Source organism: Pseudomonas sp. AN3A02 (assembly GCF_011765255.1).
GTDB lineage: Bacteria > Pseudomonadota > Gammaproteobacteria > Pseudomonadales > Pseudomonadaceae > Aquipseudomonas.
This window is the reverse complement of record NZ_JAARNI010000001.1, coordinates 1,017,148-1,935,692: the sequence shown is the minus strand read 5'-3', so window position 1 is coordinate 1,935,692 and position 918,545 is coordinate 1,017,148. Positions and strand designations below refer to the sequence as shown.

822 protein-coding genes, 7 tRNA genes, 9 pseudogenes and 2 riboswitches (2 of these 840 only partly in view) are annotated in these 918,545 nt (G+C 60.5%); of the genes and pseudogenes, 441 read left to right on the top strand and 397 right to left on the bottom strand.

Features of this window, described 5'->3' with window-relative positions; genetic code table 11:
• From HBJ59_RS08920 to yegQ, 3 genes are all read right to left on the bottom strand, one after another.
• Positions 1–2,647 carry the 5' portion of an AAA family ATPase gene (locus HBJ59_RS08920; protein WP_167663302.1) on the bottom strand. The gene continues 992 nt to the left of window position 1, outside the view, so the window shows 2,647 of its 3,639 coding nt (coding positions 1–2,647); its start codon is at positions 2,645–2,647; the stop codon falls past the left edge of the window.
• Positions 2,644–3,885, bottom strand: a complete 1,242-nt coding sequence (locus HBJ59_RS08915) for an exonuclease SbcCD subunit D C-terminal domain-containing protein (RefSeq protein ID WP_167663301.1) — start codon at positions 3,883–3,885, stop codon at positions 2,644–2,646. Before HBJ59_RS08915 ends, HBJ59_RS08920 begins: the two co-directional genes overlap by 4 nt.
• Before the next feature lie 294 nt (positions 3,886–4,179).
• Positions 4,180–5,499, bottom strand: a complete 1,320-nt coding sequence (yegQ, locus tag HBJ59_RS08910; RefSeq protein WP_167663300.1) for a tRNA 5-hydroxyuridine modification protein YegQ — start codon at positions 5,497–5,499, stop codon at positions 4,180–4,182.
• A gap of 150 nt (positions 5,500–5,649) precedes the next feature.
• Here yegQ and HBJ59_RS08905 point away from each other — a divergent pair, with 150 nt between their 5' ends.
• A complete protein-coding gene (locus HBJ59_RS08905) occupies positions 5,650–6,711 on the top strand; it encodes an AI-2E family transporter (RefSeq protein ID WP_167663299.1) in 1,062 nt (353 codons plus the stop codon).
• Here HBJ59_RS08905 and HBJ59_RS08900 read toward each other — a convergent pair.
• The 3 genes from HBJ59_RS08900 to HBJ59_RS08890 all read right to left on the bottom strand — a co-directional run bounded on the left by HBJ59_RS08900 (position 6,708) and on the right by HBJ59_RS08890 (position 7,770).
• On the bottom strand, positions 6,708–6,887 hold the full coding sequence (locus HBJ59_RS08900) for a hypothetical protein (protein ID WP_167663298.1): 180 nt from the start codon (positions 6,885–6,887) through the stop codon (positions 6,708–6,710). The genes HBJ59_RS08905 and HBJ59_RS08900 overlap by 4 nt on opposite strands.
• A gap of 100 nt (positions 6,888–6,987) precedes the next feature.
• Positions 6,988–7,182: a hypothetical protein gene (locus HBJ59_RS08895; protein ID WP_010172323.1), complete on the bottom strand. Its 195-nt coding sequence runs from the start codon at positions 7,180–7,182 to the stop codon at positions 6,988–6,990.
• 234 nt (positions 7,183–7,416) lie between these two features.
• Entirely contained in the window at positions 7,417–7,770 is a 354-nt protein-coding gene (locus HBJ59_RS08890) for a hypothetical protein (protein ID WP_017475503.1), read from the bottom strand.
• Between the two features lie 241 nt (positions 7,771–8,011).
• On the opposite strand from HBJ59_RS08890, the gene HBJ59_RS08885 reads away from it, so the two are divergent.
• Positions 8,012–8,830 carry a shikimate 5-dehydrogenase gene (locus tag HBJ59_RS08885; protein WP_167663297.1) on the top strand — a complete coding sequence of 273 codons (819 nt, stop codon included), beginning with the start codon at positions 8,012–8,014 and terminating at the stop codon, positions 8,828–8,830.
• 149 nt (positions 8,831–8,979) lie between these two features.
• Here the strand turns inward: HBJ59_RS08885 and HBJ59_RS08880 are convergent, their stop codons facing one another.
• Positions 8,980–9,627, bottom strand: coding sequence for a YceH family protein (locus tag HBJ59_RS08880; RefSeq protein ID WP_167663296.1), 648 nt, complete (start codon positions 9,625–9,627; stop codon positions 8,980–8,982).
• 126 nt (positions 9,628–9,753) lie between these two features.
• Between HBJ59_RS08880 and HBJ59_RS08875 the strand changes: the two genes are divergently transcribed.
• The gene (locus HBJ59_RS08875; protein WP_088423220.1) at positions 9,754–10,263 is read left to right on the top strand and encodes a DUF1993 family protein; all 510 of its coding nucleotides are present in this window, start codon (positions 9,754–9,756) and stop codon (positions 10,261–10,263) included.
• Positions 10,264–10,333: 70 nt separating this feature from the next.
• Here HBJ59_RS08875 and sstT read toward each other — a convergent pair whose 3' ends face one another.
• Positions 10,334–11,554, bottom strand: coding sequence for a serine/threonine transporter SstT (gene sstT, locus HBJ59_RS08870; protein ID WP_167663295.1), 1,221 nt, complete (start codon positions 11,552–11,554; stop codon positions 10,334–10,336).
• A gap of 215 nt (positions 11,555–11,769) precedes the next feature.
• On the opposite strand from sstT, the gene HBJ59_RS08865 reads away from it, so the two are divergent.
• Positions 11,770–12,924, top strand: a complete 1,155-nt coding sequence (locus HBJ59_RS08865; protein WP_076016872.1) for an MFS transporter — start codon at positions 11,770–11,772, stop codon at positions 12,922–12,924.
• A 4-nt stretch (positions 12,925–12,928) separates the two neighbouring features.
• Here the strand turns inward: HBJ59_RS08865 and nhaR are convergent, their stop codons facing one another.
• Positions 12,929–13,831: a transcriptional activator NhaR gene (gene nhaR, locus HBJ59_RS08860; RefSeq protein ID WP_076016873.1), complete on the bottom strand. Its 903-nt coding sequence runs from the start codon at positions 13,829–13,831 to the stop codon at positions 12,929–12,931.
• A 134-nt stretch (positions 13,832–13,965) separates the two neighbouring features.
• Between nhaR and HBJ59_RS08855 the strand changes: the two genes are divergently transcribed.
• The 4 genes from HBJ59_RS08855 (at position 13,966) to mnmH (ending at position 17,245) form a co-directional block, all read left to right on the top strand.
• Positions 13,966–14,238: a hypothetical protein gene (locus HBJ59_RS08855; protein WP_076016874.1), complete on the top strand. Its 273-nt coding sequence runs from the start codon at positions 13,966–13,968 to the stop codon at positions 14,236–14,238.
• Between the two features lie 28 nt (positions 14,239–14,266).
• Entirely contained in the window at positions 14,267–15,013 is a 747-nt protein-coding gene (locus HBJ59_RS08850) for a TerC family protein (RefSeq protein WP_076016875.1), read from the top strand.
• A 94-nt stretch (positions 15,014–15,107) separates the two neighbouring features.
• Entirely contained in the window at positions 15,108–16,142 is a 1,035-nt protein-coding gene (gene selD / locus HBJ59_RS08845) for a selenide, water dikinase SelD (RefSeq protein WP_076016876.1), read from the top strand.
• Positions 16,142–17,245 carry a tRNA 2-selenouridine(34) synthase MnmH gene (gene mnmH / locus HBJ59_RS08840; RefSeq protein ID WP_167663294.1) on the top strand — a complete coding sequence of 368 codons (1,104 nt, stop codon included), beginning with the start codon at positions 16,142–16,144 and terminating at the stop codon, positions 17,243–17,245. Before selD ends, mnmH begins: the two co-directional genes overlap by 1 nt.
• Positions 17,246–17,374: 129 nt before the next feature.
• Here mnmH and HBJ59_RS08835 read toward each other — a convergent pair whose 3' ends face one another.
• Together HBJ59_RS08835 and HBJ59_RS08830 are read right to left on the bottom strand one after the other, a co-directional pair.
• Positions 17,375–18,430: a permease gene (locus HBJ59_RS08835; protein WP_167663293.1), complete on the bottom strand. Its 1,056-nt coding sequence runs from the start codon at positions 18,428–18,430 to the stop codon at positions 17,375–17,377.
• A 50-nt stretch (positions 18,431–18,480) separates the two neighbouring features.
• Positions 18,481–19,182: a histidine phosphatase family protein gene (locus tag HBJ59_RS08830; RefSeq protein WP_167663292.1), complete on the bottom strand. Its 702-nt coding sequence runs from the start codon at positions 19,180–19,182 to the stop codon at positions 18,481–18,483.
• A 240-nt stretch (positions 19,183–19,422) separates the two neighbouring features.
• On the opposite strand from HBJ59_RS08830, the gene HBJ59_RS08825 reads away from it, so the two are divergent.
• The 3 genes from HBJ59_RS08825 to hemB all read left to right on the top strand — a co-directional run bounded on the left by HBJ59_RS08825 (position 19,423) and on the right by hemB (position 22,070).
• Complete coding sequence (locus HBJ59_RS08825; RefSeq protein ID WP_167663291.1) at positions 19,423–20,121, top strand: glutathione S-transferase N-terminal domain-containing protein; 699 nt, start codon at positions 19,423–19,425, stop codon at positions 20,119–20,121.
• Positions 20,122–20,129: 8 nt separating this feature from the next.
• Positions 20,130–20,972 (top strand): PhzF family phenazine biosynthesis protein, encoded by an 843-nt coding sequence (locus HBJ59_RS08820; protein WP_167663290.1) that lies wholly within the window; start codon positions 20,130–20,132, stop codon positions 20,970–20,972.
• A 123-nt stretch (positions 20,973–21,095) separates the two neighbouring features.
• Positions 21,096–22,070 carry a porphobilinogen synthase gene (gene hemB / locus HBJ59_RS08815; RefSeq protein ID WP_003211635.1) on the top strand — a complete coding sequence of 325 codons (975 nt, stop codon included), beginning with the start codon at positions 21,096–21,098 and terminating at the stop codon, positions 22,068–22,070.
• Between the two features lie 125 nt (positions 22,071–22,195).
• On the opposite strand, the gene HBJ59_RS08810 is transcribed toward hemB, so the two are convergent.
• Positions 22,196–22,810 (bottom strand): LysE family translocator, encoded by a 615-nt coding sequence (locus tag HBJ59_RS08810; RefSeq protein ID WP_076016883.1) that lies wholly within the window; start codon positions 22,808–22,810, stop codon positions 22,196–22,198.
• A gap of 146 nt (positions 22,811–22,956) precedes the next feature.
• Between HBJ59_RS08810 and HBJ59_RS08805 the strand changes: the two genes are divergently transcribed.
• Complete coding sequence (locus tag HBJ59_RS08805) at positions 22,957–24,042, top strand: DUF1615 domain-containing protein (protein ID WP_076016884.1); 1,086 nt, start codon at positions 22,957–22,959, stop codon at positions 24,040–24,042.
• On the opposite strand, the gene HBJ59_RS08800 is transcribed toward HBJ59_RS08805, so the two are convergent.
• Entirely contained in the window at positions 24,039–24,812 is a 774-nt protein-coding gene (locus tag HBJ59_RS08800) for a DUF4349 domain-containing protein (protein WP_167663289.1), read from the bottom strand. The two genes, HBJ59_RS08805 and HBJ59_RS08800, sit on opposite strands and share 4 nt — an antisense overlap.
• 150 nt (positions 24,813–24,962) lie before the next feature.
• Here HBJ59_RS08800 and HBJ59_RS08795 point away from each other — a divergent pair, with 150 nt between their 5' ends.
• Entirely contained in the window at positions 24,963–25,382 is a 420-nt protein-coding gene (locus HBJ59_RS08795; protein ID WP_167663288.1) for a PaaI family thioesterase, read from the top strand.
• Positions 25,383–25,560: 178 nt separating this feature from the next.
• Here the strand turns inward: HBJ59_RS08795 and HBJ59_RS08790 are convergent, their stop codons facing one another.
• Genes HBJ59_RS08790 through HBJ59_RS08780 form a run of 3 tightly spaced genes read right to left on the bottom strand, consistent with a single transcriptional unit; the run spans position 25,561 to position 28,143 of the window.
• Positions 25,561–26,742, bottom strand: a complete 1,182-nt coding sequence (locus tag HBJ59_RS08790; protein WP_167663287.1) for an acetyl-CoA C-acetyltransferase — start codon at positions 26,740–26,742, stop codon at positions 25,561–25,563.
• Positions 26,743–26,753: 11 nt separating this feature from the next.
• Entirely contained in the window at positions 26,754–27,413 is a 660-nt protein-coding gene (locus tag HBJ59_RS08785) for a CoA transferase subunit B (RefSeq protein ID WP_003211625.1), read from the bottom strand.
• A gap of 31 nt (positions 27,414–27,444) precedes the next feature.
• Positions 27,445–28,143, bottom strand: a complete 699-nt coding sequence (locus HBJ59_RS08780) for a CoA transferase subunit A (RefSeq protein WP_063031241.1) — start codon at positions 28,141–28,143, stop codon at positions 27,445–27,447.
• A gap of 133 nt (positions 28,144–28,276) precedes the next feature.
• On the opposite strand from HBJ59_RS08780, the gene HBJ59_RS08775 reads away from it, so the two are divergent.
• Positions 28,277–29,185, top strand: coding sequence for a LysR family transcriptional regulator (locus HBJ59_RS08775; RefSeq protein WP_076016888.1), 909 nt, complete (start codon positions 28,277–28,279; stop codon positions 29,183–29,185).
• A 63-nt stretch (positions 29,186–29,248) separates the two neighbouring features.
• On the opposite strand, the gene HBJ59_RS08770 is transcribed toward HBJ59_RS08775, so the two are convergent.
• From HBJ59_RS08770 to HBJ59_RS08745, 6 genes are all read right to left on the bottom strand, one after another.
• Positions 29,249–29,578, bottom strand: a complete 330-nt coding sequence (locus tag HBJ59_RS08770) for a hypothetical protein (protein ID WP_076016889.1) — start codon at positions 29,576–29,578, stop codon at positions 29,249–29,251.
• Between the two features lie 567 nt (positions 29,579–30,145).
• The gene (locus HBJ59_RS08765; RefSeq protein WP_167663286.1) at positions 30,146–30,994 is read right to left on the bottom strand and encodes an NAD-dependent protein deacetylase; all 849 of its coding nucleotides are present in this window, start codon (positions 30,992–30,994) and stop codon (positions 30,146–30,148) included.
• 14 nt (positions 30,995–31,008) lie between these two features.
• The gene (locus tag HBJ59_RS08760) at positions 31,009–31,449 is read right to left on the bottom strand and encodes a CBS domain-containing protein (protein ID WP_010172262.1); all 441 of its coding nucleotides are present in this window, start codon (positions 31,447–31,449) and stop codon (positions 31,009–31,011) included.
• Positions 31,450–31,584: 135 nt separating this feature from the next.
• Entirely contained in the window at positions 31,585–33,534 is a 1,950-nt protein-coding gene (locus HBJ59_RS08755) for a DNA topoisomerase III (protein WP_167663285.1), read from the bottom strand.
• Between the two features lie 235 nt (positions 33,535–33,769).
• On the bottom strand, positions 33,770–35,392 hold the full coding sequence (locus tag HBJ59_RS08750) for an MFS transporter (protein WP_167663284.1): 1,623 nt from the start codon (positions 35,390–35,392) through the stop codon (positions 33,770–33,772).
• 191 nt (positions 35,393–35,583) lie between these two features.
• Positions 35,584–37,227 (bottom strand): GMC family oxidoreductase, encoded by a 1,644-nt coding sequence (locus tag HBJ59_RS08745; RefSeq protein WP_076016893.1) that lies wholly within the window; start codon positions 37,225–37,227, stop codon positions 35,584–35,586.
• 130 nt (positions 37,228–37,357) lie between these two features.
• On the opposite strand from HBJ59_RS08745, the gene HBJ59_RS08740 reads away from it, so the two are divergent.
• The gene (locus HBJ59_RS08740) at positions 37,358–38,248 is read left to right on the top strand and encodes a LysR family transcriptional regulator (RefSeq protein WP_010172253.1); all 891 of its coding nucleotides are present in this window, start codon (positions 37,358–37,360) and stop codon (positions 38,246–38,248) included.
• Here HBJ59_RS08740 and HBJ59_RS08735 read toward each other — a convergent pair.
• The 4 genes from HBJ59_RS08735 to HBJ59_RS08720 all read right to left on the bottom strand — a co-directional run bounded on the left by HBJ59_RS08735 (position 38,245) and on the right by HBJ59_RS08720 (position 43,330).
• Complete coding sequence (locus tag HBJ59_RS08735) at positions 38,245–40,104, bottom strand: DUF3857 domain-containing transglutaminase family protein (protein ID WP_167663283.1); 1,860 nt, start codon at positions 40,102–40,104, stop codon at positions 38,245–38,247. The genes HBJ59_RS08740 and HBJ59_RS08735 overlap by 4 nt on opposite strands.
• Before the next feature lie 150 nt (positions 40,105–40,254).
• The gene (locus HBJ59_RS08730) at positions 40,255–41,352 is read right to left on the bottom strand and encodes a DNA alkylation repair protein (RefSeq protein WP_167663282.1); all 1,098 of its coding nucleotides are present in this window, start codon (positions 41,350–41,352) and stop codon (positions 40,255–40,257) included.
• A gap of 50 nt (positions 41,353–41,402) precedes the next feature.
• The gene (locus HBJ59_RS08725; RefSeq protein WP_076016897.1) at positions 41,403–42,749 is read right to left on the bottom strand and encodes a glutamine synthetase family protein; all 1,347 of its coding nucleotides are present in this window, start codon (positions 42,747–42,749) and stop codon (positions 41,403–41,405) included.
• Positions 42,750–42,772: 23 nt separating this feature from the next.
• Positions 42,773–43,330: a helix-turn-helix domain-containing protein gene (locus HBJ59_RS08720; RefSeq protein ID WP_076016898.1), complete on the bottom strand. Its 558-nt coding sequence runs from the start codon at positions 43,328–43,330 to the stop codon at positions 42,773–42,775.
• A gap of 57 nt (positions 43,331–43,387) precedes the next feature.
• Here HBJ59_RS08720 and HBJ59_RS08715 point away from each other — a divergent pair, with 57 nt between their 5' ends.
• A complete protein-coding gene (locus HBJ59_RS08715; RefSeq protein WP_256576955.1) occupies positions 43,388–43,780 on the top strand; it encodes a DUF4440 domain-containing protein in 393 nt (130 codons plus the stop codon).
• Positions 43,781–43,792: 12 nt separating this feature from the next.
• Here HBJ59_RS08715 and HBJ59_RS08710 read toward each other — a convergent pair whose 3' ends face one another.
• Positions 43,793–44,143, bottom strand: a complete 351-nt coding sequence (locus tag HBJ59_RS08710; RefSeq protein WP_076016900.1) for a LemA family protein — start codon at positions 44,141–44,143, stop codon at positions 43,793–43,795.
• A 160-nt stretch (positions 44,144–44,303) separates the two neighbouring features.
• On the opposite strand from HBJ59_RS08710, the gene HBJ59_RS08705 reads away from it, so the two are divergent.
• Together HBJ59_RS08705 and HBJ59_RS08700 are read left to right on the top strand one after the other, a co-directional pair.
• Positions 44,304–44,612, top strand: a complete 309-nt coding sequence (locus HBJ59_RS08705; RefSeq protein WP_003211589.1) for an RcnB family protein — start codon at positions 44,304–44,306, stop codon at positions 44,610–44,612.
• 155 nt (positions 44,613–44,767) lie between these two features.
• The gene (locus HBJ59_RS08700) at positions 44,768–45,952 is read left to right on the top strand and encodes an MFS transporter (protein ID WP_167663281.1); all 1,185 of its coding nucleotides are present in this window, start codon (positions 44,768–44,770) and stop codon (positions 45,950–45,952) included.
• A gap of 105 nt (positions 45,953–46,057) precedes the next feature.
• Here HBJ59_RS08700 and HBJ59_RS08695 read toward each other — a convergent pair whose 3' ends face one another.
• From HBJ59_RS08695 to HBJ59_RS08685, 3 genes are all read right to left on the bottom strand, one after another.
• Positions 46,058–46,327 (bottom strand): DUF1652 domain-containing protein, encoded by a 270-nt coding sequence (locus tag HBJ59_RS08695; protein ID WP_167663280.1) that lies wholly within the window; start codon positions 46,325–46,327, stop codon positions 46,058–46,060.
• 11 nt (positions 46,328–46,338) lie between these two features.
• A complete protein-coding gene (locus HBJ59_RS08690; protein WP_003211583.1) occupies positions 46,339–46,590 on the bottom strand; it encodes a CsbD family protein in 252 nt (83 codons plus the stop codon).
• 132 nt (positions 46,591–46,722) lie between these two features.
• Positions 46,723–48,219 (bottom strand): PAS domain S-box protein, encoded by a 1,497-nt coding sequence (locus HBJ59_RS08685; RefSeq protein ID WP_076016902.1) that lies wholly within the window; start codon positions 48,217–48,219, stop codon positions 46,723–46,725.
• Positions 48,220–48,394: 175 nt separating this feature from the next.
• On the opposite strand from HBJ59_RS08685, the gene HBJ59_RS08680 reads away from it, so the two are divergent.
• The 3 genes from HBJ59_RS08680 to HBJ59_RS08670 all read left to right on the top strand — a co-directional run bounded on the left by HBJ59_RS08680 (position 48,395) and on the right by HBJ59_RS08670 (position 53,927).
• Positions 48,395–49,363: a hypothetical protein gene (locus HBJ59_RS08680; protein WP_167663279.1), complete on the top strand. Its 969-nt coding sequence runs from the start codon at positions 48,395–48,397 to the stop codon at positions 49,361–49,363.
• Positions 49,364–49,936: 573 nt separating this feature from the next.
• A complete protein-coding gene (locus HBJ59_RS08675) occupies positions 49,937–51,901 on the top strand; it encodes a hypothetical protein (RefSeq protein WP_167663278.1) in 1,965 nt (654 codons plus the stop codon).
• A gap of 109 nt (positions 51,902–52,010) precedes the next feature.
• On the top strand, positions 52,011–53,927 hold the full coding sequence (locus HBJ59_RS08670; RefSeq protein ID WP_076016905.1) for a hypothetical protein: 1,917 nt from the start codon (positions 52,011–52,013) through the stop codon (positions 53,925–53,927).
• Positions 53,928–54,005: 78 nt separating this feature from the next.
• Here HBJ59_RS08670 and HBJ59_RS08665 read toward each other — a convergent pair whose 3' ends face one another.
• Positions 54,006–55,922 carry a hypothetical protein gene (locus HBJ59_RS08665; RefSeq protein WP_167663277.1) on the bottom strand — a complete coding sequence of 639 codons (1,917 nt, stop codon included), beginning with the start codon at positions 55,920–55,922 and terminating at the stop codon, positions 54,006–54,008.
• 295 nt (positions 55,923–56,217) lie between these two features.
• Here HBJ59_RS08665 and HBJ59_RS08660 point away from each other — a divergent pair, with 295 nt between their 5' ends.
• The gene (locus tag HBJ59_RS08660) at positions 56,218–56,838 is read left to right on the top strand and encodes a hypothetical protein (RefSeq protein WP_076016908.1); all 621 of its coding nucleotides are present in this window, start codon (positions 56,218–56,220) and stop codon (positions 56,836–56,838) included.
• 39 nt (positions 56,839–56,877) lie between these two features.
• Here HBJ59_RS08660 and HBJ59_RS08655 read toward each other — a convergent pair whose 3' ends face one another.
• The 3 genes from HBJ59_RS08655 to HBJ59_RS08645 form a co-directional block, all read right to left on the bottom strand.
• Positions 56,878–58,041, bottom strand: a complete 1,164-nt coding sequence (locus tag HBJ59_RS08655) for a hypothetical protein (RefSeq protein ID WP_173860407.1) — start codon at positions 58,039–58,041, stop codon at positions 56,878–56,880.
• Positions 58,042–58,055: 14 nt separating this feature from the next.
• Entirely contained in the window at positions 58,056–58,943 is an 888-nt protein-coding gene (locus tag HBJ59_RS08650; RefSeq protein WP_076016910.1) for a nitrilase family protein, read from the bottom strand.
• Positions 58,944–59,085: 142 nt separating this feature from the next.
• Positions 59,086–61,041: an FAD-dependent oxidoreductase gene (locus HBJ59_RS08645; protein ID WP_167663450.1), complete on the bottom strand. Its 1,956-nt coding sequence runs from the start codon at positions 61,039–61,041 to the stop codon at positions 59,086–59,088.
• A 214-nt stretch (positions 61,042–61,255) separates the two neighbouring features.
• Here HBJ59_RS08645 and HBJ59_RS08640 point away from each other — a divergent pair, with 214 nt between their 5' ends.
• From HBJ59_RS08640 to HBJ59_RS08615, 6 genes are all read left to right on the top strand, one after another.
• Positions 61,256–61,597, top strand: a complete 342-nt coding sequence (locus HBJ59_RS08640) for an FKBP-type peptidyl-prolyl cis-trans isomerase (protein ID WP_076016912.1) — start codon at positions 61,256–61,258, stop codon at positions 61,595–61,597.
• A 12-nt stretch (positions 61,598–61,609) separates the two neighbouring features.
• Positions 61,610–62,212, top strand: a complete 603-nt coding sequence (locus HBJ59_RS08635) for a GNAT family N-acetyltransferase (protein ID WP_076017138.1) — start codon at positions 61,610–61,612, stop codon at positions 62,210–62,212.
• Positions 62,213–62,765: 553 nt separating this feature from the next.
• Complete coding sequence (locus HBJ59_RS08630) at positions 62,766–63,482, top strand: MgtC/SapB family protein (protein WP_076016913.1); 717 nt, start codon at positions 62,766–62,768, stop codon at positions 63,480–63,482.
• Positions 63,483–63,774: 292 nt separating this feature from the next.
• Positions 63,775–64,401, top strand: a complete 627-nt coding sequence (locus tag HBJ59_RS08625) for a response regulator transcription factor (protein ID WP_076016914.1) — start codon at positions 63,775–63,777, stop codon at positions 64,399–64,401.
• Position 64,402: 1 nt separating this feature from the next.
• Positions 64,403–68,038: a transporter substrate-binding domain-containing protein gene (locus HBJ59_RS08620; protein ID WP_167663276.1), complete on the top strand. Its 3,636-nt coding sequence runs from the start codon at positions 64,403–64,405 to the stop codon at positions 68,036–68,038.
• 136 nt (positions 68,039–68,174) lie between these two features.
• Positions 68,175–68,606, top strand: a complete 432-nt coding sequence (locus tag HBJ59_RS08615) for a chemotaxis protein CheY (protein WP_076016916.1) — start codon at positions 68,175–68,177, stop codon at positions 68,604–68,606.
• On the opposite strand, the gene dkgB is transcribed toward HBJ59_RS08615, so the two are convergent.
• A complete protein-coding gene (dkgB, locus tag HBJ59_RS08610; RefSeq protein WP_167663275.1) occupies positions 68,603–69,406 on the bottom strand; it encodes a 2,5-didehydrogluconate reductase DkgB in 804 nt (267 codons plus the stop codon). The two genes, HBJ59_RS08615 and dkgB, sit on opposite strands and share 4 nt — an antisense overlap.
• 191 nt (positions 69,407–69,597) lie before the next feature.
• Here dkgB and lexA point away from each other — a divergent pair, with 191 nt between their 5' ends.
• The 7 genes from lexA to HBJ59_RS08575 all read left to right on the top strand — a co-directional run bounded on the left by lexA (position 69,598) and on the right by HBJ59_RS08575 (position 80,203).
• Complete coding sequence (gene lexA, locus HBJ59_RS08605; protein WP_076016918.1) at positions 69,598–70,215, top strand: transcriptional repressor LexA; 618 nt, start codon at positions 69,598–69,600, stop codon at positions 70,213–70,215.
• Complete coding sequence (gene imuA / locus HBJ59_RS08600) at positions 70,215–70,826, top strand: translesion DNA synthesis-associated protein ImuA (RefSeq protein WP_076016919.1); 612 nt, start codon at positions 70,215–70,217, stop codon at positions 70,824–70,826. The genes lexA and imuA overlap by 1 nt, the downstream gene beginning before the upstream one ends.
• 7 nt (positions 70,827–70,833) lie before the next feature.
• Positions 70,834–72,249, top strand: coding sequence for a DNA polymerase Y family protein (locus HBJ59_RS08595; protein ID WP_167663274.1), 1,416 nt, complete (start codon positions 70,834–70,836; stop codon positions 72,247–72,249).
• Positions 72,225–75,314 carry an error-prone DNA polymerase gene (locus HBJ59_RS08590; RefSeq protein ID WP_372241453.1) on the top strand — a complete coding sequence of 1,030 codons (3,090 nt, stop codon included), beginning with the start codon at positions 72,225–72,227 and terminating at the stop codon, positions 75,312–75,314. Before HBJ59_RS08595 ends, HBJ59_RS08590 begins: the two co-directional genes overlap by 25 nt.
• A gap of 113 nt (positions 75,315–75,427) precedes the next feature.
• Entirely contained in the window at positions 75,428–77,131 is a 1,704-nt protein-coding gene (locus tag HBJ59_RS08585) for an ATP-binding protein (protein WP_167663272.1), read from the top strand.
• 8 nt (positions 77,132–77,139) lie between these two features.
• Positions 77,140–79,668 carry an excinuclease ABC subunit UvrA gene (uvrA, locus tag HBJ59_RS08580; RefSeq protein WP_167663271.1) on the top strand — a complete coding sequence of 843 codons (2,529 nt, stop codon included), beginning with the start codon at positions 77,140–77,142 and terminating at the stop codon, positions 79,666–79,668.
• A gap of 109 nt (positions 79,669–79,777) precedes the next feature.
• Complete coding sequence (locus tag HBJ59_RS08575) at positions 79,778–80,203, top strand: hypothetical protein (protein WP_167663270.1); 426 nt, start codon at positions 79,778–79,780, stop codon at positions 80,201–80,203.
• 87 nt (positions 80,204–80,290) lie between these two features.
• Here HBJ59_RS08575 and HBJ59_RS08570 read toward each other — a convergent pair whose 3' ends face one another.
• Together HBJ59_RS08570 and HBJ59_RS08565 are read right to left on the bottom strand one after the other, a co-directional pair.
• Positions 80,291–80,761 (bottom strand): hypothetical protein, encoded by a 471-nt coding sequence (locus tag HBJ59_RS08570; protein ID WP_167663269.1) that lies wholly within the window; start codon positions 80,759–80,761, stop codon positions 80,291–80,293.
• 116 nt (positions 80,762–80,877) lie between these two features.
• The gene (locus HBJ59_RS08565) at positions 80,878–81,624 is read right to left on the bottom strand and encodes a BPL-N domain-containing protein (protein ID WP_167663268.1); all 747 of its coding nucleotides are present in this window, start codon (positions 81,622–81,624) and stop codon (positions 80,878–80,880) included.
• Positions 81,625–82,104: 480 nt separating this feature from the next.
• Between HBJ59_RS08565 and HBJ59_RS08560 the strand changes: the two genes are divergently transcribed.
• Positions 82,105–83,274: a DKNYY domain-containing protein gene (locus HBJ59_RS08560; RefSeq protein ID WP_167663267.1), complete on the top strand. Its 1,170-nt coding sequence runs from the start codon at positions 82,105–82,107 to the stop codon at positions 83,272–83,274.
• Positions 83,275–83,583: 309 nt separating this feature from the next.
• On the opposite strand, the gene HBJ59_RS08555 is transcribed toward HBJ59_RS08560, so the two are convergent.
• Together HBJ59_RS08555 and HBJ59_RS08550 are read right to left on the bottom strand one after the other, a co-directional pair.
• Positions 83,584–84,207, bottom strand: a complete 624-nt coding sequence (locus HBJ59_RS08555) for an abortive infection system antitoxin AbiGi family protein (RefSeq protein ID WP_167663266.1) — start codon at positions 84,205–84,207, stop codon at positions 83,584–83,586.
• 542 nt (positions 84,208–84,749) lie between these two features.
• Positions 84,750–85,532, bottom strand: a complete 783-nt coding sequence (locus tag HBJ59_RS08550) for a class I SAM-dependent methyltransferase (RefSeq protein WP_167663265.1) — start codon at positions 85,530–85,532, stop codon at positions 84,750–84,752.
• A 490-nt stretch (positions 85,533–86,022) separates the two neighbouring features.
• On the opposite strand from HBJ59_RS08550, the gene HBJ59_RS08545 reads away from it, so the two are divergent.
• The gene (locus tag HBJ59_RS08545; RefSeq protein WP_167663264.1) at positions 86,023–86,322 is read left to right on the top strand and encodes a hypothetical protein; all 300 of its coding nucleotides are present in this window, start codon (positions 86,023–86,025) and stop codon (positions 86,320–86,322) included.
• A 225-nt stretch (positions 86,323–86,547) separates the two neighbouring features.
• Here HBJ59_RS08545 and HBJ59_RS08540 read toward each other — a convergent pair whose 3' ends face one another.
• The 3 genes from HBJ59_RS08540 to HBJ59_RS08530 are packed head-to-tail and all read right to left on the bottom strand — an operon-like array spanning position 86,548 to position 88,231.
• The gene (locus HBJ59_RS08540; protein ID WP_167663263.1) at positions 86,548–87,324 is read right to left on the bottom strand and encodes a nucleotidyltransferase domain-containing protein; all 777 of its coding nucleotides are present in this window, start codon (positions 87,322–87,324) and stop codon (positions 86,548–86,550) included.
• A gap of 47 nt (positions 87,325–87,371) precedes the next feature.
• The gene (locus tag HBJ59_RS08535) at positions 87,372–87,791 is read right to left on the bottom strand and encodes a DUF6691 family protein (RefSeq protein WP_167663449.1); all 420 of its coding nucleotides are present in this window, start codon (positions 87,789–87,791) and stop codon (positions 87,372–87,374) included.
• A 5-nt stretch (positions 87,792–87,796) separates the two neighbouring features.
• Entirely contained in the window at positions 87,797–88,231 is a 435-nt protein-coding gene (locus tag HBJ59_RS08530; RefSeq protein WP_167663262.1) for a YeeE/YedE family protein, read from the bottom strand.
• Positions 88,232–88,535: 304 nt separating this feature from the next.
• Here HBJ59_RS08530 and yiaY point away from each other — a divergent pair, with 304 nt between their 5' ends.
• Positions 88,536–89,684: an L-threonine dehydrogenase gene (gene yiaY / locus HBJ59_RS08525; RefSeq protein WP_167663261.1), complete on the top strand. Its 1,149-nt coding sequence runs from the start codon at positions 88,536–88,538 to the stop codon at positions 89,682–89,684.
• A 519-nt stretch (positions 89,685–90,203) separates the two neighbouring features.
• Here the strand turns inward: yiaY and HBJ59_RS08520 are convergent.
• Genes HBJ59_RS08520 through HBJ59_RS08510 form a run of 3 tightly spaced genes read right to left on the bottom strand, consistent with a single transcriptional unit; the run spans position 90,204 to position 92,138 of the window.
• On the bottom strand, positions 90,204–90,659 hold the full coding sequence (locus HBJ59_RS08520; protein ID WP_167663260.1) for a MaoC family dehydratase: 456 nt from the start codon (positions 90,657–90,659) through the stop codon (positions 90,204–90,206).
• Positions 90,660–90,675: 16 nt separating this feature from the next.
• On the bottom strand, positions 90,676–91,509 hold the full coding sequence (gene panB / locus HBJ59_RS08515; RefSeq protein WP_167663259.1) for a 3-methyl-2-oxobutanoate hydroxymethyltransferase: 834 nt from the start codon (positions 91,507–91,509) through the stop codon (positions 90,676–90,678).
• A 14-nt stretch (positions 91,510–91,523) separates the two neighbouring features.
• Positions 91,524–92,138, bottom strand: a complete 615-nt coding sequence (locus HBJ59_RS08510; protein ID WP_167663258.1) for a LysE family translocator — start codon at positions 92,136–92,138, stop codon at positions 91,524–91,526.
• A 137-nt stretch (positions 92,139–92,275) separates the two neighbouring features.
• Here HBJ59_RS08510 and HBJ59_RS08505 point away from each other — a divergent pair, with 137 nt between their 5' ends.
• A complete protein-coding gene (locus HBJ59_RS08505; protein WP_003212635.1) occupies positions 92,276–92,731 on the top strand; it encodes an Lrp/AsnC family transcriptional regulator in 456 nt (151 codons plus the stop codon).
• A 145-nt stretch (positions 92,732–92,876) separates the two neighbouring features.
• Here the strand turns inward: HBJ59_RS08505 and HBJ59_RS08500 are convergent, their stop codons facing one another.
• Positions 92,877–93,389, bottom strand: a complete 513-nt coding sequence (locus HBJ59_RS08500; RefSeq protein WP_003212637.1) for an SRPBCC domain-containing protein — start codon at positions 93,387–93,389, stop codon at positions 92,877–92,879.
• 87 nt (positions 93,390–93,476) lie between these two features.
• Between HBJ59_RS08500 and HBJ59_RS08495 the strand changes: the two genes are divergently transcribed.
• Positions 93,477–94,385 carry a LysR family transcriptional regulator gene (locus HBJ59_RS08495; protein WP_008430215.1) on the top strand — a complete coding sequence of 303 codons (909 nt, stop codon included), beginning with the start codon at positions 93,477–93,479 and terminating at the stop codon, positions 94,383–94,385.
• A 385-nt stretch (positions 94,386–94,770) separates the two neighbouring features.
• On the opposite strand, the gene HBJ59_RS08490 is transcribed toward HBJ59_RS08495, so the two are convergent.
• The 3 genes from HBJ59_RS08490 to HBJ59_RS08480 all read right to left on the bottom strand — a co-directional run bounded on the left by HBJ59_RS08490 (position 94,771) and on the right by HBJ59_RS08480 (position 97,844).
• Entirely contained in the window at positions 94,771–95,100 is a 330-nt protein-coding gene (locus tag HBJ59_RS08490) for a DUF6124 family protein (protein WP_167663257.1), read from the bottom strand.
• Positions 95,101–95,458: 358 nt separating this feature from the next.
• A complete protein-coding gene (locus HBJ59_RS08485) occupies positions 95,459–96,685 on the bottom strand; it encodes an MFS transporter (RefSeq protein WP_017475280.1) in 1,227 nt (408 codons plus the stop codon).
• Positions 96,686–96,980: 295 nt separating this feature from the next.
• Positions 96,981–97,844, bottom strand: coding sequence for a LysR family transcriptional regulator (locus HBJ59_RS08480; protein ID WP_167663256.1), 864 nt, complete (start codon positions 97,842–97,844; stop codon positions 96,981–96,983).
• 112 nt (positions 97,845–97,956) lie between these two features.
• Between HBJ59_RS08480 and HBJ59_RS08475 the strand changes: the two genes are divergently transcribed.
• On the top strand, positions 97,957–98,565 hold the full coding sequence (locus HBJ59_RS08475) for a LysE family translocator (RefSeq protein ID WP_017475278.1): 609 nt from the start codon (positions 97,957–97,959) through the stop codon (positions 98,563–98,565).
• 17 nt (positions 98,566–98,582) lie between these two features.
• Here the strand turns inward: HBJ59_RS08475 and HBJ59_RS08470 are convergent, their stop codons facing one another.
• Entirely contained in the window at positions 98,583–99,164 is a 582-nt protein-coding gene (locus tag HBJ59_RS08470) for a helix-turn-helix domain-containing protein (RefSeq protein ID WP_076016939.1), read from the bottom strand.
• Positions 99,165–99,320: 156 nt separating this feature from the next.
• Here HBJ59_RS08470 and HBJ59_RS08465 point away from each other — a divergent pair, with 156 nt between their 5' ends.
• Together HBJ59_RS08465 and HBJ59_RS08460 are read left to right on the top strand one after the other, a co-directional pair.
• Positions 99,321–100,214 carry a DMT family transporter gene (locus tag HBJ59_RS08465; RefSeq protein WP_167663255.1) on the top strand — a complete coding sequence of 298 codons (894 nt, stop codon included), beginning with the start codon at positions 99,321–99,323 and terminating at the stop codon, positions 100,212–100,214.
• Positions 100,215–100,580: 366 nt separating this feature from the next.
• Positions 100,581–101,444: a sensor domain-containing diguanylate cyclase gene (locus HBJ59_RS08460; RefSeq protein ID WP_076016947.1), complete on the top strand. Its 864-nt coding sequence runs from the start codon at positions 100,581–100,583 to the stop codon at positions 101,442–101,444.
• Here the strand turns inward: HBJ59_RS08460 and HBJ59_RS08455 are convergent.
• From HBJ59_RS08455 to HBJ59_RS08435, 5 genes are all read right to left on the bottom strand, one after another.
• A complete protein-coding gene (locus tag HBJ59_RS08455; protein ID WP_167663254.1) occupies positions 101,386–102,969 on the bottom strand; it encodes a diguanylate cyclase in 1,584 nt (527 codons plus the stop codon). The genes HBJ59_RS08460 and HBJ59_RS08455 overlap by 59 nt on opposite strands.
• Positions 102,970–103,191: 222 nt before the next feature.
• Positions 103,192–103,755: an adenylate kinase gene (locus HBJ59_RS08450; RefSeq protein WP_167663253.1), complete on the bottom strand. Its 564-nt coding sequence runs from the start codon at positions 103,753–103,755 to the stop codon at positions 103,192–103,194.
• A 28-nt stretch (positions 103,756–103,783) separates the two neighbouring features.
• Positions 103,784–104,410 carry a LysE family translocator gene (locus HBJ59_RS08445; RefSeq protein ID WP_167663252.1) on the bottom strand — a complete coding sequence of 209 codons (627 nt, stop codon included), beginning with the start codon at positions 104,408–104,410 and terminating at the stop codon, positions 103,784–103,786.
• A 130-nt stretch (positions 104,411–104,540) separates the two neighbouring features.
• Positions 104,541–105,056 carry an SUKH-4 family immunity protein gene (locus tag HBJ59_RS08440; protein WP_167663251.1) on the bottom strand — a complete coding sequence of 172 codons (516 nt, stop codon included), beginning with the start codon at positions 105,054–105,056 and terminating at the stop codon, positions 104,541–104,543.
• 5 nt (positions 105,057–105,061) lie between these two features.
• Positions 105,062–105,688, bottom strand: coding sequence for a glutathione S-transferase family protein (locus HBJ59_RS08435; RefSeq protein ID WP_167663250.1), 627 nt, complete (start codon positions 105,686–105,688; stop codon positions 105,062–105,064).
• A gap of 145 nt (positions 105,689–105,833) precedes the next feature.
• Here HBJ59_RS08435 and HBJ59_RS08430 point away from each other — a divergent pair, with 145 nt between their 5' ends.
• Both HBJ59_RS08430 and HBJ59_RS08425 read left to right on the top strand, forming a co-directional pair.
• Positions 105,834–105,995, top strand: coding sequence for a DUF2986 domain-containing protein (locus HBJ59_RS08430; protein ID WP_076016953.1), 162 nt, complete (start codon positions 105,834–105,836; stop codon positions 105,993–105,995).
• Positions 105,996–106,041: 46 nt separating this feature from the next.
• Positions 106,042–106,572, top strand: a complete 531-nt coding sequence (locus tag HBJ59_RS08425; RefSeq protein WP_167663249.1) for a hypothetical protein — start codon at positions 106,042–106,044, stop codon at positions 106,570–106,572.
• Between the two features lie 10 nt (positions 106,573–106,582).
• Here the strand turns inward: HBJ59_RS08425 and HBJ59_RS08420 are convergent, their stop codons facing one another.
• Positions 106,583–107,482, bottom strand: coding sequence for a LysR family transcriptional regulator (locus HBJ59_RS08420; RefSeq protein WP_076016955.1), 900 nt, complete (start codon positions 107,480–107,482; stop codon positions 106,583–106,585).
• A 174-nt stretch (positions 107,483–107,656) separates the two neighbouring features.
• Between HBJ59_RS08420 and HBJ59_RS08415 the strand changes: the two genes are divergently transcribed.
• Together HBJ59_RS08415 and HBJ59_RS08410 are read left to right on the top strand one after the other, a co-directional pair.
• Positions 107,657–108,685, top strand: coding sequence for an alpha/beta hydrolase (locus HBJ59_RS08415; RefSeq protein WP_167663248.1), 1,029 nt, complete (start codon positions 107,657–107,659; stop codon positions 108,683–108,685).
• Positions 108,686–108,693: 8 nt separating this feature from the next.
• Positions 108,694–109,887, top strand: coding sequence for an MFS transporter (locus tag HBJ59_RS08410; RefSeq protein ID WP_167663247.1), 1,194 nt, complete (start codon positions 108,694–108,696; stop codon positions 109,885–109,887).
• 34 nt (positions 109,888–109,921) lie between these two features.
• On the opposite strand, the gene HBJ59_RS08405 is transcribed toward HBJ59_RS08410, so the two are convergent.
• The 8 genes from HBJ59_RS08405 to HBJ59_RS08370 form a co-directional block, all read right to left on the bottom strand.
• Positions 109,922–111,487, bottom strand: a complete 1,566-nt coding sequence (locus tag HBJ59_RS08405; protein ID WP_167663246.1) for a DHA2 family efflux MFS transporter permease subunit — start codon at positions 111,485–111,487, stop codon at positions 109,922–109,924.
• A complete protein-coding gene (locus HBJ59_RS08400) occupies positions 111,484–112,593 on the bottom strand; it encodes an HlyD family secretion protein (RefSeq protein WP_167663245.1) in 1,110 nt (369 codons plus the stop codon). Before HBJ59_RS08400 ends, HBJ59_RS08405 begins: the two co-directional genes overlap by 4 nt.
• 221 nt (positions 112,594–112,814) lie before the next feature.
• Positions 112,815–114,245, bottom strand: a complete 1,431-nt coding sequence (locus HBJ59_RS08395) for an MFS transporter (protein WP_167663244.1) — start codon at positions 114,243–114,245, stop codon at positions 112,815–112,817.
• 185 nt (positions 114,246–114,430) lie between these two features.
• Positions 114,431–114,901 (bottom strand): Lrp/AsnC family transcriptional regulator, encoded by a 471-nt coding sequence (locus tag HBJ59_RS08390; RefSeq protein WP_167663243.1) that lies wholly within the window; start codon positions 114,899–114,901, stop codon positions 114,431–114,433.
• Between the two features lie 25 nt (positions 114,902–114,926).
• Positions 114,927–116,234: an FAD-binding oxidoreductase gene (locus HBJ59_RS08385; RefSeq protein ID WP_167663242.1), complete on the bottom strand. Its 1,308-nt coding sequence runs from the start codon at positions 116,232–116,234 to the stop codon at positions 114,927–114,929.
• Positions 116,235–116,315: 81 nt separating this feature from the next.
• Complete coding sequence (locus HBJ59_RS08380) at positions 116,316–117,155, bottom strand: transporter substrate-binding domain-containing protein (protein ID WP_167663241.1); 840 nt, start codon at positions 117,153–117,155, stop codon at positions 116,316–116,318.
• A gap of 65 nt (positions 117,156–117,220) precedes the next feature.
• Positions 117,221–117,985 carry an amino acid ABC transporter ATP-binding protein gene (locus HBJ59_RS08375; protein WP_063031104.1) on the bottom strand — a complete coding sequence of 255 codons (765 nt, stop codon included), beginning with the start codon at positions 117,983–117,985 and terminating at the stop codon, positions 117,221–117,223.
• A 15-nt stretch (positions 117,986–118,000) separates the two neighbouring features.
• Entirely contained in the window at positions 118,001–118,966 is a 966-nt protein-coding gene (locus tag HBJ59_RS08370; protein ID WP_076016963.1) for an amino acid ABC transporter permease, read from the bottom strand.
• A gap of 215 nt (positions 118,967–119,181) precedes the next feature.
• Between HBJ59_RS08370 and HBJ59_RS08365 the strand changes: the two genes are divergently transcribed.
• The 8 genes from HBJ59_RS08365 to HBJ59_RS08330 all read left to right on the top strand — a co-directional run bounded on the left by HBJ59_RS08365 (position 119,182) and on the right by HBJ59_RS08330 (position 127,271).
• Positions 119,182–119,595 (top strand): VOC family protein, encoded by a 414-nt coding sequence (locus HBJ59_RS08365; RefSeq protein WP_167663240.1) that lies wholly within the window; start codon positions 119,182–119,184, stop codon positions 119,593–119,595.
• 107 nt (positions 119,596–119,702) lie between these two features.
• Entirely contained in the window at positions 119,703–120,926 is a 1,224-nt protein-coding gene (locus tag HBJ59_RS08360; RefSeq protein WP_167663239.1) for a DUF1444 family protein, read from the top strand.
• Positions 120,927–121,208: 282 nt separating this feature from the next.
• On the top strand, positions 121,209–123,266 hold the full coding sequence (locus HBJ59_RS08355; protein WP_167663238.1) for a methyl-accepting chemotaxis protein: 2,058 nt from the start codon (positions 121,209–121,211) through the stop codon (positions 123,264–123,266).
• Positions 123,267–123,326: 60 nt separating this feature from the next.
• The gene (locus tag HBJ59_RS08350) at positions 123,327–124,160 is read left to right on the top strand and encodes a suppressor of fused domain protein (protein ID WP_167663237.1); all 834 of its coding nucleotides are present in this window, start codon (positions 123,327–123,329) and stop codon (positions 124,158–124,160) included.
• 46 nt (positions 124,161–124,206) lie between these two features.
• Positions 124,207–124,575, top strand: a complete 369-nt coding sequence (locus HBJ59_RS08345; RefSeq protein WP_076016967.1) for an SMI1/KNR4 family protein — start codon at positions 124,207–124,209, stop codon at positions 124,573–124,575.
• An 82-nt stretch (positions 124,576–124,657) separates the two neighbouring features.
• The gene (gene gcvA, locus HBJ59_RS08340; protein ID WP_167663236.1) at positions 124,658–125,563 is read left to right on the top strand and encodes a transcriptional regulator GcvA; all 906 of its coding nucleotides are present in this window, start codon (positions 124,658–124,660) and stop codon (positions 125,561–125,563) included.
• 75 nt (positions 125,564–125,638) lie between these two features.
• The gene (locus HBJ59_RS08335) at positions 125,639–126,466 is read left to right on the top strand and encodes a DMT family transporter (protein ID WP_167663235.1); all 828 of its coding nucleotides are present in this window, start codon (positions 125,639–125,641) and stop codon (positions 126,464–126,466) included.
• A gap of 43 nt (positions 126,467–126,509) precedes the next feature.
• Positions 126,510–127,271, top strand: a complete 762-nt coding sequence (locus HBJ59_RS08330) for an SDR family oxidoreductase (protein ID WP_167663234.1) — start codon at positions 126,510–126,512, stop codon at positions 127,269–127,271.
• A gap of 61 nt (positions 127,272–127,332) precedes the next feature.
• Here the strand turns inward: HBJ59_RS08330 and tkt are convergent, their stop codons facing one another.
• Positions 127,333–129,393 carry a transketolase gene (gene tkt / locus HBJ59_RS08325; RefSeq protein WP_167663233.1) on the bottom strand — a complete coding sequence of 687 codons (2,061 nt, stop codon included), beginning with the start codon at positions 129,391–129,393 and terminating at the stop codon, positions 127,333–127,335.
• A 189-nt stretch (positions 129,394–129,582) separates the two neighbouring features.
• Here tkt and HBJ59_RS08320 point away from each other — a divergent pair, with 189 nt between their 5' ends.
• The gene (locus HBJ59_RS08320; RefSeq protein ID WP_076017144.1) at positions 129,583–129,804 is read left to right on the top strand and encodes a DUF465 domain-containing protein; all 222 of its coding nucleotides are present in this window, start codon (positions 129,583–129,585) and stop codon (positions 129,802–129,804) included.
• 74 nt (positions 129,805–129,878) lie between these two features.
• On the opposite strand, the gene solA is transcribed toward HBJ59_RS08320, so the two are convergent.
• The 6 genes and pseudogenes from solA to HBJ59_RS08295 form a co-directional block, all read right to left on the bottom strand.
• Positions 129,879–131,036, bottom strand: coding sequence for an N-methyl-L-tryptophan oxidase (gene solA / locus HBJ59_RS08315; protein ID WP_076016972.1), 1,158 nt, complete (start codon positions 131,034–131,036; stop codon positions 129,879–129,881).
• A 39-nt stretch (positions 131,037–131,075) separates the two neighbouring features.
• Complete coding sequence (locus HBJ59_RS31430) at positions 131,076–131,327, bottom strand: hypothetical protein (RefSeq protein ID WP_256576959.1); 252 nt, start codon at positions 131,325–131,327, stop codon at positions 131,076–131,078.
• Positions 131,328–131,515: 188 nt separating this feature from the next.
• Positions 131,516–131,908 (bottom strand): annotated as a pseudogene (locus HBJ59_RS31995) (EamA family transporter); the annotation flags it as partial.
• A 43-nt stretch (positions 131,909–131,951) separates the two neighbouring features.
• Positions 131,952–132,815: a methyltransferase gene (locus tag HBJ59_RS08305; RefSeq protein ID WP_076016974.1), complete on the bottom strand. Its 864-nt coding sequence runs from the start codon at positions 132,813–132,815 to the stop codon at positions 131,952–131,954.
• A gap of 2 nt (positions 132,816–132,817) precedes the next feature.
• A complete protein-coding gene (locus HBJ59_RS08300) occupies positions 132,818–133,621 on the bottom strand; it encodes a pyrroline-5-carboxylate reductase (RefSeq protein ID WP_076016975.1) in 804 nt (267 codons plus the stop codon).
• A gap of 302 nt (positions 133,622–133,923) precedes the next feature.
• The gene (locus HBJ59_RS08295; RefSeq protein ID WP_167663231.1) at positions 133,924–135,291 is read right to left on the bottom strand and encodes a VOC family protein; all 1,368 of its coding nucleotides are present in this window, start codon (positions 135,289–135,291) and stop codon (positions 133,924–133,926) included.
• Between the two features lie 195 nt (positions 135,292–135,486).
• Here HBJ59_RS08295 and HBJ59_RS08290 point away from each other — a divergent pair, with 195 nt between their 5' ends.
• Entirely contained in the window at positions 135,487–138,120 is a 2,634-nt protein-coding gene (locus HBJ59_RS08290; RefSeq protein ID WP_167663230.1) for a glucosidase, read from the top strand.
• A 169-nt stretch (positions 138,121–138,289) separates the two neighbouring features.
• A complete protein-coding gene (locus tag HBJ59_RS08285; RefSeq protein WP_167663229.1) occupies positions 138,290–138,886 on the top strand; it encodes a hypothetical protein in 597 nt (198 codons plus the stop codon).
• A 68-nt stretch (positions 138,887–138,954) separates the two neighbouring features.
• Here the strand turns inward: HBJ59_RS08285 and HBJ59_RS08280 are convergent, their stop codons facing one another.
• Positions 138,955–139,269: an SCP2 sterol-binding domain-containing protein gene (locus HBJ59_RS08280; protein ID WP_017479029.1), complete on the bottom strand. Its 315-nt coding sequence runs from the start codon at positions 139,267–139,269 to the stop codon at positions 138,955–138,957.
• 56 nt (positions 139,270–139,325) lie between these two features.
• Positions 139,326–140,036 carry a histidine phosphatase family protein gene (locus HBJ59_RS08275; protein WP_093198097.1) on the bottom strand — a complete coding sequence of 237 codons (711 nt, stop codon included), beginning with the start codon at positions 140,034–140,036 and terminating at the stop codon, positions 139,326–139,328.
• Between the two features lie 193 nt (positions 140,037–140,229).
• Here HBJ59_RS08275 and sohB point away from each other — a divergent pair, with 193 nt between their 5' ends.
• Positions 140,230–141,255: a protease SohB gene (gene sohB / locus HBJ59_RS08270; protein ID WP_076016980.1), complete on the top strand. Its 1,026-nt coding sequence runs from the start codon at positions 140,230–140,232 to the stop codon at positions 141,253–141,255.
• 137 nt (positions 141,256–141,392) lie between these two features.
• Here sohB and HBJ59_RS08265 read toward each other — a convergent pair whose 3' ends face one another.
• Positions 141,393–142,922: an MFS transporter gene (locus tag HBJ59_RS08265; protein WP_167663228.1), complete on the bottom strand. Its 1,530-nt coding sequence runs from the start codon at positions 142,920–142,922 to the stop codon at positions 141,393–141,395.
• A complete protein-coding gene (locus tag HBJ59_RS08260; protein WP_167663227.1) occupies positions 142,919–143,404 on the bottom strand; it encodes a heme-binding protein in 486 nt (161 codons plus the stop codon). Before HBJ59_RS08260 ends, HBJ59_RS08265 begins: the two co-directional genes overlap by 4 nt.
• Before the next feature lie 103 nt (positions 143,405–143,507).
• Here HBJ59_RS08260 and HBJ59_RS08255 point away from each other — a divergent pair, with 103 nt between their 5' ends.
• On the top strand, positions 143,508–144,389 hold the full coding sequence (locus tag HBJ59_RS08255) for a LysR family transcriptional regulator (RefSeq protein WP_167663226.1): 882 nt from the start codon (positions 143,508–143,510) through the stop codon (positions 144,387–144,389).
• A 140-nt stretch (positions 144,390–144,529) separates the two neighbouring features.
• Here the strand turns inward: HBJ59_RS08255 and dhaL are convergent, their stop codons facing one another.
• The 7 genes from dhaL to HBJ59_RS08220 form a co-directional block, all read right to left on the bottom strand.
• Positions 144,530–145,174 carry a dihydroxyacetone kinase subunit DhaL gene (dhaL, locus tag HBJ59_RS08250; protein WP_167663225.1) on the bottom strand — a complete coding sequence of 215 codons (645 nt, stop codon included), beginning with the start codon at positions 145,172–145,174 and terminating at the stop codon, positions 144,530–144,532.
• 3 nt (positions 145,175–145,177) lie between these two features.
• Positions 145,178–146,179 carry a dihydroxyacetone kinase subunit DhaK gene (locus HBJ59_RS08245; protein ID WP_076016985.1) on the bottom strand — a complete coding sequence of 334 codons (1,002 nt, stop codon included), beginning with the start codon at positions 146,177–146,179 and terminating at the stop codon, positions 145,178–145,180.
• A gap of 153 nt (positions 146,180–146,332) precedes the next feature.
• Complete coding sequence (locus tag HBJ59_RS08240; RefSeq protein WP_063031068.1) at positions 146,333–147,448, bottom strand: alcohol dehydrogenase catalytic domain-containing protein; 1,116 nt, start codon at positions 147,446–147,448, stop codon at positions 146,333–146,335.
• Between the two features lie 28 nt (positions 147,449–147,476).
• Positions 147,477–148,232, bottom strand: a complete 756-nt coding sequence (locus tag HBJ59_RS08235) for an SDR family oxidoreductase (RefSeq protein ID WP_076016986.1) — start codon at positions 148,230–148,232, stop codon at positions 147,477–147,479.
• 151 nt (positions 148,233–148,383) lie between these two features.
• Positions 148,384–149,391, bottom strand: coding sequence for a substrate-binding domain-containing protein (locus tag HBJ59_RS08230; protein ID WP_017479039.1), 1,008 nt, complete (start codon positions 149,389–149,391; stop codon positions 148,384–148,386).
• A gap of 56 nt (positions 149,392–149,447) precedes the next feature.
• The gene (locus tag HBJ59_RS08225) at positions 149,448–150,437 is read right to left on the bottom strand and encodes an ABC transporter permease (protein ID WP_010172022.1); all 990 of its coding nucleotides are present in this window, start codon (positions 150,435–150,437) and stop codon (positions 149,448–149,450) included.
• Entirely contained in the window at positions 150,434–151,921 is a 1,488-nt protein-coding gene (locus tag HBJ59_RS08220) for a sugar ABC transporter ATP-binding protein (RefSeq protein ID WP_167663224.1), read from the bottom strand. The genes HBJ59_RS08225 and HBJ59_RS08220 overlap by 4 nt, the downstream gene beginning before the upstream one ends.
• Before the next feature lie 284 nt (positions 151,922–152,205).
• On the opposite strand from HBJ59_RS08220, the gene rpiB reads away from it, so the two are divergent.
• The gene (gene rpiB / locus HBJ59_RS08215; RefSeq protein ID WP_003215716.1) at positions 152,206–152,667 is read left to right on the top strand and encodes a ribose 5-phosphate isomerase B; all 462 of its coding nucleotides are present in this window, start codon (positions 152,206–152,208) and stop codon (positions 152,665–152,667) included.
• 63 nt (positions 152,668–152,730) lie between these two features.
• On the top strand, positions 152,731–153,711 hold the full coding sequence (locus HBJ59_RS08210) for a sugar-binding transcriptional regulator (RefSeq protein ID WP_076016989.1): 981 nt from the start codon (positions 152,731–152,733) through the stop codon (positions 153,709–153,711).
• A gap of 883 nt (positions 153,712–154,594) precedes the next feature.
• Here the strand turns inward: HBJ59_RS08210 and HBJ59_RS08205 are convergent.
• The gene (locus tag HBJ59_RS08205; RefSeq protein ID WP_076016990.1) at positions 154,595–155,548 is read right to left on the bottom strand and encodes an aliphatic sulfonate ABC transporter substrate-binding protein; all 954 of its coding nucleotides are present in this window, start codon (positions 155,546–155,548) and stop codon (positions 154,595–154,597) included.
• Between the two features lie 138 nt (positions 155,549–155,686).
• On the opposite strand from HBJ59_RS08205, the gene HBJ59_RS08200 reads away from it, so the two are divergent.
• Positions 155,687–156,292, top strand: coding sequence for a histidine phosphatase family protein (locus HBJ59_RS08200; protein WP_167663223.1), 606 nt, complete (start codon positions 155,687–155,689; stop codon positions 156,290–156,292).
• 101 nt (positions 156,293–156,393) lie between these two features.
• Here the strand turns inward: HBJ59_RS08200 and HBJ59_RS08195 are convergent, their stop codons facing one another.
• Positions 156,394–156,834, bottom strand: coding sequence for a GFA family protein (locus HBJ59_RS08195; protein ID WP_167663222.1), 441 nt, complete (start codon positions 156,832–156,834; stop codon positions 156,394–156,396).
• Positions 156,835–156,951: 117 nt separating this feature from the next.
• Here HBJ59_RS08195 and HBJ59_RS08190 point away from each other — a divergent pair, with 117 nt between their 5' ends.
• Complete coding sequence (locus HBJ59_RS08190) at positions 156,952–157,845, top strand: LysR family transcriptional regulator (protein WP_167663221.1); 894 nt, start codon at positions 156,952–156,954, stop codon at positions 157,843–157,845.
• On the opposite strand, the gene HBJ59_RS08185 is transcribed toward HBJ59_RS08190, so the two are convergent.
• Positions 157,833–158,726 carry a LysR family transcriptional regulator gene (locus HBJ59_RS08185; RefSeq protein ID WP_167663220.1) on the bottom strand — a complete coding sequence of 298 codons (894 nt, stop codon included), beginning with the start codon at positions 158,724–158,726 and terminating at the stop codon, positions 157,833–157,835. The two genes, HBJ59_RS08190 and HBJ59_RS08185, sit on opposite strands and share 13 nt — an antisense overlap.
• A 99-nt stretch (positions 158,727–158,825) precedes the next feature.
• Here HBJ59_RS08185 and HBJ59_RS08180 point away from each other — a divergent pair, with 99 nt between their 5' ends.
• Positions 158,826–159,821, top strand: a complete 996-nt coding sequence (locus HBJ59_RS08180) for an aldo/keto reductase (RefSeq protein WP_167663219.1) — start codon at positions 158,826–158,828, stop codon at positions 159,819–159,821.
• Positions 159,822–159,892: 71 nt separating this feature from the next.
• Positions 159,893–160,294: a cupin domain-containing protein gene (locus tag HBJ59_RS08175; RefSeq protein WP_076017145.1), complete on the top strand. Its 402-nt coding sequence runs from the start codon at positions 159,893–159,895 to the stop codon at positions 160,292–160,294.
• Between the two features lie 6 nt (positions 160,295–160,300).
• Here HBJ59_RS08175 and HBJ59_RS08170 read toward each other — a convergent pair whose 3' ends face one another.
• The gene (locus tag HBJ59_RS08170) at positions 160,301–161,164 is read right to left on the bottom strand and encodes a LysR family transcriptional regulator (protein WP_167663217.1); all 864 of its coding nucleotides are present in this window, start codon (positions 161,162–161,164) and stop codon (positions 160,301–160,303) included.
• A 102-nt stretch (positions 161,165–161,266) separates the two neighbouring features.
• Between HBJ59_RS08170 and HBJ59_RS08165 the strand changes: the two genes are divergently transcribed.
• Positions 161,267–162,265: a quinone oxidoreductase gene (locus HBJ59_RS08165; protein WP_167663216.1), complete on the top strand. Its 999-nt coding sequence runs from the start codon at positions 161,267–161,269 to the stop codon at positions 162,263–162,265.
• A 239-nt stretch (positions 162,266–162,504) separates the two neighbouring features.
• On the opposite strand, the gene HBJ59_RS08160 is transcribed toward HBJ59_RS08165, so the two are convergent.
• Together HBJ59_RS08160 and HBJ59_RS08155 are read right to left on the bottom strand one after the other, a co-directional pair.
• Positions 162,505–162,852: a hypothetical protein gene (locus tag HBJ59_RS08160; protein ID WP_167663215.1), complete on the bottom strand. Its 348-nt coding sequence runs from the start codon at positions 162,850–162,852 to the stop codon at positions 162,505–162,507.
• A 136-nt stretch (positions 162,853–162,988) separates the two neighbouring features.
• The gene (locus HBJ59_RS08155; RefSeq protein WP_076017000.1) at positions 162,989–163,711 is read right to left on the bottom strand and encodes a pirin family protein; all 723 of its coding nucleotides are present in this window, start codon (positions 163,709–163,711) and stop codon (positions 162,989–162,991) included.
• A gap of 182 nt (positions 163,712–163,893) precedes the next feature.
• On the opposite strand from HBJ59_RS08155, the gene HBJ59_RS08150 reads away from it, so the two are divergent.
• Together HBJ59_RS08150 and HBJ59_RS08145 are read left to right on the top strand one after the other, a co-directional pair.
• Positions 163,894–164,844 carry a GlxA family transcriptional regulator gene (locus HBJ59_RS08150; protein WP_167663214.1) on the top strand — a complete coding sequence of 317 codons (951 nt, stop codon included), beginning with the start codon at positions 163,894–163,896 and terminating at the stop codon, positions 164,842–164,844.
• A gap of 88 nt (positions 164,845–164,932) precedes the next feature.
• A complete protein-coding gene (locus HBJ59_RS08145; RefSeq protein ID WP_167663213.1) occupies positions 164,933–166,474 on the top strand; it encodes a winged helix-turn-helix domain-containing protein in 1,542 nt (513 codons plus the stop codon).
• Here HBJ59_RS08145 and HBJ59_RS08140 read toward each other — a convergent pair.
• Both HBJ59_RS08140 and HBJ59_RS08135 read right to left on the bottom strand, forming a co-directional pair.
• The gene (locus tag HBJ59_RS08140) at positions 166,421–169,213 is read right to left on the bottom strand and encodes a winged helix-turn-helix domain-containing protein (RefSeq protein ID WP_167663212.1); all 2,793 of its coding nucleotides are present in this window, start codon (positions 169,211–169,213) and stop codon (positions 166,421–166,423) included. The genes HBJ59_RS08145 and HBJ59_RS08140 overlap by 54 nt on opposite strands.
• A gap of 65 nt (positions 169,214–169,278) precedes the next feature.
• Positions 169,279–169,677 (bottom strand): helix-turn-helix domain-containing protein, encoded by a 399-nt coding sequence (locus HBJ59_RS08135; protein WP_167663211.1) that lies wholly within the window; start codon positions 169,675–169,677, stop codon positions 169,279–169,281.
• A 205-nt stretch (positions 169,678–169,882) separates the two neighbouring features.
• Between HBJ59_RS08135 and HBJ59_RS08130 the strand changes: the two genes are divergently transcribed.
• From HBJ59_RS08130 to HBJ59_RS08085, 10 genes are all read left to right on the top strand, one after another.
• A complete protein-coding gene (locus tag HBJ59_RS08130; protein WP_076017005.1) occupies positions 169,883–170,791 on the top strand; it encodes a LysR family transcriptional regulator in 909 nt (302 codons plus the stop codon).
• An 80-nt stretch (positions 170,792–170,871) separates the two neighbouring features.
• Positions 170,872–171,465 carry an antibiotic biosynthesis monooxygenase gene (locus HBJ59_RS08125; RefSeq protein ID WP_167663210.1) on the top strand — a complete coding sequence of 198 codons (594 nt, stop codon included), beginning with the start codon at positions 170,872–170,874 and terminating at the stop codon, positions 171,463–171,465.
• Positions 171,462–173,300 (top strand): amidohydrolase, encoded by a 1,839-nt coding sequence (locus tag HBJ59_RS08120; RefSeq protein ID WP_167663209.1) that lies wholly within the window; start codon positions 171,462–171,464, stop codon positions 173,298–173,300. Before HBJ59_RS08125 ends, HBJ59_RS08120 begins: the two co-directional genes overlap by 4 nt.
• A 23-nt stretch (positions 173,301–173,323) precedes the next feature.
• The gene (gene ycaC, locus HBJ59_RS08115; RefSeq protein WP_003207315.1) at positions 173,324–173,941 is read left to right on the top strand and encodes an isochorismate family cysteine hydrolase YcaC; all 618 of its coding nucleotides are present in this window, start codon (positions 173,324–173,326) and stop codon (positions 173,939–173,941) included.
• A 193-nt stretch (positions 173,942–174,134) separates the two neighbouring features.
• On the top strand, positions 174,135–175,019 hold the full coding sequence (locus HBJ59_RS08110; protein ID WP_167663208.1) for a LysR family transcriptional regulator: 885 nt from the start codon (positions 174,135–174,137) through the stop codon (positions 175,017–175,019).
• Positions 175,020–175,201: 182 nt separating this feature from the next.
• Positions 175,202–175,708, top strand: coding sequence for a hypothetical protein (locus HBJ59_RS08105; protein ID WP_076017009.1), 507 nt, complete (start codon positions 175,202–175,204; stop codon positions 175,706–175,708).
• A 21-nt stretch (positions 175,709–175,729) separates the two neighbouring features.
• Entirely contained in the window at positions 175,730–176,446 is a 717-nt protein-coding gene (locus HBJ59_RS08100; protein WP_372241452.1) for an ABC transporter ATP-binding protein, read from the top strand.
• Positions 176,443–177,636 carry an ABC transporter permease gene (locus tag HBJ59_RS08095; protein ID WP_167663206.1) on the top strand — a complete coding sequence of 398 codons (1,194 nt, stop codon included), beginning with the start codon at positions 176,443–176,445 and terminating at the stop codon, positions 177,634–177,636. Before HBJ59_RS08100 ends, HBJ59_RS08095 begins: the two co-directional genes overlap by 4 nt.
• A gap of 58 nt (positions 177,637–177,694) precedes the next feature.
• Complete coding sequence (locus tag HBJ59_RS08090; protein ID WP_256670819.1) at positions 177,695–179,101, top strand: TolC family protein; 1,407 nt, start codon at positions 177,695–177,697, stop codon at positions 179,099–179,101.
• Entirely contained in the window at positions 179,091–180,356 is a 1,266-nt protein-coding gene (locus HBJ59_RS08085) for an efflux RND transporter periplasmic adaptor subunit (RefSeq protein WP_167663205.1), read from the top strand. The genes HBJ59_RS08090 and HBJ59_RS08085 overlap by 11 nt, the downstream gene beginning before the upstream one ends.
• A 65-nt stretch (positions 180,357–180,421) precedes the next feature.
• Here HBJ59_RS08085 and HBJ59_RS08080 read toward each other — a convergent pair whose 3' ends face one another.
• Both HBJ59_RS08080 and HBJ59_RS08075 read right to left on the bottom strand, forming a co-directional pair.
• Positions 180,422–182,002 (bottom strand): rhodanese-related sulfurtransferase, encoded by a 1,581-nt coding sequence (locus tag HBJ59_RS08080; RefSeq protein WP_167663204.1) that lies wholly within the window; start codon positions 182,000–182,002, stop codon positions 180,422–180,424.
• Positions 181,999–182,622 carry a cysteine dioxygenase gene (locus HBJ59_RS08075; protein ID WP_167663203.1) on the bottom strand — a complete coding sequence of 208 codons (624 nt, stop codon included), beginning with the start codon at positions 182,620–182,622 and terminating at the stop codon, positions 181,999–182,001. Before HBJ59_RS08075 ends, HBJ59_RS08080 begins: the two co-directional genes overlap by 4 nt.
• 220 nt (positions 182,623–182,842) lie before the next feature.
• Here HBJ59_RS08075 and HBJ59_RS08070 point away from each other — a divergent pair, with 220 nt between their 5' ends.
• Complete coding sequence (locus tag HBJ59_RS08070; RefSeq protein ID WP_167663202.1) at positions 182,843–183,748, top strand: LysR family transcriptional regulator; 906 nt, start codon at positions 182,843–182,845, stop codon at positions 183,746–183,748.
• Between the two features lie 960 nt (positions 183,749–184,708).
• Positions 184,709–185,332, top strand: a complete 624-nt coding sequence (locus tag HBJ59_RS08065) for a hypothetical protein (protein ID WP_167663201.1) — start codon at positions 184,709–184,711, stop codon at positions 185,330–185,332.
• Here HBJ59_RS08065 and HBJ59_RS08060 read toward each other — a convergent pair.
• From HBJ59_RS08060 to rfaH, 3 genes are all read right to left on the bottom strand, one after another.
• Positions 185,284–185,631, bottom strand: a complete 348-nt coding sequence (locus tag HBJ59_RS08060; protein ID WP_076017017.1) for a hypothetical protein — start codon at positions 185,629–185,631, stop codon at positions 185,284–185,286. The genes HBJ59_RS08065 and HBJ59_RS08060 overlap by 49 nt on opposite strands.
• The gene (locus HBJ59_RS08055; RefSeq protein ID WP_256576961.1) at positions 185,628–185,936 is read right to left on the bottom strand and encodes a phosphomannomutase; all 309 of its coding nucleotides are present in this window, start codon (positions 185,934–185,936) and stop codon (positions 185,628–185,630) included. The genes HBJ59_RS08060 and HBJ59_RS08055 overlap by 4 nt, the downstream gene beginning before the upstream one ends.
• Positions 185,937–186,056: 120 nt before the next feature.
• Complete coding sequence (gene rfaH / locus HBJ59_RS08050) at positions 186,057–186,566, bottom strand: transcription/translation regulatory transformer protein RfaH (RefSeq protein ID WP_167663200.1); 510 nt, start codon at positions 186,564–186,566, stop codon at positions 186,057–186,059.
• A gap of 232 nt (positions 186,567–186,798) precedes the next feature.
• Here rfaH and HBJ59_RS08045 point away from each other — a divergent pair, with 232 nt between their 5' ends.
• From HBJ59_RS08045 to HBJ59_RS07965, 17 genes are all read left to right on the top strand, one after another.
• The gene (locus HBJ59_RS08045; protein ID WP_167663199.1) at positions 186,799–187,239 is read left to right on the top strand and encodes a low molecular weight protein-tyrosine-phosphatase; all 441 of its coding nucleotides are present in this window, start codon (positions 186,799–186,801) and stop codon (positions 187,237–187,239) included.
• Between the two features lie 45 nt (positions 187,240–187,284).
• Positions 187,285–189,513: a polysaccharide biosynthesis tyrosine autokinase gene (locus HBJ59_RS08040; protein ID WP_167663198.1), complete on the top strand. Its 2,229-nt coding sequence runs from the start codon at positions 187,285–187,287 to the stop codon at positions 189,511–189,513.
• Positions 189,514–189,618: 105 nt separating this feature from the next.
• Positions 189,619–190,890: a DUF6369 family protein gene (locus tag HBJ59_RS08035; protein ID WP_167663197.1), complete on the top strand. Its 1,272-nt coding sequence runs from the start codon at positions 189,619–189,621 to the stop codon at positions 190,888–190,890.
• Positions 190,887–192,347, top strand: coding sequence for an oligosaccharide flippase family protein (locus HBJ59_RS08030; RefSeq protein WP_167663196.1), 1,461 nt, complete (start codon positions 190,887–190,889; stop codon positions 192,345–192,347). The genes HBJ59_RS08035 and HBJ59_RS08030 overlap by 4 nt, the downstream gene beginning before the upstream one ends.
• Complete coding sequence (locus HBJ59_RS08025; RefSeq protein ID WP_076017023.1) at positions 192,344–193,495, top strand: polysaccharide pyruvyl transferase family protein; 1,152 nt, start codon at positions 192,344–192,346, stop codon at positions 193,493–193,495. Before HBJ59_RS08030 ends, HBJ59_RS08025 begins: the two co-directional genes overlap by 4 nt.
• The gene (locus HBJ59_RS08020; protein ID WP_256670791.1) at positions 193,485–194,360 is read left to right on the top strand and encodes a polysaccharide lyase; all 876 of its coding nucleotides are present in this window, start codon (positions 193,485–193,487) and stop codon (positions 194,358–194,360) included. The genes HBJ59_RS08025 and HBJ59_RS08020 overlap by 11 nt, the downstream gene beginning before the upstream one ends.
• Positions 194,361–194,903 carry an acyltransferase gene (locus HBJ59_RS08015; protein WP_167663195.1) on the top strand — a complete coding sequence of 181 codons (543 nt, stop codon included), beginning with the start codon at positions 194,361–194,363 and terminating at the stop codon, positions 194,901–194,903. It begins immediately after the preceding gene.
• Positions 194,904–194,954: 51 nt separating this feature from the next.
• Positions 194,955–195,917: a glycosyltransferase family 4 protein gene (locus HBJ59_RS08010; RefSeq protein ID WP_167663446.1), complete on the top strand. Its 963-nt coding sequence runs from the start codon at positions 194,955–194,957 to the stop codon at positions 195,915–195,917.
• Between the two features lie 92 nt (positions 195,918–196,009).
• Positions 196,010–196,408 (top strand): polysaccharide biosynthesis protein, encoded by a 399-nt coding sequence (locus tag HBJ59_RS08005; RefSeq protein ID WP_076017026.1) that lies wholly within the window; start codon positions 196,010–196,012, stop codon positions 196,406–196,408.
• Positions 196,409–196,885 (top strand): glycosyltransferase, encoded by a 477-nt coding sequence (locus tag HBJ59_RS08000; RefSeq protein ID WP_167663194.1) that lies wholly within the window; start codon positions 196,409–196,411, stop codon positions 196,883–196,885. It begins immediately after the preceding gene.
• A 54-nt stretch (positions 196,886–196,939) separates the two neighbouring features.
• Positions 196,940–198,367 (top strand): mannose-1-phosphate guanylyltransferase/mannose-6-phosphate isomerase, encoded by a 1,428-nt coding sequence (locus HBJ59_RS07995; RefSeq protein ID WP_167663193.1) that lies wholly within the window; start codon positions 196,940–196,942, stop codon positions 198,365–198,367.
• A gap of 12 nt (positions 198,368–198,379) precedes the next feature.
• The gene (locus HBJ59_RS07990) at positions 198,380–199,723 is read left to right on the top strand and encodes a UDP-glucose/GDP-mannose dehydrogenase family protein (RefSeq protein ID WP_167663192.1); all 1,344 of its coding nucleotides are present in this window, start codon (positions 198,380–198,382) and stop codon (positions 199,721–199,723) included.
• A gap of 180 nt (positions 199,724–199,903) precedes the next feature.
• Entirely contained in the window at positions 199,904–200,188 is a 285-nt protein-coding gene (locus HBJ59_RS07985; RefSeq protein ID WP_076017030.1) for a hypothetical protein, read from the top strand.
• A gap of 86 nt (positions 200,189–200,274) precedes the next feature.
• The gene (locus tag HBJ59_RS07980; RefSeq protein WP_076017031.1) at positions 200,275–201,387 is read left to right on the top strand and encodes a polysaccharide biosynthesis/export family protein; all 1,113 of its coding nucleotides are present in this window, start codon (positions 200,275–200,277) and stop codon (positions 201,385–201,387) included.
• Between the two features lie 14 nt (positions 201,388–201,401).
• A complete protein-coding gene (locus tag HBJ59_RS07975; RefSeq protein ID WP_372241450.1) occupies positions 201,402–202,061 on the top strand; it encodes a YjbF family lipoprotein in 660 nt (219 codons plus the stop codon).
• Positions 202,058–202,825, top strand: coding sequence for a capsule biosynthesis GfcC family protein (locus HBJ59_RS07970; RefSeq protein ID WP_167663191.1), 768 nt, complete (start codon positions 202,058–202,060; stop codon positions 202,823–202,825). Before HBJ59_RS07975 ends, HBJ59_RS07970 begins: the two co-directional genes overlap by 4 nt.
• A complete protein-coding gene (locus HBJ59_RS07965) occupies positions 202,822–204,912 on the top strand; it encodes a YjbH domain-containing protein (RefSeq protein WP_167663190.1) in 2,091 nt (696 codons plus the stop codon). The genes HBJ59_RS07970 and HBJ59_RS07965 overlap by 4 nt, the downstream gene beginning before the upstream one ends.
• A gap of 281 nt (positions 204,913–205,193) precedes the next feature.
• Here the strand turns inward: HBJ59_RS07965 and HBJ59_RS07960 are convergent, their stop codons facing one another.
• From HBJ59_RS07960 to HBJ59_RS07940, 5 genes are all read right to left on the bottom strand, one after another.
• Positions 205,194–206,588 (bottom strand): undecaprenyl-phosphate glucose phosphotransferase, encoded by a 1,395-nt coding sequence (locus tag HBJ59_RS07960; protein ID WP_167663189.1) that lies wholly within the window; start codon positions 206,586–206,588, stop codon positions 205,194–205,196.
• A gap of 221 nt (positions 206,589–206,809) precedes the next feature.
• On the bottom strand, positions 206,810–207,499 hold the full coding sequence (locus HBJ59_RS07955; protein ID WP_167663188.1) for a winged helix-turn-helix domain-containing protein: 690 nt from the start codon (positions 207,497–207,499) through the stop codon (positions 206,810–206,812).
• A 32-nt stretch (positions 207,500–207,531) separates the two neighbouring features.
• A complete protein-coding gene (locus HBJ59_RS07950; protein ID WP_076017036.1) occupies positions 207,532–208,287 on the bottom strand; it encodes an EAL domain-containing protein in 756 nt (251 codons plus the stop codon).
• A complete protein-coding gene (locus HBJ59_RS07945) occupies positions 208,280–209,008 on the bottom strand; it encodes a winged helix-turn-helix domain-containing protein (protein ID WP_076017037.1) in 729 nt (242 codons plus the stop codon). The genes HBJ59_RS07950 and HBJ59_RS07945 overlap by 8 nt, the downstream gene beginning before the upstream one ends.
• Positions 209,009–209,298: 290 nt before the next feature.
• The gene (locus tag HBJ59_RS07940; protein ID WP_167663187.1) at positions 209,299–210,150 is read right to left on the bottom strand and encodes a helix-turn-helix domain-containing protein; all 852 of its coding nucleotides are present in this window, start codon (positions 210,148–210,150) and stop codon (positions 209,299–209,301) included.
• A gap of 109 nt (positions 210,151–210,259) precedes the next feature.
• On the opposite strand from HBJ59_RS07940, the gene HBJ59_RS07935 reads away from it, so the two are divergent.
• Positions 210,260–210,670 (top strand): hypothetical protein, encoded by a 411-nt coding sequence (locus HBJ59_RS07935; protein ID WP_167663186.1) that lies wholly within the window; start codon positions 210,260–210,262, stop codon positions 210,668–210,670.
• Here HBJ59_RS07935 and HBJ59_RS07930 read toward each other — a convergent pair.
• Complete coding sequence (locus HBJ59_RS07930; protein ID WP_076017040.1) at positions 210,664–211,659, bottom strand: LacI family DNA-binding transcriptional regulator; 996 nt, start codon at positions 211,657–211,659, stop codon at positions 210,664–210,666. The genes HBJ59_RS07935 and HBJ59_RS07930 overlap by 7 nt on opposite strands.
• A gap of 167 nt (positions 211,660–211,826) precedes the next feature.
• Between HBJ59_RS07930 and HBJ59_RS07925 the strand changes: the two genes are divergently transcribed.
• The 5 genes from HBJ59_RS07925 (at position 211,827) to glsB (ending at position 216,675) form a co-directional block, all read left to right on the top strand.
• The gene (locus HBJ59_RS07925; protein ID WP_178124260.1) at positions 211,827–212,957 is read left to right on the top strand and encodes a Gfo/Idh/MocA family protein; all 1,131 of its coding nucleotides are present in this window, start codon (positions 211,827–211,829) and stop codon (positions 212,955–212,957) included.
• A gap of 14 nt (positions 212,958–212,971) precedes the next feature.
• Positions 212,972–214,024 (top strand): sugar phosphate isomerase/epimerase, encoded by a 1,053-nt coding sequence (locus tag HBJ59_RS07920; protein WP_167663184.1) that lies wholly within the window; start codon positions 212,972–212,974, stop codon positions 214,022–214,024.
• Positions 214,025–214,066: 42 nt separating this feature from the next.
• Positions 214,067–215,275, top strand: a complete 1,209-nt coding sequence (locus tag HBJ59_RS07915; protein ID WP_178124249.1) for a nucleoside permease — start codon at positions 214,067–214,069, stop codon at positions 215,273–215,275.
• Positions 215,276–215,353: 78 nt separating this feature from the next.
• The gene (locus HBJ59_RS07910; protein WP_167663182.1) at positions 215,354–215,674 is read left to right on the top strand and encodes a hypothetical protein; all 321 of its coding nucleotides are present in this window, start codon (positions 215,354–215,356) and stop codon (positions 215,672–215,674) included.
• Between the two features lie 92 nt (positions 215,675–215,766).
• Positions 215,767–216,675, top strand: coding sequence for a glutaminase B (glsB, locus tag HBJ59_RS07905; RefSeq protein ID WP_010171887.1), 909 nt, complete (start codon positions 215,767–215,769; stop codon positions 216,673–216,675).
• A 45-nt stretch (positions 216,676–216,720) separates the two neighbouring features.
• Here glsB and HBJ59_RS07900 read toward each other — a convergent pair whose 3' ends face one another.
• Complete coding sequence (locus tag HBJ59_RS07900) at positions 216,721–217,056, bottom strand: DUF6124 family protein (RefSeq protein ID WP_076017044.1); 336 nt, start codon at positions 217,054–217,056, stop codon at positions 216,721–216,723.
• Positions 217,057–217,447: 391 nt separating this feature from the next.
• Between HBJ59_RS07900 and HBJ59_RS07895 the strand changes: the two genes are divergently transcribed.
• Complete coding sequence (locus HBJ59_RS07895) at positions 217,448–218,134, top strand: M24 family metallopeptidase (protein ID WP_167663181.1); 687 nt, start codon at positions 217,448–217,450, stop codon at positions 218,132–218,134.
• A gap of 62 nt (positions 218,135–218,196) precedes the next feature.
• Here HBJ59_RS07895 and HBJ59_RS07890 read toward each other — a convergent pair whose 3' ends face one another.
• From HBJ59_RS07890 to HBJ59_RS07875, 4 genes are read right to left on the bottom strand one after another with little or no spacing between them, the layout of a single operon-like run.
• Positions 218,197–219,462, bottom strand: a complete 1,266-nt coding sequence (locus HBJ59_RS07890) for an FAD-binding oxidoreductase (RefSeq protein WP_167663180.1) — start codon at positions 219,460–219,462, stop codon at positions 218,197–218,199.
• The gene (locus HBJ59_RS07885) at positions 219,459–220,211 is read right to left on the bottom strand and encodes an amino acid ABC transporter ATP-binding protein (protein WP_063030951.1); all 753 of its coding nucleotides are present in this window, start codon (positions 220,209–220,211) and stop codon (positions 219,459–219,461) included. Before HBJ59_RS07885 ends, HBJ59_RS07890 begins: the two co-directional genes overlap by 4 nt.
• On the bottom strand, positions 220,208–220,876 hold the full coding sequence (locus HBJ59_RS07880) for an amino acid ABC transporter permease (protein WP_167663179.1): 669 nt from the start codon (positions 220,874–220,876) through the stop codon (positions 220,208–220,210). The genes HBJ59_RS07885 and HBJ59_RS07880 overlap by 4 nt, the downstream gene beginning before the upstream one ends.
• Positions 220,873–221,655 (bottom strand): ABC transporter substrate-binding protein, encoded by a 783-nt coding sequence (locus HBJ59_RS07875; RefSeq protein WP_167663178.1) that lies wholly within the window; start codon positions 221,653–221,655, stop codon positions 220,873–220,875. Before HBJ59_RS07875 ends, HBJ59_RS07880 begins: the two co-directional genes overlap by 4 nt.
• Positions 221,656–221,870: 215 nt before the next feature.
• On the opposite strand from HBJ59_RS07875, the gene HBJ59_RS07870 reads away from it, so the two are divergent.
• The 3 genes from HBJ59_RS07870 to HBJ59_RS07860 all read left to right on the top strand — a co-directional run bounded on the left by HBJ59_RS07870 (position 221,871) and on the right by HBJ59_RS07860 (position 225,300).
• Entirely contained in the window at positions 221,871–222,650 is a 780-nt protein-coding gene (locus tag HBJ59_RS07870) for an IclR family transcriptional regulator (protein WP_076017050.1), read from the top strand.
• A gap of 250 nt (positions 222,651–222,900) precedes the next feature.
• A tRNA-Lys gene (locus HBJ59_RS07865) sits at positions 222,901–222,975 on the top strand.
• A 51-nt stretch (positions 222,976–223,026) separates the two neighbouring features.
• Positions 223,027–225,300, top strand: a complete 2,274-nt coding sequence (locus HBJ59_RS07860; RefSeq protein ID WP_167663177.1) for a hypothetical protein — start codon at positions 223,027–223,029, stop codon at positions 225,298–225,300.
• A gap of 201 nt (positions 225,301–225,501) precedes the next feature.
• On the opposite strand, the gene HBJ59_RS07855 is transcribed toward HBJ59_RS07860, so the two are convergent.
• Together HBJ59_RS07855 and HBJ59_RS07850 are read right to left on the bottom strand one after the other, a co-directional pair.
• The gene (locus tag HBJ59_RS07855) at positions 225,502–226,746 is read right to left on the bottom strand and encodes a saccharopine dehydrogenase family protein (RefSeq protein ID WP_017475085.1); all 1,245 of its coding nucleotides are present in this window, start codon (positions 226,744–226,746) and stop codon (positions 225,502–225,504) included.
• A 29-nt stretch (positions 226,747–226,775) separates the two neighbouring features.
• The gene (locus HBJ59_RS07850) at positions 226,776–227,873 is read right to left on the bottom strand and encodes a carboxynorspermidine decarboxylase (RefSeq protein WP_057438683.1); all 1,098 of its coding nucleotides are present in this window, start codon (positions 227,871–227,873) and stop codon (positions 226,776–226,778) included.
• A gap of 184 nt (positions 227,874–228,057) precedes the next feature.
• Between HBJ59_RS07850 and HBJ59_RS07845 the strand changes: the two genes are divergently transcribed.
• From HBJ59_RS07845 to HBJ59_RS07815, 7 genes are all read left to right on the top strand, one after another.
• Positions 228,058–228,726 (top strand): DUF2268 domain-containing putative Zn-dependent protease, encoded by a 669-nt coding sequence (locus HBJ59_RS07845; protein ID WP_076017052.1) that lies wholly within the window; start codon positions 228,058–228,060, stop codon positions 228,724–228,726.
• A gap of 360 nt (positions 228,727–229,086) precedes the next feature.
• Positions 229,087–230,091: a LacI family DNA-binding transcriptional regulator gene (locus HBJ59_RS07840; protein WP_167663176.1), complete on the top strand. Its 1,005-nt coding sequence runs from the start codon at positions 229,087–229,089 to the stop codon at positions 230,089–230,091.
• The gene (locus tag HBJ59_RS07835; protein ID WP_167663175.1) at positions 230,091–231,095 is read left to right on the top strand and encodes an ABC transporter substrate-binding protein; all 1,005 of its coding nucleotides are present in this window, start codon (positions 230,091–230,093) and stop codon (positions 231,093–231,095) included. Before HBJ59_RS07840 ends, HBJ59_RS07835 begins: the two co-directional genes overlap by 1 nt.
• Positions 231,096–231,917, top strand: a complete 822-nt coding sequence (locus HBJ59_RS07830) for an ABC transporter permease (RefSeq protein WP_167663174.1) — start codon at positions 231,096–231,098, stop codon at positions 231,915–231,917.
• Entirely contained in the window at positions 231,914–232,708 is a 795-nt protein-coding gene (locus HBJ59_RS07825) for an ABC transporter permease subunit (RefSeq protein ID WP_167663173.1), read from the top strand. Before HBJ59_RS07830 ends, HBJ59_RS07825 begins: the two co-directional genes overlap by 4 nt.
• Entirely contained in the window at positions 232,705–233,736 is a 1,032-nt protein-coding gene (locus tag HBJ59_RS07820) for an ABC transporter ATP-binding protein (RefSeq protein WP_167663172.1), read from the top strand. Before HBJ59_RS07825 ends, HBJ59_RS07820 begins: the two co-directional genes overlap by 4 nt.
• Before the next feature lie 16 nt (positions 233,737–233,752).
• A complete protein-coding gene (locus HBJ59_RS07815; RefSeq protein ID WP_167663171.1) occupies positions 233,753–234,586 on the top strand; it encodes a phosphodiesterase in 834 nt (277 codons plus the stop codon).
• Between the two features lie 42 nt (positions 234,587–234,628).
• Here HBJ59_RS07815 and HBJ59_RS07810 read toward each other — a convergent pair whose 3' ends face one another.
• Both HBJ59_RS07810 and HBJ59_RS07805 read right to left on the bottom strand, forming a co-directional pair.
• On the bottom strand, positions 234,629–235,078 hold the full coding sequence (locus HBJ59_RS07810; RefSeq protein ID WP_167663170.1) for a hypothetical protein: 450 nt from the start codon (positions 235,076–235,078) through the stop codon (positions 234,629–234,631).
• Positions 235,078–235,539 carry a GNAT family N-acetyltransferase gene (locus HBJ59_RS07805; RefSeq protein ID WP_372241460.1) on the bottom strand — a complete coding sequence of 154 codons (462 nt, stop codon included), beginning with the start codon at positions 235,537–235,539 and terminating at the stop codon, positions 235,078–235,080. The genes HBJ59_RS07810 and HBJ59_RS07805 overlap by 1 nt, the downstream gene beginning before the upstream one ends.
• A 216-nt stretch (positions 235,540–235,755) precedes the next feature.
• On the opposite strand from HBJ59_RS07805, the gene metE reads away from it, so the two are divergent.
• Positions 235,756–238,044 carry a 5-methyltetrahydropteroyltriglutamate--homocysteine S-methyltransferase gene (gene metE / locus HBJ59_RS07800; RefSeq protein ID WP_167663168.1) on the top strand — a complete coding sequence of 763 codons (2,289 nt, stop codon included), beginning with the start codon at positions 235,756–235,758 and terminating at the stop codon, positions 238,042–238,044.
• 153 nt (positions 238,045–238,197) lie between these two features.
• Here metE and HBJ59_RS07795 read toward each other — a convergent pair whose 3' ends face one another.
• Positions 238,198–238,329 (bottom strand): hypothetical protein, encoded by a 132-nt coding sequence (locus HBJ59_RS07795; protein ID WP_256670790.1) that lies wholly within the window; start codon positions 238,327–238,329, stop codon positions 238,198–238,200.
• A 62-nt stretch (positions 238,330–238,391) separates the two neighbouring features.
• On the opposite strand from HBJ59_RS07795, the gene HBJ59_RS07790 reads away from it, so the two are divergent.
• Positions 238,392–238,940 (top strand): DUF924 family protein, encoded by a 549-nt coding sequence (locus HBJ59_RS07790; RefSeq protein WP_167663167.1) that lies wholly within the window; start codon positions 238,392–238,394, stop codon positions 238,938–238,940.
• On the opposite strand, the gene HBJ59_RS07785 is transcribed toward HBJ59_RS07790, so the two are convergent.
• On the bottom strand, positions 238,937–240,367 hold the full coding sequence (locus HBJ59_RS07785) for a lipase family protein (protein ID WP_167663166.1): 1,431 nt from the start codon (positions 240,365–240,367) through the stop codon (positions 238,937–238,939). The genes HBJ59_RS07790 and HBJ59_RS07785 overlap by 4 nt on opposite strands.
• A 171-nt stretch (positions 240,368–240,538) precedes the next feature.
• Here HBJ59_RS07785 and yfcF point away from each other — a divergent pair, with 171 nt between their 5' ends.
• Both yfcF and HBJ59_RS07775 read left to right on the top strand, forming a co-directional pair.
• Positions 240,539–241,171: a glutathione transferase gene (gene yfcF / locus HBJ59_RS07780; protein WP_167663165.1), complete on the top strand. Its 633-nt coding sequence runs from the start codon at positions 240,539–240,541 to the stop codon at positions 241,169–241,171.
• Between the two features lie 33 nt (positions 241,172–241,204).
• Positions 241,205–241,936: a GntR family transcriptional regulator gene (locus tag HBJ59_RS07775; protein WP_076017067.1), complete on the top strand. Its 732-nt coding sequence runs from the start codon at positions 241,205–241,207 to the stop codon at positions 241,934–241,936.
• A gap of 15 nt (positions 241,937–241,951) precedes the next feature.
• On the opposite strand, the gene HBJ59_RS07770 is transcribed toward HBJ59_RS07775, so the two are convergent.
• Complete coding sequence (locus HBJ59_RS07770) at positions 241,952–242,215, bottom strand: hypothetical protein (RefSeq protein ID WP_076017068.1); 264 nt, start codon at positions 242,213–242,215, stop codon at positions 241,952–241,954.
• A 143-nt stretch (positions 242,216–242,358) separates the two neighbouring features.
• On the opposite strand from HBJ59_RS07770, the gene HBJ59_RS07765 reads away from it, so the two are divergent.
• Positions 242,359–243,003, top strand: coding sequence for an ATPase (locus HBJ59_RS07765; RefSeq protein WP_167663164.1), 645 nt, complete (start codon positions 242,359–242,361; stop codon positions 243,001–243,003).
• Between the two features lie 31 nt (positions 243,004–243,034).
• Entirely contained in the window at positions 243,035–243,376 is a 342-nt protein-coding gene (locus HBJ59_RS07760) for a hypothetical protein (RefSeq protein ID WP_167663163.1), read from the top strand.
• Between the two features lie 173 nt (positions 243,377–243,549).
• Here HBJ59_RS07760 and HBJ59_RS07755 read toward each other — a convergent pair whose 3' ends face one another.
• The gene (locus HBJ59_RS07755) at positions 243,550–244,299 is read right to left on the bottom strand and encodes a creatininase family protein (RefSeq protein ID WP_167663162.1); all 750 of its coding nucleotides are present in this window, start codon (positions 244,297–244,299) and stop codon (positions 243,550–243,552) included.
• Between the two features lie 86 nt (positions 244,300–244,385).
• Positions 244,386–245,099, bottom strand: coding sequence for a murein L,D-transpeptidase catalytic domain family protein (locus HBJ59_RS07750; protein ID WP_023658766.1), 714 nt, complete (start codon positions 245,097–245,099; stop codon positions 244,386–244,388).
• A gap of 37 nt (positions 245,100–245,136) precedes the next feature.
• On the opposite strand from HBJ59_RS07750, the gene HBJ59_RS07745 reads away from it, so the two are divergent.
• Positions 245,137–246,702: a murein L,D-transpeptidase gene (locus HBJ59_RS07745; protein ID WP_167663161.1), complete on the top strand. Its 1,566-nt coding sequence runs from the start codon at positions 245,137–245,139 to the stop codon at positions 246,700–246,702.
• On the opposite strand, the gene HBJ59_RS07740 is transcribed toward HBJ59_RS07745, so the two are convergent.
• On the bottom strand, positions 246,699–247,199 hold the full coding sequence (locus HBJ59_RS07740; protein WP_167663160.1) for an AAA family ATPase: 501 nt from the start codon (positions 247,197–247,199) through the stop codon (positions 246,699–246,701). The two genes, HBJ59_RS07745 and HBJ59_RS07740, sit on opposite strands and share 4 nt — an antisense overlap.
• Positions 247,200–247,244: 45 nt before the next feature.
• Complete coding sequence (locus tag HBJ59_RS07735) at positions 247,245–248,303, bottom strand: alginate lyase family protein (RefSeq protein ID WP_167663159.1); 1,059 nt, start codon at positions 248,301–248,303, stop codon at positions 247,245–247,247.
• Between the two features lie 130 nt (positions 248,304–248,433).
• Between HBJ59_RS07735 and dapF the strand changes: the two genes are divergently transcribed.
• The 5 genes from dapF to HBJ59_RS07710 all read left to right on the top strand — a co-directional run bounded on the left by dapF (position 248,434) and on the right by HBJ59_RS07710 (position 251,962).
• Positions 248,434–249,267, top strand: a complete 834-nt coding sequence (gene dapF, locus HBJ59_RS07730; RefSeq protein WP_167663158.1) for a diaminopimelate epimerase — start codon at positions 248,434–248,436, stop codon at positions 249,265–249,267.
• Positions 249,264–249,773: a GNAT family N-acetyltransferase gene (locus tag HBJ59_RS07725; RefSeq protein WP_167663157.1), complete on the top strand. Its 510-nt coding sequence runs from the start codon at positions 249,264–249,266 to the stop codon at positions 249,771–249,773. The genes dapF and HBJ59_RS07725 overlap by 4 nt, the downstream gene beginning before the upstream one ends.
• Positions 249,774–249,825: 52 nt before the next feature.
• Positions 249,826–251,055, top strand: coding sequence for a YgcG family protein (locus HBJ59_RS07720; RefSeq protein WP_167663444.1), 1,230 nt, complete (start codon positions 249,826–249,828; stop codon positions 251,053–251,055).
• A gap of 121 nt (positions 251,056–251,176) precedes the next feature.
• On the top strand, positions 251,177–251,704 hold the full coding sequence (locus tag HBJ59_RS07715) for a GNAT family N-acetyltransferase (protein ID WP_167663156.1): 528 nt from the start codon (positions 251,177–251,179) through the stop codon (positions 251,702–251,704).
• A 45-nt stretch (positions 251,705–251,749) separates the two neighbouring features.
• On the top strand, positions 251,750–251,962 hold the full coding sequence (locus HBJ59_RS07710) for a hypothetical protein (protein WP_076017152.1): 213 nt from the start codon (positions 251,750–251,752) through the stop codon (positions 251,960–251,962).
• A 10-nt stretch (positions 251,963–251,972) separates the two neighbouring features.
• Here HBJ59_RS07710 and HBJ59_RS07705 read toward each other — a convergent pair whose 3' ends face one another.
• Together HBJ59_RS07705 and HBJ59_RS07700 are read right to left on the bottom strand one after the other, a co-directional pair.
• Complete coding sequence (locus tag HBJ59_RS07705) at positions 251,973–252,398, bottom strand: N-acetyltransferase (RefSeq protein ID WP_076017079.1); 426 nt, start codon at positions 252,396–252,398, stop codon at positions 251,973–251,975.
• Positions 252,399–252,445: 47 nt separating this feature from the next.
• Positions 252,446–253,162, bottom strand: coding sequence for a hypothetical protein (locus HBJ59_RS07700; protein WP_167663155.1), 717 nt, complete (start codon positions 253,160–253,162; stop codon positions 252,446–252,448).
• A 205-nt stretch (positions 253,163–253,367) separates the two neighbouring features.
• Between HBJ59_RS07700 and HBJ59_RS07695 the strand changes: the two genes are divergently transcribed.
• Entirely contained in the window at positions 253,368–254,354 is a 987-nt protein-coding gene (locus HBJ59_RS07695) for an NAD-dependent epimerase/dehydratase family protein (protein ID WP_178124248.1), read from the top strand.
• Here the strand turns inward: HBJ59_RS07695 and HBJ59_RS07690 are convergent.
• The 3 genes from HBJ59_RS07690 to HBJ59_RS07680 all read right to left on the bottom strand — a co-directional run bounded on the left by HBJ59_RS07690 (position 254,272) and on the right by HBJ59_RS07680 (position 256,837).
• The gene (locus tag HBJ59_RS07690) at positions 254,272–254,676 is read right to left on the bottom strand and encodes a MerR family transcriptional regulator (RefSeq protein WP_076017081.1); all 405 of its coding nucleotides are present in this window, start codon (positions 254,674–254,676) and stop codon (positions 254,272–254,274) included. The genes HBJ59_RS07695 and HBJ59_RS07690 overlap by 83 nt on opposite strands.
• Before the next feature lie 31 nt (positions 254,677–254,707).
• Positions 254,708–255,199: a GNAT family N-acetyltransferase gene (locus tag HBJ59_RS07685; RefSeq protein ID WP_076017082.1), complete on the bottom strand. Its 492-nt coding sequence runs from the start codon at positions 255,197–255,199 to the stop codon at positions 254,708–254,710.
• A gap of 222 nt (positions 255,200–255,421) precedes the next feature.
• The gene (locus HBJ59_RS07680; protein WP_003210161.1) at positions 255,422–256,837 is read right to left on the bottom strand and encodes a cytosine permease; all 1,416 of its coding nucleotides are present in this window, start codon (positions 256,835–256,837) and stop codon (positions 255,422–255,424) included.
• A 250-nt stretch (positions 256,838–257,087) separates the two neighbouring features.
• Between HBJ59_RS07680 and HBJ59_RS07675 the strand changes: the two genes are divergently transcribed.
• Positions 257,088–257,999 carry a LysR family transcriptional regulator gene (locus tag HBJ59_RS07675; protein ID WP_076017084.1) on the top strand — a complete coding sequence of 304 codons (912 nt, stop codon included), beginning with the start codon at positions 257,088–257,090 and terminating at the stop codon, positions 257,997–257,999.
• Between the two features lie 117 nt (positions 258,000–258,116).
• Here the strand turns inward: HBJ59_RS07675 and argE are convergent, their stop codons facing one another.
• From argE to HBJ59_RS07655, 4 genes are read right to left on the bottom strand one after another with little or no spacing between them, the layout of a single operon-like run.
• Positions 258,117–259,262 carry an acetylornithine deacetylase gene (argE, locus tag HBJ59_RS07670; protein ID WP_167663154.1) on the bottom strand — a complete coding sequence of 382 codons (1,146 nt, stop codon included), beginning with the start codon at positions 259,260–259,262 and terminating at the stop codon, positions 258,117–258,119.
• Complete coding sequence (locus tag HBJ59_RS07665) at positions 259,259–259,936, bottom strand: DUF1028 domain-containing protein (protein ID WP_167663153.1); 678 nt, start codon at positions 259,934–259,936, stop codon at positions 259,259–259,261. Before HBJ59_RS07665 ends, argE begins: the two co-directional genes overlap by 4 nt.
• Positions 259,937–259,952: 16 nt before the next feature.
• Positions 259,953–260,363 (bottom strand): RidA family protein, encoded by a 411-nt coding sequence (locus HBJ59_RS07660; protein ID WP_076017087.1) that lies wholly within the window; start codon positions 260,361–260,363, stop codon positions 259,953–259,955.
• Between the two features lie 24 nt (positions 260,364–260,387).
• Entirely contained in the window at positions 260,388–261,719 is a 1,332-nt protein-coding gene (locus HBJ59_RS07655) for a flavin-containing monooxygenase (RefSeq protein ID WP_372241449.1), read from the bottom strand.
• 195 nt (positions 261,720–261,914) lie between these two features.
• Here HBJ59_RS07655 and HBJ59_RS07650 point away from each other — a divergent pair, with 195 nt between their 5' ends.
• From HBJ59_RS07650 to HBJ59_RS07625, 6 genes are all read left to right on the top strand, one after another.
• Complete coding sequence (locus HBJ59_RS07650; protein ID WP_167663442.1) at positions 261,915–262,712, top strand: helix-turn-helix transcriptional regulator; 798 nt, start codon at positions 261,915–261,917, stop codon at positions 262,710–262,712.
• A 46-nt stretch (positions 262,713–262,758) separates the two neighbouring features.
• Positions 262,759–264,141, top strand: a complete 1,383-nt coding sequence (locus HBJ59_RS07645) for an aspartate aminotransferase family protein (RefSeq protein WP_167663151.1) — start codon at positions 262,759–262,761, stop codon at positions 264,139–264,141.
• A 119-nt stretch (positions 264,142–264,260) separates the two neighbouring features.
• Positions 264,261–265,640, top strand: coding sequence for an APC family permease (locus HBJ59_RS07640; RefSeq protein WP_076017091.1), 1,380 nt, complete (start codon positions 264,261–264,263; stop codon positions 265,638–265,640).
• A gap of 39 nt (positions 265,641–265,679) precedes the next feature.
• Positions 265,680–267,170 carry an aldehyde dehydrogenase gene (locus HBJ59_RS07635; RefSeq protein ID WP_167663150.1) on the top strand — a complete coding sequence of 497 codons (1,491 nt, stop codon included), beginning with the start codon at positions 265,680–265,682 and terminating at the stop codon, positions 267,168–267,170.
• Between the two features lie 28 nt (positions 267,171–267,198).
• Entirely contained in the window at positions 267,199–267,696 is a 498-nt protein-coding gene (locus tag HBJ59_RS07630) for a GNAT family N-acetyltransferase (protein WP_143503683.1), read from the top strand.
• Between the two features lie 17 nt (positions 267,697–267,713).
• Positions 267,714–268,190 (top strand): GNAT family N-acetyltransferase, encoded by a 477-nt coding sequence (locus HBJ59_RS07625; protein WP_167663149.1) that lies wholly within the window; start codon positions 267,714–267,716, stop codon positions 268,188–268,190.
• Between the two features lie 167 nt (positions 268,191–268,357).
• Here the strand turns inward: HBJ59_RS07625 and HBJ59_RS07620 are convergent, their stop codons facing one another.
• The gene (locus tag HBJ59_RS07620) at positions 268,358–268,846 is read right to left on the bottom strand and encodes an HIT family protein (protein ID WP_167663148.1); all 489 of its coding nucleotides are present in this window, start codon (positions 268,844–268,846) and stop codon (positions 268,358–268,360) included.
• A gap of 141 nt (positions 268,847–268,987) precedes the next feature.
• On the opposite strand from HBJ59_RS07620, the gene HBJ59_RS07615 reads away from it, so the two are divergent.
• Positions 268,988–269,317, top strand: a complete 330-nt coding sequence (locus HBJ59_RS07615; protein ID WP_076017154.1) for a DHCW motif cupin fold protein — start codon at positions 268,988–268,990, stop codon at positions 269,315–269,317.
• A 4-nt stretch (positions 269,318–269,321) separates the two neighbouring features.
• On the opposite strand, the gene HBJ59_RS07610 is transcribed toward HBJ59_RS07615, so the two are convergent.
• Positions 269,322–270,347: an NADP-dependent oxidoreductase gene (locus HBJ59_RS07610; protein WP_167663147.1), complete on the bottom strand. Its 1,026-nt coding sequence runs from the start codon at positions 270,345–270,347 to the stop codon at positions 269,322–269,324.
• Between the two features lie 93 nt (positions 270,348–270,440).
• On the opposite strand from HBJ59_RS07610, the gene HBJ59_RS07605 reads away from it, so the two are divergent.
• Entirely contained in the window at positions 270,441–271,316 is an 876-nt protein-coding gene (locus HBJ59_RS07605) for a LysR family transcriptional regulator (RefSeq protein ID WP_076017097.1), read from the top strand.
• Here HBJ59_RS07605 and HBJ59_RS07600 read toward each other — a convergent pair.
• Complete coding sequence (locus HBJ59_RS07600) at positions 271,301–272,215, bottom strand: LysR family transcriptional regulator (RefSeq protein ID WP_167663146.1); 915 nt, start codon at positions 272,213–272,215, stop codon at positions 271,301–271,303. The two genes, HBJ59_RS07605 and HBJ59_RS07600, sit on opposite strands and share 16 nt — an antisense overlap.
• Positions 272,216–272,333: 118 nt before the next feature.
• On the opposite strand from HBJ59_RS07600, the gene HBJ59_RS07595 reads away from it, so the two are divergent.
• Positions 272,334–273,566 carry a cation:dicarboxylate symporter family transporter gene (locus HBJ59_RS07595; protein ID WP_167663145.1) on the top strand — a complete coding sequence of 411 codons (1,233 nt, stop codon included), beginning with the start codon at positions 272,334–272,336 and terminating at the stop codon, positions 273,564–273,566.
• A 138-nt stretch (positions 273,567–273,704) separates the two neighbouring features.
• Here HBJ59_RS07595 and HBJ59_RS07590 read toward each other — a convergent pair whose 3' ends face one another.
• From HBJ59_RS07590 to HBJ59_RS07575, 4 genes are all read right to left on the bottom strand, one after another.
• The gene (locus HBJ59_RS07590) at positions 273,705–275,315 is read right to left on the bottom strand and encodes an argininosuccinate lyase (RefSeq protein ID WP_167663144.1); all 1,611 of its coding nucleotides are present in this window, start codon (positions 275,313–275,315) and stop codon (positions 273,705–273,707) included.
• Between the two features lie 20 nt (positions 275,316–275,335).
• Positions 275,336–276,583, bottom strand: a complete 1,248-nt coding sequence (locus HBJ59_RS07585) for an OprD family porin (protein WP_167663143.1) — start codon at positions 276,581–276,583, stop codon at positions 275,336–275,338.
• A gap of 285 nt (positions 276,584–276,868) precedes the next feature.
• Complete coding sequence (locus HBJ59_RS07580; protein WP_167663142.1) at positions 276,869–277,345, bottom strand: copper chaperone PCu(A)C; 477 nt, start codon at positions 277,343–277,345, stop codon at positions 276,869–276,871.
• A complete protein-coding gene (locus tag HBJ59_RS07575; protein WP_076017103.1) occupies positions 277,345–277,950 on the bottom strand; it encodes an SCO family protein in 606 nt (201 codons plus the stop codon). The genes HBJ59_RS07580 and HBJ59_RS07575 overlap by 1 nt, the downstream gene beginning before the upstream one ends.
• A 162-nt stretch (positions 277,951–278,112) precedes the next feature.
• Between HBJ59_RS07575 and HBJ59_RS07570 the strand changes: the two genes are divergently transcribed.
• Together HBJ59_RS07570 and HBJ59_RS07565 are read left to right on the top strand one after the other, a co-directional pair.
• Positions 278,113–278,496 (top strand): DUF2946 domain-containing protein, encoded by a 384-nt coding sequence (locus HBJ59_RS07570; protein WP_076017104.1) that lies wholly within the window; start codon positions 278,113–278,115, stop codon positions 278,494–278,496.
• A 62-nt stretch (positions 278,497–278,558) separates the two neighbouring features.
• A complete protein-coding gene (locus tag HBJ59_RS07565) occupies positions 278,559–279,113 on the top strand; it encodes a putative natural product biosynthesis protein (protein WP_167663141.1) in 555 nt (184 codons plus the stop codon).
• Here HBJ59_RS07565 and HBJ59_RS07560 read toward each other — a convergent pair.
• A complete protein-coding gene (locus tag HBJ59_RS07560) occupies positions 279,088–280,017 on the bottom strand; it encodes an aromatic alcohol reductase (protein WP_167663140.1) in 930 nt (309 codons plus the stop codon). The two genes, HBJ59_RS07565 and HBJ59_RS07560, sit on opposite strands and share 26 nt — an antisense overlap.
• Positions 280,018–280,107: 90 nt before the next feature.
• Between HBJ59_RS07560 and HBJ59_RS07555 the strand changes: the two genes are divergently transcribed.
• Both HBJ59_RS07555 and HBJ59_RS07550 read left to right on the top strand, forming a co-directional pair.
• Entirely contained in the window at positions 280,108–280,512 is a 405-nt protein-coding gene (locus HBJ59_RS07555; RefSeq protein WP_167663139.1) for a helix-turn-helix domain-containing protein, read from the top strand.
• 131 nt (positions 280,513–280,643) lie between these two features.
• A complete protein-coding gene (locus tag HBJ59_RS07550; RefSeq protein ID WP_076017108.1) occupies positions 280,644–281,144 on the top strand; it encodes a DUF2165 family protein in 501 nt (166 codons plus the stop codon).
• Positions 281,145–281,267: 123 nt separating this feature from the next.
• Here the strand turns inward: HBJ59_RS07550 and HBJ59_RS07545 are convergent, their stop codons facing one another.
• On the bottom strand, positions 281,268–281,924 hold the full coding sequence (locus HBJ59_RS07545) for a metalloregulator ArsR/SmtB family transcription factor (protein ID WP_167663138.1): 657 nt from the start codon (positions 281,922–281,924) through the stop codon (positions 281,268–281,270).
• Positions 281,925–282,114: 190 nt separating this feature from the next.
• Between HBJ59_RS07545 and HBJ59_RS07540 the strand changes: the two genes are divergently transcribed.
• Together HBJ59_RS07540 and HBJ59_RS07535 are read left to right on the top strand one after the other, a co-directional pair.
• Complete coding sequence (locus HBJ59_RS07540; protein WP_167663137.1) at positions 282,115–283,173, top strand: YhcG family protein; 1,059 nt, start codon at positions 282,115–282,117, stop codon at positions 283,171–283,173.
• Between the two features lie 77 nt (positions 283,174–283,250).
• Positions 283,251–284,450, top strand: coding sequence for a lysozyme inhibitor LprI family protein (locus tag HBJ59_RS07535; RefSeq protein ID WP_167663136.1), 1,200 nt, complete (start codon positions 283,251–283,253; stop codon positions 284,448–284,450).
• A gap of 4 nt (positions 284,451–284,454) precedes the next feature.
• Here HBJ59_RS07535 and HBJ59_RS07530 read toward each other — a convergent pair whose 3' ends face one another.
• From HBJ59_RS07530 to HBJ59_RS07515, 4 genes and pseudogenes are all read right to left on the bottom strand, one after another.
• A complete protein-coding gene (locus HBJ59_RS07530) occupies positions 284,455–284,775 on the bottom strand; it encodes a hypothetical protein (RefSeq protein WP_076017112.1) in 321 nt (106 codons plus the stop codon).
• A gap of 66 nt (positions 284,776–284,841) precedes the next feature.
• Positions 284,842–284,955, bottom strand: a pseudogene (locus HBJ59_RS31425) (general stress protein); the annotation flags it as partial.
• Between the two features lie 167 nt (positions 284,956–285,122).
• A complete protein-coding gene (locus HBJ59_RS07520; protein ID WP_008435010.1) occupies positions 285,123–285,599 on the bottom strand; it encodes a hemerythrin domain-containing protein in 477 nt (158 codons plus the stop codon).
• 191 nt (positions 285,600–285,790) lie between these two features.
• A complete protein-coding gene (locus HBJ59_RS07515) occupies positions 285,791–286,348 on the bottom strand; it encodes an ATP-dependent Clp protease proteolytic subunit (RefSeq protein WP_076017114.1) in 558 nt (185 codons plus the stop codon).
• Between the two features lie 156 nt (positions 286,349–286,504).
• Here HBJ59_RS07515 and HBJ59_RS07510 point away from each other — a divergent pair, with 156 nt between their 5' ends.
• A complete protein-coding gene (locus HBJ59_RS07510; protein WP_063030824.1) occupies positions 286,505–286,726 on the top strand; it encodes a PLD nuclease N-terminal domain-containing protein in 222 nt (73 codons plus the stop codon).
• A gap of 54 nt (positions 286,727–286,780) precedes the next feature.
• Here HBJ59_RS07510 and HBJ59_RS07505 read toward each other — a convergent pair whose 3' ends face one another.
• Positions 286,781–287,341, bottom strand: coding sequence for a type 1 glutamine amidotransferase domain-containing protein (locus HBJ59_RS07505; protein ID WP_076017115.1), 561 nt, complete (start codon positions 287,339–287,341; stop codon positions 286,781–286,783).
• Positions 287,342–287,370: 29 nt separating this feature from the next.
• Positions 287,371–287,874, bottom strand: a complete 504-nt coding sequence (locus HBJ59_RS07500) for a DUF4142 domain-containing protein (RefSeq protein WP_076017116.1) — start codon at positions 287,872–287,874, stop codon at positions 287,371–287,373.
• A gap of 197 nt (positions 287,875–288,071) precedes the next feature.
• Between HBJ59_RS07500 and HBJ59_RS07495 the strand changes: the two genes are divergently transcribed.
• Genes HBJ59_RS07495 through HBJ59_RS07485 form a run of 3 tightly spaced genes read left to right on the top strand, consistent with a single transcriptional unit; the run spans position 288,072 to position 289,480 of the window.
• Complete coding sequence (locus HBJ59_RS07495) at positions 288,072–288,296, top strand: hypothetical protein (protein ID WP_167663135.1); 225 nt, start codon at positions 288,072–288,074, stop codon at positions 288,294–288,296.
• Positions 288,297–288,311: 15 nt separating this feature from the next.
• Positions 288,312–288,743, top strand: coding sequence for a DNA methylase (locus tag HBJ59_RS07490; RefSeq protein WP_167663134.1), 432 nt, complete (start codon positions 288,312–288,314; stop codon positions 288,741–288,743).
• The gene (locus tag HBJ59_RS07485; RefSeq protein ID WP_167663133.1) at positions 288,743–289,480 is read left to right on the top strand and encodes a DUF72 domain-containing protein; all 738 of its coding nucleotides are present in this window, start codon (positions 288,743–288,745) and stop codon (positions 289,478–289,480) included. Before HBJ59_RS07490 ends, HBJ59_RS07485 begins: the two co-directional genes overlap by 1 nt.
• On the opposite strand, the gene HBJ59_RS07480 is transcribed toward HBJ59_RS07485, so the two are convergent.
• The 4 genes from HBJ59_RS07480 to HBJ59_RS07465 form a co-directional block, all read right to left on the bottom strand.
• The gene (locus tag HBJ59_RS07480; RefSeq protein ID WP_167663132.1) at positions 289,434–290,489 is read right to left on the bottom strand and encodes a D-isomer specific 2-hydroxyacid dehydrogenase family protein; all 1,056 of its coding nucleotides are present in this window, start codon (positions 290,487–290,489) and stop codon (positions 289,434–289,436) included. The genes HBJ59_RS07485 and HBJ59_RS07480 overlap by 47 nt on opposite strands.
• Positions 290,490–290,535: 46 nt before the next feature.
• Positions 290,536–291,324: a DeoR/GlpR family DNA-binding transcription regulator gene (locus HBJ59_RS07475; protein WP_167663131.1), complete on the bottom strand. Its 789-nt coding sequence runs from the start codon at positions 291,322–291,324 to the stop codon at positions 290,536–290,538.
• Positions 291,325–291,734: 410 nt separating this feature from the next.
• Complete coding sequence (locus HBJ59_RS07470) at positions 291,735–292,676, bottom strand: alpha/beta hydrolase (RefSeq protein ID WP_076017123.1); 942 nt, start codon at positions 292,674–292,676, stop codon at positions 291,735–291,737.
• 98 nt (positions 292,677–292,774) lie between these two features.
• A complete protein-coding gene (locus HBJ59_RS07465) occupies positions 292,775–293,662 on the bottom strand; it encodes a LysR family transcriptional regulator (protein WP_167663130.1) in 888 nt (295 codons plus the stop codon).
• Positions 293,663–293,793: 131 nt separating this feature from the next.
• On the opposite strand from HBJ59_RS07465, the gene HBJ59_RS07460 reads away from it, so the two are divergent.
• Positions 293,794–294,639, top strand: a complete 846-nt coding sequence (locus tag HBJ59_RS07460) for an SDR family NAD(P)-dependent oxidoreductase (protein ID WP_167663129.1) — start codon at positions 293,794–293,796, stop codon at positions 294,637–294,639.
• Positions 294,640–294,642: 3 nt separating this feature from the next.
• On the opposite strand, the gene HBJ59_RS07455 is transcribed toward HBJ59_RS07460, so the two are convergent.
• The gene (locus HBJ59_RS07455; protein ID WP_167663128.1) at positions 294,643–295,398 is read right to left on the bottom strand and encodes a DeoR/GlpR family DNA-binding transcription regulator; all 756 of its coding nucleotides are present in this window, start codon (positions 295,396–295,398) and stop codon (positions 294,643–294,645) included.
• A gap of 82 nt (positions 295,399–295,480) precedes the next feature.
• Here HBJ59_RS07455 and nudK point away from each other — a divergent pair, with 82 nt between their 5' ends.
• Positions 295,481–296,068, top strand: coding sequence for a GDP-mannose pyrophosphatase NudK (gene nudK, locus HBJ59_RS07450; protein ID WP_167663127.1), 588 nt, complete (start codon positions 295,481–295,483; stop codon positions 296,066–296,068).
• Positions 296,068–297,270, top strand: coding sequence for a lipase family protein (locus tag HBJ59_RS07445; RefSeq protein WP_178124247.1), 1,203 nt, complete (start codon positions 296,068–296,070; stop codon positions 297,268–297,270). The genes nudK and HBJ59_RS07445 overlap by 1 nt, the downstream gene beginning before the upstream one ends.
• 862 nt (positions 297,271–298,132) lie before the next feature.
• On the opposite strand, the gene HBJ59_RS07440 is transcribed toward HBJ59_RS07445, so the two are convergent.
• The 3 genes from HBJ59_RS07440 to HBJ59_RS07430 all read right to left on the bottom strand — a co-directional run bounded on the left by HBJ59_RS07440 (position 298,133) and on the right by HBJ59_RS07430 (position 301,228).
• Positions 298,133–299,440, bottom strand: coding sequence for an IS4 family transposase (locus HBJ59_RS07440; RefSeq protein ID WP_167663440.1), 1,308 nt, complete (start codon positions 299,438–299,440; stop codon positions 298,133–298,135).
• A 176-nt stretch (positions 299,441–299,616) separates the two neighbouring features.
• Positions 299,617–300,477 (bottom strand): Dyp-type peroxidase, encoded by an 861-nt coding sequence (locus HBJ59_RS07435; protein ID WP_167663126.1) that lies wholly within the window; start codon positions 300,475–300,477, stop codon positions 299,617–299,619.
• 28 nt (positions 300,478–300,505) lie between these two features.
• Positions 300,506–301,228 (bottom strand): helix-turn-helix transcriptional regulator, encoded by a 723-nt coding sequence (locus HBJ59_RS07430; RefSeq protein ID WP_167663125.1) that lies wholly within the window; start codon positions 301,226–301,228, stop codon positions 300,506–300,508.
• A 127-nt stretch (positions 301,229–301,355) separates the two neighbouring features.
• Between HBJ59_RS07430 and HBJ59_RS07425 the strand changes: the two genes are divergently transcribed.
• The 3 genes from HBJ59_RS07425 to HBJ59_RS07415 all read left to right on the top strand — a co-directional run bounded on the left by HBJ59_RS07425 (position 301,356) and on the right by HBJ59_RS07415 (position 305,543).
• Positions 301,356–302,618 carry an MFS transporter gene (locus tag HBJ59_RS07425; RefSeq protein ID WP_167663124.1) on the top strand — a complete coding sequence of 421 codons (1,263 nt, stop codon included), beginning with the start codon at positions 301,356–301,358 and terminating at the stop codon, positions 302,616–302,618.
• A gap of 78 nt (positions 302,619–302,696) precedes the next feature.
• The gene (locus tag HBJ59_RS07420) at positions 302,697–304,322 is read left to right on the top strand and encodes an NADP-dependent glyceraldehyde-3-phosphate dehydrogenase (RefSeq protein WP_076014163.1); all 1,626 of its coding nucleotides are present in this window, start codon (positions 302,697–302,699) and stop codon (positions 304,320–304,322) included.
• Between the two features lie 159 nt (positions 304,323–304,481).
• Entirely contained in the window at positions 304,482–305,543 is a 1,062-nt protein-coding gene (locus HBJ59_RS07415) for an FUSC family protein (RefSeq protein WP_076014341.1), read from the top strand.
• Here the strand turns inward: HBJ59_RS07415 and HBJ59_RS07410 are convergent, their stop codons facing one another.
• Positions 305,544–306,407 (bottom strand): LysR family transcriptional regulator, encoded by an 864-nt coding sequence (locus HBJ59_RS07410; protein ID WP_167663123.1) that lies wholly within the window; start codon positions 306,405–306,407, stop codon positions 305,544–305,546.
• Positions 306,408–306,513: 106 nt separating this feature from the next.
• On the opposite strand from HBJ59_RS07410, the gene HBJ59_RS07405 reads away from it, so the two are divergent.
• The gene (locus HBJ59_RS07405; protein ID WP_167663122.1) at positions 306,514–307,359 is read left to right on the top strand and encodes an alpha/beta fold hydrolase; all 846 of its coding nucleotides are present in this window, start codon (positions 306,514–306,516) and stop codon (positions 307,357–307,359) included.
• 230 nt (positions 307,360–307,589) lie between these two features.
• On the opposite strand, the gene HBJ59_RS07400 is transcribed toward HBJ59_RS07405, so the two are convergent.
• Entirely contained in the window at positions 307,590–308,342 is a 753-nt protein-coding gene (locus HBJ59_RS07400) for a TetR/AcrR family transcriptional regulator (protein WP_076014166.1), read from the bottom strand.
• 366 nt (positions 308,343–308,708) lie between these two features.
• Between HBJ59_RS07400 and HBJ59_RS07395 the strand changes: the two genes are divergently transcribed.
• The 4 genes from HBJ59_RS07395 to HBJ59_RS07380 are packed head-to-tail and all read left to right on the top strand — an operon-like array spanning position 308,709 to position 313,338.
• Positions 308,709–309,413 (top strand): ABC transporter ATP-binding protein, encoded by a 705-nt coding sequence (locus HBJ59_RS07395; protein WP_076014167.1) that lies wholly within the window; start codon positions 308,709–308,711, stop codon positions 309,411–309,413.
• A complete protein-coding gene (locus HBJ59_RS07390) occupies positions 309,410–310,609 on the top strand; it encodes an ABC transporter permease (RefSeq protein ID WP_076014168.1) in 1,200 nt (399 codons plus the stop codon). The genes HBJ59_RS07395 and HBJ59_RS07390 overlap by 4 nt, the downstream gene beginning before the upstream one ends.
• Positions 310,602–312,083: a TolC family protein gene (locus tag HBJ59_RS07385; protein WP_167663121.1), complete on the top strand. Its 1,482-nt coding sequence runs from the start codon at positions 310,602–310,604 to the stop codon at positions 312,081–312,083. Before HBJ59_RS07390 ends, HBJ59_RS07385 begins: the two co-directional genes overlap by 8 nt.
• Positions 312,073–313,338: an efflux RND transporter periplasmic adaptor subunit gene (locus HBJ59_RS07380; protein WP_167663120.1), complete on the top strand. Its 1,266-nt coding sequence runs from the start codon at positions 312,073–312,075 to the stop codon at positions 313,336–313,338. Before HBJ59_RS07385 ends, HBJ59_RS07380 begins: the two co-directional genes overlap by 11 nt.
• A 104-nt stretch (positions 313,339–313,442) precedes the next feature.
• Here the strand turns inward: HBJ59_RS07380 and HBJ59_RS07375 are convergent, their stop codons facing one another.
• From HBJ59_RS07375 to HBJ59_RS07350, 6 genes are all read right to left on the bottom strand, one after another.
• Positions 313,443–314,861, bottom strand: a complete 1,419-nt coding sequence (locus tag HBJ59_RS07375) for an FAD/NAD(P)-binding protein (protein WP_167663119.1) — start codon at positions 314,859–314,861, stop codon at positions 313,443–313,445.
• An 86-nt stretch (positions 314,862–314,947) separates the two neighbouring features.
• On the bottom strand, positions 314,948–315,535 hold the full coding sequence (locus HBJ59_RS07370) for a hypothetical protein (RefSeq protein ID WP_167663118.1): 588 nt from the start codon (positions 315,533–315,535) through the stop codon (positions 314,948–314,950).
• A 183-nt stretch (positions 315,536–315,718) separates the two neighbouring features.
• Positions 315,719–317,098, bottom strand: a complete 1,380-nt coding sequence (locus tag HBJ59_RS07365; protein WP_076014173.1) for an LLM class flavin-dependent oxidoreductase — start codon at positions 317,096–317,098, stop codon at positions 315,719–315,721.
• A complete protein-coding gene (locus tag HBJ59_RS07360; RefSeq protein WP_017477002.1) occupies positions 317,098–317,439 on the bottom strand; it encodes an acyl-CoA dehydrogenase in 342 nt (113 codons plus the stop codon). Before HBJ59_RS07360 ends, HBJ59_RS07365 begins: the two co-directional genes overlap by 1 nt.
• 12 nt (positions 317,440–317,451) lie before the next feature.
• Positions 317,452–318,648 (bottom strand): SfnB family sulfur acquisition oxidoreductase, encoded by a 1,197-nt coding sequence (locus HBJ59_RS07355; RefSeq protein WP_167663117.1) that lies wholly within the window; start codon positions 318,646–318,648, stop codon positions 317,452–317,454.
• 154 nt (positions 318,649–318,802) lie between these two features.
• The gene (locus tag HBJ59_RS07350; RefSeq protein WP_076014175.1) at positions 318,803–319,366 is read right to left on the bottom strand and encodes a helix-turn-helix domain-containing protein; all 564 of its coding nucleotides are present in this window, start codon (positions 319,364–319,366) and stop codon (positions 318,803–318,805) included.
• 92 nt (positions 319,367–319,458) lie between these two features.
• Between HBJ59_RS07350 and HBJ59_RS07345 the strand changes: the two genes are divergently transcribed.
• Positions 319,459–320,379, top strand: coding sequence for a DMT family transporter (locus tag HBJ59_RS07345; RefSeq protein ID WP_076014176.1), 921 nt, complete (start codon positions 319,459–319,461; stop codon positions 320,377–320,379).
• A 5-nt stretch (positions 320,380–320,384) separates the two neighbouring features.
• On the opposite strand, the pseudogene HBJ59_RS07340 reads toward HBJ59_RS07345, so the two are convergent.
• A pseudogene (locus HBJ59_RS07340) lies at positions 320,385–321,961 on the bottom strand (ABC-F family ATP-binding cassette domain-containing protein).
• Between the two features lie 186 nt (positions 321,962–322,147).
• On the opposite strand from HBJ59_RS07340, the gene HBJ59_RS07335 reads away from it, so the two are divergent.
• The 7 genes from HBJ59_RS07335 to HBJ59_RS07305 all read left to right on the top strand — a co-directional run bounded on the left by HBJ59_RS07335 (position 322,148) and on the right by HBJ59_RS07305 (position 329,225).
• A complete protein-coding gene (locus HBJ59_RS07335) occupies positions 322,148–325,069 on the top strand; it encodes a monovalent cation/H+ antiporter subunit A (protein WP_076014178.1) in 2,922 nt (973 codons plus the stop codon).
• Positions 325,069–325,413 (top strand): Na+/H+ antiporter subunit C, encoded by a 345-nt coding sequence (locus HBJ59_RS07330; protein WP_003192163.1) that lies wholly within the window; start codon positions 325,069–325,071, stop codon positions 325,411–325,413. The genes HBJ59_RS07335 and HBJ59_RS07330 overlap by 1 nt, the downstream gene beginning before the upstream one ends.
• Positions 325,410–327,092 (top strand): monovalent cation/H+ antiporter subunit D, encoded by a 1,683-nt coding sequence (locus HBJ59_RS07325; RefSeq protein ID WP_167663116.1) that lies wholly within the window; start codon positions 325,410–325,412, stop codon positions 327,090–327,092. Before HBJ59_RS07330 ends, HBJ59_RS07325 begins: the two co-directional genes overlap by 4 nt.
• The gene (locus HBJ59_RS07320) at positions 327,089–327,577 is read left to right on the top strand and encodes a Na+/H+ antiporter subunit E (protein ID WP_076014181.1); all 489 of its coding nucleotides are present in this window, start codon (positions 327,089–327,091) and stop codon (positions 327,575–327,577) included. The genes HBJ59_RS07325 and HBJ59_RS07320 overlap by 4 nt, the downstream gene beginning before the upstream one ends.
• Positions 327,574–327,852, top strand: coding sequence for a K+/H+ antiporter subunit F (locus HBJ59_RS07315; RefSeq protein WP_010209507.1), 279 nt, complete (start codon positions 327,574–327,576; stop codon positions 327,850–327,852). The genes HBJ59_RS07320 and HBJ59_RS07315 overlap by 4 nt, the downstream gene beginning before the upstream one ends.
• Positions 327,849–328,217 carry a Na+/H+ antiporter subunit G gene (locus HBJ59_RS07310; protein ID WP_167663115.1) on the top strand — a complete coding sequence of 123 codons (369 nt, stop codon included), beginning with the start codon at positions 327,849–327,851 and terminating at the stop codon, positions 328,215–328,217. Before HBJ59_RS07315 ends, HBJ59_RS07310 begins: the two co-directional genes overlap by 4 nt.
• A gap of 87 nt (positions 328,218–328,304) precedes the next feature.
• Positions 328,305–329,225: a hypothetical protein gene (locus HBJ59_RS07305; protein WP_167663114.1), complete on the top strand. Its 921-nt coding sequence runs from the start codon at positions 328,305–328,307 to the stop codon at positions 329,223–329,225.
• A gap of 145 nt (positions 329,226–329,370) precedes the next feature.
• Here HBJ59_RS07305 and lepB read toward each other — a convergent pair whose 3' ends face one another.
• Positions 329,371–330,039: a signal peptidase I gene (gene lepB, locus HBJ59_RS07300; RefSeq protein WP_076014184.1), complete on the bottom strand. Its 669-nt coding sequence runs from the start codon at positions 330,037–330,039 to the stop codon at positions 329,371–329,373.
• A 164-nt stretch (positions 330,040–330,203) separates the two neighbouring features.
• Here lepB and HBJ59_RS07295 point away from each other — a divergent pair, with 164 nt between their 5' ends.
• On the top strand, positions 330,204–330,755 hold the full coding sequence (locus tag HBJ59_RS07295) for a dihydrofolate reductase family protein (protein ID WP_076014185.1): 552 nt from the start codon (positions 330,204–330,206) through the stop codon (positions 330,753–330,755).
• A gap of 645 nt (positions 330,756–331,400) precedes the next feature.
• Here HBJ59_RS07295 and cysS read toward each other — a convergent pair.
• Positions 331,401–332,789, bottom strand: coding sequence for a cysteine--tRNA ligase (gene cysS, locus HBJ59_RS07290; RefSeq protein WP_167663113.1), 1,389 nt, complete (start codon positions 332,787–332,789; stop codon positions 331,401–331,403).
• Between the two features lie 15 nt (positions 332,790–332,804).
• Positions 332,805–334,505, bottom strand: a complete 1,701-nt coding sequence (locus tag HBJ59_RS07285; RefSeq protein ID WP_167663112.1) for a glutamine--tRNA ligase/YqeY domain fusion protein — start codon at positions 334,503–334,505, stop codon at positions 332,805–332,807.
• A gap of 246 nt (positions 334,506–334,751) precedes the next feature.
• On the opposite strand from HBJ59_RS07285, the gene HBJ59_RS07280 reads away from it, so the two are divergent.
• Positions 334,752–335,255 carry a peptidylprolyl isomerase gene (locus tag HBJ59_RS07280; RefSeq protein ID WP_076014188.1) on the top strand — a complete coding sequence of 168 codons (504 nt, stop codon included), beginning with the start codon at positions 334,752–334,754 and terminating at the stop codon, positions 335,253–335,255.
• Positions 335,252–336,001: a UDP-2,3-diacylglucosamine diphosphatase gene (gene lpxH, locus HBJ59_RS07275; protein WP_076014189.1), complete on the top strand. Its 750-nt coding sequence runs from the start codon at positions 335,252–335,254 to the stop codon at positions 335,999–336,001. The genes HBJ59_RS07280 and lpxH overlap by 4 nt, the downstream gene beginning before the upstream one ends.
• A 128-nt stretch (positions 336,002–336,129) precedes the next feature.
• Here lpxH and HBJ59_RS07270 read toward each other — a convergent pair whose 3' ends face one another.
• The 7 genes from HBJ59_RS07270 to HBJ59_RS07240 all read right to left on the bottom strand — a co-directional run bounded on the left by HBJ59_RS07270 (position 336,130) and on the right by HBJ59_RS07240 (position 347,152).
• Positions 336,130–337,662: a DHA2 family efflux MFS transporter permease subunit gene (locus HBJ59_RS07270; RefSeq protein WP_010166975.1), complete on the bottom strand. Its 1,533-nt coding sequence runs from the start codon at positions 337,660–337,662 to the stop codon at positions 336,130–336,132.
• 64 nt (positions 337,663–337,726) lie between these two features.
• Positions 337,727–338,944 carry an efflux RND transporter periplasmic adaptor subunit gene (locus HBJ59_RS07265; protein WP_076014190.1) on the bottom strand — a complete coding sequence of 406 codons (1,218 nt, stop codon included), beginning with the start codon at positions 338,942–338,944 and terminating at the stop codon, positions 337,727–337,729.
• Positions 338,945–338,959: 15 nt separating this feature from the next.
• Complete coding sequence (locus HBJ59_RS07260) at positions 338,960–340,423, bottom strand: efflux transporter outer membrane subunit (RefSeq protein ID WP_076014191.1); 1,464 nt, start codon at positions 340,421–340,423, stop codon at positions 338,960–338,962.
• Positions 340,420–340,893 carry a MarR family winged helix-turn-helix transcriptional regulator gene (locus HBJ59_RS07255; RefSeq protein WP_063028678.1) on the bottom strand — a complete coding sequence of 158 codons (474 nt, stop codon included), beginning with the start codon at positions 340,891–340,893 and terminating at the stop codon, positions 340,420–340,422. Before HBJ59_RS07255 ends, HBJ59_RS07260 begins: the two co-directional genes overlap by 4 nt.
• A gap of 145 nt (positions 340,894–341,038) precedes the next feature.
• Entirely contained in the window at positions 341,039–344,710 is a 3,672-nt protein-coding gene (locus HBJ59_RS07250) for a translocation/assembly module TamB domain-containing protein (protein ID WP_178124246.1), read from the bottom strand.
• Entirely contained in the window at positions 344,710–346,437 is a 1,728-nt protein-coding gene (locus HBJ59_RS07245) for an autotransporter assembly complex family protein (RefSeq protein WP_167663110.1), read from the bottom strand. The genes HBJ59_RS07250 and HBJ59_RS07245 overlap by 1 nt, the downstream gene beginning before the upstream one ends.
• Positions 346,438–346,501: 64 nt before the next feature.
• Positions 346,502–347,152, bottom strand: coding sequence for an N-acetyltransferase (locus tag HBJ59_RS07240; protein ID WP_076014194.1), 651 nt, complete (start codon positions 347,150–347,152; stop codon positions 346,502–346,504).
• Between the two features lie 202 nt (positions 347,153–347,354).
• Here HBJ59_RS07240 and xthA point away from each other — a divergent pair, with 202 nt between their 5' ends.
• Positions 347,355–348,167 (top strand): exodeoxyribonuclease III, encoded by an 813-nt coding sequence (gene xthA, locus HBJ59_RS07235; protein WP_167663109.1) that lies wholly within the window; start codon positions 347,355–347,357, stop codon positions 348,165–348,167.
• A gap of 97 nt (positions 348,168–348,264) precedes the next feature.
• Positions 348,265–349,605, top strand: coding sequence for a substrate-binding domain-containing protein (locus HBJ59_RS07230; protein ID WP_167663108.1), 1,341 nt, complete (start codon positions 348,265–348,267; stop codon positions 349,603–349,605).
• 114 nt (positions 349,606–349,719) lie between these two features.
• On the opposite strand, the gene HBJ59_RS07225 is transcribed toward HBJ59_RS07230, so the two are convergent.
• On the bottom strand, positions 349,720–350,949 hold the full coding sequence (locus tag HBJ59_RS07225) for an acyl-CoA dehydrogenase (RefSeq protein WP_076014197.1): 1,230 nt from the start codon (positions 350,947–350,949) through the stop codon (positions 349,720–349,722).
• 150 nt (positions 350,950–351,099) lie between these two features.
• Here HBJ59_RS07225 and HBJ59_RS07220 point away from each other — a divergent pair, with 150 nt between their 5' ends.
• From HBJ59_RS07220 to HBJ59_RS07210, 3 genes are all read left to right on the top strand, one after another.
• Positions 351,100–352,029: a LysR family transcriptional regulator gene (locus HBJ59_RS07220; protein WP_076014198.1), complete on the top strand. Its 930-nt coding sequence runs from the start codon at positions 351,100–351,102 to the stop codon at positions 352,027–352,029.
• Between the two features lie 145 nt (positions 352,030–352,174).
• Complete coding sequence (locus HBJ59_RS07215; RefSeq protein WP_003211806.1) at positions 352,175–352,573, top strand: MerR family DNA-binding transcriptional regulator; 399 nt, start codon at positions 352,175–352,177, stop codon at positions 352,571–352,573.
• Between the two features lie 12 nt (positions 352,574–352,585).
• Positions 352,586–353,485 (top strand): hydroxymethylglutaryl-CoA lyase, encoded by a 900-nt coding sequence (locus tag HBJ59_RS07210; RefSeq protein WP_167663107.1) that lies wholly within the window; start codon positions 352,586–352,588, stop codon positions 353,483–353,485.
• A 1,333-nt stretch (positions 353,486–354,818) separates the two neighbouring features.
• Here the strand turns inward: HBJ59_RS07210 and HBJ59_RS07205 are convergent.
• On the bottom strand, positions 354,819–356,453 hold the full coding sequence (locus HBJ59_RS07205) for an AMP-binding protein (protein ID WP_167663106.1): 1,635 nt from the start codon (positions 356,451–356,453) through the stop codon (positions 354,819–354,821).
• A 145-nt stretch (positions 356,454–356,598) separates the two neighbouring features.
• On the opposite strand from HBJ59_RS07205, the gene HBJ59_RS07200 reads away from it, so the two are divergent.
• From HBJ59_RS07200 to HBJ59_RS07185, 4 genes are all read left to right on the top strand, one after another.
• Complete coding sequence (locus HBJ59_RS07200; RefSeq protein ID WP_076014201.1) at positions 356,599–357,762, top strand: isovaleryl-CoA dehydrogenase; 1,164 nt, start codon at positions 356,599–356,601, stop codon at positions 357,760–357,762.
• 14 nt (positions 357,763–357,776) lie between these two features.
• Entirely contained in the window at positions 357,777–359,384 is a 1,608-nt protein-coding gene (locus HBJ59_RS07195; RefSeq protein ID WP_076014202.1) for a carboxyl transferase domain-containing protein, read from the top strand.
• A gap of 133 nt (positions 359,385–359,517) precedes the next feature.
• Complete coding sequence (locus HBJ59_RS07190) at positions 359,518–360,324, top strand: gamma-carboxygeranoyl-CoA hydratase (protein ID WP_167663105.1); 807 nt, start codon at positions 359,518–359,520, stop codon at positions 360,322–360,324.
• Positions 360,321–362,258 (top strand): acetyl/propionyl/methylcrotonyl-CoA carboxylase subunit alpha, encoded by a 1,938-nt coding sequence (locus HBJ59_RS07185; RefSeq protein WP_167663104.1) that lies wholly within the window; start codon positions 360,321–360,323, stop codon positions 362,256–362,258. Before HBJ59_RS07190 ends, HBJ59_RS07185 begins: the two co-directional genes overlap by 4 nt.
• On the opposite strand, the gene HBJ59_RS07180 is transcribed toward HBJ59_RS07185, so the two are convergent.
• On the bottom strand, positions 362,255–362,902 hold the full coding sequence (locus tag HBJ59_RS07180) for a LexA family transcriptional regulator (protein WP_167663103.1): 648 nt from the start codon (positions 362,900–362,902) through the stop codon (positions 362,255–362,257). The two genes, HBJ59_RS07185 and HBJ59_RS07180, sit on opposite strands and share 4 nt — an antisense overlap.
• Positions 362,903–363,032: 130 nt before the next feature.
• Here HBJ59_RS07180 and HBJ59_RS07175 point away from each other — a divergent pair, with 130 nt between their 5' ends.
• Entirely contained in the window at positions 363,033–363,395 is a 363-nt protein-coding gene (locus HBJ59_RS07175; RefSeq protein WP_167663102.1) for a DUF6124 family protein, read from the top strand.
• A 464-nt stretch (positions 363,396–363,859) separates the two neighbouring features.
• The gene (locus tag HBJ59_RS07170) at positions 363,860–365,011 is read left to right on the top strand and encodes a M14-type cytosolic carboxypeptidase (protein ID WP_167663101.1); all 1,152 of its coding nucleotides are present in this window, start codon (positions 363,860–363,862) and stop codon (positions 365,009–365,011) included.
• Positions 365,012–365,066: 55 nt separating this feature from the next.
• On the opposite strand, the gene HBJ59_RS07165 is transcribed toward HBJ59_RS07170, so the two are convergent.
• Together HBJ59_RS07165 and HBJ59_RS07160 are read right to left on the bottom strand one after the other, a co-directional pair.
• Entirely contained in the window at positions 365,067–365,606 is a 540-nt protein-coding gene (locus tag HBJ59_RS07165) for a cytochrome b (protein ID WP_076014209.1), read from the bottom strand.
• The gene (locus HBJ59_RS07160) at positions 365,603–366,685 is read right to left on the bottom strand and encodes a catalase family peroxidase (protein ID WP_076014210.1); all 1,083 of its coding nucleotides are present in this window, start codon (positions 366,683–366,685) and stop codon (positions 365,603–365,605) included. The genes HBJ59_RS07165 and HBJ59_RS07160 overlap by 4 nt, the downstream gene beginning before the upstream one ends.
• A 171-nt stretch (positions 366,686–366,856) precedes the next feature.
• Here HBJ59_RS07160 and HBJ59_RS07155 point away from each other — a divergent pair, with 171 nt between their 5' ends.
• Positions 366,857–367,363, top strand: a complete 507-nt coding sequence (locus HBJ59_RS07155) for a sigma-70 family RNA polymerase sigma factor (RefSeq protein ID WP_167663100.1) — start codon at positions 366,857–366,859, stop codon at positions 367,361–367,363.
• Positions 367,360–368,112 carry an anti-sigma factor gene (locus HBJ59_RS07150; RefSeq protein ID WP_076014212.1) on the top strand — a complete coding sequence of 251 codons (753 nt, stop codon included), beginning with the start codon at positions 367,360–367,362 and terminating at the stop codon, positions 368,110–368,112. The genes HBJ59_RS07155 and HBJ59_RS07150 overlap by 4 nt, the downstream gene beginning before the upstream one ends.
• Here the strand turns inward: HBJ59_RS07150 and HBJ59_RS07145 are convergent.
• The 7 genes from HBJ59_RS07145 to HBJ59_RS07115 all read right to left on the bottom strand — a co-directional run bounded on the left by HBJ59_RS07145 (position 368,109) and on the right by HBJ59_RS07115 (position 374,428).
• Positions 368,109–369,014 (bottom strand): spore coat U domain-containing protein, encoded by a 906-nt coding sequence (locus tag HBJ59_RS07145; RefSeq protein WP_167663099.1) that lies wholly within the window; start codon positions 369,012–369,014, stop codon positions 368,109–368,111. The two genes, HBJ59_RS07150 and HBJ59_RS07145, sit on opposite strands and share 4 nt — an antisense overlap.
• Before the next feature lie 82 nt (positions 369,015–369,096).
• Positions 369,097–371,487, bottom strand: coding sequence for a fimbria/pilus outer membrane usher protein (locus HBJ59_RS07140; RefSeq protein ID WP_167663098.1), 2,391 nt, complete (start codon positions 371,485–371,487; stop codon positions 369,097–369,099).
• A 41-nt stretch (positions 371,488–371,528) separates the two neighbouring features.
• Complete coding sequence (locus HBJ59_RS07135; RefSeq protein WP_167663097.1) at positions 371,529–372,314, bottom strand: molecular chaperone; 786 nt, start codon at positions 372,312–372,314, stop codon at positions 371,529–371,531.
• Positions 372,315–372,340: 26 nt separating this feature from the next.
• Positions 372,341–372,793 (bottom strand): spore coat U domain-containing protein, encoded by a 453-nt coding sequence (locus HBJ59_RS07130; RefSeq protein ID WP_178124259.1) that lies wholly within the window; start codon positions 372,791–372,793, stop codon positions 372,341–372,343.
• Positions 372,794–372,845: 52 nt separating this feature from the next.
• The gene (locus tag HBJ59_RS07125) at positions 372,846–373,382 is read right to left on the bottom strand and encodes a spore coat protein U domain-containing protein (RefSeq protein ID WP_076014343.1); all 537 of its coding nucleotides are present in this window, start codon (positions 373,380–373,382) and stop codon (positions 372,846–372,848) included.
• 18 nt (positions 373,383–373,400) lie between these two features.
• Positions 373,401–373,943: a spore coat protein U domain-containing protein gene (locus HBJ59_RS07120; RefSeq protein ID WP_076014216.1), complete on the bottom strand. Its 543-nt coding sequence runs from the start codon at positions 373,941–373,943 to the stop codon at positions 373,401–373,403.
• The gene (locus HBJ59_RS07115) at positions 373,937–374,428 is read right to left on the bottom strand and encodes a spore coat U domain-containing protein (RefSeq protein ID WP_167663439.1); all 492 of its coding nucleotides are present in this window, start codon (positions 374,426–374,428) and stop codon (positions 373,937–373,939) included. Before HBJ59_RS07115 ends, HBJ59_RS07120 begins: the two co-directional genes overlap by 7 nt.
• A gap of 229 nt (positions 374,429–374,657) precedes the next feature.
• Here HBJ59_RS07115 and zapE (HBJ59_RS07110) point away from each other — a divergent pair, with 229 nt between their 5' ends.
• Complete coding sequence (gene zapE / locus HBJ59_RS07110; protein ID WP_167663095.1) at positions 374,658–375,773, top strand: cell division protein ZapE; 1,116 nt, start codon at positions 374,658–374,660, stop codon at positions 375,771–375,773.
• A 10-nt stretch (positions 375,774–375,783) separates the two neighbouring features.
• On the top strand, positions 375,784–377,106 hold the full coding sequence (locus tag HBJ59_RS07105) for a leucine-rich repeat-containing protein kinase family protein (protein ID WP_167663094.1): 1,323 nt from the start codon (positions 375,784–375,786) through the stop codon (positions 377,104–377,106).
• Positions 377,107–377,228: 122 nt separating this feature from the next.
• Here the strand turns inward: HBJ59_RS07105 and HBJ59_RS07100 are convergent, their stop codons facing one another.
• Together HBJ59_RS07100 and HBJ59_RS07095 are read right to left on the bottom strand one after the other, a co-directional pair.
• Positions 377,229–377,936, bottom strand: a complete 708-nt coding sequence (locus HBJ59_RS07100) for a YebC/PmpR family DNA-binding transcriptional regulator (RefSeq protein ID WP_076014219.1) — start codon at positions 377,934–377,936, stop codon at positions 377,229–377,231.
• Positions 377,937–378,045: 109 nt separating this feature from the next.
• Positions 378,046–379,359 (bottom strand): MFS transporter, encoded by a 1,314-nt coding sequence (locus HBJ59_RS07095; RefSeq protein WP_076014220.1) that lies wholly within the window; start codon positions 379,357–379,359, stop codon positions 378,046–378,048.
• A 266-nt stretch (positions 379,360–379,625) separates the two neighbouring features.
• Between HBJ59_RS07095 and HBJ59_RS07090 the strand changes: the two genes are divergently transcribed.
• Entirely contained in the window at positions 379,626–380,498 is an 873-nt protein-coding gene (locus HBJ59_RS07090) for a LysR substrate-binding domain-containing protein (RefSeq protein ID WP_076014221.1), read from the top strand.
• Positions 380,499–380,623: 125 nt separating this feature from the next.
• Here the strand turns inward: HBJ59_RS07090 and HBJ59_RS07085 are convergent, their stop codons facing one another.
• Entirely contained in the window at positions 380,624–381,481 is an 858-nt protein-coding gene (locus tag HBJ59_RS07085) for a LysR substrate-binding domain-containing protein (protein WP_003212427.1), read from the bottom strand.
• A gap of 112 nt (positions 381,482–381,593) precedes the next feature.
• Between HBJ59_RS07085 and HBJ59_RS07080 the strand changes: the two genes are divergently transcribed.
• From HBJ59_RS07080 to HBJ59_RS07070, 3 genes are all read left to right on the top strand, one after another.
• Positions 381,594–382,703: a 2-aminoethylphosphonate--pyruvate transaminase gene (locus HBJ59_RS07080; protein ID WP_076014222.1), complete on the top strand. Its 1,110-nt coding sequence runs from the start codon at positions 381,594–381,596 to the stop codon at positions 382,701–382,703.
• A 144-nt stretch (positions 382,704–382,847) separates the two neighbouring features.
• Positions 382,848–383,675: a phosphonoacetaldehyde hydrolase gene (phnX, locus tag HBJ59_RS07075; protein ID WP_167663093.1), complete on the top strand. Its 828-nt coding sequence runs from the start codon at positions 382,848–382,850 to the stop codon at positions 383,673–383,675.
• 123 nt (positions 383,676–383,798) lie between these two features.
• Positions 383,799–384,359, top strand: a complete 561-nt coding sequence (locus tag HBJ59_RS07070; RefSeq protein WP_167663092.1) for a cytochrome b — start codon at positions 383,799–383,801, stop codon at positions 384,357–384,359.
• 97 nt (positions 384,360–384,456) lie between these two features.
• Here the strand turns inward: HBJ59_RS07070 and HBJ59_RS07065 are convergent, their stop codons facing one another.
• Both HBJ59_RS07065 and HBJ59_RS07060 read right to left on the bottom strand, forming a co-directional pair.
• Positions 384,457–385,344 carry a 1-aminocyclopropane-1-carboxylate deaminase/D-cysteine desulfhydrase gene (locus tag HBJ59_RS07065; protein WP_167663091.1) on the bottom strand — a complete coding sequence of 296 codons (888 nt, stop codon included), beginning with the start codon at positions 385,342–385,344 and terminating at the stop codon, positions 384,457–384,459.
• A gap of 57 nt (positions 385,345–385,401) precedes the next feature.
• Positions 385,402–387,441 (bottom strand): NADPH-dependent 2,4-dienoyl-CoA reductase, encoded by a 2,040-nt coding sequence (locus HBJ59_RS07060; protein WP_167663090.1) that lies wholly within the window; start codon positions 387,439–387,441, stop codon positions 385,402–385,404.
• A gap of 211 nt (positions 387,442–387,652) precedes the next feature.
• Here HBJ59_RS07060 and HBJ59_RS07055 point away from each other — a divergent pair, with 211 nt between their 5' ends.
• The 3 genes from HBJ59_RS07055 to HBJ59_RS07045 all read left to right on the top strand — a co-directional run bounded on the left by HBJ59_RS07055 (position 387,653) and on the right by HBJ59_RS07045 (position 391,142).
• Entirely contained in the window at positions 387,653–388,783 is a 1,131-nt protein-coding gene (locus tag HBJ59_RS07055; RefSeq protein WP_076014227.1) for a carbon-nitrogen hydrolase family protein, read from the top strand.
• A gap of 4 nt (positions 388,784–388,787) precedes the next feature.
• A complete protein-coding gene (locus tag HBJ59_RS07050; protein WP_167663089.1) occupies positions 388,788–389,822 on the top strand; it encodes an AraC family transcriptional regulator in 1,035 nt (344 codons plus the stop codon).
• A 330-nt stretch (positions 389,823–390,152) separates the two neighbouring features.
• Entirely contained in the window at positions 390,153–391,142 is a 990-nt protein-coding gene (locus HBJ59_RS07045; protein WP_167663088.1) for a pyruvate dehydrogenase, read from the top strand.
• 144 nt (positions 391,143–391,286) lie between these two features.
• Here the strand turns inward: HBJ59_RS07045 and HBJ59_RS07040 are convergent, their stop codons facing one another.
• Complete coding sequence (locus tag HBJ59_RS07040) at positions 391,287–391,757, bottom strand: MarR family winged helix-turn-helix transcriptional regulator (RefSeq protein WP_008431958.1); 471 nt, start codon at positions 391,755–391,757, stop codon at positions 391,287–391,289.
• 145 nt (positions 391,758–391,902) lie between these two features.
• On the opposite strand from HBJ59_RS07040, the gene aceE (HBJ59_RS07035) reads away from it, so the two are divergent.
• On the top strand, positions 391,903–394,572 hold the full coding sequence (gene aceE / locus HBJ59_RS07035; protein ID WP_167663087.1) for a pyruvate dehydrogenase (acetyl-transferring), homodimeric type: 2,670 nt from the start codon (positions 391,903–391,905) through the stop codon (positions 394,570–394,572).
• Here aceE (HBJ59_RS07035) and HBJ59_RS07030 read toward each other — a convergent pair whose 3' ends face one another.
• Positions 394,573–395,403 carry a DUF2242 domain-containing protein gene (locus HBJ59_RS07030; RefSeq protein WP_076014232.1) on the bottom strand — a complete coding sequence of 277 codons (831 nt, stop codon included), beginning with the start codon at positions 395,401–395,403 and terminating at the stop codon, positions 394,573–394,575.
• Positions 395,404–395,492: 89 nt separating this feature from the next.
• Positions 395,493–396,392 (bottom strand): LysR family transcriptional regulator, encoded by a 900-nt coding sequence (locus HBJ59_RS07025; RefSeq protein WP_076014233.1) that lies wholly within the window; start codon positions 396,390–396,392, stop codon positions 395,493–395,495.
• A 127-nt stretch (positions 396,393–396,519) separates the two neighbouring features.
• On the opposite strand from HBJ59_RS07025, the gene HBJ59_RS07020 reads away from it, so the two are divergent.
• Both HBJ59_RS07020 and nhaA read left to right on the top strand, forming a co-directional pair.
• Entirely contained in the window at positions 396,520–397,698 is a 1,179-nt protein-coding gene (locus tag HBJ59_RS07020; protein ID WP_076014234.1) for an MFS transporter, read from the top strand.
• A 115-nt stretch (positions 397,699–397,813) separates the two neighbouring features.
• A complete protein-coding gene (gene nhaA, locus HBJ59_RS07015) occupies positions 397,814–399,148 on the top strand; it encodes a Na+/H+ antiporter NhaA (protein ID WP_167663086.1) in 1,335 nt (444 codons plus the stop codon).
• A gap of 91 nt (positions 399,149–399,239) precedes the next feature.
• On the opposite strand, the gene HBJ59_RS07010 is transcribed toward nhaA, so the two are convergent.
• The 10 genes from HBJ59_RS07010 to HBJ59_RS06965 form a co-directional block, all read right to left on the bottom strand.
• Positions 399,240–401,114, bottom strand: a complete 1,875-nt coding sequence (locus HBJ59_RS07010) for a SurA N-terminal domain-containing protein (RefSeq protein WP_167663085.1) — start codon at positions 401,112–401,114, stop codon at positions 399,240–399,242.
• Between the two features lie 230 nt (positions 401,115–401,344).
• The gene (locus tag HBJ59_RS07005; RefSeq protein WP_003174819.1) at positions 401,345–401,617 is read right to left on the bottom strand and encodes an HU family DNA-binding protein; all 273 of its coding nucleotides are present in this window, start codon (positions 401,615–401,617) and stop codon (positions 401,345–401,347) included.
• A gap of 146 nt (positions 401,618–401,763) precedes the next feature.
• On the bottom strand, positions 401,764–404,160 hold the full coding sequence (gene lon, locus HBJ59_RS07000) for an endopeptidase La (protein ID WP_167663084.1): 2,397 nt from the start codon (positions 404,158–404,160) through the stop codon (positions 401,764–401,766).
• Between the two features lie 150 nt (positions 404,161–404,310).
• On the bottom strand, positions 404,311–405,594 hold the full coding sequence (gene clpX / locus HBJ59_RS06995; RefSeq protein WP_003207856.1) for an ATP-dependent Clp protease ATP-binding subunit ClpX: 1,284 nt from the start codon (positions 405,592–405,594) through the stop codon (positions 404,311–404,313).
• Between the two features lie 112 nt (positions 405,595–405,706).
• The gene (clpP, locus tag HBJ59_RS06990) at positions 405,707–406,342 is read right to left on the bottom strand and encodes an ATP-dependent Clp endopeptidase proteolytic subunit ClpP (RefSeq protein WP_003174822.1); all 636 of its coding nucleotides are present in this window, start codon (positions 406,340–406,342) and stop codon (positions 405,707–405,709) included.
• A 92-nt stretch (positions 406,343–406,434) separates the two neighbouring features.
• Positions 406,435–407,745: a trigger factor gene (gene tig / locus HBJ59_RS06985; protein WP_076014238.1), complete on the bottom strand. Its 1,311-nt coding sequence runs from the start codon at positions 407,743–407,745 to the stop codon at positions 406,435–406,437.
• 402 nt (positions 407,746–408,147) lie between these two features.
• Positions 408,148–408,223: transfer RNA gene (locus HBJ59_RS06980), tRNA-His, on the bottom strand.
• An 83-nt stretch (positions 408,224–408,306) separates the two neighbouring features.
• A tRNA-Leu gene (locus HBJ59_RS06975) sits at positions 408,307–408,391 on the bottom strand.
• A 55-nt stretch (positions 408,392–408,446) separates the two neighbouring features.
• Positions 408,447–408,522: transfer RNA gene (locus tag HBJ59_RS06970), tRNA-His, on the bottom strand.
• Positions 408,523–408,554: 32 nt separating this feature from the next.
• Positions 408,555–408,631: transfer RNA gene (locus tag HBJ59_RS06965), tRNA-Arg, on the bottom strand.
• Between the two features lie 230 nt (positions 408,632–408,861).
• Between HBJ59_RS06965 and folD the strand changes: the two genes are divergently transcribed.
• Together folD and pbpG are read left to right on the top strand one after the other, a co-directional pair.
• Positions 408,862–409,716, top strand: coding sequence for a bifunctional methylenetetrahydrofolate dehydrogenase/methenyltetrahydrofolate cyclohydrolase FolD (gene folD, locus HBJ59_RS06960; protein WP_076014239.1), 855 nt, complete (start codon positions 408,862–408,864; stop codon positions 409,714–409,716).
• A 209-nt stretch (positions 409,717–409,925) separates the two neighbouring features.
• Positions 409,926–410,858: a D-alanyl-D-alanine endopeptidase gene (gene pbpG / locus HBJ59_RS06955; protein ID WP_076014240.1), complete on the top strand. Its 933-nt coding sequence runs from the start codon at positions 409,926–409,928 to the stop codon at positions 410,856–410,858.
• Positions 410,859–410,904: 46 nt separating this feature from the next.
• Here the strand turns inward: pbpG and HBJ59_RS06950 are convergent, their stop codons facing one another.
• Positions 410,905–411,534 carry a peptidase C39 family protein gene (locus tag HBJ59_RS06950; protein ID WP_167663438.1) on the bottom strand — a complete coding sequence of 210 codons (630 nt, stop codon included), beginning with the start codon at positions 411,532–411,534 and terminating at the stop codon, positions 410,905–410,907.
• A gap of 262 nt (positions 411,535–411,796) precedes the next feature.
• On the opposite strand from HBJ59_RS06950, the gene HBJ59_RS06945 reads away from it, so the two are divergent.
• Entirely contained in the window at positions 411,797–411,958 is a 162-nt protein-coding gene (locus HBJ59_RS06945; protein ID WP_167663083.1) for a hypothetical protein, read from the top strand.
• Between the two features lie 4 nt (positions 411,959–411,962).
• Here the strand turns inward: HBJ59_RS06945 and HBJ59_RS06940 are convergent, their stop codons facing one another.
• A complete protein-coding gene (locus HBJ59_RS06940) occupies positions 411,963–412,373 on the bottom strand; it encodes a hypothetical protein (RefSeq protein ID WP_017476929.1) in 411 nt (136 codons plus the stop codon).
• A 216-nt stretch (positions 412,374–412,589) separates the two neighbouring features.
• On the opposite strand from HBJ59_RS06940, the gene HBJ59_RS06935 reads away from it, so the two are divergent.
• Genes HBJ59_RS06935 through HBJ59_RS06925 form a run of 3 tightly spaced genes read left to right on the top strand, consistent with a single transcriptional unit; the run spans position 412,590 to position 418,387 of the window.
• Positions 412,590–415,811 carry an efflux RND transporter permease subunit gene (locus HBJ59_RS06935; protein WP_076014243.1) on the top strand — a complete coding sequence of 1,074 codons (3,222 nt, stop codon included), beginning with the start codon at positions 412,590–412,592 and terminating at the stop codon, positions 415,809–415,811.
• Positions 415,801–416,967, top strand: a complete 1,167-nt coding sequence (locus tag HBJ59_RS06930) for an efflux RND transporter periplasmic adaptor subunit (RefSeq protein WP_076014244.1) — start codon at positions 415,801–415,803, stop codon at positions 416,965–416,967. Before HBJ59_RS06935 ends, HBJ59_RS06930 begins: the two co-directional genes overlap by 11 nt.
• Positions 416,951–418,387: an efflux transporter outer membrane subunit gene (locus HBJ59_RS06925; protein WP_167663082.1), complete on the top strand. Its 1,437-nt coding sequence runs from the start codon at positions 416,951–416,953 to the stop codon at positions 418,385–418,387. Before HBJ59_RS06930 ends, HBJ59_RS06925 begins: the two co-directional genes overlap by 17 nt.
• Positions 418,388–418,617: 230 nt before the next feature.
• Here the strand turns inward: HBJ59_RS06925 and HBJ59_RS06920 are convergent, their stop codons facing one another.
• Together HBJ59_RS06920 and HBJ59_RS06915 are read right to left on the bottom strand one after the other, a co-directional pair.
• Positions 418,618–418,998, bottom strand: coding sequence for a hypothetical protein (locus HBJ59_RS06920; protein ID WP_318303910.1), 381 nt, complete (start codon positions 418,996–418,998; stop codon positions 418,618–418,620).
• A 49-nt stretch (positions 418,999–419,047) separates the two neighbouring features.
• Positions 419,048–419,431 (bottom strand): polymorphic toxin type 44 domain-containing protein, encoded by a 384-nt coding sequence (locus HBJ59_RS06915; RefSeq protein WP_256670787.1) that lies wholly within the window; start codon positions 419,429–419,431, stop codon positions 419,048–419,050.
• 430 nt (positions 419,432–419,861) lie between these two features.
• Between HBJ59_RS06915 and HBJ59_RS06910 the strand changes: the two genes are divergently transcribed.
• Complete coding sequence (locus tag HBJ59_RS06910; protein WP_167663080.1) at positions 419,862–420,110, top strand: DUF6124 family protein; 249 nt, start codon at positions 419,862–419,864, stop codon at positions 420,108–420,110.
• A gap of 21 nt (positions 420,111–420,131) precedes the next feature.
• Positions 420,132–420,221 (top strand): annotated as a pseudogene (locus tag HBJ59_RS31410) (outer membrane lipoprotein carrier protein LolA); the annotation flags it as partial.
• Positions 420,222–420,239: 18 nt separating this feature from the next.
• Here the strand turns inward: HBJ59_RS31410 and HBJ59_RS06905 are convergent.
• The gene (locus tag HBJ59_RS06905) at positions 420,240–421,523 is read right to left on the bottom strand and encodes a Zn-dependent hydrolase (RefSeq protein ID WP_076014247.1); all 1,284 of its coding nucleotides are present in this window, start codon (positions 421,521–421,523) and stop codon (positions 420,240–420,242) included.
• 179 nt (positions 421,524–421,702) lie between these two features.
• Positions 421,703–423,190, bottom strand: coding sequence for an NCS1 family nucleobase:cation symporter-1 (locus tag HBJ59_RS06900; protein ID WP_076014248.1), 1,488 nt, complete (start codon positions 423,188–423,190; stop codon positions 421,703–421,705).
• Between the two features lie 601 nt (positions 423,191–423,791).
• Between HBJ59_RS06900 and hydA the strand changes: the two genes are divergently transcribed.
• The 3 genes from hydA (at position 423,792) to preA (ending at position 428,036) form a co-directional block, all read left to right on the top strand.
• Positions 423,792–425,231 (top strand): dihydropyrimidinase, encoded by a 1,440-nt coding sequence (hydA, locus tag HBJ59_RS06895; protein ID WP_167663079.1) that lies wholly within the window; start codon positions 423,792–423,794, stop codon positions 425,229–425,231.
• A 163-nt stretch (positions 425,232–425,394) separates the two neighbouring features.
• Positions 425,395–426,762: an NAD(P)-dependent oxidoreductase gene (locus HBJ59_RS06890; RefSeq protein ID WP_167663078.1), complete on the top strand. Its 1,368-nt coding sequence runs from the start codon at positions 425,395–425,397 to the stop codon at positions 426,760–426,762.
• The gene (preA, locus tag HBJ59_RS06885; protein WP_167663077.1) at positions 426,762–428,036 is read left to right on the top strand and encodes an NAD-dependent dihydropyrimidine dehydrogenase subunit PreA; all 1,275 of its coding nucleotides are present in this window, start codon (positions 426,762–426,764) and stop codon (positions 428,034–428,036) included. Before HBJ59_RS06890 ends, preA begins: the two co-directional genes overlap by 1 nt.
• Before the next feature lie 38 nt (positions 428,037–428,074).
• On the opposite strand, the gene HBJ59_RS06880 is transcribed toward preA, so the two are convergent.
• Positions 428,075–428,695: a TetR/AcrR family transcriptional regulator gene (locus tag HBJ59_RS06880; protein ID WP_003207828.1), complete on the bottom strand. Its 621-nt coding sequence runs from the start codon at positions 428,693–428,695 to the stop codon at positions 428,075–428,077.
• A 229-nt stretch (positions 428,696–428,924) separates the two neighbouring features.
• Between HBJ59_RS06880 and copC the strand changes: the two genes are divergently transcribed.
• The 9 genes from copC to HBJ59_RS06835 all read left to right on the top strand — a co-directional run bounded on the left by copC (position 428,925) and on the right by HBJ59_RS06835 (position 437,423).
• Entirely contained in the window at positions 428,925–429,290 is a 366-nt protein-coding gene (gene copC, locus HBJ59_RS06875) for a copper homeostasis periplasmic binding protein CopC (RefSeq protein WP_076014252.1), read from the top strand.
• Positions 429,291–429,293: 3 nt separating this feature from the next.
• Positions 429,294–430,151, top strand: a complete 858-nt coding sequence (gene copD, locus HBJ59_RS06870) for a copper homeostasis membrane protein CopD (protein WP_076014253.1) — start codon at positions 429,294–429,296, stop codon at positions 430,149–430,151.
• A 148-nt stretch (positions 430,152–430,299) separates the two neighbouring features.
• Positions 430,300–431,568 (top strand): OprD family porin, encoded by a 1,269-nt coding sequence (locus HBJ59_RS06865; protein ID WP_076014254.1) that lies wholly within the window; start codon positions 430,300–430,302, stop codon positions 431,566–431,568.
• Positions 431,569–431,800: 232 nt separating this feature from the next.
• The gene (locus HBJ59_RS06860) at positions 431,801–432,622 is read left to right on the top strand and encodes an NAD(P)-dependent oxidoreductase (RefSeq protein WP_167663076.1); all 822 of its coding nucleotides are present in this window, start codon (positions 431,801–431,803) and stop codon (positions 432,620–432,622) included.
• Between the two features lie 30 nt (positions 432,623–432,652).
• Entirely contained in the window at positions 432,653–433,528 is an 876-nt protein-coding gene (locus HBJ59_RS06855; RefSeq protein ID WP_167663075.1) for an SMP-30/gluconolactonase/LRE family protein, read from the top strand.
• Positions 433,529–433,579: 51 nt separating this feature from the next.
• Complete coding sequence (locus tag HBJ59_RS06850; RefSeq protein ID WP_076014257.1) at positions 433,580–434,551, top strand: TRAP transporter substrate-binding protein; 972 nt, start codon at positions 433,580–433,582, stop codon at positions 434,549–434,551.
• Positions 434,552–434,618: 67 nt separating this feature from the next.
• Positions 434,619–435,146 carry a TRAP transporter small permease gene (locus HBJ59_RS06845; RefSeq protein WP_076014345.1) on the top strand — a complete coding sequence of 176 codons (528 nt, stop codon included), beginning with the start codon at positions 434,619–434,621 and terminating at the stop codon, positions 435,144–435,146.
• Complete coding sequence (locus tag HBJ59_RS06840; protein WP_010166793.1) at positions 435,147–436,427, top strand: TRAP transporter large permease; 1,281 nt, start codon at positions 435,147–435,149, stop codon at positions 436,425–436,427.
• A gap of 138 nt (positions 436,428–436,565) precedes the next feature.
• The gene (locus tag HBJ59_RS06835) at positions 436,566–437,423 is read left to right on the top strand and encodes an aldose 1-epimerase (protein WP_167663074.1); all 858 of its coding nucleotides are present in this window, start codon (positions 436,566–436,568) and stop codon (positions 437,421–437,423) included.
• A 122-nt stretch (positions 437,424–437,545) separates the two neighbouring features.
• Here the strand turns inward: HBJ59_RS06835 and HBJ59_RS06830 are convergent, their stop codons facing one another.
• From HBJ59_RS06830 to ercA, 5 genes are all read right to left on the bottom strand, one after another.
• Positions 437,546–438,691 carry an HlyD family secretion protein gene (locus HBJ59_RS06830; protein WP_167663073.1) on the bottom strand — a complete coding sequence of 382 codons (1,146 nt, stop codon included), beginning with the start codon at positions 438,689–438,691 and terminating at the stop codon, positions 437,546–437,548.
• Positions 438,688–440,346 (bottom strand): MFS transporter, encoded by a 1,659-nt coding sequence (locus tag HBJ59_RS06825; RefSeq protein WP_076014259.1) that lies wholly within the window; start codon positions 440,344–440,346, stop codon positions 438,688–438,690. Before HBJ59_RS06825 ends, HBJ59_RS06830 begins: the two co-directional genes overlap by 4 nt.
• Positions 440,347–441,259: 913 nt before the next feature.
• Entirely contained in the window at positions 441,260–442,738 is a 1,479-nt protein-coding gene (locus tag HBJ59_RS06820) for a DASS family sodium-coupled anion symporter (RefSeq protein WP_167663072.1), read from the bottom strand.
• Positions 442,739–442,817: 79 nt separating this feature from the next.
• Positions 442,818–444,188, bottom strand: coding sequence for a hybrid sensor histidine kinase/response regulator (locus HBJ59_RS06815; protein ID WP_167663071.1), 1,371 nt, complete (start codon positions 444,186–444,188; stop codon positions 442,818–442,820).
• On the bottom strand, positions 444,172–445,335 hold the full coding sequence (gene ercA / locus HBJ59_RS06810) for an alcohol dehydrogenase-like regulatory protein ErcA (RefSeq protein ID WP_076014262.1): 1,164 nt from the start codon (positions 445,333–445,335) through the stop codon (positions 444,172–444,174). The genes HBJ59_RS06815 and ercA overlap by 17 nt, the downstream gene beginning before the upstream one ends.
• Positions 445,336–445,572: 237 nt before the next feature.
• Here ercA and HBJ59_RS06805 point away from each other — a divergent pair, with 237 nt between their 5' ends.
• Entirely contained in the window at positions 445,573–446,238 is a 666-nt protein-coding gene (locus HBJ59_RS06805; protein ID WP_076014263.1) for a response regulator transcription factor, read from the top strand.
• Positions 446,239–446,276: 38 nt separating this feature from the next.
• Here HBJ59_RS06805 and HBJ59_RS06800 read toward each other — a convergent pair whose 3' ends face one another.
• Together HBJ59_RS06800 and HBJ59_RS06795 are read right to left on the bottom strand one after the other, a co-directional pair.
• A complete protein-coding gene (locus HBJ59_RS06800; RefSeq protein WP_076014264.1) occupies positions 446,277–447,092 on the bottom strand; it encodes a sulfite exporter TauE/SafE family protein in 816 nt (271 codons plus the stop codon).
• A 9-nt stretch (positions 447,093–447,101) separates the two neighbouring features.
• A complete protein-coding gene (locus HBJ59_RS06795; RefSeq protein WP_076014265.1) occupies positions 447,102–448,346 on the bottom strand; it encodes an FAD/NAD(P)-binding oxidoreductase in 1,245 nt (414 codons plus the stop codon).
• 179 nt (positions 448,347–448,525) lie between these two features.
• Here HBJ59_RS06795 and HBJ59_RS06790 point away from each other — a divergent pair, with 179 nt between their 5' ends.
• The gene (locus HBJ59_RS06790; RefSeq protein ID WP_167663070.1) at positions 448,526–449,389 is read left to right on the top strand and encodes an MBL fold metallo-hydrolase; all 864 of its coding nucleotides are present in this window, start codon (positions 448,526–448,528) and stop codon (positions 449,387–449,389) included.
• A 122-nt stretch (positions 449,390–449,511) separates the two neighbouring features.
• On the opposite strand, the gene bkdR is transcribed toward HBJ59_RS06790, so the two are convergent.
• Entirely contained in the window at positions 449,512–449,997 is a 486-nt protein-coding gene (bkdR, locus tag HBJ59_RS06785) for a Bkd operon transcriptional regulator BkdR (RefSeq protein ID WP_003212855.1), read from the bottom strand.
• A gap of 195 nt (positions 449,998–450,192) precedes the next feature.
• Here bkdR and HBJ59_RS06780 point away from each other — a divergent pair, with 195 nt between their 5' ends.
• The 5 genes from HBJ59_RS06780 to HBJ59_RS06760 all read left to right on the top strand — a co-directional run bounded on the left by HBJ59_RS06780 (position 450,193) and on the right by HBJ59_RS06760 (position 456,403).
• Positions 450,193–451,428: a 3-methyl-2-oxobutanoate dehydrogenase (2-methylpropanoyl-transferring) subunit alpha gene (locus tag HBJ59_RS06780; RefSeq protein ID WP_167663069.1), complete on the top strand. Its 1,236-nt coding sequence runs from the start codon at positions 450,193–450,195 to the stop codon at positions 451,426–451,428.
• Position 451,429: 1 nt separating this feature from the next.
• A complete protein-coding gene (locus tag HBJ59_RS06775; protein WP_003212859.1) occupies positions 451,430–452,488 on the top strand; it encodes an alpha-ketoacid dehydrogenase subunit beta in 1,059 nt (352 codons plus the stop codon).
• Positions 452,489–453,772: a dihydrolipoamide acetyltransferase family protein gene (locus HBJ59_RS06770; protein WP_076014268.1), complete on the top strand. Its 1,284-nt coding sequence runs from the start codon at positions 452,489–452,491 to the stop codon at positions 453,770–453,772.
• Between the two features lie 3 nt (positions 453,773–453,775).
• Positions 453,776–455,155, top strand: coding sequence for a dihydrolipoyl dehydrogenase (lpdA, locus tag HBJ59_RS06765; RefSeq protein ID WP_167663068.1), 1,380 nt, complete (start codon positions 453,776–453,778; stop codon positions 455,153–455,155).
• Positions 455,156–455,383: 228 nt separating this feature from the next.
• Complete coding sequence (locus HBJ59_RS06760) at positions 455,384–456,403, top strand: branched-chain amino acid aminotransferase (protein WP_167663067.1); 1,020 nt, start codon at positions 455,384–455,386, stop codon at positions 456,401–456,403.
• A gap of 139 nt (positions 456,404–456,542) precedes the next feature.
• Here the strand turns inward: HBJ59_RS06760 and HBJ59_RS06755 are convergent, their stop codons facing one another.
• The gene (locus tag HBJ59_RS06755; RefSeq protein WP_167663066.1) at positions 456,543–457,439 is read right to left on the bottom strand and encodes a GNAT family acetyltransferase; all 897 of its coding nucleotides are present in this window, start codon (positions 457,437–457,439) and stop codon (positions 456,543–456,545) included.
• A 280-nt stretch (positions 457,440–457,719) separates the two neighbouring features.
• On the opposite strand from HBJ59_RS06755, the gene ctlX reads away from it, so the two are divergent.
• From ctlX to HBJ59_RS06720, 7 genes are all read left to right on the top strand, one after another.
• Positions 457,720–458,646, top strand: a complete 927-nt coding sequence (ctlX, locus tag HBJ59_RS06750; protein ID WP_167663065.1) for a citrulline utilization hydrolase CtlX — start codon at positions 457,720–457,722, stop codon at positions 458,644–458,646.
• Between the two features lie 11 nt (positions 458,647–458,657).
• Positions 458,658–459,704, top strand: a complete 1,047-nt coding sequence (locus tag HBJ59_RS06745; RefSeq protein ID WP_076014273.1) for an ornithine cyclodeaminase — start codon at positions 458,658–458,660, stop codon at positions 459,702–459,704.
• A 374-nt stretch (positions 459,705–460,078) separates the two neighbouring features.
• On the top strand, positions 460,079–460,858 hold the full coding sequence (locus HBJ59_RS06740) for an ABC transporter substrate-binding protein (RefSeq protein ID WP_167663064.1): 780 nt from the start codon (positions 460,079–460,081) through the stop codon (positions 460,856–460,858).
• Between the two features lie 144 nt (positions 460,859–461,002).
• Positions 461,003–461,704 (top strand): ABC transporter permease, encoded by a 702-nt coding sequence (locus tag HBJ59_RS06735; RefSeq protein ID WP_076014275.1) that lies wholly within the window; start codon positions 461,003–461,005, stop codon positions 461,702–461,704.
• The gene (locus HBJ59_RS06730) at positions 461,701–462,414 is read left to right on the top strand and encodes an ABC transporter permease (RefSeq protein WP_167663063.1); all 714 of its coding nucleotides are present in this window, start codon (positions 461,701–461,703) and stop codon (positions 462,412–462,414) included. Before HBJ59_RS06735 ends, HBJ59_RS06730 begins: the two co-directional genes overlap by 4 nt.
• A 3-nt stretch (positions 462,415–462,417) precedes the next feature.
• Positions 462,418–463,263, top strand: coding sequence for an ABC transporter ATP-binding protein (locus HBJ59_RS06725; RefSeq protein ID WP_218585698.1), 846 nt, complete (start codon positions 462,418–462,420; stop codon positions 463,261–463,263).
• Positions 463,264–463,275: 12 nt separating this feature from the next.
• A complete protein-coding gene (locus HBJ59_RS06720) occupies positions 463,276–463,773 on the top strand; it encodes an Lrp/AsnC family transcriptional regulator (RefSeq protein WP_003208571.1) in 498 nt (165 codons plus the stop codon).
• A 119-nt stretch (positions 463,774–463,892) separates the two neighbouring features.
• On the opposite strand, the gene HBJ59_RS06715 is transcribed toward HBJ59_RS06720, so the two are convergent.
• From HBJ59_RS06715 to HBJ59_RS06700, 4 genes are all read right to left on the bottom strand, one after another.
• On the bottom strand, positions 463,893–464,726 hold the full coding sequence (locus HBJ59_RS06715) for a TIGR03915 family putative DNA repair protein (protein WP_167663062.1): 834 nt from the start codon (positions 464,724–464,726) through the stop codon (positions 463,893–463,895).
• A complete protein-coding gene (locus HBJ59_RS06710; RefSeq protein WP_017476886.1) occupies positions 464,723–465,943 on the bottom strand; it encodes a putative DNA modification/repair radical SAM protein in 1,221 nt (406 codons plus the stop codon). Before HBJ59_RS06710 ends, HBJ59_RS06715 begins: the two co-directional genes overlap by 4 nt.
• Before the next feature lie 184 nt (positions 465,944–466,127).
• Positions 466,128–467,465 carry a lysine N(6)-hydroxylase/L-ornithine N(5)-oxygenase family protein gene (locus HBJ59_RS06705; RefSeq protein WP_167663061.1) on the bottom strand — a complete coding sequence of 446 codons (1,338 nt, stop codon included), beginning with the start codon at positions 467,463–467,465 and terminating at the stop codon, positions 466,128–466,130.
• Positions 467,466–467,593: 128 nt separating this feature from the next.
• Positions 467,594–468,076, bottom strand: a complete 483-nt coding sequence (locus tag HBJ59_RS06700; protein WP_167663060.1) for a sigma-70 family RNA polymerase sigma factor — start codon at positions 468,074–468,076, stop codon at positions 467,594–467,596.
• A 270-nt stretch (positions 468,077–468,346) separates the two neighbouring features.
• Here HBJ59_RS06700 and HBJ59_RS06695 point away from each other — a divergent pair, with 270 nt between their 5' ends.
• Genes HBJ59_RS06695 through HBJ59_RS06685 form a run of 3 tightly spaced genes read left to right on the top strand, consistent with a single transcriptional unit; the run spans position 468,347 to position 472,889 of the window.
• A complete protein-coding gene (locus tag HBJ59_RS06695) occupies positions 468,347–469,519 on the top strand; it encodes an efflux RND transporter periplasmic adaptor subunit (RefSeq protein WP_076014280.1) in 1,173 nt (390 codons plus the stop codon).
• Complete coding sequence (locus tag HBJ59_RS06690; protein ID WP_167663059.1) at positions 469,520–471,487, top strand: MacB family efflux pump subunit; 1,968 nt, start codon at positions 469,520–469,522, stop codon at positions 471,485–471,487.
• Positions 471,488–471,494: 7 nt separating this feature from the next.
• Positions 471,495–472,889 carry an efflux transporter outer membrane subunit gene (locus HBJ59_RS06685; RefSeq protein ID WP_076014282.1) on the top strand — a complete coding sequence of 465 codons (1,395 nt, stop codon included), beginning with the start codon at positions 471,495–471,497 and terminating at the stop codon, positions 472,887–472,889.
• A 27-nt stretch (positions 472,890–472,916) separates the two neighbouring features.
• On the opposite strand, the gene HBJ59_RS06680 is transcribed toward HBJ59_RS06685, so the two are convergent.
• Entirely contained in the window at positions 472,917–474,545 is a 1,629-nt protein-coding gene (locus HBJ59_RS06680) for a PvdJ/PvdD/PvdP-like protein (RefSeq protein ID WP_167663058.1), read from the bottom strand.
• A 172-nt stretch (positions 474,546–474,717) separates the two neighbouring features.
• On the opposite strand from HBJ59_RS06680, the gene pvdM reads away from it, so the two are divergent.
• The 5 genes from pvdM to HBJ59_RS06655 all read left to right on the top strand — a co-directional run bounded on the left by pvdM (position 474,718) and on the right by HBJ59_RS06655 (position 482,707).
• Entirely contained in the window at positions 474,718–476,064 is a 1,347-nt protein-coding gene (gene pvdM, locus HBJ59_RS06675) for a pyoverdine-tailoring dipeptidase-like protein PvdM (protein ID WP_167663057.1), read from the top strand.
• Positions 476,065–476,073: 9 nt separating this feature from the next.
• Positions 476,074–477,354 carry an aminotransferase class V-fold PLP-dependent enzyme gene (locus HBJ59_RS06670; protein ID WP_167663056.1) on the top strand — a complete coding sequence of 427 codons (1,281 nt, stop codon included), beginning with the start codon at positions 476,074–476,076 and terminating at the stop codon, positions 477,352–477,354.
• A gap of 87 nt (positions 477,355–477,441) precedes the next feature.
• On the top strand, positions 477,442–478,290 hold the full coding sequence (locus HBJ59_RS06665; protein ID WP_076014346.1) for a formylglycine-generating enzyme family protein: 849 nt from the start codon (positions 477,442–477,444) through the stop codon (positions 478,288–478,290).
• A gap of 203 nt (positions 478,291–478,493) precedes the next feature.
• Complete coding sequence (locus HBJ59_RS06660; RefSeq protein ID WP_076014286.1) at positions 478,494–480,152, top strand: cyclic peptide export ABC transporter; 1,659 nt, start codon at positions 478,494–478,496, stop codon at positions 480,150–480,152.
• Positions 480,153–480,247: 95 nt separating this feature from the next.
• Entirely contained in the window at positions 480,248–482,707 is a 2,460-nt protein-coding gene (locus HBJ59_RS06655) for a TonB-dependent siderophore receptor (protein WP_167663055.1), read from the top strand.
• A gap of 75 nt (positions 482,708–482,782) precedes the next feature.
• Here HBJ59_RS06655 and HBJ59_RS06650 read toward each other — a convergent pair whose 3' ends face one another.
• The 5 genes from HBJ59_RS06650 to HBJ59_RS06630 form a co-directional block, all read right to left on the bottom strand.
• Positions 482,783–483,742, bottom strand: coding sequence for an alpha/beta hydrolase (locus HBJ59_RS06650; protein WP_167663054.1), 960 nt, complete (start codon positions 483,740–483,742; stop codon positions 482,783–482,785).
• Positions 483,743–483,802: 60 nt separating this feature from the next.
• Entirely contained in the window at positions 483,803–494,194 is a 10,392-nt protein-coding gene (locus tag HBJ59_RS06645; RefSeq protein WP_167663053.1) for a non-ribosomal peptide synthetase, read from the bottom strand.
• A gap of 129 nt (positions 494,195–494,323) precedes the next feature.
• On the bottom strand, positions 494,324–502,240 hold the full coding sequence (locus HBJ59_RS06640) for a non-ribosomal peptide synthetase (RefSeq protein WP_167663052.1): 7,917 nt from the start codon (positions 502,238–502,240) through the stop codon (positions 494,324–494,326).
• A gap of 2 nt (positions 502,241–502,242) precedes the next feature.
• Positions 502,243–508,788 (bottom strand): non-ribosomal peptide synthetase, encoded by a 6,546-nt coding sequence (locus HBJ59_RS06635; protein ID WP_167663051.1) that lies wholly within the window; start codon positions 508,786–508,788, stop codon positions 502,243–502,245.
• Between the two features lie 155 nt (positions 508,789–508,943).
• Positions 508,944–509,927, bottom strand: a complete 984-nt coding sequence (locus HBJ59_RS06630) for a TauD/TfdA family dioxygenase (protein ID WP_167663050.1) — start codon at positions 509,925–509,927, stop codon at positions 508,944–508,946.
• A 189-nt stretch (positions 509,928–510,116) separates the two neighbouring features.
• On the opposite strand from HBJ59_RS06630, the gene HBJ59_RS06625 reads away from it, so the two are divergent.
• Positions 510,117–510,368: a type II toxin-antitoxin system HicA family toxin gene (locus HBJ59_RS06625; protein ID WP_076014293.1), complete on the top strand. Its 252-nt coding sequence runs from the start codon at positions 510,117–510,119 to the stop codon at positions 510,366–510,368.
• Positions 510,365–510,721, top strand: a complete 357-nt coding sequence (locus HBJ59_RS06620) for a type II toxin-antitoxin system HicB family antitoxin (RefSeq protein WP_076014294.1) — start codon at positions 510,365–510,367, stop codon at positions 510,719–510,721. The genes HBJ59_RS06625 and HBJ59_RS06620 overlap by 4 nt, the downstream gene beginning before the upstream one ends.
• Here the strand turns inward: HBJ59_RS06620 and HBJ59_RS06615 are convergent, their stop codons facing one another.
• On the bottom strand, positions 510,722–511,894 hold the full coding sequence (locus tag HBJ59_RS06615; RefSeq protein ID WP_167663049.1) for an MFS transporter: 1,173 nt from the start codon (positions 511,892–511,894) through the stop codon (positions 510,722–510,724).
• Positions 511,895–512,027: 133 nt separating this feature from the next.
• Between HBJ59_RS06615 and HBJ59_RS06610 the strand changes: the two genes are divergently transcribed.
• The 8 genes from HBJ59_RS06610 to HBJ59_RS06575 all read left to right on the top strand — a co-directional run bounded on the left by HBJ59_RS06610 (position 512,028) and on the right by HBJ59_RS06575 (position 519,519).
• The gene (locus tag HBJ59_RS06610) at positions 512,028–512,612 is read left to right on the top strand and encodes a TetR/AcrR family transcriptional regulator (RefSeq protein WP_167663048.1); all 585 of its coding nucleotides are present in this window, start codon (positions 512,028–512,030) and stop codon (positions 512,610–512,612) included.
• A 908-nt stretch (positions 512,613–513,520) separates the two neighbouring features.
• Positions 513,521–514,102, top strand: a complete 582-nt coding sequence (locus HBJ59_RS06605) for an alpha/beta hydrolase (protein ID WP_010168877.1) — start codon at positions 513,521–513,523, stop codon at positions 514,100–514,102.
• Positions 514,103–514,150: 48 nt separating this feature from the next.
• Positions 514,151–515,077, top strand: coding sequence for a sigma 54-interacting transcriptional regulator (locus tag HBJ59_RS06600; RefSeq protein ID WP_167663047.1), 927 nt, complete (start codon positions 514,151–514,153; stop codon positions 515,075–515,077).
• A gap of 148 nt (positions 515,078–515,225) precedes the next feature.
• Positions 515,226–516,008 (top strand): MetQ/NlpA family ABC transporter substrate-binding protein, encoded by a 783-nt coding sequence (locus HBJ59_RS06595; RefSeq protein ID WP_010168878.1) that lies wholly within the window; start codon positions 515,226–515,228, stop codon positions 516,006–516,008.
• 560 nt (positions 516,009–516,568) lie between these two features.
• Positions 516,569–517,234 carry an amino acid ABC transporter permease gene (locus HBJ59_RS06590; RefSeq protein WP_063033611.1) on the top strand — a complete coding sequence of 222 codons (666 nt, stop codon included), beginning with the start codon at positions 516,569–516,571 and terminating at the stop codon, positions 517,232–517,234.
• On the top strand, positions 517,215–517,874 hold the full coding sequence (locus HBJ59_RS06585) for an amino acid ABC transporter permease (protein WP_063033610.1): 660 nt from the start codon (positions 517,215–517,217) through the stop codon (positions 517,872–517,874). The genes HBJ59_RS06590 and HBJ59_RS06585 overlap by 20 nt, the downstream gene beginning before the upstream one ends.
• Entirely contained in the window at positions 517,871–518,647 is a 777-nt protein-coding gene (locus HBJ59_RS06580; protein WP_076018209.1) for an amino acid ABC transporter ATP-binding protein, read from the top strand. The genes HBJ59_RS06585 and HBJ59_RS06580 overlap by 4 nt, the downstream gene beginning before the upstream one ends.
• Positions 518,644–519,519, top strand: coding sequence for a transporter substrate-binding domain-containing protein (locus HBJ59_RS06575; RefSeq protein ID WP_076018208.1), 876 nt, complete (start codon positions 518,644–518,646; stop codon positions 519,517–519,519). Before HBJ59_RS06580 ends, HBJ59_RS06575 begins: the two co-directional genes overlap by 4 nt.
• Positions 519,520–519,653: 134 nt before the next feature.
• Here HBJ59_RS06575 and HBJ59_RS06570 read toward each other — a convergent pair whose 3' ends face one another.
• Positions 519,654–520,814 (bottom strand): AAA family ATPase, encoded by a 1,161-nt coding sequence (locus HBJ59_RS06570; RefSeq protein WP_167663046.1) that lies wholly within the window; start codon positions 520,812–520,814, stop codon positions 519,654–519,656.
• A gap of 122 nt (positions 520,815–520,936) precedes the next feature.
• On the opposite strand from HBJ59_RS06570, the gene HBJ59_RS06565 reads away from it, so the two are divergent.
• From HBJ59_RS06565 to HBJ59_RS06550, 4 genes are all read left to right on the top strand, one after another.
• Positions 520,937–522,043: an efflux RND transporter periplasmic adaptor subunit gene (locus HBJ59_RS06565; RefSeq protein ID WP_076018206.1), complete on the top strand. Its 1,107-nt coding sequence runs from the start codon at positions 520,937–520,939 to the stop codon at positions 522,041–522,043.
• Complete coding sequence (locus HBJ59_RS06560; protein ID WP_167663045.1) at positions 522,040–523,110, top strand: efflux RND transporter periplasmic adaptor subunit; 1,071 nt, start codon at positions 522,040–522,042, stop codon at positions 523,108–523,110. Before HBJ59_RS06565 ends, HBJ59_RS06560 begins: the two co-directional genes overlap by 4 nt.
• Complete coding sequence (locus HBJ59_RS06555) at positions 523,107–526,160, top strand: efflux RND transporter permease subunit (protein ID WP_167663044.1); 3,054 nt, start codon at positions 523,107–523,109, stop codon at positions 526,158–526,160. The genes HBJ59_RS06560 and HBJ59_RS06555 overlap by 4 nt, the downstream gene beginning before the upstream one ends.
• A 120-nt stretch (positions 526,161–526,280) precedes the next feature.
• On the top strand, positions 526,281–528,452 hold the full coding sequence (locus tag HBJ59_RS06550) for a glycoside hydrolase (RefSeq protein WP_167663043.1): 2,172 nt from the start codon (positions 526,281–526,283) through the stop codon (positions 528,450–528,452).
• Positions 528,453–528,899: 447 nt separating this feature from the next.
• On the opposite strand, the gene HBJ59_RS06545 is transcribed toward HBJ59_RS06550, so the two are convergent.
• From HBJ59_RS06545 to HBJ59_RS06490, 13 genes and pseudogenes are all read right to left on the bottom strand, one after another.
• On the bottom strand, positions 528,900–529,526 hold the full coding sequence (locus tag HBJ59_RS06545) for a bifunctional 2-polyprenyl-6-hydroxyphenol methylase/3-demethylubiquinol 3-O-methyltransferase UbiG (RefSeq protein ID WP_167663042.1): 627 nt from the start codon (positions 529,524–529,526) through the stop codon (positions 528,900–528,902).
• 39 nt (positions 529,527–529,565) lie between these two features.
• A complete protein-coding gene (locus HBJ59_RS06540; protein WP_003211840.1) occupies positions 529,566–530,210 on the bottom strand; it encodes a methionine ABC transporter permease in 645 nt (214 codons plus the stop codon).
• Positions 530,200–531,318 (bottom strand): methionine ABC transporter ATP-binding protein, encoded by a 1,119-nt coding sequence (locus tag HBJ59_RS06535; protein WP_167663041.1) that lies wholly within the window; start codon positions 531,316–531,318, stop codon positions 530,200–530,202. The genes HBJ59_RS06540 and HBJ59_RS06535 overlap by 11 nt, the downstream gene beginning before the upstream one ends.
• Before the next feature lie 2 nt (positions 531,319–531,320).
• Complete coding sequence (locus HBJ59_RS06530; RefSeq protein ID WP_167663040.1) at positions 531,321–532,130, bottom strand: MetQ/NlpA family ABC transporter substrate-binding protein; 810 nt, start codon at positions 532,128–532,130, stop codon at positions 531,321–531,323.
• Between the two features lie 11 nt (positions 532,131–532,141).
• Positions 532,142–532,231 (bottom strand): annotated as a pseudogene (locus tag HBJ59_RS31405) (outer membrane lipoprotein carrier protein LolA); the annotation flags it as partial.
• A gap of 17 nt (positions 532,232–532,248) precedes the next feature.
• Positions 532,249–533,616 (bottom strand): LLM class flavin-dependent oxidoreductase, encoded by a 1,368-nt coding sequence (locus tag HBJ59_RS06525; protein WP_167663039.1) that lies wholly within the window; start codon positions 533,614–533,616, stop codon positions 532,249–532,251.
• A complete protein-coding gene (locus HBJ59_RS06520; RefSeq protein ID WP_167663038.1) occupies positions 533,616–534,809 on the bottom strand; it encodes an SfnB family sulfur acquisition oxidoreductase in 1,194 nt (397 codons plus the stop codon). Before HBJ59_RS06520 ends, HBJ59_RS06525 begins: the two co-directional genes overlap by 1 nt.
• Positions 534,810–534,834: 25 nt before the next feature.
• Positions 534,835–536,076 (bottom strand): SfnB family sulfur acquisition oxidoreductase, encoded by a 1,242-nt coding sequence (locus HBJ59_RS06515; RefSeq protein WP_167663037.1) that lies wholly within the window; start codon positions 536,074–536,076, stop codon positions 534,835–534,837.
• Between the two features lie 183 nt (positions 536,077–536,259).
• Positions 536,260–537,045, bottom strand: a complete 786-nt coding sequence (locus tag HBJ59_RS06510) for a hypothetical protein (protein ID WP_167663036.1) — start codon at positions 537,043–537,045, stop codon at positions 536,260–536,262.
• A gap of 337 nt (positions 537,046–537,382) precedes the next feature.
• Complete coding sequence (tcyN, locus tag HBJ59_RS06505; protein ID WP_076018195.1) at positions 537,383–538,129, bottom strand: L-cystine ABC transporter ATP-binding protein TcyN; 747 nt, start codon at positions 538,127–538,129, stop codon at positions 537,383–537,385.
• 3 nt (positions 538,130–538,132) lie between these two features.
• Positions 538,133–538,798 carry a cystine ABC transporter permease gene (tcyL, locus tag HBJ59_RS06500; RefSeq protein WP_003211857.1) on the bottom strand — a complete coding sequence of 222 codons (666 nt, stop codon included), beginning with the start codon at positions 538,796–538,798 and terminating at the stop codon, positions 538,133–538,135.
• A complete protein-coding gene (gene tcyJ, locus HBJ59_RS06495) occupies positions 538,798–539,592 on the bottom strand; it encodes a cystine ABC transporter substrate-binding protein (RefSeq protein WP_003211859.1) in 795 nt (264 codons plus the stop codon). The genes tcyL and tcyJ overlap by 1 nt, the downstream gene beginning before the upstream one ends.
• A gap of 230 nt (positions 539,593–539,822) precedes the next feature.
• Positions 539,823–540,815, bottom strand: a complete 993-nt coding sequence (locus HBJ59_RS06490) for a D-cysteine desulfhydrase (protein ID WP_076018193.1) — start codon at positions 540,813–540,815, stop codon at positions 539,823–539,825.
• A gap of 166 nt (positions 540,816–540,981) precedes the next feature.
• Between HBJ59_RS06490 and epsC the strand changes: the two genes are divergently transcribed.
• The 4 genes from epsC (at position 540,982) to mgrA (ending at position 547,060) form a co-directional block, all read left to right on the top strand.
• A complete protein-coding gene (epsC, locus tag HBJ59_RS06485; protein ID WP_010168915.1) occupies positions 540,982–541,908 on the top strand; it encodes a serine O-acetyltransferase EpsC in 927 nt (308 codons plus the stop codon).
• 446 nt (positions 541,909–542,354) lie between these two features.
• On the top strand, positions 542,355–544,316 hold the full coding sequence (gene betT, locus HBJ59_RS06480; protein WP_167663436.1) for a choline transporter BetT: 1,962 nt from the start codon (positions 542,355–542,357) through the stop codon (positions 544,314–544,316).
• A gap of 268 nt (positions 544,317–544,584) precedes the next feature.
• Positions 544,585–545,913: an OprD family outer membrane porin gene (locus tag HBJ59_RS06475; RefSeq protein WP_178124258.1), complete on the top strand. Its 1,329-nt coding sequence runs from the start codon at positions 544,585–544,587 to the stop codon at positions 545,911–545,913.
• A gap of 109 nt (positions 545,914–546,022) precedes the next feature.
• Positions 546,023–547,060 (top strand): L-glyceraldehyde 3-phosphate reductase, encoded by a 1,038-nt coding sequence (gene mgrA / locus HBJ59_RS06470; protein ID WP_003211877.1) that lies wholly within the window; start codon positions 546,023–546,025, stop codon positions 547,058–547,060.
• Positions 547,061–547,207: 147 nt separating this feature from the next.
• On the opposite strand, the gene tauD is transcribed toward mgrA, so the two are convergent.
• The 7 genes from tauD to HBJ59_RS06435 form a co-directional block, all read right to left on the bottom strand.
• Complete coding sequence (tauD, locus tag HBJ59_RS06465) at positions 547,208–548,044, bottom strand: taurine dioxygenase (RefSeq protein WP_167663034.1); 837 nt, start codon at positions 548,042–548,044, stop codon at positions 547,208–547,210.
• A gap of 21 nt (positions 548,045–548,065) precedes the next feature.
• Positions 548,066–548,896 (bottom strand): taurine ABC transporter permease TauC, encoded by an 831-nt coding sequence (gene tauC, locus HBJ59_RS06460; RefSeq protein ID WP_076018188.1) that lies wholly within the window; start codon positions 548,894–548,896, stop codon positions 548,066–548,068.
• The gene (tauB, locus tag HBJ59_RS06455; RefSeq protein WP_076018187.1) at positions 548,893–549,672 is read right to left on the bottom strand and encodes a taurine ABC transporter ATP-binding subunit; all 780 of its coding nucleotides are present in this window, start codon (positions 549,670–549,672) and stop codon (positions 548,893–548,895) included. The genes tauC and tauB overlap by 4 nt, the downstream gene beginning before the upstream one ends.
• Before the next feature lie 18 nt (positions 549,673–549,690).
• A complete protein-coding gene (gene tauA / locus HBJ59_RS06450) occupies positions 549,691–550,668 on the bottom strand; it encodes a taurine ABC transporter substrate-binding protein (RefSeq protein WP_167663033.1) in 978 nt (325 codons plus the stop codon).
• 212 nt (positions 550,669–550,880) lie between these two features.
• On the bottom strand, positions 550,881–552,464 hold the full coding sequence (gshA, locus tag HBJ59_RS06445) for a glutamate--cysteine ligase (RefSeq protein ID WP_167663032.1): 1,584 nt from the start codon (positions 552,462–552,464) through the stop codon (positions 550,881–550,883).
• A gap of 214 nt (positions 552,465–552,678) precedes the next feature.
• Positions 552,679–553,062, bottom strand: coding sequence for a PaaI family thioesterase (locus HBJ59_RS06440; protein ID WP_008435797.1), 384 nt, complete (start codon positions 553,060–553,062; stop codon positions 552,679–552,681).
• Positions 553,062–555,386, bottom strand: a complete 2,325-nt coding sequence (locus HBJ59_RS06435) for a Tex family protein (protein ID WP_167663031.1) — start codon at positions 555,384–555,386, stop codon at positions 553,062–553,064. Before HBJ59_RS06435 ends, HBJ59_RS06440 begins: the two co-directional genes overlap by 1 nt.
• Before the next feature lie 357 nt (positions 555,387–555,743).
• On the opposite strand from HBJ59_RS06435, the gene ompR reads away from it, so the two are divergent.
• Entirely contained in the window at positions 555,744–556,484 is a 741-nt protein-coding gene (gene ompR / locus HBJ59_RS06430; RefSeq protein WP_003213175.1) for a two-component system response regulator OmpR, read from the top strand.
• A gap of 116 nt (positions 556,485–556,600) precedes the next feature.
• On the top strand, positions 556,601–557,914 hold the full coding sequence (locus HBJ59_RS06425) for an ATP-binding protein (RefSeq protein ID WP_003213176.1): 1,314 nt from the start codon (positions 556,601–556,603) through the stop codon (positions 557,912–557,914).
• A 136-nt stretch (positions 557,915–558,050) separates the two neighbouring features.
• Here HBJ59_RS06425 and rimK read toward each other — a convergent pair whose 3' ends face one another.
• The 3 genes from rimK to HBJ59_RS06410 are packed head-to-tail and all read right to left on the bottom strand — an operon-like array spanning position 558,051 to position 560,231.
• Positions 558,051–558,956 carry a 30S ribosomal protein S6--L-glutamate ligase gene (gene rimK / locus HBJ59_RS06420; RefSeq protein ID WP_010214091.1) on the bottom strand — a complete coding sequence of 302 codons (906 nt, stop codon included), beginning with the start codon at positions 558,954–558,956 and terminating at the stop codon, positions 558,051–558,053.
• Complete coding sequence (locus HBJ59_RS06415) at positions 558,953–559,417, bottom strand: ATP-dependent zinc protease (RefSeq protein WP_017478110.1); 465 nt, start codon at positions 559,415–559,417, stop codon at positions 558,953–558,955. The genes rimK and HBJ59_RS06415 overlap by 4 nt, the downstream gene beginning before the upstream one ends.
• 34 nt (positions 559,418–559,451) lie before the next feature.
• Positions 559,452–560,231, bottom strand: a complete 780-nt coding sequence (locus tag HBJ59_RS06410) for an EAL domain-containing protein (protein ID WP_167663030.1) — start codon at positions 560,229–560,231, stop codon at positions 559,452–559,454.
• Positions 560,232–560,347: 116 nt separating this feature from the next.
• On the opposite strand from HBJ59_RS06410, the gene HBJ59_RS06405 reads away from it, so the two are divergent.
• Positions 560,348–560,755, top strand: coding sequence for an RNA-binding S4 domain-containing protein (locus HBJ59_RS06405; RefSeq protein WP_017478112.1), 408 nt, complete (start codon positions 560,348–560,350; stop codon positions 560,753–560,755).
• A 41-nt stretch (positions 560,756–560,796) separates the two neighbouring features.
• Here HBJ59_RS06405 and HBJ59_RS06400 read toward each other — a convergent pair whose 3' ends face one another.
• Entirely contained in the window at positions 560,797–561,597 is an 801-nt protein-coding gene (locus HBJ59_RS06400; protein WP_167663029.1) for a phosphatase PAP2 family protein, read from the bottom strand.
• Between the two features lie 125 nt (positions 561,598–561,722).
• Here HBJ59_RS06400 and hslO point away from each other — a divergent pair, with 125 nt between their 5' ends.
• Both hslO and HBJ59_RS06390 read left to right on the top strand, forming a co-directional pair.
• Positions 561,723–562,625 carry an Hsp33 family molecular chaperone HslO gene (gene hslO, locus HBJ59_RS06395; protein WP_076018182.1) on the top strand — a complete coding sequence of 301 codons (903 nt, stop codon included), beginning with the start codon at positions 561,723–561,725 and terminating at the stop codon, positions 562,623–562,625.
• A 179-nt stretch (positions 562,626–562,804) separates the two neighbouring features.
• Positions 562,805–564,346, top strand: a complete 1,542-nt coding sequence (locus tag HBJ59_RS06390; protein WP_076018181.1) for a phosphoenolpyruvate carboxykinase — start codon at positions 562,805–562,807, stop codon at positions 564,344–564,346.
• Between the two features lie 57 nt (positions 564,347–564,403).
• Here HBJ59_RS06390 and HBJ59_RS06385 read toward each other — a convergent pair whose 3' ends face one another.
• From HBJ59_RS06385 to HBJ59_RS06370, 4 genes are all read right to left on the bottom strand, one after another.
• A complete protein-coding gene (locus tag HBJ59_RS06385) occupies positions 564,404–565,255 on the bottom strand; it encodes a DMT family transporter (RefSeq protein WP_076018180.1) in 852 nt (283 codons plus the stop codon).
• Between the two features lie 121 nt (positions 565,256–565,376).
• Entirely contained in the window at positions 565,377–565,730 is a 354-nt protein-coding gene (locus HBJ59_RS06380) for a DUF1493 family protein (RefSeq protein ID WP_167663028.1), read from the bottom strand.
• Between the two features lie 205 nt (positions 565,731–565,935).
• Positions 565,936–566,529: a putative adenosine monophosphate-protein transferase Fic gene (locus tag HBJ59_RS06375; protein ID WP_076018178.1), complete on the bottom strand. Its 594-nt coding sequence runs from the start codon at positions 566,527–566,529 to the stop codon at positions 565,936–565,938.
• A complete protein-coding gene (locus HBJ59_RS06370; protein ID WP_076018177.1) occupies positions 566,529–566,699 on the bottom strand; it encodes a YhfG family protein in 171 nt (56 codons plus the stop codon). Before HBJ59_RS06370 ends, HBJ59_RS06375 begins: the two co-directional genes overlap by 1 nt.
• Before the next feature lie 208 nt (positions 566,700–566,907).
• On the opposite strand from HBJ59_RS06370, the gene HBJ59_RS06365 reads away from it, so the two are divergent.
• From HBJ59_RS06365 to HBJ59_RS06355, 3 genes are all read left to right on the top strand, one after another.
• Positions 566,908–568,845 (top strand): ATP-dependent DNA helicase RecQ, encoded by a 1,938-nt coding sequence (locus HBJ59_RS06365; protein ID WP_167663027.1) that lies wholly within the window; start codon positions 566,908–566,910, stop codon positions 568,843–568,845.
• 113 nt (positions 568,846–568,958) lie between these two features.
• Positions 568,959–569,816, top strand: coding sequence for a M15 family metallopeptidase (locus HBJ59_RS06360; protein ID WP_167663026.1), 858 nt, complete (start codon positions 568,959–568,961; stop codon positions 569,814–569,816).
• Between the two features lie 60 nt (positions 569,817–569,876).
• Positions 569,877–570,308, top strand: a complete 432-nt coding sequence (locus HBJ59_RS06355; RefSeq protein WP_167663025.1) for a thioesterase family protein — start codon at positions 569,877–569,879, stop codon at positions 570,306–570,308.
• Here the strand turns inward: HBJ59_RS06355 and HBJ59_RS31400 are convergent.
• From HBJ59_RS31400 to HBJ59_RS06335, 5 genes and pseudogenes are all read right to left on the bottom strand, one after another.
• Positions 570,301–570,381 (bottom strand): annotated as a pseudogene (locus tag HBJ59_RS31400) (outer membrane lipoprotein carrier protein LolA); the annotation flags it as partial. The gene HBJ59_RS06355 and the pseudogene HBJ59_RS31400 overlap by 8 nt on opposite strands.
• A 33-nt stretch (positions 570,382–570,414) precedes the next feature.
• Positions 570,415–570,894 (bottom strand): glycine zipper domain-containing protein, encoded by a 480-nt coding sequence (locus HBJ59_RS06350; RefSeq protein WP_076018173.1) that lies wholly within the window; start codon positions 570,892–570,894, stop codon positions 570,415–570,417.
• Between the two features lie 323 nt (positions 570,895–571,217).
• On the bottom strand, positions 571,218–573,566 hold the full coding sequence (locus HBJ59_RS06345) for an FdhF/YdeP family oxidoreductase (protein WP_167663024.1): 2,349 nt from the start codon (positions 573,564–573,566) through the stop codon (positions 571,218–571,220).
• Positions 573,563–574,402 carry a formate dehydrogenase accessory sulfurtransferase FdhD gene (gene fdhD / locus HBJ59_RS06340; RefSeq protein WP_076018171.1) on the bottom strand — a complete coding sequence of 280 codons (840 nt, stop codon included), beginning with the start codon at positions 574,400–574,402 and terminating at the stop codon, positions 573,563–573,565. The genes HBJ59_RS06345 and fdhD overlap by 4 nt, the downstream gene beginning before the upstream one ends.
• Positions 574,403–574,497: 95 nt before the next feature.
• On the bottom strand, positions 574,498–575,385 hold the full coding sequence (locus HBJ59_RS06335) for a LysR family transcriptional regulator (RefSeq protein WP_017478126.1): 888 nt from the start codon (positions 575,383–575,385) through the stop codon (positions 574,498–574,500).
• Between the two features lie 130 nt (positions 575,386–575,515).
• Here HBJ59_RS06335 and lysM point away from each other — a divergent pair, with 130 nt between their 5' ends.
• Both lysM and HBJ59_RS31395 read left to right on the top strand, forming a co-directional pair.
• A complete protein-coding gene (gene lysM, locus HBJ59_RS06330; protein WP_167663023.1) occupies positions 575,516–575,956 on the top strand; it encodes a peptidoglycan-binding protein LysM in 441 nt (146 codons plus the stop codon).
• Between the two features lie 23 nt (positions 575,957–575,979).
• A pseudogene (locus tag HBJ59_RS31395) lies at positions 575,980–576,069 on the top strand (outer membrane lipoprotein carrier protein LolA); the annotation flags it as partial.
• Here the strand turns inward: HBJ59_RS31395 and yrfG are convergent.
• Positions 576,068–576,730, bottom strand: coding sequence for a GMP/IMP nucleotidase (gene yrfG, locus HBJ59_RS06325; protein WP_010168969.1), 663 nt, complete (start codon positions 576,728–576,730; stop codon positions 576,068–576,070). The pseudogene HBJ59_RS31395 and the gene yrfG sit on opposite strands and share 2 nt — an antisense overlap.
• An 87-nt stretch (positions 576,731–576,817) precedes the next feature.
• Between yrfG and nudE the strand changes: the two genes are divergently transcribed.
• Positions 576,818–577,384 carry an ADP compounds hydrolase NudE gene (gene nudE / locus HBJ59_RS06320; protein ID WP_076018169.1) on the top strand — a complete coding sequence of 189 codons (567 nt, stop codon included), beginning with the start codon at positions 576,818–576,820 and terminating at the stop codon, positions 577,382–577,384.
• A complete protein-coding gene (gene cysQ, locus HBJ59_RS06315) occupies positions 577,381–578,217 on the top strand; it encodes a 3'(2'),5'-bisphosphate nucleotidase CysQ (protein ID WP_076018168.1) in 837 nt (278 codons plus the stop codon). The genes nudE and cysQ overlap by 4 nt, the downstream gene beginning before the upstream one ends.
• A 112-nt stretch (positions 578,218–578,329) precedes the next feature.
• Here the strand turns inward: cysQ and HBJ59_RS06310 are convergent, their stop codons facing one another.
• From HBJ59_RS06310 to rfbB, 7 genes are read right to left on the bottom strand one after another with little or no spacing between them, the layout of a single operon-like run.
• Entirely contained in the window at positions 578,330–578,785 is a 456-nt protein-coding gene (locus HBJ59_RS06310) for a YiiD C-terminal domain-containing protein (protein WP_167663022.1), read from the bottom strand.
• A gap of 27 nt (positions 578,786–578,812) precedes the next feature.
• Entirely contained in the window at positions 578,813–580,198 is a 1,386-nt protein-coding gene (locus tag HBJ59_RS06305; protein WP_167663021.1) for a sigma-54 dependent transcriptional regulator, read from the bottom strand.
• Positions 580,195–582,003 (bottom strand): ATP-binding protein, encoded by a 1,809-nt coding sequence (locus HBJ59_RS06300; RefSeq protein WP_076018165.1) that lies wholly within the window; start codon positions 582,001–582,003, stop codon positions 580,195–580,197. The genes HBJ59_RS06305 and HBJ59_RS06300 overlap by 4 nt, the downstream gene beginning before the upstream one ends.
• Positions 582,004–582,039: 36 nt before the next feature.
• Positions 582,040–582,921 carry a dTDP-4-dehydrorhamnose reductase gene (gene rfbD, locus HBJ59_RS06295; RefSeq protein WP_167663020.1) on the bottom strand — a complete coding sequence of 294 codons (882 nt, stop codon included), beginning with the start codon at positions 582,919–582,921 and terminating at the stop codon, positions 582,040–582,042.
• A complete protein-coding gene (rfbC, locus tag HBJ59_RS06290; RefSeq protein ID WP_167663019.1) occupies positions 582,918–583,463 on the bottom strand; it encodes a dTDP-4-dehydrorhamnose 3,5-epimerase in 546 nt (181 codons plus the stop codon). The genes rfbD and rfbC overlap by 4 nt, the downstream gene beginning before the upstream one ends.
• Complete coding sequence (gene rfbA / locus HBJ59_RS06285) at positions 583,460–584,335, bottom strand: glucose-1-phosphate thymidylyltransferase RfbA (protein ID WP_167663018.1); 876 nt, start codon at positions 584,333–584,335, stop codon at positions 583,460–583,462. The genes rfbC and rfbA overlap by 4 nt, the downstream gene beginning before the upstream one ends.
• Complete coding sequence (gene rfbB / locus HBJ59_RS06280) at positions 584,332–585,414, bottom strand: dTDP-glucose 4,6-dehydratase (protein WP_167663017.1); 1,083 nt, start codon at positions 585,412–585,414, stop codon at positions 584,332–584,334. Before rfbB ends, rfbA begins: the two co-directional genes overlap by 4 nt.
• Positions 585,415–585,594: 180 nt before the next feature.
• Between rfbB and HBJ59_RS06275 the strand changes: the two genes are divergently transcribed.
• The 3 genes from HBJ59_RS06275 (at position 585,595) to HBJ59_RS06265 (ending at position 590,205) form a co-directional block, all read left to right on the top strand.
• A complete protein-coding gene (locus HBJ59_RS06275; RefSeq protein WP_167663016.1) occupies positions 585,595–588,504 on the top strand; it encodes an aminotransferase in 2,910 nt (969 codons plus the stop codon).
• 135 nt (positions 588,505–588,639) lie between these two features.
• On the top strand, positions 588,640–589,746 hold the full coding sequence (gene aguA / locus HBJ59_RS06270) for an agmatine deiminase (RefSeq protein ID WP_167663015.1): 1,107 nt from the start codon (positions 588,640–588,642) through the stop codon (positions 589,744–589,746).
• 243 nt (positions 589,747–589,989) lie between these two features.
• Entirely contained in the window at positions 589,990–590,205 is a 216-nt protein-coding gene (locus HBJ59_RS06265) for a hypothetical protein (RefSeq protein ID WP_167663014.1), read from the top strand.
• 102 nt (positions 590,206–590,307) lie between these two features.
• On the opposite strand, the gene HBJ59_RS06260 is transcribed toward HBJ59_RS06265, so the two are convergent.
• Complete coding sequence (locus HBJ59_RS06260) at positions 590,308–592,380, bottom strand: TonB-dependent siderophore receptor (protein ID WP_167663013.1); 2,073 nt, start codon at positions 592,378–592,380, stop codon at positions 590,308–590,310.
• A gap of 227 nt (positions 592,381–592,607) precedes the next feature.
• Between HBJ59_RS06260 and HBJ59_RS06255 the strand changes: the two genes are divergently transcribed.
• From HBJ59_RS06255 to HBJ59_RS06235, 5 genes are all read left to right on the top strand, one after another.
• On the top strand, positions 592,608–593,333 hold the full coding sequence (locus HBJ59_RS06255) for a DsbA family protein (RefSeq protein ID WP_167663012.1): 726 nt from the start codon (positions 592,608–592,610) through the stop codon (positions 593,331–593,333).
• A 254-nt stretch (positions 593,334–593,587) separates the two neighbouring features.
• Positions 593,588–594,874 carry an OprD family porin gene (locus HBJ59_RS06250; RefSeq protein ID WP_167663011.1) on the top strand — a complete coding sequence of 429 codons (1,287 nt, stop codon included), beginning with the start codon at positions 593,588–593,590 and terminating at the stop codon, positions 594,872–594,874.
• Between the two features lie 200 nt (positions 594,875–595,074).
• Positions 595,075–595,290, top strand: coding sequence for a 4-oxalocrotonate tautomerase family protein (locus tag HBJ59_RS06245; protein ID WP_003218111.1), 216 nt, complete (start codon positions 595,075–595,077; stop codon positions 595,288–595,290).
• The gene (locus tag HBJ59_RS06240) at positions 595,287–595,937 is read left to right on the top strand and encodes a DsbA family oxidoreductase (RefSeq protein WP_167663010.1); all 651 of its coding nucleotides are present in this window, start codon (positions 595,287–595,289) and stop codon (positions 595,935–595,937) included. The genes HBJ59_RS06245 and HBJ59_RS06240 overlap by 4 nt, the downstream gene beginning before the upstream one ends.
• 31 nt (positions 595,938–595,968) lie before the next feature.
• A complete protein-coding gene (locus HBJ59_RS06235) occupies positions 595,969–596,679 on the top strand; it encodes an SDR family NAD(P)-dependent oxidoreductase (protein WP_167663009.1) in 711 nt (236 codons plus the stop codon).
• A 73-nt stretch (positions 596,680–596,752) separates the two neighbouring features.
• On the opposite strand, the gene HBJ59_RS06230 is transcribed toward HBJ59_RS06235, so the two are convergent.
• The 3 genes from HBJ59_RS06230 to HBJ59_RS06220 form a co-directional block, all read right to left on the bottom strand.
• Positions 596,753–597,097, bottom strand: a complete 345-nt coding sequence (locus tag HBJ59_RS06230) for a DUF6124 family protein (protein ID WP_167663008.1) — start codon at positions 597,095–597,097, stop codon at positions 596,753–596,755.
• A gap of 557 nt (positions 597,098–597,654) precedes the next feature.
• Positions 597,655–597,730, bottom strand: a tRNA-Thr gene (locus tag HBJ59_RS06225).
• 168 nt (positions 597,731–597,898) lie between these two features.
• On the bottom strand, positions 597,899–598,135 hold the full coding sequence (locus tag HBJ59_RS06220) for a DUF2790 domain-containing protein (protein WP_076018147.1): 237 nt from the start codon (positions 598,133–598,135) through the stop codon (positions 597,899–597,901).
• A gap of 372 nt (positions 598,136–598,507) precedes the next feature.
• On the opposite strand from HBJ59_RS06220, the gene bcsQ reads away from it, so the two are divergent.
• On the top strand, positions 598,508–599,449 hold the full coding sequence (gene bcsQ, locus HBJ59_RS06215) for a cellulose biosynthesis protein BcsQ (RefSeq protein WP_167663007.1): 942 nt from the start codon (positions 598,508–598,510) through the stop codon (positions 599,447–599,449).
• A 10-nt stretch (positions 599,450–599,459) separates the two neighbouring features.
• Here the strand turns inward: bcsQ and HBJ59_RS06210 are convergent, their stop codons facing one another.
• The 6 genes from HBJ59_RS06210 to HBJ59_RS06185 all read right to left on the bottom strand — a co-directional run bounded on the left by HBJ59_RS06210 (position 599,460) and on the right by HBJ59_RS06185 (position 603,923).
• Positions 599,460–599,666, bottom strand: a complete 207-nt coding sequence (locus HBJ59_RS06210; RefSeq protein ID WP_167663006.1) for a hypothetical protein — start codon at positions 599,664–599,666, stop codon at positions 599,460–599,462.
• A 25-nt stretch (positions 599,667–599,691) separates the two neighbouring features.
• Positions 599,692–600,906 carry a methyltransferase gene (locus HBJ59_RS06205; RefSeq protein WP_167663005.1) on the bottom strand — a complete coding sequence of 405 codons (1,215 nt, stop codon included), beginning with the start codon at positions 600,904–600,906 and terminating at the stop codon, positions 599,692–599,694.
• A complete protein-coding gene (locus HBJ59_RS06200; protein WP_026078053.1) occupies positions 600,887–601,576 on the bottom strand; it encodes an ABC transporter permease in 690 nt (229 codons plus the stop codon). Before HBJ59_RS06200 ends, HBJ59_RS06205 begins: the two co-directional genes overlap by 20 nt.
• A gap of 38 nt (positions 601,577–601,614) precedes the next feature.
• Positions 601,615–602,310, bottom strand: a complete 696-nt coding sequence (locus HBJ59_RS06195) for an ABC transporter permease (protein ID WP_034117272.1) — start codon at positions 602,308–602,310, stop codon at positions 601,615–601,617.
• A gap of 73 nt (positions 602,311–602,383) precedes the next feature.
• A complete protein-coding gene (locus HBJ59_RS06190) occupies positions 602,384–603,136 on the bottom strand; it encodes an ABC transporter substrate-binding protein (RefSeq protein ID WP_063033521.1) in 753 nt (250 codons plus the stop codon).
• A gap of 13 nt (positions 603,137–603,149) precedes the next feature.
• Entirely contained in the window at positions 603,150–603,923 is a 774-nt protein-coding gene (locus HBJ59_RS06185) for an ABC transporter ATP-binding protein (protein ID WP_017478155.1), read from the bottom strand.
• 554 nt (positions 603,924–604,477) lie between these two features.
• Here HBJ59_RS06185 and gabP point away from each other — a divergent pair.
• Entirely contained in the window at positions 604,478–605,869 is a 1,392-nt protein-coding gene (gabP, locus tag HBJ59_RS06180; RefSeq protein WP_076018144.1) for a GABA permease, read from the top strand.
• A 135-nt stretch (positions 605,870–606,004) separates the two neighbouring features.
• On the opposite strand, the gene HBJ59_RS06175 is transcribed toward gabP, so the two are convergent.
• Both HBJ59_RS06175 and HBJ59_RS06170 read right to left on the bottom strand, forming a co-directional pair.
• Positions 606,005–606,418: a hypothetical protein gene (locus tag HBJ59_RS06175; RefSeq protein ID WP_167663004.1), complete on the bottom strand. Its 414-nt coding sequence runs from the start codon at positions 606,416–606,418 to the stop codon at positions 606,005–606,007.
• Positions 606,419–606,491: 73 nt separating this feature from the next.
• Positions 606,492–607,412 (bottom strand): alpha/beta fold hydrolase, encoded by a 921-nt coding sequence (locus HBJ59_RS06170; protein ID WP_167663003.1) that lies wholly within the window; start codon positions 607,410–607,412, stop codon positions 606,492–606,494.
• Positions 607,413–607,585: 173 nt separating this feature from the next.
• On the opposite strand from HBJ59_RS06170, the gene HBJ59_RS06165 reads away from it, so the two are divergent.
• Both HBJ59_RS06165 and HBJ59_RS06160 read left to right on the top strand, forming a co-directional pair.
• A complete protein-coding gene (locus HBJ59_RS06165; protein ID WP_167663002.1) occupies positions 607,586–608,551 on the top strand; it encodes an arsenic resistance protein in 966 nt (321 codons plus the stop codon).
• A gap of 87 nt (positions 608,552–608,638) precedes the next feature.
• A complete protein-coding gene (locus tag HBJ59_RS06160) occupies positions 608,639–610,279 on the top strand; it encodes a glycosyltransferase family 39 protein (protein WP_167663001.1) in 1,641 nt (546 codons plus the stop codon).
• Between the two features lie 180 nt (positions 610,280–610,459).
• On the opposite strand, the gene HBJ59_RS06155 is transcribed toward HBJ59_RS06160, so the two are convergent.
• The 4 genes from HBJ59_RS06155 to HBJ59_RS06140 form a co-directional block, all read right to left on the bottom strand.
• Positions 610,460–610,535: transfer RNA gene (locus HBJ59_RS06155), tRNA-Phe, on the bottom strand.
• A gap of 103 nt (positions 610,536–610,638) precedes the next feature.
• On the bottom strand, positions 610,639–610,911 hold the full coding sequence (locus HBJ59_RS06150) for an oxidative damage protection protein (RefSeq protein ID WP_010169058.1): 273 nt from the start codon (positions 610,909–610,911) through the stop codon (positions 610,639–610,641).
• Positions 610,908–611,975, bottom strand: coding sequence for an A/G-specific adenine glycosylase (mutY, locus tag HBJ59_RS06145; RefSeq protein WP_167663000.1), 1,068 nt, complete (start codon positions 611,973–611,975; stop codon positions 610,908–610,910). Before mutY ends, HBJ59_RS06150 begins: the two co-directional genes overlap by 4 nt.
• Complete coding sequence (locus tag HBJ59_RS06140; RefSeq protein ID WP_076018137.1) at positions 611,972–614,188, bottom strand: AsmA family protein; 2,217 nt, start codon at positions 614,186–614,188, stop codon at positions 611,972–611,974. Before HBJ59_RS06140 ends, mutY begins: the two co-directional genes overlap by 4 nt.
• A gap of 324 nt (positions 614,189–614,512) precedes the next feature.
• Here HBJ59_RS06140 and HBJ59_RS06135 point away from each other — a divergent pair, with 324 nt between their 5' ends.
• The 7 genes from HBJ59_RS06135 (at position 614,513) to HBJ59_RS06105 (ending at position 620,301) form a co-directional block, all read left to right on the top strand.
• The gene (locus HBJ59_RS06135; RefSeq protein ID WP_076018136.1) at positions 614,513–616,174 is read left to right on the top strand and encodes an OFA family MFS transporter; all 1,662 of its coding nucleotides are present in this window, start codon (positions 614,513–614,515) and stop codon (positions 616,172–616,174) included.
• Positions 616,175–616,430: 256 nt separating this feature from the next.
• A complete protein-coding gene (hisB, locus tag HBJ59_RS06130; protein ID WP_003218037.1) occupies positions 616,431–617,024 on the top strand; it encodes an imidazoleglycerol-phosphate dehydratase HisB in 594 nt (197 codons plus the stop codon).
• The gene (hisH, locus tag HBJ59_RS06125) at positions 617,024–617,662 is read left to right on the top strand and encodes an imidazole glycerol phosphate synthase subunit HisH (protein WP_017478168.1); all 639 of its coding nucleotides are present in this window, start codon (positions 617,024–617,026) and stop codon (positions 617,660–617,662) included. Before hisB ends, hisH begins: the two co-directional genes overlap by 1 nt.
• Positions 617,662–617,919, top strand: a complete 258-nt coding sequence (locus tag HBJ59_RS06120) for a DUF2164 domain-containing protein (protein ID WP_003218033.1) — start codon at positions 617,662–617,664, stop codon at positions 617,917–617,919. Before hisH ends, HBJ59_RS06120 begins: the two co-directional genes overlap by 1 nt.
• Before the next feature lie 39 nt (positions 617,920–617,958).
• Positions 617,959–618,696, top strand: coding sequence for a 1-(5-phosphoribosyl)-5-[(5-phosphoribosylamino)methylideneamino]imidazole-4-carboxamide isomerase (gene hisA, locus HBJ59_RS06115; RefSeq protein ID WP_029295899.1), 738 nt, complete (start codon positions 617,959–617,961; stop codon positions 618,694–618,696).
• A 9-nt stretch (positions 618,697–618,705) separates the two neighbouring features.
• Positions 618,706–619,476 (top strand): imidazole glycerol phosphate synthase subunit HisF, encoded by a 771-nt coding sequence (gene hisF, locus HBJ59_RS06110; RefSeq protein WP_017138643.1) that lies wholly within the window; start codon positions 618,706–618,708, stop codon positions 619,474–619,476.
• 66 nt (positions 619,477–619,542) lie between these two features.
• Positions 619,543–620,301, top strand: coding sequence for an ABC transporter substrate-binding protein (locus HBJ59_RS06105; protein WP_167662999.1), 759 nt, complete (start codon positions 619,543–619,545; stop codon positions 620,299–620,301).
• On the opposite strand, the gene HBJ59_RS06100 is transcribed toward HBJ59_RS06105, so the two are convergent.
• The 5 genes from HBJ59_RS06100 to gpmI all read right to left on the bottom strand — a co-directional run bounded on the left by HBJ59_RS06100 (position 620,254) and on the right by gpmI (position 626,712).
• Entirely contained in the window at positions 620,254–621,555 is a 1,302-nt protein-coding gene (locus HBJ59_RS06100; protein WP_167662998.1) for a Vps62-related protein, read from the bottom strand. The two genes, HBJ59_RS06105 and HBJ59_RS06100, sit on opposite strands and share 48 nt — an antisense overlap.
• Before the next feature lie 74 nt (positions 621,556–621,629).
• Positions 621,630–622,412 (bottom strand): divergent polysaccharide deacetylase family protein, encoded by a 783-nt coding sequence (locus tag HBJ59_RS06095; protein WP_167662997.1) that lies wholly within the window; start codon positions 622,410–622,412, stop codon positions 621,630–621,632.
• Position 622,413: 1 nt separating this feature from the next.
• The gene (locus tag HBJ59_RS06090) at positions 622,414–623,721 is read right to left on the bottom strand and encodes a S41 family peptidase (RefSeq protein ID WP_076018132.1); all 1,308 of its coding nucleotides are present in this window, start codon (positions 623,719–623,721) and stop codon (positions 622,414–622,416) included.
• Positions 623,722–623,752: 31 nt separating this feature from the next.
• On the bottom strand, positions 623,753–625,048 hold the full coding sequence (locus HBJ59_RS06085) for a murein hydrolase activator EnvC (protein ID WP_076018131.1): 1,296 nt from the start codon (positions 625,046–625,048) through the stop codon (positions 623,753–623,755).
• Between the two features lie 137 nt (positions 625,049–625,185).
• Positions 625,186–626,712, bottom strand: a complete 1,527-nt coding sequence (gpmI, locus tag HBJ59_RS06080) for a 2,3-bisphosphoglycerate-independent phosphoglycerate mutase (protein WP_076018130.1) — start codon at positions 626,710–626,712, stop codon at positions 625,186–625,188.
• Positions 626,713–626,863: 151 nt separating this feature from the next.
• On the opposite strand from gpmI, the gene HBJ59_RS06075 reads away from it, so the two are divergent.
• Genes HBJ59_RS06075 through secB form a run of 3 tightly spaced genes read left to right on the top strand, consistent with a single transcriptional unit; the run spans position 626,864 to position 628,061 of the window.
• On the top strand, positions 626,864–627,277 hold the full coding sequence (locus HBJ59_RS06075) for a rhodanese-like domain-containing protein (RefSeq protein ID WP_076018129.1): 414 nt from the start codon (positions 626,864–626,866) through the stop codon (positions 627,275–627,277).
• A 1-nt stretch (position 627,278) separates the two neighbouring features.
• The gene (grxC, locus tag HBJ59_RS06070; protein ID WP_010169095.1) at positions 627,279–627,533 is read left to right on the top strand and encodes a glutaredoxin 3; all 255 of its coding nucleotides are present in this window, start codon (positions 627,279–627,281) and stop codon (positions 627,531–627,533) included.
• A 42-nt stretch (positions 627,534–627,575) separates the two neighbouring features.
• The gene (gene secB / locus HBJ59_RS06065) at positions 627,576–628,061 is read left to right on the top strand and encodes a protein-export chaperone SecB (protein ID WP_003218009.1); all 486 of its coding nucleotides are present in this window, start codon (positions 627,576–627,578) and stop codon (positions 628,059–628,061) included.
• Positions 628,062–628,230: 169 nt separating this feature from the next.
• On the opposite strand, the gene HBJ59_RS06060 is transcribed toward secB, so the two are convergent.
• On the bottom strand, positions 628,231–628,686 hold the full coding sequence (locus tag HBJ59_RS06060; protein ID WP_003218007.1) for a tRNA (cytidine(34)-2'-O)-methyltransferase: 456 nt from the start codon (positions 628,684–628,686) through the stop codon (positions 628,231–628,233).
• Between HBJ59_RS06060 and HBJ59_RS06055 the strand changes: the two genes are divergently transcribed.
• Positions 628,685–629,125 (top strand): hypothetical protein, encoded by a 441-nt coding sequence (locus HBJ59_RS06055; protein ID WP_076018127.1) that lies wholly within the window; start codon positions 628,685–628,687, stop codon positions 629,123–629,125. The two genes, HBJ59_RS06060 and HBJ59_RS06055, sit on opposite strands and share 2 nt — an antisense overlap.
• A 623-nt stretch (positions 629,126–629,748) precedes the next feature.
• Here the strand turns inward: HBJ59_RS06055 and ntrC are convergent.
• From ntrC to glnA, 4 genes are all read right to left on the bottom strand, one after another.
• Positions 629,749–631,185 carry a nitrogen regulation protein NR(I) gene (gene ntrC, locus HBJ59_RS06050; RefSeq protein ID WP_003218003.1) on the bottom strand — a complete coding sequence of 479 codons (1,437 nt, stop codon included), beginning with the start codon at positions 631,183–631,185 and terminating at the stop codon, positions 629,749–629,751.
• Complete coding sequence (gene glnL / locus HBJ59_RS06045; protein ID WP_003218001.1) at positions 631,182–632,267, bottom strand: nitrogen regulation protein NR(II); 1,086 nt, start codon at positions 632,265–632,267, stop codon at positions 631,182–631,184. Before glnL ends, ntrC begins: the two co-directional genes overlap by 4 nt.
• Positions 632,268–632,658: 391 nt before the next feature.
• Complete coding sequence (locus HBJ59_RS06040) at positions 632,659–633,195, bottom strand: chorismate mutase (RefSeq protein WP_167662996.1); 537 nt, start codon at positions 633,193–633,195, stop codon at positions 632,659–632,661.
• Positions 633,196–633,385: 190 nt separating this feature from the next.
• Complete coding sequence (glnA, locus tag HBJ59_RS06035) at positions 633,386–634,792, bottom strand: glutamate--ammonia ligase (protein WP_076018125.1); 1,407 nt, start codon at positions 634,790–634,792, stop codon at positions 633,386–633,388.
• 333 nt (positions 634,793–635,125) lie between these two features.
• On the opposite strand from glnA, the gene thiI reads away from it, so the two are divergent.
• The gene (thiI, locus tag HBJ59_RS06030; RefSeq protein WP_167662995.1) at positions 635,126–636,580 is read left to right on the top strand and encodes a tRNA uracil 4-sulfurtransferase ThiI; all 1,455 of its coding nucleotides are present in this window, start codon (positions 635,126–635,128) and stop codon (positions 636,578–636,580) included.
• A 139-nt stretch (positions 636,581–636,719) separates the two neighbouring features.
• Positions 636,720–638,540 carry a translational GTPase TypA gene (typA, locus tag HBJ59_RS06025; protein ID WP_076018123.1) on the top strand — a complete coding sequence of 607 codons (1,821 nt, stop codon included), beginning with the start codon at positions 636,720–636,722 and terminating at the stop codon, positions 638,538–638,540.
• A gap of 188 nt (positions 638,541–638,728) precedes the next feature.
• Here typA and HBJ59_RS06020 read toward each other — a convergent pair whose 3' ends face one another.
• Positions 638,729–639,163, bottom strand: a complete 435-nt coding sequence (locus tag HBJ59_RS06020; RefSeq protein ID WP_076018122.1) for a YkgJ family cysteine cluster protein — start codon at positions 639,161–639,163, stop codon at positions 638,729–638,731.
• A gap of 235 nt (positions 639,164–639,398) precedes the next feature.
• Here HBJ59_RS06020 and HBJ59_RS06015 point away from each other — a divergent pair, with 235 nt between their 5' ends.
• From HBJ59_RS06015 to HBJ59_RS05990, 6 genes are all read left to right on the top strand, one after another.
• Entirely contained in the window at positions 639,399–641,849 is a 2,451-nt protein-coding gene (locus HBJ59_RS06015) for a glycogen/starch/alpha-glucan phosphorylase (RefSeq protein ID WP_167662994.1), read from the top strand.
• 170 nt (positions 641,850–642,019) lie between these two features.
• A complete protein-coding gene (locus HBJ59_RS06010; protein ID WP_167662993.1) occupies positions 642,020–645,556 on the top strand; it encodes a DUF2339 domain-containing protein in 3,537 nt (1,178 codons plus the stop codon).
• Positions 645,556–646,911 carry a DUF3999 domain-containing protein gene (locus tag HBJ59_RS06005; protein ID WP_167662992.1) on the top strand — a complete coding sequence of 452 codons (1,356 nt, stop codon included), beginning with the start codon at positions 645,556–645,558 and terminating at the stop codon, positions 646,909–646,911. Before HBJ59_RS06010 ends, HBJ59_RS06005 begins: the two co-directional genes overlap by 1 nt.
• A 107-nt stretch (positions 646,912–647,018) precedes the next feature.
• Positions 647,019–648,029, top strand: a complete 1,011-nt coding sequence (locus HBJ59_RS06000; protein WP_003217989.1) for a class 1 fructose-bisphosphatase — start codon at positions 647,019–647,021, stop codon at positions 648,027–648,029.
• 257 nt (positions 648,030–648,286) lie between these two features.
• Positions 648,287–648,541 carry a hypothetical protein gene (locus HBJ59_RS05995; RefSeq protein WP_003217986.1) on the top strand — a complete coding sequence of 85 codons (255 nt, stop codon included), beginning with the start codon at positions 648,287–648,289 and terminating at the stop codon, positions 648,539–648,541.
• 32 nt (positions 648,542–648,573) lie between these two features.
• Positions 648,574–649,143 carry a lipocalin family protein gene (locus HBJ59_RS05990; RefSeq protein ID WP_076018118.1) on the top strand — a complete coding sequence of 190 codons (570 nt, stop codon included), beginning with the start codon at positions 648,574–648,576 and terminating at the stop codon, positions 649,141–649,143.
• Positions 649,144–649,272: 129 nt separating this feature from the next.
• On the opposite strand, the gene HBJ59_RS05985 is transcribed toward HBJ59_RS05990, so the two are convergent.
• Positions 649,273–650,637, bottom strand: coding sequence for a formimidoylglutamate deiminase (locus tag HBJ59_RS05985; protein WP_167662991.1), 1,365 nt, complete (start codon positions 650,635–650,637; stop codon positions 649,273–649,275).
• A 147-nt stretch (positions 650,638–650,784) separates the two neighbouring features.
• Between HBJ59_RS05985 and hutC the strand changes: the two genes are divergently transcribed.
• From hutC to HBJ59_RS05875, 22 genes and pseudogenes are all read left to right on the top strand, one after another.
• Entirely contained in the window at positions 650,785–651,495 is a 711-nt protein-coding gene (gene hutC / locus HBJ59_RS05980) for a histidine utilization repressor (protein WP_003217980.1), read from the top strand.
• Positions 651,492–652,049, top strand: a complete 558-nt coding sequence (locus HBJ59_RS05975) for a HutD family protein (protein ID WP_167662990.1) — start codon at positions 651,492–651,494, stop codon at positions 652,047–652,049. Before hutC ends, HBJ59_RS05975 begins: the two co-directional genes overlap by 4 nt.
• A 388-nt stretch (positions 652,050–652,437) precedes the next feature.
• The gene (gene hutU / locus HBJ59_RS05970; RefSeq protein WP_167662989.1) at positions 652,438–654,108 is read left to right on the top strand and encodes a urocanate hydratase; all 1,671 of its coding nucleotides are present in this window, start codon (positions 652,438–652,440) and stop codon (positions 654,106–654,108) included.
• A 142-nt stretch (positions 654,109–654,250) separates the two neighbouring features.
• Positions 654,251–655,708: a cytosine permease gene (locus tag HBJ59_RS05965; protein WP_167662988.1), complete on the top strand. Its 1,458-nt coding sequence runs from the start codon at positions 654,251–654,253 to the stop codon at positions 655,706–655,708.
• A gap of 69 nt (positions 655,709–655,777) precedes the next feature.
• Positions 655,778–656,743, top strand: coding sequence for an ABC transporter substrate-binding protein (locus HBJ59_RS05960; protein WP_076018113.1), 966 nt, complete (start codon positions 655,778–655,780; stop codon positions 656,741–656,743).
• A 71-nt stretch (positions 656,744–656,814) separates the two neighbouring features.
• Positions 656,815–657,666 (top strand): proline/glycine betaine ABC transporter permease, encoded by an 852-nt coding sequence (locus tag HBJ59_RS05955; RefSeq protein WP_017478193.1) that lies wholly within the window; start codon positions 656,815–656,817, stop codon positions 657,664–657,666.
• Complete coding sequence (locus HBJ59_RS05950; protein ID WP_167662987.1) at positions 657,663–658,487, top strand: glycine betaine/L-proline ABC transporter ATP-binding protein; 825 nt, start codon at positions 657,663–657,665, stop codon at positions 658,485–658,487. The genes HBJ59_RS05955 and HBJ59_RS05950 overlap by 4 nt, the downstream gene beginning before the upstream one ends.
• 136 nt (positions 658,488–658,623) lie before the next feature.
• Complete coding sequence (hutH, locus tag HBJ59_RS05945) at positions 658,624–660,147, top strand: histidine ammonia-lyase (protein WP_167662986.1); 1,524 nt, start codon at positions 658,624–658,626, stop codon at positions 660,145–660,147.
• 114 nt (positions 660,148–660,261) lie between these two features.
• Entirely contained in the window at positions 660,262–661,800 is a 1,539-nt protein-coding gene (gene hutH, locus HBJ59_RS05940) for a histidine ammonia-lyase (RefSeq protein ID WP_143503756.1), read from the top strand.
• Positions 661,801–661,927: 127 nt separating this feature from the next.
• A complete protein-coding gene (locus tag HBJ59_RS05935) occupies positions 661,928–663,337 on the top strand; it encodes an amino acid permease (RefSeq protein ID WP_167662985.1) in 1,410 nt (469 codons plus the stop codon).
• Between the two features lie 16 nt (positions 663,338–663,353).
• A complete protein-coding gene (gene hutI, locus HBJ59_RS05930) occupies positions 663,354–664,559 on the top strand; it encodes an imidazolonepropionase (RefSeq protein ID WP_167662984.1) in 1,206 nt (401 codons plus the stop codon).
• 11 nt (positions 664,560–664,570) lie between these two features.
• Positions 664,571–665,371: an N-formylglutamate deformylase gene (gene hutG, locus HBJ59_RS05925; RefSeq protein WP_167662983.1), complete on the top strand. Its 801-nt coding sequence runs from the start codon at positions 664,571–664,573 to the stop codon at positions 665,369–665,371.
• Between the two features lie 258 nt (positions 665,372–665,629).
• Positions 665,630–666,577, top strand: a complete 948-nt coding sequence (locus HBJ59_RS05920) for a choline ABC transporter substrate-binding protein (RefSeq protein ID WP_076018108.1) — start codon at positions 665,630–665,632, stop codon at positions 666,575–666,577.
• A gap of 154 nt (positions 666,578–666,731) precedes the next feature.
• Positions 666,732–667,667: an alpha/beta hydrolase gene (locus tag HBJ59_RS05915; protein WP_167662982.1), complete on the top strand. Its 936-nt coding sequence runs from the start codon at positions 666,732–666,734 to the stop codon at positions 667,665–667,667.
• A 103-nt stretch (positions 667,668–667,770) separates the two neighbouring features.
• Positions 667,771–668,742, top strand: coding sequence for a prolyl aminopeptidase (gene pip / locus HBJ59_RS05910; protein ID WP_076018106.1), 972 nt, complete (start codon positions 667,771–667,773; stop codon positions 668,740–668,742).
• Positions 668,739–669,176, top strand: coding sequence for a D-aminoacyl-tRNA deacylase (gene dtd / locus HBJ59_RS05905; RefSeq protein ID WP_076018105.1), 438 nt, complete (start codon positions 668,739–668,741; stop codon positions 669,174–669,176). Before pip ends, dtd begins: the two co-directional genes overlap by 4 nt.
• A 267-nt stretch (positions 669,177–669,443) precedes the next feature.
• A complete protein-coding gene (locus HBJ59_RS05900) occupies positions 669,444–671,183 on the top strand; it encodes a glucan biosynthesis protein G (protein WP_026078060.1) in 1,740 nt (579 codons plus the stop codon).
• Positions 671,176–673,766 (top strand): annotated as a pseudogene (mdoH, locus tag HBJ59_RS05895) (glucans biosynthesis glucosyltransferase MdoH). The gene HBJ59_RS05900 and the pseudogene mdoH overlap by 8 nt, the downstream one beginning before the upstream one ends.
• Positions 673,767–673,986: 220 nt before the next feature.
• Entirely contained in the window at positions 673,987–674,790 is an 804-nt protein-coding gene (locus HBJ59_RS05890) for a transporter substrate-binding domain-containing protein (RefSeq protein ID WP_167662981.1), read from the top strand.
• Positions 674,791–675,009: 219 nt separating this feature from the next.
• A complete protein-coding gene (locus HBJ59_RS05885; protein ID WP_167662980.1) occupies positions 675,010–675,807 on the top strand; it encodes a transporter substrate-binding domain-containing protein in 798 nt (265 codons plus the stop codon).
• Positions 675,808–675,935: 128 nt separating this feature from the next.
• The gene (locus HBJ59_RS05880; RefSeq protein ID WP_076018102.1) at positions 675,936–676,895 is read left to right on the top strand and encodes an amino acid ABC transporter permease; all 960 of its coding nucleotides are present in this window, start codon (positions 675,936–675,938) and stop codon (positions 676,893–676,895) included.
• On the top strand, positions 676,888–677,622 hold the full coding sequence (locus HBJ59_RS05875) for an amino acid ABC transporter ATP-binding protein (RefSeq protein WP_076018101.1): 735 nt from the start codon (positions 676,888–676,890) through the stop codon (positions 677,620–677,622). The genes HBJ59_RS05880 and HBJ59_RS05875 overlap by 8 nt, the downstream gene beginning before the upstream one ends.
• A gap of 3 nt (positions 677,623–677,625) precedes the next feature.
• Here HBJ59_RS05875 and HBJ59_RS05870 read toward each other — a convergent pair whose 3' ends face one another.
• From HBJ59_RS05870 to ubiE, 12 genes and pseudogenes are all read right to left on the bottom strand, one after another.
• Complete coding sequence (locus tag HBJ59_RS05870; RefSeq protein WP_076018100.1) at positions 677,626–679,533, bottom strand: methyl-accepting chemotaxis protein; 1,908 nt, start codon at positions 679,531–679,533, stop codon at positions 677,626–677,628.
• A gap of 171 nt (positions 679,534–679,704) precedes the next feature.
• A complete protein-coding gene (locus HBJ59_RS31990) occupies positions 679,705–680,418 on the bottom strand; it encodes a methyl-accepting chemotaxis protein (protein ID WP_371916676.1) in 714 nt (237 codons plus the stop codon).
• A gap of 144 nt (positions 680,419–680,562) precedes the next feature.
• A pseudogene (locus HBJ59_RS31985) lies at positions 680,563–681,621 on the bottom strand (methyl-accepting chemotaxis protein); the annotation flags it as partial.
• A gap of 178 nt (positions 681,622–681,799) precedes the next feature.
• The gene (locus HBJ59_RS05860) at positions 681,800–682,507 is read right to left on the bottom strand and encodes a 16S rRNA (uracil(1498)-N(3))-methyltransferase (RefSeq protein WP_076018098.1); all 708 of its coding nucleotides are present in this window, start codon (positions 682,505–682,507) and stop codon (positions 681,800–681,802) included.
• Entirely contained in the window at positions 682,504–683,295 is a 792-nt protein-coding gene (gene tatC / locus HBJ59_RS05855) for a twin-arginine translocase subunit TatC (protein ID WP_026078063.1), read from the bottom strand. Before tatC ends, HBJ59_RS05860 begins: the two co-directional genes overlap by 4 nt.
• Positions 683,292–683,744: a Sec-independent protein translocase protein TatB gene (gene tatB, locus HBJ59_RS05850; protein ID WP_167662978.1), complete on the bottom strand. Its 453-nt coding sequence runs from the start codon at positions 683,742–683,744 to the stop codon at positions 683,292–683,294. The genes tatC and tatB overlap by 4 nt, the downstream gene beginning before the upstream one ends.
• 10 nt (positions 683,745–683,754) lie before the next feature.
• Positions 683,755–684,033, bottom strand: a complete 279-nt coding sequence (locus HBJ59_RS05845) for a twin-arginine translocase TatA/TatE family subunit (protein ID WP_076018096.1) — start codon at positions 684,031–684,033, stop codon at positions 683,755–683,757.
• 25 nt (positions 684,034–684,058) lie between these two features.
• Positions 684,059–684,391: a phosphoribosyl-ATP diphosphatase gene (locus HBJ59_RS05840; protein WP_017478214.1), complete on the bottom strand. Its 333-nt coding sequence runs from the start codon at positions 684,389–684,391 to the stop codon at positions 684,059–684,061.
• Between the two features lie 2 nt (positions 684,392–684,393).
• Complete coding sequence (gene hisI, locus HBJ59_RS05835; protein ID WP_010169173.1) at positions 684,394–684,786, bottom strand: phosphoribosyl-AMP cyclohydrolase; 393 nt, start codon at positions 684,784–684,786, stop codon at positions 684,394–684,396.
• Between the two features lie 41 nt (positions 684,787–684,827).
• Positions 684,828–686,432 (bottom strand): ubiquinone biosynthesis regulatory protein kinase UbiB, encoded by a 1,605-nt coding sequence (gene ubiB / locus HBJ59_RS05830; RefSeq protein WP_167662977.1) that lies wholly within the window; start codon positions 686,430–686,432, stop codon positions 684,828–684,830.
• Complete coding sequence (locus tag HBJ59_RS05825; protein WP_167662976.1) at positions 686,429–687,052, bottom strand: SCP2 domain-containing protein; 624 nt, start codon at positions 687,050–687,052, stop codon at positions 686,429–686,431. The genes ubiB and HBJ59_RS05825 overlap by 4 nt, the downstream gene beginning before the upstream one ends.
• Complete coding sequence (gene ubiE / locus HBJ59_RS05820; RefSeq protein WP_003209306.1) at positions 687,052–687,822, bottom strand: bifunctional demethylmenaquinone methyltransferase/2-methoxy-6-polyprenyl-1,4-benzoquinol methylase UbiE; 771 nt, start codon at positions 687,820–687,822, stop codon at positions 687,052–687,054. The genes HBJ59_RS05825 and ubiE overlap by 1 nt, the downstream gene beginning before the upstream one ends.
• Before the next feature lie 143 nt (positions 687,823–687,965).
• Here ubiE and HBJ59_RS05815 point away from each other — a divergent pair, with 143 nt between their 5' ends.
• From HBJ59_RS05815 to HBJ59_RS05805, 3 genes are all read left to right on the top strand, one after another.
• Positions 687,966–688,241: a polyhydroxyalkanoic acid system family protein gene (locus HBJ59_RS05815; protein WP_076018093.1), complete on the top strand. Its 276-nt coding sequence runs from the start codon at positions 687,966–687,968 to the stop codon at positions 688,239–688,241.
• Positions 688,242–688,346: 105 nt separating this feature from the next.
• Entirely contained in the window at positions 688,347–688,769 is a 423-nt protein-coding gene (locus HBJ59_RS05810) for a phasin family protein (RefSeq protein ID WP_076018092.1), read from the top strand.
• A 12-nt stretch (positions 688,770–688,781) separates the two neighbouring features.
• Positions 688,782–689,792 carry a phasin family protein gene (locus tag HBJ59_RS05805; RefSeq protein ID WP_167662975.1) on the top strand — a complete coding sequence of 337 codons (1,011 nt, stop codon included), beginning with the start codon at positions 688,782–688,784 and terminating at the stop codon, positions 689,790–689,792.
• Positions 689,793–689,964: 172 nt separating this feature from the next.
• Here HBJ59_RS05805 and HBJ59_RS05800 read toward each other — a convergent pair whose 3' ends face one another.
• The 10 genes from HBJ59_RS05800 to HBJ59_RS05755 all read right to left on the bottom strand — a co-directional run bounded on the left by HBJ59_RS05800 (position 689,965) and on the right by HBJ59_RS05755 (position 702,897).
• Positions 689,965–690,585 carry a TetR/AcrR family transcriptional regulator gene (locus HBJ59_RS05800; protein WP_167662974.1) on the bottom strand — a complete coding sequence of 207 codons (621 nt, stop codon included), beginning with the start codon at positions 690,583–690,585 and terminating at the stop codon, positions 689,965–689,967.
• A 27-nt stretch (positions 690,586–690,612) separates the two neighbouring features.
• Positions 690,613–692,295 carry a class II poly(R)-hydroxyalkanoic acid synthase gene (gene phaC, locus HBJ59_RS05795; protein ID WP_167662973.1) on the bottom strand — a complete coding sequence of 561 codons (1,683 nt, stop codon included), beginning with the start codon at positions 692,293–692,295 and terminating at the stop codon, positions 690,613–690,615.
• A 101-nt stretch (positions 692,296–692,396) separates the two neighbouring features.
• Positions 692,397–693,242: a poly(3-hydroxyalkanoate) depolymerase gene (gene phaZ / locus HBJ59_RS05790; protein WP_076018088.1), complete on the bottom strand. Its 846-nt coding sequence runs from the start codon at positions 693,240–693,242 to the stop codon at positions 692,397–692,399.
• A gap of 126 nt (positions 693,243–693,368) precedes the next feature.
• Complete coding sequence (phaC, locus tag HBJ59_RS05785; protein WP_076018087.1) at positions 693,369–695,048, bottom strand: class II poly(R)-hydroxyalkanoic acid synthase; 1,680 nt, start codon at positions 695,046–695,048, stop codon at positions 693,369–693,371.
• A gap of 249 nt (positions 695,049–695,297) precedes the next feature.
• Entirely contained in the window at positions 695,298–695,675 is a 378-nt protein-coding gene (locus HBJ59_RS05780; RefSeq protein WP_167662972.1) for a gamma-butyrobetaine hydroxylase-like domain-containing protein, read from the bottom strand.
• A 162-nt stretch (positions 695,676–695,837) separates the two neighbouring features.
• A complete protein-coding gene (gene hslU, locus HBJ59_RS05775; RefSeq protein ID WP_076018085.1) occupies positions 695,838–697,175 on the bottom strand; it encodes an ATP-dependent protease ATPase subunit HslU in 1,338 nt (445 codons plus the stop codon).
• A 38-nt stretch (positions 697,176–697,213) separates the two neighbouring features.
• Positions 697,214–697,744: an ATP-dependent protease subunit HslV gene (gene hslV / locus HBJ59_RS05770; protein ID WP_003209323.1), complete on the bottom strand. Its 531-nt coding sequence runs from the start codon at positions 697,742–697,744 to the stop codon at positions 697,214–697,216.
• Positions 697,745–698,000: 256 nt separating this feature from the next.
• Positions 698,001–698,705 (bottom strand): SPOR domain-containing protein, encoded by a 705-nt coding sequence (locus HBJ59_RS05765; protein ID WP_017478234.1) that lies wholly within the window; start codon positions 698,703–698,705, stop codon positions 698,001–698,003.
• A gap of 1 nt (position 698,706) precedes the next feature.
• Positions 698,707–700,443 carry an arginine--tRNA ligase gene (gene argS, locus HBJ59_RS05760; RefSeq protein ID WP_167662971.1) on the bottom strand — a complete coding sequence of 579 codons (1,737 nt, stop codon included), beginning with the start codon at positions 700,441–700,443 and terminating at the stop codon, positions 698,707–698,709.
• Positions 700,444–700,677: 234 nt separating this feature from the next.
• Complete coding sequence (locus HBJ59_RS05755; RefSeq protein WP_076018082.1) at positions 700,678–702,897, bottom strand: primosomal protein N'; 2,220 nt, start codon at positions 702,895–702,897, stop codon at positions 700,678–700,680.
• Positions 702,898–703,194: 297 nt separating this feature from the next.
• Between HBJ59_RS05755 and rpmE the strand changes: the two genes are divergently transcribed.
• The 3 genes from rpmE to HBJ59_RS05740 all read left to right on the top strand — a co-directional run bounded on the left by rpmE (position 703,195) and on the right by HBJ59_RS05740 (position 705,717).
• Positions 703,195–703,437 (top strand): 50S ribosomal protein L31, encoded by a 243-nt coding sequence (rpmE, locus tag HBJ59_RS05750; protein WP_076018081.1) that lies wholly within the window; start codon positions 703,195–703,197, stop codon positions 703,435–703,437.
• A 58-nt stretch (positions 703,438–703,495) separates the two neighbouring features.
• A complete protein-coding gene (locus HBJ59_RS05745) occupies positions 703,496–704,266 on the top strand; it encodes a thermonuclease family protein (protein ID WP_372241438.1) in 771 nt (256 codons plus the stop codon).
• 182 nt (positions 704,267–704,448) lie between these two features.
• Positions 704,449–705,717: a malic enzyme-like NAD(P)-binding protein gene (locus HBJ59_RS05740; RefSeq protein ID WP_076018080.1), complete on the top strand. Its 1,269-nt coding sequence runs from the start codon at positions 704,449–704,451 to the stop codon at positions 705,715–705,717.
• A 213-nt stretch (positions 705,718–705,930) separates the two neighbouring features.
• Here the strand turns inward: HBJ59_RS05740 and HBJ59_RS05735 are convergent, their stop codons facing one another.
• Positions 705,931–708,396 carry a penicillin-binding protein 1A gene (locus HBJ59_RS05735; RefSeq protein ID WP_371916627.1) on the bottom strand — a complete coding sequence of 822 codons (2,466 nt, stop codon included), beginning with the start codon at positions 708,394–708,396 and terminating at the stop codon, positions 705,931–705,933.
• Between the two features lie 220 nt (positions 708,397–708,616).
• Between HBJ59_RS05735 and pilM the strand changes: the two genes are divergently transcribed.
• The 22 genes from pilM to gspM all read left to right on the top strand — a co-directional run bounded on the left by pilM (position 708,617) and on the right by gspM (position 734,725).
• Entirely contained in the window at positions 708,617–709,270 is a 654-nt protein-coding gene (gene pilM, locus HBJ59_RS05730) for a type IV pilus biogenesis protein PilM (RefSeq protein ID WP_167662969.1), read from the top strand.
• Positions 709,270–709,821 (top strand): PilN domain-containing protein, encoded by a 552-nt coding sequence (locus HBJ59_RS05725; RefSeq protein ID WP_167662968.1) that lies wholly within the window; start codon positions 709,270–709,272, stop codon positions 709,819–709,821. The genes pilM and HBJ59_RS05725 overlap by 1 nt, the downstream gene beginning before the upstream one ends.
• Positions 709,818–710,831 carry a pilus assembly protein PilP gene (locus HBJ59_RS05720; protein WP_167662967.1) on the top strand — a complete coding sequence of 338 codons (1,014 nt, stop codon included), beginning with the start codon at positions 709,818–709,820 and terminating at the stop codon, positions 710,829–710,831. The genes HBJ59_RS05725 and HBJ59_RS05720 overlap by 4 nt, the downstream gene beginning before the upstream one ends.
• A gap of 69 nt (positions 710,832–710,900) precedes the next feature.
• Positions 710,901–712,238, top strand: a complete 1,338-nt coding sequence (locus tag HBJ59_RS05715) for a type IV pilus secretin PilQ (RefSeq protein ID WP_167663435.1) — start codon at positions 710,901–710,903, stop codon at positions 712,236–712,238.
• A 4-nt stretch (positions 712,239–712,242) separates the two neighbouring features.
• The gene (aroK, locus tag HBJ59_RS05710) at positions 712,243–712,761 is read left to right on the top strand and encodes a shikimate kinase AroK (protein WP_003209345.1); all 519 of its coding nucleotides are present in this window, start codon (positions 712,243–712,245) and stop codon (positions 712,759–712,761) included.
• Between the two features lie 147 nt (positions 712,762–712,908).
• Positions 712,909–714,009, top strand: a complete 1,101-nt coding sequence (aroB, locus tag HBJ59_RS05705; protein WP_167662966.1) for a 3-dehydroquinate synthase — start codon at positions 712,909–712,911, stop codon at positions 714,007–714,009.
• Positions 714,010–714,019: 10 nt separating this feature from the next.
• The gene (locus tag HBJ59_RS05700; protein WP_167662965.1) at positions 714,020–715,585 is read left to right on the top strand and encodes an SPOR domain-containing protein; all 1,566 of its coding nucleotides are present in this window, start codon (positions 714,020–714,022) and stop codon (positions 715,583–715,585) included.
• Between the two features lie 350 nt (positions 715,586–715,935).
• Positions 715,936–720,381, top strand: coding sequence for a glutamate synthase large subunit (gene gltB, locus HBJ59_RS05695; RefSeq protein WP_167662964.1), 4,446 nt, complete (start codon positions 715,936–715,938; stop codon positions 720,379–720,381).
• Between the two features lie 32 nt (positions 720,382–720,413).
• Positions 720,414–721,832, top strand: a complete 1,419-nt coding sequence (locus HBJ59_RS05690; protein ID WP_167662963.1) for an FAD-dependent oxidoreductase — start codon at positions 720,414–720,416, stop codon at positions 721,830–721,832.
• Positions 721,833–722,074: 242 nt separating this feature from the next.
• On the top strand, positions 722,075–723,142 hold the full coding sequence (hemE, locus tag HBJ59_RS05685) for a uroporphyrinogen decarboxylase (protein ID WP_076015450.1): 1,068 nt from the start codon (positions 722,075–722,077) through the stop codon (positions 723,140–723,142).
• A gap of 334 nt (positions 723,143–723,476) precedes the next feature.
• Positions 723,477–724,937, top strand: coding sequence for an N-acetylglucosamine-binding protein GbpA (gene gbpA / locus HBJ59_RS05680; RefSeq protein WP_256670786.1), 1,461 nt, complete (start codon positions 723,477–723,479; stop codon positions 724,935–724,937).
• A gap of 456 nt (positions 724,938–725,393) precedes the next feature.
• The gene (locus tag HBJ59_RS05675) at positions 725,394–725,912 is read left to right on the top strand and encodes a type II secretion system protein N (protein WP_256670785.1); all 519 of its coding nucleotides are present in this window, start codon (positions 725,394–725,396) and stop codon (positions 725,910–725,912) included.
• Positions 725,913–725,916: 4 nt separating this feature from the next.
• Positions 725,917–727,812 (top strand): type II secretion system secretin GspD, encoded by a 1,896-nt coding sequence (gene gspD, locus HBJ59_RS05670; protein ID WP_167662961.1) that lies wholly within the window; start codon positions 725,917–725,919, stop codon positions 727,810–727,812.
• Positions 727,809–729,269, top strand: coding sequence for a type II secretion system ATPase GspE (gene gspE, locus HBJ59_RS05665; RefSeq protein ID WP_167662960.1), 1,461 nt, complete (start codon positions 727,809–727,811; stop codon positions 729,267–729,269). Before gspD ends, gspE begins: the two co-directional genes overlap by 4 nt.
• Positions 729,270–729,271: 2 nt before the next feature.
• Positions 729,272–730,477, top strand: a complete 1,206-nt coding sequence (gene gspF / locus HBJ59_RS05660; protein WP_076015455.1) for a type II secretion system inner membrane protein GspF — start codon at positions 729,272–729,274, stop codon at positions 730,475–730,477.
• Positions 730,478–730,936, top strand: coding sequence for a type II secretion system major pseudopilin GspG (gspG, locus tag HBJ59_RS05655; RefSeq protein ID WP_076015456.1), 459 nt, complete (start codon positions 730,478–730,480; stop codon positions 730,934–730,936).
• A gap of 4 nt (positions 730,937–730,940) precedes the next feature.
• The gene (gene gspH, locus HBJ59_RS05650) at positions 730,941–731,408 is read left to right on the top strand and encodes a type II secretion system minor pseudopilin GspH (protein WP_076015457.1); all 468 of its coding nucleotides are present in this window, start codon (positions 730,941–730,943) and stop codon (positions 731,406–731,408) included.
• A complete protein-coding gene (gspI, locus tag HBJ59_RS05645) occupies positions 731,401–731,793 on the top strand; it encodes a type II secretion system minor pseudopilin GspI (RefSeq protein WP_178124244.1) in 393 nt (130 codons plus the stop codon). The genes gspH and gspI overlap by 8 nt, the downstream gene beginning before the upstream one ends.
• Before the next feature lie 25 nt (positions 731,794–731,818).
• Entirely contained in the window at positions 731,819–732,334 is a 516-nt protein-coding gene (locus tag HBJ59_RS05640) for a type II secretion system protein GspJ (RefSeq protein WP_256670784.1), read from the top strand.
• The gene (locus HBJ59_RS05635; protein ID WP_167662959.1) at positions 732,331–733,179 is read left to right on the top strand and encodes a type II secretion system protein GspK; all 849 of its coding nucleotides are present in this window, start codon (positions 732,331–732,333) and stop codon (positions 733,177–733,179) included. Before HBJ59_RS05640 ends, HBJ59_RS05635 begins: the two co-directional genes overlap by 4 nt.
• A complete protein-coding gene (gene gspL / locus HBJ59_RS05630; RefSeq protein WP_167662958.1) occupies positions 733,179–734,279 on the top strand; it encodes a type II secretion system protein GspL in 1,101 nt (366 codons plus the stop codon). Before HBJ59_RS05635 ends, gspL begins: the two co-directional genes overlap by 1 nt.
• A complete protein-coding gene (gene gspM, locus HBJ59_RS05625; protein ID WP_167662957.1) occupies positions 734,276–734,725 on the top strand; it encodes a type II secretion system protein GspM in 450 nt (149 codons plus the stop codon). The genes gspL and gspM overlap by 4 nt, the downstream gene beginning before the upstream one ends.
• Here the strand turns inward: gspM and HBJ59_RS05620 are convergent.
• Entirely contained in the window at positions 734,722–735,933 is a 1,212-nt protein-coding gene (locus HBJ59_RS05620; RefSeq protein ID WP_372241459.1) for an MFS transporter, read from the bottom strand. The two genes, gspM and HBJ59_RS05620, sit on opposite strands and share 4 nt — an antisense overlap.
• 181 nt (positions 735,934–736,114) lie before the next feature.
• On the opposite strand from HBJ59_RS05620, the gene HBJ59_RS05615 reads away from it, so the two are divergent.
• Complete coding sequence (locus HBJ59_RS05615) at positions 736,115–737,008, top strand: LysR family transcriptional regulator (protein WP_076015463.1); 894 nt, start codon at positions 736,115–736,117, stop codon at positions 737,006–737,008.
• A gap of 160 nt (positions 737,009–737,168) precedes the next feature.
• Here the strand turns inward: HBJ59_RS05615 and HBJ59_RS05610 are convergent, their stop codons facing one another.
• The 19 genes from HBJ59_RS05610 to HBJ59_RS05520 all read right to left on the bottom strand — a co-directional run bounded on the left by HBJ59_RS05610 (position 737,169) and on the right by HBJ59_RS05520 (position 753,437).
• Positions 737,169–737,618, bottom strand: coding sequence for a hypothetical protein (locus HBJ59_RS05610; protein WP_076015464.1), 450 nt, complete (start codon positions 737,616–737,618; stop codon positions 737,169–737,171).
• A gap of 26 nt (positions 737,619–737,644) precedes the next feature.
• The gene (locus HBJ59_RS05605) at positions 737,645–738,871 is read right to left on the bottom strand and encodes a beta-ketoacyl-ACP synthase (protein WP_167662955.1); all 1,227 of its coding nucleotides are present in this window, start codon (positions 738,869–738,871) and stop codon (positions 737,645–737,647) included.
• The gene (gene fabG / locus HBJ59_RS05600) at positions 738,871–739,599 is read right to left on the bottom strand and encodes a 3-oxoacyl-ACP reductase FabG (protein WP_167662954.1); all 729 of its coding nucleotides are present in this window, start codon (positions 739,597–739,599) and stop codon (positions 738,871–738,873) included. Before fabG ends, HBJ59_RS05605 begins: the two co-directional genes overlap by 1 nt.
• Positions 739,596–740,057, bottom strand: coding sequence for a hotdog family protein (locus tag HBJ59_RS05595; RefSeq protein WP_167662953.1), 462 nt, complete (start codon positions 740,055–740,057; stop codon positions 739,596–739,598). The genes fabG and HBJ59_RS05595 overlap by 4 nt, the downstream gene beginning before the upstream one ends.
• The gene (locus HBJ59_RS05590) at positions 740,054–741,220 is read right to left on the bottom strand and encodes a beta-ketoacyl-[acyl-carrier-protein] synthase family protein (protein ID WP_167662952.1); all 1,167 of its coding nucleotides are present in this window, start codon (positions 741,218–741,220) and stop codon (positions 740,054–740,056) included. The genes HBJ59_RS05595 and HBJ59_RS05590 overlap by 4 nt, the downstream gene beginning before the upstream one ends.
• Positions 741,217–741,699 carry a hypothetical protein gene (locus tag HBJ59_RS05585; protein ID WP_167662951.1) on the bottom strand — a complete coding sequence of 161 codons (483 nt, stop codon included), beginning with the start codon at positions 741,697–741,699 and terminating at the stop codon, positions 741,217–741,219. Before HBJ59_RS05585 ends, HBJ59_RS05590 begins: the two co-directional genes overlap by 4 nt.
• Positions 741,696–742,430 carry a class I SAM-dependent methyltransferase gene (locus HBJ59_RS05580; protein ID WP_003209370.1) on the bottom strand — a complete coding sequence of 245 codons (735 nt, stop codon included), beginning with the start codon at positions 742,428–742,430 and terminating at the stop codon, positions 741,696–741,698. The genes HBJ59_RS05585 and HBJ59_RS05580 overlap by 4 nt, the downstream gene beginning before the upstream one ends.
• Positions 742,427–744,745 (bottom strand): MMPL family transporter, encoded by a 2,319-nt coding sequence (locus HBJ59_RS05575; protein WP_167662950.1) that lies wholly within the window; start codon positions 744,743–744,745, stop codon positions 742,427–742,429. Before HBJ59_RS05575 ends, HBJ59_RS05580 begins: the two co-directional genes overlap by 4 nt.
• On the bottom strand, positions 744,735–745,430 hold the full coding sequence (locus tag HBJ59_RS05570) for an outer membrane lipoprotein carrier protein LolA (RefSeq protein ID WP_167662949.1): 696 nt from the start codon (positions 745,428–745,430) through the stop codon (positions 744,735–744,737). Before HBJ59_RS05570 ends, HBJ59_RS05575 begins: the two co-directional genes overlap by 11 nt.
• The gene (locus tag HBJ59_RS05565; protein ID WP_167662948.1) at positions 745,427–745,852 is read right to left on the bottom strand and encodes a thioesterase family protein; all 426 of its coding nucleotides are present in this window, start codon (positions 745,850–745,852) and stop codon (positions 745,427–745,429) included. The genes HBJ59_RS05570 and HBJ59_RS05565 overlap by 4 nt, the downstream gene beginning before the upstream one ends.
• Positions 745,845–747,386, bottom strand: coding sequence for a histidine ammonia-lyase (gene hutH, locus HBJ59_RS05560; RefSeq protein ID WP_167662947.1), 1,542 nt, complete (start codon positions 747,384–747,386; stop codon positions 745,845–745,847). The genes HBJ59_RS05565 and hutH (HBJ59_RS05560) overlap by 8 nt, the downstream gene beginning before the upstream one ends.
• Positions 747,370–748,305: a glycosyl transferase gene (locus HBJ59_RS05555; protein WP_167662946.1), complete on the bottom strand. Its 936-nt coding sequence runs from the start codon at positions 748,303–748,305 to the stop codon at positions 747,370–747,372. The genes hutH (HBJ59_RS05560) and HBJ59_RS05555 overlap by 17 nt, the downstream gene beginning before the upstream one ends.
• Entirely contained in the window at positions 748,302–749,036 is a 735-nt protein-coding gene (locus tag HBJ59_RS05550; protein WP_167662945.1) for a glycosyltransferase family 2 protein, read from the bottom strand. The genes HBJ59_RS05555 and HBJ59_RS05550 overlap by 4 nt, the downstream gene beginning before the upstream one ends.
• Positions 749,037–749,206: 170 nt before the next feature.
• Positions 749,207–750,877, bottom strand: a complete 1,671-nt coding sequence (locus HBJ59_RS05545; RefSeq protein WP_167662944.1) for an acyl-CoA synthetase family protein — start codon at positions 750,875–750,877, stop codon at positions 749,207–749,209.
• On the bottom strand, positions 750,874–751,419 hold the full coding sequence (locus tag HBJ59_RS05540) for a hypothetical protein (RefSeq protein WP_167662943.1): 546 nt from the start codon (positions 751,417–751,419) through the stop codon (positions 750,874–750,876). The genes HBJ59_RS05545 and HBJ59_RS05540 overlap by 4 nt, the downstream gene beginning before the upstream one ends.
• Positions 751,416–751,670 carry an acyl carrier protein gene (locus tag HBJ59_RS05535; RefSeq protein WP_104501384.1) on the bottom strand — a complete coding sequence of 85 codons (255 nt, stop codon included), beginning with the start codon at positions 751,668–751,670 and terminating at the stop codon, positions 751,416–751,418. The genes HBJ59_RS05540 and HBJ59_RS05535 overlap by 4 nt, the downstream gene beginning before the upstream one ends.
• 9 nt (positions 751,671–751,679) lie before the next feature.
• Positions 751,680–751,949, bottom strand: a complete 270-nt coding sequence (locus tag HBJ59_RS05530; protein WP_076015478.1) for a phosphopantetheine-binding protein — start codon at positions 751,947–751,949, stop codon at positions 751,680–751,682.
• A complete protein-coding gene (locus tag HBJ59_RS05525) occupies positions 751,927–752,739 on the bottom strand; it encodes a 1-acyl-sn-glycerol-3-phosphate acyltransferase (RefSeq protein WP_076015479.1) in 813 nt (270 codons plus the stop codon). Before HBJ59_RS05525 ends, HBJ59_RS05530 begins: the two co-directional genes overlap by 23 nt.
• Positions 752,715–753,437 (bottom strand): beta-ketoacyl synthase chain length factor, encoded by a 723-nt coding sequence (locus HBJ59_RS05520; RefSeq protein WP_167662942.1) that lies wholly within the window; start codon positions 753,435–753,437, stop codon positions 752,715–752,717. The genes HBJ59_RS05525 and HBJ59_RS05520 overlap by 25 nt, the downstream gene beginning before the upstream one ends.
• Positions 753,438–753,784: 347 nt before the next feature.
• Here HBJ59_RS05520 and HBJ59_RS05515 point away from each other — a divergent pair, with 347 nt between their 5' ends.
• A complete protein-coding gene (locus tag HBJ59_RS05515; protein ID WP_003209397.1) occupies positions 753,785–754,555 on the top strand; it encodes a ParA family protein in 771 nt (256 codons plus the stop codon).
• A 429-nt stretch (positions 754,556–754,984) separates the two neighbouring features.
• A complete protein-coding gene (locus HBJ59_RS05510) occupies positions 754,985–755,233 on the top strand; it encodes a DUF6124 family protein (RefSeq protein WP_167662941.1) in 249 nt (82 codons plus the stop codon).
• Here the strand turns inward: HBJ59_RS05510 and trxC are convergent.
• From trxC to HBJ59_RS05475, 7 genes are all read right to left on the bottom strand, one after another.
• Complete coding sequence (gene trxC, locus HBJ59_RS05505; protein WP_076015482.1) at positions 755,221–755,655, bottom strand: thioredoxin TrxC; 435 nt, start codon at positions 755,653–755,655, stop codon at positions 755,221–755,223. The genes HBJ59_RS05510 and trxC overlap by 13 nt on opposite strands.
• Positions 755,656–755,731: 76 nt before the next feature.
• Complete coding sequence (locus HBJ59_RS05500; RefSeq protein ID WP_167662940.1) at positions 755,732–756,883, bottom strand: MFS transporter; 1,152 nt, start codon at positions 756,881–756,883, stop codon at positions 755,732–755,734.
• 32 nt (positions 756,884–756,915) lie between these two features.
• Positions 756,916–757,191, bottom strand: a complete 276-nt coding sequence (locus tag HBJ59_RS05495) for a hypothetical protein (RefSeq protein ID WP_167662939.1) — start codon at positions 757,189–757,191, stop codon at positions 756,916–756,918.
• Between the two features lie 132 nt (positions 757,192–757,323).
• Entirely contained in the window at positions 757,324–758,787 is a 1,464-nt protein-coding gene (selO, locus tag HBJ59_RS05490; RefSeq protein WP_167662938.1) for a protein adenylyltransferase SelO, read from the bottom strand.
• A gap of 49 nt (positions 758,788–758,836) precedes the next feature.
• Entirely contained in the window at positions 758,837–762,187 is a 3,351-nt protein-coding gene (gene mscK, locus HBJ59_RS05485; RefSeq protein WP_076015485.1) for a mechanosensitive channel MscK, read from the bottom strand.
• Positions 762,188–762,257: 70 nt separating this feature from the next.
• Positions 762,258–764,000, bottom strand: coding sequence for a potassium/proton antiporter (locus HBJ59_RS05480; RefSeq protein ID WP_076015486.1), 1,743 nt, complete (start codon positions 763,998–764,000; stop codon positions 762,258–762,260).
• Between the two features lie 233 nt (positions 764,001–764,233).
• Positions 764,234–765,859, bottom strand: coding sequence for a methyl-accepting chemotaxis protein (locus HBJ59_RS05475; protein WP_010169254.1), 1,626 nt, complete (start codon positions 765,857–765,859; stop codon positions 764,234–764,236).
• A gap of 277 nt (positions 765,860–766,136) precedes the next feature.
• Here HBJ59_RS05475 and HBJ59_RS05470 point away from each other — a divergent pair, with 277 nt between their 5' ends.
• Both HBJ59_RS05470 and HBJ59_RS05465 read left to right on the top strand, forming a co-directional pair.
• Positions 766,137–766,367 (top strand): hypothetical protein, encoded by a 231-nt coding sequence (locus HBJ59_RS05470; RefSeq protein ID WP_003209413.1) that lies wholly within the window; start codon positions 766,137–766,139, stop codon positions 766,365–766,367.
• Positions 766,364–766,657: a cell division protein ZapA gene (locus tag HBJ59_RS05465; protein WP_003209415.1), complete on the top strand. Its 294-nt coding sequence runs from the start codon at positions 766,364–766,366 to the stop codon at positions 766,655–766,657. The genes HBJ59_RS05470 and HBJ59_RS05465 overlap by 4 nt, the downstream gene beginning before the upstream one ends.
• Here HBJ59_RS05465 and HBJ59_RS05460 read toward each other — a convergent pair.
• Positions 766,654–768,456: an acyl-CoA dehydrogenase gene (locus tag HBJ59_RS05460; RefSeq protein WP_167662937.1), complete on the bottom strand. Its 1,803-nt coding sequence runs from the start codon at positions 768,454–768,456 to the stop codon at positions 766,654–766,656. The genes HBJ59_RS05465 and HBJ59_RS05460 overlap by 4 nt on opposite strands.
• Before the next feature lie 226 nt (positions 768,457–768,682).
• Positions 768,683–772,636, bottom strand: coding sequence for a trifunctional transcriptional regulator/proline dehydrogenase/L-glutamate gamma-semialdehyde dehydrogenase (gene putA, locus HBJ59_RS05455; RefSeq protein ID WP_076015489.1), 3,954 nt, complete (start codon positions 772,634–772,636; stop codon positions 768,683–768,685).
• Between the two features lie 29 nt (positions 772,637–772,665).
• On the opposite strand from putA, the gene HBJ59_RS05450 reads away from it, so the two are divergent.
• The 4 genes from HBJ59_RS05450 to HBJ59_RS05435 all read left to right on the top strand — a co-directional run bounded on the left by HBJ59_RS05450 (position 772,666) and on the right by HBJ59_RS05435 (position 777,514).
• On the top strand, positions 772,666–772,971 hold the full coding sequence (locus HBJ59_RS05450) for a hypothetical protein (RefSeq protein ID WP_159442635.1): 306 nt from the start codon (positions 772,666–772,668) through the stop codon (positions 772,969–772,971).
• Positions 772,972–773,093: 122 nt separating this feature from the next.
• Positions 773,094–774,578, top strand: a complete 1,485-nt coding sequence (gene putP, locus HBJ59_RS05445) for a sodium/proline symporter PutP (protein WP_076015490.1) — start codon at positions 773,094–773,096, stop codon at positions 774,576–774,578.
• Positions 774,579–774,782: 204 nt separating this feature from the next.
• Entirely contained in the window at positions 774,783–776,804 is a 2,022-nt protein-coding gene (locus HBJ59_RS05440) for a type VI secretion system tip protein VgrG (protein WP_167662936.1), read from the top strand.
• Positions 776,801–777,514 carry a DUF4123 domain-containing protein gene (locus tag HBJ59_RS05435; RefSeq protein ID WP_167662935.1) on the top strand — a complete coding sequence of 238 codons (714 nt, stop codon included), beginning with the start codon at positions 776,801–776,803 and terminating at the stop codon, positions 777,512–777,514. Before HBJ59_RS05440 ends, HBJ59_RS05435 begins: the two co-directional genes overlap by 4 nt.
• Here HBJ59_RS05435 and HBJ59_RS05430 read toward each other — a convergent pair.
• Positions 777,500–778,777, bottom strand: coding sequence for an O-acetylhomoserine aminocarboxypropyltransferase/cysteine synthase family protein (locus HBJ59_RS05430; protein WP_167662934.1), 1,278 nt, complete (start codon positions 778,775–778,777; stop codon positions 777,500–777,502). The two genes, HBJ59_RS05435 and HBJ59_RS05430, sit on opposite strands and share 15 nt — an antisense overlap.
• A gap of 174 nt (positions 778,778–778,951) precedes the next feature.
• Here HBJ59_RS05430 and HBJ59_RS05425 point away from each other — a divergent pair, with 174 nt between their 5' ends.
• Positions 778,952–779,788, top strand: coding sequence for a 23S rRNA (adenine(2030)-N(6))-methyltransferase RlmJ (locus HBJ59_RS05425; RefSeq protein WP_076015494.1), 837 nt, complete (start codon positions 778,952–778,954; stop codon positions 779,786–779,788).
• Between the two features lie 133 nt (positions 779,789–779,921).
• On the opposite strand, the gene msrA is transcribed toward HBJ59_RS05425, so the two are convergent.
• The 4 genes from msrA to aceE (HBJ59_RS05405) all read right to left on the bottom strand — a co-directional run bounded on the left by msrA (position 779,922) and on the right by aceE (HBJ59_RS05405) (position 788,056).
• Positions 779,922–780,569: a peptide-methionine (S)-S-oxide reductase MsrA gene (msrA, locus tag HBJ59_RS05420; protein ID WP_167662933.1), complete on the bottom strand. Its 648-nt coding sequence runs from the start codon at positions 780,567–780,569 to the stop codon at positions 779,922–779,924.
• Between the two features lie 74 nt (positions 780,570–780,643).
• Complete coding sequence (locus tag HBJ59_RS05415; protein ID WP_076015496.1) at positions 780,644–783,334, bottom strand: bifunctional diguanylate cyclase/phosphodiesterase; 2,691 nt, start codon at positions 783,332–783,334, stop codon at positions 780,644–780,646.
• A gap of 418 nt (positions 783,335–783,752) precedes the next feature.
• Positions 783,753–785,399, bottom strand: coding sequence for a dihydrolipoyllysine-residue acetyltransferase (gene aceF, locus HBJ59_RS05410; protein WP_167662932.1), 1,647 nt, complete (start codon positions 785,397–785,399; stop codon positions 783,753–783,755).
• A gap of 11 nt (positions 785,400–785,410) precedes the next feature.
• Entirely contained in the window at positions 785,411–788,056 is a 2,646-nt protein-coding gene (gene aceE / locus HBJ59_RS05405; protein ID WP_167662931.1) for a pyruvate dehydrogenase (acetyl-transferring), homodimeric type, read from the bottom strand.
• A 383-nt stretch (positions 788,057–788,439) separates the two neighbouring features.
• On the opposite strand from aceE (HBJ59_RS05405), the gene glnE reads away from it, so the two are divergent.
• Genes glnE through HBJ59_RS05365 form a run of 8 tightly spaced genes read left to right on the top strand, consistent with a single transcriptional unit; the run spans position 788,440 to position 798,392 of the window.
• Positions 788,440–791,379, top strand: coding sequence for a bifunctional [glutamate--ammonia ligase]-adenylyl-L-tyrosine phosphorylase/[glutamate--ammonia-ligase] adenylyltransferase (gene glnE / locus HBJ59_RS05400; RefSeq protein ID WP_167662930.1), 2,940 nt, complete (start codon positions 788,440–788,442; stop codon positions 791,377–791,379).
• Between the two features lie 54 nt (positions 791,380–791,433).
• On the top strand, positions 791,434–792,468 hold the full coding sequence (gene waaF / locus HBJ59_RS05395; RefSeq protein WP_167662929.1) for a lipopolysaccharide heptosyltransferase II: 1,035 nt from the start codon (positions 791,434–791,436) through the stop codon (positions 792,466–792,468).
• A gap of 1 nt (position 792,469) precedes the next feature.
• Positions 792,470–793,528 carry a lipopolysaccharide heptosyltransferase I gene (waaC, locus tag HBJ59_RS05390; RefSeq protein WP_167662928.1) on the top strand — a complete coding sequence of 353 codons (1,059 nt, stop codon included), beginning with the start codon at positions 792,470–792,472 and terminating at the stop codon, positions 793,526–793,528.
• Complete coding sequence (locus tag HBJ59_RS05385) at positions 793,528–794,652, top strand: glycosyltransferase family 4 protein (protein ID WP_167662927.1); 1,125 nt, start codon at positions 793,528–793,530, stop codon at positions 794,650–794,652. Before waaC ends, HBJ59_RS05385 begins: the two co-directional genes overlap by 1 nt.
• A complete protein-coding gene (gene rfaP, locus HBJ59_RS05380; RefSeq protein WP_167662926.1) occupies positions 794,649–795,455 on the top strand; it encodes a lipopolysaccharide core heptose(I) kinase RfaP in 807 nt (268 codons plus the stop codon). The genes HBJ59_RS05385 and rfaP overlap by 4 nt, the downstream gene beginning before the upstream one ends.
• Positions 795,455–796,189 carry a lipopolysaccharide kinase InaA family protein gene (locus HBJ59_RS05375; protein ID WP_076015503.1) on the top strand — a complete coding sequence of 245 codons (735 nt, stop codon included), beginning with the start codon at positions 795,455–795,457 and terminating at the stop codon, positions 796,187–796,189. Before rfaP ends, HBJ59_RS05375 begins: the two co-directional genes overlap by 1 nt.
• Entirely contained in the window at positions 796,186–796,938 is a 753-nt protein-coding gene (locus tag HBJ59_RS05370) for a lipopolysaccharide kinase InaA family protein (RefSeq protein WP_167662925.1), read from the top strand. The genes HBJ59_RS05375 and HBJ59_RS05370 overlap by 4 nt, the downstream gene beginning before the upstream one ends.
• The gene (locus tag HBJ59_RS05365; protein WP_167662924.1) at positions 796,938–798,392 is read left to right on the top strand and encodes a lipopolysaccharide kinase InaA family protein; all 1,455 of its coding nucleotides are present in this window, start codon (positions 796,938–796,940) and stop codon (positions 798,390–798,392) included. Before HBJ59_RS05370 ends, HBJ59_RS05365 begins: the two co-directional genes overlap by 1 nt.
• Before the next feature lie 267 nt (positions 798,393–798,659).
• Here HBJ59_RS05365 and HBJ59_RS05360 read toward each other — a convergent pair whose 3' ends face one another.
• On the bottom strand, positions 798,660–800,768 hold the full coding sequence (locus HBJ59_RS05360; RefSeq protein WP_167662923.1) for a TonB-dependent receptor: 2,109 nt from the start codon (positions 800,766–800,768) through the stop codon (positions 798,660–798,662).
• A gap of 150 nt (positions 800,769–800,918) precedes the next feature.
• Between HBJ59_RS05360 and HBJ59_RS05355 the strand changes: the two genes are divergently transcribed.
• From HBJ59_RS05355 to HBJ59_RS05330, 6 genes are all read left to right on the top strand, one after another.
• Positions 800,919–801,260 carry a YceK/YidQ family lipoprotein gene (locus tag HBJ59_RS05355; RefSeq protein WP_318302779.1) on the top strand — a complete coding sequence of 114 codons (342 nt, stop codon included), beginning with the start codon at positions 800,919–800,921 and terminating at the stop codon, positions 801,258–801,260.
• A 154-nt stretch (positions 801,261–801,414) separates the two neighbouring features.
• A complete protein-coding gene (locus HBJ59_RS05350) occupies positions 801,415–803,172 on the top strand; it encodes a carbamoyltransferase (RefSeq protein ID WP_076015509.1) in 1,758 nt (585 codons plus the stop codon).
• Complete coding sequence (locus HBJ59_RS05345) at positions 803,173–804,069, top strand: GNAT family N-acetyltransferase (RefSeq protein WP_167662922.1); 897 nt, start codon at positions 803,173–803,175, stop codon at positions 804,067–804,069.
• Positions 804,066–805,472 carry a PIG-L deacetylase family protein gene (locus HBJ59_RS05340; RefSeq protein WP_167662921.1) on the top strand — a complete coding sequence of 469 codons (1,407 nt, stop codon included), beginning with the start codon at positions 804,066–804,068 and terminating at the stop codon, positions 805,470–805,472. The genes HBJ59_RS05345 and HBJ59_RS05340 overlap by 4 nt, the downstream gene beginning before the upstream one ends.
• Positions 805,473–805,559: 87 nt before the next feature.
• Positions 805,560–806,708 (top strand): glycosyltransferase family 4 protein, encoded by a 1,149-nt coding sequence (locus tag HBJ59_RS05335; RefSeq protein ID WP_167662920.1) that lies wholly within the window; start codon positions 805,560–805,562, stop codon positions 806,706–806,708.
• Positions 806,705–807,589, top strand: coding sequence for a glycosyltransferase (locus HBJ59_RS05330; RefSeq protein ID WP_167662919.1), 885 nt, complete (start codon positions 806,705–806,707; stop codon positions 807,587–807,589). The genes HBJ59_RS05335 and HBJ59_RS05330 overlap by 4 nt, the downstream gene beginning before the upstream one ends.
• A 66-nt stretch (positions 807,590–807,655) precedes the next feature.
• Here the strand turns inward: HBJ59_RS05330 and HBJ59_RS05325 are convergent, their stop codons facing one another.
• Positions 807,656–809,533: a bifunctional O-antigen ligase/aminoglycoside phosphotransferase family protein gene (locus tag HBJ59_RS05325; protein WP_167662918.1), complete on the bottom strand. Its 1,878-nt coding sequence runs from the start codon at positions 809,531–809,533 to the stop codon at positions 807,656–807,658.
• A gap of 159 nt (positions 809,534–809,692) precedes the next feature.
• Here HBJ59_RS05325 and msbA point away from each other — a divergent pair, with 159 nt between their 5' ends.
• Together msbA and hldE are read left to right on the top strand one after the other, a co-directional pair.
• On the top strand, positions 809,693–811,498 hold the full coding sequence (gene msbA, locus HBJ59_RS05320) for a lipid A export permease/ATP-binding protein MsbA (protein ID WP_167662917.1): 1,806 nt from the start codon (positions 809,693–809,695) through the stop codon (positions 811,496–811,498).
• Positions 811,499–811,595: 97 nt separating this feature from the next.
• On the top strand, positions 811,596–813,017 hold the full coding sequence (hldE, locus tag HBJ59_RS05315) for a bifunctional D-glycero-beta-D-manno-heptose-7-phosphate kinase/D-glycero-beta-D-manno-heptose 1-phosphate adenylyltransferase HldE (protein WP_076015516.1): 1,422 nt from the start codon (positions 811,596–811,598) through the stop codon (positions 813,015–813,017).
• A gap of 133 nt (positions 813,018–813,150) precedes the next feature.
• Here hldE and HBJ59_RS05310 read toward each other — a convergent pair whose 3' ends face one another.
• The 4 genes from HBJ59_RS05310 to HBJ59_RS05295 all read right to left on the bottom strand — a co-directional run bounded on the left by HBJ59_RS05310 (position 813,151) and on the right by HBJ59_RS05295 (position 816,550).
• Positions 813,151–814,119: a metal ABC transporter ATPase gene (locus HBJ59_RS05310; protein ID WP_076015517.1), complete on the bottom strand. Its 969-nt coding sequence runs from the start codon at positions 814,117–814,119 to the stop codon at positions 813,151–813,153.
• Between the two features lie 41 nt (positions 814,120–814,160).
• Positions 814,161–814,973, bottom strand: coding sequence for an aldo/keto reductase (locus HBJ59_RS05305; RefSeq protein WP_167662916.1), 813 nt, complete (start codon positions 814,971–814,973; stop codon positions 814,161–814,163).
• A complete protein-coding gene (locus tag HBJ59_RS05300; RefSeq protein WP_167662915.1) occupies positions 814,970–816,145 on the bottom strand; it encodes an FAD-binding oxidoreductase in 1,176 nt (391 codons plus the stop codon). Before HBJ59_RS05300 ends, HBJ59_RS05305 begins: the two co-directional genes overlap by 4 nt.
• A gap of 69 nt (positions 816,146–816,214) precedes the next feature.
• Entirely contained in the window at positions 816,215–816,550 is a 336-nt protein-coding gene (locus HBJ59_RS05295; protein WP_003209492.1) for a multidrug efflux SMR transporter, read from the bottom strand.
• A gap of 200 nt (positions 816,551–816,750) precedes the next feature.
• Between HBJ59_RS05295 and HBJ59_RS05290 the strand changes: the two genes are divergently transcribed.
• Together HBJ59_RS05290 and waaA are read left to right on the top strand one after the other, a co-directional pair.
• Complete coding sequence (locus tag HBJ59_RS05290; RefSeq protein WP_076015520.1) at positions 816,751–817,641, top strand: LysR family transcriptional regulator; 891 nt, start codon at positions 816,751–816,753, stop codon at positions 817,639–817,641.
• Between the two features lie 23 nt (positions 817,642–817,664).
• Positions 817,665–818,942, top strand: coding sequence for a lipid IV(A) 3-deoxy-D-manno-octulosonic acid transferase (gene waaA / locus HBJ59_RS05285; RefSeq protein WP_167662914.1), 1,278 nt, complete (start codon positions 817,665–817,667; stop codon positions 818,940–818,942).
• Between the two features lie 122 nt (positions 818,943–819,064).
• Here waaA and HBJ59_RS05280 read toward each other — a convergent pair whose 3' ends face one another.
• A complete protein-coding gene (locus HBJ59_RS05280; protein ID WP_076015522.1) occupies positions 819,065–820,504 on the bottom strand; it encodes a TolC family outer membrane protein in 1,440 nt (479 codons plus the stop codon).
• A gap of 195 nt (positions 820,505–820,699) precedes the next feature.
• Positions 820,700–820,805: riboswitch (TPP riboswitch) on the top strand.
• A 145-nt stretch (positions 820,806–820,950) separates the two neighbouring features.
• Here HBJ59_RS05280 and thiC point away from each other — a divergent pair.
• Positions 820,951–822,855, top strand: coding sequence for a phosphomethylpyrimidine synthase ThiC (gene thiC / locus HBJ59_RS05275; protein ID WP_008439122.1), 1,905 nt, complete (start codon positions 820,951–820,953; stop codon positions 822,853–822,855).
• 189 nt (positions 822,856–823,044) lie between these two features.
• Positions 823,045–824,334: a putative hydroxymethylpyrimidine transporter CytX gene (gene cytX, locus HBJ59_RS05270; protein ID WP_167662913.1), complete on the top strand. Its 1,290-nt coding sequence runs from the start codon at positions 823,045–823,047 to the stop codon at positions 824,332–824,334.
• On the opposite strand, the gene HBJ59_RS05265 is transcribed toward cytX, so the two are convergent.
• A complete protein-coding gene (locus HBJ59_RS05265) occupies positions 824,303–825,049 on the bottom strand; it encodes an RsiV family protein (RefSeq protein WP_167662912.1) in 747 nt (248 codons plus the stop codon). The two genes, cytX and HBJ59_RS05265, sit on opposite strands and share 32 nt — an antisense overlap.
• Positions 825,050–825,260: 211 nt before the next feature.
• On the opposite strand from HBJ59_RS05265, the gene HBJ59_RS05260 reads away from it, so the two are divergent.
• The 3 genes from HBJ59_RS05260 to cpdA all read left to right on the top strand — a co-directional run bounded on the left by HBJ59_RS05260 (position 825,261) and on the right by cpdA (position 827,233).
• Entirely contained in the window at positions 825,261–825,878 is a 618-nt protein-coding gene (locus HBJ59_RS05260; protein ID WP_167662911.1) for an NUDIX domain-containing protein, read from the top strand.
• Complete coding sequence (locus HBJ59_RS05255; RefSeq protein WP_003209507.1) at positions 825,869–826,318, top strand: DUF1249 domain-containing protein; 450 nt, start codon at positions 825,869–825,871, stop codon at positions 826,316–826,318. The genes HBJ59_RS05260 and HBJ59_RS05255 overlap by 10 nt, the downstream gene beginning before the upstream one ends.
• Before the next feature lie 99 nt (positions 826,319–826,417).
• Entirely contained in the window at positions 826,418–827,233 is an 816-nt protein-coding gene (gene cpdA / locus HBJ59_RS05250; protein ID WP_167663432.1) for a 3',5'-cyclic-AMP phosphodiesterase, read from the top strand.
• A gap of 935 nt (positions 827,234–828,168) precedes the next feature.
• On the opposite strand, the gene HBJ59_RS05245 is transcribed toward cpdA, so the two are convergent.
• The gene (locus tag HBJ59_RS05245; protein WP_010170781.1) at positions 828,169–828,606 is read right to left on the bottom strand and encodes a YhcB family protein; all 438 of its coding nucleotides are present in this window, start codon (positions 828,604–828,606) and stop codon (positions 828,169–828,171) included.
• Positions 828,607–828,753: 147 nt separating this feature from the next.
• On the opposite strand from HBJ59_RS05245, the gene HBJ59_RS05240 reads away from it, so the two are divergent.
• The 3 genes from HBJ59_RS05240 (at position 828,754) to zapE (HBJ59_RS05230) (ending at position 831,928) form a co-directional block, all read left to right on the top strand.
• Entirely contained in the window at positions 828,754–829,383 is a 630-nt protein-coding gene (locus tag HBJ59_RS05240) for an alpha/beta hydrolase (protein WP_167662910.1), read from the top strand.
• Between the two features lie 16 nt (positions 829,384–829,399).
• Positions 829,400–830,755 carry a tryptophan--tRNA ligase gene (locus HBJ59_RS05235; protein ID WP_167662909.1) on the top strand — a complete coding sequence of 452 codons (1,356 nt, stop codon included), beginning with the start codon at positions 829,400–829,402 and terminating at the stop codon, positions 830,753–830,755.
• A gap of 78 nt (positions 830,756–830,833) precedes the next feature.
• Positions 830,834–831,928 carry a cell division protein ZapE gene (gene zapE, locus HBJ59_RS05230; protein ID WP_076014449.1) on the top strand — a complete coding sequence of 365 codons (1,095 nt, stop codon included), beginning with the start codon at positions 830,834–830,836 and terminating at the stop codon, positions 831,926–831,928.
• Between the two features lie 123 nt (positions 831,929–832,051).
• On the opposite strand, the gene HBJ59_RS05225 is transcribed toward zapE (HBJ59_RS05230), so the two are convergent.
• Positions 832,052–832,972 carry a GlxA family transcriptional regulator gene (locus HBJ59_RS05225; protein ID WP_172834601.1) on the bottom strand — a complete coding sequence of 307 codons (921 nt, stop codon included), beginning with the start codon at positions 832,970–832,972 and terminating at the stop codon, positions 832,052–832,054.
• Between the two features lie 220 nt (positions 832,973–833,192).
• Between HBJ59_RS05225 and HBJ59_RS05220 the strand changes: the two genes are divergently transcribed.
• A complete protein-coding gene (locus HBJ59_RS05220) occupies positions 833,193–834,329 on the top strand; it encodes an acyl-CoA dehydrogenase family protein (protein WP_167662908.1) in 1,137 nt (378 codons plus the stop codon).
• A 158-nt stretch (positions 834,330–834,487) separates the two neighbouring features.
• Here the strand turns inward: HBJ59_RS05220 and HBJ59_RS05215 are convergent, their stop codons facing one another.
• On the bottom strand, positions 834,488–835,528 hold the full coding sequence (locus tag HBJ59_RS05215; RefSeq protein WP_076014448.1) for an NADP(H)-dependent aldo-keto reductase: 1,041 nt from the start codon (positions 835,526–835,528) through the stop codon (positions 834,488–834,490).
• 248 nt (positions 835,529–835,776) lie between these two features.
• Here HBJ59_RS05215 and rplM point away from each other — a divergent pair, with 248 nt between their 5' ends.
• From rplM to HBJ59_RS05175, 8 genes are all read left to right on the top strand, one after another.
• Positions 835,777–836,205, top strand: coding sequence for a 50S ribosomal protein L13 (rplM, locus tag HBJ59_RS05210; protein ID WP_003216032.1), 429 nt, complete (start codon positions 835,777–835,779; stop codon positions 836,203–836,205).
• A 14-nt stretch (positions 836,206–836,219) separates the two neighbouring features.
• Entirely contained in the window at positions 836,220–836,612 is a 393-nt protein-coding gene (gene rpsI / locus HBJ59_RS05205) for a 30S ribosomal protein S9 (RefSeq protein ID WP_003216038.1), read from the top strand.
• Between the two features lie 266 nt (positions 836,613–836,878).
• A complete protein-coding gene (petA, locus tag HBJ59_RS05200; RefSeq protein ID WP_003216040.1) occupies positions 836,879–837,475 on the top strand; it encodes a ubiquinol-cytochrome c reductase iron-sulfur subunit in 597 nt (198 codons plus the stop codon).
• Entirely contained in the window at positions 837,475–838,686 is a 1,212-nt protein-coding gene (locus HBJ59_RS05195) for a cytochrome bc complex cytochrome b subunit (protein WP_076014447.1), read from the top strand. Before petA ends, HBJ59_RS05195 begins: the two co-directional genes overlap by 1 nt.
• On the top strand, positions 838,686–839,465 hold the full coding sequence (locus HBJ59_RS05190; protein WP_076014446.1) for a cytochrome c1: 780 nt from the start codon (positions 838,686–838,688) through the stop codon (positions 839,463–839,465). Before HBJ59_RS05195 ends, HBJ59_RS05190 begins: the two co-directional genes overlap by 1 nt.
• A 145-nt stretch (positions 839,466–839,610) precedes the next feature.
• The gene (locus tag HBJ59_RS05185; RefSeq protein WP_010170749.1) at positions 839,611–840,228 is read left to right on the top strand and encodes a glutathione S-transferase N-terminal domain-containing protein; all 618 of its coding nucleotides are present in this window, start codon (positions 839,611–839,613) and stop codon (positions 840,226–840,228) included.
• Between the two features lie 17 nt (positions 840,229–840,245).
• On the top strand, positions 840,246–840,665 hold the full coding sequence (locus HBJ59_RS05180) for a ClpXP protease specificity-enhancing factor (RefSeq protein ID WP_003216051.1): 420 nt from the start codon (positions 840,246–840,248) through the stop codon (positions 840,663–840,665).
• Positions 840,666–840,835: 170 nt separating this feature from the next.
• A complete protein-coding gene (locus tag HBJ59_RS05175) occupies positions 840,836–841,585 on the top strand; it encodes a FadR/GntR family transcriptional regulator (RefSeq protein ID WP_008437251.1) in 750 nt (249 codons plus the stop codon).
• Positions 841,586–841,786: 201 nt separating this feature from the next.
• On the opposite strand, the gene HBJ59_RS05170 is transcribed toward HBJ59_RS05175, so the two are convergent.
• Positions 841,787–842,941 (bottom strand): phospholipase, encoded by a 1,155-nt coding sequence (locus tag HBJ59_RS05170; RefSeq protein WP_167662907.1) that lies wholly within the window; start codon positions 842,939–842,941, stop codon positions 841,787–841,789.
• Positions 842,942–843,175: 234 nt separating this feature from the next.
• Between HBJ59_RS05170 and kdgD the strand changes: the two genes are divergently transcribed.
• The 5 genes from kdgD to HBJ59_RS05145 all read left to right on the top strand — a co-directional run bounded on the left by kdgD (position 843,176) and on the right by HBJ59_RS05145 (position 849,783).
• On the top strand, positions 843,176–844,087 hold the full coding sequence (gene kdgD, locus HBJ59_RS05165; RefSeq protein ID WP_003216058.1) for a 5-dehydro-4-deoxyglucarate dehydratase: 912 nt from the start codon (positions 843,176–843,178) through the stop codon (positions 844,085–844,087).
• 54 nt (positions 844,088–844,141) lie between these two features.
• The gene (locus HBJ59_RS05160; RefSeq protein ID WP_167662906.1) at positions 844,142–845,587 is read left to right on the top strand and encodes an aldehyde dehydrogenase family protein; all 1,446 of its coding nucleotides are present in this window, start codon (positions 844,142–844,144) and stop codon (positions 845,585–845,587) included.
• Positions 845,588–845,674: 87 nt separating this feature from the next.
• Positions 845,675–847,039 carry an MFS transporter gene (locus HBJ59_RS05155; protein WP_167662905.1) on the top strand — a complete coding sequence of 455 codons (1,365 nt, stop codon included), beginning with the start codon at positions 845,675–845,677 and terminating at the stop codon, positions 847,037–847,039.
• 13 nt (positions 847,040–847,052) lie between these two features.
• On the top strand, positions 847,053–848,606 hold the full coding sequence (gene garD / locus HBJ59_RS05150; RefSeq protein WP_167662904.1) for a galactarate dehydratase: 1,554 nt from the start codon (positions 847,053–847,055) through the stop codon (positions 848,604–848,606).
• Between the two features lie 235 nt (positions 848,607–848,841).
• Positions 848,842–849,783, top strand: a complete 942-nt coding sequence (locus HBJ59_RS05145) for an AEC family transporter (protein ID WP_167662903.1) — start codon at positions 848,842–848,844, stop codon at positions 849,781–849,783.
• Here HBJ59_RS05145 and HBJ59_RS05140 read toward each other — a convergent pair.
• From HBJ59_RS05140 to gatC, 6 genes are all read right to left on the bottom strand, one after another.
• The gene (locus tag HBJ59_RS05140; protein WP_003216068.1) at positions 849,780–850,160 is read right to left on the bottom strand and encodes a carboxymuconolactone decarboxylase family protein; all 381 of its coding nucleotides are present in this window, start codon (positions 850,158–850,160) and stop codon (positions 849,780–849,782) included. The genes HBJ59_RS05145 and HBJ59_RS05140 overlap by 4 nt on opposite strands.
• Complete coding sequence (locus HBJ59_RS05135) at positions 850,157–851,203, bottom strand: calcium/sodium antiporter (RefSeq protein ID WP_076014453.1); 1,047 nt, start codon at positions 851,201–851,203, stop codon at positions 850,157–850,159. The genes HBJ59_RS05140 and HBJ59_RS05135 overlap by 4 nt, the downstream gene beginning before the upstream one ends.
• 59 nt (positions 851,204–851,262) lie before the next feature.
• Positions 851,263–851,634 (bottom strand): septal ring lytic transglycosylase RlpA family protein, encoded by a 372-nt coding sequence (locus HBJ59_RS05130; RefSeq protein ID WP_076014440.1) that lies wholly within the window; start codon positions 851,632–851,634, stop codon positions 851,263–851,265.
• A 129-nt stretch (positions 851,635–851,763) separates the two neighbouring features.
• A complete protein-coding gene (gatB, locus tag HBJ59_RS05125; RefSeq protein WP_076014439.1) occupies positions 851,764–853,209 on the bottom strand; it encodes an Asp-tRNA(Asn)/Glu-tRNA(Gln) amidotransferase subunit GatB in 1,446 nt (481 codons plus the stop codon).
• Between the two features lie 10 nt (positions 853,210–853,219).
• Positions 853,220–854,671 carry an Asp-tRNA(Asn)/Glu-tRNA(Gln) amidotransferase subunit GatA gene (gene gatA / locus HBJ59_RS05120; RefSeq protein WP_076014438.1) on the bottom strand — a complete coding sequence of 484 codons (1,452 nt, stop codon included), beginning with the start codon at positions 854,669–854,671 and terminating at the stop codon, positions 853,220–853,222.
• 16 nt (positions 854,672–854,687) lie between these two features.
• A complete protein-coding gene (gene gatC / locus HBJ59_RS05115) occupies positions 854,688–854,975 on the bottom strand; it encodes an Asp-tRNA(Asn)/Glu-tRNA(Gln) amidotransferase subunit GatC (protein ID WP_003216077.1) in 288 nt (95 codons plus the stop codon).
• 210 nt (positions 854,976–855,185) lie between these two features.
• Here gatC and mreB point away from each other — a divergent pair, with 210 nt between their 5' ends.
• The 8 genes from mreB to tldD all read left to right on the top strand — a co-directional run bounded on the left by mreB (position 855,186) and on the right by tldD (position 866,384).
• The gene (mreB, locus tag HBJ59_RS05110) at positions 855,186–856,223 is read left to right on the top strand and encodes a rod shape-determining protein MreB (protein ID WP_002555108.1); all 1,038 of its coding nucleotides are present in this window, start codon (positions 855,186–855,188) and stop codon (positions 856,221–856,223) included.
• Between the two features lie 140 nt (positions 856,224–856,363).
• Entirely contained in the window at positions 856,364–857,473 is a 1,110-nt protein-coding gene (mreC, locus tag HBJ59_RS05105; protein WP_167663431.1) for a rod shape-determining protein MreC, read from the top strand.
• Positions 857,473–857,961, top strand: a complete 489-nt coding sequence (mreD, locus tag HBJ59_RS05100) for a rod shape-determining protein MreD (protein WP_167662902.1) — start codon at positions 857,473–857,475, stop codon at positions 857,959–857,961. Before mreC ends, mreD begins: the two co-directional genes overlap by 1 nt.
• A gap of 50 nt (positions 857,962–858,011) precedes the next feature.
• Positions 858,012–858,608: a nucleoside triphosphate pyrophosphatase gene (locus HBJ59_RS05095; protein WP_167662901.1), complete on the top strand. Its 597-nt coding sequence runs from the start codon at positions 858,012–858,014 to the stop codon at positions 858,606–858,608.
• Positions 858,609–858,678: 70 nt separating this feature from the next.
• Positions 858,679–860,136 carry a ribonuclease G gene (gene rng / locus HBJ59_RS05090; RefSeq protein ID WP_076014435.1) on the top strand — a complete coding sequence of 486 codons (1,458 nt, stop codon included), beginning with the start codon at positions 858,679–858,681 and terminating at the stop codon, positions 860,134–860,136.
• Between the two features lie 76 nt (positions 860,137–860,212).
• On the top strand, positions 860,213–864,028 hold the full coding sequence (locus HBJ59_RS05085) for a YhdP family protein (protein WP_167662900.1): 3,816 nt from the start codon (positions 860,213–860,215) through the stop codon (positions 864,026–864,028).
• A gap of 48 nt (positions 864,029–864,076) precedes the next feature.
• Positions 864,077–864,925 carry a carbon-nitrogen hydrolase family protein gene (locus HBJ59_RS05080; RefSeq protein WP_008437218.1) on the top strand — a complete coding sequence of 283 codons (849 nt, stop codon included), beginning with the start codon at positions 864,077–864,079 and terminating at the stop codon, positions 864,923–864,925.
• Between the two features lie 16 nt (positions 864,926–864,941).
• Entirely contained in the window at positions 864,942–866,384 is a 1,443-nt protein-coding gene (tldD, locus tag HBJ59_RS05075; protein ID WP_010170608.1) for a metalloprotease TldD, read from the top strand.
• Positions 866,385–866,429: 45 nt separating this feature from the next.
• On the opposite strand, the gene yjgA is transcribed toward tldD, so the two are convergent.
• Positions 866,430–866,951 carry a ribosome biogenesis factor YjgA gene (yjgA, locus tag HBJ59_RS05070; protein WP_003216092.1) on the bottom strand — a complete coding sequence of 174 codons (522 nt, stop codon included), beginning with the start codon at positions 866,949–866,951 and terminating at the stop codon, positions 866,430–866,432.
• 108 nt (positions 866,952–867,059) lie between these two features.
• Between yjgA and pmbA the strand changes: the two genes are divergently transcribed.
• From pmbA to HBJ59_RS05040, 6 genes are all read left to right on the top strand, one after another.
• Positions 867,060–868,406, top strand: coding sequence for a metalloprotease PmbA (gene pmbA, locus HBJ59_RS05065; protein ID WP_076014431.1), 1,347 nt, complete (start codon positions 867,060–867,062; stop codon positions 868,404–868,406).
• 149 nt (positions 868,407–868,555) lie between these two features.
• The gene (locus HBJ59_RS05060; protein ID WP_167662899.1) at positions 868,556–868,951 is read left to right on the top strand and encodes a FagA protein; all 396 of its coding nucleotides are present in this window, start codon (positions 868,556–868,558) and stop codon (positions 868,949–868,951) included.
• Complete coding sequence (locus HBJ59_RS05055) at positions 868,944–870,320, top strand: aspartate ammonia-lyase (protein ID WP_167662898.1); 1,377 nt, start codon at positions 868,944–868,946, stop codon at positions 870,318–870,320. Before HBJ59_RS05060 ends, HBJ59_RS05055 begins: the two co-directional genes overlap by 8 nt.
• A gap of 27 nt (positions 870,321–870,347) precedes the next feature.
• A complete protein-coding gene (locus HBJ59_RS05050; protein ID WP_063027153.1) occupies positions 870,348–870,791 on the top strand; it encodes a hypothetical protein in 444 nt (147 codons plus the stop codon).
• 1 nt (position 870,792) lies between these two features.
• The gene (locus HBJ59_RS05045; protein ID WP_076014428.1) at positions 870,793–871,404 is read left to right on the top strand and encodes a superoxide dismutase; all 612 of its coding nucleotides are present in this window, start codon (positions 870,793–870,795) and stop codon (positions 871,402–871,404) included.
• Positions 871,405–871,435: 31 nt separating this feature from the next.
• Positions 871,436–872,329 (top strand): ZIP family metal transporter, encoded by an 894-nt coding sequence (locus HBJ59_RS05040; RefSeq protein WP_167662897.1) that lies wholly within the window; start codon positions 871,436–871,438, stop codon positions 872,327–872,329.
• Positions 872,330–872,367: 38 nt separating this feature from the next.
• Here HBJ59_RS05040 and HBJ59_RS05035 read toward each other — a convergent pair whose 3' ends face one another.
• From HBJ59_RS05035 to HBJ59_RS04990, 10 genes are all read right to left on the bottom strand, one after another.
• Complete coding sequence (locus HBJ59_RS05035; protein WP_017138240.1) at positions 872,368–872,640, bottom strand: HPr family phosphocarrier protein; 273 nt, start codon at positions 872,638–872,640, stop codon at positions 872,368–872,370.
• Positions 872,641–872,656: 16 nt separating this feature from the next.
• Positions 872,657–873,514 (bottom strand): RNase adapter RapZ, encoded by an 858-nt coding sequence (gene rapZ / locus HBJ59_RS05030; protein ID WP_027604814.1) that lies wholly within the window; start codon positions 873,512–873,514, stop codon positions 872,657–872,659.
• A gap of 2 nt (positions 873,515–873,516) precedes the next feature.
• A complete protein-coding gene (gene ptsN, locus HBJ59_RS05025) occupies positions 873,517–873,981 on the bottom strand; it encodes a PTS IIA-like nitrogen regulatory protein PtsN (protein ID WP_017477730.1) in 465 nt (154 codons plus the stop codon).
• A 12-nt stretch (positions 873,982–873,993) separates the two neighbouring features.
• Positions 873,994–874,299 carry a ribosome hibernation-promoting factor, HPF/YfiA family gene (gene hpf / locus HBJ59_RS05020; protein WP_017477729.1) on the bottom strand — a complete coding sequence of 102 codons (306 nt, stop codon included), beginning with the start codon at positions 874,297–874,299 and terminating at the stop codon, positions 873,994–873,996.
• Positions 874,300–874,374: 75 nt separating this feature from the next.
• Complete coding sequence (locus tag HBJ59_RS05015; protein ID WP_026078000.1) at positions 874,375–875,868, bottom strand: RNA polymerase factor sigma-54; 1,494 nt, start codon at positions 875,866–875,868, stop codon at positions 874,375–874,377.
• 184 nt (positions 875,869–876,052) lie between these two features.
• Complete coding sequence (gene lptB, locus HBJ59_RS05010; protein WP_003216119.1) at positions 876,053–876,778, bottom strand: LPS export ABC transporter ATP-binding protein; 726 nt, start codon at positions 876,776–876,778, stop codon at positions 876,053–876,055.
• Positions 876,778–877,350: a lipopolysaccharide transport periplasmic protein LptA gene (lptA, locus tag HBJ59_RS05005; RefSeq protein WP_023659193.1), complete on the bottom strand. Its 573-nt coding sequence runs from the start codon at positions 877,348–877,350 to the stop codon at positions 876,778–876,780. Before lptA ends, lptB begins: the two co-directional genes overlap by 1 nt.
• On the bottom strand, positions 877,337–877,909 hold the full coding sequence (gene lptC / locus HBJ59_RS05000; RefSeq protein WP_076014426.1) for an LPS export ABC transporter periplasmic protein LptC: 573 nt from the start codon (positions 877,907–877,909) through the stop codon (positions 877,337–877,339). The genes lptA and lptC overlap by 14 nt, the downstream gene beginning before the upstream one ends.
• Before the next feature lie 8 nt (positions 877,910–877,917).
• Entirely contained in the window at positions 877,918–878,442 is a 525-nt protein-coding gene (locus tag HBJ59_RS04995) for an HAD family hydrolase (protein ID WP_087692862.1), read from the bottom strand.
• Positions 878,443–879,417: a KpsF/GutQ family sugar-phosphate isomerase gene (locus tag HBJ59_RS04990; protein WP_076014424.1), complete on the bottom strand. Its 975-nt coding sequence runs from the start codon at positions 879,415–879,417 to the stop codon at positions 878,443–878,445. It abuts the gene before it with no gap.
• Between the two features lie 46 nt (positions 879,418–879,463).
• On the opposite strand from HBJ59_RS04990, the gene HBJ59_RS04985 reads away from it, so the two are divergent.
• The 11 genes from HBJ59_RS04985 (at position 879,464) to hisC (ending at position 887,785) form a co-directional block, all read left to right on the top strand.
• Positions 879,464–879,685, top strand: a complete 222-nt coding sequence (locus tag HBJ59_RS04985; protein ID WP_143503553.1) for a hypothetical protein — start codon at positions 879,464–879,466, stop codon at positions 879,683–879,685.
• Between the two features lie 24 nt (positions 879,686–879,709).
• Positions 879,710–880,519, top strand: a complete 810-nt coding sequence (locus HBJ59_RS04980) for an ATP-binding cassette domain-containing protein (RefSeq protein ID WP_003216128.1) — start codon at positions 879,710–879,712, stop codon at positions 880,517–880,519.
• Complete coding sequence (gene mlaE / locus HBJ59_RS04975; RefSeq protein ID WP_003216131.1) at positions 880,519–881,316, top strand: lipid asymmetry maintenance ABC transporter permease subunit MlaE; 798 nt, start codon at positions 880,519–880,521, stop codon at positions 881,314–881,316. The genes HBJ59_RS04980 and mlaE overlap by 1 nt, the downstream gene beginning before the upstream one ends.
• Positions 881,316–881,783: an outer membrane lipid asymmetry maintenance protein MlaD gene (gene mlaD / locus HBJ59_RS04970; protein WP_010170575.1), complete on the top strand. Its 468-nt coding sequence runs from the start codon at positions 881,316–881,318 to the stop codon at positions 881,781–881,783. The genes mlaE and mlaD overlap by 1 nt, the downstream gene beginning before the upstream one ends.
• A gap of 11 nt (positions 881,784–881,794) precedes the next feature.
• Positions 881,795–882,448 (top strand): phospholipid-binding protein MlaC, encoded by a 654-nt coding sequence (locus HBJ59_RS04965; protein WP_076014423.1) that lies wholly within the window; start codon positions 881,795–881,797, stop codon positions 882,446–882,448.
• The gene (locus tag HBJ59_RS04960; RefSeq protein ID WP_010170571.1) at positions 882,445–882,750 is read left to right on the top strand and encodes a lipid asymmetry maintenance protein MlaB; all 306 of its coding nucleotides are present in this window, start codon (positions 882,445–882,447) and stop codon (positions 882,748–882,750) included. Before HBJ59_RS04965 ends, HBJ59_RS04960 begins: the two co-directional genes overlap by 4 nt.
• A 114-nt stretch (positions 882,751–882,864) precedes the next feature.
• The gene (locus HBJ59_RS04955; protein WP_010170570.1) at positions 882,865–883,104 is read left to right on the top strand and encodes a BolA family protein; all 240 of its coding nucleotides are present in this window, start codon (positions 882,865–882,867) and stop codon (positions 883,102–883,104) included.
• Between the two features lie 23 nt (positions 883,105–883,127).
• A complete protein-coding gene (gene murA, locus HBJ59_RS04950; RefSeq protein ID WP_003216140.1) occupies positions 883,128–884,393 on the top strand; it encodes a UDP-N-acetylglucosamine 1-carboxyvinyltransferase in 1,266 nt (421 codons plus the stop codon).
• Between the two features lie 247 nt (positions 884,394–884,640).
• Positions 884,641–885,276, top strand: a complete 636-nt coding sequence (gene hisG / locus HBJ59_RS04945; RefSeq protein ID WP_003188599.1) for an ATP phosphoribosyltransferase — start codon at positions 884,641–884,643, stop codon at positions 885,274–885,276.
• 127 nt (positions 885,277–885,403) lie between these two features.
• Positions 885,404–886,729, top strand: a complete 1,326-nt coding sequence (gene hisD, locus HBJ59_RS04940) for a histidinol dehydrogenase (protein WP_076014422.1) — start codon at positions 885,404–885,406, stop codon at positions 886,727–886,729.
• 3 nt (positions 886,730–886,732) lie between these two features.
• Complete coding sequence (hisC, locus tag HBJ59_RS04935; protein WP_167662896.1) at positions 886,733–887,785, top strand: histidinol-phosphate transaminase; 1,053 nt, start codon at positions 886,733–886,735, stop codon at positions 887,783–887,785.
• A gap of 129 nt (positions 887,786–887,914) precedes the next feature.
• On the opposite strand, the gene HBJ59_RS04930 is transcribed toward hisC, so the two are convergent.
• Together HBJ59_RS04930 and upp are read right to left on the bottom strand one after the other, a co-directional pair.
• Complete coding sequence (locus HBJ59_RS04930; protein WP_076014420.1) at positions 887,915–889,189, bottom strand: uracil-xanthine permease family protein; 1,275 nt, start codon at positions 889,187–889,189, stop codon at positions 887,915–887,917.
• A 2-nt stretch (positions 889,190–889,191) separates the two neighbouring features.
• Positions 889,192–889,830: a uracil phosphoribosyltransferase gene (gene upp / locus HBJ59_RS04925; protein WP_088422747.1), complete on the bottom strand. Its 639-nt coding sequence runs from the start codon at positions 889,828–889,830 to the stop codon at positions 889,192–889,194.
• Between the two features lie 164 nt (positions 889,831–889,994).
• Between upp and HBJ59_RS04920 the strand changes: the two genes are divergently transcribed.
• The 4 genes from HBJ59_RS04920 (at position 889,995) to HBJ59_RS04905 (ending at position 892,040) form a co-directional block, all read left to right on the top strand.
• A complete protein-coding gene (locus HBJ59_RS04920; RefSeq protein ID WP_076014418.1) occupies positions 889,995–890,552 on the top strand; it encodes a hypoxanthine-guanine phosphoribosyltransferase in 558 nt (185 codons plus the stop codon).
• A 3-nt stretch (positions 890,553–890,555) separates the two neighbouring features.
• Complete coding sequence (locus HBJ59_RS04915) at positions 890,556–891,023, top strand: WbuC family cupin fold metalloprotein (protein ID WP_167662895.1); 468 nt, start codon at positions 890,556–890,558, stop codon at positions 891,021–891,023.
• 35 nt (positions 891,024–891,058) lie between these two features.
• Entirely contained in the window at positions 891,059–891,544 is a 486-nt protein-coding gene (locus HBJ59_RS04910; RefSeq protein ID WP_076014416.1) for a hypothetical protein, read from the top strand.
• Positions 891,545–891,752: 208 nt separating this feature from the next.
• Positions 891,753–892,040 (top strand): PA4642 family protein, encoded by a 288-nt coding sequence (locus HBJ59_RS04905; RefSeq protein ID WP_076014415.1) that lies wholly within the window; start codon positions 891,753–891,755, stop codon positions 892,038–892,040.
• 105 nt (positions 892,041–892,145) lie between these two features.
• On the opposite strand, the gene mqo is transcribed toward HBJ59_RS04905, so the two are convergent.
• Positions 892,146–893,681, bottom strand: coding sequence for a malate dehydrogenase (quinone) (gene mqo / locus HBJ59_RS04900; RefSeq protein WP_167662894.1), 1,536 nt, complete (start codon positions 893,679–893,681; stop codon positions 892,146–892,148).
• Positions 893,682–894,078: 397 nt separating this feature from the next.
• Between mqo and HBJ59_RS04895 the strand changes: the two genes are divergently transcribed.
• Positions 894,079–894,399: a hypothetical protein gene (locus tag HBJ59_RS04895; protein ID WP_143503552.1), complete on the top strand. Its 321-nt coding sequence runs from the start codon at positions 894,079–894,081 to the stop codon at positions 894,397–894,399.
• Between the two features lie 8 nt (positions 894,400–894,407).
• Here HBJ59_RS04895 and HBJ59_RS04890 read toward each other — a convergent pair whose 3' ends face one another.
• On the bottom strand, positions 894,408–894,641 hold the full coding sequence (locus tag HBJ59_RS04890) for a hypothetical protein (protein ID WP_167662893.1): 234 nt from the start codon (positions 894,639–894,641) through the stop codon (positions 894,408–894,410).
• 183 nt (positions 894,642–894,824) lie between these two features.
• On the opposite strand from HBJ59_RS04890, the gene HBJ59_RS04885 reads away from it, so the two are divergent.
• The gene (locus HBJ59_RS04885) at positions 894,825–895,409 is read left to right on the top strand and encodes a YajG family lipoprotein (RefSeq protein WP_003216157.1); all 585 of its coding nucleotides are present in this window, start codon (positions 894,825–894,827) and stop codon (positions 895,407–895,409) included.
• 102 nt (positions 895,410–895,511) lie between these two features.
• Here HBJ59_RS04885 and HBJ59_RS04880 read toward each other — a convergent pair whose 3' ends face one another.
• Complete coding sequence (locus HBJ59_RS04880) at positions 895,512–895,721, bottom strand: hypothetical protein (RefSeq protein WP_076014412.1); 210 nt, start codon at positions 895,719–895,721, stop codon at positions 895,512–895,514.
• Between the two features lie 181 nt (positions 895,722–895,902).
• On the opposite strand from HBJ59_RS04880, the gene HBJ59_RS04875 reads away from it, so the two are divergent.
• Positions 895,903–896,160, top strand: coding sequence for a hypothetical protein (locus tag HBJ59_RS04875; RefSeq protein ID WP_076014411.1), 258 nt, complete (start codon positions 895,903–895,905; stop codon positions 896,158–896,160).
• A gap of 136 nt (positions 896,161–896,296) precedes the next feature.
• Here the strand turns inward: HBJ59_RS04875 and HBJ59_RS04870 are convergent, their stop codons facing one another.
• Complete coding sequence (locus HBJ59_RS04870) at positions 896,297–897,460, bottom strand: 1-acyl-sn-glycerol-3-phosphate acyltransferase (RefSeq protein WP_178124243.1); 1,164 nt, start codon at positions 897,458–897,460, stop codon at positions 896,297–896,299.
• A 144-nt stretch (positions 897,461–897,604) separates the two neighbouring features.
• Here HBJ59_RS04870 and HBJ59_RS04865 point away from each other — a divergent pair, with 144 nt between their 5' ends.
• The 4 genes from HBJ59_RS04865 (at position 897,605) to HBJ59_RS04850 (ending at position 899,653) form a co-directional block, all read left to right on the top strand.
• A complete protein-coding gene (locus HBJ59_RS04865; RefSeq protein ID WP_003216161.1) occupies positions 897,605–897,784 on the top strand; it encodes a CPXCG motif-containing cysteine-rich protein in 180 nt (59 codons plus the stop codon).
• 15 nt (positions 897,785–897,799) lie between these two features.
• Positions 897,800–898,060, top strand: coding sequence for a putative signal transducing protein (locus tag HBJ59_RS04860; protein WP_076014409.1), 261 nt, complete (start codon positions 897,800–897,802; stop codon positions 898,058–898,060).
• 36 nt (positions 898,061–898,096) lie between these two features.
• Positions 898,097–898,717 carry an SOS response-associated peptidase gene (locus tag HBJ59_RS04855; protein WP_076014408.1) on the top strand — a complete coding sequence of 207 codons (621 nt, stop codon included), beginning with the start codon at positions 898,097–898,099 and terminating at the stop codon, positions 898,715–898,717.
• A gap of 117 nt (positions 898,718–898,834) precedes the next feature.
• A complete protein-coding gene (locus HBJ59_RS04850) occupies positions 898,835–899,653 on the top strand; it encodes a M48 family metallopeptidase (RefSeq protein ID WP_076014407.1) in 819 nt (272 codons plus the stop codon).
• A 43-nt stretch (positions 899,654–899,696) separates the two neighbouring features.
• Here the strand turns inward: HBJ59_RS04850 and HBJ59_RS04845 are convergent, their stop codons facing one another.
• The 3 genes from HBJ59_RS04845 to HBJ59_RS04835 all read right to left on the bottom strand — a co-directional run bounded on the left by HBJ59_RS04845 (position 899,697) and on the right by HBJ59_RS04835 (position 902,535).
• Positions 899,697–900,281: a TMEM165/GDT1 family protein gene (locus tag HBJ59_RS04845; RefSeq protein WP_003216166.1), complete on the bottom strand. Its 585-nt coding sequence runs from the start codon at positions 900,279–900,281 to the stop codon at positions 899,697–899,699.
• Between the two features lie 88 nt (positions 900,282–900,369).
• Positions 900,370–900,489, bottom strand: a riboswitch (yybP-ykoY riboswitch).
• A 51-nt stretch (positions 900,490–900,540) separates the two neighbouring features.
• Entirely contained in the window at positions 900,541–901,539 is a 999-nt protein-coding gene (locus HBJ59_RS04840) for a class I SAM-dependent methyltransferase (RefSeq protein ID WP_063027185.1), read from the bottom strand.
• Between the two features lie 30 nt (positions 901,540–901,569).
• Positions 901,570–902,535 carry a 2-hydroxyacid dehydrogenase gene (locus tag HBJ59_RS04835; RefSeq protein WP_167663430.1) on the bottom strand — a complete coding sequence of 322 codons (966 nt, stop codon included), beginning with the start codon at positions 902,533–902,535 and terminating at the stop codon, positions 901,570–901,572.
• Positions 902,536–902,619: 84 nt separating this feature from the next.
• Here HBJ59_RS04835 and HBJ59_RS04830 point away from each other — a divergent pair, with 84 nt between their 5' ends.
• The 5 genes from HBJ59_RS04830 (at position 902,620) to HBJ59_RS04810 (ending at position 911,705) form a co-directional block, all read left to right on the top strand.
• Positions 902,620–903,252: a LysE family translocator gene (locus tag HBJ59_RS04830; protein WP_063027187.1), complete on the top strand. Its 633-nt coding sequence runs from the start codon at positions 902,620–902,622 to the stop codon at positions 903,250–903,252.
• 131 nt (positions 903,253–903,383) lie between these two features.
• On the top strand, positions 903,384–905,066 hold the full coding sequence (locus HBJ59_RS04825) for a fatty acid--CoA ligase (RefSeq protein WP_167662891.1): 1,683 nt from the start codon (positions 903,384–903,386) through the stop codon (positions 905,064–905,066).
• A 331-nt stretch (positions 905,067–905,397) separates the two neighbouring features.
• Complete coding sequence (locus HBJ59_RS04820) at positions 905,398–907,257, top strand: DUF1302 domain-containing protein (protein ID WP_167662890.1); 1,860 nt, start codon at positions 905,398–905,400, stop codon at positions 907,255–907,257.
• Between the two features lie 43 nt (positions 907,258–907,300).
• Entirely contained in the window at positions 907,301–908,665 is a 1,365-nt protein-coding gene (locus HBJ59_RS04815) for a DUF1329 domain-containing protein (RefSeq protein WP_008434250.1), read from the top strand.
• Positions 908,666–908,975: 310 nt separating this feature from the next.
• Complete coding sequence (locus HBJ59_RS04810) at positions 908,976–911,705, top strand: LuxR C-terminal-related transcriptional regulator (RefSeq protein WP_167662889.1); 2,730 nt, start codon at positions 908,976–908,978, stop codon at positions 911,703–911,705.
• A gap of 9 nt (positions 911,706–911,714) precedes the next feature.
• Here HBJ59_RS04810 and HBJ59_RS04805 read toward each other — a convergent pair whose 3' ends face one another.
• Genes HBJ59_RS04805 through HBJ59_RS04785 form a run of 5 tightly spaced genes read right to left on the bottom strand, consistent with a single transcriptional unit; the run spans position 911,715 to position 915,527 of the window.
• On the bottom strand, positions 911,715–912,059 hold the full coding sequence (locus HBJ59_RS04805; RefSeq protein WP_076014401.1) for a hypothetical protein: 345 nt from the start codon (positions 912,057–912,059) through the stop codon (positions 911,715–911,717).
• A 22-nt stretch (positions 912,060–912,081) separates the two neighbouring features.
• Positions 912,082–912,636: a PqiC family protein gene (locus tag HBJ59_RS04800; RefSeq protein ID WP_167662888.1), complete on the bottom strand. Its 555-nt coding sequence runs from the start codon at positions 912,634–912,636 to the stop codon at positions 912,082–912,084.
• Between the two features lie 17 nt (positions 912,637–912,653).
• The gene (locus HBJ59_RS04795) at positions 912,654–914,309 is read right to left on the bottom strand and encodes an intermembrane transport protein PqiB (RefSeq protein WP_167662887.1); all 1,656 of its coding nucleotides are present in this window, start codon (positions 914,307–914,309) and stop codon (positions 912,654–912,656) included.
• Positions 914,290–914,934: a paraquat-inducible protein A gene (locus tag HBJ59_RS04790; RefSeq protein WP_167662886.1), complete on the bottom strand. Its 645-nt coding sequence runs from the start codon at positions 914,932–914,934 to the stop codon at positions 914,290–914,292. Before HBJ59_RS04790 ends, HBJ59_RS04795 begins: the two co-directional genes overlap by 20 nt.
• Positions 914,931–915,527, bottom strand: a complete 597-nt coding sequence (locus HBJ59_RS04785) for a paraquat-inducible protein A (RefSeq protein ID WP_076014397.1) — start codon at positions 915,525–915,527, stop codon at positions 914,931–914,933. Before HBJ59_RS04785 ends, HBJ59_RS04790 begins: the two co-directional genes overlap by 4 nt.
• A gap of 164 nt (positions 915,528–915,691) precedes the next feature.
• On the opposite strand from HBJ59_RS04785, the gene HBJ59_RS04780 reads away from it, so the two are divergent.
• Both HBJ59_RS04780 and HBJ59_RS04775 read left to right on the top strand, forming a co-directional pair.
• Positions 915,692–916,336 carry an MBL fold metallo-hydrolase gene (locus tag HBJ59_RS04780; RefSeq protein WP_076014396.1) on the top strand — a complete coding sequence of 215 codons (645 nt, stop codon included), beginning with the start codon at positions 915,692–915,694 and terminating at the stop codon, positions 916,334–916,336.
• Positions 916,337–916,554: 218 nt separating this feature from the next.
• The gene (locus tag HBJ59_RS04775; protein WP_167662885.1) at positions 916,555–917,331 is read left to right on the top strand and encodes an OmpA family protein; all 777 of its coding nucleotides are present in this window, start codon (positions 916,555–916,557) and stop codon (positions 917,329–917,331) included.
• A 68-nt stretch (positions 917,332–917,399) separates the two neighbouring features.
• On the opposite strand, the gene HBJ59_RS04770 is transcribed toward HBJ59_RS04775, so the two are convergent.
• Both HBJ59_RS04770 and HBJ59_RS04765 read right to left on the bottom strand, forming a co-directional pair.
• Positions 917,400–917,981: a BON domain-containing protein gene (locus HBJ59_RS04770; RefSeq protein WP_076014394.1), complete on the bottom strand. Its 582-nt coding sequence runs from the start codon at positions 917,979–917,981 to the stop codon at positions 917,400–917,402.
• Positions 917,978–918,545, bottom strand: partial view of a phosphoheptose isomerase gene (locus HBJ59_RS04765; protein WP_003216190.1) — the 3' portion only. 26 nt of this gene lie beyond the right edge of the window; 568 of the gene's 594 nt are visible here — the last part of the coding sequence; its start codon lies beyond the right edge, outside the window — the gene reads right to left on this strand; its stop codon occupies positions 917,978–917,980. Before HBJ59_RS04765 ends, HBJ59_RS04770 begins: the two co-directional genes overlap by 4 nt.

Below are 918,545 nucleotides of genomic sequence, written 5' to 3'. Positions count from 1 at the left end.
GCGCCTGGTCGACGGCCAGGTCCAGTTGCTGTTGCCAGTGTTCGGCGCTGGGGTATTCGCCCAGCAGGCCGGCGAGTTTTTCCTTGGCGGCGTGTTGCAGGGCGCTTTGGTCGGCGAGCTGTTTTTGCAAGGTCTCCAACTGCTGCTGACGATGCTGCTGGCGGTCCTGTTCTTTCTCGATGGCTTGCTGGCGCTGTAGCTGCTCCGCCAGTTCTTCCTTTTGGTTATCCAACTGCTCCAGGCGCTGGCTGACCTGCTGGTCGAGCAGCATGAAGGTCGCCGCCGGCTCGCGGCGCAGGCCGTCGAGGGTCTCGCTCGGCAACAGGCTGGCGAAGGCGTTGAGCTCTTCGTCCAGGCGTTCGCGGTCGTTGGACAGTTCCCGCTGCTGGTCGATCAGCAATTGGCGTGCCTGTTGGCTGGCGTCCTGGGCGGCTTGCAGTTGTTGCTGCATACGTCCGGCATTCTGTTGCAGGTTGAGCAGGGCGCCTTGGCGTTGTTCATCCTGGGTCAGGCTTTGGCTGAGCTGGCTCAGTTGCTGGGCGAGCCAGGCATCACGCCTGGCGGCGTCCTGGTTGAACAGCGAGGCGGACAGCGGGTGGGCTTCAAGGCTCGGTACCAAGGCCTGCAACTGGCTGGCGAGTTGCTCCTGCTGTTGCAGGAACTCCTTTTGCTGGGCGATCAGGCCGCCCACTTCGCCGCGTAACTCAGTGAGTTTTTCCTTGAGTACATCGACGGCTTGCTGCGCGTTGGCTTCTTCGTTTTCGTCGTGGCGGGTCAGGCTTTGCAGCATCGCTTCGGGCTGGTGATACGGGTGCTCGACACTGCCGCAGACCGGGCATGGTTGGTCATCCTGAAGCTGGCCGCGCAATTCCTCGACACTGGCACTGCGGGCCAGGCGTTGGCGCTCCAGCAGTTGCTTGGTGACGGTCAGGGTCTGCTCGGCGACGGTCAGCTCGGCCTTGGCTTGCAGGCCGCTCTGGTTCAACAGTTCACGTTGTTGCTGGGCGACGGTCTGCTTGTGCGTCAGGGCCTGGCTTTGACTGTCCAGTTGCTGATGGCTGTCCCACAGCCGCGCCAAATCTTCAAACGCTCGGTGTTGCTTGCGGTTGTCCTGAAGCAGGCTGCCCAGCAACTGGATCTGTTCGGCCACCGCATGGGGTTCGGCGCCGGCTTCGTGGTACAGCAGGTCCAGCGCTTCGCGTTGCGCGGTCCACTTTTCGCCGAGGCGGGTGGCGCGTTCTTCCAGTTGCGGCAGTTCGGCCTGGCCTTTATTGAGGCGATTGCCGATCAGCATCAGCTGTTGCAAGCGGTCGCGGTAGGCGCTCCATGCATCGCTCAAGGGGGCGAGTGCGGCACCGCGTTCAAGCTCTGCGGCCAGCCTGTGCAGGCGTTCGGCAACGAGTTTTTGCTTGTCGAGCAACCCGGTCAACGTGGCTTGACCTTCCACACAGGCAGTTTCGCCCAGCTGTTTTTCTTCGCTGCGCTTGGCCAGCTCACGGGTCAAGTGGGCGAGGGTGGTTTGTTCCTCGAAAGCCTGACGTAGCAGGGGGACGGCATCGGCTTGTTGTTTCAGGGCCTGGGCGAGAGCGGCTTGCACGTCGGCCTGCTGCTGTTGCAGTTGGGTCTGGCGGGTGTGCAGCGCGGCTTGTTGCTCAAGGTGCTGCTGGATCTGCGCAGCGAGGGGCTGCAATTGCGTGGTCAGTTCAGCCTGGCGGGCGAAGTGATGACGTTGCGGCGCCAGTTGTTCCAGGCGGCTGAGGTCCAGGCGTTGCGGACCCTGGCTTTCCCAGTGTTGCTGGGCCTGGTGCAGTTGCTCGACCGCGCCTTGTTGGCGCTCCTGCCATTCCCGCAGTTCCTTGAGCCAGGTGTGCTGCAGCTCAAGCTGCTTGAGCTGCGCTTGCTGGGTCTTGAGCTGCTGCTGGGCGGCAGCCAGCTGTGCGTCCAGCTCGGCGCGGGCCTCAGGGGCCAGCGGGGTGACGCCGGTGGCCTGGTCTTGCAGGTGTTTGTGGGCGTCCCGGGCGTCCTTGGCCTTATCGAAGGCGCGGCGGCCGAGTTGGGTGTAGAGCGCGGTGTCGGTGAGCTTTTCCAGCAGTTCGCTGCGCTCGTTGTCGTTGGCCTTGAGGAATGCACTGAACTCACTTTGCGCCAGCAACACGGCGCGGGTGAACTGCTCGAAGTTCAAGCCCAGGGCCAGCTCCAGCTGGGTCTTGTATTCGGTTTTCTGGCTGGCCAGCAGTTGCTCGCTGTCGAGGTCGATCAGGCTTTGGCGGCTGGCTTGCAGCTTGCCGCTGGCCTTGTCCCGGGCGCGGTTGGCTTCCCACCGGGCGCGGTAGCGACGACCACTGACCCCGACAAAGTCCACTTCGGCATAACCGCCGCCCGTGCCCCGACGAATCAGGGTGCGTGGGTCGCCGATGGAAATGTCGGTATCGGCATCCGGCATCTTCGCCTGGCCGGTATCACCCAGGCGCGGCACGGCGCCAAACAGCGCCAGGCACAACGCATCAAGCAAAGTACTTTTACCGGCACCCGTGGGCCCGGTTATCGCGAACAACCCGGCACTGGCCAGGGGCTCGGCGGTAAAGTCGATTTCAAACGGCCCCGCCAGGGAGGCGAGGTTTTTCAGGCGAATGGCGAGGATCTTCATGGCTGTTCGCCCTCCTGTTGTACTTCCTGGAGCAGCACGGCGAAGTCCTTGAGGGTCTGTTCGTCCACTTCACTGCCGTAGCTTTCCTGCCAGGCGCGGCTGAACAATTCCTGGGGCGTGAGCTGGTCGAGCTCGATCAGGCGGTCTTCCTGGCTGTCTTCGCGGCTGCCCGCGCCTGCGTATTCAGCGGCGATGCGCACCAGGCGCACGGCCTTGCCTTGCAGGGCGTTTTCCACTTGCTGACGCAGGTCGGGTTGCGGCTCGTCGAGGCGCACCCGCACTTCCAGCCAGGGTTGGCGCTGGGTTTCGGCCAGCAGGTCGATGTCGGGCAGGTCGGCCAGTTGCTTGAGGATGTCGGCCAGGGGCGCGGCTTCCAGGCGTTGCAGGTTGACCGAGCGCGGGATCAGGCGGGATTCGACGCTGACCAAGGTTTCGCCGTCCAGTTGCACGTCAAGGATCTGGTGCTGGTAGCCGATTTCCGAAAATGACAGTGGAATCGGCGAGCCACAGTAGCGAATACGCTCCTCGCCATTCACCCGCTGGGGTTTGTGCAAATGGCCGAGGGCCACGTAGCTGACGCTGGCATCAAACAGGCTGGCGGGCAGCGCTTCGGCATTGCCGATGATCAGGCTGCGCTCGGAATCTTCCGATACCGAACCGCCAGCCATGTGCGCATGGCTGATGGCAACCAGCGCCTGGCCCGGTTGGCGTTTGGCGTTAGCAGCGGCGATGAGCCATTCATGAACCTGGCCGATGCCCCGCAGGTAATCGTCCCCCAACTGCGCGCCGGTCACTTCGGCCGGGCGCAGGAAGGGCAGGGCCAGGCACCAGCCGGCGATTTCACCGTCGGCACCGGGCAATGGAATCAGCAGGCGTTCGACATCCAGTTGCCCGTCATCCAGCCACAGCACCCGGCCCAGGGCGTGGGTGCGCAGGCGGCGCATCAACGGTGCCGGCAGTTCGATACGCGAGCCGGAGTCGTGGTTGCCGGCGATCATCACGATGGTCAGCGCAGGGTTTTGCTCGTGGGCGCTGATGATGAAGTCATACAGCCGCTCCTGGGCCTTGAGCGGCGGGTTGACCGTATCGAAAATATCGCCGGCGATCAGCAGCACATCCGGGCGGTGCAGGCCCAACTGGCCCAGCAGCCAGTCGAGGAAGCAGGCGTGTTCGAAGTCGCGTTCCTGGCCGTGCAGGTTTTGCCCAAGGTGCCAGTCGGAGGTGTGAAACAGACGCAAGGCGATCTCCGTAAAAAAGAGGGTGACCGCTCAAGACAGGGTGGCGGTACGCAGAACCGCCAATTCTACTTTGCAAATGAACCTATTGCGCGTACGCCCTGCTTTTTGTGGCGAGGGAGCTTGCTCCCGCTGGGCTGCGAAGCAGCCCCAAAACAGGCAAATGCGCTTCTTCCTGAAAAACCGCATCAGCCGGATAAGGGCCGCTTCGCGCCCCAGCGGGAGCAAGCTCCCTCGCCACAGCAATCTCCTTCACCACAGAAAGCTGTCTCACCCTCATTGAGGTGTCTGGCGAAGTTAAACGTCGCGCATCAATAGTCCGAATCTCAGGTCCATCTCCGCCGGGATCGGCAAATACACCGTATGGCCGTCGCCCGGCGCCACCTCGATAGCCTCGCCCTTGGCGTTGTGCAGCGTGCTCAGGTCAAAGTGGAAATTCCCCGCCGGGGTCATCAGTTCCAGGTGATTACCCACGGCAAACCGGTTCTTCACCTTGACCTCGGCCAGCTCGCCGCGCCGTTCACCGGTGAGTTCGCCGACGAACTGCTGGCGTTCAGACACTGAGCTGCCGGTCTGGTAGTTCTGGTATTCATCGTGCACGTGCCGGCGCAGGAAACCCTCGGTGTAGCCGCGCTGGGCCAGGGATTCGAGATTGGTCATCAAGCCGCGGTCAAAGTCGCGCCCGGCCACTGCGTCGTCGATGGCCTGGCGATACACCTGGGTGGTGCGGGCGCAGTAGAAGTGGGATTTGGTGCGGCCTTCGATCTTCAGCGAATGCACGCCCATGCGCGTCAGCCGCTCGACGTGCTGCACCGCCCGCAGGTCCTTGGCGTTCATGATGTAGGTGCCGTGCTCGTCTTCGAAGGCGGGCATCTGCTCGTCGGGGCGGTTGGCCTCCTGCAACAGGAACACCTGGTTGGTGGGGGCGCCGAGGCCCAGGGTCGGCTCGGGTGCGTACTGCTGCACGATGTCGCCGACGGCGTTTTCCACCGCCGGCGTCGCCTGGTATTTCCAGCGGCAGGCGTTGGTGCAGGTACCTTGGTTGGCATCGCGTTTGTTCATGTAGCCCGACAGCAGGCAGCGCCCGGAATAGGCCATGCACAGCGCGCCGTGCACAAACACCTCCAACTCCATGGCGGGGACTTGCTGGCGGATCTCGTCGATTTCTTCCAGCGACAGCTCCCGGGACAGGATGATCCGGCAGATGCCTTGGGCCTGCCAGAACTCGACGCTGGCCCAGTTCACCGTATTGGCCTGTACCGACAGGTGGATCGGCATGTGCGGGAAGTGTCGGCGCACCAGCATGATCAGGCCAGGGTCGGACATGATCAGCGCATCCGGGCCCATGGCGATCACCGGGGCGAGGTCCTTGAGGAAAGTTTTCAGCTTGGCATTGTGGGGCGCGATATTGACCACCACGTAGAAGCGCTTGCCCAGGGCCTGGGCTTCCTGAATCCCGAGGGCGAGGTTGGCGTGGTCGAACTCGTTATTGCGCACCCGCAGGCTGTAGCGCGGTTGCCCGGCGTAGACGGCATCGGCGCCGTAGGCAAAGGCATAACGCATGTTTTTCAGGGTGCCGGCGGGGGCGAGCAGTTCGGGGGCGATAACGGGGGGCATGGGTTCGGGTCGCAAAAGGGCGGCAGGGTAGCGGTGCCCGTCGCGACGTTTATTGATCCAGATCTAAGAAGTAGGGCACTCGCAGGATTTGCAGCGGACTAAGCATCAAGGTGCACACGAGTGTCCTGCGTTTTTTGAGATGGATCGGCCATGAATCAAACCAACCTGCAATTCAAAACCCTGCTGTTACTGCTCGCCTTGGTGACTATCGCGTTTATCTGGATCCTGCTGCCGTTTTACGGTGCGGTGTTCTGGGCGGTGATCCTGGGGATCATCTTTGCGCCGATGCAACGGCGCTTCCAGCAACGATTTGGCTGGAATCGCAACTTCACCTCACTGGCAACCCTGATGGTGTGCCTGGTGATTGCGATTCTGCCGGTGATTATCACCAGTGCCTTGCTGGTGCAGGAGGGCGCGACGCTTTACAAGAACGTCGAGAGCGGCAAGCTCGACGTTGCCGGGTATATCGAGCAGTTCAAGAACTTCTTGCCGCCGTATTTCCAGCACCTGCTGGACCGCTTCGGCATGGGCAACCTGGAAGGCCTGCGGGAAAAAATCGTCAAGAGCGCGATGCAGGGAAGCCAGTTTTTTGCGACCCAGGCGTTCAGCTTTGGCCAGGGCACGTTTGATTTCCTGGTGAGCTTTTTCATCATGCTGTACTTGCTGTTCTTCCTGCTGCGCGACGGTCCCGAGTTGGTGCGCAAGGTGCGCACCGCCGTGCCGCTGGCCGAACCGCAGAAGCGTCGCCTGCAATTGAAGTTCAACCGGGTGGTGCGGGCCACGGTGAAAGGCAACGTGCTGGTGGCGGTCACGCAAGGCGCATTGGGTGGTTTGATCTTCTGGTTCCTGGACATTCCCAGCGCGTTGCTCTGGGCGGTGTTGATGGCGTTTCTGTCGCTGCTGCCGGCAGTGGGCGCGGGGATTGTGTGGGGGCCGGTGGCGGCGTATTTCCTGTTGAGCGGGGCGATCTGGCAGGGCGTGGTGCTGGGGCTGTTCGGGGTGTTTGTGATCGGGCTGGTGGACAATGTGCTGAGGCCCATCCTGGTGGGCAAGGACACCCGTATGCCGGATTACCTGATCCTTATCTCAACCCTGGGCGGCCTGTCGATCTTTGGCCTGAACGGGTTTGTCATCGGCCCGTTGATTGCTGCGTTGTTCATGTCCAGCTGGGCATTGTTTGTTGAAACCAAGCCACGGGTGCAACTGCCTTAGGCATGAAAACAATCCGCCATCCTGACCGACAGGGCCTGGGCGGCTGGCAACGAGGTAAGTGGGCCGCTGATGGGTTCGCCGTCGCGTACCAGGTACCAGCAGGCGAGCAAACCCAGCTCCCGAAGGGGGGCGGGGACGGCACTGCCGATGACGGACATGATTTGAATAGTGGGCATGACGACCTCCAATAAGCGATGGAGGTGACATTACGGTGTGCAGGCCTTAAGGGAAAATTAACCCGCTCGATAGTCGACATCACTGTTATCGAGCGATCAGTCAGTCGACAACCTGGTCGAGCATGTGCACCACTTCTTGTTCACTGAGCAAGCCCTTGCGCACCAGGTTTTCCGCCAGCAGGGACAGGAACTTGGCGTTGCGATGGCCTTCCAGGGCCTTGAGTTCGGTCAGTACGCTATAGACCTTGCTGGACGTGCAGAGGCCGGCGGTGCGATGCGGGTTTTGCGTGGGCATGGTCAGTCGTCCTTGTTGTTCTTGGCTGGACAATGTTGATAGTGGAAGCCTTTTGAGACACAAACATGACAGCGCAGGCCCCGTTCGGGCAAGCGCCTATTTGGATCAATGATGTGGGATTTGGCCACAGCCATTGTCCTTATAACGACCTTGGCGAGATTTATTCAGACCAACAGGCCAAAAAAAGGCCCCGCTTTTAGGGCGGAGCCTGTTCGTGTGTGTGTCAGTTCATGCTTACCAGCCGCGACCGTAATAGCCGTGTGGAGGGCCGTAGTAGCCACGCGGTGGGCCGTAATAGACCGGTGCCGGGCGGTAATAAACCCGTTGCTGCACATACACCGGCGGTGGCGGTGCGTAGTAGACCGGCGGCGGAGCGGCATACACCGGCTGCGGCTGGACATACACCGGCTGTTGCACATACACCGGTTGCTGCTGGCTGGCGACAATCGAGCCGCCTACCACTGCACCGACTACAGCTCCCAGTGCAAGCGGGGCACCCCAACCACCACCGTGGGCGGAGGCCTGTCCTGCTATAGCGAGTGCACCGATAAGCAAGGCGATCTTGGGGAGTTTACGAATCATGGTCATTCCTCGGTTAGCCCCTGCGCTTGTGGTCTGCAATCAATAGACTCAAGGATTGTCGCGGGGATACTTTTAAGACAGCGTATTTCTGAAAAACAGCACAGCCGATAGGTAAAGGTTGTGTAAGGTCTGTATCGGCTGGCTTACACAAGCGGCCGGGCACAGTGCGTATGATTAACCACGACCCGCCGGCGCGGGTATTCCGTCTATCCGAAATCGCCTCTGGAATGGCTTCAAGGAGTTACCGATGCAGATGAACCCCAACAAGGACACCCAACTGTGCATGTCACTGTCGGCGCGCCCCGGGAACTTTGGCCTGCGCTTTCATAACCACCTGTACGAACAGTTGGGGCTGAATTTCTACTACAAGGCGTTCAGCAGCCAGGACTTGCCGGGCGCCGTTGGCGGCATTCGTGCGTTGGGCATTCGTGGGTGTGGCGTGTCGATGCCCTTCAAGGAGGCTTGCATTGCCTTGGTGGACGAGCTGGATGCTTCAGCGCAGGCCATTGCGTCGATCAACACCATCGTCAACACCAACGGCCATCTGAAGGCTTACAACACCGATTACATCGCTATTGAGCAACTGCTGAAGAAGCATGAAGTGCCCAAGGACTCGACCTTCGCCTTGCGTGGTAGTGGCGGCATGGCGAAGGCCGTGGCCAGTGCATTGCGCGATGGTGGCTACGCCAATGGCGTGATCGTGGCGCGTAATGAAGTGGCGGGCCCGGCGCTGGCCCAGAGCCTGGGTTATGAATGGCAGGCGGAGTTGGGGGCTCTACGTCCGCAGTTGCTGATCAACGTCACGCCGGTCGGCATGACGGGCGGGGCGGAAGCGGACCAGTTGGCATTTGAGGCCGACGCGATTGATGCGGCCGAAACCGTGTTTGATGTGGTGGCGATTCCCTCGGAAACGCCGCTGATCCTCCGGGGCCGCGCTCAGGGCAAACGAGTGATCACCGGTTTGGAAGTGATCGCCATCCAGGCCTTGGAGCAGTTTGTGCTGTACACCGGCGTGCGGCCGACGGATGAGCAGTTTCAGGCGGCGGTGGCGTTTGCCCGAAGCTGAGCATCACCGCTGACTGTATGGCGAGGGAGCTTGTTGTGGCGAGGGAGCTTGCTCCCGCTGGGTTGCGCAGCAGCCCCAAGAAAATGGGAGCGCTACGCACTCCAGCGGGAGCAAGCTCCCTCGCCACAAAAGCTCACTCACCACAAACATTACTCCAGCCGCGACAGGCGCTCTTCCAGCGCCGCAATCCGCGCCTCAAGCTCTTCGATACGCTCCAGGGAAACCCCGCTTCCCGCACCACGCTCCACCGGATTACCACGCGCCGACAGGATCGCTTCAATATCCGCCGGGTCGCCCAAGGCATGCATATACCGGTCTTCCCGCTGCCCCGACTGACGCGGCACCAACAATGCCAGCCCGCGGGCAATCAGGCGTTCCAGTTGGTGCACAACCTGCTCGGTGTCTTCAAATTCGTGCATGCGCCCGCTGCGGGTCAGCAGTTCGTTGACCGTCTGCGGCCCCCGCAGGAACAGCAGGCCGCTGAGAATCACCTGGGCCGGCACCAGCTCCAGCGCCTTGTCCACCCGATGCTCCCAGCGATCGGCGCGGCTGCCCATTACCAGCCGGGTAAACCCGCGACCTTCCAGGGCCCGCAGGCTCTGGCCGACCTGGCCCTGGCTGAGGTTCATCACCGGTTCACGGCTGGTTTTCTGGTTGCAGGCGATCACCAGCGCGTTGAGGGTCAACGGATAGGTTTCGGGGCTGGTGGCCTGTTTTTCGATCAGGCAACCCAGGATGCGGATTTCCGTGCTGTTCAGGCGCGGCTCTTCGGAAGTGGTGTCGTGCTCGGTGGTCATCGCGCTTTCCCTAATGCAGTGAGCCCACTAGCCTAATCCTGAAAAAATAAAAGACAAGCGGCGCAGGCGGACAGCATGTCTATAATCGCGGCTGTTTCAAACCCTGCCACAACTGTCGAGACTGTCATGACTATTTCCCTGTACGCCGCTTCCCTCCCGGTCTTCAAGCAAATGCTCAACGCCCTGAGCGATGTGCTGAACAAGGCCGAAGCCCACGCCACCGCCAAGAACATCGACCCGAACGCCTTCCTGCAAGCGCGCCTGTACCCGGATATGTTCCCGCTGGTGCGTCAGGTGCAGATCGCCGTCGACTTCGCCAAAGGCGTTTCTGCCCGCCTGGCCGAGATCGAAGTACCGAAATACGACGATACAGAAGTGACCTTCGCCGACCTGCAAGCGCTGATCGCCAAGGTCCTGGCGTTTATCGACACCATCACCCCGGCCCAGGTCGACGGTAAAGAAGGCATCGAAATCGTTACTCGCCCTGGCACTCCTAAAGAGAAGCGCTTCAGCGGCCAGTCGTACCTGCTGAGCTACGGCCTGCCGCAGTTCTTCTTCCACGTCACCACCGCTTACGCCCTGTTGCGTCACAACGGTGTGGAAGTGGGCAAGCGCGACTACATGGGCGCGTTCTAAGCCTCAGGCATAAAAAAGCCCGGGGCGGTTCATTCACGAACCGCCCCGGGCTTTTTTGTGCGCGTAAGGTTTACGCAGTCTGTTCTTCTTTGCCCAGGCACGCGGCAGCGGTGAACAGCACGTCGGTGGACGAGTTCAGCGCGGTTTCCGCCGAGTCCTGCAAGACACCGATGATGAATCCCACGGCCACCACCTGCATGGCGATTTCGCTGGGAATGCCGAACAGGCTGCACGCCAGCGGAATCAACAGCAGCGAACCCCCGGCAACCCCCGACGCGCCGCAGGCGCACACTGCAGCGACCACGCTGAGCAGCACGGCGGTGGGGATGTCCACGGCAATGCCCAGGGTGTGCACGGCGGCCAGGGTCAGTACGGTGATGGTGATGGCCGCGCCGGCCATATTGATGGTGGCACCCAGCGGAATCGACACCGAGTAGGTGTCTTCATGCAGGCCCAGGCGTTTGCTCAACGCCAGGTTGACCGGAATGTTGGCCGCCGAACTGCGGGTGAAAAACGCGGTGATACCACTTTCCCGCAGGCACATCAGCACTAGCGGGTACGGGTTGCGGCGCAGCTTCCAGAACACGATGGCCGGGTTGATCACCAACGCGACGAACAGCATGCAGCCGATCAACACCAGCAGCAGGTGCGCATAGCCCAACAGGGCGCCGAAGCCGGACGTGGCGAGGGTCGAGGCCACCAGGCCGAAGATCCCCAGGGGCGCGAAGCGGATCACCATGCGCACGATCAGCGTGACGCCATTGGACAGGTCGCCCAGCACGGTGCGGGTGGTGTCGCTGGCATGGCGGATCGCTACGCCCATGCCGATGGCCCAGGCGAGGATGCCGATGAAGTTGGCATTCATCAGCGCGCTGATCGGGTTGTCCACCACGCTGAGCAACAGGCTTTGCAGCACTTCGCCAATGCCGCCGGGGGCGCTGACAGTCAGGTCGTGGGTGGCCAGTACCAGCGAGGAGGGGAACAGCGTGCTGGCGATCACCGCAACCACGGCAGCAGCAAAGGTGCCCAGCAGGTACAGGAACAGGATCGGCCGGATATGGGTTTCCTGGCCGTGCTTGTGGTTGGCGATCGAGGCCATCACCAGCACAAACACCAGGATTGGCGCGACGGCCTTGAGCGCCGAAACAAAGACCTTGCCGATAAACCCAGTGGCTTGCGCCACGTCGGGTAACAACAGGGCCAGCAGGATACCGGCGACCAGGCCGATGACAATTTGGGTGACCAGGCTGATAGACATCAGTCGCTGAAAGAGAGAAGGGGCAGCAGTCATAAAAAGGTTGTCTCTAGTTTTTTTAATAGATGCAGCTAAGGCAGCGTGAATCTGGCAGGGGCGAAGTCTAGCATCTGTAGGCAACGTCTTATTCGGGTGCGGCGTTCCGTCACCACGATGGGACACATTCTGTTAACATTGCCCATCCTCTTATTTCTTCTCTATCAGCGGGCCCTCCGGGCTGTCGTTGATGTCGCTGTTTTCTGGAGTTTTTGATGTTGTTTCCGATCCTGCTGTTGTCGGCAGCCGGTTTTACCGTGCTGACCACAGAATTCATCATCGTCGGCCTGTTGCCTTCCATCGCCCGGGACCTCGACGTGAGCGTGTCCCAGGCCGGGCTGCTGGTGACGTTGTTCGCCTTCACCGTGGCGGCGTTTGGCCCGTTCCTGACCGCGTATTTCGCGCGGTTTGAGCGCAAGCGGCTGTTTATCACGATCCTGATCATGTTCGGCCTGGCCAACACCCTGGCGGCTATGGCCTCGAATATCTGGGTCATGTCACTGGCCCGTTTGATCCCGGCGCTGGGGCTGCCGGTGTTCTGGGCGCTGGCCAGCGAGACGGCGGTGGACATCGTCGGGCCGGATTTCGCTGGCCGTGCGATTGAAAAAATCGGCTTCGGCATCGTGTGCGCCACGGTCTTCGGGATCCCGGTGGGCACGCTGATTTCCGATATGTTCGGCTGGCGCACCGCCTTTGGCATTCTCGCCGTGGTGGCGTTTGCCAAGGCCTTGCTGCTGTTTATCTACCTGCCGAAGACCCGCGCAAAGAACGACCAGGTCAGCTTGCGCTCGCAGTTCAAAATCTTGCGCAGCCCGCTGATGCAGGGCCATATCCTGCTGTCGATCCTGGTGTTCAGCGGCATGTTCACCGCCTACACCTACCTGGCGGACATCCTTGAGCGCCTGGCGGGTTTCGATGGAACGGTGGTGGGCTGGTGCCTGATGGGCTTTGGCGCGGTCGGCCTGATCGGCAACTCATTGGGCGGGCGCATGGTCGACCGGCATCCGCTGATCGCGTCGATGGTGTTTTGCGGCTTCATGATCGCCGGCATGGTGGCGCTGGTGCCTGCCATCCATTCCACCGTCGGGCTGGCGGCGGCGATGGCCGTATGGGGCGTGACCCAGGCGGCTTTGTTTTTGGTCAGCCATGTGCGGCTGATGAAGGCCGCGCCTCATGCGCCGGCCTTTGCCGCCTCGCTGAACATCGCCGGGGCCAACCTGGGGATTGGCCTGGGGGCGTTGGTGGGCGGTCACGTGATCGACACCCTCGGCCTTGGCAGCCTCGGCTTTGCTGCGGCCGGTTTTATCCTGCTGTCGATCCTGCTGGCGCTGTGGCTGATGACTGCCAAGACCCGCGCCGTCTGCGCCTGAGTCCTCAGGGCAGGGCCGTAAACAGCTCCCGTCTTGCACCTTCGGTAATCGCCACGATGCCGGGGTGCTTGACCTTGCGCTCTACCGAGATCGCATAAAACGACTCGGTCACCGCATCCGTCTGGCCGATCAGCACCACGCCATATTGGCGTTCCACCTCATCGGCAATCACGCTGGGCGCGATAAAAATCCCGCTGCCGGATTGGCCAAAGGCCTGCATCAACGCACTGTCGTCAAACTCCCCGACAATCCGTGGCTGGATCTGCTGCTCGGCGAACCAGCGCAGCAAGCGGCTGCGCACTACTGTCTCCGCACCCGGAATCAACAGCGGCGCACCCTGCAGGCATTGTGGGAAATCGCCGCGATGCTGGTCAGCCAACGCCTGGGTCGCGAAAAAACTGATCCCGCATTCCCCCAGCTTCTGGCTGTAACCCTTGATGTCCAGGTGCGGGGGCATCGGGCTGTCGGAGATCACCAGGTCCAGGCGCTGGATCGCCAGGTCCGCCAGCAAGCGTTCGAGTTTGTCTTCACGACAGGTAATGCGGATCGGCTCGCTCAATTCCATGGTCGGCGCAATCAGCCGGTAGACGATGGACTTGGGCACCACATCCGCCACGCCGACCCGGAACAAAATCTGCTGCTCGTTGGGCTGGGTGCGCAGCATCGCCTCCAGCTCATTGCCCAGCTGGAACATCTGCTCGGCATAGGGCAGGGCCTGACGTCCGGCTTCGGTCAGTTCCAGCTGGCGTCCGAGCTTTTGAAACAATGCCACGCCAAACGTCTGCTCCAGCAGGCTGATCTGCCCGCTGATGGTTTGCGGCGTGAGGTTCAGTTGCTCGCAGGCGCGCACGATGCTGCCGGTCTTGGCGACGACCCAGAAGTAGTGCAGTTGTCGGTAATTGAGCATGGCGGCCAACAGTTCGTTAAAACCGAAGTATAAACGAAAAAAATACGAATTTTACTGAAGTGTTCATCTGCATAGAATGCGTCGCTATCGAGGGGCCACTACTTGGACCCAACGGTTCTAACGAGGAACGCATCATGAAACTCAATTCCCTGGGCGCAACGGCGTTACTTGGGCTTTCATTAGTCATGCTCAGTGGCTGTGACCAAGCGGAAAAAAGCGCGCAACAACTCCTGGGTAAAGCCTCCGAGTCAGCCAAGCAAGTGATTGACGACACTCATCAGGCCGCGGAGCAGGCGTTAAGTGACGCGACCAAAGGCTTGATTGCTCCGCCGGAACGCAAGCAGGACAAGCAGGACAACGAGGAACAGGAAGGCAACGCGCCTGAGTCCACCTCCCAAGAAACCTAATACCCGCACATCACACCAGGACTGACCTATGGAATACCTCTTACAACTGGCCGCCAGCCCGACCGCGTGGATCGCGCTGGCCACCCTGATCGTCATGGAGATCGTGCTGGGGATCGACAACCTGATCTTTATCTCGATCCTTACCAACAAGTTGCCGGTGCAACACCGGGCCAAGGCCCGTCGCATCGGCATCAGCATGGCATTGATCCTGCGTCTGGGCCTGTTGAGCACCATTGCCTTTATCGTGCAGTTGACCGAGCCGGTCATCGATATCCTGGGGCAGTCGTTCTCCTGGAAGGACATGATCCTGATCGCCGGTGGCCTGTTCCTGGTGTGGAAGGCGACCACCGAGATCCATCACAGCATGGACCCTGAGAAGGAGCATGTGGACAGCGGTGCACCGAGCGTGAGCCTGGGCTTCGCTTCGGCGATTGGCCAGATCCTGTTGCTGGACCTGGTGTTCTCCATCGACAGCATCATCACCGCCGTGGGCATGACCGAGCACTTGCCGATCATGATCATTGCCGTAGTGGTCTCGGTAATCGTGATGCTGGTGGCGGCCGAGCCGTTGGCCAAGTTCATCAACGAGAACCCGACTATTGTGATGTTGGCCTTGGGCTTCCTCATCATGATCGGCATGACGTTGATCGCCGAAGGCTTCGGCGCCCATGTGCCAAAAGGCTATGTGTACGCGGCCATGGCGTTCTCGGCGGCTATCGAGTGCCTGAACATGATGCGACGCAACCGGCATAAACGCCTCGCTGCCAAACAGTAAACGCTGACAAGAAAGGCCGGCTGCGCTCATCAGAGCCCAGCCGGCCTTTTGCTGTCTGCTAGAATCCGTCCACTTGACGCCTTGAGGGATACCCATGAACGAGCCGATTCGCCTGACCCAATACAGCCACGGTGCTGGTTGCGGTTGCAAAATCTCACCTCAGGTACTGGAAGTGATCCTCGCCGGCAGTGGCGCGCAGAACCTCGACCCCAAGCTTTGGGTAGGCAACGCCTCCCGCGATGACGCCGCTGTATATGCCATCGACGACGAGCGCGGCGTGGTGTCTACCACCGATTTTTTCATGCCGATTGTCGATGATCCCTTCGACTTCGGCCGTATTGCTGCCACCAACGCCATCAGCGATATCTACGCCATGGGCGGCGATCCGTTGATGGCCATCGCGATTCTCGGCTGGCCGGTCAACGTGCTGGCCCCGGAAATTGCCCGGGAAGTGATTCGCGGCGGTCGCTCCGTGTGTGACGCTGCCGGGATTCCCCTGGCCGGTGGCCACTCCATCGACGCCCCCGAGCCGATCTTCGGCCTGGCCGTCACCGGGCTGGTGGAAAAGCGCCACATGAAGCGCAACGACACCGCCACCGCCGGTTGTCAGCTGTACCTGACCAAACCCTTGGGTATCGGCATCCTCACCACCGCCGAAAAGAAGGGCAAGTTGCGCGAGGCTGACATCGGCCTGGCCCGTGACTGGATGTGCACCCTCAACAAACCCGGCAGCCGGTTTGGCAAGCTGGCCGGTGTCACAGCCATGACCGACGTCACCGGTTTTGGGCTGTTGGGCCATCTGGTGGAAATGGCCGACGGCAGCCAGCTAACGGCCCGCATCGAATACGAAAAAGTCCCACGCCTGCCCGGGGTTGAGTACTACCTGGAGCAGGGCTGCGTGCCCGGCGGCACCTTGCGCAACTTCGACAGCTACGCCAGCAAGCTGGGGCGCCTGAACGAACTGCACAAACGCGTGCTGTGCGACCCGCAAACCAGCGGCGGCCTGCTGGTGGCGGTCACGCCCGAAGGCAATGCCGAATTCCTCGCCGTGGCGGCGGAACTGGGCCTTAACCTTCAGCCGATCGGCGAACTGGTTGAGCGACAGACCAACGCGGTAGAGGTGTTCTGATGCCAATCGACATCACCGATTACCGCGACATCTTTCTCAACGACCGGCCGATGATGGATACCCGCGCGCCGATCGAGTTCATCAAAGGCGCGTTTCCCGGGGTGATCAACTTGCCGTTGATGACCGACGATGAGCGCGAACGGGTGGGCACCTGTTACAAGCAGCAAGGCCAGCAGGCGGCCATTGTTCTCGGTCACGAACTGGTGTCCGGGGCGGTGAAGGCGCAACGTATCGAACACTGGGCGCGCTTCGCCCAGGCCAATCCTGATGGTTTGCTGTACTGCTTTCGCGGCGGAATGCGTTCGCAGATTGCCCAGCAATGGTTGAAAACCGAGGCGGGTATCGACTATCCGCGAGTGGGCGGTGGCTACAAAGCCATGCGAACCTTCCTGCTCGACACCGTTGAAAGCGCCACTGCGCAATGCGACTTCGTGTTGCTGGGCGGCATGACCGGCACCGGCAAGACCGAAGTGCTCGGCCAGTTGAACAACGCCCTGGACCTGGAAGGCCACGCCAACCATCGCGGTTCCAGCTTCGGCAAGCGCGCCACGGCGCAACCCTCCAACATCGACTTCGAAAACCGCCTGGCCGTGGACCTGCTGAAAAATCGTGCCGCCGGTATCGAGCAGTTCGTGGTCGAGGATGAGAGCCGCATGATCGGCAGTTGCGCGCTGCCATTGCCCTTGCACAAGGGCATGCAGGGCTTTCCGATGGTCTGGCTCGAAGACAGCGTTGAAGGCCGCGTGGAGCGCATCCTGAAGGATTATGTGGTGGACCTCTGCGCCGAATTTGTCGCGGTGTTTGGCGACACTGGCCAGGAACTGTTTGCCGAACGCCTGACCCAGAGCCTGGGCAATATCCACAAGCGCCTGGGCGGCGAGCGCTTTGCGCGGTTGCACGCCATCATGCAGGACGCCTTGGCGGAGCAAGCTCGCAGCGGTGCGGTGGAGTTGCACCGTGGCTGGATTGAGGGGTTGTTGCGTGAGTATTACGACCCGATGTACGCCTTTCAGCGGGAAAGCAAAGGTGCGCGCATCGAGTTTGCGGGAGAGCAAACGGCGGTGGTGGAGTATTTCCGGGACAGGCTCGCTCGGCGTAAGTAATTGATTGAGTTTGCCGGCCCTTTCGCGAGCAAGCCCGCTCCCACATTTTGACCGCATTCCTACTGGATAAACGCGGTCGAATGTGGGAGCGGGCTTGCTCGCGAAGAGGCCCTCGAACTCACCCACTCACTACAGGATAAACGCCCCGATCAGGCCACACACCACACCCATCAGCATGGTCAAACCGGCCACAGTCACCAGCACCCGCGCATCGAAGTCCTTGCGCAGCATCAGCAGCGACGGCAGGCTCACGCTCGGCAGGGTCATCAGCAACGCCACGGCCGGGCCGGTGCCCATGCCGAGGGTCATCATGGTCTGCACAATCGGGATTTCGGCGGCGGTCGGGATCACAAACAACGTGCCGACAATCGCCAGCGGCACCAGCCACACCAGGCTGTTGGCCATGGCGCCGTCAACGTGGGGAAACAGCCAGACCCGCGCCGCGCCGAGGATCAGCACTGCCAGGATGTACACCGGAATCGTGCTCCAGAACAGCTGCCACAGGGTGCGCAGCCAGCGGCTCAGGAACGGTTCGGTTTCGGTATGGCTGGCCTGGGCCACCGCGTCCAGCGCCGCTTCAGGCACCTGCTCCGGCCGCGCAATACGCTGCGCCACCAGCGACACACCCACCACCAGCACGATCCCGGCCACCAACCGCAGCGCGGTAAAGCCCCAGCCCAGCACAAAGCCCATGAACACCAGGGTTGCCGGGTTCAGCACCGGGTTGGCAATCCAGAACGCCAGCGCCGCGCCGACCGACACCTGTTGGCGGCGCATGCCGGCGGCCACTGGTGCGGCGCAGCAACTGCACATCATCCCCGGCAACGCGAACAGCCCACCGCGCAGGGTGGAGCCCAGCCCGGCACGACCAAACAGGCGCAACAGCCAGTCCCGCGGGATCAGCACTTGCAGCAATGAGCCAAGAATGACCGCCAGCACGGCGGCTTTCCAGATCGCCAGGAAATACACCTGGGCATAGGCCAATGCGGCGGCCAGCGGCGCGCTTTGCTGGTCATTGAGAATCGACGCGCCGATGCTGTGGTTGTCTGCCGCAATAAACGCCTTGGCGTAGTAGGGCGACCACTTCACGTAGTAGAGGCCGATGCAGGCCACCAGCAGGAACAGCGCTGGTTTCCACCAGAAGGACCAGCCCCGTGCAGGCTGGGTGGAGGAGAGGTTGGACATGTGGATGATCCGCAGCTGAGTCAATAGCGCAGCATCATACGCTGTGGCACTCAGATATCGGCGCTAACCTGCGTTGCATCCGGGCAACTCTTCTCGCCGTTGTCCAGCCCTTGTTTGTAATTGCGGCTCAGCAGCGTGGCCTTGCCGTTGTGCCAGGTCAGCGTCAGCACGTACAAGGTGTCGAAATCACTGCCGGACCAATCGTCGGTAATCACATGTTTTTCGCCTACCGCTTCACTGGCCACCTTGTTGATCAACTCCGGCAGGTAGCCGTGGGACCAGGCGGTGTAGATCACGGCGTTGTGGTACTTGTCTTCCACCAGCTCATCGGCGAGGGCGCTGGTGTCATTGGCCGAGAAGTTTATGTTCACCGGCAACCCGAGCTTGATGGCGCTGGGGCTGATGGTCATCAGTGGGCGGATGTAGCTGTAGGAGTTGTCTTTCTCGCCTTCCTCGACATTGCGGGTCGGGTTGGCGGCAAACACAAAGTCAGCCTTGCCGAATTTTTCCGGCAGGACGCTGGCCAGGTTCATCGCGCGGTTCAAACCCTGGCAATTGAGCTGGCCGAGGCCGCCGGCGGGTTTTTCGGCGTGGCGCAGGAACACCAGGGTTTGCACGCCGTCGACCTGCTGGGCGCGGCTGATTCTGGATTCCAGGGTCAGGCCGACCGCGGTGCCTACCAGCAATACCGGCAGCAGGATGTAGGAGTAGCGTTTCAGGCGTTTCGCAAGGCACAGAGGCTTGATAGTCATTGAGGCTCGAGTCTTCGTGCAGCGGGTTAAGGCGGACAAGCCAGGTGTTCCGTGTCGTGAAAGTGGCTTCCTTGGGGGCGCACTTAAGAGTGCGCCCGGGCACTTTGGTTCGTTCCGGGTGGACAATGGGGCGGCATCCCTGCCGATTGCAGGAGATTAACCGGCGGATGTTGCGGATTTAAGTCGGGTGCACGCCGACCGTTCAGCCACTACTATCAGGGTTTTAACAGGGCTTTTGCGATGAACTCACTGACAGACTTTCCCATCACCGCCAAATGGCCGGCCCGGCATCCCGAGCGCCTGCAGCTCTATTCCTTGCCGACGCCCAACGGGGTGAAGGTGTCGATCATGCTGGAGGAGCTCGGGTTGCCTTACGAGGCGCATAAGGTCAGCTTCGAGACCCAGGACCAGCTGTCCGCCGAATTCATGTCGCTGAACCCCAACAACAAGTTCCCGGCGATCATCGACCCCAATGGCCCCGGCGGCCAGGCGCTGGGCTTGTTCGAATCGGGCGCGATCCTGATCTACCTTGCCGAAAAGAGCGGCGAGTTGCTGCCCGAAGACCCGGCAATGCGTTATGAGACGATCCAGTGGCTGATGTTCCAGATGGCCGGTATCGGGCCGATGTTTGGCCAGGTTGGGTTCTTCAACAAATTCGCCGGCGCGGCCTACGAGGACAAACGCCCGCGTGACCGCTACGTCGCCGAGGCGCGCCGCTTGCTGGAGGTGCTGGAAAAGCGCCTGCTGGGCCGCACCTGGATCATGGGCGACGAGTACAGCATCGCTGACATCGCCACCTTTCCGTGGGTTCGCAACCTGATTGGCTTCTACGAGTCCGGCGACCTGGTAGGCATCACCGACTTCCCGAACGTGCTGCGGGCACTGGACGGGTTCGTCGCCCGGCCCGCAGTGATCCGTGGCTTGAACATCCCGGCATAAGGACCTGCATGCCTTCTTTCGACTTCAAACAGCTCGACGTCTTCAGCAACGTGGCCTTAAAGGGCAACCCGCTGGCGGTGGTGCTGGGCGCCGACAGCCTGAGCGACCAGCAAATGGCGGATTTCGCCAACTGGACCAACCTCAGTGAGACCACGTTCTTGCTCAAGCCCTGTGATCCACGGGCGGACTACCGCGTAAGAATCTTCACCACCCTGCAGGAACTGCCGTTTGCCGGCCATCCGACCCTCGGCAGTTGCCATGCCTGGTTGCAGGCCGGCGGCCAACCTGCAGGCGAGGAGATCATCCAGGAGTGTGAGATTGGCCTGGTGCGCATCCGCCGCCAGGGAGATGAACTGGCGTTTATTGCGCCACCACTGCTGCGCTCCGGCCCGCTGGAGAGCGAGTTGGTTGAGCGCGTGCGGCGGGGACTGGGCCTTGGCCCCGGGGCGATTGTGCGTAGCCAGTGGGTGGATAACGGCGCAGGTTGGCTGGCGGTCATGCTGGAGGATCGCGAGCAGGTACTGGCGCTGCATCCGGATTACTCGCAGTTGCAGGGTCTGGCCGTGGGCGTGATCGCCCCGTGGAACCCCGGGCGGGACGGTGACGAGGCGCAATTTGAAGTGCGGGCCTTCATTGCCGGCGACGGTGCCCCGGAAGACCCGGCCACCGGCAGCCTGAACGCCGGTGTCGCCCAGTGGTTGCTCGGCGAAGGCCTGGCGCCCAGCCGCTATGTGGTCAGCCAGGGCACCGCCATGGGCCGCGCCGGGCGAATCCACGTCGAACAGAGCGGCGAGGAAATCTGGGTCGGCGGCGCGGTGGCCGTTTGCATTGACGGGCGTGTACAGCTCTAGATCAATGCAATTGTTACCAGGCCTGCAATAAACTGTTCCGCACTTGGCGTTTGTGCTCTGCGGTGCACGAGGCATAAGCTTTCGCCCCAACGTTTTTTCGTCCTGCCTTTTTCAGGAGCATCAATGTCCAGCCAGTTCCCCGAAGCCCGTCCACGCCGCCTGCGCCGCTCTCCAGAGTTGCGTGGCCTGTTCCAGGAAAGCGAATTCACCCTCAATGACCTGGTGCTGCCGATCTTCGTTGAAGAAGAAATCGACGACTTCGTACCGATCACCAGCATGCCCGGGGTGCAGCGCATTCCCGAGTCGAAACTGGCCGGTGAGATCGAGCGCTATGCGAAAGCCGGGATCAAGTCGGTGATGACCTTCGGTGTGTCCCATCACCTTGACGCCTCCGGCAGCGACACCTGGCAAGAGCGTGGCCTGGTCTCGCGCATGTCCTCGATCATCAAGGATGCGGTGCCGGAAATGATTGTGATGTCCGACACCTGTTTCTGCGAGTACACCGACCACGGCCATTGCGGCGTGATGCACGGCGCTGAGGTCGACAATGACCGCACCCTGGTCAACCTCGGCAAGCAAGCCGTGGCCGCCGCCCGCGCCGGTGCCGATGTGATTGCGCCATCCGCTGCAATGGACGGACAGGTCCAGGCCATTCGCCGTGCGTTGGATGAAGCAGGCTTCAGCCATATTCCGATCATGGCTTACTCCACCAAATTTGCCTCGGCCCTCTACGGCCCGTTCCGCGAAGCCGGCGGCAGCGCGCTCAAGGGCGACCGCAAGAGCTACCAGATGAACCCGATGAACCGCCGCGAAGCGGTGCGCGAGTCGTTGCTGGATGAGCAGGAAGGCGCGGATGCGCTGATGGTCAAGCCGGCCGGCGCGTACCTGGACATCATCCGCGACATCCGCGAAGCCTCGCGTTTGCCGGTGGCGGCGTACCAGGTGAGCGGCGAGTACGCGATGATCAAGTTCGGTGCCCAGGCAGGCGCGATCGATGAAGCCCGCGTGGTTCGGGAAACCCTGGGGTCGATCAAGCGCGCTGGTGCGGACTTGATCTTCACCTACTTTGCGATGGACCTGGCACTCGCCGGGATCTAAGTAACCTGTGGCGAGGGAGCTTGCTCCCGCTGGACTGCGTAGCAGGCCCATTTTCAGGGCCGCTGCGCGCCCCAGCGGGAGCAAGCTCCCTCGCCACAAGAAGTCTGTTCGCGGCTGCTTGCAACTTAGCGCTGGGCAAACGCCAGGTTCAGCCCCAACCCCGCAAACGCCGCCGCAAAACTGCGGCGCAGCCAGTTTTGTACGCGTGGTGATTCGATCACTGCGCGGCGGAATACATTGGCCAGCAGGCCATAAATCACAAACACCGCAAACGTCATCGCCATGAACACACTGCTTAGCAACAGCATTTGCAGGGCGGGTGCGCTCGCGCCCGGGGTGACGAATTGCGGCAGGAACGCCAGGAAGAAAATCGTCAGCTTGGGGTTCAGGATATTCAGCAACAGGCCCCGCACCATCAGGCTGCGGGCGCTGGCAATCGTCGGTGTGTCGTTCATGGCAAAGGCCGAGCGGTCGCGCCAGGTGGCGTAGGCGAGGTACAGCAAGTAGGCGGCGCCGGCATACTTCAGGGCTTCGAACGCCAGGGCACTGGTGTGCAGCAGGGCGGACAGGCCAAGTACCGAGGCCAACAAGTGCGGGACGATCCCGGCGGTGCAGCCCAGCGCGGCGAACACACTGGCACGCTTGCCGGCGGTCAGCCCGGTGGACACCGTGAAGATGACGCCGGTGCCGGGAATCAGCACGACGATCAGGCAGGTGATCAGAAAGTTCAGGCTAAGCATGGCATCCAAACTCCTTGTAGGAGCGACGGGTGCCTGATCCTTTCACGTCCTGGTTTTTTTGGCGAGAGCAGCAGGTCGGCGAACCCCGCTTAGACTTACCGGTCGATATCTGCCAAGACTGGCCCATCGTCACCCAAGGAAGCCCCATGCATTCATCTCGCCTGATCCTGTGCCTCACCACCTTGCTGGTGCTGGCCGGCTGCTCCAGCCAGCGCACCCAGCAATTGCCCGAGCGCAGCGAAGCCGAGGTAAAGGCGCAGATCGTGCGGCTGATGCCGGCCAGCGTGCCGGATCGTGGCGGCTGGGCCCAGGACATCTTCACCGCCTTCAATACGCAGAAAATCTACCCCAGTACCGAAAACATCTGCGCCGTGCTGGCCGTGACCGAGCAGGAGTCCACCTATCAGGTCGACCCGCCGGTACCGAACATGGGCAAGATCGCCCAGGACGAAATCCTGCGCCGCGCCGCTAAAGTCCATGTGCCGGCGGTGCTGGTGCGCACGGCGCTGCAACTGCGCTCGCCCACCGGCAAGTCCTACGCCGAGCGCTTGAACGCTGCGCGTACCGAGCGGGATTTGAGTGGGATCTTTGACGACTTCATCAGCGTCGTGCCCTTGGGCAAGACGTTGTTTGGCGGCTTCAACCCGGTGCATACCGCAGGCCCGATGCAGGTCAGCATCGATTTCGCACAGAAGCAGGCGCGGGGCTATCCCTACAGCGTGGATGGCAGCATCCGTCGGGAAGTGTTTACCCGCCGCGGCGGCATGTACTTTGGCATCACCCATTTGCTGGGCTACCCGGTGAACTACGACCAGACGCTGTACCGTTTCGCCGATTTCAATGCGGGTTGGTATGCCAGCCGCAATGCGGCTTTCCAGGCGGCGGTCAGCCGGGTCTCGGGGACCACGCTGGCGCTGGACGGTGATTTGATCAACTACGGCTCGTTCCTGCCAGGCACCACCGAGCTGGCAGTGCGCTCACTGGGCAAGGCGCTGGACATGCGCAACCCGAGTATCCGCAGCCAGCTGGAGCAGGGCGAGCGCCTGGATTTTGAAGACACCACCCTTTACCAGCGTGTGTTCGCCCTGGCCGACAAGGCCGCCGGCAAACCGGTGCCGCGAGCCATCCTGCCGGGCATCGTGCTGAAGAGTCCGAAGATCACCCGCAACCTCACCACCGCCTGGTTCGCCAAGCGCGTGGATGAGCGTTATCAGCGTTGCATGAAGCGTTAGGGGCGGCGCTTGACCAACTTGCGCCACAGCCACACCCACAGCCACAGCACCGGGAAGGCCAGGATCACGAACGGCAATACATAGCTGGCGCGCTCCAGGGCGTCGGCGGTGCCGTCCACCAGGTTTTCGCCCAGGTTGCTGAACATGCGGCTCAGGCGTGACTGCTGTTGCAGGCCGTCGGAGGTGCTGAAATTCAGGGTCACGCGGTTGGTGTCCAGGCGACGCTTTTGGCCTGCGGCGGCCTGGGCCAGCTCCTGCAGGTCGTTTTCGATATTCGCCTGCTCCTTGCTCAAGGTGATCAGGTCGCCCACGGTGATGTCCTTGCGCTTGGCCAGTTCATCCAGGCGCTGCTGCTGGGCCAGCAACCGCTCCTGACGACGCTGCACATCGGCGACTGCATCGGCCAGGTCTTCGGCAGTGGTGATCCGCTGCCCCAGCTTGCCGCCTTCGGCCGCCATGGCCACTAACGGTTCAACGCCGGCAGGTGCAATGCGCAGCACCATCTGGCCGCCGTCGCTGTCTTGCTTGATACCGAGAATATTGCACGCGCCGAACCGCGCCGACTCGCAGGCTTCGCGGGTGGCCTGCATGCGCGGTGCGAGCAGGGCGACGGGCAGCGACAGGCTCAGCTCATGCTCGTAGGCCAGTTGCGCCCCGGCCTTGCCTTGTTCGCCGCTGATGACCGTGGCTTCGGAATGGCCTTTGGGCGAGCAGCCGGCCAAGACCAGCAGCATCAGTAGCAGAGAGGTTTTGCCGTCCGGGTGGCGCATTGCAGTTCCTTGAGGTGTGCAAAAGTGGCGATTAAACCGGGTCCGGCGGATTAACGCAAAGCATCGTGAAGGATTTGCAGCGCTGATCTTGATAGTCGTCGCCCAAGGGCTGGGGTACACCTCAAGGCTCATTCCAGGGAAGAATCCGCCATGACTGCCCATGTTATCCCCGAAGGTTTTGTCCCGTTGTCTCGCAGCAGCCCTTTGTTAGACCTGCTGGGCCCGGTGTACTGCCGTGGTGAAGGGGTGCAGCTGGAGATTGGCCTGCGTGCGGACAACCGCCATGCCAATGGGCGCGGCACCGTGCATGGCGGCGTGTTGGCCACCCTGGCGGATGTGGGGATGGGCTACGCCATGGCCTTTTCCAGTGAGCCGCCGCTGCCGTTGATCACGGCGAGCATGACTCTGGATTATCTCGGCGCGGTGCAGGTGGGGGAGTGGATCGAGGTGCGGTTGGAACACCACAAGCGTGGGCGGCAGATGGCATTTGCCACGGTCAGCGTGCAGGTCGGGGAAAAGGTGGTAGTGCGGGCAAATGCGGTGTTTGCGGTGCCCCAGGTGCGGGACTGACCGATCGCAGTCCTGTGGCGAGGGGGCTTGTCCCCCGTTGGGCCGCGCAGCGGCCCCTGAACCCCGCGCTGAAGTTCTACCTGAAACACCGAGGTCAATGTATTGGGGCTGCTGCGCGGCCCAACGGGGGACAAGCCCCCTCGCCACAGTCGGGCCTTCTACCTGTTGCTCTGGGAAATCAGCTGCGCTCGAGCGCCAGTGCTACACCCTGACCGCCACCAATGCACAGTGTGGCCAGGCCTTTCTTGGCGTCGCGCTTGATCATTTCATGCAGCAGGGTCACCAGCACGCGGCAGCCTGATGCACCAATCGGGTGGCCGATGGCAATCGCGCCGCCATTGACGTTGACCTTCGACGCGTCCCACTCCAGCTCTTTGCCCACCGCCAGTGACTGCGCGGCGAAGGCTTCGTTGGCTTCGATCAGGTCCAGGTCGCCCAGGCTCCAGCCGGCCTTGTCCAGGCAGCGGCGGGTGGCCGATACCGGGCCAATGCCCATGATCGCGGGATCGACGCCGGCGTTGGCGTAGCTGGCGATGCGTGCCAGTACCGGCAGGCCCAGGGCCTTGGCTTTGTCCGCACTCATCAACAGCACTGCAGCCGCACCGTCGTTGAGGCTGGATGCATTGCCGGCGGTGACGGTGCCGTCTTTCTTGAAGGCCGGCTTGAGCTTGGCCAGGGATTCGGCGGTGGTGCCCGCGCGTGGCTGTTCGTCCACGGCGAAGGCCACCGGGTCGCCCTTGCGCTGGGGGATCAGGATCGGCGTGATCTCATCGTTGAAACGACCGGCCTCAATCGCTGCGGTGGCTTTTTGCTGGGAGGCGGCGGCGAAGGCGTCCTGGGCTTCACGGCTGATGCCGTACTTGTCCACCAGGTTCTCGGCGGTGATGCCCATGTGGTAGTCGTTGAACGCGTCCCACAGGCCGTCGGTGATCATGCTGTCGATCATTTTCGCATGGCCCATGCGCAGGCCGGTGCGGGCGGCCGGCAATACGTACGGGGCCAGGCTCATGTTCTCCATGCCGCCGGCGATGATCACCTCGGCGTCACCGCAACGGATCGCTTGTGCGCCGAGGTGCAGGGCCTTGAGGCCCGAGCCGCAGACCTTGTTCAGGGTCAGTGCCGGTACGGCGTGGGGCAGGCCGGCGAGGATCGAGGCCTGGCGGGCCGGGTTCTGGCCGCTGCCGGCAGTGAGCACCTGGCCAAGGATCACTTCGTCCACCAGCGCAGGGTCGATGCCGGTTTGCTCCAGCAGGCGACGGATCACCGCAGCCCCCAGCTCCGGGGCCGGGATGCTCGCCAGCGAACCCTGAAAGCTGCCCACGGCGGTGCGGGTGGCAGCAACAATCACGACGTCTTGCATGGAATCTGTCCTCACTGGAAGTGCATTTCTGGAACGTGGTCCGGGACGATCAGTTTACCGGCTGTCTTGCTGACGATCTCTTCAACACTGACGCCAGGTGCGCGTTCCTTGAGGACGAAAGCGCCATTTTCGATTTCCAGGTAAGCCAGGTCCGTCAGCACGCGCTTGATGCAGTTGGCACCGGTCAGCGGCAGGCTGCATTGGCTCAGCAACTTGGATTCACCGTCCTTGGACGCGTGGGTCATGATCACGATGATGTTCTCGGCACCGGCCACCAGGTCCATCGCGCCGCCCATGCCCTTGACCAGCTTGCCGGGGATCATCCACGAGGCGATGTTGCCTTGCACGTCGACTTCAAACGCGCCAAGCACGGTCAGGTCGACGTGGCCGCCGCGAATCATCGCGAAGGACTCGGCCGAGGAGAAGATCGACGCGCCAATGCGCGCGGTGACGGTCTGTTTGCCGGCGTTGATCATGTCGGCATCGATGGTTTCTTCAGTCGGAAACGGACCCATGCCCAGCAGGCCGTTTTCCGACTGCAGCATCACTTCCATGCCTTCGGGGATGTAGTTGGCTACCAGGGTCGGAATGCCGATACCGAGGTTGACGTAGAAACCGTCCTGCATTTCGCGGGCGACGCGTTGAGCCATTTGTTCGCGGGTAAGAGCCATTGTTTGTCTCCTTATTATTTGGGCTGGTGGATTATTTGCGGAGGGTGCGCTGTTCGATGCGCTTCTCGAAGGTGCCGCAAATGATCCGGTCGACGTAGATCCCTGGGGTATGGATATGCGCCGGGTCCAGCTCGCCCGGTTCGACGATTTCTTCGACTTCGACCACGGTGATCTTGCCGGCAGTGGCCGCCAGCGGGTTGAAGTTCTGGGCGGTGTGGCGGTAGATCACGTTGCCGAAGTGGTCGGCTTTCCAGCCTTTGACGATGGCGAAGTCGCCGGTGATGGATTCTTCCATCAGGTACGGGCGACCGTTGAATTCGCGGGTTTCCTTGCCTTCGGCGACTGGCGTGCCGACGCCGGTGGCGGTGAAGAACGCCGGGATGCCGGCACCGCCTGCGCGCAGTTTTTCGGCGAGGGTGCCTTGGGGCGTCAGGACCACTTCGATTTCGCCGCTGAGCAGTTGCTTCTCGAACAGCGCGTTTTCACCGACGTAGGACGCAAAGACCTTGCTGATCTGCTTGCCTTCCAGCAGCAGGCCCAGGCCGAAACCGTCGACGCCGCAGTTGTTGGAAACCACGGTGAGGTTGCGGGTGCCTTTGCGCTTGATTTCCGCGATAAGGTTTTCCGGGATGCCGCACAGGCCAAAACCACCCGCCAGCACCGTCATGCCATCTTCCAGGCCTGCCAGCGCCTCTTCATAGGACGCTACGCGTTTATCAAAACCTGCCATATGCACCTCTTTTATTGTTTGTGGGCCAGCCATATGAACCGAGTGTTGCGCCGACGGATTGATTTGTTAAGTTGTTTTTTAAGGATGATTGATTTAAAAAACAGCATAGTCGTCAGCCATCGAGAGAAGCTTCATGACAGTTAAACAGATGCGCGCCTTTCTTGCCGTGGCCCAGACCCTCAGCTTTGCGGCGGCCTGTGAGCGTTTGCATCTTTCCCAGTCGGCCTTGAGCCTGACCATCAAAGGTCTGGAGGAAGGCCTGGGCGGGCGCTTGTTCAGCCGCAATACACGCAATGTCGCGCTGACCCCCGAAGGTGAATCCCTGCTGCCCCTGGCCCGGCGCCTGATCGCCGATTGGGACAATGCCGAGGATGAGTTGCGCCAGCGTTTCACCTTGCAGCGCGGTCGGGTGACGGTGGCAGCGATGCCGTCGTTTGCCGGGAACCTGCTGCCGCCGATCCTGAAGATTTTTCGGGCGCGCTATCCCCAGGTCAACGTGACGGTCAATGACGTGATCAACGAGCAGGTGCTGGAAATGGTCCGGGATCGCCAGGTGGAACTGGGCGTGGCGTTTGAGCCTACGGAAAGCTCGTCGCTCGTGTTTACCCCGCTGTATGTGGATCGCTTTGTCGCGGTAGTGCCCGGTGACTCGGCGTTGGCGCGCCGGTCCGATATCGACTGGCACACCCTGCTGGAACAACCCTTCATCACCTTGCAGCGCCCCTCCACGGTGCGGGTGATGCTTGAAGAACACCTGAAGGCGCTCGACATGAAGCTGCCCGTGGCCCTGGAGAGTCATCAACTGGCGACGGTGGGCAAGATGGTTGCCAGTGGCTTGGGTGTCAGTGCGGTGCCGGCGCTGTGTGCGCGACAAATGCAGGAGGCAGGTGCCCACTGCATCACCTTGAGCGATCCGGTGATTGAACGGCCGATTGGTGTATTGACCAAGCCCGGTCACGAACTTTCGGCGGCGGCCCAGGCCATGTTTGATATCTTTCGCGATGAAGCAGGGAAGGGGCGTTTTCCAGCTTTGCTGCAATAACAGCCGGCCATAAAAAAGCCTGCTCGTTTAAGCGAGCAGGCTCAAGTAATCAGTGCGTAGTTATCAGCAGTATCTGTCGATCACTTTAACTTGCGAATGGCCTTTAAGGTTCTGCCATTCGGTATTAAGCGTGTGAAAGACCTGCTCGATAAAGTTGCGATCGGCGGCGGCTTTCTTGCCGACATAACCCTGGCCGCGGCGGTACATCTTCAGGCGCGCTGCCAGTTCACGGTTATTCTTGTCGAACTCTTCTTCCACGGTATGGGGCGCCAGGCAGTCAATATGGACCTGGCCCGATTTACCAATCCAGAGGATATGGTCGTCGAGCGTGTCTTTCTGCGCTGCGAACATCTCAGCCAATTCATCGATAGTTGGTTGGTTGTTCAGATTCATGTGTAAGCCCCTTGACCAGTTGGCGATCTTTAGTTGATCCGTTAAAACTACTCAGTTGTCTCCGGCTCAGAAAACCGGGCGTCAGCGACTGTCTGCCGAATACGGGCAGGGTCTTGAACCGATGCATGTAGTCTTGCTGATGAACTGCTACGCAATGGTTTCATAACGAAGACAAGCAGCGTTTGAGCTCCTTGTACCGATCCTTTCGGGCCGGTCAGCTTCATCAATCTGCCTTGTGGGCAGTGCACATCCGGAAAAAACAGCTCGGCGGTCAGACGAGCTTGTTCAAAACGCTTGTTACCAACGCTCCCGATCCGGGAGACGCTTGAATCATGCAATTACAAAATGGTTACGTCAACGATTATGTAGTGATTATTTTTGAGCACTACATAAATCCCCGTGGGACGGGGATGAGAGCGGAAACCGTGACTTGAGCGTCATTTTCTGGAAGTCGAGTCGGGTATGAAAACTGTAGGAGCGAGCTTGCTCGCGAAGATATCGTCAACGATAACGCGGGGCTTCTGAGAGTCAGCGGGGCCCTCAGGTTTTTCGCGAGCAAGCTCGCTCCTACAGGAGGTGCTCCACCAACAACGGCAGCAGGCGCTCGCAGGAGGCTTCGATCTTGAGTTGCAGCAACTCATCGCCCCGTGTCTTGCCCAGATTGATGGCAATCACGGGCTTGCCCTGCTCAACCATCGCCTTGCACAACCGAAACGCTGAATACGCCATCAACGACGAACCCACCACCAGCAAGCCTTCTGCTTCGTCCACGGCCGCCATCGCCTTGGCGGCGGTGCCCTGGGCGACGTTCTCGCCGAAAAACACCACATCCGGTTTCAACCGTTGCCCGCCACAATGGGGGCAGCGGGGCACCTGGAAGCGTCCTTCAAAGGCCGGGTCCAGCAGGGTGTCACCGTCCGGCGCCTGAACCGCGTCCACCCCTGCCAGGTACGGATTCTCAGCTTCCATCTGGCGCTGGATCAGATCCCGTTCGCTGGTCTGCTGGCAATCCAGGCACAGCACCCGGTGCAGGCTGCCGTGGAGTTCGATCACGTCATGGCTGCCGGCCTGGTCGTGCAGGGTGTCGACGTTCTGGGTGATAAGCCCGGTAATGCGCTGGCGCTGCTGCAAGCTGGCCAGTGCGATATGCGCAGCGTTCGGCTGTGCGACACGCACCCTCGGCCAGCCGAGCATCGCCCGAGCCCAGTAGCGGCGGCGTGCTTCCGGGGTCGCGAGGAACTCCTGGTACATCATCGGCGCCTTGCCCCGGCGCACGCCTTCGCTGTCCCGGTAGTCGGGAATGCCCGAAGAGGTGCTGATACCCGCACCCGTCAGTACCAGGAAGCGCCGTTCGGCCATGGCCCGGTGCAAGGTAACGAGGTGGTCATCGACCTGATGTTGCAGGGTATCGAGCATGGGTTCCCCAATGATTATTCGCCGCGAATGTACTGCTCCAGCTGTTTGATCAGGTCGGCCTGTTCGGCAATGGCTTCCTTGACCAGGTCGCCGATGGACAGCAAGCCAAGCAACTCGCCGTTCTCCACCACAGGCAGGTGCCGCAGATGTCGGTCAGTCATGATAGTCATGCAGGTCTCGACAGTCTGGTGAGTGTCGACGGTGATCACCGGCGAATTCATGATCTCGTGGGCTTTGGTCGCCACCGAAGACAATCCATGGAGGATGACCTTACGGGCATAGTCTCGTTCACTGATGATGCCCACCACCTTCCCGTCCTGGAGCACTGGCAAGGCCCCGACGTTTTTCGAAGCCATCACGATCAAGGCCTCAAATACCGTATGGTCGTGGGGGATGGTGTGGACTTGCTGGTTTTGCTGGTCTTTGGACTTCAGCACTTGGGCAACGGTTTTCATGGAGGCCACTCCGGTGTTGTTATTGTTGGGAGGTTAGCAGGCCCTACAGAATCCTGGATGGCCTGCAGCAGGGCAAGGTCCAAAGCGGCATACATCCCGTCGAAAAACGTCATTGACGCGACTTTTCAGTGCCTCTCAGCCTTTGTTTGCCGGTTTCGCCGCCCGCTTCGGGCTGGTGGCTGTCTTGCGCTTGGCCGGTTTGCGTTTGTTTTTCCACGGTGCAGCGCCACGTCCTGCCGGGCTGGCCGGGCCGCTGATGGTCAGGCGCATGCCGGTGCAGCGGGTGACTTGCTTGCTCATCCACGCCGCCTGTTTGGCGACGAATTCTTCCAGGCTCATCTCTCCGCTTTGCACCATGTCCAGTGCTTGCTCCCAAATGGCCGTGGTGCCGGGGTCGGCGATTGCCCGGGGCACCGCATCGATCAGGCTGAACGCGGCAGGCGTTGCCGACAGCGCCTTGCCGTTTTTCACCAGGTAACCGCGATCCAGCAGGCCCTGGATAATCCCGGCGCGGGTGGCTTCGGTGCCGATCCCGGTGGTGTCCTTGAGCTTTTGCTTGAGCAGCGGGTCTTCCACCAGCTTGGCGACGTTTTTCATCGCCTTGATCAAGTCGCCTTCGGTGAAGGGCTTGGGCGGCTGGGTCCACAGGTCCTTGAGGTTGACCTTGGCCACGGCGTAATCCTGGCCTTGAACCAATTTTGGCAAGGACTGCGGCGCAGGTACTTCACGGCCTTTGGCCGGTGCCAATGCTTCCGGCAATGCGCGTTTCCAGCCAGGCTCCACGATGACTTTGCCGACAGCCCGCAAGGCTTCACCGGCGCAGTCGAAATCGGCCTGGGTACGGTCGTACTCGTGGTTGGGCAGGAACTGCGCGAGGTAGCGGGCACGAATCAAGGTGTAGACGGCGCGATGCTTGCCGGTCAGTTGCCCGACATCCTTGCCGGCGCCGGTGGGAATGATGCCGTGGTGTGCGCTGACCTTGGCGTCGTTCCAGGCCCGTGAGCGCCGTTGTGGGTCCATGTGCGGCATCAACGCGTTCACTGCCGGATCGGCCCGGCCCAGCGCCGCGAGAATTTTCGGCGCGTCGCCGTGCTGGCTAAGGGGCAGGTAGCCGCAATCGCTGCGCGGGTAAGTAATCACTTTGTGGGTTTCGTAGAGCGACTGCGCAACATCCAGGGTTTCCTGAGCGCCGAGGCCGAGTTTTTTCGAGCAGATTTCCTGCAAGGTGCCGAGGTCGAAGGGCAGGGGCGCCACGTCGCGCATCCGTTCGGTACGCAGTTTGATCAGGCGCGCACTGGCGGCGTTGCTCATGGCGTTGGCGGCGTCCCGGGCGACTTGAGGATTGAGGCAGCGGCCCTGATCATCACAGGCGTCTTCGGTTGCGCGCCATTGCGCAGTGAAGGTGATGTTGTCGTGGAGCAAATCCACATCGATGGCCCAATAAGCGACGGGTACAAAGTCGGCAATGCTGCGGTCCCGGTCTACCACCAAGCGCAGGGTCGGGGTTTGCACCCGACCTACCGGCAACACGCCCTGATAACCGGACTGTTGGCCCAGCAGGGTAAACAGGCGGCTCATGTTCATCCCGATCAGCCAGTCGGCGCGGGAGCGGCCAAGGGCCGAATGGTAGAGGCTGAAGGTTTCCGCACCGGGCTTCAATGAGGACAGGGCCTTGCGGATCGATGCATCATCGAGTGCCGAGAGCCACAGCCGTTGGATGGGGCCGCGATAACGGCAGTGCTCCACCAGTTCCCGGGCGATCATCTCGCCCTCGCGGTCGGCATCGGTGGCGATTACCAATTCCTGGGCTTCCCCCAGCAGGCGCTTGACTGCCTTGAACTGGCTGGCGGTCTTGGGCTTGACCAGCATCTTCCACTTCTCGGGGATGATTGGCAGGTCGGCCAGCACCCAGCGCTTGTACTTGGCGTCGTAGCTGTCGGGCGGGGCGGTTTCCAGCAGGTGGCCGATGCACCAGGTCACGGTAACGCCTGAACCCAGCCAACAACCGTCGCCACGCCGGGTCGCGCCGAGCACGGCGGCGATATCCTTGGCCTGGGACGGTTTTTCACAGAGGAACAGCCGCATGGTCACCACATTCGCTACGAAATTGAATGGGGAGCAGGATGGGCAATAAATCAGAATTGGGCAACTTTTATCTGGATGGATATACAGCAATTTGTGTGTCTGGTGCTAAACCCAATGTGGGAGCGGGCTTGCTCGCGAAAGCGGTGTATCAGTCAACCTATCCGGCGACTGACACTCCGCTTTCGCGAGCAAGCCCGCTCCCACACTGAATATCCAGTGTCAGCCGGATCGACGTTTAGTTATTGTCGATATCCACGTTCTTGGTCTCTTTCAGGCAAATCAGCCCGACGATCAAGCTCACCCCGGTAATCACCACCGGGTACCACAGGCCGTAGAAGATATCGCCGGTGTACACCACCAGCGCAAACGACACCGTCGGCAGGAACCCGCCAAACCAGCCGTTACCAATGTGGTAAGGCAGCGACAACGAGGTGTAGCGGATACGCGTCGGGAACAGCTCCACCATCAGCGCCGCCAGCGGGCCGTAGCACATGGCGGCGATCAGGATCAGTGCCACGATCAGCACCACCACCATGGTTTTGTTGACCTGCGCCACGTCAGCCGACTGCGGATAACCCGCCAGCGTCACCGCGCCTTTCAGGGCAGCCTCGTCGTAACCATCGATACGCACATCACCCACGCTCACCTGCACCGCACTGCCGGCCGGGGCGGCTGCGCTTTCGTACGGCAGGCCCTGTTTCACCAGGAAGGTCTTGACCTTGTCGCACGGGCTGTCAAAACGCGCCTTGCCTACCGGGTCGAACTGGAAGGTGCAGGTGGCTGGATCCGCCAACACCGTGATCGGAGACTGGCGGCTCGCGTGGTCCATCGCCGGGTTGGTGTAGTGGGCCAGGCCCTTGAAGATCGGGAAGTACAATGCGGTTGCCAGCAGCAGGCCGACCATCAACACCGGCTTGCGCCCCAGCTTGTCCGAGAGCCAGCCGAAGAAGATGAAGAACGGCGCGCCAATCACCACGCTGATGATCAGCAGCATGTTGGCCAGTGCCGGGTCCATCTTCAAAAATTGCGTGAGGAAGAACAGCACATAAAACTGCGCGGCATAGAACGTCACCGCTTGGCCGGCGTTGATGCTGAACAGCGCAATCAGCACGATCTTGAGGTTTTCCCATTTGCCGAACGACTCGCGGATCGGCGCCTTGCTGGCCTTGCCTTCCTCTTTCATTTTCAGGAACGCCGGCGACTCGTGCAGGCTCATGCGGATCCAGGTGGAAATGCCCAGCAGCACGATCGACAGCAGGAACGGCAGGCGCCAGCCCCACACTTCGAACTGGTCACCGGTGAAATAACGGCACGCCAGCACCACCAGCAGCGACAGCAACAGGCCGAGGGTCGCGGTGGATTGAATCCAACTGGTGTGGAAGCCGCGTTTGCCCGCCGGGGCATGCTCGGCCACGTAAGTGGCTGCGCCGCCGTACTCGCCGCCCAGCGCCAGGCCCTGGAGCATGCGCAGCGCCACGAGGATGATCGGTGCAGCGATGCCGATGCTTGAATAGGTCGGCAGCAGGCCCACGCAGAAAGTCGCCAGGCCCATCAGGACGATGGTGGCGAGGAAAGTGTACTTGCGGCCGATCATGTCACCCAGCCGACCGAACACCAGCGCGCCGAACGGGCGCACCACAAAGCCGGCCGCGAAGGCCATCAGGGCGAAGATAAACGCCGTGGTGTCGTTGACCCCGGCAAAGAACTGCTTGCTGATCACCGCCGCGAGGGCGCCGTAGAGGAAAAAGTCATACCACTCGAACACCGTCCCGAGGGAGGAGGCGAAGATGACTTTCTGCGTGTCGTTGCTCGAGCGTGCGCCGAGCGCCGGGTCCAGGGGTTGAGCGTGTTCTGACATTGGGTAGCCCTCACAGTGATTATTTATTGTTGTTCCACTGTCGGCGCCAGCTTCAGCGCCGCTATTCCACTGTAGGAGCGAGCTTGCTCGCGAAGAATGCAAAGACACTGCGTTAATCCGGAATGCACGCGTTATCGTTGACGTTTTTCGCGAGCAAGCTCGCTCCTACAGGTCTAGCCGGTAAGGTAAGTTCAAGCCGGTAAGGTCAGTTCTTTCTCCGGTGCGAGGCTCCTTGTGTTCGGCGAAAGGATAAGCTGCGCGGCTTTTTCCGCGATCATCAGCGTGGGTGAGCAGGTGTTGCCGGAAGTAATACGTGGCATGACTGACGCGTCGGCGATGCGCAGGCCGGGAACACCGTGCACCCGCAGTTGCGCGTCGACCACCGCCTCCTTGTCGCTGCCCATGCGGCAGGTGCCCACTGGATGGAAAATCGTGGTGCCGATGCGGGCGGCGGCTTCCTGCAGTTGTTCGTCGGTTTGCAGTTCTTCGCCGGGCAGGTATTCCACCGGGTTGAATTGCTTCAGGGCCGGCGCCGAAACGATGCGTCGGGTCAGGCGAATGGCGTCGGCGGCCACCCGCAGGTCTTCCGGATGGCTGAGGTAGTTGGGGCGGATCAACGGCGCGTCTGCCGGGTTGGCCGAGCGAATGTCGATGCGGCCACGGCTTTGCGGGCGCAGGTCACACACCGAGGCGGTAAAGGCCGCAAAGGCGTGCAGCGGTTCGCCGAAGCGCTCCAGGGACAGCGGTTGCACGTGGTATTCGAGGTTGGCCGACGTCTGTTCCGGCCCGGAGCGGGCGAACGCGCCCAACTGGCTGGGGGCCATGGACAGCGGGCCGCTGCGGTCGTACAGATAGCGCAGGCCCATGCCCATCTTGCCCAACACGGTACCGGCGATCTGGTTCAGGGTGCGGGCGTTTTCCAGCTTGTAGATCAGGCGCAGTTGCAAGTGATCCTGCAGGTTGCCACCGACGCCGGGCAACTCGTGCAGCACCTCGATGCCCAAGGGCTTGAGCACGCTGGAAGGGCCAATGCCGGAGCGTTGCAGAATGCCGGGCGAACCCACCGAACCGGCGCACAGGATGATTTCCTTGCGCGCCCGCCATGTGACGGCCTGGCCTTGCTGGCGAGCAACCACTGAGGTGGCGCGCCCGTTCTCCAGCAGCACGCGGTCGACTTCAACCTCCGTCATCACCGTCAGGTTGGGCCGCTGGCGGATCGGTTTGAGAAACGCCTTGGCCGCATTCCAGCGCACCCCGGATTTCTGATTGACCTGGAAGTAGCCACAGCCTTCGTTGTCGCCCTGGTTGAAGTCGCTGATGCTCTCGATTCCACTCTGCTGTGCCGCATCGCGAAACGCATCGAGGATCGGCCAGTGCAGGCGCTGTTGTTCAACCCGCCACTCCCCGCCATCACTGTGGAATTCCGAGGCGCCGGCAAAATGGTTTTCGCTTTGCTTGAACAGTGGCAGCACATCTTTCCAGGCCCAGCCGGGATTGTCCTCGGCCCAGCCGTCGTAATCCCGGGCCTGGCCGCGCATGTAGATCATGCCGTTGATCGACGAACAACCGCCGAGCACCTTGCCTCGTGGATAGCTCAGCGCACGGCCTTGCAGGCCTTCCTGGGCTTCGGTCTTGAAGCACCAGTCGGTGCGTGGGTTGCCGATGCAGAACAGGTAGCCGACGGGAATATGGATCCAGGGATAGTTATCGCGACCGCCGGCTTCAAGCAGCAACACGCGGTGGGCAGGGTTGGCAGACAGTCGATTGGCCAGCAGGCAGCCTGCGGGGCCGGCGCCTACCACCACGTAATCGTATTCAGCAGCTGCAGAATGCATCTGTGACCTCGCTTGTTTTTCTTATTGGCTCCATCCTAGTTGTTAGTTTTCGTCTTAAAAATGTTAGTTTTTACCCAGCTGCTGTGCGTTTTTAGACAGCGATGCTTTTGAGGTGGAGAGCGGAGGCGGCATGTTCGACTGGAATGATCTGCGGTTCTTTCTTGAGTTACAGCGTAGCGGACGCCTGCTCACGGCGGCGCAACGTTTGAAAACCACCCACGCCACCGTGGCCCGGCACATTGAGGCCATCGAGAAAAGCCTCGGCACCGCGCTGTTCGTGCAGCACGCACAGGGATACGAGCTCACGCCTTCCGGCGAAGCCCTGCTCAAACACGCCGAAGCCATGGAAAACGTGGCACTGCTGGCCGAAGAAGAACTGACCCATTCCGCCGCGCCCCTGGGCAAGATCCGCCTCGGTGTTGCCGAGGGTTTGGGCGTGATGTTCCTCGCCAGCCGCATGGGCGGCCTGTTCGAACGCTACCCGGGCCTGGAAGTGGAACTGCTGGCGGTGCCGCGCTTCGTCAGCATCCTCAACCGCGAAGCGGAAATCAGCATCCACCTGGAACGCCCCAGCGTCGACCAACTGGTGACCCGCAAACTCACCGACTACCGCCTGGCCCTCTACGCCAGCCGCAGCTACCTGGACCGTACGCCACCGATTGAAAAGCGCGAGGATTTGGCCGTCCATGCCTGGATCGATTACGTCGACGACTTGCTGTTCAGCCAGGAATTGAAATTCCTCAGCAGCTTCTGCCGCAACCCCAAAGTGGTGTTCCACAGCACCAGCGTGATCGCCCAGCACCAGGCCGCGCGCTCGGGGTTGGGGATTGCCGTGTTGCCGTGCTTCATGGCAGCAAGCGACCCGGATCTGGTGCCGCTGCTGCCGGGGGAGAGCATCCAGCGCAGCTACTGGATCAGCTCCCGGCGCGAGTTGCACAAGTCGGTAAGGTTGCGAGTGTTGTGGGATTACCTGGTGGAACTGTGCGCGCGGGAGCAAGGGGTTTTGTTGGGAGAGGGTTAGATTTTCACCACCTGGTGCACCTGCTCACCACAGGCCCGGATTTCATTGATCATCTTTTCAAACGGCGCGCTGACAATTTCATCGTGAGTCAGCCAGCGTATCTTCTGCACCAAGAGGTAGTGATAACGCCATTCACCCTTGACGCGTTCACCCGTCAGGTCCAGGTCGTACCACGGCGAGTGCACCTGGCAGGCCTTGATGTCCTTGCCGATCTGGCCACCCGACAGTGTGATGGTGTAATCCAGCATCTCGGGGTTGCCTACATACAAGTCGGCCAGTTGCCCGTTGCGCCGATAGTTGAGCAGCCCGTCCCATTTCTCCTGCAGCAAGGCATCGTTGTAGATGTGGTCATTGCCTAAGGGCTCCAGGGGCCGCATGTCCGTCAGGGTGGCGCTTACCTTATAGCTGGCCGGGATCAAAAACGCCGTGGCGGGGCGGTTGACCTGGCAGTCGGTGATCTGTTTGCCGAAGTTGTCGCAGATGTTCTGGTCGCTGGCGGTAGCGCCTTGCTGGCGGTCGGCGAGGCTCAGTTGCATCAGCGGCATACCGCGAAAATCAACGGTGGCTGAGACGCGGGCGGTGCCCTGGGCATCAAAGCGTTCCTGCTTGTCGAGGATCAACGTGGTGGCGGCAGGTTGCAGCGGGATGTGTTCTTCACGTACCTGGCCCTCGGCGTTGGTCACCAACACCCAGCGGTCCTGGATGTCGGGCAGGGTCTGGCCTGGGGCGAAGACCGGGTTGGTCGGGTCCAGCCACCACACCTGGCCATCGACTTCGGCGCGGACAATGGCGTGGTTCGGCGCGCCGGTGCCGGGAATCAGCAGCGGGTTGACCACATCACCGCGGCTGACCCAGGCGGGTTCGGCCTTGATCCCGCTGGCCTTGAGCATGGCCGCCAGCAGCGTCGAAAGGTCTTTGCAGTCGCCGTAGCCGTGTTGTTCGATCTCGGCCAGGCTGAAAGGTACATAGCCGCGATCCGACGCACGCCAATCGCCCAGGTAACGGTAGTGGTCGTTGATGTGCTGCATCAGGCCGGCCACTTGTTGCGCCGGCGGCAGGCCGCGAACGGCGGCCACGGCGGCGGCGCCCTGGGGCGGTAGCTTGGCGCTGAGGATCTGGTTGTAGCGTTCGGCGAAGTTGCCGAAGTACTGCTGGCGATCCAGGGAGCTGCCGACTTCGATGCGCGGGGCGTGACGAATGTAGGCGTTGGCGGATTCGTTGATGTAGCTGAGGTAGGTCGGAGCCTTTTGCACCACGTCCAGGGTCTTGCGATTGGCCGATGGGGTAATGCTGAAACCCTCCATCAATTCGCTGCGCCACTCGATGGGCCGCTCGGCGGTGAAGCGTGCCTTGAAGTGGTCACGTCGTGCAGCGCTGGGGCCGAACTGCAGGGCGTAGTAGAACTCGGTCATCAGCGGTTTGGCGGGATAGTGTTCGCGCACCGTATAGCGGATTTGCGTGCCGACCCGCAGGTTGGGGAATGCCAGGGAGGTCTGTTTTTCTCGGGAGAATCCCTGGTCAGGATTGGGCGCGGTGCGGGTGTCGATTTGTGCCTGATCCAAGGGCACCGGTTTGCCGCCGGGCTGGGTGGACTCGGCCTTGACCAGTTCAAAGCCGTCCTCTTCCTGATAGCTGAAGTCGATCCGCGAGAGCATTTCCCGGCCGCTCGGCTTGAGGATGGTGTAGTGGTAGCGGGTGGTGCAGTCGACGCTGGCGTCGCGGTTGAAGTGGCAATGCAGCTCGGTGTCGCTGGCCAGCGGGGCTTCGGCCATCGGTTGCAGGGCGGCAAACGCGCTGTGGCTGGCAAGCCCCCAGCTGATGCAGATCAGGGGACGGTAAAACGAAAAACGGTGCATGGGCGCCTCAGGTGGAACATTGACACAAGTACCCAGGGGGTACCGAGAAGGCGCCGGATGATAATGGATCGCAACACGAATGCCTAGCATTGTCGGACAATAATTTTCGCTGAAAGGCCCGAGATAGAGCCTTCGTTAATATTTTAAGGATTATTTTGCGAGCTCAAACTCGACACTTCCCAGCCGTTCGCCGTTCACCAACACGTGCACCGCGTGCTTGCCGGGATAGTGCTTGCGTGTGGTCAATTCACGAATATGTTGGCCACGGCTGATGGCGTGATGTTCCCCGGCGCCCAGGGTAAACGCCTTGAGCTTGAACACCTTGGACGCGCTGTGACCGGCGCTTTTCACATAGTCGATGGCGTAGTCCACCACCAGCTTTTGCGAGGTGTCGGCGATGGATTCCAGGCTGAAGGACAGGTTGATCCGGTCCCCCAGGTTGATCACCGCCGGTTCGACTTTCAGCTGATGGAGCTTCACCTCTGCCTTGGCCCCCGCACCCATGATCGTCAGCGCCCGGGTGTTGCCTTGCTTGATCAAACTGCGCAAGGCGTGGCGGGCGATCCAGGCGGTGTGGGGATTGTCCAGGGACCAGCCTTCGATCAAGGTCAGCACCCAATCAGGATGGTCCTTGGTGATGTCGTTGAGGTGGTTGGCCACTGACTTGCGCACGTAGAGGCTGCTGTCGGCCTTGAGGTTGTCGAGGATCGAGGCGCACAGGTTCGGGTCGGCCTGCACCTCGGCCAGGCGAAACGACCATGGCAGCCGTGGCCGTGAACCTTCACTGGCGAGGCGCCGTACGTGTTCGTTGTCATCCAGCGACCACTGTTGCATCACCGCCAGGGTGCGCTTGAAATCCTTCAGCAGGAAATACCGCACGGCAAACTCGGCAGAGCCGAAGGTGGTGAAGTACTTGAGCGCCGCAATGGAACGCTTGAAATCATCGCCGCCGTAGCTGGCAACGAAGTGGGGCAGGAACAGGCTGACAAAGGCGCTGTTCAGGCGGGGCGCCAGGGCATACAGCAACTTCAGCGTCTGGGGGTAATCCAGCGGGATCACGGCGTGCAGGCTTTCGCTGACCCGGGCCATGCGCTGCATCACCGATAGGTCTGCCAACCCGGCCTTGGCGTGTTTGAGAAAGCCCTTGGCGTCGAACGCCGGGTACACCGCGGTCATTTCGGTGGCGATGTGTTGCAGGCGTTCGGCGTTGAAGATTTCCTTCAGGGCCGGGGCGCTTTGGTCGGTCATGGGCAAGTCCGCGGGTAGCCAGAGATGCCCAAGAGGCTAACCATCAGAGTCTAGAGATACCAGCGATATTCCCGCGCATGAATTTCCTGCTGGAATGCCAGGTGGTCCTGGCGTTTGTTTTCGCAATACACGTCGACAAACTCGGCGCCCAGGCCTTCGCGCAACGCCGGCTGATGCTGCATGGCGCGCACGGCCTCAAGCATCTCCAGGGGGAAATTCGTGCCGCTGTTGCGGTCTTCGTTCAGCGGTGCGATGGGTTCTTTGGCCGCCTCAAGACCGTGTTCAAGCCCCACCAGAATCGCCGCCAGTACCAGGTACGGATTGGCATCGGCACTCGCCAGGCGATGTTCGATGCGCAGGTTGCGCGGGTCGGATTCAGGGATTCGCACACATGCGTCGCGATCCTCGTAACCCCAGCACGCGCGGGTTGCCGCGTTGACCGTGCCGCCGAGCCGGCGGAAGGCGTTGTGGTTGGGCGAGAAGATCGGCATGCAATGGGGCAGCAGTTCCAGGCAGCCGGCCACGGCGTGGCGCAGCGGTTGCTGCTGATGGGCCGCCAGCAGGTTATTGCCCGCCGCGTCGTACAGGCTGACATGCACATGCATGCCGCTGCCGGGATGTTGCAGGTAGGGCTTGGCCATGAAGCTGGCGCGATAGCCGTGCTTGAGGGCCACGCCACGGGTGCTGCGGCAGAACAGGGCGGCCCAGTCAGCGGCGCGCAGGCCGTCTTCCAGGTGGCCGAAATTGATTTCGAACTGGCCGGGGCCGAGTTCGGCGGTGATCACCGTGATGTCGATGCCCTGGGCCTTGGCGGTCTCGACCATGTCGTCCAGCACCGGGGCGAAACGCGACAGGCGCTCGATGTGCAGGTTGGGCTGGTCGTCGGCGTCATCGCTCAGCGGGTCGCGGGCGAATTGCGGCAGGCCGTCGCTGAGCTTTTTATCGAACAGGTAGAACTCCAGCTCAAACGCCACCACCGGGTGAATGCCTTTGTGGTACAGGCGCTCCAGCACTTTGGCCAGCACTTCTCGGGGTTCGAATTCGATGGGCGCTTCGGTGCCGTCGGAGGTGATCAGCATCTGCCCCAGCGGCTGGGCTTCCCAGCTCACCGGCTTGAGGGTGCCGGGCACCAGGCGGCGGTTGGCGTCGGGGTCACCGTCGTGAAAGCAATAGTCACCGATCTTGAACAAACCGCCCTGGGCACCCAGCAGCACTGCGTTCTGCGGCAGTTTCAGTGGGCTGCCGGCGGCGACCTTTTCCAGCATGTCCACCGGGTAGCGCTTGCCGTAGAAATGCCCGGGAATGTCCAGGGCAATCAGGTCGACATAACGCACATCGGGATGGTTCTGGCGAAAGGTCCGGACTTCGGCCAGCAGCGTGGAGGAATGGCTTTTCACGGATGACGCTCCTTGGTGTGCCTTCAGTTGTAGACCCACAGCACGCGGGCTGGCAGGTCAGTCAGGTTGCCGTAGCGGCAGTGGGCGAAACTGGCCAGGTGGAAGCTGTCACCCGGGCGCAAGGTAACCGAGTCGGCCTCGCCCTCAACCCACAGTGTCAACTCGCCTTCCAGTACATAACCGGCCTGTTCGGCACGGTCGCTCATGGTCTGTTCGCCACTGTTGGCGCCGGGGGCCAATAGGCTGTCGAGCATCGAGAACGCGCCGTGCATGCTCGGCGACACCAGGATGTCGGTGATGCCGTTGGCGTAATACACCGTGCGCCGTTCATTGGGGCGCGTGACCCAGTTCACGGCCTTCGGTTTGGACAAACTGTAGAAGTAGGTGGTGGGCACACCGAGGGCATGGCTGATAGCGGTCAGATCGGCCACGGTAGGGCGCGACAGGCCACGTTCAACCTGGGACAGGAAGCCCACGGAACGCTCGATCTTTTGCGCGAGTTGCGCCAGGGTGAGCTTCTTGTGCTTGCGCAGGTCGTGGATCAGGATCGCCAGGGCGTCGAGTTCTTCTTGCTTGTCCATAGGCGTTTCGTGAAATTCTTATTAAGAAATTTCATGAAAAATTACAGGATTAATTTCATGGAGGCAATGGGTATGGAGTTGGCGGAGCATTTACGCAGCCTGGAACAGGAGCTGCATCAATGCACCACCCGTGCAGATGCGGCGCGCTTGTCGGTGCTGCTGGCGGATGATTTCGTCGAATTTGGCGCCAGTGGCAATGTGTGGGCCAGCAAGGCCGAGGTGATCGAGGGGCTGCAGGATGAGATGTTTTCAGCCCGTAGTATCAGTGACTTTGCTCTGAAGATGCTGGCCGAAGGCGTGGCGTTGGTGACGTATCGCTGTCAGCGGGCGGCGACTGAGGCCAATGCGGCGGGGGAGTCGTTGCGCAGTTCGGTATGGCGCGTGAGCGGCGGGCAGTGGCAGATGGTGTTTCATCAGGGCACGCCGACGCGTCAGCGTGCACCTGTGTAAGTGTCGGCAGGTTCAGGCCGTGTGCTTGACCTCAAACCCGGACAGGCTGACATCATCACGATGCCCCAGCAGCTCGGCCACCACCGACGTCGGCGACTTGTGTTTGTAGGCGTTGTAGTTGTTAACCGAATCGTGGAACAGCTGCCGTGAGAACGCGACGCGGCTTTCCAGGCTGGTAATCTCCGCGGCGGGTGACGAGGCGTTTTGCGCGGTGGCCAATTGTTGCTCAGCCTCTTTGAATTGGCCGAAGGCTTTTTTGCAACGATCAAGCAGCGCCACCAGTTCCCGGTAGGTGCCGAACACGTAAAGCGCGAGCAAGGTGACAATAGTCACGAAAATGATGATGACGTGGGTACCAGTCATTGGACTTCCTGAGCAGCTGGAAAAAAGAACCAATCTTATCTGATTAATCGTCGCCTCGGTCGTTGGCCGTCCATCCATCCGCCGCTTCAATCACTTCGCTGAATGATTCTTCACGGCTGCGGTCGGAATCTTTACGCGTCATTCATTGAAGGAAGTGCCCATGAAGTCCAAATCCCTTGTTGCCTGCCTGCTGGTTGCCGCGAGCCTGTCCGCCGCGAGTCTCACCGTCCAGGCCGCGGATACCCCGCAAAAAACCGTGCAGCCTTCAAACATCAATACCCGCGACCTCAAGACGGGCGACCGCGCTCCAGACATTCTGATGCGTAAGGAATCGGCCATTGCCGATTGGAAGAAACGTGGCTTGAAGCAACCGGAAGAAGACAGCCAGTGGGCTCGGGTAAACGACAAGTACGTGTTGCTCAAAACCACCAACGGCACGATTCTCGACATCACGCCGGTTAAAAAATAAGGCGTTCAGCGGGATGAGCGACCAAGTCCTTATCCCGCTGCATTTATTTTTTGCATAAATGCATAAATCAGCATTTATTTCGTCTCATCTTGCGTTAAGGTACATCCGCTTGCGGGCTGCAATGGCCCCGTTACCACGACCAGAATGAGAGCAGGATGCTTGCCACAATAAGAAACTACCCACGTACCGTGAATCTGCTGCTGTCGGCCACGCTGATCCTCACGCTGGCCAAAGCCATCACGTTTCCGTACCTCGTAATCTACCTCACCAACCACTTCGCCCTCGATATCAGCCAGGTCGGCCTGGTGATCGGCAGCTCGCTGATCGTCGGTTCGCTGCTCAGTGTCTACGGCGGTTTCCTGGTAGACCGCATCAACAGTTATCGGCTGTTGCTCAGCCTGAGCGTAGTGTTTGCCCTGGGGTTTATCGGCACGGTGCTGGCCCGGGAAATCTGGTCGTTCTATAGCTGCCTGATCCTGATCAACCTGGCGTACGCGGTGATCGACATTGCGATCAAGTCCGGGTTTGCCAGCCTGTTGCCGGAAGATGAACGCAGCGAAGCGTTTTCCATCAAGTACACCCTGACCAATATCGGTTATGCCGTAGGGCCGTTTTTTGGCGCGATGATAGCCAAGCTCGATATCAGCTTGCCATTTATCTTGTCGGCCGTTCTGGGCCTTGGATTTTTCCTGCTGTATTGGCGTTGGGGCGACCGCACCTTGGCCACCGTCGACACCACGCAAAAGCCGGTGTCATTCCTCGCCGTGGGCCGCGTACTGCTGCGGGATCATCGGCTGGTGTGCTTCACCATCGGCGGCCTGCTCAGTGCCGTGGTGTTTGGCCAGTTCACCGCGTACCTCTCGCAATACCTGGTGACTACCACCACGGCTGAATACACCTACACGATTATCAGCGCGGTACTCACCACCAACGCCGTGTTGGTGATCACCCTGCAATACGCGATTGGCCGGCGGATTTCCCACCGTTACCTGAGCCAGTGGCTGATCTTCGGCCTGGGCATGTTCATGCTGGGGGTGATTGGTTTTGCCCTGGCGAGCAACGTGTGGTGGTGGATCCTTGCGATGGCGATTTTCACCGTGGGTGAAATCGTGGTGTTCCCGGCCGAGTACATGTTTATCGACCGCATCGCCCCGGACCATCTGCGAGGCATGTATTACGGCGCGCAAAACCTCTCCAACCTCGGCGCTGCCCTGGGGCCGGTGCTGTGCGGGCTGGTACTGGCCAGCCTGCCGGCCCACTACATGTTCTACATGTTGGCAGCGTTTATCGTCGGCGGAGGGGTGTTCTATTTTATCGGGGCGTCGTTGAAGGCCCGCTAAATACTGTAGGAGCGAGCTTGCTCGCGAAGGTCGTCAACGATAATGAGCCACGCCTGAATGAGCGCGGTGCCTGGGCGTTTTTCGCGAGCAAGCTCGCTCCTACAGTTACAGCGGGCGTAGCGGCAGGTCATCCAGCCTGACTTTGCCGACGGTGTTGCTCTGCAATTCGTAACGCAACTCGTCGACCATCTTTTCCACTTCCTGCGGGGTCTGCAGCTTGTTGACGCTGATCCCGGTGACCACCAGGTCCACCCGGCCGCTTTCGGCATCGAAGACTTTGAGGGTCAACGAGGCGTCACGGCACAGGGTGAACTCGCAGGTCAGGGGCGACAGGGCCTCTTCAATGCAGTTGCGCAGTTGGGAGAGCGTAAACATTAGGGCGCTCCTCAGCGACGACGCAGCAACAGGCCCAGCAGCAGGCCGACACCGGCGACAATCGCTACGGTAGCCAAGGGTTTTTGCTTGGCAAAGTCGCCAACGGTGTCCAGCGCGTCACCGTAGGTTTGCTGCAATTGGCCTGCGGCCTGGCGGGCCACACCTTCGGCCTGGAGACGTTCGTCACCGGTCAGATCACCCAGAAAACCTTGAGCCTTGCCGGCCACTTTTTCGACGGCGCCTTTGACTTGTTCGCTTTTCATGACGGATTCCTTAAAGGGCATGACATCTCAACAGCACAGGACCCAAAGCCCTGTGCCCACCCTTCAAGGTTAAGCAGTGCACCCTCGTGCAATAAGGCGAATTTGCACCGGTCGCACTAGTGCATTTGCACTCTATTTCGGTTTTTTAACCCGCAATTCACCGGCAAACAGCCCGCGCTCACGGGCCCAGACGATGGCTGCACTACGGCTATGCACCCCCAGCTTGGAGTACACCGTGGCCACATGGTTACGCACGGTGTTGGGCGCCAGTTTCAGGCGCGAGGCAATCTCCTTGTCGGCCAGGCCTTCGCAAATCAGGCCCAGTACATCGCGCTCACGGGCGGTCAGGTCGGTGAAGGAAATGTTCGGTACATTGGGGCTGTTGACGCTCTTGGCATTGGCCAGTTTTTCAATCAGCGTCTGGCTGAACCATGAGGCGTCCTGCATTACTTCCTCGATCGCGGCTACCAGTTCCAGCTCGGAGCGCTTGCGTTCGGTGATGTTCATCAGCACCAGCAGGTAGCAGGGCACGTCCTGGATGCTCACGGTGTCGGCAGACAGCACGCAGTCGATCAGCTCATTGCCTTTCTTGCGGATCTTCAGGTCGAGGCCGTCGAGGTTGCCGGCTTTTTCCAGGGTGGTGAACAGTTGCGTGCTCGCCTGGGGACTGTCGATAAAGTCGATGTCTTCGATGGATTTGCCGATCAGTTCTTCACTGGTATAGCCGGTGATGGTCATGAAGGCTTCGTTGATATCCACCACTTGGCGGTTGGCGGCGTTGCACACCAGGGTTGGCACCGGCGTCAGGCGGAAGGACTTGGCGAAGCGTTCCTCGCTCTGGCGCAGGGCGGTTTCGGCTTTGCGGCGCGGCTCCAGGTCGGTGAAGGAAAACAGCATGCAGTCTTCCTCATTCATGTCCAGCGGCTGGCCGGCCACGATCACCAGCTTGCTGCCGCCTTCGGGCAGTTTCAGCTCGGCTTGCATCTGCGGAATGGTCGCACCTTCCCCCAGGCGTTTCACGGCGAGGTCTTTGTTTTCGGCCTGCTCCAACACGTCCAGTTCGTACACTGAGCGGCCGATCACCTGGTCGCGGTTGTAGCCGGTCATCTCCAGGAAGCCTTGGTTGACCTTGATATAGCGCAGGTCGCTCAAGCGGCAAATCACCGCCGGCGCCGGGTTGGCGTTGAAGGTTTTTTCGAAGCGCTGTTCGGCGCTGGCCCATTCGGTGGCGTCGCTCAGGATCAGTACCAGCAACTCCGGCTCACCGGACGCGTCGTCGAGCACCAGGCTGCGCAGGCGGTGCACCCAGGTCTTTTCCTCGTCGCCGGCAGACGTGACTTCCACCACCACATCGCTGAACTCTTCACCGTCCGCCACCCGGCTTAACGGGTAATTCTCAAGAGCCAGGGGGTGATTGTTGCGATACCGCAAGGCAAAGCGCGCGGCGTATTCCTTGGTGTTGGCACCCAGGTCTTCGACGTTATCCACGCCATGCATCAGCAGCGCGGCTTCATTGGCCCAGAGGATGGTCTGGTCGGCCTCGGCGAGGATCACCCCATCGGACAAGCCGGAGATGATCTGCTGCAGTTGGCGGCGGTTGGTTTCTTTGGCGAGGACGGCCTGGCTCATGCTTTCTCCTGGGGTAAGTCGCATAGGAAGTACGACACCTGAGGCTCAGGATAGTGCAGAGAAAGTGCACGGCGCGGGGTGCGAATGCACCAGTGCGCCTAGTGCAATTGTGCCGAGACCGAAGGGTAGGTGCCTCGCCAAACTGGCCACCTACCCACTGTTCAAAGGATTTAACATGACCAATGTCTATGAAACCAACCGTTCGCTGTTTCGAGTCTCCTGGGGCTCGGTATTGGCCGGTAGTGCAATTGCCCTGGTGACCTATTTGGTGTTGAGCGTACTCGGCACCGCAATTGGCGCCAGTGCTGTAAACCCGATGGCGGCCGGTAACCCGCTGAGCGGTTTTGGTACCGGTGCCGGGATCTGGCTGTTCGTCTCGACGTTGCTGGCCATCGGTGCCGGCGCATTCGTGGCCGGGCGTACCGCACCGGATCGCGGCGGCCTGCATGGCGTGTTGAGCTGGACCATCACCACCTTGTTCACCACCTGGCTGCTCGCTGCGCTGGCCACCAGCGTTGTCGGTGCCGCGGGTAACGTCGTCGGTAAAGGATTGTCGGCGGCCGGTAGTGGTATCGCCGCCGTGGCGCCGGGCATCAGCGACAGCGTCAAACAGCAACTGAATGAGCAGGGCATCAAGCTGGACTGGAACAGCCTGCAAGGCCAGCTCGACACGTTGCTCAAGCAGAGCGGCAAGCCTGAACTGGACCCTGCCAACGTCGAGCAAAAAGCCGATCAAGCCGCTGCGGATGGCAAGCAATCGGCCAACGATGCGGCGACCAACCCAGCCCAGGCGGGCGATGAACTGAAGCAGTGGTTCGAGCGCGTCAAGGCGTCCGGTGAGCCCGCCTTGAATGCAGCAGACAAGCAGGCGCTGGTTAACATCGTCGCTGCGCGTACCGGCAAGAGCCAGGCTGAAGCCACCCAGATCGTTGACAACTACGCCCAGGCCTACCAGCAGGCCGTGCAGAAGGTTGACGAGCTGAAGCAACAGGCTGAACAGAAAGCCCGCGAAGCCGGTGAAGTGGCGGCCAAGCAACTGTCCCGTGCGGCGTGGAGCACCTTGTTGATGTTGCTGCTGGGTGCGGCGTTGAGCTTCGGTGTAGGTCGCCTGGCGATCACTACACGTCGGGTGCCATTGGCCTGATCATGATGTGAGGTGCTGTCTGTGGCGAGGGAGCAAGCTCCCTCGCCACAATGCTTTCCCAGGCCATGTGGCTTCCTACGTCGACCCCGACTACATACACTACGCCTTGCGTGACTTGTCCGGTGACGCTAACCGGCCGCTCCGTGTACCGACCCCCGGCATCAGGGAAGCCTCCGCGCCGCTGCACCATCTGCTCCTGGCAAAAAAGTCTTTAGCTAACCCGACCTGTACATCGATCGCCGCCGCCAAGCGGCCCAGGCCGATCACTTGCAGCTGCTCTAATGCCTGGCGATTCCCCTCAGCCAGCCGAGCCTGCAACGCTCTTCCACCGAGCGCCGCGGCTGATGCCTTGAGCGTCTGAATAAAGAAAGGGCAGTTTTGGAAAGCGTCGCATTGTTGTCCTGACGAGCCACTCATTTCACGTTTCTAGCGTAAGACGAACGGTGTACCTACCTGTTAGATCTGACAGTAGACGGAGGGCAGTCATTGCCTTTAACTACATATGTCTTATAAAAATTCAATTCAGAAAATAGATTTTTTGTTTTCAGTTGATGAACGGTAGGAGATAACGTGATGAGTAATTCTTTATTGGCCGCTCCTAAAGCAACTAATGTAACTATTATTGGTGAGCTGATACCCGGCGGTTCAGTACGCGGCAGTTATTTCTTTGACGGTGCGGGAGCTGCTGAAGGAGACTCCAGTTATCGGTGGTATATTGATGAGGTTCCGTACGCACCAACCTCAAGATTGGACTTCCCAATTGGCTCAAATTTGGCGGGTAGAACACTGCGGTTTTCGGTGATTCCAAAGTCCGATTCAGGAGAGGCTGGGATAGAGGAAGTTTCGAATATATATAGAGTGGCGACGGGTTATCAAAATATCTCCGATGAGGAAAATAACAACAGCTTTATCAAGCAGCGTGGGAATTTTTCAATTTATAGTAATGAGCCAAGTGATCGAATATTTATTTCAAGTTCTGGCGCGTTCTCGGTTATGGATGGGGGCAGTCAGAGTATTATGGTTAAGGGAAGCGCTTCCTACGCTGGCGCGCCAGCCCCAGAAATTTTACAGTACCTGAGAAATAATCCGGCTACCCGTATTTATTCGACCGAGAAGGATTTTGCCGCTCTTGTTCCGGTGTTGGGAAGCACTACGCGGTTGTTACTATGGGGCGCCAATATCGGTAGCATTCCACCTGGGTTGGAGTTGAATAACGTAAAGTTTGTATATGGCAACTCTTCCGCTTTTGCTTTCATTTATGATAATCCGCCTCCAGGAAAAAATACTATTGGTGCGTTTGGTGATCCCGCGAATGGCGGCGTAGTTCCAGATGATATTCAGCGAGCATTATTGTTCGATAAGCCCAAAGCCATTTATGCGACGTCGCTGTCTTTTACAGTTTTAACGGAAGCTGGACGTCTCTACGCATGGGGGAATAGGGATGATGGGGGATTTATATCGGCGACAGTTAGAACTCAGTTGGATCGAATTCAGGTTGAGCGAGTCATTAGTACTGCCGGCGCATTTTGTGCAATTGGCCCTGAGCGATTTTCTGACCCTAAAATCAAAAGTGTTGTGACGTGGGGCAATACCCTTACCGGGGGGGTTCTTAATCCTTCAGATATTGAAGAGATTCTTGATCAGGACGGAGTTGTCCAAGTTGTGGCCAGTCGTAATGCTTTTTGTGCGATCACTAAACGGCGTAGTAAAGCATTGGCATGGGGTGGAGCGGACGGTGGGTTGATGACTGAGGCGGCAAAGGCACTTGCCGCGCGTGGAGGCATCGTGATGTGCAAGGGGGCCGCTTGGGCGTTTTGTATGATTAACAGTTTTGGAGATGCCGAAGCCTGGGGCAGATCCGATATGGGGGGGGCCACGCCACCACTAGGTGTTGCGGCTGAAGGACCGAGAGATGCCGAACAGTTGCTTAACGAAAGTGGTGAAAAACCACGCATCGCGGCAATGTTTAAGGCGCTGAACGTGGATGGTTGGTACCAAAAAAGCTTAACGGCCGTCTCTCAGGCGTGCGTGTGTGACTCGGCAGGGAATGATGGGAATAGTTTGTATCGATTAACCACTGCTTCTGGAGTAATTACACTTTCCTCGAATGATACGAGTTTCTTTTTATGTGGTCAGAATATGGATGGTACGACTAATAGTTTGATTGCGTGGGGGAATGCAGGTTACGGTGGTTCGATTCCTCAAGCGACCAGACAAGTGCTAATGGCAAGTCAAATAGAAAAGATACATTGTTCAAATGGTGCGTATGGAATCATTAGTGCTCAAGGCAGTGTTACAGGGGTCGTAACTGTTTTTGGCGGGAACAATAATCAGAACGAAGCAGGGCAGATTCCAGATAACTTGCAGGCCTATGTAGAGTCTGGAGTTCAAGAGCTTTATTCCATTAAGCAAATGCCGCCACGAGCACCCACTACTGTACGATTGTCCTCCGCTCTCGTCGCTAGGCGCGTGGATGGAAGTTATGTTGTCTGGGGCGCGAAGAATCTTGTGGCCAACGAATTAATCCTGCCAAAATGATAATATAAAGTGAGTGGCGGTGTTTGGCATTTTTCGTGCGGCCTTGGTGTTTTTTTTGCATTAAGGCTTCTGCTCAGCCTGTCTTGTCTAAAATTGGCGGGAGGTCAAAATGATAATTAACAAAAAAACCGCGGCGGGCCCCATTGCCTCCAATCTGGAAGTTATTGGAGATGCATTAGTGAGAGCTACGGTGCACGGTACCTATACCTATGAAAGTAACGGTGGTAATCATGAGGGTGTCTCTCGTTTTTATTGGCACATAAATGGTGTTCGCTTAATTGAAGAGGGGCAGCTCGATATTAAGTTGAAAGCGTCTGATGTTGGTGGGTTTCTGCAGTTTTCAGTAGTGCCTGTAGCTTCGGGTGGGGTTGAAGGTGTGGAAGCCTTTTCGGATTATTATGAAATACGTTCTGGTTTTCAAGGCATAAGTGATGAGGAGAACGAATGGTGTTACTTGAAGCAGAGAGGTAACTTTTCGTTTCATGTGCCAGAACCTGAAGATAGGATATTTGTATCTACTGGGGGCGTATTTGCGTTACTTGAGCCTGTCAGTGGTGATGTGTTTTTGGAAGGTCAGAATGGTTGGGGATTGCCGGTGCCTCCAGAAATAATAAACTTTCTAAGAAATAATAAAGCGATCAAGTTGTTTTCCTCAGAGTTCAGCTTTGCTGCATTGGTGATAGTGGGTTCTACTAATCAGTTATTATGTTGGGGAGCGACGATCCCGGCGGTTCTACCTCCGCTTCAGGGAATCAAGTCCGTTTACAGCACACGCAGTGCCTTTGCTTTCATTTATGACAATCCTGTGCCGGGTGCGAATAGCATTGGAGCGATAGGTCCGCTGAACAACCCCGCTTCGACAGTGCCTCTGGAAATTCAGCAGGCACTGTGGTTTGACCCTCCTGAAGCTATTTACGCCGCCGATGATGCCTTCGCCGTACGAACCCGGGGAGGTCGCGTATATGCTTGGGGGCAGGCTAATAACGGAGGCTCTATTCCAGCAAATGTGCGCTCACAACTCAATAGGATGTTTATCACGCGAATCGTCGCAACAGCTGTTTCATTCTGTGCGATCAGTGATGAGGGCGACATTGCGGTATGGGGGCTGGCAGCGGGGGGAGGTACGATTGCTGCGGACCGTCTGGAGAGGATTCTGGATGACGGCGGAGTGCAGTCGGTCATTGCTGCCACTACTTCTTTTTGCGCGATAACCAAGAACCGTCGCAGGGCAGTGAGTTGGGGACGAGCTGCCGAAGGTGGTGATATGTCTGCGTCTGCTGCTGCACTGGCTTTGCGGGGAAATATCGTTATCTGCAAATCAACTCGATGGGCCTTTTTGATGGTTAACAGCAATGGTCAGGCGGAGGCTTGGGGGGATACCCGATATGGAGGGGCGCCGCTCACCTCTCAAATAAAAAGGGAATTCAAAGCTGCGTTCAAAGACACTCATCCGGTACCTGGTTTCCCCAATCGTAATTCGGATAAGGCTAGCGCCACAAGACGACATGGCAACGTTTCTTCAACTGTCACTACTGTTGATGGAAATATAAGTTTGTATTCCAATGATGTCAGTTTTTTCCTGTTGAGTCGCCATGATGATGGTCGGACCAATTCCATTGTAGTGACAGGCTTGAACACTCATGGAGGGGCAATGAGCCCCGCACTGCGGCAAGTCTTAATGGCAAGCTTGATTCGCGATGTTTATTGCACCAATGGTGCTTATGGTGTCATCACCACAGCCGGAGGAACAGATGGAGCAGTGTTGGTATGGGGGGCAACTCTGGCAATGGAGGATGCTGGCGAGATTCCCCCCGAGCTTGCGCCTTATCTGCGCAGCGGAGTAACAGAGTTGTACTCCATCAAACGCTTTCCCTATGTCCAAGTACCGCCGCCGCCGCCGCCTATTCCCCCGCGTCCGGATCCATCGTTTGCAGCGCGACGAGTGGATGGCACCTATGTACTTTGGGGCGGAAATGTAAGAAATCAGTATCTCGACCCACAGAAAGCAACATTAGTTACTCCCTAGCCTTCTTTCGAAAAAGCTTGGGGACGGCTGCAATAGCCCTCCCCAAGAGATCGAAGCTGGGAAGAATTATGAAGCACCTTACCGATGACGTTTTGCGCTTCGTTCCAGAACCTGGATCTCATCAAGGAAAAACGTAGCGGCGGTGTTAACGGAAAAATAGATGACTGCGTTCTGCGTTTGCGCAGGAGTTACTGCAGGAGTCGTAAAAGTATGGCTGAATTTTTCCCAGTTTCTGTTAGGCATGACCGTTTTAACGCTTGTCTCACCGGCAAAGGCAGTCGTGATACTTGACGGCGTGGTGCTGCCCGTCGTCTTGCAATAGAAACTAATTTCATACTGGGTACTGTTCTTTAAGCCAGCGTATGCTTTTTCTATTCCGGGCTCGATCAATTCGGCTGCTGTCTTGGAAGCCCGCCAACACACATTTTGCGCTCCATCAATGGCGAGTTCCCCCCGTACTGAAACTTTATTGGCCCAACTGTTCCAGTTGCGATTGTCGAAGCTCGTGAAGTCCCTGAGTGCTGGCGTCAGTTTCCCTACCTGTACTACGCGGCGTAGTGAGTTCATGGGTGAGCCCGTGCCTCGCGTGACGCTGTAAAACACCTCGGTAAGACGTTGTTGAAATCGCCGCAGCTGATTTCCTGGAACATCAAATGTCAGGTCGCTGCGCGGTGGTGAATCCCCTACAGGACGACTGTCAGTGTATTCGACAGTGTCGTCTTCGCTGCCTGACAACATCGCGATCGTCAGCGTGTCAGAAGGATGCCAGCTTGCTTGCCTGGGAAGACGAATGGTGATTATTGGGAGATTGGGGTCCAGTTCATTACCCATCTGCTGATCGATAGTTGGCGCCGGCCATTCGCTAACCTCACCAACTACCCTTAGGTGCAAGTTGTAGGAGCGCTTATCTGGTAAGTCACCAGCCTGTAGTAAGTAATGAACGACTACGGTTCCTTTGGCAATGGCGACGACCAGCGCATTGTCGATTTCGAAATCATAGGTACCAGCCTCTGATATAGGCTGGCTCGGTGTGGCCGGCACTGAGTTCCCATCCCTATCTTTGCCGGCCCAGATGAGGGATGCGAGCAAGTAATGCTGAGCATCTGATTCATCGATATCGATCTGGAGCCTCACATTCCAGCTACCCAACTCTGCCAGACTGATAACGTCATGCTTAATGACGGGAAATACTACACGAGGTGCATTGGGGCGTTGTACATTCAGGTGTACGTCCACTCTGGTTCGCGCCGACCAACGTGCCCATTCGTCCGGGTAGTTACCGGTCGGGCCAATGACCTGGAAAGCCACAGGTATGAAGTCACCGTTTCCTGCGAGAGCGATCAACGAGTAGTCAATGAGTACAGAGATATCTTCGTCGACTTCATCCACGGTAACTCGGCGTGACACAGTTTGAGATCCCCAGGCGACGAGGATGAGGTCGTATGCCGCCATATTTACCCAATGCCTGCAGACGATTTCTACACCTAATCTGGCGCGCTCATCGTTTACGCCATTCAGCACCACATCCTCAGGCAGTTCGAATATCAGATTCTGATTGCCTTCCTCATCGTCGTCGGGATCTCGTCCCCCGGGACGGCGCAGGTTGACTCGTAAGCGAAGCGGTTTGGTCTCACTCGGATTTCCACCGGGCCGCTTTACCTGGGCATATACCGGATCGGCCCAAAACTCACGTATGTAATGTGGGAATACAGTAAACGGTATGCAACTTAATTCCTCGTCACCCTCGTGAATGATGTTGGAGGCTACTGCTATGGGGTGGTCACCCCAGAACAGATGAAACTCTGTGCCGAGAGGACTGGAAGGGGGGCGTTGCATACGCACGGTCAAGGGATGTTCGACGTGCCGCAGACCAATACCACCATCGGCAGGGCCTGCGGGATTTTCAGGGGCGTCAATATCCTCCGCAATGGGGGGCTGCATTCCAGGAATCTCTACGGCTGGCAAAAGATCGATCTCTACAGGGGGAGTGGACATGATGGGATCCTCGGGATTCATAGGCTCCGGCTTATGGGCGGCTCGGCAAAATCAATCAGATACTTAAAGAAAAGTTCTGGCTACTGTCAGAACTTACAGGTGGCGATGAACATAGGCTGTTGGCTTGAGTTGTTCGTCCTGATTTACGCGAGGCACCGAGTCCCAAGGGTGACTACGTGCCGGTGACGACTCATGGCGGTGTGTCCACCGGAATAGTGTCGCTTGCCCCTCTGCATCAACCCCGCCGAACGAGTAAACTGCCCGCCTTTTATCCTCACGATGAGACGGTGGGCTTTTGAACGCAGTAAAAACCACAGGGCTGTTATTACTCACCGCCTTACTGGCTGGATGCGGAACCTCGCCGCCCCGCACCCCCAACGACATCTGCGGCATCTTTCGCGAAAAGGATGACTGGTACGACGCGGCCAAAGTCACCCAGGCGCGCTGGGGCGTGCCGATCCAGGTGCCGTTCGCGATCATGTATCAAGAGTCCGGCTTCCGCCAGGACGCCAAGACCCCGCGCAAATACCTGTTATGGATCATCCCCTGGGGCCGCGTGTCCACCGCCTCCGGCTACGCCCAGGCCAAGGATGAAGTGTGGAGCGACTACCAGAAAAGCACCGGCCGCACCGGCGCCAGTCGCGAGGACTTTGACGACGCCATCGATTTTGTCGGCTGGTACATGGACAAGACCTACACCATCAACGGCGTGTACAAATACGATGCCTACGGCCAATATCTGAACTACCACGAAGGCTGGGGCGGTTATCGTCAGCGCACCTATGCGAGCAAAGCCTGGCTGATGCCGGTTGCCAGCAAGGTGCAAGCGCGTTCGCAGATGTATGCGGCGCAATATGCGGGCTGCAAGAATGATTTGGGGCGGGGGTTCTGGAGTCGGTTTTGGCATTGGCTTTGAGTGCGCGGGCATTCCATTGCCCGGCTTAAGGGAGGGTGGCTAAACGGCTAACCATCCCACCAATGGCACCACCATCAAGGTGCTCAACGCCATCGAGATGACGTTGCCGATATAAGGATGAAAGTGCGCGGGTAGCCGTCCTGCAATGGCGCAGGCCAGTGGCGGCGCAACCAGCGCGCCTAGCAATGCACTTGAACCCATCACCACCCAGCTGCCGCCATAGGTCAACACGGCCGCCGGGACCACCGACACCAGCGGAACATACGTGGGATACCAACCACGTTTGATCCACTGATGTCTCCAGATCACCACGCCCAGCGCAGACGTCAACGCTTGCGCGCCGATCAGATGCACTATCAGGCCAGATCCATAGGCCGGGCTCATCGGGTTCAGCGCATAAGCCAGTAACACGCCAGCCAATAAGCCAAGGCTGGCCAGCTCATTGCCAAAGAACGGCGCTTCGGAAAAGTCTGCCAATACCCTTCGCGCGCTCCACACCACGCCATAGCTCGGTGGCTTCAAGGGCGCAGGCTTTATCGGGGCTATGTAGTGGCTGCGCACCAGGATCGGCACGCGACGGCACAACACAAATGCAATCACACTGCCAACCGCCATCCCCAGCACATTTCCGATGACCACCGGCAAGCCCAGCGGTACGCAGATGTAATTGACGATCAACAAACACATCGGCGTGACCAGCAAGGCCCCTAGCACTGCGCCGTTGAGGGTGACTTTCCAGCCTCCGCCGAACATCAGCACCATGGCCGCCGGCAGCGAAACAAATGCTGCAAACGTCGGCTGCCAAGTGCTTGCAGTCACAGTCCATCCCCATAGCGCATTACTCAGCAGTAAACCGAGTAATGAGCTGGTCACCAGCCAGGGCCATAGCCCGGTGCCATACGAGATGGCAAAGCCTTGCCAGGACTTGCCTGTACGGCTGGCCCACCACGCCAGGTACGCGCCGCCAAGCAGGCCGAGTGAGGCCAGTTCATGTTTGTAGAACGCGACTTCGCTGATATCCCCCAGCACCCAGCGAAGCCAGGCGCTGGGGTGAGGAAGGCTGGTCACCATGTCGACATAGCCCGGCCAAGGGTGAGTCAGGGCTATCCATAGGATCAGCAATGCACTGGCAGCGCCCAGGGCGATGACTGTCTTATCGGCTCGGGAGCAGTGTAGGGACGGTTTTTCTAAAAGGATTTCCATCATGGGCCCTCCGATCAGCGTGGCAGGGCGCGGTGCTGGGTATACCCGAGCATCTGGTCGTAAAGATCAGTACGCCGGTCCCGCTGCAAGTCGTTGAGGCTGTTCCAGATGGGTGCGCTGCGAGCGCTGGTGAGGTCAACATCGGCAAACAGGATCTCCTGCCGATTCGCCGAAGCCACTGCGCCGATGGGCCAACCGTTGGTTCCGGCAATCAGCGAACACCCGAGGTAACGTGCGTCGCGTTCCTCTCCGATACGGCTGGCAGCGGCGATAAACACGTTGTTGACGTGAGCAGCGGTCATCGTGAGGTACGACGCCATGCACTTCCCCGCGTCGTCGAACAACGGAGGCGGGGTCCATACCCAGTTGTTGAGGCTGCAAATAATATCGGCGCCTTGCTGGCTGAGGATGCGCGGCACCTCAGGGAACCAGATGTCCCAGCAGATCAACAGGCCTATGCGGCCTATGGGTGTTTCAAATACGGGGAACCCTACATCGCCAGGACTGAACCAGAGCTTTTCCAGGTTCCACAAATGGGCTTTGCGGTACTTGCCGATAAAACCGTCCGGCCCCAGCAGTACGGCGGTGTTGAACAACTGCATGCCGGAGATTTCGCTGAGGCCTGCCACCAGATACACCTGATGTTTACAGGCAAAATCCATCCAGGCTTGCACACTCGGTCCGCCCGGAATGGCCTCGGCGTGATCAAACGCATCCTGACGGCTGGAGAAGAAATAGCCACAGTTCGAGAGCTCTGGCAGCACGATCAGATTGGCACCACCGCCCGCTGCTTCCGTTGCCAACTCAAGGCTATGACGCAGGTTACGTTCCCGGTTTTCCATTCCGACCTGGGGATCGAACTGTATGACAGCTATGCGGACAGGGCTTGTTGGATCGCTCATTGCGGGTGACCTCTTATTTTTATTCAGCCAGGAATAGCTGGATGTTTATAAGAGGTGACCTGATGTTTAAATGAAAGTCGGACGGTTCCTATAGCGCTGTAGTTTGCTTCTGCCAAGGCTCTAAACTGAGTGCTGGCGTTGATTAGTGTGAAGGTTGAGTTTTGTATTCAGGATAGTCTTTCATGGTGAATCCTCCATTGAATTTGGCACCAGTCCGGCTGCAGATATTTATGACAGTATCGATTGCACCTCTAAAGCATGGCTCTGTCCAGCCGGCGTCTACTGAGAAAGATTCACCGCAGAGGTAAAGTCCGGATTTCAGTGAAAAATCCTTGTTATATTTCATTAAATTTACAGCCTCATAATAAGTCCCCGGCCTGTATAGCTTTGCGCATCCTAACGAGTTTTTGTCATTCATCCAGCGTTGCACTACAGCCTGCTCGTGGCCTATGTATGGAGAGATTTTTTCCTGGATATTTGTTGAGTTAATCAGGATTCTGTCCAGTTCCTCAATACACTTGGCTACCAGTTCTTTATCATTTAACGACGAGAGCTTCGTTGCGTCGTCTTCCCACGTATAACTTAGAAGTATGCAGTCGTAGGTGTAACTTTCGTCATAGCAATACGTATATACATCATGGATGAAGCTGTCCGTCACTATGGCTTGAGGGATTTTTGTATTCTTGGATAGGAAGGACTTTTTTAACGGGGCATATACTTTGCAACTGGTTTCCCAGTGAGCGGTTTTATAAGCGTTTATCGTTTCGAAAGTAAGCATTTCTTGATCGAAACCCTCAAGTAGTATCTGTGTTTCGATCAGCCAGGAGGGGAGAGTCATGATGACTGAATCGAAGTCTTCGTAGCACGTTTCAGTTTTTTTGGGATTGCTCGAGTTCCATTCATAATGAACTCGTGTTTTTCCGCTCTTGAGTTTTTCCAGTTTTTTTACTGGAGAGTCCGTCAGTAAGCCATTTGTTTTCTCGAGGCTATGCTCATACACGGAGTGTCCTGTTTCAGGGAGGCTCATAAAGAGCAGGCACTCTGCCAAGGCGCCGAGGCCTTTGTAGTTAGGTTTGTTGAACTTAAGCCCTCGGGAATCGAAAACCGCCGCGCTTTTCAAGTGTGGAGAGTGTACGGCCGCGCCGTCAAGGTTGACCCTGCCATGAATTAACTGAAGGTGACTGCTGAAACCAAAAATCGCGGTACGCAGTGGATAGAGCGAGCATATGTCATAAAATGCTCCCCAACTGCCATCGCCTATTCCAATTGCGTAGAATACCGACGATTCTTGTGACGTCATTCCCATACCCCCGAAGTCACCGGGACGGTCCTTGTGCCAAGATTCAATGGCCGGCATTTTTACTAGATCCCGAAACGAGATACTTTCGTATTTTTGCACTATGGCAGCCCAAAGTAATTCCCATTGCTCGCTTCCATAGAGTTCCGCGACTTTCTGAGTCATGCGTTTGGCGAAACTTTCCCACTTTGCAGACACGGCTCGTAGGGTTTCGCCGGGCGGTGGTGTTATTCCATCTTTGTTTTTCCAGATCAGCATTGTGGGCTGGCTGCTATTGTCTATAGTCCCTTCGCGTAGGTAGATGCCGGTTGATTTGACCCATGGGCTTCCCGGGTTTGGAAAGTTTGAATGAGCAAGCTCAAACTCTTTTGCGTAATAGGCCATCAAGGATCTACCGTCAGTGGGCTGTTCGCCAGATCGATTAAAGAAGGGCATACGCATTGCGCCCATCTCAAAGGGCGGACGTCCTATGCTGTTGGATTGATGGGCGCCAAGTACGGTGAGGTGCCTACCGCCGATTCTTTTGGATTTTTCGAATAGCGATATATTTTTAAAGCCGCAGCGATAAAGTTCTCGTGCTGCAGTAAGTCCTGTTATACCCGCTCCGATAATACATATTTTGTGATTCAAATCGATCGTGCTGGCGATTCCGCCAGTTTGCTCAACTAAGGTTCGATAATCGAAGCATAAATCTGGTGGGCTGGGAAAGCGGCCTCGCCATTTATTTTTGATAGACCTCTTTTCTCTAGAGGTACCAGTAGCAATGTCAGCCGGGTAATTGAAATCTGATCCTATTGTCACGTTGGTCATCCTTGATGTTCTATGTTTTTGGAGGGGTTAGGCTGATCGTTGAGCCGAACAAGGTAAATCGGGAGTTTGGAGATTTTGATAGGGGTGTTTTCGTGGTTTTTTGTAGGTTGGGGCGTGTGATTCCAATCCCGGGCTTGCCAAACGCGTTTGACTCTGGGAAAACGCCCGTTTGGCGTGAGCCACGCACTACACAAAACGAGAAAAAATGAGCAACGAACTTGAAATAACCGACGTCCGCCTAGGCGACGGCAAAGCCGTGGTCAAAGGCGCCCTGATCACCACGCAATACACCGGCACCCTCGAAGACGGCACGGTGTTCGACTCCTCCTGGGAGCGGGGCAAGCCGTTTCAATGCGTGATCGGTACCGGTCGCGTTATCAAAGGCTGGGATCAGGGGCTGATGGGCATGAAAGTCGGCGGCATTCGCACGTTGTTTGTACCGGCGCATCTGGCCTACGGCGAGCGATCGATGGGCGCGCATATCACGCCCAACAGTAATCTGCGCTTTGAAATTGAGTTGCTGGAAGTACTGACGCGCGACGATTGAGAAGGGATGAACATGGATGTTGTTGAAACGATGGCCTTGCCGCGCAGTTCGATAGCGGGCATTCGGGTGGTTGAGCTGACCCTTGAGGATGAAGCCGAGCTGCAGGGCTTTTTCGAGGCGGCGCCGGAGTATTTTCTCGCGGTCAACGGTGAGCCTGCCACGCCCACGGAGGCGCAGGATGAGTTGACTCTTCAACTGCCCGACACCTGGAGCTACACGCGGATGTACTGGATTGGCTATCGCAATGCCGAAGGGCAGTTGGTTGCGGTGGTGAATGTGGCGTCCGACCTGCTGGCGGCCGGGGTTTGGCATATCGGGTTGCTGTTGGTGGCCACGCCGTTGCATGGCACCGGTTTTGCGCGGCAGCTGCATGCGGATCTCCAGACGTGGGTGGTGAGCCAGGGCGCACGCTGGTTGCGGCTGACGGTGGTGGTGGGCAACGTCAAGGCCGAGCGGTTCTGGCCCCGGCTTGGGTATGTTCAGGTGCGGACTCGGGATGGGATCGAGATGGGGCGGCAGGTGAATCGGGTGTCCATTCAGGTGAAGGCCTTGGCGGGTGGGCAGATCAATGAGTATTTGGCGCTGGTAGAGCGTGATCGACCGTCCTTTGCGTAGCAGCTGTCGAGCCTGGGCGAGGCTGCGTTCGGCGCGACTCGGTGCTGTGTCTGGCTTGATGACCGCAGTGCGGCCGACGCTGCCTCGCTTAGGCTCGACAGCTGCTACAGGGGTGGAGGCGCCTACCTGAACCCTACCTGAAGAATCTTCCTAACCCTTTCGGGTGCGCTTTCCTACGGTTTACTCTCCTTAAATCGGAGCGTAAACTTCGCGCGTTTTCATCAATAGCGGAGACCCTCAGTGGGTACTTGTTCGAGTGACAGTCGTCGGCCGGTCTCGATAACCGGCACATACTTGGCAAGATAACGCGCATTTTTCCGATGCCGTTGTCTCGCCCAAAAGCGAGAAACGGCATCCCGGTAGCGGCCAGTCCTGGCCCGATTCCGAGTTCCCTCTCATCGACGCTGACCAGTACGTGATGCCCTGCATCGCGGTACTACGGACGCGCCTGTCGTTTGCGACAGGCGGGCCTGTCCTGTCGTGCCCGCCACTCGGCCACGGCACCGGACGGTCGTACCTGCCCGAAGGTTTCCTCGCGCAGGAGTGACACACCATGCAAGCAATCAACAACATCAACCTCAACTCACTGATCGACACCCTGGTGAGCCTCACCGCAGCCTTTATCCTCGGCGGCTTGATTGGTTTCGAACGTCAGTACCGCCAGCGCACGGCAGGCTTGCGTACCAACGTGCTGGTGGCGGTGGGGGCGGCGATTTTCGTCGACATGGCCAACCGTCTGGGCGGCGCGGAAGGGGCGGTGCGGGTCGTGGCCTATGTGGTCTCGGGCATCGGTTTTCTTGGTGCCGGCGTGATCATGCGTGAAGAGGGCAACGTGCGCGGGCTGAATACCGCAGCCACCCTTTGGGCATCGGCGGCGGTGGGCGCGTGTGCCGGTGCCGACCTGATCCTCGAAGCGCTGCTGGGAACGTTGTTTGTGCTGGCAGCCAACACCTTGCTGCGGCCGATCGTCAATAACATCAACCGCCAGCCATTGGACGTGGTGTCGGCCGAGGTCACCAACATTCTCTACGTGGTGGCCCGGCGTACCCAGCAAAAAGCGGTCTTGGCCTTGCTCGAAGCCGAGCTTGCGCGCTGCAACTACCCGGCCAGTGACGTGGACGTACGTCCCTTTGGTCCTGAAGAGGTGGAAATCGAGGCGACGCTGGCCGTGACCTCCGTAGACGGTGACGAACTGGACGCGCTGGTGGCGCGTATTTCGACCTCGACTCTTGTGGTACAGGCGTTCTGGAGCCCAAGTACCACCGACTAGACGACCTCCGCTCCCCGGCAGGCCTCTCTTTACTATGCTTTAGTGAGGAAAAGTCCTACATCGAGCTGGGACTATCCCTTCAGTTGCCGCGTCATTCCATTGGTAAGGTTGCGCGCTTGCGACTAGCCAGGCACGCCGGTGCCGCTTACCTATGGTTATGCGCGGTTCAAGTGGAGGGACCCGGCTATTGCTTGTAGGAATGTTCAGAGCCGTTCGTCGGAACTGTCATTTCTCACAGGTAGATAGGTCCCGTGTGATGTGTAACGGTGCTGAATTCTCCCAGGGGAGCCTTATGAGCAAAGCTTTAATCGTGGATGACCATCCATTTATCCGCGCAACCGTGCGCTATCTGCTGAGGCAGGAAGGTTTCGACACGATCTTCGAGGCCGGCAACGGCGCCGATGCCATGCAGATCGCCAGGGAAGAGCGCCCCGAGCTGATCATCCTCGACCTGGCGATGCCCAAATTGGGCGGCCTGGAGGTGATCAGCCGAATCAAGGCGCTGGGCCTGCCTTGCAAGATCCTGGTGCTGACGTCCTACCTGGCGGTGTTCTTCTCCACCCGCTGCATGCGGGCCGGTGCGATGGGGTTTGTCGCCAAGACCGGCGAGCTGGATGAACTGCAAAAAGCGATCAAGGCCGTGATGTCCAACTACAGCTGCTTTCCGAGCCTGCCCACCAGCTCGGTGCGGCGCGACGATTTGCAGTCCACCGAGCAGGACCTGGTGGCAGAGCTGTCCGACCGTGAGTTGACCGTGTTGCAGAAGCTGGCACTGGGGCTTGGCAACAAGGAAATAGCCGAGGACATGTTGCTCAGCCACAAGACCATCAGCACTTATAAAACCCGCTTGAAGGAGAAGCTGCGGATGTCGTCGGTGGTGCATTTGTCCAAGTTCGCCCAGCGCAATCACCTGATCTGAAATGAACAACTTCCGGGTCTTGTGGCTGAGTGCAAGTCTGCTGCTGGGCGTGTTTTGTACACAAGGCCTGGCCCTGGGTGAGCCACGCACCCTGTACCTGCTGGGGCACTCCATTCTTGAAACCCCCACCGTAGAGCTGCAAGAGGCGGACTGGCGCTGGCTACGCGAACGGCGCCGCTTATTGATGGGGATTTCGGCGCCTGATTACGCACCTTTCGAGCTGAGCACCAGCGATGAGCTTGAGGGGATTACGGCGGATTACGCGGCGCTGATCGCCGATGCACTGAACATCACCATAGAAGTCAGACGCTACGACAATCGGGATGAAGCCATCAGCGCGCTCAAGCGCGGCGAGGTGGACTTTATGGGGTCTGCCAACGGTTACGAAGCAGCAGACTCGCAACTTGTGTTATCGCGCTCCTACGCCATGGATCAACCAGCACTTGTAACCCGCACAGGCGACAGCCAGACCTTGAGTGCCGACCTGGCCGGCAAGCGCGTGGCGATGTTCTATCACTACATGCAACCTGATGCGGTGCAGGCGTTTTATCCCCATGCCCGGCTACAGCTTTTTCCGTCGACCTTCGAGGGCATCGGTGCGGTGGCGTTTGGTCAAGCAGATGTTTACCTGGGGGACGCAATCAGCACCAACTACCTGATCAACAGAAACCACCTGAACAACGTTCGAATGGCGGATTTCTCGTCACTTGAAGTCAATCCCTTCGGGTTTGCATTCCCCCGTGACAACACGCGCCTGCAGTCGATCATCAACGCGGCGCTGGCCGTTATTCCGGTCAGTGAGCAGATGGAAATCCTGCGGCGCTGGAGTGCGGGTAATCTTGGGTTCCTGGGCGCGGACCGGTTGCGCTTGAGCGCCAGCGAACAGCGTTGGCTGGACAAGAACCCCAGGATAAAGGTCGCGGCACTCGACAAGTTCCTGCCGGTTTCATTTGTCGACAAGCAGGGCGCGTTCGAAGGTTTGAGCGCGGAGGTGCTGGCTCGCATCAGCTTGCGCACCGGGTTGAAGTTTGACTTCATCCCGGGCACCTCGATGCCCCAGCAAATCGACAAGGTCAGCGCGGGTGGCGCAGACATGATCGCGGTGGTCACGCCCAGCGCCGAGCGGACCGAAAAGGTGCGCATTACCCGACCTTACCTGATCAATCCGTTTGTGCTGGTCAGTCGCATTGATGACGGCACCCCCCTGACCCTGGAAGACATGGCCGGCAAGCGCCTGGCGCTGATTGGCAGCAATAGCCTGCAGGAGGGGATCGCCCGGGACTATCCCACCATCAAGTTCGTGGACGTCGAGAACCCTGAACACGCCATGGCGCTGGTGGCCAGTGGCGGCGCCGATGCTGCCGTCAATACCTTGATCAGCGCCCGCTACATGATTGCCCGCGAATACCGTGACCGGTTGCGGGTTACCAGCACGGTCGGCTCTGAGCCGGCCCGCATCGCTTTCGGTGTCAACCGCAGCCAACTGGAGTTGTATTCGATCCTGGACAAAGCACTGCTGAGCATCACGCCCCAGGAAATGGACGAGTTGGCCAGCCACTGGCGCAGCGAAGTGCTGGTTGAAGACAGCTACTGGGCGCGGCACCGCAATGCAATTATTCAAGGCTTCAGCCTCGCGGCACTGCTGTTGCTGATCACCCTCTGTTGGGCAATCTATCTGCGCCAGCTGATCCGCAAACGAGTCCAGGCCGAGCGCGCCCTGAGTGATCAGATGCGCTTTATGGGGGTGTTGATCGACGGCACGCCTCATCCGATTTATGTGCGGGATCGCCTCGGTCGGCTGATGGCATGCAACAGTGCTTACCTCGATGTGTTCGATTACAAGCTGGAGGATGTGACCGGTAAAACCGTGGTCGAGACCGACCCTGGCAATCGTCCCCAGGCCGAGTCTTTTCATCAGGATTACCTGCGCCTGATGGAGCGGGGCGAGCCGCAGATCCAGGACCGTGTGCTCAAGGTGCCGGACGGGACGGTGCTGACCATCTACCACTGGATGCTGCCGTACCGCGACGGTGATGAGCGGGTAGTGGGCATGATCGCCGGCTGGGTCGACGTCAGCGAAAGGCAGCACCTGCTGGGCCAGTTGCAGGAGGCCAAGGAGGATGCCGACGCAGCCAATCGCGCCAAGACCACCTTCCTCGCGACCATGAGCCATGAAATACGCACCCCCATGAACGCCGTGATCGGCATGATCGAACTGGCCTTGAAAGCCGCCGAGCAGGATCGGGCCGACCGTGATGCGCTGGAGGTGGCCGCTGATGCGTCGCGGGGCATGCTGGAGTTGATTGGCGATATTCTCGACATCGCACGCATTGAGTCGGGCCATCTGTCCCTGGCCCTTGAACCTTCAAACCTGCACGAGTTGCTGTCTTCCGTAGCACGGGTATTCGATGGGCTGGCGCGGGCCAAGGGCCTGCTATTGAAAGTGGAACTCGACCCGCTGATTGACCGATACGTGCTGGTGGACCCGATGCGTTTCAAGCAGGTGGTGTCGAACCTGCTGAGCAATGCAATCAAGTTCACTCCCCATGGCCAGGTACGGCTTGGCGCGTCCGGTTCGTCGGCGATTACCAACGGCTACCTGAGCCTCAGGCTGTGGGTGGAAGACACCGGCATCGGCATCAGTGTCGAAGACCAGAAACGTCTCTTCAACCCGTTTATCCAGGGCAACAACACCGCGCAATCGGCGCGCAGCGGTTCGGGCCTGGGCCTGGTCATCAGCCGCAACCTGTGCGAGATGATGGGCGGGCAACTGCAATTGAGCAGTCTGTTGGGGCAGGGCACCCGGGTGGACGTCACGCTGGAGCTGGAAGTCGCCGACGCGATCCTGAGACCGGCCGTATCCGTTGCCTTGGAAACTCCGCCGGTTCATGCACTGAGCATTCTGGTAGTGGATGACTACCCGGCCAACCGACTGCTGCTGGCCCGGCAGTTGAGCTTCCTGGGGCACCGAATCACCACTGCCGAAGATGGCGTCGAGGGGCTTGAGTTGTGGTTGTCCGGTCATTTTGACGGGGTGATTACCGACTGCAATATGCCGTTCAAGGACGGTTACGAACTGGCGCGGGATATCCGCACCCTGGAGCGTGAGCGTGGCCTGGCGCCTTGCCTGCTGTTGGGGTTCACCGCGAATGCCCAGCCCGAGGAGGCCGAACGTTGCCGGCAGGCGGGAATGGATGGCTGCCTGTTCAAACCCACCGGCCTTGAGGATTTGCATGCGGCTCTGGTGCTGCGAACGGCAACGCCTTCTGTGGCACCGGCCACCGCAGATGAGCCATCGGCAGACTTTGACTTGAGCCACCTGGAGAAACTGACCGGGGGCAATATCGACGCGGTAAAAGAATTGCTGGCGCCGTTGCTCGAGAGCCTGGAAGCCGATCATGGGCAGTTGCTGATCCTGCAACGCAAGGCCGACTTTGCCGGCCTGCATGACCTGGCCCATCGAACCAAAGGCGGCGCGCGCATGGTTAAGGCCCAGGCATTGATGGAGTGCTGTGAGGTACTGGAAAACGTCTGTGAACGGCAAGCGCATAACGAGCTGGCCGGTACCGTCGACGACGTGGACGAAGCGCTCGCTCACCTGCATCACGGGTTGTCGGTTTATTGCAATCAGACTTGACCGGCGAGGGCTGTCATTCGAGCTATTTGGGACAACTCCTACATGAAGGTGGAACAAGCCTTATTTAGTCTTCGAGATATGTCTGGAAAATAGGCCGCCCAGTCCCTCACGAGCGCTCCTTGCTCAGGTGATCGCCATGCCAAACAAAGCACTGACCATCCTGATCGCCGATGAACAGCACCTTCAACGGCTGTACATCGAAAAAATGCTCAACCAATTGGGCTACTACCGCATCGTCCCGGTGCAAACTTTTGAAGAAGTGCTGATCCTCACGGCCATCCCGACGGAGCCGTTCGACGTGCTGATCATCAATGCCGGGTTGGCAGACAGCGAGGGCGGGGTACTGGCCTATCAGGAACAGCACCCGCAGATTCGCCATGTGCTGGTCTACGATATCCGCGACCTGGGCACGCCGGCCGCCACACCGACACTGCTGGTGCGCCTGCCGGGAGCGCCGGACAGCGTCAACCTCGAACACTTCATGGACATCATCGACCCGCCGCCAGCCACTTGTGGCTTGCGGGTACTGCCGTGGCTGCGGGAGTTGTCCCGCAGCCCTGCGGCTTAGTCCCAGTTCGGGGCGATGCCTTTGGGGCTGGTCAGCCGATGGTCACGCTCCAGGCCGGCGATCTGCGCCATATCGGCGTCGCTCAAGGTCAGCTCCAGCGCCTTGAGGTTGCTGGCCAGGTTGGCGCGCTTGGTCGACGACGGGATCACCGCGTAACCCAGTTGCATGGCCCAGGCCAGGGTCACTTGCGCCGGGGTTGCCTGATGACGTTCGGCGATCTGCTGGATCACCGGGTCCTTCAGCACTTCGCCGTAGGCCAGGGTCATGTAGGAAGTGATCTGGATGCCATGGGCCTTGGCAAAATCCGCCACGGTGCGGTTTTGCAGGTACGGGTGCAGCTCGACCTGGTTGGTCGCGATGTGCTCGGCACCGACGGCGGCAATCGCCTGCTTCATCAGGTCGACGGTGAAGTTGGAAATACCGATCTGGCGGGTCAGGCCCTGGCGCTTGGCTTCCAGCAACTGGCCCATGAATTCGGCGACCGGCACCTGGTTTTCCGGCGATGGCCAGTGGATCAGGGTCAGGTCCAGGTAATCGGTCTGGAGCTTGCGCAGGCTCTCCTTGAGGCTGGGAATCAGCTGGCCTTCGGCGAAATTGGCGATCCAGATCTTGCTGGTGATAAACAGCTCGTCCCGTGGGATGCCGCTGTCGGCAATGGCCTGGCCGACGTCGGCTTCGTTCTCGTAGATTTGCGCGGTGTCGATGACGCGGTAGCCCAGCTCCAGGCCGGTGCTGACGGAGTCGATGACGACCTGGCCTTGCAGGCGGAACGTACCGAGGCCGAATGCGGGAATAGACATGAGTGACTCCTGAAGTGATGTGAACAATGGAGTCGAGTATCGACCCCTCGTTCCTTCAGAAAAACCGCTGAATCCGAAAAGGACTCTTTACCAAAAGTCATGAGTGGTGAAGAGCAAGAGCCAACACAGCTACCGTGACCACATAGGAAGCGACTGACGGATATTGCTAGAAATTTCCCACAGGAGTACAAATGTACTCCATGACGAATCTAACGCCCCGCCGTACCGCCATCCTGACCTTTATCCGCGACCGTATCGCGCAGCAAGGCCAGTCTCCCAGCCTCGCCGAGATCGCCGAGGCGTTCGGCTTTGCCTCCCGCAGCGTGGCGCGCAAGCATGTGCTGGCGCTGACCGAGGGCGGCTTTATCGAGGTCAATCCCAACCAGGCGCGCGGCATTCGCCTGCTCAATCAGCCAGCGCGGCCTGAGCTGCTGGACATCCCGGTACTCGGCCGGGTGGCCGCCGGCTTGCCCATCGGCGCTGACGCTGAAGTGCACAACCGCCTCTTACTCGACCCGGCCATGTTCGCGAAAACCCCGGATTACCTGCTGCGGGTGCAGGGCGATTCGATGATCGAAGATGGCATCCTCGATGGCGACCTGGTGGGTGTACGCCGCAGTGCCGAGGCCTTGAACGGGCAGATTGTGGTGGCGCGCCTGGACGGTGAAGTCACCATCAAGCGCTTCGAACACGTCGGCGAGCGCGTGCGCTTGCTGCCGCGCAACCCCGCTTATCAACCCATCGTGGTGCGGCCCGATCAGGACCTGGCCATCGAAGGGGTGTTTTGCGGTTTGGTGAGGCAAGGCTGATGGGCGCCGTCGTTGCACTGGACTCGCTGTTCAATGGCGGCCGGGTCTGGAAAGGCCGGCCCGCCGCGCCGCCTGCCAGCATCCATCCCACCGGGCTTGCGGCCCTGGATGCAGTGCTGCCCAGCGGTGGCTGGCCGGAAGCGGCGTTGAGCGAAATCCTGATGGCGAAGGAGGGCGTGGGCGAGTTGCAACTGGTGTGGCCGACCCTGGCGCGATTGGCGGCGGCCGGCGAGCGCATCGTGCTGGTGGCGCCGCCTTACACGCCGTACCCCCACGCCTGGCAAAACGCCGGGGTGGATGTGCGCCAGCTTTCCGTGATCCAGGCCGATGAACGTGACGCCCTGTGGGCCGTGGAGCAATGCCTGCGTTCCGGCAGTTGTGGCGCAGTGCTGTGCTGGCCGCGCAAGGCCGATGACCGGGCCTTGCGCCGCTTGCAGGTGGCGGCGGAAACCGGCCAGACCCTGGCCTTTGCCTGGCGCTCCTTGAACGAGGCCATCAACCCGTCACCGGCCGCCTTGCGCCTGGCGGTGGAGGCGAGCCCTGCGCAAGTGCGGGTGCTCAAGTGCCGGGGCGGCCTGGCCCATCCCGCGCCCATTGCGCTTGGGCACTGAGGTTGGCATGCGCTGGGTGTGTATTGTCTTCCCGCAATTGGCGCTGGACGGGGTGCTGCGTCTGCGCCCCGAACCGGATCAGCCATTGGCCCTGTTGGCCGGCACGCCCCAGCGGCGGGTGCTGCAAACCGTCAATGAGGCCGCCCGCAAACTCGGCCTGCGCCCCGGCCAATCCCTGACGGCGGCCCATGCCTTGACCAAGGCTTTTGCCTGCGCCGAATACGACCCGGCGCAGATCGAATACTGGCAGCAATTTCTCGCCGCCTGGGCCTACCGTTTCAGCTCCCAGGTCAGCGTGTATTACCCACGGGCGTTACTGTTTGAGATCGAGTCGAGCCTGGGCCTGTTCGGGCCCTGGCCGTTGCTCGAAGCGCGCTTGCGCAAGGAACTGACCGACCTCGGGTTTCGCCACCGCATCGTCGCCGCGCCGAACCCGGCGGCGGCACGGATTCTGGCGAATGCCTACGACGGCCTGGCCGTGGCCGATGAGCAAGGCCTGCAACAAGCCCTGGCGCCGATCCCCATCGATCGCGCCGGCCTCGACCCGCAAGCCGCCACCGCGTTGTCGCGCATGGGCCTGCGCACCCTGGCCCAGGTGCAGGCATTGCCCCGGCATACCCTGGCCCGGCGTTTCGACGCGGCGCTGCTCAAACACCTCGATGCACTGTGCGGGCAACGGCCCCTGGCCCTGGCGTTCTACCAACCGCCGGACCAGTTCGATGTGCGTATCGAGCTGAATTTTGATGTGCTGTCCCACCAGGCTTTGCTATTTCCCTTGCGCCGTTTGACCGGCGATTTATCGGCGTTCCTGTGTGGCCGCGACAGTGGCGTGCAGCGCTTTGACCTGCACCTGGAACACGCCGCAGAACCCGACAGCGTGATCAAGGTCGGCCTGCTCAGCGCCGAGCGTGACGCAGCGATGCTGTTTGAACTGGCCCGTGGCCGCCTGGAGCAGGTGCAAGTCACCTCGCCGGTGCGTGGCTTTCGCTTGGTGGCTCAGGACCTGCCGGTGTTTGTGCCCCAGCGCCAGGACCTGTTCGACGAGCGCCCGCAACAAACCCTGCCGTGGGAACAACTGCGCGAACGCCTGCGGGCGCGGCTTGGAGACGAGGCGGTGCAAGGCCTGCGCTTTCACGCCGATCACCGCCCCGAATGCGCCTGGCAACCCGGTGCTGATCTTCGCCCGTGCTCACCCTCAAACAACGTGCAACGCCCCGGCTGGTTGTTGCATGAACCGACGCCCCTGGCCGAGCACGGCCTACACATCCTGATGGGCCCGGAGCGCATCGAATCCGGCTGGTGGGATGGCGCCGATGTGCGCCGCGATTACTACCTGGTGCGCACCCGCGCCGGCCAACAGGGCTGGGCGTACCGCACCGTGGGTGAAAGCGGCGCGCTGTGGCTGCAAGGCTGGTTCGCATGAATTACGCGGAGCTGCATTGCCTGTCCAACTTCAGTTTCCAACGTGGCGCCTCCAGTGCCCGCGAGCTGTTCGAGCGGGCCAAGCGGCAGGGCTACGCAGCGCTGGCGATCACCGATGAGTGCACCTTGTCGGGCATCGTGCGCGCCTGGCAGGCGGCCAAGAAAGTCGAGTTGCCGCTGATTATCGGCAGCGAGATGCGCCTCGAAAACGGCCCCAAGCTGGTATTGCTGGTGGAGAACCTGGAGGGCTATCAGCACCTGTGCCGACTGATCACCATCGCCCGCCGCCGTGCGGAAAAAGGTCACTACCGCCTGCTGCAGGAAGACTTCACATCCGTGCAAGGTTTGCTGGCGTTATGGATGGTCGAAGACACCGACACCCAGGCCCATATCCAATGGCTGCGCAGCACGTTTACCGATCGCCTGTGGCTGGCGGTGGAGCTGCATTGCGGCCAGAACGATGCCCGCCACCTTGAACAACGTTTGAACCTGGCCGCCAGCCTGCACCTGCCGGCGGTGGCCTGCGGCGATGTGCATATGCATGTGCGTGGTCGCCGTGCCCTGCAAGACACCATGACCGCGATCCGTCATCACGTCCCGGTGGCCGAAGCCGGTGCGCGCCTGCATCCCAATGGCGAACGGCACTTGCGCAGCTTCGATGCACTGGCCGCGCTGTACCCGGCGCACTTGCTGGAAGAGTCCCTGAATATCGCCCGGCGTTGCACCTTCGACCTCGGCCAGCTGCGCTATCAATACCCGAGGGAACTGGTGCCCGAAGGGCAAACGCCTGAGAGCTGGTTGCGTACCTTGACCGAAGAGGGCATTGCCCAGCGTTGGCCGCACGGCGTGGACGCCAAGACCCTTGGGCAGATCAACGATGAGCTGAAGCTGATCACCGAGCTGGGCTACGAAAGCTACTTCCTCACCGTGCACGACATTGTGCGCTTCGCCCGCAGCCGTTCGATCCTGTGCCAGGGCCGCGGCTCGGCGGCCAACTCGGCGGTGTGTTTTGCCCTGGGCATCACCGAGATCGACCCCACTCTGACGAGCATGTTGTTCGAGCGCTTCCTGTCCCGGGAGCGCAATGAACCGCCGGACATCGACGTGGACTTCGAACACGAACGCCGCGAAGAAGTGCTGCAATACGTGTTCCAACGCTACGGCCGTACCCGCGCCGCGTTGACGGCGGTGGTCAGCAGCTACCACGGCGCTGGTGCGGTGCGCGACGTGGCCAAGGCCCTCGGGCTGCCGCCGGATCAGGTCAACGCCCTGGCCGACTGTTGCGGACGCTGGAGCGATGAAGCACCACCCCTGGAGCGCTTGCGCGAAGGCGGCTTCGACCCCGACAGCCCGGTGCTGCGCCGGGTGCTGACCTTGACCCAACAACTGATTGGCTTCCCTCGGCACCTGTCCCAACACCCCGGCGGTTTCGTGATTTCCGAACACCCGCTGGACACTCTGGTGCCGGTAGAAAATGCGGCCATGGCCGATCGCACCATTATCCAGTGGGACAAGGACGACCTCGACGCCGTGGGCCTGCTCAAGGTGGATATTCTCGCGCTGGGCATGCTCAGTGCGATTCGCCGCTGCTTCGACCTGCTGCGCCGCCATCGCAATCAGGACCTCAGCCTGGCCACGGTGCCCAAGGAAGACGCGGCGACCTACGCGATGATCAGCAAGGCCGACACCATTGGTGTGTTCCAGATTGAATCGCGGGCGCAGATGTCGATGTTGCCAAGGCTCAAACCACAGACCTTTTATGACCTAGTGATTGAGGTCGCCATCGTGCGGCCCGGGCCGATCCAGGGCGGCATGGTGCATCCGTACCTGCGGCGGCGGAACAAGGAGGAAGAAACTACCTACCCATCGCCGGAACTCAAGGCCGTGCTGGAGCGCACCCTGGGCATCCCGCTGTTCCAGGAACAAGTCATGCAGATCGCCATGGTCGCCGCCGATTACGGCCCTGGCGAAGCCGACCAGTTGCGCCGCTCCATGGCCGCCTGGAAACGCCACGGCGGCCTCGAGCCTCACCAGCAACGCCTGCGCACCGGCATGTTGAAAAACGGCTACAGCGAAGCCTTCGCCGCGCAGATCTTCGAGCAGATCAAGGGCTTTGGCAGCTACGGCTTTCCCGAGTCCCACGCCGCCAGTTTCGCCTTGCTGACCTACGCCAGTTGCTGGCTCAAATGCCATGAGCCGGCAGCCTTTGCCTGCGCGCTGATCAACAGCTGGCCCATGGGTTTCTACAGCCCGGACCAGATCCTGCAGGACGCCCGTCGCCATCATTTGCAGATTCGCCCGGTGGATGTGCAAGCCAGTGACTGGGACTGCAGCCTTGAACCGATCGAAGGCCAACAGCCGGCGATTCGCATGGGCTTGCGGATGATCTCCGGGTTTCGCGAAGAGGATGGCCGGCGCATCGAAACGGCGCGCCAGGCACGGGCGTTTTTCGACATTGCCGACCTGGGCGAGCGCGCTCGATTGGACACCCGCGCCCAGGAGTTGCTGGCGGATGCCGGTGCCTTGCGTGGCCTGGCCGGGCATCGGCACCGGGCGCGCTGGGAGGTGGCCGGGGTGCAAAAGCAACTTGGGCTATTTGCCGGTTTGGCCAGCCCCGAAGAAGCGGTAGTGGAACTGCCGAAGCCGACAGTGGGCGAAGACCTGTATGCCGATTACGCCAGCGTCGGCACCACCCTGGGCCCACATCCATTGGCATTGTTGCGCGATGAGTTGCGCGCACGACGCTGCCGCAGTTCCAAGGAGTTGCTGCTGGTTGAGCATGGACGCAACGTCAGCGTTGCCGGCCTGGTCACCGGTCGACAACGCCCGGGCACGGCCAGCGGCGTCACCTTCGTTACCCTGGAAGATGAGTTCGGCAATATCAACGTGGTGGTCTGGCGCGATCTGGCCGAGCGCCAACGCCAGGCGCTGGTGGGCTCGCGGTTGCTTAAAGTGGATGGGCGCTGGGAGGCAGTGGGGGAGGTTCGACACCTGATCGCCGGGCGTCTGACCGACCTGACCCCGCTGCTGTCGGGCATCAATGTGCGCAGCCGGGATTTTCGCTGAATCGGCCCTTGCCCCTTCATGCCGGCATAAGCAATATGCAATGAAACCAACTGCTGCCGCCGGGCTCAAAGTTTTCATCACCGCCCACCTTTTATCTTTTGCAGAGCCGACTGATGCAGTTTTTATCCGATAACCACGGCTGTGATGGCTGGGCTGGCGAAATGGCCCAGAGGATTCGTGCATTCGATTGGTCCACTACCGACCTCGGCCCGATTGGTGACTGGCCCTCCAGCCTGACCAGTGCCGTGCAGATGATGCTGGCATCGCCCATCCCGATGGTCATGCTGTGGGGACGGACGGGTTACATGATCTACAACGACAGCTATTCAGTGTTTGCCGGTGGCCGCCACCCGTATCTGCTGGGAGTGCCGGTAGAGCTGGGCTGGCCGGAAGTCGCCGATTTCAACCGTAACGTGGTCGACACTTGCCTGGCCGGCGGCACCTTGTCCTACCGCAGTCTGCCCCTGGAACTGTTGCGCGACGGCCGCCCGGAACAAGTGTGGATGGACCTGTATTACAGCCCCGTAGCCGGCGACGACCAGCAACCGGCCGGGGTCCTGGCGATTGTGGTGGAGACCACCGAGCATGTGATCTCCGAGCGCCTGCGCCAGGAACTCACCCACAACCTGGAACAGCGTGTCGCCGCCGAAGTGCAGGCCCGTTCCTCCGCCGAAGAACAGTTGCGTCAGTCGCAGAAACTGGAAGCCATTGGCGGCCTGACCGGCGGCGTGGCGCACGACTTCAACAACCTGCTGCAAGTGGTCTCCGGCAACCTGCACCTGCTGGCCCGGCATGAACCGGACAACCTCCAGGTGCAGCGCCGCGTCAGCGCCGCCATCGCGGCAGTGGAACGCGGGGCCAAACTGACCTCGCAACTGCTGGCGTTCGCCCGTCGCCAGCCGCTGTCGCCAGCGGTGTACAACCCACTGCGCATCTATGAAGGCCTGGGTGAGTTGCTGCAGCGGGCGCTGGGAGAAACCATCCAAGTGGATGTGCAACTGCCCCAGGATCCCTGGTGCATTAACGTCGACCGCAACCAACTGGAAAACGCACTGCTCAACCTGGCGATCAACGCCCGGGACGCCATGAAAGGCGAGGGCGTGATTCGGATCACCGGCGAAAACATCATCCTCAACCCCCCGGATTGCGCCGGCAAAAGCATCAGCCCCGGCGAATATGTGCGCCTGGCCGTCGCCGACAGCGGCGCCGGCATGTCACCGACGATCCTGGCACGGGCCTTCGAACCGTTTTTCACCACCAAGCCGAATGGGCACGGTACCGGCCTGGGCCTGAGCATGGTGTTCGGGTTCGTGCGCCAAAGTGGCGGGCATGTGGAGGTCGAGAGCGTGGAGGGCAGCGGCACTGTGGTGCAGATGTATTTCCCCCGCAGCCTCCGGCCGGAAAGCCAGGAAGCACCTGTCGCCCTTACGCCACAGCACTGCGGCGGCCAGGAGACCATTCTGGTGGTCGAAGACAATGAAGGCGTACGCGCGGCCGCAGTGGAATTGCTCGAACAATCCGGCTACACCGTGCTCACCGCCGAAGACGGTGACAGGGCCATGCAGATGCTACACGGCGGCCTGCAACCGGACCTGATCTTTACCGACGTCGTGATGCCGGGCCGGGTCAAAAGCACCGACCTGGCCGAATGGGCGCGTGAGCAAGTGCCGGCGATAGCGGTGCTGTTCACCTCCGGGCACACCCGCGACATTCTCTCCAGCAACCACCTGCTGAGCGCCGATATTCACCTGCTGAGCAAACCCTACAGCCCGGATGAGTTGGCGCAACGGGTGCGCTCGGTGCTGACTTCCCGATAAGGTTACCCATGACTTCCCAGCGCAATCTGCCCCCAGACACCTCACTCACCACCCAACGCCCAGGCTTCGTGCGGGTGCGGGGTGCCCGGGAACACAACCTGCGCAACGTCGACGTGGACATCCCCCGTGACGCCCTGGTGGTGTTCACCGGCGTGTCCGGCTCCGGCAAGTCCTCGCTGGCATTCTCCACCGTCTACGCCGAAGCCCAGCGCCGCTACTTCGAATCCGTGGCGCCCTATGCGCGCCGCCTGATCGACCAGGTCGGCGTGCCCGACGTCGATTCCATCGAAGGCCTGCCACCCGCCGTGGCCCTGCAACAACAACGCGGCACACCCAGCACACGCTCCTCGGTGGGCAGCGTCACCACCTTGTCCAGCCTGATCCGCATGCTCTACTCCCGCGCCGGCAGCTACCCGGCGGGGCAACCGATGCTGTACGCCGAAGACTTTTCCCCCAACCTGCCCCAAGGCGCCTGCCCGCAATGCCATGGCCTGGGCCGCGTGTACGAAGTGACCGAAGCCCTGATGGTGCCCGATCCTTCTCTCACCATCCGCCAACGCGCGGTGGCTTCCTGGCCACTGGCATGGCAAGGCCAGAACCAGCGCGACATCCTCGTCACCCTCGGCTACGACGTCGACATCCCATGGCGCGACCTGCCGAAAAAGCAGCGCGACTGGATCCTCTTCACCGAAGAAACCCCCACCGTCCCGGTGTATGCCGGCTTCACACCCGCCCAAACCCGCGACGCCCTCAAACGCAAACTCGAACCCAGCTACCAGGGCACCTTCACCGGCGCCCGGCGCTACATCCTGCACACCTTCACCCACTCCCAAAGCGCCCTGATGAAAAAGCGCGTGTCGCAATTCATGCAAGGCAGCCCATGCCCGCTGTGCGAAGGCAAGCGCCTGAACAAGGCCGCGCTGTCGGTGAAATTTGCCGGCGTGGACATTGGCGAGCTGTCGCAAATGTCCCTGCTGCAACTCGCCGAACTGCTGCGCCCGGTGGCCGAAGGGCAGGGCGATAAAAAACTCTCCGTGGAAAAACGCCTGGCCGCCCAACGCATCGCCCAGGACCTGCTCGAACGCGTCAGCACCCTGACCGACCTCGGCCTCGGCTACCTGGCCCTGGAGCGCAGCACACCGACCCTGTCATCCGGTGAACTGCAACGCCTGCGCCTGGCCACCCAGCTGGGCTCGCAACTGTTCGGCGTGATCTACGTACTCGACGAACCGTCCGCCGGCCTGCACCCTGCCGATGGCGAAGCCCTGTTCGCCGCCCTCGACCGCCTGAAGGCCGCCGGCAACTCGCTGTTCGTGGTGGAACACGACCTTGAAACCATGCGCCGCGCCGACTGGCTGATCGACGTCGGCCCGGCTGCCGGCGAACACGGCGGCCAAGTCCTGTACAGCGGCCCACCCGCCGGCCTCGCGCAGATCGAAGCCTCGCAAACCCGCGAATACCTGTTCGCCGAAAAGCGCCCGGTCAGCCAACCACCGCGCCAACCCACCGGCTGGCTGAGCCTGGAAGGCGTCACGCGCAACAACCTCAACGACCTCAGCGTGGACTTCCCCCTGGGCTGCTTCACCGCCGTGACCGGCATTTCCGGCTCGGGTAAATCCAGCCTCGTCAGCCAGGCGCTATTGGAACTGGTAGGCGCAGTCCTGGGCCGCGTGGTGGAAACCGAAGACGAACCCAGCCTCGAAGACGACGCCCCGCAAACCAGTGGCGGCCGCATCAGCGGCGGGCTGGAACACATCCGCCGCCTGGTGCAAGTGGACCAGAAACCTATCGGCCGCACACCACGTTCCAACCTCGCGACCTACACCGGGCTGTTCGACAACGTGCGCAAACTGTTCGCCGCTACACCGGCGGCGAAAAAGCGCAATTTCGATGCCGGGCAATTCTCTTTCAACGTCGCCAAAGGCCGCTGCCCGAACTGCGAAGGCGAGGGTTTTGTCAGCGTTGAATTGCTGTTCATGCCCAGCGTGTACGCACCATGCCCGACGTGCCATGGCGCGCGGTACAACCCGGAAACGTTAGCGATCAAGTGGGAAGGGCTGACCATTGCCCAAGTGCTGGGGCTGACGGTTGAACAAGCGGTAGAGGTATTTGCCGAAGAGCCGGGTGTGCTGCGCTCACTGCAAGTGCTGCGGGATATTGGCTTGGGGTATTTGCGCCTTGGCCAGCCGGCGACCGAGTTGTCAGGCGGGGAGGCGCAGCGGATCAAGTTGGCGACCGAGCTGCAACGTAATGCCCGGGGCGCGACGTTGTATGTGCTGGATGAGCCGACAACCGGGTTGCATCCGCGGGATGTAGATCGGTTGTTGAGCCAGTTGAACCATCTGGTGGAGGCGGGGCATACGGTGATTGTGGTGGAGCATGAAATGCGTGTGGTGGCGCAGAGTGATTGGGTGATTGATATCGGGCCGGGGGCAGGGGATAGAGGCGGGAAGGTGGTGGTGAGTGGCACGCCGCAGAAGGTAGCGAAGAGCAAGAGCAGCCGGACGGCGCCGTTTTTGGGGCGCGAGTTGGGCTGAGTTTTGCTCGACATGCGCCAGGTTCGCCGGCAGCTTCGTGATTGCCCGAGCGTTCGGTAGACTGCAGCAGTTGGCTGGATGATCCGGCCTGTCGCTGGATCTGGAACTTATGCACACAAGTACATCTCAGGTAAGAAACCCCTCGCGCCCGGCGATGGTCACATTCTCGGTGGCTTATTGCTTGATTCTCACAATAAAAATTGCCTACTGGTTGGTCAGCGACGGCTGGGGTATGGCCAGGACGGGTGATATTTCGATCATCATGCTGCTCCCCGCTGCATTGACCTGCATTCTGTTGGCCGTGGGCAGCTTGTTGCTGTGGTTGCGCAGTGCAAAATCTTCGTGGTTTCTATTGGGCTCGTTACTTTTCGGGCTGATGCTAATCCCGCTCATGCTTCCGGAAGTTTTCCTGGTATCGGCCAGCCACTATGTGCAGGTTGCCTGGTTCGTACTGCCAGCCGCCCTACAAGCAGCCTTGCTGATTGCTGTTTGGGTCTACAGCCTGCGGATACGCCGCACAGGCTATTTCAAGTAGCCTGTCCAAAATTGCAAAGTCGGGGGTTGGACCACATTTAAACCTGTGGTGGTCTGACCTCGATTTTTCATAACCCCGATTTTTCAATCAGCGAACGGTGACCCCGCCATTTACACAATCGTGAATGACGCCTTCAAGCTTGCGGCACAACAGCATCAGCACAGCCGAAATGTCCGAATCGCAAGGGTCTACCGCCGAACCCAGTGTAGAGACGGTAATCGACGAACCATCATTAATCACCTGGTCTGGCGTGGTCGACTGGATGGCCAGCCTCGCGTCACATTCAGCTATTTTTTGCGCGATCTCGGCGTTCGGGTCGAGGTTTTCCCATTCGATAATTTCCTGAATCTCCCCAGGTACCCAGTCTGGGTCGTCCTCTATTTGAATCAGAAATGGAGTGGGGGTGTGGACCAGCAATTGTGGGATGACCGTCCCATAGCCGCTCCACTCCGTCACCGAGACGTGCCACGGGGAATTTTCTCGCAGATGTCTGGCAACGTCTGACAACGTCAAACCCAGCCGTTTTGAGTTGTAGCAAATGTGTGCAGAGCTCGTCATAGCGGTGCGCCTGTCGACCATTGGTTATTTGCACGCGATGCTAAAGCGCTTGTGGGTTATAGACAATTTCAAATGACCGTTCTGACTCGATCTTCGCTCACGGGTGGTTTGCCCCCCTACCTGCGCTCTTCAATGCTGCGCACTAACGCCCCAAAAAGCTCACTCCGCGGCATCTCGCTCGAAGGAATATTCGCCTGCTCGAACCACTCCCGATCCGCCTCAGGATGCGGGCCACTCAGAACCACTACCCCCTTTTCATAGGTGTAACGCGCTGCCGCCACATCACCATTCCGGTAGGTCGCAATGGTTGAAGAAGGCAAGGTCGCGTCAGGCGTGGGAAGGTAAGGCCCATCCTGATAAAAGACGCTATCGGCTTTCCCATCCCACACAACGTTCACCGCTGCGTCCGCAATATCCGCGACCTCAAACCCAGGCCTGCCCGCCTCTGAATCAAGGTCGTAGGGTATCAGGCCAAAATTGCCGTCATCGGCCAGATAAGCGCCCATGCACAGCCCCAGGTAGCGCCCACCCTGGGCGACAAAGTCACGAATGGCTTGCACCCGCGCATCCCCCAAACTATCAAGCGCCGCAGGGATGTCCTGACCGCCGCCGGGTTGAACGTAGAGGTCGTAACGAGCGAGGCTTTGCGGCGTGATGTCGATCGATTCATCTGCACCTACAAAGTCGATCTGCGCATTCGGGCGGACGCGCAGCAGGGCTGTTTTAACCTTCTCTGAACATTCCTCGCAGCCGGCGGGGCCTCGGTAGATCGCGACATGGGTGATGGGGGTTGCGGCTTGCACCGAGTAAGGAAACAGCGTGAAAAACGCAAAAAGCGTCGCGGCGATGGCGTGCAGATTCATGGTTGTAGAGCCGTCTTAAAGCTGATTGGGTCCGATCGGACTTTGTGAGTCAAAGCCTAAGACTAATAGCCACGTGAAGGCGTGAACATTTGTAAATCGGCCAGTGTTGCTTGGCCCAACATTTTCCAGGCTGGCCCAATACATCGGCTACGGATGTGTTTGGAGAAGGGCTATGCAAGGTGCAGTAACGCCGGATGGGTTGGCGTTGTTCGCTGCTTTTGTCCGATTGCTGCCATTGGTGACTGGCTGCAATCGGCCAGAAGCGGACAGTCGATAAATGGGTGAAGATATTAACGTCAACGATGCCCCTTCGAAAGCCCGTCAAGTGATTAGGGCCTCACTTCCATATTGGACACTTCAGCCATATATTTGGCATAACTGAATAAACGGGGTTTGGTCAGTGAGAGCGACAGGGAATGTTAACGACCATTCGGTATTTTTTTGTAGGTCATGGTTGGCGCCTCAGCGCTGGAGCACGCAATGAGGGTATTACTCTTGATTGTTTGCTTCTCGGCCATTATTGCCGGTTGCGGGCGAACCAGTCGCTATGAAGTGAGTGGGGATCACGTCGTTTTTAATACACGTTGGGGCCCAAATTTTGTATCGGAAGCCGATGTAACCACCTTTCGCCCCATTGGCGGTTTATTTGCGAAAGACGCACGCCACGTCTTCTTCGGTGAGGAGGTGGTCGAGGGTGCAGACCCGTTATCGTTCAGTGTTATCGACGCTATGACAGGTCGTGACGCGAAGTCGATATATCGCGCTTCTGATCGATGCGATGAGTGTGATTTTGAGTCTTTCCAGCGCGTTGGCGATGATTGGTATGTCGATAAAAACGCCGTCTATTCCGCCCTGAACAATGGATGGAAGCGCACGGAACGGGCGAACTCAGGCTCGCTCACGGTTATTAATGACTGGTTTGCCAAGGACCGCAGCAATGTCTATCTGAGCGGCTACCGTATTGCCGGTGCCGACGCAGCATCATTTAAACTCGCTTCCTGTGGCGTTTGCAAAGTCTGTGGGGAGGACAAGAACCGCTGTTATTGGAACGATCAAGCGGTACCTTGTGACTGCAAACCCCACAGTGGTGGCGATTTCGCCTGGCCTTTGCCGGAAACGGCGCCTGGCAAGGCCAGGGTCAGGACGCTTGAGATGAAGAGTCCGGTGCACGTTGTCAGTGTCGATGGCGTTGCAGAAAAAGCCTATTTGAATTTCGAGCTTGCTGCGGGTGAACACGTCTTGGGGCTCAATTGTCTGGACGCTAAAACAGGCCTGGCCGGAACACTTCCCATAAAGGTAAAGGCCGGTCGTTTGTATAGGCTTGAGCCCTTTGATGATCAGGCATGCGGGTTGCGTCTCCAACAACACGCGACGGTGCGTGGCAAGGCTTTCGGGCCCGAAATTCGTTTGGACAATGTACCGGGATCAGTTTCGGGAGTGAGACCTAATGGTGTGTTAGAAGCCGTACTACCCTCAGGCCGTCAGACCCTGACCTTTACTTGCCGTGACGTTACACGGGAAACCGTTCGACAAGCTTCGAGCCATTTGGAACTGGAACTCGCCCCTGGTTATTTCTATCAAGTCGATGCGAGCTTCAACGCACCTGAAAATAAATGCGATGTACGAGTTGTTACGGCTGAACCCTTGTAGGGCCGAGCTTTTGAGTTCGAATGGGCAGCAGGCAGCTGACGCTACTGGCCGCTTCCCTCTTCAGGGGCTCATGGCTGGATCCATGTCAGCTATGGGTCGACGGCTGTCATCCAGGGCCTGCCCCCTCGACCCACAGCAAAGGTCCATGATGCTTAGCCGATGCACGCCTCGAAAATTGCGTTATGCAACATAACTATACAGACAGCATTTATCAGACCTAGCCAAGAAACTCTCTAGGCCAACCAATAAACTATCGGAAGCCAGCAATCCCACCATCAAAAACGAATCGGCTACAAGCCCAAAAAAATTTCAAAAATCACTTTTAATCTGCTCAGCAGTTAGCACTCTAGCAGTGATCCTCTCTACCTCGCGAGATGAAAACCTTCGGAGGTCACGCAAACTATCTACAAAGCTAGGAACCTCGTCTTCACTAGCTATTATTATGTACTTTATATCATCGGCATCAAAGTCTAGTCGGTAATCCTTTACACTTTCACTTGCTTCCACTAGAGTCTCTTCATTAATGTCTTTTTCGACGTAATACATTTCGCAGGAACTATCAATTTCAGGAACATACCTCCACTCTCGCTCGTCAGAGAACCGGTACATTCCGTAAGATTTACCCTTTCGCTCCAATATCTCTTCGTAGTTTTTAGTATATCTCGCAATATCCGCAATCCTATTGAAGGCCGCACTGGCATCATCATCATCATCGGCATCATCTTGCCCATAGTGCAAAATAGCATTCTCATAACTATGCGCAAGATTAGACTGTCGCTGTATATAAAGAACCGGGTTTAAGCCTTTTTTGACTGCCCACTCTCTTGTAAGCCCAATACCATAAGATCCATAACGCGAAAGGTGATCCTTGATCTGAGATAGAGGAATATCACAGAAACTTACCATGGGGATATGAAGCGTCATACTTTTCATACCCCACCATATGCGTTCCCTGCAGTATTTTATTCTAAAGTTATCCGAGAGTATTCCGTCTAGAGCCTCCCGACTTTTAGTCAAATGAATTAATGAGCTAGAGCTGAGCGCCATAAATTAAGTTCCAATCAAATAAATTAACATCTAAATCATTTTTAAAAATATTAACGCGCTAGCTTCGCGAAGCTCGCGAACGCTTGAGCACACCATGTGCTTGATTTACAAGGCTAACCTCGTAGAGAATCGCGCGCAACACCTACCCCCAGCTCAAAATAAACTGACGCCTTTTGGTCGTTCGACGCCCCCCGCGAATGGCTGCGTGGGTGGATTCCTGCCAATCACCAACGACAGCAATGGATAGAAAGCGGTCAGACGTGAAAGGCAGCAACCGGCCAATAGCGGTCGATCACGTTCTCTACAAAATATGAAAGACCCATCTCAAACACGTCTCACAAAAAATATAAAATTTTTCAAACGCTCAAATATTAAGATGCAGGGCGCAAAGCATTGCCACTGCATCATATTCTTATTAGATTCGTCTTTCACCTACGAACAGACTTCATGGACGAAAGCGCCTCAATTGCTCCATCAAATCTATCTACGCTCATCATTGAAATAGACGACCGACTCACACCATTTGGCGTTCGTCGCAAGTAAGCATTACTTCTATCGACTAAATAGTCGGCGCTCGCCAATTTGTTGTGCATTTCTACGACGGCTGTTCTCGCAGAGTCTTTTTCATTCCAGGATCGAATACCAACACGGTCTACAATATGGATTACGCCCTTTGATTCAAGAATATTCGCACCAAGCTCATAGGCTCTTTCGTGCACTTTTTTCCGATAAAACGCCATCTCGACGCCCGTAAAATCCTCAAGATCTTTATCTATATTTTTTGCTATGGTTTCTGGGGCTGCGCCAATTAACCAGCAAACAATAGCCTCGGGCCTCATGGCTTTCAAGTAGTTTTCAATTGAGGAGTCAAAGATATCGCAATTAACAATTGCTACCTGGCTGGTTGCTTCTGCTAGTTCAGAAATTTTTACAACTTGAACACTTACATCATTAGCTATAAGATTATTTTTACAAAGTTCCACGAGAGTCAAATTTGACTCAATACATATGACTCTACTTTTTTTGGCTATAGCCAAGGTGCTTGCACCAGCACCGCACCCAATTTCGACAACCAGATTATGCGACCCAAGCTGATCTGTCATCCAAGAATGATGACCATCACCCGAAATATGCTCAGCATCGACTTTCCATTCTTGAGCATACCGTTCCTGTGTCATCGGAGTGTCGAGAGCACTAATTAATTTACTCATACTATCCCTGTTAAAGTTTATCGAATTCACACAACGCTAAATAATGGCATGACGCTATCTTTTTGGCTAGATCAAAAAACGAAATTCTGGCTATGGATGGGCAGTAAGTATTTCACCCAGTGCTCCGAATGAGCGAAGATAAAAGCGTCAAACTTAATTAGGTCTGCTCTGACAGATACATCGAGTGTCTACTCATGGCCGATAGCAGCCGGTCGTTCCGTAAGCTGCACGCCATCTGTTGAGCTGGCAGTATCGGCCCGAGAGGGGGAGATCAAGGTTGATCCAGGCGCGGCCATTTGCTTGTGGAACAGCAGGATCAGTCACGTGATTGCCCTTATCGGCTCGTACTGTCCGCCTTCAATCGTCAATTGGCCTGGTTCCAACCGGGACGTGCTTAACCACCATTAGCCCGGTTGAACTGCCAACGTGTGGAACGACCCGCTATGCCGGTAAGTCTACCTGTATCTACTCATGGGTAAGGTACAGCGCAATGGATAAGACAATCACCGTCGATCAACTAGAGACAACCGACCTTGGATCAATCAACGAAATATGGCTTGGCGAGACGCATACCCAGCTATGCCTATGGCGTGGCGAACAGGTCTTCACCCACGAGATGATGAGCGAGGGCACCCACGATCAGAATGTCCAACGCCTGTGCTTGCAGTTGGTCAACCCTGACGATCAAACTGCCGTAGCCAGCGTTGAGGTAATTGTGCGCGAACGGCTGAGAAAAATGGGGAAGGAGGGCGAGTTTTACCCCGCAGAGGAGGCTGATACTCATCAATAAGAAGAGGGGTATCGGTCATTCAGGGGGAGTTGGTCCAAGGCCTGTTGTCGCTTGGAGGCGTATCTTTCGATGAGGATCCTGGAACGCTTAGAGTGACTCACTCAATTCAGTAACCCCATGGAGCAGCCAACGGGTTATGGATATCGAATTTCGCGGTAATGGCATGCGTGATAACCCGTCTGTAGGTACATGAATCGCCCCTGATTTCATAGGCGCGTTATGGATTCAACCGGTTTCTGTCACCATCCAGGTCAAAAAACGATGGAGCTGAGTCGTAAATTTCTTTGGCTTGGCATCCGGGTTTCTTGCCTGGGACAAGAAAAAAGAGATCTGCATTCTCATACTCGGGTAATGCTGAACAAACTGCTCTACCAGCTCTTCCAGTGTTTGCGGCCACATCAGGTCCTGTTCAGAGCGAAGCACTTGAGTTGACCGGATGAGTTTGCGCGAAGCTTCTCGCTGCAAGCGTAGCGATTGCGTCGGTGTGGTCGCCTGGTCGATAAGGTCGGCATACCGGGTCAGTACGGATTCAAAGTCACCATTCACGGCAATGGCGATATCGCGCGACGGCTTGAACCGGTCGAAGCGATTGGTCAGATCATTGCCCCATAAGCAACGACAGTGATGCTTGAGCCAATACCCCCAGCTCAATCGATTGTCAGGTGCCAATACTTCAGCACGACTACCGATATCGAAATCGATCTTGGTGACTTCGGCATGCCGACTTTCCAGCGTGCGCCTTTTCGACTCCAGCATTTCCAGATCCTGCGACGTAGGAGGGCTGTGCAGAATAAGGGTTAGGTCAAGGTCGGAAACCCCCGGCACGGCGTCGCCTCTAGCGACACTGCCATAAAGATAAATCCCGTCCAGCACAGGTTCCGGCTGCGCGAGCGTCAGGCAAACGTCCGTCAGCAAAGCCTGAAACTGTGGCTGCATCTCGACGTTGGACACGGTGAGGATATAACCGTCCGCATCAATGCCATGAGGTTGGAGTCGTTCCATGAAGCCGTCCTTGAGTTGCGTTCAGTAAAAATCGGGGTCAAACCCCATCAAGACGTGCGCCGGCCTTCCAGGCTGGAAAACACATACATACCCGCCAGCATCGCCACTACGAAGATGAGAACTTGCCAGTGCCCGGTAAACAGAAGGGCGACCGCAGGCCCAGGGCAGATACCGGCAATTCCCCAGCCAATACCGAACACCACGCTGCCCCCTATCAAGCGCACGTCCAACTCCCGGCTCACAGGCAACTGCATGGGGGCCGCGAGCAAGGATTGTTTGTGCTTGCGCGCCCAATTCATAGGGATAACTGCCACGGCGATGGCCCCGACCATCACCAAGGCGAGTGACGGGTCCCAGGCCCCCGCCACGTCGAGAAACGCCAACACCTTGGCGGGGTTGGCCATGCCGGCCAGGAGCAGGCCCAGACCAAAGATCAGCCCGGCGAGAAATGCGCTCAACTTGGTCATCATCTTCAAACCCCCAGCACATGGCGGATGAGGTACACCGTTGCAAAGCCCGCGGTCATAAAGCACACGGTCGCCACCAGGGAGCGGGGTGACAATCGAGAGATCCCACACACGCCGTGACCACTGGTACAGCCGGAGCCGTAGCGAGTTCCCAAGCCAACGAGCAACCCCGCCATCACCAAGGCCGGCCACTGTGCCGTGATCTCGATCTGTGGCAAGACGCTAAACAGCCCCCACAGCAATGGCGCAATCACCAGGCCAAGCAGAAACAACGCTTTCTCGCCCCAGCCCTCACTGCCAAACCGCATCACGCTTCCCAGCAAGCCGCTGATACCTGCGACTCGGCCATTCGCGAGAACAAACACGCTGACGGACAGCCCGATCAAGGCGCCTCCGCCTAATGAAGCCCAAGGCGTGAAGTTGATCCAATCAATGCTCATTTTGCAGTTCCTGCACAGGAGGATGGGTGAGGGCTGTTGATCAGCGAACCATCATAACCATCCGGGCGGGTCGGGGTCTGCGCAAGTCAGATTTTGCTGCCGCCCCTATGGAATGGGCGAAGCCCTGCTCCCAGTACTAAAGGAGGTGTCATTGCCCGCTAAAGGACGATTTCGGTCTGACGCCATAGGTTTAGGCTCAGCTTTGTGATCGTCAACGATGACAACAAGACGCGCCGCATCACCTGCGAGATGAGTAGAAAACCTCACTGACTCCCGTGTCTCCATAATAAAAAGAGGATTTATCATGAGTAGCACCTTCTTCATTCCCTCCGTGAACATGATGGGCATTGGCAGCCTCGACGAGGCGATGCTCGCAATCCGCAAGTACGGGTTCCGCAAAGCCTTGATCGTCACCGATGCCGGCCTGGCCAAAGCCGGCGTGGCGGCCAAGGTCGCTGGCCTGTTGGCCCAGCAAGACATCGACTCCACCCTGTTTGACGGCGCCAAACCGAATCCGACCGTCAGCAACGTGGAGAAGGGCCTTGAACTGCTGGCCCGCAGCGACTGTGATTTCATTATTTCCCTGGGCGGCGGTTCACCCCACGACTGCGCCAAGGGCATTGCCCTGTGCGCCGCCAACGGCGGGCACATCAGCGACTACGAAGGCGTGGACCAATCCGCCAAACCACAAATGCCACTGATCGCCATCAACACCACCGCCGGCACGGCGAGTGAAATGACCCGTTTCTGCATCATCACCGACGAAGTCCGCCACGTGAAAATGGCCATCGTCGACCGCAACGTCACGCCCCTGTTATCCGTCAACGACCCTTCGCTGATGGCCGCCATGCCCAAAGGCCTGACCGCCGCCACCGGGATGGACGCACTGACCCACGCCGTCGAAGCCTACGTGTCGACCGCGGCCACACCGATCACCGATGCCTGCGCACTCAAGGCCATCGAACTGATCTCGGCCAACCTGCGCACCGCCGTTGCCCAGGGTAGCGACATGACCGCCCGGGAAAACATGGCCTACGCGCAATTCCTTGCCGGCATGGCCTTCAACAATGCTTCGCTGGGTTACGTGCACGCCATGGCGCACCAACTGGGCGGTTTCTACGACCTGCCTCACGGCGTGTGCAATGCGATCCTGCTGCCTCACGTGTCGAGCTTCAACGCCAGCGTATGCCCGGCCCGGTTTAAGGATATCGCCCATGCGATGGGGGTTGAGACTCAGCAGCTGGATGCGGAGAAGGGTGCGGCGGCGGCTATCACGGCCATCCGTAAACTGTCTGCGGATGTTGGGATTCCGAGCGGCCTCGTTGAGCTGGGTGTGAAGGCTGACGATATACCCACCCTGGCAGCCAATGCGATGAAAGATGCCTGCGGCTTTACCAATCCGCGTCCTGCCAATCAGGATGAGATTGAGCAGATTTTTCATACGGCGATGTGATTGATGTGAAGTGATGCTGGAGAGAACGCCCCGCCTTTGGTTGAAGTGCGGGGTGTTTTGGTTTTACTCATCGGTAGGGTAGAAGTGGCTGAATGGCTTGGCTGGAAGTGGTCTGTCATGAGCGGCTACTGTCGGCCAAAAGCGGTCATGTGCGATTCATAAAAGTGCCCATTAAGGGGGGAATCATTTAGCAGGTCTTTGATTGATTGCACCGATCAGACGGCCCCACTATTCCCGTTATGCTATACGTCAGCACGGCCCGATTTTTGTGTCGTTTGGGGATAAACCTGGCGTCCGCCAGGTGAGATGAAGCATTACGGTTGCACAAAGTGCGAAGGGCAATCCCACCGAGAGCGACACTTTGTAGGCCAGCAATACTCCCGCTGCGCCACCAACGAAAGCGGCTAAAACGAGAAATCCGGCGTCTGCCTTTTCCGTTTCCGGTCGAATAATTAATTTTAGTAAGCCATGCATCTTTAAATTCTCTACAAAAGGCGTTTTTGCATCGCCCTGATAAGCCTAGATCTCATCAACAGTCATTGATGCGAGTAGTTTTCTCTCGGCGTCATCGGGAATTAGCCCTGTCGTCTCCGCGAGCAAGACAGCCAGGCCGCTACTGTTGGTCACGATTACCTCGGCTTCAGCCCGATTGCCCTCATCGATCGCCATAATTTTCCACACGCAGGTAAGCTCGTCCCCCATATAAACGGGGCGCTTGAAGCGCAAACTCATTGAGGTAGCCAACCACCCCAACTGCCCTCCGATCTCTGTGATCAATGTCGCCGTCAGCAAGCCATGAGCGATAACACCATCAAAGCCTTTGGCCTCTGCATACATGGCATTGGAATGCACTGGGTTGTGATCGCGCGATAGCGCTTCAAACTGGGCGATGTCTGCGTCCGAAAAAGTGCGTTTGATTTCAAAAGTGTCACCTTCCTCAAGGCCTTCTATCGCCTTCTGGCGCAGTGTGCTCATTGCGATCTCCGATGCTCTAAAAAGTATGTTCTGGCCCAGGGAAAGAGCCCGATTCGATATCTTTAGCAAAGGCTTGAGCAGCGTCACTCATCACCTTTCTCATATTCGCATACTGCTTGACGAATCGCGGCAACTGACCCTCCCTTAGTCCCGCCATATCCTGCCAGACAAGCACCTGTGCATCGCAGCCATTACCAGCACCAATTCCTACGGTAGGGATGGAGACTGTCTCGGTGATCCTCGTTGCTACATCGCCTGGCACCATCTCTATCAGCAGGCCAAACGCCCCAGCACGCTCGAAGGCAACGCTCAAGTCAATCAACCGCTGCGCGTCTTCGCCTTTGCCCTGGATGCGGTATCCGCCCAGCTGATGTTCTGCCTGTGGGGTAAAACCGATATGGGCCATAACTGGTATGCCAGCGGTTACCAAAATCTCTACCTGCGCAAGCATCTCGATCCCTCCTTCGAGCTTTACGGCATGAGCGCCGCCTTCCTTCATGAAGCGCACTGCGGTATGGAAGCATTGCTCAGGCGATCCCTGATAAGAGCCAAAAGGCAAATCGGCAATGACCAACGCCCGTTCGGTAGCGCTCGAAACCGCTCTGACAAGAGGAAGCATATCGTCAACTGTTATTGCCAACGTCGAGTTATGTCCAAACACGTTGTTGGCAGCGGAATCGCCTACGAGCAGCACTGGAATTCCTGCCGCCTCAAACACCGACGCTGCGTACATCTCATAAGCAGTCAACATGGCCCATTTCTGACCCTGTACCTTCATATCCCATAAATGTGGAATTCGTACCCTACCGCGACGCGGGCTGTTATAGGGGGCAATATTTTGATCAGACATTTCGCTTCCTCAATTCAAATGACCAGCCGCTCGGCAGCTAGAACCACAGCGATTACGATCATTGCGGCTCCCGATATCCGACTCACATTTATTGCCGCTGCTGGCCGTGAAGCAAGCACCGCACCAGCGCCATAGCCGACCGCGAGATAGACGACACCGCAACTAACACCATGAATCAGGCCTAAAGCGACAATCTGAGCCCCTACTGGCCATGCGGCTGACGCATCAGTGAACTGAGGTAGCAGCGCCAGGAACAACAATAGGACTTTTGGGTTGAGACCGCTGACGCATAGTCCCTTCATCGCCCAGGCCATCCCGGCACCTTCATCGCGGAATGCCCCTTGAGCAGGCAGCGAAGGCTTGAACAACATGTTAAGGCCGAGCCATAAGAGATAGGCGGCCCCCATCAGCGTTAACGTCAGCAATGCATAGGGAATTTTGACCAGCACTCCCCCCACACCTGCGGCGACGATCAGCGTGGCCACAAGATGGCCGGAAACCATGCCGACTACGGCGGGTAAGACGCGGCCTTGCAAACCTGCCGAAATCGCGTAGGCCCAGTCGACCCCAGGCGTGATAACAAACAAAAATGATACGGCCCAAAACGCCACAATCAGAGAAACACTCACGATCAAATCCTTCCTCTTCCATCAATTCAAAGCGCCGCTTGGCCCTGAAAAACCGTGATAGAAGGATAATGAAAGCGAAGTGGTATTATCTTTCGAAGATACCTGTAGAAGCTGAACGAATTAGAAGGTTTTTCTTAATGGATCGTGTAGACAAGAAGATTCTTGCGCAACTGCAGCAAGATGGCCGTCAGTCACTGACGGAGCTGGCCGACCGCGTAGGTCTAAGTTTGTCTCCATGCCATCGACGCGTTCGGGCGATGGAAGATCTGGGAGTGATCAAGGGTTATCGAGCTCAACTATCCGCGACTGAGTTAGGACTCAATTTCTCGTCCCTGGTATTCGTGACGCTCCGAGAGGGACACCAAAAAGCAGTAGCTGATTTTGAAGATGCTTTACCGCGAATTCCTTACATCGTCCAAGCTCAGAGACTTTTTGGCGATCCTGATTACCTGCTGATGGTGGTGACAGCAGATCTTCCTGCATTTCAAAAACTATACGATGAGGAACTGTCGAGGTTACCCAACGTACAGCGTCTGACATCGACGTTGGTGATGAAGCACGTGATCATTGATCGTCCGCTGCCGTTGGAATGAAGTTCAAATATTGCGGATAACGCAGGGAAGTCGTCAGGCTTTTGTCGAATCGCCCCAGAGCTGAGACACGGATGCTCTGGGGCCGGACTTAGAATGCCTAATCTGACCGCATCTGAGGCCCACGGCTAAAGACTAAATTCAGAGGTTAAAGGCTGGGAGACAAGCGTGCCGCACCCACCAAGCCGTCCAGCCATTCCTGATGACCGTTGATCATCGGATTGGGTTTGGCCTTGGCGAGATTCTCCGCTGGTTTACCTTTCTGTGTTTCCTGAGTCAGGATGCGCACTCGTCCACCAGATAGGTCTTCAATAAGCCAGGCATGGTGAACGTCCAGCCGAGCGTCACCCTCACCCGACCAGCCATGCCACGCAATTCGTCCTGGAGAGGTTAGAGTTGGCGGCACGCACTCATTGCATAAAGCCTCGACCGGAAAGCCGAACGTTTCGAAGTAGAAAAATACCCCGTCTTGCAGATCCGGCCCGATGTGATCATGAAACTGGATGTTTGCCGAGTTGGCGTAGTACGACGGCCATCTCTGCGCCTGGGTGAGCAGAGGCCATACCTGAGCGGCACTCAATCCCGCGATGATGACCTCGTTAGAGACAAAGTTTTCGGTAAAACCTGGCAGGTAGCCTTCAGGCCAAATGATCTGATTCATGGTTATGCAGCGCTCAGTTGATGAATTGAGACCATGATGGGTGTAGGCTAGAAATAAGACCAATCGCTATGTTTTATTTTGCGCATCATGAATCCTGATATCAGAAATCTAGATCTCAACCTCCTCAAAGCACTGGATGCGTTGCTTGATGAACGCAGCGTTACGCGAGCCGCAAATCGACTATCGCTCACCCAGCCTGCTGTGAGCGGCATGCTCAGCAGGCTCCGAGAAAGCTTCGCCGATCCGCTGTTCGTGCGCGCCCAGCGCGGCATCGTGCCGACGTCGCGTGCAGAGCAGCTTGCAGCGCCGGTTAAGAAATTGCTGGCAGATATTGAAGGTATGCTTCAGCCGCAAAGCTTTGATCCGTTGACGGCGAGCATGACGATAAGGATTGCTTCGACCGACTATGCATTGCGTGCAGTGGTCGTACCGTTTCTCAACGCGCTAAGAATACAAGCGCCGAACATCCGCGTTAGTGTCCAGCCCGTGGATCATCAAGAGCTTCAAAATCAGCTGGATCGAGGTGAGATCGATCTCGCATTGGTTACCCCTGAAGCGGTAACACCAGGATTGCATGCTATCGCACTCTTTGATGAAAGCTATGTATGCGTAATGCGCACTGATCACCCAGATGCGCTGAATGGCAGGCTTTCACTGGATCGATTCTGCGCATTGGATCACGCCTTGGTTTCCCCGGCAGGGGGCGGTTTTCATGGAGTGACGGATGATGCTCTGGAAAAACTTGGAAGATCACGTCGAGTGACAGTGTCGGTGACCAGCTTTCTGGTACTTCCAGAAATTCTAACGTACAGCGACATAATCGCTGTCGTGCCGCGTCGATTGGCAGTGAACAACATCGGGCTCAAATCAATAGAGCCGCCTGTTGAAATTCCAGGCTTCAGAAAAATCTTGGCCTGGCATGAACGAACTCAGCGCGACGCAGGCCATCGCTGGGTGCGGTCACTTATCGTTGAAACACTACGGACACTCGATTGAAGCAAACGGGGTGGCCAAACATGCAAAGTCGTCGTGGCAGCTGCGGTTTAGAGACCAGTTCCGTTGTGTCAAAAACCCAAGCTCGGTGTCCATAACCAGCTCAGTTTCCAGACCGTCTGTGACGGAGTCGTTCTTGGGCTCGCGGGCACCTTCGAGTTATTGTCTGTTACTGATAGCCGCCCCTTGCGAGCGACAGTAATGGGTAGATAACGATCACATACTAATGGCTGCTTATGGCCGAAGGTCGCCATTGAGTGCGGCACGAGCGACGACTCATTTAGCGGGAGATTGCACGGCAATTATTTTCGCCGAGCCGCTGCAGATGCCTGCAACGCCTCGGCGACTAATCTATTGAGCTAGCGAGCAGCCGGGACTACGTACAGTCTCACCTACAAGGCACTTCTCGATCCATCAGCTTACCCATCAACAGCACCCCCAACTCACTCAGTTGGTGAATAGCCAACGCCACATCACGGTCTTTCCCGCTCAGTTCGTCCGACAGATCAAGCAGCAACGCGCTGACCGAGGCAAAGGTTTCATAGCTATTGGTGATCAGACTTTCACTGCTGGCATCAGCAGCCACACTGAACAGCGCACCCGACGGCGGGGTGGTTTTGGCGGAGGAGGGATTGAGATAGTGATCCAAGGCACGGTGCGCGGCTTGGTTGAGTTTCAAATCGGGAGTTCCCGGAGGATTCGGCGTTACCTTGAACATCGTTAAGTTCCTTGCTCGGGCTTCCACCCCTTTGCTACTAAACGAGGGGGTGGCAGCTGTACGCAGGTTAGTAGACCGGGGGAACCTAACAAAAACCGGCGCGCCCGAGGGCGCCCTACGCACAGCCACCATCAAACACAGACAAGGACGTCCGACAGATGAAGCTCATGCACACGTTAGGTTGGACCTCGGGCTACTAAACCCGATCACTGAGTTTTCAGCGACCGAGCAACCTTAGAGACGCCCACCCAGGTGCACAAGCCGGCGGATTCTGACGCAACTGTAGGCAATGGAGCAAGGCGCCGTGCTCACTGCCTCAAGCCACGGGACTGAAATCCATCAGTCCCGTTTTTCTTTCTCAGGCCGGTTGCGCCGCCAGGCTATTACTCACCTTGCGCCCCAACACCAGCACTGTCACAAACCCAGCGCCCACCAACGCGGTCGCCAAACTCAACAGCACCGACGTCCCCATCTTGTCGACAATCTGCCCGCCAAAGAACGAGCCCACGGCGATGATCACCTGGAACAACGCGACGAACAGCGGCATGCCACGTTCCACATCCTTGGGCGCCACCACGAACATCCAGATGCTTGCGCAGGCCGGGAAGGCGCCGAAGGCGAAGCCCCACAGTGCGATCAGCATCACGGCGCCGCTCATGCCGGTGGCGAAGTAGGGGAACAGGGCGGTGCTGGTGCCGATCATCAGGGCTACCAGCAGCAGGGTGTGGCGCACGCTGCGGTTGGCGGCGAAGCCGGCGAAGACGTTGCCCATCACGCCGGCCACGCCGTAGAGCAGCAGCAGCGAGCCAATGGTCGGGCCGTCGAAGCCGGAGCTGTTTTTGAAGAACGGCGCGACGTAGGTGTACGCGGCAAAGTGTGCGAGGCCGATCAGCAGCACGGCGATCAAGCCGACCCGGGCTTGTGGGTTGATGAACAGGGCCGGCAGGTCGCTGATGCGGATGGCTTTTTCCGGTTCGAGGCGGGGCAGCAGGAACATCTGCGCCAGCAGTACCGGGATGCCCACCAGTGCGGTGACGAGGAAGGTCATGCGCCAGCCCATCAGGCCGCTCAGCCAGGTGCCGACGGGCACGCCGAGGACGGTGGCCAGGGTCACGCCCATCATGATGATCGAGGTGGCTTTCGCTACGCCGACGCCCTTGGGCGCCAGGCGGCCGCTGAGGGCGATGGCCGTGGCCCAGAAGCCGCCGATGCTGATGCCCAGCAATACGCGGCCGAACAGCAGCAAGCTGAAGTCGCTGGCGTAGGCCACCACCATGTTGGCGATGATCATGATCAGGGTCAGGCCGATCAGCAGGTAGCGACGGTCCATGGCGCCGATGCCCACCGACAGCAACGGCGCGGCGAGGGCGGCCATGATGCCGGGCAGGGTGACCATCAGGCCGGCGTGGCCGGCGCTGATGCCGAGGTCGGCGGCGACGTCGTTGAGTACGCCTACTGGCAGGAATTCGCTGGTGACCAGGGCGAAGGCGCCCACGGCAACTGAGAGAATCGCCAGCCACTGTTGCAGGACGGTTTGTTGATTATGTTCGGGGAGGCCGCTAGGGGCCCGGCTTGCGCTTGGCATGGTGTCGGGTTCCGGGAGGATATTTCGCCTGAGGACAGACGGGAGGGAGAAAGTGGAGGCGATTATAGGAATGGGTTTTGGTAAGCCAATAGGCGACCGGTTCGATAGTAATCATCAGTCTCGTTGATAAGACGGCCTGAGTAGAGCGGTCGCTTCTGTGTCGCCCGCGAGTTCCCAGTGGGCCAGTGAGGGGACTGCTGCGCAGTCCGACGGGAGCAAGCTCCCTCGCCACAGGTTATTGGGTGACCCTCTCGCGTTGGTGTTCAGGCGTGGATTTAGCGTGATGCTCTCTCCACTAAGGCTGAACCCTCAGCGCCCGGATGATAAACGCATGCAGGCTGTTCACCGCTTTAGAGCTGCGAGAGGCCCGGCTACGCAAAATCGAAACGTCCATGGGTTCAATGGCTGCCAAACCGTGCTCCTCACCCAAGACCTGTAGCGAAGGCTGCACGGTGCATTGCGTGATCGCGGCAATCGCGAGGCCACCTTCGACAGCAGCCACCTGGCCGGCAAGGCTGGAGCTGTTGTAGACCACCTTGAACTCGCGCCCTTGCTGGGTCAGTGAATTCACCGCATACCGCCGCGCCAGGCTTGCACTTTCGTAGACGGCGATGGGGATCGGGTCTCGCCGCCACAGTTCGAACTGCGGTGAGCCGACCCAGACCATGGGTTCCTTGAACAGAAAGGTACCGCTCTGGGGCGAGTCCCTGGACACCAGCGCCAGGTCAAGGTCGCCGCTGCGCAACTGCGGGATCAGCGTGGTCGACTGTTCACAAGTCAGTTCGATTTCCACGCCTGCGTAGCGCGGCGAATAACGCTTGAGCAGCGGCGTGAGGTACCTGGCTGCGTAGTCTTCCGCGACGCCAAGGCGGATGCGCCCGGTCAGCTCTTCACCGTGGAACGCCGCCTGGGTTTCAGCGTGGAGGGCGAGCATGCGGCGGGCGTAGCCCAGCAGTGTCTGGCCGTCGGCGGTCAGTTGCAGGTGCCGGGGGCCTCGACTCAACAATTGCCGTCCAAGGGCAGCCTCGAGTTTTTTCATCTGCATGCTGACGGCGGACTGCGAGCGGTTGACCTCATGGGCGGCGCCCGACAAGGAGCCGGCATCCACCACGGCCACAAAGCATTTGAGCCAATCGAGTTGCAAGTCACTGGCCGGCATCGCGCTTACCTCTATTCGTTAATCGAATGGCTTTGACGTGAATTATGCGCTTTTCATGACTGTTTGTTCACCCGCAAGATTCTGGCCTGGCTCACACCTACTGGATCGGATCATGCCCTTTGATACCTGGCTGCTTTATCTGGCTACCTGCTTCGGCATCGCGGTGGTGCCGGGGCCCAATGCGTTGTTGGCGCTGACCCATGGCGCGCTTCACGGCAATCGGAAGACGCTGTTCACCATCACCGGTGGCGTGCTCGGTTTTGCCATCGTGCTGTCGCTTTGCGCGTTGGGGTTGGGTGCGCTGATCCAGGCGTCGGCCAGCTGGTTTTTTGCATTGAAGGTGGCCGGCGGGCTGTACCTGATCTGGTTGGGCTTCGGGCTGTGGCGGGCGGCACCGGTCAGCCTTGAGGCGACCGGCGCGACCAGCTCGCGGAGCTGGTCGCTGTTCCGTCAGGGGCTGGTATCGGCGATTTCAAACCCCAAGGCCTTGCTGCTGTTTACGGCGTTTATTCCACCTTTCCTGGATTCCCACCGCAGCATCATCGCGCAGACGATCACCATCGCGCTGACTTACGCCGTGGTGGAGTTCATCGTTGAATACCTGGTGGCGAGCGCTGCGCACCGGGTCCGGCCTTGGCTGGCTCGAACCGGGCGTCGGTTCAATAAAGTCTGTGGCGGGTTCTTCGTACTGTTCGGGTTGGCCCTGCCGATCCATGCCTGAGGGCACATGCCCGCGCGTCAGGGGTGTTCGATCACCATCACCGCGGTGGTATCCGCTTCAAGCGCCTCAAACATATGGGGCGCATTCGCCAGGTAGCTGATGTAGTCGCCGGCGTATAGCAGCACGGGCTCATTGGCCGGGCCGATATTCGCGCTGCCGCTGCACAGCACCACGTGCTCGACGGTGCCGGCCGGGTGCGGCTGTGACAGGCGCACCTCACCAGGCTGGACCTTCAGCCGGTAGATATCGCGCCGCACCCCCGCCGGGCAATCGGCAAGCAGTGTCGCCGCATAGTTGGCGGTTTCGGCATAGGTGGTCATGCCTTCGTTGGCACGAATCACCCGCAGGTTTTGCTGGGGCTGTTCGAAGAACCGGGTGACTTGCAACCCCATCGCCATGGCCAGCGACCACAACGTTTCGATGCTGGGATTGCCAATGCCGGATTCCAGCTGGGACAAGGTCGACTTCGCCACGCTCGCGCGTTTCGCCAACTCGGTCAACGAGAGCCCGGCAGCCAGACGTTCGCGCTTGATAGACAGGGCCAGCAGATCAATTCGACTCGGATTGTTGCTGAACAGGTTGTTCGTTATGTCGTTCATTTGTTTTATAGATCATCCTAAAATGGGTTGACGCTCTGTTACACCTTGTTCAGTATAGTGGTCATTAGTTCATTATAAAGTTCGTATTGCCGAACCCTGGCCAGCAAACAGGTGGCTTAGGTTACGGCAATGCCTGCCGCAAGGAAGCAGTGTGTGATGAAGTCGCAAGCCCGTGGAACGCTCGAAATGATTTCGGCCATGGTGATCTCCGGCACGGTGGGCTGGTTTGTCATCATGTCGGGCCAGAGTCCCGAAGCCGTCGTGTTCTGGCGCTGCCTGTTTGGCGCCATGGCGATGCTGGTGGCGTGCCTGGCGCTCGGCGTACTGCGGCGTTCCCGGATCACTGCCCGGCAATTCATCCTGGTGTGCCTGGGCGGGGTGGCGTTGATTCTCAACTGGGTGTTGCTGTTCAGCGCTTACCGTTATTCCTCCATTGCCATCGCGACGGTGGTCTACCACATTCAGCCTTTCATGCTGGTTGGCCTGGGTGTGCTGTTCTTTGCTGAACGCCTGAATGCCGCCAAGGTAGGCTGGCTCCTGGTGGCCTTCGCCGGCCTGATGCTGATCGTGTCCGCCAAGGGCAGCGGCCAGGCCACCGGCGCCGATTACCTGCTGGGTGTTTGCCTGGCCCTGGCTTCGGCCTTCTTCTACGCCGTGGCCGCGGCGATCACCAAGCGACTCAAGGATTTGCCCGCGCATCTGATCGTGCTGATCCAGATGGTGGTGGGCGTCCTGGTGCTGGCGCCGATCGTGGATTTCTCCACGGTGGACGCGATCGATGGGGCCTGGACTTACCTGATCATCATTGGCGTGGTTCACACGGGGCTCATGTCGACCCTGCTGTACAGCGCCATTCAAAAAATTCCCACGGCATTGGTGGGGGCGCTTTCGTTCATCTATCCGATCGTTGCCATCGTGGTCGATTGGGTGGCCTTCGCCCATCCACTCGGCGTGCTGCAGGTGGTTGGCGCGGCCGCCATCCTGCTGGCGGCGGCCGGCATGAATTTCGGCTGGTCGCTGGGTAAGGCGAGACGCCAGGAAGTGACTTAGGGCCTGGCGCGACATCGCAGGCCGTCTGAACCATCGTTGAATCAAGGGAGTTGATCGTGACTGTGATCCTGTGTGGCCTGGTGACCTGAGCTGTTTGGCAGCCCCGGTACTTTGAATTTTCGGAGCAGATCAACATGACAAGGGATGCCAGGCTCGGGGGCGTGTTCCATCTTTATTACTACTCGCTGTGGGTGCTCTGGCGGGCGCTGTCCTACGACCTCGAAGGGTGGCGCAGCCTGCTGGTGGCGACGCACTTGGTTCAACAACATTGCCTTGGGCTATTTTGCGGGCCGCTATGATTCCTTTTTGCCATCCTTGATGATCGGGCTATGATCGAAACCATATGAACCAGACGCGCCATGACTTATGCCCGTTGACCTGCAAGCCCTCTATCCCAAACTTATCCACCTGATGTTGGATACGGTGTTTGTGGTCGACAGTGACAACCTGATTGTCTTTGTGAGTGATGCCTGCAAAGCGCTGCTCGGTTACCGCGCCAGCGAACTGATCGGCACCCCGATCACCGACTACATGCACCCCGAGGACCTCGCGCGCACCCGGGCCTCGATTGTGCGGGTCATGAACGGCAAGCCCCACGTCGACTTCCGCAACCGTTACATCCGCAAGGATGGCAGCGTGGTGCACATACTGTGGGCAGCGTTCTGGTCTGAAGACGAAGGCGCGCGGATTGGTGTCGCGCGGGACATTACGGCCCTTACACAAGCTGAAGAAGAGCTACGTTTCCTCGCCCATCATGACCCGCTGACAGCCCTCAACAACCGGTCGCTGTTCAATGACCGACTGGACGCGGCCCTCCAAGCGGCCCAGCGGCACGACAGTAAGCTGGCGCTGTTGTTTCTGGACGTCAATCACTTCAAGTGCATCAACGATGTGCACGGCCATGCCGTAGGCGATCGCGTGCTCTGCGTGATTGCACGGCGGCTGGAAGGCTGTGTGCGTGGCAGCGACCTGGTTGCGCGAATGGGCGGCGATGAGTTCACGGTGTTGCTGACGGACATCCAGTCGGAGGACGCCGTTTCCGGAAAAGTCGCGCAGATACTCGCGGTCATGGCCGAGCCGCTGAGCGCTGAGTTTGGCGCGGTGAAAATGCCGTCCTGCAGTATTGGCGTGGCGTTTTATCCGGCGGACGGGAAGGATGCCGATACGCTGCTCAGCCATGCGGATGGGGAGATGTATCGGGTAAAAAGGGATCGGTTTGCGGGTGAGTGATCACTTCCCGCAACTGATGCTCCACTCGGTTGCGCCCCAGTTTTTTTGCGCGATACAGAAGACTGTCGGCCTTTTCCAGCAGATCAATCGCTACCACTACGCCACGCAGGTGGCTGGAAGTGATACCCGCGCTGATGGTTACGATGCCTGCCGAACTGCCTCTGTGTTCAATTTTTGCAGCCTCTATGGCTGAACGCACTTCCTCGGCGATCTTTACCGCACCTGCAAGCTCCGTTTCTGGAAGCAGGATTACAAACTCTTCTCCTCCATACCGGGCAGCGAGGTCGGCTGGGCGATTTATAGGTTTACCTATCAACGCTGCGATTTGTTTTAAGCATTCGTCACCGAGAACATGGCCGTAATAGTCGTTGTACTGCTTGAACCAATCGATATCGATAAGTATGAGTGCTACGCTATTTCCAGTGCGGCATGCTCTTGCCCACTCTTGTGCCAGTGTCGCGTCGAAACACCTACGGTTAGGTAACCCCGTCAGGCTATCCGTTTTGGCAATATGCTCTAAATCACAATGCGCAAGACGCAGCTCTTCTTCTGCCACTAACAAACGTTGAATTTGTCGGTAAAAAAGAAAACCCAGACTGGTCAGCACAACAATTATCAGCACCACCATAATCGATGCCTGGTAGACGTACGTCCGCCATGTTGCAAATACCGAGTCTAACGACAATCCTGCTGCAGCGACGATCGGAAGGCCCCGTATGCGGCTGTAGGCATAGACTCGTTCTACCCCGTCCACGACGGACGTCAGCCTGGCTGTCCCGTCGTTGCTGTTGATCAGATAGCGACTAAACAGCTCTCCCTTTGCGATATTAGTTGTCATGAGCGCGTCAATCATTGGCCGGCGGGCAAGCAAATCGCCGTTGTCCAGTGCCAGCAATATCACCCCTTGTTTGTCTACGTCTAAACGCTCAAAGAAACTTTGAAAGTAGGCGACGGGCAACGTCGCCAACACCACGCCGCTGAAGCTGCCATCTGGGTATTGAGTACGGCGGCTGACGGGGATGATCATGTCGCCGGTGGTGCGGCTCAAAATGACCTGGCCTACATGGATGGCCGTGCCTGGGTGGTTCTTGTGGTAGATAAAATAAGAACGATCGCTATTGTTCTTTGCGACCGTCGCTGACGAGAACGAATTGACTACCCAGTCGCCATTCTTGTCGAAAATGAATAATCCTTGAATCCCGTCGGTTGCCTCAACGTTACTGGCCATTATTTTGGATAAGCGAACTTTCTGTTCGTCGCCAAGTTTGTCATTTTCAACGCGCTCTGCAAGGTCGCTCAGAATGTTTTCAGCTTGACGCAAGGTATCTTGAGCCTGCTGCTCGGAAGCCCGAACAATGTTATGGACAGCAATTTTGGCGTTTGCCAATCGTTCGTCCGCCGATTGCTTTAGCTGCCAGGCAATTGCGGAAACCAGCATGACACAGACCAAAAGGATGAAAGCGATCAGGCCCACAGAAAGAGCTTTAGGTGTTAACCGACCAGACACGAGCGTTATGCTTTTCATGGACCTCTTCATAGTGTTGGCATGCTGACCCTTACTGTGAATTTTCTAAACTCATCAATATCAGGTTGCGCGTACCTACAGCGATCAGAATATCGAGTCAATATGGGCTTAATAAGCCCAACATGCACGCTATGAATCTACGCAGGATCAACGAGAACGGCAGCGGTTCTCGGTAGTTGAGTCTCAAAGCGCACATAACGAAGGCATGTTGAGAGCCGTGACTTAGTCTTCCTGGTTTCGGGCTGTTGCGATGCCTTGCGACAATCCATGAATGACATCCGCCGCCATTTCTTCGGTACTGTTCAACCCATCAACTCTGACAATCGGTATGGTCTGCTTCGACATCCAGCGCTCGTGCCACGCCCTGCTGCGTCCGGAAAAGCTCGGGTCGTCGTACTGTGATGCCCATGCCCGGAAGGCCACATGTATCTCATGCATATCGCCACCGGGTGCGATCCGATTTCCGAAGTGCTCCTTTTCACGTGCTGCCAAGCGTTCAAGCCGAACGGGGGTAGGCGTTGCCACAAACACAATCAGGTCGGCGTCGTTGATCAGTGCATCTCCCCAACTCATACAAGAGCCGGTGAGCACCCAACCGTCATCACCGAAGCGTTGCTGAATCAGCGACACACGCTCATCGGGCGGGCGCTTGGTTGTAAAAGGAGGGTTGGTGGGCAGCCAATAGAAATCATCGACATCGAGATGGCGAAGGCTGAGCAAAGAGGCGAGGGTACGACCCAGCGTAGTCACGCCTGCACATGAGGCGCCTGTGATGTAGATCCGCAATGGTTTCCTCCCTGAGTATCCGCAGGCCCTAGCGCTGCTGAAAAGCTATTTTCAGCCCCAGCCCCATAAACAAAGTACCGATGATCTTTCCTTCCCAGCGGCGCAGCCTTGAAAGGCCCGTCATCCATTTGCTCAAAGGACGAATAGAGACCGAAATGAGCGTGGTATACACCGCACTGAGGCCCGAAAAGATCAAACCCAGCACCGCGAATTGCGCCAGGGAAGAACCCGATTCCGGATGAATGAATTGCGGCAGGAACGCCAGGAAGAAAATCGCGGTTTTCGGGTTAAGCACTTCAGCAACCACCGCCTGGAAATACGCCTGGGTCGAGGTCACTGTGGGCAGGTCTTTGCGCGTGGTCGCGCCAGGCTTGGCCATAAACGCGCGTATGCCCAGGTAGATCAGGTAACAGGCGCCGACGATTTTGACGACGTTAAATGCCGCGGCCGAGGTCATCAGGATGGCGGAAAGGCCCAACGCCGCACACAACGTATGGATAAGGTCGCCCGAAGCCACGCCCAGCCCGGTGGCAATCCCGACCTTGCGGCCACCCTGGAGGGTGCGGGTGATCACCAGCAACACGGCAGGGCCGGGGATCAGGAAAAGGCCGATTACAACGGCTATGTACGTCAGGATGGGGGCCAGTTCGAACATCGTGCGTCATCTCGGAATTGGAAACGGCCTACAGTAATCCTCATCCAGAGCGTTAAAGCAATCCAGGTGATCTGCCTGTTTTCAACCTTCAGGTTGTCGCTGGCACGGACTACTGGTGTGACTGCACCGGTCAACAAAACTCTTCGCTGACCGCGTCGGCCCACATCGCCCCCGGCACTGCCGCTGCGGAGTCAACCCGCTTGATCTCAGCCAGGCAGCGTTCCAGCGTACTGTCACGCAGATGCTCCTGGAAGATGCACAGGCACTGCGCAAACAGCACCAAGGTGGAATTGATGAAAACGCGCGCGTTATCGAAATCATGGTTGAAGTATACGACCTCGCGGCTTCGACGATCGATGGCCAAAACGTCTCCCGAGCCGTTTTGGCCAAGCGGGAAATAGTCCTCGCTAATTCCGTACACCATCAGCCGGTGGGCGATTTGCGATGGGCTGTAGGCTTCAAAACTCAAAAAGGGCGCGGCGTCGCGCGGCAGCCCCTGTTTGACGAGGAACTCCGCGTCTTGTGGGGCGAGGGAACAGACCTGGCCAGCCTCGTAGACAACAAATTCGTCTAGACACAGGTCCAGTTCCGGCGGGACGAGCGGCTGCGACGATATAAATCGTGCCTTGAAGTCAAACCCGGTCATGTTCTTCACTTTGCAAACGCATATTCACCACCCTGTTCCAGCGCCTTACGATACGCCGGCCGTTCCTGAAAGCGTTGCACCCACGCCGCCACATTCGGGTACGCCTGCAACTTGCCCTGGGCCCTGGCGATTTCGCCGATGAAGCTCATCTGGATATCCGCGCCGGTCAATTCGTCGCCCACCAGATATGGCGTAAGCCCCAGCGCGTTGTCCAGATAACCCAGGTAGTTCGCGACCTCGGATTCGATACGCGGATGCAAGGGCGCACCCGCATCACCCAGGCGCCCGACATACAGGTTGAGCATCAGCGGCAGCATGGCCGAACCTTCGGCGAAGTGCAGCCATTGCACGTATTCGTCATAGGTGGCAGTGGCTGGGTCGGGTTGCAGGCGGCCGTTGCCATGGCGGCGAATCAGGTAGTCGATGATGGCGCCGGACTCGATCACTACGTGGGGACCGTCTTGAATCACCGGTGATTTGCCCAAGGCATTGATGGCCTTGAGTTCCGGTGGCGCGAGGTTGGTTTTCGGGTCGCGCTGGTAGCGCTTGAGCTCATAAGGCAGGCCGAGTTCTTCGAGCAGCCACAGGATGCGTTGCGAACGAGAGTTGTTGAGGTGGTGGACAATGATCATGGTGGCTCCGCTGGGCGAGAATAGGGGCGTATAGGGACAGACCGCTGTGGCGCTGTGGAGTGCCGTGAATTAAATGTGCTTCGATAAAGGCATGAAAGATGGATAATCACAGCGGCAAGCACTGATTACAAACCGGATAAACAACATGAATCGTCAAAAGAAACTACAACAGCTGTTCAAGGCTAAAGCCAAAAAGGCCAGCGCCAAATTGGCACCCGCCCGCAAGGACAAGTACATCAGTAAAGCTGACCGGTTGAAACTGGCGACTGAATCCACTGATGAGTCAGTTGTTTCTTCTGAGAGCTGATCCAGAAGGCTTAAGCATCATCCGATAGGGAATCGACGGAAAAACCATGAACACTGCTCAACTTGCGATTCAGCACTACATACTCGCCAAGGACGGCAACCGTCCGCATTTGCTCAGCCGGGCGTTTGTTCCGGAGGCGACCCTGGACATGGTAGTGCGCACCGGTTCCATCTCGTTCCCGCCCCACGTTGAAGGGGTTGCTGGCATCGGCGACGTGCTGGTACGGCGATTCGGGCAGACCTTTGAAAACGTCTATACGTTTTGCCTGGGGCAGCCACCCGAGGCGGGGGCAAAAACCTATCAGTGCAAGTGGCTGGTGGGGATGTCCGACAAAAACTCCGGTGAAGCCCGGGTGGGGTGTGGGGTGTATGAGTGGCAGTTCAGTGTTGAGTCGGGGCTTGTTGAAAAGCTCACCATCACTATCGAGCATATGAAAACCCTTCCAGCGGCGGATCTTGAGAGTGTCATGGAATGGGTATCAGGGCTGAATTACCCATGGTGCAGTCTGGAAGCCGCAGTGAGTACTGCGCCACAGAGTGTGGCGGTTAACGAGGTCACCCAGTTTCTTACTGCTTAAATGCCTCGTTCTAGAGAGGGCCATCGGCTCGTAGCGCATTCAGAACAAGCGTAAAGGCAGGTGTTGGCAAGCGACGGCTTGGGTAGTACAGGTGATAACCCGAGAACAACGGGCACCAGTCCTCCAGGACTTGTACCAGGCGGCCATTCTCGATATGCGGTGCAAATTCTTCTTCCGGCAGGTACGCGATGCCCAAGCCGTTAACGGCCGCAGCCGGTACATGTGCGCTGGTGTTGAGAATGACTTGGCCTGCGACTCGCACGTTGACCTTCCGGCCACGCTTTTCGAATTCCCAAACGGCCAGCCCGCCTAGCGTTGGATAGCGGATATCGATACATCGGTGGTTCACAAGATCCTGTGGCTTTTTTGGCACAGGATTACCGGCGAAATACGCTGGCGCCCCTACGACAGCCATCCGTACCTGCGGGCCGATAGGGAGGGCGATCATGTCTTTATCAACGGTGTCGCCAAATCGGATGCCTGCATCGAAGCGGTCCGCAACGATGTCCCGGAAGCCATAGTTGATATCAAACTCAACCTTGATGTCGGGGTATTCGAGGAGCAACGGCGTGAGCCGGGGAAGCAGTATTGTCCTCAGGACAAAATCACCACAGGTAATGCGCACCGTGCCTGCGGGCTTGTCCCGCAGCTCGGTCAAGGCATCCAGCTCGGCCTCAATTTCATCGAAGCGATGACCGATGGTTTGCATCAGGCGCTCACCCGCACTGGTCGGCGAAACGCTGCGGGTGGTGCGTGTCAGGAGTCGTATTTCCAGGCGCTTTTCAAGCCCGGAAACAGCCTGGCTCAGCGCGGACTGTGTGACACCCAAGTGAGCCGCCGCCCGGGTAAAGCTGCCTGCCCTGGCGACCGTCACAAAGGCCAGAAGGTCATTCAGATTATGTCTTGGCATCGTAGGTCGCCTACCTTGATTGATTAGCCTGGCTTATAACTTCAACAAGCTTTCATTAGATTATCAAGCATGACGTACTCACGGAGAATAGGGCAAGCCTCGTCTGTTATCACAGGCGTGGTCCTTACCCCTTGCTGGTCCTGGCCGGCACCTATTCACCGATGGGAGCACCTCATGAGAAAACTGGTTGCCTTGCTTGGCCTTCTGATGGCGTCGCTCTGTGCACTGGGAGCAGACATGTCTGACGGAGCCGATAATTTCTACAAAAGTGAGAAGGTCACGATGCAGAAGGTGACCTTCAAAAATCAGTACCGGATGAACACCGTAGGGAATCTGTTCTTCCCAAAAGATTTGAAACCGGGCAGCCAAAACGCCGCGATCATCGTTGGCCATCCCATGGGCGCGGTCAAAGAGCAGAGTTCGAACCTGTATGCGCAGAAGCTGGCAGAGCAGGGTTTCGTGACCCTTGCCATCGATCTGTCGTTCTGGGGCGAAAGTGATGGCCTGCCGCGCAATGCGGTGTCGCCGGAAATCTATGCTGAAGACTTCAGTGCTGCCGTGGACTATCTGGGCTCGCAGACGTATGTTGATCGCAACCGGATTGGTGTCCTGGGCATTTGTGGCAGCGGCAGCTTCGTTATCAGCGCTGCAAAGATCGACCCGCGAATGAAGGCCATTGCCACGGTCAGCATGTACGACATGGGCGCAGCCAACCGAAACGGCTTGAAGCATTCCGTCACTGTCGAGCAGAGGAAGCAAGGCATTGCTGCGGCTGCCGAACAGCGTTATGCCGAGTTCACCGGCGGCGATACCCAGTACACCAGTGGGACAGTCCATGAACTGACGGACAAATCCAACGCGATTGAGCGCGAATTCTACGATTTCTACCGCACGCCACGCGGTGAGTTCACCCCCAAAGGCCAATCACCGCTGCTGACCACTCACCCGACGCTGACCAGCAACGTCAAGTTCATGAACTTTTATCCGTTCAACGATATCGAGACGATCTCGCCACGCCCGATGCTGTTCATCGCCGGTGAACAGGCTCACTCCCGTGAGTTCAGTGAAGAGGCTTATCGACTGGCTGGCCAACCCAAGGAGCTCGTGATCATTCCAGGTGCGGGCCATGTGGATCTCTACGACCGAGTCGACCTGATTCCTTTTGCCAAACTGACCTCGTTCTTCCAGACCCACCTGAAGTGACCGACCCGATGAGCAGCACCGTTTTGCCTACTCAAACAGCGAGCCGCCAGGTATGGGGAGCAGTCCTGGCGATGGCGCTGTGCGCCTTCGCCCTTGTGACTTCCGAGTTTCTGCCGGTGAGCTTGCTCACGCCGCTTGCGAACGATCTCGGGCTTACGGAGGGGCAGGCTGGGCAAGCGATTTCGATTTCCGGCCTCTTCGCGGTCATCACCAGCCTGTTCATCTCCAGCGTCATTCGCAGGCTTGACCGAAGGCCTGTTTTGCTTTTCCTGACGGCCTTGATGATCGCCTCCGGCGCGCTCGTTGCCTTTGCCCCGAACTACTCGACACTGATGGTGGGGCGCGCCATTTTGGGCATCGCGATCGGAGGAAGTTGGGCAATGTCGACCGCGGTCATGATGCGGATTGCACCTGAGCCTTTCGTGCCTAAAGCCATCGCGTTGATCCAGGGCGGTACCGCACTCGCCACGGCGGTCGCAGCGCCGATTGGCAGTTTTATGGGCGGGTTGATCGGCTGGCGAGGTGCATTCTTTTGCGTGGTTCCACTCGCGGCTCTGGCGCTGTGTTGGCAAGCCTTCACCCTGCCGAAAATGCCTGGTCAAGATGAGCCCGGCTCTGCTGTTGATGTCTTTCGGTTGTTGGGTCGCCTCAACGTCTCTCTGGGCATGGCGGCAGTGGCATTTTTGTTTATGGGGCAGTTCGCGCTATTCACCTATCTGCGCCCGTTCCTTGAGGCGGTGACCCGTGTTGATGTGTCGGGTTTATCCCTGCTGCTGCTGATCATCGGCATGGCCGGGTTGGCGGGTACGATGCTGATCGGTTCGTTGCTGAACCGCAGTCTTTATCGAGTGCTGATGCTGATTCCGCTGTTGATGTCGGGCATTGCCATGGCGTTGGTGGTCTACGGCAGTTCAATGCTGGCTACAGCCGTCTTGCTGGGCGTGTGGGGGCTGGTTGCTACGTGCGCGCCTGTGGGTTGGTTCACTTGGTTATCGCGCACATTGCCTCAGGATGCCGAAGCCGGAGGAGGGCTGATGGTGGCTGTCATTCAGTTGGCTATCACCCTCGGCGCGACGGTAGGGGGCGTGTTGTATGACGGGGCTGGCTACCAGGCTACTTTTATCGTGAGTGGCATGTTTCTTCTGTTGGCTTGCGTGCTTGCACTGCTCGTATCACGCACGGATACGCCACCGGCACGATGATGCGGCACCCTGCGTGGCGTGGGTGCCGTCATCTTCAATGCGCATCCGCCGTCGGCTGCTTCGGCGGTTGCACCTTGCGCATCAACGGCACCAGCAACACCGCGACAACAAAGCACACCATGATCATCAGGAACGCATCCGCATAAGTCAGCGTCTGCGCCTCACGCCAGGTCAGCGCCCACAGCTGATGCAGCGCAAACTGGCTCGCGTCCAGGCTGTTTTGCCCGAGCAACTGGGCATTCCCTGAAAGCTGGTCAAGCCAGACATTCATCGACTCGTTCCGGATGTTCAGGTGCTCGGCCAGGCGCAGGAAGTGCAGGTTGGTGCGGTCGTTGAGCACCGTGGCGCAGGCGGCGATGCCGATGGCGCCACCGAGGTTGCGCATCAGGTTGAACAGCCCCGAGGCGAGTTTCAGGCGGTCGGGGGCCAGTGCGCCGAGGGTCAGGGTGACCACGGGCGGCACCGCCATTTGTTGGGCAAACCCGCGTATGGCTTGGGGCAGCATCAGCTCCTTGGCGCCCCAGTCGTGGGTGATGGGCGAGAAGTCCCACATTGACAGGGCGAACAACGACAACCCGAACATCAAAATCCAGCGCAAGTCGAAGCGGTTGGCCAGCACCGCGTACACCGGGATCGCCAGCAACTGGAACACCCCCGTGGAAAACACCGCCAGGCCGATATCCAGCGAGCCATACCCGCGCACCCGCCCGAGAAACAGCGGCGTGAGGTAGATGGTGGCGAAAATGCCGATGCCGGTGATGAACGAAAACAGGCAGCCCAGGGCGAAGTTTCTATCCCGAAGTGCGCGCAGGTCTACAATCGGTTCCTTGATTTCCAGGCAGCGCCAGATAAACAGCCCGCCGCTGATGCCGGTTATCCAGGCGGTGGTCGAGATGGTGCTGTCGCTGAACCAGTTCCAGCGTGGGCCTTCTTCCAGGGTGTATTCCAGGCAGCCGAGAAACACCGCCATCAGCGCCATGCCGATATAGTCCGCGCCCTTGAGCAGCGACGGGTTGGGCCGGTCGACCTTGACCAGCATCGGCACCGCGAAGGTCACGAACAGGCCGGGCACCAGGTTGATGTAGAACAGCCAGTGCCAGGAGGAAATATCGGTGATCCAACCGCCCACGGCCGGGCCCAATGTGGGCGCAAGGGACGCGATGGCGCCGATGGTGGACGCGGCGATCACCCGTTGTTTGCCGTTGAAGTACATGAACGCAGTGGTGAACACCAACGGGATCATCGAGCCCCCCAGAAACCCCTGCAAGGCGCGAAACGCGATCATGCTCTGGATGTTCCAGGCCATCGCGCACAGCAGGCTGGTCAAGGTAAAACCCGCCGCCGACGCCGCGAACAGCCAGCGCGTGCTCATCACCCGCGAGAGCCAGCCCGACATGGGGATTACGATGATTTCCGCGATCAGGTAAGCGGTCTGCACCCACGCCGTATCGTCCGCTCCGGCAGACAGCCCGCCGCCGATGTCCTTGAGGGAGGCGGAGACGATCTGGATATCGATCAAGGCGATGAACATGCCCACGCACATGGTGGCGAAGGCCGCGACCTTTTGTGCGGTGCTCAGGGCGGGCAACGGGCTGTTCATAGCTGGGCCTTGAGGGCGCTGGCCTGGTCCTCGAACGCTTCATCGGTATTGACCTTCGCCATCACCGACAAGCCGGGACGCAGGGCGCCGAAGTCGGCGTCGGTGCTGTCGAGCCGCACGCGCACCGGCACACGCTGCACGATCTTGGTGAAGTTGCCGGTGGCGTTTTCCGGCGGCAATACACTGAATTGCGCCCCGGTGGCAGGGGCCAGGCTCTCGATGTGCCCGCGGAATTCACGGTCGGGGAGGATGTCGGCGCGGATGCTCACGCGTTGCCCAACCTGCAGGCGGCCGAGTTGGTCTTCCTTGAAATTGGCGTCCACCCACAATCCTTTCGCCGGCACCACCGAGATCAGTTGGCTGCCGGCCGCGGCGTAGGCGCCGACCCGGGCGCGGCGGTTGCCCACATAGCCGTCCACCGGGGCCCGCAGCTCGGTGTAGCTGATGTTCAACTGTGCCTGGTCACGTTCGGCTTGGGCCTGTTGCAACGCGGCGCGGGCCTGGTCGCGCTGGGTTTCAATCACGTCGATTTGCCGGCGCGCCGCCATCAGCCCGGCTTGCGCTCGGGAGTGGTCGGCGCGGGCAGTCTTCCAGACGGCGCTGACCCGTTGCGCGCTTTCCACCGACACGGCTTGGCTGCGCACCAGGTTCTGGTAACGGGTCTGATCGTCGCTGGCCCGTTGCGCTTCGGCATCGGTGGCGTCGATCTGCGCCTTGGCCTGGTTGATCACCGCCAGTTGCAGTTGTTCGGTGGCGTCGAGGTTGGCGAGGGCGGCTTGTTGCGCGGCCACGGCGCCATCGGCTTTGGCCAGGGCGGTGCGGTAGTCGCGAACATCAATACGGGCCAGCACATCGCCGGCCCGTACGTACTGGTTGTCCTGCACGGCCACTTCGCTGATATAGCCCGGCACCTTGGCACTGATCACCGTTACGTCTGCGCCGACGTAGGCGTCGTCAGTGTCTTCGATAAACCGGCTGACCAGCCACCAGTGGCTGGCGTACCAGACGCCGCCCACCACAGCCAGGGTCAGCAGCCCCAGGCGCAGAGCCTGTTTGCGCCGGGATGGTTTTGTGGGTTCGGGCACAGCGCTGACTTGAGCGTCCATGGCGAAATGACCTCGTTGAGTTTGAGTGGGGAAAGGGCTGCCCCGTTGGCTTGTTACTAAATATTACATGCGTAATATGTCACGGTAAGTTTCATAATGAAAGTCACTAGGCAGAAGTTATTTCCACATCAGGGCCAGCAAGCAAATGCAAAAAAGCCCTGAGGTTCAGGGCTTTTTCAGAGGAGGGTGTTTATTGGCGCAGTAGCAACGGATAGCCAGTCTCAAGACACCGTTATTTCTTCTCCGACGCGGGCCTTCGTCCGTGTCGCCCGCAGTGCCATGACCAGCGCCAACATCGGTGCCAGGGTAAACAGCGCGAACAGCCAACGTGCCGCATTGGCGACGCCGGCATCGCCCGCCACGCCATTGATGCCCGCCATGTTCGAGATCACCCCCGCCAATGCTGCGCCCATGGCCATGGCGAACAGTTGCAGGGTGGTGATCGACGATGCCGCCGTGTCCTTATCCTGCTCCGACGCCACCTGCAGGATGCGCGTCAGCAGATGCGGCCAGCCCAGGCCGATGCCAAAACCCACCAGGAACAACCCGAGGCAAATAGGTGCCAACAGTGCCCAGTCCCCGTGACCGGCGATTGGCGTGGTGATTGCCAGCATCACCAGCCCGGCCACGATAAACAGCGGCCCCGCGATAATGGCGCGGTGCGGACCACGGCCGGTCCAGCCAGAGCTGAGGATTTCCGATACCGTCCAACCGGCCGCCATCAACGCCGCCATGTAACCGGCGACCAAGGGTGACTGGCCATGCAGATGCTGTAGAAAATACGGCATGAAAATCTCGCTGCTCATGCCGATCACCAACAAGCATGTGGTCGCATACAGCGCGCAGAGCGGAGTGCTGAACTTCAGCGCATCCCTGGGCAAAAGACGCACCGTGGCGTTGGATTCCTTGCGGATCAGCAGCCACACCAGCACCCCACAGGTCGCGATGCCCAACAGGTTCCAGCTCGGCAGTGACGAGACGCTGCCCGCACACACCGCCAGCACCGCGCCAGCCAACAGCACCAGCTGCGGCACCGGCAAACGAGCCGTGGCCGTCGCTGCGGTATCGCGTGGGGGCAGCGCACGGCTGGTGAGCACCATATACGCCAGGCTCACCGGCACCATCGAACCGAAGGCGAAACGCCAGGCGTCCATTTCCGCAAACACGCCACCCACCGCTGGCCCGACCAGCGTCGCCACGCCCCACATGCCCGATACCAGAGCCATTGCCCGAGGCCAAAGACGTTCTTCGAACACCAGCTGGATCATCGAGTAACACAGCGCCAACAGAACCCCGCCGCCCAGGCCCTGGATAAAGCGCCCCGCCAGCATCACCGGCATGCTCGGCGCCAATGCGCAAATCAGCACACCCACCATGAACACCAGCGTGGCTAACGCATACGCTTGCCGTGGTCCGGTACGTTGCAACAGCTTGGAGGTGAGGGCCGAGCCGAGGATCGAGGCCACCACATACAACGTGGTACTCCACGCATAGAGCGCCAGGCCGCCGATTTCTGCGACCACCGACGGCAGGATGGTGGTGGCGATGTAGGTGTTGGTGGCATACAGCGCGATGCCGCCTGAAAGCGCGATGGAACGGGTGGCGTTTTTGCCCCGGAGCAACTCGCCCCAACTGCTGTCTTGGGTTTGCATCAACGATTCCTTGTAATGCGTTCGCGGTGTAGGCGCCGGCGAATGGCATGGGCGTCATGGTTGGCGTTAATTAACCAAGTTATTGCTTGTTATATTGAGGCGAGGCGTATTGTTTTGCAAGAAGGGCCTTGTCAGGTGGTTGAGCCACTATTGGAGCCGAAGAGTTTCCCAAGGCTGGCAGCACGTCACACCGTCAATTTCCGGCTGAACTTGGTTTCCATCACGATATGGGACGCGGTGTGCGCCACCCCTTTGATCATGTTGATCCGGGTGAGCTCGGCGTTAAGTTCGCTGAGGGTGGCGGTAGCGAGATGAATGATGAAGTCCGACTCGCCCGAGACCGCATATACGGCCTGCACCGCGTCCATCTTGCGAAGCGAGGTCATCACATCGGTGTAACTCTTGTTGGTGCAGGAGGTCATGGTGAAGCAGGTAACCGTCTGCTGCAGCCGGTCCTGGTCGATGCGCACGCTGTACCCGGTGATAACCCCCGCCTTTTCCAGACGGGTAATCCGTTCCTGCACCGCAGAGCGTGAGACCCCGAGTTTGCGGGCGAGTGACGCGGTGGGCTCGCGTGCGTTGGCCTGAAGGAGGGCGAGCAATTGCCGGTCCTTGTCGGTCAGGTTAAACAATGGGCCGGGATTCTGCGTATCCATGGACACTTCCTTGACCTTGCTCGGGTCATTTTTTATGAGTCGCCCTGCGCTGCGAACGCCGTTCCTGAAACATGTCCATCATCTTCAGGCCGGCGTAAACCGTTTGTGCGGCCGCCGGGCCCAGCGGGCCGCCGTTCCATTCCAGGCCATAAGCATCGAACAGACGGTAGCGATCGGTTTCACCGCAGATCGCTTCGGCGATGACGCGTCCACCAATAGGCGCGGTGTTCATACCATGGCCACCAAATGATGTACATGTCCACAACCCCTGCCCAAGCGGGCCAATGTGCGGCATTTTGTGCCGCGCATAGCCCATCAGCCCGGACCAGGCTTTGTCGATCTTGATGCCGCGTAACTGCGGATAAACGTCGAGGATGTCTTGGGTCAGCAACTGCCCGAGGCGTTTTTCATCCTGCAGGTTCCGGGTGGTGATACGCCCGCCCCAGAGCAGACGGTCGCCCTCGACGACGCGGTAATAATCCGAGGCCCGGCGGTTATCGCCCACGGCATCGGTGGTACGCACCGCCTCCGCCAGGCGATCACCCAGATGCTCGGTCAGCACCGCATAGGTCGCGATGGGCAGGAAGGCGCGGCGTAACTTGCCGAACTCCGGCCCGCCATAGCCGCCGCAGCAGTACACCACATGGGCACAATCCACAGTGCCTTGATCGGTTGCGACGCGGTGTCGCCCGTTGCGACTCTCGACGCTGATCATGGGCGACCGTTCATGGATTTTCCCGCCGCTGCCCTCGATCAGCCGGGCCAGGCCGAGGCAATAGTTCAACGGGTGGAAGTGAAAGCCATGGCTGTCGCGCAGGGCCTGGAAATACCGCTCGGTCTTGAGCTTTTCGCGCACCGCCTGGCGATCCAGGTACTCGAGGTGAAAGTCGAAATCCGCCGCCATTTTGTCGCGCATGCGCTGCAGGTTATCGCCATCGTCGTAGCGAACCACGCTGAGTTTTCCGGGGGTTGGCGTGCAGCCTGGCAATTGATGTCCGGCGATCATGTCTCGAACAATATCGACGCCTTCAAGGGACAGTTTGAACAGCGCGGCGGCGGTCGGTTTACCGCAGCGCCGCTCGATGGAGGACAACCCTTCGGACCAGCCCTGAAGCACAAAGCCCCCGTTACGCCCCGACGCGCCCCAGGCAACACGTCCCGCGTCCAGCAGCACCACGGACTGCCCGCGAGAGACCAACTCCCACGCAGTACTCAGCCCTGCCAGCCCAGCGCCGATGATGCAGACATCGGCCTGGGCATTTCCACACAGCACCTCACGTTCAGTCGTGTCGCGCATCGTGGCGGTGTAGTAATTGTTGTTGTAGGTGTACATGAAGTCCGTCGTCCTTTTTTCGCGGCGCAGGCGTACCACGCGCCACGTCGAGGACGGGCGCCTGGTAGGCCAATGCTTGTTTTATTGCACTTGGGTGAGGTCGGCGCCGTACCACTTTTCAGACAGCTGCTTGAGCGTGCCGTCGGCTTTCATGTCGGTGACGATCTTGGTCAAGGCGGTGTTGAACGCCGCATCCCCCTTGTCCACGGCGATGGCCAGGGGTTCGTAGTAGGCCGGCTTGCCTTCCACTCTGACGACGGGATAGCCATTCTTGATGGCCGCCACGATGGTTGGAAGCGCAGACAAGGTAGCGTCCAGGCGAACCCCGTTACCCATGCGCAGATCATCCAGCGGGCCCATGCTGTCGCCGTAGGTGCGAACCTCGCCGGGTGTGACGTCATAGGTAAATGGCGGCACATCGGCGGCGTCGATCTTGAGGCGACGATTGATATAGTCCTCCGACGTCGTGCCGGCTTCGACGCCGATAATCTTGCCGTTCAGGTCCGCCAACTTCGTCTCGGCGGCGTCCTTGTGCACGGCGAATACATACGGCGTGTAGTAGTAGATCGCGGGAAAATCGAGCACTCGGGTGCGCTCGGTGGTCGGCGTCATGGAGCCCACCGACAAGTCCCAGCGATTCGACCAGCGCCCGGCAGTGATGATCCCGTACTCGGGCGTCACGAAGTCGACTTTGCTGCCCAGGCGCTTGCCGATTTCGCTGGCGACATCGATATCAAAGCCTTGCAGCTTATTGTCCGGCCCCAGGAACGATTGCGGTGGCCAGTTGGCCGAAGTGGCCACTTTGAGCACTTTGGTTTCATGGATGCGGTCGAGGGTTGTGCCCGCCCAGGCAACGCCTGTGGGGCCGGCGAGGGCGGTGGCGACAGCGGCTGCTGCGACGAAGCGAGTGAGCGAGATCATGGGTAAGCCTCCAGATATCGTGAATGCGGATTTTTGTTGTTTTGGTCGATGTCCGACGATGCTTCTCAGTGGCTGAGAATCTGCGACAGAAACTCCCGGGCACGCTCGTGCTGCGGGTTGTCAAAAAATTCGGTGGGTTTGGCCTGCTCGATGATGCAACCCTGGTCCATGAAGATGATCCGGTCGGCGACCCGCCGGGCGAACCCCATCTCGTGGGTGACGCAGACCATGGTGATGCCGTCCTGAGCCAACTCGCCCATCACATCCAGCACCTCCTTGACCATCTCGGGGTCAAGGGCGGACGTGGGCTCGTCGAACAGCATGATGCGCGGGCGCATGCACAAGGCGCGGGCGATAGCCACGCGCTGCTGCTGGCCGCCCGAAAGCTGGCTGGGGTATTTGTCGGCCTGGTCCCCGATGCGCACCCGGTCCAGGTATTCATGGGCCAGTTCGCGCGCCTGGGGCTCGCTGAGCTTGCTCACCAGGCGCGGCCCCACCATCAGGTTTTCCAGCACCGTCATGTGTGGGAACAGGTTGAACTGTTGAAACACCATGCCGACCTGGCGGCGTATGCCGGCCACGCAGGCGGCATCACGGGTCAACTCGGTCCCTTCGATAAACACGTGGCCTTTCTGGAAGTCCTCCAACAGATTCAGGCAGCGAATCAACGTGGACTTTCCGGAACCCGACGGCCCGCACACCACCACGATTTCACCGCTGGCAATGTGCAGGTCGATGCCCTTGAGCACATAAAAATCGCCATACCATTTGTGCATGTCCTGGATCGATATCGCAGGGTATGGAGCAGGGACTACGGAGGGCTGATTCATCGTCATGCTCCTGATTCAGCGATGGGCGCGGTTGAAGTGCTTTTCCAGGCGGGCCTGAACGGTTTCCAGCACGATCGACAGCAGCCAATACAGCACGGCGGCGGTGATCAGCATTTCCAGGTGACGGAACTCGGCGCGTCCTTGGGTTCGCGCCAGGAACATCAGCTCCCAGACCCCGATCACCGACACCAGCGAACTGTCCTTGAGCATCGAGATGAACTGGTTGCCCGTCGGCGGAATGATCAGGCGCATGGACTGCGGCAGAATCACCCGGGTCATGGTCTGGAACGGATTCAGGCCAATCGCCCGCGAAGCTTCCCACTGGCCCCGCGAGATACTGCTGATCCCTGCGCGGAAGATCTCCGTCATGTAGGCGCCATAACACAGCGAAAGCGCCAGGATCCCTGCCGGAACGGCCCCGACGACATAACCGAGTTGAGGGATGCCGAGGTAAATCAGATAGATCTGGATCAGCAGCGGAACACCGCGAAAAAACGAGGTGTAGAAGCTGGCAATCGCAATCGCGAAGCCGTTGGACGACAAGCGCGCGGTGGCGCCCAACAAGGCCAGCACGAACGCAATCGCAATCGAAATCGCCGACACGTAGACGGTGGTGAACACCCCCTGGGTAATCATGAAGCCGATTTTGGTCGCGATGAAACTGTAGGAAAGGTTGAAGGTGTCGAAGAACAACAGGAACAGCACTAGCAACTCGCACCACACCGTAATGATCTGTGCGCGTAAGGGAAACCGGCCAAGGATGAACAGGTTCAGCACCACCGTGAGGGTAAACGTCCCGCCCACCGCAATGTCACGCGCCAGCGGGGCCGACAGGTCGAGAACGATGGGGCCCATCAAGTGGGCAAGGCGGCCTTCGCCCACACCGCACGCCAGCGTGATGATGAAAATCACCACGGCGACTGCGCCCATGAATACGGCGCTGTCCGTCATGCGAGTCTTGACGATATGGTCTTTGTACATGGCTTGAGCGCCCCGGGGTGAGCCCCTTTATTGTTGTCAGTCCATTATGGGTTGGCAAAATGCTGGGCGGCACCCTGCGGATTGTTGGGAATTGCGGTTTTTAAGGGCGGATGAGGGGAGGGGAGCCGTACATCTGCTGGGCGAGGTCATCAGGCTTTCGCCAGCAATCATTTCGCGCCAGACTCATTGGCATTCATCGCCCCAGGGTAGCCACCATGATTTCCCATGTGTTTTTAGGTACAGGTGATTTTGATCGAGCCTTCGCTTTCTATTCCCAGCTGATGGCTGAATTGGGCCTCACGTTGAAATTCTGTGATGCGGCAAAACCGTGGGCTGGCTGGGTTTCCAAAACTGCACCTCGGCCAATCTTCGTCATCGGCGCGCCGTTTGATGGCAACCCGAGTGCACCGGGGAATGGGCAGATGGTGGCGTTACTTGCGCCCAGTCGGGAGGCGGTCGATAGAAGCCATTCGACAGCGCTGGCGCTCGGCGGGGTTTGTGAGGGAGAGCCTGGATTAAGGCCTCACTATCACCCCGACTATTACGGGGCGTATTTTCGGGATATGGATGGCAACAAGCTGTGTGTGTGCTGCCATGATCCAGAAGCAAGTGAGTTGGGGCATGGGTGATCGGGTGTGACCAACCAGCCTTAATCATCAACAAAGTGTTCATGCCAGGCGTCTTCACTTAACATCAGGGTCTATTCGCATTCATGCATTCATGGAGGATCCTGCGCATGTTCGGCCCCTTGCTCGACAAACTCTTCAATCGGCCCGTGACCGAAGAGGGCTTCGCCCAACTGTTCATCAAGGCCGCACGCGATGCAGGCTTTAGCGGACCCCTTGACTACCGGCCAAGTGAGTTTCGTCTTTTGCACGACAATGGTGCGTACTTCAACCTCCACAACGCCTTTCGTGACTATCAGAGCGCCGACAAAGCCCACAAGCCCTCCGTGTTGAACGGCTACGTTTCGACGTTGATCAATGCCAAGCAAACCGCGCCGCAGACCTTTGAGCGCGTGAGACCCTTGTTGCGCCCGGTGATTCGAAATCTCGCGATGCTGGAAGAGGTGCGCCTGCACCAAGCGCGCACCCTAGGCTGGGACGCGCCTTATTCAACGGTTTATCAACCACTGGGTAGAGACTGTGTGACCTTGCTTGCAGTCGACTATCCCGAGTCCACGTCTACCCTGACGAAGGGGCCGCAGGAGGACTGGGGGTTGACCATGGACGAAGCCCTGGCGATTGCCGTGGATAATCTGCGTGAAGCCACCCCGGATGCGTTCGAAGAAATCGAACCCGGGGTGTACACCGGTCGCTGGAATGACGGATATGACACCAGCCGGGTACTGCTGCCGGACGTGCTGCAGCGTGCGCCGATCAAAGGCTTGCCGGTGTTCATGATCCCGACCCGTGACGTACTGTTGGTGACGGGCGACAGAGACGAGCAGGGCATTCGCAATATGGTTGAGGTCTGCTTCAAGGCGATTGAAAGCGGGCGGGTGGTTTCTAGCCAGGTTTATACCTACCAGGATCAACAGGTCGTGCCCTTTATCTCCGGGGACGCCGTCGTTGAAACACGGCTGGCAAGCCTGGAACAGTTACTGCTGCTCGGCGCCTACCATGACCAGAAAGAACTGCTCGACAGGATCCATGCCGAGCAACAAAACGATGTGTTCGTCGCCACCTACCAGCTGTTTGAGCTGGCCGGGGGCAACGGCGAGGCATTTTCGGTGTGCAGTTGGACCAAAACCGTTGACACCCTGCTTCCAAAAACGGATCGGGTCGCGCTTGTTGAAATTCAGGATGACGGGAGCGCGAATGTCCATGTCGTGGAATGGGACGAGCTTAAGTCCAAATTGGGCGAACTGCTGACGCCGGTCAGTGTGTACCCGCCTCTCTATCGCACGGTTGGCTTTCCGGCCGAACAGCAATTGAGCCAGTTGACCGTGCTGAGCTGACGCCGCTTGTTTATGGCGGGTCTTGCGGCCTGCCATTGATTCACTCGGTCACGCCTTTCAGCTCGCATCACGGTTACAGTTTCGTCCTGGACACTGAGTGCTTTCGCCCCATTTTCGCGCACGGCACTCCGGTTTCTGAGCAGCGCCCCGCCTATCCTGTGGCCTGTCCTCAGCGGTCCGTTTCTTGCTTGAGCCAGCTTAATCAATGACATGGCATTTTGCCGTCAGTCATTTCAAAGCTTGATTCGCGGTTGATGCGAGTGGTTCTAGGAGTTGTCGGACATGCAAAGTATTTTGTCGCCAGGAATCCGCCTGCTCGGACGTTTTGGATTTGCGCGCAAGTTCCAGATCCTGTTTTTTCTGTTCATGCTCCCCCTGGCGGGCAGCTTGTGGATGATCGCGCAGGAGTACCGCACTAAGCAGACGGTGATTTCCAATGAGCAATCCGGTGTGCGCGAACTGTTGGCCCTGGATGCCCTGGACGCCCAGCTGACCGCCCAGCGCAACCTGGCCGCACGCTGGAAAGCCGCCGACATCCTCCACGATCAGACGCCCGCCGCCAAAGCCGCAATGACCGCGGTCGACACCAATTTCCCGCTGATCCTGCAAAGCGTGCAGGCCCTGGGTGAGGCTCTGAAAGCCCAGAACGCCAGCGCTGATACCCTCGCACGCTTCGAAGCACTAAAAGCATCGGTCACCGGCATGGACTCCCAAGCCCTGCGCACCGTGGGGTGGTGGCCGGACGGCTACGACCGCTTCACGTCTGCACTGAGCGCGATGCAAACCCTGCGCGAGCAGATCACCATGGACACCGGTTTGATTCTCGACCCGTGGCTCGAAACCTATTTGCTGATGCAGATTTCCACCCAGCAGACCCCCGACCTTATCGAACGTATCGGGCGCATGGCGAGCGTCGGGCAGTCGTCCATCGCATCGGGCCAGTTCACCCTGCAAAGCCGTTTGCAGATGCGTGATTTGCGCGGGCGTATCGGCGATGCCAGGGACCAGTTGGTCAAGGCTGCCGCGTCCCTCAAGGCCAAGCAATACCCTGGGCTGCAACCCTGGATCGCGCAATACGACGACAGCGTGCAACTGTTGGACCGCGAGCTGAAAGCCCTGGACGAGGGAGTGTTCGGCGGCACCATCAAGCTCGATACCAGCGGCTTTGAACGCAGTGTCGACGGCATGCTCGGTACCCTGGGCGCGTTGCGTAGCCAATCGCTGACCTCGCTGGACGCGCGCCTGGGTTACTACCGAAACAGCTCGCTCAAGCAATTCATCCCGGTGGCGGTGACGTTCAGCGTGCTGGCGTTGGCGGCCCTGTACTTGTTCGTGTGCTTGCAGGCTTCGATCCGCCGCAGCGCCAGCGGCATCACTACGCTTGCTGAATCCCTGCGTGACGGCAATCTGTGTGTGGAGGTGGCGGTGGAAGGGCGTGACGAACTGGCCGCCATCAGTATTGCGCTCAACGTCGCCGTGATGCAGTTGCGCACCAGCCTGTTGGGAGTGAACCACGAGACGCAGCAGCTCGGCTCTGCGGTGCTGACGCTCAATTCGCAATCGGGCAGCACGCTCACCGAAGTGGAAGACCAGCAACAGCAAATCAGCCAGATTGCCGCTGCCGCCACGCAGTTGGCCGCGACCTCCATGGGCGTCGCCAGAAGCTGCGAGCAGGCCTCCGGCAGTGCGCAGAAAACCCGGCAGATTGCCGAGGACAGCAGCCGCGACAGCCAACGCACCACCGCCAGTATCCAGCAACTCAACCAGCGCCTGACTGACACCTCCGATGCATTGGAACGCGTCAGCCAGCAGGGCCAGCAGATCCAGTCGGTGGTCGACACCATTCGCGGCATCGCCGAGCAGACCAACCTGCTGGCGCTTAACGCCGCCATCGAGGCCGCACGGGCCGGCGAACAGGGCCGGGGGTTTGCGGTGGTGGCCGATGAAGTGCGCAGCCTGTCCCAACGCACCCAGGCCTCCACGGCGCAGATCGCCGGGACGGTCGACAGCTTGCGTGCGACAGTGAGCCAGGCCGTCACGCTGATGGGCGCGGCGTGTGAGCAGGCGGTAACCGACGCCGAGTCCGTTACGGGCTTGGGTCATCGTCTGGGCGAGATCGCCAGCGCGGTACAAAGCGTCACCGACACCTTGGCGCAGATCGCCACGGCGGTGGAGGAACAGGCGGCGACGGCGGATGAAGTGAGCGGCAATATCCAGCAGGTTGATCAGGCCGCAGGGCGCTTGCTCGATGGCGCGCGGGCGGTGAATCAGGCCGCAGATGTGTTGAGCAAGGGCAGTCGGGCATTGAGCGATAACACCGCGCGGTTCCAGCTGGGTTGAGGGTGTGTTGGCGGGGCAAACTGTGGTATTCAGCACCCTACAGTCCAGCAAGGAACGCAGATGAATTTCTTCAAGAAGCTCTTCGGGGCACGGAACACGCCTGAGCCCCAGCCGCCCGAGCCCGTGGCATCACCCGAAACCGCCGCGCAAAAGCTCAATTACGATGACCTGACCGAAGCAGAGGCGGCGAACCACGCCGCTTGCATGGCCAGTGCGCAATGCCTGGACCGCCATTGGCAATCGGTAGGCACCGTCGAGCGGGACGTGCTCTCGTACATCATCAGCCCGAGTTTCAGCGGTGGGCCTGATTGGCCGTCGACCCGCCAGGCGTACCGGGTGGTTCGCCGGGACCATGCCATCGTGCTCGCGACAGACGGCCTGTCCGACCCTTTCGATGACGCCGAGGGGTTGGGCAATGGCTTCGAAATGGAGCTGTTCCTGGAAACGTCCGATATCCCGGAACATGCCCGTGGTGTGTTAGGGGAGATTGATCCTTTAAAGCAGAGCTGGGCGTTTGAGCTGATCGAGCACGTCGCAAAAACCGTTGCGAACGCCGGCGGCATTACCCATCAACTGGACCGCCACGGTGTGTTGTCCCTGGAGCTGCCCGGGTTCAGCAAGTCGCACCACATGAGCGATCAACTGCCGCCTCTGTTCGTGACCGAGGACGATGCCACGGGCGTGCTGTTGGGCGGCCCTGATCCGGACTTCCCGACCCGCCTGGACGACATGCCGCTTTCCCCGGTCAGGCTGGTTCCCGTGGTATTGATCACCGCGTCCGAGCTGGAATACGTGCGCACCGGTGGCCGCGAAGCACGGGAAGATCTGGTGAGCCGGCTGAACGCTGCTGGCGTCGGGCACACCAGCAGCCTTCGTCGGGCCAGCGTGGTATGAGGCCGGAAGACGCGCGCTCCAATTCGACGAGCCAGGGACTTTTTCGATGACCTCCGATCCGTTCCGTATTCCAACCGATGCTGAAATCGAGAAGGCCGCGAGCAACCTGAACTTCCCGTTCCCTGCGGCCTACATCGAGTTCCTCAAGGGCGGCAGCGATGTGGCCAATGCGACGTTCGAACCGGCTGTGATCCTGCCGGGCACGAGCCATCTCGACTTGTTCGAAATCGCCCAGGTCGCCTGGAACCAAATGGGTGTGCCAAAGGAGTGGCTGCCGTTCATTGAAGAAAACGGCGACTACTTCTGCGTGTCGCAGACAGGGCAGGTTCGGTATTGGTCGCACAATGGCCCGACGAATGAGCGCTGGCCGAATTTCTCGGCGTGGTTCCAGCAGGTGTGTTTGGCAGGTGAATAAGCGCGCAGCTTTCGACGGGGGAATGGAATGCTCTATCATGAGTTTTAACTCATAAAGGACTGCCCGTCCGGGAAGCAATGCCATGAGAGACCTGCCGCCTACCTCTACATTGCGCGCCTTTGAGGTTGCCACGCGTCACGCAACCTTCACCTCGGCTTCAGAAGAGCTGCACGTCACTCAAAGTGCCGTCAGCCATCAACTCAAGCACCTCGAAGAACTCTGGGGATTGCAGCTGTTCCAGCGGGGCAAGTCACTCAGCCTGACGCCTGCCGGCGCGGCCCTTGCGCCCATCGTGCGTGAGTTCTTCATGAACCTTGAGGCTACACTCGCCGACCTGCGGGAGCAAAAGGGCAGGGTCCGGCTCAAGGTCAGCACCACCTATTCCTTCGCGCTGAAATGGCTGCTGCCCCGGCTGCCGAGCCTGGCCCAGCGACACCCGGAAATATTGGTCTCGCTGGACTCCAGTGACAAAGCCATCAACTTCTCCAGCGCGGAGGCTGACGTGGCGATCCGCTTCGGCAACGGAAATTACCCGGCTCTGTACTCGGAGTTCCTGTTCCGGGAGCAGATTTTTCCGGTGGCGAGCGCCGATCTTCTGAACCGTTTTGGCATGCCGCGCACGCCGGCCGAGTTGCTGCGCTATCCTTTGCTGACGCGAGACGGTGCCGACCTGGTACCGAAATGGGAAGTCTGGTTTCAACACGTGGGCCTGGGGATTTCGCCGCTCAAGGAGAGCGTCAGGTTTGCGGACACCAACATGACGATCGAGGCCGCCTTGCTCGGCCAGGGCATCGCGTTGGCACGCAGTGGGCATGTGGAATCAGAACTGAGTGATGGCAGCCTGATCAAGCTGTTCGATGTGCCGTTCCCGTCCCCGGTTGCCTATTACTTTGTGTGCCCCAAGGGTCTCGAAACCCGCCCGCACATCGTCAGCTTTCGTGAATGGCTGATGCAGGAGGCCGTAAACGCCGGGCTGGCTTACGAATGAGGCATGAGGATTTGCTCATTCTCAAATGAGGAGACTTCGTTTCAGTTAACGCGCCGGTTTGCTTAGGATTGGCGCATGCCTTATCACATCATTCTCCTGGTCCTGTTCGCCGCCTTACTGCACGCCAGTTGGAATGCGCTGCTGCGTGGCGGAGCCGACCGGCTCTGGTCGATGACGGTGATGTGCCTGGCAGTTGCCATCGCCAGTGGCGCAATCGCTTTGTTCCTGGAGCCGCCCGCGTCAGCCAGTTGGTTTTATGTGGTGCTGTCAGCGGTGCTGCATGTTGGCTACAACCTGTTCCTGGTGCGCAGCTACAAGGTGGGCGACCTGGGGCAAACCTATCCGATTTCACGGGGCTCCTCGCCGGTCCTGATCACCCTTGGCGCCGCAGTGTTTGCCGGGGAGAGCGTTTCGGCCAGCTCGCTGCTGGGCATTGCCCTGGTGTCTGGCGGGATTATTTCACTGGCGTTCAGGGGCCGCCGCGTGGCCGTGCCCAGCCTGCCCTACGCCCTGGGCACCGGGTGTTTCATTGCCGCCTATAGCGTCACCGATGGCATAGGCGCACGCCTGTCCGGTGCCCCGATGGCCTACACGGTCTGGATGTGCGCCCTGTGGGGCGTGTTGATGCCGGCGGTCTATATCGGCCTGCGTGGGGCAAAGAGTTTGTTCAGCGTGCGGCCCGGGTTCTTCACGGCGCTGGGCGGTGGGCTGGTGTCGCTCCTGGCCTACGGAATCATCATCTATGCCATGGCCGGTGCGCCGATGGGGGCGGTGTCGGCCCTGCGCGAAACCAGCGTGTTGTTCGCGGCGCTGATTGGCTATTTGTTCCTCGGCGAGGCATTGACGGTGCGCAAGGTGCTGGCGTGTGTAGTGATTGCCACCGGCACCATGCTCATCGGCTGAGAACAGGTCACGCATTTCCCACCACCACATGAAGGTTCGCTCAATGGATACCGTCTCGCAGGCACCGCTGATTCTGATAACGGGTGGAAGTCGTGGCGTTGGCGCCGCCACCGCGCGGCTGGCTGCCGCACAAGGTTATGACGTGGCGATCAGCTTCGTTTCCGACGAGTCTGCTGCCCTCGCGGTAGTGGCGGATGTAGAAGCAGCGGGGCGCCGGGCGTTGGCCGTGCGTGCAGACAGCGCAGACCCGGAGCAGGTCGTTCAGTTATTTGCTGCGATAGATCGGGCGTTCGGGCGCATTGATGTACTGGTTAACAACGCCGGGATCAACGCGTTGCAGTCCCGGGTCGAGGACCTGGCGTTCGAGCGCATGCAGCGGATTTTCGCGGTCAACGCGATCGGGCCGATGCTGTGTGCCCAGCAAGCGGTGAAGCGCATGTCGTTTCGTCATGATGGGCGGGGCGGTTCTGTGATCAATATCTCGTCGGCATCCGCCCGGCTTGGCAGCCCCAACGAATACGTCGACTACGCTGCATCGAAAGGCGCGCTTGAGACCTTCACCATCGGCTTTGCCAAGGAAGTTGCCCGGGAGGGAATACGCGTCAACTGCATCCGCCCCGGGCATATCTACACCGATATTCACGCCAGCGGCGGAGAGCCGGGGCGGGTTGACCGCGTCAAGGATTCGATCCCCATGGGGCGCGGTGGTCAGCCTGAAGAGGTGGCCAGGGCGATCCTGTGGTTGGCAGGCGCCGAGGCATCCTTCATCACCGGCACGTTCCTGGATGTCACCGGCGGCAAATGAGCAGCAGGGCGTGGCACCGAGGCTTCCTTCGGTAGGCCACGCCAGGCATGCTTGCGCACGGTCAGCTGTTGAGTTTGATCTGCTCCTTCGCCAGCTTCACCACATTCTCCAGGGTAAAGCCGAACTGGGCCTGCAACTTGGCCAACGGCGCCGATGCGCCAAAGCTGTTCATCACCACCTTGGCCCCGGTCTGCCCTACGTAGCGATCCCAACCCAACGGGCCGGCCTGTTCCACCACCAGGCGTGCCTTCACCGTTGGCGGTAGCACGCTGTCGCGGTAGGCCTGGTCCTGTTCTTCGAACAGTTCCCAGCTCGGCATCGACACCACTTGTGCCGCCACGCCTTCAGACTTCAGTTGCTCATAGGCATCCACGGCCAGGCTGACTTCACTGCCGGTGGCCATCAGGATCACCTGTGGCTTCTCGGCGCCGGCCAGCACATAAGCACCACGGGACGTGCCCGAGGCTGCGGCGTATTTCGTGCGATCCAGGGTCGGCAGATTCTGCCGCGACAGCACCACGCAGGTCGGCCGGTGGGTCTGGGCCAGGGCGATCTTCCAGGCCTCCAGGGTTTCATTTGCGTCGCCTGGGCGCAGGGTCAACAAGCCCGGGGTGGCCCGCAGTTGGGTCAGGTGTTCGATGGGCTGGTGAGTGGGACCGTCTTCGCCGACACCAATCGAGTCATGGGTAAACACGAAAACCACCGGCAACTCCATGATTGCCGCGAGGCGAATCGGCGGCTTCATGTAATCGCTGAACACCAGGAAGGTCGAGGTATACGGCCGCAGGTACGACAGCGCCATGCCGTTGGCAATCGCGCCCATCGCATGTTCACGAATACCGAAGTGCAGGTTGCGCCCGCCGTAGTTCTCGGCGCTGAAGCGCCCGGCGTCGTCGAACGTCAGGTTGGTCTTGGTGGACGGCGACAAGTCTGCCGAGCCTCCCAGCAGCCACGGGATCTGTTTCGCAAACGCATTCAACACCTCGCCACCGGCGGCACGGCTGGCGACGCCCTTGGCATCCGCGGCAAAGTTTGGCAGTTGCTCCTGCCAATGCTCGGGCATCTCGCCGGCACGCATGCGGCGCAGCTCATCGGCCAGTTCCGGCTCGTACCGTTCCAGATGGGACAGGGTTTCAGTCCATTGCTCATACAGCGGCTTGCTGCGTTTAAGCAGCGCATCCCGCAGGACCGTGCGCGCTTCATCCGGTACCAGGAAGCTTGAGTCTTCAGGCCAGCCGTAAGCGGCTTTGGTCAGACGGATTTCTTCATCGCCCAAGGGTTCGCCATGGGCTGACGCGGTGTTGTGCTTGTGAGGCGAGCCATAGCCGATCACGCTGTCGACCACGATCAGCGTCGGTGCCCCGGTGTTTTTCTGGAAGGTGCTCAGGGCGTCGCTCAAGGCCAGCAGGTTGTTCGCATCGGTGACGTGCAAGGTGTGCCAGCCATAGGCCTGGAAACGCTTGATCACGTCTTCGCTGAAGGCCAGTTCGGTATGACCTTCGATGCTGATGGTGTTGTTATCGTAGATCCAGCACAGGTTATCCAGCTTCAAGTGCCCGGCGATGGACGCGGCCTCGCTGCTGATACCTTCCATCATGTCGCCGTCGCCGCACAGGGTGTAGACGTTGTAGTCGAACAGCACCTGGTCGTCACGGTTGAAACGCTTGGCCAGCCAACGCTCGGCCATCGCCATGCCGACGCTGTTGGCGCAACCCTGACCCAGGGGCCCAGTGGTGGTTTCTACCCCCGTGGTCATGCGGTATTCAGGGTGGCCAGGAGTTTTTGAGCTCATCTGCCGGAACTGCTTGATGTCGTCCAGGCTGATGGCCGGCTGGCCGGAGCGCTTGCCGTGGGCGTCAATCTCCACCACGCCCGCCAGGTGCAACAGCGAATACAACAGCATCGAGGCATGGCCCACCGACAACACGAAACGGTCACGGTTAGGCCAGTCGGGGTGCTCGGGGTGATAACGCAGGAATCGGCTCCACAAGGTGTAACCGACGGGCGCCAGGCCCATGGGCGTACCGGGGTGGCCGGAGTTGGCCTTCTGCACGGCGTCCATGGCGAGGGTACGAATGGTGTTGATGCACTGGGTGTCGACAGCGTTGGCAGCGTGATTCATGGAACCTGTTCTCCATCGGGTGACGATCTACAGTGGAGGGCAGGGTGGACCAAAGGTTTTATGAAATCGTCTGCCCAGCGACGAACGGGGACGCAAACGCGGCAGGTTGATCTCAAACATGACAAGAGCCCATCGGATGGGCTAGCTTCAAGGGGCATTCAGTCATTGATCAACTTGCGGAGGTACTCCATGCCAGTGAAACACGACCTGTATCAGGACTTGGGTTTGAGCAAGGAAGCTGTCGACGGGCGCAGAGCCAAGGACCCTCATTTGAACGCGCTGTTTGATAGATATAAAACTGTCGATGAGCTGGTGCTTAGCGCTGAGAAGGCCGCAGGCAGCGATGATGAGCTGAAGAAATTGAAGGAGAAGCGCTTGTTGGTTAAAGATGAGATCGCCAAGCTTTTGTGATCAGCGACACGCCTTAAGCGAAGGTCTCGAGCGAGCAACCGCTCGCTCGACACATATATAAGTTTAAGCGAGAGCTAATGATCCTCAAATCTTGACGGAGAAAAAGCCGAAATAGAAATCTTCGTCTGGCTCCCGCATGCCAAGTTTGCTAATGCGTCGCCTATAGCCGGTGCAAATTTGAATCCATGCCCTGAGCACGCAGATGCGAAATACACTGAGCTCAGCCTCGTGGAAGGGCCTAGTAGAAAAGACTCATCATGGCTCACTGTGTAGAAGCAGTTCCTCGCTCGCACCCGCGAACAATCAAGGTTAGGAAATATTGCTGCTACAGCAGCAGAAATTTCTTCAATAGATTTTGGCGATACAGGGACCGTCTTCCAGGCAGGAATAGAGGGGTTTTGTTGCCGGTTGTGAAAACCGATTTTTACGCCAGGTTCACTGCTGTTTATCGACGGAACGCCGTAAAGCAGTCCTCCATCCGGGAGTTCGTAAAGGAATACTGGAAAATTTTTATGAGAGAAAAGGTGTTCCGAACCGTTCTTCGGGGTGAACCAGTAAACAGGTACTTGGCGCGGTTCCAGGTAAGTCTTGAGTTCCGGCATCAGGTGATCAGCGATCCATGGCCCTGTGGTAATAATTACCGCCCCAGCGGTGTAGGTGTGACCATTTCTGGTCCTCAAGCGCACTCCTGATTCCAAGTTCTCAAGGGTGGTGACGCTTTCGCCGAACAACGTGACTGCACCCTGACGAACTGCTTCATTCAACATACCGAGTCTCGCGTCGCTCGCAGATATGGCATAGGCGCCGGGCTCATAAACGGCTCGCATCTCATCAGGGGCGTTATATGCTGGAAGATTGTGCCGGATTTTCGATGTGTTCCAGAGCTCGTGCTCTATTCCTCCTTTCCGGGCGGTTTCAATGCTCCCTGCTACTACACGGCTCGACTCGGGTCCGATGAATACGCCTCCCGTGGGAAAGAGAAGCTGCCTATCTCCGTATAGGTCAAGCTCACGCCACAGATCGTCCGCTCGGTTCAATAAGGGAAGGTATTTTTCACCTTCCCAGTATGCTCTGCGAAAAATTCTTGATCCTCCATGGGATGATCCATAGCAATGTGTAGGGCCGGCCGCTTCAATTCCCAACACTCTTTTACAGTTTGGTGCCAATCTCCAAAGCGTAGCTGCGCCAACAATTCCGAGGCCGATTACCACAACGTCATAGTTGTTTTTCATTTGGTCAGCCTCTCTGGTCGAATTAAGCTGATTATTAGTTCATAAAGCAGTAGGAGTGCTAGTGCGCCTATCGTCGCGACGAATAAAATCAAGGAGTTTGTGGATATTGATTGTTTGTAAAATAGCAAAGCGACTGTTAGTTGGGTGGTTGGTAGTACGAACTGAAAAAATCCCATCATGGATAGTGGTATTTTTCTTGTCGCTGATGAGAACATTATAAGAGGTACAATCGATACTGCGCCAGCCAGCCAGATTATAAAGCTTGATTGAGTTGATAGTTCGTTTGGCCACGCGGGTGTCCAGTCATATATCATAATAATGAAAATTAGACATGTGCTCAAAAACGCAGTTTCGATAAATAATCCGTTTATTGCGTTTAAAGGTGTCGTTTTTTTAAAGCAGGTGTATGCTCCCCAGGTCGTGGCAATTACTATGTATGTCCAATGGTTGAGTTCGTCGCTGTAGAGGATAAGTAGTGCGGACGAGCAGAGCGCTATTATGATAGATAATACCTGCGTCTTTCGGAGGGTTTCTCGATAACAAAAGACACCTATGGCGATTGATACGAGCGGAGCAAGCAGGTAGCCAAATCCGCTTTCTAAGATGTAACCGTTTACAGAGGCCCATATGAATGCTGTCCAGTTGGCAGCCACTAATAAGGAGGCTATACATTGTGAGGCTAGTGCTTCTATTTTGGTTTTTCTAATTTCATATAGGCCTTCCTTCAAATAAACAATAAGTGACAATAAGACTAGTGAAAGTATAATTCGATAAGCTACAAGTGTTTGAGGTGATACGTCGCTTAGCTCGCGCCAGTAAAGAGAAGATGCGCCTAAAAGAATGTTGGCTCCTATGCCCAAACAGATTGCCATCGCATGGTTCTCTGACTGGCGTGATGGGTGACTTATCATTTTTTCATACTTTACGATGAAAGAATTCGACAATTTCATACGACCAGTAGATATTCCCATGCTGATCTGTGGAGTAAGCTGCTAAGTCTTTTTTTCGCCAATTTTCAAATTCATCCTTCAAGGCATGGCTCATCATCCGCCATTGGGCTGAATAGTAAAGTAAAGGGAATGTATGTCGTTCTATTAGCTTATAGCTCAGCGGTGGAACACCCTGATGCTTTTCGTGATATCTCTTTAATATGTCGCGTATGCCTACTAGTGAGTTCAGCCCTATAATGGCTCGTCCCGTTTTGCTGAGATGTGCGGGGAGCTCATCAAGAAAGCGAGTAACTACTTCGTCACCATAAAACATCGCGCGTGTAGGGATTTGTCCTTGTTGTTTTATACTTCTCAATTCATCAAGCAGGGAGTTGGAAGGTGTCCGCCATCCCGGCGGATTGAAGAGGATTGTGTGAAATCTATCCTTCGGTATGCTTTCGAATAGATCGCTCACATGGAAAGATATTTTCTCATCTGTGAAGTTTATTGATTCATGGGTTTTCGCTTGTTTAATTGAGCTTTTAGATATGTCGGTAGCTGTAACGTGTTCATTGCCCAGCTTTCTCATTAGAAGTGCGTGTATGCCACTTCCTGTCCCCATATCCAGAAAGCTACTGTTCAGTGTCAAGTGATCTGATGTGCGGACTAAATAGCTGCCCAGTCTTAATCCTGCGAGACTTACATTGAAAATCTGAGGGGTATGAATTAGTTCTAAACTTTGCCCTAGGCCGAAGTAAGTTTCATACGTTTCATCTTGGTTGTGCGAATAGCATGAATCACCTACTGAGTTTGGCCATCCAGGGGCGCCATGATCGATTAGTCCCAGCATGTCTATCTCCCTTCGCCTAATAACTTCGCGCGTTGGCTAGCCTGCTTTAGGCCATCAACAATGATTGTGTTCATTTGATGCTCATCAAAAAATTGGATTGCCCGCTCTGTGGTGCCTTTAGCAGTCATCACTTTTTTACACAGATCCAAAGGTAGATCCGCGCTTTCAACCAATAAGGCACTAGTACCTCGGAGGAGTTGATTAACGATCTGATGCGCACTATTTTCGTTGAAGCCAGAAAAGATAGCGTATTCACGTAGTGAATTGGCAAAGTAGGCAACGTAAGCGGGGCCTCCGCCGACTAATGCTGTCGCGCTATCGAAGAGTTCTTCTTCCGCGAGCAGAAATTTACCTATCCCGGAGAATAGACGTTGAGCGATCTCGCGATTTTCTTTACTAAGGTTCGGTGCATAGCAAAGCACTGTAATGCCTTCGGCCACTGCGCAAGGGATGTTTGGCATGGCTCGACAAAGTTGTGTTGCGCTCAAGGTTTTGTGTAGTTCGAATAATTTTATTCCCGCCATCACGGAAATAATTAGTCCTGAATGGTTTTGAACTGAATTGCAGGTTTTCGAAAATTCTGAAAATGCCTGGGGCGGGATGGCGAGTATTAAAGTTTCATAACCTGTTAGTTTCGGAATTTTTTCATGTGCGTTTATCCCTGCACGTACAAGATTGCTTCGAAGGAGCCTGTTAGACTCGATGATGAGTATAGAAGTTTCAAGATTTGATTGTTTCAATCCAAGGAATATGGCTATGCCCATATGCCCGGCTCCGACGATGACGATATTATGTGTTACTGTCATAAAACCTCCAACTTCTCAGGCGCTTTGCGCTTTGCGTTGTTTTGGTCTTGAACAGTTTCAGCATCGTATCAATGTGGGCTTATATCAAACCATAGGCTTCCTAAATCGGCGTAGTCCCTTTCCGTTCATTTTTAAGTAGGTCGTGCGAAAGCAATTACCGTCGTTGCATTGCATTTCCACATTTGTTCAGAATTGCCTGAAAGACAGCGGCACCGCCGCTGCCTATCATGCCAATCGTTCGCCCGGCACTGGGGCTCTTAGACGGCGCATGGAATGCGCTGTGGCCGGGCGAACTCTCTCTTTCAAGCCAGCAGCGCGCGGGTGCATTCGTCAATCGAGCGCTGCTGGGTTTCTCCGTATAACTTCAGCTCATCAATCGTCTGGCGGCCCAGGGCTTTTTCAAACTCGGCCTGGTTGGAGTTGGCCGCGTAGTGACTCTGCGCTGCATCTCCCAGGTTCGACTGGAAAATCCCCGCCGCACTCACCGGCAGAAAATCCTCGTACACCAGCGGTTCTACGTCCACGTGGCCGGCGCCGATCAGTTCGTCCAGGGTTTTAACCTTGTCCTGGGCGGCCAAACCTTTCTCGGTCACGAAATAGCGGAAGTACGCCAGCTCCTGCTCACGCATCTCGCGGTGATTGTCGGGAAACGCCTGGAAGTGTTGCTCTATCAATTCGGTGTAGCGCCGGGCATTGGCCTCATTCGGAAACGCGCCCAATTCATCCCGTGCAGCATTCAGCAGTTGGTCATACAGCGCACGGCCTTTGGGCGTCAGCGCCACGCCACGTTGTTCGATTTCGCCGAATCGTGCGCTGTGGCTGCCTTTGGCATCGGTAAAGGCGATTGCCTCGTCGAGTGCCTTGAAGCTGGTCTGGCGCAGCAGGATCGGGCACTGGCGGCGGGGCGGGCCTTCGATCACGGCCTTGGGGGTAATGCCTTTGCCGGGCATCGCGGCCTGCACCTGGTCGATGTCCAGGGTGCGCGGCGTCAGGTGGTTGATGTGCGGGCCCTTGAAGGCCACCACGTCGGCGATCAGCCGGTGCTGGTCGCTCAGTTGCTGGTATTGCTCGGCGGTGACGGTGGCGGTGTGGTGCCAGCTGAAGGTTTCCAGGGCTTGCTGGATAAACGCGTCGGCGTGGGTGGCGTCGAGGCCGCCGTCGGCTTCCGCTTGTTGGATCAGCTCAAGGGCGCGCGGCGTGAAGATCGAGCGTTTGGCCAAGGCTGACTCGGCGAATGCGCGCAGTTCAGGATTTTCGATCAGTTCCAGACGCAGCAGGGAAGTGAACACCCGGAACGGGCTGGTTTGCAGCGCGCTTTCATGCACGGCGCGAAAGGCTGTGGAGTGCACCGGTACTCCGGCGGGCGTGAGGTCGTAATAGCCCACGGGCTGCATGCCCATCACCGCAAACAGGCGGCTGATGGTCGCCAGTTCTTCGGCGGTGCCCAGGCGGATGGCGCCGTGGCGCTCCATGTCCAGGCGCTGGATTTCCCCGGTGCGCTGCAGTTGGTGCGCCAGCCCGGCGTCGGTGTTGAGCACGCGGGCATTGGTCTCGGCCACCAGTTCCATCAATGCGCCGTACAGCGGCACTTCATCGCGGTACATGTCGGACATGGCTTTGGAGAAGCCTTTGCGAATGTCGTCAGGGCTGACATGGCGGGCGGTGGGCATAGAAAAATTCCTGGCGGCTGTCGAGGTGAACTACATGGTTGCCTGATTTTGTTGGGCCCGCCATGGCCTTGCAAACGAAGATTCCTCTGGACTTCATTCTGCAAATGAATGAGCTGGATGTTATTAGCTTCACGTGCATCTCACCGCTGATGGGCTCTACACTGGCCGTCACCTCTGAACGCGACGGAAGACTCGATGACGGCACAGCCTGCGACGAACATTCTGAACACGATTGAAGGCCAGCGCCTGGCCACGGATGACGCCGAGCGCTGGCGTGACTGGGGCCCCTACCTGAGCGAGCGGCAATGGGGCACGGTGCGCGAAGACTACAGCGCCGACGGCGATGCCTGGCGCTACTTCCCCCACGAACACGCCCGCAGCCGCGCCTACCGCTGGGGCGAGGACGGTCTGGCGGGCTTCAGCGACAAGGCCCAGCGCTGGTGCCTGGGCCTGGCGCTGTGGAACGAGCACGACGCGATCATCAAGGAGCGTCTGTTCGGCCTGAACAACGCCGAGGGCAACCACGGCGAAGACGTCAAGGAGCTGTACTTTTTCGTCGATGGCGTGCCGAGCCATGCCTACATGCGCATGCTCTACAAATACCCCCACGCGGCTTTTCCCTACGACGACCTGATCGCCGAAAACGCCCGGCGTGGCCTGGGGGATGCCGAATACGAAATCCTCGATACCGGGGTTTTCGAAGACAACCGCTACTGCGACGTCACGGTGGAATACGCCAAGCACCAGCCCGATGACGTGTTCATGCGCATCACCGTGCACAACCGTTCGGACCAACCCACACGCTTGCAGGTGCTGCCGCACTTGTGGGCGCGCAACGACTGGAGCTGGACCCACGATGCCCCCAAACCGGAACTGCGGCTGGAGGGCGAGCAGGTGGTGGCGCGGCACCATGAATTGTTTGATCGCCACCTGAGTGCCTGGGGCCAGGACGGTGTGGAATGGTTGTTCTGCGAGAACGAAACCAACTTCCCCAAGCTGGACGGGCAACCTGGGCCGGGGCCGTTCAAGGACGGGATCAACGACTATGTGACCACGGGTTCAGAAGCGGCGATTCGCCGGGACTCGGGCACCAAGGTGGCCGCGCGTTTCATCCTCGAACTTGCGGGCCAGGAAAGCAAAACCCTGTACCTGCGCTTCGCCCCGGCGCAGGCACCGTGGATCAATGCGCGCAAGCTGTTCGAAGAACGCCGTCAGGAGACCGATGATTTCTATGCGGCGCTGCAACAGGGCATCGCCGATGAAGAAGCGCGCAACGTACAGCGCCAGGCCCTGGCTGGGTTGCTGTGGTCCAAGCAGCTGTATTACTTCGACGTGAACCAATGGCTCGACGGCGACCCGGCCCAGCCCGCGCCGCCGCCCGAGCGTTTGCATATCCGCAATACCCATTGGCGGCACCTGTCGAATTTCGACATCCTCTCGATGCCCGACACCTGGGAATACCCGTGGTACGCCTCGTGGGACCAGGGTTTCCAGGCGGTGGCGTTTGCCCTGATGGATCCGGGTTACGCCAAGCAGCAACTGCTGCTGTTGGTGAAAGACCGTTTCATGCACCCCAACGGGCAGTTACCGGCTTACGAATGGCGTTTCGACGACGCCAACCCGCCGGTGCATGCTTGGGCCAGCTGGCGGGTGTATCAGCAGGACAAGGCGCTGAACGGCGTGGGCGACATGGATTTCCTGGAGCGGATCTTCCACAAGCTGCTGTTGAATTTTTCCTGGTGGGTTAACCGTAAGGACGCCGAGGGCCGCAACCTGTTTCAGGGCGGGTTTCTTGGGCTGGACAACATTGCGCTGTTCGATCGCTCGGCTGATTTGCCGCCGGGTTATCAGTTGGACCAGGCGGACGGCACGGCGTGGGTTGCGGCGTATGCGCTGGATCTGATGCGTATCGGTCTGGAACTGGCCAAGCGCAATGTCGTGTATGTGGATATCGCGGTGAAGTTCTTTGAGCACTTCCTGTATATCGCCGGGGCGATCAACCGGGTGGACGACAGCGCCGAAGGCTTGTGGGATGAGCAGGACCAGTTTTTCTATGACGTGCTGCATCGTCCGGGCGGTGAAAGTGAGCCGGTGCGGTTGCGCTCCATCGTTGGCCTGATGCCGCTGTTTGCGGTGCTGGTGCTGGAGCAGCGTGAGCATGAGGGGCTGGAAGGTTTGCGCGAGCGGTTGCTGGGGTTTATGAAGCATCGGCCGGACCTGGCCAAGCTGGTGTCGCGCTGGAACGAGCCGGGGCAGGGGAATCGACTGTTGCTGGCGTTGTTGCGGGGTGAGCGGACCAAGGATTTGCTGCGGCGCATGCTGGATGAGTCTGAGTTTCTCTCGACGTTTGGTGTGCGGTCGCTGTCGAAAGCGTTTGCCGAGGAACCGCTGGCGCTGAAGATGAATGGCAATACCCTGTGTGCCCGCTATGAGCCAGCGGAGTCGGATTCGCGGTTGTACGGTGGTAACTCCAACTGGCGTGGGCCGTTGTGGATGCCGGTCAACTACATGTTGATTGAGTCGTTGCGGGAGTTTCATCGGTACTACGCGGATAATTTCTCGGTGGAGTACCCGGCGGGGAGTGGGTATCTGGCTTCGCTGGAGGAGGTTGCCGATGGGCTCAGTCAGCGGTTGACGCGTTTGTTTCTGAGGGATGAGAACGGTTCGAGGCCGTCGATGGTCGGGTATGCGCAGTTGGAGGCGGACCCGGCCAGTCGCGATCTGGTGTTGTTTCATGAGTACTTTCATGGCGAGACGGGGCGCGGGTTGGGGGCGTCGCATCAGACGGGATGGAGTGCGCTGGTGGCGCTGTTGTTGCAGCCCCTGTAGGAGCGAGCTTGCTCGCGAAGGTCGTTAACGATGACGTTGGCTTTCTGATTCAACACGGCGCCCTCAGGTTTTTCGCGAGCAAGCTCGCTCCTACAGGGTGCAACATTTCCATGGGTGGGAATGATCAGAATCGGGTAAATTCGTCGCCCCTCATACAAGGATGTAGACAATGGCGAAGGTCGTTGCGCGATTCAGCAGTACGACTCTCTTGAGTGCGTTGCTGATCACCACCAGTATTTTCATGACGTCCCTTTATTCCCGGGCAGGCGCTGCGGCCCCGATGATGATGATGCATTGCAGTGATTGCAAGAAAGGCGAAACGTTTGACGCGACCCAGTGGTTCAGCAATGGGATGTATCGCCTTGAAACGGATCTCGTCCCCAACCCGATGATCACGATGATCCGCAGAAAGCCGGTGGTCTTCACCGCCAAGGATAACGACCAGTTGATGGAGGCTGCCCTGCGAGGCGTGGGCAATGCCGGTGGCGAGTCGCAGGATGTGATCGCGCTTGAGGCGCAGTGGCCCGTGCTGACCCGCCGCGTGCGCTACTCCTACAGCGTGTTTGTGGCTCCGGATGTGCCGCGGGATCTTTACGATATGTACGTGCAGGTTGGCCGCAAAAAATTCCTGGTCATGATTGGCCTGGACGTGAACACCGGCGAAATAACCGCAGAGTACGAGGGGCGAGAGATTCGTGTGGGGGATGCCAACGACCCGCAGTACCTGGAGACCTTTGACGAGTTGGACGATGCGGGAACCCGCTAGGCGTTTGCTTCGCCCCTGAAATGACAAATCCCGCCATTGGCGGGATTTGTCATTTAAAGCAGGCTTGATCAGGCCGGGAACAGCTCGCTCAATTTCATGGCCAGCATCATGTCGCCTTCAGTGCGCAGTTTGCCGCCCATGAATGCCTGCATGCCGTCGGTGGAGCCGTCGACGATGCCTTTCATGGTTTCGCCGTCCATCACCAGGGTGACTTGGGCGTCCGGGTTTTCACCTTCCAGCAGTTCGCAGGTTTTGTTTTTCACGACCAGCGAGAAGTTCTGGGTGTCGTCGATACGGAAACCGAACACCAAGTCCAGGCCGTCGGCAGCGGCTGGGTTGAATTTGGCTTTCATTGCTTCTACGGCTTTAGCTACGTCAGTCATGGTTTCGATCCTTTTATGGTGAGTCCAGTGACCTTGGGGTCACGGTTGGCCGCAATTCATCGGAAGGTGATGAGCTGCGGCGCCTTCAACAGTTGCAAGTGGGTATGGCTGTTGAAGGAAGCCAGTGCCACCTCGCGACCACGGAATTTCAGTTGGTTGAGCGAGGTGTTAACAATTTGCCAGTTCAGTTCGAAGGCCTGTGCGGCAGGCATTCGGGTAATCAGGTGGAGCAGGGCAGTGATGGTGCCGCCGGAGGTAAACACGGCGATCTTGTCACTGTTGTCGGCGGCTTCGAGGAGGCGTTGCAGGCCGCCCTGGACACGCTCGACAAACCCCAGCCAGCTTTCCAGGCCCGGCGGGTCGTAGGTGCCGGCCAGCCAGCGTTCGACAATCAGGGAAAAGATGCGCTGGAACTCGCCACGGTTTTGCGCGGCGTTACGCAGGATGTGCAGGGCTTCAGGTTCGCTGTGCAGCAGATCCGGGAGCAGGGCGCGAATGATCGCCTCGGCGTCGAATTCGTTGAATGCGCTGTCGATTTCCAGCGTGGGTACCGGCAAGCCGAGGGCGCTGTATTGTTCGAAGGCGGCGGTAGCGGTGTGCTGCTGGCGGCGCAGGTCGCCCGACACGCAGCGGTCGAAGCTCAGGCCCAGTTCCGCCAGGTGGCGGCCCAGCACTTGCGCCTGTTGCACACCGATGGGCGACAGCACGTCGTAGTCGTCTGCACCGAAGGAGGCCTGGCCATGTCGAATCAGGTAGATGCTGCCCACGTCCGTTTTCCCGGTACGTTGAAAGTCTGGCGAGGTTATGAGGATGCCGGGAAGCTGTCAATGAAAAAACATACGCTTGTTTTAAAAGCTCGTTAGAGGCCCGTTGCTGGCGGTTTGATCACTGGCCCCATGGCGGTGGCGTCGGTATGCTTGGGCAATCCGCGCCTGGCGCACTGCACTTGTAAGGAGTCACATGGATTTTCTGGCCGAGTACGCTACTTTCCTGGCTAAAACCGTCACCCTGGTCGTCGCCATTCTGGTGGTGCTGATCAGTTTTGCAGCGCTGCGCAGCAAGGGCCGCCGTAAAGCCGCCGGCCAGTTGCAGGTCAGCAAGCTCAATGATTTCTACAAAGGCCTGCGTGAGCGCCTGGAGCAGACCTTGCTCGACAAGGACCAGCTCAAGGCATTGCGCAAGTCCGAAAGCAAAACCGAAAAGAAGAACAGCAAGAAGAAACCCGAAGCCAAGCCTCGGGTGTTCGTGCTGGACTTCGACGGCGACATCAAGGCCTCGGCCACTGAAAGCCTGCGCCATGAAATCACCGCACTGCTGAGCCTGGCCACGCCCAAGGACGAAGTGGTGCTGCGCCTCGAAAGCGGCGGCGGCATGGTCCACAGCTACGGCCTGGCGTCGTCGCAACTGGCGCGTATCCGCGAGGCGGGCGTGCCGTTGACCGTGTGCATCGACAAGGTCGCGGCCAGCGGCGGCTACATGATGGCGTGCATCGGCGAGAAGATCATCAGCGCACCGTTTGCGATCCTTGGCTCAATCGGCGTGGTGGCGCAGTTGCCCAACGTCAATCGCCTGCTGAAGAAGCACGACATCGACTTCGAAGTGCTGACCGCCGGCGAATACAAACGCACCCTGACGGTGTTTGGCGAAAACACCGAGAAGGGCCGCGAGAAGTTCCAGGAAGACCTGGACATCACCCATCAACTGTTCAAGAACTTCGTGTCGCGCTATCGCCCGCAGTTGGCCATTGATGATGTGGCCACCGGTGAAGTCTGGCTGGGTGTCGCGGCACTGGACAAGCAACTGGTAGACCAGTTGCAAACCAGCGACGAATACCTGGCGACCAAGGCCAAGACTGCCGAGGTGTTCCACCTGCACTATGCCGAGCGTAAAAGCCTGCAGGAGCGGGTAGGCCTGGCGGCCAGCGGCTCGGTAGACCGCGTGTTGCTGACCTGGTGGAGCCGCCTGACCCAGCAGCGATTCTGGTAACAATTCAACTGACTGTCGAAGATCAAAATGTGGGAGCGGGCTTGCTCGCGAAGGCGGTGTGTCAGTCACATATGTATTGACTGACACACCGCCTTCGCGAGCAAGCCCGCTCCCACATTGGTTTTGTGTTGATCACATTACCGAGCTAGTAGTGAGGCCTGCGGCACCGCCGGTATGGGATGCCGCATCAACGATCCCACCACCAGCGCCCCCAGCAAACCCAACAACCCCGCCACCCACAACACCACGCTGAACCCGCCGACAAACGCCTGCCGCGCCAGTGGCTGCACCCTCCCTCGTGCCGTTTCAGGCAGCAGCGCCATGGCCGCCGGCATATCACCCGCCACCACCCGTGAAGCAATCCCCGCAACCTGTTCCTGCCACTGCGAGCCCAGGCTCGTGTGCAGCAACTGTTCGCTATGGCTGCTCAACAATGCCCCATACACGCCGATGGCCAACATGATCGCGCTGAAGCGCATGGTTGTGCTCATACCCGACGCCATTCCCGCGCGGTCCCGTGGCACGCAGGCCATGATGTTTTTCTGGGTGTCGCCATTGAGCAGCCCGGCACCGCCCCCGGTGACCGCTATCGCCAGGGCGAACGGCAGATAACCCCCGACATTCACCGCCCAGGCACTCAGCAGGTTGCCGCATCCCACCAACGTCAGTCCCGTCGCCATCATCGTTGCCGGGGCAAAGCGGCTGGCCAGGCGTGCGCCAATCCGTGGGCAGATCAGCATGGTCATGGCAAACGGCAGCATGCCCAAACCCGAGGCGATCGCGGAGAACCCCAGGCCGTTTTGCAGGTAGAACGGCAGCAACGTCATCATCACCTGGGCGCAGCCGGCGTAGGCGAACATCCCCAGCAGCGCACCGATGAAGCGCGGGTGCTTGAACAACTGCAGGTCCACCATGGGTCGCTGTTGCAAGCGTTCGGCGAGTACAAACAAACCCAACAACGCCGCACCGCCCAGCAGCCGCGCGTAAGTCAGCGGGTTGTCCCAGCCGATGCGATTGGCTTCGATCAGGCCCCAGATCAAACACAGCAAGCTGGCGCTGAAGGTCAGGCTGCCCCAGGGATCAAGCCTGGCGGACTGGGCGTCGCGAGACTCAGGAATCGCGCGCAGCACCAACCCCATCAACACCAGGCCGACCGGCAAATTGAGATAGAAAATCCAGCGCCAGCCCAGGTACTGGGTGATCAAACCGCCGAGGGTTGGCGCGGCGGTCATTGCCACGCCCATGCACGCGCCCCAGAAAGCCCAGGCCTTGGCGCGCTCCACTTCGTCGTGAAACGTATGGCCGATGGACGCCAGGGCCGAGGTCAGCAGCAGCGCCGCACCGACACCTTTGACGGCGCGGGCGATATCCAGGAACAACGCATTCGGCGCCGCGCCGCAACCGATGGACGCGAGGATGAAAATACTCAGGCCCCAGATCAGGGTCTTCTTGCGCCCAAAGCGGTCGGCAATGCTCCCGGCCGGCAATAACAGCGCGGCGAAGGCCAGCATGTAGGCGCTGACCACCCATTCGATATCGGCAAAATTCGCCCCCAGGTCCCGGGCGATGCTCGGCAGGGTCACGGCGACGATATTGGTGTCGAGCACGATCAGCGAACACACCCCGGAGGCAGTCAGCAGCGTGACACGTGGGCTGACCTTGCTCATGGTTGCACCGAAGCCACCGCCGCCAGGGCGATTTCATCATCGTGGGCCGGGGTGTCTGCGCTGATGCCGATGGCGCCCACTACCTGGCCTTCGAGGATGATTGGCTGGGCGCCTTTCATCATCAGCAGACCGGCGGTGACGGCTGCCTGGCGCCCGCCGTTGATGGCATTTTCCAGATCGGCCGACGGCCGTTTGAACAGCGCCGAGGTGCGCGCCTTGCCTTGGGCCAACTCAATCCCGGCGACCACCGGAGCGCCGTCCATGCGCGTGGTGAGGATCGGCCAGCCGCCATCATCGACAATCGCCAGCGCGCAGGGCCAACCTTTTTCAGCGGCCGCTTTACGGGCCTGCGCGGCGATCTGCTGGGCGGTAGCCAGGGTCAGTATTGCCTTGTGAGCAATGGTGGCAGGTGGTTCGGCGGCCATTGCCGAGGGCAGGGCGGCCAGCCCCGCGAGTGCCAGTATCAGGGATTTGACTAACATGGGGGTGCCTCTCTACTGTGAGCGTGCGCCCAGCTTAGTCGCGCCGAGTCCTGGCTTTATTAGGCGTAACAGTGATCTTCATTACCTTTGAGCTAATCCTGCGATGGAAATACGTCATTTCCGCTACTTTCTGGCGGTTGCCCGGCAACGCAATTTCACTCGTGCCGCCGAACAGTTGGGCATCGCCCCGCCGACCCTGAGTCGGCAGATCCAGGACATGGAAGCCGCCCTGGGCACGCGCTTGTTTATCCGCCAGCAGCGCGAAGTCAGCCTCACCGAAGCGGGTGCGGCGCTGTTGATCGAGGCTGAGGCCACGGTGCGGCAGTTCGAATTCGCTCAGCGCAATGCCCAGCGTGCCGGGCGCGGTGAGATAGGTCACATTGAATTGGGGTACGTTGCGTCGGCGGTCTATTCAGGCCTGTTGCAGCGCCAGGTGCAGTCGTTCTGTGGGGACTTCCCTGACGTGAGCCTGAGCGTGCGCGAAAGCCCGATGGCGACGTTGCCGGGGCTGGTCGCGGAGGGGCGCTTCGATATTGGCTATATCCGCTCGCCGATGACATTACCCGAGGGCGTCGAGGCGGTGCGCTTGAACAGCGAAGGGTTTGTGTTGGCGTTGCCGCAGGATTCCTGGCTGCTGGGATTAAAGGCGATCAGTTGCGAGCATCTGCAAAACGAGACCTTTATCTTGCCCGAGCAGATCAGCGGCACGCTGCAGGTTGCCGCGCAGGGGGGTTATGCGCCTCGGCTGGGGCCGCAGCCGGGCGGGTTGGTGGCGGTGATTGCATTGGTGTCACTGGGGCAGGGCGTGGCGGTGGTGCCGGAGTCGGTGGTGGGGCATGTGAGCTTGCCGAACGTGGTGTACCGCACGATTGAAGGCAGTGAGGCGTCGTCGTGGTTGTCGCTGATTCACCGGCGTTTTGAAAAGGCCCCGGCGGTGGCGCGGTATATCGAGCAGGTCAGGCAGAGAGCTAAGTTGGAGATCTGATCGCGGCGGGTTGGGTGCTTTGCGGGTTAAGTGTGTTGCTGCCTTCGCGAGCAAGCCCGCTCCCACATTTGACCGAGTTTCCTCTTTGGAATGCGGTCGAATGTGGGAGCGGCTTGCTCGCGAAAGGGCCCTCTCAGACGCTACACCAACCTCGGTTGAACCGAATCCGCCAGCCTTGTCAGTATCAAGCAGCACGACACGGCTCCGGCATCCAGCACACCCAGCGAGCGCTCGCCCAGGCGGCTGGCGCGACCAATTTTTGCCACCAGATCCTTGGTGGAATCCCGCCCCCGCGACGCCGCACTTTTCATCGCGTCCAGCGCCTCACTGAACGACGCCCCCGACCCATGGGTCTGCTCAAACGCCTCCACCGCCGGAATCAAGGTGTCCATCAAACACTTGTCACCCACGCCGGCTTCGGTGATGTCCTGCAACGACGTCAGCCCGCCCCGTAGCAAATGCGCAAAGGTCGCCGCATCAATCTCTTCGCTGCCCCGCACCTCATCCGCCATGCCGATAAACAGGCTGCCATACAGCGGCCCCATGGAGCCGCCGATGCCTTCCATCAGGCTCAGCGTCAACTCGTCCAACGCTTCGGCCAGGGTCAACTGGCGGCCTTCAATGGTACGCCCGCAATGGGCGAACCCCTTGGCCATGTTGATGCCATGGTCGCCATCGCCAATGGCGCCGTCGACTTCGCTCAGGTATTCGCGGTTGGCAACGATCACGCTCACCAGGTCGGCAACGATGGCGCTGCCGTCATGGGTGGAGAAATGCTGGCTCATGGTTTATTCCGCCTGGGTCATGCCGATGGAGCGGCAGGGTTGGTCGATCAGGGTTTTCAGCTCGGCGTCCAGGCCCAGCAAGGTCAGGGTCACGCCCATCATTTCCAGGGAGGTGAAGTAGTTGCCCACGTAGCAGCGGTGAATCTTCAAGCCCCTGGCCTGCAGCTGACGTTCAACCTCGGCGTAGAAAATGTAAAGCTCCATCACCGGCGTCGCACCCAGGCCCGACACCAGCACCACCACGCTGTCATCCTGGCTGAAGTCACGGTCGGCGAGGATCGGCGCGAGCATGCGCGCGGCCATGGCTTCGGCGGATTCGATGGCGATCACTTCGATGCCCGGCTCGCCGTGGTGGCCGATGCCCAATTCCATCTGCCCGTCAGGAATCTGGAAGTTCGGCTTGCCCACCGCCGCGATGGTGCAGGGCGTGAGGCCGATGCCGATGGAGCGGCAGTTGTCGACGGCCTTCTGGGCGACACGAATCACCCCGTCCAGATCGTAATGCTGGGCAGCAGCTGCACCGCCGACCTTCCACATGAAGATCTCGCCTGCCACCCCGCGGCGCTTGGCAATGTCGGCCTTGGGCGCCGAGGCCACGTCGTCGTTGGCGACCACGGTGCGGATCTGCATGTCCTTGCTGGCGGCCATTTTCATTGCCAGCTTCACGTTCATGTTGTCGCCGGCGTAGTTGCCGTACAGGCACGCCACGCCAGCGCCGTGGTCGGCGGCGCGGAAGGCGTCGAAGAAGCTTTTGGCGGTGGGCGAGGAGAAGATTTCGCCGACGGCCACGGCGTCTACCAGGCCGGGGCCGACATAGCCGAGAAAGGCCGGTTCATGCCCGGAACCGCCGCCGGTCACGATGCCCACGCGGCCCTGTGGCGACGGCTTGGCCTTGCCGATCACCCGTGGATTGGTTTCGTATTGGCGCAGCTCGGGGTGCGCGACCAAGATGCCCCGCAGCATGTCCTCGACCACCTGATCCGGATCGTTTATCACTCGATTCATAACGCGGTTTCCTGTTTTTGTTTTGATCAACTGTAGGAGCGAGCTTGCTCGCGAAAAACCAGAGAGCGCCGCGTTGATTCAGGACGCGAGCATTATCGTTAACGACTTTCGCGAGCAAGCTCGCTCCTACAGTAAAAGCGGTTTTGGCGTGTTTCAGGGTTCCAGCACGACTTTAAGCGACTTGTCCCCGCGTTCCATCACCGCAAACGCTTCCTTGAAGTCCGCCAGGGCAAATTTGTGGGTCACCACGTCGCGCATGTCGATCTTGCGGTTACCGATAAAGTCGATGGCGCGCGGGTACATGTACGGTCCGAGGTGTGAGCCCAGCACGTCCAGTTCCTTGCGGTCGCCGATGATCGACCAGTCCACCGTGGCCTCGTCGTTGAACACGCTGAACTCCACAAAGCGCCCCAGCTTGCGCAGCATCGCCAGGCCCTGGTTCACCGCCTTGTGGTGCCCGGTGGCTTCGATGTAAATGTCGCAACCGTAGCCATCGGTGATTTCGCGAATCTTCGCCATCACGTCCACTTCGGCCGGGTTCCACACTTCATCCGCACCCATGCGCAGGGCGAGGGCGGCGCGCTCGGGTTTCATGTCGAGCACGATGAGTTTTTTCGGGTTGCGCATGCGCACCGCGCCGATGATCCCCAGGCCCAACGTACCGGCGCCGGCCACCACCACGATGTCGTCGAAATCCACATTGGCTCGCTCCGCTGCGTGCAGCGAGCAGGCCAGCGGTTCGATCAGGATGGCTTCGTCCGGGGCAATCGAGTCCGGGACTTTGTGGATGATGCCTTCCTTGGTGAAGATCATGTACTGGGCCATGGCGCCCTGGACGTTGTTCTGGAAACCGTACAAGTCGTGTTTCTGGCACATCCAGTACTGGCCGTGGTTGCAGAAGCGGCAGCCCCAGCACGGCACGATCTGTTCGGAAATCACCCGGTCGCCGACCTTCACTCCACGCTTTTCCGCGCCTGGGCCAAGGGCAACCACGCGGCACACGAATTCGTGGCCGGGAATCATCGGCGGCTTCACATAGCGCGGCTGCTCGGCGTCACCCCAGAACGACGGCGCGCCGCGATAGGTCTTGATGTCGCCCATGCAAATGCCGCACAGCTCGACCTTGGTCAGGATCTCGTCGGGGCCGGGCGTCGGTACATCGACGGTCTCCAGGCGATAGTCTTCGGGGCCATGGCAGACCACGGCCTGCATGGTTTTCGGAATGACGGGTGACAGTTGCTCGGGCGTGCGTTCGGTAACGGTAGACATGACGATAAACCTCACGACAAAAGATGAATTACTGGATGCTGTAGCCGCCGTCGATCACCACGTTCTCGCCGGTGATCATTTGTGCGGCGTCGCTGAGCAGGTACAACGCCAGCCCGGCGATTTCTTCCGGCTGGGCAAAGCGGCCCGCCGGGATCTGCAATTTGGCCCGTTCCCCCAGCTCGCCGGCCCAGGCCTTTTTGCCCAGGGCGGTTTCGACGATGGTCGGGGAGATGGCGTTGACGTTGATGTGGGGCGCCCATTCCATGGCCAATACCTTGGTCATGCCGACCACGGCGGCCTTGCTGGCGCAGTACGCGACGTGACGGTCCAGGCCGATCACTGCCGCTTGGGAGGCGAGGTTGACGATGCGCCCGCTGCCCTGGGCCAGCATGTGTTTGGCGCAGGCCTGGGCCACGAAGAAGCTCGCCTTGAGGTTGATGTCGAGGGTGGTGTCCCAGGCGTTTTCGCTGACGTCCAGGGCCTTGTCCAGCAGCGCGACGCCGGCGCTGTTGACCAGGTAATCCAAGCGTTTGAAGTGATCGAATACGTAGTCGACGGTGCTGTGCACCTGGTCGAGTTGGCGCAGGTCCACGGCGATGCCGATGTTCCCGGCACCGAGGCTGGCGGCGACTTCGACCACGGCCGGGTCGCGGTCGAGCAGGGCCACCCGCGCGCCGCGTTCCACCAGCAGGCTGGCACAAGCCAGACCGATCCCGGCGGCCCCGCCGGTGATCACGGCGCAGCGGCCGGTGAGGTCGAAGGCTTGATTCCAGAATCCAGACATGAACATGACTCCATTTTTCAGATCGGTGGAGATCCAATGTGGGAGCGGGCTTGCTCGCGAAAGCGGTGTATCAGGTGGCACATCTGTTGAAGGATCCACCGCTTTCGCGAGCAAGCCCGCTCCCACACTTGACCGGGTTTCAAGTCAAAACTTACTTCGTACCGCTCACCTGCTGGTACAGCGCATCCGCATTCGCATTGGTCACCGGCACCCACGGCAGGATGTAGTTCTTGGCGGTGCCGTCACCCCATTTCACGTCTTTGCCGTAGCGTTCCCAGATCACCGACTGCGGCTTGTAATCCTTGCCGGCCAGCGCCCGCAGCGCCACATCCAGCGCGCCTTGAGACTGGGCCTGGGCGTCTTGCAGGAAGGTGGTCACCTCATCTTTCTTCGCCGCCTGGATCGCATCCGGCATGCCGTCGATGGAGGTCACCGGTACGTCCTTGGACGACAACCCATGGGACTTCAGCGCCTGTACTGCACCGAGGGCCATGTCATCGTTCTGTGCAATCACCCCGTTGATGCCTTTGGGGTGGGCGTTCAGCCAGTCTTCAGTCAGGGCCAGGGCCTGGGCGCGGTCCCAGTTGGCGGTTTTCTTCTCGATGATCTTGATGTCCGGGTGCTTGCCCAGCACTTCCATCTCGCCCTTTTCCCGGTCGATCTGTGCCGACTGGCCAATCGGGCCCTGGATGATCACGACGTTGCCTTTGCCCTTGAGTTTGTCGACCATGGCCTGGGCCTGGAGCCGGCCGCCTTCCACGTCGTCGTTGCCGACATAAGGTACGTTGGCGTCCGCCACCTTGGTGTTGGAGGCAATCACCACCACGTCATTGCTCATGGCGGCCTTCACGGTGCCGACGCCGGCCTTGGTGTCGATCGGTACAAACAGGATCGCGTCGTAGTGCTGGGTCACCATGTTTTCAATCTGGTTGTTCTGGGTCAGGGCGTCGTAGTTGCCGTCGAACACGGTCAGTTGCACGGTGCCGTCTTTGACGGCCGGGTGTTCCTTCAACTCGCGTACCCAGTTCTGCATGAACTGGCCTTTGAGGCCGTACACTGCGGCGCCGATCTTGTAGGTCTTGCCATCGGCAGCCAGGGCAATGCTGCTGGCGAGCAGGGAGAGTGCCGCGACGGCGGCCAGGGAAATACCAACTTTCATGATGAGAACTCCGCTTATTGTTGTAGGTCGTTCAGTTCGGTTTCGAGGAAAAGCGACTAGCGTTTTTTCTTGCGCCACACATCAATCAATACTGCGAACACGATGATCAGGCCCTTGGCGACCTGCTGGTAATAGGACGACACGCCGAGCAGGTTCAGGCCGTTGTTGATCACACCGATCAGCAACGCGCCAAACAGCGTGCCGACAATCGTGCCGGTGCCACCCGACAGGCTGGTGCCGCCGATCACCACGGCGGCAATCGCGTCCAGCTCATAAGACGTACCGGCCTGGGGCAGGGCGGAGGTGGTGCGTGCCGACAGCACCACGCCGGCCAACCCGGCGAGCAACCCCGAGACCACATACACCGAAAACATCACCTTGCGCACGCCGATCCCGGAGGTGCGCGCGCTCTTCTCGTTGCCGCCCACCGCGTACACATAACGGCCGTAGGTGGTGTAGCGCAGCACCATCCAGAAGATCAGCGCGACCACGGCGAAGATCACGATGGGCACGCCAATCGGGCCGATCTTGCCGATGCCCAGCGCCAGGTACGCGTCGGGCAGGTCGGTGATCGGGCTGCCGTCGTTGAGGATGAAGGTCATGCCCCGGGCAATGCTCAACATGCCCAAGGTCGCGACAAAGGGCGGGATCGACAGGTTGGCGACCATAAAGCCGTTCACCACCCCGAGCATCGCCCCGGCGAACATCCCGGCGCTGACCGCCGCCAGCACGCCATAACCCTGGGTCGCGACCATGGCGCTGCACAAGCCGGCAAACGCCAGGATCGAGCCCACCGACAGGTCGATGCCCTTGGTCAGGATCACGTAGGTCATGCCCACGGCGAGGATCCCGTTGATCGAGGTCTGGCGCAGGATGTCCATCCAGTTGCGCCAGGTCATGAAGTATTCGCTGGCGAAGGCCATCACCAGGCACAGCAGGATAAACACCAGCGGCAGGCCGAAGCGGTCGAGGGACAAGCGCAGGCGACTGCGAGGTGCGGTCGTGATGGGGGCGGCTGCAGGTGTAGAAAGTGATTTGGCATTCATGAGGCAAGACTCAACAAGGCTTCCTGGGAAAGGGCGGTATCGCTGCTGATGGTCACCAGCCTTCCGCCTTTGAACACGGCAATACGGTCACTCAGATGGAGCAATTCCGGGGCTTCGGACGACACCACAATCGCCGCACCACCGGCGCGCACGAACTGGTCCAGCAGGTGATAGATCTCCTGCTTCGCGCCTTCGTCGATGCCCCGGGTCGGCTCGTCGCACAGCAGGCAGATCGGCTGGGTCGACAGGCATTTGGCGAGCACCACTTTTTGCTGGTTGCCACCGCTCATGGATTCCACTGGCAGGTCCAGGGAGGTGGTCTTGATCTGCAGGCGCTTGACCATGTCCTGGGCCAGCTGGTTTTCCTTGCGCGCATTGATCAGCGACCAGCTCGACAGCTGCTTGTACGCCGACAATGCGATGTTCGAGAGGATGCTGCTGCTGAGCACCAGGCCGCTGTCTTTGCGGTCTTCGGTGACCAGCGACATGCCGGCCAGGATCGTTGCCTTGGGCAGCCCGATGGGCATCGGTTTGCCTTGCAGGGTCACGCTGCCGGAGTCCGGGGTGGTGAGGCCGTAGATGCAGTTGAGGAATTCACTGCGGCCCGATCCCATCAGCCCATAGATGCCGAGAATTTCGCCCTGGCGCAGTTGCAGGCTGATGTCCTGGAACTCGCCGGCGCGGCTCAGGCTGTCGACATCCAGGCAGCATTCAGCGGCGCATTCGCGGCCGACCTTGTGGTCGATGCGGACGAGTTCCTGGCCCACGATGCCGCGTACCAGGTGGGCGCGGTCGATATCGGCCATGCGCCCGGTCTCAACGAAAGCGCCGTCGCGAAAGATGCTGTAGTCGTCGGCGATCTGCGCCAGTTCACTGAGGCGATGCGACACATAGATGATGCCGGCACCACGGGCGGTAAGGCGGCGGATTGCCTTGAACAGGGTTTCGGCCTCGCGCTCACCGATGGCCGAGGTGGGCTCGTCCATGATCATCACCTGGCAGTCGTGGCTGAACGCCTTGGCGATCTCCACCAGTTGGATCTGCGCCACGCTCAGGCGATGCATGGGGCTGGTGGCGTCGACGTCGAACTCCAGGCCTTCCAGCAGCTCGCGAGTGCGCCGGTTGAGTAGCTTGCTGTCGACGATGCAGCCGGCGCGGCGCGGTTCGCGGCCCAGCCAGATGTTTTCGGCGACGGTCATGTAGGGGATGGGTTCCAGCTCCTGGGTGATCATCGCGATCCCCGCCGCCAATGCTTCGCTGGGCCGGTTGAACTGAACGGGTGAACCGTTGAGCAGGATGGTCCCGGCGTCACGCTGGGTGATGCCCATCAGGATGCTCAGGAAAGTCGATTTGCCTGCGCCATTGCCGCCGCACAGAGCGTGGACGCTGCCGGCCCGCAGAGAGAGGCGCCCCTCACGCAGGGCAGGGATCCCGGCGTAAGCCTTGGCGACGTGTTCAGCCTGGAGCAGTAATGGCGTGGCCATCGGCGTGTCCTCGTGCTGTGAATTCTTATTAGGTCGCACAGTCATGTTTCGCTGTGAGCATATGTGTATCAAATGAAATTCTGATCAGTCAATCTCTTTCACTGAAAAGTTGTAAATGCGTGGTTTTGCGCAAACTGTGCCGATTTAGAGGGCTTTGACTGTAGGGTCAGCTAAATCCTACTTGACAGGGCGCCTGGAATGCCCGAGAAATGACTGATCGGAATTTCATTGAGTGATCATATGATCATTCGAAAGTACCCAAAACGGCAGCGGAGCCAAACGCCATGAACACACCTTTCCCGGTGGCTATCGGATGCGATGAAGCGGGTTATGAGCTCAAAGAACTGTTGAAGCGCCATATCGAGGCGCTGGGTTACCCGGTGACCGACTTCGGCACCCACTCCACGGCCCCGGTGTTGTACCCGGACATCGCCCTGGCGGTGGCCACGGCGATCAACGCCGGTGAGCAGCGGCTGGGGGTACTGGTGTGCGGCACCGGTATCGGCATGGCCATTTCGGCCAACAAAGTCCTGGGGATTCGTGCGGCCCAGGCCCACGACACCTATTCGGCGGAGCGGGCGCGCAAGAGCAACGATGCGCAGATCCTGTCCATCGGTGCACGGGTAATCGGCGCGGAACTGGCCAAGAGCATCGTCAAGTCGTTCCTGGAGTCGGAGTTCGAAGCTGCGCGTTCCGGGGCCAAGGTCGACCGCATCAACGCGATCGAGCGCGACGGGCATCAGTAGTGGACGGAACGGGGCAAGAGTCGGGAGAATGCGCCTTTGACACCGAAACGGAAGCCCGTGCCCATGAGTGACAGTACCCAGCGCATCGCCAGCGACATCGACCTGATGACCGAAGTGGCGATGCTCTATTACCTTGAGAACGTCACTCAGGAAGCCATCGCCAAGCGCTTCGACCTGTCCCGGGCAAAAGTCAGCCGCCTGCTCAAACGCGCACGGGATGAAGGCATTGTCGAGGTGCGGGTGTTGCAGCATCCGGCGATGAACAACGAATTGGAACAGGCACTGGTGGAACGTTTCCAGCTGGACCGCGCCTTGATCGCGGTGGACCACAGCGACCCCGACACCCAGCGTTCGGCGGTTGCGAGCCTGGTGGCCAACTACCTGAACAAAACCCTCAGCGACGGCATGATCGTTGCGGTCGGCATGGGCCGTAACGTTGGCGCAGTGGCCGATAACGTGTTCCTGCCGGTGACCCGCAATTGCACGTTTGTGTGCGCCATTGGCGGTTCGCTCAAGGCGGGCGAATACATGAACCCCGACCACATCTGCCGGCGCCTGGCCCTGCGTTTTGGCGGCGAAAGTGAAAGCTTGTACGCCCCGGCGCTGGTGGCTAATCCGGAACTGCGCGGCGTACTGATCAGCAACGATACCGTGCGTTCCACCCTTGACCGTGCTCGCCGTGCCGACATGGCACTGATCGGCATCGGTGACATGAGTGAAAACAGCAACATGGTGCGCATGGGGTGGTTTTCACCTCAGGAAATCGCCCAGGCGCGGTTGTCCGGCACGGTGGGGGACATGATGGGGTATGACTTTATCGACATTCATGGCCAGCCGGCGGTCAACGCGATTCAAGGGCGGGTGATTGGGTTGACGGTGCAGGAGCTGTTCCGGATTCCGGATGTGGTGGCGATTGCCAGTGAAAATACCAAGGCGGCGGCGACGCTTGGTGCGTTGCGCTCGGGGGTGATCAATACGCTGGCGACCACGGTGACCAATGCTCATACCATCCTGGCGCTGGATGATGCGACGCGCAAAGGCTGACCTGGGCGATAGGTCACGTTTTTTGGATTGGGTGTATATCCGTTATTTTTGTTATGGCTGAAATGGGTTCCGCTCTTACAGCGGCTCACTTTTGAACAGCGCAAAAGTAAGCAAAACGCTCTTGCCCCACCACTCGGCACCTCGCTTGGGCTCGGTGTGCCCTCACTCCGGCTTTGGACCGTGGGCCGCCGCGATGGGCCATCCTTGGCCCAGCACGGCTAACCCGGCGTCCTGCCGGGTTACCCACGCTCCAAAGCCTGCGTTCGGCCAGCGTGGTTTAACGGGGCGCCTAAGATCAAGATCAAAAGCAAATCAAGAGCACAGCGGCCTACAGGCCGGCTTGAGTGTGGTGAAGCAACAGCCAAATCAAAAGCTCAAGCGGGCACGGTCCAAATGTGGGAGCGGGCTTGCTCGCGAAGGTCGTTAACGATGACGCGGGCATCCTGAATGAACGCGGCGCCCTCAGGTTTTTCGCGAGCAAGCCCGCTCCTACAGGAAAGCAGCTCTGCTTTCGCTCTTAACACTCAAGCCGGCCGGTAGGCCGCTGTGCTCTTGCTTTTGATTTTGATCTGACTGCCCCATTCAGCCCGAGGCCGAACGCAGGTATTGCGGAGCGGGTAAACCGGCAGGACGCCGGTTTAGCCGCGCCGGGCCATGGATGGCCCGTCGCGGCGGCCCGCGGAGTAATGCCGGAGTGAGGGAACACCGAGCCTAGGCGAGGTGCCGACAGGCGGGGCAGAGCGTTTTGGTTACTTTGCCGCTTTTGCAAAGTGACTCGCTGTAAGAGCGAAACCATAGGTGGCCGTTACCTAAATAACGGATATGTACCCAGCCCAGCCAGCCCAGCCCAGCCAGCCCCAACCCCCAAATGGCAACTGAACCGTCAAGGCTTCCAAACCTGCACATCCTGCGCATCCACCGCCTTGGGCAACAACCCCGCCTTGAAGAACGCATCGGCAATCTTCTGCTGTTCACCCAGTTGATCCAGCGCCACCGGCTGCACCTCATAACTACGATGAGCATTGGCAGCCTCGACAGTTTCCACATCCAGATTGCCCCACAACGGACCCAATACTTTCGCGGCATCACCCGGGTGGCTTTTCACCCACTCGCCAGCCTGGTGCAATTGTTCGTAAACCACTTTCAACACCTCGGGATGCGCCTTGGCGTAAGGCGTACCCGTCAGGTAATAACGCTTGTAGCTGGCAAGCCCGGTACCGTCCGCAAGGGTCCGGGTCGGCAGTTGGCGCTGCACGCTGGTGAGGAAGGGTTCCCAGGTGACCCACGCATCAACCTTGTTGTTTTCAAAAGCCGCGCGACCATCGGCAGGCGTCAGGTACGCCGGCTCGATATCGGAAAAGGCCAGGCCCGCCTTGTTCAGGGCGGCGATGAGCAGGTAGTGAGTGCCGGCAGCCTTGGTCACGGCGATTTTCTTGCCTTTCAAATCCGCCAGTTGCTGGATCGGCGAATCCTTACGCACCACAATCGCCTGGGCTTGGGGCGAGGGCGCTTCCTGGGCGAAGTAGGTGAGCTTGGCCTGAGCGGCCTGGGCGAAGATCGGCACGGTGTCGGCCACGTCGGCACTGATGTCGACGTTGCCGACGTTCAGCGCTTCCAGCAGTGGCAGGCCACTGGGGAACTCGTGCCAGGTGACGTCGATGCCATCGGCTTTGAGAGCTTTTTCCAGGGTGCCCTGGGTTTTCAGCAAGGTGATCAGGGTCGAGGATTTCTGGTAACCGATGCGCACGGTTTCCTGGGCCTGAGCGCTCAGGGCGGTGCAGAGGCCCAGCGTGGCCAGGCCAGTGATGAAAAGACGATGGAGCGAAAACAGGGGCATGGCGTGCTCGACTCTTAATGGATTAAGGTCAGCTTATTGTTCTAAAAATTATTCGATAAATAATTTTTCGGTCTTAGCTTAGGGCTTTATCGGATGCGCCGTTCGCGGCCTTTCAGCGTCAGGATGAAGGAGGGCGGTATGCAGTTGTATGTTGTTCGTCACGGCGAAACTCAAGCCAATGCCGAGGGGCGTTACCAGGGCTCGCTGGACATTGATCTCAACGAACGTGGCGTGCTCCAGGCGCAGGAGTTGCGGGAAAAATTGCCGGCGCAGATCGACGCTGTCATCGTCTCGCCGCTGTGCAGGGCCCAGCAAACGGCGGCCATTGTGTTTGCGGATGATGGGCTGCAACTGCATACGCTGGATGCGTTTCGCGAGCGCGGCGTGGGGGTATTTGAGGGACTGACCCAGGCGGAGGCGGCGCAGCATTATCCCGACCTTTGGGCGCAGAATATTACCCGGCAATGGGAGCGGGCGCCCACGGACGGTGAGTCAATCTCGCAGTTCGTCGAGCGTATCCGGGGCGGATTGAATCAGTTGCTGGTGAACCATGGGCAACAGGTGGTGGTGCTGGTTGCCCATGGGGTTGTCGCCAAGGCGATTCGCGCATTGGTTCGCGATGATTTCTCAGACTTCTTCGAATGGCAGTTGCGCAATGGCGAAGTGCTGAGTCTCAACATCGACACAGAGCCCAATGTGGTGAGGGAGCTTGCGCCCGTTGGGGTGCGAAGCGCCCCCAGGTAGGCCGCGGCGGTCCTTCAGGATGAGTCGGTCAATGCTTTTGGGTTTGCTGCGCAACCCAGCGGGAGCAAGCTCCCTCGCCACAGGGTTTGTGTGAATCATGTCTACAGGGGAACGCTCAACGCCTGCGCAAAAGCCTGGGGCGGAGGGCTTTCCGGCCAGGTCGGAACGCCCTCCGCCAGCGTCACCCACGGCTGCTTGTGCCGCAGCCAAATATGCGCCACCGGCTGCACGGACGGGCTCTCATCCAGTGTCCCGACCCGCAGCACAACCAACCCCGGCGCGGCCGTCGTGGTGTTGCAGATCCGCGTATGGCACACCCCGCACAACCGATGCTCCGAACGTTGCCCGTCAACGTCATAGGCATATTCCGTCAGCGAACCTTCAACCCGCAGCGCATCCGCCGGCAACAGCGCATGCAGGGCAAACGCGCTACCGCTCCAGGTCTGGCAGTGGCGGCAATGGCAGGCATACACCGCCAGCGGCGCGTCGGTATCGAGGGTGTAGGTCACGCTGGCGCAGCGACATTGGCCGGTGAGTGTCATCAAAAACGATCCTGTGCAAAGTGAGGGCGAAAGCCCCATCGGTTATGCTCGCCAGCATGCCGCAGCCCCCGAACAAAGAACATCCGCCAAAACTGCCCAGCGGCTCACAGGAAATGTATGAACGCCCCGCAACTCCAATGGGAAACCCAGCGCGCCTTGCTCGCCGTGTTGCGCACCGGCAGCCTGTCGGGCGCAGCCCGTTTGCTGGGGATCGCCCAGGCCACCGCGCGGCGACGGATCGAGGCCCTGGAGCAGAGCGTCGGGGTCAGCCTGTTTATCCGCTCACCCGCCGGGCTATTGCCCACCGACACGGCCAAGGACCTGATCAGCCATGTTGAAGCGATGGCTGTTGCCGCCAACGCCTTTAACCGCGCAGCCTCGGCCGACACGGCGCTCGCCGGCGGCACGGTGCGGCTCACCAGTGGCAAGCTGCTGGGCGTTGAAGTGCTGCCGCCCATGTTGCGCAGCCTGCGCCGTGATCATCCGCAATTGGCCATCGAGCTGAGCGTATCCAATCGACTGCAGGCGCTTGCCCGGCAAGAGGCCGACGTCGCCGTACGCATCAGTCGCCCGGTCGAATCCACCGTGGTCGCGCGCAAGGTCGGCGACCTGCAAGTCGGGTTGTACGCTGCGCCAGAATTGCTCGCAGAGCAGGGCACGCCCGACACCGTTGCGCAATTGCACGGCTACTCGCTGATCGGGCCAGACCGCAACTTGCTGGAGATCGAATTCCTGGGTGAGCGCGGTTTCGACTGTTCGGCGCCCAGTACGGTGATTCGCACCGACGATCACCTCGCGCAGTTGGCCGCGTTGCGTGCGGGGCTGGGGATCGGCGTGTGTTCAGCCCAGGTGGCACAACGTCACGGACTGGTGCGGGTGTTGCCCGCGCAGGTGGATTTCAAGGTTGACGTGTGGATCGCCATGCATCAGGACATGCGCAAGGTCCCGCGCATCGCCGTGGTGTTCGATGGGTTGGGCGCGGCCCTGACGGATTTCCTTCACCCGCGATAACGCAACGCGTCCACCAACAGCGCAAACGCCGGCGAGGCCTGGCGGCGGCTGGGGTAGTACAGGTGAAAGCCGGAAAACGGCGCACACCATTCATCCAGCACCTGCACCAGTCGCCCGTCCGCCAGATAAGGCGCCACCAAGTCGGCAGGCACGTAACTCAAGCCCAAGCCATCGACCGCTGCCTTGAGCAATGGGTACACGCCATTGAACGTCACCTGGCCAGACACCCGCACATTCAGGCTTTCGTCGCCTTTCTTGAATTCCCACACATACAGGCCGCCATTGGTGGGCAAGCGCAAGTTGTTGCAGGCGTGATCGGTCAGGTCCCGAGGCGTGCGGGGGATCGCGCGCTGGGCGAAATAGGCCGGTGAGCCCACCACCAGCATGCGCATGTCGGGGCTGATGCGCGTGGCAATCATGCCTTGGGCCACGTCTTCCCCAAGGCGCACGCCGGCGTCGAAACCCTGGGCGGCGATGTCGACAAAACTGTAGTCGCAACACACCTCCACCGAGATATCCGGGTACTGCGCCAGGAACGGTTTCAACACCGGCCACAGGATGAATTCCAGCGCGTGGTCCATGGCGTTGATGCGAATGGCGCCGGACGGCCGGTCGCGCAAATTACTCAGGCCTTCAAGGCCCACCTGGATTTCATCGAAATGCGGCCCGACCGTATCGATCAAGTGCTGCCCGGCCTCGGTGGGCGACACGCTGCGGGTGGTGCGGGTCAGCAGGCGCAACCCCAGTCGCGCCTCCAGGGCGCGGATGGTATGGCTCAGCGCCGATTGGGAAACCCCGAGCTTGGCCGCCGCCTTGGTAAAGCTGCGCTCCCGGGCTACCGCGAGAAAGGCGAGCAGGTCGTTGGCGTTTTCCCTGAGCATTGATGAGTCACCCTCATAAGTATTTTCAGATTCTAGCGGCTAATTATCACAATTCGTAACTGTTAGATTGGATTCAGTCCCCTTACCCGGAGAATGACCATGCGCAAACGCACACTCGGTAACAGCCAACTCGAAGTCTCGGCCCTGGGGCTCGGTTGCATGGGCATGAGCTTTGGCTACGGCCCTGCGGCCGATAAGAAGCAGATGATTGCCTTGCTGCGCAACGCGGTCGAGCAAGGCGTGACCTTCTTCGATACCGCTGAAGTCTATGGCCCGTTCATCAACGAAGAACTGCTGGGCGAAGCCCTGTCGCCGCTGCGTGAGCAGGTTGTGATCGCCACCAAGTTCGGCTTCGCCCTGGACCCGTCCGGCAACGGCAAATGGTCTGGTCTCGACAGCCGCCCCGAACATATCCGCCAGGTAGCTGAAGCCTCTCTGAAGCGCCTGAAGACGGATGTTATCGACCTGTTTTATCAGCATCGGGTTGATCCGAATGTACCGATCGAAGAGGTGGCCGGTGCCGTGAAGGATTTGATTCAGGAGGGCAAGGTCAAGCATTTCGGTTTGTCTGAAGCCGGTGCCTCGACCATCCGCCGCGCCCATGCCGTTCAACCGGTGGCCGCACTGCAAAGTGAGTACTCCCTGTGGTGGCGCAAGCCGGAGGCGGAGGTGCTGCCGCTGCTGGAGGAACTGGGCATTGGGCTGGTGCCCTACAGCCCGTTGGGCAAAGGCTTCCTGACAGGCAAGTTCGACAGCCAGAGCACCTTTGACAGCTCGGACTTTCGCAGCAATTTGCCGAGGTTCACGCCCGAAGCCTTGCAGGCCAACCAGGCCCTGGTGGAGTTGCTGCGTCAGGTTGCCCAGCGAAAAAATGCCACGCCCTCGCAGATAGCACTCGCCTGGCTGCTGGCCCAAAAGCCATGGATCGTACCGATTCCAGGCACCACCAAAACCTCGCGCCTGACGGAAAACCTGGGGGCGGTCGAAGTGCAGCTCAGTGCGACAGAACTCACTGAGCTGGATGCTGCCGCCGCGAATATCGCCGTGCACGGCGACCGCTATCCCGAAGCCCTGGAAAGGATGACCGGCCTATGAAAACCAGCTTCGCCGCCACCGCGCTTTCATTGTCATTACTGGCACTCGATTCACAGGCACAGGAGACACCCATGCTGACCATCACGCCCAACGGTTCCCAGCCTTCAGCAAAAGGCCCGGCGGATTATTTCACCGGCACCGTACGCGTCGACTCACCTTTCAAGGGCACCGACGCGGCGCGCGTCACCGGGGCTTTCGTTACCTTTGAGCCGGGCGCACGCACCGCTTGGCACACTCACCCTTTGGGGCAGACATTGATCGTGACCGCAGGCCTGGGCCAGGTCCAGGAATGGGGCCAGCCGGTGCGGGCAATCCGCCCCGGCGACACGGTATGGATTGCGCCAGGGGTCAAGCATTGGCATGGCGCGACGGCGAACACCGCCATGACCCATATCGCGATTAGCGAAATGCTCGACGGCAAGGTGGTGGACTGGATGGAACAGGTCAGCGACTCACAGTACGCGGCGCAGTAATCCGCTTCACCGCCGCAACTGCGGCTCGCCTTCAATACAACTCACCAAAAACTCCATCACCACCTTCACCGAAGGCGAGCGGCGCATATCCGGATACACCGTCAGCCAGATATCGCGAACCGGGCCTTCGGTATTCGTTGCCAGGCGCACCAATGCCGCGTCGTGATCACCCACCAGCGTGGGCAATACCACCGCACCCACTTGGGCCCGGGCGGCCATTTGCTGGGTGATCAGGTCGCTGGCGGCGAAGGCAATCGTGCGGTTGCCGCTTACCTGATGCATCCACGCCTGTTGGGGCAGGTGGTCGCGGGTGGCGTCATAGGCAATGAACGTCCACTGTTCAGCGGGTAACTGCTTGAGCTCGGGCGTGGCATAGAGCCCGAAGCGCACGGCGCCGACCTTTCTGCGTACCAGCGCTTCCTCATCGGGACGCACCGTGCGCAGGGCAATGTCGGCTTCGCCTTTGTCGAGGGCGGCGAGCGTTGTCGAGGACATCAACACGATATTCAGCTTGGGATACTGCGCTCTGAAGCGTGCGACATGGGGCGCGATGCAGTGGATGGCTATCGACGGCGGGCAACTGACACGCACGGTGCCGGCCACTTCGATCGAGGCCACGCGGGACAGGCGCATCACTTCGGTGGCCATGTCGCCCATGCCTGCCGCCAATTTCGCCAGTGCCCGGCCTTCCTCGGTGAGCGGCCGGCTGCGGGGCAGGCGGTCTACCAGTTTGACGCCGAGGGCTTTTTCCAGGGCATCGACGCGGCGGCCAACGGTGGCATGTTCCACCTGCAGCTCGCGGGCGGCAGCCGACAGTGACTGGGTGCGCGCCAGCACGGTGAAGAAATACAGATCCTGCCAGTCGAACATCGGGTTATTTCCGCACGGAGGGTGGGAGGTATTGGGGAATTCTCGTACAGAGTACTGCCTTTTACCATGGCGCATTCCCAACGCAAACGGAGTTGTCCCGCGATGAAAGCCCTCACCCTTGAAACCTACGGCGGCCCTGAGGTCGTTCAACTGCGCCTTGATGTGCCCAAACCCCAAGTGACCGCCGGCCATGTATTGGTCAAGGTGGCCTGCGCCGGGATCAATTTCATGGATGTGCACACCCGCCAGGGCAAGTACGCCAAATCGGTGACCTACCCGGTACGGCTGCCGTGCACTCTGGGTATGGAAGGGGCGGGTGTGGTGGTGGCGGTGGGCGAGGGCGTGAGCCATTTGGCTCCGGGTGATCGGGTGGCTTGGTGCATTGCCTGGGGCGCGTTTGCTGAATACGCCAGCGTTCCCGCCGCGCGGGTGGCGCAAATTCCCAATGCGATCGGCTTCGATCAAGCGGCTGCGGCGATGTTCCAGGGCTGCACGGCTCACTACCTGATTGAAGATGTCGCGCGGTTGCAGGCGGGCAACCGCTGCTTGATCCACGCGGCTTCCGGCAGCATCGGCCAGTTGCTGGTGCAAATGGCCCACCGGCTCGGCGCCACGGTGTTCACCACCGGCAGCAGCGCCGAAAAGTGCGCGATTGCGCTGCAGCGTGGCGCCGATCAGGCCTGGCAATACGACGGGTTTTCCGAGCGGGTGTTGGAGGCAACGCAGGGACAGGGCGTGGATGTGGTGTTCGATTCGGTGGGCAAGGCCACCTTGCGCGAGAGCTTCAGGGCGTGCCGCACGCGAGGGTTGATCGTCAATTACGGCAATGTCTCGGGTTCGATCACTGATCTGGACCCGATGGAGTTGGGGGAAGCCGGTTCATTGTTCCTGACGCGCCCGCGTCTGAACGACCACATGGCCGATGGCCCGACAGTGCAACGGCGTGCCAATGCGGTGTTCGCGGCGATGCTCGAAGGTTCGCTGGCAGTGGATATCGAAGGGCATTACGCGCTGGAAGACGTGCAGCAGGTGCACGCGCGGATTGAGGCACGGCAGCAGATTGGCAAGGCGGTGGTGTGGCTGGATTGTGAACTTCACTAATGGCGAGAGGGCATGTGTGGCGAGGGAGCTTGCTCCCGCTGGGCTGCGAAGCGGCCCCACAACCTGCCAACGGGGGTCTTCCTGGAGAAGCGCGGTGAGTTCATTGGGGCTGCTGCGCAGCCCAGCGGGAGCAAGCTCCCTCGCCACAGTGGTCGTGGCGCTTGTGAGGATCAGTTAATAGCAGGCGAAAAAAAGCCGGCTGATCAGGCCGGCTGGGGGTGAACCGCGAACGACAGGGGTTATGCGCGGTTTTCCATCAGGCGGTCTGCACCACCTTCAGCTACACGGTTTTCTTGAAGACGGTCTGCACCACCTTCGGCTACGCGGTTTTCTTGAAGACGGTCTGCACCACCTTCAGCTACACGGTTTTCTTGAAGACGGTCTGCACCACCTTCGGCTACGCGGTTTTCTTGAAGACGATCAGCACCACCTTCAGCAACGCGACGTTCCAGCATACGGTCAGAACCGCCCTCAGCCACGCGGCTGTCCATCAAGCGATCCGCGCCGCCTTCAGCGACGGCAGGTTGGGTAAAGGCGCTTACAGCAAGTACCGAGAAAGCGAGGCTGAGCAAGAGTTGGCGTTTCATGAGGGTGTGCTCCGGGATGTCATTGGTTGGTATGGATGTGATGTTACGCGGTGGATTTTTTTAGAGAACTTCATTGGGCTGATGGTGACTATCGACGCCAGCGATGGCCCGTTTTCGCGGGCCATCGCGCCGACTATCACGGCATTTCAGGCAGTTCCTGAGGGCGCAGGTCGAACACCAGCACCTCGGCGTCCTCGCCATGGCTCAGGTGAATTTCCCGCTCATCGCGCACTCGGGCGCCGTCGCCTTCGTGCAAGCGTTGGCCGTTGACTTCAACGCTGCCCCGCGCCACATGGATGTAGGCGTAGCGCTCCGGAGCCAGTGGCAGGCTGGCGGTTTCAAAGCCGTTGAATAGCCCGGCATACACCCGCGCATCCTGGCGCACGCCGAGGGAGCCGTCGGTGCCTTCCGGCGAGATGATCAACTGCAACCGGCCGCGTTTTTGCGCCTCGGTGAAGTGCTCCTGCTGATAGCGCGGTTCGGCGCCCGCCACCTGCGGCACGATCCAGATTTGCAGGAAGTGCACGCCCTGGGTGTGGCTGTGGTTGAACTCGCTGTGGGCCACGCCGCTGCCGGCGCTCATCAGTTGCACATCGCCGGGGCGAATCACCGAACCAGTGCCCAAGGTGTCCTTGTGTTCCAGGGCACCTTCGAGCACATAGGAGAAAATCTCCATGTCGCGGTGCGGGTGTTGGCCGAAGCCCTTGCCGGCGGCAACCCGGTCATCGTTGATCACCAGCAGGTCGGAAAAACCCTGTTCCTTGGGGTTCCAGTAGTTGGCGAACGAGAACGTGTGGAACGACTTCAACCAACCGTGATTGGCGGCGCCGCGTTCCGAGGCTTTGCGAAGGGTCAGCATGGGGTGTTCTCCTCAAGGGAAGCTTGGCTGCGAGATGCAGGGCTTCGGTGTGAGAAGAAGGTTACTGGTTAGCGAAAGGTTGATTAAGAAGCTGAAAAAGGAATGACTGTCTCGTGTGAGTTGACAGTGATCAGCGTGCCATAATGCTCCCGTTCATCTCTCTCAACGGACAATTCCTGACAATGAAAACCGTGGCCATGGCGCTGTTTCCCGACTTCCTTCTGCTCGACATGGCCGGACCACTGGAAGTGTTCTCCATTGCCAATCGTTACCTGGAGTCGTCAGCCCACTATCAGGTCCTGACCATCGGTACCGAGCCCGGGGCGCTGCGGGCCTCCAATGGCGTGGTGGTGCACCCTGATCTGCAGCTGGATCAGGCCCTTGAGGCTTATGACTTGCTGCTGGTCCCGGGCGGCCCCGGCGCCTATAACGAATGCCATCCCGCGTTGTTGCCATGGCTCAAGACAGCTGCGCCCCGCGCCCGGCGATTCGGCTCGATCTGCACCGGCGCCTTTGTGCTGGGGTACGCGGGCTTGCTGGACGGCCAGCGCGTGACCACTCACTGGCATTACACCGAACGGCTGATCAAGGCCTTTCCCAAGGCAATGGTCGAGACCGACCGGATCTACCTGCAAGACGGTCGGCTTATCACCTCTGGCGGTGTGACGGCGGGCATCGACCTGGCGCTGTCCATCGTTGCCCAGGACCACGGCAAGCAGGTGGCCGTCGATGTGGCCAAGGTGTTGTTGGTGGTGATGAAGCGCCAGGGCGGTCAAGCCCAGTTCAGCCCGATGACCGCAGCCGTGGCCCCTCAGGAAACCGCGATTACCCGGGTGCAGACCCATGTGCTGGAGCGGCTGGACCAGGCCTTTACCATCGAGTCCATGGCGCAGTTGGCGGGCATGAGCGCTCGGCACTTTGCGCGGGTGTTCGCCAAGGAAGTGCAGATGACCCCGATGGCCTTCCTGCAAGGTGCCCGCATCGATCGTGCCCGGCACTTGCTGGAAAGTACCGACCTGCCACTCAAGACCGTAGCGTTTCACGCGGGGTTTGGCAGCGTGCGGCATATGCGGTTTCTGTTCAGTGAAAAACTCGGCTTGAACCCGACCCAATACCGCCAGCAATTCAGCTGATGTCCGTCTGGCGCACCTGAATGTCCGTGTAGATCCCTGTGCCGGCATTGTTCTGTCACCGGTAGCTGGCAAGATAGCCGTCAGTCTCATGGAAAAGGATGCGCAGGCGCCCAAGGCCGGGTGTTTCAGCGCTTTGACGAGCATGAACAGCCTTCATACGATTGAACCGGAATGCGCCGTGCGCTTCGGCCCCTTCACCTTTTACCCCCAGCAGCGCCTGGTGTGCGAAGAGGGCCGGCCGCTGCCGTTGGGCGGGCGCGCCCTGGACATTCTTGGGGTGCTGGTGGAGCAGGCCGGGCAGTTTGTCGACAAGGCATCCTTGATCGCACGGGTGTGGCCGAGCAGTGTGGTGGAGGAGAACAACCTGCGGGTGCACATCGCGGCCTTGCGCCGTGCCCTGGCCGATGGCGAGGACGGGCGGCGCTATATCATCAACCTGCCGCAACGCGGTTATTGTTTTGTCGCGACGCAGCCGACGCAGTCAGCACCTGCGCAGCCTCTACCTCAACATAATCTGCCGGCGCGCCTGGTACCGGTGTTCGGCCTGGATCCGCTGGCCCATGCCCTTGCCCGGCGTTTGCCTGGGCAAACGCTGATGACGCTCACCGGGTGCGCCGGTATCGGCAAAACCACCCTGGCCCTCTACCTGGCCGCACAAGTGCTGCCGCGTTATCGCGACGGAGTGTGGCGCGTGGAGTTGGCCGGTATCAGTCGGTTATCGGACGTGGTCCGTCAATTGTCCAGGGTGCTCGGGATTGAGGTTGAACCGGGCGGCACGCTGCATGGCTTTTGCCGACAACTGGCGTCACGGCAATTGCTGCTGGTGCTTGATGGGTGTGAACAGGCATTGGCCGCTTGCCGCAACCTGGTATTCGCCCTAAGGGGCATGGCGCCCCAGGTAACGCTGCTGCTGAGTAGCCGCGAAGCCCTGAATATTCCCGGCGAATGGGCCCAGCGCGTACCCGCGTTGGCATTGCCGCCGTTGTCGGCATTGGCGGACGTCGAGCAGACGCTGGCTTCGCCTGCGGTGCAGCTATTTGTCAGCCGGGCCCAGGCCAGTCAGCAAGGCTTTGAGTTACGCAGGCAAGACCTGGCGCCTCTGCGGGATATCTGCCGGCGCTTAGACGGCATCCCGTTGGCTCTGGAACTGGCGGCGGCCCAGGTCGACGCCCTTGGGGTCAAGAGCCTGCAAGCGCAGTTGGTAAACGGCTTGCAGGTGCTGACTCGCGGGCGGCGAACGGCTGTAGAACGCCATCAATCCATGAGCGCCGCGCTGGACTGGACCTATGATCGCTTGAGCCTGCCGGAGCGCTGGCTGTTCCTCCAACTGGGCCTGTTCAAGATGGCGGTGACCGTGCCGACGCTGGGCGCGCTGGTTGCCGGCACTGAGCTGGAACACGCCGACCTGTCTTATCTGCTGGCACGCTTGGTGGCGACTTCGCTGCTGACCGTCGAACCCGGTCCCGGTCTTCGGCGTTATCGTTTGCTCAATAGCGTGCGTGCCTACGCGTTGGCCCGCCTGGGTGACCCGGCCCAGGTGATGCTGTTGCAACAAGGCTACGAGCTCGAGCCGTTCTCAGGCCGGCAGCGGGTGGTGCAGTTCGTCGAGCAAGCGGCGCACGCTCACTAGGTCCGGCGTGGAAAATCCTTCAGTGAAGCGCCCATACACCGCTTGTAGAAGCTCGCGTGCGGCAGTCTGTCGGCCCTCTCGCTGCCATAGTCGGGCAAGGGACAGGGCGCAACGCAGTTCCCAGGCCAATGCTCCCTGCTGACGAGCCAGCCCCAGCCCTTCCAGCAGCAGCCTTTCAGCCGCTTGCGCCGCGAGCGGGTCAGCCCCGAGCAGCAGGGATTCGGCCCGCGCCCGCAGGATTTCTGCGGTGCACCAACCCGCCTTGCCCTGCCTGGCGCGTTCGAAGCAGGCCTCATCCACGTCCCGTGTGCGCAGGGTCGCAACGATGTCCTTGATCAGGCCAAGGCCGTCGAGATCGTCCTCGGGCACATCACCGTCCAATGCCAGGGCGTAATGCCTGGCCCAGGTGTCGAACAGCAACACCGAGTGCTTCTGTGCCTGCTGCGACAACAGGTCGAGCATTGACCTTGCCGCCGCGTCGTCGCCGTTGTAGTGGGCGATGACGACGCCCGAGAGGGCCAGTGTGTAGCAGATCGAGGTGCCGTGATTGATTTGCAGCGCCAGCTCCAGCGCCTGTCGGGCGGTGCGCCAGGCGCGCTCCGGGAAGCCCTGTAGCCAGAGGATGCGCGCCAGCACCGTCAGCGACGCCACGCTCTGGTCGTATTGCACGCCAAATCCATGGGTAAACCGATTGAGGTGGCCGCTGTGGGCCATGCGCTGCATCACCTGTTCGGCGTCGTGCCGCGCCAGGGCCTGGTTACCGACGAAATGTTGCGCCAGTACTCGCAGGCGCTGTGCGCTCAAGTCCAGCAGCGGTTGGGCGTTGGGGTCCAGGCGGTCGAAATGCAGGCTTTGGCGCAGGGCCTGGCGGTAGTTGCCGTTGCACAGGTTCACGGCCATATGGCCGGACACCGCCCTGAGCTGCCCGGCGACATCGTGGCTGGCTTCGGCCAGTTGCCGTGCCTGCTCAAAGGCATTGATGGTCTGCGGGGTTGCGCCCTGGGTGTGATAGGAAAAGCTGCCTAGGGCCAACTGCAGTTGCAGGTGCAAGTGTGGGCAGGGTGCTGCCGATTGCTGAAGCAACGCCAGGGCCTTGCCCACATACAAACCGTGTTCGGTGAGCAGCGACAGCTCCTGCCACAGCGGCATTGCACTGACCGTCAGGCGGATCGCCAGCAACGGCGCGCCATCCTCGCGCAACCCCCAGTCGAGGGCCGCACGCACGTCTTCGCGACAGGCTGCATAACGGTCGAGCCATTGCTGGGTGGGCACTCGTTCCCAGTCGGCTTGCGCTTGATTCATCAGCGTCAGGCAGCGGCCGGCGTGTCGCTCACGGCTGGCCTCCAGTTCGCAGGCGCTACTGAGTTTCTCCAGGGCATAGGTCCGGGTGATGTCCAGCAGCCGATAGGCCACCTCTTCGTCGCCTACCTCAACGTTGAGCAGGGACTTGGCCACCAACTGCGTGATCGAGCCCAGCACCTCCATCGGCGCAATGTGCTCACCGGCGATTACCGCCGCCGCCGATGCCAGGGTGAAACTACCCCGGAACACCGCAAGGCGCCGCAGGCATACCTGCTCGCAAGCGGTCAGCAGATCGAAGCTCCACTCCAGGGTGGCGCGCAGCGTTTGGTGCCGGGGCAGGGCGCTGCGTCGACCACGGGTCAACAGGCGAAAGTTGTCCTCCATCTGCACCAGCAAGCCCTTCAGGCCAAAGCGTTCGATTTGCGCCGCCACCAGCTCGATCGCCAAGGGAATACCGTCCAGGCGTCGGCAAATATCGATGGCCAGGGGCAGCTCGGCGTCACTCAGTTCAAAGCCGTCCCAGCGCGACAGCGCCCGTTCCACCAGCAATTGCAGCGCGGGGTACGCCATGGCTTCGGCGCGGCCGCCAGTGGCCGGCGGGCATGCCAAAGGCTCCAGGCGCTGCACGAACTCGCCCTCGGCGCGCAGCGCTTCACGGCTGGTGGTCAGAATGTGTAACTGAGGGGCATGGCGCAGCAGGGTTTCGCTGATCAGCGCAATATCGTCGAGCAGGTGCTCGCAGTTGTCGATCACCAGCAGCATCTGGCGCTCGCGCAACAGGCTGGCGAGGCCGGACAAGGGGTCGTGACTCGGTGGCGTAAGCTCCAGCAGGGCGGCGAGGTTGGGCACGATCATCGACGGCTGGCTCAGGGGCGCCAGGTCCAGCAGACGGATGCCGTCGCGGTAACGTCCGATCAGCAGTTCAGCCACTCGCAGCGCGACGGTGGTCTTGCCGATACCCCCTGCACCCGTGAGGGTGATGAAGCGGTGGTGAGGCAGCTGTTGCACCAGGCTTTCGATCAGGGCCTGGCGCCCCAGCATCCGCGTGCGGCGCAGCGGCAGGTTGTGCCCTGGATAGGGCGAAGTGGCGTCGCCCTCCAACGTTGTGGGGTCGACACTCAGCGGGGCAACAAAACTGTAGCCACGCTGGGCCACCGTGACGATATAGCGCTGCCCGGCCTGGCCGTCGCCGAGCGCCTTGCGCAGGGCTGCCATGTGCACCCGCAGGTTGCCATCCTCCACCACCGTCCTGGGCCAGACCCGGGCGATCAGCTCCTGTTTGCTCACCACCTGACCGGCGTGCTCCAGCAAAATCAGGAGGATATCCACCGCCCGCCGGCCCAGGCGCAACGGCTGGCCACCCTCCAGCACCACGCGCTGGCGCGGGTGAATTTGGTAGGGGCCGAAATGCATGGCCTGGTCGTGGGGGTTGCTCATGCGCGGGCTCTGGGGTGGGGTCTGTGGTGCATATTCCAGAGGTTTGCGCCCGGGTGCAATCACCACTAGGCGGCGATCACGCGAAGTTGGTGGTTACGCCAGGTCATCGGGTTCACGCCTTCACTGCGGCTGAAAATATGGCAGAAGTGTGCCTGGTCGCAGAAACCGCATTCCTGGCTGATTTGAGTCAGGCTCAAGGCGGAACTGACGATCAGTTCCTTGGCCCGCTGGATGCGTTGTTGGCGGATCCATTCCTGGGGAGACAGGCCCGTACTGCACTTAAAGGCGCGAGAGAAATGGCTACGGGACAGCGCACATGCCCGCGCCAGTTCCGTGACTTCCAGGCTTTCTCCCAGGTTCGCCAGGATCAACTGCTTGACCATGCGTTCGCGGCGGGCACACAGCCCGCCGGTGGCGGATGGGCGTGAGTGCGGGGCAGGTGCGATGTGCTCGAGTCGGGCCATGACAGATTCCGTGGTCGATGGGAGCGTTCCCGGTGAATGAAAATCCAGTGTAGACCGCCGTATTTTTCGCTCCGGCCTGTCTGGCTGGCGAGTTAATCGTTGTTAATTTCGCCAGGTGTCCGGGGAAAAAAGACAGCACAGGCATGCAATTGCGCACGCCTTGAACGTGTTTAGCTGGCGGCCTGTTCACCCTCCGGTAAACCCTATGAATCGCAACGACCTGCGCCGCGTCGACATGAACCTGTTGGTGATTTTCGAGGCCCTGATGTTCGAAAAGAACCTGACCCGGGTTGCCGAAAAACTCTTCATGGGGCAGCCGGCCGTGAGTGCGGCCCTGGGCCGGTTGCGCGACCTGTTCGATGACCCGCTGCTGCTGCGCAATGGTCGCGGCATGGAGCCCACGCCACGGGCCGTGGCGATCCTCAAGGAGTTGCAACCGGCGATGGACATCATTTCCGGCGCGGTCAGCCGCGCCAAGGACTTCGACCCTTCCACCAGTTGCGCGGTGTTTCGCATCGGGCTGTCGGACGACGCCGAGTTCGGGCTGTTTCCACCGTTGCTCAGCCAGCTGCGCGAAGAGGCGCCGGGGATCATCGTGGTGGTGCGGCGCGCGAACTACTTGCTGATGTCGGCATTGTTGGCCAGTGGCGAGATCTCCGTGGGGGTCAGCTACACCACCGAGCTGCCGGCCAATGCCAAGCGCAAGAAGCTGCGGGACATTCCATGCAAGGTCCTGCGGGGGGACGACCGGCCTGAACCGTTGACCCTGGATGACTACTGTTCGCGGCCCCATGCCATGGTTTCGTTTTCCGGTGATTTGAGCGGCAATATCGACCTGGATCTGGCGCGCATCGGTCGAGCCCGGCGAGTGGTGTTGGCGGTGCCGCAATTCAGCGGGTTGCGGGACCTGTTGGCCGGCAGCGAGATGATTGCGACGGTGCCCGATTATGCCGCCTGCGCGTTGACCCAAGGCAGCGGCTTACGGGCCGAAGACCCGCCGTTCAGCATCGATGCCGCAGAGCTGTCGATGGTATGGAGTGGCGTGCACGACAACGACCCGGCGGAGCGCTGGTTGCGATCGCGGATTGGCGAACACATGTCGCGGGCGCTCTAACAGAGCACGTACATCCAATTTTTCCGCTACGTGACACCCCACACTGCGGCCATCGCTCACGTATTAAGGGGAGGGGCACGATGGACTCAGCAACGCAACAAGGCGGCCCGGACGAGGTTGTCACCTTGGTGGTCAAACACCGCATCAAGCTCGGCCACGAAGCCGACTATGAAGCTTGGCTGCGGCGCATCGTGCGTATCGCGGGCGAACGTCCGGGCCATCTCGGCGTCGACGTGGTGCGCACCCGGCAGGGCGGCTTGGCGCTGTTCACCTGCGTGCTGCGTTACCGCTCCACCGATGACCTGGAGCGCTGGCTCGATTCGCCGCAGCGCCTGGAGCTGATCAACGAAGCAGCACCGATGCTGGCCGACGGCGACCAGACTGAAGTCGGCGCGGTCAACGAGTTCTGGTTTTCGCCCCTGGCCGATGCCGCTGCCAAGCCGCCGCGCTGGAAGCAGGCGGTGGTCACGCTGCTGGTGATCCTGCCGCTGACCTTGCTGGTGCCGATCATCTGGGGCCCGGTACTGAGGCTGCATCCGTTCTTGTCCAACTACATCGTCGCCACCTTCCTGGTCACCGTGACTATCGTTGTCCTGGTGGTTTACCTGCTGATGCCGGCGGCTACCCGCCTGTTCGCTCCCTGGCTTGAAGCCTCTGTAAAGGAAACCCTATGAACGCCGATCTGATTCTGTTCAATGGCCAGTTCCACACCGTGGACCGTGAAAACCCCCGCGCCACGGCAGTCGCCATTCACCAGGGCCGCTTCGTCGCGGTGGGCACCGACGGCGAAGCCATGGCCCTGCGCGGCAGTGGCACCCAGGTCATCGACCTCAAGGGCCGCACCGTCATCCCTGGCCTTAACGACTCGCACCTGCACCTGATCCGTGGCGGCCTGAACTACAACCTCGAACTGCGCTGGGAAGGCGTGCCGTCCCTGGCCGATGCCCTGCGCATGCTCAAGGACCAGGCCGACCGCACGCCCACGCCGCAGTGGGTACGGGTGGTGGGCGGCTGGAACGAATTCCAGTTCGCCGAAAAACGCATGCCCACTCTCGATGAACTCAACCAAGCCGCACCCGACACGCCGGTGTTCGTGCTGCACCTGTACGACCGCGCCTTGCTCAACCGCGCCGCCCTGCGCGTGGCCGGCTACACCAAGGACACGCCGAACCCGCCCGGCGGCGAGATCGTACGCGACCACAACGGCAACCCCACCGGCATGCTGGTGGCCAAGCCCAACGCGATGATTCTCTACTCGACCCTGGCCAAGGGCCCGAAACTGCCCCTGGAATACCAGGTCAATTCCACCCGCCAGTTCATGCGTGAACTCAACCGCCTGGGCCTGACCAGTGCCATCGACGCCGGCGGCGGTTTCCAGAACTACCCCGACGACTATGCGGTGATCGAGCAGTTGGCCAAGGACCAGCAACTGACCGTGCGTATCGCCTACAACCTGTTCACCCAGAAGCCCAAGGAAGAACTCAACGACTTCAAGAACTGGACCGGCAGCGTGACCCTGCACCAGGGCGACGACTACCTGCGCCACAACGGTGCCGGCGAGATGCTGGTGTTCTCGGCGGCGGATTTCGAAGACTTCCTCGAACCCCGCCCGGACCTGCCGCTGACCATGGAGCAGGAGCTGGAGCCGGTGGTGCGCCACTTGGTGGAACAGCGCTGGCCGTTCCGTCTGCACGCCACCTATAACGAATCGATCTCGCGGATGCTCGACGTGTTCGAGAAGGTCAACCGCGACATCCCGTTCAACGGCCTGCCGTGGTTCTTCGACCACGCCGAAACCATCACCCAGCAGAACATCGAACGGGTGCGGGCGCTGGGCGGCGGTATCGCGATCCAGGACCGCATGGCGTTCCAGGGTGAGTACTTTGTGGAGCGCTACGGCGCCAAGGCTGCCGAGGCCACGCCGCCGATCAAGCGCATGCTCGCCGAGGGCGTGCCGGTGGGTGCCGGTACCGACGCCACCCGAGTGTCGAGCTACAACCCCTGGACCTCGCTGTACTGGATGGTCAGCGGTCGCACCGTGGGCGGGCTGGAGCTGCACGCCGAAGGTTTGCCCCGGCTGACCGCCCTGGAACTGTTCACCCATGGCAGCGCCTGGTTCTCCTCCGAACAGGGCAAGAAGGGCCAGATCAAGGTCGGCCAATTGGCGGACGTGGCGGCCCTGTCGGCGGACTTCTTCAGCGTCGACGAGGAAGCCATCAAGTGGATCGAATCGGTGCTCACCGTGGTCGGCGGCAAAGTGGTCTACGGCGCCGGCGACTTTGAAGATTTCGCGCCTCCCAGCGTGCCCGTGCTGCCGGACTGGTCGCCGGTGGCCAAGGTGCCGGGCCACTGGCGCCCGACTGCGCCGCTCCAGGCCCAGGTTCACCAGTGCAGCGGCCCGTGTGGCGTGCATTCCCATAGCCATGAACGGGCGCGTCTGTCGAACGTACCGGTCAGCGACTTCCAGGGTTTCTGGGGCGCATTTGGCTGCTCATGTTTTGCCTTTTGAATACAACCCCAAGGAGTTCACCCATGACTTACAAACGCCTGAACAAAGATGATGCCGTAGTACTGCTGGTGGATCACCAGACCGGCCTGATCTCGCTGGTACAGGACTTCTCACCCAACGAGTTCAAGAACAACGTACTGGCCCTGGCGGACCTGGCGAAGTTCTTCAAACTGCCGACCATCCTCACCACCAGCTTCGAAAGCGGCCCCAACGGCCCGATGGTCCCGGAGCTCAAGGAACTGTTCCCGGACGCGCCGTACATCCCGCGTCCTGGCCAGATCAATGCATGGGACAACGAAGATTTCGTCAAGGCGGTAAAAGCCACCGGGCGCAAGCAACTGATCATTGCCGGTGTGGTGACGGATGTCTGCGTGACCTTCCCGACGCTGTCGGCGCTGGCTGAAGGCTTTGAAGTGTTCGTGGTTACCGATGCGTCGGGCACCTTCAACGAAACCGTGCAACAGGCCGCCTGGGCACGCATGACAGCAGCCGGTGCGCAGTTGGTGAACTGGTTCTCGGTGGCGTGTGAGCTGCAGGTCGACTGGCGCAACGATATGGAAGGCCTGGCCAACTTGCTGTCGCCGCGCATTCCCAACTATCGCAACCTGATGAACAGCTACTCGGCGCTGACGGCCAAGTAACCTCAGGGCCGAAGCAACCACCTTGTGGCGAGGGAGCTTGCTCCCGCTGGAGTGCGAAGCGCTCCCAGGATTTTTGGGGCCGCTACGCAGCCCAGCGGGAGCAAGCTCCCTCGCCACATGGGTATCGATATTTGATTTGTGGTGTGGCGACTGGCGGGCTATAAAACAGCCCAGCGTCCACCGAGCAGAGACAATGAACCCCTTCGAAGACATGCGCCTGTTTTGCCAGGTCATGGAATCCGGCAGCTTCACCGCCGCCGCCGAACACCTTGGCCTGTCCAAGCAATTTGTCAGCCGTCGCCTGATCCAGTTGGAAGAACGCCTGGGCGTACGCCTGCTCAACCGTTCTACCCGCCGCCTGGACGTCACGCCGCTGGGCCAGAGTTACTACGAATCCGCCTTGCGCCTGCTCAGTGAAGTCGAGCAAGTGGAGCAGGGCATCTCCGGGCAAAACACCGAGCCCCGCGGCACCATTCGCTTGAGCGCGCCGTTGTCGTTTGCCATGGCGCATTTGGGCAGCCTGTTGCCGCTGTTTTTGCAGCGCTATCCCCACGTGTCGGTGGAAGTCGACCTCAGCGACCGCCCCGTCGACCTGATCAGCGAAGGCTATGACTTGGTGCTGCGCATCGGCACACTTGAAGACTCCACCCTGATTGCCCGCCGCATCGCCAGCGTACAGCGCGTCTACTGCGCCAGCCCCGACTACCTGGCCCGACGTGGTACCCCGCAAACCCCGGAAGACCTCGCCGAGCACGCGTGCTTGCCCTATGGCCACAGTCGCCAAGTGCAATGGCGTTTTATGGTGAAGGGCAAACCGTTGGTGTTGAATGTCAGCGGGCGCATGCGCGTGAACAACGGTGAGTTGCTGCGGGACTCGGCAATCGCCGGGTTGGGCGTCACCTACCTGCCGACTTTTATCGTCGCCGAAGCCCTGAACGACGGGCGCCTGGTCCCCCTGTTGGAAGCGTTTGCCCCTGAAGCCTTGGCCCTGTCGGCGGTGTTCCCCCAACACCGGCAAAGCTCACGGCCGGTGCAGGCGTTGATTGAGTTCTTGCGTGAAAGCCTGGCGTTGGCATAACTCCGGTTATTGATTGCTGGTTGGATACTTATAGATTGATCAGCGATTCTAAATAAATGCTAAGGAAACTCCTACGTGTCAGCCCGGTGGTGAAGTTTATATTTTCCGGACTGGCATCTTTGTTGAGTGATAGAGGGTGTCAAGTGTCAATAAATTAGAAAAAATCATAAGTGAGTTAGTTTATGAAAAAAATAATCGCGCCGATTTTACTGTGTGCCGCCTGTGCGGTTTCTTCTTTGTCCGCTACCGCGAACTCTGGGATTAGTATCAAGCCATATCCCATGCCTGCCGTGACAACCACAACGACAAAATTTCAGCAGAGTTGCACCAAGAATGTGGGCAATGCTTATTACGCTGGCGGCGTCTTTTATCAGCCGCAATTTAGAGGGACGGCGTATGGGGTGGTGACTCGCTCGTCGACGGGGCACAAAACAGTCAAGGTGACTGGGTATAACATTTATAAACATTATATTAAGCAGAATGCCGGTAACAAGGCCAATCTGAACCTCAGTATTGACAGTGGAAGCCAACACAAATCTGCGGATAACCTGAAGCAGCACACGAATTGGGGGACTATTGACTCGATCGATCTCTCACGTACGGCTGTGAATGGGCGGACGGCGAATTTTCAATTCATTTTTGATAAGAGTGGTAACGATCCGAGTTGCACTGCCACCCTCGCGCTATAACTGAATAAAGACCCGATGGCAGTGGCGCAGCTTGATGATATTCATTTGGATAAGTTTATCTCGCTCATAGATATCACCAAGTGCTATCAGTTGGGCGGCAAACTGTGTCATGTGCTTAAGGGCACCTCGCTGTTTATCGGCGCCAAGGAAAGTTGTGCGATCCTTGGCGCATCGGGTTCAGGCAAAAGTACATTGCTTAATATACTTGGCCTGTTGGATCTGCCTGACAGCGGTCAATACCGGTTTGCTGGCCACGATGTACTCACGGCGTGTACTGATCAACTGGCTGCGCTGCGAAACCGGCAAATCGGTTTTGTTTTCCAGAATTTCAACCTGATTGCGCGGATGACGGCGCTTGAAAATGTCGCCCTTCCCCTGAGCTACCGCGGCGTTGGTCGCCGTGAGGCCTTGTTGCGTGCAAAGGCGATGCTCGAACAAGTCGGGCTCTGCGATCGGTCTGCCCATCGTCCTGCGGACTTGTCGGGTGGCCAGCGCCAACGCGTGGCCATCGCTCGCGCATTGGTGGGGCAACCTTCTCTGATCCTGGCTGATGAGCCCACCGGTAATCTCGATCACCAGACGGCCCACGACATCATGGACCTGTTGCTGTCACTCAATCGGGAGCATGGGACCACCTTGGTCGTGGTCACCCATGACGCCGCTATCGCACGGCGCCTGGATCGACAGATTCGAGTCATCGACGCTGTTGTGCAGGAGGACCGGCTGTGTTTGGCATGAGCGCTAAGGCCGGGCAGGGTATCGGTGAGCTGATTCGTGATGCCGGCTTCAGCCTGCGCGGCTTGGGTAAGCGTTCGGTTCTCGCGCTATTGGGGATTGTCATGGGCAGTGCTTCAGTCATTGCTTTGATCAACATTGGCAGTAATGCGGCTCAAGAGGCTGAAGCAATCTTCCGGGGCATGGGCGTCGACACACTGCTGGTGCGGTTTGCTGATGTACCGGAAGTTGGGGCGAGCCTGCACGTTGACAGTGCCGGTCTGCGTTCGATGGTTGACCATCTGCGCAGCGTTGCACCGATTGCGCAGACCGGTACGGAGTTCGTGTTCAGAGGGCGCAGCCTGAACGCGACGTTGGTCGGCAGCACGGCACAGTTGGCTGATGCCATGGGGCTGGAGTTGCAGGCAGGGCGTTTTTTGTCTGAGTTTGACTCGCGTGCAACCTTCGTGGTTGTCGGGCACCAACTGGCCCAGGCGCTGGCGGCAGAGGGCAGCCCATTGCGGGTGGGCGATCACCTGCGTCTCAACGATTACCTGTATCAGGTCATTGGCATCTTGCAAGACCGTGCGGACGGGTTGATGGCGCCCGTCAGAGCCAGTTCGTCATTGATTATCCCGCTGGCAGGCATGCGCCGTGTTGACGCACAGGCACAGGTGGATGAGCTGATTATCCGTGCCACGACCGACCAGGACATGAACGCGTTTTCGGCCGCTGTGCGTAAGGCGTTATTGTCGGTAGTCGGGCCGCACGACGTCGACATCATGATTGCCCAGCAAATGATCGAAGGGATGTCCCGCCAGAACCGCACCTTCAACTACCTGCTGATGGCGCTCGCCGGTGTTTCCCTACTGAGCGGCGGAGTGGGGGTGATGAATGTGATGTTGGCGAATGTTGCCCAGCGCCGCCAGGAGATCGGCGTGCGCATGGCGCTGGGGGCTCGTCGCCGGGACATTCGCTATTTGTTTTTGCTGGAAGCGCTGTCGCTGACAGCCGTGGGCGCGGTGTTGGGTGCGCTGCTGGGTGGCCTGTGTGCCTGGGCGTACTCATCCTTGTCTGGCTGGAGTTTTTCCCTCGCCGCGTCATCGCTGGCGTTGGGGATGGGCAGTACGCTGCTGGTGGGCCTGTTTTTTGGGTTATACCCCGCCATGGCGGCCGCCAGGCTGCAACCGGTGGAGGCCTTGCGTGAAGAGTAAGGGCCCGGTGGTACTGGCTGTGTTCCTTGGCTTCTTGAGTCCGGCGGGACACGGCACGCTGCAACATTATGACGGGGTCAGTGCACCCAGCTTGCGGGGCAGTTTCAGCCTGTCCCTCGGTGAGCAGATGACCCGCCTTACCCTGGGCGAAGCGATTTATCTCGGCTTGCGCAATAACCCGAGTATCCGTAGCGGCTACTTGCAACGTGTCGCTGAAAAATTCGATCTGCAGGTCGCCGAGGAAGCCTTCAAGCCCAGGTTGACGCTGAAAAGTACCTACCTCAATACCCAGGGCAGCGAAGATCGTACGCGCAACGCTGAGCTTTCACCCCGCGCTGATTTGTTGGGCGAGTACGGTACCCGCCTGAGCCTGGGATGGACCCGACAGATGAATACCTCCGAACAGGCGGCCCGGATGCGCAGTGACGGCCTTGAGCTGGCGGTGATCCAACCGCTGCTGCGTGGCGCCGGGCGTGAGGTCACGACTGCGCCCCTGCGCCTGGCCAGGCTGTCGGAGCAGGCGCGGCGTCTGAACCTCAAGGCCAGTGTTGCCCAGACCGTCAGTGGCATCATCACCACGTATAGGAACTTGCTCCATGCCCAGGAGCAACTGAGCATCGTCGAGCAGGCACTCCAGCGCACTCATTCTTTGCTGGAGGTGAATCGGGCGCTGATCCGGGCGGGCCGCATGGCCGAGTTTGATGTGGTACAGACCCAGGCTGATATTGCCGCACAGGAGTTGGGCGTCGAAGAGGCACGCAATCAGTTGCACCGCAGCCGTGTTGCGCTGCTGCGACTGCTGGCCCTGGACCTTTCGATTCCGGTACAGGCCAGTGAGGTGTTGGATGCGTCCCAGACCCACATTGACCGCCGGCAGGCGCTGCAGTTGGCGCAGGTTCAGCAACCGGAATACCTGGCGACCTTGCTGCAAGGCCAGCAGGCGGAATTGAACCTGGTGATCGCCAAGGACCAGTCGCGCTGGGACCTGTCGCTGGTGGCGGGGGCCAATCAGAGGGTCGACCGCCATGACACCGGCGCAACCCGGCGCTGGGATCGCTACGCCGGTGTGCAGTTGGAAATTCCCCTCGGCGATCGCAGCGTCTATCAGGCCGAGGTGCAGGCGCGGGTCAATCAACAGACCCAGGAAATCGCCCTGGCTGATGCGCGCCAGGCCCTCGATGCCGAGGTCACCACGGTGGTGCGCGAACTGGGCACTTTATGGCGCCAGTACGAAATCGCCCGGCGCTCTGTCGACCTTTCACAACGCAAGCTGGACATCGAACGGGAAAAGCTTGGCGCAGGACGCTCCAGCAACTTTCAGGTCATCAGTTTCGAAGGCGATTTGCGTAACGCACAGAGTGCGCGGTTGGGTGCACTGATCGCTTATCTGAATGCCCAGACCCGCCTGGAGTTGACCCTCGGCATGACGTTGGAGAGCTGGGAGATTGCCCTCAATGATTATTAAAAACTCCGTATCGCGACAGCTACTGGTGGGCGGTGCAGTTCTACTGGCGGTGGTGACGGGCGGGCTGATCTTCGGCGCCGGCACGCCTGGCGTCAGCGCCGGATCGGATGCGAATTGGCTGGCGGTACAACCGGGTCCGCTGGTACGGCAGATCGCGCTGGCGGGCCGGATCGAGGCTCATCACACCGTCATCCTGACGGCGCCGTTTGACGGCAATGTACTGATCAAACAGGTGGAGGAGGGCCAGCAGGTGACTGCCGGGCAAGTCTTGTTGAGCATTGATCCGGCGCAGGTCCAGACGCAGTTACGTGAAGCCCTGGCTGTACAGCTCAAGGCTCGGCGTGCGGTGCGCGAGCTTGAAGAGTGGGACAACGGTGGTGCCGTGGTGCGCGCGCGCCGCGCAGTGCGCACCGCCCAGATGCTGATGAGCAACCTGACCCACAAGCTCGAGGAAAGCAGCCAGTTGTTTGACCGCGGCATCATTGCCCGCAACGAGCTGGATGACTTGAAACAGCAGGTTCAGATGCAGCACCTGGAGCTGGCTGCCGCGCACGGTGAACTCAAGCAAGTGCTGGAGCAGGGCACGGGTGAACATCGCCAGATCGCTGACATGGAACTGACTAACGCCACAGTCAAGTATGAGGCGTTGCAACAATTACTGGCTGGCCGCGAGGTACTGGCGCCGTTCGATGGTGTGGTGCTCCCGCTGCCCGCCTCACAGGGCGCTGAGCCTGGAGCGCCGCCGCCTTTACAAGCCGGCAGCAAAGTTGCGCAGGGCCAGCCGTTATTGAGCCTGGCTAACATTGAGCAGCTGAAAGTCGTGGCAAAAGTCTCGGAGCTGGACGTTAATCAACTGCGTCCGGGGCAAGCCGTCGAAGTGCTCGGTGATGGCTTCGAAGGCGAGCGTTTGAGCGGTTCTGTGTTGGGTGTCAACGGCCTGGCCTTGGCTGACGAAGGTGCCTCCAGGTTTGCGGTGACGCTGTCGATTGCGCGGCTCACGCCCGAGCAGCTACAGCGCGTACGCTTGGGCATGAGTGCCCGTTTGACTATCGTCACCTATCGCAATGACCAGGCGCTTGTCGTCCCACCCGCGGCCATTGCGCAGGAGGGCGACGTGCACCGCGTAGCCTATCGCAAAGACTTGTCGCAGCCGGAGGAAAACCGGGTGGTCACCACCGGGCAAACCACCGTGCAAGGGGTTGAGGTGTTCGGGCTGCCGCCGGGGTTTGTGCGCATTCCGAAATTGCTCAATTAACTGTAGGAGCGAGCTTGCTCGCGAAAAGCGTGAGAGCGCCGCTGGGTGCCAGGTACCCAGCGTCATCAGATCACATAAAACCCATGTGTTCCGTCGCGAGCCAACTGGTCCACCAGGCCGAACTCCCAATCCAGGTAGGCCTGCATGGCTTCCCTCGGGTTGTTGGTGCCTTCGTACGGGCGGCGATAGCGGTCGATGCGCGGTGAAGCGAGGCGGGTTTCGCCTTCCTCCAGGGGCAGTTGCGCGGCGATCCAGCTGGCGGTGCCGCCCTCCAGCAGGAACACCGGTTTGCCGGTCAGCGCTTCGACTTCCGTTACCGCGAGGCGCGCCAGTTGGCTGCTGCCGCAGGTCAGTACGTAGCGTTCGGCAGCAGGCACCTTGCGCAAGGCTTCGGGCAACTGCCCGCGCAACGCCCACCAGGCACCGGGGATATGGCGCTTGACGTAGTTGGCGCTGGCGGTGAAGTCGAGTACCACGGTGTCGCCATGGGCCTGCCATTCGGCGAGTGTCTGGGGGCTGATCAGCTCGGCCTGTGGCGGCGCCGGGACGGGAGCGACCCACGCACCCTGTTCGCTGAAATCCGCAGGTTGCAGGTCATCCAGCACATACACGTCCCAACCCAGCTGTGCGAGCCAGGAGGCAGACATATTGGCGCGCACGCCGTCGTCATCTGCCAGTACCAGCCGAGCGCCGCGCACGCTGGCGACGTGATCGGTTTCCTGCACCAGTTGGCCGCCCGGTGTGGAGCGCGAGCCGGGCAGGTGGCCGGCTTCGAATTCTTCCGGGGTGCGTACGTCGAACAGGTAAGTGGTGCGTGCGGCTTCCTGCTGCCAGCGTTGCAGGTCGGCGAGGGTGGCGCGACCTGCGCGGGCTTTGTCGGCGACTTGGCGGGCGTCTTTGGCGGCGATCTGACGGTGTTCTTCTGAAGTCGGCGCAAAACGTCTAGCCTGGCCGTGTTGCAGTTTTTGCCCGGCGAGGGTCCAGCCGATGGTGCCGTTGCGCAGGGCCGACACCGGGTTGGCGATGCCGGCATTGATCAGCGACTGGGTGCCGATGATGCTGCGGGTACGCCCGGCGCAATTGACGATGATGCGGGTCGCCGGGTCGGGCGCCAGCTCACGGGCGCGCAGTACCAGCTCGGCGCCGGGCACGCTGATGCCGGTGGGAATGCTCATCGTCTGGTATTCATCAAAGCGGCGGGCGTCGAGCACCACCACGTCGGCGTTACTGTCGAGCAAGGCCTGCACTTCTTCAGCCGCGAGGGACGGCGTGTGGCGCTGGCTTTCCACCAACTCGCCAAAGGCCTTGCTCGGTACGTTGACGTCGATAAACAGCTCGCCACCGGCGTTGCGCCAACCGTCCAGGCCGCCTTCCAGCAGGCTGACCTCGGTATAGCCGAGGGCCTGCAAGCGCTGGGCAGCGATCGGCGCCAGGCCTTCGCCGTTGTCGTAGACGGTCACGTGGGTGTCCAGGCGCGGAATGCGTGAGTACACCTCCAGCTCCAGTTTCGACAGCGGGATATTCGAGGCGAACAATGGGTGGGATTCAGCGAAGGGCGCTTCCTCACGCACATCCACGAGGGCGACTTCTTCATGGTCCAGCAGGGCCTGGCGGATCTGGGCGAAGCTGCGGTTCGATGCAGTCATGGGGCAGGGCTCTCTTTGGACAGGGCGTCTTTGGACAAATCCCAGATGTTCGGGAGAAAAGCGTTGGAATAACCGGAGATAAACAGTTTCTCGCTGCCGTCCGGCTGGTACACGGCGCGGCGTACGGCGCCGATGTTGGCGCCGTAGACATGAATGCTGATGGACACCTGGTCGCTGAAGGCATTGCTGACTTGATGGATGTCACCGATCTTTGGCGACACCGCTTCCACCTGGCCGGGCGCAAGCTGGATGCGCTTGCCGTCGGCGATCAACGCGCCTTCAGCGTTACGCTCAAAGCCCTGGGAATACTCGGAACCCCGCAGCATGCCGATCAGCCCCCACACGCGATGGTCATGGATTGGCGTGGTTTGCCCCGGCCCCCATACAAAACTGACGATGCTGAAGCGCTGGCGCGAATCGGCGTGCAGCAGGAACTGCTGATAACGCTCGGGGTTGGGTTGGGCGAATTCGTCCGGCAGCCAGTCATCGTGGCTGACCAGTTGCGCCAGCAGCTTGCCGCCGCGGTGCAGCAGGTCGCCTTCGCGAGGGTTGCCGTCGATCAGTTCCGCCAGGGCGCCAATGAATGCTCTGAGTCTCTCCGGGTGTCGGGCCTGGGTCATGGCAATTCCATCGTGGGTGGTTCAGGGTGATGGCGTTATCTAAGCATAATGTTTGAGCTTAATATGCTGTCTTTTAATGATTAGGTTATAGCTGAAAGTAATTTAGAACCGGCCTGAGTCGTGTGGGTTGTTATCGATCAGCCCGGTGGCCTATCCAGCTACCGGTAATGGAACTATGCTTTTCACACATCTTAATGACTGTTCTCTATGTGCGGCCCAAATGAAAATTGACGATATCGATGCCTTTGTCGAAGTGATTCGTTGCCAGTCCATCAGCCATGCCGCCGAGTCATTGCAGCTGACCCAGCCGGCCATCACCCGTCGCGTGCAGAACTTCGAGCAGGCGCTGGGGGTGGAGTTGTTTGACCGCAACACCAAGCCGCTCAAGCCTACCTTGATCGGTACGCGGGTGTATGAGCAGTGCCGTTCGATCCTTCGGGAAATGGACGCCCTGCGCGAGCTGGTGGCTACCGACGCACCGCCCACGGGCGTTCTGCGCCTGGGCGTGCCGCAGACCATCGGCGACGTGGTGTTGCTGGATGCCCTGAAGCACCTGCGCGGTGAGTTTCCCGAGCTGCGGGCGCAGGTTGCTACCGGTTGGGGAAGCCAACTGGTGGGCAAGATCGAGCGTGGCGAGCTGGACGCGGCGGCGGCGCTGTTTCCGGCGGGCAAGATATTCCCGGATAACATCGTTGGCGAGTCTCTCGGCAAGGTGGAATTGGTGGTGGTGTGTGGCAAGGCTCAACTGCCCAAGAAGCCCTGCAAGTTGGCGGATGTGTACCAGAATGGCTGGATCCTCAACCCGGATGGCTGTGGGTTCCGCGCGGGGTTGCAACGTACCTTGGCGGATCAGGGCCTGGCGTTGCGGGTCAACCTGGAGACCTTTGGCACCGAGTTGCAACTGGGGCTGGTGGCTGACGGGCTGGGCCTTGGGCTGGTGCCACGGCCGTTGCTGGAGCGCAGTGTCCATCGCGATCAATTGGCGGTCATGCCGTTGAAGGACTTCAAGCCGGTGATGGACTTGTGGCTGATCTATCCGCATTTTCTTGGCAACCTGCAAGGGCCGGTGGATGCGTTTGGCAAGCTGGTGGCGGGGTCGTTGCACAAGGTTCGTAATGCGGCTTGAGACTGTATCCGTAGCGAGGGCAGGGGGCATATCCGTTTCTTCGGTTATGGCCGCTATTGGTTCCGCTCTTACAGCGGCTCACTTTTGAAAAGCGCAAAAGTAAGCAAAACGCTCTTGCCCCACCACTCGGCACCTCGCCTGGGCTCGGTGTGCCCTCACTCCGGCTTTGGAGCGTGGGCCGCCGCGATGGGCCATCCTTGGCCCAGCGCGGCTAACCCGGCGTCCTGCCGGGTTACCCACGCTCCAAAGCCTGCGTTCGGCCAGCGTGGTTTAACGGGGCGCCTAAGATCAAGATCAAAAGCAGATCAAGAGCACAGCGGCCTACAGGCCGGCTTGAGTGTGGTGAAGCAACAGCAGAAGCAACAGCAAGATCAGAAGCTAAAGCGGGCACGGTCCAAATGTGGGAGCGGGCTTGCTCGCGAAGGTGGTTAACGATGACGCGGGCATCCTGATTCAACGCGGCGGTCTTAGGTTTTTCGCGAGCAAGCTCGCTCCTACAGAAAAGCAGCTCTGCTTTCGCTCTGGATCTTGCCTCTGCTTCTAACACTCAAGCCGGCCGGTAGGCCGCTGTGCTCTTGCTTTTGATTTTGATCTGCGGGCCCCGTTAACCACGATGGCCGCAAGCAGGCACGGTGGAGCGGGTAAATCGGCAGGGATGCCGATTTAGCCGCGCCGGGCCATGGATGGCCCGTCGCGGCGGCCCGCGGAATCGGGCCGGAGTGCGGGCATGCCGAGCCCAGGCGAGGCACCGAGTGGTGGGGCAAAGACTTTTTGGTTACTTTTGGGGCGTTTGCCAAAAGTGACCCGCTGTAAGAGCGGAACCATAAGCAGCCGTTACCTAAATAACGGATATGTACTCGGTCCACATCCAAATGGGCCACCGAGCCCCGAAGTCGTTGTGTTTTACCCAAGTCTAAGGTCTCATTGGGACCAGCAAAAATCGCACGTAAGGAACAGCACTTGATACGGGAAGAACTGGCGCAATATGGCGGTATCACCGTCATGATTCCGGCCGCAGTGGTGATCGCCGTCTGGCTCTGGTACTCCCGGCCCCAGGCGGTCAAGTGGTGGCTGATGACAATCGCCTGCACCTATTCCATCGTGGCGTTCAGCAAGTTGTTGTTCAAGGGCTGGGGCGTTTCGCTCCAACACCTTGATATCGCCGTGCTCAGCGGTCACGCCATGAATACCTCGTTGATGGTCCCTGTGGCGATAAGCCTGGTAGCCCGTCGCATCAACCCCGATTGGCGCTGGCCCGCGGCTATCTGCGGGCTGTTGATCACTGCGTGGTTCAGCGCTTTTTGCGTCGCGCCCTATATTCATCCGCTCAACGAAGCGCTGGCCGGTGGCTTCTTGGGTGGGATGGCGGCGATCGCTTTTCTATGGCGACTTGAGGTAGTTGACGTGCGGGTTTCCCCATCCTTGATCGGTGGGGGAATGGTGATTCTGTTGCTGAGTGCGATGGTGCCCAAGTACAACGCCGAGAAACTGCTCAACCATGTCGCGGTAGCCGTATCAGGCGCCGATCAGGCCCATCAGGAGCCTTCCTGGCGCGCCTCTTCCATGCCGATGAACGCCGAGTAAGTGGCCAGGTCCAGGGCCAGGTTACTCTCCACCAGCAGCTCCAGCAGTACCGTCTGGCAATTGAAGCGCCGGGCATCGCCACGGCGCTGAGCGCGCTTCATTTGCTTGAACAACGTATCGGTGATGGCTTGCGGTGAGTTGTCTCGCAAGCGATCCAGCCAGTGGGACAGCACCTGGGTGTTGCGCGCATATTGCTCCGCCGGCAGCTGTTCGTTGGGCGCCAGGCCCACAAATCCTTCAAACGCGTCCGTCAGCCTTTTCAAGGCGTAGGCACGTTTCAGGTCCTCATAAATGCTCATGGCCGCTCCTCGGTGCAGGAGATGTTGGCGAGTAACTCGGCCGTCTTCATTTGCATCAGGTGGCTGTCGCCGCGACTCTCCACACACAGGCAAATGGACAGGGGATTGCTCACCTGCAATTTGAAGCGCCAGTCGGCAAAGACCATTGAAAGCCCGCTACAGGATTCGTCGCTGTCCAGTGAATTGCTGGCGTATAAGACCTGCATGCGTTCTACAACGGTGGTTGAACTATTAACCTTGACGTGGATGTTTCCCGAAGAAGGAAACAGGCCGATACGCTCTACCAATAGCTTTGAACTTTTCATGGCCGTCCCTCGCTGTTTATTCAGGTATTACTGTATTCTGAAGAGGCGAAAAAGTAAGGGGATGTTATTTTTAGTCTGCTAATAAGCTGGATGTTATTTTTCGTCTGACTAAGTAGGTTGTCAGCAAGTCATCTGGACTCGGCTGATTTCCGCTAAAGGCAAGTTGATTCGCTGTTCCCGTTGCAGGAAGTTCATCAGCAATACCACGCGTTCTTCTCCATCCATGGCCAGGAAGACGGCCTCAAGTTCGGCAAACGGCCCTTCGTTGATGCGCACGCTTTCGCCTGGCTGCAACAGGGTTGCCACAACGCCCTGATGGTCTCGCTCCTGCAGCTCGCCCACCAGTGCGTCGCTGATAGGCAGCGGATGTGCGCCGAATGCCACGACCCGCGATACCCCGCGGGTCGAGCGCAGGGAGCTCCAGCTGTCCTGCAGGCTCATTTGAATAAACAGATAACCGGGAAACACCGATTCGCGAGTGGTCCTGCGCTGGCCCTTCAACAGCCGTTCGCGTTTATAGGTAGATCGAAAACAGGTGTAGCCCTGACGCTGAAGATGCTCCTCGGCGCGCTCGTCCTGCCGGGATTTGCACTGGACCAGGTACCAGGCTTTGTTGGCGTTTGCGCTCATGGAACTTCCTCTGTTTATATAAAACGATACTCAGCGGTCATGTAATTTAAAGCCGGTGCGTACTGCAAAGTCATGAATGTTATAAATCGTCGGGTTGGTGGGGGTGTTGTTATTTTTCGTCCGGAGATAGTTTTGGGTGAAGTGGGGGTTCCATGGTAATAAATACTGCCGCGAAGTTGCGAAGTTGATGTTATGGCTTCGTGGGGTAATGGATGGCCCGGGGAATAGTGTCTTGTTTAAAAGAGTGTTGATTGTCTGTATCGGCAATATTTGCCGCAGTCCCACCGCGGAAAGCCTGTTGCGTGGCGCACTGAGTCGCTGCGATATCAAGGTCAGCTCGGCGGGCATCGCCGCGTTGGTCGGCAAGCCGATTGAAACCACCGCGCGTGCGGTACTCGAGGCCCATGGTCATCCAGCTATTGAGCACCAGGCCGTCCAGCTGGAGCCACAGGCGATCAGTGAAGCCGACCTGATCCTGGTGATGGAGCGACAGCACATCAGCGCCGTACTCAGCATGGCGCCCGAGGCACGAGGCAAGGTCTTGCTGCTGGGGAAATGGCAAAACGAGCGAGAGATCAGCGACCCCTACCGGCAAGGGAAAGCTGCTTTTGTGCACGCTTATGCGTTGATCGAAGAAGCCGTAAACGCATGGGCGCAGCGTCTCGCACGCTGATCGCCATGACTTTTTGAATCGAAATAAAGGCTAAGAATCCGACTTATGCAGCAAGCGCCAGCAGTCACCGTACGGGAAGACGATAACGAGGAGATTGATCTCCTCGGTCTGTTTGGAACACTGATCGACCACAAATGGTTGATCGCCGCAGTTACCGGCGCCTTTATGCTTACGGGCGCCGCGTATGCGGTGTTGGCTACCCCGGTCTATCAGGCGAGTGCCCTGTTGCAGGTCGAAGCGAAAAAGAACGACTTGCTGGGCTTCTCGGACATCGGCGGCATGCTCGGCAAGGAGTCGCCTTCGGCCACCGAGATCGAGTTGATCCAGTCGCGGTATGTAATTGGCAAAACCGTCGACAACCTGAAACTCGATATCGTCGTACAGCCGATGTACTTCCCGATGGTCGGCGAGTTCCTCGCGCGCCGCTTCCAGAAGACTAACCCCGGTGCAATCGCCGAGCCCTTGCTGGGCCTGGACAGTTTCGCCTGGGGCGGCGAGTCGCTGAAGATTTTCAAGCTGGACCTGCCCGACGGGCAACTGGGCAAGAAGCTGACCCTGACCGTGGGTGAAAATGATCATTTCACCCTGGTGGATGAAGATGACCAAGTGCTGGCGGCCGGCGAGGCAGGGCAACTGATCGAGCAAAATGGCGTCGCGTTCCAGATTGAAGAACTGCGCGCCAAACCCGGCACGCGTTTCCGGGTGATCCGCAATGCACGCCTGACCAGCATCCTCGACTACCAGGAGAACCTGGACGTGGTCGAGCGGGGGAAAGAGTCGGGCATGATCGGCCTGGCGCTGGAAAGCACCGACCCGGACCAGGCGATCAAGATCCTCAATCAGATCGCGGCCATTTACGTGCGGCAAAACGTCGAGCGCACCTCGGCTGAGGCGGCGCAAAGCCTGGCGTTTCTCAAGCAGCAACTGCCGGAAGTCAAGAAGGACCTGGAAAAAGCCGGCAAGGCCTTGAATGAATACCAGACCCGCAGCAAGTCGGTGGACATCACCCTTGAAACCAAGGCAATTCTCGACCAGATCGTGGGGCTCGACACCAGCATCTCCGAGCTGAAGTTGCAGCAGGCCGAGATGGACCGCAAGTTCACCCGGCAGCACCCCGCGTATCGCGCGTTGCTGACCCAGATCGGCGAGTTGACCAGCAAGCAGCAAAGCCTGGCGAGCCGGGTAGAAAGCCTGCCCTCGACCCAGCAGGAGCTGTTGAGCCTGACCCGGGATGTTGAGGTCGGCACGGCCATCTATACCCAACTGCTTAACAAGTCCCAGGAACTGGATGTGATGCGCGCGGGGACCGTGGGCAACGTGCGCCTGATAGACACCGCAGACGTCAATTACCTCAAGCCGATCAAGCCGAAAAAGATCCTGATCGTACTGATCGCTACCCTGCTCGGCGGCTTCCTGGCGGTGACGCTGGTGCTGCTGCGCAAGGCGCTGAATCGTGGCCTGGAAAGCCCGGAGGCTATCGAACAACTCGGGTTGCCGGTGTATGCGTCGATTCCGTACAGCCCGTTGCAAAAAGGTGAAGAAGACAAAATCACCCGCGGCCGTGGACGTACCGATGCCAAGTCGTCATTGCTGGCCATCAGTCACCCTACGGACCTGGCGGTGGAGGCCTTGCGCAGTTTGCGCACCAGCCTGCACTTCGCGATGCTCGAGGCACCCAATAACCGCATCATGATCTCCGGCCCCAGCCCCGAGGTGGGCAAGACCTTCGTCTCGGTCAACCTGGCGGCGGTCATCGCGCAAACCGGGCAGCGCGTCTTGTTGATTGATGTGGATATGCGCCGTGGCTACCTGCACAAAGTGCTGGGTGTGCCGGCCAAGGATGGGCTTTCCGACATCCTCTCCAACCAATGCACCCTTGAAACCGCGATCCACAAAACCGGCATTGAAAACCTCGACATCATCAGCCGCGGGCAGATACCGCCCAATCCTTCGGAGTTGCTGATGCATCGCAACCTGACCGAACTGTTGTCGCAAGTCAGCGAACGTTATGACCTGGTGATTCTGGATACGCCACCGCTATTGGCCGTGACCGACGCGGCGATTGTGGGACGGCAGTCGGGGACCAACCTGATCGTTACGCGTTATGGCTTGAACCCGGCAAAAGAAATCGAGCACACCATTCGCCGGTTTGCCCAGAACGGCATCGTGCTCAGGGGCGCGATCTTCAACGGCGTTGAAAAGAAGGCCTCGGCCAAATATGGCTACGGCAACTACGGGTATTACCAGTACGAGTACCAGGCTGATCGGAGCTGATTCACCACTGTCATTGCAGGATAGAGGTCACGTTCTCAGGAAATGAACGAAAAATCCTGGGGCGGTAGCGTGCCAAATTCAAATCAGCATAAAGAATACCCAGCCATGTTTTACCTGTTATCCCTTATCGCGCTGTCAGCGGGTTTGCTCGCGGCGAAAAATCCAAAATACTCAATTGTGGTGTTTGGGATAATGCTGGCTGTTATTCCCACGGGTAACTCCTACAGCGAAATAATCTCGCTCAAAGGCATCTACTTCTTTGACTTTTACATCGTCGGTGGGCTGGGTGCACTGCTGGTCAGGCAGGTGGTTTCGCAGAAGAAACAACTGACAGTTCCAGGCGGCCTGCTGTTTGGCTGTGGACTCTATGTGGTGTTACTGGCGTGCGGCTTGCTGGAGTCTTCGAACAAGTACCTGTTGAAGGATGTTCGACCTTTTATAATGATTCTGTCGTTTATCGTGCTCTCAAACATCGCGACCCTTGCCGCGAAAACCCTGAAGCTGCAAACCGTGCTTTTGCTATTGATTGCGATGACTGCATTCAACGTGCTGGATATCGCTTGGTTACGGTTGGGCTTGTACAAGTTTCAAGACGTCTACTATGAAGAGAACGCCTACCGGTACCTCGATGGCGGTACGTACGCCGCCGTGGCTTACCTGATTTATTACTTCATAGACCCGCGGCTGTTTGAACAGAGAAAAAAGCTCGCAAGAATTTGTCTGGCGACCTCTTTCATCTGTCTGTTTATCGCCAACTCGCGGTTCATCTTTGTGTCGGTGTTTGCGGCGATCATCATTCACCAATATACCAAGCCGGCCCGCATGATCGGGGTCGCCCTGGCGGGGGCGGTTGTATTGATGGCGTTTATTGGCGTCAGCAATATGATCGGTGCTGATCGAATCAATGACGGTTTGTCGTCTCAGGGCATGGCCGCTCAACTGGCCACTCGCTTCAGCCCCGCGCTGGAGCTGATCCGGGGCATGAACCCGCTGCATTACTTTGTCGGATTGGGCGCGGGAACGCCGTTCGAAATTCCCTGGTTTGAATACCGTGGCCTCGATGACAAGAACTCGAATATCGACAGTGCCTACTTAACGTACTTCGTGAAGTACGGGCTGATCGGCTTGTACTTGTTGTACGTGTTCATTACCTCGATTACCCAGCACATGAACAGCCGGGTGGCGGTCTCGATCGCTGTGTTTTTGGGCGTGATGTTCGTTGTGTCGGCCACGCCTTATCAGCCTTACGCCATCGGGATCGCTTATGGCGCCATCGTCCTGCGCGTCTGTGCGGAACACACGGCCAGGCAACGCAAAAAGCTGCTCAAGCCAAGCCTGCCGCGGATAACCACGCCCTTACAGGTGAATGCCGGATGAACAGCACCGTATTGAAAAAATTCGTCTCCAGTACGGCCTGGAGCTTTATATCCGCCGTCGCTACCAAGGTGTCGGTGGTCATTACCGGCATATTGGTGGCCCGGGTACTGGGCGCCCAATCCTTTGGTGAATACGGCCTGATCCAAAGTGCGATTGTGATGCTGGCCAACGTTGCCGCCCAAGCAACCACCACGGCAACGGCCAAGCATATCGGGCAGTTCAAAGAAAGCAGCCCCGAGAAAACCGGCCGGGGTATCGCCCTGACGCTGATATTTTCGGTGTTTTTCAGCGCGATGATCATCGGGACAGCGCTGTTTTTCCCGCACTTCTTCTCCAGCGTTATTTTGGGCGCAGACAGCCTGAGCGCGGCGTCGCTGATTGTATTGAGCACCATCACGTTCATTATTCTGTCGGGGTGGACCCAAGGCTGCCTGACCGGTTGGGGGCAATACCGCTTGATTGCGACGATCAATGGAATCATCGCGATTGTCGCGATCCCGGCGACGTACTTCCTCACGGTCAAGTTCAGACTCAACGGCGCGCTGCTGGGGTTGGCCGGTTCCCAATTGCTGATCGTGTTCTTCAGCGCACTGGCCTGCTGGAAAATACTCAAGGCCCGGAACACCACGCTGAGCTTCACAGGTGCGATGACTGAAAAGCATGCCGTGCTGTCGGTGGGCCTGCCGGTATTGCTGACGGGCTTGATGGTCGCCCCAATGAACTGGTTCGCCAACAAGTTGTTGGCAGAAACAACTAACGGCCTTGCGGCGTTGGGCATGTACGCCGCCGCCATGCAATGGAACGCGATCTTTTCACATGTCTCTGTAGTATTAGGCTCCGTACTGGTTCCGATGCTGGCTGCAGCGCTGGGCGGTAAAAACCGCAAGCTGGACGCCTTGAACTTTCTGTCAGGCTGGTTAGTGGTGCTGGTGATCATACAGCCGGTGATCATGTTTCCCGAGTTGCTGGCCAAACTCTACGGGAGCAGTTTCCTCGGGCGGGATTTTGAAGTCACGTTGGTGCTGGTAATCCTCGGATCTTTGCTCAGTGCATTCAAGTCGGGCATATCAAGAAAGATGATCGTGATGAACCTGGCTTGGTTCAGCGTCATGAGTAACATTCTATGGGGCCTGCTGTTTATCGCCGGCGCGTTATGGCTCAGGGAGCAGGGCGCAATCGGGATTGCCAAGGCATTCATCGGTTCGCAGTTCATCCACTTCCTGCTGGGCCTGCCTTATTTTGTTTATAAGAAAATACTGCCTTTGGAACTGCTTATTTCTCCCAGGATCCTGATCCTGTGGACATTGCCTTTTATCAGTTTCATAGCCAGCGCCTACGTTGAAAGTGTGCTGTATCGATTGATGATTATGGCGACGATATTTATCTACATTCTTGCAACGACGTTTGCCTTGAATACCGTGTTTAATGACCCCGTGGAAAATGGAAGCCCAGCATGAATGTCAGTAAAGTTTATATCCGGGGTGCATACGGTCCGGGTAACTTGGGTGATGACGTATTAATGCTATGCGTGATCAATATTCTGAAAAAGCGCTTTAAAGAGTCGGATATTGCGGTGGGCGTTGACCATCCGGAGATCGCCAGGAACTTCAACCCGCGCATCAAGTGGCTGCATATCAAGGAACCGGTCAAGGCTGACCTCGTGGTGTTGGGCGGCGGCGGCCAGTTCTTCTCGTTCATCCCGCCGGCCAAAGAAGTCACCGCCACCACCGGTCGACTGGCGAAGGCCTATAAGAGCATCAAGGCTCAAACCGACCTGAAGTCCACGCTGTTACGCCTGTATGTCGGGCTGCGGGGCGGCGTCGACAGAATCTATTTCCATCAGCGTCTGGCGGCGTTCTGTATCGGCCTGGGCCCGTTTGATGGCGGCGGCAAGCTGTTGACCCGTGCCGTCAGCGTGATCAATCGCTGTGACTACATTTCCGTGCGGGACGGTACCAGCCAGCAGCATTGCAATACCTTTGGAAAGAAAGACGTGGAGGTGTACACCGACCCCAGCCTGCTTTCCGATCTGTGGATCTCCAGCAAAGACCTGGAAATCGGCAGCCTCAAGAAGGGCAAATACCTGTCCTTTATCCTGCGCGACTGGCCCCACGACGCGAACGGGCAACAGTTCATCAAGGCGATGGTCAAGGCCGCTGATGAGTTGGCCAAACGTGGCGAGCAGGTGCGCCTGGTCTCGCTCTACAAAGAGCGTGACCAGCACCTGATCGACAAGTACGACACCTTCGAGTGGTTGTGCTGGGACGCCGCCGGCGATACGCCTGAAACCTTCATGGCGAAACTGATCGTTGAGTCCGACGTGATCATCAGTGCGCGGGCCCACGGCGTACTCCTGCCGGCTTCCCTGGGTTTCCCGACCATCGCCGTTGAGATCGAAAACAAGCTGAAAAAAGTCCATGAAATGCTGCCGCACGGCACGAAGCTGGTCAGCGTCCCGGACCCCGACGTGATCATGAGCACCATCAGCGAATTCCGCCAATCGAAAGCGCAAATGGCCGAGCACCTCAAGCAAGAAATTTCCCAGCGATCTTCCATTGCGCAAAAAGCGGTCGACGATTTTTTGAAATGGGTCGATGGAAAATAAAGTGGAGGGGGCAACCGACGTGAAAAAGACAGCCTTGACGCTACTCACTTTGGCGTTCTCTGTGCAGGTGGCCGCGAGCGGCGCAACAGAGGTAAGCGACCGCTGCGAGCAACGCATCAAAAACATCTATCCGTCACTTCCTGATGTGTCGCAGGTGCTCGACGGTGCTCAGGCGCAAAACAGCATCAAGGGCCGCGCCAATTTAACCAACAAAACCTACAGCCAGAAAATCAAGGACATCGCCGTGCATTTTCCCGCCGGCTCGTACGACCCGGGCTCGATGGTTCGGCTCGGATTGCCCTACGGCGGAATCGAATTCAAATCCCCGCTCCCGCAACCGGGCAGGGAATGCCTGGTGCTGACGTACGAGTTGAAGTTCGACGAGAACTTCAATTTTGTAAAAGGCGGAAAGCTCCCGGGTCTCTACGGTGGCACCGGCAATACCGGCGGGAAAATACCCAACGGCCATGATGGCTTTTCCACGCGCTACATCTGGAAAGAGAAGGGCACCGGTGCGATCTATGCCTATTTGCCCACCAGCAAAACATGGGGCACGGCAGTAGGCCTGGGCTCCTGGATATTTACCGTCGGCCAATGGCACAGGTTGGAGCAACTGGTGAAGTTGAATACGCCAGGGCAGGCCGACGGCGTGATTTCGATCTGGTACGACAAAAAACTGGTGCACTCCGAAACCGGATTGACGTTCAGAGACACGCCGGACATCACCATTGATGGCCTGCTGTTTTCTACGTTCTTTGGTGGGAATAACCCGTCTTTCGCCACGCCGGTCAGCACCAATATCCGCTTCAGGAATTTTGTGATGAGTTCCCAGCGCGTGACTGATCCATCAGGGCAGGGTGACTAAGTGAAAAACCTGAAACTGAATATCAAGAAGGCCGCTGTTGCGCTGTTTAATTCGCTGCTCAGCCTGGCGTTGTTTTTCAACCTGAGGCGTTCACTGCTCAGGCTGACCGGATGCCGGGTGGGCGCAAAAACCACGGTTCACCGCAAGGTGGTCTTTTTCACCTTCGGCAACTTCTCCATCGGGAAAAACTGCACGGTCAATTACGACTGCTACCTGGACAACAGGGCGGGTATCCAGATTGGGGATAACGTCAATATTTCCCACAACGCCCGGATTTATACCTTGGGTCACGATATCGATGACCCGATGAGTTGCCTGGTGGGCAAACCCGTAGTGATCGAAGATAACGCATGGATCTTTCCCAATGTGATGGTGATGCCAGGCGTCACCATCGGAAAAGGCGCCGTGGTTTATCCAGGCAGTGTGGTCACGCGCAACGTTGAAGCGTACTCGATTGTGGGCGGCAACCCGGCCAAACATCTTCGCTTCAGGAATAAAAATATTCTGTACCGCGCCGACTTCCCGATTTGGTTTGCAGTGTAAGCCCTTCACTTGCCCCTTCTATTTATGCAGGACTCTGACGTGAAATCATTAATGATCGCATGGATTGGCTATCAACGACGCGCCGATACCATGAAGCAATATTGGGCGTATGACATTCTGCATCTGCCCAACCGGTTCAAGAAGAAGTCGGCACGGCCACTGGACTACTTGATCAAGTCGTTTAAAACCATCAAAACGCTGTTGGCCGGTTCGCCGGAAGTGCTGTGGGTGCAGTTGCCGCCGAGTCCGGTATTGCATATAGCACTGGCCTACAAATTTATATTTAACCGGCGCCTGAAGATTATTGCGGATGCCCACAACAGCTTGTTGCGCAAACAGTGGATAGGCTTTCCGGGCACCGTTTCCCTGTTGAACAGAATCGATGCAGTGGTCGTGCATAACTTTAAGGTCAAAGAAGAGTTAGCAAGCCTTGGCGTCAAGGAAACCAATATTTTTATCCTGGAAGACTTGCCGTGTGATTTTCCGGCGGCGGCCGCCACTGAGCGCGAGACGCCCTATGTGCTGTTTCCGTGCTCCTTTGATATCGATGAGCCGATAGAGATCGTGATCAACGCCGCCCGGGAAATGCCCGATGTCGACTTTCTGATCACCGGCAAGCACCAGGGCAAGTTGTCCGAAGAGCTCGTGGCGTCACTTCCCGCGAACATCAAGCTGACCGGCTTCCTCAGCAAAGCGACGTTCGAACAGCTGCTGTGCAACGCGAATGTGGTGCTCGGCCTGACCACCCGCGACAACGTGCAGTTGAGCGTGGCCAACGAAGCGGTCAGCGCCGGCAGGCCGATGGCGCTCTCGAATACCACGGTACTGCGCTCGCTGTTTTCCGAAGCCGCAGTGTTCGTGGACACCATGAACCCGCTGTCCATAAAGGCCGGCGTAGCGCAGCTCATCGCCAATCAAGAAATCTATAAAGAGAAATCAGCCTTGCTCAAAACCAAGCGAATAGCCCGCTGGAAAGGCCAGGCACAACAGTTAAGAACTGCCGCCACTATTTAATGATGTCTATTACACCTGACAGGAAGGGAACCGTCATGAGTCAATCAAGTGATGTTTTATTGATTTGTTCTGGAGGTGGGCACTGGGTGCAAATGAGCAAGTTGCTGCCGGCCTTCGACGGTCAGAAAGTTACCATCGCCACCGTGGATATCAGCATTGGCTCGCAGTATCCAGCCCATGCTTTTGCGCAAGTCCCTGACTTTAATCGCAGTGAGCCGATGAAGATCATCAAGGGTTTTTGCCAGATCTTTGCGATCGTCTACCGCAGCAAGGCCAAGTACGTGATCTCCACCGGCGCCGCACCAGGGTTGCTGGGATTGGTGGCGGGAAAACTCATGGGGAAAAAGACCCTGTGGATCGACAGCATCGCCAATCCCAAGAAACTCTCGTTGTCCGGCCGCATCGCTGTCTATTTTGTCGATGAGTTGCTGACCCAGTGGCCCTCGCTTTCGCAAAACAGCCGTGCCCAATATAAAGGGAGGATTGTATAAATGATATTTTGCAGCGTTGGCACTCAAGCACCCTTTGAAAGAATGCTCGGCTACTTGCATGAGTGGAGTCATGCAAACCCGCAGGTTCCGATTGTGGCCCAAGTGGGCAATAACGAAAATGACCTGGGCCATATCACGGCGTACAAGACCATCGCCGAGCCGCTGTTTTCCAAGAACTTCAATGCGTCGAAAGTGATCGTTTCCCATGCGGGCATGGGCAATATCATTCGTTCCCTTGAACTGGGAAAACCCATCGTTATCGTCCCGCGCGACAGTCGGCGAGGTGAACATATCAATAATCATCAGTTCGACACCGCCGAGAACTTTTCAGACCTTCCGTCGGTGTTTATTGCCCACGATAAAGACGGCTTCTTTTCGGCGATTGATTCGGCACTTAACTACAGCAGTTCGGAAAGTCCATTGGACTTTACCGAAAGAAACCGCTTGATCAGTTATGTGAAGTCATTCACGTCCTAAGTTTCGGCTGTTGGTCGACACGCTCCAATTACGTTTAATCATCGAGTAATCGCTATGATCCCAGTGATATTGTCTGGCGGCTCAGGCACGCGCCTGTGGCCGCTTTCTAGAGCGCTTAAGCCAAAGCAGTTTATAGCGCTGCACGGTGACTTGAGTTTGTTTCAAGCCACGTTGGACCGCATTAAGAACCTGTCGATAGAGGGCGAGAACGTCAGCCCTCCGATCATTGTGTGCAACGAAGAACACCGTTTCATCGTGGCCGAGCAAAGTCGATCGCTGGACTTGATACCGCAGAAAATCCTCCTGGAACCCACCGCCCGGAATACCGCCCCGGCGATCGCCGCCGCGACACTGTCAGCCCTGCAAGACGGCGATGACCCGATCCTGCTGGTGTTGGCGGCAGACCATGTGATCGGCGATACCAGCGCCTTCAATGCGGCCTTGACGCTGGCCACGGTGCAGGTCAACAAGGGCAAGATCGTCACCTTCGGAGTGGTACCCACCAAGCCCGAGACCGGCTACGGCTACATCCGTACTCAAACCGCTGCGCTCGACGGCGCCGCACATGTCGAGGCCTTTGTCGAAAAGCCCGACCTTGAGACCGCACAAAGCTACCTGGCCCAAGGCAACTACTTCTGGAACAGCGGCATGTTCATGTTCCGCGCTTCCGTGATGAAGGCTGAGCTCGAGCGCTTGAGCCCGGAGATCATGGTAGCCGCAGAGCTGTCCCTCTCCAATGCGGCCTACGACCAGGATTTCACCCGGCTCAACCAGGTGGATTTCGTGAACGCGCCCAACGTGTCGATTGACTATGCGGTGATGGAAAAAACCGACATCGCGTCGGTGGTCATCCTCAACTCTCCATGGAGCGACCTGGGTGCCTGGGATTCCGTGTGGGAAGCGGGCCTCAAGGACCAGAACCAGAACTGCACCCAGGGCGATGTGCTGCTGCAAGACGTGACCAACAGTTATGTGCACGCCAGCCACCGCCTGGTCACCGTGGCGGGGATCAACGATGTGGTGGTGGTCGAGACCGCCGACGCGATCCTGGTAACCACCAAGGACCATGCGCAAGACGTCAAGAAAATCGTCACCCAGCTCACAAAAAACCACCGGATCGAGAGCGCCAGTCACCGCGAAGTCTATCGGCCGTGGGGCAAATATGACTCGGTGGACCAGGGTTATCGCTACCAGGTGAAGCGGATCACGGTCAAGCCGGGGCACAAGCTGTCGGTGCAGCTCCACCACCATCGGGCCGAGCACTGGATCGTGGTGTCCGGCACGGCGAATGTGCAAATCGCCGACAAGCAGGTGCTGCTCACCGAGAACCAATCCACCTACATCCCCATTGGCGTCGTGCACTCCCTGGAAAACCCGGGACGCATCCCGCTGGAGCTGATTGAAGTCCAGTCCGGCTCCTACCTGGGCGAAGACGACATCATCCGCTTTGAAGACCGCTATGGCCGCCTCGAGCTTGTTTAAAGGAATATTGAAATGAACGTAACTGTATTTGGAATCGGCTATGTGGGCCTGGTGCAAGCGGCGGTGCTGGCTGATGCGGGGCATGAAGTCTGCTGCGTCGACATTGACGCCACCAAAGTCGAGAACCTCAAGAGCGGGATTATTCCGATCTATGAGCCCGGGCTGAGTGCCCTGGTGCAAAAGAACCATGATGCCGGCCGCTTGCATTTCACCACCGACGCCGCGCAAGGCGTGCGTCACGGTGAGGTGCAATTCATCGCCGTGGGCACGCCGCCGGATGACGATGGCAGCGCCGACATCAAGTACGTGCTCTCCGTTGCCGCGACCATCGCGCTCAACATGACCGAGCCGAAGATTATCGTGAACAAGTCCACGGTACCGGTGGGGACGGCGGATAAAGTCCGGGCGAAGGTGTCCGAGGCGTTGGCGTCCCGGGGGCTTGAGGTGGAATTTCACGTCATCTCGAACCCCGAGTTCCTGAAGGAAGGTTCGGCAGTCGCCGACTGTACTCGCCCCGACCGAATCATCATCGGCAGTGACAGCAGCTACGCAGTGGACCGCATGCGGGAACTGTATGAACCCTTCAACCGCAACCACGAAAAAATCATCACGATGGACATCCGCAGTGCCGAGCTGACCAAGTACGCGGCCAACTGCCTGCTGGCCACCAAGATTTCCTTCATGAATGAAATGGCCAATTTCGCCGAACGATTGGGCGCAGACATTGAAGCCGTTCGTAAGGGTATTGGCTCTGACCCACGGATTGGCTACGACTTTATCTATCCCGGCTGCGGTTACGGCGGCTCGTGCTTCCCGAAAGACGTACAGGCCCTGGAGCGTACCGCGTCGTCGATCGGCTATCAGGCAACGCTTCTGTCGGCCGTCGAGGAAGTCAACAAGCGCCAGAAGCAGCACCTGTTCGGGCATATCCACCATCACTTCGGCGGCCAACTGGAGGGCAAGACCTTTGCGATCTGGGGCCTGGCCTTCAAACCCAATACCGACGACATGCGCGAAGCCTCCAGCCGCGTGCTGATCGAACAATTGCGCAGCGTGGGCGCCAGGGTTCAAGCCTTCGACCCGGAAGCAATGGCCGAGACCCAGCGCATTTACGGGATGAACGAAGACCTGCTGCTCATGGGGACCAAGGAGGCCGCGCTGCAAGGTGCCGATGCGTTGGTGATTGTGACGGAGTGGCGCGAGTTCAAAGCCCCGGACCTGGACTTGATTAAAGAAAAACTGAGCACGCCAGTGATCTTTGATGGCCGCAATATATTTGATCCGCAGCGTATGAAAGCCAATGGTTTCGACTATTACGGTATTGGTCGCGGCTTGTCGGTAAGGCCAGTTGTTTAAACCTGACGATTATTAACATGGGTGGTTTGAGCTACCCACAAGTGAGATGATTTCGAGGAGGCTAAGTGCGTGATCCCACTGGATCTTTGTGCAGTTTTCATGGCCTGTTTATCTCCGTTCCATCACTACTCCCTTATTGCAAAGTCTTGATAAGGGGTAAATATCGAGAAGGAGTCTGATATGAGGAAATTACTGTTGGCCGGCTTGCTGGCTTTCACAAGTACTGCGGCAATGGCGGCGGGTGAAGTCGCCGGCGCTGCTGTGAGCGAGGCCGCTGGCGCAGGTGAGTCCCTGTCGTTGAGCACCCCGCTCGTGGGCGGCGTGACGCTCGGTGAAGGGGTTGGGGTCGGCACGGCGGTTGTCGGTGCTGCGGCAGCCGCTTCCAACTCGGGCGGCAGTTCCAACGGCGGTACTGCCGGCACCGGCGGTACAACCGGCACAGGCGGTACTACCGGTACCAACTAATCCCTCGTAAACCCTGTTGTACAAGATCACTCAGAACTTTCTGGGTGATCTTTTTTAGATTCGTCCTCGACTAGCGTAGTGCCATTATGATTTCTAGGTTACCTGTTCTTTTGCTGGCAAGTATCAGCTTGCACGGCTGCATGTTTTCGCCTGGTCAACACATGGACACCAGTCAAATGTCCAGTGAAGGTTCTCCCGAAAGTACCCGGGTGGAGTTGATTCCGATCACGCCCAAGTTGATTGCCATGGATGCCGCCACGCACGTTCGTGAATCGGTACCTTCTGAGTTGCTGGCGTATGTTCCGGGTGGCTATCGGGTAGGCGCCAACGACCTGTTGTTTATCACGGTCTGGGATCACCCCGAGTTGACGGCACCGTCCGGGCCGCAACAGCAGATCGACGCCAACGGTCGCTTGGTTCGCCCCGACGGCACGCTGTTTTATCCGTATATCGGCAACGTTCCGGTGGCCGGTAAAACCATCGAAGAGTTGCGTGCGTTCATCGCCGGGCGCTTGTCGCAGTTTATTGAAAGCCCTCAGGTCGACGTCAGCGTCCTGCGTTTTGCCAGCCAGACCGTGGTGGTGACCGGTGCGGTGATCAAAGCCGGCCAACAGCCGATCACTACCACGCCATTGAGTGCCGTCGAAGCCATTGGCGCCGCCGGTATCGACCCGACGAATGCCGACCTGTCGGGCCTGACACTCACCCGCGACGGCCGTGAATACACGTTGGACCTGGACAGCCTGAATCGCCAGGGCTCGCAACTGCAAGGCATCTACCTCAAGGGCGGCGACCGGTTGTATTTGCCCTATAACGACCAAAAACGGGTCTACCTCATGGGCGAAGTCAATCAGCCCCGAGCCCTGAGTTTCAAGGGCAAGTCGATCAACCTGACCGATGCCCTCGGCACGGTGGGTGGCTTGAACCAGACCACCTCCAATGGCAATGCGGTCTACGTGATTCGCGGCGTGGACAACCTGGAAGCCGAGCCGGCCAAGGTGTTCCAGCTCGATGCCCAATCACCGTCCTCGTTGGTGCTGGCCACCCGGTTCGACTTGCAGCCCCAAGACATCGTGTACGTCGGGCCGGCCGGCGTGACGCGCTGGAACCGCCTGATCAGCCAGTTGCTGCCGACCGCCAGTGCCATCGGGCTCGGTGCCCGATCGTTTAATGACCTCAGCGAAGCCAACAGCAGATAAGGCTCAATCCCGTCGTGAAAATTTTGCCTACCTGCGCCTGTCTGTCGATGGCGCTCTTGTTGTGCGGGTGTAACCCGTTGATGAGGGCGTCCTGGTACACCCTCGAATCCTCCATCAGCGGCCCGGCCCCGATCAACGTGACCCGCGCCCAGGTCGACGCCGTGCCGTACCCGCAGATCCTGGTCACCACTGCCGTCAGCGAGGGGGTGATGGCCATGGCACGCCGCCGGGGCGACCTGGAATTCTGGGTCGCTTCCGGCAAGCAAGTGGTGATGATGCGTGACGGCCTGGTGGTACGCACGGTCGGGCTGGGGGTTTCCCTGGACGGCACTCGCTTCAGTGGCGAATCACCGTTCAAGCGCGGCCTCCAGCACCTGCCCGATGGCTACACCAGCACACGCTGGATCGACGTCTACGACGGCAACCGAATCGGGGTCGCGGTCAACAGCCGTTTCAGCACCCATGACATCGAGACCCTCCGCATTCTGGACAAGGATCATGCCTTGCTGCGCATCGACGAGCAGGTGGATGTTCCCACCTTGAATTTCCACGCCACCAACCATTATTGGGTCGACCCGCAGGATGGTTTCATCCTGCGCAGCGAGCAGCATCTGACGCCCCGGTTGTCCCTGAAAATCGTGCAGTTGCGTCCCGATCGGGAGGTTGCCCGGTGAAGCGTTTGAATCTTTTATGGCTGGGCCTGTTGTTGATCGGCCCCGGCGCCGGCCAGGCAGCTGTCACGGTCAGTGGCGATGTACGCAGCCCCGGCACCTACGACGTAAAACCAGGGGCGCGCTTGCAGGACGTTATTCGCGTGGCGCAACCGAATGCCGAAAGCTACTGGTTGGGCGCCGCGTGGTTGCACCAGTCGTTGATGGATCAGCAGGCGCGTTTGAAGGCAGGGGTTTTGTTCGATTTGAAACTGCTGCAACGGGGAGCCTTGCTGGATGACCGGCGCTCGCTTGCGGACTTGAGTGCGCGTCTGTACCAGCAGGTCGAGCAGTTGCCGGTCACCGGCCGCCAGGTGGCGCTGCTGGACCCGATCGCCGTGGAGGCAGGGTTCGCGCGCAACGCGTTGCTCGATGACGGTGACCAACTTGTTTACCCCGAAAGACCGTCCACCGTGGAGGTGCTCGGGGCCGTTGCGCAGCCCTGTGAGGTGCCGTACCGCGCCATGCAGGAGGTCCGGGATTATGTTCGCGACTGCACCGTCCTCGGCGACGCCGAGCGCGATGACCTGTGGCTGATCCAGCCCGACGGCCAGGTGCGACGGGTGGGCGTGGCGGCCTGGAATCGGGAGGAGGGCGTCGTGGCCGCGCCCGGCAGCCGGATCCTGGTGCCGGTGCGCAGCGATGACCTTGAGACGCCGACCCCTGATCTCAACCAACAACTGGCCGAGTTTTTTGCCACTCAACCGTTGGCTGAGGTGAGCCCTTGAATTTGCGTTTTGCTGCTGTATTGCTTTTGCCCTGCGGACTGGTTCACGGAGAACCCCGCTACACCCAAAATGATTTTGGCGGCGTGGGCCTGCTCCAGACCCCCACCGCACGCATGGCGCCGGTGGGTGAGTTGAGCGCCAACGCCAACCGCACCGATCCCTACTCGCGCTACAGTTTTTCCTTGCAGCCGTTCGACTGGCTGGAGGGCTCGTTTCGTTACACCGCCATCAGCAACCGCAAGTACGGCGCCGAGGCGTTGAGCGGAAGCCAGAGCTTCAAAGACAAGGCCATCGACTTCAAGGCGCGGCTCTGGGAGGAAAGCCGCTGGGCGCCCCAACTGGCCTTCGGCGCCCGGGACATTGGTGGTACAGGCTTGTTTTCCAGCGAATATTTTGTCGCCAACAAGCGTTATGGCAACCTGGATTTCAGCCTTGGTATTGCCTGGGGCTACCTGGGTAATCGGGGCGATTTCGGCAACCCGCTGTCGGTGTTCGGCAGCAAGTTCAACGACCGGCCAAAGAGCACTGCGGTCGTCGCCAGGGCAGGGGATGTGAACTCCAATGCCTACTTCAGGGGGCGTCCTTCGTTGTTTGGCGGGATTGCCTATCAAACGCCCTGGGAACCCCTGAGCCTGAAACTCGAATACGAAGGCAACGACTACAAGCACGAGCCGTTGGACAACCCGATCAAGCAGGACTCGCCGGTGAATATCGGCGTGGTCTACAAGCTGGCCGACAGCGTCGATCTGAGCGCGGCCTGGGAGCGCGGAAATACCGCGATGTTTGGCATCACCCTGCACACCAACTTTGTCAGCCGCAAGGCGCCGGTGAAGACTTACGACCCTCCCGCCGAACCCTTGCCGACGCGCATGCCGACGACCCCGGCTGACCAGGTTAACTGGGCCAATGTATCCGATCGTTTACAGCAGAATGCCGGCTACAAAGTGGAACGTATTGCCCAGCGCGGTTCCGAGCTGATGGTGTATGGCGAGCAACAACGCTACTTCTATTCAGCCAAGGCCGTGGGGCGCGCCAGCCGGATTCTCGACAACAGCGTCAATCAGGATATCGATTGGTTCACCCTGGTGAATAAGCGCTATGACATGCCCATCGAAGAAACCAGCGTGCCTCGCGACACGTTCCGCGCGGTGGTCAACAACGATCAGCCGTTGAAGGACCTGCACCGTACCACCGAGGTCAACCCGGCGATTGCCCACCGGGAAACCACGCTCTACACCGGTCAACGTCAGCCGTTCAGCTACGGGCTCGGCCTGGGTTATAAACAGAACATCGGCGGCCCCGACGGGTTGCTCTATCAGTTCACCGCCGACGCCGACGCGGAGTACCGTTTTACCCGCAACACCTGGTGGAGCGGCTTGCTCAGCGCCAACCTGCTGAACAACTACGACAAGTTCAGCTACGACGCGCCAAGCGGATTGCCGCGGGTGCGCACCGACCTGCGCCAGTACATGACGACGTCCGATGTGACGATGCCGACGTTCCAGTTCAACCATGCGGCGCGGCTGGATCGCGACCTGTATGGCATGGTCTACGGCGGTTACCTGGAGTCGATGTACGCCGGGGTGGGCGGCGAGATGCTGTTCCGGCCGGCGGGCAAACACTGGTCGGTGGGTGCGGACCTGAACTTCGTGCGCCAGCGTGATTTCAATCAGGGCTTCGGCCTGCGGGATTACCAGACCATCACCGGGCATGTCACCAGCTACACGCAGCTGCCGTATGACACCTTGGCCGCCGTCAGTGTGGGGCGTTACCTGGCACGGGACTGGGGCACCACTGTCGACATCTCCCGGCAGTTCAAGAACGGCGTGAAGTTTGGTGGCTGGGTCACGCTGACCACGGCTTCGAAGGAAGAATACGGCGAGGGCAGCTTCGACAAGGGCATCTACATTTCCGTCCCGTTCGACGAGCTGATGAGCACCTCGACCATGCGTCGCGCCAACGTCGTATGGGCACCCCTGACCCGGGATGGCGGCGCACGCCTGAACCGCGGGTACTCACTGCAGACCATGACCGACGGGCGTGACAGCGAGCTGTTCTACAACAACTTCGAGAAGATCACTGAGTGATGTAGCGGCGTCTGCCGACAAGGTAACTCACGGCCCGGTGCTCAATGCGCCGGGCGGTGAGCAAGCCGCAACAGTAAAGCGCCAGGTGCAATGCCGGCGCGCGACACTTCCCCGATATTCCTCTCTGATTTCAATACGACTGGCTTAGGCCTGGATGCCCAGGCGTTGCTGTGGGCGTTAGCTTTGCGCCGGGCGGGGATGATGAGGGGGCGGTGAGGACAACGCCCCTAAGGGCGTGTGGTGCCCCGCGCCGCCGGTAGGGCGGTGCGGGGAAGGGAGGGTCAGTAGATGTCTTTGGAGAGGAGGGTAAACGGCGTCTTGAACAGGATCTTGATGTCCAGCCACAGCGACCAGTTGTTGATGTAACGCAGGTCGATATCGACGCGTTGCTGCATCTTCTCCAGGGTCTCGGTTTCGCCCCGGCAGCCGTTGACTTGCGCCAGGCCGGTGATGCCGGGCTTGATGCGATGCCGCGCCATGTACGCGCGAATCTTGCCCGAGTAATAGTCATTGTGGGCCACCGCATGGGGGCGTGGTCCCACCAGTGCCATGTGCCCTTGCAGCACGTTGAACAGCTGCGGCAATTCGTCGATGGAGGTACGGCGGATAAAGCGACCTACGGGGGTTATGCGTGAGTCGTTGCGGCTGGCCTGGCGCACTTCCTGATCGTCATGCACGCGCATCGAGCGAAACTTCCAGACCTTGATCACCTCGCCATTCCAACCGTGACGGTCCTGCTTGAAAATCACCGGGCCGGGGGAGGTCAGCTTGATCAGCAGGGCGAACAGCAACAACAACGGGCTGAGCACCACAATCGCCAACAGCGCCAGGCTTTTGTCGAGCAGCGACTTGCTCAGCGCCGCCGTGGGGCGACTGGTCAACGGGCTCTCATTGAGGAAGATCGCGGGCAAGCCATCCACCTCGGCCACGCTGTGATTGAGCAGCAGCATGTTGTTGAGGTCGGGCACCCAAATCACGTCCACGCTGATCTCCAGCAGGTTGAGGTACAGCGCCTCGATGTGCGTCGCTTCCTGAAGCGAGTGAGTGATGTACAGGCGGCGTATTCCGTGCTTTCGGATCAACGAGGGAAGGTCGGGCAAGTCGCCGAGAATCTGCGGTTGAGTGCTGTCCTGAGGTGAAGCGGTGCCGGGACCGACGAGGCCGACTAAGGGTGAGCGTTTTTGCTTGGCGAGAGTGTTGGCCAAGTCGGTTGCTAGTTTACCTGTACCAATAATCAGCGATTTCTGGCGCTCGTGAAGTTGCCGATGGTAGTACCTGGACAGACTGTGAATCGGAATGTAGCAAAGTGCTAGTATCGGATAGCTGACAGCTGCCCAGAGTAGCAGGATCTCCAAGGGAAACAGCGAGCTGGCATTACAGGCAATGCCAACCGCCGATAATATGCCCAAGGTTAATAACCAGCCGGTAAATAACCGTCCCAGCCCAACAAAAAAATCATCTTTTTTGCTATAGACGTCACATAACATGTAAGCGGGGATAGATGCCAGTATTGTAATGGCCGCCAATATCCGGTAGTGGGATTCCAATTGTCCGGTCTTGAACAGTGCCAGTGAAAACAAAAGTACAACGACCACACTCAAGGCAATAGCCCACTGCCCCCAAAAGGTAAGGCCCTTGGGTGTAAGATTACGGTGCATCCTTCTGTTATTAAGCATACTTCTGCTCCCTGTGGTATCCACTCACGTGCTGGCAGGTTAAAGCGAGGCGTGGTTTTAATGACTATCAAATGGCAGGCGCACGCGTAGGCGTGCGTATTGATAGTAATGAATGGCAGGGAGCAATGGCTGACGACTTATAACGCGGTCTTGTTGTTATAAAATGGCAGATATAACGAGGTTTTTAATAGGCAGGGTGAATTGTAATTTTTATGAAATAATTATTGTTCGACGACGTTATTGCGATTGCTCAACGGACTTTTTATTTTTTGTGTGAGGCAATAACCGCGATTGCGCACCGCCCGGAACAGGCGCTCGCCATCGTTGACGCGTTTGAACTTGTCCTGCAGGCGGCTAAGGCACATTTCAAGCCCGCGATACAGGTCGGGTTCGCGCCCGATGTTGCGAATAAGTTCTTCCTTGCTCACCACACGCTCCTCATGGTGCAGCATCTTTTTAATCAGCGCCGACTCAATAGTGGTCAACGAAATGCGCAGCCCGCCTTTGACCAGCGCCCGGTCTTGCTGGGTAAGTAGCCAGACATCGGGGGTGCGCAAGGCGGGTGTTGCATTACCAGTTTCCGCCGTGGTGTTATTAAAGTTCGGGTACGGAATATCTGATTTTAGTGCGGTGATTTTCGGGTTTTTCGAGGCGTCGTAAAGTTTTCGGGTCAGTCGGTTATTGGCCTCGTAGAGTCTTTTGGCGGCCACATAGTTGCTGAGCCAGAGATTGAAATTTTGCTCGCTGTTAACGGCATAGGCGCTGGTCGAAGTGTCCGGTGTTTTTTCTGCAGTTTCGATCAATGGCCCGCTGTCGACGTCGTAATGTAAAAATGCCACATTCGGCGTGAAATCGTGCAGTGCGATTGACGGGTATGTCGATGTAAATGTGTGTTTCTTGAGAGAACTCATGGCATTCACCGATTCCAGGAAAGTACGGGGGGTCATAAACTATCAGCAGGGGAAAAGTAGGGGCCCTGAAAATAGTCAAAAGGCAAGCGTCTGGCGAGAAGTGCGCTGTCGGCGTGCTCGACGTTGTCGGCGATAAACGAGACCCGGGTGGTGCTCATCACCCCCAGCATCTGGTCGTAAAGCCGGTCGAACAGGCCCGAACGCGTGTTCAGACTGAGCCTGAGGGCCGAGTCTGGAAAGGGCATTTTTATATAGTCATAAAGACTCAAGTCGATCAGCAGGTCGGTGTTTTTTGTATCTAATGTGTAATTGTTATAGGCAAGTTTCAGGCTGCTTCGGTCTTTCAGGCTATAGAGCTGGCGGATCATGTTCCGGCGCTCCACCGGGCCTGGCAGAGTGTCGAGTGTGTTTTCAACACTGACAATGAGTTGTTGTTTGTGTTTTTCCAGCGCGTTTGACGTGCTGATAATTTCGGTGAGCAGGTCCTCATTCATCAATAATGACTGCTCTATTCGGAAAAACTTGTGGAGGCCCGGGCCTTTATCCACACGCAAACGTTTTCCTTTTTGAACGAACGAATTGGGCTGGGTGTATCGCAGTGCTTCACTGTAGGCGTCTTTAAGTTGTTCAGAGTAAAAGGGACACGAATCAGCGGGCAGGCTGCGTAGAGCATGCTCGGTATGAACCCGGATCTCACTACCCCATAGCGTACAACTTCGTTCAAGTATCGCTTGTCGTGAAAATGTAAAGTCGACTGACTCTGCAAGCAATTGAGTTCCGCTATTCACGGTTCGGCCGCTCCCTGACGGGTTGAATATGATTAACCGAAGCCAGCCCTCTGCTTAGTTTGTAGCCGTAACCCCGGATACTTTGAATAATATTACTTCCATAGTGCGACTTGATTTTGCCGCGCAAACGGCTAATTGATTTTTCGAGCGCCCTGGAATCATAAAAACGCGCGTTAAGTCCCATCACCACGGCAATTTCATCGTGGCTGAGCAACCGGTTATGAATCAGCGCTTCAAGCACTTTCATTTCAACGAAGGAGACTTCGAGCTTCTTGCCTCCTCCGTAGATGCACATGCGGTCTTGGTCCAGTAGCAAATCAGTATTACTTAGCCAGTACGTCTCGCTGAGAAACGCGGCAAACAGGGCGAGTTTTTTCTCGGGCGAGCTCTCGACCACCTTTATGCAGTAATCGGCCCCCGCGAGATAATATTTGGTTTTGCTTAATGTAGTGGCGAAGGTGACAACCAGGAAAATCGTGCTGCCAGGATTTTCGGATCTGGTTTTTTTAATGATGTCCAGCGTTTGGGTGCTGGCAGAGGGGGTGTCGATCTCTATGATGATGGCACGGTAATGTCCATGGCTTTCATAGGGACCAATTAGTTGGCCGTAGGAGCGTGTATCGACTTTTAGATTTTTCGGTACAGTACGAACTATAAGCTCGCTGAAGTCCTCGGATTTCGATGGGGTCCGTGCAATAGCGAGGACGTTGGAAAAATGCATCACGTTGCTCCCTTTTCCGGCATGCGAGGCCGTCAATTCAATCGCTGCAGGCGTTTAGATGTTAATCGAATTGAATACGCCAAAACGTGACAAATTTTAACATTCGCCACGTTATTTGCAGGGGGTAAGGCGGATTTCAGGCGGGTGTTGAAAGCGGATTTCTGGGCGGGAGTACTCATATGCTAGTGCAAATTTTTTAGTGTGCGATAAGTATTTTAGGCGGGTTGATATTTTTTGGCTGAAATGATTTAACCCTTCTAGTCCTTAAGCTCTAAAACGCTTATACGTGACTATTTATAATAATCCAGCAAGGCAATAGCGGGCGTTGAGTGCTGGGAGATGCTCGCGCGGTCGGCCAGGTAGCGCGCCGGAGGTTGGCCGATGGCCTTGCGGAACATGGTGATGAAGCCGCTGGCGTTTTCATAGCCGAGGTCCAGCGCTACCGTCTGCACACTTTCGCCTTTCGCCAGGCGCTGCAGTGACAGGATCACATGCAACTGTCGGCGCCAGCGGCCGAAACTCAGGCCGATCTCTTCCAGCAACAGCCGGGTCATGCTGCGTTCGCTCATGCCGATGCGCACCGCCCATTCGCCCAGGGTGGCTTTGTCGCTGGGGTTGGCCAGCAAACTGTCGGCCAAGCGCCGCAGCCGAATGTCCCGTGGCATGGGCAAGTGCAGGGCCTCGATCGGCGCCAGCGCCAGTTCGTCCAGCAGGGTGGCCACCAATCGGCCCTGTGCACCCTCGGTGTTGTACAGCGGCGGGAAGCTGACAGCCTTGCTGATCAATTCGTGTAACAGCGGCGATACCGCCAGCGTGCAGCATTGCCGTGGCAGGGCGCCGGCAGCGTCTGGGTCGACCAGCAGGCAGTACACATCTGCTGCACCGGAACCGCGTGCGGCATGGGAAAGGCCGCCGGGAATCCATAGTGCGCACTGGGGGGGCACGATCCAGATACCTTGTTCGATGACGCAATGAATCACCCCGCGCAAGGTGTACATCAACTGGCCTTTGCGGTGCTGGTGCGGCGCGTGCTCCCAACTGGCGGAGGTGCTCGAGGCGCTCACCGCGACCACGGCACGGGGAATTGCGTCGGCAAGGGCCGGGCGCAACGGGTCACGGGTTTCGAGGCGATGGTTGTACATGGCGGGGACGGGTCTTGGCTGGAATGCGAAACATTCTGGCCATTCTGTGCAATGGCGTCCAGTGATGGCATGACTATTATGAGAAACATTCTCGTTAAAGGTGCTTCCCATGCAACTCGACAGTTCTACATTCCCGGTGGTGAAAATCGTTTTCGACGCCCCCAGCGACACGTCACCGCAAGACACCTTTGTGGCGTTCGAGGCGTTGTTGCAGCGCGAAGAACCCTTCGTACTGCTGCATGAAAAGGCCGTGGACGAAAGCACTCACGAGCACTCCCACGAAGAACGCAAACACGCTTCTATCTGGATGAAGAAGAACAAGGTGGCCCTGCGTGCTTTCGTCAAAGGCATGATTCAGGTGGAGCCCAGCGCGGCCAAGCGCCTGGCGCTCAAGCCGTTTGCGGTGATGTTTGGCAAGGCGTGGGGCTACCCGTTACTGGTAGTCGAATCCACGGATCAGGCTTGGGCACTGGCGCGGGACGTGCTGGATACCCAGGTGTCGGACGTGGCGCACTATTGAGTCTTGGGCGCAGCCGTGCTGCCACGCAAGGTGAGCTCGAATGGCAATACCACCTGGCGTTCTGGCAGTGGCGTTTTCTCGATCAGGGCGATGAGCATCTCGACCGCCTTGCGCCCAAAGGTTTCGGCAGGCTGGGCAATGGTGGTCAGCGGCGGGTCGCAGTAGGCGGCGAAGGGGATGTCATCAAAGCCCACCAGGGAAATATCCTGGGGCACGCGCAGGCCCTGTTGCTTGATGCGCTTCAAGGCACCGATGGCCATTTCGTCGTTTTCGCAGAACAGCGCGGTGGGGCGTTCGGCCAGGTCGAGCATGCTGCCGGCACCCTCGAAACCGGCGTGCAAGGTGAAGTCGCCGTGGCAGATGAGTGCCGGGTCGCGGGGGATGCCTGCGGCGTGCAAGGCGTCTTCATAACCGGCCACGCGGTCTTGGGTCAGTGGGCTGCTTTTCGGGCCTTTGATCAAGCCGATGCGGCGGTGGCCGAGGTCGATCAAATGCTGGGTCATGGCCATGGCCGCGCCGCGGTTGTCGAGGCTGATGGTGGGATGACGGCCGTTCTGGATCACTTCGCAGGCGTTCACCAGCGGTGGTGATTCGCTGCAATCGCTGAAAGGGTCGGATGCGCGCAACTGAATCACCCCATCGGCCTGATGGGCGTGGACCAGTTCGGCGAACTGCTTTTCGATTTCAGCCTGGCCCCGGGTGTCGCACAACAGCAACCGATAGCCCGACGCCTGCGCCGCTTGCTGTGCGCCGCTGATCACCCGGGCGAAAAACGTGTTGGCAATCGCCGGTACCAGAATCACCAGGTTGCCGGTGCGCCGCGAGCGAAATTGCACCGCCATGCGGTTCGGCCGGTAGCCGGTCTGTTCCACGGCGGCGTTGACCTTGTCCCGGGTCTCGGGGAGCACGCGTTCAGGGCTGGCCAGGGTCCGTGACACGGTGGCCACCGAAACCCCGGCCAGGCGGGCGACTTCGCGAATATTGGACAAGACAACCTCGTTATCAGAGCAGCAGCCGGCAAGTTTACCGCAGTCGGGGTTTGACACCGTGAGCAACTGGGCCTAAATTTCCGGCACGATGTAACCGGTTACATCATGGCCGGTAATGACCCAAAAAGAGAAGACTTGCGATGACGGCTGCTGTGCAAAAAATAAGAATGGGCTTTGTTGGCGGCGGTGAAGGCGCCTTCATCGGCCAGGCCCACCGCCAGGCGGCGGGGCTGGATGGATGCTTTGAACTGGTGTGCGGTGCCTTCAGTCGCCAGGCCGAGAACAATCGCAACACCGGCAATGCGCTGGGCTTGCCTGCGTCCCGCTGCTACAGCGACTGGCAACAGATGCTGGCCGCCGAACAGGCGCTCCCGGCCGGGCAGCGCATGCAACTGCTGGTGATCGTTACCCCCAATCATCTGCACGCACCCATCGCGACCCAGGCGTTGCAGGCCGGCTTCCATGTGTTCAGCGAGAAGCCTGCGGCATTGAACCTTGCCGAAGTGCAGGCGCTGGCAGAAGTCGTCAAAAATAGCGCCGGGCTTTACGGACTGGCACACACTTACCTGGGCTACCCGATGGTGTGGCAGGCCCGCGACATGGTGCGCAATGGCGTCATCGGCGCACTGCGCAAAGTGATCGTCGAGTACCCACAAGGCTGGCTCAGCCAGGACGTGGCCGGGCAGGGCAGCAAACAGGCTGAGTGGCGTGGCCGGCCCGAGCTGTCGGGGCTCGGCGGCTGCATCGGCGACATCGGCACCCACGCGTTTTCCCTGGCCGAGTTCATCGCCGACCAACCGATCGAACAGCTTTGCGCCAGCCTGGGCATCCACGTACCCGGCCGGCAACTGGATGACGATGCCGCCATGCTGTTCAAGATGGCCTCCGGCGCGAGCGGCGTGCTGATCGCCAGCCAAGTGTGTGCCGGTGAAGAGAACCCGCTGAAGATCCGCCTCTATGGCGACAAAGGTGGCCTGGAATGGCGCCAGGAAGAACCCGCCAGCCTGATCCATCGCTCCCTCGATCAACCCCTGCGCGTCCTGCGTTCCGGCGTCGGCCAGCCCTGGCTGTGCGACGCGGCACTGCAACGCATGCGCCTGCCTGCCGGGCATCCCGAGGGTTACCTCGAAGCCATGGCCAACCTCTACCGCGACTTTGCCACGGCCATTCGCCAAGGCACCGCGGCCGCTGGCGTGCCCGGCATCGAAGTCGGCGTACGCGGCATGGCCTTTATCGAAGCCGTGATCAGCAACCATCGCGGCGACGCGAAGTGGACCACCTTGGCAGCCCACTCATGAAGGAGACTACAAACATGCGCGGCCCCGGCATTTTTCTCGCCCAGTTCATCTCGGACGAAGCACCTTTCGACACCCTGGCCAACATCGCCCAATGGGCGGCATCCCAGGGCTACAAGGCGATCCAACTGCCGACCCTCGGCACTCGCTATATCGACTTGGCCCGCGCCGCCGAAAGCCAAGCCTACTGCGACGAACTCAAGGCAACCTGTGCCAACGCCGGTGTCGAAATCAGCGAACTGTCGACCCACCTGCAAGGCCAGCTCGTGGCGGTTCACCCAGCGTTCGATACGCTGTTCGACGACTTCGCCCCTGCCCATCTGCGGGGCCAACCCCAGGCACGTACCGAGTGGGCCATCGAGCAATTGAAACTCGCCGCCCGCGCCAGCCAGCGCCTTGGTTTAAAGGCCCATGCGACCTTCTCGGGCGCGTTGCTCTGGCCGTACATTTACCCCTGGCCACAACGCCCCAGCGGCCTGGTGGAACAAGGCTTCGCTGAGTTGGCCAAGCGCTGGCTGCCGATCCTCGACTGCTTCGAAGCCGCCGGCGTCGACCTCTGCTACGAAATCCATCCCGGCGAAGACCTGCACGACGGCGCCTCTTTTGAACGCTTCCTCGACGCCGTCGATCACCATCCCCGCGCCAACATTCTCTACGACCCCAGCCACCTGCTGTTGCAGCAAATGGATTACCTGGGCTTTATCGACCGTTACCACGCGCGCATCCGCATGTTCCACGTCAAGGATGCTGAGTTCCGCCCCGATGCACGTTCCGGTGTCTACGGAGGCTATCAAGGATGGGTCGACCGTCCCGGTCGCTTCCGCTCGCTGGGCGACGGCCAGATCGACTTCAAATCGATCTTCAGCAAGCTCACCCAGTACGACTTCAGCGGCTGGGCCGTGCTGGAGTGGGAGTGCTGCCTGAAGGATGCGCAACAAGGCGCGGCAGAAGGGGCGACGTTCATCCAGCAGCACATGATCCGCAAGACCAAAAAGGCATTCGACGACTTCGCCGGCGTGACGTCCGACGAGCACTCCAACCGACGGCTGCTGGGCCTGCCCGACGCCTGAACACCGCTTCTGACCCAAAATAACAATAAAACGGTGACCCCAATGAAAGCGCGACTGAGCGTCATGATGTTCCTGCAATTCTTTATCTGGGGCGGCTGGTTCGTCACCCTCGGCACCTTCCTCGCCAGCAACCTGGGGGCCAGTGGTGGGCAAATCGGCATGGCGTTTTCAACCCAGTCGTGGGGGGCGATCATCGCGCCGTTTATCATCGGCCTGATCGCCGACCGTTACTTCAATGCCGAGCGCATCCTGGCCGTGCTGCACCTGATCGGCGCAGTGCTGCTCTACCAGCTGTACCGCGCGCCGGACTTCATCGGGTTTTACCCTTACGTGCTCGCGTACATGGTCATCTACATGCCAACCCTGGCGCTGGTGAACTCGGTGGCCTTCCGGCAAATGAGCGACCCGGCGCAGGAGTTTTCGCGCATCCGCGTGTGGGGCACCTTGGGCTGGATCGTCGCGGGGTTGGTGATCAGTTTTGTATTCGCCTGGGACTCCCAGCAGTCGATCACCACGGGCGCGTTGCGCAACACCTTCCTGATGTCTGCCATCGCGTCACTGTTGCTGGGTTTCTACAGCTTCACCTTGCCGCGCACTGCGCCCTTGAAAGCCGAGGCGGGCAGTGGCGATATCAAGCAGCTGCTGGGGCTGGATGCGCTGGGGTTATTAAAGGATCGCAGCTACCTGGTGTTCTTCATCGCCTCGATCCTGATCTGCATTCCCCTGGCGTTTTACTACCAGAACGCCAACCCGTTTCTTGCGGAAATCGGCGTGACCAATCCCACCGCGAAGATGGCCATAGGGCAGGTGTCCGAAGTGCTGTTCATGCTGCTGTTGCCGCTGTTTATCCAGCGGTTCGGCATCAAGATCGCGCTGCTGGTCGGCATGCTGGCCTGGGCGCTGCGCTATGCGCTGTTCGCCTACGGCAACAACGGCGAACTGGCGTTCATGCTGTTTACCGGGATTGCGCTGCATGGCATCTGCTATGACTTCTTCTTCGTTTCGGGGCAGATTTACACCGATGCGAAAGCGCCGGAGCGCTTCAGGAGTTCGGCCCAGGGGCTGATTACCCTGGCGACTTATGGCGTGGGGATGCTGATTGGATTCTGGGTGGCGGGGCAGGTGACCGACCACTATGTGGCGGCAGGTGGCAGCCATGACTGGCGCAGCATCTGGCTGTTTCCGGCGGGTTTTGCGTTGTTGATCTTTTTTTGTTTTTCGGTGGCGTTCAAGGGGCGGGAGAAGGTGTGACAGGCGCTGCAGGTGCGCCGGCGGAGCCAACTTTCTGGTAACGTCGGTGCCCCAATCACCTGTCCGGAGTAGATGCCAATGGCGTATGAGATCCACATCAAGAGAGCCGAAAGCAGCACAATCTCGCCTGAAGAATGGCATTCGTTTTGTGCGAATGACCCATCGATGAACCTCGAAAGTGAGACAGTCGGTGTTAATCCCAAGACCGGTGAAACCGTTACCATCAGTGGTAATGACACAGCGTTCTGGACCTCTCCGGTGACGCAGCAGCAGTACTACTTCGATTACCGTCGCGGCTCGATAGCATTTGTCTACAGCGATGAGACCCTTGAAAAAGCCAGGGAAATAGCCCGCGCCTTCTCTGCCAATATTCGGGGCGACGAAGGCGAGGCCTATTAACTCAAGGGTTGGCAGGCCTGCCTGGGCCCGTTGTTTCAGGTATCCTCCGCGCCCCGCTCAACAACTATTCCCAAACCATGCCAGAACAAAACATGCAGGCCCTGTTGGAGTCGATCCTCGACGAAGTTCGTCCGCTGATCGGCCTCGGCAAGGTCGCCGACTACATCCCCGCACTGGCCGACGTACCGGCGCAGCAGTTGGGCATTGCCGTGTATGGCAATGACGGCTCGTTCTATTGCGCGGGCGATGCTCACACCCTGTTCTCCGTGCAGAGCATCTCCAAGGTGTTCAGCCTGGTGCAGGCCATCGACCATGGCGGCGAAAGTATCTGGGAGCGCCTGGGCCACGAACCGTCGGGGCAGCCGTTCAACTCCATGGTGCAGCTGGAGTTTGAGCGCGGGCGGCCACGTAACCCGTTTATCAACGCCGGGGCATTGGTAATCTGCGACATCAACCAATCGCGCTTTGCCGTGCCGATCCTGTCCATGCGCGACTTTGTGCGGCGGCTGTCGGGCAATCCGCAGATTCTGGTCAACAGCGTCGTGGCTGAATCCGAAGCCCAGCACGGCGCGCGCAATGCGGCCATGGCGTACCTGATGAAGTCGTTCGGCAACTTCCACAATGATGTGGATGCGGTGCTGCACAGCTACTTCAACTACTGCGCGTTGCAGATGAGCTGCCTGGATTTGGCCAAGGCGTTTTGCTTTCTGGCGAATGAAGGCGTGTGCACTCACAGCGGCGAGCAGATTCTGACGGCGCGCCAGACCAAGCAAGTGAACTCGATCATGGCCACCAGCGGGCTCTATGACGAGGCGGGGAATTTTGCTTATCGCGTTGGCTTGCCAGGCAAGAGCGGGGTAGGCGGCGGGATTCTCGCGGTAGTGCCGGGGCAGTTTACGGTGTGCGTCTGGTCGCCGGAGTTGAATGCAGCGGGCAATTCGCTGGCGGGGATGAAGGCGTTGGAGTTGTTGAGCGAGCGGATTGGGTGGTCGGTGTTCTAGGGCTTGATCGCTCCCACGCTTTACGTAGGAGCGCTGGCCTAAGTTTTAGGCCGTTGGGTGGGTCACATTCAGTGCCTTGTCGACCAGCAATTGAACGCCTTCGATCATGCGGCAGATGCCCAGCGCCACATTGCGTTGGGCTCCGTCGACTTCAAAGGCCAAGTGGGTGGCGATATCGCTGATGGAGGCCAGGTCCTGGGACGCGTTGACCAGCAGGGTTTCCGTGCCCAGGTCGGCGCGCACGGTGAAGAGCCCATCGGTAGGTTCGGGTATCGGTTTGCCGGGATTGAGGTAGTGGTTGATCGCGCGATAGGCCACTTCGTGCAGTGTGCTGGTGTCGAAGTCTGAATGGCCAGGGGGATTGGGGCTGTCTTTAATCATGGTGAAACTCCAAGGGAAGTGGAGCTGCCACGATTCGCGGTCAAACGAATTAGGGTGGCAGCTATACGCGGGTTGACCGACCGGTCCCAAGGAAACCCGGCATACCCGAAGGTATCCCGCGTACAGCTGCCGCGACACGATACAACAGGCGTGAAAAAAACGCCTGAGTCGATGTTGGCACAGGTGTACTTGGGAAGGCGGACGGTCAAATCCGGTCGCTGAATTGGCAGCGACGGCGAAGGTTAATCAGCCCCCGTCCGACCGACAACCTGAAACAGCTGTCGGAAAAATCCGAGAGCGGTTTCTTCCCGAACTTCATCTGTCGCCAGCCGCGCGGTCAGGTCTGCTGCTGATACTATCGACGCAATCACCCATCAGTCAGAGACGGTCCATGTTGCCCAATCGTGTCGTCCAGACCGCCGCCAAGTCGGTGCTGCAGCAGCTCGTTACGCGAATCACGCCACAGTCAACTGAAGCCTCCATCGCCGAAATGGCGACGCAGATGCTCGCGGATTCCGGCTATCCGGAGACCTGGTATTACGACTGCCCGGCCTTCGTGTTGCTGGGTTCGCGCAGTATGCTTTCGGTGTCGGGGCGCGACTATCGGCCCAGTGACGAAGCGGTTGGTTTGCACAATCTGATCACGGTGGATTTAAGCCCAAGAGCGGGCAATGTATGGGGCGACTGCGCCCGCTCTTTCTATGTGGAGGAAGGCGTGTGCCGGGCGGTGCCGACGGGTGCGGAGTTCAGCAGGGGCTATGAAGTCGAGCACCAGCTACACGCGATGATGCGCACATTCGCCCGGCCTGAAACCACGTTCAACGACCTCCACGCATTCGCCAATGACCTGATCGCATCCGAAGGTTTCGAGAACCTCGATTTCGCTGGCAACGTCGGTCATAGCATCTGCGAACAGCGTGACCAAAGGCTCTACATCGAAGCGGGCAATCACCGGCGTCTTGAAGAGGTGGCGTGCTTTACCTTTGAGCCGCATATTCGCGAGCGAGGTGGTCGCTGGGGGTATAAGCACGAGAATATCTATTTCTTCGGCGACGAGGGTGAGGTCTGCGAGCTTTGACGATGGCGCAGGTCTCCTGAGGAGACGCGGCGCCTTCGAGTTTTTCGCGAGCAAGCTCGCTCCTACAGGGAGAGGCGATCGAGCAAGCTGTACCACGCCACGCCCGCGCCAATGTAGAACCGCTGCAACCCATGCAAGGGTAGTCGCTGCAGCGGAGTTACCGGATAGGAAAAGTCCGAGCGGCTGTCACATAAACGTCCCGCCAGTTGCTGGCCCAGGCTGGTGCACAACGCAATCCCGCGCCCGTTGCAACCCAGCGCCAGGGTCAAGCCCGGCGCAGGTTCGTGAACGTGGGGCATAAAGTCCCGGGTGATCGCGATCCGTCCTGCCCAGCGGTACTCGAAGTCCAGCTTGCCCAGCTGCGGAAACAACAACGCCAGCGAGCGTTCCAGGTGCGCAAAATCCGCTGGGCCGGTGGGGTCTTCGAACAGTCCGCGCCCGCCCATCAGCAAGCGACCATGGGCATCCTTGCGAAAGTACAGCAGCAGCCGTTGGGCGGTGGAGACGGTTTCCTGCCCGGGCAAAATGCTCTCTGCCGCAGTGCCGCTCAAGGGGCGGGTGGCGACGATAAAGCTGTTGGCCGCGAGCACACTCTGGGCCATGCCGGGCCACAAGTCGCCGCTGTAGCCGTTGGTGGCCAGCACCACTTGGCCGGCAGACACCTGCGCGCCGCTGGCGGTTTGCAACTTCCAGCCAGCCCCCGCCTGTTGCATCGCGGTCACGGCGCTTTGCCCGTGGATGCGTACGCCCGCCGCCTGCGCTGCACGCACCAAGCCGCGCGCATAGGCCAGGGGCTGGATGGCGCCAGCACGGCCATCCAGCCAGCCACCGGCAAACGCCTGGCTGCCCATGCGGGCGGACACCGCGCGGGCATCCAGGCGCTGCACCGGCACTCCGCGACGCTCCCATTGTTCGGCGCGAGCATGCAGGCCCGCCACGCCTTTTTCGGAATAGGAAACTTGCATCCAGCCCTTGCGCGTGGGGGCGCAGTCAATGCCATGGCGCTGGATAAGGTTGAACACCAGGTCCGCCGAGTGGGACACGGTATGGATCAGCGGCTCGGCGCGCTCGGCACCATACCTCTGCACCAGTTGATCCGGGTCGTATTTGAGCGTCGGGTTGACCTGCCCGCCATTGCGCCCGGACGCGCCCCAGCCGGGCTCGCTGGCCTCCAGCACGCACACGCTCACGCCGCGCTCCGCCAGGTGCAGGGCCGTGGACAAGCCGGTGTACCCGGCGCCGACGATGGCCACGTCCACCTTTAATGACTCAGCCAGCGCGGGTGTCGGCGGTGCAGCGGGCGCGGTCGCGGCCCAGAGTGACTTCATGACAGGCTCCGGGTGTTGGCGGTGGGGTGCAGCACGCGGCGCAGGAAGTCCTGGGTACGTGGTTGTTGCGGGTTGCCCAGCACCTGTTCGGCCGGCCCGCTCTCCACGATGTAGCCGCCGTGCAGGAAGCACACGCGGTCGGCCACTTCCCGGGCAAAGCCCATTTCGTGGGTGACCACGATCATGGTCATGCCTTCATCGGCCAGGGTGCGCATCACCTCCAGCACATCGCCCACCAGTTCCGGGTCGAGGGCCGAGGTGGGTTCGTCGAACAGCATGGCGTCGGGCTTCATCGCCAGTGCGCGGGCGATGGCCACCCGTTGTTGCTGGCCGCCGGAGAGTTGTTCCGGGTAAGCATCGGCCTTGGCTGACAGGCCGACTTTATCCAGCAGCGCCAGGGCTTCTTCGCGGGCCTGTTTCAGCGGTTCGCCTTTGACGTAAACCGGGCCTTCCATCACGTTTTCCAGCACGGTGCGATGGGGGAACAGGTTGAAGCGCTGGAACACCATGCCCATGCGGCTGCGCAGGGCATGCACGGTCTTGCTGCTGCGCTGCACGGTCTCGCCGAATACGCGGATGGTGCCGCCGTCGTAGGCTTCCAGCGCGTTGATGCAGCGCAACAGGGTGGATTTGCCCGAGCCGGACGGGCCGATCAGGCACACCACTTCGCCCTTGGCCACGTCCAGGTCGACGCCGTGCAGCACGCGATGGGTGCCGTAGTGTTTTTGCAGTTGGCGAATCTCGATCATGCTTTTTTCCTCCGGCCCAGGTGCTGTTCCATGCGGCGCAGGCCATACACCAGCGGCAGGCTCATCAGCAGGTAGAGCAGGGCGACCAGGGTGTAGACGGTCATGTTCTGGAAGGTGGATGAGGCGATCAGTTGGCCCTGGCGCGTCATCTCGGCGACGGTGATGGTCGACACCAGGGACGAGTCCTTGAGCATCATCACCAGGGTGTTGCCGTAGGGCGGCAAGGCGATTCGAAAGGCCTGGGGCAGGATCACCCGGCGCATCATCAGCACCGAGCGCATCCCCAGGGCTTCGGCGGCTTCACGCTGGCCCTGTTCGACGGCGATGATGCCGGTACGGAAGTTCTCCGCCTGGTACGCCGAGTAGGCGACGCCCATGCCGATCACACCCGCCTGGAATGCGCTGAGGTGCACGCCCATGTCCGGTAACACGAAGTAGATGTAGAACAGCTGCACGATGATCGGCAGGCCACGAATCACGTTGATCACGGTGCTCGCTGCCCACGACAGCGCGCGGATCGGCGACAGCTTGAGCAACGCCAGCACCAGGCCGATCGCACTGCTGAGCAGGAACGACAGTACGGTGATCTGAATCGTCACCCAGGCGCCTTGAAGCAGGATCGGCAAGAAGTCCTGGGCGTTTTGCAGGAATTCAGCCGGGTTCATGGTTGCACCTGGGCATCAAGTCCCCACTTCTTGAGGATTGCGTCCAGGGTGCCGTCAGCCTTGATGCTGGCGATGGCCTGGTTCAGGCGGGCGAGGGTTTCGCTGTCGCCCTTGCGCACCACCAGGCACACCTCGCCGACGTTCACCGGCTTGTAGTCGGCGGCGAGCTTCACGCCTTTGAACAGCTTCTGGCGGATCTGGTAGGCCACCACAGGCTGGTCACCCACGGCGGCCTTGATACGGCCCAGGCTCAGGTCGCGGACCATTTCGCCGATGGAGTCGTAGGTGCGGATTTCCTTGAAAATCCCCAGCTTGTTGAGCATGTCGTAGAAGATCGTGCCGGCTTGCACACCCACCACCTGGTCTTTCAGGGATCTGAGGTCGGGATAGGCGGCGTTGTCGTCTTCGCTAATGATCAACCCTTCACCGTACGCATACACCGGCGCGCTGAAGTCCACCACCTGGGCGCGCTCCGGGGTCTTGAGCATGCCGGCGGCGATGAAGTCGAGCTTGCCGGAGGTGAGCGACGGGATCAGTGCGGCAAAGTTGGTCTGCTCGATTTCGCTGGTGAAACCACCGGCCTTGCCCACGGCATTGGCGACGTCGACCATCACGCCCTGGATGCTGTTGCTCTTGATGTCGAGGAAGGTGAACGGCGAACCGCTGGCCGTTGCACCGACTTTGTACGAGGCCGCACCGGCGGCGTGCACGGTTGCTACGCAAAAGGTGGCGCAAATACCGAAGGCGAGGCGGCGAAACAAGGGCGAAAGACTGTTCATCGGGTTACTCCAGAAGGAAAACGGATCGTCAGTACCGCAAGCGGTTGGAAAGCAAACCGCAAGCTCTATGCCATTTCGATTCAATAAAATCGTTTGGCGGTATAGAAAATCGACAAAATGAACCATTCGTATCGGTATGCGATTTTAAGTGGTCGAATTTCGCAGTTTGGTGTAGAAATATCGCTACGCTTGATCGACCTGACCGCGAGTTCGCCATGTCTGAAGAACGCAACAGCTTGCACAACCAATCCCTCGAAAAAGGCCTGTCGGTGCTCAAGGCATTCAGCGCACAGCGCCGCAGCATGAGCCTTGCAGAGGTGGCCGAGGCCGCCGGCATGACCAAAAGCTCGGCCCAGCGCATGGTATTTACCCTGGAGAGCCTGGGTTACCTTCGGAAACACTCGCGCACGCGCCATTACCAACTCACACCGCGGGTGCTGGAGTTGGGCTTCAGTTATCTGGATGCGCATTCGTTGATTGAGGTGGCCAACCCGTTCCTCTCGGAATTGACCCGCCTGACCGGAGAAACCTCGTGCCTGACCGAGCCTGCGGGTTACGACATGACCTACATCGCGCGGTTTGTCAGCTCAGGCTTTGTGCCGGTACACATGCCGATTGGCTCGCGGGTGCCGATGTACTGCACGGCGTCGGGCCGGGCGTATTTGAGTGCGTTGCCGCAGGATGAGGCGTTGGTGTTGATTGAGAACAGCCAGCGGGTGGCGCATACCAGCCAAACGTTGACTGAAGTCGACAGGATCATGGCGTCGTTGCAGCAGGTGCGCGAGCAGGGCTATGCGGTGAATGGCCAGGAGCTGTTCCTGGGCGACATGACCATCGGCGCGCCGGTGTTGGGCGCGAATGGCCGGCCGGTGGCGGCGGTGCATGTGGTGGCGCCCACCAGTCGGTGGAGCAGGGCGGATGCGGAGAAGCAGTTGGCGCCGGCGTTGTTGCAGTGTTCAAGGGCGTTGAGCAATTCGGCGCGCAACCTTGAATAGCCCCATTCTCAAGAACACAGCAAATCAAAAATGTGGGAGCGGGCTTGCTCGCGAATGCGGTGTATCAGTCGCCAGATGCAGTGACTGGCACACCGCATTCGCGAGCAAGCCCGCTCCCACATTTTGATCTTCAGTACTCTTTGAAATTTATGGGTGCTTGTAGGAAAGCAACCATCTACGTCAGTTAAATCTTAATAAGGGTAGGGGTCCTTCACATTCTCAAGGCATTGCTCGACAATGCGCCCACTGTTCCGGAGTAGTTCAGCGGTAGAACACTCGGCTCTTAACCGGGTGGGCGCTGGTTCGAATCCAGCCTCCGGACCCATCCATTACACAGCAGTCTGGACATACTTCCAGATCACACGGAGTGACTAGCATGGATGCAGGTTATGCAGTCTTCCAGCTGTCCAGGGCACTGCTTGCGCACGATCAAACTTGTAGCCCTCTCGCCCGTTTTAATGCCCGCAGACGCATCTCGCGCTGGAAACAGGTTATTGCGCACATTCTGCAAAGCACCGCAGAGTATGGCTCTCGTACCCCGATTGCTGAGGTTTCCGCCTGGGTTACGCTGGAAGTTACTACAGGGGGGTTCGCTACCGGTAATCTGTTGGCAGGTGGCGAATTGACCGACTATGAGCGTGAACTGGCCGCCTCCCTCCCGGGGATTCGTCGAGGGTTTGAGCGGTTGGATATCAATTCCTGGCATCTCACAGATGACGGTCTTGATGCGCTGCAGCAGCTTCTGGCCAGTTGTGACTATCGAGTTGATGTGCCGGAAGAGGCAGCGTTACTGACCGTGGCTTGGTTGTCAGGCCAGCGGCGTACTGACGAGGCGCGTGCCCTCATAGAGGCCATTGTTCCTTTTTTTGACCGATTGCGTTTCTTTCCGTCGATCTCTACGCAGCTTCCGATCTCCGCCACGCAGGTACATGTCGTTGACGCGGGTGAGGTGAAGCAGTCTCTTATAACCTTGCCTGCTCAGACTCAGATCGCTGTGCAGAAACAGGCGATCACAAGACGGTTACCCCTTTATGATTCGGCCATCGCACATTTCCTCCTGACTTATCAGGCTGGCTGGCCTTGCCGTCATTACCCACCTCAGTGGCACGAGCAGGCGGCCGAACTGGAGGAAAATTATAAAAAACTTGGCATCGACAGGTGCTCACCTGACCGCTTGGCGGAACTGTTTTCTTTACTGGAGCAATGCTCCCGCAATGCCGAATCGCTCACAGGGCGTCAGGTAGGTCGTATACGACGAATTGTCGATGACTTCGTGCGCAAACATGGCACTCCGGACTCTGCCTCTCACTTAGCGTTCCGCGCGAACCAGCTTCGCCAGGTGGCGGGGCCAGAGCATCATCTAATTGCGCGTGTCGTGGCAAAGCGTCTGTCCAAGTATCCAGCGCAAAGTGGCATTTCGGATTTTGTCGATTTGGCCGCGCCGCTCACTGCTGCGGAGGCATCGGAATGTGCGCAGGCCGAGGGTGTCGCGATACCAACGGCGATCCTGCGCCGTATTCAACGCTGTCGGAGCGGGACGATTAGCGAACTGATCAAGCATGGGCTGATCACTTCGGGTGACACAGTCGCACGGGTGCTGCCGGCGATGACCGCTCAGCTTAGTAGCTCGGGGTTGCGGGACGAAGCGTTGAGGATGGTCTACGCCTCGACCTACCGGGCGTTCCGTCGGCGGCGTTCATTATTACTGTTGAATCTTGAGCGTCAGGTTGGCCTGAGTGAGTTGCCCTGGATTGCTGCAATTGAGCGCGACCGGCAGTCAGGCATTGGTGCAGCCAGTGTCGCCAGACAATCCCTCGTTGAGTCAGCGGCATTAACGCTTCATGCCTTCCCTTACGCTATCCTTCCTAACAAGCTTCTCAAGGAATATGGAGCACTGGCGGACACTGCGGAACTAGATCTTCCCTTCGTGGAAGAGGTCGCTGCAGATATCTTCATGGGGCAGTTTTCCAGTAAGTTCGCTGACGCTGCCAGGCGAACGGGGCCGGTGATAGCAGGGTCACTTTATATACGTTACTACGCCATTGATACCGACGAGCTGGCCGGCCTCGTCACCCGAGGGCGGCGACAAGCGCGAGTGGCGAGCGATGCGTTCGCGGCCTTGTGCGCGGGGCGTGCGGGAGCTGAGTTAGGCACTTGGCATCCGGCAACCAATGGCACCATTCTTGAGCAGCAGCAGATTTTAACCACGCAGAACCTTGCGGTATTGTTTGAATCGCTTGGGTTGAAGGTTTTGCTACGGTCTAAATTAGGCAGCATGGTGCAGGCGTGTTTTGAGTGGATATGTAGACGGCATCAGATGAAGATCGAGCATTATCATGCTCGGTTGATAATGCTCAAAAATACCGCCTATGCCTGGCGCCAGATGGTGTTCTACCTGGCGATGCTCGATGAAGATGATCGCAGAGAAGCCTTGGCGTCTATTGAGGCTTATTTCGCCATTCAGCCAGTGGCTTTTCGAGAAAGATTCCTGCCGTTGATGAGCGGCTTGCGCAAGGCTTGTGCTGGCGAAGTATTGCCTCAGCGCGCTCCAACTGAGGATGGTGCGAGAGTTTTTCTGGGATGGACAACGACGCGGCATTGGTTACTACCCCCGCAGGAAGTTACTTCAATCCGAGCTGTTGAGCAGTAGTGACGCTAAAGATTCAAGTGTGGGAGCGGGCTTGCTCGCGAATGCGGTGTATCAGTCGCCAGATGCAGTGACTGGCACACCGCATTCGCGAGCAAGCCCGCTCCCACATTTTGATCTTCATCATTCTTGGAGATGGGTGTGAGCCCCAACAAAAAATGCGCCCCTTCGGGCGCATTTTTTTGTTCGGTCAACTTTCGCCTATCAGGCAATCGCATCCCAAGCACGATCACCATTCTCGTCTTTAATACGAGTCGGCAACCCCATCACGTCCAGCGCTTTCAGGAACGGCTCAGCCGGCAGTTCCTCGACGTTGGCCATGTGCTTCACATCCCACTCGCCACGGGCAACCAGCAGCGCTGCGGCCACGGGTGGCACGCCGGCGGTGTAGGAGATGCCCTGGCTGTCGGTTTCGGCAAAGGCTTCTTCGTGGCAGGCCACGTTGTAGATGAACAGCTCGCGTGGCTGGCCATCCTTGGTGCCCTTGACCAGGTCGCCGATGCAGGTCTTGCCGGTGTAGCCCGGTGCCAGCGACGACGGGTCAGGCAGCACGGCCTTGACCAGTTTCAGCGGCACGACTTCCAGGCCTTCGGCGGTGGTGACCGGTTTTTCGGAGAGCAGGCCGAGGTTTTTCAGCACGGTGAACACGTTGATGTAGTGTTCGCCGAAGCTCATCCAGAAACGCACATTGGGCACGTCGAGGTTTTTCGACAGCGAGTGCACTTCATCGTGGCCGGTCAGGTACAGGTTCTGCGAACCGACCACAGGCAGGTCGTCGGTGCGTTTGACTTCGAACATGGTGTTGCTGGTCCACTGGCTGTTCTGCCAGCTCCACACCTGTCCGGTGAATTCGCGGAAGTTGATTTCCGGGTCGAAATTGGTGGCGAAATATTTGCCGTGGGAGCCGGCATTGACGTCCAGAATGTCGATCGAATCAATGCGGTCGAAATGCTTTTGCTGCGCCAGCGCGGCATACGCGTTGACGACACCCGGGTCGAAGCCCACGCCGAGAATGGCCGTGATGTTCTTCTGTTTGCACTCTTCCAGGTGGTTCCATTCGTAGTTGCCGTACCACGGCGGGGTCTCGCAGACCTTGCCCGGCTCTTCGTGGATGGCGGTGTCGAGGTACGCCACGCCCGTGTCGATGCAGGCACGCAGTACCGACATGTTGAGGAACGCGGAACCGACGTTGATGACGATCTGCGATTCGGTTTCGCGGATCAGTGCCTTGGTCGCTTCCACGTCCAAAGCGTTCAGCGCAAAGGCTTGAATCTGGGCGGGTACCTTGAGGCTACCCTTGGCCTTGACGCTGTCGATGATGGCCTGGCATTTGGAGATGTTGCGCGACGCGATAGCAATACGACCGAGTTCGTCGTTGTGCTGCGCGCACTTGTGGGCCACCACCTTGGCGACACCTCCTGCACCAATGATAAGAACGTTCTTTTTCAATTGCTTTATCTCTCCTTTATCTGTCCGCTTTACGAAAGGCTGGACAGGTAGTCGTCGTAACCAAATTCACGAACCACTTCGACTGTACCGTCGAGTTGTTTCACTACGATGGACGGCATTTTCAGGCCGTTGAACCAGTTTTTCTTGACCATGGTGTAGCCTGCCGTGTCGATGAACGACAGTCGATCGCCGATGGCCAGCGGCTGATCAAATTGATACTCACCGAAAATATCCCCGGCCAGGCACGACTTGCCGCACACCATGTAGGTATGTTCACCGTCGCTTGGCGCCAGCTTGGCGTTGAGGCGATAGATCAGCAGGTCCAGCAGGTGGGCTTCGATGGAGCTGTCTACCACGGCGAGGTTCTTGCCGTTGTAGAGGGTGTCGAGCACGGTCACTTCCAGGGAGGCGCTGTTGGTGATCGCTGCTTCGCCGGGTTCCAGGTACACCTGCACGTCGTACTTCTGCGAGAACGCCTTGAGGCGCTGGCAGAAGGCGTCGATGGCATAGCCTTCACCGGTGAAGTGGATGCCGCCGCCGAGGCTGACCCAGTTGACCTTGTGCAGCAGCGCGCCGAAGCGTTCTTCGATGGTGTTGAGCATCTGGTCGAACAGGTTGAAGTCACCGTTCTCGCAGTTGTTGTGGAACATGAAGCCGGAGATCTGCTCGATCACACCTTCGATCTTAACCGGGTCCCACTCGCCCAAACGGCTGAACGGGCGCGCCGGGTCGGCCAGCAGGTAGTCGGAGCTGCTCACTTGCGGGTTGACGCGCAGGCCGCGGGTCTTGCCTTCGCTGCGTTCGGCAAAGCGCTGCAGCTGGCTGATGGAGTTGAAGATGATCTTGTCGCAGTTATCCAGCATCTCTTCGATTTCATCGTCGGCCCAGGCCACGCTGTAGGCGTGAGCTTCACCTTCGAACTTCTGGCGACCCAGCTTCAGCTCGTACAACGACGACGAGGTGGTGCCGTCCATGTATTCCTGCATCAGGTCGAACACCGACCAGGTGGCGAAACACTTGAGGGCCAGCAGAGCCTTGGCGCCGGACTGTTCGCGCACGTAGGCGATCTTCTGCATGTTGACCAGAAGCTTCTGTTTGTCGATGAGGTAGTACGGCGTTTTGATCATTTTCAGAGCCTGCGGCGGTGCCTGCCAAAAAAGGACACGCATTGTGCCCGCACTTGGGACAGATCGAAAGGTTAGTCAGCGGAATTTGCTGGCCCGGTTATAAGCTGGCCTGTGAATATGACAGCCCGTCGGTATGATGAGCCGCTTTGATAACGCATCCCGGCTTTGGCGACGAGAGGTGAGAATGGACGCATGGACGCTGCATTGGCTGGAAGCTTCGGGGAGCCTGGCGCAGTTTCGCCCTGAGCTGATCCGTGAATTTGAAGTCGCCTACGAGGCCATTGCGCAGCTGATGCCGCCGCCGCGCCTGGACATTCTGATCCAGCGATTGCCGGGGGAGACCCTCCCGGAACTGGGCCTGGTGGGGCGCGCTTATCGCAGCACCCTGTTCAGCATGACCCTTGACCCCGACAATCCGAATTTTCTCGCCAGCCTGCAAAGCGGCGCGTTGCGCCGACATGTGGTGCATGAAGTGCATCATTGCCTGCGCATGGCAGGGCCCGGCTATGGCTGGACGCTGGGGGAGGCGATGATCAGTGAAGGCCTGGCCGGGCAGTTTGTGCGACGGGTGCTGGGCAGTGAGCCGGAGTTGTGGGAAAGGGCGCTTGCACCACAGGAGCTGCTGAGTTCCCCGGTAGACCGCCAGCTTCTCGAGGCCACGTATTACGACCACAGCGAATGGTTCTTTGGTACCGGCGCGCGGGCAAGGTGGTTGGGGTACACGCTCGGCTACCAGATGGTGGAGGCCTGGCTGGCAACGCAGGGCGACGTGGACGCCGCCACATGGGTCAACGTGCCCGCCCAAGACATACTCGCCAATGCAACCAAGCAAGGGCTCGTGACCCCGCCTTGAAACACAAAACCACCAAGCACCCCCCATCCCCTGTGGGAGCCGTCGAGCTTTAGCGAGGCCGCGAAGGCGGCGGCACAGACGACAACCTGGTTGCCTGACACACCGCCATGGTGATCGTTCCCACGCTCTGCGTGGGAATGCCGCCTCGGACGCTCTGCGTCCATCGGGCGATGCAAGGTTCACGTCTTGCGCAGTGGTGACGCGGAGCGTCACGGGATGCGTTCCCACGCAGAGCGTGGGGAACGATCATCAAGTAAACCCCCGCCCGCACTGACATCAAACCGTCATCTCCCCATCGCCTGACTGCCACATTCCCCCGTTACTGTCCTCGCCAATGAGATCGATCTCAAGCGAGTGACAATGACTGATTTGAAAGACGTAGCGCGGCTGGCCGGCGTATCCCGCGCGACCGCCGCCCGCACCTTTGCCTCCCCGGAACAAGTGCGCCCGGCCACCCGTGAACAGGTATTCGCCGCCGCCCGCGAGCTGGGTTTCAGGCCCAACCTGCTGGGCCGCCAATTGCGCCTGCAAACCACCAACCTGATCGGCGTGGTGGTGCCCAACCTGCTTAACCCGGTGTTCGCCGAGCAGTTCCAGGCCATGGAGCGCGCCGCACGCCTGCGTGGCTATAACCTGTTGCTGGCGACCACCGACTACAGCGCCGAGCGCGAAAGCAGCGTGGTGGAAGAACTGCTGCGCCAGCGCGTCGACGGCCTGGTGCTGACCGTCACCGACGCCGAAAGCAACAGCGTGCTCCACAGCCTGGCCACGGAAGAAACGCCGTTCGTGCTGGCCTACCACCAACCCGACAACCCCAACTACAGCGCCGTCTCGGTGGACAACCGCGCCGGCATGGCCCTCGCTACTCGTTATCTGCTGGAAGCCGGCCATCGCCGGATCGCCATGGTCGCCGGCCCCGCGTTGCAGTCCGACCGGGCCCGCCTGCGCTACGCCGGGTATTGCGATGCCATGGGCGAGTACGGCCTCGATAGCCAACCGGTGATTGAAATGCCGGCCCACACCCAAGCCGAGTTCGCCGCCATCGAACCCTTCCTGCAAGGCCCCCAGGCCCCCACAGCACTGGTGTGTTCCAACGATTTTCTCGCCATCAGCCTGATCGCCGAACTGCGCCGCCATGCCTGGAACGTGCCCGAACAACTCTCGGTGATGGGGTTTGACGGCATTTCCCTCGGCACCCAGATGCACCCGACGCTGTGCAGCGTGGTGCAGCCCATCGCGCTGTTGGCCAGCACCGTGATCGACCAACTGCTGGCGCAAATCGCCGGCAACGCTCCGATTTCCCACTGCCTGCCGTGCCATATCCGGCCGGGCGAAAGTACCCAACCACATAAAGGAGACGCTTAATGAGCATGCTCAGTAAAACCCTGGCGGCATTGCTGCTGTGCGGCGCGGCCAGCCTGGCCCAGGCCGCCGACACCGCGATTTGCTACAACTGCCCGCCAGACTGGGCGGACTGGGGCTCGCAACTCAAGGCCATCGCGGCGACCACCGGTGTGCAGGTGCCGCTGGACAACAAAAACTCCGGCCAGTCCCTGGCGCAGTTGGTGGCCGAGAAAGCCGCGCCGGTGGCCGATGTTGTCTACTACGGCGTGACGTTCGGCCTGCAAGCGCAGAAGGCCGGGGTGGTGGAGGGCTATAAACCCAAAGGCTGGGAACAGATTCCCGCCGGCCTGAAAGACCCGGACGGCCAGTGGTTCGCGATTCACTCCGGCACCCTCGGCATCATGGTCAACGTCGACGCGCTGGGCGGGCTGCCGGTGCCGCAAAGCTGGGCCGACCTGCTCAAGCCTGAGTACAAAGGCATGGTCGGTTACCTCGACCCGTCCAGCGCTTTCGTCGGCTACGTCTCGGCGGTGGCGATCAACCGCGCCATGGGCGGCGACCTCGATAACTTCGCCCCGGCCATCGACTACTTTCAGAAGCTGTCGAAAAACGCCCCCATCGTGCCCAAGCAAACCGCCTATGCGCGGGTGCTCTCCGGCGAGTTGCCGATCCTGGTGGACTACGACTTCAACGCCTATCGCGCCCGCTACAAAGACAACGCGAACGTCGCCTTCGTGATTCCCAAGGAAGGCAGCATCAGCGTGCCGTACGTGATGAGCCTGGTGGCAAACGCACCGCATCGCGCCAACGGTGAAAAGGTCCTGGACTTCGTTCTGTCCGATGAGGGCCAGGCACTTTGGGCCAAAGCCTACCTGCGTCCGGTGCGGCCAATGAAGATGCCGGCGGAAGTCGCCGCGCAGTTTCTACCGGACAGCGACTACGCCCGCGCCGGCGTGGTGGATTACCAAAAAATGGCCGCCGTGCAGGAAGCCTTCGCCGCGCGTTACCTGAGTGAGGTCAAGTAGGTGAAGGCACTTTTGCGGCCAAATCCCGCCTGGGCGCTGGCCCCGGCGTTTGCGGTGCTGCTCGCGTTCTGGCTGTTGCCGCTGGCGCACTTGATAGTGCTGGGCGGCGAAAGCCGCGATAGCCACGGCAGCGGTTACTGGCAAGTGCTGAGCAGCGCGCAATACCTGTGCAGCCTGGCGCAAACCTGCGTGCTCGCGGTGCTGGTGACGTTGGCGGCGCTGCTGGTGGGCGGCATTACGGGTGTGTTTCTCGCCCGCCAGCAATTTTTCGGGCGCTCGGCGCTGGTAGCGTTGTTGACGTTTCCCCTGGCGTTCCCCGGTGTGGTGGTGGGCTTCCTGGTGATCCTGCTGGCGGGCCGCCAGGGCTTGTTTGCCGCCCTCGGGCTTCAGTTGGCCGGTGAACGCTGGATCTTTGCCTATTCCTTGGCAGGGTTGTTTGTCGGCTACCTGTACTTCTCGATTCCTCGGGTGATCCTCACGGTAATGGCGGCGTGTGAAAGCCTCGACCGCAGCCTCGAGGAAGCCGCCCATTCACTGGGGGCCGGGCATTGGCGTGTGGTGTGCGACGTGATCGTGCCGGGCCTGGCGCCGGCCCTGGCATCCTGCGGGGCGATCTGTTTTGCCACGTCCATGGGCGCCTTCGGCACGGCGTTCACCCTGGGCACGCGGCTGAACGTGACGCCCGTCGCTATCTATAACGTGTTCACCAACTACGCCAACTTTGCGGTAGCAGCGGCACTCTCCGTGGTGCTCGGCGCGGTGACCTGGGCCGTGTTGTTGCTGACGCGGCGCCTGGTGAAAAACGCGGGGACCGTCCTGTGAAGCGCTCATCGCTGTTTTTCATCCAGTTGCTGTTTACCTTGCTGGTCTGCGCCTTCATGTTGGTGCCGGTATTGATGTCTTTGCTGGCGGGGCTGACGCGCAATTTCTTTGTCGGCCTGTCCAGCGGCCTGACCTTCGACTGGTTGATCCAGGTCTGGCAGGCCTACTCGCCGACGGTCTGGCTCTCGCTGCAATTGGCCCTGGCCTGCGCAGTAAGCGTCTGCGTGATCGGCGTACCGGCGGCGTATGCCTTGGTGCGCATGAACAACCGCTTCAGCCGCGCCTTCGAGGAATTGATGGTGCTGCCGGTGGCCATGCCCGGCCTGGCCAGTGCCCTGGCGTTGTTGCTGACCTACGGCCAGTTCGGCGGGTTTCGCAGCAGTTGGTTGTTCATCCTGGTGGGGCATGTGTTGTTCACCTTACCGTTCCTGGTGCGCCCGGTGATGGCGGTGATGCAACGCCAGCAACTGCCGGTTCTGGAAGAGGCCGCCGCCAGTTTGGGCGCAGGCCCCGTTCGACGCTTTTTCAGTGTGGTAGTGCCTAATTGCCGGGCGGGGATTCTCGCCGGAGTGCTGATGGTCGTTACCTTGTCGCTGGGGGAGTTCAACCTGACCTGGATGCTCCACACGCCGATGACCAAGACCTTGCCCGTCGGCCTCGCTGACAGCTATGCCTCGGCCCGCCTGGAAATCGCCAGCGCCTACACCCTTATCTTTTTGCTGATGATCGTACCGCTGCTGATTGCGTTGCAGGCCATCAGTGCTCGTCTGTCTCGTGGAGAGCGTCGATGACCGCTATCACCATTCGCCTGAAGGGTTGCCGCAAGGCATTCGCCGACGGCACCGTTGCTGTGCAGAACCTCGACCTGACCATCGAGGGCGGCGAAACCCTGGCCATTCTCGGCCCGTCCGGTTGTGGCAAAACCACCACCTTGCGCTTGATCGCCGGCCTTGAGCGTCCCGACGTGGGCCAGGTTTTTTTCGGTGACACCGACGTCACGCGCCTGCCCATCGAGCGCCGTGATGTGGGCATGGTGTTCCAGAATTACGCCTTGTTCCCCAACCTGAATGTGGCCGGCAATATCGTCTATGGCCTAAAAATTCGCGGCGTCGTGCCGGCAGAGCGCAACAAGCGCTGTGACGAACTGCTGGAGCTGGTGGGCCTGCAGAACCATGGCAAGCGCAGCATCCATGAACTGTCCGGCGGCCAGCGTCAGCGTGTGGCACTGGCTCGCGCCTTGGCGCCTCGGCCCAAAGTGCTGTTGCTGGATGAGCCGTTGGCAGCGCTCGACGCACAGTTGCGTGAGCGCCTGCGCAGCGAGCTGGATCAGCTATTGCGCGGCCTGGGCATCACCTCGGTGTTCGTCACCCACGATCAGGGAGAAGCCATGGCCCTGGGAGATCGCATCCTGGTGATGGAGCAGGGGCGTATCGCGCAACTGGCCAGCCCGCGGGAGATCTACCAGCAGCCGGCCAACGCGTTTGTTGCAGGCTTTGTGGGCAACCTGAATGCCTTTTCGGTGGTGGATCGCACGGCTCATGGCTTGAAAGTGTGTGGCGGCGAACTGCCGTGGCACGAGCCCCATCTGCCGGCCACCGTGTACTGCCGCCCCGAGCACCTGCGGGTGATGGAGAGCGAAGGGCACCTGCACGGGCATTTGCTGGCGCAGTTTTTCCAGGGCGCCCAAAGCCGCCTGCTGGTGGATGTCGGTGGCCCGCAACCGCTGCTGGTGGACAGCAGCGACAACCAGCTTCACGCCGTCGGCGCGCCGATTGCCCTGGCCATCGCCCCACACAAGCTGTTCACCCTGCATGCCTGACTTCAGAGAGCCTATTTTGAACCGTCCGTTTCTTGTTGCGCAGATCAGCGACCTGCACCTTAAAGCCGGGCAACGCCTGACTTACGGCGTGGTCGACACTCTCGGTGCATTACGCCGTGCCGTCGACCACCTGAATGCCAGTTACCCGCGGCCCGATATCGTGGTGATCAGCGGCGACCTGGTGGACTTTGGCCGCGCCGATGAATACGCCGTGCTGCACCCCGAGCTGGCCCGTTTGCAGATGCCTTGCTACCTGGTGCCGGGCAATCACGACAACCGCCAGCATTTGCTCGATGCGTTTCATGATCATCGCTATTTGCCGGCGAGCGCCGACGGCCCGCTGGACTGGGTGGTGGACGACTATCCGGTGCGGCTGATCGGCCTGGATTCGACGATCCCTGATGCCCATGGCGGCCAGCTGCTGGACAGCCAATTGCAGTGGCTTGATGAACAACTGGCGCTGCATCCGAGCGTGCCGACCCTGCTGATCTTGCATCACCCGCCGTTTATCAGCGGCATCGGCCATATGGACCGCGAGCCGTTCCGTAACGCCGCCGCGCTGGAAAAGGTCATCGCCCGTCATCCTCAGGTGGAACGCCTGCTGTGTGGGCACTTGCACCGGCCGATGCAGCGCCGTTTCGGCGGCAGTGTGAGCTGCGTATGCCCGGGCACGTCCCATCAAATCGTGCTGGATCTACAGGAGGCTGCTCCGGCGCATTTCAACCTGGAACCGGCGGGTTATCTCTTGCACCGCTGGGATGAGCAGCAAGGGTTGATCAGCCACAACGGCGTATTCGGGGACTACCCGGGGCCGTATCCGTTTTATGACGCTCATGGATTGATTGACTGAAGTTTGCCGTAGGTTTATCTCTTGCGCGGTGGCGCTCCGATACTAATCGCTGCTGCTGCCGAGCAAGATCCAGCGCTTGCCCGAGGCATGGATGTCATAGGCGAACTCCCAGAACACGGGATAGCCTGGATGGCCGTTGGCGAGATAGAAATCATAGGCTGCATCAGCGTTATCGAGTTGTGCTCCCTGCAACAGTTGTTCGGCCAATGCCCGAATTTCTGCGTGTTTGATGTCGAGGTCTAGCGGGCCTGAACCGAGGTCGCCAGGGTAGAGCAGCCACTCAAGCACTTGCTCGCGAACGTCGTCGAGACTGACTTGAGCACAGCGACTCACCACGCAGGATGAGTTGACCGCAGACTTGAGGATGTCTATCAACGGGGCGCCCGAATCCAGAGGGCCGTAGACGTCCAACGAGACCTGATAGTTGTTGCCATACAGAAGATGTTCAAGCCGTTTAATGTATTCAGGCCGGTTGTCGTTGGTCACCTGCATTAAGCCTCCTGATCAATTAACGATTTTGCATGAGTTGCATGTTTGTCCTGTACCGGCTCAAACCCGCAGCGCAGGTAAAAGGCGGCACCTTCTTGGGTGTCGGTAGACAAGCGCACAACACCGAACTGCTGCGCAGCGTGTTTCAGAAGCTGACTGACCAATGCTTTGCCCACATGGCATCCCCTTGATGCCTGTGCGACGTACACCCGGCGTAGCCTGCCAACCTCCGTACCTGCATAAGGGTCATAGGACAGCCCGCCAATGGCGATCAACTGCCCGTTATTGAATACGCCCAAAAGACATTCGCCGGGTCGATCAAAACGGTTGGCGCCGCTTTTCCACTCTGCAATCAGGCGCGTCAGAAACCTGAAGCCTTCAGCGATGGCTTCTGCTTCCAGTGTCAGGAGTTCTTCGGTCAGCGCTGAGAGTGTGCGTATCGAAAAGTCGCGCGTTGTATGGATCACCGGAGCTACCTTTGTTTTTGTTCGGGTCGCGCTACTTTAGCCTGAGATGCGCCCGTCGACTTGCCATCGCTGCTTAGTCGCGAAGTAGTCTGCATATCGCATCGTTCGATCATCATGAGTAGAACTTGTGATCATCCGGAATAATATGAGTTTGTCTCACCATCGCCTGATCCCGACAATAGCTCCCATACACACACATTGGAGCTTTACGTCATGGCTGTTGCCCATTCCCTTGGATTCCCGCGCATTGGTCGCGATCGTGAACTGAAAAAAGCGCAGGAAGCGTTTTGGAAGGGTGAACTCGACGAAGCCGGCTTGCGCGCCGTAGGTCGTGAGTTGCGCAAGACGCACTGGGACCTGCAAAAGAAAGCCGGCATCGAGTTGCTGCCCGCCGGTGACTTCGCCTGGTACGACCAGGTGCTGACTCACTCGCTGATGTTCGGCGTGATCCCTGAGCGTTTCCGCCCGGCCGATGGCAAAGCCACCCTGCACACCCTGTTCGGCATGGCCCGTGGCGTCAGCGACAACTGCTGCGGCGGTGCCCACGCCCAGGAGATGACCAAGTGGTTCGACACCAACTACCACTACCTGGTGCCTGAATTCAGCGCCGACCAGCAGTTCCAGCTGGGTTGGGATCAACTGTTCGAAGAGGTCAAGGAAGCCCGTGACCTTGGCCACACCGTCAAGCCGGTGGTCATCGGCCCGCTGACGTATCTGTGGCTGGGCAAGGCCAAGGGCGGCGATTTCGACAAGCTCGACCTGCTGGACCGACTGCTGCCGCTGTACGGCCAGATCTTCCAGCGCATGGCGGACCTGGGCGTGGAGTGGGTGCAAATCGACGAGCCGATCCTGGTGTTGGACCTGCCGCAGGATTGGAAAAATGCGTTTGAGCGTGCCTACAACCTGATCCAGCGTGACCCGCTGAAGAAGCTGGTGGCCACCTACTTTGGCGGCCTGGAAGAGAACCTCGGCCTGGCAGCCAACCTGCCGGTGGACGGCCTGCACATCGACCTGGTGCGTGCGCCGGATCAGTACCCGACCATCCTTGATCGCCTGCCGGCTTATAAGGTGCTGTCCCTGGGCGTGGTCAACGGCCGTAACGTATGGCGCTGCGACCTGGAAAAAGCCCTGGCCACCTTGCAGCACGCTCATGAGCGTCTGGGTGATCGCCTGTGGGTGGCGCCGTCCTGCTCCTTGCTGCACAGCCCGGTGGACCTGGGCCGTGAAGACAAGCTGGATGCCGAGCTGAAAAGCTGGCTGGCGTTTGCCGTACAGAAGTGCGAAGAAGTGGCGGTGCTGGCTCAGGCCGTGAATCAACCTGAAGCGCCAAACGTGATCGCCGCCCTGGCTCAAAGCCGCGCCGTTCAAGCTGCCCGTGCCGCTTCCCCGCGTATCCACAAGCCCGCGGTGCAAGCCCGCGTGGCGGCGATCACCGCCAAGGACAGCCAGCGTCACTCGCTGTTTGCCCAGCGTATCGAGAAACAACGGGCCGGCCTCAATCTGCCGCTGTTCCCGACCACCACCATCGGTTCGTTCCCGCAAACTGCTTCGATTCGCCTGGCGCGCCAGTCGTACAAGGCCGGCAAGTTAAGCGAAGCCGAATACGTCGAAGCCATGCACAGTGAGATTCGTCACGCTGTAGAAGTGCAGGAAAACCTTGGCCTGGACGTGCTGGTGCACGGTGAGGCCGAACGCAACGACATGGTCGAATACTTCGCCGAGCAATTGGACGGTTATGTATTTACCCGTTTCGGCTGGGTGCAGAGCTACGGTTCCCGTTGCGTGAAACCCGCAGTGATTTTCGGTGACCTGAGCCGCCCGAACGCCATGACCGTGGAGTGGATCCGCTACGCTCAAGGCCTGACCAAAAAGGTAATGAAGGGCATGCTGACCGGCCCGGTGACCATGCTGATGTGGTCGTTCCCCCGTGAAGACGTGAGCCGCGAAGAACAGGCTCGCCAACTGGCCCTGGCGATTCGTGATGAAGTGGTGGACCTGGAAGCCGCCGGCATCAAGATCGTCCAGATCGACGAAGCCGCGTTCCGTGAAGGCTTGCCGTTGCGCCAGGCGCAGTGGAAGGAATACCTGGATTGGGCCACTGAAGTGTTCCGCCTGTGCGCCTCCGGCGTGCGTGACGAAACCCAGATTCACACCCACATGTGCTACAGCGAGTTCAACGATGTGATCGAGTCCATCGCGGCGATGGATGCTGACGTGATCACCATCGAAACCTCGCGCTCGGACATGGAGCTGCTGGAGGCATTCGAAGCCTTCGCTTACCCGAACGACATTGGCCCGGGGGTGTACGACATCCACTCGCCACGGGTGCCGGATGCGTCGGAAATGGCCAACCTGCTGCGCAAGGCGGCCAAGCGTATCCCGGCTGACCGTTTGTGGGTCAACCCGGATTGCGGTTTGAAAACCCGTGGCTGGCCGGAGACTGAAGCGGCGCTGATACACATGGTGACTGCAGCACGTCAACTGCGGGCCGAACTGGCCTGATCCAAACACCCGGAATCAAACGCCGGGTGAAGATCAAAAATGTGGGAGCGGGCTTGCTCGCGAATGCGGTGTATCAGTCGCTGGAGAGGTTGACTGACCCACCGCATTCGCGAGCAAGCCCGCTCCCACATTGGGTCTCCGGCGTTATAAAAATCATGAAATTGCCAGCATCGCCGAGATCGCCCAACTGGCTACAAAGATCCCGAGGATCAGGTAGTCCAGCATCCCGAAGCTGTCGTTCAGCGCGCCGATAAAGCTCCAGAGCGACCCCTTAAACCTGGGCAAGGCGTAGGATCATCAACACTACCTTATGCGGTGAAAACATTCAGACAGGTGAGGAGAGGGTTGTGACGACTATCGAAAATGGAGCGCTGGCTGTTATTGAGTTCTGGAAACAGGCGGGGCCCAAGCTCTGGTTTGCCAAGGATGAAACGTTTGACCGGCGTTTTCGCGAGGCTTTCTACACCGCGCATTTGCAGGCGGCCCGGCGCGAACTGGAGGGCTGGATGCAATCACCTGAAGGCGCGCTGGCGTTGCTGTTGCTGCTGGACCAGTTCCCGCGCAATACCTTCCGGGGCACGGCGCATATGTTCGCCACCGACCCGCTGGCGCGTCTGTACGCACGGCAGATGGTTGAGGCGGGGATGGACACGTTGATCGAAACCCCGCTGCGGGCGTTTTGTTATTTGCCCTTCGAGCATTCTGAAGACCCCGAGGACCAACAGCTGTCGATGGCGCTGAACAAGGATCTCGATGCCAATACCTATCGCTGGGCCAAGGAGCACGCCCGCATCATCGAGCGGTTCGGGCGCTTTCCTCATCGTAATGAGGTGTTGGCTAGAGCCACGACAGAAGAGGAGCGGGCGTTCCTGGAGGACGGTGGATTTTCGGGCTAGGCCTCGGGTTCAGCCACTAAGTCTCTGACGCCCGCCTGACGAAAACGTCGAACGCCCTTGAGGTCAATCGCCCAACGCAGCGCTTCAGTCGCTGACGGACGTTCGCCATGGGTAATCGCTGCCTCATCGGTGGTCAGTCTGCCAAGGTAGCCCTGCTTGCCGCCGCGTTCACTCCAGTAGTGAGTGTGGCTGAGCCAGGACCTGGCGAGCCAGCCTTTCCATCTGCCCACGGTGACCGGCAAATCCAGCACACCGGGCCCCATCACCGGGCTGACCGGGCCGCCGACGATGTCGCCAAACAGGCCCAGGGGCGCGGGGAAGTAGAGGTTGGTCCAGCGGGTCACGGCGAAGGCCGCGGCATGGTGCAAGTACAGGGGTGAAAATGGGCGACCGCCCACGGTGAACGGAAGCCGACCGCTGTAGCCGTAGCCCTTTTCGTCGAGCGTAGGCGGGCACGCAGGGACTTCGCGGCGCTCGATGCGGCGCTTGAAGTCGCTCACGCTGCGGCCCAGCAACAGGCTGGCGTGGGCCATCGGGCTGCCGAGGGTGACCAGGTCGGTGATGCGCCACGGGTTGCCGAGGTTGCGTTGTTCGATAAAGGCCTCGGCCTGCTGCTCGCGAAACCTGAGCAGGCTTTGGAGGCGGCCATCGAGGGCGCTTCCGGCCTTTGGCAGCGTGTCCTGCACCACTGGCTGCAGTCGCTCGTGGTTGGCGTAGCGGGCGGCGAGTTCCGGGTTGTTGGGGTGCAACTGGTCGTGATGCTCATGCCACAGATAGCCGACGATGTCGTAGGCAATCACGCTGCCCAGGCTGTGGCCGACAACGATGATGCGGTCGTAATCGCCCTTGTCGTGCAGGGCGCGCAGCAGGTCGACGCCGTCGGCGCGGATCTGTTCGCGCACCACCACGTTTTGCGGGTTGGGGCTCAGGTAGCGGGCGGCGTCGCCGAGGTACGACAGCGCCGAGTACTTCAGGGCCAGGCCGATCACCGCCAGCAGCACCGGGATCAGGGCAAAGGGGTTGTCGCTGTGGGGGAACCGGCCATACAGCGTCGCCAGGGTGCCGCTGACCAGCAGTCCAAGCAGGGCCAGAAAGGTCCAGCGGGTGGCGCGCCAGATTGGCACTATAGCGGTTGGAATGTCCCGGCGCGGGCGTTTGAAAATGTCCCAGAGCCAACTGAGCAGATGCCCGACCTTGGTGCCCTGCATCTTGTGGGCCCAGTAGTACTCATAAAAATCGGTGGTGTTGCGGCCCGCCGACTTCAACACGCGCAAATCGAAATTGCGCGAAAACCGGTCGGGTTTGCTCCAGTAGAAAGGCGTCGCCTCGGGGGTGTCCGTCGGGATCACTGCTTCCACGAAGCCGCGCAGGGTGTCCATCGGGCGCTGCTCGCCGATGCCGTGAATCACGACTACCGCTTGTTTCATCTTTTGATCGTTCCTTGATCTGTTTTTCGGAGCGTTACGGGCGGGGTGCAAAGGGCCATAGTATTGCCATTATCGATGGTATTCCAGCCAGGAATGCCCCCATAAAAACCGCGCATTTCATTTGCGCGGTGCGATCTCGTAGTGTGGTGCTCCCACCAAGGAGATGTCGCCGTGAACCATCGCCCGCTGAGCCTGTACGTTGACGTCCACTTCACCAGTCCCTACGCGATGTCGGCGTTCGTGACCCTGCGGGAAAAAGGCCTTGAATTTGAACTGCTCACCCTGAACCTCGACACGGCCGAGAACCAGACCGAAGCGTTCGCTCAGTTATCACTGACCGGGCGCGTACCGACCCTGGTGCAGGGTGAGTTTGCGCTGTCCGAGTCGTCGGCGATTACCGAGTACCTGGAAGAGGTGTTCCCGCAGGTGCCGGTGTACCCGGCCGAACCCCGCCAGCGGGCGAGGGCGCGGCAGGTGCAGGCGTGGCTGCGCAGTGACTTGATGCCGATTCGGCAGGAGCGCTCGACCCTGGTGGTGTTTTACGGGCTCAAGGGCGAACCGCTGTCGCCCGTGGCTGAAGCGGCGGCCCACAAGTTGATCAGTGCGGCACAGGCGCTGTTGGCCGACGGCCGCGAGTACCTGTTCGGCGAGTGGTCGATTGCCGACGTGGACCTGGCCGTGATGCTCAACCGGCTGATCCTTAACGGTGACAGCGTGCCCGCCAACCTGGTGGCGTACGCCCAGCGCCAATGGCAACGGCCTTCGGTCCAGGAATGGGTCAAGCAGGCACGACCGTCGCTGTAGTCACCTTCTCAATTACTAAGTGAATCCTGGTCCATGAATATACTGTCGAGTGACTCCCGCCTGCCGTTGTATCAGCGTTTTCGGGATCATCTGATTGAGCAGATTGCCAACAATCACTGGCGTGCCGGTGCGGCCATTCCTCCCGAAGCGGTGCTGTCCACCCAGTACCAACTGTCCACCGGCACCGTGCGTAAAGCGATCGAGGCATTGGTGGGTGAAGGCATTCTGGAGCGTCAGCAAGGCCGGGGTACGTTTGTGCGCCGTCCGAAGTTTCAGTCGTCGTTGTTCCGGTGTTTCCGCTTCCAGGGCCCGGGCGGCGAATGCCAGTTGCCGCAGAGCCGGATCCTGTCGGTCAAACCGGTGAAGGCGCCGTTGTCGGTGAGCGAAGTGCTGGGGTTGGCCCCGGATGCGCCGGTGATTTGCATCGTGCGCGTGCACGTACTGGACACGGGGCCAGTGCTGGCCGAAGAAATCTGGCTGCCCCGCGCCCGGTTCCAGGCACTGCTGGACGTGGACCTGACCCGGCAGGGCTTGTTGCTGTACCCGACCTACGAAGAAGTCTGCGGGCAAGTCGTGGCGTCTGCCGAGGAAGCCCTTACCGCCGAGTCCATCGATGACGTGTGGGCGCGCTGGCTGCAGGTGCCGGTGGGCAGCCCGGTGATGGTGATCGAACGGCTGGCCCGGGATTACGCTGGTCAACCCCTGGAGTTGCGACGCGGTCGTGGCCACGCCGAACATTTCCGTTACCGCGTGGATATTCGCTGAACGGGTAGCGCGGCGCTATTCGGCTTCCAGCAGCACCAACCAGGTCTGCACCACCCGGCGGTCAAGGTCTTCCCAGTCGGCCATGCCCAGCACCCGGGTGGTGTTCAAACCGCGCAAGTAACCGCGTAGTTGCTGGGCGATGGCGTAGATCACTTCAGGTTCTGCGGCGTTATCCAGCAGCACGTCCTCATAATCGACCAGGTAATCGGCAACCCGCTCGCGAAACTCCGGCAGCACGGCTTCACGGATGCGATCGAAGGTTTTCTGGTGGGGCTTCATAGGCGTTCCTTATCATTTTGTGTGAGGCGGCCTGCACGACACTATTGCTCTAGATAATAGTCACCATCAAGTATTGCGAGTTCTGTTTTTCTGAAAAAGGAGGACAATTGCCATCATTGAACATGATGTGTAAGGACGCTGCGATGAGGACTTTTACCGGATGGGCGCTGATGGCGCTGCTGATGAGCTCAATGGCTGCCTCCGCGTCGGCAGTGGCGGGCGGGCTTCAAGCCAGCCATCTGGCGCCAATCGTCGCCAGCCCGGTCGGTTTGCAGCGTTCGCAATCGGTCGGCGTGCTTTACAGCGACAACACTCTCGACAACCTGCAGTACCTGGGGCGCTATCACGACATGGCGGTCAATGGTGCCAAGGGCCAACTGGACGAGCAAATCCGCCAGGCCTTCGTCGACAGCTCCGACCCGGACCTGGCGATTGACTGGCTGATGACGTCGTTGCGGCACACCTTTGCTTCAGTCACCCGTTACGACAACCTGGATGCGCTGTTGCAGGCCCACCCGGATGTGGTGGTGATGCTCGACACCTACAACCAGTTGCTGACTCAGCATAATGATTTGGTGGAGGCGCGGTTCGTGGCCAAATTCTATGACCTTGACCTGCAATACATCGCCAAAGCCGAGGGCTCGATGCAAATGCACTTGCCTAATGTGTGGGTACATGACAAAACGGCGCCCCAGATCGCTGCACAGATTGGGCAGCAGCGCGACGTTCAGCTGAATGCGTTGAAACAGTTCGATGCCTCGCTCAAGGCGCTCGTCGCCGCAGGCTAACGCCCACTTCGTTTATTTTTCAGGAATTTCTATGCGCTTGTTGTTCGTGCCAGCGATGGCTTCTGCTGCTTTATTGATGGCGGGCTGCGCGTCTGCCCCCAACGCACCGACCTTGACGCTGCAAACCAGCAAGTCTCCTGATGCGTACGTTGAGTGCGTGGTGCCCAAGTTCGAGAAAAACGGCATGACCTCCACGGTCACGCAGAACTCTCGGCATGCGCGGATCGTGGTGAGCAGCAAGATCGCCGCCGACAACATTCTGGAAGTCTACAAAGCGCAGGACGGCGGCAAGGTGTTCTTGTATGAGCGCAAGCCGGTGGCGTCGCCGTTCAAGCCTTCGCGTTTCGAGCATGCGGCGCGGGATTGCCTGTAATCGACTGGCGCCGGTCTGTCGGCTGGTGTGGATCTAATGTGGGAGCTGTCGAGCCCCAGCGAGGCTGCGATGGCATCGCTGCGGTCTGACAGTGACACCGAGGTGATCCCATCGCAGCCTCGCTAAAGCTCGACAGCTCCCACAGTTGATCTTCATTGTTTTGAGCGAGTAAGTCAGCTCGGTTTTGGCTCACTGCTGAACGTATCGACAGCCTTCACCAACCCCTTGGCCGCCAACGCCACCAACTCACCACCTTTTTGCGGGGTGGCCAGTGCCGGGTCCGAACCCATGCGCCCATCCGGGAAACGTGCGCGGAAGTCGCGGGCTTCGCGGATCGGGCCGGTGTTGGCGATTTGCGGCGAGTAGTCAGCCGACTTGATCGAATCCGGGTAGGCCCATTGGGTCACCGCGATCTCTGACGGCGTGGCATGGCTGCCATGGCCCACCGGGAACTGCTGGTGCGCCAGCTCGCTCACGCCTTCCAGGTCCCACCAGTTGCACAGCTTCAGCGCATAACCTGACGGGCGACCGGTAAAGCTGGCTTCGGCGTACAGCTCGGAGAACGCCGCTTCGATCGAGGCGATGTTGCCGCCGTGGCCGTTGAGGAACAGGATCTTCTCGAAACCATGGCCCGCCAACGAACGCACCCAGTCGCCGATCGCGGCGATAAAGGTCGAAGGGCGCAGGGAAATGGTGCCGGGGAAACCGAGGTGGTGTTGGGCCATGCCGATATTGAAGGTCGGGCCGATCAGGATGTCGGCATTCTTTTGCGCTTCATGGGCGATGATTTCCGGGCACATCCAGTCGGTGCCCAGCAGGCCGGTGGGGCCGTGTTGCTCGTTGGAGCCGATGGGAATCACGACGCTGCGGCTGCGTTCCAGAAACTGGCCAATCTCGATCCAGGTGGATTGATGTAAAAGCATTTCAGGTTCTCTCTCTCATCAAGCCCAGGAACACGGTGGAGTTCCTGGTGGCATGAGCCGCATGGTGCACGGCAACGGCGAGACCATCAACCGCCTTTGACGGTACCGGCACTCGCCATCTGGCGTGGCTTGCAGTTCAGGTACGCCGAGGACTTCAGCCAGCGCTGGTCGGGGTACCAGGAAAACATGAACTGGCCATCCTTGAGCTTATCCACCACTTGGCGCGCCACTTGCGGGCGCACCGCCGGGCAGCCCTGGCTGCGGCCGATGCGGCCTTCGCGCTTGCTCCATAAGGGGCTCACGTAGTCGGCGGCATGAATCACGATGGCACGGTCCCGCGCACGGTCATTGAAGCCCGGCTCCAGGCCGTCCATGCGCAACGAGTAGCCATGGGCGCCTTCGTAGCTCTCCTGGGTGCGGAACAGCCCGATACTCGATTGGTAGCTGCCTTCACGGTTGGAGAACTGGGTAGCGAAGTTTTCCCCGGATTTTTGTCCGTGGGCCACCAGGTCCCGCAGCACTAACGTCTTCTTGCGCAGGTCGAAGATCCATAGGCGACGAGCGGTCGAAGGTTGGGAATAGTCGATAACCGCCAGCCGGTCGGACTGTTCGATGCCATTGCCCACCGCGCACTGCATGGCACTCAAGGCTCTTTTCAATACGTCGGGGTTGAGTTCTGGAGCGGCGTGGGCGAGGCTGCTATACAGAGTAAGAGGTTTACCCGTGTCTGCGAGCGCAACGGTGCTCAGCGAGGCAAAGGTCGAGATGATCAGGCCGAGTCGGCAGCAAAAGGTCAGCATGTATAGAGCATCTCCGCCGTGGATGGGAGCTAAGCGATTGTTCAAAAAACACGCATGTTACTTGAGCATTTGCCTGCTCGTTGCACCGCTGGTCGCGACAGCCGAAGACCTGTTGGTGGTCTCGCCGGCCCCGGTGCAACTGGCGCTTTCGCAATTGCCGAGCGTTTGCCCAGGCCTTACCGGGCAAATTGATGCCCCTTCCCAGGCGCGCCTGCAGGCTTTTTATCAGCAGCAGGGCGACGTGGTGCTCTGGTCCGAGGGCGAGCGCCGCAGCGCGTTGCAAGCCCAATTGCTGATGCTGGCCGATGACGGTCTCGACCCCGCTCACTATAGACTGCCCCCGGTAGATGCCACGGGGAACGTGCTGTGCAGCGACATCGGCACCAGCCAGCAATACTTGCAAGCCCTGCAGGATCTGCATTTCGGTCGCTTGCAGCAGTCGAGCTTCGAGCCCGTCTGGCATTCGCAACCACCGGCCCTTGACCCCGACACCCAGCTGCTGGCGTTGGCCGGGCCCGGTTTGCAGGACATCGCCCAAGCCTTCGACCAGGCCCGCCCGAGCGCGCCGTTGTACCTCAGCCTGCGCAGCGCCTATGCCGCCTTGCGCCAGCAACCGTTGCAGCACTGGGAGGCAGTAGCCAGCGGCCCGCTGTTACGTCCGGGCATGGACGATTCGCGGGTGCCGCAACTGGTGCGCCGCATGGTCAATGGCGGCTACCTGGCCAGCCCTTCTTCGGGGACGCAATACCGGGGCGAGCTGGTCAACGCGGTCAAGACCTTCCAGCAAAGCCATTCCCTTCAAGCCGACGGCGTGATCGGCCCCGGCACCGTCACCGAATTGAACATCAGCCCGGCGATTCGCCGCGAACAACTGCGCATCAACCTTGAGCGGTTTCGCTGGTTGTCCCGGGACATGGAGCCCGACGGTGTGCTGGTGAACGTGGCGGCGGCGCAACTGAGCTTCTACCAAGGCGGTGTGTCCGTGTGGCAAACCCGCCTGCAAGTCGGCCGCGCCGACCGCCAGACGCCGTTGCTGAAGTCGCGCATCACCCGGCTGACCCTGAACCCCACCTGGACCATCCCGCCCACCATCATGCGTGAGGACAAGCTGCCGGCGATCCGCCTCAACCCCGAATACCTGCGCCAACAGAACCTGCAAGTGCTCGACAGCCAGGGCAACCCACTGGCGCCGGAGCAGGTCGACTGGTCGCACCCCGGCAACATCCTGCTGCGCCAGGGCGCCGGCCCGCGCAACCCGCTGGGCCGGATCGTGCTGCGTTTCCCCAACCCGTATTCGGTGTACCTGCACGACACACCGAGCCAACCGCTGTTCTCCAAGGGCCCGCGGGCCTTCAGTTCGGGGTGTGTGCGGGTTGAGCAGCCACTGCTGCTGCGGGACTTACTGGTGAGCCCGGCGGAGAAGATCCGCACCGAAGAACTGCTGGCGACGGAAACCACCCACGAATTCCGGCTCGCGACACCAGTGCCAGTGTTGTTGGGGTACTGGACGGTGCAGGTCGATGGCCAGGGCGCATTGCTGTACGCGCCGGATATTTACGGGCGGGATCCGGTGTTGATGAAAGCGATGGAGAGTGCGCTCTAAGCACTCAGCTGCGGGTTGATCATCGTCAGCACCTGATCGGGCGACAAGTGCGCGGTATCGACAGTAAAGGGCGGCTCGGCCCATGGCTCGTATTCATGGGCCAGGACAGACTGCCAACTGGGCGGCGTAAGCCCTGGAATGTCGCTGGTGCGTGATTCCACGCGGCGTTGGTGTTCCGGCGTGTCGGAGCAAATCACCTGGATATTCACCAGCGGCTTACCGGCGCGTAGAGCGGTGTCGCGCCACGCCTGGCGACTTTCAGCCACCGGGTTCACGCAGTCGGCGACAACCGTGTGGCCCAGCAGAAGATTGCTCAACGCCAGCGCATTGGCCACCTGATAGCCGCTGCTGCCCACGCCTTGCTCCAGAACCCCGGCATCCCGGATGGCCTGCTCGATGGTATCGATGCGCAGGTAAACGGCATCGGTCTGCACAGCAAGGGCCTTGGCAATCGTGGTCTTCCCGGTGCCGGGCAGGCCGCTGAACACAATAAGCATCGTCGATCCTTCGAATGGGTGGGGCGGGCCAGTCTAACGGGTCACTCACTTCAAATAACAGGCGCTGATCCAGTCCGAAGGCTTGGGTGAGAGCTGTTCGGCCACCGGCAAATACCGCGCGTCCAACTGCGCTGCCAGCCAGTACAGGGTATTGCTGCTCTTGGGGTTCCACTCGCCGCTGTAGCCCGGTTCGCCGATGCGGGCACGGTCCCTGTCGAACTGCACGTGGGTGTTCACGAATTCTTCGTGGCTGCGCTGGCCTTTGGCATATGGCGCCAGCCAGTCCAGTGCCTCGCTCAGCGAGCCGCCGTGGGACGCGGTGAAGTCCAGCCAGTTGCCGCCAATGCCGTAGGGCTTGGCCGCCAGCGCCGCCTGCACCAGCGGCTCCAGGTCGTAGACCACGTAGTGCAGGGCGTCACGGTCGTGGAAGTCGGTCACCGAACCGTCGGGCAGCACATTGTCGGTGATCTGTTGCTGGAACAGCTTGAAGGCCTCTTCCAGCATCTCGCGGTCGCCCAATGCGGCGGCGGCTACCGTAACCAGCTTCACGCGGTGGCTTTGCCAGTTATTGGTGTTGGTGGCCTTCTTGGCACCATGGAACTGCTTGATGCGTTCGATATAGCCATTGCCCAGGTTGGTCAGCAGCGCGCGGGTGGCGTCGCGGGTCTGGGGGCGCAGGTCGCTCGCGGTGAGGGCGTAGGCGTTCATCAGCATGTCGAGGTTGGTTTCGTCGATCGGGTTGAAGTCCGGCTGATAGGTGCTGGCCCACGCGCTGAGGTAGTCATCCACTTGCTTGAGGTAGCGCGTGTCGCGGCTCAAGCGCCAGGCCAGGGCGGCTTGGCGCATCAATGGCCAATCCTTCTCGGCGGTGATGCTTTGCTCGCGAATGCCGTGGTTGGGCAGCGTGCCTTCGGTGTGCAGATGGGGCAGGGCGTCGGGCTGGTCACCGAGGTGGCGCTGGGCGACGGCCAGGAGCGACTTGGAGGTCGGATTCGAGGTGGCGGGCTGGCACGCACTCAGCACCTGGGGCGCAGCAGAGGCGGCTTGGGCGAACGAGGCGAGCAGCGCGGCCAGGGCCACGGCTTTCAGAGGGCGTTGTAGCATGCTGTTCCTCAGGGATGGATTGACCCGGGCGGGGCAAAGTCACGCTACCATGCCCGTGACGAGTATTTGATGAAATACCCGCCAGCCCTCTATCCTTGCAGGGCTTGCCCGGTCTAGAAAAGGACGCCCCATGACCTTGCAGTTCGTGAAAATGCACGCCCACGGTGATGACTTCGTGGTGATCGACCGACGCGGCCAGGATGACCCGATCACCGCGCACATCGCCCGCCGCCTGGGGGATCGCCATCGCGGCATTGGCTTCAATCAATTGGCCGTGGTGCTCGATTGTGCTGACGCCGCCGCCCGCATCACATTCTGGAACCCCAACGGCACGCCGCTCGACACCTGCGGCAGCGCCACCCGTGGGGTCGCGGACATGCTGATGCGCGAAGCCGGCACCGCTACCATCGTGCTGCGAACCAACCGGGGGCTGCTGACCTGCGTGCGCGAATCAGGACAGCGAGTGTCGGTGGACATGGGGCGCCCTTCATTGGGCTGGGAAGAGATTCCGCTGGCGCAAGCGATGGCCACCGAATGCTTGCCGCTGAAGGGCGACCCGGCGGCGTGCAGCATGGGTAACCCGCATTGCACCTTCTTTGTCGATGATCTGGCGACCGTCGATATTGCCGCTTTTGGGCCGTCACTGGAAACCCACCCGTTGTTCCCCAGCAAGACCAACGTGCATTTCGTGCAAGTGCTGGATCGCAGCCATATTCGTCTGCGGATCTGGGAGCGTGGCGGCGGCATCCCGCAGGGCTCGGGCTCGTGCTGTTGTGGTGCTGTGGTCAACGGGATTCGTCGTGGGCTGTTGGATGACACCGTCGACGTGCAATGCGATGGCGGTACCGTGACGGTGCATTGGGATGGCAGTGGTGGTGTGGTGCTGACCGGCGCCGTACAAACGACGCTTCACGGCACCGTTGCCGATCAGCTTTTGCAGACGCTAGCGCACGAAATCTCATGAGCCCCGTCACTGTTCGCCCCCTTAACCCCGACGACAGCCTGCAGATGCTCACCACCCTGATTCACCAGGCGTATGCGCCCCATGCGGCCCAAGGCCTGCGTTATTGGGGCACCCATCAAACTGCAGCCGACACCGCCACCCGATTTGCCTCGGGACTTGGCTTTGTCGCCGAAGTGGCAGGGCAGATCGCTGGAACCATCACCTTGCGCCCGCCACAACCTGAATCACCGGCCGCGCTTTATCGGGATCCCGAGACCTGGAGCATCAGCCAGTTCGCTGTGGCGCCGTCACACAAAGGCTGTGGCATTGGGCTCGCCCTGCATGAACATGCACTGGCGGTAGCGTTGTCGAACGGCGCCAGGCGCATGGCACTGGATACCGCCGCGCCGGCCAAACCATTGATTGCCCTGTACCGCCAATGGGGCTACCAGATCGTGGGCGAGCAGGATTGGCGGCCGCATACCAATTACTTGAGTGTGTTGATGACCCGCTCGTTGCGGGCGTGATAGATAATCTAGAGTCAGGGCTTTCAGGATGAATGGTTTGGGTAACCCACACATGGTGATATTTCCACGGCGATCCTTGCTCGGCCTGTTGGTCGTTTTTCTGGTGGGCTGGTTCTGCATGGTCTCGGCCCACGCCGAAGACACTGCGCCACCCGCGCTGGTCAAGGTGCCCCTGGACCAGCGCGTGATCGACCTGACCCACACCCTCGACTCCGCCACTCAATCCCGCATGACGGCGCAACTCGCTGGCCTGGAACAACGCAAGGGCACCCAGATGGCGGTGATGCTGCTGCCGAGCACCGATGGCGTGGGCATTGAGGACTTCGCCAACCAACTGTTCCGTGCCTGGAAACTGGGGCGCAAGGACGTCAACGACGGCATCCTGCTGCTGGTGGCGAAGGACGATCGCAAGGTTCGGATCGAAGTCGGTTACGGCCTGGAAGGCGTGGTCACCGACCTGCTGGCCCACCGCATCATCGAAGAACACATCACCCCGGCGTTTCGCCAGGGCGATTACGCAGGCGGCGTGCAGCAGGCGGTGGATGACCTGACGCTACTGGTGGACGGCGGCAACTTGCCCGAGGTGGCCAAGGCCGGTTTTCCGCCTGAAGCGTATGCGGTGCTCCTGGCGTTCATTTTTGGCGGGGTGGTCGGGGTATTGATGGGGGCCGAAAAACTCCCTTGGCGCCGGGCCCTGATGGCGGTGGTCGTTGTCACCGTGGTGCTGGTCGCGGTGGCGGGCGGCAAAGACTGGCCGGTCTATTTGCTGTTGCTGCCACTGTGCATGTTGATCGGTGGCGCTACTTTCGGCGCGTTGTGGCAGGCGAGGGCGGCGTTTTACAGCGTGCTGGTGCTGTTGGGCTATATCGCCGGCGTGCAGCTGACCGATAACTTCGTGCGCGAGATATCCCTTATTCACTGGCTGGCTTATCCATTCGCAGGGTTGCTGGTCCTGGGCCTGTATCTCGGCCTGTTCCTGGTGATGAAGAGCATGTGGCAAGAGAGCCAGGTTAGCTTTGTCGTGCGGCTGGTGGCGGTGCTGGTGGTGTACGGGATCGTCGGGGCATTGATTGACAAGGGCACCACGGGATGGCTGCTGGCGTTCCCATTCGCCTCGTTTGCGGCGCTGTTCATCTTTGCCCATGGTATTGGCGGCGGGTCGGGATCGGGGTCGAGTTCGGGCGGGGGATCGAGTTCCTCCAGTTCGAGCTCCAGTTCCAGCAGCAGCTCATCGGGTGGTGGGGGTTCCAGCGGCGGTGGTGGGGCGTCGGGGAGTTGGTAAGACTCCCACGGAAGCTAGGCGGGCTTGTAGGCAATCCAACCCTTGAAACTGAAGCCCGCGTAGAACTGATGTGCCGTTGTGTTAAAACGTTGCCCTTCCTGATGATGAGAGCGCCCATCGAATGCTCCCCGACATACTTATCCGCGATGCATTCCCTGAAGATGCGTTATGCATTGGCGTGCTGGGCATGCAGGTTTTTCTCGATACCTACGCCACCGAAGGCATCCGCGACTCAATCGCGGCCGAGGCGCTGCAAGCGTTTTCGCCCCAAGGGATCGCCGCGCTGATCGCCCAGCCGGGCACGGCGATTATCGTCGCTGAATCCAATGGGCATCTGGTGGGGTTTGCCCAGGTGGCGATGGACACCGGCCATGCGCTGATCTCAACCCCGAAAGCGGCCGAGTTGCAGCGACTCTACATCCAGGAACGGTTTACCGGCCTGGGCCTCGGGTACCGCTTGCTGCAAGCGGCTGAGCAGCGTGCCGGGGAGGGCGGTGCATCGTTGTTGTGGGCGACGGTGTGGGTCGGCAACGAGCGGGCGCTGGGGTTTTATCCGCGGCGTGGTTATGAGTTGCTGGGCGCACCGACTTACACGTTCCAGAATGAAACCCATGAAAACCGGCTGTTTGGTAAAAGGCTTGGGGTTTAGCCGCCAGAGATCGAGTGAGCAATTTTCCATTGGAGGAGCAGGATGATGGCTGAGGGATTTGCACTCGAAAAGGTGGCCTATCTGGAATTTCAGCGCCTTCTGAAAACCGGGCATTTTGCGCATCAGCGCACCGGCCAAGCGTTCTACAACCACTTCAACTTGCACCGGCTTTCGGATCAACAAGCGCTAGCCGGGTTATATGCGGCGGATGGACGTCAGGCGATAAAGCTGATTGAGCGTATGTTCGTGATCGAGTGAAGTAAGTCCCTCAGAGCGTTTTGCTCAGGAACACCCGGCTGCTGCCTTCCGGGTTGCAAGGGATCTCACCAAAACGCACCCAGCCATTCTTCTCGTAAAATTCCGGGGCCTGGAAACTGATGGTGTACAGCACCGCCGAGCGGCAGCCACGGTGACGGGCTTCATCTTCGAATGCCTTCAGCAACGTTGTACCCAGGCCTGAGCCACGCAGCGCCTTGGGCAGATGAAACAGATCGAGAAAGGCCATGCCAAGAGTGGTTTTGCCGGTGATCCCGCCGAGGACTTCACCGGTGTCGGGATCTTTTATCAGCACCGTCAGCGGGCGCCGATCATTGGAACCGGTGATGTGTTCGTTGAAGGCGGCAAGGCCGCTGCCGAGGATGCGCTCGGCCTCGGCATTCGGCTGGTCACCTACTTCAATCAGATGCGGTGTCATCACGTTGTACTCCTTGGGGCATGTCACGCTTCAAACAGGTCGCGGGATTACCTCACCTGCATGATTGTCATCTGCTTGCCAATGTCGTCGCTCTGGTCGGTGCTGGCGTGGTAGAAAAAACCATAGTCAACCAGGTAGTAGTAATGCTGCATCGGGGTCGGCGGCAGGTTTTCACGGGGCTGGCGGCAGCTCAGGGCCTTGGCGTTGCCACTCAAGCTGGGGTTTAACTGACTGGCAGAAACCTCACTGTCGATCGTGCAAACCGTCTTCCATGTGCTATCCATCAAGGTCCCGAGGTAGTTGTTACTGAGGGTTTGCCGGCGGGTATAGCTGACTTGACTGCCCACGTTCAATTGCTTCCAGTCGCCTTCAAAATTCAGGCTGCCGACCAGGGTTGTGGTTTGCGCACTCTTGTTCGACTCGCTGCTGGAGAGCGTCAGCAGGCCGCGCCAACTGATTTGACGCCCGCTGTGACCGTTCTCGGTGTAGTTGATCGCCAACTGGCCAGTCGCCGGGTCGGGCGCTATAAACGACTCGATACGTTCTGGTTTCGAGGTTTTGAGGTAGGTAGAGGTGCCTGTCAGATCCAGGTAGCTCAGCGCCTTGCTCGGCGCCGGCATCTGCAACTGCTCGATGCTCTTGATCACGGCTGGGTTGATGTCGGGCAGTTTATGGGTCGTGACATCCCCATGGCTGACGCGGGATGTGGGGGTGGAGCAGGCGCTCAGGGCGAGGCAGGCGAGGGGCAGGATCAGGCGTTGCACGGGTGTCTCCGTTGAGTCCGTTCGGGGGAGGCGCCGGGGGCGCGTAAATAGGCGCACAGCATAGCGCCTGGGCATTGCTGGCGTCAGCGTTGTTTGATCAACGTTTGTTCCCTCTCGCCTGCTTGACTGTGTCCCGCGGGGCAGACTTTAGGCTGTTTTCCAGGCGAAGGAGGAGTGCAATCCTCCCGCGAAATGGAGATTCGGTATGCGATGTCTGGTGACGGGCGCGAACGGGCATCTGGGGAATAATCTAGTCAGGGCACTGCTGGAACAGGGTCACACCGTGCGCGCCGGCGTGCGCAACACAAACAATCGCGCACCGTTCGCCGGGCTTGATTGCGAGTTGGTCTACGCCGAGTTGCAGGATCAAGCTTCCCTGCTCAAGGCACTGGAAGGTATCGAGGTGCTGTTTCAAGTGGCAGCGGTGTTCAAGCATTGGGCCCGAAACCCGGCGCTTGAAATCATCGAACCCAACGTCCAGGGCACCCGTTGTGTCTTGGAGGCCGCTGCCCAGGCGGGCGTCAAGCGGGTGGTGTATGTCAGCTCTGTGGCCGCGGTTGGCCATGACGGCACTGCACTGGACGAGGAATGCTGGAGTGACGAGGCGCAAAATGCCTACTACCTCTCCAAGATTCTCTCCGAACAAACGGCCTGGAAAACAGCTGAAGCATTGGGCCTGTGGATGGTCTCGGTGCTGCCGTCCGCGATGGTCGGGCCAAATGCGGAACGGTTGACCGACACCATGGGTTTTTTGCAGTCGGTACAGCAACGCAAACTGCCGCTGGATCCGGGCTTTCATTTCAACTTCGTGGATGTGCGGGACGTGGCCGACGGATTGATCCTGGCGGCGGAGAAGGGGCGCCCGGGTCAGCGCTATATCCTGGCCAACGAGCACTCATCGTCACTGGCAGATCTGCTTGATGTGCTTGCGAGCGACTACCGCCGACCTCCATCCGCGCCTCGCTGGCTACTGATGGCGGTTGCGTGGTTTCAGGAGCGACGGGCGCAATGGACAGGAATGCCTGCGCAGTTGCTGCTCAGCCAGGTTCGTCTGTTCCGGGGTGTTCGCCAGGAATACAGCATCCTCAAGGCAAAAACCGAGTTGGGTTTCAACCCTCGGCCGCCTGAAGCGGCATTGCGGTCGGCGTTCGCTTACCTGCAACGTCGAACAGTGCGTTCATCTCACCTTTGAGCGCCACCAGATGCAGATCCAGCGCCTGCAACTGCGCGATCTTTTCCTGGACTTGCTGGCGCTTCAAATCCACCGCCTCATTTGCCAGCGCTAACGGAAAAGCCTTCAGTCGATTCTTGGCGGCGATCAGCGGCCCCATCTCTGCCAGCTTGAAACCGGCCACCTGCGCCTTGCGGATCAGGTGCACGATTTGCAGATGGTGCGCGTTATAGAGGCGGTACCGGCCTTCCCGCTGGGGTTCATTGATCAGCCCCAGTTGCTCATACAGCCGGATAGCTTTTGGTGTGCAGCCTGTGAGCTTGGCGAGTCGTCCGATGAACATAAGCAAAATCCTTTTTCTGAAGCAGCCAATACTAGATATCCATCACCATCTCATGCCACGCCATCCCGCCATGGTCAGACGCCGACGGCTGCACATAGCGATAGCCCATGCGCTTATACAGCTCCACATGGCGGTCCTTGCACATCAGGTGGATGGTCTTTTTGCCCATCGCCTGCATGCGCTGGATAAACGCCTCCATCAAGCGCGTCGAGTAGCCCTTGCCTTGCTGGGCGGGATCCACCACCACCGACATGATCACCACATTCGGCGCGTCGGCTGAATGCCCTACCAACTCCTTGAAGGCCTCATCCGACATCACCACTTCATCGGCGCAACCGCAGTTGATGAAGCCGACCACAACGCCATCCGCCTCCAGAACCAGAAAGCCTTGCGGGTACAGCGCGATGCGCGTGGCGATCTTTTCCAGGGTGGCGGCTTCGTCGCCTTCGTAGGCCGAGATTTCGATCTCGTAGCAACGGTTGGCGTCGGCGTGGTTGGCGTTACGGAAGGTGAGGGCGGGCATTGGGTTACCGGAGAAATTGAACGACGGCCTCCATGATAAAGAAAGAACACCCCGACAGCACCGCCGAACACAAAACCCACGCACCCCCCCCGCCCCCCTGTGGGAGCCGTCGAGCTTTAGCGAGGCCGCGATGGCGGCCTTCCTGACACGACCAAGACTCGCCAAGCCCTATAACGAGAAAACCCGCAAATGCGGGTTTTCTCGTAACTGAGCCAGGCTCTTTTAAACCCCACCCACCAACTTCCCCCCCTCCAACCGGCGCTTATACGCACTGTCCCGACTCGCCAACCAGAAATACAACGGCGACGTCACCACCAACCCCACCAACCAGGACAAATCCGCCCCATTGATGTGTGCCGAAATCGGCCCGACATACAGCGGCGTATTCATAAACGGAATCTGCACCACAATCCCCACCGCATACGCCACCAACGCCTGAGGGTTGTACCGCCCGTAAATCCCGCCATCCACGCGAAAGATCGAACCGATGTCGTACTTGCCCTTATGGATCGCATAGAAGTCGATCAGGTTGATCGCCGTCCACGGCACCAGTACCACCAGCAGCACCAACACCATGTCCACGAAGTGCCCGATAAAATCCTTCGACGCAAACACCGCCGCAATCGAACACGCCGCCAGCACCAGCACCGAGATCACGGCACGCGCCTTGGCGGTCGGGATCCAGCGGTAGGCAAAGGTCTGTACCAGGGTGATCAACGACAGCACGGCGCCGTACAGGTTAAGTGCGTTATGGCTGATCACGCTGAGCAGGAACAGCAACAGCATCAGCGGGCCAATGGAGCCGGTCGCCAATTTGACTGCGTCCATGGTGTCCATGCCGACCGGGGTAGCCAGTACCGCAACCGCACCAAAGATGAACGACAGGCTGGAACCGAGTACGGTGCCCAGATAGGTTGTCCAAAAGGTCGACGCCACCGGCACATCCGCCGGCAGGTAGCGCGAATAGTCCGAAACATACGGCGCAAACGCGATCTGCCACAGCGCGGCCAGCGACACGGTGGCCAGCCAGCCGGAGATGTTGAAGTTGCCGCGTGTCAGGAAGTCGGCCGTCTGCACATGGGTGAAGATGTAGCCGAAACCCAGCACGATGCCCGCGCCCAGCACCCAGGTGCCGATGCGGTTAAGCACGTGGATGAAGCGGTAGCCGATGATGCCGATGATCCCCGAGCCGATGGCACCGATGACGATGCCGACGGGCACCGGGATCGCGTCGACCACGCCATGCAGGGATTTGCCCGCCAGCACGATGTTGGAGGCGAAGAAGCCGATGTACATCACGCCGGCGATTACCACCACCAGCAGTGCACCGAGGGAGCCGAACTGGGCGCGGCTCTGGATCATTTGCGGGATGCCCATTTGCGGGCCCTGGGCCGAGTGCAGCGCCATCAGCACGCCGCCGACCAGGTGGCCGACGAGGATGGCGATGATCCCCCACACCAGGTTCAGGCCGAACAGTTGCACGGCCAGCGCGCCGGTGACGATGGGCAACGGCGCGATGTTGCCGCCGAACCACAGGGTGAACAGGTCTCTTACCTTTCCGTGGCGATCTTCCGGGGGCACGTATCCAATCGTGTGTTTTTCGATAAGCGGGGCGGAGGATGTTGCAGTGGTAACCATGACGAGCTCCAAGGCAAGGTGAGTACGTTGACGTACTTCGCTGGGCGGCGCGTGTGCGTCGCTTTTGTTGTTGGAGTGATCATGTGCAATGGTCACGGGTAGGTAAATTAGTAAGTTTGTTGCTATAGACCTTAAAAATAATATCTCGCGGCGTTTTTTGCTCCGGTATGTTGCATGGACTTGAATCGTCAAAAAAAGCGGCTGTTCTTGCACGTGTTTGGGGCGAAATCCCACGTTTCCGGAGGTCCCGATGGCTGCCTATAATCTGCGCCAGCTCAAATATTTTGTAACCACCGCCGAGTGCGGCAGCGTGGCCGAGGCCTCGCGCAAGCTCTATATCGCTCAACCGTCGGTGTCGACCGCCATCAAGCAGCTGGAAGACAGCTTTGGCGTGCAGCTGTTTATCCGCCATCACGCCCAAGGGGTGTCGCTGACGCCCAGTGGTGCACGGTTCTACCGCAAGGCCCTGGAGCTGCTGCGGGTGGCCCATGAATTCGAGCAGAACGCTCTGGCAGACAACGACGTGGTGGCGGGGCAGATCGATATCGGGTGCTTCGAGACGGTGGCGCCGCTGTATCTGCCGCGTTTGATTGCCGGCTTCAAGCAGCGCTGGCCGGGGGTGGAAATCCGCCTGCGGGACGGTGAACAGCAGGAGCTGGTGCAGGCGCTGACCGCCGGCAGTATCGATGTGGCGATGCTGTTTGAGCATGACCTGGGCAGCGCCATCGAGACCACACCGTTGATGCCGCCGCAGCAGCCCTACGCGTTGTTGCCGGCGGATCACCGGTTTGCGCAGCAGGCCAAGGTGTCGCTGGCGGATTTGGTGCTGGAGCCGATGATTCTGCTGGATGTGCTGCCGAGCCGGACGTACTTCGTGAGCATCTTTGAAGAGCGTGGGCTGACGCCGAATATTGTCTTCAGTTCGCCGTCGATCGAGATGGTGCGCGGGATGGTGGGGCGCGGGTTTGGCTTTTCGATTCTGGTGACCAAGCCGTTTTCCGAGTACTCCTATGACGGGCAGAAGCTGGTGTGTGTGCCGTTGGCGGAGACGGTGACGGGGTCGGGGTTGTCGGCGGTGTGGTTGCGGCGGGCGCCGTTGACCAAGCCGGTGCAGTTGTTTGTGGAGTATTGCCGGGAAGAGCTGGCGCGGTTACTTGGGTAAAACACAGAGCAAAATGTGGGAGCGGGCTTGCTCGCGAAAGCGTTGGATCAGTCAATACATCGGGTGACTGTCACACCGCATTCGCGAGCAAGCCCGCTCCCACATTTGGCCCGCGTTTCAGGCGCGAATCGAGTCGAGCATGCGCAACAACATGGCATCGCAACCCTTCAGTTGCTCCACACTCACAAACTCATCCGGCTTATGCCCCTGGTCCATGCTCCCAGGCCCGCACACCACGGTGGGGATGCCCGCCGCATCAAACAACCCACCCTCAGTCCCGAACGCGACGGTGCCAAATTCCCGCGAGCCGCAAAACGCCGCAATCAGCTCTGCCGCCTGGCTACGCTGGTCGGTGGCCAGCCCTGGGTACGCCGACAATTCACTAAACCGAATCGCACTCTGCCGGCTCACCGCTTGCATACGCGGCAACACCTGCTGCATCGCATACGCCTGCAGCTCCTCAGCCACTTCCCCCGGGTCCATCGACGGCAAGGCGCGCACTTCAAAGTCGAAGCGGCAATCCGCCGGGACGATATTCAGCGCCTTGCCCCCGGAAATCACCCCGGTTTGCACGGTGCTGAACGGCGGGTCAAAGCGCTCGTCCTGATGCACCTTGAGGCGCTGGCCAATCCGCCCCAGCTCACCAATCAACTCCGCCGCATATTCGATGGCGTTCACGCCCTGAGGCGCATACGCCGAATGGCACGCCTCGCCATGCACTTCGCAGCGCATGGCGAGCTTGCCTTTATGACCCAGCACCGGCTTCAGCTCGGTGGGCTCGCCGATAATGCACAGCAGCGGTTTCACCTGCCATTGCTCCAGCACCTTGAGCAGCGAACGCACCCCAAGGCAGCCGACTTCCTCGTCGTAGGACAGCGCAATATGCACCGGCATCCGCAGGTCTGCGTTCACCAGCGACGGCACCAGCGCCAGCACGCAGGCGATGTAGCCCTTCATGTCCGCCGTGCCGCGGCCATATAACTTGCCGTCGCGCTCGGTCAGGGCAAATGCGGGCAGTGTCCAGGGTTGCCCGTCCACCGGCACCACGTCGGTGTGCCCCGACAGCACAATCCCGGGCACATTCGCTGGGCCAATGGTCGCGAACAGATTGGCTTTGCTGCGCTCATCGTTGTAGATCAGCTCGCTGGCGACACCGAAACCCGCCAGGTAGTCGCGCACGCACTCGATCAATTGCAGGTTGGACTCGCGGCTGGTGGTATCAAACCCCACCAGCGTCTGCAGCAATTCGCGGCTGTTGCTCATCGTTCGTCTCCGGCCACGCCGTAGCCCGGTGAACGGTCCGGGGCCAGGGCGCGGTCGATGTAGTCCTGCACCTGTGGGCGATAGGCGTCCCACAACTTCTGCAGTTCGCCTATCGGGTTCTCATCGGCCCAATCCACCCGCAGGTTGATGATCGGCCAGGTCAGTTCGCCCACCACCACAACCGCTGCCGAATGCACCGGGCCGGCCTCGCCACCGGCGGCGATGGCGGCATGCATGGCGGCCAGCAGGCGATCGGTGAGTTGGCCTTCGCCCTGTTCAAATGCGTTGACCATGGCCTCGATCACCGAGCGGTCGGCGAGCATATTGCCGGCCGCGACGCACTGTTCACCCGACACCGCGTTATGGGTGCCGAGGGTTTCGCTGCCGCTGAAATGCACGGTGCGCCCCAGATGGTCAATCGCCGTCAGTTGCCGGTATTGGCTGTAGCCGTTGCGGGTGAGTGCCTTGTCCACCGCGTCGGCGGGCTCCAGGCCTTGCTCCAGCAGGTCGAGTACATCCGGGCCCAGGGCGGGCAGCGTGATGTTCTGGGTCGAGACCGCACCCACGCCGGGCCGCAGCCAGGGGCAGCGGGCGCCCACGGCGATGCTTGAGGAGCTGATGGCAATGCCCATCTGGCCGGTTTCCGCGCAGCGGGCGACGATTGAAAAGGTCATGTCGTGCCTCCTTGGGTTACTCGGGGATGACTGCAATCACGTCGATTTCCATCAACCACTGTGGCTGGCCCAGGGCGGACACCACCAGCCCGGTGGAGATCGGGAACACGCCCTTGAGCCACTTGCCGACTTCCTGGTACACCGGTTCGCGGTAGCGCGGGTCGATCAGGTAGGTGGTGGTCTTGACGATGTGGCTCAGGTCGCTGCCGGCTTCTTCCAGCAGTTGCTTGACGTTCTTCATCGCCTGTTCGGCCTGGGCGCGCGGGTCGCCGAGGCCCACCAGCTTGCCGTCGAAATCGGTGCCCACCTGGCCACGTACATACACCGTGTTGCCGGCGCGTACGGCCTGGCACAGGTCATTGTCCAGGCTCTGGTTCGGGTAGGTTTCCTTGGTGTTGAACATGCGGATGCGAGTGTGAGTAGGCATCAAAAAAACTCCAGAAAAAAGTGATCAGGCGCTGACAGGTGAGGTGTGAGAAACCGGTGCGGGTTCGCGGTACTCAAGGTATTGGCGCTGGATGGCGATATGGTCGGCCACGTACTTGGCGTCATGCCACACGCCCCAGATAAACGACGAGCCCCGGCGCGACTGCCATGGCAAACCAAGGAAGTAGATGCCCGACTCGCTGGCCACGCCGCGCTGGTGCTGCGGCTTGCCGGCGGCGTCAAATGCGTCGACCTTCAGCCAGCTGTAATCCACGGCAAAGCCGGTGGCCCAGATAATTGAAGTGATACCGGCCTTGGCCAGGTCCAGTTCCAGAATCGGCCGTTTGATGCACTCGGCATCGGGAAACACGCGACGTGCTTCGGGCTCTGGCGGCAGGTCGAGGCCGTTGCGTTCGATGTAGGCATCCGCTGCATCCAGCAGGGCCAGGTAGTTCTCATCACCGCGGGCGAGGTTTTCCACCAGGTTGGGCTGGAAGCGGGCGACGCTGCCGTCGAAGGACTGGGTCAGGCCGACCAGGGTCATGCCTTGCTGGGCCAGCTCGCGGAAGTCGATGGTCTTGCCGCCGTGGGCGCCGCTCACCGCGATGGTCACGTGTTCGCGGCCGGGTTTCATCGCGGCCTGGTCCCACTCGCCCAGCACCCCGAGCCACCAGCAGAAATCGCGGTTGCGATAGGCGCGTGGTGGTCGGTCGTGAGCGCCGACCGACAGGTACACCTGGCGCCCGGAGCGTTGCAGTTCATCGGCGATCTGCACCCCGGAGGAGCCGGCGCCCACCACCAGCACAGCGCCGGCCGGCAGTTGCGCGGGGTTGCGGTAGTCGGCGGAGTGGATCTGGTGCAGCGCAGTGTCTTTAGGCGCAATCGCCGGAATCACCGGCTTCTGGAACGGCCCGGTTGCCGCCACCACACGGTTGGCTTCGATCACGCCTTCGCTGGTGTGGATGGTAAAGCCTGGACGACCGACATTGCGCACCACGCAGGTCACGTCCACGCCGGTGCGAATCGGTGCGTTGAACTTGCGTGCATAGGCTTCGAAGTAGTCCGCCACGCGCTCTTTTGGCGCAAAGCCATCGGGGGCGACGTTATCGAAGGCCAGGCCCGGAAAACGGTCATGCCAGGCCGGGCCGTTGGCGACCAGCGAATCCCAGCGGCCGGTGCGCCAGCGCTCGGCGATACGGCTGCGCTCCAGCACCAGGTGCGGCACGCCTTGTTTGCTCAGGTGCTCGCTCATGGCGACGCCAGCCTGACCGGCTCCCACTACCAGCGTGTCTATTTTTGTTATTGCTTGAGTCATGTGTCTGTCCTTGCGTAATGCAGTTGGATTCAGCTTGGGCATGGGTTCAAGGCTAGGGGGAGGGCGGTTTTTAATAAAATATTATTAAGCTGGGAAGTGAGCATAAATATCGGATGCAGGCTCACCCTATCGGGTGATTTCGAGGATGGGGCGGGTGTGTAACCATCCTGGCAGTTCTTTCAGCGAGTGTTTGAAGTGGAAAACGACCGGCTTTCTTCTGCGCAATGGTTCGAACAGATGGCCCGGGTGACCGACAGCATCGGGCAATCGGGGTTCGCCGCGACCTTGTTCGAGGCCCTCGGTTATCTCCAGCCGATTCAGGCCACGACGCTGTATTTCTACCCGCGAGGCGGCATGCCCAGTGCGTTGTTTGAGCTGGAAGGGCCATGGTTGCCACAAGGCAATGTGCGCCAGTACCTGTCGGGGTTCTATTTGCTCGACCCGTTTTACGGGGCCTGCGTGGAAGGCGTCAGCTCCGGGTGCTACGACCTGGCCGACGTCGCTCCCGATCACTTCGAACTCAGCGAGTACTTCCAGTCGTTTTACCGGCACTCCCATCTGGAAGATGAGCTGAACTACATCCTGCAGTCGAGCAACGGCTCGAGCCTGGCGGTGTCACTGGCCTTTACGCAAAAGCTCGACGCCGCCACCACCCAGCAGTTCAAGCGCATCGCCCCGTGGGTGCTGGCCGTGCTGGGCAAGCATTTCGTAGGCCTGGATGCCCACGGTGCGCGTTTCGAGAACCTGTTGGAGCAGCGCATTCACTCGGCGCTGAACAACTTCGGGTCGTCGATATTGACCGAGCGTGAATGCCGGATCGCCCAACTGATCCTGCGTGGGCATTCCACCCGCTCGTTGGCCGAGCGCCTCGACGTCTCGGAAGACACCATCAAGTCCCACCGCAAACACATCTACACCAAGCTCGATATCGGCGCGCAATCAGAACTGTTTGCCTTGTTTATCGACTCGTTGGCCGAAGCCCAGGGCGTCCTGAGCAAAGACCCCCTCGAAAGCTACATGAGCAAGCACCGCTGAGCGGCGTTGCTCGCCCTTGCGTCACTACTAATAAGAGAGAAATACCATGAACGTACCCGCCCAACTGAACCGCCTGACCGAGGACTACCAGAAGTCGGATGCGGCCCACCACATCCATGCCTTTGTCGATCAAAAAGCGCTGAATGCCGAAGGCCCGCGGGTGATGGTGCGCGGTGAGGGCCTTTACCTGTGGGACAGCGAAGGCAAGCGTTACCTGGACGGTATGTCGGGCCTGTGGTGCACACAGCTGGGCTATGGCCGCAGGGATTTGACTGCGGCCGCTGCCACGCAGATGGACCAGTTGGCGTACTACAACATGTTCTTCCACACCACCCACCCGGCGGTGATCGAGCTGTCGGAGTTGCTCTTCAGCCTGTTGCCTGGCCACTACAGCCACGTGATCTACACCAACTCCGGCTCCGAGGCCAACGAAGTACTGATCCGAACCGTGCGCCGCTACTGGCAGGTGGTCGGCCAGCCTCAGAAAAAAATCATGATCGGCCGCTGGAACGGCTATCACGGCTCCACCCTGGCCGCGTCTGCCCTGGGCGGCATGAAGTTCATGCACGAGATGGGCGGCCTGATTCCCGACGTTGCACACATCGACGAACCTTATTGGTACGCCCATGGCGGCGAGCTGACGCCCGCCGAGTTCGGCCGCCGCTGCGCGTTGCAGCTGGAAGAAAAAATCCTCGAACTGGGGGCTGAAAACGTCGCCGGGTTTATCGCCGAACCGTTCCAGGGCGCGGGCGGCATGATCTTCCCGCCGGAAAGCTACTGGCCCGAGATCCAGCGCATTTGCCGTCAATACGATGTGCTGCTGTGCGCCGATGAGGTGATTGGTGGCTTTGGCCGTACCGGCGAATGGTTCGCCCATCAACACTTCGGTTTTGAGCCGGACACCCTGTCCATCGCCAAGGGCCTGACCTCCGGTTACCTGCCGATGGGCGGCCTGGTGCTGAGCAAGCGCATGGCCGATGCACTGGTGGAACACGGCGGCGTGTTCGCCCACGGGCTGACCTATTCCGGGCACCCGGTGGCGGCGGCAGTGGCGCTGGCCAACCTCAAGGCGCTGCGGGATGAAGGCATCGTGCGCCAGGTGAAGGACGACACCGGGCCGTACCTGCAAAAAATCCTGCAGGAAGTGTTCGGCGGTCACCCGATGATCGGCGAAATCCAGGGCACGGGCCTGCTTGCGGCCTTGCAGTTCGCCGAAGACAAGACCACGCGCAAACGCTTCGACAATGAAAACGACCTGGCCTGGCAATGTCGCACCTTTGGTTTCGAAGAGGGCGTGATCATCCGCTCCACGCTCGGCCGCATGATCATGGCGCCGGCACTGGTGGCCACGCGCGCGGAGCTGGACGAGCTGGTTGAAAAGACCCGCATCGCCGTAGATCGCACCGCACGGATCGCGGGAAAACTCTGAAGTGACCAGCGCACCACCCCAGGCGAGGGGTGGTGCGCAACCTCCATCAGGCAACGCTTGAACGGCATCGATGTGATCGCATGCCGCGACGGCCCGTATCCCAAATCCAGGAGTCACCCATGAATACAATAACAAACGTGACCGCGACGCCCGCTCATCAACCCTCACCCAAAACCGCTTCGTCCCGCCGGTTCCGTCAGCCGCTCGGCCTGGTCGGGTTGGTGCTATTCGGCTTGGCGTACATGGTGCCGCTGGCGGTGTTTACCACCTATGGCCTGGTGACCCAAATGACCAAGGGCCACTTGCCGACCGCCTACATGCTGACCCTCGCCGCGATGCTGCTGACGGCCTACAGCTATGGACGCATGGTCCAGGCGCACCCGTTTTCAGGCTCGGTCTACTCCTATACCCGCAAAGCGTTTGGCGCTTACTTCGGCTTCATCGCCGGGTGGACGTTGTTGCTGGACTACATCTTCTTGCCACTGCTCAGCTATTTGCTGATCGGCATCTACATGTCCGAATACTTCCCCGCAGTGCCCACCGCTGTGTGGGTGCTCGGCTCGATTGCCCTGGTGACGGTACTTAACCTGGTGGGCATCGAGTCCATCACCCGGGTCAACTGGATACTCATCGTTGCCCAGTTGGTGTTCATCGTGGTGTTCGTGGCGTTATCGGTGAACACCCTCAGCGAACAGTCCACACCCGTGTCGCTGCTTGCGCCGTTCCACCACGAAGGCTTCAGCGCGCCGCTGATCATGGCGGGTGCCGCGGTGTTGTGCCTGTCCTTTCTCGGCTTTGATGCGGTGTCGACCATGGCCGAGGAAACCCCCGACCCGCGACGCACCATCCCGCTGGCGATCATGGTGGTGTCGCTGTTCGGCGGCCTGCTGTTTCTGCTGGTTTCGTATTTCGCGCAAATGGTGTTCCCGGAATGGAACAGCTTCGTCGACCCGGATTCCGCGTCGGTGGATGTGATGCGCCGGGTAGGCGGCGAACTGCTGGTGACCGCCTTTACCGCGACCTATGTCGCCGGTTGCTTCGCCTCGGCGATGGTCTCCCAGGCCAGCGTGTCGCGGGTGTTGTTCGCCATGGGACGTGACGGCGCGTTGCCCCGCGTACTCGGCAAGCTGGTGACGAAAAAACGCGTGCCCGCCACGGCGATCGTGCTGGTCAGCCTGTTCTCGCTGATTGCCTTGTTCATCACGCTGGATACCGTCGCCAACATGATCAGCTTCGGTGCGCTGTTTGCGTTCTCGGCGGTGAACCTGGCGGTGATCAAGCATTACGTGGTCGACCAGAAGTTACGCGGCACGAAGAACTACCTGCTGTACGCCGTTGTGCCGGCGCTGGGGTTCCTCAGCACGATCTGGCTGTGGACCAGCCTGTCCAGCCTGTCATTCACCATCGGCCTGTGCTGGATGGGGCTTGGCCTCATCTGTTTGCTGGGTATCACGCGGGGGTTGAGCGTGAAGATGCCTGAGCTACAGATCGCCGAGTGAATCCTCCGTTTCTCTATCGCCATTCATTGGGAGTACAACGTGTTTGACCTTAATTACTGGCAACAGCGTGTTGCCCGCCAGACGTTCATCAACACCGCCCTGATCGGTGGCCGCTCAGTGAGTGCGGAGTCCGGGGCCACCTTTGATGCGATCAACCCGGCCACCCAGCAACTGCTAACACGGGTTGCAGCCTGCGGTGACGCAGAGGTTGACCTGGCTGTGCGCAGCGCTCGTCAGGCCTTCGATACGGGCCCTTGGCGACGGATGCCGCCGGTGGAGCGCAAGAAAATCCTGATCAGGCTTTCCGAGTTACTGATGACCCACCGCGAAGAGCTGGCGCTGCTCGATTCGCTGAACATGGGCAAGCCGGTGATGGACGCTTACAACGTTGACGTGCCCGGCGCTGCCAATGTGTTTGCCTGGTACGGTGAAGCCCTCGACAAGCTATACGATCAAGTCGCGCCCACCGCGCACAATGCGCTGGCAACCATTACGCGCGAGGCACTGGGGGTGATTGCGGCAGTGGTGCCGTGGAACTTCCCGCTTGATATGGCTGCCTGGAAACTCGCACCGGCATTGGCGGCCGGTAACAGCGTGGTGTTGAAGCCTGCCGAGCAGTCGCCATTTTCTGCCCTGCGCCTGGCCCAGCTTGCCCTGGAAGCGGGTATCCCGGAAGGCGTGTTGAATGTGGTGCCCGGCCTCGGCGAAAGTGCCGGCAAGGCCCTGGGGCTGCACAACGACGTGGATTGCCTGGTGTTCACCGGCTCCACTCAGGTGGGCAAGTACTTTATGCAGTACTCCGCCCAGTCCAACCTGAAGCAGGTGTGGCTGGAGTGCGGTGGCAAAAGCCCGAACCTGGTGTTTGACGACTGCCAGGACCTGGACCTCGCTGCGGAGAAGGCGGCCTTCGGCATCTTTTTCAACCAGGGCGAGGTGTGCTCGGCCAACTCCCGCCTCTACGTGCAACGCTCCATCCATGACGAATTCGTTGAGCGCCTGATCGCCAAGTCGCGCGCCTGGATGCCGGGTGACCCGCTGGACCCTGGCAGTGCCGCCGGTGCAATCGTCGACAGTGAGCAAACCGCGCGCATCATGAACGCCATCAGTCGGGCCAACGGGGAGGGCGCCAGGCTGTTGTGCGGTGGCGAACAGCTGATCATCAATGGCTCCTCCAACTTCATCCAGCCAACCATTTTTGCCGGCGTGACACACGACATGGCCCTGTCCCGTGATGAAGTGTTCGGCCCGGTGCTCGCGGTGAGCGCCTTCGACACGGAAGAGCAGGCGATCCAGCAAGCCAATGACAGCCTCTACGGCCTGGCGGCCTCGGTATGGAGTGATGACCTCAACCGCGCGCACCGTGTGGCCCGTGCCCTGAATGCCGGAACGGTCTCGGTCAACACCATCGACGCCCTGGATGTGGCGGTGCCTTTTGGTGGCGGCAAGCAATCCGGGTTCGGGCGTGATCTTTCTCTGCATGCTTTTGACAAGTACACACAACTGAAAACCACCTGGTTTCAGCTGCGTTAACTCAAGGCTGTCACCCGGTCGTGTATTTATGCGTGCGCGACCGGCACAAGTGCAGGCAAACTCAACGCGAACTCAGAGGGCTTTGAACACCATGGTCACTATTCGCGTAATGAGCGCTGCCGACTACGACGCGGTGCTTGAACTGATGCAGAACACGCCTGGCATCTCCCTGCGCGACGCCGACTCCCGCGAGGCCACCGCGCGTTACCTGGAGCGCAATCCGGGCATGAGTTTCGTGGCCGAGATCGACGGGGTACTGGGTGGGTGCGTGATGTGTGGGCACGATGGCCGGCGCGGTTATTTGCAGCATCTGCTGGTGCTGCCTGAGTATCGGCGCCAGGGCATTGCGAACGCGTTGGTGGAGCGCTGCCTCACCAGCCTTGCGCAGTTGGGCATCCGCAAATGCCACCTGGATGTGTTCAAGACCAATGACAGCGCCGCCCGTTATTGGCAGGGTCAGGGCTGGCAACTGAGGACCGATATTGACCGCTATTCGTTTACCCGACCGGGTGACGAGAACGCCTGACGTCCATGGAGGGACAAATGCTCGAGATACGACGCGCCACGCTGGAAGATGCACAGACAGCCTTCGACATTCGCCTGTTGGCCATACGCAGCCAATGCATCGGCGCCTATACGTCCGAGCAGATGATGTTGTGGACCCGGGGCGCCGCCGAGGACGGTTACGACACGCTGATGGACAAGCATTTTTACCTGGGCTGCGTGAACGGTGAACCTGTGGCCACGGGGATGCTGGATTTGGCGAACAACGAAATCGGTGCGCTGTTTGTGTTGCCAGGGTTTACCGGACGCGGGATTGGCAAGCAGGTGCTGGTGTATCTGGAGGCGTTGGCGCGGGAGTTGGGGATTGAGGAAGTGATTCTGGACGCGACGTTGAACGCGGCGGATTTTTATCGGAGGTGTGGGTATGTGGGCGATGAGCAGGCGATCTATCATTCGCCGTCGGGGTTGCAGTTGGCCTGTATTCCTATGCGTAAACACCTGCACAGTGTCCGCTGACACGACAAAAAGACTGTGGCAGGGAGGCTTGCTGTGGCGAGGGGGCTTGTCCCCCGTTGGGCTGCGAAGCGGCCCCAATCAGGCTGCCGCTGTCTTGCAGGCAGAACTCAGTGACTGTTTTGGGGCTGCTGCGCAGCCCAACGGGGGACAAGCCCCCTCACCACAGGTTATGTGCCGCCTTCGGTATTGAATGCGGTACGTAAACCTTGGATCACCTCGCTCACCGAAGCTCCTTGAACCACCGGCGGCGTAGGACTCTCACCAAACTCCCGCCAGATAAAAAGCGTCAGCTCCGCACCGTCGGTTGCCTTCTGCTGCGTCCCGAAATTCTGCAACACCCGATAGCGCTCATCCTGCCAGAACAGCGCTTCAACCCACCCATACACTGGTATGAAATGAAAGTGCAGCGGGAAGCCCGGCATATGCCCGAACCGGCTGATGTAAAGCCACTTGGGTTTCAGTTGCGCTTCCATCACTCGCTGGATTTTGGCCAGCAACCCGCCCAGCTCCGCGAGCGCCGCATCGGGCATGTCAGCCAATGAGTGTATAGGCGCCTTGGCACCCAGCATCAGATAGCCCGGCAGCGAGGATGACAGGTGATGATTGAGCAGCCAATGCTCGGTCTCATGCACAACAAAGGATGGATCGATCTTCATCGACGGGCTTCCATGCGAAGAGGGTTGGCAGGATACCAAGAGTTGTTGCCCTGTATCCCGCAAATGCAGCGGATCTGTCTCTATCGCGGCATTCACCTTATCGGTACGGTTCATCCACACGTATTCAATGCCGAGAAAACCATGGACCTGACCGCAATTCCTTTTGGCACTACCGACTGGTCGACCCTCGAACCGGTGCTGCACCCCGGCGAAACCGGCAGCGCGTATTGGCGCACCTGTCAGTTCGGCTCGACCCGCGTGCGCATGGTCGAATACAGCGCCGGTTACCTGGCCGATCACTGGTGTTGGCGCGGGCATATCCTGCTGTGCCTGGAAGGTGAGTTGCACACCGAGCTGGAGGATGGCCGGCAGTTCACGCTGACTGCCGGGATGAGTTATCAGGTGGGCAATGACATGGAAGGGCATCGGTCATCGACTACCGTCGGGGCGAAGTTGTTCGTGGTGGATTGAAGCGTCAAGCCAGTCGCACAATCAACTTGCCGAAGTTGCGCCCCTCCAGCAGCCCGATAAACGCCTCAGGCGCTTGCTCCAGGCCCTCGACAATGTCTTCGCGCCACTTCAGCTTGCCCTGATCAATCCACTGCGCGGCTTCCTGCAGGAAGTTGTCCTGCTGCTCATCAACAAACTCGGTCTGGATAAAGCCGCGCACGGTGAGGCTCTTGGCGAGGATGTCGTGCATAGTCGCCGGCAGTCGGTCGACCTGTTGCCCAGGCACCGAGCGGTCGTTGTAATGCGCGATCAGCCCACATACGGGTATCCGCGCAAAGTCATTGAGCAGCGGCCTCACGGCATCCCAAACCGCCCCCGAGACATTTTCGAAGTAAACGTCAATTCCATTGGGGCAGGCTTCGGCCAACTGCAGGGCAAAATCCGGTGCGCGATGGTCGATGACGGCATCAAACCCGAGTTCATTTTTCACGAATGCGCATTTCTCCGGCCCACCCGCGATACCCACGGCGCGTGCGCCTTTGATGCGGGCGATCTGGCCGACCACCGAGCCCACTGCGCCACTCGCCGCCGCCACTACAACGGTGTCACCGGGCTTGGGTTGGCCGATAGTGAGCAACCCCGAGTAAGCGGTGAACCCCGGCATTCCAAGAACTCCCAGCGCTGTGCTGGGTTGGGCGATGCCCGGATCCAGAAGCCGCAGCTCAAGGCCGTCCGAGAGCGCAAAACGCTGCCAGCCGGCATAGGCAAGCACGATGTCGCCCTCTTGCCACAACGGGTTTCGTGAGTGTTTGATCCGCGCGACCGTGCCGCCCACCATCACCTCGCCGATGCCCACTGGCTCGGCATAGGATTTGGCCGCACTCATGCGCCAGCGCATGTAGGGGTCGAGGGAAAGGTAAAGATTTTCGAGCAACACTTCGCCTTCGGCAGGCTCGGGAATCGCGCTGTACTCCAGGCGAAAATCGCTGAGTTGCGGGCGCCCGTCGGGGCGGGCGGCCAGTACGATGCGTTGGTTCTGGAGCTGGGTCATGAGGCTCTTCCTGGTTGATAAGGTTCCAGCAGAGTAGTCATGCTCAAGCTATCGAGGTAGGGTGATAGCTGTTGATTCAGAGTTAACCCAAACATGATATCTGACGCGTTTGAACCCTATCTGCTACGAACCTTTATCTCGGTATGCCAGCACGGCAGCCTGAGTGGTGCAGCCCAGCAGGCGGGCAGGGCGCAATCGGCCCTCAGCGCACAAATCCGCCGGCTTGAGGAATTGCTGGGCCAGCGGCTGTTGCGCAGAACAGGTCGGGGCGTGGTGCCCACTACCGAAGGCGAACTGCTGCTCACCTACGCGACGCGCATTCTGGCCTTGGGCGAGACGGTAGCAGCGCGTCTGAAAGAGCGCACGGTGATGGGCAATGTGCGCGTGGGGCTCTCGGAAGACGTGGCGGTATCGGCGTTGCCGGCAGCGCTCGGCCGGCTGCGGCGCGCCTGCCCGCATGTGCACCTGGAGGTTGTTGTTGATCACGGCGACGCGCTCGCTGATCGTTGGAATGACGGCGAGCTGGACGTTGCCATTGGCGTCAGCTCGTCGTTCAACGCCGACCCTGTGCACGCCTGGAACGTCGAGCTGTACTGGGTGTGCGCGATTGATGAAGAAATCGATGCGGCGCTGCCGCTGGATGTCATCGTGTATGCCGAACCCTGTGCCTGGCGGCGCTTGATGTTTGATGCCTTGCTGAACGCCGGGCGGGATTTTCGGGTCACGGTGACCAGCCCGAACATTGGCGTGATCACCGCAGCGGTGGAGGGTGGATTGGGTGTGGCCTTGCTGCCGGCGGAGAATATTCGGCCGGAGACCATGCGCATCATTTCCTTGGCTGAAAGCGATGGGCCTATCTTGAGTGTCAACTACGGCCTGTACGCCGTTCCACGGCAAAGCGACAGCATCCGCGCGGCGGTGGAACTGCTCACCGAGAGTTTTCACGCGATGACTCAACCCTTGCGATAAACCCCCGCCAACTCCCGCGCCAACCCAATGAAATTCTGCAACGGCGCCGACGGATTGAACGTGCGCCGCACCAGGGTAATCGGCGCCAATAATCGTGGCCGTGCATCGCTGATCCGGCAATACACCACGCTTTCGCGGTGCACATCGCGCATCGACGCCGGTACCACGGAGATGCCTTCACCGGCGGCCACCAGGCTGACGTTGGTCAGCATGCGCTCCACTTCAAAGGCAATCTTCGGTTCAAAACCGGCGTTCTGGCAGGCCTTGATCAGGTTGGCGTACATCCCCGGCGCGCCGGGGCGGCGGACCAGGATGAAGCGTTCGTCCTTGAGGTCGGCCATGGTGATTTTTGGCTCGGCGCCCTTGAGCAGCGGATGCCCGACGGGCAAGGTCAGCAGCATTTCTTCGTTGAGCAGGCGGTGGAAGGTCAGGCTCTGGTGGTCGCCGACCGGGGCGCGGACGATGCCGATATCGATGCGTTTTTCGATGGTGTCTTCGGTGACTTCCCGGGCGCTGCCTTCGTTGATCGAGAGTTCCACGCCCGGGTATTGCTCGCGGTAGGCGCGGATGATGCGCGGGATCAGCGGGTGGGCAGCCGCAGAGCTGGTGAAGGCGATGACCAGTGTGCCCTCAATGCCCTGGGCGGCGCGGGCGGCCTTGAGAGAGCCTTGTTCGACGCGGGCGAGGATGGCCCGCGCTTCATCGAGAAACACCAGGCCGCCGGCCGTCAGGTCAACGCCCTTGGGGTGGCGCTTGAACAGGTCGAACCCCAGCTCTTGTTCCAGAGCGCGAATCTGTTGGCTTAGTGGCGGTTGCTGCATGTTCAGGCGAGCGGCGGCACGGGTGAAATGTCGCTCTTCGGCCACCATGATGAAATAACGTAAATGGCGAAGTTCCATGGTGGTATATCCCGTGACAAGACTTTATTATTTGTGGCCTGAATGCGCCTTGGCGACCAATATGCCGAAAGTGGCCTGATCCGACAATAACAATAAATAAAAAGACCATGGAGCATTGATGCCAGCCCGATTTTCCACTAACGCCACTTTGCCTATTTTGATTGCCATTGCACTTGGCATGGTGTTGGGGCTGTTTTATCCGGGCGTGGCGGTCGAGATGAAATTGCTCAGTGACGCTTTTATAAAAGTGGTCGGATTACTGATGCCGTTTCTGTTGTTTGTGCTGGTGTCGACGGGTGTCGCAGGTATCAAGCGCGAGCCGTCCCATCGGCATGTAGTGGGGCGGATCGTGGTGTATTTCCAGCTGATGTCCCTTGCCGCATTGGTGTTGGGAATGTCGACGGGGTGGCTGTTCAGCCTGGATCACACGGCAGTGGCTAACCTGGATTTTGACCACCTGACGCCGCCTGTTGCGCCGGAAGCGCTCCTGCATGAGCTGTCCATGACCTCGATTTCATCCAGTCTTTACAGGGTTTTTACCCAGAGTCTGGTGCTTCAGGTGATGCTGGTGGCGGTGCTGTGCGGGCTGCTGCTGGGGCGTGGCGGTAAGGTTGGCAACCGCTGTCTCGGCTGGTTGGAAGCAGCAGTCGCCGGGCTGTTCTTGCTGTTGCGCTTTATCTTGAAATTTGCACCGCTCGCGGCTTTTGGGGCGATGGCGTTTGTGGTGGGGAAGTACGGTTTAAGTTCTGTTTTACCGCTGTTGAAGTTTATTGTGGTTATTTACCTGGCGTGCGCGGTTTTCGTGATTTTAGTGTTTGCGACGATTGCGCGCCTGGTCGGCGTTAAATTGACTCGGTTAATTATTTATTTAAAAGAAGAGTTGTTGTTGGTGACGTTTACCGGCTCATCAGTGGCAGCACTTCCCGGTTGTGTCAGCAAACTTGAGGCGCTGGGCTGTGATCGCCAATTAGTGCGCCTGGTGCTGACCACCGGCTATACGTTCAACTTGGCCGGCACCAATATTTACCTGACCACCGCCATCATGTTTCTGGCGCATCTGGCCGGGGTGGAAATTGCCGTTCCCGAATTGCTGGCGGTGCTGGTGATCTGCCTGTTTACCTCGCTGGGGTCTACCAGCGTGGCGGGCTCGGCGCTGTTTACCCTGATTGCCACCTTGAACATCCTGCAACTGGTGCCACTGGAAGGGGTGGGGTTGCTGTTGGGGGTGGAGCGGCTGATGAAGTGCCGGTCGTTGACCAATGTGCTGGGCAATTGTGTGGCCTGCCTGGCGATATGCGGGTGGCAGAAGTCGATTGATCGCGAGGTATTGAAGCGGGAATTGAGTCGCTGAACCGAACACCATTTCCAGACCCAAACTCGGTCAAATGTGGGAGCGGGCTTGCTCGCGAATGCGGTGGGTCAGCCAATAAATCTGCTAACTGATCCACCGCCTTCGCGAGCAAGCCCGCTCCCACATTCAGATCGCATTTCAGCCCTTGGCGTTGAGTAACTTGTCGAACGCCTTGTCCAGGTTGCCTTCAGCACCTTTCAGCTTCTCACGACGTTCCTTCAACCAGCTCTGGTCCGTGTCTAGGTTCTTGCGCGCCTCCACCAACATCCGCTTGACCTCTTCCGGCTGCGGCCCACCCGTGCCTTTACGGGTCTTGACCATCGCCGTCGGCGACAGCGCAGCACGGAAGCCGGCCTCATCCAGCGGCAAGGTATTCGGTGTCCATTTGTATTTGTCCGCCGCCTGGGTGTACAGCTTCTGCGCGTCCGCGTACGGGAAGGTCTTCGGCGTGGTGCCGTTGCTGCGCGCCTCGGTGACGATCAGCGACGCGAAGCTGTGCCCAATGCGGAACGGCACCTTGAACTGGCGCTCCAGGGTGTCGGCCAACTCCATCGAAGTCGTCCACTCGGACTCCAACTCATCCAGCGCCCGCTGCGGATTGATTTGCAGCGCATCCAGCACCGCGTCCATGCTTTTGAACATTTCGTCGGTGGACTGGAACAGCCCCAGGGAATCAAACGCAAACTTGTAGTCGGTCATCCCGGTAGTGACGTTGTGCGCGCGCAAGGTCACGGTCTGCGCCAGGCCGACCACGTCCGAGGCTGATTCCCGGGTGCGCATCAACAGCCCCGGGTTGCGTTTTTGCGGCATCGCGCTGCTGGTGTAGGTGGACTCTTCGTCCAGCAGCAGCCAAGGGCGGATCTGATGGTATTGGGTGTGGATATCGCCAATCATCGCGCCGATGCGAATCGCCGAAGACGCCGCCAGGTTCGCCGCTTCGATAGGAATGTCATAGGTCGACACCTGGCTCGAATCCAGGGAGTTTTCCCGCACGCCATCAAAGCCCAGCAGTTCGGCCAAACGCTCGCGGTTCAGCGGGTAGGCGGAATTCGCCAGCACCGCGGTGCCCATCGGGCTCAGGTTGAGGCGGGTGTAGAGTTCGCGAATACGCTGGCCATCGCGATCAAACGCCGCTTCGAACGCCAGCAGGTAGTGCGCATAGCTGATAGGCATGGCCTGCACGCCGTTGGTGTAGGCCGGTATGAGGGTGTCGACGTTCTTCTCGGCGATGTTAAGGATGCGTTGGCGGGTGGCGTTCAGCGCGTCGCTGTAGGCCAGCACCTGTGCGCGCAACTTGGCCAGGCGGTAGGTGGCGAGCATGTCCTGGCGGCTGCGGCCGGAGTGGATCAGGGACGCTTCAGGACCGATCTTGTCGGTCATGATTTTTTCCAGCTGCAGCACATCTTCCGGGCGCTTGCCGTCGGGCTGATCGGCCTGGTCGATGGCAAAGCGCACGCCGCCGGCGATCTTGTGGCCCATGTCCGGCTTAACGATGCCTTCTTCGGTGAGCATCACGATCGAGGCTTTGTTGATGCGGTTCAACCAGGCGAACTGGGTTTGGGTCGGGTCGCCCTTGGCCTTGTGGGCCGTTTGCGAGGAGCCCGGTGTGGCGCCGACTTTGGCCGCCTGGGCCGCGCATTCTTCGGTGGTTTTGCAGGGCAGCGCACCGGTATCGGCGGCATAGGCGCCGTAACTGCTGAACAGGGCAAAGGCGATGGCCAGGTGGATCAGGCTTTTATGGGTATTCATGTGCAACGCTCCGGGAAAAATCACAGCAAGGGCAGGGTGTAGCTGACGATAAAGCGGTTCTGGTCGATATCGCTGCCGCTGCCATTGCTGCGATACGTGCCATTGCGCCATTTCACTTCAAGGTTCTTCAGGGCGCCGCTCTGGAATACGTAGCCGATATCGGTATTGCGCTCCCACTCGGTGCCTTCCAGGGTGCGCGTACGTACGAAGTTGTCGCCTTTGAGGTAGCGGGTCATGAAGGTCAGGCCGGGGATGCCGAGGGCGGCGAAGTCATAGTCGTAGCGCGCCTGCCAGGATTTTTCCTCGGGGTTGGCAAAGTCCGGCGAGATCATCACGTAGTTGACGAGGTAGGAGTCGGTGCCGTCCAGGTGGGGGAAGCCGGTGGTGCCTTTCATGCGCTGGTAGGCGGCACCGAACGAGTGGCCGTGGAGGCTGTAGGTGAACTTGGCACCGAAGGCCTGGTTGTCGATGTTGCTGTTGCCTTCCTTGCTGGAGTCGGCGTAACGCAGGTCGGTCTTGAACGACTGCGCGTCGCCCAATGGCAGGGTGTGGACCAGGTTGAAGATGTGTTGCTTGTAGTTGTTCTCGAGGTTGGCGTAGTGGTAGCCCGTGACGAAGGTTTTGGTCCAGGCGTAGCTGGCACTTGCGAAGTCGAATTTATCGCTGGGCACGGCGCCCTTTATGCCTTTGCCGTCGACTTCAATGTCTGCATGGCCGCTGTCGTTACGCAGGGTGTTGCTGGTCAGGCGCCCGGCGTCGAAGGTCAGGCCGGCGATATCCTGACTGGTCAGTTGCGTGCCGCGAAAAGTCTGGGGCAGCAGCCGGCCGTCGTTGGGCAGCACGGTCGGCAGCTTGGGGATCAGCGTGCCGAATTTAAGTACGCTTTTGGAGATGCGCGCTTTGCCGGTGACACCCATTCGGCTGTAGCTGTCCGGTGCGCCATTCTCGCCGACGGGGAGCAGGCCGCTGTTTTGGCGGTCTGGGCTTGAGTCGAGTTTCAGGCCTTGCAGGCCGATGGCATCGATACCAAATCCCACCAGGCCTTCGGTGTAACCCGACTGGTAGTTGAGAATCAGGCCTTGAGCCCACTCGTCACGTTTGGACTGGCTGGCGTTGTCCTGGCGGTAATCGCTGTTGAAGTAGAAGTTGCGAAATTCGAGGTCGGCCTTGCTGTCTTTGAAAAAGTCAGCTTCGGCAAAGGTTGGGAAGGCGAGGGTCAAACCGAGGGTGGCCGAAGTCAGGCCCAGGGTAATGGGGGATTTGTTCATTGTTATTCCCGTTGTCTGCTGCTTATTTTTAGAATTATCTGGCCGGACGGCGACAGGGAGACGCGTCCGGCTTGCGCAGGCTAACGAGTTGTTTTGCAGATTGAAAATATATAGAAAGTGTTGAAGCGAGACGAAAAAAATATGAAGTGGACGCCCGATTTTTCAGACACTGAAGGGCCAATGTGGGAGCGGGCTTGCTCGCGAAAGCGGTGGATCAGTCAATACATCCGGTGACTGTCACACCGCATTCGCGAGCAAGCCCGCTCCCACATTTTGATCTGCGCCTTAGTGCATCTTGCTGTGATCCATCGTCTCCATTGCATTTAATGCACGGGCCTCAGCCTTCACTTCAATCGACTGCTTTTCACCCTTGGCATTTTCCACGGTGACGGTCAGCGGCACCTGGTCGCCTTCCTTGATTTGGGCGGTGAGGTCGATCAGCATCACGTGATAGCCGTCCGGGTCGAGCTTGACGGCCTTGCCGGCAGGCAACGCAACCGAGTCCACCGGGCCCATGCGCATCACGTCGTCCTTCATGGTCATCTCATGGATCTGCACGGTCTTGGCGATCGGCGAAGCCACGCTGAGCAGTTTGCTGTCGGTGTCGGCCGTAACGGTCATGAACGCGCCGCTGGACGGCTGGCCCGGTACCGAGGCGCGTACCCAGGCGTCGGTGACCACTGCCTGTGCGCTGGCGTGTGCGGCGAGGCCCAGCAGGGAAAGACCGAGGGCGAAGCGTTTGAGGTGTTGAACGGCAGTCATTAGCAGACCTCCATGACGGTGAGCAGGTCTTCTGCGCACTCTTTGGCGTTAAGCGAGGCAGACAGGCCCAGGCGCAGGGTGCCCCGGGTGTCGAACACAAAGCTGGTGGCGGTGTGGGAGAGGGTGTAGCTGTCGCCGGCGGGGATCTTTTCATAAAAGATCCCGAATTCCTTGGCAGCCACAGCGATTTCTTCCGGGGTGCCGTACAGCGCTTCGAAACTCGGGTCGAAGGCCTTGACGTAGGCGTCGAGAATCTCGGGTGTGTCGCGTTCCGGATCGAGGGTGATAAACACCACCTGCATGATCTTGCCGTCGCGGCCCATCAGTTTTTTCGCCTGGGCCATGCGCGCCAGTGTAGTCGGGCACACGGCCGGGCATTGGGTGAAGCCGAAGAACACCACTGGCATCAAGCCGCGGAAGGAACTCAAGGTGACGGTTTCGCCGTCAGTGTTCTTGAGCTTGAAGGTACGGCCCATGATCTTGTCGCTCAGATCCTTGCCGTACTTGAAGTTCAGTTTCGGGCTGTTGTCACAGCCGGCCAGCAGGCCCAGTCCCAGCAATCCCATGCCGGAGAGGACTTTGCGGCGGGTGAATAACGTACTCATCAACTGTGCATCCTGTGAAGCGCCTGGGTACCACGAAGCGTTAAATCAGGCGAGGAGAGCGTGGCATTCTAACAACCTGGGGCTGCGGGCGTAATCTGCGACGTTCTGTCACAGGCATGGCAGGGCAAGGCCAAATGTCGGAGCTGTGATAAAGTCGCCGCCATGAAACTGACCCGCCCGGACCGTTCGCTCATTGCCTGGACTCTGTATTTTTGCGTCCTGTTCAATGTGTTCGTCTGCGGTTTGGGCCATGGGCAGATGATGGGCCTGGAGCTCAATGGCCTGGGCGGGCAGTTCTGTTCAAGCCTGGGCACCAAGGCGCCGGCCTCGGATGCCGGCCTGGGTAATCCGACGGCCAGCAGTTGGTCGAACTTCTTCGCCTGCCCGGTGTGCTCCGCCGTGACCCTGGGCATCGTCTTCCTGTTTTGCCTGGCCTGGTTGTTGGGCCTGGGGCAAAAGCCGCGCCCGGCCCATGAGCAGCGTAACAAGGCGCCTCCGCGGTATTCCTGGCCCTCGGCCAACCCTCGCGCTTCCCCTGCATTCTGACGTGTGCCTTGGGCTTCCTGTTACCAGGAGGCGTTCTATCGTCACGAGTGTGAGTGCGTTCCATGAGCTCTATCCTGCCTTCCGGCGCTGCCCGCCTGGTCAGCAAGGCGTCGCGCCGTCCGTCGCGCGGCAACGTGTTGTTGCCGTCTGTCGAATACCCGAGTAACGCCCGTTGTTTCGTCCACCTGGACGCACGGTTGCTGCCGTACTGGCACACCTTGTTCGACATCTGTCCCGGTTTGCTCAAGCTCGACCCACCGGAGGGCTTGAACCTGTTTCGCAGTTTCATGACCTGGGCTTACCGCAACCGTCCCTCCCTGAACTGGGCCTACCACGTGAGTGTGTGCCGTTGGTTGCTCGGTTCGGTGTATCGCACGCAGATCGATGAAGAACCCATCGAAGCGTTCATGACGGCGGCGGCAGCCCGTTGGGTCAGCGATGACACCAGCCAAGCGCGGGGGGTGGTCCTGGCGTGGCAAGGTTCACCCCTGCAGGTGGTGGACTGGAAGCCGGGCAGTGGCGGGCCGCTGCAAACGCTGCCACCGTTGCCCTGGGATTTCGCCTGGTGCGCGCTGGATAGCCAGGGACGGTTCAGCGAGTGGTTGCCGGTGCCTTGAGGTTTTGCTCGATCCACTGGGCAACGCTGGTTACGGCAATCTGCTGTTGGGCATTGAAGGTGACGGCGGGGTCCCAGGCCACGCCGTTACCTTGGGCGAAGGCCACCCGGTATTTCATCAGATTGTCCTCGGGTGCAGCGGCCAGTTCCGCTTCCAGGTACGGCACCGACCAGCGTTCGCGTTTGAGCGTGAGCCCCAGTTGCGCATCCACGGTATCTGCCAGCTCGCCGTAGGTCAGGGTGTCGCCGGCGGTGTACACCACCTGATTGGTGATCGGCGGCTCGCTGAACAGGATGCGCGCCGTCAGCAGGCCGATGTCCTCAGGGGTGGTGACGGTGACAGCGGTTTCCCAGTCTCCCAGTGCATGCACGGTATTCTGCGCCAGGTCGACGACGCCGAAGGACGGCTCAAACAGGAAGCTGGTGAACATCCCGGTGGAGACAATCACCCATTGCGTGCCCTGTTGGTCACGCAGCAAGTCGCGCACATCAAGCTGTTCGTCCCACAGGTCCTGGGCCGAACCGCGGCCGATCACGTCGTAGTCCACGCCGAACTGCCACGGTACATAACGCTTCACGCCGCCTGCGATGACCGCGCGGGTCAGCTTGCGCTGGGTGCCGGGGCCTGCGGCAAAGCCGATGCAACTGATCACGGTTTGATAGTCGGCGAACACCGTTGCCAGTTCGGCCTCGGAGCCGTTTGCCAGGTCACCGGCCAGCAGCTCAATGCCCAGGGCGCGCAGCTCGGTGATTTCCTGCTGTTTGGCGGGGTCGGGGGAGTTCAGTGTGGCGGGGCGCAGCAACACCGTCACAGGCAAATTTTGCGGTGCAGCCAGGCGTGACAGTTGGCGCAGTACCGCCAGGCCCAGTTCGCCGGCGCCCAGTACAAGGATCGAAGCAGTCATAGGGTTCTCGATTCGGTTGAAAGTCATGCCATGCTTGCAGAATTGCCGACGGGGCATAAGAAGGCACACCAGTGATACCGGGAGTAGAAGGTGGACAACGACGAGATCATCAGGCGCTCACAAGCCGCCTGCGAAGCCCTTAGCGCCGATGAAGACGGGCTCAAGCGCCAGGTGCTGACCCATGCGGGAAACCGCTGGTCGTTGGGCATCGTGCATCTGCTAGGGGTCAACGGGCGCCTGCGTCACGCCGAGATTGGCCGCCGCATGGAGGGCGTTACCCAGCGCATGCTCACGCGCACGTTGCGCCAGCTGGAGCGCGATGGCCTGGTGTTGCGCCACGACTTTCAGGAGATGCCGCCCAAGGTTGAATACCAGCTGTCGGAGCTGGGCAAACAGCTGCTGGTGCACATGATTCCGTTGTGGACGTGGGTGGTGGAAAACGCCAACGGATTCAGGCGTGCCCGGGAGCAGTTCGATGCTGAGCAGGCGCCGTGATCAGGGTGTGGACTGATCAATTAAGAAAGTATTAGCTTGTTTAATTAAGGCGGCGTTACGTATTATCCAAATATGTTCTTGGATATAGGCCCAAGACCTGATTTTCGCTGTCGGCGAACAAGGAGTTTTGGATGAGCGAAGAGGCATGGCTGCCGGGTGGTTCTGCCGGGTTGTTCCTAGGTACGCAGGCTTTAGGCTTGAGTGTCTGGCTGACCCTCGCCGTGGTCAACAACGGGCAGGCTTTTCGCAGCTCGGTCGGTGCGGTGGGCGCGACCATGGCCATGGCGCCACTGCACCAGGCTCCGGCCATCGACATCCCTCTGTTGAGGCGCGCTGTGCGTTCCCCGCGCCTGCATCAATTGGCCCTGCTGATTGTGTTGGCGCTGCAAGTTATCGCGGCAGTGGCGGCATGGACCGGCAGCTACCAGTTGATCCTCGGTGATGGCCTCTCGGCCGCCCGGCCATGGCTCAATCTCGCCCTCAGCGGCTTCTCGGCTTTCGTGTTTGCGATGCTGCTGGGTGGCTTGTGGTTTGGCTACTGGATTCGCCAGGAGGGCTTGCAGCTGACGCACTTGGTGCTGGCGATCTGGGCGCTACTGGCGTTCGCACTGTTCAACCTGCAATGGGCCTGACTTCGGCCTGAGGCTTAGGCTGCGATGGACTGCGCAGCAATTGTGAGTCCTGAACCGTTGGTGTATCCGGGACACTGCGGCGCTGGAATTGCGGTTGCTGCGCAGCCCATCGCAGCCTCTTTCTTACGGGCGGCGAGGCTGGATGCTGTAGGCGCAGCGTCGATCCCCGGAGATCAAATGCTCGCAGCGTTCCACCACATTCTCATCGCCCAGCGCTGCCTGGAAAATCTGCAACTCCGAGCGGCAAAACCCCTGGCATTTACGGGCGGCCACGCAGATAGGGCAGTGGTTTTCCACCAATAGCCAGCCATTGTCCAGCGGCTCCATCTGCGCCATATACCCGGCGCGCTCGCGAATCTGCACCAGGATCTCGACTTTCTCCTGCAAGCTGGATGCGACGGAGCAAGCCTGGATGTATTCATGCTTGGCGGTCGCCTCCATGCTGGCGATGACTTTCTCCACGCCTTCGCTGCCAAAAATCCCTTCGATGGACTCGATCAGGTGCAAGGTCAGAACACTATGGGAATCCGGGAATTTGCCCTGGGCGGTTTCGGTCAGCGTCCATTTCAGGGATGGCCGACCGGCACCCGAGATCGGGGCCGACACACCGACAATCAACTCCGCGACCTGCAGCTTCTGGATCTGCTGGCGAGCGGCTTCGGAGGTGATGTCCAGCAGCGCAGCCAGGTCCGTGGTTTTCAAGGGGCCACGGGTCTTGAGCAGGAACAGGATGCGGTCCCCGGTGGATGCCTGGCTGTCGTCGGTGGGTGTGGCGTTCATAGATCAGGAATAACCATGGAAGTGACCGGCTCATTTGACCACAGCGGGCCCGGCGGGGCACCTTTTGATCTGCATGAAGGCTCTCTCGTGAAGGGTTCCAGTTGATTTGTATCGAAAGCATTCTGCTGGCCCATCATGCATTTTTCCCTCGCTACTATCGGCCGCCTGCCAAGCCCACGAGGGAAAAGGAATGAGTGAGACCCCCGATAGCCTGATCACACCACCCGAGGGATACAGCGACTGGCTGACTGATCTCAAGGGTCGAATCCACTCCGCCCAACAGCGCGCCACCCTGGCGGTAAACCGCGAGCTGGTGTTGCTGTACTGGCAAATCGGCCAGGATATTTTGACCCGGCAAGCGCGGCAGGGCTGGGGCACCAAGGTGATTGAGCGACTGGCGCAGGATTTGCGCTCAGCGTTTCCGGAGATGAAGGGTTTTTCGCCGCGCAACCTGAAATACATGCGTGCATTTGCGGAGGCGTGGCCAGATTCCGAATTTGTGCAACAGGCTGCTGCACAATTGCCTTGGGGCCATAATCTGGTGTTGCTGGACAGGTTGCCCGGCCCTGAAACCCGTCGCTGGTACATCGCACAGGCCATCGAACACAACTGGTCGCGCAACATCCTGGTGATGCAAATCGAGGGTCGCCTGCTGGAACGCAGCGGCAATGCGGTCAGCAACTTCGAGGGACTGCTGCCCAAAGCCCAATCCGACCTGGCTCGCGAATCACTTAAAGATCCTTACCGTTTCGACTTCCTGGGCCTGACCCTTGACGCGCAGGAGCGTGAAATCGAAAACGCCCTGGTCAAACATGTCACCGATTTTTTGCTGGAGCTGGGCGCCGGTTTTGCCTTCGTGGGACGGCAAGTATTGCTGGACGTAGGGGGCGAGGAGTTTTTCGTCGACCTGCTGTTTTATCACCTCAAGCTGAGGTGCTATGTGGTAATCGAACTCAAGGCCGGTAAATTCAAACCCGACCATCTGGGGCAGTTGGGCTTTTACCTCGCGGCGGTAGACGCCCAGCTCAAGCACTCGCAGGACAGCCCCACCATTGGCCTGCTGCTGTGCAAGAGCAAGAACGAAGTAGTGGCCGAATACGCTCTGCGTGACAGCTCCCGTCCTATTGGGGTTGCCGAGTATCAACTGGTGGAATCCCTGCCGGCAGAGCTGCAAACCAGCCTGCCCAGCATCGAACAGATTGAGCGTGAGCTGGCAAGTGACCGCCCCTCCATGGCAAGTGCTTCGTAGCACTGTGCTGACAGGCTGGACATTGGCAAGCGCGTCGGCACAATAAGCGCCTGAAAGGAACTCACCCAAGGAAAGCCATGGCCCGCCGTATTAATTTTGCCTACCCAATGTCGTTGCTCGCTGGCGTGCTGATGGGCGCAGGGATGCCTGCCAGTGGCGCGTCCTTCGATTGTAAAAAGGCCGCTACACCGGTGGAAAAGGCGATTTGCGCCAGTCCCGAATTAAGCGAACTCGACAGCACGTTGGGCGTTTATTACAGCCAGGCAATGGCCAAATTGGCACCTGACCCGCGTGACGAACTGCGCCGTGGCCAGCGCACCTGGCTGCAGGCTCGCAACGCGTGTGCCGGTGCCCTGGGCTCGCTCCCAAGCTGCCTGCAATCTCAACTGAGCCAGAGAGTGGTTGAGGTAGGCACGATCACCCACAAGGATACGGCGGCCCTTGACGCAATTATCGCCAGTATTCCTTACCATCCGGCCCAAGCAACAGAAGGGCTCAGACGTTACCCGATGAACGATCTGGCTGCTGCATGGCTGGTCTACCTGCAGCGTTTCGAGCCTGACAGTGGCGTTACGGAGAATGAGGCCGAGGAGAATCGCAAGCAGGTCCTCGTTGCGCTCAAGGAAGACAGTTTTCCCTGGTCGATTTGGCAGGACCTGCAAAACGATCCCGCCGTCAGTCGTGACCGGGTGATGTTGACCTTGCTGCGCATGATGATTGAACGTCAGCAGTATGAGTTATTCGCCGACCAGCGCCCGTATGTGCACTGCTTTGTCTTCAGCCGGCAGGGCGAGGTCGCGTATGAGTCGTTCGGGTCGTTGTACGGCTCCACCCGCGACAGCTTTGCGCCGATCTGTGCCCCCCTAGGTGATCTGTTTTCACAGCCGGCGTGGAAGCGGCTGGACGATAGTTTGACCGAGCCTTTGTCCACGGCCTCGCAGAACGAGGGCACGATCCGCTTCGCCAGCTATGCCGACTGGAGCGCTCTTTCGCTCAAGGCCACTGCGTCACCTCGGCTGTTTCTCCAGCCAGGCGCCGCAGGGAAGGGCCAGGATCCTGAATTAACCCTGCGTAACTGGGGCGCCGATAAACAGTGGCCCGCCAAGCAACGCCAGCAGGCGCTGGCGGCCATTGAGCCGACGCGCCAAGCGACGAGCGACTGGTTGCAGCGCGAGCGCGGCTTCTCTGCAGTTGATGCCCGGCAAGCGTCCCGGGAAATCGTTCGGCAGTGGTTAAATCTGCGCCTGGACTTTATCGGTGGTCCAAGCGAGCTCTAGTTTCTCAACTTCCCGATGCAGGCGCGGTTTTCTTGCCACTCTTGCTGGCCGGGTGCTGAGTCGAGGAGCCTTTGTGGCGCGTGCTCTTCACGCTTTTTGACGGCGCGGGCGCTTTGGTTTCAGTGTCCTTGCGGCCACTGCTGTCGGCCGCTGATGGGCTGCTGGGATAGGTGCCCGGCGGCAGTGCCGAGCCTGGGATACTGTTGCCGCTCAAGGCGGGCGTCTCGGGTGCGGTGTTGTCGCCGAAGGCGGCGTAGGCAGGGGCATACAGTACGAGCGTCAAGCTGGCGGCAAGTACGATCCTTTGGGAAATGCTGGTCTTCATGACTCAATCCCTCTTGGCGATGGGGACCGAAGCCCGGAACACATCCAGGCTTCGGCGACGCCTCAATCAAGACTTCTTGGAGCCTGGAGCGTGGCTATGAGCCCCGCCTTTTTTGCCCGCTTCAGAAGCCTTTTCGCGGTCATTGGCGAAGTTGCCGCCTGAACCCTGGCCGCCGCTTTTACGGTTTGTGTCTTGCTGGTCCTTGTGACCAGCACCTGGGGTGGTTTTTCCGCTATTAGCCATTTTGAAAACCCTCAATGATGAGCGAATCAATGGTGTTGCCTAATTGGGAATCCTCCAGCCAAATCAAAGTTTGAAATAGTTTCCAGGCATGCGACGAATGGGCATCAAGCGGCCATTGGCTTCGCGCCGGGTGCTTTCTTGTGCGCGGCTTTCATCGCTTCCATCTCCGCGCCAAGCTCTTCCAGCAAGGCCTTGCCCAACAGCTTCCTGGCCTGTGGGAACATCTCGCTTTCCTCTTCCTCGATATGGTGTTCCAACAGTTCCTTGACGACTTTCACGCGACCGGAAAACTCGGTGGTGGAGGGCGAAGTCTGCTTCAGGTCCGGCAGGACGAGGGAGTCGACGGTGCGATGTTCTTCTTTGGCTTCGTGGTACATGATTTCCTGATCCTTACCCCCCGCCTTGCGAAATGCCGGGTAGAGGATCTCTTCCTCAAGTCGCGTGTGAAGGCTGATTTCCATCTCCAGTTTGGCCAGTAGCTCAGTGCGTTTTTTTACGCCGCGCTCGGTGGACTCACTCAGTTGGTTCAGGATGGCTTTGACGCGTTCGTGGTCGGCCTTGAGAAGGTCAATGGCATTCATGGGTGACACCTCACGGGTAGTGAAAGGGCGGGTCGAAATGCCCGCCTCGTCCAAAGCTCTACAGCATGAGTTGTACCAAGTTGAACAGAATAATTATTCACTTATAAATCAATGGCTTATGTTTAATAAAAATCGACGCGGGTCGTGCAGGTTGCACGGTCAGGTATTGGCTTGCATGCATTAAACAATGCCTATCCGCCGCTGACTTTCCAGTGCTTGACGTCGTCCGCAAACACGATCTGTTCAAACTCATGGGCAATTCCGTAGGCCAATGACTCGTGGGCGGCAATCACTTTTTCTTCTGCGGACAGGCACTTGAAGATGTCCAGGTGGGTTTCCGCCGTGGCGGTTTCCAGTTCATAGATTTTCACGTAGCGCGCCAGGTCGTTATCCAGGCTCGAAAGGTACTCGCGCAGGCGCTGGTGATCGACGGAGTTCTGGCTGAAGTACCAGTTCATCGGGTGGATCAAAAAGCGTGAGTGGGGCGTGGTGATGCGGCGACCGGCCGCCAGGAACATGATGATGCCCATGGACTCGATATTGCCCGCATTGATCGCACACAGCGGCACCGGCAGCGATTTGAGAAAGGTGTAGAGGGTAAAGCCGAAATTGGTGCTGCCACCGGTGGTCGACAGGTTCAACAGCAACGAGCTGGCACCTTGCTCGATCGCCTCCAGGCAACAATCACGAAAGCGCTCGGTGGTGCCCTGATCGATCTGGCAGTGAAAGTGGATGATGTGCTCGGTCATCCTGGGCCTCCGTGGGGTGAGAGGTGACGTGCAGTTGAGTCTAGAAGGTTACGGCGCATGTGCCGCAACCGTTGGGCGAGAGCCATCCATTGTAATTTTAATGAACCCTCGGGCGTGTTGCTTGACCTAACGCATACGACCTCAGGAGGATGAATCATGCAAATCGAATATGTCTGGATTGGCTTGGCGGTGATTCTGGTGCTGCTGGAACTGTGGGCGATCAATAGCGTGCTGCGCAGTGGCAGTGGCTGGGAAACCAAGGGTTTATGGTTGGTGGTACTGATCTTCATGCCGCTGTTGGGGCTGATCCTCTGGGCGCTGTTTGGGCCCAAGGGTGTGAACCGCGCGACGCACGCTGCTGAGCACGGCAAAAGCTAAGACAGAATCGAAAAAGAACAGGCGCCCAAGGGCGCCTGTTTGCATTGGCTGGCCTCAAGCCGCCAGTGTTTTGGCAATCGCCTCGTTGAACGCCGGCAAATCATCAGGCGTGCGTGAGGTGATCAACGTCCAGCCATTGGCCGGGCATTCTTTCACCTGCGTATCTACCCAGTTGGCTGCGCCGGCATTCACCAGATCGGTGCGCACGCTTTTGTAGGAGGTGAGGGTCTTGCCTTCGATCACGCCGGCATCGATCAGGGCCCAAGGGCCGTGGCAGATGGCGGCGACGGTTTTACCGGCCTTGACGAAATCATTGATCAGTCTCAAGGCATCGGCATCCTGACGCAGGGTGTCAGCGTTGACGGTGCCGCCGGGGATGACCAGTGCATCAAAATCACTGCCGTGCAGGTCCGAAAGCTTGGCATCGGACTCCACTGTCCTGTCTTTCTCGGTGTCCTGGAGAAAGGTCTGGGTGCTGCCACCTTTGCTCGAGCCGTGGGTTACCGTGGCGCCAAAACCGCGCAGGGCTTCCAGCGGCTTGAGCAATTCGTCGCGCTCGATGCCAGTGTTGGAGGTGATGATCAGAATCTTCTTGCCGTGCAGTTGCGAACTCATGGTCGAGTGTCTCCTGAGTGGGTAGATGATTAATTGGCGTGCTGGGATTGCAGCTCCTTGGCCATCTTCAAGTGGGTTTCGAGCGTCGGCAGCGTCTTCTCGGCAAACGCCTTCAGTTCGGCGTTGTCCGAAGACGCGGCTTCTTTTTTGAAAAGCGCCACGGTGTCTTCATGGGCCTTGACCTGGTTGTCGGCGTAAGCCTTGTCGAAAGATTCTTCACGAATCTCCAGAATCATTTTTTTGGCCTTGTCGGTCAGGCTGGCGTCATCCGGTACCTTGATATCAAGCTTCGTCGCCAGGGCAGTCAGCTCTTGGTTGGCCTTGGTATGGTCGGTGATCATGTGCTGGGCAAACGCTTTGATATCAGCAGCGCCGCTCTTTTCCAACGCCAGTTTGCCGGCCTCCACTTCAGTAATTCCGCCTTGGGCAGCGGCGTCGACGAAGTCATTGGAGGAGGCTGCCATGGCTACGCCAATCGAGCCCGCGGCCAGTGCAAAGGTCAGTCCCATTTGTTTCATCAGCAAGTGCTTCATGATGCTTCTCCTGAAGAATGGCGCGATGCCGTTACCTGACTGTTGAGCGGGCGCCTGCGCAAAAGGTTTAAATTAATTTGCGCTTATTTCTCCGGGCCGCAGCCCACGCAATTTCCTTGAACTATCAAAAAACCATGGGCTCTGCTGCATAACGGCTCCGCGCTTGAGCGTGATCTTTTAACAGCAGGAGAATCACCATGGGCACTGAAAAAACCGCCGACAAAACCCCCGATGCAATCAGCTCCGAACAGGCGCAGAAAGGTCGCCAGGTGGACGATCAGGACGGCTCTTTACAGCGCCCCAACCCCAAGACTGAAACCGTTGATAAGGTGATCACGCCGACGTCCATCAAGGACACGCAACGGCAAACCGACCAGATCAACGAGCAAGCGGCCAAGGCCGAGCGCAAGCTGGGCAAGTGAATACCGGAGGCAGTCATGGGCCGATCCATCAGTGCCGGTGAGCTGGGTATTGAACTCAGGCCCGGCGATGACAACGCGTTGTTCAAGTGGTTTATCGCAAGCTTCTTGATGGGCAAGCGCATTCAGGCGCAGATCGCGGCCCAGGCCTATCAGGTAATTGTGGTGAAGCATGGCCGTGACACCCCGCGCAAATTGCAGCACTGCACCTCCCGCGAGTTGGTGGCCATGCTCGGCGAGGCGCATTACGTGCGTTACGACGAAAGCACCGCGCAGCGCCTGCTGGACCTCAGTAGCAAGTTGAACGCAGAGCACGCGGGCAAGATCAGCCAGATACACGATGCCAGCGCCGACCGTGAGGAGTTTGAGAAGCGCCTGAACGCGTTCGAGGGCGTCGGGCCGAAGACGGTGGAGATTTTCATGAGGGATGCAGCGTCGGTGTTGTTCTGATGCCGATTTTTCTGGGGTGTGCCGGCTGGAGCCTGCCTCGTGAGCAATGGCCACGATTCCCCCCGCACGGCACCCATCTGCAGCGTTATGCGTCGTGCTTGAATGCGGTTGAAATCAACAGCTCCTTTTACCGTCCCCATCGCCCGCAAACCTATGAGCGATGGGCCCAATCGGTGCCGCCCGGCTTTCGTTTTTCGGTCAAGTTGCCTCGGCATATAACCCATGAATTACGTCTGCATGACTGTGGTACGGCATTGGATGAATTCCTTGCACAGTGCCTGCAGTTGGGCGATCGCCTGGGCTGCTTGCTGGTGCAATTACCGCCTTCATTGAACTATGAGGCAGCCGTCGCTGCCGGTTTCTTCACGGCCTTGCGCCAACGCTTCGCCGGCAATGTGGTGCTGGAGCCGCGGCATGCCAGTTGGGTGCATGCCGAAGGCATGTTGCAGGAGTACCAAATAGGCCGGGTGGCTGCCGACCCACCGGTAATCGCTGAAGGTGACGTACCGAAAGGCTGGCAAGGCGTGCGTTATTGGCGCCTGCACGGTTCGCCGCGTATCTACCACAGCGCCTACGAAATGGATCGACTGCAGGCCTTGTGCGCGGCCGTGCAACGGTCATCAGCCGAGGGGGTTCCCACCTGGTGCATCTTTGACAACACCGCCAGTGGCCATGCGGTTGCGGATGCCCTTAGCCTTCAAGCGTTGCTTGGTAATAGGCATGAATGTGGTCAATGATCTGGGTTGACGCCTCGCTGATCGCCGCACGGGTATTGCCTGCGATATGCGGCGTGAGTATCGCGTTGGCAATGCCAGTCAACGGCGATTCGAACTGATCTTTTTCCCGGGCAAAGGTATCGATGGCGACGCCCTTGATGTGGCCGGGAAAGCGCGTGATGAAGCTTGCCAGTTGGCCCTCGTCGACGATTCCGCCACGGGCGGTATTGATCAGGATCGAACCCGGTTTCATCCGCGTGAACGCTGTGTTGTCGAACAAACCTTTGGTCTGCGCGGTGAGCGGCGTATGGATGGATACGACGTCGGCCTCATCCAGCAATTCGCCAAGTGTGGCGCGCCATTGCAGGCCCAGGTTGGCGGCGGCCTGTCGGGTGAATCGCTCGGAGCCGGTGGCAATCACTTGCATGCCCAGAGCGCGGGCCTTATGGGCGAGCGCCTGGGCGATTCTGCCCGTGCCCACCAGTCCCAGCGTCAACTCGGCGATTTGCAGCGTGGGTGCAAGCAGGCCCTTTGACCACTGGCCTTGATGGGTTTTAGCGTTGTAGAGATTGAGGTCCCGAGACAGAAACAGCGTTTGAGCCAGCACATATTCAGCCACTGCCGTTGCGTTGGAACCCGGGGTATTGAGTACGGTCACGCCACGCTCGGCGGCCGTCTGCAAGTCGATATGGTTCAGCCCGACGCCGGCCTGGGCGATTGCCTGTAACGGGTTACTTAGATCAGGCGAAGCTGCAGCGTTGAGCAGCGCCGTGCCCAGGGGAATGTTCAAGCGGGTCTTGAGTACGCTGTAGCCTCCAGCTTTAACCACCGCGCTGATCAGCGAAGGTGTGTCGTGGCAGTTGATATCCACGAACTGAACACGCCCGGCGTAACGGGTTTTGATGCTGTCCGGGTCGGTGAAGTAGTGCAGGTTGAGGGTGATATCCAGGCGGTATGCCAGGCATCGTTCGATCTCATCATGGAGCAGGGGAGGGTTGGGGGCATCCAGGATCAGCACGGGAAACGCCATGTGAATATTCCTCTGCGAAGGCTACCGGGCCTTTATGGGGGGCTTGTCAGGCATCCACTTGCATCACCTCCAGCCCCAGGCATTCGTAAGCCTCGACGCTGCCCGGCGGCACATGCCACTCGGTAATCAGGGTGTGAATGCGGCTGCACGGTGCCACCACAAATGGCTCCACGGCGCCCAGTTTGTCGGCCAGGGTGACGGCCACCACGTGGGAGGCGCTGTCGAGCATAGCTCGTTTTACCGCCACCTCCTCAAAGTGCAGCGAGCTGATGCCGACCTGAGGATGCAGGGCGCACACGCCCGTGAACAGCAGGTCTGCCTTGATGCCCTGGATCAGCCGCAACGCTTCGTGCCCGCTGGCCGCCATGGTCACCGGGTTGAGTTGACCACCGGCGAGGATCACCGTCACATTGGGGTGTTCGGACAACGCGATGGCAATCATCGGTGAGTGGGTGACGGCGGTCAGCTTGATGGAATGCGGCAACGACTGAGCGATTTGCAGGGTGGTGGTCCCGGAGTCGAACAGCACGATCTGGCCATCCTCCACACGGTCGGCGGCGAGTTGCGCCAAGTGGCGTTTGGTCGCGGTGGTTTCGCCGAAACGCGTGAAGAAGTCCTTGCCGGTGTCCTTGGGCCGCGGCAGTGCACCGCCGTGCACACGTTGCAGTAGGCCGGCAGAGGCGAGTTCGCCAAGGTCGCGGCGAATGGTGTCCTGGGAAACAGCGAAATGTTCCACCAGTTCCGAGGCGGTAACTTTACCGTCGCGCTCCAGCAGCAACAGGATCTTCTGTTTGCGCAGGGAGGGCAGGTCGACGGCGGCATGGGTGTTATGCATGTTTGTGCTCGTTAATGCGTGTTTGTGCGAGATTAATCAGCATTAGGCGCAAACGCAATGGGTCGTTGCTCTGACGACGCCCTGCAAGATGTGCTGAACAGCCTGACGAAACCGCGCTGGGCCATGGGCATGCTCGGTACCCGGCACCAGGGTTTTGATTCACGAGGGGACGCAGGAGATTTTGCTGCCGGGAAGCTTTCCATCAGGGCATTGCTGAGCAAAAAAATCGTAAAAAAGTAAAAAGAGTTGTCCACGAAAACCGTGGGTATCTCTGTGGATAACTTCCCTTGAGCCCGGCGGGTATGGCGATTTAACCTGCGGTTAATATTTGATCAGTCGCTGTTTATGGCCAGTATGGGCAGGCTTTTCGCCTTGACAGGCACCGACGAAACCGGTGCCGAAATGCAGATTTACGAGTTGTTCGGGCGCCCTGTGGAGGGGCCGGCCACCTGAGTTGGACGCTTCGATTGCATCAGGCTGTCCAGGGCCTGGCGATAGGTGCGCCCAGCCAGCCGCATGCTGTCGTTATGTGTGGCACCGGGCACCAGCAACAGGTGTTTGGGCTCTTGTGCCGCGTCAAACAGTTGCTGGCTGAAACGCGGTGGCACAAAGGCGTCGGCGAGTCCGTGAACCACCAGCAGCGGCATGTGGATATCGGCGATCTTGTCGATCGAATCAAACTTCTGCGAGAGCAACCAGCGCACCGGCAACGAAGTCTTTGCCACCGCCGTGGCGACGTCCGCCAGTGACGTGAACGTGGACTCGATCACCAGCCCGCGTACCGGCGGCGGCACATGATTATCCGCTGCCTGTTTGCCCAGTTCCGCCGCGAGGTCGATGGCCACGGCGCCACCCAGGGAGTGCCCGTAGATCAGCCGCTTGGCGGGGTCCGGTTGCAGCACCTGGAAGCGTTCCCACGCGATGCGCGCGTCTTCGTACACGCTGGTTTCCGAAGGCAGGTCGCCCTGGCTCTGGCCGAAGCCGCGATAGTCGATGGCCAGCACCGAGAAGCCCAGGGCCCGCAGTTGCTCAATGCGAAACAGCTGGCCGGTGAGGTTCCAGCGCACGCCGTGCAGATAGAGAATCGCCGGCGCGTCCTTCTGTGCAGCGGGCCACCACCAGCCATGAATGTTTTGCCCTGACTTGAAACTCGAAGGTTTCAGGTCGAATTCCTGCACATCGCGCGGCAACCCGCTGTACCAGCTGGCAGTGCCCGGCTCGACGCGAAACAGCAGCTCGCGCTCCTTGTGTTGCAGCACCGCACACCCCACTGGCAGGCCGATGATCAAGACGGCCATGCACAGCAGGGGAAACCAGCGCAGGCCGAGGCGGGACAGCAAACGTGAAGACATGAAGGTTCCAGGAAAGAGGCGAAGCACGGTTTTTAACAGATGCCTTGGCCCCACAGGAAATATTTAGACAGTCGTCACTGGGCATTGCTTGCAAAGTATTACAGCGCTCCTTCCAGTACTGAGAAGAAGTGCCCGGGTAATGGGGAAGGATTGTCGGTGCTCCAATTGAGGTAGAGCCCGATGGTGGAAGGCGAGGCGCAGAGGGGAAGAAACACCACCTTGTCACTCCTGATGGAAAGGGCAATCGACTCCGGGACCAGTGCCACGCCGAACCCGCATGCCACCAGGCCAATCAGGGTGTGCAATTGATCGGCTTCCTGGACCACGCGCGGATAGAAGCCTGCGGCCTCGCACAAGTCGATCAATTGGTGGTGATAACCACTGCCCAATACCTGGGGGGTAAACACGAAGTCTGCGCCCGCAAAATCCCTAAGCTCGATAGCAGCATTTCCGGCATCGGGATGGTCCAGGGGCAGTGCCATCAGGATAGGTTCGTCGAGCAGCAGCCGGGACGCGATGTTATCCGCCTGACCCGGCAGATAGCGCAAAAAGGCGATATCCGCATCTCCGCTTATCAGGGCTTTGGCCTGGCTGGCAGAGGGCATTTCCTTGATCACCAGCTGTACCTCGGGAAACGCCAGGCGAAACTGCTTGAGGGCATCGAGCAGCCAGGGATAACCGGCGATCGAGACCGAGGTGATGGTGAGTGTGCCGGCGACGCCTTGGGACACCTGCCGGGCGTGTTCGACACCTTGCTGCAATTGCCCGAGGACGGAATAAGCCGTCTGAAGAAACGCCGCCCCGGCCGGCAGTAGCCGCACTCCGCGCCGGTCCCGCTGCAGCAGGGCAAACCCCAACTTCTGCTCCAGGCGATTGATCGCCTGGCTCAACGCCGGCTGCGCCATATGCAGGCGCAGCGCGGCCTTGTGAAAGTGCAGCTCTTCGGCAACGGCAATGAACTGGCGCAGTAGGCGGGTTTCGATCATCTCGGCTGTTCCTTCAGGTGAATGGCCCTGCATGGCCTGATACGCGGCGGGTATCAATATCGCTGTTTTTCAGTATTAAACAGTGCGGTTGCGAGTTGTTAGGGTGGGGCGCCTATGAGGAGAACGCAACGATGGACTTTACAGGTAAAACCGCAATTGTGACCGGTGCCGCCCGTGGTTTGGGCTTCAGCTATGCGCGTGAGTTGGCAGGCCTCGGCGCGCAGGTGGTGATCAGTGATATCGGAGCGGACACCCTCGGCGATGGTGCGGATCCACAGGTGGTCCAGGCGGCTGCGCTGGCGCTTCAGAGCGAAGGCCTACAGGTGGTTGGCCACGCGGGTGACCTGTCCGGTGAAGCGGGTTGCCGAGAACTGATCGAGTGCGCGATCACCCATTTCGGGCAGCTCGATATCCTGATCCACAATGCCGGCTGGGTCGGTTATCAGCCGATCGAGGCCGCCGACGCGGCGTTTATCCGGCGGGCAATGGACATCAATGTCTACGCGCCTATCTGGCTGTGCAAACACGCCTGGCGGCACCTCCAGCACTCCACCGCGCCGCGCATCGTGCTGACCACCTCGGACCGAGCGATGTACACGCACTATGCCCAGCCGGGACTCGTGGCCTACAGCGCCGGCAAGATGGCGCAATTGGGGATCATGAATGCGTTGAGTGGCGAAGGGGCCGAGGATGGAATCCTGGTCAATGCCATCTCGCCGGTAGCCAAGACGCGCATGTGGGGCGTGAGCGGCGAGCCGGACAACCTCAAACCGGAGTGGGTAACCCCTGGGGTGATCTTCCTGGCCTCGGCGTCGTGCCTGGACAGCGGCTACGTCCTGCGGGCCAGTAACGGCCAGTTCACCGCCACGCGGTTCTTTGAGAACCCGCATGTCGAGTATCCAGTTGATCTGGCGCGGGTCAAAGCCTCGGACGCTATGCAAGTCGCCGCATCATGGGAGGCCATCAAGGAGTGTTGACGGTCACGCAAGATAAAGCGTCAGCCCTTGGGCCTCATAGGGTTGCAGCAGTGCCGGCGGCGTACTGGCCAATGCGACGATCGCGCTGACATGTTCCAGCTCCACCACCTGGTAGGGCGATGCGGTATTGAGCTTTTCCGAGGTGGCCAGCACGATGGTTTCAGCCGCGGCGTGGCACAGCGCGCGCTTCACCACCGCCTCTTCATAATCGCCGGTAGACAGCCCGGCACTCGGGTGCACACTGCAAACCCCCATGAAATACAGGTCGGCGTTTACCCGGCCGATGGCCTCCAGCGTGGCCGCGCCAACCCCCACCAGTGAGTGGCGAAACAGCCGGCCGCCGAGCATGATCACTTCAATCTGCGGATGATCCACCAAGGCCATGGCAATCGACGGGCTGTGGGTGACCACGGTGGCGTTCAGGCCCGCTGGCAAGTGATGGGCCAGTTGCAGGCATGTGGTACCGCCATCGATAAACACCACCTGGCCGGGTTGCACAAGTTGCGCCGCCGTGCGGCCAATGGCGATCTTTTCCTCGGGCACCAAGTGTTCCCGTACCGAAAAATCAGCCATCGCGGGCGAAGCCGGCAAGGCACCGCCGTGCACCCGCAGCAGCAAACCTTCCTTGGCCATTTCCCGCAAGTCGCGGCGAATCGTGTCCTCGGACACCTCCAATGCCTGGCTCAACTCCTTGGCAATCAGCCGGCCGTCGCGGTGCAATGTATCCAGCAGGTGTTGTTTGCGTTGTTGGGTCAGCATTGGTAGCTTCCTGCACGTTTTTTCTTGACTGTGCACGATTTTGCACGACATGCTGAATAACACAAGACAAAAAGGCCCGGCCATGGAAAACAGCCCCGTTCGTATTCACACCGAGGAACTGCTCTCGGATAACTGGTATGTGCTGAAAAAGTACACGTTCGACTTGCGCCGCCGCGACGGCAGTTGGCAGTCCCAGACCCGCGAAATCTATGACCGGGGCAATGGCGCGACCATCCTGCTGTACAACCGCGAACGGCGCACGGTGTTGCTGATTCGCCAGTTCCGCATGCCGACCTTCGTCAATGGCTACCACGGCTACCTGATCGAGTCCGCCGCCGGCTTGCTGGACAACGCCAGCCCCGAGGAACGCATTCGCCTGGAAGCCGAAGAAGAGACGGGCTACCGTGTGGGCCATGTAGAAAAAATCTACTCGGCCTTCATGAGTCCAGGCTCGGTGACTGAACGCATTCACTTCTTTATCGGCGAATATCAGCCGAGTGATCGGGTCAGTGATGGCGGCGGGCTCGAAGATGAGGGCGAGGATATCGAGGTGCTGGAGCTGGGATTTGAGGCCGCGCTGGCCATGGTAGAAAGTGCCGAGATCGTCGACGGCAAGACCATCATGCTGTTGCAGTATCTTGAATTGCGGATGTTGAAAGAGGGCTGGTGATGTCGCGTCGGGTGTCGCTTGCGCTGGCGATTTTGCTTGCGGGATGCACGGGTGTGAGTGCCGGGCAAACGCCTGTTGGTGATGGTGGTGTTCCTGCGTTTTATACCTGGACCGACAAGCTGCCTGCATCACCTGGGCAGATGCTGCGCAGCGAGCCGTTGACCGGCCAGCAAAGCCTTGCCGATGCAGGGAAGAATATCCGCATTTTGTACACGTCCACCGACGGTCTCGACACCCACAAACGGGTTGTCGTTTCCGGTGCGCTGTTCTTGCCAAAGGGTACACCGCCGCCGGGTGGCTGGCCGCTGATGGCGTGGGCTCACGGCACGGTAGGCAGCGCCGATATCTGTGCGCCGTCGTTTGCCGGTCGTAGCCCACGGGATACGCGCTATCTCAATTATTGGCTGGCCCAGGGCTACGCCATCGTCGCCACTGATTACCAAGGGCTCGGGACACCCGGCCTGCACCCATATGGGCTGACCAGTCCGCTCGCTTATGGTGTGCTCGACAGCATTCGTGCGGTGATGGCGGGTGATTTCGGGCTCTCCAGGCGTGTTGTGGTGTTCGGCCAGTCACAGGGAGCACGTGCTGCGTTTGCCACGGCGGTCTATTGGAAAGACTATGCGCCTGAGTTGAATATCGTCGGTGTGGTGGCGACGGGTACGCCTTACGCCGCGGCCCATAAAACGGGTGACAGTGCCGAGTTGGAAAAGGCACGCCGTTCGGTGGTGCCGACCTTTGCCTACAACTTGCTGCGGCTGAGTACTGCGACCTTGTTTGATCCTTCGTTCGTGCCTGCCGACTATTTGAGCGAGCGCGCGATGCCTGCGTTTGAGAGCAGCCAGCGGGATTGTTTGCATGCCATTGAGCAGCGGGTGGTGGCGGATGGGCTTACGTTCAATGACAGCTTCAAGCGCTCGCCGAAAGCGGCACTCAACAAGGTTTATCGTGAGTCGGCGTATCCGACGTTGAAGACGGATATTCCGGTTTTCGTGGGCACGGGTGGCCAGGATCGGGATGTGTTTGTGCCGGGGCAAAAGGCGCTCGTCAGGGATGCGTGCAAGGCGGGGGACCGGATCGAATGGCATTTTTATCCTGAGCTTGATCATTCTGCGACGGTCAATGGTTCGCTGGGGGACTCGACGCCGTTTGTGCGTAAGGCGTTTGCGGGGGAGGTGATTGGTGGGAATTGTGGGGGGTAGTTTTTGGTTTTTGGGGTAGGTGTGTATATCCGTTATTTAGGTAACGGCTGCCTATGGTTTCGCTCTTACAGCGAGTCACTTTTGAAAAGCCGGAATGCCGGCCCAGTCAAAAGTAACCAAAACGCTCTGCCCCGCCTGTCGGCACCTCGCCTAGGCTCGGTGTTCCCTCACTCCGGCATTACTCCGCGGGCCGCCGCGACGGGCCATCCATGGCCCGGCGCGCTAAACCGGCGTCCTGCCGGTTTACCCGCTCCGCAATACCTGCGTTCGGCCTCGGGCTGAATGGGGCAGTCAGATCAAGATCAACAGCAGATCAAAAGCAAGAGCACAGCGGCCTACCAGCCGGCTTGAGTGTTAAAAGCGAAAGCAGAGCTGCTTTTCTGTTTTCTGTAGGAGCGAGCTTGCTCGCGAAAAACCTGAGAACGCCGTGTTGAATCAGGATGCCCGCGTCATCGTTAACGACCTTCGCGAGCAAGCCCGCTCCCACATTTGGACCGTGCCCGCTTTAGCTTCTGATCTTGCTGTTGCTGTTGCTTCACCACACTTAAGCCGGCCTGTAGGCCGCTGTGCCCTTGATCTGCTTTTGATCTTGATCTTAGGCGCCCCGTTAAACCACGCTGGCCGAACGCAGGCTTTGGAGCGTGGGTAACCCGGCAGGACGCCGGGTTAGCCGCGCTGGGCCAAGGATGGCCCATCGCGGCGGCCCACGGTCCAAAGCCGGAGTGAGGGCACACCGAGCCTAGGCGAGGTGCCGAGTGGTGGGGCAAGAGCGTTTTGCTTACTTTTGCGCTGTTCAAAAGTGAGCCGCTGTAAGAGCCATCCCTTTCAAGGTCTGTGTTTAAAGCCTTGTTTAAAAACATGTTTAAGTCCGTTTATCCGACTTGGCCGCCTTAAGCACCCTAGCTGTTGAGACATGCGCCCGTGCCGCCTTACCTTCAAGCCATTCCTTGGGCTTGGCGACTTTAGGACCGCGAGGGCTTTTCGCGACGGACTTGGGTTTGATCAACCTCGCCAGGGCCAGCAACCGCTCTGCCAGCCCTTGCGGGGTCTTTTCAAGAGGGAAATTTTCCGCAGGCAATGCGATCTGCAAGCCTTGATAATCACTGCGAACATGCACCGCCAAGTGGAAAATCGAAACCTCCCAACCCTCAGGCTGCGTTTCGCGGTGCGCCTGCTCAACGCTACGCTTGAGAACCGACAAAACGTTGTAAGCCAGGACCGCCGAGGCAAAGCCCAATAGCGCGGCTTTCGGGCTGCCAAGGCTCTTAATTTCACTGTCCAGTACCGACTCAAGGCGCTGAAACATCCCCTCAATACTCCAGCGACGACGGTATAAATCGGCTATCTGCTGGGCACTGATGGTGTCGGGCAAATTGCTCCAGAACCACATCACCAAATCACCTGAGTCATTCGCCGTTTGCAGGCTCAACTCAACGCGTCGCCAGCGGCGGCCACCCGTCACTTCGATGATTTGTTCGCGAACGGCTCCGCTATCGACCGTTCCTGAGTCTTGCCACTCACTTTCCTGGACCAGGCGCGGATGCTTGCTGGGTTGGCGAACGATGAACGAAGCCCCCGTGTCCTCGCAGGCTTGCAGGACAGGCAACGTGCAATAGAGCCGGTCAGCTATCCACAACTGGCCCGCGCATGCGCGGGCCAGTAGCGGTAAAACACTGACTCGCTCACTGGCGTAGGCATCTTCCCACGGCTGAAGATCAACGACTAAATCCAGATCCGGATCGTAGGCAACTACTGAAAATCCTGGGCGCGCTGCGCCGCGCTCATTGCGCAGAGCGCCTAGACGTTTTTCAGTGGCCGGCAGGTGATTGCCATCAACAATACGCAACTGCCAGCCGGGCAAGATCGATGAATGGCCGAGCTTTTCAACGGTAGGTATCAAACGCTCGGCACTGCCCGAAATGAGGGCGCGGAGTAGCTCGGGTTCGGTTCGTTTGATCTTGTCGTAGAGCGCCGAAACGCTGACCGAAAGGCCCTCCATCTTGCGCGCCGCCGCGTGTAACGACGGCCTCAAGCCCAATGAAACAAGGGACATCAGCTCAACAACGGTTGAAAATAAAAGCTCACGTGAGTACTGCCGTTGGCGGTGATCATCGAACACCTTGTCAACCCACTCGGCATCTACCGCCTGCTCTAAGACCAACTTGGTCATGACACTGGCTGGTGCTAGTTTTTCAAACCGTTCTAAAACCTTGTCCCACATAGTTTCGTCGCCCTGACTGGATTGGTTAGGGGATTTTAAACCAAGACCTTGAAAGGGATGGCTGTAAGAGCGGAACCATAGGTGGCCGTTACCTAAATAATGGATATGTACCCAGAACAAAAACCTCAGAGCACCAAGCTCAAATCCACCCGCCCATCACGCACCGGCGGACACCAGTAATACCCACCAGTCAAAGGCTTACTAATGCGATACAACCCATCAACAATCCCATCCTCAAGCCCACTCATCCGCCGCAGTTGCGCTTCAAACGCATCAAACGAATGCCCAAACGCCAGGAACATCAACCCCGCCTGACCATTCTCGGCCCATGGCATCGACCGCCGCACCACAAACGCCTCAGGGGTAAAACTCTCCTGAGCCGTACGCTTGGTGTGCGCCGACTCCGGCGCGTCCTCCAGCTCCTCGTTATCACCATGACGCCGACCAATAATGTGATCCCGCTCCAGAGCCGGCAACGCCGCAAACCCATCCAGATCATGCTGCCACTGCTGGATCGCCGCAAAGCTCGCACCACCCGGCGCCACCGCCGCAACCACCGCCGCATCATCATGCGGATTCTCAGTACCATCCTCATAATCAGTCAGATCAAACCCGGTCTTGTAGCGAAACCCCTCGGTCATCTGCACCAGACCAAACCCCGGCGCCAGGGCCTTCTCAAACGCCCGGCTGCGCAACAGCAACTCACCGCGATCCACACCATGCAACCAGACCCACAGCGCCTGCTGGGTCGACGGATTCTCCGCCCCCGGCCCGCTCACATGAGGAAACGCCCGCAACCCGTCAATCCGGGCGCCGAGGGCATTGACCAGCGGCTCACCAAAACCGACCACCGCATTCGCGTCCACCAGTTGCACCAGCGCATCCAGTGCGGCAGGCACGGCGTCCAGCGACTCAATGGCAAAAAACAGATGGCGTGCCTGCAACGGCACCGGTGCGGCAAGAATGCCCGGCTGGTACTGACTCATGTGAACTCCTTCAAGAAAGCCGCGCAGTTTACCCGGCGAGCGCCCGGTTGTGCTCAAGGTTTTCAAGGGCTCGCGGGTCGAGGTTCAACTGCGCCTTGAGTTGCGCCCAGCCTTTGGGCGTGACCAGCACCGCGCGGGAAGTTTTCGAGCGGCGCAGCCAGTCGGCTTCGCACAGGGCATTCAGCAGTTGAACGCCCAGGGGACCCGCCAGGTGATGGGTGCGTTCGGTCCAGTCCAGGCACTGGCGCGCCAAACCCTCCCGCGTGGGCTTGAGAGCTGCCACGTCGACGCCGAGCCCGGCAAACCACTGCGCCCCAGCCGGAAGGAGTTCGTAGCGTTTGTCCTCCACCGCAAGGATATAGCCGCCGTTCTCCAGGGCCTGGGTGATGGCGACGCCCATTTGCCCGGCCAGGTGGTTGTAGCAGCAGCGGGCAAATCGCAGGCCCTGTGCCTGGCGCTCCAGGGGTTTAGCCGGCACCGGTGTGATCACGCTGAGGTACTCGATGGCCCGCGCCACGTGCGCACCGGCCAGGCGGTAATAACGATGCCGGCCCTGGGTTTCGCAGGTCAGCAAACCACCGGCCAACAGCTTGGCCAAGTGGGTGCTGGCGGTTTGCGGGGTGACGGAAGCGGCATGCGCCAGTTCACCGGCGGGCAGCGCGCGGCCGTCGAACAGCGCCAACAGGATCGCCGCGCGGGCGGGCTCGGCGATCAGGGCAGCGACGTCGGAAAAGTTGGCAGCAATGGGCATGGCAGGTCTCCAGCAGGACCGCGCCAGTATAGGCGCACCGGACGACGCCATGCTTCGATCACCGTCGAAGCATCGGCCCGGGCGCTCACGCTAGATTCGCCGCCTGGTTCTTCAAGGATGATCCGTAATGCCTTCTCCTCTTCTTGCACAACGCCGGGTACTGGCCGCCACCAGCCTGAGTTATGTGTTGGTGATACTCGACACCTCCATCGTCAATGTCGCCCTGGAACGCATCGCAACCACGTTGCACACCGGCATCAGCGGGCTGCAATGGGTGGTCAGCGCCTATACCTTGAGCTTTGCCAGCCTGTTGCTCAGTGGCGGCGCGCTGGGGGATCGCTTCGGCGCCCGCCGCCTTTATCTGGTGGGGTTGCTGTTGTTTACCCTGGCCTCGTTGCTGTGTGGTGTGTCCGGGGACTGGATGACCCTGGTGGCAGCGCGGGTGTTGCAAGGCGTGGGGGCGGCGCTGTTGGTGCCCAGTTCGCTGGCGCTGATCAACCAGGCGTTTGTCAACGACGCGGCCGGACGCGCGACGGCCATCGGGGTGTGGGCGGGTTGCGGCGGTATTGCGATGGCGGCCGGGCCGCTGGTGGGCGGCGTGCTGATCGAGCTGTTTGGCTGGCGCAGTATTTTCCTCGCCAACCTGCCGCTGGGGCTGATTGCGATTGCCTTGAGTGCCCGCCTCAACGCCAGTGAGCGCTCGCCAAGGGCGCTGGACCTGCGCGGTCAGTTGAGCGCGATCCTGGCACTGGCAACGTTGATCGGCGTGCTGATCGAAGGCCCGGTGCGCGGTTGGTCTTCCACGCCGATCCTGTTGGCCAGCCTGCTGAGCGTTGTGGCCTGGATCGCCTTCCTGCGGATTGAAACCCGCCAGGCGCAGCCGATGCTGCCGCTCAAGTTGTTCGCCAACCCGGTGTTCAGCGCCTGTGTCGCGGTGTCGCTGATATCGGCACTGATGCTCTACGGCCTGGTGTTTCTGCTGAGCCTGTATTTCCAACGAGTACTGGGCTACTCCCCGTTATGGACGGGCCTGGCGTTTCTGCCGCTGACCGCGCTGGTGAGCCTGGGCAGCCTGGTCGCCAGCCGTCTGGTCCGAGCCTGGGGCAGCGAACGGTTGATTGGCGTCGCGTTGCTTTTATACCTGGCGGGTTTCGGCCCGATGTTGCTCTACGGCCCCACCACATCCTACCTGTGGATCGCCCTGCCGATGCCGGTGATCGGCCTCGCCGCCGGGTTGATCACCCCCGCCGCCACCAGTGCCTTGATGGGCGCCGTGGACAAGCACCGCGCGGGCATTACCGCCGGTACCCTCAACGCCGCCCGACAGGTGGGCGCGGCGCTGGGGGTGGCGCTTTTCGGCGGCCTGTTGGCGGGCCACTTGTGGGCGTAATGCGTCTAGCCCTTGCCACGCGGGGCGTTGATGGGTGAATCTCTAGTCACGTTTTGCAACCATTCCAGGGGTAGCGACATGACCACCGACAACCTGCTCGCCCAGCTGTTTCCCACTGCCGCCGAGATTCCCGAGCAATTCCGGCTCGCGGCGCCCATTGAACAACGTGATTACCTGGTCGGCGGCCAGTTGCATGTGTGGAACGGCCCGTTGGCCGAAGTGCGCAGCCCGGTGCAGTTGCGCGGCGCCGACGGCGACACGCCGGTCATCATCGGCAGCACCCCGCTGCTGGACGCCGACACGGCCTTGACCGCCCTCGACGCCGCCGTGGCCGCCTACGACCGTGGCCAGGGCGCGTGGCCGACCATGCGCGTGGTGGATCGCATCCAGCATGTCGAAGCGTTTTTGCGGCGCATGCGTGAACAACGGGACGCGGTGGTCAAGCTGCTGATGTGGGAGATCGGCAAGAACCTCAAGGACTCGCAGAAAGAGTTCGACCGCACCTGCGACTACATCACCGACACCATCAATGCCCTCAAGGAACTCGACCGCCGCTCCAGCCGCTTCGAGCTGGAACAGGACACCCTCGGGCAAATCCGCCGGGTGCCGCTGGGAGTGGCGCTGTGCATGGGGCCTTACAACTACCCGCTGAACGAGACCTTCACCACGTTGATCCCGGCGCTGATCATGGGCAACACCGTGGTGTTCAAGCCGGCCAAGCTCGGCGTGCTGCTGATTCGCCCGTTGCTGGAGGCGTTCCGCGACAGCTTCCCGGCCGGCGTGATCAACGTGATCTACGGCAGCGGCCGCGAGACGGTCAGCGCGCTTATGGCCAGCGGCAAGATCGATATCTTTGCGTTTATCGGCACCAACAAGGCCGCCAGTGACTTGAAGAAACTGCACCCGAAACCGCACCGCCTACGCGCGGCGTTGGGCCTGGATGCGAAGAATCCCGGGATCGTGCTGCCTCAGGTCGACCTGGACAATGCGGTCAGCGAAGCGGTTACCGGTTCGCTCTCTTTCAATGGCCAGCGTTGCACCGCGTTGAAGATCCTGTTTGTGCATGAAGATGTGGTCGACAGCTTTATCGAGAAATTCAACCGCAAGCTGGCGACCCTCAAGCCCGGTATGCCATGGGAAGACGGCGTGTCGCTGACGCCGCTGCCCGAGCAGGGCAAGGTCGATTACCTCGGCGGCCTGGTCACCGACGCACTGGCCCACGGCGCCAAGGTGGTGAACGAAAATGGCGGCGCCAGCCGTGGCTCGTTCTTCTACCCGGCGGTGCTGTACCCGGTGAACCCGCAGATGCGCGTGTACCACGAGGAGCAGTTCGGCCCGGTGGTGCCGATCGTGCCTTACCGCGACCTTGAGACGGTGATCGACTACGTGCTGGAATCGGACTTCGGCCAGCAACTGAGTATCTTTGGCACCGACGCGGGTGAAGTCGGACGCCTGGTGGACGCGTTCGCCAACCAGGTGGGCCGGATCAATATCAATGCCCAATGCCAGCGTGGGCCAGACAGCTTCCCGTTCAACGGGCGCAAGAACTCGGCCGAGGGCACGCTGTCGGTACATGATGCGTTGCGGGTGTTTTCGATCCGTACGCTGGTGGCGACCAAGTTCCAGGCGAGCAATAAGGAGCTAGTGAGCGATATCCTGCAGGAGCGCACGTCGAGCTTCTTGACCACTGACTATATTTTCTAAGCTCTACACCGATCTAAAAATGTGGGAGCGGGCTTGCTCGCGAAGGCGTGGTTCAGTCGCCGGATGTATTGACTGACACGCCGCCTTCGCGAGCAAGCCCGCTCCCACATTTGGACCGTGTGAATCCTTATTGACGAGGCCACATCCAGATTGATGAACCTGCACTTGCCCCTCTTCGCGCGCCGCTTGCTGCGCCCTCTGCTGGACCCGTATCGGCGCTACCGTCACGCCAAATTGATCCATGCGGTACGGGTTTCCATTGGGTTGCTCGCGACGATCCTGCTCACCACCGGCATCAATCTGCCCCACGGTGAGTGGGCCTCGGTGACGATGTTGATCGTGATCGGCGGCTTGCAGCACCACGGCAATATCGGCAAAAAAGCCGTCGAACGCGCCTACGGGACGTTGATCGGTGCCAGCGTCGGTTTGCTGCTGGTGGTGCAGGAGACGTACCTGGGCCAGCCGCTGTTGACCTATTTGCTGATGTCGGTGGTGTGCGGGTTCTTTTCCTATCACGCCATCGGCAAGGGTGGGTACATTGCGTTGTTGTCGGCAATCACCGTGTTTATCGTCGCCGGCCATGGCGACAATCCGTTGTCGGACGGGTTGTGGCGCACCGTCGACATTCTGATCGGCATCGTGCTGGCCCTGGCGTTTTCCTTCGCACTGCCGCTGTATGCGGTGTATTCCTGGCGCTACAACCTGGCCAGTGCCTTGCGCGATTGCGCAGCGATTTATAGCCGGATCATCAGCGGCCAGTCGGTCACCGATGATGAGCACCTCAAGCTGCTGAATCGACTGAATGCGGCGATGCTGCAATTGCGCTCGTTGATGCCGTCGGTGTCCAAGGAAGTGCGGATTTCCATGACCGAGCTGGACACCCTGCAGCGGCATTTGCGGATGTGCATCAGCACCCTGGAGATTCTCGGCAACACCCGGCCCGATCCGCGGGACAAGGAAGCCCTGGCGCGGATGCAGGTGGGGTTGAAGGCCGAGCATCGGCAGATTCGGGTGCAGTTGATCGGCATGGCGCGGGCGCTGCAATCCGGGGCGACCGACCGGCTGGAACGGCCGAGTAATACGCCGACCCACGAGCAGACCTTTGAAGTGCCGGTGGTCAACGCCCTGGATGGTTACCGGTTATTGACCCTGCAACTGGCGGCCAATATTGATGGCATGCGCCAGCGGCTGGCTAAAACCGCCAGCCATTGGAAAATCTGATCAGCCCCGGTGCAGCGCCTGTACCAACAGTTGCTGCAATGCCTGCAACCGGGGCTCGGGGCTGTGCTCGGCAAAGCGCAACACGTTCGCCACTTCGGGCAACGGCATCTGCTGGTCGAAGGGGCGATGCACTTCCACACGCTTGTCGAGGTGGTCGCTGCTGAGCAGGCCGACGCCCAGCCCGGCGGCGATGGCCGATACCACGCCTTCCACCGACCCGCACTCCACCACCACCTGCCAACGAATCCCCACTGCACTCAGGCGTTCCTGCGCCAGTTGCCGGTAAAAGCAGCCGGGGCCGAAGGTGATCAGCCGCACGCAAGAATCAGCGGTGTACTGCCAGCCGGGCCGGGCGCACCAGTGCACCTGTTCGGTCCACAGCAATTGATCCCGCGCTTCGATACGCGGGATGAAATCCTGGTGCAGCGCCAGGTCCAGCTCACGGTCCACCAGGGCCTGGCGCAGTACGTGGCTCTGTTCCACTACGATCCGCACATCCAGCTGGCGGTGCTGCCGAGAAAACTGACCGAGCAAGTTCGACAATTCGGCCATCGGCACCTGTTCGGTGGCGCCCAGGCGAATGGAACCTTGCAATTGCACCGGATTGAAATGCGCCAATGCTGCGTCATGGGCTTCAAGGATGCGCCGGGCATGAATCAACAACTGCGCGCCGTCGTCACTGGCCACCAAGCGCTGGCCGTCGCGCTGGATCAGCGGTCGCTCAAGCTGTTTCTCCAGGCGCTTGATCTTCCAGCTGACCGCCGACTGGCTGAGGTTCAGGCGCTCGGCTGCACGGGTAACGCTGCCGGTTTCGACCACGGTTTGCAGGGCACGCAGCACATCGATGGGCAGTCGCTGGTTCATGATCAACACCTATGACAAAAACAGGATTGGTAGAGAGTAAGTTGTCATTGGTGTCATGACCAGCTGCGCTTTAGGGTAAAGCCTTCATTCACTGCGAGGACTTGTCATGACTGCCCTGCTTAACGAAACCGCTCTGATCAACGGTTGGCGCATTGCCACTGGCCGCCATGGCGAGGGGCTGCCGGTGCTGTTGCTGCACGGCACGCCCGCCCACTCCATCATCTGGCGCAAGGTGGTGCCACGCCTGACTGCCGCCGGCATGCAGGTCCACCTGTTCGACATGTTGGGTTTTGGCGCTTCGGAGCGTCCACTCCAGGGGGATACGTCGGTGGCTGTGCAAAGCCGCTTGATTGGCGATTTGCTGGACCACTGGGGGCTCGAACGTGTGCACCTGGTGGGCCATGACATCGGCGGCGTCAACGCGCTGCTGTTTGCCCTTGACCATCCACAGCGGGTGCACTCATTGACGGTTGCCGACGCGCCCAGCTATGACTCGTGGCCATCACCCACCTGGCGCGGGATTCATCAGCGATTTGCCGAACATGCGCGCATGGCGCCGGATGAACACCGCACGTTGATGATCCGACAACTGGCCATGGCCGTGTCCGACAAGAGCGTGATGCAGGGCGCGCTGCTGGAGGAATACCTGGCGCCGATCAGTGGCGTTATCGGCCAGCCGGCGTTCTACCAGCATCAGGTGGCGCATTACGACTCGCGGTATACCGCCGATTTCGCTGAGCGCCTGCCGGGCCTGGACATGCCGGTGCAGATTTTGTGGGGCGCTGAAGATGAATGGCAGCCGCTGGTTTATGCACATCGCTTGCAACAGGACATTCGTGGGGCAGAGCTGCACGTGGTGGAAAACGCCGGGCATTTTCTGATGGAGGATGCACCGGAACGGGTGAGTGAGTACCTTTTGGACTTTATTGGCCGGGTTCACTGTCAGCGCTGACAGCCATTTGTCGGGTTTACACAAGCCATTAGGCTTCACACTTTCTCTTACATATTTTTCACGTTTTATTCACATCCAGAGACGTAGGGTAAAGCCTCATCCGTTACAAACGTTGCACATCAAGGCCCGCCGCCCCAGCGGGCTTTTTTTTGCCCGGGATTTGAGTGTTCGCAAGGATGTGTACAGGTGGGATCAAGCAAGCCGGCTCATTGCGAGCCGGCCTTGATGTGTCAGCGAGCAACCTTGTTGACAGGCGACGACGCTTGCTCACGAATAGCACGCTGAGTGTCGAGCACCCGCGCCAGGGCCGTTTCAGCTTCGGGGCTTTGCTGCGGCACGCGAATCGCGGCCGACACCAGGGTGATCAGCTTGGCCATCACCTCGGCGTCCGTTGCCGGCCGCCCCAGGCTCATGGAATTCATCAGCAAACGCAGCTCGGTACCGGCCATTACCCCGGAGATTGCCTTGAGGGCAAATTGCAGGCGCACCCCCAACTCATTACGCGGCAAGTCCGGCAAGGCCAGGGCGAATGCTTCAAAGAAGCGTTGGAACACCGGCTGGTAATGCACCTTGAGGTATTCCTGGATAAACGGCGAAGTGTCGCTGTACACCCGTCCCAGGAAGCGGATGAATGAACGCCCTTCCCCACTGGCCGGATCGCTGCGCTCCAGGCCCATGGCCGGCGCGAACAGCACGCCGAGCAACGTGTCGCAATCCAGCGGGCCGTCGGATTCGGCTTCGCACCTTGCCAGCAACTCCAGGCGCTGCTCGTTGAGCGGCTCCAGGCGCTGCATCAGCAGGGTTTTCATCAGGGAATCCTTGTCCCCGAAGTGGTAGTTCACCGCAGCGAGATTGACCTGAGCCCTCTCGGTAATCTGCCGCAACAAAACCGCGTCATAGCCGTACTTGATGAAAAGAGCCTCTGTCGCATCCAGCAATCGAGTCTTGGTAACGTTTGGAGCGCTGAGTTTCTTCGCGACCATAGGGGGTGGGGTTCCACTGCGGAAATATTGTTTTAAAAAATAATTTGATTTTTTATACCGGGGCCGCTGCCCGAAAGCAAGTAGTGACACTGCGCCATACTATTCAAAGCCAACAGCGACGGGCTCGTTGAGGGTAGTCGAAGGACTTTTTAAGCGCTTGAAATGCCTCTTTCAAGAATCGTTTCAAAGGGTAAAACCGCTCTATATCCATGGCTGGCGGAACAGCTGGATCGCGGTTAGTATTCAAACAATATTTTAAAAACAAGAAATAAAACCAGTCCGTGACGCGTACCAGGCAGCTCCTGAACTTGTTACAAGGATTTTCGGGGGAAGCACGGCGCTGTCGAGGCTGCAGGCGTAGTCACGATGACAGATACCCCCGCGCACCCAGGCTTCATCTCCCTGCAAGGCATCGGCAAAAGCTATCAGCTGGCCGGGCAACACCTGTCGATTCTCAACGATGTATGCCTGGCCATCGAAACCGGCGACAGCTGCGGTATTCTCGGCGCGTCCGGCTCCGGTAAAAGTACCCTGCTCAATATCCTCGGCCTGCTCGACTTGCCCGACTGTGGCCAGTACCGCTTTGCCGGCCATGACATCTTCAGCGCCAGCCCCGACCAACTGGCCGCGATCCGCAATCAGCAGATCGGTTTCGTCTTTCAAAGCTTCAACTTGCTGCCACGCCTCAGTGCGCTGGACAACGTTGCCCTGCCCCTGAGCTATCGCGGCGTATCACGCCATGACTCGGTGGAACAGGCTTTGCGCATGCTCGACCAGGTGGGCCTGGCCGACCGCGCTCACCATCGCCCGGCCGACCTTTCCGGCGGCCAGCGCCAACGGGTCGCCATCGCGCGGGCGTTGGTCGGCAACCCGTCGGTGATCCTCGCCGACGAACCCACCGGCAACCTCGACAGCACCACCGCCCAAGAGATCATGGACCTGCTGCTGGCGCTCAATCGCGAGCAGCAGGTGACGCTGATTATTGTCACCCACGACCCGCATATCGCCGAGCGCCTGAATCGCAAGATCCTGGTGCGCAATGGCGTGGTGCAAGAGGCCGGGCGCCTATGAGCCTGCGGATCGAACAAAGCCTGAGCCAGTTGCTGCACGAGGCGTTTGTCAGCCTGCGCACCCTGGGCAAGCGCTCGATCCTGGCCCTGTTGGGTATCGTCATCGGCAGTTCCTCAGTGGTGGCACTGATCAATATCGGGCACAACGCCGCCGAGGACGCGGCGATGATTTTCAAGGACATGGGCACCGACACCCTGGTGGCGCAATTTCCACCCAAAGGCGCCAGCAACGCACAGATGCCCGCCAGCCTCGACCTGGAAGCCGTGCGCCGCAGCGTGCCCGGCATCGCCCATATCGCCTCGGTCTCGCTGTTCAGCGGGCCAGTGGTGTTCCATGGCCGCACCTTCAACGCAAGCTTTGTTGGCACGACGCCAGACTTGAAGGACGCGATGCGCCTATCCCTGCGCGACGGGCGTTTCCTGTCGAGTTTCGATGCGGGCGAAACCTATGTGGTGATCGGTGACCAGATCGTCCAGGCCTTGAGCGCGCCCGGCGACCCGCTGCAACTGGGCGACCGGGTGCGCATCAACGATTACCTGTTCCTGGTGGTGGGCATTCTGCACAGCCAGCCCCGGGCGATGCTGATCCCGGTACAGGCCAACGAATCGCTGTTCTTGCCGGCACCGGGCATGCGCCGGATCTACGCCAGTCCGCAAGTCGGCAATGTGATTATCCGCGCCACCCCCGGCCAGGATATGGAACGTGTTGCCCAAGAGGCGACCGTGGCGCTGAGCAATCAACTCACCGATCACGATGTCGACATCCAGGTGCCCCAGCAAATGATCGACGGCATGACCCGGCAAAGCCGCACCTTCGCCTACCTGCTGCTGGCGCTGGGCGCGATATCCCTGGTGGGCGGCGGCGTCGGGGTGATGAACGTGATGCTGATGAACGTCTCGGAACGACGCCGGGAAATCGGGATTCGCATGGCCCTCGGCGCGCGCCAACGAGACATTCGCAACCTGTTCCTGCTGGAGGCCGTGACGTTGACTGCCGTGGGGGCACTGTGCGGCGCGGTGCTGGGCATGACCGCCGCGTATCTGTATGCCTGGCTGTCCGGCTGGCAGTTTTCCCTGGCGGTGGCCGCGCTGCCGCTGGGGGTGGGCAGTACGTTGCTGGTAGGTCTGTTTTTCGGGATCTACCCGGCAGTCTCCGCCTCGCGGCTGCAGCCGGTGGAGGCCCTGCGCGATGAATAAACGGCTGCTGTTGTTGATCGCCCTGGTGAGCTTGCACAGCGTGGCCGCCGACGTGGTGATTCGCCCCTCCGCGCCCAGTACCACCCGCAGTGGCTACGAACGCAGTGTGTCGCTGAATGCCCAGTCCACCACACTGACCCTGGGGGATGCGGTGTACCTGGGCCTGCGCAACAACCCGGCGATTCGCAGCGCCTACCTGCAGCGGGTGGCGCAGAAATTCGACCTGCGGGTGGCCGAAGACACCTTCAACCCCAAGCTGACCCTGAACAGCTACTACCGCACCACTAAAGGCACTGAAGACAGCTCCCGCAACGCTAACCTCGCGCCCAATGCCACCTTGCTCAGTGAGTACGGCACGCGGCTGAGCATGAACTGGACCCAGCAACTGAACAATGCCGATCGCGCCGGGCGCTACCGCAGCGACGGCCTCGACCTGTCGGTGATCCAGCCCCTGATGCGTGGCGCCGGCTGGAACGCCACCACCGCGCCGCTGCGCCTGTCACGCCTGGCGGAGCAGGCCAACCGCCTGAACCTCAAGGCCAACGTGGCGCAGACCATCAGCAATATCATCGCCACCTACCGCGAACTGCTGCGGGCCCAGGAACAGTTAAGCATCGTCCAGGACGCCCTCAAGCGCTCCGACACCTTGCTGGAGGTGAACAAGGCGCTGATCAGTGCCGGGCGCATGGCCGAATTCGAGATCGTGCAGACCGAAGCCGATATCGCCACCCAGCAACTGGGAGTGGAAGAAGCCCAGAACCAACTGGACACCAGCCGCCTGGCCCTGCTGCGCCTGCTGGCCCTGGACCTGTCGACACCTATCCGTGCTACCGAAGCCCTTGAAGCCAAGCGCATGGACATCGACAAGCACCAGGCTTTCCTCCTGGCGCAGAACCAGCAACCGGAATACCTCGCCACCCTGCTCGGCAGCCAGCAGGCCGACCTCAACCTGGTGATCGCCAAGGACTCCGGACGCTGGCAAGTGGACCTTGTGGCCGGCGCCAACCAGATTCGGGCCGCCACCGACAACGACAACGGCTCTTCGAATAACCGGCGCTGGGACAGCTACGCCGGTGTGCAGGTGCAGATTCCCATCGGTGATATCAGCACCCGCCAGGCCGAGGTGCACGCACGGGTCGACGTGGAAAACCAGGAGATCATCATCGCCGACGCGCGCCAGCAACTGGAGCGCGACGTCAACGACGTGGTGCGCGACCTGGGCACCCGCTGGCGTCAGTATGAAATTTCCCAGCGGGCGGTGGAGTTGTCCAAGCGCAAGATCGAAATCGAACGGGAAAAACTCAGCGCCGGGCGCTCCACCAACTTCCAGGTACTGAGTTTCGAAACCGACCTGCGCAACGCTGAAAACTCGCGACTCAATGCACTGATTGCCTATTTGAACGCCCAGACTCAGTTCGACCTGACCCTGGGCATGACGCTGGAAAGTTGGGAAATCGCCCTCAATGACTACTAATAAAAAACGCCTGGTGGGTGCCGTGTTGATTGTGCTGGTGGCCGGTGTCGGCATCACGCTGCTCAGCCGTCAAAGCCCGGCCGCCAACCCGACCGACAACGCCGAACAGTGGCTGGAGGTGAAAGTCGACCCGCTGGTGCATCAGATCGGCCTGGTGGGCAAGATCGAGCCTGACACCACCATCACCCTCACCGCACCGTTCGACGGCAATGTGCAGGCCAACCTGGTGGAACAGGGCCAGCGGGTGGAAGGCGGCCAGGTGCTGCTGCGCATGGACCCGGCCACCGTTGAAGTGCAACTGCGCGACGCCCTCTCGGCGCAGCTCAAGGCCCGACGCACCGTGCAGGAAATGCAGGACTGGGACAGCGGCCAGCAAGTCGGGCGCGCCCGCCGCACCCTGCGCACCGCCGAGATGACCGCCAGCAACACCCAGCGCAAACTCACCGAAAGCGAGAACCTGTTCAAGCGCGGGATCATCCCGCGCAACGAACTCGATGACCTCAAGCAACAGGCCACCCAGCAACAGCTGGACCTGGTGGCCGCCCGTGGCGAACTGCAACAGGCGATGGAGCAAGGCAAGGGCGAATACCGACAGATCGCCGATATGGAGCTGACCAACGCCACGGTGAAATATGACGCCCTGCGCACCTTGCTGGATGGCAAGGAGGTCAAGGCACCGTTCTCCGGCATTGTGGTGCCGGCGCCGGGCAGTAACTCATCGGCCCAGGGTGGCGGGAACAACAACACGCCGGTGCAGGCCGGGAGCAAGGTCAGCCAGGGCCAGGTGCTGTTTGGCCTGGCGAACATCGAGAAGCTGAAAATCGTCGCCAAGGTCTCGGAGCTGGATATCAACCAGTTGCACCAAGGGCAGGCGGTGGAGGTGCTGGGCGACGGGTTTGACGGGGAACGGCTGACAGGGTCGGTCAGTGTGGTCAGTGGCTTGGCGATTGCCAGCGACAGCCAGGGCAGCGCGCAGTTTCCGGTAACCCTGTCGATTCCCAAGCTGACGCCGCAGCAGCTGCAACGGGTAAGGTTGGGGATGAGTGCGCGGTTGACCATCGTGACCTACAACAATGACCAGGCGATTGTCGTACCGGCCCAGGCGATCAGTCGCGGGGATGGGGTGACGACTGTGGAGTATCGCGCGGCGATGGATAAGCCGATGGAGCGAGTGACGGTGAAAACCGGGCAGTCGACGGCGCAGGGGGTGGAGGTGTTTGGGTTGAAGCCGGGGTTTGTGAAGGTCGGGCCATGAACCCCGACCTGTAGGAGCTGGCTTGCCTGCGATAGCAATCTGTCAGTTGATAATGATGCAGCTGACCCACCGCTATCGCAGGCAAGCCAGCTCCCACATTAGATTTAGAGGTGTGCCAACCTTGCGGCCAGGGCCTTGGCCTGGATCGCCACATCCGTCACTGCGGTACTTTCCCACCACATCCCGCGCAACGGTGGGCCCATGGCAAACAGTCGCTGGCTGACCTGGCCGTGGGCGTCCAGCACGGCACCCGACACATCCGCCGCAATCCCCAAGGCCAACGGCCCCGGTTGAATCAACCCACGTTTGAGCAACTGTCGGGGCAGCGGCCTGGCCACCCGCCGCCAGTCATATTCAATCCCGCTGGAGTTGATCAGCGCCGCCCCTGACACCTGGACGACTTCCTGCTCGCCACGAGGGCGCAGCCGGATGGTGACATCACCCGCCGAAGGCACCAGCCCCTTGTACGAAGCTGCCCGAATCCGCAACCGCCCTTCCCCCTGCAACCGCGCTACCAACTCGGCACTCAGGGGCGGCGAGCGGTGGTGATGGCTTTCCCACCAAGGCCGAATATGCCGCACGAACTGGCGTTTCTCGGCCTCGCTGGCCTGGCTCCACAAACGCCCGATATTGGCGCGCACGGTGTCCAGCGGCGCTTGCCAGTCAATCCCCTGCTCCAGCGCGAGCTTGCATTGGCGGCGTACTTCCCGCAGCAATTGCCGAGGGCTGCGCAAGCGGTGGTCTTCTCCCAGGAAATCGACCCAGGCCGGCGGCTGCCGGCGCACGTGGGGCAGCAGGCCGTGGCGCGAAAAAATCTCGATGGGCCCGCGATGGCCGGCCTGTTCCAGTGAGACTACGGCATCCACCATGGTCAGCCCGGAACCGATGATCAGCACCGTGGAGTGCGGGTCCAATTGGGTCATGGCCTGCACATCCCACGGGTCGACCGCCGCGGCATTCAAGCCGCTGGATTCGGTCTGAGGTGTACGCGCTGCCGGGAACATGCCGGTGGCTAATACGGCAAACGCACCGCGCAGTTGCTGACCGTCGCTCAAGGTCAGCAGCGTGGCGTGTTCATCCACCTCAAGGTCTGTCACCTCAGCCCGGACATGCTCGACGGTCGACGCCGATAGCGCCCTGGCCTCCGCCAGCCGTTGTTGCGCATACAAGCCAAAAATTCCGCGGGGCGGAAACAGTTCGCTGATGGGCACGTGTTGTTGGTCCGACTCCGGCCAACCGCCTTTGGCAATGTAATCCGTCAGCCATTGGGTCAGGTCATCGGCGTTGTCCGGGTCGACGCTCATACGTGCGGCGTTGCCGTTCAGGGTGTGGCCGAGTTCCACCGCACTGTAGGCCTCGCCGCGCCCCAGTTCCTGACGCGGTTCGATCACCAGGATCTGCCGCTTGCCCGGCAGGCGCAGCAGTTGCACCGCCAGCATCGTCCCGCTCAGGCCGCCGCCGACAATCAGCACATCAGCGTTGCGAATGGCGCTCGTCGCCTGTCCGCGTTCGGTTTCACTCATGAAATTGCGCCCTTACTGTCTGCCTGAATGGTTGTGGTAAAAATCGCCCCGTGCAGTATCCAGCACATCGACCCGGGACGCCTAGTTCAGCCCGACTGTGGGAAGCCCAGGCTTTGGCCGCTGCTCAGCCATTGCGCCAGCACCGTCGCCAGGCCGCCTTGCCAGTGGGTGCTCTCCTCGCTCCACAATTGGGTTTTGCCGGATGGCTGCCACCAACGGCAGAGCCGTTGCGAGGTGTCCACGGGGCCGACCTGTTGCACAAGCGCCACCGGCTGCAGCCCTTGGATGTATGCGTGGGTAGGACGAATGCGCCACACCTGTTGCTGCAAGGCGGCGGGCTCCAGGTCGTCCGCCAGGGTCAGGATTTGGCCACCGATCACCTGGGCGGCCAGGGCCAGCAGCAACAAACCGGGTTCGAAGGCACCGCTCAGGGCCAGCCGCGACTGTTCGGTAAAACCCTGCTGACGCAAGCCATCGGCCAGGCGCTCGACATCTCGCAGCGCATCAATCCAGCGCCAGGCGTACCACTGGCCGTCACGCTTGTGGCGCAGGGCGCTGTGCAACGGGGTCACTTGTGCCCAATGGCGCAGTTGCGCCAATGCCTTGGGCAACATCGTGACCCGTTCGGCGGGCCATTCCACATCCAGCGGAAGTTCGAGTTCATGCACGCTCATAGGGTGATGCTCCTATTGGTGACACAAGCATGCGGTGGTCCGCTGGCTGAAATCGTTGGATCGATGAAGATCAAATGTGGGAGCTGGCTTGCCTGCGATGGCGGTGAGTCAGCTTACATCTCTACCGGCTGATACTCCGCTATCGCAGGCAAGCCAGCTCCCACATTGATTCAGTTTCTCCCGTTAGATCGCAGTGGCCTTCAGGTCACGATAGCGGGCTCCAGGATGGTTATCCGCCAAGCGCGCGCCGTCTCCAAACAACTTCTCCCGCAGGGTGCCCTGGGCATACTCAGTCTTGTACACACCTCGCTTCTGCAGCTCAGGCACCAGCAACTCGACCGCGTCGATAAAGGTCTCGTGGGTCAATGCATAGGCCAGGTTGAAGCCGTCCACGTCGGTCTCTTCAACCCATTCCTGCAACAGGTCGGCCACGGTTTCCGGGCCGCCGACAAACAACGGGCCGAAGCCGCCGATGCCAACCCAGTCTGCCAGTTCATTCGGGGTCCAGACCTTGTTCGGGTCTGCGGTGGAAAAGGCTTCCACGGCCGATTGAATGGCGTTGGTGTGCACATGCTTGAGGGGTTCATCGGGCTTGAACTGGCTGAAATCGATACCGGTCCAGCCGGAGATCAGGGCCATTGCGCCTTCGTAGCTGACGTAGGATTTGTACTCTTCAAACTTGGCTTTGGCCTTGGCGTCGGTTTCGCCAACGATCACCGTTTGCAGGTTGAAGATCAGGATTTTCTTCGGATCACGGCCTGCCTCAGCCGCACGCCGGCGGATGTCGGCAACGGTTTTCTTCAGCAGCACTTTCGACGGTGCGGCGACGAAGACGCATTCGGCCTGCTCGGCGGCGAACTGCTTGCCCCGGCTGGAAGCGCCGGCCTGGTACAGCACCGGGGTGCGTTGTGGCGAAGGCTCGCAGAGGTGAATGCCGGGCACCTGGAAGTGTTTGCCGACGTGACGGATCTCGTGGATTTTGCTCGGGTCACTGAAAATCCGCCGCTCGCGGTCGCGCAACACGGCGCCCTCCTCCCAGCTGCCTTCCCAGAGTTTGTAGCAAACCTCCAGGTATTCCTCGGCGTAGTCGTAGCGCGCATCGTGTTCGGTCTGGGCTTTCTGGCCGAGGTTCTTCGCGCCGCTTTCCAGATACGAGGTGACGATGTTCCAGCCGACGCGGCCCTTGGTCAGGTGGTCGAGGGTGGAAAGGCGCCGGGCGAACGGATACGGGTGTTCGAAGGACAGTGAAGCCGTCAGGCCAAAGCCCAGGTGTTCGGTGACCAGCGCCATCGGTGCGATCAGCGACAGTGGGTCGTTGACCGGCACTTGGGTGGCCTGGCGAATCGCCGCGTCACCGTTGCCGTTGTAGACGTCGTAGATGCCCAGCACGTCGGCGATAAACAGGCCGTCGAACTTGCCGCGCTCGAGGATTTTCGCCAGGTCGGTCCAGTATTCCAGGTCTTTGTACTGCCACGAGCGGTCACGCGGGTGCGCCCACAGGCCCGGCGACTGGTGGCCGACACAGTTCATGTCGAAGGCATTCAAGCGGATTTCACGAGGCATTAAACAGTACTCCGGGGGGCGACACCGTTGAGGTGGTAGTTGCCGACAATCTGGTATTTCCAGCGCAAGGGATCATCAAGGGTGGGTGGCAGTGCGGTGCGCTGGCCGGTGAGTTCGAATTCGGCGTTGCTGGCGGCGATAAGAGCTTCGGCCGCCGCGATCTGCGCTTCGGTGAGGGCAACCGGGCTGGGGTGGGTTTCGGCACGTTCAAACAAAGCAGCCGCGACTTCCACGCGGATCTGCAAATCGCCGAAGCGGCTGATCACGTAGGGGTCATCACTTTTCTCGACAAAGCGCCGGGTGCTTTCCAGCAGTTGGCGCGCCTGATTCAGTGCGGTCATGGATAAAGCTCCTCAGTTCCAGGCATGGCGTGCAGGCTTGACGCCGTTGAGCACAAAGTTGCCGATCAGGTGGTATTTCCAGCGGGCCGGGTCATGCAGGGTGTGGGTGCGCGCGTTGCGCCAGAAGCGGTCGAGGTTGTGCTTGCCGGACACCGAGCGGGTGCCAGCCAGTTCGAAGAGCTTGCTGCTGGCGAGCAGCGCGGTTTCGGCTGACAACACCTTGGCCTGGGCGACCACCAGCGAGGCATTGGCCACGGTGTCTTCGTTAGGGTTGGTGAGGGCTTGGTCGACGGCAACGCCTGCCTTGGCGAGGATCGCTTCGGTGCCGTGGACCCGCCATTCCAGGTCGCCGATGGCGGCAATGGTGAACGGGTCTTGCCAACCGTGATCCTGCTGGCTGTCGATCCAGGGCCGGGCCTGGCGGGCATGAATCTTGGCTTGTTCCAGGGCACCGAGGGCGATGCCGGTGTCGACGGCCGCCTGGATGATTTGCGAAATCGGGCCGTTGGCGGTGGGCTGATCGAACGCCTGGTGGGCGGGAATCACCGCACTGAGCGGCACCTTCACGCCGTCGAGGGTCACGCCCCCGCTGGCCGTGGTACGTTGGCCAAACCCGTCCCAACTGTCGATCACTTGCAGGCCCGGCGCGTCGCGTTCGACAAAGGCAATGAAGGCCTGGTCTTTTTCGTTGACGCCCACAGTCGGCACGATATGGGCGAACAGTGCGCCGGTGCAGTAGAACTTCTCGCCATTGATGTACGCGCTGTCGCCGTCAAAGCGCACTTGCGTATCAAAGGTACCGGCGTTTTTGCTCTTGGCCTCGGAGAAGGCATTACCGAAGCGATAACCCTGCAAGACCTTGGCGAAGTAATCCTGTTTTTGTTCCTCGCTGGCGGTTTGCAGGAGGATGTCGACGACGCCCAGGTGGTTCTGCGGAATTTGCCCCAGGGACGGGTCGGCGGCGGAGATCAGCTTGATCACCTCGGCCACCGTCACATAGGACACGCCGGCGCCACCGTAGGCCTTGGGAATGGTGATGCCCCACAGGCCGCTGGCGGAAAATTCATCCAGCTCGGCTACCGGCAGGCGTCGTTCGCGGTCACGCACACCGGCCTCGACGGCAAAACGCTTGGCCAGCTCGGTGGCGACGGCAATGGCTTCGGCGTCTGAACGAATGATGTGGGCAGGTTGCAGGGGTTGGGCTGACATGGGCCGACTCCAGGCTCCAGAGAGATACTGGGGTAATTGCAGGAGTCGTGCCTGAATCCAATGATCAATGAAATCAGCGGGTTGCCGGTAAGTCAGGGAAGTCGTTGGCGGTTCAAAACAGCAAAGTGTCCAACCACTGTTGCGCTGCCAACAGTTAGATCACCACGTTACGCACAAACCGTACCGCCACTTCGCCGTCATTGCGATAGGCGTGAAGGTGGCGACTGGCGAACATCAGGAACTCACCGGTGGCGACGTGTTTTTCCTCGTCACCCAGCACCAGCGTCAGCGTGCCTTCGAACACAAACAACTGCACGCTCCAGCCCTCGGGGTCCGGTTCGGGCATGTAGCGATCGCCGGGCTCCAGGCGCATCTCCCATAGTTCCACCTCGCGACGCGCGGTGGCTTTGGCCAGCAGCACGGCTTTGCTGCCGGGGATGTCACCGGCCCAGGCCAGTTCGTTGATACGGCTGTGATCAGCGGCATCCGGGGCCTGGATCAGGTCGCTGAAGGCCACGTCCAGGGCTTCGGCCACTCGGTCGAGGGTCGACAGGCTGACGTTCTTCTCCCCCGCCTCGATTGCCACCAGCATGCGCCGGCTGACGCCGGACTTTTCGGACAACGCCGTCTGGCTCAATTCGGCCGCATGGCGCAAACGCCGAACGTTCTGGCTGACGTGTTGCAGGACCGAGGCCCGTTGTGGATTTTCTTTGTGCACTATATTGCTCACAGGGTGGGGTTGCGCAGTATACTGCCCAGCTTGCGGCGCATTGTGCGGTCCGCGCCCCTACTGTGCAAGACCGAGCCGCCATGACCACCTCCCCATTGTTTTCCCGTTTCAGCAAAGCCGAATGTGTATTGGTGGTGATCACCATGTTTTGGGGCGGCACCTTTTTGCTGGTGCAGCACGCCATGGCCGTCAGCGGCCCGATGTTTTTTGTCGGCCTGCGGTTTGCGGCGGCGGCTGTGATCGTCGGGGCGTTTTCATTGCGCAGCCTGCGAGGCCTGACGCTGTTTGAGTTGAAGGCCGGGTGCTTTATCGGTGTGGCGATCATGTTTGGCTACGGTTTGCAGACCATTGGCTTGCAGACGATCCTGAGCAGCCAGTCGGCATTTATTACTGCGCTGTATGTGCCATTCGTGCCGCTGCTGCAATGGCTGGTACTGGGACGGCGGCCGGGGTTGATGCCGAGCATCGGCATCATGCTGGCGTTTACCGGGTTGATGCTGTTGACCGGCCCGGCCGGGGCATCACTGAATTTCAGCCCCGGTGAAATCGCCACGCTGATCGGTGCGGTGGCGATTGCCGCCGAGATCATCCTGATCAGCGCCTTTGCCGGGCAGGTGGATGTGCGTCGGGTGACGGTGGTGCAACTGGCCACGGCTTCAGTGCTGTCGTTTCTGATGGTGGTGCCGATGGGCGAGGCGCTGCCGGAGTTTTCCTGGTTGCTGCTGTTCAGCGCGGTGGGCCTGGGACTCACCAGCGCGGTGATTCAGGTGGCGATGAACTGGGCGCAGAAAAGCGTCTCGCCGACTCGCGCCACGCTGATTTATGCCGGGGAGCCGGTGTGGGCCGGCGTGGTCGGGCGGATTGCCGGCGAGCGCTTCCCACCGATTGCCATGGTGGGCGCGGCGTTGATTGTGGCGGCGGTGATTGTCAGTGAGATGAAAACCCGCCGGCAGCGGCTCGCCGAACACGAGATCGAACTGGAACACGAAAAGCAGGGTTAAACGCCTCAGAGGCGCAACTCGCCGTCCAGGTTAATGGATTGCAGAAACGCCTCGTCATGGGACACCACGATCAATGCCCCCTGGTATTGATTGAGCATTTGCTCCAGGGCAATCCGGCTGGGCAAGTCCAGATGGTTATCGGGTTCGTCCAACAACAGCAATTGCGGCGGATGCTGGGCGTAGAGCTGTGCGGCCAGGGCAATTTTCAGGCGCTCGCCACCGCTCAGTTGGCAGGTGTCGAGCATCGCGCGGTCAGCATCAATGCCCATTTGCGCCAGCCGGGTACGCGCTTCGCTTTGCGGCAATAGCGGATTACTTTCGTAGAGCCATTGCACCGCCGTGCGTTCGGGGTGCTCCAGCCCGGCGTGTTGGTCCAGCCAGCCGATATGGCAACTGCGCGCCAACTCACCGGCAGCCACCGGCAACTGGCCGGCAATCACCCGCAGCAGGGTCGACTTGCCACTGCCATTGGCCCCCAGGATCGCCATGCGCATCGGGCCGGTCAGGGTGAGATGATCGGTGCGCGGCTGCCAAACGGCAGCACCACCTCGTTGAGTTGCAACACCAGCTTGCCCTGAGGCACCACGCTTTCCGGCGACAGCATCATGCGCTGGATCTCGGGCGCACACCGTGCACGCGCCTCGGCGATCCGCTGCTGTTGCTGATCACGCGCCAGCTGCTGATTGAGGCGCAACTTGCCCTGGCTGTTTTCACTGCGCTCTTTCTGGGCGTTGGTGATCAGTTTGGTCTGATTGCCATCCCGGGCCTGGCGGTCACCCCGGGCATTGCGGCGCTGCTGACGCTCCATCTGGATGACCGCTTCACGCTGCTCACGTCTGGCGTGCGCGCGCTCCCCCTGCAACGCCGACTGGAACGCTTGCTGCTCCTGCTCCCGTGTCGCCGCATAGTGGCTGTAATTACCGCCGTACACCGCCAAGCCCTTGGGCGACAGTTCGACAATCTCGTCTACGTGCTCCAGCAACCCACGGTCATGGCTGATCAGCACCAGGCCGCCGGACCACCGATCAATCTGCTGGGCAAGCTTGTGTTGCTGATCAATGTCCAAGTGGTTGCTGGGCTCATCGAGGATCAACCAGTCTGCCCTGGACAACCAGGCGCCCAGCAAAGCGACGCGCTGGCGTTCGCCCCCACTGAGGGCCGCGGTAGGCGAGTCGGCAGCCAAGTGCCCCAGGCCTATGTGTTCAAGGGCCGCCGCCAGTCGAGGCGCGCAATCCCATTGATCGACCGCCAGTGCATGGTCGTGCTCGTCCAGACTGCCCTCGGTGATACGCGCCAACGCCGCCAGCACTTGGTCGACACCTGCCAGCGCCGCTACGGTGGGATAGCGCTCGGGCTCCAGCAGTTGCGTCACCGCGTACACACTGCCCTCACGGCGCACATGCCCGCGAGTGGGCTGCAAGGTGCCCGCGAGCATTGCGCCCAACAAGGACTTGCCAGTCCCATTGGCCCCCACGAGGCCGGTCGCCCGGGCGCTGAAGGCATGGTTCAGGTTGTCGAACAGCATGCGCCCGTCCGGCAGGCTGTAGGCGACATGGTCAAGTTGAAGCAATCGTTGGGTCATCACACGTCCTTATGCAACAGGCTGAAAAAAACCTTTGAACAGCATACCTGCCCTGAATACAGGCATTGAAACAATGCCAAACAGTCTTTTTCAGCCTACCTTGTAGGATCCTGCCACATCTTGCCGTTTGGTGATCAAGATTCCGGCACGTATGATGCATCCCAAACTCCCGCAGATTAGAAGCCTATGTCCCTGATAGTTCTACTGCTTCTGCCCTTTATCGGCAGCTGTCTCGCGGCCTTGCTGCCGCACAACGCACGTAATACAGAGTCCCTGTTGGCCGGCCTAGTTGCCCTGGTCGGGACGGTTCAAGTCGCCCTGCTCTACCCCCAGATCGCCCACGGTGGCGTGATACGTGAAGAATTCATGTGGTTGCCCAGCCTCGGGCTGAACTTCGTATTGCGCATGGACGGTTTTGCCTGGTTGTTCTCGATGCTGGTACTGGGCATCGGGACGTTGGTGTCGCTGTACGCCCGTTATTACATGTCGCCGGAAGACCCGGTGCCGCGTTTCTTCGCGTTTTTTCTGGCGTTTATGGGCGCCATGCTTGGCCTGGTGATTTCCGGCAACCTGATCCAGATCGTGTTTTTCTGGGAACTCACCAGCCTGTTCTCGTTCCTGTTGATCGGCTACTGGCACCACCGCGCCGATGCCCGGCGTGGCGCCTATATGGCGCTGATGGTCACCGGCGCAGGCGGCTTGTGCCTGCTGGCAGGGGTGATGCTGCTCGGGCATATCGTCGGCAGCTACGACCTGGACCAGGTCCTGGCTGCCGGTGATCAGATCCGTGCCCATTCGCTGTACCCGATCATGCTCGCCCTGGTGCTGATCGGCGCGCTGAGCAAAAGCGCGCAATTCCCCTTCCACTTCTGGCTGCCCCACGCCATGGCTGCACCGACGCCGGTGTCGGCCTACCTGCACTCGGCGACGATGGTGAAGGCCGGCGTGTTTCTGCTGGCCCGCCTGTGGCCGTCATTGTCCGGCAGTGAAGAGTGGTTCTGGATTGTCGGCGGTGCCGGCGCCATTACCCTGCTGCTCGGCGCTTATTGCGCCATGTTCCAGAACGATCTCAAGGGCCTTTTGGCCTACTCCACCATCAGCCACCTCGGGCTGATCACCTTGCTGCTGGGCCTCAACAGCCCGCTGGCCGCCGTCGCCGCGGTGTTCCATATCCTCAACCACGCCACCTTCAAGGCGTCGCTGTTCATGGCGGCGGGGATCATCGACCACGAAAGCGGCACCCGTGACATTCGCAAGCTCAGCGGCTTGGTGAAGCTGATTCCGTTTACCGCGACGCTGGCGATGGTCGCCAGTGCGTCCATGGCCGGCGTGCCGCTGCTCAACGGCTTCCTGTCCAAGGAAATGTTCTTCGCCGAAACCGTGTTCATCTCCGCCACCGCTTGGGTGGAAATCGCCCTGCCGGTCATCGCGACCATCGCCGGTACCTTCAGCGTGGCCTATGCCCTGCGCTTTACCGTGGATGTGTTCTTCGGCCCTAAAGCCACCAACCTGCCTCACACTCCGCACGAGCCACCACGCTGGATGCGCGCGCCGGTGGAGTTGCTGGTATTTACCTGCCTGCTGGTGGGGATTTTCCCGGCCCAGGTGGTCGGTTCGATACTCGCCGCTGCCGCCTTGCCGGTGGTCGGCGGCGAGCTGCCGGAGTACAGCCTCGCCATCTGGCATGGCTGGAACGCGCCGATGATCATGAGCCTGGTGGCCATGTCCGGCGGTGTCGTGCTCTATCTGCTGCTGCGCAAGCAGCTCAAGCTGGGCCGCTTCAAATACCCGCCGATCATCAGCTACTTCAACGGCAAGCGCGGCTTCGAGCGCTGCCTGGTGGTGATGATGCGCGGGGTGCGCAAGATCGAAAAACGCATCAGCACCAAGCGCCTGCAAACCCAGTTGTTCCTGCTGGTGCTGGCGGCGGTGATCGCCGGGTTGATCCCGATGCTCTACAGCGGTATCAGTTGGGGCGACCGGCCGAAGATCCCGGGCTCCATCGTGTTCGTCACCCTGTGGCTGCTGGCGATCGCCTGTGCCCTGGGCGCCGCCTGGCAAGCCAAGTACCACCGGCTGGCGGCCCTGACCATGGTCAGCGTGTGCGGCCTGATGACCTGCGTGACTTTCGTCTGGTTCTCCGCGCCGGACCTGGCGCTGACCCAACTGGTGGTGGAAGTGGTCACCACCGTGCTGATCCTGCTGGGCCTGCGCTGGCTGCCACGGCGGATCGAAGAAGTTTCGCCACTGCCAAGCTCGTTGCGCAAGGCACGCATCCGCCGTCTGCGGGACTTCCTCCTGTCCACTGTGGTCGGTGGCGGCATGGCGCTGCTCTCCTACGCGATGCTGACCCGCCAGACCCCCAACGATATCTCGTCTTTCTACCTCAGCCGCGCCCTGCCCGAAGGCGGCGGCAGCAATGTGGTGAACGTGATGCTGGTGGACTTCCGTGGGTTCGACACCCTGGGCGAAATCACCGTGCTCGGCGCCGTGGCGCTGACTGTCTACGCCCTGCTACGCCGCTTCCGCCCTTCGAAAGAAAGCATGGAATTGCCCGCGCAACAGCGCCAGCTAGCACCCGACGTAGCCACCGACCTGGTCAACCCGCGCCAGGCCAGCGACACCGCCTTGGGCTTCATGATGGTGCCGGCCGTGCTGGTGCGTCTGCTGCTGCCGATTGCCCTGGTTGTCTCGTTCTACCTGTTCATGCGCGGCCACAACCAACCGGGCGGCGGGTTTGTCGCCGGGCTGGTGATGTCCGTCGCGTTCATTCTGCAATACATGGTCGCCGGTACCCAGTGGGTCGAGGCGCAGATGAGCCTGCGGCCGATGCGCTGGATGGGCTTTGGCTTGCTGTCGGCAACGTTGACCGGGCTTGGCGCACTGTTTGCCGGCTACCCGTTCCTCACTACCCACACCTGGCACTTCAGCCTGCCGGTGCTGGGCGACATCCACGTCGCCAGCGCGCTGTTCTTCGACGTCGGCGTGTACGCCATGGTGGTCGGCTCGACCTTGCTGATGCTCACCGCCCTGGGCCACCAATCGGTGCGTGCCCATAAACCCAGCAACCAGGCGAAAGCCGTTGCCAGCCAAGGAGGAGCCGCCTGATGGAAGAAGTCATCGCAATTGCCATTGGGGTCCTGGCGGCCTCCGGCGTCTGGCTGATCCTGCGGCCACGAACGTTCCAGGTGGTGATGGGCCTGTGCCTGCTCTCCTACGGGGTCAACCTGTTTATCTTCAGCATGGGCAGCCTGTTTATCGGCAAGGAGCCGATCATCAAGGACGGCGTGCCGCAAGACTTGCTCAACTACACCGATCCGCTGCCCCAGGCCCTGGTGCTGACGGCAATCGTGATCAGCTTCGCCATGACCGCGCTGTTCCTGGTGGTGCTGCTGGCGTCCCGGGGCCTGACCGGCACTGACCATGTGGACGGCCGGGAGCCCAAGGAATGACCTGGATGAATCAACTGATCATCGCGCCGATCCTGCTGCCGTTGCTGACCGCCGCGCTGATGCTGATGCTCGGCGAGAAACACCGCCCGCTCAAGGCACGGATCAACCTGTTCTCCAGCATGGTCGGCCTCGGCATCGCCGTGCTGTTGCTGTACTGGACCCAAAAAGGCGGCCCCGGCTCCATCGGCGTGTACCTGCCGGGCAACTGGCAGGTGCCATTCGGCATCGTGCTGGTGGTGGACCAACTGTCGGCGATGATGCTGGTGCTCACCGGGATCATCGGCGTCAGCGCCCTGTTGTTTGCCATGGCCCGTTGGGACCGTGCCGGCACCAGCTTCCATGCACTGTTCCAGATTCAGTTGATGGGCCTGTATGGCGCCTTCCTGACCGCCGACCTGTTCAACCTGTTCGTGTTTTTCGAGGTGCTGCTGGCGGCGTCCTACGGCTTGATGCTCCACGGCTCCGGTCGGGCGCGGGTGTCATCGGGGCTGCATTACATCTCGATCAACCTGCTGGCTTCGACCTTGTTCCTGATTGGCGCAGCGCTGATCTACGGCGTCACCGGCACCCTGAACTTTGCCGACCTGGCCCTGAAAATCCCCCTGGTACCGGAGGCCGATCGCGGCCTGCTGCACGCCGGTGCGGGCATCCTCGCCGTCGCCTTCCTGGCCAAGGCCGGCATGTGGCCGCTGAACTTCTGGCTGGCGCCTGCCTACTCTTCGGCGAGTGCGCCGGTGGCGGCGATGTTTGCGATCATGACCAAGGTCGGCGTGTACACCGTACTGCGCCTGTGGAACCTGCTGTTCTCCGGCCAGGCGGGCGCCTCGGCGCTGTTTGGCGGTGACTGGCTGATCTACGGTGGCATGGCGACCATCGTCTGCGCGGCGCTGGCGATGATCGCCGCGCAACGCCTGGAACGCATGGCCAGCCTGAGCATTCTGGTGTCCGCCGGGATCCTGCTGTCGGCGGTGGGGTTTGCCCAGCCAAGCCTGACCGCCGGGGCGCTGTTTTATCTGGTCAGTTCCACCCTGGCGCTGAGCGCGCTGTTCCTGCTGGCCGAGCTGATCGAGCGTTCGCGCTCGGCCAACGACATGCCCTTGGACGATGAAATCGAAGCCCTGCCCAAGGCCATGGAATCCCTGCATCCACCGCCCGGCACCAACCTCGACGATGAACAGAAAGCCGTAGTCGGCCAGGTGATTCCCTGGACCGTAGCGTTCCTCGGCCTGAGCTTTATCGCCTGTGCCCTGCTGATCATCGGCATGCCGCCGCTGTCCGGGTTTATCGGCAAGCTCAGCCTGCTCAGCGCGTTGATCAACCCGATGGGGCTGGGCAATGCCGTCGACCAACCGGTGCGCCCGGCGGCGTGGGGCCTGGTGGCGCTGTTGATCTTCTCCGGCCTGGCCTCGCTGATCGCCTTCGCCCGCCTCGGTATCCAGCGTTTCTGGACCCCGGAAGAACGCCCGTCGCCGCTGTTGCGCCGCTTCGAGTGCGTGCCGATTTTCTTCCTGCTGGGCCTGAGCATCGTCCTGACCTTCAAGGCCGAGCCGCTGATGCGCTACACCCAGGCCGCCGCCGAAAGCCTGAACAACCCGGAGCATTATGTGATGGCGGTCATGGCGACGCGCCCGGTGCCGAGCCCTGAAGCCAAGGCCGCCGCATTGGAGATGCAGCCATGAAGCGTCTGTTCCCTGCCCCGTGGCTGTCGTTGGCGCTGTGGTTGTTGTGGCTGGTGTTGAACCTGTCCGTCAGCCCCGGCAACCTGCTGCTGGGTGCGATTCTCGGTTTTGCCGCACCGCTGATGATGGCGCCGCTGCGCCCGTTGCCGATCCGCATCCGCCGCCCGGGCGTGATGATCCGCCTGTTCTTCATGGTGGGCCGTGACGTGATCATCTCCAATCTTGCAGTGGCCTGGGGCATCCTGGTCTGCAGTTCGCGTCCTCCGCGCTCGCGTTTTATCAAGATCCCGCTGGACCTGCGGGATGCAAACGGCCTGGCCGTACTGGCGATGATCACCAGCGTGACACCGGGCACCGTGTGGTCGGAACTGGCCCTGGACCGCAGCATCCTGCTGATCCACGTGTTCGACCTGGATGACGAAGCGCAGTTTATCGAGCACTTCAAACACGCCTACGAACGGCCCCTGATGGAGATCTTCGAATGAGCGCTCTGCTCTCCAATGCGATCCTGTTGAGCCTGTTCCTGTTTTCCCTGGCCATGGTGCTGACGTTGATTCGCCTGTTCAAAGGCCCGTCGGCCCAGGACCGGGTCCTCGCGCTGGATTACCTGTACATCCTGGCCATGCTGATGATGCTGGTGCTGGGCATTCGGTATGCCAGTGACACGTATTTTGAAGCGGCATTGTTGATTGCGCTGTTTGGTTTTGTGGGGTCGTTTGCCCTGGCGAAATTCCTGCTGCGTGGGGAGGTGATCGAATGATCAATGTGGGTGTGTTACCGCTGTGGGTTGAAGTGATCGTCGCGGTTTTATTGGTGCTTAGCAGCCTGTTTGCGCTGATTGGAGCGATTGGGCTGTTGCGGATGAAGGACTTCTTTCAGCGCATGCACCCGCCGGCACTGGCCTCGACGCTGGGGGCGTGGTGTGTGGCGTTGGCCTCGATCATCTACTTTTCGGTGCTCAAGTCCGGGCCGGTGTTGCACGGTTGGTTGATTCCGATCCTGCTGTCGATCACGGTACCGGTGACCACCTTGTTACTGGCGCGTACCGCGTTGTTTCGCAAGCGCATGGCGGGGGATGATGTACCGGCTGAAGTCAGTAGCCGTGGGACCGACAGCGGCAGCTGAAAATACAGATAACTATCTGTCACCCCGGCCATGACTCCCCCTCGTACCTTTATCGGACAACCTACCTTTCCGATACAGGTAAAGACCATGTATACCCATTCCGATGCACTGACCACGCTGTTTGATTTACTCAACTCGCTGAACGCGCTGATTTCACAATTGACCACCCAGCAACAGGCCGCCAAAAAGCGAGGTCTCGAGTTGTATCAACTCGGTGAATTCGAAGAGTGCGAAACTCACCTGACCATCTCCGCTTTGGCCGGCGATGCCCCCTCCCAATACGCCTTGGGCGAAGCCATTCGGCGCCGGGTCGGCAGTGTCAGCCCCGAGGCCCAGGCGTGGTATCGCCTGGCTGCCGACCAGGATCATGTGTACGCCCTGATGCGCCTGGGTGGCGAAACCAACCTGGCCAAAGCCAAGACCCTCGCCCAGTCGCGTGCCGACGCAGGCGACGGTGAGGCGATGCTGCAACTGTACGAGCTGACCCAAGACCGTTCATGGCTTGTCAAGGCAGGTGATGCAGGCTGCGCAGAGGCCTATTACATTGCCGCGCTGCTGTTTGACAAAAACCAGGCCAGTGACAATCGCGACTCCATGTTGAGGTATGCGGCCTTCAAGGATTTTCCACCCGCGATGACGTGGCTGGGGAATATGCAAACCTATTACCGCAACCTCTCCTACCAGCGCATTCACCTTGAAAAAAGACTGGCCCTCAATGAACTCGACGGGGTGATGACCTACGCCGCGGCGCTTGCCGGTATCAATGTCGAAGAGACCAGCCGCTACTACTATCCCATCAACCTGACCCATGCCTATGGCCTGTATTGGTTGGTCATGGACAGCACCCGGCAAAATGCCCGGCATCGTGAGGCTGCGACCTGCCTGCAACAGCTGGGCACCGAATTGAGCGCCGAGCAAATAGAAACCGCCAAGGCGTATGGCCGCCAGTGGAAAGCCGATCATCCGGCCCTGTCGGAGTTCAGGTTGACCTACAGCGATTTGAAATAACCGAGGTAACCGTGGCAAGCCCCCCAACATTCGACCGCGACCCCGTGCTGCGAGCGCTTAGCGTAGTTTCTGCGAGCGTGTTTTTTCACGGCCCCGGCTGATGGTTCGCGCTAAGGGCGCTGGGTCCGAAAGCGTGATCAGCCCGCTACAGTATCGGCGCGCCAAATCGGCCCAATCGTGGCATCCAATGGTCCAGGATCTGCGCTGACGCCAGGATATGGTGGGCGTGTCCGATCAACAGCCGACGCGGCACGAACCCGATGTATCGGGAGTCATCACTGTTGTCGCGGTTGTCGCCCAGCATGAAGTAACTGTCGGCGGGCACCACCACCGGGCCGAAGTTTCGTAACGCCCGTACTGTCGGCATGAACTGAATCGTGCGCTGGCTGTTGTTCGCAAGCTCGGTCAGTTTGATCCCTGGGACGGTCTGGCCAGGTGCGATAGGCTCGCTGATGTCTTGGCCATGACTGTAGGTGGCCGGTGTGCCGTTGACCCACAGCACCTCATCGCGCATTTCCAGGGTGTCGCCGGGGATGCCGACGATGCGTTTGATCAAACGGATGCCGTCCTTGGGTGAGGAGAACGTGACTACATCGCCGCGCTGGGGGTTATCCAGTTTGGCCAGGGATATGTCCGTCAGGGGCAACTTGAGGTCGTATGCCACGCGGTTGACCAGTACCACGTCGCCCTCTAGCAACGTCGGGCGCATGGAGCCGGACGGGATGGGGTTCCAGTCGGCCAGGGACGTGCGGAAAACGCCGAAGCACAGCCAGAAGATGATTGCGTAACGGTAGCGGATTAACCAACGGCGCATAGATCCTCGCACTGCAAAAAAAAGGGGTGTCGGCCTGCGCCAGGCAACCCATGGTTATTTTGGGTAATGGTCGCTTATTGCATCGGAAGATTAAATTAACATTAGCGTTACCGGCCAATCACAGCCGGTGTTTTCAAGCCCACAGAAAAGGAGTTTCACGCCCCATGGATATCAAATGCTCGGTCTTTATCGCAGCCAGCGTCGATGGCTTTATTGCCCGGCTTGACGGGGATATCGAGTGGCTTCATCGGCCGGAGTACGACGGGGCCGAATTGAGCGGTGTGACCTATGAAAACTTCATTGGCACGGTTGATGCCTTGGTGATGGGACGCAAGACCCTGGAGAAAGTGTTGTCCTTCCCGGAGTGGCCCTATGAGGGTATGCCGGTTATAGCGCTCTCTCGGCAATCGGTTGAGATACCTGCGGAGTTGAAGGGCAAGGTTGAGGTGGTGAGCCAGGATGTCACCAGCCTCGTGGCAGCGTTAGCCGAGCGCGGGATGAAACACCTGTATATCGATGGAGGCCAGACGATTCAGGCGTTTCTTGAGGCGGGGTTGATTGACGAGATGATCATCACGCGTATTCCGGTTGTGCTGGGTCAGGGGATTCCCTTGTTCAGCCAGTCGGGTGGCGAGCATGAGCTTCGGCATATCGGCACGTATGCGTCGGATAATGGGTTTGTTCAAAGCCTGTATGAGGTCAGTGGCAAGCGCTGATGCTCATTGAGCGAGTGGGTTGAATCGAGTACATATCCGTTTTTTTGGTCAGGGCAGATATGGGTTCCGCTCTTACAGCGGCTCACTTTTGAACAGCGCAAAAGTAAGCAAAACGCTCTTGCCCCACCACTCGGCACCTCGCCTAGGCTCGGTGTGCCCTCATCTCCGGTATTACTCCGCGGGCCGCCGCGACGGGGCGTCCCTGCCCCGTCGCGGCTAAACCGGCGTCCTGCCGGTTTACCCGCTCCGTAATACCTGCGTTCGGCCAGCGTAGTTTAACGGGGCGCCTAAGATCAAGATCAAAAGCAAGAGCACAGCGGCCTACCGGCCGGCTTGAGTGTGGTGGAGCAACAGCAACAGCAAGATCAGAAGCGGGCACGGTCCAAATGTGGGAGCGGGCTTGCTCGCGAAGGTCGTTAACGATGACGTTGGCATCCTGGATGAACGCGGCGTTCTCAGGTTTTTCGCGAGCAAGCTCGCTCCTACAGATGAGCAGCTTTGTTTTTGAACTCGAGCAGGCTTTGCCTGCACTTGAATGTGTCAACTATGTCTGCGCACAGGGGTCCGGTCAGCGACTCGTTGTAAGTTATGCACCAAAAAAAACGCCCCGAACCAATCGGGGCGTTTTCATTCAGCATTCACCCATCAAGCCTGATCAGCCAACCGCCACGTCGTCCCACCCTTCCCGTCTTCCAACACCACACCCATCGCGGTCAGTTGGTCACGGATACGGTCAGACTCCGCCCAGTCTTTGTTGGCTCGGGCAGTCAAACGTGCCTGAATCAGCGCATCAACTTCAGCGGCATCCACACGCCCTTCAGCGCCTGCCTGCAGGAAGTCATCGGCTTCCATCTGCAGTACGCCCAGCACGCTCGCCAGCTCTTTCAAACGTGCGGCAAGCCCCGCCGCTGCGTTGAGATCGCTCTCGCGCAGGCGGTTGATCTCACGCACCATTTCAAACAGCACCGCGCAGGCTTCCGGTGTGCCGAAGTCGTCGTTCATCACTTCGGTAAACCGCGCAACGAACGCTTCGCCGCCCGCAGGTGCCACGGAGGGCAGGCTTTTCAGCGCGTGGTAGAAACGCTCCAGGGCGCCTTTGGCGTCCTTGAGGTTGTCTTCCGAGTAGTTGATCGCGCTGCGGTAGTGGCTCGATACCAACAGGTAGCGCACCACTTCCGGGTGGTATTTCTCCAGCACGTCGCGAATGGTGAAGAAGTTGTTCAAGGACTTGGACATCTTCTCGCCATTGATGCGAATCATGCCGCAGTGCATCCAGGCGTTGGCGTAGGTCTTGCCGGTGGCCGCTTCGCTTTGGGCAATTTCGTTTTCGTGGTGCGGGAACTCGAGGTCGCTGCCGCCGCCATGAATGTCGAAGGTCTCGCCCAGGCAGCAGGTGGACATCACCGAGCATTCGATGTGCCAGCCCGGACGCCCGGCGCCCCAAGGTGACTCCCAGCTCGGCTCGCCGGGCTTGGTGCCTTTCCACAGGACGAAGTCCAGCGGGTCATGCTTGGCTTCGTCGACTTCGATCCGCGCACCAATGCGCAGGTCTTCGATTTTCTTGCGCGACAGCTTGCCGTAGCCCATGAACTTGGCGACGCGGTAGTACACGTCGCCGTTGCCCGGGGCGTAGGCGTAACCCTTGTCGATCAGGGTCTGGATCATCGCGTGCATGCCCGGGATATGGTCCGTGGCGCGCGGTTCCATGTCCGGTTTAAGGATGTTGAGGCGCGCCTCGTCCTCGTGCATCGCAGCAATCATGCGCTCGGTCAGCGCGTCGAACGACTCGCCGTTTTCGTTGGCGCGATTGATGATCTTGTCGTCGATGTCGGTGATGTTGCGCACATACGTCAGGTCATAACCGCTGAAACGCAACCAGCGGGTCACCAGGTCGAAGGCAACCATGCTGCGGCCGTGGCCGATGTGGCAGTAGTCGTACACGGTCATGCCGCACACGTACATGCGCACCTTGTTGCCATCCAGCGGCTTGAAGACTTCTTTGGTTTTGCTGAGTGTGTTGTAGATCGTTAGCACGATGAATCCCTTAGATCACTGGCCCCACGAATCACGCAAGGTCACGGTACGGTTGAATACCGGAGCACCGGGTTTCGAGTCCTTGATATCCGCGCAGAAGTAACCTTCGCGCTCGAACTGGAAACGGTCTTCCGGCTGTGCGTCGCCAAGCGATGGCTCGGCACGACAACCAGTGAGAACTTGCAGCGAGTCAGGGTTGATGTTGTCCAGGAAACTGGCGCTGTCTTCAGCCTTCTCGGGGTTAGGCGAGCGGAACAGGCGATCGTACAGGCGCACTTCACATTCGATGCTGGCCGCGGCCGGCACCCAGTGCACGACACCTTTGACCTTGCGGCCTTCCGGGTTCTTGCCCAGGGTTTGCGGGTCGTAGGAGCAACGCAGTTCGACGATGTTGCCATCGGCGTCCTTGATCGCTTCGTCGGCACGGATCACGTAGCTGCCGCGCAGGCGCACTTCGCCGTTCGGCTCCAGGCGCTTGTAGCCTTTTGGCGGCTCTTCCATGAAGTCATCACGGTCGATGTAGATTTCACGGGCGAACGGCAGCTTGCGCACGCCGAGTTCTTCTTTCTGCGGATGACGCGGCAGTTCGAGGTTTTCGACCTGGTCTTCCGGGTAGTTGGTGATCACGACTTTCAACGGACGCAGCACGCACATGGCGCGCGGTGCGTTCGCGTCGAGGTCCTGACGGATGCTGAATTCGAGCATGCCGAAATCCACCACGCCGTCGGAACGGTTGGTGCCGACCATGTCGCAGAAATTGCGGATCGACGCCGAAGTGTAGCCGCGACGGCGGAAGCCCGACAGCGTCGACATGCGCGGGTCGTCCCAGCCGAATACGTGCTTTTCATCAACCAGTTGCTTGAGCTTGCGCTTGCTGGTGATGGTGTAGTTCAGGTTCAGGCGGCTGAATTCGTACTGACGCGGGTGCGCCGGTACCGGCAGGCTGTCGAGGAACCATTCGTACAGCGGACGGTGGCTTTCGAACTCCAGGGTGCAGATGGAGTGGGTGATGCCTTCGATAGCGTCCGACTGACCGTGGGTGAAGTCGTAGTTCGGGTAGATGCACCACTTGTCACCGGTCTGGTGGTGGTGGGCGTGGCGGATGCGGTACATGATCGGGTCGCGCAGGTTCATGTTCGGCGAGGCCATGTCGATCTTGGCCCGCAGTACGCGCTCGCCGTCCTTGAATTCGCCGGCTTTCATGCGGGCGAACCAGTCCAGGTTCTCTTCTACCGAACGGTCGCGGAACGGGCTGTTCTTGCCCGGCTCGGTCAGGGTGCCACGGTATTCCTTGGCTTGTTCCGGGCTCAGGTCGTCGACGTAGGCCTTGCCGGCCTTGATCAACTCCACCGCCCAGTCGAACAGTTGGTCGAAGTACTTGGAGGCATAGCGCACTTCACCGGACCATTCGAAGCCCAGCCACTTGATGTCGCTTTCGATGGCGTCGATGTATTCCTGGTCTTCCTTGGCCGGGTTGGTGTCGTCGAAACGCAGGTGCGTGACGCCACCGAACTCCTGGGCCAGGCCGAAGTTCACACAGATCGACTTGGCGTGGCCGATGTGCAGGTAACCGTTGGGCTCAGGCGGGAAGCGGGTGACGATCTGCGTGTGCTTGCCCGAATCCAGGTCCGCCTGGATGATCGGGCGCAGGAAATTGACCGGGACGGCAGGTCCGGCCTTGGAATTCGAGGTAGGGTCGACAGTGGGCTTGCTCATAGGATCCTTGAACAGACGAAGTACTTGGCCGGGTGAGGCCGACAAACAAAGGGCTTATCATAGCCGATGCTGTCAAGGCCCTGACAGAGCGTGGCCAAAAACTGCTGCATTTATTGCACGGGCGGTAAAAAACCACCTCGAAATTCCCGCAGGTCACGCTAAACTGCGCGCCTTGGCTGCCGTTTTTGCCAAGCAGGTAAGGCGCAAAACGCCCAAACCCACGAATTCCTTGAAAGAGTAGTGAACATGACTCAAGTCAAACTGACCACCAACCACGGTGACATCGTCATCGAGCTGAACGCCGAGAAAGCGCCGATCACCGTCGCCAACTTCATCGAGTACGTTAAAGCCGGCCACTACGAAAACACTGTTTTCCACCGTGTCATCGGCAACTTCATGGTCCAGGGCGGCGGTTTCGAGCCTGGCATGAAAGAAAAGAAAGACAAGCGTCCTAGCATCCAGAACGAAGCGGACAACGGCCTTTCCAACGACAAGTACACCGTCGCCATGGCCCGTACCATGGAGCCGCATTCGGCCTCCGCGCAGTTCTTCATCAACGTTGCCGACAACGCCTTCCTGAACCACAGCGGCAAGAACGTGCAGGGTTGGGGTTACGCGGTATTCGGTAAAGTCACCGCCGGCACCGACGTTGTCGACAAGATCAAAGGTGTGCAAACCACCGGCAAGGCAGGTCACCAGGATGTACCGGTAGAAGACGTTATCGTCGAGAAAGCCGAGATCGTTGAGTGATATTGCTGATTTCAGATTTGCATCTGGAAGAGGAGCGCCCGGACATAACCCGGGCGTTTCTGGATTTACTGAACGGCCGCGCCCGTTCCGCCCAGGCGTTGTACATTCTGGGGGACTTCTTCGAAGCCTGGATTGGCGACGATGGGATGACGCCCTTCCAGCGCTCGATTTGCGAGGCTCTGCGCGAGCTGAGCGACAGCGGCACCCAGATTTTCATCATGCATGGCAATCGGGATTTCCTGATCGGCAAGGCGTTCTGCAAAGCCGCAGGCGCAACCTTGCTCAAGGACCCGAGTGTGGTGCAGCTCGCAGGCGAGCCCGTGCTATTGATGCACGGCGACAGCCTGTGTACCCGCGACCTTGGCTATATGAAGCTGCGGCGCATCCTGCGCAACCCCATCACCCTGTTCATCCTGCGCCACCTGCCTTTGCGCACGCGGCACAAGCTCGCGCGCAAGCTGCGCAGTGAAAGCAGCGCCCAGGTGCGGATGAAGGCCAACGATATTGTCGATGTGACGCCTGAGGAAGTGCCGAGGGTGATGCAGGCGTTTGGCGTGCGTACGTTGGTGCATGGCCACACCCACCGCCCGGCGATTCACAAGCTGCAGATTGGCGAGCAGGCGGCCAAGCGCATTGTGCTGGGGGATTGGGACAAGCAAGGGTGGGCGTTGCAGGTGGATGAGCAAGGGTTCCAACTGGCGGCGTTTGACTTCGTCAACCCACAGTTGGCACTGCCCGGCGCTTGACCCAGATCGTTCCCACGCTCTGCGTGGGAACGCATCCTGTGACGCTCTGCGTCACGACCTTCACAAGCGGACGCAGAGCGTCCAAAGCGGCATTCCTACGCGGAGCGTGGGAACGATCATAAGCAACATCAGTGGCCCGAAGCCTCCGGCCCGGCCTTCGCCGCAAACGGCGGTTTCGCCAGCCACACAATCACGATCAACGCCATGAACATCCACCCCAGCAACGTGAAGTAATCCACGGTGGACATCATGTACGCCTGGCTCGTCAGTATCTGATCAAGCTGCGCATACGCCTTGTGCCCTGCCCCACCGAGCGCCTGCAAGGCGTCCCGGGTGGCCGAGTCGTAGGTGGTCATGTTTTCGCTCATGTAGGCATGGTGCTGGTCCGCCCGGCGAATCCAGATCCAGGTGGTCAACGAGGCTGCAAAGCTGCCGCCCAGGGTCCGCAGGAAGGTCGCCAAGCCTGCGCCGTCGGCGATTTGCGCCGGGGGCAGGTCGGACATCAGGATGCTCAAGGTCGGCATGAAGAACAACGCCACGCCGATACCCATGAACAGCTGCACCAGGGCGATGTGCGTGAAGTCGACTTCATTGGTGAAGCCAGCCCGCATGAAGCAACTCAAGCCAATCGCCAGGAACGCCAGGCCAGCCAGCAAGCGCAGGTCGAACTTGTGCGCATACTTGCCCACAAACGGCGACATCAATACCGGCAGAATCCCGATCGGCGCCACCGCCAGGCCCGCCCAGGTGGCGGTGTAGCCCATCTGGGTTTGCAACCATTGCGGCAGGATCAGGTTGATCCCGAAGAAGCCGGCATACCCCAACACCAACACAATCGTGCCAATGCGGAAGTTGCGGTAGGCAAACAGCCGCAGGTTGACCACCGGGTGCTCGTCGGTCATTTCCCAGATCACGAACACCGCCAGGGCAATCGCCGAGATTACCGCGCCAATGATGATGAAGTTCGACTCGAACCAGTCCAGGTCGTTGCCCTTGTCGAGGATGATCTGCAGGGCGCCGACGCCGACGATCAGGCTGAGCAAACCGACGTAGTCCATCGGCTGGTAGCTGGTGACCACCGGGCGTTTCTTCAGCTGCGAACGCACCACCATCACCGCAAAGATGCCGATGGGTACGTTGATAAAGAAGATCCACGGCCAGCTGTAGCTGTCGGTAATCCAGCCGCCGAGGATCGGCCCGGCAATCGGCGCCACCACCGTGACCATCGCCAGCAACGCCAGGGCCATGCCTCGCCTTGCGGGGGGATAGACCGCGATGAGTAGCGTCTGGGTCATCGGGTACAGCGGGCCGGCGACCAGGCCTTGCAGCACCCGGAAGCCGATCAGCTCGGGCATCGAGGTGGAGATGCCGCAGAGAAACGAGGCCAGAACAAACAGGATGGTGGCCCACAGAAACAGCTTCACCTCGCCGAAGCGACGGCTCAACCAGCCGGTCAGCGGCAGCGCGATGGCGTTGCTCACCGCAAACGAGGTGATTACCCAGGTGCCCTGCTCCGAACTCACACCGAGGTTGCCGGAAATCGTCGGCAACGCCACGTTGGCGATGGTGGTGTCGAGCACCTGCATAAAGGTCGCCAGGGACAGGCCGATGGTGGCCATCAGCAAGCTGGGCGGCGTGAAGGAGGCGTTAGCGTTACTCATCGCGAATCCTGTGCAACATGATTGGCGCTACGGCCGCCGGGGCCGTAGCTGATGGATTGGCGAATCAGCGCTGGGCAGCCTTGGGAGCGGCAACGCTGTTGTCATGGATCAGTTGGGTGATCATGGCGTCGGCTTCGGCCAACTGGCGGTCGTACACGTTGGTGGTGAACGAGGCCTTTTGCGGCGCCTGCTGGGCCAATACCGGGCCGCTCTGGTCGTGCAGGTCGACGTTGACCACGGTGGACAGGCCCACGCGCAGCGGGTGCTTGGCCAGCTCATCGGCGTTCACATGGATACGCACCGGTACCCGTTGCACGATCTTGATCCAGTTACCGGTAGCGTTCTGCGCCGGCAGCAAGGCAAACGCACTGCCGGTGCCCGCGCCGAGGCTGTCGACGGTGCCGCTGAATTTCACGTCGCTGCCGTAGATGTCAGATTCGATATCCACCGGCTGGCCGATACGCATATCCCGCAGTTGGGTTTCCTTGAAGTTGGCGTCGATCCACAGTTGATCCAGCGGGATCACGGCCATCAGCGCAGTGCCCGGCTGAACCCGCTGGCCCAGTTGCACGGTACGTTTGGCCACATAGCCGGTCACCGGTGCAATCAGAGTGCTGCGGGCGTTGGTCAGATAGGCCTGGCGCAACTGCGCGGCGGCGGCTTGCACGTCCGGGTGGGACGAAATCACGGTGTCGTCCACCAGCGCGCTGGTGGTCTTGAACTGCTGCTCAACGTTGGCCAGGGCGTTTTGTGCCGAGGTCAGGTCATCACGAGCGTGGGACAGTTCCTCTTGGGAAATCGCCCCGCCGGCCGCCAGGTTTTTCCGACGGGCGAAGTTGTCCTGGGCCTTTTGCACGTTGGCTTTCTGCGCCAGCACCTGGGCTTTCATGCCATCGACGTTGCTGTACAAGCCACGCACCTGGCGCACGGTGCGGGCCAGGTTGGCCTGGGCACTTTGCAGGCCGACGGCGGCGTCGTTGGGGTCGAAGTTGATCAGCACCTGGCCTTCATGAACCAGGTCGCCATCGTCGGCACCGATGCTCACCACGGTGCCGGTCACCAGCGGGGTGATTTCCACCACGTTGCCGTTGACGTAGGCGTCGTCGGTGCTTTCGCTGAAGCGGCCATACAGTTCGTACCAACCCCACACGCCCACGGCGCCGAGGATGACGATCAGCGCCAGGACAAACAGCATGATTTTGCGTTTGCGCGGGTTGCTGGTGGACGGTTGTTCAGGCTTTTTTGTTTCAGGAGCGTTGTTGCTGGTTTCGGCAGTGGCCATGACAAGTACCTTGAATTATTCAGTGCGCGTGGCTGGGGTGGTCGAGGCCACGTTATCGGCGTGAAAACCGCCGCCCAGGGCCTGCATCAATTGAATCGAAAGATCGATTTGCTCGGCATTCAGGGTGGCCAACTGACGTTGGGCCTGGAGTAATTGCTGTTCGATGCTGAGCACGTCCAGGTAATTACCGATACCTGAGCTGTACCGCTGGACGCCGGTGTCGTAGGACTGCTGGGCAATGTCAGCGGCGTGTTGCTGGGCCTGGATCTGCCGGCCGGTCTCGCGCAATTGCACGAGGGTGTTGCCGATATCGCCCAAGGCTTGCACCAGGGTTTTGTTGTACTGGGCAACGGCCAGGTCGTAGTCGGCATCGCGGGCATCGAGGTCGGCACGCAGGCGGCCACCGTCGAAGATCGGCAGCGAGATGGTCGGCGCAATGCTGAAGAAACGGCTGGCCGAACCAAACATCGCATCCCCCAGCAACGACTCGGCCCCGGCGCTCGCGCTCAGGTTGAGGTTGGGGTAGAAACGGGTCTTGCTGGCCGCGATATCTTTGCTCGCCGCTTCAACACGCCAGCGTGCGGCGATCAGGTCCGGACGACGGCCCACCAGCTCGGCAGGCAGCACCGAAGGCACGGCAACGGCGCTGGGCTTGAGCACGTTGGGGCGTACCAGTTCGCCACCACGGTCGGGGCCTTTGCCGAGCAACACGGCGAGGGCGATCTTGGCGCTCTGCAGTTGTTTTTCCGCATCGATCAGTTGCGACTGGGAGCTGGCTTCCAGGCTCTCGGTTTGCTGGTACTGGTACTGGCTGTCGATCCCGGAGTTCAGGCGACGCTGGCCCAAGTCGAGCATTTGCCGGGTGCGCTTGAGGTCATCGTTGGCCAGGTCGCGCACGATATGGGCCTGGCCCAGGTCGCTGTAGGCCTTGGCGACGTTGGCCGCCAGGGTCAGGCGCGCGGCCTGTTGATCGACTTCGGCGGCGCGGGCCTGGCCCAGCGCGGCTTCCCAGGCGGCGCGCTGGCCACCCCACAGGTCGAAGTTGTAATTGAAGCTGGCACCGATGTTGCGCACGGTGGCGTAGGCATCGCCCTCGCCCCGCGGGTCCTGGTCCTTGGCCAGGCGCGAACGGCTGACACCGGCGCTGGCATCCAGGGTCGGCATGCGCGCCGCATTGGCGGCATAAGCCGCAGCTTCGGCCTGGTGGGCGCGGGCGCTGGCCACTTGCATGTCGGGGCTGTTTTGCAGGGCTTCCTGGATCAGGCCATCGAGCTGTGGGTCGCCAAGGCCTTTCCACCAATCGGCGGTGGGCCAGGCGGCGGCGGACAGGGTCACGCCACTGAGAGACTTGCCGGTTTGCAGGTTATTGGCTTCGAGGCGTTTGCCTTCTGTGTTCAAGCCGCTGAAATTGGCACAACCGGCCATAGTCATGGCCACCAGCACAAGGCTGAGGCCGGCACGCAAGGAGCGATTGTTCATGCACCACCTACCCGCTGAATGGTGATGGGGTCACCCGCAGCTATAAGAATTTTCTTCAAGATTTTTTCCAGGGTTTGCAGTTCACCCGGTTCCAGCGCACCTGCCAGTTGGTTCAAGGCCTGGGCGCCGATGTGCGGCAACATGTCCGCCACGCGTTGGCCTTCCGCGGTCAGCACCAACTGCACCTGGCGCCGGTCCTGTTCGGAGCGCTTGCGCGCCAGCAGGTCCTTTTGTTCCAGGCGGTCGAGCATGCGGGTCATGGAGCCGCTGTCCAGGGACAGGTTGCGGCACAGTTCGGCCGGGGTGTCGACGCCGTACTGGGCCATGATGATCAACACCTTGAACTGCGCGGCCGTGATGCCGTGGGGTTCCATATGGGTGTCGATGATCTTGTCTTTGAGCAGCGCAGCCCGGCCCAGCAGCAAGCCGAGGTGGCAGTTGTGAAAGTTTTCGGGGGTGAAGTGCTTCATCGTGACCAGCCTATTAACTGCCTAAGCAGTGAATGTGTGACACGATGTTACTGCCTAGGCAGCGAATGTCAAACGAATAGTTAGGTTGCTTGGTAATTAGCGGATAAAAGGTGGGAGCCGGGCTCCCACCATTAACGTGTACGGATCAGAAATCGCGCTTGTAGAAAATATCCAGGGAGCTGGCGACGCCGCTGGCCACTTCCAGGTACACCTTCTTGCTCAGCAGGTAGCGCAAGGCAATGGTGTTGGCCGGTTCGAAAACCCCGACGCCATAACGCAGGCTGAGCTTCTCGGAGATCTTGCCGCTGGCGACCACGGCGGTGTTGTTGCCACTGCCCTGGGTGTCCAGTTCAAAATCCTGGATGCCCAGGTTCTTGGCAATGTCCGATGTCACTCCGGCACTGCCCATCAACCCCAGCCCCAGCGCTGCCTGGGCCAGCATGTTGTTGTCTTCGCCCGTGGTGCTCAGCGGTCGACCCAGTACCAGGTAAGACAACGCCTGCTCCTGGCTCATCGCCGGTTCCGAGAAGATCTGCGTGGTGGGCTGCTCGGCGCTGCCGCTCAGGCGAATCCCGGCGGTTACGTCATCCGTCTGGCGGATGGCTTCGATGTCGAGGTAGGGCTGGTCAATCGGTCCGGCGAACAGCAGCCGCGCACGGCGCACCGTGAGCCGCTGGCCGTAGGCACGGTAGCGGCCGTCGTTGAGCCACAGTTCGCCACGGGTGTCCATGTTGTCGCCGATGTGTACGTGGCCTTGCAGGTTGGCGGTGAGGCCAAACCCGGCAAAGCTCAGTTTGTCCTTGCCCACCTCGACGTCGATGTCCATCGCCATGGCCATCGGCGGCTTGCCCTCCTCGGTCTGGCTGCCGACGATCACCGTGTCATCCGAGACCTTGACCGTCGATGGCGGCAGTTCGCGCACAGTGATCTCGCCCTTGGGAATCTGCACCTTGCCGGAGATCGCCAGCTTGTCGTTCTTCATGCTGATTTTCAGGTCGGGTGCCACTTCCAGGTCGGCGTACGGCTCCACGGTGACCGGCAGTTGCGTGCCTTGCAGGGCGATGTCCACCGCCAGGGCCTGGCCCCAATCGATCTGGCCCTTGATGGTGCCCTGCCCGGCCTTGCCACTGCGCCAGCCGCCATTGAGCTGCACGCTTTCGCCGGCAATCAATGCCTGGATATTCAGGCCTTCGAAGCTGGTGGGCAGTTCCGGGCCGGAGATTTCGCCGCCGACCAGGTTGACGCTGCCATTGACCTGGGGCGACAGCAGGCTGCCGCCGATTCGCCCGCTACCGTTGAGCTTGCCATTGAGTTTCTCGACCATGGGTACAAAGGGCCGGGCGACGGCGAGGTCGAGGCCGGTCAGGGTGAAATTGCCGGTGACCGGTTTGTTCTTCGGCAGCGGATTGATCTGCGCCTGCAACAGCAACTCGCCGAGCTTGCCGCCACGGAAGTTGAGCTGGGTGTCGATGCGCGTGGGGTTGAGGGTGGTTTCCAGCTTCAGCGTGTCGTACGGAAAGTCCAGCCACTGGTCCTTGTCCTTGACCCGCAGGGTGCCGCCGCTGGCATCCACCGAGACCACGCCTTTAGGGCCGCTGGCCGGCAGGTCAAGCTGCACGTCGGCATTGAGCTTGCCCTGCCAGGCGAAATCCTTGGGCAACCACTGGGCCAGGCTGTCGATGGGGAACTGCTTGAGGTGGTAACGCAGCTTCGGCTCGGGCATCAGGCGCTGGTCTTCGCCGCACAGGCTCGCCGGGCCGGAGACCCAGCAATGGGCTGCAAAGGTCAGTCTGCCGTCGGCCAGGCGCTCGATTTTCGCCGGGGCTTGCAGCTTCCAGTCCTGGCCACCGGCTTGCACATCACCGCTGGCCAGGCGCCCGCGCCAGTTGCCTTTGTCGAGATTGCCGTCCAGGGCCAGGGCCAGCTTGAGTAGCGGGCCGGCCAGGTCGAGCTGGACTTTCTGGCTTTTGATATCGCCCTGGGCGCTGGCGGTCAAGGTGCCGAGCTGGGTTTCACCGGCCTGGATACCACTGCCCTTCAAGTCGATTTTGGCGCGCTGGGCGTTATCAAGGTTCGCGTCCAGGGTCAGGTTTTGCAGGCGGTTGTCCTCAAACGCCAGTTGTTGACCCACCAGGTTCAGCTTGCCTTGGGGCGCCTGCAGAGTGCCCGCGACGTCGAGGCGGCCGTTCATCTGCCCGCGCAGTTGCGGCCAGAGTTGGGCGAGGCGCGTCAGTTTGATGTCGATCTGCCCAGCCAGCCGTTGCTGCAGGCTGCCGCTGCCGTAGACGCGGTTGTCGCCGAGGCGGATGTCGAGGGCGCCGAGGGTCCACTGCTCGCCTGCGCCTTCGGCCTTGGCCTGGAGCACCGCGGGTTGGCCGCGCAAACGGCCCTTGAGGTCGAGGTCTGCACTGAGCTTGAGTTGCTCGTTCTTCATTTCACCCTTGCTGCGCAGCGGGCCGGCCAGAGTACCCGGCAGTTCCGCGACCCAGTACGCCGGGTTGATGGCCGACAGGTCCAGCGCCGTGTCCCAGGCGATGCCATCGGCAAACTGCAGGTTCAGGTGGCCTTCGGCCTTGCCCTGGCCGGCGGCGAGTTTCAACTCGGGGAGGAACACTTGCTTGAGGTCGCCGCTGAACGGGCTGGCCAGGCTGAACTTGCCCGCAGGGCCGTCGAGGTCGGCCTTGAAGTTGCCCAGGTAGTTACCGTCCTTGTAGGAGACTTCGCCATTGAAGGTACGCAAGGCGACTTGGGGTTCGTCGATCACCGGGTACAGGCGATGCCACGGGAAATCCAGCCAGTCGATTTTCGCGTCGGCGCTGAACCCTTGCTGCCAGTCCAGATTGGCACTGAGCTTGAGGTTTTGCTTGTCGCCGGCATTCAGGTCCAGCCCGGCGATCTGCGCGCCCTTGGCGTCGACCTTGCCTTGCAGCAGCAGGTCCACTGGGCCTTTTTCCGCTGGCAGGACGGCTTTGCCGAGCAGCTGGTAACCGTTGCTCAGGTCGCCCTTGGCCGTCAGGTCCAACTGATTGAGTTGCAGGGTATCGGGCAAATCGGCGCTGGGTTTAAAGCCGTCGGCGGTGATGTGCAGTTGCGCCGGCAGGTTTTCCACCAGGGGTTGCAACTCGCCGCTGAGCTTGGCGGGCAGGTAGCCGCTGCTGTCGGCATCGAGCTTGAGGGTCTTGAGCAAATCACCATCGACCTTGAGCGCCAGCGTCCAGGGCGCACCGCCCGGAGCGTAAGGCAGGCTCAGGTTACCGCTGGCGGCCAACGGCCAGTTGCCGGTGGGTTGCAGCAGGCCGGACAGGTCGAGTACCAGGCCGTCCCGTTGCAGGTGCACCGAGTCGATCTGCATCCCGGCGGCGGTCCAGTGCGCCGCCAGTTGCAGGCCCCGGAGTTCTTCGCTGCCATTGAACAGCAGGCTGCCGACACGAATGTCGCCCAACTGAAGGGCGACCGGCAGTTTCAAGTCCGGCAGGGTAATCGGCCCGCTGCTTTCTTCGGTGCTGGGTGGAAATTGCAGGCTCACCTGCTCTACATCCAGTTGGTTGATGCACAAGGTCATGCGCATCAAACAGGCCGGCGACCAGTCGAACTTAGGCGCCTGCAGCTCCACGCGGCTGCTGTCTTGCTGCCACAACAGATGGTCGGCACTCCACTGGCCGCCCAGGCGACCCTGGAAATTCTCCACGGTCAAACCCGGCACCTGGCCCAGCACCCAACGGCTGCCGACTTGGGTACCCAGCACCGTCCACAGTGCAAGCACTATCACCGCGAAGACCGCCAGAATGGCCAGCCCCGCTATTTTCAAACCACGCATCACAGCTCAGGCCCCATGGAAAAGTGCAAACGAATGCCGCCCGGATCTTCAAGGGCATGGGCCAGGTCGAGACGGATCGGGCCAACCGGCGACACCCAGCGCACGCCCACACCCACACCGGTTTTCAGGCTCGGCATTTCCAGGGTGTTGAACGAGTTGCCTTGGTCGATAAAGGTCGCGATCCGCCATTTTTCGGCGATGGAATATTGGTACTCGGCGCTCAGGGCCACCATGTAGCGGCCGCCGATGCGGTCGCCGCGATCGTTTTCCGGCGATAGGGTCTGGTACTCGTAACCCCGTACGCTCTGGTCGCCACCGGCAAAAAAGCGCAACGACGGCGGCACGGACTTGTAGCCGTTGGTGGCGCTGCCGCCAAACTGCGCCCGAGCCAGGAAACGATGGTTATCCCACAGGGTGGTCAGGCCCTTGATCGTCGCCGTGCCGTAAAGCAGGTTGGTGTCGGAGCCCAGGCCTTCCTTGGCGACCTTGGCGTCGAATAGCAGGCGATAGCCGTTGTGCGGGTCGATGCGGTTGTCGCTGCGCAAGTAGGAATAACTGATACCGGGCATCAGCAGCGTACTCAGGCCCGAGTCGTTGCCGAGGCGATATTCTTCACGCTGCCATTTGAGCGAGATCACCCGCGTCCAGCCGCTGGGCAACTTGCTGTGCCACTCGGGGCCGAGGGTCAGCAATTTACTCAGGGTGTCGGTGTTGGCGATTTCTTCATTCTGGTAGCCGCCGGCGAAACGCAGTTTGTCGGTGAGTGGCGGGTCCATGGGAATGTCGTACCACAGCCCGACGTTCTGCCGCGGCGCCGACAGCTCGGCTTCCCAGCCATAACTGTGGCCCTGGGGGTTGACCCAGTGGCGCGTCCAGTTGGCCTTGCCCCGCGGCCCGACGTCGGTCGAGTAACCAAGGCCGAGGCCCATGGTGCGGGGCTTGCGGGTTTCCAGTTGCACGGCCACCGGGATCACGTCATTGGTCGAGGCGGCCGGGGCAGCGTCTACGCGCACGCCCTCGAAAAAGCCGCTGGATTGCAGGTTCTGGTTGAGTTCGGCGATCAGTTCGGAGTCGTAAGGCGCGCCGCTCTTGAACGGCACCATGCGTTGCAGCAGGTCTTCATCAAACGGCGTGTCGCCGGCAAAGCTGACCTTGCCCAAGGTGTAGCGTGGGCCACTGTCATAGATAAGTTCGATATCGGCCACACCCGCCTTGGGGTCGACCGAGAGTTTCTGGCTGGTAAAGCGCCCGCTGAAAAAGCCGAAGCGTGACGCCTGGTTCTGGATGACACGCTTGGCGTCTTCGTAGTTGCCGTGGTTGAGCACGGCGCCGGATTTGAGTTGGTCGCTGGCGGGCACGCGAAAGGCTTTGAGGTCGGCGGCCTGGCCATCGACCCGAATCGTCACATTGCGCAAATGCACCGGTTCGCCGGGATCGATGGTGAGGATCAGGCGCGGGTTCTTGCCGCCCTTCACATCGCTGGCGATCTGCGGTTGGTAGAAACCCAGCGACTGGGCGGCCTTGCGGGCCTGCTCCTCAGCGCCACGGCTGAAGCGCAGCAGGGCTTCTTCGTCACGATCGCCGACCCCGCCGATATAGCCTTCGATATTGGCTTTCAACGCGTCGTTTGAAGGCTTGATGCGCACATCCAATTCGCTTTGCGCCAAGGCGCCGCAGCTCGTGAACAGCAGAATCAAGCCGCTGGTAAATCTTCCTGGAAACTTCATAGGCCGGGATGCTACACGAGCTAGGGAGCGTCTTAGAACCCTGATTTGTCTGAATAATTCTGACCTAAAGGGTTGCAGCCTGTAACACTTGCGGATTTGCGTGAAAGAACACGTGTTCCAGAACCGGTCCTACAGCCACCTCGCCAATCTCTTCATAGCCCTGACGCTTATAAAACTCCAGATAGCGAGAATTCCCCGTGTCCAGCACCACGCCGGATGAATGCGGGTCTTCGGCGCACCAGTTGTGCACCGCTTCCAGCAATTGCTCACCGTAGTGTTTGCCCTGGAATTGCGGGTGAATCCCCAGCAACGGCAGCACATGCACCGAATCCGAGGGCAGGCACGCCAGCACCGCCTGATGGTATTCCAGGTAGCGCCGGGTGCCGCGCACACCGGTGCTCAGCCACATCCGTAACTGCCAGGCCCAGCTTTCGGTGATGCCCAGGCGGCGTGTCGGTGGCGCGATCAGGGCGATGCCGATCAGCCGGTCGTTGACCAACAGGCCAATGGCCGGCAGTTTCTGGAAGAAGTGTTGCTTGACCAGTTCACGCACCGTGGCGCGCACCCGCTGTTCGTAGCCGGGACGTTCAGCTTCGAAGATGTAGGCGAACGTCGGCTCATGGCGATAGGCCTGGTACAACAGCGAACGGGCTTCGCGGGAATAGCCGCTGTCGAGCATGTGGATCTGGGCGATGGCAGTCGAGGTGTCAGGCATAACAGTGAATCTCCCCTGGGCGCTGACTCAAAAGGTTGCGCTCTTGTTATTACGAACGTCTGCGGCACTGTTTCGTTCAGTGTAGCCACCGGGGGCCGCTTCGCAGCCCAACGCAGCCTCGTGCCTCGGCAGCGGCTACAAGGCTGGCCCCCGTCCGACTTGTCGGCTAGCATCGCCCTTTTGCCAGACTGGACCGCCGACCATGAAAATCGTGTCTTTCAATATCAACGGGCTGCGCGCCCGCCCTCATCAGCTGGCGGCACTGATCGAGAAACATCAGCCGGACGTGATCGGTTTGCAGGAAACCAAGGTCCACGACGACCAGTTCCCGCTGGCCGAGGTGCAGGCCCTGGGTTATCACGTTTATTACCACGGGCAGAAAGGCCACTACGGTGTCGCCCTGCTCTCGCGCCAGGAACCGCAGGCGCTGCATAAAGGCTTCGCCAGTGACGAAGAAGACGCCCAGCGCCGCTTTATCTGGGGCACCTTCGCCGATGCCAACGGCAACCCGATTACCATCATGAACGGCTATTTCCCACAGGGCGAAAGTCGCGACCACCCGACCAAATTCCCGGCCAAGCAGCGCTTCTATGAGGACCTGCAAACCTTGCTGGAGTCGCAGTTCAGCAATGACCAGGCCGTGGTCGTGATGGGCGATGTGAACATTTCCCCGGAAGACTGCGACATCGGTATCGGCGCCGACAATGCCAAGCGCTGGCTGAAGACCGGCAAATGCAGCTTCTTGCCGGAAGAGCGCGAATGGATGGCACGCCTGAAGAACTGGGGCCTGGTGGACAGCTTCCGCCACCTCAACCCGGACGTGGCGGATCGCTTCAGTTGGTTCGATTACCGCAGCCGTGGTTTTGAAGACGAGCCAAAACGCGGGCTGCGAATCGACGTGATCCTGGCTTCCCAAGGCTTGTTGCCCCGGGTGAAGGATGCCGGTGTGGATTACGACCTGCGCGGCATGGAAAAACCCTCCGATCATGCGCCGATCTGGCTGGAATTGAGCTGATTCAGCACAGAGGGTCGGGAAACCGGCCCTCGTCACATTTATGCAACCTGCCTGACTTAATCTCGCGGCACTCCCTTTGGTTTGAGAAGGTGCCGGCATGATGCTGCGCGTTCTATCCCTGCTGGCACTGCTCAGCGCATTTCCCCTCGCCGCTTTTTCCACCCCACTGCCCTTCCCCGAACATGGCCCGGCCTTGCGCATCCAGGGTTCCAACACTATCGGCGCGGCGCTTGGCCCGGCACTGGTCAAGGGACTGATGGAGCAACAGGGGTTGCAAGCGGTGCACAGCGAGCCATCTGAGCAGGCCAACGAACAGCACATCATCGGCAAGACTCGCCAGGGCCAGCGGGTGACGGTGGAAGTGGCCGCCCATGGTTCCAGCACCGGCTTTGGCGCACTGAAAAAAGCCAGCGCCGATCTTGCGGCGTCTTCCCGGCCGATCAAGGACAGTGAACTGGTGGACCTGGAATCCCTAGGCGACCTGAAGAGCCCGGATGCTGAACAAGTCATCGCCATTGATGGCCTGGCGATCATCCTCAACCCGCGCAACCCGTTGGGTAGGTTGAACACCGAGCAATTGGCGCAGATTTTCAGCGGCGAGGTTTCGACCTGGGAGCAAATTGGCGGCATCGGCGGCCAGATTCACCTGTACGCGCGGGATGATCAGTCCGGCACCTACGATACCTTCAAGGAGCTGGTGCTCAGCCGTCGCGGCAAAGCACTGGATGCCAGCGCCAAGCGGTTCGAGTCCAGCGAGGCGTTGTCGGATGCCGTCAGCCATGACCCGCAGGGTATCGGTTTTATTGGTTTGCCTTATGTGCGCCAGGCCAAGGCAGTGGCCATTGTCGATGGCGACTCACAGCCCATGCTGCCGTTGAACAGCCTGATTGCCACCGAGGATTACCCGCTGTCACGCCGGTTGTTTTTCTATTTGCCGCCGATTGAGCACAATCCCTGGGCCAAGGCCTTGGTGGACTTTGCGCAAAGCAGCAAGGGCCAGGCGATCGTGGCCGCCAATGGCTTTATCGCGCAGCAGGTGCAAGCCATGACCGTGGAACCGCGGGCGCCGATGCCCGAGGATTACCAGGCGATTGCCCGGCAGGCGCAGCGGCTGACCGTGAATTTCCGGTTTGAGGAAGGCAGCGCCAGCCTCGACAACAAGGCGCGCCAGGACTTGATGCGGCTGGTGGCTTATATAAAGCGCCACGGCAAGCTGGACAAGCAGGTGACGCTGGTGGGGTTTGGGGATGCCAAGAGTGATGCGCAACGGGCGGCGCTGTTGTCGAAATTGCGGGCGATGGCGGTGCGGCGGGAGTTGGTCAAGAGCGGCGTGGTGCTGAGGGACATACGCGGGTTTGGCGCGGAGATGCCGGTGGCGGCGAATACGGCGGATGAGGGAAGGATCAAGAATCGGCGGGTGGAGGTTTGGGTGTATTGAGGACTTAAAGATCTTTATTGCCCGGACTGGCCTCATCGCGGGCAAGCCCGGCTCCCACAGTTGACTGCATTCTCCTGTGGGAGCCGGCTTGCCTGCGATGAAGACACCTCGGTTTTACTGGCCGCTGCGCATCATTTCGCGGGGCACGTACTTGCCGATCTCGAACTTGCCGATCGCCGCGCGGTGCACTTCGTCCGGGCCGTCGGCCAGGCGCAGGGTGCGCTGCATGGCGTACATGTAGGCCAGCGGGAAGTCGTTGGAGACGCCAGCGCCACCGTGGATCTGGATGGCGCGGTCGATCACCTTCAACGCCACGTTCGGCGCCACCACCTTGATCTGAGCGATTTCGCTTTTCGCGACCTTGTTGCCAACGGTGTCCATCATGTAGGCGGCTTTCAATGTCAGCAGGCGCGCCATGTCGATTTCCATCCGCGAGTCGGCGATCTTGTCGATATTGCCACCCAGGCGAGCCAGCGGTTTGCCGAAAGCGGTACGGCTGACGGCGCGTTTGCACATCAACTCCAGCGCGCGCTCGGCCATGCCGACGGAGCGCATGCAGTGGTGGATACGGCCCGGACCAAGGCGTCCTTGCGCGATTTCAAAGCCCCGGCCTTCGCCCAGCAGGACGTTTTCGTACGGCACACGGACGTTTTCGAAGAGTACTTCGGCGTGGCCATGGGGCGCGTCGTCGTAGCCGAACACCGGCAGAGGGCGCACGATTTTCACACCCGGTGCATCTACTGGTACCAGAATCATCGAGTGCTGCTGGTGGCGCGGCGCATCCGGGTTGCTCAGGCCCATAAAGATCAGGATCTTGCAACGCGGGTCGCAGGCGCCGGAGGTCCACCATTTTTTACCGTTGATCACCCACTCGTCGCCGTCACGTACCGCACGGGCCGCCATGTTGGTGGCGTCGGAGGACGCCACGTCCGGCTCGGTCATGGCGAATGCCGAGCGGATCTCGCCGCGCAGCAACGGCTCCAGCCAGCGCTGTTTCTGTTCTTCGTTGGCGTAGCGCACCAGCACTTCCATGTTGCCGGTATCCGGCGCCGAGCAGTTGAACGGCTCCGGCCCCAGCAAGGAGCGGCCCATGATTTCCGCCAGGGGTGCATATTCCAGGTTGGTCAGGCCCGCGCCCAGTTCGGATTCCGGCAGGAACAGGTTCCACAGGCCTTCGGCTTTAGCCTTGGCTTTCAACTCCTCCATGATCGCGGTGGGCTGCCAGCGATCACCTTCGGCAACCTGGCGTTCGAATACAGGCTCGGCCGGGTAAACGTAGGCGTCCATGAATGCGGTGACGCGTTCACGCAGTTCCTGAACCTTGGGCGAATAGGCGAAATCCATGGGCAGCACCTTCTCAATGGAGGTTGTTGAGGTCATGAATCGATGCTAGAACAGCGTTGATAATTTACCTAGCCTATTCTCGGCGTGTATTAACATTCATCACCGATATATGATCGGCGTATGGACACCTAACAATAAGAGCGCAGCGAAATGAATTTGAGCAAGGTCGATCTCAACCTCTTCATCGTCTTTGACGCGATCTACACCGAAGCCAACCTGACCCGCGCCGGGCAGATTGTCGGGATTACCCAGCCGGCGGTGTCGAACGCTCTGGCCCGCCTGCGGGAGACCTTCAACGACCCGCTGTTCGTGCGTACCGCCCAGGGTATGGTGCCTACGCCCATGGCCCAGAACATCATTGGCCCGGTGCGTAATGCGCTGTCGTTGCTGCGGGTGTCCGTGCAGGAAAGCCGGATTTTCAACCCGCAACAGGCCGCCAAGACCTACCGCATCAGCATGACCGACCTCACCGAAGCGGTGATTCTGCCCGCACTGTTCCAGCGCCTGCGCCGCCTGGCGCCGACGGTGGTGATCGAGAGCTTCCTGTCCAAACGCCGGGAAACCACCAAGGAACTGGCCGCCGGTCGCCTGGACTTTGCGGTGGATGCGCCGCTCAACACCGACCCGCAAGTACGCCATGTGAAGCTGATGGAAGACCGCTACGTGTGTGCCATGCGCAAGGGGCATCCGATGGCGGGCAAGGACAAGCTCACCCTGGATGACTACCTGTCGCTGACCCACATTCATATCTCCAGCCGGCGCAACGGCCTGGGCCACGTTGACCTGGCATTGGGCAAGATGGGCCTGCAGCGCAAGATCGCTCTGCGTTCCCAACATTACTTGATGGCCTCGCAAGTGTTGCAGCAGACCGACATGGTGATGACCGTACCGGAGCGGTTTGCCCGGCGCCATGAACTGCACTGGTTCAACCTGCCGGTAAATGATGTGCCCATGGTGGAAACCCATCTGTACTGGCACGAAAGCACCGACCAGGACCCGGCCAACCGCTGGATGCGCGAGCAAATGATCGAGTTATGCCAGCAAGTGACGGCCCATGAGAAGAAGCTGGATAAACTGTAGGAGCGAGCTTGCTCGCGAAAAACCTGAGAGCGCCGCGTAAAAACCAGACAGCCCACGTTATCGTTAACGTTGCAGTGGCAATGCGCTTGACGTTAACGTCAACCAGCCATTAGCTTAACGCTCAAGACACTCCTTGAGCGCCCCCATGAGCACGACCTACAGCATCTCCGACCTCGCCCGCGAGCTCGACATCACCACCCGCGCCATTCGCTTCTATGAAGAACAAGGCCTGCTGTCCCCGGAACGCCGGGGCCAGGAGCGCATTTACTCGCCCCGGGACAAGGTCAGCCTGAAGTTGATCCTGCGGGGCAAGCGCATCGGTTTCTCCCTGGCCGAGTGCCGGGAGCTGATCGAACTCTACGACCCCACCAGCGGTAACCAGAAACAGCTGCACAGCATGCTGGCGAAAATCGCCGAGCGCCGCGAGCAGCTGGAACAACAGTTGCTGGACATCGAACAGATGAAGCTGGAGCTGGACACCGCCGAAGAGCGGTGCACCCAGGCGCTGGAACAGACCATTCAGGGCCAGGTTGGCCATTCATAAAAGGTAGCTGCCATGTCCCTTCCCTCTCATGTGCGCCTGGTGGAAGTCGGTCCGCGCGACGGCCTGCAGAATGAAGCGCAACCCATCAGCGTCGCCGACAAGGTGCAATTGGTGGACGCCCTGAGCGCCGCCGGCCTGGGTTACATCGAAGTCGGCAGCTTTGTGTCGCCCAAGTGGGTGCCGCAGATGGCCGGGTCGGCCGAGGTGTTTGCGCAGATCCAGCGCAAGGCCGGGGTGACCTATGGCGCACTGGCGCCGAACCTGCGGGGTTTTGAAGATGCACTGGCGGCGGGCGTGAAGGAAGTCGCGGTGTTTGCGGCGGCGTCCGAGGCGTTTTCCCAGCGCAATATCAACTGCTCCATCAGCGAAAGCCTGGAGCGCTTCGTGCCGATCATGGACGCGGCCAGGCAGCATGGCGTGAGCGTGCGGGGTTATGTGTCGTGTGTGTTGGGTTGCCCCTATGAAGGTCAGGTCGCACCGGAACACGTCGCGGTAGTCGCTCGCGAGCTGTTTGCCATGGGCTGCTATGAGGTGTCCCTGGGCGATACGATCGGCACGGGCACTGCAGGCGCCACGCGGCGGATGTTCGAGGTGGTCGGCGCGCAGGTGCCACGGGACAAGCTGGCCGGTCACTTCCATGACACCTATGGCCAGGCCATCGCCAATATCTACGCCAGTCTTGAGGAAGGTATCCAAGTGTTCGACAGCTCTATTTCGGGCCTCGGCGGCTGCCCCTATGCCAAGGGTGCCAGCGGTAACGTTGCCACGGAGGATGTGCTGTACCTGCTCAATGGCCTGGGCATCGAGACGGGTATCGACATGGACAAGCTGATTCTGGCGGGTCAGCAGATTTGTACGGTGCTCGGCCGCCCCACGGGTTCGCGTGTGGCGAAGGCTCGTAGCGCCGGTTGAGTAGCGCGCCTGTGACGATGTGTTACCTCGCGGCTACACATCGGGTAACACGGGAACATATCTTGTCGCATTTCCTGAAGGAAATTTCCCACTTAAAAATCAAACCATTGATTTTAAAGGACTTTATAAAGTTGGCACGGCTTCTGCTATCTCTATTGCATAACAAGAATAAAAAGCACCAAACCTAATAAAAATAAGACGTAACGACTCTGACATAACAAAAACAACACGGCAGAGACGCAGCTAACAGATTTTTTTGGAGAAGATGTGCTTTGCAGGGTACGGCAGATGCCGAAACCCGCAACCGGATAGAGAAGAACAAAACTACCTTCAGGTAGCTACCCACTGGTTGGATCGCGTGCGAAGAAGCAGATCAGCGCTCAAAAAAATACGTTTGCTCTTGACCCCGGATGGGGGTCGACAAAAACAGCGGTAAAGGGCCACGGTTGCCAAAAACAACAACAGACCGCCCCTCAATAATAAAAAAAGAGCACGCAACGACAAATTAAAGGGGACCTTCGGGTCCCCTTTGTGCTTTCTCGGGTAGGGTGATTTGTGTGTATATCCGTTGTTTGGGTGATGGCCTCCTATGGTTCCGCTCTTACAGCGGCTCACTTTTGAAAAGCGCAAAAGTAAGCAAAACGCTCTTGCCCCACCACTCGGCACCTCGCCCAGGCTCGGTGTGCCCGCACTCCGGCTTTGGACCGTGGGCCGCCGCGATGGGCCATCCTTGGCCCAGCGCGGCTAACCCGGCGTCCTGCCGGGTTACCCACGCTCCAAAACCTGCGTTCGGCCAGCGTGGTTTAACGGGGCGCCTAAGATCAAGATCAAAAGCAGATCAAGAGCACAGCGGCCTACAGGCCGGCTTGAGTGTGGTGAAGCAACAGCAGGAGCAACAGCGAAATCAAGAGCGGGCACAGTCCAAATGTGGGAGCGGGCTTGCTCGCGAAAGTCGTTAACGATGACGCGGGCATTCTGGATGAACGCGGCGGTCTCAGGTTTTTCGCGAGCAAGCTCGCTCCTACAGAGAAGGAAGCCGGCCGGGAGGCCGCTGTGCTTTTGCTTTTGATCTGACTGCCCCATTCAGCCCGAGGCCGAACGCAGGTATTGAGGAGCGGGTAAACCGGCAGGACGCCGGTTTAGCCGCGACGGGGCAGGGACGCCCCGTCGCGGCGGCCCGCGGAGCAATACCGGAGTGAGGGAACACCGAGCCTAAGCGAGGTGCCGACAGGCGGGGCAGAGCGTTTTGGTTACTTTTGCGCTTTTCAAAAGTGACCCGCTGTAAGAGCGGAACCATAGGAGGCCGTTACCCAAATAACGGATATACACCCAATCACCCCCCCTCCCCCAACTCCTCAATCATAATTTCCCGCATCCGAAACTTCTGAATCTTCCCCGTCACCGTCATCGGAAACTCATCCACAAACTTGAAATGCTTAGGCGTCTTGAAGTGCGCAATCCGACCCTTGCACCACGTCTGCAGCTCCAGCTCATTGGCCACATGCCCCGGATGAAACTTGACCCACGCCACAATCGCCTCACCATAGCGCTCATCCGGAATCCCGATCACCTGCACATCCGCCACCGCCGGGTGGGTGAAGAAAAACTCCTCCAACTCCCGCGGGTACACATTCTCGCCACCGCGAATAATCATGTCCTTGTTACGCCCGGCGATACACACATACCCATGTTCATCCATGGTCGCCAGGTCGCCGGTGTGCATCCAGCCCGCCTCGTCGATAGCCTCACGAGTGCTGTCAGGATTGTTCCAGTAACCCAGCATCACACTGTAGCCACGAGTACACAGCTCACCTATCTGGCCCCGAGCAACCGTGTTACCCGCCTCGTCGATGATCTTGCTTTCCAGCTGTGGCTGGGTACGACCGACGGTGGTCACCCGCCGCTCAAGGTCGTCATCCGGCCCGGTCTGCAACGACACCGGGCTGGTTTCAGTCATGCCATAGGCAATCTGCACCTCACTCAAGTGCATCTCGCTGATGACCCGGCGCATCACTTCGATCGGGCAGGTGGCGCCGGCCATGATCCCGGTGCGCAGGTGTGACAGGTCGAATTCAGCGCGGCGCGGGTGATCGAGCATGGCGATAAACATCGTGGGCACGCCGTAAAGCCCGGTGGCCTGTTCTTCGGCGACGGCGGTCAAGGTCAGCAGCGGGTCGAAACCGTCATTCGGGTAAATCATTGTGGTGCCGTGGGTGATACAGCCCAGGTTGCCCATCACCATGCCGAAGCAGTGGTACAGCGGCACCGGGATCACCAGGCGGTCTTGCGCGGTCAGGCCCAGGCTTTCGCCAACCATGTAGCCGTTATTGAGGATGTTGTGGTGACTGAGGGTGGCGCCCTTGGGGAAGCCGGTGGTGCCGGAGGTGTACTGGATGTTGACGGGTTGATCGAAGTGCAGGCTGGCCTGGCGGGTGTGCAGTTGTTCGGGTGGAATGCCTGCGCCGAGCGCCGCCAATTGCGACCAGGGCGTGAACCCCGGGGGCGGGCTGGGATCCAGGCTGATGATGCCGCGCAGGTCGGGCTTCAATTCCAGCAACATGCCGTGGTAATCGGAGGCCTTGAACGACCCCGCGCACACCAGCCACTGGCAACCGGATTGCTTGAGTACGTACTCCAGTTCACTGCTGCGATACGCCGGGTTGATGTTGACCAGAACCACGCCGAGCTTGGCGCTGGCAATCTGGCTGATGCACCACTCGGCGCAGTTGGGGGCCCAGATGCCCAGGCGGTCGCCGGTTTGCATCCCCATGGCCAGGAACGCACGTGCATGCAAATCAACCGTCTCTGCCAGTTGCCGCCAGGTATAGCGATGCGGTTGATGGCACACGACCAGGGCTTCGCCGTCGGGGTAGCGCGAAACCGTGTGATCGAAGGCTTGGCCGATAGTCATGGCCAGCAGGGCTTTGTCCTGAGAGCCACGGCTGTAGCTCTGATTCGATTGATCCATAACGACCCCTGTTGTCTTTTTTGTAGGTTGACGTAAACGTAAACTACGATTGACAGGCCTGCAACGCAAGTTTACGTTAACGTAAAGGTGATCGCCCTCCCCGGCGCATTGACCACACAAAAACAACGCTAGAAGGTGCCCGTCCATGAGTTACCCCTCCCTGAACTTCGCCCTCGGTGAAACCATCGACATGCTGCGCGACCAAGTGCAGTCCTTCGTGGCCAAGGAGCTGGCGCCGCGGGCTGCGCAGATCGACATCGATAACCTTTTCCCCGCCGACATGTGGCGCAAGTTCGGCGACATGGGCCTGCTGGGCATCACCGTGCCGGAAGAGTACGGCGGTGCCGGCCTGGGCTACCTGGCCCACGTGGTGGCCATGGAAGAGATCAGTCGGGGTTCGGCTTCGGTGGCGTTGTCCTACGGCGCGCACTCCAACCTCTGCGTCAACCAGATCAATCGCAACGGCACCCACGAACAAAAACTCAAGTACCTGCCCAAGCTGATCAGCGGCGAACACGTTGGCGCCCTGGCGATGAGCGAGCCGAACGCCGGTTCCGACGTGGTCTCCATGAAGCTGCGCGCCGATAAACGCGGCAGTGTGTATGTGCTCAACGGCAGCAAGACCTGGATCACCAACGGCCCCGACGCCAACACCTACGTGATCTACGCCAAGACCGACCTCGAAAAGGGCGCCCACGGTATCACTGCATTTATCGTCGAGCGCGACTCGAAAGGCTTCAGCCGCAGCAATAAGTTCGACAAGCTCGGCATGCGCGGCTCCAACACCTGCGAGCTGTTTTTCGATGACGTCGAAGTGCCGGAAGAAAACATCCTCGGCGCATTGAATGGCGGTGTAAAGGTGCTGATGAGCGGCCTCGATTACGAACGCGTGGTGCTCTCCGGGGGCCCGACCGGAATCATGCAGGCCTGCATGGATTTGATCGTGCCCTACATCCACGACCGCAAGCAGTTCGGCCAGAGCATCGGCGAGTTCCAGTTGATCCAGGGCAAGGTCGCCGACATGTATACCCAACTCAACGCCAGCCGCGCCTACCTGTACGCGGTGGCCCAGGCCTGCGAGCGCGGCGAGACCACGCGCAAGGATGCCGCCGGGGTGATCCTGTACAGCGCCGAACGCGCCACCCAGATGGCCCTCGACGCGATCCAGATTCTCGGCGGCAATGGCTATATCAATGAATTCCCGGCGGGCCGTCTGCTGCGTGACGCCAAGCTGTACGAAATCGGTGCCGGCACCAGTGAGATCCGGCGCATGTTGATCGGTCGCGAACTGTTTAACGAAACCCGCTGAACGGAGCGCGCACCATGGCTACCCTGCACACCCAGCTCAACCCGCGCTCGGCGGAATTCGCCGCCAACAGCGCGGTGATGCTCCAACAGGTCGACGCCCTGCATACCCTGCTCGCCCAAGTGCAGCAAGGCGGCGGCGCCAAGGCTCAGGAGCGGCATACGTCCCGAGGCAAACTGTTGCCCCGCGAGCGGATCAATCGCTTGCTCGATCCTGGCTCGCCGTTCCTTGAACTCAGCCAACTGGCCGCTTACCAGGTGTATGGCGAAGACGTGCCGGCGGCCGGGGTGATTGCCGGGATTGGTCGGGTGGAAGGCGTCGAGTGCATGATCGTCGCCAACGACGCCACCGTGAAAGGCGGCTCGTACTATCCACTGACGGTCAAAAAACACCTGCGCGCCCAGACCATCGCCGAGCAGAACCGCCTGCCGTGCATCTACCTGGTGGACTCCGGCGGCGCCAACCTGCCGCGTCAGGACGAAGTGTTCCCGGACCGCGAACACTTCGGGCGGATCTTCTTCAACCAGGCCAACATGAGCGCCCAGGGCATTCCGCAGATCGCCGTGGTGATGGGTTCCTGCACCGCCGGTGGCGCGTATGTCCCGGCGATGGCGGACGAAGCAATCATGGTTCGCCAGCAAGCCACGATCTTCCTCGCCGGCCCGCCGCTGGTGAAGGCGGCGACCGGTGAAGTGGTCAGCGCCGAAGACCTGGGCGGTGCCGATGTGCACTGCAAGATTTCCGGGGTCGCCGACCACTATGCCGACAGCGACGAACATGCGCTGGCCCTGGCCCGCCGCAGTGTGGCCAACCTCAACTGGCGCAAGCTGGGGCAATTGCAACAACGCACGCCGCTGGCACCGCTTTATAGCAGCGAGGAGCTGTACGGCGTGATCCCGGCTGACGCCAAGCAACCGTTCGATGTGCGCGAAGTGATCGCACGGTTGGTGGACGGCTCGGTGTTCGATGAGTTCAAGGCATTGTTCGGCACCACCCTGGTGTGCGGTTTTGCGCACCTGCACGGCTACCCGATTGCGATCCTGGCCAACAACGGCATCCTCTTCGCCGAGGCCGCGCAGAAAGGCGCGCACTTTATCGAGCTGGCCTGTCAACGCGGGATTCCGCTGCTGTTCCTGCAAAACATCACCGGCTTTATGGTCGGCCAGAAATACGAAGCCGGCGGCATCGCCAAGCACGGTGCCAAGCTGGTGACGGCCGTGGCGTGCGCCAAGGTGCCGAAATTCACCGTGATCATCGGCGGCAGCTTCGGCGCCGGTAACTACGGCATGTGCGGCCGCGCCTATGACCCGCGTTTCTTGTGGATGTGGCCCAACGCACGCATCGGCGTGATGGGGGCTGAACAGGCGGCCGGCGTTTTGGTGCAGGTCAAGCGTGAGCAGGCTGAGCGCGCAGGCCAGGGTTTCAGCAGCAACGAGGAAGCCGCGATCAAGCAGCCGATCCTCGACCAGTACGAAACCCAGGGCCACCCCTACTACTCCAGCGCACGGCTGTGGGACGACGGCGTCATCGACCCGTTGCAGACCCGCGACGTGCTGGCCCTGGCCTTGTCCGCCGCGCTGAACGCCCCCATCGAGCCGAGCCGCTTCGGCGTGTTCCGCATGTGACCTGTAGGAGCGAGCTTGCTCGCGATGGTCGTCAATGCTGACGCGGGCAGTCTGGATGAATACGGCGCCCTCAGGTTTTTCGCGAGCAAGCTCGCTCCTACAACATGCATCACATCATCATGGAGCTCCTTACATGAGCGATTTCAATACCCTCGAACTGGTCACCGACCCGCGTGGCTTTGCCACCTTGTGGCTCAGTCGTGAAGCCAAGAACAACGCGTTCAACGCCGAAATGATCCGCGAACTGATCATTGCCCTGGACCAGGTGCAAGGCGACCCGGCCCTGCGCTTCCTGGTACTGCGTGGGCGCGGCAAACACTTCAGCGCCGGTGCTGACCTGGCCTGGATGCAGCAGTCGGCCGAGCTGGATTATCACACCAACCTGGACGATGCCCGTGAGCTGGCAGAGCTGATGTACAACCTCGCCAAGCTCAAGATCCCGACGCTGGCAGTGGTTCAGGGTGCGGCCTACGGCGGAGCCTTGGGATTGATCAGTTGCTGCGACATGGCAATTGGTGCCGATGATGCGCAGTTCTGCCTCTCGGAAGTACGCATTGGCCTGGCGCCGGCGGTGATCAGCCCGTTCGTGGTGCAGGCAATCGGTGAGCGGGCTGCCCGCCGCTATGCCCTGACGGCGGATCGCTTTGGTGGCCAGCGGGCGCGGGAAATCGGTTTGCTGGCGGAAAGTTATCCGGCTGATGATTTGGACGTCCACGTCGAAGTGTGGATTACCAACCTGCTGCTCAACAGCCCGGCAGCCATGCGCGCCAGTAAGGATTTGTTGCGCGAAGTCGGCCACGGCGCGCTGACGCCAGCGTTGCGTCGCTATTGCGAAAACTCCATCGCCCGGATCCGCGTCAGCGCCGAAGGCCAGGAAGGCTTGCGCGCCTTTTTGCAAAAACGCGCGCCCAACTGGCAGCCTCAGGAGCCGCGTTCATGAAGACGCTTACCACTGTATTGGTGGCCAATCGCGGCGAAATCGCCTGCCGGGTGATGCGCACCGCCAAGGCCATGGGTTTGACCACCGTGGCCGTGCACAGCGCCACGGACCGCGACGCGCGGCATGCCCGCGAAGCGGATATCCGCGTTGACCTGGGCGGCAGCAAGGCCGCCGACAGTTACCTGCAAATCGACAAATTGATCGCCGCGGCCCAAGCCAGTGGCGCCCAGGCGATTCACCCGGGTTATGGGTTTCTTTCGGAGAACGCAGGGTTTGCCCGCGCGATTGAAGCGGCCGGGTTGATCTTCCTCGGCCCGCCCGCCTCGGCCATTGATGCCATGGGCAGCAAATCTGCGGCCAAGGCGCTGATGGAAACCGCCGGTGTGCCGTTGGTGCCCGGCTACCACGGTGACGCCCAGGACCTGGAGACCTTTCGCCAGGCGGCTGAGCGTATCGGTTACCCGGTGTTGCTCAAGGCCACGGCAGGCGGTGGCGGCAAGGGCATGAAAGTGGTCGAGGACGTCAGCCAACTGGCCGAAGCCCTGGCCTCGGCGCAGCGGGAAGCGCTGTCCTCGTTTGGCAACGCGCAGATGCTGGTAGAGAAGTATTTGCTCAAGCCGCGCCACGTGGAAATCCAGGTGTTTGCCGACCAGCACGGCCATTGCCTGTACCTGAATGAGCGTGATTGCTCGATCCAGCGTCGCCATCAAAAAGTCGTCGAAGAAGCCCCCGCGCCGGGCCTGAGTGCCGAGCAGCGCAAAGCCATGGGCGAAGCAGCGGTGCGTGCCGCCCAGGCCATCGGTTACGTGGGCGCGGGCACTGTAGAGTTTCTGCTGGACGCCCGGGGCGAGTTTTTCTTCATGGAGATGAACACCCGGCTGCAGGTGGAACACCCGGTAACCGAGGCAATCACCGGCCTGGACTTGGTGGCCTGGCAGATCCGTGTGGCTCAGGGCGAGCCACTGCCGATGACTCAGGAGCAAGTGCCGCTGCTGGGGCATGCGATTGAAGTACGTTTGTACGCCGAGGACCCGGCCAATGATTTCCTGCCAGCCACCGGGCACCTGGCGTTGTACCGCGAATCCACGCCAGGGCCGGGGTGCCGGGTGGACAGCGGTGTCGAGCAAGGCGACAACGTCTCACCGTTCTACGACCCGATGCTGGGCAAGCTGATTGCCTGGGGCGAAGACCGCGAGCAGGCGCGCCTGCGGTTGCTGGGGATGCTCGATGAGTTTGCCGTGGGTGGCCTGAAGACCAACCTGGGCTTTTTGCGGCGCATCATCGGCCATCCGGCGTTTGCGGCGGCTGAACTGGATACCGGGTTTATCCCGCGTTATCAGGATGAGCTGCTACCTGCACCAGGCGATCTGAGCGATGAGTTCTGGCAGGCAGCAGGCCAGGCGTTCATGCAGACCCAATCGAGCAGTGATTCCAGTTCGCCTTGGGCAGACATGAGCGGCTTTCGCGCCGGGTTGCCTGCCGAGGTTTCCCTGCATTTGAGCTGCAACGGCCAGGATCGCCTGGTGATGCTGCGTGCCTGCGTTAACCCGCCACAGTTGCGTGGCGAGCAGTTGCTGATCGACCAGCAAGGCGTACGCCGCTCCCATCTGGCGGTCCGCGAGGGCGGCCGTGTGTTTCTGCGTTGGGATGGCGAGGTGCATAGCGTCAGCCTGTTCGACCCGATTGCCGCGGTCGACGCCAGCCAGTCCCATCAGGGCGGCCTGACCGCGCCGATGAACGGCAGCATCGTGCGGGTGCTGGTGGAGGTCGGGCAAACGGTTGAAGCCGGTACGCAGTTGGTGGTGCTGGAAGCCATGAAGATGGAACACAGCATCCGCGCGCCCCATGCCGGCGTGGTCAAGGCGCTGTACTGCCAGGAAGGTGAAATGGTCGGTGAAGGCAGCGCCCTGGTGGAACTGGAAGCCGCGAGCTAAAACCTCGTGACCGCCTGCACCACCACGCCGATGATCCGGCATTCTTCGCTGAAGAGCATTTTCGGGTAGGTCGGGTTGAGCGGTACCAGGTAAAGCTGGCCGCTTTGCTTCACCAGTTTGCGCAAGGTGGCCTGGGGATTGAATGCCCATTGGGCCACCACCAATTTGCCGGGCTCGGCCTTGATGGCCGGGTCCACCAGAACCATCATGCCCTCGCGGATACTCAAGCCGCTGGGGGCAGCCATGGCATCACCGATCACCCGCATCCAGAACGCTTTGCCACGGGCGTGATAGTCGCTCATCTGGAAACGGGCAGCGTTGTAAGGCCGAGATTCTTCCTGCACTTGGTACGCTCCCTTTCCGTCGCTCAGCGGGTACCGGTAATTCGGGTTGTAGTGCGGCACTGGCTCCAATTCCTGCTCCACCGGTGCAAGCGCTTTTTCGCGAATCACCAGCGCCACCTCGAGATAATCGAGGCCCAGTTCCTGCATCACCCGGTTCATGTCGGCGAGGCTCGGCACCCGGCGCTTGTTCAGCCAGTGGCCGACTCCGCCCTGAGACATGCCCAGGCGCGACGCCAGCTGGTCCTGCGTGACCTTGCGGTCTTTCATGCTGGCCTTGACCAACGCTATCCACTTATCCATGGGGCCTGACAATACGTTGTGTAGTCACAACGACAATAAACAGTTTGTAGTAATCAATAAAACGCCATAAATACGATTAGTACTAATATCGGTTGCAGGCTTTCGACATCCACCCAGAGCACCGACCTTTATGACGACAACCCCGTATTCCCTGCCCGAAATCTGCGATGAAGACGAACTGCTGTTCATGCGCAGCAGCGGCGCCGCCCAGCGCGCACTGGACTATTACCTAAAAGAGGATGGCACGCCGCCCGCCGTTGACGACACCCTGTTCGCGGTCAAGCCAGGCATCAGCGACGAGGAAGCCCTGGTCCACGCCTCCGACCTGCTGCGCAGCGCGGCGGCTACCGCATACGAATCGGCAAACAGCGCCCACGGCAATAGCCGGGACCTGGCGTTTTCAGTGGTCTATTTGATTGATATGGCGAAGGTGATGGTGGAGCGGTCGCTGCGGGTTTCGGCGAGGGACACCGAACAGTCGGCCAGGATGTAACAGACGCGAAGGAAAAATATTTCTATCTGAGGGATAAAAACATTTGACTTGCAAATGATAATGATTATTATTGGACCTAGCTGATCGCGAGATCAGTCGATAGACCAAGAGACCTTAGGTCGGACTCTTGGAATATCTCCTCATCAGGCTAATCACGGTTTTTGACCCGGCTCTTTGGCCGGGTCTTTTTTTTGCCAGTTTTTCCTGGCGTGGCTTCAGGCTAATGAAGACTGTGTTGCTTGATGGCGCGCATGGTAGCAAAAGACCATCGCCAAAAGAAAGTCGATCGAGCGCTCTAGGCCGGTTCTTCCCAAAATAGCACTTGAGAATCAATCTCATAGATTCTAAGCTGCTGCGGCGTCAAGGACGACGCCCCCTCTATTCCCCGCAAAAATTGCATCCAGGCTTTACCCCGCTCCGGTGTAAAATGCCCGCCACAACACTCATATTCAGGCAACCAGACTATGACCGTGGCCTTGACCTCTATCAAGATCAGCACCGACTTCGACAGCGGCAATATCCAGGTGCTCGACGCCAGTGATGCCCACCAGTTGCTGCTGGCTATCAAGCCCGATACGCGCAGCCAGCACTTCCAGTGGTTCCACTTCAAGGCCGAAGGCATGCACGTGGGCCACACCCACACGTTCCGCCTGAGCAACGCGGGCCATTCTTCCTACAAGCACGCGTGGAGTGGCTACAACGCAGTAGCGTCCTACGACCATATCAACTGGTTTCGGGTGCCCACCCGCTTTGATGGCGAGACACTGCACATCACCCTCGAAACCCGTGAAAAACAAGCCTGGTTCGCCTACTTCGAACCCTACAGCCGCGAACGCCACGACTGGCTGATCGACCAGGCGCTGAACCGCGCCGGCACGCACTTGCTGGCCACCGGCAAAAGTGTCGAAGGCCGTGATATCCCACTGCTGCGCCGTGGCAAAGGCGAAGCCGGCAAGCGCAAGGTCTGGATCATCGCCCAGCAGCACCCCGGCGAACACATGGCCGAATGGTTTATGGAAGGCGTCATCGAACGCCTGCAACAGGACGGTGACACCGAGCTGAAAAAACTGCTGGCCGCCGCCGATCTTTACCTGGTGCCGAACATGAACCCCGATGGCGCGTTCCACGGTCATCTGCGCACCAACGCCATGGGCCAGGACCTCAACCGCGCCTGGCAGAGTGCGAGCCAGGAGATCAGCCCGGAAGTGCTGTTCGTGCAGCAGCAAATGGAAAAATACGGCGTCGACCTGTTCCTGGATATCCACGGCGACGAAGAAATCCCCTACGTGTTCACCGCCGGTTGTGAAGGCAACCCCGGCTACACACCGCGCATCGAGCAGTTGGAGAAACACTTGCGCAGCCACTTGAGCGGCCTCACCCGCGACTTCCAGACCGTGCACGGCTACACCCGCGACCTGCCGGGCGAAGCCAACATGACGTTGGCGTGCAACAGCGTCGGCGAGAAGTTCGATTGCCTGTCGCTGACCCTGGAAATGCCCTTCAAGGACAACGACGACGCGCCCAACCCCCTCACCGGCTGGTCGGGCAAACGTTCGATGCAATTGGGCAAGGATGTGCTGAGCAGCGTGGCGGATATCGTCGGCGTATTGCGCTAACCCTCCACTGTCCCCGACGACGGCGGCACCACGGCTGCCGTCGTCGGGCAAAGCTTCAGTCCTTGGTCCCGGTCATGCTTTGCAGCACGCCGTCACGCCGGATCAAACCGTGGAACAGCGCCGCCGCCAGGTGCAGCAGCACCGTCAGAAACAGCAAATAAGCCAGGTAACCGTGAGCCTTGCGCAACACCGCAAACAGCGGCGCATTCGCCCCCACCAGTGCCGGCAATTGCACCGAGTTGCTGAGCATCACCGGATCACCGGCCGCCGAAATCATCGCCCAGCCCAACAGCGGCAATACCAGCATCAACGCATACAGCACCACATGGGACGCCTTGGCCGCCAGCACTTGCCACAGCGGCAAGTCCGCCGGAAGCGGCGGCTGACGGGTGGAAAACCGCACCACCAAGCGCACGATCACCAGCGCCAGGATCGCAATCCCCAACGGTTTGTGCAGGTGGATCAGCCACTCGTGGCGTTCCGATACCGAGGCCACCATGCCCGCGCCGATAAACAGCATGGCGATGATCATCAACGCCATCAGCCAATGCAGCAGCCGCGCCAGTGGAGCGAAAAACCGGGGTTGGGCATTCATGGCTTCGACTCCTGAGGGGCGCTGTGCAACTGGCTGACTTCGCTGGTGCGACGCAGGTAGGAACTGGCGTACGCCGCCGAACGGGCAGCCAGCAGCGGGTCATTCGAGGCTTCGATACCGCTCGGCAGAACCAGTGGATCAAAGTTGATGTCGCGGCAATCGCCGTCCATTTGCGGCTGGCTGCTTTCCAGCACCAGGGTGCCGGCGTTCAATACTTTGTGCTCACCGGTCCAGGTCTTGCTGGCGTCATCCACCGGGTCTCCCGGGTTGGCCAGAGTGACGTTCAACTGCCAGCGCAGCGGCCCGGCCACCAGGCGCTGGGCCAGGTCTTTTTCGAGGAAATCGCTGCCGGCGGGCGCCGTGGCCCCCGCTGCATCCTGGCTTTGGGGCACGACGCCCCAGCGCACGGCCTGGCGTTGACCGCTGGCGTTTACCAGGTAGAACGCGTTGATCCCGTTATAGGTTTCGGTGGCGTAGCTGGCGGAAGGCTTGGCGGTCTTGACCCAGGCCAGGAACGGCGCGGTCTCGGGATGCGCCGCGAAGAACGCCGGCATACCTGCCGGGTTCGGCTTGCCAGTGGCCGGGTCAGGTGCGCCAGCTTTGAGCATCTCAAAGAAGGCCTCAGGCGTGCCCACCGGGAACACCGGCATGCTGTTCATCCCCGTGCGCCATTGCTGGCCGTTGGCCAAGCTGAATTGCAGGGCAAAACTGCGGATCGGCACGCTGCTGTCCGGCGCATACGGGTTACCGCTGGGCAGCGCAAAGCGCCCGATCACCGGGGTGCGCGCTTCGCTGAATACCTGGGCACTGGAGTACTGGCGCGCCTCGGGGCTGCTCTCGAAATAACCGGCCACGCACACGCCCTTGGCGTGGTTGCGACGGTAACCAGGGTGCAGGCCGTTGTTGGTTTCCAGGGCGTTGACCAAGGTTTTTGGGCGCAAGCGTTGTGGGTCGAGGCTGCCGTTAACGTAGGCAAACGCCCCGGCCACAACCGCAACCACCACGCCGATGCTGGCCAACCGAATTATCAGGCTTGCGGTGCTCAGCGGCGGACGGGGCGGTGATGAGTGATCTACCATGAAATAACTCCAGGGCCAGGGGCCTTGAGTGGGTGAAACATAAGGTCGGAACACTTGGGACGAACGCCAGCGCACTCTATTCCCTGGCCTGCTGTTTATTTTTATTGGCCTGGAATAACCTTCAACGCCGGACGTCTTCCTAGTCCCAGCGTAGTGACTAGCCAGAATCCCATGCACGAACTCGACGAACAGTTACGTGAACTCATCCCCAGGCTGCGGCGATTTGCCGTGTCCCTCACGCGTAACAGCAGCAGTGCCGATGACCTGGTGCAGGCGAGCCTTGAACGCGCGATCATCAGTTGGGCCGACAAACGCCTCGAAGGCGACTTACGCGCCTGGCTGTTCTCGATCCTCTACCGGCAGTTTCTCGATGCCCATCGACGTTCCCGGCGGTACACGCGCATGCTGGAATTTTTCACCGGCCGCGATGATTCGCAGCCGTCGGTCGAGCGCACCGTCATCGCGCAATCGACCCTGCAAGCCTTCGATAAATTGAACACCGAGCAACGTGCCCTGCTGCTGTGGGTTTCGGTGGAAGGCTTGAGCTACAAAGAAGTCGCCGACATCCTTGAGGTGCCCCTGGGCACCGTGATGTCTCGCCTGTCCCGCGCACGCCAGGCCCTGCGCCAGCTCAGCGACGGCGAAATCACCAGCCCTGCCCTGCGGATACTCAAATGATCAGCTTGCCTCCCAGCGAACGCGATTTGCATGCCTACGTCGATCACCAGCTCCTGGACGCTGACCGCCGCCAGCTCGAAACCTGGCTGGCAGCCCACCCGGACGTCGCCGCCCAGGTGCACGCCTGGCAACAGGACGCGCAGCACCTGCGGGCGTCCTTGAGCGGCTTGCTGCAACAGCCGGCCAACCCTGAGCTGGACCCGGCCCTGATCCGTCAGCGAGTCAAACGCCAGTCACGCCGCCATCTCGCGACGGCCGCCATGCTGTTGATTGCCGTCAGTGTCGGCGGGCTCGGTGGCTGGCAGGCCCGCCAGGCCACCCTCCTCGAGAGCATGGCGCCCATGAGCGACGCGATGCAGGCCTACCGCCTGTTTGCCCAGGACGGCATCCTGCCGGCCGACTATCACGTGCAAGGCGGTGGCGACATGCAAGGCTGGCTCGACCGTTACTTCAACCAGGCCTACCGCCTGCCGGACCTGAGCCAGGCCGGGTTCAAGGCGGTCAGTGGGCGCCTGCTCAGCACCGAACAAGGCGCCGCAGCCATGGTGCTGTATGAAGACCCCCAAGGGCGACGCATCAGTTTCTATATCCGTCCGCCGGGCCCGGAAAACAAATTTCTGCCCCGTGGCAGCCGCAGTGCCGACGGGCTGCAGGCCGAATACTGGTCGGGCGCGGGCTACAACTATGCGATGGTCAGCCCGCAAGACCCGTCGACCACGCGGATGCTCAAGCAGACGATGCGCTTTTAGAAACCTACATCCAGTACCACGTTGTCGACGTAGACGCCCGCCGGCGGTGTGGCCTGGTTGGTATAGATCGCCGCGTTGTAATTGAACACCTGGCTGCCGGTGCCCAGGCCATTCCCGGGATTCACCTCAGCCGTGGAGCTGGCGCGCCGGGCGGTGCTCACGCTGCCCCAGCGGGTGGTCGTGGCGCTTTTGAAAATGTCGTAATTCAGGAAATTGCTGCCAGAAACCATCCGCCGCTGCCCACCCACACTCACCGGGTTCTGGCCGTCGCTGATGCCCACGGTGTAGGCGCTGCCCTTGGTGCAGGCAATCGTGGCCTGCCCGGTCACACTGGAAAAGCCACTGATCACCGGCGCGCTGCCGAAGCTGATGTTGGGCGCGGTGATCTGGCAGTCGTTGCTGACCGTCAGGGAAGATGTGCCCGAGCCGGAATCCCGGAAGACACACAGCGACCCAACCCCCAGCACCGAGCAATAGTTCCAGACCCAGGCGATGCTGAGTGTCTCCGTGTAGAGGCCGGCCGCCACGTTGCTGCCGGTGATCGAGCTCAGGTAAAGCGGCAAGGTCTTCGTGCCCGGCCCGGAAACCAGGCCAACGCTTTGGGCAATGCCCGTCGCGCCGAAATCGAATTGGGTGCCACGGTTGATCGGGTAACTGGTGCTGTTGTTGCCGTAAATCGTATAACCGATGACATCCCCGGTAGGGCCGACCATGCCGCTGGTGGCCGAGGTGATGGTTGCATAGAAGTGATCACTCGCTGCCAGCAGCGAAATCAACGTGGCCCCGCAGTTCAAGCCTGCGTTGGTGGTGGAACTGGTTTGGGGCGCGGTGCGCACCGTCATCGAACTGATCGAGCCAAAACTGGCCGGCGACGTAGCTCCCGGCGCCGAACACGCGGCCATACCCTGTGCCGAAAACCCCAGCCCCACAAGCCCCAGCAGTCCAACTATCCATTCCTTGCCCCTCACACTCACACTCCTTATTTCATTGGCAAACCAGCGGCCCGATCAGCGGCACCTGCTCCTCGTTGATATCCAGATCAAACGTTGCCTGGCAGGTACGGCCCTCACCCACAGTGACTTGCAAGGTGTTGTGGGCCGCCAGGTTCTCCAGGTACACCAGGCCCTCCCAACCCACCACCGCCCGCGCCCCGGTCTGCTCATGGCGCACCTGGCTGCCCAGGGGCAGGTCCTGATGCTGGGCATCCACCAGGGTGATACTGGCCGCGATCACCCGGCGCACCGGGAACTCCAGCAGGTAGCCGCTGCCGCGACGCACCGCCACGCGTTGCTCGACATTCGGGGTCTGCACGTTGACCGGTAGGTTCAGCGGGTCGATTTCATACTTACCGCGGTAATAAGCGCTGCTCCACGGCACCAGCAGATGCCCGTTATGATCGGTTTCACCCACCAACTGGTTTTCATAGAGCACCGGCACCCCGGCATAGCCGTCGGTGCTCACCACCACAAACGCGTCATTGACCCGGTTGGCCGCGAACACTTGCTTGTCCATCCACACCAGCGAGCCGCTGGCATCCGCCCAACGGGTCTCGGCGTCGCTGCTGCCATACACGCCTGCCTGCAATTGCACCGACTGCATGCGCCAGGTCAGGTCGGCCTGGCGATAGGCCGGCCCGTCGCCACTGGCATACCCCAGGTTGTAGCCCACGCCGCCTTCGGACGGCACCGCCCGGCTGTAGTTGACCCGCTGGCGACTCTCGCCGGCCTGGCTGCGCTCGTTGCTCAGGGCCAGGCTGCCGTAGATGTCGAACGGGATGACCAGCTGCGCCTGCATGGCCCAGTTGCTGTCACCGACCTCGCGGTTGGCCGACAGGTAGAAACTGGTGTTGCGCCACAGCTGTTTGCTCCAGGTGAGGTTCATCAGCCGGGTGCGGGAGTCATCGGCCGCCTGCACATCGAAATAGCCGGCACCGATGCTGCCGAAATCGTTGAGGTTCAGGCTCAGGGTCACCTGCTCACTGCGTTTGCTGAGGCTCGCATAAGGGGTGTCGACCAGGGTCAGGTCGGCGTACTGGTCGCGGCGCTCTACCCGCTGGTAAGACAGGCTGTAGCGTTGGTTGCTGTATTGATAACCGAAGCTCAGTTGCTGGCCGGTCTCGCCGTCAAACTGGCTTTGGCTGAGGGCCGTGTTGAGCACCCCGAAGTTGCCCAGCCGCACGTTGCCGCCGAGCCCGCCCAGCGTCAGGTCGCCCGAGGCTTCGGCATGGCTTTCCAGGGTGAAGTAGTCCGACACCCCGTATCGAAACGTGCCGCTGGCCACGCCGGGGCCGTAGCCAAAATCCCGAAGGGTGTAGTCCCTGCGCAAATTACCAGCCGCCACCGAAAAGTCCGACAGGCCTTTTTGCAGCAAGGTACTGGTGACGTAGAACGGCACTGTGGTTGAAACCTGGCGACCCAACGCATCGGTGGTGACGACCACCGCTTCGCCGGCACCGTTGATAAACGGCACGTTGGTCAAGGTGTAGGGGCCTGGCTGCAGGTCGGCGCTGCTGGATTTGTAGCCGTTGATAAACAGGTCCACCGACGACGGCACCGCCGCCTCCCCGGCGAACTGCGGCAAGGGATAAGTCACCAGGTCCGGGCGTACACCGAAGTCTCGCGACACTTGCACCCCGCCCAGGCGCACCGAACTGCTCCACGGCAACGCGCCGCTGATCACGTCGCCCGCCTCGTAGGTCAGCAGGCGTTCATCGTCGGAAAAGCGCCAGGTGGTGTCATAGCGCCGGTAGCCATTGTCCAGGGTACCGCCGCTGGTCTGGCCGCCAAAGGTGGTGCGGTACTGGCCGGTATTGGACAACGTGCCCCACGTGTCGAACAACCGCACTTCGTTGAAGATACCCAGGTAAGTGCCGGCATCATCGGTGTCATTCAAGTAGGCGTCGTAGTTGAGCAACGCACCAAAACTGGTGAGCGCCTGGGTGCGCGGGTAGTTATTGCGGTTGCCGATGAACTGCGCCGGCAACCACGCCGGCGGTACTGTCAGCATCAGGCGCTGGCCCTGGCTGTCGTAATCGGTGTGCAAGTCGGGCACCTGGTCCAGTGCGACTTCAGTGGTGATGCCGGCCGGCAGCTTCATGCCGATATCCCGTAAGGTCGCCGCCGGCAAAAACAAGCCACCGGCGCGTTGATCCACGGCGACCACCCGGCCGGTATCCAACTGGTTGACCACCAGTTCGAGGAACAACTGTGCATCGGCCACAGCCTCCATGTTGCTGGGGGGCGGCGGCAGCGGCGCGGCCATGCCAAGCGGCGCAAGCGCCAGGCCAGACAGGCCACCCACCCACACCGATCGCCATCGAATACGAGCCCGTTCATGGCTCACCAAGGCATTGTGTCCATCAATGGACATCTCCATCCGTTAAGATCAAGGGCGACTCCATGCCCTATTCCATTGCGTTACCGTCCCGGTGCAAGGTTCTCCAGTTGCGTTGCGCCATTGACCCGTACCTGCAACGGCTGGTCGCCCGCGACACCTTCCGGCACCGGCCAGCGCATGGTTGCGCCCGGCAGCACGTAGCCCAGCAAGCCGTCCACCAGCGGCCGGGTTTGCCCGCCCTGCTTGAATGCCACATCGGTCAGCCGCGCATGCACGGCGCCCTGGTTGCGCATCTCCACATAGTTGCGCCCGCCCACCGTGACTTTCTTCCAGCTCAGCTCCGGCTTGCCCGCACCCTTGGGGTCGCGCTGGCGGGTCGCGTCGTCCTTGCTCCACAGGCCTGCGCCGTAGGCGAACAAGGGCACCGAATAGCGCATCTGAAAGCGGATTGCGGCGGCCGTCTTGCCATCGGCGGCAGGCGTTTCAGGCACGGCGCCAGGAATTTCGTCGATGATGATCCGATACGCCAGCTCCTGGCCCGGCGGTATTTCTCGCGTGCGGGTCAGGCGCACCAGTTGCTTCTGCCCCGGCTCGATCTTCGCCACCGGCGGGCTGCCGATCACGTCGCGCTGGTTCTGGTATTGCTCGTCGAAACCGCCCTGGCTCCAGGCAAATACCCGAATCTGCAGGTTGGCGGTCTCTGTACCGCGGTTCTCCAACCACAAGGCGCTGGCCTGTTGATCGGCTTCCAGCACCGGGTCAATGGGCCAGATCAGCACCGAGCTGGCGGCCTGGACCTGCCCGGCGCCCAATGCCACCAAGCCGATAAAACCCGCGACCCAATACCGCCGGGAAGCTGCAAACATAGATTCCACTCCTCATGCCAATCGCCTTACCAGGACAGCTGCACCTGCAGCACGTCGCTGTACGTCCCCCCAGGCTGATTACCCGGTAACACCACCCGGCCGTAAATCGGCAGGGTTATATTGTTTGCGTTGCTATAGGCCACGCTGACGCTTTGACTGATCCCCAGGCTCTGACTGAACGCCGCGTCCCGAAACAGCTGATACGCCACTTGGGCACTGCCGCTATTGAGCTGCATGCGCCGGCCACTGACGTTGTGCAAACCGCCATCGACGGTCATGTTCAAGGTGACTCCCGGCGTGCACTGCAGCGTGACCCCGCCGCTCAGCGCCACCGACACCGTGCTGGTGGACAACGATGAGTAGCTGCCGAACGCCAGGCTGCCGTAATTCGTGCCACCGCCCACCACCAGGCAGCCTGCGGCAATCGTCGCGCTGACCTGGATTGTCTGGGTAGTCACCGCCAGCAACGACAACGGCATCCCCCAACCCGTGAGGACCGCCAGCACCGCCCAGCAGGCCCGTTTCATGGCACTAGAACGTCAGTTGCACGGACACCGTATCGGTATAGGTACCGGCCGGCAGCCCTACCTTGCCCACGGCCTGGCCGTAGATATTCACGGTTTGCGCAACCCCCGTGCTCGCGCCTACGTTGATGGTTCCGTTGATCGCCAGGAGCGTCGAATGCCCGGTGTCGGTGTAGAAGTCATACGGCACATAGTTGGCAACACCGTCGTAAAGCGCCCGGGTGCCGCCGGTGGACTGGCCGTCATGGGAGCCGGCGCCGACGGTGATCACCGGCGAGGTACCCGACGAACACTGGATCGACAACGCGCCCCCGCCACCGCCCAGCACTTGGCCGGACTGGGTGGTGAACTGGCTGTTGGTGGTGCCGAAATTGATCGTACCGAAGTTCAAACCGGTGGTGCCGCCCACGCCGTTGACCAGGCAGCTGTTGGTCAGGATCAACGTGGAGCTGATCTGCCCGGTGACCGTGGTGGCCGCTTGGGCGCCCGACACCCACACCAGTGCGATTAATGGAAAAACTGCTTTAGATACAAGTGCATGCATGATGTCCATCCTCATGATTTACCAATCCAGAGTCACCGTCAGGGTGTCTGTGTAGATGCCGGCCGGTAGGGCCCTGGTATTCGCCACCACCGAGCCGAATACCGGGATCGGTACCTGTGCGCCCTTGGTCACGACGAAATTGCGTTGCTGGCCGATGCTGTAGGTGCTCAGGCCTGCGGGGTCGGCCGACAGCCGATACGGTATGGTTTGCCGGCCATTGCTCAGGCGCCGGGTGGTGCCATCGCCATGGGCGCCACCGTCGATGGTCACGGTGAAGCTGCTCACCACCGAAGGGTTGCAGGACACCGCCAGCGCCGCCTTGTCGCCATCACTGATGCCGGCGCCCAGGCCCTTGTCCCAGGTAGGCCCGTGGCTGCCGAAATCCAGCAAGGCCGAGCCGCCATCCGGGCTCACCGGCGCGCTTTCGGTGCCCTTGCTCACCTGGCAACTGGCGGTGATCACCAGCCGTGCATGAATCTGCCCGGCCACCGCCGCCTGGGCGTCCTCGGCCAGCAGCAACAGGCCGCCCAGCGCCACGCAGGCCAGGCCGCGGCTTACCATGTCACCGTCACTTTGAGCAGGTCGGAATAACGGCCCACGGCGGGAATGTGCTTGAGCGGTTCGATGCGTCCGTAGAGCGGCAAGTCCACGGTGCCGGAGTCGGGCACGCGCCCACTCACCGGCACGTCCACAGCCAGGGGGATGCGGCGCGCGGCGTCGGCATAAATTCGGTAGGGGATGGGCTTGATCGAAGGGGTTGCGGCGCCCAGGTAACGCACTTCGCCGACGCCGCCATGCAGGCCGCCGTCGACACGCATCTGATACGGCGTGTCCGGGTTGCACTCAAGGCGTGGTTGGCGCTGGCTGATCAAGGCTGCACTCAACGGACCTGCCGGGTCATCCAGGCGGGCGCCGCTGCCAAAATCCAGCACACCGAGCTGCTCGATACCTGCTTCGCGCGTGGTGCCGACCAACTGGCACCCCCGCTGCACGTCGATGCGCACTTCAACCTGGAGCTGAGCGCCATAAACCGTGTTGCAGAGCATCGCGCTCATGATTGCCAAGACTGCTTGTCCCTTCACTGCCCCAAATCCTTATACAGGGGTGACTGCTGTGTATGAGGTTAGTCACTTGAGGGGAATCCGCCAGTCAAGTCGTTGTTTTGGATCCATTCAGCCATGCCTTTTCCAGATAGCTCACCCTGTGCTTCTCTATTGGTCAAACCGCAACCGGCGCTCTAAAGTGAGCGACCACCGAAACACAGAGTGACTGACATTGGCTGCCTTACCGCCCCTGCTCAAACGGTTGCTGGGTAAACCTGCGGCCACCGACGCCGACCCTCGCATCGCGGCTTTTTTTCAAGGCAAGGCTCGGCAACAGGGCTATACCCTCAGCCCCAGCCAGTTGCAGGTCATCGAGACCATGGCCCGGCAAACCGCGCACCTGCTGGCCGGGCGCCCTACCCGCAGCCTGTACCTGCACGGTGCCGTGGGCCGGGGCAAAAGCTGGCTGCTGGACGGGTTTTTCCAGGCACTGCCGATGGCCGAGAAGCAGCGCGTGCACTTCCACGACTTCTTCGCCCACCTGCACCGCGGCATGTTTACCCATCGCCAGCAGCGCGATGCCCTGGGCGTGACCCTGGATGAACTGCTCGATGGCTGCCGCGTGCTGTGCTTCGACGAGTTTCACGTGCACGACATCGGCGACGCGATGCTGATCAGCCGACTCTTCAAGGCGCTGTTCCGGCGCGGGGTGTGGGTGCTGGTGACCTCCAATTACCCGCCTGCCGGGCTGTTGCCGAACCCGTTGTACCACCAGCGATTCAAGCCGGTGATCGAGCTGATCAGTGCGCGCATGGACGTGATGGAAGTCAGTGCCCCCCAGGATTATCGCGGCCTGGCCCAGGCCCATGGCGATCAGCGCTTTACGGCAGGCCGGTTCGTCTGGCCCGGCACACCTGCGCAACGCGAGGCCCTGGGCCTGCCGTCAGCGGATCACCCACCACTGAGCCTGGCGGTCGGTGCCCGGCAACTGATTGCCCGCAGGCATCAGGGCCGCAGCATCGCCTTCACCTTCAGCGACCTGTGCGAACAACCGACCGCGGTCATGGACTACCTGCAACTGTGCCGCGACTATGACCATTGGATCATCGACGGCCTGCCGCATCTGGCGGAGTGCCCAATTGCCACCCAGCAACGGTTCATCAACCTGGTGGACGTGCTCTACGACCAGGACAAACACTTGGTGCTGATCGGCGAGCAGCCGCCGGAAGAATCCCTCAGTGGCCAGGCGATCGACTTGGCCCGCACCGCCAGCCGCCTGGGGCAATTGCAGAAGATCGGGCCGCAACCCGCTATCATGAGCGCCATTCACGCCCCTATTGCCGAGTGACGCGCCGTTCATGGATACCCTTGCCCAACTCAAGGCCGGCCAATTGGCCGGTATCAAACGCCTGGACCTGTCCTGCGGACTGACCGAGTTCCCCCGGGAAATCTTCGACCTGGCCGACTCCCTGGAAATCCTCAACCTCACCGGCAACGCCCTCAGCAGCCTGCCGGATGACCTGCACCGCCTGCCCCATTTGCGTGTGCTGTTCTGTTCGGAAAACGCCTTTACCGAACTGCCGGAATGCCTGGGCCAATGCGCGCAGTTGAGCATGATTGGCTTCAAGTCGAACCAGATCAGCAGTGTGCCGGCGGCATCGCTGCCGCCACTGCTGCGCTGGCTGATCCTCACTGATAACCGCATCAGCCAGTTGCCGAGCGAGCTGGGTGAACGGCCGTTGCTGCAAAAACTGATGCTGGCCGGCAACCACCTGGAGCAGTTGCCGCCCAGCCTCGCCCAGTGCAAAAACCTCGAACTGATCCGCATCGCCTCCAACCGCCTGACCCGTCTGCCCGACTGGCTGCTGACCTTGCCGAGCCTGACCTGGCTGGCCTACGCCGGCAACCCGGTAGAAATGGCCGCGGAAGAGGCCCGGCATGACCCGACGCCAAACATTCCCTGGTCAGAATTGGTGTTGGACGACGTATTGGGCGAAGGCGCTTCCGGGATCATACGCAAGGCGTCCTGGATCCCGCCAAACGGGCTGGCCAAGGCGGTCGCGGTCAAGCTCTATAAGGGCAGCATTACCAGCGACGGCTCGCCCCTGCACGAAATGCACGCCTGCATCGCTGCCGGACTGCATGCCAACCTGATCAAGGTAGAAGGCCGTGTCGTCGACCACCCGCAAGGCCAGGCGGCGCTGGTGATGCAACTGATCGAGCCGAGCTACCGCAACCTCGCGGCCCTGCCGAGCCTGGCGTCGTGCACCCGGGATATCTACGAGCCCACCACCCGCTTCAGCGCGGACGTGGCGTTGCGCATGGCCCGGGGCATCGCTTCGGTGGCGGCGCACCTGCATGCGCAAGGCATCACCCACGGCGATTTGTACGGGCATAACATTCTGTGGAATGAGGCCGGTGAGTGTTTGCTGGGGGACTTTGGTGCCGCGTCGTTTCATGCCACGGTCGACAGCGAGGAAACCCGCGCGTTGCAGCGCATTGAAGTGCGGGCGTTTGGGGTTTTGCTGGGGGAGTTGCTGGAAAGGATTGATACGGGGTTAAGCGAGGAAAAGCGCGCGGCGCTGGAAGCCTTGCGGGATGACTGCTGCCAGCCGGATGTGCTGGCCCGGCCAGGGTTAGAGGAAATCACAACCCTGTTGCAGTCTTCTAAACACCGCTAAACCCATGTGGGAGCGGGCTTGCTCGCGAAGGCGGTGTGTCAGTCAATACATACTTGGCTGGTACACCGCATTCGCGAGCAAGCCCGCTCCCACATTTGGACCGAGTTCACATCAGATTAGAATTAACCCGCCAACCCGACGAACATATCCTGCACGTCATCATGGTTGTCCAAGCCTTCCAAGAAGGCTTCGACTTCAGCCATCTGCTCATCGCTCAAACCGCTTACCGGGTTCTTCGCGATGTAGCCCAGCTTGGCCGATAACACGGTGAAACCCTGCTCCGGCAAGGCTTTCTGCACGGCGTCCAGGTCGGTGGTCTCGGTGATGAACAGGGTCGTGCCCTCTTCTTCGCCTTCTTCGAAATCCTGCGCACCGGCTTCAATCGCGGCCATTTCCGGATCGGCTTCCGGGCTGTCCGGCGAGGCTTCGATCAGGCCCACATGATTGAAGTCCCAGGCCACGGAGCCGGACGCACCGAGTTGCCCTTTGCGGAACGCCACACGGATTTCTGCCACGGTGCGGTTGATGTTGTCGGTCACGCATTCAACGATCAGCGGCACCTGGTGCGGGGCAAAACCTTCGTAGGTCACACGGTGGTATTGCACGGTCTCACCGAGCAGACCGGCGCCTTTCTTGATCGCGCGTTCCAGGGTTTCCTTGGGCATCGAGGCTTTTTTGGCCTGCTCCACCACCAGGCGCAAGTGTGCGTTGGTGGAGGTGTCGGCACCGTTACGGGCAGCAATGGTGATCTCTTTCACCAACTTGCCGAAGATCTTGCCCTTGGCATTGGATGCCGCTTCTTTATGTTTGACTTTCCACTGTGCGCCCATGACTCACTCTCTTCTGTCCATCGCGCCGAGACGTCTACTGGCCGGCGCTTTGGGGGCAGAGTTTATAGCGCTGAAACACTCTAATCCACCAAAAAACCGGCCATGCCCCTCAGGTCCGCAAGGGATTGATTGCGCGCTCACGGTCGGGCACGAAGTCGCCCACCTGCGCCAGCACCGCCGGCCTGGCGTTCCAGTACGGCATCAACACCAGCGAGGAAAACAGCGCGGCACCGGCAAACACAATGAACACTGTGACCGTGTCGAAGTAGCCCGGCAGCAAGCCGCCGAGGATCGCCCCCACCGAGCCGCAGCCGTTGACGAACCCCGCCGCCGTCGCGCCGGCCTTGGCGGTGCCGAAGTCGATGGCGGCGGTGCTGCTGATCATTGAGTCCGGCCCGTACAGGGTCAGGCCCATCACAAACAGCAGCGCCATCACCAGCGCCACACTGCCGGTGTGCAAGGCGCCCATGAACAACGCCAGGGCCACCGTCAGCGCCAACAGGCTGAGGACACAGGCCGGCATGCGCCGGGCGCCGAACAGTTTGTCGGACGCCATGCCGATCATGATCGGGCCCAGCAACCCCGCCAGCTCGAACGCCGTCGGCACAATCGCCGCGCCGACCTTGCCCACCGACGGCATCTGCTCATACACAATCACCGGCCCCCACAACAGGATCGCGTAACGCGCCGGTTTCAACAGAAAATACGCCAGCCCCAGGGTCAACACCGTGCGGTTGCGCAAAATGGCACGCAGCGGCTCCAGCACACTGGCGTTCTTTTCAGCAGCAGTCTGTTCCGGCTCCGGTTCCACCGCCGGCAAGCCCACATCCTGTGGCGTGTTGCGCTGAAAAATGAAAAACAGCACCGCGACCACGGCGACCACAGCGGCACTGGAGATAAACGCCGCATGCCAGGTGCCGATCAGCGTATACGCCCACCATCCGGCAAAGGGCGACGCCACCAGGCCGCCAAAGGCGTAGCACGAACTCCATAACCCCAGCACCCGCCCACGCTGCTGCGCCGGGAAGAAACTGCCAAGGTTCTTGCATAGCCCGGACCAGCCAGTGGACTGGGCCAGGCCCTGGATCAACATGCAGGTGACAAAGATCGGCAAGGTGGCAAACGTGCCCATCACCAGGGCGGCGGCGGCGGAAATCAGCAACCCGCCGAGTACCACCACACGTGGCCCGAAACGGTCGGCGAGCATGCCCCAGGTGAACTGGCCAACGGCGTAGGCCGCCAGGTAGATGCCATCCAGGTTGGCCATCATCATCTTGTCCAGCGGGAAACTCGGGTCGTCGACGATCCCCAGTTTGGCCACCGAAAAGGCTTTGCGGGTGAAGTAGAAGGCGGCGTACGCCAGCCAGGTGATGGCGAAAATCTGCACGCGCCAACGCTTGATGCTACTCAAGGGAGTATTCATGGTGGTTCTGACCTCGGGTGTGAGTGTGCCGGCAGAATGAAAAGCAAACGCCTGTATTTTTATTGTTGAGCACTGCAGTACCGGCGCCTGGGAGGCGGCGGTGCTGGTCAGATGAGTCCTGCTGGTAAACACGCAAAAGACCCATGGCCGCCAAAGGTGTAGGACTCGACCTACGGCGACTGGGGCTATAAAAGCAATGGCTGACTAATAGGTAAAATCGATTTATCGTATTTCAAATATAAGCTGAGCTTGTAAGAGGATTCGCGATGTCGGTGTCCCACGCCCAACTCAAAGCCTTCCATGCGGTGGCCGTGCACGGCAGTTTTACCCACGCCGCCGAGCGCTTGTTCCTCAGCCAGCCGGCCATTTCCGACCAGGTGCGCAAACTCGAAGAACGCTTCGGCGTGCTGCTGTTTCATCGCAACAAACGCTCGGTGCGATTGACCGACCTCGGAGAGCGCCTGCTGAGTATTACCCAGCGCTTGTTTGCCGTCGCGGCGGAAGCCGAAGAGCTGCTGCAGGATTCCCGCGCCTTGCAAACCGGCACTCTGACGCTCGCGGTGGATGCGCCCGTGCATGTGTTGCCGCAGATCGCGCGCTTCTGCCAGTTATATCCGGGCATCAGCGTGAAGATCGAAACCGGCAACACCGATGAATCGCTGTTTCGCCTCTACAACTATCAGGCCGACCTTGCGCTGCTGGGGCGCGATGTGGACGACGAGCGGCTGCTGTCACTGCGCTTGCCCGATGATCAATTGCTCGCGTTTGTCGCCCGCAACCATCCGTGGGCCGGGCGCGAGTCGATCTGCCTGGCGGACCTGGACGATACGCCGCTGGTGTTGCGGGAAATCGGCTCGGTGACCCGTCAGACCCTGGAACAGGAGATGCACCAGGCCGGGCTGCGGATTCGCCCGGCGATCCAGGTGGAAGGCCGCGAAGCCGCGCGGGAAGCGGTGGTGGTGGGGATTGGCGTGGGGGTGGTGTCGGCTGCGGAGTTTGGGGCGGACTCACGGGTGTACGCGATGCCGATCCGTGATTGTACGCAGCGGATGAAGGAAACCCTGGTGTGTTTGAAAGAGCAGAGTTCACGGCGGGTGGTGGCGACTTTTCTGGAGATTGTGCGGGAAAGTTTGCGGTGAATTTGAGGGCCCCTTCGCGAGCAAGCCCGCTCCCACACTTGACCGAGTTCTACCCATGGAATGCGGTCAAATGTGGGAGCGGGCTTGCTCGCGAAGGGGCCAACTAGACCTTGAGCCAACACCCTCTAAGGCGCCAACTCGAAAAACGCCTGAATCAACCGCAACTCCCGCCGCCGCTCCATGCACCCGATCACATGCCGGTTCACCAGCCCCTCACCCTGGATCGGAATCGCGTGCACCCGCGGATCCCGGCTGACCTCCATCGACGACACCACCCCAACCCCCAATTCCGCTGCCACCGCTTCCGTCACCGCCTCACGGCTGTCCAACTCGAGCAACACCCTGGGCTGCACACCGGCCTGGGCGCAGGCATCGTCGAAAGTGCGTCGGGTAATCGAGCTGGGCTCACGCAACACCATGATTACCTGATCCAACTGCTCCAGCCGAATCCCCGCAGGCTCCGCCAACCACGGATGGCCGGCCGGCACCAACGCGCAAATCCGGGACTCGATCAACGGCTGCAAATGCAGGCCCTTGCGCGGTTCCACCTCCGTCAACACCGCTACATCAGCCCGCTCAGACAACAGCGCCGCGAGGGTTTCCTGAGCGTTGCCCAGGCGCAAATTGACGGTAATCCCCGGATACCGCTGCCGCAGGCTGGCCAACATCGGCATGACCATGTGCGGCCCGTCCGCCGCTACTTCAAGGCGCCCGGTGAGCAGTTGCCGGTTGGCCTCCAGCAAGGTCTGCGCCTCCTCCACCAGGCCGAAGATCGCCCGGGTGATCGCCGCCAGCTTGGTGCCCTCCTCGGTCAACTCCACCCGTCGCGCGGTACGCCGCAGCAAGGCAATCTGGTAGTGCTCCTCGAGCGCCTTGATATGCCCGGTCACCGCCGGCTGGCTGATGAACAGGCGCTCGGCCGCCCGGGTAAAACTGCCCTCGCGGGCGACGGCATCAAATGCACGCAGTTGAAACAGGTTCATAGCTATCGGCCTCACTGATAGCTCGCATAACAACAAACAATTTGATTGATGACAAGCCAAACTGCAATTTAGGCGCCGTAAGTTCATCCCATTGTTTTGCGAGGACACACGAATGAGCACTGCCGCGCCGATCCTGCTGACCCCCGGGCCCTTGACCACTTCGGCCCGTACCCGCCAGGCCATGATGGTCGACTGGGGTTCATGGGATGACCGCTTCAATCAACTGACCGCCAGCCTCTGCGAGCAGCTGCTGGTGATCGTCAACGGCACCCACAGCCACGATTGCGTGCCGTTGCAAGGCAGCGGCACCTTCGCCGTGGAAGCGGCCATCGGCACCCTGGTCCCACGGGACGGCAAGGTGCTGGTGCTGATCAACGGCGCCTACGGCAAACGCCTGGCGAAGATTTGCGAAGTGCTCGGCCGCGAGTTCAGTACGTTTGAAACCGCCGAAGACGAACCCACCACCGCCGCCGACGTCGACCGCCTGTTGCACGCCGACAAGGGCATCACCCACGTCGCACTGATCCATTGCGAAACCAGCACCGGGATTCTCAACCCGCTGCCCGAGATCGCCCAGGTCATCGCCCGCCACGGCAAGCGCCTGATCATCGACGCCATGAGTTCCTTCGGCGCGCTGCCGATCGACGCCCGCGAGGTGCCATTCGACGCGCTGATCGCCGCCTCCGGCAAGTGCCTGGAAGGCGTACCGGGGATGGGTTTTGTGTTCGCTGAAAAGCAGGCGCTGGCCGCTGCCCAAGGCAACAGCCATTCCCTGGCGATGGACCTGTTCGACCAGCACAGCTACATGGCCAAGACCGGCCAGTGGCGCTTCACTCCGCCGACCCACGTGGTCGCCGCACTGCACGAAGCGCTGCTGCAATACAACGAAGAAGGCGGCCTGCCCGCCCGGCACCAGCGCTACGCCAACAACTGCCAGGCGCTGCTGGACGGCATGGCCGAACTGGGCCTGCGCAGCTTCCTGCCTGCCGCGATCCAGGCACCGATCATCGTCACCTTCCATGCGCCGAAAGACCCGCGCTACCAGTTCAAGGAGTTCTACGAACGGGTCAAGGCCAAGGGCTTCATCCTGTATCCCGGCAAATTGACCCAGGTGGAAACCTTCCGCGTGGGCTGCATCGGCCATGTAAACCAGGCCGAGATGCAAGCCGCTGTCGCGGCGGTGGCCGAGGTGCTGCAAGAAATGAACGTGCTCGAAATATAAAACTGAATTGCCTCCTGTAGGAGCGAGCTTGCTCGCGAAAAACCCGAGGGCACCGCGTTCATTCAGGATGCCAACGCCATCGTTAACGACCTTCGCGAGCAAGCTCGCTCCTACATAAATCCGCTTTTAAACAGGATCTGAACCATGAACTACGCAAACCCAACCCAGCTTCAAGCCGCGATCCTCGACTGGGCCGGCACCGTGGTCGATTTCGGCTCGTTCGCCCCCACGCAGATTTTTGTCGAAGCCTTCGCTGAATTCGACGTGCAGGTTTCCATCGAAGAAGCCCGTGGCCCGATGGGCATGGGCAAGTGGGACCACATCCGCACCCTGTGCGACCAGCCGCAAGTGGCCGAGCGCTATCGCAAGGCCTTTGGCCGCACGCCGACTGACGATGACGTGACCGCCATCTACCAACGCTTCATGCCGCTGCAGATCGAGAAAATCGCCGAGCACTCGGCATTGATCCCCGGCGCCCTGGACACCATCGCCAACCTGCGCAAGCAAGGGATCAAGATCGGCTCGTGCTCCGGCTACCCCAAGCAGGTAATGGACAAAGTCGTCGAACTGGCCGCCACCAACGGCTACGTTGCCGACCACGTGGTCGCCACCGACGAAGTACCCAACGGTCGCCCATGGCCAGCCCAGGCTCTGGCCAACGTGATCGCCCTCGGGATTGATGATGTCGCGGCCTGCGTGAAGATTGACGACACCGTGCCGGGCATTCTCGAAGGCCGTCGCGCCGGGATGTGGACCGTGGCGCTGACCTGTTCGGGCAACGCCCTGGGCCTGACCTACGAGCAGTTCCGCGCCCTCGATGCCGGCACGCTCGCCAGCGAACGCACACGCATCGAGGCCATGTTCGAAGGCTCGCGCCCGCACTACATGATCGACACCATCACCGACCTGCCTGCGGTGATCGCCGACATCAACCAGCGCCTGGCACGGGGTGAAATGCCGCAGGGCAACTGATCGAGATCAAAAGATCGCCTATACACCCTCCTCTCACGGGCAAACCTCGTAAAACAGGCTTACATTGGAAGGACTCCGTCGCGAAAGAACGGAGGTTTGCCCTGATGAGTGAGGAAGAAAGCGATGCCCTGGAAAAATTCCGATACGCGTTACAGCACCATGTCGATTGCGTTGCACTGGCTGATGGTGGTGCTGCTGGCGGTGGTCTACGCCTGCATTGAGTTACGCGGGCAGTTTCCCAAAGGCAGCGGCGCACGTACGTTGATCGTGGAAATGCACTTCATGTTCGGCCTGACGGTGTTTGTGCTGGTGTGGCTACGGTTGTTCGCCCGCAGCCTGGGGGTGGCGCCGAAGATCGTGCCGGCCCCACCGCAATGGCAATCCTTGCTGGCCACCCTGATGCACATGGCGTTGTATGCCTTGATGATCGGCATGCCCATCGCCGGCTGGCTGATCGTCAGCGCCGAGGGGCATTCGGTGATGTTCTACGGCATCGAGTTGCCGCCGCTGATTGCCGAAAACAAGGCGTTGGCCAAGGAGATTGAAAGCTGGCATGTGCTGTTCGGCAAGGTCGGTTACTGGTTGATCGGGCTGCATGCGTTGGCTGCGATCGTTCACCATTACATCCTGCGCGATACTACAGCGCTGCGAATGATGCCGGGGCGCGAGCGAAAACATGGATGACTGTAGGAGCGAGCTTGCTCGCGAAAAACGAATAGGCGACACGGGCAACCTGATAGCGCTGCGTTATCGTTGACGTTTTTCGTGAGCAAGCTCGCTCCTACAGAAAGCCCCGGCGGCCTTGCAGGCCACCGGTGTGGACGAAGATCAGGCGGGTGCCGGGGGAAAATCTTCCGGCTTCAATCTGCTGCTTCAACGCCAATAACGCTTTGCCGGTGTAAAGCGGCTCCAGGGGCAGGCCACAGGCTTGCTCGGTGGTGTCGATAAAGGCCAGCAACTCCGGATCGACCTTGGCAAAGCCGCCCCGGCTGGCCTCCAGCAATTCATAACCCTCCTGCACAAGCGTGTGTACCTGCTGCGCCACCCCATGGTCGTCGGGCACCGCCAGCGCGCCATACACCGGATGCGCGCCCGCCTCGGCCAGCACCAATCCCGCCAGCGTGGTGCCGGTACCCGCCGCCAGCCACCAACCGTGATAATCCGCCCAGCCCAGGCCACCTAACTGCGCCTGCGCCTGACGGACCAACACCCCGCAGCCCAACGCACCGGCCACGCCACCACCGCCTTCAGGCACCGGGTGCAGGTGCGGATACTGCTCGCGCCAGGGCAGCCAGAAGTCCGGCTCATTGCGCGCGCGATAGCCGCCATACCCCAACCAATGCAGTTGCATGCCGAAGGCCTTGAGGTCGAGCACCGTGGGCGTGTCTTGCGGATGGCCACGCAGCAAGCCAACGGTAGGAAACCCGAAGCGTTTCCCGGCCGCCGCCAGTGCATGCAAATGATTGGAGTAAGCCCCGCCCAGGCTGATGATCCCGCTGGCCCCCACTGCCCGGCCTTGCGCCAGGTGCTCGGTGAGCTTGAACCACTTGTTGCCGCTGATCAGCGGGTCGATGCGATCCAGGCGCAGCACGGCCACTTCCACCGGCCCCATCCAGTCGAGCTTCAGGGGTTCAAGGGGCGCGTGGGGAAGCCAGTCGAAAGGACCCATTAGGGCGGTTCTGCACAAGAAAAGGGGCGGTAGTCTACCACCGCCCCTTTTGAGTGTTTACAGCTCGGCCGCCAGGCGCGAACCCTGGTTGATGGCGCGCTTGGCATCCAGCTCGGCCGCCACATCCGCACCGCCGATCAGGTGCACGTTCTGCCCGGCTGCGACCAGGCCATCCTGCAATTCCCGCAGCGGGTCCTGGCCGGCACAGATGACGATATTGTCCACCGCCAGCACCTGCGGCTCACCCTCGGCGCCAATGCGGATATGCAGGCCGTCGTCGTCGATCTTCAGGTACTCGACGCTGTTAAGCATCTGCACCTGTTTGTTCTTCAGGCCGGTGCGATGAATCCAGCCGGTGGTCTTGCCCAGGCCGTCGCCGACCTTGGACGTCTTGCGCTGCAACAGGAACACTTCACGCGCCGGCGCATGGCGCTCGGGCTTGATCCCGGCCACACCGCCGCGGGCTTCAAGGTGGGTGTCGATGCCCCACTCTTTCCAGAACGCCTCGCGGTCCAGGCTGGTGGACACGCCCTGGTGCACGAGGAACTCCGACACGTCAAAACCGATACCGCCGGCACCGATCACGGCCACGCGATGGCCTACTGGCTTGCGCTCCAGAATCACGTCCAGGTAGCTAAGCACCTTGGCGTTTTCCACACCCGGGATGGCCGGCGTACGCGGCGCGATGCCGGTGGCAAGAATGATCTCGTCGTAACCACCCGCAACAAGCTGCTCAACGTCGACCCGAGTGTTCAGGCACAGCTCGACGTGGGTGGTCTGCAACTTGCGCTTGAAGTAGCGCAGGGTTTCAAAGAACTCTTCCTTGCCCGGCACGCGCTTGGCGATGTTGAACTGGCCGCCGATCTCGCTGGCCGAATCAAACAGCGTCACTTGATGCCCACGCTCGGCGGCAACGGTGGCGGCCGCCAGGCCCGCAGGACCGGCACCCACCACGGCGATTTTCTTGATCTGCTTGACCGGCAGGTAGTTGAGTTCGGTTTCGTAGCACGCACGCGGGTTGACCAGGCAGGTGGTCAGCTTGCCGCCGAAGGTGTGGTCCAGGCACGCCTGGTTGCAGCCGATGCAGGTGTTGATTTCATCGGCGCGGCCTTCGGCAGCCTTGTTGACGAAGTCCGGGTCGGCCAGGAATGGGCGCGCCATCGAGACCATGTCGGCATCGCCTTCGGCCAGGATCTGCTCGGCGATTTCCGGGGTGTTGATCCGGTTGGTGGTGATCAACGGAATCTGCACCGAACCGCGCAACTTGGCGGTGACCTTGCTGAACGCACCGCGTGGCACCTTGGTAGCGATGGTCGGAATCCGCGCTTCGTGCCAGCCGATGCCGGTGTTGATGATCGTTGCACCCGCCTGCTCGATGGCCTTGGCCAACTGCACGATCTCTTCCCAGGTGCTGCCGCCTTCCACCAGGTCGAGCATGGACAGGCGGAAGATGATGATGAAATTCGGGCCTACGGCTTCGCGCACCCGGCGCACGATTTCCACCGGCAGGCGCATGCGGTTTTCGTAGCTGCCACCCCAACGGTCGGTGCGGTGGTTGGTGTGGGCCGCGAGGAATTGGTTAATGAAGTAGCCTTCGGAGCCCATGATTTCCACGCCGTCGTACTCGGCGACCTGGGCCAGTACCGAACAGGTGACGAAATCATTGATCTGCTTTTCGATGCCTTCTTCGTCCAGCTCTTTGGGCTTGAACGGGTTGATCGGTGCCTGGATTGCGCTTGGCGCCACCTGTTTCGGGCTGTAGGCATAACGCCCGGCGTGGAGAATCTGCATGCAGATCTTGCCGCCCGCCTCGTGCACCGCTTTCGTCACGATCTTGTGCTTCTGCGCTTCTTCGTCGGTGGTCAGTTTGGCTGCACCGCCATACACCCCACCTTCATCGTTCGGGCCAATGCCGCCGGTGACCATCAGGCCCACGCCGCCACGGGCGCGCTCGGCAAAATAGGCCGCCATGCGCTCGAAGCCGCCGGGTTTCTCTTCAAGGCCGGTGTGCATCGAGCCCATCAGGGTGCGGTTACGCAGGGTGGTAAACCCCAGGTCCAACGGGGCCAGCAGGTGCGGGTAGGCAGCAGCGGTCATGGTACAGCTCCACAACGGATCATCACGGGACGTGGAGCGCTCGAATGGCACTCCATCGGTTTATGTCCCACAGACTAAGAGGCTGCCGGTTGCCGCTCAATGACTGTAACTGACAAGTTATTGATCCAAATGCGCAGCGCCCCTTGGCAACTGCGTACATGAGCCCTACCCTAGGTACCGAACCCTGTACCCGGTCCGTTGTCTTTTTCCCATGCGTAAACTTCTTGGATTCACCCTCATCATGGCCCTGGTCGCCGCCGTTTCCGCCTATCTGGTCTGGACCCAGGAACGCCCAGTGGGCCATTACCTGTCCGACCTGCGGATCAACCTGGCCGTCGACCAAGGCGTACCCGCCGACCGCGGCAACCTGCTGGGCATCCAGCCGGAACTGTTCCCCGCCGACTACCAGAGCCTGGAACGCCTGCACCTGAAGCTGGCGGCCTACCTGCAAAAGGCCCGCGACCAGGGCTTGATCAACGACAAGACCATCGTGGTGCTGCCGGAACATATCGGCACCTGGCTGATGGTCAGTGGCGAGAAGAACGAGCTGTACCAGGCCACCAACCTCAAGGAAGCGATGAACTGGCTGTCGGCGAGCAACCCGTTGTTGTTCGTGCGGGCGTTGATCAGCGCCAAGGGTGATGACCGCATCGACGACGCCTACCTGCGCATGAAGGCCCCGGCAATGGCCCGCGACTATCAGGTGCTGTTCGGCGGCCTGGCCAAGGAATTCGGCGTGACCCTGGTGGCCGGCTCCATTGCCCTGCCCAACCCGAGCGTCAGCCAGGGCCAACTGCAGATCGGCCACGGCGCGTTGTACAACACCAGCGTGGTCTTTGACCGTGATGGCTTGGCGGTGGGCCAGCCGCAACGCCAGCTGTATCCGATTTTCGATGAACGCGGCTTTATCGAGCCCGGCGATGAAAACACCGTCAGCGTGGTCGACACCCCGGCCGGGCGCCTGGGCATCCTGATCGGCAGTGACAGCTGGTACCCGGACAACTACCGCAAGCTCAACGAGCAAGGCGCGCAATTGGTGGCGGTACCGGCCTTCGTGATTGGCCGCGAGACCTGGGACAAACCGTGGCGCGGTTTCAAAAGCGTGTCGACGCCACCGGAGATAAGCCTCAAGCCGGAAGAACTCAGCGAAGGCGAAGCCTGGCACCGCCTGACCCTGATCAGCCAGCAACCCATCAGCCAGGCCACCGCCGGCATGAGCGTGTTCCTGCGTGGGCAATTCTTCGACATGGGCAGCGCCGGGCAAAGCTTCCTCAGCAGCAACGGCCAGGTGTTCGCCGACGGCAATGCCCGTGGCGCACGCCTGCTGAACGTGTGGCTGTAACGCGATGAAACCGGTGCGGCTTGGGGACCTGTCGGTGGGTTTTGTCCACACCTTGGCCGATGCGATCCACAGCCATGGCCTGGACCCGCAACCGTTGTTGCTGCAATACGGCTTTGACCCTGCGCGCCTGGCCGAGGCGGGTGCTCGCTTGTCGATCCCGCGTTATATGCGCCTGGGCCACGCCGCCATCCAGCTGACCGGCGACTCCAGCCTGGGCCTGCGCATGGGCCAGCTCAGCCGCTTGAGCCAGGCCGGCCTCGCCGGTGTCACCGCCGCCCAAGCGCCCACCGTTCGCGAAGCCGCCCGCACCCTGACGCGCTTCGAAGCCTTGTACGGCTCCAACTATCGAGGCCAGTCGAGCTTTCACGAGGACACTGACGGCGCTTGGCTGCGCTTCTATTCCATCAGCCCGTACAACGCGTACAACCGCTTCGTGGTGGACTCGATCATCGCCGGCTGGCTGCATCAATTGTCGAGCATAAGCTTGCAACCGGTGCAGGCGCAGCGCATCGAAATCGAATTCGAGGCCCCCGACTACAGCGAACGCTATAGCGTGCTGGGGGACTGCCCGATCCAGTTTGGCGCCGAGCACAATCAACTGCGCCTGAGCCAGCAAACCCTGGCCATGCGCAACCCGGAACATTGCCCGAGTACCTGGCAATTACTGGTGCAGTTGTGTGAACGGGAATTGGAGCAGTTGACGCGCACCCGCAGCCTGCGCGAGCGTATTACCCGGTTGCTCGGGCCGATGCTCAATGGTGGCCGGGAACCCGACCTGGAAGAAGTGGCGGCACGCTTGAAACTGCCGACCTGGACCTTGCGGCGCAAGCTGGCGGAAGAAGGGACTCAGTTCCGGGCGATTCTCAATGACACTCGCCGCGACCTGGCCATGACCTATATTCGCGATACCGAACTGGCATTCGGTGAAATTGCCTATTTACTCGGTTTTGCCTCAGCGGAAGCCTTTCAACGGGCCTTCAAGCGCTGGAACAGCCAGACCCCAGGGGAATTTCGCCGCAGTCAGCGGCATTCCGCCTGACGTCTGTCTTACAGCTCGGTTGCATCATCGGCCGGATCCAGCGGATCCAGTTCGAAGGCGTGGTACTCCAGCAATTCTTCCTGGTAATCGTCCATTGTTGACTCCTTGTTTTATGAAAAGGGGTTGCTAAGTGACCTGCACAACCAGCCTAAAGTGCCGTCATGACGAAAAAATGTCCGTGGCATGACGTTCCTGCACTTCAAGATTAAACGTAGCAGGGTTGGGTTGATTTAGCCGGATGAATTTTAGATGCAACTGCAATCATTGCAATTGCAATCACAAACCGAATTCCATTAGGGTAAGGGCACCCGTTGCCAAGCGACCTTGCTCATGACTGCCAGCACCGCACGCTCTGCCCTGATCTGTATCGACGCCCTGAATGCAATGCAGCAGCCCCGCTGTTCGCCGCTGTATAGCGTGATGACCATGGCTAACACCCTGGAGTCCAGCCGGCAGGCGTGGGTGATTCGCGGCCAGTCGCGCTCTCGCCGGGTGATGAGCTGGCCCACGTGGTTCGCGCGCAACACCGGGGAAAAGCCCATGTTGTACCTGCACACGGCCGCGTCATCGGCGCAGTTGCGCGCACTGTCCAGCGAAACCCGCCAGCGGGGCATCTTGTGCAACGACAATGAAACCCGGCCCTCCCCTTCACTGCCCTTATGGCTGGCCAGCAATCCCCACTGCACACCTTATGACCCGGCCTCCGGCGAGGAAGCCCGGGCGATTGTGCTGGCAGGTTTGCAGGCGCTGTATGTCGACGGCCAGTCGGGGTTTTACTACCTGGCACTGCACGACCAGCACGACGGGCCGAGGTTGAGCCCGCAGGATTGTGACCATGCGCTCAGGGGCACGTACAGGGTCCGACGCTCATACACGAGCGAGTTGAAGGTGCGGTTGCTGGGCGCGGGTCGAGCGTTTGAAGAAGTCGTGCACGCCGCGCGGTTGCTAGAAACGGAGTGGAACGTCGAGACGCAACTGTGGAGCTGCCCCAGCTACACACGGCTGGCCCGCGAGGCGGAGGCGGCGCAACGCTGGAATCGCCTGCACCCGTTGGCACCGAAGCGCAGTTGCCATCTAAGGGATTGCCTGGCTGGGGATGGCGCGCCGGTGGTCGCGGTCACCGGGTATCCGCAGCCGATCGTCGATCAGTTGGCGGGGTATGTGGATGCGCGGTTTGTGGCGTTAGGCGCGGGCTCGATAGAGGCGTCAGCACCCGGTCGATATTGGATCGCGGCGCTGGCATTGAAGGCTTTGGCGGATGACGGCCTTATCGAAGCAGAACAGGTAGAAGCCGCCCTGAATCGATATCACCTGAAATGACGATCTGTAATCCATCACAGATCAAATGTGGGAGCGGGCTTGCTCGCGAAGTCGGTGTGCCTGTTGATCTTTCTGTTGCTGACACACCGCTTTCGCGAGCAAGCCCGCTCCCACACTGGATCTTCGTCGCCTGGAGTCTTTGCTTCAGGTCTTACGCCGCCCACGGGTCTGCACGCCCGCCTCCATCGCCAGCCCCGCCGTGCGTTCCAGCGCCTCGGCAAAGCCCCGGCGTTGCTCGCTGTCGAGCTGCGACAAAAACAACTCATCCACGCTGCTTTCGTAGATTTTCCACATCTTTTTACGCAACACCCGGCCCGCATCGGTGATCGATACAAAGGCTGCACGACCGTCACCGTCGGAGCGCGAACGCACCACCAGGCCGTCCTTTTCCAGGCGGTCCACCAGGCGCGTCAGGTTGTAGCGTTCGATGGCCAGCACATCGGCCAATTCATGCATGCGCCGGGTGCCATCGGGGCCACTTTCCAGGCCCCATAAAGCGTCGTACCAGGCATACGGCGGCAGACCGGCATCGGCCAGGCGCCGCTCGATTTCACGGATGACCGTCCTGTGGGCCCGAACAAAACGGAACCAGACATCAGGCTCTTTCGACGACATGCAACACCATCCGGGGAATTTCAAGAAGGTTGCAATAGTAGCTCATCCCGCGCTAGATTCAGTCATGTAGTTGCAATTGCAACTACATTCGCGAAGCTCCCACAAGGAGCCCACACGCTGAAACCCGTCCACCCTGGAGCCTGACATGACCCCGAACACTGCAGTACGCCTCGACGACGATCCACAGGAAACCCGCGAATGGCTGGAGTCCATCGAATCGGTGCTGTCCACCGAAGGCCGCCCGCGCGCGCATTACCTGATTGATCAGTTGCTGGATTTCGACGTGGCGCGGCATGGCGACTTCTACGGGCGGGTGACCACGCCTTACGTCAACACCATCCCGGTGGACCGCCAGTTGCCCTACCCCGGCAACCTGGCCACCGAGCGGCGGCTGAATGCGTTTATTCGCTGGAACGCGATGGCCATGGTGCTGCGCGCCGGCAAACATTCCGGCGTGGGTGGGCATATCGCGACCTACGCGTCGGCTGCCGTGCTGTATGACGTAGGCTTCGACCACTTTTTCCGTGGGCGTACCGAGAGGTTCGATGGCGACCTGGTGTACATCCAGGGCCACTCGGCGCCGGGCATTTACGGGCGTGCGTACCTCGAAGGCCGAATCAGCGAAGCGCAACTGGACAACTTCCGACGGGAAGCCGGCGGCGACGGTTTATCGTCCTATCCGCACCCACGGCTGATGCCCGATTTCTGGCAGTTTCCTACAGTATCCATGGGCCTCGGACCGATCACCGCCGCCTACCAGGCGCGCTTCATGCGCTACCTGGAGTTCCGCGACCTCAAGCAACACCAGGGCCGAAAGGTGTGGGCATTCCTCGGTGATGGCGAGATGGATCAGCCGGAATCCCTGGCATCTATCTCCCTGGCCGGGCGCGAGAAACTCGACAACCTGATCTTCGTGGTCAACTGCAACCTGCAACGACTCGATGGCCCGGTGCGTGGCAATGCCAAGGTGATCCAGGAGTTCGAAAGCCTGTACCGCGCCGCCGGCTGGAACGTGATCAAGGTGATCTGGGGCGGCGGCTGGGATGCGCTGCTGGAAAAGGATAAAAGCGGCTTGCTGCGCCAGCGCATGATGGAGTGTGTGGACGGCGACTATCAGAACTACAAATCGCAAAACGGCGCCTACGTGCGGGAACACTTCTTCGGCAAATACCCGGAGTTGCTGGCGCTGGTGGCGGACATGTCCGACGACGATATCTGGAAACTCTCACGAGGCGGCCATGACCCGGACAAGGTCTACAACGCCTATGCCGCCGCCGTGCGCCATAGCGGCCAGCCTACAGTGATCCTCGCGAAAACCGTCAAGGGCTTCGGCATGGGCGAGGCCGGCGAAGGCCAGAACATCAACCACCAATTGAAAAAGATGGGCGCTGAAGCCGTCAAAGCTTTCCGCGACCGCTTCGGACTGGAAGTGGCCGACGATCAACTGGCCGAAATCCCTTATCTCAAACCCGCTGCCGACAGCGAAGAAGCGCGCTATTTCGCCGCGCGCCGCCAGTCGTTAGGGGGTTACGTACCGGCTCGCCACAGCGCGGTCGAGTCGTTGAAGATCCCGGAACTGGAAGCCTTCGCCACCCAGCTCAAGGACACCGGCGAGCGCTCGATTTCAACCACCATGGCCTTCGTGCGCATCCTCGGCACCCTGCTCAAGGACCCGAATCTGGGCAAGTTGATCGTGCCGATCGTGCCGGACGAGTCCCGCACCTTCGGCATGGAAAGCCTGTTCCGCCAGATCGGCATTCACTCCGCGGTCGGCCAGCTCTACACCCCACAGGATGCCGGTCAGCTTTCCTACTACAAGGAGAGCAAGGACGGACAGATCATGCAGGAAGGCCTGAATGAATCCGGCGCCATTTCCTCGTGGATCGCCGCGAGTACGTCCTACGCCAACCACGGGTTGATGACCGTACCGTTCTACATCTTCTATTCGATGTTCGGCTTCCAGCGAGTGGGTGACCTGGCCTGGGCCGCGGGCGATGCTCGGGCACGGGGTTTCCTGCTGGGGGCCACCGCCGGGCGCACGACCTTGATGGGCGAAGGTTTGCAGCATGACGATGGCCACAGCCATGTGCTGTCATCGGTGATCCCGTGCTGCATTTCCTACGACCCGACCTTTGCCTTCGAACTCGCAGTGATCATTCGCGAGGGCATGCGCCGGATGTACGTCGAGCAAGAGGACATTTACTACTACATCACCCTGCTCAACGAAAACTACCCGCACCCGGCGATGCCCGACGGCGTCGAGGATGGAATTCTCAAGGGCATGTATCGGTTGAAGGCGGCTGAAGACTCCCCGCAACCACGGGTACAGCTGATGGGCAGCGGTTCGATCCTGCGGGAAGTCATCGCCGCCGCTGATTTGCTGCGGGATGACTTCGCCGTGGCCAGTGATGTGTGGAGCGTCACCAGCCTGACCGAGCTGCGCCGGGAAGGCCATGCCGTGGAGCGCTGGAACCTGTTGCACCCGGAAAGCGAACCGCGTACCAGCTATGTCGAACAGTGCCTTGAGGGCCAGGCCGGGCCCGTGGTGGTCGCTACCGACTACATGAAGATATTTGCTGATCAGATCCGCCCGTTCGTGCCGGGCCGGCGCTTTGTGGCGCTGGGCACTGATGGCTTCGGCCAATCGGATACCCGCGAAACTTTGCGCGAGTTCTTCGAGGTGGACCGTTACTTCATTGCACTGGCGGCCTTGAAGGCGCTGGCGGATGACGGCCTGATCAGCCGCACCAAGGTGGCGGAGGCGATCAGCCGCTACGAGATCAACGTCGACAAGGCCAACCCCGTAGCGGTGTAGTTACTGCGCAGGCGTCGGCAGAGGCGGAATCGCTTCGGTCGGCGCCGGCAGCGTTGGTTGGGTAGCCTCCGGCGCAGGTGCCGGGGTTTCCTTTGGCGCAATCGGTGCAGGTTCTGCCGGCGGTACGACCGGCTCCGATGCCGCTGGCTCAACCGCCGGCGTCACGGGGGCAGCCGGGGTGGCGGGCACTTCTTTCGGCGCTTCTTTAGGCGCCTCCACCTTATCGGCCACCGGAGCTGCCTTCGGTTCTGGAATGCCCAGGTCAGCCTTGGGCTTCTCTGGAATATGCGCAGCCTTTTTCACTTCCTGGGGCAGGAAAACATCCACCAGCGCGAAATAACGCTCATAGAACTTTGGCGCAGACACCGTCTCGCTGGCCACCTTGACCATCGAGTCATCGGTGGAGCCAATCGGCATCGACACCGAGCCCAACACACCCACGCCGAGACTCGCGGAGTTGTTGACCTTCTTCAGCGCGTAGCGATCCTGCAAGGCGTTGGCGAACATCGTCGAGTGATGATTGCCACTGCCATCGTCGGCACACACCACGTTGAAACTGATCTGCAGGTGAGTTTCGCCGGTCTGCTGGAAGCTCTTGTTACCTGCCACCAGCTTTGGATCGCTACTGGTAATGATGTAACCCTGGCTCAACAGCGCACGCCGCGCCGCTTCGCAGGCGGCGGTATCACTGACCGGGTAATCCCGGGAAAACGTACCGGAGTCGTCGAAATTCTCATGTTCATAAATAGCGGTCTTGGGTGACGAGCAGCCCGCAGCGCCCGCCAGCACCAGCGCCAACCCGAGGCTACGCAAGTGAAATGATGTCGACATCGAAAATCCTGAGGAAAACAGTCAGGGCGGTATTGTGCAACAGAACGTGGCCTTGGCGCGCGAATTCCTGTCGGTAAAACGTCACAGCCTTATGGGACGGTGTCTGCGGGAAAAAGCCGCTCGCCCATATGGTCAATAAACACGCGCAATTTCGCCGAAGCATGGCGACTTGATGGCCAGAGCATCCAGAAGCTGCCGCTGTGGTCCAGGTAATAGTCCAGCACCCGTTGCAGCCGGCCCTGCTCAACCGACTCGCGGACCATGAAGTCCGGCAGGCAGGCAATCCCCAGGCCTGCATGGGCCACGTACATCAGCGATTCGATGGTGGTGGAGACCAGCGGCGCTCGCAGGACCGGCTCCGGCAGGCCAGGTTCGGGGCGCAATGGCCAGGCTTCCAGCTTGCCGGTGGCGCAGAACTTGTGGCGCAAACAGGCGTGGTCATTCAAGTCCCGGGGCTGGCGCGGTGTGCCGTGCAGACGCAGGTATTCCGGGGACGCCACCAGCACCAGGCGGTAATACCCGAGATGGCGTGCCATCAAGCGCGAATCCTCGGGTTTGCCGGTACGGATCACCGCATCGAAGCCTTCCTCGATCACATCCACCATGCGGTCGGAGAAGTCCACGTCCAGTTCGATCTCGGGATAGGCCCGCATGAAGTCCGTCAGCACCGGCATCAACAGGCCCCGCACTTGGGGCAGGCTGACGCGCAGCTTGCCTTTTGGTGTGGCGGATGCCTGGCTCAGCTCCTGCTCTGCGGCCTCGACTTCGGCCAGGATCCGTCGGGAGCGTTCGAGAAACAGCGCGCCCTCGCTGGTTAACGTGATACTGCGGGTGCTGCGATGGAACAGGCGCACACCCAGGCGCTCTTCGATGCGCGCAATGCTTTTGCCAATCGCCGAGGACGACACTCCCAGCAGGCGCCCGGCCTCGGTAAAGCTGCGGGTTTCCGCCACCTGCACAAACACTGAAATACTGCCGAGGCTGTCCATCGTCTCGCTCCCGAGGATTGCGGACGTTGGCGTCCGATAAGTTCGGAACCTTAGCCTGTTTTTCTACACCGCGCAGCACCCTACTCTGGCTCCCTGCCCTTTCGTTTGAAACCCGGAGCCAATAAACATGAGCGACAACGCCTTACCCTCCCCGGCCCTTGCGGCGAGCCGTGAACGCCTGCCACTGGGCGGTTTGCTGGCATTGGCAACCGCCGGCTTCATCACCATCCTCACCGAAGCCATGCCAGCGGGCTTGCTCCCGCAAATGGGCGCCGGGCTCGGGGTGTCCGACGCCTTGGTGGGCCAGTTGGTGACCCTTTACGCCCTTGGTTCGCTGCTGGCCGCGATTCCCCTGACCATCGCCACCCGGGGCTGGCGCAGGCGGCCGTTGCTGATGATTGCCATCGGCGGGTTTGCCTTGGTTAACAGCGTGACAGCGTTTTCCAGCGATTACCTGCTGACCCTGGTGGCGAGGTTCTTCGCCGGGGTGTTCGCGGGGTTGCTTTGGGCGCTGCTCGCCGGTTACGCCAGCCGCATGGTTGCGCCACACTTGCAAGGCCGGGCGATTGCCGTGGCCATGCTTGGGGCGCCGTTGGCGCTGTCACTGGGCGTGCCCGCCGGGACATTCCTGGGCACCACGGTGGGCTGGCGTCTGAGCTTTGCGATCATGACCGGTCTTACGGTTGTGCTGCTGGCCTGGGTGCGCTGGCAGGTCCCGGACTTTGCCGGGCAGCGGGCGGAAAAACGCTTGGGGCTACGCCAGGTGCTGGCCCTGCCCGGGATTCGTCCGGTGCTGTTTGTGACCCTTACCTACGTGCTGGCCCATAACATTCTCTACACCTATATAGCGCCATTCCTGGTACCTGCCGGGATTGCGGCGGACATCGATCAGGTGTTGCTGGTATTTGGCCTGGCGGCGCTGCTGGGCATCTGGATTGTCGGCGCGTTGATTGATCAGCGGCTGCGTGCGTTGTTGGTGATCAGCTGCGCAATGTTCGCACTGTCGGCCCTGGCGCTGGCGTTCTGGATCACCTCGGCGACCGTGATCTACACCACAGTGGCGTTATGGGGGCTGGCGTTTGGCGGCCTGCCGGCATTGCTGCAAACAGCGCTGGCCAAGTCGGCCGGGGATTCAGCCGATGCCGCGCAGTCGATGCTGGTGACGGTGTGGAACCTGGGCATCGCCGGCGGTGGACTGCTCGGCGGCATGTTGCTACAGGGTTGGGGCGTGACAGCGTTTCCGTGGGCGGTCGTCGCGTTGGTCGTGCTGGCCCTGATGGCGACGCTGCGTTTAACCGATGTTTAAACGAAACGTGACGTAATGTTTCTTAACTCTTATGATCGCCCTGGGTGCGCTGCTGCATACGGCACAGCGCAGGTTAAAGGATAAGCATTGGTCGGGCCGCCAATGGAGACTTGTCGTGCCTGATAAACACCCTGCTATTCCTCGCCCCCAGGTTTTGGTCGAAGGCGCCCTGTCTGCATTGGAGCGGTTTTCACGCATCGAGGCCGTCAGCGGCATCGTGCTGCTGCTGGCGGCGATTGTCGCGCTGATCTGGGCCAACAGCCCCATCGCCGATTCCTACGAACACTTCTGGAACACCCAACTCACTATCGGGCTGGGAGACTTCACGGTCTCGCGCTCGTTGCACTTCCTGGTGAACGACGGGCTGATGACCATCTTCTTCCTGGTGGTGGGCGCCGAGATTCGCCAGGAGATCAGGGACGGTGCACTCGCCAACCTGAAACTGGCCACCCTGCCCTTGGGCGCTGCACTCGGTGGCGTGCTGATGCCGGCGCTGCTCTATACCCTGCTCAACCATGGCACTGAAGCGGCCAGCGGCTGGGCGGTGCCCACCGCCACCGACATCGCGTTTGCCGTAGGTGTGCTGGCGCTGTTGGGTAAATCCATTCCGGCCGGCGTGCGCATTCTGTTGCTGGCGTTGGCGATCATTGATGACATCGTCGCCATCCTGATCATTGCGATCTTCTACACCGCGAGCCTGGACTACATGGGCCTGGTGATCGCGGCCTGCGGGCTGGCACTGGTGCTGATTTTTCAGCGGATGGGGATTGGCAAGGCGGTTGTGTACCTGCTGCCCGGGGCGATTGTCTGGTTCGGGCTGCTGAAGACAGGTGTACATCCTACGCTCGCCGGCGTGGTGCTTGGCTTGATGACGCCTGTCATTTCGAGGCCCACCCGTGAACGCCCGCTGGACACCATCGGTCGCACCTTTAACGAACTGATGGACCGGCTTTCGCATCCCGCTGAAAGCGCTCATGAGGTGGCCAAACCGTTGCAGCAGTTGAGACAGGCCCAGCGGGAAATGTTGCCGCCGGTGCAGCGGATTCAAGCCGGGTTACACCCGTGGGTAGCCTTCGGCGTCATGCCGCTGTTTGCCCTGGCCAACGCGGGGGTGAGCCTGCAAGGGTTCAATCTGGACGACCCGCTGCCCCACGGCGTGTTCATGGGCGTCATCCTGGCCTTGGTGCTCGGCAAGCCGCTGGGGGTGATGCTGGCGAGTTTCGTGCTGGTCAAACTGAACATCTGCCAACTGCCGGAAGGCGTGACCTGGAACGGCGTCGCCCTGGTCGGCCTGTTGGCCGGGATTGGTTTCACCATGTCGATTTTCATCTCGTCGCTGGCCTTCTCCGATCCGACGCTGCTGTCGGCTGCCAAGCTGAGTGTGCTGAGCGCTTCGACCCTGGCGGCTGTGATTGGCTTGAGTTGGGGCAAGCTCAAGTTTGCGCGTTGAATCAAGGACTGGTTCAGTCAGCTGCTTGAGTGGATAAAAAAAGACCCCGGCCTCTTCAGGCCGGGGTCTTTTTATTCAGGCAGTAACGAGATCAGAACTTCTTGATCTCAGCCTTGGTTTCCAACTGCTTGCGATACGCGGCGAAGTCTTGCTGGCCCACACGCGACGCGAGGAAGCGGCGGTACTGAGCCTTCTCGTCATCGGTCGGGGCAGCGGCTTCGTTGACTGCGTTCAAGCGCACGATCACCAGGCTACCGTCTGGCAGAGTCACGCTGGTGAAGGTTGGCTTGTCCTTGGCCGCAGGCTTTGGCATGCGGAACAGGGCTTGCAGCACGGCTGGCTCGACGCCTTCCTGGCCACGGGTGGCCGCTTCGGTGACTTTCCAGGCCTGGCCATCCACCGGCTGATTCAGCGGTGTCTTGCCATCACGCAGGTTGGCAATCAGCTCGTCCGCGTGAGTCTTCGCCGCAGCGCTTGCGCGCTCCTTGGTTAACTGGGCACGGATGGCAGTGGCAACGCTTTCCAGCGGCAGCTGAGTAGGCTTCAAGTGCTCTTTGGCACGCAGCACCACGATGGTTTCCGGATCCAGCTCGATGGCGGTGCTGTTGGCACCTTCATCCAGTACTTCAGGGCTGAATGCAGCGGTCACCACGGCACGGTTGGCAGCAATGCCTTCGCCACCTTCACGGCCGAATGGCGCGGAGGTGTGCACGGTCAGCTTCAGGTCCGACGCCGGTTGGGCCAGGTCGGAAGCTTCGAATGCAGCGTCTTCCAGTTGCTTGGTCGCGTCGACGAAACGCTGTTCAACCTGCTGGGTCTTGAGCTCGCGGGTCAGCTTGTCTTTCAGGCTGGCGAACGATGGCACTTCAGGTGCCTCAACGCCCAACAGCTTGATCAGGTGCCAGCCGAAGCTCGAACGCACCGGCGCCGAAACCTGGTCCTTGTTCAACGCGTACAGCGCTGTTTCGAAGGCTGGGTCGTAGACGCCAGGGCCGGCGAAACCGAGGTCACCGCCGTTGTTTGCAGAACCCGGATCCTGGGAGAACTCTTTGGCCAGGGCTTCGAACTTCTCGCCTTTGGCCAGGCGTGCCTGGATCTCTTCGATCTTGGCCTTGGCCTGCTCGTCGGTGGTCTTGTCGTTGACTTCAATCAGGATGTGCGCCGCGCGACGCTGTTCAGCGAGGTTGGCGGTTTCTTTCTGATAGAGAGCCTGCAGCTCATCGTCCTTGACCGCGACCTGGTCGAAGAAGGAAGCCTTCTTCAGCTCCAGATAGTCGATGACCACCTGGTCCGGGGTCATGAACTCTTTGGCGTGCTGGTCATAGTAAGCCTTGACCTCGTCGTCGGTGAGTTTCACCGCCGCAGGGTTGGCCTTGACGCTGGCGGTGGCGAAATCGCGGGTCTGTTTTTCCAGACGGGCAAAAGCCAGCACTTCGGCATCAGTCACAAAACCGCTGCCGGCAATACCAGCACGAACCTGGCCGATCAGCATTTCCTGGCTCAGCATCTGGCGGAATTGCATACGGCTATAGCCCAGCTGACGGATCACCTGGTCGAAACGCTCAGCGTTGAACTGGCCATCCACCTGGAATTCCGGTGTCTGCAGGATCACTTGATCCAGCGCGGCTTCGGAGAAAGCGAATTTCGAATCGGCCGCGCCCTGCAGCAGCAGTTTGCGATCGATCAGGCTCTTGAGCGCGGCGTCGCGCAGCAGCTTTTCGTCCAGCAAGGAAGCATCGAAGTCCTTGCCCAGCTGTTGCATCAGCTGACGACGTTGCATGTCGACGGCCTGGCCCAGTTCACTTTGGGTGATTTCTTCACCGTTGACCTTGGCCACGTCCTGCTTGTTGTTGGTCGAAGCCTGAAAAATAGCCTCGATACCGGTAAACGCCATCAATGCGACGATGATCCCGATAATGGTCTTGGCAATCCAGCCTTGTGAATTGTCCCTGATATTCTGCAGCATGCGTCCCCCAGAAACGGTTGAACTTCAAAATTAGGCAACCGTGGAGCGTGGGTAGAGTCCGGATAGAAGAAAGGCGCATCCGAGGATGCGCCTTCTCGTAACTGGCGGAGCGGACGGGGGTTTGAACCCACACCCCCGGCGTGGCGACCCGATGGATACTTGGGTCAGCTGCCGCTCCGCTGCCAGGTCAGACCTGCGTCCGACCCGGATGGGTAAGGCTTGAGCGAAGCTTAGTTAACGGCTTCTTTCAGGGCTTTACCGGCTTTGAAACCTGGCTTTTTGGCAGCGGCGATTTGCAGAGCCTTGCCAGTCTGTGGGTTACGACCAGTGCGAGCTGGGCGGTCGGTCACAGAGAAAGTACCGAAACCAACCAGTACCACAGAGTCGCCGGCCTTGAGAGCGCCAGTGACGGATTCGATTACTGCGTCCAGCGCACGGCCAGCAGCGGCTTTCGGGATATCAGCAGATGCAGCGATAGCATCAATCAGTTCCGACTTGTTCACTCTAAGTCCCCTTATATCTATTGAGTATGATTCTAAGTTTTTTGGTGAAAGCAAAAACCAGTGCTGAATGGCCTACAGACACTTAAGAGCCGCTTTATAACAAGGGCTCTAAAAAGCTGTCAAGGAAGCCCCCAGGCTTAAACGTATTAATGCGTGCTAATTCTTTCCTTAGAGTCAGTCTCGCGCTTTTCATCTTTTGCAACTATCTCCGGAGCCACATCCGGCAAGGGCTCCGGCGCGTATTGCAGCGCAATTTGCAGGACCTCGTCAATCCATTTAACCGGTTTAATCTGCAGATCCTGCTTGATATTGTCAGGAATCTCCTTCAAGTCGCGAACATTCTCTTCAGGAATGATCACGGTCTTGATACCACCACGGTGTGCAGCCAACAATTTCTCTTTGAGGCCACCAATGGCCAGCACTTGCCCACGCAGGGTTATTTCCCCAGTCATGGCAACATCGGCGCGCACCGGAATGCCGGTCAGGGCTGATACCAGTGCCGTGCACATGCCTACGCCTGCGCTAGGGCCGTCTTTCGGCGTCGCCCCTTCCGGCATGTGGATGTGGGTGTCGTGCTTCTCGTGGAAGTCCAGGGGGATTCCCAGGCTCTTCGCGCGGCTGCGCACCACGGTCTGCGCGGCGGTGATGGATTCGACCATCACGTCACCCAGGGAACCGGTCTTGATCAATTGCCCTTTGCCCGGGATAACAGCGGCCTCGATGGTCAGCAATTCGCCGCCCACTTGAGTCCACGCCAGGCCCGTGACCTGACCCACCTGGTCCTGCTGCTCAGCCAGGCCGTAACGGAATTTGCGCACGCCCAGGAAGTGTTCCAGCAGCTCAGCGGTGACCTTCACCGAGAAGCGTTTTTCCAGCGCATGTTCCTTCACGGCCTTGCGGCAGATCTTCGCCAGTTGACGCTCAAGGCCCCGTACACCGGCCTCGCGGGTGTAGAAACGAATGATGTCGCGGATCGCGTCGGCATCAAATTCGATCTCGCCTTTTTTCAGGCCGTTGGCCGCAATCTGCTTGGGCGAAAGGTATTTGACAGCGATGTTGATCTTCTCGTCTTCGGTGTAACCCGGCAGACGAATCACCTCCATCCGGTCCAGCAAGGCTGGCGGAATATTCATCGAGTTGGAGGTGCACAGGAACATTACGTCGGACAGGTCGTAGTCGACTTCCAGGTAATGGTCGTTGAAATTGTGGTTCTGCTCGGGGTCGAGCACTTCCAGCAAGGCAGAGGCCGGATCGCCACGCATGTCGCTGCCCATTTTGTCGATTTCATCAAGCAGGAACAGCGGGTTGCGCACACCCACCTTTGTCATCTTTTGAATCAATCTTCCTGGCATCGAACCGATATAAGTCCGGCGATGACCACGAATTTCCGCTTCATCACGCACACCACCCAAGGCCATGCGTACGAATTTACGGTTTGTTGCGTGAGCAATCGACTCAGCCAGCGAGGTTTTACCCACACCAGGAGGACCGACCAGGCACAACACCGGGCCACGAATTTTCTTCACGCGCTTTTGCACGGCGAGGTATTCGAGGATGCGTTCTTTGACTTCTTCGAGGCCGTAGTGATCGGCGTCCAGAATATCTTCGGCGCGGGCCAGGTCCAGGCGTACTTTGGTCTGGGCCTTCCACGGCACTTGCACCAGCCAGTCGATATAAGAGCGAACCACGGTGGCTTCGGCCGACATCGGCGACATTTGCTTGAGCTTGTTCAGCTCGGCAGTGGCCTTGATCAAGGCGTCTTTTGGCAGGCCGGCGGCATCGATGCGCTTTTTCAGCTCTTCGATTTCGTTGTGGCCTTCCTCGCTGTCACCCAGCTCTTTCTGAATGGCCTTCATCTGCTCATTCAGGTAGTACTCGCGCTGGCTGCGCTCCATTTGCTTTTTGACACGGCCGCGAATGCGCTTCTCGACCTGCAGCAGGTCGATTTCGGCATCCAGCAGCGCCAGGACGTGTTCGACCCGGGCAGACAAATCGATGATTTCGAGAATGTCCTGCTTCTGCTCGATTTTCAGCGCCATGTGCGCGGCCATGGTGTCGACCAGGCGGCTTGGCTCATCAATGCTGTTGAGGGAAGAGAGGACTTCTGCGGGGACTTTCTTTCCCAGTTGTACGTATTGCTCGAACTGGGACAGCAGGCTGCGAACGAACACTTCGGATTCGCGCTCAGGGGCATCGACTTCGTCGATCAGCGCCACTTCGGCACGCAGGTGGCCGTCCACTTCCATGAAGCGCTCGACCGCACCGCGCTGCTCACCTTCCACCAGCACCTTGACGGTGCCATCAGGCAGCTTGAGCAGTTGCAGGACAGTTGCAACGGTACCAACGCGATACAGGGCATCTTCGCCCGGATCATCGTCAGCAGGATTTCTCTGGGCCAGCAGCAGGATCTGCTTGTCGCCCGTCATCGCGGCCTCGAGGGCTTCGATAGACTTCTCGCGCCCCACGAACAGCGGGATAACCATGTGCGGATAGACGACGACATCACGCAACGGCAGGAGAGGCAATTCGATGGTTGTCTTCATGATTTCGCCTCTATGACAGATGAAAGTAACTTGAAACCAAGATGGGGGCTGCCTGCAAAAAAAACAAGCGTAATGGCATCAGTTAAACGCAGTAAAAACAAAGGGGCCCGTTAAGGCCCCTTTATTTTGTACAGCTCGGCGGTGCAACGCTTACGCGTCTGGCGCAGCCTTGGCAGCCGGCTCACTGTTTTCGTAGATATACAGTGGCTTGGACTTACCTTCTATAACGCTTTCGTCGATCACCACTTTACTCACCTCGGACTGCGAGGGGATTTCATACATGGTGTCGAGCAGTACGCCTTCGAGGATCGAGCGCAAACCACGGGCGCCGGTCTTGCGCTCCAGTGCCCGCTTGGCCACCGATTTGAGCGCGTCAGCACGGAACTCGAGGTCCACACCTTCCATCTCGAACAGCTTGGCGTATTGCTTGGTCAGGGCGTTTTTCGGCTCGGTGAGGATCTGCATCAACGCAGCCTCATCCAGCTCGTCCAACGTCGCCAGGACCGGCAGACGGCCAACGAATTCCGGGATCAGACCGAACTTGACCAAATCGTCAGGCTCGACTTCACGCAGGGATTCACCGACTTTCTTGCCTTCTTCCTTGCTGCGTACTTCTGCACTGAAGCCAATGCCACCACGGGTGGAACGGTTTTGAATAACCTTTTCCAGACCGGAGAACGCACCGCCACAGATGAACAGGATGTTGCGCGTATCAACCTGAAGGAATTCCTGCTGTGGATGCTTGCGGCCGCCTTGTGGCGGTACGGAAGCAACTGTACCTTCGATCAGTTTCAACAGCGCTTGCTGCACGCCTTCACCGGAAACGTCCCGGGTGATCGACGGGTTGTCGGATTTGCGCGAAATCTTGTCGATTTCATCGATGTAGACAATGCCCATCTGGGCCTTTTCCACGTCGTAATCGCATTTCTGCAGCAACTTCTGAATGATGTTCTCGACATCTTCACCTACGTAACCGGCCTCGGTAAGAGTGGTTGCGTCGGCGATGGTGAAGGGAACGTTCAGCAGGCGAGCCAAGGTTTCTGCAAGCAGGGTTTTACCCGAGCCTGTAGGACCGATCAGCAAGATGTTGCTTTTGCCGAGCTCGACGTCGTCACTTTTCTTGTCACGCTGGTTCAGACGCTTGTAGTGGTTGTACACCGCTACGGCCAGAACCTTCTTTGCACGCTCTTGACCAATCACATACTGATCAAGGATGCCGCTGATTTCTTTAGGCGAAGGCAATTTATGCGCGCTGCTTTCGGCCTGGGCTTCCTGCACCTCCTCACGGATGATGTCATTGCACAGGTCGACGCACTCGTCGCAGATAAAGACCGAGGGGCCGGCAATCAACTTGCGTACTTCATGCTGGCTTTTGCCACAGAAGGAGCAATAGAGCAGCTTGCCGTTGTCCTCGCCGTTGCGGGTGTCAGTCATTCGTTCGATCCAAATCCGATAGGCTTGCAACACAAGATGAAGGCTATTGAGGGCTTTTTCAAGCCCACTGGTGGTCGGACCTGCCGACCAGCCCTATTTTGAGCTGCTTATATTAAGCGGGGCGCTTTTCGATCACTGCGTCGATCAACCCGTATTCACGAGCCGCTTCGGCGCTCATGAAATTGTCACGGTTGGTGTCGCGCTCGATCTCTTCCAGGGTATGCCCGCTATGTTTGGCCATCAGCGTGTTGAGACGCTCACGAATAAAGAGGATTTCCTTGGCATGGATTTCGATGTCCGATGCCTGGCCCTGGAAACCGCCCAGTGGCTGGTGAATCATCACGCGAGAGTTCGGCAGGCAGTAACGCTTGCCCTCAGCACCAGCGGTCAGCAGGAAAGCACCCATGCTGCACGCCTGACCGATACAGGTGGTCGATACGTTCGGCTTGATGAACTGCATGGTGTCGTAGATCGACATGCCAGCCGTTACCGAACCGCCCGGGGAGTTGATGTAGAGATGGATGTCCTTGTCCGGGTTTTCCGCTTCAAGGAACAGCAGCTGCGCACAGATCAGGTTGGCCATGTAGTCCTCTACCGGACCAACCAGAAAGATCACTCGCTCCTTGAGCAGGCGCGAGTAGATGTCATAGGCGCGTTCGCCACGAGCAGATTGCTCGACAACCATCGGGACCAGGCCGCCAGCGGCCTGGATATCAGAGTTCTGCTGAATATACGAATTACGGAACATGCTCTGCAGTTACTCCCAAATAGTCATGTCTTGAATACGCATAAGCCAGCGCGAGGCTGGCTTATGGGTGTATTTTCAAACGAGTTGAGCGATCAGTCGGCTTGTGCTGCTTCAGCCGGCTTGACTGCTTCTTCGTAAGAGACCGCTTTATCGGTCACCTTAGCCTTCTGCAGAACAGTATCCACAACTTGCTCTTCCAGCACAACCGAACGCACTTCGTTCAGCTGCTGGTCGTTCTTGTAGTACCAGGACACAACAGCCTCAGGCTCCTGGTAGGCAGAAGCCATTTCCTGGATCATTTCGCGAACGCGGGTTTCGTCAGGCTTGAGGTCGAATTGCTTGACCACTTCAGCCACGATCAGACCCAGTACAACGCGGCGCTTGGCTTGCTCTTCGAACAGCTCGGCCGGCAGTTGGTCAGGCTTGATGTTGCCACCGAACTGCTGAACAGCCTGCACGCGCAGACGATCAACTTCGTTGGACAGCAGGGCCTTAGGCACTTCGATCGGGTTGGCGGCCAGCAGACCGTCCATCACCTGGTTCTTGACCTTGGATTTGATCGCCTGACGCAGCTCACGCTCCATGTTCTTGCGAACTTCGGTGCGGAAACCTTCGATGCCAGTTTCCTTGATGCCGAACTGGTTGAAGAACTCTTCGTTCAGTTCTGGCAGCTTAGGCTCGGAAACAGTGTTGACGGTCACGGTGAACTCGGCGGCTTTGCCAGCCAGGTCCAGGTTCTGATAGTCAGCCGGGAAAGTCAGGTTCAGAACGCGCTCTTCGCCAGCTTTGGCGCCAACCAGGCCGTCTTCAAAACCAGGGATCATGCGGTTGGAACCCAGCACCAGCTGAGTGCCTTTGGCGGAGCCGCCAGCGAACACTTCGCCGTCAACCTTGCCAACGAAATCGATGTTCAGCTGGTCTTCGTTCTGGGCAGCGCGATCGGCCACTTCAAAACGAGTGTTCTGCTTGCGCAGGATTTCCAGCATGTTGTCCAGATCGGAGTCAGCAACATCAGCGCTCAGGCGCTCGATGGCGATCGAATCGAAACCGGCAACTTCGAATTCAGGGAACACTTCGAAGATTGCAACGTATTCCAGATCCTTGCCTGCTTCCAGGGACTTAGGCTCGATGGAAGGCGAGCCAGCCGGGTTCAGCTTTTGCTCGACAACGGCTTCGTAGAAGGAAGCCTGGATCACGTCACCTACTGCTTCCTGACGTGCATCAGCACCGAAGCGGCGCTTGATTTCGCTCATTGGCACTTTGCCTGGACGGAAACCAGCGATCTTGGCCTTTTGGGCAGTCTGCTGCAGACGCTTGTTGACCTGGGTCTCGATGCGCTCGGCCGGCACGGTGATGCTCATGCGGCGCTCAAGAGCAGAAGTATTTTCAACAGAAACTTGCATGGATATTCCTCGTTGCACAGACGTTAGCTGGCCGTTTCCGACCCCAGAATCAAGGGCATGCATTCTAGTGGGTCAAACTCAAGAAGTCACCCTACTGAAAACGGGTAAAAAAACAGCGGGCAATTTATAGGTACGAATGCACGAGTGCAGCTCGCCCCGGTAGCAAATACATCCCATCACGCCAGGGCTCTGCGCCAACCCTTCTATATATAGAAGCAGCTGCCAATCATCTCCCTGACAACCGACCCTGCGGACAAGGCCAGCGAGCAGTGCGGCATCATCGCGAAACATAAATACGACGAAACGCCCTGCCCTTGCAGCCCAGCACCTGCGACTGCGTTAAAACTCAAACCGCTGAAACAAAAAAGGCGCCAGACTATTAATCTGGCGCCTTTCGAAATATGGGGTGGACGAAGGGGATCGAACCCTCGACAACGGGAGTCACAATCCCGTGCTCTACCAACTGAGCTACGCCCACCATATTGCGTGACCAAAAAGCCCGTCAAAATGGCTATTTGTTGAGCCTCAGGAAAGCCAGCAGGCTTTTCATGAAGCTTTATTTGGTGCGGATGAAGAGACTCGAACTCTTACACCTTGCGGCGCTGGAACCTAAATCCAGTGTGTCTACCAATTCCACCACATCCGCGCTTGAAGCTTTTAAAGCAAAGGCGCCAGACTATTAATCTGGCGCCTTTTAAATATGGGGTGGACGAAGGGGATCGAACCCTCGACAACGGGAGTCACAATCCCGTGCTCTACCAACTGAGCTACGCCCACCATATTGCGCTACTTGTGCCAAAGCTGCCTAATGGCGCACCCGGCAGGACTCGAACCTGCGACCATCCGCTTAGAAGGCGGATGCTCTATCCAGCTGAGCTACGGGCGCCTTATTAATCTGTACTCTTGGAGGATTACAAACTAACCAGTGCTAGGCTGTGCCCGACAAGTGCGACGAATAGTATAGATGCACCCGAAACCCGTCAAATCCTTTTTATAAAAAATTCATTTTATTTAAGGGGTTAGGGGAATTTGCAGACCAAGCGCCTTTGCCCTCGCGCCATGGCATGCGAGAATGCGCGCACTTTTCTTCCCCCTCTCGATGGTTAATCACGCGTAATGACTGCACAACTTATCGACGGCAAATCAATCGCCGCCAGCCTGCGCCAGCAGATCGCCAAACGAGTCGCCGAGCGCAGCCAACAAGGCCTGCGCACGCCGGGCCTCGCGGTGATCCTGGTCGGCAGCGATCCTGCCTCTCAGGTTTATGTCTCGCACAAGCGTAAAGACTGTGAAGAGGTCGGCTTTATCTCAAAAGCCTACGACTTGGATTCCGACACCACCCAGCAGGCCCTCACCGACCTGATCGACAGCCTCAATGACGATCCGGCCATCGACGGCATCCTGCTGCAACTGCCATTGCCCGAGCACCTGGACGCGTCGAAATTGCTTGAACGCATCCGCCCGGACAAAGACGTCGACGGTTTCCACCCTTATAACGTCGGCCGCCTGGCCCAGCGTATTCCGCTGCTGCGCCCGTGCACTCCGAAGGGCATCATGACCCTGCTGGAAAGCACCGGCGTCGATCTGTATGGCCTGGATGCCGTCGTTGTCGGCGCATCGAACATCGTCGGTCGCCCGATGGCCATGGAACTGCTGCTGGCCGGCTGCACCGTGACCGTCACCCACCGTTTCACCAAGGACCTGGCTGGCCACGTTGGCCGCGCCGACCTGGTAGTGGTTGCTGCCGGCAAACCGGGCCTGGTCAAGGGTGAGTGGATCAAGGAAGGCGCCATCGTTATCGACGTAGGCATCAACCGCCAGGACGACGGCAAGCTGGTGGGCGACGTGGTGTACGAAACAGCCCTGCCCCGCGCCGGATGGATCACCCCGGTACCGGGTGGTGTTGGCCCGATGACCCGCGCCTGCCTGCTGGAAAATACCCTGTACGCAGCCGAAACCCTGCACAGCTAATAACCAGCTGCTCTGAAAAAGCCCTGCCTTATCGCAGGGCTTTTTATTGGCCGGATAAAAAGTACTTTTTTCTTAGTTTTTAAGGGCTTTCATCTGTTTTCAGATGAACATTCGACAGTTTCTGATCCATACTCCTAAAATGTAACGGCATTTATCAGAAAGTCCGTGCAAAACGGTATATCCCTACTTTTTTTAGCGAGTTCATCCGCGTGAAAATTCATCTTTCCATCATCAGCCTATTTTTTGCATTTACAGGCACCTTCGCGAACGCCGGCGAAACCACTATGGCCCCCCGCGACATGTCCACCCTGCACATCGCCTCCGGCAGTGCGATGGTGGTAGACCTGCAGACCAACAAAGTCATCTATGCCAGCAACCCGGATGTCATCGTGCCGATCGCCTCAGTCAGCAAACTGATGACCGGCCTGATCGTGCTGGAAGCCAAGCAGAACATGGATGAATACATCGACATCAACATCAAGGACACGCCGGAGATGAAAGGCGTGTTCTCCCGGGTCAAGATCGGCAGCGAGATGCCGCGCAAAGAGATGTTGCTGATTGCCCTGATGTCCTCCGAAAACCGCGCCGCCGCCAGCCTGGCCCACCACTACCCGGGCGGCTACCCGGCCTTTATCGCGGCGATGAACGCCAAGGCCAAGGCGCTGGGCATGACCAGCACCCACTATGTAGAACCCACCGGCCTGTCGATCCACAACGTGTCCACCGCCCGCGACTTGAGCAAGCTGCTGGCCGCCGCGCGCAAATACCCGATGCTCAGCCAGCTGAGTACCACCAAGGAAAAGACCGTCTCGTTCCGCAAGCCCAACTACACCCTGGGTTTCTCCAACACAGACCACCTGATCAACCGCGCCAACTGGGACATCAAGCTGACCAAGACCGGCTTTACCAACCAGGCCGGCCACTGCCTGGTGCTGGTGACCAGCATGGGTAATCGCCCGGTGTCGCTGGTGATCCTGGACGCCTTCGGCAAGTTCACTCACTTTGCCGATGCCAGTCGCATCCGCAGCTGGGTCGAGACCGGCAAGAGTGGCTCGGTGCCGGACGTCGCCTTGCGCTACAAGGCTGACAAGAACCTGAAGAACCGCCCACGGGCAAATGTCCAGGTCACCGAGTCGCGCTGACAGCTAAATAACCCCATAAAAAACGGCGCCCTTGAGCGCCGTTTTTTTATTTGGCCTGACTGGCCAGCGTCTTGACCGCCTGGGCCGCGGCCTGCTCCTGCCCGGCCTGGGCCGTGGCGCTTGCCGCCTGCTGCCAGCGCTGGGCGTCGACCTTGACCGGCAACTGGGTGGGCCGCTGAATCAGTACCGCCCACTTGCCGCCGTCTTTCCACGCCGACTCAAACGCGCTGAAATCCATCGACATGCGTCGCTCCAAGCCCGAACGCAGCAACACCATGCTCTTCTGCTTGTTGTAACCCACCACCACGACATACCGCGGCCCGGCCCAGAAGGTCGCGCCCTGGGTGATACGCGCCATCACCGGGTACCCGGCCGCGACCTGTGCCAGCAGCGCCGGCAGTTGATCTTCCAGCGGGTACACCAGCATCCCGTATTCACGGGCCAACACCTGCATGTTGCGCTCAAGGTCCGCTTCGGCGCCCGGCAGATGCAGAGGCTTATCCAATAGGCCCGGTGTAATCACAATGCCTTGTTGGGACAGCATGCTGGCCAGAGCGGCCGGGCCACCGAGGTAAGTCTCGCCGCGAAACGCCGGCACGCCCTTCAGCTCGACGCTCTCCGGCAAGCCCGGGATGCTCGTGGGTTTAGGGTGCGAGGTGCAGGCCGCCAGCCCCATGAAACAGGCTGCGACCCACCAGGAGGTTTTAATGTTCAAGGGAAACCGCAACTTCTTCACTCACTTGATCAACTGCCGACGTGGGCCCTGATCATAGGACGCTCAGGGGCGCGGGTATAGCCTTGTACCGCAGTAAAGGGCCCGCCATAGAGCAAACAAGTTGGATGCACACGACCATTGGTCAATAGCAGGCAACCTGCGGATAGCTAGACTGTCCATTGAGAAGACAGTGTGTGCCCCGTACCGGGCAAAGGAGGCACTTATGAGCCTGACAACAACGATTCTACTTTTGATCTGTGGCTGGCTGGCCGTCGCCGCCGCCATGCTTTGGGGCGTGATGCGCGTAACCCGCCGGCACCATCACCCACAGGTAAAACCCGCAGCGCCCGACAAACTGCACAAACCTGCCGGGCACCACGCCTGACGCCTTAGCCAGGCATGCAACTGAAGTCATCGGTCTGCGCCAATTCCTTGCCGTGGCTATCCTTTAACTCGGCACGCACCGTGGTACCCAGACTGGATTCCACCAAGGTGTAATGTTCACCGGCCTTGAAGTTGCCGTACGTGACATGCCCGCGACAATCCTGCTGGTTGTCATCCCCCGCCTCTTCTTCAAACAACGTGACATCCAGGCGATGGGCGCCAGGTTTCACTTCGAAGTAGCGGCCATCATTAATGTTTTTACCGTCTACCCGCTCGGCCATCAGGTCGTTGGGCGCCTCCTCTTGCAGGCCGATCCAGGCTTCGCTCGGGTCCGCCTTCGGCATCGGGCCGGCACACGCCGACAACAGCAGGACCGCACTCAAGGCCGGGATCAACAACAAGGGTTTAAGAGACATGGCAGAACTCCAAATGGATAAAGAGTGAAGGGGCAAAACAGCTCCCGTTCGATCGGTATCCAGCTTGGTACTGTCACCATTATTGAACAAATGAATACATATGAAAGGATCTTCAGCCGTTAACTAAATCTTCCTTCACCTGGCTGAAAGGTGCGTGTTAGGTGGGTCGGGCAAGACTGCCGGGGTTTGCAATCCCACTCCTTTGGAGGTTACGGCATGCTCGGGCTGGTAAAGACCGCACTGCTCAAGCCCTACACGTTTATCGTGCTGGCAATATTCATCTGCATCATTGGGCCCATGGCGGCCTTGCGTACCCCCACTGACGTATTTCCCGACATTGGCATCCCCGTCGTCGCGGTGGTTTGGCAGTACAACGGCCTGTCCCCGGACGCCATGGCCGGTCGCGTGATCTACACCTACGAACGCTCCCTGAGTACCACCGTCAACGACATCGAACACATTGAATCGCAGTCGTTACCCGGCATGGGCATCGTGAAGATTTTCTTCCAGCCCGGCGTGGATATCCGCACCGCCAACGCCCAGGTAACAGCGGTGTCACAAACCGTGCTCAAGCAGATGCCACCGGGCATCACCCCACCGCTGATCCTCAACTACAGCGCCTCGACGGTGCCGATCCTGCAGATGGCGTTCTCCAGCCCCAGCCTGTCGGAAGCGAAAATCCGCGACCTGGTGCAGAACAATATCCGCCTGCCCCTGAGTGCCCTGCCCGGCCTGGCCATGCCCACGCCAATGGGCGGCAAGCAACGCCAGATCACCCTCGATCTCGACCCGCAGGCGCTGGCCGCCAAAGGGTTGTCAGCACAGGACGTGGGCAACGCTCTCGCCTTGCAGAACCAGATCATCCCGGTGGGTACCGCCAAACTCGGCCCCAACGAATACACGATCTTGCTCAACAACAGCCCCAAGGCGATTGACGAGCTCAACGACCTGCCGATCAAGACGGTCGACGGTGCGATCATCACCATCGGCCAGGTGGCCCACGTGCGTGACGGCTCGCCGCCGCAGACCAACATCGTGCGCGTTGACGGCCACCGTGCGGTGCTGATGCCGGCCCTGAAAAACGGCAGCATCTCCACCCTGTCGATTATCGACGGCATCCGCCAGATGCTGCCGCGCATCAATGAAACGTTGCCGCCTTCTCTGAAGACCTCACTGCTCGGCGACGCCTCGGTGTTCGTCAAACAGTCGGTGGGCAGCGTGGCCCAGGAAGGCATCATCGCGGCGTTGCTGACCAGCGCAATGATCCTGCTGTTCCTCGGCAGCTGGCGCTCGACCATCATCATCGCCGCGTCGATTCCTCTGGCGGTGCTCTCGGCGATCGCATTGCTTGCAGCCACCGGGCAAACCCTCAACGTCATGACCCTCGGCGGGCTGGCGTTGGCGGTGGGGATTCTGGTGGACGACGCCACGGTGACCATCGAGAACATCAACTGGCACCTGGAACAAGGCAAGGCGGTGAAAGACGCGATCCTCGACGGCGCCAAGCAGATTGTCGGCCCGGCGTTCGTGTCCCTGCTGTGTATCTGCATCGTGTTCGTGCCGATGTTCATGCTGCAAGGCATCGCCGGTTATCTGTTCCGCCCGATGGCGTTGGCGGTGATCTTCGCCATGGCCAGCTCGTTCATTCTGTCGCGAACGTTGGTGCCGACCCTGGCGATGTTCCTGCTCAAGCCGCACGTGCCGGAGCAAGGCCAGGGCCATCACCCGGAAGATGAATTCATCAACCATCACGAGGGCGACCAGCACAAACCCCAGCGCAACGCCGTGCTGCAATCGGTGCTGAATTTCCAGCAGGGTTTCGAGCGTCACTTCTCCAACGTGCGCGACGTCTACCACAGCCTGCTGACCCTGGCCCTGGGTGCTCGCAAGCGTTTCATCGTCGGCTTCCTGGCCTGCATTCTTGCCTCGTTCCTGCTGCTGCCAAGCCTGGGCCAGGACTTCTTCCCGGCCACCGACGCCGGGGCCATGGCCCTGCATGTGCGCTTGCCGCTGGGCACGCGGATCGAAGAAAGCGCCGCAGCGTTTGACCGGATCGAAGCGCGGATTCGCGAGATCGTTCCGGCCGACGAACTAGACACTATCGTCGACAACATCGGCATTCCGCTGAGCGGCATCGACATGGCCTACAGCAGCAGCGGCACCATCGGCCCACAGGACGGTGATATCCAGGTCACCCTGAAAAAAGACCACGCGCCAACTGCTGACTACGTGAAAAAGCTGCGTGAAGCCCTGCCCGAAAGTTTCCCCGGCAGCCAGTTCGCCTTCCTGCCGGCCGACATCAGCAGCCAGATCCTCAACTTCGGTTCACCGGCCCCGCTGGATGTGAAAATCTCCGGGCGCAGCGATGAAGAAAACCGCGCCTACGCCGTGGAACTGGAACGTCGCCTGAAACATGTACCGGGCATTGCCGACCTGCGTATCCAGCAGTCCACCGGCTACCCGTCACTGCAAGTCAACGTAGACCGGATGCGCGCCAACGGCCTGGGCATCACCGAGCGCGACGTGACCAACAGCATGGTTGCGTCCCTGGCCGGCAGCTCGCAAACCGCACCAACGTTCTGGCTGAACCCGGCCAATGGCGTGTCGTATTCGATCGTGGCTGCCACCCCGCAGTATCGCCTCGACAGCCTGCCGTCCCTGGAAGCGCTGCCGGTGACCGGTGCCGATGGGCAGTCGCAAATCCTCGGCGGCGTGGCGACGATTTCACGGGTACAAAGCCCGGCGGTGGTGACCCACTACAACATCGAACCGACCCTGGACCTGTACGCCAACGTGCAGGGCCGCGACCTCGGCGGCGTCGCCAGCGATGTGCAAAAGGTGCTGAATGACATGGCCCCGATGCGCCCCAAAGGCGCGACCATCAGCCTGCACGGGCAGATCGATGCGCTGCATGAAGCGTTCAACGGCTTGAGCTTCGGCCTGCTCGGCGCAGTGGTGCTGATCTACCTGCTGATCGTGGTCAACTTCCAGTCCTGGACTGACCCGTTCGTGATCATCACCGCGCTGCCGGCGGCCCTCGCGGGCATCGTGTGGATGCTGTTCCTCAGCGGCACCTCGCTGTCGGTGCCCGCACTCACGGGGGCCATCCTCTGTATGGGCGTGGCCACCGCCAACTCGATCCTGGTGGTGAGTTTCTGCCGAGAGCGCCTGGCCGAACATGGCGACGCACTCAAGGCCGCACTGGAAGCCGGCTACACACGTTTCCGCCCGGTGTGCATGACCGCTCTGGCGATGATCATCGGCATGTTGCCGCTGGCCTTGTCCGAAGAACAAAACGCGCCGCTGGGACGTGCCGTGATCGGCGGCCTGATCCTCGCCACCACTGCCACTTTGCTGTTTGTACCCGTGGTCTTCAGTTTGGTCCACGGTCGTCACCCTACTCGCGCTGCTGCTGGAGAAACCCCACATGTCGTCTGATCACAAACCCTCGCGCAAGCGTCTGATGTTCATGGGTGTCGGCGGCCTGACACTGGCTGCCCTGTTGGTCGCCAACGGCCTGCACGCCCGTACGATGCATGAAAAATCCGTCACCGCCTGGACCGAAACCGCCGCAGTGCCGCAGGTGCTGGTGTTCCAGCCGAAGCAGAACGCGGCCGGCGACACCCTGCGCCTGCCCGCACACCTGGAAGCCTGGAGCAAGGCACCGATTCATGCGCGGGTCAGCGGTTATCTCAAAGACTGGAAGGTCGACATCGGCACCCAGGTCAAGGCCGGGCAAATCCTCGCCGAGATCGACAGCCCCGACCTCGACCAGCAAGTGGCACAAACCCACGCGCGCATGGTGCAGGAACAGGCCAACGCACGACTGGCGGAAACCACCGCCACCCGTTGGAAAAACCTGCTGGACAGCCATTCGGTATCGCGCCAGGAGGCCGATGAAAAAACCTCCAACGCCCTGGCTGCCAAGGCCAATGCCCAGGCAGCAGAGGCAGACTATGCGCGGCTGTCGGCCCTGGAAGACTACAAGACCATCCGCGCGCCGTTCGCTGGCGTAATCACCGCGCGTAATACCGACATCGGCCAATTGATCAAGGCCGACAGCGACAGCGATCCGGAACTGTTCGACATCGCCGACACCCACCAACTGCGGCTCTATGTGCCGGTGCCGCAGAACTATGCGGCGGTGATTCATCCCGGATTGGCCGCCCAACTGACGGTACCCGAGCACCCCGGCGAACACTTCAGCGCGAAGCTGATGGGCGACTCCACCGCCATCGACCGACGCTCCGGCACCCTGCTCGCGCAGTTCGTGGCAGACAATCCGGACGGCAAGTTGCTGCCCGGCGACTACGCCGAAGCCACCCTGGCGATTCCGGCAGACACCCATGGTGTGAGCATCCCGGCCAGCGCCCTGATCTTCCGCGCCCAAGGCACCCAGGTCGCGGTTCTGGACGCCAAGAACCATGTGCACCTGCAAGACATCCACATCGGCCTCGACCTCGGCGAACGCCTGGTCATCGATCAAGGCCTGAAACCCGCCGATCGCGTAGTCGACAACCCGCCCGACGCCCTGCGCGAAGGCGACGCCGTGCAACTGGCCGACGCCGGAGGTGCCCATGCACCCAAGGCTTAAACCCCTCGCAGCCTTGGTGTTGCTGGCGCTGCACGGTTGCTCGTTGGCGCCCACCTACAAGGCACCGACCATTGACCTGCCGGCCAAATACCGCGAACAGACCAGCGACGGTCCGTGGCACAGCGCACAACCCTCCGACCAACTGGCGCCGAAGTGGTGGCAGCTTTACCAGGACCAGCGCTTGAACGGCCTGCAGGAACAACTGCTCAAGGCCAACCCGGACCTGGCGGCGGCGCTGGCGCATTTCGATGCGTCCCAGGCGTATGCCAGCCAGTTGCATGCCGGATTGTTCCCGCAAATCACCGCCAGCGCACAGCCGTTGCGTCAGCGCCAATCGGACTCCCGGCCGCTGCGGGGCGATACCCAGCCTTCGGTGTACAACAGCAACACGGCAGGGTTTTCACTGAGTTTTGACCTGGATCTGTGGGGCAAAATCCGCAACCAAGTGGCGGCTGGCGATGCGCAGGCCCAAGCCTCCGGGGATGATTTGGCGGTGGCACGCCTGAGCTTGCAGCATCAGTTGGCGACGCTGTACGTGCAGCTCAACGGGCTGGATGCGCAGAGCCGGATTCTCAGCAGTTCGCTGGATGATTTTGGCCAGGCGCTGCAACTGACCCGCAGCCGGTATGAAGGACAGATCGCCTCGGAACTCGACCTGACCCGCGCACAGAATCAGCTGGCTGAAGCCGAGGCCCAGCTTGACGATGTACGCGGTCAGCGCAATCTCACCGAGCATGCGATTGGTGAATTGGTGGGTGTGTCGGCCAGTGAATTCCAGCTGCCGCCGAGCCGGCAATTGATTGCGTTGCCGGGGATTCCGCAACAGCTGCCGAGCCATCTGCTGCAACGCCGGCCGGATATTGCGGCGGCGGAGCGACGGGTGTTTGCGGCCAACGCGAATATCGGCGTGGCAAAGGCCGCGTGGTATCCGGATTTCAGTTTGACCGGGTTGATTGGCGGGCAGACCCAAGGCGTCGGCAACCTGTTCTCGGCGGCCAATCGGTACTGGGCGCTGGGGCCCTTGGTCAACCTGCCGATCTTTGATGGCGGACGGCTGAGCGCCAATGAACGCCAGGCCAAGGCGGAGTTTGAAGAGGCTTCGGCGCACTATCGTAGCCAGGTGTTAAGAGCCGTGCGTGAGGTGGAAGACAACCTTGGGCAACTGCGTGATTTGCAGCAGGAGGCGATGGATGAACAGGCCGCCGCGAATGCTGCGGAGCACACCCAAGCGCTGGCGATGAACAGTTATCAGGCAGGGGCTGTGAGTTACCTAGATGTGGTGACGGCACAGACCGCGGCGTTGCAGGCACAGCGCACGTTGCAAGCGGTGCAGACACGGCAGTTGCAGGCGAGTGTGAGTTTGGTGACAGCACTCGGCGGCGGTTGGAAGCCTGACACAAATCTCGAGCCCACTGGATGATCGTTCCCACGCTCTGCGTGGGAATGCCGCCTCGGACGCTCTGCGTCCAACTGGCGATGCAAGGTTAAAGTCATGCGCAGTGGTGACGCAGAGCGTCACGGGATGCATTCCCACGCAGAGCGTGGGAACGATCGCACCTGTCTCAAGAACGACAGTGATCAAATGTGGGAGCGGGCTTGCTCGCGAAGGCGGTGGGTCAGTCAAACATCTAGACTGAGCCACCGCCAATTTCAATCTTCCGGCCGACTATTCAGAAAAACGCTCACCGCTGTGTAGTCACTGCCATTGGCATGTCGATATAGCGTACTGCTGTGATAGTCGGATACGTCCCCCGCCACCGACACAGTGATGGTACGGCCCTGAACATCGACTTTTGCCGATGCGTCACGCGTAATTAAAAATGGACTGGCATCCCTCAACGCAGCCAATACTTCACTGTCGTCCTCCAAGGTGCGGTAAACGTAATATCGATAGCTGAACGGAACAGTTGACCCTCCACGGTCATCCTTGACGCCATAGATGGCCCCGTCAGTGCCAAGTGGCACTCTCATTACAACTTCTGTCAATTGCGGGCGACCCGGCGAAAGCAGCCAATCACCGCCGATATACACCAGGCAACACGCCAATAGGATAGTAGTGACAACTGAATAAACTGACTTTCTAGTAGTCCCTGAACCTGGCATACCTGATTCCTTCCTTGATCCAATATTGGTCGACCGGATCATCACCGAAAGGTGCCTCTCCCCACCAACGGCCGAACTCGGGTTTATCCGTGCCCGCTCTGCTTTGAGCAAGCCCCGCTGCGCGCAAAAGCACTTCTTCGCTGAAACCAGCAGCTGTCCCCACGGCGCCATAATGAAAGTTTCCAAAGGCTTCATATTCTTTAGAAATCTTCTTGTAGTCCCAAGGACCGCGATTGCGGACCTGAGTATAAAACCAAGAGTACATAAACGCGGAACCAGCCTTCAGCACATTCTTTTTGTGGAACGCGGCGGCCATATTTTCGTCGAGCGATACGCCGGGTGGTGGCATAGGGTTCGCCATCAAATGCTTCCTCTGCATTAGGTTTTTGCGTGACGGAACCTAACACTGGAAGCCCGAAATAATGAGCGGTACGAAGAACAAAAGAGACTTCGTACATAGGTGCAGGACATGCCTTACAACCCATCCTCGAAGCGACATATTTCCTACATTTCTTTCGGGTTGCTGGTCGGAACGGGCACCACTAGTCTTCGCCAGTCGCTGCCAATTCAGCGACCGGACGTGAGAAATCCGAAGACTCCATTGGCGCAAAAGCGCCCTCCGTATACAGTGCAGGCGCTTTTTCTGTGCTCGCTGTTATGGCGGCTGTGCGCGGGCACGCTTCGGCGTGGCCAAGCTCCTGGGGTCTTGGTTTTCTCACTCCGCGTACAGCTGCCACCTTCGTTCGTGAGAAAAACCTGGTGGTAGTCTCTAACTCTCCAGGAACTGCATCATGATCAAAGACAGTCCAAATCCTCCTTCCGATTCGAACCTGCTCTTCACCCTCCGCCCTGGTCTCGATACCGAAACCCTGCTGCTTAATGCCTCTCAGGATCTGGAATCCATCAATGCCATCGCCGCGCACTTGGCCTTTGAGGTTGATGGTTCACAGCGCAGTGTGGTGCTGGGGATGTGTCGGATGCTGGAGGGCGTGCAGTTGCTTGTAGATCGGGTGGTGGATGCGACGGTAGCCGTGCGCTGACCCATAACTGTAGGAGCGAGCTTGCTCGCGAAAAACGTCAACGATTACGCGTACAGCCTTGATGTACGCGGCGCCCTCAGGTTTTTCGCGAGCAAGCTCGCTCCTACAGTAGGTTTCTAGGGCCGTGATTTATGCAGCCAGTTTGCCGCTGGCAATCGCCACCGACGCCGCCACCATCGCCCTCAGCAACACCGCACAGCCCGCCGCCAGATCATCCGGCGCGGCGTTCTCGATTTCGTTATGGCTGATGCCACCTTCACATGGCACAAAGATCATCCCCGCCGGCCCCAGCTCTGCGACGAAAATTGCGTCATGCCCTGCCCCGCTCACAATGTCCATGTTCGACAACCCCAACCCATTGGCCGCATCACGCACGGCATCCACGCAGCCTTTGTCGAAGTACAGCGGCGGGAAGTCAGCTGTGGGTGTCATCTCGAACGTGAGGCCGTGCTTGGCGCAGGTCTCGTCGATTACCTTGCGCACCTGGGCGATCATCGAATCCAGTCGTGCCGGTTCCAGATGACGGAAATCCAGGGTCATGCGCACTTCGCCAGGAATGACGTTGCGTGAACCGGGATACGCTTGCAGGCAACCGACGGTGCCACAGGCGTGAGGCTGATGACCCAACGCAGCCGCATTGACGGCGGCGACCACAGCAGCAGCGCCTACCAATGCGTCTTTACGCAGGTGCATGGGCGTTGGGCCGGCGTGCGCCTCGACACCGCGTAATTTCAGGTCGAACCATTTCTGGCCAAGGGCGCCCAGCACTACGCCGATGGTTTTCTTTTCATCCTCAAGAATCGGGCCTTGTTCGATATGCGCTTCGAAATATGCGCCGACCTTGTGCCCGCTCACTGGCCGCGTACCGGCATAACCAATAGCATTCAGCGCATCGCCCACGGTCACGCCGTCGGCATCCGTCTTGGCCAGCGTATCGGCCAGGGTGAATTTCTCGGCAAACACCCCGGACCCCATCATGCATGGCGGAAAGCGCGAGCCTTCTTCGTTGGTCCACACCACCACTTCCAGCGGCGCTTCGGTTTCCACTTTCAGGTCATTGAGGGTTCGCAGCACTTCCACTCCCGCCAACACCCCAAAACAACCATCAAACTTGCCGCCGGTGGGTTGGGTGTCGATATGGCTGCCGGTCATCACCGGCGGCAACTTGGGATTACGCCCCGGCCGGCGGGCGAAGATATTGCCGACGCCATCGATGGTCACGGTACAGCCCGCCTCCTCGCACCACTTCACAAACAGGTCGCGGGCCTGGCGATCGAGGTCGGTCAGGGCCAGGCGGCAGACGCCGCCCTTGGGGGTGGCGCCGAGCTTGGCGAGTTCCATCAGGGACAGCCACAGGCGATCGCGGTTGATGTGCTGATGGGTGGATTGCAGAACGTCTATGGCAGCGTTCATGGGGATCTCCTCAGACAGTAATTCTTATGAATTTGACCAGGCTCTCACTGGCGGACTGCGATCAAAAATGTGGGAGCGGGCTTGCTCGCGAATACGGTGTGTCAGTCGCCAGATGTGTTAGCTGAACCACCGCCTTCGCGAGCAAGCCCGCTCCCACATTTGATCGCATTGCACATCGATTAGAGCGGTGTTTTCACGGCGACCACGCGAGCCCCGCGCTTCATGCACAGGGCGTAATACAGCAACCCGCCGAGTGCCGAACCGGTGAACCAGCCATAGCTGTAGAACCAACTGAACGCGTCGCTGCCCAAGGACAACAGCGTCAGCACCACCGGCACGCCAAACGCCAGGAAGCCATGCCAGTTCCACGCCGGGTACACGTCATCGCGGTACAAGCCGGCAAGGTCCAGTTGCTGTTTCTTGATGATGAAATAGTCCACCACCATGATCCCGGCAATCGGCCCCAGCAGGCTTGAGTAACCCAGCAGCCAGTTGGAGTAGACGGTTTCCAGGCTCACGTCGGAGATGATCAGCCCGAGCTTTTTCAGCAGTTCATGGGCCATCAGCGCCAGGCCCACCAAGCCGGTAAGGACCACCGCCGTGGTGCGGTTGATCAGCTTGGGCGCGATGTTCTGGAAGTCGTTGGTGGGCGACACGATGTTCGCCGCGGTGTTGGTGGACAAGGTGGCGATGATGATCAGCGCCATGGCCACGGCTACCCACACCGGGCTCTGGATATGGCCGATCAGGGTCACCGGGTCGGAGACGCTGACGCCCACCAGTTTCACCGAGGCAGCGGTCATGATCACGCCGAGGGCGGCGAACAGGAACATGGTCAGCGGCAGGCCGAAAATCTGCCCGAGTATCTGGTCTTTCTGGCTCTTGGCGTAGCGGCTGAAGTCGGGAATGTTCAACGACAAGGTGGCCCAGAAACCCACCATCGCCGTCAGGCCCGCCATGAAGTAGCCGGTGAGGCTGGCGCCTTCGGGACGCTTGGGCGGGATCGCCATCAACTCGGTCAGCGACACATTCGGCAGCGCCCATACCAGCAGCCCGATGCCCACGGCCACCAGCAGCGGTGCCGACAGGGTTTCCAGCCATTTGATCGACTCTGCGCCGCGCAATACCACCCATAGGTTCAGCGTCCAGAAGATCATGAAGCCGATCACTTCACCGGTGCCGCCGAGGGACTTCCAACCCTCGAAAATCGAGCCCAGGAACAGGTGAATCGCCAACCCGCCAAACATCGTCTGGATGCCGAACCAGCCGCACGCCACCAGGGCGCGAATCAGGCACGGCACGTTGGAGCCAAGTACGCCGAAGGACGAGCGCAGCAACACCGGGAACGGAATACCGTACTTGGTACCGGGGAAGGCGTTGAGGGTCAGCGGAATCAGCACCACGATATTGGCCAGCAGGATCGCCATCAGCGCCTCGCCCACCGACAACCCGAAGTACGCGGTGAGCACGCCGCCCAGGGTGTAGGTCGGCACGCACACCGACATGCCGATCCACAGCGCGGTGATGTGCCACTTGTTCCAGGTACGCTCGTGCACCTTGGTCGGTGCCATATCGTGGTTGTAGCGGGGGCTGTCGAGGACGTCGGGGCCGGCGTCGAGTTCGTACAGGCCGTTGCGCTCAATGACTTGCGATCTGTTCTGTTGCATGGCCGCTCCACGGTTTTTTCGAATTATTTTTGCTCACCCCGTGACGTGCACGGGATGGCCGGAGTACCTCGTTGACAACATGACATCCGGGACCCGGCCAACCGCCACCGCACTCAATAACCGTGCCGTAAACCGTTGCCCTTCCCGCACCGCTTATATAACTCGCTGATGTTTATCAGCTTTATTGTGTCGACCGAAGAGCCCCTCGTTACTTTCAGCGTTACTCAGGCCAAATAACGCAGAAGCTGTCCGAACCATCAGGACTCAATCTGGTGCAACACAATTATTTTTATTTACCGGCCCCGTCAAGAGGCATGTCTCAAGCGTCTGATTTGCAATAAGAAATGTTGCTCATATTTGGAACCTGTCAAGTGCGTCAAAATGGTGAGAGGCCGCTACATTTTGGTGATTTTGATTTTTTATCTTTTAAAATCAATCAGTTAATACGAATATAAGCTTATGAAAAATATCCTTGCTCATTCGAAAAACTCGGGCTAGTTTCTATTCCTGTCACCGCTGACAGGAATTAATTCTCCAGCGGCGCGATGTATTACAACACTTAGAACTGGCACAAGCCGGTCAAGCCTGTGAGGAACTCGACATGTCGCTGTTGATCCGTGGCGCTACCGTTATTACCCATGATGAAAGTTATCGAGCCGATGTTTTATGCGCAGACGGTCTAATTCGCGCCATTGGCACTGATCTGGATATTCCCGCTGGCACCGAGATACTCGATGGCAGCGGTCAATACCTGATGCCCGGCGGCATCGATCCCCATACCCATATGCAATTGCCCTTCATGGGCACCGTGGCCAGTGAAGACTTTTTCAGTGGCACGGCTGCCGGGTTAGCGGGCGGCACCACGTCGATCATCGACTTCGTGATTCCCAACCCGCAGCAATCCCTGTTGGAAGCCTTCCACCAGTGGCGCGGCTGGGCCGAGAAGTCGGCTTCCGACTACGGTTTTCACGTCGCCATTACCTGGTGGAGCGAGCAGGTCCGCGAGGAAATGGCCGAGCTGGTCAGCCATCACGGCATCAACAGCTTCAAGCATTTCATGGCGTACAAAAACGCAATCATGGCCGCTGACGACACCCTGGTAGCGAGCTTCGAACGCTGCCTGGAACTGGGCGCGGTGCCGACGGTGCATGCCGAAAACGGCGAACTGGTGTACCACTTGCAACGCAAGCTGATGGCCCAGGGCATTACCGGGCCTGAGGCGCACCCGCTGTCGCGGCCTTCGCAGGTGGAAGGCGAAGCGGCCAGTCGGGCGATCCGGATTGCCGAAACCATCGGTACGCCGCTGTACCTGGTGCACGTGTCCACCCAGGAAGCGCTGGATGAAATCACCTACGCCCGCAGCAAGGGCCAGCCGGTATACGGCGAAGTGTTGGCGGGGCATCTGCTGCTGGACGACAGCGTGTATCAACACCCCGACTGGCAGACCGCCGCCGGCTACGTGATGAGCCCGCCCTTCCGCCCACGCGGGCATCAGGAGGCACTGTGGCATGGCCTGCAATCCGGCAACCTGCACACCACCGCCACCGACCATTGCTGCTTCTGCGCCGAGCAAAAGGCCGCCGGGCGGGATGACTTCAGCAAGATTCCCAATGGCACCGCCGGTATTGAAGACCGCATGGCGCTGTTGTGGGATGAAGGCGTGAACACCGGACGTTTGTCGATGCAGGAGTTCGTTGCGCTGACCTCTACCAACACCGCGAAGATCTTCAACCTGTACCCGCGCAAAGGTGCGATCCGCGTGGGGGCCGATGCTGATCTGGTGCTGTGGGACCCGCAAGGCACACGGACCATTTCCGCGAAGACTCACCACCAGAAAGTCGACTTCAACATCTTCGAAGACAAGACCGTACGCGGCGTGCCGAGCCACACCATCAGCCAGGGCAAGCTGGTCTGGGCAGATGGGGATTTGCGCGCCGAGCGAGGTGCGGGGCGGTACATCGAACGGCCGGCGTATCCGTCGGTGTTTGAGCAGTTGAGCAAGCGGGCGGAGCGTTCCAGGCCGGTTGCTGTGAAACGCTGAGGCCGCCATTCGCGAGCAAGCCCGCTCCCACATTCGCCCCCATTCCAACAGGATAAATGCAGTCGAATGTGGGAGCGGGCTTGCTCGCGAAGAGGCCGGTACAGGCAACAAAAAAACCACTGCCCACCAGAGGCAGCACCTCAAAAACCGTGAGGCCAATACCGTGATCCAGACCCTGAACCATCTTCCCCACCCCCATGAAGATGCGGCGGCCCTCGCCGCGCATTTCACCGACCTGGCGCCGCCGCTCAATGCTCGGCAAGCCCAACTGGAAGCGTCGCGCTGCCTCTACTGCTACGACGCGCCGTGCGTTAACGCGTGCCCCAGCGAGATCGATATCCCGTCGTTCATCCGCAATATCCACACCGAAAACGTCCAGGGCGCCGCGCAGAAGATCCTTTCGGCGAATATCCTCGGCGGCAGTTGCGCCCGGGTCTGCCCGACAGAAATCCTCTGCCAGCAAGCCTGCGTGCGCAACAACGCCGAGGAATGCGCCCCGGTGCTGATCGGCCTGTTGCAGCGGTACGCGGTGGACAACGCACACTTCAGCGAACACCCGTTCCAGCGCGCCGCGCCCACCGGCAAGCGCATCGCGGTGGTCGGCGCCGGGCCTGCAGGGTTGTCCTGCGCCCATCGCAGCGCCTTGCACGGCCATGACGTGGTGATTTTCGAAGCCCGGGAAAAAGCCGGCGGCCTGAATGAATACGGGATCGCCAAGTACAAACTGGTGGATGACTTCGCGCAAAAGGAACTGGATTTCCTTCTGCAAATTGGCGGCATCGAAATCCGTCACGGCCAGCGTCTCGGCGACAACCTGACCTTGAGCGAGCTGCACCACCAGTTCGATGCGGTGTTCCTCGGCCTCGGCCTGGCCGCCAGCAAACAACTCGGCCTGCCTCACGAGGACGCCCCCGGCCTGCTCGCCGCCACCGACTACATCCGTGAACTGCGCCAGGCCGATGACCTCAGCCAACTGCCCCTGGCCGACCGCTGCATTGTCCTCGGCGCCGGCAACACGGCCATCGACATGGCCGTGCAAATGGCCCGCCTCGGTGCCCGTGACGTCAACCTGGTGTACCGCCGTGGCCTGACTGAAATGGGCGCCACCGGCCACGAGCAAGATATCGCCAAGGCCAACCAGGTACGCCTGTTGACGTGGGCTCAACCGGAGGAAGTGTTGCTCGATGATCAGGGCCATGTTCGCGGCATGCGTTTCGCCCGCACCCGCATGGTCGATGGCCGCCTGCAGGCCACCGGTGAAACCTTCGAACTGGCCGCTGACGCGATCTTCAAGGCCATCGGCCAAGGTTTCGACGACGCGGCGCTGCACGACCCGCTGGCCCACCAGTTGCAACGCCAGGGCGATCGCATCTTCGTCAACGAACAGCTGCGCACCAGCATCCCGGGTGTGTATGCCGGCGGTGATTGCGTCAGCCTCGGCCAGGACCTCACCGTCCAGGCCGTGCAACACGGCAAGCTGGCCGCTGAAGCCATGCACGCTCAACTAATGCTGAAAGTGGAGGCTGCGTAATGGCCGATCTCTCGATTGTATTCGCCGGCATCAAAGCCCCCAATCCGTTCTGGCTGGCCTCCGCGCCGCCCACCGACAAGGCCTACAACGTGGTCCGCGCCTTTGAAGCAGGCTGGGGCGGCGTGGTCTGGAAAACCCTCGGCGAAGACCCGGCCGCGGTCAACGTCTCATCGCGCTACTCGGCACACTTTGGCGCCAACCGTGAAGTGCTCGGCATCAACAATATCGAGCTGATTACCGACCGCTCCCTGGAGATCAACCTGCGGGAAATCACCCAGGTGAAAAAGGACTGGCCGGACCGCGCACTGATTGTGTCGCTGATGGTGCCCTGTGTTGAAGAGTCGTGGAAACACATCCTGCCGCTGGTGGAAGCCACCGGCTGCGACGGCATCGAGCTGAACTTCGGCTGCCCCCACGGCATGCCGGAACGCGGCATGGGCGCGGCGGTGGGCCAGGTGCCGGAGTACGTGGAACAGGTGACGCGCTGGTGCAAGTCCTATTGCTCGCTGCCGGTGATCGTCAAGCTCACGCCGAACATCACCGACATTCGCGTGGCGGCGCGGGCGGCCTATCGCGGCGGCGCAGATGCGGTGTCGCTGATCAACACCATCAACTCCATCACCAGTGTCGACCTGGAGCGCATGGTCGCCCTGCCGATGGTGGGCACCCAAAGCACTCACGGTGGCTACTGCGGTTCGGCGGTGAAGCCGATTGCGTTGAACATGGTGGCGGAGATTGCCCGGGATCCACAGACACAGGGCTTGCCGATCTGCGGCATTGGCGGGATTGGCAACTGGCGCGATGCAGCGGAATTCGTTGCGCTGGGCTGCGGCGCGGTGCAGGTGTGCACGGCGGCAATGCTGCATGGGTTTCGGATTGTCGAAGAGATGAAGGACGGGCTGTCGCGGTGGATGGACAGCCAGGGTTACAGCAGCCTGCAGGAATTTTCCGGGCGAGCGGTGGGCAATACGACGGATTGGAAGTACCTGGATATCAATTACCAGGTGATCGCCAAGATTGACCAGGAGGCGTGTATTGGCTGTGGGCGTTGCCATATTGCTTGCGAGGACACCTCACACCAGGCGATTGCCAGCTTGAGGCAGGCGGATGGGACGCATAAGTACGAGGTGATCGATGATGAATGCGTGGGATGCAACCTGTGCCAGATCACCTGCCCGGTAGCGGACTGTATCGAGATGGTGCCGGTGGAGACCGGGAAGCCGTTTTTGAACTGGACACAGGATCCGAGGAATCCCTACCGGGAAGCCGTGTAGCCCTGGATGATCGTTCCCACGCTCCGCGTGGGAACGATCTACGGCTCCAACCCAATCCCCCGCAAGATCACACTCGTCACCGTCTGTACTGCCCGTTCAAACTGCATATCCGACAACGGCTGATGATCATTCAGGATCTTCACCTGATGATCAAAGTCGGCATAGTGCTGGGTCGACGCCCAGATCATATACAGCAGGCTCGACGGTTCCACCGGCAAGATCCGCTTGTCTTCCACCCACTGACGAATCTTCGCTTCCTTCATCTTGGCCCAGTCGTACAGGCTCACGTCCAGCGCCTCACCCAGGGTCGGTGCGCCGTGGATGATTTCGTTGGCCCAGACTTTGGAACCATAGGGCCGGCTGCGGGAATGTTGCATCTTGGCGCGGATGTAGCTGCTGAGCACCACCCGCGGGTCGTCGAACATCTCGAAGCACAAGGCGTCCTGCTTCCACACTTCCAGCAGGTCGAACAACACCGCGCTGTACAGCTCGCTCTTGGTGCTGAAGTAGTAATGCAGGTTGGAGCGCGGCAGTTGCACTTCTTCGGCGATGTCGGCCATGGCGGTGCTGCCATAGCCCTTCTCGGCGAAGACCTTTTCAGCCGCCAGCAGAATTTTTTCGACGTTGACCCGACGAATACCGATCTTGTGATTGCCCATAAGGGCTCCCTGACAACAACATGGCTTCAAGACTACCATCCGCTCTAGACCGCGGCGACACGCCACTGTGAAACTTCGTACAAGCACCTTCCCCGTGGATAGCGGATTGGTTAGCATCGCCATCCCCTCGAAGGATCATCTTCACGACGATTCGACTGCGAGACGCGTGCGACGGCCCGGTGCTTGCGGCTCTGCCGAACAACTGACTCTCACCTGAAGGTATTGAACAATGTTGATCAAGAAAACCCTCACCACCGTCGCCCTGCTCGCCTCCCTGCTGGGCGCCTCCGCCGCCTTTGCCCACGCCCACCTGAAAAGCTCGGAGCCTGCCGCCGACAGCAGCGTCGCCGCGCCCAAGGACTTGCGCCTGACGTTCTCCGAAGGCGTTGAAGCGACCTTCACCAAGGTGTCCCTGAGCAAGGACGGCACCGAAGTCGCGATCAAGGGCCTGGAAACCCCGGACGCCGACAAAAAGGTTCTGGTGGTGACTCCGGCCGCTCCATTGGCCGCCGGTAACTACAAAGTGGTGTGGAACGCGGTCTCGGTGGATACCCACAAGAGCAACGGTGAATACAGCTTCAAGGTCGGCCAATAATTCATGGCCACCCTGCTGGTGCTGTGCCGCTTCCTGCATTTCATCGTGGTGTTGTTGATGTTCGGGGCCTGTGTGTTGAGGCCCTGGTTGCTGGGAGCAGGGCCGCAACCGGTGCTGGACCGACACCTGTCGCGCATCACCCAAGGCTTGGCGTGGCTGGCATTGGTGTCGGGGGTGGCGTGGTTGCTGTTGATCAGCGCGAGCATGGCCGGGGTCGGGCTGGGCGCGCTGGAGCTGTCGACGGTGCACTTGGTGCTGGGTAAAACCTTCTTCGGCCAGGTCTGGACCTGGCACCTGGTGCTGAACGTACTGCTGGTGCTCGGCTTAATGACGCCGTGGAAGGCGTTGCGCCTGCCGCTCTGTGCGCTACTGCTGGCGACGCTGGCACCGGTGGGCCATGGCGCCATGCTCAATGGCCTGGCCGGGCAACTGCTGATCCTCAATCAGGTGGTGCACCTGGTGTGTGTCGGTGCCTGGCTGGGCGGATTGCTGATGCTGGTGTTGATCCTCAGGCAATCGCCCCGCTATCCATTGGAACCGATCCTCAAGCGCTTCAGTGGCATCGGTTATGGCCTGGTGACGGGGCTGCTGGTGACCGGCCTGATTAACGTGCGAGTGCTCACCGGGCAGTTCTGGCCCACGCCATTGTTCAGCGGGTTCGCCCTGATCCTGCTGATCAAGGTGTTGCTGGTATTCGGCATGCTCGCCCTGGCACTGTTGAACCGCCTGCGGATTCACAACTGTGAGCAGCGGTTACCTGCGTTGAAGGCCAGCGTGATGATTGAATGGTTACTAGGTATTTCAGCGGTGGCCGCCGTTTCCCTGCTTGGTACCTTGCCGCCCATGGTTGCAGCAGGATAATCCCTCCTCCAGTGGCTCCCTTCACACGGGGAGTCATCGTATAACTTTCGATTGACAAGCCCCTAAAACCTCGCAAATATCGCCTCCAATGTTGTACGACAACGTATAACAAAAAATAAAAACAACAAAAAGACAACGGAGCGTCACTGTGAGCCAACACGTCCGCCATTTCTCCTGCACCGCCCGTTTTGCCGCCATCGGCTTGAGCAGCCTGGCCTTCGCCCTCCCCGTCACCGCCTCGGCAGAGGGCTTCATCGACGACGCCAAAGCCACGCTTAACCTGCGCAATGCTTACTTCAATCGCAACTTCACCAACCCCGCTTATCCCCAGGGCAAGGCCGAGGAGTGGACGCAAAACTTCATCCTTGATGCCCGGTCCGGCTTCACCCAAGGCACCGTCGGTTTCGGCCTGGACGTGCTGGGGCTGTATTCGCAAAAGCTCGACGGTGGCAAAGGCACCTCCGGCACCCAATTGCTGCCGACCCGCAGCGATGGCCGCCCCGCCGACAATTTCGGGCGTCTGGGCGTGGCGCTGAAAACCAAACTGTCGAACACCGAATTGAAAGTCGGCGAATGGATGCCGGTGCTGCCGATCCTGCGCTCGGATGACGGCCGCTCCCTGCCGCAGACCTTCCGTGGTGGCCAGGTCACCTCCAGCGAAATCGCCGGCCTGACCTTGTATGGCGGCCAGTTCCGCGGCAACAGCCCGCGCAACGACGCGAGCATGGATGACATGTTTCTCAACGGCAAAGCCGCATTCACCTCGGACCGCTTCAACTTCGGCGGCGGCGAATACACCTTCAACGACAAGCGCACCCAAGTGGGCGTGTGGTACGCCGAACTCAGCGACATCTACCAGCAGCAGTATTTCAACCTGACCCACAGCCAGCCCGTGGGCGACTGGACCCTGGGCGCCAATCTCGGGTTCTTCACCGGCAAGGAAGACGGCAAGGCCCTTGCGGGCGACCTCGACAACAAAACCGCGTTCGCCCTGCTCTCGGCCAAATACAAAGGCAACAGCTTCTATATCGGCCTGCAGAAACTCACCGGTGACAGCGCCTGGATGCGGGTCAACGGCACCAGCGGCGGCACCCTGGCCAACGACAGCTACAACGCCAGCTACGACAACGCCAAGGAAAAATCCTGGCAGGTGCGGCACGACTTCAACTTCGTGGTGCTGGGCATTCCCGGCCTGACCATGATGAACCGCTATATCAGCGGCGATAACGTGCACACCGGGGCGATCACCAACGGCAAGGAATGGGGGCGCGAGTCGGAACTGGCCTACACGGTACAAAGCGGTCCACTGCGGGACCTGAATGTGCGCTGGCGCAACGCAACAATGCGCCGGGATTTCAGTACCAACGAGTTTGATGAAAACCGGATATTCATCAGTTACCCGATTTCGTTGTTGTAGCTTCCAGAGCTGAACCGGGGTCCAACAGGCACAACAAAACCAGTGTGGGAGCGGGCTTGCTCGCGAAGGGGGAGTGTCAGTCAATGCACCTGTATCTGAGGCCACCGCTTTCGCGAGCAAGCCCGCTCCCACATTTGACCGGCGTCGTCAGCAAGGCCGTTGACAAGTGTAGGAAACCCTAACGATACTTCGGATTAGTCATACGACAACCTACAACAATAACGGGACCACCATGACCACCACAACAGCCCCTACCCCGTTCAACCGCTTGCTGCTCACTGGCGCCGCTGGTGGCCTGGGCAAAGTCTTGCGTGAACGCCTGCGCCCTTACGCCAAGGTACTGCGCCTGTCGGATATCGCCGACATGGCCCCGGCCGCTGACGACGGCGAAGAAGTGCTGCCTTGCGATCTTTCCGACAAACAGGCCGTGCACCAACTGGTGGAAGGCGTCGATGCGATCCTGCATTTCGGCGGCGTATCGGTGGAGCGCTCGTTCGAGGAAGTGCTGGGCGCAAACATCTGCGGGGTCTTCCACATCTACGAAGCCGCCCGCCGCCATGGGGTCAAGCGCGTCATCTTCGCCAGCTCCAACCACGTCATCGGCTTCTACAAGCAGGACGAAGCCCTCGACGCCCACTCCCCGCGCCGTCCGGACAGTTACTACGGCCTGTCCAAATCCTACGGCGAGGACATGGCCAGTTTCTACTTCGATCGCTATGGCATCGAAACCGTCAGCATCCGCATCGGCTCCTCGTTCCCGGAACCGCAGAACCGCCGGATGATGCACACCTGGTTGAGCTTCGACGACCTGACCCAACTGCTCGAGCGTGCGCTGTACACACCGAATGTCGGCCACACCGTGGTCTACGGCATGTCGGATAACCTCGACGTCTGGTGGGACAACCGCTTCGCCGCCCACCTGGGTTTCACCCCGCGAGACACCTCCGAAGTGTTCCGCAAACAGGTGGAAGCCCAGCCGCTGCCTGCCATCGACGACCCGGCGCGGGTGTACCAGGGCGGCGCGTTTTGTGCCGCCGGCCCATTCGGTGACTGACCACAGACCAACCCAAGGGAATGAGTGGCCATGCAAGCAGAATTGATTGTCGACGCCCGCAACGCAGTGGGTGAATGCCCGGTGTGGGTGCCTGAGGAAAATGCCCTGTACTGGGTGGATATTCCCAACGGCGGCCTGCAACGCTGGAGTGCCGCCAGCGGCCATGTCCATGCCTGGAAAGCCCCGCAGATGCTCGCCTGCATGGCGCGCACCCGCGCGGGCAATTGGGTCGCGGGCATGGAAACCGGCTTTTTCCAGCTGACGCCCCGCAACGATGGCAGCCTCGACACCACGCCGTTGGCCAGCGTCGAGCACGCCCGCCCGGACATGCGCCTGAACGATGGCCGCTGTGATCGCCAGGGCCGGTTCTGGGCCAGCAGCATGGTGCTGAATATGGGCGCGAATGCCGCCGACGGGGCACTGTACCGCTACGAAACAGGTCAGCCCGTTCACGCCGCACTCAACGGTTTCATCACCCCCAACGGCCTGGCTTTCAGCCCCGACGGGCGCACGATGTACCTCTCGGACTCACACCCGCTGATCCAGCAGGTCTGGGCCTTCGACTACGACATCGACAGCGGCACGCCGTCCAACCGCCGGCTGTTTGTCGACATGCACCAGTTCCTCGGCCGCCCCGATGGAGCGGCCGTCGATGCTGAAGGTTGCTACTGGATCTGCGCCAACGACGCCGGGCTGATCCACCGCTTTACCCCCGACGGTCGCCTCGACCGTTCACTGGCCATACCGGTAAAAAAGCCCACCATGTGCGCCTTCGGTGGCAGCCGCCTGGACACCTTGTTCGTCACCTCGATCCGCGACGACCACAGCCCGCACTCCCTCGCCGGCGGCGTCTTTGCCCTGAACCCTGGCGTACAGGGAATGCCCGAACCGCAGTTCATCCTCTAGCTGCATCGCTGTGCCTTGAACAAAACAATAACAAGACTGGAGAGACACCCCATGGACTTCAAACGCACCTTGCTCGCCGCTGCACTCCCGTTCGTGTTCACCCTCAGCAACACCGCCCACGCACTGGAAATCAAGTTCGCCGACATCCACCCCGCCGGCTATCCCACCGTCGTCGCCGAAGAACAACTGGGTAAAACCCTGGTCGCCGAAAGCAACGGCGGCCTGACCTTCAAGATGTTCCCCGGCGGCGTGCTGGGCTCGGAAAAGGAAGTGGTCGAACAAGCTCAGGTCGGCGCGATCCAAATGGCCCGGGTCAGCCTCGGCATCGTCGGGCCGGTGGTGCCGGACGTGAACGTGTTCAACATGCCGTTCGTGTTCCGCGACCAGGTGCATATGCGCAAGGTCATAGACGGCGAAATCGGCGATGAAATCCTCGCCAAAATCACCGACTCCGAATTCAACCTGGTGGCCCTGGCCTGGATGGACGGCGGCACGCGCAACATCTACACCAAGAAACCGGTGCGCAAGATCGAAGACCTCAAGGGCATGAAGATTCGCGTGCAGGGCAACCCGATCTTCATCGAAACCATCAACGCCATGGGCGGCAACGGCATTGCCATGGACACCGGCGAGATCTTCAGCGCCCTGCAGACCGGGGTGATCGACGGCGCGGAGAACAACCCGCCCACCCTGCTGGAACACAACCACTACCAGAACGCCAAGTTCTACAGCCTGACCGGCCACCTGATCCTGCCCGAGCCCATCGTGATGTCGAAAATCACCTGGAACAAGCTCACCCCCGAGCAACAGGTGCTGGTAAAAAACACCGCCAAGGCCGCGCAGATCCAGGAGCGCGAGCTGTGGGACGCCAAGTCCGCCAGCAGTGAAGCCAAACTCAAGGCCGCCGGTGTGGAGTTCATCGACATCGACAAGAAACCGTTCTATGAGGCCACCGCTTCGATCCGCGACAAGTACGGCGCCCCATACGCCGACCTGATCAAGCGCATCGAAGCCGTTGAGTAAACCACCCGCCTCTCATAGAAAAGGCCCGGCGCGGTCGATATCGATGCGCCCGGTCACGGTGAACGCCATGAAGAATTTACTGCTGCGCATCAACGACCGCATTTACATGAGCTGCATCTGGGTCGCCGGCCTCGCCGTTCTCGGCGTCGCGCTGATCATCCCCTGGGGCATCTTCGCCCGCTACATTCTAGGCACCGGTTCCAGCTGGCCGGAGCCCACCGCCATCCTGTTGATGCTGGTGTTCACCTTTGTCGGCGCCGCCGCCAGTTACCGCGCCGGGGCGCATATGTCGGTGGCCATGGTCACCGACCGCCTGCCACCTGACCAGCGCCAAATCGTCGGTATCATTTCGCAATTGCTGATGGGCACCATCTGCCTGTTCATGACGATCTGGGGCAGCAAATTGTGCCTGTCCACCTGGAACCAGTTCATGAGCGCCATGCCGACCTTGCGGGTGGGCATCACCTACATGCCGATCCCGATTGGCGGCTTGCTGACGCTGATTTTTGTGCTGGAAAAACTCCTGCTGGGTGACCAGAGCAACCGTCGGGTCGTGCGCTTCGACCTGGTTGAAGAAAGTGAAGGGGCTGCCTGAATGGACGCATTGATTCTGTTGGGCAGCTTTATCGCCTTGATCCTGATTGGCATGCCGGTGGCTTACGCCCTGGGGCTTTCTGCGCTGATCGGCGCGTGGTGGATCGACATTCCGTTCCAGGCCCTGATGATTCAGGTGGCTGGCGGGGTGAACAAGTTTTCGTTGATGGCGATTCCGTTCTTTGTACTGGCCGGGGCGATCATGGCCGAGGGCGGCATGTCCCGCCGGCTGGTGGCGTTTGCCGGGGTGCTGGTGGGTTTTGTCCGCGGCGGCTTGTCCCTGGTGAACATCATGGCCTCGACGTTTTTTGGGGCGATCTCCGGCTCGTCGGTGGCTGATACGGCCTCCGTCGGTTCGGTGCTGATTCCGGAAATGGAACGCCAGGGATATCCCCGTGAATTCGCCACCGCCGTCACCGTGAGCGGCTCGGTGCAGGCCTTGCTGACGCCTCCCAGCCACAACTCGGTGCTCTACTCCCTGGCGGCCGGCGGTACCGTATCCATCGCCTCGCTGTTCATGGCCGGCGTGGTCCCGGGCCTGCTGATGAGCGCGTGCCTGATGGTGCTGTGCCTGATCTTCGCGAAAAAGCGCAACTACCCCAAAGGCGAAGTGATTCCCCTGAAACAGGCACTGAAAATCTGCGCCGACGCCTTGTGGGGCCTGATGGCCATGGTGATCATCCTTGGCGGGATTCTGTCGGGCATCTTCACCGCCACCGAGTCGGCGGCGATTGCGGTGTTGTGGGCGTTCTTCGTGACCATGTTCATCTACCGCGACTACAAATGGAGCGAGTTGCCCAAGCTGATGCATCGCACGGTGCGCACCATTTCCATCGTGATGATCCTGATCGCGTTCGCCGCCAGCTTCGGCTACATCATGACCCTGATGCAGATCCCGGCGAAGATCACCACGATGTTCCTGACCCTGTCGGACAACCGCTACGTGATCCTGATGTGCATCAACGCCATGTTGCTGTTGCTGGGCACGGTGATGGACATGGCGCCGCTGATTTTGATCCTCACGCCGATCCTGTTGCCGGTCGTGCTGGGCATCGGCGTCGACCCGGTGCACTTCGGCATGATCATGCTGGTGAACCTCGGGATCGGCCTGATCACCCCGCCCGTGGGCGCAGTGCTGTTTGTGGGGGCGGCGGTGGGCAAGGTCAGTATCGAGAAGACCGTCAAGGCATTGCTGCCGTTTTATGGCGTACTGTTTCTGGTGCTGATGGCTGTGACCTACATTCCGGCGTTGTCGTTGTGGCTGCCCGGGCTGGTGTTATAAATGGCTATGAACTGATCGTTCCCACGCTCTGCGTGGGAACGCCGCCATGGACGCTCTGCGTCCGCTCTTAAAACCGTGACGCAGAGCGTCACAGGATGAATTCCCACGCAGAGCGTGGGAACGATCAAGGGTGCGCTGATGCTTGAACTCGAAGACAACCTCACCCACCTGACGCTCTCGCCAGCGTTGGGTGGCAGCCTCGTCAACTGGACCGTGCGCAGCAGCGGCCAGCCCTTGCTGCGCCACACCGATCAACAGGCGTTGGCCGGCGGCCTACCGGGCAAGCTGGGGTGTTTCCCACTGGCGCCCTGGTCGAACCGGATTGCCGAGGGTGGCTTCGATAACCCGTCTGGGTGGTTGGCACTCGAACCCAACAGCCCGCTTGACCCGCTGCCGATTCATGGCAGCGCCTGGCAGCAGGCGTGGCACGTGGTCAGCCAGTCGGTGGATGAGGTGGTGCTGCAACTGGACTGCAGCACACCCTTTGCGTATCGCGCCGAGCAGCGGGTTCAGTTGAAAGACGGCAGGTTGAGCATCACGTTGCGCGTCACCCATCTGGCGGAAAAAGCGGCGTGGCATGGGCTGGGATTGCATCCGTATCTGCCGCGCAGGCCCGGCACACAGTTGCAGGCCAAGGCTGGGCAGGTGTGGATGAGTGATGCATCGAAATTACCTACGGGGCTGGCTGCCGTACCCGTCGAGTGGGATTTCCAGCAGCTCAAATCGTTGCCCGAGACGCTGGTGGATAACGGTTTTTGCCAATGGGACGGGCGCTGCGTCATCCAGCAGCCAGACCTGGGTTACACCCTGGAATGCCAGGCCAGCGGCAGCGACTACTTCCTGCTGTATTGCCCGCCGGGGCTGGATTTTTTCTGCTTCGAGCCGGTGAGCCATCCGGTGAATGCCCATCACCTGCCGGGCAGGCCGGGGCTAAAGCTGCTAGAGCAAAGCGAATCAGCCGAACTCGGCTTCAGCCTGCAATACAACCCCCTCTAGCAACACAAAACCAATGTGGGAGCGGGCTTGCTCGCGAATGCGCTGGATCAGTCAACACATCTGCGACTGACACTCCGCATTCGCGAGCAAGCCCGCTCCCACATTTTGATCTCCATTGTGGCTTAGGGCGGGGTGTTTTTGAGGCGCCCCGCCGTGTCGATACTCACCACCACCGACAACCCCGGCCGCAGCCGCTCACTCTGCTCCTGCCCCGGGTCGACGGTGATCCGCACCGGCACCCGCTGGGCGATCTTCACAAAGTTGCCGGTGGCGTTATCCGCCTGCAACAGGCTGAACTCCGAGCCGGTCGCTGGTGAAATACGCTGCACCGTGCCGTTAAACTTGCGATGGTCCAGGGCATCCACGGTAAAGGTCACTGGCTGGCCGACCTGCACGTTGTCCATCTGGGTTTCTTTCATGTTGGCAATCACCCACAGCTGGTTCGGCACCAGCGCCATCAACTGCGCGCCGCTGTTGACGTAGGCCCCAAGGCGCACGCCTATCTGCCCCAGTTGCCCGTCACGCGGGGCGATGATGCGGGTGTTCGACAGGTCGATACGTGCCAGCTCCACCGCCGCATCGGCATTGGCCACCGCCGCCTCCAGCGAACCGCGATTAACGATCACCGTCTGCAAATCCTGCCGGGCGATTTCCAGGCTGGCTTGAGCCTGGGCCACGGCAGCGATGGTTTGCGCATTGGCCGCACGGGTCACGTCCAGCTCACGCTTGGACACCGAACCGTCGCTGATCAACGCTTCGTTGCGGCGCAGGTCAGCGGTACTCTTGCGCGCCTGGGCCTGGCTGTCGGCCAAGGCAGCCTGACGCAGCTTGATGGTCGCCTCGGCGCTGTTGCGTTGCTGCACCACATTGGCCAGGGACGCCTGCTGCACCGCCAGTTGCGCCAGGGCTTGGTCGAGGCGCTGCTTGTAGATGCGGTCATCGAGGCGCACCAGCAAATCCCCGGCCTTGACGTACTGGAAGTCCGTCACCGGCACTTCATACACGTAGCCGCTGAGCTGTGGCCCGATGATCGTCACCTGGCCACGCACCAGGGCGTTCTCGGTGGTTTCCACGGCGCTGCTGAAGGGCGGCAACTGCCAGGCGTAGAGCACGATCAGCACGCCGGTAATCGCAATTGCGGCAAAGCCCATGGAGGAGATGATGCGCACCCGCAAGGAGCGCGGCTCGGTAGCCTGCATGCTCGGCGGTGCGGTGCCTTCCGGCGTGGAAGCGATGGCGTTGGTGGTGGTCGTCGTCGGTTCGGTCATGAAGAAAGTGCGCCGCTGGGTTGAACGGGAGGCGCTGCACTGGCGGCAGCTTTAGTGGTACTTATCAGCCAGAGGCTGCGGATAAAAATCCAGATCATGGTGAGTATGGCGATGATCGCGATCAGCATGAACACATCGTTATAGGCCATCACATTCGCCTCACGGGTGGCCGCGGTGGCCAGGCTGCGAATGCCCATCAGGTTACGCAACTCGGGGTCGGCAATCACCCCGCCATAGGCCGAACCGCCACTGGCCACCCGCGCCGCCACACGCGGGTCGAGCAAGGTCAGGTGTTCGACGATCATGCTCGAATGGAATTTCTCCCGCACGATCTGGAACGTGCCCAGCAATGCCGCGCCAATCAGCCCGCCGAGGTTCTGGCAGATCCCGAACAGCACCGAGAAACTCACCAGGTTCCTGGGGTTGGTCAGCACGTTTTTCGTGCCTAAAACCATGGTCGGCCCAAGAAAGAACGTGCCGCCAAAGCCTAGCAGGAACTGGCTGACGTACATGTTTTGCGGGCGCGTGAGGTTGCTGGAGAAACTGTCCATCACTGAACCCGTGGCCATGAAGGCCAGGGAGATGATCAAGGGCATCAGCAAATGCGAGGGGTTGATGGTCAGCGCGCTGGTGGCCAGGCCGGCAATCGCCCCCGCCAGCATCACCCAATACAGCGTGCGCATCTGTTCGTTGCTCATGTTCAGCATTTGCATGAAGCCGACGGCGCCGGTGGACTGCTCCGAAAGCACCATGCGAATCAGGACCACCGCCAGCGCCAGGCGAATCATCACCCCGCTGCCCAGCCAGCGGGTCATCAGCAACGGGTTGGAGCGGTTATGTTCGATGGCCAGGCCGGCCATGATCAGCACCAGTGAGCAGGCCGACGCCACGCCGATCCACGGCGCTTCTAGCCACCAGTCGATACGGCCCAGGGACAGTACCGCGCAGAGCAAGGCGACGCCGGTGGCGAGGATGGCGAAAGTGAGGAAGTCGAGTTTTTCGAAGGTCTTGAAGCGGTCGCCCGGGGGCAACTTGAGCAGGAATACGCAGCCCAGGCAGGTCAGCGCCATGCCCAGTTCGAACAGGTACAGGCCACGCCATTCGGCGATTTGCAGCAGGTCTTCGGAAAACAATCGGGCCAGGGGTAATGCCAGTTGCGCAGTGCCGAGGCCGAGCACCAGGGCTTTCATCCGCCATTTTGCGGGGAAGGCCTGGATCATGTAGTACAGGCCCAGGGAGCTGAGGGCGGCGCCGACCATGCCGTGGGCGGCGCGTACGGCGATGGCCGAGCTGAGGTCGTTGACGAACAGGTGGCCGAAGGTGACCAGGGCGTAGAGCACCAGGAACACTTCGGTGAATGCACGCAGGCCGAATTGCTGGCGGAATTTTACCAGCAGCAGGTTCATTGAGACGTTGGTCATGACGTAGGCGGCGGGGAGCCAGGCCATCTCGGCCGTCGTCGCGCCCAGGGCGCCCTGGAGGTACACAAGGTTGGCGATCACCAACGAGTTGCCGAGGCCACCGGTGATTGCCACGAGCACGCCGACGAGGGCGTATGCCCAGCGTTTGCGGGTGGAATGCAGCGGCGTCGACGGCGAGCCCGGCAGGCTCGGGCGTTCGTGGGGCTGCCAGGTGTGGGGGGTGTATTTGTCCATTCGGTGGCCTTGATGACCGGCGTTTGGGGCCGGTGGAACGGTTACTCAGGGAGTAGTAAACCTGAGTGGAGTTCAACTTGCCATCTTGGGAGGGGTTTGGGCGGTTGGGGGTGTATATCCATTGCTGCGGTCAGGGCCGCTATTGGTTCCGCTCTTACAGCGGCTCACTTTTGAAAAGCGCAAAAGTAAGCAAAACGCTCTTGCCCCACCACTCGGCACCTCGCTTGGGCTCGGTGTGCCCTCACTCCGGCAGCACGAAGCGGGCCGCCGCGACGGGGCGTCCCTGCCCCGTCGCGGCTAAACCGGCGTCCTGCCGGTTTACCCGCTCCGTACTGCCTGCGTTCGGCCAGCGTGGTTTAACGGGGCGCCTAAGATCAAGATCAAAAGCAGATCAAGGGCACAGCGGCCTACCGGCCGGCTTGAGTGTGGTGAAGCAACAGCAACAGCAAGATCAGAAGCGGGCACGGTCCAAATGTGGGAGCGGGCTTGCTCGCGAAGGTCGTTAACGATGACGTTGGCATCCTGGATGAACGCGGCGGTCTCAGGTTTTTCGCGAGCAAGCTCGCTCCTACAGAAAAGCAGCTTTGCTTTTGCTCTTAACACTCAAGCCGGCCGGGAGGCCGCTGTGCTCTTGCTTTTGATCTTGATCTGACTGCCCCAATAAGCCCGAGGCCGAACGCAGGTATTGCGGAGCGGGTAAACCGGCAGGACGCCGGTTTAGCCGCGCCGGGCCATGGATGGCCCGTCGCGGCGGCCCGCGGAGCAATGCCGGAGTGAGGGAACGCCGAGCCTAGGCGAGGCGCCGACAGGCGGGGCAGAGCGTTTTGGTTACTTTTGCGCTTTTCAAAAGTGACCCGCTGTAAGAGCGGAACCCTAAGCGGCCGTTACCTAAATAACGGATATGCCCCCCACCTCAAACCCACCCCAACCAACTCCAATACGTAGCAGCAAACACCAACATCAACCCATACCCCACCAGCGTCACCAAAATCCCCACCTTGGCAAACTGCCGAGCCGTAAACGTCCCGGTCCCCAAACACACCATATTCTGCGGAGCATTGATGGGCAGGATAAACCCGTAGCTCATCACAAACCCCAGCAACATCGTCATCCCCAGCCGACTGAACTCCCCGGGCAACGTCTGCAACACCGCAATCAAAATCGGCAACAACGCCGAGGTCAACGCCGTGGCACTGGCAAACCCCAAATGAATCACAATCAAAAACGCCCCCAGGATCGCAAACACCCCCAGCGGCCCCACCTGATCCAACCCGGTATGCGCCACCACCTGCGCCCCCAGCCACTGCCCCGCCTGGGTCGTCAGCAACGCCGTACCCAGGCTGATACCCACACCAAACACAATCACCGTGCCCCACGGAATCCGCGACTGCACATCCTTCCAGGTCATCACCCCAATCCCCGGCATCAGCAAAAACACCAACCCGGCGTAGGTCGTCGAAGTCGTATCAAAGCTGTGCAGTCGTCCCTCGGTCGCCCACGCCAGCAGCAGTAATACCGACACCGTCAGCAACCGCTTCTGCGGCCCCGTCATCGGCCCGATATCCACCAGCGACTGCGCCACCGCCTCCTTGCCCCCGGGAATGCTGTCACTTTCCGGCGGCAGCAGCTTCAACACCAAAAACAACAACACCGCCGACATGATCACCGCCCACGGCGCCCCGGCAATCAACCAATCGATCCACGACACCCGCTGCCCCAGCATCTTGTCCATGAAGCCAACCGTCAGCAGGTTCTGCGCCGCCGCCGTCTGAATCCCGACGTTCCAGATGCTCGTGCCCTGAGCCACGACGATCATGATCCCCGCTGCGATATTGGAGCGCTTGTCCACGCCGAACGCCGCAATCACCCCCATCATGATCGGCACCACACACGCGCTGCGCGCCGTCGCGCTGGGCACCACCAGGCTGAGGAGGATGGTCACGGCAATTGCCCCGACGAGAATCCCCCGGGTGCTGGTACCCACGCGGGTCAGGGTGACCAACGCAATGCGCCGGTCCAGTCCGGTATGGGTCATGGCTGCCGCGATAAACAACGCACCCGCCACCAACGCCAATGCCGGGTTGGAAAACCCCGTCAACGCCATGCTGATCGCCGGGCTGGAGCCGATCAGGTGCGTGGGGTCTTGCAGCGACGGCGCCGTGCCGAGCAAAAACGCCATCAACGACGTGATCATGATCGCGCTGGCCTCATAGGAGACCGCTTCGGTGATCCACACCACCACCGCAAACGCGAGGATCGCCAGCATCCGGTGCCCGGCCACCGGCAAATCGGCCGGCAGCGGCAACAGCAGCACGCCGACCATCACCAGCACGCCGGCCACCAGGCCCAGGGGCAACTTGAATGAAGCAGCAGTTGTTGCGGGGGCACTCATGGGGTTCTCCGTCGGCCTTTAAATCAGGCCCGCAGCATGAGGCAAAGCGTCACGCCCGGTGTTGACGGGTATCAAGTGGCTAGGCCAATAACTGAGTCAACACCGCCCGCAACTTGCCGGGCTTGACCGGTTTGTTCAGCAATGGCACGTCCAGCCGCTGCAATGCACGGCGGCATTGGTCGGTGCGGTCGGCGGTGATAATCACTGCCGGAATCCTGCGGCCAAAATGCTCGCGCAACTGGCGCACTACCTCACAGCCCACCACGCCATGGTCCAGGTGATAGTCCGCGAGAATCAGCTCCGGTGCCCTGCCCTGCAACGCAACCAGCGCGCCGGCCTGATCGGTAGCAGTGACCACCTCGCAGCCCCACTGCCCAAGCAGCGCGCTCATGCTGTCGAGGATGCTGACTTCGTTATCCAGCACCAGCAGGCGCCTCCCCGGCAGCGGGTTGCCGGTGCTCGGTTGCGCGGCCACCACACTGATGGGCAGCGGCATGTCCTCACTGATGGGGACTTCAATGCTGAACATCGAACCGCGCCCCGGCCACGAACGCACCGCCACCGGATAACCGAGGACCTCGGCGATGCGCTCGACAATCGCCAACCCCAGTCCCACGCCTTTGCGGTCGGCGGCGCGCCCCACGTCCAGTTGATTGAACTCCAGGAAGATGGAGTGCAGACGGTCCGCCGCAATTCCGCGCCCGGTGTCCCACACCTCCAGGCGCAACCGCTCACCCCGGCGGCGGGCGCCCAGCAGAATGCAGCCGGCGCTGGTGTAGCGGCAGGCGTTGCTGAGAAAGTTGCGCAGGATCCGCGTCACCAGCCGCAGATCGGTGTTGATTGCGTAATGGCCTGTACGCGCCCGCAGGTTCAGCCCGGACGCCGCGGCCACCGACTGGAATTCCGAGACCAGCGGTGCGAACAGTTCGTCGAGACGGTACAGGGCAATGTCCGGCTTGACCGCCGCTTGATCGAGTCGGGAAATGTCCAGCAAGTCGGTGAGCAAATCCTCGGCGCCTTCCAAGGCCTGGTGGGTGCGCTCCACCAACACGTGTTCGACGCTGGGCAAGTTGCGCTCGCGCAGGGTGGAGATCAGCAAGCGCGCGGCGTTGAGGGGTTGCAGCAGGTCATGACTGGCGGCGGCAAGGTATTTGTCCTTGCTGCGGTTGGCGGCCTGTGCGGCATCCCGGGCATCGCGCAGGTCCTGCTCGATCTTCTCGCGCTGGGCGATTTGCTGTTGCAGGTTGCGGTTGGCTTCCAGCAACTCGTCGGTACGCGCCGCGACCCGCTGTTCCAATTCGTCGTTGAGGCGGATGTAGCGTTTGCGCTCGGCCTCCAGCTCATCGAGGCGCGCGGTCAGTTCGGGGTAATGGCTCTTGCGCGCCGATTGGTTGCCCAGCCCCAGCAGCCCCGCGAGTGCCCGTTGCTGATCGTCAGAGAGCTTCGCCATAGACGACCTCGACGTCACGCTGGCTGGATTCGCGCGGGTTGGTGAGGATGCACGGGTCGTGCATGGCGTGCTGCGACAGAAATGGAATGTCCGCCACTCGAATCCCATGCAGGCCGAGGGTTTCATGGAAGCCGATCGCGTGCTTCAAGGCGATCAGATGGTCCACCAGCCGGCCGCAGATTTGCCGGTGGTTGAGGCCCCGGCAATCAATGCCGAAGGTCTCGGCAATCACCTTGAAACGCTCCGGTGCTGCGCTGTAGTTGAACGCCACCACATGTTCCACCAGCACTGCGTTGCACAGGCCATGGGGCAGGTCGAGAAAGCCACCAAGGCTGTGGGACATGGCATGCACCGCGCCGAGGATCGCATTGGAAAACGCCAGCCCGGCCTGCATGCTGCCCAGCATGATTTTCTCCCGCAGGGCGATGTCGCCGGGGTTGGCGATCATCTGTACCAGATTGCCATTGATCAGACGCATGGCTTCCAGCGCGTGGGGATCCGTCAGCGGGCCGTGGCCAGTGGACACGAAGGCCTCGATGGCATGCACCAGCGCATCGATGCCGGTACAGGCCGAGAGAAACGGGTCCATGCTCGCCGTGGTTTCCGGGTCGATCAGCGATACATCGGGCACCACCGCCTTGCTGACGATGGAGAACTTCATGCGCTCCTGCTGGTTGGAAATGATCACGAACTGCGAGACATCCGCCGAGGAGCCGGCGGTGGTCGGGATCAGGATCAGCGGCGGGCTCGGCACGCGGATGGTGTCGACGCCTTCGAACTCGAGGATGCTGCAGCCATGGGCGACCACGATGCCGATGGCCTTGCCGCAGTCCATCGGGCTGCCGCCACCGACGGCGACGATCACGTCGCAATGGTTTTCACGGTAGACCTCCGCGCCGAGCATCACCTCTTCAACCCGGGGGTTGGGCGAGACGGCGGTGTACAGGCAGTAGTCGATGCCGATGGCTTGCAGGCTGGCCTCGACATCGGCCACCCAGCCGACAACCACCACGCCGGGATCGCTCACCACCAGCACCTTGCGCGCGCCAAAGGTCTTGGCGTAGTTGCCGACGTTGTGCCGGCAGCCAGCGCCAAAGATGATTTCAGGGGAAACGAATTTACGCAGCAGACTCAGGTTCGGGCTCATTGGTAAGCCTGTTTTTATTATTCTGGAAGATGCACTCCACACTAACCCATCCGGCACTGAATGCAATCAGACCAATGGGTAGCGCTGAAACCGCGACGCACGGCACGATCTACTACTTTGGTACTGATTCCCCTCTCTATCGTCGCATTCCCAAGGCATCGAGACTGGCATGTAATGGGCGCATGCCCCTATGGATGGGACCTGCTTAAATAAGCAAAAATAATAAGGTGAACGGCCATGTACAAAATTCTGATTGCCGACGATCACCCACTGTTTCGCGAAGCGATCCACAACGTCATCAGCGACGGGTTCCCGGGCAGCGAAGTGATGGAAACCGGCGACCTGGACAGCGCCCTGGCCCTGAGCCAGGAGCACGATGACCTGGATCTGATCCTGCTGGACCTGAACATGCCCGGCATGCACGGCCTCAATGGCCTGATCAACCTGCGCAACGAGTCGCCGACGATTCCGGTGGTGATCGTGTCTGCCGAGCAGGACAAGCAGGTCGTGCTGCAAGCCATCACCTATGGCGCGGTGGGGTTTATCACGAAGTCCTCGCCCAGGCTGCAGATGACCGAGGCGATCCAACAGATTCTCAACGGCAATGTGTATTTGCCGCCGGAGATTATTCGCAGCCAGAAAATCGGCGGGCAACGGCGCATGAATGATTGCCTGGGGCTTGCGCCGGAACTGCTGCAGGCCCTGACCCGCAAGCAATTGCTGGTGCTGGAGCGGATGACCAAGGGCGACTCGAACAAGCAAATTGCCTATAGCCTGGAGATTGCCGAGACCACGGTGAAGGCCCATGTCTCGGCGATCCTGCGCAAGTTGAATGTGCACAATCGGGTGCAGGCGATTCTCAGTGCCGGGGACATCGACTTCGGCTCCTACCTACGGCGCTGATACCGCAATACCCGTAGGAGCGGGATGTTGAGCGCATTTCAAGGCACCTGAATGAGGGCCCGAAACAGCATGCCCGCCGCCACCAGCACACACAGCGTGGCAAAACCAACCTGCAAGGTGCGCGCCTTGATCACCGAGCACAGGCGCCGCCCCGCCAACATGCCGACAATGCTCGACCCGATAAACACCCAGCCCATCGGCTCGATCCTGACCCCGGCATGAAACGCGCCGATCACGCCGATCAACGAGATCAGGCTGATCACCATCAGCGAGGTGGCGACGATGCCGCGCATCTGCACATCGGTCAGTTGCTTGAACGCCGGTACGATCAGGAAGCCACCGCCCACACCGAGCAAGCCCGAGACCGCACCGGTCACCGCGCCCAGGGCCGCCAGGGTGGCGGTGCATTTGGCGGTCCAGGAAAAGCGTCCGGTCTGTTGATCGAGCATGCAATTCTTCTGGCCCCAGGATGCGGTGCCGTGGTCGCTCGGCCCGGCTTCAAGCTTCTCGCGTTGCAGCATGCGCCAGGCCACCAGCACCATCAGCGCGCTGAACAGGCCCATCAGGACCTTCTCCGGCATCTGATGGGCGAAGAACACCCCAAGCGGCGAAAACAGCGCGCCGAGCAGCGCAATCAGCAGCGCCGCGCGGTAACGCACCAGGCCATGGCGCAAGCCATCGATAGCCCCCACGGCGGCGGCGGCCCCCACCGCGAACAACGACACGGGCGCGGCCTGGGTCATGGTCAAACCCAGCCCCAACACCAGCGCCGGGACGCCAAGGATGCCGCCTCCGGCACCGGTCAAGCCCATGACCAACCCCATCAACACGCCAAAAAAACTTGCCAGCAGCATAGGGTTGCCTCAATCCACCTTGGCCAGTCGGGTCAGCCACTCGCGGCCCTTGAGCATGCCGTTCCAGTAGAACCACGGCAGGAAACTCGCCTTGAGGAACCATGCCGAACGCCGTGCCACGGTCGGGTCAAGGGGAAAGGTCGGCAGCAGCTTGCCGCCGTAGCCGAACTCGGCCAGTACCACCTTGCCCTTCTCCACCGTCAGCGGGCAGGAACCGTAGCCGTCGTACTTGAGCGGCATCGGTGCCTGTTTGCGCAGGGCCAGCAGGTTTTCCGCCACCACCACGATTTGCTTGCGCACCGCCGCGGCGGTCTTGGCGTTGGTGGTGGAGCACACATCGCCCAGGCCGAAGATATGCGGGTAGCGCAAGTGTTGAAGGCTCTGGGGGTTCACTTCGCACCAGCCGGCGGCATCGGCCAGGGGGCTTTGGCGGATGAAGTCCGGAGAAACTTGCGGCGGGACGACGTGCAGCAGGTCGAAGGTTTTCTCTTCGACGCGCACATTGCCTTCGGCGTCCTTGATCTCGAACCAGGCCTTGCGCGCCGGGCCGTCGACCTTGACCAGGTTGGAGTTGAACGCCAGTTGCGCCGAGTACTTTTCAACGTACTTCATCAGCGGCGGCACGAAGGTCGGTACACCAAACAAGGCAGCGCCGGCCAGGTTGAATTCGACCTTGATGTTTTTCAGGTCACCCTGCCTGAGCCAGTGATCGCACGACAGGTACATGGCTTTTTGCGGGGCGCCGGCGCATTTGATCGGCATGGCCGGCTGGGTGAACAGCGCCGTGCCATGCTTGAGTTGCTGCACCAGTTGCCAGGTGTAGGCGGCGTGTTCGTAGCTGTAGTTGGACGTTACGCCATGCTGGCCAAGGGTCTCTGGCAAGCCTTCGATTTTTTCCCAGGCCAGGCGCAGGCCCGGGCAGACAATCAGGTTTTTCCAGCTGACGCGCTGGTCGCTGTCGAGCACCAAGGTTTGCTCGTCGGGCAGTAATTCGCTGACCGCCGCCTGGATCCAGGTGACGCCGTTGGGCAGCACGTCGGCCATGGGGCGCACGGTCTTGGTAACGTCATAGGCGCCGCCGCCCACCAAGGTCCAGGCCGGTTGGTAGTAGTGGTGGTCGCTGGGTTCGATCAGGATGATGTTCAGGTGCGGGTCGCGCTTGAGCAGGCTGGCCAACAGGCCGATGCCCGCCGAGCCGCCACCGATGACAACGATATCGCCACTGATGGTAGGTCCCCAGTGTTGGTCGTTCATGGTCTATGGCCTTTTTTAGTTAATGCACGCAAGGGTCGTTGCCGTATGGCATCACGCCCTAGCTGTTTGCCACCACGATGCCATCCTTTGCCTCGGGTCCTTTAATTCACTTAAGCTCACAAGGTTATGTGGAAACCTAACTGAATGTAAGTCGCCATTAGCTATCTGGGAAACCCGTCATGTCAGCGTTGATTCAATCCTTTCTGGACGAGGCGTCGTCGACCTACACCTACGTCGTCTATGAAACGGACGGTGGCCAATGCGCCATCGTTGATTCGGTGCTCAACTACGACCCGGCCTCCGGACGCACCGGTACCGGCCAGGCGGACAAGGTGGTCGCGTTTGTGCGCGAGCATCGCTTGCAGGTGCAGTGGTTGCTGGAAACCCATGCCCATGCGGATCACTTGTCGGCGGCGCCGTATCTGCGTCGGCAGCTGGGGGGCAAGATCGCGATTGGGGAGTCCATCAGCAAGGTACAGGGGGTGTTCAAGAACCTGTTCAACCTGGAACCGGAGTTTCGGGTAGATGGGTCGCAGTTCGACCACCTGTTTGCGCCGGATGAGGTGTTTCACATCGGTAATCTGAAGGCCCAGGCGCTACATGTACCGGGGCATACGCCGGCGGATATGGCTTACCTGATTGATGACCAGTTGATTCTGGTGGGCGACACGCTGTTCATGCCGGATGTGGGGACGGCGCGCTGCGATTTCCCCGGTGGGGATGCGCGTCAGCTGTATGCGTCGATGCGCAAGTTGTTGGCGTTCCCACCGCAGACCCGCCTGTATGTTTGCCATGACTACCCGCCTGAAGGGCGCGCCGCCAAGTGCCTGACCACGGTGGCTGAGCAGCGGGCGGGAAATATTCATGTGCATGACGGGGTGGATGAGGCGGCGTTTGTCGAGATGCGCACCACTCGGGATGCCGGGTTGGGCATGCCTACATTGTTGCTGCCGGCGATTCAGGTGAATGTGCGGGCCGGGGTGATGCCGCCGGCGGAGGAGAATGGGGTGGTGTATCTGAAGATTCCGCTCAACCAACTGTGAAACGCATTACAAAATGTGGGAGCGGGCTTGCTCGCGAATGCGGAGTGTCAGTCACCGAAGATATAGACTGATACACCGCATTCGCGAGCAAGCCCGCTCCCACATTTGTTTTGTGTCGCTCATTAACCGAGGTTGATGCCATTCGCCGGTAGTGGCAGTGCGGTTTTGTAGCGCACTTGCTTGAGGGCAAAGCTGGAGCGGATGTTGGCGACACCCGGGACTTTGGTCAAAAAGTCCATCATGAAGCGCTCCAAAGACTGGATGGTCGGCACCAGCACCCGAATCAAATAGTCGGGATCGCCGGCCATCAGGTAGCACTCCATCACTTCGGGACGATCCGAAATCGCCCCTTCAAATTGCTGCAACGCCAGTTCGTTCTGTTTTTCCAGGCTGACGTGGATGAACACATTGACGTGCAGCCCCAGCAGGTCGGCGTCCAGCAGTGTCACTTGGTCGCGAATAAGCCCCAGCTCTTCCATGGCCTTGACCCGGTTGAAACACGGGGTGGGCGACAGGTTGACCGAGCGGGCCAGGTCGGCGTTGGTGATGCGGGCGTTCTCCTGAAGGGCGTTCAGAATGCCGATATCGATACGGTCCAGTTTGCGCATGAGACAAAACCACCTGTTTATTATGTTTATGCAGTTTTTTTATCCCCAAATGATCTCCAACGCAATGAAACAGAGATAAATATTCTCCTGCCCCGAGCCTATGATTGTTGTAGGACAAGATTTCTTCTACCCGAAGACGGACTGTCAGCTACCGCGCCCACTACAAGAAATTCACAAGATAGAGCGTAGAAAGCCATGACTCAGCAGTATGAACCACTGCGCCTGCACGTCCCCGAACCCTCGGGCCGCCCAGGCTGCAAGACCGACTTTACCTACCTGCGCCTGACTGACGCAGGCACGGTGCGCAAACCCCCAATTGACGTAGAACCCGCCGACACCGCCGACCTGGCCAAAGGCCTGATTCGCGTGCTCGACGATCAGGGCCAGGCCCTCGGCCCGTGGGCTGAAGGCGTGCCGGTCGAGATTCTGCGCAAGGGCATGCGCGCCATGCTCAAGACGCGGATCTTCGACAACCGCATGGTGGTCGCCCAGCGTCAGAAAAAGATGTCGTTCTACATGCAAAGCCTCGGCGAAGAAGCCATCGGCAGCGCCCAGGCCCTGGCGTTGAACATCGACGACATGTGCTTCCCCACCTACCGCCAGCAAAGCATCCTGATGGCCCGCGAAGTGCCGCTGGTAGACCTGATCTGCCAACTGCTGTCCAACGAGCGCGACCCGCTCAAGGGCCGCCAGTTGCCGATCATGTACTCGGTAAAAGACTTCGGCTTCTTCACGATTTCCGGCAACCTCGCCACCCAATTCGTACAGGGTGTGGGCTGGGGCATGGCCTCGGCGATCAAGGGCGATACCAAGATTGCCTCGGCCTGGATCGGCGACGGCGCCACCGCTGAATCCGACTTCCACACCGCCCTCACCTTCGCCCACGTGTACCGGGCGCCGGTGATCCTTAACGTAGTGAATAACCAGTGGGCGATCTCCACCTTCCAGGCCATCGCCGGCGGTGAAGCCACGACCTTTGCCGGACGCGGCGTAGGTTGCGGCATCGCCTCCCTGCGGGTGGACGGCAACGATTTTGTCGCGGTGTACGCCGCCTCCGCCTGGGCCGCCGAACGCGCCCGTCGCAACCTGGGACCAACCCTGATCGAGTGGGTAACCTACCGCGCCGGCCCGCACTCCACTTCAGACGACCCGTCCAAATACCGTCCCGCCGACGACTGGAGCCACTTCCCGCTGGGCGACCCGATTGCCCGCCTCAAGCAGCACCTGATCCGCATCAACCAGTGGTCCGAAGAGGAACACGCGGCGGTCAGTGCCGAACTTGAAGCCGAAGTGATCAAGGCCCAGAAAGAAGCCGAACAGTACGGCACCCTGGCCGGTGGCCAGATTCCAAGCGCCGCGACCATGTTCGAAGACGTCTATAAAGAGATGCCGGAGCACTTGAAGCGCCAGCGTCAAGAGTTGGGGGTCTGACATGAACGATCACAACAACAATATCGAGCTGGAAACCGCCATGACCACCACGACCATGACCATGATCCAGGCCTTGCGCTCGGCCATGGATGTGATGCTTGAGCGAGACGACAATGTGGTGGTGTTCGGCCAGGACGTCGGTTACTTCGGCGGCGTGTTCCGTTGCACCGAAGGCTTGCAGAACAAATACGGCACCTCGCGGGTGTTTGACGCGCCGATCTCCGAAAGCGGGATCGTCGGCGTGGCCGTCGGCATGGGCGCCTATGGCCTGCGGCCGGTGGCCGAGATTCAGTTCGCCGACTACGTGTACCCCGCCACCGACCAGATCATTTCCGAAGCGGCCCGCCTGCGTTACCGTTCGGCCGGCCAGTTCACTGCACCGCTGACCATGCGCATGCCCTGCGGCGGCGGCATCTACGGCGGCCAGACCCACAGCCAGAGTATTGAAGCGGTGTTCACCCAGGTCTGCGGCCTGCGCACGGTGATGCCATCCAACCCGTACGACGCCAAGGGCTTGCTGATCGCGTCCATCGAAAACGATGACCCGGTGATCTTCCTCGAACCCAAGCGCCTGTATAACGGCCCGTTCGACGGCCACCACGACCGCCCGGTAACCCCGTGGTCGAAGCATCCGCAAGCGCAAGTACCGGACGGTTACTACACCGTGCCGCTGGACGTGGCCGCCATCGCCCGCCCGGGCAAGGACGTGACCATCCTCACCTACGGCACCACGGTGTATGTGTCGCAAGTCGCCGCCGAAGAAACCGGCATCGATGCTGAAGTCATCGACTTGCGCAGCCTGTGGCCGCTGGACCTGGAAACCATCGTCAATTCCGTGAAGAAAACCCGCCGCTGCGTGATCGTCCACGAAGCCACCCGTACCTGCGGGTTCGGCGCCGAGCTGGTGGCGCTGGTGCAGGAGCATTGCTTCCACTACCTGGAAGCGCCAATCGAGCGCGTCACCGGTTGGGACACCCCCTACCCGCACGCGCAAGAGTGGGCGTATTTCCCTGGCCCGACCCGAGTGGGCGCGGCTTTGCATCGGGTTATGGAGGTCTGAATGGGCACGCACGTTATCAAGATGCCGGACATTGGCGAAGGCATCGCAGAAGTTGAATTGTCGGTATGGCACGTGAAGGTCGGTGACCTGGTGGTAGAAGACCAGGTGCTGGCGGATGTGATGACCGACAAGGCCATGGTGGACATTCCTTCGCCGGTGCACGGCAAGGTGATTTCCCTCGGCGGCGAGCCGGGCGAAGTCATGGCAGTGGGCAGTATTTTGATCAGTATCGAAGTGGAAGGCGCAGGCAATACCAGGGAGTCGGCGTTGTCGGCGGTGGTTGAAGAGGTCGCGCCTGCACCGGCTCCTTCACCGAAAGTCGAAGCCAAGGCCGCGCCGGTGGTTGAGCCCAAGCCGGCAGCCAAACCTGCAGTGGCGGCTGCGCAAGCGCCCGTCGCCCGCGAGGCCGATGACCGCCCGCTGGCCTCCCCGGCCGTGCGCAAACATGCGCTGGATGCTGGCATCCAGCTACGACTGGTCCAGGGCTCCGGCCCGGCCGGCCGGATTCTGCATGAAGATCTGGACGCTTACTTGCTCCAGGGTCCGGCGAAAAATACCGGTGCCTCCAACCCGTACGCCGAACGCAACGACGAACAGCAAATCCCGGTGATCGGCATGCGCCGCAAGATCGCCCAGCGCATGCAGGACGCCACCCGACGCGCCGCGCATTTCAGCTACGTGGAGGAGATCGACGTCACGGCCCTCGACGAGTTGCGCGTGCACCTCAACGAGAAACACGGCGCCACCCGCGGCAAGCTGACCCTGCTGCCGTTCCTGGTGCGGGCCATGGTCGTCGCATTGCGCGACTACCCGCAGATCAACGCGCGTTATGACGACGAAGCCCAGGTCATCACCCGCCTCGGCGCGGTGCATGTGGGCGTCGCCACCCAGAGCGATGTCGGCCTGATGGTGCCGGTGGTGCGTCACGCCGAAGCCCGCAACCTGTGGGGCACGGCGGAAGAAATCAATCGGTTGGCGAATGCTGCGCGCAATGGCAAGGCCAGTCGCGATGAGCTGTCGGGTTCGAGCATTACCCTGACCAGCCTGGGCGCATTGGGCGGGATCGTCAGCACCCCGGTGCTGAACCTGCCGGAAGTGGCCATCGTCGGAGTCAACCGGATTGTCGAGCGGCCGATGGTGATCAAGGGCCAGATTGTAATCCGCAAGATGATGAACCTCTCCAGTTCCTTCGATCACCGGGTGGTCGATGGCATGGACGCGGCGCAATTCATCCAGGCCATCCGTGGCCTGCTCGAACAACCCGCCAGCTTGTTCCTGGAGTAACCCATGTCTCAAACATTGCACACCACGCTGCTGATTATCGGCGGCGGGCCTGGCGGTTACGTGGCAGCGATTCGCGCCGGCCAACTGGGCATCCCGACGATCCTGGTGGAAGGTCAATCGTTGGGCGGCACCTGCCTGAATATCGGCTGCATTCCGTCCAAGGCACTGATCCATGTCGCCGAACAGTTCCAGCAAACCGTGCACCACAGCCAGGGTTCGCCGCTGGGCATCGAAGTCGATGTGCCGACCCTGGACATCGGCAAAAGCGTGGAATGGAAAGACGGCATCGTTGACCGCCTGACCACCGGCGTTGCCGCGCTACTGAAAAAGCACAAGGTCCAGGTCATTCATGGCTGGGCCAAGGTCGTGGACGGCAAGACCGTCGACGTCGGCGACCAGCGCATTCAGTGTGAACACCTGCTGCTGGCCACCGGCTCGAAAAGTGTCAACCTGCCGATGCTGCCGATTGGCGGGCCGATCATCTCCTCCACCGAGGCCCTGGCGCCGAAACGCATCCCTAAACGCTTGATCGTGGTGGGCGGTGGTTACATCGGCCTGGAGTTGGGGATTGCCTATCGCAAGCTCGGCGCCGACGTCAGCGTGGTTGAGGCACAGGACCGGATCCTGCCGGCCTACGACGCCGAACTGACCCAGCCGGTGGCCGAATCCCTCAAGCAGTTGGGGGTGAAGGTGTTCCTGAAACACAGCGTCACCGGTTTTGAAAACAACACCCTGCAAGTGCGTGACCCCAGCGGCGAGACGCTGTCGCTGGAAACCGACCAGGTGCTGGTTGCCGTTGGTCGCAAACCCAACACCCAGGGCTGGAACCTCGAAGCCTTGAACCTGGACATGAACGGCTCGGCGATCAAGATCGACAGCCGCTGCCAGACCAGCATGCGCAACGTGTGGGCCATCGGTGACCTCAGCGGTGAGCCAATGCTCGCCCACCGCGCCATGGCCCAGGGCGAAATGGTTGCCGAACTGATCAGCGGTAAATCCCGCGAATTCAACCCGGCTGCGATCCCGGCGGTGTGCTTCACCGACCCGGAACTGGTGGTAGTCGGCAAGACCCCGGACGAGGCCAAGGCCGCAAGCCTGGACTGCATCGTCTCGAGCTTCCCGTTCGCCGCGAATGGCCGGGCGATGACCCTGGAGTCGAAAACCGGCTTCGTGCGGGTAGTGGCGCGGCGCGACAATCACCTGATCGTCGGTTGGCAAGCGGTCGGTGTGGGCGTCTCGGAATTGTCCACCGCCTTCGGCTTGAGCCTGGAAATGGGATCACGCCTGGAAGACGTGGCGGGCACCATCCACGCCCACCCAACCCTCGGCGAAGCGGTGCAGGAAGCAGCGCTGCGGGCCCTGGGGCACGCATTGCACATGTAACGGGCGATCACACCCAACTCCCAACTGTAGGAGCGAGCTTGCTCGCGAAAAAACCGGAGAATACCGCTGGGCACCAGGTTTCCAGCGTCATCGTTCACGACCTTCGCGGGCAAGCTCGCTCCTACAGGGGGTGCGAACGCACCGGGGAATGAAGTATTGTTGCGCCCATCCAGAAATAAACCATAAGCCTGCCTTCGACCAGGCGGTTGACAAAAGATAGAGGGTGTCATGGGTAACGAAAGCATCAATTGGGACAAGCTGGGTTTTGACTACATCAAGACCGACAAGCGTTTCCTCCAGACCTGGAAGGACGGCGCCTGGCAAGAAGGCACCCTGACCGACGACAACGTGCTGCACATCAGCGAGGGCTCCACCGCCCTGCACTACGGCCAGCAATGCTTTGAAGGCCTCAAGGCCTACCGCTGCAAGGACGGTTCGATCAACCTGTTCCGTCCGGACCAGAACGCCGCGCGCATGCAGCGCAGCTGTGGTCGCCTGCTGATGCCACAAGTGCCGACCGACGCCTTCATCGAAGCCTGCAAGGAAGTGGTCCGCGCCAACGAGCGGTTCATCCCGCCCTACGGCACCGGCGGCGCGCTGTACCTGCGCCCGTTCGTGATCGGCACCGGTGACAACATCGGCGTGCGCACCGCACCGGAATTCATCTTCTCGATCTTCTGCATCCCGGTGGGCGCCTACTTCAAGGGCGGCCTGACCCCGCACAACTTCCTGATCTCCGGTTACGACCGTGCCGCGCCGAACGGCACCGGCGCAGCCAAGGTCGGTGGCAACTACGCCGCCAGCCTGATGCCCGGTTCCCTGGCGAAAAAAGCCAACTTCGCCGACTGCATTTACCTCGACCCGGCCACCCACTCGAAAATCGAAGAAGTCGGCTCGGCCAACTTCTTCGGGATCACCCACGACAACAAGTTCGTCACCCCGAAGTCGCCGTCGGTGTTGCCAGGCATCACCCGCCTGTCGCTGATCGAGCTCGCCAAATCCCGCCTGGGCCTGGAAGTGGTTGAAGGCGACGTGCTGATCGACAAGCTGTCGGACTTCAAGGAAGCCGGCGCCTGCGGCACCGCAGCCGTGATCACCCCGATCGGCGGCATCGAGTACAAAGACCAGCTGCACGTGTTCTACAGCGAAAAAGAAGTCGGCCCGGTCACCCAGAAGCTCTACAAAGAGCTGACTGGCGTACAGTCCGGCGACGTAGAAGCGCCTGAGGGCTGGATCGTCAAGGTCTAAGCAACACTGCAAAACCAAAATGTGGGAGCGGGCTTGCTCGCGAAAGCGGAGTGTCAGTCGACAGATTTATTGACTGATACTCCGCATTCGCGAGCAAGCCCGCTCCCACATTTGATTTCAGTGTTTGGAAAACCGAAGTTCAGGCTTTATCCGTCGGGATGTTTTCCAGGATCTTCTTGCCCATGCTGATCCGCGGCTCGGCGCCATAACCCAACGCCTCATAAAACCCCATCACCGCATCATTGCCGCTGGTGATCTGCAGGTTGATCTTCATGCAGCCCAACGCAGTCAACGCCTGTTCCGCATGCCGCACCAGCGAAGCGCCCAGGCCCTGACGGCGATAATCGTTATGCACCGCCACCGAATACAGCCAGCCACGATGCCCGTCGTAGCCGGCGAGAATGGTGCCGATCACCGCTTTCTTGTCAGTGGCCACAAAAAACAACCCATCGTTGACCGCCAGCTTCTTATCGATCGCCAGGCCCGGCAGGTTGTGCGCCGCGTCATAACCAAACGCCGCCTGCCACAGCGCTACCACCTGCGCCCGATGCGGCCGGTCGCGATAGGCGCCAATGGGATGGCGCGATGACAGCGACTTCTCCATCACCAGCGTGCGTTCATTACCATGGTAAACATCGCGCACCGTATGAAACCCCAGCTTGGTATAGAACGGCTCGGCCGTCAGCGAAGACGGCACATTCAGCGTCGTCACCCCGGCCTCCCGCGCCCGCAGCTCGATTTCAATCATCAGCAAACGCCCGATGCCCTGCCCTTGCAGCGCCGGATTGACAAACACCGAGCGCACCACGTTGGCATCAAGCGCCGCCGTGGCAACGATCACGTCGTCCTGAATGGCTACCAACACTGTTCGACGCGCGAGCAATGCCACGACAGCCTCGGGAGTAAAGTTGCTCGCCACCCGCGCAATCACATCAGCCGGATAATCCCGGGCATTGCTGTCATGCAGGGCCGCCAGAATGACCTGGCTGATGCCCTCGGCATCGGTGGTTTGGGCGAGACGAACTTCAGTGGGCATGGTTTCTCCATCCAGACAAAAATACCTCAGGCAACACAATACCAATGTGGGAGCGGGCTTGCTCGCGAAGGCGGTGTATCAGCCACCGAATTTATTAACTGACCCACCGCTTTCGCGAGCAAGCCCACATTTCGATCTTCACTCACCTCCACAGCCGATTCGGCTGCCCCACCCCACTTTTCAGCTTTCCCGGCTGAGCCACCCCCTCACTTCAGCCGGGATTCTTCCTTCACACCGCACAAAATAGCTTCACTGCCCAACCCCATGGACCCGTGCACCCATGCAAACCACCAACACCGTCCTGATGATCCGCCCGGCGCACTTCGCCTTTAACCCGGACACCGCGATCAACAACCGCTTCCAGCGCGTGCCTCTCGACCCATTGGCTGCACAGCAGAAAGCGCTGGAAGAGTTCGACGGCTACGTCGATACCCTGCGCCACCACGGCGTGGAAGTGCTGGTGGTACAAGACACCCCCGCTCCCCACACCCCGGATTCGATCTTCCCCAACAACTGGTGGAGCAGCCACGCCGACGGCAGCCTGGTGCTGTACCCGATGGAAGGCCAGAACCGACGACTGGAGCGCGACAAAGGCGTGCTGCAAGTACTGGAGCAGCGCTTCGCGATCCACAACACCATCGACTTCAGCCACCTTGAACAACAGAACATGTTCCTGGAAGGCACCGGCAGCATGGTCCTCGACCGCCAGCACCGCATCAGCTACGCCTGCCATTCCGGGCGTACCCATCAGGACGCCCTGCGCCAGTTCGCCGAACGCCTCGACTACCAACTCTGCGTATTCCACGCCGTCGACCGCCACCACGCGCCGATCTACCACAGCAACGTGATGATGAGCGTCGGCCGCGACCTTTCCGTGGTGTGCCTGCAAGCCCTGCCCGACGACCACGAGCGCCAGGCCCTGGAACGCTCCCTGCGGGACACCGGCAAAGACATCGTCGCCCTGGACTTCGACCAACTGGAAGCCTTCGCCGGCAACATGCTGGAAATCCATGACCGCAACGGTCAGCCGCTGCTGGTGATGTCGGCCAGCGCCTGGGGCTCGCTCAAGCCGGCCCAGCGCCAGCATGTGGAACGCCACACCCGCCCGGTGGTGGTGAACATCGACAACATCGAACGCATCGGCGGCGGCAGTGCCCGCTGCATGTTGGCGGAAGTGCATCTGCCCACCCGCCCCTCATTTCAATAAGGAGTCTTCCCATGACCCGCTATATCGACGTCAACGACTTGAGCTACCTGGTTTCGCAAAAAGGCCTGCAAACCTGCATCACCGAGATGGCCGAGTACATCCGCGCCGACTACCTGCGCTGGCAGGACTTTGAAAAATGCGCACGCCTGGCCAACCATTCGCCCGAGGGCGTGATCGAGTTGATGCCGGTGTCCGACGCCTCGCTGTACGCCTTCAAATACGTCAACGGCCACCCGAAAAACACCCAGAGCGGCATGCTCACCGTCATGGCCTTCGGCGCACTCGGCGATGTGGACACCGGCAAACCGGTCCTGCTGGCGGAAATGACCCTGACCACCGCGATCCGCACCGCCGCCACCTCGGCCCTGGTAGCGCGCTACCTGGCGCGGGACAACAGCCGCAGCATGGCGTTGATCGGCAATGGCTCCCAGAGCGAGTTCCAGGCCCTGGCCTTCCACGCGATGTTGGGCATCACTGAAATCCGCCTGTTCGACATCGATGCCAAGGCTACCGCCAAACTGGCGGCCAACCTGAAAGCCTTCCCGGCGATCAAAGTGATCCTGGCAGGCAGCGTGGCCGAAGCCGTGAAAGGTGCCGACATTGTCACCACCGTCACCGCCGACAAGGCCTACGCCACCATCCTCACGGACGAGATGATCGAGCCGGGCATGCACCTTAATGCCGTCGGCGGCGACTGCCCGGGCAAGACCGAGCTGGACCGACGAATCGTCGAACGTGCCCGCGTGATCGTCGAGTACGAACCCCAAAGCCGCATCGAAGGCGAAATCCAGCACATGCCGGAAGATTCGCCGGTCACCGAGCTGTGGCAAGTGATCAACGGCCAGGCCCCGGGCCGTGAAAATGCGCGCCAGGTCACCCTGTTCGACTCGGTGGGTTTTGCCATCGAAGACTACTCCGCCCTGCGTTACGTGCTGGACGTGGCCAAGGCGCTGGACGTGGGCAGCGAACTGGAACTGGTACCGGACCTGGCCGACCCCAAGGACCTGTTTGCCCGCCTGGCACAAGCACCGGCCGCACAGCAGAAAAAGCGCGCCTGAAACCGCTCTGGCCTGCTGTTTTGCGTGAGCAGCAGGCCGGAAAAACCCAACCGGCAAGCCGATTTAGCGGGTGCGACAGCCGTTTCCGCTGTAGCTCGCGTTTTAACAGCACATTCCGCGCGCCGCGGCAGGGGTAAACGACACAAAAAACGCACCATCTTGAAGCATTCTCTCTGACAACAAACAGCCCAATGTGGTGAGGCAGCCCAATGTGGCGAGGGAGCTTGCTCCCGCTGGAGTGCGTAGCGCTCCCAGGAGTTTGAGGCCGCTACGCAACTCAGCGGGATCAACCTCCCTCGCCACAAAAAGCCTCTTCACCTTAGCGTTCAGTTTTCTACTGCCCTGACATCAATTACAAAATATAGGGAATACACATGACTCCGCTCCGATCACTTTTCGCTGCGCTGCTCCTGCCATTGGCCGCAACTGCTGCCCAGGCTCAGGAATGGAAAGAAATCCGCTTTGGGGTCTTCCCCGAATACCCACCGTTTGAATCAGTCGCCGCCGATGGCAGCCTGCAAGGTTTCGACATCGACCTGGGCAACGCCATCTGCGCCAAGCTTGAAGTCAAATGCGTGTGGGTCCACAACGAATTCGACGGCATGATCCCGGCCCTGCGCGCCCGCAAGTTCGACGCCATCATGTCCTCCATGGCCGTCACCCCGGCCCGCCAGAAAGTCATCGACTTCAGCGACCGCCTGTTCCTCAGCCCGACCTCGGTGATCACCCGCAAAAGCGCCGACTTCGGCGACACCCCCGAATCCCTGAAAGGCAAACAGGTCGGCGTGCTGCAAGGCTCGCTGCAAGAAGCCTACGCCCGTGCACACCTGGCCAAGCTGGGCGCGCAGATCAAGGCTTACCAGTCCCAGGAGCAGAACTACGCCGACCTGCAAAACGGTCGCCTGGACGCCACCCTGACCGACAAGCTCGAAGCCCAGCTCAACTTCCTGTCCAAGCCTGAAGGCGCCGACTTCAAGACCGGCCCGGCCTTCAAGGACCCGACCCTGCCGCTCGACATCGCCATGGGCCTGCGCAAGAACGACAAGGAGTTGGTGGAGCTGATCAACAAGGGCATCGCCGCCGTCCAGGCCGATGGCACCTACACACAGATCCAGAAGAAATACTTCGGCGATCAGGATATCTACAACGAGTGATGCCCAAGCCTGGCAAAAATCCCCTGTAGGAGCGAGCTTGCTCGCGAAAATCGTCAACGATAACGCGTGAACCCAGAGTAAACGCGGGGCCTTTGAGTTTTTCGCGAGCACGCTCGCTCCTACCTATGAGAGATCTCCTCCTCCATGAATGAATTCCTCAACTTGCAAGGCTTCGGCCCGTTGCTGGCTCAGGGTGCCTGGATGACGGTCAAGCTGGCGTTCCTGGCGCTGCTGCTGAGCCTGTCCCTGGGACTGATCGCCGCGGCTGCCAAACTCTCCAGCGTCAAGCTGCTGCGGGTTCCGGCCACGCTTTACACCACGCTGATTCGCAGCGTGCCGGACCTGGTGCTGATCCTGCTGATTTTCTACAGCCTGCAACTGTGGCTCAACGATCTGAGTGAAATGCTCGGCTGGGCTTACTTCGAAATCGACCCGTTCACCGCCGGTGTCATCACCCTCGGGTTTATCTACGGTGCGTATTTCACCGAGAACTTTCGCGGGGCGATTCTCAGCGTGCCCGCCGGCCAACTCGAAGCCGCTACCGCCTACGGCCTGAGCCGCTGGCAGCGCTTTCGCCTGGTGCTGTTCCCACAACTGATGCGCTTTGCCCTGCCGGGCCTGGGCAATAACTGGCTGGTGCTGCTCAAGTCCACGGCGCTGGTGTCGATCATCGGCCTCTCGGACCTGGTCAAGGCCGCGCAAAACGCCGGCAAGACCACCAATGACCCGCTGTATTTCCTGATCCTCGCGGGCCTGGTGTACCTGGTGATTACCACCCTCTCCAACCGCATCTTCAAACGCCTGGAACGGCGCTACAACGTGGGCATCAAGGGGATGGCGCGATGATCGAATTGATCCAGCAATACGGCCTGGCCTACCTGTTCACCGACGGCAACGGCTTTTCCGGGGTGGCCATGACCCTGTGGCTGTTCATTATTTCGGTGGTGCTGGGCTTCTTCCTGTCGATCCCGCTGGCGATCGCGCGGGTCTCGGAGCACTTCTGGGTTCGCTGGCCGGTGGAGGTCTACACCTACCTGTTTCGTGGCACGCCGCTGTATATCCAGTTGCTGATTTGCTACACCGGCCTCTATGGCCTGGACGTGGTGCAGGACAACGCCCTGCTCAACCAGTTTTTCCGCAATGCGCTGAACTGCACGCTGCTGGCGTTTGTGCTGAACACCTGCGCCTATACCGTGGAAATCTTTGCCGGGGCGATTCGCAACATTCCCCACGGCGAGATCGAAGCTGCCAAGGCCTACGGCCTGCACGGCTGGCGCCTGAATCTGTTTGTGGTGGTGCCCGCCGCACTGCGCCGTGCACTGCCGGCCTACAGCAACGAAATGATCCTGATGCTGCACGCTACCTCCCTGGCGTTTACCGCCACCATCGCCGACATCCTCAAGGTGGCCCGCGATGCCAACGCCGAGACGTTCCTGACGTTCCAGGCCTTCGGCATCGCGGCCCTGTTGTACATGCTGCTGTCCTTTGCACTGGTGGGCCTGTTTCGACTGGCCGAACGTCGCTGGATGCGTTTTCTTGTTCCTACCCGAGGCTAACCCATGAATCAGTCCGCGCAGGCCCTGGCCACTTATCCCACCGATGTACGCCCCGCTACCCAACCGGTGGCCGTGGCAGAAAACGCCAACGTCAAACTCCAGGTCGAAGGCCTGCACAAACGCTATGGCGAACATGAGGTGCTCAAGGGCGTCTCGCTGAACGCACGCAACGGCGACGTGATCAGCCTGATCGGCGCCAGCGGCTCAGGCAAAAGCACGATGCTGCGCTGCATCAACTTCCTCGAGCAGCCGGACGCCGGGGTCATCACCCTCGACGGCATCAGCATCGAAATGCAGCCAGGCCGCGCCGGCACCCGCGCGCCGCACCAGGCGCAATTGCAGAACCTGCGCACCCGCCTGGCCATGGTGTTCCAGCACTTCAACCTGTGGAGCCACATGACCGTGCTGGAAAACATCACCATGGCCCCGCGCCGGGTGCTCGGCGTAAGCGCCGCCGAGGCGGAAAAACGCGCCCGCCTGTACCTCGATAAGGTCGGCCTGCCGGGCCGGGTGGCGGATCAATATCCGGCCTTCCTCTCCGGTGGCCAGCAACAGCGCGTGGCCATCGCCCGGGCCCTGGCGATGGAACCGGAGATTATTCTGTTCGACGAACCCACCTCGGCCCTCGACCCCGAACTTGTAGGAGAAGTCCTTAAAGTCATACAGACGTTGGCGGAGGAAGGTCGTACCATGCTCATGGTCACCCACGAAATGGGCTTTGCCCGCCAGGTGTCCAGCCAAGTGCTGTTCCTGCACCAGGGCCGCGTCGAGGAACAAGGCGGAGCCGAAATCCTCGACCAGCCGAACAGCGAACGCTTGCAGCAATTTCTTTCCAACCGATTGAAGTGAACACCACACACCATGGATACCAAGGCCACCGGACCGAACGCCTCACCTGTGCTGGACCGCATCGATGAGGCCATCATCGACGTGTTACGGCACCAGGGACGCATCACCTACGAAAAACTCTCGTCGCTGGTGCACCTGACACCCAGGCCGTGCCTGGAACGGGTGCGCAAGCTGGAGCGACGCGGGGTCATCCGGGGTTATGGGGCGATCATCGACGTGCAGATGGTTTCGCCGGGGCTGTCACTGCTGGTATTGGTGGCCCTCTCCAACCAGAGCGGGCGCTCGGCGCAGAAGGCGTTCGAAGCGTGCGTAAAAGCCTGCCCGCAAGTGTTCGAGTGCCAGTTGATCAGCGGACCATTCGACTACAGCCTGCGCATGCGCTGCCGGGACATGGAGCACTACAGGGTGTTGACGGAAACCTGGCTCAACAATGATGAATTGCACATTGATAAGTTGGTGGCGCATCCGGAATTGGCGGTCGTAAAAAACACCGCGACCGAACTGGCCTGAACCCGCCCCTCCAGGCAATAGAGATCAAATGTGGGAGCGGGCTTGCTCGCGAATGCGGTGTATCAGTCGCTGGATGTGCTGCTGACACACCGCATTCGCGAGCAAGCCCGCTCCCACCTTTAACCGTGCCCGCTTGAAATCCGCTTGCCTGGACGCGCCCCGATCATCTTCGCCTGCCCATCCCGCTGCTTGCCCGTACGCGCCTCGCTGATCAACCCCGGAATCAACTTGCCCTCCGGCAGATTCTTCCAGAACCGACTCGGCAAATGCCCTTCCATCACCTTGGGATTCAACCGCGCCGGGTTAAAGATATGGCTGTAGTACGTCAGCCACATCGCACTGTGGGGATCCTCGACATTCTGTGCCAACGCCTGCCACTCCACCGGGCATTGCCGCCGATGAATCAACTGCTCCCCGTCGTAATAAACCCCGTCCAGCGGCGTGGCGATCATCCAGCGATGACGCCCCATGCGCCCGACGAAATGCTGGCTGGCAACCTTCAAGATGTCGTGGGCCGGCTCATGCCAAGCCACGTACTCGGGCAACTCCGGCCCCGCCTCTGCCGGCAACGCGATAAACCGCACAAACGCATGCAGGTGATGTGCCTCGCGCTGCACCTGCTTGATCCGTCGTTGCAACTCGCTGCCCAGTTTGTCCCCGGACATCATCGCCGTGCGGTCCCCATGGCTGACGCGCCACAACACCTCGTACAACAGGCTCCAGCGCTGTTCACCGTGATAACACGCGGCAGACTCCAGCAGCTCCAGCAGCGCCTTGGGAATCCGCGCCTGGTACGGCCCGCACTCCGCCGGGTACTGCTCGTCGGTGGCAAACAGGTCCGCCACCTCGGCCACGCCCCAACTCACGTGGCTGGGGTCAATCTGATGGCTGAGCAACCAGCGCGCCTGCTCGCGCCAGGTGCTGAACAGGTTGTCGCATTCCAGGCTGATCATCCCCACAGCCCCATTTGCTGCGGCTGCGGACGGTCGCGCAGTTGTTCGCGCAGCAGCACGCTGGTGCTTTCCGCCTGTTGCGGATGGTAGTCACTGGTGATGAAAAACGGCTTGGCCTTGGCCAGCACGCAACGCATGCGCGCCAGGTCCTCGAAGCGGATCTTGCGCTGGCGACGCAGGTCCACCAGCCGCTGGGTGGTGCGCAGGCCAATTCCGGGAATGCGCGCAATAAGCGTAGGCTCGGCGCGGTTCAAATCCAGCGGAAATACCTCGCGGTGCTCCAGCGCCCAGGCCAGCTTGGGGTCGATATCCAGGGCCAGGTCGCCCGGCCCTTCAAACAGTTCATTGGCGCTGAACCCATAGCTGCGCAACAGGAAATCCGCCTGGTACAAGCGGTGCTCGCGCATCAGCGGCGGCGCGGCCAGGGGCACGCTTTTCGGGCTGTTGGGAATCGGGCTGAATGCCGAGTAATACACCCGGCGCAATTTGAAATTGCCGTACAACGCCTCGGCACTGTGGAGGATGGTGCTGTCGTCGGTGTCATCGGCACCGACGATCATCTGCGTGCTTTGCCCGGCCGGCGCGAAACGCGGCGCGCGGGGTTCGTTAAGCACGGTCTGTTCACCGGTGTAGATGGTTTGCATCGCCTGCTTGATCGAGACGATCTGCTTCTCGGGCGCCAGGGTTTGCAGGCTCTTGTCTGTCGGCAACTCGATATTCACGCTTAGGCGATCGGCATACCGCCCCGCCTCGGCAATCAGCGCCGGGTCGGCTTCGGGAATGGTCTTGAGGTGGATATAGCCGCGAAAGTCATGCTCTTCGCGCAGGAGTTTCGCGACCCGCACCAACTGCTCCATGGTGTAGTCGGCCGAACGGATGATGCCGGAGCTGAGAAACAGCCCGCTTACGCAATTACGTCGGTAGAAATCGAGGGTCAGGGTCACCACCTCTTCCGGGCTGAAGCGTGCACGGGGCACGTCGCTGGAACGGCGGTTGACGCAGTATTGGCAGTCGTAGAGACAGAAGTTGGTCAGCAATACCTTGAGCAAGGAGACGCAGCGACCGTCGGGCGTATAGCTGTGGCAGATGCCCATGCCATCGGTGGAACCCAGCCCCGCCTTGCCTTCCGAGCTGCGCTTGGGCGCGCCGCTGCTGGCGCAGGAGGCGTCGTACTTGGCGGCGTCGGCAAGGATGCTGAGTTTTTCGATCAACTGCATGGGACTTCTACCGATACTGGTTTTTTGTACAGTATCAGCAGCAAGCCCCGGGGTTCAAGTGCCGTCTGTAGGAGCGAGCTTGCTCGCGAAAAACCTGAGAGCGCTGCGGGGTATCAGGTTTCCATCGTCATCGTTGACGACCTTCGCGAGCAAGCTCGCTCCTACAATGGGCAGCGGTCAGTCCTCAGCTAGCGGTCGCGAACAAGAGATCCTGCACCGAACGGCCCTTGCCGCGGCTGCGATCGTATTCGTACAGCGACGCGGCAATCTCGTCGGCACGGATCGGCAGGATCGACAGCAAGGTGTCGCTCAAGCCATGGCTGGCCTGGCTGAAACCCTGCATATAGATGCCGGCCTGGCAGCGCTCGTCAGTGACAATGCGGTAGTCGCGGCTGACTTCGAAGTCGCCCATGTATTCCGCCAACGGTGCCAGCAACTGGCGGTGCATCTGGCGCTCGTAACCGGTGGCCAGCACCACGGCGTCGTAATGGTTGAGGCTGGTCTCGCCGGTGGCGTTGTTGCGCAATGCCAACTCGACACCCAGCGGCCCGGCGGTGGCTTTTTCCACGGTGGTCAGGGTACGGAACGCGTGACGGGCAATGCCGGAGACTTTCTGGCGGTAGAAAATCCCGTAGATGCGCTCGATCAGGTCCAGGTCCACCACCGAATAGTTGGTGTTGTGGTATTCGTTGACCAAGCGCTCGCGCTCACTGCCGTTCTGCTGGAACACCAGGTCGGTGAACTCCGGCGAGAACACTTCGTTGACGAACGGGCTGTCATCGGCAGGTTTTAGCGCCGAACCGCGCAGGATCATGTCCACCTGCACCGAAGGGAAACTGTCGTTGAGGTCGATAAACGCCTCGGCCGCGCTCTGGCCGCCACCGATAATCGCGATGCGCATCGGTTTGCCGTCGACACACGGCTGCTGGGCCATGCGCGCCAGGTACTGGGAGTGATGGAACACCCGCCCGTCGTCCTTGAGCGCCTTGAACGACGACGGAATACGCGGCGTACCACCGGCGCTGACCACCACCGAGCGGGTCGTACGTACGTGCTGCTCACCCTGGGCATCCCGTGAGATCACCCGCAACGCCTCAACCTGCTGCTGATGCAGGATCGGCTCGATGGCCAGCACTTCCTCGCCATAACGGCTTTGCGCCTGGAACTGCCCGGAGACCCAGCGCAGGTAGTCGTTATACTCCATGCGGCACGGATAGAAGGTGCCCAGGTTGATGAAATCTACCAGGCGCCCGTGGGCTTTCAGGTAATTGACGAAAGAATACGGACTGGTGGGGTTGCGCAGGGTCACCAAGTCCTTGAGGAAGGAAATCTGCAACTCACTCTGGGCCACCAGGGTGTTGCCGTGCCAGCGGTAGTCAGCCTGCTTGTCGAGAAACAGCACGTCCAGCTTGCCCTGGGCTTTCTCGCGCTCTTGCAAGGCAATGGCCAGCGCCAGGTTCGAAGGGCCGAAACCGATACCGATCAGGTCGTGAACCGCGGGCGATGCAATTGCCTGTGTCATTCCAGTGTCCTCTGGATAAGCCCCGTGGCGTTGGGGGCGGGAAAGCCTCAGCGACCTGAAGGCACAGCAACAGGTCATGTGTTGATAGAAGACGAGGACAATGAAAAAAAATTTAGCTACCGCTGGAATCAGTGCGCATCCCACTCACGCATACGTGCCCGGCAATGCTTCATGGCATTGACGATATGTTTTTCCACCAGCGCGCGGGAAATGCTCAGGCGTTCGGCGATTTGCAGGTGGGACATGCCTTCGAGCTTACGCAGCAGGAAGCTGTCACGGCAGAGCGGCGGCAGTTCGGCCAGGGCGCGCTCGAGCATCTCCAGGCGCTGGCCGTGATCCAGGCTGTGGTGGGGCGAGGACAGCGAAAAACGCTCTTCGCTGTCGAGTACTTCGAGGGGTTCATCCTGGTGCAGGGCGTTGCGCCGGTGACCATCAATCACCAGGTTGAGCGCCGTGCGATAAAGAAACGCCCGGGGCTGCTCGATCGGGACCTCACTGGCGCGCCCCAGCACCCGCACATAAGCGTCATGCACCACATCTTCGGCCACCTGACGGTTGCCCAGCCTGGCATTAAGGAAACACACCAGCTCGCGATAGTAGTTTTCCAACATGACTCCCAACCGCTTGGAGAGCGGCATTAGGTCCTTGAAATCGAAGATAACCGCCGTTTCGGTGACGCTGCTCGATGATGGCAGTTTGAGGCGCGTGTAATTTATAGTAATTCTCATCTAGTTTTAAAGAAGACTTGCATCGACAGGCCATTTTTTCTTCGACAAGAGCTGTAACCACATATGTAACGGCCTAAATCTTCGGCCAATTCTCTCGTTTACCTGACAGCTTCCCGCACCTGCGGCCCGATCTTTCCTGGCTGGAACCTAAGCATGAAACGCCCTCGACCTGCCCGACGCGCCCTGCTTGTGGTCGCGTGCCTGATTCCTGTTATTGCTGTCGCTGCCTGGCAGGTCCTGCCACCGGGCCGGGACCGCCTGACGACCGTCACCGTGACCCGGGGTGATATCGAAAGCAGTGTGACTGCGCTAGGCACCCTTCAGCCCCGGCGCTATGTAGACGTGGGTGCCCAGGCGTCCGGACAGATCCAGAAGATCCACGTCGAGGCGGGTGACGAGGTCAAGGAAGGCCAACTGCTGGTGGAGATCGACCCGTCCACGCAAAAAGCCAAGCTGGACGCGAGTCGCTATGCAATTGAAAACCTGCAGGCCCAGTTGCAGGAGCAACGGGCCCAGCACGAACTGGCGCGACAGAAGTATCAGCGCCAGCAACGGCTGGTGACCAGTAACGCCACGCGCGAGGAAGACGTCCAGACCGCCAAGGCTGAACTGAGCGCCACCCAGGCGCGTGTTGACATGTTCCAGGCACAGATCCGCCAGGCTCAGGCCAGCCTGCGCAGCGACGAAGCCGAACTGGGCTATACCCGCATCTACGCACCGATGTCGGGCACAGTGGTGGCCGTGGATGCTCGCGTTGGCCAGACCCTCAACGCTCAGCAGCAGACGCCGCTCATCATGCGTATCGCCAAGCTTTCGCCCATGACCGTCTGGGCCGAGGTGTCGGAGGCCGATATCGGCCACGTCAAACCCGGCATGAGCGCCTACTTCACCACCTTGAGTGGTGGAGCACGGCGCTGGACCAGCACGGTGCGGCAGATCCTGCCGATCCCGCCAAAGCCTCTCAACGAAACCAGCCAGGGCGGCGGCAGCCCTGCCAGTTCAAGCAAAAGCGGCAGCGGCCGGGTGGTGCTCTATACGGTGTTGCTGGATGTCGAAAACACCGACCATGCGCTGATGGCCGAAATGACCACCCAGGTATTTTTTGTCGCCAGTGCAGCCCACAACACCCTCACGGCGCCCATCGCAGCACTGCGCAGCGGCCCCACTCCAGACCGGCACATCGCCCAGGTGGTGGCGGCCAATGGCACGATCAAACGCCTCGAAGTGCGCACCGGTATCAGCGACCGGCGCCACATTCAGGTACTGGAGGGCTTGAACGAGGGCGATCACCTGCTGACCGGCACGTCCGACGGCAAGGACGGCTGAATGCAAACGCCTCTGATCGAACTGCGCGATATTCGCAAGTCCTACGGCGGTGACGACAGCCCCAAGGTCGACGTGCTGCGAGGCATTGACCTGTCGATTCATGCGGGCGAGTTTGTCGCGATTGTCGGCACCTCGGGCTCCGGCAAATCGACCCTGATGAATATCCTTGGCTGCCTGGACCGACCCAGTCAGGGTGACTACCTGTTCGCCGGCGAAAACGTCGCCCAACTCGACAGCGATGAGCTGGCCTGGTTGCGTAGGGAAGCTTTCGGTTTTGTATTCCAGGGCTATCACCTGATCCCGTCGGGCTCGGCCCAGGAAAACGTCGAGATGCCAGCCATCTACGCCGGCCTGCCGGCAGCCGAGCGTCACGCCCGTGCCGCTGCACTGCTGGACCGCCTGGGCCTGGCCAGCCGCACCGGCAACCGCCCCCATCAATTGTCCGGCGGCCAACAGCAACGGGTGTCCATTGCACGGGCCTTGATGAACGGCGGGCACATCATCCTCGCCGACGAGCCCACCGGCGCCCTGGACAGCCAGAGCGGCGCGGAGGTCATGGCCCTGCTGGATGAGCTGGCAGGCCAGGGGCACGTGGTCATTCTCATTACTCACGACCGGGAAGTCGCCGCCCGCGCCAAGCGCATCATTGAAATCCGCGACGGCCAGATCATCAGCGATACCGCCCGACACGCCACCGCTGCCGATGCCCCCACAGGCGCCCTTCAGGCGGTGGACCTGCGCCAGCGCCTGGCCCTGGGCAGCGAGCACACCGGCGCCTGGAAAGGTGAACTGGTGGACGCGGTCCGCGCAGCCTGGCGGGTGATGTGGATCAACCGGTTTCGCACGGCGCTGACGTTGCTGGGGATCGTTATCGGCGTGGCGTCAGTGGTGGTGATGCTGGCCGTGGGTGAAGGCAGCAAGCGCCAAGTCATGGCACAGATGGGCGCCTTCGGCTCCAACATTATTTACCTCAGCGGCCACACGCCGAACCCACGCTCACCGCCTGGCATCATCACCCTGGATGACGTGGCTGCCCTTGCCGACTTGCCGCAGGTGCAACGCATCATGCCCGTCAACGGCGCGCGGGCGACGGTACGTTTCGGCAACCTTGACCACGCCGCCTACGTGGGTGGCAACGACACCAACTTCCCGACTATTTTCAACTGGCCGGTGGTCGAAGGCAGCTACTTTACCGAAGCGGATGAACAAGCAGCCTCGGCCGTGGCGGTGATCGGCAAGAAGGTCCGGGACACCCTGCTCAAAGACGTTGCCGACCCCATCGGCCAGTACATCCTGATTGAAAACGTGCCCTTCCAGGTGGTCGGCGTACTGGCCGGCAAGGGCGCAAGCTCTGGCGACCAGGACAGCGACGACCGGATTGCCGTGCCCTATTCCGCCGCCAGCATCCGACTGTTCGGCAGCCGCAATCCCGAATACGTGGCGATCGCCGCCGCCGATGCGCGCAATGTCAAAGACGCTGAACAGGCCATCGACCAATTGATGCTGCACCTGCATGACGGCAAGCGCGATTACGAACTGACCAACAACGCTGCGATGATTCAGGCCGAAGCCCGTACCCAGAACACCCTGTCGCTGATGCTGGGTGCGATTGCCGCCATCTCCCTGCTGGTAGGTGGCATCGGCGTGATGAACATCATGCTGATGACCGTACGGGAACGCACCCGGGAAATCGGCATCCGCATGGCCACCGGAGCCCGCCAGCGGGACATCCTGCGTCAGTTCCTGACTGAAGCCGTGATGCTTTCACTGGTAGGCGGCGTGACCGGAATTGTCTTGGCCTTGCTCATCGGTGGTGTGTTGACCCTCAGCGATATCGCCGTTGCTTTTTCCTTCCCGGCAGGCCTCGGCGCGTTCGCCTGCGCGTTGGTGACGGGTGTCGTTTTCGGCTTTATGCCAGCCCGCAAAGCCGCTCGCCTTGACCCGGTCACGGCCCTTACCAGTGAATGATCGCCCCATGAAAGCGCAATTGTCCCTCCTCGCCGTCAGCCTGATGCTGGCGGCCTGCAGCAACCTGGCTCCTCCCGTAGACAGTGGTGTGCATGCGCCCGCCGCCTGGCAGTCACCCAACCCCGACACCCCACGCCAGGACACCCGAAAATGGTGGAGCACCTTCGGCAGCCCGGCCCTCGACCGGCTGGTGAGCCAAGCCCAGCTTGGCAGTTACGACCTGGCTGCCGCGATCGCCCGGGTACATCAGGCGCAAGCCAGTGCCGTGATCGCCGGTGCACCGCTGCTGCCCTCCGTGGTGGGCGGCGTCAATGCCAGCCGCCAGAAACTGCTGCGCGGCAAGGGCTACAGCCAACTGGATGTCGACGATGACAACAAGGCCGTGGACAGCTTTGACGCGAGCCTCACCGCCAGCTACGAAGTCGATTTCTGGGGTGGCCGCCGCGCCGCGCGTGACAGCGCAACACTTGGGGTGCGTGCCAGCGAATTCGATCAAGCCACCGTAGAACTGACCCTGCTCAGCGGCGTGGCCAACAGCTACACGCAAGCGTTGGCACTCCAGGAGCAAAACCGTATCGCCGCGCTGAACCTGGCCAACGCGCGCAACGTGCTTGACCTGGTCCAGGCACGCTACACCGCAGGTTCGGCCACCGCCCTGGAGCTGGCCCAGCAAAAGAGCCTGGTGGCGGCACAGCAAAGGCAATTGCCGCAGGTGCAGCAACAGGCGCAGGAGGCGGTAATCACCCTGGCGGCCCTGCTCGGTGTACCGGTGCAACAGCTCGACCTGGGGCAACAACGCTTCGAACACATCAACTGGCCGGGCATCGCCGCCGGGATTCCCAGTGAACTGCTCAGCCGCCGCCCTGACATTGCCAGCGCCGAGGCCCGACTTGCCGCAGCCCAGGCCGACGTGGTCGTGGCCCGTGCGGCCATGTTGCCCACCGTCCTGTTGGGTGCCAGCATCGGCTCGGGCGCCAGCACCGCGTCAGACATTCTGCGAAGCCCGTTCTACAACCTCACCGCCGGGCTCACCGCGCCCATCTTCGACAACGGGCGCCTGGGGGCCGAGCGCGACAAAACCCTGGCCCGCCAGGATGAGCTCCTGCAACTCTACCGGGGCGCGATCATCAACGGGTTTGCCGACGTTGAAAAAGCCCTCAACAGCATCCACGGCCTCGACGAGCAGCGGCAGTGGCAGCGTGAAGAGCTGGACCAGGCGCAGAGGGCTTTTGAGATTGCCCAGAGTCGCTATGAAGCAGGTGCCGAGGATTTGCTGACGGTGCTGGAGACTCAACGCACACTGTATGCAGCGCAGGACCTGAACGTGCAATTACGACTGGCGCGCATGCAGGCGAGTATCGCGCTGTACAAGGCTCTGGGGGGAGGCTGGCAGGCACAGTGAAGCCATGCCTGCCGCAGGGCTAACCGATCAGTCCCAGAAGGAACGTCCGAGGGACAGGTGCCGTGCATACCATGGGCGTTGCGGCACTCGACGGAACAGGTCCTTCATACTCTCATCCGCCTCGAAAATGATGCGCAGCGCCAGCTTCATGGTCTCCGGATCCATTTCTACCGAGGTACCCACCTGCAGCCCGGGTGTCGTGCTGCACCCGTGCGTGGTGGGGCCGAGCCAAGGGTCACCCGCTTCGACCCAGCGCCCCGGCGCAAACCAGGGCACGCCATTGACCTCCATGCGCGTCAGTTCACCGGGATGAAAGCGCTCGTGAGCGCGAAACCAATCTTCCAGCCGATCGTCGATCCACCCGTGAAAATGCCAGAACACCGGATTCACATGGGAAGAAAAAGGATCCCCCAGAAAGTCGTTTTCGGCGATATACCAGCGCGGCGAGAAATCGGCCTGCCCCCTGGCAAAGGGTACCGGCGCGTCGTTGGACGGGTCACGCGGCACCGAGGCCCAGCGCATGTGCAACCAATCATGCAGGCCCAACTCGATTTCGGAGCCGAACTGGCCAAGGGTCAGTTTCGACAAATAACGGGGGTCCCGGTACTGAGATTCCCAGACCTGAAAGTTGCTGTGGTAGGTCTCGGCGGACTTGATGTCACTGACCCACTGGCTATAGGTGTCGTCCCCTTCCGCCAGCCAGGTTGGCGGTAACGCAAACCCGTCATGGTTATCGAAATAGTGGGCAAACCCCAGTCGATCGCGCAACAGCTCAGGCTGTGGCAAAGGAAAGTAGCGCCAGGAGGGCAGTGCCTGCATCGAACGCGCCGTGGCAAGCATGTGCCGGTGCATGAAAAAAAAGTCGATCCCGGAGCCGTTTCGGTCCTTGTCCGGCCCGCGTGCGCCACGCTCCTGGTCCCTGGGGCCCGGCTGCCAGCCGATACCGCGCAGGGCACCGCGCTTGTCCTCCGGCAACTTGTGCCATTTGTCCCGCGAGGCGTGCCACAACTGGTGGAACAGCCGATGCTGTGGAGCGATCAGCCAGGCGAGCAAGGTATCGTTCAGTCCGATCCGCTCACGGGCCTCGGGAAAGCGGCGCTTGACAGCCACAAAGCGCAGGTCCAGCTCGGGCAGCGCCAGGGCGCGATCCAATCGCTGTACAGATCCGCTGAGGGTGCCGGGCCCGGCGTTGCCATAGGCCGCCCATACTTCGTCCAGGCTCGCCTTGAATTCGTAGCCAGGTGCGCCATCGGCCGCATCGCTGCGCCCCACTCGCCAATACAGTTGGGCCGCGTTGCCCGGGGCCAGGTCGCCGACCACCTGGTAACGCGGCTCGGCATCACTGCGCAACGCCTCGGCGGTGTCGAGGACGCCTACCAGGCCACGCCCGCGCGGGGCAATGTCGAGAAACAGTTCCAGCCCCTCGACCGGCAAACCCTCCAGGCCACCATCGGCGCCGATAAACTGAATGTCCCAAACCCCGCGCAGGCTATTGGCCAAATGCTGGCCGGCGGTGTCCGCCAACTCGACCGTCGCCTCTCCCGGGGTTTCGGGATGCGCCTGGCGCAATAGCTCGCGACGCCCATAGAACGCTGCCGGAACGGCTGCTCCGGTCAGCGCCAGACCCGCCATGAACCATCGTCGAGAAATCGTCATTGCCCTACCTGTGTCAGCCCTGAAGCAGGCTTTATCCAAGCTAGAACGTTCATGGCGCGAGAAAATTTAAGCCGCGCCCCTGCGGCTAAATTTTTTCGCCCGCGGCTCGTTCTTCCCAGATAGCAAAGGCCCCTGCGCCTGCATTTCGACGGTAGACCTGACTGAGATGGCGATGATTAAACCTCGTTCGAAAAAAGCCCTGTATATCGGCCTCCCGCTGCTGGTAGCCGTGGCCGCCGGCGCGGCCTGGCTTGTCTGGAGCTACTCCTCCGGCTATCCCGTCAACGTGATGAAGCAGGCGACGGAGTTGCAGGACCGCATCATTTCCTTCGACAGCCATATCACCGTGCCCTTGACGTTCGGCACCGAGGGCAACGAGGCCGACAAGGACGGCCCACGGCAATTCGACCTCGCCAAGGCCAATCGTGGACGCCTGTCGGGCGCTGCACTGACCATATTTGGCTGGCCCGAAATGTGGAACGGCAACAACGCCCCCCATAAGCCCACTGCCGGGTTCGTCGATGAGGCCCGCAACCAACAGGAAGTGCGCTACAAAATCATCACGGGCATGGTTCGCGACTTTCCCAACCAGGTGGGCATCGCCTACACCCCGGACGATTTCCGGCGCCTGCACGGTGAAGGCAAGTTCGCAATCTTCATCAGCATGCTCAACGCCTATCCCCTGGGCGATGACCTCGACCAACTGAACCTGTGGACGGCCCGTGGCATGCGCATGTTCGGGTTCAGCTATGTCGGCAACAACAGCTGGTCCGACTCATCCCGCCCGCTGCCCTTCTTCAATGACTCACCGGACGCGCTCGATGGCCTGTCGGATATCGGCAAGCAGGCCGTGCAGCGCCTCAACGATCTGGGGGTGATCATTGATGTGTCGCAGATGTCGACCAAGGCCCTGGAGCAGGTTGCACAACTGAGCCGCACGCCGATGGTTGCCTCCCACTCCGCTCCTCGGGCGGCCGTGGATATTCCACGCAACCTCAGCGACAAGGAAATGCAGCTGATCAAGCAAAGCGGCGGCGTCGTGCAGGTGGTCGGGTTCGGCACCTACCTGCGCCCACTGACGCAAAAGACCCAGGACAAACTCAATGCCCTGCGCGCACGGTTCGACCTGCCTCCCCTGCCTAACCTGCATGTCGCGCTGATGCCCGGCGACCCGATAATCGCCGCCTGGCCCGAGCAGAAATTCGGCCAGTACGCCAGCAGCCTGTACGCGATCCTCGACGAGGAGCCCAAGGCAACCCTCAAGGACCTGGGAGATGCCATCGACTACACCGTGCGCAAGATCGGTATTGATCACGTCGGTATTGCTTCGGACTTCAACGACGGTGGCGGCGTGCAGGGCTGGGACAACGTCAGCGAAATTCGTAACGTCACCGCTGAACTGTTGCAGCGAGGCTACTCGGAAGCGGACATCGCCAAACTGTGGGGCGGCAACTTCCTGCGGGTCTGGGACCAGGTCCAACAAGCAGCCAAACCCGTCGCCTCCCTTTCTGCCAAGTGAACTGCCGCCATGACTGATCGCCGCACCTTTCTCAAACATGCAGGCATTCTGGCTGCCAGCCTGCCCCTGGGCGCAGCCCTTGAGGCCCGGGCTGGCACAGCACCCGTGCCCGTCGTCAATCCCGATAAATGGGCGCAACTGCGACAACTATTTACCCAGGACCCGGACTACCTGCACTTCTCCAACTTCCTGATCACGTCCCATCCCAAACCCGTGCGCGAGGCCATTGAACGCCACCGGGCCGAGCTGGACCGCAACCCCGCGCTGGCCATGGACTGGGACCTGCAGCACACCTGGAAATGCGAAGCCCAGGTGCGGGACTGGGCCGGGCGCTATCTGCAAGCCAAGCCCGGGCAGATCGCACTCACCGGCAGCACCACCGAAGGCCTGGCGATGATTTATGGCGGTATTCATGTACGGCCTGACCAGGAGATTCTGACCACCGTTCATGAACACTATTCGACGCGCAACAGCCTGCAGTTCCGCATCGAGAAACAAGGCACCCAGGTGCGCAAGATCAAACTCTTCGATGACGCCCACCAGGTGTCGGTGGATGAGGTGCTTGGCTCGATTGCCAAGGGCATTCGCCCCAACACCCGCGTGCTGGGCATGACCTGGGTGCAGTCGGGCAGCGGCGTGAAGCTGCCCATCGGCGAGATCGGCAAACTGGTGGATGAGCACAACCGCGATCGCGATGAAAAGGATCGCATCCTCTACGTGGTCGACGGCGTGCACGGATTTGGTGTCGAAGACCTGGCGTTCCCGGACATGCACTGCGACTTTTTTATCGCCGGCACCCATAAATGGATGTTTGGCCCCCGAGGCACGGGGATTATTTGTGCCCGGTCCGAGGAGCTCAAGGACGTCACCCCCACCGAGCCGACCTTTTCCCAGGACACGGATTTCGCCACCACCATGACACCCGGCGGTTATCACGCTTTCGAACACCGCTGGGCCCTGGATGAAGCCTTCAAATTGCATTTGCAGCTGGGCAAGGCTCAAGTCCAGGCCCGCATCCATGAACTCAATGACTACCTCAAAAGCCGCCTGCAGGCCCACTCGTCCATCGAGCTGGTCACGCCCCGCAGCCCTGAGCTGTCAGCCGGGTTTACGTTTTTCAGGGTCAAGGGCCAGGACAGCGACAAGGTCGCCGCCTACCTGATGCACAACCGCGTCGTGGTCGATGCCGTGAATCGCGACGCCGGCCCGGTGGTGCGCAGCGCTCCCGGGCTGCTGAACAATGAAGGCGAGATTGATCGCTTCATGACCGTGCTCGAAAAGACCCTGTAACCCGCCACTTCCCTTCCCCTATAGAGACGACACATGAACAGTGCCCCGCTCCCTACCCGCCAGCCCCGTTCGTTGCGAGCGCTGCTGATGCTGTGCCTGGCGACCCTGCTCGCCAACCTGGCGCCCCTGACTGCACACGCGGCAACCGCTCCAGCCCCGGGCAAGGTGTTCAAGGACTGCAAGAATTGCCCGGAAATGGTGGTGCTGCCCGCCGGCAGCTACCTGATGGGCACGCCGGAAGACGAGATCGGCCGTGAAGGCGACGAGGGCCCGCAGCACACCGTGACGTTCGCCAAGCCCTTCGCCATGAGCCGCTTCCATGTCACCGCCGCCGAACTGGACGCCTACATCCGCGAAACCGGCGTAGTGATCAAGGACGGTGATACGCGTCCGGGCCGCCTGTGCAAGGCCAGCAAGCCCAGCTACAAACAAGGGCCGCGCCAGCCGGCGGTGTGCATCGACTACTTCGAGGTCCAGGCCTACACCGAATGGTTGTCGAAAAAAACCGGACAGAAGTACCGCATGGTCAGCGAGTCCGAACGTGAGTATGCCGCTCGCGCCGGCAGCACCGGATCATTCCCCTTCCCGTTCGATGACGAGGGCGAATACCAGATCAGCAAACATGCCAACACCTACGGCCCCAAGGATGGCTATACCTATAGCGCACCGGTAGGCAGCTACCCGCCCAACGCGTTCGGCATGTACGACATGCACGGCAACGTCTACGAGTGGGTTGCCGACTGCTGGCACCCCAACTACGAAGGGGCACCTGCCGATGGCAGCGCCTGGTTGACCGGTGGTGACTGCAACGACGCCCACATCCGTGGCAACGACTGGGGCGAAGCGCCGGTATTCTCCCGATCGGGAAACCGTAACAGCCGCGAGAAAAATGTAAGAGGTGATTTCCTGGGGTTCCGCGTCGCACGGGAACTCTGACCCTCAAAACCATGTGGTGAGGGCGCCCGCCCCTCACCACTGCGCGTGCGCCGCGCGATGCTGCCCTAAATCCCGCACCACTCCCTTCGTCTATTCGCTAAGAACCCAGCAGGCCAGAAGCCTCCAGGCTTGCCTTGCGGATCGTTCGTGCCTGCCCGTTTCGGCCCGCAATTGCCGGGCATCCCCACACACAGGAAGATTTCATGACCAGCCAACCACGCGGCGCCATCAGCGAACTGTTCGCCCTGCTCAAACCCTTCTGGCCCATTGTGACGCTCTCGATTGTGCTGGGCATGGTAGGTGGCCTCGCCATCACGACCCTGCTGGCGACCATCAACACCTCGCTGCACTCGGACGAAGGCTTGACCCAAGGCGTGGTCCTGCTGTTCGCCGGCCTGTGTGTACTGGCGCTGACCAGCTCGATCTTTTCCGATATCGGCACCAACTATGTGGGCCAGAAAATCATCGCGCGACTGCGCAAGGAGCTCGGCGAAAAAGTCCTGTCGGCGCCCATCGAACAGATCGAGCGCTACCGCAATCACCGGCTCATACCGGTACTGACCCACGACATCGACACCATCAGCGACTTCTCCTTCGCCTTTGCGCCCCTGGCCATTTCCCTGACGGTAACCCTCGGTTGCCTGGGCTACCTGGCGATGCTCTCGTGGCCAATGTTCCTGATCATGCTGATTGCCATCGTCATCGGCAGCGTTGCCCAGTACATAGCCCGGGCGCGCGGCATGAGTGGTTTCTACGCAGCACGGGAGCAGGAAGAAGAGCTGCAAAAGCACTACACCGCGATTGCTTCCGGCGCCAAGGAGTTGCGCATTCACCGCCCCCGTCGCCATCGCATGAACGTGGACGGCATCCAGGCGGCGGCCAATAGCATCTGCGACACCCAGGTACGTTCGGTCAATATTTTCATCATTGCCAAGACATTCGGCTCGATGCTGTTTTTCGTGGTCATCGGTCTCGCCCTGGCCTTGCAGGCTTACTGGCCGAGTGCCGACAAGACCGTCATGAGCGGTTTCGTCCTCGTGCTGCTGTACATGAAAGGCCCGCTTGAGCACTTGATCGGCACACTGCCCATCGTCAGCCGCGCTCAAATTGCCTTCCGGCGCATTGCCGATCTGTCGGAGCGTTTCTCTTCGCCGGAGCCACACCTGTTGCTCAGCGACGCCGAAGCACCGAAAACCGTGGTGCACAACCTTGAGCTGAATAACGTGCGCTTTGATTTCCCTCCCGTGGAAGGCAGCGAACCCTTCCGCCTGGGCCCCGTGAACCTGAACATCAAGCAAGGCGACATTATTTTTATCGTCGGCGAGAACGGTTGCGGCAAGACCACGCTGATCAAACTGTTGCTGGGGCTCTACGCACCACAACAGGGTGAGGTGCGCCTCAACGGCCACGCCATCACAGCCGAGAACCGCGACGACTATCGCCAACTGTTCACCACGATCTTCGCCGACTACTACCTGTTCGATGATCTGGTACGCGACGACCTGCACATCCCCGACACCGCCAACCAATACCTGCAACGCCTGGAGATCGCCCACAAGGTCAGCATCAAGGACGGCGCCTTCACCACCACCGACCTCTCCACCGGCCAGCGCAAACGCCTGGCCCTGGTCAATGCCTGGCTGGAGGAACGGCCGGTGCTGGTGTTTGACGAATGGGCGGCTGACCAGGACCCGACCTTCCGCCGGATTTTCTATACCGAACTGCTGCCGGACCTCAAGCGCCTGGGCAAAACCATCATCGTCATCAGCCATGACGACCGCTATTTCGACGTCGCCGACCAACTGGTGCACATGCGCTCGGGCAAGGTCACGGCACAACAACAGGAAATTGCCGAGGTTTAATTTCCGGTTTTGCCGATGACGTGCGTCTCACTTGGTAACTGAGAAGTAATCTCACTAAGATCTCTCGATCGTTGACCCTTAAGAGCACTCCAATAATGCCTGCACATCGACTTCGCCCCCACGTCCTGGCCATGATGATTCGCCACGCGCTCACGCCAAATCTGCGCGTTTGCGCGGCTGGCCTGGCAGGGCTTCTGCCCATGCTGGTACACGCCCAGGAAATGCCCTTCAACATTCCGGCGCAGTCGTTGAGCAGTGCGTTGCAGGCTTTCGGTACCCAATCCAACCTGCAAGTGCTGTATAGCCCGCAGGACCTTGAGGGCAAGCGCAGCACCGCCGTGCATGGCAACCTGGACCCTTCTGCCGCCATCGCCACCTTGCTGCAGGGCAGCGGCGTGCATTTCCAGGTGCAAGGCTCTGCGGTGACCGTCAGTGCCTCGGCGGGCGGCGCGCTGGAACTGGGCGCGACCACCATCAATGGCCAGACACTGGGGTCGACCACTGAAAACAGCGGTTCCTACACCACCGGCGCGATGCAGACGGCCACCAAGTTACCCTTGTCCCTGCGTGAAACCCCGCAAGCGGTGACGGTGATCACTCGCCAGCGCATGGACGACCAGGGCATGCGCAGCCTCGACGATGTGGTCCAGGCGGCACCAGGCCTTCGCCTGTCCGCGGCGCGACCGGCCAACAGTGAGTTTTTCGCCCGCGGTTTCCCCATCAACAACCTGATGTTCGATGGCCTGCCCACGACCTATTCCGCCGACTGGGTCGCCACCGCCGACCTGGCCCCGTATGACCGTGTCGAAGTGGTACGCGGTGCCACGGGCATGATGCAAGGCGCCGGTGACCCTTCGGCCGCCATCAACATGGTGCGCAAGCGTCCTACCAAGGAGTTCCAGGCGAGCGTCACCGGCAGCGCCGGCAGTTGGGACAACTACCGCAGCGAGCTGGATGTGTCGGGGCCGGTCAATGACAGCGGCACCGTGCGTGGTCGCTTCGTCGGCGCCTACCAGGACAAGGACAGCTACCAGGACTACGCCGGTCGCGAGCGCGGCGTGTTCTACGGCATCACCGAATTTGACCTCAACGACAGCACCACCCTGACCGTGGGCGCGTCTGATCAGAATGACAATAACAACATCAACTGGGGTGGTTTGCCGGTGAACCCCGACGGCAGCAGCATGGGTTTCTCGCGCTCCCAGACGTTCGGCTACAACTGGTCGCACCAGGACATCGACAACAAAACCGTGTTCGCCGAACTGGATCACCGCCTCGACAACGACTGGCGCCTGCACTTTGGCGCGTCGAAAAACTGGTCCGACTTCAAGCTGCTGGGTGCAGTGCTGGAACGCAACAGCGACTACTCCTACCGGCAACGTGTGTTCAACCAGAGCCGCGACTACGACCAGTCCACCTATGACTTCTTCGCCAGTGGCCCGTTTGCGCTGTTCGGCCGCCAGCATGAACTGGTGGTGGGCGCCAGCAAGCGCCAGCTCAAGACCGAAGCCACCGGCGGCACGATCTTCTTCAACAACGTCGACATCAACAATTTCAACCCCAAAGGTCAGCCAAAACCAACCGTTCCAGACGTTTACTCCCTCAGCGAAAAGGTCAACCAGGAAGGCCTCTACGTCACGACTCGCTGGAATGTGGCCGATCCGCTGAAGGTGATTCTCGGCGCGCGCCTGGACTGGTACGACTCCAATGATGTCTACAACCAGATCAGCGACCAGTACTACACCTCGGGCAAAACCAAGGTGGTGCGTAACCTGACCCGCTATGCCGGTGTCATCTATGACCTGGACGACACCTACTCGCTCTATGCCAGCTACACCGATATCTTCCAGCCACAAAGCGAGAAGGACGAGCTCGGTGCCAGTATCAAGCCCATCACCGGCAAGAACTATGAAGTGGGTATCAAGGGCGAATACTTTGACGGCGCGTTGAACGCCAGCGCCTCGTTGTTCCAGATCGACCAGCTCAACCGCGCTGCTGAAGTGGCCGACTACACCAGCTGCAAGGTCATCCCGACCGGCAGCTACGCTTGCTATGAAGCCGCGGGCAAGGTCAGGAGCCGGGGTATCGAGCTGGAGATCAACGGTGCGCTGACGCCGAACTGGCAAGTGGGTGCCGGTTACACCTACGCCCAGGCGCTGTACGAGAAAGATGCCGACAAGAACAAGGAAGGCACCCTGTTCGACACCGACGTACCACGCCACCTGTTCAAGGCCAATACCACGTACCACCTGCAAGGTGACCTGAACAAACTGCGTATCGGTGCCAACGTCTATAGCCAAAGCGGTACGTATAACAAAGGCGTCAGCACCTTCAACGGCCAGCGTCAAAACTTCCACGTCGAGCAGGACGCCTATGCCATCGTTGGCTTGATGGCCGGCTACCAGGTCACCAAAAACCTGGACACCCAACTGAACGTCAACAACGTGTTCGACAAAAAGTACTACCAGGGCATCGCCAGCAACTCCACCTGGAGCCCGTATGACGTCTACGGTGACCCACGCAACTTCACCGTGACCGCCAAGTACACCTTCTGATAGCGGTTAAACGGCGTAAAAAAAACCGCATCCCTGGGGATGCGGTTTTTTTATGCCCACCGTAAAACCGGTGTGTCAGCCCAGGCGCTCGGCCAACGCCAGGACAATACGCTCCCGAGCGACATCGGCTTCATCAACGATAGAGCCCATGCGCAAGAAATCATGGGACATGCCCTCGAACACCTCCAGTTGCACCTGCACGCCCCCAGCCTCGAGATGCCGGGCGTAGGCCACCGCTTCATCATGCAGCGGGTCGCACTCGGCCACGATCAGCAAGGCCGGCGCCACGTGAGCGCTCACCTCGCCGAGCAGCGGCGAGAAACGCGGGTCCAGGCGGTCGGCCGGATCGTTCTGATACTGCTGGTAGAACCACTCCAGGGTGTCTTTTTCCAACAAGTGCCCAACCCCGTAGCGCTCCACCGAAGCACTGATGCGGCTGGCATCGGTCGCCGGGTAAATCAGCACCTGCAGACACGGGCGAGGCAGCTCCTCCTGGCCAGCGAGGCTGCTGGCAAGCACCGTCGCCAGGCTACCGCCAACGCTGTCGCCAACGACCGCCATGCGCTCAGCATCGATACCCAGTTCCCGCGCATTGAGCGCCAGCCATTGCCACGCGTCCTGGGCATCATTGAATGCCGTCGGAAACCGCCACTGCGGGGCCAGCCGGTAACCCACCGACAACACCGGCAACCCGCACTCCTGAGCCAGGTTCCAACACAGGGCGTCGTGGGAGTCGAGACTGCCCACCACATAACCCCCGCCATGCAGGTAAAGCACGGCGCCACTCAGTTGGCTAGCGTCCAGTTCGGGCGGCCGGTACAACCGGGCCTCTACACGGTGACCATCGCGGGCCGTGAAGGTACGCGACTCGATAAACGCCGGCTCATCGGCACCCGGGTCCATCAGTGCCGAGGATTGATCGAACTGGCGACGGGCTTCTTCCGGTTGCAGCTGGTGCATCGGCAGCGCTTTTCCGCTGCGGCGGCCGCTTTCCACCAACTGGAGGTAGGCGGCGAGATCAGGATTAAGGGGCATGGGCAAGGTTTCTCCAGACAGGCGCCGCCGGTGGCGGCGCCTGTCGACACAGGTCAAGGTTCAGGAAGGCTCGGCGACGATGGTCAAACCATCCAGGGCGTCTTCCAGTTCAAGCAACACCGACAGCTCCCTGGGCACCTGAAAGTGCCCGCAGGTCAGCGGGAGGCCAGGCAGGTCGGGGCAACCGATCTGCCGGGCCAGCTCACGTTGTTCATCTTCACGCCCCGCCACCCACCAGCTCAGGGGGCGCGCCGTCACTTTCGGGCAATAATCCAGCTCGCGGGACAGCCGCTTGAGGGTACGGGCGCAGGCAAATACCTGCGCCAGCTCATCCACCCCCAGGCCATGCGTGGCCGGCCGTTGGCTGAGGGCCTCACTGATCAGGGCACGCGCAAGCTGCGGGCTTTCCTGGCGGGTATCGCTGACATCCACGGCCCCCGCGTCGGGTGCCGTCGCCCGCAACAGCTCGCTCAAATCATCCAGCCAATGGTCCTGCTGTTCGGCGTTGGCGGGTGACGGCACAAAACTGTCGAGCAACGCGACAAACTCGACCGTCTGCCCCTGCTGCTCAAGCTCAGCCGCCATCAGCAGACTCAAGGTGCCGCCCAAGGACCAGCCCAACAAGCGATAAGGGCCTTGGGGCTGTTTGTTCCGCAGATAGCCGACGTAGTCCCGGGCGATGGCCACCAGCGATTGATCCTGCCAGCTCGGGTCCAGCAGTTGTCGGGCCTGGATACCGATCACCGAGCACTTGCCGTTCAGACGGCGTGCGAGCGGCTCATAGTCGAATACCGTGCCGAAACCGGCATGTACACAGAACAACGCAGGCGTGGCACCGAGCTCGGCATTGAGGGCCAGCAGCGGCACGTTCTTGCCAGGCACGGCGGTGAGCTGCGCAATGCTCGGCTTCTGGATCAGGTCCCGCAGGCGCAGGGTGAAACCGAACTTCTTCAGGCTGCGGGACTTGGCCACCACTTGCATGCTGAGGATCGAATCACCCCCCAGCTCAAAGAAGTTATCCGTTACCCCGACCCGCTCCACTTTGAGAATGGTTTGCCAGATATCCGCCATGGCCTGTTCCAGCTCGTTGCGCGGTGCCACGTATTCACTGCGTGCATCCGGCATCGGCAGGGCGTTGCGGTCCAGCTTGCCATTAGGGTTGAGCGGCAGCCGGTCGAGCACGATCAATTGCGCCGGAACCATGTACTCCGGCAGCGCCTGCTTCAAGCGCTCGCGCAGTTGCTCAACGATTCCTCCGCCCTCATCGCCGTTAAGCGTGACGTACCCAAACAGTTGATTGCCGCCAGGCCCCTCGCGCACCACGACGGCGGCATGCCCGACCTCTTGCATCGCATTGAGGCGGGCCTCGATCTCTCCAAGCTCGATACGGAACCCGCGAATTTTCACCTGGTTATCCAGGCGACCGAGGTAGTCGAACGTACCGCTCTCGCGCTGGCGCACCAGGTCGCCGGTGCGGTACAGGCGCCCGCCCGGGGTAAACGGATCGGCCACGAAGCGCTCGGCCGTGAGCGCGGCACGGTTCAGATAGCCCCGTGCAACACCCTCCCCGCCCAGGTACAACTCCCCCGCGACACCCGCCGGCAGCGGGTTGAGGTCGATGTCGAGGACGTAGGCACTGCGCTGGCCCACACATTCGCCGATCGGCGCATAAATCGCCCCACACGCCTGGCCTTCAGCAGCCTTCCAGATCAGTGGCGTAACCACGGTTTCCGTCGGCCCGTAACCATTGATGATGTACTGCGGTTTAAGCGCCTCTCGGGCCAGGGCATAACTGGCCTCTGGCACTGCGTCACCGCCAAAGCAGTAGATCCGCACCGACGGCGGGTTGCCATCGAGCCGTGCGTGTTCGGCCAACTGCAACAGGTACACCGGTGGGAACGCTGCCACAGTGACGCCGTGTTGGTGCATGGCCTCGTAGGTCTGCTCGGGGGTCCAGAGCTCGTCGTCACGCAGCAACAGGCAACCGCCGTGCGTGAGCGTCGTGAGCCAGCGCTCGTGGGCACCGTCGAAGGCGAATGACATAAACAGCAACTCGCAGTCGGCGGGACTCATTTCGTAGCGCTCGCCCACCGCACGGCAATGCATCGCCAACGGTCCATGACTGACCACCACGCCTTTGGGCTGGCCGGTAGAACCGGAGGTGTAGATCACGTAGGCGAGGTTTTCCTCGTGCACCCGATGCGCTGGCGCGGTAACAGGCCACTGGCTGCCGTCCAGGCGGTCAAGCTCCAGCACATGCAACGCCGGGCTGATTGGCAGGCTGGCGGCGAGCCGCGAATCGGTCAACAGTAAAGCGATGCCGGAGTCCTGGATCAAATAGCTCAGGCGCTCACGCGGGTAAGCGGCGTCGATAGGCACATAGGCGGCCCCCGCCTTGAGCACCGCGAGCAAAGCCACGATCATGGTTTCGCTACGAGGCAACGCCACGCCGACCCGTACTTCCGGGCCCACGCCTTCGGCGATCAGTTGATGGGCCAGTTGGTTAGCGCGGGATTCCAGCTCGGCGAACGACAGGCTTCGGTTGCCGACCTTGACCGCCGTTGCGCTGCCCTGGTGCTCGGCCCAGTACTGGATGCGTTGGTGGACCAAAGGCTGCGGCAGGTTTTGGACAGGGGGCGGGGTGTACACGGCCGGCGTGTGCAGCAGGCCGAGATTGCCAACACGCTGGTCGGCGTTCGCGGACAGTGCCAGCAGCAACGCTTCCATGTTGGCCCGGATCCCTTCCACTGCCACATCGCTGAAGCATTGGCGCAGGTACATGTACTCAATCGCCAGGTAGTCTTCCAGGGTCACCATCAGGTCCATCGGGAAGTCTGTCAGGCCCGCCCCGCCGACGTCGCCAAAACGCAGCGAATCATCCTTCCACTCCCGCAAAGTGCGATCCAGCGGTTGGTTTTCAAAGACGATGATGCTGTCGAACAATGCCTGCCCGGAACGCCCGGCCCATCGCTGGATATCCCCCAGCGGGGTGTATTCATGGTCGCGCAGCTCCAGATTGACCCGCTGCACAGCCTGCAGCCACTGGCCCACACGGGCTTGCGGATCGACGTCGTGGATCACCGGTAACGTGTTGATGAACAGCCCCAACATGCTCTGCGCGCCCGGCAAGGCACTCGGACGCCCGGCCACGGTAGCCCCGAAGCACACACTGCGCTGGCCACTGTAACGGCTGAGCAACAACAGCCATGCGCCCTGTACCAATGTGTTCAGGGTGATGCGCTGCGCGGCGGCAAACACCTTCAAACCCTGGGTCACCTGGGGTGTAAAGCGGCTGTACAACGCCTTGTGCCCATGCTCGCGCTCGCCGCTGGCGAAGGCATCCGCCAGGTAAGTCGGCTCCTGGAACTCGGCCAACTGGCGACGCCAGAAGGTTTCGCTGATCACGCGGTCCTGCTGACGCAACCAGCCAATGTAATTGCGATACGGCACCACAGGGTCCAGGGTTTGCCCGGAATATCGGGCCAACACTTCGCCCATCAACTGGGACGTGCTCCACCCGTCCAGCAGGATATGGTGATAGGTCCAGATCAGTTGATAACGGTCATCCGCCAGGCGGATCAGCACCACACGCTGCAACGGCGCCTGGTCGAGGTTGAAGCCCCGCAGGCGCTCGCCCCGTGCCATGTCCTTGATCAACCCGTCCGTGGCCGCCTCATGGCGCCAGTCGAGTTCCGTCATCGGCAGGGCAACGTCGCGCAGGACGAATTGCAGCGGCTCGTCCAGGTCTTGCCAGAGGAACCCGGTGCGCAACACGTCGTGCCGTTGCGCCACGTCGGCCCAGGCCTGGCGCAAGCGCTCTACGTGCAAGCCGTCGACCGACACGTTGAGCTGGTTGATGTACAGCTCGTCTTCAGGGTTGCTGTTCAGCCCCAGAAACAACATGCCCTGCTGCATCGGTGAAAGGCTGTACACGGCCTCGACCTGCCCATGAGGAAGGGGCAAGGCTTGCACCTGCTGTTCGCTCAACCCATGCAGGGTGACCGGTTGCGTATTGACCTGGGCATGAACCGGGGTCACGTTGGCGGCCAGTTTCTCGATGGTCTGTTGCAGGAACAGATCCTTGGGCGCCATCTGCAAACCCGACTGCCGTGCCTGACTGACCACCTGGATCGAGATGATGGAATCCCCGCCCAAGGCGAAGAAGTTATCGGTAATCCCTACCCGGGGCAGGTTCAGCACGTCTTGCCAGATATCCGCCAATTGGCGCTCAATCGCCGAACGCGGGGCAACGTAGTCAACCAACGCCTGGCTGACATCCGGCGCTGGCAACAGGTTGCGGGCGAGCTTGCCGTTGGCCGTGACGGGCATGCCATCAAGGCTGATCAGGTGCGCAGGCACCATATAGTCCGGCAGCCCCTGGCCGAGGAAGCTTGCCAGCTCGCTGCGCAACGCATCGCCAGCCTGGCCCGGGGCACTGTTCACCGGTACAAAATAGCCAACCAGTTGCGTGCCCAAAGGCCCGTCTACCGCCAGCACCACCGCTTCGCGAACCTGCGGATGCTCCATCAACCGCGCCTCGATCTCGCCCAATTCAATGCGCAGGCCACGGATTTTCACTTGGTGGTCAATACGCCCGACGTAGTCAATGACGCCCCCCTCCCGGTAACGCGCCAGATCGCCGGTGCGGTACAAGCGGCCACCGCCCACCGGGTCGAAAGGGTCGGGTACAAAACGCTCGGCGGTCAGGGCCGCACGTTGGTGGTAGCCCCGGGCAAGGCCAATGCCCCCCAGGTAGAGCTCACCGCTGACACCGCGTGCCGCGGGGTTCAGGCTCGACTCAAGAATATGGGTCTTGAGGTTATCGATCGGCCTGCCGATCGGCACGCTGACCCCATGCTCTTCGCCGCAGGTCCAGTGGGTGACGTCGATGGCTGCTTCGGTCGGACCATAGAGGTTGTACAAGGCTGCGCCAGGCAGACGGGCACGGGTCTGCTCCGACAGAGCCTTGGACAGCGCCTCGCCGCTGCAGATTACGCGGCGGATGCCACGACAGGCTTCCACCCCTTCACACGCCATGAAGGCCTGCAACATCGAAGGCACGAAATGCAGGGTGCTGACCTGGTAACGCAAGATTGCATCGCGCAGGCGTTCCGGGTCGCGGTGTTCTCCTGGCTGGGCAATAGCCAGTCGCGCGCCGGCCATCAGCGGCCAGAAGAACTCCCACACCGAGACGTCGAAGCTGAAAGGGGTTTTTTGCAGCACCGTGTCATCGGCGTGCAAGGCGTAGGCCTTCTGCATCCAGTGCAGCCGGTTAAGCAGCGCCTCATGGGTATTGCCTGCCCCCTTTGGCCGGCCCGTGGAACCCGATGTGTAGATCACATAGGCCAGGTTGCCCGCTGCCAGCGACGGCTCGGGGTTACGGTCGCTGTAGCCCTCCAGCCAGTCTCCGTCCTGATCCAGGCAGACGGTTTGCACCGACTCGGGGACCGGTATTTGTTGCAGCAGCGCGCTCTGGGTCAACAGCAAGCCCACACCGCTGTCAGCCAACATATAGGCCACGCGGTCCGACGGGTAATCCGGGTCGAGGGGCACGTAGGCGCCCCCCGCCTTGAGAACCGCCAGCAAGCCGATCACCATCTCCAGGCTACGCTCCAGGGCCACACCCACCAACACTTCCGGGCCGACGCCCAGCGCCTGCAGTTTGTGCGCCAGGCGGTTGGCACGGTGGTTGAGTTGCGCGTAGCTCAGCGTTTGCTCCGCAAACAGCAATGCCGTGGCATGAGGCTGCTGGCGTGCCTGATGCTCAAACAGACGATGGACATAGCGCTCACCGGGGTAGACGGCTTCGGTGCGGTTCCAGGTTCGGACGATTTTACGGCGTTGTGCGTCGTCCAACAGCGGCAGATCTTCGACCCGTTGCGAGGGTTGCTCGATGACCGCCAGTAACACATTGCGCCAATGCTGCGCCAACTGCTCGATGGTGCCGGCGTCGAACAGTTCGCTGGCGTAGGTGAACGCTGCCGACAGGCCATCCTGATGCTCGACGGTGTCCAGCGTCAGGTCGAACTGCGTGCTGTGGGCTTGCCAGTCGAGGCCTTCGACGGTAAGCCCCGGCAATGGCTGACGGCTGCTTTTGGCATCGGTCTGGTGGTTGAACATCACTTGGAACAACGGGCTGTGGTTCAGGCTGCGCTCGGGCTGCAACACATCGACCAATTGCTCGAAGGGCAAGTCCTGATGGGCCTGGGCCTCCAGCGCTGTCTGTTTGACCTGTTGCAATACCTGGGCAAAGCTCACCAACGGTTCGAATTCGGCCTTGAGCACCTGGGTGTTGACGAAAAAACCGATCAATCGCTCGATATCCCCCCGTGTACGGTTGGCCACCGGCACCCCGACACGCACCTCGGCCTGCCCCGAGTAGCGGTGCAGCAAGGACTGGAACGAGGCCAGCAACAGCATGAACAGCGTGACACCCTGGCGCTGGGCCAGGGCCTTCAGGTCATTGATCAACGCAGGTTCGAGGGTGACCGCCACTTGGGCGCCGGCACGACTGGGCGATGCCGGGCGCGCACGGTCGGTGGGCAACTCCAGCACAGGCTGCTCGCCGCCAAGTTTTTGCGTCCAGTACGCCAACTGCCGGTCGCGTTCGCCGGCCTCCATCCATTGGCGTTGCCAGGCGGCGTAGTCGGCATACTGGATCGGCAACGGGGCCAGGTCCACCGCCTGGCCCTGGCTGAAGCCGGCGTAGAGTTGCACCAGTTCGTCCACCACGATCGGTGTCGACCAACCGTCAGTCACGATGTGGTGCAGCGTCAATACCAGCACCTGCTCCTCGTCGCTCAAGTGCAGCAAGCGTGCCCGCAGCAACGGCCCGTGCTCCAGGTCGAACGGCTGCTGCACCAGGGACTGGACCCGCGCAGCCAACTGCGCCTGCCCGGCCAGGGTCTCCTTTGGCAGCACAAACTCGCCGGCCGGATGGATGACCTGCAACGGCGTATTGCCGTCCTGGGTAAACGTGGTACGCAGGGTTTCGTGGCGGCTGATCAATGCTTCGAACGCACGACGCAGCGCTTCGCTGTCCAGAGGCCCGCTCAGGCGCAAGGCCGCGCTGATGTTGTAGGCGGCGCTGGTGGGTTCCAGTTGCCAAAGAACCCACTGCCGTTGCTGTGCATAAGACACCGCAATGGGTTGGCTGCGGTCGACCGGGGTAATCGCCTGCACGCTGGCAGCACTCGCTGCCCGCCCCGCCAGTTCGGCAAAGCCGGCCAGGTCCTGGGCCTCGAACAGCCGGCGCAGCGGCACTTCCAGGCCCAGGCGCTGACGGATACGGCCGATCATCTGCGTTGCCAGAAGGGAATGGCCACCCCGCTCAAAAAAGTTATCACTCAGGCCAACTTGCTCGACCTTCAGCACCTGCGCCCAGATCTCAGCCAGCGCCATTTGCAGCGGGGTGTGCGGCGCCACATAACTCGCTTGCGGGGCACTGTTGGCGTCCAGCCGCGGCAAGGCCTTGCGGTCCAGTTTGCCATTGGGTGTCAGCGGCATCTTTTCTACAAAGGCCAGGTAGGTCGGCACCATGTAGTCCGGCAACTGCTGTTTCAGGCAGGTTTTCAGGGTTTGTCGCCAGGCATTCTGGGTGTCGTCATCGGCCTGGTGGGCGCTTGGGTCGTGGCTGACCAGATAAGCCACCAACTGCTTGCCCAACGGCCCGTCGATGTCGATGACCACCGCTTCGCGCACGTATTCATGAGCCTGCAGGCGCGATTCGATTTCGCCGAGCTCGATACGAAACCCGCGAATCTTCAACTGGTGGTCGAGACGGCCGATGTACTCAAGCACGCCCTCCTGGCGGTAGCGCACCAGGTCACCCGTGCGATAAAGACGGCCGTTACCGAACGGGTCCGGCACAAAGCGCTCGGCGGTCAGCCCGGGACGTTGCAGATACCCGCGGGCCAAGCCCTCTCCACCGATGTACAGCTCACCACTGACGCCCACCGGGACAGCATCGAAGTTGCCATCCAGCACATGGAACGTGGTGTTGCCGACAGGGCGTCCCAGCCAGACGTCGCTGCTGCGCTGCACATAGTGCACGCCCGACCAGATGGTGGTTTCCGTCGGGCCATACAGGTTCCACACATGGCCCGCCTGGGCGATCAGGCGTTCGGCCAACTCGGCAGTCAGGGCTTCGCCGCCGCTGAGGACTTTCTTGCCAGCCAGTGCCTGCGGGGGAGCGGCATCCAGCAGCATGCGCCAGGTGGAGGGGGTGGCCTGGATCACGCTGACGGCTTGCTCGTCGATCACCTTGAGCAGCGCGTGGGGGTCCTGGTTCTGCTGGTCTTGCAGCAGCACCACACAGGCCCCCCGCAGCAGCGGCAGGTACAGCTCAAGGCCTGCGATGTCGAAGGATAACGAGGTCAGGGACAGCACACGGTCGCCGGCGTCGACGCCCGGACGTTCAGCCATGGTCCAGAGGAAATTGACCAAGGCATCGTGGCGAATCGTCACGCCCTTGGGCAAACCCGTGGAGCCGGAGGTGTAGATCACATAGGCCAGGTTCGCCGGCAAAGCCAGCACCGGCAGGTTTTCTTCGCTGCAGTCACCCAACCAGCCGGGAGCCTGGTCCAGGCACAAGCTGCTGACCGTGGCCGGCACCGCCAGTTGTTCCACCAGGCTGCCTTGGGTCAACAGCAGTTTCAGGCCGCTGTCGCTCATCATGTGCGCCAGGCGTTCACGAGGGTAGTTCGGGTCCAGGGGCACATAAGCACCGCTGGCCTTGAGGATCGCCAACAGGCCGACAATCATCTCCAGCCCGCGCTCCAGCGCCACGCCCACCAGCACCTCCGGGCCGACACCCAGGGCACGCAGCTTGTGCGCCAGTTGGTTGGCCTGTCGATTGAGCTGCCGGTAGGTCAGCGACTGCCCGGCAAAGGTGAGTGCACAGGCATCCGGAGTGGCTTGAGCCTGCGCTTCAAACAATTGCGGCACACACTGTTCGCGGGGATAGGACGCCGCAGTGCGGTTCCAGTCCTGAACGATGCGCTCGCGCTCGTCGGCGGAGAGTAGCGGCAACTCGTTGATCCGCAGCGCAGGCTGCTGGCAAATGGCAGTCAGCAGGTTGTGCCAGTGCCGACCGAGCTGTTCGATGGTACGGGCATCGAACAGGTCGACGGCGTAAGTCAGGGAGGCCGACAGGCCGGCAGCGTGTTCGGTGGTGTCGAGGGTCAGGTCGAACTGGGTGGTATGACTTTGCCAGTCCAGCCCACTGACCGTCAGGCCCGGCAAGTTACGGCTGGTGGTGGCAACCTGGGTCTGGTGGTTGAACATCACCTGGAACAACGGACTTTGGCTCATGCTGCGCTCGGGTTGCAGCGCCTCCACCAGTTGTTCGAAGGGCAGGTCCTGATGGGACTGGGCATCCAACGCGGTTTGCCGGACCTGTTGCAGCAAGTCACTGAATCGCAGCTGCGGATCGAATTCGGCCTTCAACACCTGGGTGTTGACGAAGAAGCCGATCAGGCCTTCGGTTTCACTGCGGGCACGGTTGGCAATGGGTACGCCGACCCTGATTTCGCGCTGCCCGGAATAGCGATGCAACAGCGCCTGGAAGGACGCCAGCAGCACCATGAACAAGGTCACGCCGTGTTGCTGCGCCAAGCCCTTGAGCGATCCAAGCAACGCCACGTCCAGATCCATCGCCACGCGCGCACCGGCGCCGCTGGGCACCGTCGGGCGCATGCGGTCGGCGGGCAGTTCCAGCACCGGCTGCTCGCCCCCCAGCTTCTCCAGCCAATACGCCAATTGACGCTCACGCTCGCCGGCTTCCATCCAGTTGCGCTGCCACAGGGCATAGTCGGCGTACTGGATCGGCAACTCAGGCAGCGTCACCGCCTGGCCCTGGCAGTGGCCGGCGTAAAACTGCACCAGGTCGTTGACCAGAATCGGCATCGACCAGCCGTCAGCAACAATGTGATGCACCGTCAATACCAGCACATGGTCCTGCTCACTCACCCGCAGCAAGTTCATGCGCAGCAGCGGGCCTTGCTCCAGGTCGAACGGCTGGGCGGTCTGTGCCTGCACGTACGCCTTGATCTGCCAGTCGAGGTCGGCGCCCGCCAACGGATCGACCTGCAAGGTGAAGCCTCCCGTCGGATGCACCACCTGCACGGTCTGGTCGTCTTCCTGACGAAAGGTGGTGCGCAGCACTTCATGGCGCTCCACCAATGCCTGGCAACTGGCGCGCAGGGCATCCACATCCAGCACACCTTCAAGGCGCAGCGCGGCACAAATGTTGTAGGCGCTGCTGTCCGGTGCCAGTTGCCAGAGAAACCATTGGCGCTGCTGCGCGTAGGAAAGCAAAGGAAGCTCGGCACTGGCCCTTTTGAATATCGGGGTGAGCCCATAGAGGTTGACGCCCTGTCGCTTGAGCAAGGTGGCCAGCGCCTTGCGTTCCTTGGGTGACAGTGACTCTACGGAATCGAGCAATGCTTGCACTTGAACCTCTCCTACACCAATACCGGCTCAACGCCCGGGGGCACGCGGGGGTGTTGAACACATGAAAGAGCCGGACAATGTCCGGCTCCTTGAATGCTGAAATGTGGGAGTCAGGTGTCCCTCTCCCTCCTACGAAGTCAGCTCATCAATTTCCTCTGTAGTAAGACGTTTGAGGGCCTCCAAAGATTTAGCCAATTCGCTGTGAATCGTCTGACTCTGGTCCTGCTTGCCGGCAGCCACCTTGCTGAACGCGGCCAGGGTCGGATGTTCGAACAGTTCGCGCAGGCTGACCTCGATCGATAACTGCTCGCGCACACGCACCACCACTTGCACCACCAGCAGCGAGTGGCCACCCAGTTCGAAGAAGTTGTCACCCAGGCCTGCCTGCGGCACTTTCAACACATCAGCCCAGATGGCGGCCATCTGTTGCTCCAGCTCAGTCACCGGCGCTATATAGTCCGCCTGCAACTGGCTGGCAGAGGGCTGCGGCAGTGCCTTGCGGTCCAGCTTGCCGTTGGCGGTCAACGGCAAGGCAGGCAGCATCACCCACTGCGCTGGCACCATGTAGCCCGGCAGGCTGGCACGTACATGCTCCGCCAGCGCGGTACGCAGCTCGCCCAGCACCTGCGGGCCGGCCTCGATCAGCGCCGGGGCGCGAGGCACGCAGTACGCAACCAATTGCTTGCCACCGACACCTTCGACATCCACAACCACCACGCCCAGCAGCGCCTCGTGAGCCTGCAGGCGCGCCTCGATCTCTCCGAGTTCAATGCGATAACCGCGAATCTTCACCTGGAAATCGGCTCGGCCAATGTACTCCAGCACCTCACTGCCGGGCTGTTGCCGGGCCAGGTCGCCGCTGCGGTACAAGCGCCCGCCGGGATGGATGCTGAACGGGTCAGGAACGAAACTCAGGGCGGTGCGCACCGGGTCACCCAGGTAGCCGCGCCCTACTCCCACACCGGCAATGTGCAGCTCACCCGTGGCCCGTGCCGGCATCGGCTCGAGCAAATCATTCAGCACATACAAACGGTTGTGATCGGTGCGCGTGCCAATCGGCAAGTGCGTTTGCCCAGCGGGCTCCCGGACGCGGTACAGGGCCACGTCGTCGGAGCATTCCGCAGGACCATAGGCGTTGATCAACTCGATCTGCGGGTAGCGTTCCAGCCAGCGTGCAGCGAGTGCGGGCGGCATGGCCTCCCCCGTGGTCAGCAGGTAACGCAAGGCGGGCAACGCTACTGCGGGCAGCTCCAATACCGCCTGAATCATCGCGGGGACGCACTCCAGTACGCTCACGCCCGTGGTGCGCGCATGCTCCAGCAACTGTTGCGGATCCTGGGCAATGGCATCCGGGATGATTTGCACCCTGGCACCGCACAAGGTGGCGGTGAGCAATTGCCACACACTGATGTCGAAACTCTGGGACGCCGTCTGGGCAATCACATCCGCCGCACTCAAGCCCAGGTAAGGAATTTTGCTCAATTGGTTATTGAGCATACCGGCCTGTTCCACCATCACGCCCTTGGGCACACCGGTGGAGCCTGAGGTGAAGATCACGTACGCCAGCAGGCGCCCGGCATCCATCGGCAGTGCGCGCAAGGGGTTGGTCAGCGGCGGTTGCGCCTGCACCTGCTCCCATACGAGCAAGGCCGGTGGCTGCTCAAGTCCCTCGAGTAATTGCCGGGCAAGGGTGTGGCACGCACTGTCGCACACCAGCACCGACGCACGGCTCAGGCCCAGTACATCCGTCAGGCGTTTCAGCGGCAGGTTCGGGTCCAGGGACAAGTAGCCCGCACCCGCCTTGAAGGTACCAATCACCATGCCCAGCAACGGCAGGTCGCGTTCACCCAGCACGGCGACCAGGCCATCGGCCTCGACGCCTGCCGATTGCAGGACCCGGGCCAATTGGGTGGACTGCACGTCCAGTTGGTCATAGGTCCAGCTACGGCCCTGGCAACTGGCGGCGATACGCTGGCGGTTGTCCGCAACGGTTGCGCCGAACAACCGGGCATAGCCCTCGTTGAGTGACGCTGGCAGTTGATCGACTTCGGACACGCTGTGGCTCAGGCCCGGCAGTTGATGGAACGGTTGATCCAGACCTTCGGCCAGCGCCAGCAACGTGGCCTGGAAATCAGCCAGCAAGGTTTCGATGGTCGCCGCGTCGAACAGACGCTGGTCATAGGACAAATGCAGGCCCAGCACTTCACCCGGGTACACCACCACCGTGATCGGGTAGTTAGTGTGGGTGCGAGAGGTCCCGGCCTGGACTTTCATGCTCGCCGCCTGCACCCCCACGCTGGATTCCACCGGCGCGTTTTCGAACACGAACAGGCTGTCGAACAGGGGTTGCCCGGCGCCGACTTCACTGCAACCCTGGACAGTCACCAACGGCAGGTGCTCATGCTCGCGCAACCCCAGGTTATGCTCGAACAGTGACTGCAACCACGCCCTGGCACTCTGCGTGGACTCCGCTCCCGGCACGGCTACGCGCAGTGGAATACTGTTGATGAACAGCCCTACTGTCGCCTGCATTTCCGGGAACTCGATGGGCCGCCCCGCCACGGTGATGCCAAACAGTACGTCCCGTTCGCCGCTGTAACGTTGCAACAGCATCGCCCAGGCACCTTGCACCAAAGTATTGACCGTCAATTGCGCGCTCTGCGCCTTCTGAGCCAATGCGGCACTCTGCTCGCGGCTGAAGTAGACGATCCGGTCGCCCACCGTCGCCTCGCCTTGTTCACGGTTGACGGTGTGGTCGAACGGCAACGGCGTCGGCCGCTCGAAGCCACGCAGGTTGTCCGTCCAGAATTGCTTGGAGGCACCCTGATCCCATCCTTCGAGCAAGGCAATAAAATCACGGTAGCGCGAAGGCACCGGCAGTTGCACCGGCACGCCCTTAAGCAAACCGTCATAGATTTTGAAGAACTCATCCACAATGCCCATTCGGCACCAGGCGTCCAACAGCACGTGGTGGTTGCTGAAGACAAAACCAAAGCGCTCCGGCGCCAGCTGGATCAGGCGCAGGCGGAACGGTACTTCCCTGGCCAGATCGAAGCCCTGGTGCAACTCATCCGCCAGCTCGGCAGCCAGTTTGCTTTCGTAATCGGCACTGTCGACGTGCTGCCAATCGTAGAAACGAATGGCCGGCTCCGGTCGCCTGTGAACGATCTGCACCATGCGCTCGCTGACATCCCAGCAGAATGAGGTACGCAGTACTTCGTGGCGTCCGACGACGAGCTTCCAGGCCTGCATAAAGGCCGGCACGTCAATGCCGTGCTCCACCAGGTAGCAGTACTGCATCATGTAAATGCCCGAACCGGGCTCCAGCAAGGTGTGCAATAACAGACCTTCCTGCATCGGCGACAGCGGGTAAATGTCCTCGATGTCCCGCGCAGCCACCGGCAGGCGGTCCAGTTGCTGCTGGGTCAGGCCGGCCAACGGGAAGTCCCCCGGCGTGACACCTTGGCTGGTCTCGTCAAGACAGTGTTCGATCACCTCCTTGAGTGCCTGCTCGTAGGCACTGGCCAGGCGCTGCACCGTGTCCTCGCGGAACATCTCGCGGCTGAAGGTCCAATCCAGGGTCAGCTCGCCGTCATACACCTGGCCGTTGATGCTCAGCCAGTTACCCAGCGGCGCATCGTCGCTCTGACGCTTGCCGGTGCCTTCGCTGGCCGGTACGAACAGAGCGCCCTGGTCCCGGGCGAAACTGCCGTCGAACTGCCCGAGGTAATTGAACGTCACCCGGGCTTCGGGCAGCGCACGCAGTTGAGCGGCAAACGCCTCGGCACCGAGGTAACGCAGCACGCCGTAGCCGATCCCCTTGTTGGGCACCTGCCACAGTTGCTGCTTGATGTGTTTGATGCTCTCGCCAACCGAGGCCTGGGGTGTGAGCTTGACCGGGAACAAACTGGTGAACCAACCGACGGTGCGGCTCAGGTCGATGTCGTCGAACAGGTCTTCGCGACCATGACCTTCCAGGGCAATGCTCACCGCCGGCTGCCCGCTCCACTGGCACAGCACGCGGGCCAGGGCAGTCAACAACAAGTCGTTGACCTGGGTGCGATACGCCACGGGCGCCAACTTGAGGAGTTTGTGGGTCAGGTCCTTGTCCAGGCGTGAAGAGACGTTGGCGGCCTGACGATTGGTCAGCGCACCGTCGACGAAGTCACACGGCAACGCCGCGCTCCCCTGATCCAGCGCGTTGAGCCAATAATCACGTTCAGCCGCCAGGGCTTCATCGCCGGCATAGCGCTGCAGATTCGCGGCCCACAGTTTGAGTGAACTGGTCTTGGCGTCCAGGGTGATGGCGACGCCCTGGTCAGCCTGTCGATAGGCGGTTTGCAGGTCCTCCAGCAGCACGCGCCAGGAAACACCGTCCACCACCAGATGGTGAATCACCAGCAGCACACGTTGCTGGCCGTCCGGCAGATCGAACAGCACCGCACGCACCAACTGGCCCTCGTTCAGGTCGAGGCTGCCTTGGGCTTCATCGGCTGCATTGGGCAGGTGCGCAAGGTCATCCAGGGTGTTTTGCCAAAGGATGGGCTGAGGCGCACGCGCCCGGAGTTCCGCACGCCATTGGCCTTGCTGCTCGCTGAAACTCATGCGCAACGCATCATGGGCCTGCACCAGCGCTTGCAATGCGGCTTCCAGGGCAGCCGGGGCCATGCGTTCGGCGAGGGTCAACAGCACTGACTGGTTCCAGCGCTGCCGCTGATCGACAGGCGTCTGGAAAAACCGCGCCTGAATCGGCAACAACGGGACCCTGCCATTTGCTTCCTGCACCGGCTGTGGTGCCGTGGTGCGAGGTTTTTCCTCAACCCGTTTGGCCACTTGCGCCAACAGACCAACGGTCTGCTTTTCGAACAGTTGCTTAGGGGTGATCTTGATGCCCTGGCGTTTGGCCCGGGCAATGATTTGCAAGCTGAGGATTGAATCGCCGCCCAACGCGAAGAAGTTATCCGTGGTGCCCACCTGCTCAAGCTTGAGCACATCGGCCCACACACTCGCGAGCTTCTCTTCAATCTCGCCCACCGGTGCCACGTACTCGCGACTGACCACTTCAGGCTGGGGCAAGGCACGCTTGTCGAGCTTGCCATTGAGGGTCAGCGGCAAGCGCTCGAGCAGCAGGATATGGGCCGGGACCATGTAGTCCGGCAAGCGTGCCTGCAACTGCGGGGCCAGTGTTGCAGCATTGATGTCGGGGGCCGCCACGCAGTAAGCCACCAGTTGCAGACGGCTCGGATCACTTTCCAGGGCTTGCGCCAGGACCACCGCATCCTGCACACCCTCGAGGGTGCGTAACAGCTCGGCAATTTCCCCAGGCTCAACCCGGTAACCGCGAATTTTGACTTGCTCATCGGCACGGCCCAAAAACTCCACCCGGCCCTGTTCGACCCGTGCCCGGTCGCCTGCCCGATACAGGCGCTCGCCGTGACGCGCCTGCGGGTCTGGTACAAAACGCTCGGCGGTCAGTGCCGCGCGGCCCAGGTAACCCTGGGCAACGCCCTGCCCGCCCAGGTACAACTCACCCGCCACCCGTTCAGGCACGGGGTTCAACCCGCTATCCAGCACCCGCACCCGGCTGTTGGCCAGCGGCCGGCCCACCGGCACGGTGCGATAACCCTCGAGGTTTTCCAGCACTTCATGACTGAGTATCCCCACGGTGGTTTCCGTTGGCCCGTAATGGTTGACCACGCGGCAATCCGGATGCAGTTGACGCACCTTGTCGACCAATGACCAAGGGCACGCCTCGCCACCGACAATCAGCAGGCGCCGAGGCAGCACAGCGCCCGCGTCGGCGGCCTGCAGCAGCCCCTGCAAGTGACTGGGCACAATTTTCAGCACATCCACCTGATGCTCGTTCATGTAGCTGGCAAAACTGTCCGGGTCGAAAGCATGGTCCTTGGTCAGCAGGTGCAACAACCGGCCGCTGGCCAATGCGCCAAACAGCATGGTGTGACCCAAATCCGCCGCCACGGTCGATGCCATGGCCATGCTCGCCCCCGCCGGTACCTGCAAGCGCTCCAGGACACCTTGCACATAGTTGGCCAGCATTTGGTGGCTGAGTACCACGCCCTTGGGTTGGCCGGTGGAGCCCGAGGTGTAGATCACATAGGCGGTATGCTGGGGCAATACGTCGCTGCTCACGGCCGCGTCATCGCAGTGACTCCAGATAGCCGGTTCAAAGGCCAGTACCGGGCAGGCGTCCAGTTGCCCCAACAGCTCATCGCCAGAAGGACGAATCAGCAAGGCCGCAGCGCTGTCGACCAATAGCGTTTGCAGGCGTTCGGTTGGCTGGGCGCCGTCCAGCGGCAAAAAGGCCGCCCCGGTTTTCAGCACCGCAAGAATGCTGATGACCCACTCAACAGAGCGCTCCTGGCACAAGGCAATCAGGCTGCCGGCGCCGATCTGCTGCTGACGCAGGTAAGCCGCCAACTGGTTCGACTGGCGCTCCAGCTGAGGGTAAGTGAGCATTTGCTTGCCACACCGCACCGCTGGCGTGTCACCCGCCATTTCCAGCGATTGCTGCCACAGGCTGAGAAAATCGGTGTGCGCAAACGCGAGCACGTCACCTTCCAGGGAAGCCGGGGCGGCGTGTGGATGGTCGAGCAAGCGACTGTCCGGGGCCTGTGCCAATTGCTGCAGCAACTGCTGCAATGACTGGGCGATACGCGCAATGGTCGGCGCTTCGAACAGGTCTGTGGCGTAGGTGAACCAGGCTTCGATACCGTTGGGGCTATCGCTGAAGTCAAACGCCAGGTCAAAACGTGCGTCAGCACCGCTCAAGGGGAACTCTTCGACGCTCAACCCGCTCAGCGTCTTGCGGGCGCCTGCGCTGCTGGCTTCGCCCGCGACGTTCTGGTTGAGCTTGAACTGGAACAGCGGGTTGTGGCTCAGGTTGCGCTCCGGCGCCAGGGCATCCACCAGTTGCTCGAATGGCAATTCCTGATGGGATTGTGCGCCCCCCACCACGTGTTTTACCTGCTCAAGCAGCGCCTGGAAGGTGGTGTATTCATCGACCTGAACACGCATGACCTGGGTGTTGATGAAGAAGCCGATCAGCCCCTCCAGGTCCTTGCGATTGCGCCCGGCGTTGGGCACGCCGATGCGGATATCTGACTGCCCGCTGTAACGCGACAGCACCACGGCCAATGCCGAGAGCATCAGCATGAACAGGGTATGGCCGTTTTTCTGCGCCAGCGCCTTGAGGCTTGCTGACAAGGCCGGCGCAATATCCGCCCGCAGCACGGCGCCCTTGTAGCTGGCCTGGGCTGGACGCGGGTGGTCCAGAGGCAACTCAAGCACCGGTTGCTCACTGCCCAGTTGTTGTTGCCAATACTGCAACTGACGCTCGCCCTCGCCCGCTTCCAGCCAGGCGCGCTGCCAGATGGCGTAGTCGGCGTATTGGATCGGCAACGGCGGCAGGTTTATCGCCTGCCCGGTCACCAGGCTGTCATAGCACTGCACGAAGGTCTCGACCATCAGTTCGCTGGACCAGCCGTCACTGACGATATGGTGCATGCACACCGTCAACACATGCTCGTGCGCCTCCAGGCGGAACAGTTTGACCCGCAGCAGCGGGTCGCTGAGCAGGTCGAACGGACGGCTCAGCTCCTGCTTGACCAGGCTGTCGAGCGTTGCACGGTCGTCCACAGCTTCGTGTTCCAGGACAACGCTTGGGTGTTCGAGGATCTCCTGGTAAAACTCGCCGTCCTGAGAGACCAGGCGCGTCCGCAGGGTTTCGTGGCGCTGCACCAGTTGGCTTAACGCCTGGTTCAACGCGTCGAGGCTCAGCTCGCCCTTGAGGCTCACGGCCATCGGGATGTTGTAGAAGGAGCTGTCGGGTTCCAGTTGCCACAGGAACATCATGCGCTGTTGCGCATACGACAGCGGGATGCGTGCCACGTCATGACGGGTAGCCGCAATCGGCAACAGCTTGAAGCTCTGGCCGGTGGCCTGCATTTTTTCCAGGATCTGGCGGCGCTGCTCCAGTGGCAGGCCAACGAAGCGCTTGGCAATCCGTTCAGCTGTAGTCTTATCCATGTTCAAGCCTCCGTCATTTCGTTCATCAGTTGCTCGATATCGGACAAGCCCGCTTCAGTCAGCGATTGGCCGGCACTTTCCAGGGTTCGTGAAAACTCACTCAAGACAGGTGTCTCGAAGATCTGGCGAATTGGCATATCGATGCCCAGTTGGGTGTTGATTCGGGAAATCGCCTGGGCCGCCAGCAAGGAGTGGCCGCCCAGCTCAAAGAAGTTGTCGTGCATGCCGACCCGCTCGATGCGCAGCACCGTGGCCCAGATGTCACACAGTTGTTGCTCAAGCTCCGTGGCCGGGGCCACGTAATGGGCCTGCATCTGACGGGCATCCGGGGCCGGCAAGGCCTTGCGGTCGAGCTTGCCGTTGGGGGTCAGGGGCAGCTCGGCCATCCACATCAGGTGCGCGGGCACCATGTAGTCCGGCAGGCTGCTTCTCAAGTCCTCGCGAATGCGCCCCAGCAACGCGGCCTGGACCTCGGCGTCGGCATGCAGGATGGCCGCATCGGTCGGCACCAGGTAGCCCACCAGTTGCTTGCCGAGCACGCCATCGATATCGATGACCAAGGCGTCGCCCAGCGCCGGGTGCTCCAACAGCCGCGCACTGATTTCCCCAAGTTCGATGCGAAAGCCACGAATCTTCACCTGATGATCAATGCGGCCGACGTATTCGATTACGCCGTCTTCAACGTAGCGTGCCAGGTCGCCCGTGCGGTACAGGCGACCTCCAGGATGTTCGCTGAACGGGTCGGGGATAAAACGTTCCGCCGTCAGCGCAGGGCGATGGTGGTAGCCGCGCGCCAACAGGCCGCCGCCGATCTGCAGCTCACCAATAGCGCCGGGAGCGGTCAGGGCCGCACCGTTATCCAACAGGTAAATCGAGCGCCCGCCCAAGGCCTTGCCGATAGGCATCAACGCCGGCGGTGCCGAACTGTCTGGCGCCGCGAACGCCGTGCAGTCATGAGCGGTGACCGTAACAGTCGCTTCGGTCGGCCCATAGGTATTGAGCAACCGTACATGGCCCAGGCCTGCCTGTTTCCACGCCACGACACCCTCCGGCGGCATGGCTTCGCCACCTGCGTGCAACTGGTGCAGGCGCCCGTAATCGCGCGGCCCCTTGGCGGCGAAGTCCTTGGCCAACATGAACCAGTAGGCAGTGGTCAGGTCGACCACGCTGATGTCCTTGTCGATCAATTCACGGTAGAACGTTTCGCTGTCCCACAACGCCGGCCCGCGTATCACCACCGAGGCGCCGCACGTGAGTGCGGGGTACAACTGCTCGACAAACCCATCGAAGTTGAAGGTGGCGAATTGCAGGATCCGGTCGCTCGCCGACAGGTTGAAGAACCCCAGCGATACCTGGGCGTGCAGGCTCAGGGAGCCCTGATTAATCGCCACGCCCTTGGGCCGCCCGGTGGAACCCGAGGTGTACATCACATACGCCAGGGACTGCGGGTCGACAGGCACAGCCAGGTTGTCGGCGCTGTAGGCGGCCAGCCAGTCGCCCGGCTGGTCGAGACACAGGCTGGGCAGCCCCGGCGGAATCGGCAGCCGGGACTGCAGGGCCGTCTGAGTCAGTAGCAGTACAATCGCGCTGTCCTCCATCATGTAGGCCAGGCGCTCACGGGGATAGTCCGGGTCCAGCGGTACATAGGCGCCGCCGGCCTTGAGGATGGCCAGCAGGCCGATCACCATGTCCAGGCTGCGCTCAACGGCAACCCCAACCAACACTTCCGGCCCCACACCCAGTTCACGCAGCTTATGGGCCAGGCGGTTGGCCTGGCGATTCAGCTCGGCGTAGCTCAGTTGCTCATCACCCATCAGCAGCGCCGGTGCCTGGGGCTGCTCGTGCACACGCGCTTCGAACAGGCGCGCCACGGCGGTATCGGCCAAGTGGGTGGTCTGTGTACCCTGGCACCAGTCGCGCTCAAGGCGTACCTGTTCCGGCGGCGAGAACAACGGCAACCGGTCGACGCTCACTTGGGGTTGTGCAGCCAGGGCGTGCAACAGGTTCAACCAATGTTCGGCCATGCGTTCGATGCGGGCGTGGTCAAACAGGTCGCTGGCGTACACAAACGTCGCCAGTACACCGTCCGAACGCTCCACGGTATCGAGCGACAAATCGAACTGTGAGGTGCCTTCGATCAGGTCGAGCTCCTGCACATCCGCACCGATCAGGCTCCGCCCGGTGACCTGTTCGCCCAGGTCGCGCATGTGGTTGTACATCACCTGGAACAACGGGTTATGGCCAAGGCCACGCTCCGGCGCCAACTCCTCCACCAGCACGTCGAAGGGGATGTCCTTGTTGGCCTGGGCCTGCAGGCTGGTTTCCTTGACCTGGGCCAGTAGCTGATTGAAGGTCGCGGTAAAATCCACCCCGACCCGCACCACCAGGGTGTTGACGAAAAAGCCAATCAGGCCTTCCAGTTCCAGGCGGTTGCGGTTGGTCACCGGCACACCGACGTTGATCTTTTCAGTGGCACTGTAACGCGCCAGCAGCAAGCCGAAAGAAGCCAGGAATATGTGGAACAAGGTGGCATTGGCGCTCACCGCCAAGCGGCGCAAACCGGCCGCCAGTTCAGCGGGCAGGCGCACGTCAATGCGCCCGCCACGGTAGCTCTGGACCTGCGGCCGAACGCGGTCGGCGGGCAGCTCCAGCACGCTGAAGTCATCTTCCAGGCGGGCTTTCCAGTAGTCCAGTTGGGCCTGCATCTGCCCGTCGTTGAGGCGCTCGCGCTGCCACGTGGCATAGTCCGCGTATTGCACAGCCAGCGGCGCAAGCGCGACAGGTGGCTGCCCCGAAACCCGGGCGTTGTAGCTGGCGATGCACTCACGCACCATCACACTCATGGACCAGCCATCGGAAACGATGTGGTGCAGCGTCAGCAACAGCAAATGCTCCTCGGCCCCGACTTGCAGTAGCTTGATACGCAGCAACGGGCCGTTCGCCAGGTCAAAGGGGCGCTGGATCTCCTCCTGCAACTTGAGCTCCAAAGCCTGGCCCTGCAACGCACCGATGCATTCCTCGGCGAGGGGCACCGAAAGGCTCGGCAGGACTTTCAGACAGGGCACGCCCTGCTCTTCGACAAACACCGTGCGCAGGCTTTCATGGCGTGCCACCAGCGCATCGAATGCCGCGCGCAGCGCCAGCTTGTCCAGGGAACCGCTGACTCGCACGGCCATTGGCGTGTTGTAGGCCGAGCTCTGCGGGTGAATTTTCCAGAACAACCATTGCCGGTGCTGGGCATGAGACACCGCAAGGTTCTGCTGGCGATCAAGGATTCGAAACGGCGCGTCATCCGCGCCGGCCTGGCCGGTGATCTCGGCGCAGAAACTGCGCAAGTCCTGGGTGTCGAACAGCAATCGCAACGGGATATCCAGCCCCAATTGACGGCGCGCCCGGGAGACGATTTGCGTGGCCAGCAACGAGTGTCCGCCCAGTGCAAAGAAGTTGTCGGCCAACCCCACACGCTCGACCCCGAGCACCTCTGCCCAGATGTTGGCCATGAGTTTTTCGTGGTCGGTGACGGGAGCCTCGTACTGCCGCTCATCACTCGTAGCGCCTGGGGCCGGCAAACGGCTGGCGTCGACCTTACCATTGGCAGTGAGGGGCATTTCATCAAGAAACACGATCTGCCCAGGGATCATGTGCTCGGGCATAAAGCCCCTGAGAGCCTTTTGCAGCTCGACGCCTGAAGCGTTCAGGGCCGCCTCATCCTGTGGCGCCTGGCTGGCAACCACGTACGCAACCAGTTGCAGCGCATCGGGCACACCGGTGACCCGGACCAGCGCCTTCCTGACGCCCGGCAGGTCTTGCAGGCGCTGCTCGACTTCGCCCGGCTCCACCCGATAACCGCGAATTTTCACCTGATGGTCCATGCGCCCGATAAACCGCAAAGCGCCAGTCGGGTCACGCCGCACAAAGTCGCCGGTACGATACATCCGCGAGCCGGCAGGGCCGTGCGGGTCCGGCACGAAGCGCTCGGCCGTCAGCCCCGGACGAGCAATGTAACCGCGCGCGAGACCAACGCCCGCGATGTGCAATTCACCCTTGGCGCCGCCGAGTGTTGGCAGCAGGCTCGCGTCCAGTACCTGTATCCGAACGTTATCCAGCGGGCCACCCAAATGAAGCGGTTGCCCGGCGACCAGCGGCGCCGTCAGCGCCCCCACCGTACCTTCGGTCGGCCCGTAGTGATTGATGACCGCAAGCGCTGGAGAAAACCCGGCAATCCGCGACAGCAAAGCCTCGGAGCAGGCTTCGCCACCGAGAACCAGGCACTCGCGGGGCAACACTGCACCGCTGCCACTGGCCGAAAGCATGGCGTCCAGGTGCGACGGTACGATCTTCAGCGCATCGATCCGGTGTTCGGTCATGTAGGTCGCAAATGCATCCGCATCCAGCACCCGTTCCTTGCTCAACAGGTGCACAGTCTTGCCATTGCACAGCGCACCGTAAAACACCGTGTGCCCAAGGTCCGCAGCCGGGGTGGAAGTCATCGCCAGGTTCTGGATGTCGGCCATCGGCAAGCGCCGTGAAACAGCCTGCACGTAGTTGACCAGCGCACCATGGGAGACCGCGACCCCCTTGGGCGTGCCAGTGGTGCCGGAGGTGTAGATGATGTAAGCCAGATTACCCGGCGCAACCTCAACGCAAGGTGCCGTACCCGGCAGATCCGCGATGCGGTCGAAGGCGATCGACTGTATGCCCACCGGCAACGTTTGCGCCCAATTCGAGGGGGCGAGGACGTGAACAATGCCCGCATCTTCAAGCATAAAGGCCAGGCGCTGGGCCGGCTGGTCAGGCTCAAGGGGCACATAGGCTGCACCGCACTTGAGGATCGCCAGCATGCCCACCAGCATGCCCGGTGACCGGTCGGCCACCACACCCACTGCCTGCTCAGGCACAACCCCTGCCGCCTGCAACTGCTGCTGCAACTGCCCGGCCTGGCGGTTCAGCTCGCCGTAGCTGATGGTGTGGCCCTCATGGACCGCTGCCACACGCTCGGGGAAATCCCGGGCAACCTGTTCAATCAGGCTGTGCACGCAGGTGTCCGGCTCGACGGTAAGCCCGTCCTGAGGCCGTAATTGATCACCCAAGGGCCATTCACCGATGGGCAGTACGGTTTCCTGCGCCAGGCCCCGCAGCACCTGCACCCAATGCTCAGCCAGACGGGCAATGGTCGCCCGGTCAAACAGGTCGACAGCAAAGGTAAACGCCGCCTGCAACTGCCCGTCACTTTCAACGGTATCGAGGGCCAGGTCGAAGCGCGCCGTGGTCTTGGGCTGAGGGGATTTTTCCAGCACCAGCCCGGAGCGGGTCTTGATGGTCTGGACGTCCGTCACGTTCGCCTGGTGGTTGAACAACACTTGGAACAAAGGACTGTGGGCGGTGCTGCGGTCAAGGTTGAGCACCTCCACCAGTTTCTCGAACGGCAGGTCCTGAAAGGACTGTGCCTCCAGCGCGCTGGCCTTGACCCGGCGCAACAGCTCAGCCGTATCGATCAATGGGTCAATGTGGGTGTGCAGCACTTGGGTATTGATAAAACACCCGATCAACCCCTCGACCTCAGTACGCTGCCGATTGGCAACCGGCACCCCGACGCGCTGAATGTTTTGCCCGCTGTAGCGGTACAACAACACACTGAAGGAAGCCAGCATCAGCATAAACAGGGTGACATTGTGTTTTCTGGCGACACCCCTCAGTTGGGCTGCCAATTGCGGATCGATATCCACGGCGTACTGCTCGCCACGATGCCCCGGCACCGCAGGCCGTGGACGGTCGGCCGGTAATTCGAGGACCGGATGCTCGTCACCGAGCTTGTCCAGCCAATACGTCAGTTGCCGTGCCTGCTCACCCGCTTCCAGCCAACTGCGCTGCCACAGTGCGTAATCGCGGTACTGAATGGGCAAGGCCGGCAACGTCGCCGTTTCACCCGAGCTGGCAGCATCGTAGAGCCGCACCAGTTCATCGATCAGAACCCCCATCGACCAACCGTCGGCGACGATGTGGTGCAACGTCACCAGCAACAGGTGTTCGTCATGGTTTTTCTTCAGCAACTTGATACGCAGCAAAGGCCCTTGAATCAGATCGAACGGGGCAAGGGCTTCGGCACGGGTGACTGTGTCGATCCGACCGTCGCGCTCAGCGTCTTCGAACGCTGAAAAGTCGATGAATTCGACCGTGACCTCCCCGGCATCAAGGACGTGCTGAAGCACCTGGTCATCCTGCTCGCGAAACACCGTACGCAAGGTTTCGTGACGGTCCAGCAGACTATCGACAGCCTGCTGCAACGCTTGCTGATCCACCTCACCCAGCAACGTCACGGCCATGGGCAGATTGTAGGCACTGCCACGCGGGTCCAATTGCCAGGCAAACCACATACGCTGTTGCGCATAGGACAAGGCGTCCCGCTCCGCCACCTGCACATCGGACGCAATGGGAAAAAGCGAAAAGTCGACGTTCTCCGCTTTCAAGGCCTCAAGAAACAAATGCCGCTTCGGCGCAGGCAACTCGATAAAACGACGAGCGAGTCTAAGTGAATCTTGAGCGTTCATGCATTCCGTCCTTACTGATCTGCGGCCTGGCCTGCGGGCCAAGGCGTTTCCAGTAGAACGAGCAAGGGAGAGGCTAATTTAGCCAGGAAAGCCGCAGGCCGATCACCTGCACGCAACGCCGTTGGGCGCTGCGCCTGGGCTCGCCAAGTAAGGGTTCAGCGAGGTTGCTCGCTATAACCTTGTGCCATCGCCACGACCACCTTCCGGGGCCCGGTAAAGGGCGAACGCGCATGAGCGGCGAGCATGTTGTCGAGCATCAGCACATCCCCCGCCTGCCAGGGAAAACGGATAGCGCACTCGTCCAGTACCCGACGCACCTCGTCCAGCACCTCGGCCTCGATGGGCGAGCCGTCACCGTAATAAACGTTACGGGGCAGGTCCTCTTCATCGACGATGTCCAGCAAGGTTTCCCGCACCTCGTCCGGCAGGTTGGAGACATGGAACAAGTGCGCCTGATTGAACCACACCCAATCGCCGGTCGACGGGTGCCGGGCCACCGCCTGGCAGGTCTGGCGAGTACGCAACTCGCCATCGTCTTTCCACTCCCACTCGATGGCGTGCGCTTGGCAATAGGCCTCTACCACACCCCGATCTTCGGTGTTGAATACCTGCTCCCATCCCACATCCAGGCCATTGCCATAATTGCGCACATACATCAGGCCCTTCTCGATAAAACGCTGGCGAACATACTCCGGCATTCGGCGGTACACCTCCCGACTATCGGCAATCGGCGTTTCACCGCCGGTCTGCGCGGCAATCACGCTGTAGAACCAGATTTTCATTGGCCACTCGAGGGTGTAGGCCTGCTCGTTGTGCAACGGAATGCTCTGATGCGCAGGGTATTCGGTCGAGGTGTAGACGCCTTGGGTGACATTGCTGCGCGGTGTGGAGCCAAACTCGTAATTGAGCAACGGATGACCAAATGCCTGAGCAAACTGGCGAAACGCGTCCACACCGCCCACCTCAAAGCCGCGAAACAGGATGCCACCCGCCTGCGGCAGAAGCTGTTCAACCAGCGGTTGAAGCTCATTGAACACATCCATCAACCCGAGACCAGGCTCCGGGGCCTCAATCAACAATGGCAAGCTGCCCCGCTCACTCAACAAAGGGAAGGCATTGAATTCCAGCAGTACGTTCATGTGGCTCGGCTCCAAAGGCACGTCGTCCCTATAAAACGAATCCGGAGGGGAAAAATTAGCGGGGGATTTGTTGCGCAGGCAGCAGTGTCATCAAGGGTTACATCAAACACCGAGTGGCTCGGCGAGGCTGTCCTATCATTGACTCAACCCATCAATTGCAACTACATTTAGTTACAGGCAAGGATCGCCGTGTCGAAAAATGAAAAGCTGCTGGCCAAACTGCTCAATGAGCAATCAGCGTTTACCTGGCCCGAACTCGTCACGCTGCTGGGGCGCCTGGGCTACACGCAAATCGAAGGGGCGGGTAGCCGGGTCAGGTTCGACAAGGGCGACCCCTGTGCAATGATCACCCTGCACAAGCCTCACCCCGGCAACGAACTGAAACACTACATTCGGCGCCAAATCATCGAACAATTGAAATCAGGAGAACTGATTCAGTGAACAATCAGCTGAAACACAAAGGCTACATCGGCTCCATCGAAGCCAGCATCGAAGACAATTGCCTGTTCGGAAAGCTGCTTTTCATCAAGGCACTGGTCAGCTATGAGGGTAAAACCGTCGCCGAACTGGACGCGGCCTTTTGCAACGCGGTAGACGACTATATCGCGACCTGCGAAGGCCTTGGGCAAACACCGGAAAAGCCCTGCAAGGGCTCGTTCAACGTCCGTGTCGGCCACGACCTCCATTTAGCCGCCGCCCTCGCGGCGACCCGGCAAAAAGTCACGCTGAACGACCTCACACGGCAAGCGTTGAACGAATTCCTGCAACATCGCGGCGCACTCGTTGCAGGGTAATCAGCCCAACCGCCGATACCCCAACAGCGCCGCCCCAAGCACCACCGCCCCCGCCGCCAGCGCCACCCAGAACCCGCTGGGGGCGCCGAAGTTGTCGATCATCCAGCCGGAACTGGCGGCGCCAATGGCCACGCCGATGCTCAGGCCGGTGATCAGCCAGGTCATGCCTTCGGTCAGGCGGCTCGGCGGGACGATTTGCTCCACCAAGGCCATGGACACGATCAGCGTCGGGGCGAAGAACAGCCCGGAGATGAAGATCGCCGCCGCCAACCCGGGGATGTTCGTCACCAGCAGCAACGGCAACGTGGTAATCGCGGTGGCCACGCCGCAGTACAGGAACTGGCGAGGCAGCGGTGCTTTCAACTTGAGCGCGCCAAACGCCAGCCCGGCCAGGCACGAACCGATGGCGTACACCGACAGCACAATGCTCGCGGCGGCTGGCTGGCCTTGATGCTGGGCGAAGGCGACGCTGACCACATCCACCACGCCGACGATGACGCCCATGGCCATCAACAGCACCATCAGGATCAACACCGAGGGCGAGGCGATCAGCCAACGGCCGTGTTCGGCGTGGTGTTCATGCACCGGTGGTTCGGTCTGGCGTTGCAGCACAAAGGCGGTCACGCCCACTGCCAAAAACAGTGCCGCAATTAACGGCCCCGCTTCGGGAAACAGCAGCACACACAAGCCCACCGAAACCGGCGGGCCGACAATGAACACCACCTCATCGAGCACCGACTCCAGGGCAAACGCGGTTTGCAACTTGGGCTGACCGCGATACAACTCGGTCCAGCGCGCCCGCACCATGGCCGACATGTTGGGCATGCAACCGGCCAGGGCGGCGAAGATGAACAGCGTCCACGTCGGCGCCTGCAAGCGGGTGCAGAGCAACAGCAGCAACAGCGCGCCGCCGCCGATGGAAGCGGCCACCGGCAACACCCGGCCCTGCCCGTAACGGTCCACCAGCCGCGAGACCTGGGGGGCGCAAAACGCGGTGGCCAGGGCGAAGGTAGCGGTCACCGCACCGGCCAAACCGTAACCGCCGTGCACTTGCGACAGCATGGTGATCAAGCCGATGCCGGTCATGGAGATCGGCATGCGGGCGAGCATGCCCGCCAATACAAAAGCCCTGGAACCTGGCGCCTGGAACAGCTCGGCGTAGGGGTTTGCCATGTGTGTAACCTCTTCCTGAGCGCCCTGAAACTTGCTATTCGAGGTTTTCAGGGCAAAATACATACGGTGCGTATGTGATAAATCATGCGTAACATACGCACCGTATGTCAATCACCTATTGCGAGCCTTACCCATGAGCCGAGCCCGTGCCGACATGATCGAAGACACCCGCGCCCGCCTGATCGCCAGCGCCCGCCAGGCCTTCGCCACACAAGGCTACGCCCAAACGTCGATGGACGATTTCACCGCGCGCGCCGGCCTGACCCGGGGAGCGTTGTACCATCATTTTGGCGACAAGAAAGGCTTGCTGGCGGCGGTGGTTGCGCAGTTGGACGGTGAAATGGACGCGAGCCTGCAGCGTATCTCGGAACAGGCCGTTAATCCTTGGGAAGGGTTTTGCCAGCGCTGCCGGGTTTATTTGCGCATGGCTCAGGATCCCGAGGTCCAGCGCATCGTATTGCAGGATGCCCCGGCAGTGCTGGGCGCAACTGACCAGCAGCAATGCGTGGACTCGCTGCGCCGTTTGCTCGATGACCTGATGCAGGCGGGCCTCGTCGAGCAGGCGTGCAGCCAGGCGCTGGCGAGGCTGATCAATGGCAGCCTGGTAAGCGCATCGCTGTGGATCGCTCAGGATGGAGACCCGGGGGCGCGGCTGGAAGAAGCCTTGCATGGGTTGGAGTTGTTGTTGCGCGGGTTGAAGCTCCATGTCGTTCGCTGAACGAGTGCGGCGGGGGTTGTCAGGATCCAGGGGGGCATATCCGTTATTTAGGTAACGGCTACTTATGGTTCCGCTCTTACAGCGGGTCACTTTTGGCAAACGCCCGGAATGCCGGCCCAGCCAAAAGTAACCAAAAGGTCTTTGCCCCACCACTCGGTGCCTCGCCTAGGCTCGGCATGCCCGCACTCCGGCCATCGTGGTTGACGGGGCCCGCAGATCAAGATCAACAGCAGATCAAAAGCAAGAGCACAGCGGCCTACAGGCCGGCTTGAGTGGTAGAAGCGAAAGCAAAGCTGCTTTTCTGTAGGAGCGAGCTTGCTCGCGAAAAACCTGAGAACGCCGCGTTGAACCAGGATGCCATCGTCATCGTTAACGACCTTCGCGAGCAAGCCCGCTCCCACATTTGAACCGTGCCCGCTTTAGCTTCTGATTTTGCTGTTGCTGTTGCTTCACCACACTCAAGCCGGCCTGTAGGCCGCTGTGCCCTTGATCTGCTTTTGATCTTGATCTTAGGCGCCCCGTTAAACCACGCTGGCCGAACGCAGGCAGTACGGAGCGGGTAAACCGGCAGGACGCCGGTTTAGCCGCGACGGGGCAGGGACGCCCCGTCGCGGCGGCCCGCTTCGTGCTGCCGGAGTGCGGGCACACCGAGCCCAAGCGAGGTGCCGAGTGGTGGGGCAAGAGCGTTTTGCTTACTTTTGCGCTTTTCAAAAGTGAGCCGCTGTAAGAGCGGAACCAATCGAAGCCGTTACCTTAATAACGGATATGTACCCCCAACCCCCTAAATCCCCCCCACCCTCCTCAAACAACCATTTTGGTTATTAATAAATAGCTTCTTATTCCTTAACGAATATATACCCCGTGCCTATACTGACCCACAACGTTAAACGCTGCAGGAGGGCACACCCATGCACAGCGAGTCGATTCGTTATCTGATCGTGCCGGGCTGGCAAGGATCGCCAGAAGATCATTGGCAAAGTCATTGGCAGAACAGCCTGCCCAACAGCGCGCGCGTAGAGCAGGCCGACTGGCTCACCCCGCGCCGCGAAGACTGGGTGGCCGCACTGGCCGAAGCCATCGCCGCCGACAGCACCCCGGTGATTCTGATCGCCCATAGCCTGGGCTGCATCACCGTCGCCCATTGGGCCGCCACCGCACCGGTGCAGTTCCTGCGTCAGGTACGCGGCGCTCTGCTGGTGGCCCCGGCCGATGTCGAACGCCCTGCCTGCGCTCCCGCCCTGCGTAACTTTGCGCCCATCCCCAGTGACCTGCTGCCGTTCCCAAGCCAGGTTGTCAGCTCCGACAACGACAGCGCCGTCAGCGCCACCCGCGCCCTGGAACTGGCGCGTAACTGGGGCGCCGAAGCGGGGATTCTCGCAGGGGCCGGGCATATCAATGTGAAGTCCGGCCATCAACGCTGGGAACAGGGTTTCGCCTACCTCTATCGCCTGCAAAATCGCCTGGAACATCACTCCCGGCGCCGTGCATAAAATTTTTTAAACGCCCCTTCCCCTTCGTGGATGGGGCGGGAGTCTGCCATGAGCCTGCATGAAACCTTCGGTCAGCCCCTGCTGACCTTCCCCGACGCCGAAAAAAGCCCCCTGAGCATTCGTGCCAAGGCGCTGGTATTTGTCGACCCACGTTCGCGGCAACTGCGCGAAGACCTCGAAAACCTCGCCCCCCGTGCCTTGCCCGTGTTGATCCGCGGTGAAACCGGCAGCGGCAAGGAATTGCTCGCGCGGCATATCCACCGTGGCAGCGACCGTACCGGTTTGTTTGTCTCGGTCAATTGCGGCGCCATCAGCCCGACTTACGCCGACGCCGAGTTGTTCGGCTATGCCGCAGGCAGCCACAGCGGTGCAGCCAGTAGCCGTGCCGGCTGGTTTGGCTCGGCCAACGGCGGCACCTTGTACCTGGATGAAATCGGCGACCTGCCGTTGCCAATCCAGGTCAAGTTGCTGGCGGCGTTGGAAAACCACGAAGTCACTCGCGTCGGGGCCCATCATCCAAGCCCGGTGGATGTGCGGCTGGTGGCGGCCACCAGTATCGACCTCGCCCAGGCCGTAGCGGCCGGCAAGTTTCACGAGCGCTTGTTCCATTACCTCAGCGAAGGCCAGTTGGAGTTGCCGGCACTGCGCGAGCGGGTGGGCGATATCCTGTCACTGGCCGAGTATTTCCTTGGCATCTACAGCCAGCGCCTCGACCTGCCGGTGCCGCTGATCAGCGACGAGGCCCAGCGCGTGTTGGAGCATCACACCTGGCCGGGAAACACCCGGGAGTTGGAGAACGTGATTCACTTTGCCCTGTTGGTCAGCAGTGGCGACGAGATTTTGCCGGAGCATTTGAACCTGCCGCTGCCGTCGGTGGCGCAGATCGAACACCAGGCGCGACAGATCCTCAGCAGCGGCACCGAGGCCGAACGTGATGCGCTGAAGCGTCTATTGAAAGGGTTGGGATCTGTATGAGCAAAATGGAATATCAAAGTGAATAAAAAGTATTGTTCTGGAATAAAAAACCTCGGTATTGTCCGCTCCACGCCGCGATAGCACTTCGCTGGCATCCACTAAAAAAGCGGCCGTCCCAGACGACCCGGATTTTCGATAAGGACACTGCATGAAAAAGGTTCTGTTGTTTACCGCACTGGCGGCTGCCCTGACTGCAAGCTTCGCCCAGGCCAACGAGAAACTGGTGGTCGCGGCCACTCCGATCCCGCACGCCGAGATCCTTGAGCTGGTCAAGCCGACCCTGGCCAAAGAAGGCGTGGACCTGGAAATCAAAGTCTTCACCGACTACGTGCAGCCGAACGTGCAGGTGGCCGAGAAGCGTCTGGACGCCAACTACTTCCAGACCCTGCCGTACCTGGAAAACTTCAACAAGGGTAAAGGCACCAACCTGGTCACCGTCATCGGTGTGCACGTTGAACCCTTCGGTGGTTACTCGAAAAAGATCAAAAATATCTCTGAGCTGAAAGATGGCGCCACCGTGGCCATCCCGAACGAAGGCAGCAACTCCGGCCGTGCCCTGCTGCTGCTGCAAAAGGCTGGCGTGATCACCCTGAAAGATCCAACCAACGCCCTGGCCACGCCGAAAGACATCGCCAGCAACCCGAAAAACCTGAAATTCAAAGAGCTGGAATCGGCGCTGCTGCCACGCGTACTGGACCAGGTTGACCTGGACCTGATCAACACCAACTACGCCCTGGAAGCGGGCCTGAACCCGGCCAAGGACGCACTGATCATCGAAGACGCCAAGTCGCCGTACGTGAACTTCCTGGTTGCCCGCCCGGACAACAAAGACAGCGACGCGATCCAGAAGCTGGCCAAAGCTCTGACCAGCCCTGAAGTAAAAGCTTTCATCGAGAAGAAATACAACGGCGCCGTCGTGCCGGCGTTCTGATCGAGCCCCAAAACCTCCTTCAAGGTTTAAACGCCGACGGCTTCTACAGCGTCGGCGTTTTTTATGGCTGGAATGCAATCGAAATGTGGGAGCGGGCTTGCTCGCGAATGCGCTGGGTCAGCCAACACATCTGCTGACTGATACACCGCATTCGCGAGCAAGCCCGCTCCCACATTGGGTACAGCGTCAGCTCAGATATTTCGGCTGTTAATGGCCCTGCGCAGCGCCACCAGCCACTTCACCAGCTCCTGCGGATCAATCGGTTTTGCTTTTGTCATCGCTCATTCCCTCGCCTGTTGATTGGCCCTCAGTCTGGCCATGCGCTGCCTATCCCTGAAGTGCAGCACCGATAAAAAGACGCTTCCTACCTTCCCGGGAACAGTAGCTGTCATCCGCCTGCACCGCGAATCCGCCGGTTATCTATTTGGGTGATATCAATATGCTATTTCGGTATTTAAATTTTACTTTTTATACCTTTAAAGTCGGCGCTACTCGGCGTTACCCACGCTGAACCGGACCGCACCAACGCCGCATTACCCCTGCGGCGTCAGGGATTTCAGATGACCTTCGATTACGCATTTATCCTCAGCACGCTGCCTGCGTTTCTCAAGGCCGTGGGCGTGACCTTGCAAGTCGGCCTGATCGCCATCGGCACCTCGTTAGTGGTGGCCTTGATCAATGCTGCGCTGCTGGTATTTCGCACGCCCTACGTCTGGCGCCTGGTGGCGCTGTACGTCGAACTGGCGCGCAACACACCGCTGCTGATCCAACTGTTTTTCGTCTACTTCGCGTTGCCGGCCCTGGGCTTGAACATTTCCGGGTTCTGGGCGGCGATCATCACCATGACCTTTCTCGGCGGCGCCTACCTCACGGAAGTGCTGCGCGCCGGGGTCGAGGCGGTGCCGCTGGCGCAGATCGAGTCGGGCAAGTCCATCGGCCTGTCCCACTGGCAGCTGCTGCGGCATGTGATCCTGCCCCAGGCGGGGATCCTCAGCCTGCCGGCGCTGTTTGCGAACTTCATTTTCCTGCTCAAGGAAACCACCATCGTGTCGGCGGTGGCGGTGCCGGAAATTCTCTACACCACCAAAAGCTACATCGCCCTCTATTACAAAACCTACGAAATGCTCGCAGTGCTGACGCTGATCTGCGTGCTGTTATTCCTGCCGTTGTCGCTGCTGCTCAGCCGCCTTGAAAGGAGGCTCCAGCATGGCCAGTTCGGGTCTTGAGTTACTCTGGGTGTCGTTGCCGCAACTGGGCAAGGGCGCTGCGCAAACCCTGTCGATCTCATTCTTGAGCATTGCCTTCAGTACCGTCGGCGGCGTGTTGTATGGCGTGCTGCGCACGCTGAATTCAAAAGCGATCAACCTGGTGCTGCGAATTTACCTGGAGCTGTTCCGCGCTATCCCGGTGCTGGTGTGGCTGTACCTGCTGTTCTTCGGCCTGCCGATTTTCTTTGGCCTGAGTATCCCGAGCTTTTGGTGCGCGGTGCTGGTGTTGTCGCTGTGGGGCGCCAGTGAAGTCGGCGAAGTGGTGCGCGGTGCCTTGCATTCGTTGCCCCGTGGCCAGCGTGAAGCCGGCCTGTCGATTGGCCTGTCGGACCCGCAGCTGTACGGCTACGTGCTGCTGCCCCAGGCCCTGAAACGCATGACCCCGCCGACCATCAACGTCTACACCCGCATCATCAAGACCAGTTCCCTGGCGGTGCTGATCGGTGTGGTGGACGTGATCAAGGTTGGCCAGCAAATCATCGAGCGCACCTACGAGTCAGTGTTGATCTACGGCGCGCTGTTCCTGTTTTTCTTCTTTATCTGCTACCCGTTGTCGGCCGCCTCCAAGGTGCTGGAACGGCGCTGGGCCCAAGCATGAGCGCATTGATCGAGTTTCAGGGTTTCAACAAATACTTCGGCGACCAGCAGGTGCTCAAGGGCATCGACCTGAGCGTACAAAGCGGCGAAGTGGTGGTGATCCTCGGCCCCAGCGGTTGCGGCAAAAGCACCTTGCTGCGGTGCCTCAATGGCCTGGAAGTGGCCCACAGTGGCAGCCTGCGTTTTGCCGGCAAGGAGCTGCTGGACAAGGCCACCGACTGGCGCCAGGTGCGCCAGGACGTGGGCATGGTGTTCCAGAGTTATCACCTGTTTCCGCACATGAGCGTGCTCGACAACATTTTGCTCGGCCCGTTGAAAGTGCAAAAACGCGAGCCCCGTGAGGCCCGTACTCAAGCCGAAAAGCTGCTGGAACGGGTGGGCCTCTCAGACAAGCGTGACGCCTATCCGCGCCAGCTCTCGGGCGGCCAGCAGCAACGCATCGCCATCGTCCGCTCGTTGTGCATGAACCCTCAGGTCATGCTGTTTGACGAAGTCACCGCTGCCCTCGACCCGGAAATGGTCAAGGAAGTACTGGAAGTGATCCAGGGCCTGGCCCGGGACGGCATGACCCTGCTGATCGTTACCCATGAAATGGCCTTCGCCCGCGCCGTCGCCGACCGCGTGGTGTTCATGGAGGCTGGCCGCATCCTCGAACAAAACACCCCCGAGGCATTCTTTACGAACCCGCAAACCGCACGCGCGCAGCAGTTCCTGGAGAAGTTCTCCTTCGTTTCAACACTGCCCAAAAGAACCAAGGAATTGGAGCTGCTATGAAAACTGCCAAGTTGTTATTCCCCCTGTTCGGCCTCGCTTTGCTGGCCGGCTGCAATAAAACCGAAGAGCCCGCCAAGACGGCCGCTGCGGCCACTCCGGCACCGGCTGCGGTGAGCTACATCGACAAGATCAAGGCGCGGGACAAGCTGATCGTCGGCGTGTTTACCGACAAGCCGCCGTTTGGTTTTGTGGATGAGTCCGGCCGCTACGTCGGCTTCGATACCGACATCGGCCGCCGCTTCGCCAAGGACCTGCTGGGCGACGAGAACAAGGTTGAATTCGTTGCCGTGGAACCGGCGAGCCGCATCCCGTTCCTGCAAAGCGACAAGGTCGACCTGATCCTCGCGAACATGACCGTGACGCCTGAGCGCAAGGAAGCGGTGGACTTCACCAACCCGAACCTGAAAGTGGCAGTGCAGGCACTGGTGGCCAACGCCAGCCCGGTGAAAGACCTGGACGACCTGGCGACCCGCACCACCATCGTCACCACCGGTACAACCGCGGATATCTGGCTGACCAAGAACCACCCGGACTGGAAACTGCTGAAGTTCGAGAAAAACTCCGAATCGCTGCAAGCGCTGTCGGCCGGCCGTGGTGATGCCTATGCCCAAGACAACCTGGTGCTGTTCAGCTGGGCCAAGCAGAACCCGGGCTACCGTGTGCTGGAGCAGAAACTGGGGGACGAGGCACCGATTGCACCGGCGGTGAAGAAGGGCAACATCGAACTGCGGGATTGGGTGAATGCCGAGCTGGCCAAGCTGGGCGAGGAGAAGTATCTGCTCAAGCTGTATGACCAGTATGTTCGCAAGGAACTGAGCGATGACACCAAGCCTGAGAGTGTGATTGTTGAAGGCGGGAAGTGGCAGGGCTGATCAGTTAGCTATTGAGTGACTGATCTACCGTCTTCGCGAGCAAGCCCGCTCCCACATTCGGCCGAGTTCCACCTTTGGAATGCGGACAAATGTGGGAGCGGGCTTGCTCGCGAAGAGGCCCTCACAGGCACCGCCTAGCTGGGCCAATGCCACGCCGGCTCATCCAGCACCCGCTGCCCCACCACCTGCGTCTGCCCCATCACCTTCTCCAGCACGATCGAATTACACCCTTCATCCTGCTGCAACGCCGCAATCAAGCGGCTGGCATGGGACACCACCCACACCTGGCACTGCTGCGACACCTGGATGATCAGGCGCGCCAACGCCGGCAACAGGTCCGGGTGCAAACTGGTTTCCGGTTCGTTCAGGACCATCATCGTCGGTGGCCTCGGCGTCAGCAGCGCCGCCACCAGCAGCAAATAGCGCAAGGTCCCGTCCGACAGCTCCGCCGCCGATAACGGCCGCAGCAATCCTTCCTGATAAAACTCGATGGCAAAGCGTCCGCCTTGCAATGGCTGGATATTCAACCGCGCGCCGGGAAACGCATCGCTGATCGCCCGTTGCAAGGCTTCCGGGTCGCCAATCTCGCGAATGGTCTGCAACGCCGCCGCCAAATCCCGACCGTCGTGATGCAAAACCGGCGTGCGCGTGCCCAGCTGCGGCTGGCGCACCTGAGCGTCGACGTCGCTGCGAAAGTGATCATAAAAGCGCCAGCCACGAATGCTTTCGCGCAGCAGCAACACCTCCGGCGACCCCCGCAGGCTGCCGACCTGGTCGAACAGGCTGTGGTAGTTCGGCGTGTGCTGGGCCAGTACATCCCAGGCTCGGCCATCGCGGGCGCGCACCATCGGGCCGGAGCGCTGCACCAACAGGCTCGCCGGGCGAAACACATGCCCGGCCCAGATGCATTCTTTCTTGATCTCGGGGTCCAGGGAGAAATAAGACGCGCCGGGCTCAGGCAACCCCAGGGAAATCGCATAGCTGAAATCCTCCCCGGAAAATCCCAGGCGCAAGCGCTTGGCGCCCTGGCGCACGACGGGCTCTACCGGGACTTCGCCGCTGAGCATGCGCCGGCTGATGTTTTCCGGCCCGGCCCAGAAGGTTGAATCCAGCCCACCCTCGCGGGCCAGTGCGTTGATCACGCCGCCTTGTGCCGTCTCCGCCAGCAGCCGCAGGGCGCGGTACAGGTTGGATTTACCGCTGCCATTGGGGCCGGTGATCAGGTTCAACCGATCCAGCGGCACCACCAATTTGTTGATCGAGCGGTAATTGGCCACCGCGAGGGTCTTGAGCATGGGAAAAATTATCGGCGAGGGAACCATTGGAGTATGGGATTCTCCATGCAGATAAGGAACCCTGTTCTAAGCTCACAGTCGCATAGACACTGGCACGGCGGCATCACGCAAAAGGAGCCTGCATGGGCGGTCCCAACTCCACATTTATTATTCTCGGCCTTGGCTTGCTGGCGCTGTTGAGCGGTTGCGGCCAGGAAAAAGCCGAACCCAAGGAACATTCCCGGGTGTTCGTGCAGACCGTGAAGTCCACCGACTTTGCCGCCGCCGTGACCTTGACCGGCGATATCCAGGCGCGGGTGCAGACCGATCTGTCGTTCCGCGTTGGCGGCAAGATCATCCAGCGCATGGTGGATGTCGGTGACCGCGTCAGCGCCAAGCAAGTGCTGGCCAAGCTCGACCCGAAAGATTTGCAGACCAACGTCGACTCCGCCCAGGCCCAGGTGGTCGCCGAACAGGCGCGGGTCAAACAGACTGCCGCCGCGTTTGTGCGCCAGGAAAAACTCCTGCCCAAGGGCTACACCAGCCGCAGCGAATACGACTCCGCCCAGGCCGCGTTGCGCAGCAGTCAAAGCGCGTTGACTGCCGCCCAGGCGCAGTTGGCCAATGCCCGTGAGCAGTTGGGCTACACCTCGCTGATCGCCGACGCGCCGGGCATCATCACCGCGCGCCAGGCTGAGGTCGGCCAAGTGGTGCAGGCCACCGTGCCGATTTTCAGCCTGGCTCGGGATGGTGAGCGCGATGCGGTGTTCAACGTCTATGAGTCGCTGCTGGTAGAGCCGCCGCCGGACAAACCGATCACCGTCAGCCTGCTGGAAAATCCGCAGATTACCGCCGTGGGCAAGGTCCGCGAAGTCACCCCGGCCGTGGCTGCGAATACCGGCACGGTGCAAGTCAAAATCGCCCTCGACGCGCTGCCCAAGGGCATGCAACTGGGCTCGGTGGTCAGCGCCACCGCCAACGGGCCGGCCAAGGCCAGCATCGAGTTGCCGTGGGCTGCCTTGACCAAAGACATCAGCGCGCCGGCTGTCTGGCTGATTGACGGCGACGGCAAGGCGCAACTGCACAAGGTCACGGTCGCGCGTTATCTCACCGGCAAGGTGATCATCAGCGACGGCCTCAAGGGCGGTGAAAAAGTCGTGGTGGCCGGCGGCCAATTGCTGCACCCCGGCATGATCGTGGAAATCGCCCAGCCGCCGGATCAGGCTCAGGCCCAAGGAGTGCAGCCATGAAGCGGCTGACGGTATTGCTCGCTGCCAGCCTGCTGTTGATGGCGTGCTCCAAGGAAGAACCTGCGCCGGAACCGGTGCGCCCGGTGCTGTCGATTGAAGTGAAGTCCGAAGACCAGGAAAACCTCGGCCGCTTCGCCGGCACCATCCAGGCCCGTTATGAAAGCAACCTGGGTTTCCGTGTGCCCGGGCGCATTGCCCGGCGCGCGGTCGACGTGGGTGCCGAAGTGGAGCAGGGCGCCTTGCTGGCCGTGCTCGACCCCACCGATCAACAGAACCAGTTGCGTGCTGCCCAGGGTGACCTGGCTCGCGTGCAGGCGCAGTGGATCAACGCCCAGGCCAATGCCCGCCGCCAGCAGGAACTGTTCAGCCGTGGCGTCGGCGCCCAGGCCCAACTGGACATCGCCCAGACCGACCTGAAAACCACCCAGGCCTCCCTCGACCAAGCCAAGGCTTCGGTCAACCAGGCCAAGGACCAGCTCAACTACAGCGAACTGCGCACCGACCACGCGGGCATCGTCACCGCGTGGAATGCCGAGGCCGGCCAGGTGGTCAGCGCCGGTCAGCAAGTGGTGACCCTGGCGCGTCCCGACATCAAGGAGGCCGTCATCGACTTGCCCGCCGGCCTCGCCGAGCGCCTGCCGCCGGATGTGGTGTTCCTGGTCGCCGGGCAAATGGACCCGAACATCAGCACGACTGCCACCGTGCGCGAGATCGAACCCCAGGCCCAAAGCGCCACCCGCACCCGTCGCGCCCGCCTGACCCTGGCCGAAACGCCGCCTGCGTTTCGCCTCGGCACCGCCATCAGTGTGACCTTGAGCTCAGCCATCGCTCCGCGTATCGAACTGCCCCTCAGCGCTTTGCAGGAAGCCGATGGCAAGACCCGCATCTGGGTGATCGACACCCAAAGCCAGACCGTACAACCCCGTGACGTCACCATCGTCAGCCGTGACGCCGACAGCGCCTTGCTCAACGCTGGCGTCAAACCCGGCGAGCGCGTGGTGAGTGCCGGCGTGAACAGCCTGAAGCCCGGGCAAAAAGTCAAAATCGACGAGGACAGCCCGCGATGAAAGGGAGCTTCAACTTATCCGACTGGGCCCTCAAGCATCAGTCCTTCGTCTGGTACCTGATGTTCGTCGCGCTGCTGATGGGCGTGTTCTCGTACATGAACCTCGGCCGCGAAGAAGACCCGTCGTTCACCATCAAGACCATGGTGATCCAGACCCGTTGGCCAGGCGCGACCCAGGAAGAGACCCTGAAGCAGGTCACCGACCGCATCGAGAAAAAACTCGAAGAGCTGGACTCCCTCGACTACGTGAAAAGCTACACCCGGCCCGGTGAGTCGACGGTGTTTGTGTTCCTCAAGGACACCACCAGCGCCAAGGCGATCCCGGAGATCTGGTACCAGGTACGCAAGAAGATCGACGACATCCGCGGCAGCTTCCCCCAGGGTTTACAGGGGCCGGCGTTCAACGACGAGTTCGGTGATGTATTCGGCTCTATCTACGCCTTTACCGCCGATGGCTTGTCGATGCGCCAGTTGCGCGACTACGTCGAGCAAGCGCGCGCCGAGATTCGTTCGGTGCCGGGGCTGGGCAAGGTCGAGATGATCGGCCAGCAGGACGAAGTGATTTACCTGAATTTCTCCACCCGCAAACTCGCGGCTCTGGGGATTGATCAGCGCCAGGTGGTGCAGAGCCTGCAATCGCAGAACGCGGTGACCCCGGCTGGTGTGATCGAGGCGGGGCCGGAGCGGATTTCGGTGCGCACTTCCGGGCAGTTCGCCTCGGAGAAGGACCTGGCCAACGTCAATCTGCGGCTCAATGACCGTTTCTATCGCTTGGCCGATGTGGCGGAAATCACCCGTGGCTATGTCGACCCGTCGACGCCGATGTTCCGCTTCAACGGCAAGCCCGCCATCGGCTTGGCCATCGCCATGCAGAAGGGCGGCAACATCCAGGACTTCGGCAAGGCCCTGCACAAACGCATGGACGAGCTGACCGCCGACCTGCCGGTGGGTGTGGGTGTGCACAAGGTTTCCGATCAGGCAGAAGTGGTGGAAGAGGCCGTCGGCGGCTTCACCAGCGCGTTGTTTGAAGCGGTGATCATCGTGCTGGTGGTGAGCTTTATCAGCCTCGGCGTGCGTGCCGGGTTGGTGGTGGCGTGCTCGATTCCACTGGTGCTGGCGCTGGTGTTTGTGTTCATGGAATACAGCGGCATCACCATGCAGCGGGTGTCGCTGGGTGCCTTGATCATCGCCCTCGGCTTGTTGGTGGACGACGCGATGATCACCGTGGAGATGATGATCACGCGCCTGGAAAAAGGCGAAACCAAGGAGCAGGCGGCGACCTTCGCCTACACCTCTACGGCGTTCCCGATGTTGACCGGTACGCTGGTGACCGTCGCCGGTTTTGTGCCGATTGGCCTTAATGCCAGTTCGGCGGGTGAGTACACCTTCACGCTGTTTGCGGTGATTGCCGTGGCGATGCTGGTGTCGTGGGTGGTCGCGGTGTTGTTCGCGCCGGTGCTCGGGGTGCATATCCTCAGCAGCAAGGTAAAACCTCATAACGCCGAGCCGGGCCGGGTGGGCCGGGCGTTCAATGGCGGCATGCTGTGGGCGATGCGCAACCGCTGGTGGGCCATCGGCATTACCGTGCTGTTGTTTGTGGCGTCGGTGTTTTCCATGCAGTTCGTGCAGAACCAGTTTTTCCCGTCTTCGGACCGTCCGGAAATTCTCGTCGACCTCAACCTGCCGCAAAACGCCTCGATCAACGAGACCCGCAAGGCCGTCGACCGTCTTGAGGCGATCATCAAGGATGACCCGGACATCGCCCGCTGGAGCACCTATATCGGCGAGGGCGCGATCCGTTTCTACCTGCCGCTGGACCAGCAACTGGAGAACCCGTACTACGCGCAACTGGTGATCGTCAGCAAGGGCCTAGAAGAGCGTGGAGCCTTGATTGCGCGCCTGCAAAAACGCCTGCGGGAAGATTTTGTCGGCGTGGGCAGCTTCGTGCAGCCGCTGGAAATGGGGCCGCCGGTGGGGCGTCCGATCCAGTATCGGGTGTCTGGCAAGGACATCGACCAAGTGCGCAAACACGCGATCGAACTGGCGACCATGCTCGATAAAAACACCCACATGGGCGAAATCATCTACGACTGGAACGAGCCCGGCAAAGTCCTGCGGGTGGACATCGCCCAGGACAAGGCGCGGCAATTGGGGCTGTCGTCGGAGGACGTGGCGCAGTTGATGAACAGCGTGGTCAGCGGTGCGTCGGTGACCCAGGTGCATGACGATATCTACCTGATCAATGTGGTTGGCCGCGCCGAAGATGCCGAGCGCGGTACGCCGGAGACTTTGCAGAACCTGCAGATCGTCACGCCCAACGGCACCTCGATTCCGCTGCTGGCGTTTGCCACCGTGCGCTATGAGCTTGAACAGCCATTGGTGTGGCGTCGCGACCGCAAACCGACCATCACCATCAAGGCGGCGGTGCGCGACGACATGCAACCGACCGACCTGGTGAAACAGCTCAAGCCGGAAATCGACAAGTTCAGCGCCGCGTTGCCGGTGGGCTACAAGGTCGCCACCGGCGGCACCGTGGAAGAAAGCGGTAAGGCCCAGGGGCCGATTGCCAGGGTGGTGCCGCTGATGCTGTTCTTGATGGCGACCTTCCTGATGATCCAGCTGCACAGCGTGCAGAAAATGTTCCTGGTGGCCAGCGTCGCGCCGTTGGGGCTGATTGGCGTGGTGTTGGCGCTGATTCCCACGGGCACGCCCATGGGCTTTGTGGCGATCCTCGGGATCCTCGCGCTGATCGGCATCATCATCCGTAACTCGGTGATTCTGGTGACCCAGATTGACGCCTACGAGCGCGACGGCTACACGCCGTGGGACGCGGTGGTGGAAGCCACCGAACACCGGCGCCGGCCGATCCTGCTGACCGCGGCGGCGGCCAGCCTGGGCATGATCCCGATTGCCCGGGAAGTGTTCTGGGGGCCGATGGCCTATGCGATGATCGGCGGGATCATCATCGCCACCTTGCTGACGCTGCTGTTTTTGCCGGCGCTGTATGTGGCCTGGTACAAGATTCGCGAGCCGAAGAAAGAAAACGCCTGACAGCCACTGCGCCGACATTCCTACATGGACGTGGGAATGTTTCCTGAAACATTTTTTTGCACTTGGCGCCCGGTCAATTGTTTTACCCTCCGGGCCTGATCCTTTGCCAAGGCCTGCCCCATGCGTTGTTTCCTGCTGGTTTGTACCTTGTTGCTGTCGCCCATGGCTCTTGCCGGCACGGTGCTGGAGAACGCCCTGTGGCGGGTTGAGCTGGACCCGGCGACTCTCGCGATCCATGTCACTCCCAGCGACAAGACCGCCGTGCAGGCTTCAAGCGGAGTCCCTGCGCACAGGGTCAACCAGCTCTCCCAAAGCGCCAGTCAAGCCAGTTGGCAATGGGACGATGGCGCCTATCGCCTGAGCGCCACCCTCGATCAACGGGATCTCGCCCTGACGATCACCGCCCGTGATGCCGGTGAGTTGGCGATCCTGCGGCAACCCGCCAGCGCCATGGGCAACGGCCTGATCTGGCCCCTGGCCGAAGGGCATTACGTGCCGGCGGGCAATGCTGTATGGCAGAACTTCCTGCTGGAACAGGGCGACGTCAACACCACCCAGGACCTCAGCTTGCCGCTGTGGGGCGCAGACCACGGCGCGTTCACCCTCAACTGGCTGATGACCAATCCTTACAACAACCGGTTGCACTGGCAGGCCGACGGTAAAGGGCTGGCGTTGTCCGCCTTCCATGAATTCACCACGCTGGACCCCGCCGCGCCGATGACCCTGCTGTTGCACCTGGGCGAAAGCGACCCGTTGGCCGGCGCCAAGCGTTATCGCCAGTGGCTGGTGGAGCAGGGACGTTATGAGCCGTTGGCAGACAAACTGCGGCAAACCCCGGAAGCGGAAAAACTGCTGGGCGCCAGCCATATCTACCTGTGGGGCAATGACCTGCTGGCCTCGCGCGATGTTCGGGACTGGCCTCAGCTGCTCAAACTGCTGCGCAGCGGCAAAGGGCTGGCAGCTGAGTTGAATGGCTTGTTGGACAAAGAGGCGGCGCAGGTTCGACAGGTCAAGAAACCGTATGAGCAGGCTGTCCTGCTGCGCGGCCTGAACGCGGCGATCAACACAAAAGCCCGGCAGGCCTGGCAGCCCTCCACCGAGCCGAATATGACCCAACTCGCTGACGGCTATGGTGCGCTGCGTCGCGAGTTGGCCGTGGCTTTTGCGGGTGCCTTGAGCGCCACCCCTGAGACTTGGGGCAACACCTTGTCCGTCACCAACGCGCTGAAAGGCGCCGGTCTCAAGCGCCTGCTGGTGACCCAGGGCGAAGGCTGGGAAGGCGGGCTCTGGCATCCTGAGGCCGTGAAGGCCGGTGTCGATGCCGGTTACCTGATGGCGCCCTACGACTCTTATGAAACGGCCTTGTCCGCCACTGAAAACCCCGACTGGACCACCGCGCACCTGGGCAGCAAGGCTTACGGCGAGTGCGCGATCGTGTTGAAGGGCGGCCAGTTGAAGACTGGCTTCCAGAAGTCCGGCCACTACACCGACCCGCGTTGCGTACGGCCATTGCTGGAGGCGCGGATCAAGGCGGTGCAGGCCAAGTCCGGGTTCAACGCCTGGTTTCTCGATGCCTACGCCACCAGCATGTTGTTCGACAGTTACCGCACGGGCGCCAGCATGTCCCAGGCCCAAAACGCCGAAGGCAATATCGATGCATCTCGCTGGATCAGTACGGTGCTCAAGTTGCCGGCAGGTTCCGAAGACGGCAACGCGATCACCGCCCGAGGCATCCTGTTTGCCCACGGTATGCAAACACCGGTGTTGGGCTGGGGTGATCGGGAGATGACCCAGGACAAGCAATCGCCGTATTACGTCGGGGCCTGGTACCCGCCGGAACAGCCGGCGGTGTTCTTCAAGTCGGTGCCGTTGAAAGAGCCGTTTCGCACGGTCTACTTTGACCCGGCGATGCGCCTGCCGCTGTATCAGGCGGTATTCCACGGCTCGGTGATCACCACCCACCATTGGCTGTTCGACAGCCTGAAACTGAGCAACGTGCGGGCCGAGAACGAGCTGACGCAACTGCTCTACAACGTGCCGCCGCTGTATCACCTGAGTGCGGCGACGGTGAAGCAGCGCTTGCCGGTGATTCAGCGCCAGGATGGGTTCTTCCGGCCGCTGCATGAGCGGTTGGCGACTCAGGCCATGACGGATTTTCGCTGGCTGACCGAAGATAAACAGGTGCAGCAGACCACGTTTGCTGATGGGACGCGGTTGGTGGCGAATTTTGTTGAGGGGCGTATTACGGCTTTTGTGCCTGGCGCTCAGGCCGTGGTGTATCAGGTGGATTAGGGGTGGCTGTGAGTCCTTCGCGAGCAAGCCCGCTCCCACAGGGGAATGCATTCCAAAATGTGGGAGCAGACCACGTTTGCCGATGGGACGAGGTTGGTGGCGAATTTTGCTGAACGCAGTATTACGGCTTTTGTGCCTGGCGCTCAGGCCGTGGTGTATCAGGTGGATTAGTGGTGGCTGTGAGTCTTTCGCGAGCAAGCCCGCTCCCACAGGGAATGCATTCCAAAATGTGGGAGCAGACCACATTTGCCGATGGGACGCGGTTGGTGGCGAATTTTGCTGAGGGGCGTATTACGGCTTTTGTGCCTGGCGCTCAGGCCGTGGTGTATCAGGTGGATTAGGGGTGGCTGTGAGTCTTTCGCGAGCAAGCCCGCTCCCACAGGGGAATGCATTCCAAAATGTGGGAGCGGGCTTGCTCGCGAAGGCGTAAGCCCAAACAACAAAGAACTACAGCTTGCGCCACACACTCGCCAGCCACGGCTGCTGTTCCCGAGGCAACCCGGCGGGCCGGTAGTAATGCTCCAATTCCACAAAACCCGCCGCCGTCAGCAGCGCCTGCCAGGCCTGCAAGTCGTGATACGAGCCATACCGCGGCCCGTTCCAGCCTTCCTGGTTTTCACCCCGAGGGTTTGAGCTGAACAACACGCCACCGACTTTCAGTGCTCCGTGAAGCTGTCCAAGAATGCGCGGCAGCTCCTGCTTGGGAATATGAAACAGCACCGCATTGGCGAAGATCCCGTCGAAACGCCCGGTGGGCAAATCCAGTTTCAGAAAATCCTGTTGCAGCACTTCACAGCCGCTGTCTTCCCGGGCCATCTGCGCGAAGCGCTCCGAACCATCGAGCCCCACGGCGATGTGGCCCATGCGAGTAAACGTCTGCAAATCCCGGCCCGGCCCGCAGCCGAAATCCAGTACGGTAAACGGCGCTTCACCCTGGATATGCCGCAGCAGCGCATCAATGTTCTGGCTCACGTCGTGGTCACGGGTGCCTTCACGAAAATCCTCGGCCACTTTGTTGTAGTGGCCGAGGGTGGTGGAGGTGATCTGGTCGAGGTCGTCGGGGGCGAGTTTCATGGCGGGCAATACCGGGCGCTTAGAGGGCCTGACTATACCTCACCTCTTGTTCAGAACCCTGGCCAACCGATCGCCGCCCAACTGAATCACCGCCACCAGAATCACCAGCAGCACAATCACCGTCAGCATGATCTGCGTATCAAAGCGCTGATAACCATAGCGGTAGGCAATATCTCCCAGCCCACCGGCGCCAATCGCCCCGGCCATGGCGGAGGAGTTGATCATCGTCACCAGGGTAATCGTGAATCCGCCAACAATCCCCGGCAGCGCCTCGGGCAGCAGCACGTGCCAGACGATATGCCAGCGTCGGCAACCCATGGCCTGCGCCGCCTCGATCAAGCCGTGATCGACTTCGCGCAAGCTGACTTCGGCGATCCGCGCAAAGAACGGCGTGGCTGCGATGGTCAACGGCACCACCGCAGCCCACACGCCATAGGTGGTGCCGACGATCAGCCGGGTGAACGGGATCAGCGCCACCATCAGAATCAGAAACGGAATCGAGCGGAACAGGTTAACGAACGCCCCCAGCACCCGGTTCAACGCGGGCGCCTGATAGATGCCGCCCTTGTCGCTGGTCACCAGGAACACTGCCAGCGGAATCCCCACCAGCAACGCGATCAGCGACGACACACCGACCATCAACAGCGTGTCGATGGCGCCCTGCAATAAACGATCAAACCACATAGCCCAGCACCTCCACCTGTTGTGCCCAGCGCCCGGCGCGGGTGCGCAGTTCTTCAGCGGTCAGGGACGAGCCGCTCACCGCCAGCAGCAATTGCCCCAACGCATGGCCCTGAATGCGCTCCACGCCGCCTTGCAGCAAACGCACGCGCCCGCCGAGGGCGCTGAACAGCGCTGCAAGGTCCGGCTCGTCTTCGGCAGTGCCGGTCAGTTGCAAGCGCAGCACCACGGCGGCGTCCTTTGAGGTCGGATTGGCCTGCAGGCGGCTTTGCAACTCTTCAGGCAAGCCGTGTTGCAGCGGAGCCAGCAGGGTCTTGCTGACGTCGTGCTGCGGGTTGCCAAACACTTCCCACACCGGACCTTGCTCGACCACGTGGCCGTGTTCCAGCACCACGACGCGGTCGCAGATTTCGCGAATCACGGCCATTTCGTGGGTGATCAACACGATGGTCAGGCGCAGGCGTTTGTTGATCTCCCGCAGCAGGCCGAGGATCGACTGGGTGGTCTCCGGGTCAAGCGCCGAAGTGGCTTCATCACACAACAGAATCTGCGGGTCATGCACCAGCGAACGGGCAATGCCCACCCGCTGTTTCTGCCCGCCGGACAGCTGCGCCGGATAGGCCTTGTGCTTGTCCTGCAAACCCACCAGCTCCAACAGCTCGCGCACCTTTTTCTCGCGCTGCTCCTTGGGCACGCCCGCGACTTTCAGCGGCAGTTCGACGTTCTGCCACACGGTCTTGGCCGACATCAGGTTGAAGTGCTGGAAGATCATGCCGATGCGCCGGCGCAGGGCAACCAGGCTGTCTTCGTCGAAGTCGCCGATGTCTACCTGGTCAATCAACACCCGGCCGCTGCTCGGTTGTTCCAGGCGGTTGATGGTGCGGATCAGCGACGACTTGCCGGCGCCGCTGCGGCCGATGATGCCGAAGACTTCACCGCGCTGGATTGCCAGGTCGATGCCTTGCAGGGCGGGCACGACCTGGCCGTCATAGGTCTTGCCGAGGTTGATGAATCGCACATGGGCATGGTTCAGCGCCGGATGCAGCTCGGTCTGCTGCGCGTCCAGGTGCGGTGGTTGCGTCTCGCGTCGTTGTGCTGTGGCGGCGCTCATATTCAGCCTTCCCAGCCGACTTGGTAGAGCTTGCCAAGGGATTTATCCAGGGCGGCGCGTACCACCGGCGAGTGCTGGTAGATGTCGATGAACTTGATCAGGCGCGGGTCGGTTTTGCTCTTCGGCTGGATCACGAACTGGATCACGTATTCCTTGTGGTCGATGCCGTCGAACAGCAAGGCCGACTCAGGATCGAAGGTCTTGGACAGGCGGATATAGGCCGGGTAGCCCTGCACCAGGTCGGCGTCGTCATAGGCGCGCACCAGTTGCACGGCTTCCACTTGCAGGATCTTGATCTTCTTCGGGTTGGTGACGATGTCTTCTTCGGTGGCCTTGTAGCCCACGCCCGGCTTGAGGGTGATCAAGCCCGCCTTGGCCAGCAACTGCAGGCCGCGGCCGCTGTTGATCGGGTCGTTGGCAATCGCCACCGTTGCGCCTTGAGGCAGGTCGTTGAAGTTTTTGTACTTCTTCGAATACAGGCCGACGTTGTTGATGATCCCCGGGGCGAACGGCACCAGGTCAAACCCGGCGGCGGCCTTGGCATTTTCCAGGAACGGGATGTGCTGGAAGTAGTTCACGTCGATATCGCCGGCCGCCAGGCTGACGTTGGGCGCGATCCAATCGGTGAACTCCACCAGTTCGACTTTCAAACCCTGTTTGCCGGCCTCTTCGACGGCGGCCTCCAGGGGAATCGCGAAGGCGGCGGTGGTGCCGACTTTCAAAGGAGCGTCAGCGGCGAATACCGCCGAGCTGAAGAGTCCGAGGGCGAGGGCCAGTGCTTTGACTGGGTGGCTGAGCAATGTTTTTTTCATATTGGATTTCCAATTGTAGGAGCGAGCTTGCTCGCGAAAAACTTGAATGCGCCACGGGGTGTCAGGTGCCCCGCGTTATCGTTGACGATTTTCGCGAGCAAGCTCGCTCCTACAGGGTTCAGTGGCGGTAGGTGGAGCCGGTGTGTTGTTCAGGTAAGTGCGCTGAGTTGCGGAACACTTTTTCCCGCAGCGTCCCGGTGTCATACGCGGTCTTGTACGAGCCCCGACGCTGCAGCTCCGGTATCACCAGTTCGATAAAGTCGACGTAGCTTTCCGGGGTAACGATGCGCGTCAGGTTGAAGCCATCCAGGCCGGTTTCGCTGATCCATGATTCAAGTTCATCCGCCACCTGTGCCGGCGAGCCCACCAGGGTGATGTAGCGGCCGCCGAGGGCGTGTTGCTCCAGTAATTTGCGCCGGGTCCAGTCGTTGTTTTGCAGGTTTTTGGTCGCGGACTGGATGGCGTTGCTCTTCACGTACTGGATCGGTTCATCGATTTCGTACTGGGAAAAATCAATCGCCGTGGACGCCGAGAAATGCGCCACGCCGGCTTCCGCACTGGCGTAGCTCAGGTACTCGGCGTGCTTGGCCCACGCGGCTTCTTCGGTGGCGCCGACAATCACGTTCAGCCCCATGAACACCTTGATGTCGTCCGGGTTACGCCCGGCTTCCACGGCGCTGGCGCGCACCTTGTCCACCTGGATTTTGGTCGAGGCTTTGTTCTGCCCACTGATGAATACGCACTCGGCATGACGCCCGGCGAACAGCAAGCCACGGTCCGAGCTGCCCGCCTGGAACAGCACCGGCGTGCGTTGCGGTGACGGCTCGCACAGGTGATATCCCTCCACCTGATAGAACTCGCCCTTGTGCTCGACCTTGTGCACCTTCTCCGGCTGGGCATACACCCGCGCCCGCGGATCGTTGATCACCGCGTCGTTTTCCCAACTGCCTTCCCAAAGCTTGTAGAGCACTTCCAGGTATTCGTCGGCCTGGTCGTAGCGCCGGTCGTGCTCGACCTGCTCGGTCAGGCCCATGGCCTTGGCGGCACTGTCGAGGTAGCCGGTGACGATGTTCCAGCCCACCCGGCCACGGCTCAGGTGGTCGAGGGTCGACATGCGCCGGGCGAACAGATACGGCGGTTCGTAGGTGAGGTTGGCGGTCAGGCCGAAGCCGAGGTTTTTGGTCACCGCCGCCATGGCCGAGACCAGCAGCAACGGGTCGTTGACCGGCAGCTGGATCGACTCTTTGAGCGGCACATCCACCGAATTCTGGTAGACGTCGTACACCCCGACGATGTCAGCGATGAACAGCCCGTCGAACAGTCCGCGCTCCAGCAGCTGTGCCAGTTCGGTCCAGTATTCGAGGGTCTTGTATTGAGTCGAAGTGTCCCGTGGATGGGTCCACAGGCCATGGTTGATGTGCCCGATGCAGTTCATGTTGAAGGCATTGAGCAGGATCTTTTTTTTCGGTTTCAAAGGCAGGGCCATCAGATAGTCCCCCGCAGCGGCGGGTTTTCATCGTTGAGGTAGTAATTACCCACTGCGTGGTACTTCCAGCGCACCGGGTCGTGCAGGGTGTGCACCCGGGCGTTGCGCCAGTGGCGGTCCAGGCCGTGTTCGGCGAGGGTGGCCTGGCTGCCGGCGAGTTCGAACAGGGTGCTGCCAGCGGCCAGGGAAACCTCGGTGCTGAGTGCGCGCACTTCGGCGACGGCGATGGACGCGGCCGCGACGGTGTCGGCATTGCTGTCGGCCTGGGCACGGTCGAGGAATTCACCGGAGCGCTCCAGCAGGGCTTCGCTGGCGTGCAGGCGGATGCTCAAGTGGCCGAAGCTTTTCAGGGTCAGCGGGTCTTCCGTTGCCTTGTCGCTGGTGGCGTCGATCCAGGGCCGGGTCTTGGTGCGCACGAAGTGCAGCGCATCTTCATAGGCCGCGCGGGCGATGCCGGTGTCGATGGCGGCGTGAAGGATTTGCGCCAGCGGGCCGACGGTGGTCGGGCGTTCGAAGGCACTCTGGAACGGGATCACGTCCTGGGCCGCGACCCAAACGTTATCGAACACCACCGAACCGCTGCCGGTGGTGCGCTGGCCGAAGCCGCTCCAGTCGTCGATCACGGTCAGGCCCTGGCTGTCACGGGTGACAAAAGCCAGTTGCTGCACGCCGTTTTCGTCCACCACAGACGTGGGAATGCGTTGGGCGTAGATCGCGCCGGTGGAATAGAACTTACGGCCGGTGATACGGAAACCGTCACCGTCGCGGGTGATCTTGGTGATGCGGTCATGGGCAGTTTTGGTGCCCAGTTCCGCCAGCGCATTGCCGAAGCGCTGGCCGGCGAGGACTTCGGCGTACAGGCGTTTTTGCTGCGCCGGGCTGCCATTTACCCGCAGTACTTCGAGGGCATAAAAATGGTTCTGCGGGATCTGCCCCAAGGATGCATCCGCCTGGGCAATCAGTGCCGTAACCTTGGCCAGGGTGACGTTGGAAACGCCGGCGCCGCCGAACTCCTTGGGTACGCTGATGCCCCACAGGCCGGAGCGGGAAAACACGTCCAGTTCGGGCAAGGGCAGGCGGCGTTCACGGTCACGCAAGGCGCTGTCGCGGCGGAAGTCTTCGGCCAGGTCGCTGGCGACAATAAGGGCTTGTTCATCGCTGGTAATAACCGCGACGTGGTGAGAAAGGGTCATGCGTATTCTCCAGAGGTCTGGTCGGTTAAATCCAGGAATGTCGGGCAGGTAAAGTGCCGTTGAGGTGATAGGCGCCCACCGCGTGATACTTCCAGCGCACCGGGTCGTGCAGGGTGTGCACCCGGGCGTTGCGCCAGTGGCGGTCGAGGTTGAATTCGGCGAGGGTCGCGCGGCTGCCGGCCAGTTCGAACAGCTTTTCGCTGGCAAGCAAGGAAATCTCGGTGGTCAGCACCTTGGCTTCGGCCACGGCAATCGAGGCGCGTGCGGCTGACTGCGCAGTGATCGGCGCGGCACTGACTTGATCCAGTACCTGGCCGGCCTTGCGCAATAGCGCTTCAGCAGCGTGCAGTTCGATTTTCAGCTTGCCGATATCGGCGATCACATACAGGTCATCGCTGGCCCGCTCGACCTTGGCGTCGATCCATGGCCGTGAACGTTCGCGTACAAAACTGATGGTGTCTTCGAGTGCACCACGGGCGATGCCGGCGTCGATGGCCGCCTGGATCAATTGCGAAACGGCGCCCTGGATACCTGGCGTTTCGCCGAGGCGCCAGGTCTCCACCACCAGTTCGGCGTCCACCGCCACCTGATCGAGAAGCACTGTGCCGCTGGCCGTGGTGCGTTGGCCAAAGCCTGACCAGTCATCGACGATACGCAGGCCTTCGGTACCACGGCGCACGAACGCCATGACGACTTTGCCTTCATCGTTCAACGCCTTGACCGCCACCCAGTGGGCGAATAGCGCGCCGGTGGAATAAAACTTCTGGCCACTGATGACGTAGCCGTCACCTTCGGCAGTGATGCGTGCCTTGAGATCCAGGGTGTTTTTGGTGCCGCGTTCCGGGCCGCCGTTGCCGATGCGCCAGCCGTCCAGCACGCTCTGGAAAAGCTGCTTCTTCTGGCGCTCGCTGGCCGCACCTTGCAGCACGTGCAGGATGCCGAAATGGTTCTGCGGGATTTGCCCCAGCGCCGGGTCGGCCGCGCTGATGATCGCGAACACTTCGGCCAGGGTCACAAAGGACACTTGCGGGCCGCCGTACTCACGAGGAATGGAAATACTGCCCAAGCCGCTGCGGGTGAAATGCTCGATTTCAGCCCAGGGCAGTTTGCGTTGCTGATCGCGCCTGGCCGCTTGCAGGCGCGCAGCCTGGGCAAGCTCATGAGCCGCGCTCAGGGCCTCGGCGTCGTTGCGCAGCACCTTGGCGGGCAACAACAGCGGGGCAACGTCCAGATCACTCTGGGGGGGTGTTTGTGCCAAGTTAGACATCAGCGCCGCTCCTTGGCTGCACGTAATGCCCTGGCGTTACGCACCGGGGTAATTTTGACCATACCTACCTCACATCCGTTGAAAAGATAAAAAATCAGGAATGTCCGGTGGTCCGGTGCATATACCCTAAGCGTGTTAAATTTTTAAATAAACTAACTTTTAGGAATATGCATAGAAGGTCTGTCACCCCGGCTCACAGGGCGAACCGGGGCGGCGGGGTTGGTAGACCAGCGCAGGCTTGGCAGGGCTGGTCGGGGCCTTGGGGACGTGCGTGGCGATGCGCAAGGTGCGGGCTGGCGCCCAGCGTGAATTATTGCCGACCCGGTCGCGAATGCAGTAGGTCACTTCGAGGCGATGGTCATCCCCGGCCTCGACGATGATCGTCGACGGCACCCACACGTGCACCGCCTTGCCGACATCGCTGGCCTGGATTTTTGGCAGGTCCAGGCGCACGTCGCCCCAGCGCAGCGTGATCTCGTCGTCGGTCGCCATGTTCAGGTAGGGCTCGATGGTCAGGGGCACGCCGCGACGGATCTGGCTGCTGTTGACGCCGTGGCGGCGAATGGTCTCGGGCAGGCTGACGGCGGCCAGGTTCTGGTTTTCATCGATGCTCAGTGCCAGGGGCATGCCGCCGGGATAATCGGTCTTGATCTGCACTCGGGTGATGGCTGAACGCGCCGGGCCGTGGCCGACTTGCATGACCCGATAATGAATTCGCGCCGGACCATTTTGCACAAAGCTTTCCGGCACTCGAAGGCTGGTGGACATGCCGATTTTGCCGGCGGTCACGCGCCTGGAAGCGGCAAAGCAGTTGTTCCAGAACAGCTCGATCAGATCACCTTCGTCCATGCCGCAGTAAGGCGCGATATCGACCTGCAAGTCTGTCGCGGCGAGGGCATTGATGCCTTTTCGATGCGCTTGGGGCAAGGTCGGGGCACACAGCAACGCCCGAGTGGAAATACGCTTCATAAATAATCTCCTTGATGCAGCCAACAGCAATCGTCCCGGACATTGGGCGCGTGCAGGCGGCGTAGTCCGAAAGGAACGATTTAATGAAAAACCGGAATGGATCCAATTATCTTGGCTCTAGATAAGAGGCTCGGTTAGTTGGCGTCAAGAGGCTGGGCGGGGCAAACAGGGGGTTATGGAATATTCAGAAGGGTCTTACTGGCGGGGCGCTGCAAGTGTGTGTTTCAAGGTGACTTTTACCCAATGAATAAAGGGTTTTTCCCAAAAAACACCTAAGAGGCGAGTTGCCTTACGGCAACTCTATAAAGCGAAGTTTCTTACATCCGATGGGCGCAAGTTAGTTGTTGATGAACTTGCTGAGAAACTGCCGGGTACGTTCTTCTTTCGGGTTGGCAAACAGTGCCTTGGCTTCGCCTTGTTCAACAATTACACCCTTGTCGAAGAAGATCACGCGATTGGCAACATCCCGGGCAAAACTCATCTCATGGGTCACGATGACCATGGTGCGGTTTTCTTCAGCAAGGCTGCGAATGGTCGCCAGCACTTCGCCTACCAGTTCCGGGTCCAGGGCCGAGGTGGGTTCATCGAACAGGATCACCTCCGGTTCCATTGCCAAGGCCCGGGCAATCGCTACCCGTTGCTGCTGCCCGCCGGACAGGCGCCGGGGGTAGGCGTCTTCCTTGCCTGCCAGGCCGACCCTGGCCAACAGCTTGCGACCGAGGGCGTCCGCGGCGGCCCGGGGCATCTTCTTGACCACGATCGGGCCTTCGATGACGTTCTCCAGGGCGGTGCGATGCGGGAACAGGTTGAAGTTCTGGAACACAAAGCCCACGTGCTGGCGCAGGCGCCGCACCAGGCCTTGCTGTTGGTTGAGCGGGCGGCTGCTGTCGATCTCGATGTCACCGACCTTGATCCGGCCACTGGTGGGTTCTTCGAGGAAATTCAGGCAGCGCAGGAAGGTGGTCTTGCCGGAACCGCTGGGGCCGATGATGGCGACGACTTCGCCTTCCTTGACCTCAAGGTCGATCCCGTTAAGCACCACCTGACCCTTGAATTGTTTGGTCAGTTTTTCAACCACGATCATGCTTCAAGACTCCAGGTCATGCCGGTTGACTCGTGCTTCCAGGCGGTTTTGCACGTGCGCCAGAACGCTGGCAAGAATCCAGTAGATCAAGGCGGCGGACAGATACATGGTGAAAATTTCGAAGGTACGGGCCGAGACCAATTGCGCCTGGCGGAACAGTTCCGGCACCTGGATGGTGGCGGCCAGGGCGGTGTCCTTGACCAGGGAAATAAAGCTGTTGCCCAACGGCGGCAAGGCCGTGCGCATGGCCTGCGGCAGGATGGCCCGGCGCAGGGTCTGCGCACGGGTCATGCCGATGCTGGCCGCAGCTTCCCACTGGCCGCGCTCGATGGAACCGATGGCGGCACGCAGGATTTCACAGGCATAAGCGGCCATGTTCAGCGAGAAGCCGATCATGGCTGCCGGGATCGGATCCAGCTCGATGCCCACTTGCGGCAAGCCGTAGTAGATCAGGAACAGCTGTACCAGCAAGGGCGTGCCGCGAAAGAACGACACGTAGACTCGGGCGGTCCAGCTCAACAGCTTGAAGCGCGACAGGCGCATCAAGGCCAGGCCGAAGCCCAGCAGCAAGCCGAAAAACATCCCGCCAAGGCTAAGAATTACCGTGAAATACGCGCCCTTGAGCAGAAAGGGCGCGGAGTCCAGCGCGAGTTGGAAACCTGCTTCCATTATTGAGTAACGTCAGCGTTGAAGTACTTCTCGGACAGTTTCTTCAAGGTACCGTCGGCGCGCAGTTCGTCGAGGGCCTTGTTCACCGCAGCCAGCAGTTCAGGCTCGCCTTTGCGCAGGGCAATACCGGCTTCCTGACGGGAGAAAGCAGCACCTGCAGCGGCAGTGTCCTTGGCTTTCTTGGCGTATTCCAGCGCCGCCAGGCGGTCGATCAGAATCGCGTCGACACGGCCGATGCGCAGGTCCTGGAACTTGGTTGGGTCATCGTTATAGGTTTTGACGATGGCTTTCGGTTGGTTTTCCTTGAGCCATTGTTCGTAGTTGGTGCCCAGGCCCACACCGATCTTCTTGCCAGCCAGGTCGTCGGCGGTCTTGATGGTGTCGACGTTTTTCGCCAGGGTCAGCGCCTGGATACCGGAGACGGTATACGGCTTGGAGAAGTCGTACTTTTCCTTGCGCGCGTCGGAGATAGTCACCTGGTTGACGACTGCGTCCAGGCGTTTGGATTCCAGGGCGGCGAGGATGCCATCCCATGGCGTGGCTTGCAGCTTGACCTTGACGCCGAGCTTCTTGGCCAGGGCTTCAGACAACTCGACCTCGAAACCGCTGAGCTTGCCGCTTTCATCGACGAAGCTGAACGGCGGGTAGGTGCCTTCCAGGCCAATCTTGATTTCGCCGGCTTTCTTGATGTTGTCCAACTGCTCGCCGGCAACTGCCTGACCGAGCCACCCGGCGCCAAGCGCCAGCCCCAACGTACCAACCAGTAACGTGCGACGGAATACGGAAATAGTCATGAAGAGCCCCTGTGTTTTTATGTTGAGCGATGCAGGTGACGCGGTAGTCGTATCCTGCCTTAAAAGCGCGGTGTGTGGGAGCGGGCTTGCTCGCGAATGCATCAACTCGGTGGTGAAGTTTTTACCGAGTTGTGGGCATCGCCAGCAGATTCGCCTACGGCGCGACTATAAAGCCAGGTTTTAAGACTTGAAAATAATATAAAATAAGATTGATATTTCTTTATGGAATATCAAAAGCTCGAATCATACGCGAACAAGGCGGGTGCGCCACCGGTGTGCAGGAAGATGATCGGCCCCTCTTCAAAGCGCTGCCGGCCAATGCCGTCCAGCAACCCGGCCATGGCTTTGCCAGTGTAGACCGGGTCCAGCAGCAAGCCTTCCTGGCTGGCCACCAGCTTGATCGCCGCCAGCGTGCCGGCACTCGGTTCGCCATAACGGGGGGCGAAGTACTCGTCCCACAGGATCACCTTGAACGCATCGGGCACCGGCACGCCGAGCAATTCGGCCGTGCGTTCGGCCAGGCCTTGCACCTTGGGGCGCTGGGCTTCGTCGGTGCGGGACACCGTGACGCCAATCACTTGCAGGTCCGGCAGTACTTCGGCCAGTGCCAGTGCCAGGCCGCTGTGGGTGCCGGCGCTGCCGGAGGCCAGGACCACGGTGGAGAACTGGATGCCACTGTCTTCAATCTGCCCGGCCAGTTCCAGTCCGGCGCGCACGTAACCCAGGGCGCCGAGGGCGTTGGAGCCGCCGATGGGCACCAGGTACGGCTTCTTGCCGTTGCTGCGCAGGCGGTCGGCGACGGCGTTGAGTTGGTCGTCGACGTTGTCCAGGTTTTCTACCAGCTCGACCTTGGCGTCGAACAGTTCCAGCAACAGGCGGTTGCCGTTGGCCAGGTAGTTGGGGTCTTCGGTGCCCGTCGGGTTTTCCAGCAGGGCGACGCAGCCCAGGCCCAGCTTGGCGGCCAGTGCCGCGGTTTGGCGCACATGGTTGGACTGGATCGCACCGGCGGTGACGAGGGTATCGGCGCCTTGGGCGAGGGCGTCGGCGGCGAGGTATTCGAGTTTGCGCAGCTTGTTGCCACCCAGGGCCAGCGGCGTGGTGTCGTCACGTTTGACGTAGACGTCACGCCCCAGCCAGGCCGACAGCCGTTCGAGTTTTTCCAGGGCGGTGGCGCCGCCCAGCAGTTCCAGACGGTTAAAGCGGTCGAGCTGTTGTTTGATCATGGCTACGCACGGGTGGTCAGAGATGCACCGACTATAGGCAGGCACTTTTCAGGGGGCAACCGCCAATCGCTTATGTCTGTGGGTTATTAGCATTGCACTATTGGTTCTTAAGGACGCTCAGGTGCCTTGCCGTAAAGTGGTGGGCATTTCGTCAGGAGTGAAGACCGTGAGTGAGCGTTCCAGTCATTGGCAATTACAGACCATCGTCAGCCAGCTGCGCAGCGCCCGGGACCAGTGGCGCACCCGCAATGGCCGGGTCAGCGGCGAGCAGGGCGGTCGCGAGCTGCCTTCACGGGAAGCCGTGGCGCAGATTCTCGAGGCGTTGTGCGGCGCGCTGTTCCCCATGCGTTTGGGGCCGGTGGACCTGCGTGAAGAAAGTGAAGATTTCTACGTCGGCCATACCCTGGATGTGGCGCTGAATGCGTTGCTCGCCCAGGCGCGGCTGGAACTGCGGTATGCCGCACGGCAAGGCGGCCAGGATGACAGTGAGGTGGACGCCCATGCCATCCACCTGATCCAGGATTTCGCCCTGGCATTGCCAGCCTTGCGCAGCCTGCTGGACACCGACGTACTCGCCGCCTACCACGGCGACCCGGCGGCGCGCAGCGTGGATGAAGTGCTGTTGTGCTACCCGGGGATTCTGGCGGTGATTCACCATCGCCTGGCGCATCACTTGTATCGGGCGGGGTTGCCGTTGCTGGCGCGGATCAGTGCGGAAATCGCGCACTCGGCGACCGGAATTGATATCCACCCGGGCGCGCAGATCGGCCCGAGCTTCTTTATCGACCACGGGACGGGTGTGGTGATTGGTGAGACGGCGATCATTGGCGAGCGGGTGCGGATCTATCAAGCCGTGACTTTGGGCGCCAAGCGTTTCCCGGCGGATGAAGACGGGCAATTGCAGAAGGGCCATCCGCGGCATCCGATTGTCGAGGATGATGTGGTGATCTACGCCGGGGCGACGATTCTGGGGCGGATTACCATTGGCAAGGGTTCGACCATTGGCGGCAACGTGTGGCTGACGCGGAGCGTGCCGGCGGGAGCGAACCTGACCCAGGCGAATTTGCAGCATGACGACGGGACGCAAAAGTAGAACCCCTCTCTCAAGATCACACAGATCAAATGTGGGAGCGGGCTTGCTCGCGAATGCGGAGTGTCAGCCAATACATCAGTTGACTGATCCACCGCATTCGCGAGCAAGCCCGCTCCCACATTTTTGTCTGTATTCCAAATTTGAGCCGCATTAGCCAGATTCGAGCCGTATTTCGCTCAGCAATCGCTGAACGTTTCGTCATCCCCATACGTCATACAATTCCTTGAGCTAGTGTAGGAAACACCTACCACTCGGCCCTGCGATTAGTCCTCAAACCCCTATCCATGTTTAACTTGACTGTTCGTTCAAGTTAAATCGGTGGTTCGCTGCCCGCTCACAACAGGAGGCTTACCTTTGCTGAGTCCGTTTTTTACAGCCACATCCCACACCCTTGAGGTGCACCCTTTATGAGTGCATCGTCCATACCTTCAAGCGGTCAGGTCCGCATGAACCCGCCGGTGTTTTACTTCGCCGCGAGCTTCATCCTGCTGTTCGGCCTGACCGTCATCGCGATTCCCGAACAAGCCGGCGCCTGGCTGCTGGCCGCACAAAACTGGGCGGCCAATACGGTCGGCTGGTACTACATGCTGGCGATGACCCTGTATCTGGTCTTCGTGGTGGTCACCGCGTTATCGGGCTACGGCAAGATCAAACTCGGTGCCGACCACGACGAGCCCGAATTCAGTTACCTGTCCTGGGCGGGCATGCTGTTCGCCGCCGGGATCAGCATCACGCTGTTTTTCTTCTGCGTTTCCGAACCGTTGACTCACCTGGTGCAACCGCCCCAGGGCGAGGCGCTGAACGGTGACGCGGCGCGCCAGGCCATGCAGATCCTGTTTCTGCACTGGGGCCTGCATGGCTGGGGTGTGTTCGCCTTCGTCGGCATGGCCCTGGCGTATTTCGCCTACCGGCATAACCTGCCGCTGGCGTTGCGTTCGGCGCTGTACCCGCTGATCGGCAAGCGCATCAACGGCCCCATCGGTTATGCCGTGGACGGCTTCGGCATCATCGCCACGGTGTTCGGCCTTGGCGCCGACATGGGCTTTGGCGTGTTGCACCTCAACTCCGGGCTTGATTACCTGTTCGGCGTGGCTCACACCCAATGGATCCAGGTCGGCCTCATCACCTTGATGATGGGCGCGGCAATTCTTGTCGCCGTCTCGGGCGTCGACAAGGGCGTGCGAGTGATGTCCGACATCAACATGCTGCTGGCCTGTGCGCTGCTGCTATTCGTGTTGTTCGCGGGTCCCACCCAGCACTTGCTCAACACCCTGATCCAGAACATCGGCGACTACCTCGGCGCCTTGCCGACCAAGAGTTTCGACCTCTACGCCTACGACAAACCCAGCGACTGGCTGGGCGGCTGGACCGTGTTTTATTGGGCCTGGTGGATCGCATGGTCGCCGTTTGTGGGCCTGTTTATCGCGCGTATTTCCCGCGGCCGCACCATCCGTGAATTCGTGTTCGGCGTGCTGTTGATCCCGTTGGGCTTCACCCTGGCGTGGATGTCGATCTTCGGCAACAGCGCCATCGACCAGGTACTCAACCACGGCCTCACGGCGCTCGGTCAGTCGGCCATCGATGATCCGTCGATGAGCCTCTACCTGCTGCTGGAAACCTACCCGTGGAGCAAGACGGTGATCGCCGTCACGGTGTTTATCAGCTTCGTGTTCTTCGTTACCTCGGCCGACTCCGGCACCGTGGTGCTCTCGACCTTGTCGGCCAAAGGCGGCAACGCCGATGAAGACGGTCCGAAGTGGCTGCGAGTGTTCTGGGGCGCGATGACCGCATTGGTGACCAGCGCGCTGTTGTTTGCCGGCAGCATCGACTCGCTCAAATCTGCTGTGGTGCTGACATCGCTGCCGTTCTCGATGATCTTGCTGCTGATGATGTGGGGGCTGCACAAGGCGTTCTACCTCGAATCCCAGAAGCAGATTGCGCAGATGCATTCCCTCGCGCCGGTGTCGGGCTCACGTAAAGGCACGGGCGGTTGGCGCCAGCGCTTGAGCCAGGCGGTGCATTTCCCGTCACGGGATGAGGTGTACCGTTTCCTTGAGACCACGGTGCGTCCGGCGATCGAAGAAGTGACGGCAGTGTTTGTCGAAAAAGGCCTGAACGTGGTCGCCCAGCCGGACCCGGCCAACGACAGTGTCAGCCTGGAAATCGGCCACGGCGAACAGCATCCGTTCGTGTATCAGGTGCAGATGCGTGGCTATTTCACCCCGTCATTTGCACGGGGCGGCATGGGTTCCAAGCAGCTCAACAACCGCCGCTACTACCGCGCGGAAGTGCACTTGAGTGAGGGCAGCCAGGACTACGATCTGGTGGGCTACACCAAGGAGCAGATCATCAACGACATCCTCGACCAGTACGAACGGCATATGCAGTTCCTGCACCTGGTTCGCTAAACGAAAAGGCCCTGTTCAATACCTCGAACAGGGCCTTTTTCGTTCTTTGTTTCTCCTCCAGATCCCACCATCACTGGCGCGCCGAAGCGCTCGCCAGCGCCCGCAAAGCCCCGTGCTTGAAGGGTTCCTTAAATTTAATTTCATCCGGGTAAAGGGTGTTTTGACTCCGAACTGTCACATGGCCATCGCCTAATTGTGTGAAGCGTTTGACGCTTTCATTTCAGAACAGTGACGGAGACCGGTACCAATGAAGACGTTATTGAGCCCCATGGTAGGTGCCGCCATGGCGAGCTTTATGCTGTCCGCCCACGCCGATTTTATCGATGACAGCCACGCCGATGTGACCCTGCTCAACCGCTACCTCAATCAGCAGGGGCGCGATGTGGTGAACAGCAATAACAAGGCCCATAGCATCCGTGATTGGGGCCAGGGTTTTGAGTTCAACTTCAAGTCCGGCTACACCGATGGCCCAGTGGGCTTTGGCTTGGACTTGCAGGCGTTCTACGGCTTGAAACTGGATTCCGGTGGCGACCTCAATGACAAGGATCACCAGGGCCGTTACCCCGGCAGCATGTTCCCGCTGGATGACGGTAAATCCGCCGACCAGTTCGGCGTGCTCAGCCCGACCTTCAAGATGCGCTTCGCCCAGGATGAATTGCGCGTCGGTACGCTCTACGGCAACAACCCGGTACTGGCCAACACCGACGGCCGCTTGTTCCAGCAGACCAACACTGGCGTGCAGTTGGTTTCCAAGGACTTGACCGACTTCACCTTCACCGCCGGTGACATCCTCAAGACCAAGATCCGCAACGAAACCGGCGACCAAGGCATGATCACCGCCGGCGGCACCAAAGAGAGCGATCGTTTCTTGTACGGCGGCGCGGACTACAAGGGTTTGCCGGACACCACCGTCAGCCTGTGGTACTCGAACCTCGAGGATTACTACCAGCAGTTCTTCCTCGGTGCCAAGCGCCATGACGCCTTGCCTGTGGGTGCGATCGACACCGACGTGCGCCTGTATCGCAGCCTGGGTGTGGGTGCAAACGCCGATGGCGACAAGGACTATTCCGCAGCCGGTCTTTATGGCGACGGCACCTCCAAGGGTCGCATCAACCAGTCCACCGTCAGCCTGTTGGAAAGCTACAGCCTGGACGGCCATACCGTCGGCCTGGGCATCCAGAAAAACAGCGGCGACAGCGACTTCCCGTACCTGGATTCCGGCCTGAACAGCGGTGCCAGCAACCAGGGCCCGGGCTCGGGCGCCGACACCCCGGCACTCACCAACATGCAACTGAACAAGTTCCAGCACGCCGGCGAACGCACCTGGCTGGCACAGTACAAATATGACTTCGGCAAGCTCGGCCTCAATGGCCTGACGTTCGCCACTTCCTACGCACACGGTGATGACATCCGCACCACCCAGGGCACCACCAGCGAATGGGAACGTAACGTCACGGTGGCTTACCAAGTGCCCACCGGCACCCTCAAAGGCCTCGGCGTGACGTGGCGAAATGCCCACGCCAGCCCGGATATTACTGGCGCCACCGTGCAAGATGAAAACCGCCTGTATGTGAGCTATGTCGTTCCACTTTGGTAGGACTTTGCTGTAAAAGGGAAAGGCAGACTTAAGCGATTCAGCTGCTTAAAAGGCCCGGGAATATGCTTATTCCCGGGCCTTATTTGCCCCAAGTCCAAGAGAGGATTCGATGACTTACATTGCTGCCGAAAACCGCTATGAATCTATTCCTTATCGCCGCGTAGGTCGCAGCGGACTGGTGCTGCCGGCACTGTCCCTGGGGCTGTGGCACAACTTTGGCGACAGCACCCCGATTGACACCCAGCGCGCGCTCCTGCGTACGGCGTTCGACCTGGGTATCAACCACTTCGACCTGGCCAACAACTACGGCCCTCCGTACGGCAGCGCCGAGATCAACTTCGGCCGTTTGCTGCGGGAAGATTTCAAGCATTACCGCGATGAACTGATCATCTCCAGCAAGGCGGGTTGGGACATGTGGCCAGGCCCTTACGGCCAGGGCGGCGGTTCGCGCAAGTACGTACTGGCGAGCCTCGACCAGAGCCTGCAACGCCTGGGCGTCGACTACGTGGACATCTTCTACTCCCACCGTTTTGATGCCGACACCCCACTGGAAGAAACCGCCAGCGCACTGGCCACCGCCGTACAACAGGGCAAGGCGTTGTACATCGGGATTTCGTCCTATTCCGGCGTGAAAACCCGGGAAATTGCGGCGCTGCTCCAGGAGTGGAAAGTGCCACTGCTGATCCACCAGCCGGCCTACAACCTGCTCAATCGCTGGGTGGAAAAAGACCTGCTGGACGTCACCGAAGAACTCGGTGCCGGGGTGATTGCGTTCACGCCATTGGCCCAGGGACTGTTGACCGACAAATACCTCAACGGCGTACCGGCGGATGCGCGGGTGAATCGCCCGGGTGGTGGTTCGTTGCAGGCCAAGCATTTGTCCGAGGCCAACATCGCCCACGCCCGTGCGCTGAATGAAATTGCCAAGCGTCGTGGCCAGAGCCTGGCGCAGATGGCGTTGGCGTGGACGTTGCGTGATCCGCGGGTCACCAGTGCCCTGATCGGCGCGAGCCGGCCGGAGCAGATCATTGAAAACGTCGGGGCGTTGCAGAATTTGAGCTTCAGCGCGCAAGAGCTGGCGGAGATTGATCGGTTTGCCCAGGAAGGCGGGATTAACTTGTGGGAAAAGCCGTCTACCGCTGAGTAAGCGGTAGTCCCCAACTCCTGAATCATCCCCAACCAAATGTGGGAGCGGGCTTGCTCGCGAAAGCGGAGTGTCAGTCACTGTATATGTCGACTGATCCACCGCCTTCGCGAGCAAGCCCGCTCCCACATTTGATTTGTGGTGTGCCTGCTAGAACGGCACATCCCCCAAAATCGTCGCCCGGTGCATCACCCGCCGTTGCGGCCGGTAATCATCCACCGCGTAATGCTGGGTCACGCGGTTATCCCAGAACGCCACGTCATTTTCCTGCCAACGCCAGCGAATGGTGAATTCCGGCCGTGTCGCGTGCGCAAACAGCAGCTTCAACACCGCCTCGCTTTCCGCCGGCTCCAGTTCGTTGATCTTGCTGGTGAACCCTTCACTGACGAACAGCGATTTACGCCCGCTCACCGGGTGCGTGCGAATCACCGGATGGGACAGTGGCGGATTCTTGCGCCGGGCTTCTTCCCAGCGCGCCAGGTCTTGCGGTGTATTGCCGTAACGCTCCAGCGGGAAAGAACGCGTGAAATCATGGGTCGCGGTCAAACCGTCCAACAACTTTTTGAACGGCTCCGATAACGCCTCATACGCGGCAATCCCGCTGGCCCACAACGTATCGCCACCGAACTCCGGCAACAGCTTGGCGCTGAGTACCGCGCCGAGGGCCGGCGTGGGCAGGAAGGTCACGTCGGTGTGCCAGATGGCGTTATCGCGTACATCGGTCACGGCGGTATCGAGGATCAGCACTTCAGGCTGTTCCGGCACGTTGGGGTAGATCGGGTGAATGTGCAGGTCGCCGAAATGCGCCGCGAACCGCGCCTGTTGCTGCGGGTTGATCGGCTGGTTGCGGAAGAACAGCACCGAATGCTTGAGCAGCGCCTGTTCGATGGCGTCGCGGTGTTCGATGTTCAGCGGTTGGGTAATGTCGACGCCACTGATCTGGGCGCCAAGGGCGGTGCTGAGAGGCGTTACGGTCAGGCTGCTCATGGGATTCTCGTCGAAAATTGCTTAGTGTGCCTGGCCATGCCACGGCACCAGTTTGCGCTGCAGGGCACGCAAGCCCATTTCCATCGCAAAGGCGATCAGCGCGATTACCAGAATCCCCAGCACCACTACGTCGGTGACCAGAAACTGCGCCGCAGACTGCACCATGAAACCCAGGCCGCTGGTGGCGGCGATCAATTCTGCGGCCACCAACGTCGACCAACCCACACCGAGGCCAATCCGCACGCCGGTGAGGATGTCGGGCAGGGCGCTCGGCAGGATTACGTGGCGAATCAGCTGTGCCCGTGTGGCGCCCAATGACTGCGCGGCGCGCAATTTGGCCGGGTCGACGGTGCGCACGCCGGTGGCGGTAGCAATGGCGATCGGCGCAAAAATCGCCAGGTAGATCAGCAGCACCTTGGACAGCTCGCCGATGCCGCACCAGATCACGATCAGCGGCAGGTAAGCCAGCGGCGGAATCGGGCGGTAAAACTCGATCAGCGGATCCAGAATGCCCCGGGCGATGCGATTGGAGCCGATGGCAATGCCCACCGGCACGGCGGTCAGCACGGCAAAGCCGAGGCCCAGGCCGATACGCTTGAGGCTCGCGCCCAAGTGCTGCCACAGGGTGGAGTCCATGTAGCCAGTGGTCGCCAGCAGCCAGCCTTTTTGCAGCACGGCGGAAGGCGGTGGCAGGAACAGCGGTTCGATCAGCCCGCTGGCGGTCACGGCCCACCAGATAGCGACCAGAGTCACCAGGGTCAGCACGCTGATCCAGCGGGTGCTCAGACTGCGGCGTACCGGCACCACCGGAGTTTGCGCGGTGCGGGTTGCCGGTAATTCATAACTGCTCATGCGGACACCTGCCGTTGGGAGAACACCTTGCCCAGCACGTGTTCGCGGGTTTCGATAAAACGTGGGTCGGACTTGATCGCCCGTGCCGACTCACCGGCGGCGTAGCGCTGGCCGAAGTCCAGGCACAGGCGCTCGACGATCTGGCCTGGGTTGGGCGCCAGCAGAATCAGATCCGTGGCGAGGAATACGGCTTCTTCGATGTCGTGGGTAATCAGGAACACCGGCTTGGCTGTGCGCCGCCAGACTTGCAGCAACAGCTCCTGCATCTGTTCGCGGGTGAAGGCATCGAGGGCGCCGAAGGGTTCGTCCATCAGCAGTACGCGCGGGTCAGCAGCCAACGCGCGGGCCAGGCCCACACGTTGCTTCTGGCCACCGGAGAGTTGCCAGATGCGGCGGCTGTCGAAGCCGGCGAGGTCCACCAGGGCGAGCATTTCCCGGGCGCGGATTTCGCGCTTGGCCTTGGACACGCCCGCCAACTCCAGGCCGAAGCCGACGTTGGCCAGCACGTCCTGCCAGGGCAGCAGGGCGTCGTCCTGGAACACCACGCCGCGTTCGGCGCTCGGTCCTTTTACGGGCACACCGTCAAGGGTGATGCGCCCGGCGCTGGGTTCGACAAAACCGGCAATCAGGTTCAACAGCGAAGTCTTGCCACTGCCGGAAGGGCCGAGGGCTACCAGCAATTGCTGGGGCCCAAGGCTCAGGGAAATATCGGCCAGTACGGGCTCCGGGCTGCCTGGGTACTGTGCGCTGATGCGCTCCAGTTGTAGCAAGGCCATCGCGGTGAACTCCTGGTATCAGTTAGTGATGAACTTCGGGCTGACGTACGGGGCGTAGTCCGGCAGAACGGCGTCGACCTTGCCCTGTTCCTTGAGGAACGAGGCGGTGTCGGTGACAGCCTTGGTGGTGGGTGCGCCGAGCAGGGTGACCTGGTCAGCCGCCAGCGGGTAGACGTTGCCCTGCAGCAGCAATGGAATGTCGCTGGCCTTGGCTCCGGAGAGTTTCACCAGTTTGTCGACGTTGCTTTGGTTAGCCAGCCAGGCTTGTGGGTCTTTGCGGTAAGCGGCGTAGGCATCCAGGGTGACTTTGGCAAAGGCCGTGACGATTTCCGGGTGCTTCTCGGCGAAATCCTTACGCACGATCCAGGCATCGAAAGTCGGTGCGCCAAATTTGGCCAGTTCGCCGGAAGTAATCAGCACTTTGCCGTTTTCCTTGGCTACGCCCAGAGCCGGATCCCATACGTAGGTGGCGTCGATATCACCGCGCTTCCAGGCAGCGATGATGGCTGGCGGGGCGAGGTTGAGGATGGTCACTTTCGAAGGGTCGATGTTCCAGTGCTTCAGTGCGGCCAGCAGGCTGTAGTGGCCAGTGGAAACGAACGGCACGGCGACTTTCTTGCCGATCAGGTCCTGCGGGCTGTTGATCCCGGAACCGTTGCGCGCCACCAAGGCTTCGGCACCGCCGATCTGGGTGGCGATCAGGAAGGTTTCCACCGGGACCTTGCGGGTCACGGCAGCGGTCAGGGGGCTGGAACCTAGGTAGCCGATCTGCACGTCACCGGAAGCGATGGCGGCGATGATGTCGGCACCATTGTCGAATTTGCGCCAGTCGATCTTGGCGTTGGTGGCTTTTTCGTAGGCGCCGTCGGCCTGGGCGACTTTCGCCGGGTCAACGGTGGTCTGGTAAGCGATGGTCACATCGGCGGCCTGGGCAAACAGGCTGGCGCCGGCCAGGGACAACGCCGCCAAGAGGCGAAGGGGGAAGTGCAGTTTCAAGGGGGAAGTCCTCATCAGGCGGCCGGAGGTCGGCGTGTGAGAAGACTAAATGATCTAAGAATCCGAAAATAAATAACATTTTCGAATTAGCTTATTATGTAGGAGCGAGCTTGCTCGCGAAAAACGTCAACGATAACGCGTGCTGTCTGGGTGAACGCGTTGTTCTCAGGTTTTTCGCGAGCAAGCTCGCTCCTACAGTAGGTTGCGACTGGCTAGTTGCTGATGGCGAGGATACTCGCCTGGTACGACCCGACAAACACGTCAAAATCGCCCACTTCGTTCTGCTCCAGCTCCGACTGCTGCGCCAGCGAATTACGCGCCAGCTCTTCAAAACGCGCCTGTTCCTCAGCCTTCAACGGCTCGCTGCGGAAGTGTTCGGCGTGCACCTGGCTCTGATGCAGCGAGAACTGCGCAAAGCTCTCTTTACGCTCGCTCATCGCCGCCAGCACCTGGGCCGACGGGGTCAGGGACGAATCCTTGACCTTCGCCAACTGGGCGTCCAGTGCCTGGCTGTGTTCATTGATGCCCTGGCTCTGATCCAGCAAGGCTGCCAGCGGAGCAATCTGCTCCAGCAACTCGGCGGCCCATTCCTTCATGTCCACCGATTCGCCACGGCGCTGCAATTGCAGGCCCGGACGGCGACCTTCCTTGACCACGCTGAGGAAGTTTGAGCTGGCGTTGCCGCACTCGTTATCAGCGAACAGCGGGCTGTCATTCAAGGCGCAATACAGCAGGAACGCGTCGAGGAAGCGCGACTCTTGCAAGTCGATGCCCATCGGCAGGAACGGGTTGATGTCCAGGCAGCGCACTTCGATGTACTGAATGCCACGAGCCATCAACGCCTGGATCGGCCGTTCGCCGGTGTAGGTCACGCGCTTGGGCCGGATGTTGGAGTAGTACTCGTTTTCGATCTGCAGGATGTTGGTGTTGAGCTGCACCCACTCACCGTCCTTATGGGTGCCGACTTCGACGTACGGCGCGTAGGGCGTTGCCACCGCTTCGCGCAGGCTGTCGGTGTAGCTCGCCAGGTCGTTGTAGCACGGCGTCAGGCCGGCCTGGGCGTTGCTCTGGTAACCCAGGTCGCTCATGCGCAGGCTGGTGGCGTACGGCAGGTACAGAGTGTCGGCGTCCAGCACTTCCAGCTGGTGCGAGCGACCGCGCAGGAAACCCGCGTCCAGGGCCGGCGACGCGCCGAACAGGTACATCAGCAGCCAGCTGTAGCGGCGGAAGTTACGGATCAGCGCGATATAAGCCGTGGACTGGTAGTCGCGGTCGGTACCTACAAAGCCTTCGGCTTGCTTGAGCAGCGGCCACAACGCTTCCGGCAGGGAGAAGTTGTAGTGGATCCCGGCGATGCACTGCATGGTCTTGCCGTACCGCAGGGCCAGGCCCTTGCGATATACGTACTTGAGCTGTCCGATGTTGGAGGTGCCGTAGTAGGCAATCGGAATATCTTCCTCGGCCGGCAACGGGCACGGCATCGATGGACTCCACAGGTACTCGTTGCCGAGCTTGCTGTAGGCAAAACGGTGGATCTTGTCGAGGCTGCTCAGGGTATCGGCCGGGTTGGGCAACGCCGGGGTGATGAACTCAAGCAGCGACTCGGAATAGTCGGTGGTGATTTGTTCGTGGGTCAGTGCAGCGCCCAAGGCCTCGGGATGCGGCGTTTGTGCCAGTCGGCCTTCACCGGTGACGCGCAGGCATTCACGCTCGATGCCGTGCAGGCATTGCTCGAGCAAAGAGAGGTGTTCGTGCTTGCCGAGCAGGGCCAGGCGGCGGTTGAGAAGTTCGCTCAAGTTGGATTCCTTCACGCGTCAGTCGCCCCAATATGGGGGTGGGCAGGACGGTCTACAAGGGTGAAGTGGAAACTGGCGTTATCGCCTGGTTTTTGAGCCGGATTGACCCACTCTGAAAGAGCCGCCTTCGTCCCTGAATCTGGCTATCGCGCACGAGGAAAAGTTCGGCGCAACTTTCGCAGCGCCGAAATTAACTCAAATCGATGACAGGGAGCTATAGGACAGCGAAGGTGCCTTGTGCTTTTGCGACCAGTTTTTCGTCCTGGTACACGTCCGCCTCGACCACCAGCGTGCGCCGACCGGGGTGAATCACCCGGGCAGTGCATAGCACGTCGCCGTCGGAAACGGCGCGGATGTAGTTGATCTTGCATTCGATGGTCGCGCTTTGCTGGTCGAAACCATGGGAGCTGGAACAGGCCAGCCCCATGGCAATGTCCACCAGGCTGAAGATCGCCCCGCCATGGAGCTTGCCAGCGCGGTTGCGCAGTTGCGGTTCCAGGGTCATGGCCACCTCGGCAACACCGGTTTCCAGGCGTTGCAGGCGGCAGCCAATGAGTTCGCTGAAAGCGCTGTGGGTCAAACCGGCTGGCAGTTCCATTAACGTTTCTTCAGTTGTTTGGCATTGGCGAACAGCGAAGCCATGGCGTTATTGGCCGGGGCTGGCGCAGCGGTTTCCTTGCGGGGTGCGCTGCCTTGGGACTGGCGTGGCGCCGAGCCAAGGCGTGCGCCACGGGCACCGTCGATTTTTTCGCCCGGGGTGTCGCTCATGCGCATCGACAGGCCGACGCGTTTGCGCGGGATGTCGACTTCCATGACCTTGACCTTGACCACGTCACCGGCTTTCACCGCTTCGCGCGGGTCCTTGATGAACTTCTCCGAAAGTGCAGAGATGTGCACCAAACCGTCCTGATGCACGCCGATATCCACAAACGCGCCGAAGTTGGTCACGTTGGTGACTACGCCCTCGAGGATCATCCCCAGTTGCAGGTCCTTGAGGTCTTCGACGCCTTCCTGGAACTCGGCGGTCTTGAACTCGGGACGCGGGTCTCGGCCAGGTTTTTCCAGCTCTTGCAGGATGTCGGTGATGGTCGGTACGCCGAAGGTTTCGTCGGTGTACTTTTTCGGGTCCAGGCGCTTGAGGAACGCGGCGTCGCCGATCAGCGAGCGGATGTCACGGTCGGTTTCAGCGGCAATGCGTTGCACCAGCGGGTAGGCTTCCGGGTGGACGGCCGAGGAATCCAGCGGGTTGTCACCGTTCATGACGCGCAGGAAGCCGGCGGCTTGTTCGAAGGTTTTTTCGCCAAGGCGTGCGACCTTTTTCAGCGCTGCACGGGTCTTGAACGCACCGTTTTCATCGCGGTGGGTCACGATGTTTTGTGCCAGGGTAGCGTTGAGGCCGGAGATCCGGGCCAACAGCGCAACGGAGGCGGTATTCACATCCACGCCGACCTTGTTCACGCAGTCTTCCACTACTGCATCCAGGCCGCGTGCCAGTTTCAGCTGCGACACGTCGTGCTGGTACTGGCCGACGCCGATGGATTTCGGATCGATCTTCACCAGTTCGGCCAGTGGATCTTGCAGGCGGCGAGCGATGGATACTGCGCCACGGATCGACACGTCGAGGTCCGGGAATTCCTTGGAAGCCAGCTCAGACGCGGAATACACCGAGGCGCCGGCCTCGGAGACCATTACCTTGGTCATCTGCATGCCTGGGTATTTTTTGATCAGCTCGGCAGCCAGCTTGTCGGTTTCGCGGCTGGCGGTGCCGTTGCCGATGGCGATCAGGTCCACCGAGTGCTTGGCGCACAGGGCCGCGAGGATGGCGATGGTCTGGTCCCACTTGTTGTGCGGCACATGCGGGTAAACCGTGGCGTGGTCGAGCATCTTGCCGGTGGCGTCGACCACGGCAACCTTGCAGCCGGTACGCAGGCCCGGGTCGAGGCCCAGGGTGGCACGCGGGCCGGCTGGCGCGGCCAGCAGCAGGTCGTGCAGGTTGTGGGCGAAAACGCTGATGGCTTCAGTCTCGGCGCCGTCGCGCAGCTCGCCCAGCAGGTCGGTTTCCAGGTGGGTGTAGAGCTTGACCTTCCAGGTCCAGCGCACGACTTCACTGAGCCACTTGTCCGCAGGACGATTCTGATTCTGGATGCCGAATTGTTGACCGATCATGCCTTCGCACGGGTGCATGGTGCCTGGCAGCTCGTCGCCGACTTTCAGCGCGGAGCTCAGGATGCCTTCGTTGCGACCGCGGAAAATCGCGAGGGCGCGGTGGGACGGCATGCTTTTCAGCGGCTCGTCGTGTTCGAAGTAATCGCGGAACTTGGCGCCTTCCTCTTCCTTGCCGGCGATCACGCGGGCACTGAGGGTGGCTTCCTGCTTCAGGTAATTGCGCAGTTTTTCCAGCAGGTTGGCGTCTTCGGCGAAGCGCTCCATGAGGATGTACTTGGCGCCTTCGAGGGCAGCCTTGACGTCGGCGACGCCTTTTTCGGCATCGATAAAACGTGCAGCTTCGCTTTCCGGAGCCAGGGACGGATCGTTGAACAGACCGTCGGCCAACTCGCCGAGGCCGGCTTCCAGGGCGATCTGGCCCTTGGTGCGGCGCTTCTGTTTGTACGGCAGGTACAAGTCTTCGAGGCGGGTCTTGGTGTCGGCGAGCTTGATGTCGCGTTCCAGTTGCGGGGTCAGCTTGCCTTGCTCTTCGATGCTGGCGAGGATGCTGATACGCCGTTCGTCGAGTTCTCGCAGGTAGCGCAGGCGCTCTTCCAGATGCCGCAACTGGATATCATCGAGGCTGCCGGTGACTTCTTTACGGTAACGGGCGATGAAGGGCACTGTGGAGCCTTCATCCAGTAGAGCGACGGCCGCTTCGACCTGTTGTGGGCGTACACCGAGTTCCTCGGCGATGCGGCTGTTGATGCTGTCCATAAAACCACCTGAAATTCTGAAAGCAGGCTCGCAGGCCCGGAAAACAAGGCTTGCGAGGCTGGTTGAGCGGCCCGACTGGCGCCGCTGCCTGGGTCAAGAGGCAGCCTATTGACCCTCGAAATCGAAAAAATCACTACAAGCGGGTGAAAAAAATCCCCTGGCAGTAAACGGTAACGAACTGACGTTGCCCTGCACAAAGGCGCCGCATTATAACCAGCGTTCCGCCCTTGGGGGGATTGCGGCCAAGGTTGTAGGGCGCGGGTTAGCTGGCGGTAGAGGAAAAATCTGCTAACAATGCACACGGTGCGTATAACGGCAGCTACGCCATAATGCGCGCCGAGATAAGAGGAGCATCTAATGAGCAGCACTGCACAAACTGCTGAAGGCGAAAAAATTCTCATCGTTGATGACGATCCGGGGCTAAGCAGCCTGCTGGAGCGTTTCTTCAACTCCAAGGGCTATCGCGCACGCGCGGTGCCAAACACCGAACAGATGGACCGCCTGTTGGGACGTGAAGTCTTCAACCTGGTGGTTCTGGACCTGATGCTGCCCGGCGAAGACGGCCTGACCGCCTGCAAACGCCTGCGCGGCGCCAACAATCAGATCCCGATCATCATGCTGACCGCCAAGGGCGATGAGCTGAGCCGTATCAAGGGCCTGGAACTGGGCGCTGACGATTACCTGGCCAAGCCGTTCAACCCGGATGAGCTGATGGCGCGGGTCAAGGCCGTACTGCGTCGCCAGGCCGCCCCGGTACCGGGTGCCCCAGGCAGCGAAGACGAAAGCGTGACCTTCGGTGACTACGAGCTGTCGCTGGCCACCCGTGAGCTCAAGCGTGGCGATGAAGTGCACATGCTGACCACCGGCGAATTCGCCGTGCTCAAGGCACTGGTGATGAACGCTCGCCAGCCGCTGACCCGTGACAAGCTGATGAACCTGGCCCGTGGCCGCGAGTGGGACGCCCTGGAGCGCTCCATCGACGTACAGATATCCCGTCTGCGCCGGATGATCGAACCCGATCCATCCAAGCCGCGTTATATCCAGACGGTGTGGGGCGTGGGTTACGTGTTTGTGCCGGATGGCACTGCAACCAAGTGACCGATGATTTGCAGAAGCGGGCTTGCCGGTGTTGACTCGATAAGAGTCAGCCGGTTGCCCGGCGTTTGCAATTCTGCGAGCCTCGCTCGCTCCTGCAAGGTGTCTAGCTGTCTTTTATGAAAACCCCGTTGTGGTTCCCCCAAAGTTTTTTCTCACGCACCCTTTGGCTGGTGCTCATCGTCGTACTCTTTTCCAAGGCCCTGACACTGGTTTATCTGTTGATGAACGAAGACGTGCTGGTGGACCGGCAGTACAGCCACGGTGTCGCCCTGACCTTGCGCGCCTATTGGGCCGCAGACCCCGAGAACCGCGAGAAGATCGCCAAGGCTGCCACCCTGGTCCGGGTCGCAGGCGCGGGCGTGCCCGAGGGCGAGCAACATTGGCCCTACAGTGAAATCTACCAAAGACAGATGCAGGCCGAACTGGGTGAAGACACCGAGGTACGGCTGCGCATGCATGTGTCGCCGGCGCTGTGGGTGCGGGCCCCCAGCCTGGGCGAGGACTGGCTGAAAGTACCGCTGTACCCGCATCCACTGCGTGGGCAGAAGATCTGGAACGTGCTGGGCTGGTTCCTGGCAATTGGTTTGCTTTCCACCGCGTCTGCCTGGATTTTCGTGCGCCAGCTCAACCAGCCGCTCAAACGCCTGGTGTTTGCTGCACGCCAGCTCGGTCAGGGCCGTAGCGTGCGGCTGCCCATCAGCGACACGCCGAGTGAAATGACCGAGGTGTACAGCGCGTTCAACCAGATGGCCGAGGATGTCGAACAGGCGGGGCGCGAGCGCGAGCTGATGTTGGCGGGGGTGTCCCATGACCTGCGCACGCCATTGACGCGTTTGCGGCTTTCCCTGGAACTGATGGGCAACCACACCGACCTTACCGACGATATGGTCCGCGATATCGAGGACATGGACGCGATTCTCGACCAGTTCCTCGCGTTTATCCGCGACGGTCGCGACGAGGTAGTGGAAGAAGTCGACCTGACGGACCTGGTACGTGAGGTGGTGGCGCCCTACAACCAGAACGGCGAGCAGGTGCGCATGCGCCTGGAGCCGATCCAGCCGTTTGCGTTGCGTCGGGTATCGATGAAGCGCTTGCTGAACAACCTGATTGGCAACGCCCTGCATCACGCCGGTTCCGATGTGGAAGTGGCGGCGTATGTCTCCGGGGATACCAGTGCGCCTTACGTGGTGCTGAGTGTCATGGACCGTGGCGCCGGGATCGATCCGGCAGAGCTGGAAGGCATCTTCAACCCGTTCACCCGTGGCGATCGTGCCCGAGGTGGCAAAGGTACGGGCCTGGGGCTGGCGATTGTGCGACGGATTGCTTCGATGCATGGCGGCAATGTCGAATTGCGTAACCGGCCGGACGGCGGCCTGGAAGCGCGAGTGCGTTTGCCGTTGGGGCTTATGTTGCCTAGAGACGCGGTCTAACCAGCAACGAATAGCAAATGTGGGAGCGGGCTTGCTCGCGAAGGCGGTGGATCAGTCAATATACCCGTGACTGAAACACCGCTTTCGCGAGCAAGCCCGCTCCCACATTCGTTCTGCGTTGCCTTGATGCTTGTTGTTAACCCTTGCCCTTGGTGCGCGTCATATTCGGCCCACCATTCTTCTCCAGATGCTGAATGATGATCCCCGCCACGTCCTTGCCGGTGGTGGTTTCAATTCCTTCCAGACCTGGTGAGGAGTTCACCTCCATCACCAGCGGCCCGTGGTTGGAACGCAAGATATCCACGCCCGCCACACTCAACCCCATGACCTTGGCCGCCCGCAGGGCCGTCATGCGTTCTTCCGGGGTGATCTTGATCAGGCTGGCGCTGCCGCCACGGTGCAGGTTGGAGCGAAACTCACCCGGCTTGGCCTGGCGCTTCATCGCGGCAATCACCTTGTCGCCCACCACGAAGCAGCGGATATCTGCACCGCCGGCTTCCTTGATGTACTCCTGCACCATGATGTTCTGCTTGAGGCCCATGAACGCCTCGATCACTGACTCGGCCGCTGTCGCGGTTTCACACAGCACCACGCCGATGCCCTGGGTGCCTTCCAGCACCTTGATCACCAGCGGCGCGCCATTGACCATGTCGATCAGGTCGGGAATGTCATCCGGGGAGTGCGCAAACCCGGTCACCGGCAAACCAATGCCACGACGCGACAGCAGCTGCAGCGAGCGCAGCTTGTCCCGCGAACGGGCGATGGCCACGGATTCATTCAGGGGGAACACCCCCATCATTTCAAACTGGCGCAGTACTGCGCAGCCATAGAACGTCACCGAAGCACCGATACGCGGGATCACCGCATCGAAGCCTTCCAGCGGTTTGCCCCGGTAGTGGATCTGCGGCTTATGACTGGCAATGTTCATATAGGCGCGCAACGTATCGATCACAACCATCTCATGGCCACGTTCGGTGCCGGCCTCGACCAGACGACGGGTGGAATACAGACGCGGGTTACGCGACAGCACAGCGATCTTCATGCAACACCTGTGGCAGAGGTAGTAGAGACCGGGAACACCGGCTTGTCTTGAACGTATTTGAGGCCGGGGTTGACCACCAGTTGGCCGTCAATCAGCGCCTTGGAACCCAGCAACAGGCGATACCGCATCGCTTTGCGGCAGGCGAGGGTGAATTCTACCCGCCATACCCGATCGCCCAGGGCCAGGGTGGTGCTGATCACGTATCGCACCTGGGCTTGGCCGTTGGAGCTTTTAATGGTTTTCATCGCCACCAGCGGCGCTTCACAGCGCCGGTGACGCAACTGCACCACGCTGCCCAAGTGCGCGGTAAAGCGTACCCACTTTGCACCGTCGCGCTCAAACGGCTCGATTTCGGTGGCATGCAGGCTTGAGGTACTGGCGCCGGTGTCGATCTTGGCGCGCAGGCCAGCCACTCCCAGGTCGGGAAGTGCCACCCACTCACGCAGACCCACAACGGTCAAATGGTCAAATGTCTTCAATATGAATAACCAGCAATTAATTCGCCCAGGCGTCGGGTGATACCTCGGCCAGGGCTTTGAATGCAGGCTTGGCGAACCAGTAGCCTTGCATCAGGAATATTCCGCAGTCGGCGAGAAAGTCCCGCTCACCGGCACTTTCGATGCCCTCGGCGATGACAGTAACGCCCAACTGCTCACAGATTGTGACAATCCCCCGGACGATCACCTGACGGACACGATCACTGTCGACATCGCGGATCAATGCCATGTCGAGTTTGATCAAGTCGGGTTGGAAATCAGCCAGCAGATTCAGCCCCGAATACCCCGCACCGAAATCGTCGATGGCGGTCTTGAAGCCGAATTCGCGGTATTCACGCAGAATATTCGTCAAATGGCGATAGTTATCTACGTGCTCGCTTTCCAGTGTTTCGAAAATCAGCCGATCCAGCGGAAAATTATGCTCACGGGCCGCTTCCAGCGTGCTGCGAATGCACAGTTCTGGCCGGTAGACCGCGTTGGGCATGAAGTTGATTGAAAGGTAGGTCTGCATGCCCAGTGTCGAGGCAGTGGCGATCGCCTTGGTGCGGCATTGCTGGTCGAAACGGTAGCGATTGCTGTCGCTGACCTGATCCAGCACCGACAGCGCCCCCTCGCCATTGACGCCCCGCACCAAGGCTTCATGGGCAAAGATCGACTGGTCCCGCAGGTCCACGATAGGCTGATACGCAAAGGCAAACTCAAAGCCCAGCGGTTCACTTTGCTGGCAACCCGCACAGCCCTGTTTGGGTGAGGTGAGTGAAACAGGAAAGTCGGTCACACGTTAACCTCGCGAAAACAGGATGCTACCTGGCGTATCTTAGGTGAGCTCAAGGGTTTATGCGTTGAAGGGCTTCAACGGTAAAGTTGCGACATTTTTCAGAGCGAGGAATTCAAGTGGCTCAGAAGCAGGAAGAGGAAGAAAAAGTTCGTTTGGACAAGTGGTTGTGGGCGGCACGGTTCTTCAAGACCCGCGCCTTGGCCAAGGCGGCGATCGAGAGTGGCAAGGTGCATTGGCGCGGTGAGCGTTGCAAGCCCGGCAAGGAGCCGCGCATTGGCGATGAGTTCCAGATTCGTGCCGGTTTTGATGAGCGAACCGTCGTGGTCCAGGCGCTTTCAATTGTGCGAAAGGGCGCTCCCGAGGCGCAGGCGTTGTATACCGAAACCGAAGCCAGCATCGCCAAGCGCGAAAACGCGGCGGCCATGCGCAAGGCTGGCTCCTTGGGCATGACCACCGACGGCAAGCCGAGCAAGAAACAGCGGCGCGACCTGTTCAAGTTTCGCGGCAGTGGCAATGATGATTAACCGGAAAACCGCAGGAGCCAGGCGGCTCCTGCAACTTCAACTCAAACGCTGCGGATAACGCTCAAGCGATTGACCAACGGTACCCGCTGAAACCAATCCAGCAGCGGCGTCGTCACCCGCACCAATCCACCGGAAAACCTCGCCGCAAACGGCGTGTAGTAACCCCAACCCAACGCCAACAGCGCCAGCAACACCCCGCCGATGTAATCGTCCTGCCCCCAATGCGCGCCGGCCACCAGCCGAGGCATCATGAACAGCAGCGCCAGCCCCCAAATCACCACAATCTGGCTGATACGTTTGGCAAACACCGTCATAAACATCCCCCAGATCAACAACACCGACGCGTGATCCCCCGGGAAACTCTGGCTGGAGCGGTCCTTCAATTCCCACGTCTTCTCAAGGCCCGGGAAATAGTCGCTCATCTGAATCGCCCCGCTGATCACCATCGACGGGCTATGGTGTTGCCAGCCCATCTGGGCCGCGAGCTTGGAAAACAGCATGCGGATAAACAGCAACAGCAGCAGAATGCCCAGGAATCCGAAAAACGCCTGGCGCACCTGCATCGCCTTGAACACCCAGTCGCCGCGGATCAACAGTGCGAGCAGAATCACCCCGACCACCGCGTCAAACGGTCGCAAACTGGCTACCGCCCACACATGCAGCCACGCCGAGCTGCTTGCCAAGGGGTCGTTAAGCAGATGAAACAGCCACTCGTCGAAAACCACACAGAGCGCCTGGCCCGCTGGCCAGAGCCAAAAACACAGCAGCCCCACAGCGAATAAATTGCACAGGGCCAATCGCCCGAGGTTCCACTTGGCTTGGAACAAACCCGGATTGTTCATAAACTGTTTCCTCTTTGCTTTAAAGCGCTTCGTTTTTCCGTAGAAGGCCGCACCAAAACGGTGCTAAAGCGTGTAATTCTATAAACGTTGTCATCTTTTTGTCATCAATTCAGATACCCAGACCTATGACTGATCTACCGGATACCGACTTCACCCAACGCTTCATCTTCGACGACAGCGACGCCCGCGGCGAACTGGTCGCCCTGGAGCGCAGCTACGCCGAAGTCCTTGCCAAGCACCCCTATCCGGAGCCGGTTGCGCAATTGCTCGGCGAATTGATGGCGGCTGCCTCGCTGCTGGTAGGCACCCTTAAATTCGATGGTTTGCTGATCCTGCAGGCCCGTTCCGAAGGCCCGATCCCGCTGTTGATGATCGAATGCTCCAGCGCCCGCGAAATCCGTGGCCTGGCCCGCTACGACGCCGATCGGATCGCCGCCGATGCAACACTGGCCGACCTGATGCCTGACGGCGTACTGGCGCTGACCGTCGACCCGACTGTCGGCCAGCGTTATCAGGGCATTGTCGACCTCGACGGCGAAACCCTGTCTGACTGCTTCACCAACTATTTCGTGATGTCCCAGCAAGTGGGCACCCGCTTCTGGCTCAACGCCGACGGTAAGCGCGCCCGTGGCCTGCTGCTGCAACAACTGCCGGCCGACCGCATCAAGGATGAAGAAGACCGCGCCGAAAGCTGGGCACACATCACCGCCCTGGCCGGCACGTTGAAAACCGAAGAACTGCTGGGCCTGGACAACGAAACCATCCTGCACCGCCTCTACCACGAAGAAGCCGTACGCCTGTTCGACGTGCAATCGTTGCGTTTCCACTGCAGCTGCTCCCGCGAGCGCTCGGCCACTGCCCTGGTCAGCCTGGGCCTGGAAGATGCGCAGGATCTGGTGGTGGAACACGGTGGCAACATCGAGATCGACTGCCAGTTCTGCAACCAGCGCTACCTGTTCGACGCCGCCGATATCGCTCAATTATTCGCCGGCGCCGGCGTAGACACCCCTTCAGGCACCCGCCACTAAAACGTTTAAGCACAGGTAAATCACCTGACAAACGCCGGATTTCCGCCGTTCTGACCGGAGGGCCCTACTCTTTTTGGGCTTTTCTGGCATAATCCGGCCCACTTTTTTCGCGGTAGTAGTGCGCAACTTTCTACTACAAAACGTTTGGAGCACTCGGCCATAGGCCGACGGGGAACCTCATGACGCAAGCCAATAACGCCGTATACACTGACCTGAGTGTTGACGATCTGGTCAAAGAAGCCCTGCAGCGCGGTGAAGGCGTGCTTGCCGATACTGGCGCGCTGGTCGTAGAAACCGGTCATCGTACCGGCCGTTCTCCGGTCGACCGCTTCATCGTTGAAGAGCCTTCCACCCAGGCTGCCATTGCCTGGGGCCCGATCAACCGCAAGTTCCCGGCCGACAAGTTCGATGCCCTGTGGGCTCGCGTCGAGGCATTCAACAACGCGCAAGAGCATTTCGTTTCCCACGTTCACGTAGGGGCTGCAGAAGACCACTACCTGGCCGTGAAAATGACCACCCAGACTGCCTGGCAGAACCTGTTCGGTCGTTGCCTGTTCATCAACCCGGCCCAGTACAACCCGGCCGGTCGTGAAGAGTGGCAAGTGCTCAACGTGGCCAACTTCGAATGCGTGCCAGAGCGTGACGGCACCAACTCCGACGGTTGCGTGATCCTCAACTTCGCCCAGAAAAAAGTGTTGATCGCTGGCATGCGTTACGCCGGTGAGATGAAAAAAGCCATGTTCTCGGTGCAGAACTTCCTGCTGCCAGCCTCCGATGTACTGCCGATGCACTGCGCAGCCAACATCGGCGAAGCAGGCGACGTGACCTTGTTCTTCGGCCTGTCCGGCACGGGTAAAACCACCCTGTCCGCCGACGAAAGCCGTTACCTGATTGGTGACGACGAACACGGCTGGGGCGAAGGTGTTGTGTTCAACATCGAAGGCGGTTGCTATGCCAAGTGCATTGACCTGTCCGAGAAGAACGAGCCGGTTATCTGGAAAGCCATCAAGCACGGCGCCGTGCTGGAAAACGTCGTGATCGACGACGCCAAGCACGCTGACTACGCTGACGTCAGCCTGACCCAGAACAGCCGCGCCGCCTACCCGCTGGAACACGTTGCCAAGCGCTCCGAGCAAAACCTCGGTGGCGAGCCAAACGCGGTGATCTTCCTGACCTGCGACCTGACCGGCGTACTGCCGCCAGTCTCGATCCTCAGCGAAGAACAAGCGGCCTACCACTTCCTGTCCGGCTACACCGCACTGGTTGGCTCGACCGAAATGGGCTCGGGCTCCGGCATCAAGTCGACCTTCTCCACCTGCTTCGGCGCACCGTTCTTCCCGCGCCCGGCCGGCGAATACGCAGAGCTGCTGATCAAGCGCATCCGCGGCTTCGGCTCCAAGGTCTACCTGGTCAACACCGGCTGGACCGGCGGTGGCTACGGCGTTGGCAAGCGCTTCAACATCCCGACTACCCGTGGCGTGATTGCAGCAATCCAGAGCGGTGCGTTGATTGGTGCCGAGACCGAACACCTCGACACCATCAATCTGGACGTGCCGTTGGCTGTGCCGGGTGTTGATACCGGCCTGTTGAACCCACGTAACACCTGGGCTGACAAAGCTGCTTATGATGAAGCGGCGAAGGCGCTGGCGGGTCTGTTCATTGAGAACTTCAAGAAGTTTGAAGTGAGCGATGCGATCAAGGCTGCGGGTCCGAAGTTGTAAGATTCGGCCGTTGTGAAAAGGCCGCCCTTTGTGGGCGGCTTTTTTGTGGGCGAGGGATTAGTCGACGAGGTGCAAAACCACGGCTCCGACCAACACCAGCACAACACCGGTAACTTGCACTGCCGACAGTCGTTCCTTGAAAAATACAAACCCCAGAATCGCGGCGATCCCGCCGGACAAGGTACTGATCACGGTCACTACCGAAACCGACCCAGCCATTGCGCCCCACGAGAACGCCGAAAACCCGCCGAGGTTCATCAGGCTCGCGCCGGTCAGCGTTGCGCAGTTTTTCAGCGGTGGGATTTTCAGGCCGTCTTTGACTTTAAGCACCATCAGCACCAGTACACACAAACCGACTAGATAACCAAGCCAAAGCATCGTGACCGGGCCGAGTGTCGGCAGCGTGTAGCGGCCTTGCATCCAGAAGCTGGTGCCGTAAAGAAGTGCCGCGAGCATCGCGTAGGCGATCGAGCGAGTGGAGCTGTTGTGAGGGACCCCGTTGTCCTTGTGGATGCTGGAGAGGATCACCCCGACCACGCACAAGGCGATGCAGCCGAGTTGGATCAGGCTGATGTGTTCGCCGCTGGCCCATGACAGCAAAGTAGTCACCACGCCGTAGGACGTCACCAGAGGCGCGACGATGGCCGCTTTCCCAAGGGCGAAGGCCTTGGACAGTGCGAGGGCGCCGGAGACGGTCAGCAGGGCTGCTGCGGCGCCCAGGAGCCAGACACTCAAGGGTGCTGCTAGGGATTTGACGAGGAAGGCCGGGAATATGACCAGCAGCAGGGTCATGATCAGGAAGCCCAGGGCCTGGCCGAAGTACACCGCGCGTTTGACGCCGACGGCTCGGGCGTTGAGGCCCACGAGGAAGTCCGTGCCACCCCAAAGCAGGGCGGCCAGCAGGCCCATTAGTACGTCCATGTAAGGTCCTTAGTTGTAGGAGCGAGCTTGCTCGCGAAGGTCGTTAACGATAACGCGGGCTTCCAGGTTTGACGCGGCGCTCTCAAATTTTTCGCGAGCAAGCTCGCTCCTACAGGTTTTCCAGGGTTTGCGTGTCCCAGCGTTGGGCCTTGATGGCCAGGTAAAGCATGCCGATGGTCAGCGGGATTTTGTCGCCGCGACCTTTGGCCCTGTGCTTCAGGAAGACGTCGAATACGGGAGGTTGGAAGTAACGATAAGCGTCGTAGTCGTTCAAGTCGACAGCGAAGCCTTGCTCCAGCGCTTCCATCAATTCATTGGCCTCAGCGCCGTCGCAGTCCAGGTCGAGGTTGATGGCGGTTTCAAGGCGCAGCGTCTTATGTTCAGGCAAGCCAATTTCTTCATGCAGCAGTTGCAGGAGCTGCTGCATGGCAAGGTCTTCGGGAAAGTTGGGGGCCAGGTTCATGGTGGTTACGCGAGAGTTGGTGGAGGCGACTGACTTTATCGATGGTGCCGCGATCCTTCAAACGAAACTGGGCAAATGTGGGAGCCGGGCTTGCCCGCGATGGCGGTGTGTCAGTGGCAGCAGTGTTTTCTGACACACCGCTATCGCAGGCAAGCCAGCTCCACATTCGTTCAGATCGTTCCCGCGCGTAGGGAGCGATCAGGGACTAGCGCGGGGTACTGATACACCGCTCAAAAATCGCCTCCAATCCCCGATAATCACACGCCACCGCATCGATATTCGCCGGTATCCACGCCGCGTTCTTCACCAGCCACCAATTCACTGAAAACCCGGCATTGACGATGATTTGTTCGAACAGAATCCGCTGCGCCCGGCCGTTCCCTTCGCGAAACGGGTGGATCACGTTGAGGTCGCCATAAGCTTCGGCGATTTGCGTCACCAACTCGGCCTGCGTCACCCCGACAAACCAGTTAGCCTGCGCCATGTGGTGGATGATCTTGGCCGCCTCGGGGGGAATACGCTCCGGCGTGCAGAACAGCGTGTCGCCTTTCTGGATGTTGACTGTACGCAGTTCCCCGGCCCATTCGTAGATGTCCCCGAACAGGGTGCGGTGGATGTGTTGCAGGCGTTCAAGGTCGTAGGGCGGGGGATACAGCGGAAGGCTGCCTACGGCAATTTCAGACAGTTCCCGCTCGGCCTGGTGCAGGCGTTCTTCGTCGAACAAATCGAGGCGGTTGCGCAGGACGCTGCTACCGGGGTAGCAGTACGGGTCCTGGCCCACGCCATATTTGTCGAGCATCAGCGTGGGGTGTTGCGGTACTTGGCGAGGACGGCTTCGCGGGTCGGCAGGGGTTTGTCGACATCGGCGGGCTGGGTGTCGAACCCTTCCAGGCGCAGGCTGGCCAGGTAGTTGGAACGGCGGATCTTGTCGTAGTGATCCTGCTTTTGCTCAAACGTCAGTTCGCTCATTACAGCGTCCTCTTATGGCAAGCGTTGATTGTAGCGCAATGGGTTTCGAGATGCGTCCTGCTTAAGGTTGGACGTTTCCTACTGGTACCTACTCCATTGCCCAGGCTGTGTATCATCCTGTCTCTTTTTTCATTGCGACCTTTCTCGATTCGCTGAGTGCGCTGGTCTATGTTTTGGGCTCGTTCAGCGGTCAATGGAGTGACAGCTTATGCACAACACCCTCCAACAGGTCTTTGGTTATCCACAGTTTCGTTTGGGCCAGGAGGCGGCGATCAGTGCCGTGCTGGCCGGCCGTTCGGCGGCGGCGATTTTCCCCACCGGTTCCGGCAAGTCCTTGTGCTATCAACTTTCCGCCGTCTTGCTCCCGCACCTGACGCTGGTGGTGTCGCCGCTGTTGGCGTTGATGCAGGACCAGTTGGGTTTCTTGCAGCGCCACGGTATCTCGGCAGGCAGTATCGATTCGGCCCAGAGCCGCGATGACGCCAATGACGTCATGGCTCGGGCGCGTTCGGGTGAGCTGAAAATCCTGATGGTTTCCGTGGAGCGCCTGAAGAACGAGCGGTTCCGCAACTTCCTGCAAAGCGTGCCGATCTCGCTGCTGGTGGTGGACGAAGCCCACTGTATTTCCGAGTGGGGCCATAACTTCCGTCCGGACTACTTGAAGCTGCCGGACTACCAGCGCGAGTTCCGGATCCCCCAGGCGCTGCTGTTGACAGCCACGGCGACGCCCAAGGTGATCGCTGACATGCAGGCCAAGTTCGCCATTGCACCGGACGATGTGATCACCACCGGCTTCTACCGCTCCAACCTCAACCTGCTGGTGGAGCCGGTCAGCGGCCAGGACAAGCGCCGACGCCTGGTGGAATGGATGAAGGAGCGGGCCAATCAGCCGAGCATCGTCTACGTCACCCTGCAGAAAACCGCTGAACACATTGCCGAGCATTTGAATCGCAACGGCATCCAGGCCGAGGCTTATCACGCGGGCTTGGCCCACGATAAACGCGAGGGCATTCAGAAGCGGTTCATGGGCGGCCAATCCAATTGCATCGTCGCTACCATCGCCTTCGGCATGGGCATCGACAAGAGCGATATCCGTAACGTCGTGCATTTCGACCTGCCCAAATCCATCGAGAACTACAGCCAGGAAATCGGCCGTGCCGGGCGTGACGGGCAGCCATCTGACTGTCTGGTTTTGGCCAACCGCGACAGCCTGAATATCCTGGAAAACTTTGTGTACGGCGACACGCCGGAACAGGAAGGTATTCGCCGCGTCCTGGAAGAAATACAGGCCGCTCGTGGTGATGGGCAATGGGAGTTTCTACTCCGCTCACTTTCGGACCTCAGCAACATCCGCGAGCTACCGCTCAAGACGTTGCTGGTGCAGCTTGAACTCAAAGGTGTGATCGCGCCGCGCTATGCGTTTTATGCCGAATACCGCTTCAAGTATCTGATTGAACCTGAAGCACTACTGGCGCGCTTTTCCGGTGAGCGGCAGCAGTTTGTCGCGGCGATCATCCAGGTCTGTAAAAGGGCAAAAACCTGGGCGACGGTGGATTTCGACGCGCTGTATCAACAGCATCAGGCCGAGCGCAATCGTGTGGTGAAGGCCCTGGATTATTTCCAGGAGCAGGGCCTGATCGAGATGGAAAGCAAGCAGATGACCGAGGTCTACGCCCTGCTGAATACCGACTTTGATCCACAGGTACTGAGCACGGAGTTATACACAGGCTTCAAGCAGCATGAGGTGACGGAAGTGGCGCGGATTCACGCCATGCTGGATCTGTTCGCGACGGAGGAGTGCCTGGGTTACCGCCTGGCGCATTACTTCGGGGATGAAAACGCGCCCCGGCAGTGCGGGCACTGCTCGGTGTGCCACGGCAACGTCGCCCACTTGCCGGCGCCGCCGAGCTTGCCGCCGCTTGTGGATACAAACTTCCTGGCACTGTGCGGTGAATTTATCCACAGGCATCATGAATACAACGGACACCTGCCGGGTGCTGAGCGTTTGACGCGGTTTCTGGGCGGGATCAGCGTGCCTTTGTTTACCAAATTGAAGGCGAAAGGGATTCCAGGTTTTGCTGTGCTGGAGGAGTATCCCTACGCTGAGGTGCGTGAGTGGGCAGAGGCGGGTTTGGAAGCGCTCTGATTTCCGGGCCTGGGGTCGTGATTTCCCACCCATTGGCAGACGCCGCCGACAGCTAGGCTTTGCCCGCAGGTGAGAAGGTTTGATGCTCCACTTCTTCTGCAAAGGAACTGCCCATGACTATTGGTTTTTCTCGTGGTGTTGTCCACGGAGCCGTACTGTTCGTCGGGATGCTGGTCGCCCAAAGTACGATGGCGTCCGTCACACCGTTGAGCGTCAATGACTGTCGGCGAATGCAGCTTCGCAACACCATCACCACCTCCAACCCGCTGCCCTGTGCACGCCTCGCACGAGTCACGTTCAGCTATGTGGACTTTGACGGAGTGCTGCATAACAACGGGCAACTTGTGGTGCTGGATGTCATCGCCCCCCATGTGGAGGAGATCTTCAATCAGTTGCTGCAGCGCCGGTTTCCGGTGAACCAGGCGGTCACACTGGAAACCTATCGAGGCAATGACAAGGTGTCGATGGCCCGCAACAATACCAGTGGTTTTAACGGGCGGCAGATCAGTGGGGCTTTGGGGTGGTCGCTGCATGCCTACGGTGCTGCAATTGATCTAAACCCGCTGCAAAACCCGTTTGTGCTATTCCGGCGTAGCCCGGGAGGCGAATTCACCGGGCAGGCCACCGTTGAGCCCAAGGCGAGTACTGTGACTGCCGTTAACCGCCTGGATGCTCGCCCTGGCAAGCCTGCGCGTCCTGGCCGGGCAGAGGAGGTGATTGACCTGTTTGCCGAGCACGGCTTTTTGACATGGGGCGGCTATTGGGATTTTCCACTGGACTACCAGCACTTCCAGATTGGCCGGCGTTCGTTCGTGGAGTACCTGGCACGGGTCACGCCGCAGCAGGCCAGTGCTGCAATCGAGGCGTATATCGCTGCTTACCGCCAGTGCCTGCAGCATTCGGTTGAGACGGATCAAGCTCTCAAGCGTATGGGGTGTGTCCACGAAACGGTTGAGCAAAGCCCAACCTAGGCTTGCGGGTAGGGCTTGAACCCAGTATCAAGATAGCCTCTTCTTACCCGGGCTTTATCGATGACCAATGCCATCCCACTGCGCGCCGATTACCGCCACTTCCAGCCAATCATCACGCGCTGGCACGACAACGACGTTTATGGCCATGTGAATAACGTCACCTACTACAGCTTTTTCGACACGGCGGTGAATACCTACCTGATCGAGCAGGGCGGGTTGGATATTCATGACGGTGAGGTGGTGGGATTTGTGGTGAGTTCGGCGTGCGACTACTTCGCCTCGATTGCCTTTCCGGACCGCATCGAGATTGGCCTGCGGGTGGGCAAGTTGGGCAACAGTTCAGTGCAGTATGAGCTGGCGGTGTTCAAGGCCGGGGAGGATGAGGCCTGTGCGGCGGGGAGGTTTGTGCATGTGTTTGTAGATCGGGCGTCGAACCAGCCGGTGACGATTCCGCCAGCGCTGCGAGAGGCCTTGCAGCGCTTGGCACTGTAGGAGCGAGCTTGCTCGCGAAAAACCCGAGAGCGCAAGGGCGTGTCAGGTTTCCATCGTCATCGTTGACGACCATCGCGAGCAAGCTCGCTCCTACAGGTGGAATGCCTTAGCGGTGGCGATAGTGATGCTTGTTCTTGCGATGCCCATACGCATGACCGCGCCCGCGATGATCATCGCGGTCATAACGGCGGTTATCACGCCCACGGTAACGACGATCATCGTCATCGCTCTTGTTGCCCATGTAGTTGCCCAGCGCGCCACCAGCGCCACCGCCGGCTGCTGCGCCGATCAGGCTGCCGGTGCTGCCGCCGACACTGCGACCCACCACGTTGCCGCCGGCTGCGCCCAATGCGCCGCCAATGGCAGCTTCGCCGCGGCTACGCTTGTCTGCGCCGACCGCACTGCCGCCTGCGCCGCCGAGTGCCGCGCCGATGGCTGAACCGGTGTTACCGCCCAACTGCTGACCTACGACTGAACCTAGAACCCCGCCCAATGCGCCGCCCACACCGGCTTCGGTGGTGCCACCGGCCATGGCTGCGCCACTGACCAGGCCAAGGGACAACAAGAGAATCGAGGAGAACTTCATAGAGGAACCTCAAGAGGATGACGGCGCGATCCTGAGGTTGTATCGAGACGGTGACAATCGAAACCCGACCAGTGGTATGGGTTGTATACAATTCTCTAAGTTGCTGTTTTTTATACGGAACTTAAGTTGTTTTTGTGAGTCTTTACTTACTTCTGAACGGCCGCTTTTATGCAAAAGCGGCCTTTTTTGTGCCCGTAAAAAAGCTCAGGTGCTGTCTGTGGCGAGGGAGCTTGCTCCCGTTGGGCTGCGCAGCGGCCCCAAAATTTCTACGGGCGCTACGCACCCGAACGGGAGCAAGCTCCCTCGCCACAATAAGGTGTCGCTTAGGCCGACTTCGCCATGATCAGTCCGGTCGCGCTCGCTGCTTCCAGCCGAATCGCTACAAACTTCGACGTTGGCGTATGGCTGCCATCCCCCGTGCTCTCCAGCGGTACCAGTGGGTTCACCTCCGGGTAATAAGCCGCCGCCTGCCCCGCCGGAATATCAAACGCCAGCAGGGTAAAGCCCTTCACGCGGCGCTCACGCCCGTCATCCCAGATCGATACGATATCGGCCTTCTGCCCTGGCTTGAAGCCCAGGCGGATGATGTCGGCTTCGTTGACGAACAGCACGTCCCGCTGACCCTTGACCCCACGATAGCGGTCGTCCAGGCCATAAATCGTGGTGTTGTACTGATCGTGGGAACGCATCGACTGCATGATCAGGTCCGGCAATTGCCCGGTGTTGCGGGTGCGTTCGTGCACCAGGTCCTTGGGCAGGATGTTCGGGCGGAAGTTGGCGCGGCCCGAAGGGGTGTTCCAGCGACGGGCGCCGGCCGAGTTGCCCAGGTAGAAACCACCCGGGTTTTTCAGGCGTTCGTTGAAGTCCTTGAAGCCGGGAATGGTGTCGGCAATCAGGTCGCGAATGCGGTCGTAATCGGCCACCAGCCAGTTCCAGTCCACCGGCTTGCTGCCCAATGTAGCGGCAGCAATGCCCGCCAGAATCGCAGGCTCGGATTTCATCTGTTTCGACAATGGCTGCAGCTGGCCATTGGAGGCGTGAACCATGCTGAACGAGTCTTCCACGGTCACGGCTTGCGGGCCTTCGGCCTGGATGTCGATGTCGGTGCGGCCCAGGCATGGCAGGATCAGTGCGTCCTTGCCGTGCATCAGGTGGCTGCGGTTGAGCTTGGTGCTGATCTGCACGGTCAGGTCGCAATTGCGCAGGGCTTCAAAGGTGCGCGGGCTGTCCGGCGTGGCTTGGGCGAAGTTGCCACCCAGACCGATAAATATCTTGGAGCGGCCTTCGAGCATGGCGTGAATTGCTTCCACCACGTTGTGGCCGTTGTCGCGCGGCACCTGGAACTGGAAACGACGCTCCAGGGAGTCAAGGAACGCCACCGGTGGCCGTTCGTTGATGCCCATGGTGCGGTCGCCCTGCACGTTGCTGTGGCCGCGCACCGGGCACAGGCCGGCGCCTGGGCGGCCAATGTTGCCGCGCAGCAGCATCAGGTTGGCGATTTCCTGGATGGTCGGCACCGAGTGGCGATGCTGGGTGATGCCCATCGCCCAGCACATGATCACGTTCTTGCCTTTGGCATACATGCGCGCGGCTTGCTCGATCTCCACCAGGGTCAGGCCAGACTGCTCGACGATTTCATCCCATGAGGTGTCGTCGATCTTGCCCAGGTAATCCAGCACGTTGGCGGTGTGTTCGTTGAGGAAGTCGTGATCGAACACGGCCTCTTTGCCTTCGGCCTGAGCCTGGCGTTCCCACAGCAGCAGGAATTTGGCCATGCCGCGCAGGATGGCCATGTCGCCACCCAGCGCCGGGCGGAAGTAGGCGGTGTTGGTCGGTTTGTCACCGTTGGTGAGCATTTCCAGCGGGTGTTGCGGGTGCTGGAAGCGTTCCAGGCCACGCTCTTTCAGCGGGTTGATGCACACCACCTGAGCGCCGCGTTTGACCGCTTCGCGCAGTGGCTCCAGCATCCGAGGGTGGTTGGTGCCGGGGTTCTGGCCCCAGACGAAAATTGCGTCCGCATGTTCGAAGTCATCGAAGGTCACGGTGCCTTTGCCCACGCCCACGCTTTGCGCCATGGCGACGCCGCTGGCTTCGTGGCACATGTTCGAGCAGTCCGGGAAGTTGTTGGTGCCGTAGGCACGCACGAACAGTTGATACAGGTAAGCCGCTTCGTTGCTGGCCCGGCCCGAGGTATAGAACTCGGCCATGTCCGGGTTTGGCAGCGCATTGAGGTGCTTGCCGATCAAGTCGAAAGCCGATTCCCAACTGATGGGCTTGTAGCGATCGGTTTCGGCGTCATAGCTCATCGGCTCGGTCAGGCGGCCCTGATATTCCAGCCAGTAATCGCTCTGCTCCAGCAGCGCGCTGACGCTGTGCTTGGCGAAGAATGCGGCATCGACCCGGCGCTTGGTGGCTTCCCAGTTGACCGCCTTGGCGCCGTTCTCGCAGAACTTGACCATGCCGCTTTCCGGCGAATCACCCCAGGCGCAGCCCGGGCAGTCGAAACCGCCGTTCTGGTTGGTCTTGAGCATCATGCGGATGTTTTTCAGCGCGTTGTCGCTGGTCAGCCAGGCTTGCGCCACGCTGATCAGTGCGCCCCAGCCACCGGCCGGGCCTTTGTAGGGCTTGTAGCGCGGGGTAGGTTTGTCGTCGGCTTGATGATGAGTGCTCACGCTTGATTCTCCATCGCAGGGCTATAGACCCGCGGCGCACTTTTCTGCGGCAGGTGGATGAGATTGAGGTTGTGCCGACGGGCCCATTGCAGGGCCAGGCCGGTGGGCGACGACAGGCTGACCAGGGTCTGGATGCCTGCGCGCAATACTTTCTGGATCAGTTCGAGGCTGCAGCGACTGGTGACAATCGCCAGGCCGCCGTCGGTCGGAATCTTTTGGCGGATCAGCGCGCCGATCAGCTTGTCGAGAGCGTTATGCCGGCCGATGTCTTCACGGCCCAGCAGCAATTCGCCCTGATTGTTCATGAACACTGCCGCATGCACCGCGCCGCTGTACTGGCCCAGCGGTTGGAACGCGCTGATGCGCTGGCGCAGGCCGTCCAGCCAGTCGGCAGGCGGCAAAGGCGCGCCGGGCAGCACTTTGAGGTTGGGCAGCGCCTGTTCCACCGCTTCCACGCCGCACAGTCCACAGCCGCTTGTACCCGCCAGTTGCCGGCGCTGCTGCTTCATATTCCAGAAAGCGCGGCTGGAAATCTGCACCTGAGCGTATTGGGTCGAACCCGAGCCGCTGATTTTCAGATCATAAATGTCGCTAACGTCTTCGATAATGCCGCTACCGATACTGAATCCGACGATAAAGTCTTCAAGGTCGGTTGGCGTCACCAGCATCACTGCCTGGCTGATGTCGTTATAGGCAATCGCCAACGCAACTTCCTCGGCGAGCGCGGTGCTGGCCGATTCGGTGTGTTCGAGATTACAAAACTGATAACTCTGGCTGGCGGCGGGCGCGGGCGTTTCGAGGGCGGGCGCCGCGCAGACTGGGCGCTGGGCGTTCATTGGGCATTACCACCGGAAGTATTCAGCTGTAAGACTAGGCGCGACAAAGGGTCGCGTCTAATCGTCAGTACTGATCTACCGATAGATGACGTCGATCAAGGTTCCAGCAGCGATTTCTGGTACAGCGCAAAACAGGCTTCTGCCAGCGCCGAACGCGGCGCACTGCGGCGCATGATCAGCCCCAGGCGGGCCAGTGTGTGAGCGTCTTCAATGGGTTGCAGGCGCAAGTGCTCGGTGAGGGCGTCGAGGCCGCCGTCCAGTGGCATTACCGCGCAGCACAGGCCGCCGTGCACGGCTTGTAACAATTGATGGACGGCATCTGTCTGCAACAGCGGCTGTGGGTTGAGGCCGCGGCTGTGGAAGTTGTGGTCGATGGACTGGCGAAAGTGCATGCCGCTGGTGAGCATGCCCAAGGGCAGTTCGATCAGCGCTTCCCAACTCAGGGGCTTGTCGCCGAAGCTGAAAAACCGTTGGTCGTACAGCAGGCCCATGCGGGTTTCACCCAAGGCCAGGGAGTCGAAGCGCTCGGCGTCCAGGCGCTCCAGGTACGACACGCCGAGGTCCAGACGGTTGCTCGCCAGCTGTTCAAGAATTTGTTCGGAGCTCAGCGCTGACAACTCAAATCGCAGGCTCGGGTGTTCCTTATGCAGCTTCTGCATCAACGCCAGCGGATCGAAACTCGACAACGGCACCACGCCCAGGCGCAACGTGCCCACCAGATTGCCGCGACACGCCGCCGCCTCGGCCTGCAAACCGTCATACGCGGCCAGCACCGTGCGTGCCCAGGCCAGCACGCGTTCGCCGGGGGCGGTAAAGCCTTCGAAACGCTGGCCGCGATTGACCAGCGGCAGCTGTAGCTCTTCTTCCAGGCTGCGCAGGCGCATCGACAGGGTCGGCTGGGTGATGTGGCAGCGCGCCGCCGCCTGGCCAAAGTGACGGGTTTCGTCGAGGGCGATGAGGAATTTCAGCTGTTTGATGTCCATCTTCGCTCCGGGCTTATTCCAATGCGGTGGGATTCTAGCGTGTTTGAGTCGTTGGTCAGGGTGGAACCCAATTCTGTAGGACTGGTCTAGTCTTTGGCATCTGGAAATTAAATCCCAAGGAGAGCGCACCATGAGTATTTTTAGCTTTGTTAAGGAAGCAGGCGAGAAGTTGATTGATCTGTTGACGCCGGGTAATGCCAACGCGAGCGAGCAGTTAAAAGATCACGTGGCCAAGGTCGGGTTGGGTAACCCCAATGTGCAAACCACCGTCGACGGTGACAAGGTGACCGTGACAGGTGAAGTCGCCAGCCAGGAAGAGAAAGAGAAAATACTGCTGGCGCTGGGCAATATTGCCGGCGTTGCCAGTGTTGATGACCAGATTACTGTTTCCGGTCCTGCTGTCGCGGCGGCCCGCTTTGTCGTGGTGAAAAAGGGCGACACCCTGAGCGCTATTTCGCTGGCGGTCTATGGCAACGCCAACCAGTACAACAAAATCTTCGAGGCCAACAAGCCGCTGCTGTCCCATCCGGACAAAATCTACCCAGGGCAGACGCTGCGCATTCCTGTGTAAGCGGTACCCATGTAGGAGCGAGCTTGCTCGCGAAGGTCGTCAACGATAACGCGGGAAGCCTGACACCCCGCGTCGTTCTCGGGTTCTTCGCGAGCAAGCTCGCTCCTACAGTTACAGCCCAACAATCAATTCCCGGTAATCCCCAACCGCCGCAAACTCCGCCGTGTCCTTAGGCCCCTTCCGGCTGTCCGGTTCCTTCACGGCCAGCAAGTGCCCCACGCCAAAATCCCGGGCACTGCGCAGGATCGGCAAGGTGTCGTCGATAAACAGGCTGCGGGCCGGGTCGAAGGCGATGTCGGCGTGCAGGGCGTCCCAGAACTGTGGGTTTTCCTTGGCGAAACCATAGTCGTGTGAACTGATCAGTCGCTCGAAATAAGGCGCCAACTCGATGCGTTCCAGCTTCAACGACAGCGAATCCCGATGGGCGTTGGTGATCAGGATCACCCGCTTGCCGGCCTGTTTGATCGCGGCCAGGAAAGTATCGGCATCCGGGCGCAAGGCGATCAGGTGCGCGGTTTCCAGCTTGAGTTCGCGCACCGGGATCTTGAGTTCTGCGCTCCAGAAATCCAGGCAATACCATTGCAACTGTCCGGCGTTACGCTCGAACAATGGTTGCAACTCCATCTCGGCCATCGCCCGGCTCACACCATGCAACTCGGCATAGCGCTGGGGCAGGTGCTCCATCCAGAAATGGTTGTCGAAGTGCAGGTCGAGCAAGGTGCCGTCCATGTCCAGCAGGACAGTGTCGATGGCGTGCCAGGGCAGTGGAGGCATAAAGAACACTCATGTAAGAAAAGATATCCGACACAGACAATCGGAAAAGCCACGGTATAGTAACCCGATCACGCCAAGGAGCCGCTCATGCGCCAGAAACCCACCGTCCTCGCCCGCGAAATAGTCGCCAGTAGCCGTTTGTTCCGCGTGGAGGAAGTGCAATTGCGCTTTTCCAATGGCGTGGAGCGGACCTACGAGCGCTTGGTGGGTAGAGGGGCCGGTTATGGCGCGGTCATGATCGTGGCGATGATCGACTCGGACCACGCGCTGTTGATCGAGGAATATTGCGGCGGCACCGATGAGTATGAACTGTCGTTGCCCAAGGGCTTGATTGAGCCGGGCGAGGATGTGTTGGCAGCAGCAGACCGCGAGCTCAAGGAAGAAGCCGGTTTTGGTGCCCACCAGTTGGAGCACATCACCGAGCTTTCGCTGTCTCCCGGCTACATGAGCCAGAAAATCCAGGTGGTGCTGGCCACCGAGCTGTACGAAGAGCGCCTGGAAGGCGACGAGCCGGAGCCGATGCGCGTCGACCGGGTCAACCTGCGGGAGCTCTCGCAGTTAGCGCAGAACGAGCAGTTCAGCGAGGGCCGCGCCTTGGCGGCGCTGTATCTGGTGCGCGACCTGTTGACTCAACGTGGAGCGTTCCAGCCATGAGCGAACTTTTCCTGGGTCACCCGTTTATTGCCCCCGTGATTGAATTGGCCCGCCAGGCCGGCGAGGTGATCATGCCGTATTGGCGCGCCGATGTGGCCGTCACTACCAAGACCGATGATTCGCCGGTGACGGCCGCCGACCTGGCGGCTCATCATCTGATCCTCGCCGGGCTGACTGCGCTGGACCCGAGCATTCCGGTGCTCTCGGAGGAAGACGCGGATATCGACCAGAGCGTACGCGCCGGTTGGCAGCGCTGGTGGCTGGTAGACCCACTGGATGGCACCAAGGAATTCATCTCTGGCAGCGAGGAATTCACCGTTAACATCGCGCTGATCGAAAAGGGTCGCGTGGTGTTTGGTGTGGTGTCGATGCCTACCAGCGGTCGGTGCTACTTCGGTGGTGCCGGGCTGGGTGCCTGGCGTTCCGATGTGAGTGCTGCGCCCAAGCAAATCCAGGTGCGCCAGACACCGGCGACGGGTGAAGCGTTTACCGTGGTTGCCAGTCGTCGCCATACGAGCCCTGAACAGGACCGCTTGCTCGCAGGCTTGAGCGCCGGATTGGGTGAGTTGAAGCTGGCGAATATCGGCAGTTCGCTGAAGTTTTGCCTGTTGGCCGAAGGCAGCGCAGATTGCTACCCGCGTCTGGCGCCGACCTCGCAGTGGGACACCGCTGCGGCACAGGGCGTACTGGAAGGGGCGGGTGGTGAGGTGCTGGAATTGAATGGGCAGCCGTTCAGCTATCCTGCGCGGGAGTCGCTATTGAACCCGTTCTTTTTGGCATTGCCGGCTAAAGCGGAGTGGCGTGAGCGGTTGCTGACCCTGGCCCGGTCTTAAACACAACATCGATCAAAAATGTGGGAGCGGGCTTGCTCGCGAAAGCGGTCTTTCAGTGCCAGATGCATCAACTGACAGATTGCATTCGCGAGCAAGCCCGCTCCCACAGTTGTTATGTGTGCAGGACGTACTGGCCGGTAAAGGCTACGGCCCGCTCTTCACTGCCCTCATTGACGATCCACGTCTCCAGCGCCAAGCGCGCCCGGCCATAACGCTTGTAGGTCGCTAAAAATCGTTTCCACACCTTCTCATCAGGTGCCTGGCAAATCGCCGTGGCATCCGTGGTCACCGGCAGCGGATAACTGATCTGTCCTTCCTGAATCACGATATGCCCGTCTTCGATCCCTTCCTCACGCAATTGCAAATGCAGCCAACCCCAACCCGCAAGCACGGCGCCGCAATAAAGGCTGCCACCAAACATGGTGCTCTTGTGGTTGATGTTGGCGTCCAGCGGCAAGCGCAGTTGCAGTTGCCGGTCCTGCCAGTCGAGTACCTTGAGGCCCATTTCCCGGGTCAGGGGAATGTCGTGGTGAAGGATCGATTCCAGGTAACGGCTATCGCGACTCATGGTGGCCTCGTGGCAGGTGGAAAAGGGTCATTCGTCGTCAGCGTGGCTGTTGCCACTGTCGGCGAAATTCAGCCCGTGCTTGCGCAGTTTGTCGTGCAGGGTTTTACGCGGCACGCCCAGGGCCTCGGCGAGGCTGCGCATGGAGTTGTGGGTGCGTGCCAGTTCGGCGGCGATCAGGCTTTTTTCAAACTGCTCGACCTGTTCACTCAAGCCGCCGGGTGTGCTGGTCAGTACGCCGGCAGAAGGGCTGTCCGGGGTGTTGTCCAGCGCCAGTTCAAGGCCCAGGGCAAAACGCTCGGCGGCGTTTTGCAGCTCGCGCACATTGCCTGGCCAGCTGTGACGCAACAGCAATGCGCGTTGCCCCGGTTGCAGCTCCTTCATCGGTAGCCCGTGGCGGGTGCTGGCTTCGTCGGCAAAGTGCTGGAACAGCATCAACGCATCCTCACCCCGTTCGCGCAGCGGCGGAATGCGCAGGGGTGCGACGTTCAGGCGGTAATACAAGTCGGCGCGGAAGCGGCCCTGGTCGGCGGACTGGCGCAGGTCTTCCTTGGTGGCGGCGATGATGCGGATATCCAGCGGGATCAGCTGATTACCCCCCAGCCGCTCCACCACACGCTCCTGCAACAGCCGCAGCAGCTTGACCTGCACATCCAGGCTCATGCTTTCGATTTCGTCGAGAAACAGCGTGCCGCCGTTGGCAAATTCGAACTTGCCGATGCGCCGTTTCTGGGCGCCGGTGAAGGCGCCTGGCTCATGTCCGAACAGCTCGCTTTCCACCACTGACTCGGCCAAGGCGCCGGCGTTGATTGCCACAAACGGGCCGGTGCGGCGGTTCGACAGGTCGTGCAGCGCACGCGCCACCACTTCCTTGCCGGCGCCGGTCTCGCCGAGGATCAGCACGTCAGCCTTGGTCGCCGCCAGTGCGCCAATCTGCTCGCGCAGGCGCAGCATTTGCGGGGAGTGCCCCACCAGGCGTGTGCTCAATTGCTGACGGTCACTCAGCGCCAGGCGCAGGCTGCGGTTGTCCAGTACCAGGCGGCGCAAGGCCAGGGCACGGCGCACGCTGTCGAGCAGGGCGTCGCTGGCGAAGGGTTTTTCCAGGAAATCGTAGGCGCCGGTCCGCATGGCTTGCACCGCCAGTGGCACGTCGCCGTGGCCGGTGATCAGCAGCACCGGCAGTTCCGGGTCCTGGGCGTGGAGATCCCTCAACAGTTCCAGGCCGTCCATGCCGGGCATGCGGATGTCGCTCACCACAACCCCCGGCCAGTCCCGGGAAAGGCGCGCGGTCAGGCCCTGGGCTTCGCCGAGGGTCAGGACTTTCAGCCCGGCCAGGTCCAGGGTCTGGCACAGGGCCTGACGCAGGTGTGGATCATCGTCGATCAACACCACCTGAATCTGGTTATCGATACTCATACACTGCGGTCCTCGGACGGTTGCAGACTGACACCCGGTGCTCCGGCGCGCAGTTTCAAGGTTAACAGCGCGCCACCTTCCTTGTGGTTGGCGAACAACAGTTCACCGCCAAAGGCGCGCATCAGGGTGTCGCAGATCGCCAGGCCCAACCCCAGGCCCTGGGTGCGGGTCTTGGTGGTGTAGAAGGGCTCGCTGGCGCGGCCCAGGGCTTCCATGCAGAAGCCCGGACCGTTGTCGCGAATGTACAGGTTGACGCCCTGTTCGGTGGTTTGGGCACTCAACCAGAGTTTGCGCGGCGGGCCTTTTTCGGTCAGGGCGTCCAAGGCGTTGGCCAGCAGGTTGCCCAATACCTGGCGCAGGCGGGTTTCGCCGGCGGCGACCCACAAGGTGGCTTCGGGCAAATCGCGGATCAACTCGACTTCCATGGACCGCCTGCGCTTGGCCAGCAGCGCCAGCGCATCATCCAGGGCCGGTTGCAGGGCCACGCTTTCCGGTGCGTGGCGGTCGCGTCGGGCGAAGGCGCGCAAGTGGGCGATGATCGAGGCCATGCGCCCGGTCAACTCGCTGATCAGCTTGAGGTTGCCGCGGGCGTCGTCGGTGCGTTGGTGGTCCAGCAGGATCTCGGCGTTTTCCGCGTAGCTGCGAATCGCCGCCAGCGGTTGGTTGAGCTCGTGGCTGATGCTTGCCGACATGGTGCCCAGCGCGGAAAGCTTGCCCGCCTGCACCAGGTCATCCTGAGCCCGCACCAATTCCTGCTGTGCGTGCTCGCGCTCCAGCACTTCCTGCTTCAGGCGTCGGTTGAGGCCTTCCAGGTCGCTGGTTCGCTCGATCACGCGCATCTCCAGCTCGCGGCGAGCCTTGGCTTCGAAGGCGATGCGTTCCAGGTAGTGACGACGGCGCTGCATCATCAGGCCGAGCAGCAGCATCAGCACCAGCAACGTTGCGCCACCCACAGCGACTACGGTACGCACCGGGCGGCTGATCAAGGTACGGGGCGCGAGAATCTCGACTTTCCAGCCAGTTTCGGCGATGTCCGTGGATTGGCGCACCCACGCCGTAGGGCTTAGGCTTAGCGGCTGCGGGTCCCGGGTCGGGTAGGGCTGGATGGCAATGATGGCCTGGCGTTCTTCGTCAGTCAGCGGCCGGGTGGCACGGAATCGCCATTGCGGGCGCGAGGTGAGGATCACCACGCCGTTGTGGTCGGTCACCAGCAGTTGTTCCGGCGTGTTGCCCCACAAGCTTTCGGTGTGGTCCAGGTCGACCTTTACCACCAGCACGCCGATGATCCTGTCGCCATCGCGCACGGCAGCGGCGAAAAAGTAGCCGCGCTTGGCCGAGGTGGTGCCCAGGCCGAAAAAGCGCCCCAGGCGCCCGGCCATGGCTTCGCTGAAATACGGGCGGAAGGAAAAATTACGCCCGACGAAGCTGTCCTGCTTGTCCCAGTTGGACGCGGCGAGGGTTTTGCCGGTGGTGTCCATCAGGTACATCACTTCCACCCCGGCCTGAGCGGCGACGTCCTTGAGCAGGTGGTTGGCGTTGACCAGGTTGGTGCTGACCTGGGGTGCGTCGATGGCGGTACGCAGGGCCGGCAGGTCGCCGAGAATTTGTGGCAACACTTCGTAGCGGTGCAGGGTGCCCAGCAGGTTGGCGACGTACAGGTCCAGCGTCTGACGGTTCTGGCCGGCCAGTTCGCTGCGGTAATAGCGCTCGGCCAAGTGCTCCAGCGGCCACAACAACGGTGCCAGGCACAGCGCCAGCAACGCCAGGCTGCGCCAGCGGGGTCTTCGCGGAAGGGGTGGAGTCATGGGAGTCATGCGCCTGTGGGTACAGGCGCATTATGCCTAGTGCTGCTCGGCAAGACACTCGCGCAATGCGTCGTGCCACTGCGGTTGCGAGACGTGCCACTGCTGTTGCAGGCGGCTGCAATCCAGGCGCGAGTTCAGCGGGCGCTTTGCCGGGGTCGGATAGGCGCTGGAGGGAATCGGTTCCAGCTCGGCGCAGGCACGGCCGCTGGCCCGTAGTTGCTCGCCGATGGCTTGGGCAAAACCGAACCACGAGGTCTCGCCTTGGGCGGTCAGGTGATAGACACCCCAGTCTCCGGCCTGGCCTGCTTGCCAGCGTTCGATCAAGGCACGGGTGCTGTTGGCGATGGTCCCGGCCCAGGTTGGCGCGCCGATCTGGTCGGCGACGATGCGCATCTGCGGTTTTTCCTGCAGCAAGCGTTGCATGGTCAGCAGGAAGTTTTTGCCATGGGTCGAGTAGACCCAACTGGTGCGCAGAATCAGGTGCTCACCGCCGACTGCGGCGATCGCCTGTTCACCGGCCAGCTTGCTTGCGCCGTAGACGCCCAGCGGGTGGGTGGCGTCGTCTTCGTTGTAGGGCGCGGCCTTACTGCCGTCGAACACGTAGTCGGTGGAGTAGTGGATCAGCGGAATGCCCAGTGCCTTGGCTTCCTCAGCGAAAACGCCGGGCGCGGTGGCGTTGATGGCGAAGGCCACGTCCGGTTCGCTCTCGGCTTGATCCACCGCCGTATGGGCGGCGGCATTGATGATCAGGCCGGGGCGATGGGCGCGCACTTGCTGGCGTATCTGCTCGGGGTGGTTCAGGTCCAGCTGGTCGCGACCCAGCACGATCAACTCGCCCAGGCCCTGGAGGCGCTGTTGCAGCTCCCGGGAGACCTGGCCGTGCTGGCCGCTGATGAGGATTTTCAGGGGCGCGGTCATGGGAACAGGTCGGCCTCTTGCAGGCTTTTACCGGCCTGGTCCTTGGCGGACAGTTGGGGCGCCTCGGTCAGTTCCCAGTCGATGGCGAGCGTCGGGTCGTTCCAGAGGATGCAGCGCTCGGCACTCGGCTGGTAATAATCAGTGGTCTTGTAGAGGAATTCGGCGTAGTCGCTCAGCACCACAAAGCCATGGGCAAAACCTTCCGGTACCCACAGCTGGCGATGGTTGTCGGCTGAAAGCCGCACGCCCACCCACTGCCCGAAATTGGGCGAGCTGCGGCGAATGTCGACGGCCACATCCAGCACTTCGCCGGCAGTGACGCGCACCAGTTTGCCTTGGGTGTGTTCGAGTTGGTAATGCAGACCGCGCAGCACGCCTTTTTGCGAGCGCGAGTGGTTGTCCTGCACGAAATCACGCTTGAGCCCGGTGGCCTCTTCGAAGGCTCGGGCGTTGAAGCTTTCGTAGAAAAACCCGCGCTCGTCACCGAACACTTTCGGTTCGATGATCAGTACTCCCGGCAACGCCGTGTCGGTGACCTTCATTTTTGCTCCCCGGCCAGTGAATACAGATATTGGCCGTAGCCGGTCTTGCCGAAATACTTGGCGCGCTCAAGCAGGTGATCACGGTCGATCCAGCCGTTCTCGTAAGCGATTTCTTCCAGGCATGCCACTTTCAAACCCTGGCGGTGCTCGATGGTCTGCACATACGTGGAGGCTTCCAGCAGGCTGTCGTGGGTGCCGGTGTCGAGCCAGGCGAAACCACGGCCGAAGCGTTCTACATGCAGGTCGCCACGATTGAGGTAGGCGTTGTTGACGTCGGTGATCTCCAGTTCGCCGCGTGGCGATGGCTTGACTGCCTTTGCGATCTTGATCACGTCGTTATCGTAGAAATACAGGCCGGTCACCGCGTAGCTCGACTTTGGCTTGGCTGGTTTTTCCTCGATGGACAGCGCGCGGCCCTGGCTGTCGAAGTCGATCACGCCGAAACGCTCCGGGTCCTTGACCCAGTAACCGAATACCGTGGCGCCAGATGGGCGTTCGGCAGCGGTGCGAAGTTGGTCGCCGAAGTGCTGGCCGTGGAAGATGTTGTCGCCCAGGATCAAGCACACCGGATCATCACCGATAAACTCTTCGCCAATCAAAAACGCCTGTGCCAGGCCGTCCGGGGACGGCTGCTCTGCATAGGTGAAGCGCACGCCAAACTGGCTGCCGTCGCCCAACAGATTGCGGTATTGCGGCAGGTCCACCGGGGTGGATATCACTAGAATGTCCTTGATCCCGGCCAGCATCAGTACCGAGATCGGGTAGTAGATCATCGGCTTGTCATACACCGGCAACAGCTGCTTGGAAACGCCCAGAGTAATGGGGTGCAAACGGGTGCCGGAGCCACCGGCCAGTACGATTCCCTTCATCATGCGATCAGATCCTTAAGGTCGGTATTGCCCAGTCGTTCGCCCTGATAACTGCCGTCCTGGACCCTGCGGCACCATTCCAGGTTATCGAGGTACCACTGCACGGTTTTGCGCAGGCCGGTTTCAAAGGTTTCTTCGGGCACCCAGCCCAGTTCGCGTTCGATCTTGCTGGCGTCGATCGCGTAGCGCTGGTCGTGGCCCGGACGATCCTTGACGAAGGTGATCAGGTCGGTAAATTTTTCAACGCCGGCTGGACGCTGAGGCGCCAGCTCTTCCAACAGGCCGCAGATGCTGCGCACCACGTCGATATTTTTCTGCTCGTTGTGACCGCCGATGTTGTAGGTCTCGCCTACCACGCCTTCAGTCACCACTTTGAACAGCGCGCGGGCGTGGTCCTCAACGAACAACCAGTCGCGCACTTGCAGTCCATCGCCATACACCGGCAACGGTTTACCGGCCAGGGCATTGAGGATCACCAGCGGGATCAGCTTCTCGGGGAAGTGGAACGGCCCGTAGTTGTTCGAGCAGTTGGTCAGCAATACCGGCAGGCCATACGTGCGCTGCCAGGCGCGGACCAGGTGATCGGACGCGGCCTTGCTGGCCGAGTAAGGCGAACTTGGCGCATAGGGCGTGGTTTCGGTGAACAGGTCATCGACGCCGTGCAGGTCGCCATACACTTCATCAGTGGAAATGTGGTGGAAGCGGAAGGCGCTTTTGGCCGGCTCTTCCAGCTTCTGCCAATACGCACGGGCGGCCTCCAGCAGGCTGTAGGTGCCGACGATATTCGTCTGGATGAAATCCGACGGGCCGTCGATGGAACGGTCCACATGGGACTCGGCCGCCAGGTGCATGATCGCGTCGGGCTCAAAGCGCGCCAGCACGGCGCTTACCGTGGCCTGGTCGATGATGTCAGCCTGGACGAACTCATAGCGGCTATTGGTCGCGACGCTGGTCAGCGACTCTAGGTTGCCTGCATAGGTCAGTTTGTCCAGGTTGAGCACTTCGTGCTCGGTGTGTTGAATCAGGTGCCGGATCAGAGCAGAGCCGATGAATCCGGCGCCGCCGGTGATGAGAATGCGCATGTCGGAGGCCCTTTTCCTTAGACGGACATTAAGCGAATGGAGCATAGCTTGAGTTGTGGCGCGAGACGGTGCAAGGGGCGATGGCAATTTGCGTGCCGAAACACCGCATTTGCAGGGGTTGCATAACCCCCGTCAACAATGGCGATATAAGCGCCTGATAAAGACACCAGGGGTCGTCACATGTTGCTCGCCACGTTGATTCATCGCGCCAGCCTGCCATGCCCGCAAGTCGGGCCGGAGCCTGCGGCGCAGCTACTGGAGCAGCATTACGGCCTCGGTGGGGCGATGCAGTCCCTCGGCAGCCAGCAAGACCTCAACTACCGCATCGACAGCGACCGTGGCCGTTTTGTGCTGAAAATCTGCCGGGGCGACTACGCCGCCGTCGAGTTGCAGGCCCAGCACGCCGCCCTCAAGCATCTGCAGGAACATTCGGACGTACGGGTGCCGAGGGTGATTTCGGCTCTTAAGGGTGAAGAACTGCTGACCGAGAAGGTCGCCGGTCAAACCGTGCACCTGCGGCTGCTGGATTACATCGACGGCCAACCGCTGACTCACTTGCCTCATTTAGGCCGTGAAGTGATCGCAGGCTTCGGCGAACTCTGCGGGCGGATGAGCCGGGCGCTGGCCGGCTTCGAGCATCCGGGCCTGGAACGCACCCTGCAATGGGACCCGCGCCATGCCCTTGAGCTGATCACCCATTTGCTGTCGACCCTCGAAAACCTCCCGCATCGTGCCGAGCTTGAGCACGTGGTGGAGCAGGTCGAGCGCCGCGTGCGGCCTTTGGCCGATCACTTGCCGTGGCAAGCCGTGCACATGGATATCACCGATGACAACGTGGTCTGGCAGCGCGATGCCCAGCGGCATTGGCAGGTCCAGGGTGTGATCGACTTCGGAGATCTGGTACGCACCTGGCGTATTGCCGACCTGTCTGTGACCTGTGCCGCGCTGCTGCACCACGCCGAGGGCGATCCGTTCGCGATTCTGCCGGCGATTCAGGCATGCCACGCGATTACCCCGTTGCAGCACCAAGAGTTGCAGGCGTTGTGGCCCCTGATCGTCGCGCGGGCCGCCGTGTTGGTGCTGAGCAGTGAACAGCAGCAAAGCCTGGACCCAGATAACGCGTACCTGTTGAAAAACGCCGAGCATGAGTGGGAAATTTTCCGCGTGGCCACCTCGGTGCCTTTTGAGCTGATGGAGGCGGCGATTCTTGGCTGTGTCGGTGTCGAGTTGTCACCCATTGCCGGCGAGGGTTTTGCGCCATTGTTACCGGGGTTGGTCGGGCGTGAATTTGCGTTGATCGACCTGGGCGTACTCAGCCCGCATTTCGAGGCGGGGAACTGGGAGCAGGAAGGCATTGATCGGCGGCTTTTAGAGGAGGCGGCCTTGGTGCATGGGCTGGCAGCCAGCCGTTATGGTCAATACCGGCTGTCCCGAACCCAGCTCGACAGCGCCGTGGAACCGGAGACTTTCCCGCTTCACGTAGAACTGCATATGCCATTGGGCGCTACGGTGGAAGCGCCGTTCGCCGGCACCTTGCGCTACGCCGCCGACGGCCTGCTGTGCCTGCACAGCGCGCAGTTGAGCGTTCGCTTGTGGGGCGTGAGCGCCCTGTTGCAGCACGGCGCCGCAGTGGTAAAAGGCCAGGTACTCGGCGAAGTGGTTGCGCCGCTGACGGTGCAACTGTGCCGCGCCGAGCTTGAGCCGCCGCTGTTCTGCACGCCTTCCCGGGCCGCGGCCTGGCAAATGTTATGCCCGTCCCCGGCCACTTTGCTGGGGCTGGCGTGCGATGCCGAGCCGGAGTTGGACCCCGAAGCCCTGCTGGCCCGGCGCGACGCCAGTTTCGCCCGCTCGCAAAAGCACTACTACGTCGACCCGCCGCGCATCGAGCGCGGCTGGCGCAATCACCTGATCGACATGCAGGGCCGCTCCTACCTCGACATGCTCAACAACGTCGCGGTGCTCGGCCACGGCCATCCGCGCATGGCCCAAGTGGCGGCACGGCAATGGTCGCTGCTCAACACCAACTCGCGCTTCCACTATGCAGCGATTGCCGAATTCTCCGAGCGTTTGCTGGCGCTGGCGCCGGATTCCATGGACCGGGTGTTCCTGGTCAACAGCGGCACCGAAGCCAACGACCTGGCGATTCGCCTGGCCTGGGCCTACAGCGGCGGGCGCGACATGCTCAGTGTGCTGGAGGCTTACCACGGCTGGTCGGTGGCGGCGGACGCGGTGTCGACCTCGATTGCTGACAACCCCCAGGCCTTGAGCAGCCGCCCTGATTGGGTGCACCCGGTGACCGCGCCGAATACCTATCGCGGCGAATTTCGCGGGCAGGACAGTGCCCCGGACTATGTGCGTAGCGTGGAACGCAACCTGGCGAAAATCGCCGCGCAGAACCGCCAGCTGGCGGGCTTCATCTGTGAGCCGGTGTATGGCAATGCCGGCGGGATTTCCCTGCCGCCCGGCTATTTGCAACAGGTGTACGCCCTTGTTCGGGAACAGGGCGGCGTGTGCATCGCCGATGAAGTGCAGGTGGGTTACGGCCGCATGGGCCATTTCTTCTGGGGGTTTGAAGAGCAGGGCGTGGTGCCGGACATCATCACCATGGCCAAGGGCATGGGCAACGGCCAGCCATTGGGCGCGGTAATCACCCGCCGGGAAATCGCCGAGGCGCTGGAGGTCGAGGGTTACTTCTTCTCATCCTCGGGAGGAAGCCCGGTGAGTTGCCGGATCGGCATGGCGGTGCTGGACGTGATGGAGGAAGAAAAGCTCTGGGAAAACGCCCAGGTGGTAGGCGGACATTTCAAGGCGCGTCTGGAGGCGTTGGTCCAACAGTATCCATTGGTGGGCGCCGTGCATGGTTCCGGGTTTTACCTCGGGCTGGAATTGGTTCGCGACCGGCAGACCCTTGAACCGGCCACCGAAGAGACCGCCGTGCTGTGCGATCGGCTGCGGGAACTGGGGATCTTCATGCAGCCCACCGGCGACTATCTGAACATCCTCAAGATCAAGCCGCCAATGGTCACCTCCCGGCACAGTGTGGACTTCTTCGTCGACATGCTGGCTAAAGTGCTGGATGAGCACCTTTGACCGTTAGTCATAACTTCGATTGTTATCGGCAATAAATCAGTAATTTTTGTCTGATATAGAAGAATCGTCTTTTAAGGTCGATTTTTATCCGATATAAAGGCGCCATGCTCACGCAGCCGTCCCAGGAGATTTTTCATGACCACTTTGCACAGCACCCCCCGCGCCGACGGCTTCTACATGCCTGCCGAATGGGCGCCACAAACCCAAACCTGGATGATCTGGCCCGAGCGCCCGGACAACTGGCGCCTGGGCGGCAAGCCGGCGCAAGCCGCCCACGTGGCGGTGGCCAAGGCCATTGCGCGCTTTGAACCGGTGACCGTGGCCGTCTCGGCCGGCCAGTACGAAAACGCCCGGGCGCGCCTGGACGTGCCGAATATTCGCCTGGTGGAAATGTCCAGCGACGACGCTTGGGTACGTGATACCGGGCCGACCTTCGTGATCAACAACACCGGCGAAGTCCGTGGGGTGAACTGGGATTTCAACGCCTGGGGCGGCTTCGACGGCGGCCTGTATTCGCCGTGGAACCGCGACGCTCAGGTGGGCGGCAAGATCCTCGAAATCGAGCGCAGCCCGCGTTATCGCACCGAGGGTTTTGTGCTGGAAGGCGGTTCGATCCACGTCGACGGCGAAGGCACCCTGATCACCACCGAAGAATGCCTGCTCAACCGCAATCGCAATCCGCACCTTCAGCGTGAGGAAATCGAAGCGGTGCTCAGCGCCAACCTGGCTGTGGATAAGATCATCTGGCTGCCGGATGGCCTGTTCAACGACGAAACCGACGGGCATGTGGATAACTTCTGCTGCTACGTGCGCCCAGGTGAAGTGTTGCTGGCCTGGACAGACGACCCGCAAGATCCGAACTACGCACGCTGCCATGCCGCCATGGACGTGCTGCAAAGCAGCACCGACGCCCAGGGGCGCTCGTTCACAGTGCATAAAATGCCGATCCCGGGGCCGCTGTATGCCACCGAGGAAGAATGTGCAGGCGTTGATCCGGTAGACGGCAGCCAGGAGCGCAATCCTAGCGTGCGGTTGGCCGGTTCCTACGTCAATTTCCTGATCGTCAACGGCGGCATCATCGCGCCGAGCTTCGACGACCCGCTGGACAGTCGCGCCAAGGAGATTCTGCAGAGCCTGTTCCCGCAGCACGAAGTGGTGATGGTGCCTGGCCGCGAACTGTTACTGGGGGGTGGCAACATTCACTGCCTGACCCAGCAGCAGCCGGCTCCGCACAAAAACTGAGTGCACTTGTAACAGCTTGATGCCGGGTTGAACGGCAATTGAGCGCGTCGCAGTTCGAACGCTCACAGCAAGCCCACGGCCCGTCAGGTTCGTGGGCTTTTTTGCGTCCATGTGCCGATAAACCGGGCACATTGGCATAGCTCTTGTATCGATCTTGCGACACAGAGCAGGGTGTATGACTAAGCAGTTCTGTCATAAACCTTGAGTAAGTTAGCCGCTCATGCAGTCGGAGAGAGCGCTGAAATGAATGCCGATATCAACCTGATGTACACGCGCACGTTCCACCCTTTGCGGGTGAACGGTGACGCGATCCATGCGCTGGCGCTCTGGTTGAAGGAAAACGGTTCAAGGCAGATCAGGACGCCCGACCCGCGCCGGGTGATGAGCGAACGGTACCCGGTGGGGCTGTTCAGCGAGGACGAGGTGCAGGCGTTGTGTGAGTTGATGGGCACCTTGTAGGAGCGAGCTTGCTCGCGAAGGGCGATAACGATGATGCGGGGAGCCTGACTCCCCGCAGCGATCTCAGGTTTTTCGCGAGCAAGCTCGCTCCTACAGGAACTGTTAGAAGCTGTAGGTTCCGGTCACCACCAGGCTCCGCGGGTCGCCGAACTGAATCTGCGCCGCACTGGTCGCTGACGCGTAGTACGTCTTGTCGCTGATATTGTTCAGCGCCGCCCGCACATCCCATTCCTTCTGCCGGAACCCGGCCAGTGCATCCCAGCGCCCATAACCCGGTAACACCACTGTGTTGGCGTTATCCGCGTAACGATCACCCACCAATGTCAGCCCGGTTTCCGCATACCAGCCCATCTCCGGTTTCCAGGTGACGAACAGGCTGGCATTACGCTTGGCTACATCGCTGATGCGCTTGCCTTCAAAGCCATTGTTGTCCTTCACCACCTTGGCGTCCTGCACGCCAACCCCACCACGCACGTACCAGTTGCCGACGATCTTCCCGGTCGCGGTCAACTCCAGGCCACGGGAGCGCTGCTCACCGCTGAGCAAGGTAATGGTAGGGTCCAGCGGGTCGCGGGTGCGGCGGTTGTAGAGTTCCAGTTCGTACACCGCCAGGGTGGTGCTCAGGCGGTCGTCGAGCCAGTCGCTCTTGACCCCGATTTCCTTCTGTTTGGTCAGCTCCGGGCTCAGGTCGTTGGCGTTGCCCGTCGCGTTGGGCGTGATGCCGATCAGGCCACCGCCGGTAGGCGAGAAGGTCTTGCTCCACGAGGCATAGAACGAATGGTGTTCCAGCGGCGTCCAGACCAGGCCTACGCGCGGGCTGGTGCTGTGGCTCACGACCTGTTCCGAGGCGTTGGTCAGTTTGTTGGTGGACTCCACATCAAAGCGGTCATAGCGCAAACCGGCGAGCAGTTGCCACTGGTCGTTCAGGCGCAGTTGGTCCTGCACATACAAGCCCTGGCTTTGCGCTTCGGTGTGACTGCTGCTGAAGGCCGGTAGGCGACCGTAGTGGCGCAGGTCCGTGTTGGGGTTGTACACATCCACGCTCGGCACAGCGGCGAGGGGCGCTCGATAGAGTTTCGGGTCACGGCGCTGGTTACCCAACTCCACGCCGGTCAGCAAGCGATGCTCCAGGCCAAAGGTGGTGAAACCGCCTTCCAGCTCGACGTTGTTGAAGAGGTTGCGTGTGGTCAAGTCCTGCTGCCAGCGCTGGCGCCCGACCTTGTTGGTTTTTGGGTCGTAGCTGACGGCATAGGTGTTATCGAAGTCGCTGTCGAGGGTGAACACGCCCAACGTATGGCGCAGTTGCCAACTGTCGTTCAGTTCATAGGCAAGCCGGGAGCGCAGGGATTGGGACTTGTCGTCGATGTAATCGCGCTTGTCACCATAAGTAGTGCCGCGACTGACATCCGCCGGGCGCCCGTTGACCCCGGGAATGCCACGGTCCGGCGTGCGGTTGTAGCGGCTGTATTCGTACTGCACCAGCCAGTTCAGGTCCGGGGTCAGCTGCCAGCTCATGGACGGCGCAAACAGCTGGCGATTGCCGCTGACGCCATCGCGGAAACTGTTGTTGTCCTCGTTGCCCATGTTCAGGCGCAGGCTGATGTTATCGGTGGCGTCGGTGCTGAGGTCGGCATACAGGCTGCGCAAATCATTGCTGCCGCCCTGGGCCTCGATGCTGGAGGCGTGACCGGCCTGGGGCAGCTTGCTCACGCGGTTGACGATGCCGCCCTGGCCGCCTCGGCCGTACAACACCGCTGCCGGGCCCTTGAGCACTTCGATGCGCTCGATGTTGTGCAGGTCGCGCACGTATTGGCTGTCGTCGCGAATACCATCCAGGTAGAAGTCGTTGCTGGCGTCGAAGCCTCGGATGCGCAGGCTGTCGAAACGCGTGTCGGCGCCGCTGCTGACGTTGGGTACGCCGCTCAACGCCTGGCCCAGGTCATTGGTCCCGTAAGAGCGCAGGTTGTCGGTTTTCACCGAGTCGATAGCCTGGGGTACATAACGCACGGGCGTAGCGGTGCGGGTGGCGGTGCTGGTTTCCTTGACGCGCGGGTCGTCCTCGTCGGCTTCGGCACTTACGGAGGTTTCCGGCAGGACGGTTGCAGCGCAGGCAAATCCGGCAGACAGCAGGACAGAAAGCCCAAGGGTAATGGGCGTCAGGCGGAAGGCAGGCATCGGGGTGTGTATCCAAAAAGGTTGGGAGGATAAAAGTGCGTTAATGGTAATGCTTACTATTTGCGAAGGTTATCTATTCCTAAACGTACCTTTCTGAAAACTGTTACGGCGTATGTTTTTCAGGGTTATTCGACCGATTCTCGAAACAGTCTGAAAGCCAATCCAGGGTTTTTCCCAACTGTGCGTAAGACTAATCTGCCGTGCATCAACGTCCATCGGAGTCCGCCATGACGGCAGCCACGCTTCACTACATTTACGACCCGCTGTGCGGCTGGTGTTACGGCGCCGAGCCGCTGCTGCATGCCGCCCATAGCGTGTTGCCGATCCAGTTGCACGGCGGCGGGATGATGACCGGCGCCAATCGCCAATCCGTATCGCCGCAGTTACGTGACTACGTCATGCCGCACGACCGGCGTATCGCCGAGTACACCGGGCAACCGTTTGGCGAAGCGTATTTTGAAGGCCTGCTGCGCGATCACGACGCGGTGTTCGACTCAGCCCCGCCGATCACCGCAGTACTGGCCGCCGAAAAAATCGCCGGTCGCGGCCTGGAGCTGCTGGCGCGTTTGCAAACCGCGCACTATGTCGAAGGCCGCCGAATCGCTGATCGAGACGTGCTAGTGGAACTCGCCAAATCCATCGGTTTGGATCCTCAGGTCCTCAACGCCGCCTTCAGTGAAATCCTGGGCGCAGACACTCAAGCGCACATCAACAACAGCCGCCAATGGCTGGCAAAAATTGGCGGTCAGGGCTTTCCCACGTTGGCCCTGGAGCAGGATGAGCAGTTGCAGTTGATCGACATCAGCCCCTGGCTGGGCAAGTCCGAAGCCTTTGCTGAGTGGCTGAGACAAAGAGTCGCAATTTCGATTAAACCCACCCAATCGAGTGCACCAATGTGTGGCCTGCAGGGGTGCGAAGATCCGAGAGAGGCTAGACAGAGCCTTGGAGGGTGATGGCCATTTAACGTCTCTTAGACTTTTTTAGCCTAAATACAGAAGATTCACGAAATTGACACACAGTAAAGGGCGCGGATAGGATTCGCCCCAACGCCTGTGGCTAACCGCCATGACTTCCCCAATAAAAAAAGGCCCGCGGCATATCACGTCGTCCGCGGGCCTTTTTTTATCTGGGAGAGTCGACACCAGAAAAGCAACACGGAGCCTGGTGTCACAGAGCGTACTCAACCAGTAATAAGGAATATAAGAAAATGTTGAAGCAACGGATGGGGCTGATCGCTCTGGGGATTTTGAGCGCTACGCAAGCAATGGCTGATGACCAATCCCAATCGAAGGGTTTTGTTGAAGACAGCCACCTGAACATCGCGGCACGCAACGCTTACATCAGCCGCGACTACAAAAACGGCAAGCAAGACAAAGCTGAATGGGGCCAGGGCTTCATCGGCAAGTTCGAATCCGGCTTCACCCAAGGCACCGTCGGTGTGGGTGTGGACGTGATCGGCCAATACGCCATTCGCCTGGATGGTGGTAAGGGTCGCAGCGGCGCGGGTGGTATCGACTTCTTCAAACAAGGCGACAGCGGCGCAGCTGCCGACGACCTTGCCAAGGGCGGCGCAGCCGTCAAGGCACGCATCTCCAACACCGTAATCAAATACGGTCAGCAGATGCCAGCCGTACCGGTCCTGCAGTACGACAACTCCCGTCTGTTGTCGGAAACCTACGAAGGTACTTCGATCGTTTCCAAAGAAATCGCCGGCCTGCAACTGGACGCTGGTCACTTCACCAAGGAAGCTCGCAAGAGCGCCGAAGGTTCCGACAGTGGCGCGCTGAAAAGCATCGACTACATCGGCGGTAGCTACAAATTCACCGAAAGCCTGTCGGCAGCGCTCTACGCTTCCAACATGCAGGACGTGCTGAAGAAGCAATACGTCAACGTCAACTACGTGCTGGCCCTGCCAGAGAAACAATCGTTGACCTTTGACTTCAACGGCTACAAAACCAAGCTGGACCGCAGCTTCGCCCTGGAAAACCAAGGTGATGCCGACGCTCGCGACAACAAAATCTGGAGCCTGGGCGCCACATGGGCCGTTGGCCCGCACAGCTTCACCGTGGCTCACCAGCGCAGCACCGGTGACACCGGTTACCTGTACGGCGGCTATCGCAACGCAGGCGGCATCGGCGACGGTGGCAACACCATCCTGCTGGCCAACTCCTACTGGTCTGACTTCAACGGCAAGGACGAGCGCTCCTGGCAAGCAGGCTACGGCCTGGACTTCAGCGCTTTCGGCGTGCCTGGCCTGACCTACAACATCGCTTACGTGCGCGGCACCAACATTGACGACGGTTCCAACCGCGGCAGTGGCACCGAGCGTGAGATCTTCAACCAGTTCAAATACGTGGTACAGAACGGCCCGGCTAAAGACCTGAGCCTGCGTGCCCGTGCGTCGTGGCTGCGCGTTTCCAACAACGCCAGCAACTACAACGTGGGTGGTAACGAGATCCGCCTGTTCGCCGACTACCCAATCAACGTTTTCTAATTGATTCGGCGTCGCGCCTGATTCAAGGCGATAAAAAACCCCGACTGGTCGGGGTTTTTTTATGCCTGCGATCCGGGCTATTGATTACACCGCATCACTAATGAAGTACTCCGCCCCACCTTTATCCACCTCAAGCAACCTCATAAATTGGCCTCACTGCCTGCCCACCACACCGATGGGCAAGTCACTGGAGCCTTGTCATGCCATTTGTCAGCGTACGTATCACCCGCGACGGCGTCACCTCGGAGCAGAAAGCCCAGGTCATTGCCGAAATCACCGAAACCCTCGAGCGCGTCCTTAACAAACGCCCCGACCTGACCCACATCGTCATCGAAGAAGTCGACACCGATAACTGGGGCTACGCCGGCATCACCACCACCCAGTACCGCAAGCAGCTCGCGGAAAATCCGTCATGAGCACGCCCGTCACCATCGACTTCATCTCCGACGTGGTCTGCCCATGGTGCGCCCTGGGCGCCACTGCCCTGGAACAAGCCATCGACAACCTGGCGGGCGAAGTGAAGGTTGAACTGACCTTCAAACCCTTCGAACTCAACCCCGACATGCCGGCCGAAGGTGAAAACGCCGTCGCCCACATGATGCGCAAATACGGGCGCAGCGCTGAAGAAGTTGCCAGCGGGAAAAGGATGCTGATGGAGCGCGGCGATGCCATCGGCTTCACTTTCGACCTGGAAAAACGCAGCCACTTCTACAACACCTTCGACGCTCATCGGTTGCTGTTTTGGGCGTTGCAGCAAGGGCGGCAGATCGAGCTGAAAAAGGCGTTGCTGCGTGGGTATTTCACCGATGGCCAAAACGTCAGCGACCACGAAACCCTGGCTCGTTTAGCCGCCGAAGCCGGGCTTGAAATCGAAGGCGCACGACGGATGCTGGGCTCTGCCGCCTACGGCAATGAAGTGCGCGAGCTTGAAGCGTTCTACCGCGAGCACGGCATCAACTCCGTACCGGCCATGGTCCTCAACGGCCGCCAGTTGGTCTCCGGATCGCAAGCCGTCAGTGATTACGAACAGATGCTGCGGGAAATGTCCGCCGCGGCTGCTTGAACCATCCCCTTTTCTATATAGAGGTTTCATCATGAGCAATTCGAAAAAAGTCGTTGTGATCACCGGCGCATCCCAAGGCCTCGGCGCGGCTGCGGTCAAGGCTTACCGCGAGCTGGATTACCGCGTGGTTGCCACCTCCCGGTCGATCAAACCGTCGACGGATCCGGACATCCTCACCGTAGCGGGCGACATCGCTGACCCGGCCACCGCCGAGCGTGTGATCCGCGAAGGCGTGGCGCGTTTTGGCCGCATCGACAGCCTGATCAACAACGCCGGCATCTTCGTCGCCAAACCCTTCACCAGCTACACCCACGAAGACTACGTGAACGTGCTGGCCGTGAACCTCAACGGGTTCTTCTACATCACCCAACTGGCGATTACCGAGATGCTGAAACAGGGCGCCGGGCACATCGTCAACATCACCACCAGCCTGGTGGACCACGCGATTGAGGGTGTGCCATCGGTGCTGGCTTCGCTGACCAAAGGCGGACTGAACTCGGCGACCAAATCCCTGGCGATTGAATACGCCAAGCGCGGGATTCGCGTGAATGCGGTGAGCCCCGGGATTATCAAGACGCCGATGCATGGCGAAGAGACGCATGCGGCGCTGGGTAGCCTGCATCCGGTTGGGCACATGGGTGAGGCGCGGGATATTGCGCAGGCGATTGTGTATTTGGAGTCGGCTGGGTTTGTGACGGGGGAAATTCTGCATGTGGACGGTGGGCAGAGTGCTGGGCACTAAGCGACGCGGTTGAACGAAAAACGCCCCGGACTGTGATGGTTCGGGGCGTTTTTGTGGGTGGCGTATAAAGCAGTCAACCGACTGTTGTAGGGGCAACCTGCTCCAATGCCCGATCTGCCAGCAGTGAACTCAACTCGATCAATTGCTGAATTCCCAATGCCACTGCCCTTTTTGATCCTTCCAGCTCAAATGCCAGGTTCGAAACCATTTCGTTAGCCGACGAGAGGGTTTCTGCTGCATTGGCCAGTAGCGTTTCGGTATCCACATCGGGAGAAACAGAGAACAGATTGCCGCATGGACGCGCCGCAGGTTCTGCGTCGTCTGATGGGTGCAAGTAATGATCAATCGCCCGTTGTGCTGCTGCATGAAGCTTGGCGTCGGTTGGGGCTTGAGGCGGGTTAGGTGTGACCTTGAACATGGCGAAGCTCCTTTAGCGATTCAGGAACTGCCAATCTCACTTCCACATGAGGGTGGCAGCTGTGCGCAGGTGTGGAAGACCGGGGCTAAAGGAACCCGGCGCACCGAAGTGCCCCGCACACAGCCGCCATAACACAAGAATACAGGCGTAAAAAAACGCCGGTAGGTGTTCATGGGCGTTTGAGCGCCTTTAGCCATAGTACGGACTTCCACATCCGGCCGCTGATTTTGCAGCGGCTGGCGGAGGTTAGCGGGGTGGAGCATGGGGAGGCAACCTGATATGGGTGTATGAAAATTCAGTGGGGAGGAAAATAAATTGCGTAAAGGGGACGGATTTATTTATCGCTCTGCACTGTTCCGCCTCAACCCCAAATTTCGCATACAAAGATCGATGCGAGCGTGGTTACAGGAGTCGCGGCTTTCGAAAGGTTTGCAGAGGGACGTGGGAGCAGGTAGGTGATCAGCAGGAAAGTAGTGAGGCTGCCAGATCAGGATCTGCGGTAGGGACACCCCAGAAACAACAAAGCCCTCACATTTCTGCGAGGGCTTCGTTTTGTATGGTGCCGGCACCAGGAGTCGAACCCGGGACCTACTGATTACAAGTCAGTTGCTCTACCAACTGAGCTATACCGGCGTGTTAGGGCGACGATTATAGCGATTGGTTAGCTTCTGTAAACCCCTGAATTCTGACTATTTTTGCAGGCACAGAGGTTTTCTCGCATCCAGCTCATTTTGACCACTGGGGATGGCTTCCTCAGCCCGAAGGCCATCCAGGGTCAGCCCGTAAAAAAATGTGTACCGATCAGCTGCCTGCGTTACACGAGTCCGCAAACTTCATGTACTCAAACACCTGCTTCTGCCCATGGGAATCCAGGTACGTCATCCGCGCATTCACCACGCCGCACGCCGCGCCGCCATCGTCGACGGTCGACAGCACTTGCTGAATATCCAGCTTGGGGCTGGTCTCGGCCTGGGCCGAGAAGGCGGCGATGTTGAGCAAGGCAAACAAGCCGCTGGCGATGAAGGTGTTCCGGTTCATGGTGGTGTCCTCTGAGGTTCAATAGGAGTGTGTTGCGTTGGAGCCTATTGAGCGCCTGGGAGGTATCCGGCCTGTGTCATGCACCTCGGGGTTTTGCTTCGGCATGTATAGGCGGTGGATTTCATACAACTTGATACACGAGCACTGCCATTAGAGGTATTTGCAGAAGTGCTCCTATCCGGCGAAGATTAGTCATTAAATTGACCATTTACCGCTCGTCGTAAAGATTTCTTCAGAAACACCAAAATAATGACACTTTCATTCCTTTGTCACAGAATGCGTACACAAAGGCGCCCACAAAAAGACCTGCGGTAAGCATCAGTACAGCTGACCTTTCACGTCTTTAAGATGCGTCGTGATGGAGTGTTGGCGATGAGCCGTACTGATGAACTTTTTGAGTTGTTTAATACGACAACTGCCAATGATGTCCAGGGAATGGATTCGATGCTGCAATTTTTCGAAGACATGCCCATCGACGACAGCGCCAGTCTCAACATGGGCAGCGGCGCGTCGTTCCTCCGGCATTCCCCCTGTGCCAACGAGCAGTCCGGCGAAGCCGCGACCGTCCGTGCGAATGTGGTGGCGCTGGTGTCGGTCAATGGCGGCGTCGGCCGCAGCACCCTGGCCACGGCGCTGAGCAGCGGTTTGCAGCGCCTGGGGCGGCCGGTGGTAGCGCTGGACCTGGACCCGCAAAACGCTCTCTATCACCACTTCGGCCTGAGCCACACCTTGCCCGGCATCGGGCGCACCAGCCTGCAGAACGAGCGCTGGAGCCAGATCCTTCATTCGGGCTTCGCCGGTTGCCAGGTGATCACTTTTGGCGAAACCGATATCCGTCAGCAGGAGGACTTGCAGCGTTGGCTCAAGCAGGAACCGCAGTGGTTGGCGCAGCACCTCTCGGCCCTCGGTCTGAGCGAGCAGGACACGGTGATCATCGACACCCCGGCGGGCAACAACGTTTACCTGCATCAGGCACTGAACGTGGCCGATGTGGTGCTGGTTATCGCCCAGGCGGATGCGGCGTCCCTTGGCACTCTGGGGCAGATGGAGCAGTTGCTGGCGCCACATATGGGGCGTCAGCCGGCGCTGCGGTGCCACTTCGTGATCAACCAGCTTGATGAGACCTCCGGCTTCAGCCTCGACATGGTCGAGGTGTTCAAGAAGCGCCTGGGTGAAAACCTGTTGGAAGTGGTGCACCGGGATTCGGCGATCAGCGAAGCCCTGGCCTTCGGCAGCGACCCGCTGGATAACGAAGCCGCCAGCATGGCCTGTGACGATATCAACGAGCTTTGCCGCCTGTTGATTGCCCGCTGAAAACACCGGGTTATGCCGCTAACGCCCGATGCTTATGCACAATCGGTTGGTTCAACCTGTCACGAAACAGCAATTTTGCGGAGCGGTTCTCATCACGCTGCAACTGCCTGTTTTGCGTGCGTTTTATTTTGTGAACAAAAAATGACCAGTCAGCATTTTGCCCTGTAAAGCTTGCCGCCAGGGCTTGCGCCAGAATTCCATCAACAGACTTATCCACAGGGCGCGCTGCGACAAAATGCCCTTTAATCGCGCTCGGCGAGCAGCATCAGGTTACGCGGGGTCAATGGTGTTTCGCAGAAGCTGCCGACTTGAACCCTGTAGCCGTTTTCTTCGAGCAACAATGCTCGGTCCAGTACCAGCCATAGTTCCAGCGGGCGCCGAAACAAACCACGCAGCAATTCCAGGTTTCGCACATGGGCCAAGCGCTGCCAGCCTTGGGCCTCCAGGGCCGACCAATCCTGTTCACCTGTGGATAATCCCTTGAGCACCGCCAGTTCCCGGCAGTAGTCGGCGAACGGCTTGGTCAGCCAGCTTGCAGGCAATGACGGGGTCGGCAGGTAATCGTCGCAACCGCGCAGCTGCCGCTGCAGCACATCAAAGCCCAAACGCCTGGCCATCGACGTATCACGCTGCTGGCGTACGCGCGCGCCTGCGGTGACGGTTTCGCTCAGCGGCAGGCCGAGGTCCTCCACTGATAAACGTAGTGATGAAGCCTGGGCCGCAATCGACAGCGGCTGATATTCCTCGGCGCGGATGCGGTTGTAGCAGCAGGGCGCCACAGCCAGTTGCTGGCAGCCGGCGGCGCTGGCCAGTTGAAGCAGGCGCACATGCAAGTCGCCACACGCATGCAGCGCGACCGGAGTTTGGTCGCGACTGATCTGCACGTCGGCCATCACGTCTTGCAGGCGATGGGTGACGGGCAATCGATGGTGTTCGCTGAGGGTTTGCCCTGAAGCAATCAGTGCCGGGTCATATTCCAGGCAGGTCAATTGCTGCCCGGGTTGCAGCAGGCGGCGGCCGAGGTGGCCCTTGCCGGCGCACCAGTCGAGCCAGTGTTGGGGTGTTTTGGAGAATTGCAGGGCGGCGCCGAAGGCTTCTATCTGTTGCCATTTGCGACCGGGTACATCGACGTTTAAGCGGTGGTGGGCGGCCGGTAGCGCAGTGGACGGTAAGTTATCCACAACACTTAGATTCAGCGACTGGGCCGCCAGCTCGGGAAACGGCGCGGGCGCCGGCAGGTGATGAGGTTGGTTATGGCTGCTTTCCGCCTCAGCCAGTGAGCGACCGCGCAGCCAGTGGGCCAGCTCGGGATGCTGGGCTTCCCATGGCAATTGCAGGTGGGTAAAGGGCCGTGGTCGCCACAGCCCTTGATGCTCGGTGAGGAACGCATCCAGTGCCTGGAAGCGGGCGAGCAACTGCTCACCCGTCAACATGGCGTCAGCGACCTTGGCAGGCATCAACCCGCAACCAGCGTTCCAGCAGCTTGAAGAAGCGCACCAGGACGTAGGACATCAGCAGGTAGAACAACCCGGCAGCGAAGAAGATTTCCACCGGCAAATAGGTGCGGGCAATGATCGTGCGGGCCATGCCGGTCAGTTCCAGCAAGGTCACGGTACTGGCCAGGGCGCTGGCCTTGAGCATCAGGATCACTTCGTTGCTGTAGGCCGGCAGGCCGATGCGCGCCGCACGCGGCAGGATGATGTAGAACAGCGCCTTGGGCTTGGACATGCCCAGCGCCCGCGCCGCTTCGATTTCACCCGGCGGGATTGCCTGGATAGCGCCGCGCAGGATCTCGGCGATGTAGGCGGCGGTGTGCAGCGTCATGGTGGCGGTGGCGCACCAGAACGGGTCCCGCAGGTACGGCCACATGAAGCTTTCACGCACGGCGTCGAACTGCGCCAGGCCGTAATAAACCAGGAACAACTGCACCAGCAGCGGCGTGCCACGGAAGAAAAAGATGTAGCAGTAGGGCAGGGTGCGCACGTACCAAAGACGCGAAGAGCGCGCGATGCCCAGCGGGATTGCCAGCAGCAGGCCTGCGATCACGGCGATGGCCACCAGCTCCAGGGTCAGAGTTGCGCCCTGGGCCAACCGTGGCAGCCACTTGATGATTACGGCCCAGTTCAGGCCGAGGTCGAAATGCGACAGCCAGCTGTAGTCGCCACTCATTGCGTGCTCCTCGCAAAGCCGCGCGCGGCACGTTTTTCCAGGAAGTGCATGCCGGTCATCGCCAGGACGGTGAGGCCCAGGTACATGAAGGCCGCGACCATAAAGAAGGTGAAGGGCTGCTTGGTGACGGTCACGCCGATCTGCGCGTGGCGCATGATTTCTTCCAGGCCGATCACCGAGACCAGTGCGGTGTCCTTCATCAAAATCATGAACAGGTTGCCCAGGCCCGGCAGGGCGATGCGCCACATCTGCGGCATGATCAACCGGGTGAAGATCCGGAACTTCGACAAGCCCAGTGCGACACCGGCTTCACGGTGGCCCTTGGGAATGGCCAGGATCGCGCCGCGGAACACTTCCGTGGCGTAGGCGCCAAAGCACAGGCCGAGGGCAATGACGCCGGCGGCGAAGGCGCTGAGGGACAGGTCAGGGTTGCCGAAAAACTCCCCGAGGGCACGCATCAAATTGACCGTGCCGAAGTAAATCAGCAGTACCCACAGCAGTTCCGGAATGCCGCGAACCAGAGTGGAGTAAGCGCCGCCAAGCCATTGCAGCGGCTTGTACGGGGAAGTCTTGGCCAGGGCGCCGGCCAGGCCGAGCACCAGCCCGAGGCACAGAGCGGTGAGCGCCAGCTTGACGGTCATCAGCGCGCCAGCGGCGAGCGCCGGGCCGAATCCGTAGAGGTCGAAATTCATGGTTTAGTCGTTTCGCAAGGCATTGCTAAGGACCGGCGCACTCAAGCGAGCGCGCCGGGCAGGCAATTCAGGATCACTCGATACTGAAAGGGAAGTACTTGTCGTTGATCTTCTTGTAGGTGCCGTCGGCTTTGATTTCTGCCAGGGCTTTGTTCAAGCGCTCGCGCAGTGGGTCGCCTTTGCGTACGGCGATACCGATCTTGTCGCTCTCTACCACCGGGTCGCCCTTGAATTCGTAGGCGGAGCCGTCTTTGCTTTTCAGCCACTCGTACTGCACGTACTTGTCGGCGAGCATCCCGTCCAGGCGGCCGGAAGTCAGGTCGAGGTAGGCGTTTTCCTGGGTGTCGTAGAGCTTGGCGGTGGTGTCCGGCAGCTTGTCTTCCAGGTAGGTACCGGCCAGCGTCGCGCGTTGAGCACCGATGATCTTGCCCTTCAGGTAGTCCGCGTCGGTCTTGAAGTCTTTGGTGGCTTTAGGCGCGATGAACTGCAGCTTGTTGGAGTAGTACGGGTCGGTGAAGTCGACGGCCTGCTTGCGTTCATCGGTGATGGACAGCGAGGAGACCAGGAAGTCGAACTTCTTGGCGTTCAGGGCCGGTATGATGCCGTCCCAGTCCGAGACATACACTTCGCACTTCTCGACTTTCATCTTGGCGCACAGAGCGTCGCCGATGTCTTTGTCGAAGCCGACGACGTTGCCGCTGGCATCTTTATTGTTGAACGGCGGGTAGGCCGCTTCGATCCCCATTTTCAAGGTCTCGGCCATCGCCGTGGCGCTGAACGCCATCGAAACGGCGGCAGCCAGGAGGAATTTTTTATAGTTCTGCATGCATGTTGCTCCGTTAGCGGTTGCTGGACATGAATTGTTTGCAGCGCGCCGAAAGCGGGTTTTCAAACACCTGCTGTGGCGATCCTTGCTCTTCGACCAGGCCCTGGTGCAGAAACACCACTTCACTGGACACCTGACGGGCGAAGCCCATTTCATGGGTGACCAGCAGCATGGTGCGGCCTTCTTCGGCCAGTGCGCGGATCACATTAAGTACTTCCTGAACCATTTCCGGGTCAAGGGCCGATGTCGGCTCGTCGAACAGGATGACTTTGGGCTGCATGGCCAGGGTACGGGCGATCGCGGCGCGTTGCTGCTGGCCGCCGGACAGTTGCGCGGGGTAGGCATGGCGCTTGTCACTGATGCCGACCTTGGCCAGCAAGGCTTCGGCGATTTCGATGGCTTCGGCCTTGCTCTGGCCGAGCACCCGGCGCGGCGCCTCGATGATGTTGTCGAGGACGCTCATGTGCGGCCACAGGTTAAAGTTTTGAAACACAAAACCGATTTCGCTGCGCAGGCGGTTGATCTGTTTGCCGTCGGCCGCTACCAGTTCGCCGTTTTTTGCGGCCTTCAGTTTGAGTTCTTCACCGGCCACCAGGATTTGCCCCTGGTGCGGGTTTTCGAGCAGGTTGATGCAGCGCAGGAACGTGGACTTGCCGGAACCGGAGGAACCCAGGATCGAGATCACATCGCCGTCGCGGGCGGTCAGCGAGATACCTTTCAGCACCTCCAGCTCACCATAGCGTTTATGCAAGTTGCGGATTTCAAGCGCGGGCGTGGCCTCAGCCATGTGCGGTCCTCATTGTGTTCATTGCGCTCCTGCTGTTGGCCCGCCTTCCTGGCGAGGCGCCAAGCTAGCATAGCGTTTGGATGACAGCCAACAGCCCTGCAGGCGGTAAACAGACGGTGTGCGGCAGGGTGTCGCATCGGCACAGCAGTGTGTCGCGCCATCAACAACCGAACAGCCGTTTGAACCCCGATTCCTACAGGCTTCGCGTAAAAAAAGGCGCGATGGTGCCAGCTTTGGCCGGGTGTTGGAAGGGTTAAACCGGCGAACGGTCCTTATCAGCCCTGTAATGGAGCGTCACGCACAATTTGTGTGTGTTTTTGGTGCGCCTGTTCGTACTTCATGTGAGTCGCACAGTAACGCTATAGCGGAATGCCATTAGTGTCAGTGACTTACGAGAGCTGTTGAGTTTCCCTACAGGCCGCGTCAATCGCGGCTCTGTAACATTTTGGCGCAAATCTTGCGTAAAAAATAAAGAACGCCCCGTTGGTTTCTTTTCACGAGAAAGACCTCAGGCCGGGTGGACCGTATTCGCAATTCCTCGCAAAGGTGTGTCAATGAGTAGTACGCAAAGCTCCAATGACCTCGAACAGGGGCTCAAACCGCGTCACGTCACCATGCTGTCGATTGCCGGCGTTATTGGTGCCGGTTTGTTTGTCGGCTCCGGCCACGCGATTGCTGCTGCAGGCCCTGCCGTGCTGCTGGCGTATGCGGCCGCCGGTACGCTGGTGGTGTTGGTGATGCGCATGCTGGCCGAGATGGCCGTGGCATCCCCGGACACGGGTTCGTTCTCTACTTATGCCGACCGTGCGATCGGTCACTGGGCCGGTTTCACCATCGGCTGGCTGTACTGGTGGTTCTGGGTGCTGGTGATTCCGCTGGAAGCCAACGCCGCCGCGACCATCCTCCACGCCTGGTTCCCCAACGTGGCGATCTGGGCCTTCACCCTGATCATCACTTTGCTGCTGACCGCGACCAACCTGTTCAGCGTGAAGAACTACGGCGAGTTCGAGTTCTGGTTTGCGCTGATCAAAGTGGTGGCGATCATCGGCTTTGTGATCCTCGGTGTCCTGGCGATTTTCGGCTTCTTGCCGGGCAGCCAGGTCAGCGGCGTTTCGCACCTGTTCGACACCCAAGGCTTCCTGCCCAACGGCATGGGGGCGGTGTTGGCGGCGATCCTGACCACCATGTTCTCGTTCATGGGCACCGAGATCGTGACCATCGCGGCCGCTGAATCGAAGAACCCGGGCCAGCAGATCTCCAAGGCCACCAACTCGGTGATCTGGCGGATCGGCTTGTTCTACCTGGTGTCGATCTTCATCGTCGTGGCCCTGGTGCCATGGAATGATCCTGCGCTGGCAGCGGTCGGTTCCTACCAGACGGTGCTGGAACGCATGGGCATCCCGAATGCCAAGCTGATCGTTGACCTGGTGGTGTTGGTGGCCGTGACCAGTTGCCTGAACTCGGCGCTGTACACCGCTTCACGCATGATGTTCTCACTGGGCCGTCGCGGTGATGCACCGGCGGTGTCCAAGATCACCAACAAGAGCGGCACGCCTTACTGGGCGGTGTTGCTGTCTACCGGCGCGGCGTTCCTGGCGGTATTCGCCAACTACGTGGCTCCGGCGGCGGTGTTTGAATTCCTGCTGGCCAGCTCCGGCGCCATCGCGCTGCTGGTGTACCTGGTGATCGCCGTGTCGCAACTGCGCATGCGTCAGAAGCGCACGGAAGCGGGCGAGAAGATTGCCTTCAAGATGTGGCTGTTCCCGGGCCTGACGTATGCGGTGATCGTGTTCATCGTGGGCGTGCTGACGATCATGCTGTTTCAGGAAGCGCATCGGGTGGAGATCATGGCCACCGGGGTTCTAAGCTTGCTGGTGATTGCAGCGGGGCTGATCGTGTCGCGTCGGCGCAAGGGCCGGAAGGTTGGGGCTGCGGTGCTTAACTGACGGAATCCTTTCGTCGGAATACCGTTGATCAAATGTGGGAGCGGGCTTGCTCGCGAAGGCAGTGTGTCAGTCAGCGCAAATGTCGACTGATCCACTGCATTCGCGAGCAAGCCCGCTCCCACATTTGGTTTTGTATCAGTCTTCGGAATTAGCCAGCGCTTGAGAGGCTGCGACGTAATCAGCCTGAAACTCCGGCGATTCAATCCACGCCAACGCTGCCGCTTCATCCTCGGTATCCGTGGCCCACTGGCGATACTCGATCAGCGCCGCGAGGATAAAGTCGGTCGCTTCCTCTTCACCTTCCTGCTCCAGCACCACCGCCAACAGCGGGTGCGCCAGGAACACCGCACACAGCGTCTGTTGGCTGGTTTCGCCAGCGGTGCGCATCTCCAGGAACAGCTCGGTCAAATCCACCGACTCAAGATCAATGCGGCTGTCATCGCCGGCAAAGGCGTCCGGCTTGGTAGCGACGGCGCGTTGGGTGCGGTTCTGCTTGGCCTTGGCTTTTGCCCGGTGGGCGCGTTTTTGCTGCTTGTTCGGCGAGGCCATGGGCTCACGTCCTTGGTGTCAGGATCTGGGGGTGGGGTATTGAAGCGCAGGTCTGGGGAAATCCCAAGGCTTTCTAGGTGCGATCCGTCACTTGGCGCCCCGGAGTGTCGTTGGCCAACGCTCCTCGCTGTAGCCAAGCCAGCGCAATCGGCCACAACCGATCCTGATACTGGCTGCGGAAGAACGCGAAATGTCCGACCTCTTTTTCGCCGATATCTTCAGGTGCGATCCGCAGATGCGTGCGCTCGCTGCCTTCGAAGTAACCCAGCAGGCGTTCGATTGCTGCGACGGTGCCAAACGGATCATCGGTAATGCTGATGGCCAATACCTGCGCCTGCACCCGAGAAAATGGCAACTCACCCAAGGCTCGCCCGCTCGGGCGCTGTTCATAACCCGGCGTCGGTGTACTCCAATCGCGCACCACACCTGCCGGTGTATCCTCGAGCCAGCCCATGCGCTTGCCTGGGAAGTAGCCGAACACCGCCGTTACCACTGGCATCACCAGATGCCATTTGGCAAACATTCGCCAGCGCCCGTTCGCCTCGTAGTCGCGCCAGTAGGCAAACTGCGCGCCCACAGTGACCAGTCGCCGGATCACTGCGCCGGAAGCCCCGAGTCCCGCCGCGCACCCGCCAAAACTGTGCCCGACCACATCTATCGGCTGGCCGGCAAACTCCCGCTGGGCCCGTTGCAGGATCGCTTCGAAGTCCAGCGCGCCCCAATCCGTCCATGAGGCCTTGAACCCCTTCAGCGAGCCGCTGCGGGATTCGCCGATGCCGCGGTAGTCGTAGGTGATGACGTCGAAGCCATTGGCAAACAGGTAATCGGCAAAACGCGAATAGTGCCGGCAGCGTACGGAGGTGGCGGCGTTGATGATCACTACGGGGCGATCGGGATCAGTCCGGATGTGCCGCCAGGTGAAGCCGCCAATGGGATGGCCATCGGCAGCAGGTTCACGAAAGGCTTCAGGCTGGGGGCGGGTTGGCAGGTTCATGAGCGGGCTCGGTGCTTGCGCTTTCGATGGGGCGTCAAAGGCCCGTGCGCAGTTTTATAAGAGGTCGAAGCTAACAAATTTCCGCTAAGAACACTCCGGGGATTTTTCTGATGCTCGACCTAAGCCGTACAGATGCCTAGGCTTAGACCCTTTCGCCCCACCAGAGCCAGCTCATGACCCGCGACACCCTCGAGCAAAACCAGATCCCCCTCTACTTCGCGAGCGTGCTGCTGGCCGTCGTTTTCGGTCTGCTGGCGCCATCCATGGCCCAAGGCGTGGGCATCCTGGTGACACCTGCCATCGCCGTACTGATGTACGCGATGTTCTTGCAAATCCCGTTTCTGGACCTGCGCCAAAGCTTGGGCAACAAACGCTTCATGTCCGCATTGCTGCTGGCCAACTTCATCCTGATCCCGCTGCTGGTGTGGGCGTTGACCCTTGGCCTGGTGGATCATCCGGCGATTCTGATCGGCGCGTTACTGGTGCTGCTGACGCCATGCATCGACTACGTGGTGGTGTTCGCCCACATCGGCAAGGGCGACTCGCGGTTGATGCTGGCCGCGACCCCGATCCTGTTGCTGCTCCAGCTGCTGCTGTTGCCGGTGTACCTGGGGTTGATCCTGGGCGCGCAGTCGCAGGTGGTGGTGGCGGTGGGGCCGTTTGTCGAGGCGTTCCTGCTGCTGATCGTTGCACCGATGATTCTGGCGGTGCTGACGACTTCCTTGTCCCGGCGATCAGGCCTTGTCAGCGCCTGGAATGATGCGTGGGCCTGGCTGCCTGTACCGGCCATGGCGCTGGTGCTGATGGTGGTGATCGGTTCGCAGATTACTGCTGTGGTCCGCGATATCGGCCTGCTGGCGCCGGTGATCCCGGTGTATATCGGCTTCCTGTTGCTGGCCCCGCTGATGGGGGCATTGGCTTCGCGACTGTTCAAGCTACCGGCGACCACAGCGCGGGCGGTCACCTTCAGCGCGTCCACGCGCAATTCCCTGGTGGTACTGCCGCTGGCACTGGCGTTGCCCGAAGACATCCGCGGGCTCGCCGCCGCAGCGGTGATCACGCAAACCCTCGTGGAACTGGTGGGAGAGCTGCTCTACATCCGGCTGATGCCGCTGCTGATCTGGCCCGCTCGTCGTTAGGCTGATGAATGTTTGATTCCGTTCAGGGGGCATTCAGCGTGGGGTTCGGCAACATGGACCGGTTTACCCCACCTGACAGGCTGAATAATGGATCAACACAATCGCTTTCGAATGGAATCGCTGGGCATTTTCCTTATCGCTTTGCTGCTGTTTACCCTGGGCATCTGGGACCAGCAGCCGCAAGGCTTCGACGGCCGCTGGGCCGTGTTCATGCAAGAGATGTTTCGCCACGGCGCGAGCCTGTTTCCTACCACCTACGGTGAGCCGTACCCGGACTACCCGGGCACCGCGACCTACCTCAGTTATCTCTTTGCCCGCTTGTTCGGCGCGCCCAACGACCTGGCCAACGTGATGCCCACCGCCCTGGCGTCTGCCGGGGTCATGGCGCTGATCTACCGCTTGCTGGTGCCGTCGGGCCGGGCGTGGGCGCTGCTGACGGTGCTGCTCACCGCATTGACCGCGCAATTGCTGGAGAAGTCGCGCTCGGTGTGCCTGGACCAGATGATCTCATTGCTGTGCCTGGGCTGCTTCTACCTGCTGCATACCGGCGAGCGCCTGGGCTCGCGGTTACGCCAATACGCGATCTTTCCGTTGTTCGTGGTGGCGTTTGCCATTCGCGGGCCGCTGGGGCTGATCGAGGTGTGTGGGGTGGCCTGCGTCTACTGGGCGCTGGGCACGGCTCGTACGCGGGAAGAGCGGTTTTCGTTGCTGAAAAAGGTGATAGCCCACGGCGTGGTCGGCTTGGTCCTGCTAGCCGGCTGTTGGTGGGTATTGCTGAAGCTGGCGCGGATCAGCGGCGGGGATGCCTTCGTCGATGATGTGCTGCGGATGCAATTCGCCGGGCGCCTCGACGAGACGGGCGAGCCGTTCTACTTCTACTTCAAGTTGAGCCTGTACCGCTATTTCCCGGTGGTGCCGCTGGCGCTGGCGACAATGATTGCCCTGCGCCACAAATGGTCGTCGCGTAACGAAGATGCCGACGTGCAACTGATGCTGCGCCTGGCTGGCTGCGGGCTGATGATTTTGCTGGGCTTGTCCATCCCGCACTTCAAGCGCGCCTATTACATCGTGCCCATGGTGCCGATGTTTGCCGCGGTGGCTGCCTATGGGCTGCTCCAGGCGCAAGGTTGGCTGCTTGGCGTGCGTCGTGGCTATGAGTGGTTGGTGGCCATCCTGCCGGTGCTCGGCATCGTCGTGGTGTTTGTCTGCCGGCACCTGTGGCACAAGCACGGTTACTGGCCCGAGGTTTCAGTGCCGGCGTTGGTGGGTGTGTTGATTGTGCTGCAACTGGCTGCCGTGATTGCCTGGCGCCGGTTGCAGGGCAGTCTCGGCCAGCGCCTGGTGGTGCTCAGCCTGATTGCACTGGCGACCCAATGGCTGGTGCTGGTGAAGGTGGTGGAGCCGGCGAAGGACCTGCAATTCGACACCAAAAACTTCGTTGGCGCGGTGGAGGCGCTGCGTGCCGATAATCCCGGAACGTTGGTATTTGTCGATTTGGCCAAAGACACCTGGGCGATTCGCTACATCATGAACCTGGATCACGACGAGAAGCCGTTGTTTATTGGGCGCAACGAACCGTTGCTAGTGGACACGCTGCCGCGACCCGCCTGGGTTATTGTGGAGCGCAAGCAAACCGCATTGCTGAGCGGCACGCCGCTGGAGCATATGGCGCCGGTGTTCAATGGGCGGTTGAATGACAACCCGCTGCTGGTGTTTTTGGTGAAGTGAGTGCGGGGTGGCGGCTGGCGATCAGCCTCAGGCCTGTCTATGGCTTGGGGCTGGAGAGGCTCTTGGCCCTTCGCAATTGGATGAAAGTGAGCGACCACAAATCCCAGACAACAAAAAACCCGCACTAGGCGGGTTTCTTGTGTGTTTCAGATGACGTTTGCACCACCTGAAACTAATTAGTGGTGCCCAGAGACGGAATCGAACCGCCGACACGGGGATTTTCAATCCCCTGCTCTACCGACTGAGCTATCTGGGCAACGGGGCGCATTAAACTGGTTTTTCAGGGGGTCGTCAAGCAAGTTTTCAAAAAATATTTAATTATTACCGTCGCTTACGGGCCAACCCCCACATTTGATCAATTATTCAGCAGGTGGAACGTAGCCGTCGGCCTTGGCGTAATCTTCGCCGGAAAAGAACTTGTCCATCTCGCCCTGAAGGTATTTACGGTCTTCGGCGTTCATCATGTTCAGGCGTTTTTCGTTGATCAGCAGGGTCTGGTGCTTTTGCCAGTCGGCCCAGGCTTTGGCGGAGACGTTGTCGAAGATGTCCTGGCCCTTGGCGCCGGGGAACGGGGCGCGTTCCAGGGCGGGCAATTCTTCGTGGTACTTGCGGCAGATGATGGTGCGGGTCATGACGGAACTCCTGCGTTCAATACTTCAGCCGCGCGCTTCAGCAGTTTCTTTACCGGGGCGGCAAGGCCCAGGCGCGGCGGGGTGGCGAGGTTATACCAGAGCCAGTCAGCCTCGGCCACGTGGTGGGCAGACTCCTGGACCTGGACCAGCCAGGGTTCGATAGCCAGTTGGAAGTGGCTGAAGGTGTGAATCAGACTCGGCAGTTCCTGGTGCTTGCCCAGCGCCAGCGAGTGCTGGTTGGCCAGGTGTTCCAGGTCTGCCAGGTCATCCAGCTCCGGCAAGCTCCACAAACCGCCCCACAGGCCCGTGGAAGGGCGGCGGTAAAGCAGAATCGCGCCCTCGCCATTGGCCAGCAGCGGCATCAGCGTGCGCTTCTGGGGCACGGTCTTGCGCGGCTTGGGGATCGGGTAGCGGGTTTCCAGGCCGAGCATGTGGGCTTCGCAGCCCTTTTCCAGTGGGCACAGCAGGCAACTGGGTTTGCTGCGGGTGCAGAGGGTGGCGCCCATGTCCATCATCGCCTGGGTGTAGGCGTTGACACGGTCGTGTGGCGTAAGGCGCTCTGCGGTGGCCCACAGCTGTTTGGCGACCTTCGGCTCGCCCGGGTAACCCTCTTGCGCGGTAAAACGCGCCAGCACGCGTTTGACGTTGCCGTCGAGGATCGGCGCCCGCAGGCCCATGCTCAGGCTGGCAATCGCACCGGCGGTGGACAGGCCGATACCCGGCAGTTCGGTGAGCTTTTCGACGTCACGGGGAAACTCGCCGCCGTATTCGGCAACGACGATCTTCGCGGTCTTTTGCAGGTTGCGCGCCCGGGTGTAGTAACCCAGCCCAGTCCAGAGGTGCAGCACTTCGTCTTCCGGTGCGGCGGCCAGGGCTTCGACCGTTGGCAATGACGCCATGAACCGATCGAAGTAGTTCAGCACGGTACTGACCTGGGTCTGCTGCAGCATGATCTCCGAGACCCACACCCGGTAAGGCGTGATGCCCTGTTGCCAGGGCAGGTCATGGCGACCGTGGCGGTCGTACCAGTCAAGCACCGCCGTTGAAAACTGCTCGTTTCTCATCGTTTGAACAGGCCTTTCAAAGCGTCTTTCAACTGTGGATTAACCTTGTCGAGCTTCTGTTCAAGTTTCTCGCTGAGCTTGTTGCCCGCCGCCTTGATCGCGACCTGGCTCAAGCCGTCCTTGTCCAGGCGGCACGCCTTGGCGCCCAGTTCCAGCGGGCCACGGCAGCGCAGCGGGACTTCGATGTTCTGGAAGTTGGAGCCCACTTGGCAAGCCGGGTCCGGCACTTCGCGCTGGTCACCTTCAACGATGATACCGACGCGGTAGTCCATGCCCAGAACGCGCAGGTCGACGTCACCGTCGCCGTTGACGGTCAGGCCCGGGATGCGCACTTTCAGGTCGGGGTTGCTGGCCACGCCGTTGCGGAAGGTCAGGTTGCCCTTGAGCTCCTGGAACGGGGTGTCCTTGCCGCGTTGGTCGCCGCTGAGGGTTTTGCGGTTGAGCAGGGCGATGCCGGTGCACAGCTGTTGCTCAAGGTTGGCGTTGAGCAGAACGCCATTGTTGATCGCGAAGCTGGCAGTGCCGTTGAGGCTGTCGATCAGGGCTTTCTGGCTATTGCCGCGGCCAGTGAGGTTGCTGTCAAGGGTGAGCTGGCCTTTCACCGGCGGGTTCTGCCCCTGGGCTTGCAGGATGCGTTCGATCGGCACTTGCTTGATGCGGGTTTGCAGCGCCAGCAGCGGGATGTCCTGGCGCACGTCAAGGTTGCCGTTGGCCTGGAAGGTGCCGTTGTAGAGGCCACCACTCAGGGTATCGAGCTTGAGCTGACCATCGAGGCCGGAGGCTTTCAGGGCGGCGTTCTGAATCGGCAAATGGCTCAGGGTCAATTGGCCGAAGGACAGGTCGGCGTTCACGTCCAGGGTGCGCAGGCGGGTCAACGGCAGCAACTTGTCGGTGCTCCATGCGGCCTTGGTCGGTGCATCCGGCAGCGGTGTGGTGCCGCCGGCCGCCATGGCGCCGGCTTCGCTGTTCTGTACTTCAGCCTGGCGCGCGGCTGCGGCGCCTTTGGCGGCTTCGGACTTGGCCGGCAAGTAGTTGTCGGCGTTGAAGGTGTCGGCCTTGAGCTGCACTCGCAGGGACTGCTTGGCGAAATCATCCACGGCCACGCGCCCGGTAAAGGTGCTGTCGTCGAGTTTCAGGTTGAGGTCTTCAAGCGCCAGGCTGGTCGGGGTGCCCTTGAGGCGGCTGACCAGTTCGACCTTGCTCAGGCTGCCTGCAGCCATCGGCGGCAGTGGATTGCCGACGCTGTCGAGGAATTTGGCCAGGTCAAACTGGGCAATCGACAGGGCGCCGCTGAGTTGCGGGGTCTTGTCCAGGTCGTTGGCCTTCAGCTCGCCCAGGGCGCGCAGTTGGTTCAGCGACAGCTTCATGTTGGTCCATTCGGCAATGTTGGCGGACTGGTCCAGCAGCAATTGGCCTTGGGTCGAAAAGCTCACAGTCTTGCCTTGCAGCGGCTCGCCGGTGGCTTCACCGGTGATTTTCATGTCTTCGAACTGGTAGCGCTTGAGGGCGCGCTGAATGCGCAAGTTGCCGTTGACCTCGGTCTTGACGCGCATCAGCGGCTGGTTGGTGCCGAAGAATGCGGTGAGTTTCACCGGGATGCTTGCACCTTCGTGCACGGCGCCGGCGCTCAACTGGATGCTTTCGGCGCTGAACTGCTTGCCGGTCTGCTCGTCGTTGTATTCGACGCGGGCGTTGTTGATGGTCAGGCTGTCGATGTCCAGGCGGATCGGCTGCGGCGGCTTTTCAGGCTTGGGCGGCGTGGCCGCTTCAGTGACGGCGGGTACTGTGGCGGGAGTGCCCGCGTCGGGCACATTCTTGCCGATGTCTTCCCAGTTGCCGTGGCCATGCACGTCTTTGTTCAGGCGCAGGTTCAAGCCTTCGACACGCACATCGCTCATCTGCACTTCACGGCGCAGCAGCGGCAGGACGCGCACCGACAAGCCGAGCATCTGCAGATCGGCAAACGGTTGGGTCGGGTTGGTCAGGGTCGCAACGCTGGCCTCGTGCAGTTCAAGACCGAGCCAGGGGAACAGGCTCCACCCGATGTCGCCATTGAGCGTCAGCTCGATGTGGGCCTTGTCGCGGGCAATCTGGCGAATCTCGTCTTTGTAGTCGTTGGGATCGAAGAGATGGGTCAGGGCAAAGCCTAGAGCCACAATGATCAGCAACAGCCCGAGAAGTACCAGACCCAGGATTTTGCCGAACGCTTTCATGGGCGAGTCCTTGTATGTCGATTTTAAAATTTAGCCGCAGAGTATAACGCCCGAAGGCTTACGTCAGTTCGCGGATAGTTACATTGTATCCACGGTCGGAAAAACGGGTTTTTGGCGTCAAAAAAGACAGATAACCTGGAAAAGGTGATGGCAGTTTGGTTTTTCTGTCATCCACAGATGCTAATCTCTGCATGTTCGTCCGCCTTCTGCGGCTAAACGTCGCGCCAAAATGGAGCTTTACTCAAAAAAACGGCCACGCCTTGCGTGTAAGGCCGAGGGAGAGAGCGCCCGACGGACACATACTAATAACTGGGGGAAACACCAATGAGCACTAGCACTGCGGCGGGTAATACTGCTGCACAGCCTGCGTTCCTTTCCAAGGAACGCATTATCGCCAAGCCCGGGTTCAACCGTTGGCTGGTACCACCGGCCGCCCTGGCCATTCACCTTTGCATCGGCATGGCTTACGGCTTCTCGGTGTTCTGGTTGCCGTTGTCCAAGGCGCTGGGTATCACCGCACCGGTCGCCTGTGCGCCGGACATGAGCTTTATCAGCCAGGTCTTCTCGTCGCAATGCGACTGGCCCATCTCCATGCTGGGCTGGATCTACACCCTGTTCTTCATCTTCCTGGGTTGCTCGGCAGCGATCTGGGGCGGCTGGCTGGAACATGCCGGGCCACGTAAAGCCGGTGTCGTGTCGGCCTTGTGCTGGTGCGGCGGCCTGCTGATCTCTGCGTTGGGGATCTATACCCACCAGATCTGGCTGATGTGGATCGGCTCCGGGGTCATTGGTGGTATCGGCCTGGGCCTGGGCTATATCTCGCCGGTCTCGACTTTGATCAAGTGGTTCCCGGACAAGCGCGGCATGGCTACCGGCATGGCGATCATGGGCTTCGGCGGCGGCGCGATGGTTGGCGCCCCGTTGGCAGCCGCCCTGATGGGCCACTTCGCCTCGCCAACCAGCGTTGGCGTGTGGCAGAGCTTCGTGGTCATGGCCGTGATCTACTTCGTGTTCATGATCGGCGGCGCCTTGTCCTACCGCGTTCCGCCCACCGGCTGGAAGCCTGAGGGCTGGACTGCCCCGGCGAAAAAAGCCAGCAACGCGATGATTACCCACCGTCACGTGCACGTGAACGTGGCCTGGAAAACCCCGCAATTCCGCCTGGTGTGGCTGGTGCTGTGCCTGAACGTGTCTGCCGGTATCGGCATCCTCGGCATGGCTTCGCCGCTGCTGCAGGAAGTGTTCGGCGGCAAGTTGCTGGGTAACGGCCTGACGTTTGGCCAACTGGATGCCGGTCAACTGGCTTCCATCGCGGCCATCGCAGCCGGCTTTACCGGGCTGTTGAGCCTGTTCAACATCGGTGGCCGGTTCTTCTGGGCGTCGTTCTCCGACTACTTGGGCCGTAAAAACACCTACTTCGTGTTCTTCGCCTTGGGCTTTGCCCTGTACGCGTTGATTCCTAACCTGGGTCACCTGGGCAACGTCGCGCTGTTCGTGGCGGCGTTCTGCATCATCCTGTCGATGTACGGCGGTGGTTTTGCGACCGTACCGGCTTACCTGGCAGACCTGTTCGGTACGCAAATGGTGGGTGCGATCCACGGTCGTCTGCTGACTGCATGGGCAGCGGCGGGCGTACTGGGCCCGGTGTTGGTGAACTACCTGCGTGAGTACCAGTTGAGCATCGGCGTTGAACGCGCTGCGGCCTACGACATCACCTTGTACATCCTCGCCGGCCTGCTGGTGCTGGGCTTTATCTGCAACCTGCTGGTACGGCCGGTGGCAGACAAGTACTTCATGACCGACGCGGAACTGGCTGCCGAACAGGCGCTGGGCCACGACAAGGGCGCCGATTCCAGCACCGTGCTGGAATGGAAAGCCTCCTCCGGCAGTGTGCCATTGGCGGTTGCCGCCTGGCTGGTGGTGGGTATTCCGTTGGCGTGGGGCGTGTGGGTCACCCTGCAGAAAACCGCAGTACTGTTCCACTAACACCGCGTAAACCTTGTGGGAGCGGGCTTGTGTGGGAGCGGGCTTGCTCGCGAAGGCGATGGATCAGTCAGCACATGTATTGGCTGACCCACCGCATTCGCGAGCAAGCCCGCTCCCACGCAAAGCTGCTCCCACACTTGTACTGACATGTCTATCCTCGACACTCCATCAGTCTTATCCCCTCCGATGTTTCTGTTTAGCGCCCGCGCCCCTATAATGGCTGCCTTTTTCGCCCAATGATTTTGCGGAGCTGGTGATGGCCGAACGTAAGGCGTCCGTCGAGCGCGACACTCTGGAAACCCAGATCAAAGCCTCGATTAACCTGGATGGCACCGGAAAGGCCCGATTTGATATCGGTGTACCTTTTCTTGAGCACATGCTGGACCAGATCGCCCGTCACGGGCTGATCGACCTGGATATCGTCAGCAAGGGCGACCTGCATATCGACGACCACCACACGGTGGAAGACGTCGGTATCACGTTGGGCCAGGCTTTTGCCAAAGCCATCGGCGACAAGAAAGGCATCCGTCGCTACGGCCACGCCTATGTCCCGCTGGATGAAGCGCTGTCGCGTGTGGTCATCGACTTCTCCGGCCGCCCAGGCCTGCAGATGCACGTGCCCTACACCCGCGCCACCGTGGGCGGCTTCGACGTTGACCTGTTCCAGGAATTCTTCCAGGGCTTCGTCAACCACGCGCTGGTCAGCCTGCACATCGACAACCTGCGTGGCACCAACACTCACCACCAGATCGAGACCGTGTTCAAGGCCTTCGGTCGCGCCCTGCGCATGGCCGTAGAGCTGGATGACCGCATGGCCGGGCAAATGCCGTCGACCAAGGGCGTCCTGTAATGCAGACGGTCGCGGTTATCGATTACGGCATGGGTAACCTGCACTCGGTGGCCAAGGCCCTTGAGCACGTAGGCGCCGGCAAGGTACTGATCACCAGCGATGCCGACGTGATTCGCGAAGCCGACCGGGTGGTTTTCCCGGGGGTTGGCGCGATTCGCGACTGCATGGCTGAGATTCGCCGCCTGGGCTTCGACAGCCTGGTGCGTGAAGTCAGCCAGGACCGGCCGTTCCTCGGCATCTGCGTGGGCATGCAAGCCTTGCTCGACAGCAGTGAAGAGAACGCCGGCGTCGACTGCATCGGCCTGTTCCCCGGCCAGGTGAAGTTTTTCGGCAAGGATTTGCACGAAGACGGCGAACACCTGAAAGTCCCGCACATGGGCTGGAACGAAGTGCGCCAGACCGTGGATCACCCGCTGTGGCACAACGTGCCGGACCTGGCGCGTTTCTACTTCGTGCACAGCTACTACATTGCCGCCGGTAACCCGCGCCAGGTGGTGGGTGGCGGGCACTATGGCGTCGACTTCGCCGCGGCCCTGGCCGACGGTTCGCGCTTTGCCGTGCAGTTCCACCCGGAGAAGAGCCATACCCATGGCCTGCAATTGCTGCAGAACTTCGCCGCCTGGGACGGGCGCTGGTAATGGCCAAGAAGGTCAAGCCGCCGATCTTGAACCTCACTCCCCAGCAGGAGAGTGAGGCCACCGACAAGATCAAGCGTTTCATGGAAGACCGCTTCGAGCTCAAGCTCGGCTCGTTCGAGGTTGCAGAAATTCTCGAATTGTTCACCACTGAAATTGCTCCGCACTATTACAACAGGGCGATTTTCGATGTGCAGACGCACCTTAAAGAAAGGTTCGAAAGCATCGAAAGCGACTTGTGGGCGCTCGAGAAACCCTGATTTCCCGAGCAACGCTGAATATCGAATAAGGTTTGCCAGATGCTGATTATTCCCGCTATCGATCTCAAGGACGGCGCCTGCGTGCGTCTGCGCCAGGGCCGCATGGAAGATTCCACGGTGTTCTCCGATGACCCGGTGAGCATGGCTGCCAAGTGGGTGGAAGGCGGCTGCCGTCGTCTGCATCTGGTGGACTTGAACGGTGCCTTCGAAGGCCAGCCGGTCAACGGCGAAGTGGTGACGGCGATCGCCAAGCGCTACCCGAACCTGCCGATCCAGATCGGCGGCGGTATACGCTCCCTGGAAACCATCGAGCACTACGTGAAAGCGGGGGTGAGCTACGTGATCATCGGCACCAAGGCCGTGAAAGATCCGGCTTTCGTTGCCGAAGCCTGCCGCGCGTTCCCGGGCAAGGTGATCGTGGGTCTGGACGCTAAAGACGGTTTCGTCGCCACCGACGGCTGGGCTGAAATCAGCACCATCCAGGTGATCGACCTGGCGAAGCAGTTTGAAGCCGACGGCGTCTCCGCCATCGTTTATACCGACATCGCCAAAGACGGCATGATGCAGGGCTGCAACGTACCGTTCACCGCTGCGCTGGCCGCTGCTACCAAGATTCCGGTGATCGCTTCCGGCGGCATCCACAACCTGGGCGACATCAAGTCGCTGCTGGACGCGAAGGCGCCAGGGATCATCGGCGCCATCACCGGCCGGGCGATCTATGAAGGCACCCTGGACGTCGCTGAAGCCCAGGCTTACTGCGACGCCTACAACGGCTGAGGACTGACCATGGCGCTGGCCAAACGCATCATCCCTTGCCTGGACGTCGACAACGGTCGCGTGGTCAAGGGCGTCAAGTTCGAGAACATCCGTGACGCCGGCGACCCGGTGGAAATCGCCCGTCGCTACGACGAACAGGGTGCTGACGAGATTACCTTTCTCGACATCACCGCCAGCGTCGATGGTCGCGACACCACCCTGCATACCGTCGAGCGCATGGCCAGCCAGGTGTTTATCCCGCTGACCGTGGGCGGTGGCGTGCGCACCGTACAGGACATTCGCAACCTGCTGAATGCCGGCGCGGACAAGGTCTCGATCAACACCGCCGCCGTGTTCAACCCGGAATTTGTCGGCGAAGCTGCGCAGCACTTCGGCTCTCAATGCATCGTCGTCGCCATCGACGCCAAGAAAGTCTCCGGCCCGGGCGAAACTCCGCGCTGGGAGATTTTCACCCACGGCGGACGCAAGCCTACCGGGTTGGATGCCGTGGAGTGGGCGATGAAGATGGAAGCCCTGGGCGCCGGTGAAATCCTGCTGACCAGCATGGACCAGGACGGCATGAAAAACGGCTTCGACCTGGGCGTGACCCGTGCCATCAGCGACGCGCTGGGCATCCCGGTAATCGCTTCCGGCGGCGTCGGCAACCTGCAGCACCTGGCTGACGGCGTGATCGAAGGCCATGCCAGTGCAGTGTTGGCGGCGAGTATTTTCCACTTTGGCGAATACACCGTTCCCGAGGCCAAGGCCTACATGGCGGCACGCGGTATCGTCGTTCGCTAAACGTCACTGGACACCATGGCAGGCTCGCGGCACTCTCTGGGCTTGCCATGGATTCCGGTAACTTTCATGTTCAGAGACCTGCTGCTCGCCCTCGCCAGTACCACCGTTCTATTGACGGGTTCGGCCCACGCCGATGAGCCGTCCGACGGCGCTTCCCTGGTGCTGCTGACGGAAAACTTCCCGCCCTACAATATGGCGAAAAACGGCAAGAATTTCGCCAAGGAAGAGAACATCGAAGGTATTGCCGTGGACATCGTCCGCGAGACCTTCAAGCGTGCCGGCATCTCCTACAACCTGACCCTGCGCTTCCCTTGGGAGCGAATCTACAAACTCGCCCTGGAAAAACCCGGCTATGGCGTGTTCGTGATGGCACGCCTGCCGGACCGTGAGGCGCTGTTCAAATGGGTCGGCCCCATCGGCCCGGACGATTGGGTGCTGCTGGCCAAGGCCGACAGCAAGATCCAGCTGACCGACCTTGAGCACGCTCGGCGCTACAAGATCGGCGCCTATAAGGGTGATGCCATCGCCGAGAGCCTGGAGAAGCAGGGCCTCAAGCCGGTGATCGTGCTGCGGGATCAAGACAACGCGCAAAAATTGCTCGATGGCCAGATCGACCTGTGGGCCACCGGCGACCCGGCGGGCCGTTACCTGGCGCGCCAGGTCGGGGTGACCGGGCTCAAGACCGTGCTGCGTTTCAACAGTGCCGAGCTGTACCTGGCGCTGAACAAGAACGTACCGGACGAGACGGTGGCCAAGCTTCAGGCAGCCCTGGATCAGTTACGGCAGGAGGGTGTCGTCGATGAAATCATGGGGCGTTATCTCTAGGTTGGGCTCGGCCTGGGTTGGTTCCACGGCCTGCTCGACTGGCGGCTCGCCAATGCGCTCCGGCTCGGAGGCGGGATACTCGCTCACGTATACGTTATCGCCGTTGGTATAGGTGACGGTGCCGGTCACCTGGCTGCCATCTTCACGCAACAAGCGATATTCACTCTGAATGATGTAGCCCGCGACGGCTTTGTTGGCCGGGATATAGCTGATGATTTCCAGAGTCGATAAATCTCCCCAGCCCTTCGCCGAACGCTGGCAATGGGTGAATTCCTGGTTCAGGTGCGCGGAGAAGCTCAATTCGAATGCGCGGTTATCCGACGGCCATTCACTGCATAGCTCAATGCTGGTGGTCGCGGTGAGGGCCCTTGACTGCCTCCCGGTCTCGCCCTTGGTGGCGGTCCACATGAATGGTTGGCTGGTGGCCGTTTGGTTGTGTCCAAAGCCGACGAACAAGTAATGATCAATCCTTTCCAGTCGATACATCGGGCAGGTTTGCAATTGTTCGATGGGGCTCAGGTCCGGGTCTTTCACCGCAAACCAGGGGAGTTGGCACACCTGAGGTTGTTCCAGTGTGTGCAGTGCCGCAGGTGGCGCGTACCCGGAGAGCGGCGGCGGCTCAGGCAACTCCTTCAGATCGGCGGTCAACGGCAGGCGCAACGAATAGCTGGCGGTGGTCGGTTTGGCATAGCTGGCGGTACCGATAAACGTGCCGGGGGCCAGGTTGATTTCACCAGGGGCTGCGTCGGCTGGCGTGATGCCCCAGGCACTGAAGTCCATTGGCGCACCACTGCCTTTGTCGGTCCAGATCAATTGCCCGGTCCGCGCGGCCATGACCAGATCCTCCCGCACACAGCGCACCGCATTGCGCGACGGTTTGTCGTAGCCCACGCCGCACACCAGCCCCATGGATACATAGCCTTCAGGTGGCAATGGGCGCCAGAGGGAAAAGTCGGTGCGTGCACCCGAGCCGGCATCTTTCCACACCAGCTCGAACTCATCGGGTGAGCGAAGTGCGGTGCCGCCGGCCTTATTCGCGTCGCTGACGACGGCGACGACTTTCTGCTGGTTGATATTGCGATAACCTTCTACCGCGATGTCACCCAGCGAGAAAAACTGGCTCAACGGGTCGGCTGAAGTGGCCGGCCGCCAAAAGCTTATGGACTTGTAAACTCCCGATCCCCGGTCATTCCACAGAGGGATGAATTCGGACGTGAAATTGATAAGCAGGTCTTTGTATTGCAGTGCGTTCATGAGGAGACTCTCCAGTTGATCCAGGGATCCACTATCGGAGAGCCTGCCGGGTGATGGGCAGTAGCTATGTAGCGCTAGCGATAGGTGCCGTTTTTACCGTGGCCGGCCATGGCCTGGTTACTGCGCACGCTGATCATCAACTTGATATCGATCCACTCGACGCCCTGGGCCTTGAGCTTGGGCAGCTCCCGTTCCAGCACCGCCAGCGTTTGTGGATAAGGATGGCCGATCATCACCGCAGAACCCTGTTTGTGGGCCAGCTTGATTGCGGTCTGCAATTGAGTGGTGATGGCCGCTTCAGTGCGTTCGTCATCGAGGAACACGTCCCGCGAGACGCTGGCCAAACCAATCTTCTGCGCCTCGGCGGCGGCGACGGTTTTAGCGCTGGTGCGGCTGTCGACGAAGAACTTGTGGCGCCGTTGCAACTCACCCATCAGCCAGGCCATCGCCTCCGGTTGGGCGGTCATGCGGCTGCCCATGTGGTTGTTGATGCCGGCGGTGTAGGGCACAGCCTTGAAAGCTGCGTCCAGGCGTTTGCCCAACTCTTCGATGGGTAGCTCGGGGTGCCAGGCAAAGGGGCCGGTGGCCGGGTCCATAGGCATGTGCAAGATGACGATCTTGCCCGCCTTATGGGCTTCGCGGGCGAATTCGGCGGCGTGGGGTGTGTCGGGCATGATCGCCGTGGTCACCGGGCCGGGCAGCGCGAGCACGCGACGATCCCGGGGCAGGTTTTGCCCAAGGTCGTCGATGATCAGGGTCAGGTAGGCTTTGTGTTCAGCGGGGGCTGCACTGGCGGGGTTGCCGTGGGCAACTCCCGCCAGACAGCACAGCAACGCGATGATCAGTCCACAACGCATATCAACGGCTGCGCGTAATGCTCAAGCCCTTGAGCAGGCTCAGCGCCTGGGCCAGTTGATAATCGTCGTCCTGCGGCATCGGCTTGGCTTTAGAGCCGCTGCCGGTTGGCTGGTCGGCGCCGCCGTTACCATTGCCCAGGTGGCCCTGCAAGTCGGCTTCCTTGTAGAACTCGCTGTCGGCTTCGTTGGTGATCTTGGCCTTGCGCACTTCGATGTCCGGCACGATGCCCTGGGCCTGGATCGAGCGACCATTCGGCGTGTAGTACAGCGCCGTGGTGATCTTCAGGGCGCGCTCGTTGTTCAGCGGCAGCACGGTTTGCACCGAGCCTTTGCCGAAGCTGGTGGTGCCCATCAGCACACCGCGTTTCTGGTCTTGCAGGGCGCCGGCGACGATTTCCGAAGCCGAGGCGCTGCCGCCGTTGATCAGCACAACCATCGGCACGCCTTCGCTGAGGTCGTTGCCGGTGGCCGAGAAGCGCAGTTCGGAGTTGGCAATACGGCCCTTGGTGTAGACGATCAGGCCCTTGGTGATGAAGTGGTCGACCACTTCCACCGCCGCCTGCAACACGCCGCCTGGGTTGTTGCGCAGGTCGAGCACGATGCCGCTGAGTTTCTTGCCGTTGTCTTTACGCAGCTTGGCCAAAGCCTTGGCGACTTCATCGCCGGTCTTAACCTGGAACTGGGTGATACGGATGTAGCCGTAGCCCGACTCCAGCAGTTGGGCCTTCACGCTCTTGACGGTAATGGTGGCGCGCGCCAGGGTCACGTCAAACGGGTTGCCGCCGTCGCGTACCAGGGTCAGGGTGATTTTCTGGCCGAGCTTGCCGCGCATCTTGTCGACGGCTTCGGTCATGGTCTGGCCGCGGGTCGGCTGGCCGTTGATCTTGACGATCAGGTCGCCCGCCTGGATCCCGGCCTTGGAAGCTGGCGTGTCATCGATCGGCGAGACCACTTTGATCTGGCCGTCTTCGGCGCCGACTTCAATGCCCAGGCCACCGAATTCACCACTGGTGCTTTCCTGCAGCTCGGCGAAATCTTCCGGGCCCAGGTAGGCAGAGTGCGGGTCAAGGTTGCTGAGCATGCCCTTGATGGCATTTTCCAGCAGGGTCTTGTCGTCTACAGGTTCGACATAGGCCGCCTTGATCCGGTCCATGACCTCGGCGAAGGTGCGCAACTCGTCCAGCGGCAGCGGGGCCTTGGTGGTCGCGGCCGTGGCTGACTGGGCGGTCTGGTCGGCGAATGCCAAAGGCGCGCCGATCACCAGGGCGATCGTCAGGGCCAGCGATGTGAGGCGGGACAAATGCAGCATGTCGAACGAACTCCTAATGTAGATGCGACCCTTATCCTTGGGTACGGCACCATTGTGCCGGGTCGCTCGGGCGGCCCTGCTGACGAATAGCGAAGTACAGCGCCGGGGTGTCCTGGCCACCACTGTTACCGACAGTGGAGATGGATTCACCGGCTTTTACAACATCACCTGCCGCTTTAAGCAAAGTTTGATTGTGGCCGTAAAGGCTCAAATAGCCATTACCGTGGTCAAGAATCACCAACAAACCTGCGCCACGCAGCCAATCGGCGAACACCACACGGCCGCCGTGAATGGCGTGGACCTGGGTGCCGGCACCGGCACTGATCATCACACCGTCCCACTTGGCGCGGGTGTCATCGCCACGGGTTTCACCAAAGCGTGCCAGTAATCGACCATCAACTGGCCATGGAAGTTTGCCCCGAGCTGAAGCAAAAGGTCCGCCAAACGATTCGCCGGAGCTGGAAACCAATGGGCCAGGCGCTGCACGCGCCGGTTTACGCGGGGCCGGGGCATCAGTGGCGACTGCCTCGGCGGCCTCACGCTCGCGCTTTTTTTCGGCTTCCTGCTGGGCCAGCAGCGCTTTTTGCCGCGCTTGCTCTGCCTCACGGGCCTGGCGCGCCAGGGTTTCCTCGATGGTTTTCAGGACTTTGCCCAGGTCGGCCTGATCCTGCTCGCGGGCCTGGAGCTTGGCGTCACGGGCCTTCACGTCGTCATTCAGCTTGGCCAGCGCTTGCTGGCGCTCCTTGCGAACCTTGTCCAGCTCGTCGCGCTGGCTGTCGAGGGCGGTTTTCTGGTCGAGCAACTGCGATTGCTGGTTGGCAATTTCTGTTTCGACGTTGGCCAACTGGCGCAGGGTCTCGTTGAAGCTTTTCAGTTGCTCCAGGCGGGCCTTGCTCAGGTAGTCGTAATAGGTGAGGGTGCGGGCGAATTTTTCCGGGTTCTGCTGGTTGAGCAGCAGCTTGAGATATTCCTGGCGGCCGTTCTGGTAGGCGGCGCGGGCCTGGATCGCGATCAGGCGTTGCTGTTCAACGCGGGCGCTCTGGAGTTTTTTTTTCTCAGCGTCGAGTCGCTCCAGTTCCGACTCGCTCTTCTTTAATTCTTTTTGCAGCTCCTGGACCTGCTTCTCCAGCTTGCCCATCTCGGTTTCCGTGCCGCGCAGGTCTTTCTGCACACCGGATTTCTCTTCCTGGAGCTTGCCGAGCAGCTTCTTGAGCTCGGTAATGTCCTGACGCGTAGCGTCCAACTGTTGTTGGGTTTGTGCGCGCTCATCGGCAAACGCCGGTTGAAGCAGGCAGACAAGAGCAAGGGTAATCAAGGCGCGAAGCATAGAGGCGGGCGACACCAGGGAAAGGGACGGCCTAGTATGCCCGCCAAGCGCTGCAAAAAAAACGCCTCAAAGCCAACTGCTTTGAGGCGTTCGTCATAAAAAGCCATTTCGGGCGATTTAATCGGACGGTTTTGCTATTAAACCAATATCGAAGTGCCAGTCATCTCTTTCGGCTTCTCCAGCCCCATCAGCATCAGCATGGTCGGCGCCACGTCGGCCAGTACACCGCCGTCACGCACTTTCAGGTCGCGTTTGCCGACGTAGATGAATGGCACCGGCTCGGTGGTATGGGCTGTGTGGGCCTGGCCGGTGGATTCGTCGGACATTTGCTCGCAGTTGCCGTGGTCGGCGGTGATCAACGCTTCGCCGCCTACCTTGTCCAGGGCGTCGACAATGCGGCCGACGCACAGGTCCAGGCATTCCACGGCTTTTACCGCCGCTTCGAGGTTGCCGCTGTGGCCCACCATGTCGCCGTTGGCGTAGTTGACCACGATCACGTCGTAACGCTGGTGTTCGATGGCGTCGACGATCTTGTCCGTGACTTCCGGGGCACTCATCTCCGGCTGCAGGTCGTAGGTAGCGACTTTCGGCGACGGGATCAGGATGCGCTCTTCGCCCGGGAACGGTTCTTCACGACCGCCGGAGAAGAAGAAGGTCACGTGGGCGTATTTCTCGGTTTCGGCAATGCGCAGCTGGGTCTTGCCGTTTTTCGCCAGGTAGTCGCCCAGCACGTTTTCCAGGCTGCCCGGGGCGAATGCCGACGGGGCCGGGATGTTGGCGGCGTATTGGGTCAACATCACGAATTCGACTTTCGGCTGGCGGGCGCGCTGGAAGTCCTTGAAACCGTCATCGACAAACACATGGCTCAGCTCGCGGGCACGGTCGGCGCGGAAGTTCATGAACACCAGGGCGTCGCCATCTTCGACTTTTACCGGTTCACCGATGGTGGTGGCCTTGACGAATTCGTCGCTCTCGCCACGGGCATAGGCGGCTTCCAGGCCTTCCTGGGCGGTGGCGGCGTTGAATTCGGCCTGGCCGTCGACGATCAGGTTGTAGGCCTGGGCTACGCGGTCCCAGCGGTTGTCACGGTCCATCGCGAAGTAACGGCCGACCAGGCTGGCGATGCGGCCCTTGCCGAGGGTCTTGAAGGTTTCGTCCAGCAGTTCGATGGAGGACTGGGCGCTTTTCGGCGGGGTGTCGCGACCGTCAAGGAAGGCGTGCAGGTAGATTTTTTCGGCGCCGCGCTTGAAGGCCAGTTCGGCCATGGCGATCAGGTGGTCCTGGTGGCTGTGGACGCCGCCGTCGGACAGCAGGCCCATGAAGTGCACGGCCTTGCCGGCCTTGACTGCTTTATCCACCGCCGCGCAGATGGTCGGGTTCTCGAAAAACTCGCCGTCGCGGATCGATTTGGTCACGCGGGTGAAGTCTTGATATACCACTCGTCCGGCACCGAGGTTCATGTGGCCGACTTCCGAGTTGCCCATTTGGCCATCCGGCAGGCCAACATCCATGCCCGAGCCCGAAATAAGGCCGTTCGGTACGGTAGCGCTCAGACGGTCCAGTACTGGCTTCTTGGCCGAGTACACAGCGTTGTCGTGGTGGCTTTCACTGTGTCCGAAGCCATCGAGAATTATCAGGACCAAAGGTTTAGGCGTAGTAGTCATAGATCCTCTCGCGGCGGTAATGAATGAAGGCAATTGAAAAGGGAGTGGCAGTTTAAAGCGAAGTTCCGACCACGTCACCGCTTTACGGGGGTTGGCCGACCATGACGGCTGTGTATACTTACCGCCATTTTAACGCCCTGGAACCTCCTTGATGGTTGATCACCTGATTGCATTTGCCACTACCCACTATTTGCTCGCTGGTGCGTTCGTCGTCCTGCTGGCGCTGCTGATCGCTCATGAAATGAGCCGCGGTGGCCGCAGCCTCAGCACGTCCGAGCTGACCGCCCTGGTCAACAAGGATGAGGCTGTAGTGGTGGACATTCGTCCCGCCAAGGATTTCGCCGCCGGTCACATTGTCGGCGCGCTGAACATTCCCCAGGACAAGCTGATTTCGCGCCTGGCCGAGCTGGAAAAGTACAAGGGCAAGACCATCATCCTGGTCGACGCCCAAGGCCAGCACTCCGGCACCCACGCCCGCGAGATGCTGAAAACCGGCTTCAACGCCGCCAAACTGTCGGGTGGCATTTCCAGCTGGCGTGGCGACAACCTGCCGCTGGTGAAGTGATATGAGCCAGGTTGTCGTTTATTCCAGCGATTATTGCCCTTATTGCATGCGGGCCAAGGCCCTGCTTGAGAAAAAGGGCATTGCCTTCGAAGAGATCAAGGTTGATGGCAAGCCCCAGGTGCGCGCCGAGATGACCAAGAAAGCGGGACGCACGTCCGTGCCGCAGATCTGGATCGGTGACAAGCATGTCGGTGGATGCGATGACCTGTTCGCACTCGAGCGCGCCGGTAAACTGGATGCGCTGCTTCACGTCTGACTCCTAACCCCTAAAAGACCCCAAGATCACGAAGGATCTGCGATGACTGACCAACAGAACACCGAAGCGGCAGCAGAAGAAGCTCAAGGCCCACAATTTTCCCTGCAGCGTATCTACGTGCGTGACTTGTCGTTCGAGGCGCCGAAAAGCCCGGCCATCTTCCGTCAGGAATGGACCCCGAGCGTTGCGCTGGACCTGAACACCCGTCAAAAGGCTCTGGAAGGCGACTTCCACGAGGTCGTGCTGACCTTGTCGGTTACCGTCAAGAACGGCGAAGAAGTAGCCTTCATCGCTGAAGTGCAACAGGCTGGTATCTTCCTGATCCAGGGCCTGGACGAAGCGTCCATGAGCCACACCCTGGGCGCGTTCTGCCCGAACATCCTGTTCCCGTATGCCCGTGAGACTCTGGACAGCCTGGTCACCCGTGGCTCCTTCCCGGCGCTGATGCTGGCTCCAGTGAACTTCGATGCCCTGTATGCGCAAGAGCTGCAGCGCATGCAACAGGAAGGTTCGCCAACGGTTCAGTAAGCTGTTGCTGCATAAAAAAGCGCCGTAACAGGCGCTTTTTTATTGGGCGAGCCCCCTGTAGGAGCGAGCTTGCTCGCGAAAAACCTGAGAGCGCTGTGTCCATTCAGGATGCCCGCGTCATCGTTAACGTTTTTCGCGAGCAAGCCCGCTCCCACATTGGTTATGTGCGCTATTTGAAACCGAGTTGGCGCCAACCCTCATACACGGCGACGGCCACGGTGTTGGACAGGTTCAGGCTGCGGCAGCCTTCGCGCATCGGTAAGCGCAGGCGGTGGCCGTCGGGCAGGGCGTCGAGGACGTCCGCCGGCAGGCCGCGGCTTTCCGGGCCGAACAGGAAGGCGTCGCCTTCGGCAAAGCTGGCATCATGGAACGGCCGCGAGCCCTTGGTGGTAAACGCGAACAACCGCGGGTGGTTCAGGCTTTCCAGGCAACTGGCGAGGTCGGCGTGGCGTTGCAGGGTGGCGTACTCGTGGTAGTCCAGCCCGGCGCGGCGCAGGCGCTTGTCGTCCATGTCGAAACCCAAGGGCTCGATCAAATGCAGGTGGCAGCCACTGTTGGCGCACAGCCTGATAACGTTGCCGGTATTCGGCGGAATTTCTGGTTGAAAAAGGATGACGTGAAACATGCACGGCTCCGAAGGCAAAGATGCGCTGCATTCTACCCCTGAAGAAGACCCCAGGCCGAAGCTATTGCCACGGGTTTTAGGCTCGTTGGCAATTGTCGGCTTGATGGTGGGCCTGATGATCGGCCGGCTGACCACGCCAGACCCGGTCGAGCTGCAGCAGGTAGAGCCTGCCACCGATGGCCTGGTGGTGTGGTTCAACAGCGAGCCCAAGCTGCACGGCGAGCATATCGACGGCACGGTGGCGCTGCTGTTCGACGCGCTGGGCAAGGCTCAGGGCGGGCAACTGAAGGTCAACGACAAGGATGTGAACTGGCGCATCCGCAAGACCGATGGCGGTTTGCTGCTGAACCTGGTGGCGGCTCGGCCGTTGCGTGGGGCGTGGTCGGGGGAGAAGGTCGAGGGGCGCTGGCGGGTGGAGATCCATCTCCAGGAGCAATAAAAGAGGGAATCCCCGGCCTGCCTGTACCAAGGTTCCCAAAACGGGCTGGGGCTATGGGCGCGTTGCCTCATAAGCCCCGGGTGTAAAGAAGGGAGTTCCCGGCCTGCCTGTACCAGGGCTCCCAAAACGGGGTGAAGCCAAAGGCTTCGGTGTTAAAGAGGGAATCCCCGGCCTGCCTGTACCGAGGTTCCCGAAACGGGTGTGGGGCGCGACGCGATCCGCATCAAGCACCCCGGGTGTAAAGAGGGGATTCTCGGCCTGCCTGTACCAAGGTCCCCGAAACTGGGTAGTAACAGGGTTATTGCAGGGCGCGTGCCAGAATTGCAAAGTTGTGCCAAGAAATTTCTTCAGAAAGCGCAAAGCCCCGGAATACGGGGCTTTGGCGTTTTCAGCTTTTAATATTTTTTTAACAAGGCATGTGTTTCAGGGGTCGGATAAGTGCGCGATGCCGGTTCGTGGTGCATTGAAGCGGTGCACGGTGCTGAAACTTTGTGGAGGTCCAAATGTGGGAGCGGGCTTGCTCGCGAAGGCGGTGTGCCAGTCTACATATCCAGTGACTGATACACCGCCTTCGCGAGCAAGCCCGCTCCCACATGGGTTTTTCGGTGGTTGTGAGAAGGCAATCAGCCCTCATCACCTTCGTCATCATCCCCACCATCGACCTTCATCCCCAACTCCTTGATCTTGCGCGTCAGGGTGTTACGGCCCCAGCCCAGCAGCACGGCGGCGTCGCGACGACGGCCGGCGGTATGCTTGAGAGCGGTTTCGATCATGATCCGCTCGAAAGCCGGCACAGCGCTGTCCAGCAGGTTCGACTGGCCACGTGCCAAGGCCTGGTCGGCCCACTGGCGCAGTGCCTGCTCCCAGTTGGTCACCGGTGCCGAATCCTGCGGGAGGCTCAGCAGCTCAGGCGGCAGGTCGCTGATATGCACTTCGCGCCCGGACGCCATCACCGTGATCCAGCGGCAGGTGTTCTCCAACTGACGCACGTTGCCCGGCCATGGCAGGTTCTTCAGGTATTCCTCGGTCTCGCTTTTCAGCAGCTTCGGCTCGACGGCCAGCTCCTGGGCGGCACGGCTGAGGAAGTGACGGGCCAGGGTCGGGATGTCTTCGCGGCGGTCCGACATCCGTGGGATGTGGATGCGGATCACGTTCAGGCGGTGGAACAAGTCTTCGCGGAATTTCCCGGCATGCACCAGGGTTTCGAGGTTCTGGTGGGTCGCCGCGATGATGCGTACGTCGACCTTGACTGGCGTGTGCCCGCCTACCCGGTAAAACTCGCCGTCGGCCAGTACCCGCAGCAAGCGCGTCTGGGTGTCGGCCGGCATGTCGCCGATTTCATCGAGGAACAACGTGCCGCCATCGGCCTGTTCAAAACGGCCACGGCGCAGGTTGGCTGCGCCGGTGAACGCGCCTTTTTCATGGCCGAACAGTTCCGATTCCATCAAGTCTTTCGGAATCGCCGCCATGTTCAACGCAATGAACGGCGACGCCGCCCGTGGGCTGTGACGATGCAGGGCGTGGGCCACCAGCTCTTTACCGGTACCCGACTCGCCGTTGATCAGCACGGTGATGTTGGAGTGGCTCAAGCGTCCGATGGCGCGAAACACTTCCTGCATCGCCGGCGCTTCGCCGATGATTTCCGGGGTTCGGGTCAGGGCAGGCGGGGCTTCCTGATTCTGTTGTTCCTGAGCGTGCTGGTTGGCGCGTTTTACCAGCGCCACCGCTTCGTCCACGTCGAACGGTTTTGGCAGGTATTCAAAGGCGCCGCCCTGATAGGACGCGACAGCGCTGTCCAGGTCCGAGTGCGCGGTCATGATGATCACCGGCAGGCGCGGGTGCTGCTCGCGAATCCGCGCCAGCAGGTCCAGGCCACTGGCGCCGGGCATGCGGATGTCGGAGATGATCACGTCGGGCTGCTGGCGAGCCAGGCGGCTCATCACCCCGTCGGCGCTGTCGAAGCTCTGGGTGGTCATGCCTTCCTGTTGCAAGGCTTTCTCCAGGACCCAGCGGATAGAACGGTCGTCATCGACGATCCAGACAGTTTCACTACGGCTCATGTCGATGGGGCTCCTTGTTCCAGTGGCAGAAAGATCGAGAAGGTGGTGTGGCCGGGATGGCTCTCACATTCGATCAAGCCCTGGTGCTGGCTGATGATGTTCTGGGTAATGGCCAAGCCGAGTCCGGTACCGTCCGGGCGGCCGCTGACCATTGGGAAAAAGATGGTTTCCTGCAGCTCGGCAGGGATGCCCGGCCCGTTGTCGATGATCTCGACCTTGGTCACCAGGCGATGGCGCACGTGGCCGATGGTGAACTGGCGCAAGGCGCGGGTGCGCAGGCTGATGCGGCCCAGGCGCAGTTCGTTCTGGCTGCTGATGGCCTGCATCGCGTTGCGCACGATATTGAGCACCGCCTGGATCATCTGCTCGCGGTCGATCAATACGTCGGGAATGCTTGGGTCGTAGTCGCGCACCAAGGTGATGCAGCCCTGGCTTTCGGCCTCCACCAGTTGGCAAACCCGCTCCAATACTTCGTGGACGTTGGTCATCGCCAGCGACGGCAGCTTGTTGGAGCCGAGCATGCGGTCTACCAGGTTACGCAGGCGGTCGGCTTCCTCGATGATGACGTTGGTGTAGTCCTTGAGGTTCTCGTCCGGCAGCTCTCGGGCCAGCAACTGTGCGGCGCCGCGAATCCCGCCCAGCGGGTTCTTGATCTCATGGGCCAGGCCGCGCACCAGCATCTTGCTGGTTTCCTGCTTGGACAATTGCGCCTCTTCCTTGGTGATGCGCAGCAGGCGATCCCGGGGGTGCACCTCCAGCAGCAGCAGGGTCGCGCCGTGACTCAGGATCGGCGTTACCGCGTAATCGACGGTCAGGGTCTGGCCGGTGAGGGCGGTGAGCATCGCTTCGCGCTTGGTGAACGGGTGCGCCTGCTCCACGGCCTGGCGCAATGAGCTCAAGGCCTCGGCCGACTCAGTGAACAGCTCACTGATGAATTGCCCATGGCTGCGCTGTCCGCTGATGGCCAGCAGCATTTCCGCCGCCGGGTTCATGTACTCAAGGCGCAGTTCGTCATTGAGCAGAATGGTCGCGGTGGTCAGGTTGTCGAGTAGCAGGCGGTGCAGGGCGTCGCTGATGGTCATTAGGACCTCTTTTGGAGCAAGGCGCGGCCTTGAGGCATGCGCTGATACAAGGAAAATGCAAAAAACAAACCAAAGCTCCGAAAAGAAGCGTTAAAGCCCTGAAATGGGGGGTTAAGGCGCGAAACTGTGGCGTTCTGCCAGCTTGAGCGGGAAGTTTCGAACCAAAATGGGTTGAGTAAGTGGGAAGGGTGCAGCGTATCGCACCAATATAGTGCGGTTTTGAAAAATCTGTTCAGGAAGCTGGTGGCAACGACTGATTGACTGAATGGGTCGGATCTAAATTGTGGGAGCGGGCTTGCTCGCGAAGGCGGCGTGTCAGTCATGCATATATCAACTGACACACCGCCTTCGCGAGCAAGCCCGCTCCCGCATTTTGATGGGGTTCGCAATTTTAGATTTTATAGAGGCACAGCTCGGCGGTGGCGCGGATCATCGCCAGTTGGTGCAGCGGGTCATGTGCAGCCGTGTGATTGGCTTGGGCCAGCCATTGTGGACACTGCGGGTTGGTGCGCTCCGGGGTGAAGTCCGCCAGCTGTTGCAGCAGGCGTTTTTGCAGCAGGTCCAGTTTTGGACGAATCTGGCCGACCAGATCCGGGCGTGGGTCATTGGGTGCCTTGCCTTGCAACTGCCAATCGGACAGGTGGGCGTACTGCACCAATTTGTTCGCTTCGATCTGGGCCGAGAAAAACTGCTCGGCCTGGGCCGGTGCCAGTTTGTAGCTCGGCGCCTGGGCGACGACGCTGGCGATCACGTCCTGCTCCCGCGCACGGTCTTCGACGGGCTTGTGGCTGTCCCATTTGCTCAGGGCCACCTGGTCGGCAATCGCCAGGCGTTCGGCGATGCTGTCGAGCAGTGGGGCGAGGGTGGGCGGCGCGGCGGATGCGCTGGCACTAATGGCCAGCAAGATGAAGGCGAATTTGAATTTCAAGGCAGAACCCTCTTCTGTAGGAGCGAGCTTGCTCGCGAAGGTCGTTAACGATAACGCGTAAATATTGAAGAAATGCGGCGCCTTTGGATTTTTCGCGGGCAAGCCCGCTCCCACAGGGTTTTGCGGGCAAAAAAAAGACCTCCCGAAGGAGGCCTTTTTTCATCACGCCACGTTAAGCAGCGCTACCGGATCAGCAGCTGTAGTACAGCTCGTATTCCAGTGGGTGTACGAAGGTGCGGACCTTGATTTCTTCTTCGCTTTTCAGGGCGATGTAGGCATCGATAAAGTCGTCGCTGAACACGCCGCCTTTGGTCAGGAACGCACGGCCCTTGTCCAGCTCTTCCAGGGCTTCTTTCAGGCTGCCGCACACTTGTGGGATCTCTTTGGCCTCTTCAGGCGGCAGGTCGTACAAGTTTTTGTCGGCGGCGTCGCCTGGGTGGATCTTGTTCTGGATACCGTCCAGGCCGGCCATGACCAGGGCAGCGAAGGCCAGGTACGGGTTGGCTGCCGGATCCGGGAACCGTGCTTCGATACGGCGAGCGCGAGGGCTGGACACGTAAGGAATACGGATCGAAGCGGAACGGTTGCGAGCCGAGTAGGCCAGCATCACTGGCGCTTCGAAACCTGGGACCAGACGCTTGTAGGAGTTGGTCGACGGGTTGGTGAAGCCATTCAGGGCCTTACCGTGCTTGATGATGCCGCCGATGAAGTACAGGGCGGTGTCGGACAGGCCGGCATAACCTTCGCCAGCGAAGGTGTTCTTGCCATCTTTGGCGATGGACAGGTGAACGTGCATACCCGAACCGTTATCGCCGTACAGAGGCTTAGGCATGAAGGTAGCGGTACGGCCGTAGGCATCAGCCACGTTGTGTACGCAGTACTTCAGGGTCTGTACTTCGTCAGCCTTGGCAACCAGGGTGTTGAACTTCACACCGATTTCGTTCTGGCCGGCAGTCGCCACTTCGTGGTGGTGAACTTCGATGACCAGGCCCATTTCTTCCATGGCGTTGCACATGGAGGTACGGATTTCGTGGTCGTGGTCGAACGGAGGAACCGGGAAGTAGCCGCCTTTGATACCTGGACGGTGGCCTTTGTTGCCGCCTTCGATGTCCTGGTCGGACATCCACGAACCTTGTTCGGAGAAGATTTTGAACATGGAGCCAGAGATGTCGGACTTGAACTTGACCGAATCAAAGATGAAGAATTCTGGTTCCGGACCTACGAATACGGTGTCACCGATACCGGTCGACTTCAGGTATTCCTCGGCACGCTTGGCGATCGCACGTGGGTCACGGTCGTAGCCTTGCATGGTCGAAGGCTCGATCACGTCGCAGACGATGATCAGCGTTGGGTCTTCGGTGAACGGGTCGAGTACGGCGGTGCTGTCGTCCGGCATCAGGATCATGTCGGAAGCTTCGATGCCTTTCCAGCCAGCAATGGAGGAGCCGTCGAACATTTTGCCTTCTTCGAAGAAGGCGTCATCCAGCGCGTCGCGAGCCGGCATGGTCACGTGGTGCTGAGTGCCTTTGGTGTCCGTGAAGCGCAGATCAATCCATTTGACGTCATGATCTTTGATGAGTTGAACCGACTTCGACATAGTGTCCTCCGGGTGGCTTCGGGCTGGGGTAGTGGAGTAGCCCTTAGAATGTGGGTGATGCCGGCGCGAATACTCGACCAAGGCAACCTGCCTCACAAGAGAGCAAATTGCATGCCAGTGCCCCGACATGGGTTTTTTGCCACAAAAACGCCCCTATAAAGGTGCAATCCGCTAAAGCGGAAGAAAATGCGCACCGCAATGTAGCGCGAATTTTCGTTTATGACCCGTTTTGGTGCGCGAAAGGTCCGGTGCATATTAACTGGTTAAACCTTGAGCGATTTCCGCTATAATCCGCGCCCCCCTTTTTCGGCTGGGCCTGCGCGCGCTGTTTTCATGAAATTAATCGTTAAAGTCTTCCCCGAGATCACCATCAAGAGCCGACCGGTACGGATGCGTTTCATCCGTCAATTGGCCAAGAACATCCGTGCCGTGCTCCGCGATCTGGACCCGGCTGTGGTGGTGAACGGTGTGTGGGACAATCTCGAGCTGGAAACCCGCCTCACAGACCCCAAGGCCTTGAAGGACATGACCGAGCGCCTGAGCTGCGTGCCGGGCATTGCGCATTTCCTGCAGGTCGACGAGTACCCGTTGGGTGACTTCGACGACATCACCGAAAAGTGCAAACAGCACTACGGCGATGTACTGGCAGGCAAGGTTTTTTCGGTGCGTTGCAAGCGTGCCGGCAAGCATCCGTTCAGCTCCATGGATGTCGAGAAATACGTGGGCAGCAAGCTGCGTCGCGAGTGCGGCGCCTCCGGAATTTCACTGAAAGCGCCGCAAATTGAAGTGCGGATGGAAATTCGCGACCAACGGTTGTTTGTGATCCACAGCCAGCACGACAGCATCGGCGGCTACCCGCTGGGTGCCTTGGAACAGACCCTGGTCTTGATGTCCGGCGGTTTCGATTCCACCGTTGCGGCCTACCAGATCATGCGCCGCGGGCTGATGAGCCACTTCTGCTTCTTTAACCTGGGCGGGCGTGCACACGAATTGGGCGTGATGGAAGTCGCGCATTACATCTGGAAGAAGTATGGCAGCTCGCAACGGGTGCTGTTTGTCAGCGTACCGTTCGAGGAAGTCCTGGGAGAAATTCTCGGGAAAGTCGATAACAGTCATATGGGCGTAGTATTGAAGCGTATGATGTTGCGCGCTGCGTCCCGAATCGCGGATCGGCTGGAAATCGACGCACTGGTCACCGGTGAAGCGATTTCCCAGGTGTCCAGCCAGACCCTGCCGAACTTGTCGTTGATCGACTCTGTGACCGAGAAGCTGGTATTACGCCCGCTGATCGCCAGTCACAAGCAAGACATCATCGACCTGGCGACCCAGATCGGCACGGCGGATTTCGCCAAGCACATGCCGGAATATTGCGGGGTCATCTCGGTGAACCCCAAGACCCACGCCAAACGCAACCGCGTGGAGTACGAAGAACAACAGTTCGACATGGCAGTTCTCGAGCGAGCGCTTGAGAACGCCAAACTGGTGCCGATCGATCGGGTTATTGACGAATTGGGCCAGGATTTGCAAATCGAAGAAGTCAGCGAGGCTCTGGCCGGTCAGATCATCATCGACATCCGTCACCCGGATGCCGCTGAAGACGAGCCGCTGGAAATTGCTGGCATCGACGTACAAACGCTGCCGTTCTATGCATTGAATGCGCGTTTCAAGGAACTGGATGACAGCCGTCAGTACCTGTTGTATTGCGACAAAGGCGTGATGAGTCGCCTGCATGCCCACCATTTGCTCAGTGAGGGGCATGCCAATGTGCGCGTTTATCGACCGAGCTAAGAGCCCGGGGCTGTTTGCCTGTGGCCTGCGTCACCGGCCCCCCGACTCTGCCGTCAAGCTGTAACGGCAAGGCCTGACTCTACTGTTAATCGCTGCCACGACCTGTCAGCACACCGAATCCTCTGATCGAGATACACAAGTGATCGAAAATCTACGCAACATCGCCATCATTGCTCACGTTGACCATGGTAAGACCACCCTGGTAGACAAACTCTTGCGTCAATCCGGCACCCTGGAGCGCAACGAGCTCAACGACGAGCGCGTGATGGACTCCAACGACCAGGAGAAAGAGCGCGGTATTACCATTCTGGCGAAAAACACCGCCATCAACTGGAACGGCTACCACATCAACATCGTGGACACCCCGGGCCACGCCGACTTCGGCGGCGAAGTTGAACGCGTAATGTCGATGGTTGACTCCGTTCTGCTGCTGGTTGACGCTCAAGACGGCCCTATGCCGCAAACCCGTTTCGTGACCAAGAAGGCTTTCGAAGCCGGCCTGCGTCCAATCGTGGTCATCAACAAGGTTGACCGTCCAGGCGCACGTCCGGACTGGGTTCTGGACCAGATCTTCGACCTGTTCGACAACCTGGGTGCCACCGAAGAACAGCTGGACTTCAAAGTCGTCTACGCCTCGGCCCTGAACGGCATTGCCGGTCTGGAACACACCGACATGGCTGAAGACATGACCCCGCTGTACCAGTCGATCGTCGACAACGTACCTGCGCCGAAAGTCGACCGCGATGGTCCGTTCCAGATGCAAATCTCCGCACTGGACTACAACAGCTTCCTGGGCATCATCGGCGTTGGCCGTATTGCTCGTGGTCGCGTCAAGCCGAACACTCCGGTTGTGGCGATCGATGCTGATGGCAAGCGCCGTAACGGCCGTATCCTGAAGCTGATGGGTCACCACGGTCTGCACCGTGTAGACGTTGAAGAAGCAGCTGCCGGCGACATCGTCTGCATCAGCGGCTTCGACCAGCTGTTCATCTCCGACACCCTGTGCGACCCACAGAACGTTGAAGCGATGAAGCCGCTGACCGTTGACGAACCAACCGTTTCGATGACCTTCCAGGTTAACGACTCGCCGTTCTGCGGCCGTGAAGGCAAGTTCGTCACCAGCCGTAACATCAAAGAGCGTCTGGACAAAGAACTGCTCTACAACGTTGCCCTGCGCGTTGAAGAAGGCGACACCGCCGACAAGTTCAAAGTCTCCGGCCGTGGTGAGCTGCACCTCTCGGTACTGATCGAAACCATGCGTCGCGAAGGCTTCGAAATGGGTGTTGGTCGTCCGGAAGTGATCATCCGCATGGTTGACGGCGTCAAGCACGAACCGTACGAAAACGTGACCATCGACCTGCCAGAAGAATCGCAAGGTTCGATCATGGAACAGATCGGTATCCGTAAAGGCGACCTGACCAACATGGTTCCGGATGGCAAGGGCCGTGTGCGCCTTGAGTACAACATCCCGGCGCGTGGCTTGATCGGTTTCCGTAACGAGTTCCTGACCCTGACCTCCGGTGCAGGCATCCTGACCTCGATCTTCGACCGTTACGACGTGATGAAGTCCGGCGACATGTCCGGCCGTCAGAACGGCGTGCTGGTTTCGGTTGCTACCGGTAAGGCTCTGACTTACTCGCTGGAAACCCTGCAAGCTCGCGGCAAACTGTTCCTGGGTCACGGTGAAGACGTGTACGAAGGTCAAATCGTCGGCATCAACAGCCGCGACAACGACCTGGGCGTTAACCCAACCAAAGGCAAGAAGCTCGACAACATGCGTGCTTCGGGTAAAGACGAAACCATCGCTCTGGTTCCGCCTATCCGCTTCACCCTGGAGCAGGCTCTGGAATTCGTTCAAGAAGACGAATTGTGCGAAGTCACTCCTAAGTCCATCCGTCTTCGTAAGAAGATCCTGGGCGAAAGCGAGCGTACCCGCGCTGCGAAAAAAGCCGGTAACTAAGTCTTTTAGTTAGCTGCAAAAAAACGCCCCCGACCGCAAGGTCGGGGGCGTTTTTGTTTGTCTGGGGATTGTGTGGTGACCGTGCCGGCCTCTTCGCGAGCAAGCCCACTCCCACATTTGGAATGCATTTCAAATGTGGGAGCGGGCTTGCTCGCGAAAGCGGTAGTTCAAGCAATAAAGCATTCGGATCAGAACTTATCGAGCGTACGCAACTTGGTCTCGCGAACCACTTCCTTCGGCTTGTACGCGCAATACCCCGGCCGTGGCCCGATTTTCGGGTGATTGCGGCAAGTATCCGGGCGCTTGTCATAAATAGTGCAGAAGCGGCTCTTACGATCCAGATACAGGCAATCGTTGTTGCTCATGCGCTGCAGGGTGAAGATCTCGGATTTGGCATTGAAGCGCTCGACGATGCCTTCCTTCTGCAAGCGCTTGGCGATGTTCTTCGGCGGGTCGCCTCGCTCGAACTCATCGACGATGCCGATGCGGATCAGGTCCTTGATCTTCACCTCAACCGGCAGGGTGCAGCAGCTCGACACACAGCCGCCACACATATGGCTTGAGTATTTCTGCCAGGTCTCGAGACGGTCGAGTTCCGCGGCGGCGATCAGTTGAGGCTTCATCAGGTTTCCAAGAGGGGTGTTATCCGGCGCGGGATCATACCGGAATTGGTGATTTTTTGAACAATATCTTCCAGGTTTCAGCTCGAAGGCTGCGTCGGGCCACAAACGGGCACGGCCCCTGCATCTAAATCACGCAAAGGTGAATGAGTTAAAAAACTGCCGAACCAGAGCGTCTACCGTCTGTCAGACCGTCTAGGCTCTAGCAACTCCTTCTATCTCGCCCGAGGTCGCATTGATGTCTCAGGAACCGCTTGTACGAGAAGCAGAGGTAGCCGCATTTCGCGATGCCGTCTTGACCAAACTTACCTACGCGGTGGGCAAGGACCCCGATCACGCCTTCGACCACGATTGGTTCGAAGCCATCGCACTGGCCGCCCGCGACCATATGGTCGACCACTGGATGGACCACACGCGGCACATCTACCGCAAGGGACAGAAGCGGGTCTATTACCTCTCGCTGGAATTCCTGATCGGCCGTCTGCTCTACGACAGCCTGAGCAACCTCGGCTTGCTGGACGTGGCCCGTGAGGCCATGAGCGAGCTGGGCGTGGATATGGAGCGCATTCGCCTGCTGGAGCCCGACGCGGCCCTGGGCAACGGTGGCCTTGGTCGCCTGGCGGCGTGCTTCATGGAAAGCATGTCGACCCTGGGCATTGCCGGCCACGGTTATGGCATTCGTTATGAGCACGGCTTGTTCCGCCAGGCGATTGTCGATGGCTGGCAGCAGGAACAAACCGAACGCTGGCTGGATTTCGGCAACCCGTGGGAGTTCGAGCGCGCCGAGGTGATCTACCCGATCGGCTTTGGCGGTGGCGTGGAAACCCTGCTGGATGCTTCCGGCAAGTCGATTCAGGTGTGGTCACCGAATGAAACCGTACGCGCAGTAGCGTATGACACCCCGGTCGTCGGCTGGCGTGGTGCAAGCGTCAACACCTTGCGCCTGTGGCGTGCCCGTGCCGTGGAAGACCTGCACCTGGAACGCTTCAACGCTGGTGACCACCTGGGCGCTGTCGCCGAAGTGGCTCGCGCCGAAAGCATCTCCCGAGTGCTTTACCCGGCCGACAGCACCGAAGCAGGGCAGGAACTGCGCCTGCGCCAGGAATACTTCTTCGTTTCCGCCTCGTTGCAGGACTTGCTGCGTCGCCACAAAAACATGCACGGCTCGGTGCTGAGCCTGGGCGAACACGCGGCCATCCAGCTCAACGACACGCACCCGTCGATTGCGGTGGCCGAGTTGATGCGCCAGTTGGTGGACCTGCACGACATCCCCTGGGATGCCGCCTGGGACGTGACCGTCGAAACCCTGTCTTACACCAACCACACCTTGCTCCCGGAGGCGCTGGAAACCTGGCCGGTCGGCTTGATGGAACGCATGCTGCCGCGGCACATGCAGATCATCTACCTGATCAACGCCCAGCACATCGACTCGCTGCGGGCCAAAGGCATTCACGACTTCGACGTACTGCGCGCAGTGTCTTTGATCGAAGAAGACAACGGCCGCCGCGTGCGCATGGGCAACCTGGCGTTCCTTGGTTCCCACAGCGTGAACGGCGTGTCGGGCCTGCACACCCAACTGATGCGCAGCACGGTGTTCTCCGAACTTCACAAGCTCTACCCGGACCGCATCAATAACAAAACCAACGGCATTACGTTCCGCCGCTGGTTGTTCCAGGCGAATCCAAAACTCACTGCGATGCTGGTGGAAGCGCTGGGCCCGGACATTCTCGACAACACCGAAACCCGTTTGGTTGAGCTGGAAACCTTCGCCGAGAAGCAAGCGTTCCGCAAAGCCTTCGCCGAGCAGCGGCTGCACAGTAAACGGGCACTGGCCGACATCATTCACGAGCGCCTGGGGATTTCAGTCAACCCGGCGGCGATGTTCGATGTGCAGGTCAAACGCATCCACGAGTACAAGCGCCAGCTGTTGAACCTGCTGCACACCGTCGCGCTGTACCAGGCGATCCGTGCCGAGCCGGGCACCGATTGGGTGCCGCGGGTGAAGATCTTCGCCGGCAAGGCAGCGGCCAGCTATCACCAGGCCAAGCTGATCATCAAGCTGACCAACGACATCGCCCGCACCGTCAACAACGACCCCACCGTGCGCGGTTTGCTCAAGGTAGTGTTCCTGCCCAACTACAACGTCAGCCTGGCGGAAAGCATCATTCCGGCGGCCGACTTGTCGGAGCAGATTTCCACCGCCGGTTTTGAAGCGTCGGGCACCAGCAACATGAAGTTCGGCCTCAACGGTGCGTTGACCATCGGCACCATGGACGGCGCCAACGTCGAGATGCACGAGCGCGTGGGCGCCGAACACATGTTCATTTTCGGTCTCAGCGCCGAACAGGTGGAAGCGCGCAAACATGCCGGTGAATTCAATGCCGGGCCGGATGTTGCCGCATCCCATCGCTTGAACGACGTACTGCAAGCGATTCGCGGCGGCGTGTTCTCACCGGATGATCCGGGCCGTTATGCCGGGTTGGTGGATTCGCTGATCGACTACGACCGCTTCCTGGTCTGTGCCGACTTTGATTCCTACTGGGATGCCCAGGCGCGGGTCGAGGCTCATTGGCACGATTCCAAGGAATGGTGGCGCTCGGCGGTGCTCAATACCGCGCGCATGGGCTGGTTCTCGTCGGACCGGACTATCCGGGAATATGCGACGGAAATCTGGAAAGCGTTGGATTAGACACCGCAATACAAAATGTGGGAGCGGGCTTGCTCGCGAAAGCGCAGTGTCAGTCGACAAATTTGTGACTGATCCACCGCCTTCGCGAGCAAGCCCGCTCCCACATGGGGTCCGTGTCGATATACTGAGCATCGCCTTTGCCCGCTTCGGGCTGCTTAGGGATATCGACCATGCAATGGATTTTCATGCTGATTGGCCTGGTGCTCGGCTGGACGCTCGATGAGTCGTTCAGTGATGCGGGCATTGGAGCGCTGCTCGGTTTGGGCATTGGCCAGGCGATTCGCCTGTCGATGCTTGCCTCGCGTACGGAGGAGCAAGGCCGTCAGCTGGAGTCTGCCAGGAGCGCCCTTAAAGTAGTCGAGCAACGCCTGGCCTTGCTGGAAAGACCGGGTGCCGTTGAAACCCCCGAACCTGTCTTTGTCGAAGAACCGCTGCCGGTACCGGCGCCGCCCGAACTCGTCTGGGAATTGCCCGCTGAACTGGAACCTGCCTACGCCACCGTGGCGGCCGAGCCCAGCCAGCCATTGCCAGCTGACGTCTGGAGGGCTGAGCCGAGCGAAAAAATCCCTGAACAACCTGCTACGCCTGCGACACCTCGCGGCCCCAACTTCATCGAACGCGCCATCAGTGGCGCGCGCAACTGGCTGTTCGGCGGCAACACCGTGCTGCGGGTCGGCGTGGTGCTGTTGTTCCTCGGCCTGGCGTTCCTGCTGCGTTATGCCACTGAAGGCATGGTGGTACCGATCGAGCTGCGTTACGCGGGCGTTGCCGGCTGTGCACTGGCCTTGCTGGGTTTGGGGTGGTGGCTGCGGCTGCGCAACAGCAATTACGGATTGATGCTGCAAGGCACCGGCATCGCCGTGTTGTACCTGACGGTGTTCGCCGCGATGCGCCTGCATCCGCTGCTTGATCCCGGCGCGGCCTTAGGCTTGCTGGTGGCTGTCACGGTGTTCTCGGCGATCCTGGCGATTACCCAGGACGCCCTCGGCCTGGCCTGTGCCGCCGCACTCGGCGGTTTTGCCGCACCTATCCTCACGTCTACCGGCGCCGGTAACCATGTGGCGCTGTTCAGCTATTTCGCCCTGCTTAACACGGGCATTCTTGCCATCGCCTGGTTCAAGGCCTGGCGCCTGCTCAACCTGATCGGCTTTGTCGGCACCTTCGGTATCGGCTTCGCCTGGGGCATGCGCTCCTATACGCCGGAGCTGTTGTGGAGTACCGAGCCGTTCCTGATTGTGTTTTTCCTGATGTACCTGGGCATTGGCCTGTTGTTCGCCCGGCGCAAGTTGCTGGAGATGCGCGACGCGCCGGACGATGACAGCCGTGGTGCATTGCTGCGCTGGTCGGCGGCCAAGGGCGACTATGTCGACGGCAGCATGCTGTTCGGCCCACCGCTGGTGGGCTTCGGGTTGCAGTTTGCGCTGGTGCAGCACCTGGAATTTGCCGCCGCGTTCAGCGCGCTGGCCCTGGGCATTATCTACATGGGCCTGGCCCGTTTGTTGAGCGGCGGTCGCGCCTTGCTGCTGGCGGAAACCTGCCTGGCCCTGGGTGTGATCTTTGCCAGCCTGGCGATTCCCCTGGGCCTCGACGCACGTTGGACCGCGGCCGCCTGGGCCGTGGAAGGCGCCGGTATCTTCTGGCTTGGCCTGCGCCAGCAACGGCCATTGGCACGGGCTTTTGGCTTGCTGTTGCAAGTCGGCTCGGCGCTGGCGTTCCTCAGCGAATTGGGGGTTGGCGAGACCAGTCTGTTGGAGGGTGCACCGTTGGGTGCATTGCTGCTCGGTGCGGCATTGCTGTTCAGTTTCTTCCAGTTGCGCAAAGCCCCGACTGAGCAGGCGGCGCAGTGGGAACGTCGTGGCTTGCCGGTATTGGCCAGTGTCGGCCTGGGCTTCTTGTACCTGCTCGCACCGCTGCTGCTGTCGACCCAAGGTACCGCCATCAGTTGGGCGATAGCGGGCCTTGCGACCTTGCTGGTCGGTCTGCGGATCGGCTCGCGCACGTTCCTCTTCACCGCGTTTGCCGTGCAACTGCTGGGTGGGGCGCTGTTCCTGCTGCGCCTTCAAGCGGGCACTGATTCGGGTGCGGTGTTCAGTGCAGGCTGGAGCGGCTTGCTCACCGCCTCGCTGATTGGCCTGGCGTTGGTCGGCGGCATGTTGCTGGCAGCGCGGGACACGATGGTGCGCAGCGATGTGCGTTTGTTGCGTGGCCTGTCGGTGGTGCTGTTGGCCGGGCTGGTGCTGATCAACCTCGCGGTGCTGTTCGTGCTGCCCTGGGAGACCGCCAGCGGCGTGTGGGCGGCCAGTGGTTTGTTGATCATCTGGCTGAGCCTGTATCTGCAACAGCGCGTCAGTTTTGTCTTCGGGTTGTTGCTGCAAGTGATCGGTGGCGCTTCGTTCCTGATCGCGGTGCCGGACCTGCTCGGGCCGCTGACCAGCGAAGGCTTGCGTCCTTTGGGTCATAGCGGCTTCTGGACGCCGATGGTGCTCGGGCTGGCAGCGCTGGTCGGTGCCTGGCGCTTGCAGCGTCGGCCTCATGCGCCGGTGTTCGAAGCGTTGAGTTTGCAGCGGCTGTCCGACGTGCTGTTGGTGTGGGGCGCGGGTTGGTGGACGTTGGCGTTGGTCAGCGAAGTGCTGCGTTTTGCGCCGTCGATGCTGCAAGGCACTTGGCTGTTGGCAGTAGCGGCAGTGAGTGTGGCGATCTGGGCAGTGTTGGCCCTGCGCCTGCAATGGGCGTCGCTGGGCGTGTTGTGCACGCTGTTGATGCCGGCGGTGGGCGTGGTGTTGCTGGGCGCGTGGGGCTCGCGTTATCACCCGGCAGCGAATTTTGCCTGGCTGGCGTGGGCGGCGGTGTTTGCGGTGCACTTCGTGTCGCTGCGGCGCCTGGCTTCGGTCATTCCGGAGAAAGCCCTGAGCGCCGCGCATGTGCTCGGTTGCTGGCTGCTGATCGGCGTGCTGGCGCTGGAGTTGCGCTACGGCCTGTTGCTGTTGTCCGAGGAATACAACGCCTGGCGCTGGTTGGGCTGGGCGATTCTGCCGAGCCTGTACCTGGTGCTCGCCGCTGCGCCGCGCAGTTGGTCGTGGCCGGTGTCGACGTACCCGCGCGAGTATCGGTTGTATGCCGCGCTGCCGCTGGCCGTGCTGATGCTCGGCTGGTTCTGGCTGGCGAATATCTTCAGCGACGGCACCGCCGAGCCGCTGCCGTATGTGCCGCTGCTTAACCCGCTGGATCTGGGGTTGTTGTTCGCGCTGCTGGGTGTGTACCTGTGGTCCCGCAGTGCCGCCCCGCAACGCGGGCCGCGCGCCGAACTGATCGCCCAGGGGGTTGCCGGGGTTTCGCTGTTCGCCTTCTTCACCGCCCTGGTGATGCGCACGGCTCACCATTGGGGCGGCGTGCCATTCCATCTGGATGCGCTGCTGGAGTCGATGCTGGTGCAAGCCGGGCTGTCGATCGTCTGGACCCTGATTGCCCTGAGCCTGATGATCGGTGGCCATCTGCGTCATCGGCGTGAGGTGTGGTTGATCGGTGCAGCGTTGATTGCCGTGGTGGTCGCCAAATTGTTCTTCGTCGAATTGAGCAACCGCGGCGGGCTGGCGCGGATCGTATCGTTTATCGGTGTGGGCGGGCTGTTGCTGGTGGTGGGCTATTTCGCTCCGCTGCCGCCCAAGCGTCCCGATCCGGTGGTTGAAACTGAAGGAGTGGCCTCTTGATGGGCAAGTTGAGTGTGGCGCTGTTGGGGTTGTGCACAACGTTGTCGGCCTGGGCCCAGGAAACGCCCGCCGATTTCACCACGCGGGTACCGCTGACGGTCAGCGGTGAAGGCCCTTGGTATCGCCTGGAGCTGCCGCTGGCGGTGCAATTGAGTGCCCGTCAGGCCGACCTGAGTGATGTGCGGGTGTTCAACTCAGCCGGCGAACCTCAGGCTTATGCGCTGGCGCGGCAGTCGGCGCAAAGCACCGAAAGCCGCAGCCTGGCCAATGTGAAGTGGTTCCCGCTGTACGCCGCGGCCGACTCCGCTGAAGCAGTGCCCAGCGTGCGCGTGCAATCCACAGCGACCGGCACACTGGTGCAGGTGCAGCCGCCGAGCCAACTGGAGGCCGGCGAAGAAGTGCTGCGCGGCTGGTTGCTTGATGCCAGTGGGATCAAGGCGCCGCTGCAGCAACTGATCCTCGACTGGACCAGCGAGCGCGACGGCTTCCAGCGCTTCAGCATCGAAGCCAGTGATGATTTGCAGCACTGGCGCTCCTGGGGCGAAGGGCAGGTGGCGCGGCTGTCGTTTGCCGACGAACGCGTCGAGCAGCATGAAGTGAGTCTGCCGGGGCAGTCGGCGCGGTATCTGCGCCTGCTGTGGAAAGGCCAGGCGGCACCGACGCTGACGTCGGCGCAGCTGGAGAGTGTCAGTGCCCATAGCTTGCCGTTGCCGCTGGTGTGGTCGCAGCCACTGTCGGGTAGCCGGCTCAAGGCCGGTGAATACAGCTGGCAGTTGCCCAGCGCGCTGAACGTCGAACGTCTGCGTATCGACCTGAGCCAACCCAACAGCCTCGCACCGGTCACTCTGTCGGGCCGCCGGGAAAGCAATCAGGCTTGGCAGCCTTTGAGCAGTGGCTTGCTCTATCGACTGACGCAAAATGGCCAGGACGTTTTACAAAACGAATTGCAGCTGCCCGGCCAGGCCGTTGCGCAACTCAAGCTCAACGTGGACGAACGCGGCGGTGGCCTGGGTGTTGAGGCACCGACCTTGAGCTTTGCAGTGCGGGCCACGCAGTTGGTGTTCCTGGCACGGGGCGAGCCACCGTTCACTTTGGCGTTGGGCAATCCGTCGGTGAAGGGCGCGAACTTGCCGCTGTCGACGTTGATCCCGGATTACAGCGCCGAACGCCTGGCTGCGCTTGGGCAGGCCAAAGTGGCGGGCGGGGCGGTAGTGACTTCGCCTGCGGTTGCGACCCCTGTCGATGCCGGGCCGAACTGGAAAAAGCTCGGCCTTTGGGCCGTGCTGCTGCTCGGTGTGGCGGCACTTGGAGCCATGGCCTACAGTTTGCTGCGCAAGCCGCCGGTGGCACGTTAAATAAAGTCCATGAACTCTATTGGGTTTAAATCCTCTGATAGGAGGAAATACGCCCCGACTCGCGTTAAACTGCGCGGGTTTTTAGCCCCCAATTTCCGGAGCCTTCCATGTCCCGCGTTACCCTGAGTCGCTATTTGATCGAGCAGACCCGCAGCAACAACACGCCTGCCGATCTGCGCTTCCTTATCGAAGTGGTGGCGCGTGCTTGCAAGGAAATCAGCCATGCCGTCTCCAAAGGCGCGCTGGGTGGTGTCCTGGGCAGCATGGGCACTGAAAACGTACAAGGCGAAGTGCAGAAGAAGCTCGACGTGATTTCCAACGAAATCCTGCTCGAAGCCAACGAATGGGGCGGTCACCTGGCCGGCATGGCGTCCGAAGAAATGGACAACGCCTACCAGATCCCGGGCAAATACCCGAAAGGCGCGTACCTGCTGGTATTCGACCCGCTGGACGGTTCGTCGAACATCGACATCAACGCGCCGGTCGGCACCATCTTCTCGGTACTGCGTTGCCCGAACGAATACCTGAGCCAGAACGAAGCCCTGAACGAAAAGGCCTTCCTGCAGCCAGGCACCGAGCAGGTAGCTGCCGGTTACGCGATCTACGGCCCGCAGACCATGCTGGTACTGACCCTGGGCGACGGCGTCAAAGGCTTCACCCTGGACCGTGAAATGGGCAGCTTCGTGCTCACCCACGAAGACATCACCATTCCTGCGTCCACCCAGGAATTTGCAATCAACATGTCCAACCAGCGCCACTGGGAAGAGCCGGTTACCCGCTATGTAGGCGAGTTGATGGCAGGCGAAGAAGGCCCGTTGAAGAAGAACTTCAACATGCGCTGGGTAGCGGCGATGGTTGCCGACGTGCACCGCATCCTGACCCGTGGTGGCCTGTTCATGTACCCACGTGACAGCCGCGAGCCGTCCAAGCCGGGCAAGCTGCGCCTGATGTACGAAGCCAACCCGATGTCGTTCCTGGTTGAACAGGCGGGCGGTGCGTCCACCGACGGCCACCAGCGCATCCTCGACATCCAGCCTGAAGGCCTGCACCAGCGCGTGGCGGTGTTCCTGGGTTCGAAGGAAGAAGTTGAGCGTGTGACCGGCTACCACAAGGCGTAAGCCTGGTGACCTGTAGGAGCGAGCTTGCTCGCGAAGAGCGTAAACGATGACACGGGCTGCCTGGTTGCCCGCGCCGCCTGAACGTTTTTCGCGAGCAAGCTCGCTCCTACAGTGATTTGATTCGCTTGATTGAGCCCCGAAACGTTTCAGCGTTTTCGGGGCTTTTTTGTTTTCGCTCGTCGGGAACCAGACACCCCTTTTCCCTTCTAAGCTTCTGGCAGACCCCCAAGCTGCTTCGTCTCTCCAGGAGTTATTCCATGTCGTTACGCCGTCTCGCCCTGTTGTCGTTTTGCGTGCTTCTGGCCGCTTGCAGCAAGGTCACTCAAGAAAATTACGCAAAACTGTCGGCCGGCATGCCCAAGGCCGAAGTGGAGTCGTTGCTGGGTAAGCCGACTGATTGTTCTGGCGCACTGGGTATGTCCAGTTGCACCTGGGGCGATAAAAACAGCTTTATCAGCGTGCAATATGCCGGTGACAAAGTACTGATTTTTTCCGGGCAAGGCCTGAAGTAAACCGGGGCGAAAGCCTGCGGGAGAAAAACAACATGATGCGTTTCGTTCTATACCTCTGCGCCAGCCTGTTTTTGGCGGGCTGCGCCAGCCATTCTGGCGATGATCTGCAACCCAAGACTGTCGGCAGCGTCAACCTCAAGCGTTACCAGGGCACCTGGTATGAGTTGGCCCGTCTGCCGATGTACTTCCAGCGCAATTGCGCACAGTCCGAAGCCCGCTACACGCTGCTGCCCGATGGCAATATGTCGGTGTTCAACCGCTGCCTGACGCCTGAGTGGGAATGGCAAGAAGCCAAGGGCACGGCCACGCCGCAGGTCGCCGGCAAGACCGACAAGCTGTGGGTCGAATTCAATAACTGGTTTACCTCGCTGTTGCCGGGCGTGGCCAAGGGCGATTACTGGGTGCTGTACGTCAGCGATGACTACAAGACCGCCATTGTCGGCAGCCCGAGCCGGCGCTACATGTGGTTGTTGTCCCGCACGCCGACAGTCAGCGCCGACACCCGCGAAGACCTGCTGAGCAGGGCGCGGCAACAGGGGTATGACACCACGCGCTTGATCTGGCGTACGTCGGACAAGCAGATGGCGAAGACTTCGCAGTAATACAAAACAGCGCCAATCCAATGTGGGAGCGGGCTTGCTCGCGAAGGCGGTGTGACAGTCACCGATGTGTTGACTGATCCACCGCTTTCGCGAGCAAGCCCGCTCCCACATTTTGTTATGTATCGTCTGTTAGCCCAGCAAATCCCGCAAGACCTGGGTAAACGCCCGGCTGCTGTCTTCTTCGGCGGCGTGATGCCCGTCGCGAATCACCCACTTCCCGTTCACCAGAACGTCGCGCACCTGGCGATCACCACCGGCAAACAGCCAGCGATTGAGAATCCCGTCTTCGTTCGCCGTCGCCAGGTACGGATCGTTGCCATCCAGCACCAGCCAGTCCGCACGCTTGCCGACTTCCAGGCGCCCGATCGGCTGCCCCAGCGCTTCGGCACCGCCATCCAACGCGGCATCGAACAGCGTCCGCCCGACCATCGGCTGATCACTGCGATACAGCCGGTTGCGCCGCTGGTCCCGCAGCCGCTGGCCGTATTCCAGCCAGCGCAATTCTTCCACCACGCTCAGTGATACATGGCTGTCGGAGCCAATCCCCATGCGCCCGCCCTGGGCCAGGAAGTCCACCGCCGGGAAAATCCCGTCGCCCAGGTTGGCTTCGGTGGTCAGGCACAGCCCGGCAATCGCCCGGCTCTTGGCCATTAACGTCACTTCTTCCGGGTTGGCGTGGGTGGCGTGCACCAGGCACCAGCGCTGATCCACTTCAACATGGTCATACAGCCATTGCAGCGGACGCTTGCCGCTCCAGGCCAGGCAGTCGTCGACTTCCTTCTGCTGCTCGGCGATGTGGATATGCACCGGGCACGCCTTGTCGCTGGCGGCCAACACTTCGCTGATTTGTTGCGGGGTTACCGCACGCAGCGAGTGGAAGCACAGGCCGAGTTGTTGCGCCGGTTGCGCAGCCAGAATCGGTTGCAGGCGTGATTGCAGGTTCAGGTAATGCTCGGTGCTGTTGATAAAGCGCCGCTGGCCTTCATTGGGTGCCTGGCCGCCAAAACCGGAATGGCTGTAAAGCACTGGCAGCAATGTCAGGCCGATACCGCTGCTGGCGGCGGCCTGGCTGATTTGCCGGGACAGCTCCGCAGGGTCGGCATAAGGCTGGCCGCTGACGTCGTGGTGCACGTAGTGAAATTCGGCCACCGAGGTGTAGCCGGCCTTGAGCATTTCGATGTACAGCTGGCGAGCGATGATCTGCAGTTGGTCGGGGCTGATCTTGCCAACCATCCGGTACATCAGGTCGCGCCAGGTCCAGAAGCTGTCATTCGGGTTGCCGGCCACTTCCGCCAGCCCGGCCATCGCCCGCTGGAACGCGTGAGAATGCAGGTTCGGCATGCCTGCCAGCACCGGGCCCCTGAGCCGTTCGGCACCGTCTGCACTGGCGTTGGGCTCAACCTTGGTCAGCAGGCCGTCGGCGCTGACTTCAAGACGTACATCATTGGCCCATCCATTAGGCAGCAGCGCGCGTTCGGCAAAGAAAGCGGACATGATTCAGGCACCCCGGTCGTGTGTTTATTTGTATATACATATACAGACGTTTGCCTGCTCGGTAAACTCCGGCAAGCTATGCTTCTTTTTCACCTGCAAGGATTTCCTGTGCCGACTCCGCCCGCCAAGTCTCCACTGGCTGCCCACATGGACGAAAGTCCGGCGCCCTTGTACGCCCGCGTCAAACAGATGATCAGCCAGCAGATCCTCAACGGCAACTGGCCGCCGCATTATCGCGTGCCGTCGGAAAGCGAACTGGTCAACCAACTGGGCTTCAGCCGCATGACCATCAACCGTGCCCTGCGCGAGTTGACCGCTGAAGGCCTGCTGGTGCGCATGCAAGGTGTGGGCACATTTGTCGCCGAGCCGAAGAGCCAGTCGGCGCTGTTTGAAGTGCACAACATTGCCGATGAGATCGCCTCTCGCGGTCATCGGCATACGTGCAAAGTCATCACTCTCGGCGAAGAAGCCGCCGGTTCCGAGCGCGCCGTCGCCCTGGAAATGCGCGAAGGCGGGCGGGTGTTTCACTCGTTGATCGTGCACTACGAAAACGACATCCCGGTGCAAATCGAAGACCGCTTCGTCAACGCCCTGGTCGCGCCGGAATACCTGCAGCAGGATTTCACCCAGCAAACGCCTTATGCCTACCTCAACCAGGTGGCGCCGCTGACCGAAGGCGAGCACGTGGTCGAAGCGATCCTGGCCGACGCCGACGAATGCAAGTTGCTGCAAATCGAAACCAGCGAGCCGTGCCTGTTGATTCGCCGTCGTACCTGGTCCGGCCGCCAGCCGGTCACGGCAGCGCGTTTGATTCACCCCGGTTCCCGTCATAGCCTGGAAGGACGTTTCAGTAAATGAGTTCGATGAAAGTCTGGCGCGCCGCCGATTACGTCCGCATGCCGTGGAAAAACGGCGGCGGCAGCACTGAAGAAATCACCCGTGACGCGGGCGAGGGCCTGGACGGTTTCGGCTGGCGCCTGTCGATTGCCGATATCGCCGAGTCGGGCGGGTTCTCAACCTTTGCCGGGTACCAGCGCATCATCACCGTGCTGCAAGGTTCGGGCATGGTGCTGACAGTGGACGGCGAGGAACAGCGTGGTTTGTTGCCGCTGCAACCGTTCCCGTTCAAGGGTGACAGCCAGGTGTCCTGCCGCTTGATCGGTGGGCCGATCCGCGATTTCAACCTCATCTATTCGCCGCAGCGCTATCAGGCGCGGTTGCAGTGGATGGACGGTACGCAGCGTTTCTTCAGTGCGGCGCACACCGTAGTGGTGTTCAGCGTGGCGGATGAAGTGAAGGTGCTCGGTGAGCGGCTGAACCGTCATGACTGCCTGCAATTGGACGGTAACACTGGCTTGCTGGACGTCAGCATCACTGGCCGTTGCTGCGTCATCGAACTGACTGCACGCTAAACCACTGTAGGAGCGAGCTTGCTCGCGAAGGTATTTCAAGCGTATTGCTACGTTGAATGTACCTTTTTCGAGCAAGCTCGCTCCTACAAAAACTGTTCCCACTTCCCGCACCAACTTGTTACCGAATGCCCCAGCATGGCGCAAAAGCCTGCCTGAGTAACGAGCCTCCCTCGCTGTAAAAACCTTCTGCAAGAAAATTCATCAAGCTGCCAAGCCTTGTTCTTAAAGGCTTGCGCTCCCGTTCGCGAAAAATCTGCAACTGCCCTCCGCCAAGTTGGCCGCTTGATTGCATATGCTTGTATGTACAAGTAAAGATGTGTGCGTAAGAGTCCATGAGTATCCTCTTCGCACCAATCATGTTCGCGCATTGATCGTTGAGGAATTTTTTGTGACCAAGCCTACCAAGTACCGTGACGTTGAAATCCGCGCTGCCCGTGGCAACAAGCTCACCGCTAAAAGCTGGCTGACTGAAGCGCCGCTGCGCATGCTGATGAACAACCTCGACCCACAGGTTGCCGAGAACCCGAAAGAACTGGTGGTGTACGGCGGCATCGGCCGTGCCGCGCGCAACTGGGAATGCTATGACCAGATCGTCGAAAGCCTGACCAACCTCAACGACGACGAAACCTTGCTGGTGCAATCCGGCAAACCCGTCGGCGTGTTCAAGACCCACAGCAACGCCCCGCGCGTATTGATCGCCAACTCCAACCTGGTGCCGCACTGGGCAAGCTGGGAACACTTCAACGAACTCGACGCCAAAGGCCTGGCCATGTACGGCCAGATGACCGCCGGCAGTTGGATCTACATCGGCAGCCAGGGCATCGTCCAAGGCACCTACGAAACCTTCGTCGAGGCCGGCCGCCAACATTACAACGATGACCTCAAGGGCCGCTGGGTACTGACCGCCGGCCTCGGCGGCATGGGCGGCGCACAGCCTTTGGCCGCCACCCTGGCCGGCGCGTGCTCGCTGAACATCGAATGCCAGCAGGTCAGCATCGATTTCCGCTTGAGCAGCCGCTACGTCGACGAGCAAGCCACCGACCTCGACGACGCCCTGGCGCGCATCGACAAATACACCAAGGCCGGCCAGGCGATCTCCATTGCGCTGCTGGGCAACGCGGCGGAAATTCTCCCGGAACTGGTCAAGCGCGGCGTGCGCCCAGACATGGTCACCGACCAGACCAGCGCCCACGACCCGCTCAACGGCTACCTGCCGGCTGGCTGGACCTGGGACGAATACCGCGCCCGCGCCAAGACCGAACCGGCCGAGGTGATCAAGGCCGCCAAGCAATCCATGGCGGTGCACGTTCAGGCGATGCTGGACTTCCAGAAAATGGGCGTGCCGACCTTCGACTACGGCAACAACATCCGCCAGATGGCGCAAGAAATGGGCGTGGAAAACGCCTTCGACTTCCCGGGTTTCGTACCGGCCTACATCCGCCCGTTGTTTTGCCGCGGCATCGGCCCGTTCCGCTGGGCGGCACTGTCCGGCGACCCGCAAGACATCTACAAGACCGACGCCAAAGTCAAAGAGCTGATCCCGGACGACGCCCACCTGCACAACTGGCTGGACATGGCCCGCGAGCGCATCAGCTTCCAGGGCTTGCCGGCACGTATCTGCTGGGTTGGCCTGGGCCAGCGCGCCAAGCTCGGCCTGGCGTTCAACGAAATGGTGCGCAGCGGCGAGCTGTCGGCGCCTGTCGTGATCGGCCGCGACCACCTGGACTCCGGCTCGGTGGCCAGCCCCAACCGTGAAACCGAATCGATGCAGGACGGCTCCGACGCCGTGTCCGACTGGCCACTGCTCAACGCCTTGCTCAACACCGCCAGCGGCGCGACCTGGGTTTCGCTGCACCACGGCGGCGGCGTCGGCATGGGCTTCTCCCAGCACTCCGGGATGGTGATCGTCTGCGACGGTACGGACGAAGCGGCCGAGCGAATCGCTCGCGTCCTGCACAACGACCCGGCCACCGGCGTGATGCGGCATGCCGATGCGGGTTACCAGATCGCCATCGACTGCGCCAAAGAGCAGGGCCTCAACCTCCCGATGATCAAATAACTAATGTGGGAGCGGGCTTGCTCGCGAATGCGGTGTATCAGTCACCGAAGTCGTTAGCTGACCCATCGCTTTCGCGAGCAAGCCCGCTCCCACATTTGATCTGCGTTTCACCCAAAAACAATCCATCAGAGGTTGAACATAAATGGCTGTAAATGACGCTCGTGCAAGCACCACCCCGTTGATCGAAAGGCGTTCGATCGACTACATCCCGGAAGCGGAAAGACACGGCCGTCTATTGAGTCAGTTCACCCTGTGGTTGGGTGCCAACCTGCAAATCACCGCGATTGTCACCGGGGCCCTGGCCGTGGTGCTGGGTGGTGATGTGTTCTGGTCGTTGATCGGTCTGTTGATCGGTCAACTGCTGGGTGGCGGCGTCATGGCGCTGCATGCTGCGCAAGGCCCGCAACTGGGCCTGCCACAGATGATCTCCAGCCGCGTGCAGTTTGGCGTATATGGCGCGGTGATCCCGCTGGTGTTGGTGTGCCTCATGTACATCGGGTTTTCCGCCAGCGGTTCGTTGCTGGCGGGGCAGGCGGTGGCGCAGTTGCTCCATGTCGAAGACTGGGTCGGCATCGTGTTGTTCGCGGGGCTGATTATGGTGTTCACGATCTTCGGCTACCGGGTGATCCACGGTATCGGTCGCATCGCCAGCGTGCTGGGTGTGGTTGCCTTCGTGTACCTGTTCTACAAGCTGCTGGCCGGTAACGACATCGGCGCGTTGCTGGGCAACAAGCATTTCTCCCTGAGCAGTTTCCTGCTGGCGATTTCCCTGTCGGCGTCCTGGCAGATTGCGTTCGGCCCTTACGTGGCGGACTACTCGCGCTATTTGCCGCGCAGCACGCAAGCCTCGAAAACCTTCTGGGCCGTGGGCCTGGGTTCGGTGATCGGCGCGCAGGCTTCGATGGTGTTTGGGGTGTTCGCGGCGGCCCTGGCCGGTTCGCAATTCGCTCACCACGAAGTGTCGTTTATCGTCGGCCTGGGCGGCACCGGGATCGTCGCGGCGCTGCTGTATTTCAGCATCGCCTTCGGCAAGGTCACCGTGACCACCCTCAATGCCTACGGCAGCTTCATGTCCATCGCGACGATCATCAGCGGCTTCCGTGGCAGCCGACATATCGGCAGTGGCACGCGCCTGCTGTACATCTTCGTCATGGTGTCGCTTGCCGCTGCGCTGGCGTTGTTGGGCAAGGATTCGTTCCTCAAGGATTTCTCCGCGTTCATCCTGTTCCTGCTGGCTTTTTTCACGCCGTGGAGTGCGATCAACCTGGTGGATTTCTACTGCATCACCAAAGAACGCTACGACATCCCGGCGCTGTCCAATCCCGACGGCCGCTACGGTCGCTGGAACCTGATGGGCATCAGCATCTACGTGTTTGGCGTGCTGATTCAGATGCCGTTCATCTCCACGCATTTCTACACCGGGCCACTGGTCGCCAGCCTCGGCGACACCGATATCTCCTGGATCATCGGCCTGGTGGTGCCGGCTGCGCTGTACTACTGGGCTGCCAGAAAATGGCACAGCCCGACGCCTGAACACCTGATCCTGCCGGTAGAGCAGGGCGCTGCACCAACGACAAACGGGCTGGCTGCACAGGCCTGATGGGACGTGGACAGGGCAGGATGCCTACTGACTGCCGTAATCCATTTCAAGATTGGGAGCGTCACAACAATGAAAATGAATAAGACCCTGTTGGCCACTTTGTTTTCGGCAGGCTTGCTGGCTTCTGCTGGCGCCCAGGCGGCCGGTTGGTGTGAGTCCGGCAAGCCGGTGAAATTTGCCGGTTTGAACTGGGAAAGCGGCATGTTGCTGACCGACATCCTGCAAACCGTGCTGGAAAAAGGCTATGACTGCAAAACCGACAGCCTGCCGGGTAACTCCATCACCATGGAAAACGCCCTGAGCAGCAATGACATCCAGGTGTTCGCCGAGGAGTGGGTAGGCCGCAGCGAAGTCTGGAACAAGGCTGAGAAGGCCGGCAAAGTCGTGGGTGTCGGTGCTCCGGTGGTGGGTGCTGTCGAAGGTTGGTACGTGCCGCGCTACGTGATCGAAGGCGACGCCAAGCGCAAGCTGGAACCCAAGGCACCGGACCTGAAAAGCATCGCCGACCTGGCCAAATACGCCTCGGTGTTCAAGGACCAGGAAGAGCCGTCCAAGGGCCGTTTCTACAACTGCCCGGCCGGCTGGACCTGTGAGCTGGACAACAGCGAGATGCTGAAGAGCTATGGCCTGGAAAGCACCTACACCAACTTCCGCCCAGGCACAGGCCCGGCGCTGGATGCGGCGGTGTTGTCGAGCTACAAGCGTGGCGAGCCGATCCTGTTCTATTACTGGTCGCCAACCCCGTTGATGGGTCAGGTCGACCTGGTGAAGCTGGAAGAAAAGCCCGGTGTGGATAAAAGCGTGAGCATCAAGGTCGGTCTGTCCAAGACCTTCCACGAGCAAGCCCCGGAGTTGGTGGCCGTGCTGGAAAAGGTCAACCTGCCCATCGACCTGCTGAACCAGAACCTGGGCCGCATGGCCAAAGAGCGAATTGAATCACCAAAACTGGCGAAAATTTTCCTCAAGGAACATCCTGAAGTCTGGCACGCATGGGTGAGCGACGACGCAGCCAAGAAAATCGACGCGGCCTTGTAGGTTGAGCGTTTCCGGTTGCCCTCGCCGGCAACCGGACGCACGGCCACAACCCACTGGATCGAGAGCACACTATGTTTCCTGAGAGTTTTACGTTTTCCATCGCCGATTGGGTCAACAGCTGGGTTGATTCGCTGGTGACCAACTACGGCGATGTGTTCCGGCACATCTCCGACACCCTGTTGTGGGCCATCGTCAATCTTGAAGGTGTGCTGCGCGCAGCACCCTGGTGGCTGATGCTGGCAATTGTCGGCGGCATCGCCTGGCACGCCACGCGCAAGGTCGTCACTACAGCGGTGATCGTCGGTTTGCTGTTCCTGGTGGGCGCCGTTGGCCTGTGGGACAAGCTGATGCAAACCCTGGCGCTGATGATGGTGGCCACGGTGATCTCGGTGCTGATCGGCATTCCCCTGGGAATATTGTCGGCCCGTAGCAATCGCCTGCGTTCGGTGCTGATGCCGCTGCTGGACATCATGCAAACCATGCCCAGCTTCGTGTACCTGATCCCGGTGCTGATGCTGTTTGGCCTGGGCAAGGTCCCGGCGATTTTCGCCACGGTGATCTACGCCGCTCCTCCACTGATTCGCCTGACCGACCTGGGTATTCGCCAGGTAGACGGCGAAGTCATGGAAGCGATCAACGCCTTCGGTGCCAACCGCTGGCAGCAACTGTTCGGCGTGCAACTGCCGCTGGCCCTGCCGAGCATCATGGCCGGGATCAACCAGACCACCATGATGGCCCTGTCGATGGTAGTGATCGCCTCGATGATCGGTGCCCGTGGCCTGGGTGAAGATGTGTTGGTCGGTATCCAGACGCTTAACGTCGGACGTGGCCTTGAAGCCGGTCTGGCGATCGTGATTCTCGCAGTGGTCATCGACCGCATTACCCAGGCCTATGGTCGTCCACGGCATGAGGCGAGCAAATGACTACCGTCAGCAAGATTGAAGTCAAAAACGTATTCAAGATCTTCGGCAATCGTTCCAAGGAGGCGCTGGCGCTGATTGGCCAGGGCAAGACCAAGGACCAGGTGCTGGCCGAGACCGGTTGCGTGGTGGGTGTGAACGACCTGTCCCTGAGCATCGCCACCGGCGAGATCTTCGTGATCATGGGCCTGTCGGGTTCCGGCAAGTCGACCCTGGTGCGCCACTTCAACCGCCTGATCGACCCCACCAGCGGCGCGATTCTGGTGGACGGCGAAGACATCCTGCAACTGGACATGGAAGCCCTGCGCCAATTTCGCCGGCACAAGATCAGCATGGTGTTCCAGAGCTTCGGCCTGCTGCCCCACAAGAGCGTGCTGGACAACGTCGCCTATGGCCTGAAAGTGCGCGGCGAAACCAAGCAAGTGTGCGCCGAGCGTGCGTTGCACTGGATCGAAACCGTGGGCCTCAAAGGCTACGAAAATAAATACCCGCACCAGCTGTCCGGCGGCATGCGTCAGCGAGTGGGCCTGGCCCGTGCCTTGGCCGCCGACACCGACATCATCCTGATGGACGAAGCGTTCAGCGCCCTCGACCCGCTGATCCGCGCCGAGATGCAGGACCAGTTGCTGGAGCTGCAAAAGACCCTGCACAAGACCATCGTCTTTATCACTCACGACCTCGATGAGGCCGTGCGCATCGGCAACCGCATTGCGATCCTCAAGGACGGCAAGCTGATCCAGGTCGGCACGCCCCGGGAAATCCTGCACTCGCCGGCCGATGAGTATGTGGACCGGTTTGTTCAGCGGCGTGCTGCGGTGGTCTGATCCGGATCTTGTGGTGAGCCGGCTGGCCTCTTCGCGAGCAAGCCCGCTCCCACAGGGGAATGCATTTCAAATGTGGGAGCGGGCTTGCTCGCGAAGAGGCCGGTAAGGCTGCACAAGAATTGAAGAAGGTACAACGATGTCCCAGGCTGAAAAAATCATCATCGCCGACGCGCCAATGCGTTGGCAGGACGTGGTAGCCGTGGCCCGCCACGGTGCGATCCTCGAGCTCTCGGGCCAGGCCTGGGCTCGCATCGACAATGCCCAGGCCATCGTCCAGCGCATCGTCAGCAGCGGCGAGCGCGCCTACGGCATCAACACCGGCCTGGGCGCCTTGTGCAACGTGTCGCTCAAGGACGAACAACTGAGCCGGCTGTCGCGCAACACCTTGCTCAGCCATGCCTGCGGCGTCGGCGCGCCACTGAGCGTGGAGCAAACCCGCGCGATTATCTGCGCGGCAATCATCAATTACAGCCACGGCAAATCCGGCCTGCATCCGCAGGTGGTGCATTCGCTGCTGGGCCTGCTCAACCATGGCATCACGCCGCAAGTGCCGTCCCAGGGCTCGGTGGGTTACCTGACCCACATGGCGCACATTGGCGTCGCCTTGCTCGGCGTCGGCGACGTCAGCTACCGGGGCCGTATCGTTCCGGCGCACCAGGCGCTGACCGAAGAAGGTTTGCAGCCGGTGGTGCTCGGTGCCAAGGACGGGCTGTGCCTGGTCAACGGCACGCCGTGCATGACCGGCCTCAGCTGCCTGGCCCTGGCCGATGCGCACCGCCTGCTGCAATGGGCCGACGTAATCGGTGCCATGAGTTTCGAAGGCCAGCGCGGCCAGATCGACGCCTTCGACGAAGAAATCATCGCGCTCAAGCCGCACCCGGGCATGCAGCAAGTGGGCATCAACCTGCGGGCGTTGCTGGACGGCAGTGAAGTGATCGCCAGCAGCAAAGGCATTCGCACCCAGGACGCCCTGAGCATCCGTTCGATTCCCCAGGTGCACGGCGCGGCCCGCGACCAGCTGGAACATGCGACTCGGCAGATCGAAACCGAACTCAACGGCGCCACGGATAACCCGCTGGTGCTCGGCACGCCGGACGACTACCGCGTGGTGTCCCAGGCCAACCCTCACGGGCAGTCCGTGGCCCTGGCGGCGGACATGTTGGCCATCGCCATGGCGGAAATCGGCTCCATCGCCGAGCGCCGCCTGGACCGTCTGATCAACCCGCACGTGAGTGGCTTGCCGGCGTTTCTGGTGAGCAACCCCGGGGTCAACTCCGGGATGATGATCGTGCAGTACGTCGCCGCCTCGCTGTGCGGGCAGAACCGCCAGTTGGCGCAACCGGCGGTGCTCGACAACTTTGTCACCTCGGGCCTGCAGGAAGACCACCTGAGCATGGGCACCAACGCCGCGCTGAAGCTGTATTCGGTGCTGGAAAACGTCACCCAGATCCTCGCCATCGAGTACCTGCTGGCGTCCCAGGCGTTCGAGTTTCTCCAGGAGCAACGCTTCGGCGCCGGTACCGACGCCGCCTGGCGCTTGCTGCGCGAACACGTCCCGGCCTACGACCAGGACCGTTGGCTGGCGCCGGATATCGCGGCCACCGCAGCGTTGCTCAAGAACGCCGATTTGCTGCAACACACGCTACCGAATTTGCACTGACCTTTTCCCAACAATAACCAGCGTGCCAAGCCGACTGATCCTCTAAACGAGCACAGCGGCGGATAACGGAAGCATCCGGAGCGACTGGTAGTTAACAACACTCTCAAAAGGAGCATGAATGTGACTGCGCTAAACCTGATTCCAGGCCAACTGAGCCTTGCCCAACTGCGGGCCATCTACCAGCAGCCGGTGACCCTCAGCCTGGATGACAGCGCCTCGGCCCAGATCGAAGCCAGTGTCGCCTGCGTGGAGCAGATTCTCGCCGAGAACCGCACCGCCTACGGCATCAACACCGGTTTCGGCCTGCTGGCCTCGACCCGCATCGCCAGCGAAGACCTGGAAAACCTTCAGCGTTCCCTGGTGCTGTCCCACGCCGCTGGCGTGGGTGAGCCCATCAGCGATGCGCTGGTGCGGCTGGTCATGGTGCTCAAGGTCAACAGCCTGAGCCGTGGTTTCTCCGGGATTCGCCGGCAGGTGATCGACGCGCTGATCGCCCTGATCAACGCCGAGGTGTACCCGCACATTCCGTTGAAAGGTTCGGTGGGTGCCTCCGGTGACCTCGCGCCATTGGCCCACATGTCGCTGGTGCTGCTGGGCGAAGGCAAGGCCCGCTATAAAGGTGAATGGCTGGAAGCCACCGAGGCGCTGAAAGTCGCCGGCCTGACACCGTTGACCCTGGCGGCGAAGGAAGGCCTTGCGCTGCTCAACGGTACCCAGGTTTCCACCGCTTACGCTCTGCGTGGTCTGTTCGAAGGTGAAGACTTGTTCGCCGGTGCATTGGCCTGTGGCGCCCTGACGGTGGAAGCCGTGTTGGGTTCGCGCTCGCCGTTCGACGCACGCATTCACGCTGCCCGTGGCCAGCGTGGCCAAATCGACTCTGCGGCCGCGTATCGCGCCCTGCTGGGTGAAAGCAGCGAAGTGTCCCAATCCCACGAGAACTGCGACAAGGTCCAGGACCCGTACTCCCTGCGTTGCCAGCCGCAAGTCATGGGCGCCTGCCTGACCCAGTTCCGCCAGGCGGCCGAAGTGTTGGTGGTGGAAGCCAATGCGGTGTCGGATAACCCGCTGGTGTTTGCGGCTGAAGGTGACGTGATTTCCGGCGGCAACTTCCATGCGGAACCGGTGGCCATGGCCGCTGACAACATGGCGCTGGCCATCGCGGAAATCGGCTCCCTGAGCGAGCGTCGTATTTCGTTGATGATGGACAAGCACATGTCGCAACTGCCGCCGTTCCTGGTGGGCAACGGCGGCGTGAACTCCGGCTTCATGATCGCCCAGGTGACTGCGGCGGCATTGGCCAGCGAGAACAAGGCGCTGGCCCATCCCCATAGCGTGGATAGCCTGCCGACTTCGGCGAACCAGGAAGACCACGTATCGATGGCGCCGGCTGCGGGCAAACGCCTGTGGGAAATGGCCGAGAACACCCGTGGTGTATTGGCGGTGGAATGGTTGGCGGCCTGCCAGGGCCTGGACCTGCGCAATGGTTTGAAAACCTCGCCGGCACTGGAAAAAGCTCGCGGGATCCTGCGCAGCAAAGTGGCGTTTTATGAGAAGGACCGGTTCTTCGCGCCGGACATCAATGCCGCCAGTGAGTTGTTGGCGACGCGTTGCCTGAATGAGCTGGTGTCGGCGAATTTGCTGCCGAGCCTCTAAGGGATGGATGCCCCCTGTAGGAGCGAGCTTGCTCGCGAAAAAAGTACATCCACCGCAGCGATGCGCCTGGAATACCTTCGCGAGCAAGCTCGCTCCTACAGAAAATAAAAACAAATAGGGACGAGAAATGCACCAGCAAGAAAAGACGCTAAAACGCGGGCTCTCCGCCCGACATATTCGCTTCATGGCACTCGGTTCCGCGATCGGCACCGGGCTGTTCTACGGCTCTGCCTCCGCCATCCAGATGGCCGGCCCGGCCGTACTCCTGGCCTACCTGATCGGTGGCGCCGCGGTGTTCATGGTCATGCGCGCCCTCGGCGAAATGGCCGTGCACAACCCGGTGTCCGGCTCCTTCGGCCAGTACGCCAGCACCTACCTGGGCCCAATGGCCGGCTTTATCCTCGGCTGGACCTACGCCTTTGAAATGATCATCGTCTGCCTCGCCGACGTCACCGCCTTCGGCATCTACATGGGCTTCTGGTTTCCCGAAGTCGCGCGTTGGGTCTGGGTGCTCGGCATCGTGTTGCTGATCGGCGGCCTGAACCTGTGCAACGTCAAAGTCTTTGGCGAAATGGAGTTCTGGCTGTCTCTGCTCAAGGTCGGCGCCATCGTCGCGATGATCCTCGGCGGCTTCGGCATCATGCTGTTCGGCATTCACTCGGCGGGCGAAGCGCCGGCCACCGGCCTCAGCAACCTGTGGGCCCACGGCGGCTTCATGCCTAACGGCGTGGGTGGCTTGATCGCGTCCTTCGCGGTGGTGATGTTTGCGTTTGGCGGCATCGAAATCATCGGCATCACCGCCGGCGAAGCCAAGGATCCGCAGCGGGTGATCCCGAAGGCGATTAACGCGGTGCCACTGCGCATCCTGCTGTTCTACGTGCTGACGTTGTTTGTGCTGATGGCGATCTACCCGTGGCCACAGATCGGCAGCCAGGGCAGCCCGTTCGTACAGATCTTCAGCAACTTGGGCATAGGCTCGGCGGCGACCATCCTGAACATCGTGGTGATCTCGGCCGCCGTCTCGGCGATCAACAGCGACATCTTCGGCGCCGGTCGCATGATGTACGGCCTGGCCCAGCAAGGGCAGGCGCCCAAAGGCTTTGCCCAACTGTCGAGCCAGGGCGTGCCATGGATGACCGTGGTGGTGATGGGCGCCGCGTTGCTCGGCGGTGTGGTGCTCAACTACCTGATCCCGGAAAACGTGTTCCTGGTCATCGCTTCGATCGCGACCTTCGCCACGGTGTGGGTGTGGCTGATGATCCTGGTCACTCAGGTCGCCATGCGTTGCTCGATGACCAAGGAACAGATTGCCGAGCTGAAATTCCCGGTGCCGTTCTGGCCCTACGCGCCAGCGGCCGCCATCGTGTTCATGCTGTTTATCTTCGGCGTGCTGGGTTATTTCCCGGACACCCAGGCCGCCCTTATGGTCGGTGCCGTGTGGATCGTCTTGCTAATCGTTGCCTATCTGCTGTGGGTCAAACCCTCCGCCGGGCAAGCAGCCAAGGTTCATTACGACCCGGCTTTGTCTCATCGATAACCCAACGGAGGCGTTGATGAAAACGCTTTGGCAACACTGCCACGTCGCAACCATGGCCCAGGGCAAATACTCGATCATCGAGGATGCCGCCATCGTGACCTCGGGCGCGCTCATCGAGTGGATCGGCCCGCGCGCCGAACTGCCGAAGGCGGACTACGTAACCTCCCATGACCTGCAAGGGGCGTGGGTCACGCCGGGGCTGATCGACTGCCACACCCACACGGTGTTCGGCGGTAATCGCAGCGGCGAGTTCGAGCAGCGACTGCAAGGAGTGAGTTACGCCGAGATCGCAGCGGCCGGTGGCGGTATTGCCAGCACCGTGCGCGCCACGCGGGCGGCGACCGAAGATGAGCTGTTTGAAAGCAGCCGCAAACGCCTGCGCAGTTTGCTGCGGGATGGCGTGACCACTGTGGAGATCAAGTCCGGCTACGGCCTGGACCTGGCCAGCGAGCGCAAGATTCTGCGGGTGATCCGTCGCCTCGGCGCCGAGCTGCCGGTCAGCGTACGCAGTACTTGCCTGGCAGCTCACGCGTTGCCGCCGGAGTACGTGGACCGTGCCGATGCTTACATCGAGCACATCTGCGCTGAAATGCTCCCGGCACTGGCAGCGGAAGGTCTGGTGGATGCGGTCGACGCCTTCTGCGAATACCTGGCGTTCTCGCCGGAGCAGGTAGAGCGCGTCTTCATCGCTGCACACAAGCTCGGCTTGCCGGTAAAGCTGCACGCCGAGCAGTTGTCGTCCCTGCACGGCTCCAGCCTGGCGGCGCGTTATCAGGCGCTGTCGGCGGACCACCTGGAATTCATGACCGAGGAAGACGCCATCGCCATGGCCGCTTCCGGCACCGTCGCGGTGTTGCTGCCGGGGGCGTTCTACTTTCTGCGGGAAACCCAGCTGCCGCCGATGGACGCCCTGCGCAAGCACGGTGTGAAGATCGCCATCGCCAGCGACCTCAACCCGGGCACGTCACCGGCATTGTCGGTGCGCTTGATGCTGAACATGGCCTGCACGCTGTTTCGCATGACCCCGGAAGAAGCCCTGGCCGGCGCCACGCAACATGCGGCTACCGCCTTGGGTCTGGGGGACAGCCACGGTTCGCTGGAGGTGGGTAAGGTCGCGGATTTTGTCGCCTGGCAGATTGATCGTCCCGCTGACCTGGCCTACTGGCTGGGTGGCGAGCTGGATAAACGCGTCGTGCGCCACGGCGTCGATGTCACCGTTTAAGGAGTACTGCTGTGGATAAGGTTCTGAGCTTCAAACAAGGCCGTGTGCCGCTGCTGATCAGCATGCCCCACGCGGGCCTGCGCCTGACGCCGACGGTGCAAGCCGGGCTGATCCCCGAGGCGCAAAGCCTGCCGGACACCGACTGGCACATTCCCACGCTGTACGACTTCGCCGAAGAGCTGGGCGCCAGCACCCTGGCGGCCGAATATTCGCGTTTTGTCATCGACCTGAATCGGCCGTCCGATGACAAGCCGCTGTACGTCGGCGCTACCACTGGCCTGTACCCGGCGACGCTGTTCGACGGTGTGCCGCTGTTCCGCGAAGGCCTGGAACCGTCCAAGGCCGAACGCGCCACGTACCTGGAACAGATATGGACGCCGTATCACCGCACCCTGCAGGACGAGCTGGCCCGGCTCAAGGCCGAGTTCGGCTATGCACTATTGTTTGATGCGCACTCGATTCGCTCGGTGATCCCGCACCTGTTCGAGGGCAAGCTGCCGGACTTCAACCTCGGTACCTTCAACGGCGCGTCCTGCGATCCGCAACTCGCCAGCCAGATGGAAGCCATCTGCGCCGGCCACCCGCAGTACAGCCATGTGCTCAACGGGCGTTTCAAAGGCGGGCATATCACCCGGCACTACGGCAACCCGGCCGAGAACATTCATGCGGTGCAACTGGAGTTGGGGCAGTGCACCTACATGGAAGAGTTTGAACCGTTTCGTTATCGCGCCGACCTGGCCGAGCCGACACGAGTGGTGTTGAAGGAGCTGCTGGAAGGGTTCCTGGCGTGGGGCAAGCGGCATTACTCCTGATTGGCGTCGCTGCTGAGATAGCCTTCGCGAGCAAGCCCGCTCCCACATTCGACCGAGTTTCTGCAGTCGAAATGCAATCAAATGTGGGAGCGGGCTTGCTCGCGAAGAGGGCTTCACAGCCACACACCTCTCAAGTCGCCTGAGTGCAACTCACAGTCGCCACAGGTCGCTTTTATCGAGGTCTCGCTGGGTAAGGTGTTGGGCACGGCGCGTCAGACGCCACTCCCACAATAAAAACTGCCGAGTGAGACCGCATCGATGAAAAGACTGTTCAACCGTTGTCTGTTGATTCTCACCGGCGCCGCACTCCTGAGCGCCAATGCGATGGCCGCCGACCCGGCCTCGTGCAAGGTCGTGCGCATGGGCGTGGTCAGCTGGACTGACGTGATCGCCACCAGCGGCATGGCCGACGTGCTGCTCAATGGCCTGGGCTATGACAGCAAGCAAACCAGCGCCGTGCAGCAAATCATCTTTGCCGGCATCCGCGACAAGCGCCTGGATATCTTCCTGGGCTACTGGAAGCCGGCGATGGACAACAACATCGCACCGTTCCTCGCGGCCAACCAGGTCAAGGTGTTCGACAAACCGAGCCTGGCCGACGCCCAGGCGACTTTGGCGGTGCCGCAGTATGTTGCGGACGCAGGCCTGAAGACCTTTGCCGACATTGCCCGTTTCAAGGACAAACTGGGCGGCAAGATCTATGGCATCGAACCGGGCAGCGGCGCCAATACCGATATCCAGAAAATGATCGACAGCAACCGCTTCGGCCTCGGCGGCTTCAAGCTGGTGGCGTCCGGCGAGGCGGGCATGCTGGCAGCCGTGCAGCGCGCAGTGAATCGCAAGGAGTTCGTGGTGTTTGTCGGCTGGACCCCGCACCCGATGAACATCAACATGAAAATGGCTTACCTGACCGGCAGTGAAGACGTGTTCGGCGCCAACGAAGGCATGGCCACGGTCTCCACGGTGACGGCGCCGGATTACGCCGAGCGTTGCCCCAACGTGACCCGCCTGCTGGAAAACCTGACCTACACCGCGGCCCAGGAAAGCCAGTTGATGGTGCCGATCATGGACCGCAAGACGCCGCAGGAGGTAGCCAAACAATGGTTGCGGGACAACCCCGAGGATTTGCAGCGCTGGTTGGCGGGTGTAACGACCCTGGATGGAAAAGACGGCGTGGCGGCGGTGCAGGCCAGCCTCAAACCCTGAGCAAATGAAGATCAAAATGTGGGAGCGGGCTTGCTCGCGAATGCGGTGGGTCAGCCACACATGTATTGACTGATACACCGCATTCGCGAGCAAGCCCGCTCCCACATTGGATTCGTGGCGGCTATTAAATCTTTATCTTCAGGACGATCCTTTAATGTCCCATTACCCAATTTCCCCGCAGATGTGCGCCTTCGTCGAAAAAACCGAATCCTTCACCAGCGACGACACATCGCTGGCCGGATTGCGCCGGAGCTATGACCGAATGTGCCAAGCGTTCACCCCGGCGCGCCCTGAAGGGGTGCAGGTGTCAGACGTTTCCCTGAGCGGCGTAGGCGTACGCATTTATCAACCGGCGACGCCAACCCCTGATGGCGGCTGGCCATGCATCCTTTATATGCACGGTGGCGGCTGGGTGGTGGGCGGGCTGGATTCCCACGACTTCATTTGCGGTGAACTGGCCGACTCGCTGCAGGTGCTGGTGATCGCCATCGACTACCGACTGGCACCCGAACACCCGTTCCCGGCGGCCTTCGATGATTGTCGCGCAGTCTGGCAGGCGATTCAGGCGGGTGAAGCACCTTGCCCCGTCAACCTGCAACGCCTGGTGGTGGCTGGTGACAGCGCCGGCGGCAACCTGGCGGCCGCGTTATGCCTGGGTCTGCGGGATGACCATCAACCGCAGCCCTTGGCACAAATCCTGATCTACCCCGGCCTGGGCGGCCCCGCCGACCTGCCGTCCCGCCGCGACTGCGTCGACGCGCCGTTGCTCAGTACCGCCGACACCGAGTGCTATCTCGCCCTTTACCTGCGTGGGCCGGGCAAGCCGTCGCCCTACGCCATGCCATTGCTGGCCGTGGATTTCAGCGGGTTGCCACCGGCGCTGATCGCTGTCGCCCAGTTCGACCCGTTGCGGGACGACGGCATGCTCTACGCCGAGCGCCTCCAGGCCGCCGGGGTGGCGGCCACGCTGTATCCCGGCAAAGGCCTGATCCACGGCTGTCTACGGGCCCGGGGCCAGGTGGCGGAGGTCGATCGGCTCTACGTTTATCTGCTGGATTATCTGCGTGGTGTTTTGCTGACACAGCTCTAAGTCTGCTAGGACATGCTCATTGCACAATTCGGGTTTATGATGCCAGACGGCAAAATAATAGACGTCCCCCCAGGGATGAACTCGACCCCTTACGGAGCGCGCAATGCAGACTTTGTACCCGCAGATCAAACCCTACGCCCGGCACGATCTGGCCGTCGATGAAACCCACGTCCTGTACGTCGACGAAAGCGGTTCCCCGGAAGGCTTGCCCGTTGTGTTCATCCACGGCGGCCCTGGCGCCGGGTGTGACGCCAATAGCCGCTGCTATTTCGATCCAAATCTCTACCGAATTGTTACTTTTGATCAGCGTGGCTGCGGGCGCTCCACCCCACGGGCCAGCCTGGAAAACAACACCACCTGGGACCTGGTGGCCGACCTTGAGCGGATCCGCGAGCACCTGGGCATCGAAAAATGGGTGTTGTTCGGCGGTTCCTGGGGGTCGACCCTGGCCCTGGCCTACGCGCAAACCCATCCGGAGCGCGTGCACGGCTTGATCGTTCGGGGCATTTTCCTGGCGCGCCCCCAGGATATTCAATGGTTCTACCAGGCTGGCGCCAGCCGCCTGTTCCCGGATTACTGGCAGGACTACCTGGCGCCCATCCCCCAGGAAGAGCGCCACGACCTGCTGAGCGCCTACCACAAGCGCCTGACCGGCAACGACCAGATCGCCCAGATGCACGCTGCCAAAGCCTGGTCCACGTGGGAAGGCCGCATGTTGGGCCTGTGCCCGAACCCGCAGTTGATCGAGCGCTTTTCCGAGCCCCAGCGCGCCCTGTCGATTGCCCGTATCGAATGCCATTACTTCACCAACAACTCGTTCCTTGAGCCCGACCAGCTGATTCGCGACATGCACAAGATCGCCCACCTGCCTGGCGTAATCGTGCATGGCCGCTACGATATGATCTGCCCGCTGGATAACGCCTGGGAGCTGCATCAGGCCTGGCCCAACAGTGAGCTGCAGATCATCCGCGAGGCCGGCCATGCGGCGTCCGAACCCGGAATCACCGATGCGCTGGTGCGTGCGGCGAGTGAAATGGCACGGCGCCTGCTTGATTTGCCGCCTGAAGAAGCATGAAGGGGCTTTTGCAACGGGTGCGCGGCGCCCGGGTCGAGGTAGAAGGGCAGGTGGTGGGTGCGATAGACCAGGGTTTGCTGGTGCTGGTGGCCGTCGAGCCTTCAGATACCCAGGCCAGCGCCGACAAGCTGCTGCATAAGCTGCTTAACTATCGGGTGTTCAGCGATGACGAGGGCAAGATGAACCTGTCCTTGAAAGACATTGGCGGCGGTTTGCTGCTGGTGTCGCAGTTCACCCTGGCGGCAGACACCAAGAGCGGCTTGCGTCCCAGCTTCTCCACGGCGGCACCGCCGGCGGTGGCCGAGGCACTTTTCGACTACCTGTTGTTACAAGCGCAACAATTGCATGGCACGGTAGCGGCGGGGCGTTTTGGCGCGGATATGCAGGTGCATTTGGTCAATGACGGGCCGGTCACCTTCCTGTTACAGACGTGAATGTACTGAAAACGACTTGTAATGCCCAAAAAACCGGGTTTTCGCTACAAATACTTCGCTGACCCTGATGCGTTGTCACGCGGGCTACTAGATAATCGCGCGCTACGGGGATCAGCGTTGATTGGTCCATTTTTGACTTAGGTAGAGACTTGTCCGATGGCTGTTGGGGAATCATTTAGCCCCATGGGAGTCGGAACAATGCTCGCCAACCTGGCATATAGATAGCTGGCCGTTGGTTTTTTGATCTGTTTTCGGCGAGGGTTGCTCGTGATTGTTAGTCCCTGTAATGCACCAAAATTGTCTGCCAAACGGTTACGAAACGCACTGGTAACGGGCTCTGCCCTGTTTTGCCTGTTCGGCGCGGGTCAACTGTGGGCATTCAGTCTGGATGATGTGTCGGCCAAGGCTAAAGAGCTGGCCGGGCAGAAATACGAAGCTCCGCGCAGCAATTTGCCGAACGAATTCCGCGAAATGAAATTCGCTGATTACCAGAAAATTCGTTTCCGCAACGAAAAAGCCGAGTGGGCCGATCAAAACACCCCGTTCAAGCTGTCCTTCTATCACCAGGGTATGCACTTCGATACACCGGTGAAAATCAACGAAGTCACTGCCGACAGCGTCCAGGAAATCAAGTACGACCCGTCCCGCTTCGATTTCGGCGACGTCAAGTTTGATCCCAAGTCCACTGAACAGCTGGGTTATGCCGGTTTCCGTGTGCTGTACCCGATCAATAAGGGCGACAAGCAAGACGAGATCATGACCATGCTCGGCGCGAGCTATTTCCGCGTCGTGGGTAAAGATCAGGTCTATGGCCTGTCTGCCCGTGGCATGGCGATCGACACTGCCTTGCCGTCCGGCGAAGAGTTCCCGCGCTTCACCGAGTTCTGGATCGAACGTCCAAAGCCGGGTGAGAAGCAGCTGGTGATCTACGCCTTGCTGGATTCGCCACGGGCAACCGGCGCTTATCGCCTGATCCTGCGTCCTGGCACCGACACCATCGTCGACGTCAAATCCCAGATGTACCTGCGTGACAAGGTCACCAAGCTGGGCATCGCTCCGCTGACCAGCATGTTCCTGTTCGGCGCCAACCAGCCGTCCAAGGTTCTTAACTACCGTCGCGAGCTGCACGATTCCAGCGGCCTGTCGATCCATGCCGGCAACGGCGAGTGGATCTGGCGCCCGCTGAACAACCCTAAACACCTGTCGGTCAGCAACTTCACCGTGGAAAACCCGCGCGGTTTCGGCCTGCTGCAACGCGGTCGCAACTTCAGCCACTACGAAGACCTCGACGACAACTACGACAAGCGCCCAAGCGCCTGGATCGAGCCTGAAGGCGACTGGGGCAAGGGCTCCGTCGACCTGGTAGAGATTCCGACCGCCGATGAAACCAACGACAACATCGTTGCCTTCTGGAGCCCGGAAACACTGCCGGAGCCAGGCAAACCACTGGACGTTGCCTACCGCCTGCACTGGACATTGAAAGACGCCGAGTTCCATTCGCCTGAAAGCGCCTGGGTCAAGCAGACCCTGCGTTCCACCGGCGACGTCAAGCAATCCAACCTGATCCGTCAGCCAGACGGCAGCGTGGCTTACCTGGTGGACTTCGAGGGCCCGTCCCTGAAGAAGCTGCCAGCTGACGCACCCGTTCGCAGCCAGGTCAGCGTGGGCGACAACGCCGAAATCGTTGAAAACAGCGTGCGCTACAACCCGCACACCCAAGGCTGGCGCCTGACCCTGCGTATGAAGATCAAGGACGCAGGCAAGCCGACTGAAATGCGCGCAGCCCTGGTCCAGGACATCGTGCAGCCGGAACCGGAGAAGGTTTCGACTCAAGTGCTTAAAGCCGACAAGGTCTTGGCCAAGCAGCACGAGAAAGCGGCCAAGAAAGACGCCAAGGACAAGGACGCCAAGCAGCCGGAAGCGGCTGCCCCAGCCACACCGGAGCCGGCCAAGACAGAGCAAGTCCTGACCGAAACCTGGAGCTATCAGTTGCCTGCCGATGAGTAATTCTCAAGTCCAGCCAGAGACTCTTGCCGAGTACCTGGCGCATCTACCGATGACCGATGAGCAGCGCGCCGAACTGGCGGGCTGCGAGTCCTTCAGTGAATTGCACAAGCGCCTGTCATCGTCCACGTTCGACGCACCTGCCGACGCTGCCCAAGCGTCGGTCGGCGCCCGACTGACCCTCAACACCGCCGAAGAGCTGCAAGACGCCGAAATGCTGGCGCTCGACGCCAGCGGCCGGGTTTGCCTCAAGGCCACGCCGCCGATCCGCCGGACCAAGGTTGTGCCTGAGCCATGGCGCACCAATATCCTGGTGCGTGGCTGGCGCCGCCTGACCGGTCGCACCAATCCTCCGGCACCGCCGAAGGATGAGCGCGTGCTGCCGGCTGCCCGCTGGCGCACCGTCGGTTCGATCCGTCGTTATATCCTGCTGGTGCTGATGCTCGGCCAGACGATCGTCGCTGGCTGGTACATGAAAGGCATCATGCCGTACCAGGGTTGGTCCTTCGTCGACTTTGACGAGATCCGCAACCAGACCCTGCTTCAAACCGCTACCCAGGTTCTGCCTTACGCCCTGCAAACCAGCATCCTGGTGCTGTTCGGGATTCTGTTCTGCTGGGTTTCGGCCGGTTTCTGGACCGCGCTGATGGGCTTCCTGGAACTGCTGACCGGTCACGATAAGTACCGTATCTCCGGTAAAAGTGCCGGTGACGAGCCGATTCCGAAAGACGCCCGCACCGCCTTGGTGATGCCGATCTGCAACGAAGACGTGCCCCGGGTATTTGCCGGCCTGCGCGCGACGTTCGAATCGGTGGCTGCCACCGGTAACCTGGATCGCTTCGATTTCTTCGTCCTCAGCGACAGTAACGAGGCCGACATCTGCATCGCCGAGCAGCAAGCCTGGCTCGACGTGTGCCGCGAAGCCGGTGGCTTCGGCAAGATCTTCTATCGCCGCCGTCGCCGTCGCGTCAAACGCAAGAGCGGCAACCTCGACGACTTCTGCCGTCGCTGGGGTGGTGACTACAAGTACATGGTGGTCCTCGACGCCGACAGCGTGATGAGCGGCGACTGCCTGACCAGCCTGGTACGCCTGATGGAAGCCACGCCGGATGCCGGGATTATCCAGACCGCGCCACGTGCGTCGGGCATGGACACCCTGTATGCGCGCATGCAGCAGTTCGCCACTCGCGTATACGGCCCGCTGTTTACCGCCGGCCTGCACTTCTGGCAGTTGGGTGAATCCCACTACTGGGGCCACAACGCGATCATCCGCATGAAGCCGTTTATCGAGCACTGCGCCCTGGCGCCGTTGCCAGGTAAGGGCGCATTTGCCGGTGCGATCCTCTCCCACGACTTCGTTGAAGCTGCGCTGATGCGCCGTGCCGGCTGGGGCGTGTGGATTGCCTACGACTTGCCGGGCAGCTACGAAGAACTGCCGCCGAACCTGCTGGACGAACTCAAGCGCGACCGTCGCTGGTGCCACGGTAACCTGATGAACTTCCGCCTGTTCCTGGTCAAAGGCATGCACCCGGTGCACCGTGCGGTGTTCCTGACCGGCGTGATGTCGTACCTGTCGGCACCGTTGTGGTTCTTCTTCCTGGTGCTGTCGACGGCCTTGCTGGCGGTCAACACGCTGATGGAGCCGCAGTACTTCATGGCGCCACGCCAGTTGTACCCGCTGTGGCCACAATGGCATCCGGACAAGGCGGTGGCGCTGTTCTCCACCACCATCGTGCTGCTGTTCCTGCCTAAATTGCTGAGCATCATCCTGATCTGGGCCAAAGGCGCGAAAGAGTTCGGCGGCAAGTTCAAGGTGACCTTGTCGATGCTGCTGGAGATGCTGTTCTCCATGTTGCTGGCGCCGGTGCGGATGATCTTCCACACCCGTTTCGTACTCGCCGCGTTCCTCGGCTGGGCTGCGACCTGGAATTCGCCGCAACGTGACGACGACTCCACGCCATGGAGCGAGGCGGTCAAGCGCCACGGCCCGCAGACTCTGCTCGGCTTCTTCTGGGCACTGCTGGTGGTGTGGTTGAACCCAAGCTTCCTGTGGTGGCTGGTGCCGATCGTCGGTTCGCTGATGTTGTCGATTCCGGTGTCGGTTATTTCCAGCCGGGTCAAGCTGGGCCTCAAGTCTCGCGACGAGAGCCTGTTCTTGATCCCTGAGGAATACAACCCGCCCCAGGCGCTGTTGTCGACCGACAAATACACCCACGAAAACCGTTGGCATGCGCTGAATGACGGGTTTGTGCGGGCGGTGGTCGATCCACAACAGAACGCCCTGGCGTGTGCCCTGGCGACTTCCCGTCATGGCCAAGCGGAGCCGATCGAATGGCTGCGTATTGAGCGTGTTCGCCACGCGTTGAAAGTCGGCCCGGCCGGCCTCAACAACGGCGAGCGTCTGGCCTTGCTCAGCGACCCGGTCGCCTTGGCACGCTTGCACGAGCAGGTCTGGGGTGAAGGCCATGCTGAATGGCTCAACGCCTGGCGCGAATCGGTCAAGGCTGATCCGCATGCGCCGTTGCTGCCATTGAAACCACTGTCGTCCCAGGCTCAACCAGCCTGATTCAGACGCCCCCGAGGTAACGCCTCGGGGGCGTTTGCTGCCACCGTCCTACGCTGTTTTTCCCTTCTGTTTCATTTCGCTAACTCCTTGTTATTTCGAAACAAAAGACCCTTCGCCGAGGCGTATTGCCGTGCCTGCGAGTGGGTTAGCATCGCCCCCCAAATCTGACTCGATACCTCTGGTCTACGCGGACTGACGCGTGGCCGGGTGCGCGTGTGTTTAACGGAATAGGGGCTTTTCATGATTAAAAGGTATTTGTCGATGCTGCTGCTCGGCATCGTCGCGTTTTCCCACGGTTACCTGGCGCACGCGGGGGCCATCGATGAGGCCGTCCATCGGGGCGTACTGAAAGTCGGGACCAATCCGACCTACGTACCTTTCGAGATGACCGACAAGAATGGCCGTATTGTCGGATTTGAAATTGATCTGCTGCGGGAGATGAGCAAAGCGCTTGGGGTAAAGCTGGAGCTGGTTTCGGTGCCCTATACCGACCTGATCCCCGGCCTGCTGGACAGCCGGTTCGACCTGATCGGCAGCGGCATGACCGTAACGCAAGAGCGCAACCTCACCCTTAACTTCAGCGACTCATTCATCATCGTCGGCCAGACCGTGCTGCTGCATCCGCAGTTGGCTAATCAGGTCCAGAGCATCGAAGACCTTGATGAGGCCGGTTACCGGATCGTGGCGGCCGAAGGCACCACGGGCGAAGCGGCGGCGAAAAGGTTTCTCGGCGCTGCACAGCTGCGCAGTTTTCCAACCCCTGAAGAAGGCGTGCGCCAGGTGGTGGAGGGCAAGGCCGACGCTTTCGTCCACGATGCGCCCTATAACCTGATCGCAATCACCAAGCCCCAGAACAGTGCGTTGCTGGCATTGGAGCAGCCTTTCACCTACGAGCCTTTGGCGTTCGGCGTGAAAAAAGGCGATTACGACAGCCTCAACTGGATCAATCACTTCCTCAATCAGGTGGCCCAGGATGGCACCTACGATCGGCTGCATGACAAGTGGTTCAAGGACTCGGACTGGATGGCGGAGGTGGACTGGTAGTCATAACTACTTACACATCAAGCAATTGGCCGACCTGTGGGTTGAAGTGTCTAGCTGCGGCGTTCTCTGCACGGTTGTGGGGCTTTTCTGTCATACCTTGGCAACAAATCCCGGCGAAACCTTTGTACCGGGCGGTGAGTGAGTTAGGATCGCACCCCGAAATGGTGCAGCCCTTTTGCGCGCCGATCTCACAATAAAATGAGTTCAGGGGACTTGATGATGAAAAAGTATCTTTCGATGCTGCTGCTAGGCGTCACCGCACTGGTGGCGGTCAACGCGGCCCACGCCGGCGCCATCGATGATGCGGTCAAGCGCGGCACGCTGAAAGTCGGCATGGACCCGACCTACATGCCGTTCCAGATGACCAACAAGCGCGGTGAAATCATCGGCTTTGAAGTCGACATCCTCAAGGCCATGGCCAAGTCCATGGGCGTGAAGTTTGAGCCGATCTCCACCGGCTATGACGGCATCATCCCGGCCCTGCTGACCAACAAGTTCGACATGATCGGCAGCGGCATGACCCTGACCCAGGAGCGCAACCTGCGCCTGAACTTCAGCGAACCGTTCATCGTGGTCGGCCAGACCCTGCTGATCCGCAAGGAGCTGGAAGGCACCATCAAGTCCTACAAAGACCTGAACGACGAGAAATACCGCCTGACCTCCAAGCTCGGTACCACCGGCGAAATGGTTGCCAGGAAGCTGATCTCCAAGGCCAAGTACCACGGCTACGACAACGAGCAGGAAGCCGTGCTCGACGTGGTCAACGGCAAGGCTGACGCCTTCGTCTATGACGCGCCGTACAACGTGGTGGCCGTGAACAAGGTCGGCGCCGGCAAGCTGGTGTTCCTCGACCAGCCGTTCACCTTTGAACCCCTGGCGTTCGGCCTGAAGAAGGGCGACTACGACAGCATCAACTTCATCAACAACTTCCTGCACCAGATCCGTAACGACGGCACCTACGATCGCATCCATGACAAGTGGTTCAAGAGCTCCGAGTGGCTCAAGGACATGGAATAAGGTTGGCTTAATACCGAGTCGAGCCCTTCGCGAGCAAGCCCGCTCCCACATTAGATCGCGGTCGAAATGTGGGAGCGGGCTTGCTCGCGAATAGGGCCTGCCAGGCGATACACATCCCGGAACCTGAAATGAAACAGAAAAAAGCCCAATGGCCCTGGCACCTGCTGACGGTGCTGGTGCTGGTCGGCCTGGCCGGCGCGTTGTATTACGCCACCTCGCTGATGTCCTACGAATGGCGCTGGAACCGTGTGCCGCAGTACTTCGTCTACCAGGCCGAAGAATCCCAGCGGGCGGCGGACATTTCTACCGTCAGCGAGTTGGTGCGCAAGGCCGATGTGGCTGAAGTCACCCTGCGTAATGACGAGGGCAACGAACAGCACCTGACCGTGGCCGAGAACAGCCTGCAAGTGGCCAAGGGCGATGACGTGGCCGAGGGCGATGTGGTCGGCGTTACCCGGCATTGGGCTGCGGGCCCGTTGCTGTGGGGTCTGTGGACTACGTTGTGGCTGTCGGTGGTGTCCGGGGTGCTGGGACTGTTGATCGGCCTGGCGACCGGTTTGTGTCGCTTGTCGAATAACCCGACGTTGCGCGACTTGTCGACGATTTACGTCGAACTGGTGCGCGGTACGCCGCTATTGGTGCAGATCTTCATTTTCTATTTCTTTATCGGCACGGTGCTCAACCTGTCCCGGGAGTTCGCCGGGATCGCTGCGCTGTCGCTGTTTACCGGCGCCTATGTGGCGGAAATCATCCGCGCCGGCGTGCAGTCGATTGCCCGTGGCCAAAATGAAGCGGCACGTTCCCTGGGGCTCAGTGCTGGGCAGTCGATGCGTCATGTGGTGTTGCCGCAAGCCTTCAAGCGTGTGCTGCCGCCTCTGGCCGGGCAATTTATCAGCCTGGTGAAGGACACCTCCCTGGTGTCGGTGATCGCGATTACCGAACTGCTGAAAAGCGGCCGCGAGGTCATCACCACCTCGTTCTCACCGTTTGAAATCCTGTTCTGCGTCGCAGGCCTCTACCTGCTGATCAACCTGCCGCTGTCGAAAATCGCCAGCCGGCTTGAGCGGAGGCTCGCGCAAAGTGATTGAAGTCCGCGATCTGGTAAAAGTCTTCGACACCCGTGGCCACGTCGTGCGCGCGGTGGACAACGTGACCACCCAAGTGGCCAAGGGTGAAGTACTGGTGGTGATCGGCCCGTCCGGTTCCGGTAAGTCGACGTTCCTGCGTTGCCTTAACGGCCTGGAAGAGTTCGATTCCGGCTCGGTGAGCATTGACGGCCTGCAACTGGCAGACCCGAAAACCGACGTGAACGCCTACCGTCGCGAAGTCGGCATGGTGTTCCAGCACTTCAACCTGTTCCCCCACATGACCGTGCTGGAAAATCTCTGCCTGGCGCAAAAAGTCGTGCGCAAACGGGGCAAGAAAGAGCGCGAAGCCAAGGCCCTGGCCCTTCTGGAAAAAGTCGGCATCGCCCAGAAAGCCAACGAGTTCCCGTCGCGGCTTTCCGGTGGCCAGCAGCAGCGTGTGGCAATTGCCCGCGCGCTGGCGATGGAGCCCAAGGTGATGCTGTTTGACGAGCCCACCTCGGCCCTGGACCCGGAAATGGTCGGCGAAGTGCTGGACGTGATGAAGACCCTGGCCCTGGAAGGCATGACCATGGTCTGCGTTACCCATGAAATGGGTTTCGCCCGGGAAGTGGCCGATCGCGTGCTGTTTTTCGATCACGGCAAGCTGCTGGAGGACGCCGCCCCGGCGCAGTTCTTCGACGCGCCGAGAGACCCCCGGGCCCAAGCGTTCCTGCGCCAGGTGTTGTAACGGCTAGACCTTGAACTTGCCCACCCACACCTGCAAATCCGTGCCCAGGCGCGCCAGTTCGACACTGGCCGCCGCAGTCTCCTGACTCGCGGCCGAGGTCTGTTCCGATACGTCCTTGACCTTCAGCACGCTGCGATTGATCTCTTCCGCGACGGCCGTTTGCTCCTCTGCGGCAGCGGCAATCTGCGGGTTCATCTCTTGAATCACGGACACGGTACGGGTGATGCCAGCCAGCGCATCACCCGCCCGGCGGGTCAGTTGCACGCTGTTGTCGGTGAGGCTGCGACTGTTGTCCATGATGTCTGCGACCTGCTGTGTGCCTCGGTGCAGGCCACTGATCAGTTCCTCGATTTCCTCGGCCGATTGCTGTGTGCGTTGCGCCAGGCTGCGCACTTCGTCGGCGACCACCGCAAAGCCTCTGCCAGCCTCGCCGGCGCGGGCCGCTTCGATCGCGGCGTTGAGGGCCAGTAAATTGGTCTGTTCAGAGACCGATTTGATCACCTCCAGCACGCTGCCGATCTTCCGGCTTTCCTGTTGCAATCCTTGCATGGCTTGGCTTGACCGGGCCATCTCACGGGCCAGGTGCTCAATGTGCGCAATGGCCTCGGCCACCACCTGATCCCCCGCGCTTGCCTGCTGGTCGGCCTCGGTGGCGGCAAGCGAGGCTTGCTCGGCATGGCGCGCGACCTCCTGGGAGGTGGCGAGCATTTGATTCATCGCGGTGGCGACTTGTTCGGTTTCCTGTTTCTGGCCGTCGACCCCGGCACGGGTGTGTTCGGTGACGGCAGACAGTTGCTCGGCGGCGCTGGCGATCTGCCGGGCGCTGTCGCCGATGCCACCGATCAAGCCTCGCAGATTGACGGTCATCTGCCCGATGCTGCGCTGCAGTTGCCCCAGTTCATCCCGGCGCGAGGTCTGGATATCCTGGCTCAAATCGCCCGCCGCAATGCGGTTTGCGGTCGACAGGGCTTGGCGTAAGGGTGCGACGATTTGCGCGGCGATCAACCAGGCAGCCAGAGCCCCCAATAACAGCGCCGCACCAGTGACATTCAGCAGCAGGGTGCGAGCCAGGCTTGCGTCCTTGTCACGCTTGGCGGTCTGGTCCTGGCTCAACAGGTCGCTTTCCTTGAGCAACTGATCCAGCCATTGCTCAAGCTGATTCTGGATGGCCTCGGTGTTGAGTTGGGCGTCCTTGAGGCGTGTCAGGTGAATCCGAAAGTCGAGCAGGGCGTTTTTCAGGGCGCTTGCATCAACCGGCAATGCGCCCACAACCGCTTGGGCGCCATCCAGAGCCAGTAGCGCGTCATTTATGCCGTTCGCATACGCGTCCAATGACGCCGCAGCCCAAGCGGGGCTTTGGGCGCGGTCTTCGGCTTGTTCCATGGCCTGGCGCAATTGTTCTACGGCGTCGAGGGCCTTTTCATCGTCTTGATTGGGCAGGTTGCTGGACAGTTCAGAAAGGCTGTCACTGCTCTGTATTGAGCTGCGCTTGAGCTGTTCGCGGGCGTTCTCGCGTTGTTTGATCAGCCCGTCCAGGCTGCTGAAGGCGGTTTTGAAGCGGGTGACAAAACGTCGGCTTTCCTGCAATTGTTGTTGGTTGACCGGGTCGGAAAAACGTGGGGAAAGCTCAACCAGAAACTGGTCGATCCTGTCCATGTGCAGGCCTATCTTGGACAGGTTGGAGGGGTCGTTAAGGGTGCGATAGATAATGCGATCAGCGCGCAACTCTTCGCCGACGACCGCCAATTGCGAAAGGATCGTAAGTTTTTGTGAGCGATCGAGCGATGCGCTCAAGGCTTGCCAGCCGGTAGACGCGATGATCAGGCTGAGACTGAGCACCAGGCCAAAGCCCAGGGCAAGTTTGAGGCTGATGCTGATGTTTCCAAGCAGGCGGGTCAGTGGACGAAACATGGTGAACCTCCAACGAATCAAAAGGAGCGTTTCAAGCGTCCGGCCGACAACGGTCAGGGGAGTTGAAACGCTACTTTTATTCGGCGCCAGGTGTGTGATCCACGACCTGAAAAACGCGTAGGAAATTTCACAAGTTGTCAGGATGGCGGCCTGATGGCCGCCGCGAGATGGCTAGACCTTGAAGCGACCCACGAGGGTTTGCAGGTAAATCCCCAGCCGCGCCAGTTCGGCACTGGAAGCAGCGGTTTCTTCGCTGGCCGCCGAGGTCTGTTCGGAAACATCCCGCACGTTGAGCACGCTGCGGTTGATCTCTTCGGCCACGGCGCTCTGTTGCTCGGCGGCGGTGGCGATCTGTTGGTTCATCGCCTGGATGGTCGAGACGGTGCGGGTGATGTTTTCCAGGGCGTTGCCGGCCCGGCGAGTCAGCTCGACGCTGCTGTCGGTGAGGCTGCGACTGTTGTCCATGATGGTCGCCACCTGCTGGGTGCCGCTTTGCAGGCCGACGATCAACTCTTCGATTTCCTCGGTGGATTTCTGGGTGCGTTGAGCAAGGCTGCGCACTTCATCGGCGACCACCGCAAACCCGCGCCCGGCTTCACCGGCGCGCGCTGCCTCGATGGCCGCGTTGAGGGCCAGCAGGTTGGTTTGCTGAGCCACGGACTTGATCACGTCCAGCACGCTGCCTATCTTGTCGCTCTCGCGCTTGAGATGGCCCATGGCCTCGGTGGAGTTGCCCACCTCACTGGCGAGACGCTCGATCTGGGCAATGGCCTCACCGACCACCTTGTCGCCTTCGCGGGCCTGCTGATCGGCGGCTACAGCCGCTTCGGACGCTTCCTCGGCATTACGTGCGACTTCCTGCACGGTAGCGGCCATTTCGTTCATGGCGGTGGCCACCTGGTCGGTCTCGACCTTTTGGCTGTTGACCCCGGCGCTGGTCTGCTCGGTGACGGCCGACAGTTGCTCGGCGGCGCTGGCAATCTGGGTGACGCCGTCGCTGATGCCACCGATCAGTTCCCGCAGGCCTACGGTCATGCTCTGCATGGAGCGCTGCAGTTGGCCCAGCTCATCGCGGCGTTCGGAGATCAGGTTGTGGCTGAGGTCACCAGCCGCTACCCGCTCGGCTACTTTAAGGGTTTGGCTCAGCGGGATAACGATCTGGCGGGTGATGGCCCAGGCGGCGAGTATGCCGAAGGCCAACGCCAGGGCCGTGGCCAGCAGCAACAGGTTCTTGGCGCGGGCCGTGTCGGTATCGCGCACCACGGTTTGCGAAGTGGTGAGTTTGTCGCTGTGGTCGAGCAGGAGGTCGCCTTGCTCGGCCATGATTTTCGTCGCGGCAGCGGTGGCCACCTGGGAATCGCGGTACTGGCTGACGGCGGCGCGGTAGGCCTGCAGCGAGACGCTGGCTTCTTGCAGGTTGGCCCGATATTGCTCGGGCAATTGGTCGCTGAGGTCGATGATTTTTTTCAGGGCGTTGTCGATGGCATCCAGGGCCGGCTGTTCGGCTTCGACCTTGCCGCTGTAGGTGTAGCCGCGCACCTGGAAGCGCGCTTGCTGGATCAGCTTGCTCAGGTCGACCACGCTGTTGAACAGGGTGACGCTGTCGCCTTGCAGCAGGGATTTTTCCACTTCGTTGGTTTTTGCCACGGCGTTGTCGGCGGTATCCCCCAGTTTGCTGCGGGCACCTTCGCGCTTGAGGCCGGCCTGCACCATGGCGCCGAAGGCTTTTTTATATTGGCCCAAGGCGTCCTGTTGTTGTTCCACGACGAGCTTGTCGGCGGGTTGCTCGATCAGTTCTGCGGCAGTTTTCAGGCCGCTGTCCAGCTGTGTGATCAAGTCGTTGACCGCACCGGTACCTTGTTCGCCGCGACGCATTTCGAAGTCCAGGCGCGCCAGGCGCAGGTCTTTGGACAGCCCGTTGAGGCTGGAAATATAGCCCAGCTTGTCGCCACGGCTGATCACGCCGCTGAGGCCGGTCCAGCCGGTGAAGGTGATCAATAGGGTCAGGACCAATACCAGGCCGAAGCCTATGCTCAGCTTGCGGTTGACGCTGACATTCCCCAGTTTCTCGGCTAACCAACGATACATGCTGCGAACTCCCCTGGAACAAGGCTTGGACTTATTCAGAGCGTATCGGCAGGTCAGCAGGATTCTGTAGGAGCGAGCTTGCTCGCGAAGGTCGTCAACGGTAACGCGGGCATTCTGAATGAACGCGGTGTCCTTGAGTTTTTCGCGAGCAAGCTCGCTCCTACGGGAGAGAGCGGTGTTAGAAAAGGCGGGCGAGCAAGGCGGTGACGGCGGTTTCGACCCTCAGGATCCGGGCCCCCAGTTGCACCGGTTGTAACCCGGCCTTGGCCAGCAGATCCACCTCGTAGGGAATCCAGCCGCCTTCCGGACCGATGGCCAGGGTGACCGGTTCATCCAGGCCACGAGGGCAGGGCGGATAGTCGCCCGGGTGGCCAATCAGGCCGAGGGTGCCGTGCGCCAGGGCGGGCAGGCGGTCTTCGACGAATGGCTTGAAGCGCTTTTCGATAACAATCTCGGGCAGCACCGTGTCTCGGGACTGTTCCAACCCGAGGATCAGTTGCTCGCGAATGGCTTCCGGCTCGAGGAATGGCGTTTGCCAGAAGCTCTTTTCCACACGATAGCTGTTCACCAGCACCACCCGCGGCACGCCCATGGACGCAACGGTTTGCAGCACTCGGCGGAGCATTTTCGGACGGGGCAGGGCCAGCAGCAGGGTCAGGGGCAGTTTGGCCGGCGGCGGCTGGTCGAAGGTGACTTCCAGCTCGGCTTCCTGGGTTTCCAGGCGCAGCAATTGCGCATTGCCCATCAACCCGCCAATGCGCCCGACCCGCAGGCTATCGCCTACGGCGGCACGGTGGACTTCCTGCATATGCACCAGGCGCCGATCACGCAGCACCACCCGGTCGGCCGCGATAAAGTCGGCCTCCTCAAGCAGCAACAGGTTCACGGCTGGGTCGCTGGCGGCTGGTCGTCGTCGGCGGGTTGGTCATCCGGGTGATCGCCACGCTTGCTCACCAGGCTGCCAAACAGGATGCCAATCTCGAACAGCATCCACATCGGTACGGCCAGCAGGGTCTGGGAGAAGATGTCCGGCGGGGTCAGGATCATGCCGACCACGAAGCAGCCGATGATCACGTACGGGCGGATCTTCTTCAGGTATTTGACGTCGACCACGCCGATCCACACCAGCAGCACCACGGCTACCGGGATTTCGAAGGCCACGCCAAAGGCGAAGAACAGCGTCATCACGAAGTCGAGGTAGCTGGTGATGTCGGTCATCATTTCCACACCGGCCGGCGTAGCAGCGGCGAAGAACTTGAAGATCAGCGGGAACACCAGGAAGTAGGCGAAGGCCATCCCGGTGTAGAACAGCAGGATGCTCGACACCAGCAGCGGCACGGCGATGCGTTTTTCATGCTTGTACAGGCCCGGCGCGATAAAACCCCAGATCTGATGCAGGATCACCGGGATCGCCAGGAACAGCGAAACCATCATCGTCAGCTTCAGCGGCGTGAGGAACGGTGACGACACGTCGGTGGCGATCATCGTCGCGCCAGCCGGCAAGTAGTCGCGCAGCGGCGTGGAGACGAAGGTGTAGATCTGCTGGGTGAAGGCAAACAGCCCGGCAAAGATGATGAAGATCGCCGCCACACAGCGCAGCAGGCGGGTACGCAACTCGGTGAGGTGCGAGACCAGTGGCATGTGCTGGTCGGTTTCCGGTTTATCAGCGCTCATGGGGCTCGCGGCGGCAATGTAGGGTCGTGGGGCGCGGGCGACACGGCAGGCGTCGTCGCGGGTTCGGTCGGGGTTGCTGGCGCGGCGGGCGCAGGCTCGGCGGCATGCACGGGCTCAACGACCGGTGCAGGTGCAGGTGCAGGTGCGGCGGGCGGTGCAATCGATTGCTCGGCCACAGGCTCAACCGGCTTGGGCGTTTCCTGCACTGGCGAGAGAATCTTCCGTGCCTCTTGCTCCAACGACAGAATGTGCTCGTTGTGCAGTTGCCGGCGAATCTCGTCGGCGCCTATTTCCCGTTCAACTTCCTGTTTGATGGCGTTGAAACTGCGTTTCAGGCGCCCGATCCACAGGCCGGCCGTGCGCGCGGCACCGGGCAGGCGTTCCGGCCCCAGTACCAGCAGGGCCACGAGGCCGACGAGCAGCAGTTCAGAGAAGCTGATACCAAACATTATTCAGTACTCACGAGTCTTTTTGGTTCTGCTCTTTGACGTGCTCGGCCTGTACGTCGAAGGTGCGACGTTCAGTGATCGGCTGAGTGGCCTGCGGGTGCACAGGCTGCGCCGGTGGCACCGGGTTCACGGTAGGGTCGGCAGGCTTTTCGTCGTCGTTCATGGCCTTGCGAAAGCCCTTGATCGACTCACCGACGTCGGTGCCGAGGTTTTTCAGCTTCTTGGTGCCGAACACCAGAACAACCACTACCAGAATGACGATCCAGTGTTTCCAGTCAAAAATGCCCATGCTGCAATTCCTCTGTAAAAGTTGGTCAGGCGGACGGGCGCGAGGCCTTTTCGGCATGCCCGGACAAGCCGAAGCGACGGTCCAGTTCATCAAGCACTGCCTGTGGATGCTGCCCCAGTTGGGCGAGCATGACCAGGCTGTGGAACCACAAGTCGGCAGTTTCGTAGATCACGTCGCTGCAGTCGCCGCTGATTTGCGCGTCCTTGGCAGCAATAATCGTCTCGACGGACTCTTCGCCGAGTTTTTCCAGAATCTTGTTCAGACCCTTGTGGTACAGGCTGGCGACATAAGAGCTGTCGGCGGCCGCGCCTTTGCGGTCTTCCAGCACCTGGGCCAGGCGGTTCAGGGTATCGGTCATGTTCAGTGTCCTGCCGAGTAAATAGCGTGCGGGTCTTTGAGCACGGGCTCGACGGTCTTCCACTCGCCGTTTTCGAACACGCGGTAGAAGCAGCTGTGACGGCCGGTATGACAGGCGATATCGCCGATCTGCTCGACCTTGAGGATCACCACATCGGCGTCGCAGTCGATGCGCATCTCATGCAGGGTTTGCACGTGCCCGGACTCTTCGCCCTTGCGCCACAGTTTGCCACGGGAACGTGACCAGTAAATGGCACGGTTCTCGGCGGCGGTCAGGCTCAGGGCCTCGCGGTTCATCCAGGCCATCATCAGCACGCGCCCGGTCTTGTAGTCCTGGGCAATGGCCGGCACCAGGCCGTCACTGTCCCACTTGATCTCGTCCAGCCAGTCTTTCATTTTCGGCTCCGGCAATTTGCGACAGTGTATAACCGGATTGGCTATCGACGCACGATCAGATACACGCCCACGGCGACCATGATGCCAGCCGGCCAGTGGCCCAGTTCGTTCAGCGGACCGCCGGCGGCCAGTATCGTGCCGCCCACCAGGTGCGCGGCGCCCAACAGGCGCAGGAACCAGTCGTCCTTGCGCTTGTGCCACGGCGGCGGCGGGTCGTTGGCGTGGGGCTGGGACATGCGCTCCAGCAGGTCGCGGGTCATGTTGGCCAGGTGCGGCAGTTGCTCGACTTGGCTTTGCAGGTTGCCCAGCAGGGTTTTCGGGCTGACACGGTCACGCATCCAGCGCTCGAGGAACGGCTGGGCGGTGTTCCACAGGTCCAGGTCCGGGTACAGCTGGCGGCCCAGGCCTTCGATGTTCAGCAAGGTCTTTTGCAACAGCACCAGCTGCGGCTGCACTTCCATATTGAAGCGCCGCGCCGTCTGGAACAGGCGCATCAGCACCTGACCGAAGGAAATATCTTTTAACGGTTTTTCAAAGATCGGCTCGCACACGGTGCGGATCGCCGCTTCGAATTCGTTGAGTTTGGTCTCAGCCGGCACCCAGCCCGAATCAATGTGCAACTGCGCCACGCGACGGTAGTCACGCTTGAAGAAGGCAAACAGGTTACGCGCCAGGTAATCCTGGTCTTCCGGGGTCAGGCTGCCGACGATGCCGCAGTCGATCGCGATGTACTGCGGGCTCCACGGGTTTACGGTGCTGACGAAGATGTTGCCGGGGTGCATGTCGGCGTGGAAGAAGCTGTCGCGGAACACCTGGGTGAAGAAAATCTCCACACCGCGCTCGGCAAGCATTTTCATGTCGGTGCGCTGGTCGGCCAGGGTCGCGAGGTCAGTGACCTGCACGCCGTAGATGCGCTCCATCACCAGCACTTTCGGGCGGCACCAGTCCCAATAGACCTGCGGCACGTACAGCAGCTGCGAGCCTTCGAAGTTGCGCTTGAGCTGGCTGGCATTGGCCGCTTCGCGCAGCAGGTCGAGTTCGTCGTAGATGGTTTTTTCGTAGTCCAGCACTACGTCAACCGGGTGCAGCAGGCGCGCGTCGGCCGAGAAGCGCTCGGCGGCGCGGGCGAGGATGAACAGCCACGCCAGGTCCTGGCCGATGATCGGCTTGAGACCCGGGCGGATCACCTTCACCACTACTTCTTCGCCGCTTTTCAACTGCGCGGCATGCACCTGGGCCACCGAGGCCGAAGCCAATGGCGCAATGTCGAAGCGGCTGAAAACTTCGCTGATCTTCTTGCCCAGCTGTTCCTCGATCAACGTGACCGCCAGTTGCGAGTCGAATGGCGGCACGCGGTCCTGCAACAACATCAGCTCGTCGGCGATGTCTTCGGGCAACAGGTCGCGGCGGGTGGAGAGAATCTGCCCGAACTTGATGAAGATCGGCCCCAGGTCCTGCAACGCCAGGCGCAGGCGCGCGCCACGGCTCAGTTCGAGGGTTTTGCGCGGGAACCAGCGCCACGGCAACACATAGCGCACCGCCAGCAGGAACCACGGCAGCGGCAGGGCGAACAGCAGGTCATCGAGGCGGTAGCGGATTACGACGCGCTGGATACGAAACAAACGGCGGACGGCGAGCAGCTTCATGCGTTATCGCTTGAATCAAGGGAGCGGCTCAGGCGCTCGAAGCGCGCCTCAAGTCGTTCCAGGTCGAGTTTGGCCTGGTCGAGTTCACGAAAGCGCGCTTCCGCTTCCCGTTGTCCGACCAAGGTGCGCGATTCTTCGCTCAGGTATTCGGCGAGGTTCTGGTTCAGGCTGGCGAAACCCTGCTGGTACCAGCGCGTGCGGCTGCGCAGGTGACCGCTGATCAGTTGGGTGACCACCGGGCCGAGCCAACGGGACAGCTCGTACTCCCAGTCCAGTTCCAGGTCTTGCAGCACGGCGGCCAGGTCCATCAGCACCGCGCTGTCGCCTTCAAGTTCCACGTCCGGACCATGGAGGATCGCCGTCTTGTCCCGGCTCAGGGCCAGGCGCAGCAGGCTTGAGCCGGAAGCACGCAGGGTGCAGTCGGCATCGGCGGCCCAATGGGACGCCAGCAACAGGCCTTCATCGCTGGGCAGGATAAACAGCTGCAAGGCGGGGCTGGTGCAATCGACGGCGATGATCCTGCCGTTCAGGTGCGCCAACCGTGCCAGGGCGGTGCTGTCCAGGCGCAGCACACGGTTGAGGCCGTGTTCGACGCTGGCGAGAAGGCCTGCGAACAACATCAGGGCTTGATGCCGCGGTGCAGGGCAACGATGCCCGAGGTCATGTTGTGGTAGGTCACGCGGTCGAAACCGGCCTCTACCATCATTGACTTCAGGGTTTCCTGGTTCGGGTGCATGCGGATCGATTCGGCCAGGTAGCGATAGCTTTCGGCGTCATTGGTGATCAGCTTGCCCATCAACGGCATGAAGGCGAACGAGTAGGTGTCGTAGACCTTGGACATCAATGCGTTGGTCGGCTTGGAGAACTCCAGCACCAGCAGGCGACCGCCGGGCTTGAGTACGCGCAGCATGGAGCGCAGGGCGTCTTCCTTGTGGGTCACGTTACGCAGGCCGAAGGCGATGGTGACGCAGTCGAAATGGTTGTCCGGGAATGGCAGCTTTTCAGCGTCGGCCTGGACGAATTCGATATTGCCCGCCACGCCTTTGTCCAGCAGGCGATCGCGACCGACCTTGAGCATCGAGCCGTTGATGTCGGCCAATACCACTTGGCCAGTCGGGCCCACCAGCTTGGAAAACTTGGCCGCCAGGTCGCCCGTGCCGCCGGCGATATCCAGCACCCGGTTGCCGGTGCGTACACCCGACAACTCGATGGTGAAGCGCTTCCACAGGCGGTGCATGCCGCCGGACAGCACGTCGTTCATCAAGTCGTACTTGGCGGCTACCGAGTGAAACACCTCGGCGACTTTTTCCGCTTTCTGGCTTTCCGGGACGTTCTTGAAGCCGAAGTGAGTGGTGGGTTCGGCATCGCTGCCTTTGCGCTGATCAGTCATATCGCTGTCACCAAAAGAGAATGGGGGCATTCTAATCCCCAAGGCATGCTTTGTCTTGGCAAGGCTGAAGGTAAGATAGGTGGCCACCGAGACCTTTTGCCGCATGGCGGGTCGACAAGTCTCTATAACGAGGAGTCATTCAAATGGCCCGTATACAGGTTGAACGTGCCCACACACTGGGTAAAGACGCTGCCCGCGAAAAAGCCGACAAGTTGGCGAGCAAACTCAAGGATCAATATGGCCTGGAGTCTTCGTGGGTCGGCGACACACTGAATCTCAAACGCTCGGGAGTTAAAGGCACCGTGAAAGTGGCTGAGGATTCCCTGCGCATCGAAGTCGAACTGGGCCTGTTGATGTCCGCCATGAGTGGCACCATAAAGTCCGAAATCGAGAAGGCGCTGGATAAAGCCCTGGCCTGATTTTCGTCCTTCTTAGGGTGCCGATTCTAATTTTTCTGCCTACTTTGTGCCCAAGCCCTCAACTTCTGTGGGCAGTTCCTCCCCCCTTTATGCGTGAGGTGCACCATGGCCAAAGTTATTTTGAAGAAAAAAATTGCTACCGGAACTAACGCCCTGATCGACGTTAAATCCTATGCCCGCAAGATCTGGCTGGCCGGTTTGGGGGCTTATGCCAAGGTCGGCAGCGAGGGCGCCGAGTACTTCAAGGAACTCGTTAAGACTGGTCAACATGTTGAAAGTAAAGGCAAAAAAGTTGTGATTGAACAACTTGGTGCGGCCAACAGTCAGATTGATCAAGTCAAGAGCGAACTCTTCGGCGTCAAAGGTCGAGTCGAAGTGCAACTGGATAAAGTTGAAAGCGCTTTTGATAGTCGTGTTGGAAGTGCCTTGAATCGGATCGGCATTCCGTCTAAACATGACGTGGAGACACTCTCTGCTAAGCTCGATGAGCTAACGGCATTGCTCGAACGTGTCGCGCGTAAACACTAAGGAGACAACGGGATGGCTGGTAAAAAGACTACTGATAAAGAAGGCAGCTCGTGGATCGGGGAAGTTGAAAAATACTCCCGCAAGATCTGGCTGGCCGGTTTAGGCGTGTACTCGAAGGTGAGCAGTGACGGCGGTAAATACTTCGAGACTTTGGTTAAAGACGGCGAGAAGGCCGAGAAGTTGACCAAGAGCACAGTGGGTAAACAAGTCGATGCGGCAAAAGCTTCCGCCGGTTCTGCCAAATCGCGTATCAGCGACAAGTGGGGCGAACTGGAAGGGGCTTTCGATAAGCGCCTGAACAGTGCCATTTCGCGACTGGGCGTGCCTAGCCGTACTGAAGTGAAAGCGCTGCACAGCAAGGTCGATACATTGACCAAGCAAATCGAAAAACTCACCGGCGTGAAAGTTGCGCCCGTTGCGGCTAAAACCGCAGCGGCTAAACCGGCTGCCAAGCCGGCCGCGAAAACTGCAGCGGCCAAACCTGCTGCAAAAACCGCCGCTAAACCGCTGGTCAAGGCCGCCGCCAAACCGGCAGCCAAGCCAGCCGCTAAAGCGCCGGCCAAAGCTGCTGCAAAACCGGCTGCCAAGCCTGCGGCTAAAACCGCAGCGGCTAAACCGGCCGCCAAGCCTGCCGCTAAACCAGTGGCCGCTAAAGCAGCTGCAAAACCTGCGGCAAAACCAGCCGCCAAGCCGGCAGCAAAAGCCGCAGCCAAGCCAGCGGCTAAAACCGCTGCCGCTAAACCTGCTGCCAAGCCAGCCGCTGCGAAACCTGCAGCCAAGCCGGTCGCTGCAAAACCCGCCGCGAAACCTGCGGCTGCAAAACCTGTAGCTGCCAAGCCGGCTGCCAAACCGGCCGCGGCGAAGAAGCCTGCCGTAGCCAAAAAGCCAGCAGCGCCAAAGCCAGCGGTAGCGGCCAAGCCTGCAACCCCGGCGCCAGCGACCAACTCGGTGACCCCACCGACCCACGCTGCCGCTACCCCGACTGCAACGCCGGCAACCCCGACGCCTACCAGTCAGTCCTGATTTTTGCAGGACACATAAAAACGCCCGGCCTGGAAAGGTCGGGCGTTTTTTATGGAATCTACAGAACGACACAAATCCAATGTGGGAGCGGGCTTGCTCGCGAAGGCGGTGTATCAGTCAGCTTATGTATTGGCTGACACGCCGCCTTCGCGAGCAAGCCCGCTCCCACATTTTAGTCCGCGTCGTCCAGGTACCTGAGCGCCAACCGCTCCGTCGCCATCCTCGCCGGCATCAAAAGATGCGGCGCCACCAGCATCATGATCTGGTACACCACCACCCGCACCTCACCTGCACGGTCGAGAATCCGTTGGTAATCCAGGGAAAACAGCAGGGTCATGGTGATCTGTTCCACCAACTGCCCCAGCGCCTGGGTGTCACTGACCAATTGCCCATCCGTCTTGAGCCTGGCCAGCAACGAGGCCAGGGTGCGCTTGAGCGCCGTCAGCAAGGTGCGAATACCCTTGGCCAGTTTCGGCAAGCGCCCCGCCAGATTCGACAAGTCCTGGAACAGAAACCGGTAGTGCGCCATGCGCTCCACGATCAGGTGCAGAAACAGCCAGTAATCCTCGGCCGCCAGTTGCGCGTTCTCGGGCGGGTCGAGCAACGGCGCCAACTCGGCCTGGAAACGCTCGAACAGCCCGAGCACCAGCGGCTCCTTGCCATGGAAGTGGTAATAGAGGTTGCCGGGGCTGATCCCCATTTCATTGGCCACCTCCATGGTCGACACGTTCGGCTCGCCCTTGTGGTTGAACAACTGCAAGGCACATTCAAGGATACGGTCGCGGGTCTTCATCCAGTCTTCTTAAGGTCTAGGTTGGGCTCAGCGGACCCGCACATACGTGCCCGGCGCCGCTTCCATCGGTGGGTAATTCTGGTTGCCCAGGGCGGTCAGGGTTTCGCGCTGCACACCGGAGCGCTGCTGGATCCACGCCAGCCAATTGGGCCACCAACTGCCCTCGACATGAGCGGCGTCGTAGTACCAGGCACGCGGGTCGCTGCTCAGCTTGAGGTTCTCGACGTAGTTCGCCTTGGGATTGCCTGGCGGGTTGAGGATGCTCTGGATATGCCCGCTGTTGGACAGAATGAAGCGCTTGTCGCCGCCCAGCAGTTGGGTGGAGCGGTACACCGCGTCCCACGGCGTGATGTGGTCGTTGATCCCGCCCACGCTGAAGCTGTCCACCGTGACCTTCTGCAAGTCGATGGGCGTGCCGCAGACTTCCAGGCCACCGGGATGGCTCAGCGGGTTGTGCTTGAAGAAGTCCAGCAAGTCGCCATGCAGCGCGGCGGGCAGGCGGGTGTTGTCATTGTTCCAGTACAGGATGTCGAACGCCGGAGGTTCCTTGCCCAGCAGGTAGTTGTTGATCCAGTAATTCCAGATCAGGTCGTTGGGACGCATCCAGGCGAACACCTTGGCCATGTCGCGGCCGTCGAGCACGCCTTGTTGATAGGAACGGCGCTTGGCGGCTTCCAGGGTTTGTTCGTCGGCGAACAGGGTGGCGGGGCTGTCAATCTGGCTGTCCAGCAGGCTCACGAGGTAGCTGGCGCTGGAGATGCGGCGCAACTGGCGCTTGGCCTGCAGATGGCCTTGCAGCGCAGCGATGGTCAGGCCACCGGCGCAGGCGCCCATCAGGTTGACCTCGCGGGCGCCGGTGATTGCGCGGCACACGTTCAGCGCTTCTTCCAAAGCCGCTACGTAGGTGGAAAGGCCCCATTCGCGGTGGCGTACATCCGGGTTGCGCCAGCTGACCATGAATACTTGCAGGCCGTTTTTCAGGGCGAACTGGACGAAGCTGTTGTTCGGGCTCAGGTCGAAAATGTAGTACTTGTTGATTTGCGGCGGCACCACCAGCAGCGGCTTGGCGTACTGTTTTTCGCTCATGGGCTTGTACTGGATCAACTCCAGCAGTTCGTTGCGAAAAACCACCGAGCCGGGCGTGGTAGCCACCGTCTTGCCGACTTCAAAGGCCTGCTTGGTGACCTGCCGCGGCAAGCCATTGTTGTGCAGCAGATCATCGAAAAAGTTGCTGACGCCACGCACCACGCTGTTGCCGCCGGAATTGAGCAACTCCTTGATCGCCAGCGGGTTGAGCAACGTGTTGGACGGCGACACTGCATCGTTGAGCAGGGAAAAGGCAAATTGCGCCCGGGCCCGGTCGTCGGCGCTCAGGTTGCTGTCGTCGATCCAGTGGCGGGTTTGTTTTTGCCAGCTCAAGTAGGCTTGCAGGCTGCGCCGATAAAACGGGTTGAGCTGCCAGGTCGGGTCGGCGAAACGGCTGTCGGCCGGGTTCGGCTCGTGCACCGTTTCTCCGAGCAGCACACGGCCCAATTGCCCGCCTAACTTCAGGGCGTGGCGGGCGGTGTGCACCGGGTTGCGCAAGCCATGTGCGGCAACGCTGCGCAGAGTCGAGAGCAAATCCCGGCCGCGCAGGCCGGTGATCGCGCTTTGTGCATTGATGAACGCGGCGGGTGTGGGCACCGGGTTCGATACGGGTCTTTCTCGCATGCGCCAACACTCCTTCGTCAAGCCATCAACAAGCACGCCAATTCAGAACCATAGTCGGTTCTGGCCAAGTTGCGCGGCGCGGTCGTCCTGACCGCCGCCGTCTAAAGTGCGGGTTGCGGGTGAATCACCGCCCTCAGGCGTTCCTCCTGGAGAAATTTCATGATGATCGGCGCCACAGCCTCGGCCCGGGTAATCAGGAACAGATGACCGTCGTCGATGATGTGCAGTTGGGCGTTGGGTATGCGCCAGGCCAGCATGCGCATGTTGATCAGCGGGATCAGCGGGTCGTCATCGCCAGCCAGCACCAGGGTCGGTTGCTTGATCTTGTGTAGCCAGTGGATGCTGGTCCAGCCAAGCCCGGCGAACAGTTGCCAGTAGTAACCCAGCTTGCCGGCCGAACGCACTTTGCTGGCGTGTTCGGCGGCCAGCTTCGAATCCCGACGGAAGGAGCCGCCGTAGATCATCGGGGCAATGCGCACCACATGGGACGGCTGGATATAACGCCGGGGGCTGGCCATCAGCCACAATACTTTCGGTTTGCCCGGTACCATAAAGGCGCCGGCGGCGGTGGCGGCGAGAATCAGCTTCTTGCAGCGCTCCGGGTAGTCATACGCGAACTGCTGCGCCAGCGCCCCGCCCCAGGAAACGCCCACCACGTTGACCTGGCCATAGTCCAGGTAATCGAGCATGCGCGCGGTGAGCTTGGCCAGGCCGGGAAAGCGATAAGGCCGGCTGGGGGTCGACGAACCGCCGACGCCCGGCACATCAAAGGCAATCACTTCCAGGTCCGGGTCCAGGGCCTGGACGAACGGAAACACCAGCTCAAGGTTGGCGCCGATGCCGTTGAAAATCAGCAGCGGCGTCAAGTGAGGCTTGCCCGGGCGTACCGCTGTGCGGATGGCTTGGCCATCCAGGTCGATGGTACGGAAGATGAACGGTTGCGGCATGGGCTTACCCTGCAAAATGGCGCGCTATTCCCTGTCTGAACTCAGTCAGTGTGGGAGCGAGCAAGTCGAATCGTCGCACCGCCGCTCCCACATTGACCGAGTTCCAGTCACAAAAGTGTGTGTGCTTTATCGTTCATGTACATAAGTGCCCGGCGCCGCTTCAGCCGCTGCGTACGCTTTATTACCCAAGCTTGCGGGCGCCTTCTTCAACTTGCCCGAGCGCTCCGCCTGCCACGCCTGCCAATGCAGCCACCACGAGTCGGTGTGCTTGGTGGCATTCTCCTGCCAGTCCAGCGCCTTGCCCGGCATCGTGTCGCTGGTCTGGTAGCGCGACTTGGGGTTGCCCGGCGGGTTCAGGATGCTCTGGATATGCCCGCTGCTGGACAACACAAACTCGACCTTGCCGCCAAACAGCTGCGCCGACTTGTAGCAGGACTGCCACGGCGTGATGTGGTCGTTGGTGCCGGCCAGGGAATAGATATCGGCGGTGACCTGCTTCAGGTCGATCGGCGTGCCGCACACTTCCAGGGCGTTGGCGCGTATCAGCGGGTTGTTCTTGAACAGCTCGATCAGGTCGCCATGGAACGCGGCCGGCAAGCGGGTGGTGTCGTTGTTCCAGAAGAGGATGTCGAACACCGGCGGTTCGTTGCCCAGCAGGTAGTTGTTGACCCAGTAATTCCAGATCAGGTCGTTGGGGCGCATCCAGGCAAACACCTTGGCCATGTCGCGGCCTTCCAGCACACCGGCCTGGTAGGAATGGCGCTTGGCTGCTTCAAGGGTCTGTTCGTCGACGAACAGCGCCACCTGGGTGTCCAGGGTGGTGTCCAGCACGCTCACCAGCAGGGTCAGGGCGTTGACCTTCTTCTCGCCCAGCGCCGCGTAGTGGCCCAGCAGGGCGGTGCAGGTGATGCCGCCGGAGCAGGCGCCGAGCATGTTGATGTCTTTGCTGCCGGTAATCGCGCTCACCACATCGACCGCTTCTTTCAGCGCCTCGATATAGGTCGACAGGCCCCACTCGCGCTGGGCCTTGGTCGGGTTGCGCCAACTGACGATAAATGTCTGCTGGTTATTGCGCAGGCAGAAGCGCGCCAGGCTCTTGTCCGGGCTCAGGTCGAATACATAGAATTTGTTGATCTGCGGCGGCACCACCAGCAGCGGGCGTTCGTACACCTGCTCGGTGATCGGCCGGTACTGGATCAGCTCCAGCACATCGTTGCGAAACACTACGGCGCCTTCGGTGGTGCCCAGGCTCTTGCCCACTTCAAAGGCGCCCATGTTGACCTGGCTCGGCATGCCGCCGTTGTGCACCATGTCCTTGGCCAGGTGGGACAGGCCATCCAGCAGGCTCTTGCCGCCGGTTTCAAAGAAGCGTTTGACCGCCGCCGGGTTGGCCGCGCTGTTGGTGGGCGCCATGGCTTCGGTCATCAGGTTGATGACGAAGTGGCCGCGGCTGATGTCGTGTTCCGACAGGTTGCTGTCACCGATCCAGTCGTGCAGCTCCTTGCGCCACGCCAGGTAGGTTTGCAGGTAACGTTTGTAGAGCGGGTTCTGGGTCCACGCCGGGTCGTTGAAACGACGGTCGTCGGCCTCGGGTGTCAGCTGTGATTTGCCGAACACCACGTTCTTCAATTCGACGCCGAAATGGGCGACGTGCTTGACGCTGTGCAACGGTTGTTTGATGGCCTGGGTCAGCACCATCCGAGCGGATGCCAGTAAATCCTTTTTCCGTAACGCGATGATCGGGTTCAGCCCCAGGGTGTTTTCCGAGGCCTGGCGTTTCAAGTCATCGTTGTTCTTGTTACTCATCTACGACGCTCCATTGTCCGACAGACGAGTACCGGGTACCGCTGTGTACCACTACTTGCCACACAGCACAGCCTGGTACTACTGCTCGGGTGACCGTTAATACCGCATCGTCAAATGCAGGGAACTTGCCAGTTCCATTGGTTACCCGAGTTTAATTTTTTTCGCAAGCGGGCCAATCGTTGGCCACGACAGAGGGGCATTCAAGCAGATGAAATTAGAAAATGCCCACTAATGAGCAAGAGGCCTGAGCTAGAGCATCAGCCGCACGACCGACTGGTTCGGGTCGCGGGTTTTTCCGGCGGCTTTCAGTTCGGCAAGATAGTCAGCCCACAGCGCGTCCTGACGCACGGCAAGTTGATAGAGGTAGTCCCAGGTGAACAATCCACTGTCATGGCCATCGTCGAAGGTCAATTTCAGTGCGTATTGGCCGGCGGGTTCAATCTTGGTCAAACCGACATTGAGCTTGCCAAATTGCAGGATCGGTTTGCCGTGGCCCTGGACCTCGGCGGAGGGGGAGTGCACCCGAAGAAATTCGGCGGGCAGTTGATACACCTCGTCAGGACCGTAGGTAAGGCCCAGTGTCTTGGAGGCTTTGTGCAGGTTGATCGCGGTAGGCAGTTTGGTCATTTGGGGAACCGCTCAGAGATGATCCTGAAGGAACCGGCTTTAAAATGTGGGAGCGGGCTTGCTCGCGAATGCGGTGTGTCAGTCACAGTTGCATTAACTGACCCACCGCATTCGCGAGCAAGCCCGCTCCCACATTAAAGCAGAGCGGTTCCTGCGTAAGCCTTACAGGATATAACGAGACAGATCTTCGTTCTGCGCCAATTCGCCCAAGTGGCTGTTGACGTAGTCGGCGTCGATCTTGATCGCCTCGCCATTCTGCGCGCCCGCCATGTCGCCGGCACTGAAGGAAACTTCCTCCAGCAGGCGCTCCAGCAAGGTGTGCAAACGACGGGCACCGATGTTCTCGGTCTTCTCGTTGACCTGCCAGGCGATCTCGGCCAAACGCTTGATACCGTCCGGCAGGAACTCAATGGCCAAGCCTTCGGTTTTCAGCAGTTCGCGGTATTGCTCGGTCAACGACGCATGCGGTTCGCTGAGGATGCGTTCGAAGTCGCCCGGCGTCAGCGCTTTCAGCTCAACGCGAATCGGCAGACGGCCTTGCAGCTCCGGCACCAGGTCGCTCGGCTTGCTCAGGTGGAACGCACCGGAAGCGATAAACAGGATGTGGTCGGTCTTGACCATGCCCAGCTTGGTGTTGACGGTGCAGCCTTCGATCAGCGGCAGCAGGTCGCGCTGCACGCCTTCGCGGGAGACATCGACGCCGCCGGAATTACCGCGCTTGGCCACCTTGTCGATCTCGTCGATAAACACGATGCCGTGCTGCTCGACCGCTTCCAGGGCCTTGGCCTTGAGTTCTTCCTCATTGACCAGGCGCCCGGCCTCTTCGTCACGCACCAGTTTCAGTGCTTCCTTCACCTTGAGCTTGCGGCTTTTCTTCTTGCCCTTGCCCATGTTGGCGAACAGGTTCTGCAACTGGCTGGTCATTTCTTCCATGCCAGGCGGTGCGGAGATGTCGACGCCGGACACTTCGGCGACTTCGATCTCGATTTCCTTGTCGTCCAGCTGGCCTTCACGCAGGCGCTTGCGGAACAGCTGGCGGGTGTTGGAATCCGAGCTCGGTGCCGCGTCTTCGTTGAAACCCATGCGTGCCGGTGGCAGCAGGGCGTCGAGGATGCGTTCTTCGGCGGCGTCTTCGGCGCGATGGCTGACCTTGGTCATTTCCTGTTCGCGCAGCAGCTTCAGAGCAGCGTCGGCCAGGTCACGAATGATCGATTCGACGTCACGGCCCACGTAGCCCACTTCGGTGAACTTGGTGGCTTCGACCTTGATGAACGGAGCGTTGGCCAGTTTGGCCAGGCGCCGGGCGATCTCGGTTTTACCGACACCGGTCGGGCCGATCATCAGGATGTTCTTGGGGGTTACTTCAACGCGCAATTCTTCGGGCAGTTGCATCCGGCGCCAGCGGTTACGCAGGGCGATGGCAACGGCGCGCTTGGCATCGTCCTGGCCGATGATATGGCGATTGAGTTCATGGACGATTTCGCGGGGAGTCATGGACATAGTAATTGGCGGTCCTCAAGCGGGAATAAGCCTGCGGCTTATTCGGCGAGGTCCTGCTCCTCAATGGTCAGGTTGTGGTTGGTGAAGACACAGATGTCGCCAGCGATACCGAGGGCAGTCTCGACGATTTCCCGGGCCGACAGGTCGGTTTTCTTCAGCAGGGCGCTGGCTGCGGCCTGGGCGTAACCGCCGCCGGAACCCATGGCGATCAGGCCTTCTTCGGGTTCAACCACGTCGCCGTTGCCGGTGATGATCAGCGAGGCGTCTTTGTTGGCGACGGCCAACATGGCTTCGAGGCGGCTGAGGGAGCGGTCGGTGCGCCATTCTTTGGCGAGTTCGACGGCGGCACGGACCAGGTGGCCCTGGTGCTTCTCAAGTTGGCCTTCAAAGCGCTCGAACAGGGTAAAGGCGTCAGCGGTGGCGCCGGCAAAACCGGCGAGGACCTGGCCGTGGTACAGGCGACGGACTTTTTTCGCGTTGCCTTTCATCACGGTATTGCCAAGTGAAACCTGGCCGTCGCCGCCCATGACGACTTTGCCGTGGCGGCGAACTGAAACGATGGTGGTCAAGGGGAGAGTCTCCACGCTGCGGGGCGAAAATGCCCTGATGGAACTCATATGGGGGTGGCGGGGGGGATTTCAACTGTAGGACGGGAGGGCGGACGAGTGGTGTTTATGTGTCGGTCTCGGTCCTGACGGCGATGAAAATCAAATGTGGGAGCGGGCTTGCTCGCGAATGCGGTGTGTCAGTCACTGGAAATATTGACTGATCTGGCGCCTTCGCGAGCAAGCCCGCTCCTACATGGGTACTGCTATGTTCTCGCAATCAGCGGCTTTGGCGTTGTTGTAACAACAGGTTGCTAAACCCTGCACCCGCCAGTTGTTTCTGCGCCACGGTCAGCTGTTCACGGTTGCTGAACGGCCCTACCAGCACGCGATACCAGGTCGCATCCTTAACCGTCCCGGACTCCACCGTCACCGCCTGCCCCAGCAGAATGATCTGCGCACGCACGCGGTCCGCATCCGCCTGTTTCGGGAACGAGCCCGCCTGCAGGAAGAACTTGGTCACCGGCGCTGCTTTGGTCGTGGCAACGGGTGGCGGTGGCGGCGGGGTAATCCCGGCCAATGCCGCCTGGGCCCGTGCAGTGTCGATTTTCGCCGCTTCCGCCGGTGTTACCGGTGTAGTCGGCACAGGCTGCGGCGTCGGCAGGGTTTTCTCCGGCACGGCATCCGGCGGCACGATCACTTCCGATTCCGGCAGCAATGTGTAGAAGTCGTACTTCGGCTTCACCGGCGCAGTCGGGCTCGGGACGGTCTTGTTCGCTTCGGCCATTTTCGTGGCCCTCTGCTGCTCTTGCTTGACCCGTTTGACGTCATCGCCCTTGCCCGGGTCCAGCTTCATCAGGAACACGACAAACGCGCCGACCGTCAGGCCGATCGCCATCCACAACCAGCCCGGAATAGGTTTCTTCGCAGGTGCCTGGTAGCGGCTGGCGCCGCGCTTGGGTGCAGGTTTTTTCTTGGCAGCCAACTTACATACGCTCCAGAGTTTCCAGGCCCAACAATTCCAGGCCTTGCTTGAGGGTCCGTCCTGCCAGTGCGGCGAGGCGCAGGCGGCTCTGCTTTTGAGCTTCGTCGTCTGCGGTCAGGATCGGGCAGTTCTCGTAGAAGCTGGAGAACAAACCGGCGACTTCGTACAAATAGGTGCAGAGGATGTGCGGCGTGCCTTTCTCGCCGACGCTGTTCAGCACTTCGCCGAATTGCGCCAGCTTGGCCGCCAGTTCCTGCTCGTGCGGCGCTTCAAGGTTGATCTGGCCTTCGACTTCACTGAAGTCCTTGCCCAGCTTGCGGAACACACCGGCCACCCGGGTGTAGGCATACAGCAGGTACGGCGCGGTGTTGCCTTCGAAGTTGAGCATCAGCTCGAAGTTGAAGCTGTAGTCGCTGGTGCGGTGCTTGGACAGGTCGGCGTATTTCACCGCGCCAATGCCCACCACGCGGGCGATGTTGCGCAGGTCGGCTTCGGCCAGCTCCGGGTTCTTTTCCTTCACCAGGTTGTAGGCGCGGTCCTGGGCTTCGTTCAGCAGGTCAATCAGCTTCACGGTGCCGCCATCACGGGTCTTGAACGGGCGGCCATCGGCGCCGTTCATGGTGCCGAAGCCCATGTGTTCCATGTGCATCGGGTGGGTGACGAAACCGGCGCGGCGCGCCACTTCGAACACTTGCTGGAAGTGCAGGGCCTGGCGCTGGTCAACAAAATACAGGGCGCGGTCGGCTTTCAGCACGCCGCTGCGGTAGCGCACGGCGGCCAGGTCGGTGGTGGCGTAGAGGTAGCCGCCATCGGCCTTGACGATGATCACCGGCAGCGGCTCTCCGTCGGCGGTCTTGAATTCTTCGAGGAACACGCACTGCGCGCCGTTGCTCTCAACCAGCAGGCCCTTGGCCTTGAGGTCGTTGACTACGTTGATCAGGTCATCGTTGTAGGCGCTTTCGCCCATCACGTCGGCCATGGTCAATTTGACGTTGAGCAGTTCGTAGATTTCCTGGCAGTGGGACAGCGAGATCTCGCGGAAGCGGCCCCACAGTTCCAGGCATTCGGCATCGCCGGCTTGCAGCTTGACCACCAGGCCACGGGCGCGGTCGGCGAATTCTTCGGATTCGTCGAAACGCTTCTTGGCGGCGCGGTAAAAGTTCTCCAGGTCCGACAGCTCGTTGCTGGTGATCGGGTTTTCCTGCAGGTACGCCATCAACATGCCGAACTGGGTGCCCCAGTCGCCCACGTGGTTCTGGCGGATCACGTCGTCGCCGAGGAATTCCAGGACCCGCGCCACGCCGTCACCGATGATCGTGGAGCGCAAGTGACCTACGTGCATTTCCTTGGCCAGGTTCGGCGCCGACAGGTCGATAGCCACGCGCTGTGCCGGGCCAGCCTTGCGTACGCCGATTCTGGCATCCGCCAGGGCCGCGTCCAGGCGCGAAGCCAGGGCCTGGGTGTTCTGGAAGAAGTTGATAAAGCCTGGGCCAGCGATTTCAGCCTTGGTCACCTGCGGGTCGGCCGGCAGCGCGGCGATGATTTTTTCCGCCAGGTCGCGAGGCTTCAGGCCAGCCGGCTTGGCCAGCATCATCGCGATGTTGCTGGCGAAATCACCGTGGGTCTTGTCGCGGGTGTTTTCCACCTGGATCGCCGGCGTCAGGCCTTCAGGCAACACACCTTCGTTGACGAGTTGGGTGAGGGCTTGTTGGATCAGCTGGCGAATGGTGTCTTTCATGGTGTTCTCTTTCGACCGCAAGCGGTGGCGCGCGATGCGCAGGTGGAAAAACTGGGCATTATCCGTGGCGAGGGCGGGCTTGCCAACCTTCGCTGGACCTTGACGGACGATTAACCTGTGGCGAGGGAGCTTGCTGTGGCGAGGGAGCTTGCTCCCGCTGGAGTGCGTAGCGCTCCCGGCTTTTTTGGGGCCGCTTCGCAGCCCAGCGGGAGCAAGCTCCCTCGCCACAGGGGTCTAGTACAAATCTACCGGGTCTACGTCCAACGACCATCTCACCTGGCGACCACTGGGCATTTGCTCCAGCGCAAGTAACCAGCTGCTTAATAGACGATGCAGCGGGGCGCGGGCACTGGCTTGCAAGAGTAGCTGGGCTCGGTAACGCCCGGCGCGGCGTTCCATCGGTGCTGGCACCGGGCCCAATAGCTCGATGCCGGTCAGACCCAGCTCCCCCAGCAAACGTTCAGCCTCGCTGCACGCTTCATCCAGGAAACCTTCGGCCTGCCCCGGCTTGTGCGCCTCGGCCCGCAGCAGCGCCAGATGCGCAAACGGCGGCAAGCCGGCCGAGCGGCGTTCGCTCAAGGCCTGCTCGGCGAAGGCAAAGTAGCCTTGTTCTGTCAGTTGAATCAGCAATGGGTGGTCGGCCAGGTGCGTCTGGATGATCACCTTGCCTGGCTCTTCAGCCCGCCCGGCACGGCCTGCGACCTGCACGATCAGCTGTGCCATGCGTTCGCTGGCGCGGAAATCCCCGGAGAACAACCCGCCGTCGGCATCCAGGATCGACACCAGGGTCACCCGTGGGAAGTGATGCCCTTTGGCAAGCATCTGTGTGCCCACCAAAATACACGGCTGGCCCTTCTGGATCGTGGCGAACAGCTGATTCATCGCGTCCTTGCGCGACGTACTGTCACGGTCGACCCGCAGCACCGGGTAATCCGGGAACAGAATGCCCAGCCGCTCCTCGGCGCGCTCGGTGCCTGCGCCCACCGGGCGCAAGTCGACCTTGCCGCACTGCGGGCAGTGACGTGGCACCCGTTCCACATGGCCGCAGTGATGGCAGCGCAGCTCGCCGGAACGCTGGTGGACGGTCATTCGCGCGTCGCAGCGCTTGCACTCGGACATCCAGCCGCAGTCGTGGCACAGCAACGTCGGCGCAAAACCCCGGCGGTTAAGGAACACCAGCACTTGCTGGCCCGCCGCGAGGGTTTGGCCGATGGCTTGTTGCATGGGCCCGGAAATACCGCTGTCCAGCGGGCGACTTTTCACGTCCAGGCGCAGGAAGCGTGGTTGCTTGGCGCCGCCGGCCCGCTCGTTGAGGCGCAGCAGGCCGTAGCGCCCGGTGTAGGCGTTGTGCAGGCTTTCGAGGGAGGGCGTGGCCGAACCCAGCACAATCGGGATGTTTTCCTGGCGGGCGCGTACCAGCGCCAGGTCGCGGGCGTGGTAGCGCAGGCCTTCCTGCTGTTTATAGGAGCCGTCGTGTTCTTCGTCGATGATGATCAGCCCGGGATTTTTCATCGGCGTGAACAGCGCCGAGCGTGTTCCAATAATAATGTCGGCCTCGCCGTCCCGGGCCGCAAGCCAGGATTCCAGGCGCTCGCGGTCGTTGACCGCCGAGTGCACCAGGGCGATGCGCGCGTTGAAGCGCTGCTCGAAGCGCGCCAGGGTTTGCGGGCCGAGGTTGATCTCGGGGATCAACACCAACGCCTGTTTGCCGGCCTCGAGGGTTTCGCGGATCAGCTGTAAATAGACTTCGGTCTTGCCGCTGCCGGTGACGCCGGCCAGCAGGAACGCGTGGAAACTGTCGAAACCGGCGCGAATCGCCTCGCAGGCGGCGCGTTGTTCGGGGTTGAGCGGCAGCTCCGGCTGGGCCAGCCAGTGTTCGTGGCGTTCGCCGGGGGCGTGCTTGCGGATCTCCACCTGCACCAAACCCTTGGCGAGCAGCAAGTCCAGGCTGTCCTTGCTCAGCATCAGCTTGCTTAACAGCTGATGGGCGACGCCGTGGGGATGCTGGGCCAGGGTTGCCAAGGCTTCACGCTGGCGCGGGGCGCGGGCGATGCGCGGGTCATCCATGCGCGCCCCGGGCACCATCGACCAGAAACGCTCCTGGCGCGCCTCGGCCAACTCGCCCTGGCGCAACAACACCGGCAGCGCCCAGCTCAAGGTGTCGCCCAGGCTGTGCTGGTAATACTGCGAGGTCCACAGGCACAGCTTGAACAGCGCGGGTGGCAGCGGCGGCGTGGCGTCGAGGATCGCCACGGCGGGCTTGAGCTTCTCGGCGGGCACTTCGCTGTGATCGGCGACTTCCACCAGGATGCCGATCATCTCCCGCCGGCCAAACGGCACGCGCACGCGCATGCCGGGCTGCAACTGCGACCGCAATACACCGGCAGGAGCCCGATAATCGAACAGGCGGCGCAGGGGCGAGGGCAGGGCGAGGCGCAAAATGGCGTCGGGCACGCGGGGGTTCTCATATGACGGGCGGCGAAGAAGGGCGGGAGCCTAGCAGACCGGCGGTGGATGTGGGAGCCGGGCTTGCCCGCGATAGTATCGACACAGTGCACCTGAGGCACCGCAGCGCCTGCATCGCGGGCAAGCCCGGCTCCCACAGGGTGTTGGGTATGCCGCGCTTTTCTGATGAAAGGGGCCGCGGTGCTTCTTGCGCGTTTAAAAAGGTCTGGTAGAATCCGCGGCCTAATTACGTGCGGTATTCAACAATAGTGTTGATTGGCGGCACGCTAGCCTGAGGAATACACCATGAAAGCCGATATCCATCCAAACTATGTTGCCATCGACGTTACCTGCAGCTGCGGTAACAAGTTTGAAACCCGTTCGACTTTCGGCAAAGCTCTGCCAATCGACGTGTGCAACGAGTGCCACCCGTTCTACACCGGTAAGCAGAAGACTCTGGATATTGGCGGCCGTGTTGATCGCTTCAAGACCCGTTTCGGTGCTTTCGGCGCAGCTAAAACTGCTGCTCCAGCTCCAGAAGCTGAGTAAGGCGATCGGCTTGAAAAGCCTGTTTGGCTTTTCTTTGTTGATAAAAAAGGCGCCCCTTGTGGGCGCCTTTTTTGTGTCTGCGATTTGGCTGGCGCCGGCCCAGGCCGAGGTGTTCTGCCCGGCGCCCGGCAATGTCGCTACCTTCGATGTGCAGCGAGTGGTGGATGGCGACACGGTGCGCCTCAAGGATGGCCGCAGCGTACGCATGATCGGCGTTAATGCCCCGGAAACCGGCAAGAAGGGACGCACTGACGAGCCTTTCGCCGTGGCCGCCCGCGAGCGCTTGCAAAGCCTGGTGGACGCGAACGGCGGGCGAGTTGGCGTGGTGCCTGGCCGGGAGAGCAAGGACCGTTACGGTCGCACCCTGGCCCATCTTTACGGCGCCAATGGCGCAAATCTGGAGGCGCAGTTGCTCGCCGAAGGCCTGGGTTTCCAGGTGGCAGTCGCGCCGAATGTGGAACTGGTCGCCTGCCAGCAAGCCGCCGAACGCAGCGCCCGCCAGGCCCGGTTGGGGGTGTGGCGCCAGTCGCCCGTGGTAGACGCGGCGAAGATCCGGCGCTCGGGCTTTGCCGTGGTCAGCGGCCAGGTGAGCAAAGTCGAACGCAATCGCGGCGGAGTCTGGATTGAGTTGCGGGGCTCATTGGTATTACGCATTGCACCCAATCTGATGGCCACGTTCGACAGCACGCTGTTGAAGGGTTTGCAGGGTCAGTCCATCGAAGCGCGCGGCTGGGTGCAGGACCGTTCCCGGCGCGGCGCCCTGAAAAATGACCAGGCGCGCTGGCTGCTGCCACTGACTGATCCAAGCATGCTTCAGCGGGTGCCGTAAGAAAAAAATTGTAGACATTTTTTAGTGCGATTGTGAACAGTTGAGCCCTTGTATCCCGTGGCTCTTGGCCAAAAGTCGTAGGGCAGGGCTCTTGACACCTGTGACTGCCCAGTCTTGTAGGGACTTTGCGACACGCGTATCCTCGGCGGTCCGTCGACCAACAGTAAAAGCGGAATGCCGATATGTCTGATTTGAAAACTGCCGCTCTCGAATATCATGCCCATCCTCGTCCAGGAAAGCTGAGTGTAGAGCTCACCAAAGCCACTGCCACCGCCCGCGACCTGTCGCTGGCCTACAGCCCTGGCGTTGCCGAGCCCGTACGTGAAATCGCCCGGGATCCTGAACTGGCCTACAAGTACACCGGCAAAGGCAACCTGGTTGCAGTGATCTCTGATGGCACCGCGATCCTCGGCCTGGGTAACCTCGGCCCGTTGGCTTCCAAGCCAGTCATGGAAGGTAAAGGCGTGCTGTTCAAGCGCTTCGCCGGCATTGACGTATTCGACATCGAAGTTGATTCCGAAAGCCCGCAGGCTTTCATCGACACCGTAAAGCGCATCTCCATCACCTTCGGTGGCATCAACCTGGAAGACATCAAGGCACCTGAGTGCTTCGAGATCGAAAAGGCCCTGATCGAACAGTGCGACATCCCGGTATTTCACGATGACCAGCACGGCACCGCGATCGTTACCGCGGCCGGCATGATCAACGCCCTGGAAATCGCTGGCAAAACCCTCGGCGAAGCCAAGATTGTTTGCCTGGGCGCCGGCGCTGCGGCCATCTCCTGCATGAAGTTGATCGTGAGCATGGGCGCCAAGCTGGAAAACATCTACATGGTCGACAGCAAGGGCGTGATTCAGTCCGAGCGTACCGACCTGAACCAGTACAAGGCGATGTTCGCGCATCCGTCCTCCAAGCGTACACTGGCTGACGCCCTTGACGGTGCAGACGTGTTCGTTGGCCTGTCCGGCCCGAACCTGCTGAGCGCCGAAGGCCTCAAGTCCATGGCAGCCAACCCGATCGTGTTCGCGTGCTCCAACCCGGATCCGGAAATCTCCCCGGAACTGGCCCACGCCACCCGTGACGACGTGATCATGGCCACCGGCCGTTCGGACTACCCGAACCAGGTCAACAACGTACTGGGCTTCCCGTTCATCTTCCGTGGTGCCCTGGACGTTCGCGCCAAGCGCATCAACGAAGAGATGAAAGTAGCTGCGGCCAACGCCCTGCGCGAACTGGCCAAGCTGCCAGTGCCTCAGGATGTATGTGATGCCTACGGTGGCGCCAAACTGGAATTCGGTCGTGAGTACATCATCCCGAAACCAATGGACAAGCGCCTGATCACCCTGATCTCCGATGCCGTGGCTAAAGCTGCGATCGAGACCGGTGTGGCTACCCTGCCGTATCCGAAGAACTACCCGCTGCAAAGCGTGGACGATGTGTTCAACGGCTAAGCCGTTGTAGCGCACCAACAAAAAGCCCCGGCTCTTGCGAGTCGGGGCTTTTTTTGTGGCTGGCAATTAGCTCGTGCCTTGCGGTGATCCAACTGTGGGAGTGGGCTTGCCTCGCGAAGGCGGTGTGTCAGTCGGCCCATATGAGCCTGATACTCCGCCTTCGCGAGCAAGCCCGCTCCCACATTGGATCTGCGTTCATCCCGCGGATCAGGGTTAGAACAAATCTATCGGTGCCGCCTCATCCGCCGGCAGCGGGCTGCCCGGTGCAACACCATTGCCCAACTCGTTGACCGACGGCGGCGTGTCCTCGCTCTTGAACAGCTCAAAGTACGCATTCGGCGTGCTCGGCGCTGCCGCACGACCGCTGACCGGGTCGATCCGCAAGCTGAGAATGCCTTCCGGCTCCGGCTGGGTATGCGGCGGCATATCCTTCAGCGCAGCACCCATGTAGCTCATCCAGATCGGCAGCGCGACGGTGCCGCCGAACTCCCGGCGACCGAGGCTTTCCGGCTGGTCGTAACCGGTCCATACCGTGGTCACGTAGTCGGCGTTGTAGCCAGAGAACCATGCATCCTTGGAGTCGTTGGTGGTACCGGTCTTGCCGGCGATGTCCGCGCGGCCCAGGGCCAGGGCGCGACGACCGGTACCCTTCTTGATCACGTCTTCCAGGATGCTGTTGAGGATGTAGGTGGTGCGGCCATCCACAATACGTTCGGCCACGGCAGGCGCTTGCGGCGCGGCAGGTGTGGCAGGTGCACCCGCTGCCGGGGCTTCGCCTGGCGTCGGCTCGATGGTGATGCCGCCGTTGGTCGGTGCTGCCTGGCCGTCAGTGGCTGCGACGCCATTGACCACGTCGCCCGGTACCCGTGGCGGGTTGGCAGTGAACAGGGTTTCGCCGTTACGGCTTTCGATCTTGTCGATCAGGTACGGCGTGATCTTGTAGCCGCCGTTGGCAAAGGTGCTCCAGCCGGTGGCGATTTCCATTGGCGTCAGCGTGGCGGTACCCAGTGCCAACGACAGGTTGGGCGGCAGGTCCGACTTGTTGAAGCCGAAGCGGGTGATGTAGTCGATGGTTTTGCCGACGCCCATTGCCTGTAGCAGGCGGATCGACACCAGGTTACGCGACTTGTACAGCGCCTCGCGGACGCGGATCGGGCCGAGGAAGGTGTTGGTGTCGTTCTTCGGGCGCCACACCTTGTCCAGGTACTCGTCGACAAACACGATCGGTGCATCGTTGACCAGGCTGGCGGCGGTGTAGCCGTTATCCAGGGCGGCGCTGTAGATGAACGGCTTGAAGCTGGAGCCCGGCTGGCGCTTGGCTTGGGTGGCGCGGTTGTAGTTGCTCTGCTCGAAGGCAAACCCGCCGACCAGGGCGCGAATCGCACCGTTCTGCGGGTCAAGGGACACCAGGGCGCCCTGTGCCACGGGCACCTGGCTGAACTTCAGACTGTCGTCCTTCTGGCGCTGCACGCGAATCAAGTCACCGACCTGGGCCACGTCCGACGGCTGCTTGGGCATCGCACCCATGCTGTTGGTGTTCAGGAACGGGCGAGCCCATTTCATGCTGTCCCACGACACATGTTCTTCGCCGGTGCGGGTCAGTACCTGCACGCCATCTTTCTTCACCTGGGTGACGATGGCCGGCTCAAGGCCGCTGATCGGGCGTTGTTTGCCCAGCTCAACGGTCCAGGCGCTGAGGGTCTTGCCCGGCAGGCGAGATTCGGGGCCGCGGTAGCCGTGACGCTGGTCGTAGGCGACCAGGCCATCGTGTACTGACTTGTTGGCGATTTCCTGCAGGTTGCTAGGAATCGTCGTGGTCACGCGGAAGCCTTCGGTGTACGCCTCGCTGCCATAACGGCCGACCATCTCGGCACGGGCCATTTCGGCGATATAAGGTGCGTTCACTTCCGGCGTCGGCACGTGGTAGCTGGCGTTCAACGGCTCTGCCACGGCACTTTCGTACGCGGCCTGGTCGATCTTGCCCAGCTTGTACATGCGGCCCAGGATCCAGTCGCGGCGCTCTTTACTGCGCGCCGGGTTGGCCAGCGGGTTGAAGCGCGAAGGCGCCTTGGGCAGGCCGGCAATCATGGCCATCTGCGCCAGGCTGGCATCACGAATCGACTTGCCGTAGTAAACCTGTGAAGCCGCCTCGATGCCGTAGGCACGGTTGCCGAGGTAGATCTTGTTGACGTACAGCTCAAGGATCTCGTCCTTGGTCAGCTGACGTTCGATCTGCAACGCCAGGAGAATTTCCGTGGCCTTGCGGGAAAAGCTGCGTTCGCTGGTGAGGAAGAAGTTCTTCGCGACCTGCATGGTGATGGTGCTGCCACCGGACTGAATGTGTCCGCTTTTTACCAACTGCGTGGCGGCGCGCACCAGGCTGCTTGGGTCAACGCCATAGTGGTTGGCGAAATTATCGTCTTCAGCCGACAGCAGGGCGTTAATGAAATTGGGTGGAATGTCGGCGAAACGGATCGGGGTGCGGCGCATTTCGCCGAACTCCGCGATCAGTTTTTCATCGCTGCTGTAGACCCGCAAAGGAATCTGCAACTGGATACTTCTCAGGGCCTCTACGGAGGGCAAACCCGGACTAAGGTAGAGATAGGCCCCGCTGAGCACGAGCATCAGCCCGCAGACGATCGCGACAATGGAGTACCCGAAAAACTTCAGCAGACGAATCAAGGCTTTTGGATTTCCAAGGAAAAGAATGGGTTAGGCGTCGGGGCATGCACGGCAAGCGGTGGATCGACCCGGCCAGCAGATAAACGCGGGAAAAAACGCTGGGCATTAAAGCATTTTTCGGCTTCGGGCGTCATTCGTGCCGCTCACACAAGCCGACCGAATGCAGGAAGCCTGGCAACAATCAGTCCGTAAGACAGGGAAAGTTTTGGGGAGTTTTATGAGAAAGGGATTTTTCAGGCGAAAAGCCGATGCCGTCCTGGGTATCGACATCAATGACGCCGGCATCAAGCTGGTGGAACTGGAGGTTTCAGGCGTCGGCTTCAGCGTCCGGGGTTACGCCACGCAGCAGTTGCCGGCCCATGCGGTGGTCGACAGCAGCGTGATGGATTTCGATGCCGTCGCACAGGCACTGTCCAGGGCGCTGGTACAGGCGCATACCTCGCTCCGACATGCCGCCGTCGCCGTCGCCGGGCCTTCGGTGATTACCCGTGTGCTCGAGATGGACGCAGGGCTCACTGAGGCTGAAATGGTGCGTCGAATCTACTCGGAAGCAGACCAGTACATTCCTTATCCGTTGGAGGATGTGGCCATCGACTTTCAGGTGCAGGGCCCTTCGTCCCGTGATCCTCAGTGCGTCGATGTGCTGCTTGTCGCCTGCCTCAAGGAACAGGTCGAGGCCCGTGAGGCGGTTTTGGACCTGGCGGGCCTGGGGACGCGGATCGTGGATGTCGAAGCATTTGCATTGGCTCGCGCGGGCAGGCAGGCTTCGGACAGCATCACGCCGGGCCGTCGTGTCGATGGCGCGCAATGGGCCGTGGATGCCCAGGGAATGGGAGTGGCCTGCGGGTTGGCCCTGAGGAGTTTCGACTGATGACACGAATCAACCTGCTGCCGTGGCGCGCAGAACGGAATGAGCGGCGGCGCAAGTATTTTCTGGTGTTCTTGCTGGGTGCTGCGGTTGTGGCGCTGGCTGCGGTATGGCTGGCAGACCAGGTGATCGATCGCGCAATTGATCGGCAATTGGCCCGCAACAGCCAGTTGAGCCAGGGCGTGACCGGGCTCGACTCGCGAATGAAAGCGATCGACGAGCTGCATGAGCAACGCCAGCAGTTGATGGAGCGGATGAAAGTTGTGCAGGGTTTGCAGGACGACCGTTCGGCGGGTGCTCAGTTGTTGGATCAACTGGCCCGTGCCGTTCCGGAAGGTGTGCAATTGCGTGAAGTCAGCGTTGATGGTGGTTCTGTCTCGATCAGCGGCACTGCCGAATCGAACCAGGACGTTGCTCAGTTCATGCGTGGTCTCGAGGCTGCCGACGCCTTGCAGTCGCCCCGGCTTCAACGGGTTCGCGGCGCGCAAGCGGGCGACGGCAATGGCTTTCAGTTGACGGTTCGCCATGGTCATTCGGATGAGGCAGGCCAATGAGAGGGGCGTCAGGCCTGCCAAGGCTGACGGAACTCGACATCGCCCAGCTCTACCGAAACGCCGCCGACTGGCCGCTGCCGGGCAAGGCTTTGCTGGGTGGCGCGGTGGTTTGCCTGCTGTGGGTAGCGGGCAACACCTTCTACTTGAGCGGGGCACGAGAGCAATTGCGCCAGCTGGAGGCGCAGGAAGTGGTGCTTGAGCAGCAGGTTGCGCTGAAGACCGTTCAGGTGGCCGGACTGGAGTCTCAGGCCCGTGACCTCGAAACGATGCAAGGCCGTTTCACCAACCTGTTGCGGCAACTGCCTGCCGATACCGAAGTGCCCGGCCTGCTTGAAGACATTGGCCGCCTGAGTGCCACCAATGGCTTGGTGCTGGAAGCCATCGACCTGCTGGATGACCAGCCTCGCACCCTGTACATCGAGTCGCCCATGCAGATAGGTGTCACCGGAGCCTTTCACGATCTGGCGGCGTTCATCAGCGGCATGGCGGGCATGCCAAGGATCGTCACGGTGCATGACTTGGCGTTCAGCCATGTTGATCCCTCAGGATTGCGCCTCAGCCTGGTAGCGAAGACTTATCGCTACAACCGTCAAGCGGATGATGATCTGGAGGCTGATTTGCACCAACCGTCGCCGGCGCTCGCCGAGCCAGTTGCCTACGATTTTTCATCCTTGCGCGATCCTTTTCAGTCGCCCTCTCGTCAGCGGGTGCGGCCCGCTGGGCAACCGGCCGCTGGACCTGATTTCGACCGGCCGCGCGGAGTTCTTGAAAGCGTCGCCCTGGATCAGTTTGAAATGGTTGGAACCTTGTCCCTTGGTACACAAACCTTCGTGCTGCTGCGCGGCGCGTCGTCTGTCTATCGGTTGGCAATCGGCGATTACCTGGGGCCGGACCACGGGCGCATCACGGCAATCCACGACTCCCATGTCGAACTGGCCGAGCTTTTCCCGGATGGCCAGGGCGCTTGGTTGGAACGCTTGCAAACCCTTGCACTGAACGTGAACTCATAACGGAAACAAACAATGAAAAGGACTTTTTCGTCCTTCGGTGTGGCGCTATGGATAGCGTTCACGGCACCGATGGTCATGGCTGTGCCCAATCGAATCGACCTGATTCACCTGCCGCCACCTGGTAATACGCCCCTGAGTACCGAGCGCGTGGCATTTACCGGTGACAAGCTGTCCCTCAACTTCCAGAACATCGAACTGCGCGCGGTGTTGCAGCAGATTGCCGACGTTGCCGGCCTCAACCTGGTGGCCAGCGACGACGTGCAGGGTTCGATCACCTTGCGCCTCAAGGACGTGCCTTGGGATCAGGCGCTGGATCTGGTGCTGCAAACCAAGGGGCTGGATAAACGTGTGACGGCCAATGCGCTGCTGGTCGCGCCGGCCGAGGAGTTGGCCGCCCGCGAGTTGCTGGTGCTGGAGTCGCGCAAGCAAATGACCGAGCTGGCACCGCTGCGACGTGAGCTGCTGCAAGTGAATTACGCCAAGGCTTCGGACCTGGCCAAGCTGTTTCAGTCGGCCGTGGGCCTGGAAGGTGCCACCGATGAGCGCGGCTCGGTGGCGGTGGATGATCGCACCAACAACATCATCGCCTACCAGACCCAGGAGCGGCTGGAGGAGCTGCGCAAGATTGTGGCGCAACTGGATATTCCGGTAAGGCAGGTGATGATCGAGGCTCGGATCGTTGAGGCCAATGTGGATTACGACAAAAGCCTTGGCGTGCGCTGGGGTGGGCAGGTCAATCGGGGTAACTGGAGCGCTGGCGGGATCAGGAAACCGCTGGCCGAAGGCGCCGAGCCGCCTGAAAACCCGCCCAGCTCGCCGTTTGTGGACCTGGGTACGGTCAACGGCAGTGCCGGCCTGGGCATCGCCTTTATCACCGACAACCTGTTGCTGGACCTGGAGCTCACCGCCATGGAAAAAACCGGTAACGGTGAAATCGTCTCGCAGCCCAAGGTCGTCACTTCCGACAAGGAAACCGCACGAATCCTCAAGGGCACCGAGATTCCCTACCAGGAATCCAGCTCCACCGGTGCTACCTCGGTGTCGTTCAAGGAGGCCTCGCTGTCATTGGAGGTAACGCCGCAAATCACCCCGGACGGCTGGGTGAACATGGAGGTCAAGGTCACCAAGGACGAGCCTGACTACCTGAACAAACTCAATGACGTGCCGCCGATCAAGAAAAACGAGGTTAACGCCAAGGTGCTGGTGAGGGACGGCGAGACCATCGTGATTGGTGGAGTTTTCTCCAATACTCAAAGCAAAGTGGTAGATAAAGTGCCATTTTTGGGCGATGTGCCGTATCTTGGCCGCCTTTTCCGGCGGGATGTGGTTTCGGAGAAAAAATCCGAGCTGCTGGTGTTCCTGACTCCGCGTATTATGAATAACCAGGCGATTGCTGTGAGTCGTTGATTCTGTGCGAAATTTGATTCTTGTTGGACCGATGGGGGCTGGAAAAAGCACCATCGGCCGTTTGCTGGCCAAAGAGCTGCGCCTGCCATTCAAAGACTCCGATAAGGAAATTGAATTGCGCACGGGTGCCAATATCCCGTGGATCTTCGATAAGGAAGGCGAACTGGGCTTTCGCGACCGCGAGCAGGCGATGATTGCCGAGCTGTGTGGCTGTGACGGCGTGGTATTGGCCACCGGCGGCGGCGCGGTGATGCGTGATGAGAATCGTCGGGCACTGCATGCCGGAGGTCGCGTGGTTTATCTGCATGCTTCTGTCGAACAGCAGGTGGGCCGCACCGCTCGCGATCGCAATCGCCCGTTGTTGCGTACCGCCGACCCGGCAAAAACCCTGCGGGACCTGCTGACGCTGCGCGATCCGCTGTATCGGGAAATCGCCGATCTGGTGGTGGAAACCGATGAGCGGCCGCCACGAATGGTCGTTCTCGACATTCTTGAGCGCCTGGCGCAGTTGCCACCCCGTTAAAGCCAGAGCCGAAATGCGCTATTCTCGGCGGCGCGTCATGACCGTCCGAGTTGTGGCGTAGAGCCATCAGGCAGCGTCAGATCCCGACGTTGCCGACAACGTTAACGTAGGGCAATACGCCTGCTTTCATCTTCAACGCGGGGACACATGCAGACACTTAAGGTCGATCTTGGCGAGCGCAGCTACCCGATCCATATTGGCGAAGGTTTGTTGGACCAGCCCGAGTTGCTTGCCCCGCATATTGCCGGGCGGCAAGTGGCGATCATCTCCAATGAAACGGTCGCGCCGTTGTATCTTGAGCGTCTGAGCCGCAGCCTCGCGGCGTATTCGGTGATCTCGGTGGTGTTGCCCGACGGCGAGGCCTTCAAGACCTGGGAAACCCTGCAACTGATCTTTGATGGCCTGCTGACTGCCCGTCATGACCGTCGCACCACCGTAGTAGCGCTGGGTGGCGGAGTGATCGGCGACATGGCCGGCTTCGCGGCCGCCTGCTACCAGCGCGGCGTGGACTTTATCCAGGTGCCGACCACGTTGCTGTCCCAGGTCGATTCGTCGGTGGGCGGCAAGACCGGCATCAACCATCCGCTGGGCAAGAACATGGTCGGTGCGTTCTATCAGCCGAATGTGGTGCTGATCGACACCGCCACCCTCAACACCCTGCCGCCCCGAGAGCTGTCGGCGGGCCTGGCGGAAGTCATCAAGTACGGCCTTATCTGCGACGAGCCGTTCCTGACCTGGCTTGAAGAGCATGTCGACGCCCTGCGCTCCCTCGACCAGGTGGCGCTGACCGAAGCGATTTCCCGCTCCTGCGCTGCCAAGGCGTTGGTGGTGAATGCCGACGAACGTGAGTCGGGCGTACGCGCTACGTTGAACCTCGGCCACACCTTCGGCCATGCGATCGAGACTCACATGGGCTATGGTGTGTGGTTGCATGGAGAGGCCGTAGCGGCTGGCACGGTGATGGCATTGGAGATGTCGCAACGCCTGGGCTGGATCAGTGCCCAGGAGCGTGATCGCGGGATCCGCCTGTTCCAGCGCGCCGGGTTGCCGGTCATTCCTCCCGAGGAGATGACTGAGGCAGATTTTCTCGAACATATGGCAATAGACAAGAAAGTGATCGACGGTCGACTGCGACTGGTGCTGTTGCGCCGAATGGGCGAAGCGGTAGTGACCGACGATTATCCGAAAGAGATTTTACAGGCCACGCTGGGAGCGGATTACCGCGCCCTGGCCCAGCTTAAAGGTTAATAAGATCCCGATGACTAGTTTGCATGCCGACGAGGCGTTCCTCGGCCATTACCAGTTAAGCCACGACCCTTTTGCTCCACGGGTGCCTGGTTTCAAATTTTTCCCTGCGCAACGCAAGCCGGTGCTCGGGCAGTTGCACCACCTCGCGCGCTACAGCCAGCTGTTGCTGGTGGTTACCGGCCCTCTGGGCAGCGGCAAGACTTTGCTGCGCCAGGCGCTGGTGGCCAGCACCAACAAGCAGTCTGTGCAGAGCGTGGTGGTTTCCGCCCGTGGTGCCGGTGATGCGGCGGGCGTGTTGCGCCAAGTGGCCCAGGCCCTGGACGTGTCCTCTGCCGAGCCGAATGCGATCCTCAAGCAAGTGGTACAACTGGGCCTGACCGGCCAGGAAGTCTACCTGCTGGTGGACGACGCCGAGCAGCTCGACGAATCCGCCCTGGAAGCGTTGCTGGCCCTGGCGGCCGGTACGCCTGAAGGTCGTCCGCATGTGTTCCTGTTCGGCGAGTCTTCGCTGATTGCCGAACTTGAGCAGATCAGCGGCGAGCAGGAGCTGTTCCACGTCATCGAACTGCAGCCTTACGAAGAAGAAGAAACCCGCGAATACCTCGCCCAACGGCTGGAAGGCGCAGGGCAGGGCATCGAACTTTTCTCTGCTTCGCAGATCTCTGATATTCACGAAAGCTCCGACGGCTGGCCTGGCACCATCAACCAGGTTGCCCGCGATGCCATGATCGAAGCCATGATTGCCAGCCGCTCTGCGGTCAAGCGTCCAAAGATGGGGTTCACTATGCCTAAGAAGCACGTATTGGCAATTTCTGCCGTTGTCGTGGTCGCTGTCGCCGCCGCCTGGTTGATTCCAGGTCGCAACAAGGCCCCGACCACCGCTGGCGCGCCAACCGAACAGGCGCAGTTGCCACTGGGCAAGCCAACACCGAACGTTGAGTTCGCCAACTCCGGCCAACCGACCAACTTGCCGATGGTTGGCCAGCCAGTGATGCGCGGCCCGCTCGCCGAAGAAGCCGGCGGGATTTCCGAAGGCGACGACGGCGTGCCGGTAGAGGGCTCCAGCGCCACGCCGCCGACCGTGACCACCACCGCGCCACCTGCGGGCGTGCCGGCGGGTCAGCCAGCTGCCAAGCCAGCACCGGCTCCGACGCCTGCGCCGGCTCAAGTCGCTACCGCCAAGCCAGCGCCAGTTGCGAAGCCAGTAGCCCCGGCGCCGGTGGCCAAACCAGCGCCTGCCGCCAAGCCTGCTGAAAAACCTGTGACCGTGGCCAAGGCCGGTGCCGCCGGCAGCAGCTGGTACACCAGCCAGCCTACCGGTAACTTCGTGGTGCAGATCCTGGGTACCAGCTCCGAAGCCAACGCCCAGGCGTTCGTGAAAGAGCAGGGCGGCGAGTACCGTTATTTCAAGAAAGTGCTCAACGGCAAGCCTCTCTTCGTGATCACTTACGGCAACTTCTCCAGCCGCGCAGCAGCTGAATCCGCTATCAAGGCCTTGCCAGCGAAGGTTCAGGCTGGTAAACCTTGGCCTCGCACTGTCGCCAGCGTCCAACAAGAACTGGCAACAACTCGCTGAAGATCCGGCGGCCTTACCCAGGCCGCCCTCTCGGCACCTCAAAAAAAACAACACAGCGTGCAGCCCTGAAGGCCGCGCGCTTTGTGGTGTCTGCGTCACAGTAGCTTTTGAGTCGTAGCGGTCAGAATTAAAAAAGTTTTGACTAGCACAGCATATCGCTTTAAACCTTTCATAAATGCGACATAGATTTGCGACATTTCGTCGCTAAATTTGTGAGCGTCTGTGTCGGTGTGTACAATGACCTCCCTTTTGCCCCCGCTAAGCCGGCGTACGTTCGGCGTGGAAGGTAACCGGTTGAATTGAAAAGAAATTTGCCTCGAAATAAGAGGCAGCCTGGTGAGAAAGTGTCTATGAAAGCAGGTCTGTACCAACCCGATGAATTCAAGGATAACTGCGGTTTCGGCCTGATAGCCCATATGCAGGGCGAGCCCAGTCATACCCTTTTGCAAACGGCCATCGAGGCCCTGACCTGCATGACCCACCGCGGTGGGATCAACGCCGACGGCAAGACCGGTGACGGTTGCGGCTTGCTGATTCAAAAGCCCGACCAGTTCCTGCGCGCAGTCGCCAAGGAGCATTTCGGCGCCGATTTGCCCAAGCAATACGCCGTGGGCATGGTGTTCTTCAACCAGGACCCGGTAAAAGCCGAAGCCGCTCGCGAGAACATGAACCGCGAGATCCTGGCCGCCGGCCTGCAACTCGTCGGCTGGCGCAAAGTGCCGATCGACACCAGCGTACTTGGCCGCCTGGCCCTGGAGCGCCTGCCACAGATCGAACAAGTGTTCATCGCAGGCAGTGGCCTGAGCGACCAGGACATGGCGATCAAGCTGTTCACATCGCGTCGTCGTTCGTCCGTGGCCAACGCCGCCGACACCGACCACTACATCTGCAGCTTTTCCCACAAGACCATCATCTATAAAGGCCTGATGATGCCGGCGGATTTGACCGCCTTCTATCCAGACCTGAGCGATGAGCGCCTGCAAACCGCAATCTGCGTGTTCCACCAGCGCTTCTCCACCAACACCCTGCCGAAATGGCCGCTGGCCCAGCCATTCCGCTTCCTCGCCCACAACGGCGAGATCAACACCATCACCGGCAACCGCAACTGGGCCGTAGCCCGTCGCACCAAGTTCGCCAACGACCTGATGGACCTGGAAGAGCTCGGCCCGCTGGTCAACCGCGTGGGTTCCGACTCCTCCAGCATGGACAACATGCTCGAACTGATGGTCACCGGCGGCATCGACCTGTTCCGTGGCGTGCGCATGATCATTCCACCCGCGTGGCAGAACGTTGAGACCATGGACCCCGACCTGCGGGCGTTCTATGAGTACAACTCGATGCACATGGAACCGTGGGACGGCCCGGCCGGCGTAGTAATGACCGACGGTCGCTACGCCGTGTGCCTGCTCGACCGTAACGGCCTGCGCCCGGCGCGCTGGGTGACCACCACCAACGGCTTTATCACCCTGGCGTCGGAAATCGGCGTGTGGAACTACAAGCCGGAAGACGTGATCGCCAAAGGCCGTGTCGGCCCGGGCCAGATCCTGGCCGTGGACACCGAAACCGGTCAGATCCTCGACACCGATGCCATCGACAACCGCTTGAAGTCTCGTCATCCGTACAAGCAATGGCTACGCAAGAATGCCCTGCGCATCCAGGCAACCATGGAAGACAACGACCACGGTTCGGCTTTCTACGACGTCGACCAGCTCAAGCAGTACATGAAGATGTACCAGGTCACCTTCGAAGAGCGTGACCAGGTGCTGCGCCCCTTGGGTGAGCAGGGTTACGAGGCCGTCGGTTCCATGGGCGACGACACGCCAATGGCCGTGCTGTCCCAGCGCGTGCGCACGCCGTACGACTATTTCCGTCAGCAGTTCGCCCAGGTGACCAACCCGCCGATCGACCCGCTGCGCGAAGCCATCGTGATGTCCCTGGAAGTGTGCCTCGGTGCCGAGCGCAACATCTTCCAGGAATCGCCTGAGCACGCTTCCCGCGTGATCCTCAGCTCGCCGGTGATTTCCCCGGCCAAGTGGCGTTCGTTGATGACCCTGGATCGCCCGGGCTTCGACCGGCAGATCATCGACCTGAACTACGACGAGAGCCTCGGCCTTGAAGCCGCTGTGCGCAACGTCGCCGATCAGGCTGAAGAAGCCGTGCGCGCCGGTCGTACCCAGATCGTGTTGACCGACCGTCATATTGCCCCGGGCAAGCTGCCGATCCACGCCTCCCTGGCCACCGGCGCAGTGCACCACCGCCTGACCGAAAAAGGCCTGCGTTGCGACTCCAACATCCTGGTTGAAACCGCCACAGCCCGCGATCCGCATCACTTTGCGGTATTGATCGGCTTCGGCGCTTCGGCGGTGTACCCTTTCCTCGCGTACGAAGTACTCGGCGACCTGATCCGTACCGGTGAAGTCCTGGGCGACCTCTACGAGGTGTTCAAGAACTACCGTAAAGGCATCACCAAGGGCCTGCTGAAGATCCTGTCGAAGATGGGCATCTCCACCGTCACTTCGTACCGTGGCGCACAGCTGTTCGAAGCCATCGGCCTGTCGGAAGAAGTCTGCGACATGAGCTTCCGTGGCGTGCCAAGCCGCATCAAGGGCGCACGTTTCGTCGACATCGAAGCCGAGCAGAAAGCCCTGGCAGCCGAAGCCTGGAGCGCGCGCAAGCCGATCCAGCAAGGCGGCCTGCTGAAGTTCGTCCACGGTGGCGAATACCACGCCTACAACCCGGACGTGGTCAGCACCCTGCAAGCTGCCGTGCAGCAGGGCGACTACGCCAAGTTCAAGGAATACACCGCGCTGGTGGATAACCGCCCGGTGTCGATGATCCGCGACCTGTTCAAGGTGAAAACCCTGGACACGCCGCTGGCCATCAGCGAGATCGAGCCACTGGAATCGATCCTCAAGCGTTTCGACTCCGCCGGTATTTCCCTGGGCGCCTTGTCGCCTGAGGCTCACGAAGCCCTGGCCGAAGCCATGAACCGCCTGGGTGCGCGTTCCAACTCCGGCGAAGGCGGTGAAGACCCGGCGCGCTACGGCACCATCAAGAGCTCGAAAATCAAGCAGGTCGCTACTGGCCGTTTTGGTGTAACTCCGGAATACCTGGTCAACGCCGAAGTGCTGCAGATCAAGGTTGCCCAGGGCGCCAAGCCGGGTGAAGGCGGGCAACTGCCAGGCGGCAAGGTCAATGGCCTGATCGCCAAGCTGCGTTATGCAGTGCCGGGCGTGACCCTGATTTCGCCGCCGCCGCACCACGACATCTACTCCATCGAGGATTTGTCGCAGCTGATTTTCGACTTGAAACAAGTCAACCCGCAGGCCCTGGTCTCGGTGAAACTGGTCGCAGAAGCCGGCGTGGGCACCATTGCCGCCGGTGTGGCCAAGGCCTATGCCGACTTGATCACCATCTCCGGCTACGACGGCGGCACTGGCGCTTCGCCGCTGACCTCCATCAAGTACGCCGGTGCGCCGTGGGAACTGGGCCTGGCTGAAACGCACCAGACCCTGCGCGGCAACGACCTGCGCGGCAAAGTCCGGGTGCAGACCGACGGTGGCCTGAAGACCGGCCTCGACGTGATCAAGGCCGCGATCCTCGGCGCCGAAAGCTTCGGCTTCGGCACCGCGCCCATGATCGCCCTGGGCTGCAAATACCTGCGCATCTGCCACCTGAACAACTGCGCCACCGGCGTGGCGACCCAGAACGAGAAGCTGCGCAAGGACCACTACATCGGTACCGTCGACATGGTGGTGAATTTCTTCACCTACGTCGCCGAAGAAACCCGTGAGTGGCTGGCCAAGCTGGGCGTGCGTTCGCTGGAAGAGCTGATCGGCCGTACCGACCTGCTGGACATCCTCGAAGGCCAGACCGCCAAGCAACAACACCTGGACCTGACGCCGCTGCTGGGCAGCGATCACATCCCGGCGGACAAGCCACAGTTCTGCCAGGTTGAGCGCAACCCGCCGTTCGACAAGGGCCTGCTGGCCGAGAAGATGGTCGAGATGGCCACTTCGTCGATCAACGACGCAAGCGGCGGCGAATTCGCTCTGGATATCTGCAACTGCGACCGTTCCATCGGCGCACGTATCTCCGGCGAAATCGCGCGCAAGCACGGCAACCAGGGCATGGCCAAGGCGCCGATCACTTTCCGCTTCAAGGGCACCGCTGGCCAGAGCTTCGGCGTGTGGAACGCCGGTGGCCTGAACATGTACCTCGAAGGCGACGCCAACGACTACGTGGGCAAGGGCATGACCGGCGGCAAGCTGGTGATCGTTCCGCCGGTCGGTAGCGTCTACAAGACTCAAGACAGTGCCATCATCGGCAACACCTGCCTGTACGGCGCAACCGGCGGCAAGCTGTTTGCTGCCGGTACGGCCGGTGAGCGGTTCGCAGTGCGTAACTCCGGTGCCCACACCGTGGTTGAAGGCACCGGCGATCACTGCTGCGAATACATGACCGGTGGTTTTGTCGCGGTGCTGGGCAAGACTGGCTACAACTTCGGTTCGGGCATGACCGGCGGTTTCGCCTACGTGCTCGACCAGGACAACACCTTCGTCGACAAGGTGAACCACGAGTTGGTGGAGATCCAGCGGATCAGCGGCGAAGCGATGGAATCCTATCGCAACCACTTGCAGCATGTGCTGGACGAATACGTTGAGGAAACCAACAGCGAATGGGGTCGTAACCTCGCTGAAAACCTCGATGACTACCTGCGTCGTTTCTGGCTGGTCAAGCCCAAGGCTGCCAACCTGAAATCGTTGCTTTCCAGCATCCGTGCCAACCCGCAGTGATATGCGCCTGAAGAGTTTGATGAGGTTTTAACATGGCTGAACGTCTGAATAACGACTTCCAGTTCATCGATTTCGGGCGCAAAGATCCGAAGAAGAAACTGTTGCGTCAACGCAAGAAAGAGTTCGTGGAAATCTACGAACCCTTCAAACCCCAGCACTCGGCCGATCAGGCCCACCGCTGCCTGGGTTGCGGTAACCCGTATTGCGAATGGAAGTGCCCGGTGCACAACTTCATTCCGAACTGGCTCAAATTGGTGGCCGAGGGCAACATCCTCGCCGCCGCCGAGCTGTCGCACCAGACCAACACCTTGCCGGAAGTGTGCGGCCGGGTCTGCCCGCAGGATCGTCTGTGCGAGGGTGCATGCACCCTCAACGACGGCTTCGGCGCGGTGACCATCGGTTCGGTGGAGAAGTACATCACTGACACCGCGTTCGCCATGGGCTGGCGCCCGGACATGTCCAAGGTCAAGCCGACCGGCAAGCGCGTCGCGATCATCGGCGCGGGCCCTGCGGGCCTGGGCTGCGCCGACGTGCTGGTACGTGGCGGTGTGACCCCGGTGGTGTTCGACAAGAACCCGGAAATCGGTGGCCTGCTGACCTTCGGCATCCCCGAGTTCAAGCTGGAAAAAACCGTACTGAGCCATCGTCGCGAAGTCTTCACCGGCATGGGTATCGAGTTCCGCCTCAATACCGAAATCGGCAAAGACGTGACCATGGAACAACTGCTCGAAGAATACGATGCCGTGTTCATGGGCATGGGCACCTACACCTACATGAAGGGCGGCTTTGCCGGTGAAGACCTGCCGGGCGTGTACGACGCTCTGGACTTCCTGATCGCCAACGTCAACCGCAACCTGGGCTTTGAAAAGTCGCCGGAAGATTTCGTCGACATGAAAGGCAAGAAGGTCGTAGTGCTGGGCGGTGGTGACACTGCGATGGACTGCAACCGCACGTCGATTCGCCAGGGTGCCAAGTCGGTGACCTGTGCCTACCGTCGTGACGAAGCCAACATGCCGGGCTCGCGCAAAGAGGTGAAGAACGCCAAGGAAGAAGGCGTGAGATTCCTCTACAACCGCCAGCCGATCGCTATCGTCGGTGAAGACCGCGTCGAAGGCGTGAAAGTGGTCGAGACCCGTCTCGGCGAACCGGACGCCCGTGGCCGTCGCAGCCCTGAGCCGATCCCGGGTTCCGAAGAGATCATCCCGGCAGACGCCGTGGTCATCGCCTTTGGTTTCCGCCCAAGCCCGGCGCCGTGGTTCGAGCAGTTCGAAATCCAGACCGACAGCCAGGGCCGCGTGGTAGCCCCGGAACAAGGCCAGTACAAACACCAGACCAGCAACCCGAAAATCTTCGCCGGTGGCGACATGGTTCGCGGGTCTGATCTGGTGGTGACGGCCATCTTCGAAGGCCGCAACGCCGCCGAAGGTATCCTGGATTACCTGCAGGTCTGACCCCGATCCCGGATTGAAATGGGATCAAAATGTGGGAGCGGGCTTGCTCGCGAATGCGGTATATCAGTCACCAGATGTGTTGGCTGACCCACCGCTTTCGCGAGCACGCCCGCTCCCACATTTGTTTTGCGACACTTTCATATCCGCGACAAATTGACCCGATAGACAAAAGGCACGGCTCTTGCCGTGCCTTTTGCGTCGCGCTCTGAGAAAATGCCCGCACTTTTTTTGCGGATGCCGACATGACTGCCCTCAAGAACGACCGTTTCCTTCGTGCCCTGCTCAAGCAACCTGTGGACGTCACCCCTGTGTGGATGATGCGCCAGGCCGGTCGCTACCTGCCGGAATACCGCGCCAGTCGCGCCCACGCCGGCGACTTCATGAGCCTGTGCATGAACCCGGAGTTCGCCTGCGAAGTCACCATGCAACCGCTGGACCGCTATCCACAGCTGGACGCGGCCATCCTCTTCTCCGATATCCTGACCATCCCTGACGCCATGGGCCAAGGCCTGTACTTCGAAACCGGCGAAGGCCCGCGTTTCAAGAAAGTCGTCAGCACCCTGGCCGACATCGAAGCCCTGCCGATCCCTGATCCACACAAAGACCTCGGTTACGTGATGGACGCCGTCAGCACCATCCGCCGCGAGCTGAACGGCCGCGTGCCGCTGATCGGCTTCTCCGGCAGCCCGTGGACCCTGGCCACCTACATGGTCGAAGGCGGCTCGTCGAAAGACTTCCGCAAGACCAAGGCCATGCTCTACGACAACCCGCAAGCCATGCACCTGCTGCTGGACAAGCTGGCGCAGTCGGTCACCTCCTACCTGAACGGCCAGATCATGGCCGGCGCCCAAGCGGTGCAGATCTTCGATACCTGGGGCGGCAACCTGTCGGCGGCGGCGTATCAGGAATTCTCCCTGGCCTACATGCGCAAAATCGTCAGCGGCCTGATCCGCGAACACGAAGGCCGCAAAGTGCCGGTCATCATGTTCACCAAGGGCGGCGGCCTGTGGCTGGAAAGCATCGCCGACGCCGGCGCCGACGCGCTGGGCCTGGACTGGACCTGCGACATCGGCGAAGCCCGTCGCCGCGTGGGCAGCAAAGTCGCGCTGCAAGGCAACATGGACCCGACCGTGCTGTACGCCAAGCCGGAAGCCATCCGTACTGAAGTGGGGCGCATCCTCGCCAGCTACGGCAAAGGCAGCGGTCACGTATTCAACCTTGGCCACGGCATTACGCCTGAAGTTGATCCGGAGCACGCGGGCGCATTCCTGCGGGCGGTGCATGAGTTGTCGGCGCAATATCACGAGTAATCTCCCCGCATGAATGAGATCACCCTCTTTTTAGCAAGAGGGTGATCTTTCAGAATCAATATTTATCTATTGCGTTATTCTTCGGAAAGTTATTCTTTTCGGAGTTTTGTGCGTGTGTTTTTTGGGTTATAAATGCAGGGTGTTGTAAGAGTTATCTTTCGGCTAAGTAGTACATTGTTAGTTTAGGAACTTTCAAATGGTTTAAATAGATTTATCCTACATAAGTTTTATTTGTGCTCCGTAAAATTCCCTCTCGATCAATCAGTATTAAGAAAACGCAGTCCGTTTCATTTAGCACGGGTTTTGTTGAATAGTGATGAAGAGTATGAATTTTATGAATGAAAAAAACGTATTGCAGTGGGGTGGTTTATCTTCGTTGGCCTTGCTGAGTGTATTGCTGATGCCCGCGCAAACCGCGTTGGCTCATGGTTACTTGAATGATCCTCCGTCGCGGGCGTTTCTCTGCCAGAAAGGCTTGAACAAGGACTGCGGCGGTGCTCAGTACGAACCGCAAAGCGTCGGTGAAACCTTCAAGGGCTTTCCAGCCGGTGCAGGCGGGGCGCCCTTGCAGGGACCGGTTGACGGCAAGATCGCCAGCGGCGGCATCGGCCTGTTCTCGGCCATGGACGCGCAGTCCGCAACCCGCTGGCACCAGACCGAGATAAAAGACCGAAACATTACGTTCTCCTGGCACTACACCGCAGCCCATCCGGCCACCAAGCACGAGTACTTCATCACAAAAAATGGCTGGAACCCGAACGAATCGCTCAAGCGTGCTTCGTTTGAGAGCACACCTTTCTGCACCAAGGATGGCGGCAATGTCCTGCCGGTTTCCGGTGAGAGGCAAGCGTGTGTAATCCCGCAAGACAAGAACGGGTCACACGTGATCCTGGGGGTCTGGACCGTTGGCGACACCGATGCTGCGTTTTACAACGTGGTCGACGTGAATATCCTCGCCGAGCCAGAGTTGCCAGGTGGCTGGACGAACGTGGGCAGCATCAGTCCCTCGGCTACCTTGCTCCCGGGCGACAAGGTCAAGGCGCGGGCGTTCACGACCAGTGGCGAGAGCGCTGCGCACACCGTGGAAATCGGTATCGACAATGCGCAGGAAGGCCTACCGCAGAACTGGGCGTTCAAGTTGGCTGAAAAAATCAACGCCACCCAGACCCTGATTCAAGCGGGTATACGCAACGAGCAGGGCGGCATTGCCCCGGTCAAAGGTCAGAATAATCTGTTCGCACAGAAAGACAGTGGCGTAGTCCGCTACGAACTGGCGCTGGACGTTAAGGAAGACACCGAAGCCCGTATGGCATTGTCGGCGATTGCCAGCGAGTACGTCCTGGAAAAGGGTCTGACAAAGATGCGCTTTGCCATGATCGCCAACCGCGACATGAATATCGAAGCCACCTTGTTCAATACCAGCAACAAGCCCGTAGGCACGATCAAGACCCTGGCGAAGGGCAACAGCAACTGGCTTGAAATGGATGTACGCAGTGAGCCTGGCATTCACCACATGATACTGCTGGGTACTACCGAAGATGGCCGCACCACTCGCCAAGACACCCAGCCGGTGAACCTGACAGGTGAGGGTGGCGCGAAGGACTATCACTTTGTATTCCCTGACGGCCTGGCCAGTTATGAAGCCGGCACCCGTGTACTGCACCCGCAAACCGGTGAAGTCTATGAGTGCAAGCCGTTCCCGGCATCGGGCTATTGCAAGCAATACATTCCAACCGCAAATGGTTTTGAACCGGGTGTAGGCCATCACTGGCAAACCGCCTGGGACCCCATCTAAACGTTGTGCTGAACAGGCCCAGGGCAAGTTGCTTTGAACTTGCCCTGGGCAGCTTTTGCTGAACAGGTAGTTGATGAATATTGGGTTTCAGCAGATGAAGAGTTTTGGTTATTCAAAGGCTCAGACTGCACTTCATTGGCTGTCGGCTGTTGTTGTCGTGTGGCTATTGTTCTTCGGGCCTTATGTCTCGCAACTTACAGTTGAATGCTTAACTGCGCAGCGGGCAGAGTTTGTTAATGGGGCGTTGGCTACATTATATATTCCAATAGTTGTGGGGCTTTACTGTTCTTTTTTTCAAGGCGGCTCGTGTCTTGGCAGTAAACGCTCCCGTGCTGTTGATCTTGGTGACCCTGCTCATTGGTGCGGTGATCAAGCACGCCCTGTTCGGTCTTCGGGTGCTCAGAAACATGGCTTTTCGTTAGTCGAGCTACAAGTGACAACGTGGTGAAGCATTCAATGTCACGTTTTCTCCTGCTCAAGGTGCTCGCCATGACCCTGACCAGTGGCTACGGGCTGATGTTGGCGTGGCAGGAATGGCAGTTTCGACAAGGGCAGGCGGCGGTCGTCCAGGCGCCTGTGCCCGTGAATACCGTGCAGGTGCCCGCCCCCCTCAACACCCTGGCCGTAGCGACTGTACTGGGCATGACAGCCCACGGCAGCCTTTTGAACAGCGCCGAACCGCTGACCTTGCGCGGCACTTTGATAGCCAGTGACAGCGAGTCCCGTGCGTTGCTGGCCGGGCCTGAAAGTGAACGTTTTTACCGGGCCGGCGAGCGGTTGCCCGGAGGCAGTCTGTTGCGCCGCGTTGAGCCGGGGCACGTAGTGCTTTGGCGGCAGGGGCGTGAAGAGGTGTTGAGGCTGCGGCCCGTTGGCGAGCGTTTTCTCCAGGTCCTCGAGTCGCCGCCTGCAGAGGCACTCCCGGACCCCACTGCACGTCATCTAAGGCCAATGGCCGAACAACCCAGGAGTGATTAAGCCCATGAACACCTTGAGGTGTCACGTCATGCGCTGCATTGTCGGCGTGGCCTGTATCGCCACCTTGTTCAACCTGGGCGCAGTGCAGGCACAGGAACAACGCTGGCAGTTGACGATGAACAATGCCGAATTGCGCGATGTGGTCGAGGAAATATCCAGCATTCTCGGCACTACGGTGATCCTCGACCCGAAAGTCCAGGGCCGAATTACCGTCATGTCCCGTCAGGCGCTGGACCGCGAAGGCGTGCGGCGGCTGTTCTACAGCGTGCTGGATGCCCATGACTTCAGCGTGATCGATCAGGGTGACCAGATCCTTATTGTCCCGGTCGCACACGCCAAGTCGCGATCCGGGACTGAGAATGGGCGCACACCTGCCTCTGCGCAGTTCATCACGCAGGTTATGCCGCTGGGCATCAGCAATGCTTCTGATTTGGCCGGCCTGGTGCGACCGCTGATCTCACCCAACGGCTATGTTGGCCCGTCGGTATCGGCCAATGCACTCGTGGTTACCGACACAGCATTTAACGTGCGTCGCATTGGTGAGGTCGTCCGGCAGCTGGACTCGGGCGCGAGGAATACCCATGAGCTGGTGGAGGTGCGCCACGGCGTGGCGGCAGACATCGCACAGCTGATGGAGGCGTCCATCGGCAAGCAAAATGCCGACAGCGGGATTCAGGTGCTGGCCGATACCCGCAGCAACCGACTGCTGATCGTCGGCCCGCCGGTTGTGCGCCAACGCCTGGTGCAACTGGCCCGCGGCCTGGACACCTTGGCCCCGGCGCGGCTGGACAATGCCGGGGTGATCCGCCTGCGCTACAGCGACGCCAAACAATTGGCCGACGTGCTCGACACCCTGGGCCAAGGCATGAAGCAACCCACTTCTACCAGCCTGAAAGACAGCGCCGGTGCCACGCCCTTTATGGTGCGCGCCGATGAAAACCAGAATGCCCTGGTTATCGTTGCCGAGCCTGCGCAGTTACGTACCCTTGAGGGGATCGTCCGAGAATTGGACCAGCCACGGGCCCAGGTGTTGATTCACGCGGCCATCGTCGAAATCTCCGGGGATATTTCCGAAGCACTCGGCGTGCAATGGGCATTGAACGGCAACAAATCCTCGGGGCTTATCAACTTCCCCGGTACCGGATTGCCGGTTGTCGGGGGCCTCAAGCTTGACGAAAAAACCATCGTTCCAGAAGGCGCCGTGCTCAAGCTGGGAGGCGATCATTTCAGTGCATTGGTGACGGCCCTGGCGAGCAACAGCCGCAGCAACCTATTGTCGACTCCCAGCCTGCTGACCCTGGACAACCAGCAGGCGGAAATCATCGTCGGCCAGAACGTCCCGTTCAAGACCGGCTCCTATGCCACCAACAGCAGCGGTGCAGACAATCCCTTTACCACGGTCGAGCGCAAGGATGTTGGCATCAGCCTCAAGATCAAGCCCTATATCAATGAAGGCTCGACCCTGCGCCTGGAGGTCGAGCAGGAAGTCTCCGATATTGCACCGGCGGTCTCCGGCGTCGACTCCTCGGACCTGATCACCAACAAGCGCGCGCTCAAGAGCACGATCCTGGCCGATGATGGTGAGATCATCGTGATCGGTGGCTTGATCAAGGACAGCGTGCGCACCCAGCAAAGCGGCGTGCCGTTGCTGCGCGATATTCCGTATCTGGGGGCGTTGTTTCGCTGGAGCAGGGACACCCAGACGAAAAGCAACTTGATGGTATTCCTGCGCCCGACCATCGTGCGCAGTGGGCAGGACCTGTCCGGCATCAGCCAGCAGCGTTATCAGGACCTGCGGGAACTGAGCCGGCCGACGCCACGGCAAAATCATTCGCTGCAGTTGCCCGACGACGCCGGACAATTATTCGACCTGCGTCAGCAGGAAGCTGCGGAGCAATGAAGCGGTTGCCCTTCGGCTTTGCCCGGCGTTTCGGCGTGTTGCTCGAAGGTGTGGCGCCGCAACAGCACCTGTTGGTTCGCAATGACGCGCCGTTGTCGGCCCTGGCCGAAGTCCGTCGCCTGATGGGGCGCGAGCTGCCGCTGCAGGTCATCACCGCCGAAGCGTTTGCGATACGCCTGGCCGAGGTTTACAGCGAGGGGCAGAGCGCCGCCGAGCAAGTAGCCCAAGGGCTCGACGATGAGCTGGACTTGCTCAGCCTGGTGGACCAGGTGCCGCAGACCGCCGACTTGCTCGAGCAGCAAGGCGACGCGCCGATTATCCGGCTGATCAACGCCTTGCTCAGCGAGGCGGTGCGAGAAAAGGCCTCGGATGTGCATCTGGAAACCTTCGAGCACACGTTGTCGGTGCGCATGCGAGTGGATGGGCAACTGCGGGAAATGCTTCGCCCAAGGCGCGAGTTGGCGACGCTGCTGGTGTCGCGGATCAAGGTCATGGCGCGCCTGGATATCGCCGAAAAGCGTGTCCCCCAGGACGGCAGGATGGCCCTGCGCCTGGCGGGCCACGAAGTGGATGTGCGGGTTTCCACGCTGCCCTCGGCTCACGGTGAACGGGTGGTGTTGCGCCTGCTGGACAAGCACGCAGGCCGCCTGCAATTGACCCGTTTGGGCATGTCGCCGCAGACCCTGGCCGGGCTGCATTTTCTGCTGGGCAAACCCCATGGCATCTTTCTGGTGACCGGCCCCACCGGGTCGGGCAAAACCACCAGCCTGTATGCCGCGCTGACCCACCTCAATGACCAGACTCGTAACATCCTCACCGTCGAAGATCCGATCGAGTATCACTTGCCGGGCATAGGCCAGACGCCGGTCAATCCGAAGGTCGAGATGACGTTTGCCCGCGGCTTGCGCGCGATCCTGCGCCAGGATCCGGACGTGGTGATGGTCGGCGAAATTCGCGACAGCGAAACCGCTGAAATTGCGGTCCAGGCCTCGCTCACCGGGCACTTGGTGCTGTCGACCCTGCATACCAACAGCGCCATCGGCGCCGTCACCCGGCTGGTGGACATGGGCGTTGATGCCTACTTGCTCGCTTCATCCCTGGTGGGGGTGTTGGCCCAGCGGCTGCTGCGCACACTGTGCCCGGCCTGCAAGGTTCCGGTTATGGCGGACGCCGCTGTGTGCCAGCGCCTGGGGCTCGATGCGGGGCAGTCGCCCCAGCTGTTCAGGCCCGGAGGCTGCGGGGATTGCCAGCAAGGGTATCGCGGGCGCATTGGCATCTATGAACTGGTCAGCGTGACACCGGCGCTGTCCGCGCTGATTCATCAGGGCGCCAGCGAGCAAGCGCTGTTGGCCGAGGCGCGCCTTGCGTCTCCCAGTCTGTTTCAGGATGGCCGCCGGCTGGTTCTTGACGGACTGACCAGTGTCGATGAGCTGCTGCGGGTCACTCAGGAGAATTAGGCATGCCCACTTATGACTACCGCGCCCAGGACCGCCATGGCCGCCGGTGCAAGGGCCAGCAAGAGGCCGACAGCCTGCGTCACGCCAGGCAACTGTTGCGCGAGCGTGGCTTGTTACCGAGCCAAGTGCAAGTGACGGCCGAGCGCAGCGCTCAGGGGCAGGGCCGCAGGGCCGGTTTGAGTGCCGGTGAGCTGGCATTGCTGACTTTGCAGTTGTCGACGTTGGTTCAGGCAGGGTTGCCCCTTGAGGAAGCGCTGGAAGCCGTCGCGCAACAAAGCCAGAAACGTCGCATCACCAGCCTGCTCTCACAGGTTCGCGGGCGTGTGATGGAAGGGCAGTCGCTGGCGGCCGCACTCGGCACTTTTCCGCGAGCATTTCCGGAATTGTTCCAGGCCACTGTGGCGGCTGGTGAGCGCTCGGGCCACTTGGGCCAAGTGCTTGAGCAATTGGCCGCGTACACCGAAGCACGCCAGGCGTCGCGCCAGCGGATTCAGCTGGCACTGGTCTACCCGGCGTTGCTGATGTTTGCCTGTGTGGTGATTGTCGGTTTCCTGCTGGGTTACGTGGTGCCGGACGTGGTGAAAATCTTCGTCGACAGTGGGCAGCCACTGCCGGTGCTGACACAGGTAATGATCGCGCTGAGTCATGGCTTGCGAGCCTATGGCCTGGTCCTGTTGCTGATGGTGCTCGGGGCCGTCGCGTTGCTGCACTGGAGCCTTCGCCAGTCGCGTTGGCGCTGGCATTGGCACCGCCTGGCGTTGCGCGTCCCGCTGTTGGGGGGCGTGTTTCGCGCCATGGAAGCGGCGCGGTTCGCGAGCACCCTGGCGATCCTCGGCAAAAGCGCCGTGCCTTTGGTGGACGCCCTGGAAATTGCCGCTGCCGTGATTGGCAACGTGACCATCCGCGCACGCATGAGGGAGGTCGCGCGTTCTGTGCGCGAAGGCGGGACCCTGACCCGTGGCCTGGAAGCCGGTGGCGATATTCCTCCGCTGATGCTGCACATGATCGCCAGTGGCGAGCGCGCCGGCGAGCTGGACGCGATGTTGGCGCGCGCTGCCGAGCAACAGGAAAAAAGCCTCGCTGCGCGGATCGCGCTGGTGGTGAGTTTGTTCGAACCGGCGATGCTGGTGGTCATGGGCGGCGTGGTGTTGCTGATTGTCATGGCCATTCTTTTGCCGATCCTTAGCCTTAATCAATTGGTGAACTGAGTGCGCAAATCCGCTCCTGCAAAAAGGCCCAATGGCCAACGTGGTTTCACGCTGATCGAGATCATGGTGGTCGTAGTGATCATCGGCGTGCTGGGGGCGATTGTCGTCCCGCAATTCATGAGTCGGCCGGACCAGGCCAAGGTCACGGCAGCCAGGACCGACATCCAGGCGATCGCCACCAGCCTGGAGATGTATCGCCTCGACAACACGCATTACCCCTCCACCTTGCAGGGCCTGGAGGCGCTGAGCAAACGCCCGGCGGGAACCCCGACGGCGAAAAACTGGAACCCCCAGGGCTACCTGAAAAGTGTGCCGGTGGACCCGTGGGGCACACCGTATCAATACCTGAACCCCGGCGTACGCTCCGGCAATGGGGGTTATGACCTCTATTCCCTGGGCTCCGATGGCGTGCCCGGGGGCGAAGGCCATGCCGGCGATATCGGCAACTGGGCGGAGTAAGGGCGTGCCCAGGCGTTGTCGTGGATTTACCTTGCTGGAGCTGATGGTGGTGATTGCGCTGACCGGCATCGTGCTCGGTGCCGTGGGGCTGGCGGCTGGGCAAAGTCCGGGGCGACAGGCCCGGCAAGAGGCTGGCCAGTTGCTGCAACTGATGCATCAATTGCGCGAGCAGGCGGTGATGGAAGGGCGTGAATACGGTGTGCGCCTGTCGGGGGCCGAGTATCAGGTGTTCCGGCTTGAGTCACTGGGCTGGCGGCCCGCCGGGTCAGCGCATTCGTTGCCCAATGGTTTGCGGATGCGCCTGGAGCAGGAAGGCCAGCGCCTGAGTCTCGACGGGGCCATTGCGGCGCCACAGTTGCTCATGCTCAGCAGCGATGAAGTCAGCCAGTTTGTGCTGTCGTTCGTGTCCGTAGAGCAGTCCTGGTTGAGCCTTGTCAGTGACGGTGTCGGGGAGTTGTTGATCGATGGCTAAAAAACGCCGCGCGCGTAATCGCCCGCTGAAGAGCCGGGGTTTTACCTTGCTGGAAGTCATGATCGCCCTGGTTATTTTCGCCACGCTGGCGGGCGCGGTGATGGCGGCCAGCCAACACGCGTTGCGCCAGAACGCCAGGCTGCAAGAGCAGGTGCAGTGTGCGTGGGTGGCTGACAATCAGCTGAGTGAACTGCGGTTGCTGCCCGCATCGCCTGGGCGGCAGCAACTGCTGCGACATTTCGACCGACGTGACTGGGTTATCGAGCAGACCATCACCCCCGCCGCCGACCCGCGCATGCTCCAGGTCGATATCAGCGTCAGCCGCAGTAACGGTGAACAGCCGGTCTATCACACCACTGGCTGGGTAACGGCCCGGGATGAATAAGCAGTCCGGATTCACCTTGCTGTAATTGGTCATCGCCCTGGCCATCTTCGCCTTGTTGGGGCTCGCCAGCTGGCGCCTGTTTGACACGGTGGTGCGTGTGCAGCGCAGCACGGCAGGCCATGAACAGGACCTGCGCAGACTGCAACGAGCGGTCGGGGTGATCGAGCGGGATGCGCTGCAAGTGGATTCATCGGTCATCGTGCTTAGCCCCACGGCGCTGCAACTGGTGCGCACCCACTGGCGTAACCCGCAAGACCTGCCGCGCAGTGAGCGTCAGCAAGTGTCCTACCGGGTGGACAACCGAGTGCTGTGGCGTGAAAGCCGTGGCCTGGAATCGCCGACGATGGTGCGGCAGAAGTTGCTCGAGGATGTCGGCTTCTTGAGTTGGCGTTTGTATGGCGGCGAACACGGCTGGAGCAGCGTCTGGCCGGTCGGCAAGGGCGCAGCCAATACACCGCCGCAGGCGCTTGAAGTCGTGCTGTCTGCCGGGCGCTTCCAGCAGATTCGACGGGTCGTGCCGTTGCCGCAGGTTCGGCCATGAAAGACCACCAGCGTGGGGTCGCGCTGCTCAGTGTGTTGTTGATCATGAGCCTGGCGCTGCTGCTGACGGCAGGCATGCTGCGCAGCCATTACGTGATGCTGCAAAGCAGCGCCCGGCAGGTGCATCAAGTGCAGCTGCGCCAGTTGGCGTTGTCGGCAGAAGCCTGGGCCCTGTTGGCGCTCGAGGAGGTCGGTAACGATGAGCAACAGGTGGTGCACCTGGCGCAGGCGTGGGCGCGGCTCGCCTGGCCTTTTGACGCGGACGGTGCGCACATCGGCATTCAGGTCGAAGACCTGTCGGGACGCTTCAATCTCAATGTGCTGTTGGCTGACGGGCAGGTTGATCAGGTCACCCGACAGCGCTGGTCCCGGTTGTTGGCGTCCCAGGGTCTGGAACCATTGCCGTTGGCGGGCTCAGGCCCGTTGCGCGAGCTCAGCCAGTTACGGCTGCTGCCGCGCATCGACGGTGAAACGTTGCGGCGTCTGGAACCTTGGGTTGCCGTGTTGCCGAGAGAGGCCAGCTTGAACATCAACACCGCCACCGCGCCGGTACTGGCGATGCTTGAAGGTGTGTCGTTGCCGGTGGCGCAAGCGTTGGTCAGCCAACGGCCTGCTAATGGTTATGCCAGCGTCCAGGCATTCATGCGTGACCCTTTGATTGCCGGTCTCGAACTGAGCGGCCATGGGCTTGGTGTCAGCAGTCGCTGGTTTCGGATCAACGTTGACGTCAGCCTTGGCACCAGCCGCCTGCGCTTGGCCAGTGAGGTTGAACGCGATCGTAAGTCCCGGCGTCTGCAGGTGGTGCAGCGGCGTTTCCTTCCTCCTCTCTTGAGTGCATTTCCGTGATGAAAACCTGGCTCCATTTGAGCGCCGATGGCCTGGCTGCACCGTCGGCCCAATGGCCCTGTTGTGTTTGGCGGGCGCCTGGCGACAGCCAGGACTTGCTGCTGGGTGAGGCTGCCCAATTGCTGGCGGGACAGGCGATTCATCTGCTGCTGCCGATGGAAATGTGCAGCGGCTTTCGCAGCGAAAAATGGCCCTCAAGGCGTCGGCCGAGTCCACAGGCGATTGCCTTCGCCATCGAGGACCAATTGGCCGAGGACCTGGATGCCTTGCATGTCTGTGCAGGGGTTCGCGACCGGCAGGGATGTTACTCGGTGTTGGTCACGCACAAGGAACGCTTCAAGGTATTGCTGCAACTGTTGGCGACGCTGGGAATCAAGGTGAGCAGTGTGCAGGTGGATGCCGACCTGCTGCCCGCTGACAACCCGGGCGCCGTGGAGTGGTTCGGGCGCCGAGTGCTGGGCGGCGAGACGCGCTTGGCGATGCCTGCCTCGGCCTTGAAGGCCGTTGAGGCACTGTTGGGCGAGCCACTGCGATGGCTGGATGAGTCGGCCAGTCAGGCCGTTATCGAGCACGCCTTATGGGCGCGCAAGAGCCCGCCGATTGATTTGCTGCAAGGCGAGTTTCGCCAGGGCAAGCGTGCCTGGCCATGGTCGATTTTTGCCATCGCGGCAGGTGTGCTGCTCATGCTGGATTGGGGCTTCAAGGAAGTCCGTATTCAATATCTCGAAGGGCAAGCGCAGCAGCTTTACCGGCAAAGCGTAGAGCGATTCCAGGCGTTGTATCCGCAACAGACTCGAATCGTCGACCTTGCCGCGCAACTCAAGGCAATACAGGGCCAGGGTGTCAGCCACGCACCGACACCGCTGTCGCGCCTGGTCAGCCTGACTGAACAGGTAATTGGCGGCGGCGATGTCGACGTGCAGCGCCTGGAGTTTCGGGCCGGTGACGGCTGGAAAATCCAGCTGACGGCCAGCAGTTTCAGCGAGTTGGAGCAGTTGCGCGAGCGTGGCCAGCAGAGCGGGATGCCGGTACGTATCGGCAATGCGAGCAAAGAGGGGCGTCGGGTGCAGGCGGTGCTGATGCTGGAGGAGTCGCTATGAACATCAGGATCCAGTCAGCGCTCAACACCTGGCAGGCGATACCAGCGCGCGACCGATTTTTACTCAAGGGTTTGGCGGTGTTTTTATCGACGGCGCTGGCCTACCAGCTCCTTTGGCAGCCCGCGCATCAGCGGCTGGCCAACGCCGAGCGCCACTACCAGCAGCAACTGACCCTGGCGCGCCAGGTGCAAAGCGCCCAACCGCAACAGGCCCAGACGATGACCGCGCAACCTCTGTCTTCAAGGGTCAGTGCCAGCGCAGCGGCGGCGGGCCTGGACTTGCAGCAGATCGAGTTTGAAGACGAACAGCTGCGCCTGACCATCAGCGGCGAGGCGCAAACGCTGTTGATGTGGCTGGCAAACCTGGAACGGGAGGCCGGCACCTTGCAGATGCTGACCCTGGAAAAGCGCGGCAGCTTGCTGGAGGCGCGGTTGGTGATGCTCTAGCCTTTGGCCAACGGCGGCAATTTCGCAAGTTTCAACGCCACCAGCAACGCGACGATCAGCAGCGCAACGATAAACCCGCCAATCCCGTTCCACCCGGCGTAGTGCCAGAAGAAACCACCCGCCGTCCCCGCAATACTCGACCCGACGTAATAACTGAACAGGTACAGCGACGACGCCTGGCCCTTGGCTTTGAGTGCGCGGCGGCCGATCCAGCTGCTGGCCACCGAGTGGGCACCAAAGAAGCCGAAGGTGAAGATCAGCATGCCGGGCACTACCAGCCACAGCGGGGTAAACAGCGTCAGGGCGATGCCGCCGAGCATCAGCACGATGGTTGCCCACAGTACGCGACGGCGGCCCAGGCGGTCGGCCAGGGAGCCGATTTTCGCCGAGCTGTAGATACCGGAGAGGTACACCAGCGACAGCAGGCCTACCACGGCCTGGCTCAGCTCGTAGGGCGAGGCCAGCAGGCGATAGCCGATGTAGTTGAACATCGTCACAAAGGCACCCATCAGCACGAAAGCTTCGAGGAACAGCCACGGCAGGCCGGCGTCCTTGAAGTGCATCGTGAAACCATCGAGCAAGCTGCGCGGGTTCAGGCGGCTTGCGCGGAAATTGCGCGACGGCGGCAGGATTTTCCAGAACACCGTGGCCGCGATCAGCGCCAGGGCGCCGATGATCAGCATCGCCGTGTGCCAGCTGACGAAGTCGATCAGTACGCCGATGATCAAGCGCCCGCTCATCCCGCCAATGGCGTTACCGCCGATGTACAGGCCCATGGCCAGGCCGATGTGTTGCGGGTGGATCTCTTCGCTCAGGTAGGTCATGGCCACCGCCGCCAGGCCGCTGAGGGACAGGCCTACCAGTGCGCGCATCAGCAGGATGCCTTCCCAAGTCGGCATCAGGCCGCTGGCGATGGTGGCTAGCGCGGCGCAGAACAGCGCGGCAACCATGACCGGCTTTCGCCCAAAGGTGTCGGAAATCGGCCCGGTGATCAGCAGGCCAATGGCGAGCATGCCGGTGGCTACCGAGAGGATCAGGCTGCTTTGTGCGGCATTGATGGAAAATTCGTGGGACAGCGCCGGCATCATCGGCTGTACGCAGTAGAGCAGGGCAAAGGTGGCAAAACCGCCGGAAAACAGCGCCAGCACCGTGCGCATGAACATCGGGGTGCCTTTTTCGATGTACTGCTCGTTGAGCTGTGCCACCACTTCATCGAGGGCGGTGGGCGGTACTTCTTGAGCAAGCGGAGCGACAGCAGATTTCACGCGGGACCTCGGGGAGGAAAGACTGCCAGGGCTGACAATGCAAAAAAGAATATAGCTCGCTAATGATTCTTTCCAATATATTGTTCGACCTGTTTAAGAGCTTTTACGACCTAATGAGGTTTTCATGGAATTGCGCCACCTGCGTTACTTCATCGCCGTGGCTGAAGAGCTGCACTTTGGCCGCGCCGCGCAGGTGCTGGGCATCTCCCAGCCGCCGCTGAGCCAGCAGATCCAGGCGCTGGAGCAGGAGATTGGGGCGCGGTTGTTCGAGCGTACCAATCGTCGGGTCGAGCTGAGTGAGGCGGGCCGGTTGTTCCTGCAAGAGGCGCGTCTGGTGCTGGCGCAGGTGGATAAAGCGGCGGACGTGGCGCGTCGGGCGCAGTTAGGTGAACTGGGGGAGTTGAAGATTGGCTTCACCTCTTCCGCGCCGTTCAACTCCAGCATCCCACAGGCGATCTTTGCCTTTCGCCAGGCGTTCCCGGCGGTGCATTTGAATTTGCAGGAGATGAGCAGTACGGAAGTGGCCGAGTCGCTGGTGGATGAGTCGATACAGGTGGGGCTGATGCGGCCGTTGCCGTTGCCTGATTCCCTGAGTGTCGTGGAACTGATGCGCGAGCCCTTGGTGGCCGTGCTGAACGCCGGGCATCCGCTGGTGGAGGGCAGTGAGCGTGGTTTGCACCTGGCGCAATTGGCTGAAGAGCCGTTTGTATTTTTCCCGCGGACTTACGGCAGTGGCTTGTACGCCCAATTGCTGAACCTGGCGCGTGATGCCGGCTTCAGCCCGCACTTCGCCCAGGAGGCCGGGGAGGCGATGACCATTATTGGCCTGGTTGCAGCGGGGTTGGGTGTCTCGGTGTTGCCGGCGTCGTATCAGCGGATACGCATTGATGGCGTGGTGTATCGCACGCTGTTGGACCAGGAAGCGGTGACGGCGGTGTGGCTGGTGCAGCGTAAGGGCCAGCAAACGCCTATGGCCAAGGCGTTTGTCGAGTTGCTGACCCGTAAAGCGTTGGTATGACCGACGTATAACCTGTGGCGAGGGAGCTTGCTCCCGCTGGGCTGCGCAGCAGCCCCAAAACCCGACGACTGAGTTTTACCAGACAACCCTCAATAGCAGGTTTTAGGGGCGCTTCGCGCCCCAACGGGAGCAAGCTCCCTCGCCACAGGGAGCGGGTGTTTCAGTTCTGCTTCGAAGTCCCGGTCTGCTGAAACAACTGCGCCGCCGACCCGTTGTCACTCACACCATTGGTGCGCAACGCCGCCAGGATGTCCCGGTCCAGCATGCTCACCCAACGGTTGTAGTTTCGGTGGATCTTGCCGTCCTTGTAGCCCAGGTCGCGGCTGTCGCGGTAGGTGATGGCGTAGCTGGTGGCGGTGTAGCGGATGTCGATTTCAGCGTGGAATTTGTTGCGCACGTTGATCTCGGCCTGCACCAACCGCGGGCTCAGGCGCTGTACGACCCATTCGCGTTTGTTCAAGGCCGCGATAATGGTCTGCTTCATCTTTTCTTCGTTGACCTGCGGGTTTGCCGGCAAGTCGTGCTGGGTGTTGAGCACCGGTTTATTGGTGCAGCCAGCGGTGGTGAGCAGAGCCAAAGCGACCAGTGTTGCGCGTAGCAGGGAAGACATTCCATTTCTCCAGTCAGTAAAAAAACTCACGCCCAGCGGCGGAAAATCAGCGAAGTGTTGACGCCGCCAAAGGCAAAATTGTTGTTCATCACGTAGTCGTTGTGCAGCTCGCGGAACTCGCCTTGCACGTAGTCCAACTCGCCGCAGCGCGGGTCGACCTCGTCGAGGTTGAACGTGTGCACGTATTGGTTGCGGTTCATCATTTCGATGCTGAACCACGACTCCAATGCGCCGCATGCGCCCAGGGTATGGCCGAGGAAACTCTTCTGCGAACTGATGGGCATGCGGCTGCCGAACAGGCTGCTGGTGGCCAGGGTTTCGGCGATGTCGCCCTGGTCGGTAGCGGTGCCATGGCCGTTCACATAGCCGATGACGTCGGGCGAAAGCCCCGCATCTTCCAGGGCGAGTTCCATGGCGCGGCGCATGGTGGTCTGCTCCGGGCGTGTGGTGTGCTGGCCGTCGGCGTTGCTGCCAAAACCGACGATTTCGGCGTGGATGTGTGCGCCACGGGCCAGTGCGTGTTCCAGTTCTTCGAGCACCAGGATGCCGCCGCCTTCGCCGATCACCAGGCCGTCGCGGCCACTGTCATAGGGGCGCGGGCTGGTTTGCGGCGCATCGTTTTTCAGGCTGGTGGCGTACAGCGCATCGAACACCATGGCTTCGGTCGGGCACAGCTCTTCAGCGCCACCCGCCAACATCAGCGGAAGGCGGCCGAACTTGATGGCCTCATAGGCGTAGCCGATGCCCTGGCTGCCGCTGGTGCAGGCGCTGGACGTCGGGATCAGTCGGCCGGTGAGGCCGAAGAAGATGCTGATATTCGCCGCCGTGGTATGGGGCATCATGCGCACGTAGGAGTTGGCGTTCAGCCCCTCGGCCACCGAGTTCAGCAACATATTGCCGAAGGCCTTGATCTCGTCGGTGCTACCCGTGGACGAGCCGCAGGCAACGCCCATACGCCCGTCCTTGATCGACTCGTCGCCCAGCAAGCCGGCGTCTTTCAGCGCCTGTTCCGCAGCCCATACCGCCAGGCGCGAAACCCGGCCCATGCTGCGCAGTTGCTTGCGGGTCCAGTGGGCGGGCACCACGAAATCATCGATCGGCCCGGCCAGCCGCGTGTTCAGTTCGGTGAAGCGCTCCCACTCGTCCATGCGCCGAATGCCGCTGCGGTTGGCGCGGAAGTTGGCAGCGATGGTTTCCCAATCGCAGCCCAGGGACGTAACGCCGGCCATGCCGGTGACCACCACGCGCTTCATCAGCACAGGCCTCCATTCACGGCCAGCACTTGGCGGGTGATGTAGCCGGCTTCCGCCGACATCAAAAAATTCACCGCCCCGGCGACTTCTTCCGGGGTGCCCATGCGTTGGGCCGGGATCATTTTCATCAATTCTTCCACCGGTACGTTTTCATCGAGCATCGCGGTGTCGATCAGCCCGGGAGCCACGCAGTTGACGGTGATCTTGCGTTTGCCGAGCTCGATGGCCAGGGCCTTGGCGGCGCCGATCAAACCGGCCTTGGATGCACTGTAGTTGACCTGGCCACGGTTGCCGATCAACCCGGACACTGACGTGATGCACACGATCCGCCCAGCGGCGCGGCGCCGAATCATCGGCATCATCACCGGGTGCAGCACGTTGTAGAACCCGTCGAGGTTGGTACGCATTACTACGTCCCAATCGTCTTCCGACAGCGCAGGAAACGCGCCATCGCGAGTCAGCCCGGCATTGAGCACCACGCCGTAATAGGCGCCATGTGCTTCCACGTCGGCTTCCAGAATCTCTTTGCAACTGGCGCGATCCGCCACATCGAATTGCAACACCCGGGCCTTGCGCCCCAGGGCGTCGATTTCGACCTGCACCGCATCCGCCTCGGCGCGCCCGCTGCGGCAATGCAGCACGATGTCGTGCCCGGCCTGGGCCAGGCGCAATGCGATAGCGCGGCCGATGCCACGGCTGGAGCCGGTAACCAGTACGGATTCAGTCATGGCGTGGTGTCCTTCGATTCATCTAAATAGTTGGCCGCCTGGGGCGGTCGAAATACGTTCAAGCGTGCACTCGCCTGGATACCGTCACCGGTGAGGTGGCATTCGAACACACCCATGCCGTTGTCGTCTTCCAGAGAGCGCAGGCCGTGGATGGTCAACTCGGCGCCTGCGGGGAAATGCTCGACGTTGCACTCGAATTTGCGCGTGCCCAGCAGGAAGCCCAATTCCACGGCTTCACCTTTCTGGCGTGCGCGACAACCGGCGTAGGCCGCGACGCTTTGCGCCATCAACTCAATGCCGACCCACGCGGGCAGGCTGCCGTCGGCGCGGTTGAAAAGACCGCCGGGCGTGACCGTCAGGCGGGTCTGAATCTGTTCTTCATCAAAGCTCAGGACCTGATCGATCAGGATCATGTCACCGGCGTGGGGCAGCAGTTCGGCGAGCGGCCAATGGGTCATGGGGCGTCTCCGATAATCAGGCTGACGTTGTTGCCGCCGAAGGCAAACGAGTTGCTCATCAGGCAGCGTTTTTCCAGGGGGTCGCCGGGCAGCGCCCACTTCAATACGGGCAGGTCGGGGTCGGCCTGGCCATCCCAGACATGGGGCGGCACCACGCTTTCCGCGAGGCTCAGCCAGCAGAATGCGGCTTCCAGCGCGCCGGCGGCGCCCAGGGTGTGGCCGGTCATGGGTTTGGTCGACGAGCAGGCTACGCCGTCCGGGAACAGGGCCGCGACCGCCAGGCTTTCCATGGCGTCATTGTGCTGCGTGGCGGTGCCGTGCAGGTTCAGGTAACCGATCTGCCCTGGCGTCAGTTTTGCGCTGGCCAGGGCTTTGCGCATCGCTTGCAAGGCGCCCTTGCCGGTGGGTTCGGGTGCAGAAATATGGTGGGCATCGCAACTGGCGCCACTGCCCAACAGCGCGACCGGCGCCGGAGTTTTGCTCATCAGGAACAGCACCGCAGCTTCGCCGATATTGATGCCGTTGCGGTTCGCCGAGAACGGATTGCAGCGCTGTGCCGACACGGCTTCCAGGGACGAAAAACCATTGAGAGTCAGCTTGCACAGGGTGTCGACGCCACCGCAAATCACCGCATCACACACGCCCAGGTCCAACAGGCGTTGGGCACTCATCAGCGCCCGCGCGCTGGAGGTGCAGGCGGTGGAAATCACGTAGGCCGGGCCGCTCAGTTGCAGCCAGTCGGCGAGGAAATTGGCCGGCGCGCCGAGTTCCTGTTGCAGGTAGTCGTAGTCGCCGGGGAAGTTTTTTTCCCGCAGGTAGTGGGCGATGCCACGACTGGCTTCATCAATGCCCGAGGTGCTGGTGCCGAGCACGATGCCAATGCGCGACGCACCGAACGTCTGGATCGCTTGCCGGATCTCGTCGTCAATCTGCAACGCCGCTTCCAGCAGCAACTGATTATTACGGCTGTGGTGCGATTCCAGCCCGGGCGGGATCGCCGCGAGTTCACCGTGCACGCCCGCCACCGGCAACACACGCTCCGGCACCCAGCCGCTTTCGGCGCGCATGCCGGAACAGTCGCCGGCAAACAGGTTGCGGCTGACTTCGCGCTTGTCGCGGCCCAGGGCGCAGATCACGCCGAGGGCATTGAGGTAGGCGGTCATCGGGTGGCCTCAAGCGGCGAGATGCGGTAGGTCAGGTGTTGCCCGATCACGTCCACGCGAAACACCAGGGAGGAGTGATAGGTGATCTTCCAGCGGGACGGCAGGGTGCGGATCAAGTCCATTTCCTGGGTGCCGGGGTACAGCTTGGAGACTTCATCCGCCGAGGTGAGGGCGAACAACAGCGCGGCAAACAACTCTCGCGCCTGGGGATTGGGCGGCAGCAGACCGTCGGCCTGCCAGGCACCGTTGATCAACTTCTGCCGCGCCTGGGGAATGCCCAGCGGGTCCATCATCGACCAGCGAATCCCGCCGCCTTCGCGTTGCATCACCAGCAGCCAGTCCTGGCGCTGGCCATCCTGTTCGCGCTGCACATGCAGTTGCAACGGCAGGCTCAGCACCGGGTTTTTCGACGGCAGCGGCGGCTGGCTGGCGCAGGCGCTCAGCAGCAACAGGCAGCCGATCAACAGCATTCGGATCATGTTTCAGCGCTCGCCAGAGGTTTGCGGGCAACCACGTTGACCAGGGTTTCTTCGCGCTGGCCGGCCGGTTTTGGCTGGCGCAGGCCCCAGCGCTCAAGCAGGCCGAAATCAGTGGCGCGGCTCCACCACAGGTACGGGTATGAAACGTTCTGCGGGCCGAATTCAAAGCCCTGCTCGCGAATCATCTCAAGGTACTCTTCTGCGCTTTTCTGCACATGCATCGGGTGACGGAACAGCCAGCGAATTACCCAGGTGTCGATATAGGCCTCGGTGGATTCGGCAAACAGCAGATAGCCGCCCGGCTTGAGTACGCGATAGAACTCTTTCAGGGCGCGATGTTGTTCTACCAAGTGATGGAAAGTCTGGTGACAGAACAGCACATCGACACTGGCGTCGGCCACGTCGAGGGTCGCGCAATCGCTGCCGATCAACTCGATGGCGATACCTTGGCGTGCGGCTTCGGCGCGGCTCAGGTCGAGGCTGTGTGGGTCAGCATCCAGACCGATCAGGCGTTCGGGGGCGAACACCTGCTGCAAATACTGGAACGACTTGCCCTGGCCACAGCCGGCGTCCAGCAGCACCGGGGCAACCGGCAGCGGGTCGCTGAACAGGCTGCGCAGGTCGTTGATTGCCACGCGCAGCACGTGGTGCTGCCAGGTGTGGCTGCGCAGGAACCAGAAGCCGAATTTGGTTTCTTCGACGTAGTTCTTGCTGAGGTATTGGCTGCTCATCGTTTCTTCCTTGTCCCGGACGGGGCGGCCCACGGTGCCAGCATGAAGCTGAATGCCAGCCCCAAGCTTACCGATAGCCCAAAATTACTCACCGCCGGCGTGCTGGAAATGGCCAGCAGGCCGAACGATAGCCAAGTAGTCACGGCCGCCAACAGTGTGCCCAACAGGCTCACCGCGGCGCCGCCAATTTGTTCACGCATCAGGATCGCGTAGTCGACGCTGATCGCGGTCACCAGCAGCAGGCCGAACAGGCTGAACAACGTCAGCGGCTGCCCCAGCCAACCGAGGCTGGCCAGGCTGCACAGCGCCGCCAGCAGCGGCAGGGCGACGATGCGCAGGGCACCGCCGAAGCCGAACGGAAGGATCAGCAACAGTACGATCAACACGCACGACATCAACTTCAATTCGGCGGCGCTGATTTGCGTCGCGGCAAACACCTGGTTCAAGTCGCCCAGGCGATCCACCAGCTGTACACCGGGTAAATCCAGGGCCTGTACCCGCAGCAAGGCCGGGTTGTTCAAACCTTGCAGGCTCACCATCGCTGCCACGCCACCGTCGACATTCCCCAGCCACAGTGTGCGCCACGGCTCAGCCAGCGGGCCGACCAGCGCGGCATCGATGTCTTCGGTGGGCAGTGCCTGCAACTGGGCCAGCTCGGCTTGCAGTGCGGCGGCGGGCACGCCGAGGTCCAGCAATGGCTGCCAGTACTGCGGCAGTTGGTTCAGGGCTTCACGCAGTTGTTGTTGCTCGGCTGGCGCGCTGACCAACTGATTGAGCGCCAGGTAACCCTGGAGCTTGTCCATGTTCACTAACTGATCCAGACGCTGACTCAGCGCGGCCTGGCGCTCCAGCAATTGCGGCTGGTTGTCCGCCCGCACCAGGAAGAACTGGCTGGTGGGCTGGAACCCGGTAATTCGCGCGACGGCCTGGGCTTCCTGCAGCAACTGCGGCGGTGCACCGATCCATTGGCGGATATCGTTTTTGCTGTTCAGGTGCCACAGCCCACCGGCGCAAAACACCAATACCAGTACCAATAACACCGGACTTGGCAGGCGCTTAAGCAGCGACTCGCGCACGCTCAGCAGGAACTCGGCAATGCGCAGCGGCCATTGGGCCGGGCGCAGTTCGACGCCCTTGAGCAAGGCCGGCAGCAGGCATACGGCGGACAGATAGGCGCCCACCAGGCCGGCGGCAGAGAACACCGCGATTTGCGTCAGCGCCGGGAACGGCGTCCAGGCCAGGGCCAGGTAACCGATGCAACTGGTGGCCAGGCTCAGGCTCAGGCCCGGCAAGGTCAGGCGCAAGGCTGGCCAGCTGCGCCAAGGGCTCATGCTCCAGCTCTTGGACAGGTAATGCAGCGGGTAATCCACCGCCACGCCGATCAGGCTCGAGCCCAGCACCAACGTGATCACATGCATATGCCCGAACAGCGCCACACAGGCCACCGCACCAAACAACATGCCCACCAGCACCGGCACAAACGCCAACAGCACACGCCAGCGGCGGAACGCCAACAGCAGCAATAACAGGATCCCGGCAGTCGCGCCGCCGCCGACCCAAGTGATTTCCCGCGTCGCCTGTTGCTGACCGTTGGCCGCGTACAACAGGCCGCTGGCGGCGAGCAATTGCGCGCCTTGCTGGTCGGCCTGCTCGCGGCTGGCCTTGAGTAATTCAGCCACTTGCAGCGGCAGTTTCATGTCGAAGGCATTGCCCGTGGTGCGCGCCCGCAGCAGCACCCAGCTTTTGCCGTCGGCGTCGGCGATCAACGCGCCGCTGCCGATATCCAGCTGCACCGAACCGTGCTGCGGCTGGCTGTTCTGGATGCGCCCGGTGAGGCCCAGCCAATCGTCCTGGCTCGGCACCAGGCTGAAGCCGGTGAATGGGTCGAACAGCGCCTGAACCCGCTGCTGAATAAACGCTTGGGGCTCGTCGATCAGTTGCTCGCGATCCTTGGCCGAGAGCATCGCCAGCCGGCCTTGCAGCAGCTGCTGACGCAGGGCCGGCAGGTCCGCTTGCAGGTTCCACTGGACCTTCTCAAACAGGCCGCTGGCTTGCCAGGCTTCGCCCAATTGCGTCGCCATGGCCACGGCTTTTTGCCGATCGGCATGCCCCACCAGCACCAGCATTTCGCGGTTCAGTGGTTCCTGCATGCGCTGTTCGGCGCGCAGCTCCAGCGCATCGGGTGCAGTGCCGGGCACCAGTTCCATCAGGTTCGCCGACAGCGGCGCGCCATGGCGCCATTGCCAACCCGCCAGGGCCAACACGGCCACCAGCAGGATCAGGAACAGGCGCGGCAACCAGCGTTCACTCGGCAAAGTCGTGTTGCTCCGCGTCGCTCAGGGGCTGGCTGCTGGTGCTGTCCTGCATGCGCAGTACGGTGCTGTCGCCCTGGGTTTCCAGCAGCTCGATTTTTTGCACCCGCTCGCCGCCGTCGATATTGATCTGGTTGAACACCTGCTTGAGCAGCAGAGAGCGCGGGATCAACGTGAGTTTCCACTGGGTGGCTTCGCCTTGCAGTTGCAGTTCGAAGTCACGCTGCAAGCCGCTGCTGTCGCCCTGCAATACCGCGAGGAACAAACGATTTTGTTCGGCTCCGGCGCTCTTGTTCGGCAGCAACTGCCAGCCGTTGGCATCACGCCGGGCGATGCCGGTGGCGCTGATGCGGTAGTCCTGTTGCAGCGGGGTTTTCAGCAGCCAAAGCAAGCCGTGGTCCTTGGCCAGGACGAAGGTGCCCTTGCTGGTCAGCGGTTGCGGCAGGGCGCGCAGGTGTTTTTCCTGGATGAAGTTGCCGTGGATCACCGTTGGCTTTGCAAGCTGATCGCTGAGTTGTTGCAGGTCGAAAGCCTGGGCCAGGCCTGGAATGCCTAAAAACAGCATCAACGCGACCCTTGTAGGAGCGAGCTTGCTCGCGAAGAACCAGAGGGCGCCGCGGGGTGTCAGGCGGCCTGCGTTATCGTTGACGTTTTTCGCGAGCAAGCTCGCTCCTACAGGGGAGGTCATTGCAGGGCCCTCTCGACTGCATCCACAAACACCTTTGGCGATGCCAACTGCATTTCGCGACTGGCAATTTCCACCGCCACTTGCACGGTGCTGGCGCGGGTCAGGCGCTCGCCCGTGGCCTTGTCGCTGATCAGGTAATTGACCTTCAAACGGTTCTCCCACTCCACCAGGCTGGCGCGCACGTTGAGGGTCTGGCCGAAGGTCGCACCGCGTACATAGCGCAACTGCATGTCGATTACCGGCCAGGCGTAGCCCGCTTCCAGCATCGCCGTGTAGTTGTGGCCGAGCTTGTCCAGCAAGGCGCAGCGGGCGACTTCCAGGTACTTCACGTAGTGCCCGTGCCACACCACGTTCATGGTGTCGATGTCGAAAAACGGCACGAGGATTTCAGTGTCGCAGTGCAACACGCCGGGGCTACGCATGCAGCCTCCAGTGTTGCTCGGCGATACGCTTCAGGCACAGGCGCAGTTCGCCCTCCAGGGCGCGGTCTTCGATGACCGGCGGGAAGTCTTTGGCCAACTCGATGTGCATGGCGGCCAGTGCCGGGGGCAGCGGGCGCGCGTCTTCAGCCTGGGCCCGCAGCCATACGCCCTGGTTGGCGGCGAGCAAGGTGGCGGCAGCGACTTGTTCGGTCAGTTCCAGCACACGAATCGCATCGCGGGCGGCGATGGTGCCCATGCTCACTTTGTCCTGGTTGTGGCACTCTGTGGAGCGCGAGAACACGCTGGCCGGCATGGTGTTTTTCAGGGCTTCGGCGGTCCAGGCGCTGGTGCCGATCTGCACGGCCTTGAAGCCGTGGTTGATCATCGCCCGCTCGGCTGGCGCGCCCGACAGATTGCTCGGCAGCCCGTGGTTGTAGCGCACGTCCACCAGCAGTGCGAGCTGACGGTCCAGCAGGTCGGCGACGTTGGCCACCAGGGTCTTGAGACTGTCCATGGCGAACGCGATGTGGCCGCCGTAGAAGTGGCCGCCGTGCAGCACGCGCTCTTCTTCCGCGTCGATGATCGGGTTGTCGTTAGCGCTGTTGAGTTCGATCTCGATGAACGAACGCAGCCAGTTCAGGCTGTCGGCCAACACGCCCAAGACGTGGGGCGCGCAGCGCAGCGAGTAACGGTCTTGCAGGCGATGCAGCGGCGCGGTCGGTGCATCAATCGCCAAATCCTTGCGCAACCAGGCGGCGACCTGCATCTGCCCCGGGTGCGGCTTGGCGGCAAACAGGCGCTCGTCGAAATGCTCAGGATTGCCTTGCAGCGCCACCACGTTCAGCGCGGTGATGCGCGTGGCCAGTTGCAGCAGGTAGTCGGCGCGGGCGAAGGCCAGGCAGGCGAGGCCGGTCATCACGGCAGTGCCGTTCATCAGGGCCAGGGCTTCTTTCGGGCGCAGAACCAGCGGGGCCCAACCCAGCTCGCGATGCACGTCGGCGGCCTGGCGACGTTCGCCACGGAACATCACTTCGCGCTCGCCAGACAGGGTTGCAGCCACATAGGACAGCGGCGTCAAATCACCGCTGGCGCCCACCGAGCCTTCTTCCGGAATCAGCGGCAGTACGTCGAATTCCAGGAACGCATGCAGGCGCTCCAGCAACTCCACGCGTACCCCGGAAACGCCATGGCACAGCGACTGCAACCGCGCCGCCAGCACCGCGCGGGTGGCTTGCGCGTCCAGTAACTTGCCGAGGCCGCAGCCGTGGAACGTGTAGAGGTGACGCGGCAGCGCTTCGACGTGCTCCAGCGGCACCGCCACTACGCACGAGTCGCCGTAGCCGGTGGTGACGCCGTAGATCACGCCTTCCTTGTCCAGCAACGAATCGAGGAACTGCGCGCCCTTGGCGATACGCTGGCGGTACTTGGCATCAGCTTGCAGTTGAGTCGGCGCGTGACGGTTGGCCAGGGCCAGCACGTCTTCGATGCGCAAAGGGAGTTCGCCGAAGGTTACCGGCTCAAGATGCGTCGTCATCGGTCTTCCAGAAAGGGTAAAAGTTGAACCATTGTTGGGGCGCTTCCAGGCAGAACTGGCCCAGGCGCTCGGCGTAGCGGGCGGTCCATTGTGCGATCACCTGCTGGCGATCGCTGCGTTTCCATTCGATCAACTGGGCGAACGGCTCGATGATCAGGCGATAACGGCCTTGATGCTTCAAGCACATCAGCAGGTTGACCGGGCATTTCAGCAGGCCGGCCAGCAGCCATGGGCCTTGTGGAAAGGCGGCGTCATGGCCGAGAAAATCCACGCGCACCGTACGCCCGCCATGCAGCGGTACGCGGTCGCCGGCAATCGCCAGCCACTCGCCGTCGTCGAGGCGCTGGCTGAGCATCATCATCACCGCCGGGTCGAGTTCGCTGACCTGGATCAGGCGCAAATTGGTCGCCCCGGCTTCGCCCAATATGCGGTTGAAGCGTTCGGCGTGCTTGGTGTGTACCAGCACGTTCATCGTGACCTTTTCGCCCAGCTCAGCGAGGGCGCGGCACACTTCAAGGTTGCCCAGGTGCGCGCCGACCAGCATCTGCCCGCGCTCGCTGCGCAGTTGGCCGCGCAGTTGAGCCGGGTCGATGATTTCGATCTGCTCCAGGCGCAACTTGCCGTTCCATACGTCGAGCTTGTCCAGCAAGGCATCGGCGAACGCCATGAACTGTCCGAAGACTTTTCTGTGGGTAGGGCGCAGGTCGTCGCGCTGGGTCCAGTCGGCCAGGCGTTGCTGGTACTGCCAGGCGCTTTGGCGGGCCGTGCGGCCGAACAGGAAGAAGTACAGAACGATGCCATACAGCAGCGGGCTCAACAGCCGGCGCCCGAGGACCTTGGCGGCGAAGGCGGTGAATTTCATCAGCCAGAAGCTGCCGCGTTCTTCGCGGTCAGCCCAGTGCTTGGTGTCCTGGGTCATGCCTGCCACCGGCGCCAGAGGATCATCGGCGCGCGCACCAACATGCCGAAGAACAGCCGGGTGTGCATCGAGGAAATCAGCGCGTTGTCGTGGAACAGGCGAAAGTGCGACAGGCCGTCGGCGGGGTAGTGCACCTTGGTCGGCAACCAGCGCATCGGCTGGTTGCGCCAGGCGAGGCGCACCAGGATGTCGGAGTCGAAATCCATGCGTTTGCCGATGTTGGCCGAGTCCATCAAGGCCAGGGTCGGTGGCAGTGGGTACACGCGAAAGCCGCACATGGAGTCGCGGATTTGCAGCGACAAGGTATTGATCCATACCCACACGTGGGTCAGGTAGCGCGCGTATAGGCGGCCCTTGGGTACGCTGTCGTCGTATTCCGGGTAGCCACAGATCACTGCATTCGGGTGGGCGCGGGAGGCGTCGAGGAAGGTGCTGACTTCCCGCAGGTCGTGCTGGCCGTCGGCGTCCACTTGCAGGGCATGGGTGAAGCCCAGGCGCGCGGCTTCGCGAAAGCCGGCCATGACGGCCGCGCCTTTGCCCTGGTTGGTGGGCAGGGTCAGCAGGGACACGTTGTCGAGGGTTGCCAGTTGCGCCAGGACAGCGGCGCAGGCGGCGCTGCTGCCGTCGTCTACCAACAGGCATGGCAGGCCGCTGGCCAGCACGGTATGAACCACGGCGGGCACGGCGGCTTCGTGGTTGTAGACCGGGATGAGGGCGCAGGGCTTATGCATAACAGGCACCCCATTGGCAGAAGCGCTTTTTGTGGCGAGGGAGCTTGCTCCCGCTGGGCTGCGAAGCGGCCCCAATACAGGCGACACCGATTTGCCTGATAAACCACAGTGCCTGGGTTGGGAGTGCTGCGCACTCCAGCGGGAGCAAGCTCCCTCGCCACAACAGAAGCTTATTCACTCGCCAGTTCCAAAAGAATGCGCCCACTGGAGCAGGCTGCCGCCTCATTGCGGTAAGCGAAGTACAACTTGCCGCGCTCCTGATCGAACCGTAGGTGCAGCTCGATCCGGTCATCCGGGCGCACCAGTTGCTGGAACTTCAGCACTTCCATCCCGGCAAATTGCCCCGGCAGGTTGAGCAGTTGCTGGCCCAGGTTCAGCGCCCAATCCACCTGCACCACGCCCGGCAGCACCGGGGTTTGCGGGAAGTGGCCGCTGAAGTAGGCGAGGTCCGGCGGGATCGCCAGTTGCAGGGTCCATTCACCATTGGTTTCGACTTGTTCCAACACTTCCGGCGCTTTCGGCCGGGGCGCCAGCAGCAGGGCTTCGACGTCGGCCTGGGGCAGCTTGCCTTGGGTGTTCAGTGGCAATTGGCGCAGCAGGCGCCAGCGGCGGGGCAGGGCCAGGGCTTCGCAGTGTTGGCTCAAGTGCTGGCGCAGGGTTTGGGTGACGGTGCGCCGGCCCTGGTTGCGCAGGGCGTGCAAACCTTCAGCGCTGAGCACGACGAGAGCACCAAGGGAAGCACGGTTTTCCTGCACCACACCCAGGCGCGTTTCGGCGACCCAGGCATGGTTCATCAGCGCTTGTTCGAGCATTGGCAGGGAAATGCGTTTTTCTTCCAGCTTGACGATGCGGTCCAGGCGGCCCAGCAATTCGAAGCGGCCGTCGGTGTGGATGTTGGCGGCGTCGGCGGTCTGTTCGATATGGCCGGCGGGCAGGTACGGCGAGGCAATGCGCAGCGCCCCTTCGGCGTCCTGGCTCAGTTGCACGTCGGCAAACGGCTGCCACGGTTGTTCGCCCTCGCGCCAGGCGATGCCGCCGGTTTCCGAGCTGCCGAGGATTTCCGTCGGCCATTGCTGCAAGCGTTGGTGCAGGCTGCTGGCGGCTTCAAGGGGCAGGGCGCCGCCGGAGGAGAACACCCGCTTGACCGGCGTGAGCGCCGGCCAGTCGAGGTTGTCGCCCATGCGCTTGAGCAATGCCGGGCTGGCGACCCAGGCGAATTGCGAATGCTCACGGCTGGCGCGCTGCAAGTCTTCGGGGAATGCCAACTGCTGTCGCACAAAGGTACGCCCCGCACACAACGGCCACAGCACCCGGAACAACAAGCCATAGATATGCTGGGTGGCGACGCTGCCAATGATGCAGGCCTCGCCCAGGTCGGCGCCCCACAGGGTTTCCAGCGCCTGGACCTCGTTGGCCATCTGGCGCAGGGTTTTGTCGATGCGCTTGGGCTCGCCGCTGGAGCCGGAGGTGCACAGGCTCAGGCAACTGGCGTCCAGGTCCAGGGCCGCGGCGCCTAATGGCGCTTGATACAGCGCGTCCAAGTCGCCGGCTTCGGTCAGCCAGGCATCGACGGCATCGTCCCAGCGTTGGCGCGTTTGTGGTTGCAGGTCGGCGGGCAACAACACGCTGACGCCGGCGCGCCACGCACCCAGCAGGGCGATCGCCAGCAAGCCGGCATCCTCAAGGTGCAGCGCCAGGCGCTGGATGCCCCGGGCTTGCAACCCGGCGGCCAGGCTCAGGGACTTCTCCCACAGTTGTGGGTGATCCAGGGCAGGTTCGGTGGTGACCAAACGCTGACCTACAGGCTCAAGCAGCAAGTGCTCAAGATTCAACCAATTCATACGCGGCCTCGAACCCTTTGTCGTACCAGCCATTCCACGGCAAACAACAGCCCCATCAGCCCGTAGGCGATCATGCCGTTGTACAACGTCCACCAGCTCAGCGGCGCCCACAGGGTGAGGGCGGCGGCGAGCAGGCCGTTACACAGAAAAAACACACTCCACACCACGGTGACCTTGCGCGTGTACACAACTGCTTTTTCGGGCAGTTGCGGCTCGGTCATGCGGGCCAGGCGCTCGACCATCGGCGGCCCGTATTTCAGGCTCAGGCCGAACAGCGCCAGCATGAACGCGCTGACCAGGCTCGGGTACCAGCGCAGCATCTGCGGGTTGTCGAACCAGGCGAGCAACAGGCAAAAGACGATGATCGCCGCCGCCATCCAGCGGCTGCCCGGGCGCCTGGCGCCGGTCATGGCGCGCAACAGCCACAGGCTGCCCAGCAGCAGGCCAAATTGCCACGGGGCAAAGTGCTCCGTGCCGTAGTACACCGCAAAAGGGTACAGCAGCCCCGCCAGCAACAGGCCAAGGCTGATCAGCCGGCTCATGCGGCCGGTTGAACCAGACGGTACACCGCCTCGACCACGTCGTTCACGGTGCGCACGGCCTTGAACTCTTCGGCAGCGATTTTCTTGCCGGTCTGGCGCTTGATGTGGTCGATCAGGTCCACCGCATCAATGCTGTCGATTTCCAGGTCCTGGTACAGGTTGGCGTCAAGCGTGACGCGTTCAGGTTCCAGTTCAAACAGTTCCACCAGGGCGGCGCGCAAGGTGTTGAAAATATCGTCACGAGTTTGCATGGTACGGTCTCAAGCTGCCTGTCGGGCCGTGACGAACGCCGCGAGGCTGGCCACGTTGGTGAAGTGATTGCGGGTGTCCTTGGCGTCGGCATCGATCTTGATGCCGTACTTTTTCTGGATCGCCAGGCCCAACTCCAGGGCGTCGACTGAATCCAGGCCAAGGCCTTCGCCGAACAGGGTTTGCTCGTCGCCGATGTCGCTTTCGCTGATGTCTTCCAGGCCCAGGGCCTCGATAATCAGCTTTTTTATGTCGTGCTCAAGGCTGTGTGGGTTGCTCATCTTCGGCGAGCTCCTTAATAAAATACTGGTGCAGGTAATCGTTGAGCTTGCGTGAAGCCTGGGGCGCGGGCCCTTGTGCGGCAAACGCCTGTGGTTCTATATCGGCACCTACGCGCAAACTGAAGTGAAAGCGACGATTCGGGATGCGATACCAGGGTTCGGCCTTGGTCAGGGTGGTGGGGCTTACCGTTATCACCACCGGAGTGATGATGCTCGCACCGCGCAGGGCAATGGCGGCGGCGCCGCGATGAAAGGTCGGCGCCTGGCCCGGTGAGGTGCGGGTGCCTTCCGGGAAAATGATCAGGGTCTGGCCGTCCCGCAGGGCATCGGCGGCGGCGTCGAGCATGTCGGCGCTGCCATCGTTGCTGATGTAGCCGGCGTCGCGCACCGGCCCGCGGGTGAACGGGTTTTGCCACAGGCTCTGCTTGACCACGCAGTTGGTCTGGCGCATCTGGGCGATCAGGAACACCACGTCCACCAGCGACGGGTGGTTGGCGATGATCATCTGGCCCGGGCGGCCGAGCTTTTCCGCGCCTTCGACGCTGTAGGTCAGGATGCCCAGGCGATACATCATGCGAATAAACAGCCAGAACAGGCAGCTGATGGTGTGGCGAGCACGCCGTTGATGCTGTTTGGCGTCACCCGGCAGGCAACTGAGCAGCGGGAACACCAGCACGCGCAGGCACAGGCCGCCCAGACCAAACAGGGCGAAGGCGGTGGCAGTGGCGAACAGGCGCCAGTAGTAGGCCTTCCGAGGCTTTTCGGTCAGGACTTGCGTTGCCAGTTCCATACTCGGTTCTTCCAGGCATGTTGGCAGGCGCCCTGTTCGTTCAGCAGGGTGCGCAGCAGGTTCAGGGCGTGGGGCCACTGGGCTTTGGTGGTGGGTTGGACAGCGGCTGTATTCAGTTCCAGTTGCCACTCGTCGCCCGGTGTCAGCAGCAGGCCGAGGGCGTAGGGGAAGGGCACGTCGTCGATCCAGCGCGCGTAGGTCTCTGGCGGCTGCTCTTCGGTAATGATCAGCAACACAGCCGGTGCGCCTTCATTCAGCAGGGCGGCGGCTTCGAGCATGCCGTGTTCCAGGCCGTCGCCGGCAGCGGCGAGGGCGGTCATTTCGCTGGTTTCATTGCGCAGGATCGACCACAGGCCAATCACCGCGTTGTGCACCGACAGGCTGAACTGGGTCGGCGACAGCGGCTCGTCGTTGGCCAGGTCGCTGAGAATGTCGAGGGTGCGCGGCGTTTCGCCGTGACGGGAGACAAACACCAGCGGAAGTTGTTGCAGGCCTTCGGCCAAGGGCCAGCCCACGCTGAAGGCCATGCGCGCCAGGCGGCTCAGGCGTCGGCGCTGCATGGCCGGCAGGAACGACACGTCGGGGGCCGAGTCGCTTCGGGGGAGCACTGTCGGCTGCTGGCACCAGGTGCGCCAGTCGTCCGCGCTTTCGAGCCCGGGAGCCCAGGCACGCCATTGGGCGATGTTGAAATTGATCACTGAGAAGTTATCCCGCCCCTGCGGGCTTCCTTGTGCGGCCATTGGCCCCGAATACCGGGACAGGGTGCAATCGCCGAATGGCGCGCATTATCCCGGTGCTGCGGGGTTCTAGCAAACTTTGGTAAAGAATTGTTCACGACTGATTACAAATTCGCTGGAAAGAATTACGAATTGTCCGTCATGGAAGTGGGGCAGCAGGTGTCAGGCAATTCCTGCTTTGTCGGACAGACGGGAAAATGTTGTGCGAGATAGAGCCTCTGATGCTGTAGTACAGGAACAAACGAGGTAGCTAACCGGCGCTTTTGCGCTCTACACTCGGTCATTCATTGATACACGGAGGTTTTTCCATGCGGCGCGTGGTGTTCAATCAAAAAGGCGGTGTTGGCAAATCCAGCATTGCCTGCAACCTGGCGGCGGTCAGCGCCAGCGAAGGCTATCGAACCCTGTTGGTGGACCTCGATGCCCAAGCCAATTCAACCCAGTACCTCACCGGGCTGACCGGCGACGATATCCCCATGGGAATCGCCGACTTCTTCAAGCAAACCCTGTCTTCCGGGCCGTTTTCGAAGAAGAACCAAGTGGATATCTACGAAACCCCGTTCGACAACCTGCACGTCATCACCGCCACGGCGGAACTGGCGGACTTGCAGCCCAAGCTTGAGGCCAAGCACAAGATCAACAAGCTGCGAAAGCTGCTGGATGAACTGAGCGAAGACTACGACCGGATCTACCTGGATACGCCACCGGCGTTGAACTTCTATGCCGTTTCAGCGCTGATTGCCGCTGATCGTGTGTTGATCCCGTTCGATTGCGACAGTTTCTCCCGGCAGGCGCTGTATGGCCTGCTGGCAGAGATTGAAGAATTGAAGGAAGACCACAACGAAGGGCTGGAAGTGGAAGGGATCGTGGTCAACCAATTCCAGGCCCGGGCGAGCCTGCCGCAGCAGATGCTGGATGAATTGATTGCCGAAGGGTTGCCGGTACTGCCGGTGTACCTGACCAGCTCGGTGCGCATGCGTGAATCGCACCAGGCGAACATGCCGCTGATCCACCTGGACCCACGGCACAAGCTGACACAGCAGTTTGTGGAGTTGCATAACTTGCTGGAAAACGCGTGATCCAGCAGGCGTTTGCCCCCTGTAGGAGCGAGCTTGCTCGCGAAAGACGTCAACGATAACGCGGGCTGCCTGGATGAACGCGGCGCTCTCGGGTTCTTCGCGAGCAAGCTCGCTCCTACAAAGAGCCTGTCGTCTTGCGCCGTTGCCTACAGTTACGCCAGAATCCGCCGGCTTGTGCGTCTGGATGGGCGTCTCTAAGGTTGCTCGGTCGCTGAATTCTCAGTGATCGGGTTTAGTAGCCCGAGTGTTTGTCGTTAAGTGCATAAGCTTCATCTTTCAAACGCTGAGTCTGTGCTTGATGGTAGCTGTGCGTAGGGCGTCTTCGGGCGCGCCGGCTTCGACATTTCCCGGTCTACTAACCTGCGTACAGCTGCCACCCAAATTCGTTTAGTAGCGATCAGATGGCGGCTCCAATCAGGAATGTCGACCATGTTTAAAGCTACTCCAAATCCCCCGTCTTACCTTTTTACAGTCAGCCCCGGCCAAGCCACCGAAACCCTGATCCTCAACTCCTACGAAACCTTCTCCTCAGTCACCACCCTCTTGCTCGACCTTTCCGATGACCTCACCGGCAAGCAGCGCGATGTCGCGTTGGCCATTCATCAATTGAGCGAATTGGGCGTAATGCTGATGGGGCAAGTGATGGACCGGGGTGTCCCGTTACCTCAAACGCCCTGACTGCGCAGCCAGCTCATCAACTGCTGTAACGGAAACGCACCGCTCTGACGCGCCACTTCCCGGCCATTCTTGAACAGGATCAGGCTGGGAATCGAGCGAATCCCCAACTGAGCGGATAACTGCTGATTGGCCTCGCTATCGAGCTTGGCCAATCGGCACTTCCCGGCCAACTGCCCGGCGGCTTGCTCAAACACCGGCGCAAACGACTTGCACGGCCCGCACCATTCGGCCCACACATCCACCAGCAACGGCAGGTCGCCCTTGATCTGGCTGGCGTAATCGCCCTGTTTCAGCTCAAAGGGTTTGCTCAGCAGCACCGGTTGCTTGCAGCGCCCGCACTTCGGCGCATCGCCCAGGCGTTCGTTGGGGATGCGATTGAGACCGTTGCAGTGGGGGCAGGGGATTACTAGAGAGTCGGACATGCTGGGCTCCGTGAAAGTGGCCAATGGGTTCTATTTGGAGCCGCCGTCGGGGTTTATCAAGGAACAACACAAGCCGTCAGCGTGCAATCTTCTTTCGTGCCAGCTGGCAGGCAAACACGTTGCCCACAGCACAACCCCCAATCACCAGCATCAGAGTGAAAAGCAGTGGTGCATTCCATTGAGACCCTAGCCAGGTTAATAATCCTGCCCCGGCCACAGTGATGCATCCGAAAACCGCAGAAGCTTTGGCTTGGTGAGACGCGTCGATATCCAGTGCCCAGCCGGTCGCAAGGGGCAACAAAATACAGAAGGCAATACTGGTTGCTGCTGCAGCTGCCAGGTAAAGGTAGATATCGACATGTAGCCATGCCGCTACCATCAAGAGCGCGGCGAGGCACTGAGAGACCACTCCTGCATTCAGGCGTTGGGCGTCACTGAATCGTGTGACGGCTTTTCCTGAAAAGAAAAAACCTGCCGCCACCAGCGCTGCCCAGCCTGAAAGAGCCATGCCCGTTGCTTGTGGTGAGAGATGAAAAACTCCCTGCAGGGCAAACGCCTTGCTGAGGTTCAACTGTGTGAAGGCGCTCTGTATCAGGAGTGCAAGCAGTAAACCGCAGATGAATTTCGGCCGTCTCCACAGCAGGTATTGGGTTTCGGTTGCAGGCAGTTGGCCTTGTTCGGGCGCCTTGCCGTCATATGTGGCCAGAAGTCCAAAGCAGATTAATAAAAGAAGGCAACCGAGTACGCCAAATACCCATCGCCAACCCCAAACCGAGGCTGCTGCCAGCAGAGTCGGCGGGCTCAGCACTGCAAGGATACTAATCGTACCCAAGAGATAAGCCGTTGTGCTTTGGAAGGTAGTTTGCCCAAGTCGCTGAAGTAGCCAAAGGCGTGAAGAGGTTGCTGCCACCGCGTTGGCGATGAACATGGAAGTAAAGATGATCGATAGCATGAGAGCGCTTGTTGATAACGCCACTGCGACACATAGCAGCGCGATCAGCACCGATGCACCGGCCAGGCTGACGCTGGTTCCCAGTCGGTTGACCAACGGCGTTGAAAACAACTGGCTGAATGCGAAAGCCATCAGGCACAAGCCGAGCATGCCTTGAAAGAATGCCGGAGAAACACTCAAGTCCTGAGCGATTAACGGAGAAAGAGGAACAAGAGCGTCGAAAACAACCGCACTGACCAGCGTCCTGGCCACCACGACCCTAAGGCCTGGGGTCACGGCCTGATGCTCCAGCTCCTCTGTACCACTGCTTACGTATTCACTGCGCGCAGAGTGGCGACAGGCTCATTCGCCTCGGCCCTGGCTTGGCTCCCTTCGAGCCACAGCGCTATTACTTCTTTGTGCTGTGGATATCGCTCAACCAAAAACAGCTCAAGTGGCTTCCATGCCCGCTTTTCCAGCCAGGCATTGACCTGGGAAAGGTCGTGGTGAGGGAAGGACAAGTCCATGTGTAGACGGACAGCGGAATATTTCTCGGGTGTAGCGTGATCGCACACCGATTCCAGGTTTGGAACATCGACGCCCATGACGCACCTCCATTTTATATCTGCTTAGGTTTGTTGCGTGATTGCAACAGGCCAACCCTAGGCCGAAGAGATGTTTAATGATGTCAGGCGCGTCCGGTATTTATTTCTTTATATGTCGCTCGGGTTTAACTCCTACGACGAACAACTAATCTCCAAATGCTTCCCCCAATCCGGCGGCCGCTGAGCGTATTGCTCCATCCCCGGCTGTTCCTCAAACGGTTTGGTCAGCACCTCGTGCAACCGGCGCACTTCACTGTAATCCCCAAGCTCTGCCGCCTGGATGGCGTTCTGCGCCAAATAGTTGCGCAGGATATAAAGCGGATTCACTGCATGCACCCGCTCACGTCGCTGTTCTTCTGTGCCACTGGCTTCCCGCTCGACACGTGCTTTGTACAGGTCGGCCCACTCATCAAACCCCTTGAGGTCGACAAAGTCGTCGCGCAACCGCGCCACGGCCAACGCGGCGGATTCATCCCCCAGCCGGCGGAAGAACAGGGTGTAGTCGACGCCGCTGTTCTGCATCAGTTGCAGCAGGCGCTCTACCAGTTTTTGATCGTCATCTTCGGCGGTAGTGAGGCCCAACCGGCGGCGCATCAGGTCCAGGTAGTGGGCCTGGAACAACGGCAGATACAGCCCCAGCGTTTCCCGCAGCGCCTCGACACTGATAAACGGCGTCAACGCCTGGGCCAGCGCGCTCAGGTTCCACTGCCCGATCGGCACCTGGTTGCTGAAGGAATAGCGCCCTTCATGGTCCGAGTGGTTGCAGATGAACTGCGCGTCGAAATCGTCCAGGAACGCAAACGGTCCGAAGTCGAAGGTGATGCCGAGGATCGACATGTTGTCGGTGTTCATCACTCCGTGGCAGAACCCATAGGCCTGCCACTTGGCGATCAACTCGGCATTACGCTCGACAATTTCTCGGAACATCGCCAGATACGGCTCCGGCTGTTCCATGCATTCGGGGAAGTGCAGGGACAGCACGTGCTCCGCCAATTGCTTTTGCAATTCGGGCTTCTTGGTGTAGTAGAAATATTCAAAATGCCCAAAGCGCACGTGGCTATGGGCCAGGCGCAGCACCATGGCGGCGCGCTCCTGTTTCTCGCGCCATACCGGCGTGGTGGAACCGATAACACACAGTGCACGACTGCTGGGAATGCCCAGTGCATGCAACGCTTCGGACGCCAGAAACTCGCGAATCGACGACCGCAGCACCGCACGCCCATCGCCCATGCGCGAATACGGGGTTTGCCCGGCGCCCTTGAGGTGCAGGTCCCAATGTTCGCCGGCTTCGTTGTAAACCTCGCCCAGCAGCAATCCACGTCCATCACCCAGTTGCGGGTTGTAGGAGCCGAACTGATGCCCGGAATAGATCATCGCGCGCGGCTCGGCCTCGGCCCACAGCTTGTGCCCGCCGAACAGCTCGGCAAATACCGGCGTTTCGGCCACGGCAGGGTCGAGATCCAGCAGCGCCATGGCCGCTTCACTCGCGACCACCAAACGCGGTTCGTCGATGGGTTCGGGCAGCACGTGGGTTGAGAAGCCGTCGCCCAGGCGGGCGAAGCGGTTGTCGAAGGTCAGTTCGTCGAGGGCTTTCAACGGCCATCTCCCAGCAGAATGTCCGACCATTCTGCTGGGGATAGCGCGTTTAGTCGAGTTTGGCGGGCGGCGGCTCGGGCAGGTCCTGGTCCTTGGCGAGCGGCAGGATGGTTCTTTTTTCTTCTTCCACCGGCACCAGTTTGTATTCCTGGCCATGCAGGTTTTTCAGGTAAACCTCCATCTGCCGGAACGAGATGTTGATGTGGTGGTTCTTGAACTCGCGGTTGATGAAGCGGTTGACCTCATCGATCACCGGGTTGCGGTCGCCCAGGTCGCGCACATGCATGCGCAGTTCGTGGTCGAGGGTGCTTTCACCGAAGTTGAGGAAGTACACATGGGGCGCCGGGTCCTTCAGGACGCGCGGGTTTTCGGAGGCGGCCTTGAGCAGCAGTTCCTTCACCAGGTCCAGGTCCGAGCCGTAGTCCACGCCCAGTTTCAGGGTGACCCGAGTGATGGTGTCGGTCAGCGACCAGTTGATCAGTTGCCCGGTGATGAACGTCTTGTTCGGGACAATGATGTCCTTGCGGTCGAAGTCGGTGATGGTGGTGGCGCGGATGCGGATCTTGCTCACCGTGCCCGACAGGTTGCCGATGGTGATGGTGTCGCCGATCCGTACCGGGCGCTCGAACAGGATCATGATGCCGGAGATGAAGTTGGCGAAGATTTCCTGCATCCCGAAGCCCAATCCCACCGAGAGCGCGGCCACCAGCCATTGCAACTTGTCCCAGCTCACGCCGAGGGTCGACAGGGTGGAGACAAAACCCACGCCGGCAATCACGTAGGACAACAAGGTGGTGGTGGCATAGGCGCTGCCTTGGGCCAGGTCCAGCTTGGACAGTACCAACACCTCCAGCAAGCCGGGCAGGTTGCGCGCCAGGGCGAAGGTGATGCCGATGATGATCAAAGCGCCGAGCAAGTCGCCGATGCTGATGGGCACCATGCTGATATTGGCGCCGGTGCCGCTGGTGTATTCGTAAAGGGTGACGTTGTCCAGGTAGGAAAATACCGAGATCAAGTCAGACCACACCCAATACAGCGCGGCGATAAAGCCGCCGAGCAGCGCCAGGCGAATCAGTCGCATCGACTGCTCGTTGACCTGTTCGATGTCCAGGGTCGGTTCTTCGATAACCGCTTCGCCGTCCCCCGCTTCCTTGGCGGCCTGGCGTTTGGCCAGGGCCCGCGCGTAGGCCAGGCGCCGTGCGGCAACCCCCAGGCCACGGACGAAGGTGGCTTCGATCACCAGCCAGAACATCAGCAGGTACAGGGTGTTGATCAACCGGTCGCTGAGCTTGAGGGCGGTGTAGTAGTAGCCAAAGCACACGGCAATAAACAGCGCGACCGGCAGCGCGGTAAACATCAGGCCGACGGCTTTGCGAAACAGCGAGGCTTTTTCGTGGGTCGGGCTATTGAGCAGCAGGCGCCCGAGCAGCCATGCCATCAGTGCGTAGCAGGTCAGTACCACGCCGATGCCCAGTACGTCGTCTGCCAGCGCCGCTGGCTGATGCTCGGCGATGGCCACCACGGCCACCAACGCCAGCACCACCAGCCCGAGCTTGCGTATCCAGCCCTGGAGGAATTCGACCTGGGGTTTTTCCCAACGGAAATGCAGCTCGGCGACGCCGCCGGGCGCGAGGATCCGATAGGCGGTGTAGAACACCAGCCACGCCTGGGCGATCTGCAGCAAGGCTGCGCCGAGGTTGGCGTTTTGCCCGCGGGCATCGATCTGCAACGCATAACCGCACAGCGCCAGGCCCAGGGCCACCGGCATTGCCAGGGCGATATTCACCAGGATCGCCACCGGCGTGTGCCATTGGCTGTCGCGCTTGAAGTGGCCGATGTCCTGGTGGATTTTTTTCAGGCGCTCATACAGGTAGCTACGACGCCACAGCAGCGCGCCGATCAACAGCAGCAGGGGCAGGAACAGCAGCGGGCGCTGGGTCAGGCCGTCATACAGTTCGCTGACGCTGGAAGCCCAAGGCAAGGTGGTGACCTGCTTGCTCAGGTGCGCCGGTACGGTTTCCAGCCATTCGGTGTCCAGCGGCTTGTTGCTGGGAATCCAGAACATTTGCTCGTCGAGGGTTGCCCGCAACGTGCTGGCGGTACTCAGCAGTTGTTTCTGGTTCAGTTGCAGGGTGATGGATTCGTTGAGTAGTGCGCTCAGCTCGCGGCTGAGGCGCTCCAGCAGGTCGCTGCGGGTGATCGCCAGTTCCAGCAGTGTGCGGCGCAGTTGTGGTGTGACCTGGTCGGCCGGTTGGTTGACCAGCAGGTTGTCGACGTAGGTGCTCGGGGTGCTGATCAGTTCGCGCTGTTGATTGACCTCGAACTGGTACAGGCGAATGTTGGCGATGTCATCTGCCAGGTCTCGGTCCACGGTCAGGCGCGGGAGGGCCTGCTTCTGCTTGTAGAGGATCTTGGACAACAGGAGGCTGCCCTTGAGCACGTTGATCTGTTCGTCCAGCGCCGAGTCGCTTTGGGTCACGCTGTCCAGTTGCTGCTTGGTTTGCAGGTTTTTCTGGGTCAGTTCGTTGAGCCGGTCGGTGCTTTTGAGCAGGTAGTCGGACAGTTTCAGGTTGGCGGCGCTTTCCGTGGCGAGCAGGCTGCTGCCACCGGCCTTTTGGGCTTCGATGGACTGCTGGGTCACGGTTTCCTGGGACTGGGCCAGGCGTTTCTGGTTGATCAGGGTTTGCAGGTCCTGGATTTCCTGCTCCAGGCGCGCGGTTTTTTCCAGTACCAGATCGTGTTGGCTGTTGCCCAGGTCTTGCAACTGGCTGTTGCCGGCCAGCTCCTGGCGGCGCAATGGAATCAGCGCATTGAGGGCGGCCAGCTCGGCGTTCAGCTGGTTGCGCTGGTCACCGCTGAGGGCCTTGCCATTGTCTTTGCCGGCCTTGAGGATCGAGTTGATTTGCTGGATGCGCGTCTGGCTGCTGCTGATTTCGGTCTGGGCGCGTTCCGGGCGGGTCTGGGCGGCGATGCTCAGGCTGTTGGCGTCGGCCAGGTCCTTTTGCAGGTCGCCTTGCTGGGTGGTGCGCTGCACCAGCAGTTGTTCAAGTTGCGGCACCGGCAAGGTGGCGTAGCGTTGGGCGACCGGAATCACCTTGGTGGCTTTGAGTCGGGTCAGCTCGCGCTGGTTCTCGGCGCTCTGGCGCGGCGCGTCTTCCAGCTGGCGCTTGAGGTCGACCAGGCGCTGCTGGTAATCCTGCTGGTTGCCGAGGAAGGTGAGGGTCTGCTGCAGGATGCTTTGCAGCGCCTTCATGTCGGCGTCGGGCAGCTTGCGGTCTGGCAGCTTGTCCAGGGTTTGCTGGACGGAGTCGATGCTGGGCGGGTCGGCGGCGTGCACGGTGCCGACGCAGAGAGTCAGGCCCAGCAGGGCAGTAGCGAGAAAAGTGCGCAGGGTTGTCATAGAGACCGGTCGAGCAAGGTGATAAATAGGGGGCGTCCCGACATCGACTGGCGCGCCGTCGCCCCGCAGTTTAGAGGAAGAGTCCGGGGCCCGGGCGACTTCCTTCGGGGAATCTGACGCCGACTTTGCCGATCTTGTTCCCGTCCATGACGGCGACGGTCCAAATGGTGTTGTTCCATTCCACCTGGTCGCCGACCACGGGTGCCCCGCCGACTTTCTGGGTGATGAAGCGACTCAGTGGCATGTCCGGGTCGATGCCCTCGAGCTTGAGCCCGTACAGCGCCGAAACCGCGCCCAGCTGGGCGTCGCCTTCCAGGACGAAGTCACCGAAGAAGCGCAGGTCGAGGCCCCGTTGTGGTGCCTGGCTGAACAGTTTGCCGAGGGCCGGCAAGTTGTGTTCATGGCCGATCACGCAGAGCAAATCGTCGACTTCCAGCACCGTACTACCCGACGGATGGAGCAGTTGCTGGCCACGAAACAGCGCAGCGATCCGTGTGCCTTCGGGCATTTTCAGCTCCCGAAGGGCGGCGCCGATGCACCATTTTTCGGCGCCCAGGCGGTAGACGAACAGCTCCCACTCGCTGGTGACGTGCACTTCCAGGGCCGCCCGGGAGATTGGGGCGGGCTCGGGCGGTACGGTCACTTTCAACAGCTTGGCCACCCATGGCAGGCTCGTGCCTTGCACCAGCAGCGACACCAGCACGATAAAGAACGCCAGGTTGAAGTACAGCTGTGCGTGGGGCAGGCCGGCCATCAGCGGGAACACCGCCAGAATGATCGGGACCGCGCCGCGCAAGCCGACCCAGGCAATAAAGGCTTTCTCTCGACCATGGAAGGCCTTGAACGGCAGCAGGCCGACCATGACCGACAGCGGCCGGGCAAACAGGATCATCCACAGCGCCAGGCCCAGGGCGGGTAGCGCGATGGGCAGCAGATCATGGGGCGTGACCAGCAGGCCCAACACCAGGAACATGCCGATCTGCGCGAGCCAGGCCATGCCGTCGAGCATATGCAAAATGCCATGTCGGCTGCGCACCGGGCGGTTGCCGATCACCAAACCGCACAGGTAAACCGCGAGGAAGCCGCTGCCGTGCAGGGCGTTGGTCAGGGCAAACACGAACAGGCCGCCGGAAATCACAAGGATCGGGTACAGGCCGTTGGCCAGGTTGATCCGGTTGACCATCTGCAGCATCAACCAGCCGCCGCCCAGGCCAATGATGCCGCCGATGCCGAACTCGCGGATCAGGTGGCCCAGCAGGCTCCAGTGCAGGCCGGTCTGGCCGCTGGCAAGCATGTCGATCAGGGTGACGGTAAGGAACACCGCCATCGGGTCGTTGCTGCCGGATTCGATTTCCAGGCTGGCGGTGACCCGTTCGTTCAGGCCCTTGCCGCCCAGCAGCGAGAACACCGCTGCGGCGTCCGTGGAGCCGACGATGGCGCCGATCAGCAGGCCTTGAATGATGTTGAGGTTGAACAGCCAGGCGGCTGCCATGCCGGTGAGTCCGGTGGTGATCAGTACCCCGACCGTCGCCAGGGACAGCGCGGGCCAGAGCGCCACGCGAAAACTCGCCACCCGTGTTCGCAAGCCGCCATCGAGCAGGATCACGGCCAGGGCGAGGTTGCCCACGAGGTAGGCAGTCGGGTAGTTATCGAAGATGATGCCGCCGCCGTCGACGCCGGCGATCATGCCCACGGCCAGGATGATCACCAGGATCGGGATGCCCAGGCGGGACGAAAGAGAACTCACCAGAATGCTCGCACCTACCAGCAACGCGCCGATCAAGAACAGGCTGTTGATGGTCGTCGCATTCAAAGGCAGTACTCCATGAGCGGGAAAGACGAGGCGCAAACTGACCATGCAGTCTGCGTGCCAGCGATTCTAACCTGTTGAATTGCTGTGCTGTCAAAAAGGTTTGAATGGCTAGCGCATATCTAATGTGGGAGCGGGCTTGCTCGCGAATGCGGTGTGTCAGCCAACCACTAAGGTGACTGACACACCGCATTCGCGAGCAAGCCCGCTCCCACATTTTAGTGATGCGGTGTCAGTTAAAGCCTGAACCGCCCCACCATCCCGTTCAAATCCACCGCCAACCGCGACAGCTCGCTGCTCGCCGCACTGGTCTGGCTGGCGCCGGTCGCCGATTGCACCGACAAATCGCGAATGTTCACCAGGTTGCGATCCACTTCCCGCGCCACCTGCGCCTGCTCTTCAGCGGCACTGGCGATCACCAGATTGCGCTCGTTGATTTCAACGATGGCGGTATTGATGGTGTCCAGCGACATCCCCGCACCCTTGGCGATATTCAGCGTCGACTCTGCACGCTCGGTGCTGTTGCGCATCGAATCCACTGCATGCTCGGTACCGGCTTGGATGCTGCCGATCATCCGCTCGATCTCGCTGGTGGACTGCTGGGTGCGATGGGCCAGGGCCCGCACTTCATCCGCCACCACCGCAAAACCACGCCCGGCTTCACCGGCACGCGCTGCTTCAATCGCTGCGTTCAGGGCCAGCAGGTTGGTCTGGTCGGCCAGGCCGCGAATCACGTCCAGCACCTTGCCGATGTCCCGGGACTCTTCCGCCAGGTTGCCGATCAGGGTCGCGGTGGCTTGCACGTCGCTGCTCATGCGTTCAATGGCGCTGACGGTTTCCTGCACCAAATCACGGCCATCGCCCGCAGACGAAGTGGCGTTCTTCGAGGCTTCGGAAGTGCTGACCGCGTTGCGGGCCACTTCTTCAACCGCGCTGGTCATCTCGTTCACCGCCGTGGCGGCCTGTTCGATTTCGTTGTTTTGCTGGGTCAGGCCACGGGCGCTTTCGTCGGTCACGGCATTCAGCTCTTCCGCGGCGGAGGCCAATTGGGTGGCCGAGCCGGAAATGCGCTGCAAAGTGTCCTTCAATTTGTCCTGCATCTTGGCCATTGCCAACAGTAGTCGGCCGGCTTCGTCGTTGCCTTCCACCTTGATCGGGCGCGTCAGGTTGCCTTCGGCGATTTCCTCGGCGGCATCCAGGGCCTGGGCGATCGGCTGGGTAATGCTGCGGGTCAGCAGCCAGGCGAACAGCATGGTCAATGCAGTGGCGAGGATCAGCAGGATCACCACCAGCTCAAACGCCAGGTCGTACTGGTCGGCAGCTTGCTGGTTGGTGGCCAGCGCCATCTTGTTGTTGATGTCCAGCAGGCGGTTCAATACGGCATTGACCTGATCCGAGTTGTTCAGCAGCTCGGTATTCAGCAGCGTGCGCAGTTCTTCCACCTGATTGGCTCGTGACAGGCTCTTCATGCGCTCTTCAATCTGATGGTACTGGGCCAGCAGACGCACATATTCATCGTAGGCAGCACGTTCTTCGCTGCTGTCGATCAACTTCTCGTAGACCGCCTGGGCCGTACGAATCTGCTGATTGCGCACGTCAAAAGACTCAAGGGTCTTTTGCTGGACGTCGGGCTCGCGGTTGGTCAGCAGGCGATAGGACAGCACCCGCAGGCGCAGGGTCAGCTGGGTGAACTCGTCCAGGGCGCGAATGCTCGGCACGCTGCTGAGGGTGATGTCTTCCGTCGCCGCGCGAATCTTGCTCATCTGGTTCAACGCGAACACGCCGAGAAACAACATCAGCGCGCCAATCAACGCGAAGCCGAGGAAGGCCCGCGGCGCGATATTCATATTACGAAGAGACATGCTGTGATCCTGGGGAGAAGCGCGATCCATGCGGGGTTTGGGCGGGGTGTCCATGACCTATCGGTCATACGACTAAAGTCTTGAGGGGGTGCGCGCTTTTGTCGCAGGTCGGGACGGTCCGACGGGATTCAGGAACCAGATGCCATAAATGCAGTCACTAAGGCTCGAAAGCGTGGCCTGCCCTGTAAAATCAAGGCCCCGCGCCGGGGATAACCCTGGCATCCGAGGTGATTTTTCTTTATCGTCACCGCCCTTTGAAAAAGCCCGAGAAATCAAAATGTTAGAAGCATCCCTCAGCCAATTGGAACAACTGGTCAGTGACCTGGTACAGCAGAACCAGGATCTGCTGGGCACCAACGAATCCCTCAAGGCCGAACTGGCTCGCGCCAAGGATGAGAACGACAGCCTGCAACTCAACCTGATGGAACAGGAAGAAAAGCAGGGCGCCACCGCCGCCCGTATCCAGGCGTTGGTTGAGCGTGTGAGCGCAGGTCCTGTCAGCGCATGAATGAAGGGATAAAGGTCGTTTCGATTCTCGGTGAGGATTACTCGATCAAGGCACCGGAAGGGGAAGACAACACCCTGATGAGCGCCGTGACGATGCTCAAGGCATCCCTGGCCACCACCAAGAAAAAGTACCCGACGCTGATCGGTGACAAGCTATTGGTGCTGGCGGCGCTGAACCTGTGCGCCGAGCAGATCGAAATGCAAAAGCACCACCAGCAGGAACTCGACCGTTACCAAGAGCAAGTCAGCGCCACGGTCGAAGTGATTTCCAAGGCGATCGGAACGCCTTAGAACCACTCATCCTGCATCCCCAGGCACGTGTCATCGCGTGCCTCGAGAATCGCCAGTTCATGATGGCAGCCCGGTATTTCCCACGTCAGGAAGTACCGGGCGGCCTGGAGCTTGCCTTTATAGAAGGCGACATCGGCAGCATTGCCTTTGGCCAGCCCTTCCTCGGCGCGAATCGCCTGTTCCAGCCAGCGCCAGCCAATCACCGTATGCCCGAACACCTTCAGGTACAGCGCCGAATTCGCCAGGCTGCTGTTGACCTTGCCCTGGGCGAGATCCGTCAGCAGGCCGAGGGTGACCTCTTGCAGGCGCGTTACCAGTTGTTCCAGCGGTTCCCGCAAGGCAGTCAGCGACGGGTATTGCTGTGCCCGCGCGCCGGTCTCGGCGATCAGGCGAATCAGTTGTTTCAAGCCCGCACCGCCGTTCTGCGCCAGCTTGCGCCCGAGCAGATCCAGCGACTGAATGCCGTGGGTGCCTTCATGGATCGGATTCAGGCGGTTGTCGCGGTAGTACTGTTCCACCGGGTATTCACGGGTGTAGCCGTGGCCGCCGAGGATCTGGATCGCCAGTTCGTTGGCCTTCAGGCAAAACTCCGATGGCCAGGATTTGACGATAGGCGTCAGCAGATCCAGCAGTTCGTGGGCCTGTTTGCGCGCAGCTTCGGTTTCCAGGGTGGTGGTGTCGTCGAACAGGCGTGCGGCGTACAGGCCAAGGTCGAAGGCACCTTCCACGTAGGCTTTTTGGGTCAACAGCATGCGCTTGATGTCGGCGTGCTGAATGATCGACACCGGCGCGGTGTTCGGATCCTTGCTGTCCGGCAGGCGGCCTTGCGGGCGCTCGCGGGCGTATTCCAGGGAGTACAGGTAGCCGGCGTAACCGAGCATCACCGCGCCCATGCCCACGCCGATCCGCGCTTCGTTCATCATCTGGAACATGCAGCTCAGGCCTTGGTGCGGTTTGCCCACCAGGTAGCCGACACACTCGCCGTTATCGCCGAAATTCAGCGCGGTCGAGGTGGTGCCGCGCCAACCCATCTTGTGAAACAGCCCAGCCAGCAGCACATCGTTGCGTTTGCCCAGGCTGCCGTCGTCGTTGACCAGGAACTTGGGCACGATAAACAGCGAAATGCCCTTCACCCCGGCGGGCGCATCCGGCAGTTTGGCCAGCACCATGTGCACGATGTTTTCCGACAGCGGGTGATCGCCACCGGAGATGAAGATCTTGTTGCCCTTGAGGCGATAGCTGCCGTCAGCCGCCGGCTCTGCGCGGGTACGAATATCCGACAGCGACGAACCGGCGTGGGGCTCGGTCAAGGCCATGGTGCCGAAGAAACGGCCTTCGATCATCGGTTGCAGGAAGCGTTGTTTCTGCTCCTCGGTGCCGAAGCTCTCGATCAGGTTGGCGGCGCCCATGGTCAGGAACGGGTAGGACGTGGAAGCGGCGTTGGCTGACTGGAAGTGTGCGAAACAGGCTTGGGACAGCAGGGTTGGCAATTGCATGCCGCCAGCGTCGAAGCTGCGGGCGGCGTTGAGAAAGCCGGCTTCAAGGAAGGCATCCACCGCCGGTTTCACTTCAGGAATCAGAATCGCCTGACCGTTCTCGTAGCGGGGTTCGTTCTCGTCGCCCTTGCGGTTGTGCGGGGCGAAAAACTTCTCGGCAATGCTGCGGGCGGTGCCGATGGCAGCGTCGAAGGTTTCACGGTTGTGTTCGGCAAACCGCTCGCGCTGGGTCAGGCCCTCGGCATCGAGGACTTCGTACAGCTCGAAAGCCAGATTGCGGGAACTGAGCAGCGTCTCGGACATGGCGGCTTACCTGTGTGGGAATGGGCCGAGTCTAAGTGCGCAAATAGAGGCTGGATAGCAAGATTGATCTGGGTGATGGAGGGGCAAAACGCGGCTCGAAGGTGGAGCGCGGTTAATGTGGGAGCGGGCTTGCTCGCGAATGCGGTGGATCAGTCAGTACATCCGGTGACTGACACTCCGCATTCGCGAGCAAGCCCGCTCCCACATTTTGACCGCGTTTCTTCAGTTAGCCGATGGTCATCAGGCTGGCGTTACCACCCGCCGCAGCGGTGTTGACGCTCAACGCCCGCTCGATCACCAGGCGTTCCAGGGCAATCCCGGTTTCGCCGGAAGACAAACCGTGAACCCCGACAATCGCCCCGCCACGCTTGGCCACTTGCTGGCAAACCCCGCGCAGTTGGTCGGAATCGCCGTGATGCAGTACGGCATCAAATACGGTTTCATCCTTGGTCCAGTCAGCCACCAGCTTGACCTTCGCCTGAAGCTCTTTCGGCAAGCGTGCGAGCACGGCCTTGGTCAATTCAGTTTCCGGCCATACCGCCGAGCCGCCGACTGCCAGTACCGCCGCCAGTTGCGTCAGCAGGTCGCCTTCCACTTCCGCCAGGCACAACACGTGCTCGCGGGGCAGGATGGCGTAGCTGTTGCGCTCGCCGGTCGGGCCGGCCAGTTGGCGGGTGATACCGCTTTGGGATTGCGCGGCGAACTGCACGCACAGGGCGCTCAAGTCGCTGAGCTTGTTGCTGTCGGCCCAGGCTTGCAGTGCCGTCAGCGGCTTGCTCATGGCATCCCGCAGGCGAACATCCGGTGCTGTCACGGCATCACCGCGAACGAAGGATTGCTCGATGGCATCCGTAGGACGTGTCGACAGCAGACGGTACAGGTACAGCGGACCGCCGGCTTTAGGGCCGGTACCCGACAAACCTTCGCCGCCGAACGGCTGCACGCCGACCACGGCACCCACAATGTTGCGGTTAACGTAGACGTTACCGGCATGGACGTTGTCGATCACCTTGGCGATGGTCTCGTCGATGCGAGTGTGCACGCCCAGGGTCAGGCCGTAGCCGGAGGCATTGATCTGGCCGATAAGCTGGTCGATCTCTTTGCGCTTGTAGCGCACCACGTGCAGCACCGGGCCGAAGATTTCCCGTTGCAGTTCGTCGAAGCTTTCCAGTTCGATCAGGGTCGGCATCACGAACGTGCCGCGCTTGACCTCTTCGCTATCGGCAATCGCGACCTGGTAAACGTTGCGGCCTTTGTCGCGCATGGCCTGGATGTGTTTCTCGATACCGGCTTTGGCTTCGGCGTCGATCACCGGGCCAATGTCCACCGACAGGCGCTCCGGGTTGCCGAGGCGGCATTCAGCCATGGCACCTTTAAGCATTTCGATGACGCGATCAGCGGAATCTTCCTGCAAGCACAGAACGCGCAGGGCCGAGCAGCGTTGGCCGGCACTGTCGAAGGCCGAGGACACCACGTCGATCACCACTTGTTCGGTGAGTGCCGAGGAATCGACGATCATCGCGTTCTGGCCACCAGTTTCGGCGATCAGCGGAATCGGACGACCCTGTGCATCCAGGCGGCCGGCGACGTTGCGTTGGAGCAGACGCGCGACTTCGGTGGAGCCGGTGAACATCACGCCCTTGACGCGATCATCACCCACCAGGCGGGCACCGACGGTTTCGCCCTGGCCCGGCAGCAGTTGCAGCACGCCTTCCGGAATCCCGGCTTCCAGCAGCAGGCGCACGGCTTGTGCGGCAACCAATGGTGTTTGCTCGGCAGGCTTGGCCAGCACCGGGTTACCGGCGGCCAGTGCAGCAGCGACCTGGCCACTGAAGATCGCCAGCGGGAAGTTCCACGGGCTGATGCACACCACTGGGCCCAGGGGCCGGTGGGCGTCATTGGTGAAATCGTTACGGGCCTGCACTGCGTAGTAGCGCAGGAAGTCCACGGCTTCACGCACTTCGGCGATGGCGTTGGCGAAGGTTTTTCCGGCTTCGCGGGCCAGCAGGCCCATCAGTGGCTGGATCTCGCCTTCCATCAGGTCGGCGGCACGTTCCAGGATCGCGGCGCGTTCGGCGGGCGGGGTGGCCTGCCAGATTGGCGCAGCGTTCAGGGCACACTGGATCGCGTTATCGACATCTTCGACAGTCGCTTCCTGCACATGGCCGACCACGTCACGCAGATCCGACGGGTTCAACACCGGTGCAGCCGCTTCGTTGCTGGAAGCGCAACCGAGCATCGGCGCGGCTTTCCAGTTGTTGTGCGCGGTGGCCAGCAAGGCGCAGGACAGCGACGCCAAACGGTGTTCGTTGGCCAGGTCGATACCGGCGGAGTTGGCGCGCTCGGCACCGTACAGGTCGCGGGGCAGCGGGATACGCGGGTGCGGCAGGCCGAAGCCGCCTTCCTGCGTCGCCATCTGCTCGATGCTGGCCACTGGATCGGCCACCAGCTCCTGGATCGAGATGGATTGGTCAGCAATCCGGTTGACGAACGAAGTGTTGGCGCCGTTTTCCAGCAGGCGACGCACCAGGTAAGCCAGCAATGTTTCGTGAGTACCGACCGGTGCGTACACGCGGCACGGACGGTTCAGCTTGCCTTCGGAGACCTTGCCTACAACCTGCTCGTACAGAGGTTCGCCCATGCCGTGCAGGCATTGGAACTCGTACTGGCCGGGGTAATAGTTCTGACCGGCAATATGGTAAATCGCCGACAAGGTGTGAGCGTTGTGGGTAGCGAACTGCGGGTAGATAACTTCCGGAACCGAGAGCAGTTTGCGTGCACAGGCAATGTAGGAAACGTCGGTGTACACCTTGCGGGTGTAGACCGGATAGCCTTCCAGGCCTTCGACCTGGGCGCGCTTGATTTCGCTGTCCCAGTACGCGCCTTTCACCAGACGGATCATCAGGCGATGGCGGCTGCGGCGTGCCAGGTCGATCACGTAGTCGATCACATACGGGCAACGCTTCTGGTAAGCCTGGATCACGAAGCCGATACCGTTCCAGCCCGTCAGTTGCGGCTCGAAGCACAGGCGTTCCAGCAGGTCGAGCGACAGCTCCAGGCGATCGGCTTCTTCGGCGTCGATGTTCAAACCGATGTCGTATTGCTTGGCCAGCAGGGTCAGCGACAGCAGGCGCGGGTACAGCTCGTCCATCACACGCTCGTATTGCGCACGGCTGTAACGCGGGTGCAGGGCCGAGAGCTTGATGGAAATGCCCGGGCCTTCATAAATCCCACGACCGTGGGACGCTTTGCCGATCGAGTGGATGGCTTGTTCGTACGAGGCCAGGTATTTCTGGGCGTCGTGTTCGGTGAGCGCGGCTTCACCGAGCATGTCGTAGGAGTAGCGGAAGCCCTTGGCTTCGAACTTGCTCGCATTGGCCAAGGCCTCGGCGATGGTTTCGCCGGTGACGAACTGCTCGCCCATCAGGCGCATGGCCATGTCGACGCCCTTGCGGATCATCGGCTCGCCGCTCTTGCCGATGATGCGGCTCAGGGACGACGTCAGGCCGGCTTCGTTATGGGTGGCGACCAGTTTGCCGGTCAGCAGCAGGCCCCAAGTGGCGGCGTTGACGAACAGCGACGGGCTGTTGCCCAAGTGTGGGTGCCAGTTGCCGGTGCTGATTTTGTCGCGGATCAGCGCGTCGCGGGTGCCTTTGTCCGGGATGCGCAACAGCGCTTCGGCGAGGCACATCAGCGCTACACCTTCCTGGGACGACAGGGAGAATTCTTGCAGCAGGCCCTGGACGATGCCTGCACGTCCGCCGGCGCTTTTCTGATTGCGCAGTTTCTCGGCGATCGAAGAGGCGAGCTTGTTGGTGGCTTCGGCCATTGCCGCAGGCAGGCGAGCCTGCTCGATCAGCATCGGCACCACTTCCGGTTCCGGGCGACGGTAAGCGGCGGTGATCGACGCGCGCAGTACCGATTGCGGCAGGATGCTCTCGGCGAACTCCAGGAAGCACTGGTGGGCGTGGTCGGTCTGGACCTCGCCGGCTTCTTCTGCGTCCTTGCTGCCCATGCCGTTGAGCTCGGCCAGGGTTGCACCACCCTCGAGTTTCTCCAGGTAATTGAAAATCGCCTGCTTGATCAGCCAGTGCGGCGTGCGATCAATGGAGGTCGCGGCCGCCTTCAGGCGCTCGCGGGTCGGGTCGTCAAGTTTGACCCCAAGGGTGGTCGTAGCCATCTTTTTATCCTCATGGGTGCCACTACTGCGTGGCATCAGCTGGCGGCAAGATTAGCTTTGCGCCGAGAGAGGTGCAACCGGGTGCAACCCTTTTTATCCATGAAATTTTTGATGCTGATCGGGAAAAATTATCGCCACAGCCGAATCGGCTGCGTCTTGGTACATTTGCTTCTGACTTTGGCTGTGCTTGCTCCGAAAAGGAGCAAAAACACGGTGTTTTCCGGAAAACACATCAAGGTGCAACTTATTCTCAAGAAACTGGTTGCACCTTATTTACTTTGTTGAATAGCATTCGCGCCCAAGGTGCAACCTCTTACCGGCGGTTCATCGGCTGATGGCTTTCCTGGGGAAACGTCAGTCATAAATGCGCGGCGCCAGGCTTCGTCTATCCACTAGCTAGTGGGTGGCCGTCCGGACAGACCGCCGCTACATAAAAACAATGCCAGGGCGTAACTCAATGAGCGTAAGTAATCCTACCCTGATCACCTTTGTGATCTATATCGCTGCCATGGTGCTGATCGGCTTTATGGCCTATCGCTCCACCAATAACCTTTCCGACTACATTCTGGGCGGTCGCAGCCTCGGCAGCGTGGTCACCGCGCTCTCGGCCGGCGCCTCGGACATGAGCGGGTGGTTGCTGATGGGCTTGCCCGGCGCGATTTACATGTCTGGCCTGTCGGAAAGCTGGATCGCCATCGGCCTGATCGTCGGTGCCTACCTTAACTGGCTGTTTGTTGCCGGCCGCCTGCGAGTGCAGACCGAGCACAACGGCGACGCCCTGACCCTGCCGGATTACTTCTCCAGTCGTTTCGAAGATAAAAGCGGCCTGCTGCGGATCATCTCTGCGGTGGTGATCCTGGTGTTCTTCACCATTTACTGCGCTTCCGGCATCGTGGCCGGCGCCCGCCTGTTTGAAAGCACTTTCGGCATGTCCTACGAGACTGCGCTGTGGGCCGGTGCTGCCGCGACGATTGCCTACACCTTCGTCGGTGGTTTCCTAGCGGTGAGCTGGACTGACACCGTACAAGCCACGCTGATGATCTTCGCCCTGTTGCTCACGCCGATCATCGTGCTGCTGGCCACCGGTGGCGTCGACACCACCTTCCTGGCGATCGAAGCGCAGAACCCTGACAACTTCAACATGCTGAAAAACACCACCTTCATCGGCGTCATTTCGCTGATGGGCTGGGGCCTGGGTTACTTCGGCCAGCCGCACATCCTCGCGCGTTTCATGGCGGCGGATTCGGTGAAATCGATTGCCAATGCACGTCGTATCTCCATGACCTGGATGATCCTGTGCCTGGGCGGCACCGTGGCGGTGGGCTTCTTCGGTATCGCCTACTTCTCGGCGCACCCGGAAGTCGCCGGTCCCGTGACAGAGAACCACGAGCGTGTGTTCATCGAACTGGCCAAGCTGCTGTTCAACCCATGGATTGCCGGTGTGCTGCTGTCGGCCATCCTGGCTGCCGTGATGAGCACCCTGAGCTGCCAGTTGCTGGTGTGCTCCAGCGCCCTGACCGAAGACTTCTACAAAACCTTCCTGCGTAAAAACGCCTCCCAGGTTGAGCTGGTGTGGGTCGGTCGCGCCATGGTGCTGCTGGTGGCGCTGATCGCCATCGCCATGGCCGCCAACCCGGAAAACCGCGTACTGGGCCTGGTGAGCTACGCCTGGGCTGGTTTCGGTGCTGCATTCGGTCCTGTGGTGCTGATCTCGGTACTGTGGAAAGGCATGACGCGTAATGGCGCACTGGCCGGCATCCTGGTGGGGGCGATCACCGTGATCGTGTGGAAGCACTTCAACCTGTTGGGCCTGTACGAAATCATCCCGGGCTTCATCTTTGCCAGCCTGGCGATCTACTTCGTGAGCAAGCTGGGCGCTCCGACGGCTGGCATGGTTCAGCGGTTTGACGCGGCCGAGGCGGATTACAACCTCAACAAGTAATCGGCGGGGGCTTGAATGCCCGCTGAAGTGAAAACGGCCCGCATCCCATGGATGACGGGCCGTTTTTTATGGGCGGCATTCAAGGGGGGTGGATAGGAACAGGGGGCTCACGGCGTAGGGATTTACTGATTTGCCTGCAGCGCACTCAGCTCGGCAAACAGCTGGTGCAGAATCGGCCACCCACTACTCGCAGAGAAACACCGGATGTTCGCTCCTGCCAATCAAAGTGCCTTTACCCTGACCCTCGACGGCGTGCCCAGTGATCTCAAGGTTTTTGAGTTCAAGGGCAACGAAGCCATCAGCGAGCCTTATCGCTTCGACCTTGAACTGGTCAGCGACCAGCCAGACCTCGACCTTGAAAGCCTGCTGCACCGCCAGGCCTTCTTGAGCTTCGATGCTCAGGGGAATGGCATTCACGGCCAAATCTACCGCGTTGCCCAGGGCGATTCCGGCAGGCGCCTGACCCGCTACCAGATCAGCCTGGTGCCACGCCTGGCGTACCTGCAACACAGCAGCCACCAGCGTATTTTCCAGCACCAGAGTGTGCCGCAGATCATCAAGCGGGTGCTGGAAGGGCAGGGCATCCACGGCGATGCTTTCGAATTCAGGTTGGCGGGCGTGTATCCCGAGCGTGAGTACTGCGTGCAGTTTGGTGAAAGCGATTTGGGGTTTATCCAGCGCCTGTGTGCCGAGTTGGGGATTCACTACCATTTCCAGCACAGTCCCGACGGGCACCTCCTGGTATTTGGTGATGACCAGGCGGTGTTCGCGCAGGGTGAGCAGGCGACTGACTATGTGCCTGGCACCGGGATGGTCGCCGATGCACCCGTGATCAAGCGTTTTTCGGTGCGTCTGGAAACCCGCACGACGGGTGTAAACCTGCGCGATTACGACTTTCGCAAGCCGCGACTGCAGCTGGAAAGTGAAGTACTCGGCGAGCAGCTTCCGTCCTTGGAAGATCACGACTATCCCGGCCACTTCACCGATCGGGCCCACGGCAAGCACTTGGCGCAGCGGGCTCTTGAGCGACATCGCGGCGACTATCGACAGGCCCATGGCAGTGGCGATCAACCGTCGTTGGTCAGTGGTCAGCTTTTCAAGATGGCAGCGCACCCCCGCGAGGAATGGAATGATCTTTGGCTGGTGACTCGGGTCGCTCACCGCGGCAGTCAGCCTCAAGTACTTGAGGAGTCTATGGGCGATGGGGCGCTCCAGGGATACAGCAACACCTTTGTCGCCACGCCCTGGGACACGGTTTTTCGCCCCGACCTGCCGCCGGTACGCACCCCCCTATCCGGTTATCAGAACGCGGTTGTCACTGGCCCCGTCGACAGTGAAATCCACTGCGACGAATACGGTCGGGTCAAGGTGCAACTGGCCTGGGATCGCGCCGGGGAGCACAACGAACATTCCAGCTGCTGGCTCCGTGTGGCCAGTGGCTGGGCCCATGAACATTACGGCGCGGTGCTGATTCCACGGGTGGGCATGGAAGTGCTGGTGGGCTTCGTCAATGGTGACGCCGACACGCCACTGGTGGTCGGCTGCCTGGCCAATGCGGCGACGCCAGTGCCGCTGGACCTGCCGGCCGACAAGACCCGCAGCATCTTTCGTAGCCAGACCAGCCCCGGCGGCGGTGGCTACAACGAGCTACGCATCGAGGACCGCAAGGGCGCCGAGGAAATCTACCTGCGTGCCCAGCGCAACTGGACCCAACACGTACTCCATGACCAGCACGTGCGGGTCGACAATCAGCGCAATGTCATTGTGAAAGGTCTCGATCGTCATGACCTTCAGGGCGAAGAACAGCGCACCACCCACGGCAACCGCCTGACCGAACTCAAGCAGGACGATCACCTGATGATCGCCGGCTCGCAGCAAACGCGTGCCGGCATGACCATTCGAATTGGCGCCGGGCAAAGCATCGTTATCGACGCGGGCGCCAGCGTGACCCTTCAGGCTGGCGGGCACTGGATCAACGTTTCGTCAGACGGGATTTTCAGCAGCACAGAGGTTCAGGTTGGCGGCTCGCCGGCATCGGTGGCAGCGCCTCTGATGGCGGGGCTACAGGAAAAGTTGCTGGCGGTGATACCGGCACCGCTGAGTGCCGTGCAGGTGTTCAGCCTGAAACGCAGTGCGCCCTTTTGTGAAGAGTGCGAGCGCTGCAGGAATGGCGTGTGTGACAGGCCTCTGCACCGCAACGCATCACTGGCCGGAGGTGCGCCATGATTTCTCCAGGGCAATGGTTGGCGTCTGCACCATTGCAGGCGGGTGAGCAGTTGTTTGCGGTGTTGGGTAATGCCAGCGACTGCAAGCCGCTTGAAGCCTGGCGTCGTACCAGTGGTAGCTCGCTCAGTCCAGTCTGGGCGGACAGCGAATATGCGGCATGGGATGAAGTCATGCCCTACGTTGCGGTGGTTGCCGTTGAAAGTGCTTTTCTGAAATGGGCCGACGAATGCGAAGGTACTGATTGGGGATGGTTGGCTGTGTCGTCCTGTCCCGTACAAACCGTCGTCGAGCATCTGCGCAGCCTGACCAAGGTAATGTTGCCGGAAGGGCAGGCGGTGTTCTTTCGCTTCTGGGACGGCGCCTATGTACTGCCTGTTTTGCAGGCACTGGGGCCGCAGGCAAAGGCGTTGCTCCCGGTGTTCAGTCGCTACTGGATCAATGGTCGCCAGCTTGAGGTAGCCGTCACAACGGTGGGAGCGGCAAAGCCAAGCCCGTGGTGGCAAGTGCCGCCGCAGGTTCTCCAGCACTTGAGTGAGCAATCGAGCGTCACGCTGGTGGATAACCTGCTGCAATGGCTGGAAGAACAACGCCCGGACCTGCACGGTGCCTTTGCGCCGGCGACCCTGAAGCACAAGGTCGCTCACTTCGTGCACCGGCCGGATGTCAGTCATCAGGCGCTGGCTGCCTGGCTGGGCTCAGAGTTGGGTTGAAGCCAAAGACTGCTGCAAGTCCTCGATCAGGTCCTCAATCGCCTCAATGCCGACTGACAGGCGAATCATCTCCGGCTTCACCCCGGCTTTCGCCTGCTCTTGTTCATTCATCTGACGGTGGGTGGTGGACGCCGGATGACAGGCCAGGGACTTGGCATCGCCGATGTTCACCAGGCGCTTGAAGATTTGCAGTGAGTCATAGAAACGTACGCCAGCCTCATAACCGCCCTTCAGGCCGAAGGACAGAATCGCCGACGGTTTGCCCTGCATGTATTTCTGCGCCAGATGATGGTGTGGGTGATCCGGCAGGCCGGCGTAGCTGACCCACTCCACCAGCTCGTGGTCTTGCAGGAAGTGGGCAATCTTCAAGGCGTTTTCGGTGTGGCGCTCCATGCGCAGGGCCAGGGTTTCCAGGCCTTGCAGCAGCAGGAATGCATTCATCGGCGCCAAGGCCGCGCCGGTGTTGCGCAGGGGCACGGTGCGGGCGCGGGCAATGAACGCCGCGGGGCCGAATTTTTCGGTGTAGACCACGCCGTGATAGGCCGGCTCGGGCTGGTTGAGGCCGGGGAATTTCTCCGGGTATTGAGTCCAGGGAAAGGTGCCGCTGTCGACGATTACACCACCCAGCGAGTTGCCATGGCCGCCGACGTATTTGGTCACCGAGTGCACGACGATGTCCGCGCCGAACTGGATCGGCTTGCACAGGATCGGCGTGGCCACGGTGTTGTCCACCATCAGTGGAACACCTCGGGCGTGGGCGACGTCGGCGAGGGCTTCGATGTCGATGATATTGCCCGCCGGGTTGCCAATGCTTTCGCAATACACCAGCTTGGTGTTGTCATCGATCAGTTCGGCGATGGCTGCGGCTGAGTCGTCACGGGCGAAGCGCACGTCGACGCCGAAACTCGGCAGCAAATGGGCGAACAGGGTGTAGGTGCCACCATACAACTGCGGGGTGGTGACAATGTTGTCACCGGCACGGGTCAGGGTCTGGATCGCGTAGTGGATCGCCGCGCTGCCGGCCGACACGGCCAGGGCCGCGATGCCGCCTTCGAGTGCTGCGATGCGTTGCTCCAGCACGTCATTGGTGGGGTTCATGATGCGTGTGTAGATATTGCCGGGCACGTCGAGGTTGAACAGGTCCGCGCCGTGCTGGGCGTTATCGAATTCGAAGGCGACGTTCTGGTAGATCGGCACGGCGACGGCCTTGGTGGTCGGGTCCGACTTGAAGCCGTGGTGCAGGGCGATGGTGGCGTCTTTCATGAGTTTTTATGACCTCCATGGATAATTGCTGGCCACAATAAATCCGCTTTCGTACCGGCAATTAGACTATTTTCGGCGGCGCCCCTGTGTTTGCGGCATAAGCACCACCTGACGCGCAGCCCTGCACCTTTGCCTGCGTAAAAGGTAAACTTCGCCCCCTGCGCAGGAGCAACCATGAATTATCGTCACGCCTTTCACGCCGGCAACCACGCCGATGTCTTCAAACACCTGACCTTGACCCGCCTCATCGCCCTGATGTCGCGCAAGGAGCAGCCGTTTGCCTATCTCGACACCCACGCCGGCATTGGTCTGTACGACCTGCAGGGCGATCAGGCGAACCGCACCGGTGAGTACCTGGAGGGCATCGCCCGCCTGTGGGGCCAGGCCGACCTGCCGCCGCTGACCGCCGACTACATGCGCGTGCTGCACGAGATGAACCCGGATGGCGAGTTGCGCTACTACCCGGGTTCCCCGGAGCTGGCGCGACGTCTGACTCGCCCTCAGGACCGCGTGTTGCTCAACGAGAAGCACCCGGAAGACGGCTTGCTGCTCAAGGACAACATGAAGGGCGACCGTCGGGTGAAAGTGCACCTTGGCGAAGGCTGGCACGTGCCCCGCGCATTGCTGCCGGTACCGGAAAAGCGCGCACTGATGCTGATTGACCCGCCGTTCGAAAAGCTCGATGAGATGCAGCGCTGCGCCGCATCCCTCAAGGAAGCCGTGAGCCGGATGCGCCAGACAGTGGCCGCGATCTGGTACCCGGTGAAGGACCAGCGCATGTTGCGCCGCTTCTACCAGGACCTGGCCGGTACCGGTGCGCCGAAGTTGCTGCGGGTGGAATTGCTGGTGCATCCGCTGGATACGCCGAACACCCTGACCGGTTCGGGTTTGGCGATTGCCAACCCGCCGTGGGGTTTGGAGGAAGAATTGCGTGAGCTGTTGCCGTGGTTGTCCAAGCAGCTTGGGCAAACCCAGGGTGGCTGGCAGATGGATTGGCTTATCGCCGAGTAAGCCAATCTCAAGGTATTGAAGACCAATGTGGGAGCGGGCTTGCTCGGGAATGCGGTGTATCAGAAACACATTCAGTGACTGATACTCCGCATTCGCGAGCAAGCCCGCTCCCACATTTTTATCGGTGTCGCTCTTAGATCGGGCAGGTCACACCTGTGCCGCCAATCCCGCAATAGCCCTGCGGATTCTTCGCCAGGTACTGCTGGTGATACGCCTCGGCGAAGTACACCGTCGGCGCTTCTTCGATTTCTGTGGTGATGGTGCCCAGGCCGGCCTTGGTCAGTTCATTCTGATAAGCCTGTGCACTGGCCTTCGCCGCTTCCAGATGCTCCGGTTTGACCGCATAGATCACCGACCGATACTGGCTGCCGATGTCATTGCCCTGGCGCATGCCCTGCGTCGGGTTGTGCAGTTCCCAGAACATTTTCAGCAGATCTTCGTAGCTTATCTTGTCCTGGTCAAACACCACCAGCACCACTTCGCTGTGGCCGGTCAGGCCCGAGCAGACTTCTTCATAAGTCGGGTTCGGCGTGTAGCCGCCGGCATAACCCACCACTGTGCTGACCACGCCGTCGCGCTGCCAGAACTTGCGTTCCGCACCCCAGAAACAGCCCAGGCCGAAGATCGCAAACTCTACGTTGTCGACAAACGGGCCGAGCAGCGGGTTGCCGTTGACGAAGTGAGTCTCGGGCAGGGACATCGGGGTTTCACGGCCAGGCAAAGCTTGTTCTTGAGTAGGAAGCACGTTTTTGTTCACCAGAATTTCCGAGCGCAAGACCATGATCAGTCCTCTCAGTCAGATTGAGTTACAGGTAAGAATTCAGACTGCCAGTTTGCCCGAGTGTTACCGCGCTGTCAGGCGATTGGCCCGCGAGGGTAGCGTTTAAGCTTCTCGATCAGCTCGGACCCCGGGATTGGCCGGTCGAACAGGTAGCCCTGGCCGACGTCGCAACGGTGACGGCGCAGGAACGCCAGCTGTTCGGAGGTCTCGATGCCTTCGGCCACTACCTTGAGCTTGAGGTTGTGAGCCATGGCGATCACCGCCGAGGTGATTTCCATGTCGTCCTGGTTGTCCGGGATTTCATGAATAAAGCTGCGATCAATCTTGATGATGTCGATCGGGAATTTTTTCAGGTAGCTGAGTGACGAGTAGCCGGTGCCGAAGTCATCCATGGCCAGGGTCAGGCCAAAACTCTTCAGTTGGTCCAGTTGCAGGCGGGTGTCTTCAGTGGCTTCCAGCAGCAGGCCTTCGGTCAGCTCCAGCTCCAGCAGGTTGGCGGGCAACTGTTCTTCCTTGAGGATCGTGGCAATCGAGGCCACCAGGTCCGGGTCGGAAAACTGCTTGGGCGACAGGTTGATGGCCACCTGCAGGTTGCCCAGGCCGGCAGCGGTCAGTTGGCGGCTCATGCGGCAGGCCTGGCGGGCGATCCATTTGCCGATGGGGATGATCAGCCCGGTCTCTTCAGCCACGCTGATGAATTGGTCGGGGCGGATCATGCCCTTTTCCGGATGGTTCCAGCGTAGCAGTGCTTCCATGCCCAGCAGGCGACCACTGCGCAGGCACAGCTTGGGCTGGTAGAACACGTCCAGTTCATTCTGGGTCAGGGCGCGGCGCAGGTTGTTTTCCACGAACAGCTTGTAACTGGCTTCGGCGTTCAGTGCCTCGGTAAACACTTGCACCTGGTGCTTGCCGTTGGCCTTGGCCTTGTGCAGCGCCAGGCCTGCGTTGCGCATCAGGGTTTGCGGGTCGCGGCCATGCAGTGGCGCGCAGGCGAGGCCCACGGAGCCGGTGACGCTGATCAGTTGGTTGTCGACGAACATCGGCTTGTCGAGAGTCGCCAGCAATTGGCTGGCGACCTGCTGGCCGGTTTCAAGGTCGGTATCGTCCAGCAGCACGGCAAACTCGTTACTGGCAAACCGCGCCAGGCTACCGCTGGCCGTCAGGCTGTTGCGCAGGCGCCGGGCCAGGCTGATCAGCAGCTTGTCGCCGGTCTGGTGGCCGAGGCTATCGTTGATCCGCTTGAAGTTGTCGATGTCCACCAGCAGCAGGCTGATGGGGCTGTCGCTGTCCCGGGCAAAACGTTCGTCCAGGTTGCGGATGAACGCCGGGCGGTTGCCCAGGTTAGTCAGGTTGTCGGTGTAGGCCAGGCGCTCGATGCGCTGCTGGGCCAGCTTGGTCTGGGTGATGTCTTCGTAGATGCCGATGTAGTGCGTCAGCTCACGGTTGTCGCCATAGACCTTGGAGATAGACAGCTGGCCCCAATAGGGTTCGAGGTTCTTGCGCCGGCTCTTGAACTCGCCTTGCCAGCTGTTGCTCTTGGCCAGGCTCGAAGGCGCGTCGAACAGCAGCTCGCTGAGGTTCTCCAGCGCCGGCAGTTCCGACAGCTGGTGGCCATGGACTTCTTCGGTGCTGTATTGGGTGATCGCGGTAAAGCTGGGGTTGACGTATTCCACCACGCCGTCGCAATTGACCAGCAGAAACGCATTGGCGCTTTGCTCCACGGCCCGCTGGAACAAGTGCAGCGCGCTGGTGGCGGTGCGGCGATTGTGGTTGTTGATCACTTGGGCGAACTGGTCGGCCAACTCGCCGGCAAAGGCGATCTCGTCGGACTGCCACACGCGGGTGCTGCCACTCTGCTCCAGGCACAACACCCCGACCACGTTGCCATCGACCCGGATGCTGGCATCGAGCATCGCGTGGATGTCCCGTGGGCGCAGGCTCTCGACCATTTCCCGGGTGCGTGGGTCGCGCAGGGCGTTGTTGGCATCGATGGCGCGGCTGGTTTGCAGGGCTTCCAGGTAATCCGGGAAGCCACTGGCATCGATAGGCTCTGGCAGGTGGTGCTGCTGATCGGCGCGGTGATAGGCGGAAATCGGCACCAGGTGCTGGTTTTCGAGGTTCCAGATACTGGCGCAGTCGATCTGGTAGATATCGCAGGCACTGCGGGTGATCAGCTCGGCGGCTTCTTGCAGCGAGTTGTTGGTGCTGTAGCGCTGACGGGCCAGCAACAGAATCAGTTCCTGCTGGGCGCGCACCCGCTCAAGGTGTTGCAGTTGTTCCTGCTGGGCGCGCTGGTTGAGTTCCAGGGCGATCTGCAAGCGGCTGTTCTGGCTTTCGAGATCCACGGCAGGGGCCAGCGAAATATCACTGAAAAGGCCATCGACCACCATCAGGTAGCCACGCAGCAGGTGGCGGTTGTGCTGTTTGTAGGCCTCACCCAGCTCCAGCAGGCTTAACGGGCCGTCATTGGTGTGCAGGGTGTAGCGCACCAGGTAGTGCGGGCTGATGGTCAGCTGTTGCTGGATCGCATCATGCAGCTGATAACGCGCCTGGGGTTCCATCAGGCTGGCGTAGGGCGAGCCGATCAAGGCGCACAGCTCGACGGCGGACAGGCCGAATTGGCGTTCGCAATTGGGGTCGAGGTACAGCAGGGCCCAGCTTGCCTCATTAAGCCGCTCGAAACGCAGCATACCGAGGCGCGAAGGCACCGGTAATTGCGTCACTACCTCGGCCGCCGTACGGGCGACATCGGGTTGGCTTTTCATGGGGGAACTCGCTTGGAAAAATGCGCTTCGCGCCGGGCTCACGCCCTCTTTACTGTTGCCTGCGGCAAGGTTGCATCATGCGGCACGGGCTGACAAGAGAGGATGAAGGCTAAGTGCTATAAGTGGGTTATCGGCCAGCGAACGGTTTTCTACAACCGGGGTGACCGATGGCTTTTTCAACGCCAGATACGACCCCAACTGTAGGAGCGAGCTTGCTCGCGAAAAAACGTCCAGGCACCGCGTTCATTCAGGGTGCCAGCGTTAATGTTAAGGATTTTTGCGAGCAAGCTCGCTCCTACAGAGGAACAGGAAAAGCAGGCAAAAAAAGCCCCGCCAATTGGCGGGGTTGAGGTACGAGCGTGGCGCTCGGAAATCGTTGAAGCCAGGTCTCCTGCGTGGGCAGGAGACCTGTTGAGGCTTAAAGCAGGATGGTGCGGATGTCGTTCAGCAACTGGCTCAGGCGCTGGGTGAAGCGTGCGGCAGCCGCGCCGTTGATCACACGGTGATCGTAGGAAAGCGACAGTGGCAGCATCAGCTTCGGCTGGAACGCTTTACCGTCCCACACAGGCTGGATAGTGGCCTTGGAAACACCCAGGATCGCCACTTCCGGCGCGTTGACGATTGGCGTGAAGCCAGTACCGCCAATGTGCCCCAGGCTGGAGATGGTGAAGCAAGCGCCTTGCATGTCGTCTGCGGTCAGCTTCTTGTCGCGGGCCTTGGCAGCCAGTGCAGCAGCCTCAGCGGCAAGCTGCAACAGGCTCTTCTGATCAACGTTCTTGATCACAGGCACCAGCAGGCCGTCCGGAGTATCGACCGCAAAGCCGACGTTCACGTACTTCTTGCGGATGATCGCCTTGCCGCTAGGGGCCAGCGAACTGTTGAAGTCCGGCAGTTCCTTGAGCAAGTGGGCGCAGGCCTTGAGCAGCAGTGGCAGCACGGTCAGCTTCACGCCAGCCTTCTCGGCGACGGCTTTCTGCGCAACGCGGAAAGCTTCCAGGTCGGTGATGTCGGCCTGGTCGAACTGGGTCACGTGCGGGATGTTCAGCCAGCTGCGGTGCAAGCTCGACGCGCCGATTTGCATCAGGCGAGTCATCGGCACTTCTTCGGTTTCGCCGAAGCGGCTGAAGTCCACGACCGGGATCGGCGGAATGCCCGAACCACCGGTAGCGCCACCGGCTGCCGGAGCTTCTTTGGCTTTCTGCATCATGGATTTGACGTAAACCTGCACGTCTTCCTTCAGCACGCGACCGTGCGGGCCAGTGGCCGACACAGCGTTCAGCTCAACGCCAAATTCACGGGCCAGTTGGCGCACGGCAGGGCCGGCATGAACCTTGGCACCGCTTGGCGCAGGTGCAGCCGCCGGAGCCGGTGCGGCCTCGGCTTTTGCAGCAGGCGCAGGGGCGGCAGCAGGTGCAGCTTCAGCCTTGGCGGCCGGAGCAGCGGCAGCTGGAGCGGGTGCAGCAGCAGGAGCCGAAGCGCCTGCTACTTTCAGCTTGAGGATGAAGTCGCCGGTACCGACTTCGTCTTCCAGCTTCACGGCAATGCTTTCCACCACACCGGCAGCCGGCGAAGGGATTTCCATGGAGGCCTTGTCGGACTCCAGGGTGATCAGCGACTGGTCAGCCTCGACGGTGTCGCCGACCTTAACCAGCAGCTCGATGATCTTGGCCTTGCCCGACGAACCGATGTCCGGAACATGAATGTCCTGGACTGTTTCGGCGGCAGGTGCAGCAGCCGGAGCCGCAGGGGCCTCGGCAGCGGCGGCAGGCTTCTCGGCGGCTGGAGCCGGGGCAGCAGCAGGAGCGGCCGCCGCAGGGGCCGCATCAGCGGCACCTTCGATTTCCAGCTCAAGCAGTTCGTCGCCTTCTTTCAGGCGATCGCCCAGCTTCACTTTCAGGCTTTTGACCACGCCGGCCTTGGGAGCAGGGATTTCCATGCTCGCCTTGTCCGATTCCAGGGTCAGGATGCTCTGGTCGGCTTCGACGGTGTCGCCGACCTTCACAAACAGTTCAATTACTTCACCTTCACCGCTGCCGATGTCAGGTACGCGAATGAGTTCGCTCACAGAAAATCTCCTCAGCAGTCCAGTGGGTTGCGTTTTTCCGGGTTGATCCCGAACTTGACGATAGCGTCTGCTACCACCTTAGGTTCGATTTCACCACGGTCAGCCAAGGCTTCCAGGGCTGCCAACACCACGAAGTGACGGTCGACTTCGAAGAAGTGACGCAGCTTTTTACGGCTGTCACTACGGCCGAAACCGTCGGTGCCCAGGACTTTGAATTCCTTGGACGGTACCCACTGACGAATTTGTTCAGCAAACAGTTTCATGTAGTCGGTAGAGGCGATAACCGGACCTTTACGGCCAGCCAGGCACTCTTCAACGTAGGTCAGCGCAGGCTTCTGGCCTGGGTGCAGACGGTTGCTGCGCTCTACGGCCAGGCCGTCGCGACGCAGTTCGTTGAAGCTGGTAACGCTCCATACGTCAGCACCGACGTTGAACTCTTCACGCAGGATTTTTGCAGCTTCACGCACTTCGCGCAGGATGGTGCCGGAGCCCATCAGTTGCACGTGGTGAGCGGCTTCCTTGGTGTCTTCTTCGAGCAGGTACATGCCCTTGATGATGCCTTCCTCGACACCGGCCGGCATGGCTGGCTGCTGGTAGGACTCGTTCATCACGGTGATGTAGTAGAAAACGTCCTGCTGCTCTTCGGTCATCTTCTTCATGCCGTCCTGGATGATCACCGCCAGCTCATAGCCGTAGGTTGGATCAAAGGTGCGGCAGTTCGGGATGGTGCCCGCCAGGATGTGGCTGTGGCCGTCTTCGTGTTGCAGGCCTTCGCCGTTCAGCGTGGTCCGGCCGGCAGTACCGCCGATCAGGAAGCCACGGGTACGGCTGTCGCCGGCAGCCCAGGCCAGGTCGCCAATGCGCTGGAAACCGAACATCGAGTAGAAGATGTAGAACGGCAGCATCGGCTGGTTGTGGCTGGAGTACGAAGTACCGGCAGCGATGAAGGAGCTCATGGCGCCTGCTTCGTTGATGCCTTCTTCGAGAATCTGGCCCTTCTTGTCTTCCTTGTAGAACATCACCTGGTCTTTATCGACTGGCTCGTAGAGCTGGCCGACGGAGGAGTAGATGCCCAACTGACGGAACATGCCTTCCATACCGAAGGTACGGGCTTCGTCCGGGATGATCGGCACGATACGCGAACCGATTTCCTTGTCCTTGACCAGCTGCGCGAGGATCCGCACGAAGGCCATGGTGGTGGAGATTTCACGGTCGCCCGAGCCGTCCAGGATAGCCTTGAGGGTATCCAGTGGCGGAGTCGGGATGTTGAAGCTCTTGGCGCGGCGCTGTGGCACGAAACCGCCCAGTGCAGTGCGACGCTCGCTGAGGTAGCGGGCTTCGGCGCTGTTTGGCTCGGGCTTGAAGAACGGCAGGTTCTCCAACTCTTCGTCCTTGACCGGGATGTCGAAGCGGTCGCGGAACAACTTCAGGCTGTCGACATCGACTTTCTTGGTGTTGTGCGCAGTGTTCTTCGCTTCGCCGGCACCGGTGCCATAACCCTTGATGGTCTTGGCCAGGATGACAGTCGGTTGTTCTTTGTGGTTGACCGCTTCGTGGTACGCCGCGTAGACCTTGTACGGGTCGTGGCCGCCACGGTTGAGTTTCCAGATCTCGTCGTCGGACAGATCAGCAACCATCGCCTTGAGTTCAGGCGTGTTGAAGAAGTGTTCACGTACGAACGCGCCGTCTTTGGCTTTGTAGTTCTGGTACTCGCCGTCGATGACTTCGTCCATGCGGCGTTGCAGGATACCGTCGACGTCTTTGGCCAACAGTGGGTCCCAGAAACGGCCCCAGATGACTTTGGTCACGTTCCACTGAGCACCGCGGAACACGCCTTCGAGTTCCTGGATGATCTTGCCGTTGCCGCGAACCGGGCCGTCTAGGCGCTGCAGGTTGCAGTTGATGACGAAGATCAGGTTGTCCAGCTTCTCGCGGCCAGCCAGGGAGATGGCGCCCAGGGATTCCGGCTCGTCACACTCGCCGTCGCCCAGGAAGCACCAGACTTTCTGCTTGCCTTCAGGGATGAAGCCACGGGCTTCCAGGTACTTCATGAAGCGTGCCTGGTAGATCGCCTGGATCGGGCCCAAGCCCATGGATACAGTCGGGAACTGCCAGAAATCAGGCATCAGCCAAGGGTGCGGATAGGACGAGAGGCCCTGACCGTCGACTTCCTGGCGGAAGTTGTTCATTTGTTCTTCGGTGATGCGGCCTTCCATGAACGCGCGGGCGTAGACGCCTGGCGAGGTGTGGCCCTGGAAGTAGATCAGGTCGCCGCCGTGTTCTTCGGTCGGGGCCTGGAAGAAGTAGTTGAAGCCAATGTCATACAGGGTTGCGCTGGAAGCGAAGCTGGAGATGTGACCGCCCAGGTCAGAATCTTTCAAGTTCGTGCGCATTACCATCGCCATGGCGTTCCAGCGTACCAGCGAGCGAATGCGGCGTTCCATGAACAGGTCGCCAGGCATGCGTGCTTCGTGGGTAACTGGGATGGTGTTGCGGTACGGCGTGGTGATGGCGTAGGGCAGTTGCGAGCCGCTGCGGGTCGCGAGTTCGCCCATACGGGTCATCAGGTAGTGAGCACGGTCTTCGCCTTCTTTGTCGAGAACCGATTCCAGGGCGTCCAGCCATTCCTGGGTTTCGACGGGATCGAGGTCTTGCATGGCTTGCTCCAGGGCGGAAAGGCTACCAGAATCGGTTGCCTGAAGTTTGCGACTGGCCTTGTGGGCAGACGACATAAATTCTTGGATGGCCGAAGGTTGCTTCGGCGTCCTGTAGTTTTACTACAAATCGTCGGCCATTTCAGCCTTTCGAATGTATATACGAGTAGTAAAACTACACAAGACTGAGCGGATTGCTCGGTCTAGCTGGCGAGCATAATCGTTATTGTTGATCTTTTGCGAACAAGAAAGGGTAGAGATTTGATGTTGACTGCCAAAAAAGAAAAATTTTCAGCTATTTCTAACCTTTGTTCGACAGTCCTTCACCGAGCGTGGTTCTTGCGTTCACAGCTACAAGCCCTTTACGCGCCGATCAAGGATAGACCATGAGCCTTCCAATGCAGGCCGAACTACCGGCCATCCTGCTTCCATTTGCCAAGCGGGCCGAGCAGTCATTTCGTGACGCCGTGGCCGGATTGGACGGCGATAATGGCCTTTCTGAGTGGACGCCGCAACGTTGGGCTGACTTCGCCCGTGTGTGCGCCGCCAGTGATTTCGTCATTGAACAGAGTGTTCGTGACCCTTTGATGTTGCTCGAACTGGTGGCCTGGGGCGAGCTGGACCGCGGCTTTGCCCCCGGCGAGCTGTGCGGGCAGATTGCCGTTGCCGTGCAGCAGGCCGAGACAGAAGACGAACTGGGCCGCGTTCTACGACGCCAGCGCACCCGCCAGCAAGTGCGGATCATCTGGCGCGACCTGACCCGACAGGCGGATCTGGTGCAAACCTGCCGTGATCTATCGGACATGGCCGACGCCAGCATCGATCAGGCGTATCAGTGGTTGTACCAGCGCCACTGCACATTGTTCGGCACGCCCACCGGCCGGCGCAGTGGTGAGCCGCAGCACATGGTCATCCTCGGCATGGGCAAGCTCGGCGCCGTGGAGTTGAACCTGTCGTCTGACATCGACCTGATTTTCGCCTACCCCGAAGGCGGCGACACCGTGGGCGTCAAACGCTCACTGGATAATCAGGAATTCTTTATTCGACTTGGTCAAAAACTGATCAAGGCTTTGGACCCGATGACCGTCGACGGCTTCGTATTTCGCGTCGACATGCGCCTGCGGCCCTACGGTTCAGCCGGGGCGTTGGTGCTCAGCTTCAACGCGCTGGAGCAGTACTACCAGGACCAGGGCCGTGACTGGGAACGCTACGCCATGATCAAGGCGCGGGTGGTGGCCGGTGACCAGGTGGCCGGCGCGCAATTGCTCGACATGCTGCGACCGTTTGTCTACCGGCGTTACCTGGACTTTTCCGCCATCGAAGCGCTGCGCACCATGAAGCAGCTGATCCAGCAGGAAGTGCGGCGCAAGGGGATGGCCGAGAACATCAAGCTGGGCTCGGGCGGCATTCGAGAAGTCGAATTTATCGCCCAGGCGTTCCAGCTGATCCACGGTGGCCGCGACCTGAGCCTGCAACAGCGGCCGCTGTTAAAAGTGCTGGGCACGCTGGAAGGCCAGGGCTACCTGCCGCCGGCGGTGATCGCCGAGCTGCGTGATGGCTATGAATTCCTGCGCTACACCGAACACGCGATCCAGGCGATTGCCGATCGCCAGACCCAGATGCTCCCGGACGGCACCGAAGACCAGGCGCGAATTGCCTTCATGATGGGCTTCCCGGATTGGACCGCGTTCCATGAGCGCCTGATGTACTGGCGCGGTCGGGTGGATTGGCATTTCCGTCAGGTAATTGCCGACCCGGATGAAGAAGAGGGTGAAGAGAGCGAGTTGGTGGTGGGCGGGGAGTGGTTGCCGTTGTGGGAAGAGTCCCAAGACGAGGAAGCCGCTCGTCGTCAGTTGCAGGAAGGCGGTTTCACCGACGCGCCCAAAGCCTTGAAAACCCTGGCTGGCCTGCGCAGCAGCCCGCAATTGCGTGCCATGCAGCGTTTGGGGCGTGAGCGTCTGGATGCTTTTATCCCGCGCTTGCTGGCCCAGGCTGTCGAGCACGCCAATCCGGATCTGGTGTTGGAGCGCGTTCTGCCATTGGTCGAAGCCGTCGCCCGGCGTTCCGCTTATCTGGTGCTGCTGACGGAAAACCCCGATGCGCTGCGTCGCCTCCTGACCCTGTGTGCCGCCAGTCCGTGGATTGCCGAGCAGATCACCCGCTTCCCGCTGCTGCTGGACGAACTGCTTAACGAAGGCCGCCTGTTCAAGCCGCCGCTGGCGCCGGAACTGGCCGCCGAATTGCGCGAGCGCCTGACGCGTATTCCCGAAGACGACCTTGAACAGCAGATGGAAGCCTTGCGTCACTTCAAGCTGGCGCATCGCCTGCGGGTGGCCGCCTCGGAAATCGCCGGCAGCCTGCCGCTGATGAAAGTCAGCGACTACCTGACCTGGCTCGCCGAAGCCATCCTCGAGCAAGTGCTGGCCCTGGCATGGCGCCAGACCGTCGCCCGTCACGGCTCGCCGCAACGGGTGGACGGCACCTTGTGCGATCCTGGCTTCATCATTGTCGGTTATGGGAAAGTCGGCGGCATCGAATTGGGGCATGGTTCGGATCTGGACCTGGTGTTTATCCATGACGGTGACCCGCAAGCCGAAACAGACGGGGCGAAGCCGATCGACGGCGCGCAGTTCTTTACCCGACTGGGCCAGCGGATCATTCACCTGCTGACCACCCAGACCAACTCGGGCCAGTTGTATGAAGTGGACATGCGCCTGCGGCCTTCGGGCGCATCCGGTTTGCTGGTGAGTTCCCTGGGCGCATTTGCGCGCTATCAGGAAAACGAAGCCTGGACCTGGGAGCACCAGGCATTGGTACGTGCGCGGGTGCTGGTGGGCAGTCAGGATGTCGGTCGTGCTTTCGAGCAGGTGCGGGCGCAAGTGCTGGGCCGCGCGCAGGACCTGGACAAACTGCGCCAGGAGGTCAGCGAGATGCGCGCCAAGATGCGCGACAACCTCGGCACCAAGTCCACGGCGGCGGGAACGGCGGCGAATGCCTTCGAACCCACGGTGGCGTTCGACCTCAAGCAGGACGCCGGAGGTATCGTCGATATTGAATTTATGGTGCAATACGCGGCTTTGGCGTGGTCTGCGCAACATCCAACGTTGCTGCGCTACACCGACAATATCCGCATTCTGGAAGGGCTGGAGCAGGTCGGGCTGATGCCCGCCGCCGATGCCCATTTGCTGCGCGAGGTGTATAAAGCCTACCGTTCCGCCGCTCACCGCCAGGCCTTGCAGAACGAGGCCGGCACAGTGGCCGGGGACCAGTTCGCTGACGAACGGCGCCAGGTGCAGCGAATCTGGCATGAACTGGGGTTAAGGTGAACATTATATAAGGCGGGGAGGCATGAGCCTCCCCGCATCGTTTGTGGAAACTACATGAATATTCTGATCGTTGGGCCCAGTTGGGTCGGTGACATGGTGATGGCACAGACACTGTTCCAGTGCCTGAAGCAACGTCATCCCGACTGCCAAATCGACGTGCTCGCCCCCGAGTGGAGCCGGCCGATTCTTGAGCGTATGCCCGAGGTGCGTCAGGCTTTGAGCTTCCCGCTCGGCCACGGCGCGCTGGAACTGGCGACCCGTCGACGTATCGGCAAGTCCCTGGCCGGCCAGTACGATCAGGCGATCCTGTTGCCCAACTCAATGAAGTCGGCACTGGTGCCGTTCTTCGCCGGTATCCCCAAGCGCACCGGCTGGCGTGGCGAGTTTCGCTATGGCCTGCTCAATGATGTGCGCAAGCTCGACAAGGCCCGTTATCCGCTGATGATCGAGCGCTTCATGGCCCTGGCCTACGCGCCGGGTGCCGAGTTGCCTGCACCGTATCCACGTCCGAGCCTGCAAATCGACCCGGTTACCCGTGACGCCGCCCTGGCCAAGTTTGGCCTGGAGCTGGACCGTCCGGTGCTGGCGCTGTGCCCTGGCGCGGAGTTTGGCGAATCCAAGCGCTGGCCATCTGAGCATTACGCCAAGGTCGCGGAGATGAAGATTCGCGAGGGCTGGCAAGTCTGGCTGTTCGGCTCGAAAAACGATCATTCGGTGGGCGAGGATATTCGCCAGCGCTTGATCCCGGGCCTGCGTGAAGAAGCGGTCAACCTCAGCGGCGATACGTCCCTGGCCGAGGCCATCGACCTGCTGTCCTGCGCCGACTCGGTGGTGTCCAACGACTCGGGCCTGATGCACGTGGCCGCGGCGCTGAATCGCCCGCTGGTGGCGGTGTACGGCTCGACGTCTCCCGGGTTTACCCCGCCGTTGGCCGACAAGGTCGAAGTGGTGCGCCTGGGCCTGGATTGCAGCCCGTGTTTCGACCGTACCTGCCGTTTTGGCCATTACAACTGCCTGCGCCAATTGCTGCCGCAACCTGTCAGCGACGCGTTGCAGCGGTTGCAGGGCGACGTGGTCGAGGTTCACTGAGTTGCGGGTTCTGGTAATCAAGACCTCATCCCTGGGCGATGTGATTCATGCCTTGCCGGCATTGACCGACGCGGCGCGGGCGATCCCGGGCATCCGTTTTGACTGGGTGGTGGAAGAAGGCTTCGCCGAGATTCCCACCTGGCACCCGGCGGTGGACAAGGTGATTCCGGTGGCGATACGCCGCTGGCGCAAGAACCTCTGGCAGACCTTCAAGAGTGGCGAATGGCGGCGCTTCAAAAAGAGCGTGCAGTCGACCAAATACGACTTGGTGATCGATGCCCAAGGCCTGCTGAAAAGTGCCTGGCTGACCCGCTACGTGCGCGCCCCGGTGGCCGGTTTCGACAAGCAGTCGGCTCGCGAACCGTTGGCGGCGCACTTCTATTCCCGCCGCCTGGCCGTGGCCCGTGGGCAGCATGCGGTGGAGCGTTTGCGCCAGCTGTTTGCCGTCGCGCTGGGCTACGACCTTCCCAAGGGCTTGGGCGATTACGGCCTCAGCGTCGACAAGCTGCTGGGCCTGCCGCCAAAAAAGCCGTTTGTACTGCTGCTGCACGGCACCACCTGGGACACCAAGCACTGGCCGGAAGCCTACTGGCGCGACCTGGCAGAACGCATGGATCGCTTCGGCGTGGACGTGAAATTGCCGTGGGGCAATGCCGCCGAAAAGGCTCGGGCTGAACGCTTGGCTCAAGGTCTGAAAAACGCTGAAGTGTTGCCCAAGCTGAACCTGGCGGGCGTGGCACGGGTGCTGGCGAGTGCCAAGGCGTGTGTCGCGGTCGACACCGGTCTTGGCCACTTGGCGGCCGCGCTGGATGTACCGACGATTTCCCTGTTCGGCCCCACCAATCCCGGCCTGACCGGCGCCTACGGCAAGGCGCAGGTCCACCTGGCCAGCGACTTCCCGTGTGCGCCGTGCCTGCAAAAGAAATGCACCTATCAACCGACCGCTGAAGACCAGCGCCGGTTTGATCTCAAGCGCGAGTGGCCACTGTGTTTCACTCGCCTGAACCCTGAGCGTGTCGCAACGCGATTAAGCACGTTGTTATTGGCTGAGGAACACTGATGCAACTGGCTTTTGTCCTCTACAAGTATTTCCCCTTTGGTGGCCTGCAGCGCGACTTCATGCGCATTGCCCTGGAGTGCCAGCAGCGCGGCCACAAGATCCGCGTCTACACGCTGATCTGGGAAGGTGACGTGCCGCCGGGCTTTGAAGTGCTGGTGGCGCCGGTCAAGGCGCTGGTCAACCATCGGCGCAATGAGAAACTCTACGCCTGGATCCAGGCCGACCTGGCCAAGCGCCCGGTTGATCGGGTGGTGGGCTTCAACAAAATGCCGGGGCTGGACCTTTACTTCGCCGCCGACGGTGTGTTCGAAGACAAGGCACAAACCCTGCGCAACCCGATGTACCGCTGGTTCGGCCGATACAAGCACTTTGCTGAATACGAGCGCGCGGTGTTCGACAAGCACGCCAAGACGCAGATCATGGTGCTGTCCGAGCATCAGCAGCAGTTGTTCACCCAGTATTACGGCACCCAGGCCGAGCGCTTTCATTTGTTGCCGCCGGGTATCGCCCGCGACCGCCGCGCGCCGCCCAACGCTGCCGAGGTCCGTGCCGAGTTTCGTCGCGAATTCGGCCTGGCCGAAGACGATTTGCTGCTGGTGCAGATCGGCTCGGGCTTCAAGACCAAGGGCGTCGACCGCAGCCTCAAGGCCGTGGCCGCGCTACCGTCGAACTTGAAGAAACGCACCCGGCTATTTGTAATCGGCCAGGACGACCCCAAAGTATTCCAATTACAGAGTGCTGCGCTGGGCTTGGGCGACCAGGTGCAGTTCTTCAAGGGGCGCAGCGATATCCCGCGTTTTCTGCTGGGCGCGGACTTGTTGATTCACCCCGCGTATAACGAGGCGGCCGGCATGGTGCTGATCGAAGCGGTGGTCGCCGGCCTCCCGGTACTGGTGAGCAAGGTCTGCGGTTACGCGTTCTACATCGACAAGGCCCAGAATGGCCGGGTGTTGGACGAGCCGTTCGAGCAGGCCCAACTCAACCAGTACCTGGTCGACATGCTCGACGACCCACAAGCGCGCGCGGCCTGGAGCCGCAATGGTCTGGCCTTCGCTGAGACGGCCGACCTCTATAGCATGCCGCAGTACGCTGCGGACCTGATTCTGGCGGAGCCAAACCGATGAAGTTGATTCTTGCCGAACCGTTCAAGACCCTGTGGGCCGGACGCGATGCGTTCGCCGAAGTCGAGAAGCTGGACGGCCAGGTGTACCGTGAACTGGATGCCCGGCGTACCTTGCGTACGGAAGTGGACGGCCACGGCTTTTTCGTGAAAATCCACCGGGGGATCGGCTGGGCCGAAATCCTCAAGAACCTGATCACCGCCAAGTTGCCGGTGTTGGGCGCGGGCCAGGAATGGCTGGCGATCCAGCGTTTGCAGGAAGTGGGCGTGCCGACCATGACTGCCGTCGCTTACGGCGAAAAGGGCAGCAACCCGGCGGACCAGCACTCGTTCATCGTCACCGAAGAGCTGGCGCCGACCGTCAGCCTCGAAGACCTGAGCATGGACTGGGTCAAGCAGCCGCCGGTGCCTGTGATCAAGCATGCGCTGATCGCCGAAGTGGCGCGCATGACCGGCATGATGCACCGCGCCGGGGTCAATCACCGCGACTGCTACATCTGCCATTTCCTGCTGCACACCGACAAACCGTTGGTGGCTGATGACTTCAAGTTGTCGGTGATCGACCTGCATCGCGCCCAGGTGCGTTCGAAGATTCCATTACGCTGGCGCAACAAGGACCTGGCAGCACTGTACTTCTCGGCCCTGGACATTGGCCTGACCCGCCGCGACAAACTGCGCTTCCTCAAGGGTTATTTCCAGCAGCCACTGCGCCGGATTCTCGCTGAAGAAGCCGCCTTGCTCGGCTGGCTGGAACGCAAGGCGGCCAAGCTCTACGACCGCAAGCAACGCTACGGGGATGCGCTCTGATGGCGGGTTGGAACCTGGAGCCCGCTTACGCCGCCCTGGCGGATGACTTTGGTAGCCTGGAAGCCGTGTTCGCCCTGCAAGGCGAGCGGCTGACCCGTGATCCACTGTCCGAAGTGATTCGCGTGGAGCGCGGCGGGGTCAACTATTACGTCAAGCGCTACGTCGGTGCGGGCAAGGGGTTGCGCCGCTATCTGGGCAAGCCACGGGTCAAGTCTGAATGGCAGAACCTCAAGCGCTTCGCCAAGTGGGGCATTCCCACTGCCGACGTGATCGCCTGGGGCCTGGAGCGTAAAGGCCTGGCTTATCACCGTGGGGCGATGATCACGCGCGAGCTGCCAAAGACCGAAGATTTGTCGGCATTGGCCGAGCGCAAAGACCCGCAACTGTCTGACCCGGTGTGGGTCAACAAGATCAGTCGCCAGCTCGCTGAATACACGCGGACCATGCACGACAACCGGTTTACCCACAACGATTTGAAGTGGCGCAACTTGTTGGTGGACGACCAGCAAACCCTGTACCTGATCGATTGCCCCAACGGCGATTTCTGGCGCGGGTTCTGGCTCAAATACCGTATCACCAAGGACCTGGCCTGCCTGGACAAGGTCGCCAAGTATCACTTGTCGGCCACCCAGCGCCTGCGTTTCTACATGCAGTACCGTCAGCGCAAACACCTGAGCGTGGCGGACAAACAGCGAATTCGCCACGTGGTGAAGTTTTTCGAGGGGCGAGAATGAGTGATTTCCTGGCGGCCGAAGATCGAGCATTGCTTGAGCGCAACGGCCTCGGCACTTTCGACGCGCTGTGGGCCAAGCAACTGGATGCGGTGGACGAGCCCAATACCAGTCGCGGCGGCTGGAGCAGCGTGTTTCGCCTCGAACTTGAAGGCCAAGGCTACTACCTCAAGCGCCAGAGCAACTACCTGACGCGCACCTTGCACCGCCCGTTTGGGGAGCCGAGTTTTGCCCGTGAGTTTCGTAACATCAGCCGCTATCGGCAGTTGGGAATTCCGGCATTGCAGGCGGCGTTTTTCGGTGAGCGCAAAGTCGCGGGCGAGCACCGGGCGATGTTGCTGACTCGGGCGCTGGATGGTTGGAATGACCTGGATTCACTGCTGGAGCAATGGGCTGCATTGAGCGACTCGCAGCAGCGAGCGATCCTGCTGGCCAGCGGTCAGTTGGCGCGCCGTCTGCACAGCGTGGGTCAGGTGCACGGCTGTTTTTACCCCAAGCATATTTTCCTGCAGGCCGCCGGCGACGGTTATGCGGCGCAGTTGATCGACCTTGAGAAAACCCGCCCGCTGTTGTTCGGCTGGCGTGACCGGGTCAAGGACCTGGAACCGCTGTTGCGCCGTGCGCCGCAGTGGTCGGACGATCAGGTGCGCCAGCTGTTGGCGGCGTATCTGGACCAGCCGCAGGACAGCGCATTGGTTGCCACGTGGCACCAGCGCCTGGTGGCCCGTCGTAGTCACAAGGAGAAACGTTGATGCGTTTGTCCGAACTGAAAAATGCCGGCCGCACGCCAAGCCTGCCCTTGAGCATCGAGCTGGCGGACGCTGCAGGGCCTGGGCAGTTGCAACTGCTAAGCCTGCTGCGGGTATTGCCGGGCCAGCGCTATGTCGGCGCAGCCGTGTGGCGCGGGCGCCCGGTGCTGGCCAAGCTGCTGGTGGGCAACAAGGCGGCGCGGCATTTTCAGCGTGAACTCAAGGGTGTGCGGCTGCTGGCCGAGCAAGGCCTGACCACGCCGCTGTTGCTGGCCGATGGTCTGCAAGAAGGTGAGGGCGGTTGGCTGCTGTTCGAGTTTCTGGAAGGCGCTGACAGCCTGGCCGATGCGTGGCAGGCTGTTGAAAGCTTGCCGCCACTGGCTGACGAGCAGCAAGCGGTGCTCGCCGAAGCGCTGGGTGCGATTGCGCAGATGCACGCCAAAGGCCTGTGGCAGGAAGACCTGCACCTGGACAACTTGCTGCGCCAGGACGGCAAACTGTATTTGATCGATGGTGCCGGGATCTGTGTCGAAGAGGCGGGCAAGCCGCTGTCGCGCAACCGGGTGCTGGAAAACCTCGGGGTGTTTTTTGCGCAACTGCCGAAGAATCTCGAGCCGTTTACCGAAGAATTGCTGGTGCACTATTTGCTCAGCAACGGCGAACACGGCTTGCCGCTGGAGGCGCTGCAAAAGCAGGTGCGCAAAGTCAGCGTCTGGCGTTTGAAAGACTTCCTGGGCAAGGTCGGTCGTGAGTGCACGTTGTTCAGCGTGACTCGCGGGCCGTTTGCCTTGCGCGCGATTCGGCGTGAGGAAGAAGCGGCCATGCTGCCAGTGCTGGAGCAGGCCGACGCGCTGCTCGACCGGGGTCATCTGTATAAGACCGGTGGTGCAGCCAGTGTTGCCAAGGTCGAGGTGGCCGGTCGGCCACTCGTGATCAAACGCTACAACATCAAGGGTTTTGCCCATTGGCTCAAGCGTTTCTGGCGGCCAAGCCGGGCCTGGCATTCGTGGCGTGAAGGCAATCGCCTGGCGTTCCTCGGCATTGCCACACCCAAGCCGCTGGCGTTGCTGGAAAAGCGTTTCCTGTGGCTGCGCAGCCGGGCGTACCTGGTGACTGAGCACCTGCCGGGGCCGGACATCATCGAGCGGTTTGCGCCCTATGTTGAAACTGGAGAGGCGCCCGAGGCCGAGTTGCAGGCCCTGGATTACTTGTTCGCCGAGCTGATTCGCGAGCGCATCAGCCACGGGGATTTCAAGGGGCACAACCTGTTCTGGCACACGGATCGCTGGGCGCTGATCGACCTGGATTCGATGTGTCAGCACACGTCCTTGAGCAGCTTTGCCCCGGCCTATGCCAAGGACCGTGCGCGGTTTATGCGTAACTGGCCTGAGAGCAGCGCGTTGTATCGGGTGATTGATCAGCGGTTACCAACGAGTGTGGGTGGGGTAAATAGTTAGTCTTGTCGGGTAGTTGGGCTGAGGTAGTTTCTCAGCTCATTTCTTTTTCGAAGATCTACCTATGCGCTTGAATGCCCCTGTTGGTGTCACCCGTAACGCTGTCGATCCGGCGCACAGTCGCCCGAAGCGCGAGGCCAGGATTGAGCCGGAGCCTGTTGTGGAACCGGTGCCGGCTGCCGACTCCGGTGTCAGCCGCACGGACCTGAACAGGCAGCAGCCGACTGTTCGCAAGGGTACGCGGCAGACCGGAAATCTACGTTTTTAAGGTTAAAAGCGGTACTCGGCGCCGGCGCCTGCATACCACGAGCGCCCCGGCGCTGCTTCGTAATACCGACCGTTCCCGTCCCCGACAATCACCGAACCCACGTACTGGCGATCCAGCAAGTTATCCAGGCGCAAGGTCTGGTGAAAGGTCCAGTGCTCCACCTTCTGCTCAAAGCGCGCACGCCAGTTGAACACGCTGTAGCCCGGTGCCACGGGCTGCTGGTTGGTGTCTTCGACGTAGACCTTGCTGCGGTACATGCCTTCCAGGGCGGTGCTGACCCAGTCCCGGGGTTTCCAGTTCAGTTCGGCGAATAGTGTGGTTTGCGGAACGCCGGGGAGGTAGTTGCCTTTGTCCACGGGTTTGCCGCCGCCGATGAAGTCGCTGTCGTAGGTGGCTTGCAGACGGGTGTAGGCGATGTTGGTGCTCCACTGCTCGCTGAGCTGGCTTTCGATACCCAGTTCGAAGCCGCGACGCAGGGTGCGGCCGGCGTTCTGGTAGCTGGTGCGGCCGCCGAAAGATTGGTCTACCACCAACTCATCCTCGGTGGTGATCTGGAAGACAGCGGCGTTGACCCGGGTGTCGTTCAGCTGTGCCTTCAAACCCACTTCATATTGCGTACTTTCGGACGGCTTCAGGCCGAAGTTAAACCCTTCGATACTGCCCGGCGCATACGCCAGTTCAGCCTGGGTCGGCGTCTCGAAACCCTTGCCGGCACTGACGTAGCCGTGCAGGTCGGGCGTGAAGGCGTACATCACGCTGACGGACGGCGTGTTCTTCTGGTAGGTCTTGTTGCCGCTGGAGTCGCCGTTGCTCAGGAACTGGTCGTCGACGTCCAGTTCCATGGTGCTGTGGCGCACCCCGGCTTGCAGGGTCCAGCGGTCGATGGCCCAGTTGGCCTGGATGTAGGGATCGAGGCTGCGGGCGGTGTCGATTTCATCCCGGCGTAGCTGGCCTTTTACGCCAAGGGTGTTGCCGCTGTAGTTCTGGTAGCCGTGGCGGCTGTCTTCGCTCTGGTCGAAATCCAGGCCGGTGATGATCATCAGTTCGCCCGGCACGCTGTCGATTGGCTGCATCCAGCGCATGGAACCGCCGTAGAACTTGCGGTCGAACTGCACCACACCGCCGCCGCGTTCGTTGGCTGGATTAAGGCCTCCCTTGTCAGTGAATTTCGGAATCGACAAATACTGAATCACACTCCGCCGCCCGGTGTAGGCATTCACCTGCAGCGTTGCATCACCAAAGTACCGCTCGTAATTCATCCCCAGTTGCTGGTGGTCGATGCTTTTGCGGGTGTTGTACAGCTCTGCGGCGCTGCTGACGGAGCGCGGGTCAGCCTTGTACGCCTCCCACGCCTGCCCCAACGGATCCTGCGTGCCGTTCTGCTCCAGGCTGCTGTAGATCAGCGCCAGTTTGCTGTCTTCATCAGGCTCGAAATTCAGCTTGGCAAAGGTCTGGTCGCGGCGGGCGCTGCTGTGGTCGCGATAGCCATCGGTGTCCATGCGAGAGGCGTCCAGCACAAAACCTGCGCCGTCTGCCGCGCCTTCGGCAGTCAGGTGGTTTTTGCTCAGGCCGTCACTGCCCACCAGCGTCTCGGCGCCGATGCGCGGCGGGCCTTCACCGTTGCGGGAAAACATCTGGATCACACCGCCCGCATTGCTGCCATACAGCGTAGCGGCCGGGCCGCGCAGGACCTCGATGCGCTCGGCGGTGTCGAGGTTGAACGTGGCCGCCTGGCCCTGGCCGTCCGGGGTGCTGGCGGGGATGCCGTCGGCGATCAGCTTGATGCCGCGCACACCAAATGCCGAACGGGCACCGAAGCCGCGGGAGGAAATCTGCAAGTCCTGGGCGTAGTTCTGGCGGTTTTGAACCACCAGGCCGGGTACGCGAGACAGCGCTTCGGAAGCATTGATACCCAACTGGCCATCGCTGATTTGCTCACGGCTGATGCTGTCTACCGAATAAGGCAGGTCAAACGACGGGCCGGCGCTGCGCGAGCCGGTGACCACGCTTGGGTCGAGGATCAGCGGCGCCTCGTCGGCTTGGGCGCTGTTACACAGCCCCAAAAGACCAGGGAGCAACAGCGCAAAACGAGTAGGAGCAACAGCTTTCATGAGCAAACCAACATCCATAGAGCACGCAAAAGCGCGCGAGTTTAACGATTCAGCTGCTCTTTGCCGAATACTCTTCTTGCCGATTGCCGGTGCCTACGTCTTACACAACTCTGGGTTAAGATGCCCGACTTGCGCCAAAGGGAATTGCTCGTGAATCCTACAAAGAATCTTCTGCTCGCCGCCATTTTCCTTTCGACCACTGCCTGCGGCACGATCAATACCGTCTTTCGCCCGGACGCCGTTGCCAGCCAGAACCTCAAGGAATCGCGCAGTTATTGTGAAAACGTGCCGCGTATCTACAGTGGGGTGATCTACGGTTTTTGCACATTGAACGGCGCCCCCGACACCACCAAAGAGCACACCCGCGATGCCTCCGGCTCCTTGCCGATCTTCGCCGCCGAGCTTGTGGGCTCCGGCTTGCTCGACACCCTCGTGCTGCCCTACACGGTCTACCGCCAGAACAAGGACGGCAGCATCGAGATTTTCCGCTAGGCCTGCAGTGACAACCGGTCGCCACAATCCCTAGATCATCCCGCGCCGTGTTTACGCTATAATCCCGCCCTTTAGCTGTTTCTCGCCCAGGCGGGGAGCACACTTTTTTCAGGCGTGACGCGCCTGCATGCAGACTAAAAGAGGCTAGACCCCTGTGGCATTGACGATTCTTGGCCTGTCCGGCGCCCTTAGCCATGATCCTTCCGCAGCCTTGTATATCGACGGCAAGCTGATTGCGGCCGCCGAAGAAGAGCGCTTCGTACGCGACAAACATGCAAAGAACCGCATGCCCTACGAGTCGGCGAAGTTCTGCCTGGAACAAGCCGGTATCAAGCCTTCCGACGTTGACGTTGTTGCGATTCCGTTCGCACCGATCAGCCTGTTCGGCGAGGCCCGCTGGCATTATGCCAAGCGTTACTGGTACGCCCCGGACCGCGCCCTCGACGCGATCCTGATGGGCAACCGTCGCTACAAGCGCTATCGCAACAAGATCGTCTGGTGCCTGGAGCAACTGGGTTTCGATCCGAAGAAAATCAAGATCGAACCGGTTGAACACCACCTGGCCCACGCTTCCAGCGCCTATCACTGCTCGGGCTTCCAGGAGAAGACCGCGATCCTCGGGATCGACGGCAAGGGTGAGTACGCCACCACCTTCTTCGGCTACGGCGAAAACGGCAAGATCCACAAGATCAAGGAATTCTACGATCCGGACTCCCTCGGCGGCCTGTATGGCGCGATCACCGAGTTCCTCGGTTTCGAGATGCTCGACGGTGAGTTCAAGGTTATGGGCATGGCGCCGTATGGCGATGCCAGCAAGTACGATTTCTCGCGCCTGGCCTCCTTTGAAAACGGCGAGCTGGTGATCAACACCGACTACGCCAACGTCATCGGCCTGCGTCGCTACAAAGAGAAAGGCAAGGGGTTCTACTTCTCGCCAAAACTGATCGAGTGGCTGGGTCCGAAGCGCGAAGGCGATATCGCCGACGAGCCGTACATCCACTACGCGGCCAGCATGCAGGCACTGTTCGAGAAGCTGGCGTTGCAGATGATCGACCATTACCTGGGTGACATCCTCAAAGACACCGGCAAGCTGGCCTTCGCCGGCGGCTGTGCGCTGAACGTCAAGCTGAACCAGAAGATCATCGCCCGTGACGACGTCAAGGAGCTGTTCGTGCAGCCGGCGTCCGGCGATGCCGGTACTGCGGTTGGTGCAGCCGCCTACGTGTCCCACGCCCGTGGCGTACCGGTTGAGAAGATGGAACACGTCTATCTCGGCCCGTCCTACAGCAACGAAGACGTGATCGCCGCGTGCGCCAAACACCCGAGCAAGCCGGTATGGCGCCAGATCGAAAACACCCCGAAACGCATCGCCAAGATCATGGTCGACGGCAACCCGGTGGCCTGGTTCCAGGGCCGCATGGAGTTTGGCCCACGTGCCTTGGGCGGTCGTTCGATCATCGGTTGCCCAAGCGCCACCGGCGTGGCTGACCGGATCAACCACCAGATCAAGTTCCGCGAGCGCTGGAGGCCTTTCTGCCCGTCGATGCTCGACACCGTCGCGCCGCAGATGATCAAGGTCGATCATCCTGCGCCGTTCATGACCTTCACCTTTGAAGTCTCGGAAGAGTGGAAAACCCGCGTGCCGGAAGTGGTCCATGAAGACGGTACCTCCCGTGCCCAGGTGCTCAAGCGCGAATACAACCCGCGCTACTACGACATGATGAAAGAGCTGGAAGTGCTGACGGGCAACGGCGTGTCGCTGAACACCTCGCTCAACCGTCGTGGTGAAGCGATGATCTGCTCGCCGACTGACGCGCTGAACATGTTCTTCGGTTCCGACCTGCAGTACTTGATCATGGAAGACATCCTCGTGGTCAAGGACGGCGTGGACCCTTATGACGCTGTGGTCTAAATGCTGAACCGCTTCCAGGGCTGGCGTGAACGTGGCTGGACGCCTGTCGAGGCCGAGATTTACGCCCAGGCCTGGCAGCGTTTTGGCGGCAGCGTGGCGACTCATCCGCAGATCGTCGAGCGGCTGGCGCACCTGGCGCAGATTCCGGTGCGTTACCTGGGCTGGGAGCAGGACGGCGAGCTGAAGGGTGCAATTGCTACCTGGGGGCGCGACCTGGCCCTGTCCAAGGACGTGCTCAAGCGCAAAGGCAAAAAAGGCCTGTTTGATCTGGGTAACGCCGAGATCATCCTGCCGATTGCCGCCGATGCGCAGTTGCCGCTGCGCCATCGCGCGCGTTATCTCTCTGCACTGAATGAGGGGCGCGTAAGCACCCTCAAGCCCCAGGCCGAGCAGTTGGCCATGGCGCGCACACCGGAAGAGCTGTCGAAAAAGTTTCGCTACAACCAGCGCCGCGAACTGCGTTTGCTGGAAGAGGCGGGCGGTGTGGTGCGGGCGGTCAGCGAGTTTTCCAGCAGCGAACTGGCCGCGATTTATTGCGACCTGTTCCAGCGGCGCTGGGGTTTCCCGGCCGCGGGCGCCGAGCGTCTGGCAGAAGTGCTGGAGCTGCTCAAGGAATTCCTGTTCGGCTCGGTGCTGTTTCTCAATGACGCTGCGATTGCCGTGCAACTGGTGTATCAGGTGCAGGCGCCGGAATGGGTCAGCGCCGAGTACGTCAACGGCGGTGTCGACCCGGAAACCAAGGCATTCAGTCCTGGCAGCGTGTTGAGCTTCCTGAATACCCAAAGTGCCTGGGAGCAAGCGCGGGCGAGCGACAAGCCGCTGCGTTTCTCCTTCGGGCGATCCGATCGTGAATACAAGGAGCGCTGGTGTAATCCGGTGCCAGTGTTCAGCGTATGAGTCGCAAACAGCAACTGCTCAAGCAGCATCGACGCAACAAGCGTATTGCGTTGTTGGTGGGCCTGTTGCTGTTGGTGGCCGTCGGTGTGCTGGTGGCCTGGTGGTTGCCGCTGCTGCTGACGGTGGTGCTGTGGGCTGCGCATGAAGCCTGGTTTGCCGACCACCTGTTCTACTCGCCTAAAGACGACTATGAGTACGCGTTTCCTGAAGGGAGCGAGTGCGCGGGTCTGCGTCTTGAAGCAGGGCGCCTGCTGTTGGACATGCCCTTGGTGGGCGATGAAACCCTGATCGTAGGGATTGAACTCAAAAGCTCGTGGCTGGGGCGCTTTCTCGACCCGGCGGTGGAAGTGTTGGGCCTGGATGCACCAGACCGGCAAGTCTTCGAGCGGGGTGTGGCAGGCCGGCGCTATCTCAACCTTACAGGCATGGGCGAAGCGCTGACCGAGGGTAAGCTGCGCTTGCGCGGGCGCTTCTGCCGGATCAAGGGGCAACCGACGCTGTGGTTGTTCCGCCAGCCGGATTACCGTCACCAGCGCGTGATGGTCATTGCGCCCCATGCCGACGATGCCGAGCTGGCCGCCTTCAGCCTCTACAGCCAAGCCGATGAGAGCTGGATCGTCACCCTCACGGCGGGCGAAATCGAAGCCGATCACTATCAACAAATGGGTATGCCCAAGGCCGATGCCGCGCGGCTCAAAGGCCGCCTGCGTGCCTGGGACAGCGTCACCGTGCCGCGCTGGGCGGGCGTACCCGAGGCGCAGTGCGTGCAGTTGGGCTACTTCTGCATGCAACTGCCGGCGATGCAGGCCGCGCCGGATCAGCCCCAGGCCTCCCGGGAAGCCCAGTTGGACGATACGCGGCTGTTTCGCCAGTTCAATGCCCTGGCCTTGCCCGGGGATGTGGACGGTGCCCCGACCTGGAACAACCTGATTGCCGACCTGCGGGCGTTGCTGCTCAAGGCGCGCCCACAGGTGATCGTGTTGCCAACACCGCTGCTGGATCCGCACCCGGATCACATCTGCGCCCACGCCGCGATCCTCGAAGCGCTGCAAGGCCTGGAATGGCAGCCGGACACGTTGCTCGGCTACGCCAACCACCTGCATGATAATGATCGTTGGCCCATGGGCGACTCGGGCGCTGGCGTGGCCTTGCCGCCACGCTTTGATGCCACGCGTGAACTGGTGCCTTGCAGCTTGCCGTTGACGCTGAGCCAGCAGCAAGACAAGGCCATGGCGCTGGGCATGATGCACGACTTGCAGCCGCGGGCGCCGTTCAAGCGCCGCGTGCGCAGGTGGTTGCAGCAATTACTGGCGGGCCGTAGTCCGTCGCCTTACGGAGAAAATGAATTCTTCCGCAAGGCGGTGCGCCGCCATGAATTGCTCTGGGTTTTAAAGCAGGACTGAGACCTTATTGAAGGCAGGCTTGCAGCGCCTGCCGCCCCTTTTTTCGCCGGGCTGCGTGCCCGCAGCCAGATTGCAGCATGGAGAGTTATGAAACCTCGTTTCAAGGTTTTGCAGTTACAGCCGGACTACAACGTCAAGACCCACGACTTCGCCGACCTCGGCGAGCAGATCGTCAAGGCTTTGCCGGCTGAACGTTTCGAGGTCACATCCGGGTTTCTCAGCGGCCGTCCGCTGCCCGGCCAGCCCCTGAGCGTGGCTGAACACTCCCATTACTTCGAGCTGCCGGAAAAGTCCCTCAAGGGCATCCGTTTTGGCGCCATGTGGCAGATCTACAAATACTGCCGCGAGCAGAAATTCGACGTGGTCATCTGTAACCGCTTCAAGTCGGTGAACATGATGCTGTCCCTCAACCGCTGGTTGAAGATTCCCCTGTGCATCGGCATCTCCCACGGCTTTGGCGAGTACGCCCGTGGCTATCGTCGCCGCCAGACACAGAAGTGGGTCAGCCCGGCGTGGCGATTTGTCGGGGTGTCGGCTGCGGTCAGGGATTACCTGGTGGACCTCAACTGTGGGTTCACCCGTGAAAACACCACCTTTGTCACCAATGCCATCGACATCCCCCAGGCCGAAGCCTTGCAGTTGCCGCGCGATGAAGCGCGCAAGGCTCTGGGCGTGCCGCTGGAGGCGCGGATGATTGGTGCTCTGGGTCGCCTGGTACCGATCAAGGGCCACACCCATTTGCTGCAAGCCTTCGCCATCCTCAAGGACAAATACCCTGAGGCTCAGGTGGGGATCATCGGCTCTGGTCGCGCCGAAGCGGACCTGCGTGCTGACATCGAGCGCTTGGGCCTGACCGGCCGTGCACACCTGCTGGGCTTTCGTGAAGATGGCATGAAGTACGTGCGCGGTTTCGACATCTGGACCATGCCCTCGCTGTTCGAGGGGCTGGGCCTGGCGCTGCTGGAAGGCATGAGCGGCCATTTGCCGGTGATCGCCTCCAATGGCCCGGCGATGTTGCCGTTGGTGGAAGGTGCGGGCGGCCTGTCCCATGACCCGGGCAACGTCGAGCAACTGGCGGTGGCGCTGGACACTTACCTGGCGTTGAGCGATGAGCAGTTGCGTGCCAAGGGCGAGCAAGTGTTCCGCTACCTGGAAGAAAACCACACCCTGGACGAGTTCCGGCACAAGTATTTGAACCTGATCGAAACCGGTCTGCGCGAAGTAGGTAAAGCATGAGTCTGCAGCAACCTTTGGTCACCGTGATCATCGCGTCGTACAACCACGGGCCGTACATCGAGCAGAGCATCCTCAGTGTGCTTGGCCAGACCTACGCCAACATCGAATTACTGGTGGTGGACGACGGTTCCAAGGATGACAGCGTAGAGCGCATCCAGCGCTTGCAGGCCGAGCACGGGTTTGACTTCCAGGTTCAGCAGAACCAGGGCCTGACCAACACCCTGAATGGCGCCATCGCCCGGGCCAAAGGCAGCCTGATCGCGCCATTCGGTTCCGATGACATCATGCTGCCCGAGCGTATTGCCACTCAGGTTGCCTACATGGAAGGCAAGCCGAAGGTGGGCATCTGTGCCGGCAATATCGAGTTGATCGATGGTGACGGCAAGCCGTACCCGGAGAAGAAGCAGCGCCGCGATTTGCCGTTTCGCAGCCTGGATTTCGATGACCTGTTCCTGGACCGCAAACCCTTTCCGCCCGCACCGACCCTGATGATCCGCCGGCAGGCGTTGGAAGAGGTCGGGGGGTTCGATCCACTGATTCCGCTGGAAGACTTGCTGATCGAATTGAAGATTGCCCACGCCGGCTACACCATTGACGTGTTGAGCGTGGTGATGGCGCGCTATCGCCAGCACGCGACCAATACGTACAAGAATCATCGCTACATGATCCAGAACATCCTCAAGACCTACGGGTTGTTCAGCGATCACCCGGCCTATGATCAGGTTCGCTACAACTTCCTGAACTCGATGTTCCTCAAGACAGCCGACCGCGACCGCCCGCTGGCGCGGGAGATCCTCAAGCAGATTCCCTTGAAGTTCTGGGGTCGCAAGACCTTGCGTGGGTTGGTGCGGCTGTATCTGGCACCGCAGCGCAGTTCATAGGGCTCTGGCCTGGCCATTGCGTATAGCGCAATGGCCAGGGGCTTGGAACCTCAGCGGTTCAAACCATCACTTGGCCGGGTTCGCGACCTGTGCGACCGGACGATTGAGCTTCAGCACCTGTTCACGGATCTTCGCCGTGGCGCTTGGTGAGGCAACCGAGGCATAGCCCTTGGCCAATTGCTCGAAATGCGTTTCGAACAACCAGTTGCGATCCTGAGGATAACGCTGCATGTGCCGCAGGTTGCGCTGGCGCAGGGCGTTACGCAGAGCCGACGGGTAGATGCGCATGTCGGCCACGTCAATCAGGCCGAACTCGCCGTCATCCATCAACAGCACGTTGCCCAAATGCAGGGAGCGGAAGTACACCCCGCGCTCGTGAAGCTGGGCCATGAACCCGCCGAAACGCTCAATCAGCGACTCTCGCAGGCTGCTGTCCAGGCTTTGCAGGGCCTGGCGCAGGGTCAGCCCGGGCAGCGGCTGATAACGTACGGCGCTGCTGGCGTCCTGCAGTTGGTAGAGATTGAGGATGGCCGGTGATGGAATCCCCAATGCGCGCAACTGCTCGCTGTTGCTGGCAAAGCGCTCCGAATAGGGATTGAAGCTGCCTGACGTGTACCAGCGACGAGGGCGGAACAGCTTGAGGAAGCTGCCATCCTCCAGGCGCAGGACCTTGGGCCCCAGGCCGTCGGCTTCAATCACGTGGGCGTGGGCGCACAACTGTTCGAAGTCTTGAGGTTTCAGGCGTTGTACCGGCATGCGCAGCAGGCTGCGGCGACGCTGGGCGATGCTCAGGCCGGCGATCAGTGCCAGCGGGATCCACAGCAGGAACCAGTGCTCTTTTGGCCGCGAGAGAATGCCGCCGCCTTCGGTGAGGCCGGCACCGATGCCGTAGGCCAGCAGGGAAGAGGCCAGGATGAACAACGGCTGTGCACGTTCCTTGAGGCTTTTGTACAGGCCCCAACCGAGCATGAAGGCCCATGGGATGAAGCCGATGATGCCGACGTAATAGATCACGCCCAGGGCAAAGCTGTGGGGTTCACGCAGTTCGGTACCGCCTGCGATGGTCAGGTACAGCTCTGAGTCGTAGCTGTGGCCGATCCAGGGATGTTCGGCGATACGCTCAAGTGACATGCCCCAGAGTTCGAGGCGGAAGGAGCTGCCACGATTGGTGATCAGTTCGGGATAGAACAGCAATATCGCCGCTGCTCCCAGCACCATGCAAGCGATCAGCAGGGCCGAGCGCCGATTGCGAGTGATGAAACTGATCCAGAGTACGGCGAGGACCAGTGCAACCAACGGCGTTCTCGATCCGGTAGCCAGCACCGCAGCGGCCATGATTGCCAGTGCCGGAACGCTGAACCAGAGTACGTGCACACGCTTGGTGGTCATGCATACGTACAGCCAGTAAACGCAGAAGAATCCGAATACGTGAGAGCTCAGCAGCGGATTATCAAGAGCCCCGCGCCCGCCGATCATTCGCGCCCCCTCCGAGAAGTGGGGAGCAAAAGCCACCAGGCTGCAGGCACTGGAGACCAGCGCAATCAGCGCGGCGCAGAAGAAGATCGGTTTGAACAGTTCGTTGCGGTAATGCAGCAACAGTCCGAAACCGGCAAACAGCGTGAAGGTATTCGGTGGCCGCTTGAACAGGTCGGAGTCTGTCGTGGCCTCAGGGCTCCAGAGCAGGCTGGTGAGCGCCCAGCCCGAGAAAACCAGGAAGGCAATCGCCAGGGGCTCGCGCAATACCTGCTTGAGCTCCGTCGGGCGCAGGCACAGCAGCAACAGTGTCGGTGCGGCGAACAGCAGGTAGTAAAACCTGTGCAGCACATTTCGATTGGTAACGAAGAACAGCGCACTCAGGAGCAGCAACAAGCCGATGGGCAGAATCCACAGACAGAGGAAGTCGAAAACGCGGTTTGAGCCATATGTAAGGCGCTTGGATTGCATACAGAAAAGCCGTTCCAGAATAAAGAAAGCCGACCATACTAAAGTAGTGGCTATACAATGTCGCCCGTTGGATCCAACGGGGCCGCGGTTGTGCTGCGTGCAAGTACAACAGAGAAGCTGTGCTAAAGTCAGCCTCCTTTTTCAAAACCGCCGCGTGATATGACCGACTCCAGTCCGAGCGCAAGCCCTTCGAGCTTGAAAATATACTTCCGTCTGCTCAGCTACGTTAAGCCTTATGCCGGCTTGTTCGCGCTGAGTATCGTCGGCTTTCTGATTTTCGCGTCGACCCAGCCGATGCTGGGCTACATCCTCAAGTACTTCGTCGACGGCCTGTCCAACCCTGAAGCGGTGTTGTTCCCCACGGTACCTGTCCTGCGGGACCTGCAACTGCTGCAGGCCGTGCCGCTGCTGATCATCCTGATCGCCGCCTGGCAGGGCCTCGGTTCGTTCCTGGGCAACTACTTGCTGGCCAAGGTGTCCCTGGGACTGGTGCATGACCTGCGGGTGCAACTGTTCAACAACCTGCTGACCTTGCCGAACCGCTATTTCGACAATCACAACTCCGGGCACCTGATTTCCCGCATCACCTTCAACGTGACCATGGTCACCGGTGCGGCGACCGATGCCATCAAAGTGGTGATTCGCGAAGGCATGACGGTGATCTTCCTGTTCGCCTCGTTGCTTTATATGAACTGGCGCCTGACCCTGGTGATGATTGCCATCCTGCCGTTGATTGCCGTGATGGTCAGCACCGCGAGCAAGAAATTCCGCAAGCAGAGCAAGAAGATCCAGGTGGCGATGGGTGACGTCACCCACGTCGCCTCGGAAACCATCCAGGGCTACCGCGTGGTGCGCAGCTTCGGCGGTGAGGTGTATGAGCAGAAGCGCTTCCTCAAGGCCAGCCTGAGCAACACCAACAAGCAACTGCGCATGACCCGTACCGGCGCGATCTACACGCCGGCGCTGCAACTGGTGATCTACAGCGCCATGGCGGTGCTGATGTTCCTGGTTCTGTACCTTCGCGGTGATGCTTCTGCAGGTGACATGGTGGCCTACATCACCTTGGCCGGCCTGTTGCCCAAGCCGATTCGCCAGCTCTCTGAAGTCAGCTCGACCATCCAGAAAGGCGTGGCCGGTGCCGAAAGCATTTTCGAGCAACTGGACGAAGACGTGGAAATCGATCTCGGCACCATCGAGCGCGACAAGGTCAGCGGTCGCCTGGAAGTGCGCAACCTGAACTTCACCTACCCGGGCACCGAGCGCCATGTCCTCAAGGACATTACCTTTACCGCAGAGCCCGGGCAGATGGTTGCCCTGGTAGGCCGTTCGGGCAGCGGCAAGTCGACCCTGGCCAGCCTGATCCCGCGTTTCTACCACCACGAGAGCGGCGAGATTCTGCTCGATGGCGTGGAAATCGAAGACTATCGCCTGCTCAACCTGCGTCGACACATCGCCCAGGTGACCCAGCACGTGACCCTGTTCAGCGACACCGTGACCAACAACATCGCTTACGGTGACCTGGCCGGCGCGCCGCGGGCCGATGTCGAGGCGGCGGCGGCCGATGCTTATGCCAAGGACTTCATCGACCAGTTGCCTAAAGGCTTCGATACCCAGGTCGGCGAAAACGGCGTGCTGCTGTCCGGTGGCCAACGCCAGCGCCTGGCAATTGCCCGGGCCTTGCTCAAGAACGCTCCGCTGCTGATCCTCGACGAGGCGACCTCGGCGCTGGATACCGAGTCGGAGCGCCATATCCAGGCAGCCCTGGACAAGGTCATGCAAGGCCGTACTACGCTGGTCATCGCCCACCGCCTGTCGACCATCGAGAAGGCCGACCTGATCCTGGTCATGGACGATGGCCGAATCGTCGAGCGCGGTACCCACGGCGAACTGCTGGCGCAAAACGGTTATTACGCGCGCCTGCACGCCATGGGCCTGGACGCGCCGATCCCGGCCGACATCACCTGATTTGTAGGAGCCGGCTTGCCGGCTCCTACATTGCACAAGCCTTTGACAACCCTGTGGTAATATCGCGCCCCTGTTCATTTTGTATGTGGGTTGCTCCATGAAGTTGTCCATGCCGCGATTCGATCAAGCCCCTGTCTTGGTGGTCGGCGATGTCATGCTCGACCGTTACTGGCATGGCGGTACCTCACGGATTTCCCCTGAGGCACCGGTACCGGTAGTCAAGGTCGAGCAAATCGAAGACCGTCCAGGTGGCGCTGCCAACGTTGCCCTCAATATTGCCGCTCTCGGCGCCCCGGCCTCCCTGGTGGGTGTGACCGGCGACGACGAAGCCGCCGACAGCCTGGCCAACAGCCTGCGTGGCGCTGGCGTGCGTGCATTGTTCCAGCGCATCCCGCATCAGCCGACCATCGTCAAGCTGCGGGTCATGAGCCGTCACCAGCAATTGCTGCGTATAGATTTTGAAGAACCCTTCGCCACCGACGCCCTGGCCCTCAGTGCCCAGGTCGACGAGTTGCTCGAAGGCATCAAGGTGCTGGTGCTGTCCGACTACGGCAAAGGCGCCTTGAAAAACCACCAGATGCTGATCCAGGCCGCCAAGGCCCGGGGCATTCCGGTGCTGGCGGATCCCAAGGGCAAGGACTTCTCGATTTATCGGGGCGCCAGCCTGATCACGCCGAACCTCAGCGAATTTGAAACCATCGTCGGCGGTTGCGTCGATGAGCACGAGCTCGTGACCAAGGGCGCCAAGCTCATGGCCGACCTCGACTTGGGCGCCTTGCTGGTAACCCGTGGCGAACACGGCATGACCTTGCTGCGCCCTGATCAGCCGGCGATGCACCTGCCGGCGCGAGCCCGTGAAGTGTTCGACGTGACCGGTGCCGGCGACACGGTAATTTCCACCCTGGCCGCGGCAATCGCAGCAGGCGAGGAACTGCCCCACGCGGTGGCCCTGGCCAACCTGGCGGCGGGTATCGTGGTCGGCAAGCTCGGTACGGCGGCCATCAGCGCCCCTGAACTGCGTCGTGCTATCCAGCGTGAGGAAGGTTCGGAGCGTGGTGTGTTGAGCCTTGAGCAACTGCTGTTGGCGATTGACGATGCCCGTGCCCACAACGAGAGCATCGTCTTCACCAATGGTTGCTTCGACATTCTCCACGCCGGTCACGTGACCTACCTGGAGCAGGCGCGGGCCCAAGGCGATCGCTTGATCGTTGCAGTCAACGACGATGCATCGGTCAGCCGCCTGAAAGGGCCGGGGCGTCCGATCAACAGTGTCGACCGTCGCATGGCGGTACTGGCGGGGTTGGGGGCGGTGGACTGGGTGATCAGCTTTGCCGAGGCGACCCCGGAAAACCTGCTGGCTCAGGTCAAGCCGGATGTACTGGTCAAGGGCGGTGATTATTCGGTCGACCAGGTGGTCGGTGCCGATATCGTCAGTGCTTACGGTGGCAAGGTCAAAGTGTTGGGGCTGGTGGAAAACAGCTCGACTACGGCGATCGTCGAGAAGATCCGCAATAACTGATGGTGGGAGCGGGCTTGTGTGGGAGCGGGCTTGCTCGCGAAAGCGGTGGATCAGTTGGCAGATGCAGTGACTGACACACTGCATTCGCGAGCAAGCCCGCTCCCACATTCGACCGCCGCGACCTGACGTCCGGTTACCGGTTGGCTTTTTTCTTCGGCACAATCTTGCGCAAGATCTGCCGCGCCTTACCCGTCAACCGCTTCAACTTCGACTCTTTCTCCGGCGCGCTCAGCCCCTGCTGCCGCAGCCAATCCTTCCAGCGGATTCGCTCATCACGCACCACCCAGCCTTCCTGCTGTGCAAAGCTCTCAGCCAGATATAACCCTCGCGTACTCGCCGGATACAGCTGATCCTTCTTCAAGGTATACAGCTCTGCACACGGCTGCCCGTCCTTGAGGGGCATCAGGTACAAGTCCGGACGCTGACGGTCCAGGCGGGCCACCAGTTGATCGCCTTCCAGTCGCTCGTCCACATGAAACAGGCTCAGGGACTTTGCTTCCTTGGGCACTTCCAGGCGCAAGTCATAAATCAACTGCAGCGAAGCCGTCGGCAGGTGCACGTAAGCGCGTGGTCGCTCAATCAATTGCATGGTGGCGCAGCGCACCGGGCGCGCGGCCCCGGACAGCGGCGAGAGGCGAAACGGCAACGCTTCGCGGTAGTGCAGGGCAGACGAGTAGGGCGCCGGTAGCCAGGTGTCGTTGAAGCGCCCGCCCAGCCAGCCTTCCGGGGTTTCCAGCAGGCATTCCTCGGCGATTTCCTGAATGGCGGTGTGCAGTGGCAGGTTCAGTTCGTGGGCCGGCACATAACCGGAGATCAGCTTGAGCACCACATCGCCGCGGTCTTGCCGGCGCTGGCGCACCAGCACCCAGTAATCGCGGTTCTGCCAGTGCAGCGTCAGGCGTACCGAGACGCCAAGATTGGCCAGTTCCAGTACGAAACGCTCAGTGTCTTGCACCTCCACCGGCTTGCGCCGTTGCAGGGTCTGGGCGAAGTTGAGCGGCATGCCAACGCTCTGGTAACTCAAGCCTTCGGGCGTGGCTTCGACATGCAGCGGCAGTGTTTTAAAGTTACTCGGGTTTTTTCTAATGAGCGTTCGCGCCATGTCGGCTCCTTCTTGCGTCGGGGTCGGCCGCGTCGGCGGCATCAGAGTTGGCGAATGACCTTGGCAGCGGTCGCTACGTTATGGGCGAGGTGCAGCGGATTAATGGTCCCGACAATAGCACTGGCGACGCCGGTTTGCGCAAACAACAACATGAAACTGGCGTGAATTGGATCCACTCCTGATTCGAGGCAGACATGGCCACTGGCTAGTGCCTTTTTCACCAGGATGCCTTTGCCATGGTCGGCGGCATAATCAATGACGGCTTTCTCGGCCTGTTCGTTCAGATTGTAGGTGACCATGGCGCAATCGCCTTGTTCCAGAGCCTTTACGCCGCCTTCGACGGTTTTACCGGAGAAGCCAAAACCGCGAATCTTGCCCTCGCGCTTGAGGTCCGCCAGGGTCTGGTAAACCTCGCAGTCATTGAGGATATGCAGGTCGTTGCCGTCGGAGTGCGCCAACACCAGGTCGATAAAATCCGTTTCAAGTCGTTTCAGGCTGCGCTCCACAGACAGTCGGGTATGGGCCGCGCTGAAATCATGATGGGACACGCCCTCGGCGAACTCTTCACCCACCTTGCTGACGATCACCCATTCCTGGCGCTGGCCGCGCAATAGCGGGCCCAGGCGTTCTTCGCTGCGGCCGTAGGCGGGTGCGGTGTCGATCAGGTTGATGCCCAATTGCCGGGCCTGGCGCAACAGCATCCGCGCGGCATCGTCATCGGGAATCTGGAAGCCGCTGGGGTATTTCACCCCTTGGTCGCGGCCCAGCTTGACGGTGCCCAGGCCCAGCGGCGAAACCAGCAGGCCGGTGCTGCCCAGCGGGCGATGAAGGTCATGCAGGGTCGGCAGGGTCATGGCAGCAGTTGCTCCCAGGCAGGTTGGGCGATGGCGGGTTTTGGCAGTTCAGGCAGTTTTTCCGTGGCGCTTGGCTTGATGCCGTCACGTTCCAGTGCGTTGATCACCCGATCAGCGAAGTCCGGCGCCAATGCCAGCTTGGTCGGCCAGCCCACCAACAGGCGATCCTGCTCGGCGAGGAAGGCGTTGTCCGGGCGGGTCAGGCCTGACTGCAACGGCTCGGCGCGGTCCACGCGCAGGGTCGCCCATTGGGTTTGGCTCATATCGATCCAGGGCAGCAGCTGCGCCAGCTCTTTTTGTGCCGTGGCGATCTGTTGCTCCGGGGTACGGGCCACACCTTCGGCCTCGGCGATATCGCCGCCCAGGTACCACACCCAATTGCCGTCGGCGGCGGGGTGTGTGGTAACGGTGATACGCGGCTTGGTGCCGCCACCCAGGCAGTGGGCATACAGCGGCTTCAGGCCGGGGCCCTTGGCGATGATCATGTGCAGCGGTCGGCGTTGCATCGCGGGCTGGCTCAGGCCCAGGGCACTGAGCAGGTCAGCGGTACCGCCACCGGCGCTGAGTACGATACGTTGGGCGCGGATCTCGCGGCCATCGATCTTCAGGCCTGCCAGCGTGCCGTCTTCCATTAACGGTTCGATCTTCTCCCCGGCAAGCAGGCCGTCACCGGCCAGTTGCGCCAAGCGTTCGATCAGGCTCGGGACGTCGATCACCAGTTCGGCCAGGCGGTAGACCTTGCCCTTGAAGCGGCGGTCTTGCAGGGCCGGTGGCAGGTCATCGCCCTTCACTTGGTCCACGCGGCCACGCACGGCCTTGCTGGCGAAGAAGCTGGTGAGGTTGCCGGCGATAGTCCCCGGCGACCACAGATAGTGGGCTTCGGACAGCAGGCGCACGCCGGAAAGGTCCAGCTCGCCGTTGCCCGCCAGGGCTTCGCGCCAGCGGCGGGGCATGTCGGCGATGGCTTCGGAGGCGCCGGTCAGGGCGCCGTGCAGTGCGTATTTCGCGCCGCCATGGATGATCCCCTGGGACTTCACGCTTTGCCCGCCGCCGAGGGTGGCGCTTTCCACCAGCACCGTGGAAAAGCCCTGGCGGCGCAGGCGCGCATTGAGCCAGAGGCCGGCAACCCCGGCGCCGACAATCAGAACGTCGGTGGAAATAACGGATGGCATGCAGCGACCTCAGTGTTCAAGACAAGAGGCGCAGTATACAGGCACAGCGCGGTGGCGATTTGTCGGTGATCAGTGCCCGGCCGTTTTCGAGAACAACTGAATCACCACCACCCCAAGCACAATCAGGCCCATCCCCAGCATCGCCGGGATATCCAGTTTCTGCCCATAGATAAACAGCGCGGCGATGCTGACCATCACGATGCCCATCCCGGCCCACACTGCATACGCGACGCCCACCGGCACGGTGCGCACCACCAGCGTCAGCATCCAGAAGGCCACACCGTAGCCGACGATCACCAGCAACAGCGGGATCGGCGTGCTGAAACCCTTGATCGCTTTCATGGAAACGGTGGCGATCACTTCCGAGCAGATGGCAATGGCCAGGTAATAGTAGGCGGCGTTCATGGGTAAATCCTCGGTACAGGGGTTCAACCGTAGGAGCGAGCTTGCTCGCGAAAATCGTCAACGATAACGCAGCGCATCTGTTTGAACGCGGCGCTCTCGGGTTTTTCGCGAGCAAGCTCGCTCCTACAAAGGTCGGCATTCTAGAGAGTTTCCAGATGCGGTAAAGTCATTACCTATCCGAATTAAAGATGGGTTGAGCCATGAGCGTGCAGTGGAGTCTTGAGCAGATGCGCCTGTTTGTCAGCGTCGCGGAGCAGCGCTCGTTTTCGGCGGTGGCACGGGACCAGCGCAGGGCGCAGTCGGCGGTCAGCAATGGGATTGCGTTACTGGAGGCGGACCTGGGCCTGTGTCTGTTTGATCGCAGCAGCGGCCGCCAGCCCCGTTTGACCGAGGCCGGCACGGCATTGCTCGAAGAGGCGCGGGAAGTCTTGCGCCAGTGTGAGCGCCTGAATGGCCGCGCCTTGTCGTTGATGCGCGGCGAAGAGGCGCGCCTGCGCCTGGCCCAGGATGAAGCCATGCTCTATCAGCCGGTGCTTGATAGCCTCGAAGCGCTGGCGGGAAAATTTCCCAGCCTGGAAGTTCAGTTGTCCAGCGCGGCCCAAGGCGATGTCGCACGCAAACTGGTGGAACGCAAGGCCGATTTGGGCCTGCTGTTCTATCACGATCAAATCCCCGAAGCGCTGGAGCGTCGGGTGCTGGGCAGTGTGGAGATGGTGACCGTGTGCGGTATCGGTCATCCCATGGCCAAGGAACAGTTCGTGGATTGCCAGCGCCTGGCACAGTTTCGCCAGTTGCTAATGGCCACTCAGACCAGTGTGTATCCCGGCAGCGAGGCCGCCAGCCCGCAAGTGTGGCGGGCTGACAGTTTCTACGTGCTGGCCGAATGGCTGGCGCGGGGCCTGGGTTGGGCCTGGTTGCCACGGCATGTGGTGCAGTATCCGGCCTATCAGAACCAGATGGTCGAACTGAACAGCGAATGGACCCCGCCGGCGCTGGTGGTGGAGTTGGTCTGGCGCCGCGACGAACCCCTCGGCCCGGCCGCGCGTTTCCTCGCAGAGCGTTTTGCCGAGTGCTTGCAGGCGATCGACTGAAAAAGCCGATAAACTCCGCCGCCATGAATAGAACTCTCTACAGCTGTCTGTTTTACCTGGCGCTGCCGTTGGTGGCTTTACGTCTGTGGCTGCGCTCACGCAAGGCGCCGGCTTACGCGAAGCGCGTGGGTGAGCGCTTTTCCTATGGCTTGCCGGTGATGCAGCCTGGCGGGATCTGGGTGCACGCCGTGTCGGTGGGCGAAAGCATCGCCGCTGCGCCGATGATCCGCGGGCTGCTGGAACGTTATCCACAGCTACCGATCACCGTCACCTGCATGACGCCCACCGGTTCCGAGCGCATCCAGGCATTGTTCGCCAACGAGCCGCGCATCCAGCACTGCTACCTGCCGTACGATTTGCCCTGTGCGGCCAAGCGGTTTCTCGATCGTGTGCAGCCGAAACTGGCGGTGATCATGGAGACCGAGCTGTGGCCCAACCATATTCATCAGTGCGCCAAGCGCGGGATCCCCGTGGCATTGGCCAACGCACGGTTGTCGGCCCGGTCGGCCAAGGGCTACGGGCGTTTCGCCAAGCTGACGGCGCCGATGTTGGCGGAAATGAGCCTGTTCGCCGTACAGACCGAAACCGAGGCCGAGCGTTTTCGCAGCCTGGGTGCACGGCCCGAGACCGTCGAGGTCACCGGCTCGATCAAGTTCGACCTGACCATCGACCCGCAACTGCTGGAGCGCGCCGCCGCCTTGCGTGAGCAATGGCACGCCAGCGAACGCCCGGTGTGGATAGCCGCCAGCACCCACGAAGGCGAAGATGAAGTGGTACTCGCCGCCCATCGCCAGTTGCTCGCCAGCTATCCCAATGCCTTGCTGATTTTGGTGCCGCGCCATCAAGAGCGCTTCAGCCCGATGTTCGAGCTGTGCCAGCAGCAAGGCTTCGCCACCGTGCGTCGCTCCAGCGGCGAGGCGGTGACGGCGCAGACTTCCGTGTTGCTGGGCGACACCATGGGCGAGTTGTTGTTCTTGTATGCCTTGGCCGACAGCGCCTTTGTCGGCGGCAGCCTGGTCGCCACGGGCGGGCATAACCCGCTGGAGCCGGCGGCATTGGCCAAGCCGGTGATTTGCGGGCCGCACGTGTTCAACTTCCTTGAAATCAGCGCAATGATGCGCGACGCCGGGGCGTTGCAGGAAGTGGACGATGCCGAGGGTCTGGCGGTGGCGGTGCAGCGCTTGTTCGAGCTGCCGCGTGACGCGCAGAAGATGGGGCAGGCGGGGCTGGCGGTGATGCGCGCCAATCAGGGGGCGTTGAAGCGTTTGCTGGACGGGTTGGGCAGACTGCTCAACCACTAACAACACAAATCAAATGTGGGAGCGGGCTTGCTCGCGAATGCGCAGTGTCAGTCAGCGAATAAGTCGACTGATACACCGCTTTCGCGAGCAAGCCCGCTCCCACATTGAGTTATTCGGCAGTCTTAGTAACCGGGGTTAGCCTTCAACTGCGCCGCGGCCGCCTTGGCCAGGTCCGGCGGCAGGAAGTCCTTGTCCGGGTTGTAGTCGGCCTTCAAATACCGCGCCAGATCCTGCAAATCCCCCGGGTTCAGCGTTCCCGCCGCCTGCTTTAAGCGCAGGTTGTCGAGGATGTAGTCATAGCGGCTGTTGTTGTAGTTGCGCACCGAGGTGTAGAGCTGGCGCTGGGCGTCCAGCACATCGACGATATTGCGCGTGCCCACCTGGTAACCGATTTCCGTGGCTTCCACTGCGCTCTGGTTGGAGATGATCGACTGGCGGCGCGCCTGCACCTGCTCCACATCGGTGTTCACCGCGCGGTGCAGGTTGCGGGTGTTTTCCACCACCTGGCGACGCAGGCCTTCGCGCTGCTGCTCGGTCTGTCCGAGGCGGGAATAGGATTCGCGCACTTGCGAGCTGGTCAGGCCGCCGCTGTACAGCGGGATCCTCAACTGCAAGCCCACGGTGCGTTGCGACACGTCACCTTGATACGGCTGGCCGAAGGCGCTCGGGTTGCTGAAACCCAGGGCGTCGTTGTCACCTTTTTCATATTGCGCCACGGCGTCCAGGGTCGGCGCGTGGCCGGCCTTGCGTTGCTTGAGGGTTTCTTCGGCGGCGGTGACAGCGTAGTTGCTGGCCAGCAGGTTCAGGTTCTGGCGGCCGGCGGTTTCGACCCAGGCCTTGGCGTCGTTCGGCGACGGCGGCAGCACCGGCAGCGTGTGCACGATGCCCTGGATCGAGTTGTACTGGCGGTTGGTCAGGGTGATCAGCGCTTCAAAGGCGTCGTCCACCTGGCGCTGGGCCAGGATCCGGTTGGCGCGGGCGGTGTCGTAGCTGGCCTGGGATTGCAGCACGTCGGTCTTGTCCGACAGGCCTACGTCAAAGCGCTCGTTGGACTGGTCCAGTTGGCGCTTGAAGGCCGCTTCTTCGGCCTTGGTCGAGGCCAGGTTGTCCTGGGCCCGCAGCACGGCGAAGTAGTTTTCGGCGCTTTGCAGGATCAGGTTCTGTTCGGTGGCCGAGAGTTGCAGCGAAGCCTGTTCGTTGACGGCTTCGGCAGCCTGCAACTGGAACCAGCGATCGGCGCGGAACAGCGGCTGGCTCAGGGTCGCGCGCCAGGAATGCGCATCGCGGTTGACCGTGGCCGCAGGTTGATCGAGCTGAGTGCGCACATTATTGATGTCGGCACCGGCCGACAGGTTCGGCAGCAAGCCGGCGCGTGCCTGGGGCACCACTTCTTTCTGCGCGCCATACTGGGCGCGGGCAGCAGCCAGGTCGGCGTTGTTGTCCACCGCTTCCTGGTAGACGCTGACCAGGTCGGTTTTGGTCGTCAGGGGCGCTTCAGCTGCCCAGACCAGTCCGTTGGTCGCACAAGACACGGCGAGAGCCAGTGAAAGTTTGCGCAGCATGAGGCGATCCCTAGAATAATATTACGGCGATAATTTGGTGCCCAAGGCTAAGGCGGCCGATTCCTGGCGTCAAGACCTCAAGCAGTCACCGAGTGTAGTGGCGCTATCACGGCACAACAATCCTGTAATTACGCCATTCATCACGATGAATGCACCGCCGTTGGCAATTTGCCTGCTCCATGGTCTAGACTGACTGCGTTCTTGTCGGGGTGCCTTGTTGGAAGGCTGAGATCGGTAAATACCGGATCCCGTTGAACCTGATCAGGTTAGCGCCTGCGTAGGGAACAAGATTTCTCGTCACCCGGCGAGTCCTCTTGTGCTTCGTCCGGGATGTTGTTCGACAATCGAACAGCCCGTGCGCCAAGCACAGCACTGTCACAGTGCGTCCATCCGTCACAGGTTCACTCCGACAAAAATCCACCGCCTGGATAGTTGGAGAGCCCGTGATGAGCATCGAATTAAAAAGCCAAAAATCAAAAAATACCGTGCACCTGAGTGAATCGGCCAAGGTCGACTCCGGTTCCGTACAGCCTTTTACCCGCTCGCAAAAAATCTACGTCCAGGGCACTCGTCCGGATATCCGCGTGCCGATGCGCGAAGTCAGCCTCGACGTGACCCCCACCGACTTCGGCGGTGAAATCAACGCGCCCGTGGTGGTCTACGACACCTCCGGCCCGTACACCGACCCGAATGTGATCATCGACGTGCGCAAAGGCCTGGGGGATGTGCGCTCGCCGTGGATCGAGTCCCGTGGCGACACTGAGCGCCTCTCGGGCTTGAGCTCGCACTTCGGCCAACAGCGCCTGAGCGATGCCGAACTGACTGCCCTGCGTTTCGCCCACGTGAAGAACCCGCGCCGCGCCAAGGCCGGGGCTAACGTCACCCAAATGCACTACGCCCGCAAAGGCATCATCACCGCCGAGATGGAATACGTTGCCATCCGCGAAAACATGAAGCTGGAAGAGGCCCGTGCCGCAGGCCTGCTGGACCAGCAACACGCCGGCCACAGCTTCGGCGCCAGCGTGCCGAAAATCATCACCCCGGAATTTGTGCGCGAAGAAATCGCCCGTGGCCGCGCGATCATCCCGGCCAACATCAACCACACCGAGCTGGAACCGATGATCATCGGCCGTAACTTCTTGGTGAAGATCAACGGCAACATCGGCAACAGCGCCCTGGGTTCGTCCATCGAAGAAGAAGTGGCGAAACTGACGTGGGGCATTCGCTGGGGGTCGGACACGGTGATGGACTTGTCCACCGGCAAACACATCCACGAAACCCGCGAATGGATCATCCGCAACTCGCCGGTGCCGATCGGTACCGTGCCGATCTACCAGGCTCTGGAAAAAGTCGGCGGCGCCGCTGAAGACCTGACCTGGGAGCTGTTCCGCGACACCCTGATCGAACAGGCCGAGCAGGGCGTCGATTACTTCACCATCCACGCCGGCGTGCTGCTGCGCTACGTGCCGCTGACCGCCAAGCGCGTCACCGGCATCGTTTCCCGTGGGGGTTCGATCATGGCCAAGTGGTGCCTGGCGCACCACAAAGAGAACTTCACCTACACCCATTTCGACGAAATCTGCGAAATCATGAAGGCCTATGACGTCAGCTTCTCCCTGGGAGATGGCCTGCGCCCGGGTTCGATTGCCGACGCCAACGACGCCGCACAATTCGGTGAACTGGAAACCCTCGGCGAACTGACCAAGATTGCCTGGAAGCACGACGTGCAAACCATGATCGAAGGTCCGGGCCACGTGCCGATGCAGTTGATCAAGGAGAACATGGACAAGCAGCTGGAGTGCTGCGACGAGGCGCCGTTCTACACCCTCGGCCCGCTGACCACCGACATCGCGCCGGGTTATGACCACATCACCTCGGGTATCGGTGCGGCGATGATCGGCTGGTTCGGTTGCGCCATGCTCTGCTACGTCACGCCGAAGGAACACTTGGGCCTGCCGAACAAGGATGACGTAAAGACCGGGATCATCACCTACAAGATCGCAGCGCATGCGGCGGACTTGGCCAAGGGGCATCCGGGGGCACAGATTCGTGACAACGCATTGAGCAAGGCGCGCTTTGAATTCCGCTGGGAAGACCAGTTCAACCTGGGCCTGGACCCGGACACGGCGCGTTCGTACCACGACGAAACCTTGCCGAAGGACTCGGCCAAGGTCGCGCATTTCTGTTCGATGTGCGGGCCGAAATTCTGCTCGATGAAAATCACCCAGGAAGTGCGGGAGTACGCGGCCAACCAGCGCATTGAGGCGGTGGATGTGGACGTGGCCAAGGGACTGGCGGAGCAGGCGGAGCGGTTCAAGCAGGAAGGTAGCCAGCTGTACAAAAAGGTCTGAATCAGAACCTGTGGCGAGGGAGCTTGCTCCCGCTGGAGTGCGCAGCGCTCCCGGAATCTGGATCGGTGTTTTAACTGACACTCATCAGTTGCAGGTTTTGGGGCGGCTTCGCCGCCCAGCGGGAGCAAGCTCCCTCGCCACAGGGGGGTTTCCTGATTCAAATAATAGTGTCCCTCTGAGATAACACCCTTGAGCATTCAAGCGAGTACCTACTCTCCCGACATTGCAGTCCCCTTAGACAAGCGCGTCTTCGGCGCCCGCGATCTCTTTTCCCTGTGGTTCTCCCTGGGCATCGGCCTGATGGTCCTGCAAACCGGCGCGCTGTTGGCGCCGGGCCTGGGCCTGTCCGGCTCGTTGCTGGCGATCTTCCTCGGCACCCTGGTCGGCGTCCTGCTGCTGGCCGCCGTCGGCGTGATTGGCAGCGACACCGGCCTGTCCTCCATGGCTGCCCTCAAACTCAGTCTCGGCATCAAGGGCGCAAGCCTGCCGGCGCTGCTGAACCTATTGCAGCTGATTGGCTGGGGCTCGTTCGAAATCATCGTTATGCGCGACGCCGCCAGCCTGCTGGGCACCCGCGCGTTCAGTGAAGGCAGCCTGCTGGCCAGTCCGCTGTTCTGGACCCTTGTATTCGGCGCCCTCGCGACCTTGCTCGCCGTCAGCGGTCCGTTGACCTTCGTACGGCAGGTCCTGCGCAAGTGGGGCATCTGGCTGCTGCTGGCCGCCTGCCTTTGGCTGACCTGGAACCTGTTCGCCAAAGCCGACCTGGCCGCACTCTGGGCCCAGGCCGGTGACGGTTCGATGCCATTCGCCGTTGGCTTCGATATCGCCATCGCCATGCCGTTGTCCTGGCTGCCGTTGATAGCCGACTACTCACGCTTCGGCAAACGCGCGAAAAACGTGTTCGGCGGCACGGCGCTGGGTTTCTTCATCGGTAACTTCTGGCTGATGAGCCTGGGCGTGGCCTACACCCTGGCGTTTGCGCCGAGCGGTGAAGTGAATGCGTTGCTGCTGGCATTGGCCGGGGCGGGCCTGGGGATTCCGCTGCTGCTGATTCTGCTGGATGAATCAGAAAATGCCTTCGCCGATATTCACTCGGCGGCGGTGTCCAGCGGGATTCTGTTGCGTTTGAAAGTCGAGCACCTGGCGCTGGCCATTGGTGTTATCTGCACGCTGATCGCCTGCTTTGCGCCATTGGCGCAGTACCAGAACTTCCTGCTGCTGATCGGTTCTGTGTTCGCGCCGCTGTTCGGCGTGGTGCTGGTGGATCACTTTATCCTGCGCCGCCGTGGCCTTGGCGTCGCTGCCAACCTACGCTGGCCGGCGCTGTTGGCCTGGCTCGGTGGCGTCAGTACTTATCACTTGCTGGCGAATCTGTACCCGGATGTCGGCGCGACCCTGCCGGCGCTGGTGCTGGCAGGGCTGTTGCACTTCATCCTGGGCCGGGCCTTCAGTGGCGTGCGGGCACCAGCTCAGGCTTGATCACGCCAGTCAGGCGCGCATAGGGGATGGTCATTTCGATCAGCCCCAATGCGTACGGGGCGATGGTGGTCACGTTGTACTTGAGCACCACGCCATTGCTGGTCAACGCCACATTCGGGGTTTTCTGGAACGGCCAGCTCTTCACGAACTCCGGGTCGCGGTCCATCTGCGAGTTGATCAGCCAGTTGTTGTGGGCGACTTTTGCGGTCTTCCAGAACGCATCTTCCTGACCCGGCAACAGCATGTCGGTCAGGCTCAGCTCTTTGTGCAGCAGGCGTGAATAGTTGATGAAGCCGCGGCCCGGCTCGCCATGGGCGGTGCCGGTGTCCAGATAGCTGGACACTTCGATGATCACCAGTCCGTCATGCTGCTCACGTACCTTGGCCTGCAAGTACATGCTGTTGCGGTCAGGCGACTCACGCAAAAACTTGTCGCGGTAGGCGTTCAGGGTAGCGGGCATGCTCTGGCTCGGCGAGGTACGGGCCATCTGCAGCAGGCGCTGTTCGATGATCTGGTCCAGCTGTGGCTCGGACGGGAAGTGCACGGTGTCGATGTTTACCAGCGGGCAATCCGGGCTGCTGCAGCCGGGTTTGATCTGCTCGGAGGCGTCGGCGGTGGTGTCCAGCGGCTTGAGATAGCTCGGTTGGAACAGGCTCTGGCAAGCACCCAGGGTCAAGGCGATACAGGCCATGGAGGCGATTTTTAAAAGCGACATGTGTGTCCTTCATAAATCGAGGAAAGGTGAAAATGTGGAGCTTCGACTACCGACAAGGCAGTCAGTTCGCCACTAAGCTGATTAGAGTGAGTTTGACGCCCGCCGTCTATCCCGGCAACCGGAAAGGGGCTGCATCAAGGGGCACGGGCGCGTTAGGATGGCGCGATGTCGAGGCCGCCTCGATACCGCAAGGCAAAAAACGAGGGTTGATATGACGGACACAGCGAAATCGACGCCGAGCAAGGTTGAGATTGTTCAGCGCGACAATGCCTATAAGGGCTTCTACAAACTGGATCGGCTGAAGCTGCGGCACGAGAAGTTTGATGGCGGCATGAGCCGTGAGCTCAATCGCGAAGTCTTTGTTCGTCATGACGCCGTGTGTGTGCTGCCCTACGACCCGCAGCGCGACGAAGTGGTGCTGATCGAGCAGTTTCGCGTAGGCGCCATGGGCCGTACCGACAACCCGTGGCTGATCGAAATGGTCGCCGGCCTGATCGATAAAGATGAGCAACCGGAGGAGGTTGCACACCGCGAAGCCGAAGAGGAAGCTGGCCTTACCTTCTCTGCACTCTGGCCGATCACGAAGTACTTTCCGTCGCCGGGTGGCAGCACCGAATTTGTCCACTTGTTCCTGGGCCGTTGCGAAAGCGCCGGGGCCGGTGGCATCCATGGACTGGAAGAGGAAGCTGAAGATATCCGCGTCAGCGTCTGGGCCTTTGAAGACGCCCTGCAAGCGGTACGTGACGGTAAAATTTCCAACGCAGCGAGCATTATTGCCCTGCAATGGCTTGCGCTTAATCGCGCGGAAGTGAGGGGGTTATGGCAGTAAAGGCACGGGAGCGATATCGGGTTGACCTGATCGGGCTGCAAGCGGCCTGCGAGGCCAACTATGCACGGCTGATGCGGCTGCTGCCGGACATGCGCCACACCCCCGAGGCGCGGCGCATCGCCGTGACCCACGGCGACCAGATGCTCGGCGTGCTGACCCTGGAAGTGATCGTGAATTGCCCGTACACCACCACCCTGCGGGTGCGCCAGGAGCACAGCCTGCCTTGGTTGCCGGTGCCGCAGTTGGAAGTGCAGGTGTACCACGACGCGCGCATGGCCGAAGTGATCAGCGCCGAACATGCGCGACGCTTTCGCAGCATCTATCCTTACCCCAATGTGTTCATGCACCAGCCCGATGAGAAAGCACAGCTCAATGTGTTCCTCGGCGAATGGTTGAGCCACTGCCTGGCCCTGGGCCACGAGTTCGAAGTCGTTCGATAGATGTGAACTGTGTCCGCTTCACGGGTTTCCTCTTTGTGTCCTGCCCCAGCATAATCGCCTCAAATGTCCATTCCTGTGATCACGCCCTGGGAGAACGCCTTGCCGAGCGTATCCGCCTTGAACCCTGACGCTCCGGCGTTGCTGGTGCAGTTGTCCGATAGCCACCTGTTTGCCGCGGCGGACGGCGGGCTGCTGGGCATGAAAACCCGCGAGAGCCTGCAACGGGTCATCGAACTGGTGCTGGCGCAGCAGCCGCAGATTGATCTGGTGCTGGCCACCGGGGATTTGTCCCAGGACGGCACGCTGGAGTCGTATCAGGCGTTTCGTGACATGACCCGGCAGATTGAAGCGCCGGCGCGCTGGATTCCGGGGAATCACGATGAGCCGCAGGTGATGCTGCAAGCAGCGATCAACAGTGCCTTGCTGGAGCCGGTGGTGGATGTGGGTAACTGGCGGATCACCCTGCTGGACTCGGCGGTGCCGGGCTCGGTGCCGGGGTATTTGCAGGACCAGCAACTGCAACTGTTGGCGCAATCGTTGAGTGAGGCGCCGACTCGGCATCATCTGGTGTGTTTTCACCATCATCCGGTGTCGATTGGGTGCGCTTGGATGGAGCCTATTGGTTTGCGTAATCCTGAGGCGCTGTTTGCGGTGCTGGATCGGTTTCCTCAGGTGCGGGCGGTGCTTTGGGGGCATGTGCATCAGGAAATTGACCGGGAGCGTAATGGGGTGCGTTTGTTGGCTTCGCCTTCTACCTGTATTCAGTTCGCTCCCGGGAGTGAGGATTTCAAAGTGAGTGAGCAGGCGCCTGGGTATCGCTGGCTGCGGTTGCATGCCGACGGGCGGTTGGAAACGGGTGTGGAGCGGGTTGAGGGGTTTGTGTTTCAGGTGGATTACGGTAGTGATGGGTATTGATGGTTTTGGGGGCATATCCGTTATTTGGGTAACGGCTGCCTAGGGTTCCGCTCTTACAGCGGGTCACTTTTGAAAAGCCGGAATGCCGGCCCAGTCAAAAGTAACCAAAACGCTCTGCCCCGCCTGTCGGCACCTCGCTGGGGCTCGGTGTGCCCTCACTCCGGCATTACTCCGCGGGCCGCCGCGACGGGCCATCCATGGCCCGGCGCGGCTAAACCGGCGTCCTGCCGGTTTACCCGCTCCGCAATACCTGCGTTCGGCCTCGGGCTGAATGGGGCAGTCAGATCAAAATCAAAAGCAAGAGCAAGAGCACAGCGGCCTACCGGCCGGCTTGAGTGTTAGAAGCAGAGGCAAGATCCAGAGCGAAAGCAGAGCTGCTTTTCTGTGGGAGCGGGCTTGCTCGCGAAAAACCTGAGARCGCCGCGTTGAATCAGGATGCCCGCGTCATCGTTAACGACCTTCGCGAGCAAGCCCGCTCCCACATTTGGACCGTGACCGCTTCTGGTTTTGCTGTTGCTCCTGCTGTTGCTTCACCACACTCAAGCCGGCCGGTAGGCCGCTGTGCTCTTGATCTGCTTTTGATCTTGATCTTAGGCGCCCCGTTAAACCACGCTGGCCGAACGTAGGCTTTGGAGCGTGGGTAACCCGGCAGGACGCCGGGTTAGCCGCGCTGGGCCAAGGATGGCCCATCGCGGCGGCCCACGGTCCAAAGCCGGAGTGAGGGCACACCGAGCCTAGGCGAGGTGCCGAGTGGTGGGGCAAGAGCGTTTTGCTTACTTTTGCGCTTTTCAAAAGTGAGCCGCTGTAAGAGCGGAACCAATAGCAGCCCCGACCACAGCAACGGATATGTACCCACCCCATACCAACGAAGCCAAACAAAAAAAGCCCGGCTGATCATCAATCAGCCGGGCTTTTTAGTGTCGCTTGAAAAGGTATTACTTCTTCAAGCCGTAATGCTCATCCAGCATCCCCGGGGCGTTTGGCGTTTTTGGCGCGTAGTCCCGTGGCGGTTCCTGGTTTTCCCGAGGCGGGGTCAGGCGTTCCCGTGGCGCTTGCGGTGCATCGGAATGCAGCGCGGCCAGCAGACGCTGGCGGGTGATGTCGTCCAGGGCCAGGCGGTTGGCACCCTCGGCGAGATGATCCTGTACTTCCTGATAGCTCTGAGTGAGCTTTTTCACCAGGGTCGCGGTGCTGTTGAAGTGGGTAACAACCTCGTTCTGATAACTGTCAAAACGTTCCTGAATGTCATCCAACTGACGCTGCGTGCGGTTAGGCGCGGCATTCGGCAGCAGGCGGGCAACCAGGAATCCAATGGCGACACCGGCAACCAAGGCGAGAGTCGGCAACAACCAAACTAAGAGCGAGTGTTCCACGAGTCCTTCCTCTATAAACGGCTTTGCTTTACGTTAACGGCTCGGACCTGCGCTGTATACCGCGATTAAGCTCGCAATGATGCCATGCACAGACTTTTAGCTAGACGAGTCGACCCCTTGAGAGGTCACGGAGTTCCTTCCTTGCTGATGCGTGAAACCCCTGTTTTGATCGATGGCCCGGTAGGCCAACTGGAAGCCCTGTATCTGGATCACCCCGAGCCACGTGGCCTGGCGCTGATCTGCCACCCTAACCCGGTGCAGGGCGGCACCATGCTCAACAAAGTCGTATCGACCCTGCAACGCACTGCGCGGGATGCTGGCTTGATCACGTTACGTTTCAATTATCGCGGTGTCGGCGCCAGCGCCGGTACGCACGATATGGGCACCGGTGAAGTCGACGACGCCGAAGCCGCGGCCACCTGGCTGCGTGAAAAACATCCCGACCTGCCGATTACCCTGCTGGGTTTTTCCTTCGGTGGGTTTGTGGCGGCCACCCTCGGCGGCCGCCTGGAAGCCAAGGGCGAAAAACTTGCACACCTGTTCATGGTGGCTGCGGCCGTGATGCGCCTGCAGGATAACGTCGTGCTGCCACAAGGCTGCCCATTGACCGTGATCCAGCCGGAAACCGACGAAGTGGTCGACCCGCAACTCGTCTACGACTGGTCCGCGGCCCTGAATCGCCCCCATGAGCTGCTGAAAGTGGCAGAATGCGGACACTTTTTTCATGGCAAGCTGACCGATCTCAAGGATCTTGTGCTGCCACGTCTTTCGAATTGATGACAAGCGATTACCCATGACGACCCGTACCCGCATCCTCACCGGCATCACCACCACCGGCACACCGCACCTGGGCAACTACGCCGGCGCGATTCGCCCGGCGATCCTTGCCAGCCAGGACGCCAACGCCGACTCCTTCTACTTCCTGGCCGACTACCACGCCCTGATCAAGTGCGATGACCCGCAGCGTATCCAGCGCTCGCGCATGGAAATCGCTGCGACCTGGCTGGCCGGTGGCCTGGATGTGAACCGGGTAACGTTCTATCGCCAGTCCGACATCCCGGAAATCCCCGAGCTGACCTGGCTGCTGACCTGCGTGGCGGCCAAGGGCTTGCTCAACCGTGCGCACGCCTACAAGGCCTCGGTGGACAAGAACCTGGAAAGCGGCGAAGACCCGGATGCGGGCATCACCATGGGCCTGTACAGCTACCCGGTACTGATGGCCGCGGACATCCTGATGTTCAACGCCCACAAGGTGCCGGTCGGTCGTGACCAGATCCAGCACGTGGAAATGGCCCGCGACATCGGCCAGCGCTTCAACCACCTGTTCGGCAAAGGTAAAGAATTCTTCACCATGCCTGAAGCGCTGATCGAAGAAAGCGTCGCCACCTTGCCGGGCCTGGATGGCCGCAAGATGTCCAAGAGCTACGACAACACCATTCCGTTGTTTACCAGCGCCAAGGACATGAAGGACGCGATCTCGCGGATCGTCACCGACTCCCGCGCGCCGGGCGAAGCGAAAGATCCGGACAACTCGCACCTGTTCACCCTGTACCAGGCCTTTGCCACCAAGGCTCAGGAAGAAGAGTTCCGCGGCGAACTGCTGCAAGGCCTGGGCTGGGGCGAGGCGAAGAACCGTCTGTTCCAGCTGCTGGACGGCCAACTGGGGGAAGCGCGTGAGCGTTACCACCAACTGATGTCGCGCCCGTCGGACATGGAAGACCTGCTGCTGATCGGTGCCAAGAAAGCCCGCGCCGTGGCTGCACCGTTCCTGGCCGAGCTGCGTGAAGCGGTAGGCCTGCGTTCGTTCGTCAACCCGGTCGCCGTTGCCGCCACCACCAAGAAGAAAGCTGCGAAAGCCGCGCGCTTTGTCAGCTTCCGCGAAGACGACGGCAGCTTCCGCTTCCGTTTGCTGGCGGCCGAAGGCGAACAACTGCTGCTGTCGCGTAACTTTGTCGACGGTAAGACTGCAGGTGCAGTGACCAAGCAACTGCAATCGGGTCAGGCGCTGGATGTCCGCAGCGAGGCCCTGAGCTTCAGTGTGTGGCTGGAAGGTGCTGCCGTCGCCGATAGCCCGGCGTTCGCCGACAGTGCCTCGCGCGATGCCGCTATCGAAGCCTTGCGCGTTGCGTTGACCCCAATCGAGGATTAACCCGACCAAGGGTTGATTGCCATTCTTCAGGGCCGTCGTTACAGTGGCGGCCCGTTTTTGTTGCCTTGCTAACGAATTATGACGCCCCTAGAACGATATCAAGCTGATCTGAAACGCCCCGACTTCTTCCATGACGCTGCCCAGGAAACTGCGGTGCGCCATTTGCAGCGCCTGTACGACGATCTGGTCCAGGCCTCGCAGAACAAGCCGGGCATGTTCAGCAAGTTGTTTGGCAAGAAAGACCATACGCCGGTCAAGGGCTTGTACTTCTGGGGTGGCGTCGGCCGGGGCAAGACTTACCTGGTCGACACCTTCTTTGAAGCCCTGCCGTTCAAGGAAAAGGTCCGTACTCACTTCCACCGCTTCATGAAGCGCGTGCACGAAGAGATGAAGACCCTGCCGGGTGAAAAGAACCCGCTGACCATCATCGCCAAGCGCTTCTCCGATGAAGCGCGGGTGATCTGTTTCGATGAGTTCTTCGTGTCCGACATCACCGACGCGATGATCCTCGGCACCCTGATGGAAGAGCTGTTCAAGAATGGCGTGACCCTGGTTGCCACTTCGAACATCGTGCCCGACGGCCTGTACAAGGACGGCCTGCAACGCGCGCGCTTCCTGCCGGCCATCGCCCTGATCAAGCAGAACACCGACATCGTCAACGTCGACAGCGGCGTCGACTATCGCCTGCGTCACCTTGAGCAAGCCGAACTGTTCCACTTCCCGCTCAATGAAGTGGCCGAGGAAAGCCTGCGCAAGAGCTTCCGTGCCCTGACGCCGGAATGCACCCAGGCGGTGGAAAACGACAAGTTGATCATCGAAAACCGCGAAATCATCGCGCTGCGTACCTGCGACGACGTGGCCTGGTTCGACTTCCGCGAACTGTGCGATGGCCCCCGCAGCCAGAACGACTACATCGAACTGGGCAAGATCTTCCACGCGGTGATCTTGAGCGGCGTTGAGCAGATGACCGTAACCACCGACGACATCGCGCGGCGCTTTATCAACATGGTCGACGAATTCTACGACCGTAACGTCAAGCTGATCATCTCGGCGGAAGTCGAGCTCAAGGACCTCTACACCGGCGGTCGCTTGAACTTCGAGTTCCAACGGACCTTGAGCCGCTTGCTCGAAATGCAGTCCCACGAGTTCCTGTCGCGGGCGCACAAGCCTTAAGCGCTAGCCCCCTGTAGGAGCGAGCTTGCTCGCGAAGAACTCAATGACAGCGCGGGGCTTCAGATGCCCCGCGTTTTCGTTAACGACCTTCGCGAGCAAGCTCGCTCCTACAGTAAGGGCGACCTATGCCGCCTGCTGGAACTGCTGGCGGTACTGGTTGGGCGACAGCTCGGTGTGCTGCCGGAACAGCCGCGCAAAGAAGCTCGCGTCGTCGTAGCCCACTTCGTAGCTGATGGTCTTGATGCTTTTGCGGCTACCGGACAGCAACCCCTTGGCCGTCTCGATGCGCAGGCGTTGCAGGTAATGCAGCGGCTTGTCGCCCGTGGCGGTCTGGAAGCGCCGCATGAAGTTGCGGATGCTCATGCCGTGTTCCCGGGCCACGTCTTCAAAGCGGAACTTGTCGGCGAAGTGCTCTTCGAGCCAATGCTGGATCTGCAGGATGATCACGTCCTGGTGCAGCTTCTGGCCGCCAAAACCGATGCGCCCGGGGGCGTAGCTGCGCTGCACTTCATAGAGGATGTCGCGGGCCACCGCCTGGGCGATGTTGGCGCCGCAGAAGCGTTCGATCAGGTAGATGTAGAGGTCGCAGGCCGAGGTGGTGCCGCCGGCACAGTAGAGGTTGTCGGCGTCGGTCAGGTGCTTGTCCTGGTTCAGTTGCACCTTGGGAAAGCGTTCGCTGAAGGCGTTGAAGAAGCGCCAGTAGGTGGTCGCTTCCTTGCCGTCCAGCAGGCCGGCTTCGGCGAGCCAGAACACGCCGGTGGCTTCGCCGCACAGCACGGCGCCACGGGCATGTTGTTCGCGCAGCCAAGGCAGCACTTGTGGGTAGCGTTGGCACAGTGAGTCGAAGTCGTCCCAGAAGGCCGGGAGCACGATGATGTCGGCGTTTTCGAGGCCGCCGTCCACCGGCATGATCACATCGCTGAAGCTGCGCACCGATTGCCCATCGGGGCTGACCAGGCGCGTTTCGAAAGCGGGAGTAAGGCCCTGGCCCAGCTGTTTGCCGTAGCGCAGGCTCGCGAGGTGGAAGAAATCCTTGGCTTGCATGAGGGTTGAAGCGAATACCCGATCAATGGCCAAAATGCTGACGCGCCGCAAGGGCGTGGAGATTTGGTTAGACATAATTTCATTTATTCTTATAGGGGAAAGTGGTCACCAGACGGCTGGATCGTCTTATTTTTTGTCGCATGTGTCCAGTGTCCTGTGACGCCTTCGCGGCTTAGGCTCTGTGATCCCGGTCTTGTCCGACAATTCACGCAGGTGACCCATGATTCCCAGAACCTTGTTCAGCTCGGAGCACGAACTCTTCCGCCAGAGCGTGCGTACCTTCCTCGAAAAAGACGCGGCGCCGTTCCACGGGCAATGGGAAAAGCAGGGCTATATCGACCGTAACCTGTGGAACAAGGCAGGGGAGGCGGGGATGCTCTGCTCGCATTTGCCGGAAGAGTACGGCGGCCTTGGGGCAGACTTTCTCTACAGCGCCGTGGTGATCGAAGAGATCAGCCGCCTGGGGCTGACCGGGATTGGTTTCTCCCTGCATTCGGACATCGTCGCGCCGTACATCCTGCATTACGGCAGTGAGGCGCTGAAGCACAAGTACCTGCCCAAGCTGATCTCCGGGGAGATGGTCACGGCCATCGCCATGACCGAGCCGGGGGCCGGGTCCGACCTGCAAGGGGTCAAGACCACCGCCGTGCTGGACGGCGATGAGTATGTGATCAACGGTTCGAAGACGTTCATCACCAATGGCTTCCTGGCGGACCTGGTGATTGTCGTCGCCAAGACCGACCCCAAGGCCGGCGCCAAGGGCACCAGTCTGTTCCTGGTGGAGGCCAACACGCCGGGCTTCGACAAGGGCAAGCGCCTGGAGAAGGTCGGGATGAAGGCTCAGGATACGTCGGAGCTATTCTTCCAGGATGTGCGGGTGCCCAAGGAGAATCTGCTGGGGCAGGCGGGGATGGGCTTTGCCTATCTGATGCAGGAGTTGCCGCAGGAGCGTTTGACGGTGGCCATCGGAGCGTTGTCGTCAGCCGAGGCGGCGTTGCAATGGACACTGGACTACACCCGCGACCGCAAGGCGTTCGGCAAGGCGATCATCGACTTCCAGAACACACGATTCAAACTGGCGGAAATCGCCACGGAAACCCAGATCGGCCGGGTGTTTGTCGACAAGTGCATGGAACTGCACCTGGAAGGCAAGCTCGATGTGCCGACGGCTGCGATGGCCAAATACTGGGCCACGGACCTGCAATGCAAGGTGCTGGATGAGTGCGTGCAGTTGCACGGTGGCTACGGCTTCATGTGGGAATACCCGATTGCGCGGGCCTGGGCGGATGCGCGGGTGCAGCGGATTTATGCGGGGACGAATGAGATCATGAAGGAGATTATTGCGCGGGCGCTTTGAAGGTGCAGTGAGATCTATGTGGCGAGGGGGCTTGTCCCCCGTTGGGCTGCGCAGCAGCCCCAATAAAAGCACCTCATTCTTTCTGGCAGATTGAGGTGGCAGGTTTTGGGGCCGCTTCGCAGCCCAACGGGGGACAAGCCCCCTCGCCACAGGGTCAATCAAGGCGCAGGATTCGGATGATCCTTCTGGATCGCCTCAATCCCCGCCAGTACCTCATCCGACAGTTTCAGATCGGCACTGGCGATGTTGCTGTCCAGCTGCTCCAGCGTCGTGGCGCCAATGATGTTGCTGGTCACGAACGGTTGCTGGGTCACAAACGCCAATGCCATCTGCGCCGGGTCCAGGCCGTGCTCACGGGCCAGTGCCACATAACGGCTGCACGCAGCTTCCGACTGCGGGTTGAAGTAGCGGCTGAAGCGGCTATAGAGGCTCAGGCGACCCTTGGCCGGGCGTGCGCCACCTTCGTATTTGCCGCTGAGCATGCCGAACGCCAGTGGCGAGTACGCCAGCAAGCCACATTGCTCACGGATGGCGATTTCCGCCAGGCCCACTTCAAAGCTGCGGTTGAGCAGGTTGTAGGGGTTCTGGATCGACACGGCGCGGGTCCAGCCTCGGGCTTCGGCCAGGGCCAGGAATTTCATGGTGCCCCACGGGGTTTCGTTGGACAGGCCGATGTGGCGGATTTTGCCGGCCTTGACCTGCTCATCCAGCGCTTCGAGGGTTTCTTCCAGCGGCGTCAGGTCTTCTTCGGCCTTGTGCTTGTAGCCCAGTTGGCCAAAAAAGTTGGTGCTGCGCTCGGGCCAGTGCAATTGGTAGAGGTCGATCCAGTCGGTTTGCAGGCGCTTGAGGCTCGCATCCAGGGCTTCGACGATGTGCTTGCGGTTGTGCTTGAGGCTGCCATCGCGGATGTAGTCGATGGTGTTGCCGGGGCCTGCGATCTTGCTGGCGAGGATCCAGTCGGCACGGTCGCCGCGACTTTTGAAGTAATTACCGATGTAGCGCTCGGTGGTGGCGTAGGTGTCTGCCTTGGGCGGCACCGGGTACATTTCGGCGGTATCGAGGAAGTTGATTCCCGCGGCCTTGGCCCGTTCGATCTGTGCGAAGGCCTCTGCCTCGCTGTTCTGCTCGCCCCAGGTCATGGTGCCCAAGGCTATCGCGCTCACGTTAAGATCGGTTCGGCCCAGCTGTCGATAGTCCATCGGGTACTCCTTCAGGGAAAACAATCATAAAAGCAGGTTGAAATTTTTTTGGCAATCTGCATAATTGCCCACCTCTTTCTGCAGTGGAAGTGATGCGCCGCCTGCCGAAGAATCTTGCCGTTGAACGGACGCGCCGACCCGAGCCCCCGATAGCGTCTGTATCCGGCTGCCTTTGACTTGTCAAAGTACGCACTATTCAGTAAGATCCGCCGTCTAATTTACAGGGCGGCCCCTGAGGCTATTAAAGAATGACAACTTTTACTGCAAAACCAGAAACAGTTCAGCGCGACTGGTTTGTCGTCGACGCCGCTGGTCAGACCCTGGGTCGTCTGGCCACTGAAGTCGCCAGCCGTCTGCGTGGCAAGCACAAGCCTGAGTACACCCCTCACGTTGATACCGGTGACTACATTGTCATCATCAACGCTGAGCAGGTACGTGTTACCGGCAACAAAGCGCAAGACAAAATGTACTACCGTCACTCCGGTTTCCCAGGCGGTATCAAGTCTTCGAACTTCGAAGGCCTGATCTCCAAAAAGCCTGAAGCCCCGATTGAAATCGCGGTCAAAGGTATGCTGCCGAAGGGCCCACTGGGTCGCGACATGTATCGCAAGCTGAAAGTCTATGCGGGCGCTGCTCACCCTCATGCTGCTCAGCAGCCCCAAGAACTGAAGTTTTAACGGAATAGTTCATTATGTCGGCGACTCAAAATTACGGCACTGGCCGTCGCAAAACCGCTACCGCTCGCGTTTTCCTGCGTCCGGGTACTGGTAACATCTCGATCAACAACCGCACTCTGGAAAATTTCTTCGGTCGCGAAACTGCCCGCATGGTAGTTCGTCAGCCGCTGGAATTGACCGAGACCGTTGAAAAGTTCGACATCTACGTCACCGTTATCGGTGGCGGTGTTAGTGGTCAAGCTGGCGCAATCCGCCACGGTATCACTCGCGCTCTGATGCAGTACGACGAAACCCTGCGTGGCGCTCTGCGCAAAGCTGGCTTCGTGACTCGCGATGCTCGTGAAGTTGAACGTAAGAAAGTTGGTCTGCGTAAAGCGCGTAAGCGTCCGCAGTACTCGAAGCGTTAATTCGCTTTTACGTTCCAGAAAACGCCCAGCCTCCTCACGGAGCTGGGCGTTTTTTATTGCCTGCTATTTATGTAAAAAAATCTCTGTGACAACTTGCCACATCCGTAGAGCCCCTATACTCAAAGGCTTGGAGCCAGTGCTGGGGGTAATTACCTTGTCAGACGTGGGGCTTTTCATTACCATTCGGCAAAATTTTTATAAGTTCAGATTTAACACTTAGTAGACGCCTGATTTAACAGGCCACAAAGCTGATGGGAGAGGACTGAATGAGCAATGACGGCGTGAATGCAGGCCGGCGTCGCTTCTTGGTAGCAGCCACATCCGTGGTGGGTGCTGCAGGAGCGGTGGGGGCTGCGGTCCCGTTCGTGGGGTCATGGTTTCCCAGTGCCAAGGCGAAAGCCGCAGGTGCACCGGTGAAGGTGAATGTCAGCAAGATCGATCCAGGCCAGCAAATGATTGCTGAGTGGCGCGGTCAGCCAGTGTTCATCGTTCGTCGTACCGAGGAAATCCTGGGAAATTTGAAGAAGATCGAGGGCCAGCTGTCTGACCCCGACTCGAAGAATTCCGACCAACCCGCTTACGTCGATAAGGAAATTCGCTCGATCAAGCCGGAGATTCTGCTGCTGATCGGTATCTGCACCCACTTGGGTTGCTCTCCCACCTTCCGCCCGGAAGTGGCGCCCGCGGACCTGGGCAAGGACTGGGTCGGGGGCTATTTCTGCCCGTGCCACGGTTCTCACTACGACCTCGCTGGCCGCGTCTACAAGTCACAACCCGCGCCACTGAACCTGCCAGTTCCGCCACATCACTACGAGACTGACAGTGTCATTGTCATTGGCGTCGACGAGGGGGAGAAAGCCTGATGAGCAAGTTCATGGATTGGGTGGATGCGCGCTTTCCCGCGACCAAAATGTGGGAAGACCACCTCAGCAAGTACTACGCACCGAAGAATTTCAACTTCTTCTATTTCTTTGGCTCCCTGGCACTTTTGGTACTGGTCAACCAGATCGTTACCGGTGTCTGGCTGACGATGAGCTACACCCCGTCGGCCGAAGAAGCCTTCGCCTCCGTCGAATACATCATGCGCGACGTCGAGTACGGCTCGATCCTGCGTCTGCTGCACTCCACCGGCGCCTCGGCGTTCTTCATCGTGGTCTACATGCACATGTTCCGCGGCTTGCTCTACGGCTCGTACCAGAAGCCTCGCGAGCTGGTATGGGTGTTCGGCATGCTGATCTATCTGGCGCTGATGGCCGAGGCCTTCATGGGGTACCTGCTGCCGTGGGGCCAGATGTCCTATTGGGGCGCCCAGGTGATCATCTCGCTGTTCGGCGCGATCCCGGTCATCGGCAACGACCTGACCCAGTGGATTCGTGGTGACTACCTGATTTCCGGGATCACCCTGAACCGCTTCTTCGCCTTGCACGTGGTGGCCTTGCCGATCGTGATTCTCGGCCTGGTGGTGCTGCACATCCTGGCACTGCACGAAGTGGGTTCGAACAACCCCGACGGCGTGGACATCAAGAAGCACAAGGACGAAAACGGCGTACCGCTGGACGGCATTCCGTTCCACCCGTACTACACCGTGAAAGATATCGTCGGCGTGGTGGTGTTCCTGTTCATCTTCTGCTCGATCGTGTTCTTTTTCCCGGAGATGGGCGGTTATTTCCTCGAGAAACCGAACTTCGAACAGGCGAACGCCTTCAAGACCCCGGAACACATTGCCCCGGTCTGGTACTTCACCCCGTTCTACGCGATCTTGCGGGCGATTCCCGACAAACTCATGGGCGTGATCGCCATGGGCGCGGCGATTGCGGTGCTGTTCGTGCTGCCTTGGCTAGACCGTAGCCCGGTCAAATCCATGCGCTACAAGGGCTGGCTGAGCAAGATCTGGCTGTGGGTGTTCTGCATTTCGTTCGTGATCCTGGGCGTACTGGGCGTATTGGCGCCGACCCCGGAGCGTACGTTGCTGTCGCAGGTCTGCACCTTCCTGTACTTCGCCTACTTCATTCTGATGCCGTTCTACACCCGGCTCGAGAAGACCAAACCGGTACCGGATAGGGTGACTGGCTGATGAAAAAATTATTCGTTGCATTCATTCTTGCGGCCCTGCCGCTGCTGTCTTTCGCCGCTGAACACGGCCCAGAGCTGGAAAAAGTCGACATCGACGTGTCGGACAAGGCTGCCATGCAAGACGGCGCACGTACGTTCGCCAACTACTGCATGGGCTGCCACAGTGCCAAGTTCCAGCGTTACGAGCGCGTTGCCGATGACCTGGGCATCCCGCACGACGTGATGCTCAAGAACCTGGTGTTCACCGGTGCGAAGATCGGCGACCACATGACCATCGGCATGCAACCTGCCGACGCCAAGACCTGGTTCGGGGCTGCACCGCCCGACCTGACCCTGGTGGCCCGTGTGCGTGGCACCGATTGGCTCTACGGCTACCTGAAATCCTTCTACGAAGACCCGTCGCGTCCCTACGGCGTGAACAACAAAGTGTTCCCGAACGTCGGTATGCCTAACGTTCTGGTCGGCCTGCAAGGCCGCCAAGTGGTAGGATGCAAGCAAGTACAAATCGTCGAAGACGGCAAGAAGCAGTATGATCCGCTCACCGGTACGCCTTTGACTCATGAAGCGTGCGATCAGCTGACCATAATGCCGAAGACCGGCGCGCTGAACGAAGAGCAGTTCGACGAGAAGGTCAAGAATCTGGTGACCTTCCTGGCCTACTCGGCCAACCCAGTGAAGCTGCAGCATCAGCGCATTGGTACCTATGTGTTGCTGTACCTGGCCTTCTTCTTCGTGTTCGCCTATCTGCTGAAACGCGAATACTGGAAGGATGTGCATTGATCCAACCGTAAGTAATTGCTGTTAATCTTGCGCGCCCAGCGGCATCTCTGAAGGTAAGTCTGGTCTATCCAGGCGTCACGGAGATGCTCACTGGGCGCGCTCGTTTTTGAGCTTCCGATAATTTCAACAAGCGAGGAGGACCGCCATGGGCGTGACCAATCGGTTGGCCTGTTACTCCGACCCCGCCGACCACTATTCCCACCGAGTACGCATCGTGCTCGCAGAGAAGGGTGTCAGCGCAGAGATCATTACTGTGGAGGCTGGTCGTCACCCGCCGAAACTGATCGAAGTGAACCCTTACGGCAGCTTGCCCACCCTGGTCGATCGTGACCTGGCGTTGTGGGAGTCAACCGTGGTGATGGAATACTTGGATGAGCGTTATCCCCATCCGCCGTTGTTGCCGGTGTATCCGGTGGCGCGTGCCAACAGCCGCCTGCTGATCCATCGGATCCAGCGTGACTGGTGTGGCCTGGTGGACCTGATTCTGGATTCACGCAGCAAAGAAGCCGCCCGGGTCCAGGCGCGCAAGGAATTGCGCGAGAGCCTGACCGGTGTTTCGCCGTTATTTGCCGACAAACCTTTTTTCCTCAGCGAGGAACAAAGTCTGGTGGATTGCTGCCTATTACCCATACTCTGGCGCTTGCCGATTTTGGGCATTGAATTGCCGCGGCCTGCCAAGCCGCTGCTTGATTACATGGAGCGCCAGTTTGCGCGTGAGGCTTTCCAGGCGAGTCTGTCTGGTGTCGAACGCGATATGCGCTAAGGCTTAAGGAGCCGTTGATGAACTCCAGTCGACCTTACCTGGTCCGCGCGCTCTATGAGTGGATAGTGGACAACGATTGCACCCCGCACATGCTGGTCAATTCCGAGTTTCCCGCGGTTCAGGTACCGCAAGGTTTTGCCAGTGACGGACAAATCGTCCTGAACGTTTCACCCAGTGCCGTGCGACACCTGCACATGGACAATGAAGCGGTCAGCTTTGAAGGGCGTTTCGGCGGTGTGCCGCATACGCTGTTCGTGCCCATCGGCGCCATCCTCGGGATTTACGCCCGGGAAAATGGCCAGGGCATGGTGTTTGATCTGGAGTCGTCCCTTGAGGATGACGAAGCGATCGAGCTCGAAGGCGAAGATGATGTGCCGCCGCCGGATTCCGAGCCGCCGCGCCCAAGCGGTCGGCCGAGCCTGAAAGTGGTGAAGTAATAAGGCGCAGGCCCTTGGGTCAGTGTTGAAAATGCCTCGGCGATGCCGGGGTATTTTTTTGCCTGGCGAAAACCCCGCCGGATATAGATGAAAGTCATGACAGGACGGTGATCGTACAACCGCCATGGGCTATCATGCGTGCTTCAGATCGCCGAGATAGATGATTCATCATGGAAAACTCCAGCGCCGCCCCTCGTCTTCCCCGCAAGCGCCGCAGCCTTGCCCAGGAATTGGTCACGGTGTTGTCCGAGCAGATCCGCGACGGCCAACTCAAACGGGGCGACAAACTGCCCACCGAGTCGGCCATCATGGACGCCCATGGGGTCAGCCGCACCGTGGTGCGTGAAGCCATCTCGCGATTGCAGGCGGCCGGGCAGGTGGAAACCCGCCACGGTATCGGCACCTTTGTGCTGGATACGCCAAGCCCCAGCGGTTTCCGGATCGACCCGGCCACCGTGGTGACGCTGAGGGATGTGCTGGCCATCCTTGAGTTGCGCATCAGCCTGGAAGTGGAGTCTGCGGGCCTTGCCGCCCAGCGTCGTAGCGACGAGCAATTGGCCGGCATGCGTGCGGCCCTCGATGCCTTGAACGAAAGTGCAGCCCACGCCGGTGATGCGGTAGCGTCGGACTTCCAGTTCCACCTGCAGATTGCCCTGTCCACCGGCAACCGCTACTTCACCGACATCATGACCCACCTGGGCACCAGCATCATTCCACGCACGCGGCTGAACTCGGCACGCCTGGCCCATGATGACCAGCAGCACTACATGAGCCGCCTGAGCCGCGAACACGAAGAGATCTATGAGGCGATCGCTCGCCAGGATTCGGATGCGGCACGGGCGGCCATGCGTTTGCACCTGACCAACAGCCGTGAGCGGCTGCGCCATGCCCATGAAGAGGCAGAAGCCCAGCGCGGCTAATTCCAGGCTGGAAGTAAGAGTGTGGCTTGAAAGCTCATTGTGGCGAGGGAGCTTGCTCCCGTTGGGCCGCGCAGCGGCCCCAAATCCATTCCCCCGAGTTCTGTCTGAAAGAACCCCGTGTTCTCGCTTGCGCTGCTTCGCAGCCCAACGGGAGCAAGCTCCCTCGCCACAGGTTAATGCACAAGGCTTAACTCATGTCTTTCAGGCCGGCTGATTTGGCTTGTAGTCCTTCAGCAACAGATACGTGCTCCAACCCCACCAGTCATTCGTCCACTGCTTGTCATTCAGGTTGTTGACGTCCTTGCGCCGCAGCACCTTGTCGCCTTCTGCCTTGAACAGCGGTGAGAAGTTGTTCGCCGGGTTTTGTGCGGCGTTCAGGTCCGGCACATACAGCGGCGCCTTGAAGTTGGCCGGGGAGGGCGCCACGCCGCTGATAAAGGCTTCAAAGATTTCATCGGACGAGGCCTGCACGGCACGTTTGACCATGGCCCGGTTGGCCGCGTCGCTGCTGTCGAAGTAGCGTTTATCACCGTAGGCGTGCCACTGATCACCCAGGGCATTGCGCACATTGAGCCCGAATTTGCTGTCTTCATCGTGCATGAAGCGGCTGATCAGCGAGCCCAGTTCACCCGGTGTCACCACCGCCGCCAGTTGTTTGCGCGGTACCCGCAGGTGGCCGGCAGAAAACAGATCGGTCAAGAAGTGATCAGCAAAGCTGTTCATGGCATAAGCCAGTTCCAGCGCCTGATCGGTGCCGGTCTGATGGGCCACGACCGCTTGTTGCAGGGCTGCCGTATGCCCCGCCAGATACGCTGCCAAGGCCCATTCGCCGAAGTGATCGGCATTGTCTGCCGCCAGTTTCAGGTAGCGCCCCAAGGGAACCAGCGCCGAAACGGCGCTGCCGCCGCCGGTGATGCGGTTCCATTCCTCGGACAAGGTGTCACCCAGCGCGTCATAGGCTTCATGGGGTTGCTTGCCGTCCTTGATCGCCTGGTTAACCGCGTTGATCTCCTTTTGCATCACCGCGAGGATCTTGCCCGCTTCCTCTCGCGACGCCGGTAATACCGCCAACGAGTTGAACGCATCGGTAAAGCGCTGCACGCGGTCAGCAGGCGATGCGCCCTCGTTGATGGGGCGCCCGGGAATGCCATAGAAATCGCCGCCCAGGGCAATGATCTGGCCATAGCTCAGGGCCAGGCCGTTGGGCAGGTGCAATTCGACCTGCCGGGCGGGAATCGCCGGGGCGTCCTTGACGAAGCGCAACAGGGTGTCGTCGCCAATGGCGGTGTGTTCACCGCCTTCGAAGCGCAGGGTGGGTGGTCGTTTTTCAGGTGTGGCGAGTTCAAGATCTGACATGTTAGCTCCTTGCTATGTCGTAGGAATCTTCCGTAATAACTGTATGTATATACAGTTAAATCGAGCATAGAGGAAAAAATTCCTACGTCAAGAACGTCGCGTTGAGGCCTGACCCGCATGAAGGTCGATGAATTGCAGTTGACGAATGTTTTTATAGTTGTACGATGACGTACGACATCAAGATAACCATCCGTAATCTCTCAACAGAAAGTCTTCGCCCAGGGTGTTCGAATAATGAATCCACAAGAACTGAAGTCCATCCTCTCTCACGGTCTGCTGTCTTTCCCGGTGACCGATTTCAACGCCCAGGGTGATTTCCACCAGGCGGGCTACATCAAGCGCCTGGAATGGCTCGCCCCTTACGGCGCTACTGCCTTGTTCGCCGCAGGCGGCACCGGTGAGTTTTTCTCCCTGGCGGCCAGCGAATATTCGCAAGTGGTGAAAACCGCCGTTGATACCTGCGCCACCAGCGTGCCGATTCTTGCCGGTGTCGGCGGTGCGACCCGCCAGGCCATCGAGTACGCCCAGGAAGCCGAGCGTCTTGGTGCCAAAGGCCTGCTGCTGCTGCCGCACTACTTGACCGAAGCCAGCCAGGACGGGGTTGCCGCCCACGTTGAAGCGGTGTGCAAGTCGGTCAAGATCGGCGTCGTGGTCTACAACCGCAACGTCTGCCGCTTGACCGCGCCGCTGCTGGAACGCCTGGCCGAGCGCTGCCCGAACCTGATCGGCTACAAGGACGGCCTGGGTGACATTGAATTGATGGTGTCGATCCGCCGTCGTCTCGGTGACCGTTTCAGCTACCTGGGCGGCTTGCCGACTGCAGAGGTTTACGCCGCTGCCTACAAGGCCCTGGGCGTGCCGGTGTACTCCTCGGCGGTGTTCAACTTCATTCCAAAAACCGCGATGGATTTCTACCACGCCATTGCCCGGGAAGATCACGCCACCGTCGGCAAGATCATCGACGATTTCTTCCTGCCGTACCTCGACATCCGTAACCGCAAGGCCGGTTACGCCGTGAGCATCGTCAAGGCCGGGGCGAAAATCGTCGGCTATGACGCCGGCCCCGTGCGTACGCCGCTGACCGATCTGCTGCCGGAAGAATACGAAGCCCTGGCCGCGCTGATCGACAAGCAAGGCGCGCAATAACCCATCACCAAGGCCGCTGAGTAATCAGCGGCTTTTTGCGTCAGGAGAGAATTCGTGTCCCAAGCCAAGCGTTTTGAAAACTACATCGGTGGCCAGTGGGTTGCCGGCGCCGACTACTCGGCCAACATCAACCCGTCGGAGTTGTCTGATGTCATTGGCGAGTACGCCAAGGCTGACCTCGCCCAGGTTCACGACGCCATCGACGCTGCGCGCGCTGCATTCCCGGCGTGGTCCACTTCTGGCATCCAGGCGCGTCATGATTCGCTGGATAAGGTCGGCACCGAGATCCTTGCCCGTCGCGAAGAGCTCGGCACTCTGCTGGCCCGGGAAGAGGGCAAGACCTTGCCGGAAGCCATCGGCGAAGTGACCCGCGCCGGTAACATCTTTAAATTTTTCGCCGGTGAATGCCTGCGCCTGTCCGGCGACTACTTGCCGTCGGTGCGTCCGGGCGTCAATGTCGAAGTGACCCGCGAAGCGTTGGGTGTCGTTGGCCTGATCACCCCGTGGAACTTCCCGATTGCCATCCCGGCCTGGAAGATCGCGCCGGCCCTGGCCTACGGCAACTGCGTGGTGCTCAAGCCGGCTGAACTGGTACCGGGCTGCGCCTGGGCCCTGGCCGAAATCATCTCCCGCGCCGGCTTCCCCGCCGGTGTGTTCAACCTGGTGATGGGCAGCGGCCGTGTGGTGGGTGATGCCATGGTCAACAGCCCGAAAGTCGACGGCATCAGCTTCACCGGCTCGGTGGGTGTAGGTCGCCAGATCGCTGTCAGCTGCGTGTCGCGCCAGGCCAAGGTGCAGTTGGAAATGGGCGGCAAGAATCCGCAGATCATTCTCGACGACGCCGACCTCAAGCAAGCCGTCGAGCTGTCGGTGCAGAGCGCGTTCTACTCCACCGGCCAGCGTTGCACCGCGTCCAGCCGCTTTATCGTCACCGCCGGGATTCACGACCAGTTCGTCGCGGCCATGGCTGAGCGGATGAAGTCGATCAAGGTCGGCCACGCGCTGAAAACCGGCACCGACATCGGCCCGGTGGTTTCCCAGGCCCAGTTGGACCAAGACTTGAAGTACATCGACATCGGCCAGAGCGAAGGTGCCCGGTTGGTCAGCGGTGGTGAACTGGTGACGTGCGACACCGAAGGCTACTTCCTCGCGCCGACACTGTTTGCCGACAGCGAAGCCGCAATGCGCATCAGCCGCGAAGAGATCTTCGGCCCGGTGGCCAACGTTGTGCGCGTGGCGGATTACGAGGCGGCGCTGGCGATGGCCAACGACACCGAGTTCGGTCTCTCGGCCGGTATCGCTACCACGTCGCTGAAGTATGCCAACCACTTCAAGCGTCATTCCCAGGCCGGGATGGTGATGGTCAATCTGCCGACTGCCGGCGTGGATTACCACGTTCCATTTGGTGGCCGTAAGGGTTCATCCTACGGCTCGCGTGAGCAGGGTCGCTATGCGCAAGAGTTCTACACCGTGGTGAAAACCAGCTACATCGGTTCCTGACGGCAACACCCTGTGGCGGGTCCGTGCCCGCCACAGGCTTACAATTTGTTTACCCGCAAAAAAAATAATTAGTGGGAGTACATCTTCATGCAAGCGACCAAGCCGACCCATGTCCGCTATTTGATCCTGCTCATGCTGTTTCTGGTGACCACGATCAACTATGCCGACCGGGCCACCATCGCCATCGCCGGCTCCAGCCTGCAAAAAGACCTCGGCATCGACGCGGTCACCCTCGGTTATATCTTCTCCGCATTCGGTTGGGCCTACGTGGCCGGGCAAATTCCCGGCGGCTGGCTGCTGGACCGATTCGGTTCGAAAAAAGTCTATGCCCTGAGCATCTTCACCTGGTCACTGTTCACCGTGCTGCAAGGCTATGTCGGTGAATTCGGTGTCTCCACCGCCATCGTTGCGCTGTTCATGTTGCGATTCCTGGTGGGCCTGGCTGAAGCGCCATCCTTTCCCGGAAATGCCCGCATCGTGGCGGCGTGGTTTCCTACGGCTGAACGGGGTACGGCCTCGGCGATCTTCAACTCGGCGCAGTACTTTGCGACCGTGTTGTTCGCGCCGCTGATGGGGTGGATCGTCTACACCTTCGGCTGGCAGCACGTGTTTGTGGTGATGGGCGGCATCGGCATCGTTTTCTCGCTGATCTGGCTGAAAGTTATCCACAGCCCGCGCCAGCACCCGATGATCAACGAGGCTGAGTTCCAGCACATCGCTGCCAACGGAGCCATGGTCGACATGGACCAGGACAAGGGCAGAGGCAAGAAAACCGACGGCCCGAAGTGGGATTACATCCGTCAGTTGCTGACCAACCGCATGATGCTCGGCGTGTACCTGGGCCAGTACTGCATCAATGGCATCACCTATTTCTTCCTGACGTGGTTCCCGGTGTACCTGGTTCAAGAACGCGGCATGACCATCCTCAAGGCCGGCTTCATCGCGTCCTTGCCGGCGATCTGCGGCTTTATCGGCGGCGTGTTGGGCGGGGTGATTTCCGACTACCTGCTGCGCAAAGGCCATTCGCTGACCTTTGCCCGCAAGGCGCCGATCATTGGTGGCTTGCTGATTTCCAGCAGCATTGTCGCGTGCAACTACGTGGACATCGAATGGATGGTGGTGGGCTTCATGGCCCTGGCCTTCTTCGGTAAAGGCGTTGGCGCACTGGGTTGGGCGGTGGTGTCCGACACCTCGCCGAAACAAATCGCTGGCTTGAGTGGCGGTTTGTTCAACATGTTCGGCAACCTGGCATCCATCAGCACCCCGATCGTGATCGGCTACATCATCAGCACCACTGGCTCCTTCAAGTGGGCGCTGGTGTTTGTCGGTGCCAACGCGTTGCTGGCGGTGTTCAGCTACCTGGTAATCGTCGGTCCGATCAAACGTGTGGTGCTCAAAGAGCCGCCGGCCAAAGGCCCTGAGCTGACTAAACTTTCCCAAGCGCATTCCTGAAGGGGCCCGCGTCATGCAGTTGATTGAACATGCCGATTCGCCACGCTCCATCCGTTTGCACGCGCTGGATAACGTGGTGATTGTGGTCAACGACCAGGGTGTACCGGCGGGAACCGAGTTTCCCGACGGCCTGGTGACGGTGGATTTCATTCCCCAAAGCCACAAGGTGACCCTGGAAGACATCCCCGAAGGCGGCCGGATCATTCGCTACGGCCAGACCATCGGTTATGCATTGCGCCCGATTCCTCGCGGCAGTTGGGTCCAGGAAGATCAACTGCGCATGCCCACCGCGCCACCGCTGGACAGCTTGCCGCTGTCCACCGAAGTGCCCGAGGCCCAGGCGCCTCTGGAGGGTTTTACCTTCGAGGGATATCGCAATGCCGACGGCACCGTCGGCACGCGCAATATCCTCGGCATCACCACCACGGTGCAGTGCGTCACGGGCGTGCTGGACCATGCGGTGAAGCGCATCAAGGACGAGTTGCTGCCCAAGTACCCGAACGTCGATGACGTGGTGGCGCTGACCCACAGCTACGGCTGCGGCGTGGCGATTACGGCCACCGACGCCTACATCCCGATTCGCACTGTGCGCAATTTGGCGCGCAACCCGAACCTGGGCGGTGAAGCCCTGGTGATCAGCCTGGGTTGTGAGAAATTGCAGGCCGGGCAGGTGATGCATGACAACGACAGCTCGGTGGATCTGAGTGAGCCGTGGCTGTATCGGTTGCAGGACTCCAGCCACGGCTTTACCGAAATGATCGAACAGATCATGGCATTGGCCGAAACACGCCTGAAGAAACTCGACCTGCGCCGGCGGGAAACCGTCCCGGCGTCGGAGTTGATTCTTGGCATGCAGTGCGGTGGCAGTGATGCGTTTTCCGGCATTACTGCCAACCCGGCGTTGGGTTATGCCTCGGATCTGCTGCTGCGGGCGGGCGCGACGGTGATGTTTTCCGAAGTGACCGAAGTGCGCGATGCCATCTACCTGCTGACTTCCCGTGCAGAAAACCAGGATGTAGCCCGGGAGCTGGTGCGGGAAATGGACTGGTACGACCGCTACCTGGCCAAGGGCGAGGCAGATCGCAGCGCCAACACCACGCCGGGGAACAAGAAGGGTGGGTTGTCGAATATCGTCGAGAAGTCGCTGGGTTCTATCGTCAAGTCGGGCAGCAGTGCGATCAATGGCGTGCTTGGCCCGGGCGAGCGGTTCAATCGCAAGGGCCTGATCTTTTGCGCCACGCCGGCCAGTGATTTTGTGTGCGGTACGTTGCAGTTGGCGGCGGGGATGAATTTGCATGTGTTCACCACCGGGCGCGGCACGCCCTATGGGCTGGCGATGGCGCCGGTGGTGAAGGTCTCGACGCGGACGGAGCTGGCCCAGCGTTGGCCGGACCTGATAGATATCGACGCCGGGCGGATCGCCACCGGGCGCGCGACCATCGAGGAATTGGGCTGGGAGTTGTTCCACTTCTATCTGGACGTGGCCAGCGGCAAGAAGCAGACGTGGGCGGAGCAGCACAAGCTGCATAACGACATTACGTTGTTCAACCCGGCGCCGATTACCTGATCTGTCCACCGAGAGTGCTTTTTGTGGCGAGGGAGCTTGCTCCCGCTGGGGTGCGAAGCGCCCCCAAAAATGGGACTGCTGCGCAGTCCAGCGGGAGCAAGCTCCCTCGCCACAGGGTATTTACAGCTCGGGACTGTCGCTTAACTGACTGGCATTAGGGCGAGCTCCCACCATAAGGGCGCTAGGTGGCATATCATTAGCCACCTACCGACGCCCACCCAAGGTTCTCCCCGGCATGCTGGCTATCTTCCTACAAACCCTGAACATCACCGCGCCGGTGTTTGCCATGCTGTTCCTGGGCGTCCTGCTCAAGCGCATCAACTGGATCAACGACAACTTTATCCACACCGCCTCATCTCTGGTGTTCAACGTCACCATGCCGGCGTTGCTGTTCCTCGGGATTCTCCACGCCGACCTGCATTCGGCCCTCAAGCCCGGCCTGCTGATCTATTTCGCCGTCGCCACGATGTTGAGCTTCGCCCTGGCCTGGGGCTGGGCGATCTTTCGGTGCCCGCGTGTAGACCGTGGCATTTACGCCCAAGGCGCATTTCGCGGTAACAACGGGGTGATCGGCCTGGCCCTGGCGGCCAGCATGTACGGCGACTACGGGATTTCCCTTGGCGCGGTGCTCGCGGCGCTGGTGATCCTGTTCTACAACACCCTGTCGACCATCGTGCTGGCGGTGTACAGCCCGGTGATCAAGTCCGACCCGTGGAGCATCTTCAAAAGTGTGCTGGCCAACCCATTGATCATCAGCGTGATCGCAGCGGCGCCCTTCGCGTATTTCCAGATCGGCTTGCCTGGCTGGCTGGAATCTTCCGGGCAATATTTGGCGGACATGACCTTGCCATTGGCATTGATCTGCATCGGCGGCACGTTGTCGCTGGCGGCACTGCGCAAAAGCGGGGACATGGCCCTGAGTGCCAGCCTGATGAAGATGATCTGGCTGCCGGTGCTCGCTACCTTTGGCGCGTGGCTGCTGGGGTTCCGTGGGCCGGAGCTGGGGATTCTGTTCCTGTACTTCGGTGCGCCCACGGCAGCGGCCAGTTTTGTCATGGCACGGGCGGCGGAGGGCAATCATGAGCTGGCGGCCGCGATTATCGTGATCACCACCTTGATGGCGGCGGTGACCACGAATATCGGGATTTTCGTGCTGCAGGCGGGCGGCTGGATCTAGGCGTCTTTCTGGTAGCTGTCGATCACTTCCTGAGCGGCGCGGAAAGCGTCAATCGCCGCCGGCACGCCGGCATACACCGCACAATGCAGCAGCGCCTCGCGAATCTCCTCCACGGTGCAACCGTTGTTCAGTGCGCCGCGCACGTGGCCCTTGAGCTCTTGCGGGCACTTCAGCGCGGTGAGCGCGGCGAGGGTGATCAGGCTGCGGGTTTTCAGCGGCAAGCCTTCGCGGTTCCACACGCTGCCCCAGGCATGCTCGTTGACGAAGTCCTGCAGCGGCTGGCTGAACTCGGTGGCATTGCCCAGCGCCCGATCGACAAACACATCACCCATCACCTGACGGCGCATTTCAACGCCGGGCTTTTTCTGTTCGGTCATTGCGATTCCCTCTTGTGTTGGCGGCGCCAGGCTCGCAGCGAGGTGAACAACAGGAAAGCCACCAGCGCTGGCAGGACGTAATACAGCATCAGTTGTTCAAGCTTGTTGGCCAGCGGCATGCCGAAGGTGAACGACACCACATGCAGCCCGTACACCAGGTACAGGCCCAGGAACACCAGGCCTTCCGCCCGAGTGACGCGGTAGCCCGAATAAAACACCGGCAGGCACAGTGCGATCACGCCAAGCATCACCGGCAAGTCGAAATCCAGGGCGTTGGGCGACACTGACAGCGGCGAGGGCGCCACCAGGGCAGTAAAACCCAGCACCCCAAGCAGGTTGAACAGATTGCTGCCGATCACGTTGCCCACGGCAATTTCCCGCTGGCCGCGCAGGGCGGCGATCAACGAGGTGGCCAGGCAGGGCAGGGAAGTGCCGACGCCAATCAGCGTCAGGCCGATGATGCGCTCCGACAGCCCGAGGTCAGAGGCCACGTCCACTGCAGCGCCCAGGACCAGATGCCCGGCGAGTACCAGGATCAACAGCCCGCCGATCATCAGCAGCACGCTGCTCAGCCACGGCGCTTGCACCACGGTGTCCCGGGTGCGGGGGCGGCGGGAATGGCGGGTCTGGTAGAGCAACACGCTGAGGTAGGCAATCAGGGCCACCAACAGCAACAGGCCATCGACCGGAGTCAGCTCTTCATTGGCGGCGAGCACAAACACCAGCAGGCTGGCGAGGATCATCATCGGGATGTCCAGGCGCACCAGTTGCCGCGAAACCCGCAGCGGAATGATCAGGGCTGCCAGGCCAAGGGTCACGAGGGTATTGAAGATACTGCTGCCGATCACACTGCCGACGGCGATGTCGGTGTTGTCCGCCAGGGTGGCTTGCAAACTGATCGCCATCTGTGGCGCGCTGCTGCCGAAGGCGACGATGCTCAGGCCGATGATCAGTGGGCGCACCTTGAGGCTGGCCGCCAGGCGCACGGCGGCGCGCACCAATACTTCGGCTCCGAAGATCAACAGCAGCAGGCCGCTGATCAGTTCGATCACGCTAAAGGGCGAGAGGGCGGTTAATGCGGAAATGGCCAGGGCTCCGTCGGTCAGTTGCTGAGGGCTTGCACGCGAACACGTGCGGTGCCGCTGCTTATCATACCCAGCTGTGCGGCGGCTTTGCGTGAAAGGTCGATCAGACGTCCACGGGTGTGCGGGCCGCGATCGTTGATGCGGACAACGACGCTTCTGTTGTTGTCGAGGTTGGTGACCCTCACTTGCGTGCCGAAGGGCAGGCGACGATGGGCGGCGGTCAAGGCATTCTGGTTGAACGGTTCACCGCTGGCAGTACGGTTGCCGTGGTGTTTGGCGCCGTAGTAGGAAGCGGTGCCGGTTTCGTCGTAGCCGTTGGGGTCGATGAGGCCGCTGGCGCAGCCGGCGAGCAGAGAGAACAGGGCCAACAGGCCGAGTAGACGCTTCATTCAAGGTGTCCCCGATGATCGTTCCCACGCTCTGCGTGGGAATGCAGCCGATGACGCTCCGCGTCACAAAAGCGGACGCAGAGCGTCCTGTGAGGCGTTCCCACGCGGAGCGTGGGAACGATCATTGGATCAGCCTTCGAGTTTGCTTTTCAGCAGTTCGTTGACCTGTTGCGGGTTGGCCTTGCCTTTGGAGGCTTTCATCGCCTGGCCGACAAAGAAGCCGAACATCTTGCCGCGCTTGGCCTCATCCGCCGCACGGTATTGTTCAACCTGCTCGGCGTTGGCCGCCAGCATCTCGTCGAGCACTGCCGAAATCGCGCCGCTGTCGGTGACTTGCTTCAGGCCGCGCTTTTCGATGATCTCGTCAGCGTTGCCTTCGCCTGCGGCCATGGCTTCAAACACGGTCTTGGCGATTTTGCCGGAGATGGTGGTGTCCTTGATCCGCAGCAACATGCCGCCCAATTGCTCGGCCGATACCGGTGCCTCGTCGATTTCCAGGCCCTGTTTGTTCAACAGGCTGCCCAGCTCAACCATCACCCAGTTGGCCGCCAGTTTGGCGTCGCCGGCGATGCTCACGACTTTTTCGAAGTAGTTGGCTTGCTCGCGGCTCGACGCCAGCACGCTTGCGTCGTACACCGAAAGACCGAACTGCTCCTGGAAACGCTCGCGTTTTTGCGGCGGCAGTTCCGGCAGCGTGGCGCGTACGTCAGCCAGGAACGAGTCCTCGATGACTACCGGCAACAGGTCCGGATCGGGGAAGTAACGGTAGTCGTTGGCTTCCTCCTTGCTGCGCATGGCGCGGGTTTCGTCTTTGTTCGGGTCGTACAGGCGAGTCTGCTGGATCACCTTGCCGCCGTCTTCGATCAGTTCGATCTGGCGACGCACTTCGGTGTTGATCGCCTTCTCGATGAAACGGAACGAGTTGACGTTCTTGATCTCGCAGCGGGTGCCGTACTCGACCTGGCCTTTTGGCCGCACCGACACGTTGCAGTCGCAACGCAGCGAGCCTTCGGCCATGTTGCCGTCGCAGATGCCGAGGTAGCGCACCAGCGCGTGGATCGTCTTGACGTAGGCCACGGCTTCCTTGGCACTGCGCATGTCCGGCTCGGAAACAATCTCCAGCAGCGGAGTACCGGCGCGGTTCAGGTCGATGCCGGTGGCGCCGTTGAATTCCTCATGCAGGCTCTTGCCGGCATCTTCTTCCAGGTGCGCACGGGTCACGCCGACACGTTTGATGGTGCCGTCTTCCAGCGGGATGTCCAGGTAGCCCTTGCCAACGATCGGCAATTCCATCTGGCTGATCTGGTAGCCCTTGGGCAGGTCCGGGTAGAAGTAGTTCTTGCGGGCAAACACGTTGTGCTGGCCGATCTCGGCATCGATGGCGAGGCCGAACATCACCGCCATGCGCACCGCTTCCTGGTTCAGCACCGGCAGTACGCCGGGCATGCCCAGGTCTACCAGGCTGGCCTGGGTGTTGGGCTCGGAGCCGAACGTGGTGGCGCTACCGGAGAAAATCTTCGATTGGGTGGCGAGCTGGGTATGAATCTCCAGCCCGATCACGACTTCCCATTGCATAGTGTTCTCCTCAGAAGCCGGTAGGGGTGCGAGTGTGCCAGTCAGTGTTCAACTGGTACTGGTGCGCCACATTGAGCAGGCGGCCTTCCTGGAAATACGGGGCGAGCAGTTGCACGCCCACCGGCAAACCGTCGACAAAGCCAGCAGGCATGGACAAGCCCGGCAGACCGGCGAGGTTGGCGGTGATGGTGTACAGGTCTTCCAGGTACTCGGCGATCGGGTCGCCGGTCTTGGCACCGATCTTCCAGGCCGGGTTCGGCGTGGTTGGGCCGAGGATCACGTCGACTTCATTAAAGGCTGCCATGAAGTCGTTCTTGATCAGGCGACGGATCTTTTGCGCCTTGAGGTAGTACGCGTCGTAGTAACCCGCCGACAGGGCGTAGGCACCGACCATGATCCGGCGTTGTACTTCCACGCCGAAACCTTCGCCTCGGGAGCGCTTATAAAGGTCGGTGAGGTCTTTCGGGTTTTCGCAGCGGTAACCGAAACGCACGCCGTCGAATCGCGACAGGTTGGAGGACGCTTCTGCCGGGGCGATCACGTAGTAGGCAGGAATCGCGTGCTGGTTGTTCGGCAGGCTGATTTCCTTGATCACGGCGCCGAGCTTTTCCAGCTCCTTGACGCTGTTGTGCACCAGTTCGGCGATGCGCGGGTCGAGGCCGGCGCTGAAGTACTCTTTCGGCACGCCGATGCGCAGGCCTTTGATCGAGGTATTCAGGCTGGCGCTGTAGTCCGGCACAGGTTCATCGATGCTGGTGGAATCCTGCGTATCGAAGCCTGCCATGCCTTGTAACAAAATTGCGCAGTCTTCAGCGGTGCGAGCCAGAGGGCCGCCCTGGTCGAGACTGGAAGCGTAGGCAATCATGCCCCAGCGGGAAACGCGACCGTAGGTCGGTTTCAAACCGGTGAGGTTGGTGAACGCGGCCGGTTGGCGGATCGAACCGCCGGTGTCGGTGGCCGTGGCGGCAGGTAACAGACGAGCGGCAACCGCTGCTGCCGAACCACCGGACGAACCGCCTGGCACGTGCTCAAGGTTCCACGGGTTTTTCACCGCGCCGTAGTGGCTCGACTCGTTGGCCGAGCCCATGGCGAATTCGTCCATGTTGGTCTTGCCCAGGGTCACAGCCCCGGCAGCAGCCAGCTTGGCGACCACGGTGGCGTCGTAGGGCGCCTTGAAATTGTCGAGCATCTTCGAGCCGCAGCTGGTGCGAATGCCCTGGGTGCAGAACAGGTCTTTGTGGGCAATCGGCGCACCCAACAGGGCGCCGTTCTCACCGTTGGCGCGACGTGCGTCGGCGGCCTTGGCCTGGCTCAGGGCCAGCTCTTCGGTGATGCTGATGAAGCTGTTGACCTTGGGGTCCAGCTCGGCGATACGCGCCAGCAGGGTCTTGGTCAGCTCTTCGGAAGAAAACTTTTTGTCGGCGAGACCGCGGGCGATCTCGGCCAGAGTCAATTGATGCATTGCAGGCTCTTTCCCTTTAGTCGATGACTTTCGGAACCAGGTACAGGCCGTTTTCGACCGCTGGCGCGATGGACTGGTAGGCCTCGCGATTATTGCGCTCGGTCACGACGTCGGCGCGCAGGCGCTGGCTGGCTTCCAGCGGGTGAGCCAGGGGCTCGATGCCGTCGGTATTCACGGCTTGCATTTGGTCGACCAGCCCGAGAATGCTGTTCAGGGCTGCGGTGGTCTGTGGAAGATCGGCTTCATTGAGGCCCAGGCAGGCCAAATGAGCGATTTTTTCCACGTCGGAGCGTTCAAGCGCCATGGGATTCTCCAGTGGAAAACAGAACGGAAGCTATCCGTGTGTTAGATTGTAGGAACACTACCGCATTTCTACGGTCATATGGCCGCGATTGTGGGGGTTGGTGCACAGAAAGTCGGCCAATTTAGCACATTGGCGCCTTGCCCAAAATCCCTGTCGTTGTTAGAGTTTGCCGCACTTTTTTACCCACGCGTTGCCTAGGGTCCCTTTCCCATGTTCAAGAAACTGCGTGGCATGTTTTCCAGCGATCTTTCCATCGACCTGGGCACTGCCAACACCCTTATTTACGTGCGCGAGCGCGGTATCGTTCTGAATGAGCCATCGGTTGTGGCCATTCGGACCCATGGTAATCAGAAAAGTGTCGTTGCCGTTGGCACCGAGGCCAAGCGCATGCTTGGCCGAACACCGGGCAACATCGCTGCCATTCGTCCGATGAAGGATGGCGTGATTGCCGACTTCAGCGTCTGCGAGAAGATGCTGCAGTACTTTATCAACAAGGTTCACGAAAACAGCTTTCTGCAGCCCAGCCCTCGTGTGCTGATCTGCGTTCCGTGCAAGTCCACCCAGGTGGAGCGTCGTGCCATCCGTGAATCGGCCCTTGGCGCCGGTGCCCGTGAAGTGTTCCTGATCGAAGAGCCAATGGCGGCTGCGATCGGTGCCGGCCTGCCGGTTGAAGAAGCGCGCGGTTCGATGGTGGTGGATATCGGTGGTGGTACCACTGAAATCGCCCTGATTTCCCTCAATGGTGTGGTGTATGCCGAATCCGTACGGGTTGGCGGCGACCGCTTCGACGAAGCGATCATCACCTACGTGCGTCGTAACTACGGCAGCCTGATCGGCGAATCCACCGCCGAGCGCATCAAGCAGGAAATCGGTACCGCTTACCCGGGCGGCGAAGTTCGCGAAGTTGATGTTCGCGGTCGCAACCTGGCCGAAGGCGTTCCACGTGCCTTCACCCTGAACTCCAATGAAGTGCTGGAAGCTCTGCAAGAGTCCCTGGCCACCATCGTTCAGGCTGTGAAGAGCGCCCTGGAGCAATCGCCTCCGGAACTGGCTTCCGATATCGCCGAGCGTGGCCTGGTACTGACCGGTGGTGGCGCCTTGCTGCGCGACCTCGACAAGTTGCTGGCCCAGGAAACCGGTCTGCCAGTGATCGTCGCTGAAGACCCGCTGACCTGCGTCGCCCGTGGCGGTGGCCGTGCACTGGAAATGATGGATAAACACACCATGGACCTGCTCTCCAGCGAATAAGCGTTTGCTGGGTTGCCCATGTTTCGCTCACAGGCAGCACTTTGCAGTGCTGCCTGTTGGCGTTTATCTTCTTCAATCTGCATCCAGGCCGGTTTGATGCCGTATGAATAAAGAAAACATTTGCCTGGGAGGAGCGGCTTATTAAACCGCTTTTTTCCAAAGGCCCCTCATTGGGCGTGCGCCTGTTGGTGCTGGTCGTGCTATCGGTTGCGCTGATGGTGGTCGATGCCCGCTTCACACTGCTCAAGCCAGTGCGTAGCCAGATGTCGCTGGTCCTGATGCAGACTTACTGGATCACCGACCTGCCGCAGCGTCTCTATCAGGGTGTGGCCAGCCAATTTGGCAGCCGTACCGAACTGGTGGCCGAGAACGAAAAACTCAAGACCGAAAACCTGCTGTTGCAGGGGCGCATGCAAAAGCTGGCGGCCCTCACCGAGCAGAACGTTCGGCTGCGCGAGTTGCTCAATTCCTCCGCGCTGGTCAACGAGAAGGTCGAAGTGGCCGAGTTGATCGGCATGGACCCGAACCCCTTCACCCATCGCATCATCATCAACAAGGGTGAGCGCGACGGCGTGGTCCTTGGCCAGCCGGTGCTCGATGCCCGTGGCTTGATGGGCCAGGTGGTGGAGTTGATGCCATACACCTCCCGCGTCCTGTTGCTGACCGACACCACCCACAGCATTCCGGTGCAAGTTAACCGCAACGGCCTGCGGGCGATTGCCAGCGGTACGGGTAACCCGGAACGCCTGGAGCTGCGTCACGTGGCAGACACCGCCGACATCAAGGAAGGCGACCTGTTGGTGAGTTCCGGCCTGGGTCAGCGTTTCCCTGCGGGCTATCCGGTAGCGACGGTCAAGGAAGTGATCCACGATTCCGGCCAGCCGTTCGCTATCGTGCGTGCCGTGCCGACGGCTGCATTGAACCGCAGCCGTTACCTGCTGCTGGTGTTCAGCGACACCCGCACCCCGGAAGAGCGCGCCAACGAAGCCGCTCAGGCCCAGGAAGCGGAAGACAAGCAAAACGGCACGGCGCCGATCATTCCCGCGACGGTGCCAAAGCCGGCTGCACCCGCCGCCCCGGCAGTGGTTCCGGCAGCCCCGGCAACCCCGGTCGCGACTCCGGTCAAGCCTGTGGCCCATAGCGCACGCCCAGCCAAGCCTGCGGCTGCAACACCTGCCGCTGCCAAACCGCCCGCCGCCACCAAACCACCGGCAGCGGCCCCGGCAACCACTCGGCAGAGGGAAGAATAATGGCCAGTACTCATTCGCGTAACGGCTGGATTGTCTGGCTGACCTTTGCCATCGGCTTGCTGCTCAGCGTTTCGCCGCTGCCGCAATTCATGGAAATCCTGCGTCCGTTGTGGCTCGCCTTGTTGCTGGCGTTCTGGGCCCTGGCGCTGCCGCACAAGGTCGGGATGGTCACGGCCATGTGCCTGGGGCTGATGGAAGATGTGCTGTACGGCACTTTGCTCGGGCAGAACGCGCTGATCCTGACCCTGATTACCTTCCTCGTGCTGTCGCTGCAGCAGCGCCTGCGCATGTTCCCGATGTGGCAGCAATGCCTGGTGATTCTGGTGATCTTCGGCCTGGCGCAGTTGGTACAGCTGTGGCTCAGCGCCTTGACCGGCAATCGCCAGCCGACCCTGGCGCTCGTATTGCCGGCGCTGGTCAGTGCGCTGTTGTGGCCCTGGATCAGTTTTGGCCTGCGTGGGTTGCGTCGTCGCTACAAAATCAATTGAATGGATCGCGAGGCTCTGCCTGGTTATCGAACCCTACAGGGAGAGTCTGCATGAATTCGCTTTACCTGGCCTCGGGCTCCCCGAGGCGACGTGAATTGCTGACACAGATCGGCGTGCCGTTCACCGTCGTCAGCGCTGCCATTGATGAAACTCCCCTCACACATGAATCGCCCGCGTCCTACGTAGAACGCCTGGCGCGCGGCAAGGCTGTGGCCGGTCGCGCGGCTCTGGCCGAAGCCACTGGGGTCTGCGTGCTTGGCGCTGATACGGCGGTAATCCTCGACGGCCAAATCCTCGGCAAGCCCCTGGACCAAGCCGATGCCCTGGCCATGTTGCTGGCCCTTTCTGATCGTGAACATGAAGTGCTTACCGCCATCGCCCTGATTGACGGCCAGCGTTGCGAAACGCAGCTGGTCAGCAGTCGTGTGCGGTTTCGCAAAATTTCAGCGGATGAAGCCACCACTTATTGGCACAGCGGCGAACCCCAGGACAAAGCGGGCGGCTATGCTATCCAGGGCTTGGCGGCGGTGTTCGTCGCCGGGCTCAATGGCAGCTACTCCGCCGTTGTTGGCCTGCCGGTCTGCGAAACCGCAGAACTGCTGGGCCAATTCGGCATACCCTGTTGGCAAAACCTTACCGTGCGCTAAATGCCTTATTCCAGCGCCAAGCCTTAAGCGATCGGTCACTATTGTGAAAACGCCTGAACGAGACCCAGCCATGAGTGAAGAGATTCTGATCAATATCACGCCGATGGAATCGCGCGTGGCGGTGGTAGAGAACGGTGTTCTGCAAGAAGTGCACGTCGAGCGCACCCAAAAGCGCGGGATCGTCGGCAATATCTATAAAGGCAAGGTCGTGCGTGTGTTGCCGGGGATGCAGGCGGCTTTCGTTGACATCGGCCTGGACCGTGCCGCGTTTATCCACGCTTCGGAAATCTCCCTGCGCGAAGGCCCGGCGGTTGAAAGCATCAGCGCCCTGGTGCATGAAGGGCAGAGCCTGGTGGTGCAAGTCACCAAGGACCCGATTGGCTCCAAAGGCGCGCGGCTGACCACGCAACTGTCGATCCCTTCGCGCTACCTGGTGTACATGCCGCGTACTGCCCACGTTGGCATTTCCCTGAAAATCGAAGACGAAGCCGAGCGCGAGCGCCTGAAAAAGGTGGTCAGCGATTGCGTGGCGCTGGAAGGCATCAAGGAGGCCGGTGGCTTTATCCTGCGTACCGCCGCTGAAGGCGCGGGTGCCGACGAAATTCTCATGGACATCCGCTACCTGCGTCGCCTCTGGGACCAGATCGGCGCGCAGATCAAGACCATCGGCGCACCCAGCGTGATCTACGAAGACCTCGGTCTGGCCCTGCGCACCTTGCGCGATCTGGTCAGCCCAAAGATTGAGAAAATTCGCATCGACTCGCGGGAAACCTTCCAGCGCACCACGCAATTTGTTGCCGAATTGATGCCGGAAATCGCTGATCGCCTGGAGCACTACCCGGGCGAGCGGCCGATTTTCGACCTGTATGGCGTCGAAGACGAAATCCAGAAAGCCCTCGAGCGCAAAGTGCCGCTCAAGTCCGGTGGCTACCTGGTGGTGGACCCGGCGGAAGCCATGAGCACTATCGACGTGAATACCGGTGCCTTTGTGGGCCATCGCAACCTCGAAGAAACCATCTTCAAGACCAACCTCGAAGCGGCCACTGCGATTGCCCGCCAACTGCGCCTGCGCAACCTGGGCGGGATCATCATCATCGACTTCATCGACATGGAAGACGAAGAGCACCAGCGCCAGGTGTTGCGTACCCTTGAGAAGCAACTGGAGCGCGATCACGCCAAGACCAACATCATCGGTATTACCGAGCTGGGCCTGGTGCAGATGACCCGCAAGCGCACCCGCGAAAGCCTGGAGCAAGTGCTGTGCGAGCCGTGCAGCAGTTGCCAGGGGCGCGGCAAGTTGAAGACTCCGGAAACGGTTTGCTACGAGATTTTCCGGGAAATCTTACGGGAGGCACGCGCCTATCAGGCCGTGGGCTATAGAGTTCTGGCTAACCAGAAGGTGGTCGACCGCTTGCTGGATGAAGAGTCCGGCAACGTGGCCGAGCTGGAGGGGTTTATCGGGCGCACTATTCGCTTCCAGGTCGAAACCATGTATTCACAGGAACAATATGACGTGGTGCTGCTCTGATTCGCGTTAGCTCTTATCAACGAGACGGGCAGACCTTGATCTGCCGTCCGACTATTGCCTTTGAGGGTCGCCTGACATGGAGCGTCTGATACGCTTTTTTGCCGCATTGACCCGCTGGGGCCTCGGCCTGTGCGCCTTGCTGCTGGTATTGGCAGCGGTGTACGTGAGCCTTGGCCGTGAATTGACGCCGCTGGTGGCGGAGTACCGTGGCGAAATCGAAGCCAAGGCTCGCACAGCGCTGGATATGCCCCTGAGCATCGGCAGCCTGGAAGGGCGCTGGAGCGGCTTTGCCCCGGTATTGATGGCTCACGACGTGATGGTCGGCGAGGGCGCCAGCGCCCTGCGCCTGGACCAGGTACAAGTGGTGCCGGATATCTGGGCCAGCCTGCTCGCGCGCGAAGTGCGCATTGCCCACCTGGAAGTCAGCGGCCTGCAAGTCAGCGTGAAGGAAGACAAGGACGGCCATTGGGCGCTGCAAGGTCTGCCGGTGCAGGACGACCAGCCGCTTGATCCCGAACAACTGCTGACGCGCATGCAAATGGTCGGGCAGGTTTCACTGCTCGACAGCCAGGTGACGCTGCAGCCATTCGACCAGGCGCCACTGACCTTGACCTATGTCGGCGTGAGCCTGCAGACCGGCGCCAACCGCCAGCGTCTGGATGCGCGCTTGACCCTGCCCGACGGCCAGCCCCTGGCGCTGAACCTGCAGACCCGAATCCGCGCCAGCCAGTGGAAGGACGGCGAAGCCCAGGCCTACCTGAGCTTGCCCCAGAGTGACTGGGCAAAATGGATCCCGGCGAGCCTGACCCAACAATGGAAACTCACCGAATTCAAGGCAGGCGGCGAATTCTGGCTGACCTGGGCCAAGGGCACCGTGCAAAGTGCTGCCGTGCGCCTCAACGCCCCGCAACTCACGGGCAGCTATGCCGATCGCAAGCCGACGCACATCGAGAACCTGGCGCTTACCGCGTACCTGCAACGCAGTGACAGCGGCCTCAAGGTGCTGTTTGACTCGCTGGCGATGAGCCTCGGCGACACCCGCTGGGAATCGCGCCTGCAGCTGCAGCAAACCCTGGCGACCGACAAGGCCCAGGAAGTCTGGAACCTGCAGGCCGATCGCCTCGACCTGACGCCGATCACGCCATTGCTGCACGCCTTGGCACCCTTGCCGGAAGCTGTGGCCACCACGCTGGATCATCTGAAGGCCACCGGTACGCTGCGTAACGTGCTGCTGGATTACCGTCCCCAAGACACCACCGACCAGCGCGTGAGCTTTGCAGCCAACCTCGACCGTATCGGCTTTGATGCGTACTTCGGCGCACCGGCCGCGCGCAATGTCAGCGGCAGCATCAGCGGTGACCTGGGCAAGGGTGAGTTGCGTATGGACAGCAAGGATTTCTCCTTGCACCTGTTTCCGATTTTCGCCAAGCCCTGGCAATACATCCAGGCCAATGCCCGCCTGACGTGGAAGCTGGATAAAGAAGGCTTCACCCTCATCGCGCCATACATCAAGGTGCTGGGGGAGGAGGGCAAAGTTGCAGCCGACTTCCTGATTCGCCTGCATTTCGACCATAGCCAGGAAGACTACATGGACCTGCGGGTTGGTATGGTCGATGGCGATGGCCGCTTTACCCCCAAATACCTCCCGGCCGTATTGAGCCCGGCACTCGATGAGTGGCTGCGCACCGCGATCCTCAAGGGCGCGGTGGACGAGGGCTTCTTCCAGTACCAAGGCTCGCTGAATCACGATGCGCTGCCCGCCTCACGCAATATCAGCCTGTTCTTCAAGGTGCATGATGCCGAGCTGGCGTTCCAGCCGGGCTGGCCGCACGTCAGCAAGGTCAAGGGTGAAGTGTTTGTCGAGGAGAGCGGCGTGCGCATCCTGGCCAGCAAGGGGCAGTTACTCGATACCAAGGTCAACGACATCTACGTCAACATTCCCCATGCGCCGGAAGGCAAGGACAGTCACCTGCTGCTCACTGGCAACTTTGCCGGCGGCCTGGGCGATGGCCTGAAAATCCTTCAGGAAGCACCGATTGGTACCGCTTCGACCTTTGCCGGCTGGAAAGGCGAGGGCGATCTGCAAGGCAAGCTGGACCTGGATGTTCCCCTGGCCAAGGGCACCGATCCCAAGATTGTGGTGGACTTCAAGACCGACAAGGCGCGCCTGCAACTGGCTGAGCCGACATTGGACCTGACCCAGCTCAAGGGTGACTTCCGCTTCGACAGCGTCAAGGGGCTGAGTGGCCAGAACATCAGCGCCCAGGCCTTTGATCGTCCCATCACCGCGCAGATTTTTGCCGATGGCAAGCAAGGCGATCTCAACACCCGTGTCACTGCCAAAGGGCAGGTGACCGTCAAGCGCCTGACTGACTGGCTGAAGGTCAGCCAGCCGTTGCCGGTGTCCGGTGATATCCCCTACCAGTTGCAGCTCAACCTCGACGGCGCCGACAGCCAGTTGATGGTCAGCTCCAACCTCAAGGGCGTGGCCGTGGACCTGCCGGCACCGTTCGGCATGCCGGCGAGCCAGGGCCGTGACAGTGTGTTCCGCATGACCTTGCAGGGTAAGGAGCGCCGTTACTGGTTCGATTATGGCGAGCTGGGCAGCTTCACCTTCGCCGCTCCGGCTGACAGTTTTGCCGATGGCCGTGGCGAGCTATTCCTGGGGGACGGCGCTGCGGTGTTACCGGCGGGCAAGGGCCTGCGTATCCGCGGTGTGTTGTCGGAGCTGGATATCGATCCCTGGAAAAAACTCGTGGACCGCTACGCCGGTAACGATCCGGGTGGCAGTGCCAAGCAGCTGTTGAGCGGGGCTGACTTCAAGGTCGGCAAGCTGACCGGCTTCGGCACCCAGTTTGATCAGGTCAACCTACAGCTGGATCGCAAACCCGCCGCCTGGGGCTTGCAGTTCGACAGCCAGCAGGCCAAGGGCACCGTGGGGTTACCGGACGCCAAGGGCGCGCCGATTGCGATCAACTTGCAGTACGTAAAATTGCCTGCGGTGGATCCGACGGTGCAGGCGGACGAAAATGCGCCAGACCCGTTGGCTGATGTTGATCCCAAGGATATTCCGGCACTGGATATCGCGATCAACCAGTTGTTCCAGGGGCCAGACCTGGTGGGTGCCTGGTCGTTGAAAGTGCGGCCGACGGCCAAAGGCATGGCATTCAACAGCCTCAATCTGGGCCTCAAGGGCATGTTGCTCCAGGGCGCCGGCGGTTGGGAGGGCGCTCCCGGGGCCAGCAACAGCTGGTACAAGGGCCGCCTGGACGGCAAGAACATTGGGGACGTGCTCAAGGGCTGGGGGTTTGCACCGAGCGTGACCAGTGAAGAGTTTCATGTGGACGTGGACGGCCGCTGGCCAGGCTCGCCGGCCTGGGTCGGTCCAAAACGCTTCTCCGGCAGCCTGGACGCAAGCTTTCGCAAAGGCCAATTCGTCGAAGTGGATGGCGGCGCCCAGGCGCTGCGGGTGTTTGGCTTGCTGAACTTCAACTCCATCGGTCGTCGGCTGCGCCTGGACTTCTCGGACTTGCTCGGCAAAGGCTTGAGTTATGACCGGGTCAAGGGCTTGCTGGCGGCCAGTAATGGCGTGTTTGTGACCCGTGAGCCGATCACCATGACCGGCCCGTCGAGCAACCTCGAGATCAACGGCACCCTGGACCTGGTGGCTGATCGTGTCGATGCCAAGCTGCTGGTGACGCTGCCGGTCACCAACAACCTGCCGATTGCCGCGCTGATCGTCGGCGCGCCGGCCATTGGCGGTGCGCTGTTCCTGATCGACAAGCTGATTGGCGACCGTGTTTCGCGTTTCGCCAGCGTGCAGTACAAGGTAGAAGGCCCGTGGAAGGACCCGAAAATCAGCTTCGACAAGCCATTTGAAAAGCCAAACTGAGTACCTGTGGAGTAGCATGGCCTCATGCCTTTTCTGGAGTGTAGGCCCATGTCCTTTGCGGTAATCCAAATGGTCAGCCAAAGCGATGTGCTGGCCAACTTGGCCCAGGCCCGGCGCCTGCTGGAGCAAGCGGCGGCGGGTGGTGCAAGGCTTGCGGTACTCCCGGAAAACTTCGCCGCCATGGGCCGTCGCGATGTGGCCGATATCGGTCGCGCCGAGGCCTTGGGCGAAGGTCCTATCCTGCCATGGTTGAAACAGACCGCCCGCGACCTCACCTTATGGATAGTGGCCGGCACTTTGCCGCTGCCTCCAAAGGATCAACCCAACGCCAAGTCCAATGCCTGCTCGTTGCTGATCGATGATCAGGGCGAAATCGTTGCCCGTTACGACAAGCTGCACCTGTTTGATGTCGACGTGGCCGATGCCCGGGGTCGTTATCGTGAATCCGATGACTATGCTCATGGTAGCCAGGTGGTGGTGGCGGATACGCCAGTCGGCCGTCTGGGGCTGACAGTGTGTTACGACTTGCGCTTCCCGGAGCTGTACAGCGAATTGCGCGCGGCGGGTGCCGAACTGATCACCGCGCCCTCGGCCTTTACGGCGGTAACGGGGGCTGCGCACTGGGACGTGCTGATCCGTGCCCGGGCCATTGAGACCCAGTGCTACCTGCTGGCGGCCGCCCAGGGTGGCGTGCATCCGGGGCCCCGGGAAACCTTCGGGCATGCAGCGATCATCGACCCTTGGGGGCGCGTGCTGGCACAACAGGATCAAGGCGAAGCGGTGTTGTTGGCCGAGCGCGATAGCAGTGAACAGGCGTCGATACGGACGCGCATGCCGGTGGCGGGCCACCGGCGCTTTTTCTCGCAGGGCGCGCAGCGACCTGCTTCAGAACGATGAATTTAAGGCCAAACCTATGAGCGAGTTGTTGTCCTCAGTCAGTGAACATCTCCTGGCGCCCGGTGGCGTGACCATCGAAAGCTTGCAAACGGTCCTCGGTGATCTGGCCGGGCCAGGCATCGATGCTGCCGACCTGTATTTCCAGGGGCAGATTTCCGAGTCCTGGGCCCTGGAAGACGGGATCGTCAAGGAAGGCAGTTTCAACCTCGACCAAGGTGTGGGCGTGCGTGCGCAGTCCGGTGAAAAAACCGGTTTTGCCTACAGCAACGCCATCACCCTTGAAGCCCTGGGCCTGGCGGCTCGCGCGGCGCGTTCGATCTCCCGCGCCGGCCAAAACGGTACGGTGCAGGCGTTCAGCACCCAGGACGTGGCCCAGTTGTATGCGCCGGATAACCCTCTGGAAGTGATCAGCCGCGCCGAAAAGGTCGAGCTGCTCAAGCGTGTAGACGCCGCGACCCGCGCCTTGGACCCGCGTATCCAGCAAGTCACCGTAAGCATGGCCGGCGTGTGGGAACGCATTCTCGTGGCCTCCACCGATGGCGGCCTGGCGGCGGATGTGCGGCCGCTGGTGCGTTTCAATGTCAGCGTGATCGTTGAACAGAACGGCCGCCGCGAGCGCGGTGGCCATGGCGGCGGCGGGCGTACCGACTACCGTTATTTCCTCACCGAAGACCGCGCCATGGGTTATGCCCGTGAAGCGCTGCGCCAGGCGCTGGTTAACCTGGAAGCGATCCCCGCGCCGGCCGGTACGTTGCCGGTGGTGCTGGGGTCCGGCTGGTCCGGCGTGCTGCTGCATGAAGCCGTGGGCCACGGCCTGGAAGGTGACTTCAACCGCAAGGGCAGTTCCGCCTACAGCGGGCGCATGGGCGAGATGGTTGCGTCCAAGCTCTGCACCATCGTCGATGACGGCACCCTGGCCGGGCGTCGTGGTTCGTTGAGCGTCGATGACGAAGGCACCCCGACCGAGTGCACCACACTGATCGAAAACGGTGTGCTCAAGGGCTACATGCAAGACAAGCTCAACGCCCGCCTGATGGGCGTGGCCCGCACCGGTAACGGTCGTCGCGAGTCCTACGCGCACCTGCCAATGCCGCGCATGACTAATACGTACATGCTCGGTGGCGAAAGCGACCCGGCCGAAATCATCGCCTCGGTGAAACGCGGTATCTACTGCGCCAACCTCGGTGGTGGGCAGGTGGACATCACCAGCGGCAAGTTCGTGTTTTCCACCAGCGAGGCGTACTTGATCGAAGACGGCAAGATTACTGCGCCGGTCAAAGGGGCAACGTTGATTGGCAACGGCCCTGAAGCCATGAGCAAGGTGTCGATGGTCGGTAACGACCTGTCGCTGGACAGCGGTGTGGGGACGTGCGGGAAAGATGGCCAGTCGGTGCCGGTGGGTGTCGGCCAGCCAACCTTGAAAATTGATGCGATCACCGTGGGTGGCACGGGGTCGTAAGAACGGGAGCTTCGGGTGGCGAAGGTCGCCACCCGGGGAAGAGGGTCAGCGCAGGCCGCGTTGACTATCGTCCAGCTCACGGATGTATTTGAAGATTTTTCGGCTGGAGGCCGGTGGCTTGCTTTGCGCCAGTTCGTGCTGGGCCTGACGGATCAGGGAGCGCAATTGTTGGCGATCGGCATCCGGGTACTCGATGACGAACTTCTCCAGTACCGCGTCATCGCCGGCGATTAAGCGATCACGCCAGCGTTCCAGGTTATGGAAACGCTCGTTGTACTGGCGAGTGGAGGCATCGAGTTGATCGAGCAAAGTCAGAATGGCGTCAGTGTCCTGGTCGCGCATCAGTTTGCCGATAAACATGAGGTGCCGTTTACGCGCGATATTCGCGGTGTGCTTGGGCGCATCGTTCAGAGCCCGGCGCAGGGCGTCGGTCAATGGCAGTTTTGCACACAAGTCAGGCTTGAGTGTTGTAAGGCGCTCGCCAAGGTCAACCAGAGCATGCAGCTCGCGTTTGACCTGAGATTTGCTTTTCTCCCCATCGAGGGAGTCGTCGTAAGAATCAACCATGGTGGCAGTCCGCAAAGAAACGCCGCCATGATAACCAGTCGGGGGCCGCTTGTCCGGCCCGGTCGCTAGAAGGCCTTAACCGAAAGCAGAATTTGAGTGGAGAAAACCATGAGTGCAACCCAAAGCGTCGGTCCGCAAGCGTTACCGGCACTGCAGGAACAAGTCGAGCAGATCATTGCCGAGGCCAAGCGCCAGGGGGCCAGTGCCTGTGAAGTGGCGGTGTCCCTGGAGCAGGGGTTGTCGACATCGGTACGCCAGCGGGAAGTGGAAACCGTTGAGTTCAACCGCGACCAGGGGTTTGGCATCACCTTGTACGTGGGCCAGCGCAAAGGCTCGGCCAGCACCTCCGCCAGTGGCCCGGAAGCGATTCGCGAAACCGTCGCTGCAGCACTGGCGATTGCCAAGCACACGTCTGAAGATGAAAGCTCGGGCCTGGCAGATGCAGCGCTGATGGCTCGGGACTTGAAGGATTTTGACCTGTTTCATGCCTGGGACATCACCCCGGAGCAGGCGATTGAGCAGGCACTGACCTGTGAAGCGGCGGCATTTGATGCCGACAGCCGGATCAAAAATGCCGATGGCACCACCTTGAGCACCCATCAGGGTTGCCGCGTGTATGGCAACAGCCACGGCTTCATCGGCGGTTATGCCTCGACGCGTCACAGCCTGAGCTGCGTGATGATTGCCGAAGCCAATGGCCAGATGCAGCGTGATTACTGGTACGACGTGAACCGCCAGGGCGATTTGCTGGCGGACCCGGTGAGTATCGGCCAGCGTGCCGCGCAACGTGCTGCCAGCCGCCTCGGCGCACGCCCGGTACCGACCTGTGAAGTGCCGGTGTTGTTCTCGGCGGAACTGGCCGGCGGTTTGTTCGGCAGTTTCCTGGGGGCGATTTCCGGCGGCAACCTGTACCGCAAGTCGTCGTTCCTCGAGGGTGCGATTGGCCAGAAGCTGTTCCCGGAATGGCTGACCATCGATGAGCGCCCGCACCTGATGCGCGCCATGGGCAGCTCGTCGTTTGACGGTGATGGCCTGGCGACCTATGCCAAGCCGTTCGTCGAGAACGGTGAGCTGGTGTCCTACGTGCTGGGCACCTACGCCGGTCGCAAGCTCGGCCTGCCAAGCACCGCCAACTCGGGCGGCGTGCACAACCTGTTCATCACCCATGGCGATGAAGACCAGGCGGCGCTGCTGCGGCGCATGGGGCGTGGCTTGCTGGTCACCGAGTTGATGGGCCACGGCTTGAACATGGTTACGGGCGACTATTCCCGTGGCGCGGCGGGTTTCTGGGTAGAAAACGGCGAGATTCAGTTCGCAGTGCAGGAAGTGACCATCGCCGGCAATATGCGCGACATGTTCAAGCAGATTGTCGCGGTGGGTAATGACCTCGAACTGCGCAGCAACATCCGCACCGGTTCGGTGTTGATCGAGAAGATGACCGTCGCCGGCAGCTAACCCGCCGAAAGACGCTGTAAAAAAGGCGCGCCATCCACTGGATGACGTGCCTTTTTTTGTGCCTGGAATTCCGAGGGATTTGCTCAGGCTCTTGTTTTGATTCTCAATATCATTTAATAATAAATATCATTACCGAGTGAGTGTGGATCATGAGTTCTGTCCTGCATGAGGATCCCTACCTGGAAAGCTGGCGTTGGATGAGTCGTCAGATTCGCTGCGGCCTTGATCCCGACGAGCCCCGCCTGATCGAACATTATCTGGCCGAAGGCCGGTACCTCGCCTGTTGCACCGCGACCCACCCGTGGACTATCGGCGAAACCTCATTCCGCCTGCTGCTCGACACCGCCTCCGACATCGCCTTGCCCTGGCAATGGCGGTCCATGTGCCTGGACCAGGCCTGGCGCCCGTTGCGTGACCTGGAAAAACTGTCCCACTGTGCCTGCCGCCTCAAGCGCTGGCAGAGCTTTGCCTGGCAATTGGCGACCTGCGAGTTGCTTCCATCCATTTCTCACTCCGACTTGGTGCAAGGATCTTCCGATGAGTAACACCCGTATCGAACGTGACAGCATGGGCGAACTGCAAGTGCCCGCCGAGGCCTTGTATGGCGCGCAAACCCAGCGTGCGGTGAACAACTTTCCCATCAGCCACCAGCGCATGCCGGCGCAGTTCATTCGTGCGCTGATCCTGGCCAAGGCTGCGGCGGCCAAGGCTAACGTTGAGCTGAAACAACTGAGCGAAGCCCAAGGCAAGGCCATCGTCGATGCTGCCCAAGGCTTGCTGGAAGGTGACTTCATGCAGCACTTCCCGGTGGATATCTTCCAGACCGGCTCTGGCACCAGTTCCAACATGAACGCCAACGAAGTGATTGCGACCCTCGCCAGCCGCTTGCTGGGGGAGCCGGTCAACCCCAACGATCACGTCAACTGCGGCCAGAGCAGCAACGACATCATCCCGACCACCATTCACGTCAGCGCGGCGCTGGTGTTGCATGAGCAAACCCTCCCGGCACTGCTGCACCTGGTACAGGTGATCGAACACAAGGCTGAAGAGGTGCACCGCTTCGTCAAGACCGGGCGCACTCACCTGATGGACGCCATGCCGGTGCGCATGAGCCAGGTGCTCAACGGCTGGGCCCAACAGCTCAAGGCCAATATCGGCCATCTGCAAGACCTGCTGCCAAGTTTGCAGGCGCTGGCCCAGGGTGGCACTGCCGTCGGCACCGGGATCAATGCGCATCCGGAGTTTGCGGCGCGCTTCAGCCAGCAACTGAGCAGTTTGACCCGGGTCCAGTTCACACCAGGCAAGAATCTGTTTGCCCTGATTGGCTCCCAGGACACCGCCGTCGCGGTCTCCGGGCAGCTCAAGACCACCGCCGTGTCCTTGATGAAAATCGCCAACGACCTGCGCTGGATGAACTCCGGCCCATTAGCCGGTCTCGGTGAAATCGAGCTGGAAGGACTGCAACCGGGCTCCTCGATCATGCCCGGCAAGGTCAATCCGGTGATCCCGGAAGCCACCGCCATGGTTGCCGCACAAGTCATCGGCAATGACACGGTGATCACCATCGCCGGCCAGTCCGGCAACTTCGAACTCAACGTGATGCTGCCGATCATTGCCCAGAACCTGCTCAGCAGCCTGGAATTGCTGGCCAACTCCAGCCGCCTGCTGGCCGACAAGGCCATTGCCAGCTTCAAGGTCAACGAAGCCAAGCTCAAGGAAGCGCTGTCACGCAACCCGATCCTGGTGACCGCACTCAACCCGATCATCGGTTACCAAAAGGCTGCCGAAATCGCCAAGAAGGCCTACCAACAAGGCCGCCCGGTGATTGACGTGGCGCTCGAACACACCGACTTGCCCCGCAGCCAACTGGAAATCCTGCTGGATCCGGAAAAGCTCACGGCCGGCGGCGTGTAATCACCGACCCTGCTTTGGAGGTTCACCATGGAGCACTGGAAACGCACGATCGAACGGGCCAATCGCTGCTTTATGGCGGGCGAGCTGGTAGATGCCCGCGAGGCCTATCTGCAAGCCCTGGCCCTGGCTCAAGTGTTGTTTGAGCGCTGGGCGGACGCCGACGAAGCGGTGGCGGCTTGCGTCATATCTCATCACAACCTGGCAGATCTGCACCTGCGCCTGAACCAGCCGGAAGAAAGCGCGGAATACCTCTGCGCCATTCACCAGCGCTTGTTGCAGACGATGCAGGACACTCGCCTGAACCCGCAATTGCGGGAAGCGGCCCTGCGCCAGAGCAGCAAGACCTACGTCGAGCTGCTGAATTTCATCAGCGATCACGGTGAGTACCCGCGTACCCACCGGCTGCTGGGCAGCAACGTGGCGCCATCGGATGCGTCGACCCGCAACAGCCCTTTTTATGGAGCTCATTGATATGTCCTACACCTTGCCGGCCCTGCCTTACGCCTACGATGCCCTTGAACCGCATATCGACGCGCAAACCATGGAGATTCACTACACCAAGCACCACCAGACCTACATCAACAACCTCAACGCGGCTGTCGAAGGCACCGAGTTTGCCGGTTGGCCGGTGGAGAAGCTGGTGTCCAGCGTGCAGCAATTGCCGGAAAAACTCCGGGCGGCGGTGATCAACCAGGGTGGCGGTCACGCCAACCATTCGTTGTTCTGGGCCGTTATGTCGCCCAAGGGCGGCGGCAAACCTGACGGTGCGCTGGGCAAAGCCATCGACGAGCAGTTGGGTGGTTTCGACGCCTTCAAAGAGGCGTTCACCAAAGCCGCCTTGACCCGTTTCGGCAGTGGCTGGGCGTGGTTGAGCGTTACCCCGCAAAAGACCTTGGTGGTGGAAAGCAGCGGCAACCAGGACAGCCCGCTGATGAACGGCAACACGCCAATCCTCGGCCTGGACGTCTGGGAGCACGCTTATTACCTGCTGTATCAAAACCGCCGCCCGGAATACATCAATGCGTTCTACAGCGTTATCAATTGGCCTGAAGTTGCCGGACGCTACCAGGCTGCGCTGGGCTGAAACTCCTCTATAACAAGATCTAAGGCCGACTATGGGCACTGAAACACTGGCGATCAGCAGCGTGCGAATGTTTCGCTATGCGTTTGGCTCGCTGCTGCTATTGGCAGGAATTGCATTGCTGGTGGCCCAAGGGCTGGCCTGGCTGGACCTGGAACCCCGCATCCTGCGGGCCTTGCAAGGTGGTGCGATTTGCGCGCTTGGCACCGCCTTGGGCGCCGTGCCGGTACTGGTGATTCGCCGGATGCCATTGGCGGTGAATGACACGCTGCTCGGTTTCGGTGCCGGGGTGATGCTGGCGGCGACCGCGTTTTCGCTGATCGTGCCGGGTATCGCGTCGGCTGAAAGCCTGGGGCTGACGCCTTGGGCTGCCAGCGGCTTGATCAGTTTCGGCATCATGCTGGGCGCATTCGGGTTGTATCTGGTGGATCGCAAGGTCTCTGGCGCCAGCCCGGAAATGCTGGTGGGCAGTCCGGAGCATCCGGTGATACCACCGCGCATCTGGCTCTTTGTGTTCGCCATCATTGCCCACAACATTCCCGAAGGCATGGCGGTGGGGGTCTCGGCGGGCGGTGGTATGCCTGACGCTGACAGCTTGGCCATGGGCATTGCCTTGCAGGATGTGCCGGAAGGTCTGGTGATTGCGTTGGTGTTGGCCGGCGCGGGGATGTCGCGGGTCAAGGCGTTCCTGATCGGCGCGGCGTCAGGCTTGGTAGAGCCGGTGTTTGCGGTGCTGTGTGCCTGGCTGGTAAGCCTGGCGGAGGTGCTGTTGCCGTTGGGGCTGGCACTGGCGGCCGGGGCGATGCTGCTGGTGGTGACTCACGAAGTCATTCCCGAGTCGCGGCGCAATGGCCATGACAAACTCGCCAGCTTGGGGCTGTGTATCGGGTTCTGCTTGATGATGGTGATGGATACAGCGTTGGGGTGAAGCCGCATCCGGCTTCACTCGGTCACATCAAGGCGGGTTTACTCGCCTTCGTCGAAGTAGTTATTTATCAGTTTCACCAGCGCATCCATCGCTTCCTGCTCTTGCTCGCCTTCTGTCTTCAGATGAATCTTCGTGCCCTTGCCCGCAGCCAGCATCATCATGGCCATGATGCTTTTGCCGTCGACCATGGATTCGGGGGTGCGTCCCGCGCGAATCTGGCAAGGGAACTGCCCGGCGACGCCGACGAACTTGGCCGAGGCCCGGGCGTGCAGGCCCAGCTTGTTGATGATTTCAATTTCCAGAGCGGGCATCGCGGAGGTGTTCCTTTCAGCTGAGGTCGCGGTGGCGAACCTGGACGTTCTTGAGGGTTTGTTGCAGCACCTGGCCCAGGCGTTCGGTCAGGTAGACGGAACGGTGGTGGCCGCCGGTGCAGCCAATGGCGATGGTGACATAAGCCCGATTGCTCGCCGCAAAACGCGGCAGCCACTTGAGCAGGTAGCTGGAGATGTCCTGGAACATTTCTTCCACATCCGGTTGCGCCGCCAGGTAATCGGCCACCGGTTGGTCCAGCCCGGACTGATCGCGCAGTTCCGGCTTCCAGTACGGGTTGGGCAGGCAGCGCACATCAAACACCAGGTCCGCATCCACCGGCATGCCGCGCTTGAAGCCAAACGACTCCACCAGAAACGCGGTGCCCGGCTCCGGCTGATTCAGCAGGCGCAGCTTGATCGCATCGCGCAGTTGATACAGGTTCAGGCTGGTGGTGTTGATCTTGAGGTCGGCCAGGTCAATGATCGGCCCCAGCAGCTTGGTCTCGTCCTCAATGGCTTCGGCCAGCGAACGATGCGGGCTGCTCAGCGGGTGGCGTCGACGGGTTTCGGAGAAGCGCTTGAGCAGCGTCTCTTCATCGGCGTCCAGGTACAGCACATCACAATGAATGTGCTTGGCCCGCACTTCTTCGAGCAGCTCCGGGAAGCGGGTGAGGTGGCTGGGCAGGTTGCGGGCGTCGATCGATACGGCGACCAGCGGTTGCGCCAGCTCAGTGTGAATCAGTGCGCGTTCCGCCAGTTCCGGCAGCAGGCCAGCGGGCAGGTTGTCGATGCAATAGAAGCCGTTGTCCTCAAGGACATTGAGAGCCGTGCTTTTACCTGAGCCGGAACGGCCGCTGACGATGATCAAACGCATGATTACTGCCCGTTTTGTTCATCCAGGACAACCTGATAGAGCGCCTCATTGCTGGGGGCACTGCGCAGTTTGTCGCGTACTTCTTTGCGGTCGAGCATGCTGGCGATCTGCCGAAGCAGTTCCAGGTGCGCATCGGTGGCGGCTTGCGGGACCAGCAGTACAAACAGCAGGTCAACCGGGGCGCCGTCGATGGCGTCGAAATCGATAGGGGCGTCCAGGTGCAGCAGGGCGCTGACTGGAGACTCACAGCCTTGCAGGCGGCAGTGAGGAATGGCGATGCCATTGCCAAAGCCGGTCGAGCCGAGCTTTTCACGGGCAATCAGGGCCTCGTACACAGCTTGCGTATCCATTTCGGGCACTTCGCGGCCGATCAGGTTGGCAATTTGTTCGAGGGCGCGCTTTTTACTGCCGCCCGGCACGTTCACGAGGGAACGGCCGGGGGTCAGGATGGTTTCAAGTCGGATCATGGGTGGGGAGTGTTAGCGGCCAGTGCCTTGAAGAAGGCTCTGCTGCTTTTCCTTATGCTTTTTAAGTTGGCGGTCAAGCTTGTCTGTGAGCAAGTCGATTGATGCATACATGTCTTCATGTTCGGCATTGGCGACCACTTCGCCACCAGGTATCTGAAGTGTCGCTTCGATTTTCTGCTGAAGCTTGTCGACCTTCATGATGACCTGCACGTTGGTGATCTTGTCGAAATGGCCCTCAAGCTTCCTCAGCTTCAGCTCGACGTATTCGCGCAATGGAGGGGTGACTTCTACATGGTGTCCACTGATGTTGACTTGCATACAGCTTCTCCTTCGTTGCCAGTGCATAAAGCGACGGGTAGGAATACCCGCCACTGGAACGCTATGGCCCGCCCGTCACATCAAACGTTTACGCTCGCTGGAAGGCGCGATCCCAAGGGACTCGCGGTACTTGGCGACGGTTCGACGGGCGACCTGAATGCCTTGTGCCTCCAGTAAACCAGCGATCTTGCTGTCACTCAACGGCTTTTTCTGATTTTCCGCGGCAACCAGTTTTTTGATGATCGCGCGGATCGCCGTGGACGAGCATTCGCCGCCTTCGGAGGTGCTGACGTGGCTGGAGAAAAAGTATTTCAGCTCATAAATACCCCGTGGGGTATGCATGAATTTTTGCGTGGTCACCCGGGAAATCGTTGATTCGTGCATGCCCACCGCCTCGGCGATGTCGTGCAGTACCAGCGGCTTCATCGCTTCATCGCCGTATTCCAGGAAGCCGCGCTGGTGCTCGACGATCTGGGTGGCGACTTTCATCAGGGTTTCGTTGCGGCTTTGCAGGCTCTTGATGAACCAGCGGGCTTCCTGCAATTGGTTGCGCATGAAGGTGTTGTCGGCGCTGGTGTCGGCGCGGCGTACAAAACCTGCGTATTGCGGGTTGACCCGCAGGCGCGGCACCGATTCCTGGTTCAACTCCACCAACCAGCGTTCGTTGTCCTTGCGCACGATGACGTCGGGCACGACGTATTCGGCTTCGCTGGACTCGATCTGCGAGCCCGGGCGCGGGTTGAGGCTCTGCACCAGCTCGATGATCTGGCGCAGGTCATCTTCCTTGAGCTTCATGCGGCGCATCAGCTGGCTATAGTCGCGGCTTCCCAGCAGGTCGATGTAGTCGGTAACCAGGCGCTGCGCTTCGGCGAGCCAAGGGGTCTTGGCCGGCAATTGGCGCAGTTGCAGCAACAGGCACTCGCTGAGGGTGCGTGCGCCGATGCCGGCTGGCTCGAATTGCTGGATGCGGTGCAGGACGGCTTCGATTTCGTCCAGTTCGATGTCCAGTTCCGGGTCGAAGGCCTCGAGGATCTCCTCAAGGGTCTCGTCCAGGTAGCCCTGATTGTTGATGCAATCGATCAGGGTCACGGCGATCAGGCGATCGGTGTCGGACATCGGGGCCAGGTTCAGTTGCCAGAGCAAATGGCTCTGCAGGCTCTCGCCGGCGGACGTGCGGGTGGTGAAATCCCACTCGTCATCATCGTTGCTCGGCAGGCTGCTGGCGCTGGTCTGGTAGACGTCTTCCCAGGCGGTGTCCACGGGAAGCTCGTTGGGAATGCGTTCGTTCCATTCGCCTTCCTCAAGGTTATCCACCGTGGGGGCGGTTTCCTGGTAGGAGGGTTCCTGTACGTCGGGATTGGGTTTTTGCTCGATGTTGTCGGCCAGCGGGTCTGCATTATCGAAGTCGTCGCCTTCTTCCTGGCGTTCGAGCATCGGATTGGACTCCAGGGCCTCCTGGATTTCCTGTTGCAGGTCCAGGGTCGACAATTGGAGCAGGCGGATGGCCTGTTGCAGCTGAGGTGTCATCGTCAGCTGCTGGCCCATTCTCAGGACTAGCGATGGTTTCATGGCAGGGGCTTAACACCTTATTCGCCGGCGCAATGCGCCATCCACGACAGGGCGCGTGAGCGCCAAACATAAGCAAATTATATGCCTGATATCGGGGGCTTTGCCTAGAGCGCGGTAACAATAAAAATAATGAGGTTTTTATTGACTACCGCACTCCATGGCGAATGGCCTGATACCACCGTGTTTACAGGCGGAACTCGTGACCCAGATACACTTCCTTGACCAGTTCGTTGGCCAGGATAGTGGCGGAGTCACCTTCGGCAATCAGCTGTCCATCGTTCACGATATACGCGGTTTCGCAGATATCGAGGGTCTCGCGGACGTTGTGGTCGGTGATCAATACACCGATGCCCTTGGCCTTGAGGTGATGGATGATCTGCTTGATGTCACCGACCGAGATCGGGTCGACACCGGCGAAAGGTTCGTCCAGCAGGATGAACTTCGGCGCAGTGGCCAGGGCGCGGGCGATTTCCACACGACGACGCTCGCCGCCGGAAAGGCTCATGCCGAGGTTGTCGCGAATGTGGTTGATGTGGAATTCCTGCAACAGGCTTTCCAGCTCTTTCTTGCGCCCGGCGCGGTCGAGTTCCTTGCGGGTCTCGAGGATGGCCATGATGTTGTCGGAAACCGACAGCTTGCGGAAGATCGATGCTTCCTGGGGAAGATAGCCGATACCCGCCTGTGCACGACCGTGCATAGGCTGGTGGCTTACGTCCAGGTCGTCGATCAGGACGCGGCCTTGATCGGCCTGTACCAGGCCGACGATCATGTAGAAGCAGGTGGTCTTGCCGGCACCGTTGGGGCCGAGCAAGCCGACGATCTGCCCGCTGTCGATCGACAGGCTGACATCGCGCACGACCTGACGGCTTTTATAGGCCTTGGCCAGATGCTGGGCTTTCAGGGTTGCCATTAATTCGCCTTCTTCGCGTCAGGTTTCGGCGCCGGCTGGGCTGCGCCCGGTTTTTGCTTCGGCTGGATAACCATGTCGATACGCGGCTTCGGCGTGCTGATTTTCGAACCGGTGGCACGACCGGCCTGGGCAATCTGCTTCACCGTGTCGTAGACGATTTTTTCGCCGTCGGTGGTGTTGCCGTCATTGATGACGCGGGCCTGGTCGATCAGCACGATACGGTTTTGCTGGGCGTGGTACTGGATCGTCTTGCCGTAGCCTTTGACCGGAGTAGGGTCGCCGACTTTCTGCAGTTGTTCGAAGTACGCCAGGTTGCCGACCGAAGTGACCACGTCGATATCGCCTGCCGGGGTGCGAGTCAGTGTCACGGTATTACCCGTCACTTTCATCGAGCCTTGGGTGATGATCACGCTGCCGGTGTAGGTCGCGATACCTTGCTTGTCATCCAACTGCGCATCGTCAGCCTGAATGTGGATCGGTTGCTGGCTATCGTTCGGCAGAGCCCAGGCGCTCACGCTTCCCAGTGCTGCGCCCAGGCCGAGCAAAATAGGGAGGGTTTTAACGAGCCTCATACTGTCCTCTTACGTTCGATAGCAGGTGTATCCTGCTTTCTTTCAAATACGCTTTCATTCCCTTGCCAGTCGATACACCGCCAGCGCCGTCAATTCTAACGTCTTGCTCGGTCTGCGCATATTGCTTCTGTGGGAATACGGTCATGCGACTGCTGGTAATAATGGTGGCGCGGTCCTTGGCGTCGGTACGGGCTACGCGAACCGAGTCAATCAATTCCACTTGGGTGCCGTCCGGGTTGACTTCGCCACGCTCGCTGGTGACGTGCCACGGAAATTCGGCACCGCGATACAGGTTCATGTCCGGCTTGGTCAATAAGGTGACCTCGGATGCCTTCAAGTGTTCGACCTTGTCGGAGGTCATTTCATACTGGACCTTGCCATCCGGCAGGTACTGAATGCTGTGGGCGTTGATGGCGTAATAGTCGATAGCGCTCTCGTCAACCTGTGCAACAGGCTTGTCGAGGAAGCGCTCCGGGCTGATATTCCAGTAACCGACCGCAAGAAACACTGCGGCGATGATGGCAAATATCAGGAAATTGCGAATCTTTTTACTCAGCATAAAACGCTCTATAGGTAGGCGGCGTGGGCCGCTTCGAGGCTGCCTTGGGCGCGCAGAATCAGTTCGCAGAACTCGCGGGCGGCGCCTTCGCCGCCGCGGGCTGTCGTCACACCATGGGCATGCTCGCGAACGAACGCCGCCGCGTTGGCCACAGCCATGCCCAGGCCGACCCGGCGAATCACCGGCAGGTCGGGTAAGTCGTCACCAAGGTAGGCAACCTGCTCATAGCTTAGGTTGAGTTGGCCAAGAAGCTCGTCCAGAACCACCAGTTTATCCTCGCGGCCCTGATACAGGTGAGGAATCCCCAGGTTTTGTGCGCGGCGTTCCACAACTGGCGTCTTGCGACCGCTGATGATGCCGGTTTGCACGCCCGCCGCCATCAGCATCTTGATGCCCTGGCCGTCGAGGGTGTTGAACGTCTTGAATTCGCTGCCGTCTTCCAGGAAGTACAGGCGGCCATCTGTCAGCACACCGTCGACGTCGAAAATCGCCAGCTTGATGTGCTTGCCCCGTTGCAACAGGTCGGTGGTCATTTACATCACTCCTGCACGCAGCAAATCGTGCATGTTCAGGGCGCCTACCGGGCGGTCGTCGCTATCGACCACCACCAGCGCCAGAATTTTATGGTCTTCCATGATCTTCAGCGCTTCGGCCGCGAGCATGTCAGGGCGTGCGGTCTTGCCGTGGGGCGTCATGACTTCGTCGATGGTTGCTGTCTGGATGTCGAGGTTGCGGTCCAGGGTGCGGCGCAGGTCACCGTCGGTGAAAACCCCGGCCAGGCGCCCGTCGGACTCCAGAATCACGGTCATGCCCAGGCGCTTGAGGGTCATTTCCATCAAGGCATCTTTAAGCAGGGTGCCGCGCGCGACTTGTGGCAGCTCGTCGCCGGCGTGCATCACGTTTTCCACTTTCAGCAGCAGTCGACGGCCCAGGGCGCCACCTGGATGGGAAAATGCGAAGTCTTCAGCGGTAAACCCGCGGGCTTCCAGCAAGGCCACGGCCAGCGCGTCGCCCATCACCAGGGCAGCGGTGGTGGAGGAGGTCGGTGCCAGGTTCAGTGGGCAGGCCTCGTGGGCAACGTGCACGTTCAAATTCACTTCGGCGGCTTTTGCCAGCGTCGAGTCCGGGTTGCCGGTCACGCTGATCAGCTGGATGCCCAGGCGCTTGATCAGCGGCAGCAGGGTCACGATTTCGTTGGTGGTACCGGAGTTGGACAGTGCCAGGATGATGTCGTCCCGGGTGATCATGCCCATGTCGCCATGGCTGGCTTCGGCGGGGTGTACGAAAAAAGCGGTAGTCCCGGTGCTCGCCAGGGTGGCGGCGATCTTGTTGCCAACATGCCCGGATTTGCCCATGCCGACCACGACAACGCGGCCTTTGCTGGCCAGAATCATCTCGCATGCGCGTACGAAATCCGCGTCGATATGGGCCAGCAAGCCTTCTACGGCTTCGAGCTCGAGGCGGATGGTGCGTTGTGCGGATTGGATAAGGTCGCTGGATTGGCTCATGTCTGAAATCGTATAGCCTGACGAAAAGTCGGCGATTATAGCGGTAATGATCAATTCCCTCACGCAAGTTCGTCAGGCTTTATTCATTACACCCGTGGTTGAGATTGAACCTCAGCAAGGTTTTTTTAGCTGTCCTGTTTCTGAACAAGCTCTGTTCCGGCCTTGGGGGCGCTGTACCAGCAGTGATATAGTTCGCCGCCAGTTCGGTCCGCGCAGCTTTTTTGTCTATTCGGCGCAAGCATTTGTCGAAAACAAGGTGTCTGAGTGAAAGGCTGCATCCCAAGGAGTTTAGATGAGTGCCGATAACGCCTACGCGGTCGAGCTGAAGGGTCTTTCCTTCAAGCGCGGTACGCGCAGCATCTTCAATAATGTGGATATTCGCATTCCCCGCGGCAAAGTCACGGGCATCATGGGGCCGTCCGGCTGTGGCAAGACGACGCTGCTGCGCCTGATGGGCATGCAATTGCGCCCGTCTGCCGGTGAAGTCTGGGTCAATGGCCAGAATCTGCCAACGCTCTCGCGCAGCGACCTGTTCGATGCGCGCAAGCACATGGGCGTGTTGTTCCAGAGTGGTGCGTTGTTTACCGACCTCGACGTTTTCGAAAACGTAGCGTTCCCGCTGCGGGTGCATACACAGCTGTCCGATGAAATGATTCGTGACATCGTGTTGCTGAAATTGCAGGCCGTAGGGCTGCGCGGCGCCATCGATTTGATGCCCGACGAGTTGTCTGGTGGCATGAAGCGTCGTGTCGCCCTGGCCCGTGCCATCGCCCTCGACCCGCAAATTCTCATGTACGACGAACCTTTCGTTGGCCAGGACCCGATTGCCATGGGCGTCCTGGTGCGCCTGATCCGCCTGCTCAACGATGCGTTGGGTATCACCAGTATCGTGGTCTCCCACGACCTGGCCGAGACCGCGAGCATTGCCGACTACCTTTATGTAGTAGGCGATGGCCAGGTGTTGGGGCAGGGCACGCCTGAAGAGCTGATGAACGCTGATAACCCGCGCATTCGCCAATTCATGACCGGCGATCCCGATGGCCCGGTGCCTTTTCACTTTCCGGCAGCGGACTACCGCTCAGATCTTCTGGGGAAGCGCTGATGCGCAAGACATCTTTACTCGAAAAGGTTCGCCTTTTCGGACGCTCCGGCATCGATATCATCGGTGTGCTGGGCCGTTCGACGATTTTCCTGTTTCATGCGTTGCTCGGCCGCGGCGGTATTGGCGGCGGTTTTGGCTTGCTGATCAAGCAACTGCACTCCGTGGGTGTGATGTCCCTGGTGATCATTGTGGTCTCCGGGGTATTCATCGGCATGGTACTGGCGCTGCAAGGCTTCAATATCCTTTCCAGCTACGGCTCCGAACAGGCGGTAGGGCAGATGGTTGCGCTGACGCTGTTACGTGAGTTGGGCCCGGTGGTGACCGCGCTGCTGTTTGCCGGGCGTGCCGGTTCTGCGCTGACGGCCGAAATCGGCAACATGAAGGCTACCGAGCAGCTGTCCAGCCTGGAAATGATCGGCGTCGATCCACTCAAGTACATTGTTGCCCCGCGCCTGTGGGCCGGCTTCATCTCCCTGCCACTGCTGGCGATGGTATTCAGCGTGGTCGGGATCTGGGGCGGTTCATGGGTGGCGGTTGACTGGTTGGGCGTCTACGACGGTTCCTACTGGGGCAACATGCAAAACAGCGTGACCTTCAGCGGCGACGTGCTAAACGGCATCATTAAAAGCATCGTTTTCGCCTTTGTAGTGACCTGGATTGCCGTATTCCAAGGCTATGACTGTGAGCCCACCTCAGAAGGGATCAGTCGCGCCACCACCAAGACCGTTGTGTACGCCTCGCTGGCGGTACTGGGCCTTGACTTCATTTTGACCGCCTTGATGTTTGGAGATTTCTGATGCAAAACCGCACTGTGGAAATCGGTGTCGGCCTTTTCTTGCTGGCTGGCATCCTGGCTTTACTGTTGCTCGCCCTGCGAGTCAGCGGCCTATCGGCCAGCCCCACCGCCGATACTTATAAACTTTACGCCTACTTCGACAATATCGCCGGTTTGACTGTCAGAGCTAAAGTGACCATGGCGGGTGTAACCATCGGCAAGGTCACGGCGATCGATCTGGACCGCGACAGCTTCACCGGCCGAGTGACGATGCAAGTGGACAAGAAGGTGGATAACCTGCCGACTGACTCCACCGCGTCTATCCTCACCGCTGGTTTGCTGGGCGAGAAGTACATCGGCATCAGCGTGGGCGGGGAAACAGCTCTGCTCAAGGATGGTTCGACCATTCATGACACACAGTCGTCGTTGGTGCTGGAGGACTTGATCGGTAAATTCCTGCTCAATACCGTCAATAAAGACGCCAAATGAGGAATGTGTTCATGATCTCTACTTTGCGACGTGGCCTGTTGGTACTGCTCGCGGCACTGCCGTTGATGGCTAACGCCGCTGCCGGCGGTTCTGCGCATGACCTGGTGCAGGATACGACCACCAAGATGTTGGCCGACCTGAGTGCCAACAAGGAAAAGTACAAGCAAGACCCGAGTCAGTTTTATAACGCGCTGAATACGATTGTTGGCCCAGTGGTGGATGCTGAAGGCATTTCCAAAAGCATCATGACCGTCAAGTACTCGCGCAAGGCGACGCCTGAGCAGATGACCCGCTTCCAGGAAAACTTCAAGCGCGGGCTGTTCCAGTTCTATGGCAACGCATTGCTCGAGTACAACAACCAGGGCATTACGGTTGATGCGCCGAAGTCCGAAACGGGTGACCGTGCCGAAGTCGGCATGACCGTGAAGGGCAGCAATGGCGCGGTGTATCCGGTGTCCTACACCCTGACGAAGATCAATGGCGAGTGGAAACTGCGTAACGTCGTCATCAACGGTATCAACATTGGCAAGCTGTTCCGTGACCAGTTCGCGGACGCCATGCAGCGCAATGGCAACGACCTGGACAAAACCATCAACGGTTGGGCCGGTGAAGTGGCCAAGGCCAAGGAAGAAACCGACAAAGCTGCCGGGAAACCTGCCCAATGACCGAGTCGGCCATTCGCCTTGGCGAGTCCGGTGAGCTGCTGCTCAGCGGCGTGCTGGATTACAGCACCGGGCCAGCCCTGCGCAAGCAGGGCCAGGCGCTGATCAATGCCAGCACTGCGTCCGCGCTGGTGCTGGATTGCTCGGCGGTGGTCAAGTCCAGCAGCGTCGGCTTGTCGTTGCTGCTGTGTTTCATGCGTGATGCACAGGCCGTCAAAAAGCCGGTGAGCATCCGTGCATTGCCCGAAGACATGCGTGAAATCGCCGAGGTTTCCGGTCTGACCGAGCTGTTGGCGCATCCTTAATACACATTATTAAAGAAGCCCCCCGTCAGAGTCCTGCTATGCGGGGTTCGCAGGCGCGGGGCTTTTTTGTATGATGTGCGACCCGCGCGCACTGGGCGCCCATAGAGGTTGATCATGCAGGCCCTAGAAGTTAAAAGCTTCCTTGAAGGAAAGCTGCCCCAAACTAATGTTGAAGTTGAGGGCGAAGGCTGCAACTTCCAGCTGAACGTGATTAGCGATGAACTGGCGGCATTGAGCCCGGTCAAGCGTCAGCAGCAGATCTATGCCCATTTGAACCCGTGGATCACCGATGGCAGCATCCATGCGGTCACTATGAAATTTTTCAGCCGCGCGGCCTGGGCCGAGCGCACCTGAGCCCCCAAGGCGTCGAGATTCTTATGGATAAATTGATTATTACCGGCGGTGCTCGTCTTGATGGCGAGATCCGTATTTCCGGGGCGAAGAACTCCGCCCTGCCGATCCTGGCAGCGACTTTGCTGTGCGATGGCCCGGTTACCGTGGCCAACCTGCCACACCTGCACGACATCACCACCATGATCGAGCTGTTCGGTCGCATGGGCATCGAGCCGGTGATCGACGAGAAACTCAGCGTCGAAATCGACCCGCGCACCATCAAGACCCTGATCGCGCCGTACGAACTGGTGAAAACCATGCGTGCCTCGATCCTGGTGCTGGGTCCGATGGTTGCCCGTTTTGGCGAAGCCGAAGTCGCACTGCCTGGCGGTTGCGCCATCGGTTCGCGTCCGGTGGACCTGCACATCCGTGGCCTCGAAGCCATGGGCGCAACCATCGACGTCGAAGGCGGCTACATCAAGGCCAAGGCGCCGGAAGGCGGCCTGCGTGGCGCGAACTTCTTCTTTGATACCGTCAGTGTGACCGGTACCGAGAACATCATGATGGCCGCTGCCCTGGCCAACGGCCGCAGCGTGCTGCAAAACGCCGCGCGCGAGCCGGAAGTGGTCGACCTGGCGAACTTCCTGATCGCCATGGGTGCCAACATTACCGGCGCCGGTACCGACACCATCACCATCGACGGTGTGAAACGCCTGCATTCGGCCACCTACAAAGTGATGCCGGACCGCATCGAGACCGGTACCTACCTGGTGGCTGCCGCCGTTACCGGTGGCCGCGTCAAGGTCAAGGACACCGATCCGACCATCCTTGAAGCCGTCCTGGAAAAACTCAAGGAAGCTGGCGCCGAGATCACCACCGGCGAAGACTGGATCGAGCTGAACATGCACGGCAAGCGGCCAAAAGCCGTCAACGTGCGTACCGCTCCGTACCCTGCGTTCCCGACCGACATGCAAGCGCAGTTCATTTCCCTGAACGCGATTGCCGAAGGCACCGGCGCGGTGATCGAGACCATCTTCGAAAACCGCTTCATGCACGTGTACGAGTTGCACCGCATGGGCGCCAAGATCCAGGTCGAAGGCAACACTGCCATCGTGACCGGCATCGAGAAGCTCAAGGGCGCGCCAGTGATGGCTACCGACCTGCGTGCCTCCGCCAGCCTGGTGATTTCGGCGCTGTGCGCTGACGGCGACACCCTGATCGACCGCATCTACCACATAGACCGTGGTTACGAGTGCATCGAAGAGAAGCTGCAGATGCTCGGCGCGAAAATCCGCCGCGTACCGGGCTAGTTCCAGGAACTGCAAACACGGTCATTGTGGCGAGGGAGCTTGCTCCCGCTGGACTGCGCAGCAGTCCCAGTCTTTTTAAACAAAGATCAGGGCCGCTTCGCGCCCCAGCGGGAGCAAGCTCCCTCGCCACAGGACGATGTATGCTGTTAACTGATTTGTTTCAAATCGAGGCTGTAATGGCCTCGATCTGTGTCTGGCGCCGATTGCGACCGGACAGCAATAGCCTGATGAAGGACTGACGTTTCCCATGTTGACCATCGCACTGTCCAAGGGCCGCATCCTTGACGACACTTTGCCGCTTCTGGCTGAAGCGGGCATCGTGCCGACCGAGAATCCGGACAAGAGCCGCAAGCTGATCATCCCCACGACCCAGGACGACGTTCGCCTGCTGATCGTGCGTGCCACCGACGTGCCAACCTACGTTGAGCATGGCGCGGCCGACCTCGGCGTCGCGGGCAAAGACGTGTTGATGGAATACGGCGGCCAGGGCCTGTACGAGCCATTGGACCTGCGTATTGCCCTGTGCAAGCTGATGACCGCCGGCCGTGTCGGTGACGTCGAGCCTAAAGGCCGCCTGCGGGTGGCGACCAAGTTCGTCAACGTTGCCAAGCGTTACTACGCCGAGCAAGGCCGCCAGGTCGACATCATCAAGCTTTACGGCTCGATGGAACTGGCACCGCTGATCGGCCTGGCCGACAAGATCATCGACGTGGTCGACACCGGCAACACCCTGCGCGCCAACGGCCTGGAACCCCAGGACTTTATCGCCGACATCAGCTCCCGGCTGATCGTCAACAAAGCTTCGATGAAAATGCAGCACGCCCGTATCCAGGCGTTGATCGACACCCTGCGCAAGGCAGTGGAGTCTCGACACCGCGGTTGACTCACCCGCGCGGCCCTAAGCCGCGCCCGTCTATCCGCCTCATAGCCAGAATTCTCAGGTGCCCAAGCGGAAACGACTGCTAGTTTAGGGCGCCTGAGTTTTTGCCAATTCTATTGAGGCCCTCGCTATGACCACGTCCACTGCAATTGCCCGACTCAACGCTGCCGACCCGGATTTTGCCCATCATCTGGATCATCTGCTGAGCTGGGAAAGCGTGTCCGACGATTCGGTCAACCAGCGGGTGCTCGACATCATCAAGGCCGTGCGCGAGCGCGGTGATGCGGCGTTGGTGGATTTCACCCGGCAGTTCGATGGCCTGGACGTTGCCTCCATGGCCGACCTGATCCTGCCCCGCGAACGCCTGGAACTGGCCCTGACCCGCATCACCGCGCCCCAGCGCGAAGCCCTGGAAGTGGCGGCCGCGCGGGTGCGCAGCTACCACGAGAAACAGAAGCAGGACTCCTGGAGCTACACCGAGGCCGATGGCACCGTGCTGGGCCAGAAGGTCACGCCGCTGGATCGCGCCGGCCTGTACGTGCCGGGCGGTAAAGCGTCGTACCCGTCCTCTGTCCTGATGAACGCGATTCCGGCCAAGGTGGCCGGCGTGACCGAAGTGGTCATGGTCGTGCCTACGCCGCGCGGCGAAATTAACGAACTGGTGCTGGCAGCGGCCTGCATCGCGGGCGTTGATCGTGTCTTCACCATCGGCGGTGCCCAAGCGGTGGCGGCGCTGGCCTATGGCACCGAAAGCGTGCCGAAGGTCGACAAGGTGGTTGGCCCGGGCAACATCTACGTGGCCACTGCCAAGCGCCATGTGTTTGGCCAGGTCGGCATCGACATGATCGCCGGTCCTTCGGAAATCCTCGTGGTGTGTGACGGCCAGACCGACCCGGACTGGATAGCCATGGACCTGTTCTCCCAGGCCGAGCACGACGAAGACGCCCAGGCGATCCTGGTCAGCCCGGACGCCGAATTCCTGGACAAGGTCGCCGCCAGCATCGCCAAACTGCTGCCGACCATGGAGCGCGCCGAGATCATCGAGAAGTCGATCAATGGCCGTGGCGCCCTGATCCAGGTGCGCGACATGGACCAAGCCATCGAAGTGGCCAACCGCATCGCACCGGAGCACCTGGAGTTGTCCGTCGCCGACCCACAAGCCTGGCTGCCGCTGATTCGTCACGCCGGTGCGATCTTTATGGGCCGCCACACCAGCGAAGCCTTGGGTGACTACTGCGCCGGCCCCAACCACGTGCTGCCGACCTCAGGCACCGCGCGGTTCTCCTCGCCATTGGGTGTGTATGACTTCCAGAAGCGCTCGTCGATCATCTTCTGTTCGCCACAGGGCGCGTCGGAGCTGGGCAAGACCGCTTCCGTGCTGGCCCGTGGCGAGTCGCTGACTGCCCACGCCCGCAGCGCCGAATACCGCATCGTTGACGATAAGCAGGGGAACTGAAACATGAGCAAATTCTGGAGCCCGCTCGTCAAGGATCTCGTGCCTTACGTGCCCGGTGAGCAACCGAAGCTGACCAAGCTGGTGAAACTCAACACCAATGAAAACCCCTACGGCCCATCGCCCAAGGCGCTGGCTGCCATGCAGGCCGAGCTGAACGACAACCTGCGTTTGTACCCGGACCCCAACAGCGACCTGCTCAAGCAGGCGGTGGCGAAGTATTACGGGATCGACGCGGGCAAGGTGTTCCTCGGCAACGGTTCCGATGAAGTCCTGGCGCACATCTTCCACGGTTTGTTCCAGCACGACTTGCCGCTGCTGTTCCCGGACATCAGCTACAGCTTCTACCCGGTGTACTGCGGCCTTTACCGCATTGCGTTCGATGCAGTGCCGCTGGATGAACAGTTCCAGATCCGCGTGTCGGACTACGCCAGGCCCAACGGCGGGATCATCTTCCCGAACCCGAACGCGCCGACCGGCTGCGTGATGGCGCTGGATGCCGTGGAGCAAATCCTCAAGGCCAGCCCGGACTCGGTGGTGGTGGTCGATGAAGCCTATATCGACTTCGGCGGCGAAACCGCCATCAGCCTGGTGGACCGTTACCCGAACCTGCTGGTGACCCAAACCCTTTCTAAATCGCGCTCACTGGCCGGTTTGCGGGTAGGCCTGGCCGTGGGCCATCCGGACCTGATCGAGGCGCTGGAGCGGGTCAAGAACAGCTTCAACTCCTACCCGCTGGACCGTCTGGCGATTGTCGGTGCGGCCGCCGCGTTTGAAGACCGTGAGCACTTCGAGGACACCTGCCAGCGAGTGATCGACAGCCGTGAAAAGCTGGTGGGGCAGTTGCAGGCCAAAGGGTTTGAAGTGTTGCCGTCGGCGGCCAACTTCATCTTTGCCCGTCACCCACGGCACGACGCCGCCGGACTGGCAGCCAAAGTGCGGGAGCAAGGGGTGATTGTGCGGCACTTCAAGCAGGAGCGGATTGCCCAGTTCCTGCGGATCAGCATTGGCACGCCGGAGCAGAACCAGGCGCTGATTGATGCGTTGGGCGCGCTCTAAGCCACACTGTAGCTCAAAAAAATGTGGGAGCGGGCTTGCTCGCGAATGCGGTGGTTCAGTCACTGATGTGCTGAATGACACACTGCATTCGCGAGCAAGCCCGCTCCCACATTGGTTTTGCGTTGGCAGTTAGATCAGCGGCTCATCCGGCTTCTTGTTCTTCCAGCCATCATTGCCCGGCAGCAGCAGATTCAAGGCAATCGCTACCACCGCACACAGGGCGATGCCCTTCAGGCCAAAGTCATTCGGGCCAGTGCCGGTACCTACCAGTACACCGCCAATCCCGAACACCAGGGTCACCGACACAATCACCAGATTGCGCGCTTCGCCAAGGTCGATCTTGTGACGGATCAGCGTGTTCATCCCCACCGCGGCAATCGAGCCGAACAGCAGGCACAGAATGCCGCCCATCACCGGGATTGGAATGCTCTGCAGCAGCGCGCCGAACTTGCCGATAAACGCCAGGCTGATGGCAAACACCGCCGCCCAGGTCATGATTTTCGGGTTGTAGTTCTTGGTCAGCATCACGGCGCCCGTCACTTCCGCGTACGTCGTGTTGGGCGGGCCGCCGAACAGGCCGGCAGCGGTGGTGGCGATGCCGTCACCCAGTAGCGTGCGGTGCAGGCCAGGCTTCTTCAGGTAGTCGCGACCGGTCACGCTGCCCACGGCAATCACACCGCCGATGTGTTCGATCGCCGGGGCCAGGGCCACCGGGACGATAAACAGGATCGCCTGCCAGTTGAACTCTGGTGCAGTGAAGTGGGGCAGGGCGAACCACGGTGCAGCGGCGATCTTCGCGGTATCCACCACGCCGAAGTAGAACGCCATGGCGAAACCCACCAGCACGCCGGAGATGATCGGCACCAGGCGGAAAATGCCTTTGCCGAATACCGCCACGATCAACGTCGTCAGCAGCGCCGGCATCGAGATCAGCATGGCCGTTTTGTAAGGGATCAGCTCGGCACCGTCGCCACCTTTACCCATTGCCATGTTGGCGGCAATCGGCGCCATGGCCAGGCCGATGGAGATAATCACCGGGCCGATCACCACTGGCGGCAGCAGCCGGTCGATGAAACCAGTGCCTTTGATCTTCACCGCAGCGCCGAGGAAGGTATAAACGAAACCGGCCGCCATCACCCCACCCATGGTTGCCGCCAGGCCGAACTGCTGCTTGGCGAGGATGATCGGGGTGATAAACGCAAAGCTCGACGCCAGGAACACCGGCACTTGGCGCCCGGTGACCACTTGGAACAACAAAGTACCCAAGCCTGCGGTAAACAGGGCGACGTTTGGATCGAGACCGGTGATCAGCGGCATCAACACCAGCGCACCAAATGCTACGAAGAGCATCTGTGCGCCAGACAGGATCTGGCGCCAAAGCGGGTCGTTGAATTCATCCTGCATGGTCACGCGTCCTTCTGCTTGGTACCGAAGATCTTGTCGCCGGCATCGCCCAGGCCTGGGATGATGTAGCCGTGTTCGTTCAGGCGTTCATCGATGGACGCGGTGTAGATCAACACGTCCGGGTGGGCTTTCTCGACGGCGGCGATGCCTTCGGGAGCGGCTACCAGCACCATGGCGCGGATGTCCTTGCAGCCGGCTTTTTTCAGCAGGTCGATGGTGGCAACCATGGAGCTGCCGGTGGCGAGCATCGGGTCGATGATCATCGCCAGGCGCTCGTCGATTTCCGGTACGAGTTTTTCCAGGTAGGTGTGGGCCTGCAGTGTTTCTTCATTGCGGGCCACGCCCACGGCGCTGACCTTGGCGCCCGGGATCAGGCTGAGCACGCCTTCAAGCATGCCGATACCGGCGCGCAGGATCGGCACCACGGTAATCTTCTTGCCGGCGATTTTCTCGACCTGGACGGGACCGCACCAACCGTCGATCTCGTAGTTTTCCAGGGGCAGATCTTTGGTCGCCTCGTAGGTGAGCAGCGCTCCGACTTCCTGAGCAAGCTCACGGAAGTTCTTCGTGCTAATGTCGGCGCGGCGCATAAGGCCGAGTTTATGTCGGATCAGCGGGTGGCGGATCTCACGGATGGGCATGGGGAAAGGCTCCGGCGGCGGGCAAAAAAACCGGCCTAGATTAATCTATCCGAGGGTGTTGTCCTATAGACATCTAGTACGTTAGTCCATTAAGGCTTGAACGTTGCGCCTCACATGCGTACCTTTGCCCGCTTTTCTTGCCACAGCACCCCTTGGAGAGCGCCATGTCCGCTGATCTCGAGCATATCCGTCAAATCATGCGCGAGGCTGACTGCCTGTACACCGAAGCGCAAGTCGAAGAGGCCATCGCCAAGGTCGGCGCGCACATCTCCCGCGAAATGGCCGACACTAACCCGGTGGTCTTTTGCGTGATGAACGGTGGCCTGATTTTCGCCGGTAAATTGCTCACTCACCTGCAATTCCCGCTGGAAGCGTCCTACCTGCACGCCACCCGCTATCGCAATGAAACCAGCGGCGGCGACCTGTTCTGGAAAGCCAAGCCGGAAGTCTCGTTCATCGACCGCGATGTGTTGATCATCGACGACATCCTCGACGAAGGGCACACCCTGGGCGCGATCATCGACTTCTGCAAACACGCCGGCGCGCGCAAAGTGCACACCGCTGTGCTGATCGACAAGAATCACGACCGCAAGGCCCGTCCGGACCTCAAGGCCGATTATGTGGGCCTGCCGTGCATCGACCGCTACATTTTCGGTTACGGCATGGACTACAAAGGCTACTGGCGTAATGCCAACGGGATCTACGCCGTTAAGGGGATGTAATCAATGGCCAGCTTTCTTGATCAAACGCTGTTTGCGGAGTTGGCCGAGAAAGCGGCTGACAGCCCTCGTGGCCGGCATCACCACAACTTTCATCAGATGGAAGAGCCGTGCCATCGCATGGCCGTCGGGATGCAGCCCAACACCTATGTGCCGCCTCATCGTCATTTGAGTGCCGATAAGGCAGAAACCTTACTGGTGCTGAAGGGCCGCCTGGGCTTGTTGATTTTCAGCGAGACCGGCGAGGTGTTGGCCAAACGCGTGATGCAGGCGGGCGGTGAGTGCCAAGGCGTCGATTTGCCACCCGGTGTGTTTCACGGACTGGTGGTGTTGGAGCCCGACACCTTGATGTTCGAGTGCAAAGCCGGACCGTATAGACCGGTGGGCGAGGGTGAGCTGGCGAGTTGGGCTCCCCGTGAAGGCGATGCTGAAGTGGCTGAGTATCAGCGCTGGATGCTTGCCCAGTTCGATTGAGCTAAAGTGCTGGGCCATCTTCCACGGAGCGGCCCATGCGCTTTTTGATCCGCAGTTGCGCCGCCCTGGCGCTGACCCTCAGTTTGCCCCTGGCGGCCGCACCGGCGCCGTTGCACAGCCAGTTCCTGCCGCCTGACGACCTGACCCTGCGCGCCGAAACCCCGGATCAGCAGCAATTGCTGCAAGTCACCGAGTATTCGGTGGTGGTGGGTAATCAGCGCCAATCCACCCAGCAGCCGATCCCGGTGACCTCGCCGTTGATGATCCGCCTCAAGGGCAAGTCCCTGAACAAGGGCGCGACCATCGCCCAGGTGATCCTCAATTTCGATGCTGAAAGCAAAAGCCTGAAAAAACCGGTGTTCGACGATAAAAGCAAAACCCTGACCTTGTCGTACCCGATGACCCAGTATCGGGTCATCGTCGATTTGCTGCGCAACGACACGGTGTATGTGCAGTTCCTCAGTTACGCCAACGGCCATATCTGGGCTGATTTGCACACCGGCGCCGTGCGCGCCAAATAATCAAGCCGACGCGGATTCGGCCGTGTAAATACACTCAATGTGGGAGCTGGCTTGCCTGCGATAGCTATGTGTCAGTGATAAAGGGGTCAACTGACCTACCGCTATCGCAGGCAAGCCAGCTCCCACATTGGTCCGTGTAGCTTTCGAAGCCGCTGTGCCGCAGGTAAACTGCTTTTCCCGTGTAAATGTCTGCAGGCTGGAGTCGGTAATGCGTAAAGATAAGAAACAGCTGATTGGTGATGAAATCGGCGACGAGCAAATCAAGCTGTTCCTGGATTTCGAGCCGGTAGACGCCACTTCGCCGTCCCTGCACAAACTGATCAAGGCCTACCGTGGCCTGCGTATCGACGACTTCGAGCGCTTCCTGGGCTTTTTCAAGGAAGCCGGCCTGGACCTCGACGGCAAGGACGAGCACGGCCAGACCTTCGTTGAAGTGATCAAGGACCAGCGCAACGCCGCCGAGTACATCGAGCTGATCGAACAAGCCCGCGGCTGATTGTTGCGGACGAAAAAAAACGCCCCGGTCTCATCGTGAGATCGGGGCGTTTTTGCTTATTACTGTAGGAGCGAGCTTGCTCGCGAAGAACCTGAGAACGCCGCGTTAAACCAGGCGCGCTGCGTCATCGTTAACGTTTTTCGCGAGCAAGCTCGCTCCTGCGTCAACCAGTTCCAGGCTGATGTTGTTCTGCGTGTTGATCTTGCGATACAGCTCGGCATCGGTCTCCAGGACCTTTTCCCGAGCCGGGAAGATCTCGTGCAGCTTGGTCGCCCACTCACCGGCGGTTTTTTCCGGGAAGCAGCGTTCGATCAGTTCCAGCATGATCGACACCGTCACCGAAGCGCCCGGGGAAGCACCCAACAGAGCCGCCAACGAACCGTCCTTGGCCGCAACCAGTTCGGTACCGAATTGCAGCACGCCGCCTTTCTTCGGGTCTTTCTTGATGATCTGCACCCGTTGGCCGGCCACTTCCAGGCGCCAGTCTTCGGCTTTCGCTTCAGGGTAGAAGCGGCGCAGGGATTCCAGGCGCTGCTCCATGGATTGGCGCACTTCGCTGACCAGGTACTTGGTCAGGTCCATGTTGTCCCGGGCCACGGCCAGCATCGGGCCGATGTTGCCGGCGCGAATCGACATAGGCAGGTCAAGGAACGAACCGTGCTTGAGGAACTTGGTGGTGAAGCCGGCGTATGGCCCGAACAGCAGGGATTTCTTGCCGTCGACGACGCGGGTGTCCAGGTGCGGAACGGACATCGGTGGCGAACCCACGGCCGCCTGGCTGTAGACCTTGGCCTGGTGGTGCTTGACCACTTCCGGGTTGTCGCAACGCAGCCACTGGCCGCTGACCGGGAAGCCGCCGAAGCCTTTGCTTTCTTCGATGCCAGAAGCTTGCAGCAGCGGCAGGGCCGCGCCACCGGCGCCGAGGAACACGAACTTGGCATCTACATCACGGGAATTGCCGCTGTTGACGTCCTTGATGCTCACGGTCCAGCCGGCGCCGTTGCGCTTGAGGCCGGTGACGCGCTTGCTGTACTTGACCTGGGCATCCGGCGCGCTGGTCAGGTGCGAGAGCAACTGGTTGGTCAGGGCGCCGAAGTTGACGTCGGTGCCGTTCATCACGCGGGTGGCAGCGATTTTTTCGTCCAGCGGGCGACCGGGCATCATCAGCGGCATCCACTCGGCCATCTCGCTGCGATCTTCGGTGTAATGCATGTCCGAGAACGCGTGGTGCTGGCTGAGGGTTTCAAAGCGCTTCTTGAGGAACGACACGCCTTTCTCGCCCTGCACGAAGCTCAGGTGCGGCACGGGGCTGATAAAGGACTTGGACGAGCCGAAGGTGCCTTTCTTGGTCAAGTAGGCCCAGAACTGCTTCGACACCTCGAATTGGGTGTTGATGTGCACGGCTTTCTTGATGTCGATGGAGCCGTCAGCTGCCTGCGGTGTGTAGTTCAGCTCACACAGCCCGGCGTGGCCGGTACCGGCGTTGTTCCACGGGTTGGAACTTTCCGCGGCACCCGAATCCATCAGCTCAACGACTTCCAGCTTGAGGCCGGGGTCGAGCTCTTTGAGCAGTACGGCGAGGGTGGCACTCATGATGCCCGCACCTACCAGTACTACGTCGACTGCTTCGTTATGCGCCATTTAACGCGTCTCCAAAATCTGCAGCACCAAATTGACGGCATGGCTGCCAGGAGTGACGGGGCGGTTCACGTGATGCCCCAGGTTACCCATGGCCAGGATCGCCATGTCCGATTCTTCGCAATTTATCGCAAGCGGACGCTGCCGACCGGGCCTGATCTGCGTATGAACGCATTTAAGGGCGCCTGTGGCAATTCGACTTATGGTCAAGCTCGTCCGATCGTGCAACCAAATCCGTAGCGGACAGGCTTCAAGCTCCGGTTCTTGAGGAGTACTCGGTCCTGTGTGGTGGGGCTGTTCCAGACGCTGATGGTGCTTGTACAAACGCAAAACTATTCATTTGCTCGCCACACTCTTGTGAAGTTGTGAAAACCCGTTTTTTTCACGCTCTTTTGAAGACGTGAACCTCAAAAAAGGGCTGCCCCAGCCTGGCACCTGGCCCGAAATCACTGCCGGCAAGCGGCAAAATGGGCAAACAACTCAAGTGGCCGAGCGCATGGCAGCTCTGGCAGATTCGGGTAAAGACGATGGTTTGCAGAGAAAACAGCAAGCTCGCCAGCTTCACTCGATCTGTGTGGGCGGCTCTCTGTGGGCGGTGCGGGGAGCTAATACAGGAGCATTAGCGATGCTGCGAGGCCCGATCAGGAGACGTCCTTATAATCGGGGGGAGATTGTAGCGAAGAAATGCGCGCAAATGGGCGTGTTTAATGACTTTTATTAGCAGTCTGGTCAGGAGGCCAACACATGCCGTTGCTGTGGCTGCGAAACCCGTGGGTTGATCCGGGCGCTGGCCGGCAGCGGGCGGTGCATCCAGCTCAGGCGAGTCTCTTCGACTTCGACCCAGCCGTCACCGACGGGCGGCAGGCTGCATTGCTTGAAGGCCTGGCAGCAGCCTTGGGCATCGAGCAGGGCAAAGTGACGATGGCTGGTGTTGGAAAAGAACAATGATTTGAGAAGGCGCATGGTGTGTACCCGGTTCGTTACATGCTGCGAAGGTTGGCAGTCTGGCATGACAACGTGGTGACGGTTCTGTGTGAAAATTGTAATTTCGCCGACAGTTCAGGCGCCGTTCAGGATTTGTGGTGAGTAGCGAGCGCTCACCGTTATACTGGCGCCCTGTTTGCATCTAGTCCTGGAGAAATGAGTATGTTGCAACGCCTGTTGTTCGGTTTGATCACTGTGACCAGTTTGACCCTGGTTGGCTGCGCCCACAGCCCGCAACAACTCAGCCCGCAACCGAAAATTACCACCCAACTGGCGCCTGTGGGCCATGGCCAGCCGGTGTCGGTGCGTGTGGTTGATGGGCGTCCGTCGCCGACCCTCGGCACCCGTGGCGGCCTGTACCCGGAAACCAGCGCCATCACGGTGACCGGTGCCGACGTGCTGCCCAAGTTGCAAGCCCAGGCCGAAGCGGCTGTGCGCCTGCTGGGCTTCACCCCGTCCAACTCGCCCGGTGCTCCGCAACTGACCATCACCCTGGCCGAGCTGAAGTATCAGTCGCCCAAGGAAGGCCTGTACGTGACTGAAGCCACCATCGGCGCGACCTTCAAGTCCGACGTGACCGCCGGCACCCGTCGCTACAGCGGCCGTTACGGCGCATCCCTGGACCAGCGCTTCGGCATGGCGCCGAACCAGGAGACCAACACCAAGCTGGTCAGCGATGTGTTGAGCGATGCCCTGACGCGTCTGTTCAAGGACCCGAGCATCGGTTCGCTGCTTAGCTCGCAATAACTGTCAGGCGGGCGCGGAGCGCCCCAGTCGGCATTCCTTTGCGGCGCGTGGGAACGATCACCGGGCTCAGCGATGAGCCCGGTTTTTTTTCGCCTGCAGTTTTCATGCAGCCGTTTCGACATAAAAGTCCAGCACACTCACGCCAGTCAGCAAATCCAGCTCCGGCAGGTCGGCATGCTGATGCCCGCCGAGGGCGCAGTACACCAGCCAGTGGCGGTCCTGCACATTGAACGCCAGGCCGCCCACCAGCGCCTCTTGCTCATCACTTGGGGAAATCAGATACAGCCGATCCTGGTTCTGCGCGTGCAACATGACAAGCTCCCGGGCTTTCGAAGGGCAACAGAGTGGCTTGTTAAGGTGACGTTCAGGTGACGCTGTAAATTACTGGATACATTAGCCGTCAATGGGGAAGGAGTAATGACGCGCAGGCGGCGCATATCATTCAGGTTTGTATCTGGATTGATACCTGGACACTGATACATCGAGGTTTGCGATGTCGCTGACCGCACTACTGCTCAATTCCCTTGCCCTGTTGCTCGCCTGCCCGGCGGCTTGGTTGTTGTTTGTCACACGCCTGCGCGAACAGCGCGCGATGGCCAGGCTTGCCGCGCAAAGCGAGCTGCGGGCCATTGATCAACCGATGTTGTTTCTTGATGTGCTGACGCAACGTACCCATCGCCTGTTCTACCGGCTGGGTTTTGTCTGTCTGGGGCTGGCGTTGCTGGTTTCCTTGCTCAGTACCCGATTGTAAGAACACCCTGAAAACAAATGTGGGAGCGGGCTTGCTCGCGAATGCGGTGTATCAGTCACCAGATGTATTGACTGACACTCTGCATTCGCGAGCAAGCCCGCTCCCACATTAGGTTTGCGCTATTGCTGGTACCGGGTTACAGGGCAATCCCGGCCTTGACCCGGTACTGATTCCTCACCGGCGTCGCGTATTGCAGCACCAGATACGGCCGATGCTCTACCGGGCATGCATTCAAGCGCCGTTCCCACTCGGCTTTCGCCTTGGCCAACTCATCCGCAGGGAACACCTCGGCTGCGGTCGGCACCTGCAATTGCGGGTCGGCATCGCTCCATTGGGCGTACGCCAGGTAGTGCACCGGGAACAACCGATAACCGCCCAGAATCTGCCGGTCCATCTCGATCGCCAGCAGTTTGGTGTCTTCGAACGCCTCGGTGATCGGCGGCGCGAAGTTGACGTGCACCCGGCCCTTGTAACCGGTGATGCCCAGCGCAATGCTCACGTCATCTTCCCCCGGCGCCTTGCTGTAGGTGCCGGTGGTGGCGCGGATGTACAGCTCGCGGGCCTTGGCTGCGTCGCACGGGTCGTATTCGTAGCTGATGGACACCGGCGTCAGGTTCAGTGACTGGATGACTTCGGCGAACGGCTCGTCCTTGCGGCTCATGTGGAACATCTTGAGGATCGCCGATTCGGTGCGATCATCCCCATCCTTGGCGCGGCCTTCGGCCTGGGCGATCCAGATCGACTGGCAGTCATTGCGAATCGAATGGTTGATGTACGCCGACAGCAACTGATAAGCCGCCATCTTCTCTTTGCGCCCGGTGATCGAGCGGTGCACGATGAAACTCTTGTTCAGGCGCATCAAGTCGCTGACAAACGGCTTTTGCAGCAGGTTGTCACCGATGGCGATCCGTGGCGTGGGCAGGCCGGCGTGGTACACGGCGTAGTTGACGAAGGCCGGGTCCATCACGATGTCGCGGTGGTTGGCCAGGAACAGGTAGGCGCTGCCGGACTTGAACTGCTCGACGCCGGTGTAGGTCACCCCGTCGGTCGCCCGCTCGATGGTGTGGTCGACGTAAAACTCGACTTTGTCCTGTAGCGTGGCCACGGTGGTGACGCCGGCAAACTCACGGCGCAGTTTATGGGCGATCATCGGCTTGAGCAGCCAGCCGAAGGCGCCGGCAAAGCGCGGGAAGCGAAAGTGGGTCAGGATGTCCAGAAAGGCCTTGTCACTGAACAGTCGGGCCAGCACTGCCGGGACTTCGCTGTCGTTGTAAGGTCGGATGGTATCGAATTCGCCCATCATGCTCTCTTGTTAGAAACGGCTAGGGTAAGTAAAGGTTTGGAACAATAAATATCAGGGCGTGGTCCGGGCAATTGGCCGGGACGAAAAATAGCCCTGTAAATAGACCGGCGATTATACGCACAAGTCACCTTGGAGACCGCGATGGAAGAAGAGTCGTACGAATGTCCTTATTGTGGAGAGGTAGTCACCGCGCTACTGGACCTGTCGGCGGGCGATCAGGAATATATAGAGGACTGCCCGGTGTGCTGCCGGCCTATTGTTTTCGAGTTGCAGGTTCATGACGGCGAATGGATGCTCAACGTACGCAGTGAGAACGAATAAATAAAAGGTACGCCCATGCAGCGAATCTACGAGCCGGAAAACCTGATGGAAGGTGAGCTGCTGCAAGGCATGCTCGAAAGCGAGGGCGTCACCGCGCACCTGGTGGGGCGCGATTTGCTCGGTGGCACCGGCGAATTACCGATCTATGGCCTGCTGGCCCTGGCAGTGGAGAATGACCAGGCGGCCTACGCCCGTGAGCTGATCACTGCCTACAACGGCGCGCAACCGGTGCCCGGCGATGAACCCGACAGCTTTCCCGACGTGTTGGTCTGTTAGGCTGTCGGCCAGTTTCTCCAAGAGTCGTGTTGCCCCATGTGTGGACGTTATGCCCTGTTTCGCTGGAACCCCTCGTTTGCTGCCTTGCCGGGCTTTCCGGCCGACCAGCAGGCCCAGTGGAACATTTCTCCGAATGATTCGGTGCTGATCCAGCGCCTCAGCGACGGCCAGCACACCCTGGCTCGGGCGCGCTGGGGCCTGACGCCGCCCTGGCTGACCGATCTCTCGCGCACTCCTGCCCATGCCCGCGCGGAAACCCTGGCAGAGCAACCGATGTTTCGCGAAGCCTTTCGCCAGCGCCGCTGCCTGTTGCCGGCCAATGGTTTCTACGAGTGGCGCGGCACTCAGCGCAAGCGCCCTTACTGGCTGACGCCGGGGGAGGGCAGCACGCTGTTTTTTGCGGCGATCTGGGAAGCGTATCCGGTGCAGGAACAGGTGTGGCTGAGTACGGCGGTGGTGACCCAGGCTGCGCAGAGTCAGCGCCGGCCGCTCATTCTGGATGCGGCGGGGCAGGCCGCCTGGTTGAACCCCGAGACACCGTTGCACACCTTGCAGGCTTTGTTGGCCAGTGAGCCCACCGCATTGCGCGAGCGGGTACTGGCCAACATGGTCAACGATCCGAAGCTGAATGGACCGGAGTGCCTGACTCCGGGTTAAACCTAGAAGGCGCCAATGTGGGATATGTCTGAAATCAGGTGGCTACACGTCTGTTGTATCTGGCGTCGATACAATTGGCCGACTACGATACGCGCCATGTTTCCAGGGAGCAGGTTGATGAAAAAGACGGTAGCGGTATGTGCGTTGGGCGCGGCGGTATTGCTCGCGGGTTGTCAGTCGGTCAACACCACCAGCGGCGGCGCCGTGGGGGTTGAGCGCAAGCAGTACATGTTCAGCATGTTGTCGAGCCAGGAAGTCGACCAGATGTATGCGCAGTCGTACCAGCAGACCCTGGGTGAAGCCAGTGGCAAAGGGCTGGTGGACAAGACCAGTGCCAACGCCAAGCGCGTGCAGGCAATTGCCAACCGCTTGATCGCCCAGGCGCCTACCTTCCGCCCGGATGCGGCGCAGTGGAAGTGGGAAGTGAACCTGATCAAAAGTGACGAGATGAACGCCAACTGCGGGCCTGGCGGCAAGATCTTTGTCTACAGCGCGTTGATCGACAATCTCAAGCTGACCGACGACGAACTCGCCGCCGTGATGGGCCATGAAATTGCCCACGCCTTGCGTGAGCACGGTCGCGAAGCCATGTCCAAGGCTTACGGTATCGAAATGGCGAAGCAGGGAGCCGGTGCCTTGTTCGGCCTGGGTCAGGACAGCCTGGCGCTGGCCGATACCGTGGCCAACTACGGCATGACCTTGCCCAACAGCCGCAGCAATGAAAACGAAGCGGACCTGATTGGCCTGGAGTTGTCGGCGCGTGCCGGTTACAACCCGAACGCGGCAATTACCCTGTGGAACAAAATGGCCAAGGCCTCGGAAGGCTCGCCACCTGAGTTCATGAGCACTCACCCGGCGTCCGACAGCCGGATCGCCTCGTTGCAGGCGGCGATTCCGAAGGTGATGCCGTTGTATCAGCAGGCCAAAAAATCCTGAGAATGATCATTCCCACACCGTGTGTGGGAATGACCTGGCTTACCTAGATCCAGCCACTGCTCTGCATGGCCTTGTACACCGCAACAATGGCCAGGATGAAAAACGCCGTAGCCGCCAGTCGACGAATCAGCGTCAGCGGCAATTTGTCCGCCGCGAAATTCCCCGCCAGCACCACCGGTACGTTGGCAATCAACATGCCCAGGGTCGTGCCGATAATCACCAGCCACAGTTCCGGGTATTGCGCCGCGAGCATCACGGTAGCGATCTGGGTCTTGTCGCCGATTTCCGCGAGGAAGAACGCGATCAACGTGGTCAGGAATGGCCCGAACTTGCGGGAAGTACTGGCTTCGTCATCGTCGAGCTTGTCGGGCACCAGGGTCCAGAGCGCGGTGGCACAGAAGCTCGCCGCGAGGATCCAGTGCAATACCGCATCCGAGAAGAAACTCCCGAACCAGGCCCCCACGGCACCGGCGGCCGCATGGTTGGCCAGGGTCGCGGCGACGATGCCGGCGATGATCGGCCAGGGTTTGCGAAAGCGTGCAGCGAGAATGAGCGCGAGCAGTTGCGTCTTGTCGCCAATTTCGGCCAAGGCAACGATTGCGGTAGGGACAAGCAGGGAATCCAGCATCAGGTAAGTTCCAGGGGCGGGTCGACACGGCTATGACACGTACAGCCTTCCCGCCCCGGGTAAGGTGTTCGTGTCATAGGTCTTGTCAAACCCCGGTCCGTCTGTGCGGACTCCTGGGTCGCATACGCCATGGCCTGTTGACCAAGTATGTTGACGTATGCCGGACGAGCGTGGCGCTCGTGGGAGACTACTCCCCTAGGACGGAGCGGATTCTGCCTAGGCAAAATCCATTCGGCAAGCCTTCTTTTGGAAAAAGATTTCAGCCGCGCTTGGCACGGTAAATGCGAAAACCCTGGCCTTCTGCCTTGATTGCGCACACCCCAAGATGCTCTTCGATCAGCGGCTGATACTTCAGGAAGCTATTCGCCACCAGTCGCAGTTCGCCGCCTTTTGCCAGATGTTTGGCTGCTTTTCGCAGCAAGTTCTCGGTGGCGAAATAATCGGTGTGCACCCCGACATGGAATGGCGGGTTGCTCAAAATCGTGTTCAGATTCATCGGTGCTGCGTCGATGCCATCACCGGTCAACACCTCGGCTTCCAAGCCGTTGGCCGCCAAGGTGAGGCGACTGCTGGCGGCAGCAAAGGCATCCACGTCGAGCATCGTCACCGTGTTATGCGGATAGCGACGTTTCACTGCGGCCCCAAGCACGCCAGCCCCACAACCGAAATCCAGCAAGTGACCGCTTGGCAACTTGTCCAGATGTTCCAGCAACAGCGCAGTGCCGCGGTCCAGGCGACCGTGGCTGAACACGCCCGGCAGGCTCACCACCTTGAGCGGCCCTTCAGCCAGCGGCACCTCGAACACCTGCGCCAGGCTTTCCAGCTCAACCGGCTCGGGGGCATTGGCCACCGTGACCAGCCACAACTGGCAGTGCCGCGCATTGTCGAGCTTGCGCGGTTTGCCGAACGGGTTCAGTTGCTTGGCAGCACTTTCGATACCGCCTTTCTTTTCCCCGACCAGGTACAACTCTTTGCCGGGCAAACGCGCCGCCACGGCATTGAGCAGGTAGTCGGTCAGGTCCTTGGACTTGGGCAGGAACACCACCGCCGTGTCGAACGAACGCTCGGGCACGTTCACGCCGAACTGGCTGCGCTCGGCAAAACGCGCGTCCAGCGCGGCCTGGTCGCCGGCGTGCCAGCTCCAGCCATGGGCGTTGGGCAGGCGGCCCAGCAGGTCGTCGGCGGGCAAGCCCACCAGCAGCACGTCGCCTTGAAAAAGTTCGGCCTGGCGAAGCAGTACTTCACTGCGCGGATCCATGGTCTGCTCCTTGAAAAGGGGCGCAGTTTATCAACTGACGACGCGCAGCGGGGCGCCGCTGAAAAAGCCCTGAGCGTTTTCGATCAATTGGCCGACGATCCGCTGCCGGGCTTCGCGGCTGCCCCAGGCGTTGTGGGGGGTGACGATCAAGCGCGGGATGTCGCCGGCCAGCAACGGGTTGCCGTTGACCGGGGGTTCCACGCTCAACACATCGGTCGCCGCGCCGCCCAGATGACCGCTGCGCAGGGCATCGGCCAAGGCTTGTTCATTGATCAGACCACCGCGGGCCGTGTTGACGATGAAGGCGCCGGGCTTGAGCAAGGCGAGTTCGCGGGCACCGATCAAGTCACGGGTGTGCTCGTTGAGCGGGCAGTGCAGGGTCAGCGCGTCGACCTGCGCCAGCAGTTCGTCCAGCGGCACGCGATCGGCGCGGGCCGGGCGGCCTGGAATCGCACCCAGGATCACGCGCATACCGAAGGCTTCAGCCAGGCGCGAAACGGCGCCGCCCAACTCGCCATGGCCCAGCAGGCCGAGGGTTTTGCCTTCCAGCTCGACGATCGGATGGTCCAGCAGGCAGAACTGCTTGGCTTTTTGCCAGAGCCCCGCTTGCACATCCCGCTGATAGTCGTTCAAGCGCGTCGCCAGATTGAGCAACAGCATGATCGTATGCTGCGCCACCGACGGCGTGCCGTAACCCTGGCAATTGCTCACGGTAACGCCGTGGGCGCGGGCGGCGGCGAGGTCGACGTTGTTGGTGCCGGTGGCGGTGACCAGGATCAGCTTCAGCTCGGGGCAGGCCGCCAGGGTCTCGGCATTCAGCGCGATCTTGTTGCTGATGGCCACCTGCGCGCCTTGCAAGCGTTCGATAATGTTTTCGGGTGTGGTCTGCTGGTGCAGGCTCAGTTCGCTGAAGAGTGCCCGCAACCCGTTGAGGTCCAGGTCCCCGAGGTCCAGGGAAGGGTGATCAAGGAAGACGGCGCGGCGATTGTTCATTATCAACTGTACCTTTTGCGGCGAGGTTCGAAGGCGTAATCTGCCGAGCCTATCAGATGAAATAATCAGTTACTTCCTGGAGTGTGCATGTACCTCACCGAGTTCTTGACCGTGGCACTGATTCACCTGTTGGCGGTGGCCAGCCCTGGCCCGGACTTCGCCGTGGTGGTACGTGAAAGCGTGACCCATGGCCGGCGCGCCGGCACCTGGACGGCATTGGGCGTCGGGTCGGCGATTTTCCTGCACGTAGGGTATTCGCTGCTGGGCATCGGCTTGATCGTGTCCCAGTCCATTGTGCTGTTCAACGCATTGAAATGGGCGGCGGCGGCCTACCTGCTGTACATCGGCTTCAAGGCCCTGCGCGCCCAGCCGGCCAAGCCTGCCAGTGAAGAAGACCTGCACCTTGAAGTGGGCGAGCGCACCGCCCGTGGCGCGTTCACCTCGGGTTTCGTCACCAACGGCTTGAACCCCAAGGCCACGCTGTTCTTCCTTTCGCTGTTCACCGTGGTGATCAACCCCCACACGCCGCTGGCGATCCAGGCCGGTTACGGGCTGTACCTGGCCGTGGCGACCGCGATCTGGTTTTGCCTGGTGGCGATGCTGTTCAGCCAGCAACGCGTGCGTGCCGGGTTTGCACGCATGGGGCATTGGTTTGATCGGACGATGGGCGCGGTGCTGATTGCCATCGGTGTGAAGCTGGCGTTTACCAGCATGAAATAAGCCGGATGCTGGCGCAAAGCTAGTATTCATTGGGTTCTGCAAATCATTCCTTTGGCTGATTTGGCTGAAACATAAGCGCTCTACAGTGCAGATGTTTCAGCCAAGACCGTGCAGTCAGATAAGGGATTCGTATGTTGCAGACTCGTGTTATCCCGCCCGCCGAAGGCGCCTACCAATACCCGCTGTTGATCAAACGCCTGTTGATGTCCGGGACACGCTACGAAAAAACCCGGGAAATCGTCTACCGCGACCAGTTGCGTTATACCTATCCGACTCTGATCGAGCGCGTCGCCCGCCTGGCCAATGTGCTGACCGAGGCTGGGGTCAAGGCCGGCGACACCGTGGCCGTGATGGACTGGGACAGCCACCGCTACCTGGAATGCATGTTTGCCATTCCGATGATTGGCGCAGTTATCCACACCATCAACGTGCGCCTGTCGCCGGAGCAGATTCTGTACACCATGAACCACGCCGAGGACCGCTTTGTGCTGGTCAACAGCGAGTTTGTGGGGCTCTACCAGGCCATCGCCGGCCACCTCACCACCGTCGACAAAACGCTGTTGCTCACCGACGGCGCGGACAAAACCGCCGAGCTGCCCAACCTCGTGGGTGAGTACGAAACGTTATTGGCAGCAGCAAGCCCGCGGTACGACTTCCAGGATTTCGACGAAAACTCCGTCGCCACCACCTTCTACACCACCGGCACCACCGGCAATCCCAAAGGCGTGTATTTCACTCATCGCCAACTGGTGCTGCACACCATGGGCGTGGCGACCATCATGGGCAGCGTCGACAGCGTGCGCCTGCTGGGCACCAACGACGTCTACATGCCGATCACCCCGATGTTCCATGTGCACGCCTGGGGCTTGCCCTATGTGGCGACCATGCTCGGCCTGAAGCAGGTTTATCCTGGCCGCTACGACCCCGAATACCTGGTGGAGCTGTGGCGCAAAGAGAAGGTCACGTTCTCCCATTGCGTGCCGACCATCCTGCAAATGGTGCTCAACGCCAAGGCTGGCCAGGGCGTGGATTTCAGCGGCTGGAAAATCGTCATCGGCGGCAGCGCGCTCAATCGTTCGCTGTATGAAGCATCCAAGGCCCGTGGGATTCAACTGACGGCAGCGTACGGCATGTCCGAGACCGGGCCGCTGGTGTCCTGCGCACACCTCAATGAAGAATTGATGGCCGGTACCGAAGACGAACGCACCACCTATCGCATCAAGGCCGGCGTGCCCGGGCCTTTGGTGGAAGCGGCGATCATCGATGGCGACGGCAACTTCCTGCCCGCCGACGGTGAATCCCAAGGCGAATTGGTACTGCGCGCACCGTGGCTCAGCGAAGGCTACTTCAACGAGCCGGAAAAGGGCGCGGAGCTCTGGGCCGGCGGCTGGATGCACACAGGTGATGTGGCCACCCTCGACGCGTTTGGCGTGATCGATATTCGCGACCGCATCAAGGATGTGATCAAGACTGGCGGCGAGTGGATCTCGTCCCTGGCGTTGGAAGACCTGGTCAGCCGTCACCCGGCGGTACGCGAAGTAGCGGTGGTGGGGATTGCCGACCCGCAGTGGGGCGAGCGCCCGTTTGCGTTGCTGGTGGTGCGTGATGGCCATGTGATAGGGGCCAAGGAGCTCAAGGAACATCTCAAGCCATTTGTGGAATTGGGCCACTTGAGCAAGTGGGCGATTCCAAGCCAGATCGCCGTTGTTACGGAAATTCCCAAGACCAGCGTCGGCAAGCTCGACAAAAAACGTATCCGTATCGACATCATCGAATGGCAAGCGAACAACAGCACCTTCCTCTCTACCCTCTGACACTGCTTGCCGTGCCCTCGCGGGCACGGCGGCGCTCTATTCCGAGCCTTCACTTGTGATTTGCCAATTTTCAGCCATCCTTCCGTCGCTGACCTTCGTCAGCATGGCGAAAAGGACTGTGGCAGACGGGTTGGTGATGCAAATCACACTTTAGAGGGATCAAGCGGTACCCCCTGCTGGCTATAGTTCATCCCAGAGTTTTTCAAGGTGCGGTGCTGTGAACCCGGCGGGTTCATGTGTTCGCCCGGCATTGGAATCGTTGTATTCCGGCCGTTACAAGCTCTTGGAAACGACTCACTGCCATAACAATAATGCACATGGAGTAGCGTCGATGATCTCAGCAAACCAGTTCTGGCGCCGGGCAAAACTGCCTTTGGCCGTCAGCCTCGCCTCTACGCTCGCCGGGCCTGCATTCGGCGTCAGTTTCAACATCGGTGAAATCGAAGGCAGCTTTGATTCGTCCCTGTCGGTCGGGGCCAGCTGGTCGACGGCGGGTCGCAACAAAGACCTGATCGGTGCCAACAACGGCGGCAGGGGGTTGTCGCAAACCTCTGATGACGGTCACCTGAACTTCGACAAAGGTGATTCCTTCTCGAAGATCTTCAAGGGTATCCATGACCTTGAGTTGAAATACGGCGACACCGGCGTGTTTGTCCGGGGCAAGTACTGGTATGACTTCGCGCTGCAAAACGAAGACCTGGACTTCAAGAATGTCAGCAACAACAACCGCAAAGAGGGCGCCAAGTCTTCTGGCGGGCAGATTCTCGATGCGTTCATCTATCACAACTACACCATTGCCGATCTGCCAGGTAACGTGCGGTTCGGCAAGCAGGTGGTGAGCTGGGGTGAGAGTACGTTCATAGGTGGGGGGATCAACTCCATCAACCCGATCGACGTGTCCGCATTCCGTCGTCCCGGGGCCGAGATCAAGGAAGGCCTGATCCCGGTCAACATGTTCTATGTGTCGCAGACCCTGACCGATAACTTGTCGGCAGAAGCGTTCTATCAGTTGGAATGGGACCAGACGGTAACCGACAACTGCGGCACGTTCTTCTCGCAGCCGGACGTGGTTTCCGACGGTTGCAGCAACAACCTGCGGGTGCTGAACAAGCGCTCGACCATTCCAGGCGCCGCACTGCCTACCCTCAACGCCCTGGGCGTGGATGTGAACAACGAAGGTGTGCTGGTGCGCCGTGGGCCGGACCGTGACGCCCGCGACAGCGGCCAGTTCGGCGTGGCGATGCACTACAACTTCGAGCCGCTGGATACCGAGTTCGGCGCCTACTTCATGAACTACCACAGCCGTGCGCCGATCTTCAGCGCCCAAGGCGCGCCAGCATCGGCCTATACCCGGCCTCTGGGGCCACTGGGTGCGCTGCGGCCGCTGATTGTTGCGGGCAGTTCCAACTACTTCATCGAATACCCTGAAGACATCCGCCTGTACGGCTTGAGCTTCTCCACCACGCTGCCTACCGGTACCGCCTGGAGCGGTGAGTTGAGCTATCGGCCAAACGCGCCAGTCCAGCTCAGCACCACCGACATTCTCTATGCAGGTGTCACGCCGATCCCGGGCTTCGGGAATGCCTCGGTGCTCAAGGGCAGCCCCGGTCAGGACTTGCATGGCTATAACCGCAAGGAAGTTACGCAGTTCCAGACCACCTTTACGCACTTCTTTGACCAGGTCATGGGCGCCAGCCGTTTGACCACGGTCGGTGAAATTGGCGTGACCCACGTCGGTGGCCTGGAAAGCAAATCCGAGGCGCGTTATGGCCGTGATCCGGTCTTCGGTCCTGGCACGCTGCCAGGCGGGTTCTGTAACGCCCTTAACAACTCGACGGCCAACGGCGCCGGTCTGCCGAATGCCGCTGGCCTGAACACCAACTGCAACAACGATGGCTACACCACGGCCACCTCCTGGGGCTATCGCGCTCGTGCCATCTGGGAATACCCGGATGTCTTCGCCGGTGTAAACCTCAAGCCCAACGTGGCGTGGTCCCATGACGTCAAAGGCTACTCGCCAGGTCCTGGCGGCAACTTCGAAGAGGGTCGCAAGGCCGTCAGCCTGGGTGTCGATGCCGAGTACCAGAACACCTACACCGTCAGCCTCAACTACACCAACTTCTTTGGCGGCAAATTCACCACGGTGGATGACCGTGACTTCATCGCCTTGAGCGCTGGCGTGAACTTCTAAGCACACTCTCTTTAAGCAGTATGTTTTCAGGAAGAACCAGAACATGAAAATAACTAAAAATCTGTTGCAGGTGGGTGTGCTGGGGCTGTCGATCATGGCGGGTAGCGTCATGGCCGCTGTCTCGGCCGATGAAGCCGCCAAGCTCGGCACGACCCTGACCCCGATGGGCGCTGAAATGGCCGGCAACGCGGCCGGCACCATCCCTAAATGGTCGCCACTGCCAACCAACGCCGGCGCCGTGGATGCCCGTGGCTTCCTGGCCAACCCGTACGCCAGCGAACAACCGCAATTCACCATCACCGCGCAGAACGTCGAGCAGTACAAGGACAAGCTGGCGCCGGGGCAGTACGCGATGTTCAAGCGCTACCCGGACACCTTCAAGATGCCGGTCTACCCGACCCATCGCGGCGCCACGGTGCCGGCTGATGTGTTCGCCGCCATCAAGAAAAACGCCACCAGCACCAACCTGGTGTCTGGCGGCAATGGCCTGGAAAACTTCGAAACCGCCGTACCGTTCCCGATTCCGAAAAGCGGCGTGGAAGTCATCTGGAACCACATCACCCGCTATCGTGGTGGCAGCGTGACCCGCCTGGTGACCCAGGCCACGCCGCAAACCAACGGCTCGTTCAGCCTGGTGTACTTCCGCGACCAGTTCGTGTTCCGCGACAAGATGAAGGACTACGACCCGAAAAACCCGGGCAACATCCTGTTCTACTTCAAGCAGCAAGTGACCGCGCCGGCACGTCTGGCCGGTGGTGTGCTGCTGGTGCACGAAACCCTCGACCAGGTGAAGGAACCGCGTTCGGCGTGGGTCTACAACGCCGGCCAGCGCCGTGTGCGCCGGGCACCGCAAGTGTCGTATGACGGTCCGGGTACCGCCGCCGACGGCCTGCGTACTTCCGACAACCTCGACATGTTCAACGGTGCGCCAGACCGCTACGACTGGAAACTGGAAGGCAAGAAAGAGCTCTACATCGCCGAAAACAGCTACAAACTCGACGATCCGAAGCTCAAGTATGTCGACATCATCAAGGCCGGCCACATCAACCAGGACCTGGCGCGCTACGAGCTGCGTCGTGTGTGGCATGTGGTTGCAACCCTGAAGGAAGGCCAGCGCCACATCTACGCCAAGCGTGACTTCTTCATCGACGAAGACACCTGGCAAGCTGCGGTGATCGACCACTACGACGGTCGTGGCCAACTGTGGCGCGTGGCTGAAGCCCATGCCGAGAACTACTACGACAAGCAAGTGCCGTGGTACGCCCTCGAAACCCTCTACGACCTGCAGTCCGGCCGCTACCTGGCACTGGGCATGAAGAACGAAGAGAAGCAGGCCTATGACTTCGGTTTCACCGCCACCACCAGCGACTTCACCCCGGCGGCCCTGCGCCAGGATGGTGTTCGCTAACCTGCTGTAACAGAGGCCGCATCCTCGAAAGAAGCCCCGACTGGTTCGGGGCTTTTTTTTGCGGGACCACTGTGGCGAGGGAGCTTGCTCCCGCTGGGCTGCGTAGCAGCCCCAAAAACGGGAGCGCTGCGCACTCCAGCGGGAGCAAGCTCCCTCGCCACAGAGTGTCGGTCGTTCCAGAAGAAGTCCGGATATTTTTTGTTGTAGTCTTTTTCAGACAATTGTTGCAAAGATCTACAAAGCTGCCGCTTTTACCGCTAGTCTGCGGACATCTGCAATGCCGACAACAGCCTTCTACAAGAGCCCGGCGATGACTGATCTGTCCCGAATTCAAGGGCCTGCCAGCGCGGTCATTCCGACCCTGGAAGGGCGCTTCTATCGACCCCCACTGCCTGACGGCTACGTGTTGCGACCGCGCCTGTGCGAACGGCTGAGTGAAGGTTTGGCCGGGCGTCTGTTGCTGGTCAGTGCTCCGGCCGGCTTCGGCAAGAGTTCGCTGGCGGTGGAGTTCTGCCAGAGCTTGCCAGCCCACTGGCAAAGCCTGTGGTTGGGGCTCAGCCCCCGAGATAACGACCCGGGACGTTTCCTTGAACGCCTGCTCGACGGCCTGCAGCAATACTTCCCGCAGTTGGGCGCCCAGTCCCTGGGATTGCTGAAAATGCGCCAGCGCCATCAACCCTTTGCGTTTGAAGAGTGGCTCGACGGCCTGCTGGATGAACTGACGGTGCACCTGTCGATCCAGGCGCCGCTGTTGCTGGTGCTGGATGACTACCATTTGGCCCAGGGCCCGGTACTCGACCGCTGCCTGCAATTTTTCCTCAACCATCTGCCCGACGGCCTGTTGGTGCTGGTCACCAGCCGTCAGCGCCCCGACTGGCACCTGGCGCGCCTGCGCCTGTCCCGGCATTTGCTGGAGCTGAACGAGCAGGACCTGCGCCTGACTCACGCCGAATCCCTGGCCCTGCTGGATCGCCACAGCAGTTCATTGCGCGGCGAAGCCCTGGATAACTTGATCCGACGCAGTGAAGGCTGGGTGGCCGGCCTGCGTTTCTGGCTGCTGGCGGCCTCCGAAGCTGGCAGCGAAGGCGCATTGCCCCAAGGCCTGCACGGCGGGGAAGGGCTGATCCGCGATTACCTGCTTGAAGAAGTCATCGACTGCCTGCCAGCGGAAGTCCAGGCGTTTCTCTACGACACCGCGTCCCAGGAGCGCTTTTGCAGCGAACTGTGCGACGCCGTGCGCGAAGCCCACGACAGCACCGAAATCCTGCGCTACCTGCAGGCCCACCAGGTATTCCTGGTCCCGCTGGACGAACAGGGCCACTGGTACCGTTATCACCATCTGTTTTCCGACCTGCTGCGCACTCGGCGCGCGAGTAATGCCGTGTTGCCGGCTGCCAGCCTGCACCTGCGGGCCTGTCGCTGGTTCAATGCCCAGGGCTTGATCGATGAGGCGGTGGAGCAGGCGTTGCGGGCCGGTCACCTGGATGTGGCGGCAAACTTGGTGCAGAACCTCTCCGAAGAGCAACTGCTGGCGGAGCAAAACGTCGGCATGTTGCTGCGCTGGAAAATGGACTTGCCCGACAGTCTGTTGATGAGCACGCCCCGTCTGATCGTGCTCTACAGCTGGGCGTTGGGGTTGGCCTGCCAACTGGACGCGGCGCAAGAGTTGGCCAGCCATCTCAGCCGCTTTCTGCCGGCGCCGTCAGCCACCGCGCAAAAGTCGATGTTGGCCCAATGGCTGGCCCTCAGCGGGATCATTGCCCGAGGGCGTGGCGACCGCGAGTTGACCCAGTTGTACTGCAGCGAGGCCCTGGAAAGCCTGCCGCACAAACGCTATGGCCAGCGGTTGATGTGCCTGTCGACCCTGTCCAACCTGGCCATCGTCGATGCTGACCTGTGGCGCGCCCGTGGCTTGAACCGAGAGTCCCTGGAGCTGGCGCAGCGCGTCGGCAATCCGTTGTTCGAGGCATTGGCCCATTACGACCGGGCGCGGGTGCTACAAGCCCGTGGCGAGATCCTGCGCTCTCTGGATGAAGTGCGTCAGGGCCTGCAACGCTTGCAGGGCCTCGCGCCGCAACGCCTGTATGCGGTGCGTGCCCGCTTGGCGCTGTATGAAGGCTACCTGCTGCTGGTGCGTTGCCAGCCCGAAGCCGGGCTGGCTCGCCTGCGTGCCGGTCTGGCCGAGGCGCGGGCCTGCCGGGATATCAGCGTGCTGATCGGCCATTGCGTGATCGCCAGCTTCGAAGGTCGCCGTGGCGACTTTCCCATGGCCTTTGCCGAACTGGCCGAGGCCGAGCGCTTGATGCACATCTGGGACGTGCCGCCGATTTTCTACCTGGCGATGATCACCCTGGTCAAATGCGAACTCTGGCTGGCCCAGGGTCGCACCGACCTGGCCGACGCCTGGCTGACACGGCTGGGGCAAACGTACAACGGTGAACAGGCCGCGGCCGCGCCGGAGTTTCACCCGCACCTTCCGCAACATATCGAGCTGCAACAGGCAGCGCTCGACGCCATCCGGCATCAGCCGGCGGCCTCACTGCAACGGCTCGACGAACTGGCGCACCAGGCCCATAACAGCGGCCGGCAGATGATCAGCCTGATGGCGCTGACCCAGCAGGCGCAGTTGCTGTTGGACGGTGGTCAGGAAGCGCTGGCCCGCCCCGTGTTTGCCCGCGCGCTTGCAGCGGCTGCCGGTGGCGCGATGCAACCCTTTCAGCGCTTGCTGGAGCGCTATCCCGACTGGACGCGGGAGCAGCTTTTGCGGGATCCCTATGGTCAGATGAACCAGAGCCTGCTGGCACGCTTGCCGGATGTTGCGGTGGTTGAAACCCCACACACCCTTGAAACCCTAAGCTCCCGCGAACTGGCGGTGCTGCACCTGATCGCCCAGGGTTGTTCGAACCAGGAGATCAGCAATCAGCTGTTTATCTCCCTGCACACCGTGAAAACCCACGCCAGTCATATCAACAGCAAGCTCGGAGTGGAGCGGCGCACGCAGGCGGTAGCGCGGGCGCAGGAGATGGGGTTGTTGGGGTAGGCACCTCGATCAATGGGACCGGAAGCCCCAAACGATTTCCACCACGCGCTCTGCTACCAGCACATAAACCAGGATCAGCAGCAGCTGAAGCACCAAGTGATAACGAAGCTTGGCCAGCCTGCGGATTCCGTCGCTCACATTCAGCACCATCAGCAAGGTGGAAACCACGATCAAGCCCCAACCGGCCACGCTTGACGCCAGGACGCCGAGGAACAGCTCATGCTTCCCGGACAGCGCGTTGGTACCCGCGGCAAACAGCAGCGCGCACACCAGCAGGTTCTTCACATTGTCGAAGACCTGGGTGCTGAAATCATTTTCCAGCAGTTGCAAATACCACTTCCAGAATGTGCGCATGGCTCAATCCTTGGCTCAATGTTTACGGTACGGCGGGGCATCCACTCGGTGACTTGTCGGCGGCCTGGCTGAGCAGTGCGGCAAACCGTTTGACGTTGTTTTGCTGAGCGATCACCAGGTCATCAATGGTTGGGCCGGATGGCGACTGCACCACCGTGCGACACGTCAGCGGCGTGCGTTCGTCTGTGCCCGTCTGGCGAAGTCGCCATTTTACGTCGAGCAGGGCGTACTGCCCGGGGATCGAGTCAAAGCGCTGTACTTCAATACGCACCGCCAGGTTTTTCCGGTTGCTGGCGAGTTGGTCCACCAGCGCGCTGCGCAGCTCATCCACCAGGCTGGCGGCCCACCATTGCGTCTCAAGAATCGCTACGCCGCTGTCGCCCTGGCGGATGACAATCTGCGGTCGGTCGACCTGCGGCGGCACCGTAATGCTTTCAATGCGGATTTCACCCCCCGCGGTCAGGGACGCATTGCTGCGATGCACCGGCGTCAGGGTGTGAAATTGAATCGGCTCGCTGCGGCACGCCGCAAGCAGCAGCAACCCGGCGAGCAGCGTGATCTTCAGCGGGAAGGCCATGGTGGTTGCTCCTGTGGTCATTTGCGCGGTGGCCCTTGCAGGTCCGATGGCGCAGCGTTGTCGGGGCGACCACGAATCAGGGATTCGGGATGGCGTGCCAGGTAATCCGAAAGCTCTCGCAGGGAGCGCGACATGCGGCTCAGTTCATCCAGCGTCTGGGTCAACTGCTCCCGTTGCGGCGAATCCTCGGCCAGGGTCGAACTGGCTGACTGCAAGGTTTTACTCACGTCGGCCAGAGTGTTCTGCACGCGCGGGAGTGTCTTGGCGTTGACCTGACCGAGGCTTTTGCGCAATTCGACCAGGCTCCCGTCGAGGTTGCCGGCAATCCGCTCGATCGGCAGTTGGTTGATCTTGTTGACGATGCCTTCGAGTTTTTCCTGCAGTTGTTCCAGGTTGCCGGGGATGGTTGGAATATTGACGGGGCGCTGGTTTGGGTCAAACACGACTTTTTCGGCCTTGGGGAAGAAGTCCAGGGCGATGTACAACTGGCCGGTGAGCAGGTTGCCGCTGCGAGCCTGGGCCCGCAGGCCGTGTTCAATGAAGTTGCCCATCAGGCGCACGCCGCCGGCCTCATCGTTAGGGTCATGCTTCAGGACTGTGAGCATTTTGGTGTTGGCTTCGCCGAGGCGTTGCGGGTAAATCACGATGCCGACGTTCACCGGGAAGCTACGTTTTTTCTCGTCGAAATCCAGGTTGATCGACACCACTTTGCCAAACTCGATGCCCAGGAACTCCACCGGCGCACCGACGGTGAGCCCGCGCAAGGCTTGATCGAAACGCAGGTTCAGGTATTGCCCCTTGCCATTGGGCGGGGCCAGCGCGGATTGCTGGTCGGCGAACAGTTCATAGGAGTGCTCCTCACCTGCCGGTTTGTCGTTGGGGCTGTACGGCGGGGCCAGGAAAGCGATGCCGCCCACCAGCATCGAGGACAAGGATTCGGTTTTCAGCGCAAACCCATTGGCGCCAACACTCACGTCAATCCCGCTGGCGTTCCAGAACCGGGTGTTCTCGGTGACGTAGGTGTCATTCGGCGCATGCACGAACACATCGATGTTCACGCCTTTGCCGTCGGTGTCCAAGGCATAGGCCACCACCTGGCCGACGGGGATTTTGCGGTAATAGACCGGGGAGCCGATGTCCAGCGAGCCCAAATCCTGGGTGTGCAAGGTGAACCGCTTGCCAGGCTCGCCATAGGTGATGGGCGGCGGGTTTTCCAGGCCTGTGAAGCGGTTGGCGCGGGTATCGGACTGGCCGATGTCGGCGCCGATGTAATCACCGGAGAGCAGCGTGTCGATGCCGGAAACGCCGCCCGCACCAATACGCGGGCGCACCACCCAGAATTGCGAGTCTTCCCGGGTGAAGCTTTCAGCCTGCTTGGACAGTTTGATCGTGGCGTTGACGTTTTTCTGGTCGTCGCTCAACTCCACGTCAGTCACCTGGCCGATCACCACATTGCGGTATTTGACGTCGGTCTTGTTGGCGGTCAGGCCGCTGCCGGTCTTGAAGGTAATGGTGATGCTCGGCCCTTGCTGAAGGATGCTGTGCACCACCAGCGAAATGCCCACCAGCACCGCGACAATCGGCACGATCCACACCAGCGAAACGCTGAAGCGCCCTGTCTTGATCGCGGGTTGGCCGGGGGGCAGCGGTTTGTCAGTGGTTTGCGACGCCATCCGGCATCTCCTCGTTGTGGGGGTTTTCCCAGATCAGGCGGGGGTCGAAACTCATTGCCGAGAGCATGGTGAACACCACCACCAGGCCAAAGAACAGAATACCCAAACGTGGCTCGATGGTACCCAGGGCCTGGAACCGCACCAGGGCCGCCACCAGCGCCACTACGATTACATCCAGCATCGACCAGTAGCCAATCACCTCGACGAAGCGAAACAGCTTCGAGCGCTGCTTGCGTGCCCACTGGTTATTGCGTTGCACGGTGACCAGCAGCAGGGTCAGCGCAACGAACTTGATACCCGGCACCGCGATGCTGGCGATGAAAATGATCAGGGCAATGTCCCAGGCGCCGTGCTGCCAGAACTCCAGCACGCCACTCATGATGGTGCTGTCGGCGCCGGAGCCGAGCATCGAGGTGTTCATCACCGGCAGCAGGTTGGCAGGGACGTAAAACGCCAGTGCCGTCAGCATGTAGGCCCAGGTGCGGGTCAATGAGTGGACCTTGCGCCGGTGCAAGGGCGCATCACAGCGTTCGCACGCATCGGGGGTGGCGCGGGTGTCACAGGCGTGGCCGCAGCTGTGGCACAGGCACAGGTTCAGCTCGCTGGCGGTCGGTGGCCGGCTCATAAGGTATCCCACAAGTCGCGAATATCGCGCCCGGCAATGCGGATCAGCAACAGGCTGAGCGCCGCCAGGGCAAACAGGCCGGTGCCAGGCAATACATCCAGCATCCCGGCGAGCTTGAACACCGCCACCATCGCGCCCAGCAGGCAAACTTCCAGCATGCTCCAGGGCCGGAGGGCTTCGAGCCAGCGCATGCAGACTTTGAACGCCGGTGAGCGCCTGCCCTTCATCGCAAAGCCCAGCACCCACATCAGCAGCAGCAACTGGAAGACTGGAGCGATGATGATGGAGATCGCCGCCACCAGCGCGATAAAGGTAATCGGGCCCTGGGCCAGCGCAACCACGGAGTCCCATAAGGTGGCGCTGCTTTTCAGGCCTTGCAGGCTGATGCTCATTACCGGGTAGAAGTTGGCGAAAACCCACAGCATGGCGGCAGTCAGGGTCAGCGCCATGCGTTGCTCCACCGACAGCCCGTTATAGCGCTGGAGCACGCCAGCGCATCGGGTGCAGAGGGTTTTTTGATGTTTGCCGAGCGTGACTTTTTCGTACACGCAATCGCAGTGTTCACAGATGATCAATGGGCTGAGGGTCGCCACGAGTCCCACTCCAAGCGCTATAGGTTGCGCGTTGTACGTCTGGCGCCAGAGTAGCTTAGCAGTTGGCTGGTTTGATACCCGTGCACTTGCGGGTGCTTTCGGATCGGGCGTCTCGTCGAACATACTGTGCCCAAGAGTGTGTCTTCGAATTTGCAGGAATAGCCATGAATATTCAGTCCCCCGCGCTGATCCGCGAAACCTTCCCGGTTGGCCCGTTGCAGTGCAACTGCACGATCATCGGCGACCCTGTCACCAAGAAAGCCATCGTGGTCGATCCGGGCGGCAATCACGAGTTGATCCTGGCGCGCCTCGATGCGCTGGGCCTGAAGGTCGTCAGCATTATTCACACCCACGCCCATCTGGATCACTTCCTGGCTTCCGGGCAGTTGAAGGAAAAGACCGGCGCCACGTTGCACCTGCACAAGGAAGACCAGTTTCTGTGGGACAACCTGGAAATGCAGTGCCAGATGTTCCGCGTGCCGTACACACCCGTGCCGCCGCCGGATCGCTGGCTGGAGGATGAAGAGGAGCTGGCCTGCGGTTGTGGGGTCGCCTTGCACACACCTGGACACACACCGGGCTCGATGAGTTTCTGGTTCGCTGATGCGAAGTTGCTGATTGCCGGCGACACCCTGTTTCGGCGTGGTGTCGGGCGTACGGATTTGTGGGGCGGAGACCAGGCGACCATCGTGCGTTCGATCAAGCAACGGCTCTACACCCTGGATGAAACGGCGGTTGTGGTGGCGGGGCATGGTCCGGACACGCGCCTGGGAGATGAAATGCGTGAGAATCCGTTCGTGCGGGCGTGAAGGGAAACCGGGGTAGTTTTTCGGATACCAAATGGCGACTATCGGACGAAACTTATAGAAAAAATGACAATTACCGTTCAGCAAGTCTCTGCTAGGGTTTGACTGTGCACACCGGTGACCGGACATGGAATTTTTGCCGTTTGTCGTGTTCCAAGCTCGGCACAGGTCCATTGCCAATGTCCTCTGCATCACAGAATGCAAAAGTAGGAGCTTCCTTCATGTTCACTTCTCGTCGTCTGCTTGTTGTCGCTACCGCCGTAGCCTTGTTGTCCGGCTGCGCTTCACCTAATCCTTATGACGGCAGCCAGGGACAGGCGAATAATGGTTCAGAGGGCGGCATCAGCAAAACCGCCAAGTACGGTGGCCTGGGGGCCCTGGCCGGTGCGCTGGCAGGTGCCGCCATTGACCACAACAACCGCGGCAAGGGCGCGCTGATCGGTGGCGCTATCGCCGGCCTCGGCGCTGCCGGCTATGGCTACTACGCGGACCAGCAGGAAAAGAAACTGCGCGAAAGCATGGCCAATACCGGGGTTGAAGTGCAGCGCCAGGGCGATCAGATCAAGCTGATCATGCCGGGTAACATCACCTTCGCCACCAACTCGGACGCGATCTCCAGCAGCTTCTACACGCCGCTGAACAACCTGGCGAACTCCCTCAAGCAGTTCAACCAGAACACCATCCAGATCGTTGGCTACACCGACAGCACCGGCAGCCGCCAGCTCAACATGGACCTGTCCCAGCGTCGTGCGCAGAGCGTGGCTAATTACCTGACGTCCCAAGGTGTCAGCCCGACCAACCTGACTGCTCGCGGTGCCGGCCCGGATAACCCGATTGCCAGCAACGCTGACGTCAATGGCCGTGCCCAGAACCGTCGCGTGGAGGTTAACCTGGGTCCGATTCCTGGCCAGCAATACGGTCAGCCGGCCGGCCAGCAGCAACAGGCGCCGCAACAGAACAACCAGTTCCAAGGCAACCCGTACCAGCAGTACCAGTAACCGCCAGCCAATAAAAAGGGCGTCGTGCAATCAATGCACGGCGCCCTTTTTTGTGGTCGTAGATGACATCAGTCGATGTATTCGAACACCTTCACAATCTTCTGTACGCCCGACACACCTTGTACCAGGTTGGCAGAGCGGGTGGCTTCTGCCTGGGTCAGCAGGCCCATCATGTAGACGATGCCGTTATCAGTGACGATCTTGATCCGCGAGCCGGGGATCGCACTGTCGGTCAGCATCTGGGTCTTGATCTTGGTGGTCAGCAGCGCATCGTTGCTGATCGCCAGTAGCGTGATCGGCTCCATCACCTGCAATTCATTGTGGACTTTCTTGACCCGTTGTACGGCGGAGGCGGCTTGTTCAGCCTGGGCCTTGAGGTCGGCACGCGGGGTTTGCCCGGTGAGCAGTACCACGCCGTTGAAGCTGACGACCACGATGCGCGACGCACCGTTGCCCAGGTCTGGAGCGGCCTTGGAAACGTTGACGGATACTTTGGTTTCGATCAGCGAGTCATCGATTTTGCTGCCGAAAGTACGGGTGCCTTTATCGTCCTGGATGGGCGTGTCGCGGCTTGCTTCGATTACCGAACTGCAGCCGCTGATGCCTAGGCACAGCGTGATTGCCAATAGGCTAAGGCGTTTAACGGTCATTCTTCACTCCCGAACAGTTGGCTGTCGATCAGATCGCACAGGCAGTGGATCGCCAGCAGGTGGACTTCCTGAATACGTGCGGTGACATTGGCCGGGACGCGAATTTCCACGTCTTCGGGCAGCAGCAGAGAAGCCATGCCGCCGCCGTCGCGTCCGGTCAATGCTACGACAATCATTTCACGATCATGTGCGGCCTGGATCGCTTGAATAATGTTCGCCGAGTTACCGCTGGTGGAGATCGCCAGCAGTACGTCACCCGGCTGGCCAAGGGCGCGAATCTGTTTGGAGAAAATTTCGTTGTAGCTGTAGTCGTTGGCGATCGAGGTGATCGTCGAGGTGTCGGTGGTCAAGGCGATGGCCGGCAGGCTCGGGCGCTCACGCTCGAAGCGGTTGAGCAGCTCGGAGGAGAAATGCTGGGCATCGCCGGCCGAACCGCCGTTGCCGCACGAAAGCATTTTGCCTTCGTTGAGCAAGGCGTTGACCATGACCTGACTGGCTTGCTCGATGTGCGGTGCAAGTACGTCCATCGCCTGTTGCTTGGTATCGATACTGGCCTGGAAAAGC

Bases quoted from the DNA above. Each gene is read 5' to 3' on its own strand.
- HBJ59_RS07980 (WP_076017031.1), top strand. From the start codon at position 200,275: ATGATTTCTAGGTTACCTGTTCTTTTGCTGGCAAGTATCAGCTTGCAC.
- HBJ59_RS08070 (WP_167663202.1), top strand. From the start codon at position 182,843: ATGAAAATTGACGATATCGATGCCTTTGTCGAAGTGATTCGTTGCCAG.
- HBJ59_RS07680 (WP_003210161.1), bottom strand. From the start codon at position 256,837: ATGGTTACCACTGCAACATCCTCCGCCCCGCTTATCGAAAAACACACG.
- HBJ59_RS05565 (WP_167662948.1), bottom strand. From the start codon at position 745,852: ATGCGTAGCCCCGGCGTGTTGCACTGCGACACTGAAATCCTCGTGCCG.
- HBJ59_RS06135 (WP_076018136.1), top strand. From the start codon at position 614,513: ATGAGCACTAGCACTGCGGCGGGTAATACTGCTGCACAGCCTGCGTTC.
- HBJ59_RS07835 (WP_167663175.1), top strand. From the start codon at position 230,091: ATGAGCATGCTCAGTAAAACCCTGGCGGCATTGCTGCTGTGCGGCGCG.
- HBJ59_RS07025 (WP_076014233.1), bottom strand. From the start codon at position 396,392: ATGGACAGCCTCGGCAGTATTTCAGTGTTTGTGCAGGTGGCGGAAACC.
- mlaE (WP_003216131.1), top strand. From the start codon at position 880,519: ATGCGCAAGACATCTTTACTCGAAAAGGTTCGCCTTTTCGGACGCTCC.
- HBJ59_RS06020 (WP_076018122.1), bottom strand. From the start codon at position 639,163: ATGAAGCCTCAACTGATCGCCGCCGCGGAACTCGACCGTCTCGAGACC.
- HBJ59_RS06150 (WP_010169058.1), bottom strand. From the start codon at position 610,911: ATGACCCGCACCATCATCTGCCGCAAGTACCACGAAGAATTGCCCGCC.
- gpmI (WP_076018130.1), bottom strand. From the start codon at position 626,712: ATGACTACTACGCCTAAACCTTTGGTCCTGATAATTCTCGATGGCTTC.
- HBJ59_RS05995 (WP_003217986.1), top strand. From the start codon at position 648,287: ATGTCGTTACGCCGTCTCGCCCTGTTGTCGTTTTGCGTGCTTCTGGCC.
- waaA (WP_167662914.1), top strand. From the start codon at position 817,665: ATGAATAGAACTCTCTACAGCTGTCTGTTTTACCTGGCGCTGCCGTTG.
- HBJ59_RS05960 (WP_076018113.1), top strand. From the start codon at position 655,778: ATGAAAATGAATAAGACCCTGTTGGCCACTTTGTTTTCGGCAGGCTTG.
- HBJ59_RS08160 (WP_167663215.1), bottom strand. From the start codon at position 162,852: ATGAAACGCCAACTCTTGCTCAGCCTCGCTTTCTCGGTACTTGCTGTA.
- HBJ59_RS08320 (WP_076017144.1), top strand. From the start codon at position 129,583: ATGCCAGTGAAACACGACCTGTATCAGGACTTGGGTTTGAGCAAGGAA.
- HBJ59_RS06600 (WP_167663047.1), top strand. From the start codon at position 514,151: ATGAGCCTGCATGAAACCTTCGGTCAGCCCCTGCTGACCTTCCCCGAC.
- HBJ59_RS07255 (WP_063028678.1), bottom strand. From the start codon at position 340,893: ATGAAGCACTTCACCCCCGAAAACTTTCACAACTGCCACCTCGGCTTG.
- HBJ59_RS05225 (WP_172834601.1), bottom strand. From the start codon at position 832,972: ATGCAAGCCAAGGATTTCTTCCACCTCGCGAGCCTGCGCTACGGCAAA.
- HBJ59_RS05145 (WP_167662903.1), top strand. From the start codon at position 848,842: ATGCTGGCTATCTTCCTACAAACCCTGAACATCACCGCGCCGGTGTTT.
- HBJ59_RS05130 (WP_076014440.1), bottom strand. From the start codon at position 851,634: ATGAAGCGTCTACTCGGCCTGTTGGCCCTGTTCTCTCTGCTCGCCGGC.
- gspI (WP_178124244.1), top strand. From the start codon at position 731,401: ATGGCTAAAAAACGCCGCGCGCGTAATCGCCCGCTGAAGAGCCGGGGT.
- HBJ59_RS06390 (WP_076018181.1), top strand. From the start codon at position 562,805: ATGACGCAAGCCAATAACGCCGTATACACTGACCTGAGTGTTGACGAT.
- HBJ59_RS07640 (WP_076017091.1), top strand. From the start codon at position 264,261: ATGAATACAATAACAAACGTGACCGCGACGCCCGCTCATCAACCCTCA.
- copC (WP_076014252.1), top strand. From the start codon at position 428,925: ATGTTGATCAAGAAAACCCTCACCACCGTCGCCCTGCTCGCCTCCCTG.
- HBJ59_RS08560 (WP_167663267.1), top strand. From the start codon at position 82,105: ATGAGGGTATTACTCTTGATTGTTTGCTTCTCGGCCATTATTGCCGGT.
- HBJ59_RS06770 (WP_076014268.1), top strand. From the start codon at position 452,489: ATGGGCACGCACGTTATCAAGATGCCGGACATTGGCGAAGGCATCGCA.
- HBJ59_RS05595 (WP_167662953.1), bottom strand. From the start codon at position 740,057: ATGACCCATTGGCCGCTCGCCGAACTGCTGCCCCACGCCGGTGACATG.
- HBJ59_RS06715 (WP_167663062.1), bottom strand. From the start codon at position 464,726: ATGATCAGCCTGGAATGCGACAACCTGTTCAGCACCTGGCGCGAGCAG.
- HBJ59_RS06355 (WP_167663025.1), top strand. From the start codon at position 569,877: ATGACCAATGCCATCCCACTGCGCGCCGATTACCGCCACTTCCAGCCA.
- HBJ59_RS07510 (WP_063030824.1), top strand. From the start codon at position 286,505: ATGCAAATCGAATATGTCTGGATTGGCTTGGCGGTGATTCTGGTGCTG.
- HBJ59_RS07150 (WP_076014212.1), top strand. From the start codon at position 367,360: ATGATCAGCTTGCCTCCCAGCGAACGCGATTTGCATGCCTACGTCGAT.
- phaC (WP_076018087.1), bottom strand. From the start codon at position 695,048: ATGAGTAACAAGAACAACGATGACTTGAAACGCCAGGCCTCGGAAAAC.
- HBJ59_RS06560 (WP_167663045.1), top strand. From the start codon at position 522,040: ATGAAGCGGCTGACGGTATTGCTCGCTGCCAGCCTGCTGTTGATGGCG.
- HBJ59_RS06275 (WP_167663016.1), top strand. From the start codon at position 585,595: ATGTTGCTCGCCACGTTGATTCATCGCGCCAGCCTGCCATGCCCGCAA.
- tatB (WP_167662978.1), bottom strand. From the start codon at position 683,744: ATGTTTGGTATCAGCTTCTCTGAACTGCTGCTCGTCGGCCTCGTGGCC.
- HBJ59_RS06195 (WP_034117272.1), bottom strand. From the start codon at position 602,310: ATGAATTTCGACCTCTACGGATTCGGCCCGGCGCTCGCCGCTGGCGCG.
- HBJ59_RS06660 (WP_076014286.1), top strand. From the start codon at position 478,494: ATGACCAGCCAACCACGCGGCGCCATCAGCGAACTGTTCGCCCTGCTC.
- HBJ59_RS07060 (WP_167663090.1), bottom strand. From the start codon at position 387,441: ATGACCGCTGCTGCCTACCCGCACCTGCTGGCCCCGTTGGACCTGGGG.
- HBJ59_RS05140 (WP_003216068.1), bottom strand. From the start codon at position 850,160: ATGACCGAACAGAAAAAGCCCGGCGTTGAAATGCGCCGTCAGGTGATG.
- mgrA (WP_003211877.1), top strand. From the start codon at position 546,023: ATGACTTACATTGCTGCCGAAAACCGCTATGAATCTATTCCTTATCGC.
- HBJ59_RS05555 (WP_167662946.1), bottom strand. From the start codon at position 748,305: ATGACCCAGGACACCAAGCACTGGGCTGACCGCGAAGAACGCGGCAGC.
- HBJ59_RS05185 (WP_010170749.1), top strand. From the start codon at position 839,611: ATGGGCGTGACCAATCGGTTGGCCTGTTACTCCGACCCCGCCGACCAC.
- HBJ59_RS06120 (WP_003218033.1), top strand. From the start codon at position 617,662: ATGGCCAAGAAGGTCAAGCCGCCGATCTTGAACCTCACTCCCCAGCAG.
- aguA (WP_167663015.1), top strand. From the start codon at position 588,640: ATGACCACTTTGCACAGCACCCCCCGCGCCGACGGCTTCTACATGCCT.
- HBJ59_RS05475 (WP_010169254.1), bottom strand. From the start codon at position 765,859: ATGTCTCTTCGTAATATGAATATCGCGCCGCGGGCCTTCCTCGGCTTC.
- HBJ59_RS07465 (WP_167663130.1), bottom strand. From the start codon at position 293,662: ATGATCGAAACCCGCCTACTGCGCCAGTTCATTGCCGTTGCCGAAGAG.
- putP (WP_076015490.1), top strand. From the start codon at position 773,094: ATGAGCGTAAGTAATCCTACCCTGATCACCTTTGTGATCTATATCGCT.
- HBJ59_RS08030 (WP_167663196.1), top strand. From the start codon at position 190,887: ATGAACAGCACCGTATTGAAAAAATTCGTCTCCAGTACGGCCTGGAGC.
- copD (WP_076014253.1), top strand. From the start codon at position 429,294: ATGGCCACCCTGCTGGTGCTGTGCCGCTTCCTGCATTTCATCGTGGTG.
- HBJ59_RS05170 (WP_167662907.1), bottom strand. From the start codon at position 842,941: ATGTCAGATCTTGAACTCGCCACACCTGAAAAACGACCACCCACCCTG.
- panB (WP_167663259.1), bottom strand. From the start codon at position 91,509: ATGTCTGATCAAAATATTGCCCCCTATAACAGCCCGCGTCGCGGTAGG.
- HBJ59_RS06850 (WP_076014257.1), top strand. From the start codon at position 433,580: ATGGACTTCAAACGCACCTTGCTCGCCGCTGCACTCCCGTTCGTGTTC.
- HBJ59_RS05255 (WP_003209507.1), top strand. From the start codon at position 825,869: ATGGCAGTAAAGGCACGGGAGCGATATCGGGTTGACCTGATCGGGCTG.
- HBJ59_RS05615 (WP_076015463.1), top strand. From the start codon at position 736,115: ATGGAATTGCGCCACCTGCGTTACTTCATCGCCGTGGCTGAAGAGCTG.
- HBJ59_RS08420 (WP_076016955.1), bottom strand. From the start codon at position 107,482: ATGCCAAGACATAATCTGAATGACCTTCTGGCCTTTGTGACGGTCGCC.
- HBJ59_RS05265 (WP_167662912.1), bottom strand. From the start codon at position 825,049: ATGTCGCTTTTAAAAATCGCCTCCATGGCCTGTATCGCCTTGACCCTG.
- glnE (WP_167662930.1), top strand. From the start codon at position 788,440: ATGAGCCTTCCAATGCAGGCCGAACTACCGGCCATCCTGCTTCCATTT.
- HBJ59_RS08145 (WP_167663213.1), top strand. From the start codon at position 164,933: ATGGAAAAGGATGCGCAGGCGCCCAAGGCCGGGTGTTTCAGCGCTTTG.
- mnmH (WP_167663294.1), top strand. From the start codon at position 16,142: ATGCCAATCGACATCACCGATTACCGCGACATCTTTCTCAACGACCGG.
- HBJ59_RS08200 (WP_167663223.1), top strand. From the start codon at position 155,687: ATGCAGTTGTATGTTGTTCGTCACGGCGAAACTCAAGCCAATGCCGAG.
- HBJ59_RS07190 (WP_167663105.1), top strand. From the start codon at position 359,518: ATGAGCGATTTCAATACCCTCGAACTGGTCACCGACCCGCGTGGCTTT.
- HBJ59_RS07455 (WP_167663128.1), bottom strand. From the start codon at position 295,398: ATGCTGACCCAACAACGCAAACAACACCTGCTGGATACATTGCACCGC.
- msrA (WP_167662933.1), bottom strand. From the start codon at position 780,569: ATGGTCTTGCGCTCGGAAATTCTGGTGAACAAAAACGTGCTTCCTACT.
- HBJ59_RS05335 (WP_167662920.1), top strand. From the start codon at position 805,560: ATGAAACCTCGTTTCAAGGTTTTGCAGTTACAGCCGGACTACAACGTC.
- HBJ59_RS07770 (WP_076017068.1), bottom strand. From the start codon at position 242,215: ATGAAGCCCCACCAGAAAACCTTCGATCGCATCCGTGAAGCCGTGCTG.
- HBJ59_RS05975 (WP_167662990.1), top strand. From the start codon at position 651,492: ATGAGTTCGATGAAAGTCTGGCGCGCCGCCGATTACGTCCGCATGCCG.
- HBJ59_RS07530 (WP_076017112.1), bottom strand. From the start codon at position 284,775: ATGAAGACCAGCATTTCCCAAAGGATCGTACTTGCCGCCAGCTTGACG.
- HBJ59_RS06510 (WP_167663036.1), bottom strand. From the start codon at position 537,045: ATGAAGCGTATTTCCACTCGGGCGTTGCTGTGTGCCCCGACCTTGCCC.
- HBJ59_RS05195 (WP_076014447.1), top strand. From the start codon at position 837,475: ATGAGCAAGTTCATGGATTGGGTGGATGCGCGCTTTCCCGCGACCAAA.
- HBJ59_RS07685 (WP_076017082.1), bottom strand. From the start codon at position 255,199: ATGCCCGCCCTCACCTTCCGTAACGCCAACCACGCCGACGCCAACCGT.
- HBJ59_RS06685 (WP_076014282.1), top strand. From the start codon at position 471,495: ATGAAAGCGCAATTGTCCCTCCTCGCCGTCAGCCTGATGCTGGCGGCC.
- HBJ59_RS05885 (WP_167662980.1), top strand. From the start codon at position 675,010: ATGAAAAAGTATCTTTCGATGCTGCTGCTAGGCGTCACCGCACTGGTG.
- HBJ59_RS06440 (WP_008435797.1), bottom strand. From the start codon at position 553,062: ATGGAACTGCCAGCCGGTTTGACCCACAGCGCTTTCAGCGAACTCATT.
- HBJ59_RS07305 (WP_167663114.1), top strand. From the start codon at position 328,305: ATGTATACCCATTCCGATGCACTGACCACGCTGTTTGATTTACTCAAC.
- HBJ59_RS08095 (WP_167663206.1), top strand. From the start codon at position 176,443: ATGAGCGCTAAGGCCGGGCAGGGTATCGGTGAGCTGATTCGTGATGCC.
- HBJ59_RS07625 (WP_167663149.1), top strand. From the start codon at position 267,714: ATGCTCGAGATACGACGCGCCACGCTGGAAGATGCACAGACAGCCTTC.
- HBJ59_RS07480 (WP_167663132.1), bottom strand. From the start codon at position 290,489: ATGGCGTTTCCCGTGCTGATCCTGGATGCCCCCAACCCTCCCCTGCTC.
- HBJ59_RS07585 (WP_167663143.1), bottom strand. From the start codon at position 276,583: ATGAACAAATCCCCCATTACCCTGGGCCTGACTTCGGCCACCCTCGGT.
- HBJ59_RS07155 (WP_167663100.1), top strand. From the start codon at position 366,857: ATGCACGAACTCGACGAACAGTTACGTGAACTCATCCCCAGGCTGCGG.
- HBJ59_RS07095 (WP_076014220.1), bottom strand. From the start codon at position 379,359: ATGAATACTCCCTTGAGTAGCATCAAGCGTTGGCGCGTGCAGATTTTC.
- HBJ59_RS07610 (WP_167663147.1), bottom strand. From the start codon at position 270,347: ATGACCCAGCTCCAGAACCAACGCATCGTACTGGCCGCCCGCCCCGAC.
- HBJ59_RS05780 (WP_167662972.1), bottom strand. From the start codon at position 695,675: ATGACCAAACTGCCTACCGCGATCAACCTGCACAAAGCCTCCAAGACA.
- nhaR (WP_076016873.1), bottom strand. From the start codon at position 13,831: ATGCTCAATTACCGACAACTGCACTACTTCTGGGTCGTCGCCAAGACC.
- HBJ59_RS04805 (WP_076014401.1), bottom strand. From the start codon at position 912,059: ATGCGCACATTCTGGAAGTGGTATTTGCAACTGCTGGAAAATGATTTC.
- hutH (WP_143503756.1), top strand. From the start codon at position 660,262: ATGAATGTGACTGCGCTAAACCTGATTCCAGGCCAACTGAGCCTTGCC.
- HBJ59_RS08785 (WP_003211625.1), bottom strand. From the start codon at position 27,413: ATGGCTCTTACCCGCGAACAAATGGCTCAACGCGTCGCCCGCGAAATG.
- aceE (WP_167662931.1), bottom strand. From the start codon at position 788,056: ATGCAAGACCTCGATCCCGTCGAAACCCAGGAATGGCTGGACGCCCTG.
- HBJ59_RS08295 (WP_167663231.1), bottom strand. From the start codon at position 135,291: ATGCCCACCGCCCGCCATGTCAGCCCTGACGACATTCGCAAAGGCTTC.
- HBJ59_RS08695 (WP_167663280.1), bottom strand. From the start codon at position 46,327: ATGTTTACGCTCTCCCAACTGCGCAACTGCATTGAAGAGGCCCTGTCG.
- HBJ59_RS04830 (WP_063027187.1), top strand. From the start codon at position 902,620: ATGTACCTCACCGAGTTCTTGACCGTGGCACTGATTCACCTGTTGGCG.
- HBJ59_RS07230 (WP_167663108.1), top strand. From the start codon at position 348,265: ATGATGCTGCGCGTTCTATCCCTGCTGGCACTGCTCAGCGCATTTCCC.
- HBJ59_RS07270 (WP_010166975.1), bottom strand. From the start codon at position 337,662: ATGAGTAACGCTAACGCCTCCTTCACGCCGCCCAGCTTGCTGATGGCC.
- HBJ59_RS04990 (WP_076014424.1), bottom strand. From the start codon at position 879,417: ATGAGCCAATCCAGCGACCTTATCCAATCCGCACAACGCACCATCCGC.
- HBJ59_RS08280 (WP_017479029.1), bottom strand. From the start codon at position 139,269: ATGACTGACGTAGCTAAAGCCGTAGAAGCAATGAAAGCCAAATTCAAC.
- HBJ59_RS08470 (WP_076016939.1), bottom strand. From the start codon at position 99,164: ATGAACGACATAACGAACAACCTGTTCAGCAACAATCCGAGTCGAATT.
- HBJ59_RS06015 (WP_167662994.1), top strand. From the start codon at position 639,399: ATGTCTCAGGAACCGCTTGTACGAGAAGCAGAGGTAGCCGCATTTCGC.
- HBJ59_RS07665 (WP_167663153.1), bottom strand. From the start codon at position 259,936: ATGACCTTTTCAATCGTCGCCCGCTGCGCGGAAACCGGCCAGATGGGC.
- HBJ59_RS08755 (WP_167663285.1), bottom strand. From the start codon at position 33,534: ATGCGGCTGTTCCTCTGTGAAAAACCGTCCCAGGCCAAGGATATCGCC.
- HBJ59_RS08405 (WP_167663246.1), bottom strand. From the start codon at position 111,487: ATGAACAGCCCGTTGCCCGCCCTGAGCACCGCACAAAAGGTCGCGGCC.
- hisF (WP_017138643.1), top strand. From the start codon at position 618,706: ATGGCGCTGGCCAAACGCATCATCCCTTGCCTGGACGTCGACAACGGT.
- HBJ59_RS06140 (WP_076018137.1), bottom strand. From the start codon at position 614,188: ATGAAAGCGTTCGGCAAAATCCTGGGTCTGGTACTTCTCGGGCTGTTG.
- HBJ59_RS07070 (WP_167663092.1), top strand. From the start codon at position 383,799: ATGCCCTGGAAAAATTCCGATACGCGTTACAGCACCATGTCGATTGCG.
- HBJ59_RS04885 (WP_003216157.1), top strand. From the start codon at position 894,825: ATGTTGCAACGCCTGTTGTTCGGTTTGATCACTGTGACCAGTTTGACC.
- hisB (WP_003218037.1), top strand. From the start codon at position 616,431: ATGGCCGAACGTAAGGCGTCCGTCGAGCGCGACACTCTGGAAACCCAG.
- HBJ59_RS08670 (WP_076016905.1), top strand. From the start codon at position 52,011: ATGATAATTAACAAAAAAACCGCGGCGGGCCCCATTGCCTCCAATCTG.
- HBJ59_RS07750 (WP_023658766.1), bottom strand. From the start codon at position 245,099: ATGCTGACCTTTTGCTGCCGACTCGGCCTGATCATCTCGACCTTTGCC.
- HBJ59_RS07645 (WP_167663151.1), top strand. From the start codon at position 262,759: ATGAACGTACCCGCCCAACTGAACCGCCTGACCGAGGACTACCAGAAG.
- HBJ59_RS07655 (WP_372241449.1), bottom strand. From the start codon at position 261,719: ATGCCCAAGCTGAATCCAACTGCATTACGCAAGGACAGACACATGACT.
- HBJ59_RS07435 (WP_167663126.1), bottom strand. From the start codon at position 300,477: ATGAGTCAGTACCAGCCGGGCATTCTTGCCGCACCGGTGCCGTTGCAG.
- HBJ59_RS08005 (WP_076017026.1), top strand. From the start codon at position 196,010: ATGAGCAAGTTGCTGCCGGCCTTCGACGGTCAGAAAGTTACCATCGCC.
- HBJ59_RS07240 (WP_076014194.1), bottom strand. From the start codon at position 347,152: ATGCCTGACACCTCGACTGCCATCGCCCAGATCCACATGCTCGACAGC.
- HBJ59_RS04995 (WP_087692862.1), bottom strand. From the start codon at position 878,442: ATGACCACCGACCTGTTGCAACGGGGCAAGCACATCAAGCTGGCGATT.
- HBJ59_RS06540 (WP_003211840.1), bottom strand. From the start codon at position 530,210: ATGTGGTTTGATCGTTTATTGCAGGGCGCCATCGACACGCTGTTGATG.
- tldD (WP_010170608.1), top strand. From the start codon at position 864,942: ATGAGCGAGTTGTTGTCCTCAGTCAGTGAACATCTCCTGGCGCCCGGT.
- HBJ59_RS07955 (WP_167663188.1), bottom strand. From the start codon at position 207,499: ATGAGTTCTCTCAAGAAACACACATTTACATCGACATACCCGTCAATC.
- HBJ59_RS05050 (WP_063027153.1), top strand. From the start codon at position 870,348: ATGGAGCACTGGAAACGCACGATCGAACGGGCCAATCGCTGCTTTATG.
- HBJ59_RS07940 (WP_167663187.1), bottom strand. From the start codon at position 210,150: ATGTACAACCATCGCCTCGAAACCCGTGACCCGTTGCGCCCGGCCCTT.
- thiI (WP_167662995.1), top strand. From the start codon at position 635,126: ATGAAATTAATCGTTAAAGTCTTCCCCGAGATCACCATCAAGAGCCGA.
- HBJ59_RS08770 (WP_076016889.1), bottom strand. From the start codon at position 29,578: ATGAATCTGAACAACCAACCAACTATCGATGAATTGGCTGAGATGTTC.
- hisG (WP_003188599.1), top strand. From the start codon at position 884,641: ATGTTGACCATCGCACTGTCCAAGGGCCGCATCCTTGACGACACTTTG.
- HBJ59_RS07040 (WP_008431958.1), bottom strand. From the start codon at position 391,757: ATGTCGTCGAAAGAGCCTGATGTCTGGTTCCGTTTTGTTCGGGCCCAC.
- HBJ59_RS07115 (WP_167663439.1), bottom strand. From the start codon at position 374,428: ATGCTCTGCAACACGGTTTATGGCGCTCAGCTCCAGGTTGAAGTGCGC.
- rimK (WP_010214091.1), bottom strand. From the start codon at position 558,956: ATGAAGATCGCTGTGCTGTCGCGTAACCCGCGTCTGTATTCCACCCGT.
- HBJ59_RS06725 (WP_218585698.1), top strand. From the start codon at position 462,418: ATGAATCAGTCCGCGCAGGCCCTGGCCACTTATCCCACCGATGTACGC.
- HBJ59_RS08180 (WP_167663219.1), top strand. From the start codon at position 158,826: ATGCGCAAACGCACACTCGGTAACAGCCAACTCGAAGTCTCGGCCCTG.
- HBJ59_RS05880 (WP_076018102.1), top strand. From the start codon at position 675,936: ATGAAACAGAAAAAAGCCCAATGGCCCTGGCACCTGCTGACGGTGCTG.
- HBJ59_RS07105 (WP_167663094.1), top strand. From the start codon at position 375,784: ATGGATACCCTTGCCCAACTCAAGGCCGGCCAATTGGCCGGTATCAAA.
- HBJ59_RS07410 (WP_167663123.1), bottom strand. From the start codon at position 306,407: ATGAACCAGCGACTGCCCATCGATGTGCTGCGTGCCCTGCAAACCGTG.
- imuA (WP_076016919.1), top strand. From the start codon at position 70,215: ATGGGCGCCGTCGTTGCACTGGACTCGCTGTTCAATGGCGGCCGGGTC.
- solA (WP_076016972.1), bottom strand. From the start codon at position 131,036: ATGAAAAACAACTATGACGTTGTGGTAATCGGCCTCGGAATTGTTGGC.
- HBJ59_RS08370 (WP_076016963.1), bottom strand. From the start codon at position 118,966: ATGTACAAAGACCATATCGTCAAGACTCGCATGACGGACAGCGCCGTA.
- HBJ59_RS08675 (WP_167663278.1), top strand. From the start codon at position 49,937: ATGAGTAATTCTTTATTGGCCGCTCCTAAAGCAACTAATGTAACTATT.
- gspF (WP_076015455.1), top strand. From the start codon at position 729,272: ATGCCCACTTATGACTACCGCGCCCAGGACCGCCATGGCCGCCGGTGC.
- clpX (WP_003207856.1), bottom strand. From the start codon at position 405,594: ATGACTGACACCCGCAACGGCGAGGACAACGGCAAGCTGCTCTATTGC.
- HBJ59_RS08205 (WP_076016990.1), bottom strand. From the start codon at position 155,548: ATGCCCCTGTTTTCGCTCCATCGTCTTTTCATCACTGGCCTGGCCACG.
- HBJ59_RS08415 (WP_167663248.1), top strand. From the start codon at position 107,657: ATGAGAAAACTGGTTGCCTTGCTTGGCCTTCTGATGGCGTCGCTCTGT.
- HBJ59_RS08720 (WP_076016898.1), bottom strand. From the start codon at position 43,330: ATGGACAAGCAAGAAGAACTCGACGCCCTGGCGATCCTGATCCACGAC.
- HBJ59_RS07515 (WP_076017114.1), bottom strand. From the start codon at position 286,348: ATGACCGAGCACATCATCCACTTTCACTGCCAGATCGATCAGGGCACC.
- HBJ59_RS06245 (WP_003218111.1), top strand. From the start codon at position 595,075: ATGCCATTTGTCAGCGTACGTATCACCCGCGACGGCGTCACCTCGGAG.
- HBJ59_RS05040 (WP_167662897.1), top strand. From the start codon at position 871,436: ATGGGCACTGAAACACTGGCGATCAGCAGCGTGCGAATGTTTCGCTAT.
- HBJ59_RS05515 (WP_003209397.1), top strand. From the start codon at position 753,785: ATGCGGCGCGTGGTGTTCAATCAAAAAGGCGGTGTTGGCAAATCCAGC.
- mqo (WP_167662894.1), bottom strand. From the start codon at position 893,681: ATGGCGCATAACGAAGCAGTCGACGTAGTACTGGTAGGTGCGGGCATC.
- HBJ59_RS08540 (WP_167663263.1), bottom strand. From the start codon at position 87,324: ATGGAACGACTCCAACCTCATGGCATTGATGCGGACGGTTATATCCTC.
- HBJ59_RS05690 (WP_167662963.1), top strand. From the start codon at position 720,414: ATGGCTGAACGTCTGAATAACGACTTCCAGTTCATCGATTTCGGGCGC.
- HBJ59_RS06425 (WP_003213176.1), top strand. From the start codon at position 556,601: ATGAAAACCCCGTTGTGGTTCCCCCAAAGTTTTTTCTCACGCACCCTT.
- HBJ59_RS06300 (WP_076018165.1), bottom strand. From the start codon at position 582,003: ATGACTCCACCCCTTCCGCGAAGACCCCGCTGGCGCAGCCTGGCGTTG.
- HBJ59_RS06655 (WP_167663055.1), top strand. From the start codon at position 480,248: ATGCCTGCACATCGACTTCGCCCCCACGTCCTGGCCATGATGATTCGC.
- waaF (WP_167662929.1), top strand. From the start codon at position 791,434: ATGAATATTCTGATCGTTGGGCCCAGTTGGGTCGGTGACATGGTGATG.
- HBJ59_RS04870 (WP_178124243.1), bottom strand. From the start codon at position 897,460: ATGGGCGAATTCGATACCATCCGACCTTACAACGACAGCGAAGTCCCG.
- HBJ59_RS06010 (WP_167662993.1), top strand. From the start codon at position 642,020: ATGCAATGGATTTTCATGCTGATTGGCCTGGTGCTCGGCTGGACGCTC.
- HBJ59_RS06235 (WP_167663009.1), top strand. From the start codon at position 595,969: ATGAGCAATTCGAAAAAAGTCGTTGTGATCACCGGCGCATCCCAAGGC.
- HBJ59_RS05340 (WP_167662921.1), top strand. From the start codon at position 804,066: ATGAGTCGCAAACAGCAACTGCTCAAGCAGCATCGACGCAACAAGCGT.
- HBJ59_RS07605 (WP_076017097.1), top strand. From the start codon at position 270,441: ATGATATCTGACGCGTTTGAACCCTATCTGCTACGAACCTTTATCTCG.
- HBJ59_RS06700 (WP_167663060.1), bottom strand. From the start codon at position 468,076: ATGTTGGAAAACTACTATCGCGAGCTGGTGTGTTTCCTTAATGCCAGG.
- HBJ59_RS08225 (WP_010172022.1), bottom strand. From the start codon at position 150,437: ATGAATGCCAAATCACTTTCTACACCTGCAGCCGCCCCCATCACGACC.
- HBJ59_RS07050 (WP_167663089.1), top strand. From the start codon at position 388,788: ATGAAACCGGTGCGGCTTGGGGACCTGTCGGTGGGTTTTGTCCACACC.
- HBJ59_RS07335 (WP_076014178.1), top strand. From the start codon at position 322,148: ATGTCCCTGATAGTTCTACTGCTTCTGCCCTTTATCGGCAGCTGTCTC.
- HBJ59_RS07590 (WP_167663144.1), bottom strand. From the start codon at position 275,315: ATGAATACCCATAAAAGCCTGATCCACCTGGCCATCGCCTTTGCCCTG.
- hisI (WP_010169173.1), bottom strand. From the start codon at position 684,786: ATGAAAGACTGGCTGGACGAGATCAAGTGGGACAGTGACGGCCTGGTG.
- HBJ59_RS06740 (WP_167663064.1), top strand. From the start codon at position 460,079: ATGACTCCGCTCCGATCACTTTTCGCTGCGCTGCTCCTGCCATTGGCC.
- HBJ59_RS08665 (WP_167663277.1), bottom strand. From the start codon at position 55,922: ATGTCCACTCCCCCTGTAGAGATCGATCTTTTGCCAGCCGTAGAGATT.
- gabP (WP_076018144.1), top strand. From the start codon at position 604,478: ATGAGTAGTACGCAAAGCTCCAATGACCTCGAACAGGGGCTCAAACCG.
- HBJ59_RS05890 (WP_167662981.1), top strand. From the start codon at position 673,987: ATGATTAAAAGGTATTTGTCGATGCTGCTGCTCGGCATCGTCGCGTTT.
- HBJ59_RS08425 (WP_167663249.1), top strand. From the start codon at position 106,042: ATGAACACTGCTCAACTTGCGATTCAGCACTACATACTCGCCAAGGAC.
- HBJ59_RS05935 (WP_167662985.1), top strand. From the start codon at position 661,928: ATGCACCAGCAAGAAAAGACGCTAAAACGCGGGCTCTCCGCCCGACAT.
- cysQ (WP_076018168.1), top strand. From the start codon at position 577,381: ATGAGCGAACTTTTCCTGGGTCACCCGTTTATTGCCCCCGTGATTGAA.
- argS (WP_167662971.1), bottom strand. From the start codon at position 700,443: ATGAAAGACACCATTCGCCAGCTGATCCAACAAGCCCTCACCCAACTC.
- gatB (WP_076014439.1), bottom strand. From the start codon at position 853,209: ATGCAATGGGAAGTCGTGATCGGGCTGGAGATTCATACCCAGCTCGCC.
- bcsQ (WP_167663007.1), top strand. From the start codon at position 598,508: ATGAGCCGTACTGATGAACTTTTTGAGTTGTTTAATACGACAACTGCC.
- HBJ59_RS08430 (WP_076016953.1), top strand. From the start codon at position 105,834: ATGAATCGTCAAAAGAAACTACAACAGCTGTTCAAGGCTAAAGCCAAA.
- HBJ59_RS07915 (WP_178124249.1), top strand. From the start codon at position 214,067: ATGAAAGCGCGACTGAGCGTCATGATGTTCCTGCAATTCTTTATCTGG.
- HBJ59_RS05470 (WP_003209413.1), top strand. From the start codon at position 766,137: ATGTTAGAAGCATCCCTCAGCCAATTGGAACAACTGGTCAGTGACCTG.
- HBJ59_RS06185 (WP_017478155.1), bottom strand. From the start codon at position 603,923: ATGGCTGAGGCCACGCCCGCGCTTGAAATCCGCAACTTGCATAAACGC.
- metE (WP_167663168.1), top strand. From the start codon at position 235,756: ATGGCTGTTGCCCATTCCCTTGGATTCCCGCGCATTGGTCGCGATCGT.
- HBJ59_RS05370 (WP_167662925.1), top strand. From the start codon at position 796,186: ATGAGTGATTTCCTGGCGGCCGAAGATCGAGCATTGCTTGAGCGCAAC.
- HBJ59_RS06860 (WP_167663076.1), top strand. From the start codon at position 431,801: ATGACCACCACAACAGCCCCTACCCCGTTCAACCGCTTGCTGCTCACT.
- HBJ59_RS06680 (WP_167663058.1), bottom strand. From the start codon at position 474,545: ATGACGATTTCTCGACGATGGTTCATGGCGGGTCTGGCGCTGACCGGA.
- HBJ59_RS06950 (WP_167663438.1), bottom strand. From the start codon at position 411,534: ATGGGGCTGGCGGCCTGCACCTCGCACCCTAAACCCACGAGCATCCCG.
- sohB (WP_076016980.1), top strand. From the start codon at position 140,230: ATGGATTTTCTGGCCGAGTACGCTACTTTCCTGGCTAAAACCGTCACC.
- HBJ59_RS08120 (WP_167663209.1), top strand. From the start codon at position 171,462: ATGAACGCCGATCTGATTCTGTTCAATGGCCAGTTCCACACCGTGGAC.
- HBJ59_RS06845 (WP_076014345.1), top strand. From the start codon at position 434,619: ATGAAGAATTTACTGCTGCGCATCAACGACCGCATTTACATGAGCTGC.
- upp (WP_088422747.1), bottom strand. From the start codon at position 889,830: ATGCCCATCCGTGAGATCCGCCACCCGCTGATCCGACATAAACTCGGC.
- HBJ59_RS04790 (WP_167662886.1), bottom strand. From the start codon at position 914,934: ATGAGCCGGCCACCGACCGCCAGCGAGCTGAACCTGTGCCTGTGCCAC.
- HBJ59_RS06745 (WP_076014273.1), top strand. From the start codon at position 458,658: ATGACCCGCTATATCGACGTCAACGACTTGAGCTACCTGGTTTCGCAA.
- HBJ59_RS08615 (WP_076016916.1), top strand. From the start codon at position 68,175: ATGCCAAACAAAGCACTGACCATCCTGATCGCCGATGAACAGCACCTT.
- HBJ59_RS06910 (WP_167663080.1), top strand. From the start codon at position 419,862: ATGATCAAAGACAGTCCAAATCCTCCTTCCGATTCGAACCTGCTCTTC.
- HBJ59_RS05955 (WP_017478193.1), top strand. From the start codon at position 656,815: ATGTTTCCTGAGAGTTTTACGTTTTCCATCGCCGATTGGGTCAACAGC.
- HBJ59_RS08555 (WP_167663266.1), bottom strand. From the start codon at position 84,207: ATGAAAAGTATGACGCTTCATATCCCCATGGTAAGTTTCTGTGATATT.
- HBJ59_RS08650 (WP_076016910.1), bottom strand. From the start codon at position 58,943: ATGAGCGATCCAACAAGCCCTGTCCGCATAGCTGTCATACAGTTCGAT.
- mutY (WP_167663000.1), bottom strand. From the start codon at position 611,975: ATGAGAAACGAGCAGTTTTCAACGGCGGTGCTTGACTGGTACGACCGC.
- HBJ59_RS08490 (WP_167663257.1), bottom strand. From the start codon at position 95,100: ATGTTCAAGGTAACGCCGAATCCTCCGGGAACTCCCGATTTGAAACTC.
- HBJ59_RS07460 (WP_167663129.1), top strand. From the start codon at position 293,794: ATGGACTTTACAGGTAAAACCGCAATTGTGACCGGTGCCGCCCGTGGT.
- HBJ59_RS08355 (WP_167663238.1), top strand. From the start codon at position 121,209: ATGCAAAGTATTTTGTCGCCAGGAATCCGCCTGCTCGGACGTTTTGGA.
- HBJ59_RS04955 (WP_010170570.1), top strand. From the start codon at position 882,865: ATGCAGGCCCTAGAAGTTAAAAGCTTCCTTGAAGGAAAGCTGCCCCAA.
- HBJ59_RS04910 (WP_076014416.1), top strand. From the start codon at position 891,059: ATGCGCTTTTTGATCCGCAGTTGCGCCGCCCTGGCGCTGACCCTCAGT.
- HBJ59_RS07615 (WP_076017154.1), top strand. From the start codon at position 268,988: ATGGACCTGACCGCAATTCCTTTTGGCACTACCGACTGGTCGACCCTC.
- HBJ59_RS07675 (WP_076017084.1), top strand. From the start codon at position 257,088: ATGGCTGCCTATAATCTGCGCCAGCTCAAATATTTTGTAACCACCGCC.
- HBJ59_RS04980 (WP_003216128.1), top strand. From the start codon at position 879,710: ATGAGTGCCGATAACGCCTACGCGGTCGAGCTGAAGGGTCTTTCCTTC.
- HBJ59_RS07285 (WP_167663112.1), bottom strand. From the start codon at position 334,505: ATGAGCAAGCCCACTGTCGACCCTACCTCGAATTCCAAGGCCGGACCT.
- HBJ59_RS08350 (WP_167663237.1), top strand. From the start codon at position 123,327: ATGAATTTCTTCAAGAAGCTCTTCGGGGCACGGAACACGCCTGAGCCC.
- HBJ59_RS06360 (WP_167663026.1), top strand. From the start codon at position 568,959: ATGACTATTGGTTTTTCTCGTGGTGTTGTCCACGGAGCCGTACTGTTC.
- HBJ59_RS08080 (WP_167663204.1), bottom strand. From the start codon at position 182,002: ATGACTGCATCGAACCGCAGCTTCGCCCAGATCCGCCAGGCCCTGCTG.
- HBJ59_RS07395 (WP_076014167.1), top strand. From the start codon at position 308,709: ATGACAGATACCCCCGCGCACCCAGGCTTCATCTCCCTGCAAGGCATC.
- HBJ59_RS06640 (WP_167663052.1), bottom strand. From the start codon at position 502,240: ATGGATAAGACTACAGCTGAACGGATTGCCAAGCGCTTCGTTGGCCTG.
- HBJ59_RS08155 (WP_076017000.1), bottom strand. From the start codon at position 163,711: ATGCTGACCCTTCGCAAAGCCTCGGAACGCGGCGCCGCCAATCACGGT.
- HBJ59_RS06730 (WP_167663063.1), top strand. From the start codon at position 461,701: ATGATCGAATTGATCCAGCAATACGGCCTGGCCTACCTGTTCACCGAC.
- HBJ59_RS08735 (WP_167663283.1), bottom strand. From the start codon at position 40,104: ATGCACCGTTTTTCGTTTTACCGTCCCCTGATCTGCATCAGCTGGGGG.
- HBJ59_RS06650 (WP_167663054.1), bottom strand. From the start codon at position 483,742: ATGCCCCTTAATCCTGATCTCGCCGCCTACCTCCAGTTGGTGGAAAGC.
- HBJ59_RS06840 (WP_010166793.1), top strand. From the start codon at position 435,147: ATGGACGCATTGATTCTGTTGGGCAGCTTTATCGCCTTGATCCTGATT.
- HBJ59_RS08475 (WP_017475278.1), top strand. From the start codon at position 97,957: ATGCCCTTTGATACCTGGCTGCTTTATCTGGCTACCTGCTTCGGCATC.
- HBJ59_RS07245 (WP_167663110.1), bottom strand. From the start codon at position 346,437: ATGAAGTTTCCAGGAAGATTTACCAGCGGCTTGATTCTGCTGTTCACG.
- HBJ59_RS07755 (WP_167663162.1), bottom strand. From the start codon at position 244,299: ATGCTTTTACATCAATCCACCTGGATCGAGATTGGCCAGTTTCTGGAA.
- tatC (WP_026078063.1), bottom strand. From the start codon at position 683,295: ATGAGCGCTGATAAACCGGAAACCGACCAGCACATGCCACTGGTCTCG.
- HBJ59_RS06835 (WP_167663074.1), top strand. From the start codon at position 436,566: ATGCTTGAACTCGAAGACAACCTCACCCACCTGACGCTCTCGCCAGCG.
- HBJ59_RS06220 (WP_076018147.1), bottom strand. From the start codon at position 598,135: ATGAACCGGAACACCTTCATCGCCAGCGGCTTGTTTGCCTTGCTCAAC.
- HBJ59_RS06775 (WP_003212859.1), top strand. From the start codon at position 451,430: ATGAACGATCACAACAACAATATCGAGCTGGAAACCGCCATGACCACC.
- HBJ59_RS08625 (WP_076016914.1), top strand. From the start codon at position 63,775: ATGAGCAAAGCTTTAATCGTGGATGACCATCCATTTATCCGCGCAACC.
- HBJ59_RS05950 (WP_167662987.1), top strand. From the start codon at position 657,663: ATGACTACCGTCAGCAAGATTGAAGTCAAAAACGTATTCAAGATCTTC.
- phnX (WP_167663093.1), top strand. From the start codon at position 382,848: ATGAACTACGCAAACCCAACCCAGCTTCAAGCCGCGATCCTCGACTGG.
- HBJ59_RS08585 (WP_167663272.1), top strand. From the start codon at position 75,428: ATGCAGTTTTTATCCGATAACCACGGCTGTGATGGCTGGGCTGGCGAA.
- HBJ59_RS07570 (WP_076017104.1), top strand. From the start codon at position 278,113: ATGAAACTGACCCGCCCGGACCGTTCGCTCATTGCCTGGACTCTGTAT.
- fabG (WP_167662954.1), bottom strand. From the start codon at position 739,599: ATGACTGAATCCGTACTGGTTACCGGCTCCAGCCGTGGCATCGGCCGC.
- HBJ59_RS07345 (WP_076014176.1), top strand. From the start codon at position 319,459: ATGACCACCTCCCCATTGTTTTCCCGTTTCAGCAAAGCCGAATGTGTA.
- HBJ59_RS06565 (WP_076018206.1), top strand. From the start codon at position 520,937: ATGGGCGGTCCCAACTCCACATTTATTATTCTCGGCCTTGGCTTGCTG.
- HBJ59_RS06815 (WP_167663071.1), bottom strand. From the start codon at position 444,188: ATGGCGAAGCTCTCTGACGATCAGCAACGGGCACTCGCGGGGCTGCTG.
- HBJ59_RS04775 (WP_167662885.1), top strand. From the start codon at position 916,555: ATGTTCACTTCTCGTCGTCTGCTTGTTGTCGCTACCGCCGTAGCCTTG.
- HBJ59_RS07390 (WP_076014168.1), top strand. From the start codon at position 309,410: ATGAGCCTGCGGATCGAACAAAGCCTGAGCCAGTTGCTGCACGAGGCG.
- HBJ59_RS06905 (WP_076014247.1), bottom strand. From the start codon at position 421,523: ATGAACGCTGCCATAGACGTTCTGCAATCCACCCATCAGCACATCAAC.
- lptC (WP_076014426.1), bottom strand. From the start codon at position 877,909: ATGCTGAGTAAAAAGATTCGCAATTTCCTGATATTTGCCATCATCGCC.
- HBJ59_RS07280 (WP_076014188.1), top strand. From the start codon at position 334,752: ATGACTCAAGTCAAACTGACCACCAACCACGGTGACATCGTCATCGAG.
- HBJ59_RS05295 (WP_003209492.1), bottom strand. From the start codon at position 816,550: ATGAACGCCGCCTACTATTACCTGGCCATTGCCATCTGCTCGGAAGTG.
- HBJ59_RS05610 (WP_076015464.1), bottom strand. From the start codon at position 737,618: ATGTCTTCCCTGCTACGCGCAACACTGGTCGCTTTGGCTCTGCTCACC.
- lon (WP_167663084.1), bottom strand. From the start codon at position 404,160: ATGAAGACAACCATCGAATTGCCTCTCCTGCCGTTGCGTGATGTCGTC.
- HBJ59_RS08850 (WP_076016875.1), top strand. From the start codon at position 14,267: ATGGAATACCTCTTACAACTGGCCGCCAGCCCGACCGCGTGGATCGCG.
- HBJ59_RS08775 (WP_076016888.1), top strand. From the start codon at position 28,277: ATGACAGTTAAACAGATGCGCGCCTTTCTTGCCGTGGCCCAGACCCTC.
- HBJ59_RS07500 (WP_076017116.1), bottom strand. From the start codon at position 287,874: ATGAAGCACTTGCTGATGAAACAAATGGGACTGACCTTTGCACTGGCC.
- HBJ59_RS07250 (WP_178124246.1), bottom strand. From the start codon at position 344,710: ATGCGTGGTTTGAAAATAGCGGGGCTGGCCATTCTGGCGGTCTTCGCG.
- HBJ59_RS06900 (WP_076014248.1), bottom strand. From the start codon at position 423,190: ATGCAACAGAACAGATCGCAAGTCATTGAGCGCAACGGCCTGTACGAA.
- HBJ59_RS04795 (WP_167662887.1), bottom strand. From the start codon at position 914,309: ATGGCGTCGCAAACCACTGACAAACCGCTGCCCCCCGGCCAACCCGCG.
- HBJ59_RS06370 (WP_076018177.1), bottom strand. From the start codon at position 566,699: ATGAGCGAACTGACGTTTGAGCAAAAGCAGGATCACTACGACAAGATC.
- HBJ59_RS05805 (WP_167662975.1), top strand. From the start codon at position 688,782: ATGGCTGGTAAAAAGACTACTGATAAAGAAGGCAGCTCGTGGATCGGG.
- ercA (WP_076014262.1), bottom strand. From the start codon at position 445,335: ATGAGCCCGAACCTGAGTCTGCTGCGTAAATTCGTTTCCCCTGAAATC.
- HBJ59_RS06205 (WP_167663005.1), bottom strand. From the start codon at position 600,906: ATGCCTGCCAAGGTCGCTGACGCCATGTTGACGGGTGAGCAGTTGCTC.
- HBJ59_RS08135 (WP_167663211.1), bottom strand. From the start codon at position 169,677: ATGGCCCGACTCGAGCACATCGCACCTGCCCCGCACTCACGCCCATCC.
- HBJ59_RS07935 (WP_167663186.1), top strand. From the start codon at position 210,260: ATGCAACTCGACAGTTCTACATTCCCGGTGGTGAAAATCGTTTTCGAC.
- HBJ59_RS06545 (WP_167663042.1), bottom strand. From the start codon at position 529,526: ATGAAACTCGCCCCCGACGACCTCGACCAGATCACCTCCACCACCCTC.
- HBJ59_RS08345 (WP_076016967.1), top strand. From the start codon at position 124,207: ATGACCTCCGATCCGTTCCGTATTCCAACCGATGCTGAAATCGAGAAG.
- HBJ59_RS07140 (WP_167663098.1), bottom strand. From the start codon at position 371,487: ATGGAGATGTCCATTGATGGACACAATGCCTTGGTGAGCCATGAACGG.
- HBJ59_RS06710 (WP_017476886.1), bottom strand. From the start codon at position 465,943: ATGCAGTTGATCGAAAAACTCAGCATCCTTGCCGACGCCGCCAAGTAC.
- HBJ59_RS08335 (WP_167663235.1), top strand. From the start codon at position 125,639: ATGCCTTATCACATCATTCTCCTGGTCCTGTTCGCCGCCTTACTGCAC.
- lepB (WP_076014184.1), bottom strand. From the start codon at position 330,039: ATGCGCCGTTGGTTAATCCGCTACCGTTACGCAATCATCTTCTGGCTG.
- pvdM (WP_167663057.1), top strand. From the start codon at position 474,718: ATGATTAAACCTCGTTCGAAAAAAGCCCTGTATATCGGCCTCCCGCTG.
- HBJ59_RS07725 (WP_167663157.1), top strand. From the start codon at position 249,264: ATGAGCCCCGTCACTGTTCGCCCCCTTAACCCCGACGACAGCCTGCAG.
- HBJ59_RS06400 (WP_167663029.1), bottom strand. From the start codon at position 561,597: ATGAACAATCCGGGTTTGTTCCAAGCCAAGTGGAACCTCGGGCGATTG.
- HBJ59_RS07495 (WP_167663135.1), top strand. From the start codon at position 288,072: ATGGGCACTGAAAAAACCGCCGACAAAACCCCCGATGCAATCAGCTCC.
- tauC (WP_076018188.1), bottom strand. From the start codon at position 548,896: ATGAGCAGTTATGAATTACCGGCAACCCGCACCGCGCAAACTCCGGTG.
- HBJ59_RS06090 (WP_076018132.1), bottom strand. From the start codon at position 623,721: ATGCTGCATTTGTCCCGCCTCACATCGCTGGCCCTGACGATCGCCCTG.
- aroB (WP_167662966.1), top strand. From the start codon at position 712,909: ATGCAGACACTTAAGGTCGATCTTGGCGAGCGCAGCTACCCGATCCAT.
- HBJ59_RS04825 (WP_167662891.1), top strand. From the start codon at position 903,384: ATGTTGCAGACTCGTGTTATCCCGCCCGCCGAAGGCGCCTACCAATAC.
- pilM (WP_167662969.1), top strand. From the start codon at position 708,617: ATGAGAAAGGGATTTTTCAGGCGAAAAGCCGATGCCGTCCTGGGTATC.
- rng (WP_076014435.1), top strand. From the start codon at position 858,679: ATGAGTGAAGAGATTCTGATCAATATCACGCCGATGGAATCGCGCGTG.
- HBJ59_RS04780 (WP_076014396.1), top strand. From the start codon at position 915,692: ATGAATATTCAGTCCCCCGCGCTGATCCGCGAAACCTTCCCGGTTGGC.
- HBJ59_RS05525 (WP_076015479.1), bottom strand. From the start codon at position 752,739: ATGGAACTGGCAACGCAAGTCCTGACCGAAAAGCCTCGGAAGGCCTAC.
- HBJ59_RS05550 (WP_167662945.1), bottom strand. From the start codon at position 749,036: ATGCATAAGCCCTGCGCCCTCATCCCGGTCTACAACCACGAAGCCGCC.
- HBJ59_RS04965 (WP_076014423.1), top strand. From the start codon at position 881,795: ATGATCTCTACTTTGCGACGTGGCCTGTTGGTACTGCTCGCGGCACTG.
- HBJ59_RS07520 (WP_008435010.1), bottom strand. From the start codon at position 285,599: ATGAATGCCATTGACCTTCTCAAGGCCGACCACGAACGCGTCAAAGCC.
- HBJ59_RS07910 (WP_167663182.1), top strand. From the start codon at position 215,354: ATGGCGTATGAGATCCACATCAAGAGAGCCGAAAGCAGCACAATCTCG.
- hemE (WP_076015450.1), top strand. From the start codon at position 722,075: ATGACTGCCCTCAAGAACGACCGTTTCCTTCGTGCCCTGCTCAAGCAA.
- HBJ59_RS05510 (WP_167662941.1), top strand. From the start codon at position 754,985: ATGTTTAAAGCTACTCCAAATCCCCCGTCTTACCTTTTTACAGTCAGC.
- selD (WP_076016876.1), top strand. From the start codon at position 15,108: ATGAACGAGCCGATTCGCCTGACCCAATACAGCCACGGTGCTGGTTGC.
- HBJ59_RS08465 (WP_167663255.1), top strand. From the start codon at position 99,321: ATGAAGTCGCAAGCCCGTGGAACGCTCGAAATGATTTCGGCCATGGTG.
- HBJ59_RS07090 (WP_076014221.1), top strand. From the start codon at position 379,626: ATGTCGGTGTCCCACGCCCAACTCAAAGCCTTCCATGCGGTGGCCGTG.
- HBJ59_RS08810 (WP_076016883.1), bottom strand. From the start codon at position 22,810: ATGCTTAGCCTGAACTTTCTGATCACCTGCCTGATCGTCGTGCTGATT.
- HBJ59_RS08240 (WP_063031068.1), bottom strand. From the start codon at position 147,448: ATGTCTACCGTTACCGAACGCACGCCCGAGCAACTGTCACCCGTCATT.
- HBJ59_RS08885 (WP_167663297.1), top strand. From the start codon at position 8,012: ATGCAGATGAACCCCAACAAGGACACCCAACTGTGCATGTCACTGTCG.
- HBJ59_RS05535 (WP_104501384.1), bottom strand. From the start codon at position 751,670: ATGCAAACTCGTGACGATATTTTCAACACCTTGCGCGCCGCCCTGGTG.
- dkgB (WP_167663275.1), bottom strand. From the start codon at position 69,406: ATGTCTATTCCCGCATTCGGCCTCGGTACGTTCCGCCTGCAAGGCCAG.
- hisD (WP_076014422.1), top strand. From the start codon at position 885,404: ATGACCACGTCCACTGCAATTGCCCGACTCAACGCTGCCGACCCGGAT.
- HBJ59_RS08705 (WP_003211589.1), top strand. From the start codon at position 44,304: ATGAAGTCCAAATCCCTTGTTGCCTGCCTGCTGGTTGCCGCGAGCCTG.
- HBJ59_RS05605 (WP_167662955.1), bottom strand. From the start codon at position 738,871: ATGAAGCGCGTGGTGGTCACCGGCATGGCCGGCGTTACGTCCCTGGGC.
- rpiB (WP_003215716.1), top strand. From the start codon at position 152,206: ATGAACACACCTTTCCCGGTGGCTATCGGATGCGATGAAGCGGGTTAT.
- HBJ59_RS08745 (WP_076016893.1), bottom strand. From the start codon at position 37,227: ATGCATTCTGCAGCTGCTGAATACGATTACGTGGTGGTAGGCGCCGGC.
- HBJ59_RS07030 (WP_076014232.1), bottom strand. From the start codon at position 395,403: ATGTCGACATCATTTCACTTGCGTAGCCTCGGGTTGGCGCTGGTGCTG.
- trxC (WP_076015482.1), bottom strand. From the start codon at position 755,655: ATGTCCGACTCTCTAGTAATCCCCTGCCCCCACTGCAACGGTCTCAAT.
- HBJ59_RS04930 (WP_076014420.1), bottom strand. From the start codon at position 889,189: ATGCAGGATGAATTCAACGACCCGCTTTGGCGCCAGATCCTGTCTGGC.
- HBJ59_RS04815 (WP_008434250.1), top strand. From the start codon at position 907,301: ATGAAAATAACTAAAAATCTGTTGCAGGTGGGTGTGCTGGGGCTGTCG.
- HBJ59_RS07945 (WP_076017037.1), bottom strand. From the start codon at position 209,008: ATGCATTTTTCCAACGTCCTCGCTATTGCACGGACCCCATCGAAATCC.
- HBJ59_RS07710 (WP_076017152.1), top strand. From the start codon at position 251,750: ATGGCTGAGGGATTTGCACTCGAAAAGGTGGCCTATCTGGAATTTCAG.
- HBJ59_RS07900 (WP_076017044.1), bottom strand. From the start codon at position 217,056: ATGATTAAAGACAGCCCCAATCCCCCTGGCCATTCAGACTTCGACACC.
- HBJ59_RS04800 (WP_167662888.1), bottom strand. From the start codon at position 912,636: ATGGCCTTCCCGCTGAAGATCACGCTGCTCGCCGGGTTGCTGCTGCTT.
- HBJ59_RS08500 (WP_003212637.1), bottom strand. From the start codon at position 93,389: ATGAATCAGATCATTTGGCCTGAAGGCTACCTGCCAGGTTTTACCGAA.
- HBJ59_RS05290 (WP_076015520.1), top strand. From the start codon at position 816,751: ATGAGCGTGCAGTGGAGTCTTGAGCAGATGCGCCTGTTTGTCAGCGTC.
- ubiB (WP_167662977.1), bottom strand. From the start codon at position 686,432: ATGAAGCTGCTCGCCGTCCGCCGTTTGTTTCGTATCCAGCGCGTCGTA.
- hutC (WP_003217980.1), top strand. From the start codon at position 650,785: ATGGACGAAAGTCCGGCGCCCTTGTACGCCCGCGTCAAACAGATGATC.
- HBJ59_RS06490 (WP_076018193.1), bottom strand. From the start codon at position 540,815: ATGATCAAACAACAGCTCGACCGCTTTAACCGTCTGGAACTGCTGGGC.
- HBJ59_RS08700 (WP_167663281.1), top strand. From the start codon at position 44,768: ATGCTTGCCACAATAAGAAACTACCCACGTACCGTGAATCTGCTGCTG.
- HBJ59_RS06665 (WP_076014346.1), top strand. From the start codon at position 477,442: ATGCTGTGCCTGGCGACCCTGCTCGCCAACCTGGCGCCCCTGACTGCA.
- HBJ59_RS06930 (WP_076014244.1), top strand. From the start codon at position 415,801: ATGTCGTCTGATCACAAACCCTCGCGCAAGCGTCTGATGTTCATGGGT.
- HBJ59_RS04860 (WP_076014409.1), top strand. From the start codon at position 897,800: ATGCAGCGAATCTACGAGCCGGAAAACCTGATGGAAGGTGAGCTGCTG.
- HBJ59_RS08520 (WP_167663260.1), bottom strand. From the start codon at position 90,659: ATGAGCACACTGCGCCAGAAGGCGATAGAAGGCCTTGAGGAAGGTGAC.
- HBJ59_RS08780 (WP_063031241.1), bottom strand. From the start codon at position 28,143: ATGGCAGGTTTTGATAAACGCGTAGCGTCCTATGAAGAGGCGCTGGCA.
- HBJ59_RS05965 (WP_167662988.1), top strand. From the start codon at position 654,251: ATGGCTGTAAATGACGCTCGTGCAAGCACCACCCCGTTGATCGAAAGG.
- HBJ59_RS07165 (WP_076014209.1), bottom strand. From the start codon at position 365,606: ATGAATGCCCAACCCCGGTTTTTCGCTCCACTGGCGCGGCTGCTGCAT.
- HBJ59_RS05720 (WP_167662967.1), top strand. From the start codon at position 709,818: ATGAGAGGGGCGTCAGGCCTGCCAAGGCTGACGGAACTCGACATCGCC.
- gcvA (WP_167663236.1), top strand. From the start codon at position 124,658: ATGAGAGACCTGCCGCCTACCTCTACATTGCGCGCCTTTGAGGTTGCC.
- HBJ59_RS07315 (WP_010209507.1), top strand. From the start codon at position 327,574: ATGAGCGCTCTGCTCTCCAATGCGATCCTGTTGAGCCTGTTCCTGTTT.
- HBJ59_RS07160 (WP_076014210.1), bottom strand. From the start codon at position 366,685: ATGGTAGATCACTCATCACCGCCCCGTCCGCCGCTGAGCACCGCAAGC.
- HBJ59_RS08750 (WP_167663284.1), bottom strand. From the start codon at position 35,392: ATGTCAGAACACGCTCAACCCCTGGACCCGGCGCTCGGCGCACGCTCG.
- HBJ59_RS07010 (WP_167663085.1), bottom strand. From the start codon at position 401,114: ATGCTGCAGAATATCAGGGACAATTCACAAGGCTGGATTGCCAAGACC.
- HBJ59_RS06060 (WP_003218007.1), bottom strand. From the start codon at position 628,686: ATGTTTCACGTCATCCTTTTTCAACCAGAAATTCCGCCGAATACCGGC.
- HBJ59_RS07120 (WP_076014216.1), bottom strand. From the start codon at position 373,943: ATGGTAAGCCGCGGCCTGGCCTGCGTGGCGCTGGGCGGCCTGTTGCTG.
- HBJ59_RS06525 (WP_167663039.1), bottom strand. From the start codon at position 533,616: ATGGCCCTGCCTTTGAAACCGAAAAAAAAGATCCTGCTCAATGCCTTC.
- putA (WP_076015489.1), bottom strand. From the start codon at position 772,636: ATGGCTACGACCACCCTTGGGGTCAAACTTGACGACCCGACCCGCGAG.
- HBJ59_RS06800 (WP_076014264.1), bottom strand. From the start codon at position 447,092: ATGCTGCTGGCAAGTTTTTTTGGCGTGTTGATGGGGTTGGTCATGGGC.
- betT (WP_167663436.1), top strand. From the start codon at position 542,355: ATGAACCCGCCGGTGTTTTACTTCGCCGCGAGCTTCATCCTGCTGTTC.
- HBJ59_RS05155 (WP_167662905.1), top strand. From the start codon at position 845,675: ATGCAAGCGACCAAGCCGACCCATGTCCGCTATTTGATCCTGCTCATG.
- HBJ59_RS08575 (WP_167663270.1), top strand. From the start codon at position 79,778: ATGCACACAAGTACATCTCAGGTAAGAAACCCCTCGCGCCCGGCGATG.
- HBJ59_RS06335 (WP_017478126.1), bottom strand. From the start codon at position 575,385: ATGGACATCAAACAGCTGAAATTCCTCATCGCCCTCGACGAAACCCGT.
- HBJ59_RS08235 (WP_076016986.1), bottom strand. From the start codon at position 148,232: ATGTCTGGATTCTGGAATCAAGCCTTCGACCTCACCGGCCGCTGCGCC.
- HBJ59_RS06175 (WP_167663004.1), bottom strand. From the start codon at position 606,418: ATGGCCTCGCCGAACAAGCAGCAAAAACGCGCCCACCGGGCAAAAGCC.
- HBJ59_RS05460 (WP_167662937.1), bottom strand. From the start codon at position 768,456: ATGTCCGAGACGCTGCTCAGTTCCCGCAATCTGGCTTTCGAGCTGTAC.
- HBJ59_RS05585 (WP_167662951.1), bottom strand. From the start codon at position 741,699: ATGATCCGAATGCTGTTGATCGGCTGCCTGTTGCTGCTGAGCGCCTGC.
- HBJ59_RS05700 (WP_167662965.1), top strand. From the start codon at position 714,020: ATGACTAGTTTGCATGCCGACGAGGCGTTCCTCGGCCATTACCAGTTA.
- HBJ59_RS08485 (WP_017475280.1), bottom strand. From the start codon at position 96,685: ATGCCAAGCGCAAGCCGGGCCCCTAGCGGCCTCCCCGAACATAATCAA.
- HBJ59_RS08035 (WP_167663197.1), top strand. From the start codon at position 189,619: ATGTTTTACCTGTTATCCCTTATCGCGCTGTCAGCGGGTTTGCTCGCG.
- HBJ59_RS07100 (WP_076014219.1), bottom strand. From the start codon at position 377,936: ATGGGCGCACAGTGGAAAGTCAAACATAAAGAAGCGGCATCCAATGCC.
- argE (WP_167663154.1), bottom strand. From the start codon at position 259,262: ATGAGCAACAGCCGCGAATTGCTGCAGACGCTGGTGGGGTTTGATACC.
- ntrC (WP_003218003.1), bottom strand. From the start codon at position 631,185: ATGAGCCGTAGTGAAACTGTCTGGATCGTCGATGACGACCGTTCTATC.
- murA (WP_003216140.1), top strand. From the start codon at position 883,128: ATGGATAAATTGATTATTACCGGCGGTGCTCGTCTTGATGGCGAGATC.
- HBJ59_RS05840 (WP_017478214.1), bottom strand. From the start codon at position 684,391: ATGACCGATACCCTGAACCGCCTGGCCCAGGTGCTGGAAGACCGCAAA.
- bkdR (WP_003212855.1), bottom strand. From the start codon at position 449,997: ATGCGCAAACTGGACCGTATCGATATCGGCATTCTGAACGCCCTTCAG.
- HBJ59_RS07880 (WP_167663179.1), bottom strand. From the start codon at position 220,876: ATGAACCCGGCTGAATTCCTGCAAAACGCCCAGGACTTCTTGCCGATC.
- HBJ59_RS08480 (WP_167663256.1), bottom strand. From the start codon at position 97,844: ATGCCGGCCAGTGACTTGCAACTCGATTGGCTCAAATGCTTTGTGGCC.
- HBJ59_RS06380 (WP_167663028.1), bottom strand. From the start codon at position 565,730: ATGAACCTGGCCCCCAACTTTCCCGAAGACCTTGCCATGCAGCAGCTC.
- HBJ59_RS06240 (WP_167663010.1), top strand. From the start codon at position 595,287: ATGAGCACGCCCGTCACCATCGACTTCATCTCCGACGTGGTCTGCCCA.
- folD (WP_076014239.1), top strand. From the start codon at position 408,862: ATGACTGCACAACTTATCGACGGCAAATCAATCGCCGCCAGCCTGCGC.
- HBJ59_RS05985 (WP_167662991.1), bottom strand. From the start codon at position 650,637: ATGTCCGCTTTCTTTGCCGAACGCGCGCTGCTGCCTAATGGATGGGCC.
- zapE (WP_076014449.1), top strand. From the start codon at position 830,834: ATGACGCCCCTAGAACGATATCAAGCTGATCTGAAACGCCCCGACTTC.
- ompR (WP_003213175.1), top strand. From the start codon at position 555,744: ATGAGCAGCACTGCACAAACTGCTGAAGGCGAAAAAATTCTCATCGTT.
- dtd (WP_076018105.1), top strand. From the start codon at position 668,739: ATGAAGGGGCTTTTGCAACGGGTGCGCGGCGCCCGGGTCGAGGTAGAA.
- tcyL (WP_003211857.1), bottom strand. From the start codon at position 538,798: ATGGAAGCAGGTTTCCAACTCGCGCTGGACTCCGCGCCCTTTCTGCTC.
- HBJ59_RS06790 (WP_167663070.1), top strand. From the start codon at position 448,526: ATGTCAGCGTTGATTCAATCCTTTCTGGACGAGGCGTCGTCGACCTAC.
- HBJ59_RS08715 (WP_256576955.1), top strand. From the start codon at position 43,388: ATGGAGGCAATGGGTATGGAGTTGGCGGAGCATTTACGCAGCCTGGAA.
- HBJ59_RS07440 (WP_167663440.1), bottom strand. From the start codon at position 299,440: ATGACCAAGTTGGTCTTAGAGCAGGCGGTAGATGCCGAGTGGGTTGAC.
- HBJ59_RS07895 (WP_167663181.1), top strand. From the start codon at position 217,448: ATGTTGCCCAATCGTGTCGTCCAGACCGCCGCCAAGTCGGTGCTGCAG.
- HBJ59_RS05330 (WP_167662919.1), top strand. From the start codon at position 806,705: ATGAGTCTGCAGCAACCTTTGGTCACCGTGATCATCGCGTCGTACAAC.
- HBJ59_RS05540 (WP_167662943.1), bottom strand. From the start codon at position 751,419: ATGAGCCGGCTGATCAGCCTTGGCCTGTTGCTGGCGGGGCTGCTGTAC.
- HBJ59_RS07145 (WP_167663099.1), bottom strand. From the start codon at position 369,014: ATGGCCGCGTGTTCGGCGCCGGGAGCTACGTCGCCGGCCAGTTTTGGC.
- gspL (WP_167662958.1), top strand. From the start codon at position 733,179: ATGAAAACCTGGCTCCATTTGAGCGCCGATGGCCTGGCTGCACCGTCG.
- HBJ59_RS05190 (WP_076014446.1), top strand. From the start codon at position 838,686: ATGAAAAAATTATTCGTTGCATTCATTCTTGCGGCCCTGCCGCTGCTG.
- HBJ59_RS06255 (WP_167663012.1), top strand. From the start codon at position 592,608: ATGACGGCAGCCACGCTTCACTACATTTACGACCCGCTGTGCGGCTGG.
- mreD (WP_167662902.1), top strand. From the start codon at position 857,473: ATGGCCAGTACTCATTCGCGTAACGGCTGGATTGTCTGGCTGACCTTT.
- gbpA (WP_256670786.1), top strand. From the start codon at position 723,477: ATGAATGAAAAAAACGTATTGCAGTGGGGTGGTTTATCTTCGTTGGCC.
- HBJ59_RS05300 (WP_167662915.1), bottom strand. From the start codon at position 816,145: ATGCCATCCGTTATTTCCACCGACGTTCTGATTGTCGGCGCCGGGGTT.
- HBJ59_RS05920 (WP_076018108.1), top strand. From the start codon at position 665,630: ATGAAAAGACTGTTCAACCGTTGTCTGTTGATTCTCACCGGCGCCGCA.
- HBJ59_RS06305 (WP_167663021.1), bottom strand. From the start codon at position 580,198: ATGAGTATCGATAACCAGATTCAGGTGGTGTTGATCGACGATGATCCA.
- HBJ59_RS05425 (WP_076015494.1), top strand. From the start codon at position 778,952: ATGAATTATCGTCACGCCTTTCACGCCGGCAACCACGCCGATGTCTTC.
- HBJ59_RS08190 (WP_167663221.1), top strand. From the start codon at position 156,952: ATGAACGCCCCGCAACTCCAATGGGAAACCCAGCGCGCCTTGCTCGCC.
- garD (WP_167662904.1), top strand. From the start codon at position 847,053: ATGCAGTTGATTGAACATGCCGATTCGCCACGCTCCATCCGTTTGCAC.
- HBJ59_RS05915 (WP_167662982.1), top strand. From the start codon at position 666,732: ATGTCCCATTACCCAATTTCCCCGCAGATGTGCGCCTTCGTCGAAAAA.
- HBJ59_RS06830 (WP_167663073.1), bottom strand. From the start codon at position 438,691: ATGACCGAACCGACGACGACCACCACCAACGCCATCGCTTCCACGCCG.
- HBJ59_RS05015 (WP_026078000.1), bottom strand. From the start codon at position 875,868: ATGAAACCATCGCTAGTCCTGAGAATGGGCCAGCAGCTGACGATGACA.
- HBJ59_RS08905 (WP_167663299.1), top strand. From the start codon at position 5,650: ATGAATCAAACCAACCTGCAATTCAAAACCCTGCTGTTACTGCTCGCC.
- HBJ59_RS07920 (WP_167663184.1), top strand. From the start codon at position 212,972: ATGCGCGGCCCCGGCATTTTTCTCGCCCAGTTCATCTCGGACGAAGCA.
- HBJ59_RS07425 (WP_167663124.1), top strand. From the start codon at position 301,356: ATGCCTTCTCCTCTTCTTGCACAACGCCGGGTACTGGCCGCCACCAGC.
- HBJ59_RS08390 (WP_167663243.1), bottom strand. From the start codon at position 114,901: ATGGATACGCAGAATCCCGGCCCATTGTTTAACCTGACCGACAAGGAC.
- HBJ59_RS06795 (WP_076014265.1), bottom strand. From the start codon at position 448,346: ATGAACGACCAACACTGGGGACCTACCATCAGTGGCGATATCGTTGTC.
- lexA (WP_076016918.1), top strand. From the start codon at position 69,598: ATGTACTCCATGACGAATCTAACGCCCCGCCGTACCGCCATCCTGACC.
- HBJ59_RS08865 (WP_076016872.1), top strand. From the start codon at position 11,770: ATGTTGTTTCCGATCCTGCTGTTGTCGGCAGCCGGTTTTACCGTGCTG.
- lpdA (WP_167663068.1), top strand. From the start codon at position 453,776: ATGTCTCAAACATTGCACACCACGCTGCTGATTATCGGCGGCGGGCCT.
- HBJ59_RS08875 (WP_088423220.1), top strand. From the start codon at position 9,754: ATGACTATTTCCCTGTACGCCGCTTCCCTCCCGGTCTTCAAGCAAATG.
- HBJ59_RS08195 (WP_167663222.1), bottom strand. From the start codon at position 156,834: ATGACACTCACCGGCCAATGTCGCTGCGCCAGCGTGACCTACACCCTC.
- rapZ (WP_027604814.1), bottom strand. From the start codon at position 873,514: ATGCGTTTGATCATCGTCAGCGGCCGTTCCGGCTCAGGTAAAAGCACG.
- HBJ59_RS05415 (WP_076015496.1), bottom strand. From the start codon at position 783,334: ATGAAAAGCCAACCCGATGTCGCCCGTACGGCGGCCGAGGTAGTGACG.
- HBJ59_RS05260 (WP_167662911.1), top strand. From the start codon at position 825,261: ATGACGGACACAGCGAAATCGACGCCGAGCAAGGTTGAGATTGTTCAG.
- HBJ59_RS08800 (WP_167663289.1), bottom strand. From the start codon at position 24,812: ATGCGCCACCCGGACGGCAAAACCTCTCTGCTACTGATGCTGCTGGTC.
- lysM (WP_167663023.1), top strand. From the start codon at position 575,516: ATGAGTATTTTTAGCTTTGTTAAGGAAGCAGGCGAGAAGTTGATTGAT.
- nudK (WP_167663127.1), top strand. From the start codon at position 295,481: ATGGAAAACAGCCCCGTTCGTATTCACACCGAGGAACTGCTCTCGGAT.
- HBJ59_RS08170 (WP_167663217.1), bottom strand. From the start codon at position 161,164: ATGTTCGACTGGCAGGATCTGTATTTCTTCACCGTGCTGGCGCGCACC.
- hldE (WP_076015516.1), top strand. From the start codon at position 811,596: ATGAAGTTGTCCATGCCGCGATTCGATCAAGCCCCTGTCTTGGTGGTC.
- HBJ59_RS06095 (WP_167662997.1), bottom strand. From the start codon at position 622,412: ATGCGTTGTGGACTGATCATCGCGTTGCTGTGCTGTCTGGCGGGAGTT.
- HBJ59_RS06365 (WP_167663027.1), top strand. From the start codon at position 566,908: ATGCACAACACCCTCCAACAGGTCTTTGGTTATCCACAGTTTCGTTTG.
- HBJ59_RS04840 (WP_063027185.1), bottom strand. From the start codon at position 901,539: ATGGATCCGCGCAGTGAAGTACTGCTTCGCCAGGCCGAACTTTTTCAA.
- HBJ59_RS06735 (WP_076014275.1), top strand. From the start codon at position 461,003: ATGAATGAATTCCTCAACTTGCAAGGCTTCGGCCCGTTGCTGGCTCAG.
- HBJ59_RS08790 (WP_167663287.1), bottom strand. From the start codon at position 26,742: ATGCAAGACGTCGTGATTGTTGCTGCCACCCGCACCGCCGTGGGCAGC.
- yjgA (WP_003216092.1), bottom strand. From the start codon at position 866,951: ATGGTTGATTCTTACGACGACTCCCTCGATGGGGAGAAAAGCAAATCT.
- HBJ59_RS07470 (WP_076017123.1), bottom strand. From the start codon at position 292,676: ATGTCTTCACGTTTGCTGTCCCGCCTCGGCCTGCGCTGGTTTCCCCTG.
- HBJ59_RS07720 (WP_167663444.1), top strand. From the start codon at position 249,826: ATGGTGATATTTCCACGGCGATCCTTGCTCGGCCTGTTGGTCGTTTTT.
- HBJ59_RS05035 (WP_017138240.1), bottom strand. From the start codon at position 872,640: ATGCCCGCTCTGGAAATTGAAATCATCAACAAGCTGGGCCTGCACGCC.
- HBJ59_RS07445 (WP_178124247.1), top strand. From the start codon at position 296,068: ATGTCGCGTCGGGTGTCGCTTGCGCTGGCGATTTTGCTTGCGGGATGC.
- HBJ59_RS05825 (WP_167662976.1), bottom strand. From the start codon at position 687,052: ATGTTGTTCGCAGGCCTTCTCGCCAGCGTCGAACACGGCCTCAACCGT.
- rfbD (WP_167663020.1), bottom strand. From the start codon at position 582,921: ATGACCGCGCCCCTGAAAATCCTCATCAGCGGCCAGCACGGCCAGGTC.
- HBJ59_RS04865 (WP_003216161.1), top strand. From the start codon at position 897,605: ATGGAAGAAGAGTCGTACGAATGTCCTTATTGTGGAGAGGTAGTCACC.
- HBJ59_RS04845 (WP_003216166.1), bottom strand. From the start codon at position 900,281: ATGCTGGATTCCCTGCTTGTCCCTACCGCAATCGTTGCCTTGGCCGAA.
- HBJ59_RS08285 (WP_167663229.1), top strand. From the start codon at position 138,290: ATGGCGAAGGTCGTTGCGCGATTCAGCAGTACGACTCTCTTGAGTGCG.
- HBJ59_RS07810 (WP_167663170.1), bottom strand. From the start codon at position 235,078: ATGCAGGTGACCAACGACAACCGGCCTGAATACATTAAACGGCTTGAA.
- HBJ59_RS06350 (WP_076018173.1), bottom strand. From the start codon at position 570,894: ATGAAGTTCTCCTCGATTCTCTTGTTGTCCCTTGGCCTGGTCAGTGGC.
- HBJ59_RS06580 (WP_076018209.1), top strand. From the start codon at position 517,871: ATGAGCGCATTGATCGAGTTTCAGGGTTTCAACAAATACTTCGGCGAC.
- HBJ59_RS05180 (WP_003216051.1), top strand. From the start codon at position 840,246: ATGAACTCCAGTCGACCTTACCTGGTCCGCGCGCTCTATGAGTGGATA.
- HBJ59_RS06310 (WP_167663022.1), bottom strand. From the start codon at position 578,785: ATGAGTCGCGATAGCCGTTACCTGGAATCGATCCTTCACCACGACATT.
- HBJ59_RS07195 (WP_076014202.1), top strand. From the start codon at position 357,777: ATGGCTACCCTGCACACCCAGCTCAACCCGCGCTCGGCGGAATTCGCC.
- gatC (WP_003216077.1), bottom strand. From the start codon at position 854,975: ATGGCGCTTGAACGCTCCGACGTGGAAAAAATCGCTCATTTGGCCTGC.
- HBJ59_RS07595 (WP_167663145.1), top strand. From the start codon at position 272,334: ATGCCAGCCCGATTTTCCACTAACGCCACTTTGCCTATTTTGATTGCC.
- HBJ59_RS08435 (WP_167663250.1), bottom strand. From the start codon at position 105,688: ATGATCATTGTCCACCACCTCAACAACTCTCGTTCGCAACGCATCCTG.
- hslU (WP_076018085.1), bottom strand. From the start codon at position 697,175: ATGTCCATGACTCCCCGCGAAATCGTCCATGAACTCAATCGCCATATC.
- glnL (WP_003218001.1), bottom strand. From the start codon at position 632,267: ATGACCATCAGCGACGCCCTGCACCGCCTGCTACTCGACAACCTGACC.
- HBJ59_RS08175 (WP_076017145.1), top strand. From the start codon at position 159,893: ATGCTGACCATCACGCCCAACGGTTCCCAGCCTTCAGCAAAAGGCCCG.
- HBJ59_RS07985 (WP_076017030.1), top strand. From the start codon at position 199,904: ATGAGGAAATTACTGTTGGCCGGCTTGCTGGCTTTCACAAGTACTGCG.
- HBJ59_RS07840 (WP_167663176.1), top strand. From the start codon at position 229,087: ATGACTGATTTGAAAGACGTAGCGCGGCTGGCCGGCGTATCCCGCGCG.
- HBJ59_RS07260 (WP_076014191.1), bottom strand. From the start codon at position 340,423: ATGAACAATCGCTCCTTGCGTGCCGGCCTCAGCCTTGTGCTGGTGGCC.
- HBJ59_RS06250 (WP_167663011.1), top strand. From the start codon at position 593,588: ATGTTGAAGCAACGGATGGGGCTGATCGCTCTGGGGATTTTGAGCGCT.
- HBJ59_RS05495 (WP_167662939.1), bottom strand. From the start codon at position 757,191: ATGGGCGTCGATGTTCCAAACCTGGAATCGGTGTGCGATCACGCTACA.
- HBJ59_RS08125 (WP_167663210.1), top strand. From the start codon at position 170,872: ATGGACTCAGCAACGCAACAAGGCGGCCCGGACGAGGTTGTCACCTTG.
- ycaC (WP_003207315.1), top strand. From the start codon at position 173,324: ATGACTTACAAACGCCTGAACAAAGATGATGCCGTAGTACTGCTGGTG.
- HBJ59_RS05220 (WP_167662908.1), top strand. From the start codon at position 833,193: ATGATTCCCAGAACCTTGTTCAGCTCGGAGCACGAACTCTTCCGCCAG.
- fdhD (WP_076018171.1), bottom strand. From the start codon at position 574,402: ATGAACGCCCAGCGCCCAGTCTGCGCGGCGCCCGCCCTCGAAACGCCC.
- HBJ59_RS07650 (WP_167663442.1), top strand. From the start codon at position 261,915: ATGGCCCGGGTGACCGACAGCATCGGGCAATCGGGGTTCGCCGCGACC.
- HBJ59_RS07565 (WP_167663141.1), top strand. From the start codon at position 278,559: ATGAGCTCTATCCTGCCTTCCGGCGCTGCCCGCCTGGTCAGCAAGGCG.
- HBJ59_RS07180 (WP_167663103.1), bottom strand. From the start codon at position 362,902: ATGGATAAGTGGATAGCGTTGGTCAAGGCCAGCATGAAAGACCGCAAG.
- hutH (WP_167662947.1), bottom strand. From the start codon at position 747,386: ATGACGACGCATCTTGAGCCGGTAACCTTCGGCGAACTCCCTTTGCGC.
- HBJ59_RS07600 (WP_167663146.1), bottom strand. From the start codon at position 272,215: ATGGAACTTCGCCATTTACGTTATTTCATCATGGTGGCCGAAGAGCGA.
- HBJ59_RS08685 (WP_076016902.1), bottom strand. From the start codon at position 48,219: ATGAGCCAGGCCGTCCTCGCCAAAGAAACCAACCGCCGCCAACTGCAG.
- HBJ59_RS07850 (WP_057438683.1), bottom strand. From the start codon at position 227,873: ATGATCAAAACGCCGTACTACCTCATCGACAAACAGAAGCTTCTGGTC.
- HBJ59_RS05045 (WP_076014428.1), top strand. From the start codon at position 870,793: ATGTCCTACACCTTGCCGGCCCTGCCTTACGCCTACGATGCCCTTGAA.
- HBJ59_RS08530 (WP_167663262.1), bottom strand. From the start codon at position 88,231: ATGAGCATTGATTGGATCAACTTCACGCCTTGGGCTTCATTAGGCGGA.
- rfbB (WP_167663017.1), bottom strand. From the start codon at position 585,414: ATGCGCATTCTCATCACCGGCGGCGCCGGATTCATCGGCTCTGCTCTG.
- HBJ59_RS05990 (WP_076018118.1), top strand. From the start codon at position 648,574: ATGATGCGTTTCGTTCTATACCTCTGCGCCAGCCTGTTTTTGGCGGGC.
- HBJ59_RS07130 (WP_178124259.1), bottom strand. From the start codon at position 372,793: ATGCCGTTGTCGTTGCTGGCGGTGACTACCCAGACAATCCAGGTCAGC.
- HBJ59_RS07205 (WP_167663106.1), bottom strand. From the start codon at position 356,453: ATGGATCAATCGAATCAGAGCTACAGCCGTGGCTCTCAGGACAAAGCC.
- HBJ59_RS07890 (WP_167663180.1), bottom strand. From the start codon at position 219,462: ATGAAGTCACTCTGGGCCGCGACCGCGCCCGCTGCACCGCCGACACCC.
- HBJ59_RS07170 (WP_167663101.1), top strand. From the start codon at position 363,860: ATGACCGTGGCCTTGACCTCTATCAAGATCAGCACCGACTTCGACAGC.
- HBJ59_RS08265 (WP_167663228.1), bottom strand. From the start codon at position 142,922: ATGAGCAAGGTCAGCCCACGTGTCACGCTGCTGACTGCCTCCGGGGTG.
- HBJ59_RS08830 (WP_167663292.1), bottom strand. From the start codon at position 19,182: ATGACTATCAAGCCTCTGTGCCTTGCGAAACGCCTGAAACGCTACTCC.
- HBJ59_RS08365 (WP_167663240.1), top strand. From the start codon at position 119,182: ATGATTTCCCATGTGTTTTTAGGTACAGGTGATTTTGATCGAGCCTTC.
- HBJ59_RS08495 (WP_008430215.1), top strand. From the start codon at position 93,477: ATGAATCCTGATATCAGAAATCTAGATCTCAACCTCCTCAAAGCACTG.
- HBJ59_RS07990 (WP_167663192.1), top strand. From the start codon at position 198,380: ATGAACGTAACTGTATTTGGAATCGGCTATGTGGGCCTGGTGCAAGCG.
- HBJ59_RS06570 (WP_167663046.1), bottom strand. From the start codon at position 520,814: ATGCTCAAGACCCTCGCGGTGGCCAATTACCGCTCGATCAACAAATTG.
- rfaH (WP_167663200.1), bottom strand. From the start codon at position 186,566: ATGAGCGCAAACGCCAACAAAGCCTGGTACCTGGTCCAGTGCAAATCC.
- HBJ59_RS08085 (WP_167663205.1), top strand. From the start codon at position 179,091: ATGATTATTAAAAACTCCGTATCGCGACAGCTACTGGTGGGCGGTGCA.
- HBJ59_RS07505 (WP_076017115.1), bottom strand. From the start codon at position 287,341: ATGAGTTCGCAACTGCACGGCAAGAAGATTCTGATCATCACCTCCAAC.
- HBJ59_RS07380 (WP_167663120.1), top strand. From the start codon at position 312,073: ATGACTACTAATAAAAAACGCCTGGTGGGTGCCGTGTTGATTGTGCTG.
- HBJ59_RS06825 (WP_076014259.1), bottom strand. From the start codon at position 440,346: ATGGACAAATACACCCCCCACACCTGGCAGCCCCACGAACGCCCGAGC.
- HBJ59_RS07715 (WP_167663156.1), top strand. From the start codon at position 251,177: ATGCTCCCCGACATACTTATCCGCGATGCATTCCCTGAAGATGCGTTA.
- HBJ59_RS05580 (WP_003209370.1), bottom strand. From the start codon at position 742,430: ATGAGCAGCCAATACCTCAGCAAGAACTACGTCGAAGAAACCAAATTC.
- HBJ59_RS06170 (WP_167663003.1), bottom strand. From the start codon at position 607,412: ATGAACCTGCCAACCCGCCCCCAGCCTGAAGCCTTTCGTGAACCTGCT.
- HBJ59_RS06925 (WP_167663082.1), top strand. From the start codon at position 416,951: ATGCACCCAAGGCTTAAACCCCTCGCAGCCTTGGTGTTGCTGGCGCTG.
- HBJ59_RS06530 (WP_167663040.1), bottom strand. From the start codon at position 532,130: ATGAAAAAAACATTGCTCAGCCACCCAGTCAAAGCACTGGCCCTCGCC.
- HBJ59_RS08330 (WP_167663234.1), top strand. From the start codon at position 126,510: ATGGATACCGTCTCGCAGGCACCGCTGATTCTGATAACGGGTGGAAGT.
- HBJ59_RS07620 (WP_167663148.1), bottom strand. From the start codon at position 268,846: ATGAAGATCGATCCATCCTTTGTTGTGCATGAGACCGAGCATTGGCTG.
- HBJ59_RS08795 (WP_167663288.1), top strand. From the start codon at position 24,963: ATGACTGCCCATGTTATCCCCGAAGGTTTTGTCCCGTTGTCTCGCAGC.
- HBJ59_RS07875 (WP_167663178.1), bottom strand. From the start codon at position 221,655: ATGAACAGTCTTTCGCCCTTGTTTCGCCGCCTCGCCTTCGGTATTTGC.
- dapF (WP_167663158.1), top strand. From the start codon at position 248,434: ATGACCTTGCAGTTCGTGAAAATGCACGCCCACGGTGATGACTTCGTG.
- HBJ59_RS07185 (WP_167663104.1), top strand. From the start codon at position 360,321: ATGAAGACGCTTACCACTGTATTGGTGGCCAATCGCGGCGAAATCGCC.
- tkt (WP_167663233.1), bottom strand. From the start codon at position 129,393: ATGAATCACGCTGCCAACGCTGTCGACACCCAGTGCATCAACACCATT.
- HBJ59_RS07695 (WP_178124248.1), top strand. From the start codon at position 253,368: ATGCGATGTCTGGTGACGGGCGCGAACGGGCATCTGGGGAATAATCTA.
- rpmE (WP_076018081.1), top strand. From the start codon at position 703,195: ATGAAAGCCGATATCCATCCAAACTATGTTGCCATCGACGTTACCTGC.
- HBJ59_RS06230 (WP_167663008.1), bottom strand. From the start codon at position 597,097: ATGTTCAAGGTCACACCTAACCCGCCTCAAGCCCCAACCGACGCCAAG.
- HBJ59_RS07365 (WP_076014173.1), bottom strand. From the start codon at position 317,098: ATGCCTCGTGAAATCCGCTTGAATGCCTTCGACATGAACTGTGTCGGC.
- nudE (WP_076018169.1), top strand. From the start codon at position 576,818: ATGCGCCAGAAACCCACCGTCCTCGCCCGCGAAATAGTCGCCAGTAGC.
- HBJ59_RS08690 (WP_003211583.1), bottom strand. From the start codon at position 46,590: ATGAAAAGCGAACAAGTCAAAGGCGCCGTCGAAAAAGTGGCCGGCAAG.
- HBJ59_RS06075 (WP_076018129.1), top strand. From the start codon at position 626,864: ATGGTTGATCACCTGATTGCATTTGCCACTACCCACTATTTGCTCGCT.
- HBJ59_RS08040 (WP_167663198.1), top strand. From the start codon at position 187,285: ATGCAGCAAGCGCCAGCAGTCACCGTACGGGAAGACGATAACGAGGAG.
- HBJ59_RS08075 (WP_167663203.1), bottom strand. From the start codon at position 182,622: ATGACCCAGGCCCGACACCCGGAGAGACTCAGAGCATTCATTGGCGCC.
- HBJ59_RS08455 (WP_167663254.1), bottom strand. From the start codon at position 102,969: ATGAAAAGCATAACGCTCGTGTCTGGTCGGTTAACACCTAAAGCTCTT.
- HBJ59_RS06585 (WP_063033610.1), top strand. From the start codon at position 517,215: ATGGCCAGTTCGGGTCTTGAGTTACTCTGGGTGTCGTTGCCGCAACTG.
- rfbA (WP_167663018.1), bottom strand. From the start codon at position 584,335: ATGATGAAGGGAATCGTACTGGCCGGTGGCTCCGGCACCCGTTTGCAC.
- HBJ59_RS04920 (WP_076014418.1), top strand. From the start codon at position 889,995: ATGTCCGCTGATCTCGAGCATATCCGTCAAATCATGCGCGAGGCTGAC.
- HBJ59_RS07540 (WP_167663137.1), top strand. From the start codon at position 282,115: ATGAGTGAGACCCCCGATAGCCTGATCACACCACCCGAGGGATACAGC.
- HBJ59_RS07355 (WP_167663117.1), bottom strand. From the start codon at position 318,648: ATGTCAGCCCAACCCCTGCAACCTGCCCACATCATTCGTTCAGACGCC.
- phaZ (WP_076018088.1), bottom strand. From the start codon at position 693,242: ATGCCGCAACCGTTCATCTTCCGTACCATCGACCTGGATGGCCAAGCC.
- HBJ59_RS08855 (WP_076016874.1), top strand. From the start codon at position 13,966: ATGAAACTCAATTCCCTGGGCGCAACGGCGTTACTTGGGCTTTCATTA.
- HBJ59_RS07845 (WP_076017052.1), top strand. From the start codon at position 228,058: ATGGACGCATGGACGCTGCATTGGCTGGAAGCTTCGGGGAGCCTGGCG.
- HBJ59_RS05530 (WP_076015478.1), bottom strand. From the start codon at position 751,949: ATGAGCAACCCACACAGCCTTGAGCACGACATAAAAAAGCTGATTATC.
- HBJ59_RS07765 (WP_167663164.1), top strand. From the start codon at position 242,359: ATGAGGACTTTTACCGGATGGGCGCTGATGGCGCTGCTGATGAGCTCA.
- msbA (WP_167662917.1), top strand. From the start codon at position 809,693: ATGACCGACTCCAGTCCGAGCGCAAGCCCTTCGAGCTTGAAAATATAC.
- yrfG (WP_010168969.1), bottom strand. From the start codon at position 576,730: ATGCCTCCACTGCCCTGGCACGCCATCGACACTGTCCTGCTGGACATG.
- glnA (WP_076018125.1), bottom strand. From the start codon at position 634,792: ATGTCGAAGTCGGTTCAACTCATCAAAGATCATGACGTCAAATGGATT.
- HBJ59_RS07960 (WP_167663189.1), bottom strand. From the start codon at position 206,588: ATGCTTAATAACAGAAGGATGCACCGTAATCTTACACCCAAGGGCCTT.
- HBJ59_RS08900 (WP_167663298.1), bottom strand. From the start codon at position 6,887: ATGCCCACTATTCAAATCATGTCCGTCATCGGCAGTGCCGTCCCCGCC.
- HBJ59_RS05240 (WP_167662910.1), top strand. From the start codon at position 828,754: ATGCGTGAAACCCCTGTTTTGATCGATGGCCCGGTAGGCCAACTGGAA.
- HBJ59_RS07925 (WP_178124260.1), top strand. From the start codon at position 211,827: ATGGGCTTTGTTGGCGGCGGTGAAGGCGCCTTCATCGGCCAGGCCCAC.
- rpsI (WP_003216038.1), top strand. From the start codon at position 836,220: ATGTCGGCGACTCAAAATTACGGCACTGGCCGTCGCAAAACCGCTACC.
- pip (WP_076018106.1), top strand. From the start codon at position 667,771: ATGCAGACTTTGTACCCGCAGATCAAACCCTACGCCCGGCACGATCTG.
- mscK (WP_076015485.1), bottom strand. From the start codon at position 762,187: ATGACAACCCTGCGCACTTTTCTCGCTACTGCCCTGCTGGGCCTGACT.
- HBJ59_RS08710 (WP_076016900.1), bottom strand. From the start codon at position 44,143: ATGACTGGTACCCACGTCATCATCATTTTCGTGACTATTGTCACCTTG.
- hemB (WP_003211635.1), top strand. From the start codon at position 21,096: ATGTCCAGCCAGTTCCCCGAAGCCCGTCCACGCCGCCTGCGCCGCTCT.
- HBJ59_RS07375 (WP_167663119.1), bottom strand. From the start codon at position 314,861: ATGAGTGAAACCGAACGCGGACAGGCGACGAGCGCCATTCGCAACGCT.
- hutH (WP_167662986.1), top strand. From the start codon at position 658,624: ATGTCCCAGGCTGAAAAAATCATCATCGCCGACGCGCCAATGCGTTGG.
- HBJ59_RS05360 (WP_167662923.1), bottom strand. From the start codon at position 800,768: ATGAAAGCTGTTGCTCCTACTCGTTTTGCGCTGTTGCTCCCTGGTCTT.
- HBJ59_RS05465 (WP_003209415.1), top strand. From the start codon at position 766,364: ATGAATGAAGGGATAAAGGTCGTTTCGATTCTCGGTGAGGATTACTCG.
- HBJ59_RS06915 (WP_256670787.1), bottom strand. From the start codon at position 419,431: ATGGCGAACCCTATGCCACCACCCGGCGTATCGCTCGACGAAAATATG.
- HBJ59_RS05545 (WP_167662944.1), bottom strand. From the start codon at position 750,877: ATGAATTGGTTGAATCTTGAGCACTTGCTGCTTGAGCCTGTAGGTCAG.
- HBJ59_RS08375 (WP_063031104.1), bottom strand. From the start codon at position 117,985: ATGAATCAGCCCTCCGTAGTCCCTGCTCCATACCCTGCGATATCGATC.
- ubiE (WP_003209306.1), bottom strand. From the start codon at position 687,822: ATGACTGATCAGCGCAAAGGCAGCGATGCCGAACCCACCACTCACTTC.
- HBJ59_RS06610 (WP_167663048.1), top strand. From the start codon at position 512,028: ATGAGCCGAGCCCGTGCCGACATGATCGAAGACACCCGCGCCCGCCTG.
- HBJ59_RS07295 (WP_076014185.1), top strand. From the start codon at position 330,204: ATGGATATCAAATGCTCGGTCTTTATCGCAGCCAGCGTCGATGGCTTT.
- HBJ59_RS07735 (WP_167663159.1), bottom strand. From the start codon at position 248,303: ATGCTACAACGCCCTCTGAAAGCCGTGGCCCTGGCCGCGCTGCTCGCC.
- yegQ (WP_167663300.1), bottom strand. From the start codon at position 5,499: ATGCCCCCCGTTATCGCCCCCGAACTGCTCGCCCCCGCCGGCACCCTG.
- HBJ59_RS07690 (WP_076017081.1), bottom strand. From the start codon at position 254,676: ATGTTCATCGGACGACTCGCCAAGCTCACAGGCTGCACACCAAAAGCT.
- HBJ59_RS08380 (WP_167663241.1), bottom strand. From the start codon at position 117,155: ATGATCTCGCTCACTCGCTTCGTCGCAGCAGCCGCTGTCGCCACCGCC.
- HBJ59_RS07580 (WP_167663142.1), bottom strand. From the start codon at position 277,345: ATGACTGCCGTTCAACACCTCAAACGCTTCGCCCTCGGTCTTTCCCTG.
- HBJ59_RS06820 (WP_167663072.1), bottom strand. From the start codon at position 442,738: ATGAGTGCCCCCGCAACAACTGCTGCTTCATTCAAGTTGCCCCTGGGC.
- HBJ59_RS06055 (WP_076018127.1), top strand. From the start codon at position 628,685: ATGCACGGCTCCGAAGGCAAAGATGCGCTGCATTCTACCCCTGAAGAA.
- HBJ59_RS06260 (WP_167663013.1), bottom strand. From the start codon at position 592,380: ATGCCTGCCTTCCGCCTGACGCCCATTACCCTTGGGCTTTCTGTCCTG.
- HBJ59_RS05175 (WP_008437251.1), top strand. From the start codon at position 840,836: ATGGAAAACTCCAGCGCCGCCCCTCGTCTTCCCCGCAAGCGCCGCAGC.
- HBJ59_RS08505 (WP_003212635.1), top strand. From the start codon at position 92,276: ATGGATCGTGTAGACAAGAAGATTCTTGCGCAACTGCAGCAAGATGGC.
- HBJ59_RS05305 (WP_167662916.1), bottom strand. From the start codon at position 814,973: ATGACCCTGCCGACCCTGCATGACCTTCATCGCCCGCTGGGCAGCACC.
- sstT (WP_167663295.1), bottom strand. From the start codon at position 11,554: ATGACTGCTGCCCCTTCTCTCTTTCAGCGACTGATGTCTATCAGCCTG.
- HBJ59_RS08395 (WP_167663244.1), bottom strand. From the start codon at position 114,245: ATGCAAACCCAAGACAGCAGTTGGGGCGAGTTGCTCCGGGGCAAAAAC.
- HBJ59_RS05715 (WP_167663435.1), top strand. From the start codon at position 710,901: ATGGTCATGGCTGTGCCCAATCGAATCGACCTGATTCACCTGCCGCCA.
- mreB (WP_002555108.1), top strand. From the start codon at position 855,186: ATGTTCAAGAAACTGCGTGGCATGTTTTCCAGCGATCTTTCCATCGAC.
- ptsN (WP_017477730.1), bottom strand. From the start codon at position 873,981: ATGATCCGACTTGAAACCATCCTGACCCCCGGCCGTTCCCTCGTGAAC.
- HBJ59_RS08360 (WP_167663239.1), top strand. From the start codon at position 119,703: ATGTTCGGCCCCTTGCTCGACAAACTCTTCAATCGGCCCGTGACCGAA.
- HBJ59_RS08025 (WP_076017023.1), top strand. From the start codon at position 192,344: ATGAATGTCAGTAAAGTTTATATCCGGGGTGCATACGGTCCGGGTAAC.
- HBJ59_RS07020 (WP_076014234.1), top strand. From the start codon at position 396,520: ATGAGCGACAACGCCTTACCCTCCCCGGCCCTTGCGGCGAGCCGTGAA.
- aceE (WP_167663087.1), top strand. From the start codon at position 391,903: ATGACCCCGAACACTGCAGTACGCCTCGACGACGATCCACAGGAAACC.
- HBJ59_RS05815 (WP_076018093.1), top strand. From the start codon at position 687,966: ATGGCCCGTATACAGGTTGAACGTGCCCACACACTGGGTAAAGACGCT.
- HBJ59_RS04875 (WP_076014411.1), top strand. From the start codon at position 895,903: ATGTCGCTGACCGCACTACTGCTCAATTCCCTTGCCCTGTTGCTCGCC.
- HBJ59_RS05085 (WP_167662900.1), top strand. From the start codon at position 860,213: ATGGAGCGTCTGATACGCTTTTTTGCCGCATTGACCCGCTGGGGCCTC.
- HBJ59_RS07175 (WP_167663102.1), top strand. From the start codon at position 363,033: ATGACGACAACCCCGTATTCCCTGCCCGAAATCTGCGATGAAGACGAA.
- HBJ59_RS07065 (WP_167663091.1), bottom strand. From the start codon at position 385,344: ATGGGTCCTTTCGACTGGCTTCCCCACGCGCCCCTTGAACCCCTGAAG.
- HBJ59_RS06595 (WP_010168878.1), top strand. From the start codon at position 515,226: ATGAAAAAGGTTCTGTTGTTTACCGCACTGGCGGCTGCCCTGACTGCA.
- HBJ59_RS07215 (WP_003211806.1), top strand. From the start codon at position 352,175: ATGAGCACGACCTACAGCATCTCCGACCTCGCCCGCGAGCTCGACATC.
- HBJ59_RS08210 (WP_076016989.1), top strand. From the start codon at position 152,731: ATGAGTGACAGTACCCAGCGCATCGCCAGCGACATCGACCTGATGACC.
- HBJ59_RS04985 (WP_143503553.1), top strand. From the start codon at position 879,464: ATGATCAATTCCCTCACGCAAGTTCGTCAGGCTTTATTCATTACACCC.
- HBJ59_RS08060 (WP_076017017.1), bottom strand. From the start codon at position 185,631: ATGAGCATTTATGAGGACCTGAAACGTGCCTACGCCTTGAAAAGGCTG.
- HBJ59_RS08680 (WP_167663279.1), top strand. From the start codon at position 48,395: ATGACCAATGTCTATGAAACCAACCGTTCGCTGTTTCGAGTCTCCTGG.
- hpf (WP_017477729.1), bottom strand. From the start codon at position 874,299: ATGCAAGTCAACATCAGTGGACACCATGTAGAAGTCACCCCTCCATTG.
- preA (WP_167663077.1), top strand. From the start codon at position 426,762: ATGGCCGATCTCTCGATTGTATTCGCCGGCATCAAAGCCCCCAATCCG.
- HBJ59_RS05375 (WP_076015503.1), top strand. From the start codon at position 795,455: ATGGCGGGTTGGAACCTGGAGCCCGCTTACGCCGCCCTGGCGGATGAC.
- HBJ59_RS08000 (WP_167663194.1), top strand. From the start codon at position 196,409: ATGATATTTTGCAGCGTTGGCACTCAAGCACCCTTTGAAAGAATGCTC.
- HBJ59_RS07475 (WP_167663131.1), bottom strand. From the start codon at position 291,324: ATGCATAACACCCATGCCGCCGTCGACCTGCCCTCCCTGCGCAAACAG.
- HBJ59_RS08260 (WP_167663227.1), bottom strand. From the start codon at position 143,404: ATGTTAGTCAAATCCCTGATACTGGCACTCGCGGGGCTGGCCGCCCTG.
- HBJ59_RS05215 (WP_076014448.1), bottom strand. From the start codon at position 835,528: ATGGACTATCGACAGCTGGGCCGAACCGATCTTAACGTGAGCGCGATA.
- gspM (WP_167662957.1), top strand. From the start codon at position 734,276: ATGAACATCAGGATCCAGTCAGCGCTCAACACCTGGCAGGCGATACCA.
- HBJ59_RS04890 (WP_167662893.1), bottom strand. From the start codon at position 894,641: ATGCGCCTTCTCAAATCATTGTTCTTTTCCAACACCAGCCATCGTCAC.
- HBJ59_RS07535 (WP_167663136.1), top strand. From the start codon at position 283,251: ATGGCCCGCCGTATTAATTTTGCCTACCCAATGTCGTTGCTCGCTGGC.
- pmbA (WP_076014431.1), top strand. From the start codon at position 867,060: ATGAGTGCAACCCAAAGCGTCGGTCCGCAAGCGTTACCGGCACTGCAG.
- rfbC (WP_167663019.1), bottom strand. From the start codon at position 583,463: ATGAAGGTCACCGACACGGCGTTGCCGGGAGTACTGATCATCGAACCG.
- HBJ59_RS06100 (WP_167662998.1), bottom strand. From the start codon at position 621,555: ATGAACGCACTGCAATACAAAGACCTGCTTATCAATTTCACGTCCGAA.
- petA (WP_003216040.1), top strand. From the start codon at position 836,879: ATGAGCAATGACGGCGTGAATGCAGGCCGGCGTCGCTTCTTGGTAGCA.
- HBJ59_RS04810 (WP_167662889.1), top strand. From the start codon at position 908,976: ATGACTGATCTGTCCCGAATTCAAGGGCCTGCCAGCGCGGTCATTCCG.
- HBJ59_RS06435 (WP_167663031.1), bottom strand. From the start codon at position 555,386: ATGGACAGCATCAACAGCCGCATCGCCGAGGAACTCGGTGTACGCCCA.
- HBJ59_RS05080 (WP_008437218.1), top strand. From the start codon at position 864,077: ATGTCCTTTGCGGTAATCCAAATGGTCAGCCAAAGCGATGTGCTGGCC.
- HBJ59_RS08545 (WP_167663264.1), top strand. From the start codon at position 86,023: ATGGATAAGACAATCACCGTCGATCAACTAGAGACAACCGACCTTGGA.
- HBJ59_RS05570 (WP_167662949.1), bottom strand. From the start codon at position 745,430: ATGACCTCCCCTGTAGGAGCGAGCTTGCTCGCGAAAAACGTCAACGAT.
- HBJ59_RS06265 (WP_167663014.1), top strand. From the start codon at position 589,990: ATGAATGCCGATATCAACCTGATGTACACGCGCACGTTCCACCCTTTG.
- HBJ59_RS06670 (WP_167663056.1), top strand. From the start codon at position 476,074: ATGACTGATCGCCGCACCTTTCTCAAACATGCAGGCATTCTGGCTGCC.
- HBJ59_RS07135 (WP_167663097.1), bottom strand. From the start codon at position 372,314: ATGTTTGCAGCTTCCCGGCGGTATTGGGTCGCGGGTTTTATCGGCTTG.
- HBJ59_RS04905 (WP_076014415.1), top strand. From the start codon at position 891,753: ATGCGTAAAGATAAGAAACAGCTGATTGGTGATGAAATCGGCGACGAG.
- HBJ59_RS05845 (WP_076018096.1), bottom strand. From the start codon at position 684,033: ATGGGCATTTTTGACTGGAAACACTGGATCGTCATTCTGGTAGTGGTT.
- HBJ59_RS07125 (WP_076014343.1), bottom strand. From the start codon at position 373,382: ATGCATGCACTTGTATCTAAAGCAGTTTTTCCATTAATCGCACTGGTG.
- gatA (WP_076014438.1), bottom strand. From the start codon at position 854,671: ATGCATCAATTGACTCTGGCCGAGATCGCCCGCGGTCTCGCCGACAAA.
- HBJ59_RS08620 (WP_167663276.1), top strand. From the start codon at position 64,403: ATGAACAACTTCCGGGTCTTGTGGCTGAGTGCAAGTCTGCTGCTGGGC.
- HBJ59_RS07740 (WP_167663160.1), bottom strand. From the start codon at position 247,199: ATGCTTATTGTGTTCAGCGGCCTGCCCGGCACCGGGAAGACCACGATT.
- HBJ59_RS06780 (WP_167663069.1), top strand. From the start codon at position 450,193: ATGACTCAGCAGTATGAACCACTGCGCCTGCACGTCCCCGAACCCTCG.
- HBJ59_RS05870 (WP_076018100.1), bottom strand. From the start codon at position 679,533: ATGTTTCGTCCACTGACCCGCCTGCTTGGAAACATCAGCATCAGCCTC.
- HBJ59_RS08805 (WP_076016884.1), top strand. From the start codon at position 22,957: ATGCATTCATCTCGCCTGATCCTGTGCCTCACCACCTTGCTGGTGCTG.
- HBJ59_RS06160 (WP_167663001.1), top strand. From the start codon at position 608,639: ATGGATCAACACAATCGCTTTCGAATGGAATCGCTGGGCATTTTCCTT.
- glsB (WP_010171887.1), top strand. From the start codon at position 215,767: ATGCAGGCCCTGTTGGAGTCGATCCTCGACGAAGTTCGTCCGCTGATC.
- HBJ59_RS05435 (WP_167662935.1), top strand. From the start codon at position 776,801: ATGATTTCTCCAGGGCAATGGTTGGCGTCTGCACCATTGCAGGCGGGT.
- HBJ59_RS07310 (WP_167663115.1), top strand. From the start codon at position 327,849: ATGATCAATGTGGGTGTGTTACCGCTGTGGGTTGAAGTGATCGTCGCG.
- secB (WP_003218009.1), top strand. From the start codon at position 627,576: ATGACTGACCAACAGAACACCGAAGCGGCAGCAGAAGAAGCTCAAGGC.
- HBJ59_RS07325 (WP_167663116.1), top strand. From the start codon at position 325,410: ATGACCTGGATGAATCAACTGATCATCGCGCCGATCCTGCTGCCGTTG.
- HBJ59_RS05635 (WP_167662959.1), top strand. From the start codon at position 732,331: ATGAAAGACCACCAGCGTGGGGTCGCGCTGCTCAGTGTGTTGTTGATC.
- HBJ59_RS08835 (WP_167663293.1), bottom strand. From the start codon at position 18,430: ATGTCCAACCTCTCCTCCACCCAGCCTGCACGGGGCTGGTCCTTCTGG.
- HBJ59_RS07430 (WP_167663125.1), bottom strand. From the start codon at position 301,228: ATGCCCATTGCTGCCAACTTTTCCGACGTCGCTGCCCTGATCGCCGAG.
- HBJ59_RS08185 (WP_167663220.1), bottom strand. From the start codon at position 158,726: ATGCTCAGGGAAAACGCCAACGACCTGCTCGCCTTTCTCGCGGTAGCC.
- HBJ59_RS07080 (WP_076014222.1), top strand. From the start codon at position 381,594: ATGAGCACTGCCGCGCCGATCCTGCTGACCCCCGGGCCCTTGACCACT.
- HBJ59_RS08630 (WP_076016913.1), top strand. From the start codon at position 62,766: ATGCAAGCAATCAACAACATCAACCTCAACTCACTGATCGACACCCTG.
- HBJ59_RS04850 (WP_076014407.1), top strand. From the start codon at position 898,835: ATGAAAAAGACGGTAGCGGTATGTGCGTTGGGCGCGGCGGTATTGCTC.
- HBJ59_RS05095 (WP_167662901.1), top strand. From the start codon at position 858,012: ATGAATTCGCTTTACCTGGCCTCGGGCTCCCCGAGGCGACGTGAATTG.
- HBJ59_RS06720 (WP_003208571.1), top strand. From the start codon at position 463,276: ATGGATACCAAGGCCACCGGACCGAACGCCTCACCTGTGCTGGACCGC.
- HBJ59_RS06085 (WP_076018131.1), bottom strand. From the start codon at position 625,048: ATGCTTCGCGCCTTGATTACCCTTGCTCTTGTCTGCCTGCTTCAACCG.
- HBJ59_RS06935 (WP_076014243.1), top strand. From the start codon at position 412,590: ATGCTCGGGCTGGTAAAGACCGCACTGCTCAAGCCCTACACGTTTATC.
- HBJ59_RS08895 (WP_010172323.1), bottom strand. From the start codon at position 7,182: ATGCCCACGCAAAACCCGCATCGCACCGCCGGCCTCTGCACGTCCAGC.
- HBJ59_RS31990 (WP_371916676.1), bottom strand. From the start codon at position 680,418: ATGAACGAAATGGCCGCTACCGTGCAGGAAGTCGCACGTAATGCCGAG.
- HBJ59_RS08820 (WP_167663290.1), top strand. From the start codon at position 20,130: ATGCCTTCTTTCGACTTCAAACAGCTCGACGTCTTCAGCAACGTGGCC.
- HBJ59_RS08550 (WP_167663265.1), bottom strand. From the start codon at position 85,532: ATGAGTAAATTAATTAGTGCTCTCGACACTCCGATGACACAGGAACGG.
- HBJ59_RS04915 (WP_167662895.1), top strand. From the start codon at position 890,556: ATGGCCAGCTTTCTTGATCAAACGCTGTTTGCGGAGTTGGCCGAGAAA.
- tcyJ (WP_003211859.1), bottom strand. From the start codon at position 539,592: ATGACTATTTCCGTATTCCGTCGCACGTTACTGGTTGGTACGTTGGGG.
- lptB (WP_003216119.1), bottom strand. From the start codon at position 876,778: ATGGCAACCCTGAAAGCCCAGCATCTGGCCAAGGCCTATAAAAGCCGT.
- grxC (WP_010169095.1), top strand. From the start codon at position 627,279: ATGAGCCAGGTTGTCGTTTATTCCAGCGATTATTGCCCTTATTGCATG.
- HBJ59_RS08595 (WP_167663274.1), top strand. From the start codon at position 70,834: ATGCGCTGGGTGTGTATTGTCTTCCCGCAATTGGCGCTGGACGGGGTG.
- HBJ59_RS08290 (WP_167663230.1), top strand. From the start codon at position 135,487: ATGACGGCACAGCCTGCGACGAACATTCTGAACACGATTGAAGGCCAG.
- HBJ59_RS07400 (WP_076014166.1), bottom strand. From the start codon at position 308,342: ATGGTCGCGAAGAAACTCAGCGCTCCAAACGTTACCAAGACTCGATTG.
- xthA (WP_167663109.1), top strand. From the start codon at position 347,355: ATGAAAATCGTGTCTTTCAATATCAACGGGCTGCGCGCCCGCCCTCAT.
- HBJ59_RS05365 (WP_167662924.1), top strand. From the start codon at position 796,938: ATGCGTTTGTCCGAACTGAAAAATGCCGGCCGCACGCCAAGCCTGCCC.
- HBJ59_RS08220 (WP_167663224.1), bottom strand. From the start codon at position 151,921: ATGGCCACGCCATTACTGCTCCAGGCTGAACACGTCGCCAAGGCTTAC.
- HBJ59_RS05810 (WP_076018092.1), top strand. From the start codon at position 688,347: ATGGCCAAAGTTATTTTGAAGAAAAAAATTGCTACCGGAACTAACGCC.
- HBJ59_RS04855 (WP_076014408.1), top strand. From the start codon at position 898,097: ATGTGTGGACGTTATGCCCTGTTTCGCTGGAACCCCTCGTTTGCTGCC.
- HBJ59_RS07330 (WP_003192163.1), top strand. From the start codon at position 325,069: ATGGAAGAAGTCATCGCAATTGCCATTGGGGTCCTGGCGGCCTCCGGC.
- HBJ59_RS06190 (WP_063033521.1), bottom strand. From the start codon at position 603,136: ATGCAGAACTATAAAAAATTCCTCCTGGCTGCCGCCGTTTCGATGGCG.
- HBJ59_RS07885 (WP_063030951.1), bottom strand. From the start codon at position 220,211: ATGATCGAGATTCGCCAACTGCAAAAACACTACGGCACCCATCGCGTG.
- HBJ59_RS06690 (WP_167663059.1), top strand. From the start codon at position 469,520: ATGCAAACGCCTCTGATCGAACTGCGCGATATTCGCAAGTCCTACGGC.
- gspE (WP_167662960.1), top strand. From the start codon at position 727,809: ATGAAGCGGTTGCCCTTCGGCTTTGCCCGGCGTTTCGGCGTGTTGCTC.
- HBJ59_RS08400 (WP_167663245.1), bottom strand. From the start codon at position 112,593: ATGGACGCTCAAGTCAGCGCTGTGCCCGAACCCACAAAACCATCCCGG.
- HBJ59_RS08535 (WP_167663449.1), bottom strand. From the start codon at position 87,791: ATGACCAAGTTGAGCGCATTTCTCGCCGGGCTGATCTTTGGTCTGGGC.
- HBJ59_RS08010 (WP_167663446.1), top strand. From the start codon at position 194,955: ATGATCGCATGGATTGGCTATCAACGACGCGCCGATACCATGAAGCAA.
- HBJ59_RS08410 (WP_167663247.1), top strand. From the start codon at position 108,694: ATGAGCAGCACCGTTTTGCCTACTCAAACAGCGAGCCGCCAGGTATGG.
- HBJ59_RS06535 (WP_167663041.1), bottom strand. From the start codon at position 531,318: ATGAGCGCCGCCACAGCACAACGACGCGAGACGCAACCACCGCACCTG.
- HBJ59_RS08880 (WP_167663296.1), bottom strand. From the start codon at position 9,627: ATGACCACCGAGCACGACACCACTTCCGAAGAGCCGCGCCTGAACAGC.
- HBJ59_RS08760 (WP_010172262.1), bottom strand. From the start codon at position 31,449: ATGAAAACCGTTGCCCAAGTGCTGAAGTCCAAAGACCAGCAAAACCAG.
- gltB (WP_167662964.1), top strand. From the start codon at position 715,936: ATGAAAGCAGGTCTGTACCAACCCGATGAATTCAAGGATAACTGCGGT.
- HBJ59_RS07630 (WP_143503683.1), top strand. From the start codon at position 267,199: ATGCGTGCGCGACCGGCACAAGTGCAGGCAAACTCAACGCGAACTCAG.
- uvrA (WP_167663271.1), top strand. From the start codon at position 77,140: ATGACTTCCCAGCGCAATCTGCCCCCAGACACCTCACTCACCACCCAA.
- hisH (WP_017478168.1), top strand. From the start codon at position 617,024: ATGCAGACGGTCGCGGTTATCGATTACGGCATGGGTAACCTGCACTCG.
- HBJ59_RS05725 (WP_167662968.1), top strand. From the start codon at position 709,270: ATGACACGAATCAACCTGCTGCCGTGGCGCGCAGAACGGAATGAGCGG.
- HBJ59_RS07320 (WP_076014181.1), top strand. From the start codon at position 327,089: ATGAAGCGTCTGTTCCCTGCCCCGTGGCTGTCGTTGGCGCTGTGGTTG.
- HBJ59_RS04770 (WP_076014394.1), bottom strand. From the start codon at position 917,981: ATGACCGTTAAACGCCTTAGCCTATTGGCAATCACGCTGTGCCTAGGC.
- HBJ59_RS06605 (WP_010168877.1), top strand. From the start codon at position 513,521: ATGCACAGCGAGTCGATTCGTTATCTGATCGTGCCGGGCTGGCAAGGA.
- HBJ59_RS06575 (WP_076018208.1), top strand. From the start codon at position 518,644: ATGAAAACTGCCAAGTTGTTATTCCCCCTGTTCGGCCTCGCTTTGCTG.
- HBJ59_RS07485 (WP_167663133.1), top strand. From the start codon at position 288,743: ATGCCGATTTTTCTGGGGTGTGCCGGCTGGAGCCTGCCTCGTGAGCAA.
- hisA (WP_029295899.1), top strand. From the start codon at position 617,959: ATGCTGATTATTCCCGCTATCGATCTCAAGGACGGCGCCTGCGTGCGT.
- HBJ59_RS08890 (WP_017475503.1), bottom strand. From the start codon at position 7,770: ATGACCATGATTCGTAAACTCCCCAAGATCGCCTTGCTTATCGGTGCA.
- HBJ59_RS07405 (WP_167663122.1), top strand. From the start codon at position 306,514: ATGACTGCCCTGCTTAACGAAACCGCTCTGATCAACGGTTGGCGCATT.
- rplM (WP_003216032.1), top strand. From the start codon at position 835,777: ATGACAACTTTTACTGCAAAACCAGAAACAGTTCAGCGCGACTGGTTT.
- HBJ59_RS06555 (WP_167663044.1), top strand. From the start codon at position 523,107: ATGAAAGGGAGCTTCAACTTATCCGACTGGGCCCTCAAGCATCAGTCC.
- HBJ59_RS07085 (WP_003212427.1), bottom strand. From the start codon at position 381,481: ATGAACCTGTTTCAACTGCGTGCATTTGATGCCGTCGCCCGCGAGGGC.
- HBJ59_RS07575 (WP_076017103.1), bottom strand. From the start codon at position 277,950: ATGAGTACGTTATTCACCCGCCGCAAAGTCCTCTCCGGCATGGGATTG.
- HBJ59_RS08385 (WP_167663242.1), bottom strand. From the start codon at position 116,234: ATGTACACCTACAACAACAATTACTACACCGCCACGATGCGCGACACG.
- HBJ59_RS07860 (WP_167663177.1), top strand. From the start codon at position 223,027: ATGGATGCAGGTTATGCAGTCTTCCAGCTGTCCAGGGCACTGCTTGCG.
- HBJ59_RS05280 (WP_076015522.1), bottom strand. From the start codon at position 820,504: ATGCTGCGCAAACTTTCACTGGCTCTCGCCGTGTCTTGTGCGACCAAC.
- HBJ59_RS05590 (WP_167662952.1), bottom strand. From the start codon at position 741,220: ATGACCGCCTACCTCAATGCCCTCGGCGTGATCTGCGCCCTGGGCCGC.
- HBJ59_RS08230 (WP_017479039.1), bottom strand. From the start codon at position 149,391: ATGAAAGTTGGTATTTCCCTGGCCGCCGTCGCGGCACTCTCCCTGCTC.
- tauD (WP_167663034.1), bottom strand. From the start codon at position 548,044: ATGAGCAGCCTGACCGTAACGCCTCTCAGCACCGCCCTTGGCGCCCAG.
- HBJ59_RS04880 (WP_076014412.1), bottom strand. From the start codon at position 895,721: ATGTTGCACGCGCAGAACCAGGATCGGCTGTATCTGATTTCCCCAAGT.
- HBJ59_RS05440 (WP_167662936.1), top strand. From the start codon at position 774,783: ATGTTCGCTCCTGCCAATCAAAGTGCCTTTACCCTGACCCTCGACGGC.
- kdgD (WP_003216058.1), top strand. From the start codon at position 843,176: ATGAATCCACAAGAACTGAAGTCCATCCTCTCTCACGGTCTGCTGTCT.
- tcyN (WP_076018195.1), bottom strand. From the start codon at position 538,129: ATGATCGTGGTTGAAAAACTGACCAAACAATTCAAGGGTCAGGTGGTG.
- HBJ59_RS08570 (WP_167663269.1), bottom strand. From the start codon at position 80,761: ATGACGAGCTCTGCACACATTTGCTACAACTCAAAACGGCTGGGTTTG.
- gspD (WP_167662961.1), top strand. From the start codon at position 725,917: ATGAACACCTTGAGGTGTCACGTCATGCGCTGCATTGTCGGCGTGGCC.
- tauB (WP_076018187.1), bottom strand. From the start codon at position 549,672: ATGGCCTTGCTACAACTGGAGCGCATCAGCGCACAGTACCCAGGCAGC.
- HBJ59_RS05310 (WP_076015517.1), bottom strand. From the start codon at position 814,119: ATGGCGCGAACGCTCATTAGAAAAAACCCGAGTAACTTTAAAACACTG.
- tig (WP_076014238.1), bottom strand. From the start codon at position 407,745: ATGCAAGTTTCTGTTGAAAATACTTCTGCTCTTGAGCGCCGCATGAGC.
- HBJ59_RS07055 (WP_076014227.1), top strand. From the start codon at position 387,653: ATGCGTAAACTTCTTGGATTCACCCTCATCATGGCCCTGGTCGCCGCC.
- HBJ59_RS07220 (WP_076014198.1), top strand. From the start codon at position 351,100: ATGAATTTGAGCAAGGTCGATCTCAACCTCTTCATCGTCTTTGACGCG.
- HBJ59_RS06940 (WP_017476929.1), bottom strand. From the start codon at position 412,373: ATGTCTCTTAAACCCTTGTTGTTGATCCCGGCCTTGAGTGCGGTCCTG.
- HBJ59_RS08640 (WP_076016912.1), top strand. From the start codon at position 61,256: ATGAGCAACGAACTTGAAATAACCGACGTCCGCCTAGGCGACGGCAAA.
- HBJ59_RS05055 (WP_167662898.1), top strand. From the start codon at position 868,944: ATGAGTAACACCCGTATCGAACGTGACAGCATGGGCGAACTGCAAGTG.
- thiC (WP_008439122.1), top strand. From the start codon at position 820,951: ATGAGCATCGAATTAAAAAGCCAAAAATCAAAAAATACCGTGCACCTG.
- hisC (WP_167662896.1), top strand. From the start codon at position 886,733: ATGAGCAAATTCTGGAGCCCGCTCGTCAAGGATCTCGTGCCTTACGTG.
- HBJ59_RS06805 (WP_076014263.1), top strand. From the start codon at position 445,573: ATGTACAAAATTCTGATTGCCGACGATCACCCACTGTTTCGCGAAGCG.
- HBJ59_RS08460 (WP_076016947.1), top strand. From the start codon at position 100,581: ATGCCCGTTGACCTGCAAGCCCTCTATCCCAAACTTATCCACCTGATG.
- mlaD (WP_010170575.1), top strand. From the start codon at position 881,316: ATGCAAAACCGCACTGTGGAAATCGGTGTCGGCCTTTTCTTGCTGGCT.
- HBJ59_RS07370 (WP_167663118.1), bottom strand. From the start codon at position 315,535: ATGAGCGTGCATGAACTCGAACTTCCGCTGGATGTGGAATGGCCCGCC.
- HBJ59_RS07420 (WP_076014163.1), top strand. From the start codon at position 302,697: ATGACCACCGACAACCTGCTCGCCCAGCTGTTTCCCACTGCCGCCGAG.
- HBJ59_RS07660 (WP_076017087.1), bottom strand. From the start codon at position 260,363: ATGCCTACTCACACTCGCATCCGCATGTTCAACACCAAGGAAACCTAC.
- HBJ59_RS06590 (WP_063033611.1), top strand. From the start codon at position 516,569: ATGACCTTCGATTACGCATTTATCCTCAGCACGCTGCCTGCGTTTCTC.
- HBJ59_RS06630 (WP_167663050.1), bottom strand. From the start codon at position 509,927: ATGAACGTACTGCTGGAATTCAATGCCTTCCCTTTGTTGAGTGAGCGG.
- HBJ59_RS05325 (WP_167662918.1), bottom strand. From the start codon at position 809,533: ATGCAATCCAAGCGCCTTACATATGGCTCAAACCGCGTTTTCGACTTC.
- HBJ59_RS06375 (WP_076018178.1), bottom strand. From the start codon at position 566,529: ATGCTCGACAAATATGGCGTGGGCCAGGACCCGTACTGCTACCCCGGT.
- HBJ59_RS07225 (WP_076014197.1), bottom strand. From the start codon at position 350,949: ATGGATTTCGCCTATTCGCCCAAGGTTCAGGAACTGCGTGAACGCGTC.
- HBJ59_RS06635 (WP_167663051.1), bottom strand. From the start codon at position 508,788: ATGAACGCTCAAGATTCACTTAGACTCGCTCGTCGTTTTATCGAGTTG.
- HBJ59_RS05740 (WP_076018080.1), top strand. From the start codon at position 704,449: ATGTCTGATTTGAAAACTGCCGCTCTCGAATATCATGCCCATCCTCGT.
- HBJ59_RS08020 (WP_256670791.1), top strand. From the start codon at position 193,485: ATGGAAAATAAAGTGGAGGGGGCAACCGACGTGAAAAAGACAGCCTTG.
- HBJ59_RS07705 (WP_076017079.1), bottom strand. From the start codon at position 252,398: ATGACACCGCATCTGATTGAAGTAGGTGACCAGCCGAATGCCGAGGCC.
- HBJ59_RS06515 (WP_167663037.1), bottom strand. From the start codon at position 536,076: ATGTCTAACTTGGCACAAACACCCCCCCAGAGTGATCTGGACGTTGCC.
- yiaY (WP_167663261.1), top strand. From the start codon at position 88,536: ATGAGTAGCACCTTCTTCATTCCCTCCGTGAACATGATGGGCATTGGC.
- HBJ59_RS08565 (WP_167663268.1), bottom strand. From the start codon at position 81,624: ATGAATCTGCACGCCATCGCCGCGACGCTTTTTGCGTTTTTCACGCTG.
- HBJ59_RS08165 (WP_167663216.1), top strand. From the start codon at position 161,267: ATGAAAGCCCTCACCCTTGAAACCTACGGCGGCCCTGAGGTCGTTCAA.
- HBJ59_RS06615 (WP_167663049.1), bottom strand. From the start codon at position 511,894: ATGGCAAACCCCTACGCCGAGCTGTTCCAGGCGCCAGGTTCCAGGGCT.
- HBJ59_RS06755 (WP_167663066.1), bottom strand. From the start codon at position 457,439: ATGCCCACTGAAGTTCGTCTCGCCCAAACCACCGATGCCGAGGGCATC.
- HBJ59_RS07820 (WP_167663172.1), top strand. From the start codon at position 232,705: ATGACCGCTATCACCATTCGCCTGAAGGGTTGCCGCAAGGCATTCGCC.
- HBJ59_RS07775 (WP_076017067.1), top strand. From the start codon at position 241,205: ATGAATATACTGTCGAGTGACTCCCGCCTGCCGTTGTATCAGCGTTTT.
- HBJ59_RS08255 (WP_167663226.1), top strand. From the start codon at position 143,508: ATGGAAATACGTCATTTCCGCTACTTTCTGGCGGTTGCCCGGCAACGC.
- HBJ59_RS05430 (WP_167662934.1), bottom strand. From the start codon at position 778,777: ATGAAAGACGCCACCATCGCCCTGCACCACGGCTTCAAGTCGGACCCG.
- lptA (WP_023659193.1), bottom strand. From the start codon at position 877,350: ATGAGGCTCGTTAAAACCCTCCCTATTTTGCTCGGCCTGGGCGCAGCA.
- HBJ59_RS08245 (WP_076016985.1), bottom strand. From the start codon at position 146,179: ATGAATCGAGTGATAAACGATCCGGATCAGGTGGTCGAGGACATGCTG.
- hslO (WP_076018182.1), top strand. From the start codon at position 561,723: ATGACTGATCTACCGGATACCGACTTCACCCAACGCTTCATCTTCGAC.
- HBJ59_RS08825 (WP_167663291.1), top strand. From the start codon at position 19,423: ATGAACTCACTGACAGACTTTCCCATCACCGCCAAATGGCCGGCCCGG.
- HBJ59_RS04820 (WP_167662890.1), top strand. From the start codon at position 905,398: ATGATCTCAGCAAACCAGTTCTGGCGCCGGGCAAAACTGCCTTTGGCC.
- HBJ59_RS07785 (WP_167663166.1), bottom strand. From the start codon at position 240,367: ATGAAACAAGCGGTAGTCGTGATTCACGGCATCGGCGAGCAGCGCCCG.
- HBJ59_RS07265 (WP_076014190.1), bottom strand. From the start codon at position 338,944: ATGGCCACTGCCGAAACCAGCAACAACGCTCCTGAAACAAAAAAGCCT.
- HBJ59_RS06105 (WP_167662999.1), top strand. From the start codon at position 619,543: ATGTTCAGAGACCTGCTGCTCGCCCTCGCCAGTACCACCGTTCTATTG.
- HBJ59_RS06475 (WP_178124258.1), top strand. From the start codon at position 544,585: ATGGTAGGTGCCGCCATGGCGAGCTTTATGCTGTCCGCCCACGCCGAT.
- HBJ59_RS06880 (WP_003207828.1), bottom strand. From the start codon at position 428,695: ATGGGCAATCACAAGATCGGTATTCGTCGGGTCAACGTCGAAAAAATT.
- HBJ59_RS05800 (WP_167662974.1), bottom strand. From the start codon at position 690,585: ATGAAGACCCGCGACCGTATCCTTGAATGTGCCTTGCAGTTGTTCAAC.
- HBJ59_RS06695 (WP_076014280.1), top strand. From the start codon at position 468,347: ATGAAACGCCCTCGACCTGCCCGACGCGCCCTGCTTGTGGTCGCGTGC.
- HBJ59_RS07545 (WP_167663138.1), bottom strand. From the start codon at position 281,924: ATGAACGCCACACCCACCGACGACAGCCAGGCATCCACCGGGGACCGC.
- HBJ59_RS07045 (WP_167663088.1), top strand. From the start codon at position 390,153: ATGACTGCCAGCACCGCACGCTCTGCCCTGATCTGTATCGACGCCCTG.
- HBJ59_RS07385 (WP_167663121.1), top strand. From the start codon at position 310,602: ATGAATAAACGGCTGCTGTTGTTGATCGCCCTGGTGAGCTTGCACAGC.
- HBJ59_RS08440 (WP_167663251.1), bottom strand. From the start codon at position 105,056: ATGACCGGGTTTGACTTCAAGGCACGATTTATATCGTCGCAGCCGCTC.
- HBJ59_RS06945 (WP_167663083.1), top strand. From the start codon at position 411,797: ATGAGCCTGACAACAACGATTCTACTTTTGATCTGTGGCTGGCTGGCC.
- HBJ59_RS08140 (WP_167663212.1), bottom strand. From the start codon at position 169,213: ATGAGCAACCCCCACGACCAGGCCATGCATTTCGGCCCCTACCAAATT.
- HBJ59_RS08765 (WP_167663286.1), bottom strand. From the start codon at position 30,994: ATGCTCGATACCCTGCAACATCAGGTCGATGACCACCTCGTTACCTTG.
- clpP (WP_003174822.1), bottom strand. From the start codon at position 406,342: ATGTTCCGTAATTCGTATATTCAGCAGAACTCTGATATCCAGGCCGCT.
- HBJ59_RS08635 (WP_076017138.1), top strand. From the start codon at position 61,610: ATGGATGTTGTTGAAACGATGGCCTTGCCGCGCAGTTCGATAGCGGGC.
- HBJ59_RS08105 (WP_076017009.1), top strand. From the start codon at position 175,202: ATGAAAAAAATAATCGCGCCGATTTTACTGTGTGCCGCCTGTGCGGTT.
- HBJ59_RS04960 (WP_010170571.1), top strand. From the start codon at position 882,445: ATGACCGAGTCGGCCATTCGCCTTGGCGAGTCCGGTGAGCTGCTGCTC.
- HBJ59_RS07995 (WP_167663193.1), top strand. From the start codon at position 196,940: ATGATCCCAGTGATATTGTCTGGCGGCTCAGGCACGCGCCTGTGGCCG.
- dhaL (WP_167663225.1), bottom strand. From the start codon at position 145,174: ATGAGCCAGCATTTCTCCACCCATGACGGCAGCGCCATCGTTGCCGAC.
- HBJ59_RS06005 (WP_167662992.1), top strand. From the start codon at position 645,556: ATGGGCAAGTTGAGTGTGGCGCTGTTGGGGTTGTGCACAACGTTGTCG.
- HBJ59_RS07870 (WP_076017050.1), top strand. From the start codon at position 221,871: ATGTCTGAAGAACGCAACAGCTTGCACAACCAATCCCTCGAAAAAGGC.
- HBJ59_RS08655 (WP_173860407.1), bottom strand. From the start codon at position 58,041: ATGGAAATCCTTTTAGAAAAACCGTCCCTACACTGCTCCCGAGCCGAT.
- HBJ59_RS05675 (WP_256670785.1), top strand. From the start codon at position 725,394: ATGTCACGTTTTCTCCTGCTCAAGGTGCTCGCCATGACCCTGACCAGT.
- ctlX (WP_167663065.1), top strand. From the start codon at position 457,720: ATGCAAACCACCAACACCGTCCTGATGATCCGCCCGGCGCACTTCGCC.
- HBJ59_RS08445 (WP_167663252.1), bottom strand. From the start codon at position 104,410: ATGTTCGAACTGGCCCCCATCCTGACGTACATAGCCGTTGTAATCGGC.
- HBJ59_RS05235 (WP_167662909.1), top strand. From the start codon at position 829,400: ATGACGACCCGTACCCGCATCCTCACCGGCATCACCACCACCGGCACA.
- HBJ59_RS08150 (WP_167663214.1), top strand. From the start codon at position 163,894: ATGAAAACCGTGGCCATGGCGCTGTTTCCCGACTTCCTTCTGCTCGAC.
- HBJ59_RS08730 (WP_167663282.1), bottom strand. From the start codon at position 41,352: ATGACCGACCAAAGCGCCCCGGCCCTGAAGGAAATCTTCAACGCCGAA.
- HBJ59_RS05385 (WP_167662927.1), top strand. From the start codon at position 793,528: ATGCAACTGGCTTTTGTCCTCTACAAGTATTTCCCCTTTGGTGGCCTG.
- phaC (WP_167662973.1), bottom strand. From the start codon at position 692,295: ATGCGAGAAAGACCCGTATCGAACCCGGTGCCCACACCCGCCGCGTTC.
- HBJ59_RS06760 (WP_167663067.1), top strand. From the start codon at position 455,384: ATGGGTAACGAAAGCATCAATTGGGACAAGCTGGGTTTTGACTACATC.
- HBJ59_RS06520 (WP_167663038.1), bottom strand. From the start codon at position 534,809: ATGACCCTTTCTCACCACGTCGCGGTTATTACCAGCGATGAACAAGCC.
- HBJ59_RS06705 (WP_167663061.1), bottom strand. From the start codon at position 467,465: ATGACACAGGCAATTGCATCGCCCGCGGTTCACGACCTGATCGGTATC.
- hydA (WP_167663079.1), top strand. From the start codon at position 423,792: ATGTCGCTGTTGATCCGTGGCGCTACCGTTATTACCCATGATGAAAGT.
- HBJ59_RS08130 (WP_076017005.1), top strand. From the start codon at position 169,883: ATGAATCGCAACGACCTGCGCCGCGTCGACATGAACCTGTTGGTGATT.
- HBJ59_RS08110 (WP_167663208.1), top strand. From the start codon at position 174,135: ATGAACCCCTTCGAAGACATGCGCCTGTTTTGCCAGGTCATGGAATCC.
- HBJ59_RS06855 (WP_167663075.1), top strand. From the start codon at position 432,653: ATGCAAGCAGAATTGATTGTCGACGCCCGCAACGCAGTGGGTGAATGC.
- HBJ59_RS05060 (WP_167662899.1), top strand. From the start codon at position 868,556: ATGAGTTCTGTCCTGCATGAGGATCCCTACCTGGAAAGCTGGCGTTGG.
- HBJ59_RS06550 (WP_167663043.1), top strand. From the start codon at position 526,281: ATGCGTTGTTTCCTGCTGGTTTGTACCTTGTTGCTGTCGCCCATGGCT.
- HBJ59_RS07210 (WP_167663107.1), top strand. From the start codon at position 352,586: ATGTCCCTTCCCTCTCATGTGCGCCTGGTGGAAGTCGGTCCGCGCGAC.
- HBJ59_RS08055 (WP_256576961.1), bottom strand. From the start codon at position 185,936: ATGAAAAGTTCAAAGCTATTGGTAGAGCGTATCGGCCTGTTTCCTTCT.
- HBJ59_RS07760 (WP_167663163.1), top strand. From the start codon at position 243,035: ATGCGCTTGTTGTTCGTGCCAGCGATGGCTTCTGCTGCTTTATTGATG.
- HBJ59_RS07560 (WP_167663140.1), bottom strand. From the start codon at position 280,017: ATGACTGCTTCGATCCTTGTACTGGGCGCCGGCGAACTGGGCCTGGCG.
- HBJ59_RS08740 (WP_010172253.1), top strand. From the start codon at position 37,358: ATGTTCGACTGGAATGATCTGCGGTTCTTTCTTGAGTTACAGCGTAGC.
- HBJ59_RS08305 (WP_076016974.1), bottom strand. From the start codon at position 132,815: ATGCTGGGACTAATCGATCATGGCGCCCCTGGATGGCCAAACTCAGTA.
- rfaP (WP_167662926.1), top strand. From the start codon at position 794,649: ATGAAGTTGATTCTTGCCGAACCGTTCAAGACCCTGTGGGCCGGACGC.
- HBJ59_RS06000 (WP_003217989.1), top strand. From the start codon at position 647,019: ATGTCCCGCGTTACCCTGAGTCGCTATTTGATCGAGCAGACCCGCAGC.
- hutI (WP_167662984.1), top strand. From the start codon at position 663,354: ATGAAAACGCTTTGGCAACACTGCCACGTCGCAACCATGGCCCAGGGC.
- HBJ59_RS08300 (WP_076016975.1), bottom strand. From the start codon at position 133,621: ATGACAGTAACACATAATATCGTCATCGTCGGAGCCGGGCATATGGGC.
- HBJ59_RS07550 (WP_076017108.1), top strand. From the start codon at position 280,644: ATGAGCGAAGAGGCATGGCTGCCGGGTGGTTCTGCCGGGTTGTTCCTA.
- HBJ59_RS07490 (WP_167663134.1), top strand. From the start codon at position 288,312: ATGGGCCGATCCATCAGTGCCGGTGAGCTGGGTATTGAACTCAGGCCC.
- HBJ59_RS07200 (WP_076014201.1), top strand. From the start codon at position 356,599: ATGAGTTACCCCTCCCTGAACTTCGCCCTCGGTGAAACCATCGACATG.
- HBJ59_RS05345 (WP_167662922.1), top strand. From the start codon at position 803,173: ATGCTGAACCGCTTCCAGGGCTGGCGTGAACGTGGCTGGACGCCTGTC.
- HBJ59_RS06165 (WP_167663002.1), top strand. From the start codon at position 607,586: ATGACCCGCGACACCCTCGAGCAAAACCAGATCCCCCTCTACTTCGCG.
- HBJ59_RS06385 (WP_076018180.1), bottom strand. From the start codon at position 565,255: ATGGGCCTGCTGGCCGCCCTGCTTTGGGGTGGCACGGACTTCCTCGTG.
- HBJ59_RS07360 (WP_017477002.1), bottom strand. From the start codon at position 317,439: ATGACCGCACTGAATCAGGCGCGCCAACTGCTGGAAAGCACCCGGCGC.